The organism is Peribacillus sp. TH14 (assembly GCF_016651145.1).
In the GTDB taxonomy this organism is placed as follows: domain Bacteria; phylum Bacillota; class Bacilli; order Bacillales; family DSM-1321; genus Peribacillus; species Peribacillus butanolivorans.
This window is the reverse complement of record NZ_JAEKEK010000001.1, coordinates 3,303,773-4,226,518: the sequence shown is the minus strand read 5'-3', so window position 1 is coordinate 4,226,518 and position 922,746 is coordinate 3,303,773. Positions and strand designations below refer to the sequence as shown.

Annotated in this window: 909 protein-coding genes, 2 tRNA genes, 2 other RNA genes, 17 pseudogenes, 10 riboswitches and 10 other annotated features (2 of these 950 only partly in view); of the genes and pseudogenes, 173 read left to right on the top strand and 757 right to left on the bottom strand. The window is 38.8% G+C overall.

From position 1 onward, the window contains the following. From JFU50_RS20610 to JFU50_RS20585, 6 genes are all read right to left on the bottom strand, one after another. Nucleotides 1–71: the start of a DUF192 domain-containing protein gene (locus tag JFU50_RS20610; protein ID WP_201223868.1), read on the bottom strand. 316 nt of this gene lie to the left of the window's left edge; 71 of the gene's 387 nt are visible here — the first part of the coding sequence; the start codon lies at nucleotides 69–71; its stop codon lies off the left edge, out of view. A gap of 604 nt (nucleotides 72–675) precedes the next feature. Further along, nucleotides 676–1,230 (bottom strand): hypothetical protein, encoded by a 555-nt coding sequence (locus JFU50_RS20605; protein WP_201223866.1) that lies wholly within the window; start codon nucleotides 1,228–1,230, stop codon nucleotides 676–678. A 740-nt stretch (nucleotides 1,231–1,970) separates the two neighbouring features. Then, a complete protein-coding gene (gene lepB, locus JFU50_RS20600) occupies nucleotides 1,971–2,519 on the bottom strand; it encodes a signal peptidase I (RefSeq protein ID WP_201223864.1) in 549 nt (182 codons plus the stop codon). Nucleotides 2,520–2,695: 176 nt separating this feature from the next. Next, nucleotides 2,696–2,884 (bottom strand): hypothetical protein, encoded by a 189-nt coding sequence (locus JFU50_RS20595; protein WP_201223862.1) that lies wholly within the window; start codon nucleotides 2,882–2,884, stop codon nucleotides 2,696–2,698. A 616-nt stretch (nucleotides 2,885–3,500) separates the two neighbouring features. Next, nucleotides 3,501–4,082, bottom strand: a complete 582-nt coding sequence (locus JFU50_RS20590) for a TetR/AcrR family transcriptional regulator (protein ID WP_201223861.1) — start codon at nucleotides 4,080–4,082, stop codon at nucleotides 3,501–3,503. Nucleotides 4,083–4,126: 44 nt separating this feature from the next. Next, the gene (locus JFU50_RS20585; protein ID WP_201223860.1) at nucleotides 4,127–4,669 is read right to left on the bottom strand and encodes an ester cyclase; all 543 of its coding nucleotides are present in this window, start codon (nucleotides 4,667–4,669) and stop codon (nucleotides 4,127–4,129) included. Nucleotides 4,670–4,971: 302 nt separating this feature from the next. Here JFU50_RS20585 and JFU50_RS20580 point away from each other — a divergent pair, with 302 nt between their 5' ends. Then, a complete protein-coding gene (locus tag JFU50_RS20580) occupies nucleotides 4,972–6,144 on the top strand; it encodes an MFS transporter (protein WP_242485511.1) in 1,173 nt (390 codons plus the stop codon). Between the two features lie 508 nt (nucleotides 6,145–6,652). After that, on the top strand, nucleotides 6,653–7,582 hold the full coding sequence (locus JFU50_RS20575) for a PhzF family phenazine biosynthesis protein (protein WP_201223858.1): 930 nt from the start codon (nucleotides 6,653–6,655) through the stop codon (nucleotides 7,580–7,582). A gap of 311 nt (nucleotides 7,583–7,893) precedes the next feature. Here the strand turns inward: JFU50_RS20575 and JFU50_RS20570 are convergent, their stop codons facing one another. Both JFU50_RS20570 and JFU50_RS20565 read right to left on the bottom strand, forming a co-directional pair. Continuing rightward, nucleotides 7,894–8,334 carry a hypothetical protein gene (locus tag JFU50_RS20570; RefSeq protein WP_201223857.1) on the bottom strand — a complete coding sequence of 147 codons (441 nt, stop codon included), beginning with the start codon at nucleotides 8,332–8,334 and terminating at the stop codon, nucleotides 7,894–7,896. Nucleotides 8,335–8,436: 102 nt separating this feature from the next. Further along, nucleotides 8,437–8,895 (bottom strand): hypothetical protein, encoded by a 459-nt coding sequence (locus JFU50_RS20565; RefSeq protein ID WP_201223855.1) that lies wholly within the window; start codon nucleotides 8,893–8,895, stop codon nucleotides 8,437–8,439. 511 nt (nucleotides 8,896–9,406) lie between these two features. Between JFU50_RS20565 and JFU50_RS20560 the strand changes: the two genes are divergently transcribed. Beyond that, on the top strand, nucleotides 9,407–9,937 hold the full coding sequence (locus tag JFU50_RS20560) for an NAD(P)H-dependent oxidoreductase (protein WP_201185521.1): 531 nt from the start codon (nucleotides 9,407–9,409) through the stop codon (nucleotides 9,935–9,937). Between the two features lie 72 nt (nucleotides 9,938–10,009). Here the strand turns inward: JFU50_RS20560 and JFU50_RS20555 are convergent, their stop codons facing one another. Continuing rightward, the gene (locus JFU50_RS20555; RefSeq protein WP_201185523.1) at nucleotides 10,010–10,369 is read right to left on the bottom strand and encodes a winged helix-turn-helix transcriptional regulator; all 360 of its coding nucleotides are present in this window, start codon (nucleotides 10,367–10,369) and stop codon (nucleotides 10,010–10,012) included. 429 nt (nucleotides 10,370–10,798) lie between these two features. On the opposite strand from JFU50_RS20555, the gene JFU50_RS32005 reads away from it, so the two are divergent. Then, on the top strand, nucleotides 10,799–10,888 hold the full coding sequence (locus tag JFU50_RS32005) for a DUF2599 domain-containing protein (RefSeq protein ID WP_201225136.1): 90 nt from the start codon (nucleotides 10,799–10,801) through the stop codon (nucleotides 10,886–10,888). 42 nt (nucleotides 10,889–10,930) lie between these two features. On the opposite strand, the gene cdiI is transcribed toward JFU50_RS32005, so the two are convergent. Next, nucleotides 10,931–11,293, bottom strand: a complete 363-nt coding sequence (gene cdiI / locus JFU50_RS20545) for a ribonuclease toxin immunity protein CdiI (RefSeq protein WP_201223853.1) — start codon at nucleotides 11,291–11,293, stop codon at nucleotides 10,931–10,933. 22 nt (nucleotides 11,294–11,315) lie between these two features. Then, on the bottom strand, nucleotides 11,316–13,298 hold the full coding sequence (locus JFU50_RS20540; RefSeq protein ID WP_274608358.1) for a PrsW family glutamic-type intramembrane protease: 1,983 nt from the start codon (nucleotides 13,296–13,298) through the stop codon (nucleotides 11,316–11,318). Between the two features lie 1,824 nt (nucleotides 13,299–15,122). Here JFU50_RS20540 and JFU50_RS20535 point away from each other — a divergent pair. Further along, entirely contained in the window at nucleotides 15,123–16,511 is a 1,389-nt protein-coding gene (locus JFU50_RS20535) for a cytochrome P450 (RefSeq protein ID WP_201223849.1), read from the top strand. 535 nt (nucleotides 16,512–17,046) lie between these two features. Here the strand turns inward: JFU50_RS20535 and JFU50_RS20530 are convergent. The 6 genes from JFU50_RS20530 to JFU50_RS20505 form a co-directional block, all read right to left on the bottom strand. Continuing rightward, nucleotides 17,047–18,129, bottom strand: coding sequence for a hypothetical protein (locus JFU50_RS20530; protein WP_201223847.1), 1,083 nt, complete (start codon nucleotides 18,127–18,129; stop codon nucleotides 17,047–17,049). Nucleotides 18,130–18,334: 205 nt separating this feature from the next. Further along, nucleotides 18,335–18,559, bottom strand: a complete 225-nt coding sequence (locus tag JFU50_RS20525) for a hypothetical protein (protein WP_201185531.1) — start codon at nucleotides 18,557–18,559, stop codon at nucleotides 18,335–18,337. 199 nt (nucleotides 18,560–18,758) lie between these two features. Next, nucleotides 18,759–19,457 (bottom strand): ankyrin repeat domain-containing protein, encoded by a 699-nt coding sequence (locus JFU50_RS20520; protein WP_201223845.1) that lies wholly within the window; start codon nucleotides 19,455–19,457, stop codon nucleotides 18,759–18,761. Nucleotides 19,458–19,544: 87 nt separating this feature from the next. Further along, nucleotides 19,545–19,787 carry a deaminase gene (locus JFU50_RS30850; RefSeq protein ID WP_309559287.1) on the bottom strand — a complete coding sequence of 81 codons (243 nt, stop codon included), beginning with the start codon at nucleotides 19,785–19,787 and terminating at the stop codon, nucleotides 19,545–19,547. A 209-nt stretch (nucleotides 19,788–19,996) separates the two neighbouring features. Further along, complete coding sequence (locus JFU50_RS20510; RefSeq protein ID WP_201223843.1) at nucleotides 19,997–20,683, bottom strand: response regulator transcription factor; 687 nt, start codon at nucleotides 20,681–20,683, stop codon at nucleotides 19,997–19,999. Further along, nucleotides 20,680–22,128, bottom strand: a complete 1,449-nt coding sequence (locus tag JFU50_RS20505) for a sensor histidine kinase (RefSeq protein WP_201223842.1) — start codon at nucleotides 22,126–22,128, stop codon at nucleotides 20,680–20,682. Before JFU50_RS20505 ends, JFU50_RS20510 begins: the two co-directional genes overlap by 4 nt. A 367-nt stretch (nucleotides 22,129–22,495) precedes the next feature. On the opposite strand from JFU50_RS20505, the gene JFU50_RS20500 reads away from it, so the two are divergent. Next, the gene (locus JFU50_RS20500; RefSeq protein WP_242489065.1) at nucleotides 22,496–22,735 is read left to right on the top strand and encodes a hypothetical protein; all 240 of its coding nucleotides are present in this window, start codon (nucleotides 22,496–22,498) and stop codon (nucleotides 22,733–22,735) included. Between the two features lie 744 nt (nucleotides 22,736–23,479). Here the strand turns inward: JFU50_RS20500 and JFU50_RS20495 are convergent. From JFU50_RS20495 to murQ, 10 genes are all read right to left on the bottom strand, one after another. Continuing rightward, a complete protein-coding gene (locus JFU50_RS20495; RefSeq protein ID WP_201223841.1) occupies nucleotides 23,480–24,208 on the bottom strand; it encodes a GntR family transcriptional regulator in 729 nt (242 codons plus the stop codon). A 152-nt stretch (nucleotides 24,209–24,360) separates the two neighbouring features. Further along, nucleotides 24,361–25,236, bottom strand: a complete 876-nt coding sequence (locus JFU50_RS20490) for a MurR/RpiR family transcriptional regulator (RefSeq protein ID WP_201223840.1) — start codon at nucleotides 25,234–25,236, stop codon at nucleotides 24,361–24,363. Nucleotides 25,237–25,260: 24 nt separating this feature from the next. Then, the gene (locus JFU50_RS20485) at nucleotides 25,261–26,157 is read right to left on the bottom strand and encodes an N-acetylglucosamine kinase (RefSeq protein ID WP_201223839.1); all 897 of its coding nucleotides are present in this window, start codon (nucleotides 26,155–26,157) and stop codon (nucleotides 25,261–25,263) included. 68 nt (nucleotides 26,158–26,225) lie between these two features. After that, nucleotides 26,226–27,311, bottom strand: coding sequence for a DUF871 domain-containing protein (locus JFU50_RS20480; RefSeq protein ID WP_201223838.1), 1,086 nt, complete (start codon nucleotides 27,309–27,311; stop codon nucleotides 26,226–26,228). 21 nt (nucleotides 27,312–27,332) lie between these two features. Then, a complete protein-coding gene (locus JFU50_RS20475) occupies nucleotides 27,333–27,662 on the bottom strand; it encodes a PTS lactose/cellobiose transporter subunit IIA (protein WP_056524848.1) in 330 nt (109 codons plus the stop codon). A gap of 96 nt (nucleotides 27,663–27,758) precedes the next feature. After that, a complete protein-coding gene (locus JFU50_RS20470; RefSeq protein WP_274608357.1) occupies nucleotides 27,759–29,102 on the bottom strand; it encodes a 6-phospho-beta-glucosidase in 1,344 nt (447 codons plus the stop codon). Between the two features lie 57 nt (nucleotides 29,103–29,159). After that, nucleotides 29,160–29,444 (bottom strand): hypothetical protein, encoded by a 285-nt coding sequence (locus JFU50_RS20465; protein ID WP_056524851.1) that lies wholly within the window; start codon nucleotides 29,442–29,444, stop codon nucleotides 29,160–29,162. Between the two features lie 74 nt (nucleotides 29,445–29,518). After that, nucleotides 29,519–30,808 carry a PTS sugar transporter subunit IIC gene (locus JFU50_RS20460; RefSeq protein WP_201185545.1) on the bottom strand — a complete coding sequence of 430 codons (1,290 nt, stop codon included), beginning with the start codon at nucleotides 30,806–30,808 and terminating at the stop codon, nucleotides 29,519–29,521. Nucleotides 30,809–30,856: 48 nt separating this feature from the next. After that, complete coding sequence (locus JFU50_RS20455; RefSeq protein ID WP_056524858.1) at nucleotides 30,857–31,165, bottom strand: PTS sugar transporter subunit IIB; 309 nt, start codon at nucleotides 31,163–31,165, stop codon at nucleotides 30,857–30,859. Nucleotides 31,166–31,201: 36 nt separating this feature from the next. Then, complete coding sequence (murQ, locus tag JFU50_RS20450; RefSeq protein WP_201185547.1) at nucleotides 31,202–32,086, bottom strand: N-acetylmuramic acid 6-phosphate etherase; 885 nt, start codon at nucleotides 32,084–32,086, stop codon at nucleotides 31,202–31,204. 348 nt (nucleotides 32,087–32,434) lie between these two features. Between murQ and JFU50_RS20445 the strand changes: the two genes are divergently transcribed. Both JFU50_RS20445 and anmK read left to right on the top strand, forming a co-directional pair. Further along, nucleotides 32,435–34,045, top strand: a complete 1,611-nt coding sequence (locus tag JFU50_RS20445) for a glycoside hydrolase family 10 protein (protein WP_201185549.1) — start codon at nucleotides 32,435–32,437, stop codon at nucleotides 34,043–34,045. 209 nt (nucleotides 34,046–34,254) lie between these two features. After that, nucleotides 34,255–35,412 carry an anhydro-N-acetylmuramic acid kinase AnmK gene (gene anmK, locus JFU50_RS20440; protein WP_201185551.1) on the top strand — a complete coding sequence of 386 codons (1,158 nt, stop codon included), beginning with the start codon at nucleotides 34,255–34,257 and terminating at the stop codon, nucleotides 35,410–35,412. A 412-nt stretch (nucleotides 35,413–35,824) separates the two neighbouring features. Here the strand turns inward: anmK and JFU50_RS20435 are convergent, their stop codons facing one another. Next, nucleotides 35,825–36,289: a hypothetical protein gene (locus JFU50_RS20435; RefSeq protein ID WP_201185553.1), complete on the bottom strand. Its 465-nt coding sequence runs from the start codon at nucleotides 36,287–36,289 to the stop codon at nucleotides 35,825–35,827. A 690-nt stretch (nucleotides 36,290–36,979) separates the two neighbouring features. Between JFU50_RS20435 and JFU50_RS20430 the strand changes: the two genes are divergently transcribed. After that, nucleotides 36,980–37,183, top strand: a complete 204-nt coding sequence (locus JFU50_RS20430) for a hypothetical protein (RefSeq protein WP_201223837.1) — start codon at nucleotides 36,980–36,982, stop codon at nucleotides 37,181–37,183. A 200-nt stretch (nucleotides 37,184–37,383) separates the two neighbouring features. Here the strand turns inward: JFU50_RS20430 and JFU50_RS20425 are convergent, their stop codons facing one another. After that, nucleotides 37,384–37,767, bottom strand: a complete 384-nt coding sequence (locus JFU50_RS20425) for a DinB family protein (RefSeq protein ID WP_242486914.1) — start codon at nucleotides 37,765–37,767, stop codon at nucleotides 37,384–37,386. 609 nt (nucleotides 37,768–38,376) lie between these two features. Here JFU50_RS20425 and JFU50_RS20420 point away from each other — a divergent pair. Further along, complete coding sequence (locus JFU50_RS20420) at nucleotides 38,377–39,735, top strand: IS1182 family transposase (protein WP_201223835.1); 1,359 nt, start codon at nucleotides 38,377–38,379, stop codon at nucleotides 39,733–39,735. Nucleotides 39,736–39,902: 167 nt separating this feature from the next. Here JFU50_RS20420 and JFU50_RS20415 read toward each other — a convergent pair whose 3' ends face one another. The 4 genes from JFU50_RS20415 to JFU50_RS20400 all read right to left on the bottom strand — a co-directional run bounded on the left by JFU50_RS20415 (nucleotide 39,903) and on the right by JFU50_RS20400 (nucleotide 44,409). Next, on the bottom strand, nucleotides 39,903–40,361 hold the full coding sequence (locus JFU50_RS20415; RefSeq protein ID WP_056524882.1) for a hypothetical protein: 459 nt from the start codon (nucleotides 40,359–40,361) through the stop codon (nucleotides 39,903–39,905). Next, nucleotides 40,351–40,731 carry a hypothetical protein gene (locus tag JFU50_RS20410; protein WP_242485398.1) on the bottom strand — a complete coding sequence of 127 codons (381 nt, stop codon included), beginning with the start codon at nucleotides 40,729–40,731 and terminating at the stop codon, nucleotides 40,351–40,353. The genes JFU50_RS20415 and JFU50_RS20410 overlap by 11 nt, the downstream gene beginning before the upstream one ends. Nucleotides 40,732–41,555: 824 nt before the next feature. Beyond that, nucleotides 41,556–43,763, bottom strand: coding sequence for a YhgE/Pip domain-containing protein (locus tag JFU50_RS20405; RefSeq protein WP_201223832.1), 2,208 nt, complete (start codon nucleotides 43,761–43,763; stop codon nucleotides 41,556–41,558). A gap of 34 nt (nucleotides 43,764–43,797) precedes the next feature. Continuing rightward, on the bottom strand, nucleotides 43,798–44,409 hold the full coding sequence (locus JFU50_RS20400) for a TetR/AcrR family transcriptional regulator (protein ID WP_201223830.1): 612 nt from the start codon (nucleotides 44,407–44,409) through the stop codon (nucleotides 43,798–43,800). Nucleotides 44,410–44,733: 324 nt separating this feature from the next. On the opposite strand from JFU50_RS20400, the gene JFU50_RS20395 reads away from it, so the two are divergent. Further along, nucleotides 44,734–45,180 carry a DUF5392 family protein gene (locus JFU50_RS20395; RefSeq protein ID WP_201185561.1) on the top strand — a complete coding sequence of 149 codons (447 nt, stop codon included), beginning with the start codon at nucleotides 44,734–44,736 and terminating at the stop codon, nucleotides 45,178–45,180. Nucleotides 45,181–45,478: 298 nt separating this feature from the next. Here the strand turns inward: JFU50_RS20395 and JFU50_RS20390 are convergent, their stop codons facing one another. The 14 genes from JFU50_RS20390 to hmpA all read right to left on the bottom strand — a co-directional run bounded on the left by JFU50_RS20390 (nucleotide 45,479) and on the right by hmpA (nucleotide 62,878). Beyond that, nucleotides 45,479–46,510: an aromatic ring-hydroxylating oxygenase subunit alpha gene (locus JFU50_RS20390; protein WP_201185562.1), complete on the bottom strand. Its 1,032-nt coding sequence runs from the start codon at nucleotides 46,508–46,510 to the stop codon at nucleotides 45,479–45,481. A gap of 73 nt (nucleotides 46,511–46,583) precedes the next feature. Then, the gene (locus JFU50_RS20385) at nucleotides 46,584–48,026 is read right to left on the bottom strand and encodes an aldehyde dehydrogenase family protein (RefSeq protein WP_201223828.1); all 1,443 of its coding nucleotides are present in this window, start codon (nucleotides 48,024–48,026) and stop codon (nucleotides 46,584–46,586) included. 143 nt (nucleotides 48,027–48,169) lie between these two features. Beyond that, on the bottom strand, nucleotides 48,170–49,597 hold the full coding sequence (locus tag JFU50_RS20380) for an amino acid permease (protein WP_201185564.1): 1,428 nt from the start codon (nucleotides 49,595–49,597) through the stop codon (nucleotides 48,170–48,172). A 96-nt stretch (nucleotides 49,598–49,693) separates the two neighbouring features. Further along, nucleotides 49,694–50,869, bottom strand: a complete 1,176-nt coding sequence (locus tag JFU50_RS20375; RefSeq protein WP_201223826.1) for a Glu/Leu/Phe/Val family dehydrogenase — start codon at nucleotides 50,867–50,869, stop codon at nucleotides 49,694–49,696. A gap of 81 nt (nucleotides 50,870–50,950) precedes the next feature. Next, nucleotides 50,951–52,615: a thiamine pyrophosphate-dependent enzyme gene (locus JFU50_RS20370; RefSeq protein WP_201223825.1), complete on the bottom strand. Its 1,665-nt coding sequence runs from the start codon at nucleotides 52,613–52,615 to the stop codon at nucleotides 50,951–50,953. Between the two features lie 79 nt (nucleotides 52,616–52,694). Then, nucleotides 52,695–54,191 carry a sodium:solute symporter family protein gene (locus JFU50_RS20365; RefSeq protein WP_201223824.1) on the bottom strand — a complete coding sequence of 499 codons (1,497 nt, stop codon included), beginning with the start codon at nucleotides 54,189–54,191 and terminating at the stop codon, nucleotides 52,695–52,697. Continuing rightward, nucleotides 54,191–54,385 carry a DUF3311 domain-containing protein gene (locus JFU50_RS20360; protein WP_201185568.1) on the bottom strand — a complete coding sequence of 65 codons (195 nt, stop codon included), beginning with the start codon at nucleotides 54,383–54,385 and terminating at the stop codon, nucleotides 54,191–54,193. Before JFU50_RS20360 ends, JFU50_RS20365 begins: the two co-directional genes overlap by 1 nt. Nucleotides 54,386–54,472: 87 nt before the next feature. After that, nucleotides 54,473–55,447, bottom strand: coding sequence for a hydroxyacid dehydrogenase (locus tag JFU50_RS20355; RefSeq protein WP_201223823.1), 975 nt, complete (start codon nucleotides 55,445–55,447; stop codon nucleotides 54,473–54,475). A gap of 185 nt (nucleotides 55,448–55,632) precedes the next feature. Then, the gene (locus JFU50_RS20350; protein ID WP_201185572.1) at nucleotides 55,633–56,673 is read right to left on the bottom strand and encodes a sigma-54 interaction domain-containing protein; all 1,041 of its coding nucleotides are present in this window, start codon (nucleotides 56,671–56,673) and stop codon (nucleotides 55,633–55,635) included. Nucleotides 56,674–56,693: 20 nt separating this feature from the next. After that, complete coding sequence (locus JFU50_RS20345; protein WP_201185574.1) at nucleotides 56,694–57,563, bottom strand: PrpR N-terminal domain-containing protein; 870 nt, start codon at nucleotides 57,561–57,563, stop codon at nucleotides 56,694–56,696. A gap of 867 nt (nucleotides 57,564–58,430) precedes the next feature. Continuing rightward, entirely contained in the window at nucleotides 58,431–58,877 is a 447-nt protein-coding gene (locus JFU50_RS20340) for a general stress protein (protein WP_201223822.1), read from the bottom strand. 78 nt (nucleotides 58,878–58,955) lie between these two features. After that, nucleotides 58,956–60,203 (bottom strand): glutamate-5-semialdehyde dehydrogenase, encoded by a 1,248-nt coding sequence (locus JFU50_RS20335; RefSeq protein ID WP_201185578.1) that lies wholly within the window; start codon nucleotides 60,201–60,203, stop codon nucleotides 58,956–58,958. A 40-nt stretch (nucleotides 60,204–60,243) separates the two neighbouring features. Beyond that, nucleotides 60,244–61,332: a glutamate 5-kinase gene (gene proB / locus JFU50_RS20330; RefSeq protein ID WP_201185579.1), complete on the bottom strand. Its 1,089-nt coding sequence runs from the start codon at nucleotides 61,330–61,332 to the stop codon at nucleotides 60,244–60,246. Between the two features lie 57 nt (nucleotides 61,333–61,389). Further along, nucleotides 61,390–61,605: a binding site (T-box leader), on the bottom strand. Nucleotides 61,606–61,669: 64 nt separating this feature from the next. Continuing rightward, nucleotides 61,670–62,878 carry an NO-inducible flavohemoprotein gene (hmpA, locus tag JFU50_RS20325; protein WP_201223821.1) on the bottom strand — a complete coding sequence of 403 codons (1,209 nt, stop codon included), beginning with the start codon at nucleotides 62,876–62,878 and terminating at the stop codon, nucleotides 61,670–61,672. Between the two features lie 170 nt (nucleotides 62,879–63,048). On the opposite strand from hmpA, the gene JFU50_RS20320 reads away from it, so the two are divergent. Beyond that, complete coding sequence (locus JFU50_RS20320; RefSeq protein WP_053346712.1) at nucleotides 63,049–63,510, top strand: RrF2 family transcriptional regulator; 462 nt, start codon at nucleotides 63,049–63,051, stop codon at nucleotides 63,508–63,510. Between the two features lie 16 nt (nucleotides 63,511–63,526). Here JFU50_RS20320 and JFU50_RS20315 read toward each other — a convergent pair whose 3' ends face one another. The 3 genes from JFU50_RS20315 to JFU50_RS20305 form a co-directional block, all read right to left on the bottom strand. Beyond that, nucleotides 63,527–64,507: an HD-GYP domain-containing protein gene (locus JFU50_RS20315; protein WP_201223820.1), complete on the bottom strand. Its 981-nt coding sequence runs from the start codon at nucleotides 64,505–64,507 to the stop codon at nucleotides 63,527–63,529. Nucleotides 64,508–64,591: 84 nt separating this feature from the next. Beyond that, nucleotides 64,592–64,777 (bottom strand): zinc-finger domain-containing protein, encoded by a 186-nt coding sequence (locus tag JFU50_RS20310; protein ID WP_201185582.1) that lies wholly within the window; start codon nucleotides 64,775–64,777, stop codon nucleotides 64,592–64,594. Between the two features lie 5 nt (nucleotides 64,778–64,782). After that, nucleotides 64,783–65,454, bottom strand: coding sequence for a reverse transcriptase-like protein (locus JFU50_RS20305; protein ID WP_309446286.1), 672 nt, complete (start codon nucleotides 65,452–65,454; stop codon nucleotides 64,783–64,785). A gap of 261 nt (nucleotides 65,455–65,715) precedes the next feature. Between JFU50_RS20305 and JFU50_RS20300 the strand changes: the two genes are divergently transcribed. Continuing rightward, complete coding sequence (locus JFU50_RS20300) at nucleotides 65,716–66,129, top strand: reverse transcriptase-like protein (RefSeq protein WP_053346715.1); 414 nt, start codon at nucleotides 65,716–65,718, stop codon at nucleotides 66,127–66,129. Next, on the top strand, nucleotides 66,113–67,024 hold the full coding sequence (locus JFU50_RS20295; protein WP_201223819.1) for a DMT family transporter: 912 nt from the start codon (nucleotides 66,113–66,115) through the stop codon (nucleotides 67,022–67,024). The genes JFU50_RS20300 and JFU50_RS20295 overlap by 17 nt, the downstream gene beginning before the upstream one ends. A gap of 46 nt (nucleotides 67,025–67,070) precedes the next feature. Here the strand turns inward: JFU50_RS20295 and JFU50_RS20290 are convergent, their stop codons facing one another. The 10 genes from JFU50_RS20290 to JFU50_RS20245 form a co-directional block, all read right to left on the bottom strand. Next, nucleotides 67,071–67,352 carry a DUF6123 family protein gene (locus JFU50_RS20290; RefSeq protein WP_201223817.1) on the bottom strand — a complete coding sequence of 94 codons (282 nt, stop codon included), beginning with the start codon at nucleotides 67,350–67,352 and terminating at the stop codon, nucleotides 67,071–67,073. Between the two features lie 121 nt (nucleotides 67,353–67,473). Continuing rightward, complete coding sequence (locus tag JFU50_RS20285) at nucleotides 67,474–68,349, bottom strand: 5'-3' exonuclease (protein WP_053346718.1); 876 nt, start codon at nucleotides 68,347–68,349, stop codon at nucleotides 67,474–67,476. Between the two features lie 86 nt (nucleotides 68,350–68,435). Beyond that, entirely contained in the window at nucleotides 68,436–69,263 is an 828-nt protein-coding gene (locus JFU50_RS20280; RefSeq protein ID WP_201223815.1) for a sulfurtransferase, read from the bottom strand. 12 nt (nucleotides 69,264–69,275) lie between these two features. Further along, the gene (locus JFU50_RS20275; RefSeq protein WP_201223814.1) at nucleotides 69,276–70,034 is read right to left on the bottom strand and encodes a DNA polymerase beta superfamily protein; all 759 of its coding nucleotides are present in this window, start codon (nucleotides 70,032–70,034) and stop codon (nucleotides 69,276–69,278) included. Nucleotides 70,035–70,052: 18 nt separating this feature from the next. Then, entirely contained in the window at nucleotides 70,053–73,763 is a 3,711-nt protein-coding gene (locus JFU50_RS20270) for a dynamin family protein (RefSeq protein WP_201223813.1), read from the bottom strand. Between the two features lie 207 nt (nucleotides 73,764–73,970). Further along, a complete protein-coding gene (locus JFU50_RS20265) occupies nucleotides 73,971–74,129 on the bottom strand; it encodes a hypothetical protein (RefSeq protein WP_157443918.1) in 159 nt (52 codons plus the stop codon). Nucleotides 74,130–74,271: 142 nt separating this feature from the next. Next, nucleotides 74,272–74,805 carry an isoprenylcysteine carboxyl methyltransferase family protein gene (locus JFU50_RS20260; RefSeq protein ID WP_342366357.1) on the bottom strand — a complete coding sequence of 178 codons (534 nt, stop codon included), beginning with the start codon at nucleotides 74,803–74,805 and terminating at the stop codon, nucleotides 74,272–74,274. Then, entirely contained in the window at nucleotides 74,802–75,890 is a 1,089-nt protein-coding gene (locus JFU50_RS20255) for a type III polyketide synthase (RefSeq protein WP_201223812.1), read from the bottom strand. The genes JFU50_RS20260 and JFU50_RS20255 overlap by 4 nt, the downstream gene beginning before the upstream one ends. A 944-nt stretch (nucleotides 75,891–76,834) precedes the next feature. Then, entirely contained in the window at nucleotides 76,835–78,148 is a 1,314-nt protein-coding gene (locus JFU50_RS20250) for a nucleobase:cation symporter-2 family protein (RefSeq protein WP_201185598.1), read from the bottom strand. Continuing rightward, nucleotides 78,141–78,740: a xanthine phosphoribosyltransferase gene (locus JFU50_RS20245; RefSeq protein ID WP_201185600.1), complete on the bottom strand. Its 600-nt coding sequence runs from the start codon at nucleotides 78,738–78,740 to the stop codon at nucleotides 78,141–78,143. The genes JFU50_RS20250 and JFU50_RS20245 overlap by 8 nt, the downstream gene beginning before the upstream one ends. Before the next feature lie 162 nt (nucleotides 78,741–78,902). Next, nucleotides 78,903–79,004: riboswitch (purine riboswitch) on the bottom strand. A 372-nt stretch (nucleotides 79,005–79,376) separates the two neighbouring features. Between JFU50_RS20245 and JFU50_RS20240 the strand changes: the two genes are divergently transcribed. The 3 genes and pseudogenes from JFU50_RS20240 to JFU50_RS20230 all read left to right on the top strand — a co-directional run bounded on the left by JFU50_RS20240 (nucleotide 79,377) and on the right by JFU50_RS20230 (nucleotide 81,672). Next, entirely contained in the window at nucleotides 79,377–79,523 is a 147-nt protein-coding gene (locus tag JFU50_RS20240) for a hypothetical protein (RefSeq protein WP_056524949.1), read from the top strand. A gap of 16 nt (nucleotides 79,524–79,539) precedes the next feature. Beyond that, on the top strand, nucleotides 79,540–80,019 hold the full coding sequence (locus JFU50_RS20235) for a cytochrome c oxidase subunit II (protein ID WP_056524952.1): 480 nt from the start codon (nucleotides 79,540–79,542) through the stop codon (nucleotides 80,017–80,019). Beyond that, nucleotides 80,016–81,672: pseudogene (locus JFU50_RS20230) on the top strand (b(o/a)3-type cytochrome-c oxidase subunit 1). The gene JFU50_RS20235 and the pseudogene JFU50_RS20230 overlap by 4 nt, the downstream one beginning before the upstream one ends. 56 nt (nucleotides 81,673–81,728) lie before the next feature. Here the strand turns inward: JFU50_RS20230 and JFU50_RS20225 are convergent. The 12 genes from JFU50_RS20225 to JFU50_RS20170 all read right to left on the bottom strand — a co-directional run bounded on the left by JFU50_RS20225 (nucleotide 81,729) and on the right by JFU50_RS20170 (nucleotide 95,325). Continuing rightward, nucleotides 81,729–83,243 (bottom strand): carboxypeptidase M32, encoded by a 1,515-nt coding sequence (locus tag JFU50_RS20225; protein WP_201223811.1) that lies wholly within the window; start codon nucleotides 83,241–83,243, stop codon nucleotides 81,729–81,731. 129 nt (nucleotides 83,244–83,372) lie between these two features. After that, nucleotides 83,373–85,289 (bottom strand): ATP-dependent DNA helicase, encoded by a 1,917-nt coding sequence (locus tag JFU50_RS20220; RefSeq protein ID WP_446728146.1) that lies wholly within the window; start codon nucleotides 85,287–85,289, stop codon nucleotides 83,373–83,375. Nucleotides 85,290–85,522: 233 nt separating this feature from the next. Beyond that, nucleotides 85,523–85,723, bottom strand: a complete 201-nt coding sequence (locus tag JFU50_RS20215; RefSeq protein ID WP_034307871.1) for a cold-shock protein — start codon at nucleotides 85,721–85,723, stop codon at nucleotides 85,523–85,525. Between the two features lie 193 nt (nucleotides 85,724–85,916). Then, complete coding sequence (locus JFU50_RS20210) at nucleotides 85,917–87,065, bottom strand: THUMP domain-containing class I SAM-dependent RNA methyltransferase (RefSeq protein WP_056524964.1); 1,149 nt, start codon at nucleotides 87,063–87,065, stop codon at nucleotides 85,917–85,919. Nucleotides 87,066–87,077: 12 nt separating this feature from the next. Next, nucleotides 87,078–87,437, bottom strand: a complete 360-nt coding sequence (locus JFU50_RS20205) for an EAL domain-containing protein (RefSeq protein WP_274608356.1) — start codon at nucleotides 87,435–87,437, stop codon at nucleotides 87,078–87,080. An 875-nt stretch (nucleotides 87,438–88,312) separates the two neighbouring features. Beyond that, nucleotides 88,313–88,703: RNase P RNA component class B (gene rnpB / locus JFU50_RS20200), an RNA gene on the bottom strand. A 72-nt stretch (nucleotides 88,704–88,775) separates the two neighbouring features. After that, nucleotides 88,776–89,087 (bottom strand): cell division regulator GpsB, encoded by a 312-nt coding sequence (gene gpsB / locus JFU50_RS20195; protein ID WP_053346734.1) that lies wholly within the window; start codon nucleotides 89,085–89,087, stop codon nucleotides 88,776–88,778. Between the two features lie 205 nt (nucleotides 89,088–89,292). After that, on the bottom strand, nucleotides 89,293–89,844 hold the full coding sequence (locus tag JFU50_RS20190; protein ID WP_201185606.1) for a DUF1273 domain-containing protein: 552 nt from the start codon (nucleotides 89,842–89,844) through the stop codon (nucleotides 89,293–89,295). Nucleotides 89,845–89,912: 68 nt separating this feature from the next. Continuing rightward, the gene (locus JFU50_RS30845; protein ID WP_242485397.1) at nucleotides 89,913–90,386 is read right to left on the bottom strand and encodes a CotD family spore coat protein; all 474 of its coding nucleotides are present in this window, start codon (nucleotides 90,384–90,386) and stop codon (nucleotides 89,913–89,915) included. Nucleotides 90,387–90,855: 469 nt separating this feature from the next. Beyond that, on the bottom strand, nucleotides 90,856–92,085 hold the full coding sequence (locus tag JFU50_RS20180; RefSeq protein WP_242489064.1) for a ribonuclease H-like domain-containing protein: 1,230 nt from the start codon (nucleotides 92,083–92,085) through the stop codon (nucleotides 90,856–90,858). A 51-nt stretch (nucleotides 92,086–92,136) separates the two neighbouring features. Beyond that, nucleotides 92,137–94,437, bottom strand: coding sequence for a DEAD/DEAH box helicase (locus tag JFU50_RS20175; protein WP_201223804.1), 2,301 nt, complete (start codon nucleotides 94,435–94,437; stop codon nucleotides 92,137–92,139). A gap of 123 nt (nucleotides 94,438–94,560) precedes the next feature. Next, nucleotides 94,561–95,325, bottom strand: a complete 765-nt coding sequence (locus JFU50_RS20170; protein ID WP_201223802.1) for an alpha/beta fold hydrolase — start codon at nucleotides 95,323–95,325, stop codon at nucleotides 94,561–94,563. Between the two features lie 138 nt (nucleotides 95,326–95,463). On the opposite strand from JFU50_RS20170, the gene JFU50_RS20165 reads away from it, so the two are divergent. Then, nucleotides 95,464–95,928, top strand: a complete 465-nt coding sequence (locus tag JFU50_RS20165) for an Hsp20/alpha crystallin family protein (protein WP_098176855.1) — start codon at nucleotides 95,464–95,466, stop codon at nucleotides 95,926–95,928. Nucleotides 95,929–96,005: 77 nt separating this feature from the next. On the opposite strand, the gene JFU50_RS30840 is transcribed toward JFU50_RS20165, so the two are convergent. Beyond that, on the bottom strand, nucleotides 96,006–96,338 hold the full coding sequence (locus JFU50_RS30840) for a YppG family protein (RefSeq protein WP_242489063.1): 333 nt from the start codon (nucleotides 96,336–96,338) through the stop codon (nucleotides 96,006–96,008). On the opposite strand from JFU50_RS30840, the gene JFU50_RS30835 reads away from it, so the two are divergent. Beyond that, entirely contained in the window at nucleotides 96,329–96,679 is a 351-nt protein-coding gene (locus tag JFU50_RS30835; RefSeq protein WP_242489062.1) for a hypothetical protein, read from the top strand. The two genes, JFU50_RS30840 and JFU50_RS30835, sit on opposite strands and share 10 nt — an antisense overlap. Before the next feature lie 109 nt (nucleotides 96,680–96,788). Here the strand turns inward: JFU50_RS30835 and JFU50_RS20155 are convergent, their stop codons facing one another. From JFU50_RS20155 to JFU50_RS20145, 3 genes are all read right to left on the bottom strand, one after another. Further along, nucleotides 96,789–97,157 (bottom strand): YppE family protein, encoded by a 369-nt coding sequence (locus JFU50_RS20155; protein WP_162878644.1) that lies wholly within the window; start codon nucleotides 97,155–97,157, stop codon nucleotides 96,789–96,791. Nucleotides 97,158–97,226: 69 nt separating this feature from the next. Then, the gene (locus tag JFU50_RS20150) at nucleotides 97,227–97,502 is read right to left on the bottom strand and encodes a hypothetical protein (protein WP_053346742.1); all 276 of its coding nucleotides are present in this window, start codon (nucleotides 97,500–97,502) and stop codon (nucleotides 97,227–97,229) included. 334 nt (nucleotides 97,503–97,836) lie between these two features. Next, nucleotides 97,837–98,814: a DUF2515 family protein gene (locus JFU50_RS20145; protein ID WP_201223798.1), complete on the bottom strand. Its 978-nt coding sequence runs from the start codon at nucleotides 98,812–98,814 to the stop codon at nucleotides 97,837–97,839. Nucleotides 98,815–98,959: 145 nt separating this feature from the next. Here JFU50_RS20145 and recU point away from each other — a divergent pair, with 145 nt between their 5' ends. Both recU and JFU50_RS20135 read left to right on the top strand, forming a co-directional pair. Further along, nucleotides 98,960–99,571, top strand: coding sequence for a Holliday junction resolvase RecU (recU, locus tag JFU50_RS20140; RefSeq protein WP_082527551.1), 612 nt, complete (start codon nucleotides 98,960–98,962; stop codon nucleotides 99,569–99,571). A gap of 28 nt (nucleotides 99,572–99,599) precedes the next feature. After that, nucleotides 99,600–102,317 carry a PBP1A family penicillin-binding protein gene (locus tag JFU50_RS20135; protein WP_201223796.1) on the top strand — a complete coding sequence of 906 codons (2,718 nt, stop codon included), beginning with the start codon at nucleotides 99,600–99,602 and terminating at the stop codon, nucleotides 102,315–102,317. 50 nt (nucleotides 102,318–102,367) lie between these two features. On the opposite strand, the gene JFU50_RS20130 is transcribed toward JFU50_RS20135, so the two are convergent. From JFU50_RS20130 to JFU50_RS20045, 18 genes and pseudogenes are all read right to left on the bottom strand, one after another. Beyond that, a complete protein-coding gene (locus JFU50_RS20130) occupies nucleotides 102,368–102,886 on the bottom strand; it encodes a YpoC family protein (protein ID WP_201223794.1) in 519 nt (172 codons plus the stop codon). Continuing rightward, a complete protein-coding gene (nth, locus tag JFU50_RS20125) occupies nucleotides 102,883–103,539 on the bottom strand; it encodes an endonuclease III (RefSeq protein WP_053346745.1) in 657 nt (218 codons plus the stop codon). The genes JFU50_RS20130 and nth overlap by 4 nt, the downstream gene beginning before the upstream one ends. A 22-nt stretch (nucleotides 103,540–103,561) precedes the next feature. Continuing rightward, nucleotides 103,562–104,257: a DnaD domain-containing protein gene (locus tag JFU50_RS20120; protein WP_056525004.1), complete on the bottom strand. Its 696-nt coding sequence runs from the start codon at nucleotides 104,255–104,257 to the stop codon at nucleotides 103,562–103,564. Nucleotides 104,258–104,372: 115 nt separating this feature from the next. After that, on the bottom strand, nucleotides 104,373–105,665 hold the full coding sequence (asnS, locus tag JFU50_RS20115; protein ID WP_053346747.1) for an asparagine--tRNA ligase: 1,293 nt from the start codon (nucleotides 105,663–105,665) through the stop codon (nucleotides 104,373–104,375). A gap of 708 nt (nucleotides 105,666–106,373) precedes the next feature. Beyond that, nucleotides 106,374–107,559 (bottom strand): annotated as a pseudogene (locus JFU50_RS20110) (pyridoxal phosphate-dependent aminotransferase). A gap of 19 nt (nucleotides 107,560–107,578) precedes the next feature. Next, nucleotides 107,579–108,055 (bottom strand): cell wall elongation regulator TseB-like domain-containing protein, encoded by a 477-nt coding sequence (locus JFU50_RS20105; RefSeq protein ID WP_056525010.1) that lies wholly within the window; start codon nucleotides 108,053–108,055, stop codon nucleotides 107,579–107,581. 18 nt (nucleotides 108,056–108,073) lie between these two features. Further along, nucleotides 108,074–108,244, bottom strand: coding sequence for a YpmA family protein (locus JFU50_RS20100; RefSeq protein WP_082527552.1), 171 nt, complete (start codon nucleotides 108,242–108,244; stop codon nucleotides 108,074–108,076). Between the two features lie 158 nt (nucleotides 108,245–108,402). Beyond that, a complete protein-coding gene (gene dinG, locus JFU50_RS20095; RefSeq protein ID WP_201223792.1) occupies nucleotides 108,403–111,183 on the bottom strand; it encodes an ATP-dependent DNA helicase DinG in 2,781 nt (926 codons plus the stop codon). A gap of 229 nt (nucleotides 111,184–111,412) precedes the next feature. After that, nucleotides 111,413–111,796, bottom strand: coding sequence for an aspartate 1-decarboxylase (panD, locus tag JFU50_RS20090; protein WP_201223790.1), 384 nt, complete (start codon nucleotides 111,794–111,796; stop codon nucleotides 111,413–111,415). 24 nt (nucleotides 111,797–111,820) lie between these two features. Next, nucleotides 111,821–112,669, bottom strand: coding sequence for a pantoate--beta-alanine ligase (gene panC / locus JFU50_RS20085; protein WP_201185622.1), 849 nt, complete (start codon nucleotides 112,667–112,669; stop codon nucleotides 111,821–111,823). Beyond that, nucleotides 112,666–113,502, bottom strand: a complete 837-nt coding sequence (panB, locus tag JFU50_RS20080) for a 3-methyl-2-oxobutanoate hydroxymethyltransferase (protein ID WP_201223788.1) — start codon at nucleotides 113,500–113,502, stop codon at nucleotides 112,666–112,668. Before panB ends, panC begins: the two co-directional genes overlap by 4 nt. Before the next feature lie 351 nt (nucleotides 113,503–113,853). Continuing rightward, nucleotides 113,854–114,834, bottom strand: a complete 981-nt coding sequence (locus tag JFU50_RS20075; RefSeq protein WP_053346754.1) for a biotin--[acetyl-CoA-carboxylase] ligase — start codon at nucleotides 114,832–114,834, stop codon at nucleotides 113,854–113,856. After that, complete coding sequence (locus tag JFU50_RS20070) at nucleotides 114,819–116,012, bottom strand: CCA tRNA nucleotidyltransferase (protein ID WP_201223786.1); 1,194 nt, start codon at nucleotides 116,010–116,012, stop codon at nucleotides 114,819–114,821. The genes JFU50_RS20075 and JFU50_RS20070 overlap by 16 nt, the downstream gene beginning before the upstream one ends. Nucleotides 116,013–116,025: 13 nt before the next feature. Next, nucleotides 116,026–117,165: an N-acetyl-alpha-D-glucosaminyl L-malate synthase BshA gene (gene bshA, locus JFU50_RS20065; RefSeq protein ID WP_201185626.1), complete on the bottom strand. Its 1,140-nt coding sequence runs from the start codon at nucleotides 117,163–117,165 to the stop codon at nucleotides 116,026–116,028. A gap of 4 nt (nucleotides 117,166–117,169) precedes the next feature. After that, on the bottom strand, nucleotides 117,170–117,883 hold the full coding sequence (bshB1, locus tag JFU50_RS20060) for a bacillithiol biosynthesis deacetylase BshB1 (protein WP_201185628.1): 714 nt from the start codon (nucleotides 117,881–117,883) through the stop codon (nucleotides 117,170–117,172). Beyond that, nucleotides 117,867–118,292 (bottom strand): methylglyoxal synthase, encoded by a 426-nt coding sequence (locus JFU50_RS20055; RefSeq protein WP_053346758.1) that lies wholly within the window; start codon nucleotides 118,290–118,292, stop codon nucleotides 117,867–117,869. Before JFU50_RS20055 ends, bshB1 begins: the two co-directional genes overlap by 17 nt. Before the next feature lie 17 nt (nucleotides 118,293–118,309). Then, a complete protein-coding gene (dapB, locus tag JFU50_RS20050) occupies nucleotides 118,310–119,110 on the bottom strand; it encodes a 4-hydroxy-tetrahydrodipicolinate reductase (RefSeq protein WP_057217451.1) in 801 nt (266 codons plus the stop codon). Continuing rightward, nucleotides 119,103–119,462 (bottom strand): nucleotide pyrophosphohydrolase, encoded by a 360-nt coding sequence (locus tag JFU50_RS20045; RefSeq protein ID WP_053346760.1) that lies wholly within the window; start codon nucleotides 119,460–119,462, stop codon nucleotides 119,103–119,105. The genes dapB and JFU50_RS20045 overlap by 8 nt, the downstream gene beginning before the upstream one ends. A 168-nt stretch (nucleotides 119,463–119,630) precedes the next feature. Here JFU50_RS20045 and JFU50_RS20040 point away from each other — a divergent pair, with 168 nt between their 5' ends. After that, complete coding sequence (locus tag JFU50_RS20040) at nucleotides 119,631–120,503, top strand: YitT family protein (protein ID WP_201223785.1); 873 nt, start codon at nucleotides 119,631–119,633, stop codon at nucleotides 120,501–120,503. Nucleotides 120,504–120,643: 140 nt separating this feature from the next. Here the strand turns inward: JFU50_RS20040 and JFU50_RS20035 are convergent, their stop codons facing one another. The 33 genes from JFU50_RS20035 to JFU50_RS19875 all read right to left on the bottom strand — a co-directional run bounded on the left by JFU50_RS20035 (nucleotide 120,644) and on the right by JFU50_RS19875 (nucleotide 153,453). Next, nucleotides 120,644–121,318, bottom strand: a complete 675-nt coding sequence (locus JFU50_RS20035) for a zinc metallopeptidase (RefSeq protein WP_201223784.1) — start codon at nucleotides 121,316–121,318, stop codon at nucleotides 120,644–120,646. 83 nt (nucleotides 121,319–121,401) lie between these two features. Beyond that, the gene (ypjB, locus tag JFU50_RS20030; protein ID WP_053346763.1) at nucleotides 121,402–122,187 is read right to left on the bottom strand and encodes a sporulation protein YpjB; all 786 of its coding nucleotides are present in this window, start codon (nucleotides 122,185–122,187) and stop codon (nucleotides 121,402–121,404) included. Nucleotides 122,188–122,303: 116 nt separating this feature from the next. Continuing rightward, nucleotides 122,304–122,900 carry a DUF1405 domain-containing protein gene (locus JFU50_RS20025; protein WP_201223783.1) on the bottom strand — a complete coding sequence of 199 codons (597 nt, stop codon included), beginning with the start codon at nucleotides 122,898–122,900 and terminating at the stop codon, nucleotides 122,304–122,306. 181 nt (nucleotides 122,901–123,081) lie between these two features. Next, a complete protein-coding gene (locus JFU50_RS20020; RefSeq protein WP_053346765.1) occupies nucleotides 123,082–123,849 on the bottom strand; it encodes a menaquinol-cytochrome c reductase cytochrome b/c subunit in 768 nt (255 codons plus the stop codon). A gap of 55 nt (nucleotides 123,850–123,904) precedes the next feature. Continuing rightward, nucleotides 123,905–124,579: a menaquinol-cytochrome c reductase cytochrome b subunit gene (qcrB, locus tag JFU50_RS20015; protein ID WP_053346766.1), complete on the bottom strand. Its 675-nt coding sequence runs from the start codon at nucleotides 124,577–124,579 to the stop codon at nucleotides 123,905–123,907. A gap of 3 nt (nucleotides 124,580–124,582) precedes the next feature. Continuing rightward, nucleotides 124,583–125,089, bottom strand: a complete 507-nt coding sequence (locus tag JFU50_RS20010; RefSeq protein WP_053346767.1) for a QcrA and Rieske domain-containing protein — start codon at nucleotides 125,087–125,089, stop codon at nucleotides 124,583–124,585. A 160-nt stretch (nucleotides 125,090–125,249) separates the two neighbouring features. Further along, nucleotides 125,250–125,711 carry a YpiF family protein gene (locus tag JFU50_RS20005; RefSeq protein WP_056525040.1) on the bottom strand — a complete coding sequence of 154 codons (462 nt, stop codon included), beginning with the start codon at nucleotides 125,709–125,711 and terminating at the stop codon, nucleotides 125,250–125,252. A 161-nt stretch (nucleotides 125,712–125,872) separates the two neighbouring features. Beyond that, entirely contained in the window at nucleotides 125,873–126,424 is a 552-nt protein-coding gene (locus JFU50_RS20000; RefSeq protein WP_053346769.1) for a ReoY family proteolytic degradation factor, read from the bottom strand. A gap of 42 nt (nucleotides 126,425–126,466) precedes the next feature. Continuing rightward, complete coding sequence (locus JFU50_RS19995) at nucleotides 126,467–127,738, bottom strand: tetratricopeptide repeat protein (RefSeq protein WP_201185632.1); 1,272 nt, start codon at nucleotides 127,736–127,738, stop codon at nucleotides 126,467–126,469. A gap of 396 nt (nucleotides 127,739–128,134) precedes the next feature. After that, a complete protein-coding gene (gene aroA, locus JFU50_RS19990) occupies nucleotides 128,135–129,421 on the bottom strand; it encodes a 3-phosphoshikimate 1-carboxyvinyltransferase (RefSeq protein WP_201185633.1) in 1,287 nt (428 codons plus the stop codon). 26 nt (nucleotides 129,422–129,447) lie between these two features. Next, nucleotides 129,448–130,551: a prephenate dehydrogenase gene (locus JFU50_RS19985; protein WP_201223782.1), complete on the bottom strand. Its 1,104-nt coding sequence runs from the start codon at nucleotides 130,549–130,551 to the stop codon at nucleotides 129,448–129,450. Nucleotides 130,552–130,598: 47 nt separating this feature from the next. Next, on the bottom strand, nucleotides 130,599–131,711 hold the full coding sequence (gene hisC / locus JFU50_RS19980) for a histidinol-phosphate transaminase (RefSeq protein WP_201185635.1): 1,113 nt from the start codon (nucleotides 131,709–131,711) through the stop codon (nucleotides 130,599–130,601). 83 nt (nucleotides 131,712–131,794) lie between these two features. Next, nucleotides 131,795–132,163: a chorismate mutase gene (gene aroH, locus JFU50_RS19975; protein ID WP_309557864.1), complete on the bottom strand. Its 369-nt coding sequence runs from the start codon at nucleotides 132,161–132,163 to the stop codon at nucleotides 131,795–131,797. Between the two features lie 25 nt (nucleotides 132,164–132,188). Further along, nucleotides 132,189–133,268, bottom strand: coding sequence for a 3-dehydroquinate synthase (gene aroB / locus JFU50_RS19970; protein ID WP_053346776.1), 1,080 nt, complete (start codon nucleotides 133,266–133,268; stop codon nucleotides 132,189–132,191). Between the two features lie 3 nt (nucleotides 133,269–133,271). Next, a complete protein-coding gene (gene aroC, locus JFU50_RS19965) occupies nucleotides 133,272–134,444 on the bottom strand; it encodes a chorismate synthase (protein ID WP_053346777.1) in 1,173 nt (390 codons plus the stop codon). A gap of 247 nt (nucleotides 134,445–134,691) precedes the next feature. Then, on the bottom strand, nucleotides 134,692–135,465 hold the full coding sequence (locus JFU50_RS19960) for a CheR family methyltransferase (protein ID WP_201223781.1): 774 nt from the start codon (nucleotides 135,463–135,465) through the stop codon (nucleotides 134,692–134,694). A 183-nt stretch (nucleotides 135,466–135,648) separates the two neighbouring features. After that, complete coding sequence (ndk, locus tag JFU50_RS19955; RefSeq protein WP_034308008.1) at nucleotides 135,649–136,095, bottom strand: nucleoside-diphosphate kinase; 447 nt, start codon at nucleotides 136,093–136,095, stop codon at nucleotides 135,649–135,651. 96 nt (nucleotides 136,096–136,191) lie between these two features. Then, a complete protein-coding gene (gene hepT, locus JFU50_RS19950; RefSeq protein ID WP_201185639.1) occupies nucleotides 136,192–137,154 on the bottom strand; it encodes a heptaprenyl diphosphate synthase component II in 963 nt (320 codons plus the stop codon). Nucleotides 137,155–137,182: 28 nt separating this feature from the next. Continuing rightward, nucleotides 137,183–137,899 (bottom strand): demethylmenaquinone methyltransferase, encoded by a 717-nt coding sequence (locus JFU50_RS19945; RefSeq protein ID WP_201223780.1) that lies wholly within the window; start codon nucleotides 137,897–137,899, stop codon nucleotides 137,183–137,185. A 3-nt stretch (nucleotides 137,900–137,902) separates the two neighbouring features. Then, complete coding sequence (locus JFU50_RS19940) at nucleotides 137,903–138,733, bottom strand: heptaprenyl diphosphate synthase component 1 (RefSeq protein WP_201185642.1); 831 nt, start codon at nucleotides 138,731–138,733, stop codon at nucleotides 137,903–137,905. A gap of 250 nt (nucleotides 138,734–138,983) precedes the next feature. Beyond that, on the bottom strand, nucleotides 138,984–139,232 hold the full coding sequence (mtrB, locus tag JFU50_RS19935; protein WP_053346782.1) for a trp RNA-binding attenuation protein MtrB: 249 nt from the start codon (nucleotides 139,230–139,232) through the stop codon (nucleotides 138,984–138,986). A gap of 19 nt (nucleotides 139,233–139,251) precedes the next feature. Further along, nucleotides 139,252–139,818 (bottom strand): GTP cyclohydrolase I FolE, encoded by a 567-nt coding sequence (gene folE / locus JFU50_RS19930; protein WP_053346783.1) that lies wholly within the window; start codon nucleotides 139,816–139,818, stop codon nucleotides 139,252–139,254. 322 nt (nucleotides 139,819–140,140) lie between these two features. Continuing rightward, nucleotides 140,141–140,413, bottom strand: a complete 273-nt coding sequence (locus tag JFU50_RS19925; protein ID WP_034308023.1) for an HU family DNA-binding protein — start codon at nucleotides 140,411–140,413, stop codon at nucleotides 140,141–140,143. A gap of 592 nt (nucleotides 140,414–141,005) precedes the next feature. Beyond that, entirely contained in the window at nucleotides 141,006–142,484 is a 1,479-nt protein-coding gene (gene spoIVA, locus JFU50_RS19920) for a stage IV sporulation protein A (protein ID WP_053346784.1), read from the bottom strand. Between the two features lie 230 nt (nucleotides 142,485–142,714). Beyond that, on the bottom strand, nucleotides 142,715–143,437 hold the full coding sequence (locus JFU50_RS19915; RefSeq protein ID WP_201223777.1) for a hypothetical protein: 723 nt from the start codon (nucleotides 143,435–143,437) through the stop codon (nucleotides 142,715–142,717). Between the two features lie 16 nt (nucleotides 143,438–143,453). Beyond that, entirely contained in the window at nucleotides 143,454–143,651 is a 198-nt protein-coding gene (locus JFU50_RS19910) for a DUF2768 domain-containing protein (protein ID WP_201223775.1), read from the bottom strand. A 275-nt stretch (nucleotides 143,652–143,926) separates the two neighbouring features. Further along, nucleotides 143,927–145,300 (bottom strand): putrescine aminotransferase, encoded by a 1,374-nt coding sequence (locus tag JFU50_RS19905; RefSeq protein ID WP_201223773.1) that lies wholly within the window; start codon nucleotides 145,298–145,300, stop codon nucleotides 143,927–143,929. Nucleotides 145,301–145,593: 293 nt separating this feature from the next. After that, on the bottom strand, nucleotides 145,594–147,702 hold the full coding sequence (locus tag JFU50_RS19900) for a sigma 54-interacting transcriptional regulator (RefSeq protein ID WP_053346787.1): 2,109 nt from the start codon (nucleotides 147,700–147,702) through the stop codon (nucleotides 145,594–145,596). 127 nt (nucleotides 147,703–147,829) lie between these two features. Then, complete coding sequence (locus JFU50_RS19895) at nucleotides 147,830–147,991, bottom strand: hypothetical protein (RefSeq protein ID WP_201223771.1); 162 nt, start codon at nucleotides 147,989–147,991, stop codon at nucleotides 147,830–147,832. A gap of 109 nt (nucleotides 147,992–148,100) precedes the next feature. After that, the gene (locus JFU50_RS19890) at nucleotides 148,101–149,444 is read right to left on the bottom strand and encodes an APC family permease (RefSeq protein WP_201223769.1); all 1,344 of its coding nucleotides are present in this window, start codon (nucleotides 149,442–149,444) and stop codon (nucleotides 148,101–148,103) included. 469 nt (nucleotides 149,445–149,913) lie between these two features. After that, nucleotides 149,914–150,966: an NAD(P)H-dependent glycerol-3-phosphate dehydrogenase gene (locus JFU50_RS19885; protein WP_201185647.1), complete on the bottom strand. Its 1,053-nt coding sequence runs from the start codon at nucleotides 150,964–150,966 to the stop codon at nucleotides 149,914–149,916. 17 nt (nucleotides 150,967–150,983) lie between these two features. Further along, nucleotides 150,984–152,294: a ribosome biogenesis GTPase Der gene (gene der, locus JFU50_RS19880; RefSeq protein ID WP_056525083.1), complete on the bottom strand. Its 1,311-nt coding sequence runs from the start codon at nucleotides 152,292–152,294 to the stop codon at nucleotides 150,984–150,986. A gap of 538 nt (nucleotides 152,295–152,832) precedes the next feature. Continuing rightward, nucleotides 152,833–153,453, bottom strand: a complete 621-nt coding sequence (locus JFU50_RS19875; RefSeq protein ID WP_201223768.1) for a YphA family membrane protein — start codon at nucleotides 153,451–153,453, stop codon at nucleotides 152,833–152,835. A gap of 135 nt (nucleotides 153,454–153,588) precedes the next feature. On the opposite strand from JFU50_RS19875, the gene JFU50_RS19870 reads away from it, so the two are divergent. Further along, a complete protein-coding gene (locus JFU50_RS19870; protein ID WP_069981702.1) occupies nucleotides 153,589–153,720 on the top strand; it encodes a YpzI family protein in 132 nt (43 codons plus the stop codon). Nucleotides 153,721–153,775: 55 nt separating this feature from the next. Here JFU50_RS19870 and fni read toward each other — a convergent pair whose 3' ends face one another. The 20 genes and pseudogenes from fni to JFU50_RS19770 form a co-directional block, all read right to left on the bottom strand. Next, nucleotides 153,776–154,822: a type 2 isopentenyl-diphosphate Delta-isomerase gene (gene fni / locus JFU50_RS19865; protein WP_201225132.1), complete on the bottom strand. Its 1,047-nt coding sequence runs from the start codon at nucleotides 154,820–154,822 to the stop codon at nucleotides 153,776–153,778. A gap of 19 nt (nucleotides 154,823–154,841) precedes the next feature. Then, nucleotides 154,842–155,978 (bottom strand): 30S ribosomal protein S1, encoded by a 1,137-nt coding sequence (gene rpsA / locus JFU50_RS19860; protein ID WP_053346792.1) that lies wholly within the window; start codon nucleotides 155,976–155,978, stop codon nucleotides 154,842–154,844. Nucleotides 155,979–156,193: 215 nt separating this feature from the next. Next, nucleotides 156,194–156,775: a lysophospholipid acyltransferase family protein gene (locus JFU50_RS19855; protein WP_053348125.1), complete on the bottom strand. Its 582-nt coding sequence runs from the start codon at nucleotides 156,773–156,775 to the stop codon at nucleotides 156,194–156,196. Nucleotides 156,776–156,777: 2 nt separating this feature from the next. Beyond that, nucleotides 156,778–157,452: a (d)CMP kinase gene (gene cmk, locus JFU50_RS19850; RefSeq protein WP_201185651.1), complete on the bottom strand. Its 675-nt coding sequence runs from the start codon at nucleotides 157,450–157,452 to the stop codon at nucleotides 156,778–156,780. A gap of 191 nt (nucleotides 157,453–157,643) precedes the next feature. Then, nucleotides 157,644–157,829 (bottom strand): YpfB family protein, encoded by a 186-nt coding sequence (locus JFU50_RS19845; RefSeq protein ID WP_053346794.1) that lies wholly within the window; start codon nucleotides 157,827–157,829, stop codon nucleotides 157,644–157,646. A 59-nt stretch (nucleotides 157,830–157,888) separates the two neighbouring features. Beyond that, nucleotides 157,889–158,560, bottom strand: coding sequence for a flagellar brake protein (locus JFU50_RS19840; protein WP_342366287.1), 672 nt, complete (start codon nucleotides 158,558–158,560; stop codon nucleotides 157,889–157,891). 173 nt (nucleotides 158,561–158,733) lie between these two features. Continuing rightward, entirely contained in the window at nucleotides 158,734–160,089 is a 1,356-nt protein-coding gene (gene ypeB / locus JFU50_RS19835; RefSeq protein WP_201223767.1) for a germination protein YpeB, read from the bottom strand. 14 nt (nucleotides 160,090–160,103) lie between these two features. Next, a complete protein-coding gene (gene sleB, locus JFU50_RS19830; protein ID WP_201185657.1) occupies nucleotides 160,104–160,955 on the bottom strand; it encodes a spore cortex-lytic enzyme in 852 nt (283 codons plus the stop codon). A gap of 125 nt (nucleotides 160,956–161,080) precedes the next feature. Next, entirely contained in the window at nucleotides 161,081–161,767 is a 687-nt protein-coding gene (gene prsW, locus JFU50_RS19825) for a glutamic-type intramembrane protease PrsW (protein WP_201185658.1), read from the bottom strand. A gap of 97 nt (nucleotides 161,768–161,864) precedes the next feature. Further along, nucleotides 161,865–162,830 carry an asparaginase gene (locus JFU50_RS19820; protein ID WP_201223766.1) on the bottom strand — a complete coding sequence of 322 codons (966 nt, stop codon included), beginning with the start codon at nucleotides 162,828–162,830 and terminating at the stop codon, nucleotides 161,865–161,867. A gap of 23 nt (nucleotides 162,831–162,853) precedes the next feature. Next, on the bottom strand, nucleotides 162,854–163,825 hold the full coding sequence (locus JFU50_RS19815) for a YpdA family putative bacillithiol disulfide reductase (RefSeq protein ID WP_201223765.1): 972 nt from the start codon (nucleotides 163,823–163,825) through the stop codon (nucleotides 162,854–162,856). A gap of 150 nt (nucleotides 163,826–163,975) precedes the next feature. Next, a complete protein-coding gene (locus JFU50_RS19810; RefSeq protein WP_053346801.1) occupies nucleotides 163,976–165,253 on the bottom strand; it encodes a Glu/Leu/Phe/Val family dehydrogenase in 1,278 nt (425 codons plus the stop codon). Nucleotides 165,254–165,526: 273 nt separating this feature from the next. After that, complete coding sequence (locus JFU50_RS19805; protein WP_201185662.1) at nucleotides 165,527–166,102, bottom strand: genetic competence negative regulator; 576 nt, start codon at nucleotides 166,100–166,102, stop codon at nucleotides 165,527–165,529. Nucleotides 166,103–166,190: 88 nt separating this feature from the next. Further along, nucleotides 166,191–167,081: a MerR family transcriptional regulator gene (locus JFU50_RS19800; protein ID WP_242486051.1), complete on the bottom strand. Its 891-nt coding sequence runs from the start codon at nucleotides 167,079–167,081 to the stop codon at nucleotides 166,191–166,193. A gap of 100 nt (nucleotides 167,082–167,181) precedes the next feature. Further along, entirely contained in the window at nucleotides 167,182–167,997 is an 816-nt protein-coding gene (locus JFU50_RS19795; protein ID WP_201223763.1) for a metallophosphoesterase, read from the bottom strand. 97 nt (nucleotides 167,998–168,094) lie between these two features. Continuing rightward, a pseudogene (locus JFU50_RS19790) lies at nucleotides 168,095–168,420 on the bottom strand (DUF2663 family protein). A 296-nt stretch (nucleotides 168,421–168,716) separates the two neighbouring features. Next, the gene (locus JFU50_RS19785) at nucleotides 168,717–169,553 is read right to left on the bottom strand and encodes a LysM peptidoglycan-binding domain-containing protein (RefSeq protein WP_201223761.1); all 837 of its coding nucleotides are present in this window, start codon (nucleotides 169,551–169,553) and stop codon (nucleotides 168,717–168,719) included. Nucleotides 169,554–169,558: 5 nt separating this feature from the next. Beyond that, the gene (locus JFU50_RS19780; RefSeq protein WP_201223759.1) at nucleotides 169,559–170,158 is read right to left on the bottom strand and encodes a CPBP family intramembrane glutamic endopeptidase; all 600 of its coding nucleotides are present in this window, start codon (nucleotides 170,156–170,158) and stop codon (nucleotides 169,559–169,561) included. Beyond that, nucleotides 170,148–171,659, bottom strand: coding sequence for a RecQ family ATP-dependent DNA helicase (locus JFU50_RS19775; protein WP_201185666.1), 1,512 nt, complete (start codon nucleotides 171,657–171,659; stop codon nucleotides 170,148–170,150). Before JFU50_RS19775 ends, JFU50_RS19780 begins: the two co-directional genes overlap by 11 nt. Further along, the gene (locus JFU50_RS19770; protein ID WP_201223757.1) at nucleotides 171,659–172,723 is read right to left on the bottom strand and encodes a helix-turn-helix domain-containing protein; all 1,065 of its coding nucleotides are present in this window, start codon (nucleotides 172,721–172,723) and stop codon (nucleotides 171,659–171,661) included. Before JFU50_RS19770 ends, JFU50_RS19775 begins: the two co-directional genes overlap by 1 nt. A gap of 290 nt (nucleotides 172,724–173,013) precedes the next feature. On the opposite strand from JFU50_RS19770, the gene JFU50_RS19765 reads away from it, so the two are divergent. After that, entirely contained in the window at nucleotides 173,014–173,262 is a 249-nt protein-coding gene (locus tag JFU50_RS19765) for a ferredoxin (RefSeq protein ID WP_034308087.1), read from the top strand. A 130-nt stretch (nucleotides 173,263–173,392) separates the two neighbouring features. Here the strand turns inward: JFU50_RS19765 and JFU50_RS19760 are convergent, their stop codons facing one another. Then, nucleotides 173,393–173,974 carry an ECF transporter S component gene (locus JFU50_RS19760; RefSeq protein ID WP_053348127.1) on the bottom strand — a complete coding sequence of 194 codons (582 nt, stop codon included), beginning with the start codon at nucleotides 173,972–173,974 and terminating at the stop codon, nucleotides 173,393–173,395. A gap of 167 nt (nucleotides 173,975–174,141) precedes the next feature. Then, nucleotides 174,142–174,277, bottom strand: a riboswitch (FMN riboswitch). A gap of 366 nt (nucleotides 174,278–174,643) precedes the next feature. Between JFU50_RS19760 and serA the strand changes: the two genes are divergently transcribed. Next, nucleotides 174,644–176,218 (top strand): phosphoglycerate dehydrogenase, encoded by a 1,575-nt coding sequence (serA, locus tag JFU50_RS19755; RefSeq protein WP_201223755.1) that lies wholly within the window; start codon nucleotides 174,644–174,646, stop codon nucleotides 176,216–176,218. Between the two features lie 124 nt (nucleotides 176,219–176,342). Here the strand turns inward: serA and JFU50_RS19750 are convergent, their stop codons facing one another. The 18 genes from JFU50_RS19750 to JFU50_RS19665 all read right to left on the bottom strand — a co-directional run bounded on the left by JFU50_RS19750 (nucleotide 176,343) and on the right by JFU50_RS19665 (nucleotide 194,549). Beyond that, complete coding sequence (locus JFU50_RS19750; RefSeq protein ID WP_201223752.1) at nucleotides 176,343–177,566, bottom strand: hypothetical protein; 1,224 nt, start codon at nucleotides 177,564–177,566, stop codon at nucleotides 176,343–176,345. After that, on the bottom strand, nucleotides 177,532–178,092 hold the full coding sequence (gene sigX, locus JFU50_RS19745; protein WP_201187932.1) for an RNA polymerase sigma factor SigX: 561 nt from the start codon (nucleotides 178,090–178,092) through the stop codon (nucleotides 177,532–177,534). Before sigX ends, JFU50_RS19750 begins: the two co-directional genes overlap by 35 nt. Before the next feature lie 236 nt (nucleotides 178,093–178,328). Beyond that, complete coding sequence (locus tag JFU50_RS19740; protein ID WP_201187934.1) at nucleotides 178,329–180,119, bottom strand: ATP-binding protein; 1,791 nt, start codon at nucleotides 180,117–180,119, stop codon at nucleotides 178,329–178,331. Continuing rightward, complete coding sequence (locus JFU50_RS19735) at nucleotides 180,116–180,832, bottom strand: response regulator (protein WP_053346821.1); 717 nt, start codon at nucleotides 180,830–180,832, stop codon at nucleotides 180,116–180,118. Before JFU50_RS19735 ends, JFU50_RS19740 begins: the two co-directional genes overlap by 4 nt. Before the next feature lie 295 nt (nucleotides 180,833–181,127). After that, nucleotides 181,128–182,306: a c-type cytochrome biogenesis protein CcsB gene (gene ccsB, locus JFU50_RS19730; protein ID WP_056525138.1), complete on the bottom strand. Its 1,179-nt coding sequence runs from the start codon at nucleotides 182,304–182,306 to the stop codon at nucleotides 181,128–181,130. Next, complete coding sequence (resB, locus tag JFU50_RS19725; protein WP_201185671.1) at nucleotides 182,299–183,948, bottom strand: cytochrome c biogenesis protein ResB; 1,650 nt, start codon at nucleotides 183,946–183,948, stop codon at nucleotides 182,299–182,301. Before resB ends, ccsB begins: the two co-directional genes overlap by 8 nt. Before the next feature lie 18 nt (nucleotides 183,949–183,966). Continuing rightward, the gene (gene resA / locus JFU50_RS19720; RefSeq protein ID WP_056525144.1) at nucleotides 183,967–184,497 is read right to left on the bottom strand and encodes a thiol-disulfide oxidoreductase ResA; all 531 of its coding nucleotides are present in this window, start codon (nucleotides 184,495–184,497) and stop codon (nucleotides 183,967–183,969) included. Nucleotides 184,498–184,707: 210 nt separating this feature from the next. Beyond that, complete coding sequence (gene rluB, locus JFU50_RS19715) at nucleotides 184,708–185,448, bottom strand: 23S rRNA pseudouridine(2605) synthase RluB (protein WP_053346825.1); 741 nt, start codon at nucleotides 185,446–185,448, stop codon at nucleotides 184,708–184,710. 317 nt (nucleotides 185,449–185,765) lie between these two features. Continuing rightward, complete coding sequence (locus JFU50_RS19710; RefSeq protein WP_446728186.1) at nucleotides 185,766–186,293, bottom strand: spore maturation protein; 528 nt, start codon at nucleotides 186,291–186,293, stop codon at nucleotides 185,766–185,768. Between the two features lie 13 nt (nucleotides 186,294–186,306). Next, nucleotides 186,307–186,900, bottom strand: coding sequence for a nucleoside recognition domain-containing protein (locus JFU50_RS19705; protein WP_201185673.1), 594 nt, complete (start codon nucleotides 186,898–186,900; stop codon nucleotides 186,307–186,309). Beyond that, on the bottom strand, nucleotides 186,893–188,053 hold the full coding sequence (locus JFU50_RS19700; protein WP_057217421.1) for a D-alanyl-D-alanine carboxypeptidase family protein: 1,161 nt from the start codon (nucleotides 188,051–188,053) through the stop codon (nucleotides 186,893–186,895). The genes JFU50_RS19705 and JFU50_RS19700 overlap by 8 nt, the downstream gene beginning before the upstream one ends. A gap of 320 nt (nucleotides 188,054–188,373) precedes the next feature. Beyond that, nucleotides 188,374–190,020: an FAD-dependent oxidoreductase gene (locus JFU50_RS19695; RefSeq protein ID WP_201223750.1), complete on the bottom strand. Its 1,647-nt coding sequence runs from the start codon at nucleotides 190,018–190,020 to the stop codon at nucleotides 188,374–188,376. A 174-nt stretch (nucleotides 190,021–190,194) separates the two neighbouring features. Then, complete coding sequence (ahpC, locus tag JFU50_RS19690; protein ID WP_053346830.1) at nucleotides 190,195–190,758, bottom strand: alkyl hydroperoxide reductase subunit C; 564 nt, start codon at nucleotides 190,756–190,758, stop codon at nucleotides 190,195–190,197. Nucleotides 190,759–191,221: 463 nt separating this feature from the next. Then, complete coding sequence (locus JFU50_RS19685; protein WP_201185678.1) at nucleotides 191,222–192,109, bottom strand: superoxide dismutase; 888 nt, start codon at nucleotides 192,107–192,109, stop codon at nucleotides 191,222–191,224. 121 nt (nucleotides 192,110–192,230) lie between these two features. Then, nucleotides 192,231–192,719, bottom strand: a complete 489-nt coding sequence (locus JFU50_RS19680; protein WP_053346832.1) for a YpuI family protein — start codon at nucleotides 192,717–192,719, stop codon at nucleotides 192,231–192,233. A gap of 22 nt (nucleotides 192,720–192,741) precedes the next feature. Then, a complete protein-coding gene (locus JFU50_RS19675) occupies nucleotides 192,742–193,158 on the bottom strand; it encodes a hypothetical protein (RefSeq protein ID WP_201223749.1) in 417 nt (138 codons plus the stop codon). Nucleotides 193,159–193,213: 55 nt separating this feature from the next. Beyond that, on the bottom strand, nucleotides 193,214–193,795 hold the full coding sequence (gene scpB / locus JFU50_RS19670) for an SMC-Scp complex subunit ScpB (protein ID WP_053346834.1): 582 nt from the start codon (nucleotides 193,793–193,795) through the stop codon (nucleotides 193,214–193,216). Then, nucleotides 193,782–194,549 carry a segregation/condensation protein A gene (locus JFU50_RS19665; protein ID WP_056525164.1) on the bottom strand — a complete coding sequence of 256 codons (768 nt, stop codon included), beginning with the start codon at nucleotides 194,547–194,549 and terminating at the stop codon, nucleotides 193,782–193,784. Before JFU50_RS19665 ends, scpB begins: the two co-directional genes overlap by 14 nt. Before the next feature lie 216 nt (nucleotides 194,550–194,765). Here JFU50_RS19665 and JFU50_RS19660 point away from each other — a divergent pair, with 216 nt between their 5' ends. Then, complete coding sequence (locus JFU50_RS19660; protein WP_083450810.1) at nucleotides 194,766–194,849, top strand: YjcZ family sporulation protein; 84 nt, start codon at nucleotides 194,766–194,768, stop codon at nucleotides 194,847–194,849. 153 nt (nucleotides 194,850–195,002) lie between these two features. After that, nucleotides 195,003–195,548 carry a DUF309 domain-containing protein gene (locus JFU50_RS19655; RefSeq protein ID WP_309557873.1) on the top strand — a complete coding sequence of 182 codons (546 nt, stop codon included), beginning with the start codon at nucleotides 195,003–195,005 and terminating at the stop codon, nucleotides 195,546–195,548. Nucleotides 195,549–195,577: 29 nt separating this feature from the next. Here JFU50_RS19655 and JFU50_RS19650 read toward each other — a convergent pair whose 3' ends face one another. Then, nucleotides 195,578–195,922, bottom strand: coding sequence for a GNAT family N-acetyltransferase (locus JFU50_RS19650; RefSeq protein ID WP_201185680.1), 345 nt, complete (start codon nucleotides 195,920–195,922; stop codon nucleotides 195,578–195,580). A gap of 586 nt (nucleotides 195,923–196,508) precedes the next feature. Between JFU50_RS19650 and JFU50_RS19645 the strand changes: the two genes are divergently transcribed. After that, nucleotides 196,509–197,378 carry a DUF1002 domain-containing protein gene (locus tag JFU50_RS19645; protein ID WP_446728145.1) on the top strand — a complete coding sequence of 290 codons (870 nt, stop codon included), beginning with the start codon at nucleotides 196,509–196,511 and terminating at the stop codon, nucleotides 197,376–197,378. Nucleotides 197,379–197,418: 40 nt separating this feature from the next. Here JFU50_RS19645 and lysA read toward each other — a convergent pair whose 3' ends face one another. The 17 genes from lysA to spoIIM form a co-directional block, all read right to left on the bottom strand. Next, nucleotides 197,419–198,747, bottom strand: a complete 1,329-nt coding sequence (gene lysA / locus JFU50_RS19640) for a diaminopimelate decarboxylase (RefSeq protein ID WP_201223748.1) — start codon at nucleotides 198,745–198,747, stop codon at nucleotides 197,419–197,421. Between the two features lie 302 nt (nucleotides 198,748–199,049). After that, a complete protein-coding gene (locus JFU50_RS19635) occupies nucleotides 199,050–200,540 on the bottom strand; it encodes a spore germination protein (RefSeq protein ID WP_397443368.1) in 1,491 nt (496 codons plus the stop codon). Continuing rightward, nucleotides 200,497–201,102, bottom strand: a complete 606-nt coding sequence (locus JFU50_RS19630; RefSeq protein WP_201185683.1) for a stage V sporulation protein AE — start codon at nucleotides 201,100–201,102, stop codon at nucleotides 200,497–200,499. The genes JFU50_RS19635 and JFU50_RS19630 overlap by 44 nt, the downstream gene beginning before the upstream one ends. A gap of 40 nt (nucleotides 201,103–201,142) precedes the next feature. After that, a complete protein-coding gene (locus JFU50_RS19625) occupies nucleotides 201,143–201,565 on the bottom strand; it encodes a stage V sporulation protein AB (RefSeq protein WP_201223747.1) in 423 nt (140 codons plus the stop codon). Then, entirely contained in the window at nucleotides 201,555–202,175 is a 621-nt protein-coding gene (locus tag JFU50_RS19620) for a stage V sporulation protein AA (RefSeq protein WP_201187942.1), read from the bottom strand. Before JFU50_RS19620 ends, JFU50_RS19625 begins: the two co-directional genes overlap by 11 nt. 166 nt (nucleotides 202,176–202,341) lie before the next feature. After that, nucleotides 202,342–203,637, bottom strand: a complete 1,296-nt coding sequence (locus JFU50_RS19615; protein WP_446728144.1) for an NCS2 family permease — start codon at nucleotides 203,635–203,637, stop codon at nucleotides 202,342–202,344. A 318-nt stretch (nucleotides 203,638–203,955) separates the two neighbouring features. After that, nucleotides 203,956–204,723, bottom strand: a complete 768-nt coding sequence (gene sigF, locus JFU50_RS19610; protein WP_053346843.1) for an RNA polymerase sporulation sigma factor SigF — start codon at nucleotides 204,721–204,723, stop codon at nucleotides 203,956–203,958. 13 nt (nucleotides 204,724–204,736) lie between these two features. Further along, nucleotides 204,737–205,177 carry an anti-sigma F factor gene (spoIIAB, locus tag JFU50_RS19605; protein WP_053346844.1) on the bottom strand — a complete coding sequence of 147 codons (441 nt, stop codon included), beginning with the start codon at nucleotides 205,175–205,177 and terminating at the stop codon, nucleotides 204,737–204,739. A 1-nt stretch (nucleotide 205,178) separates the two neighbouring features. Beyond that, nucleotides 205,179–205,529: an anti-sigma F factor antagonist gene (gene spoIIAA / locus JFU50_RS19600; RefSeq protein WP_201223744.1), complete on the bottom strand. Its 351-nt coding sequence runs from the start codon at nucleotides 205,527–205,529 to the stop codon at nucleotides 205,179–205,181. 131 nt (nucleotides 205,530–205,660) lie between these two features. Continuing rightward, the gene (locus JFU50_RS19595) at nucleotides 205,661–206,827 is read right to left on the bottom strand and encodes a D-alanyl-D-alanine carboxypeptidase family protein (protein WP_201223742.1); all 1,167 of its coding nucleotides are present in this window, start codon (nucleotides 206,825–206,827) and stop codon (nucleotides 205,661–205,663) included. Nucleotides 206,828–207,069: 242 nt separating this feature from the next. Next, nucleotides 207,070–208,374 carry a pyrimidine-nucleoside phosphorylase gene (locus JFU50_RS19590; RefSeq protein ID WP_056525190.1) on the bottom strand — a complete coding sequence of 435 codons (1,305 nt, stop codon included), beginning with the start codon at nucleotides 208,372–208,374 and terminating at the stop codon, nucleotides 207,070–207,072. Nucleotides 208,375–208,446: 72 nt separating this feature from the next. Next, entirely contained in the window at nucleotides 208,447–209,259 is an 813-nt protein-coding gene (locus JFU50_RS19585; protein ID WP_201223740.1) for a purine-nucleoside phosphorylase, read from the bottom strand. Nucleotides 209,260–209,276: 17 nt separating this feature from the next. Next, nucleotides 209,277–210,464: a phosphopentomutase gene (deoB, locus tag JFU50_RS19580; RefSeq protein ID WP_201223739.1), complete on the bottom strand. Its 1,188-nt coding sequence runs from the start codon at nucleotides 210,462–210,464 to the stop codon at nucleotides 209,277–209,279. Between the two features lie 309 nt (nucleotides 210,465–210,773). After that, on the bottom strand, nucleotides 210,774–211,667 hold the full coding sequence (gene xerD, locus JFU50_RS19575; protein ID WP_201185693.1) for a site-specific tyrosine recombinase XerD: 894 nt from the start codon (nucleotides 211,665–211,667) through the stop codon (nucleotides 210,774–210,776). Between the two features lie 5 nt (nucleotides 211,668–211,672). Continuing rightward, nucleotides 211,673–211,900, bottom strand: a complete 228-nt coding sequence (locus JFU50_RS19570) for a YqzK family protein (RefSeq protein ID WP_053346851.1) — start codon at nucleotides 211,898–211,900, stop codon at nucleotides 211,673–211,675. A 222-nt stretch (nucleotides 211,901–212,122) separates the two neighbouring features. Next, nucleotides 212,123–212,581 (bottom strand): ferric iron uptake transcriptional regulator, encoded by a 459-nt coding sequence (gene fur / locus JFU50_RS19565; protein ID WP_053348129.1) that lies wholly within the window; start codon nucleotides 212,579–212,581, stop codon nucleotides 212,123–212,125. Nucleotides 212,582–212,699: 118 nt separating this feature from the next. Continuing rightward, on the bottom strand, nucleotides 212,700–213,347 hold the full coding sequence (gene spoIIM / locus JFU50_RS19560; protein ID WP_201223738.1) for a stage II sporulation protein M: 648 nt from the start codon (nucleotides 213,345–213,347) through the stop codon (nucleotides 212,700–212,702). Nucleotides 213,348–213,497: 150 nt separating this feature from the next. On the opposite strand from spoIIM, the gene JFU50_RS19555 reads away from it, so the two are divergent. After that, on the top strand, nucleotides 213,498–214,061 hold the full coding sequence (locus tag JFU50_RS19555) for a GNAT family N-acetyltransferase (RefSeq protein ID WP_201223737.1): 564 nt from the start codon (nucleotides 213,498–213,500) through the stop codon (nucleotides 214,059–214,061). A 67-nt stretch (nucleotides 214,062–214,128) separates the two neighbouring features. Here JFU50_RS19555 and JFU50_RS19550 read toward each other — a convergent pair whose 3' ends face one another. Continuing rightward, nucleotides 214,129–215,307: an endonuclease Q family protein gene (locus tag JFU50_RS19550; RefSeq protein WP_201223736.1), complete on the bottom strand. Its 1,179-nt coding sequence runs from the start codon at nucleotides 215,305–215,307 to the stop codon at nucleotides 214,129–214,131. Then, nucleotides 215,308–215,859 (bottom strand): NUDIX hydrolase, encoded by a 552-nt coding sequence (locus tag JFU50_RS19545; protein ID WP_053346855.1) that lies wholly within the window; start codon nucleotides 215,857–215,859, stop codon nucleotides 215,308–215,310. It abuts the gene before it with no gap. 75 nt (nucleotides 215,860–215,934) lie between these two features. Between JFU50_RS19545 and mciZ the strand changes: the two genes are divergently transcribed. From mciZ to JFU50_RS19530, 3 genes are all read left to right on the top strand, one after another. Then, nucleotides 215,935–216,096 carry a Z-ring formation inhibitor MciZ gene (gene mciZ / locus JFU50_RS19540; RefSeq protein ID WP_082527557.1) on the top strand — a complete coding sequence of 54 codons (162 nt, stop codon included), beginning with the start codon at nucleotides 215,935–215,937 and terminating at the stop codon, nucleotides 216,094–216,096. A gap of 57 nt (nucleotides 216,097–216,153) precedes the next feature. After that, nucleotides 216,154–217,062 carry an aldo/keto reductase gene (locus JFU50_RS19535; RefSeq protein ID WP_201223735.1) on the top strand — a complete coding sequence of 303 codons (909 nt, stop codon included), beginning with the start codon at nucleotides 216,154–216,156 and terminating at the stop codon, nucleotides 217,060–217,062. A gap of 605 nt (nucleotides 217,063–217,667) precedes the next feature. After that, complete coding sequence (locus JFU50_RS19530; RefSeq protein ID WP_056525211.1) at nucleotides 217,668–218,093, top strand: organic hydroperoxide resistance protein; 426 nt, start codon at nucleotides 217,668–217,670, stop codon at nucleotides 218,091–218,093. A gap of 48 nt (nucleotides 218,094–218,141) precedes the next feature. Here the strand turns inward: JFU50_RS19530 and JFU50_RS19525 are convergent, their stop codons facing one another. Further along, nucleotides 218,142–218,579: a MarR family winged helix-turn-helix transcriptional regulator gene (locus JFU50_RS19525; protein ID WP_201223734.1), complete on the bottom strand. Its 438-nt coding sequence runs from the start codon at nucleotides 218,577–218,579 to the stop codon at nucleotides 218,142–218,144. Between the two features lie 182 nt (nucleotides 218,580–218,761). Further along, nucleotides 218,762–219,022 (bottom strand): YqkE family protein, encoded by a 261-nt coding sequence (locus JFU50_RS19520; protein ID WP_201185705.1) that lies wholly within the window; start codon nucleotides 219,020–219,022, stop codon nucleotides 218,762–218,764. Nucleotides 219,023–219,150: 128 nt separating this feature from the next. Between JFU50_RS19520 and JFU50_RS19515 the strand changes: the two genes are divergently transcribed. Further along, a complete protein-coding gene (locus tag JFU50_RS19515) occupies nucleotides 219,151–220,062 on the top strand; it encodes an alpha/beta hydrolase (protein WP_201223732.1) in 912 nt (303 codons plus the stop codon). 51 nt (nucleotides 220,063–220,113) lie between these two features. Here the strand turns inward: JFU50_RS19515 and JFU50_RS19510 are convergent, their stop codons facing one another. From JFU50_RS19510 to JFU50_RS19500, 3 genes are all read right to left on the bottom strand, one after another. Further along, nucleotides 220,114–220,437, bottom strand: a complete 324-nt coding sequence (locus JFU50_RS19510; protein ID WP_053346861.1) for an iron-sulfur cluster biosynthesis family protein — start codon at nucleotides 220,435–220,437, stop codon at nucleotides 220,114–220,116. A 398-nt stretch (nucleotides 220,438–220,835) separates the two neighbouring features. Then, entirely contained in the window at nucleotides 220,836–221,849 is a 1,014-nt protein-coding gene (locus JFU50_RS19505; protein ID WP_201185709.1) for an ABC transporter permease, read from the bottom strand. Next, on the bottom strand, nucleotides 221,849–222,577 hold the full coding sequence (locus JFU50_RS19500; RefSeq protein ID WP_376182662.1) for an ABC transporter ATP-binding protein: 729 nt from the start codon (nucleotides 222,575–222,577) through the stop codon (nucleotides 221,849–221,851). The genes JFU50_RS19505 and JFU50_RS19500 overlap by 1 nt, the downstream gene beginning before the upstream one ends. A 113-nt stretch (nucleotides 222,578–222,690) precedes the next feature. Here JFU50_RS19500 and JFU50_RS19495 point away from each other — a divergent pair, with 113 nt between their 5' ends. Next, entirely contained in the window at nucleotides 222,691–223,293 is a 603-nt protein-coding gene (locus JFU50_RS19495; RefSeq protein WP_098176785.1) for a TetR/AcrR family transcriptional regulator, read from the top strand. A gap of 161 nt (nucleotides 223,294–223,454) precedes the next feature. On the opposite strand, the gene JFU50_RS19490 is transcribed toward JFU50_RS19495, so the two are convergent. After that, the gene (locus JFU50_RS19490; protein ID WP_242485395.1) at nucleotides 223,455–223,742 is read right to left on the bottom strand and encodes a YolD-like family protein; all 288 of its coding nucleotides are present in this window, start codon (nucleotides 223,740–223,742) and stop codon (nucleotides 223,455–223,457) included. Between the two features lie 115 nt (nucleotides 223,743–223,857). Continuing rightward, nucleotides 223,858–225,120, bottom strand: a complete 1,263-nt coding sequence (locus JFU50_RS19485; protein ID WP_201223730.1) for a Y-family DNA polymerase — start codon at nucleotides 225,118–225,120, stop codon at nucleotides 223,858–223,860. Nucleotides 225,121–225,529: 409 nt separating this feature from the next. On the opposite strand from JFU50_RS19485, the gene JFU50_RS19480 reads away from it, so the two are divergent. Continuing rightward, nucleotides 225,530–226,198 (top strand): C40 family peptidase, encoded by a 669-nt coding sequence (locus JFU50_RS19480; protein WP_309557878.1) that lies wholly within the window; start codon nucleotides 225,530–225,532, stop codon nucleotides 226,196–226,198. Between the two features lie 99 nt (nucleotides 226,199–226,297). Here JFU50_RS19480 and JFU50_RS19475 read toward each other — a convergent pair whose 3' ends face one another. From JFU50_RS19475 to JFU50_RS19465, 3 genes are all read right to left on the bottom strand, one after another. Then, the gene (locus JFU50_RS19475) at nucleotides 226,298–226,828 is read right to left on the bottom strand and encodes a hypothetical protein (RefSeq protein ID WP_201223728.1); all 531 of its coding nucleotides are present in this window, start codon (nucleotides 226,826–226,828) and stop codon (nucleotides 226,298–226,300) included. A 209-nt stretch (nucleotides 226,829–227,037) separates the two neighbouring features. Continuing rightward, nucleotides 227,038–227,829 (bottom strand): SDR family NAD(P)-dependent oxidoreductase, encoded by a 792-nt coding sequence (locus JFU50_RS19470; protein WP_053346869.1) that lies wholly within the window; start codon nucleotides 227,827–227,829, stop codon nucleotides 227,038–227,040. 23 nt (nucleotides 227,830–227,852) lie between these two features. Beyond that, nucleotides 227,853–228,821 (bottom strand): MBL fold metallo-hydrolase, encoded by a 969-nt coding sequence (locus tag JFU50_RS19465; protein ID WP_201185719.1) that lies wholly within the window; start codon nucleotides 228,819–228,821, stop codon nucleotides 227,853–227,855. A gap of 525 nt (nucleotides 228,822–229,346) precedes the next feature. Here JFU50_RS19465 and proC point away from each other — a divergent pair. Next, a complete protein-coding gene (gene proC, locus JFU50_RS19460) occupies nucleotides 229,347–230,192 on the top strand; it encodes a pyrroline-5-carboxylate reductase (RefSeq protein WP_201185720.1) in 846 nt (281 codons plus the stop codon). 180 nt (nucleotides 230,193–230,372) lie between these two features. Here proC and JFU50_RS19455 read toward each other — a convergent pair whose 3' ends face one another. Further along, nucleotides 230,373–230,804, bottom strand: a complete 432-nt coding sequence (locus JFU50_RS19455) for a VOC family protein (RefSeq protein WP_056525245.1) — start codon at nucleotides 230,802–230,804, stop codon at nucleotides 230,373–230,375. A 285-nt stretch (nucleotides 230,805–231,089) separates the two neighbouring features. Between JFU50_RS19455 and JFU50_RS19450 the strand changes: the two genes are divergently transcribed. Beyond that, nucleotides 231,090–231,605 (top strand): MerR family transcriptional regulator, encoded by a 516-nt coding sequence (locus JFU50_RS19450; RefSeq protein ID WP_053346874.1) that lies wholly within the window; start codon nucleotides 231,090–231,092, stop codon nucleotides 231,603–231,605. A gap of 244 nt (nucleotides 231,606–231,849) precedes the next feature. On the opposite strand, the gene JFU50_RS19445 is transcribed toward JFU50_RS19450, so the two are convergent. The 5 genes from JFU50_RS19445 to rnz form a co-directional block, all read right to left on the bottom strand. Further along, a complete protein-coding gene (locus tag JFU50_RS19445; RefSeq protein WP_053346875.1) occupies nucleotides 231,850–232,644 on the bottom strand; it encodes an ABC transporter ATP-binding protein in 795 nt (264 codons plus the stop codon). 4 nt (nucleotides 232,645–232,648) lie between these two features. Further along, the gene (locus JFU50_RS19440) at nucleotides 232,649–233,650 is read right to left on the bottom strand and encodes an ABC transporter permease (RefSeq protein WP_201185721.1); all 1,002 of its coding nucleotides are present in this window, start codon (nucleotides 233,648–233,650) and stop codon (nucleotides 232,649–232,651) included. A gap of 32 nt (nucleotides 233,651–233,682) precedes the next feature. Then, nucleotides 233,683–234,648, bottom strand: coding sequence for an ABC transporter substrate-binding protein (locus JFU50_RS19435; protein WP_201223726.1), 966 nt, complete (start codon nucleotides 234,646–234,648; stop codon nucleotides 233,683–233,685). A gap of 240 nt (nucleotides 234,649–234,888) precedes the next feature. Beyond that, nucleotides 234,889–235,710: a squalene/phytoene synthase family protein gene (locus JFU50_RS19430; RefSeq protein ID WP_201185722.1), complete on the bottom strand. Its 822-nt coding sequence runs from the start codon at nucleotides 235,708–235,710 to the stop codon at nucleotides 234,889–234,891. Between the two features lie 73 nt (nucleotides 235,711–235,783). Then, nucleotides 235,784–236,716, bottom strand: a complete 933-nt coding sequence (gene rnz / locus JFU50_RS19425; RefSeq protein ID WP_201185723.1) for a ribonuclease Z — start codon at nucleotides 236,714–236,716, stop codon at nucleotides 235,784–235,786. 230 nt (nucleotides 236,717–236,946) lie between these two features. On the opposite strand from rnz, the gene zwf reads away from it, so the two are divergent. After that, the gene (zwf, locus tag JFU50_RS19420) at nucleotides 236,947–238,446 is read left to right on the top strand and encodes a glucose-6-phosphate dehydrogenase (RefSeq protein WP_201223725.1); all 1,500 of its coding nucleotides are present in this window, start codon (nucleotides 236,947–236,949) and stop codon (nucleotides 238,444–238,446) included. Nucleotides 238,447–238,491: 45 nt separating this feature from the next. Here the strand turns inward: zwf and JFU50_RS19415 are convergent, their stop codons facing one another. The 7 genes from JFU50_RS19415 to mce all read right to left on the bottom strand — a co-directional run bounded on the left by JFU50_RS19415 (nucleotide 238,492) and on the right by mce (nucleotide 245,582). Further along, nucleotides 238,492–238,710, bottom strand: a complete 219-nt coding sequence (locus JFU50_RS19415; protein WP_207198814.1) for a hypothetical protein — start codon at nucleotides 238,708–238,710, stop codon at nucleotides 238,492–238,494. A gap of 334 nt (nucleotides 238,711–239,044) precedes the next feature. After that, nucleotides 239,045–240,457 carry an NADP-dependent phosphogluconate dehydrogenase gene (gene gndA / locus JFU50_RS19410; protein WP_201223723.1) on the bottom strand — a complete coding sequence of 471 codons (1,413 nt, stop codon included), beginning with the start codon at nucleotides 240,455–240,457 and terminating at the stop codon, nucleotides 239,045–239,047. 41 nt (nucleotides 240,458–240,498) lie between these two features. Continuing rightward, entirely contained in the window at nucleotides 240,499–241,773 is a 1,275-nt protein-coding gene (locus JFU50_RS19405; RefSeq protein WP_053346882.1) for a DNA polymerase IV, read from the bottom strand. A gap of 330 nt (nucleotides 241,774–242,103) precedes the next feature. Beyond that, a complete protein-coding gene (locus JFU50_RS31530; protein ID WP_274607066.1) occupies nucleotides 242,104–242,226 on the bottom strand; it encodes a hypothetical protein in 123 nt (40 codons plus the stop codon). Nucleotides 242,227–242,244: 18 nt separating this feature from the next. Further along, nucleotides 242,245–243,366, bottom strand: coding sequence for a tripeptidase T (locus tag JFU50_RS19400; RefSeq protein ID WP_053346883.1), 1,122 nt, complete (start codon nucleotides 243,364–243,366; stop codon nucleotides 242,245–242,247). A gap of 246 nt (nucleotides 243,367–243,612) precedes the next feature. After that, the gene (locus tag JFU50_RS19395; RefSeq protein WP_201223722.1) at nucleotides 243,613–245,163 is read right to left on the bottom strand and encodes an acyl-CoA carboxylase subunit beta; all 1,551 of its coding nucleotides are present in this window, start codon (nucleotides 245,161–245,163) and stop codon (nucleotides 243,613–243,615) included. Then, complete coding sequence (gene mce, locus JFU50_RS19390) at nucleotides 245,160–245,582, bottom strand: methylmalonyl-CoA epimerase (protein ID WP_201185731.1); 423 nt, start codon at nucleotides 245,580–245,582, stop codon at nucleotides 245,160–245,162. The genes JFU50_RS19395 and mce overlap by 4 nt, the downstream gene beginning before the upstream one ends. A 162-nt stretch (nucleotides 245,583–245,744) precedes the next feature. Between mce and prli42 the strand changes: the two genes are divergently transcribed. Further along, nucleotides 245,745–245,840 carry a stressosome-associated protein Prli42 gene (gene prli42, locus JFU50_RS31525; protein ID WP_152952297.1) on the top strand — a complete coding sequence of 32 codons (96 nt, stop codon included), beginning with the start codon at nucleotides 245,745–245,747 and terminating at the stop codon, nucleotides 245,838–245,840. A 44-nt stretch (nucleotides 245,841–245,884) separates the two neighbouring features. On the opposite strand, the gene JFU50_RS19380 is transcribed toward prli42, so the two are convergent. The 15 genes from JFU50_RS19380 to JFU50_RS19310 form a co-directional block, all read right to left on the bottom strand. Beyond that, entirely contained in the window at nucleotides 245,885–246,394 is a 510-nt protein-coding gene (locus tag JFU50_RS19380; protein ID WP_201185733.1) for a L,D-transpeptidase, read from the bottom strand. A gap of 31 nt (nucleotides 246,395–246,425) precedes the next feature. Next, nucleotides 246,426–247,415: an aromatic acid exporter family protein gene (locus JFU50_RS19375; protein WP_201185735.1), complete on the bottom strand. Its 990-nt coding sequence runs from the start codon at nucleotides 247,413–247,415 to the stop codon at nucleotides 246,426–246,428. 189 nt (nucleotides 247,416–247,604) lie between these two features. Then, nucleotides 247,605–248,327, bottom strand: coding sequence for an amino acid ABC transporter ATP-binding protein (locus JFU50_RS19370; protein WP_201185737.1), 723 nt, complete (start codon nucleotides 248,325–248,327; stop codon nucleotides 247,605–247,607). Then, the gene (locus tag JFU50_RS19365; protein WP_053346889.1) at nucleotides 248,320–248,979 is read right to left on the bottom strand and encodes an amino acid ABC transporter permease; all 660 of its coding nucleotides are present in this window, start codon (nucleotides 248,977–248,979) and stop codon (nucleotides 248,320–248,322) included. The genes JFU50_RS19370 and JFU50_RS19365 overlap by 8 nt, the downstream gene beginning before the upstream one ends. Before the next feature lie 127 nt (nucleotides 248,980–249,106). After that, the gene (locus JFU50_RS19360) at nucleotides 249,107–249,910 is read right to left on the bottom strand and encodes a transporter substrate-binding domain-containing protein (RefSeq protein WP_180320477.1); all 804 of its coding nucleotides are present in this window, start codon (nucleotides 249,908–249,910) and stop codon (nucleotides 249,107–249,109) included. Between the two features lie 336 nt (nucleotides 249,911–250,246). Then, nucleotides 250,247–250,684: a BrxA/BrxB family bacilliredoxin gene (locus JFU50_RS19355; RefSeq protein ID WP_034308239.1), complete on the bottom strand. Its 438-nt coding sequence runs from the start codon at nucleotides 250,682–250,684 to the stop codon at nucleotides 250,247–250,249. Between the two features lie 212 nt (nucleotides 250,685–250,896). Next, on the bottom strand, nucleotides 250,897–252,024 hold the full coding sequence (gene meaB / locus JFU50_RS19350) for a methylmalonyl Co-A mutase-associated GTPase MeaB (RefSeq protein ID WP_201185739.1): 1,128 nt from the start codon (nucleotides 252,022–252,024) through the stop codon (nucleotides 250,897–250,899). Beyond that, nucleotides 252,024–254,216 (bottom strand): methylmalonyl-CoA mutase, encoded by a 2,193-nt coding sequence (gene scpA / locus JFU50_RS19345; protein WP_053346892.1) that lies wholly within the window; start codon nucleotides 254,214–254,216, stop codon nucleotides 252,024–252,026. Before scpA ends, meaB begins: the two co-directional genes overlap by 1 nt. A 1-nt stretch (nucleotide 254,217) precedes the next feature. Continuing rightward, nucleotides 254,218–256,095, bottom strand: a complete 1,878-nt coding sequence (locus JFU50_RS19340) for a methylmalonyl-CoA mutase family protein (protein WP_201223721.1) — start codon at nucleotides 256,093–256,095, stop codon at nucleotides 254,218–254,220. Nucleotides 256,096–256,466: 371 nt separating this feature from the next. Further along, entirely contained in the window at nucleotides 256,467–257,747 is a 1,281-nt protein-coding gene (locus JFU50_RS19335) for a dihydrolipoamide acetyltransferase family protein (protein WP_201223720.1), read from the bottom strand. A gap of 26 nt (nucleotides 257,748–257,773) precedes the next feature. After that, nucleotides 257,774–258,757 carry an alpha-ketoacid dehydrogenase subunit beta gene (locus JFU50_RS19330; RefSeq protein ID WP_053346895.1) on the bottom strand — a complete coding sequence of 328 codons (984 nt, stop codon included), beginning with the start codon at nucleotides 258,755–258,757 and terminating at the stop codon, nucleotides 257,774–257,776. A gap of 12 nt (nucleotides 258,758–258,769) precedes the next feature. Then, complete coding sequence (locus JFU50_RS19325; RefSeq protein ID WP_201185745.1) at nucleotides 258,770–259,765, bottom strand: thiamine pyrophosphate-dependent dehydrogenase E1 component subunit alpha; 996 nt, start codon at nucleotides 259,763–259,765, stop codon at nucleotides 258,770–258,772. Nucleotides 259,766–259,789: 24 nt separating this feature from the next. Further along, the gene (gene lpdA, locus JFU50_RS19320; protein WP_201223718.1) at nucleotides 259,790–261,211 is read right to left on the bottom strand and encodes a dihydrolipoyl dehydrogenase; all 1,422 of its coding nucleotides are present in this window, start codon (nucleotides 261,209–261,211) and stop codon (nucleotides 259,790–259,792) included. Between the two features lie 130 nt (nucleotides 261,212–261,341). Then, nucleotides 261,342–262,439: a Leu/Phe/Val dehydrogenase gene (gene bcd, locus JFU50_RS19315; protein ID WP_201185749.1), complete on the bottom strand. Its 1,098-nt coding sequence runs from the start codon at nucleotides 262,437–262,439 to the stop codon at nucleotides 261,342–261,344. Between the two features lie 358 nt (nucleotides 262,440–262,797). Continuing rightward, nucleotides 262,798–264,855 carry a sigma-54 interaction domain-containing protein gene (locus JFU50_RS19310; protein ID WP_201223716.1) on the bottom strand — a complete coding sequence of 686 codons (2,058 nt, stop codon included), beginning with the start codon at nucleotides 264,853–264,855 and terminating at the stop codon, nucleotides 262,798–262,800. A 210-nt stretch (nucleotides 264,856–265,065) separates the two neighbouring features. Between JFU50_RS19310 and JFU50_RS19305 the strand changes: the two genes are divergently transcribed. Further along, a complete protein-coding gene (locus tag JFU50_RS19305; protein ID WP_053346899.1) occupies nucleotides 265,066–265,302 on the top strand; it encodes a DUF2627 domain-containing protein in 237 nt (78 codons plus the stop codon). 51 nt (nucleotides 265,303–265,353) lie between these two features. On the opposite strand, the gene JFU50_RS19300 is transcribed toward JFU50_RS19305, so the two are convergent. The 3 genes and pseudogenes from JFU50_RS19300 to JFU50_RS19290 all read right to left on the bottom strand — a co-directional run. Continuing rightward, nucleotides 265,354–266,085: a glycerophosphodiester phosphodiesterase gene (locus tag JFU50_RS19300; protein WP_309557882.1), complete on the bottom strand. Its 732-nt coding sequence runs from the start codon at nucleotides 266,083–266,085 to the stop codon at nucleotides 265,354–265,356. A gap of 144 nt (nucleotides 266,086–266,229) precedes the next feature. Next, nucleotides 266,230–267,750 (bottom strand): DUF342 domain-containing protein, encoded by a 1,521-nt coding sequence (locus tag JFU50_RS19295; protein WP_201223714.1) that lies wholly within the window; start codon nucleotides 267,748–267,750, stop codon nucleotides 266,230–266,232. A 409-nt stretch (nucleotides 267,751–268,159) separates the two neighbouring features. Further along, a pseudogene (locus JFU50_RS19290) lies at nucleotides 268,160–268,255 on the bottom strand (hypothetical protein); the annotation flags it as partial. Between the two features lie 111 nt (nucleotides 268,256–268,366). Between JFU50_RS19290 and JFU50_RS31520 the strand changes: the two are divergent. Further along, on the top strand, nucleotides 268,367–269,410 hold the full coding sequence (locus JFU50_RS31520; RefSeq protein WP_207198813.1) for a tyrosine-type recombinase/integrase: 1,044 nt from the start codon (nucleotides 268,367–268,369) through the stop codon (nucleotides 269,408–269,410). An 81-nt stretch (nucleotides 269,411–269,491) separates the two neighbouring features. Here the strand turns inward: JFU50_RS31520 and JFU50_RS19280 are convergent, their stop codons facing one another. The 23 genes from JFU50_RS19280 to JFU50_RS19170 all read right to left on the bottom strand — a co-directional run bounded on the left by JFU50_RS19280 (nucleotide 269,492) and on the right by JFU50_RS19170 (nucleotide 282,662). Next, nucleotides 269,492–269,884 (bottom strand): hypothetical protein, encoded by a 393-nt coding sequence (locus JFU50_RS19280; protein WP_201223712.1) that lies wholly within the window; start codon nucleotides 269,882–269,884, stop codon nucleotides 269,492–269,494. A gap of 627 nt (nucleotides 269,885–270,511) precedes the next feature. Beyond that, the gene (locus JFU50_RS19275; RefSeq protein ID WP_201225221.1) at nucleotides 270,512–270,697 is read right to left on the bottom strand and encodes a hypothetical protein; all 186 of its coding nucleotides are present in this window, start codon (nucleotides 270,695–270,697) and stop codon (nucleotides 270,512–270,514) included. Nucleotides 270,698–270,699: 2 nt separating this feature from the next. Further along, the gene (locus JFU50_RS19270) at nucleotides 270,700–270,909 is read right to left on the bottom strand and encodes a hypothetical protein (protein ID WP_201223710.1); all 210 of its coding nucleotides are present in this window, start codon (nucleotides 270,907–270,909) and stop codon (nucleotides 270,700–270,702) included. A 73-nt stretch (nucleotides 270,910–270,982) separates the two neighbouring features. Continuing rightward, a complete protein-coding gene (locus tag JFU50_RS19265; RefSeq protein WP_201223708.1) occupies nucleotides 270,983–271,321 on the bottom strand; it encodes a YolD-like family protein in 339 nt (112 codons plus the stop codon). 101 nt (nucleotides 271,322–271,422) lie between these two features. Beyond that, a complete protein-coding gene (locus JFU50_RS19260; RefSeq protein ID WP_201223706.1) occupies nucleotides 271,423–272,373 on the bottom strand; it encodes a hypothetical protein in 951 nt (316 codons plus the stop codon). A 135-nt stretch (nucleotides 272,374–272,508) separates the two neighbouring features. Beyond that, a complete protein-coding gene (locus tag JFU50_RS19255; RefSeq protein WP_201223704.1) occupies nucleotides 272,509–273,900 on the bottom strand; it encodes a hypothetical protein in 1,392 nt (463 codons plus the stop codon). A 270-nt stretch (nucleotides 273,901–274,170) separates the two neighbouring features. Next, nucleotides 274,171–274,512, bottom strand: coding sequence for a hypothetical protein (locus tag JFU50_RS19250; RefSeq protein ID WP_201223702.1), 342 nt, complete (start codon nucleotides 274,510–274,512; stop codon nucleotides 274,171–274,173). 160 nt (nucleotides 274,513–274,672) lie between these two features. After that, nucleotides 274,673–274,873 (bottom strand): hypothetical protein, encoded by a 201-nt coding sequence (locus JFU50_RS19245; protein ID WP_201223700.1) that lies wholly within the window; start codon nucleotides 274,871–274,873, stop codon nucleotides 274,673–274,675. A gap of 19 nt (nucleotides 274,874–274,892) precedes the next feature. Next, nucleotides 274,893–275,735: a DUF6236 family protein gene (locus JFU50_RS19240; RefSeq protein WP_201223698.1), complete on the bottom strand. Its 843-nt coding sequence runs from the start codon at nucleotides 275,733–275,735 to the stop codon at nucleotides 274,893–274,895. Between the two features lie 77 nt (nucleotides 275,736–275,812). After that, on the bottom strand, nucleotides 275,813–275,950 hold the full coding sequence (locus JFU50_RS19235; protein ID WP_201223697.1) for a hypothetical protein: 138 nt from the start codon (nucleotides 275,948–275,950) through the stop codon (nucleotides 275,813–275,815). A gap of 28 nt (nucleotides 275,951–275,978) precedes the next feature. Further along, nucleotides 275,979–276,263 (bottom strand): hypothetical protein, encoded by a 285-nt coding sequence (locus tag JFU50_RS19230; RefSeq protein WP_201223696.1) that lies wholly within the window; start codon nucleotides 276,261–276,263, stop codon nucleotides 275,979–275,981. Nucleotides 276,264–276,281: 18 nt separating this feature from the next. Further along, a complete protein-coding gene (locus tag JFU50_RS19225; RefSeq protein ID WP_201223695.1) occupies nucleotides 276,282–276,725 on the bottom strand; it encodes a phBC6A51 family helix-turn-helix protein in 444 nt (147 codons plus the stop codon). Further along, nucleotides 276,695–277,234, bottom strand: coding sequence for a hypothetical protein (locus tag JFU50_RS19220; protein WP_201223694.1), 540 nt, complete (start codon nucleotides 277,232–277,234; stop codon nucleotides 276,695–276,697). Before JFU50_RS19220 ends, JFU50_RS19225 begins: the two co-directional genes overlap by 31 nt. Continuing rightward, the gene (locus JFU50_RS19215) at nucleotides 277,221–277,616 is read right to left on the bottom strand and encodes a hypothetical protein (protein WP_201223693.1); all 396 of its coding nucleotides are present in this window, start codon (nucleotides 277,614–277,616) and stop codon (nucleotides 277,221–277,223) included. Before JFU50_RS19215 ends, JFU50_RS19220 begins: the two co-directional genes overlap by 14 nt. 51 nt (nucleotides 277,617–277,667) lie before the next feature. Beyond that, a complete protein-coding gene (locus JFU50_RS19210) occupies nucleotides 277,668–278,441 on the bottom strand; it encodes a hypothetical protein (protein WP_201223692.1) in 774 nt (257 codons plus the stop codon). A gap of 83 nt (nucleotides 278,442–278,524) precedes the next feature. Then, complete coding sequence (locus tag JFU50_RS19205; protein WP_201223690.1) at nucleotides 278,525–279,115, bottom strand: HNH endonuclease; 591 nt, start codon at nucleotides 279,113–279,115, stop codon at nucleotides 278,525–278,527. 45 nt (nucleotides 279,116–279,160) lie between these two features. Continuing rightward, the gene (locus tag JFU50_RS19200; protein WP_201223688.1) at nucleotides 279,161–279,427 is read right to left on the bottom strand and encodes a helix-turn-helix domain-containing protein; all 267 of its coding nucleotides are present in this window, start codon (nucleotides 279,425–279,427) and stop codon (nucleotides 279,161–279,163) included. 12 nt (nucleotides 279,428–279,439) lie between these two features. Beyond that, on the bottom strand, nucleotides 279,440–280,123 hold the full coding sequence (locus JFU50_RS19195; protein ID WP_201223686.1) for a hypothetical protein: 684 nt from the start codon (nucleotides 280,121–280,123) through the stop codon (nucleotides 279,440–279,442). Between the two features lie 240 nt (nucleotides 280,124–280,363). Beyond that, on the bottom strand, nucleotides 280,364–280,807 hold the full coding sequence (locus JFU50_RS19190; RefSeq protein ID WP_201223683.1) for a helix-turn-helix domain-containing protein: 444 nt from the start codon (nucleotides 280,805–280,807) through the stop codon (nucleotides 280,364–280,366). A 576-nt stretch (nucleotides 280,808–281,383) separates the two neighbouring features. Further along, nucleotides 281,384–281,761: a hypothetical protein gene (locus tag JFU50_RS19185; RefSeq protein WP_201223681.1), complete on the bottom strand. Its 378-nt coding sequence runs from the start codon at nucleotides 281,759–281,761 to the stop codon at nucleotides 281,384–281,386. A gap of 66 nt (nucleotides 281,762–281,827) precedes the next feature. After that, complete coding sequence (locus JFU50_RS19180) at nucleotides 281,828–282,064, bottom strand: hypothetical protein (protein ID WP_201223680.1); 237 nt, start codon at nucleotides 282,062–282,064, stop codon at nucleotides 281,828–281,830. Nucleotides 282,065–282,132: 68 nt separating this feature from the next. Then, nucleotides 282,133–282,426 (bottom strand): hypothetical protein, encoded by a 294-nt coding sequence (locus JFU50_RS19175; protein ID WP_201223679.1) that lies wholly within the window; start codon nucleotides 282,424–282,426, stop codon nucleotides 282,133–282,135. Further along, a complete protein-coding gene (locus tag JFU50_RS19170) occupies nucleotides 282,423–282,662 on the bottom strand; it encodes a hypothetical protein (protein ID WP_201223678.1) in 240 nt (79 codons plus the stop codon). The genes JFU50_RS19175 and JFU50_RS19170 overlap by 4 nt, the downstream gene beginning before the upstream one ends. A 187-nt stretch (nucleotides 282,663–282,849) precedes the next feature. Between JFU50_RS19170 and JFU50_RS19165 the strand changes: the two genes are divergently transcribed. Next, nucleotides 282,850–283,101 carry an XRE family transcriptional regulator gene (locus JFU50_RS19165; RefSeq protein WP_201223677.1) on the top strand — a complete coding sequence of 84 codons (252 nt, stop codon included), beginning with the start codon at nucleotides 282,850–282,852 and terminating at the stop codon, nucleotides 283,099–283,101. Between the two features lie 325 nt (nucleotides 283,102–283,426). Here JFU50_RS19165 and JFU50_RS19160 read toward each other — a convergent pair whose 3' ends face one another. From JFU50_RS19160 to spoIIIAA, 26 genes are all read right to left on the bottom strand, one after another. Beyond that, nucleotides 283,427–284,074, bottom strand: coding sequence for a hypothetical protein (locus JFU50_RS19160; protein WP_201223676.1), 648 nt, complete (start codon nucleotides 284,072–284,074; stop codon nucleotides 283,427–283,429). After that, nucleotides 284,061–285,224 (bottom strand): FtsK/SpoIIIE domain-containing protein, encoded by a 1,164-nt coding sequence (locus tag JFU50_RS19155; RefSeq protein ID WP_201223675.1) that lies wholly within the window; start codon nucleotides 285,222–285,224, stop codon nucleotides 284,061–284,063. The genes JFU50_RS19160 and JFU50_RS19155 overlap by 14 nt, the downstream gene beginning before the upstream one ends. Nucleotides 285,225–285,236: 12 nt before the next feature. Beyond that, on the bottom strand, nucleotides 285,237–285,560 hold the full coding sequence (locus tag JFU50_RS19150; protein WP_201223673.1) for a hypothetical protein: 324 nt from the start codon (nucleotides 285,558–285,560) through the stop codon (nucleotides 285,237–285,239). 331 nt (nucleotides 285,561–285,891) lie between these two features. Continuing rightward, complete coding sequence (locus JFU50_RS19145; RefSeq protein ID WP_201223671.1) at nucleotides 285,892–286,095, bottom strand: helix-turn-helix transcriptional regulator; 204 nt, start codon at nucleotides 286,093–286,095, stop codon at nucleotides 285,892–285,894. A gap of 209 nt (nucleotides 286,096–286,304) precedes the next feature. Further along, nucleotides 286,305–287,096, bottom strand: coding sequence for a sporulation transcription factor Spo0A (gene spo0A / locus JFU50_RS19140; protein WP_056525307.1), 792 nt, complete (start codon nucleotides 287,094–287,096; stop codon nucleotides 286,305–286,307). A gap of 350 nt (nucleotides 287,097–287,446) precedes the next feature. After that, nucleotides 287,447–288,739: a SpoIVB peptidase gene (gene spoIVB / locus JFU50_RS19135; RefSeq protein ID WP_201223669.1), complete on the bottom strand. Its 1,293-nt coding sequence runs from the start codon at nucleotides 288,737–288,739 to the stop codon at nucleotides 287,447–287,449. A 162-nt stretch (nucleotides 288,740–288,901) separates the two neighbouring features. Continuing rightward, the gene (gene recN / locus JFU50_RS19130; RefSeq protein ID WP_056525314.1) at nucleotides 288,902–290,617 is read right to left on the bottom strand and encodes a DNA repair protein RecN; all 1,716 of its coding nucleotides are present in this window, start codon (nucleotides 290,615–290,617) and stop codon (nucleotides 288,902–288,904) included. A 22-nt stretch (nucleotides 290,618–290,639) separates the two neighbouring features. Next, nucleotides 290,640–291,089, bottom strand: coding sequence for a transcriptional regulator AhrC/ArgR (gene ahrC, locus JFU50_RS19125; RefSeq protein ID WP_053346905.1), 450 nt, complete (start codon nucleotides 291,087–291,089; stop codon nucleotides 290,640–290,642). Between the two features lie 360 nt (nucleotides 291,090–291,449). Continuing rightward, nucleotides 291,450–292,277 carry a TlyA family RNA methyltransferase gene (locus JFU50_RS19120; RefSeq protein ID WP_053346906.1) on the bottom strand — a complete coding sequence of 276 codons (828 nt, stop codon included), beginning with the start codon at nucleotides 292,275–292,277 and terminating at the stop codon, nucleotides 291,450–291,452. 4 nt (nucleotides 292,278–292,281) lie between these two features. Then, nucleotides 292,282–294,174, bottom strand: a complete 1,893-nt coding sequence (gene dxs / locus JFU50_RS19115; RefSeq protein WP_053346907.1) for a 1-deoxy-D-xylulose-5-phosphate synthase — start codon at nucleotides 294,172–294,174, stop codon at nucleotides 292,282–292,284. Nucleotides 294,175–294,425: 251 nt separating this feature from the next. Then, nucleotides 294,426–295,319 (bottom strand): polyprenyl synthetase family protein, encoded by an 894-nt coding sequence (locus tag JFU50_RS19110; RefSeq protein ID WP_201185758.1) that lies wholly within the window; start codon nucleotides 295,317–295,319, stop codon nucleotides 294,426–294,428. Between the two features lies 1 nt (nucleotide 295,320). Then, nucleotides 295,321–295,554, bottom strand: a complete 234-nt coding sequence (locus JFU50_RS19105; RefSeq protein WP_053346909.1) for an exodeoxyribonuclease VII small subunit — start codon at nucleotides 295,552–295,554, stop codon at nucleotides 295,321–295,323. Then, entirely contained in the window at nucleotides 295,551–296,903 is a 1,353-nt protein-coding gene (xseA, locus tag JFU50_RS19100) for an exodeoxyribonuclease VII large subunit (RefSeq protein ID WP_190271226.1), read from the bottom strand. The genes JFU50_RS19105 and xseA overlap by 4 nt, the downstream gene beginning before the upstream one ends. 150 nt (nucleotides 296,904–297,053) lie before the next feature. After that, nucleotides 297,054–297,929 (bottom strand): bifunctional methylenetetrahydrofolate dehydrogenase/methenyltetrahydrofolate cyclohydrolase FolD, encoded by an 876-nt coding sequence (folD, locus tag JFU50_RS19095; RefSeq protein ID WP_201185760.1) that lies wholly within the window; start codon nucleotides 297,927–297,929, stop codon nucleotides 297,054–297,056. A 73-nt stretch (nucleotides 297,930–298,002) separates the two neighbouring features. Then, on the bottom strand, nucleotides 298,003–298,392 hold the full coding sequence (gene nusB / locus JFU50_RS19090) for a transcription antitermination factor NusB (protein WP_053346912.1): 390 nt from the start codon (nucleotides 298,390–298,392) through the stop codon (nucleotides 298,003–298,005). A gap of 475 nt (nucleotides 298,393–298,867) precedes the next feature. Further along, the gene (locus JFU50_RS19085; RefSeq protein ID WP_376106072.1) at nucleotides 298,868–299,272 is read right to left on the bottom strand and encodes an Asp23/Gls24 family envelope stress response protein; all 405 of its coding nucleotides are present in this window, start codon (nucleotides 299,270–299,272) and stop codon (nucleotides 298,868–298,870) included. A 36-nt stretch (nucleotides 299,273–299,308) separates the two neighbouring features. Continuing rightward, on the bottom strand, nucleotides 299,309–300,661 hold the full coding sequence (gene accC / locus JFU50_RS19080; RefSeq protein ID WP_201223667.1) for an acetyl-CoA carboxylase biotin carboxylase subunit: 1,353 nt from the start codon (nucleotides 300,659–300,661) through the stop codon (nucleotides 299,309–299,311). 14 nt (nucleotides 300,662–300,675) lie between these two features. Then, nucleotides 300,676–301,173: an acetyl-CoA carboxylase biotin carboxyl carrier protein gene (accB, locus tag JFU50_RS19075; protein ID WP_201223665.1), complete on the bottom strand. Its 498-nt coding sequence runs from the start codon at nucleotides 301,171–301,173 to the stop codon at nucleotides 300,676–300,678. Between the two features lie 620 nt (nucleotides 301,174–301,793). Then, the gene (locus JFU50_RS19070; RefSeq protein WP_201185766.1) at nucleotides 301,794–302,393 is read right to left on the bottom strand and encodes a SpoIIIAH-like family protein; all 600 of its coding nucleotides are present in this window, start codon (nucleotides 302,391–302,393) and stop codon (nucleotides 301,794–301,796) included. Between the two features lie 14 nt (nucleotides 302,394–302,407). Further along, nucleotides 302,408–303,076, bottom strand: a complete 669-nt coding sequence (gene spoIIIAG / locus JFU50_RS19065) for a stage III sporulation protein AG (RefSeq protein ID WP_053346917.1) — start codon at nucleotides 303,074–303,076, stop codon at nucleotides 302,408–302,410. Between the two features lie 7 nt (nucleotides 303,077–303,083). Then, nucleotides 303,084–303,692: a stage III sporulation protein AF gene (gene spoIIIAF, locus JFU50_RS19060; protein ID WP_201185768.1), complete on the bottom strand. Its 609-nt coding sequence runs from the start codon at nucleotides 303,690–303,692 to the stop codon at nucleotides 303,084–303,086. Between the two features lie 16 nt (nucleotides 303,693–303,708). After that, nucleotides 303,709–304,917: a stage III sporulation protein AE gene (gene spoIIIAE, locus JFU50_RS19055; protein WP_201185770.1), complete on the bottom strand. Its 1,209-nt coding sequence runs from the start codon at nucleotides 304,915–304,917 to the stop codon at nucleotides 303,709–303,711. A 33-nt stretch (nucleotides 304,918–304,950) separates the two neighbouring features. Further along, nucleotides 304,951–305,340 carry a stage III sporulation protein AD gene (gene spoIIIAD, locus JFU50_RS19050; protein WP_098176754.1) on the bottom strand — a complete coding sequence of 130 codons (390 nt, stop codon included), beginning with the start codon at nucleotides 305,338–305,340 and terminating at the stop codon, nucleotides 304,951–304,953. Nucleotides 305,341–305,353: 13 nt separating this feature from the next. After that, complete coding sequence (gene spoIIIAC / locus JFU50_RS19045; protein WP_034308319.1) at nucleotides 305,354–305,557, bottom strand: stage III sporulation protein AC; 204 nt, start codon at nucleotides 305,555–305,557, stop codon at nucleotides 305,354–305,356. Between the two features lie 21 nt (nucleotides 305,558–305,578). Then, complete coding sequence (spoIIIAB, locus tag JFU50_RS19040; RefSeq protein WP_201223664.1) at nucleotides 305,579–306,094, bottom strand: stage III sporulation protein SpoIIIAB; 516 nt, start codon at nucleotides 306,092–306,094, stop codon at nucleotides 305,579–305,581. Further along, complete coding sequence (gene spoIIIAA, locus JFU50_RS19035) at nucleotides 306,087–307,019, bottom strand: stage III sporulation protein AA (protein ID WP_201185774.1); 933 nt, start codon at nucleotides 307,017–307,019, stop codon at nucleotides 306,087–306,089. Before spoIIIAA ends, spoIIIAB begins: the two co-directional genes overlap by 8 nt. Before the next feature lie 486 nt (nucleotides 307,020–307,505). Here spoIIIAA and JFU50_RS19030 point away from each other — a divergent pair. Then, nucleotides 307,506–308,865, top strand: a pseudogene (locus tag JFU50_RS19030) (IS1182 family transposase). A gap of 140 nt (nucleotides 308,866–309,005) precedes the next feature. Here JFU50_RS19030 and efp read toward each other — a convergent pair. The 4 genes from efp to JFU50_RS19010 form a co-directional block, all read right to left on the bottom strand. Continuing rightward, nucleotides 309,006–309,563: an elongation factor P gene (efp, locus tag JFU50_RS19025; protein ID WP_034308328.1), complete on the bottom strand. Its 558-nt coding sequence runs from the start codon at nucleotides 309,561–309,563 to the stop codon at nucleotides 309,006–309,008. Nucleotides 309,564–309,589: 26 nt separating this feature from the next. Further along, nucleotides 309,590–310,651 carry a M24 family metallopeptidase gene (locus JFU50_RS19020; protein ID WP_098176752.1) on the bottom strand — a complete coding sequence of 354 codons (1,062 nt, stop codon included), beginning with the start codon at nucleotides 310,649–310,651 and terminating at the stop codon, nucleotides 309,590–309,592. Nucleotide 310,652: 1 nt separating this feature from the next. Next, nucleotides 310,653–311,099 (bottom strand): type II 3-dehydroquinate dehydratase, encoded by a 447-nt coding sequence (gene aroQ, locus JFU50_RS19015; protein ID WP_056526000.1) that lies wholly within the window; start codon nucleotides 311,097–311,099, stop codon nucleotides 310,653–310,655. Nucleotides 311,100–311,192: 93 nt separating this feature from the next. Next, on the bottom strand, nucleotides 311,193–311,708 hold the full coding sequence (locus JFU50_RS19010; protein WP_201223663.1) for a YqhR family membrane protein: 516 nt from the start codon (nucleotides 311,706–311,708) through the stop codon (nucleotides 311,193–311,195). A gap of 356 nt (nucleotides 311,709–312,064) precedes the next feature. Here JFU50_RS19010 and JFU50_RS19005 point away from each other — a divergent pair, with 356 nt between their 5' ends. After that, nucleotides 312,065–313,018, top strand: a complete 954-nt coding sequence (locus JFU50_RS19005) for a DUF1385 domain-containing protein (protein WP_056526006.1) — start codon at nucleotides 312,065–312,067, stop codon at nucleotides 313,016–313,018. A gap of 136 nt (nucleotides 313,019–313,154) precedes the next feature. After that, nucleotides 313,155–313,529 (top strand): SA1362 family protein, encoded by a 375-nt coding sequence (locus JFU50_RS19000; RefSeq protein WP_053346927.1) that lies wholly within the window; start codon nucleotides 313,155–313,157, stop codon nucleotides 313,527–313,529. A gap of 18 nt (nucleotides 313,530–313,547) precedes the next feature. Here JFU50_RS19000 and JFU50_RS18995 read toward each other — a convergent pair whose 3' ends face one another. Both JFU50_RS18995 and splB read right to left on the bottom strand, forming a co-directional pair. Next, the gene (locus tag JFU50_RS18995; RefSeq protein ID WP_201223662.1) at nucleotides 313,548–314,429 is read right to left on the bottom strand and encodes a patatin-like phospholipase family protein; all 882 of its coding nucleotides are present in this window, start codon (nucleotides 314,427–314,429) and stop codon (nucleotides 313,548–313,550) included. 84 nt (nucleotides 314,430–314,513) lie between these two features. Then, nucleotides 314,514–315,539, bottom strand: a complete 1,026-nt coding sequence (gene splB, locus JFU50_RS18990; RefSeq protein WP_201187945.1) for a spore photoproduct lyase — start codon at nucleotides 315,537–315,539, stop codon at nucleotides 314,514–314,516. Nucleotides 315,540–315,676: 137 nt separating this feature from the next. Between splB and JFU50_RS18985 the strand changes: the two genes are divergently transcribed. Beyond that, on the top strand, nucleotides 315,677–315,862 hold the full coding sequence (locus JFU50_RS18985) for a hypothetical protein (protein WP_201223661.1): 186 nt from the start codon (nucleotides 315,677–315,679) through the stop codon (nucleotides 315,860–315,862). A 29-nt stretch (nucleotides 315,863–315,891) separates the two neighbouring features. Here the strand turns inward: JFU50_RS18985 and JFU50_RS18980 are convergent, their stop codons facing one another. The 3 genes from JFU50_RS18980 to JFU50_RS18970 all read right to left on the bottom strand — a co-directional run bounded on the left by JFU50_RS18980 (nucleotide 315,892) and on the right by JFU50_RS18970 (nucleotide 321,145). After that, a complete protein-coding gene (locus JFU50_RS18980) occupies nucleotides 315,892–317,142 on the bottom strand; it encodes an MFS transporter (RefSeq protein ID WP_201185785.1) in 1,251 nt (416 codons plus the stop codon). Nucleotides 317,143–317,348: 206 nt separating this feature from the next. Continuing rightward, complete coding sequence (locus JFU50_RS18975) at nucleotides 317,349–319,919, bottom strand: vitamin B12-dependent ribonucleotide reductase (protein WP_201223660.1); 2,571 nt, start codon at nucleotides 319,917–319,919, stop codon at nucleotides 317,349–317,351. Between the two features lie 389 nt (nucleotides 319,920–320,308). Next, nucleotides 320,309–321,145, bottom strand: a complete 837-nt coding sequence (locus JFU50_RS18970; protein WP_201185787.1) for a lipoate--protein ligase family protein — start codon at nucleotides 321,143–321,145, stop codon at nucleotides 320,309–320,311. Between the two features lie 216 nt (nucleotides 321,146–321,361). Between JFU50_RS18970 and JFU50_RS18965 the strand changes: the two genes are divergently transcribed. Next, nucleotides 321,362–321,745 (top strand): rhodanese-like domain-containing protein, encoded by a 384-nt coding sequence (locus JFU50_RS18965; RefSeq protein ID WP_053346934.1) that lies wholly within the window; start codon nucleotides 321,362–321,364, stop codon nucleotides 321,743–321,745. 177 nt (nucleotides 321,746–321,922) lie between these two features. On the opposite strand, the gene gcvPB is transcribed toward JFU50_RS18965, so the two are convergent. The 3 genes from gcvPB to gcvT are packed head-to-tail and all read right to left on the bottom strand — an operon-like array spanning nucleotide 321,923 to nucleotide 325,844. Continuing rightward, entirely contained in the window at nucleotides 321,923–323,380 is a 1,458-nt protein-coding gene (gene gcvPB, locus JFU50_RS18960) for an aminomethyl-transferring glycine dehydrogenase subunit GcvPB (protein ID WP_201223658.1), read from the bottom strand. Then, entirely contained in the window at nucleotides 323,373–324,719 is a 1,347-nt protein-coding gene (gene gcvPA / locus JFU50_RS18955; protein ID WP_201185789.1) for an aminomethyl-transferring glycine dehydrogenase subunit GcvPA, read from the bottom strand. The genes gcvPB and gcvPA overlap by 8 nt, the downstream gene beginning before the upstream one ends. Nucleotides 324,720–324,737: 18 nt before the next feature. Continuing rightward, on the bottom strand, nucleotides 324,738–325,844 hold the full coding sequence (gcvT, locus tag JFU50_RS18950; RefSeq protein WP_201223656.1) for a glycine cleavage system aminomethyltransferase GcvT: 1,107 nt from the start codon (nucleotides 325,842–325,844) through the stop codon (nucleotides 324,738–324,740). A 153-nt stretch (nucleotides 325,845–325,997) separates the two neighbouring features. Then, a riboswitch (glycine riboswitch) is annotated at nucleotides 325,998–326,081 on the bottom strand. A 3-nt stretch (nucleotides 326,082–326,084) separates the two neighbouring features. Further along, nucleotides 326,085–326,172, bottom strand: a riboswitch (glycine riboswitch). 370 nt (nucleotides 326,173–326,542) lie between these two features. On the opposite strand from gcvT, the gene JFU50_RS18945 reads away from it, so the two are divergent. Both JFU50_RS18945 and JFU50_RS18940 read left to right on the top strand, forming a co-directional pair. Then, complete coding sequence (locus JFU50_RS18945) at nucleotides 326,543–328,231, top strand: DEAD/DEAH box helicase (RefSeq protein WP_190271218.1); 1,689 nt, start codon at nucleotides 326,543–326,545, stop codon at nucleotides 328,229–328,231. Beyond that, a complete protein-coding gene (locus JFU50_RS18940; protein ID WP_201223654.1) occupies nucleotides 328,209–329,006 on the top strand; it encodes a YqhG family protein in 798 nt (265 codons plus the stop codon). The genes JFU50_RS18945 and JFU50_RS18940 overlap by 23 nt, the downstream gene beginning before the upstream one ends. A gap of 91 nt (nucleotides 329,007–329,097) precedes the next feature. Here JFU50_RS18940 and JFU50_RS18935 read toward each other — a convergent pair whose 3' ends face one another. The 9 genes from JFU50_RS18935 to JFU50_RS18895 form a co-directional block, all read right to left on the bottom strand. Beyond that, the gene (locus JFU50_RS18935; protein WP_053346940.1) at nucleotides 329,098–329,298 is read right to left on the bottom strand and encodes a YqzE family protein; all 201 of its coding nucleotides are present in this window, start codon (nucleotides 329,296–329,298) and stop codon (nucleotides 329,098–329,100) included. 231 nt (nucleotides 329,299–329,529) lie between these two features. Next, nucleotides 329,530–329,916, bottom strand: a complete 387-nt coding sequence (gene comGG, locus JFU50_RS18930) for a competence type IV pilus minor pilin ComGG (RefSeq protein WP_056526035.1) — start codon at nucleotides 329,914–329,916, stop codon at nucleotides 329,530–329,532. Next, nucleotides 329,909–330,388, bottom strand: coding sequence for a competence type IV pilus minor pilin ComGF (comGF, locus tag JFU50_RS18925; protein WP_116820708.1), 480 nt, complete (start codon nucleotides 330,386–330,388; stop codon nucleotides 329,909–329,911). Before comGF ends, comGG begins: the two co-directional genes overlap by 8 nt. Beyond that, a complete protein-coding gene (locus JFU50_RS18920) occupies nucleotides 330,336–330,674 on the bottom strand; it encodes a hypothetical protein (protein ID WP_056526040.1) in 339 nt (112 codons plus the stop codon). Before JFU50_RS18920 ends, comGF begins: the two co-directional genes overlap by 53 nt. After that, nucleotides 330,661–331,119, bottom strand: coding sequence for a competence type IV pilus minor pilin ComGD (gene comGD, locus JFU50_RS18915; RefSeq protein WP_201250674.1), 459 nt, complete (start codon nucleotides 331,117–331,119; stop codon nucleotides 330,661–330,663). The genes JFU50_RS18920 and comGD overlap by 14 nt, the downstream gene beginning before the upstream one ends. Beyond that, nucleotides 331,112–331,420, bottom strand: coding sequence for a competence type IV pilus major pilin ComGC (comGC, locus tag JFU50_RS18910; protein ID WP_053346945.1), 309 nt, complete (start codon nucleotides 331,418–331,420; stop codon nucleotides 331,112–331,114). Before comGC ends, comGD begins: the two co-directional genes overlap by 8 nt. 108 nt (nucleotides 331,421–331,528) lie before the next feature. Next, on the bottom strand, nucleotides 331,529–332,587 hold the full coding sequence (gene comGB / locus JFU50_RS18905) for a competence type IV pilus assembly protein ComGB (protein WP_201253722.1): 1,059 nt from the start codon (nucleotides 332,585–332,587) through the stop codon (nucleotides 331,529–331,531). Then, on the bottom strand, nucleotides 332,547–333,632 hold the full coding sequence (comGA, locus tag JFU50_RS18900) for a competence type IV pilus ATPase ComGA (protein WP_053346947.1): 1,086 nt from the start codon (nucleotides 333,630–333,632) through the stop codon (nucleotides 332,547–332,549). The genes comGB and comGA overlap by 41 nt, the downstream gene beginning before the upstream one ends. Before the next feature lie 122 nt (nucleotides 333,633–333,754). Then, complete coding sequence (locus JFU50_RS18895) at nucleotides 333,755–334,117, bottom strand: Spx/MgsR family RNA polymerase-binding regulatory protein (protein WP_201185796.1); 363 nt, start codon at nucleotides 334,115–334,117, stop codon at nucleotides 333,755–333,757. Nucleotides 334,118–334,333: 216 nt separating this feature from the next. Between JFU50_RS18895 and JFU50_RS18890 the strand changes: the two genes are divergently transcribed. Both JFU50_RS18890 and JFU50_RS18885 read left to right on the top strand, forming a co-directional pair. After that, the gene (locus tag JFU50_RS18890; protein WP_201223651.1) at nucleotides 334,334–335,035 is read left to right on the top strand and encodes a helix-turn-helix transcriptional regulator; all 702 of its coding nucleotides are present in this window, start codon (nucleotides 334,334–334,336) and stop codon (nucleotides 335,033–335,035) included. A gap of 85 nt (nucleotides 335,036–335,120) precedes the next feature. Next, nucleotides 335,121–335,363, top strand: coding sequence for a DUF2626 domain-containing protein (locus JFU50_RS18885; protein ID WP_053346950.1), 243 nt, complete (start codon nucleotides 335,121–335,123; stop codon nucleotides 335,361–335,363). 56 nt (nucleotides 335,364–335,419) lie between these two features. On the opposite strand, the gene JFU50_RS18880 is transcribed toward JFU50_RS18885, so the two are convergent. The 3 genes from JFU50_RS18880 to JFU50_RS18870 all read right to left on the bottom strand — a co-directional run bounded on the left by JFU50_RS18880 (nucleotide 335,420) and on the right by JFU50_RS18870 (nucleotide 338,611). Next, the gene (locus tag JFU50_RS18880) at nucleotides 335,420–336,517 is read right to left on the bottom strand and encodes a class I SAM-dependent methyltransferase (RefSeq protein ID WP_201185799.1); all 1,098 of its coding nucleotides are present in this window, start codon (nucleotides 336,515–336,517) and stop codon (nucleotides 335,420–335,422) included. A 118-nt stretch (nucleotides 336,518–336,635) separates the two neighbouring features. Beyond that, entirely contained in the window at nucleotides 336,636–337,829 is a 1,194-nt protein-coding gene (locus JFU50_RS18875) for a M20 metallopeptidase family protein (RefSeq protein ID WP_207198812.1), read from the bottom strand. A 155-nt stretch (nucleotides 337,830–337,984) separates the two neighbouring features. After that, a complete protein-coding gene (locus JFU50_RS18870; RefSeq protein ID WP_201185800.1) occupies nucleotides 337,985–338,611 on the bottom strand; it encodes an MBL fold metallo-hydrolase in 627 nt (208 codons plus the stop codon). 233 nt (nucleotides 338,612–338,844) lie between these two features. Between JFU50_RS18870 and JFU50_RS18865 the strand changes: the two genes are divergently transcribed. Continuing rightward, entirely contained in the window at nucleotides 338,845–339,018 is a 174-nt protein-coding gene (locus JFU50_RS18865; RefSeq protein WP_082527590.1) for a DUF2759 domain-containing protein, read from the top strand. 41 nt (nucleotides 339,019–339,059) lie between these two features. On the opposite strand, the gene JFU50_RS18860 is transcribed toward JFU50_RS18865, so the two are convergent. The 5 genes from JFU50_RS18860 to JFU50_RS18840 form a co-directional block, all read right to left on the bottom strand. Continuing rightward, nucleotides 339,060–340,232 carry a YqgU-like beta propeller domain-containing protein gene (locus JFU50_RS18860; protein ID WP_201185802.1) on the bottom strand — a complete coding sequence of 391 codons (1,173 nt, stop codon included), beginning with the start codon at nucleotides 340,230–340,232 and terminating at the stop codon, nucleotides 339,060–339,062. 170 nt (nucleotides 340,233–340,402) lie between these two features. Continuing rightward, nucleotides 340,403–341,569 (bottom strand): M14 family metallopeptidase, encoded by a 1,167-nt coding sequence (locus JFU50_RS18855; protein WP_201223650.1) that lies wholly within the window; start codon nucleotides 341,567–341,569, stop codon nucleotides 340,403–340,405. Between the two features lie 155 nt (nucleotides 341,570–341,724). Continuing rightward, on the bottom strand, nucleotides 341,725–343,575 hold the full coding sequence (locus tag JFU50_RS18850) for an LTA synthase family protein (protein ID WP_201223649.1): 1,851 nt from the start codon (nucleotides 343,573–343,575) through the stop codon (nucleotides 341,725–341,727). 225 nt (nucleotides 343,576–343,800) lie between these two features. Beyond that, nucleotides 343,801–344,772, bottom strand: coding sequence for an ROK family glucokinase (locus JFU50_RS18845; RefSeq protein WP_201185809.1), 972 nt, complete (start codon nucleotides 344,770–344,772; stop codon nucleotides 343,801–343,803). Nucleotides 344,773–344,785: 13 nt separating this feature from the next. Then, entirely contained in the window at nucleotides 344,786–344,995 is a 210-nt protein-coding gene (locus JFU50_RS18840; RefSeq protein ID WP_053346956.1) for a YqgQ family protein, read from the bottom strand. Between the two features lie 238 nt (nucleotides 344,996–345,233). Between JFU50_RS18840 and JFU50_RS18835 the strand changes: the two genes are divergently transcribed. Then, complete coding sequence (locus tag JFU50_RS18835; protein ID WP_201223647.1) at nucleotides 345,234–346,091, top strand: hypothetical protein; 858 nt, start codon at nucleotides 345,234–345,236, stop codon at nucleotides 346,089–346,091. Here JFU50_RS18835 and JFU50_RS18830 read toward each other — a convergent pair. From JFU50_RS18830 to JFU50_RS18810, 5 genes and pseudogenes are all read right to left on the bottom strand, one after another. Beyond that, nucleotides 346,086–347,621, bottom strand: a complete 1,536-nt coding sequence (locus JFU50_RS18830; protein ID WP_201250668.1) for a rhomboid family intramembrane serine protease — start codon at nucleotides 347,619–347,621, stop codon at nucleotides 346,086–346,088. The genes JFU50_RS18835 and JFU50_RS18830 overlap by 6 nt on opposite strands. A 176-nt stretch (nucleotides 347,622–347,797) precedes the next feature. After that, nucleotides 347,798–347,986, bottom strand: coding sequence for a hypothetical protein (locus JFU50_RS18825; RefSeq protein WP_053346959.1), 189 nt, complete (start codon nucleotides 347,984–347,986; stop codon nucleotides 347,798–347,800). 78 nt (nucleotides 347,987–348,064) lie between these two features. Then, complete coding sequence (locus JFU50_RS18820; protein ID WP_053346960.1) at nucleotides 348,065–348,637, bottom strand: 5-formyltetrahydrofolate cyclo-ligase; 573 nt, start codon at nucleotides 348,635–348,637, stop codon at nucleotides 348,065–348,067. Between the two features lie 202 nt (nucleotides 348,638–348,839). Next, nucleotides 348,840–348,990 (bottom strand): annotated as a pseudogene (gene rpmG / locus JFU50_RS18815) (50S ribosomal protein L33). Between the two features lie 109 nt (nucleotides 348,991–349,099). Then, complete coding sequence (locus JFU50_RS18810) at nucleotides 349,100–349,714, bottom strand: hypothetical protein (protein ID WP_201185815.1); 615 nt, start codon at nucleotides 349,712–349,714, stop codon at nucleotides 349,100–349,102. Between the two features lie 428 nt (nucleotides 349,715–350,142). On the opposite strand from JFU50_RS18810, the gene JFU50_RS18805 reads away from it, so the two are divergent. Beyond that, entirely contained in the window at nucleotides 350,143–350,535 is a 393-nt protein-coding gene (locus JFU50_RS18805; RefSeq protein WP_201223643.1) for a hypothetical protein, read from the top strand. After that, nucleotides 350,528–351,019: a hypothetical protein gene (locus JFU50_RS18800; RefSeq protein ID WP_201223642.1), complete on the top strand. Its 492-nt coding sequence runs from the start codon at nucleotides 350,528–350,530 to the stop codon at nucleotides 351,017–351,019. The genes JFU50_RS18805 and JFU50_RS18800 overlap by 8 nt, the downstream gene beginning before the upstream one ends. Nucleotides 351,020–351,089: 70 nt before the next feature. Here the strand turns inward: JFU50_RS18800 and phoU are convergent, their stop codons facing one another. The 9 genes from phoU to JFU50_RS18755 all read right to left on the bottom strand — a co-directional run bounded on the left by phoU (nucleotide 351,090) and on the right by JFU50_RS18755 (nucleotide 361,076). Then, a complete protein-coding gene (phoU, locus tag JFU50_RS18795) occupies nucleotides 351,090–351,743 on the bottom strand; it encodes a phosphate signaling complex protein PhoU (RefSeq protein WP_053346964.1) in 654 nt (217 codons plus the stop codon). Between the two features lie 19 nt (nucleotides 351,744–351,762). Continuing rightward, nucleotides 351,763–352,596: a phosphate ABC transporter ATP-binding protein PstB gene (pstB, locus tag JFU50_RS18790; protein WP_053346965.1), complete on the bottom strand. Its 834-nt coding sequence runs from the start codon at nucleotides 352,594–352,596 to the stop codon at nucleotides 351,763–351,765. Between the two features lie 16 nt (nucleotides 352,597–352,612). Then, complete coding sequence (gene pstA / locus JFU50_RS18785; protein ID WP_201223641.1) at nucleotides 352,613–353,491, bottom strand: phosphate ABC transporter permease PstA; 879 nt, start codon at nucleotides 353,489–353,491, stop codon at nucleotides 352,613–352,615. 3 nt (nucleotides 353,492–353,494) lie between these two features. Next, the gene (gene pstC / locus JFU50_RS18780; protein ID WP_376181771.1) at nucleotides 353,495–354,433 is read right to left on the bottom strand and encodes a phosphate ABC transporter permease subunit PstC; all 939 of its coding nucleotides are present in this window, start codon (nucleotides 354,431–354,433) and stop codon (nucleotides 353,495–353,497) included. A gap of 88 nt (nucleotides 354,434–354,521) precedes the next feature. Then, nucleotides 354,522–355,487 (bottom strand): PstS family phosphate ABC transporter substrate-binding protein, encoded by a 966-nt coding sequence (locus JFU50_RS18775; protein ID WP_201223640.1) that lies wholly within the window; start codon nucleotides 355,485–355,487, stop codon nucleotides 354,522–354,524. Nucleotides 355,488–355,843: 356 nt separating this feature from the next. Next, nucleotides 355,844–358,012 carry a peptidoglycan D,D-transpeptidase FtsI family protein gene (locus JFU50_RS18770; protein ID WP_201185825.1) on the bottom strand — a complete coding sequence of 723 codons (2,169 nt, stop codon included), beginning with the start codon at nucleotides 358,010–358,012 and terminating at the stop codon, nucleotides 355,844–355,846. Nucleotides 358,013–358,210: 198 nt separating this feature from the next. Further along, complete coding sequence (locus JFU50_RS18765; protein ID WP_201185826.1) at nucleotides 358,211–359,425, bottom strand: MFS transporter; 1,215 nt, start codon at nucleotides 359,423–359,425, stop codon at nucleotides 358,211–358,213. A gap of 415 nt (nucleotides 359,426–359,840) precedes the next feature. Then, nucleotides 359,841–360,449: a superoxide dismutase SodA gene (gene sodA / locus JFU50_RS18760; RefSeq protein WP_053346971.1), complete on the bottom strand. Its 609-nt coding sequence runs from the start codon at nucleotides 360,447–360,449 to the stop codon at nucleotides 359,841–359,843. Between the two features lie 141 nt (nucleotides 360,450–360,590). Then, nucleotides 360,591–361,076 (bottom strand): DUF456 domain-containing protein, encoded by a 486-nt coding sequence (locus JFU50_RS18755; protein WP_056528682.1) that lies wholly within the window; start codon nucleotides 361,074–361,076, stop codon nucleotides 360,591–360,593. Nucleotides 361,077–361,239: 163 nt separating this feature from the next. On the opposite strand from JFU50_RS18755, the gene JFU50_RS18750 reads away from it, so the two are divergent. The 3 genes from JFU50_RS18750 to ispG all read left to right on the top strand — a co-directional run bounded on the left by JFU50_RS18750 (nucleotide 361,240) and on the right by ispG (nucleotide 363,990). After that, nucleotides 361,240–362,001 carry a DUF1189 domain-containing protein gene (locus JFU50_RS18750; RefSeq protein WP_201185827.1) on the top strand — a complete coding sequence of 254 codons (762 nt, stop codon included), beginning with the start codon at nucleotides 361,240–361,242 and terminating at the stop codon, nucleotides 361,999–362,001. A 334-nt stretch (nucleotides 362,002–362,335) separates the two neighbouring features. Continuing rightward, nucleotides 362,336–362,668, top strand: coding sequence for a LysM peptidoglycan-binding domain-containing protein (locus JFU50_RS18745; RefSeq protein ID WP_201185828.1), 333 nt, complete (start codon nucleotides 362,336–362,338; stop codon nucleotides 362,666–362,668). Nucleotides 362,669–362,877: 209 nt separating this feature from the next. Further along, on the top strand, nucleotides 362,878–363,990 hold the full coding sequence (gene ispG / locus JFU50_RS18740; RefSeq protein WP_201225126.1) for a flavodoxin-dependent (E)-4-hydroxy-3-methylbut-2-enyl-diphosphate synthase: 1,113 nt from the start codon (nucleotides 362,878–362,880) through the stop codon (nucleotides 363,988–363,990). 193 nt (nucleotides 363,991–364,183) lie between these two features. Here the strand turns inward: ispG and JFU50_RS18735 are convergent, their stop codons facing one another. Continuing rightward, entirely contained in the window at nucleotides 364,184–364,639 is a 456-nt protein-coding gene (locus JFU50_RS18735) for a DUF308 domain-containing protein (RefSeq protein WP_201185829.1), read from the bottom strand. A gap of 168 nt (nucleotides 364,640–364,807) precedes the next feature. Here JFU50_RS18735 and JFU50_RS18730 point away from each other — a divergent pair, with 168 nt between their 5' ends. Next, entirely contained in the window at nucleotides 364,808–365,392 is a 585-nt protein-coding gene (locus tag JFU50_RS18730) for a 5' nucleotidase, NT5C type (RefSeq protein ID WP_056528677.1), read from the top strand. Between the two features lie 33 nt (nucleotides 365,393–365,425). On the opposite strand, the gene JFU50_RS18725 is transcribed toward JFU50_RS18730, so the two are convergent. Genes JFU50_RS18725 through JFU50_RS18715 form a run of 3 tightly spaced genes read right to left on the bottom strand, consistent with a single transcriptional unit; the run spans nucleotide 365,426 to nucleotide 367,484 of the window. Beyond that, entirely contained in the window at nucleotides 365,426–365,851 is a 426-nt protein-coding gene (locus tag JFU50_RS18725; RefSeq protein ID WP_056528676.1) for a Fur family transcriptional regulator, read from the bottom strand. A 13-nt stretch (nucleotides 365,852–365,864) separates the two neighbouring features. Beyond that, nucleotides 365,865–366,698 carry a metal ABC transporter permease gene (locus JFU50_RS18720; RefSeq protein ID WP_053346978.1) on the bottom strand — a complete coding sequence of 278 codons (834 nt, stop codon included), beginning with the start codon at nucleotides 366,696–366,698 and terminating at the stop codon, nucleotides 365,865–365,867. 21 nt (nucleotides 366,699–366,719) lie between these two features. Then, a complete protein-coding gene (locus JFU50_RS18715; protein ID WP_116820721.1) occupies nucleotides 366,720–367,484 on the bottom strand; it encodes a metal ABC transporter ATP-binding protein in 765 nt (254 codons plus the stop codon). A gap of 214 nt (nucleotides 367,485–367,698) precedes the next feature. Here JFU50_RS18715 and JFU50_RS18710 point away from each other — a divergent pair, with 214 nt between their 5' ends. After that, on the top strand, nucleotides 367,699–367,959 hold the full coding sequence (locus JFU50_RS18710; RefSeq protein WP_053346980.1) for a DUF2624 family protein: 261 nt from the start codon (nucleotides 367,699–367,701) through the stop codon (nucleotides 367,957–367,959). Nucleotides 367,960–368,064: 105 nt separating this feature from the next. Here JFU50_RS18710 and JFU50_RS18705 read toward each other — a convergent pair whose 3' ends face one another. After that, nucleotides 368,065–368,961, bottom strand: coding sequence for a deoxyribonuclease IV (locus tag JFU50_RS18705; RefSeq protein ID WP_201223639.1), 897 nt, complete (start codon nucleotides 368,959–368,961; stop codon nucleotides 368,065–368,067). A gap of 15 nt (nucleotides 368,962–368,976) precedes the next feature. Next, nucleotides 368,977–370,290 carry a DEAD/DEAH box helicase gene (locus JFU50_RS18700; RefSeq protein WP_201185830.1) on the bottom strand — a complete coding sequence of 438 codons (1,314 nt, stop codon included), beginning with the start codon at nucleotides 370,288–370,290 and terminating at the stop codon, nucleotides 368,977–368,979. 424 nt (nucleotides 370,291–370,714) lie between these two features. Here JFU50_RS18700 and vrrA point away from each other — a divergent pair, with 424 nt between their 5' ends. Both vrrA and JFU50_RS18690 read left to right on the top strand, forming a co-directional pair. After that, complete coding sequence (gene vrrA, locus JFU50_RS18695) at nucleotides 370,715–371,407, top strand: VrrA/YqfQ family protein (protein WP_201185832.1); 693 nt, start codon at nucleotides 370,715–370,717, stop codon at nucleotides 371,405–371,407. A 115-nt stretch (nucleotides 371,408–371,522) separates the two neighbouring features. Then, nucleotides 371,523–372,467 carry a 4-hydroxy-3-methylbut-2-enyl diphosphate reductase gene (locus JFU50_RS18690; RefSeq protein WP_201223637.1) on the top strand — a complete coding sequence of 315 codons (945 nt, stop codon included), beginning with the start codon at nucleotides 371,523–371,525 and terminating at the stop codon, nucleotides 372,465–372,467. A 45-nt stretch (nucleotides 372,468–372,512) separates the two neighbouring features. Here JFU50_RS18690 and JFU50_RS18685 read toward each other — a convergent pair whose 3' ends face one another. The 26 genes from JFU50_RS18685 to rpsU all read right to left on the bottom strand — a co-directional run bounded on the left by JFU50_RS18685 (nucleotide 372,513) and on the right by rpsU (nucleotide 397,011). Next, nucleotides 372,513–373,631, bottom strand: coding sequence for a Nif3-like dinuclear metal center hexameric protein (locus JFU50_RS18685; protein ID WP_201223635.1), 1,119 nt, complete (start codon nucleotides 373,629–373,631; stop codon nucleotides 372,513–372,515). Then, nucleotides 373,628–374,335: a tRNA (adenine(22)-N(1))-methyltransferase gene (locus JFU50_RS18680; RefSeq protein WP_201185846.1), complete on the bottom strand. Its 708-nt coding sequence runs from the start codon at nucleotides 374,333–374,335 to the stop codon at nucleotides 373,628–373,630. The genes JFU50_RS18685 and JFU50_RS18680 overlap by 4 nt, the downstream gene beginning before the upstream one ends. A gap of 222 nt (nucleotides 374,336–374,557) precedes the next feature. Continuing rightward, a complete protein-coding gene (gene cccA / locus JFU50_RS18675; RefSeq protein WP_098177900.1) occupies nucleotides 374,558–374,923 on the bottom strand; it encodes a cytochrome c550 in 366 nt (121 codons plus the stop codon). Nucleotides 374,924–375,157: 234 nt separating this feature from the next. Next, a complete protein-coding gene (locus tag JFU50_RS18670) occupies nucleotides 375,158–375,688 on the bottom strand; it encodes a hypothetical protein (RefSeq protein WP_201185847.1) in 531 nt (176 codons plus the stop codon). Nucleotides 375,689–375,977: 289 nt separating this feature from the next. Next, nucleotides 375,978–377,111 carry an RNA polymerase sigma factor RpoD gene (gene rpoD / locus JFU50_RS18665; protein WP_053346989.1) on the bottom strand — a complete coding sequence of 378 codons (1,134 nt, stop codon included), beginning with the start codon at nucleotides 377,109–377,111 and terminating at the stop codon, nucleotides 375,978–375,980. Nucleotides 377,112–377,150: 39 nt separating this feature from the next. Next, complete coding sequence (gene dnaG / locus JFU50_RS18660) at nucleotides 377,151–378,959, bottom strand: DNA primase (RefSeq protein WP_053346990.1); 1,809 nt, start codon at nucleotides 378,957–378,959, stop codon at nucleotides 377,151–377,153. A gap of 48 nt (nucleotides 378,960–379,007) precedes the next feature. Then, the gene (locus tag JFU50_RS18655) at nucleotides 379,008–379,463 is read right to left on the bottom strand and encodes a YaiI/YqxD family protein (protein ID WP_056528775.1); all 456 of its coding nucleotides are present in this window, start codon (nucleotides 379,461–379,463) and stop codon (nucleotides 379,008–379,010) included. A gap of 532 nt (nucleotides 379,464–379,995) precedes the next feature. Further along, nucleotides 379,996–380,805, bottom strand: coding sequence for a pyruvate, water dikinase regulatory protein (locus JFU50_RS18650; protein ID WP_056528772.1), 810 nt, complete (start codon nucleotides 380,803–380,805; stop codon nucleotides 379,996–379,998). A 28-nt stretch (nucleotides 380,806–380,833) separates the two neighbouring features. Then, nucleotides 380,834–381,472, bottom strand: a complete 639-nt coding sequence (locus tag JFU50_RS18645) for a helix-turn-helix transcriptional regulator (protein ID WP_056528664.1) — start codon at nucleotides 381,470–381,472, stop codon at nucleotides 380,834–380,836. 162 nt (nucleotides 381,473–381,634) lie between these two features. Next, nucleotides 381,635–383,704, bottom strand: coding sequence for a glycine--tRNA ligase subunit beta (gene glyS / locus JFU50_RS18640; protein ID WP_201185848.1), 2,070 nt, complete (start codon nucleotides 383,702–383,704; stop codon nucleotides 381,635–381,637). Next, a complete protein-coding gene (glyQ, locus tag JFU50_RS18635) occupies nucleotides 383,691–384,587 on the bottom strand; it encodes a glycine--tRNA ligase subunit alpha (protein ID WP_053346993.1) in 897 nt (298 codons plus the stop codon). Before glyQ ends, glyS begins: the two co-directional genes overlap by 14 nt. 188 nt (nucleotides 384,588–384,775) lie before the next feature. Then, nucleotides 384,776–384,950, bottom strand: a binding site (T-box leader). A 58-nt stretch (nucleotides 384,951–385,008) separates the two neighbouring features. Continuing rightward, the gene (gene recO, locus JFU50_RS18630; RefSeq protein WP_056528660.1) at nucleotides 385,009–385,761 is read right to left on the bottom strand and encodes a DNA repair protein RecO; all 753 of its coding nucleotides are present in this window, start codon (nucleotides 385,759–385,761) and stop codon (nucleotides 385,009–385,011) included. A gap of 33 nt (nucleotides 385,762–385,794) precedes the next feature. Then, complete coding sequence (locus JFU50_RS18625; RefSeq protein ID WP_083450815.1) at nucleotides 385,795–385,938, bottom strand: YqzL family protein; 144 nt, start codon at nucleotides 385,936–385,938, stop codon at nucleotides 385,795–385,797. A 99-nt stretch (nucleotides 385,939–386,037) separates the two neighbouring features. Then, nucleotides 386,038–386,967: a GTPase Era gene (era, locus tag JFU50_RS18620; protein WP_053346995.1), complete on the bottom strand. Its 930-nt coding sequence runs from the start codon at nucleotides 386,965–386,967 to the stop codon at nucleotides 386,038–386,040. After that, complete coding sequence (locus tag JFU50_RS18615; protein WP_376102825.1) at nucleotides 386,960–387,388, bottom strand: cytidine deaminase; 429 nt, start codon at nucleotides 387,386–387,388, stop codon at nucleotides 386,960–386,962. The genes era and JFU50_RS18615 overlap by 8 nt, the downstream gene beginning before the upstream one ends. 9 nt (nucleotides 387,389–387,397) lie before the next feature. Continuing rightward, the gene (locus tag JFU50_RS18610; RefSeq protein ID WP_098177895.1) at nucleotides 387,398–387,775 is read right to left on the bottom strand and encodes a diacylglycerol kinase family protein; all 378 of its coding nucleotides are present in this window, start codon (nucleotides 387,773–387,775) and stop codon (nucleotides 387,398–387,400) included. Continuing rightward, nucleotides 387,753–388,229, bottom strand: coding sequence for an rRNA maturation RNase YbeY (gene ybeY / locus JFU50_RS18605; protein WP_201185850.1), 477 nt, complete (start codon nucleotides 388,227–388,229; stop codon nucleotides 387,753–387,755). Before ybeY ends, JFU50_RS18610 begins: the two co-directional genes overlap by 23 nt. Continuing rightward, nucleotides 388,226–390,397, bottom strand: a complete 2,172-nt coding sequence (locus JFU50_RS18600; RefSeq protein WP_201185853.1) for an HD family phosphohydrolase — start codon at nucleotides 390,395–390,397, stop codon at nucleotides 388,226–388,228. Before JFU50_RS18600 ends, ybeY begins: the two co-directional genes overlap by 4 nt. Nucleotides 390,398–390,589: 192 nt before the next feature. Further along, nucleotides 390,590–391,552 (bottom strand): PhoH family protein, encoded by a 963-nt coding sequence (locus JFU50_RS18595; protein ID WP_057218726.1) that lies wholly within the window; start codon nucleotides 391,550–391,552, stop codon nucleotides 390,590–390,592. A 3-nt stretch (nucleotides 391,553–391,555) separates the two neighbouring features. Further along, nucleotides 391,556–392,743, bottom strand: a complete 1,188-nt coding sequence (gene yqfD / locus JFU50_RS18590; RefSeq protein ID WP_201223632.1) for a sporulation protein YqfD — start codon at nucleotides 392,741–392,743, stop codon at nucleotides 391,556–391,558. A gap of 15 nt (nucleotides 392,744–392,758) precedes the next feature. Beyond that, nucleotides 392,759–393,043 carry a sporulation protein YqfC gene (yqfC, locus tag JFU50_RS18585; RefSeq protein WP_053347001.1) on the bottom strand — a complete coding sequence of 95 codons (285 nt, stop codon included), beginning with the start codon at nucleotides 393,041–393,043 and terminating at the stop codon, nucleotides 392,759–392,761. Nucleotides 393,044–393,168: 125 nt separating this feature from the next. Next, the gene (locus JFU50_RS18580; RefSeq protein WP_201223631.1) at nucleotides 393,169–393,672 is read right to left on the bottom strand and encodes a hypothetical protein; all 504 of its coding nucleotides are present in this window, start codon (nucleotides 393,670–393,672) and stop codon (nucleotides 393,169–393,171) included. Nucleotides 393,673–393,694: 22 nt separating this feature from the next. Continuing rightward, nucleotides 393,695–394,708: a flotillin-like protein FloA gene (gene floA, locus JFU50_RS18575; protein WP_397444186.1), complete on the bottom strand. Its 1,014-nt coding sequence runs from the start codon at nucleotides 394,706–394,708 to the stop codon at nucleotides 393,695–393,697. A 43-nt stretch (nucleotides 394,709–394,751) separates the two neighbouring features. Next, on the bottom strand, nucleotides 394,752–396,071 hold the full coding sequence (locus JFU50_RS18570) for an NfeD family protein (RefSeq protein WP_397443438.1): 1,320 nt from the start codon (nucleotides 396,069–396,071) through the stop codon (nucleotides 394,752–394,754). Nucleotides 396,072–396,379: 308 nt separating this feature from the next. Beyond that, on the bottom strand, nucleotides 396,380–396,823 hold the full coding sequence (locus JFU50_RS18565) for a GatB/YqeY domain-containing protein (RefSeq protein WP_057218734.1): 444 nt from the start codon (nucleotides 396,821–396,823) through the stop codon (nucleotides 396,380–396,382). Between the two features lie 14 nt (nucleotides 396,824–396,837). Continuing rightward, on the bottom strand, nucleotides 396,838–397,011 hold the full coding sequence (gene rpsU / locus JFU50_RS18560; protein WP_028391853.1) for a 30S ribosomal protein S21: 174 nt from the start codon (nucleotides 397,009–397,011) through the stop codon (nucleotides 396,838–396,840). A 235-nt stretch (nucleotides 397,012–397,246) separates the two neighbouring features. Between rpsU and JFU50_RS18555 the strand changes: the two genes are divergently transcribed. After that, nucleotides 397,247–398,179: a Na/Pi symporter gene (locus JFU50_RS18555; protein ID WP_201223630.1), complete on the top strand. Its 933-nt coding sequence runs from the start codon at nucleotides 397,247–397,249 to the stop codon at nucleotides 398,177–398,179. Nucleotides 398,180–398,208: 29 nt separating this feature from the next. On the opposite strand, the gene deoC is transcribed toward JFU50_RS18555, so the two are convergent. The 13 genes from deoC to gpr form a co-directional block, all read right to left on the bottom strand. Continuing rightward, nucleotides 398,209–398,880 (bottom strand): deoxyribose-phosphate aldolase, encoded by a 672-nt coding sequence (deoC, locus tag JFU50_RS18550; RefSeq protein ID WP_056528625.1) that lies wholly within the window; start codon nucleotides 398,878–398,880, stop codon nucleotides 398,209–398,211. 158 nt (nucleotides 398,881–399,038) lie between these two features. Further along, the gene (mtaB, locus tag JFU50_RS18545; protein WP_053347008.1) at nucleotides 399,039–400,376 is read right to left on the bottom strand and encodes a tRNA (N(6)-L-threonylcarbamoyladenosine(37)-C(2))-methylthiotransferase MtaB; all 1,338 of its coding nucleotides are present in this window, start codon (nucleotides 400,374–400,376) and stop codon (nucleotides 399,039–399,041) included. Nucleotides 400,377–400,382: 6 nt separating this feature from the next. Beyond that, the gene (locus JFU50_RS18540) at nucleotides 400,383–401,135 is read right to left on the bottom strand and encodes a 16S rRNA (uracil(1498)-N(3))-methyltransferase (RefSeq protein ID WP_201187957.1); all 753 of its coding nucleotides are present in this window, start codon (nucleotides 401,133–401,135) and stop codon (nucleotides 400,383–400,385) included. 144 nt (nucleotides 401,136–401,279) lie between these two features. Next, nucleotides 401,280–402,221 (bottom strand): 50S ribosomal protein L11 methyltransferase, encoded by a 942-nt coding sequence (prmA, locus tag JFU50_RS18535; RefSeq protein ID WP_201223629.1) that lies wholly within the window; start codon nucleotides 402,219–402,221, stop codon nucleotides 401,280–401,282. A 32-nt stretch (nucleotides 402,222–402,253) separates the two neighbouring features. After that, complete coding sequence (gene dnaJ / locus JFU50_RS18530) at nucleotides 402,254–403,372, bottom strand: molecular chaperone DnaJ (RefSeq protein ID WP_053347011.1); 1,119 nt, start codon at nucleotides 403,370–403,372, stop codon at nucleotides 402,254–402,256. A 326-nt stretch (nucleotides 403,373–403,698) separates the two neighbouring features. Further along, complete coding sequence (gene dnaK, locus JFU50_RS18525) at nucleotides 403,699–405,534, bottom strand: molecular chaperone DnaK (RefSeq protein ID WP_053347012.1); 1,836 nt, start codon at nucleotides 405,532–405,534, stop codon at nucleotides 403,699–403,701. 38 nt (nucleotides 405,535–405,572) lie between these two features. Beyond that, entirely contained in the window at nucleotides 405,573–406,169 is a 597-nt protein-coding gene (gene grpE / locus JFU50_RS18520; RefSeq protein WP_201223628.1) for a nucleotide exchange factor GrpE, read from the bottom strand. A 99-nt stretch (nucleotides 406,170–406,268) separates the two neighbouring features. Beyond that, nucleotides 406,269–407,297, bottom strand: coding sequence for a heat-inducible transcriptional repressor HrcA (gene hrcA / locus JFU50_RS18515; RefSeq protein WP_201185863.1), 1,029 nt, complete (start codon nucleotides 407,295–407,297; stop codon nucleotides 406,269–406,271). Nucleotides 407,298–407,422: 125 nt separating this feature from the next. After that, the gene (gene hemW / locus JFU50_RS18510) at nucleotides 407,423–408,574 is read right to left on the bottom strand and encodes a radical SAM family heme chaperone HemW (RefSeq protein ID WP_057218741.1); all 1,152 of its coding nucleotides are present in this window, start codon (nucleotides 408,572–408,574) and stop codon (nucleotides 407,423–407,425) included. Nucleotides 408,575–408,653: 79 nt separating this feature from the next. Next, nucleotides 408,654–410,489: a translation elongation factor 4 gene (lepA, locus tag JFU50_RS18505; RefSeq protein ID WP_056528610.1), complete on the bottom strand. Its 1,836-nt coding sequence runs from the start codon at nucleotides 410,487–410,489 to the stop codon at nucleotides 408,654–408,656. A gap of 181 nt (nucleotides 410,490–410,670) precedes the next feature. After that, nucleotides 410,671–410,994 (bottom strand): YqxA family protein, encoded by a 324-nt coding sequence (locus tag JFU50_RS18500; RefSeq protein ID WP_056528609.1) that lies wholly within the window; start codon nucleotides 410,992–410,994, stop codon nucleotides 410,671–410,673. Nucleotides 410,995–411,014: 20 nt separating this feature from the next. Next, on the bottom strand, nucleotides 411,015–412,214 hold the full coding sequence (gene spoIIP, locus JFU50_RS18495; protein WP_201185865.1) for a stage II sporulation protein P: 1,200 nt from the start codon (nucleotides 412,212–412,214) through the stop codon (nucleotides 411,015–411,017). An 85-nt stretch (nucleotides 412,215–412,299) separates the two neighbouring features. After that, nucleotides 412,300–413,418, bottom strand: coding sequence for a GPR endopeptidase (gene gpr / locus JFU50_RS18490; protein ID WP_201185868.1), 1,119 nt, complete (start codon nucleotides 413,416–413,418; stop codon nucleotides 412,300–412,302). 276 nt (nucleotides 413,419–413,694) lie between these two features. On the opposite strand from gpr, the gene rpsT reads away from it, so the two are divergent. Beyond that, on the top strand, nucleotides 413,695–413,961 hold the full coding sequence (gene rpsT / locus JFU50_RS18485; protein ID WP_034308554.1) for a 30S ribosomal protein S20: 267 nt from the start codon (nucleotides 413,695–413,697) through the stop codon (nucleotides 413,959–413,961). An 81-nt stretch (nucleotides 413,962–414,042) separates the two neighbouring features. On the opposite strand, the gene holA is transcribed toward rpsT, so the two are convergent. Beyond that, nucleotides 414,043–415,056: a DNA polymerase III subunit delta gene (gene holA / locus JFU50_RS18480; protein WP_056528604.1), complete on the bottom strand. Its 1,014-nt coding sequence runs from the start codon at nucleotides 415,054–415,056 to the stop codon at nucleotides 414,043–414,045. Between the two features lie 343 nt (nucleotides 415,057–415,399). Here holA and JFU50_RS18475 point away from each other — a divergent pair, with 343 nt between their 5' ends. Continuing rightward, complete coding sequence (locus JFU50_RS18475) at nucleotides 415,400–415,534, top strand: YqzM family protein (protein ID WP_081108861.1); 135 nt, start codon at nucleotides 415,400–415,402, stop codon at nucleotides 415,532–415,534. A 77-nt stretch (nucleotides 415,535–415,611) separates the two neighbouring features. On the opposite strand, the gene JFU50_RS18470 is transcribed toward JFU50_RS18475, so the two are convergent. From JFU50_RS18470 to JFU50_RS18460, 3 genes are all read right to left on the bottom strand, one after another. Continuing rightward, nucleotides 415,612–417,918, bottom strand: coding sequence for a DNA internalization-related competence protein ComEC/Rec2 (locus JFU50_RS18470; RefSeq protein ID WP_201223626.1), 2,307 nt, complete (start codon nucleotides 417,916–417,918; stop codon nucleotides 415,612–415,614). A 17-nt stretch (nucleotides 417,919–417,935) separates the two neighbouring features. Continuing rightward, a complete protein-coding gene (locus JFU50_RS18465) occupies nucleotides 417,936–418,496 on the bottom strand; it encodes a ComE operon protein 2 (protein WP_053347022.1) in 561 nt (186 codons plus the stop codon). Nucleotides 418,497–418,579: 83 nt separating this feature from the next. Beyond that, nucleotides 418,580–419,221 (bottom strand): helix-hairpin-helix domain-containing protein, encoded by a 642-nt coding sequence (locus JFU50_RS18460; RefSeq protein ID WP_309557896.1) that lies wholly within the window; start codon nucleotides 419,219–419,221, stop codon nucleotides 418,580–418,582. 105 nt (nucleotides 419,222–419,326) lie between these two features. On the opposite strand from JFU50_RS18460, the gene comER reads away from it, so the two are divergent. Continuing rightward, on the top strand, nucleotides 419,327–420,157 hold the full coding sequence (gene comER, locus JFU50_RS18455) for a late competence protein ComER (RefSeq protein WP_223305467.1): 831 nt from the start codon (nucleotides 419,327–419,329) through the stop codon (nucleotides 420,155–420,157). Between the two features lie 102 nt (nucleotides 420,158–420,259). Here comER and JFU50_RS18450 read toward each other — a convergent pair whose 3' ends face one another. Genes JFU50_RS18450 through JFU50_RS18415 form a run of 8 tightly spaced genes read right to left on the bottom strand, consistent with a single transcriptional unit; the run spans nucleotide 420,260 to nucleotide 425,272 of the window. Continuing rightward, complete coding sequence (locus JFU50_RS18450; RefSeq protein WP_201223624.1) at nucleotides 420,260–421,003, bottom strand: class I SAM-dependent DNA methyltransferase; 744 nt, start codon at nucleotides 421,001–421,003, stop codon at nucleotides 420,260–420,262. After that, nucleotides 421,000–421,356 carry a ribosome silencing factor gene (gene rsfS, locus JFU50_RS18445; RefSeq protein WP_057218744.1) on the bottom strand — a complete coding sequence of 119 codons (357 nt, stop codon included), beginning with the start codon at nucleotides 421,354–421,356 and terminating at the stop codon, nucleotides 421,000–421,002. The genes JFU50_RS18450 and rsfS overlap by 4 nt, the downstream gene beginning before the upstream one ends. Further along, entirely contained in the window at nucleotides 421,356–421,928 is a 573-nt protein-coding gene (gene yqeK / locus JFU50_RS18440; protein WP_116820732.1) for a bis(5'-nucleosyl)-tetraphosphatase (symmetrical) YqeK, read from the bottom strand. The genes rsfS and yqeK overlap by 1 nt, the downstream gene beginning before the upstream one ends. Next, nucleotides 421,918–422,487 carry a nicotinate-nucleotide adenylyltransferase gene (locus tag JFU50_RS18435; RefSeq protein WP_053347026.1) on the bottom strand — a complete coding sequence of 190 codons (570 nt, stop codon included), beginning with the start codon at nucleotides 422,485–422,487 and terminating at the stop codon, nucleotides 421,918–421,920. Before JFU50_RS18435 ends, yqeK begins: the two co-directional genes overlap by 11 nt. 11 nt (nucleotides 422,488–422,498) lie before the next feature. Beyond that, nucleotides 422,499–422,789 (bottom strand): ribosome assembly RNA-binding protein YhbY, encoded by a 291-nt coding sequence (gene yhbY / locus JFU50_RS18430; protein WP_053347027.1) that lies wholly within the window; start codon nucleotides 422,787–422,789, stop codon nucleotides 422,499–422,501. Continuing rightward, a complete protein-coding gene (aroE, locus tag JFU50_RS18425; RefSeq protein WP_201185874.1) occupies nucleotides 422,783–423,625 on the bottom strand; it encodes a shikimate dehydrogenase in 843 nt (280 codons plus the stop codon). The genes yhbY and aroE overlap by 7 nt, the downstream gene beginning before the upstream one ends. A 19-nt stretch (nucleotides 423,626–423,644) precedes the next feature. Continuing rightward, on the bottom strand, nucleotides 423,645–424,754 hold the full coding sequence (yqeH, locus tag JFU50_RS18420; protein ID WP_376102761.1) for a ribosome biogenesis GTPase YqeH: 1,110 nt from the start codon (nucleotides 424,752–424,754) through the stop codon (nucleotides 423,645–423,647). Then, nucleotides 424,751–425,272: a YqeG family HAD IIIA-type phosphatase gene (locus JFU50_RS18415; RefSeq protein WP_201223622.1), complete on the bottom strand. Its 522-nt coding sequence runs from the start codon at nucleotides 425,270–425,272 to the stop codon at nucleotides 424,751–424,753. The genes yqeH and JFU50_RS18415 overlap by 4 nt, the downstream gene beginning before the upstream one ends. Before the next feature lie 464 nt (nucleotides 425,273–425,736). Between JFU50_RS18415 and JFU50_RS18410 the strand changes: the two genes are divergently transcribed. Continuing rightward, nucleotides 425,737–425,877: a sporulation histidine kinase inhibitor Sda gene (locus tag JFU50_RS18410; protein ID WP_201185876.1), complete on the top strand. Its 141-nt coding sequence runs from the start codon at nucleotides 425,737–425,739 to the stop codon at nucleotides 425,875–425,877. Nucleotides 425,878–425,934: 57 nt separating this feature from the next. Here the strand turns inward: JFU50_RS18410 and JFU50_RS18405 are convergent, their stop codons facing one another. Beyond that, a complete protein-coding gene (locus tag JFU50_RS18405) occupies nucleotides 425,935–426,720 on the bottom strand; it encodes a phosphatidylserine decarboxylase (RefSeq protein ID WP_056528573.1) in 786 nt (261 codons plus the stop codon). A gap of 135 nt (nucleotides 426,721–426,855) precedes the next feature. On the opposite strand from JFU50_RS18405, the gene pssA reads away from it, so the two are divergent. Further along, complete coding sequence (gene pssA, locus JFU50_RS18400) at nucleotides 426,856–427,395, top strand: CDP-diacylglycerol--serine O-phosphatidyltransferase (RefSeq protein ID WP_056528566.1); 540 nt, start codon at nucleotides 426,856–426,858, stop codon at nucleotides 427,393–427,395. A 64-nt stretch (nucleotides 427,396–427,459) separates the two neighbouring features. Here the strand turns inward: pssA and JFU50_RS18395 are convergent, their stop codons facing one another. Together JFU50_RS18395 and sigK are read right to left on the bottom strand one after the other, a co-directional pair. Then, complete coding sequence (locus JFU50_RS18395) at nucleotides 427,460–429,250, bottom strand: M3 family oligoendopeptidase (protein WP_201223620.1); 1,791 nt, start codon at nucleotides 429,248–429,250, stop codon at nucleotides 427,460–427,462. A 660-nt stretch (nucleotides 429,251–429,910) separates the two neighbouring features. After that, nucleotides 429,911–430,633, bottom strand: coding sequence for an RNA polymerase sporulation sigma factor SigK (gene sigK, locus JFU50_RS18390; protein WP_053347035.1), 723 nt, complete (start codon nucleotides 430,631–430,633; stop codon nucleotides 429,911–429,913). 192 nt (nucleotides 430,634–430,825) lie between these two features. Here sigK and JFU50_RS18385 point away from each other — a divergent pair, with 192 nt between their 5' ends. Continuing rightward, a complete protein-coding gene (locus JFU50_RS18385; RefSeq protein ID WP_201185880.1) occupies nucleotides 430,826–431,017 on the top strand; it encodes a hypothetical protein in 192 nt (63 codons plus the stop codon). A gap of 403 nt (nucleotides 431,018–431,420) precedes the next feature. On the opposite strand, the gene JFU50_RS18380 is transcribed toward JFU50_RS18385, so the two are convergent. From JFU50_RS18380 to JFU50_RS18355, 6 genes are all read right to left on the bottom strand, one after another. Further along, nucleotides 431,421–431,561: a YrzI family small protein gene (locus JFU50_RS18380; RefSeq protein WP_201185881.1), complete on the bottom strand. Its 141-nt coding sequence runs from the start codon at nucleotides 431,559–431,561 to the stop codon at nucleotides 431,421–431,423. A gap of 515 nt (nucleotides 431,562–432,076) precedes the next feature. Continuing rightward, nucleotides 432,077–432,343 carry a YrhC family protein gene (locus JFU50_RS18375; protein ID WP_053347037.1) on the bottom strand — a complete coding sequence of 89 codons (267 nt, stop codon included), beginning with the start codon at nucleotides 432,341–432,343 and terminating at the stop codon, nucleotides 432,077–432,079. 116 nt (nucleotides 432,344–432,459) lie between these two features. Further along, on the bottom strand, nucleotides 432,460–433,596 hold the full coding sequence (locus JFU50_RS18370; RefSeq protein WP_201223618.1) for a bifunctional cystathionine gamma-lyase/homocysteine desulfhydrase: 1,137 nt from the start codon (nucleotides 433,594–433,596) through the stop codon (nucleotides 432,460–432,462). 2 nt (nucleotides 433,597–433,598) lie between these two features. Next, nucleotides 433,599–434,522 (bottom strand): PLP-dependent cysteine synthase family protein, encoded by a 924-nt coding sequence (locus JFU50_RS18365; protein ID WP_056528561.1) that lies wholly within the window; start codon nucleotides 434,520–434,522, stop codon nucleotides 433,599–433,601. A 92-nt stretch (nucleotides 434,523–434,614) separates the two neighbouring features. Beyond that, nucleotides 434,615–435,310 (bottom strand): 5'-methylthioadenosine/S-adenosylhomocysteine nucleosidase, encoded by a 696-nt coding sequence (gene mtnN, locus JFU50_RS18360; RefSeq protein WP_053347040.1) that lies wholly within the window; start codon nucleotides 435,308–435,310, stop codon nucleotides 434,615–434,617. A gap of 16 nt (nucleotides 435,311–435,326) precedes the next feature. After that, nucleotides 435,327–435,965 carry a class I SAM-dependent methyltransferase gene (locus tag JFU50_RS18355; protein ID WP_201223616.1) on the bottom strand — a complete coding sequence of 213 codons (639 nt, stop codon included), beginning with the start codon at nucleotides 435,963–435,965 and terminating at the stop codon, nucleotides 435,327–435,329. 159 nt (nucleotides 435,966–436,124) lie between these two features. On the opposite strand from JFU50_RS18355, the gene JFU50_RS18350 reads away from it, so the two are divergent. After that, a complete protein-coding gene (locus JFU50_RS18350) occupies nucleotides 436,125–436,337 on the top strand; it encodes a DUF2536 family protein (protein ID WP_053347042.1) in 213 nt (70 codons plus the stop codon). An 88-nt stretch (nucleotides 436,338–436,425) separates the two neighbouring features. Here JFU50_RS18350 and JFU50_RS18345 read toward each other — a convergent pair whose 3' ends face one another. From JFU50_RS18345 to mltG, 8 genes are all read right to left on the bottom strand, one after another. Continuing rightward, nucleotides 436,426–437,181, bottom strand: a complete 756-nt coding sequence (locus JFU50_RS18345; RefSeq protein WP_201223614.1) for a YrrS family protein — start codon at nucleotides 437,179–437,181, stop codon at nucleotides 436,426–436,428. Nucleotides 437,182–437,280: 99 nt separating this feature from the next. After that, nucleotides 437,281–439,020 carry a peptidoglycan D,D-transpeptidase FtsI family protein gene (locus JFU50_RS18340; RefSeq protein ID WP_201223612.1) on the bottom strand — a complete coding sequence of 580 codons (1,740 nt, stop codon included), beginning with the start codon at nucleotides 439,018–439,020 and terminating at the stop codon, nucleotides 437,281–437,283. 161 nt (nucleotides 439,021–439,181) lie between these two features. Next, the gene (gene greA / locus JFU50_RS18335) at nucleotides 439,182–439,658 is read right to left on the bottom strand and encodes a transcription elongation factor GreA (protein ID WP_056528546.1); all 477 of its coding nucleotides are present in this window, start codon (nucleotides 439,656–439,658) and stop codon (nucleotides 439,182–439,184) included. A 307-nt stretch (nucleotides 439,659–439,965) separates the two neighbouring features. Continuing rightward, complete coding sequence (gene udk, locus JFU50_RS18330) at nucleotides 439,966–440,604, bottom strand: uridine kinase (RefSeq protein ID WP_201185905.1); 639 nt, start codon at nucleotides 440,602–440,604, stop codon at nucleotides 439,966–439,968. A 1-nt stretch (nucleotide 440,605) separates the two neighbouring features. Further along, the gene (locus JFU50_RS18325) at nucleotides 440,606–441,877 is read right to left on the bottom strand and encodes a peptidase U32 family protein (RefSeq protein WP_201223610.1); all 1,272 of its coding nucleotides are present in this window, start codon (nucleotides 441,875–441,877) and stop codon (nucleotides 440,606–440,608) included. Nucleotides 441,878–441,909: 32 nt separating this feature from the next. Next, nucleotides 441,910–442,839 (bottom strand): peptidase U32 family protein, encoded by a 930-nt coding sequence (locus JFU50_RS18320; RefSeq protein ID WP_201223608.1) that lies wholly within the window; start codon nucleotides 442,837–442,839, stop codon nucleotides 441,910–441,912. Beyond that, nucleotides 442,826–443,491 (bottom strand): O-methyltransferase, encoded by a 666-nt coding sequence (locus tag JFU50_RS18315; RefSeq protein ID WP_201185907.1) that lies wholly within the window; start codon nucleotides 443,489–443,491, stop codon nucleotides 442,826–442,828. The genes JFU50_RS18320 and JFU50_RS18315 overlap by 14 nt, the downstream gene beginning before the upstream one ends. A gap of 290 nt (nucleotides 443,492–443,781) precedes the next feature. After that, on the bottom strand, nucleotides 443,782–444,918 hold the full coding sequence (gene mltG / locus JFU50_RS18310) for an endolytic transglycosylase MltG (protein ID WP_446728143.1): 1,137 nt from the start codon (nucleotides 444,916–444,918) through the stop codon (nucleotides 443,782–443,784). Between the two features lie 322 nt (nucleotides 444,919–445,240). Here mltG and JFU50_RS18305 point away from each other — a divergent pair, with 322 nt between their 5' ends. Next, nucleotides 445,241–445,420, top strand: a complete 180-nt coding sequence (locus JFU50_RS18305; protein ID WP_201188180.1) for a hypothetical protein — start codon at nucleotides 445,241–445,243, stop codon at nucleotides 445,418–445,420. Between the two features lie 62 nt (nucleotides 445,421–445,482). Here the strand turns inward: JFU50_RS18305 and JFU50_RS18300 are convergent, their stop codons facing one another. From JFU50_RS18300 to cymR, 14 genes are all read right to left on the bottom strand, one after another. Further along, a complete protein-coding gene (locus tag JFU50_RS18300; RefSeq protein ID WP_201223603.1) occupies nucleotides 445,483–445,773 on the bottom strand; it encodes a DUF1292 domain-containing protein in 291 nt (96 codons plus the stop codon). Between the two features lie 11 nt (nucleotides 445,774–445,784). Continuing rightward, nucleotides 445,785–446,210 carry a Holliday junction resolvase RuvX gene (ruvX, locus tag JFU50_RS18295; RefSeq protein WP_053347052.1) on the bottom strand — a complete coding sequence of 142 codons (426 nt, stop codon included), beginning with the start codon at nucleotides 446,208–446,210 and terminating at the stop codon, nucleotides 445,785–445,787. After that, nucleotides 446,210–446,479 carry an IreB family regulatory phosphoprotein gene (locus JFU50_RS18290; protein WP_034311358.1) on the bottom strand — a complete coding sequence of 90 codons (270 nt, stop codon included), beginning with the start codon at nucleotides 446,477–446,479 and terminating at the stop codon, nucleotides 446,210–446,212. Before JFU50_RS18290 ends, ruvX begins: the two co-directional genes overlap by 1 nt. Before the next feature lie 66 nt (nucleotides 446,480–446,545). Next, complete coding sequence (gene alaS / locus JFU50_RS18285; protein WP_201223602.1) at nucleotides 446,546–449,182, bottom strand: alanine--tRNA ligase; 2,637 nt, start codon at nucleotides 449,180–449,182, stop codon at nucleotides 446,546–446,548. Between the two features lie 59 nt (nucleotides 449,183–449,241). Continuing rightward, nucleotides 449,242–449,460: a binding site (T-box leader), on the bottom strand. Nucleotides 449,461–449,489: 29 nt separating this feature from the next. Next, nucleotides 449,490–450,617, bottom strand: a complete 1,128-nt coding sequence (locus JFU50_RS18280; RefSeq protein ID WP_207198811.1) for an AI-2E family transporter — start codon at nucleotides 450,615–450,617, stop codon at nucleotides 449,490–449,492. 165 nt (nucleotides 450,618–450,782) lie between these two features. Beyond that, on the bottom strand, nucleotides 450,783–450,998 hold the full coding sequence (locus JFU50_RS18275; RefSeq protein ID WP_053348138.1) for a hypothetical protein: 216 nt from the start codon (nucleotides 450,996–450,998) through the stop codon (nucleotides 450,783–450,785). Next, on the bottom strand, nucleotides 450,988–451,530 hold the full coding sequence (locus JFU50_RS18270; protein ID WP_242489061.1) for a PRC-barrel domain-containing protein: 543 nt from the start codon (nucleotides 451,528–451,530) through the stop codon (nucleotides 450,988–450,990). Before JFU50_RS18270 ends, JFU50_RS18275 begins: the two co-directional genes overlap by 11 nt. Before the next feature lie 58 nt (nucleotides 451,531–451,588). Continuing rightward, the gene (locus tag JFU50_RS18265; RefSeq protein WP_201223600.1) at nucleotides 451,589–452,350 is read right to left on the bottom strand and encodes a TPM domain-containing protein; all 762 of its coding nucleotides are present in this window, start codon (nucleotides 452,348–452,350) and stop codon (nucleotides 451,589–451,591) included. After that, the gene (locus JFU50_RS18260; RefSeq protein ID WP_201185915.1) at nucleotides 452,350–452,916 is read right to left on the bottom strand and encodes a LemA family protein; all 567 of its coding nucleotides are present in this window, start codon (nucleotides 452,914–452,916) and stop codon (nucleotides 452,350–452,352) included. The genes JFU50_RS18265 and JFU50_RS18260 overlap by 1 nt, the downstream gene beginning before the upstream one ends. 119 nt (nucleotides 452,917–453,035) lie before the next feature. Next, nucleotides 453,036–455,444: an SF1B family DNA helicase RecD2 gene (recD2, locus tag JFU50_RS18255; RefSeq protein WP_057219079.1), complete on the bottom strand. Its 2,409-nt coding sequence runs from the start codon at nucleotides 455,442–455,444 to the stop codon at nucleotides 453,036–453,038. A 36-nt stretch (nucleotides 455,445–455,480) separates the two neighbouring features. Continuing rightward, nucleotides 455,481–456,146 carry a tetratricopeptide repeat protein gene (locus tag JFU50_RS18250; RefSeq protein WP_201223599.1) on the bottom strand — a complete coding sequence of 222 codons (666 nt, stop codon included), beginning with the start codon at nucleotides 456,144–456,146 and terminating at the stop codon, nucleotides 455,481–455,483. A gap of 123 nt (nucleotides 456,147–456,269) precedes the next feature. After that, nucleotides 456,270–457,385, bottom strand: a complete 1,116-nt coding sequence (gene mnmA / locus JFU50_RS18245) for a tRNA 2-thiouridine(34) synthase MnmA (RefSeq protein ID WP_053347059.1) — start codon at nucleotides 457,383–457,385, stop codon at nucleotides 456,270–456,272. 32 nt (nucleotides 457,386–457,417) lie between these two features. Further along, entirely contained in the window at nucleotides 457,418–458,563 is a 1,146-nt protein-coding gene (locus tag JFU50_RS18240; RefSeq protein WP_201223598.1) for a cysteine desulfurase family protein, read from the bottom strand. A gap of 60 nt (nucleotides 458,564–458,623) precedes the next feature. Next, entirely contained in the window at nucleotides 458,624–459,043 is a 420-nt protein-coding gene (gene cymR, locus JFU50_RS18235; protein ID WP_053347061.1) for a cysteine metabolism transcriptional regulator CymR, read from the bottom strand. A 411-nt stretch (nucleotides 459,044–459,454) separates the two neighbouring features. On the opposite strand from cymR, the gene JFU50_RS18230 reads away from it, so the two are divergent. From JFU50_RS18230 to JFU50_RS18220, 3 genes are all read left to right on the top strand, one after another. Continuing rightward, nucleotides 459,455–459,853, top strand: a complete 399-nt coding sequence (locus tag JFU50_RS18230) for a nuclease-related domain-containing protein (protein ID WP_201223597.1) — start codon at nucleotides 459,455–459,457, stop codon at nucleotides 459,851–459,853. Between the two features lie 15 nt (nucleotides 459,854–459,868). Next, complete coding sequence (locus JFU50_RS18225) at nucleotides 459,869–460,435, top strand: hypothetical protein (protein WP_201223595.1); 567 nt, start codon at nucleotides 459,869–459,871, stop codon at nucleotides 460,433–460,435. Between the two features lie 350 nt (nucleotides 460,436–460,785). Next, entirely contained in the window at nucleotides 460,786–462,057 is a 1,272-nt protein-coding gene (locus tag JFU50_RS18220) for a replication-associated recombination protein A (RefSeq protein ID WP_201223593.1), read from the top strand. A 29-nt stretch (nucleotides 462,058–462,086) separates the two neighbouring features. Here the strand turns inward: JFU50_RS18220 and JFU50_RS18215 are convergent, their stop codons facing one another. From JFU50_RS18215 to JFU50_RS18190, 6 genes are all read right to left on the bottom strand, one after another. Beyond that, a complete protein-coding gene (locus JFU50_RS18215; protein WP_201223591.1) occupies nucleotides 462,087–462,734 on the bottom strand; it encodes a DUF2642 domain-containing protein in 648 nt (215 codons plus the stop codon). A 449-nt stretch (nucleotides 462,735–463,183) separates the two neighbouring features. Beyond that, complete coding sequence (locus tag JFU50_RS18210) at nucleotides 463,184–465,115, bottom strand: hypothetical protein (protein WP_201223589.1); 1,932 nt, start codon at nucleotides 465,113–465,115, stop codon at nucleotides 463,184–463,186. A 512-nt stretch (nucleotides 465,116–465,627) separates the two neighbouring features. After that, complete coding sequence (locus tag JFU50_RS18205; protein WP_201223587.1) at nucleotides 465,628–465,774, bottom strand: hypothetical protein; 147 nt, start codon at nucleotides 465,772–465,774, stop codon at nucleotides 465,628–465,630. 200 nt (nucleotides 465,775–465,974) lie between these two features. Then, entirely contained in the window at nucleotides 465,975–466,664 is a 690-nt protein-coding gene (locus JFU50_RS18200; RefSeq protein ID WP_201225121.1) for an ABC transporter ATP-binding protein, read from the bottom strand. Continuing rightward, complete coding sequence (locus JFU50_RS18195; protein WP_053347067.1) at nucleotides 466,664–467,041, bottom strand: GntR family transcriptional regulator; 378 nt, start codon at nucleotides 467,039–467,041, stop codon at nucleotides 466,664–466,666. Before JFU50_RS18195 ends, JFU50_RS18200 begins: the two co-directional genes overlap by 1 nt. A 3-nt stretch (nucleotides 467,042–467,044) precedes the next feature. Further along, nucleotides 467,045–467,830 carry a hypothetical protein gene (locus JFU50_RS18190; protein WP_201223586.1) on the bottom strand — a complete coding sequence of 262 codons (786 nt, stop codon included), beginning with the start codon at nucleotides 467,828–467,830 and terminating at the stop codon, nucleotides 467,045–467,047. 154 nt (nucleotides 467,831–467,984) lie between these two features. Between JFU50_RS18190 and tagU the strand changes: the two genes are divergently transcribed. Next, complete coding sequence (gene tagU / locus JFU50_RS18185; protein ID WP_201223585.1) at nucleotides 467,985–468,914, top strand: polyisoprenyl-teichoic acid--peptidoglycan teichoic acid transferase TagU; 930 nt, start codon at nucleotides 467,985–467,987, stop codon at nucleotides 468,912–468,914. 459 nt (nucleotides 468,915–469,373) lie between these two features. On the opposite strand, the gene JFU50_RS18180 is transcribed toward tagU, so the two are convergent. From JFU50_RS18180 to JFU50_RS18030, 32 genes and pseudogenes are all read right to left on the bottom strand, one after another. After that, nucleotides 469,374–469,832 (bottom strand): hypothetical protein, encoded by a 459-nt coding sequence (locus JFU50_RS18180; RefSeq protein WP_201223584.1) that lies wholly within the window; start codon nucleotides 469,830–469,832, stop codon nucleotides 469,374–469,376. A 149-nt stretch (nucleotides 469,833–469,981) separates the two neighbouring features. Continuing rightward, the gene (locus JFU50_RS18175; protein WP_201223583.1) at nucleotides 469,982–470,473 is read right to left on the bottom strand and encodes a VanZ family protein; all 492 of its coding nucleotides are present in this window, start codon (nucleotides 470,471–470,473) and stop codon (nucleotides 469,982–469,984) included. Continuing rightward, the gene (locus JFU50_RS31515) at nucleotides 470,470–470,601 is read right to left on the bottom strand and encodes a hypothetical protein (protein WP_274608148.1); all 132 of its coding nucleotides are present in this window, start codon (nucleotides 470,599–470,601) and stop codon (nucleotides 470,470–470,472) included. Before JFU50_RS31515 ends, JFU50_RS18175 begins: the two co-directional genes overlap by 4 nt. A 240-nt stretch (nucleotides 470,602–470,841) precedes the next feature. Continuing rightward, complete coding sequence (locus tag JFU50_RS18170) at nucleotides 470,842–471,048, bottom strand: hypothetical protein (protein ID WP_201223582.1); 207 nt, start codon at nucleotides 471,046–471,048, stop codon at nucleotides 470,842–470,844. A 737-nt stretch (nucleotides 471,049–471,785) separates the two neighbouring features. Beyond that, nucleotides 471,786–471,923: an anti-repressor SinI family protein gene (locus JFU50_RS18165; protein ID WP_201223581.1), complete on the bottom strand. Its 138-nt coding sequence runs from the start codon at nucleotides 471,921–471,923 to the stop codon at nucleotides 471,786–471,788. A 20-nt stretch (nucleotides 471,924–471,943) separates the two neighbouring features. Next, nucleotides 471,944–472,025, bottom strand: a riboswitch (cyclic di-GMP riboswitch). Nucleotides 472,026–473,032: 1,007 nt separating this feature from the next. Continuing rightward, on the bottom strand, nucleotides 473,033–474,832 hold the full coding sequence (locus JFU50_RS18160) for an ABC transporter ATP-binding protein (protein WP_201223580.1): 1,800 nt from the start codon (nucleotides 474,830–474,832) through the stop codon (nucleotides 473,033–473,035). A 276-nt stretch (nucleotides 474,833–475,108) separates the two neighbouring features. Next, a complete protein-coding gene (locus tag JFU50_RS18155) occupies nucleotides 475,109–475,591 on the bottom strand; it encodes a lasso peptide biosynthesis B2 protein (protein WP_201223578.1) in 483 nt (160 codons plus the stop codon). Nucleotides 475,592–475,622: 31 nt separating this feature from the next. Further along, nucleotides 475,623–475,928, bottom strand: coding sequence for a lasso peptide biosynthesis PqqD family chaperone (locus tag JFU50_RS18150; RefSeq protein WP_201225120.1), 306 nt, complete (start codon nucleotides 475,926–475,928; stop codon nucleotides 475,623–475,625). Beyond that, nucleotides 475,922–476,859, bottom strand: a pseudogene (locus JFU50_RS18145) (aldolase). Before JFU50_RS18145 ends, JFU50_RS18150 begins: the two are co-directional and overlap by 7 nt. Nucleotides 476,860–476,958: 99 nt before the next feature. Beyond that, nucleotides 476,959–477,084, bottom strand: coding sequence for a paeninodin family lasso peptide (locus JFU50_RS18140; protein ID WP_141521422.1), 126 nt, complete (start codon nucleotides 477,082–477,084; stop codon nucleotides 476,959–476,961). Between the two features lie 78 nt (nucleotides 477,085–477,162). Further along, nucleotides 477,163–479,100 (bottom strand): asparagine synthase-related protein, encoded by a 1,938-nt coding sequence (locus JFU50_RS18135; RefSeq protein WP_201223576.1) that lies wholly within the window; start codon nucleotides 479,098–479,100, stop codon nucleotides 477,163–477,165. 2,720 nt (nucleotides 479,101–481,820) lie between these two features. Next, entirely contained in the window at nucleotides 481,821–483,719 is a 1,899-nt protein-coding gene (locus JFU50_RS18130) for a right-handed parallel beta-helix repeat-containing protein (protein WP_201223574.1), read from the bottom strand. Nucleotides 483,720–484,713: 994 nt separating this feature from the next. Further along, nucleotides 484,714–485,940, bottom strand: coding sequence for a nucleotidyltransferase domain-containing protein (locus JFU50_RS18125; RefSeq protein ID WP_201223572.1), 1,227 nt, complete (start codon nucleotides 485,938–485,940; stop codon nucleotides 484,714–484,716). 173 nt (nucleotides 485,941–486,113) lie between these two features. Then, complete coding sequence (locus JFU50_RS18120) at nucleotides 486,114–487,448, bottom strand: lipopolysaccharide biosynthesis protein (RefSeq protein ID WP_201223570.1); 1,335 nt, start codon at nucleotides 487,446–487,448, stop codon at nucleotides 486,114–486,116. Between the two features lie 44 nt (nucleotides 487,449–487,492). After that, complete coding sequence (locus JFU50_RS18115) at nucleotides 487,493–487,951, bottom strand: acyltransferase (RefSeq protein WP_201223568.1); 459 nt, start codon at nucleotides 487,949–487,951, stop codon at nucleotides 487,493–487,495. Nucleotides 487,952–488,085: 134 nt separating this feature from the next. Continuing rightward, nucleotides 488,086–489,426, bottom strand: coding sequence for an O-antigen ligase family protein (locus JFU50_RS18110; protein ID WP_201223566.1), 1,341 nt, complete (start codon nucleotides 489,424–489,426; stop codon nucleotides 488,086–488,088). Between the two features lie 4 nt (nucleotides 489,427–489,430). Further along, on the bottom strand, nucleotides 489,431–489,934 hold the full coding sequence (locus tag JFU50_RS18105) for a glycosyltransferase family 4 protein (protein ID WP_342366355.1): 504 nt from the start codon (nucleotides 489,932–489,934) through the stop codon (nucleotides 489,431–489,433). Between the two features lie 31 nt (nucleotides 489,935–489,965). Continuing rightward, nucleotides 489,966–490,556 carry a hypothetical protein gene (locus tag JFU50_RS18100; protein WP_201223564.1) on the bottom strand — a complete coding sequence of 197 codons (591 nt, stop codon included), beginning with the start codon at nucleotides 490,554–490,556 and terminating at the stop codon, nucleotides 489,966–489,968. A 12-nt stretch (nucleotides 490,557–490,568) separates the two neighbouring features. Next, nucleotides 490,569–491,252, bottom strand: a complete 684-nt coding sequence (locus JFU50_RS18095) for a glycosyltransferase (RefSeq protein WP_207198809.1) — start codon at nucleotides 491,250–491,252, stop codon at nucleotides 490,569–490,571. 53 nt (nucleotides 491,253–491,305) lie between these two features. After that, on the bottom strand, nucleotides 491,306–491,731 hold the full coding sequence (locus JFU50_RS18090; protein WP_201223559.1) for a hypothetical protein: 426 nt from the start codon (nucleotides 491,729–491,731) through the stop codon (nucleotides 491,306–491,308). Nucleotides 491,732–491,803: 72 nt separating this feature from the next. Further along, nucleotides 491,804–493,177, bottom strand: coding sequence for a nucleotide sugar dehydrogenase (locus JFU50_RS18085; protein WP_201223557.1), 1,374 nt, complete (start codon nucleotides 493,175–493,177; stop codon nucleotides 491,804–491,806). 23 nt (nucleotides 493,178–493,200) lie between these two features. Beyond that, complete coding sequence (gene wecB / locus JFU50_RS18080; RefSeq protein ID WP_201223555.1) at nucleotides 493,201–494,328, bottom strand: non-hydrolyzing UDP-N-acetylglucosamine 2-epimerase; 1,128 nt, start codon at nucleotides 494,326–494,328, stop codon at nucleotides 493,201–493,203. A gap of 5 nt (nucleotides 494,329–494,333) precedes the next feature. Further along, on the bottom strand, nucleotides 494,334–495,443 hold the full coding sequence (locus JFU50_RS18075; protein WP_201223553.1) for a polysaccharide biosynthesis C-terminal domain-containing protein: 1,110 nt from the start codon (nucleotides 495,441–495,443) through the stop codon (nucleotides 494,334–494,336). A gap of 98 nt (nucleotides 495,444–495,541) precedes the next feature. Next, nucleotides 495,542–496,573 carry a polysaccharide biosynthesis protein gene (locus tag JFU50_RS18070; protein WP_201223551.1) on the bottom strand — a complete coding sequence of 344 codons (1,032 nt, stop codon included), beginning with the start codon at nucleotides 496,571–496,573 and terminating at the stop codon, nucleotides 495,542–495,544. Beyond that, nucleotides 496,566–497,810 carry a glycosyltransferase family 4 protein gene (locus tag JFU50_RS18065; RefSeq protein ID WP_201223549.1) on the bottom strand — a complete coding sequence of 415 codons (1,245 nt, stop codon included), beginning with the start codon at nucleotides 497,808–497,810 and terminating at the stop codon, nucleotides 496,566–496,568. The genes JFU50_RS18070 and JFU50_RS18065 overlap by 8 nt, the downstream gene beginning before the upstream one ends. A 21-nt stretch (nucleotides 497,811–497,831) precedes the next feature. Further along, on the bottom strand, nucleotides 497,832–498,689 hold the full coding sequence (locus JFU50_RS18060; RefSeq protein WP_201223547.1) for an NAD-dependent epimerase/dehydratase family protein: 858 nt from the start codon (nucleotides 498,687–498,689) through the stop codon (nucleotides 497,832–497,834). After that, nucleotides 498,686–499,321, bottom strand: a complete 636-nt coding sequence (locus JFU50_RS18055) for a sugar transferase (RefSeq protein WP_201223545.1) — start codon at nucleotides 499,319–499,321, stop codon at nucleotides 498,686–498,688. The genes JFU50_RS18060 and JFU50_RS18055 overlap by 4 nt, the downstream gene beginning before the upstream one ends. Nucleotides 499,322–499,525: 204 nt before the next feature. After that, nucleotides 499,526–501,346, bottom strand: a complete 1,821-nt coding sequence (locus JFU50_RS18050) for a polysaccharide biosynthesis protein (RefSeq protein WP_201223543.1) — start codon at nucleotides 501,344–501,346, stop codon at nucleotides 499,526–499,528. 161 nt (nucleotides 501,347–501,507) lie between these two features. Then, nucleotides 501,508–501,666 (bottom strand): hypothetical protein, encoded by a 159-nt coding sequence (locus JFU50_RS18045; protein ID WP_201223542.1) that lies wholly within the window; start codon nucleotides 501,664–501,666, stop codon nucleotides 501,508–501,510. Nucleotides 501,667–501,790: 124 nt separating this feature from the next. Then, complete coding sequence (locus JFU50_RS18040) at nucleotides 501,791–502,555, bottom strand: tyrosine-protein phosphatase (RefSeq protein ID WP_201223541.1); 765 nt, start codon at nucleotides 502,553–502,555, stop codon at nucleotides 501,791–501,793. 138 nt (nucleotides 502,556–502,693) lie between these two features. After that, nucleotides 502,694–503,371, bottom strand: coding sequence for a CpsD/CapB family tyrosine-protein kinase (locus JFU50_RS18035; protein WP_207198807.1), 678 nt, complete (start codon nucleotides 503,369–503,371; stop codon nucleotides 502,694–502,696). Nucleotides 503,372–503,409: 38 nt separating this feature from the next. Then, entirely contained in the window at nucleotides 503,410–504,090 is a 681-nt protein-coding gene (locus JFU50_RS18030; protein ID WP_201223539.1) for a YveK family protein, read from the bottom strand. A gap of 368 nt (nucleotides 504,091–504,458) precedes the next feature. On the opposite strand from JFU50_RS18030, the gene JFU50_RS18025 reads away from it, so the two are divergent. Beyond that, entirely contained in the window at nucleotides 504,459–504,770 is a 312-nt protein-coding gene (locus JFU50_RS18025; protein ID WP_201223538.1) for a helix-turn-helix domain-containing protein, read from the top strand. Between the two features lie 225 nt (nucleotides 504,771–504,995). On the opposite strand, the gene JFU50_RS18020 is transcribed toward JFU50_RS18025, so the two are convergent. Beyond that, on the bottom strand, nucleotides 504,996–505,835 hold the full coding sequence (locus JFU50_RS18020; RefSeq protein WP_201223537.1) for an SGNH/GDSL hydrolase family protein: 840 nt from the start codon (nucleotides 505,833–505,835) through the stop codon (nucleotides 504,996–504,998). Nucleotides 505,836–506,118: 283 nt separating this feature from the next. Next, nucleotides 506,119–506,343: a hypothetical protein gene (locus JFU50_RS18015; protein ID WP_201223535.1), complete on the bottom strand. Its 225-nt coding sequence runs from the start codon at nucleotides 506,341–506,343 to the stop codon at nucleotides 506,119–506,121. A gap of 827 nt (nucleotides 506,344–507,170) precedes the next feature. Between JFU50_RS18015 and JFU50_RS18010 the strand changes: the two genes are divergently transcribed. After that, nucleotides 507,171–508,346: an MFS transporter gene (locus JFU50_RS18010; protein ID WP_201223533.1), complete on the top strand. Its 1,176-nt coding sequence runs from the start codon at nucleotides 507,171–507,173 to the stop codon at nucleotides 508,344–508,346. 1,142 nt (nucleotides 508,347–509,488) lie between these two features. Next, complete coding sequence (locus JFU50_RS18005; protein ID WP_201223531.1) at nucleotides 509,489–510,811, top strand: hypothetical protein; 1,323 nt, start codon at nucleotides 509,489–509,491, stop codon at nucleotides 510,809–510,811. Nucleotides 510,812–511,312: 501 nt separating this feature from the next. Here the strand turns inward: JFU50_RS18005 and JFU50_RS32000 are convergent. Both JFU50_RS32000 and JFU50_RS17995 read right to left on the bottom strand, forming a co-directional pair. After that, entirely contained in the window at nucleotides 511,313–511,549 is a 237-nt protein-coding gene (locus JFU50_RS32000) for an Ig-like domain-containing protein (protein ID WP_446728185.1), read from the bottom strand. An 83-nt stretch (nucleotides 511,550–511,632) separates the two neighbouring features. Continuing rightward, complete coding sequence (locus tag JFU50_RS17995; protein WP_201223529.1) at nucleotides 511,633–511,770, bottom strand: hypothetical protein; 138 nt, start codon at nucleotides 511,768–511,770, stop codon at nucleotides 511,633–511,635. Between the two features lie 674 nt (nucleotides 511,771–512,444). Here JFU50_RS17995 and JFU50_RS17990 point away from each other — a divergent pair. Further along, nucleotides 512,445–512,636, top strand: a complete 192-nt coding sequence (locus tag JFU50_RS17990) for a hypothetical protein (protein ID WP_201185987.1) — start codon at nucleotides 512,445–512,447, stop codon at nucleotides 512,634–512,636. A gap of 872 nt (nucleotides 512,637–513,508) precedes the next feature. Further along, nucleotides 513,509–514,219 carry a polysaccharide deacetylase family protein gene (locus JFU50_RS17985; RefSeq protein WP_201223528.1) on the top strand — a complete coding sequence of 237 codons (711 nt, stop codon included), beginning with the start codon at nucleotides 513,509–513,511 and terminating at the stop codon, nucleotides 514,217–514,219. Between the two features lie 337 nt (nucleotides 514,220–514,556). Here JFU50_RS17985 and JFU50_RS17980 read toward each other — a convergent pair whose 3' ends face one another. The 18 genes from JFU50_RS17980 to JFU50_RS17895 all read right to left on the bottom strand — a co-directional run bounded on the left by JFU50_RS17980 (nucleotide 514,557) and on the right by JFU50_RS17895 (nucleotide 534,208). Next, complete coding sequence (locus tag JFU50_RS17980) at nucleotides 514,557–516,431, bottom strand: S8 family peptidase (RefSeq protein ID WP_201223527.1); 1,875 nt, start codon at nucleotides 516,429–516,431, stop codon at nucleotides 514,557–514,559. A gap of 171 nt (nucleotides 516,432–516,602) precedes the next feature. Further along, nucleotides 516,603–517,310 (bottom strand): ABC transporter ATP-binding protein, encoded by a 708-nt coding sequence (locus tag JFU50_RS17975; protein ID WP_053347107.1) that lies wholly within the window; start codon nucleotides 517,308–517,310, stop codon nucleotides 516,603–516,605. Continuing rightward, on the bottom strand, nucleotides 517,310–518,089 hold the full coding sequence (locus JFU50_RS17970; RefSeq protein WP_201185993.1) for an ABC transporter ATP-binding protein: 780 nt from the start codon (nucleotides 518,087–518,089) through the stop codon (nucleotides 517,310–517,312). The genes JFU50_RS17975 and JFU50_RS17970 overlap by 1 nt, the downstream gene beginning before the upstream one ends. Next, on the bottom strand, nucleotides 518,064–519,026 hold the full coding sequence (locus JFU50_RS17965) for a branched-chain amino acid ABC transporter permease (RefSeq protein ID WP_053347109.1): 963 nt from the start codon (nucleotides 519,024–519,026) through the stop codon (nucleotides 518,064–518,066). Before JFU50_RS17965 ends, JFU50_RS17970 begins: the two co-directional genes overlap by 26 nt. A gap of 13 nt (nucleotides 519,027–519,039) precedes the next feature. Continuing rightward, a complete protein-coding gene (locus JFU50_RS17960) occupies nucleotides 519,040–519,918 on the bottom strand; it encodes a branched-chain amino acid ABC transporter permease (protein WP_201223526.1) in 879 nt (292 codons plus the stop codon). Between the two features lie 168 nt (nucleotides 519,919–520,086). Continuing rightward, nucleotides 520,087–521,265 (bottom strand): ABC transporter substrate-binding protein, encoded by a 1,179-nt coding sequence (locus tag JFU50_RS17955; protein WP_201223525.1) that lies wholly within the window; start codon nucleotides 521,263–521,265, stop codon nucleotides 520,087–520,089. A gap of 580 nt (nucleotides 521,266–521,845) precedes the next feature. Further along, nucleotides 521,846–522,553, bottom strand: a complete 708-nt coding sequence (locus JFU50_RS17950; RefSeq protein WP_053347112.1) for an ABC transporter ATP-binding protein — start codon at nucleotides 522,551–522,553, stop codon at nucleotides 521,846–521,848. Continuing rightward, nucleotides 522,553–523,332: an ABC transporter ATP-binding protein gene (locus JFU50_RS17945; RefSeq protein ID WP_201223524.1), complete on the bottom strand. Its 780-nt coding sequence runs from the start codon at nucleotides 523,330–523,332 to the stop codon at nucleotides 522,553–522,555. The genes JFU50_RS17950 and JFU50_RS17945 overlap by 1 nt, the downstream gene beginning before the upstream one ends. Next, a complete protein-coding gene (locus JFU50_RS17940; RefSeq protein WP_053347114.1) occupies nucleotides 523,307–524,278 on the bottom strand; it encodes a branched-chain amino acid ABC transporter permease in 972 nt (323 codons plus the stop codon). Before JFU50_RS17940 ends, JFU50_RS17945 begins: the two co-directional genes overlap by 26 nt. 13 nt (nucleotides 524,279–524,291) lie before the next feature. Further along, the gene (locus JFU50_RS17935; RefSeq protein ID WP_053347115.1) at nucleotides 524,292–525,170 is read right to left on the bottom strand and encodes a branched-chain amino acid ABC transporter permease; all 879 of its coding nucleotides are present in this window, start codon (nucleotides 525,168–525,170) and stop codon (nucleotides 524,292–524,294) included. A gap of 74 nt (nucleotides 525,171–525,244) precedes the next feature. Then, entirely contained in the window at nucleotides 525,245–526,435 is a 1,191-nt protein-coding gene (locus JFU50_RS17930; RefSeq protein ID WP_201185997.1) for an ABC transporter substrate-binding protein, read from the bottom strand. A 188-nt stretch (nucleotides 526,436–526,623) separates the two neighbouring features. After that, the gene (locus JFU50_RS17925) at nucleotides 526,624–527,385 is read right to left on the bottom strand and encodes a tRNA threonylcarbamoyladenosine dehydratase (RefSeq protein WP_053347117.1); all 762 of its coding nucleotides are present in this window, start codon (nucleotides 527,383–527,385) and stop codon (nucleotides 526,624–526,626) included. A 111-nt stretch (nucleotides 527,386–527,496) separates the two neighbouring features. Continuing rightward, nucleotides 527,497–528,603: a M20 family metallopeptidase gene (locus tag JFU50_RS17920; RefSeq protein WP_201223523.1), complete on the bottom strand. Its 1,107-nt coding sequence runs from the start codon at nucleotides 528,601–528,603 to the stop codon at nucleotides 527,497–527,499. 261 nt (nucleotides 528,604–528,864) lie between these two features. Beyond that, nucleotides 528,865–529,836 carry a nuclease-related domain-containing protein gene (locus JFU50_RS17915; protein ID WP_201223521.1) on the bottom strand — a complete coding sequence of 324 codons (972 nt, stop codon included), beginning with the start codon at nucleotides 529,834–529,836 and terminating at the stop codon, nucleotides 528,865–528,867. Between the two features lie 455 nt (nucleotides 529,837–530,291). Then, nucleotides 530,292–530,477, bottom strand: a non-coding RNA gene (gene ssrS, locus JFU50_RS17910) — 6S RNA. An 87-nt stretch (nucleotides 530,478–530,564) separates the two neighbouring features. After that, nucleotides 530,565–532,334 (bottom strand): aspartate--tRNA ligase, encoded by a 1,770-nt coding sequence (gene aspS / locus JFU50_RS17905; protein WP_056528354.1) that lies wholly within the window; start codon nucleotides 532,332–532,334, stop codon nucleotides 530,565–530,567. Nucleotides 532,335–532,346: 12 nt separating this feature from the next. Beyond that, a complete protein-coding gene (gene hisS / locus JFU50_RS17900; protein ID WP_053347120.1) occupies nucleotides 532,347–533,618 on the bottom strand; it encodes a histidine--tRNA ligase in 1,272 nt (423 codons plus the stop codon). A 98-nt stretch (nucleotides 533,619–533,716) separates the two neighbouring features. Next, nucleotides 533,717–533,955: a binding site (T-box leader), on the bottom strand. A 79-nt stretch (nucleotides 533,956–534,034) separates the two neighbouring features. Beyond that, complete coding sequence (locus tag JFU50_RS17895; protein ID WP_053347121.1) at nucleotides 534,035–534,208, bottom strand: hypothetical protein; 174 nt, start codon at nucleotides 534,206–534,208, stop codon at nucleotides 534,035–534,037. 128 nt (nucleotides 534,209–534,336) lie between these two features. Here JFU50_RS17895 and JFU50_RS17890 point away from each other — a divergent pair, with 128 nt between their 5' ends. Then, nucleotides 534,337–536,103, top strand: a complete 1,767-nt coding sequence (locus tag JFU50_RS17890; protein WP_201223519.1) for an SH3 domain-containing protein — start codon at nucleotides 534,337–534,339, stop codon at nucleotides 536,101–536,103. A gap of 82 nt (nucleotides 536,104–536,185) precedes the next feature. On the opposite strand, the gene dtd is transcribed toward JFU50_RS17890, so the two are convergent. Together dtd and JFU50_RS17880 are read right to left on the bottom strand one after the other, a co-directional pair. Beyond that, nucleotides 536,186–536,629, bottom strand: a complete 444-nt coding sequence (gene dtd, locus JFU50_RS17885; RefSeq protein ID WP_201223517.1) for a D-aminoacyl-tRNA deacylase — start codon at nucleotides 536,627–536,629, stop codon at nucleotides 536,186–536,188. Between the two features lie 14 nt (nucleotides 536,630–536,643). Next, nucleotides 536,644–538,842: a RelA/SpoT family protein gene (locus JFU50_RS17880; RefSeq protein ID WP_201186002.1), complete on the bottom strand. Its 2,199-nt coding sequence runs from the start codon at nucleotides 538,840–538,842 to the stop codon at nucleotides 536,644–536,646. A 52-nt stretch (nucleotides 538,843–538,894) separates the two neighbouring features. On the opposite strand from JFU50_RS17880, the gene JFU50_RS30450 reads away from it, so the two are divergent. Then, the gene (locus JFU50_RS30450; protein ID WP_207198806.1) at nucleotides 538,895–539,119 is read left to right on the top strand and encodes a hypothetical protein; all 225 of its coding nucleotides are present in this window, start codon (nucleotides 538,895–538,897) and stop codon (nucleotides 539,117–539,119) included. A gap of 37 nt (nucleotides 539,120–539,156) precedes the next feature. Here JFU50_RS30450 and JFU50_RS17875 read toward each other — a convergent pair whose 3' ends face one another. The 4 genes from JFU50_RS17875 to JFU50_RS17860 form a co-directional block, all read right to left on the bottom strand. Next, on the bottom strand, nucleotides 539,157–539,669 hold the full coding sequence (locus JFU50_RS17875; RefSeq protein ID WP_053347125.1) for an adenine phosphoribosyltransferase: 513 nt from the start codon (nucleotides 539,667–539,669) through the stop codon (nucleotides 539,157–539,159). Continuing rightward, nucleotides 539,660–542,035 (bottom strand): single-stranded-DNA-specific exonuclease RecJ, encoded by a 2,376-nt coding sequence (gene recJ, locus JFU50_RS17870; RefSeq protein ID WP_201186004.1) that lies wholly within the window; start codon nucleotides 542,033–542,035, stop codon nucleotides 539,660–539,662. Before recJ ends, JFU50_RS17875 begins: the two co-directional genes overlap by 10 nt. A 147-nt stretch (nucleotides 542,036–542,182) precedes the next feature. Next, entirely contained in the window at nucleotides 542,183–544,444 is a 2,262-nt protein-coding gene (gene secDF / locus JFU50_RS17865) for a protein translocase subunit SecDF (RefSeq protein WP_201223515.1), read from the bottom strand. A gap of 200 nt (nucleotides 544,445–544,644) precedes the next feature. Further along, nucleotides 544,645–544,950: a post-transcriptional regulator gene (locus JFU50_RS17860; RefSeq protein ID WP_053347128.1), complete on the bottom strand. Its 306-nt coding sequence runs from the start codon at nucleotides 544,948–544,950 to the stop codon at nucleotides 544,645–544,647. Between the two features lie 167 nt (nucleotides 544,951–545,117). On the opposite strand from JFU50_RS17860, the gene spoVB reads away from it, so the two are divergent. Continuing rightward, nucleotides 545,118–546,680: a stage V sporulation protein B gene (spoVB, locus tag JFU50_RS17855; RefSeq protein WP_201186008.1), complete on the top strand. Its 1,563-nt coding sequence runs from the start codon at nucleotides 545,118–545,120 to the stop codon at nucleotides 546,678–546,680. 27 nt (nucleotides 546,681–546,707) lie between these two features. On the opposite strand, the gene JFU50_RS17850 is transcribed toward spoVB, so the two are convergent. Further along, a complete protein-coding gene (locus JFU50_RS17850; RefSeq protein WP_201186010.1) occupies nucleotides 546,708–547,391 on the bottom strand; it encodes a DUF421 domain-containing protein in 684 nt (227 codons plus the stop codon). 168 nt (nucleotides 547,392–547,559) lie between these two features. Between JFU50_RS17850 and JFU50_RS17845 the strand changes: the two genes are divergently transcribed. Next, on the top strand, nucleotides 547,560–547,931 hold the full coding sequence (locus tag JFU50_RS17845) for a TIGR04086 family membrane protein (protein ID WP_056528324.1): 372 nt from the start codon (nucleotides 547,560–547,562) through the stop codon (nucleotides 547,929–547,931). A 45-nt stretch (nucleotides 547,932–547,976) separates the two neighbouring features. Here the strand turns inward: JFU50_RS17845 and yajC are convergent, their stop codons facing one another. The 10 genes and pseudogenes from yajC to safA all read right to left on the bottom strand — a co-directional run. After that, the gene (gene yajC / locus JFU50_RS17840; protein ID WP_053347132.1) at nucleotides 547,977–548,261 is read right to left on the bottom strand and encodes a preprotein translocase subunit YajC; all 285 of its coding nucleotides are present in this window, start codon (nucleotides 548,259–548,261) and stop codon (nucleotides 547,977–547,979) included. A 39-nt stretch (nucleotides 548,262–548,300) separates the two neighbouring features. After that, nucleotides 548,301–549,440: a tRNA guanosine(34) transglycosylase Tgt gene (tgt, locus tag JFU50_RS17835; protein WP_056528321.1), complete on the bottom strand. Its 1,140-nt coding sequence runs from the start codon at nucleotides 549,438–549,440 to the stop codon at nucleotides 548,301–548,303. A 36-nt stretch (nucleotides 549,441–549,476) separates the two neighbouring features. Beyond that, nucleotides 549,477–550,505: a tRNA preQ1(34) S-adenosylmethionine ribosyltransferase-isomerase QueA gene (queA, locus tag JFU50_RS17830; protein ID WP_201223513.1), complete on the bottom strand. Its 1,029-nt coding sequence runs from the start codon at nucleotides 550,503–550,505 to the stop codon at nucleotides 549,477–549,479. Nucleotides 550,506–550,545: 40 nt separating this feature from the next. Further along, on the bottom strand, nucleotides 550,546–550,749 hold the full coding sequence (locus JFU50_RS17825) for a DUF2905 domain-containing protein (protein ID WP_201223511.1): 204 nt from the start codon (nucleotides 550,747–550,749) through the stop codon (nucleotides 550,546–550,548). Further along, nucleotides 550,746–551,747 carry a Holliday junction branch migration DNA helicase RuvB gene (gene ruvB / locus JFU50_RS17820; RefSeq protein ID WP_201223509.1) on the bottom strand — a complete coding sequence of 334 codons (1,002 nt, stop codon included), beginning with the start codon at nucleotides 551,745–551,747 and terminating at the stop codon, nucleotides 550,746–550,748. The genes JFU50_RS17825 and ruvB overlap by 4 nt, the downstream gene beginning before the upstream one ends. Nucleotides 551,748–551,758: 11 nt before the next feature. Continuing rightward, nucleotides 551,759–552,373, bottom strand: coding sequence for a Holliday junction branch migration protein RuvA (ruvA, locus tag JFU50_RS17815; protein ID WP_056528317.1), 615 nt, complete (start codon nucleotides 552,371–552,373; stop codon nucleotides 551,759–551,761). Nucleotides 552,374–552,621: 248 nt separating this feature from the next. After that, nucleotides 552,622–553,122: an intercompartmental signaling factor BofC gene (locus JFU50_RS17810; RefSeq protein ID WP_053347138.1), complete on the bottom strand. Its 501-nt coding sequence runs from the start codon at nucleotides 553,120–553,122 to the stop codon at nucleotides 552,622–552,624. A 132-nt stretch (nucleotides 553,123–553,254) separates the two neighbouring features. Further along, nucleotides 553,255–553,860, bottom strand: coding sequence for a YhcN/YlaJ family sporulation lipoprotein (locus tag JFU50_RS17805; protein WP_201223507.1), 606 nt, complete (start codon nucleotides 553,858–553,860; stop codon nucleotides 553,255–553,257). Nucleotides 553,861–553,960: 100 nt separating this feature from the next. Continuing rightward, nucleotides 553,961–554,908 (bottom strand): phosphotransferase, encoded by a 948-nt coding sequence (locus tag JFU50_RS17800; RefSeq protein WP_201223505.1) that lies wholly within the window; start codon nucleotides 554,906–554,908, stop codon nucleotides 553,961–553,963. A 1,974-nt stretch (nucleotides 554,909–556,882) separates the two neighbouring features. Beyond that, a pseudogene (gene safA, locus JFU50_RS31765) lies at nucleotides 556,883–557,027 on the bottom strand (SafA/ExsA family spore coat assembly protein); the annotation flags it as partial. Nucleotides 557,028–557,547: 520 nt separating this feature from the next. Here safA and JFU50_RS17790 point away from each other — a divergent pair. Further along, nucleotides 557,548–557,817 (top strand): annotated as a pseudogene (locus JFU50_RS17790) (neutral zinc metallopeptidase); the annotation flags it as partial. Nucleotides 557,818–557,961: 144 nt separating this feature from the next. Here the strand turns inward: JFU50_RS17790 and nadA are convergent. From nadA to nadB, 3 genes are read right to left on the bottom strand one after another with little or no spacing between them, the layout of a single operon-like run. Continuing rightward, nucleotides 557,962–559,068 carry a quinolinate synthase NadA gene (nadA, locus tag JFU50_RS17785; RefSeq protein WP_201223501.1) on the bottom strand — a complete coding sequence of 369 codons (1,107 nt, stop codon included), beginning with the start codon at nucleotides 559,066–559,068 and terminating at the stop codon, nucleotides 557,962–557,964. Next, the gene (gene nadC, locus JFU50_RS17780) at nucleotides 559,065–559,916 is read right to left on the bottom strand and encodes a carboxylating nicotinate-nucleotide diphosphorylase (protein WP_201223499.1); all 852 of its coding nucleotides are present in this window, start codon (nucleotides 559,914–559,916) and stop codon (nucleotides 559,065–559,067) included. Before nadC ends, nadA begins: the two co-directional genes overlap by 4 nt. Continuing rightward, nucleotides 559,897–561,480: an L-aspartate oxidase gene (gene nadB / locus JFU50_RS17775; RefSeq protein ID WP_201223497.1), complete on the bottom strand. Its 1,584-nt coding sequence runs from the start codon at nucleotides 561,478–561,480 to the stop codon at nucleotides 559,897–559,899. The genes nadC and nadB overlap by 20 nt, the downstream gene beginning before the upstream one ends. A 103-nt stretch (nucleotides 561,481–561,583) precedes the next feature. Between nadB and JFU50_RS17770 the strand changes: the two genes are divergently transcribed. After that, the gene (locus tag JFU50_RS17770) at nucleotides 561,584–562,711 is read left to right on the top strand and encodes an IscS subfamily cysteine desulfurase (protein WP_201223495.1); all 1,128 of its coding nucleotides are present in this window, start codon (nucleotides 561,584–561,586) and stop codon (nucleotides 562,709–562,711) included. Between the two features lie 46 nt (nucleotides 562,712–562,757). After that, nucleotides 562,758–563,291: a transcription repressor NadR gene (locus tag JFU50_RS17765; RefSeq protein WP_201187975.1), complete on the top strand. Its 534-nt coding sequence runs from the start codon at nucleotides 562,758–562,760 to the stop codon at nucleotides 563,289–563,291. Between the two features lie 416 nt (nucleotides 563,292–563,707). Here JFU50_RS17765 and JFU50_RS17760 read toward each other — a convergent pair whose 3' ends face one another. The 11 genes from JFU50_RS17760 to JFU50_RS17710 form a co-directional block, all read right to left on the bottom strand. Next, on the bottom strand, nucleotides 563,708–563,968 hold the full coding sequence (locus tag JFU50_RS17760) for a hypothetical protein (protein WP_201223493.1): 261 nt from the start codon (nucleotides 563,966–563,968) through the stop codon (nucleotides 563,708–563,710). A gap of 326 nt (nucleotides 563,969–564,294) precedes the next feature. Then, nucleotides 564,295–565,170: a prephenate dehydratase gene (pheA, locus tag JFU50_RS17755; protein WP_201223491.1), complete on the bottom strand. Its 876-nt coding sequence runs from the start codon at nucleotides 565,168–565,170 to the stop codon at nucleotides 564,295–564,297. Nucleotides 565,171–565,300: 130 nt separating this feature from the next. After that, a complete protein-coding gene (locus tag JFU50_RS17750) occupies nucleotides 565,301–565,750 on the bottom strand; it encodes an ACT domain-containing protein (RefSeq protein ID WP_053347150.1) in 450 nt (149 codons plus the stop codon). A gap of 40 nt (nucleotides 565,751–565,790) precedes the next feature. Continuing rightward, nucleotides 565,791–567,080 carry a GTPase ObgE gene (gene obgE, locus JFU50_RS17745; RefSeq protein WP_056525531.1) on the bottom strand — a complete coding sequence of 430 codons (1,290 nt, stop codon included), beginning with the start codon at nucleotides 567,078–567,080 and terminating at the stop codon, nucleotides 565,791–565,793. Nucleotides 567,081–567,128: 48 nt separating this feature from the next. Further along, a complete protein-coding gene (locus tag JFU50_RS17740; protein ID WP_098174964.1) occupies nucleotides 567,129–567,668 on the bottom strand; it encodes a Spo0B domain-containing protein in 540 nt (179 codons plus the stop codon). Between the two features lie 543 nt (nucleotides 567,669–568,211). Beyond that, entirely contained in the window at nucleotides 568,212–568,502 is a 291-nt protein-coding gene (gene rpmA, locus JFU50_RS17735; RefSeq protein WP_034308845.1) for a 50S ribosomal protein L27, read from the bottom strand. 12 nt (nucleotides 568,503–568,514) lie between these two features. Beyond that, on the bottom strand, nucleotides 568,515–568,847 hold the full coding sequence (locus JFU50_RS17730) for a ribosomal-processing cysteine protease Prp (RefSeq protein ID WP_201186032.1): 333 nt from the start codon (nucleotides 568,845–568,847) through the stop codon (nucleotides 568,515–568,517). Nucleotides 568,848–568,860: 13 nt separating this feature from the next. Beyond that, nucleotides 568,861–569,169, bottom strand: a complete 309-nt coding sequence (gene rplU / locus JFU50_RS17725) for a 50S ribosomal protein L21 (RefSeq protein WP_034308849.1) — start codon at nucleotides 569,167–569,169, stop codon at nucleotides 568,861–568,863. A 13-nt stretch (nucleotides 569,170–569,182) separates the two neighbouring features. Continuing rightward, nucleotides 569,183–569,266: a sequence feature (ribosomal protein L21 leader region), on the bottom strand. 75 nt (nucleotides 569,267–569,341) lie between these two features. Beyond that, on the bottom strand, nucleotides 569,342–570,811 hold the full coding sequence (locus JFU50_RS17720) for an Rne/Rng family ribonuclease (RefSeq protein ID WP_201223489.1): 1,470 nt from the start codon (nucleotides 570,809–570,811) through the stop codon (nucleotides 569,342–569,344). A 41-nt stretch (nucleotides 570,812–570,852) separates the two neighbouring features. Beyond that, on the bottom strand, nucleotides 570,853–571,719 hold the full coding sequence (locus tag JFU50_RS17715) for a M50 family metallopeptidase (protein ID WP_201186036.1): 867 nt from the start codon (nucleotides 571,717–571,719) through the stop codon (nucleotides 570,853–570,855). After that, nucleotides 571,712–572,461 carry a M23 family metallopeptidase gene (locus tag JFU50_RS17710; RefSeq protein ID WP_201186038.1) on the bottom strand — a complete coding sequence of 250 codons (750 nt, stop codon included), beginning with the start codon at nucleotides 572,459–572,461 and terminating at the stop codon, nucleotides 571,712–571,714. The genes JFU50_RS17715 and JFU50_RS17710 overlap by 8 nt, the downstream gene beginning before the upstream one ends. A 280-nt stretch (nucleotides 572,462–572,741) precedes the next feature. Between JFU50_RS17710 and JFU50_RS17705 the strand changes: the two genes are divergently transcribed. Beyond that, complete coding sequence (locus JFU50_RS17705) at nucleotides 572,742–573,185, top strand: S1 domain-containing RNA-binding protein (protein ID WP_053347157.1); 444 nt, start codon at nucleotides 572,742–572,744, stop codon at nucleotides 573,183–573,185. Between the two features lie 165 nt (nucleotides 573,186–573,350). Here the strand turns inward: JFU50_RS17705 and minD are convergent, their stop codons facing one another. The 10 genes from minD to JFU50_RS31510 all read right to left on the bottom strand — a co-directional run bounded on the left by minD (nucleotide 573,351) and on the right by JFU50_RS31510 (nucleotide 581,359). After that, complete coding sequence (minD, locus tag JFU50_RS17700) at nucleotides 573,351–574,154, bottom strand: septum site-determining protein MinD (protein WP_053347158.1); 804 nt, start codon at nucleotides 574,152–574,154, stop codon at nucleotides 573,351–573,353. Between the two features lie 36 nt (nucleotides 574,155–574,190). After that, nucleotides 574,191–574,841, bottom strand: a complete 651-nt coding sequence (gene minC / locus JFU50_RS17695; RefSeq protein ID WP_342366286.1) for a septum site-determining protein MinC — start codon at nucleotides 574,839–574,841, stop codon at nucleotides 574,191–574,193. A gap of 115 nt (nucleotides 574,842–574,956) precedes the next feature. Beyond that, nucleotides 574,957–575,475, bottom strand: a complete 519-nt coding sequence (gene mreD / locus JFU50_RS17690; protein WP_057218889.1) for a rod shape-determining protein MreD — start codon at nucleotides 575,473–575,475, stop codon at nucleotides 574,957–574,959. Then, on the bottom strand, nucleotides 575,472–576,344 hold the full coding sequence (mreC, locus tag JFU50_RS17685) for a rod shape-determining protein MreC (protein ID WP_053347161.1): 873 nt from the start codon (nucleotides 576,342–576,344) through the stop codon (nucleotides 575,472–575,474). The genes mreD and mreC overlap by 4 nt, the downstream gene beginning before the upstream one ends. 161 nt (nucleotides 576,345–576,505) lie before the next feature. Next, nucleotides 576,506–577,525 (bottom strand): rod shape-determining protein, encoded by a 1,020-nt coding sequence (locus JFU50_RS17680; RefSeq protein ID WP_053347162.1) that lies wholly within the window; start codon nucleotides 577,523–577,525, stop codon nucleotides 576,506–576,508. Nucleotides 577,526–577,673: 148 nt separating this feature from the next. Next, nucleotides 577,674–578,348 carry a RadC family protein gene (radC, locus tag JFU50_RS17675; RefSeq protein ID WP_201187977.1) on the bottom strand — a complete coding sequence of 225 codons (675 nt, stop codon included), beginning with the start codon at nucleotides 578,346–578,348 and terminating at the stop codon, nucleotides 577,674–577,676. Between the two features lie 60 nt (nucleotides 578,349–578,408). Then, the gene (locus JFU50_RS17670) at nucleotides 578,409–578,978 is read right to left on the bottom strand and encodes a Maf family protein (protein WP_201186040.1); all 570 of its coding nucleotides are present in this window, start codon (nucleotides 578,976–578,978) and stop codon (nucleotides 578,409–578,411) included. A gap of 182 nt (nucleotides 578,979–579,160) precedes the next feature. Then, a complete protein-coding gene (locus JFU50_RS17665) occupies nucleotides 579,161–580,132 on the bottom strand; it encodes a hypothetical protein (RefSeq protein ID WP_201223487.1) in 972 nt (323 codons plus the stop codon). A gap of 342 nt (nucleotides 580,133–580,474) precedes the next feature. Next, nucleotides 580,475–581,227, bottom strand: a complete 753-nt coding sequence (locus tag JFU50_RS17660) for a prepilin peptidase (protein ID WP_446728142.1) — start codon at nucleotides 581,225–581,227, stop codon at nucleotides 580,475–580,477. Then, nucleotides 581,228–581,359 (bottom strand): hypothetical protein, encoded by a 132-nt coding sequence (locus JFU50_RS31510; protein WP_274608355.1) that lies wholly within the window; start codon nucleotides 581,357–581,359, stop codon nucleotides 581,228–581,230. It lies immediately after the preceding gene. A gap of 313 nt (nucleotides 581,360–581,672) precedes the next feature. Between JFU50_RS31510 and JFU50_RS17655 the strand changes: the two genes are divergently transcribed. Continuing rightward, nucleotides 581,673–583,021 (top strand): IS3 family transposase gene (locus JFU50_RS17655; protein ID WP_201182105.1). Its coding sequence is split into 2 segments (ribosomal slippage): nucleotides 581,673–582,117 and nucleotides 582,117–583,021, totalling 1,350 coding nucleotides; the frame shifts between segments, so codons are not numbered across the junction. A 199-nt stretch (nucleotides 583,022–583,220) separates the two neighbouring features. Here the strand turns inward: JFU50_RS17655 and JFU50_RS17650 are convergent. Continuing rightward, a pseudogene (locus JFU50_RS17650) lies at nucleotides 583,221–584,535 on the bottom strand (IS1182 family transposase). A 358-nt stretch (nucleotides 584,536–584,893) separates the two neighbouring features. Next, on the bottom strand, nucleotides 584,894–586,177 hold the full coding sequence (locus tag JFU50_RS17645) for a bifunctional folylpolyglutamate synthase/dihydrofolate synthase (protein WP_201223485.1): 1,284 nt from the start codon (nucleotides 586,175–586,177) through the stop codon (nucleotides 584,894–584,896). Nucleotides 586,178–586,276: 99 nt separating this feature from the next. Between JFU50_RS17645 and JFU50_RS17640 the strand changes: the two genes are divergently transcribed. Together JFU50_RS17640 and JFU50_RS17635 are read left to right on the top strand one after the other, a co-directional pair. Beyond that, nucleotides 586,277–587,218, top strand: coding sequence for an ATP-grasp domain-containing protein (locus JFU50_RS17640; protein WP_201186048.1), 942 nt, complete (start codon nucleotides 586,277–586,279; stop codon nucleotides 587,216–587,218). Then, entirely contained in the window at nucleotides 587,187–588,041 is an 855-nt protein-coding gene (locus JFU50_RS17635; protein WP_201223483.1) for an ATP-grasp domain-containing protein, read from the top strand. The genes JFU50_RS17640 and JFU50_RS17635 overlap by 32 nt, the downstream gene beginning before the upstream one ends. An 81-nt stretch (nucleotides 588,042–588,122) precedes the next feature. On the opposite strand, the gene JFU50_RS17630 is transcribed toward JFU50_RS17635, so the two are convergent. Next, the gene (locus JFU50_RS17630) at nucleotides 588,123–590,774 is read right to left on the bottom strand and encodes a valine--tRNA ligase (protein WP_201223481.1); all 2,652 of its coding nucleotides are present in this window, start codon (nucleotides 590,772–590,774) and stop codon (nucleotides 588,123–588,125) included. A gap of 45 nt (nucleotides 590,775–590,819) precedes the next feature. Then, nucleotides 590,820–591,049: a binding site (T-box leader), on the bottom strand. A gap of 235 nt (nucleotides 591,050–591,284) precedes the next feature. Here JFU50_RS17630 and JFU50_RS17625 point away from each other — a divergent pair. After that, nucleotides 591,285–591,476, top strand: coding sequence for a hypothetical protein (locus JFU50_RS17625; protein WP_056525571.1), 192 nt, complete (start codon nucleotides 591,285–591,287; stop codon nucleotides 591,474–591,476). Nucleotides 591,477–591,532: 56 nt separating this feature from the next. Here JFU50_RS17625 and ysxE read toward each other — a convergent pair whose 3' ends face one another. The 9 genes from ysxE to hemA all read right to left on the bottom strand — a co-directional run bounded on the left by ysxE (nucleotide 591,533) and on the right by hemA (nucleotide 601,348). Then, nucleotides 591,533–592,612 carry a spore coat protein YsxE gene (gene ysxE / locus JFU50_RS17620; RefSeq protein WP_342366285.1) on the bottom strand — a complete coding sequence of 360 codons (1,080 nt, stop codon included), beginning with the start codon at nucleotides 592,610–592,612 and terminating at the stop codon, nucleotides 591,533–591,535. A gap of 162 nt (nucleotides 592,613–592,774) precedes the next feature. Then, nucleotides 592,775–594,193, bottom strand: coding sequence for a stage VI sporulation protein D (gene spoVID / locus JFU50_RS17615; RefSeq protein ID WP_201223475.1), 1,419 nt, complete (start codon nucleotides 594,191–594,193; stop codon nucleotides 592,775–592,777). 623 nt (nucleotides 594,194–594,816) lie between these two features. Further along, complete coding sequence (locus JFU50_RS31505; protein ID WP_274608354.1) at nucleotides 594,817–594,945, bottom strand: hypothetical protein; 129 nt, start codon at nucleotides 594,943–594,945, stop codon at nucleotides 594,817–594,819. A gap of 155 nt (nucleotides 594,946–595,100) precedes the next feature. Continuing rightward, nucleotides 595,101–596,390, bottom strand: a complete 1,290-nt coding sequence (gene hemL / locus JFU50_RS17610; protein ID WP_056525582.1) for a glutamate-1-semialdehyde 2,1-aminomutase — start codon at nucleotides 596,388–596,390, stop codon at nucleotides 595,101–595,103. A gap of 36 nt (nucleotides 596,391–596,426) precedes the next feature. After that, nucleotides 596,427–597,422 (bottom strand): porphobilinogen synthase, encoded by a 996-nt coding sequence (gene hemB, locus JFU50_RS17605; protein ID WP_053347173.1) that lies wholly within the window; start codon nucleotides 597,420–597,422, stop codon nucleotides 596,427–596,429. Then, on the bottom strand, nucleotides 597,419–598,216 hold the full coding sequence (locus JFU50_RS17600; protein WP_201223474.1) for a uroporphyrinogen-III synthase: 798 nt from the start codon (nucleotides 598,214–598,216) through the stop codon (nucleotides 597,419–597,421). The genes hemB and JFU50_RS17600 overlap by 4 nt, the downstream gene beginning before the upstream one ends. Beyond that, a complete protein-coding gene (gene hemC / locus JFU50_RS17595) occupies nucleotides 598,216–599,148 on the bottom strand; it encodes a hydroxymethylbilane synthase (protein WP_053347175.1) in 933 nt (310 codons plus the stop codon). The genes JFU50_RS17600 and hemC overlap by 1 nt, the downstream gene beginning before the upstream one ends. A gap of 9 nt (nucleotides 599,149–599,157) precedes the next feature. Next, nucleotides 599,158–599,988: a cytochrome C assembly family protein gene (locus JFU50_RS17590; protein WP_053347176.1), complete on the bottom strand. Its 831-nt coding sequence runs from the start codon at nucleotides 599,986–599,988 to the stop codon at nucleotides 599,158–599,160. Nucleotides 599,989–599,998: 10 nt separating this feature from the next. Beyond that, a complete protein-coding gene (gene hemA, locus JFU50_RS17585) occupies nucleotides 599,999–601,348 on the bottom strand; it encodes a glutamyl-tRNA reductase (RefSeq protein WP_201186056.1) in 1,350 nt (449 codons plus the stop codon). 252 nt (nucleotides 601,349–601,600) lie between these two features. Here hemA and JFU50_RS17580 point away from each other — a divergent pair, with 252 nt between their 5' ends. Next, nucleotides 601,601–602,083, top strand: a complete 483-nt coding sequence (locus JFU50_RS17580) for a LiaF transmembrane domain-containing protein (protein ID WP_201223473.1) — start codon at nucleotides 601,601–601,603, stop codon at nucleotides 602,081–602,083. Nucleotides 602,084–602,155: 72 nt separating this feature from the next. Here JFU50_RS17580 and yihA read toward each other — a convergent pair whose 3' ends face one another. The 18 genes and pseudogenes from yihA to JFU50_RS17490 all read right to left on the bottom strand — a co-directional run bounded on the left by yihA (nucleotide 602,156) and on the right by JFU50_RS17490 (nucleotide 622,791). Further along, nucleotides 602,156–602,737 carry a ribosome biogenesis GTP-binding protein YihA/YsxC gene (gene yihA, locus JFU50_RS17575; RefSeq protein WP_053347179.1) on the bottom strand — a complete coding sequence of 194 codons (582 nt, stop codon included), beginning with the start codon at nucleotides 602,735–602,737 and terminating at the stop codon, nucleotides 602,156–602,158. Further along, nucleotides 602,734–605,055, bottom strand: a complete 2,322-nt coding sequence (gene lon, locus JFU50_RS17570) for an endopeptidase La (protein WP_053347180.1) — start codon at nucleotides 605,053–605,055, stop codon at nucleotides 602,734–602,736. The genes yihA and lon overlap by 4 nt, the downstream gene beginning before the upstream one ends. A gap of 253 nt (nucleotides 605,056–605,308) precedes the next feature. Beyond that, nucleotides 605,309–606,979: an ATP-dependent protease LonB gene (gene lonB, locus JFU50_RS17565; protein WP_053347181.1), complete on the bottom strand. Its 1,671-nt coding sequence runs from the start codon at nucleotides 606,977–606,979 to the stop codon at nucleotides 605,309–605,311. Nucleotides 606,980–607,173: 194 nt separating this feature from the next. Beyond that, the gene (gene clpX, locus JFU50_RS17560; RefSeq protein ID WP_053347182.1) at nucleotides 607,174–608,442 is read right to left on the bottom strand and encodes an ATP-dependent protease ATP-binding subunit ClpX; all 1,269 of its coding nucleotides are present in this window, start codon (nucleotides 608,440–608,442) and stop codon (nucleotides 607,174–607,176) included. A 431-nt stretch (nucleotides 608,443–608,873) separates the two neighbouring features. Then, nucleotides 608,874–610,166 (bottom strand): trigger factor, encoded by a 1,293-nt coding sequence (gene tig, locus JFU50_RS17555; protein ID WP_201186062.1) that lies wholly within the window; start codon nucleotides 610,164–610,166, stop codon nucleotides 608,874–608,876. A gap of 185 nt (nucleotides 610,167–610,351) precedes the next feature. Then, complete coding sequence (locus JFU50_RS17550; RefSeq protein WP_056525606.1) at nucleotides 610,352–611,386, bottom strand: tetratricopeptide repeat protein; 1,035 nt, start codon at nucleotides 611,384–611,386, stop codon at nucleotides 610,352–610,354. A 166-nt stretch (nucleotides 611,387–611,552) separates the two neighbouring features. Continuing rightward, entirely contained in the window at nucleotides 611,553–612,152 is a 600-nt protein-coding gene (gene leuD / locus JFU50_RS17545; protein ID WP_201186063.1) for a 3-isopropylmalate dehydratase small subunit, read from the bottom strand. A gap of 28 nt (nucleotides 612,153–612,180) precedes the next feature. Beyond that, nucleotides 612,181–613,590, bottom strand: coding sequence for a 3-isopropylmalate dehydratase large subunit (gene leuC, locus JFU50_RS17540; RefSeq protein ID WP_201186064.1), 1,410 nt, complete (start codon nucleotides 613,588–613,590; stop codon nucleotides 612,181–612,183). 69 nt (nucleotides 613,591–613,659) lie between these two features. Then, nucleotides 613,660–614,772, bottom strand: coding sequence for a 3-isopropylmalate dehydrogenase (gene leuB / locus JFU50_RS17535; protein WP_053347187.1), 1,113 nt, complete (start codon nucleotides 614,770–614,772; stop codon nucleotides 613,660–613,662). Between the two features lie 15 nt (nucleotides 614,773–614,787). Beyond that, complete coding sequence (locus tag JFU50_RS17530) at nucleotides 614,788–616,323, bottom strand: 2-isopropylmalate synthase (RefSeq protein WP_201223472.1); 1,536 nt, start codon at nucleotides 616,321–616,323, stop codon at nucleotides 614,788–614,790. Then, a complete protein-coding gene (gene ilvC, locus JFU50_RS17525; protein ID WP_053347189.1) occupies nucleotides 616,310–617,338 on the bottom strand; it encodes a ketol-acid reductoisomerase in 1,029 nt (342 codons plus the stop codon). The genes JFU50_RS17530 and ilvC overlap by 14 nt, the downstream gene beginning before the upstream one ends. 55 nt (nucleotides 617,339–617,393) lie before the next feature. After that, nucleotides 617,394–617,906, bottom strand: a complete 513-nt coding sequence (ilvN, locus tag JFU50_RS17520; RefSeq protein ID WP_053347190.1) for an acetolactate synthase small subunit — start codon at nucleotides 617,904–617,906, stop codon at nucleotides 617,394–617,396. Between the two features lie 3 nt (nucleotides 617,907–617,909). Continuing rightward, nucleotides 617,910–619,625, bottom strand: coding sequence for an acetolactate synthase large subunit (gene ilvB / locus JFU50_RS17515; RefSeq protein WP_201223471.1), 1,716 nt, complete (start codon nucleotides 619,623–619,625; stop codon nucleotides 617,910–617,912). Nucleotides 619,626–619,741: 116 nt separating this feature from the next. Further along, nucleotides 619,742–620,000 (bottom strand) — a binding site (T-box leader). Between the two features lie 543 nt (nucleotides 620,001–620,543). Then, complete coding sequence (locus JFU50_RS17510) at nucleotides 620,544–620,819, bottom strand: GNAT family N-acetyltransferase (RefSeq protein WP_053347192.1); 276 nt, start codon at nucleotides 620,817–620,819, stop codon at nucleotides 620,544–620,546. Nucleotides 620,820–620,886: 67 nt separating this feature from the next. After that, nucleotides 620,887–621,378, bottom strand: coding sequence for a PadR family transcriptional regulator (locus JFU50_RS17505; protein WP_201223469.1), 492 nt, complete (start codon nucleotides 621,376–621,378; stop codon nucleotides 620,887–620,889). After that, nucleotides 621,368–621,913: pseudogene (locus JFU50_RS17500) on the bottom strand (sigma-70 family RNA polymerase sigma factor). Before JFU50_RS17500 ends, JFU50_RS17505 begins: the two are co-directional and overlap by 11 nt. Nucleotides 621,914–622,078: 165 nt before the next feature. Further along, the gene (locus JFU50_RS17495; RefSeq protein WP_201223467.1) at nucleotides 622,079–622,438 is read right to left on the bottom strand and encodes a YidH family protein; all 360 of its coding nucleotides are present in this window, start codon (nucleotides 622,436–622,438) and stop codon (nucleotides 622,079–622,081) included. Nucleotides 622,439–622,617: 179 nt separating this feature from the next. Next, on the bottom strand, nucleotides 622,618–622,791 hold the full coding sequence (locus JFU50_RS17490) for a hypothetical protein (protein WP_162878664.1): 174 nt from the start codon (nucleotides 622,789–622,791) through the stop codon (nucleotides 622,618–622,620). A gap of 491 nt (nucleotides 622,792–623,282) precedes the next feature. On the opposite strand from JFU50_RS17490, the pseudogene JFU50_RS17485 reads away from it, so the two are divergent. Then, nucleotides 623,283–623,481, top strand: a pseudogene (locus JFU50_RS17485) (IS5/IS1182 family transposase); the annotation flags it as partial. A 111-nt stretch (nucleotides 623,482–623,592) separates the two neighbouring features. Here JFU50_RS17485 and JFU50_RS17480 read toward each other — a convergent pair. From JFU50_RS17480 to JFU50_RS17470, 3 genes are all read right to left on the bottom strand, one after another. Continuing rightward, entirely contained in the window at nucleotides 623,593–623,871 is a 279-nt protein-coding gene (locus JFU50_RS17480) for a 2TM domain-containing protein (RefSeq protein WP_056529148.1), read from the bottom strand. A gap of 184 nt (nucleotides 623,872–624,055) precedes the next feature. Next, the gene (locus tag JFU50_RS17475) at nucleotides 624,056–624,433 is read right to left on the bottom strand and encodes a GIY-YIG nuclease family protein (protein WP_201225114.1); all 378 of its coding nucleotides are present in this window, start codon (nucleotides 624,431–624,433) and stop codon (nucleotides 624,056–624,058) included. Then, entirely contained in the window at nucleotides 624,430–625,185 is a 756-nt protein-coding gene (locus JFU50_RS17470) for a DUF2087 domain-containing protein (protein ID WP_201223465.1), read from the bottom strand. The genes JFU50_RS17475 and JFU50_RS17470 overlap by 4 nt, the downstream gene beginning before the upstream one ends. 227 nt (nucleotides 625,186–625,412) lie before the next feature. On the opposite strand from JFU50_RS17470, the gene JFU50_RS17465 reads away from it, so the two are divergent. Further along, the gene (locus tag JFU50_RS17465; RefSeq protein ID WP_342366354.1) at nucleotides 625,413–625,574 is read left to right on the top strand and encodes a DUF5412 family protein; all 162 of its coding nucleotides are present in this window, start codon (nucleotides 625,413–625,415) and stop codon (nucleotides 625,572–625,574) included. Between the two features lie 170 nt (nucleotides 625,575–625,744). On the opposite strand, the gene JFU50_RS17460 is transcribed toward JFU50_RS17465, so the two are convergent. The 14 genes from JFU50_RS17460 to JFU50_RS17400 form a co-directional block, all read right to left on the bottom strand. Further along, nucleotides 625,745–625,945 carry a hypothetical protein gene (locus tag JFU50_RS17460; protein WP_201186072.1) on the bottom strand — a complete coding sequence of 67 codons (201 nt, stop codon included), beginning with the start codon at nucleotides 625,943–625,945 and terminating at the stop codon, nucleotides 625,745–625,747. 381 nt (nucleotides 625,946–626,326) lie between these two features. Then, nucleotides 626,327–626,400 (bottom strand) — tRNA-Arg (locus tag JFU50_RS17455). 419 nt (nucleotides 626,401–626,819) lie between these two features. Continuing rightward, nucleotides 626,820–627,566 carry an alpha/beta fold hydrolase gene (locus JFU50_RS17450; RefSeq protein ID WP_201186074.1) on the bottom strand — a complete coding sequence of 249 codons (747 nt, stop codon included), beginning with the start codon at nucleotides 627,564–627,566 and terminating at the stop codon, nucleotides 626,820–626,822. 329 nt (nucleotides 627,567–627,895) lie between these two features. Next, a complete protein-coding gene (locus JFU50_RS31500; protein ID WP_274608353.1) occupies nucleotides 627,896–628,021 on the bottom strand; it encodes a hypothetical protein in 126 nt (41 codons plus the stop codon). 132 nt (nucleotides 628,022–628,153) lie between these two features. Beyond that, nucleotides 628,154–628,227, bottom strand: a tRNA-Arg gene (locus JFU50_RS17445). A 177-nt stretch (nucleotides 628,228–628,404) separates the two neighbouring features. Beyond that, on the bottom strand, nucleotides 628,405–628,917 hold the full coding sequence (locus tag JFU50_RS17440; protein ID WP_201223461.1) for a metallophosphoesterase family protein: 513 nt from the start codon (nucleotides 628,915–628,917) through the stop codon (nucleotides 628,405–628,407). Between the two features lie 2 nt (nucleotides 628,918–628,919). Next, entirely contained in the window at nucleotides 628,920–629,531 is a 612-nt protein-coding gene (locus tag JFU50_RS17435; protein ID WP_056529166.1) for an XTP/dITP diphosphatase, read from the bottom strand. Continuing rightward, complete coding sequence (gene rph / locus JFU50_RS17430; protein ID WP_201223459.1) at nucleotides 629,500–630,282, bottom strand: ribonuclease PH; 783 nt, start codon at nucleotides 630,280–630,282, stop codon at nucleotides 629,500–629,502. Before rph ends, JFU50_RS17435 begins: the two co-directional genes overlap by 32 nt. A gap of 88 nt (nucleotides 630,283–630,370) precedes the next feature. Continuing rightward, nucleotides 630,371–631,444, bottom strand: coding sequence for a GerMN domain-containing protein (locus JFU50_RS17425; RefSeq protein WP_201223457.1), 1,074 nt, complete (start codon nucleotides 631,442–631,444; stop codon nucleotides 630,371–630,373). A gap of 62 nt (nucleotides 631,445–631,506) precedes the next feature. After that, nucleotides 631,507–632,031: a dihydrofolate reductase family protein gene (locus JFU50_RS17420; RefSeq protein WP_201223455.1), complete on the bottom strand. Its 525-nt coding sequence runs from the start codon at nucleotides 632,029–632,031 to the stop codon at nucleotides 631,507–631,509. A 45-nt stretch (nucleotides 632,032–632,076) separates the two neighbouring features. Next, nucleotides 632,077–632,880: a glutamate racemase gene (gene racE, locus JFU50_RS17415; protein WP_201186085.1), complete on the bottom strand. Its 804-nt coding sequence runs from the start codon at nucleotides 632,878–632,880 to the stop codon at nucleotides 632,077–632,079. Nucleotides 632,881–632,890: 10 nt separating this feature from the next. After that, on the bottom strand, nucleotides 632,891–633,334 hold the full coding sequence (locus JFU50_RS17410; protein WP_057218537.1) for a MarR family winged helix-turn-helix transcriptional regulator: 444 nt from the start codon (nucleotides 633,332–633,334) through the stop codon (nucleotides 632,891–632,893). A 226-nt stretch (nucleotides 633,335–633,560) separates the two neighbouring features. Further along, a complete protein-coding gene (locus JFU50_RS17405; RefSeq protein ID WP_028392149.1) occupies nucleotides 633,561–633,785 on the bottom strand; it encodes a helix-turn-helix domain-containing protein in 225 nt (74 codons plus the stop codon). A 122-nt stretch (nucleotides 633,786–633,907) separates the two neighbouring features. Next, nucleotides 633,908–634,372, bottom strand: a complete 465-nt coding sequence (locus JFU50_RS17400) for an acyl-CoA thioesterase (RefSeq protein WP_201223454.1) — start codon at nucleotides 634,370–634,372, stop codon at nucleotides 633,908–633,910. Nucleotides 634,373–634,965: 593 nt separating this feature from the next. Here JFU50_RS17400 and JFU50_RS17390 point away from each other — a divergent pair. Further along, on the top strand, nucleotides 634,966–635,160 hold the full coding sequence (locus tag JFU50_RS17390) for a hypothetical protein (RefSeq protein WP_201186089.1): 195 nt from the start codon (nucleotides 634,966–634,968) through the stop codon (nucleotides 635,158–635,160). A 52-nt stretch (nucleotides 635,161–635,212) separates the two neighbouring features. Here the strand turns inward: JFU50_RS17390 and JFU50_RS17385 are convergent, their stop codons facing one another. From JFU50_RS17385 to JFU50_RS17365, 5 genes are all read right to left on the bottom strand, one after another. Then, nucleotides 635,213–635,761: an SMI1/KNR4 family protein gene (locus tag JFU50_RS17385; protein WP_201186090.1), complete on the bottom strand. Its 549-nt coding sequence runs from the start codon at nucleotides 635,759–635,761 to the stop codon at nucleotides 635,213–635,215. Nucleotides 635,762–635,784: 23 nt separating this feature from the next. Continuing rightward, the gene (locus JFU50_RS17380; protein WP_201223452.1) at nucleotides 635,785–636,045 is read right to left on the bottom strand and encodes an HNH endonuclease signature motif containing protein; all 261 of its coding nucleotides are present in this window, start codon (nucleotides 636,043–636,045) and stop codon (nucleotides 635,785–635,787) included. A gap of 429 nt (nucleotides 636,046–636,474) precedes the next feature. Further along, on the bottom strand, nucleotides 636,475–637,248 hold the full coding sequence (gene sdhB, locus JFU50_RS17375) for a succinate dehydrogenase iron-sulfur subunit (RefSeq protein ID WP_053347215.1): 774 nt from the start codon (nucleotides 637,246–637,248) through the stop codon (nucleotides 636,475–636,477). A 17-nt stretch (nucleotides 637,249–637,265) separates the two neighbouring features. After that, on the bottom strand, nucleotides 637,266–639,017 hold the full coding sequence (gene sdhA, locus JFU50_RS17370) for a succinate dehydrogenase flavoprotein subunit (protein WP_201186093.1): 1,752 nt from the start codon (nucleotides 639,015–639,017) through the stop codon (nucleotides 637,266–637,268). Nucleotides 639,018–639,087: 70 nt separating this feature from the next. Continuing rightward, nucleotides 639,088–639,696, bottom strand: coding sequence for a succinate dehydrogenase cytochrome b558 subunit (locus JFU50_RS17365; RefSeq protein ID WP_201186095.1), 609 nt, complete (start codon nucleotides 639,694–639,696; stop codon nucleotides 639,088–639,090). A 381-nt stretch (nucleotides 639,697–640,077) separates the two neighbouring features. Between JFU50_RS17365 and JFU50_RS17360 the strand changes: the two genes are divergently transcribed. Further along, nucleotides 640,078–640,536 (top strand): YslB family protein, encoded by a 459-nt coding sequence (locus tag JFU50_RS17360; protein ID WP_201223451.1) that lies wholly within the window; start codon nucleotides 640,078–640,080, stop codon nucleotides 640,534–640,536. A 62-nt stretch (nucleotides 640,537–640,598) separates the two neighbouring features. On the opposite strand, the gene JFU50_RS17355 is transcribed toward JFU50_RS17360, so the two are convergent. The 25 genes from JFU50_RS17355 to zapA form a co-directional block, all read right to left on the bottom strand. Continuing rightward, nucleotides 640,599–641,831 (bottom strand): aspartate kinase, encoded by a 1,233-nt coding sequence (locus JFU50_RS17355; protein ID WP_201186098.1) that lies wholly within the window; start codon nucleotides 641,829–641,831, stop codon nucleotides 640,599–640,601. A 90-nt stretch (nucleotides 641,832–641,921) separates the two neighbouring features. Next, a riboswitch (Lysine riboswitch) is annotated at nucleotides 641,922–642,098 on the bottom strand. A 61-nt stretch (nucleotides 642,099–642,159) separates the two neighbouring features. Continuing rightward, nucleotides 642,160–643,932: an excinuclease ABC subunit UvrC gene (gene uvrC / locus JFU50_RS17350; RefSeq protein WP_201186100.1), complete on the bottom strand. Its 1,773-nt coding sequence runs from the start codon at nucleotides 643,930–643,932 to the stop codon at nucleotides 642,160–642,162. 103 nt (nucleotides 643,933–644,035) lie between these two features. Next, a complete protein-coding gene (gene trxA, locus JFU50_RS17345) occupies nucleotides 644,036–644,356 on the bottom strand; it encodes a thioredoxin (protein WP_328113193.1) in 321 nt (106 codons plus the stop codon). A 244-nt stretch (nucleotides 644,357–644,600) separates the two neighbouring features. Further along, nucleotides 644,601–645,578 (bottom strand): electron transfer flavoprotein subunit alpha/FixB family protein, encoded by a 978-nt coding sequence (locus tag JFU50_RS17340; protein ID WP_201186102.1) that lies wholly within the window; start codon nucleotides 645,576–645,578, stop codon nucleotides 644,601–644,603. Between the two features lie 71 nt (nucleotides 645,579–645,649). Then, the gene (locus JFU50_RS17335) at nucleotides 645,650–646,423 is read right to left on the bottom strand and encodes an electron transfer flavoprotein subunit beta/FixA family protein (protein WP_201186103.1); all 774 of its coding nucleotides are present in this window, start codon (nucleotides 646,421–646,423) and stop codon (nucleotides 645,650–645,652) included. 140 nt (nucleotides 646,424–646,563) lie between these two features. Beyond that, on the bottom strand, nucleotides 646,564–647,337 hold the full coding sequence (locus tag JFU50_RS17330) for an enoyl-CoA hydratase (protein ID WP_201223450.1): 774 nt from the start codon (nucleotides 647,335–647,337) through the stop codon (nucleotides 646,564–646,566). 127 nt (nucleotides 647,338–647,464) lie between these two features. Continuing rightward, nucleotides 647,465–648,052, bottom strand: a complete 588-nt coding sequence (locus JFU50_RS17325) for a TetR/AcrR family transcriptional regulator (RefSeq protein WP_201223449.1) — start codon at nucleotides 648,050–648,052, stop codon at nucleotides 647,465–647,467. 205 nt (nucleotides 648,053–648,257) lie between these two features. After that, the gene (locus JFU50_RS17320) at nucleotides 648,258–649,955 is read right to left on the bottom strand and encodes an AMP-binding protein (RefSeq protein WP_201223447.1); all 1,698 of its coding nucleotides are present in this window, start codon (nucleotides 649,953–649,955) and stop codon (nucleotides 648,258–648,260) included. Nucleotides 649,956–650,347: 392 nt separating this feature from the next. Beyond that, on the bottom strand, nucleotides 650,348–651,100 hold the full coding sequence (locus JFU50_RS17315; protein ID WP_242485498.1) for a response regulator transcription factor: 753 nt from the start codon (nucleotides 651,098–651,100) through the stop codon (nucleotides 650,348–650,350). After that, nucleotides 651,087–652,340, bottom strand: a complete 1,254-nt coding sequence (locus JFU50_RS17310; protein WP_201223445.1) for a sensor histidine kinase — start codon at nucleotides 652,338–652,340, stop codon at nucleotides 651,087–651,089. Before JFU50_RS17310 ends, JFU50_RS17315 begins: the two co-directional genes overlap by 14 nt. 192 nt (nucleotides 652,341–652,532) lie before the next feature. Then, nucleotides 652,533–653,084, bottom strand: coding sequence for a cob(I)yrinic acid a,c-diamide adenosyltransferase (locus tag JFU50_RS17305; protein WP_201186113.1), 552 nt, complete (start codon nucleotides 653,082–653,084; stop codon nucleotides 652,533–652,535). 287 nt (nucleotides 653,085–653,371) lie between these two features. Continuing rightward, nucleotides 653,372–653,788, bottom strand: a complete 417-nt coding sequence (locus JFU50_RS17295) for a GlcG/HbpS family heme-binding protein (protein WP_190271080.1) — start codon at nucleotides 653,786–653,788, stop codon at nucleotides 653,372–653,374. Between the two features lie 19 nt (nucleotides 653,789–653,807). Next, the gene (locus JFU50_RS17290; protein ID WP_201186114.1) at nucleotides 653,808–654,140 is read right to left on the bottom strand and encodes a glycerol dehydratase reactivase beta/small subunit family protein; all 333 of its coding nucleotides are present in this window, start codon (nucleotides 654,138–654,140) and stop codon (nucleotides 653,808–653,810) included. Then, a complete protein-coding gene (locus JFU50_RS17285; protein ID WP_201225113.1) occupies nucleotides 654,137–655,972 on the bottom strand; it encodes a diol dehydratase reactivase subunit alpha in 1,836 nt (611 codons plus the stop codon). Before JFU50_RS17285 ends, JFU50_RS17290 begins: the two co-directional genes overlap by 4 nt. A 6-nt stretch (nucleotides 655,973–655,978) precedes the next feature. Further along, nucleotides 655,979–656,425, bottom strand: a complete 447-nt coding sequence (locus JFU50_RS17280; RefSeq protein ID WP_201186115.1) for a diol dehydratase small subunit — start codon at nucleotides 656,423–656,425, stop codon at nucleotides 655,979–655,981. Nucleotides 656,426–656,437: 12 nt separating this feature from the next. After that, nucleotides 656,438–657,013: a propanediol/glycerol family dehydratase medium subunit gene (locus tag JFU50_RS17275; RefSeq protein ID WP_190271077.1), complete on the bottom strand. Its 576-nt coding sequence runs from the start codon at nucleotides 657,011–657,013 to the stop codon at nucleotides 656,438–656,440. Between the two features lie 13 nt (nucleotides 657,014–657,026). Continuing rightward, nucleotides 657,027–658,694 carry a propanediol/glycerol family dehydratase large subunit gene (locus JFU50_RS17270; RefSeq protein ID WP_190271076.1) on the bottom strand — a complete coding sequence of 556 codons (1,668 nt, stop codon included), beginning with the start codon at nucleotides 658,692–658,694 and terminating at the stop codon, nucleotides 657,027–657,029. Nucleotides 658,695–659,144: 450 nt separating this feature from the next. Beyond that, entirely contained in the window at nucleotides 659,145–659,393 is a 249-nt protein-coding gene (locus JFU50_RS17265; RefSeq protein ID WP_201223443.1) for a GNAT family N-acetyltransferase, read from the bottom strand. A 226-nt stretch (nucleotides 659,394–659,619) separates the two neighbouring features. Beyond that, entirely contained in the window at nucleotides 659,620–660,825 is a 1,206-nt protein-coding gene (gene tnpB / locus JFU50_RS17260; RefSeq protein ID WP_201223442.1) for an IS200/IS605 family element RNA-guided endonuclease TnpB, read from the bottom strand. 65 nt (nucleotides 660,826–660,890) lie between these two features. After that, the gene (locus JFU50_RS17255) at nucleotides 660,891–661,052 is read right to left on the bottom strand and encodes a hypothetical protein (RefSeq protein WP_201223441.1); all 162 of its coding nucleotides are present in this window, start codon (nucleotides 661,050–661,052) and stop codon (nucleotides 660,891–660,893) included. Between the two features lie 214 nt (nucleotides 661,053–661,266). After that, the gene (locus JFU50_RS17250; protein WP_053347227.1) at nucleotides 661,267–661,674 is read right to left on the bottom strand and encodes a DUF350 domain-containing protein; all 408 of its coding nucleotides are present in this window, start codon (nucleotides 661,672–661,674) and stop codon (nucleotides 661,267–661,269) included. 65 nt (nucleotides 661,675–661,739) lie between these two features. After that, on the bottom strand, nucleotides 661,740–664,094 hold the full coding sequence (locus JFU50_RS17245) for an endonuclease MutS2 (protein WP_201223439.1): 2,355 nt from the start codon (nucleotides 664,092–664,094) through the stop codon (nucleotides 661,740–661,742). A gap of 35 nt (nucleotides 664,095–664,129) precedes the next feature. After that, nucleotides 664,130–665,848 (bottom strand): DNA polymerase/3'-5' exonuclease PolX, encoded by a 1,719-nt coding sequence (gene polX, locus JFU50_RS17240; protein ID WP_201186121.1) that lies wholly within the window; start codon nucleotides 665,846–665,848, stop codon nucleotides 664,130–664,132. A gap of 216 nt (nucleotides 665,849–666,064) precedes the next feature. Then, nucleotides 666,065–666,598, bottom strand: a complete 534-nt coding sequence (locus JFU50_RS17235) for a CvpA family protein (protein ID WP_098175815.1) — start codon at nucleotides 666,596–666,598, stop codon at nucleotides 666,065–666,067. 4 nt (nucleotides 666,599–666,602) lie between these two features. Further along, nucleotides 666,603–666,863 (bottom strand): cell division protein ZapA, encoded by a 261-nt coding sequence (zapA, locus tag JFU50_RS17230; protein ID WP_053347231.1) that lies wholly within the window; start codon nucleotides 666,861–666,863, stop codon nucleotides 666,603–666,605. Nucleotides 666,864–667,035: 172 nt separating this feature from the next. Here zapA and rnhC point away from each other — a divergent pair, with 172 nt between their 5' ends. Next, complete coding sequence (gene rnhC, locus JFU50_RS17225; protein ID WP_207196164.1) at nucleotides 667,036–667,989, top strand: ribonuclease HIII; 954 nt, start codon at nucleotides 667,036–667,038, stop codon at nucleotides 667,987–667,989. Here the strand turns inward: rnhC and JFU50_RS31995 are convergent. The 4 genes from JFU50_RS31995 to JFU50_RS17210 all read right to left on the bottom strand — a co-directional run bounded on the left by JFU50_RS31995 (nucleotide 667,980) and on the right by JFU50_RS17210 (nucleotide 672,897). Further along, nucleotides 667,980–668,201: an alanine-zipper protein gene (locus JFU50_RS31995; RefSeq protein WP_446728184.1), complete on the bottom strand. Its 222-nt coding sequence runs from the start codon at nucleotides 668,199–668,201 to the stop codon at nucleotides 667,980–667,982. The genes rnhC and JFU50_RS31995 overlap by 10 nt on opposite strands. Before the next feature lie 111 nt (nucleotides 668,202–668,312). Further along, a complete protein-coding gene (gene pheT / locus JFU50_RS17220) occupies nucleotides 668,313–670,727 on the bottom strand; it encodes a phenylalanine--tRNA ligase subunit beta (protein WP_201223437.1) in 2,415 nt (804 codons plus the stop codon). A gap of 27 nt (nucleotides 670,728–670,754) precedes the next feature. Then, entirely contained in the window at nucleotides 670,755–671,795 is a 1,041-nt protein-coding gene (pheS, locus tag JFU50_RS17215) for a phenylalanine--tRNA ligase subunit alpha (RefSeq protein WP_201223435.1), read from the bottom strand. Nucleotides 671,796–671,854: 59 nt separating this feature from the next. Further along, nucleotides 671,855–672,094, bottom strand: a binding site (T-box leader). Nucleotides 672,095–672,138: 44 nt separating this feature from the next. Further along, a complete protein-coding gene (locus JFU50_RS17210; protein ID WP_242486057.1) occupies nucleotides 672,139–672,897 on the bottom strand; it encodes a TrmH family RNA methyltransferase in 759 nt (252 codons plus the stop codon). A gap of 122 nt (nucleotides 672,898–673,019) precedes the next feature. On the opposite strand from JFU50_RS17210, the gene sspI reads away from it, so the two are divergent. Beyond that, nucleotides 673,020–673,229, top strand: a complete 210-nt coding sequence (gene sspI / locus JFU50_RS17205; protein ID WP_053347237.1) for a small acid-soluble spore protein SspI — start codon at nucleotides 673,020–673,022, stop codon at nucleotides 673,227–673,229. A gap of 34 nt (nucleotides 673,230–673,263) precedes the next feature. On the opposite strand, the gene JFU50_RS17200 is transcribed toward sspI, so the two are convergent. The 7 genes from JFU50_RS17200 to JFU50_RS17170 form a co-directional block, all read right to left on the bottom strand. Continuing rightward, nucleotides 673,264–673,650, bottom strand: a complete 387-nt coding sequence (locus tag JFU50_RS17200; RefSeq protein WP_053347238.1) for a general stress protein — start codon at nucleotides 673,648–673,650, stop codon at nucleotides 673,264–673,266. A gap of 190 nt (nucleotides 673,651–673,840) precedes the next feature. After that, on the bottom strand, nucleotides 673,841–674,671 hold the full coding sequence (locus JFU50_RS17195; RefSeq protein WP_201223433.1) for a general stress protein: 831 nt from the start codon (nucleotides 674,669–674,671) through the stop codon (nucleotides 673,841–673,843). Nucleotides 674,672–674,850: 179 nt separating this feature from the next. After that, entirely contained in the window at nucleotides 674,851–675,606 is a 756-nt protein-coding gene (locus tag JFU50_RS17190) for a YsnF/AvaK domain-containing protein (RefSeq protein WP_201186129.1), read from the bottom strand. 259 nt (nucleotides 675,607–675,865) lie between these two features. Further along, the gene (locus tag JFU50_RS17185) at nucleotides 675,866–677,191 is read right to left on the bottom strand and encodes a (Fe-S)-binding protein (protein WP_201186130.1); all 1,326 of its coding nucleotides are present in this window, start codon (nucleotides 677,189–677,191) and stop codon (nucleotides 675,866–675,868) included. Continuing rightward, nucleotides 677,188–678,600, bottom strand: a complete 1,413-nt coding sequence (gene glcD / locus JFU50_RS17180) for a glycolate oxidase subunit GlcD (protein WP_201223431.1) — start codon at nucleotides 678,598–678,600, stop codon at nucleotides 677,188–677,190. Before glcD ends, JFU50_RS17185 begins: the two co-directional genes overlap by 4 nt. A gap of 114 nt (nucleotides 678,601–678,714) precedes the next feature. Beyond that, the gene (locus JFU50_RS17175; protein WP_201223429.1) at nucleotides 678,715–679,830 is read right to left on the bottom strand and encodes a CdaR family transcriptional regulator; all 1,116 of its coding nucleotides are present in this window, start codon (nucleotides 679,828–679,830) and stop codon (nucleotides 678,715–678,717) included. A gap of 75 nt (nucleotides 679,831–679,905) precedes the next feature. Beyond that, nucleotides 679,906–681,597 (bottom strand): L-lactate permease, encoded by a 1,692-nt coding sequence (locus JFU50_RS17170; RefSeq protein ID WP_201223427.1) that lies wholly within the window; start codon nucleotides 681,595–681,597, stop codon nucleotides 679,906–679,908. A 241-nt stretch (nucleotides 681,598–681,838) separates the two neighbouring features. Here JFU50_RS17170 and JFU50_RS17165 point away from each other — a divergent pair, with 241 nt between their 5' ends. The 4 genes from JFU50_RS17165 (at nucleotide 681,839) to JFU50_RS17150 (ending at nucleotide 685,617) form a co-directional block, all read left to right on the top strand. Continuing rightward, entirely contained in the window at nucleotides 681,839–682,570 is a 732-nt protein-coding gene (locus JFU50_RS17165; protein WP_201223425.1) for a FadR/GntR family transcriptional regulator, read from the top strand. Nucleotides 682,571–682,749: 179 nt separating this feature from the next. Continuing rightward, nucleotides 682,750–683,466, top strand: coding sequence for a (Fe-S)-binding protein (locus JFU50_RS17160; protein WP_201223423.1), 717 nt, complete (start codon nucleotides 682,750–682,752; stop codon nucleotides 683,464–683,466). Between the two features lie 22 nt (nucleotides 683,467–683,488). Next, the gene (locus JFU50_RS17155; protein WP_201223421.1) at nucleotides 683,489–684,919 is read left to right on the top strand and encodes a LutB/LldF family L-lactate oxidation iron-sulfur protein; all 1,431 of its coding nucleotides are present in this window, start codon (nucleotides 683,489–683,491) and stop codon (nucleotides 684,917–684,919) included. Continuing rightward, the gene (locus JFU50_RS17150; RefSeq protein ID WP_201223419.1) at nucleotides 684,916–685,617 is read left to right on the top strand and encodes a LutC/YkgG family protein; all 702 of its coding nucleotides are present in this window, start codon (nucleotides 684,916–684,918) and stop codon (nucleotides 685,615–685,617) included. Before JFU50_RS17155 ends, JFU50_RS17150 begins: the two co-directional genes overlap by 4 nt. Nucleotides 685,618–685,677: 60 nt before the next feature. On the opposite strand, the gene JFU50_RS17145 is transcribed toward JFU50_RS17150, so the two are convergent. Next, a complete protein-coding gene (locus JFU50_RS17145) occupies nucleotides 685,678–686,763 on the bottom strand; it encodes a M42 family metallopeptidase (protein WP_056529259.1) in 1,086 nt (361 codons plus the stop codon). A gap of 64 nt (nucleotides 686,764–686,827) precedes the next feature. Continuing rightward, on the bottom strand, nucleotides 686,828–687,316 hold the full coding sequence (locus JFU50_RS17140; protein WP_201186140.1) for a dUTP diphosphatase: 489 nt from the start codon (nucleotides 687,314–687,316) through the stop codon (nucleotides 686,828–686,830). A gap of 109 nt (nucleotides 687,317–687,425) precedes the next feature. On the opposite strand from JFU50_RS17140, the gene JFU50_RS17135 reads away from it, so the two are divergent. Further along, complete coding sequence (locus JFU50_RS17135) at nucleotides 687,426–687,806, top strand: sigma-w pathway protein ysdB (protein WP_201186142.1); 381 nt, start codon at nucleotides 687,426–687,428, stop codon at nucleotides 687,804–687,806. A gap of 64 nt (nucleotides 687,807–687,870) precedes the next feature. Here JFU50_RS17135 and JFU50_RS17130 read toward each other — a convergent pair whose 3' ends face one another. The 26 genes from JFU50_RS17130 to JFU50_RS17005 form a co-directional block, all read right to left on the bottom strand. After that, entirely contained in the window at nucleotides 687,871–688,443 is a 573-nt protein-coding gene (locus JFU50_RS17130) for a TVP38/TMEM64 family protein (RefSeq protein ID WP_201223417.1), read from the bottom strand. 63 nt (nucleotides 688,444–688,506) lie between these two features. Continuing rightward, nucleotides 688,507–688,779, bottom strand: a complete 273-nt coding sequence (locus JFU50_RS17125) for a DUF1294 domain-containing protein (protein ID WP_053347251.1) — start codon at nucleotides 688,777–688,779, stop codon at nucleotides 688,507–688,509. 70 nt (nucleotides 688,780–688,849) lie between these two features. Next, nucleotides 688,850–689,209 (bottom strand): 50S ribosomal protein L20, encoded by a 360-nt coding sequence (rplT, locus tag JFU50_RS17120; protein WP_034309067.1) that lies wholly within the window; start codon nucleotides 689,207–689,209, stop codon nucleotides 688,850–688,852. A 35-nt stretch (nucleotides 689,210–689,244) separates the two neighbouring features. Next, a complete protein-coding gene (rpmI, locus tag JFU50_RS17115; protein ID WP_034309070.1) occupies nucleotides 689,245–689,445 on the bottom strand; it encodes a 50S ribosomal protein L35 in 201 nt (66 codons plus the stop codon). Nucleotides 689,446–689,479: 34 nt separating this feature from the next. Further along, entirely contained in the window at nucleotides 689,480–689,980 is a 501-nt protein-coding gene (infC, locus tag JFU50_RS17110; RefSeq protein WP_053347252.1) for a translation initiation factor IF-3, read from the bottom strand. Between the two features lie 98 nt (nucleotides 689,981–690,078). After that, nucleotides 690,079–690,215 (bottom strand) — a sequence feature (ribosomal protein L20 leader region). Between the two features lie 126 nt (nucleotides 690,216–690,341). Next, on the bottom strand, nucleotides 690,342–690,836 hold the full coding sequence (locus tag JFU50_RS17105; protein WP_053347253.1) for a GNAT family N-acetyltransferase: 495 nt from the start codon (nucleotides 690,834–690,836) through the stop codon (nucleotides 690,342–690,344). 84 nt (nucleotides 690,837–690,920) lie between these two features. Continuing rightward, nucleotides 690,921–691,091, bottom strand: coding sequence for a hypothetical protein (locus JFU50_RS17100; protein ID WP_201223415.1), 171 nt, complete (start codon nucleotides 691,089–691,091; stop codon nucleotides 690,921–690,923). 104 nt (nucleotides 691,092–691,195) lie between these two features. Next, nucleotides 691,196–693,127 (bottom strand): threonine--tRNA ligase, encoded by a 1,932-nt coding sequence (gene thrS / locus JFU50_RS17095; RefSeq protein ID WP_056529270.1) that lies wholly within the window; start codon nucleotides 693,125–693,127, stop codon nucleotides 691,196–691,198. A gap of 440 nt (nucleotides 693,128–693,567) precedes the next feature. After that, a complete protein-coding gene (gene ytxC, locus JFU50_RS17090; protein WP_053347255.1) occupies nucleotides 693,568–694,404 on the bottom strand; it encodes a sporulation protein YtxC in 837 nt (278 codons plus the stop codon). Nucleotides 694,405–694,524: 120 nt separating this feature from the next. Next, entirely contained in the window at nucleotides 694,525–695,463 is a 939-nt protein-coding gene (dnaI, locus tag JFU50_RS17085) for a primosomal protein DnaI (protein WP_053347256.1), read from the bottom strand. Next, nucleotides 695,450–696,868, bottom strand: a complete 1,419-nt coding sequence (locus JFU50_RS17080) for a replication initiation and membrane attachment family protein (protein WP_201223414.1) — start codon at nucleotides 696,866–696,868, stop codon at nucleotides 695,450–695,452. Before JFU50_RS17080 ends, dnaI begins: the two co-directional genes overlap by 14 nt. 58 nt (nucleotides 696,869–696,926) lie before the next feature. Continuing rightward, the gene (nrdR, locus tag JFU50_RS17075; protein ID WP_053347258.1) at nucleotides 696,927–697,388 is read right to left on the bottom strand and encodes a transcriptional regulator NrdR; all 462 of its coding nucleotides are present in this window, start codon (nucleotides 697,386–697,388) and stop codon (nucleotides 696,927–696,929) included. A gap of 259 nt (nucleotides 697,389–697,647) precedes the next feature. Further along, complete coding sequence (speD, locus tag JFU50_RS17070) at nucleotides 697,648–698,028, bottom strand: adenosylmethionine decarboxylase (RefSeq protein WP_053348147.1); 381 nt, start codon at nucleotides 698,026–698,028, stop codon at nucleotides 697,648–697,650. A gap of 391 nt (nucleotides 698,029–698,419) precedes the next feature. Next, nucleotides 698,420–699,457 carry a glyceraldehyde-3-phosphate dehydrogenase gene (locus tag JFU50_RS17065; protein WP_201223413.1) on the bottom strand — a complete coding sequence of 346 codons (1,038 nt, stop codon included), beginning with the start codon at nucleotides 699,455–699,457 and terminating at the stop codon, nucleotides 698,420–698,422. Between the two features lie 159 nt (nucleotides 699,458–699,616). Continuing rightward, nucleotides 699,617–700,216 (bottom strand): dephospho-CoA kinase, encoded by a 600-nt coding sequence (gene coaE / locus JFU50_RS17060; RefSeq protein ID WP_201186148.1) that lies wholly within the window; start codon nucleotides 700,214–700,216, stop codon nucleotides 699,617–699,619. 24 nt (nucleotides 700,217–700,240) lie between these two features. Then, on the bottom strand, nucleotides 700,241–700,873 hold the full coding sequence (gene ytaF, locus JFU50_RS17055) for a sporulation membrane protein YtaF (protein ID WP_201186149.1): 633 nt from the start codon (nucleotides 700,871–700,873) through the stop codon (nucleotides 700,241–700,243). An 80-nt stretch (nucleotides 700,874–700,953) separates the two neighbouring features. Next, nucleotides 700,954–701,784 (bottom strand): DNA-formamidopyrimidine glycosylase, encoded by an 831-nt coding sequence (gene mutM / locus JFU50_RS17050; protein ID WP_201223412.1) that lies wholly within the window; start codon nucleotides 701,782–701,784, stop codon nucleotides 700,954–700,956. 20 nt (nucleotides 701,785–701,804) lie between these two features. Next, complete coding sequence (gene polA, locus JFU50_RS17045) at nucleotides 701,805–704,429, bottom strand: DNA polymerase I (protein ID WP_201186151.1); 2,625 nt, start codon at nucleotides 704,427–704,429, stop codon at nucleotides 701,805–701,807. Between the two features lie 126 nt (nucleotides 704,430–704,555). Further along, on the bottom strand, nucleotides 704,556–705,488 hold the full coding sequence (gene hflC, locus JFU50_RS17040; RefSeq protein ID WP_201186152.1) for a protease modulator HflC: 933 nt from the start codon (nucleotides 705,486–705,488) through the stop codon (nucleotides 704,556–704,558). After that, nucleotides 705,485–706,501: an FtsH protease activity modulator HflK gene (gene hflK, locus JFU50_RS17035; protein WP_201187983.1), complete on the bottom strand. Its 1,017-nt coding sequence runs from the start codon at nucleotides 706,499–706,501 to the stop codon at nucleotides 705,485–705,487. Before hflK ends, hflC begins: the two co-directional genes overlap by 4 nt. 254 nt (nucleotides 706,502–706,755) lie before the next feature. Then, nucleotides 706,756–708,534 (bottom strand): two-component system histidine kinase PnpS, encoded by a 1,779-nt coding sequence (pnpS, locus tag JFU50_RS17030; RefSeq protein WP_056529297.1) that lies wholly within the window; start codon nucleotides 708,532–708,534, stop codon nucleotides 706,756–706,758. Continuing rightward, nucleotides 708,518–709,249 carry a response regulator transcription factor gene (locus JFU50_RS17025; RefSeq protein WP_201186155.1) on the bottom strand — a complete coding sequence of 244 codons (732 nt, stop codon included), beginning with the start codon at nucleotides 709,247–709,249 and terminating at the stop codon, nucleotides 708,518–708,520. Before JFU50_RS17025 ends, pnpS begins: the two co-directional genes overlap by 17 nt. A gap of 292 nt (nucleotides 709,250–709,541) precedes the next feature. Beyond that, nucleotides 709,542–710,477, bottom strand: a complete 936-nt coding sequence (gene mdh / locus JFU50_RS17020; protein ID WP_201223411.1) for a malate dehydrogenase — start codon at nucleotides 710,475–710,477, stop codon at nucleotides 709,542–709,544. A 125-nt stretch (nucleotides 710,478–710,602) separates the two neighbouring features. Next, on the bottom strand, nucleotides 710,603–711,874 hold the full coding sequence (icd, locus tag JFU50_RS17015; protein WP_053347268.1) for an NADP-dependent isocitrate dehydrogenase: 1,272 nt from the start codon (nucleotides 711,872–711,874) through the stop codon (nucleotides 710,603–710,605). Between the two features lie 149 nt (nucleotides 711,875–712,023). Next, nucleotides 712,024–713,139, bottom strand: coding sequence for a citrate synthase (gene citZ / locus JFU50_RS17010; protein ID WP_201186157.1), 1,116 nt, complete (start codon nucleotides 713,137–713,139; stop codon nucleotides 712,024–712,026). 537 nt (nucleotides 713,140–713,676) lie between these two features. Beyond that, nucleotides 713,677–714,138, bottom strand: a complete 462-nt coding sequence (locus JFU50_RS17005) for a DUF441 domain-containing protein (protein ID WP_053347270.1) — start codon at nucleotides 714,136–714,138, stop codon at nucleotides 713,677–713,679. Nucleotides 714,139–714,326: 188 nt separating this feature from the next. On the opposite strand from JFU50_RS17005, the gene ytvI reads away from it, so the two are divergent. After that, nucleotides 714,327–715,454, top strand: coding sequence for a sporulation integral membrane protein YtvI (gene ytvI, locus JFU50_RS17000; protein WP_201186159.1), 1,128 nt, complete (start codon nucleotides 714,327–714,329; stop codon nucleotides 715,452–715,454). Nucleotides 715,455–715,543: 89 nt separating this feature from the next. Here ytvI and aceA read toward each other — a convergent pair whose 3' ends face one another. The 10 genes from aceA to dnaE form a co-directional block, all read right to left on the bottom strand. After that, the gene (gene aceA / locus JFU50_RS16995; RefSeq protein ID WP_053347272.1) at nucleotides 715,544–716,827 is read right to left on the bottom strand and encodes an isocitrate lyase; all 1,284 of its coding nucleotides are present in this window, start codon (nucleotides 716,825–716,827) and stop codon (nucleotides 715,544–715,546) included. Between the two features lie 45 nt (nucleotides 716,828–716,872). After that, nucleotides 716,873–718,465: a malate synthase A gene (aceB, locus tag JFU50_RS16990; RefSeq protein ID WP_201186161.1), complete on the bottom strand. Its 1,593-nt coding sequence runs from the start codon at nucleotides 718,463–718,465 to the stop codon at nucleotides 716,873–716,875. A gap of 426 nt (nucleotides 718,466–718,891) precedes the next feature. Continuing rightward, on the bottom strand, nucleotides 718,892–719,284 hold the full coding sequence (locus JFU50_RS16985) for an FxsA family protein (protein WP_201186163.1): 393 nt from the start codon (nucleotides 719,282–719,284) through the stop codon (nucleotides 718,892–718,894). A gap of 81 nt (nucleotides 719,285–719,365) precedes the next feature. Beyond that, nucleotides 719,366–721,126, bottom strand: a complete 1,761-nt coding sequence (pyk, locus tag JFU50_RS16980) for a pyruvate kinase (RefSeq protein ID WP_056529314.1) — start codon at nucleotides 721,124–721,126, stop codon at nucleotides 719,366–719,368. Nucleotides 721,127–721,259: 133 nt separating this feature from the next. Continuing rightward, nucleotides 721,260–722,219, bottom strand: coding sequence for a 6-phosphofructokinase (pfkA, locus tag JFU50_RS16975; RefSeq protein WP_057219326.1), 960 nt, complete (start codon nucleotides 722,217–722,219; stop codon nucleotides 721,260–721,262). Nucleotides 722,220–722,495: 276 nt separating this feature from the next. After that, nucleotides 722,496–723,494, bottom strand: coding sequence for an acetyl-CoA carboxylase carboxyl transferase subunit alpha (accA, locus tag JFU50_RS16970; RefSeq protein ID WP_201186164.1), 999 nt, complete (start codon nucleotides 723,492–723,494; stop codon nucleotides 722,496–722,498). After that, the gene (gene accD, locus JFU50_RS16965; protein WP_201186165.1) at nucleotides 723,491–724,354 is read right to left on the bottom strand and encodes an acetyl-CoA carboxylase, carboxyltransferase subunit beta; all 864 of its coding nucleotides are present in this window, start codon (nucleotides 724,352–724,354) and stop codon (nucleotides 723,491–723,493) included. Before accD ends, accA begins: the two co-directional genes overlap by 4 nt. Before the next feature lie 90 nt (nucleotides 724,355–724,444). Continuing rightward, nucleotides 724,445–725,074, bottom strand: a complete 630-nt coding sequence (locus JFU50_RS16960; RefSeq protein WP_201186166.1) for a FadR/GntR family transcriptional regulator — start codon at nucleotides 725,072–725,074, stop codon at nucleotides 724,445–724,447. Between the two features lie 5 nt (nucleotides 725,075–725,079). Continuing rightward, the gene (locus tag JFU50_RS16955; RefSeq protein WP_201223409.1) at nucleotides 725,080–726,321 is read right to left on the bottom strand and encodes an NAD(P)-dependent malic enzyme; all 1,242 of its coding nucleotides are present in this window, start codon (nucleotides 726,319–726,321) and stop codon (nucleotides 725,080–725,082) included. Between the two features lie 112 nt (nucleotides 726,322–726,433). Then, nucleotides 726,434–729,793, bottom strand: a complete 3,360-nt coding sequence (gene dnaE / locus JFU50_RS16950) for a DNA polymerase III subunit alpha (RefSeq protein WP_446728141.1) — start codon at nucleotides 729,791–729,793, stop codon at nucleotides 726,434–726,436. 181 nt (nucleotides 729,794–729,974) lie between these two features. Between dnaE and JFU50_RS16945 the strand changes: the two genes are divergently transcribed. Both JFU50_RS16945 and ytrI read left to right on the top strand, forming a co-directional pair. Further along, on the top strand, nucleotides 729,975–730,310 hold the full coding sequence (locus JFU50_RS16945; RefSeq protein WP_053347281.1) for a YtrH family sporulation protein: 336 nt from the start codon (nucleotides 729,975–729,977) through the stop codon (nucleotides 730,308–730,310). Next, the gene (gene ytrI, locus JFU50_RS16940; RefSeq protein WP_201186169.1) at nucleotides 730,307–730,810 is read left to right on the top strand and encodes a sporulation membrane protein YtrI; all 504 of its coding nucleotides are present in this window, start codon (nucleotides 730,307–730,309) and stop codon (nucleotides 730,808–730,810) included. Before JFU50_RS16945 ends, ytrI begins: the two co-directional genes overlap by 4 nt. A gap of 154 nt (nucleotides 730,811–730,964) precedes the next feature. On the opposite strand, the gene JFU50_RS16935 is transcribed toward ytrI, so the two are convergent. Further along, nucleotides 730,965–731,903 carry a DHH family phosphoesterase gene (locus tag JFU50_RS16935; RefSeq protein ID WP_201186170.1) on the bottom strand — a complete coding sequence of 313 codons (939 nt, stop codon included), beginning with the start codon at nucleotides 731,901–731,903 and terminating at the stop codon, nucleotides 730,965–730,967. Nucleotides 731,904–732,072: 169 nt separating this feature from the next. On the opposite strand from JFU50_RS16935, the gene JFU50_RS16930 reads away from it, so the two are divergent. After that, nucleotides 732,073–732,375 (top strand): YtpI family protein, encoded by a 303-nt coding sequence (locus JFU50_RS16930; protein ID WP_201186172.1) that lies wholly within the window; start codon nucleotides 732,073–732,075, stop codon nucleotides 732,373–732,375. Nucleotides 732,376–732,407: 32 nt separating this feature from the next. On the opposite strand, the gene JFU50_RS16925 is transcribed toward JFU50_RS16930, so the two are convergent. The 3 genes from JFU50_RS16925 to JFU50_RS16915 form a co-directional block, all read right to left on the bottom strand. Next, nucleotides 732,408–733,727 (bottom strand): DRTGG domain-containing protein, encoded by a 1,320-nt coding sequence (locus JFU50_RS16925; protein ID WP_201186175.1) that lies wholly within the window; start codon nucleotides 733,725–733,727, stop codon nucleotides 732,408–732,410. Nucleotides 733,728–733,798: 71 nt separating this feature from the next. Then, entirely contained in the window at nucleotides 733,799–734,023 is a 225-nt protein-coding gene (locus JFU50_RS16920; RefSeq protein WP_201223405.1) for a hypothetical protein, read from the bottom strand. A 289-nt stretch (nucleotides 734,024–734,312) separates the two neighbouring features. Next, nucleotides 734,313–734,993 carry a metal-dependent hydrolase gene (locus JFU50_RS16915; protein ID WP_057219329.1) on the bottom strand — a complete coding sequence of 227 codons (681 nt, stop codon included), beginning with the start codon at nucleotides 734,991–734,993 and terminating at the stop codon, nucleotides 734,313–734,315. Nucleotides 734,994–735,113: 120 nt separating this feature from the next. On the opposite strand from JFU50_RS16915, the gene JFU50_RS16910 reads away from it, so the two are divergent. Beyond that, entirely contained in the window at nucleotides 735,114–736,211 is a 1,098-nt protein-coding gene (locus JFU50_RS16910; RefSeq protein ID WP_201186179.1) for a M24 family metallopeptidase, read from the top strand. Nucleotides 736,212–736,307: 96 nt separating this feature from the next. After that, nucleotides 736,308–736,763, top strand: a complete 456-nt coding sequence (locus JFU50_RS16905) for a universal stress protein (protein ID WP_056529338.1) — start codon at nucleotides 736,308–736,310, stop codon at nucleotides 736,761–736,763. A 51-nt stretch (nucleotides 736,764–736,814) separates the two neighbouring features. Here the strand turns inward: JFU50_RS16905 and argH are convergent, their stop codons facing one another. Continuing rightward, nucleotides 736,815–738,194, bottom strand: coding sequence for an argininosuccinate lyase (gene argH, locus JFU50_RS16900; protein WP_201223404.1), 1,380 nt, complete (start codon nucleotides 738,192–738,194; stop codon nucleotides 736,815–736,817). Next, nucleotides 738,191–739,396 carry an argininosuccinate synthase gene (locus tag JFU50_RS16895; protein ID WP_201186181.1) on the bottom strand — a complete coding sequence of 402 codons (1,206 nt, stop codon included), beginning with the start codon at nucleotides 739,394–739,396 and terminating at the stop codon, nucleotides 738,191–738,193. Before JFU50_RS16895 ends, argH begins: the two co-directional genes overlap by 4 nt. A 214-nt stretch (nucleotides 739,397–739,610) precedes the next feature. Here JFU50_RS16895 and JFU50_RS16890 point away from each other — a divergent pair, with 214 nt between their 5' ends. Beyond that, nucleotides 739,611–739,925: a hypothetical protein gene (locus tag JFU50_RS16890; RefSeq protein ID WP_201223402.1), complete on the top strand. Its 315-nt coding sequence runs from the start codon at nucleotides 739,611–739,613 to the stop codon at nucleotides 739,923–739,925. Nucleotides 739,926–739,982: 57 nt separating this feature from the next. Here JFU50_RS16890 and JFU50_RS16885 read toward each other — a convergent pair whose 3' ends face one another. The 9 genes from JFU50_RS16885 to sppA form a co-directional block, all read right to left on the bottom strand. Further along, on the bottom strand, nucleotides 739,983–740,495 hold the full coding sequence (locus tag JFU50_RS16885; protein ID WP_201223401.1) for a MogA/MoaB family molybdenum cofactor biosynthesis protein: 513 nt from the start codon (nucleotides 740,493–740,495) through the stop codon (nucleotides 739,983–739,985). Beyond that, on the bottom strand, nucleotides 740,492–741,334 hold the full coding sequence (locus JFU50_RS16880; protein ID WP_201223400.1) for an EcsC family protein: 843 nt from the start codon (nucleotides 741,332–741,334) through the stop codon (nucleotides 740,492–740,494). Before JFU50_RS16880 ends, JFU50_RS16885 begins: the two co-directional genes overlap by 4 nt. Before the next feature lie 258 nt (nucleotides 741,335–741,592). Next, nucleotides 741,593–742,807 carry an acetate kinase gene (locus JFU50_RS16875; protein ID WP_201223399.1) on the bottom strand — a complete coding sequence of 405 codons (1,215 nt, stop codon included), beginning with the start codon at nucleotides 742,805–742,807 and terminating at the stop codon, nucleotides 741,593–741,595. A 180-nt stretch (nucleotides 742,808–742,987) separates the two neighbouring features. After that, nucleotides 742,988–743,974, bottom strand: coding sequence for a class I SAM-dependent methyltransferase (locus JFU50_RS16870; protein WP_053347294.1), 987 nt, complete (start codon nucleotides 743,972–743,974; stop codon nucleotides 742,988–742,990). A gap of 411 nt (nucleotides 743,975–744,385) precedes the next feature. Next, a complete protein-coding gene (tpx, locus tag JFU50_RS16865; protein ID WP_053347295.1) occupies nucleotides 744,386–744,886 on the bottom strand; it encodes a thiol peroxidase in 501 nt (166 codons plus the stop codon). A gap of 182 nt (nucleotides 744,887–745,068) precedes the next feature. After that, nucleotides 745,069–745,533: a GerW family sporulation protein gene (gene ytfJ, locus JFU50_RS16860; protein WP_201186188.1), complete on the bottom strand. Its 465-nt coding sequence runs from the start codon at nucleotides 745,531–745,533 to the stop codon at nucleotides 745,069–745,071. 15 nt (nucleotides 745,534–745,548) lie between these two features. Next, complete coding sequence (locus JFU50_RS16855) at nucleotides 745,549–746,241, bottom strand: DUF2953 domain-containing protein (RefSeq protein WP_201223398.1); 693 nt, start codon at nucleotides 746,239–746,241, stop codon at nucleotides 745,549–745,551. A gap of 100 nt (nucleotides 746,242–746,341) precedes the next feature. Continuing rightward, nucleotides 746,342–746,884: an RDD family protein gene (locus JFU50_RS16850; protein ID WP_201223397.1), complete on the bottom strand. Its 543-nt coding sequence runs from the start codon at nucleotides 746,882–746,884 to the stop codon at nucleotides 746,342–746,344. A gap of 12 nt (nucleotides 746,885–746,896) precedes the next feature. Beyond that, nucleotides 746,897–747,898: a signal peptide peptidase SppA gene (sppA, locus tag JFU50_RS16845; RefSeq protein ID WP_201186191.1), complete on the bottom strand. Its 1,002-nt coding sequence runs from the start codon at nucleotides 747,896–747,898 to the stop codon at nucleotides 746,897–746,899. Nucleotides 747,899–748,103: 205 nt separating this feature from the next. Between sppA and JFU50_RS16840 the strand changes: the two genes are divergently transcribed. Then, nucleotides 748,104–748,904, top strand: coding sequence for an NAD kinase (locus JFU50_RS16840; protein WP_201223396.1), 801 nt, complete (start codon nucleotides 748,104–748,106; stop codon nucleotides 748,902–748,904). Nucleotides 748,905–748,945: 41 nt separating this feature from the next. On the opposite strand, the gene JFU50_RS16835 is transcribed toward JFU50_RS16840, so the two are convergent. Genes JFU50_RS16835 through JFU50_RS16815 form a run of 5 tightly spaced genes read right to left on the bottom strand, consistent with a single transcriptional unit; the run spans nucleotide 748,946 to nucleotide 752,541 of the window. Beyond that, complete coding sequence (locus JFU50_RS16835) at nucleotides 748,946–749,716, bottom strand: TatD family hydrolase (RefSeq protein WP_201223395.1); 771 nt, start codon at nucleotides 749,714–749,716, stop codon at nucleotides 748,946–748,948. An 18-nt stretch (nucleotides 749,717–749,734) separates the two neighbouring features. Further along, nucleotides 749,735–750,478 (bottom strand): ABC transporter ATP-binding protein, encoded by a 744-nt coding sequence (locus JFU50_RS16830; protein WP_057219336.1) that lies wholly within the window; start codon nucleotides 750,476–750,478, stop codon nucleotides 749,735–749,737. Continuing rightward, nucleotides 750,462–751,244 (bottom strand): ABC transporter permease, encoded by a 783-nt coding sequence (locus tag JFU50_RS16825; RefSeq protein WP_201186194.1) that lies wholly within the window; start codon nucleotides 751,242–751,244, stop codon nucleotides 750,462–750,464. Before JFU50_RS16825 ends, JFU50_RS16830 begins: the two co-directional genes overlap by 17 nt. Further along, on the bottom strand, nucleotides 751,241–751,525 hold the full coding sequence (locus JFU50_RS16820) for a thiamine-binding protein (RefSeq protein ID WP_053347303.1): 285 nt from the start codon (nucleotides 751,523–751,525) through the stop codon (nucleotides 751,241–751,243). Before JFU50_RS16820 ends, JFU50_RS16825 begins: the two co-directional genes overlap by 4 nt. Nucleotides 751,526–751,536: 11 nt before the next feature. Then, complete coding sequence (locus JFU50_RS16815; RefSeq protein ID WP_309558004.1) at nucleotides 751,537–752,541, bottom strand: ABC transporter substrate-binding protein; 1,005 nt, start codon at nucleotides 752,539–752,541, stop codon at nucleotides 751,537–751,539. A 131-nt stretch (nucleotides 752,542–752,672) separates the two neighbouring features. Next, nucleotides 752,673–752,782: riboswitch (TPP riboswitch) on the bottom strand. 221 nt (nucleotides 752,783–753,003) lie between these two features. On the opposite strand from JFU50_RS16815, the gene JFU50_RS16810 reads away from it, so the two are divergent. Next, on the top strand, nucleotides 753,004–753,831 hold the full coding sequence (locus JFU50_RS16810; protein ID WP_201223393.1) for a protein-glutamine gamma-glutamyltransferase: 828 nt from the start codon (nucleotides 753,004–753,006) through the stop codon (nucleotides 753,829–753,831). Between the two features lie 162 nt (nucleotides 753,832–753,993). On the opposite strand, the gene rarD is transcribed toward JFU50_RS16810, so the two are convergent. From rarD to ezrA, 7 genes are all read right to left on the bottom strand, one after another. After that, entirely contained in the window at nucleotides 753,994–754,923 is a 930-nt protein-coding gene (gene rarD / locus JFU50_RS16805) for an EamA family transporter RarD (protein ID WP_201186197.1), read from the bottom strand. A gap of 79 nt (nucleotides 754,924–755,002) precedes the next feature. Continuing rightward, complete coding sequence (locus tag JFU50_RS16800; protein ID WP_201186198.1) at nucleotides 755,003–756,604, bottom strand: amidohydrolase; 1,602 nt, start codon at nucleotides 756,602–756,604, stop codon at nucleotides 755,003–755,005. Nucleotides 756,605–756,749: 145 nt separating this feature from the next. Continuing rightward, nucleotides 756,750–758,333: an acyl-CoA synthetase MbcS gene (gene mbcS / locus JFU50_RS16795; RefSeq protein WP_201223391.1), complete on the bottom strand. Its 1,584-nt coding sequence runs from the start codon at nucleotides 758,331–758,333 to the stop codon at nucleotides 756,750–756,752. 134 nt (nucleotides 758,334–758,467) lie between these two features. After that, a complete protein-coding gene (locus tag JFU50_RS16790; RefSeq protein WP_056529390.1) occupies nucleotides 758,468–758,674 on the bottom strand; it encodes an alpha/beta-type small acid-soluble spore protein in 207 nt (68 codons plus the stop codon). Between the two features lie 82 nt (nucleotides 758,675–758,756). Then, entirely contained in the window at nucleotides 758,757–759,968 is a 1,212-nt protein-coding gene (thiI, locus tag JFU50_RS16785) for a tRNA uracil 4-sulfurtransferase ThiI (RefSeq protein ID WP_201223389.1), read from the bottom strand. Further along, nucleotides 759,965–761,113, bottom strand: coding sequence for a cysteine desulfurase family protein (locus JFU50_RS16780; RefSeq protein ID WP_201223387.1), 1,149 nt, complete (start codon nucleotides 761,111–761,113; stop codon nucleotides 759,965–759,967). Before JFU50_RS16780 ends, thiI begins: the two co-directional genes overlap by 4 nt. Nucleotides 761,114–761,447: 334 nt before the next feature. Further along, nucleotides 761,448–763,142 carry a septation ring formation regulator EzrA gene (ezrA, locus tag JFU50_RS16775; protein WP_201186201.1) on the bottom strand — a complete coding sequence of 565 codons (1,695 nt, stop codon included), beginning with the start codon at nucleotides 763,140–763,142 and terminating at the stop codon, nucleotides 761,448–761,450. A gap of 168 nt (nucleotides 763,143–763,310) precedes the next feature. Here ezrA and hisJ point away from each other — a divergent pair, with 168 nt between their 5' ends. Continuing rightward, nucleotides 763,311–764,114 carry a histidinol-phosphatase HisJ gene (gene hisJ, locus JFU50_RS16770; RefSeq protein WP_201186202.1) on the top strand — a complete coding sequence of 268 codons (804 nt, stop codon included), beginning with the start codon at nucleotides 763,311–763,313 and terminating at the stop codon, nucleotides 764,112–764,114. 14 nt (nucleotides 764,115–764,128) lie between these two features. On the opposite strand, the gene refZ is transcribed toward hisJ, so the two are convergent. Further along, entirely contained in the window at nucleotides 764,129–764,773 is a 645-nt protein-coding gene (refZ, locus tag JFU50_RS16765; protein ID WP_056529403.1) for a forespore capture DNA-binding protein RefZ, read from the bottom strand. Between the two features lie 153 nt (nucleotides 764,774–764,926). Here refZ and JFU50_RS16760 point away from each other — a divergent pair, with 153 nt between their 5' ends. Continuing rightward, nucleotides 764,927–765,406: a GAF domain-containing protein gene (locus JFU50_RS16760; protein ID WP_201186205.1), complete on the top strand. Its 480-nt coding sequence runs from the start codon at nucleotides 764,927–764,929 to the stop codon at nucleotides 765,404–765,406. Nucleotides 765,407–765,447: 41 nt separating this feature from the next. On the opposite strand, the gene JFU50_RS16755 is transcribed toward JFU50_RS16760, so the two are convergent. Continuing rightward, nucleotides 765,448–767,322, bottom strand: a complete 1,875-nt coding sequence (locus JFU50_RS16755) for a sensor domain-containing diguanylate cyclase (RefSeq protein WP_201223385.1) — start codon at nucleotides 767,320–767,322, stop codon at nucleotides 765,448–765,450. A 483-nt stretch (nucleotides 767,323–767,805) separates the two neighbouring features. On the opposite strand from JFU50_RS16755, the gene rpsD reads away from it, so the two are divergent. Then, a complete protein-coding gene (gene rpsD, locus JFU50_RS16750) occupies nucleotides 767,806–768,408 on the top strand; it encodes a 30S ribosomal protein S4 (protein WP_053347316.1) in 603 nt (200 codons plus the stop codon). Nucleotides 768,409–768,514: 106 nt separating this feature from the next. Here rpsD and tyrS read toward each other — a convergent pair whose 3' ends face one another. Further along, complete coding sequence (gene tyrS, locus JFU50_RS16745) at nucleotides 768,515–769,771, bottom strand: tyrosine--tRNA ligase (protein ID WP_201186208.1); 1,257 nt, start codon at nucleotides 769,769–769,771, stop codon at nucleotides 768,515–768,517. Between the two features lie 70 nt (nucleotides 769,772–769,841). Further along, nucleotides 769,842–770,057: a binding site (T-box leader), on the bottom strand. Between the two features lie 146 nt (nucleotides 770,058–770,203). On the opposite strand from tyrS, the gene JFU50_RS16740 reads away from it, so the two are divergent. Beyond that, on the top strand, nucleotides 770,204–773,227 hold the full coding sequence (locus JFU50_RS16740; protein ID WP_201223383.1) for a transglycosylase domain-containing protein: 3,024 nt from the start codon (nucleotides 770,204–770,206) through the stop codon (nucleotides 773,225–773,227). Nucleotides 773,228–773,419: 192 nt separating this feature from the next. On the opposite strand, the gene acsA is transcribed toward JFU50_RS16740, so the two are convergent. Continuing rightward, nucleotides 773,420–775,138 (bottom strand): acetate--CoA ligase, encoded by a 1,719-nt coding sequence (gene acsA, locus JFU50_RS16735; RefSeq protein ID WP_201223381.1) that lies wholly within the window; start codon nucleotides 775,136–775,138, stop codon nucleotides 773,420–773,422. Nucleotides 775,139–775,488: 350 nt separating this feature from the next. Here acsA and JFU50_RS16730 point away from each other — a divergent pair, with 350 nt between their 5' ends. The 3 genes from JFU50_RS16730 to JFU50_RS16720 are packed head-to-tail and all read left to right on the top strand — an operon-like array spanning nucleotide 775,489 to nucleotide 777,973. Continuing rightward, nucleotides 775,489–776,121 carry a GNAT family N-acetyltransferase gene (locus tag JFU50_RS16730; RefSeq protein WP_201186210.1) on the top strand — a complete coding sequence of 211 codons (633 nt, stop codon included), beginning with the start codon at nucleotides 775,489–775,491 and terminating at the stop codon, nucleotides 776,119–776,121. Between the two features lie 27 nt (nucleotides 776,122–776,148). Then, nucleotides 776,149–776,799, top strand: a complete 651-nt coding sequence (locus tag JFU50_RS16725; protein ID WP_201186211.1) for an acetoin utilization AcuB family protein — start codon at nucleotides 776,149–776,151, stop codon at nucleotides 776,797–776,799. Continuing rightward, nucleotides 776,792–777,973, top strand: coding sequence for an acetoin utilization protein AcuC (locus JFU50_RS16720; RefSeq protein WP_201223379.1), 1,182 nt, complete (start codon nucleotides 776,792–776,794; stop codon nucleotides 777,971–777,973). Before JFU50_RS16725 ends, JFU50_RS16720 begins: the two co-directional genes overlap by 8 nt. A 98-nt stretch (nucleotides 777,974–778,071) precedes the next feature. Here the strand turns inward: JFU50_RS16720 and ccpA are convergent, their stop codons facing one another. Together ccpA and JFU50_RS16710 are read right to left on the bottom strand one after the other, a co-directional pair. Continuing rightward, nucleotides 778,072–779,076: a catabolite control protein A gene (ccpA, locus tag JFU50_RS16715; protein ID WP_056529426.1), complete on the bottom strand. Its 1,005-nt coding sequence runs from the start codon at nucleotides 779,074–779,076 to the stop codon at nucleotides 778,072–778,074. 380 nt (nucleotides 779,077–779,456) lie between these two features. After that, entirely contained in the window at nucleotides 779,457–780,533 is a 1,077-nt protein-coding gene (locus tag JFU50_RS16710) for a bifunctional 3-deoxy-7-phosphoheptulonate synthase/chorismate mutase (RefSeq protein WP_053347323.1), read from the bottom strand. A gap of 241 nt (nucleotides 780,534–780,774) precedes the next feature. Between JFU50_RS16710 and JFU50_RS16705 the strand changes: the two genes are divergently transcribed. Beyond that, on the top strand, nucleotides 780,775–782,916 hold the full coding sequence (locus JFU50_RS16705; RefSeq protein ID WP_201223377.1) for a cell division protein FtsA: 2,142 nt from the start codon (nucleotides 780,775–780,777) through the stop codon (nucleotides 782,914–782,916). A gap of 56 nt (nucleotides 782,917–782,972) precedes the next feature. On the opposite strand, the gene ytxJ is transcribed toward JFU50_RS16705, so the two are convergent. The 3 genes from ytxJ to JFU50_RS16690 form a co-directional block, all read right to left on the bottom strand. Then, nucleotides 782,973–783,299 carry a bacillithiol system redox-active protein YtxJ gene (gene ytxJ / locus JFU50_RS16700; protein ID WP_201223375.1) on the bottom strand — a complete coding sequence of 109 codons (327 nt, stop codon included), beginning with the start codon at nucleotides 783,297–783,299 and terminating at the stop codon, nucleotides 782,973–782,975. A gap of 134 nt (nucleotides 783,300–783,433) precedes the next feature. Continuing rightward, complete coding sequence (locus tag JFU50_RS16695; protein WP_201186215.1) at nucleotides 783,434–784,015, bottom strand: YtxH domain-containing protein; 582 nt, start codon at nucleotides 784,013–784,015, stop codon at nucleotides 783,434–783,436. Nucleotides 784,016–784,062: 47 nt separating this feature from the next. Continuing rightward, entirely contained in the window at nucleotides 784,063–784,572 is a 510-nt protein-coding gene (locus JFU50_RS16690; protein ID WP_053347327.1) for a DUF948 domain-containing protein, read from the bottom strand. Between the two features lie 226 nt (nucleotides 784,573–784,798). Here JFU50_RS16690 and JFU50_RS16685 point away from each other — a divergent pair, with 226 nt between their 5' ends. After that, nucleotides 784,799–785,911, top strand: coding sequence for an aminopeptidase (locus JFU50_RS16685; protein WP_201223373.1), 1,113 nt, complete (start codon nucleotides 784,799–784,801; stop codon nucleotides 785,909–785,911). 118 nt (nucleotides 785,912–786,029) lie between these two features. Here JFU50_RS16685 and murC read toward each other — a convergent pair whose 3' ends face one another. The 3 genes from murC to JFU50_RS16670 all read right to left on the bottom strand — a co-directional run bounded on the left by murC (nucleotide 786,030) and on the right by JFU50_RS16670 (nucleotide 792,115). Continuing rightward, nucleotides 786,030–787,334, bottom strand: coding sequence for a UDP-N-acetylmuramate--L-alanine ligase (gene murC, locus JFU50_RS16680; RefSeq protein WP_201187987.1), 1,305 nt, complete (start codon nucleotides 787,332–787,334; stop codon nucleotides 786,030–786,032). Nucleotides 787,335–787,617: 283 nt separating this feature from the next. Beyond that, nucleotides 787,618–790,518 carry a DNA translocase FtsK gene (locus JFU50_RS16675; RefSeq protein WP_342366283.1) on the bottom strand — a complete coding sequence of 967 codons (2,901 nt, stop codon included), beginning with the start codon at nucleotides 790,516–790,518 and terminating at the stop codon, nucleotides 787,618–787,620. A 409-nt stretch (nucleotides 790,519–790,927) separates the two neighbouring features. Continuing rightward, nucleotides 790,928–792,115, bottom strand: a complete 1,188-nt coding sequence (locus tag JFU50_RS16670; protein WP_201186217.1) for an amidohydrolase — start codon at nucleotides 792,113–792,115, stop codon at nucleotides 790,928–790,930. A 605-nt stretch (nucleotides 792,116–792,720) separates the two neighbouring features. Here JFU50_RS16670 and JFU50_RS16665 point away from each other — a divergent pair. Further along, nucleotides 792,721–793,396: pseudogene (locus JFU50_RS16665) on the top strand (DUF4272 domain-containing protein). Nucleotides 793,397–793,631: 235 nt separating this feature from the next. On the opposite strand, the gene JFU50_RS16660 reads toward JFU50_RS16665, so the two are convergent. The 3 genes from JFU50_RS16660 to JFU50_RS16650 all read right to left on the bottom strand — a co-directional run bounded on the left by JFU50_RS16660 (nucleotide 793,632) and on the right by JFU50_RS16650 (nucleotide 795,901). Beyond that, a complete protein-coding gene (locus JFU50_RS16660; RefSeq protein ID WP_242489058.1) occupies nucleotides 793,632–794,438 on the bottom strand; it encodes a DUF1444 domain-containing protein in 807 nt (268 codons plus the stop codon). A gap of 50 nt (nucleotides 794,439–794,488) precedes the next feature. After that, complete coding sequence (locus tag JFU50_RS16655) at nucleotides 794,489–794,800, bottom strand: thioredoxin family protein (protein ID WP_201186219.1); 312 nt, start codon at nucleotides 794,798–794,800, stop codon at nucleotides 794,489–794,491. 492 nt (nucleotides 794,801–795,292) lie between these two features. Continuing rightward, nucleotides 795,293–795,901: a hypothetical protein gene (locus JFU50_RS16650; RefSeq protein ID WP_207198804.1), complete on the bottom strand. Its 609-nt coding sequence runs from the start codon at nucleotides 795,899–795,901 to the stop codon at nucleotides 795,293–795,295. A 45-nt stretch (nucleotides 795,902–795,946) separates the two neighbouring features. Here JFU50_RS16650 and JFU50_RS16645 point away from each other — a divergent pair, with 45 nt between their 5' ends. Then, the gene (locus JFU50_RS16645) at nucleotides 795,947–796,396 is read left to right on the top strand and encodes a YtoQ family protein (RefSeq protein WP_056529456.1); all 450 of its coding nucleotides are present in this window, start codon (nucleotides 795,947–795,949) and stop codon (nucleotides 796,394–796,396) included. A 186-nt stretch (nucleotides 796,397–796,582) separates the two neighbouring features. Here the strand turns inward: JFU50_RS16645 and JFU50_RS16640 are convergent, their stop codons facing one another. The 3 genes from JFU50_RS16640 to JFU50_RS16630 all read right to left on the bottom strand — a co-directional run bounded on the left by JFU50_RS16640 (nucleotide 796,583) and on the right by JFU50_RS16630 (nucleotide 799,366). Next, a complete protein-coding gene (locus JFU50_RS16640; RefSeq protein WP_201223371.1) occupies nucleotides 796,583–797,458 on the bottom strand; it encodes an effector binding domain-containing protein in 876 nt (291 codons plus the stop codon). Nucleotides 797,459–797,698: 240 nt separating this feature from the next. Continuing rightward, the gene (locus JFU50_RS16635; RefSeq protein ID WP_053347335.1) at nucleotides 797,699–798,211 is read right to left on the bottom strand and encodes a DUF84 family protein; all 513 of its coding nucleotides are present in this window, start codon (nucleotides 798,209–798,211) and stop codon (nucleotides 797,699–797,701) included. 81 nt (nucleotides 798,212–798,292) lie between these two features. Continuing rightward, nucleotides 798,293–799,366, bottom strand: coding sequence for a M42 family metallopeptidase (locus tag JFU50_RS16630; protein WP_053347336.1), 1,074 nt, complete (start codon nucleotides 799,364–799,366; stop codon nucleotides 798,293–798,295). 176 nt (nucleotides 799,367–799,542) lie between these two features. Between JFU50_RS16630 and JFU50_RS16625 the strand changes: the two genes are divergently transcribed. After that, complete coding sequence (locus tag JFU50_RS16625) at nucleotides 799,543–799,860, top strand: PepSY domain-containing protein (RefSeq protein ID WP_053347337.1); 318 nt, start codon at nucleotides 799,543–799,545, stop codon at nucleotides 799,858–799,860. Between the two features lie 46 nt (nucleotides 799,861–799,906). Here JFU50_RS16625 and JFU50_RS16620 read toward each other — a convergent pair whose 3' ends face one another. Further along, the gene (locus JFU50_RS16620) at nucleotides 799,907–800,752 is read right to left on the bottom strand and encodes a YtnP family quorum-quenching lactonase (RefSeq protein WP_201223370.1); all 846 of its coding nucleotides are present in this window, start codon (nucleotides 800,750–800,752) and stop codon (nucleotides 799,907–799,909) included. A 220-nt stretch (nucleotides 800,753–800,972) separates the two neighbouring features. Beyond that, nucleotides 800,973–801,611 (bottom strand): tRNA (guanosine(46)-N7)-methyltransferase TrmB, encoded by a 639-nt coding sequence (trmB, locus tag JFU50_RS16615; protein WP_053348155.1) that lies wholly within the window; start codon nucleotides 801,609–801,611, stop codon nucleotides 800,973–800,975. Between the two features lie 264 nt (nucleotides 801,612–801,875). Between trmB and JFU50_RS16610 the strand changes: the two genes are divergently transcribed. Beyond that, nucleotides 801,876–802,151 carry a YtzH-like family protein gene (locus tag JFU50_RS16610; protein ID WP_201186226.1) on the top strand — a complete coding sequence of 92 codons (276 nt, stop codon included), beginning with the start codon at nucleotides 801,876–801,878 and terminating at the stop codon, nucleotides 802,149–802,151. Here the strand turns inward: JFU50_RS16610 and JFU50_RS16605 are convergent, their stop codons facing one another. The 4 genes from JFU50_RS16605 to thpR form a co-directional block, all read right to left on the bottom strand. Further along, nucleotides 802,152–802,934, bottom strand: a complete 783-nt coding sequence (locus JFU50_RS16605) for a phosphotransferase family protein (protein WP_201187993.1) — start codon at nucleotides 802,932–802,934, stop codon at nucleotides 802,152–802,154. A 306-nt stretch (nucleotides 802,935–803,240) separates the two neighbouring features. Next, nucleotides 803,241–804,185: a diacylglycerol/lipid kinase family protein gene (locus JFU50_RS16600; RefSeq protein WP_201223369.1), complete on the bottom strand. Its 945-nt coding sequence runs from the start codon at nucleotides 804,183–804,185 to the stop codon at nucleotides 803,241–803,243. Continuing rightward, entirely contained in the window at nucleotides 804,172–805,179 is a 1,008-nt protein-coding gene (locus tag JFU50_RS16595; RefSeq protein ID WP_201223368.1) for an NERD domain-containing protein, read from the bottom strand. The genes JFU50_RS16600 and JFU50_RS16595 overlap by 14 nt, the downstream gene beginning before the upstream one ends. A gap of 24 nt (nucleotides 805,180–805,203) precedes the next feature. Further along, nucleotides 805,204–805,758 (bottom strand): RNA 2',3'-cyclic phosphodiesterase, encoded by a 555-nt coding sequence (gene thpR, locus JFU50_RS16590; protein ID WP_201223366.1) that lies wholly within the window; start codon nucleotides 805,756–805,758, stop codon nucleotides 805,204–805,206. Nucleotides 805,759–806,271: 513 nt separating this feature from the next. On the opposite strand from thpR, the gene JFU50_RS16585 reads away from it, so the two are divergent. Beyond that, a complete protein-coding gene (locus JFU50_RS16585) occupies nucleotides 806,272–806,649 on the top strand; it encodes a MaoC/PaaZ C-terminal domain-containing protein (protein ID WP_152952308.1) in 378 nt (125 codons plus the stop codon). Nucleotides 806,650–807,021: 372 nt separating this feature from the next. Here JFU50_RS16585 and JFU50_RS16580 read toward each other — a convergent pair whose 3' ends face one another. The 11 genes from JFU50_RS16580 to JFU50_RS16530 all read right to left on the bottom strand — a co-directional run bounded on the left by JFU50_RS16580 (nucleotide 807,022) and on the right by JFU50_RS16530 (nucleotide 819,702). Further along, nucleotides 807,022–808,266, bottom strand: coding sequence for an Nramp family divalent metal transporter (locus JFU50_RS16580; protein ID WP_201186232.1), 1,245 nt, complete (start codon nucleotides 808,264–808,266; stop codon nucleotides 807,022–807,024). Nucleotides 808,267–808,765: 499 nt separating this feature from the next. Further along, nucleotides 808,766–809,578: an energy-coupling factor transporter transmembrane component T family protein gene (locus JFU50_RS16575; RefSeq protein WP_201223364.1), complete on the bottom strand. Its 813-nt coding sequence runs from the start codon at nucleotides 809,576–809,578 to the stop codon at nucleotides 808,766–808,768. Then, entirely contained in the window at nucleotides 809,571–810,446 is an 876-nt protein-coding gene (locus JFU50_RS16570; protein ID WP_201223362.1) for an ATP-binding cassette domain-containing protein, read from the bottom strand. The genes JFU50_RS16575 and JFU50_RS16570 overlap by 8 nt, the downstream gene beginning before the upstream one ends. After that, nucleotides 810,431–811,246, bottom strand: a complete 816-nt coding sequence (locus tag JFU50_RS16565; RefSeq protein ID WP_098175744.1) for an energy-coupling factor transporter ATPase — start codon at nucleotides 811,244–811,246, stop codon at nucleotides 810,431–810,433. The genes JFU50_RS16570 and JFU50_RS16565 overlap by 16 nt, the downstream gene beginning before the upstream one ends. 14 nt (nucleotides 811,247–811,260) lie before the next feature. Further along, on the bottom strand, nucleotides 811,261–812,112 hold the full coding sequence (locus tag JFU50_RS16560) for an SDR family NAD(P)-dependent oxidoreductase (RefSeq protein WP_201186238.1): 852 nt from the start codon (nucleotides 812,110–812,112) through the stop codon (nucleotides 811,261–811,263). 119 nt (nucleotides 812,113–812,231) lie between these two features. Beyond that, nucleotides 812,232–813,407, bottom strand: coding sequence for a thiolase family protein (locus JFU50_RS16555; RefSeq protein WP_201186239.1), 1,176 nt, complete (start codon nucleotides 813,405–813,407; stop codon nucleotides 812,232–812,234). After that, a complete protein-coding gene (locus JFU50_RS16550; RefSeq protein WP_201223360.1) occupies nucleotides 813,404–814,918 on the bottom strand; it encodes an AMP-binding protein in 1,515 nt (504 codons plus the stop codon). Before JFU50_RS16550 ends, JFU50_RS16555 begins: the two co-directional genes overlap by 4 nt. A 51-nt stretch (nucleotides 814,919–814,969) precedes the next feature. After that, complete coding sequence (locus tag JFU50_RS16545) at nucleotides 814,970–815,533, bottom strand: biotin transporter BioY (protein ID WP_201223358.1); 564 nt, start codon at nucleotides 815,531–815,533, stop codon at nucleotides 814,970–814,972. A 385-nt stretch (nucleotides 815,534–815,918) separates the two neighbouring features. Then, nucleotides 815,919–816,770 (bottom strand): D-amino-acid transaminase, encoded by an 852-nt coding sequence (gene dat, locus JFU50_RS16540; protein WP_201186241.1) that lies wholly within the window; start codon nucleotides 816,768–816,770, stop codon nucleotides 815,919–815,921. 25 nt (nucleotides 816,771–816,795) lie between these two features. Further along, nucleotides 816,796–818,208 (bottom strand): dipeptidase PepV, encoded by a 1,413-nt coding sequence (gene pepV / locus JFU50_RS16535; RefSeq protein WP_201223357.1) that lies wholly within the window; start codon nucleotides 818,206–818,208, stop codon nucleotides 816,796–816,798. 153 nt (nucleotides 818,209–818,361) lie between these two features. After that, nucleotides 818,362–819,702: an MATE family efflux transporter gene (locus tag JFU50_RS16530; protein ID WP_201186247.1), complete on the bottom strand. Its 1,341-nt coding sequence runs from the start codon at nucleotides 819,700–819,702 to the stop codon at nucleotides 818,362–818,364. A 559-nt stretch (nucleotides 819,703–820,261) separates the two neighbouring features. On the opposite strand from JFU50_RS16530, the gene JFU50_RS16525 reads away from it, so the two are divergent. Continuing rightward, nucleotides 820,262–820,996 (top strand): SDR family NAD(P)-dependent oxidoreductase, encoded by a 735-nt coding sequence (locus JFU50_RS16525; protein ID WP_053347355.1) that lies wholly within the window; start codon nucleotides 820,262–820,264, stop codon nucleotides 820,994–820,996. Between the two features lie 111 nt (nucleotides 820,997–821,107). On the opposite strand, the gene JFU50_RS16520 is transcribed toward JFU50_RS16525, so the two are convergent. Continuing rightward, the gene (locus JFU50_RS16520; protein WP_201186249.1) at nucleotides 821,108–821,593 is read right to left on the bottom strand and encodes a DedA family protein; all 486 of its coding nucleotides are present in this window, start codon (nucleotides 821,591–821,593) and stop codon (nucleotides 821,108–821,110) included. Between the two features lie 222 nt (nucleotides 821,594–821,815). Here JFU50_RS16520 and JFU50_RS16515 point away from each other — a divergent pair, with 222 nt between their 5' ends. Then, nucleotides 821,816–822,496: a VOC family protein gene (locus JFU50_RS16515; protein WP_201225108.1), complete on the top strand. Its 681-nt coding sequence runs from the start codon at nucleotides 821,816–821,818 to the stop codon at nucleotides 822,494–822,496. A gap of 46 nt (nucleotides 822,497–822,542) precedes the next feature. Here the strand turns inward: JFU50_RS16515 and lepB (JFU50_RS16510) are convergent, their stop codons facing one another. The 10 genes from lepB (JFU50_RS16510) to JFU50_RS16465 form a co-directional block, all read right to left on the bottom strand. Continuing rightward, on the bottom strand, nucleotides 822,543–823,121 hold the full coding sequence (gene lepB, locus JFU50_RS16510; RefSeq protein WP_098175739.1) for a signal peptidase I: 579 nt from the start codon (nucleotides 823,119–823,121) through the stop codon (nucleotides 822,543–822,545). Between the two features lie 64 nt (nucleotides 823,122–823,185). After that, nucleotides 823,186–823,569 (bottom strand): DnaJ family domain-containing protein, encoded by a 384-nt coding sequence (locus JFU50_RS16505; protein ID WP_201223356.1) that lies wholly within the window; start codon nucleotides 823,567–823,569, stop codon nucleotides 823,186–823,188. A 208-nt stretch (nucleotides 823,570–823,777) separates the two neighbouring features. Next, nucleotides 823,778–825,670, bottom strand: coding sequence for an immunoglobulin-like domain-containing protein (locus tag JFU50_RS16500; RefSeq protein WP_201223355.1), 1,893 nt, complete (start codon nucleotides 825,668–825,670; stop codon nucleotides 823,778–823,780). A gap of 268 nt (nucleotides 825,671–825,938) precedes the next feature. Further along, nucleotides 825,939–826,349, bottom strand: coding sequence for a DUF4064 domain-containing protein (locus JFU50_RS16495; protein ID WP_201186254.1), 411 nt, complete (start codon nucleotides 826,347–826,349; stop codon nucleotides 825,939–825,941). 389 nt (nucleotides 826,350–826,738) lie between these two features. Then, nucleotides 826,739–826,912, bottom strand: coding sequence for a hypothetical protein (locus JFU50_RS16490; protein ID WP_201186257.1), 174 nt, complete (start codon nucleotides 826,910–826,912; stop codon nucleotides 826,739–826,741). A gap of 36 nt (nucleotides 826,913–826,948) precedes the next feature. Beyond that, nucleotides 826,949–827,209: a DUF3953 domain-containing protein gene (locus JFU50_RS31990; RefSeq protein WP_397443376.1), complete on the bottom strand. Its 261-nt coding sequence runs from the start codon at nucleotides 827,207–827,209 to the stop codon at nucleotides 826,949–826,951. 44 nt (nucleotides 827,210–827,253) lie between these two features. Beyond that, a complete protein-coding gene (gene cobA, locus JFU50_RS16480) occupies nucleotides 827,254–828,717 on the bottom strand; it encodes a uroporphyrinogen-III C-methyltransferase (RefSeq protein WP_201223353.1) in 1,464 nt (487 codons plus the stop codon). Nucleotides 828,718–828,735: 18 nt separating this feature from the next. Continuing rightward, the gene (locus JFU50_RS16475) at nucleotides 828,736–829,551 is read right to left on the bottom strand and encodes a uroporphyrinogen-III synthase (protein WP_201186262.1); all 816 of its coding nucleotides are present in this window, start codon (nucleotides 829,549–829,551) and stop codon (nucleotides 828,736–828,738) included. Nucleotides 829,552–829,764: 213 nt separating this feature from the next. After that, complete coding sequence (locus JFU50_RS16470) at nucleotides 829,765–830,475, bottom strand: DsbA family oxidoreductase (RefSeq protein WP_056529537.1); 711 nt, start codon at nucleotides 830,473–830,475, stop codon at nucleotides 829,765–829,767. Nucleotides 830,476–830,548: 73 nt separating this feature from the next. Beyond that, entirely contained in the window at nucleotides 830,549–831,004 is a 456-nt protein-coding gene (locus JFU50_RS16465; protein WP_201186266.1) for an RrF2 family transcriptional regulator, read from the bottom strand. Between the two features lie 170 nt (nucleotides 831,005–831,174). Between JFU50_RS16465 and JFU50_RS16460 the strand changes: the two genes are divergently transcribed. Beyond that, entirely contained in the window at nucleotides 831,175–832,080 is a 906-nt protein-coding gene (locus tag JFU50_RS16460; protein ID WP_201223352.1) for an EamA family transporter, read from the top strand. A gap of 226 nt (nucleotides 832,081–832,306) precedes the next feature. Here JFU50_RS16460 and JFU50_RS16455 read toward each other — a convergent pair whose 3' ends face one another. The 8 genes from JFU50_RS16455 to JFU50_RS16420 all read right to left on the bottom strand — a co-directional run bounded on the left by JFU50_RS16455 (nucleotide 832,307) and on the right by JFU50_RS16420 (nucleotide 841,165). Further along, entirely contained in the window at nucleotides 832,307–832,750 is a 444-nt protein-coding gene (locus JFU50_RS16455; RefSeq protein ID WP_201223351.1) for a ferritin-like domain-containing protein, read from the bottom strand. Nucleotides 832,751–832,820: 70 nt separating this feature from the next. After that, nucleotides 832,821–834,098 (bottom strand): histidine--tRNA ligase, encoded by a 1,278-nt coding sequence (locus JFU50_RS16450; RefSeq protein WP_274608146.1) that lies wholly within the window; start codon nucleotides 834,096–834,098, stop codon nucleotides 832,821–832,823. A 1,351-nt stretch (nucleotides 834,099–835,449) separates the two neighbouring features. Beyond that, nucleotides 835,450–835,833 carry a hypothetical protein gene (locus tag JFU50_RS16445; protein WP_201186272.1) on the bottom strand — a complete coding sequence of 128 codons (384 nt, stop codon included), beginning with the start codon at nucleotides 835,831–835,833 and terminating at the stop codon, nucleotides 835,450–835,452. Nucleotides 835,834–836,110: 277 nt separating this feature from the next. Next, nucleotides 836,111–836,875: a TIGR03943 family putative permease subunit gene (locus tag JFU50_RS16440; RefSeq protein ID WP_201186273.1), complete on the bottom strand. Its 765-nt coding sequence runs from the start codon at nucleotides 836,873–836,875 to the stop codon at nucleotides 836,111–836,113. After that, nucleotides 836,875–837,888 carry a permease gene (locus JFU50_RS16435; protein WP_201223349.1) on the bottom strand — a complete coding sequence of 338 codons (1,014 nt, stop codon included), beginning with the start codon at nucleotides 837,886–837,888 and terminating at the stop codon, nucleotides 836,875–836,877. Before JFU50_RS16435 ends, JFU50_RS16440 begins: the two co-directional genes overlap by 1 nt. A 220-nt stretch (nucleotides 837,889–838,108) precedes the next feature. After that, nucleotides 838,109–838,777, bottom strand: coding sequence for a YdeI/OmpD-associated family protein (locus JFU50_RS16430; protein WP_201223348.1), 669 nt, complete (start codon nucleotides 838,775–838,777; stop codon nucleotides 838,109–838,111). A 223-nt stretch (nucleotides 838,778–839,000) separates the two neighbouring features. After that, complete coding sequence (locus JFU50_RS16425; protein WP_201186275.1) at nucleotides 839,001–840,263, bottom strand: MFS transporter; 1,263 nt, start codon at nucleotides 840,261–840,263, stop codon at nucleotides 839,001–839,003. A 146-nt stretch (nucleotides 840,264–840,409) separates the two neighbouring features. Further along, nucleotides 840,410–841,165: an SDR family NAD(P)-dependent oxidoreductase gene (locus JFU50_RS16420; RefSeq protein ID WP_053347372.1), complete on the bottom strand. Its 756-nt coding sequence runs from the start codon at nucleotides 841,163–841,165 to the stop codon at nucleotides 840,410–840,412. A 571-nt stretch (nucleotides 841,166–841,736) separates the two neighbouring features. On the opposite strand from JFU50_RS16420, the gene JFU50_RS16415 reads away from it, so the two are divergent. The 3 genes from JFU50_RS16415 (at nucleotide 841,737) to guaC (ending at nucleotide 844,664) form a co-directional block, all read left to right on the top strand. Further along, nucleotides 841,737–842,336, top strand: coding sequence for a TetR/AcrR family transcriptional regulator (locus JFU50_RS16415; RefSeq protein WP_082527717.1), 600 nt, complete (start codon nucleotides 841,737–841,739; stop codon nucleotides 842,334–842,336). Nucleotides 842,337–842,880: 544 nt separating this feature from the next. Further along, nucleotides 842,881–843,189, top strand: a complete 309-nt coding sequence (locus JFU50_RS16410; RefSeq protein WP_201223347.1) for a DinB family protein — start codon at nucleotides 842,881–842,883, stop codon at nucleotides 843,187–843,189. A 491-nt stretch (nucleotides 843,190–843,680) separates the two neighbouring features. Continuing rightward, a complete protein-coding gene (guaC, locus tag JFU50_RS16400; protein ID WP_053347375.1) occupies nucleotides 843,681–844,664 on the top strand; it encodes a GMP reductase in 984 nt (327 codons plus the stop codon). Between the two features lie 343 nt (nucleotides 844,665–845,007). Here the strand turns inward: guaC and JFU50_RS31760 are convergent, their stop codons facing one another. The 3 genes from JFU50_RS31760 to JFU50_RS16390 form a co-directional block, all read right to left on the bottom strand. Continuing rightward, nucleotides 845,008–845,091 carry a hypothetical protein gene (locus JFU50_RS31760; RefSeq protein WP_446728183.1) on the bottom strand — a complete coding sequence of 28 codons (84 nt, stop codon included), beginning with the start codon at nucleotides 845,089–845,091 and terminating at the stop codon, nucleotides 845,008–845,010. Nucleotides 845,092–845,128: 37 nt separating this feature from the next. Continuing rightward, on the bottom strand, nucleotides 845,129–845,569 hold the full coding sequence (locus tag JFU50_RS31490) for an HPP family protein (RefSeq protein WP_274608352.1): 441 nt from the start codon (nucleotides 845,567–845,569) through the stop codon (nucleotides 845,129–845,131). Nucleotides 845,570–846,010: 441 nt separating this feature from the next. Beyond that, nucleotides 846,011–846,349: a zinc ribbon domain-containing protein YjdM gene (locus JFU50_RS16390; protein WP_053347377.1), complete on the bottom strand. Its 339-nt coding sequence runs from the start codon at nucleotides 846,347–846,349 to the stop codon at nucleotides 846,011–846,013. A gap of 241 nt (nucleotides 846,350–846,590) precedes the next feature. Between JFU50_RS16390 and JFU50_RS16385 the strand changes: the two genes are divergently transcribed. The 4 genes from JFU50_RS16385 (at nucleotide 846,591) to JFU50_RS16370 (ending at nucleotide 851,079) form a co-directional block, all read left to right on the top strand. Then, on the top strand, nucleotides 846,591–847,280 hold the full coding sequence (locus tag JFU50_RS16385; RefSeq protein WP_201186278.1) for a response regulator transcription factor: 690 nt from the start codon (nucleotides 846,591–846,593) through the stop codon (nucleotides 847,278–847,280). Further along, nucleotides 847,277–848,281 carry a sensor histidine kinase gene (locus JFU50_RS16380; RefSeq protein WP_201186280.1) on the top strand — a complete coding sequence of 335 codons (1,005 nt, stop codon included), beginning with the start codon at nucleotides 847,277–847,279 and terminating at the stop codon, nucleotides 848,279–848,281. The genes JFU50_RS16385 and JFU50_RS16380 overlap by 4 nt, the downstream gene beginning before the upstream one ends. A gap of 100 nt (nucleotides 848,282–848,381) precedes the next feature. Further along, nucleotides 848,382–849,143 carry an ABC transporter ATP-binding protein gene (locus JFU50_RS16375; protein ID WP_201186282.1) on the top strand — a complete coding sequence of 254 codons (762 nt, stop codon included), beginning with the start codon at nucleotides 848,382–848,384 and terminating at the stop codon, nucleotides 849,141–849,143. Continuing rightward, complete coding sequence (locus tag JFU50_RS16370; RefSeq protein WP_201223346.1) at nucleotides 849,133–851,079, top strand: FtsX-like permease family protein; 1,947 nt, start codon at nucleotides 849,133–849,135, stop codon at nucleotides 851,077–851,079. The genes JFU50_RS16375 and JFU50_RS16370 overlap by 11 nt, the downstream gene beginning before the upstream one ends. Nucleotides 851,080–851,133: 54 nt before the next feature. On the opposite strand, the gene JFU50_RS16365 is transcribed toward JFU50_RS16370, so the two are convergent. The 3 genes from JFU50_RS16365 to JFU50_RS16355 all read right to left on the bottom strand — a co-directional run bounded on the left by JFU50_RS16365 (nucleotide 851,134) and on the right by JFU50_RS16355 (nucleotide 854,648). Next, nucleotides 851,134–852,198, bottom strand: coding sequence for an NAD(P)/FAD-dependent oxidoreductase (locus tag JFU50_RS16365; RefSeq protein WP_201186285.1), 1,065 nt, complete (start codon nucleotides 852,196–852,198; stop codon nucleotides 851,134–851,136). Nucleotides 852,199–852,662: 464 nt separating this feature from the next. Continuing rightward, nucleotides 852,663–852,815: a hypothetical protein gene (locus JFU50_RS31985; protein ID WP_201223345.1), complete on the bottom strand. Its 153-nt coding sequence runs from the start codon at nucleotides 852,813–852,815 to the stop codon at nucleotides 852,663–852,665. 192 nt (nucleotides 852,816–853,007) lie between these two features. Next, on the bottom strand, nucleotides 853,008–854,648 hold the full coding sequence (locus JFU50_RS16355) for a PucR family transcriptional regulator (RefSeq protein WP_201223344.1): 1,641 nt from the start codon (nucleotides 854,646–854,648) through the stop codon (nucleotides 853,008–853,010). A 487-nt stretch (nucleotides 854,649–855,135) separates the two neighbouring features. On the opposite strand from JFU50_RS16355, the gene JFU50_RS16350 reads away from it, so the two are divergent. From JFU50_RS16350 to JFU50_RS30445, 3 genes and pseudogenes are all read left to right on the top strand, one after another. Next, a complete protein-coding gene (locus JFU50_RS16350; RefSeq protein WP_201186287.1) occupies nucleotides 855,136–856,257 on the top strand; it encodes an alanine dehydrogenase in 1,122 nt (373 codons plus the stop codon). A 381-nt stretch (nucleotides 856,258–856,638) separates the two neighbouring features. Then, a pseudogene (locus tag JFU50_RS16345) lies at nucleotides 856,639–857,981 on the top strand (APC family permease). A 317-nt stretch (nucleotides 857,982–858,298) separates the two neighbouring features. Further along, a complete protein-coding gene (locus tag JFU50_RS30445; protein ID WP_201250539.1) occupies nucleotides 858,299–858,436 on the top strand; it encodes a hypothetical protein in 138 nt (45 codons plus the stop codon). 35 nt (nucleotides 858,437–858,471) lie between these two features. On the opposite strand, the gene phnX is transcribed toward JFU50_RS30445, so the two are convergent. Genes phnX through JFU50_RS16315 form a run of 5 tightly spaced genes read right to left on the bottom strand, consistent with a single transcriptional unit; the run spans nucleotide 858,472 to nucleotide 863,764 of the window. Beyond that, a complete protein-coding gene (gene phnX / locus JFU50_RS16335) occupies nucleotides 858,472–859,287 on the bottom strand; it encodes a phosphonoacetaldehyde hydrolase (protein WP_201223343.1) in 816 nt (271 codons plus the stop codon). Further along, the gene (gene phnW / locus JFU50_RS16330; protein ID WP_201223341.1) at nucleotides 859,284–860,378 is read right to left on the bottom strand and encodes a 2-aminoethylphosphonate--pyruvate transaminase; all 1,095 of its coding nucleotides are present in this window, start codon (nucleotides 860,376–860,378) and stop codon (nucleotides 859,284–859,286) included. The genes phnX and phnW overlap by 4 nt, the downstream gene beginning before the upstream one ends. A gap of 21 nt (nucleotides 860,379–860,399) precedes the next feature. Next, nucleotides 860,400–861,389: an extracellular solute-binding protein gene (locus tag JFU50_RS16325; RefSeq protein ID WP_201223339.1), complete on the bottom strand. Its 990-nt coding sequence runs from the start codon at nucleotides 861,387–861,389 to the stop codon at nucleotides 860,400–860,402. A gap of 13 nt (nucleotides 861,390–861,402) precedes the next feature. Next, nucleotides 861,403–863,019 (bottom strand): ABC transporter permease subunit, encoded by a 1,617-nt coding sequence (locus tag JFU50_RS16320; RefSeq protein WP_201223337.1) that lies wholly within the window; start codon nucleotides 863,017–863,019, stop codon nucleotides 861,403–861,405. Next, nucleotides 863,012–863,764 carry an ABC transporter ATP-binding protein gene (locus JFU50_RS16315; RefSeq protein WP_201223335.1) on the bottom strand — a complete coding sequence of 251 codons (753 nt, stop codon included), beginning with the start codon at nucleotides 863,762–863,764 and terminating at the stop codon, nucleotides 863,012–863,014. The genes JFU50_RS16320 and JFU50_RS16315 overlap by 8 nt, the downstream gene beginning before the upstream one ends. Before the next feature lie 237 nt (nucleotides 863,765–864,001). On the opposite strand from JFU50_RS16315, the gene JFU50_RS16310 reads away from it, so the two are divergent. Continuing rightward, nucleotides 864,002–864,760 carry a DeoR/GlpR family DNA-binding transcription regulator gene (locus JFU50_RS16310; protein ID WP_201186298.1) on the top strand — a complete coding sequence of 253 codons (759 nt, stop codon included), beginning with the start codon at nucleotides 864,002–864,004 and terminating at the stop codon, nucleotides 864,758–864,760. A gap of 254 nt (nucleotides 864,761–865,014) precedes the next feature. On the opposite strand, the gene JFU50_RS16305 is transcribed toward JFU50_RS16310, so the two are convergent. Together JFU50_RS16305 and JFU50_RS16300 are read right to left on the bottom strand one after the other, a co-directional pair. After that, nucleotides 865,015–865,404, bottom strand: coding sequence for a hypothetical protein (locus JFU50_RS16305; RefSeq protein ID WP_201186300.1), 390 nt, complete (start codon nucleotides 865,402–865,404; stop codon nucleotides 865,015–865,017). A 175-nt stretch (nucleotides 865,405–865,579) separates the two neighbouring features. Further along, nucleotides 865,580–865,930: a hypothetical protein gene (locus JFU50_RS16300; protein WP_053347388.1), complete on the bottom strand. Its 351-nt coding sequence runs from the start codon at nucleotides 865,928–865,930 to the stop codon at nucleotides 865,580–865,582. Between the two features lie 633 nt (nucleotides 865,931–866,563). Between JFU50_RS16300 and JFU50_RS16295 the strand changes: the two genes are divergently transcribed. After that, complete coding sequence (locus JFU50_RS16295) at nucleotides 866,564–866,785, top strand: DeoR family transcriptional regulator (RefSeq protein WP_034309346.1); 222 nt, start codon at nucleotides 866,564–866,566, stop codon at nucleotides 866,783–866,785. A gap of 87 nt (nucleotides 866,786–866,872) precedes the next feature. Here JFU50_RS16295 and JFU50_RS16290 read toward each other — a convergent pair whose 3' ends face one another. Then, nucleotides 866,873–867,595 carry a pseudouridine synthase gene (locus tag JFU50_RS16290; RefSeq protein ID WP_057214741.1) on the bottom strand — a complete coding sequence of 241 codons (723 nt, stop codon included), beginning with the start codon at nucleotides 867,593–867,595 and terminating at the stop codon, nucleotides 866,873–866,875. Between the two features lie 126 nt (nucleotides 867,596–867,721). Beyond that, on the bottom strand, nucleotides 867,722–869,323 hold the full coding sequence (locus tag JFU50_RS16285) for a putative polysaccharide biosynthesis protein (protein WP_201186302.1): 1,602 nt from the start codon (nucleotides 869,321–869,323) through the stop codon (nucleotides 867,722–867,724). A gap of 205 nt (nucleotides 869,324–869,528) precedes the next feature. Here JFU50_RS16285 and JFU50_RS16280 point away from each other — a divergent pair, with 205 nt between their 5' ends. Further along, complete coding sequence (locus JFU50_RS16280; RefSeq protein ID WP_057214735.1) at nucleotides 869,529–870,794, top strand: NAD(P)/FAD-dependent oxidoreductase; 1,266 nt, start codon at nucleotides 869,529–869,531, stop codon at nucleotides 870,792–870,794. Nucleotides 870,795–871,253: 459 nt separating this feature from the next. On the opposite strand, the gene JFU50_RS16275 is transcribed toward JFU50_RS16280, so the two are convergent. Both JFU50_RS16275 and JFU50_RS16270 read right to left on the bottom strand, forming a co-directional pair. Next, nucleotides 871,254–871,568, bottom strand: a complete 315-nt coding sequence (locus JFU50_RS16275; RefSeq protein WP_201186304.1) for an MGMT family protein — start codon at nucleotides 871,566–871,568, stop codon at nucleotides 871,254–871,256. Nucleotides 871,569–871,592: 24 nt separating this feature from the next. Next, a complete protein-coding gene (locus JFU50_RS16270; protein WP_098175714.1) occupies nucleotides 871,593–872,150 on the bottom strand; it encodes an MEDS domain-containing protein in 558 nt (185 codons plus the stop codon). 633 nt (nucleotides 872,151–872,783) lie between these two features. On the opposite strand from JFU50_RS16270, the gene JFU50_RS16260 reads away from it, so the two are divergent. Then, nucleotides 872,784–873,713: an SDR family oxidoreductase gene (locus JFU50_RS16260; RefSeq protein WP_201223333.1), complete on the top strand. Its 930-nt coding sequence runs from the start codon at nucleotides 872,784–872,786 to the stop codon at nucleotides 873,711–873,713. A 245-nt stretch (nucleotides 873,714–873,958) separates the two neighbouring features. Here the strand turns inward: JFU50_RS16260 and JFU50_RS16255 are convergent, their stop codons facing one another. The 5 genes from JFU50_RS16255 to JFU50_RS16235 all read right to left on the bottom strand — a co-directional run bounded on the left by JFU50_RS16255 (nucleotide 873,959) and on the right by JFU50_RS16235 (nucleotide 877,710). Continuing rightward, on the bottom strand, nucleotides 873,959–874,144 hold the full coding sequence (locus JFU50_RS16255; protein ID WP_053347393.1) for a sporulation protein Cse60: 186 nt from the start codon (nucleotides 874,142–874,144) through the stop codon (nucleotides 873,959–873,961). A 66-nt stretch (nucleotides 874,145–874,210) separates the two neighbouring features. Further along, complete coding sequence (locus JFU50_RS16250; protein WP_056521728.1) at nucleotides 874,211–875,293, bottom strand: tartrate dehydrogenase; 1,083 nt, start codon at nucleotides 875,291–875,293, stop codon at nucleotides 874,211–874,213. A 478-nt stretch (nucleotides 875,294–875,771) separates the two neighbouring features. Next, nucleotides 875,772–876,083, bottom strand: a complete 312-nt coding sequence (locus JFU50_RS16245) for a rhodanese-like domain-containing protein (RefSeq protein WP_056521725.1) — start codon at nucleotides 876,081–876,083, stop codon at nucleotides 875,772–875,774. Nucleotides 876,084–876,169: 86 nt separating this feature from the next. Further along, nucleotides 876,170–876,376 (bottom strand): hypothetical protein, encoded by a 207-nt coding sequence (locus JFU50_RS16240; protein ID WP_056521723.1) that lies wholly within the window; start codon nucleotides 876,374–876,376, stop codon nucleotides 876,170–876,172. Nucleotides 876,377–876,681: 305 nt separating this feature from the next. Beyond that, a complete protein-coding gene (locus tag JFU50_RS16235; RefSeq protein WP_201186308.1) occupies nucleotides 876,682–877,710 on the bottom strand; it encodes an NADH:flavin oxidoreductase/NADH oxidase in 1,029 nt (342 codons plus the stop codon). Between the two features lie 193 nt (nucleotides 877,711–877,903). On the opposite strand from JFU50_RS16235, the gene JFU50_RS16230 reads away from it, so the two are divergent. Then, entirely contained in the window at nucleotides 877,904–878,347 is a 444-nt protein-coding gene (locus JFU50_RS16230) for a MarR family winged helix-turn-helix transcriptional regulator (RefSeq protein WP_201186310.1), read from the top strand. 165 nt (nucleotides 878,348–878,512) lie between these two features. Here JFU50_RS16230 and JFU50_RS16225 read toward each other — a convergent pair whose 3' ends face one another. Then, a complete protein-coding gene (locus tag JFU50_RS16225; RefSeq protein ID WP_201186312.1) occupies nucleotides 878,513–879,355 on the bottom strand; it encodes an aldo/keto reductase in 843 nt (280 codons plus the stop codon). A gap of 155 nt (nucleotides 879,356–879,510) precedes the next feature. After that, nucleotides 879,511–880,713, bottom strand: coding sequence for an MFS transporter (locus JFU50_RS16220; RefSeq protein WP_201223331.1), 1,203 nt, complete (start codon nucleotides 880,711–880,713; stop codon nucleotides 879,511–879,513). 205 nt (nucleotides 880,714–880,918) lie between these two features. On the opposite strand from JFU50_RS16220, the gene JFU50_RS16215 reads away from it, so the two are divergent. The 6 genes from JFU50_RS16215 to JFU50_RS16190 all read left to right on the top strand — a co-directional run bounded on the left by JFU50_RS16215 (nucleotide 880,919) and on the right by JFU50_RS16190 (nucleotide 885,033). Then, nucleotides 880,919–881,281: a winged helix-turn-helix transcriptional regulator gene (locus JFU50_RS16215; protein WP_053347398.1), complete on the top strand. Its 363-nt coding sequence runs from the start codon at nucleotides 880,919–880,921 to the stop codon at nucleotides 881,279–881,281. A 328-nt stretch (nucleotides 881,282–881,609) separates the two neighbouring features. Then, nucleotides 881,610–881,909: a hypothetical protein gene (locus tag JFU50_RS16210; protein WP_201223329.1), complete on the top strand. Its 300-nt coding sequence runs from the start codon at nucleotides 881,610–881,612 to the stop codon at nucleotides 881,907–881,909. A gap of 56 nt (nucleotides 881,910–881,965) precedes the next feature. After that, nucleotides 881,966–883,105 (top strand): CAP domain-containing protein, encoded by a 1,140-nt coding sequence (locus tag JFU50_RS16205; RefSeq protein WP_201223327.1) that lies wholly within the window; start codon nucleotides 881,966–881,968, stop codon nucleotides 883,103–883,105. Between the two features lie 223 nt (nucleotides 883,106–883,328). Continuing rightward, nucleotides 883,329–883,925: a TetR/AcrR family transcriptional regulator gene (locus JFU50_RS16200; RefSeq protein ID WP_201223325.1), complete on the top strand. Its 597-nt coding sequence runs from the start codon at nucleotides 883,329–883,331 to the stop codon at nucleotides 883,923–883,925. Between the two features lie 57 nt (nucleotides 883,926–883,982). Continuing rightward, the gene (locus tag JFU50_RS16195; protein WP_201186317.1) at nucleotides 883,983–884,153 is read left to right on the top strand and encodes an anti-repressor SinI family protein; all 171 of its coding nucleotides are present in this window, start codon (nucleotides 883,983–883,985) and stop codon (nucleotides 884,151–884,153) included. Between the two features lie 175 nt (nucleotides 884,154–884,328). After that, complete coding sequence (locus JFU50_RS16190) at nucleotides 884,329–885,033, top strand: DUF421 domain-containing protein (protein WP_053347402.1); 705 nt, start codon at nucleotides 884,329–884,331, stop codon at nucleotides 885,031–885,033. A 178-nt stretch (nucleotides 885,034–885,211) separates the two neighbouring features. On the opposite strand, the gene JFU50_RS16185 is transcribed toward JFU50_RS16190, so the two are convergent. Continuing rightward, a complete protein-coding gene (locus tag JFU50_RS16185) occupies nucleotides 885,212–885,952 on the bottom strand; it encodes an alpha/beta hydrolase (RefSeq protein WP_053347403.1) in 741 nt (246 codons plus the stop codon). A gap of 287 nt (nucleotides 885,953–886,239) precedes the next feature. Here JFU50_RS16185 and JFU50_RS16180 point away from each other — a divergent pair, with 287 nt between their 5' ends. From JFU50_RS16180 to JFU50_RS16170, 3 genes are read left to right on the top strand one after another with little or no spacing between them, the layout of a single operon-like run. Further along, nucleotides 886,240–886,581 carry a PadR family transcriptional regulator gene (locus JFU50_RS16180; protein ID WP_242486929.1) on the top strand — a complete coding sequence of 114 codons (342 nt, stop codon included), beginning with the start codon at nucleotides 886,240–886,242 and terminating at the stop codon, nucleotides 886,579–886,581. Beyond that, nucleotides 886,581–887,444 carry a permease prefix domain 1-containing protein gene (locus JFU50_RS16175; RefSeq protein WP_201223323.1) on the top strand — a complete coding sequence of 288 codons (864 nt, stop codon included), beginning with the start codon at nucleotides 886,581–886,583 and terminating at the stop codon, nucleotides 887,442–887,444. The genes JFU50_RS16180 and JFU50_RS16175 overlap by 1 nt, the downstream gene beginning before the upstream one ends. A gap of 12 nt (nucleotides 887,445–887,456) precedes the next feature. Then, on the top strand, nucleotides 887,457–888,488 hold the full coding sequence (locus JFU50_RS16170; RefSeq protein ID WP_201223322.1) for a hypothetical protein: 1,032 nt from the start codon (nucleotides 887,457–887,459) through the stop codon (nucleotides 888,486–888,488). Nucleotides 888,489–889,038: 550 nt separating this feature from the next. On the opposite strand, the gene JFU50_RS16165 is transcribed toward JFU50_RS16170, so the two are convergent. Together JFU50_RS16165 and JFU50_RS16160 are read right to left on the bottom strand one after the other, a co-directional pair. After that, a complete protein-coding gene (locus tag JFU50_RS16165) occupies nucleotides 889,039–889,194 on the bottom strand; it encodes a hypothetical protein (RefSeq protein WP_201186322.1) in 156 nt (51 codons plus the stop codon). Nucleotides 889,195–889,216: 22 nt separating this feature from the next. Next, entirely contained in the window at nucleotides 889,217–889,759 is a 543-nt protein-coding gene (locus JFU50_RS16160) for a VUT family protein (protein ID WP_201223321.1), read from the bottom strand. A gap of 51 nt (nucleotides 889,760–889,810) precedes the next feature. Continuing rightward, a riboswitch (PreQ1 riboswitch) is annotated at nucleotides 889,811–889,853 on the bottom strand. Nucleotides 889,854–890,114: 261 nt separating this feature from the next. Between JFU50_RS16160 and JFU50_RS16155 the strand changes: the two genes are divergently transcribed. Further along, entirely contained in the window at nucleotides 890,115–890,684 is a 570-nt protein-coding gene (locus JFU50_RS16155; protein WP_201186324.1) for a TetR/AcrR family transcriptional regulator, read from the top strand. A gap of 51 nt (nucleotides 890,685–890,735) precedes the next feature. Next, nucleotides 890,736–891,083, top strand: a complete 348-nt coding sequence (locus JFU50_RS16150) for a DUF4260 domain-containing protein (RefSeq protein ID WP_201223320.1) — start codon at nucleotides 890,736–890,738, stop codon at nucleotides 891,081–891,083. 81 nt (nucleotides 891,084–891,164) lie between these two features. On the opposite strand, the gene queE is transcribed toward JFU50_RS16150, so the two are convergent. The 3 genes from queE to queC are packed head-to-tail and all read right to left on the bottom strand — an operon-like array spanning nucleotide 891,165 to nucleotide 893,018. Then, nucleotides 891,165–891,893 (bottom strand): 7-carboxy-7-deazaguanine synthase QueE, encoded by a 729-nt coding sequence (queE, locus tag JFU50_RS16145; protein WP_201188000.1) that lies wholly within the window; start codon nucleotides 891,891–891,893, stop codon nucleotides 891,165–891,167. Next, nucleotides 891,886–892,356 carry a 6-carboxytetrahydropterin synthase QueD gene (queD, locus tag JFU50_RS16140; protein ID WP_053347411.1) on the bottom strand — a complete coding sequence of 157 codons (471 nt, stop codon included), beginning with the start codon at nucleotides 892,354–892,356 and terminating at the stop codon, nucleotides 891,886–891,888. Before queD ends, queE begins: the two co-directional genes overlap by 8 nt. Further along, nucleotides 892,356–893,018: a 7-cyano-7-deazaguanine synthase QueC gene (gene queC, locus JFU50_RS16135; protein WP_056521783.1), complete on the bottom strand. Its 663-nt coding sequence runs from the start codon at nucleotides 893,016–893,018 to the stop codon at nucleotides 892,356–892,358. The genes queD and queC overlap by 1 nt, the downstream gene beginning before the upstream one ends. A gap of 58 nt (nucleotides 893,019–893,076) precedes the next feature. Continuing rightward, a riboswitch (PreQ1 riboswitch) is annotated at nucleotides 893,077–893,119 on the bottom strand. Nucleotides 893,120–893,316: 197 nt separating this feature from the next. Between queC and JFU50_RS16130 the strand changes: the two genes are divergently transcribed. From JFU50_RS16130 to JFU50_RS16095, 8 genes are all read left to right on the top strand, one after another. Beyond that, the gene (locus JFU50_RS16130) at nucleotides 893,317–894,996 is read left to right on the top strand and encodes a methyl-accepting chemotaxis protein (protein WP_201223319.1); all 1,680 of its coding nucleotides are present in this window, start codon (nucleotides 893,317–893,319) and stop codon (nucleotides 894,994–894,996) included. 515 nt (nucleotides 894,997–895,511) lie between these two features. Further along, a complete protein-coding gene (locus JFU50_RS16125; protein WP_201186330.1) occupies nucleotides 895,512–895,727 on the top strand; it encodes a hypothetical protein in 216 nt (71 codons plus the stop codon). A gap of 792 nt (nucleotides 895,728–896,519) precedes the next feature. Then, entirely contained in the window at nucleotides 896,520–897,701 is a 1,182-nt protein-coding gene (pgsB, locus tag JFU50_RS16120; RefSeq protein ID WP_201223318.1) for a poly-gamma-glutamate synthase PgsB, read from the top strand. 15 nt (nucleotides 897,702–897,716) lie between these two features. After that, nucleotides 897,717–898,166, top strand: a complete 450-nt coding sequence (gene pgsC, locus JFU50_RS16115; RefSeq protein WP_053347415.1) for a poly-gamma-glutamate biosynthesis protein PgsC — start codon at nucleotides 897,717–897,719, stop codon at nucleotides 898,164–898,166. A 10-nt stretch (nucleotides 898,167–898,176) separates the two neighbouring features. Further along, a complete protein-coding gene (locus tag JFU50_RS16110) occupies nucleotides 898,177–899,472 on the top strand; it encodes a CapA family protein (RefSeq protein ID WP_201186334.1) in 1,296 nt (431 codons plus the stop codon). An 81-nt stretch (nucleotides 899,473–899,553) separates the two neighbouring features. Continuing rightward, the gene (locus tag JFU50_RS16105) at nucleotides 899,554–901,140 is read left to right on the top strand and encodes a gamma-glutamyltransferase family protein (RefSeq protein ID WP_342214700.1); all 1,587 of its coding nucleotides are present in this window, start codon (nucleotides 899,554–899,556) and stop codon (nucleotides 901,138–901,140) included. 70 nt (nucleotides 901,141–901,210) lie between these two features. Then, nucleotides 901,211–901,360 carry a CapE family protein gene (locus JFU50_RS16100; protein WP_201225219.1) on the top strand — a complete coding sequence of 50 codons (150 nt, stop codon included), beginning with the start codon at nucleotides 901,211–901,213 and terminating at the stop codon, nucleotides 901,358–901,360. Between the two features lie 78 nt (nucleotides 901,361–901,438). Then, entirely contained in the window at nucleotides 901,439–902,074 is a 636-nt protein-coding gene (locus JFU50_RS16095) for a poly-gamma-glutamate hydrolase family protein (RefSeq protein WP_201223317.1), read from the top strand. Nucleotides 902,075–902,156: 82 nt separating this feature from the next. Here the strand turns inward: JFU50_RS16095 and JFU50_RS16090 are convergent, their stop codons facing one another. Then, nucleotides 902,157–903,359, bottom strand: coding sequence for a C40 family peptidase (locus JFU50_RS16090; protein ID WP_201223315.1), 1,203 nt, complete (start codon nucleotides 903,357–903,359; stop codon nucleotides 902,157–902,159). A 430-nt stretch (nucleotides 903,360–903,789) separates the two neighbouring features. Here JFU50_RS16090 and JFU50_RS16085 point away from each other — a divergent pair, with 430 nt between their 5' ends. Together JFU50_RS16085 and JFU50_RS16080 are read left to right on the top strand one after the other, a co-directional pair. Beyond that, complete coding sequence (locus JFU50_RS16085; protein WP_201186340.1) at nucleotides 903,790–905,181, top strand: YcdB/YcdC domain-containing protein; 1,392 nt, start codon at nucleotides 903,790–903,792, stop codon at nucleotides 905,179–905,181. A 218-nt stretch (nucleotides 905,182–905,399) separates the two neighbouring features. Then, nucleotides 905,400–905,693, top strand: a complete 294-nt coding sequence (locus tag JFU50_RS16080; RefSeq protein ID WP_201223313.1) for a HesB/IscA family protein — start codon at nucleotides 905,400–905,402, stop codon at nucleotides 905,691–905,693. A 248-nt stretch (nucleotides 905,694–905,941) separates the two neighbouring features. Here the strand turns inward: JFU50_RS16080 and JFU50_RS16075 are convergent, their stop codons facing one another. Together JFU50_RS16075 and JFU50_RS16070 are read right to left on the bottom strand one after the other, a co-directional pair. Beyond that, nucleotides 905,942–907,297 carry an arsenic transporter gene (locus JFU50_RS16075; protein WP_201225104.1) on the bottom strand — a complete coding sequence of 452 codons (1,356 nt, stop codon included), beginning with the start codon at nucleotides 907,295–907,297 and terminating at the stop codon, nucleotides 905,942–905,944. A 572-nt stretch (nucleotides 907,298–907,869) separates the two neighbouring features. Then, nucleotides 907,870–908,388, bottom strand: coding sequence for a DJ-1/PfpI family protein (locus JFU50_RS16070; protein ID WP_056521661.1), 519 nt, complete (start codon nucleotides 908,386–908,388; stop codon nucleotides 907,870–907,872). A gap of 146 nt (nucleotides 908,389–908,534) precedes the next feature. On the opposite strand from JFU50_RS16070, the gene JFU50_RS16065 reads away from it, so the two are divergent. Next, entirely contained in the window at nucleotides 908,535–908,927 is a 393-nt protein-coding gene (locus tag JFU50_RS16065) for a winged helix-turn-helix transcriptional regulator (RefSeq protein WP_057214669.1), read from the top strand. A gap of 270 nt (nucleotides 908,928–909,197) precedes the next feature. Here JFU50_RS16065 and JFU50_RS16060 read toward each other — a convergent pair. The 3 genes and pseudogenes from JFU50_RS16060 to JFU50_RS16050 form a co-directional block, all read right to left on the bottom strand. Next, nucleotides 909,198–909,548 (bottom strand): annotated as a pseudogene (locus JFU50_RS16060) (DUF6176 family protein). Nucleotides 909,549–909,619: 71 nt separating this feature from the next. After that, on the bottom strand, nucleotides 909,620–910,105 hold the full coding sequence (locus JFU50_RS16055) for an SRPBCC family protein (protein ID WP_201223311.1): 486 nt from the start codon (nucleotides 910,103–910,105) through the stop codon (nucleotides 909,620–909,622). 121 nt (nucleotides 910,106–910,226) lie between these two features. Continuing rightward, nucleotides 910,227–910,744: pseudogene (locus JFU50_RS16050) on the bottom strand (YfiT family bacillithiol transferase). 300 nt (nucleotides 910,745–911,044) lie between these two features. Here JFU50_RS16050 and JFU50_RS16045 point away from each other — a divergent pair. Then, nucleotides 911,045–912,169 (top strand): serine hydrolase, encoded by a 1,125-nt coding sequence (locus JFU50_RS16045; protein WP_201223309.1) that lies wholly within the window; start codon nucleotides 911,045–911,047, stop codon nucleotides 912,167–912,169. 99 nt (nucleotides 912,170–912,268) lie between these two features. Next, nucleotides 912,269–912,706, top strand: coding sequence for a GNAT family N-acetyltransferase (locus tag JFU50_RS16040; protein ID WP_201223308.1), 438 nt, complete (start codon nucleotides 912,269–912,271; stop codon nucleotides 912,704–912,706). A gap of 61 nt (nucleotides 912,707–912,767) precedes the next feature. Here the strand turns inward: JFU50_RS16040 and JFU50_RS16035 are convergent, their stop codons facing one another. Further along, on the bottom strand, nucleotides 912,768–913,052 hold the full coding sequence (locus JFU50_RS16035) for an AbrB/MazE/SpoVT family DNA-binding domain-containing protein (RefSeq protein ID WP_053347441.1): 285 nt from the start codon (nucleotides 913,050–913,052) through the stop codon (nucleotides 912,768–912,770). Between the two features lie 629 nt (nucleotides 913,053–913,681). Between JFU50_RS16035 and JFU50_RS16030 the strand changes: the two genes are divergently transcribed. The 4 genes from JFU50_RS16030 to JFU50_RS16015 all read left to right on the top strand — a co-directional run bounded on the left by JFU50_RS16030 (nucleotide 913,682) and on the right by JFU50_RS16015 (nucleotide 916,092). After that, on the top strand, nucleotides 913,682–914,653 hold the full coding sequence (locus JFU50_RS16030) for a DMT family transporter (protein ID WP_053347442.1): 972 nt from the start codon (nucleotides 913,682–913,684) through the stop codon (nucleotides 914,651–914,653). A gap of 300 nt (nucleotides 914,654–914,953) precedes the next feature. Next, nucleotides 914,954–915,055, top strand: a riboswitch (guanidine-I (ykkC/yxkD leader). A gap of 70 nt (nucleotides 915,056–915,125) precedes the next feature. Continuing rightward, nucleotides 915,126–915,467 carry a DMT family transporter gene (locus JFU50_RS16025; protein WP_057214620.1) on the top strand — a complete coding sequence of 114 codons (342 nt, stop codon included), beginning with the start codon at nucleotides 915,126–915,128 and terminating at the stop codon, nucleotides 915,465–915,467. Next, a complete protein-coding gene (locus tag JFU50_RS16020; protein WP_053347444.1) occupies nucleotides 915,467–915,781 on the top strand; it encodes a DMT family transporter in 315 nt (104 codons plus the stop codon). Before JFU50_RS16025 ends, JFU50_RS16020 begins: the two co-directional genes overlap by 1 nt. 140 nt (nucleotides 915,782–915,921) lie before the next feature. Then, nucleotides 915,922–916,092 carry a hypothetical protein gene (locus JFU50_RS16015; protein WP_201223307.1) on the top strand — a complete coding sequence of 57 codons (171 nt, stop codon included), beginning with the start codon at nucleotides 915,922–915,924 and terminating at the stop codon, nucleotides 916,090–916,092. A 349-nt stretch (nucleotides 916,093–916,441) separates the two neighbouring features. Here the strand turns inward: JFU50_RS16015 and JFU50_RS16010 are convergent. The 5 genes and pseudogenes from JFU50_RS16010 to JFU50_RS15990 all read right to left on the bottom strand — a co-directional run. Beyond that, nucleotides 916,442–916,738 (bottom strand): annotated as a pseudogene (locus JFU50_RS16010) (LysE/ArgO family amino acid transporter); the annotation flags it as partial. A gap of 36 nt (nucleotides 916,739–916,774) precedes the next feature. After that, entirely contained in the window at nucleotides 916,775–919,996 is a 3,222-nt protein-coding gene (locus tag JFU50_RS16005) for a DEAD/DEAH box helicase (RefSeq protein WP_201223305.1), read from the bottom strand. Between the two features lie 209 nt (nucleotides 919,997–920,205). Next, nucleotides 920,206–920,439 (bottom strand): hypothetical protein, encoded by a 234-nt coding sequence (locus JFU50_RS16000; RefSeq protein ID WP_201223304.1) that lies wholly within the window; start codon nucleotides 920,437–920,439, stop codon nucleotides 920,206–920,208. Between the two features lie 19 nt (nucleotides 920,440–920,458). Then, nucleotides 920,459–921,577, bottom strand: coding sequence for a GerAB/ArcD/ProY family transporter (locus tag JFU50_RS15995; RefSeq protein ID WP_201223302.1), 1,119 nt, complete (start codon nucleotides 921,575–921,577; stop codon nucleotides 920,459–920,461). 21 nt (nucleotides 921,578–921,598) lie between these two features. After that, nucleotides 921,599–922,746, bottom strand: partial view of a Ger(x)C family spore germination protein gene (locus JFU50_RS15990; protein ID WP_056521624.1) — the 3' portion only. The gene runs 76 nt beyond the window's last position; only the last 1,148 of its 1,224 coding nucleotides appear in the window; its start codon lies off the right edge, out of view — the gene reads right to left on this strand; it ends in the stop codon at nucleotides 921,599–921,601.

Sequence of the window (922,746 nt, the reverse complement as noted above, 5' to 3'; positions counted from 1 at the left end):
TGAACAGTTAATCTAGTTTCCCTGTTTCCACTGAGTATTTTTATCATTTTTACTTTTATTCTATTTTTCATGTTCACTCACCTTCGAGTATAATTATAAGCAGGAAAGAAATTTGATGTCTTTTTAAAAGAAGTTCATGAGATTGAAATTTCCTTTTTTCGAAAAAACGTCTTTTCCCCTAATAATAAAAAGGAAGAAAGTTGGAGATAAAACGAAAACAAGAATAAAAAAATAACTAGGCAAGCTCCTTTTCACTTCTAATACTTATTCTATGGTTTTAAATTTAATACTTTGTTTTCAATAATCACAGCAACAATATATAAAAAGATTTGTTCAACTAAACTGCCCCGTTAGTGCCATAAGAAAAAGTACGCCGCAAGACAACCCCTGTTATTGAACTAAAGCTCCCATTAGTTTAAGTGTATTTTTTCACAAACTCATAACTAAACGATAATTAAATTGATTTTATATTTTGAGGTTTATTCATATTTTTTATGATTCCTACTAATAACAAAATCCAAATTAAACTGTTTCCAATAGAATGAACTGCAAAAGAAGCCCATGTTGAGTTAGTAAATTGAGCAATCCATGGGGCAATAAGCATACTGGGAAGCATATTAATAAAATGCCACTTCAGACAAGCATGGACGACCCATGCCCAAAGAAACCCGTTTATTACCCAAGCCCAATCACCGAAAATTTCTTGCTGGATAGGAAGAAAAAACCTCTCCACATTAGTTCCTCACTAAACATAGCAAAAAGATGCAAAGGAATAAATAAAATAATCATTTTCCAATTTCCATAAAGCGAAACACCAAAAAATTCTGATGGAGGTAATTCCATTCTTTTTAACGGATTAAATGGAGCTGGAAGATAACTTGGTGGGGCTAGTATTGGAAACTTTGCAAAAAACTTACCTAAAGGTTCAAGAAATTGGTCGAAGATTATTGTAAAAAAAATTGCACCCACAACCCAATACCAATCGTTTTCTGTTAAAGGATTAAAACAAAACCTTTCCAATATATTTTTCCATGTCCAAACATTTCCCTCTAAATGATACAATATCAATGATAATGGAAATAAACTCATTACAGGAAACCATAGAAAAAACCAAAAAGCATAAATTAATGGGACTCCTTTTTTAATTAACAGAGGTGTTCCATAGTAAACACCACAGTATACTAAACAACCTGTTATTCCGAAAACGAGTAGTCGCAATAAAATTAACATTAGGAAACCCTCACTAACAAAAGGGAATATTTACTAATGTTATCTAAACATAGACAGCTATCAATTTCAATATATTTTTCATTGGCGAGTCCTCTAAATTTAAATTCATGGATATTTCTATACAATATTTTTTTATTGAACTTAACTGCCCCGTTAGTGCCATAAGACAAAGATGTGCCAAAGCAACTCCCTTATTGCACCTGTTAGGTTAAGAACTACGCTTTTTTATTTTTAATCTCTTCCAACAGAAAGATAACCCTTTCATTCTGTTTAATTATTGTTTGATTTTGATTTCTCATTTTTGTGAAGTCAAATAAAAATATTAATAAGATTGCTAATATAAGGAAAGCCATAATTCACCTCTACACTCTACTTTTCTCTAAATTATACCAGTTCTTATGCAACTAACCTGCCCCGTTAGTTGCATAAAGAAAAAGCTTCCCTAAGGCGACTCCGATTTTCAGCTAATGCACCCGTTAGTTCATTAAGAAAAGATTACCTTGGCAATCCTCCTTAATTGAAGAAAGCTGTAGCATTGGAATAAAGTTTGATCAAAAATACCTCGCAAAACCAAATTTAACGATAAATAAAAAGAATCCATTTTGAAAAAAAGATTGAACAAAATAGATTCATTACTTACAAATTGCTATAGCGATTTTTAAAAAATTTGATGATTTTGATGATGCTTTTTGTGCTAAATCACCACTTTATTGGAATTATCATTTCTTCTACTTGTACTATTATTTAGGTATGCCGATTTCTTGTAATGGATAAAATCGAAATTTCACTTCTCCAACAATCGAGTCGTAGGAAATAAATCCGAAAATCCTGCTATCCTTACTATTTAAACGATTATCCCCCATCACAAATAACATGTTTTTAGGTACTTTGGATTCTCCAGTTTTTTCTTGCAATGAAAAGTCCTCTGTCAGTTTATTAAATGGATTATCTTCTTTATTTGCAATTAAATACGGTTCTTCTACGGCTTTTCCATTAATATAGAGCACATCATCTTTCATATCAATACTATCTCCTGGAAGACCTATTACCCTCTTAATATAGTCTTTATCATCAATATCTGGTGCATCGAATACAATCACATCAGATCGTTGAATTTCAGTCGTTTTACTTACTACTACTCTATCTTGGTCTTGAAAGGTAGGTGACATTGATGCTCCCAATACAGTTGTAGGTGTAAAAAGAAATTGTCTACAAATAAAAGCGATGATGAAAGCAAAGGCAATTGATTTTACCCAAGAATAAATTTCTTTTTTTGTACTTTCTTTCATGGTTTCCCTCCTAATATTATCTTGTTTTAATATATTAATTCTATCCTACATCAAGGAATATTAACAAAATTTGGTTCACCGTTCTTATACAACTAACCTGCCCCGTTAGTCCATAGTAAAAGAGCAACCACCTGTTATTGAAGTAAAACACTGTTAGATTAATAAGGTACAATAAATTACAGTACAAATGCCATAAGAGCCACAATTAAAAATGGGGAAAAAACAAGTAAAAATACTATTACTCCTGTCTTCCAATTGTTTTTTATTTGAAGTAATTCTTTTTTAGCCTTTTCCTTATTTTTTAGTGACCAAATAATTATTCCAACCCAATAAATTGCTAAGAATATAAGACTTGAAGTACTCATGAATACACCTCTTACAACTGCTATTTAGTAGTCAAGCGTCTCTATTTAGGGGATTGTAACAAATAATCACCATCCAGTCTTTGCTGATTATTGGGGTTATCTTATTGAACTATCCTGCCCCTATAGTTGCATAAGAAAAAGCAATCCTTCTTAATGGGGTACCGCCAGCAAACCGCGGATTTATAACGTTAAAGATATTCCAGTATTAAAAAATCCCAATCTCTCAGTGATATAAATGAGAAATTGGGAATTATTCACCAATTGCGCCCTTTAATTGAAGAATACTTTACTAATATTAGTTAGTATTGCCGCTAACTAATTGCAAAAATATCAGGTGAAAACTCAATGGCATTGTTGCTTTAAATAAAGTTTGATCAAATTGATACTAATAACCTTGATAAACGAACAAAAAGAAAAAGCGTGTTTTGAAAAAAGATTGATCAAAATACGCTTTTAATATAATCAATGAATCATTCTTTTATTAAAAAAACTTGCCGTAACTTGATTAATAAAAATTAGAATTACAGTCGCAATTGATTTTATAGATTGGGCTTTATACAAACCCCCTTTATTCACGGAGACTGACATGATTGATAAAACTGGAATATTGATAAATTTATTTTAATAATGATAATATCATCGCTACAGAATTATCTACAAATGAACGCTCTGGACGAGATTTCATTAACACAGTAAGTCCGATTAATGAAACGACTAGTGTCTGTGCTAAAACTTTAGCATTAAGGCTGCTTTCGAGCTCACCTGAGCGAATACCTCGGACAATCGTTTCTTGAAATATGATCGAAAGATACATCTGATGCTCCCTTGTAAGGATTTCAAATTTTTCATCGTGAGGGGCAAGTTCCACCATTGTATTAATGCAAAAACATCCCTTGTTCGTACTTTCTTTATATTCCTCTTCCACCAAATCTTCAAAAAATGTGTGAAATGCTTCCTTTACAGATAGATTGTTTTGAAGTTTTGTTCGAACATGGGAAGCATGTAGCTTGGTATATTTGCGTAATGCAGCTTCAAACAATTCCTCTTTGTCTCCAAAAGCTGAGTATAAGCTTGGTCGTTGTATCCCCATTTTGGCAGTCAAATCGCTTAGCGAAGTAGCCTTGTACCCCTTTTCCCAAAAAAGCCACATAGCATCATCCAACGCTTTTTCCTCATCAAATTCACGTTGTCGAACCATAATAAATCCCTCATTTCAAAAAACAAAATTTCTTCACTAGATAATTAATCTTGTTCTTGATTCTTTTTTATTTGCTCAATGATTCCGAATCTGTCCACTTGAATCCAGTATTCCACTATTTTTCGATCCTCTAATCGGTATACGGCACTACCTATTTCAATAACCTCTTTATTTGTAGGCAGATAATCCTCATACTCTCCAATATGCATTCCTGTCTGCTTCCATCTGACATGAACTTTTTGATTTTGAGAAATTAATTCTTGAATTTCTATTTTAAATTTCCCCCATGAATCTATCATTTCTCTTATATGATCGGCATAATTCTCAGGTGACCTTATAATTGTCACCATGCTTTCTGAATTCACTTGATGTGCTCTTACCTCTTTAGCCATAAAAACCTTAGCTTGTTCGGGAGTGCAACCTGATCTGACAACTTCAAAGAAGCTTTTTATAATCTGTTCGTTTGTTTGTAGGAATTTTGGAGATGGTGAATCGCCCCCAGATATTTCAGTTATTCCGTTATTCCCCGGTAATTGATTCAATTCATCTAATGTCCTTTCCTTATCAAGTTGCCGAATTCGATTCATGGAAAATTAATCCTCCTTTTAATTACCAATCGGTATATTATGATTTTATTTAATTAAAGTACTATTGTCAAATTGTGATGATTCTTTCAAGAAGAGTATTCAAATAACTGCATAACTTACTTGACATCAAAACGTTTTGTTGGTTATCCTTATTAGGAATTATTTTATACCGAACGATATATTATACTGTTAAGTACAAAAAGGGGATGTAAGTAATGGTAAAGGTTAAAGAAAAAACAACAATTATAGTTGAAGATCATGATACGACAACGGATCAGTTACAAATAGTATCCGGATCAACCATGACTCGCTATACGGCACTATTGTTTGCAACAGCCTGTGGGATGGCTGTCGCCAACATATACTATGCACAACCGTTGCTAGACTCACTGGCGACCGAGTTCGGTATCGCCCATTCATCCATCGGCATTGTCATTACCATTACTCAGCTTTGTTACGCGCTAGGACTGCTACTGCTGGTACCGCTCGGTGATCTACTGAATCGACGTCGGCTAATCGTCGGTCAGATGCTTTTATCCGTGTTGTCCCTGATTGTGGTTGGCATCGCCCCCATCATCACAGTGCTGTTCACGGGGTTAGCTGCGGTCGGACTGCTTGCCGTGGTGACTCAGGTGCTCGTAGCGTTCGCATCGACTTTGGCTACCCCAGCCGATCGTGGACGTATAGTCGGCTTGGTGCAAAGCGGAGTCGTGATCGGCATTCTGCTCGCACGAACATTCGCTGGTGTACTAACCGATCTCGCCGGTTGGCGTTCGGTCTATCTAGTTTCTGCCGCGATGATGCTCATCATGACTGGCGTGTTGTTCCGAGTACTCCCGCGTGATGAAAGCGAAAGAGAGTCACTATCCTATCCGCAGCTGCTTCGTTCGGTGCTCACATTGTTCATGCAAGAACGAATCCTACGCATCCGCGGAGTACTGGCTCTGCTGATTTTTACCGCGTTTAGTACATTGTGGACTTCGCTGGTGCTACCTCTCAGTGCTCCACCATACTCTCTTTCACATACCGCTATTGGAGCGTTTGGTCTCGCTGGAGTTGCCGGAGCATTAGCTGCTGCTCGTGCTGGGGGTCTGGCTGATCGAGGTTTAGGGCAGCGAACAACCTGCATAGCCCTAGTTTTATTGCTAGCATCATGGTTCCTAATCAGCTTTACCGAACACTCACTGATCGCATTAGTTATTGGCGTTATCTTTCTTGACCTGGCTGTGCAAGCAGTACATGTCACCAATCAGAGTATGATTTTCACAGTGCGTCCTGAGGCGAGAAGCCGACTTACTGCTGCTTACATGATTTTTTATTCCATCGGCAGTGCCATGGGTTCAATTGTTTCAACCAATATATACGCAAACTATGGATGGATCGGAGTATGTCTATTTGGTGCCTCTGTCAGCGCTTTGGCCCTTTTGTATTGGGTAATAACCTACCGTCTAACGGAGCAGATTAGAGAGAAATAATACCGATTTTTATGTTGGTTTGAAGTTTTTCAAGACCTAAAATCATACAAAGTTACAAAAAAGGGTGATACATTTTAGTCATGTATAATATGTATCACCCTTTTACTTCTTGTTCAACAAATGCACGTTTATATACAGAGTTTTTTCAAAGCAGTGCAGCTTTATTTCAATATACACTTATTCATTTAAATGGCCCTTTAATGGAATAACATAACTAACGTTTTTAAACAACATTAATAAATGCGAGCAACTTTATTTACTGGTTTAAACATCTTTATTTCCATTTAACAACAGTAATATAAGGTATTTTTCATGTTGTGGCTACTGTTATAAATTCGCGAGGTTTATAAAAAATTTCGGCCGTTTTCTCGCTGTAGGTTCAATAAAATATGAGATCCGATACTAGAAATAGTGTCTTTTTTGTTATTTATGTTACAGTTAAAATAAGAATATTGAATATTTAGATATTTATTATTCGGACAGTAGTATTAGACAAGGAGAAAGGCTTATGAAAAAATACGAGTATACATTGGTCGATGTATTTACGACTGAATCATTCGGAGGCAATCAACTTGCCGTTTTTGAAGATGCAGAAGGTCTTACTACAGAAATGATGCAAGTACTTGCAAATGAATTGAATTTATCTGAGACTGCCTTTGTATTTTCAGCAAGTGAACCGCACAAGACGAAAAAGGTGCGCATTTTCACACCGAAGTTAGAACTTCCAATGGCAGGGCATCCGACAATAGGAACAGCCACCGTATTAGCAGCAAAGGGAATCGTTGCTACAGAAGAAGGTCGCAATGAATGGATTTTTGAAGAAGGAGTAGGCGATATTCCACTAACTGTACATAAAGAGAAGGATGTTATTAAAAAAATTGAAATGGAACAGCCCCTTGCGGAGTTTGGCGAAAAGTTTTTGGATGCAGAAGTGGTCGCACAGCTATTATCACTCCATACTGATGATATTGATACAACACTACCTATACAAACGGTTTCGACGGGTGTCCCATTTTTACTTATCCCAATTTGTTCTTTAGAGGCAATGGAAAAAATTCGCTTCCGCACGGATATTTGGAAAGAGCATTTTAGCGCAAATCTAGAACGCCAGCATATTTTTACTTTTACGACAGAAACAGTTGAGAAAACCTCGCATGTACATAGCCGTATGTTTGCACCTGCCATGGGAATTGCAGAAGATCCAGCAACAGGTGGAGCAAGTGGACCATTAGGTGCTTATTTAATAGAATATGGTGTTATACCTAGTACAGAAGAAGGAGTATACCATATTCGCGGTGAGCAAGGATTTGAAATGGGACGCCGAAGCTATATCGACATGACCATTCAAAAAACTCAAAATACAATTCAACAAATTAAGGTTGGCGGGCCAGCAATAATCATCGGTTCGGGTCAAATTTATTTACATGACGAAGTATAAGCAAATTTAAACATGATATAACTGGCGTAGATAAGGTATAGGTTAGATGATATCTACGCTTTTTTTATTTTCCTTTGAGGCGAAAATGGAAGATTCGTCTACCGAAATGATTAAACTTTTTTACAAACAGAAATGTTATTATCCGAAAATCATAAAAGGTTTTTCTCGAATTTTTCCAAACCGGTTCGTTTTTATTTGTTTCTAAGTAAGGCTTTTCACGATACTTTTAATCAAACTTTATTCCAAACCTACAAAAGCCACCAAATTGGTGGCTTTCTTATACTACTAACGCACCCGTTAGTTTAAGTATGTTACTTCACAATTTTACTATCTTTCCTCGCTAGCCCAATATTAAAAATGGTTGAGGAAAAGAATAGCTGGATACGCTTAAAAAATTCTAGCAGCGATAAAATGAACTCTAGTGCATTATTAAGCTGATTAATAAGATATTTTCTAATATCTATTGCAGTGATACCTTCCCACCTTGAACGTGGCATACCTACATCAATTGTAATATATCGATATTTTTTGCTAAGTCTTAATTTTTCACAGCCCTCAAACTCCCAGTACCCTAAAACTCCGTCTACTCGCAGAATTGGAGCAAATTCATCTACTTCTTTACAGTAAATTTTATTACAAAACTTATCCAGTAATCTCCTTAATTTTCTGAGATGCGGTGCAACTGCTTTATCTGTATTTACATCTCCCATTTCAGCACCAAAAGATATATAAGAGTTATCGTCCTTTTCCATTAATCGACCTACTTTTTTTAAAACTTTGTAATAATTCGACGTTATAAACTACTGTTCCTTGTTCAACTAAACTGCTCCTTTAGTGAAATAAGAAACTGGATTCTATTTAAATTCAAGTAACTCTATTAAAGTTTCTTCAATATAAGTTTCTAGGTCATCTTTTGAGATATCATATAAAGTTCCTGAAGCTTTACAACAACCGTAACTCCATAACGGAAGTGCATCCGCATAAAAATCCTCGTCATTTTTTGGACCTTCATAGTCTATTGCTATTTGAGAACGATACTCCAATTCTAGACAACTATCAGAAGTTAATTCGTTTATTTCATCTCCATCAATATCCCTACATACCCATATTTTAAGATTTGATTTTCCTTGTCTTTCAAATTCATTTGAATACTCTACTTGAAGAACCTTACTTAATTCGTTTCCTAACCTTTCTAGCTTGATTATATTTCTTTTTAACCCTTCGTTTATTTCATCTTTTGGAATGAAAAGATATTTATCATCAATTTCTTCTTTTTTATCTTTCTTATAGTACCTTTTAAATTTATCAAACATTCTTTTCCCTCCCATCCAAAAGCGTTTATATAGATTTCGACATTCTTATTGCACTAACCTGTCCCTTTAATTCATTAAGCAAAAAGACCACCAAATGGCAGCCCCGGATCTCAACTAACAGACCTGGCCTATGATCCTTTTATATCTTTTCAACAAATGTATCCTTGTCTTGGAGAAATAAAGAAGAGAGTGTCCGGTTGCTCTATGAAATCATCTATACAATTTAATTCATATACGTGACGGTCCTATTAGGATAAGGAAAATGGTGTTTTTATATTGGAACAACCCCCAGCTCAGTTGACCGATTCGGTTCTTTACACCATCATTGATGAGTGCTGGTACGTATTATATCGTGGCGTATAGTATCACGCATAATTTAATATAGACAAGATATTTTTTGCCTGATTTAACACTCTCCTTTAGGTAAGTACCTATACTAAAAGTGCATACTTACATATTTGCAGTGTGCACTTTATACTTAAGATAAATTATACTTAAGGAGGACAAATCTTTGAAAACTCTTGTTATCGTAACACACCCAAGTCTAGAAACATCCGTCTTAAATAAGCGATGGGTAGAAGAACTCAAGAAATACCCGGAAAAGTATACTGTACACGAATTGAATAAGGTTTACCCTGACGGAAACATTGATGTGGAAAAAGAACAGTTATTAATTGAATCGCATAGTAATCTTGTTTTACAGTTCCCTGTTTATTGGTTTAATTGTCCGCCTCTCCTAAAAAAATGGCTTGACGATGTTTTTGCTTATGGTTGGGCTTATGGTTCAAATGGAGGTGATAAATTAAAGAATCGCAAAGCTGCTTTAGCTGTATCTGCCGGAATTAAAAAAGAAGATTATAGTAAAGAGGGAAGATATCGCTATACACTTGAACATTTATTATCTCCCTTTGAAACTACCTTCCTATACTGCAATGCAGATTATCGTTCATTCTTTGCGTTTTATGGTACAGAAAATAAGTCGTCTGCAAGCGAATTGGAAAAAAGCGCACAAGATTATTTGAATTTTGTTGACAACCTGTAATAGATGGCTTTATTAAAGAAGTATTTCCTTGTTTAGGAGATACTTCTTTTGATTTAAACAAAATAGCTACGCCTACGGCTGTACAGCCTCCTGAGCCGGCAAACTGTTTTTCTCTCCCCAATCGCACATCATATTTAACAATGGAATGAGAGAAAGACCTCGTTCAGTTAATGAATATTCTACTTTTGGAGGTATTTGGGGAAATTCCTTGCGTATAATAAGGCCGTCTGCCTCCAGCTCTTTTAACATAATGCTTAGCGTTTTAAAGGAAATGGTACCGATACTTCGCTTCAGCTGATTATGCCGCATAACCTTATTTTCAGACAGCCAATACATAATGATCATTTTATATTTACCGCCTATTAAGGACAACGTATATCCAAAGCCAGTGTCATTTAGTTTCACGCCAGTCGGAACACAGGTTTCGCGCATAAGTTACACTCTCCTTTAGATAAGTATATGAAATAAATGTTCATACTTTACAATAGATCATTATCAATCTTATTGAAAGGATGTAAAATAAGATCTCTATAAAACTTTGCTATATGGGGTCAGTTCACGTTAGGAATTGACTTTTTTATCTTCTCTTATCGTGCTAAAGCATCTGTTGTAGCTTTGAAATAAAGAGGGATCAAAAGGTCCTCCTGTCCCCCATATTAGCGTAAATAAAAAGACTCCATTTTGAAAAAAGATTGATCTAAATGGAGTCTTTTCTTGTAAATTATTATACATTTTTTATAAAAAAGTTTGATTATTTTTAGTGATCCTTAATGAACTAACGCACCTGTTAGTTCAACAAGCGACATAATACCATTGGATTTTTTTAGTTAGAATGTACGATAAAAACTTTTACCATCAGATATAAAGAAAAACCCTTGGAATTTAGAACCTGCTAGAAATAATGTAAGTTATGCGACAACACTTGGTTGCGCATGTAATCCTCCATTTTAAATCTTGACCTAACTTTCTTTTTTAGTAGTAGGATAAAGCTAATCAAGGTTCTTGTATATTAAATCTTTCTTTAATCCTTTCTAATTGTTCTTCTACTTCTGATTTATCTTGGGGATAGTCTCCAAGATAACTAACGCAATCTTCTCTTAGATATCTATAGAATGTCAGATAATCTAAAATAATTTCTTCGTCTTCCTCTACTGCAGGACGATCAATGTAATAGGCTATTCCTTCTTTACCAAAATAATCTTCTTCCCACTCTTCATAATAGTCGGCAAACACAAACCTTGCATATTCGGTTCCATATCCTTCACCATCCGCATAACTTCTTAAGATTCTTAAAAATTTACCGTCTCCCATATGGTGATAGAAGTACCTTATCAATTTTCTCTTTTTATCTTCCACGATGCTTCCAACTCCTTAATAATTAATCTAGTGTAGGGAAGAAATTTGATATTTCTCCGGATTCATTAATAAATCCTCTAAATTGTAGTCCGTTAGGGGAAACACCTGTTACCTCTCTCCCAACGATCTTCCCATTTTTCATAGCTTCTTCTCCCCATTTTAGTATCTGTTTGTCTGATATTATGTTAGGATCGTAAACTGTTTTTGGATGGGAAACTTTCTTAAGCTCTCCAGGTATTAACTTCCCCTCCATGTCTAGTTTAGGTAAGCCATATTCTATTTCATATACTCCCTCTATAGATGGGTGCTTTCTTTTTGATATGATACATTCCTCTAAATCCCACCCCTTCTCTTTAAATGCCTTTTCGAAATTATTGAGATTATGTCCTCCAACTACACCCTTGCCTTTTTTCCTAACAATATCTACTACTTGCGCTAAATGTTTTTCATATCCTGGTTTAAACGTAATATTTTTATTCAGTTCCTTAGTTTCTTTAGAACCGTCTTTACTATTATCGTTCTTATTCTGAGGATCTTCTTCCTGGTGAGCTTTTTTCCCAGAGGAATTCTGGTCATGGTGTTGTTTGTTACTATTACTTTTCTTTCCAGTGAACGATTCCAAGATCCTTTTTAGATAGGGTTTTATTCTCGGTGAAACGGAGTCACCTAGTTTTACAAGGGCTTTCCCAAACGGAATTCGACTTACCAGTGCACTAATTCCCAGTGCAAGAGCCGTTTCTGGCGTAAGTAATTTTTTAGGATTGCGGATGATGTCTGCAGTCTGCCGACCACCTGCAGCAATTCCGATTCCAGTCGATACAGCACCTATTGCCGACCAGAATCCTAATAACGGGAACGTTAAGGCAAATGCTCCAAGTACAATCAACCCTTTTTCCCAAGCAGATAAACCATCCCACCAGTTTTGCAGATTATCAAATAAACAGGCAATACAAGCCTCGGGGCCATTGGCTGTAACTCCCCAGTTAGATAGAAACATAGATGTGAATAATGCTACAAACACAACGATTAAAGCTTTGTAGTACTTCTGAATATTGGCTTCTAAGCCTGATAAAAGTACCTTGGCTTCTGTTTTACCGTGTAACAGTGTAAATCCTAGTTCTCTCCGTTCTCGATAAAATAGTAGCAAGTATCCAAAACGCTGTCTTTCCTCAAAAACACTTCTGAATAGATTCCACAATTCAGAAACAGGATTGATAATGGTTTCCCCATCCAGCAGAAGAATCTTCTCTCTTACTCGGTTCAATTCCCAATAATCGATGATTACCGCAGCACCGAGCATCATTAAAAACACCGGTTTTGCGGCATAGCCGCTTCCTAATAAATCATGAATTCCGGTTAACCAATCCGGAGCTCGATAACTAGCATTCCATATTGAGTGATCAAAAATGGCCCAAACTAAAAGGATAACAGGAAAAATATAAGAAGATCTCTTTAATTTACTTTTAAACCTCACTGCTAACCCGATTCCTAACGTTACCATAGCGGTTAGCAACGAATGCCCAGCAGACATTTTGTCAGGTAAAAAGCCCTCCTCAAAGTAGCCAGGAAATAGTGTGAATAAATCCCAATGGAGCACTTTCCCCCCAAATAGTGTCACACCATAATCGAAAATACCTCCAGAAACCAATCGACGTGTGGTTTCCTCCAAAAATTGAAAACCAGCTCCCGTTGCCGCACCAATAAGGGCATAATCGCTTAAACTTAAACTGGATGCACGTCGTGACAAAAATAGATAAACTCCAATGGGGATCAGTTTTAAAACTTCTTCAGCAATCGGGGTTATAAATGCTTGACTCCATACATCTTGTTCCATCCCACCGAAAATAGCTGTAATGAAACTAACGATAAAAGAATTCAACGGTACGATTATCCATGCCCCCACCAAAAAGAAATAGGTGTACTTCTTCCATGTTAAAGTTTTACTACGACATAAAAACCAAAATTGCAAAATGACGTAAAATGACCACAAAAACTGGACGAACATTTTTCGGGAGTCTTCCATAAAAATTAAGCTTAATACCAAGGCACATAGCGATATCCAAGAAAAAATCGTAAAGATTCTTAAAATGTATGGATGGTTCTGAGTCCATACATTCCAAAGGTGAAAGATAGACTCGAGCTTCTCCCTTAAAGTAACTCTAAACTTTTCAACCTGACTCGTCATATTGCACCACTCCGATGCAGTTATTTTCATTCCTACATGATTTAAATAAAATTTATGATGATAACCGCTTCTTACGATTTCATACTATACTCTAATTTACTAAAAATTGGAATAGGTCGAATTTTACAAATATTTTTAATTCATTATTCCTATGTTAATATCTAGAAAAGGACATATACATAATTGGATGGTAAGAATAGGAACTCAAAAAACCTAAAGGCAACAACATCAGGGTTTTAGCGGATAAAAACCTGAGCTATGAATAAATTATTTGTTGATAGATACCTTGGTTGTGACAAGAATGGATACCATAGCCCTTTTTACAAGTACCTAGTTCGTAAACAGTATTAACCAGTTTCTTCACCCCTTATTTATACACCTAAGAATCCAACTATCATCATACATCCAATAACACCAGCCCAAATAACAGTCTTATAACTTTTGGATTTTTATAGATATTTCCACTTTGATTACTCTAAATAGAACCATTTCTCAATTGGTACATCGTTTTTAACTTATAATGAAAATTCTAAACTATGGAATATAGATGAGGTAAAAGTTTACTATGCACTGAATAAAGAATTTATAGAAGGAAATGGCGTTGTGAAAAGTGAATTTAAATAATAACTAAAAAGCCTACGATCCTTGCTGTTCAAGGATGTAGTTTTTTTTAGAAAGAGGCTTTAATGCAATTACAGGCTATAAAACATTTAGAAAGATGTAATATTTCAAAAAAGCTGATTGGTGTTAGTTGCCAATCAGCTTTTTATATATGAATAATTCTTAGTATTTCAGCTTCTTTCCCCTTGAAAAGGCGGCTATTTTATCAGCAGTTTCTTTTGTCTTGATTCTAGAAATCGCTGTTCAACTTCCACTTTCCTTGATATTTCTTTCCATCCATCTTGAAGTCAGCAAACACTTCCTAAAACAGTTCAGACTTGAGCTCAAAGCGAGGGTATGCGTCTGAATCCTGCCAGCTGTAAATACATCCGACACGCGCCTTTGTTTCTATAAAATACTATACGCTCTTGATGCATTCATACCACAACCCAGTCTGCACAAGCTCTCGCATAGAAGTAAATTCTTTAACCCATATATATTAATAGGAACTTCTGATATACCCTATTCGTCGCTTAGTTCTCGTACCGAATTACCCGAGTGATCAAGATTTACTATGATTTTCTTGAATTTATTATTATATTTTTCACCTGTATTCTTTCGTTCCATGACGATCAACTTAACTAAAATGTGCCCATGAAACTATACTAACTCCAATTATCATTCTACAAAATTGATTAACTCTCTTATCTTTTCTAAAAATTGTTATTTTCTATGTTTAACTTATCGAAAAAACTTTATTGAAGTTAGCTGAATAAGAAAGGAGATTAAGCAATTTACCCAATACCACTCGTTTATTAAAATAAATTTATCTTCCATTGTGTTTTACTTTACAATTTCTTAAACATTTTAGCCTCGGTTTTAAACTGTATTCCATTATCCACATTTGTAATTTCATTCAATTTGTTTAAACTTTTTTTAAAAAAATATTTGTTAGTCTTCTTTTTAACAACCTGTCCAAACCAATTAATACTTTCCTCATAGAATGATTAAAAGTACTTATATCGAAATGGAGGAAACAAACCATTGAGTGACACAGATTTATTACATGATTCTCCCAAGGGCCCAAAAGGAAGACTAATTACTGGCCATTCAAAGGAGTTTATTTCAGATACACTTGGCTTTCTTACCCACTTAGCAAAAGAATATGGAGATGTTGCTAAAATTCGTTTTGGACCTTTCCAAAATGTTTACTTCATTTCAAATCCAGATTTAATTAAGCAGGTACTTGTAACAAAACAAAAATCCTTCTTGAAATCTAAGGACTTCCATGCTTTAAAACCATTACTTGGAGAAGGCCTTCTTACAAGTGAAAAAGAAATTCACATGCGCCAAAGAAGGCTTATTCAACCTGCTTTCAAAAAGTCTCATATTAGCAATTATGCACAGGATATGATTGATATAACAATGAACTATATTTCCACTTGGAAAAACAGGGAAGAACGGATTATGACGGAGGATATGATGAGCCTTGCTCTCGGTATTATCAGCAAGACCATGTTCAGTATGAACCTCAAGGAAGGATATGACGAGCTCGGGGAACCTATAGAATCATCTATGAGAATTGCTGTTAAAAGGATGAGAACACTTCTTCAATTGCCACTATGGGTTCCAACTAAAAATAACCGTGAATTTAAAAATTCGATACACAGACTTGATACAGTGATTTATAACTTTATTGAAAAACGTAGGGCAGATGCAGAGAGACATGAGGATATGCTTGGGATTCTAATGGATGCTCGAGATGATGAGGATGGTTTAGCTATGACAAACCAGCAGGTACGTGATGAGCTAATGACCATTTTCCTTGCCGGTCACGAAACAACTGCAAACGTACTTTCCTGGACCTTATACTTGCTTTCACAACATCCTGATGTGGAAACTAAACTTTTCAATGAAATAGATAGCGTAATCGGTAATCGTAACCCTACACCTGGCGATTATATGAAATTAACGTACACACAAAATATTATCATGGAATCAATGCGTATATACCCGCCTGGCTATATCGTATCACGGAAAGCGGAGGAGGATGTAGTAATAGGAGGATATCATTTTAAAAAAGGCGATATGATCTTGATAAGTCAGTATGTTATGCACCACAAGCCTGAGTATTTTGATAATCCAGATTCTTTTAATCCTGAGCGATTTGAAAACAACTTTGTGAAAACTCTACCTCAGTTCGCTTACTTTCCGTTTGGCGGAGGTGCGAGAGTTTGTATCGGTAATCATTTCGCAATGATGGAAGCTGTGCTTGTCCTAGCGTGCATTGCTCAACGATATCGGATAAGGCTTGCGCCGGACCATCATGAAGTAAAACCACTTCCGTCTATTACACTTAGACCAAGGCGTGGATTGCGCATGATAGTCGAAGATAGAAAAGAGTCTTTTCGTGAACCCTTAGTTGATGAATAGTAATATAGATTTAAATGACTTGAGGCGGCCATTTGACTTTGAAGTATTTGGGTGTGTTGGCCATTTTAGAAGATCCTATTCTTTCAGTAACCATTTTTAGCAGATTTTTCGTAGGAGACATAATATCACGTTATAGATTTCTAAGAAAACACTATTTATTTTCACCTCTGAAACAAAGAAACAAAAGGCTGCAATGTTCTTCTTCAAGAAAGCATTGCGGTCTTTTCATGTTTCTAGGCATTATGCCAAAATGATAGATACATATATTTAAAGCTTCAGGATAGCTATTAAATTATTGGACACATGAATTTATATCACCGGCATGAAAGATTGTATGGCTATTTTTTACACTTGCTGGTTTTGAAACAAGGATCATTTCGAATCTAGTAAATTATGTTGTTAGCTTAATTGCATGGGGTTCCGCCAACATTTTGACATAAAACCTAGGCTACGACATTTTATGTCAATAAAAGCCAATTCCCTTACAAGAAAAAGAGAGAGAACATTAATTGTCTCTCTTCCTTTTTACTAAATTTCACTTAACTATTAAAGGTATATAATCTGCAGTTGCCCAATTGTTCATGGGTACTACTTTATATTTTACACCAGTCTTCAATGTGTTATTTGTAACATCGAAAATACCAACCGAACCTTTACGAGAAGAGAAACGATATTGTGCTTGTACCGTGCTTCCATCTTCGCCTTGCAATTGTATGCTTCTGCCTGCAAATAACTCCATGCCTGGGTCTTTATCTAATACAATTTTAATAGTCTTGTTATCAATAGCTTCTGCCGATTGAAGTTTAAGTGGAGCGATGTATTGTGCCTTAAACCTTTTATTTTCAAGATCTGCCCATTTTGATTTCACTGTATAGGTTACACCTGGTTTCAATTGTTGTCCTGCTGGTAATCGAAATTTTGGAGCTTGTCTTCCATCTGTTGCTTGTGTAAAAGGAACGTAATTCGCAACAAAACGTTCTCCGTTTCTGCCTGTAATCGTTACAACACGATCACGTAAGGACGAAATAATTTCGAAACGTTTCCCATTTTCGTCTTTGTTTCTGTTATCTAATTCAAATGCTAAATCACCTCGACCTGCCCGATACGCTTCGATAATATTTGCGTAGTCTGTTACACCATCTTCTAAAAATGATTCCAATTCAAATGTGTCATTTGTTACTTGTTGGGTGTTACGAATATTTATTTTCTCATCTGTTCCTTCAAAGGTTTTTACTCGTTGCCCTTTGTAGCTTATTGAGTATTTGGTGTCATCCTTTTGAATTTCAACTGGCACGATGTATGTGCTTTTTGCTCCTGTTTTCAAACGTGGTACATTGACTATGCTCATGCCATGATTAAATTCGAATTGTTTCTTAATATTCTCCAAATTGTTTGGATCCACATCTTCTGCAACTAACGGTTTATTAAAAGTGACCTGTAAAGTCATCGTATTCAATACGTTTATGTTCGTAATCCTTGCTTCTTGTTGTTTCTTCTCTTGTTCTACTAGGTGGTTACTTGAAGCCTCTACGTTTAATGTTTGGTTATATGTCGCTATTCCAGACGATATTACAGATACAACTAATACAGCTGGTACTATATGTTTTTTTATATTCATTTTTCTCTATCTCCTTTATTTTGTTATTTGTTATAAAATTTATAATACAAGTAACATCTAAACTGGCTATAAAAAAATTCTTAATAAAATATTAAATTTATTAATTTCTTTTACTATGAAAACTACATAAAATAGGGAACTCTGGACGAATAGGATCCCTCTTTTCAACTTGATATATAATATTGAGTTCTTATAGATTCTCTTCTTATTTTGCTGTTAAAGTGACTGTATCTGGGTTTGCCCAGTTACCCATAGTTACTACTGAGTATTTGACGCCTGATTGAAATGTATTATCGTTTAACACATCAACGATTCCATATGGTCCTTTGCAGGGGGAGAAGCGGTATTGAGCTTCTATATTTCTGCAGTCATCACCCTTTAATTCCACTTTACGACCGGAAATAGCTCCATACCCAGAGATCTTTATCAAAAGTTATCTGGAACGATTTGTTGTCGATTGCTTCTGCAGACTTGAGTGGAGGTGAGGCAATCGCTTCAGTAATAAAGCGTGGATTTTTGATTTTTGCCCAATCAAACATTACGGTATATGTCGTATAAGATGTTAAATTTTGACCTACTGGTAAACGCAACAGTTTGATTTCACCAGTAGGAAGGCTTAGAACATCTGGTTATTTTGCCCCTTCTTTTGTCAAAATCTGTTCAATCTCTTTAAAGCCTTTCTCGCGGGCATGTTGCAAAGGAGTCACATTATTATGATCAGCTATGTTCACATCTGCCCCATGATCTATCAGTAATTGTACTGTTTGCTGCTGTTTTTCATCTCCATTACTCAATATAATTGCCTCCATTAGAGCCGTCCAACCTAGGTTATTAACATGATTTATATCAATATCAGTATTGGTAAGAAGTTCTTTTATCACATTCACATAGCCATGTTCCGAAGCAGGGATCAAAGCAGTTCCTCCATAACGATTGGTAATCTTGGGATCCACACCTGCATTAATTGTAAGCTTCAGGATTTCAAGGTAACCTTCTGCACCCGCATATAGGAAGGGATTGTTTTTCATGTCATCTTGGATATTAACATCTGCACCTGCTGTAATTAGGATTTTTGCAGTCTCAACATCATTGTTATAAGTCGCAATCATAGTGGCAGTTCGCCCTTCGGAGTCCTGTGTATTAATATCTGCACCTACCTCAATCAACCTGCTTATCGTTTCTGTTTCTTTCCGTTCTGCTGCTTGAATTAGTTGTTCATTCACTCCTTCTCTCTCCTTTCCCTGTATTTCCAGGTCTTCCTTGTCATCTGAGACACACCCTTGAAGCAAGAGAATGCATCCTATGATTACTGCCAGCCACTTCCACATAAAATACACGTTCCTTTAAAATTTGTTATTATCACTGTTTTTCTTGACCCATAAATCAAAGGCCTAGATGCACTTTTCATCTCAATATTATGAAAGCGTCCTTCTTTCTAATCTCTCCAAGACACATACGGCAAGGTTCACCACTGGCTTAAATCTCTCAAACGGAGAGAAATTCGCTTCCCGAATTGCTTTCATTTCGGTGTGAATTGTCGGTTTCCTTGTTTCCAATGCATCATTAATACCAATAGCAATGATTTTCCCGTTTTGTACAATAACAGCCCCAAAGGGAAGTTCTCCTTTTTCAGGTACATTCTGATGTGCCTGAAAAATGTCTTATTCTAGTAATTATTGAGGTTCCATGAAATATTCCTCCCTTATACATTTTCAGTTAAACTTTTTTATTCCGTCTTAAATTATGTTAGTACTTAATCCTAAACTCCCTCTAAACAATTTCTTAAAAAAAGATAAACTTATTAATAAAATTTATTAATGTTTATAAAAAATACCCGCCACCTATGTGACGGGTCAAAACACATTATTTAAACATTAAAGCGATATCCGGCTCCCCAAACGGTTTCCAAGAATTTTGGATGTGCAGGATCTCTTTCGATTTTTTCACGTAATTTTCTGATATGGACAGTCACAGTTGAAACATCCGCAACTGACTCCATCCCCCAAATTCTTTCATAAAGTTGCTCTTTGCTCAACACTTGGTTCGGGTGCATCACAAGAAACAGTAACAAATCGAATTCCTTTGTAGTAAACGGAATTTCCTCTCCATTAACATGAACTTTTCGCGCCGACTTATCGATCGAAATTCCATGAACGAAAACTGTATTAGTTTTGGCTTGACTTCCTGCTAAACGTTCATAACGGGCTAAATGCGCTTTCACTCTAGCAACCAGTTCATTTGGACTAAAAGGCTTTGTAATATAATCGTCTGCCCCTAAACCAAGACCTCGAATTTTATCAATATCTTCATTTTTGGCGGACACAAGCAAAATTGGAATGTCTTTGACAGCACGTATTTGTTTGCATATCTCAAATCCATTTACTCCTGGAAGCATGATATCTAGAATAATTAAATCATTATTTTCTTGAAGTGCCTGTTGAAGTCCAGCATCACCTGTATGTTGAATATTGACACTAAAATCATTAATTTCTAAATAATCTCTCTGCAATTCTGCAATGCTAACATCGTCTTCAATAAGTAATATTTTTTTCATATTTCCTCACCTTTCTTTAGGGAAAAGAAGACACTTGTGCCTTTTCCTATTTCGCTAGTAGCCCAAATATCCCCTCCATGCTCGTGAATAATTTGTTTTGCAATCGCAAGTCCTAAGCCACTTCCGCCTGTCTGAGAATTTCTTGATTGTTCTGCACGGTAAAAGCGATCAAAAATGTAAGGTAAAGCAGATGGTTCTATTCCTTGCCCGTTATCTGCTACTTGAACGACTACATCATATGGTCCTTCATGCAGAGAAATGGCAATGTTCTTTTTTTCTTTATTCGTATACTTCACACAATTACTGATCAGGTTAGCCAATACGCGTTTTAATTTCTCTCTATCTGCTGTCACGTTTATCAGTTTATACATAATATGAAGTTCAATCTGGATCCCTTGTTGAAGTAAATCCAAATGAAGCTCGTCTACGTAGTCTCTCATATATTTATCCAGTTCGACAGTTTCAAAAGTGAATGGTTCTTTTTTTAAATCCAGCTTAGAAAATAAGAACAGTTCATCTATCAATGAATCCATATCTTTAGCTTTTAAGTATACAGTTGATAAATACTTTTCCATTTTCTGCGGGGTGTTTGCTACACCGTCTTTTATACCCTCAACATATCCAATAATCGAAGTAATTGGCGTTTTCAAATCATGTGAAATATTTGATAGAAGTTCTTTTCGATTTTCCTCATACTGAAGCTGGATAGTAACGGACTCTTTAAATTTTATTCTCATTTCATCAAACGTTCTATTTAATTGTCCGATTTCATCATTCGAAGTAGCTTTGATTTCAAAGTTTAAATCTCCTGATTTTATTCGTTTGGCACCTTCTTTAAGAACTGAGATGGGCTTGATGATGCTTCGTGAAACTAAATAGTTTAAAAGCCCAATAATCATAATAAACAAAAATAGCAATAGACCAAATAAAATTGGAAACAACTCTCGAGCCAACTCGGCATAGGAACTCGCCTTTCTCAATACAAAAATACTTCCTTTGCTTTTATCCAAAAAATAAAAATCAAACTTCACATACGTGAAAAAAAAGTCTTCGATTTTAATCGTATCTCGCGTATTGATGTTTGTTTCTTCAAATCCAGGAAGCGACTTAACCAATACCTGCTTATCCAAAGAGGGGGAAGCATACTCGATGTTCGTATCTTTTCTAACGACAATCTCGATATCCTTCTGTTCAATTTTCTTCAGCTGCTCTTCGTTTAGAAGCTGTGTAGGATTATTTTTAGCCAATAGCTTTAAATCGAGAAACGCACTTTCTTCTATTGTAGTCAATGGTTTTTGGACATAAGATTTTTTGTAAAAATACTCTATAGATTTTATATCGCCCGTTATCGCAATAATAATTAAAAACCCAGCCGCTAACAATAAAGTGATAGAAAAAAGTATCACTCCAACGTAAGACAACAGAAATCTCGTTTTAATTGACATGTTAATCACCTCAGTACTTACTTTTCACTCTGCTTCTTAAAAGTATATTTGGCACCATATAAACCATTTTCCTTAGAATTTTTGTTTTTTATTCAGTATGGTGTATTAAACACCTTATCACTAGCTTGTGCTTAACATGGAGATTTACCATTTACAAAGAAACTAAAAGAACAATAACATACAAACCTTAAAACTTTCTAAAATATGTATGAAATATCCCTAAACATCTTAAAATATTTTGTTGAAATATCACATCAGACCGAACTTGGTCGATTTCAAAATGGGATAATTCCAACCGATTGACTGAGCTAGGTCTTCTTATTTTTTCATGAAAAGGCAGAAGTATTTTTTCAGGGAATTAAAAAAGATGAATAGGATGCGTCAGGTAAATGCCACTTCTCTAAAATTTTCTAAAAAACGGGATATTATCAGTGAGCTTACCCTATCAGGATTACACTCTGCAAGAATGGGTCGATATAGAAGAAGACCTTCCAAAGACCATAAGATGGTAGAAGGTGCTTTAAAACTACATACTTCTCATCAATATAACATCAAAGAAATTACGGATATGACGGGTGTTAGTAGATCAGTATTATATCGAGATTAGGAAAAAATTTAACCTTGGGGTTGGAATAGAGGGATTATCCTGTGGACATAAGAGCAACGGAACTACTTGCAACTGATAAAAGAAAGGATCTCTTGACAATCATTTCTACTTTAAGCAATTGAGAATTAGCATACGACTATACCCTTACACAAGATGATATGGAAGAAATACGAAAACACTACGGTTTTTCTAATTTTTCTGCCCACTCAGATCGGGTTATTTAACAGTCATTACTAACATGCTGACACACGAAAAGGCGATCCTTCTTAATATAGAATCGCCCTCTTTATATTTGGTTTTCAGGAATCAAATATATCATTTACAAATTATTGTACCTATTCATTTTTCACTAACAAATTTTATTAGGCTTAAGAAAAATATTAAGCGATTATCGTCAACGAGTTTCTTCTATTAAAAACAACAACTTTTTATCACATGTTCCGTACTAAAGCTGGCACCCTTGATAATTAAGGGTATTCCCTTTATTGGTTGTTATAGGAAGTTTTATGATAGACTATCAAACTACTTAATTCGTCGTATTTTCACTCCCAAACTACTTCCCCAAAACAAATTACCACTATTTTTTGAGATGTACGTTTTAGGATAACTACTTAGAGTACATATCATCCTTTTTAATACTAAAAAGAATTAGCGTGGATTTAAATGTACCCATTTAGAGGTGAAGACAACATACCTGTTAATATCGTAGTCCTCTCACTTTTTGCTTCTATCGCCTTTTACTAATTATGATAGTCGCTCCATATTCATTGTGAATTTATATCGATCTGCACGGTAGACGGATCTTACAACCTCAAGTGGTTTTTTTGTATCAAGCGTGCTTATTCGTTCAATTAGCAATACCGGGGCCCCTTCAGCTATCTCTAGCATTTCCGCCTCTTTTTTTTGAGCAATTGATGCTTCAATCACCTGTCTGCCATGCTGAATTTTCAGGCCAAACGTTTTTTCTACATAGCTATAAATGGAGGTTACGGCTATTTCTTTCGTTAGACCCAGGGCAAGATCTTTTGAAATATATAGCATCTCATATGCCATCGGCTGCTGATCAGCAAGCCTTACACGTTTCAGCTCGAAAATAGGAGTTCCTGCTTCAACCTCAAGCTTTGCAGCGAGATCATGATCTGCGTTGACCTCTGTAAAACTGATAACACGTGTACTTGGTTCAAGTCCTCTTGAACGCATATCCTCTGAAAAGCTTGTTAATCCTTGCAGGGGTTGCTCGATTTTATTGTGGGCAACGAATGTTCCTTTTCCGCGCTGCCTGTATAAATAACCCTCATTCACAAGATTAGAAATGGCTTGTCTCACCGTCATCCTGCTTATTTCATATTTTTCAGTGTATTCTCTTTCTGAAGGTATCATCTCGCCTGGCTCTAATTCATGGTTTTGAATCGCTTCTTTAATCGCCTCTTCAAGTTGATAATAAATCGGAAGCGGAGAATTCTTTTGGATCATTTAGCGTACATCTTCCTTTCATCGTGATGTAATTTTGAAAAGGCATCCTGATCGGGATCATCTCAAGCTAAAATAGCGTAAAATCATTCCTGATCCTACCAATGCTTTTTGAAAGTAAAAAACACACGATAAAAAATTTCGGCAGATTAGATTCACTTTTCTAAAGTATCTAGATTTCTTTTTGTGAATTTTAATACAGATTCTCTTGAACGTTCAATTTCATTTTTATTCTCATTATAGAACTTTGAAACATACGCATAGAAAATAATACTAACCGTTAGAAATTGTGCAAACAGGGAACTTGTTGCTGCGCTTCGAAATTTAGCCTCTGGTGCACGTACATGGTGTAAAGACATATCGACTTTTTTAGTTAATCCATTGTTCCCCAATCGCGATAAACCAATTGTTTTAATACCATATGCTTTAGCAATATCAACAAGTTGCAGAACTTCTTCAGTTTCGCCACTATTAGATATACAGAAAAAAACGGTATTCTTTGATGATGCAGCAAGCGCTGTGGCAGTAATATGAGGGTCTTGATTTGCACTTACAATCTTTCCTAACCGTAACCATTTCTGTGTAATATCTTCAGCAATGAGCCATGAAGCTCCTATTCCATAGACGTAAATTACATCTGCACTTTTCATGGTTTCAATTATATTGTCTAGAACGGCTTCATCCAAATAATGTGCGGTTTCTTGTATAGCTTGTACAGAGTTAGAAACTATTTTATCTTTAATGGACGCTATTGTTTCATTAGGTTCAATGTCATAGAAACCTTTTTTCTCTGGTTGCGAAATAAGAGATGATAAAGATACCTTTAGTTCTGAAAAGCTGTTAACTTTTATAGAACGACAAAATCTTGTTACAGCCGAACTGCTGGCATTGGCTTGAGAAGCTAATTCATGTATAGTCATTCTTATAATATCCTTTGGATTTTCTAAGATATATTGTGCAATTTTTCTTTCTGATTTAGGCAATTGATTTAATAAACTTTCAATTCTTAATAAAACATTTTCAACGTGCATATTATTTTCTCCCTTGATCTTTAATTAACTTATATGCTTCAATGCTATGTAATAACAACCTAATGTAGAAGATACGTCTTCTAAAACTAGTTTTACTTCCGGTTTTTCAAGTTTAATATGATTAATAAAAGAGCTTTGCACCAATGGTATATTAGCCAATATACTACCTTTAATTGCAATTGTAACATTCTCACTAAAATTCAACTTCTTGCAAACATCAAGGCTATTCTTAGAAAGGTGATATCCTGCCTGTCTAAGAATATTTTGCGAGAAATCATCGCCAGTTTCTGCATGTTGGACAATTAGTGGAACAAATGCAGCAATCTCGGCTTTCGTTGCGGTATAAATAAATTTCTTCAGTTCTAATACACTGTGATAGCCAAGTTTTGTAAGTATTAACTTAGTTAAATGGCTATAATTTAATCCCTCATCTTCTTCTTTCGTCATTTTTATAAAAGTCTGCATGGCAATCCAATAGCCGCTTCCTTCATCCCCAAGAATGTGTCCCCAGCCACCAGCCAATTTCTCAATACTATTATGAATTCCAATACTTACAGAACCTGTTCCTGAAATTGTCAAAATGCCATCTTTTCCTTTTAGTAAAGCAGCATGAGCAATAATTCCATCATTTACAATTGTAAATGGGGTATTAAATGCCTTGCTTAATGCACTTTTTATCCCCTGTGGATTTTCAACTCCTCCATACCCTGCTAATCCTAAGCAAATGTAGTGACAATTTCCATTATTAATAGGAGCTACGCATTGTTCAATTGCCTGAATAATGTTAGCAATGGCTTGTTTTTCATTTATAAGCAAATTTCCATAACCCGATTTGCCTTCACTTAATTTATTACCCTCTAAATCATAAGCAACTGCTTCGGTTTTAGAGCCACCACCGTCAACACCGATAATATAACTCATATCATTCTCCTATTCAGTAAAAAAGGAAGGAGTATCACTGTTCCTTCCCTTTATCTTCTTTGAAGATTCTAATTAATATTGAATTGGAATTTCCCCCATGGTTCCAAATGATCTAGCAGAAAAATTTCATCTTCTGCTAATCGACCAACTACATTTGTTTTCCCTGAGTTCTTCATTTCTTTCAATGCAATCTGCAATTCACCTTTATATTGTCCATAGAGCTCATTTTCAATTAAAATATCACCACGTCTAATATCAGGGGTGAATGTTGGTTTAAAATCTTCATTCTTATATTTTACGCGTGATTGTGTGGAGCGAATAAGATAATCAGATACGTCTCCACGGTAAAAATGAAATTCTTCCAATACTATTTTTTTCTCTAAATCTGTTATAGTGTCGTGAAGATTAACATTAAATGTTATCAAGCCACTGTTTAACATACTAAGATGTTTTAATTCATCTTCAGATGCGTAGGCATTTGCAATAATTACATCATCAATTAATCCAGTTGCAAATAAGTGCTTCGCTTGTGTAGTAATGGGTAATTCCCGGTGCATTTCTAATGTACATAATCCTTCAGTTATAGGCCAAGGTCCATACGTCGCTGCATGTGAGCTAATGAAAGCTGCCGTGTGAATATTATGCTTTTTGAATTGTTCACAGCATTTTATAAAATGTGGATAGCTCAATCCTGCATAGCGATGAGGATAGAAGTTATGTGATCCAACTAAATTTTCTTTTTTAGGTTTGTAATCCATGATATTTTCTAAATATTTTGTTGCATTGCTCATGTTTATTTCAATTTTTAAATCATATGGATTATGTGTCATAATGGACTCTTCATTTCCTGTAAAACCCATGTCTAGCCTAATTCCATACGCACCTAACTCTGCAAAGAATGATAAATCATTATAAGATATACCTAGCGCCCCAAATACTCGAGGAGCAATATCGACCATCACTTCCATATTCAATTGATTTGCAAACAAAATCGTTTCTTTAAATTCTTTTAAAATCTTCTCTTTATCGCCTTCAACTGAAAGCAAGCAAGTAAAAATTTTTCTGAATCCATATTTGTGTGCAAGCGCAATGTATTCTATGTCTTTATCAACGGTTGAATGTTCTGGATAGATAGAAATACCAAGTTTCCCCATAGTTTAATCACCTCTATTTTTTTACTGTTGTGGGGCTAGTTTTTTTATAATACGAATCATATGTTCAATTAGTTTTTGTTCACTCATTGCCGTCATTAAGTGATCCTGAGCATGAATCATTAATAAAGTTTTTTCACTGGGAACTCCATTCAATTCAGCTTGAATTAACTTGGTTTGTGTCTTATGGGCCAAATTTAATTCTTCCTCAGCTTGTTTAATTAGGTCTACAGCTTTTTCAAAATTAAATTCTTCCGCTTCTGCCAATGCTTCAAATGCTAATCCTCTCGCATTTCCACTATGTGATATTATTTCAAAAATTTCCATTTCGTTATTGTTAATTTCAGATGACATATAATTACACTCCTATTTAAATATATTATGAAAGTAATATTCTCATTAAAAAGATTGGATTATAGTATTCCAGTTTGAATTACTGGAGAAAATTTACTAAATGTTAGGCAGACCATTTTGATTGAAGAATTGTGGTAAGTATTCTTCATGCGCTTTTAACAGTTTTTGTAAAACCAATTCAGCTAGATCATCACTTGGAATAAGGGGGTTAATAGTTAAAGCTAATAATGCTTTATCATAAGAACCTGTAACTGCTGCTTCTGCACCTATTCTTTCAAATGATTTAATTTGTTGAATTAAGCCATGTACTTGTACGGGTAATTTACCCATTGTCATAGGAATTGGTCCATTTTTGGTGACGATACAGCTTACTTCGACTGCTGAATCATAATCAATTTCAGTAAGCGATCCTTTGTTTTGTACATTTAAAACTTGAATGTCTTTTTTATCATTATAAATAGAAGAAATTACATTACACGCTGCATCGCTATAGTAAGCACCGCCGCGTTGCTCTAATTGTGGAGGCTTGATGTCAAGAGTTTCATCTTTGTATAGGTCAAACAAACCTACTTCTAATTTTTTCACAATTTCAGCTCGAGTTTCTCCTGATTTGAATGCTTCTAACTCATCATCTAAAATAGTTTGTGTTTTGTAATAATAGCGATGGTAAGGACAAGGTACAACTCCTAATGATTTCAAAAATCTTCGGTTCCAAGCCAGAGGAGCAATATTCTTCATCGTCATCTGAATTTCTGGATTACCCAGCATTTCAAGCACTTTATCTGTTACTTCTTGATCATCAACGAACACATGCATCCCGAATACCATATGATTTAACCCAGCGAAATCTATGTGTACTCTCTCCATTTCAACACCCAACATTTTAGAAATAGACATATGCATATTAAATGGGACATTGCATACCCCAATTACCTTTTTATGCTTGCTGTAACGGAGAAGAGCTTCCGTTACCATTCCAGCTGGGTTTGTGAAGTTAATTAACCATGCATTGGGGCAAAGCTCTTGCATTTCTTCTGCGATTTCTAGAAGAACAGGTATGGTTCGTAGTGCCTTAAACAAACCACCTGCACCATTGGTTTCTTGACCAATTAATCCTAATTCTAATGGGATACGCTCGTCTTTGACTCGTGCATCAAGTAAACCAACTCTCATTTGCGTTGTGACAAAATCAGCATTATGCAATGCTTGACGGCGGTCTAATGTTAGATGAATTTCCATTGGAACTCCTGCTTTTTCTACCATTCTCCTTGCTAAGGTTCCTACAATCTCAAGTTTTTCTCTTCCTGCTTCAATATCCACTAACCAAAGTTCTCTAATAGGTAACTCATCAAAACGTTTAATAAAACCTTCTATTAATTCTGGTGTATAACTAGAGCCGCCTCCAATTGTGGCAATTTTTAATCCTTTTTTCATTTCCATTTTCCTAACACCTCATAGTAAGCATTTATTTAACAAAAAAAGCCTGCAATTTTTCATTTACGCATAGATAATTGCATAACAAACCAGTGCGCTTACTGCTAATAAAGACAAGAACAAAAGTGTCGCTTGTTTCTTGTTTTTAAACTTACCTTCAACCAAAATAATAACAATCGTCAATCCTGCGCTTATGGCAAAGGTATTTCCTAAGTACAGTGATAATTGTTTATCTATCCCAAAGGCATTCATTAATGTGTTAAAGATAAAATTAAAAACAAGAATAAAACTAAAAAATAGAAAGGCACTTTTGTAACTAAAAAAGTGAATTCTGGTTGTTGAATTCATGTTTATTCTCCCTCTCTCTATTATATTAAAAGGAGTTTGGAGCTTTTAGTCCCAAACTCCCTTTCAGATATTCCTTATAAAGCGATATTTTTATTATCTGTTGTTTCTACCATGTTTTCCTGTGCCAAAAGCTTTTTATCGTACATTTTAAAGAATGGCAGATAAATAACAACTGAGATTGTTAAATTCACCAGCACGAGAATAATTGCTCTCCAATCACCGCCTGTTGAAAGATAGGCACCTATTGGCGCTGGTAATGTCCAGGGAACCATTACATATGTGGGGTTTACTAGCCCAATAGACGTTGCTATATATGCAAGTGTCGCACCAATTAGTGGTGTTATTATAAATGGAATAATCAATATTGGGTTTAATACAATTGGCATCCCAAAGATAACTGGTTCATTGATGTTAAAAATGCTTGGAACAATTGTTGCTTTCCCCATGGCTTTACTATAAGTAGATTTTGCAGTTAAGAGCATAGCAATTACTAACCCCAAGGTTGCACCAGACCCACCAATCCAAATAAACCATTGGAAGAATGTTTCAGGAGCTACGTGAGGAATTGCCGTCCCAGCTGCGACTGCTGCTGAGTTATTAGCTAAGTAAACTTCCCAAACTGGACGAGCAACGGCACCTACTACTGATACGCCATGAATACCAAATGACCAGAAGAATGTAATCAAAAACACTGGGATTAATACACCTGGCAATGTATCGCCTGCACTAATAAGTGGTGCAACCGCTTTATCAACAAGTGAATGTAAATCAACAGCAAACACGACTGTAATTAAGGTCATAACAAGCAGAACAATTGTAACCGGTATTAATGCTTCAAATGATCGGGCTACTGAAGTTGGAACAGAATCCGGCATTTTTATTGTAATATTTTTGGTCTTACATAGACGTAAAGTTTCAACAGCAAAAATGGATACAAGCATTCCTACAAAAAGGCCATGGCCTCCGAGATTTGTCATTGGCAAAACAAACCCTACACCATCCATCATTTTTACACCTATTGTGAACAAAAAGGCCGCTAATGATAGTAAACCTCCTGATAGTGGATCCAATTTATAGCTTTGAGATAAACTGTACCCTATACCAAAAGTAATATATAGCGTCATAATAAACATCGTTAATCGATATGGTATTAAAATTTCAGCTATATGTTTTGCCGCCCATTCACCTAATGCAGTGTCTGCTGCAACTGGTGGAAATGCAATGATAAGGAATAAACTCCCAAAGATGATGAATGGTAAAGCAGAAACCACACCATCACGAATTGCGCGTAAATGTTTTTGTTCAGACAATTTAGCCATGGGTGTTGAAAGATTGTTTTCTAAAAAAGCAACAAACTTGTCCATTCGTGTTATCCCCTTTTAATTTTTAATAGTTAAGACATACTTGTTAGATTATTTTTTTACTAGTTCGGTTATTAGTTTTAATAGCGTAGGGCCACCAAGTGGACTGTATGCTTGAGCTGGAATGACTTGACATGGGACTCCAGCTTCATCCGCAGAAGCCTTAAAGCCATCAAAACGATGTTTGACTTGAGGAGCTACCATTGCAACATCCCAACCGTTTCGAACCTCTGAATCAAATTCTTGAGTGCCAACTGCTAATACATCTATATTTACACCCTGTTTTTCCCCTTCTTTTTTTAAAGCGTTTACAACAATTGCACTTGACATTCCACCTGAACATACGAATAATACTCTCATTTTTTGTTCCTCCTATTATTTTTTTATAAAAAAGCTTTAAATAGCTTTTCTTATGAATCCTTGTGCCATTTTTAAACGATTTGATGCTTCTTCATATGAAACATTCGTTAAAATCATGACAATTGCAATTTTGGGCTGGGAATGTGCCTTTTCTAAAAATTTATTTGCAACTTCATAACTGCAGTCAGTAGCGTCCATAATAATACGTTTTGCACGTTCAACTAGCTTTTCATTAGTCAGTTGTAAATCTACCATTAAATTCCCATAAACTTTTCCAACTCCCACCATTGAAGCTGTAGAAAGCATGTTGCATACTAACTTTTGCGATGTTCCAGCTTTTAACCGTGTAGAACCAGTCAGTACTTCAGGCCCGTTTACAACTTCAATAGCAACATTGGCAATTTTCCCTATCTCTGAACCTTTGTTGCAGCTTATCGATACTGTTCCTGCTCCAACTTGATTGGCATATTCCAAACCGGCAATAACATATGGAGTGCGTCCACTAGCCGCAATGCCTACTACAACGTCTTTGTTTGTTAATTGAATCTTCTTTAAATCTTCAGGACCTAATTCAAAACTGTCTTCAGCACCTTCAACTGCTTTAATGAATGCGCTTTCTCCTCCAGCAATCAGACCTACTACTTCACTAGGAGCAGTATTAAATGTTGGCGGGCATTCTACGGCATCCAATAAACCAATTCGTCCACTTGTTCCAGCACCCATGTAGATTAATCTTCCGTTCTTATTCATTGCTGCAACGATCATCTCCACAGCTTTTGAAATTTGCGGAAGTTCTTTTTTTACACAATGAGCAACTTTTATGTCTTCATCGTTCATCACCTCTAAAAATTCAATCGTTTTCATTTCATCTAAGCACATAGTCTTTTCATTACGACACTCTGTCGTTAAATGCTCTAGCATACATATCATCCTTTTTTATCATTAGTGAAAGTTTCGAAATTTCTTAATCTATAGAGAATATAACACTATTAAAAATTAATTTCAATAATGTGTATACTTTTCTAAAAATTAATTTTAAAATAAACATAATATAAATTAATAATTTTTAATATTCTACTAAATATGTTGTTCTATCCTAAAAGCTACTAGCTATTTCATTAATCAAACCTTTGTATTTTTAAATGACCTTTTTATAGTTTAGAAATTATCCTCTATTCATTTAGATGACAAGTAAGTATATTCATCATTTGTTACCGCTTACAAATGATCATATATAAATAAATATTAAGAAATGAGGTTGTACTATTGATGAATGAAAGAATTTCAAAGAGAAAATTAGGTTCATTGGCAATAGCTGCTTTTGTGGGGGGATCGCTTCTCCTGCCATCTAATTTGATTGTAAGTGCAGAATCCGAGTCTATCCCTCAACAAACGGCTTATATAAAACAGGAACTGCGCGCAACTTGGATTGCAAGTGTGTTAAACATTGACTGGCCCTCAAAGCCCGGTTTATCAGTTTCAACTCAGAAAGAAGAATTTATAAAATATTTGGATGAACAAAAAGCAATGGGTATGAACGCTGTCGTTATGCAAATCAAACCCACTGCTGATGCTTTTTATCCTTCTGAATATGGTCTTTGGTCACAATATTTAACAGGAGTTCAGGGGAAAAATCCAGGATACAATCCTCTTTCATTCATGATTGAAGAAGCCCACAAACGAAATATGGAATTTCACGCCTGGTTCAACCCGTATCGTATTACTATGCCTTTAGGAAAAACGGCTGAACTCTCAGACCTTGATAAACTACCAGAATCTCATCCTGCTAGAGAGCACCCAGATTGGGTCATACCATATGGACAACAATTGTACTTTAACCCGGGTATTCCTGAGGTACAGCAATTTGTGATTGACGGTATTATGGAAGTTGTTGAGAATTATGATATAGATGCAGTTCACATGGACGATTATTTCTACCCTTATAAAATTGAGGGTGTCCCTTTCCCTGATCAAGCTTCATACAAAAAATATGGTGCAAGTAAATTTACAAATGTAGAAGATTGGCGGAGGGATAATGTAAACAATCTTGTTAAGCATATTAATGAAGAAATCAAAGCAGAAAAATCATATGTGAAGTTTGGTATTAGTCCATTTGGAGTTTGGCGTAACAAAGCAGTAGATCCCACTGGATCTGACACTGCTGCTGGACAAACAAATTACGATGATTTATATGCGGATACAAGAACATGGATTAATAATGGATACATTGATTATATTGCCCCACAATTATATTGGAATATTGGATTGCCAGTAGCTGACTATGCAAAGCTACTTAATTGGTGGACAAAAGAAGTCAAAGGTAAAAATGTTCAGCTCTATATTGGACAAGCTGATTATAAAATAAATACAGAGTCTAACGGTGTACAAAACTGGTTTAATCCAGAAGAAATGCCAAACCAGTTAAAATTAAATCGAACATATAAAGAATTTGATGGAAGCATGCATTTCAGTGCAAAAGATTTACGTAAAAATCCCCTTGGAGTAGCAGATCGTTTAAGCAACGACATTTATAAATATCCCGCATTAGTTCCACCAATGCCTTGGATAGATAATAATGCTCCAAAGGCTCCAAATGTTAGCAGGTCAAAACAAACAGGTGCTGGAATCCAATTTGAAATTCAAGATCACAAGCATTCAGATGCATCATATTATGCAATTTATCGTTTTGATGGGAAGAAAAAAGGAAACATAGAAGATTCAACGAACTTACTGGCTACAGTTCATAAAGAAAAGAAAAGTCAATTATTTATTGATCACACTGTACAAAAAGGAAAGACTTACACATATGTTGTGACTGCCTTAGACCGTACTCACAATGAAAGCAAACAAACAAAACAGATTAAAATAAGAATAAAATAATCATCAAAATATATTTTAAGTGTGAAATAAATGAAAAAAATCTTGTAAGCGTTTTAGAATAAGTATAAATCCTTGAGGACATTACAAAAGACGAAATTTATACATTTAAAACCATGCTAGAAGGGGCCTCAACTTTAGTATAATTTTATTCTTGAAAATTATTGATTAACTAGGATTTTAATAGACAATTAAAAGTAGGTGGAATGACAATGTACATAGTAGGATTAATGTCTGGAACATCATTAGATGGAATTGATGCAGCACTTGTTCGTGTGAATAATACTGGACTAAAAACTGAAATAGAAATGATTGAGTTCATAACATATCCTTTTCCAAAAGATATTGAAAAAGAAATTATGCAGTCTTTGTCTGTAGAAACATCAAATGTGCAGTTAATTTGTAGTTTGAATTTTAAGCTAGGAAAATTATTTTCAGATGCAACAAAGGAAGTTTGCGAGAAAGCTGGACTCCCTATTGAACAGTTGGATCTTATAGGATCCCACGGACAAACTATTTACCATCAGCCTTTGCAAGAACAAAACTGGGTACCTTCAACTTTACAAATTGGGGAACCTGCAGTAATTGCCCACGATACAAACACAATTGTAATATCTAATTTTCGTACGATGGACATGGCTGCAGGAGGACAAGGAGCTCCTCTCGTTCCTTTTACTGAATATATTCTTTATAGAAGTGAAACGAAGGGAAGATTGCTTCAAAATATAGGAGGCATTGGAAATGTAACTGTTTTACCCAAGCAAGCTTCTCTGAATGACATGTATGCTTTTGATACAGGACCTGGAAATATGATTATTGATGAAGTATGCCGCCAACTTTTTAATTTAAGATATGATGAAGGTGGTAAAATCGCTAAACAAGGACTAATTAATGAAGAGCTTTTATCATATTGTTTCAGCCACCCATATATTATGAGCCCTCCACCAAAATCAACAGGTAGAGAATTGTTTGGTAGGCAATATGTAGTAAAGCTATTAAAAATGTTTGAATCACTTCCCAGCCAAGATATTTTAGCAACTGTAACGATGTTTACAGCAAAATCTATTGTGGAGAACTATCGCGCTTACATCTTTCCAATAACCAAAATAGAAGAAGTAATTATTGGTGGTGGTGGCAGCTACAATAAAACGTTATTGGAAATGATCCAGTCATTACTTGGAAATTCTATTCAAGTCTTGACTCAAGAAGAATTGGGATACTCTTCTGAAGCAAAAGAAGCTGTGGCATTTGCTCTCCTTGCAAATGAGACTTTTCATGGTAACCCTAGTAACGTTCCTAAGGCTACCGGTGCTAAAAATGATGTCATTCTTGGAAACATAACCTTCCCTCCTTCTAAATCATTGAATTAAGAAGAAAGCATCCTATAAAAAATGTAAAATAGTTAGATGTGATGTTTCATATTCCCCTTCGATGATATATCTTAGGGGAATTTTCATTAAGATTTCCATAAGTAAACATCGAAAATAACCGTTTTATTATGATACTTTTTGCAAAGGTCAAAGAATGGACGGAACTATGAATACACCAGATGATGATCTGATGATTCCCGCTAAGATAATGGAGAAAAAGAAAGTAATGATTAAAATAATCCAGTCCTCACCTACAATCTTTAAAACTCATTATCCGGATACCGAACTTCTATTGAGAACAAGATCATCCTTCTTATTCATATACTACGTATATTTATTCCTTCAATAAAAAAAGGACTTACTTCCAAATAGCAAATAAATTCTCCTTTGGAAATAAGCCTGATATTAGAAATTACCTATTCACGTCTTCCATAAAGGACTGCAAATCTGCTTTTGTTGCTTTAGAGAACTGTTTGATTTTTTCTACGTTTTTAACCGGGTTTCCAGATTCACCAATTAAAGGATAAAGGTTTTTCTCAATTCTCTCATACCAATCGGGGTACTGATCTTCTACTTGCTTTTCAATCGTATCCCAGCTAGAACTAATTTCTTTGCCAATTTCCTGAATTTTAGCTGAGTCAGCCCTCGCATTTACTTCTTGATCCAAGGTACTTATCGATTTAAGTACAGTATTGACTCCATTTTTAATAGCCTTGTTTGTCCCATTATTTTCTTTCATATTAGTAACTGGATTTGCTTCCTCTAATTGTTGTTTTGGCGTACTCCCAGTTTCTTCCGGTTCGACTGTATTATTGCATCCAGCCAAAAAGAGCGTTCCGAAAATGAATCCAACTACATATAAACGAAAAATTTTCAATGTTTTTCCTCCCTTATACTGTAAAATAACAGGTACCTCCCACAACGGTATACAAAATGAACCCTTCATTCAATCCATTTTGATTTACGCGGGCCAATAGCAACCTCTCCATCAGTTGGTATTTCCATCTTCCCCATTTTATAAACACCTCTTCATTAGGGAGGTAATATCTTTATGAAAAATTCAATTCTTTAAAAAAGTTTTAACAAACGTCTTATTGAGCTTTATTGCCCGTTTGATGAATATTTGGTATGAACTTATAATCTTTCATCCTGCCGTGTATTTTTTTGTAAAAGGTCGCGGATTTCCTTTGAATATTGATCGGATGCTGGTACCTCTTCCACGTTCACTTATTTTTTTACAAAATAGAATTCGCCATCTTCATAAACAGGAAAATCACATAGAATTCCTCCTTAGTTTTGAGTTAGATTATACTCATACCTTACTAAGGAGCCCTATTTTTTTCAAAGTCGAAAAATAACGATCTATAGGAATGCTAACCTGCCAAATTAGCACAATAAGAAAAAGTCGCCACATATACAGCTCCGATTGTTAATGAATCTTTTCTCATTGATTCAGGAACTAGTTCGTGAAAGAAGATGAAATATAATCCATCTAAAAAAGTATTGGATTTTATTTTGGATCAATTGTTCATACTAATATAAAATACCTGTTAAAAAAGGAGAATATATGCCAAATCAAGAAAATAATAGCATTAATCCAGTCCCACATAAAAATCAAGTTAATCGATTAAATAAAAAGATTGATACATACGACATACTTAAACAAGCAATGGAAGTGGATACAGATGTCAATGAAGACCCAAATCGGGAAAGATTATTGGATGAATCAGTCGATTCTTTTCTAGAATCGAAAGAAGAATGGGAATATTAGAGCAGGAAATGTCGTCACACATGTCCTATTTTAAAGGAGCACCTAATGCTTTTATATTCAATTATCCTTCCATTATTTGAATAAGAAAAAACGGTACTTTAATTATCACGCCCTTTAATACAACAAATTATTGCGTAAAAAACCCTCTTGCACCTACAAAGAGGGTTAACTATATAGGTTGAATTATTAAGAATCGTTCTTTAATTGAAAACCTGATTTTTTAAATGGTGTTCCATATGTTCAAGATAGTCTTGAATAAGCCACTCGAGAGTCTTCATTTGATTATTACCAATATCACATTGATACGCTAATTTTTCATAAGGCGTCTTAGCAATAATTTTTATTATTTTTTTATTTAAGCCACACCATAGATTTATTATTTCTTCAATTGATATATCTTGATAATCCTGTATATCCACCCACTGATCTTGATTATATGGGGTAAGGGCAAATGGTTGTTCTTCATATTGAATTTTGATAAATCTTTCAAGATTATTAATAGCAGAATCACATAAATGGCCCAAAATCTCTTTTTTTGACCATTTATCTGGCATAGGTCTTTGTGACACCTCTAATTCAGACATCCCACTGAACTCATTCGGGACCTTAATTATCCAATTATTTATTTTATCAACTACGCTCTGCATATTTTTCTCCTCTCATTGTTTAAAGTATTTCTTCATTTTATCAAGCCTCTTTAATAAAAAGAATAAACATTTAAATCATTCAGAATATATGCATTACCTTCTTCAAGTATCCTGACCCATTAGATCCCCTAGATAAAGGGTGCTTGCAGACAACCTCCCTTTTCGCATTCAAGTGGAAATACCTAATATTGATTCCAATTATTTACCTGGATATTATTATAGTGGAATATAAAAAACGACTATCTTTATAAAATAGTCGTTTCAGACTGTAGACAAACTCGATGAAAATCGAGTTTGTCTACAGTTTTTTTGAGGGGTTGTAAAAATTCGACGTTGATTTCCACTCCAGGCACTCGCTTTCTGCGGGCGGTCAGGGAGCCTCCTCGGCGCCTTTGCGCCTGTGGGGTCTCCCTTGGACACGCATTTCCCGCAGGAGTCTCGCACCTTCCGTTCCAATCAACTTTGTTTTAACAATTAGATATAGCCACTTTTGCCTACAGTCCTTTTTGTTTTAATATAGAAGTATTAAAACTTGAGGTGATGACGATGCTTTCGAAACATAATTCTATTCAGCGAGATCAACTTGAAATGATTACTTTGGATCAACTGGTGCCAGCGAACCATTTGGTTCGTAAAATTGAGGGAGCCATTGACTTCACTTTCATTTATGACTTGGTGAAAGATATGTATTCAGAGATAGGGCGCCCAAGTATTGATCCAGTTATTTTAGTTAAATTGACATTCATTCAATATACCTTCGGTATTCGTTCGATGCGTAAAACGATTGAAGAAGTTGAAACGAATATGGCTTACCGTTGGTTTTTAGGTTACGGTTTCCATGATAAAGTACCTCACTTCTCAACGTTCGGGAAAAATTATGAGCGTCGCTTTAAAGATACAGACCTGTTTGAACGGATTTTTTATCGTATCTTAATGACAGCTTCAGAAAGAAAGTTAATAAGTGCAGAGCACGTATTCGTTGATTCAACACATGTGAAAGCCAGTGCGAATAAGCGAAAATTCGAAAAGAAAATCGTTCGTAAGGAAACACGAGCATATCAAGGACGCCTTCAAGAAGAAATAAATCAAGATCGTGAAAACAATGGAAAGAAGCCTTTTCCACCGGATAAATTTGATAAAGAAGAAACCAAAGAAATTAAAGAAAGTACAACTGACCCTGAGAGTGGCTACTATGTAAAAGATGAACGAACAAAACAGTTTGCCTATTCATTTCATGCGGCTGCGGACCGCAACGGTTTTGTGCTGGGGACGATTGTAACACCGGGAAATACGCATGATAGTCATATCTTAGAGCCTCTTGTTGAACAAGTGATTGAGAAAGTTGGAAAACCTGAAGCTGTTGCCGCAGATGCGACTTACAAAACACCAGCCATTACAAGCTACCTTTTTGGGAAAGAAATCACACCAGCTTTACCCTATACACGTCCACGAACAAAAGAAGGGTTCTTTCGCAAGCATGACTATGTTTACGATGAACATTTTGATTGTTATCTCTGCCCATCGGGCGAGATTTTAAAGTACTCAACAACAAATAAAGAGGGCTATCGCGAGTACAAATCACTCAAACACACTTTTGCGACATGCTCATTTTTATCACAGTGTACAGTAAGCAAAGACCATCAAAAAGTGGTGACACGCCATATCTGGCAAAATTATATGGAAGAAGCAGATCATCTGCGTCATCACAAGGATGTAAAACCTATATATGCGAAACGTAAAGAAACAATAGAGCGTGTATTCGCAGATGCAAAAGAAAAGCATGGTATGCGTTGGACTACTTTAAGGGGACTTAAAAAATTGTCGATGCAGGCGATGCTTACTTTCGCTGCCATGAATTTAAAGAAGATAGCCAATTGGACATGGCAAGGTCCAAGAATGGCTTAATAAAGTGGGCTCGTAGAGGCCCAATCTCTTAATCTTGAGCAAAATTCAAAGGGAATTTCAAAAGGGGTCCGGAATTAAAACATTCCGAACCCCTTTTGTCTACAAACTGAAACGACTATCTTTATAAAATAGTCGTTTTTTGTGAAAATATTGCATTTAAAATTTGTTCATTTAAAAATGGTAGAGATAATTTTTTCTGTCGTCATCTCACTATCTACCACATATGTTCCAGGACGTAATCCGTTGGCCTTACCTTTCTTTTCAACTTCATCAGAAAAATCCTTTGCATTCTTAATGACTTTTGCTCGTTGAAGGGTTTTACCAACGTCAATACTTGTCGAACCTTTAGACACTTTTAGAACTGTACGGTATACGACCTTTTCTGTTGTTTCTGTTTTCGCTTTATCTTTAATGGATTTCGTTTCAGCAATCTGATCTTCCCACTCTTTTTCTGAATGTATGACATATCCTTCAGAAGATAGCAAATCTTTCATATCATCTTCTGACAACTTCTCTGAAGTCTGTGTTCCGGTCGCTTCACTGGGACCAAAGAAGTATACTGCACCGCACAAACCCGCCGCAACAATAAGACCTCCTGCAAAGCTGCGCATTGATTTAGATGTCATTGGCAACATTACTCCTTTCATTATTTGTTTTTATGTAAGGAGTAAGCAAGCGTTCTATCTCATTTTCTGACTGTTGTGTTTTCAATGCGATGCTTTCAAATGAATACCCGCGCTTATGTAAGTCGAGAACCTCACGTAACAAGAGCCGCTGTTCAGAAGAACCTGCAAAAATGCCTGTCTCTTGTGCTGTAATTTCAGCATCTATCTCGATTTTTCGTATTTTTTCTTGTAGTTGATTTACTTCATCTCCAAAAGTACTAGAAAACTGTTCTAATTGTTTATCCACTTTTATTGAATCCGTTTTAATAAACGACAAAATGAACAGTAAAACTGCTACACCAAACAAAATGACTAACGCCCATTCCATCATTCTATGTCCCTCCTTAATCTTTGAATCTAATTTCTCGCTTTCTAATTATATATTGATTCGTACGAAAACTCGATTTAAATGAATAAAACACCACAATAGTCTCGTAGTTTATACAGAAAAATACATAATTAGCCTATTTCCAAGTTTATCAACAGCCAACACACTCATATCTATCATACCATATAAGGACAATGTTACCATAAAAAAAAGACTTGTTGCCTATCAGAATAATAGGATGAAGATTTTTTATCATGTTAGTTTTTAGCCCACTCTAATATGAGGTAAACTCTGACAAAAAGAACAAATTGTATTAGCTCTACTTGCAACAGCTAATCAAGATGAAAACGTATTTGAACGAGCTCATTAATTTGATATTCACCGTAATCTAAATCCTCATATTGTTTTTGGACACGGTAATCATTTCTGTATCGTTGCGCCTTTTAAGCTAACATTGCCTTAACGGAATTGGTGAAAAAGTTTACTTCACTCACGTTCCCGGAGCCATTTACTGATGCAATCGAGAAAAGTGAGGTATATGGACGAAAGAGTTTTCCTATTCAATTGGAAAAAAATGTAACGCCTTCTACTATTTTAGATTGCGTTACATTTTAGCGTATTGTCCCTGGTGGAATTGGGATGCAGAAATAAACCAGAGTAAAAGATAGGTAAAGCTTTGGAGCTATATATAAAAAGAAAATTTACTAATTAATCGAGATTAGAGGGCACGAATCTCATTTATGTACTAGATTTAAATATGGATTTTATTCTTCTACTGCAAGCAAAAAAGAACGATTCCTTTAAAAGGAATCGTTCTTTTTTTGTGTTTAATTTTCAGTAGTTTCGCTTACTCCTGAATAGCTTTTCTTATGCTTCACGACAAAGTAAAGCAGTGTCAATATCATAAAACCAATTGTAAAGCCAAGTAAAACATAGACGTTTTGCCACATTAAACCAAAGTTACCACTTGATATTACTTCTTTAAATCCTCTTACTGAGAAAGTCATCGGTAACCAATTATTGAATATTTGTAATGGTTCTGGTATCAATTCAAGTGGGAATGTTCCAGCACTTGTCGTTAACTGCAAGATCAAGATAACTATCGCGATGAAACGACCTGGATCTCCCATTGTTGTTACAAGCAACTGAATCAATGTAATGAATACCAAACTCGTTATAATCGAGAATATTACGAATAACGGTACACTTTTCACTTCCATATCAAGCAGTACTAAAGTTAATCCTGAGGCAATAATTGCTTGGATAATACCTACTGAAGCAATAATGCCAAATTTACTTAAGAACCAAGTGAACCCGTTTTTCGGAATTCCAATCGGATCTCTTAATGGAAAGACAATTGAAAGTAATAGGGCACCAACGAACAAACCTAATGATAGGAAGTAAGGGGCAAAACCAGTTCCGTAATTTGGAACTTTATTGATACTCTCTTTTTCAACCTTAACAGGTTCTGCAACCATGTTATACGTTTCTTCACCAGCATTAATATCTGCAGAATCTTTTGCAGCTTTATTAATTTTATCCTTAAACTCTGTCGACCCTTCTGCCAACTTACTTGTTCCACTTACAATTTTACTAGATCCATCAGCTAATTGACTAGATCCATCAGCTAATGCTGCCGATCCTGCTGTAAGTTGATTGACTCCATCTGCAAGTGTCGTTGAACCTGCAGCGAGGTTTTGGCTACCAGTTTTTGCTTCTGATAATTTCTCACCGAAAGTTACTAGTCCTACTCTTAATTGAGATTGACCTTCTTTTAATTGAGCTGCCCCTGTTGCTAATTGAACTGCTCCTTCATTTAATTGAGAAACACCTGTTTGAAGAGCTTTTTGCCCATTATTCAGTGTGGCAATATTTTCAGAAAGACTAGCTGAACCTGCTTCAATTTGACCTGCAGAACTTGCAAGCTCTTTATTCCCAGCTTCAAGCTTTGTTGCACCTTCTGACAGTTGTGCAAATGCTTGCTTCAAAGCTGCTTGCTGTTCTTCAGGTAATGCTCCCATATACGGTTCTAATTGCGATTGAAGGGTAGAAACTCCTTCTTTCAATCCTGATGCCCCATTAGCTGCGCTATTTGCACCTGTTTCAAGCTTTTGTAAGTAACCAGTAAGCTGCTTACTTCCATCATGGATTTTTTCAGTACCCGAAACAACCTCATTCATCTTCGCTTCAACTGTACCAATGCCAGAATGAGCTTTTTCTATACCTGCTTGAAGGCTTCCTGCCCCATCTTCTGCCTTTTTCGCTCCGTCAATCAATTGATTTTGAGCGTTAGATAACTGCCCTAAACCATCAGCAAGTGATTGTGCTCCTTTTTGTAACTCAACGGTACCGTCCTGAACTTTCTTAGTTCCACCTGTAAATTCAACTTGTTTCTCAGCTAATGATGTTAATTTTTCTTCTAAAGTTTTTACACCATTATCAACGTCCAGGATTCCATCTTTCAGTTTCCCAGCTGCTTCATCCGTTGACTGAAACCCTTCGCCCATTTCTGTTATGATGTCAAACATCGTTTCTGCATATGTCTCAGTTACTTTTTCTGCTAGAGCCATTTGGATTTTTTGAACAGCTGTTTCTCCTATTTGAGCTGATAAGAAGTTAAAGCTTTCATTTGGAACATACTTTAATTCAAGTTTTTGCGGCTTATCATCCATTAACGTCGTCGCGTTTTTCGAAAAATTCTCTGGAACTTCTACTAGTAAGTAATATTTCTGATCCTCTAAGTTTTTGTAGCCCGTTTTACGATCAACAAACTGAAAATTAAAATCCTTACTTTTCTTCAGTTTTTCTACAAATTCATCACCGAGTTTTAATTCTTCTCCCTCTAACTTAGCACCAGTGTCGTTATTTACAATGGCAACTGGTAAATCTTCTAGGCGATCATACGGATCCCAAAAAGCCCATAAAAACATACCACTATACAAGATAGGAATAAATAGAATTGCGATAATTGGGATAAGCAGTTTTTTATTTTTAAACAGGCCAAGTAACTCCTGTTTTATTAAACTAAATTTCAAAGAATTTCCCCCTAAGAATAATTGACCGATTAATTCATTTGGTCATTTTTTGTAAATAATAAGGACTATCAGGAGTGACAGCCAATCCGTTAAACAAATATAACTGAAATAGTTCTGCTATTTCTTCTTTTTCAAGTGGTTTATGATTTCTTTCCCAATCGAATATAAGTGCTAAATAAATCTTCAACATGATAAAAGCTGTTATTTCAGGATTACATGGAGAAATATCTTTCTTTTCGATAGCTATTTTAATTTTCCCCTTAATATAGGAAATGATTTCTATTTCTAATTCATTTAACATTTGTAAAACTGCTGGCGTTCCCATTTCTTTTTCTTCCTGAAATAGCTTCAGTGATAATTGATGCTCCTTTCTGAATTCTAAGATTCGATATAGTGCACTATGCAGGTTTTCATAAAAGGTTAAGTTTGGTTTAATTGACTGCTCAGCCTCATATTTCATTTCTTCAATCATTCGTAACACAATTTCTTTAAACAATTGCTCTTTATTGGCATAAAAAGTATAGATGGTCCCCTTGCCGACATTTGCTATTTTCGCTACTTGTTCCATAGTTGTAGCTTTATAACCAAAGAGTGAAAAAGACTTTGTCGCGACCTCTAATATTAACTTTTTCCTGTCAATTGACATATATCACCTCGAACTGACCGTTTGAACAAATCGGTCATTAAGTTATTTTATGATATTAACAAATTTTTTTTATAATAACAAGACTTCTTTTTTAAAGTTTAGGAACATCATATCTTTCTATCATCTCTTTTTGCTTTATTACCCATATTGATTACTTACTATTAAAGTATAATAAATGACAAATAAGGAACTAAGCGATAAGATATAGACAATTAGGTTCCTTTTCCTGATTTCTTAAATAGGTTGGTGTAAAGATAAAGACCATGAAATTAAACAAAAGGTAACCAATACAAATCGCATAGTATGCATATTAAGGAGGACACAATGATTATTAAGATAAATAATATACCGCGTTTCATGCAGGCCGAAATCGAAAAACTTCAATCAAAACTGTCTCCATTATTGAAGAAAAATATGAAATACGGTTTTTTTTCAACCGTGATGATAGGGTTTTCCATCATAAATCTATTTTTTCTTCTATTTAAAAATGACTCATATCCAATCTCTAAAATTGCCCTTGCAATATATGCATTAGTGGGTGCTATAGGATTTGCCCTTTTAAAGGAAAACAAACACAACCAAAAAGAAATAGTGAAAATGAGCCAAAAATATATGCTGGAGAGAATGAAAGAAAGCAACTATTTAACCGATGCCAGGAAAAGTAATTACTATAAAAAGGTAAATGAGCAGCCGCTATCTGCAATGAATGTCTTTTTGGAGTTTCTCGCAGAAGAGGAACAAAGGAAGAACCAACCCTTCCAAAATGAATAAATATAAAATGGAAGTTCGCAAATTTTTATAACTTTATCGGTCGTTGAAATAAGTCAACAAACGATTAGCGCTTTTAAAAAATATAAGGTTAAAAAAACAACTCAACCAGTATGCTCCGGTAGACTACCGATTCATACTGGTTGTTTGCTTAGGCTTTTAAACTGTCTACTTAACAAGGTAAGACCACTTTACGATAGATCTATTCCAAAAAAGGTTGAATAAAATTTCTTGGCATTCACAAATTCTTTGTATTCTCGTTTCTTTTTAATGCTGTGTATTTCTATTAGCAGAAAAGTAATTAGTCATGGAGGGCCTTATCAATTAGTTCATGAAAATAGACTGCTGCATGTTCTGTTGGAGAAAAGATACCATTTGTAAACGCCTGGGAATTTAATCCTTTTTGCAATTTTTCCACCAGTTCAAAATCTTCCTGCCGTACTTGATCAACAAATTTAAAATAGTCTTCTTTTTCTATTGTTGTTTTTTCATTGAGGGAGTAATCACGATAAATACCTAGCGACGTCTCTGCATCAACAGGAATTACTTGAATGGTATTCACATTCCCGTCTCCTGGATAAACGTTAATCATCATATTGGGCCAAATCCAATAAAAACGTGCTTGGTCACCTTCAGCATTCTTACTTGCTGACATATATTGATAGGTAAATTTGTCGTGTGTCGTTGTGCAAAAGTTCGATATATCAAAAGATTTTGCAAAGCCAGGATGAGCAATGGAACAATGATCACATTCAAGGTAGTTGTCAACAACAGCTTTCCAATTAGCTTTAACTACTCGACGAGTTTCCCTAACTAGTTTTAGAGAATCAAAGAAGGGATACTCTTTCATTTCCTCTAAAAATTCCTGATATGCTTCTGCCAGAGAAGGAGCATTTTTGTCTAGATTGACAAAAATCATAGCATTCTGAACTTCTAAGCGAATGGATTTCATACAGCTGTGTGCTCCCAGTTCATTCGTTTTAAAATTAGGAGCTCTATTAACATTTCCATCTAATTTAAATGTCCATCCATGGTATCCACATTGTAAAACTTTTTTATTTCCTTTATCAGATTGTTCTACTTTCATTCCGCGATGCGGACAAATATTGTAAAAAGCACGCAGTTCACCATCAGTACCGTGAGAAACGATAATAGGCTCCCCAGCGACATCTAATGTCAAGAAATCGCCTACTTTTTCGACTTGGCTGGCATGCCCCACCAATATCCAACTTTTTCTAAAAATCTTATTTCTTTCTTCATTAAATACCTCTGGATCGACATACCGTGAATAAGGTAGTGTTGGGCTAAACTGTACATTTTCTTTCGTACTCATATTGAAAATCCCTCCTGATAATCTTCTAATTTTAAAGTTCAAAAAACAGCTTAGTACAATTTTTATTTTCTAGTTATACCCGATCCATATATACTGTCTTGATTTCAGTATAAAATTCAACAGCACTCTTCCCTTGTTCACGGCTGCCTGCACTTGAATTTTTACATCCGCCAAATGGCATTTGCGGTTCGGTTCCTGCTGTTTCCGAATTGACATGGACAAGACCCACTTCGACATCTTCAATAAACCGTTGAGCCGCCGTTAAATTATTCGTGCAAATTGCTGCGCTCAATCCATAATCTGTATCATTCGCCATCTTAACTGCTTCCTCATAATTTCCGGCCTTAAAAAGGGCGATGACTGGTCCAAAGATTTCTTCACGTGCAATGCGGGCATGTTGAGGAACATTTTCAAAGATAGCCGGTTGGACATAAAAACCATTCGCCAATTCCTCTTCAGTCGGAATCTCTCCTCCACACAAAAGCGTTGCTTCTGATTTCCCTGCATCAATCATTTCAAGCACGCCATCGCGTTGTGATCTAGATACAGCGGGACCGATATATGTTTCTTCGTTAAGCGGGTCGCCCACTTTTAATTCTTTCGTACGCGCGACAAGACGTTCACGGAATGCTTCGTAAATTCCTTCTTCGACAATCACCCTGCTAGTGGCTGTGCATTTTTGCCCTGTGGATTTAAAAGCTCCGCCTACAGCGATTTCCACTGCTTTTTCAAGATCAGCATCTGCGAGAACGACGAGCGGGTTTTTCCCTCCCATTTCCACTTGCACTTTCTTCCCATGTTCAATGGCTTGTTTTTGAATTTGCTGACCTACTTGATTCGAACCTGTAAAAGATATAGCCTTCACATCCGGATGTTCCACTAATTCAGCACCAATGACAGAACCCCTTCCGAATACACAATTAATGACACCAGCCGGAAGACCCGCTTCATCTAATGCTTTTATCACATGATAGACCGACTTAGGTGTAAGATCAGCCGGTTTAATCACGACTGTATTTCCATAAATAAGGGCTGGCGCCAATTTCCACACAGGGATAGCAATTGGAAAGTTCCATGGTGTAATCAACCCCACCGGACCGAGCGGAGTACGAGTAGTGTACAAAAATGTATTTGCATTCGCTGAAGGAATTACTTCTCCAAGTGGCTGCCGAGCTTCAGCAGCATAATATTCAAGTATGCTAGCAGCACGATTGGCTTCCCCCATCCCTTCCAAGAATGTTTTCCCTTCTTCCTTTATCAAATCCTGACCTACTTCCTGCACATTCATTTTCAAAATATCAGCTGCTTTCTGCAAATATGAAGCCCGTTGCTGAAACGAAAGTTTTTTCCAAGCAGGAAATGAATTTTTTGCGGCTGCCACTGCATCATGTAAATCAGCCGCAGCACTAGATGGAAATTCCCCTAAATTTTCTCCATTATGGGGACTAAGATTTTCCCTATACTCCCCTGTAGTTGGTTCTTTCCATTTTCCATTAATATAATTTAAGTAACGCATATGATTTCCTCCCGTATTCTATTTTTCTACTTCTAGATGATAGATTTGCTTATTACTGGAAACTTCTAAAATAGATTCTTCCACCATTCGTGTATACTCGAATGGTTGCACGTTTTCATTTGTCGGCATATTAAGAATAATTTCTATTGAACGAAATCATTAGGCTGTTCATTTGTAAAGGTAGGCACATCTACCTTCCTTCTCGTATACCTAAAATAGTAAAATATATAGCAAGCAGCGACGAAACCTAATCCCCAATACAACGAAGTGCGCTGTGTCGAATCATAAGCGGTGAACACGAAAATACCTAGACACATAAGGATGCAGAGAATCGGGGCAAACGGGAAGAAAGGTACTCTATACTTCAGATCTTCAACCTTTCCTCCTTCTCTGATATACTGCTTACGGAATCTGTACTGTGCGAACGCAATCGCCATCCAAGTAAGTACACCTCCAACCCCGCTTATAGAAAGTAACACCACAAATAGCGTTTCTTCTGCTACTACACTTGTAAGTAACGACAGCAAGGCAAAGACCAAGGTGACGAGTAAGGCATTAATAGGTACACCGCGCCGATTTAGCTTTCCAAATGAAGGATGCGCCATTCCGTTTTGAGAAAGGGAGAAAAGGACCCTTGTACAAGCAAACAGACCCGTGTTCCCTACAGAGAGGACCGCCGTCAAAATTACGAAATTCATAATGTCAGCGGCATAAGGAATACCTACCATTTCAAACACGGTAACAAATGGGCTTTCCAGCACCCCAACTTCTTGCCACGGAACGATAGCCGACAAGATAAAGATTGCTAGAACATAGAAAAGCAGCACACGTATTACGATGTTTCGAATCGCTCTCGGAATACTTTGTTGGGGGTTTTCCGTCTCGCCTGCTGCAACCCCCATGATTTCTGATCCCTGAAATGCGTATACGACCGTCATCATCGATATAAACACACCCGTGAATCCTGTAGGAAATAGTCCATCACCCATAAAATTAGAAAAAAACGGAGCAGGTTGTGCATCCATACGAATCAATCCAAACATCGCTGCCGCACCGATAATTATGAACAGAATAACAGCAAGTACTTTAATCCCTGAGAACCAATACTCAGTCTCAGCAAAACTTCTCGTTGTTAAGGCATTTATAGTGAACAAAAGTACGGTAAATATCATACACCATACCCATACTGGTATATCAGGAAACCATCTAGTCATAAGCAAACCAGCTGCTACAAATTCTAAGCCTACGTAAAGAGCCCAACTCAGCCAGTAAATCCATCCAATGACAAATCCAGTAGCGGGTCCAATAAATTTCGTTGCATGGACCTGAAAGGAACCGGACACCGGCATCACTACCGATAATTCACCGAGACAAATCATCGCCAAGTACATTAATAAACCACCGAACAAATAGGCAATAATCGCTCCTGCGGGTCCGGCTTCACCGATCGCATAACCTGATCCCAGGAAAAGACCTGTTCCAATAACCCCACCTAAGGAGAGCATAAATAAATGTCTGCTCTTCATCGAACGCTGTAATTCTTTTGGCTGATTTTCATGTCCTGTTTGCATTAATTCCCCCCCGTTTCTAATCGATAAACTGCTCTATACACTTTTATGATTAACACAAGATAACGAGAGTTCCCATTATTCTGAAATTAAACCACATTATTGTGCAGGTAACGCTTCGGAGGGTTCTGCATATTCTAGCAAGTCGCTGATTGTCGGTTTAAATATTTCATAAGCTACTTCTCTTTGATATTTATTTTGGTTTTTTGCTTCTGTAAACAACTGATACGTATTTTTCCTACAAAGTTTTTCAATATCATCAACTACAGCTTGCGGATTTGGTTTAACTAGTCCGAAAATAACCACTTCATAAAATCTTATCGCCCCCAGGTTGGCAACGAAATCATTGACAACATCAATTCCTCTTTGTTTTATGATTTCGTCTCCCTCAGAAGAAAGGGGAATGTTTGCCGCTTCCACAATTAAGCTTGCTTTTACACTTTTAGCATTAGATTTGTGGATGACATCCTCTAGTGCGCACGGAATTAAAATATCGCAATCTATATCGAGCCATTCCGTGTTTGACCTTACATTATAATGCGGTTCAAAAAAGTCTTTATCCATTTCTCCGTACAAATTCTTATGATCAATAAGCTTTTGGACATCTAATCCTTCTTCACACGTTACTAAAAGGGTTGCATCAGAAATTCCAACAACTTTATAACCTAACTGGGACATTTTCAATGCGCAGCTTGCTCCTACACAGCCGAATCCCTGAATGACAACTCTCGCTCCATCTTTTCCGCTTTTAAATTTCCAGGCCTCATCTGCCGAAAATGCTACACCATAGCCTGTTACGACATCGTTTAAATACAACCCGTCAATTTTTGTTTTCAACAATTCATCAAAGTCCTTTATCCCTTGTAGAACATTCGGATTCTGCTTCATTGATTTCGTAAGAGGGATATCAATACCAAATTCATTAAATATTTTGAGCACATCTTCATATTTGGTACCTAAATCACTGCCTAAAGATACCCCGATGTCTATATAAGGCATCATCGCAATTAGAAATCTTCTTAATACTGCATACGCGTCTGGCGCTTTATAGTCATAGGCAATGCCCGCTTTACATCCGCCAGTCGTCTCAGATTCACCGGCTACATACTTATAAGCCATCGCCTCAGCTAACCTTTGAACCTCTTCTTTTGTGACCGTTGGATGCATTCTTGTACCGCCGCCTGCGTAGCCTTTGACAAAGTTATGCACGACCAGCCAACCTTTTGCATCTGTTTCCGTATCATTCCATTCCACAACTAAATATGGTTTGAACATCTGTGAAACCTCCCCAAAATCTTTTATTATTTCCACTAACTTCTAATGCAAAAACAATGCCACAGCATATATGCCCCGCAACTATTTGTTGGACAATAGCTTTGCGTGTACTTCCTTCTTGTTTTGGGCAACAGATAGAATCTTTGGATTGACTGCAACTTCAATTACAGCCGGAAGCCCTGAAGCAATCGCCCTTTGCAGTGCTGGCGCAAAATCACTATTTTTTTCAACCTTTTCACCATGCGCTCCAAATAAGCGGGCCAATTCGGCAAAATTAGGATTGGACAAGTCAGTTCCAACGACCCGATTTGGAAAATGCCTTTCTTGATGTACACGGATTGTTCCGTAAATATTGTTGTTCACCACAATTGATATAGTCGGAATTTTATATCGTACAGCCGTTTCAATCTCTTGGAGAGTCATCATAAAGCCGCCATCTCCTGAAAAAGAAACAACATGTTTGTGAGGCTGCGCCAGCTTTGCCCCAATTGCCGCAGGCAGTCCATATCCCATGGCTCCCGACGTTGGCCCCACGTATGTGTTTTCATGTTCAAAACGATAATATCTGGATAGCCATCCAAAAAAGTTGCCGGCATCATTTGTAATAATGGTATCTTTCGGAAGACAGACAGTAATGTCATGCATTAATCCGTCCATATCCACGAAATCTTCTGTGTAGTCGGCCTTTGGTTCAGAAAATTTCATATATTTATCGTGCAATTCTTTCATATTATCTTCGCTTGAAATAGAAGAATCTGATCCTGACGCTTGCAGCGCTTGTTCTAAGAAACTCTTGACATCTGCTTCTATGGCTAGAGAAGGAGCATACACTTTACCAAAAATATCGGGACAAATATCCACATGGATCAGTTTTGTATTTTCAGAAAGCAAGGTGTAATCTTGTGTTCCTACTTGAGAGAATCGCGTCCCTAACGCCAAAACTACATCTGCATCTCGAATTGCATCAAGTAAATATTGAGGTGTCCCAAACCCAAGCCATCCTGCATAGCAAGGGTGTGAGTTCGGAAACGCGTCGAATCGACGGAAAGCGGTAACAACAGGAAGTTTCATCGCCTCGACAAACTGTACAAGCAGCCTGTTAGACTTACCATGAATCACACCGCCACCGGCAATCAATACGGGGCGCTCCGCGTTTTGTATCGTCTCTATCACCTGCTTCACCACTTCCATATGTGGCTGAGGAGGAAGCGAGCGATAAGAAGGATAGATGTTCAACTCTGCCTCATCTTCTAACATGTCATGCGGCAAAGCCACTAATACAGGGCCAGGACGTCCCGATCTCGCCATATGAAACGCCCGTTGCAATAATTCTGGGATTCTTTCCACACGATCAATCTCTACCGTCCATTTACATAAATGACTGAAAAAACCCGTCAAATTTACCTCCTGAAATGCTTCCTTTTCTTTAAAAGGGCGTTCAACTTGGCCAATAAGCGCAACCATTGGGGTTGAATCTTGAGCAGCAGTATGAATACCGATAGCTAAGTTTGTAGCACCCACTCCACGCGTTGCCATACAAACTCCTACCTCACCTGATGCCTTCGCATACCCTTCCGCCATAAAAGAGGCACCTCCTTCATGCCTGGCGGAAATAAGTTCTATTTCAGGATGTTGATATAATGCATCCATTACACTAAGATAACTTTCACCTGGTACACAAAAAGCTTTTTTTACCCCTTCTTTAGCCATTACTTCTACGACTGCCCTACCTCCACTGACTTTCATAAATAAGCCTCCCGCTTTCAAGAACGTGTTTTCGTTCTAGTAATTTATGTTTAAATTAATCTTGAACTCATTTTTAATATTATTTTACAAGTTTTCCTATACCGGAAACTTGTTTATTATCTTCTTCCATCTCAATTGAAGTTTTTCTTGTAATAGCACTTACTCCTAAAGTCACTGCAATGTTGATAAATAGTACAGCTAACCCCACATCAAGATCCTGTATTGCTTGTGGTAGAGATGGAAATAATGTGGCAAGTGTCGTACCTGAAGTAGTCGAGTATATGACAATTAGAATTCCAACGATCATTCCGAAAAAAGCTCCTTGAACGGTAACAGGATTTTTTTTCCACAGACTGAAAAATAGTGCTGGGAACAACTGTGCCATAAAGCTATATGCCATAAGATACAAAGTAAAAATCGACTCCCCGCCATTGAACGTAAAGTATAGTGTCACTAAAGCAATGACAGGTACTAACATCCTACTCAATCTCCGAAGTTGGTCATCTGATGTATTCGGTTTCCACACCTTATATACATTTTTTGAAAGAATCGTGGCCGTAGCCGTCAACACGAGTGAACTAGGTATAAGGGCGGCCATCGCCCCTGATGCTCCAATAACTCCAACAAACCAGGGATCAAATGACATCTTCGCCATTTTAAATAAAGCTAAGTCTGCTTCTGCTCCTTGTAAATTCGGAACTTGAAGAATCGCAGAAAAACCAATAAAAAGCGAAAAAATGATGATTACTTGATAAATTGGCATAACTCCAGCATTCCAACGAAGTGATTTTGGACTTTTTGCAGAAAACACTCCCGCTAACATATGAGGAAACATATAGAATGCCAGTGCTGTCATAATCGTAGCTGAAATAAACCAAGAGATACTCAATCCTTGTTCAGGGAATATCAATAATCCTTGTTTTGCTGTATCGATTGCTTCAAACATCGGCTGCAAACCACCGTAAAAATGAAGTGGAAAATAAATCCCCATAAAGACGACAACTGCCAAAATCATGATATCTTTAATAACCGCCGTCCACGCTACTCCATGCATCCCTGAAGCAGTTACATAAATTGTGATCGCAATTACACTTACAACTATGGCCACATTAGGAGAGATGGACCCATAGGAGGCTTCCGATACGATAATTCCTAACCCTTTTAATTGCATGATCAGATAAGGAATAATTGAAATAACGCTAATTACCGCCACAAGCACACCTAAAGCCGGACTATTGTACTTTTTGTCATAAAAATCAGATTGAGATATGACATTGTTTTTTTTGGCATATTTCCAAATTGGCGGCAACAGCCAATAGGCGATTACGAAATAGAAGCAATTGAAAGCGTATAAGGCAGGAGGCATACCAGATCTATAAGCGCCGCCGCTTGCCCCCAAAAACGTATATGTCGTAAACATTTCACCGGCAATCAAAAAGAAGAGTAAAAAACTGCCGAAACCTCGTCCACCTATAGCCCATTGTTCCAAACTCATATTTTTACCTTTTCGTGCTTGTAGCCCTAACCAAATACACAGAACTAGAAAGAAAAGGATAACAAGAAGGGCTGCATTCATTACTCTTCTTCCTCCTTGGTTGAAGGATCAAGTTTATTAGCAATTATCAAAAACAATGATGTAAGACAAACCCATAATATGGCCCAAAAAAGAACAAATGGCATTCCTAAAACATAAGGTTCAATTCGATTGATAACAACAAGTGAACCAAGTGCTGGTACCACACTTATCACAAAGATTATTTTTTTCTTCATTTATTCACCATCCTTATCAACTAATGCCAAACTCGATCTTTTCATATATTACTATTCTATAAAAAACAAATAATTAAACTTGTATTATTACATTGACAACCCTTTAGTTAAGGGCTCATTTACAGCCCACTTAGGATTCACGCCAGTCAGAACTTGATCCACTTGCATTGCTGCATGTACAGCCATGCGTATCGAACCTTCCTTCGTCAATGCCGCATTATGAGGACTGACAATCACATTATCCAATTTAAAAAGAGGATTCCATTTATCAGGAGGCTCAACTTCAAATACGTCTATTCCAGCGCCGGCAATTTCGCCCGCTTGCAAAGCATTTACTAAATCACTTTCCTTCACTACACCTCCCCTGGAAGCGTTTACAAAATAGGATGAAGGTTTCATCCAGGAAAACTCACGGCTTCCTATTATACCTTTTGTTGTGTTCGTTAACGGCAGATGCAGACTGATAACATCAGAGTTTCTGAATACCCATTCTAAATCTGTTGCTATCTCTAACTCCAAGTTCGTGCTAGCTGTAACATATGGGTCGTAGCCAATTACTTTCATATCGAAGCCTTTAGAAGCCTTTTTTGCCAGAATTCTACCGATTCTCCCTAGTCCAATAATCCCCAAAGTCTTGCCTTCCAAGTCCATGCCAAAAAGTTGATTACGGATAGCAAAATTCCCATTGCGTAGCTCTTTATCCGCCAAGCTTAAGTTTTTGGACAAAGATAAAATTAATGCCATTACATGTTCAGCTACAGCATTCGCATTTGCCTCTGGCGTATTTGTTACATAAATGCCACGCTCAGTAGCGGCCTCGATATCAATATTGTCCAAGCCCACTCCATACTTAGCAATTACTTTGAGATTTTCAGCTGCTTGAATAACTTCTTTATTTATTACAGCCGTTGATCTCGTTAATACTGCATCACAATCCTTGATTTCTTCCATAAGAATTTCTTGCGCCAGATCAGACCCTACTTTAATCTTATAGCCTTTCTCTACTAAATAACTTTTCCCCTCTTTCTCAATATCTTGAGGAATATACACTAAATGACTCATATGCCCACACCCTTTCATGTTAACCTGGAAAGAAGTATCTTTCCTACTCCATTGTATATATACAATAATCGTGCCAACATAAAAAACATCAGTTTATCCAAGAAAGAAGCCAATTAGTTCTCTAATTAATAAATAAATAAAGTTAACAAATTGTTTCAAATTGAATTAAATAGTTTCATTTCGTTTCAATTTGTTTCAATATTCAAATTTTTCAACTTTCTCCATAAAGTCGTGCGACTCATCCCTAACTCAGAGGCAGCTTTTCCTTTATTATAGTTAACCTTTTTTAACGTTTGAACAATTCTTTCACGCTCGGATAAATGTATCCCTGGTGACATATCCCTTTCTTCCTCTTGATTCGACAGTATTTTCTTTTTACTCTTATTCGGAAAGTACATTTCGATATCGTACACATCAATTAACTTGTCTTTATAAAGAACGCTTAATCGCTCACAAAAATTTTGCAATTGACGAATGTTCCCTTCCCAATTTCCTTCACTCAGCTTTTTCTTTGCAGCATCCGTAATCTTAATTTGTTTTTGATCCGAAAGACCTTTCTGAATAAAAGCATTCACCAATAACGGAATATCTTCTCTTCGTTCCCGAAGTGGAGGCAATACAAGGTCCAGTACACTCAAGCGATAATACAGATCCTCCCGAAAGTCATTACTTTTAACCATTTGCATGAGGTCTTTGTTCGTTGCCGACAAAATTCTCACATCAACCGGAATTACTTTATCATCACCGATGCGCATGATTTCTCGCTCTTGCAGGACTCGTAGCAGCCGGCTCTGCATTTTTGGAGAGATTTCTCCTATTTCATCTAAAAAGATCGTACCTCTATGTGCCAGTTCAAAAAATCCTTGCTTTCCGCCTTTCATTGCCCCTGTGAAAGCTCCTTCTGCATACCCAAATAGCTCACTTTCCAATAAATTTTCGGGAAGCGCAGCGCAATTAATGGCTACAAACGGGTTATTTTTCCGGTTGCTATGATTATGTATACTTTGGGCGAATATTTCCTTGCCCGTTCCGGTTTCTCCAATTATAAGAATATTTGAATCTACTTCACTATAACGTTGAGCTGTTTCAATCGTCCTCTTAATTTCGGAACTCTGAAACAATATATCATCAAATGTGTACTTAGCCACATGTCCGCGTAAATGAATCTTCCTATAGAACTTCCCTTCCATCTCCTGAATGCGTGTAACATCTTGAAAGGCGACCATATCTCCTACTTTTTTACCTTTTAAAAATATCCCAACTTTTTTACCGATAATTGAATAGATTGGTAAGCAACAATATCTTTTTCGTATTCATCGTCACTTAACAGCATATTACGAAATTTTCCCTGTTTTATTATATCGTATATAGAATTTCCAATTAAGCTCCCCTTGTAAATGGATAATATCTCCTGAGCGGCAGTATTAAATACAGATATTTGTCCTTTTAAATCTACAGCAATAACTCCTTCATAGGCATAATTAAGAATCGTTTGGTAACGCTTGGTCTTCTCCTGTTCCCTTCTACTGACTAGAGCTACTCTTTTCGCCTCAATCAACGCCTGCCGAAATGATTCCTTTCCAGTGTCAACTAGAATGGCTCCCAATCCTATCTCTTCAGCATATTTACAGGTACTTAAACCACTTAGCACCACCTCACAGCCATCACTGGCAGCTAAATCTACTAAACTGGCTGAGGACTCGATATCATTTAATATATAGGACTGAATTGGCAAATCAACTATATCCGAAAGGTTTTCCACTCCATAAATCATATTTAGCGCTCCTATAACGGCCACTTTTTTACTGCCAAAACGTGCCTTGCAATCATACAGACAACGAATGAGATCAATACCTTGTACAGGTATATCAATGATAGGAATAAATTCATTGCTTTCTTTTAAAAGTTTCGTGATTAATCCCCTTGAGATGACTACATCAGCATCAAGCTTCAACTTCACAATCTGATCAGCATCCACAACTACCTCCTCTAACACAAACTTCACTGAACCATTATCTTTATTTTCCAACTCTTCCAACTGGTTGAATTCCTCAAATCTTTCAAACGCATCCGTAATATACCCTTTTCGAGGAACAACGAGTTTAATTTTTATCAACACACACACCTCCAGCGTAAAATTCATTTTGGTTTATTGAATATTATAACTCAGCAACCTCTTATTAAAGCTCTAGTCAAACCAGGACTTGATATAATCGAGATAGCTAAGAATGCCAAGCAAAAATTTTCGTTCAAAACCGCAAAAGAATTTATTTAGAAATTAGATATTTTATTTTTAAAAATCACCTTTGAAAAATAAAAAACCCTGTTATCGTGGGTTTTTTCAATACACAGCCTTTTCACTTTTAATTCTAAACCCTAGTATTAAGATTGGTTTTGATTATCATCCAATACGTTATTCACCTTCTTAAAGGGGGATGGGTATCACATTCAAAGTATCTCATAAAACTTTTTAAAGTCTCTTTACTTACATTACGCCACTAACCTTTTTCTTTTTCGAATGTTTATGTTCTCCTGCTTTTCATCACTAGAATACGCTTTTAACATTAACTTCTTATAGGCGTAAAATCATTATGAGTAAAATTTTCACCTTAATTTCTTAAAGTATTCATTATTTAGTGATTCAATGAAATCAAAAACTGAACTAAAAATGGGTGATCCCCCTGCTCTTCATATAACCAATTACTTGGTAAGGACATTTCATTTAATACCTATTTTATTTTTCGAAATTTTCATTCCTTTCACACTAATAGGACAATATCCCTTATATTCTTCATACAAATGTGGAATTCCTTTTGATTTTAAAGTTACTGATAATAAAATTGATGTACAAACACAAAAACCCCGTTCAAGAAATTCTGAACGGGGTTTTTCTATAAACACTACCTGTTTCATATTGAGCATTTGAGACCAGGGAGCTCAGTTGTCCATCATCGTAGATCTGTTCAATTCAAGGAGGTTTTACTTACGACTTACTTAAAATAGGATCTGCTATGACAAGAATTTTCCCAGCCTTGATATCCTCCACATACCGATCGATTTCTGCTTCATCTAGACCAATATCCAATAATGGCTTCTTCAATCCTCCGGCACCTGATGCTGCCCCAGCTGCCGCTCCTCCAAATGTGGTGAAAATAGGGCCTGCAGCTAATATCGGGCCGATTCCAGGTACAGCCAATGCACTCATCCCAATAACTAAACCAGTTAAACCAAGAGCGCCACCTGCTGCTGCACCGGCTACGAATCCATCAGTCTTTGTAGGACTCACTTCTTCGGCTTCATTTGGTAATTTATCAATATTTTTAGCAACTAATGATATTTGATCGGATGAATATCCTTTTTTCTTTAAATTTTCAACTGCTAAGGTTGCTTCATTTTCATTATCATAAATTGCTATAAATCTATTGTCCATGGTATCTTCTCCTTTAAAAGTAATGTACTGTACAATACCCTTAAGTGAGTTTTGATAACCATCTATTAAAAAATGGAATTACTCCCGGATTTGTCCCTCGCCATAAATAAAATATTTGCTTGAAGTTAATGCCGGCAAGCCCATTGGTCCACGCGCATGAAGCTTTTGTGTAGAAATGCCTATTTCAGCGCCATAACCGAATTCAAATCCGTCAGTAAAACGTGTGGAAGCATTATGATAAACTGCTGCTGCATCTACTTTATTCAAGAAGACAGCCGCATTTTGTTCATCTTTTGTCAGGATTGCTTCGGAATGATTTGTACCATATCGATTAATATGTTCAATAGCATCTGAAACACAACTGACGGTTTTCACGCTGATTTTCAATGCTAAATACTCTGTTGACCAATCTTCTTCCGTAGCAGTTTTGGCTTCAGGAAAAGCGTTACAAACCGCTTCATCACCGTATATTTCAATGCCCTTTTCGTTCAGGACTGCCAAAAGACTCTTCCCATTTTCTTCGAACCATTTTTCATGAATAAGCAGGCTTTCAATTGCGTTACAAACGGAAGGACGCTGTGTTTTACCGTTTAAGACAATATTCTCTACCATGGTTAAATCTGCCGTCTCATCGATGAAGATATGACAATTACCTGCCCCCGTTTCAAGGACGGGGACGGTAGACTCCCTAATTACTGTTTCAATTAAATTCTTTCCACCGCGCGGAATCAAAACATCTAAATAATCTTTAAGGTGAAAAAGTTCCTTAGCTGTCTCACGACTTGTATCTTCAATTAATTGAACAGCATCTACAGGAATTTTCGTATTCTTCAATGCTTCGTGAATAGAAGAGACTAGCGCCATATTGGAATACTTTGCTGAAGAGCTTCCCCGTAATATGACCGCATTCCCTGTTTTTAAAGATAATGTAGCTGCATCAATAGTCACATTCGGTCTTGCTTCATAGATCATTCCAATAACACCGATTGGGACACGTAATTTTTTAATTAATAAACCGTTTTCTTTTTCTATCATTTCCAATTTTTCACCTATTGGATCTTTTAATTCAATCAATAGCCGTATCGCCGCGGCAATGTCATCAATACGTTTAGGGTTTAACATAATTCGGTCTAACGTAGACTCACTAAAACCTTTTAGCCGGCCTTGTTCGAGATCCTTTTGGTTTTCTATTAACAAACTTTCTCTATCAATAACTAGTTGCATGGCGATTTTCTCAAGCGCCTCATTTTTCTGTTCGGTAGACAGTCCGATTAGCTGATAACTTGCTATTTTCGCTGCCTTTCCTTTCGCAATCACTTCACTCATTTTATAAGCCCCCTTTACCTTCGATAAAATTGATATACAACTATGCCTTCACCCATTTATCACGATGGATTACTTCAATGGAAGTTAGTACAAGCTCCGTTGTTCGTTTGCCCATCGCCTGTTTTAACTCCGCTTCGGAATATAGAACCTCTCCACGTCCTAATAATCCATTTGCCCCGAAGACCTCGACGACATCTCCCTTATTGAAAACTCCTTTAATATCATAAATCCCAGCCGGTAATAGACTGCTGCCATTTGAAACTAGTGCCTTTTCTGCACCTGCATCGACATAGATTTTCCCGGATACTTTTGAATGAAGGGAAATCCACTGTTTGTTTTTTGTAACAGTTGTTAAGACATCATTGCCAATATACGTGCCATCACCATTTCCTGAAAGTATTGTAAGAAGTTTTTCACTACCCTCTCCTGAACCGATAAATACTTTGACTCCAAGAGACAGTGCTGTTTGCGCTGCAATCAGCTTGGATTTCATTCCCCCCGTACCAACACTTGAACCCGCTCCTTCAGCCATTTGTAATAACTCTTCGGTAACTTCGGAAAGCTTATCAAATCTGTTAGCCTCTGGATTTGTTTGGGGATTGGAATCATAGAGCCCATTAATATCAGTTAAAATAATCAGGTTGTTGGCATGGACAAGCCCGCTTACAAGAGCAGATAGCATATCATTATCACCGAAAGTCAACTCTTCTACCGATACGGTGTCGTTTTCATTTATTATCGGGAGAATGCCCCGCTCAAGCAATTCCATTAATGTGGCATAGGCATTTTTATACCGATCTTTTTTTGAGAAATCTTTTCTTGTAAGTAAAATTTGTGCTGGAACAATTCCAAAGTGCCCCAATTGTTCCATATAAGACTGGATCAACAGGCTTTGCCCGACGGCTGCAGCTGCCTGTTTTCCTTTTAGAGTAACAGGTCTTGAAGGGTATCCGAGCTTGCGAAAACCGGTTGCTACAGCCCCTGATGAAACAAGAACAACTTCATGTCCAGCCTTCCTTAATGCTGCCACTGCCTGGATATGATCGGAAAATTTCTTTTGGTCGATTTCACCTTGTGTGTTGGTTAAAGAACTACTTCCTATCTTTACAACGATGCGCTTCTTTTCCATCGATTTTTTCCTCCAATTAATATCTTAGACATGAAAAAAAGCCCTTTTCGTCCTCGAAACAAGGACGAAAAGGGCTTCTCTCCGTGGTACCACCTTCATTGAATGCAAATTTATGCATCCCACTTTGCCTGATAACGCCAGGATTTGCGCCTATGTTTCGCATAGGACTCAAGAAGCAGGTTCTGCGCTTTCCTGTCGCGGGTCTTCCAGCAATTAACACCGCTCTCTGTCACAGTAAATTTTCGCATACTAATCTTCCTTCAACGTTCATGGTTTTAATATAGTATGCAAAATTATCTTCTTGATGTCAACACCATTCAAAAACCTTTATTAAATCTTAAAGCGCTATCGCTGGGCCGAAGAATTCATAGTGGATTTTTTCTGGATCTATCCCAAGCTCTTTCAGACAAGTAATAATAGCTTTCATAAACGGGACCGGACCACATACATAATAATCTGCTTCAGGTTTTACATGTCTGCTTAATAGTTCCGCATCCATATAACCTTGCTTCTCAAAACTCGGTAAGTTCTTATCTTCTTCGCTCGGATTTTTATAAACAAAGGATAATTGATAATTAGTCAATTTTCGAGAAAGTTCTGTCAACTCACTTCTAAACGGCTGCAATGCACCATTTTCAGATGCATGAATGAATTGTACATCACGTTCGGGCTTTTGATCAGCAACCGCATGTACCATGCTCATGAAAGGAGTTATTCCAACGCCGCCGCTAAGAAATACTAGAGGTGTTTGTTTTTCCATGTTGATAGTGAAATCTCCAGCAGGAGCGGTTACGTCTATCATGTCTCCCACCTGAATAACTTCATGCAGATAGTTTGAGACTCTACCATCTGGAGAGATTCCCGGCTTTTCTTTTTTGACAGAAATCCGGAAGTAATCTTTTCCAGGTGAAGCTGATAAACTATACTGACGGTTGAATAAGTAACGTTCACCCTGTATCTCCATACGTATGGTCACATATTGTCCAGGTAAAAAAGATGGAACCGCATCACCATTTGCTGGCTTTAAATAAAAGGAAGTAATTACATCGCTTTCCTGTACTTTTTCCACTACAGTGAATGGTTTGAAATCAGACCATCCTCCGTCCTGATTGGAAGCTTGATCGTACATTTCCTTTTCTATGCTAATAAATACACCGGCAATGACTCCATATGCTTCTCCCCACGCATGGATGATTTCCTCGGTAGCCGCATCTTTTAATACTTCTTTAATTGCTCCTAATAAGAATTCTCCTACAATAGGGTAATGTTCCGGTTTAACAGCCAGACTTCTATGTTTTTGTGCTATTTGTTTCACAGCTGGTAAAATCGTTTCAAGTTGATCTATATATTTAGCTGCGGCTAATACTGTGTTAGCAAGTGCATTTTGTTGGCGTCCTTTTTTCTGATTGGCGTGATTGAAAACATTCAATAGTTCAGGATGCGCTTCGAAAAGATTTTCATAAAATACAGTTGTAATAGTTGTACCATGTACTTCTAAAACAGGTACAGTGGATTTGATGATGTCGATAGTTTTTTGGGATAGCATGTGTAAACCCCTCTTCTTAAACAAGTATTTTAAATACATGTTTATCTTAGAACTTAATGACTTGAAAAGCAATATATAAAATACATCTTTTTATACTATTAGTATTAATGTTTAAAAAATGTTCACATTTATGATATAGTCAAATAGGGATAGAATGTGAGGCGATAAACATGAGGTTAACGAGTTATTCCGATTACTCACTAAGAGTGTTGATTTACCTGGCTTCCCAAGATCAAAGCAAATTGTCAAATATTAAAGAGATTTCTGAGGTTTATCAACTATCAAAAAATCATCTCATGAAGATTGTTTATAATCTCGGTAAATTAGGTTATATTGAGACAATACGCGGACGAAATGGCGGTTTCCGGCTCGCAAAACCTCCTGCTGAAATAAATGTAGGGGAATTAGTTCGGAAAACTGAAGAGGATTTTTATTTAGTGGAATGTTTTAAAGATCACGATAACTGTGTGATTTCTCCCGTTTGTTCATTAAAATTCGTACTTAATAATGCCTTAGATGCTTTTCTAAAGGTCCTTGACCAATATACTATTGCTGACTTCAGCGAAAATAAAGCAATGCTCAAAGCCTATTTCGATTCAGTAAAGCATAGTGAGAAAGAGCCCGATTTATAATAATCGGGCTCTTTCCTCATTTACCTATAATCCGTTCAATCTGCAATTCTTTTTCTAACCTTAAATCTAAGATACCTGAATTAGTTTTCATTAAAACTTTAAGAGGCTCGTAAGGATTTATCATGATAATTGTTCCGATTTGTTGATTAGTAAGCATGACTTCTTTCCCAACTAAGGTACCCATCAATTGGTTAATGAATACTAGCAACATTTTCGGATTGAATTTCCCAAAAACATCGCGGTTCATTTGCTCAATCACCTTATAAAATGGCATAGCCTGATGATAAACACGATCTGATGACTTAGCATGAAATACATCAGCTATTGCCACGATCTTCGAAAGATAGTAAATATTACTTCCTTTCAATTTATGGGGATAGCCTTGCCCATCTTCCCTTTCATGGTGCTGAAGAGCCGTTAAAGTAATCGAGGGTGGAATGCCCGGGATACTTTTAAGGAGCTCGTATCCATAAATTGTATGGCGTTTTATTTCATCATACTCTGCCGCAGTCAGTTTCCCCGGTTTTTCTAATAATCTCTCAGGAATCCTCGTTTTACCTACGTCATGCAGAATAGCTGCCAATGTCAGATCTGAAAGACTTTCCTTCGATAAACCAAGCTTTGTTCCCAAATAAGTGGCAATGATTCCTACACCAATATTATGCTTATACGTATATTCATTTTTTGCCTGCATCTCTTCGAACAGGTAATAAATATCAGGGTTCTTTGCAGCCTCCTCGATGATAGGAACAATTTCAGCTTTAATTCCTTCAACAGTTTCAAGCTGAATATTTTCTTCTTTACGGATGTCTTCAAATAAATTTTTAATTTGCTCAGAAGCGCCGTTAATTTTTTCATGAATTCTTACGTTGGGTTGTACATGTTGTTTAACTGATTCGCTTTCTTTCCCTTTATTCATTTCTTCCATTATGAAATCAATTTCAGGAATTGTAAGAGGGGAAATCTCATTATTTAGCTTCCCTTTTCTATATTTCATTTCTCTCACACTTTTCTCTATTTTTTACCTATAATACCATATTATTCATTGGTTTTGTGTGAAAATGAATGCTATTTTCTTTGCCTAAGAACGGTCGTTAAGTTCATTGCCGAGCTGTTTTAATTTCTCACCAACTGTACACTGAGAAATGCAGAATTGGTGAGCATATGAACGACCATATTCTTTTCGAAAATGTTTTTGTAAAAAACATTCATGGCAAAATGAGGAAATTACATCTTCTACTTCTTCATATATTTTTTTCCTGTTCATTTTTGTTACGACTCCTTTAACTCAGCAATTTCCGATTTGCTAAATATGACTTCTCCCTGAAGAGCAAGTGTTGCCAGACGATCGGCTTCCTGGTTCTCTTTCCGTGAAATTGGCTTATAGACCGGGATAATCTTTAATTTTTCTAACTTCGCTTCTATACGGTCCAGCCATTTATTTAAGTTTTCCTCCATACAGGGCCATTCTCCAGAAAGTTGGTTTAATACAACAAGAGAATCACCTTTAAATAAACAGCTTTGGTGGTGGACTCCAAGTTCCTCCATCTGCCTCACTGCTTCATAAAAGGCAGCATACTCTGCTTCATTATTGGATTCAAATTGCTCAAGCCTTAGGTTAGTCCGTATACGCCAGTGTTTTTTCCCTTGTCGATAATATATAGCTGCACCAATTCCGGCTACTCTTTGCTCTTTTTGAAAACCACCATCAAAAAAAACCGTCACATCCTGAGGTTCCTCCTCTACCTCTGTTAAGAGTTTCTTTAACTCTTTTTTTGTCCAAATTGTATCGAATTCATCCTTGAATTCCACTTCCTTCAAACGTCCCGCCTTTTCAAGATCTTCTGTAATGACTAAGGCAGTACCAGCATCCAACCAATCGGAAACAAAATCGGCAGTTGGTTTTTTTGAAGCATGATATGTCCATTGCATAATTACCTTCAATGATTTCCAGCTCCTTGTCATCTATTCCATGATAAAGTTTGTCAATTTTCATACCTATTTTTCGGAATACCATTTATAATAAAATTTAAACAATCAAATATTCTTTTAATTATTTCTTTATAGTTCCCATAACAGCCTGAAATTCTCTTGTTGAATTAGAATCTTTTTAATTTCATGATTCACATCTATCAGTCTTTAATTATTATATGAAACAACTACTAATCATAGCATATGAACAGTGTAAACTCGAGGAGGAACATCATGATTGAAGTGTATATTGATGGAGCCAGTGCGGGCAATCCGGGGCCGAGCGGCGCAGGAATTTTCATTAATAATAACGGTGTAGTCGAGCGTCATTCCATCCCACTTGGAAATATGGAAAATCATGAGGCGGAATACCATGCTTTAATCAAGGCATTGGAGATATGTATATCCAGTCATTATCAAGTCGTTTCTTTTCGGACCGATTCCCAGGCCATCAACCAGGCCATTGAAAAAAGGTTTGCTAAAAAAAAATACGCCACCTTGCTTGATCAAGCACTTAAGTTATCAGACCAGCTTGAGTTATTTTTTGTGAAATGGATTCCAAATCTCGAAAATAAGAGAGCTGATGAGCTAGCACGACGGGCCATTCGTTTAAACAAAGTTGAGGAAAATAATGAAAAAGACAGCTGATGTTTCATTATTGTTTGTTGTATTCATTTGGGGTGTCACATTTGTTATGGTGCAGAATGCCCTTTCTTTTCTTGAACCTTTCACATTTAATGCTATCCGGTTTTTTATGGCCTTTGTTTTCTTGTTTATACCTTACTTATTAACCTTACATAAAAGGGGAAAAACCTGGAACAAGAAATTGTTAATTGCAGGACTTCATATCGGGGTATGGCTTTTCTTGGGTTATGGCTTTCAAACAATAGGCTTGAATTATACTACCCCTGCCAAAACTGGCTTCATAACAGGCTTAAGTGTTGTCATGGTACCAGTTTTTTCTTTGTTGCTATTAAAACTGAGGCTATCACGTAATACAGTATTGGGTGTCGTTGCCGCAACGATTGGGCTTTATTTAATGACTTTCGCCGACCGCTCTAACTTGAATGTTGGTGATTTTCTAGTATTTTTATGTGCGATCAGTTTTGCCATGCAGATTATTACGACTGCCAGGTATGCTAAAACCCTTCCTGCCTTACCGTTAACTCTGATTCAAATTTTCACGGTTTCTTTTTTATCCTTAGGTTCAGCCATATTATTTAATGAAGATTATTCTGTAATCTTTAAGTCGGAAGTCATGTTACAGCCAGAGGTCTGGACCGCCTTATTGGTTACGGTCGCTCTTGCAACGGCATTTGCCTTTTTCGCACAAACCTTCTTCCAGGCTTATACGACACCTACAAGGGTCGCATTAATCTTTTCAATGGAACCGGTTTTTGCGGCGTTTTCCTCATTCATATTGATTGGGGAAAAATTGACTTCTGCTTCAATCATCGGTCGCGTATTCATTTTCCTTGGCATGATTCTCGCTGAGTTGCCATCGAAGAAAAAGAAATCGATAGCAACTCAAGATTTTTCTTAAAAGATTAAATAAAAATAAATCGGACTTCTAATTTACGAAGTCCGATTTATTTTAGCAGTCCCTGCTTTTTTGCAAATGATAACGCAGCACTGCGAGTTTCAATGCCATTTTGTTTTAAGTTTTCTAAAAAGGAAATATAAAAGCTACCATCAAAATTCTTTTGAACTTTCAATGTCAATTCGATTGCTACATTGACTAAAATATCACTTGCGTTTGTATAGCGTTTGCCAAAAAAAATAAAACCAATAGCGTCATTCCCAAAAGTGAATCCCTTTCCTTCTAAAAAACTCACATACTCTTCAGTTGATTGCCCCACTTCTGCATCCACTCCATAATACTTGCCTTAATTTCATCTTACCGTAAATATAAGATTTTGCCTATCCATTTTTCGACAAAATACTTCCTATAAAAATAAACGGAGCTCCCAAGGGAACCCCGCTTCATTTATTTTACAGCATTCGCAGTAAAGTCCTAAATTCATGGTCTCTAGCCAGATTTTTCACTTTTTCACGGTCATACTGATACACCGCTTCATCTAAGGAGCATGAAACAGGTACGTCACACTTGATTTCGGCAAGTTTTCTCGATAGGTGAAGCATATCGACAGCCGATTCAATCTTAGATCGCTGCCCCTTGGTTAATGAAGCAACATTTTCAAGAATACCCTCTATATTTTGATACTGAATCAACAATTTCAAAGCTGTCTTTTCCCCAATTCCTTTGACGCCGGGGTAGTTATCAGCTGTATCTCCCATTAAAGCTTTTAAATCAATCATTTGTCTTGGTGTAATCCCTTTCCATTCAAAAAAGCTATCGGGATTATGCACTTCATAATTACCATACCCTTTTCTCAATAAAAGTACAGAAATGTTTTCTTCAATTAACTGAAGCATATCTTGATCTCCTGTCAATATGCCTACTCGACTATGTTCAGCAGATGCTTTTGCTATTGTCCCAATACAATCATCAGCTTCGTATCCGGAAAGCCCAATGTTCGGGATATCAAAGGCTTCAACAGCTTTTTTCGCTAAATCGAATTGAGGAATCATTTCAACTGGTGCTTCTGAACGATTAGCCTTGTATCCATCAAATAGTTCATTGCGGAAAGTTTTGCTTCCCATATCCCAACATACTGCTACATGACTAGGAGAAAAATGATTCACCGCTGTCAGCATATGCTTTAAGAAACCCTGTACGGCATTTGTTGGAATACCTTTTGAGTTAATCATAAATTGACCTGTAACGGCTGTTGCATAAAAAGCTCTAAATAAAAGCGCCATCCCGTCGACAAGCATAAAGGAAGGATGCTGTTCGTTTTCTTTCATTAACACATTTATCACCTCTATCATGATGTATATCTATTTTAACATAGCTGTCCACCTTTTTGAGGATCGTTAATTGGAAAACCTAATCATTCAATAGGATTATCAGAATAGGAAATCCAGTCACTAAAACTACCGACATATACCTTCACATCTTTAAAACCAGCTTCTTTTAAGGCTATATAATTGGGAGAAGCCGTCACACCTGATCCACAGTAAACGATAATCTCCTTATCTCGGCTAATGTCTGTGAAACTTAATTGAAGTTCTTCCGATTTTTTATAAAATCCATTTTCAAGAACCTTTGTCCATACCTTGTTGACTGCCCCAGGTATATGTCCCGCTTTTTTATCAATCGGCTCTTCAATCCCTTGGTACCGTTTAGACTCCCTTGAATCAATTAAAACAACATCAGTGGGTCTTTTTACTGTATATTCCTTCACTTTTTGATAAGAAGCCAAAACAGATTCATTTAAATCTATATTATAATCGGCTGAAGCATATTTCGACTGATTCGTTTCGAGCGGATAGCCCGCATCCTTCCATGCCCTAAAGCCGCCGTTAAGTACAAACACTTTCTGATGACCAAGATAGCTCAGCAGCCAGACAAACCTAGAAGCAAAGGAACCTTCCCCTCCGTCATAAGCAATAAGTACCGTTTCATTGGTAATACCCTTTGATTCAAGCCTCTCTTTTAATGTATTAAGGTCAGGAAGCGGATGTCTCCCGCCGTGTTTTTCAACCTGGCCGGATAAATCTTTTTCAAGATCAAAATAGACAGCACCCGTAATATGTTCTTTCTCGTATTCAATATAACCCACATCAGGGGCTCCTAACTGAAAACGACAGTCACAGATTCTAATATCTCTAGAATTCAACAGCGACAACAGCTCTTCTTTTTCCATTATATAACCCATCTACACATCTCCCTATTTCAAAATGGACCAAATTAATTGATTAAGCTCCTCTTCCATGTGCTTCCCCATCGGAAGCTTAGTTATTTCATTCTTTATGGAAGGTAATTTCCCCTCCAAAAACTCAAGACTTTTTATACTTTCATGTTTTGAAAATTCTTCTTTTTGTTTTGCTGTAAATATTCGCGTCATTCTGCTTTTCATTTCCTTATCAATTAATACAGAATCGAGTAATTCCCAAACGCATAAAGGTGGAAGAGCTCTAAACAGGATTAAATATTGCAGTACTAAATAGGAACGATAAACCTGTACCCATGTTTTCAGCACTTTTTTTTCGGAACTACTTGTTTTTGTCAATTGCTGAAGATTGCCTGTCATCATCCGGTAGTAATGATGTCCTAGAGCCTTTTTGGAATAGCATTCTTCGATTAACCCCTTCATCACGCGATAATAATCCGGTTGAGCAATCAGTTGGATGGGCGACTGAAATAATTCAAATAGTGCGGGGTTGCTCTTTAACGTTAGCCGTGATGTTTTAAATAGATCCCAGCCTTCCACGTCACAAAAGCCTTCATTCAATTGAATCACTTCGTCGGGTTGACTAAGTGAGAGATAGGACCGCCTATCATTATGAACATATATAAACCGGACATCACTATCTGAATTGGCTGATGATAAACCAAAAGAATGGCTGCCAGTTACAGCAGCCATTAATATTGTGATATTCTTTTTCTTTTCTAGGTTTCTCAAAATTGAAATAAGGTTTTCTTTCATAAACGAACCTCGTTTCTATTACAAATGCATTTTTTCCAATTCAATTACAGCCTTTTCATAATACGGTAAATCAACCTTTTCTTCTAAGGCTGCACGTAAGCCTGCGAAAATATCCGATATTTCCGTTTTATATTCTTTTTGAATGGAAAGTAACTCTTGATCAAGAATTTTCGTATACATTTCGAATATTCTCCCACCTTGCTCTTTTACATATATAAGGGCAGGTTCATCCAAACGCTGCTGAAGTCCCTCGCTCATTTTCACTTTCTCATTTTTTTCAAAGAAAGCCTTTGGATTTTTAAACAACGCCAATTCTTTTTTGAATTCACTCGTGTCTAATTGGACAAAAGCACCCGAAAATTCAAGGGAATCCCTCTCATTTGGTTCATATGGCTGTAACGAAAGAGTCTTTCTTACTTTCTGTATCTGTTGAAGCAATCCGACTTGTTTCTCATTCAATAATTTATTAACGAACATTTCAGTCCTTAACGCCGTAGCACGCATTTCCTGTGCAAGGTCAAAGCCTAGTGCTTCTAATAAATTTTTTAATGCTTGTTTAAGGACCAGCTTCAAATCCTGCCCATCGTCTTTAATGACAGCCGGATTAAAAGATTCCTTGAAGAAATCATTAAACCGGAAAAATACGCGTTGTTTACTATAGAAAGTCAATTCATCAATCTCTTTTTTCAAACGTTGTTTTTCGGCGTCCCCTTTAATGACTTCCAGAAGACCAGAAATAGACTGTGCCTCAAGAGCGAGAGTCTCGAGCGCTTTTTGTTTCGCTTTTTCATCCTGCTTGGACGCTGTTATAACATCTCGAAGCAGTTCTTCTGTTCTTTTTACAGCAGCTTGCGCTGATTCAATTGCCAGTCCTGTTAAGTCGTTCTCGATGAAAGAATCAAATTGTAATTGGAATTCCGAAATTCCACTATTAGGAAGGAAAGAGTGTATAAATGAACCTGGAATTTGTTTTTCTATTAATGCTCCCTTACTTGTTAGCGGGAACAGCTTTGGAAAACGGATTCCGAATCCATTTAATTGATCTTTCACATAATCCATAACTTCGTCCAGTTCGTCAGTAGTTTGAGCAAGATCGACCGCATTGACAATAAAGAACATCTTATCCATAGCAAAGGAATCTTTCACTCGCCCAAGTTGGATTAGGAACTCCCGATCTGCCCGAGAGAATGGGTGATTATAATAGGTCACAAAAAGAATGGCATCAGAATTCTTAATATATTCGAAAGCAGCACCAGTATGCCGAGCATTTATTGAATCCGCTCCAGGAGTGTCAACAAGTACCATTCCCTGCTTTGTCATTTCACAGTCATAACGCAATTCAATCAAATCAACGAGACACGATTTGGACTCTTCAGCAGCAAAACGTTTAAACCCTTCAAGGTCCACTGTAATGACATTTCCTAAATCACTTTTGTGAGGAGGCAATCCTTGATAAAAAGCCCTTAGGAAAGATAGATGCGTTTTCCCTTTATCCACTTCCCCTGCGGTTTCAATGATCTGTCCAGCAAGATGGTGAGCCTCATCGAGTGATTTTGCTGTCTTACCAAAAGCAACTAAAGCTAAGGTTACATCTTCTAGCAGCATAGCTTCGGTTTTTAATTTAACTGTTGCCGTACCATGTGGATGCTCAGCGTCAGATGACATGATTTTGTTAATGGCAGCAGTAGTAGGATTTGGCGAAACAGGAAGAACGCTTTCTCCCATTAACGCATTTGCAAATGAAGATTTGCCTGCACTAAATGCACCGAATAGCGCAACCGTGAAAGTCTGCTTTTCTAGTCGGTTTGCCTTATCTGTTAATTCTTTATAAAGTGATTGAAAACCTTTCAAAGGTTGAATTAGTTTGGCTGCCTGCTGTAAATTTGATGCAGTCTCCATTAACTTTTCCTTCCCACGTAAATCTATCGTATTAGATAATGGAACGCCTACAGTTGATTCTGCTGCCTTAGTTTCGATTTCAAGATCCGCCACATGTAGTTCGTTAGCCTGCTTAACCCTATTGTCATCATTCGTGTTCATAATTTTGACTGTAATATTTTTTTCTTCTTCATCCCATTCAGTCAAAAGTGTCTCGACATAACGCTCATCCATTAGCGATACCGTTTGATTAGCAATACCCTCTAATTGTTCTGTTTGGGACTCGATTTCTGCATTCATCGCTGCGGTAACTTTGAGGGCTTCCGCAAATTCAGCAAAACCTTCAAGTTCATTATCGATGGATATCGTCTGTTGCTCCACTATACCCTGCATGACAGCAATCATGCTGTGCAAAAATTCTTCAGCTTCATCACGTGACTTTTTTTTGATAGCAGAGGCCAAATCATTTGTATAGTTTAAAACGTATTCACCTGTAATATTGACTTGGGGCTTTAAAGAATTTTTTATGTAAGCTTCTGTCACCTCGATGTGCAGGGCCTGAGCCTTACTTTCAAGCGTTGAGTCATGGACTTCAGCTTCAGTAAGGGTTTTAACCGCTAACTCTTTAAGATGCCATTCAAGCTGGGTTTTGACCTTCTCTTGTAAATCTGCCAAGAATACGTTTAGACGCTCCTCGCGCTCGGCCTCCGTTTTTTTCTTGGCAAATAATAGCCCCATTTTAAAATCGGGTTGTGCTGATTCCAAGAATGATTTACCTAGGTCCCGTGTAGCCGCCGGCATGATGTAAGCACTTTTCAAAATGGTTTCTAAATCTTTTGCAAATTGCACTTTCACATTCTCTAAACGTTCTGTTAATGATTTTTTTCCCTTTATAAGGCTGTCCACTTTATTCGTTAGGTCGATTCGCTCTTCATATGGAAGTTCTGATAAAACTTCAAATTCACTGGCATGATCCTCTTCATACTGTTCCTTCAGCCAAATAAGGTGTCTTTCGATTAGGGCCTTTGCCGATTGCATTATGGCATCTTTCCCATCATTTTGACCTTTCTCTGCCATTTCATATATAAATTGACGAACGGTTTCGATTTCATTCTCACTATTGTTCAAGTCTCTGACTGATGTATAAAATATTCCATCAGGGTATACATTCCAGTTTGCAAATGCTTCAGAAACAGATAATTTAAAGTCTTGGAAGCTGAGCTCATTTTCATCATGTTTATCAATCATATTGATAATTAAATATGTTGGTTTTTCCGCTTCTAACAATTCTTTAGTAAAAAGAAAGTTCACTTCTGATTGAACATGATTATAATCCATTACATAGAAGACTACATCAGCAAGATGCAAGGCCGATTCAGTAGAAACTCTATGTGCATCATCTGTCGAATCAATCCCTGGCGTATCCATGATTGCACATGACTCTGGCAGTGAAAACTGATTGGAGCTTATTGTTATTGCCGATACTGAATCACCATCTTTAGCAAATTTCTTTACCTCTTTAAAATCATAAGGGGCGGGAAATACGACCGGTGCCTGATGATGATAAAAGACTTTGGCATAGTCCTCCCCTTTTTGAACCTTAACCGTATTGGCACTCGTTGGAATCGGACTTGAAGGCAATACTTGATCATCTAGGAAGAAGTTAATCATGCTTGATTTCCCTGCTGAAAAATGCCCGCAAAAAGCAATGATAAATTCCTCATTTTTCACTTTCATGATTAGCTGTTTCAGTTTATCAGCATTGCTTGTATCTCCTGCTGATTGAAATTTCTCATACATGGCAGTCAAAATCCCCAATTTAGACTGTTGCTTTAATGTTTCTTGAATCATGAATCCATACCCCTTAATCTATCGTCATTTTAATAATCTTATTGTAAACGATTTCGATTGTTATTCATACCGAAAGCTTTTAGTTTTACTATATGAATTCTTACAAAACGTGTTCAGAAAACAAAAAAATCCACCGATTGGTGGGTTCCACTTTGTTTGTTTACATCTACGTAATTACTTTCTGAATGCATAAAAAAACCAGGTAATTTACCTGGTTGTAGGAGATGGGTTATATGTAGCTCGGTTTTCAATTGTTGACTCCGTATAAGCTTTTACTGCCTTTGCCGGTTTTTGAATATTACTTAATACATGTTTCATCACAAAACTATATGTAGCGATTGTCAATAAAATGAATAACCAGACCATTACGAACACCATCCTCTTTTATATTGGGTAGCTTTTAAGTTTCAAAAATATTTATCAGTAAGTGAATGAGAATAATTTTCATCTTCAATTAGAATTTTATCACGAACGATAATCATTTTCAATAAGAAAAATGAAACTTTTATTATTTTTGCTTAAAAACTGTAGAATATTCTGTGTGTGTTTTTAAAGCCTTCTCTTCCAAGGGGATTCTCACCGCCATCATCCAAGCGTTCAACAAACTAAAAATAATAGCTGTATAATAAGCATTGAATAATAAGGAAATGACGATAATCTCCGTTGCTACAATGAGATAGTTAGGATGTTTGAAGTATTTATAAGGGCCTTTAACTACAACTTCGGCATTTGGCACCACAATGATTTTCGTATTCCAATGTTTTCCTAGTGAACTGATTACCCAAACCCTGCCTGACTGAGCAATGAGAAAAAGAGTCAACCAGATCGGCCAAAGCGTAGCAATTTTCCTTTCATAGACCATTACCTCGATAGTGAGTACAATAAAAAAACTCAGGTGCATCAGAACCATCCACCGATAATGGGACTCACCGAACTCAATAGCCCCCTCCATTTTCAACTGCTTTTCGTTTTGTTTTGCAATAAATAATTCAACAAGACGCTGAATAGCAATCAGCACAATAAAAATGGTGAAAACCATCATTTCCACCTCATTAACACTAGTTCTGAAGAAAACCCTGGCCCCAATGCAGCTGCCAAGCCATATTCACCTATATTCCCGCCACGAATCATGAATCTTTCTAGTACATACAAAATCGTAGCCGAAGACATATTTCCAAACTCCCTCAATATACCCATTGACTCTGCTGTCATGCTTTCATTAAATCCCAGAGCTTCGTGATAGGCATCGATTACTTTTTTTCCTCCAGGATGCGCTATAAAATCTTTCACATCCCCCAGCATCAATCCATTCTCCACTAAAAAAGATTCCACGTTAGGTTTAAGCCAATCTTTGATAATGGTTGGAATATCTTTTGAAAAAACCACGTACAACCCTTGATCTTTAACTTCCCACCCCATTACATCCAACGAATTTGGCATAAGCGTTGATTGTGAATCTAAAAATTTTAAATGCTGATCTTTTTTCGAGAACTTTTCAGCTGACACTTCATCACCACAAATTAAAACGCAGCTAATTCCATCAGAAAATAAGGATGTTCCAATTAAATTGCTCTTGGAAATATCGTTTCTTTGAAAGGTTAAGCTACACAATTCCACACTTAATACTATGACCTTTGCTTTCGGATATGCTTTACAATATTCAAAAGCACGCGATAGCCCACTCGCTCCCCCCGCACATCCTAGCCCCCATATGGGAATTCTTTTTGTATGTGGGTTAAAAGGTAGTTCATTCATTATTCTTGCATCAATGGTAGGAGTAGCCATCCCTGTACTTGATATATAAAAGAAGGCATCAAGCTCACTTGGCTGCAGTTTATCTTTTAAAAATTCAGTGTTAGCTAAACATTTTTCAATTGCTTCTTTACCAAACTCGACTGCTTGTTTAATATATATATCATTCCTTTCCGCAAACGTATGTTCCTCTTTGAACCAATCAAGATCATTTGAAAAATAACGATTTTCGACTTGGCCATTTTTAAATGCCCGCAATAATCGTTCAATATTCTTAAAAGAGGAACCAAAGATTTCCCTGGAAAATTCCATGATCTTTTCCTGTGAAAGTAAATAAGGAAGTTTTATATGAGATGCGGATAATAAATATGGCATGAACCCACCCCTTAATATACATGATATGGTTAATATACCCACAATAACCCATTTAATGCTTTAACGATAAATAGTGATATATATAGGTTTTTTATAAATATTTTGTTTTTTTCATTTTATTAAGTAGGTAAAAAAACCTATATCTTTGATAAGATATTCAAAAGCCTTCTCTTTTTTCTAATCAGTCTTCGAACAGGAAACCATCAGCGTGCTAATTGGCATGACAGTTGATTTCCGAGGAAGATTTTTCATTGAGGAACTAGTGGATGCATGAGGAAAATAGTCGAGCCATGTTTGGTATCCCTCTAGAAGGAGAAATGCTTGACTCATTTGCGCAGAACTTGGCAATATGCTAGCTGTTATTATAGCAACATCCTTAACAGTGGATGAGACCATTATGGATATTACCCCTCCAACTGTTTTTGTCGGTCAAATATACGGCTTTAATCAAGTAATCATTTTCCTGATTATACTGAATGGGCCCATAAGATTCATATTATCTTGATGATTGAATTGTAGTTTTTAAATCATAAAACCCCCCTTACCTTCACAAGCGGTAAGGGGGGCCTTCATTCTTCCTTCTTTATTGAGGATTGGTTTTGTACTTGTATAATGATATTTTGAAATTCCTCTTTTCCGCACACACGGCATCTAAATTCCTGATTTAATATAGTTCGACAATGAATACAATATTTTTTTTCCATCTCTATCACTTACTTTCTTGTATAGATACTATCAATATATTCAAAAAGTGAAGAGAGTTTCCTTTTATCTGTTAAATCTTTTTTTCATTATAATTAGAATTCTCTGGAGGGCTTTCTTTCAATCCGGTAATGATTTAATAACCAATCAGAATAAAAAAATACTGCCTCAAACGCAAAAATATCTGTGCGTTTGAGGCAGTTTACTCTAAGGTATAAATCTATCAGCTTTTTCGAAACTATTTAGGCTACTTTCCGTCCTTCGATACGTGCTTCTTTCACTTTCCCGTTTGCAGGGACGATATTGAAAACAATATTCAAGAAAATAGCGGTCAAACTTCCTGCCACAATTCCGTTATCCGTTAAAATTTGGATACTTTCTGGAATTTGAGCAAATAGCTCAGGAACAACCGTTACCCCAAGTCCCATACCTACTGAACAGGCGATAATCAATAAATTTTCTTGGGAAGCAAAGTCTACTTTGCTTAACATTTTAATTCCTGCTGCAATAACCATTCCGAACATGGCTACCATCGCTCCGCCTAAAACGGATGAAGGAATAATGGTCGTGAACGCACCTATTTTAGGAACAAATCCGATCAAAATAAGCATACCTGCTGCTGTATAAATAACATTTCTTGTCTTAATACCGGACAATTGTATCAGACCGACATTCTGTGAAAATGCCGTATAAGGAAATGCATTAAACAACCCACCCAACATGATCGCAATCCCCTCAGAACGATATCCACGTGCTAGATCATCTTCTGAAATCTCTTTATCTGTAATTTCCCCTAATGCATAATAAACACCTGTTGATTCCACTAAGCTAACTATTGCCACCAATGTCATTGTAATAATAGCTGTAATGTTAAATGTCGGAGTTCCAAAGTAGAAAAAATGAGGTAAATGCAACCAAGATGCACTTGCTACTGAGCTAAAATCCACTTTCCCCAGGAAGAAAGCTACAAATGTTCCGACTAGTAAACCTAATAAAATAGAAATAGAACGTACAAATCCCGTTGAGAATTTATACATAAAAATGATAAATAGCAATGTTCCAAAACCAAGACCCACATTATTCAAGGCACCGAAATCAGCTGCACCTTGGCCGCCCCCCAGATTGTTAATCGCAACTGGAATAAGCGTGATTCCGATAATCATAACTACTGATCCTGTAACAACAGGAGGGAAAAATCTTGCCAACTTACCAAAAAACTTACTTATTATAACCACAATCAATCCTGAGACCAAAATGGCTCCATAAATGGTAGTGACTCCATATTGGGTACCAACCGCAATCATTGGGCTAACTGCTGTGAATGTGCAGCCAAGAACGACTGGCAGCCCAATTCCAAAGAATTTATTTTTCCACACTTGTAATAAGGTTGCTATACCACACATTAAAATATCAATCGATACTAAATAAGTTAACTGCGCTGCCGTTAAACCCAACGCCCCACCGACTATCAGGGGAACAACAATCGCACCTGCATACATCGCAAGTACATGTTGTAATCCTAAAGAAGCAACTTTTATTGGTGATTGGTTAGACATTTACTGTTGCCCCTTCCTGTTCCTCAGCGAATGTTATCTCGCCGAATTTCAACTTTGCGATTCGAGCTAGAGATTCCACTTGGAAGCCTTGTTCTCTGAGATCCTTTCCACCACTTTGGAAAGCTTTCTCAATTACAATCCCGATTCCGGCCACTTCTGCTCCAACTTGGTCACAAATATCCGCCAAACCTCGGGCTGCTTGACCAACTGCAAGAAAGTCATCGATGATCAATACCTTATCACCTGCTTCAATATATTTATTGGACACCGTGATTGTATTCGTTTCTTGCTTAGTAAAGGAATGAACAGATGCTGTCACTAAACCTTCAGTCAAAGTCAGTGATTTACGTTTACGTGCAAAAATTAGCGGAACTTCTAATTCTAAGGCCGCCATCAGTCCAGGTCCAATCCCTGAAGATTCAATCGTTAGTACTTTTGTTATTTCCTTATGTTCAAAACGTTTCACAAATTCCTTACCGATTTCTTTCATCAGGATAGGATCCATTTGGTGGTTTAAGAATGAATCTACTTTTAAAATATCTTCTGATAAAGCTTGACCCTCGGACAAGATTTTTTCCTTTAAAAGTTGCATGAAGGTTCCTCCCAATCTTGGATGTTTATTTAACCCATAGTCATGCAGATGTTTCCCGACAAATAAAAAGCCCAAGAAACATTGCAGCACTTTTTTTAGAGTGAGGCAATATTTCTTGGGCATAAATGAAAAAGGACTCAACAAAACCCTTTTATTGTGCGACAAGATCTATTACTCACCCATAGTCGAATTATTTACGGTAATTCGGTAGAAACTTGCAGGCCATATCCCTGCTATTATACGAGTGAAACTTTATATTTTTGTAATATATGAATTATAACAACGCTTTCTCTATTTGAAAAGGTATTTTTAACAAAAACCGAACTTTCACTTTAAATAACAAATGATCATTCGTATTTTTAGAAAATTTAGAAATTGACTGATCGTTTCATAGGATTTTTCCTACCATCTATGTGTGAAAAAATCCAGACTATATAATCTTCACAATTTTTTCACAACTTGATACACATCAAAAGCAAATTTTTATACTTACTTCAACTTTACACTATATCGAACTTATAAAAGTAACGATTGAACAATTTGTGAAAAGAGAAAAAGTGGATTCTAACTTACCACTACTTTTGTATGATGAACATGTACTCATGTATTTTTGGGAATTAGAAAGGAGTGAAAACGATGGCCGCACCTAAACTTAAGAACAAATCACAAATAAAAGAGACTTCTAATTTAAAAGGTACACTTGCTTCTGTTTTAATTCTAGGAATTATTCTAATTATTGTATGGGTCAGCATCTATTTTATTTTTGTAAATCGTTTAGGTTAATTGAGGAGGAGAAATAATGCACATGCACAAGTTTGAAAAGGTTTGGTTGATTTTCGGTACAGTAGCCCTGCTAGTTTTCTTGACAGTGCTTGGGGTTAGTGCTTTCTATCTAGGGAATCAACCTCCCAGCTGTTTAGTTACAATTGATCCTGAAAAAGTGGAGGTCACTGCTCCATTTAATGCCCCTGGCTTACATGAGGTCACAGGAAAAGATTGGGACTATGAATTAGTGTTTGTAGCTTCTGCCTTTTCGTATAGTCCTGCAAAAGTGGAGATCCCTAAAGGTTCAACTGTCAAGGTTATCGCAACATCAAAAGATGTTATCCATGGCTTTGAGATAGCTGGGACTAACGTTAATATGATGCTTGAACCTGGATTCGTCAGTGAATATACCACTAGATTTAATAATGAAGGAGAAAATTTGATTATTTGCAATGAATATTGCGGGGTTGGTCACCACATGATGAGCTCCCGTATCGAGGTGGTTTCAAAATGAAAAAAACGGCTGAAAATGAAAAAGTTCACCCACTGGATGCAAAACTATCCATGGCTCATTTCTATGTAGCCATTATTGCTTTAGCACTTGGAGGATTTGCAGGATTACTTCAAACTTTGGTTCGCTCAGGCAGAATGGAATTACCTGCCGGTATAACGTATTATCAATTACTTACGGTTCACGGAGTTTTACTTGCTCTGGTGCTAACAACTTTCTTTATCATAGGATTTCAGCTATCAGCAGTTAGTAAAACAATCGGTCCATTGTCCACCCCTTCCAGAATTGCAGGCTGGATTGGTTTTTGGACAATGACACTCGGCACTGTTATGGCCGCTGTTATGGTTTTATTAAATGAAGCATCTGTCCTTTATACTTTTTATGCACCTCTTCAAGCGCATCCTATTTTCTATGGTGGCTTAACACTTGTGATCGTTGGCAGCTGGATTAGTGGTGGAGCCCTTATAGCGGCATACCGCAAGTGGAAGAAAAACAATCGCGGCCAAGCAAGCCCCTTATTAAGTTTTATGGCTGTTGTAAATACTCTACTTTGGATTGTTGCTACTATCGGAGTGGCAGCTACCGTGTTATTTCAAATTCTCCCATGGTCATTAGGCTGGGTGGATTCTATTAACGTTTTAGCAAGCCGAACTTTATTTTGGTATTTCGGGCATCCGCTCGTATATTTTTGGTTGCTACCAGCTTATATGTGCTGGTATGTAGTGATTCCTAAAGTCATTGGCGGGAAAATTTTTTCAGATTCATTGGCTCGAATGTCTTTTATTCTTTTCCTGCTTTTCTCTATCCCTGTTGGACTTCATCACCAATTGCTAGAACCCGGTATCGATCCTGCCTGGAAGTTTTTACAAGTGATTTTAACCTTCTTGGTCGTTGTTCCATCTTTAATGACGGCCTTTTCTTTATTCGGATCTTTTGAACAATACGGACGTTCTCAGGGTGCCCAAGGGATATTCGGTTGGTTTAAGATGCTACCTTGGGGAGATGCGCGTTTTACCGTTCCTTTTATCGGAATGGCGGCTTTCATACCAGCAGGTGCCGGAGGCTTAGTCAATGCCTCAAACCAATTAAACCAGGTTGTCCATAATACTATTTGGGTTACAGGACATTTTCATTTAACGTTGGCGACTTCCGTAATCCTAACTTTCTTTGGGATTTCATATTGGCTCGTTCCCCATTTAACTGGACGCACCTTAACAAAAAAATTAAATAAATTAGCGATTATTCAAGGGGTCTTTTGGGCAATTGGGATGTCCTTTATGTCTGGGGCCATGCATATCGCTGGATTGCTGGGAGCACCTCGCCGCTCTTCGTACTCCACTTATGGAGATTCCACACAGGCACTTGATTGGATTCCTTATCAAATCGCCCAAGCTGTAGGTGGAACCATACTCTTTATCGGGATTATTTTATATATCATTATTTTTATACAGTTATCCTTCATTGCTCCAAAAGGCAACGAAGAGTTCCCTGTTGGTGAAGTTACTGATAAAGCCGAAAAAACGCCTCTCGTTTTTGAAAATTGGAAATTATGGCTTGGAATAACTGCGAGCACTCATTCTCTTTGCGTATACAATTCCGTTTATTGATATTCTCCAAAATGCACCACCGGGATCAAAAGGATTTAAATTATGGTGATCCTACACCATAAAAAAACCTTGGCAGATTTGCCAAGGTTTTTTTATTTGAAGATTTTATTTAATTTTATAAACTTCCTTATACTTACTTTCAAGATAATCTATTAAATACTGCACGTTTAAGCCTTCACCTGTTGTTTCTTTCAAAATCTCAAGCGGCTTTTTTGTTTTTCCGTATTTATGTATCTTTTCATTAAGCCATGTTCTAATTGGAGCAATATCACCGGATGCCAACAAATCATCAAAATCAGGCAAATCTTTAAACATAGCCTGCTTGATTTGGGCCGCATACATATACCCTAATGCATAGGATGGGAAGTAACCAAAGCTGCCGTCTGACCAGTGTACATCTTGTAGAACGCCCATGGCATCATCTTCAGGTACAATCCCTAAGTATTCCTTGTATTTTTTATTCCAAACCTCCGGTAAATCCTTCACTTCAAGCTCTCCATTAAAAAGTGCTTTCTCCAGTTCATAACGAATCATAATATGTAAAGGATATGTCAGTTCATCAGCTTCAATACGGATGAAGGACGGTTTTGATTCGTTAATGCCACGGTAAAAGTCATCAAGTTTCACATCAGCAAATTGTTCTGGTGCATACTCTTTTAAAAGAGGGTATTTATTTTTCCAGAAACTATAGTTTCGTCCAATAAAATTTTCAAAAAACAATGATTGTGATTCGTGGATTCCCATTGACGTCCCATCATCTAGCAGTGTCCCCGTTAACTCTTCAGCGATATTCTGCTCATAAATAGCATGTCCACATTCATGAATCGTACCAAAAATCGCCCCTCTAAAATCATATTCATCATAGCGGGTCGTCACCCTTACATCACCTCTGTTGATTCCAGTCGCAAAAGGGTGGACTGTTTCATCCAACCTTCCAGCCTTGAAATCGTATCCAAGCTGTTTTAAAACTCGAAGATTGAGTTGATGCTGTTGTTCTTTCGGGAATTCTTTATAAAGGAAAGCAGTTTCAGGTTGATGCTTACTCTCCGCTATTTGTTTTACTAGAGGAACTATACTTGCTCGCAGTTGACTAAATACCTTATCAAGAATGTCAACGGTCATACCTGGTTCATACATATCTAATAGGGTATTATATTTCTGACCCTCATAACCCCAATATTCAACGAATTTACGAGTATAGGCAACAATTTGTTCCAGATAAGGTTGAAATAACGAAAAATCCGCCTTTTCCCTTGCCTCTTCCCAAGCGCTTTCAGATCGGGATTGTAAAATAACGAATTCTTTAAATTCGTCTGCTGGGATTTTCTTATTCCTTTCAAACTCTTTTTTACATTCTTGTACCATTTTATTCGTCGTTTCACTAAGAGAAGCTTCCTCTGTTGTAAGGTCGTCGATGAAGCACTCCATCTCTTTACTTGTGATCATATTGAAAACTTCAGAGGAAAGTACCCCAATAACTTCAGAACGCTGCTCTACTCCCTTTTTGGGTGCACCTGTACGTAAATCCCAATTAATTAATGCGAGGGCTTCATTATAGGCTGAAATTTTCTTCACATATTCTTGAAATTCTTTTTCTATCACATTAGTACCCTTTTTCATATTCACTGCCCCTTCCATCTACACTTTACCATATTATACAAAAAGTTTTCATATCAGAACTACCAGCAGCTTAAAAATAAAATAAGAGCCAAGGGCTGGCTTTGCCCCTTGACTCTCAAAATAGTTTAATTAAAGCGATACAGGAAGAACAGAAATAATTTTCTCTTTCACCTGTTCCGAAAGATCCTTCTCAATCAAAATCTGTACGGTCCCCGAGTCATTGCTGGTACGGATCAAACGTCCAATTCCCTGACGCAAGCGAAGAAGCATATATGGAAGATCCACTTCTTCAAATGCATTAGTAACCGAGTTTCGTTTTGCCTCGAATACTGGATCATGTGGCGGGAATGGAAGTGAGTGAATCACTACATTTTGTAATGAAGCCCCCGGAACATCGAGCCCTTCCCATAAATGATATGAGAACAGAACAGATTGCTCTTCTTCTTGAAACCTTTTAACAAGATCGCTAATCTCCGCTTCACCTTCAAAATAAAAGGGATATGCTGTTTTCTGGCTGTTTTCCTTGAACCATTGCAATTCTTCTTTTGATTGGAATAATACTAGCGTTCTACCTTCATTTTCCTCAATCGTCTTCATTGTATAATTAAGTTTAGCCAATTTGTCTCCATTTTCAAAGACCGGCATATTCATTTTCATGACTTCATCATAATCAAAAGGCGATTCAACAGAGAAGCTATCATACTTATCTATCCCTAAGCTATCTGCAATGTATTGGAACGATTTATTATCAGATAATGTTGCCGAAGAAAAAATGTAAGGGATTTTTTTAGAAAAAACTTGTTCAGACAAAATATCTTGTACAAGCCTTGGCATAATGACCAATGTTTTTGTCATTTCATTTTCTTCAAACCATGATACCGCCTGTTCATCCTTCACAAATAGAGAAAGTGAGTATCCTAGCTGTTCTAAGTATTCTTCTGTCACTTTTAAATCATAGTCATTAATGGTGTACATTTCCGCTTCAAAAACAAGGTTTTCTTCTAACTCTTCAACCTTTTTATGAAGCTTTTGTGCAAAGTTTGTAATTTCTTTGGACATCGGAATTTCATACCGATTAGAACCACTAACATGAATGGCCTTTTCATCAAGCAAATCGAAGAACTCTTCATTAATGTCAATTAATTCTTCAATGATGTAAAGCGTTTCTTCACGCACCTGGTTGGCTGTTAGCAATTCTAAAACCGAAGCAAGAGTTTGTTCACCAACTTTATACGTTAGTGCCTTTTGAGCAGAAAACTCCAATAAATGGCCTTCATCAAAGACTACACAGCTATGTTCTGGCAATAACGGTAACTGTCCTTCACGCTTACGTTTTTCTTTTGTCCAAACATGCTCCATAAAGAAGTCATGTGAACAAATGATCAAATCACTTGATTTTCGGTAGTGGTCTCGTGAAAGGGTTTGTCCACAACGATGGCGTTTATCACACGTAAAACAGTTTTGAAGCTGATCCCAGCCTACTTTTGACCAGTCTTCATCATTCAAATATGGATATTGTTTACGGTCCCCATAAGCAGTATAAGCATTCATGGATGAGTTATCATGGACAAACTTGGGAAGTTCATCATATAGCTGATCTATTCCCTCTGAATCTTCATGATTCACTGCATACTCCAATTTCTTAAGGCATACATATTGATCATGATATTTGGCAAGACGTACATCCACTTCAATACCTAATGCGTTCTTAATTTTTTGAATGTCGCCTTCTTCTTTGACAAGCTGTTCAATCAATGTTTCGTCTGCACACGAAATAATTGCCGGTTTATTAGTATATCGGGCATAACAAATGGCATATAGTAAATAGACCAATGTCTTACCAGTCCCTACACCAGCCTCCGCAAAACTTACATTCTTTTCTTTAAAGGCTTTTTCTAATTGAAAAGCCATGAAGATTTGTTCGTCACGCAGCTCAAATCCTTTTTCGGGAAGAATATCGTAAAAAACATCACCGATCCATTCTGAAAGCTTATCGTAAAAAGAATCTTCCTTTGTAACCGAAAAAGGCAGTGTTTTAAGCATCATGGTCTCCCCTTTTATCTATCATCAGTATATAAAATTTCGTAAAATAACTTATCTAGGCAAAAGTATATTATCCTTTATTCTACATTGATAGTCAAGTTATTTACCTTTCTACAAGAAATGAATTTTCCCGTATAAACTGCATCTTCTATGTATGTAAGCAAAGCGGCTCCCTACTCGTAAAATAAAAGACAGGCTCTTCATGAGAGCCTGTCTGTAAGTACTATTTAGTTGAATTAAGCTTTGTTTACGTTTGATGCTTGTGGTCCACGTTGACCTTGTTCTACATCAAATGTAACATCTTGGCCTTCTTCAAGTGTTTTGAAACCTTCGCCTTGGATAGCTGAGAAATGTACGAATACATCGTCTCCACCTTCACGTTCGATGAATCCAAAACCTTTTTCTGCGTTAAACCATTTTACTTTACCTTGTTCCATTTTTGTTGCCTCCTAGTGTGTTCGCCACACATTATATTACTATCCTTGCTCATTGAATATTAAGGTATTCCTTAAATCTGAACAAAAATAATTCATTATTAGAATAACAGAAAAGGAAATGATAAGCAAGACTGGAACCTATTATGAATAAAATGTCCTGACTATTCTAAATTTTCCATTATATTATACCTATTTATTCATTTCTCGGTTGTTTTGGCGGCCGTTTTCCCCAATACTGATAAAGGTCCGCTCGGATGAATCCATTGAACAACTTCCTTTTTTTAGTTGCAGGCTTACCATAAAACTGTTCAAAGTCAGGGTTCGAGGTAATCATGTACACTGACCAAGTATCAAGCTTCTTGAAGGCCTGCCCCATTTCTTTATACATCTGTTCAACAGCTTTTTTCTCCCCTAGACGTTCACCATAGGGTGGGTTCCCCACAATAACACCATATTCTTTCCTGGTCGAGATATCTCTCACTTGCATTTGTTTGAATTCAACAAGATCACCAAGTCCTGCTTCAAAACTATTGGCTTTTGAAATTTCAACCATGCGATGATCAATATCACAACCTGTTATGTCTAAATACTGATCATAATTCGCTAAATCTTCAGCTTCAATTCTCGCTTCATCCCAAACCTTACTGTCCATCCAAGCCCAGCTTTCAGAAACAAATTCCCGGTTAAAACCAGGAGCGATGTTCTGCCCAATCAATGCAGCTTCAATAGGAATAGTTCCAGATCCACAAAATGGGTCAATGAAAGGTTTATCCGGTTTCCAATTAGTCAGCATGATCAATGCAGCCGCCAAAGTTTCTTTAAGGGGCGCTTCCCCTTGCCCTGTGCGATATCCGCGCTTATGAAGTCCTGCACCTGATGTGTCCATAGTAAGTGTCACTACATCTTTTAAGATAGAAACTTCAATTTTAAACAAAGGACCTGTTTCTTCAAACCAAGATACTTGTTTATATTTACTTTTCAATCTATCAACAATCGCCTTTTTAACGATAGCCTGACAATCAGGGACACTGTAAAGCTGCGATTTAACTGATTTACCACTTACAGGGAACTCAACGTCTGCAGATAAGTAATCTTCCCAGTTCAAGGCTTTTGTTTTTTCAAACAGCTCATCAAAAGAATAAGCTTTAAATTCAGCGACTTTAATTTTCACACGGTCTGCACTGCGCAGCCACAAATTAGAGCGAGCAATGGCTGATTGGTCCCCTTTGTACATAATTTTCCCGTTTTCCACTTGACAATCGTAACCAAGATCCCGAACTTCCTTGGCAACAATTGATTCCAATCCCATTGCTGATGTTGCAATAATATCGAATTGTTTCATTTCTTCATGCACCTACTTTCCATTAATCAAAATCGGTTCCCGCATTTTTCCAAATTTTTTTAATTCAGAAACAGGTAGCGGTTTTGACAAGTAAAACTCTTGAATGATATCACACTTTTGCTTTTTCAAAAAGTCTACATGCTTTTTATGTTCAACGACTTCAGCAATGATTTCCAGATTAAGTGTCTTCGACATCGTGATGGTAGCTTTTACAATGAGCAAGTCACCTTTATAATTGACCAACTTTTCATTAAAACTTTGATAAATTTTCATTGTATCAATCGGAAACCATTTAATATAACTTAAGGAAGAATAACCAGTACCAAGATCATTGATAGACAAAATGCCCCCCTGTTTTTTAAGAACAACCAATTATTCAACAGAACCCTCTGCATTTGCCATAATTCTGCTATCCAACAGTTTCATTCCTTGCGCAATAGGGGAAATGTTCTTATTTTCAATAAGGACAATACCTTTTTCTAACATTATTCCTGTTAAAATACAAACTAGAAATGTTAATGCTAACCTTGCAATTAGGATACCCAGAAATATGGAATCACTTAACATACTCACATGTTCATTTTATAACCAACTGGCTGATTTAGGTTAACAAGGTCTGTCTCTTTTGGAAAAGAAATGAACTCTCCAAGGTGATATGTATTCCAGTCCAATCACATCTCCTGTTTCCAAGTGAACTTGCGGAAGATAATGTACCTGCAACTCATTTCTTTCAATTGCAGTCAAAATCCAAGTTTAACACAGAAAGGTATTGATTATACCCTTATGAAAGTTATTATTATTATACTCATGATTTAGAGTTAACATTGCCGTACCCAACAATACGTCTTACTGACCCACTTTTGAAACTGATCTTTTTTCTCGATTGGTAATGTCCAAAAATAGAGCAACGTAATACATCCCGATTCGACTCTTCGGAAATGGGGGAATCTTAACTATAAGGTAAAGAACTCCCCCTTTATGGATAATCACTGGTGAATCACTATACATATCATATTGCTGTATAAAAGTATTAGTAAATTAAAAAAACTCTAGAATACTGACCTGTTCATTTATGTCACTCACATAATCTTCGAATACTTTTACAAAGTCATTTTCACTTCTATGATAAGGTATTTTGCACCTATAGTGTTAAGATATTGAGGGAAATTTAAAATGGATAATTTTTTCACAAACAAAAACTCTCCTTTTAAAAAGGAGAGTTGTGCTTTAAGTGTTATATGGTAACGTTCTGTAAGCCATGTTTTGTTCCTCAGTACTGCAAGCGACTCACGTCTCGTACTTCGGCGGTAATCATCTATCTACAGAAGCATAGCTTCTGTCCTTCTCCTCGTTCAATTCCAAGGAAGAAAGCGCCCCTACCATTAATTTGGGTTTCTCGCTCGTGGGGTTTACCTCGTTCCACCCTTTACATTTCTGTAAAGGCTCCGTCACTGTGGCACTTTTATAGGTATTCATGCCATATCCAAAAGGACTTAGGCATTTTCCCAGCCGTCAGCAATCCAAGACTGCTGCCCAAGCTTATTTTTTCGCCAGGCACGAACACTACGGACATCTCAGTCCGTGCGAGCATGGACTTTCCTCTACTGCAAAAAAATGCAGCAGCAATTACCCAAACGTTAACATAACATTATTGATTATAATACATTATTCAAGAAAACACAATACAAATTATTTTACCTTTTAAAAACATTAATCAAAAAGCTTGTTTCCAAATACGTGCTTTTCCAAGTTGGATAACCGTTTAAGGATATCAAAGTTAGTGGTCCCAGGAGTGGCACCAGGTGCAGGTTGGCTCGGACGTTTTGTACTCTCTTCGGCCTGTTTTTTTAATTTAAGATTTTCTTGTTTAAGATCATCAATTTCCTGATGAAACACTTCATAATCTTTAATGATTAGATCCAGAAATTGATCCACATCCTCAGGTTTATAACCCTTTATGGCTGTTTTAAAATCTTTTTCAAGAATATCTTTAGCCGTTAATTTTATCTTATCGGATAGCATAAGACTTCACCTCAATACTTTCGCCAATACAATCGACTTTTTATTATTTTTTCAAATCTACTTGGGTTTGTCAACGAAACACTTTTTTTATACGTCATACTTTTTTTAGTGCCCGATATGTACTCCCATAAATCTGTATCTAATTTTCATCATAATATGAATATGCTTTTGAAACAACTTTTAGTCCATAATTATTTTTACTGTGCTAATCTTCGGCCCAACTGTCTTCTTCTGCAGCCAGTTGCAGATCATCAAAGCTTATCTGTAAAATAGGGTATAGTTGAGTTTCCGCTTTTTTCATTGCTTCGTAATAAGGATATTGGGCGGATCCTTCTTTTTCGGGATCAAAAATGATTAGCATGGCATCACTTTTATGGACCATATAACGATTTTTAGTTTTCAGCTGTTGTGGTCCTTCATACGGTTTTTTGAAGATGGATTCTATAAAATCAGCACGTGCTAAAATGGAACGGTAATAGTCTTGATTCGTCTCGTTCCATGACTCTTCCTGTTTCAGGAAGGGAGTAAGTACCCCTAATTTAAGCTGGGTATATTCTTCCTGTATCTCGAATACTACTTCTGCACTCCATAGTTCTGTGCCTAACTGGCCTGAAATAATTACCCATTCTAACCCCTCTTCCACCAATGGTAAAAGACGTTGCTTAATTGCTTTTTTTATATATTTTACTGCTTCATGATCATTTTTAAATATTCCCATTTCAAAAGCTTTGTAGCCAGTTATGTACAAAACCTTCATTACTTGGCCAATCTCCCTTTTCACATGATTATGTAAGAAGATAAGGGCTTAAAATAAGCCCTTAAATTTTAATATCCGAAATGCCCAGGTGGGCAGCAATGATGGTGGTGATGCGGCCTTCCACAAATAAAGTTTTGAGTGTAACACTCATTCACTACAGATTGAGTATGCGGAAAGTAATGTTTATACGTGTTTACATGTTTATTAACGGTTGTAGTATGTGATGGGTGAACGACAGGTATCACTGTGTTCGAAACGTTTGTATTAACATATTGCTGCGTTGGAGATACTTGTGCTGGGGCTACTTGAGATGGAAGTGCTTGTGTTGGACCATATTGCGCTGGAGATACCGCAGTCGGATAACCGCCAGCCATCGGATAACCGCCAGCCATCGGACTAGTATAAGCTCCCATTACATGGGAAGGTTTTTTTCCAGTTGAAGCACCCATTACATTTGATGCTCCCATTACATTCGATGCACCCATTACATTGGATGTTCCCATAACATTGGATTTATGTCCTCCACAATTACGAAAATTCATTTATATTACGTCCCCTTTCGTCATAATAATTTTGGTCTTACCATTATAGACTATGAAAAAAAGGGGCTACGTGTACTGATGAAAAGACCTATTTATACGTAATAAGTATAAAACTCTATGCGACAACCTAAAAGTACACATCGTTATATGTGATAGCCCTACAAAAGTGCTTGCAGAGTGAATTTCTTATAAAAAGGAGTAGAAACTGTCTTTTAATGATGTAAATAAAACAATCGTTAAACAAAGGACAACAAAAAATAGAAATAAAGTCGTTTTATACATTTCTCCGCTCCGCTTTCACCTTGAATTTAAATGATGTAAGGCATGAAATGAATGTTTCAGAATTTCACCCTCAACCATTACCATTTTACACATAATGACTGAATGCTACAATATTTGTAACCATTTTTTTAAATTTCATAATCACGTATTTATTGACTATGTAGATTCCTATTTAAGACTATCTATATTATACAAGTCTACCCTTAGAACCTTTTTTCCTTTCGAGTCTTTGAATCCTTTTTTTCAGATCCAAGATTTTTTTTGGTAGATGGTTGCCATTCTCTGTCCTCATCATCTCTTGATGCGCATTTCTAGCACAATTTATTGCTGAAGCGATGTCCTTAAATTGATGTTCAAATAATTTTGCACATTCAATCTGAGCCTGTATCCTTAAGTGAACATCCCCTTTTAAAGCAACTTCCTTCCAAATCTCCAACGCTTCATTGAATTGCTTTTGCTTCTTTTTCAGAAAGGCTAAAGCATTACCAGCTATAATCCGATCTTCCTCACTTCCTACTTCCAATATTCTTTGATAGGTCTCAACCGATTCCTCTTTTTTTCCTAGATAATCGAGCCAGCGTGCAATTTCCATCGACTCTTCCGTATATCCATCTATTTGGAGAATTTTCCGGGACAAGTGAATATACAGAGTGATTAGTGATAAAATATCCACTTCATTATGCTTCATGATTCCAAACAAAATTTCCGGGTTCTTTCTTTCAACGAAATCAAAGTAAATCATCGGCGCCAAATATCCAGGAATATCATCCTCTCTATGTACACCTAAAATGTCTGTTTCGACAACGGATAATTTTACACGTTCTAATTTGTTTTTCCAAAGGCGTCTTGAAGCATGATACAAATCAAAATGTCCGAATTCAGGCAGTTTTGGAACATGTTCCTTTATCAAGGTATGTCTGGTTTTTAACTGCGGCCAATCAAATGACTTACCATTATATGTGACAAGGGTTTCATAATTGATGTTTTCCAGAAAGCTTTGGTAAAGCGGTATTTCACTACCAGGCTGTGGCAAGATATGCTGTTTAACGACCACTTCTTCACCTTCTAAATAGGCATAACCTAGTAAAAAAATTGTATTTCCGGCACCACCGCCAAGCCCTGTTGTTTCGGTATCGAAGAAAAAGAGTTCTTCGCTTTTTACACCTTTAGCGGAAAGGGGATGCACTAATGAAGTTTGATTCCATTCTTTCACAATCTTTTTCAACTCAGAAAATGAATACAACCCATGCTTATGATTAAGGGGATAGCGGACTTCACGGATGAAACAATAGTCATCATCGAAATGAAAGGAAACGGTATCGTTCTCCAGCCACTTATCATGAAAAGGAATATCTGTATTTACTGACGTGCTATCTTCCTCTATAGGAGAAGGATTGTTCACTGGTTCTAAGTTCATATGTGTTTTCATACGATTCAATTTATTTTTTAATGACAAAATACTGCACCTCTATTCACATACCCCTGCATTTGATGCATGGTTTCCCTTACAAAACAGATCCAATAACCGCTTTGCATCACTTTTGGCTGTCTTCGAAGCAGATTCCGTTCCGATACAGGAAGGACAGCCGTTTTCACAAGAACAATTTTCGATCATTGATTTTGTTTCCAACAAAATAACCGCAGCATTTTCAAACACTTTATCACTTAGTCCTATTCCACCTGGATAACTGTCATAAATAAAAATGGTAGGTTTTTCATTATGTGCTGCTTTAACTTGTGGATACACATGTATATCATGGGGATCACACATTACATAAAGCGGAATCATGTAATTCAGCGCGTGTGAGGCACCTATCATTCCTTGCTCGATTCGATTTTCATCCCATTCAAAAATATCAGGTTCCATGGAAAGCATGGCAGAGCTCGTATGAAGTTCCACTTCCGGGAGGCTGATTGGCCCTGATCCAATATTTTCATGAGTCTCAAATTTAATTTTTTTGAATATCGTAGGCATCGCCCGGATAGAGACATCTCCAAAAGCTGCTGTAGTTGAAGAGAATGTTTGCTGTTTATCCACTTCCAATACAGATAACTGAACAGCAAGGTTAGCATCGGTGTAATAGTCCACATTGACTTCACGTACATACGCTTTCTTTTCTTCCCAATCTAATTCTTCCACTTGGAATTGTATTCCTTGATGCAAATAAATTGCTTCATCGTGAAGAAGGGTCATCGCACTGAACGTATCCATTTCTCCGATAACCCTATTGTCTGGGGCATTCGTTTGATCGACGATGACGACATTTTCCTGTGCTGCAGAACGAAGACTGATATTGCTCGCCGGAAATGCGTCATTCATCCAATGCCATTTATCGCCATTTTGGTGTAAAACTCTTTCTTCTGTCAGAAATTCAAGAACGTCCATAATCTCCGCTTTGCCAAAGGCATCTCCTTTTTTAAAAGGAAGCTCATATGCTGCACATTTGATATGATCAACCAAGATTACGAGATTATCTGGATTAATTCTTGCGGTTTCCGGATTTCTCGTAAAGAAATAGTCAGGATGCTTCACGATATACTGATCAAGAGCACTAGAGCTGCCGACCATGATGATTAAAGCTTCTCCATGCCTTCTACCTGCACGTCCTGCCTGCTGCCAGGCGCTCGATATTGATCCAGGGTAGCCAGTCATGATGCAAACCTGAAGCTGACCGATATCAACCCCTAACTCAAGAGCATTCGTAGAGATCACACCATAAATTGAACCATCCCGCAGCCCCTTTTCAATTTCTCTACGCTGTGTTGGCAAATAACCTCCACGATAACCTCGGATCGATTTTGGACCCAACTGTTTGGACACTAGTTCCTGTAAATAGGTTAGTAAAATCTCCACACGGACCCTGCTTCGAGCGAAAACAATTGTTTGAATCTTATTTTTCAAAAACTCATTTGCGAGTTTCCTGACTTCCAACACCGCACTTCTTCGAATATTAAGCGGTTTATTAATTACTGGCGGATTATAAAACACAAAATGTTTTTTTCCGCTCGGTGCTCCATTGTTATTGACCAGAACCATCTCTTTTTCCGTAAGTTCCTCAGCCAACTCTTTTGGATTATTGATTGTCGCAGATGTACAGATGAATACAGGATCACTTCCATAAAACTGGCAGATTCGTTTTAGTCTTCTAATGACGTTTGCCGTATGACTTCCAAAAACGCCTCGGTATATATGAAGTTCATCGATGATCACATACTTTAAATTCTCAAATAAAGAAACCCATTTCGTGTGATGCGGCAGGATTCCCGAATGGAGCATATCAGGGTTGGTAATCACAATATGCCCTGCCTGACGTATTTTTTGCCTTATATTGGATGGTGTGTCTCCATCGTACGTATAACTATTTATATCAGCTTCCATCTCATTAATCATTTCGTTCAATTCACTTTTTTGATCATAACTTAATGCTTTTGTCGGAAAAATATAAAGTGCTCTTGTTTTTTCATCTTCAAGTACTTTTTGAAGAACTGGCAAATTATAGCATAACGTTTTACCAGAAGCTGTCGGTGTGACAGCCACAAGGCTTTTACCACTCACAGCAGTCTCAAAAGCAGTCGCCTGATGGGTATACAACCCATTTATCCCTCGTTTATTAAGAGCCTGCTTGATTTTATCATCTATTTGATCTGGGAAAGAGACGATTTTTGCCTCTTTCGCGTCAATAACTTGCCAGTGAACAATATTATTTTTAAATTCCTCATTTGTTTTTAAACCAGTGATAACTTCTTGTAAATTTTTTCGCAGTTTCATATAACCCACCTCATACTCCTATTCTACCGAATGAACGTTCTGTACAAAAGGGAAACTATTTCCTTTTACAAAAAAAAAGCAGGAAACGGTAAAATTCCGTGTTCCTACTTGTTATTTCTTCACTTATTTTCCTTCGACAAAACGTATAATTTCTTCGGCAAGTTTGCCTGGGGCTTCCAACATCCCCATATGCCCGCTTCCTTTGAGTATAACTTCTTTAATATGATCCCCTTTTACAGTAAAGGTTTTTTTAGCAGGAATAACCTTATCTTGTTCACCTGCAACCAAAAGGACAGGTAGCTTTGTATCTTTCAGTACATGATTTCGGTCTCTTCTTTTCCTCATAGCATGCAAAGAACCGATTGCTCCACTTTCACTTGTTTTATAACCTATTTCTTTTGCATTTTCAATGTTAGGATCATCAGATTTAGCAAAAAGCTTCGGTACAAGTCCGTCAATAAAGGCAGGGATCCCGTCAATTTCAATTTTTTCAACAGATTTTAACCGCCCTTCCTTCCCAGCCTCATCGTCAGGCAATGCGGTGGAATGAATGAGGGAGAAACCACTCAATTTTTCAGCAAACTGCTCAGCAAATGACAATGTGATATAACCTCCGAGCGAATGACCGAACATGTAAACCTGATTGATTTGCTGTTCATCTAAGAATGCAGCAATATTCACTGCCATCTCTTCAATCGTGAAAGATGTCCCTAGTGGCTCACTTGCACCATGACCTGGTAAATCAATGGCAATAACTCGATATTTATCTTTTAAACCACTAATGATGTCCTGCCAATACCCATGACTTCCGCAAAATCCATGGATAAATAGCAACGTTTTTTTACCTTCCCCGCTATCTATGTAAGAAAGCTTGTTCCTTTTATTCATCTCTATCCCTCTTTTCTAAAAATAATCATTTAGTAACGTTATTCCCTTCCTCCCTATATCTAAACCCTTCTTTGATTCACACATATTAAGTCTCTACATAGCCTATATGCAAAGGAATTTTTAGAAAGGAGCACCGTGATGACCTCCTCTGAAAAAAATAATAACCACAAGGGCAGAAATGAGCCTTTTACCCATTTTATTCACAAGATGGATCGATTGTTTTCCGAGAGACCCAAAGGCATGCTGCAATCACTTGATGATTTCTTTAGTTCAGCAAAAGAACGAAGCTTTCCGGTCGACCTTCATGAGACGAATTCCGAATATATCCTCACTGCTAGCTTGCCCGGAATTGCACGCAGCCAAATTTCCATTGATTTGTTGACCCAGGCGGTAACCATCTCGGCAAATCATGTAGATAGCCTTGCTACGCAACATAAAACTCAAGGAATGTTTCAGAAAGATCTGTCAGCAAGCCGATTATCTAGAACCATTTCCTTTCCAAAACCAATTAATGAAAGAAAAGTAACAGCAAGACATCGCGATGGCATTCTCACTCTACATTTACCCAAGGTTAAGGGAAATCGAATTGAAATCAATGATTAATCTTTTTAAGCAATTAAAAAGCAGACTTAATTAAGTGGCTGGGTCACTTGTAAGTCTGCTTTTACTTTATTCAACATCTAAACTTTGAAGAAGCCCCCTACTCCTTTGACCATTGAAGAAACTTGAGAGACTGTATTCATCATTTGTCCAGCTGTGTTCATCATTTTCGTTATATCCATGGATCCATCTTGTGTTTTGAATTGATTCATAACCGACTTGATACCCGATGGCTGCTGTTTTTGCATGAATTGCTGCTTTGGATATGGATTGTGAGCCTGCTGCTGATTATGTGGGGGACGTTTAGCCGGCTGGAGCGGGTTATCAAACGGACTAAAAGCTTGAGGCTGATGTTGCTGCTGATGTTGCTGCTGATAGGGCTGCTGATAGGGCTGCAGTTGCATTGGCTGCATTGGCTGCATCGACTGCATTGGCTGCTGCATTGGCTGCATCGACTGCTGCATTGGCTGCATCGACTGCATTGGCTGCATTGGCTGCATCGACTGCTGCATTGGCTGCATTACACTGTTGCCTGGAAACGCTCCCACAGGCATCACCTGTTGTTGCATTTGTTGAAACGGATGATAGGCCGCCTGTTGATATGGGTCATGATTTGTCGGCATATAGCCCCCTTTTTCCTGGGGAGGATAAGGATACATATATGGTTCTTGATTACTGGGCTGAGGATACGGCATTGGTCGCTGGTATCCTCCCCAGTATTCTGATATTGATTGAGGATAATGTTCTTGACTAGGGGAGACTTGGTTATAACCGGATCTCATCATTTTCAATGAGCCCTCCTCATTATTCATGGCATGGTTCCAATAATATATGAAAAAAGAGGAAATATAGTGTAGGTGTTTTTATGATAATATCCGATCGATTTCTGATTTAACATTATTAAGAATAAACACAACCGATTGGACATGACTTTTAAATCGCTTGTAACTGGTTTTTGGAAAAAATGCCTGAACGGCTACATCGGAAAGGTTATGTGCTGTTTGTTCAATTTGCTCGGGGAAAAGATGTTTAAACTCCGTTTCTTTCATCCACTCCTTCATTCCGCTTTCCCATTCCATACAAATGGTTCTGACTTGATCTGCAAACGGCTTAACCTCAGAAAAGAAATCCTTTTCTTTTCCTTCCCTACGTACATTTTCATATATATCATCTGCTTTAACCGCATAATTCAATAATTGTTCAGTTAATCTTTGAAGATTTTCTTTTTGCACAATAAATTCCTCCGCACATTTGTTTCCAATAGTATAATCTAGTTCCTTATAAAATGAAATCCTGTTGGCTTAAAACTGCACTTCAGCTAAAATCTTGTGCGTCCTTTTGGATTTATCTAGTGTAATGGAATAGGAATGGTTTTCTTTTTCAGTATTAATCCAATAATCTTCTGCTTTCTCAATGGCCTCCTGGGCTTCATTTACTAATGTATACTGCTCTGCCCATAGTTTACACCTTACTGTATTAACAGTTTCTCCATATGAATTTTCCAAACAGTCCAGACTGGTACTGATCTCAGCTATCATCCTTAGTATTTCCTCTGTTGCGACACTATTATTGACCATGCTGACCCCTCCCATTCATTACCTGTACTATTCTTTTTTTTATTAGAAAGCCCTTCAACGTTGACAAAACTAGAAGGGAATCGGCAAAGAAAGTGCTATTCACTTAATTTATTGGGACCTTCGACAACAATGGCAGAATGAAGAATGGAGTTTTAAACAAAAATACAGACAGGAGGTGAATTTTATGCAGTCGAATGAAAGCAGACAGAAAGCAAACGAAAAACGACAAAAGCCGCCCACCAACAAGGCAGGAACGGGAAATCCGAAACTTAGTGGAGAAAACCGGCCCTCTACCTAAGGCTGTAACACTTGCATCACCATTAACAGGGAAGGCTTAATCAACGCCTTCCCTGTTTGTCATTTTATTAAAAAACCAATTTTTGACCATTACGGCTGTGTGTAGCTGTTTTTGTTTATGGTCATACCAGTCGGTCAACATAGGGTCTTCCTCCCATTTAGGTTTTATAAACCACTCCTTTTTAATTTTTTTATTTGAATCCCACTGTTCAATCTTTTCTGCCTTATGATGGATGATTGGATAAACTCCCCGCAGCATCGGTGTCTCGTGGTACCTAGGCCTTTTTCGATATTGTTCATAATCGAAGCGGGCTCCGGTTGGCTCAGTGCGGCAGGAAAATTCATGAAATAGTGGAAACAACTCCTTAGAAAATAAAAGATTAGCCAATTTTTTCCCCAAATTAATTCTTTCATCGATATTTCTAAAATGCGAAACGGACGAACCATACAATTTCCCATTGCAAGTAGGAAATAATACAGTACTAAAATGCATCCAGTCCTGCAGCAAAAATAATAATGAATGAAATACGAAAGATTGCTTTTTAATAACGGGTTTTTCAATGATATTTTGTTCATTTATTATTAGAGCAGTGACTAATTTTTCGTGATTTCTATGTTTCCAAAAAGATTTCCATTGATTTGTCATAAATTTGGTAATAAAAAAATAATGACATAAGTGAAACAAAGGACGCCCATACTTCGTAGAATAATGATAGAGCAGTAATTGTGGATAAGCATCCTGGAAAATACGCCAATTCGCTTCTTCATATGTAAGGAATAATTGAAGTCTGTATTTAGAACTAAGTAAATGAGAAAACCAAATCCCTTCAAGATCACACATATTCCAGCCTGCATTTCGGGAAACCATACCTGCCAAAAAGGACCATTGGATTTCTGGATGAGCATTAAAAAATTGTTCATATGCTTTAGTTCTTGATATATTATCTCTATTCCCTTTTGCAGTTTGAACTTTTATGGAGTAGAGTAATTGCATTTCCGTCTTTGGAATTCGCATTCTAATGCTCCCAACCTTTCAAGAAGGATAAAATGTGACAATTGTGTTGTACTTAAATCCTATCGTTCTAAGAAACAATTCTTTTTATTCACATTTTAGATTCTTTTTTTGCTAATATAGATAAGTGAAAAAAGGAGGGGTAAAAGTGGCATTTCATTATCCCAACGGACGAAGATTTGTACCGCAGGCAATGGAAGAAAAGAAAAGCCCACTTAAAGAAATCAGTTATAGCAACCGGGGAAAAACATTAGAAGATGATTTGAACGAAACCAATCAGTATTATTTAGCACACGGTATTGCCGTCATTCATAAAAAACCAACACCTATTCAAATTGTCGATGTTCACTACCCGAAAAGAAGTGCCGCTGTTATTAAAGAAGCATACTTCAAACAAGCATCGACTACCGATTACAATGGTGTTTATAAAGGAAAGTACATTGATTTTGAGGCAAAGGAAACGAAAAACAGCAGTTCCTTCCCTCTTAAGAATTTTCATGACCATCAAATTGAACATATGAAACACATTGTTCAGCATGACGGAATTGCATTTGTAATCATCCGTTTTTCTGCTACGGATGATATATATTTAATGAGTTCTGAACAACTAGGTTTTTATTGGAAAAGAATGAAAGACGGCGGACGCAAATCTATTACTCTCCAAGAGGTCGAAAGTAGTTCAGAAAAGATTACTCTTGGCTTTCAACCGAGAATTGACTATATTAAAGTAGTAGATTTACTAATCGCAGAAAATTTTTAGTTTTTTTTAGAAAGGCAGGTTAGCTGTAATGGCTGAAAAATATAATACTAGAGAAGAACGCCGAAAGCAGGGGCAGACTCAGAAAAAGGCACCAAAAAATGGGCCGAAAAAGTCAGCAAGCATGCTCAAGCGCATTTTTCTTATACTCGTTACAATTGGAATTATCGGCTTAGTCACTGGAGGTGCTGCATTAGCTTACTTTATAAGTGATGCTCCCAAACTTGATGAAAAGCTTTTAAAAGATCCAGTTACTTCAAAAATCCTTGATGAAGATGGTAAATTACTGGCAGAGGTTGGCAGAGAGAACCGGGATTATGTCAATTATGAAGATATACCTGATCTTGTAGAAGAAGCCTTCCTGGCAACAGAAGATTCCCGCTTTTATAAACATCACGGGGTTGATTTTTTACGTCTGGGTAGCGCAGTCATCGCCAACGTCAAAAATGGATTTGGCTCAGAGGGTGCTAGTACTTTAACCCAACAAGTTATCAAACGTTCTTATTTAACGCCTGATAAAACTATTAAAAGGAAAGTCCAAGAAATGTGGCTATCCATACAGCTTGAAAGAAAGTATACAAAAGAAGAAATTTTTGAAATGTATGTTAATAAAATTTTCTTTGCAAACCGTGCAAATGGGATTTTGACTGCATCTCAAACATATTATGGAAAAGATTTAAGTGAATTGAAATTAAACGAAGCGGCCATGCTTGTTGGATTACCGCAAAGTCCAAGCCGTTATGATCCATATAAATATCCCGAACGTGCAAAAGAACGTCGCGATATTGTACTTCATTTAATGAATAAACATGGTTATATATCCGAGAAGGAAATGAAAGATGCTCAAAATATCGATATTGCTGAAGGACTTCAAGAAGTTGATAAGAGTCAAATAGACACGACAGCTTATGATGCGTTTATCGACTTAGTAATTGAGGAAGTCGGGGATATGGGAGACTATAACGTCTTTACAGATGGATTAGAAATACAAACGACTATTGATAAAGATGCCCAAGAATATGTTTATAAAATGCTAAATAGTGATGAAGTCATCAATTACCCAAGTAAGGACCTTCAAGCCGGCCTTACCTTGCTTGATACACAATCGGGTGAAATTAAAGCTGTAGGCGGCGGTAGGAATACAACTGTTAAGCGCGGCTGGAATTATGCAACGGATGCCAAGCGTTCACCTGGTTCGACCATTAAGCCAATTCTGGATTATGGTCCTGCAGTAGAATATTTAAATTGGTCCACCTACCATCAAATCAAGGATGAGGAATATACCTACAGTGACGGAACACCGCTTAAAAATGCTTCAGGGCGTCATTATGGTACAGTTACGACTCGTGATGCACTGGCAAGGTCATTAAATATCCCTGCCTTAAAAACGCTTCAAGCAGTCGGCTTGGACCGGGCACGTGATTTTGCTGTAGACCTGGGCATTCCTTTTGATAAGGAAATCACCGAATCCGCTGCAATTGGCGGTGGCAAAGATGTTTCCACACTAGAACTTGCCGGAGCATACAGCACATTCGGTAACAGCGGAATCTATAACAAACCGCATACAGTGAAAAAAATTGTTTTACGTGATAAAACTACGATCAAAAACAAAATGGAAACGAAACCTGTAATGAAAGATTCAACTGCTTTTATCGTGACGGACATGCTGAAAAGTGTCATGAAAGAACCTTATGGAACAGGAAGGTTAGCCAATATACCTAATCTCCCGGTAGCCGGTAAAACGGGGTCAACCAATTTCACGCCTGAACAGCGTGCAAAGAACAACATCCCATCTTCCGGTGTAAAAGATAGCTGGATGGCGGGTTATACAACCAATTATACAGTCGCAGTATGGGCTGGTTATGATAATGCTTCAGGTGGGCAAATGGAATATCTGGGTGATTCATCACAAAGAATTCCAAAAGCAATATTTAAGAATTTAATGGAATATATGGCAAATTCAAAGGAAACTAAAGACTTTGAACAACCAGACAGTGTAGTAAAAGTTGGCATCATAAAAGGCTCAAATCCAGCTATTAAAGCCAATGAATATACGCCAAGTGATAAAATCACTTATGAATATTATGTTAAAGGGCACGAGCCAACACAAGTAACGACAGAATATAAGAAAATGGACTCACCTAGTATCAACGCTTCCTATAATCAAGAAAGCAATGAAATTCAGCTATCATGGTCATATCCTCAAAGTGATGGGGATCCGCAATTCGAAGTCAACGTGTCCGTTGATGGCGGAGCTCAAAGTGTGCTGAAAAAATCTAAGGATACTAGCTTGACGATTCCAAATCCAACCCCTGGAAGTAAATATACTTTCTCTGTTGTAGCAAGAGTTGATAATCAACAAAGTGATCCTGCTAGTACCTCTGTGGAAATTCCTGCAGAAGCGGTAGAACCTGAGAAACCAGACGAGGATATTGAAAAACCAGCCGAAGATGAAAATCTGGAACAAGAAACTCCAACCGAAGGCGAGGACAATCAAGGCAAAGACAATCAAGGCGAGGACAACGGCAATGGCAACACCGAGAACAATGGCAATGGTAATGGTAACGAAAATGGAAACGGCAATAACAATGGCAATACAGATGATGGAAGTGGCAACAAAGACGACGAAAACGTTGTTGATGAAGGAGATACTGAACCTGGCACAGTAGAGGAGAATAAACCAGAAAAACCAGTCGAGACTCCTGATCCCACTCCAGACCCAGACCCAGATAAAGAAAATGCAGACTAACAAACAAAAAAAACGTCTAAGCTTTAAGCTTAGACGTTTTTTTATCGTTCTTATTTTTTAATTTTAGACTTTACATATTGTTTTTCAAATTCCCTAAACATTTCACTGAGTCGCCTATACGAATGAAAAAAAGCAGGTCTTGCAAGGATAAAAGAAAGCCTTTCAACCAAATTTACTGGAATATAAGTGAAGTCCTTTATCTGTCCCTGCCAGGCACTCATTACAACTGGCATTCCATGCATCCAATAGACTGCCGATAAAAATAAACCAATTCCCTGCTTCATAGGTTCCAAAGCCTGTCCCGCTTTTCTCTCTGAAAATAGCAGACCGCATTCAGCTTCGATTTTCTTCCACTTTTCCAGTAGTTCCGGGACATGCCCATCTCCATCTTTCCAAGGTAAATAAGACTCTACTTTATTATAAAAAAGTAACTCATATGGGAACTTCTCGAGTTGAATCAAACAATTCCACTCATTATAGTCTTCTTTTTCCAAGATGATTTCCTCATTAGAAAAAAACAAAGGATGTTTTAATTCAGCAGGCACTCTTAATGAAAGCAATTGCGTCATTTGACCTCTATCCTTTTCATTCTTTTTTTCCCTTCACGGCACAGCTCTAGAAGCGGGCAGGTTTCACATCTCGGTGACTGGGCCTTGCAATGATAGCGTCCAAAGAATATCAGCCGGTGGTGCGTAACAGACCATTCTTCCTTTGGTATCTTGACCATTAATGTTTTCTCAACTTCGAGCACACTGTCCTTCCAGCGACATAATCCCAGTCGCTTGGAAACACGCTCTACATGGGTATCAACAGCAATCGCTGGCACGTCATACGCGACCGATACGACTACATTGGCCGTCTTTCGGCCGACACCAGGTAATTTAGTAAGTTCATCACGATCTCGTGGAACTTCTCTGTCATATTCCTCAATCAGCATTCGTGACAACTTTTGGATATTCTTAGCCTTATTACGAAACAACCCGATTGAGCGAATGTCATTTTCTAACTCCTCTATCGGGACGCTTATGTAATCCTCAGGCGTTTTATATTTTTGAAATAGATCCTTAGTAACCTTATTGACTAATACATCCGTACATTGAGCTGACAGGGCAACAGCAATCACCAATTCAAATGGATTGGAATGATTCAGCTCACAATGGGCATCCGGAAACATCTCACCCATTGTATCCAAACAATAGCGAATTTGAGCTTTATTAAGCATGTTCGTTCTCCTTTAATTCACATTACTGCTCGAGCCAATTATAAAAGGGCACATCTTTCATCGGTTGTGTTGGCTCTATTTTCCGGTCCCTTTTTTGATGCACTCTAAATTTTTGTCCTTGCTCCCTTGCTTGTTCCAGGGTTTTTATTCCATTCTTTTTCCACTCAAATAAAATCCGGTCAATGTATCGGAAATTCAATTTACCAGAAATGACAGCCTCCTTAAGAGCTGATTTAATAATTTCCGGTTGATGATCATCTTCCATCCACATTGCCAATGTCTCACATTCAAATGGAGATAATGGGCGCCCGAACTCCTGTTCAAAAATCGTATAAAGACTCTCCCCGGCTTTTTGTACCTCAGCGGATTCAGCCTGTTTCAAAGACTTTAAGAAGCAGTCCATCATTTTTTCATATAGCGGAGCCAGCGAATATTTTTCCTGGCCGATTTCTTGATTACTTTCAACCAACATTTCAACAAACCCTCTTTGAACCAAACGTTGGATTAAAAATAGACATTCCGATTCTTGTAATGTCATTCGTTCAGATAGTTGGGATGGTGCAGGAAAAGGATTATCTTTATCAATAAAACTTTGCAATTGAAGTAATAGGACCATTTCTTGTTCATTTAGTCCCATTGTCTTATAGTTAGTCAACAAAAAGGATGGAATCGTTATCGTTCCTTCCTTAAACCACGCATATAAATGTTCTTTATTCATGTTATGGACACCTCTGAATAAGTATAACATGAATAAGGGTTTACGAATAAGCTTATAATTTTAACAAAAAACGGTTATCTGCCAAATATGACAAGATAACCGTTTTATCATGGAATCAAGGATATAATCGATTTAATAGGCGTGGGAATGGAATAGTTTCACGGACGTGTTCAACACCACTAATCCATGCTACTGTCCGTTCTAAGCCCAAACCGAAGCCCGAATGCGGTACCGAGCCATATTTTCTTAACTCCATATACCATTTGTAAGCATCTTCACTCAAGCCATGCTCTTTAATTCTCTGTTCAAGCAGTTCTTGATCATGAATCCGCTCTGAACCACCGATAATTTCACCATATCCTTCTGGAGCAATCAAATCGGCACAAAGAACGACTTCTTCCCTGTTAGGATCTGGCTGCATATAAAAAGGTTTAATTTTCGTTGGATAATGAGTGATAAATACTGGCTTTTCATAACTCTCTGCTATTGCTGTTTCGTGTGGCGCTCCAAAATCATCACCCCATTGGATATCTTCAAAGCCTTGTTCATGAAGGAATTTAATTGCCTCATCATATGTAATCCGTGGGAAAGGAGCCTTAATTTGTTCAAGCTTTGCTGTGTCACGGCCTAGTGTATTCAACTCAAGCTGACAGTTTTTCAATACAGACTGAATTATTGATGAGACAAATTGCTCCTGAACTTCCAGGTTTTCTTTGAATTCAATGAAAGCCATTTCCGGTTCAATCATCCAGAACTCGATTAAATGACGTCTTGTTTTGGATTTCTCTGCCCGGAACGTAGGACCAAAAGAAAATACTTTTCCTAATGCCATGGCTGCTGCTTCCATATAAAGCTGACCGCTTTGTGAAAGATATGCATCCTCTTCAAAATATTTCGTGGCGAATAATTCACTTGTTCCCTCTGGAGCACTTCCTGTTAAAATTGGAGGATCGACCTTAACAAATCCTTCTTCATTAAAGAATTCATAGGTAGCACGAATGATTTCATTCCTAATTTTCATAACAGCATGCTGACGTTTTGAACGCAGCCATAAATGACGGTTATCCATTAAGAATTCAGGACCATGTGCTTTTGGAGTAATCGGATAATCAACTGATTCATGAATGACTTCAATATCTTTTACCTGTAATTCAAATCCAAACGGCGAGCGCTCATCCTTCTGAATGACACCTGTAACGTACATAGATGTCTCTTGCGTAACCGTTTTCGCACGAGCGAAAACTTCTTCGCCCACATCTGCTTTAACGACCACACCTTGTATGAAGCCAGAGCCATCACGAATTTGAAGAAAAGCAATTTTCCCACTGGAACGTTTGCTAGCAAGCCAGCCGCCAATGGTCACTTCTTGATTGACAAATTTACTAGCTTCTTTTATTGTAATTTTCACGGAATTTCCCTCCAAAAATAGCTTATCTTACTAAGGAATTTACTCTACTTATTATACCTATAGCCCTCCATACAAGCAAATAAATCAGAGGTTCCAAAATTCTTTTATATTCTTTTTATTCATACTTTTTTTGATAACTATTGCCCTTGTACTTGTTAGGTTCCTTATTACTAACGTATTTGCTGATACAAAATGCAATAGTCATTTTTAAGCTTTTGTTTTTAAAATTTATAGACTAAACATACTATTTAAAAGGGGTGACAATTGAACTGTCCACATATATAAAATCCACCATTTAAAATTTGTTCCAGAAATAATCCTTTACCCTTTCACGCACCTTTATCTCTAGCTCTAGGTTTATAGTATTATCTTTTATAACACCTAACAGCAAAATTGGCCATTATTTTAATCACTACTTATCGTGATAAAGTCCTGGCAACTATCAACATGACTTTAAATACATATTCTTTTGTAATTCTTTAGTTAATTGAACTTCTGAAAGATAATCTTGAAGGAGCCGATTACACATAACTTTTATTATTTTTTTTATCAATATCTGAATCTACTTCACACAATTTATCTAAAACAATTGGTCACATCCTTTTATAAAGGGAACCAAAGTACATCCTGTACCACTAAAATATTTATTAAACAAAAAAACCTGCTGACACCCACTTTTACGCGGAATGACTGCAGGTTTTATAATATTTAAGCCATTTTTGACTTAACAAATGAATGGATTCTTTCAACCGCTGCTTCAAGCAGTTCCAATGAAGTCGCGTAAGATAGTCTGATGTTGTCCGGAGCACCAAAACCTGAACCTGGAATTACTGCTACCTGAGCTTCTTCTAACAATGCAGTAGTAAAATCATCCACATTGCTGTAGCCAGTTAATTCAACCGCACGTTTAACATTCGGGAACAAGTAAAATGCTCCTTGCGGTTTAATGCAGCTAACTCCTGGAATTTCCACTAATTTATCATAAATTGTATTCAATCGACCTTCAAATGCTTGGCGCATTTCTTCCACAGGATCCTGTGAACCTTCATAAGCGGCAATTGCACCGTACTGAGCTGTTGTCGTAGGATTGGATGTGCTGTGGCTAGAAAGGTTTGTCATAGCTTTGATGATGGCCTCATCACCTACTGCATAACCAATTCTCCAGCCTGTCATTGAATGTGATTTAGAAACACCATTAATGATGATTGTTTGCTTTTTCAATTCAGGAGAAATCTCCGCAATCGATGTATGTGATGCATTTCCATAAACCAATTTCTCGTAAATTTCATCGGAAACGATTAAGATGTCATGTGCTAAACATACTTCTCCGATAGCCGCTAACTCTTCCCTAGAATAAAGCATACCAGTTGGATTGCTTGGAGAGTTAATGATAACTGCTTTCGTTTTCTCAGTAATTGCTTGTTCTAACTGTTCTTTTGTAATTTTATATTGATTTTCTTCAGTGCCTACAACATATACTGGTTTTCCGTCAGCAAGTTTAATTTGTTCTGGATAACTTACCCAATATGGTATTGGAACAATAACTTCATCTTCTTCATCCAGAATTGCTTGAAACAATGTATAAAGAGCGTGCTTAGCACCTGAACCAACAATAATTTCAGAAGGCTTGTAATCTAAACCTTGATCACGCTTTAATTTGGCGACAATAGCCGCTTTTAACTTTGGAAGACCTGCTGATGGCGTATATTTAGTTTGCCCTTCATTCATCGATTGAACGGTCTGCATCAATAATATGTTTAGGAGTGTTATAGTCTGGTTCACCGGCCCCCAAACCAATTATATCAAGACCTTGAGCTTTTAGTTCTTTTGCTTTTGCTGTTATTGCCAATGTTGATGATGGCGTTAATGCTTGAACCCGGTTAGCTAATTTCATAATAAATTAATCCCCCATTCTAAATGCTTCGATAATACTTTAGCCATTCCCCTGTTTTGAAATCATAATAATCATAATTAAAGCGCTCAGATTCATCAAGATATGTTACTTCCCAAAGTGGAACGTTTTTTTCCATACCAAGCTTTACTGAAATGATTTTTTGAGGATTTAGCTTTTCATTAACAATGCTTAAAATCTCTTTTTTTGACTTACCATCTTTATAGTTTTCCACTACAATTTCTTTCTTCTCGTCCTCAGGAAGCCAGACTATTTTTTTAGTCCCATTTTCTCCCTTACCAATGATGACAGAATACGAATCCTGCCCATTATAAAGGTAGAACTCTTCCATGGTTTCAAGGCCGCCCTCTTTCTTCGCCTTTTCAAAAGCCTCATTACCAGCTTCTTTTTTAGGCTGCAACGCTTTAATATATGCCCCGCCGACAAATCCGATAAAACAAAGGACTAGGATAGAAGCAATAATCAACCATTTTTTCAAAGCCGCTTTTCCCTCTTTCTATGTACGATAAATTGTAAATATCGCTTTTTCTTGATTTTCTGAATCTAATGCAAGTCCGAACATTAAGTCGTCCTTTTTCAACGTCCGGTTCAAAGAATCTACAATCTTATACAAATCAGGAGAATTTTGCAACCTGACTGTCGAGATTACTTCAATTTTACTTTCCATGAAAACGCCCCTCCATTTTAACTAAAAATTGTCAACAATCACTGGTATGAATAGGATTAGAAGGCTTTACTACCTTTCACATTATAACAGCTCGAAGGTTATTTTTCTTTATTATTTCATAAAAATTCAATTGGATTTATGAATAATCTAAAGATTCTTTAAATCCACTCTTCTATCATATCCACCATCTCATTAATTGAGCCCTGATGCCAGTCAACGGCCGGTATGGACTTTTGAAATTCAAGACCGTATTTGGCGGTGATAATGCGGCGGTCCAGAACAACTAGGACTCCTCTGTCTTCAGGAGTACGTATCAGCCTCCCGAATCCTTGGCGGAACCTTAGCAAGGCTTCAGGTAAAGAATACGCAGAGAAGGCGTTTCTGCCTTGCTTTTCGAGAAGTTGGCATTTTGCAGCTGTGACCGGCTCATCCGGTGGTGAAAACGGCAGCCTGACAATGATTAGGCAGGATAAATCCTCTCCTGGAATATCAACACCTTCCCATAGGCTAGTTGTTCCAAATAGGACGGCTTTCTCGAAGTTTTGAAAATTTCTGAGTAACCTCATTCGGCTTCCACCAGAAATCCCCTGTGCAAACAAGGTATACTCATCTAGGACCCCTGAGTCTTTGATGGAAAAATAGGTTGCTCGCAGCATCTCATGCGATGTGAACAAAACCATCATTCTCCCTTTAGCTGCCTGTGCAGCGGCAATAATATGGTTTGCCGCTGTTTCCGAGAACTCCTCCACTGATAAGCAATTAATATCCGGAATATCGTTCGGAACTACGACCTTCACAAGTTCCTTATAACGAAAAGGCGAAGGAAATCTTGCGGTCTGTATTGGTTCAGAATCTAAACCAAGCTGCGCTTTAAAGTACTGAAATGAATCCTTCACAACGAGGGTTGCCGATGTCATGATCACACTTTTCTGGCGTCCAAAATAGGAATCCCACAACCATTTACTTCCTGCAATTGGCTGAACAGTCAATGTCACGCCATGTTGTGGTGCTGTATTTGTATAATCAAGCCAATAAATATTTTCTTCTTGTGGATTGATAAAAAATTCATGTAAGGAATCCCTTGTATCCTGCAAATGTCCAAGAAGCACTTCTATATCATTTAAATAAAATAAAGCATTTTTCCCTAACGTGGCCTCATTATTTAATAAAAGACTCAACCTTTTCTCCAGTTCCATGATGATCGATCCTAGCAAGTCTACTAACCGTTCAGCAACCAGAATCGCTTTACTCCATCGATGGTCATCTATCTTAAATGAGAGGCGTTTCGGACTCACAGAATGAGATAGTTTTTGGGCTTGGTTGGAGATGTAATAAAAAAGTTGTTCAAATTCATAGGCAAAGTCATTAAGCTTTCGATCTAGGTCATGCGTGGATTTACCTTCCGTCAAGCCGTTGTTTGAGAGCAATTTTTCAAGTTTGTATAATAATTGCTTTTGATCTGTGGTCCCTAGTCTGTTCAGCACCGTCTTCACGGAAATATAATTAAGTCTTCGTCCAAGCTGTTTAGAAGCAGCCTGTTCCAAATGGTGAGCCTCATCAAGAATTAAATACCCTTTTTTTGGAATGAGGGCATCTTCTGTAAGAAGATCAGTCATTAAAAAGGAATGATTAGTAATGATGATATCTGCTTTGCCAGCTGTTCTTTTTGCTCTTTCAAAAAAGTCCAATTCAAGCCATGGTTGTTTTAAACCGACATATGTAAGCCCGTCACTTTGAAGTCTATTCCAAAAAAGTTGTCCACCACTTGTGAGATTTAATTCATCTTTATCTCCTGTTTCCGTTTCCGTTAGCCAAACTAATATTTGCATTTTTGTTAATGCTGTTTCGTAATTATCTTCCTTTTCACGTAATGCCCGTTCAAACTTTGCCAAACTCAAATAATTACTTCTTCCCTTTAGCAATACAGCTTGAAAAGAATAAGGAAGGATTTTTTTCAGCTTAGGAACTTCGTTTTGAAGAAGTTGATCCTGTAACTGAAGCGTATACGTCGAAACGACTACGGGCTTTTGATGTTTCCTCGCAAAATAAACAGCAGGAAGCAGATAGCCTAAGGATTTCCCAATCCCAGTCCCAGCTTCAATGATTGCGTCTTGACTGGATTCGAAGGAATGATGAATCATATTCATCATTTCCAGCTGTCCGTTTCTCGCTTCAAAAGCAGGAAAAGCATTTTGTAGCATGGCCATTTTCTTCTCATCATCTTGCGGAAATTCTGCTTCTCTGTCTTTATAATCAGTTTCTTCGTCGACTTTTTTAAATGCAAGGCCTCTAAATGTAATAAGTTCAGGTGAATGAACTTCAGCTTTTGTAAGTTTGCTTGCAATACAAGCATCTATCAATTCGGAAATTTCACTTTGTAAGGAAAAAGATAAGCGGTATAACTGTTTTAGCGTCATCACTGGCAGATTCATGAGCTTTTTTTTCAATTCCAATAATAATAAAGCGGTAGCATATGCATCGCTATCCGCTTGATGAGGCCGAGAATGATCTAGATTTTCTTCTTTGGCCAGCTGATGTAGCTTATATCCATCGGATGTCGGTTTCAAAATTTTCGCTAACTCTACCGTATCAAGTGTGGAACCATAAAAAGGCTCCAATCCACAGCGTACTAATTCTTCCTGTAAAAAAGATAAGTCAAATAAAACATTATGGGCAACAAAACAAGCCCCTTCTATAAGCCTGGAAATATTTTCTGCGACATCTTCAAAGTCAGGTGCATCCTTTACCGTCTCGTTGCTTATTCCGGTCAATTCTTCAATAAACAAGGAAATTTCTTGTCCAGGGTGGATGAACGTTGAGTATTCATCTACAATTTGATCATTTTCGATGACTACGCCGGCAAATTGAATAATCCGGTCTCCCTTTTTCGGAGAATTTCCTGTTGTTTCCAAATCGACCACTACATATCGTTGTGTCATGAATTGTACACCTCAAACTTCACTTTCTCCACTTCCTGATGGAATTCTCTTATCTTTTTTATACCATAATAATCGTAATAAAGGAAACACGCAGTTTATCGAATAAAAGTTTAATTACCTTTGAATCCACTTCAATCCCTCCCCCTATCCTGGTAATACAATTCTAAGCAAATGAAAAGGGCCGGCTCAACATATGCATGATACATGTGCATAAGAGCCGGCCTTCCGCTTACATGATAGTAGCTGCAGGTTCGTTTGAAATCAGTTCAACAATTTGGTTATTTTCATTCATAATCGCAACTTTAGGCTGATGATCACTCAGCTTATCTTCAGCGACCATCACATAAGAAATAATAATCACAATATCATCAGGCTGAACTAGTCTTGCTGCTGCTCCGTTCAAACAAACAACACCGCTGCCCCGTTCACCTGCAATCACATACGTTTCAAGGCGTGCACCATTATTATTATTGACGATGGCTACTTTTTCATTCGGCAGAATGCCTACCGCGTCAATTATGTCTTCATCGATTGTAATACTGCCAACATAATTCAAATTGGCTTCAGTAACCCTTGCGCGATGGATTTTTCCATTCATCATTGTTCGTAACATGTAAACTCCCCCTAAGCTGTAGGTTTATTCTACTGTCAATGTAATATTATCAATTAGCCTTGCATGCTTAAACTTCACGGCCATTGCAATAATGATATTTCCTGATAATGTTTCAATCGGCTTGAGCTCTGGATATTGATAAACCTCAATATAATCTATTTTCCCATTTGTATGGGCTTCTACATGTTCCCTTACTAGCGCCGTAATTGTATTAGGATTTCTTTCCCCTGTATTAATCGCTTCTATCGCCTTTAATAAACTTTGGTATAATTCTTTTGCTTCTATGCGTTCATCATCTAGCAGATATACATTTCGAGAGCTCTTTGCTAATCCATCTTCTTCACGAACGGTATCGACAGCTACGAGTTTAATTGGAAAATTAAAGTCTTGAATCAAACCATCTATTACTGCGACTTGCTGTGCATCCTTCTTACCGAAGTAAGCTCTATCTGGAAGAATGATATTAAAGAATTTCGTTAGGACCGTCGCTACACCATCGAAATGGCCTGGTCTTTGTCTACCACATAAACATTCCGTCCTGCTTTGGACGACAACCTTGACTGATGGTTCTTCACCGTACATTTCATTGACAGTTGGGTAGAAAAGATAATCTACGCCTGCATTGGCTGCGACATTTTCATCACGTTCCAAATCACGAGGGTATGTTTCAAAGTCCTCATTTGGTCCGAACTGCAACGGATTGACAAAAATACTTAAAACAACGATATCATTTTCTTTACGAGCGTTTTCTAAAAGGGTGGCATGTCCCTCATGTAAGAAGCCCATTGTCGCTACATAGCCGACACTTTTTTGATTGCTTTTTTCCTTAATGATTATTTGTTGTAATTCAGCTGCAGAAGTAAAAGTTTTCATTTTTTTCCCCCATAAAGAGCTGAAAGCTGCTCTTCCTTCATCGTAAATGTATGCTCTTTCGTTGGAAAATCTTTAGTTTTCACGTCATTCACATAACTTGTAATCGAATTGCTTATTAGTTCGTTCGCATTTCCGTACACTTTAACAAATTTTGCAACACGATCAACACCATAACTGATGACATCGTGATAAACAAGGACTTGACCATCTGTTTCAGCACCTGCCCCAATTCCAATGGTTGGAATTGCTAGGTTTTGTGTGACGAGTTCTCCTACTTGATATGGTACACATTCAAATACTATCGCTATGGCTCCTGCCGCTTCACATTTTTTCGCATCTTCAACGAGCTGTGCAGCTGCTTCGGCATCTTTTCCCTGTACTTTATACCCACCAAGCACACCGACTGATTGCGGAGTCAGGCCAAGATGAGCTATTACGGGAATACCAGCCTTTGTTAATGCGGAGATTTTTTCGACAACGTCATCTGCCCCTTCAACCTTCACAGCATCCGCATGGCCTTCCTGCATGATGCGGGCCGCATTTTTAAGTGTTTCATCTAAAGAAAGGTGATAGCTCATGAAGGGCATGTCTGTCACGACAAACGTATCGGGGGCCCCACGTTTTACTGCTTTTGTATGATGAATCATGTCATTAACCGTAACAGGGATGGTAGAGTCATAACCTAATACAACCATTCCTAAAGAATCGCCAACTAAAATCATGTCGACACCTGATTGTTCGGCTAACTTTGCTGACGGATAATCATATGCCGTAAGCATGACAATTTTCTCGTGATTTTGTTTCATTTTCAAAAAATCTCCGGATAATTTCATTACGTTTCCTCCTTTTTGATGGAGGAGATGAAAACATCAGCGTTTTAAAAACTGGTGTCTATACATTCATACGCAAAAAAAAGACTGACTAAATAGAGTATCTGTTACGTTACAATAAGTGGCAAAAAACGCCTCATCTTTGTCAACAAAACAGCACTTGTCCTTTTAGTCAATCTCTTTGATAACATCAGAAGTTTCATCCCTCCGTCCTAGTCCAGTACGCTGGATCAAGGCAGATTTTCAAATAATTTGGTATTTATGGGGGTGCAGTTCACATGAGATACTGCCCACTTGCATTATATCAAGCCAAAATCAAAAATTCTATTTATTTTTCACAGATTTGACAAAAATCTACTGAATTTCAATGTCTGCTGAATAAATCGAATGTACGGTTCCCTTTTTGTCTTCAAGGAGCAGAACACCAGCATCTGTTATTCCCAATGCTTTTCCGACAATTGTATCATTAACCGTACTCGCTTTAATAACCTGTCCCAGGCTGATGGCATAACTCTCCCATAGACCCTTTATTGGCATAAAGCCTTCTTGTAAATATAGATCATACAAATTTTCTAAACGAACCAACACACGTTGTATAACCTTTGACCTTGAAACCGTTTCTCCGCTTTCTATGAAAAGAGAAGACGCTTTCTCCTGCAGATCTTCTGGGAAATCTTCAATTTGTTGATTGATATTCATACCAATTCCGATAATGACAGAATGAATTCTGTCCGATTCTGCCTGCATTTCTGTCAGAATGCCAGTTACTTTCTTTCGATTTATCAAAATATCGTTCGGCCATTTGATTTGAGGTTGTAAATCCGTTATATCCTCTATTGCCTGAACCACGGCAACCGCGGCCAGTAAAGTCAACTGAGGAGCCTCATGAAGTGGAATCTTTGGCCTTAAGATTAGACTCATCCAGATGCCACTGAATTTTGGAGAATGCCAAGATCTCATGAGTCTTCCTTTTCCAGATACTTGTTCCTCGGCAACAACAAGAGTCCCCTCCTGAACTCCTTCATTTGCAAGTTGATGGGCAATTTTTTGAGTTGATTCTACAGATTCCTGATAGTGAATCATTTTCCCGAGTTTTTTTGTTTCCAAGCCAAGCTGTATTTCACTTTCTGACACTTTTTCCGGTGTTGAAATAATCCGGTAGCCTTTTTTGCGGACAGCTTCAACATTATAACCTTCACTGCGCAGGTCTTCTATATGCTTCCAGACAGCCGTGCGCGAACAGCCTATATATTCAGCAATTTCTTGACCGGATATAAATGCACCATTCGCCTTTGAAAGGGCTTCCATCAGCTTTGTTCTTAAATCAGATTGCATTTCTCCAGCCACCTCTTAATTTCATCTTTTTCATTTCTTAATTCTGCATTCAAAACAGCTTTCAAAATCAATTCCAAGTTTTCTTTCACCCATGGACCCGGTCTTTCTTGACGCCATTTCAGTAAGTCCGTACCCGTTACCGCAAGATCAGACATTTGTTTAATTATTAATTCATTAAATCGTTGATGAATAACCTTCTCTGCATCCTTAACATTTCGTCCTGTTAAGACAGCTCGGACTTTAGCAGCTTGGACGGCTTCAATCTGACCTGCCTGAAATATTTCGAGAGCAGAATTTTCAAACGGTGGTTCTTTCTTTGCTAACTGAATAATACGTTGGACACTTCTAATTGTTTTTAGCGGCAGTTTCCACTCTCTTAACGCCACTTCAATATCCTTGGCATTCGTATAAATCATGATAACAGACCATAATTCTGCCGCTTTTAAGTGATGAAGCGGCAGATTTAATAACTGCTCCAAATTTTCTTTTTGATTAGAAAATTGGGGCAAGTATTGGTATAACCCGCTCTCTAGTAAGAGCGAAAGAGCCCTTGTCTTGTAGGCTCCAGCTAAAAGTTTTTCAAATTCAATGAGAATTCTTTCGATTGCAATTTCGCTAATGATTGGTCCATTCTCTTGAAGTGAATCAAAAGTTTGCTGATCCAGTTCGAAATCAAGCTGGCTGACAAACCTTAATGCACGCATCATTCTCAAAGCATCCTCATGAAATCTTTCATGAGGATTGCCAACCGTGATAATTCTTTTTTGTAACAAATCACGCTTTCCGTTAAATGGATCAATCATATTCCCAGACTTATCCATAGCAATCGCATTCATCGTAAAGTCTCTTCTCTGTAAGTCTTCGGTCAAAGAACGGACAAATTGCACGGAATCAGGTCTGCGAAAGTCCGTATACCCGCTTTCCGTTCTAAATGTCGTAATTTCGTACGTACCAGACTCCGCAATTACAAGCACCGTTCCATGTTCGATTCCGATATCTGCTGTTTTAGGAAAGATCCCTTTAATTTCCAGAGGTGTAGCAGAACTAGCGATATCCACATCATTGATGGGCCTGCCGAGTATATAATCTCTTACAGAACCACCCACAAAATAGGCTTCGAATCCTGCTTTTTCAATCAATTCAAGAATGGGTACTGATTTTAAGAATAACTGATCCATCAGCATCCCCTCCTTATTCAATAGAATTAGTTTCGAGCGCTTGAACATAGATTGCTTCATACTCTGACATAATGGTATCTGAGTGAAATTCAGTATTGGCCCTTTCTAGAGCAGCCTCAGAAAAACGTTTATGTAAAATAGGGTTGCTTAAAAGTCCGACAGCCTTTTCAGCTACCATTTCGACGTCGCCCAATTCACAAATATAGCCGGTCTTTCCGTCAACAATAACCTCTGGAATCCCTCCTACATTCGTTCCTATACATGGAACACCACATGCCATTGCCTCAAGAAGTACAAGTCCAAAACTTTCTTTTTCGGATAGCAGTAAAATTAAATCACTAATTGAATATAATTCGGCAAGGTTGTCCTGCTTCCCCAGGAACAAGACCTTTTCTTCGATTTCAAGATCTTTAGCCAACTTTAATACCGTTGTTACTTCCGGGCCGTCTCCTACGAGAAGAAGCTTAGCAGGTATTTTCTTTTGAGCTAAAAAGAACGCTTGGATAACATCTTTAACCCGCTTGACTGAACGAAAATTTGATACATGAATGATGACTTTTTCTTCATCTTGGATACCGTATTCGTCCCGTAAATATTCTGAATTGGTTTTATGATAATCCCTTTCATCAATAAAATTATAAACGGTTTTGATTTCCTTTTCCGGAGAGATTAACTCATGTGTTTGTTGCACGAGCGAATTAGATACACCTGTAACAACATCTGATTGTTCAATCCCAAATTTTATTAAATTGGATAGTGAAGGGTCATGGCCTAGCACAGTAATGTCTGTACCATGAAGAGTCGTGACGATTTTAACTTTATTTCCTGACATCTGCTTTGCAAGAATCGCACAAACCGCATGTGGAATGGCATAATGAACATGGAGAATATCAAGTTTTTCCCTCTTCACTACTTCCGCTATCTTACTCGCAAGCGCAAGGTCATAAGGTGGATATTGAAAAACAGAGTAAGAGTTGACTTCCACTTGGTGATAATAAATATTATGGTACATCTTATTTAGGCGGAAAGGGAGGCTTGAAGAAATGAAATGAATTTCATGTCCTTTTTCAGCAAGCATTTTGCCCAATTCAGTTGCAACGACACCCGAACCTCCTACTGTAGGGTAGCAGGTAATTCCAATTTTTAATTTCATAAGATTATTTTTCCCCTAACAAATCGGCTTCGATCAGCAACGGTTTTTTTGACATAAATCCTTCCGCATAAGCGACACCCACTTCTTTGCCGAACATCTTTTCCCTTGCTTCTACTGTCTCGATATATCCGTTCACAAGCGGTGTCTCCACCGTTGTATTACTTTTTTCGAATTGACTTCCATATGCTCTAAGACTGTCCAATTTTTCCGATATAGAAGAGGTAATGTCAACGACAAAGTCAGGTTTGTGAAAACCATTTATCATAAAATAGTACATATTTTGGACACGATGAGCTTCAAGACCATCTTCATCCAAATACTTTCTAACCCCTGCTGAAAAAACTGCTTCTTCAACTAATTTTGCACAATTCCCATGGTCAGGATGACGGTCTTCCCAAAAAGGGGCAAATACAAGTGTAGGTTTATATTTGCGAATAACCGTTATAATTTGATTTATGTATTCTTCTTTCATATATAAACCACGGTCGGGTAAATCTAGGGATATTCTCTCCACCCCTAGGATTTCCGCTGCCTTAGCTGCTTCCTTTTGCCGTAATAGAACGGTACCGTTGGACGACATTTCCGCTTTTGTCAAGTCACAAATGACGATGTCCTTACCCTGTTGCGCATATTTAGCAATCGTACCACCCATACCAATTTCAACATCATCCGCATGTGCCCCGAAAGCGAGGATATCTATATTACTTTTGTTTGTCATTTATCTCACCTTGTTTTTTTCGTAGTTTAAGCCAGTCCATATATCCATGTTTCAAACCCTGAATAAGTACTTCTGCCGTTCCCATATTTGTGGCCAATGGAATTTCATATACATCGGAGAGCCTTATTAGTGCTGATACATCCGGTTCATGTGGCTGCGATGTTAATGGATCTCGGAAAAACAGGACCATATCCATTTCACCACGGGCAATCATTGCCCCGATTTCCTGGTCTCCGCCTAGAGGTCCCGAATGGAAACGATGGACAGGCAATGATACTTCTTCCATAATTCGTTTCCCCGTTGTACCAGTAGCGAATAATTCATGTTGTTGAAATACAGCTTTATAGGCTGTTACAAATTGAATGATATCTTCTTTTTTCTTATCATGGGCAATTAAGGCAATTTTCATCGTATTCCTCCTAATACCTACTCGATAATATTTTCTAGTCCATATACAAGTACATCCAATTTCATGACTGAATCAACAGCAAGTTTAACTCCTGTCATAAAGGACGCGCGATTGAATGAATCATGGCGAACCGTCAATAGCTCTCCATCACTCCCGAAAAGTACCTGTTGATGAGCAACAAGCCCCGGTAGACGAACACTATGGATATGCATGCCATCTATATTTGCTCCTCGAGCACCTTGAATGGTTTCTTTCTCATTCGGATGACCCTGTTGTTTTGTCTCACGTACTGCAGCTATCATATCTGCCGTTTTAGCAGCTGTACCTGAAGGGGCATCCAATTTTTGATCATGATGCATTTCAATGATTTCTACATTCGGGAAGTACTTTGCAGCCATTTGTGAGAACTTCATCATCAAAATAGCCCCAATTGCAAAGTTTGGAGCGATAATACATCCAATACCTTTTTCCCTAGTTAACGAATCCAGCTTTGCTAAATCTTCTTTTGTAAATCCTGTTGTTCCTACAACAGGACGGATACCATGATTCAGTGCTGTTTCTGTATGATACATTCCTACTTCAGGTGTAGTTAAATCAATCAATACGTCTGCATTTACAGCCGAGAAGCATTCGTTAATATCGGAAAAAACAGGTGCTTCAATTCCTTGAAAACCATCAATATTTGAGAGGCTTTCCCCGTTATATTTACGGTCTATAACAGCTGCTAATTCAAACCCTTCTGTTCTATGTACTAACTTCACCGCTTCATTACCCATTCTGCCACGAGGTCCAGCTACAATCACCCTTACTTTACTCATCCTTTACTTCCCCCTCTACATTCTCTTCTTTTTTTGTCCATCTGTCTTTATCACGTGTTGCAAACTTATGCATGACCGTATCGTGCGAGCTTTGAAGGTCAATACCAAGTGAATTAGCAAAACAAATTAGCACAAATAGCATGTCACCCAATTCCTCTTCAACCGTATTCTCATTTTCAGTTGATTTCTTAGGTTTTTCACCATGGTAATGATTGACTTCTCTAGCCAGTTCACCAAGCTCCTCTGACAAGCGTGCTAGCATAGCCAAAGGGCTGAAATATCCTTCTTTGAATTGTCCTATGTATTGGTCGACTTCTGCTTGCATTTGTTGGATCGTCTTTTGCTTTTCCATTTAGTCACCCATTCTTGATTTTCGTTAATAAACATTATACCTTCTTTATGTTAGCTAAAAGTGAATCATATGACAACAGATACGTTCGGTAACAAAAATTGCCCATAGTTGGTTAATTAGTTATAATAAGTAAATTAACCGCATTCAAACGTTTTGGAGGTAAAAGACATGCTTTTCGGCTTAAAATTGAAAAACACTATATTTATCCTTTTTGGAGCTGGAATCTTCGCATTTGGCCTCGTACATTTTAACATGCAAAATAACTTGGCAGAAGGCGGTTTCACTGGTCTCACCTTGATTATATATCAACTTATTGGGATAAATCCTTCTTATTCTAATTTGGTTTTAAATATCCCATTATTCTTAATAGGGTGGAAATATTTAGGGCGGACTTCTTTTTTTTATACAATCATTGGAACCGTTGGTTTATCCGTTTGGCTATGGGTATTCGAAAGATATCAAATCGAAATAAATCTCGGGAATGATTTGATGCTGGTGGCATTGTTTGCCGGGGTCTTTGTTGGTGTTGGGCTAGGTATCATCTTCCGTTATGGCGGGACAACTGGCGGCGTTGATATTATTGCCCGATTTGCCCATCGATATTTAGGAATGGGCATGGGCCGGACCATGTTTATTTTTGATGCCATTGTTATTGGCCTATCCATTCTCACCTACTTGGATTACAGGGAAGCGATGTATACCCTAGTGGCGGTATTCATCGGTGCGCGGGTTATCGACTTTATGCAGGAAGGAGCCTATGCGGCTAGAGGAGCAATGATTATCAGCGAGAAAAATGAGGAAATTGCTGATAAAATCATGAAAGATATGGAGCGAGGAGTAACAGTCTTAAGGGGGTATGGATCATATACAAGAACTGATCGAGAAGTTCTATATTGTGTTGTCGGTAAAAATGAGCTCGTTCGCTTGAAAAATGCCATCACTTCAGTGGACCCTCATGCTTTTGTATCTGTAAGTGAAGTGCATGACGTATTAGGTGAAGGCTTTACCCTAGATGAGAATAAGAATCCAATCGAACGGTAGTATCAACTGTGAAACCATTACAAATACATCATTTTACATGATTCCCCAAATAGTGAAGTTTTATAAGTAGTATTAACTAAACCCGGAATATATCGTAAACGAATAAAAAGAACTCCATCATGTGATGGAGTTCTTTTTATTTAATCTTCTTCTCTCATACCTGTATACATAAGCAGAAGTCGAACTAGTTCAAGCACGGCTACAAGAGCGGCAGCAACATACGTCATCGCAGCTGCACTTAATACTTTTTTCGTTTCTCGTTCTTCATCATTACGGATAACTCCTACAGAAACGAGTTGATCCATTGCCCGAGAGGAAGCATTAAACTCCACCGGCAGCGTGATTACTTGAAATAATACTGCGATCGCCATAAATACGATACCCGCTATTAATAAGCCTGGGATTCTGGCTAACACCCCGATTAAAATTAAAATCCAAGATATATTGGAACCAAAGTTAGCGACCGGTACTAACGCATGGCGAAAACGTAAGAACGCATAAGCTTCTTTATCTTGAATCGCATGTCCCACTTCATGGGCTGCAACTGCTACACCGGCAACAGAATGCCCATGATAGTTATCCGTCGATAAACGGACCGTTTTATCTCTTGGGTCGTAATGATCTGAGAGCATTCCAGGTGTTTCTTCGACCCTGACATTATATAAACCATTTTGATCCAAAATGGCTCTCGCCGTTTCAGCACCATTCATACCCGAAGAAGCAGATACTTTTGAATATTTTTTATACGTACTTTTCACTTTCATTTGTGCATAAATCGGGATTAAAATGATAATCGCCAAATAAATGAAATACATGGTATCCTCCTAAAACTATTATTACTCTCAATTCTATGGAATGAATGCTACCATGTCAAATATAGAGTTCTCTTCACTTACCTTCAATCGTTATGCTCTTTTCTAGGTTTTTCTCGATCTCCATTATATTTTCTCCAGCCGACGTAAGAAAGAGTCATTATTATAATACTGCCAGTAGTTATGATAACCCACCAAAGGGAAGGATCTGCATCGTCTTCTCCCATATCATTAAAAATAGACGTTAATTCATTTTGCAATGCATCCAGCTCTTTTTGGCTATCACTATCTCTAATTACTTCAGGACGGTATTGATTAATGTATTGAATCCTAGTATCCAGTTGCTGAATCTTTTCTTTAGAAAGGTCGACTTTCAAGCTTGGATATATCATTTCGTATTGTGAAAGGAATAAGTTCAATTGATTATTAAATGTTATTGTGTCTTGATGGATCGCGGCATCCTTTGTTTGCCTGAAGGAATTCATCATTTGATCCTCCATCTCGGTCCAAAGAGGCTGATGCGTTGACTTCACAGCATCCACAACAAGCCTAAATTTTGTAACTGAATTAACCTTCTCAGAATCTCCCTTATTCAAATCCTTTATTGTCATCAATGCTTCATTATGAGCTACAGTAATAATTCGAAGTTCGTCCATGTCAAGAATTTGTTCTTTCGCTGTCTCTTTTATAAACTGGTCAGAAAAAAACGTAAGCATCTTTTCCGAATCTCCGTATCGCTTCAACTTTGTCATTTCCAACGCTCTATCGGAAATGTTATCTAATTGCTCCAAACTTGAAGAGGATTCTGCATAGACAGGGAAATGTAAGACGACAAATAAAACAGCAATGGTTAATATGAATTTTTTCAACATGCTACTCGTCCCTCCTCATATCTCTACTAAAACGATATGAAACAAAAAACATGAGTAGACCTTGTTCATCATAAAAAGTTAACCCCGCACTCAAAAAATGAATGCGGGGCTAACTATTAGTAGATCATTGAAAGAGTAAATCGCTTTTTTCTAAAACCAAAGTACCATCCAACAAAGATAGAAAGAATACTTAGCCAAAAGGTAAAATAGCCTATTGAATTCATATAGACCAATAAATCACGATAAATAGGCATCATTTCAAAAACGTAATCAATAATATCATTATGTATGGTCCAAATCCCTGCTACAATCAAATGCCAAGGTTTTATTCGATAAAATGGTGAATATAAAATCCCTTGAATCGCCATACCCAAATGAGAAGCCATTAACATATAACCTTCCCAAGGCAATGAACCTGTTGTCATTAATGTCAGTATATTCATCACAACTGCCCATAAACCATATTTGAATAGGGTTATAATCGCCAATGCCTCCATAAGGCCAAAGTTTCTTTTCAAAAGAAACCCCAGTAATACAAATACAAAAAATAGGCTAGCAGTCGGGCTGTCTGGTACAAAAGCTAAAAAAATAGTCGGTGTGTTTGCTAATTGACTACCATACCAATAATATCCAAATAAAGTTCCGAATATATTAACCATTAATAGCAAAAAGAGCATTTGCCGATTTGCAAGCCAGCTGTAGATAATATTCATTCTTTTTACCTCTCTTACTATTCTCAATACAACCATTTTACAGTTCCTGATCTTTAAATCCAAGTTTTCATTTCAATTTCTTATCAGATTCTTTTCAATTTTCCAATAAAAAAGCCGACAACCGTAGTCGTCAGCTTTTCCATTCGGCAGCATATGAAAGAAAATGCTGTCGATAGATACTTTATTTTGCTGTTAAACCCGAAACAAATTCAGCTAATGTTGCCAATTCTTCATCAGAACCTTTGAACATACCAGCTGGCATAGCACCTTGGCCTTTGCGAGCGATTTTAGAGATTTCTTCTGGCTTTAAACCAGTGTCAATCAAGCTCGGTGCACCTGCACCACCTGTTAACTCAGCTCCGTGGCAACTAATACAACCACTAGCATCCATAAGTTTATAACCTTCGCTGTCTTTATCAATGTCTGCACCTTCTACGATTGCACCTTGCTTCTTAGAAGCTTCCCAGTCGTGATGGGCTGCAGACTCCCATGTCAGATAAAATACACCAGCCATTGCTAATAACATAAAACCTACAGCAAATGGACGTTTTGCTGGACTACGCTCTGGACCACGGTCTAAAAATGGTGCCAAGAGCAATGCTCCGAATGCTAGTCCAGGTATAACGAGAGCCCCGATTGCATTATACGGACCCGATGCATAAGTATACTTAAGTAATTGGTAAAGGAATAGGAAATACCAGTCAGGTAGCGGAATATACGCTGTATCTGTCGGATCTGCTATTCTTTCTAATGGAGACGGATGTGCAATTGTTAGGCACAAATAGCCAACAAGGAATACAGCTCCGACCATCCATTCTTTTAAAAGGAAATTAGGCCAAAATGCTTCAGTTTTCCCAGGATATTCTGAATAATCTTTCGGAATATTCGGTTTACGGTTCGCGGAGATACGCGAGTCACCTACGAATTTCATACCTTTCCCACGATGCATTGAACAATCCCCTCCTTTATGAAAAGGTTTTTATGATTCTCAGTTCATAACTCTTTTATAGTGGACCTGAAATACCTTGTTTCCGGATCATCAAGAAATGAGCCGCTAGTAAAGCAAATAGTGCTGCAGGCAGGAAGAATACATGAATTGCGAAGAATCGTGTTAATGTCTGTGCTCCAACTATTGTTGGATCTCCTGCTATCAATGTCTTAAGTGCTGGTCCCATTAGCGGTACCGAATCGACAATTGTCAAAGTAACCTTTGTTGCAAATAGCGCTTTCATATCCCATGGCAGTAAATAACCTGTTAATCCTAATGCCAGCATAATAAAGAAAATTAATACGCCGACCATCCAGTTCAATTCGCGCGGTTTTTTGTAAGCTCCCTGGAAGAAGACACGAAGAGTATGTAAAAACATCATAACAATAACTAGACTTGCTCCCCAGTGATGCATACCACGGACAATTTGACCGAAGGCAACTTCATTTTGTAGATAATAAACAGATTCCCAAGCGTTTTTAATGTCCGGTACATAGTACATCGTCAAGAACATACCCGACAATATTTGGATGACCGTGATAAAGAAAGTTAACCCACCAAAACAATATACGAATGCAGAAAAATGATGCGCGGGGTTAACATGTTCAGGAACCTCATGGTCAGCAATATCCCGCCATAATGGCGTAATATCTAAACGCTCGTCCACCCAGTCATATAACTTTGTTAGCAATGTTTACGCCCCCCCATGCGGTTTTAGTTGACCCAAATAAAGAATTCCATCTTTCTCTTTCGTGTCATAGACATCCAAAGGTGAAACCGGTGGTGTCCCTTTCACGTTCACACCATCTTTCGTGTACCTGCCATAATGACAAGGACAGAAAAATTGATTCGGATTAGACTTATCCGTATTCCATGCTACCGTACAGCCTAAATGTTTACAAATTGGAGATAAAGCAACGATATTGCCGTCTTCCATTTTATAAACCCAAGCTGTATTTGTTTCTTCAGACTCATACCACCCGTCGACCTGCTTAAAACTAAAGTCAACACGGGTTGGTTCGGTAGTCAGTTCACTTACCTTTTGTTTAGTTGCAATGTAATCCCCGCCTTTATCTGCTGATAATACTGGATCAATTGCAAACCTAACCATAGGCATCAACATACCGGCCGCCATAAATCCACCAACGCCAGTAAGTGTGTAATTAAGGAATTGACGTCGTGAAACATTATGCTTGCTCATGCGTTTTCCCCCCCTCTATTACTATACTGAGAGCCCAAAGGACCAATAAATAGCAACACTATAAAACTAGGACATTTCCATGATATCTCAATAATTTACCAAGGTCAATATTTGTAAAACCCAAAAGGTGGCAACTATGTGTCAAATAATGCGAAAAATCCTACTTTTTTTCATTTTTCCAATTATAAGTGAAAATATCAAGGATCTGGAGAACTTGCTGGTTAATCATTTCCCTAGCTTGGTTATTTTCTAGGGTTTCAAGAGGGATGGCTGGAATCCATACTAAATTATGTTCTAATTCCCGCTCTTCCTTTTTCCATTCAATATCTGATGTAAGAAAAAAAATATGTTTAAAATTATTTTCTTTCACTTTGTTAGTCCAACGCTTTAATAAATCAATCTTATCCTCCTCATCACTCAAATAATGAAAAGTTGGCATTAAAAGAATTCTTCCTTTCATCTGCTTTTCAATTTCCGAGCTTAAAATGGTAAGAAATTCATTCATTGAACCAGTTTGCTTAATTTGACTTCCAAATGTTATGGGAACCAAAGGAATTAAAACCGTATCCACATACTCTTTTGACTGGATATACATATCCAGATCTTTTGCTGTCCACTTCATATTTTTTCTTCACTCCCGATTTATTAAATCAACTCCTTATCATTTTACCATTTTTTTATTACATCTTTACCATATACCTATAGTCTTTACAAAAATGTGGATTTTATCAGCGTTTTATAAAAAATAAAAACCTTTCCTGATTACGGAAAGGTCGTTTTAGTTCATCCAAGTACTTTTAATTGATTTAGTTGTTCGGTTAAGTTCTTAAATGCCTGTTCGTCATGTTTATCGAGCGCTTCATCAATTTCCTTAAGTAGACGATCCCTTTGGAAATACAGCATACTTTTTTCCAAAAACTGCTCAGCCAGCAGCTGATCTTTTTCATTTGCAGCCGTGGATTTCGGCATGAAAGGGTTATTCTCAAGCACTGCTGCGTACTGATATGAAGAATAAGCGGATTTAAAATTGAGTTGAATATAAATATCTTCATCCCGGTTTAAGCGGATATCATGAAAAGATTTCTCTGCATCGGTCGTCATAATATTGGACTTATAGAACCTAAAAGGAACCTCTTCTACACAATGTGTCGACATAATTAATCCGCGTGGACAATATTGTGCATTTTCTACAAAATGAACCTTTTTCATTAATTGATCATGACTCATTAAATAATTTAATATCCAAACACATTCTCTTCTTTTCAGTTGATAATGATTTAAAAACCACCGAATAAAATCCTTTTTCTCATTCACAGAAACAGGGGCAGCCACCATGAATTCCCTCCTCTGTCTTGATATTATTTTATTTTCTCTTATCTACAATTCCTCTGGACTTTCGCCAAGCCGTTCCAAAATCATCACATACTCATCGTTTGCTGGGTTTAGCTCAAGCAGCTTATTAAATACTTCTCTAGATGTGGTTCTGTCTCCTTCTTCAATTAAAAAGAAACCATAGTTTTCAAGAAAGTCTGGATTGTTCTTGAATGAATTATATGCTTTATGATAGCAGGTTAATGACTCTTTAAATTGTTCGGTGTGTTGATAACATACGGCAGCTATCCATTCAAACTGCGGATCATCCTCACCGTATCTTCTAACCTCGCCAATACACTCTAAGATATCTTCATATCTTTCGTGGTGCATATACAGTTTCAAAAGAGTAAGTGCAGCTTCCAAATAGCCGGGATCAATGGCAAGAGCCTCTTTGAATAAATTTTCTGCTTCACTATCGAGTCCGCTTTTTAAGGCTATTTTACCACCGAAGAAATAAAGCTCCTTATTGAATTCATCAGCCTTGATACCTTCTTTGACCGTTTTCAAAGCATTTTCCAAATCTTCAAGATGTTCATAACTCTTGGCCAAGTATAAATATAGGGAATGATATTCATGATCCAATTCCTTCAATTCGATAAACTTACGCACGGCGGTTTCATAAAGACCTGCTTGAAAAGCTGTAAATGCATACTCAAATAACGTATTTATTTCGAGCCCGTCATTTAGAGCCTTTTCAAAGTACGGAAGGGCCTCCTCAAACTTCCCAGAGCTGCTTAATGCTTCAGCTAGTCGTTGATTGACATTAACTCCAGCAATTTCTTGTTCCTGTTCCAAAACCTTTATGTAATTTGCAATGGCTTCCTGGTCTCTTCCTTGGTGATAGAACAGTTCACCTAGTGCAAAATCAATGATGATCTCATCTGGTAGTATTCCCTTTGCCTGCAACAATTTTCGTTCACTGACCTCATCCATCCCCTGTAATTGATAAAGGTCTGCTTCCAAAAGCAATGCACTTGGATATACTTCATCATCTACACTTACTTTTTCAAGCATTAACATCGCTTCATCTTCTTGATCCATATCAATCAAAATTTCAGCTAATGAAACAATCAATTCTCCTTCATCAGGATATAGTTCTAGTAGATGCTCAAAAAGATCTTTTGCCTCCTCTACAAAACCAAGCTGGAGCATTTCTTCAGCCAGAATCAAAATGTCCTCGGCTGACTCTGATGATTTAATTCGATTTATATGTTTAAGAGCCTCTGTTAATTCCCCTTTTTTTAAATGCTGAATAACTTGATCTACTGTGTTCATTGCTGCTTCCTTCCTTTTTGCATAATAAACTTAGTCTCTAGACAAACACTCTCACGTGATAGTGTTATATTCTCTTCCATAAAGTACAAAATGTTGCATCTAATCGTGAGGTGCATAGTAAAAACAGTATTCATTAGTTTACCATACTGCAGCCCTGTATTCCATTGATGAAATTCTCCCCCCATTCTTATTAAAAAAAGGTTAATAGTTAATTCTCCATACAAAGGTAAATCTCCTTTTTGGTGATAATCACCTTTTTTATAATTCTAAGGAGTTATTATTAGAAAAGAGGCTATAATGATAGCGCTTACAACAATTTCGAGAGATTAATCTAAGAAAAAAAAAATATAAAAAAGTCTGCAGACTCTAATAAGGTCTGCAAACTTCTTTAAATCTTTACTGTATTAAATGAGTCAAATGCTCAAAAAATTGTGGATATGAGACATCAATTGCATCCGGATCCTCAAGTTCCACTTTCCCATCTGTGATCAATGCCGCTACAGCCAGCATCATCCCAATACGGTGGTCTCCATGGCTTGTAACCGTGCCACCATTTAGTGCTTTTCGTCCCTTGATAATTAAACCGTCTACAGTCGGCGTTATATCCGCTCCAAGGATGGAAAGCTCGTTGGCTACCGTATCAATTCGATTGGTCTCCTTCACTTTAAGCTCTGCTGCGTCCTTGATCGTCGTTATTCCTTCCGCCTGGGTGGCCAAAAGTGCAATAACTGGTATCTCATCGATTAGGCGCGGAATTAGATCACCGCTGATCGTTGTTCCTTTTAAACGAGAGCTTCTGACAGTAATATCGCCTGCCGGTTCACCTTCACTCGATTTCTTCTCGACCGTTATATCTGCCCCCATCGCTTTCATAACTTCGATGATACCTGTTCTTGTCGAATTAAGGCCCACATTCTTCAGAACAATTTCACTATTTTCTGTAATTGCAGCAGCCACCATAAAGAACGCTGCAGAAGAAATATCTCCCGGCACATGAATATTGGTTCCTTTGAACACTTGGTTGCCTTTTACTTTTATCGTTTGACCGTCTTTTTCGATTTCCCCGCCAAACTGCTTGATCATTCGTTCCGTATGATCACGAGTCTCTTCCGGTTCGACAATGATTGTCTCCCCTTCTGCCTGCAAGCCTGCAAGGAGTATAGCTGATTTGACTTGTGCGCTTGCCACAGGCAATTTATAGCGAAACCCTTGTAATTGGCCACCCCTTATGAAAAGCGGCGTGTATTCGGCTCCTTTCCGGCCATCAATGTGTGCTCCCATCTGACTGAGAGGATTCACTACTCGCGTCATCGGGCGTTTAGCTATTGATTCGTCACCTACTAACACAGCCGAAAAATCCTGTCCAGCCAAAATACCCATCATTAATCTGATCGTAGTACCAGAATTTCCGACATCAAGTACTTCACGTGGTTCCGTCAAACCATTAAAACCTTTGCCTTCAATACGGACTTGCTGCCCATCTTGTTCAATGTTTACTCCAAGCTGTTTAAAACAGGAAATAGTACTTAAACAATCTGCTCCAGGCAGAAAATTAGTAACTGTCGTTTCACCCTCGGCAAGGGCTCCGAACATAATCGAACGATGGGAGATAGACTTATCTCCTGGTACAGCAATCGCACCACGTAATGATTGAATGTTCGTTTTTAAACTTTTTGTATTCATACAATCATCCTTCGACTATTATTTTATTATGCCAGAATTGTTTCATATTCTGTATGTCTTGAAATGCATTCCGATGCTTTAATACGGTCTACATCCGTTTGGAAGCTGATAACTAGAACACCGTATATTTCTTCCCTAGTTTCAATAATTCTTATGTTTGTTAAACTGATTCCTTCTTGAGCCAAATATCCGGTAATTTCAGAAATTACACCAGCATAATCCGGTACATCAATATATAAATCATAAAAGGCAGGGATGGCGCCTTTCGCATGCGTTGGCAAATCATCTCTAAAAGTCTTTGCATCCTTAAAGAAACGCAGAATCTCTTCACTATCTTCATTTTCTACAAGCTCTTTGACATTCTCCATTTCCTTCAGCCAATCATTCATTAATACCAGTAACACATCACGATTATGTAACAAAATGTCACGCCACATTTCCGGACTGCTTGAGGCAATTCTCGTAATGTCTCGGAATCCTCCAGCTGCAAGTCTAGAGATCAGCTCATTTTCCTTACTATATGTCTCTGCCTGTTTAACCAACCCGGAAGCAACAATATGTGGAAAATGGCTGATTACTCCTGTCAGTCTATCGTGGGTACTAGGTGTTACTACCAAAAAGTTCGCTCTTGTGCCAATTAACCATTCTTTTAACTGCTCTATTTTACCTTCTTCTACAGTTTCATCTGGAGTAAGTAAATAAAACGCATTCTCAAATAAATGCAGTTTGGCAGCCCCTGCACCGCTTTTATGAGACCCAGCCATTGGGTGACCACCGATGAAGGCCACACCTTTATCTATCAATGGTCTTGCCGCATTTACGACTTTATCCTTTGTACTTCCCGCATCAGAAATGAGGACATCCCTTTTCAAATCCAACTCAGCTAATTTCGCTAAAATCTGGACGGTTTCATTTACGGGAACTGCCAGCAGAATTAAGTCAGCGTCACACGCTCCCGCTTCAAGAGAAGATACTGAATCATCAATGATTCCCAGTAGCCTTGATAGTTGAATATTCTTTTCGCTTAGATCCATTCCAACAATCACAGCTTCAGGATGTGCATGGCGTACAGCCATGGCCAAAGATCCACCAATTAGACCTAGACCTATTACAAAAACCTTTCCCTTCACACTTCTCTCCCCCGCTTCTTTTTGCTCCTCTATGCTTGCTGAAACGATTAAAGAAGGGAATTAGAAGGCGTAGCACCTTCATTTAAGAAAGATTTGATAGCGTTAATCATTCCTTCATTTTCTTCTGTTGAACCAATCGTTACACGCAGACTGTTCGGGAAACCGAACGATTTTCCAGACCTTGCAATGTATCCACGCTCTAGCAAATATTGAAATACTACATCCGCATCCTGTTTGAAATGTATGAAAATAAAATTACCTTGTGATGGGTAATAAGCTAGATTTTCCTTACTGCAAAACTCATAATATTGTTTGAGTCCTTTTTGGTTCTCAGTATTACACTTTTCAATAAAAGCTTGATCTTCCAGAGCAACAATAGCAATCTTTTGTGCGAAAGTATTGACATTGAATGGTTCTCGGGATGGGTCGAGCTTCTGAATAATATCATCATCTGCCAATCCGTACCCGACCCTAAAGCTGGCAAGACCATAAATTTTTGAAAATGTGCGAAGTATAATCAAATTCTTAAATTTATTGATCCATTGATTTGTTTTCGGGTAATCCTCAGCCACTGCATATTCACAATAGGCTTCATCCAATACGACAAGAACATCATTCGGTACCTTTTCAATGAATGTTAATAAATCCTGTTCCGGAATGTATTTTCCTGTTGGATTATTAGGTGTACAAACCCAGACAACAGCAGTGTTCTCATCTATCGCTTTTAACATACCTTCTAAATCATGTGCTCCGTCAATATGAGGAACTTCTCTGATTTCCGCGCCTTCAAGTGTAGCATTATGGCGATACTGCGAAAAAGTGCCTGTTGCCATGACGGTGTTTTTACCAGCTCCCAATAGGCTTCTAGAAATGATTTGAATGTTCTCATCAGACCCATTTCCAAAAATAAGCTGTGTTTCTTTTACACCTGTATGCTTTGCAACAGCTTCTCTAAGCAATGTTGCATATCCATCCGGATAGATAGCAAAAGAATGGGTTGCGTTCTTAACGCTTTCTCTGACCTTTTCAGAACAACCAAAAGGATTTTCATTTGAAGCTAATTTTGTGATTTTTTCAAGACCGTACATTTTTTTTACTTCATCGGTTGATTTCCCAGGTTGATAAGACTTCAAGGAAAGGACCGCATCATTCCACTTCATGTCATTCACCTCTATATTTTTATCACTTTAAAGTAAGAAAGTGTGAGAATAGTATATCATATTCTTTTTCCTAAAATCATATCTTATATATTATTTGTCAAATCCGGCCGCAATACGACAGCTCCTGCTTGATAAACATGTTGTATCTCTTTTTGAGATTTTGTTGTATTTACATGAATCATTACCCGTATACAAGATGGAAGGGAGTTGCTTACTGGTATTTCTTGCATGCACGTTACTGGCACATATGTCCAACCCTCAAATTTACGTAGGGCTTTGGCTGGAAAGACAGAGCGTATCTCATCCGTTGCAGAAAAAAATACAGAGGCAACCATATCAGGATCAATCTCGTTGACCCGAATGATTTCTGCCATCAACTGCTCAACAGCAGCAATCACTTCCATTTCTGTGTCCTTCTCTACTGTTGTTGCGCCCCTTATTCCTCTTATCACACACAGTTCCTCCATTTCCTGTATTTTATTTCATTTCAATCATTTCCTCTATCAGCACAGAGTCGGCTATATCCATTAATAATGGAGACCCCAATTGTTTAAGCAAGACAAAGGTAGCACCTTCATTGATTGATTTTTTGTCTGTTTTCATTAAATTAAGTAAGGTTTCTTTTTCAAGTTGTAAAGGAATGGTTGTTTGATAACCTAAAGAAGATACCCAATTAATAAACTCGTCAAGTTTAAAATCAAGACCCTGTTCTCTGCTGCTTAATTTAAGAGCATATACCATCCCGATTAAAATGGATTCACCATGCGTAAAGTTTCCATATCCCATAGAGCCTTCCACAGCATGTCCAAGTGTATGACCGAAATTTAAAAAAGCACGAATCCCCATTTCTTTTTCATCTTCTTCGACAATGGACGCTTTTATGCCAATACCTTTTGTAATCATCGTTAAAAATTGCTCATCTGTTATATTATTCAAATCAACAATATTCGACTTTAACCATCGATAAAACTCTTTATCTGCTATCAAGGAATGTTTAATGACTTCAGCAAAACCCGACCGTAATTCTTGAAGTGGGAGAGTCTGCAAAAATTCAAGATCATATATGACTGCTTCTGGCTGATGAAAGGCCCCAATCATATTTTTTCCAAGAGGGTGATTGATGGCAACTTTGCCGCCCACAGCACTATCATGGGCGAGCAGAGTCGTCGGAACCTGGATAAATGGAATCCCTCTCATAAAAGTAGCCGCAACAAATCCAGCCAGATCACCGACTGCACCACCACCAAGGGCGATAATCAATGACTTGCGATTAAGTTGTTGAGATAAGCAATAGCTTTGGCATTCATAAAACACTTCAAACGTTTTAGCATGCTCTCCTTCCGGTACAACATAGTGCAGGACCGGTTTTCCCGTCTTAATCAGAGCTTTTTTCACAGTTTGTAAATGAAGTTCAGCTACTTTCTCATCGGTTATAATCAAAATCTTATTTAGTTGATTTAATTCATGGGTTATAAAATCGGGAAGCTCGTTAATCGCCTGTTTACCAATTAAAACTGGATACTGCTTGGAAGCCGTTTTTATTTGCATGGATTCCATAGTTTAAAACTCCTTTACTTCTTCCCGATAAGAGTTCATGTATTCTGCCAATTGCTCATAACGATCTGAAGGGAATTGATCAACAATCGCTGCTGCAAGTTCCCAAGCTACTACAGCCTCGGCAACAACAGCAGCAGCAGGAACTGCACAGCTATCGGAACGTTCGACACTTGCTTCAAATACTTCCTTTGTATCAATATCAACACTTTTCAACGGCTTATATAAAGTAGGAATTGGCTTCATAACGCCACGAACAATAATAGGCATTCCAGTTGTCATACCGCCTTCAAAACCGCCAAGGCGATTGGTTTTACGGTAATAACCATTTTCTTTGTCCCAAGCAATTTCATCATGAACATCACTGCCAAAACGGTGGGCCGCTTCAAACCCAAGACCTATTTCTACCCCTTTAAACGCATTAATACTCATAATCGCTGCTGCAAGCTTTGCATCTAGTTTACGGTCATAATGAACATAACTTCCTACGCCCACTGGCATTCCTTCTACAATGACTTCAACGATGCCGCCAATCGAATCCCCTTTTTGTTTCGCTTCATCAATTGCATCTTTCATCTGCTGCTCTACGTTTTTATCAAAACATCTGACTGAAGATTCTTCCGTAACTTGCTGTAATTGCTGAATTGTTTCATATTGTGGTGGTTCAGCCTTTATTCCACCAATTTCCAATACGTGTGATGCCACTTCAATCCCCAATAACGACAATAACTTTTTAGCGACAGCACCGGCAGCAACCCTTACAGTCGTTTCACGGGCTGATGAACGTTCCAATACGTTTCTTAAATCACGATGCCCATATTTAATACCGCCGTTCAAATCTGCATGACCAGGACGAGGACGAGTAATTTTACGTTTGATCTCCTCAGCTTCTTCCTCTGAAAGTCCTTCACTTCCCATAATTTTAGTCCAATGTTTCCAGTCGTCATTCTCAACAACTAAAGCAACCGGTGACCCTAGTGTGTAGCCATGTCTGATTCCCGAAGATATAAAAGCCTGATCTTTCTCAATCTGCATTCTTCGTCCACGACCATGCCCTTTTTGCCGGCGTCCTAACTCTTCATTAATATCCTCATTCGTAATCGGCATCCCTGCCGGTAATCCCTCAATAATAGTAGTCAGCTGCGGACCATGTGATTCTCCCGCTGTTAAATATCTCATCTTCCAGCCCCCTTTTAGCACTTTAAAGTGTATATGTATCAATATACCACAATTTTATGAAATGTGGGTATATGTAAAACGTAAAAACCTTTGTTGTTTGAATTTATTCACTTTTCATTTTATTTTACATGTTCTTCAACATTTTCGATATAGTTTAATCTCTCTTATCATAGACATACAGTCTCTGTTTTTTTATAGCAAGTAAAACGAAAAAGGACTGAATGCATTATCAGCCCTTGTATACTATTTACCTTTTTTTATAAAAAAATGTGTCAATCGTTTCAAACTCATATTTTCCGGGATTAAATATTTGCTCTGTACTTCCTACAAAAAACACTCCCCCACTTTTCAATGACGCACTGAATTTATCATATAAAAGACTTTTGGCATCTTCAGTGAAGTAAATTAAAACATTCCTGCATACGACTAAGTCAAATTCTTGATCAAATCGATCTGCAAGAAGATTATGTTTCTTAAATGTGACTCTTCGCTTAATTTCATCATCAACGCGATAAAAATCCTCTTCTTTTATAAAGTATTGCTTTTTTATATCAGCAGGTACTTCATTCAAGGAACGCTCAGGGTAAACTCCCAATTTCGCACGTGCTAATACATTCTCATCTAAATCCGTCGCTAGTATCTCTATCTGGCTTAAGGGAACAAGATTGGATAAAATCATTGCAATCGTGTACGGTTCTTCACCAGTTGAACAGGCTGCGCTCCATATTTTCAACCTTTTTTGGCTTTCTAATAAAGAGGGAAGAATTTTTTTCTCCAATACTTCCCATCTTTTCGCGTTTCGATAAAACTCTGAAACATTAATTGTCATTCTGTCTAAAAATTCATTTAAAACGTTGGGTCTTGTTTGAATGTCTTTATAATATTCACGAAATGAGTGATAACCTCTTTTTTCATAAAGAGAAGTGAGGCGCCGTTTCATTTGTCCTTCCTTATATAATGACAAATCAATGCCTGTCAACATTTTGATTTTTCGAATAAACTCTTCATATTCTTGAGGCATACCTACAACTCCCTTTGTTTTAAGTAGTTCTTCTCTTTATATATCGGAAAGGGCTGAAAATTCTTAAAAAAACAGTTTTTACGACCAGTGACAGTTAAAATTGTCAAGAATTTAAAAAAAAAAAGCAGGTACTATCGCATAAGGGCGACAGAACCCGCTTTTTTAAAATTTATTAACTAACTATTAATAAACCCACTCGTTAACTAGTTTAGAATATTCAACAAGTTCTTCTTCTTTGAAGAATAAACCGATTTCACGAACAGCACTTTCAGCTGAATCTGATCCGTGAATGATGTTTTTGCCTACAGTTACTGCAAAATCTCCACGAATTGTAGCTGCTGCTGCATCTTTAGGATTAGTAGCGCCCATCATTTGACGTGCAGTTGCGATTACATTTTCACCTTCCCAAACCATTGCGAAGACAGGACCTGAAGTGATGAAGTCCACTAATTCGCCAAAGAAAGGACGTTCTTTGTGCTCACCATAATGTTGCTCAGCTAGTTCTTGAGAGATAACCATTAATTTTGCTCCTGCTAGAAGGAAGCCTTTCTTTTCAAAGCGGGAAACGATTTCACCGATTAAATTACGTTGAACGCCGTCAGGCTTTACCATTAAAAATGTTCTTTCCATAATTGTCACTCCTAATATGTATCATTGTTATTTGCCTATATAAGGCAATCCTTTTAGAATATTACCATTGTTTGATGAGTTTCGCAACTCCAAGTCCTAAAACTTTCTTTTTCCGATATTTTTCGCTATATCAGATAATGTTTTCCTTGCCTTAATAGCAGGAAGACCTTTCAACTCTGAAAAAGCTTTTTCTAAATACATGTCACTGATTCTAGCAGCTTGCTCAATGGCGCCTGAAGATTTGATAGCATTGATGATATGGATCATTTCGTCTTTAGACGTATCTTCCCGAACTGTTTCGATAAGCCTTTTCAACTTTGGATCTTCCATCGCAATCAATACTGGTAAAGTAATGTTTCCTTGAATCAAATCGCTTCCAGCCGGTTTCCCAAGTTCCTCTTCCGAAGCAGTAAAATCCAAGATATCATCAGTAATTTGATATGACATCCCGACATAATAACCAAATTTAAATAGCTTTTGATGAATTTTCTCATCGACACCCGCTGAAATAGCTCCCAACTGGCAGCTAGAAGCAATGAGTAATGCTGTCTTTCGTTTGATTCTTCGGAAATAAATCCGCCAATTTTGATTAAAATTGTATTTATCTTTAATTTGCTCGATTTCTCCAAGGCATAGTTCAACCATAGTATCCGCGAGAATTTGATGCGCAAGCGGCGACTCAATTACTGCCATCATTTCTAGTGCCCGTGCAAAAATGAAGTCGCCTGTATACATGGCGACACGATTATCCCATTTTGATTTTATAGTTGCAGATCCCCTGCGTAAGTCCGCATCATCAACAACATCATCGTGTACGAGAGAAGCAGTATGGATTAGTTCCAATGTTGCTGCAACATGCTTTACGACATGAATATCATAATCGCCAAACTTCGCACCCAAAAGGACGAATACCGGACGAATTCGTTTTCCGCCGGATTGCAGTAAATGCAGTGAAGCTTCCCTTAAAACAGTGGAGTCTGCTTCAATTGCGGCTTCTAGTTCTTTTTCTATTAATTGCAAATCTGTATTCAAAAAGGAATACATCATTTTAAATTTCATACATTTCACCCAGCTTTGTCCATTGCTATTATGCTTTATTTGAAGGCTTGTACCCGAAATGTGTTGCTGCAACACCACCGAAATGGGCCTTGTAACTGACATTTTCCATTCCTGCCTGTTTGAACATACTTTCAAGCTTTTTCATGCCCGGGAAATCGCGCGCCGATTCCTGCAGCCATGAATATTCGTTATAGCTTTTAGCGAATAGTTTGCCAAACACGGGCATTATGAAACGGAAATAAAAGTAATAGCCCTGTTTAAATCCAAGCATTGTTGGCTGTGAGGTATCGAGGCAAACAACCATTCCATCCGGCTTGACAACACGGTTTAACTCTTTGAGTACTTGCATGTAATCAGGAACATTCCGCAGCCCGAAACCGATTGTGACATAATCAAAGCTATTATCCTCAAAAGGAAGTTCCATTGCATTCCCATGCATTAGAGAAACTTGATCTAACTTGAGTTCATTCACCTTTTGTTCGCCGATTTTCAGCATATTTTTACTAAAATCCAGACCAACAACCTTTCCTTCAGGTCCTACTTCATTAGCAAGGGCAATGGTCCAGTCCGCTGTTCCACAGCATACATCAAGTGCATGGGCGCCTTTTGGGACTTTCATTATAGCCATTGTAGCCTTCCGCCATTTAAGATGCTGCTTAAAGCTGATGAGGGAATTCATCTTGTCATAATTACCGTAAATCTTTTCAAAAACATGATGAACTTTTTGCTCTTTAGACTGCTCCATGACTCACCCTTCTTTCACGTAAGAAATTGCTTCACTCTCTGTTTGTTTCAAGATTACGTTTACTCTTTGAAGTAAATCGTCATTCTTAGTTACTAGCTTCTGCATCGAAAGCTTTACGGATTGCCTGGCATCCCTCAGACACTTATCAAATTGAGTCCGTACCTGTGCTTCCTTTTCTGAAGTTAGAACATCATTACTATTCGAATCATCAAAAGATATGTCTCTTAAGACATCAAAAACTACCGATTGGCCTGACTTTAGATAGTTTCTCATCTCAGCATGCAGCCGATTCAAAAGAAGCAGGTCTTCTGAAATGTCAATCCAGGCAGGTTGATTATAATAATCAGCCAATTTATAAATCAGCGAAGCCTCGATCGCTTTAATTGTCGTTATAAGCGTTGGAACATCCTTAATGGACCGTTGTTGATAAAGAATGATTTTATGATCATTTATTTTTTTTATGGCGCTTGATAGTATACGAATCATCTCAACATTACCAACACCGGCAAGCCCTTGATAGTATAAGCCACTATAATAATCACCAGCAAGTACTTGTAATTGCCGATTTTTCAATTCCTCAGGCAACTCTATTCCTTCGCCCGAATTTGACACTATTTCATGGGTATCAAGAGCTATTTGCACTAGCATAGTTGAAATAATGTATTGATTCCGTTCTTCGCTTAAAACGTCCAAATCGTTAAACAATCCCCAAAGCAATAACAGTTTATCGTCGTCTAAGCTTGGCTTTTGAATATATTTCAATAAATATGGATGTTGAGCTTTGGTTTCTATTAATTGTTTTAATTGCCTTAAGTCGTTCGTTATGTTTAACAATTGAGATCACCCTTGCATCCCCGAAAGATAATTTTTTTTCATACATATTGGTTTCTGTCTGTGAAAATACACATTATTATACCATAAAAACAATCAGATGAAATGGACAACGTTTATAAAATGAAACTTCCATAAATAAGGAAACCATCGTCTTATGTTCATTCAAAAAAATGGATGCGGGAAATTTACAGCTTGTTAAAACGCGATATCAGGTGATTGATTTAAAACATAACCAATTAGGGACAAGATTTTACTTGTCAGAAGGATTCTTTTTCGAATCACTTTCAACCTCACCGAATGGAGTATAAATCTTTGCATGTCCTCTTATTTTAATCGCAGAAGTGTGCTCTGTGAATTGTGCGATCATCACTTCCCCTGAATCGAGTTTTTCAGAGTGATGAAACTTAGTATCCGTTCCTCTAGTTAAACCGATGACATTTACACTATCCTCAATAGCTTTAATTACCACAAAATCATTCAAGATCTTTTTTTCATTCATTTTCTAACCCCCTATATCCTTAGTCTTTAATGAATGCCAGTACTTCAGCTCTTGTACGATGATCCTTAGCAAAAGTTCCTCTCACAGCTGAAGTCACTGTTTTAGACCCGGGTTTTTTGACACCTCTCATTGTCATACACATATGTTCAGCCTCTACTACCACCATTACACCATGAGGTTCAAGCTTTTCCATTATGGAGTCCGCTACTGTTGAGGTGATGCGCTCTTGAAGTTGTGGACGCTTTGAAACCGCCTCTACAGCTCGGGCTAACTTACTTAAGCCGGTAACTTTCCCGTTTTTCGGGATATATGCTACATGAGCTTTTCCGTAAAAAGGCACTAAATGATGTTCACAGACTGAGTAAAATGGGATATCTTTTACAAGGACAAGTTCCTCATGGTCTTCTCCAAAAACAGTATCAAAATATTCTTTTGGATCCTGAGTAAGTCCCGAAAAAATTTCTTCATACATTCTTGCTACACGGCCAGGGGTATCAAGCAGTCCTTCTCTAGTAGGGTCTTCCCCAACAGCCTCAAGAAGCATTTTCACCGCTTCTTCAATTTTGGCATGGTCAACATTAGCCATTTAAACTTACCTCCTAAAAATAAATAAAATAGTATGTATTCAGAAAAAAATGCATGGAGTTTCACCCTGACATTCATATTTCCTATTTTTAAAGCAACCTAAGCCTAACTGAAATGTATTAGCTTAAAGCGACCTCTAAACTTAGTTTTGTCGTGATTGATTTTTTCATAATGGTATATCCTTTTGAATAAATTTATCAAAATCAACTTTTCTAAAATATTCACTGTCTTTTATATTATCACAGATAGAAATTAAGAAGCAAAAAAGGGCCGCGTTTGCACGCGGCCCTTTTCCGGTTAAGCACCCGTATGTAATGGTAGAGTTACTTCACTGCATCTTTCAGTGCTTTACCAGGTTTGAAAGCTGGCACTTTGCTAGCTGCAATTTCGATTTCGTCACCAGTTTGTGGGTTACGACCTTTACGAGCCGCACGTTCACGAACTTCAAAGTTACCGAAACCAATTAATTGGACTTTATCACCGTTTTTTAGAGCTTCTAAGATTGTATCAAAAACAGCATCAACAGCTTTTGTAGCGTCTTTCTTAGAAATTTCAGTTGCTGTAACAACTTCATTAATCAATTCTGTTTTGTTCATGCCATTCACCTCCTCCCAAAAGGATCTTATAAAAAATCATTATTACAACACTATAATAGTGATTTGATATTAGTTTCGGTCAAAAATTTTCATTCCATGATAATCAGGGTTACCAAGCTGAAATAATTTCCCAAAAAATGCACCTAGAAATTTTAAAATAGGTTGAAATCGCTGATATAACGCGTTTTCTGTATGTAGATTATCACAAATCCTATTAGCTTAGCAAGGGAAATCAAAAAATAATGGGAATCTTTTCATAAATAATTGTATATATTATAAATTTTGTCTTTCGCTATTCATCATTTCCCTTTTTTATAGAAATTAAACTTGTTATATTACTGAAAATCGCATAACCATAGGCTTTTAGCGATTATACTGAAAAAACAACCAGATTTTCAAGAAAGAAACTCCCTTCAAGAGAAATTTTTCTTAGAATATAATTGTTTTCCCTCTTACTTTGGCAACAAAGAAGCCGGTACGCCCTAATGTAAAGCCAAAAACGTATCATCCATTTTATTATTTTTAGTAAATTCTAGACTCACATGTAAAAAGACCAATCCGATGAAGGAGTTGGTCCAGCTTTTAACCTTTTTTATAATATGATAGCAATCAATCCCCCACTGCCCTCATTAATAATCCTTTCCAGCGTCTCCTTCAATTTGTAACGTGCATTATCCGGCATCATCGCTAATTTTACCTGAATGCCTTCTCTTACGTAAGAACTTAGGCTTCGGCCAAAAATATCAGAATTCCAAATGGATAGTGGATTGTCTTCGAAATCTTGCATTAAATATCGAACCAATTCTTCACTTTGCTTTTCCGTTCCAATGATTGGTGAAAACTCCGATTCAACATCGACCTTAATCATATGGATTGAAGGAGCCACAGCTTTGAGCCTGACCCCGAACCTGGCTCCTTGACGGATAATTTCCGGCTCATCTAGACTCATATCATTAAGAGAAGGGGCTGCAACGCCATAACCCGTTTGTTTAACCATTTTTAATGCATCCGCAACCTGATCATATTCGGCCTTGGCATATGCAAAGTCCTGCATCAGGGATAAAAGATGATCCTTCCCGCGTATCTCCACACCGACAATTTCTTTTAAAATATCATCATAGAGTTCATCCGGTGCGTAAAGGTCGATTTCAGCCACGCCCTGACCCATCTCAATACCTGCAAGAGCGGCACGGTCGATAAACTCGAATTCATTGAAATGACCGACTACACGGTCTACATCTCTTAGGCGTTTAATGTCCTTCACGGTCTCTTTTACAGCTTCCTGATAGCTTTCTCTTAACCAATGATCCTCCCGCAGAACCATTACCCAGCTCGGAAGATTCACATTGACTTCAAGTACCGGAAATTCATATAGGGCCTCACGCAGGACGCTGTATACATCTGATTCCCGCATTCCTTCAACGCTCATGGCCAATACAGGTATATCATACTTTTCCTGTAAAGATTCCTTTAGTGCGACTGTATTTGGGTGATGGGGCTGAACGGAATTGACAATCATAATAAATGGCTTGCCAACCTCCTTCAATTCTTCAACAACCCTCTCCTCCGCCTCTAAATAATCACTGCGTGGAATTTCTCCGATTGATCCATCCGTAGTAACGACTACGCCTAACGTGGAATGATCCTGGATTACTTTTCGTGTGCCGATTTCAGCTGCTTCATTGAACGGAATCGGCTCCTCGTACCATGGAGTATGAATCATACGGGGACCATTTTCGTCTTCATACCCTTTAGCCCCAGGTATTGTATAACCCACACAATCAACTAAACGAATGTTCACTTCAAGCCCTTCCGCAACCTGAATCGACGCTGCCTGATTCGGTACGAATTTAGGTTCTGTCGTCATAATCGTTTTTCCAGCAGCACTTTGAGGTAATTCATCCTGTGCCCTGGCACGGTCAGCTTCTGACGGTATATTCGGAATAACAACAAGCTCCATGAATTTCTTAATAAATGTGGATTTCCCTGTTCTGACGGCACCGACTACACCTAAATAAATGTCGCCACCGGTCCGCTCAGCTATATCTTTGAAAATATCTACCTTTTCCAAGGTATCCCCTCCCGAATTAGAGTTTTGGGATTTCGTTTATCCATTTACTTTATTTAGGACACTATATATCTATGATGTTGTCCTAAAAATTTATTCCAATTATTTCCCTGGTTTAATCCCTTCCTCCACCAGAAATTTTATATAAGGGTTGTTATTTTAAAAGTAAGATGAAATAAAAATAAAGAAATAACCCTTCCCCTACAATATATTTTGTAGAAGAAGGGTTATGACTATTTTGAAAGAAATTTTGGATTATTTGTTTTTTTATCAATTGTATATGGCAGTGAATAGGCCGGAACAAACTCTGAATTTTGTACAAGTAGTTCACGAATATCATCACCAGGATTAATATCTCCGTCATGCCCCTGCAATACGTCATATAAATCAGGAGTATAGTCAACAAAAATATTGCCGCCACCGTCAACCACGAAATATAAGTCTTTTTGTGAAAATGGACTCGTGACCGTAGGGGCTTCCTTTAGACCCATCTTTTCATAATCAAGAGTAAAGACATTATCCGCTAACCTTTCCTTAAATGGGGGGTATCCTTTGCTTTGCTGATAAGCTTTCAATCTCAAGGAAATATCCTGAATTTCCTGAGCCATCCGGACATCCAACAGTTTTACAGTCGGATCATCTTCAACATTAACAAGGACATATTGAAAAACTCCACCTGATTCATAGGCATTGTCAGGCGGTTCTGCCATATACTTGGGTGAAATCTTAGAAAACTTAATCACGTATTTTTGGTAAATTGGTGTTTCAGCCTCTTTTGTAACAATTGGCAAAATGCCGCCTTCATCTTTCTGAAATTGATCAACTGCGCTTTGGACAGATTGTATTTGCTCTTTATAAGGCAGTTGATTTTGCATTTTTTGCTTCTGAGGATACAAACACCCAGTCAATAATCCCGAGATGCATAATAAACATAATATTTTGAAAAAATTTTTCATCATTTCTCCTCACCTATCAAGTGGTTGGCCCGCTAAGAACAACGATAAGGATGATCAAGCCGGCAAGAATCATAAGTATGTATGCAATAATTGCTGTTAAGCCTTTAAAAATACCTTTTAATTTATAGCGGCTTAAGTAAATAAGAAGTATTGAGATAACCATAAAGCCCATAGCTATAAAGGATATCCACATTTTTTGCAGAGCAGGTGTCATATCATTATCACTCCTTTTTCCAGAAATTATTATAACATACCAAATTACGTTAAAGGAATTAAATCATTGTCCAAACTGTGTAAAAAATTGCTTGTCACAATCATTTGATAAATAATAATTTTCAATTTCACTACCCCTAGCCTTCCATATAGTCCGATAAAAGACTTCCACTTCTTGCAAATTACCCGAATAAATAAATGTATAACACTCCCCATTCTCTTCCTTTTATTCAACCAAAAAAGCAGCCCCTCGGCTGCTTTTTTGTTGAATTATTATTAAGATTTAAGTGTTGGCAACACATCTTTAAACGCTTTGATTACTGTATCAACTTCATCCAAATGGATTGTCAATGACGGCTCAATCCGGATTGTTTTAGAGTTTATAAGCGTACCTGCTACCAAAATACCTTTATCGAAGAGAGCTTTTGAGAATTCATAACCTACTTCGTCTTTATGGAACTCAATACCAATCATTAAACCTTGTCCACGGATCTCCAAAACCTTATCCTTATGATCGTTAGCTACTTCTCTTAATCCATTTAGGAAGTATTCACCTACTTCTGCGGCACGCTCCGGTAATTTTTCTTCCAAAAGCACATCGATTGTAGCAATGGCTGCAGCACAGGCAAGTGGGTTTCCTCCAAACGTGGTTGTGTGCATGAACGGATTTTCGAACCAGCTTTTAAACACTTTCTCATTGGCTACAACTGCCCCAGCTGGCATCACTCCACCACCAAATGCTTTAGCTAAACAAATAATGTCTGGAACAACATCATAAAGCTCAGAAGCAAACATTTTGCCTGTGCGCCCCATTCCCGTTTGCACTTCATCTAAGATTAATAACGCATCATACTCATCACATAATTCTCGAACTTGCTTCAAATAACCTCGTGGAGGCAGAATGACTCCTCCCTCTCCTTGGATAGGTTCCAACAATACAGCAGCAACTTCTTCACCGACAAGGGCACTACTTTCGAACGTTTTCCTCATCATATCGATATCACCGAAAGGTACATGACGTACGCCTGGAATCAGTGGTAGGAACGGTTTACGGAACATGCCCTTTGCAGTAGCCGAAAGGGAACCAAGACTTTTTCCGTGAAATGATTTTGTCGTCGAAATAATCGTGTATCGGTCGCTGTACATTTTAGCCAACTTCAACGCAGCTTCTACACTTTCAGTACCGCTGTTCGTAAAGAAGGAGTATTTTAAATCTCCAGGTGTAATATCAGCAAGAATCTTAGCAAGCATTGCCCGTAATGGATCTAGTAAGTCCTGGCTGTGAAGTGCTTGTCTTTGCAATTGATCAGTAACGGCTTTTACAACTTTGGGGTTACGGTGGCCAACATTATAGATACCAAAGCCGCCTAAACAATCAATATATTTTTTTCCATTAACATCCGTAAAACAAGAATCCTGGTCAGACCATTCTACTGCTGCGAATTGTGTATCTTTCGTTACCGTTTTCCGATATTCTAAAAAACCTGGGTTTACATGGTTACGGAAATTTTCAACAGTTTCTTTCGTTACCCATTGGGCATCTTCTTTTGAAATTTCTTTTTGTTCGATTAATTGAAGCACTTTTTTAATATAATCCTGTGTTTCTGTTTGGCTCACTTGATTTGTTTTATTTTCTACATTAATTGACATATAAAAAACTCCTTTTTTAGTAATCTGTAGTGGTTGATTAATTATGATAGCTCTGATAAAACTTTACTGTTTACCTCCCTTTTAGCTTATACATATATACAAGCAAGAACCATGCCAACATGTTTCATTGAGGATATAGCTATTTTTCTTTTAAAAATCTATAAAAACTATGCAAATATGCATAGCTTATTTTCTGATGCATACCTCCCTTTTAGACTTCCTTAGAGACGCTTTCCAATTACTACATAAAAAAAAGCCGTTGTACAAGTTAAACACTTGTCAACAGCTTTCATTCAAAAAAATACATTTTTTTCGCTTCTCTTATTTTGCTCTGCTAAGATTTTTTGATACTTTCTGCTCACTGACGATTGGCTGATCCCAAGCGCTTTAGCTGCTTTCGTCGTAGTTTTATATTGTTTCATTGCAAGCATGATCAATTGCTCTTCCACATAATCCTGTGCCTCTTGAAGAGGAAGAATTCTCGTTATAATTGGTTTTGCCTGTTTAAAATCGCTGCCAACCGTAAGGAACTTCTGGATAAAGTCGGCATCAATCATTTCTTCATCTGCGGAGACAACCAATCTTTCAATCATATTTTGCAATTCGCGAATGTTACCTGGCCATGAATAGACCTCCAGAATATTTAGAGCATCTGGCGAAAAATGGTAATTTCGGTGATACCGCTCATTTAGCTTTTGTAGAAAATGAAAAGCTAGCGGCGGTATATCCTCCGGTCTTTCCCTTAAAGGCGGAACATGAATGGGAATGACGTTTAACCGATAGAACAAATCTTCTCTAAATGTCCCCATCTCGACCATTTTTTCCAGTCTCTTATTCGTAGCAGCAACAATTTGAACATCAATCGGTATAGGTGTAGTACTACCAATCGGAATCACTTCCTGTTCCTGTAAAACACGAAGCAATTTCACTTGCAGGTGTATAGGCATATCTCCAACTTCATCAAGGAATAAAACGCCATTATTCGCCTGTTGAAAGTATCCTACCTTTCCATTTTTATCTGCGCCGGTAAATGATCCCTTCGTATAACCAAACAATTCACTTTCGAGTAAATTTTCCGGTATCGCTCCGCAATTTATTTTCAAGAAAGGCTGTTTGGACCTTCTACCCATTTTATGGATTGACTCGGCAATCACTTCTTTACCTACACCAGACTCTCCATTGATTAACACGGTAGATGAAAAATGGGCAATTTTTTTCACTTGGCTAATAATCTGCTCCATTTTAGGACTGGCGAAAATCAACTCTTTGTAAAATTGATCTTGTTTTTTGAACGAGTCAAGTTCTTTTCTCATTTCATTTAACTCTGATTTTAACTGAGTTGTTTCTGTAATATCCCTTGATGCAATGACAATTCGCTCAATGTCTCCTTTTTCATTGAACACAGGGGTTCCTACGGAAAGGACTTTCTTATTCATTTTCGTATCTTGAACAATCGATACTTTCTTCTTTTGCTCAAGAACTAACCGGGTGACCGAAGGGTTAAAAATCCCTTCATCCTCTATTTGCAAGAGGTTCTTCCCGATATAATCCTTTAAATCCATTCCCCAGAATCCAGAAATGATGCTGTCACTGTAGCGCAACAGTTCCCCTTTTTGATTAACGACCAGAATTTCATCATAGATATTCGCTAAAATGGCATTTAAATCCTTATTCGAACTCTTTATCAACTCTATTTCCATAGCCATTTCCTCAACCATTGGTAAGTCCTGAACGATGATAATAAGACCTTCCACTTCTTTTGTATGGTTTAGAATTGGGCTATAATCGACAAGCACACTCATTATATCGGTAATTTCCAGCTGATTGAGGATACTGCCTCCACTGGTAAACACACTATGTATATGCTGCTTATTGAAGATGGTCGCAGCAGGTTGATTAAGTACTTGTTCTGATGGCTTTTTTATCATTTTCAAGCCTGATTCATTAAAGTTAACAATATTTCTTTCTTTATCAGCTACAAAGATCCCCATAGGAATGGATGTCAAAATAACTTTTAACAGATCTAAATTTTGTTTGCTGTCCTGCTTGAATAGTTCAGCTAACACATCTTCCCTTTTAACATAGCCAGTAAGCATGCCTTCATCCGTTTTTATCAATACGATAGGTTCACCGATAATTTGATAAAGAAGCGGCAGAGAGATGTTCGGAGGCAACTTACAGACATTATCAATTGAAAAGGCATACTGCACAAGCTGTTCGGCTGTTAATGTTCTATCGTTTAACGGGAGGTCCTCCATGCGTATATAGGCAAACACTTGCTGTTCCTTCATCAGAAAAAAGAAAGGTTCCTGTATCTCATAAACTTTTTGAGCTGAAAATGTAGGTTGATCAATTGTGATAGTTATGAATGGTCTAATTTTATCATCCGGTATGGATAGCACAGTTTCACTCTCCTTTTGTCACTAGCCTTTATTTTAACATAATTCTAAATTGCGAGATAAAAAATAAACATTTACTCCTGAACTAATCTTCAATATAACTGAATTTGTAAACATAAAAAAGGGCCCTCTATTGGACCCTTGTTACATGTACCGCTAATGCATCCCCAAATTGTTTTAAACTGACTTGTGCAAAAGAACATTTTTCCTTTCTAATTTTCATTCTCTTTTTACTTTTTTTATTTGTATTGTTATGATCCGTTTCACTATTGATAGGATTAATCCAGAGCATATGCGCTAACTCCTTAAACGAAAAACCAAATAGAACAACAGAAATGAGCGTTTACGACCTGTTCATCCCTCTATCAGACATATGACATCCTCCCTTGTTTCTGATTTTTTTAGATATTTTGAGCTTTTTCAAATTGGAATTGCGGAGGAGAATTAGTAAACAATTTCGTCCGATAAAGAAGATAACCAATACCGATTACCGCCCAAATAACCCCTAGAATCAGTGAACTCATTTCAAGATTAAGCCAAAGAATGAACACTGATGCTGCTCCTATTACCGGGGACAAGATATTACTTAGAAATCCTTTAACTGAACGAAAGCTTTTGTTCCTAATTGCATGGATGATTACACAAATATTTACGAAAGTGAAAGCAATTAAAGCTCCAAAATTAATGAGTGAAGCAGCTGTTACTAAATCAAGGAATAATGCCACCAGTGATATAGCCCCAACAAAGATGACATTGTAAAATGGCGTTTTATATGTAGGATGGATAAACCCAAAAAGTTTTTTCGGGATCATCTGGTCTCGACCCATTACATATAGAAGCCTTGAAACACTAGCATGTGATGCAAGACCTGAAGCAAGGGTACCAGATAATGTACCTGCAAGAAAGAACGCCTGAAAAAGTTTTCCTCCTACATATAGGGCAATTTCAGGTGATGCCGCTTCCGGGTCAGCAAAACGGGAAACATCAGGGAAAAATAGCTGTGTAAAAAAAGCAGCTGTCACAAATAAAACTCCGCCAATAAAAGCAGTTAAAAAAATGGCACGCGGAATCGTTTTGGTTGGATTTGGTGTTTCTTCTGATAACGTAGTGACCGCATCAAATCCCAAGAAAGAAAAACATAGAACCGTTGCTCCTGTTATGAGAGTGGACATTTCCATATGTGACCCAATGAATGGTTGAATCGAGAAGACCTCTCCTGTACCTTCACCACCCATAACCCCTTTAACAACCAGTGCCACAAATATGATAATGACTAGCATTTGAAAAAAAACAAGAAAGCTATTAAAATTGGCAGCAAAGTTCACATTGAATAAGTTAATGACCGTCATTAAAAGAACAAATGCAACCACCCATATCCATGGAGACACTTCAGGAAAAAGAGCAGTTAAATATATTTTTGTTAATACGGCATTCACCATTGGTAAAAATAAATAATCAAGCAACGATGACCAGCCGACAAGAAAGCCTAAATGCGGATTAATCGTTTTTTGGGTGTAAGTATAGGCCGAACCTGCCTGCGGGTAAACTTTTACCATTTTCCCGTAACTGGCTGCCGTAAACAACATCGCTATTAGAGCAATAACATAAGCGGTCGGTACATGCCCCCCTGTTTTTTCAGAAACAATCCCAAATGTATCAAAAACAACCATCGGGGTCATATATCCAACACCGAGCAATACAATATGCCATAAATTTAGAGACCTTTTCAGCTGACCTGTTTGCATGTATCATTCCCCTTCCTAATATCTGTGTTCATTGATTAAAATTTCACCAACGTTTTCTAGTGCCCCCTTATTGCGAAATTTCTGAATATATTACACTTCGCAATTTTCATACCAAAAAAGACAGTCGATTTTAAGCGAATAACAAGGAAATTAGTAGAAACTTCATGCAAACTTGAATAATCTATTCATTTATTCATAATTCGAGATGTTCAAATTTAAAAACAATAAATAAGTATTTATGCAGAAAATTAATTTTGTCATAAACGAAAATGTAAGGTGATTGGGTGATTTTTATTCATAAAAAAAAGCAGAAGATATCAAGATATCTTCTGCCCATTTGACTAAATCCCCCGTGCCGAGGTCAAATTACTAGTTTACTTTCGTTGCATTGTATGCTGATACATTGCAACGCGCATCCTCGAATGCCCATTTTAATGAAATTCTTTTTATTGAAACTACAGATTTGAGGTTAATCCTGCTGTCTGCTATCCAAAATGTTAAAGAGTTCTTCCATTTCATTCGTTTTCGAACGATTCATCAAGAGGTCAACTGCCTGTTTCACTTCTTCACCATTAAACAAGACATCGTACAAGGCTTCAGTAATCGGCATATTCACTTCGTACTTTTGAGCTAGTTGATAGGCAGCTTTAGTGGTTCTTACACCTTCAACAACCATACCCATGTTTTCTAAAACTTCCTCAAGCTTTTGTCCTTTTCCAAGCATATTTCCTGCTCTCCAGTTACGGGAGTGTACGCTTGTACAAGTTACAATTAAGTCACCAATACCAGCTAATCCTGAAAAAGTGAGTGGATTAGCGCCCATGGCTACTCCTAAACGAGAGATTTCAGCCAATCCTCGTGTAATTAAGGCAGCCTTTGCATTATCCCCATAGCCTAACCCGTCCGTAATACCGGCGGCTAAAGCAATTATATTCTTTAAAGCTCCCCCGATTTCGACACCAATCAAATCAGGGTTTGTATACACACGGAAATTATGATTGATAAAGATGTCCTGAACCTTTTCGGCCGCCTTCATATTTTTTGAAGAAACGGCAACTGTTGTTGGATGACGTAAACTGACTTCTTCAGCATGACTTGGCCCAGAAAGGACCACAATATCTTGAAGCCAATCTGTTGAAGATACTTCTTCAATCATTTCTGAAATACGTAGTAGCGAATCAGGTTCAATGCCTTTACTTACATGAACAATTGTTAATGGCTTATCATGGGCTGCTTCAATCTGACCAAGCACTTCACGATAGGCTTTCGTCGGCACAGCTAATATAATTATTTCAATCCCAACTAAAGCCTTCTCGATTGAAGAATACCCTTTAATTCCTATTGGAAGTTCAATACCCGGCAAATATTTTTTATTAGTATGAGCTTGATTTATTTCATCAATTTGTTTCGGATTATGTCCCCATAACCTCACTTCATGCTGATTATCAGCTAATACCATCGCTAAAGCAGTTCCCCAGCTCCCTGCACCAATAACTGCGATACTTTCTTTTGCGTTCACCATTGTACATACCGCCCTTTCTATTTTCTTTGGCGTCCAAAAATGCGTATCGGTGTTCCTTCAAATCCAAAGGCGTCCCGAATTCGATTTTCTAAAAATCTCTCATATGAGAAATGCATTAACTCTGGATCGTTAACAAATACAACAAAAGTTGGCGGCTTAATCGCTACCTGGGTCGTATAGTAAATTTTCAAACGGTTCCCATTATGAGTTGGTGTCGGATTCATAGCCACTGCATCCATAACCACTTCATTCAATACATTTGTCTGAACACGGATAGCATGATTCTCACTAGCTTGATCTATGACTGGTATCAACGTATGTGTACGTTTTTTAGTTAGGGCAGAAAGATAAATGATCGGCGCATAATCTAAGAATAGGAAATGAGCACGAATATTTTCTTCAAAGTCCTTCATGGTCTTTTCATCTTTCTCGATAGCATCCCATTTATTGACGACAATTATGACCGCTCTACCCGCTTCGTGGGCATATCCGGCAATTTTTTTATCCTGCTCACGGATACCTTCTTCCGCATTCAAAACGACAAGAACAACGTCTGAACGTTCAATTGCTCTCAATGCACGAAGTACACTATATTTTTCCGTACTTTCATACACTTTCCCTTTTTTTCTCATCCCTGCGGTATCAATAATGACATACTCTTTACCATTATATTTATACGGTGAGTCAATCGCGTCACGAGTCGTGCCTTCAATATCACTGACGATAACCCGATCTTCTCCAAGCAAGGCATTGACTAGTGATGATTTACCAACATTCGGTCTTCCAATTAAACTGAATTTAATAACATCATCAGCATAATCTTGACCACTGAATTTAGGGAAATGTTTTGCCGCTTCATCTAATAGGTCTCCAAGACCAAGCCCGTGAGATCCAGAGATTGGGAATGGATCCCCAAAACCTAACGCGTAGAAATCATAGATTTGATCTCTCATTTCTGGATTATCGACTTTATTGACCGCTAGAACAACAGGTTTTCTCGATTTAAAGAGAATTTTCGCTACCTCTTCATCAGCAGATGTTACTCCTTCACGACCATTCGTCATAAAGATAATTACATCGGCTTCGTCTATAGCAATTTCAGCCTGCTGGCGAATTTGTTCGAGGAACGGCTCGTCACCGATATCGATCCCGCCTGTATCAATTATGTTAAAATCATGTGTCAACCATTCACCTGAACTATAAATTCTGTCTCTTGTTACTCCTGGAACGTCTTCAACTATTGATACACGTTCTCCCACTATTCTATTAAAGATTGTCGATTTACCTACGTTCGGCCGACCGACTATCGCAATTACCGGTTTTGGCATTGCTATTCACCCTTTCTGCTACTATATCTCTGTCAAAGTCACGAAATTCATGAATGCATTTTTTTAATATTGCATCTGCATTGTTGATTTTCATTATTTCCTTTTCAAGGAAAAGGCTGCATCCACCATCATATAAAGGAAACTTCCATCAGTAAGAGAGTTCCCCACTGATAGTTAGTTAAACGTATCAAGTATTTACAGGCAGATTGTCCAATTCACTTCCCCTGTTCCTCAGGTGACATGAAGCTGAACTCTCAGCATGGTAAAACGTGATTAAAAACAGCCCAAAAAAATGAAGATAGCCGAAAAAAGCTTTCGGCATTCAGCTTCCTTTTTATTTGATTAGAGCATATTACGATTTATCTACAGACCTCTAACTATCCTATAGTAACAAATTTCTCGCCAATCAACAATGTTTGTATGCATAATAGCCTTCCGAATCCAATTAAATCCAAATGCAACCTTGCTTATTGGATAAAACAAGCATTTATCCTCATACCGTATATTCTGGCTTCATTAATAGTTAGGTCAGAAATATTCATTGATTAAAGTTCCCTTTTCTCTGCTTCGATAAAAACCTCGATTGAGATGATGAAAAAATGTATCTACTCATAAGTTCCAATAGTCTCCAGACTATGTTCGCACACAATATCAATACTGCATTATCATGCCATGCGTATGTAAGTGCCTCATAGGACAATGAATGATAGGCAAGCAATCCCGAATATACGAGGTCCCCCATAATCAGTCCAACTAAAAGGACGAATAAGCGATGTTTCCAATTTTTAAAAAGTAATAGGATAAGATAATTCAGAAAAATACACAAAAGGTAAGAAGGTTTCATAATGAGCCAAATCGGATCAAGCATAGAAAATAGCTGAAAACTTGCATAAGCAAGAGTGATTATAAGGCAACCGCTGATCAGCTCTATAATCTTGATAATCGATTGCTTCCTTATGTACACACAAAGTATAAAGATAAGATATAGACCGCTCATATGTATAGAAAGCCAGGAAACCTCCAGATTATATCCTGCTAAAACCATGACAGCTAACAGATGAAAAAGAAAATCAAAACGAAATGGAACAGTCTTTGGAATAAAATACATGACAATGACCCAAACTATCCATGACATCCAATAAAACAAAATTCCATCCATGTAGCGTCCCCCTTTTAGGAAACATTATGGCTTGTTTATTTAAAGAATAAACATTAAGCTCGATTTTTAATGAGTACTTGTAATATCTATACATAAAACTGTTCATTTAGTTATTTACAAAAAGGAGGTGTACTCATGGGTAAAGATCGTCAAGAAAAGAAATTGAAAGAAAGTAAACGGGTGGAATCTGATAGAGACCAATCACTGGATCATAAAGGGGCCACTAGAATGGAAAGCCCGGAAGAGGCAAGAAAAAGAAACAGCTAAATAAAAAAAGAAGCATCCGATTGTCTTTGAACAATTAGAGATGCTTCTTTTTGTTTCATTTAGCATATGTCGAGCAATCAATACCTCTTTGAGCTAACCAATGATAGGTATTGCCGGCAATAACTATTTTTGTTTTCCTTAATTCAGAAATATTAGCAGCTCCAAGCGCCGTCATGATGATTTTTAAATCTTCATGTATGTAGTTTATTTCTTTAATTAACTGTGCCAAGCCCAATTCTTTATGCAGTTTTAGGAAATGGCCGGCTAAACCTACACCTTTTGCCCCTAAGGCAAGGCTTTTTGTAATTTCTAAAGGACTTTGAATACCACCTGATCCTATAACTGAAAGCGTAGGTGAAACGTTTACTGCTTCTACTATTGAGGCAGCTGTTGGAATACCCCATTCATTAAAATAGCCGAGTATTTTCGCTCGTCTTTTATTTTCAATCTTCGCAAAATTCGTTCCGCCGAACCCACCCACATCAATGATTGAAACTCCAACGGAAAGTAATTGTTCAACGGTTTCCTTACTCATTCCAAACCCGACTTCTTTTACAATCATAGGAACTCCAAGGCTTCTGTTGATTTCTTCAATTCGTGATAATGTACCTGCAAAATTCCGATCTCCTTCAGGCATTGTCAGCTCTTGAATGACATTGAGATGAATCTGCAGAGCGTCAGCCTCTATCATATCGCTCGCTCGCTTTGCTTGCTCTACAGTTGCTTCACCACCCAGATTTCCAATCAGGACTCCATTAGGATTCTCCTGTCTAGCTACCTTAAAGGATGCCTGCTGACTGGAATCCTTTATGGCTGCCATTTGTGAACCAACTGCCATAGCAATCCCTGTTTCCCTCGCAGCAATCGCCAAATCCCCATTCAACTTTTCTGTTTCAAGACCACCGCCACCGGTCATTGCATTTATAAAAATTGGCGAACTTAATTTAAGTCCGCCAATTTCTACTGTGAGGTCCACATTATTCAAAGAAATTCCTGGTAAGCTCTGGTGAATAAACGAAATATCTTCTAGTCCGGATTTACGCTGCTGACCTGTTTTTAATGCAAAGTCTATATGCTCTAATTTTCGTTTTGCTCTCTCCAAGGCTATCACCATTATTTTCTTATTTTAGTTTTTTCAATTGATCACCAATCATTTCACCCAGCTGAAAGCCCTTTGTTTCTTCAGGGAGTTCATAATCTGATGTGTAATTGGACTGAGGATCTTCAAGTTCTTTGATGCTCAATGATAAACGGTGTTCTTTTTCATTGACATCAAGAACTTTCACTTCGACAGACTGACCTTCTTTTAACACTTCCTGCGGTGTTGCTATATGTTTGTGTGAAATCTGCGAAATATGGACAAGTCCTTCTACTCCCGGGAAAATCTCCACGAATGCTCCGAAAGAAACAAGGCGTTTCACGATGCCCTTTTGTGTAGATCCTTTCGCTGCTTTATCAGAAATATCTGTCCAAGGCCCCGGTAGAGTATCTTTTATGGATAGTGAAATCCTTTCATTATCGCGATCAATAGAAAGAACTTTCACCTGTACTTCATCGCCTTCGGTAACGACATCTGATGCCTTATCTACATGCTCATGAGAAAGCTGAGAAATATGGACAAGTCCGTCTACCCCTCCAATATCGACAAATGCACCAAAGTCGGTAATCCTTTGTACTGTTCCATGGAGTACTTGCCCGCTTTCAATTGTATCAAGAACATTTGCTTTTTGTTTTTCTTTTAGATCTTGTATGACTGCCCGATGGGAGAGAATTAAACGATTCTTATCCTTCTCAAGCTCAACAATCTTGAATGTTAAAGTTTTGTTTTTGTAATCAGAAAAGTCTTCAACGAAGTAGTCTTCTACTAAAGAAGCTGGAACAAAACCACGTACGCCTAGATCTACAACAAGACCGCCTTTGACAACATCTTTTACTTCTGCCTCAAATACGTCTCCGTTTTCAAATTTTTGTTCCAGGTCATCCCATGCTTTTAACGCATCAATTTTACGTTTTGATAGAATAAGAGCTTCTTCTTCTACTTTAATAACTTCAAGCTCCAATATATCCCCCTCCGAAACGGCATCTGACGCCTTTTCGACATGAAGGCTCGACAGCTCACTGATAGGAATAATTCCATCTGACTTGCTGTTTTCTACATCTACAATAACCTGTTTTTCTTCTACCTTTGAAACGGTTGCTTTTACTTGATCCCCAACTTTGTAATTGTTCACTTCTACCTGATTCATATCTTCTGTCATTACTAACTCCTCCTTAACCCATGACTGATCAGCAAATTTCCTCTTCATCGGCCACATATTTTATTTAAAGTGGTTCAATAAAAACACTTTCCTAATAAAGATAAAAACAGCTTTTTTTAGAGTAACAAGGTTTTTTTCCTTTTCATCCCTAAAACGGAACTATACCCCTATTTTATAAATTCTAACAAAATCATAAAATTGTCAAGTATGAAGGATTATTTATGCTCAGAAATCAATTTTCCGATTTGGTCCATAATAATCTTGGTTGCTTCATCGGCTGAAATCTTCTTTTCCCTATATTCAGTGAAATTTATTGGTGGACCATAAACCACTTTTAATGGTCGCAAAAACTTATAGGGCCCAATAATTGCACAAGGTATAATTACCGCATCAGAACGCAATGCGAAAAACCCAGCTCCAGCCATACCTTCTCCCAATTCACCTGTCTTACTTCTAGTCCCTTCCGGAAACAGTCCAAGCACCTTACCTTCTTTTAAAAGCTTTAAACCTTTTCTAAGAGATTCCCGATCGCTATTTCCCCGCTTTACGGGAAAGGCATTTACTCTTGGTAAAATACCCTTTAAAACCGGTGCTTGAAACAACTCTTCCTTCGCCATGAAGTGAATATCCCTTGGAGACGTTATGCCAACTATAGGCGGATCCAAATTATCAATGTGATTGGCACAAATCAATACCCCTCCATCTTTAGGGAAATGTTCCTTCCCAAGCGTTTTAACCCTATACGAAGGCATTAAGACGCTTTTAACGACGTTTTTGGCAAATGTGTAAAAATCCAATTTCATCTTTTCCTCTCTTCTATCAAAGACATGATACTTTCTGCCACTTCTTGAATTGATAATGAAGTCGTATCAATTTCTATAGCATCTGTTGCCTTTTTCAGGGGAGCTACTTCACGTTCCGAGTCCAGCTTGTCCCTTGTTGCAATTTCTTCTCTTAACTTTTCAATATCGGATGGGAAACCTTTTAAAATATTTTCTTGATGTCTCCGCTGAGCTCGTTCATCTACAGAGGCAATTAGAAATACTTTTACTTCGGCATTAGGTAACACATGTGTCCCGATATCTCTTCCATCCATGACAACTCCACCATTTTCACCAAAATTCTGCTGCCTACGCACCATTTCTTCTCGGATACTCCGATGCTTCGCCACTTCTGATACAGACCCAGTCACTTCATTGTTTCTGATTTGGGCTGAAACGTTTTCATTATCCAAGAAAACCAACTGCCCATTTTCACTCGGTCTTAATTCAATTTCTGTATTAATAAGAATCTCAAATAAAGCTTGTTCATCATTCAGAGGAATCTGATGATTCAGAGCTTTATAGGTTAAGGCCCTGTACATTGCACCTGTATCCACATATATGTAATTGAACTTTTCTGCAACAATTTTAGCAACCGTACTTTTTCCAGCAGCAGCTGGTCCATCGATTGCAACTGATATTTTTTTTTCCATAAATCCTCCCAAGAATCCTACAATCATGCTGATTATTTAATACCCTTTCATTTTATCACAATTAGCGGGAAAATCATTAATAAAAGGGCGTGTACATCCAAATTCGCTTTTGTATACTTTCGATTTAAAAGGCCATTAATAGTTTTCCTTCCAGAAAAAAACTTCATACAAAAAAAGCGGATTGGCCGCTTTTATTTTGATATTCCATTGAAGGTTTCAATGATTTTCGTATAATTATTGCTATTGACACCTTCATACCTTGAGAGCTTAGTTAATTCGAAGATATGATCTTCCCTGCTCAAAAGGAACTGAAAAAAGAACAAACAGACCAGTTGGATAATAATCACTTTAATTAACAGCCTTTCAAATGTTTTCATAAGCTGCTCCTTCCACACTTGATTATCTTATCAGTATGGAAAGAATCGCTGTTTTTCATTCAAACATACAACCCTTTTTTCTTTAAATCCACCTGCTTTTCAAAAATAAATCTCATTAATGTTTGTACATCATTTTTGGTTGGTTCAATGAATTGTATGTGCAGTAGCATATTACCCTGGTCTTTCTCAGTTACTCGAATGACTCGACTTTTTAACCGCAAGTAGTAGATTTGCCCTGATTTTAGAGTAAGAGCCATCCACAGATATAATTGTGAATCCGATTTTATATTTGCACCTTTTAAAAGCCTGATAGAAGCTCCGCCGGCACTGATGTCCTCAGTAAGTGCACGAAATGGAGTAAACTCAGAATGTTCGGGATGGATGGCTATATCAAGCGTTACATCAAGACGAACGTAATCCCTTCTTTGAATCTTCACAAATGTTTCTACATCCGGCAATAGTAGTTGAATCATCGGTATCTGGCCTTTCACTTTTCCTAAAACCTCAGACTCAAAAACATATACAGCCTGTTCCTTATTAGAAAATGTAACGTTCACTTGAGTTCCGTCCACAAGAAATGCATTTTTTCCAGTCGCTAAATTGATGGGAAAGTCTATATAAACAAACCCTGCTTCCATTTCTACAACCATACATTTGAACTTTTCATTTTGAGAAGAATATATCTGTTCCAGCATTAATATATCGCCAATATTAATCATTGTGATTTCCACGTCCTCGCATTCTATGATAGCCACTAAAGAAGGAGATTGCATAAGAATTTCCCAATAAATTTTCCCACATAATCCATAAAATAGTTTATATTATTATGTCATGAAATAAGAAAAAGGGAAAGTGACTAGGCACATTTCCCTATGATAGTAAGTAAAGTTAAATTATTAGAGAATTACATTAAATTTTCGTATATTGGCTCGGAATTTTTTAGTTTTTCCACTTTTTCTTCTTGGCCGTTATCAGCATTAATGAAAATACGGTATGTATCTTCGTTTATCGTACCAAGAAATTCATAACAGAGTACTTCTTCGCCAATATCATTAATGATTAACGCTTTCCCTTGATCCATTATTTTAACATTTAAGTTAATTTTTTTCTTTGCTTCTTCCTCAGAAATTTTGGGGTTTCCAATTTCCCTAACCTTATGTGATTTTAAAAACTCGTCCGCTGAAAATCCTATAACAGATCCATCATCCAATGCTATTTTAACCTTGACTGAATCCGGATAAATCTTGACTCCATCTATTGATGTCACGAAATTTAACAGAGCGATATTATCGTATTGTGCACTTTCAAACAATTCAAGTGAACTGAAATCATGTTCTTTTAAAAAATCTGCGGCTTTAGTATATGCCTGATTCAAATCAATATTTGTTTTGTTAATGTCCCTATTATTGATATACCAAATTGGATAACCGCCTTTTTTGGTCAAATCCATATTCACTTCGTTATTGGTATCCTTATCAAGAATGCTTACACTGTAAAATCCGTAATCGGAACCTTTGCCGTTTTCTTCGACATTCACCTTCAAATTTCCGTTTTTTATATGGGCATAGCCTTTTGCAACAGCAACAGCTTCTTCTTTTGTATAGACTTTACCTTCTAAATTTTTGTAATTTTCCTCCTTCTGTTGTACAGAAGTAAAAGTCGGATTCATCTCATTTGTTTCCCCATACCCTGATACTTTTTTCTCTACCGTTTTTAATCCGTCGATGATTGTGTTATCCGAATTTTCTTTTCCTGATGCAAGAGCCATTTCGACATCCATCCAGCGTAAATTGTTTTTAAGGACTAGATATTGCACTTTTCTTAACTCGTCCTGGATGTCACCTGCCTGTGTGTACAAGGATTGTAAAGTCGAATATTCCTTATCATTCAATGGTTCTTTTTCAAGGTCACGTACAGCTGTTTTATAACTGAAGTCCGCAATTTTTGATAAAAATTCTTCTGTTTTATTGAATGGGAGCAGGGTCAACGGCAGCTGTCCAACATCACTTTGGGCTTCGGAAGTGATACGCCATACATCGGTTAAGGCCGGACTTAATGAATATCGAGAATTCATAGCCAATGTGCTGCCGACTTTATCATGCAATAAGTCTACTTGATAGCTTAAATCATGAAAGGCTCGCTGATACGTGTTTTCCGCATTGATTAATACAGCATTTTTTTCCTTATGTTCTTGATAGCCCCAGAATGCGGTTCCTGCAACGACTACAACAAGCAGGACAATCACTATATTCCTTATCATTTTCCTTCACCTCTTTACTTACAAAAGATATGTTTTCCGATTCTTTTAATTTGTTCTCTTGACCAGATCCACTTACTTGTTGCCGTATCGGGATTAAAGTAATATTCTGCATTTCCGCTTGGATCCCAACCATTGATAGCATCCACAACGGCTTCTTTTGCCCTTTCGTTTGGTGTCAGCCAAATCTGTCCATCCGCAACAGCCGTAAAGGCCCCAGGTTCAAAAATCACTCCCGAAATGGTATTCGGGAAAGATACACTCTCTACCCTATTTAAAATTACTGCTGCAACAGCAACTTGACCGGTATATGGCTCCCCCCGCGCCTCGCCATAAACGGCATTGGCCATCAGTTGTATATCATTCTGAGAGTATCCGCCCGGAAGATTTGCTGCTGTAGCAGTTTTGGAGGGTGTTTTTCCGGATGGAGCTTTGCCTCCACTTGGCTTAGATCCTGATACATTCCCCTTCACTTTTACCTGCTTTTCAATATCGACTCCTCCATAATACGTAAACTCATTACCTTTATTAATCTGTTCGTGAACAAATTTCCTATTAAAATTAGAGGCATTTGCCAACTTCTGTTTTGTAGAGGTCCCGGCAAAGCCATCGATTGGTAGTCCGAAATCTTGTTGAAAGTTTCGAAGTGCCCAATAAGTACCCCAGCCATAGACTCCATCAATCTTTCCATGATAGTATCCAATGTTTTGTAACCGTGCCTGAAGTTCAATTACATCATCACCAACCGCGCCTTTTTGAATAACTTGGCTCGAAAAGGCATTTGTTCTTGTTTCCGGGAAAATTCCGAAACAAATCGTTATACACGAAAACAGCAAAAGCCATTTCCATTTTGACGAAATTCCTTTCATCAAAAACACTCCTCTTTTTCTTGAATTAATGTAATTCTATTTTCTTCTTAACTGGCTTTTTTATTCCAAACCAATAAAAAACGGAGCGGGCAAAATATGCCAGCACTCCGTCATAGAAATATAAATTACTTACTAAGAAAATGATTTTGAGAAAGTTTTTCTGCATGAAACTCAGACAATAAACGAGCTTTTTTTACTTTTTTCATACCTAACCACCATAAGTAAATCATAAATGGCAAGATAAAATACACCCAAAATTTTTGTGATATTAAAATATAGTCATAAACCCCATGTAGCAAGATTGGTATGACAAGTGCCAAGAATAAATAGAACCTATTATTCGAAGTAGAAAATTTCGCCTTGCCCAAATAGTACCCCATGATTACACCGAATAAAGCGTGACTTGATACAGGGAGAATAGCTCTGATAAAAGCATGTTCTACTCCATTGGCCAGCAAATACAATATATTTTCCATTGTGGCAAATCCAAGGGAGACTGCTGCACCATAGACGATTCCATCATATGGCTCATCAAAGGCTATATGTTGATATATTACATATATGAGTATGAACCACTTGAAAAATTCTTCAAGCAATGCAGCCCATAAAAAAGCATTAGCAAAATCGGTATTTAAAATATGTTCCGTTTCCAGCACATATTGGATAAACATAATCGGCAGAACAAGGAATACACCGAAGAGAAAAGTTTTGATGACAACCGAAATGGGTTCGGTTTCATATTGATCTTTCAAATAGAAATAGCTGAGCAGCGCCAACCCTGGCGCAATAGCTGCTGACAACATGACCAGCATAAGCTGACCCTCTTTTCTTTTTCTTTTTATTAATCGTACCACGGAATGCAGAAAAACTAAATCTAAGAATCAAAGTCTTTCTACATTTTTTAATTCCTCAGTACTTAAAGAATTTTTCATCTACGGTGTGTTCACTGGCTAGAACGACCGCTAACTTAATTCTTGCTTTCTTGCTGTCATAATCAGCACCTAATATTACTCCACGTTGTTTTAGATCAAATGCGCTACCTTCATAATCATAAGCTGGATATACTTTCCCTTCTTCCGCACTTGTTGTCATGACGATAGTAACACCATTATCGATTGCCTCTTGGATGGCAGGAATCATTTCCGGTGTAACCTGTCCCCTGCCAACACCTTCGAGCACGATACCCTTAGCGCCTTTTTTGACCGAAGCTTCTATAAAAAGGCCATCAGCGCCAGTATGGCACTTGATGATATCCACCCTAGGGATACGATGATGGATATCAAAGCACTCCCGGTGTAGTGGTTTTTGATATATGCTAACGATATCGTTATCAATAATACCTAAATACCCATAGCCAAAAGATTCAAATCCTTGCAAATTGGAAGCATGTACTTTTTTTACATATTTTGCTGAATAGATTCTTTCATTAAAAACAACAACCACACCAATGTCATAAAGCAACTCACTCGCCGCGCATAATATTGAATTTCTTAAATTCGAATACACATCAGTTCCAACATCTTTAGGAGATCGCTGAGAACCCGTTAAAACAATCGGGCGTTGATCCTTAATCGTAACATCCAAGAAATAAGCCGTTTCTTCTAATGTATCCGTACCGTGTGTTACGACAATTCCAGTAACATCTGGATCCTCCAATTCTTTTTGAATTGCACGTTTAAGTTTTTCCATTTTCCCAAAACCCATGGACATACTAGAAATCCGGAAAAGGTCTACAACTTTCATTTCAATATGGTTTGGTAGTTTGCAAAGTGATGCTAATTCTATCCCGCTTAACGCACCAGAAGCCAACATACCATTCGTGGTTTCTTTACTGGCGATTGTTCCTCCTGTTGTTATTAATGATATTTTCTCCATACTTTCAGCTCCTGTAATAAAAATTACTTTTCCTTAACAGCCAAATGGTATGCAATCAAGCCTCCATGAAACCGACCATTTTCAATGAAGATTTCATTCGCATTATTTCCGGCTGCTAGAACTCCAGCAATATAGATACCTTCAATGTTCGTCTCCATCGTTTCCTCATTATAAGTAGGCCTTCCTGTATCCTCGTCAATTTTGATGCCCATTGATGCTACAAATGAATGATCTGGATGATATCCAGTCATTGCAAACACAAAATCATTTTTAATAACCTTTTCCTCGTTACCTACGTGATAAATGACACTCTCCTCTGTGATCTCGTCAATAAACGCATTAAATTCCATCATAATTGTCCCATTACGGACTAATGATTCAAATTCAGGGAGAATCCATGGTTTAATTTTTGAAGAGAATTCTGAGCCTCTATACAGAACTGTAACTCTTGCCCCTGACTTGACCAACTCCAGCGCTGCATCTACACTTGAGTTTTTACCACCGATGACTGTAACATCACAGTTAAAGTACGGATGACCCTCCTTGAAATAATGAAACACTTTAGGAAGCTGCTCACCGGGAATACACATATAATTAGGATGATCATAATAACCGGTCGATACGATGACTCGCAAAGCTGTATAGTCGCCTTTTGATGTCCGGACTAAAAATTTACCATTATCCTGTTTTTCCACTTTTTCCACTTTTTCGAACTTATTCACACGCAGTTCTTTCCTTCTAGCTACCTCCCTATAATAGGCAAGTGCCTGATTACGGACAGGCTTACGGTTTTCCGTAATAAAAGCCGTGTCACCAATCTCCAATTTTTCACTTGAACTAAAAAAGGTTTGATGTGTTGGATACCGGTATATGGAATCCACCACATTGCCTTTTTCAATGATTAGAGACTGTATCCCCACTTCCTTCAGGGCAATTGCAGCAGCCAATCCACATGGACCTCCACCTATGATAATTACTTCTTCTTCATAATTCATTTCTATTCCACTGCCTTCCTACACACTATGTAATTCGTTCTCTAAAAAAAATAAAAACTCCTATCAATACATGATAGGAGTTTTTACAAATCTTTTCAATGATAATGCAATGAACGCATTTATTCGTTTACAATCCAAGCTTTGAACCTATTAGATCCAGCCACGGAAGCGTGAAGCTTCAGCCATTTTTCTTACACCAATCATATAAGCGGCAAGACGCATATCAACTCGTCTGGACTGTGCAAGCTCGTAAATATTATTAAAAGATTTCACAAGGATTTTTTCAAGCTTTTCGTCCACTTCTTCTTCAGACCAGTAATATCCTTGATTATTTTGCACCCATTCGAAGTAAGAAACGGTAACTCCGCCAGCAGAAGCCAGGACATCAGGTACAAGTAATATGCCACGATCCGTTAAGATTTGTGTCGCTTCAATTGTTGTTGGACCATTTGCTGCCTCGACAACGATAGAAGCTTTAATATCTGCAGCATTTTCTTCCGTAATTTGATTTTCAATAGCAGCCGGAACTAAAATATCGCAATCCAATTCAAGCAGCTCTTTATTTGAGATTGTGCTTTTAAACAATTTAGTCACGGTTCCGAAACTGTCTCTACGATCTAGAAGATAGTCGATATCCAAGCCTTCAGGATCATGCAGAGCACCATAGGCGTCTGAAATTCCAATCACCTTAGCACCTGCATCGTGCATGAATTTAGCTAAGAAACTACCAGCGTTACCAAATCCTTGAATAACAACTCGTGCCCCTTTAATATCAATTCCGCGCTTTTTCGCAGCTTCATTTATACAGATAGTTACACCTTTTGCAGTTGCTGACTCACGGCCATGAGAACCACCAAGTACAAGCGGTTTACCCGTAATGAATCCTGGTGAGTTGAATTCATCCATACGGCTATATTCATCCATCATCCACGCCATGATCTGGGAATTAGTAAATACATCAGGTGCCGGGATATCTTTTGTCGGCCCTACGATTTGACTGATAGCACGGACATAGCCCCGGCTTAGTCTTTCCAGCTCACGGAAGGACATATTACGAGGATCACAAACGATTCCGCCTTTACCTCCGCCATAAGGCAAATCAACGATACCACATTTCAAACTCATCCAAATGGACAATGCCTTTACTTCTCGTTCCGTCACATTAGGGTGAAAACGGATGCCACCTTTTGTTGGTCCAACAGCATCATTATGCTGTGCCCTGTAACCCGTGAAAATTTTAACTGAACCATCATCCATACGTATTGGCATCTTCACGGTTAATAAACGTAATGGTTCCTTCAAGAGCTCGTATACCTCTTCAGGATAACCCAGCTTGTCTAACGCTTTATGTATAACAGTCTGGGTAGACCTCAATACGTCGTGTTTTTCTTCCTCATTTACAGGGCCATTACCTTTTGCCGATTCCATCAATAGTACCTCCTAGAAAATCTCATCCATATATTTAGATTATAATTTACAAATAGTCCTCTTCAAGTGCTAGTATACACCTTCGTTATATTTATGCAAGAGTAAAAATGGGAATTTAAAAGTTGGAAATATTCAAAAAATGAAAACGTTATCATACCATGGGTTTTCTTGCTTCTTTTCCTATACTTTATCTTAAACAGGGAATTTGAGACTAATAAGGCAAACCACATTGGAATGTTCAATATGTGTCTGCCCTGTCTCCCTCTTTTTCAACTAATTAAAATGTGAGATTAATACATGTATGGCTTCTTTCTCAATGATGCATGTTCCATATTCGTTGATGCGGTATAGCGTAAGTGTTGAAGCATGGCCATACTCAGCCGCTAAGGAGATGACCGTGTCATAAGTCGTATCTTTGACATTCTCAATCAGTAAATAGTATCTTCCCTCATAATGATAAAGAGTGCTATTAAGCAAGCCATGATATGACAATCTATGAGATAATTGAACGATATCTTCAAACTCATTGAAAACATACAAAATATGGGGGAAGTCATCAATTTTCACTTGCAAATCCAGGAACTCTTCTTCTTCTGTTAATAACTCTTCTTCTTCCTTCGTTACAATGATAATCAACCCCTGAGCAGGCAGGGAAAAAATCTCGATTGCAATGGAACCACTCATTTTAAAGCTGAGTTCTTCACACGCTTCCTCCACCATATCCTGAAATAACTTGTGGACTTTTAAAGAATTCCCTAAAATATCTTCTTTTGTTATTCCTCTATCAATTAAATCATCAAGGGTCAAAAATATCTTGATTTTATTATTAGTTAATCGCTCCAGCTTCATAAAAAAATGCCCCCTGGTTACCATCTTCATACATCATATGAAGCCTTGGTCTCAGGGTGCATATCCATTATTTATCAAACACTAACCTCTAAATTTTCAACCATTCCTCCCAATCCGATTGAGATCCACCGATTAAAACTCTGCTGAAGGAGGTTCGGATTTCATCCGATACATGGTTCAGTGCCTCTCCTCCAAGACCAACCTTCAAATCAGGAAAATCCCGGCTTAATTCTTCGACAAGTCTTAAGGTTCCTACGAGGTTTTCATTAAGTGAACAAGACATAAATAAGTAGGATGGTCTTATGATTTTTAAAACGGTAAAAAGATCCCTGTCGGCGATGGATTCTCCCAAATAGACCGTTTCATATCCTTTTCGCTTTAAAAAGATTGTAAAAATCAACAGGCCGAATTCATGTTTTTCACCGGGGGCACAAACAGTAAGAGCTTTAGGAAGAAATTCACTGGTTGGAATCATATGCATTACGGAACTAATTCTGGACTTTAGAATGTTAGATGCAAAATGTTCATGAGCAGAAGTAATTTCTCCTCTTTCCCACTTATCGCCAATCTGAACAAGTATGGCACCAATCACATCAACAACAGTATGTTCAATCGTATACATACTAAAAGCTTGGCTGATCAGCATTTGAGCCTTATTTTCATTGAAGCTTATGAGAGCTTCAAGTAGCTCGTCCGCTAACTTTATAGATTGCTCATTATATCGTTTTGTTTCAGGAATATCAGTCGCTACAGTGCTAGTTTCGAGAAGTGAAACGGCCTGACTGATTGTGAAGCCCTGATTTGTTTTATTGATTAGCCATTTGAGGGTTTGAAGATGTTTCTCTGTATACAGCCGGTGACCTGAATCATTTCTGACAGGTTCAATAAATTGATAGCGCCTTTCCCATGCCCTCAACGTACCCGACTGAATACCTAGCAGTTTTGAAACTGCCTTAATATTATATTTACCTTCTTGCATGGTTTTACAAAGCCTCCAATAACAGAACATTCATTTGTTGAAATTATAGTGGATTCTTTCAACTCTGTAAAATTTCGATATGCTTGTTTAAGAAGGCAGCTTAATAGGTCTTTTCCACGGCTTCGCCAATTTGCGTATGTTTTCCTCTTTTTAGCGTAAAAAGGTGAGTTTCTGGCTTCGCTTCAAGTCTTAATGGCACTGCGCTTGTCCCATAACCATTGCTTGTCATGTACAAGCAGTCACCCTCTTTTTTTATACTACCGATCTGATATGGCCCATGCCCGAATATCCGAATCTGTCCTCCATGGGTGTGACCTGATAGGACAAGTCTTATATGATGTTCTGGTGTTAATTGTTTTTTAACTAGCGGGTTATGACTGACCAAAATCCGGAATGGCTCATTCCCGCAATCTGATAGAGCAAGGTCAAGCCTATCTCTTTCTTCTGATATATCATCAATACCTAAGAGAGCAAACTTCTCCCCTTTTTGGGACTCAAAAGAAACGGCTGTATTATCCAGAATTTTCACACCATGCTTCAGAAGTGATGCATCTAGCTCATGAAAGTCTCCTTCGTAATCATTATTTCCCCAAACAAAATAAAGGGGACCAAGTACTTTTAATTTCAAAATATTTTGTTCAACTCTCTCCAGAGGAACCCCACTTTCTCTGATGTCACCACCGATAATTACCATATCTGATTTACCGCGGGCTTCCTCAATCAATTTATCCGACACGATCCGTCGATGAAGATCAGATATAAAAAAAATCCGAACATCGCCAAATCCTTCAGGAAAGTCGTTGAAATATAAATCTTGAAAAATTATCCTATCCTGATTTGCCGTACGCCACATATGTATAACAGTAGCTAATAACAGCAGAATTAAGCCTAAAAATAATCCATATACCAATAACATCTTCCGTTAAACCTTCTTTCTCTACAAATGGCAAGAGTTACCTTCATATAACCATAAAACCATATTACCCGCAATTAAATATTCTTAAAGCGAATAATCATTTATTTTCATGATATAAGTTAATATCATAGTTCTTCTTCATCATTTCAAAAACCTTATGGCGACTTTTCCATTCATCCTCTTTTTCCCACAGTCGCTTACTTTTATTAATGATTTCGCAACGAAGCAACTGAAACTCCTTCTCAGCTTTATCAAGCTTCTTTTTAATTAATATCATATATCCATATAACCCAAATGTCTCTGCTAAAAAAGAAAATGGCTGAAATGGTCAACAAAAACACTAAACATCTTAAAAAAAGAATAGGAATAAGGAACTACAATATAAAAATAAAGATAAACCAAAAAAAGAGCAGCAATAATCATTGTTGCCCATAAACTATGAAGATGTTTCTTTTTTAGAGCCTCGAACTTTTTTTTCGATCTACAACGTTCTGCGACATTTGCTTTGTTGCTTGATCCGTTTTTTCATCCAATAAAATAATTGTAGATTCCATTTTCCTTCCCCCTCATAACTACCCTTTAAGTCATAATATGAGATTGTCCAGAAAAAAATGATAAATAACTAGGCATGATTAGCCTCTTTGCGGAACAAACAAAAACTGTATGAAAGTAAAAACACCCTGCCTCAAAAGACAGAGTGTTCATTATTATTTCTATTTCTATTTCTTTATTGGAATTTTTAAAACCTGACCCTTGGAAATTTCATTGCCATTCAGTCCGTTCCAATCCTTAATTAGAGCAATTCCTTCCTGTGATTTGTAGTAATTCATGGAAATTCGGAATAATGTTTCTTCCGCTTTAACAGTATGTAAGACAACCTTATATTCATCCTTATTTGGCTTGACTGGTGCTCTTTCCGTTGTTTTTTTGTCTTCTGCTGCTTCTTTCTTGGCTTTTTCTTCAGCTATTTGCTTTGCCTTGGCTTTTTCCTCAGCTATTTGCTTTGCCTTAGCCTTTTCTTCAGCTATTTGCTTTGCTTTAGCTTTTTCTTCAGCGATTTGCTTTGCCTTAGCCTTTTCTTCAGCTTCTTGCTGCGCTTTTTCTTTTTCTTCAGCCTTTTTCTTTGCTTGTTCCTTTTCTTCAGCCTTCTGCTTTTCTTTTTCTTTCTTCTTCTCTGCTTCAGACTTGGCTGAATTTTTTTCTTCTTTCTCCAAATCATTATCTTTTAAATCATCTGCAGTTGCTGTAGTTGGTATCGTTTCTTTATCAGCGTCTTCATTTTCATTATAGTTCACTACTTGATCACTTCTTGTATCACGTTCAGGTCTTTCTTGAAGATATGTATTAAGACTGTAAAATCCAATCGGAAGCAAGATAAAAAACAACGATAATAACTTAATCATCGGAAACTTAATCTTCACTTTACTTTTTTTCTTTTTATTCTGATGGACTTGGCTACGCTTTGGCAGAGATGACTTCGCCTTCTGACGTTCGACTCGCGTCCCAAGTTCACCAGCCTGATCTTTGTCTTTCCCATTCTTTTTTACATCATTCATATAGGTCACCCCCTTTCTTGCTCAACCCGCTTTGCTTGTTTCCTCCTGATTAATACTCCAAGGATAAAATCAATCAAAAAATGGGCCGTGATCGTCACCAGTAAATTATTTGTCCATTCAAACAGAAACCCGATAAAGAAGCTCAAAACCAAAACATTTAAAAATAAAAACCAATTAAATAAATAGCGATAATGAACCGCCGCAAAAATAATACTCGTCCAAAGTAAACCAAGATGAGTTTGTAACACTCCACGGAATAATAATTCCTCACTTATTGCTACCACTAAAGCAACAACAAAAATCATCGGGTAAGACAGACTACTGAAAATGCGTTCGTTAATCCCACCATCATCTTGATAGGATGATGGCGTCACTCTCATCATAAATAGATCAAATAGAACGACTATAATTCCTGCCGGGATACCAAATAACAAAATATTAAGGTCATTGAAGATAAATAAGTCGAAAAAAGTAGAACGATCATTAAATAAGATAATACCTAAAAAAAAGGCTAACGTTAAGAGAATAATTTGTGTAAGAAACAAATTATATAGCAACTGCTTATCTGTTAGCTGTTTTATTAATTCAGCTTGCTTATTTTTCATCCCAATTTTCCTTCTTTAATAAGATAAAAGCCAATTCCTGTTTCCAAGTGGTATAAGAATTAACTTGTTCTACCTTCACTGCGGGCAATAAATCGATCATCTTATTCGCATCCATTCCACAGAAGTCGCAGCAGAAAGGATTCAACTTTTGCTGCTTTTCATCAAAGTAATTCAGAATTCCCAAACGTCGACATTCCTGAGCATATATCCAATTGAGAAATCTATGCAATTTTTCCTGATTCCGGGACTTTCTCTTTTGACAATACTCTTTCATCTCTGCCATATGCTGTAAAGGATCTTGATTTCCTGTAAGAAACTGTGTAAAAAAACGAAGCTGAATATCATTTAAGGAAAAAGATTGAGACAGCTGTTCTTTTTCAGAAAGAGTCAAATTTGCTCCTATCTTTTTTGCTTCACTCAGGAAGGAACAAACACCCTCTATTTGCAAATCGGTCGGCAATTGTTGTTCCATCAAATGAAGGGGAAGCCCTTCATCTCCTTCACTATATAATAAGACTGCTACACTTTGTTTCCGATCACGACCCGCCCTACCTATTTCCTGCAAATAAGATTCCATTGTAGAGGGCATATGAAAATGGATAACATATCTGACATCCGATTTATTTACACCCATACCAAAAGCACTCGTTGCGCATATTATTTTTAATTGGCCAGAAATGAATTGCTGCTGAATAAGCATTCTTTGTTCCTGATCCATGCCGCCATGATAAAAATTGACGCTATCTACCCCGTTTTCCTGTAAAAATCCAGTGACGGCTTCTGCCACCTTTTTAGATGAAAAATAAATAATGCCACTCCCCGTGAATTTTCTGACAAGCTCCAGAACACGGAATAGCTTTTCTTCGTAGCTGAATAGTCTCTCAGCAAGTATGGCGATATTATCCCTATCTACAGATGATACAGTTTCTTTAGCTTGATTGATATTGAGTTTTCCAATGATATCTTTCCGCACTTCTTTTGTTGCAGTTGCCGTTAAGGCGAGCGTTAGTGGATTGTTCAACTCACGTCTAACTTCTCCTAAATTCAAATAATCAGGTCGAAAATCATACCCCCATTGTGAGATACAGTGTGCTTCATCAATGACAAACAAACCTATGTCTAAGGTCTTTAAAGACTTTATCACACCCTCAAGGCTGAGCATTTCAGGAGATAAAAAAATAAACCGATACATATGTAAGCGATCGAAAGCCTCCCTTTTTTGATTTAACGTCAAAAAAGAATTAAGGGTTAATACACTTTTTTCACCTCTCATTTTGAGCTGATCTGCCTGATCCTGCATTAAAGATAATAACGGGGAAACTATTAAGGTCGTCTTATTCAAAAGGTAAGCAGGCAACTGATAACACAATGACTTACCTGACCCCGTTGGCAACATCGCTAAAGTATGACAGCCAGACATCAATGATTCAATCACTTCTTTTTGTCCTGGACGGAATTTATCAAATCCAAATTTTTCTTTTAAAACATGCTCTAAATTCATCATCCATCACCCAATTTCGCAAGTACAAGCCTTATTTGGAAAAAACTAATCTGTTTATTATCAACTTCCTGTTTGATTGCCTTTAGCTGCTTGGTATTGAGTTCCTTAATTGCAGCGATGATTTTCCTTTCATCCTCATGGGATACATATTCAGCAATTGGAAAGCTTTTATCCGATAAGACAATTTCAACAAGATGATCTTCAATGGTGTTGACTTTTAAACGGCGGATTTCTGCTATTTCAAACAAAGTTTTACCTGCTTGAATATATCGCAATGTCGTTTGTGTAGAATGAGTCAAATGAGGATTGCCACTCCTTTGCCAATCACTGAATAAGGATGCCAAAATAGGGTAATCTGTTACCTGTTCTATTTCCGCAAGCATTTGATGTAACGAGTCAAGAAATGTAAAGCGCACATACTCTTCTTCTACATCTTTCCTTTTCGCAATCTGTTCAAACGTAAGTCCAATCCTGTTTACCCCTGTTAATTTCAAAATAAAAATATCTCGTTTTAAATTACTTTGCAGCTCTAATAACGATATCAGTTCTTCATAAAGATGCTGCGCAATCAACCCTCGGTCCTGGCGATTGTTTTGTAAGAATTCCTTTACAAAACATTGGATTTTGGGGTTTCGTTGTATAGGATAAAAACGTCTTTCATTGTGGACAATATGGGATATAGTTTGTATGAGTAAGTTTAATCTCCCCCAGAATATCGGGGTGATATTTTGATATTTCCAGCCATTTAAGGATGTTGGAAAAGGATTCTTCTTCAAATAATCGGTTAACTTTCTCCCGCCTTGCCCACTAATTATATAAGCATCGGTTTTATCGGTTATCTCAATGAAATTATGCTCATGAAATAGTTGAATGTTTTGATTTAATTGTTGTCGGGTAAAACGAGGTATTGTCCCAAATATATTCGTTAACCCGAATAAGTGGGCATCCTGGATTGTCTGTGACGACTTTTTGCCCTGTAGCATATGATAAATAGCATAAATAGAACGTTCGCCTTGAAATTTTTTTATTGCATATAGAATGATTACCTGTAGATAATTATTCATGGGACTCACATCCTTGTTTCAATTAACCAATTACACCTATTGTATCAAAAAACTGCAAAAATCGCCGTTTTTAATGATAAATACCATAAGAAATTGTGGCTAAATGACGAAGGAAAGCAAAGATCAAAATAATATTTTCTATATTTATCATTGACATTCCACATCATAATAGTTAGTATCAATACAATTTCTATTGAAAAGTTTGGCATTCGGTCTTACAATAGGAAAGAGATAATAATCTGAAATAAAAAGATTATCAGTTGTTAATCAACTTAGGAGGGGTTATATTCATGGCTAAATTTACAATTGTTGATAAAGAAACATGTATCGCTTGTGGAGCTTGCGGAGCAGCAGCACCGGATATATATGATTATGATGACGAAGGGATTGCATTTGTTACCCTTGACGATAACGAAGGTATCGTTGAAATTCCAGATGTACTTATAGATGACATGATGGACGCATTTGAAGGATGTCCAACAGATTCTATTAAAGTTGCTGACGAGGCATTTGACGGGGATGCACTAAAATTCGAATAAAGGTACAAGCCATTTTCAATCGAAAATGGCTTTTTTTTGCTACTTATGTCCCTTCCCCTACTAACCAAATTAAACAGACAAAAAACCGGACATAAATATCCGGTTTTTTGTGTTTCTATAGTTAATGCCATTAAGCATTTTTATATAATACTTGCTTATTGATCCATGTCTGTAATTTAATAAACAACAACATGAATACAGAAGTGATAAGCACGCCTTTAATCACATTGAAAGGTAAGATTGCCGTCGTTACGAACTTCCTTGACTCGGGTGCCGACATTGCATCCCATCCCATAAAGAAGGTATATGCCGGTAAAAAGACATAATAGTTTAAAACACTCATAACTACCGCCATGGTAACTGTACCAGCAAGTAAAGCGAAAGTCATCCCTTTTTTTGAATTGATTTTTTTAAATACATAGTAAGTTGGCAAGACGAACAGTATTCCTGCTATAAAGTTAGCGATATGCCCCACAGGTACAGCAGTCATTGTCCCTGTCATGACTAAATCCAATAGGTTTTTAAGAAATTCAACTAGAATTCCAGCCATCGGACCGAAAATCAATGCTGCCATCAGTGCTGGAATGTCACTAAAATCAACATTCAGAAAAGGTGGAAATCCTGGAAACGGAAAATTCAAAAGCATCAATAGATATGAAATGCTTCCCAACATTGCCAGTGTGACCATTTTATTCACTTTGTTCTTTTTCATAGTTCTCTCTCCTTCTTTTTCTGATCTACCCGAAAAAGAGGTTAGTGCTCCTTCATCATGTTGATGTTCAATAAAAAACCCTTTAATTCCGACCGAATTAAAGGGATAAATTAAAGGTTTCATCAAACAAACGTTCAGTAAATGACTGTTTGAACGCAATCAGGAACCTCCATCTTCTCCCATCCAGACTATACTGTCGGCTTTGGAATCACACCAAATCCTGCCCCGTAAGGCTCGCGGGCTTAGAAGAATTATTTCTTCATCACCGCCGGTGGGGAATTACACCCCGCCCCGAAGATAGACCTATAAAATTTTATTTTACAAATTCCATTATATATGACTTTCCTTTTTTTGAATAGTTTTTTTTAATTTGAAAGTTTATATGAAGATATTCATTTTTCATGGCCACCATAATTTCTTACATATCAATGTATTAAAACAAAAATTATATTGACGATTATATCAATTTTAAGATTATTTAAAATAATTGTTCTTTTTCAAACAATAGATGATAAATCCATTATTATTGCGGACTTATACAATTATTTCACTTAATAATAATTATTTTAAGCGCTTACATTAATAAATGCCAAATTGACATATTCGGCATTTCAATTGTAAAATTAACTGAAATTTAAGATAATTTTTCCCTTAGGAAGGTGTTTACACGTGTATCGGATTTTAGTAGCAGATGCCATCAAACCCGAAGGACTCGGACCGCTATCAGAGGCATCCAATATCCTTCTTATTCAAAAGACAGTAGAAGAAGCAGCAAACGAACTTGCTGAGATTGATGCAATACTTGTTAGAAGCGCAACAAAAGTTACGGAAGATTTAATGAACCGTATGCCACAGTTGAAAATTATTGCACGAGCTGGTGTCGGCGTTGATAATATTGACATCCCTGCTGCGACTAAACGTGGGATTGTCGTCGTTAATGCACCTGATGGCAATACCATTTCAACAGCTGAACATACATTTGCAATGATGGCTTCACTAATGCGCCACATTCCGCAAGCATATGCATCTCTGAAGAATGGGGAGTGGAAACGTTCTTCTTATACTGGAACAGAACTACGCGGTAAAACATTAGGTATAGTGGGTTTTGGACGTATCGGAGGAGAAATCGCCAAACGCGCAAAAGTTTTTGGTATGGAAGTCATTGTATTTGACCCATTCTTAACTGCTGATCGTGCAAAAAAAATGTCTGTCATTTCCCTGCCGTTAGATGAGTTACTTCCTAAAGCAGACATTATTACTGTTCATACACCTCTGACGAATGAAACTAGAGGATTAATAAATAAAGAAAAACTACTTACCTGTAAAAAGGGTGTTTATGTATTAAATTGTGCCCGTGGCGGAATTCTTGACGAAGATGATTTATATGAAATGATTGTTAAAGGGCATGTAGCAGGCGCAGCGTTGGACGTTTTCGTTGAAGAACCTCCGCTTGGCCATAAGCTACTTGAACTTGATAATGTCATTGCTACACCTCATTTAGGTGCTTCTACAAAAGAAGCTCAATTAAATGTTGCAGTACAGGTTGCACAAGAAGTGCTGACTTATTTTGAGGGAAATCCAGTTTCAAGTTCTATCAACCTTCCAGCCATTTCTAAAGAAGTGTTTGAAAAGGTTCAGCCATTTTATCAACTCGTACAGCAAATGGGATCAATTGCATCTCAATGTATGAAAGAAGGCATCCAAGAGATTTCCGTTACATATGCGGGAGAATCATTGGACTTTGATACAGCGATTTTGACAAAAAGTTTAATATCAGGCTTCTTTAAATCAAGAGTTGACGCTTCGGTCAATGAAGTGAATGCCTTGCTGATTGCAAAAGAGCGCGGTATTACCGTTGGCGAAAAAATCTCTGCAGACTCTTTAGGATATTCTAACCTGATCAGCCTTAAAGTAAAAGGTGATAACCGTGAACTAACAATCAGTGGCACTTACATTGAAAATTATGGTTCTCGTATTGTAAATTTGAATGGCTTCAAAATCGACTTCCATCCGGAAGAAAATTTACTATATATCCAACACACCGATAAACCTGGTGTAATTGGTAATGTAGGTAAGATACTTGGTGATCATGAAGTGAATATTGCAACCATGCAGGTAGGTCGAAAAGAAGCTGGCGGAGAAGCTATCATGGTTTTAAGTTTTGATAAACCATTAAGTGATAACATGAAGCAATTTTTAAAGGAAACAGAAGAAATTACATTCATGGCTCTCATTTCATTATAAGAAAAAAAGAATGTGCCCTTAATGCGGGCACATTCTTTTTTCTACGAGATTTTAGATACTCAGCAACCATTATCAAGATGTTTTATATAGCCCAGCTCCCGCTTCTTTTGACAACTTCCTCCCTTCAATTCACTTGGTTAGGGGCTTTGGGTACTACTATGTCTTCTGTTAGATTTAGATTGCCAACTTTTTCAATTGGAGCATTTTCAAACTTTACTCTGTTAAAGCCAAATTCCTTTGCAATAAAGAGAATAGCTTCTAAAGCTTGAAGAGAATCCTCACTATTTTCAATTGCCGCTTGTTCTGCTAATTGAATAGTCACAAGATCTCCATCTGAACTTATTTTTTCCCAAATTAAATCATCGGGGATAGCAGAAGATATCCCCTCTATGTCTGGCACCTCTTTTCCTGCCTGAAGTGCCTCCTCAAAGTCTTGATAATCCATATTACTTGGTACAAGAAACTTTGGTGAGGATTCATCACTTTGATAAAGTAGAAATGTGCGATTTTTTTGTTGAGGTATATCTGCTTCCTTTAAAAATCCTGCATGGGCAAACCTTGCACCTTGCTTTCCATCTGTAGCAAAGGTCATCTTCTCTATATTAAGATAGGACAGCGTCTCTTCCATCGTATGAAGAAAGAGGATATCCTCATCCAATAACTGGCTGTCTTCATGTAGCTCAATATGAGCAGTATTCATTTCGGTTCCTTGGGTAATCTCAATATCAAGCGGGAAATAGTCAGAGAGACCATATTGTTCCTCATTGATATCCGACATTTGATTAACTAACTGATTTAGAGTATCCGATTCATCATAACGATTGACAACAATTGAAATCGGGATGACAAAATTCTGTTGATTATCTGGCACACCCATGGTAATTGTCGATTTATTTTTCAGATCGCCTGGGTAAATTGCAGGAGCAAGGGCTACTGCCTTGTCCTTTTTTACCGGTTCACTATCGAAAACTTCTTCTTTAGTTTCTATATCTTCTTCACGCATACTCTGAAGCTTACTATTTTCCTCTTTGTCTTCGGCAGACTTATCTTTTACCTTTGCATCCTGTTGTTCATGATCTGGCAGGCTTTTAAGTTCAGAGACAGCTAATTTCTTATCGCTGCTCTCCTCTTTGCTTGTAGTCCCTTCTTTCCCAATAATCAGTGAAGAGGCCAAAACAACCATTAAGAATAAGGAGGCAACACCCACAATAAGAGGAAACCATTGTTTTTTCCGCTTTTTATTATGAATCCTTGCATACACCTCATCCTTTGTTCGTTTGTCTTTTACTTTCGGAAGCTGGTGAAGCATGTCTTCAATTTCGTTTTCTTTCCAACGGGGTTTTCTCAATGGGGTCATCCTCCTTTCCAGACAAATCTTCCATCATCTTTTTAATTGCTTTTAACGCACGATGCTGGGTTGTTTTAACCTTACTTTCACTCCAATTTAATACCTCCGCGGTTTCTGATATGGACAATGCTTGAATATATCGTAATATGATGACGGACCTTTGATCGACCGTGCATCGGTTCAAACATTGATATATATCATGGATATCATCATTCATAATAGCCACTTCATCCGGAATAGGCTGAGTATCTTTAATCATTTGCCTCTCCCAGTCGAAGTTAGAAAAGATTTTGTCTCTCCACCGTTTTTGTTTCCGAAAATAATCAATCGTCACATTTCTCGCAATAGAATATATCCACGTTTTTTCACTACTTTTTCCCTCGAATCGGTCATAGGCCTTCATAACCCTGATATAAACCTCTTGAACAAGGTCCTCTGCCGATTCCCGATTTTTAGTCATATAATAAATGAATTGATAAATTTCGTGATGATACTTTTCATAAAGATCGTGGAAAACGGAATCCATCATTTCCCCACATCCGTTCATAAATATAGTCGTCATTCATATATAAAAGTTACACTTTACATATGATCTTATTACAAAATTCAGTGAATTTCTATATAGAAGAGTCCTATTCACTAGAATATTACTAACCTGTTCTCTTTCTATGAAAAAAGACAAAGACAAGTTGGAAATAAATCCAATTGCCTTTGTCTCCACTGTTTCTATGAAACAAGATTTTCTGGCAAACAACCAGTTATTCATTCAGTATTTTCCATTATTCGAGGTAGAATAATGCTGAATGTCGTCCCTTTTTTAGGTAAACTGTTTACCGAAATGTAGCCATCATGGGCATTAATGATATTTTTAACAATAGCCAATCCCAAGCCAGTACCCGAACGACCGCGTGTACGTGCTTTATCCGCTTTATAGAATCTCTCGAATACAAAGGGTAAATCCTCTTCAGGGATACCCGAACCAGAGTCCTTCACATCAATAATCAGCCCTCTTCGATCACTTGTCCTTTGAATGACATCAATGTTCCCGCCTGGAGGGGTATGTCGAATCGCATTATCAATTAAATTCGTCAATACCTGTTCAATTCTGTCGGGATCGAAACACCACTCGATTCCATTGTCTTGAAGATTAGTGGATATCGTTATCCCTTTTTCTTTAGCTAACCCGGAAAATTTGCTTGTAATCCTCTTTAAATAAGATGAAATAGGTATGCATTCATAGTTGAGACTCATTTTTCCTGATTCCAATTTAGCTAGATCGAGTAAATCATTGACTAAACGGCCCATTCTTAGAGATTCATCATAAATAATCCTGGCCATTTCCATTTTTTCCTCTTCACTTCCAGCTATGTCATCAACAATCGCTTCACTATATCCTTGCAGCATTGAAATCGGCGTTCTTAACTCATGAGAGACGTTTGCTATGAAATCAGTCCTAAGTTTGTCCATACGTCTTTCATCACTCATATCACGAATGATAGCTACTGCTCCGCGAATATTGTCGGCATTTGTATATAAAGGACTGACAATCAATCCCCAGTCCCTACCCTGCAATGTAATTTCCCCGACTTGCTCCTTATCGAAAGACTCTGATTCATCAAATAGATTCATCAGTACCAAAGGGACATTTACATTATCTTCCCGATTGTAGCCTTTTTCAAAGTACCAAGATTGCAGAAATCTTTCCGCTGGCGGATTTGTTTCCAGGATAGTTCCATCTTTATTGAAGGTAATGACCCCATCCGCCATACTACTAAGGATGCTCGAAAGATGTTCTTTTTCCTGGCTAAGAGCATTCATATTGAATTTCAATTGCTTTCTCATCTGATTAAATGCTATTGCCAACTCACCAATTTCATCCTGCGTCAAGATAGGCACCTTTGTATCAAATTTCCCCCTAGCAATGGCTAGGGCGGCTTCCCTCATCTTCACCAGCGGAGCATTGATCCTTGTAGATAAAAAGAAAGCAAAAATCGTTGTTAAAATAATTGCAATCCCTGCTGCCAACAGAATGAATTGCGTTGTGGACTTAGTGGTTTCTTCCATGGATTCCAAGGATTGAAATAAGAAGACCTCGTCCTGCTCCCCATTTAGTTCAAGTGGCACTCCGACAACGATTGCAGATAATTCCTTATTTCCATTGTCATCAGATAGCGCCATTTCTTTTTTTACAGTCTTTCTTTCCGTAAAAACTTTCTGCAAATCGGGATCATTTTTAATTGACTCTGGCGTAATTTTAATCTCCTTATCACCGATTGATGAGAATATCATTTTGTCATCATTAAGGATAATCATTTTCGTTTCGTCGCCTATCAATTCCGAAGCTATTTGTAAAACATAATTGCTAGAGCCCTGATGATCATTTGTAACCTCTATGATCTGCTCTGCCGTTTTGGTTAAATCATTTTCAATATTTTCAATTTGAAAATTCTGAAAGAATTCTACTAATAGAACAGTTAAAACGATTAATACAAATGACACGAGCAATAGAATGGTTGCCCAAAGCTTCCCTACAACACTGCCCCATAACATCAGTCATTAATAACTTCGAACTTGTAACCGACACCCCAAACAGTGACAATCATCTTGGCAGCATTTTCGGATATACGGTTTAATTTTTCACGTAGGCGTTTAACATGCGTGTCAACAGTTCGAAGGTCTCCAAAGAATTCATAATGCCACACTTCTTTTAACAATTGCTCGCGATCAAATACTTTATCAGGTGATTTCGCTAAGAAATACAATAATTCATATTCTTTTGGTGTCAAAGATACCTCTTTATCATCAGCAAGTACACGATGTGCATCATTATCAATTGTTAAATGGGAAAAGACAATCACATCTTTTGTCGTCGTTTCGGTCTGAACGTAACTCGTGCTTGAAGAACGGCGTAATAACGCTTTCACCCTTAACACAACTTCACGAGGACTGAATGGTTTGACAATATAATCATCAGTTCCTACTTCAAATCCTTGGACCCGATTGACTTCTTCTCCTTTTGCAGTAAGCATGATTATAGGTGTTGTTTTTTTCTCTCTTAACTCACGGCAAACTTCGATTCCATCTTTACCTGGCATCATAATATCCAATAAAATTAAATCATAATCATTTTCAAGAGCTTTTGATAAAGCAACATCTCCATTTTCAGCTTCATCAATTATGTATTCTTCTCTTTCCAAATACATTTTTAACAAACGGCGGATTCTTTCCTCATCATCCACCACGAGAACTTTAATAGCATTATACATTATGTAATCAGCCTCCCTACATATATTTTACAAAATGAAAACTTCTATGACTAATATTTTTTCCTTCCAAAGTACGATAAATAGCCAATTCTGTTTAGCTTCTATGAACTATTCACCATTTTGTCACAATAAACACACTCCTTCTGTTCCCTCACTAATGCCTGCTGTTATTTCCCCCGGAATAACATGGAAATAAAAGTATAGAAAAAGGGATCATTCTTAGAAACATCGATAAGTATTCTCCTCGATGTTTCTACCAAAAGACCCCCTTAATCTAATTTATTAAATTACCGAATCAAGCATACGAATGCAAACCAGCAATAACAAGATTAACAAATATTAAGTTAAATATCATAATAGCAAAACCGATAACGGCTAGCCATGCTGATTTTTCTCCCTGCCAACCCTTTGACATACGCAAATGTAAGAAAGCTGCATAAAACAACCAGGTAACCAGTGCCCAAACTTCTTTCGGATCCCAGCCCCAGAATCGTGTCCAGGCAACTTGAGCCCAGATCATGGCAAAAATGAGGGCTCCAAGTGTAAAGATTGGAAAACCGATAAGAACCGAACGATAACTGATTTCATCCAATAAATTCAAATTTACATTTTTGACAATCGGTTTGATCAATGCGGCAACTCTTTTTCGAGAAATCAGTCTAATCAGACCATAAAGAACGAGTCCGATTCCCATCGACCAAATGACTGTATTCAGTTTCTTAGCATTAATTATCGCAGGCATGTTCACCAGTGGTTCAAATCGTTCTGTATCAGTTAGTTCCCCTTCATGGGGACCTACAAGTGCAGGAAGGTTAAATTCCTGTTTAGCCAGCTCATCATGTTTATCGACCCAATCAAAATTCGCTTTATAGTCCATGGCTGCGAAAGTTGAAGTGATAATGACAAAACCTATGGTACTTACTAACGTGTACATGATGATTTCGAGCCAGAACGTTCGTTTGCTCGATTGAGATTGATCTACGAATTTGACTAAATAAATTATAGCAGCAATAAAACTAATCGCAAGGATAGACTGTCCTGCTGCTGCAGTTGTTACATGAATATGAAGCCAATCACTCTGCAGTGCAGGAATGAGCGGTGAAATTTCTGTTGGGAACATACTTGCATATGCGATAATTAATAAGGCAATAGGTAAGGCAAATAGCCCAAGAGCAGGCAATTTATAAAGGAAATAAATTAATATGAAAGCACCAACCAGCATCATTCCGAAAAAGGTTGTAAATTCAAATAGATTACTTACCGGCGCATGCCCGGCAGCAATCCACCTAGTGATAAAATATCCAATTTGTGAAGCAAAACCGAGAATGGTAATCATAATCCCCAATTTAGCCCATTTGTTTTGTTTCTTTTCCTCTGCTCCTCGTTTATCCTTAATCGATCCTCCGAATAGAAAGGTAGCAATCAGATATAAAATAAAAGCTGCATATAAAAAGTTACTGCTTAATTCAGCCATTTAAAACTTCCCCCTTAGTAGAAGATTTCTCCTCCTCAAGTTGATCCGATGGTTCGCAAAGAGAAGTGGATTCTATCGCATGTTTTATATCTCTTTTAATACCGTGCCAGTTTTTGTTTGTATGGCCGGAAATTAATATCTCCTCATTTTTCCTTTTAATCCAAATACGTCGGTGATTCCAATATGAACCTTGGACGACACCTACCATAAAAATGATTCCACCTGTGAACAGAATCCACAGTGTAAGATCTTTTCTAACCGTCAAGGCAGTGACATCTTTAGTTTCTACACCATTAAAAGCCATTTTATATGTATTTTCACCTAATGGTTCCACAGTCTCTTTTATCGCAACAAAACTAACTTCACCATCTGGTTTATCCGGTGTGTACATTTTAAAGATAAATGCCGGATTATTCGGAATCTTCGATATCGTTCTTGGGTGGCCTTTTTCATCGAACTCGAAATCTGGGAAGTAACTGATTAAATCTACTGAATATCCCTTATTTAATTCGTATTTCTTTTGAGGGTTATTCAAATCAACCTTCAAGCTTCCATAATTCTCTTCGGTTTTTTTATTAATTAAATTAAAAGCCATCGTACTAAGTTCATCTAATTTATAGTCCACTTGGTAGAGAGCATAATGATCATGTTTCAAAGGTTCATTGACTTTAATTTTAAAATCTTTGAGCTTATCAAGGTCCACTTTTTCCCCAGGTATCGTTTCTCTCTGAGCCTCGTATAGTGTGACATCGGATTGATAGGTTTTAGCTATTGTACCGGTTTTGTCTATTGCAGCACTGTATTGCTCATCCTCTTTATTTTCCTTGTCATACACCTCTAAGGTAAACCCATTATTCTGGAGATAATATTCCCCATTTGTACCCGGAATTTCTTTCGTCTCGCCTTCTCGGAGCCAGAGAACTTTGTCAATATACATCCCGGGGACAGAGCGCAATAACGCCCCAATTAAAAAAATGATAAGTCCGATATGGTTTACGTAGGGTCCCCAACGTGAAAAACGGCCTTTTTCAGCAAGAATATTACCGCTTTCCTCTCGTATATGATAACGCTGCTTTTTCAATCTTTTTTTCACATCTTCAAGGTCGATATCTTGTTCATCCAGCTTTGTCACTCCATAAATTCTCTGACGTTTCATAAAACCGTCATGACGTGTGACTCCTTGTTTCTTCAATGAACGATATAAAGGAAAAAAGCGATCAATGCTGGCAATCAAAAGTGATATGCCTAACATGCCAATAATAATCAAATACCACCATGAACTATACAAATTATGAAATCCAAGTTCATAATACACCTTTCCGAACCAGCCGTATTCTAATTCATAATGCTCTGCTGGCGTCGCAGTCGAAGGGATGTACATTTCCTGTGGCAATATTGTACCAATCGCTGAAGCAACTAAGGCAATGACAATGAGCGTCACTCCTACCTTAACGGAAGAAAAAAAGTTCCATATCTTATCAATGATTGTTTTTTTATAAGTTTGTGAGCGTCTGGCACTACCTTCATATCGCATATCAATAAGCTTGTTTTCTTTTTCGTTTCCAAGTACCATCCCGCATTTACCACAAATTTTTGTACCAAACGGATTTACATGACCACAATCGCATTTTACTTCATTCATGTCAAAAACTCCCCAATATTATGGTTTAATTCTCTCCATATGCTTTTGGATGCTCTCTTCTGTCAAAGCTCCGGTAATGATATCTACCACTTCTCCCTCTTTATCAATCAAAAAGGTGACCGGCAAAATATCCACGCGATATGCATTCTCTACTTTACTACCATTATCGATCATGACAGGAAAGGTAAGATTATGTTTTGCAATAAAATTGTTGACAGCATAGTCAGATTCCCCAACATTCACGGCTAATATCTCAACGCCCTGGTCTTTGTAGTTTTTATATTGACTTTCCATATAAGGCATTTCATATTCACATGGCTTACAATATGTACCCCAAAAGTTCAAAAAGACACCTTTTCCTTTATAGTCGGACAACTTATGCTCTTTGCCTTCCATATCCGTCAAAACGAAATTAGGTGCATCTGATCCTTTTCGAAGACTTTCATTCTTTTCTTTAGTGAAGTTTGTATAAAGGGCAAACACTAAAGCTGCACCTAACAGCAGAAGAATGATGGTTCTGCTAACTAGGCGTCGCTTTTTTTTATCCATAGAAATCCTCCTAAGGCAACACTAAAATTTAACCATACCATCATACCATTTAACACTATGTCCATATTTTTTACATTTCCGAAGGTTTTGTGACACTCTTTTCCGATTTAGGAAAGAAAGGGTATTTACAGGTTGTTTTCCACCACCTATCCCTCTAGTTAGAAGAATGGGGTAGTGGTTTCAACCTATTAATACGGGATAACTTCTTTCTTACATTCTCCGTTGTTTAGGCTCGGTTGTTGCTAAAGTTCGCATTAATTTGACTTCATGTGGAGTCAATTCACGGGAGTCACCAGCAGTTAAACCTGCTAAAGTTAAAAAGCCATATTGTTCCCGCTTCAATTTAATTACAGGATGACCAATTGCTTCAAACATCCGGCGGACTTGTCGATTTCTTCCTTCGTGTATAGTGATTTCCACAATAGCCGTTTGCTTTTTTTTGTCGGTTGACAGAACCCTAGTCTTAGCTGGAGCTGTCTTACCGTCCTCCAATTTGATTCCCTTTTCTAACTTTTTCAAGCTTTCACGTAATGGCATTCCTTTCACTTTTGCCACATACACTTTATCTACTTCATGTTTCGGATGCATTAACGTGTTTGCAAACTCACCATCATTCGTTAAAAGCAATAAACCAGAAGTATCATAATCCAGGCGGCCAACTGGGTAAATCCGTTCACTAATGTAAGGGAAATAGTCCGTTACAACTTTTCTATTCTTGTCATCCGAAACTGCAGATATAACACCACGCGGTTTATAAAATAAGAAATAAACCGGAGCTTCTTTTTCAAGTGGGACTTCATTAACCTGAACCTTGTCATTAGGACCGACCTTCACACCCAATTCCTTCACTACTTTGCCGTTCACTTTTACCTTACCTTCTAAAATCAACTCTTCTGCCTTACGACGGGAAGCCAGTCCAGCATGAGCTATCACCTTTTGTAATCGTTCCATCTATCTTCACCCCATAGTATAATCATTCGTTTGTTATTGTCTATACATACACAATCATACAATTATTACATATAGAGAGGCAAAAACAAAAGGTTTTTCGTGATTAAGAGCTTATCTTTTATTATTACACCAATTATACAGACGGTTAAATGGGTTGGTTTCCATAATGAGTGTAACATAGCTTATTTTTCCATACAAAAAAATGTATCTTTTGATGAAGGTTTGATTTTAATAAAAAATACTTGTTGGCCTTTTGAAAAAAAACAGTTTACGTATAAGGACAAAAAAAGAAATGGAATGATCCATTTCCGTGACTTTTATTTCATTCCGAATACGAGAGTTACAACGACAACAGCGACTACAATTCCGATTAGATCCGCTAATAGACCAACCTTGAGCGCATCACCCATTTTCTTGATTCCCACAGCTCCAAAATAAACGGTCAAAACATAGAATGTGGTATCTGTGCTACCCTGAATGGTGGCAGCTAAGCGCCCAACGAAGGAATCCGGCCCATAAACTGAAATTAAGTCACTGGTCATTCCTAAAGCTGCCGTACCTGATATCGGGCGGATTATCGCAAGTGGTAAAACCTCTGCTGGAAAATGAAGCAGGGCAAGCAATGGATTTAATAAATGTACAATAAAATCCAGTGCCCCCGATGCCCTAAATACGGAAATGGCCACAAGCATTCCTACTAAGAAAGGTATAAGGGAAAAGGACATGCTAATTCCTTCCTTCCCCCCCTCGACGAAGGTCTCATAGGTAGGAACTTTTTTCAATGTCCCGTAAAGTAATATTGTTAGAATCAAAAGCGGTATCATCCAAATTGAAATGGTGGTCATCCAGTGCAACATCCTATTCCCTCCCGTTCCTTTTTCTCCTGTAATAAAAATATCGATCAATCGCAATCCCTCCAACCGCTGAAATGGCCGTGGCGATAATAGTAGGAAATACGATATCTGTCGGGGAGTGAGCATCATAATTCATTCGAATCGCAATGACAGTCGTTGGAATAAGTGTAACGCTTGATGTGTTTATCGCTAAAAAGGTGACCATCGAGCGGCTGACCGTTGCTTTTCCTCCATTAAGTTTCTTTAACTGCTCCATGGCTTTAATACCAAGAGGCGTGGCTGCATTCCCCAGTCCAAATGTGTTTGCCATCATATTCGATAATATATATCCCATTGCTGGATGATTGGGTGGGACCTCTGGGAATAGCCACCTCATAAATGGTCTGAACAAGTTGGAAAACTTATCGAGCAGTCCGGATTCTTCCGCTATTTTCATTAACCCCAGCCAAAAAACCAAAATACTCATCAACCCTAGACAAAGGGTGACTGCTTCCTTAGCACTGACAAAAAGAGCTTCATTCACTTGATCCATCGTTCCATTTATCATCCCAAATACGATGCCGATCACGGTCATTCCAACCCAAATATAATTAACCATTGCTTTTGATTCCTAATACTGCTTCAAATAGCTCAGCCCAGGTAGATTGAAAGGATTGATGCTTGAAGCTTTCTTTTGTTTCACCATAAAAAATTGAACGTGAACCGATTTTTTTTCCATCGAGATAGATAGAAGCTTTGCCAATTACTTCAGGAATTTTTCGTTTATCTTTCCAAGCCTTCTGTGGTTTCAACAATTTCATTTTCACATTGACCAGTTTTCTTTCTTCTTTCGTGAGTGGATACGAAAAATCGTTTTTAATATATACATGGCCTCTATACGTTTTATTTTTCATATCTTTTACCAAGCCCTCAGGTAAAATTTCAGTTGGCTTATATTCTTTAAAAGCGGATTCATACATTTGAATATGATCATTCCAATCGTCGGGACCATTCAATGTTACAGCTATTAGATCATGTTGGTTTTTTGTAGCCGTCGTGACCAGGGTACGCTTTGCCAGTTTGGTAAACCCTGTTTTCCCCCCTGTACAATACTCATATAATTGTGTCAAAAGTCGATTTTTGTTCTTCCAGACATAATCCCATTGTTCTGTTGAATTAGGTGCTCGGTGCACCTTAGTACCGGCAATCTTTGCATACGTTTTATTTTGCATAGCATAACGAGTCAGTAAAGCCATATCATATGCTGTTGAATAATGGTTATTCGTATTATCCAAACCATGCGGATTTGAGAAATTAGTATTCTTCATACCGATTTCCTCTGCCTTTTGATTCATCATCCAGACGAAGCCATCAAGGCTCCCGCCCACCTTTTCGCTGATTGCGACTGCCGCATCATTCCCCGAACGTAACATCAATCCATAAACCAAATCTTCAAGCTTAATCTTTTCTCCTTCTTTCAAATAAAGGGAAGAACCCTCAGTCCCGAAGGCATTACTACTAATCTTTACTGTTTCCCCCATTTTTCCCGATTCAATAGCCAGTATAGCCGTCATGATTTTCGTGATGCTGGCAATACGGTTTTTTTCATGAGCATTCACCTCATAAATGACCCTTCCGCTTTCCTCATCCATTAATATCGCGCTGTGGGCACTAACGGCTACGTTAGCATTAGCGCTTTGTACCGGTGCTAGAAAAGACAAAAGGAGAATGATAATAAACAAACCTGATAACCCTTTATATAGAAAACGCATGAGTGCCCCCTCGTCTCTTAACTTGTTTTTGTACAAGTTTATGCAAAGGGACAAGGGTTATGAATAAAAAGAATGTGAATATCTATAAGATCCTAGGATTTAAAAGGGCTTTTTCATATAAAACTTTAAATGACATTATACAAATTTACCCATGTACTAGAACATATCAAGATAAATCCAAATGCTCCTCCCACTATTGAGGAGTATGAAAGGAGAATCATTTTAAATTTTAGGTAGAGTGAATTTCGGATCCATGTTTGAACCCAAAAAAAAAATCGATAAGGGGACATGAGATGTCCCCCTATCGATTTAGCGTTCTATCATACTAACAATGCAGCGATTTCATCAATTTTCTTTGCACCGAATACTACTTCTTCATCATTGATGATCATAGCCGGCACGCTCATTACTTTATATTTTTTCTTGATTTCCTGGAAATTACTTATATCGACCATTTCAGCTTCAACGTTAGGGTTTTCAATAGCAATACGCTGTGCACCCACTACAACGTCTGGGCAGTAGTGACATGCCAATGATACCATAACTTTAATGTTCGCTTTTTTACTGATTGATTTAATCGAATTTAAAACAACTGAATCCAACGCTTGACCAGGTCCAGCTAGGTTATAAATAGCTAAAATGAAGGAATTCAACTCATGACCGCCTGGTACACCATGGTATTTGACACCACTGTATTCACCTCTCGAATTTATTAGAGAGACAACTGGGAACTTATCAGCATTGATTTTTTCTTCGATTTCCTTATTTTCACCTTTGTTATATAACTCAAGATGAAGTTTGTCACCTAATTCAGCAACATCCAACAAGAAATCACGCAATTCGACTGATTTTGGCAAACTTTCGTCTACAATAGATACCAACGTTACATCGCTTTCCATCTTGCCGAAGATTCCCTTTAATTGACCGCGTAGTGCGTCACTTAATAGAGGGCTCTTCCCTGCTGGAACAGCAGCCTGTTCTTTTTTCTCAGGTTTTTCAACAGCAGGCTCATCTTTAATACCTAAGCGATCTTTTTCTTCAGCAATGTATTTACCTGCATCCGTTGCTGCAATCGCTCCGTCAGAAACAGCGGTAATAATCTGACGCAAGGATTTTGGTCTTAAGTCGCCAGCTGCATATACACCTTTCACATTCGTTTTCATATCATCATCTGTGAGAATGTAACCAGCACTGTCCATTTCGATATGGCCGTTGAAAATCTCTGTTTTCGGTTCGTAACCAATGAATACGAATACTCCAAACGTACTGTCTTCTTTCTTCGCTTCATACTCAAACTCTTCCTTGGTAACGTTATTGATGAAGCGGGCACTTTGAATCATTCCATCCCCATATACCCCAAGGATTTCTGTATTGAATTTCACTTCAATCTTATCATTTGCCATTACTTTATCAACAATAGAAGGAGCACATGAGAAGCTTGATTCCCTGGCAATGATTGTGACTTTTGTAGCAAAACGAGTCAGGAAGATAGCTTCTTCAGCTGCTGCATATCCTGCCCCAATTACGAAAACTTCCAACCCTTCAAAAAATTCGCCATCACAGGTTGAACAATAAGCTACTCCACGACCAGTAAATTCTTCTTCCCCTGGGAATCCAAGTGTTCTTGGAGAGGCGCCAGTTGCAATTATTACAGCGCGCGCATGGTAATCCCCACTAAGCGTTTTAACGACCTTTACCTCACCAGAGAAATCCACTCCTGTTACATCAGCTTTGGCAAACTCCACTCCAAAATCTTCATTTTGAAGTTTCATTTCTTCAACTAACCTTGGGCCTGAAATATGACGAATACCAGGATAGTTTGCAATTTCTGATGTTGTTGCAGCTTGTCCGCCACCTGTACCCTTTTCAAGAATTATTGTTTTAATTTTAGCTCTACCTGCATATACACCCGCAGAAAGACCTGCAGGACCACCACCAATAATTATTAAATCATGTATTTTTTCCATAGTTGTTCTCCTTGCTGAATAATAATACTTACTAAAAAACAGTTTATTTTGAATAACAAAAGGCACTTATTTTAGGTAAGTGCCTTTTGTCATTAGAATCTTGTCAAACGAATTGTCTTCGTAATCAATGTGTAGATAGTGTCCAGTAACGAATTGGATTATATCCTCAAAAGATTAAAGTTTACCTACTAGATCTAAGCTTGGTTCAAGAGTAGCTTCACCTGGAGTCCATTTAGCAGGGCAAACTTTATCACCATGTTCTGCTACAAATTGTGCAGCTTGAACTTTTCTCACAAGTTCTTCAGCATTACGACCGATTCCTAAATCATTCACTTCGTATGCTTTAATTTGTCCTTCTGGGTTTACGATGAAAGTTCCACGTAGAGCTAAACCATCTTCTTCGATTAATACACCGAATTGACGAGATAAAACATTTGCTGGGTCAGCTAACATTGGATATTGAATTTTACCGATTGTATCAGTAGCATCAGCCCATCCTTTGTGGCTGAAATGAGTATCTGTTGAAACTGAGTAAACTTCACAACCAATTTCTTTGAATGTTTCATAGTTGTCTTGAAGATCAGCTAATTCTGTTGGACATACAAATGAAAAGTCAGCTGGGTAGAAGAAGAATACTGCCCATTTTCCTTTAACATCATCTAATGTTACTTCCTTGAATTCTCCTGCATGGTAAGCTTGTACTTTAAAATCTTCAACTTGTTTATTAATCAATGACATAATAAATTCCTCCAATAGATATATTTTTTAATCTGCTCCTATTTATAATAATTATTAAATAGAAACTAGTCAATAAATATACCTTAATAATTTTTAAGTTCACAAATTAGTCACAGTTTTTATATTGATATACATTAAACAATTTATAAACCGCATTGTACTTTAAAATAGCGTATTTAACACATCTTCAATGTTATATCAAGGTTAAAAATAACAACTATCCTAATTATTTCGAAAGATGATATTGTCTCCTTTTCAATAAAATAATAAATTCCAAATGAGAATCAATTGTCGATTTCATCCATACAATTTACTTCATCCTTCATATACTTCCCACATTATTCCTAATTAACCCCAAAAAACTAATCTGTACTGTCCTTTTAAACGAAAAAATGCCGAACCATAATGGCTCGGCCCTTCAACTCAAAACAATTCGTTTTTGGTAGAACATATATTTTATCCCTTATTGTTGTTTCCAAGTAAGCTTTTTCGCTTCGGTAAACCGTAATGCTGTTTGGGGCCAGTTTACAACGTCCCACCATTTATCCACATAAGAAGCTCTATTATTTTTATATTGTAAGTAATATGCATGTTCCCACACATCTAATACAAGTACTGGAATCGTATCCCATTGTGTTAAAATCATATGCAACTCTGATTGAAGAATTTCTAGTTTACGCGCACGTGGCACCCAGACTAAAATCGCCCAGCCAACACCTTCAACCTGTTTAGCTGCTTCACTAAAGTGATTTTTAAATGCTGCGAAACTTCCAAAATCCTTCTCAATCTGTTTAAGTAAGTCTCCCTTTGGCTGGCCGCCGCCTCTTGGAATCATCCCTTCCCAAAATATTGTATGCAAATAATGCCCGGATCCATGAAAGGCTGCTTCCTTTTCCCAATGTTTCAACAATGAATAATCCTTCGTCTCCCTGGCATTTTTCATCATTAATTCTGCTTTATTCAGACCATCTACATAAGTTTGGTGATGCTTATCATGGTGAAGGTACATGATTTCCTCTGAAATCGTCGGTTCCAACGCATTATAGGCATAAGGTAGCGGCGGAAGCGTATGTTTTCCAATTGGTACAGATTGAGATTGAGTTTGTCTTTGCTGAGTACCGAGATCTCTAGCTATCTCTTCAATTTCTTCGTAGACCCGAGCCATCTCTTCTTCAATCAAGACCATATTCTCATAATCTATTTCCTCTGCAACGAGATCATTAGTCCATTGGGAAAGCCTTTCAATGTTTGCCAACACTGTCGAATCGGTGATATCTATTCTCTCAAGGTATGCCATTATTTCATCAATCCAATCACTTACCTCTTTTGCATACTGTCTTACATCAGACATCTTTCAACCCCCCTGTAACCTACTTACACATAAATCATCAGAGTATTTTATGTTACGAATAAGCGAAGATTCCATTTATAAACAAAAAAAACAACAAGGCCTATTAAGCCTCGCTGTTTCTTTATCTTGACTGTAACATTTTCGTCCGGTAATCCGTTTCATAATACTCTAATTCTTCTCGCATGGTCTGAAATCCACTTTCTACAGATTTCAAAATAGATATAATGCTATCCGGTACACCTTGATGAAATTTAATCGAGTTTTTTCCCGTATAGGCAGATCGGCTGTCTTCAAACCAACGGTCCGATTTTGGGGAAAAATATTCTTCTATACATTGATGATACACTCTATATAGCGTCTTTTCAGCTGCAGCTTTATTAAAAACTTCATTTTTAAGGACGATTTGGCAAGCTTCTAAACCCTCTTCACAACTTACAAGCATTCTTCTTAAACTAGAGAGGATTCCTTTATAATAACTTTCTTCCCCGCTTTTTTCCTGTTGAAGCTTAGAATAGGTCGTCTCATTTATAAACTCTTCTAACTGAGCTACTGTCGTTTCTAAAAAGCTTTTTACATCCTCAAGCTGAGATTTTACCAATGTATTCCCCAACCGTGAACCCTCCTCAAAATGATTATGAAAGAATATTAAAATCTACATTTGATTTAATATCATATGGTTTAGCTTGGTCAATAGATATAAACACTTTCTCCAATTTTCCAAAATTTATATTTTCGAAATAACCAGCTAACTCTTTTTCTGAATTAATATATAAACGTTTTCGGCTAGCCAAATTCGGGTCTTTGAAAAGGCAAACCATTGCAATGATATCAGCCATATAAATATCTCGGTCGAAACTTTTGAATAAAGGATTGGTGGAATATGGAGTCCACCGAGCGACCATCTCATCAAAATAACGAAGATACAGCACATTCAGTGTCTTTTCTTCTCCATCCTTTATGTATTCTATAACGGATCGGTTAAAAAATTCCTCCGGAGAATTGGACTTTTCTTTTTCAAGTCCAAATCCATTGCATGCTACAATTCGCACCCGAAATCCCCCCGTATTCAGTTTTTTCTATATTATCACAATTTAAAGAAAAATGTTATTCGATTGTTTGTTGAAATTTCTCAAAAAACAAATCTGCTTCACCATTTTCGAAGCTTTCTTCTGAATTATCGGAGAGTGGCGGTAATTCTTTAATTGAGTTTAGACCGAAATAATCCAAAAACTCTTTCGTTGTCCCATATAAATAAGCCCGACCAGACCCCTCAGCACGTCCGACCTCTTTTATTAACACTTTAGTGACAAGTGTATGAATCGGCCGTTCCGTTTTGACACCGCGAATTTCATCAATCTCAGCTCTCGTAATTGGCTGCTTATACGCGATGATTGCGAGTGTTTCCAAAGCAGCCTGTGATAAACCTTGAGTACTTGAAGTTTCTACAAGTTTTTTTAAATAATCCGAGTGTTCTTTTTTTGTAGTCATTTGAAACACACCTGCTATTTCAATCACTTGAACCCCTCGTACATCCGATATATATTCTTCCTTTAAGCTTTCAATGATGTCTGTTGCTTGATATTCTGTAATTTCTAGGACAGAGGCAATTTGTTTGACTGAGAGGCCTTCATCTCCAGCAGCAAACAATAATGCCTCAAGAATCCCCTTCCAATTAATAACTTCCAACTGGTTCTACACCTTCCTTAGCTGCAATCATAATTTCCGAAAAATTATCTTCTTGTTCAACGATTATTTCATTTTGTTTCATTAGTTCCAATACCGCCATAAAAGTAATGACGATATGCTCCTTAACCGGTTGTGAAAAGAGCTCAAAAAAGCTTTTTTTCCCTTTAAATGATTGTAACTCAATCATGATTTCATCCATGCGTTTTTCAATTGATATCTCTTGTTTCGTCACTTTTGTATATAGGGGCTTTTGAATTTTTTGCCTTCGCAGTAGTTTTTGTAGAGCGCCCAACATATCGTATAGACTGATATTCAACTCTTGTTTTTCATTTTCCGTTTCTTTTACATAAACAGATAAATCACTCGGCGGTTTTGTAAACATCAAGCTTCGTTCTTCTTCCAACCCCTTAAATTCTTCTGCAGCATTTTTATACTTTTTATATTCTAATAGTTTTTCCACAAGCTCGTCCCGTGGATCTTCTTCAAATAGTTCTCCATCTTCATCAATCAATTGTTCATCTTCATGCTTGGGTAGCAACATTTTACTTTTGATAGCAAGTAGTGTCGCAGCCATTACTAAATATTCACTGGCCACATCTAATTCAAGATGCTGCATCGTATGAATATAGCCTAAATATTGCTCTGTGATATCAGCCATTGGAATATCATAGATGTCTATTTCAAGACGGTTTATCAAATGAAGGAGTAAATCCATCGGACCTTCAAAAGCATCAATTTTAATATTATAACCCATAAAAATACCCCATTTAAATCTAATTGGCCAATGTTTGGCCTATTTCTTTTACTAATCAAGTATAGTGGATTACCGGCCTTTATCCAATAATAATAATTTGGCACTTAGAAAAGTTCTTAAGAGGGATTTGTGTTTATTGGGTCAGTGCCCAATCACATTTGTAAAATTAACATAACCTAGGAATGTAAGAATACCAGAACAAAGGAGGAACTTATTATGGGTTTTGGGCATGGCGGCGGATTTGCGTTTATTGTAGTATTGTTCATTTTGTTAATTATTGTCGGTGCTTCTTGGTGTTAATTGAAGACTGATGAATCAAGCTGATTGCATAGCAATCAGCTTTCCTTATTTTCCAGGGTGTTTTTTGTGATAAACTAAAGAGAGTAAACACGCCCGGTGTAAAGCTGTTTAAAATGGCTTTTCTACCTTAAATGAACCTACCAAACAAAAGGGGTGCTCATATTGAATTACCCGGAAGACTACCTGTCTTTCCTTGTCCATTTTCATGGCACTAGGGATTACTTTGAATGTCACGAAATTCTTGAAGAATACTGGAAGGATACTGCACCAAAAGAGCGTGACTCGCACTGGGTCGGGCTGATTCAAATTGCAGTTGCCCTATATCACGACCGTAGAGGCAACAAACAAGGTGCTACAAGGACCCTTGCTAAAGCCATTGACAATCTCCGTTCGAAAAAAGTAGAGCTGCAACTGTTTGGCCTCGATCACGAAGAACTGCTTAATTTGCTTCAGAACACCCATGCACGTATGTTGTCTAAAAAACCATATGAAAGCATCAACCTTCCTATAACGGATCAAGAGTTGATTGTACAATGCCAAGCCATATGCAGTCAGGAAGGATACGTATGGTGCACAGATAGCGACATGGCTAATTTATCATTAATAGACAAGCATCTAAAGCGTGACCGTTCAGATGTTATTTCAGAAAGAGCTCGACAACTATCCCTCCGAAGAGCAAGAATAGAGGACCACTCTTAAGAGTGGTCCTCTATTCTTGCTCTCATGATCTAAGCTTCTTCACATTTGTCTAGGAAGCTTTCCGTATATTCATTTGCTTTTATTTCTTTGTCAGGATATTGCTCCTTTAGAGCCCTGACCATTGCTTTACCGATACCTTGCTTTCGAAAAGATGGATTTACAGATATATGTAGAATCTCAATGTGATTTGGAGAGACTTCTATTCCGATCAAGCCTATAATCTCTTCATCTTTCCATAAGAACAACTGTAGATTTTCATCTGTTTCGTAATTCTTCATCGTATTCCGAAGCACTTTTATCTCTTTTTCATTTGGCATGAAAGATAATAATCCCATGGCAAACTTCTCATAACTTTTCTTATACTTAATCAACATAATATCCCTCGTTACTAAATAACGTTTTTATTATCTACCTGTTTCTAATTAATTCGCTTTGAATAATAATCCCCACTTATAACATTTCCATCATACATAAAATTTTCTTTTGTTTCAACATCACTTTCAGCACTTGATTTATAGATCTCCTATGTGCTACGCGATGAACAGCCAATATACGATTCCCCACATCAAAGCGATAACAAGCATCATAAGTAAAAGAGTTTTATTACTTTTCCTCATCCCATACTCCCTTTATTCAATGGTCTAAATATTTAAATAACGAATTCATTTTACTATAACTTAGCACAATCTGACAAATACCCCTTGCAATCTTGCATTCATTTTACTACATTGATAAAGTAAACTTAGGATTCATAGCATATCTCACAGGTATATTAGACAAGGATACAATCACTTTTCGTCCTTAGTAAGAACATTAGCTATTTTGGACGAAATAAATATTTTTTATTAATCTGTATCTTTTTTACCTTTTGGTTCGTCCAATACTATGAAACTTTTATTTAAAGCGGTGCTCTTTAAATAAAAGAATCCAATTCAGCAGGAAATGTTAAGGAGGATAACAATGAAAAAAATGAAAAAATGGGTCATTGTGACCATTTTATTATGCCTATTATTGCCATATAAAGCCTTTGCGGACGCGGCTGTTGGTGAAATGATCGTCACACTAGGGGAAAATTTGACAAAAGAACAAAAAAGTATGCTATTGTCAGAAATGAAAGCTCCTGATGACGTTGAGGTTTTAACGGTTACCAATGCAGAGGAACATGAATATTTAGGGGATTATATTGCTAGCCGGCTAATTGGCACAAAAGCGATTTCATCCTCTGCTATTACATTAGAAGAAAAAGGTACTGGCATTAAATTGGAGTCGAAAAATATTAACTGGGTTACTGATGAAATGTATATCAATGCTCTGGCGACTGCTGGAGTAAAAGATGCCACCGTCTATGTCACTGCACCGATACCAGTTTCAGGTACAGCTGCTTTAACAGGAGTAATAAAAGCGTATGAGATTTCTTCCGATAAAACAATTCCGGAGGATGTGAAGCAAGCAGCTAATGAAGAAATGGTGAAGACAGCTAAATTGGGCGATGAAATCGGTACAGAGGAAGCCTCTGCACTCGTAACAAAAATCAAAGAAGGAATGGCTGAAAATCCACCGACTACGACTGAAGAAGTCCGTAAGGTTGTCGAATCGTCTGCAAATGAACTGGGAATTGACTTAAATGAAGATCAAAAGCAAAGTTTGATTGATTTATTTAATAAGCTAAAAGAATTGAATATTGATTGGAACGCTGTTGGTGATCAGCTGACAGCGACAAAAGATAAGCTGTCCAATTTCCTTGGATCCGAAGAAGGACAATCATTTTTAGATAAATTGAAAGAGGTTTTCAATAGTTTAATAGACGCAATCAAATCATTTTTTAACTGATTTAGATAAGAAAAGAGGATGGCATAGCCATCCTCTTTTCTTAATCCTTATTCGTAACGGCTGCTTCCTGAAGTGCCAAATCCAAATGGATAAGATCTTCGAAGGTTTCGCGTTTAATGACTAAACGAGCTTCTCTATCTTCGACGAAGACGACAGCAGGCCTCGGAATCCGGTTGTAATTATTGGACATGGAATATCCATATGCCCCTGTACAAAAGACAGCTAATACATCACCTCGTCCTGCTTTTGGCAAAGGTAAATCCCAAATCAACATATCTCCGCTTTCACAGCATTTCCCAGCAATGGACACTGTTTCTTCTACTGGATCAAGCGGCCGATTGGCAAGAATTGCATCATACTTTGCCTCATATAGAGCTGGGCGAATATTATCACTCATACCACCATCAACTGCTATATATTTACGAACATTAGGTACTTCCTTTTCAGAACCGACTTTATATAAAGTCACACCAGCGTCGCCGACTAATGAACGGCCAGGTTCAATCCAAATTTCCGGCATCTCCAAATCAGAATTAGCAACCAGGTTCTGCACTTCCCTAACGATTTCTTCTACATATTGAGAAGCTGGAAGCGGGTCGTCCTCTTCGGTATATCTGATTCCAAATCCGCCTCCAAGATTCAATACCTTTGGCTGGAAATCTAATGATTTATGCCAATTTTTAAGCTTGCTTATAATTTTTTGTGCGGCAAGCAGGAATCCAGTCGTTTGAAAGATCTGTGAGCCAATATGGCAGTGCAGTCCTAGTACTTCAATCCACTTGCTTTGTAGCGCTTGTCTAAGGGCCTCTTCAGCCTGACCGTTAATAAGATCAAAGCCAAATTTCGAATCTTCCTGCCCTGTTAAGATATAATCATGCGTATGGGCTTCAATACCTGGAGTCACACGAAGAAGAATTTTCACTTTTTGTTCTCGCTGTGTACAAATCTCTTCTAATAATGTTAGCTCTGAAAAATTATCGACTACAATACAGCCGATTTTATAATCCAAGGCCATATGTAGCTCTTCTTCACTTTTGTTGTTCCCATGAAAATGAATACGTTCAGTTGGAAAATTTGCTTTAATTGCTGTATACAATTCTCCCGCTGAGACGACATCGAGTGATAGGCCCTCTTGATCAGCCAACTGGATCATTGCAATCGAAGAAAAAGCTTTACTCGCATAGGCGACTTGAGCAGAAATACCCAATTCCTCAAATGTTCGCTTGAATCCTCTAGCACGCTCGCGAATTAACTCTACATCATAAACATATAATGGCGTTCCAAATTGTTCAATCAATTCGATTGTGTCCACTCCGCCAATCTCAAGATGTCCACGATCATTGACACGACCGGTTCCGTACAAATGCATGATAGCTCACCTTCCTGACTTAAAACTAACGATTAATAAGAAATGAGGCAGCGTCAAAGAGAGTTCCCACTTATGCAAGCGAAAAAGGTTCTCCCTCTTTGAAAAAGCCTCATTCAAATTAATCGATTATCCCGAATAAAAATGTTTTCCATCCTCTTTAATCAAACAAACTGCTTAGTAGTTCGAAGGGAAAGCCAGATTGGTTTAACTTCAAAGAGACAAAAGAGCTCTTTCTCTTTGTGAAGCCTTAACTTTACTGCTTTTTCCGAATAAAATTAAATTACCACAACTTTTCGACAACATCAACCTTTAGATTTTCTTGGCTGCCTATATATATCCTGGGGATGTACAATACTCGGACGTTCTATAGAACCTGGATAAGGTCTTCTAAATATTATATGAGACAAAGCTTTCGGCTGAAACGGGAGAAGCGGCCATAAATACGGTGTATTTAACGTTTTTATACTGGTAAGCAAAATAATATGAATTGTGATACCTATAATTAAGCCCGGCACTTTAAATAAAGCAACCAACACAAGCAGCGCTAAACGGGAAATTTTATTCGCAACCCCTAGTTCTAAACTTGGAGTGACAAATGTACCGATTGTCGCTACGGAAGCGTAGAGAACCACTTCAGGGACAAATAGGCCAACATCTATTGCTATCTGTCCTATCAAAACTGCCGCAACCAAACCCATTGCAGTAGAAAGCGGGGTCGGGGTATGAACGGCTGCCATCCTTAAAAATTCTATCCCAATATCGGAAATGAAGATTTGGACAATAATCGGTATATGCGTTTTTTTATTCGGCCCGATAAATTCAAGATTATCGGGGAGAAGGGACGGTTCTAACGAAAACAATAACCAAATCGGCAGCAAATAAAGCGAAACGAAAATCCCTAAAAAACGGACCCATCGCACCAAGGTTCCAACAGCAGGTGCCTGCCGATACTCCTCAGCGTGTTGCATGTGATGAAAAAGAGTGGACGGGGTAATGATGACACTCGGTGAAGTATCCACATAAATAAGGACATGCCCCTCAAGTAAATGCGTTGCCGCTACATCAGCCCTCTCCGTATATCTTACAAGCGGATACGGGTTATATCCTTGCTTGACGATAAACTCTTCAATCGTCTTATCCGCCATCGTTATGCCATCAACTTCTATATTTTTCAATTCCTTGCGTACGACTGCTATTAAATCCGGATCGGCAATATCTTTAATGTATCCGATTGCTATATCCGTTTTCGAACGTTCCCCCACCTTCAAAATTTCAAAACGTAATCTTTCATCCCGAATTCTCCGTCTGGTTATCGCTGTATTAATGATGATATTTTCGACAAAACCATCCCTGGATCCACGGACGACCTTTTCCGTATCAGGCTCTACTGGTTGCCTTCCAGGATAACTCCTGACATCTACAACCAATCCCGTTGCTCTACCATCGACGACGATGACTATTAAGCCGGACAGCACTTGATCAACAAGCTCATCCATTGTACTTATTTCTTCAACAGATTGGTGGACAAGCAAGTTTTTGACTGTTTCAAACACTTTTGTCGTCATAATTTCAGCATTTTTGTTATGGATTAGCGAGTCAAGAATTCCAATGATGAACTCTGTATCCGTCAGCCCGTTCACATAGTATAAATGTACATCTTTTTTTAAGACCTTTATTCTTCTTACCCCTAAGTCAAAGCTGACGCCAAGACCTACTTTTTCTTCCATGAACGAGTCTACTTCCGCTACTTTATTCGGAATCGGTTTCATGTTTTGAGGATTTTCTGAAGCCATTATGACCGCTCCTTTCCAAAATAATTTCCACCGCAAGCTTCGTGATCGGTGCACCTTTTTTAATATCATCTTGATGGGACATTTTCCCGATATCCCCTATCCCCACCACTATTGGAACATTTAATTCATCGATGCAATACACTGTATCTCCTGTAATCTTTCCTAGTTCAAATTCCTCAGCCCCGTATTTATCAACTCCGTTTGGTGTTAAATTCCCATCCCGGTCAATACATACATCCACCTTTGTCCATTCTTCCCTCCTAGTCTTTGAAGCAACTGCAATAACCCCAAGGACATCTATATCAGGATGGCCGGCAACCACCTTCATCGCCTGTTCACCGAATCCTTCACCGATAAAACCACTATCATCAAACATAACCAGTACAGGATCATACTTTGCCTTTTTTATTAATTCAACTAGCTCATTGCCCGAATAACGGGATGGATTACCTTGGGACATAGAGATGCACCGTCCACCTATTTCCTTAGCTACAAGCTGGACAGCCCGTTTTGCATACTCATCTCCATCCGTTATTAATATCACTTTTCGTTTGGTCACCATCTTGGCCCTTCTTTCATCATCAGGAATAATACTTAAGAACTTACAAATCGACAAAATAAATCCATTGGAATAAAGAACCGGCTATCTTCCCTAATACAAGTGCCATTAACAGATAAATAATCTTCTCTTGAATTCCGATTCGTTTAGAAAGAATCGGAAAAACATTCAAAACTTCAGTCAAAGCAGCAGCCAGCATCCCATTAAAAATCCCATCTGCCAAGCCAATCGGAATTAATAAAAAATGATGCAGGAAAAATTTCGTTTCCTGTAAGCCTAACCATGTTCCAGCGACAACACCTGCAATAATTGCTGCTTCATAGTAATGAATCATTTTCATCGTTTTCGTCAACTGAGTCAGTCTCGGTATCACTCCAAGTACAGTCAAAAACGCTACAAAACCGGCACCTGTTGCAAAACCTCCAGCTAGACCGACAAAGATTCCGAAGATAATTTTACCTGTCATCAAGATGGCGCACGTTTTCCTTATTTTCATTCATGGTGACATAACGGTCTAAATCCTGCTGGTAATTGAACATTTCAACTTCGAGCGGACTAGGTTCCTCATTAAAGCGTTTTTTAAAAAAGTGATTAAAAAATAAAATCATTCCTATGCCAAGTCCGAAGCTATAAGGTATCTGTATTAATAGTGGCTTTTCATCTAGCTTCCCCGTTATTAACGTAAAGACTTTTTGATGGACTTCCCCCATACTGACATCAACATGGAAATTCATAATTGTCATCCCAGCTCCAATAAATAATAAGAACCAGACTAGAGCAAAAGTTAGGTAAGACATTTTCTTTTTTGAATATATGACTTCGATGATGGTCTGAGATGGCCCAAATGTCTGCACTTCAATTTGCGGATCCACTTTACGAATGGCCATGATAAGTTGAGCCAAATCAATGACAATAATATTCTTATCTTCCTTCTTGACCGTTAATAAAAAGGTCTCTTCAATTATTTGAATCACTTCTTCAGGTCCGATTATCCTTGCAATATCTTTAATCCTCACCGTTTGATTTCCCTTTACTTGTACACGGTTCCTCATCCTGATATATACAACTGCCATTATCATCACATCCCGACCTTTTATTTCCTTATGATAGTAGTATGGATTGGAAACACAGTGAAAATGCAGGAAGTAACGGATGTCCAAATATTACTAATTACGAGGGTGAAAGATAAAACAAAAAAGACATGCTGAATGACAGCATGTCTTTTTTGTTTACATTATTAACTTAATGAGTTGGGAAAAAAATCAGTTGAACTAAAAATATCAATCCAAAAATATAAATAAGTGGATGAACTGATTTTCCTTTTCCACTAAATAACTTCATAAGGGGATATGTTATGAATCCAATTGCAATCCCCGTTGATATGCTTGAAGTAAGAGGCATCGTTAAAATAATCGCAAATGCCGGAAATGCATCATCAAACATTTTCCAATTGACTTTAGCTAAACCTTCCATCATAAAACAACCTACGATAATCAAAACAGGTGCAGTGATTGCTGAAACTGAAGAAATGGCCGAGATCAATGGAGAAAAGAAAATAGATGCTGCAAACAAGATAGCTACCACCGTGGCTGTTAAACCAGTACGGCCTCCTGCTGCCACACCTGTGCTAGATTCAACATATGCTGTGGAAGGACTTGTTCCAAACAAAGAGCCAATTGTCGTCGCAATTGCATCTCCTAAAAATGCTTTTTTCGCACGAGGTATTTTCCCGTCCTTCGTTAAACCTGCCTGCTCCGTTACTCCAATCAATGTACCTGTCGTATCAAAGATTGTCACAAGTAAAAAGGCAAAAACAACTGAATATAGAGAGTTCGTAAAGACCCCAGAGATATCGATATCGAAAAATACCGGTGTAGGCGGCACAGATAGCACTCCATTAAAGTTGAGAAGACCGATAAAGTAGCCAATGACTGCCGTAATGATCATCCCAATAAAAATTGCTCCTTTAACATTGCGTGCCATTAAAATTAACGTTATAAATAAACCTGCAAGTGCTAAAACTGTTCCAGATTGATGCAAGTCGCCAAGCGTAACCATAGTTGAATCATTCGGTACGACGATTCCCGCATTTTTCAATCCGATAAACGCGATGAATAAACCAATTCCAGAGGTGATTCCATATTTTAATGAATTCGGAATGGCATCAATTATCATTTTGCGCAAGCTCGTTACACTTATCAATAAAAATAGCAAGCCTGCGATGAAAACTGTTCCAAATACGGTTTGATATGAAAGACCTTGTGCACCAACTACACTAGCAAAATAAGCATTCAAGCCCATCCCCGGTGCAATCGCAATTGGATATTTTGCGACCAACCCCATAATAAGGGTACCTATAACAGCAGAAATGACTGTTGCCATAAAGACTTGTTCAAATGGAATTCCGATTGAGGATAATAAAGCCGGATTCACAATAAGGATATAAACCATAGTTAAAAATGTCGTAACACCCGCCATAACTTCAGTACGGACATCCGTCCCATTTTCTTTTAGGGAGAAAAAATTTTCTAAAAACATCATTTAGACCTCCAGATCTAAAGGAAACACCGATACAATCGTTTGCATGCGAAGACAAAGGTGTCCTAAAATTGTACTGCATCTACACTTTTTTCAGATTAATCATATTCGTTGAATGAAAGATAAAAAACGAATGAAAAGCGCGACCTTTACTATAATATTCGTTTTTAATTCTAAATTCAACTAAAAAATTTCATCCCCTCTCTTATTTCCGTAAATTCCCATCACCTCAAACTACTATGGGCTCCTTTTTAATATGATTAGAGTCTTTTTACCTTTTCCTAAAACCCAAATTTTTCTCAAAAAAAACCACATGAATCACTGATTCATGTGGTTTTTCATCTGCTGGAGAATTTTCTTTTCCAGCCGTGACACCTGTACTTGGGATATGCCAAGTCTTGCCGCTACTTCCGATTGCGTCTGGTCTTTATAGTACCTCAGGAAAACAATTAGTCTTTCACGTTCATTCAATTCATGGATGGCTTCTTTTAAAGCGATTTGGTCAAACCATGATGTTTCATTATTGTCGGCAATCTGGTCAAGAAGAGTAATCGGGTCGCCATCATTTTCATAAACCGTTTCATGGATGGAAGAAGGACTTCGACTAGCCTCTTGGGCCATGATAATTTCCTCTGGTGACAGCTCAAGATGTTCCGCCAATTCATTGACCGTTGGAACACGGCCGTACGTTTTTGAAAGTTCCTCTTTGGCTCTACGAATTTTATTTGCCATTTCCTTTAAAGAACGGCTTACTTTTACAGTTCCATCATCACGGATAAAACGTTGAATCTCTCCAATGATCATTGGTACAGCATACGTAGAGAATTTCACTTCAAACGATAAGTCAAATTTATCTACGGACTTCAAAAGCCCAATGCAGCCAATCTGGTATAAATCATCCGGTTCATAACCTCGATTGAGGAATCTCTGTACTACGGACCAGACAAGTCTTAGATTGCTATTGACAATCAAGTTTCTTGCGTCCTGGTCACCACTCTGGCTGCGTTGGATTAAATTCCGTAATTCCTCATCTTTTAAATGGGGCTGGCCTTTTTTGCTCTTCTCTTTTTTAACCTCCACATCCATATGCAAGTCTCCCTTAATTGCACAAAGCTCTGCTTGTAGTTAAGTGCTTTTTTAATCGAATGATCGTACCTTCACCCTTATGGGAAATAATATTGATTTCATCCATGAAGTTTTCCATAATGGTGAATCCCATACCGGAACGTTCAAGTTCAGGTTTTGTCGTAAATAGTGGCTGTTTAGCTTCCTCGACGTCTTCAATGCCCAGTCCTTCATCACGGATGGTCAATTCTACAGTATCACCTTCAATAATCACAGAAATGTAGACCCATCCTTCCGGGTCACTCTCGTACCCATGAATAATCGAATTCGTAACTGCTTCTGACACGACAGTCTTGATCTCTGTCAATTCATCCATTGTTGGATCTAACTGGGCAATAAAAGCCGCAACTGTAACCCTGGCAAAAGATTCATTTTGGCTTAGTGCAGAAAATTTCGTTTCCATTTTATTTTTCATCTTAGGCAACCCCCAGTCTTTGCAAAGCGTTTTTTTCGGATAGTTCCATTTTAACAATTTTAAACAACCCTGACATCTCAAATAACCGCTTTACTGCTGGAGAAATTGCGCAGACGACCATTTCACCTTGTTTATTGTTTACCTGCTTATAACGCCCTAAAATAACACCGAGTCCTGAACTGTCCATAAAATGTAATTCTTCTAAGTTGAGAATTATGTGCTTGATGTTATGCTTTTGAATTGCTGACTCTGCCTGTTTTTTCAATTTTTCTGCTGTATGATGATCTAAATCACCTTTGAGACGAATGCATAATACACGATCTTTCGCCTCCATATTAATCGTAAGACTCATTATATACAGCCTCCTTCACTGTCTTATAAAGAGTCAAATTCTCTTTTTCACCTGCAGATTCCTTCTTCATAGCAAAACTAGTGGGCTTTCGCCTAAATTAGTACATTTATCAGGTAATGCGACAAATTATTCTATTTGACTTGAGTAAACATGCCGAAAGCCCGTTTATACAATTGCCACCAACTGGCTTTTTCAACAGTTTCCTTCGCAACAATTGGCGATTCGACATACACCTTACCGTTTTTCTTCAATTCAAGCGTACCAATTTGATCGCCTTTTTTGATTGGTGCATTCAAATCTTTATTAAGAGTAATTTTTTTTGTAAAATCCTTCGCTGTTCCGTTCTTGGTTGTCAAAACTGAAATAGGTTCACTTGTTACTCCTATAACCATTTTCTTGTGACCTTTACTTACCTTTGATTCTCCTAACATCTCGCCTCGTTTATATATAGGATATGTGATGTATTGTGAAAAAGCATAATCAAGCATTTTGGTAACCTGCGCATTTCGCTCCTTCGGAGATGCTGCTCCGAAAACGACGGCAATGACCCGCATATTCCCTTTTTTCGCTGTAGCCGTCAGGCAATACTTCGCTTCATTTGTAAATCCTGTTTTTAGCCCATCTACCCCCGGATAAAATTTCACTAATCGGTTCGTGTTAACCAGCCAGAATTTCTTTTCGGTATTTTCACGGAGATAGTCTTCATATGTACCCGTGAACCTTGTAATTGTATCGTATTTCAATAACTCCTTCGCCATGATGGACATATCATAAGCCGAGCTGTAATGATCTTTAACAGGAAGGCCTGTCACATTTTGAAACTTCGTGTTTTTTAGCCCGAGATCTTTCGCTTTTTTGTTCATTTTCTTAACAAACTCTTCTTCAGATCCCGCAATTCGTTCCGCCATCGCCACCGATGCATCATTCGCCGAACCAATCGAGATGCCTTTAAGCATTTGCTCCGTGGTCATTTCTTCACCTGGCTCGAGGAAGATTTGAGAACCACCCATCGACGCTGCATACTCACTTGTCCTGATTTTTTCCTTCATGGTAAGATCGCCTTTATCGATTGCTTCCATGATTAGCAGCATCGTCATGATCTTGGTCATACTTGCCGGTGAAAGACGATCATCTGCGTTTTTATCATACAATACGGTACCTGTATCCCGTTCAATTAAAATAGCAGATTTAGCATTAGCCGCTAAGTCGACTCCTTTATCTTCCGCTGCTTTTGTATGTGGGATGCTAAAACCAGCGACTATTAATACGGTTAAAAATAGAGAAAGAATCCGCTTCATCTCCATACCCTCCAATCTTTATATGATTTATTTTTTCCATTACACCCATTTTTATACAATAAGTTCATTTAAAGATAAATTTTGTAAATATAAGAATTATTAGGAAAATTAACACAAAAATAAAAAGAGGATGCGCATAGGCATCCTCTTTTTAAAATCATAGGATTATTTTAGCTACATAAGCTAGCTAAGGTTACAAAAAGGTCACTCTCTAAAAAAAGAGCAACATTTTTGAAGGTACATTATTCCATAATCTCTTTATAGATAAGCGTAGGTTTTTCAACTTTTTCTTTCGAGATAGATATGTTTTCATACAATTTTTCTTTTACTTCTGAAACATCTTCAAAATTACTGTAAATCGTCACTAGAGATTCACCTTTTGCCACGACTTCTCCGATTTTTTTACGGAGTACTAACCCAACAGCTAGGTCAATTTCTGATTCCTTGGTCGCTCTTCCGGCTCCTAAAAGCATAGCCGCTGTTCCAACTTCATCGGCAACGATTTTTGATACATATCCGTCTTCTTTTGCTTCAAGCTCAAAAGTATAGGCAGCCTGCGGAAGTTTTTCTGGCTGATCTACAACCGAACCATCGCCTCCCTGCGCTTCTAAGAAAACCTTAAATGAGTTAAGAGCAGAACCATCTTTAATTGCGTTTTCAAGCAGGGTTCTAGCTTCTTCAAGCGAGCTTGCCTTTTTAGCAAGGAACACCATATGACTGCCTAGTGTTAAGGAAAGTTCCGTTAAATCTTCCGGACCTTCACCTTTAAGCGTATCGATTGCTTCTTTCACTTCTAAAGCATTTCCGATTGCGTAACCTAGCGGCTGGCTCATATCTGAAATTACAGCCATCGTGTTTCGCCCAACATTATTCCCGATGCTCACCATTGCATGAGCTAATTCTTCTGAGTCTTCGAGAGTTTTCATGAATGCTCCTGCACCCGTTTTCACATCAAGGACAATTGCATCGGCACCAGCAGCTATTTTTTTACTCATAATTGAACCAGCAATCAAGCCGATGCTGTTAACAGTAGCCGTTACATCGCGCAATGCATATAACTTTTTATCCGCAGGTGTTAAGTTACCACTTTGACCAATGACAGCTATTTTATTTTTATTCACAAGTCGTATAAACTCATCATTTTCTATTTCCACATGAAAACCTGTAACAGATTCCAATTTATCAATTGTTCCGCCAGTATGGCCAAGACCGCGTCCTGACATCTTCGCTACCGGAACTCCAACTGCAGCCACTAAAGGTCCAAGAACAAGTGTTGTCGTATCACCTACACCTCCAGTGGAATGTTTATCAACCTTAACTCCTTCAATCATAGTTAAATCAATTTGATCGCCCGATTCAACCATAGCCATGGTTAAATCAGCACGTTCTTGCTCATTCATACCTTTGAAATAAACGGCCATTGACCAAGCACTCATTTGGTAATCAGGAATCGTTCCATCAGTAAACCCTTGGATAATGAACTGAATTTCTTCCGTAGAAAGAGCCTTACCATCACGTTTTTTCTCGATTAGATCTACCATTCTCATATTAGATTCCCCGCTTTTTTAAAGGCACTGCTACATTTAGCTGTGCTTATTTTATTTTAAATTTAAACTGTTTTAAATGTCTTTAACGATTTGTTTAACAAATTCCAGAAAACTACTCTTTACTTTTTCCGTCGTTTCAATTACTTCTACATGTGACAACGGCTGATCCAAAATGCCTGCAGCCATGTTGGTAAGACATGAAATACCGAGTACTTTCATACCGCTATGTCTTGCCACAATAACCTCCGGAACAGTGGACATGCCGACTGCATCCCCGCCAAGAATCCTTGCCATTTTCACTTCTGCGGGTGTTTCATAGGTCGGGCCTGAATTCCCAATATAGACACCTTCTTTAATATCCATACCAAGCGATGAAGCAATTTTTTTAGCTTGAGCTCGCAGCTCTTTGTTATACGCTTCTGACATATCAGGGAACCTAGGACCAAACCGCTCTTCGTTTGAACCAATTAATGGATTTGCCCCCATTAAATTGATATGATCCGTAATTAGCATCAAGTCTCCCGGTGCATAGCTTTCATTAACACTTCCCGCAGCATTAGTTACAATTAACTGCTCAACTCCAAGAAGCTTCATTACACGCACAGGGAATGTGACTTTCTCCATAGAGTATCCCTCATAAAAATGAAAACGACCTTGCATAGCTACAACTTTTTTGCCGCTTAAAATACCGATGACAAGCTGACCTGCATGTCCCTCAACAGTTGATACTGGAAATTCCGGTATATCGTGATATGGGATCGTAATAGGATTCTCAATTTCATCTGCTAATACCCCAAGTCCCGAACCAAGAATCAATCCTATTTCTGGACAACCATCAATCTTACTTTTTATAAATGAGGCAATTGCTTCTATTTTATTAAACATATATATTTTCTCTCCCCTTAATTCATATCGCCCAAAATATTTTTTCCGAAGGCAGGCATTTTCACATCAAAGTTAGCTGCGACTGTTGCCCCTATATCAGCAAATGTATCTCTTATTGGAAGCTCGCCAGCTTCTGTAAATCGTTTAGAATAAACTAATAATGGCACATATTCACGTGTATGGTCGGTCCCTTCATGTACCGGGTCATTCCCGTGATCAGCAGTGATGATTAATAAATCGTCCTCTTTTAGCTTATCGAGTACTTCTGGCATTCTAGCATCGAATTCTTCTAATGCCTTTCCGTAACCCTCTGGATCACGTCTGTGACCGTATAAAGCATCGAAGTCGACCAGGTTAAGGAAACTTAAACCTTTGAAATCCTGTTCGATGGTTTGGATTAATTTATCCATTCCATCCATATTAGATACGGTCCTTAAGGATTCAGTGACCCCTTCACCATCAAAAATATCAGAAATTTTCCCGATTGCCAGAACATCATATCCGGAATCTTTCAATTCATCCATAACCGTCCTGTTAAATGGTTTTAAAGCATAATCATGACGATTAGGCGTTCTTTTGAAGCTGCCTGGTTGGCCTGTGAAAGGTCTTGCGATTACGCGTCCAACCTTAAATTCATCAGCCATTGTTACTTCACGTGCAATCTCACAAATTCGGTATAATTCTTCTACCGGAACTATATCTTCATGGGCAGCGATTTGTAAAACTGAATCCGCAGATGTATAAACAATTAACGCACCCGTTTTCATATGTTCTTCGCCAAGTCTTTCTATGATTTCCGTCCCGCTAGCCGGAATATTCCCAATAATCCCACGACCCAATTTCGCTTCGAGGTCATTGACTAATAATTCTGGGAAACCATTTGGGAACACACGAAATGGAGTCGATATATTCAACCCCATAATTTCCCAGTGTCCAGTCATCGTATCTTTTCCAGTAGACGCTTCTTTCATTTTCGTATAGTATGCGAGCGGTTGCTTCGCTTTATCAATCCCTTTGATTTCACGGATATTACCTAAACCCAATTTTGCGAGATTTGGCATGTTTAATCCATTCATTTTTTCTGCGATATGACCAAGTGTATCTGACCCTTTATCACCGAATAAATCTGCATCAGGTGCTTCACCAATCCCTACTGAGTCCATAACCACTACAAAAATACGTTTAAACGCTGAATTCCCTTTCATGCTCATTCCTCCTAAAATAGTAAATCAGTTTTTATACTCTCTATATTACCCGTATACTGTTTAGTTACTCTTCAATAAAATGAAAATTACGAGAACGTCAGAAGTCTGACCTCTCTACATTGTAAACGATTACCATGATGGAGACAAATAATATATTTCTGAAAGAAAAACGTATCACTAGATCTTCACAATGTCCACTATAGCGATTTAGTATCGACCGTTTGTATCCCCTTTCAATTTCGAAAAAGGCTGCTTTCTTCATCTGTTTTGCAGTGAAGTTCACAACCTCTCTATCATTCTACTAAACTTCTAAGCTCGCGGATGAAATTTTGAATATACATCCTTAATCCGAACGTTTGTAATATGCGTATAAATTTGCGTCGTCGATATATCCGCATGACCTAGCATCTCTTGGACTGCCCTTAAATCTGCCCCATTCATTAATAGATGTGTCGCGAAGGAATGACGCAAAGTATGTGGGGTGATTTCTTTTTCTATTTGCGCCGTTTTCACAAGTTTCTTTAAAATCTTCCAAAATCCCTGTCTTGTCAGCCTGTTTCCATGATGATTCAAAAAAAGTGACTCTGTTCGGTGCTTTGGACTAGCAAATTTTCCTCGGGCCCTATCCAAATAATTTTCAATAGCACCAAGTGCCGTTTGGCCAATTGGAATGATTCTTTCTTTATTTCCTTTTCCAATACAGCGGACAAAGCCCATCGATGCATGGACATCACTCACATCCATTGATATTAACTCACTTACGCGCATCCCTGTCGCATACATCAATTCAAGCATCGCCTTATCACGCAAACCATATTCATCCATTACCTTTGGGGCCTCTAATAACGCTTCCACCTCTTCCATGCTTAGCACTTTTGGGAGGCTTCGCTCTGGTTTTGGTGTTTCTATATGTAAAGATGGATCCTGGTCGGTCACCCTTTCTCGGAGAAGAAATTGATGAAAAGACCTAATGGAGGCGATATGACGCGCTACCGTTTTCGATGATTTGCCCTGATCCTTCAAATGAACCAGAAAATGCAAGATGTTCACCCTCCGCGAATCATTCCAGTTGGTAATGGTTTCTACATTTTTCAAGTAGCTCCAATATGAATTTAAGTCGCGTTCATAAGAAACGAGCGTATTCTTGGCAAGTCCTTTTTCAATGGTTAAAAAATGAATAAAATCCCTAATTTGATTCTCCATATTCATTACTCCCCGTTTAAATAAAACAACATTAAGCGTTCAAGCCATGCATCATCACCTGTATCAACAGCCTTTGATACTTTTACAGCCATACCTTTGGGTTCGTCATAACGATGATAACTTTGATATTCCTGATTTAACCATACCATTCCTATATAAAAAAGAATAGTGAAGCTAACAAAGAGAATCATCACTTTAGCTGTATGTAGAACAAGCGACAATGAAGTTTTCATCACCTTTCCCCTCCCATTCGATCCTTTGTATCAATCTATGCCCAACAGGACAAGTTTTATACATGTTTCGGTAAGGAGAAAGTAAAAACAGCTATAAAAGAGAAAAGTGACGTTATCCTAATTTCCTGAATTCAGCTACATGTCGAATGGACCTTGCTCTGCAGATATTTACCCTTTTAAAAATGCAGAAAACCTTCTCCATTTAATGGAAAAGGTCCGACTTTATTCACCTTTATTCTCGTCTTTCTCATGGCATCGATGACAAATACCATGAAAGGTTAATCTATGATCTTTAATCTTGAAGTTCCAGTCGCGTTCTACAATGGATTCTACGTCTTCAAGTAAGTCTTCTTGAATCTCATCTACCGCTCCACATTCCACACAAACAAGATGATGATGGAAATGGGCAGCCCCTTCTTGTCTTAAATCATAACGGGAAACCCCGTCTCCAAAGTTAATTTTATCTACTATCTTCAATTCAGTCAGCAACTCTAGCGTACGGTATACTGTTGCCAATCCAATTTCCGGCGACTTTTCTTTGACAAGGAGGTAAACGTCTTCTGCGCTTAAATGATCCTCTTCGTGCTCAAGTAAAACGCGGACGGTCGCTTCTCGCTGAGGCGTTAGTTTGTAGCTGGACGAGTGCAACTGCTTTTTTATTCTATCAATTCTATTTTCTATTTCCATACCTATATTCCCTCCCGCGCCGCTATCTTATCCATTATAACAAATGAGGGAAAACTGTCAAAATAGATTTCTTGTTAATGATAAAAAAATTGTTGTGATTAGCAAATTCCCTTCAATGACCCAGGAAACTGACGACATTTTTCATTAAAGAGGGTGATAAGTATGCTTCAAATACAGCGACTGTAATTAAAAATAATCCTGACAAAATTAATGAAAAAATATAGCGTGATATAATTGGCTTCAGCGGCTCTCGAATTTGCTTGAGGAAAATCCGGCTGATCATTTTCATTGATAGCGAGACAGCAAGGACCGTTATTACGATGAAAATCGGTACAATGAATATATTTTGTGGTAGAATTGCGACAAATGATAATAAGAACCCGCTCCACCCCATTTGATTAACTAAAAAGCCGACTGTAAACCCTACAACCATTCCTTTAATAAATAACAATATCAAGATAACCGGCAACCCAATAACCGAAATCCCAAGAATCCAGATGAGGCCTATATATTTTATGTTATGCATAATACTTTGGCTAAACATATCATGCGAAGATGCAAATTCTCCTTTGGTAACTTGTCCAAAAAATTGTGATAAATAATAGAACAAGTCCTCTTTTTGGGTAAAACTCAAACTATTTACGAGTACAGCGCCAAAAATGACACCCATTAAAAAAAGCACAGTGATAAAGACATATAATGAGGAATGTTCGTTAATGTGTTTCATTACGGCATTTTGTACGACAGATTTTTTTTTCATCTTTCATCCTCCCAACTCCGCTTACTAGAATCTATGTTTTCACTCTTTCATTTATGCTAAAGAAAACAAGTATGAATTCCCTAATCAGGAAGAACACCTCAAAGCAATATCATGTTATAATTTTCCATAACCATTACTTGGAGGTGTGATATGAAAGCTATATTAATGGATTTCCCAGAAAAAATTGAAACTCCACGGCTATATCTAAGACCTTGTCAACCTGGAGATGGCAAAGATGTGTATGAAGCCATTGTCCGTTCCCAGAATGAATTAAAACAATGGCTTCCATTTGCCCATCAGGAACCGTCCTTGGAAACCTCAGAACAGAACGTCCTAAAAGCCTTTGCGGACTTTATTTTAAAAGAGGATATTAGACTTCATATTTATAGGAAAGAAAACGACCAATTCATCGGTTCCACTGGTCTGCACCGAATTAACTGGGATATCCCCAAATTTGAGATTGGCTATTGGATTGATACGATGCACAGTAAAAAAGGGTACATAACCGAAGCGATTGAAAAGTTAACCCAATTTGCTTTTCATCATTATGGGGCAAAGCGGGTTGAAATCCGCTGTGACCCTAATAACCTTGCTAGTAAACGAATTCCCGAAAAACTAAAGTATACTCTTGAAGGAACTTTACATAATGACTGTATAAGTGCTGACGGCAAGGAATTGCGAGACACCTATATATATGCAAAAACAACAAACTAAAAAAAGTCCTGACAGTATAAACCTCCTCTGTCAGGACTCTTTTTTGTTCCCTTACATAAACAAATAATTAGCTGTTCTTTTTTACTTTCCCATACTTACCTCCGCCCCCAACTTCAAAAGTAAGCTCCCCTTTTCTGGCAGAATCGATATAGTGGGCCAATTTTTCAGGAACGATTTCTTTGAGTTGTTCAAGGGTTACCTCATGAAGGATATTCATCTCGGTTCCAAATGCCTTTAGCAGTTTTTCCATTGATTTAGGACCAAGTCCCGGGATGAAATCGAGGGGTACTTGATGGATATATGGCGGTCTTTCCCTTCGTTTCTCTCCATTCATTTTAGGAATAGATAGTTCCTCTATTCGAGTCGACACCCCTTTAATGATAGTCTTGTTTCCACATTCAGGACATTGTTCATTATCCCTTAACAATTGATGTAAACATCCTGAACAAACGGTTTGATGATATTTTCCCAATAAGGGATTCAACCCATAATTGGCTGATACCTTTCGTCCTTCTGTATCTTGAAGGGCTTTTGCCAACTCGTTAAAACTTGGTTCTTTAAGTCGAATTTTTTGATATTCACGAGCTATTTTCCCAAGCGAATGTGCGTCAGAATTCGTCACGAAGACAAAGGATTCCAACTCTTTTATATCCTTGACCATATCTGTATCAGAACTTAACCCAAGCTCGATGGCGTCGATTAACTCTGGATCGAATACTTCAGCCAGACTCGACTTTACCCCTTTACCATATAAACTTTTAAAGGGGGTAAAAACATGTGCTGGGATAAACAAGCCGCCAAGTGATTTTACTATTTTTTGCAGTGTTCTTCCGTCACAATAAATTCTTTGAGAGCTTAAGGTGATATTTTTAACATAACCGCTCATCCACACCGAAAAATTCTTCATCGCTTCCAATGTTGGAAAATAGGCAAGAACATGGATTGGGCCATTACAATGCTGATCATAAATTTCAATTTCAGAGCCTGGAATGATTGTTGTGTTCCGGTAAAGAAGACCGCCTTCATCCTTCTCTGTAATTTCCCCGTCCAGAATTCCTGCTTCAATCTCTTCGATAACTTCAGGAGAATGGCAGTCAATTATCCCGATTAAATCGAGACCTTTTCTCTCACTTGCCACTTGTATCACCTTGCTGAAGGTCAACGTTTTAGCACCGGTTATTTTTACGGCCTTTCCACTTCTTGTTCTGCCTATGTGGATATGCAGGTCAGCGTAATACTCTTTCATTTATGAAGTCATCACCTTTTTCAACTGCAGGTACTGAACTGCATATGCCGTTTTGGCATCCTGGATTTTCCCTTCATCTATATAGGTTTGAGCTTCCTCTACCGTCAGCTCAATCACCTCGACAAATTCATCCTCATCCAAGGGGGCCGCATTTTCTTTCTTTTTCAAATTGTGGGCTACATAAATGTGAACCAATTCATCGGCAAAGCCTGGGGACGTATAAAAGGATATGATGTGTTCCATTTTTTCGCATACATACCCTGTCTCTTCCTCAAGTTCCCGTTCTGCCGACAGAATCGGTTGTTCGCCTTTTTCGAGCTTTCCTGCAGGAATTTCAACCAGACTTCTCTCCAGCGCTTTACGGTACTGTTCGACCATGATGATTTTATTGTCTGCTGTAACAGCTATGATTGCAACCGCTCCCGGATGCTTGATGATTTCACGTTTACTTGTTTTTCCATCTGGAAGCTCTACATCATCCACCTGTAGGCTGATTACTTTACCGGTGAATACTTTTTCCGAAGATATCGTTTTTTCTTCAAATTTTTTCATCCTGACCACTCCTCTGTTCTAATTGCAGTATTATTCTTCATACATTTTACCATAATAGAGATGGAGGGCGATTCGATGAAAGTTTATGTATTGGACAAAGGCGTCATTTTATCTGGAAAGAGTTGGGAGATCGTTCAAAAACTAAAACAATTGCAAAATAAATATGTCTATATCAATGATTGGATTGCCGACATACACGATCAACAGGCAACCTCTCCTTTAAAACGAATCAAGTGAATTCTTTGAGCGAAATGGATTTGTCCTTTACAATGTAGGTAAAGGGAGTGGATAAAATTGAAAAATCGTAGACTAGGAAATTCAGAGTTATTCGTATCTGAAATCGGGCTCGGCTGCATGTCATTGGGTACTGTCGAAAGTCAGGCATCTGAGATCATACAGGCTGCTTTGGATGAAGGAATCAATTATTTTGATACTGCTGACTTATATAATTTCGGTGTGAATGAAGAAATCGTCGGAAAAAACTTAAAATCGGTCCGCGACCAAGTATACATAGCTACGAAGGTCGGAAACCGCTGGAATGAAAATAAGGATAGTTGGAGCTGGGATCCATCTGGCACCCATATCAAAACGGCAGTAAAGAACAGCTTAAAACGGCTAGGAACCGATTATATTGATCTTTATCAGCTGCACGGGGGCACGATTTCAGACAATATCGAAGAAACTGTTGAAGCATTTGAGGAGTTGAAAAAGGAAGGCTATATCCGGTACTATGGAATTTCCTCAATTCGCCCCAACGTAATTAAGAAATTTACCGAAAAATCTGATCTTGACTCCGTGATGATGCAATACAGCCTACTCGACCGCCGCCCAGAAGAGTGGATGCCTCTTTTGGAAAACAAACAGATCAGCATCATTGCCCGTGGCCCCCTTGCTAAAGGACTGCTTAGTGAGAAAATGCTTGAAAAGGCAAATGAAGATGATTATCTTGACTATAGTTATCAAGAACTTAAAGATCTGCTTCCACAATTAAAGGACAAGCTTTCCAGCAGAAAGTTGAATGATACGGCCCTGCAATTTGTATTGTCACACCAAAGCGTTGCTGCTGTCGTACCTGGAGCAAGCTCAGTGCAGCAGCTCCGTGAAAACTGCCGTGCCGTTAACAGCTCTTCGCTTACTGAAGCTGAACTTGATGTGTTGAAGCAGTTGACCAAAGCAAACAAATATGAAAGTCATCGGAAATAAAAGGGAGACCTTAAACTAACCTAGTGTTTCCAAGAAAAATAAAAACCAGCAATAGGCTACCTTATCTCCGTAAAACAAGCGGGCTGAGGTAGTCTAATTTCGTTTAAACGCTATATTCATTATCTGATTTATCGCAAGCTTAACCCCATCTAATTGCCTTCTTCCAACATTTTCCCCTCCTGGATATACTCCTTTTGATTGCATTGTATTGACTCTGTTTTTTAGGGTATCACAACAATATGTGTTATCACTTTTTTCTTAATTAAGAATAGTGTTTATTTCCTTTATTAGATTATCTCGGCTAACGTCACTTTTTTTCAGCACACTGTCATTATACTTATTAAACACCCAATTGAAAAAGATTCGATCACTCCCATTAAACAAGATATTTAGTAAACAATGCGACAGAGAACCTGAAGGATTGGTGTTTTTATGGGGAGATGTATTGCCATTTAATGTAACAAGAGTTACTGAACATACTATTAATTAATTGAGAGATTTAACGATACTAATGATTTTCACAAATTCTTTTCTGTTGCTTTTCTTAAATATATGCTATACAATTCAATTGTGCACAATCTAAATAGGAAGCAAAGGAGAAAATGATGACAAAAACATTATTTACTACGTCTGTAACGGTTGATGGGGGCAGAGAAGGAACGGCCATTTCTGCCGATGGAAACTTCACAGTTGATATTGCGATGCCTGGAACGCCGAGGGCTAATAAGATGCCTGAAGCATCTAATCCTGAACAGCTCTTTGCAGCTGGGTATGCTGCTTGTTTTGATAGTGCTTTGCAATCCGTTGGTAAAATTGAACGCATTAAATTTGATTCTAAAGTCACTGCTAGTGTCAGTTTATTGATGGGTGAGATGCATCAGTACAGCTTGGCTGTCACTTTAGCTGTGAAAGGATCTGGGATCGATAAAGAGACATTTGAAACCCTTGTTCATAAAGCGCACCAAATGTGTCCTTATTCAAAAGCAATCAACGGCAATGTGGACGTCACTATTGAAATCGATGTAGATTAATATATCCGACAAAAAAACGCTTGGGCTCCCAAGCGTTTTTTCTTTTCGCTACAATTTCTGTAATGTTGTCAACAGTTGGAGCAGCGAAGCTTTCAAATCCTCAACCACCCTCTTATCCTCACCCGACATAGCTGAAATGCGATCGGGAATGAAACAGGCCTCTTCCTGTAAACCCTTTCCCTTTTCGGTCAGCTGAATCATGACAGACCGTTCATCTTGAGTGGAACGTTCACGGACAATTAAGCCATTCTGTTCCATTCGTTTTAACATGGGGGTAAGCGTTCCTGAGTCGAGGGCAAGTAAATCCCCTAATTTTTTAACTGTAAGTGTATCCTGCTCCCATAGTAGAAGGAGAACGAGGTACTGTGGATATGTCACTTCGAGTTTATCAAGCAGCGGTTTATATTTTTTCGTCATTTCCCTTGAACTTGCATAAAGCAGGAAACATAATTGGTTTTCCAGTACATTTTCTAATCTTTTTTCCATCATATCACCAGCTAGTAGTAGTCCGTTTGATATTGTGAATACATATCAAACTTATCTTTAATATAATCGTTATACTTTATAAAATAAAGCAATATTCGTTATTGAACAAATGTCGGCGTACTCTTTCAGAAAGAGTGGTTTATCAAAAAGGGAGACAGTACCAAGTCTGCTCCCTTTTTACATTATTTATAGTTCTTCCAGTTAAGATTGCTTTCTCCCAGCAGCTCTTCGAATGATTTATTTTTCTCACGCCGTTTTCTTTCTTCGCGTTTTTTTTCTTCTTCCGCTGCTTTTTTCTCTTGTTCAGCATCATTCAGTTCTTTTTGCTTTTGACGAAGCTGGGACATGATATCTTGATTAAGCATATCACCAAGTTTCAATGATGATGACTCTTTATCTTGTATTTTGCTTTGATTTTGATTCCGCGACTGTTTCTTTTTCATCCCTAAAACCTCCTAGCCATTATGAAATTATTATATCACGACTGCGGTTTCTCTCGTTATGATTTTCAAACAGTGTTTTCTCCATTTCCCTCATGGTAAAATAAAGAAAATAACTGAGGAGGATTTTCATGAAAAAATGGTGGCTTGCATTGGCTGGAATTCTGACCTATATCATCGGCGTCGGCATTTATTTTTCTAATCGGATCATGTACATGAAAAAGAAGGAAGATGATTTTATCCAGAATCGTGAAATTATGGCTAAACGTCTAATTAAAGAGGATTTTGATATCCTACCTAAAACTGAAATCTGGGTACCTTCACCATCCGGATATTCCTTGAAATGTTTGTTTATCGAACCGTTTGAGACGAATAAGTGGATTATTATTTCACATGGTGTGACGGAGAACAAAATTAATTCGATTAAGTACATGAACATTTTTCTTAAGCGCGGCTTCAATGCTATCATTTATGATCATCGCCGTCATGGAGATTCTGGTGGTAAGACTAGCAGTTATGGCCATTATGAAAAATTCGATTTGAAGGCCGTGATCGACGAATTGAAAAGACGTAAAGGCTCCGACGACCTTCACATTGGCATTCATGGGGAATCCATGGGAGCCGCAACTCTGCTTCTGTATGCCGGGATGCTTGAAGATGGCGCTGATTTTTACATTGCCGATTGCCCATTTTCAAACTTTGAGGAGCAGATCAAACACCAAATCAGCGCGGAAATCCCTTTACCATCTTGGACCGTGTTTCCGCTTGGTCGTACGTTCATCAAACTTCGTGACGGATATTGGACTAAAGAAGTGTCACCGATTAATTATATAAAAAATATTAAAAAACCAGTACTGTTCATTCATAGTGAACATGATACCTTTATCCCCGTTTCCATGACAACGGAATTATATGCAGCAAAAGACGGGCCAAAGCAGCTGTACATTGCTAAAAAGGGCGCCCACGCTCAATCTTATAATGAAAATCCAAAAGAATATGAAGAACAAATTGATCAGTTTCTTAAACAGCTTGTATTGAGATAGAAAAAGAGAGGATACCTATCATGAAAGCTTGATATCCTCTCTTTTCTTCTTTTAGATTTTATTAAAGTAGCTCATTCTCGGATTTAAGATTTGATTCGGACTTTTTAACTGAAAGCTGTTCGCTTCCGGTACAAAGTCTATTTTCATAACTTCATCGAGAAAAATCATTTTTGACTTTTCTACGTATAGAGAGATTCCGTTTGTTTCCACTCTCTCGTTACCTTCATCAAGTTCGTTGACTAACCATAGGGCTGTCACACCACTCACAACGCAGCCACAGCCATCTGTGTCATATTTTAACTGTAAAAATCCTTCTTGCCCCTGTATCTTATCGGCTATTTTATCTGCCGCTCTTTCCGTCCATTCAATATACATGATTTTACATACCTCCTCATGTGTTTTCGTTCCCTCATTATAAACGATAAAAACGTTTCTGTTAATGAAACTGCTTTATGCCATTTTCAAGGATACTCAAATGAAGGTCCTTTCCACCAATGTTGCTTCCATTAAGAAAATCACAGCCCAATGTTCCTCGTATTTCCTCTTATTTTCGATAAAAAAAAAGGCCTATCTCTAGGAAACAGCCCTTCCACTATTATTCTATTAACCTTACGCCCGCTATATCGGCGAGACGGATATAGTGAACCTGTTAAAAACAAGCGACGATATGGATCTTTGGATAAGCTCATTATCATTATGAATCCCGCCAAACGGGTTCCTTCAAATTCCTGATTCTACTCCATAAAGAAATAGTAGCATACAACTCCTCTCATTTATAAGGCACGATATTTTTTCAAACTCAAAATATTGAAAGTGATAAAAACAACAGCAAATGCAAGGAGAATGAGTAAATCCATCACTACCTCAGCGAAGGTTAAGCCTTTGTACATAATACCGTTCAATGCATCCGACGCGTAGTAAAGCGGCATGATTTTGCCAATTTGCTGCAGCCAGTCTGCCATACCATCTAATGGAAAAATACCCGTAAAGAAGATTTGTGGCACGATGACGAGTGGAATAAATTGTACCATTTGAAATTCAGATGTTGCGAAACTTGATAATAATGTACCGAGGGATAATGCCACAAGCGCGACGAGAATATTCGTCAATAAAACGAGCCAAATGGAGCCGACGAGCACAATATCCAGTACATTTACCGCGTATAGTACAACAATTATAGTTTGAATGAGTGCAAACAAACCATATCCAATTACATAGCCTGCAACAATTTCATATCGTTTAATCGGTGTCACAAGTAACCGTTCTAATGTACCACTTGTACGTTCCTTTAGCAGCGCAATCCCCGCTATTAAAAAAACAAAGAAGAAAACGAAAAAGCCCACGAGCATAGGACTAAAAATATCAAAAATCTTCGAATCGGCATCACCATACACATAATGCGAATCAATCGAAGGATTGTTTGCATCTCCTTGCAAGCCTTGCGCTAATTGCATTTGAACGGCCTTTGCACGAGACGGTTCATCGTTTAAAAGGGTCAGCTTCATGTTGCCATTTTCAAATTGCAGCCAGCCGTCGATGTTATTTTTGGCCATGCTCTCTTTTGAAAAATGCTTGGCAACCGTTACTTGAAAATCTGCTTGTTTCAATGCTTCAGCGATGTTTTCATTACTACCTGTAACAACGATTTTTAAATCACTCGCTTCTGAATGAAAAATAAAATACATGAGCGTTAAGATGAGCAATGGTGCAAAGAAGAGCAATGCGAGTGTTCTTCGATCTCGGAGCATTTGTCGTGTAATTCGTGTAACAAGAGCTGTAATTCGCATTACAGCTCACCTACTATCTTTAAAAACACTTCATCAAACGTTTGTACCCCGTATTGTGTCTTTAATGCGGCAGGTGTGCCGGATGCGATGATTTTCCCTTCACGCAGCATCGCTAGATTATCGCAACGTTCTGCTTCATCCATTACATGCGTTGTAATGAGGATTGTTTTATGCTCATCATTTTTTAAACGTTCTAATTCCTTCCAGATGGATTGTTTCAACACAGGGTCCATACCGACAGTTGGTTCATCCAAAATTAGAATTTTCGGATTTTGGATAAGGGCAATAGCAAGTGACAGGCGACGCTTCATGCCCCCAGAATAATATGCAACCCGAATAGACAAATCATTCGTTAACTGTACAATTTCGGCTGCATACTGAATGCGTTCTCTTTGTTCCTTTTTCGATAAACGGTAAAGCTTTGCAAAAAATTCAAGATTTTCAGCACCCGTCAGCTCTGTATATAAGGCATCGGACTGCGCCATATAGCCGATTTCTGATAGCAATGCTTCATTTGGCACTTCACAATCAAGCACTGTGATTTTTCCAGTGTCCGGCTTCATCATACCGACAATCATTTTAATTAAGGTCGTTTTCCCGCAACCAGATGGTCCTAATAAGCCGAAAATTTTTCTTTCTGCAATATTTAGGTTTAATGGCTGAATGACTTTTTTGTGTTTAAAGCCTTTAGCAATTTCCTCAATGGTAATCGCATTCACTGCACGCACACCCTTCCTCTTTTATAATTAACACGGTGTTGAATGTATCAACATTCTAAGGTAGTATTTGGTCAAATACAATCAACACATTTTTGAAGACTGTTTAGTGAAGGAGAAATTCGATGGCGACGATTCATGAGCAAAAGGCTCAAAAAACGAAACTGCAGATTCAACAGCATTTTATTGCACTTGTTGAAAAAGAAGGATTTCAGCATGTATCGGTGAAAAAAATTGCAGATCGCGCGAGCATTAATCGAGGTACATTCTATTTGCATTATGCAGATAAATATGAGTTGATGGATCACTTACAACAGGAATTATTAGCAGAACTTCAATTACGCATTACTTCTATTCTACCAAAAGAGGCTTTTTTAGCCCTTCATCAGCAACAACTATATCCACCCTTTATAGCGATTTTTCAATTCATTAGTGAGCATGCCAGTGCATTGCGTGCCATTCTTGGCGATCACGGAGACCCCTCTTTTGCCAAAAAATTGAAGCATGTATTTGGTGAAATACTATTAGAACGTTTAATTCGTCAACATCCAGCAGCACAAAATGATGCTTTTCGTAATTATATGCACGCCTTTATGACATCAGCCATTTTAGGTGTAATCCAGGAGTGGCTGGATAATTGCGAAGAGCAAACGGTAGAAGAAATGGCGAAAATCCATTTTCAAATTTTAAACTTTATCAGTCATTTGCGTGCATTCATTGAGAAATAACCTGAATGCTATTCGAATTTTCGTTCGGGGAGCTATGAAATTTTGACTTGCCTTACTATCTAGTTGGTTAAATCGTAGAAATAGCCTGTTTTAATCAATCCTTTTGTTTTAAAAAACAGGCTATCCCTATTTTTCAATGGCAATTAAACCAAAAATCATACTTAATATTCAATTTCAATAATGTTTACTAACTTTAAGATACACTTCTCGGATGCATGACTAATAATTCGTAAATCTCCTTTTAGTCCATCAATATAATGAATATTACCAAGAAATTTTTTAATTTCACCATTTTGATAATAAGTAAATTGTAGGGTAATGTTCTCTTCCATGGCCCTACAGATAATTTCATTGAATTCTTCATATTTTTGTTCATCTAAAACCGGCTTTTCGACTTTATCCAGACCTTCATTATATTCTCTTAGTAATTTTACATGTTCTGGTAACATCATTGAAACCCATTTGATACGGCCCCTGTCGCGAATCACCTCGAAACACCCACTTTTCCATTGCATTTTGTGTGACATTATTATATAAAATCATTTGTCACTACTGAGCTTTCTATCACGCCTTATGCCCACCAAGCAGCCTACTTCGGTAAACAGCTGTACCTGCTTCTGTATACGAAACCGCACGCAACAGTGATTTTGATCCATATTTATGGCGAATCCGGTCAACCGTATAACCCAACTCCCGTTTTTTCCAGCGCGAAGCGTCAAATAAAGTCAGCTGCATCTCGTTATCATCCACAATATTTGAGAGCGTGACTGCTATGCTTCGAACTGTTTTTTGCTTATTATAGTTCTCATGAAAAAGCTCCAGACAGACTTTATATAACTCCATCGTAATGTTGGTCGGTTCGTTAATCGAACGAGAACGGTGAAAACCTCCGCCAAACTCATTCTTGCTGTAGCCAATGCTTAGACTGACCGTCCTTCCTGCCTTTCGATGGGTACGTGCTCTTCTTCCAACTTCTTCGCAAATTTCCACTATGACCTGCTTGACCTCATGCTCCTCCTTATAATCTCGCAGTAGAATTTGACTTTTGCCAAAGCTGACCTGTCCTTCAATAATCGCTGCTCCCATATCCGATAAATCTATTCCCCAAGCGTGGTGGTAGAGCTGATTGCCCATAATTCCAAACTTCGCTTCAAGTAATTCAAGATCATAATTGGCAAGCTGGCCAACCGAAAATATCCCCATTCCATGAAGAGTTTTTTCTACGCGTCTTCCGATCCCCCACATTTCACGAAGCGGAGAAATCGGCCAAAGTTTGTTTGGAACATCTTCATACTTCCATTCGACAATCCCTTTATGTTTGGCCTCCAAATCAAGGCAAAGCTTCGCCATCAGCATGTTTGGCCCAATTCCAATGGCACATGGGAGTTGCAATTCCCGTTCGATTTCATCTTTTATTTTTTCAGCTATCACCCGGGTATCTCCCCATAAAGAAGCGGCTCCATCGACTTTCACAAAACTTTCGTCCACACTATATACATGAATCGCTTCTTTCGGGACATAGCGGTTGAACAAGCGGGTAATTTCCGTCGAAATCCTTAAATAGGTTGCCATTTTAGGTTCAACGAGGACAATTCTTGGATCATTCGGGATCTCAAACATCCGCGAACCTGTCTTAATACCAAATTCCCTCTTCATTTTTGGAGAAGCCGCAAGCACAATGCTACCCGTCCTATTCAAATCACCAACCACCGCTAGATAACATTCGAGTGGATTCAAACCAAGCATGACCGCTGAACAGCTTGCATAAAAACTTTTCATATCGATACACATAATTGATTGTTTCGGCATCGTCCTATAATCCATCATTTCTTCACCCTAATAAGAATATACGTTCGCTTTTTATTATATTCATAACTTTAACCGAATATACGTTCTCTTTCAATGGAAGTTTTATTACAAATTTCTACTTTTTAAGGTAATCGCCTTCAAAAAACAAAATAACCCTAATAAATACTCAATTACCATAAAAATACATTATAACCAAATAGTTTTTTTAAAATAGATTAATTAGTATCTTGAATAATTCAAAATACAACTAAATTCCCATTATTCATTTAAAACAACATCCCTTTTCAATAGCCTTTAGTCTAATCTTATTTTAGTCTTACTGCCCATCTTTTGTAATGAAACTGTAATCAAAAATATGTCATATTGTCACAATGGTATTGTAGGATAATATTGTTAAGAACAATAGAAAGATAGAGAGAGAGAGGAAATGAGAATTATGAAGAAATGGATTGCTTCAGCTGCCGTTGCTTCTGCAATGATGCTAACCCCACTACAAGCCTTTGCAAATATTGGAGATCAAACCCTCAGACCCGGAATGACTCATAGCGATGTCAAACAACTACAACAACTTTTAAAAACTAAAGGTTATTTCACATATTCAGGTTCACTGACTACATATTACGGCACCTATTCTACATCTTCAGTAAAAAAATTCCAAAAATCTAAAGGGTTAACTGCCGACGGAATTGCCGGCCGAGGCACATTTAATGCGCTTGGTGTTTATAAGGTCAATAATACAAGCATGATAAACTATGCGAAAACCTTGATAGGCAAACCCTACAAATGGGGCGGGACAACACCAGCTGGATTCGACTGTTCAGGATTCATCTATTATGTATTTCAGAAATCACAAGGAATTACCTTACCGCGTACAACATCATTGCTCTATTCCAATACTGGTTTAAAAGTATCTTCACCATCTAAAGGTGATCTTGTATTCTTTGATACTTCTTCTGGAAGAACAGGAGTATCACATGTTGGGATCTATATCGGAAATGGTCAATTCATTAGTGCTACGTCTTCAAAAGGAATAACCATCACTGATATGGATAATTCTTATTGGAAACCAAAATACCTAGGTGCGAAAACTTTATAAAATCCGATAATAAGAACATAGGCTAAGTTCTAATCAGCCGATTCATAGAGAAATTCCTAAAAATAAACCGGACAGAATTTATATATAATTCTGTCCGGTTTATTTTATATATAAAATTTCATCCGTGAAATCTTCTACAGTCACTATAAATGATGAATCTAAGTTAGAACGATTCATCATTTCGATATTATACACATGCTCTGAAGGTAAATGCATGACTTCAAGTACCATGAATCGCTGACTTTCCGCTTTGCTCATGTGCTCAATTGCAGCAGTTACCGTCTTTTGTTCCTCCAAGCTCTTTTCGTCCGTTAGCACGCGAATCAATTCTGCTTCCGCTATCGCAGGATATGTTTTCTTAATACCACCCCGATGCCATGGTTTTACTTTCATCCCGATAACCAAGTCCGAGTAGCTGAGGTCCTTCCCATGTTGATCTTGTATATATGTACGATTGGTTACCTTGTAGTACGTCTCTTTAATCAAAATCCGATTATCGTCTAGATCCGTAATAAAGCCTTCTTCCCCCTTATCAATGGCCTCCTGCGTGTTTTTTTCCGAAGAGGATTGACAGCTTCCCAGAATAAAAGCCACTAGTGTATATACAAAAAGGTTTAACATCATCTTCATGAAAATCCCTCCTATAAAATAGACGAATTTTCCAGTAAAAGAGTTACTAATTTATCTGAAAATAAACTGAACCTCTTGTAAAAGGGACTTATGTCCCAGCTCCTCCATTTTTCTAGCTTTCCTTCATACAAAAAAGAGGAATGTCATTTGACAGTCCCCCTTTTAATTATAAGCCACCGTTCGTTTTGTCCCGATATCAAAAGTTTAGCCTATTTTTTAAAAAATGCTTTTTTCCCAAAAGTCTCGGTGATTCTTGGAAACATGTTATACCATTTCCCAGCTAAATCCATCCAGCCAGGGAGGTTGATTTCCCTCTTATTAGTCAGCATAGCCGCCACGATTTTGGCTGCGACATCCCCCGGCTTAAGCATAAATTTTTCGATATTTTTCACATATGTCCCAGATTCATCCGCAATGCTAAAGAAATTCGTTTCTATTGGCCCAGGATTGACGGTGGTCACAAAAACATGATCTTCCATTAGTTCAAGTCGAAGCGCGTTTGAATAGCCAAGCACCGCAAACTTGGTCGAAGAATACAATGTAGATTTGGGAGTGGCAATTTTACCGGCCTGTGAGGCAATATTAATGATATGCCCCGATTTTCGCTGCTTCATATAAGGGAGAACTAGCTTTGTACAGGCCATCAATCCAATCACATTGACAGCAAACATCGCTTTTGTCTCATCTAATTCTGTATCCAGGGCTTCTTTAAACGTGCCGAAACCAGCATTGTTAACCAATACATCCACCTCACCGATTTGAGCATGGATATCGCCAAATACCATTTCCACCTGGTCGGTGTCTGCCACATCAAGTTTATATGCATATGCATCAACACCATATTGATTAGTTAGTTCATCCCTTAGCTGATGTAATTTATCCAGGCTTCTAGCCAAGAGAACAAGGCGCCCTCCCTGCTTTGCTGCTTGAATCGCCACTTCCTTGCCAATCCCTCCGGAAGCCCCGGTAATTACAATAACTTTCCCTTGCAACTTATTCAAAAAATTATCCTCCTCGAGAACGTTTAAGCGATTGAATACAGAATTACCCCTGATTGAGTTTCTGTTTCGATTTCACCTAAATCTTCTAAATAGTCTAGCTGACCGATCGTTTCCGATAGTGTTAGGCCGACTTCCTGAAGATATACTTTCGGGAAAAGCTGCTGACACACTTCAAATGCTGATAAAGGTTTATCTTGAAGCATACTTTTCACCTGCATGGCCCGATTATGCTGCCGCTCAAATCTATATTGAATCAAATCAGCAACCGCGTCTCCATCCACTTCAGATCCATGCCCAGAGTATACAGTGGATATAGATATTCCTAAGAATTTCTGAAGCGAAGCGTTGTATTGCAGTAACGGACGTGGACGGTCAGCGCCCGGAAGTAAAGGCGGTTCCATTAACGGATTAGGTGAAATTTTCGCAAGTAAATGGTCACCCGCAATCATCAAACCATCACTTTCACGGTAAAAGGATAAATGACTTTGTGCATGTCCAAGAGTCTCGATTGCTCGCCATCCTGGAAGTCCAGGAAGTTCATCTCCCTCAGCTAAAAACCCCTGTAACTTTCTTTCACTAAGGAATTTGATTTCGTCGCGGTAATGAATCAAATTATTTTTCAACTCTTCAGCTACTCCAAACTTCGTAGCATAGTCCAGAAAAAAACGATTATGGGTTTCAAGGAACTCATCACTGATAGTCAGCCACCGCTGATTATTTTTATGTCCGTAAACAGGAACTTCCTTATCAAAGAAATCGAGTGCACCGGCATGGTCCGGATGATGATGGGTCAAGATGATTTGTTCAATATCAGACAGTTTTAGCCCCAATTCTCCAAGCCCGTAAGTCAAAACTTCTTTTGATTGTTTTGTTTTAACGCCAGTATCAATTAAAGTTAAAGCATCCCCTTTAACTACATAAACATTTACATCGCCAACTGCAAACGGCGTTGGCAAAGCAAGTTTAGCAATATCTCCATTCCAATTCACCATAATCATTTCCACCTTAAATATTATATTTATATAAATCTTTTTATACACAATACCGATAAACCTGTCCATTTATCAAGAAAATGAATGTTTAATTACCATTTTACATGTATTCTTAAATATTGTCATTATTTTCACATAATTCACGTATTATTTTTGAAGCTAAAACATATATTATCATTGACAGAGTACTGATGCATCCTTCATAATCACAAGTAATTAAAGACGGAATGGCTGAGATTAAGGCCAAGTAAATTTATTGATGGCGTAAAGAGAGTGAAGCTCGGAAAGTGCTGAAAGGCTTCATCGCCCTCTCATTATTGAACCTACCTTATGAGCCTTCAGGAAAACCTGACGTAAATCCCGCGTTAGAGGATTCAAGTGCAGCTTTTCTATTTATTTTTTATGGAAAGTTGAACAAAGGTGGTACCACGGAAGCTAGACCTTTCGTCCTTTATCGGATGAGGGGTCTTTTTATTTTTCAAAAAAAGCGGACCATAAATAGTATGTACAGAAGGAGCGAGAAATATGAAAAAAATCGCATTTATCGGAGCTGGATCGATGGCGGAAGCAATCATTTCGGGATTGGTCACTCAACAGGTAATTGACTCAGAAAATATTTTTGTTACAAATAAATCAAATGATGAACGATTTGATTATTTAAAGAAGCAATACGGTGTGACTGCAACAAGGTCACTGCAGCAATTACTACAAGATGCAAATCTAGTCGTACTAGCAGTGAAGCCGAAAGATATTTTAGAAACGATGCAATCAATAAAAGAATACATTCACGAAGAAATGCTGTTCATTTCCGTTGTGGCAGGGGTTCATACAACTAGTTTAGAAGGAATTGCCGATAAGCAGGTCTCCATCGTCCGCGCTATGCCTAATACATCGGCAGCTGTCGGAAGATCAGCAACGGCTCTTGCAGCGAATAGTCATACAGACGAAGTACAATTACAAACAGCGATTACCCTTTTTGAAACGGTAGGATCGGTTTCCATTGTTGAAGAAACGCAGCTCGATGCCGTAACAGGCTTATCTGGGAGCGGCCCCGCTTATATTTATTACTTGGTCGAGGCATTAGAAAAGTCAGCAGAATCAATAGGGCTCGATTCTGAAACTGCGAAGCAATTAATCCTTCAGACACTGATAGGTGCGGCTGAGATGTTGCAGAAATCACCGAAAACTCCTGCCGTGCTTCGAAAGGAAGTAACATCACCGGGCGGAACCACAGAAGCCGGTTTGAAAGCACTTCAAGCGCATCAAGTTCAGGAAGCGTTCATTGCCTGTGTTGAAGAAGCGACCGAGCAATCTAAGCGGATGGGTAATCAAATTAGCAAAGAGCTCGCCAAGTATGTAGTACCGCAGTAAAAAGCACATCATAATAGGCTGTTGACTTACACCCCCTAATCGGAAGTGTTAAGCCAACAGCCTATTTATGTAGGGAGCTAGTACCTATTAAGGAATTTACCAGAACAAGAGAAACACTAAAACGTTGTTTTTTATTATCTCAGCAAAAAGGGACCAATTCCCCTCAATTGTTGATAACTATTACTTAATAATCAGCATATCTGCTTCATCAAAACTCCAATCCTCCGAATACGCAACTTCCCAATAGTAACCATCGAGGTCTGAAAAATAGCCGCTATATCCTCCCCAAAAAACACGTTGTGGTAATTTCTCGATTATTCCTCCAGCCTTTTCAGCCTTTTTAATAATGTCATCAACTTCTTCAATTGATTTAGCGTTATAAGCAAAAGTAACACCTGAAAATCCATTCCGTTTAGGCTGTTCTTTCTCATTAATGTCTTTTGCTAACTCTTCTATAGGATATAAAGCAAGTTTTGTTCCTGCATTATTAAAAAAAACAACAGCAGGATTGTCCTCTTTACATGGTGTATGGAATCCTAATCCATCCCTATAAAATCTTAGAGATTTATTAATATCTCTAACCCCTAAAGTAATAAGGTTTATTCTGTTCATACTTGTCCCCCCCATTTTCTTTCTTCATATGATAGTTCGACACTTAGGATTTTTTTCCTTTTTTATCACTTCATCACTGTTACTAAAATAGCTCTATAACAAAATCCATTCTTTATCAGCCTTTAAAAAAGGAGCATAAAATGCCGAAGTGATTCCTTTAATAATCCATATGGATGCAAATTACGTAGGAAATTCACTTTCTTTGCCGAATGATTACTTGTTTTGTCACCTGTAAAGGAATTGCCTCTTCCATCTAGAATTCTACACACAAAAGGGGGAATTTCGATGAATACAAGTGCAGTTGCCCGGTTACTGAACGTTTCCCATAGTACGATTCAACGCTGGGTTACCCAATTGAATATGGAGGTAGAACGAAATCAGCTCGGACACTATCAGTTTTCAGACGATGACATTGCATTATTGAGAAAAGTCCAAGATCAGCTGAACGAAGGAATCATTCTCCAAAAGGTCAGCATATCAGAGAAAAAGATTAGAAAGGCAACAGTACAGAAACAACATTCCGAAACGAATAAAGAACATGATCGAATGATAGAAAGGATTGTTAGGCTTGAAAATGGACTAAAGACAAAAGCTGATGACGTTGTCTCCTATCAAATTTTACAGCACAGAAGCGATATGGAAGACCTACAAAAACTCGTTAAGAAGCTTGAAGCACGTATTGAAGAGTTAGAAACAAAAAAAGTTCCGCCAATCGATTATTTTCTGGCTGCTGAAGAAACGGCTGCCACTAAAAAAACGAAGAAATGGCCATTCATGAAAACGATTTTTGGAAATAACTGAACGTGATGCTACTTCGAAGAGCACAGCCGTCAACGATTAATACCAAAGAATATGATAGCCTTCCTTCTTCTACCTGCAAATTTAAGATCATACAAATACCATTAGACCTCGATGTACATCCTTTAGCCCATGACTCTTCGAATGCAGAAATAGTTCAAGAACCCGAGCTAGTAATTACCTCAAATATAAAAAGGCCACGGCCCCAAGGTTAAACTTTCACCTAAGGGCCGGGCCTTTTCATCATTTAAATAAGCACAGCACGGTCGTTGAGCATTTTTTCACCTTTAATACGCTGGAATTCGTTCAGCAGTTTTTCAACGGTAAGCTCCTGCTTTTCGACGCCCCTTGCTTCAAAAATGATTTGACCTTTATCCATCATGATTAATGAATTTCCAAGATCTATTGCCTGCTGCATATTATGAGTCACCATAAGTGTCGTTAACTGGTTTTTTTCAACGATTTCCTTCGTCAGATTTGTAACGAGCTCTGCTCTAGAGGGATCGAGAGCAGCTGTATGTTCATCTAGAAGCAGGATTTTAGGATCGGTAAAGGTGGCCATCAGCAATGATAATGCCTGGCGCTCCCCTCCCGATAATAAACCGACTTTTGCACTCATTCGATTTTCTAAGCCTAAATGAAGCGTACTCAAACTTTCTTTAAAAAGTGCTTTCCTTTTTTTTGTCACCCCAAAGCCAAAGCCTCTTCTATTAGTTCTGCCATAGGCAATGGCCATATTTTCCTCAATGGTCATATGCGGGGCTGTACCAAGCATCGGATCTTGAAAAACACGGCCAATCATTTTTGCACGAGCATGCTCCTCAATTGTCGACACATTTTCGCCATCAATGATGACTTCACCGGCATCAGGGAGAATCTTACCGGATATCATATTCATCAACGTCGATTTGCCTGCGCCGTTACTGCCAATGACCGTTACAAATTCCCCCTTTGTCATTTGCAATTCAAGATTTCCAAGGGCCAGCTTCTCATCCGGTGTGCCTTCATTGAAGACCTTATAAATCTGATTTAGTTGCAGCAAATTCTTATCCCCCCTTCGATAAAGTCTCGATATGACGCATCTGTAATTCTTTGAGACGCTTTTTCTTACGGCTTTTTTCTTTTTGTTTATCAGAAATTTTTGGAATAACAAGGGCTCCAACCACGATAAGCGCGGTAATTAATTTAACATCACCCGTATCAAGGAACTCTACACGAAGTGCCAAAGTAACGACGATTCGGTATATAATCGCTCCACCAATAACTGCAAGCGTCGCCCGCGCAATCGTTTTTGCACCGAATAACGCTTCCCCAATAATGACGGATGCCAATCCAATGACAATGATTCCAATCCCCATCCCAATATCACTAAAACCGTTATATTGAGCAACTAAAGATCCAGAGAAAGCAACAAGTGCATTTCCAATTGCGAGTCCTAAAATCTTCATATTACCCGTATGGGCGGAAAAACTCTTAACCATGGCTTCATTGTCACCTGTCGCACGTAGTGCAAGACCAATTTCCGTTTTTAAAAATGCAGACATTCCAGCCTGAATAATTACAGCTACAATAAGCATCACAATTAAAATAGCCCATGTTTTTGGCAAACTATCACCAGCGCCCATGATTGATAATAGACCATTCAACATATTGTCCAACCCAGTGCCAGCCCAAGCATCCTGAATATTCGTGATAATTGTTGTTTGAGAAAGCAACGGAATGTTCGATGCACCCATAATTCTTAAATTGATAGAATATAAGGCAATCATCATTAAAATTCCTGCAAGAAGTGGATTAATTTTCCCTTTCGTATGCAGCAGTCCCGTCATCGTCCCTGCGATAAACCCGGCAACCATGGCACAAAACGTGGCTACAATCGGCGAGAAACCGTTAACAATCATAATAGCGGCAACAGAGGCCCCTGTCACAAAACTACCTTCCACTGTCATATCCGGGAAGTCGAGAATCCTAAATGTTAAATAGACACCAAGTGCCATAATCGCATAAATCATTCCCGACTCAAAAGAGTTGAATAAGGCTGAGAACATTTTTTTCTTCCTTCCCTGAACTAAAGCAGAGTTTATTTTACAAACTCAGCATCTGCTTTCCATTCTTCTTTTATTTCAACACCCATACCTTTTGCTGCTGTTTCATTAATAACCAATTTCAACTTTTGTGGATATTGAACGGCGATGTCTCCCGGTTTCTTACCATCCTTTAAGATTTCAACCGCTTTTTGCCCTGCCTCATAGCCAATATCATAGTAACTGAAGCCATAGGCTGCAAAACCACCAGCTTTCACAGAATCAAGTTCACCAACAAATAATGGAATATCTTGATCATTCGCCACCGAAATGACTGATTCCAATGCCGAGACTACTGTATTATCAGTAATGATATAGAAAGCATCTGCTTTCCCGATTAATGATTCTGCTGCCTGTTTGACCTCAGCAGAAGTCGAGACAGATGCTTCCACGACTTTTAATCCGGCTTTTTTTGCTTCCGCTTTTACGTTTTTTATTTGGACGACCGAATTTTGTTCCCCTGTATTATAAACGGTCCCAATTGTTTTGGCGCCAAGTTCTTCTGCTAGAAATTTCATAGACTTTGCAATCGCTTCCGGATGAGAATCCGTCGTACCCGTCACATTTCCACCTGGTTTCTCCATGGATGTAACAAGTTCCGCTGCGACTGGATCCGTTACAGATGTAAATACAATAGGAATATCCTTTGTTGCATTTAAAGCACTTAATGCACTTGGAGTCGAATTAGCAAAAATCAAATCCACTTTATCCCCAACGAAGTTATTGGCAATCGTCTGACTGTTGTTTTGATCCCCTTGTGCGACCTGAAGATTATACTTGGCATTGATGTCACTATCCTTCAATGCAGCCTGAAACCCTTCATATGCTTGATCAAGTGAATCATGCTGAACGATTTGTGTTACCCCAATATTGAAGGTATCCTTACCGCTTTCATTTTTCGCAGTATCATTCGCTTTGTCATTTCCACAGCCTGCCAGTAATAATCCCGCTACTAAGGTCATTGTCTGCAGTCGAATATAATTTCTTCTTCATATTTTCCCCCCGCTTTTTTCTTATTTTAAGATTCTGCCTTTCTACGATGGCGACTCTTACGCTTTTATTTACTAAATTATAATCGTTTATTCTCAATTATATCAATATATTTTTTAACTTTTTAGAATTTTACAAGTTTTTATGTTTAAAACAATAAAAAAGTCTGCTGTGAAAGTTATTATTACTTTCACAGCGAGCATACTAAAATGTCAGTGTTCGACGACTTGGTTAACAATTTTGGTAACAGTCGCCCGGTCGATTTTTTCTTTTCCTTCTTTCAAGGCTTTTAAAGTAGCTTTTGCCAATTCTAATGGTATTTTACAGAATTGGATAATTTCCTTTGTTTCAATCTCTGCTATATACGTATCAGCTAATGCAAGATTATGTTCCGTATAGGCAAGCATCTCGTCGAAACCCCAACCATCTGGATAAAAGTTAACACCGCGCTCTGCATCTTCCTCACGGTTTCGAAGAATATTAACAGTTTGAAGTCCACGGCCAAATGCAATAGCAAGATCACGATCTGTTTCAGTTCCATCATACCAGTTCCAAATATCAGATAGCATGACTCCAACTAAACCAGCAACATAATATGTGTAATCATCAAGTTCTTCCTTATTGTGTATCTGCCAGTCCTTCGCAACCCACTTTGCCATGCCTTCGGCCATTTCCTGTGTCGAGCCCAAGACTTTTGCGGTCGCACTAGGCGGACAATATTGAATCCAATCCGAAAGAAGCAAGGTCACTTCAGGTAAATCGTCCTTATACGGTTCAAACAAGGTCTGAAGTCCCTTTTCACTATAATCATCAGTCTTAAGCAGCTCACTGATAGTCTGTAATAGGGAAATCTTACTATCGGCAGGTAATTCGGGATGGTCTTCAATTTCATCGATAGCCCGCATGCAAAGGTAAGCAGCTCCAATGGCTTCCTGTAATCCCTTTGGAAGGTAGCTGATTGGAATGAAAAAAGTCCGGCTTGTTTTTAAAAGAAAATCCATTGCCTTAGTATGTAGATTGCTTTGGTCAGTCATTTTTTACACTCCTTTGTATATCCAATAAACAATTGAATTATTATATCAAACAATCGCTTTGATTTCAGCTTCTCTATTCCTCTACATATAAGGGAATTTTAATCGCCATTAAATCTTCTGCCATTATCGTGTTTGCGAAAATTGCCTTACTTTCCTCTTTTAGCCGTTCCGAATCCTCGAGAGTATAGCGAGAACTAATATGAGTAAGAATTAGCTGCTTAGCTCCTGCTTTCATCGCCGTTTCTGCAGCCTGCACGGTGGTCGAATGAAAATAGGCCGATGCCATTTCAGTTTCTTCTGCCGAAAAGGTAGCTTCATGAACAAGAAAATCCGCAGATTCAGCAAGAATAAGGGCATTACTGCATACTCTTGTATCACCAAGAACTGTGATTATCCGACCTTTTTGAGGATCACCAAGATAATCTTTTCCATTCAAGACGCGACCATCATCGAGTCGGACCATTTCACCGTTTTTCAACGCTTTAAAAAGAGGTCCCGGCTTCACACCTTCCTGAAGCAACTGATCTACAAGTAAGCTTCCTGGACGGTCTTTCTCTACAATTCGGTAACCGACACTATAAATACCGTGATCAAGAGACAAAGCAGTCACTGTAAACTGCTCGTCCTCAAACACTATGCCTTCCTCTATTTCAATAATTTCTAATGGATATTTTAAATGAGTGCCACTGACTTGTAAGCTTGTCGTAATATAGGCATCAATACCCTTTGGGCCATACACAGTCAATTTTTCTACCCCGCCCTGAAAAGACCTGCTACTTAACAAACCAGGAAGCCCAAAGATATGGTCACCATGTAAATGGGTAATAAAAATTTTTTCTATTTTACGCGGTTTAACTGCCGTTTTTAAAATTTGATGCTGTGTTGCTTCCCCACAATCGAATAACCAAACCGTTCCTCGTTCTTCCAATAATTGAAGAGCGATTGCCGTCACATTACGCGCTTTTGCCGGAACACCAGCGCCTGTACCTAATAAAACAAAATCCACATTCCTACCTCCGTTGCAAAAACTTTATAATTTAACTATAGCATAACAAAGGTGCTCTTTCATTTATGACTCTTTTAAAACTAGAGCCATTTTAATCTTTTCATGAAATATGAGAAAAAATGCGCAAATTGATTGCTTTGAGGGTAAGCTAACCGTAAAATTAGAAATTGGTACATATACAGAAATTCCAACTTCATACGACGGAATTAACGGAAAGTTGAGGTTTTAACATGACAGAAAACAATAAACCCACAGCATTAATCATGATTTTTGGTGCTACCGGAGATTTAGCGAAACGGAAACTGTTTCCTTCCATATATCGACTATTTCAAAAACAGAAAATCAACAAATTTGCGGTCGTTGGTGTAGCAAGAAGACCATTGTCCACCGAGGAGTTTCAATCAAGTGTTAAAGAATCCATCCTTACGTTCGGACATGCGGAAGAAAGAGTCGATGAATTCATTTCCCATTTCCATTATCATTCTCATGATGTAACGAGCTCTGAATCGTATTTGCAGTTAAAAGGTTTTGCTGAAAATTTAGACGGACAGTATCAATTAGAAGGTAATAGAATCTTTTATTTAGCGATGGCACCGGAGTTTTTCGGGACAATTGCCGAGCAGATTAAAGCACAAGGCTTAACTGATACGACTGGCTATAAGCGTCTTGTCATAGAAAAGCCGTTTGGACACAGTTTCGAAACAGCACAAATATTGAATGAGCAAATTCGTACCGCTTTCGCGGAAGATGAAATCTATCGAATCGATCATTACCTAGGAAAAGAAATGGTTCAGAATATTGAAGTCATTCGTTTTTCCAATGCTCTCTTTGAACCGCTTTGGAATAACCGCTATATTTCTAACATTCAAGTTACATCAAGCGAAACGCTAGGGGTTGAAGAACGGGGTCGTTACTATGAAACCAGCGGTGCCCTTAGAGATATGGTCCAAAACCATCTGCTGCAGATGGTTGCCCTACTTGCTATGGAACCTCCGATTGCTTTGACAACAGAAGAGGTGCGTAGCGAAAAGGTACGAGCACTGCGTTCGCTACGGCCAATGAAAGTGGAAGAAGTCAATCAATACTTTGTCCGTGGTCAATATGGCAGCGGTAAAGTAGGCGCACAAACACTTTCGGCTTATCGCGATGAATTGAACGTAAATCCAGATTCCAACACAGAAACCTATGTTGCAGGTAAATTGATGATTGATAACTTCCGTTGGGCCGGTGTTCCCTTTTATATCCGAACAGGTAAGAGAATGGATGTAAAATCAACAAAAATTGTCGTCCAATTTAAAGATATTCCAATGAATCTGTATTATAAAACGGAAGAAACCTTGAACCCGAATCTTCTGGTTATTCATATCCAGCCTGATGAAGGAATCACTCTATACTTAAATGTTAAAAAATCTGGGACAACGTCGAATACGAAGCCTGTGAAGCTTACCGTCTCCAACAAAGGAATTGAACATATTAACTCTCCTGAAGCCTATGAGAAGCTATTGTTTGACAGCATGCGTGGAGATGCTACAAACTTCACACACTGGGACGAAGTGGCCCTTTCATGGAAGTTTGTCGACACCATTTCTAATGCATGGGAAAATACTAAAGAAGAATCGTTCCCTAATTATGAAGCAGGATCGACAGGCCCCCTTGCATCCGATGAGCTTCTAGCCGAAGATGGACATATTTGGTGGAAAATCGAGAAATCAGAAAAGAAAAATGATTAATTAAATAATAAAGAGGATGCAGTGAACCTGCATCCTCTTCTCTATTCATGAGGCACTCTTCCTGACTAATTTCGCTCGGATAGTATGAATCATTTCCTTGGATTTCGACATTTCTTTATCTGTTTCTGAATTAAGCCAAAATGATACACCAAATTCAAAGGCAATAAAAAATAACATTATAGCTAAAGCCACCCAAATGATATACACAGTTACCCGCTCCTTCTCTCTCTCTCTTAACGTCATACTGTATCCTTCGATCTTCATTAGACTTTACTAACCATTCCTTATATTGCAGGTGTTTAAACCTAAAGAACAAGATTGAATGACATATATAATACTATGTTTTTTATCAAAAAAGAAAATACAAAGGCCCTATTTATTACCAGTATAACATTACCATTTTATCCTTCTCCAGCCAATATATAAAAATTTTATTCACCATATTTCCTCCACATGCTTTAATTCGTACACCCCTTTTCATGTTCTATGTGAGGAGGAAGTGGCTTAAATGGCAAAGTGACCAAACTGCATTGGCGTTAAAAGGCCAAAAAAACCGACTTAAAAAGGAAATCTCCCTTTTTAAGCCGGCTACTTTCATTTATTTTTCCATCCATTCTGTATGGAAAGTTCCTTCTTTATCGATACGTTGATACGTATGTGCACCAAAATAGTCGCGTTGAGCTTGAATCAGGTTTGCTGGTAGCGTTTCTGTACGATAACTGTCAAAATAAGCAAGTGCAGATGACAAGCATGGAACAGGAATTCCATTCATAACTGCTGTAGATACTACCTCACGTAAAGCACCTTGATAGCTTTCGACAATACCTTGGAAATAAGGATCAAGAAGCAGATTGTTCAAGTTCGCTTTACGATCGTACGCTTCTTTGATTTTTTGTAGGAATTGTGCACGAATGATACAGCCCCCACGGAAGATCATTGCGATTTCTCCATATTGGAGATCCCAGTTATTTTCTTCGGATGCTGCCTTCATTTGGGCAAAGCCTTGTGCATATGAACAAATTTTACTCATATAAAGAGCTTTCCGAATACTTTCAATCAATGCCTTTTTATCACCAGTAAATGACTCAGCTTTTGGTCCACGAAGGATTTTGCTCGCTTCTACACGCTCTTCCTTGATTGCTGAGATAAACCGCGCAAATACAGATTCCGTGATGATTGGAAGCGGAACCCCAAGGTCAAGGGCACTTTGGCTTGTCCATTTCCCTGTTCCTTTTTGGCCTGCTTTATCTAAAATGATATCGACCATTGGCTTGCCGGTTTCATCATCATATTTTTTGAAAATATCAGCAGTAATTTCGATTAAATAGCTATCAAGCTCTCCTTTATTCCATTCTGTAAACACTTCATGGAATTCTTCAGCAGTCAGACCAAGAAGGTTTTTCAAAAGGAAATAAGATTCGGAAATCAACTGCATGTCTCCATATTCAATTCCATTATGCACCATCTTAACATAATGTCCGGCTCCATCTGGTCCGATATATGTACAGCAAGCATCGCCATCTACTTTAGCCGAAATATCCTTCAAAATTGGTGCAACAAGTTCATATGCTTCTTTTTGACCGCCAGGCATGATTGAAGGACCTGTTAAAGCTCCTTCTTCCCCTCCTGAGACACCCGTACCGATGAAATGAATACCTAGCTGGCTTAATTCCTCGTTACGGCGCTGAGTGTCCTTAAAGAACGTATTTCCACCATCAATGACGATATCGCCTTTTTCAAGCAGTGGTTTTAATTGTTCGATTGTAGCATCAGTTGCAGCACCAGCTTTAACCATCAATAAAATTTTGCGAGGTGTTTCCAGAGAATTCACGAATTCTTCTAGGGTATACGCTGCAAATACATTTTTACCTTCTGCTTCATTCATCATTTCGTCTGTTTTTGATCCTGAGCGATTATAGACGGAAATTGAATATCCTCTGCTTTCAATATTAAATGCAAGATTCTTACCCATTACGGCTAGTCCGATAACGCCAATCTGTTGTTTTTTCATGGTTATCTTTCCCTTCTCTATATCTTTACACAACTTATAAGCTAATCTTTGTCATCAGAAGGATTCTTCCTCCTTGATTGTTCAAAGAAATCTTTGCTGAAGCTTGTGTCTGTTCCGATCGAACGGTTTTTCAAGGATAATCCCTTTTTAATAATATTTTCTCCGTACTTATTTTGCAAGTGTTCCATCGCTTCGTACAAAGGTTCTTTTTCGGCGTCTTCTTGAAAGGAAAATATATCAAGCTGTTTGAAGGCCGATTCTTTTTCAATAACATCATACGCAGTAACACCAAGAAGCCTAATTCCTTCCCCATTCCAATTTTTCAAAAACAGGTCAACAGCTCTATTCAAAATATCCGCTTTTTCAAAAACTGGATTAGGAACTGTTCTACTTCTGGTAATGGTGCGACGGTCTTTATAGCGGATCGTCACACCAATTTTCTGACCAAGCAGACGTTTATTTTTTAATCGGACAGCAACCTTTTCTGAAAGCTTTTCCAATATCCCAATCAGTTCCTTTTGATTAGTAGAATCATGTGGGAGAGTTGTCGAATTTCCAATGCTTTTATGATCAAAAATGGCTTCCGGATCAACAACCCGAGGATCGATACCATTTGCTCTATCCTTTAAACGGGCGCCATTGATTCCAAGCAGTTGCTTCAGTTGCCTATCGTGAGCATGAGCAAGGTCCCCTATTGTCATAATACCGATGGAGTGAAGTTTTTCCGATGTCTTACTGCCGATGCCATGCATTTCGCCCACTTGTAAAGGCCAAAGCTTCTTAGAAATATCTCTTTTCCTTAACACGGTGATGCCCATTGGCTTTTTCATATCAGAGGCAGTTTTGGCCAAAAATTTATTAGGGGCAATGCCGATGCTACAAGGAAGGTCCATCGTTTTATAAATTCTTTCCTGAATGCTTTTGGCAATTTCTAGAGGCGAACCTAATTCGACGCATTCGCTAATATCCAGATACCCTTCATCGATGGAAACCGGTTCAACCATCTCTGTATATTGTCGCAATACCTCAAAAATAGCCAGTGATGCTTTTCGATAACGTTCAAAATTCGGTTTCCGAATAATTAATTGAGGGCAAAGTTTTTTCGCCTGCCAAATAGGCATAGTCGTTTTAACGCCGAATTTTCTTGCTTCATAGCTGCACGTGACGATGATGCCTCTTCTTTCCTCTACATTACCGGCTATGGCAAGCGGCTTACCTTTCAATGAAACATCATAGGACATTTCCACTGAAGCATAGAAACTATTCATGTCTACATGGAGAATGACCCTGCCATTTTTGGGATACATGTCCTTCATGTGACCGTCACATCCTTGTACAAGAAAAAATACCGTATAATAGGGTCAATTAAAAATAACTATTTCTATTTCTTTTAAGGTACCCATATTTATCCTTGGTAACCAAAGTGAAATGATACTTCTACTCCAAGAAAAACAGCCATCATATTATTGATGACTGTAGATATATTCCTGCAATACTTGAACGCCTTCTAGAGATGATACGAATATTTGCGAATCAATGATTGTAATCAAAAGGTTACCTATTCTGGCAACCCCCTGCATATATCCAGTTTTTTGATTGCCTAATAAACCGATTTGTTCATTAGGTAAGTCTGTAAAACAAGTATTTCATCGAGCTGCTTGCACAACAAGTCCTATGGACAGGCCATCTGTCCTTATCGCAATCCATCTCTGTTCATGCATGTCCGACTCAGGTTTACCTGGAAATAGCACCTGATTTATTTCAATCAATGGTTTTAAGCGTGATTACTATTCCCCAGCAACTTCCTTAATGATACTGACTACCATTTCAGCAAGCTTCGTTAATTCTTCAACAGGAATTCTCTCATTCGTAGTATGAATATCTTCATAGCCTACAGCTAGATTGACAGTAGGAATTCCAAACCCTGCAATCACATTCGCATCACTTCCACCGCCACTTTTAACTAACTCGCATGGACGTCCGATATTCTCTGCTGCTTTTCTCGCGATTTCGACTACATGATCACCAGCTCCATATTTAAAGCCAGGATACATGACGTTGACCTCTACTTCGGCCCGTCCACCCATTTCGATGGCTGCGGTCTCGAATGCCTCTTTCATTCTTGCTACCTGTTTTTCCATTTTTTCAGGAATTAAGGACCTTGCTTCTGCTAAGATTTCAACATGGTCGCAAACAATATTGGTTTGCTGTCCGCCTTGGAAACGTCCGATGTTGGCTGTTGTTTCATCATCGATACGGCCTAGGGGCATTCTTGAAATTGCCTTGGCAGCAATCGTAATCGCTGAAACGCCTTTTTCAGGAGCAACACCAGCATGAGCTGTCTTACCTAAAATTACAGCTGAAACTTTAGCCTGAGTAGGTGCGGCAACCACAACATTTCCTACTTTTCCATCACTATCGAGTGCAAAACCAAATTTGGCCGTCACAAGGGAGCGATCTAGTGCTTTTGCCCCAACTAACCCTGATTCTTCACCAACAGTAATAATGAATTCAATCGTTCCATGTTCGATATTCTGTTCTTTAATCACTTTAAGCGTTTCTAACATAACCGCTAATCCAGCTTTGTCATCCGCTCCTAAAATAGTCGTTCCGTCTGACACTATGTATCCATCTTTAATGGAAGGCTTGATTCCGTTCCCAGGCACAACCGTATCCATATGAGACGTGAAATAAATGGTATCTACGCCCTCTTTGGTACCTTTTAGAGTACAAACTAAATTACCTGCCCCATGGCCAGTAACTGCCGTTGTATCATCTTCAAAAACATTTACACCAAGTGCCGTGAATTTTTCTTTCAACACTTTGGCAATTGCGGCTTCATTTTTTGTTTCAGAATCAATTTGTACTAATTCCATAAATTCGCTAACCAAACGTTCTTCATTAATCATAAAATAAAACCTCCAAAAAAAGTTTTCCTCTTTAAGTATACTTCTAAAAGTGGTAACCCGGCAAATAATCCGAAAAAAGAGCCTTCATTAAAATTGTTTGTGTCTTCTTACATGTCGATAGATCAAATTGAACTATCGAATGCAGAGGAGGACACGGATCTATGGTAAGTTATTTACTACTTCATACTTAACTTCGCCAAAAAGAAGCCCAAAACAGATTTGTTTTGGGCTCCTTACAAGTTAGAATCACAACGGAATATTTCCGTGTTTTTTCCATGGTCGAGTTTCTTTTTTGTTGCGTAGCATTTCAAGAGATTGAATAATCTTGATCCTGGTTTCTCGAGGATCAATAACGTCATCTACCATCCCAAGACTTGCAGCTACATATGGATTGGCAAATTTCTCACGGTATTCTTCAATTTTATCTGCACGAGTTGCTTCCGGGTCTTCACTATTTTGAATTTCACGGGCAAAAATGATATTCGCTGCTCCAGCAGATCCCATAACCGCAATTTCAGCATTAGGCCATGCAAACGTAAGGTCCGCACCGATTGATTTACTATTAAGAGCCACGTAGGCGCCGCCGTATGCTTTACGGAGAATGATTGTCAATTTTGGCACTGTTGCTTCAGAATACGCATATAGCAGCTTTGCTCCGTGACGAATTATGCCACCGTGTTCTTGTTTAACACCAGGAAAGAAGCCAGAAACGTCTTCAAACGTAATTAATGGAATGTTAAACGAATCACAGAAACGAATAAAACGGGCAGCTTTATCAGATGAATCAATATCCAGCCCTCCTGCTAATACTTTTGGCTGGTTACAGACAAGTCCCACCACTTTTCCTTTAATACGTGCCAGACCGACCACAATGTTTTTCGCAAATCCAGCTTGTACTTCCATGAACGAACCATCATCGACAACTTGCTCCAATACTTTACGAACATCATATGGACGAATCCCTTCATATGGAACAACATCCGTTAAGTCTGGACGGTAGTCATCTTCATCGTCTGCCTCCAAAACTGGTGGCTTTTCTTCATTGTTTTGTGGCAGATAACTTAGAAGACGTCTAACATCCTCTAAAACTTGTTCCTCTGAAGCTCCCTTGAAATGAGCATTGCCACTTATTGTGTTATGTACTGTTGCCCCACCTAATCCTTCAGATGAAATCTTTTCGCCTGTAACCGTTTCAATAACTTTTGGTCCTGTAATGAACATCTGACTCGTTTTTTCAACCATGAAGACGAAGTCCGTTATCGCTGGAGAATATACTGCTCCACCAGCACAAGGTCCCATAATAACAGAAATTTGTGGAATAACCCCTGAATATATAGAGTTACGATAGAAAATCTGACCATATCCGTCCAGAGAAACTACTCCTTCTTGAATACGTGCTCCACCAGAATCGTTTAAACCAATGAACGGGGCTCCATTTTCTGCTGCCAAATCCATAACATTGGCAATTTTCAGAGCATGCATTTCCCCTAGTGCTCCACCAAATACGGTAAAGTCTTGTGAGAACAAATAAATATCGCGCCCATTGACTTTTCCGTAACCAGTGACAACCCCTTCTCCTGGCCCTTCTGCCTTTTCCATACCAAAATTAGTATTACGGTGTTTGATAAAAGGATTTAGTTCAATGAACGTGCCTGGGTCCACTAAAAGTTCAATTCTTTCCCTTGCTGTAAGTTTACCCTTCTCATGCTGCTTATCGATTCTTTCTTCACCGCCACCTAGTTCTACTTTCCGGCGTCTGTCGTACAAGTCATTAATTGTTTCATATATATCTGTCATTTCTGCTCCTCCTTTGATTCAGCTCTTTCACAAAGCTCATATAATACACCCGCTGTTGATTTAGGGTGAACGAAAGCAACATCAGCATGGTGCGCTCCTTTTCTTGAGGTATCATCAATCATCCGAATGCCTGATTCTTTAATTTCTTTAATCCGATCTTCGATATGTTCTACACCTAGGGCAACGTGATGAATACCTTCACCGCGTTTTTCGATAAATTTGGCAATTGGGCTTTCTGGTGACAACGCTTCCAACAACTCTAAACGAGTATTTCCTGCTAAGATAAAGGCCACTTTAACGCCTTGGCTTTCTACTGTCTCAATTCCTTCGAGCTCCAACTTTAGCGTATCAGTGTAAAGCGGCAAAGCTTCATCAAGTGACTTAACAGCTATGCCGATATGATCGATATTTTTAATCATTCAAATAAACCCCTTTTGCTATGTACTATTAGACACAATTCTACTAATCTGTTGAAAAAGCCTTTAACTTTCGGAATAATGAGAACATTATACTTTTGCTTGTTTCTACTAAATGTTCAAGTTAAAATAATATTAATCAAACTGTTTTGAGGAGAGAGCATAATGAGAAATAAAAAAATAAGAAAGATCGTTGTGTATTTAATGCTTATCTCGATGATATTAACGACCTTATTATCAGGTATCGCATTTCTTTTGTAATAGATATCCGGAAGGGAGAGGGGAGCCAAAAGCTTCCCTCTTCTTTATTTAATGGCTCCATATTTTTTTGCCAATGTTTTAAAATCCTCGTTTGATATAGTAATTAACACCTTTGATCCAATCGGGACTTTTTCATACAAACGCTCTACATCGGATTTATGCATTCGTACGCAGCCATTTGAAATATATTTTCCAACTGATGCAGGTTGATTTGTACCATGTATCCCATAAATTCTGCCATCGGTATTTCGTGCGTCAAATCCAATCCACCTTGATCCAAGTGGATTCCTAGGGTCGCCACCCGGAATATTCTTTTTTCGATAATAGGGATTAACCGCTTTGACCTTAACCGTAAATAATCCTTCAGGTGTCAATTCTTGACTCTTTCCTGTGCCGACCGGTAGTATCTCCTGAACCGCGTTATCATCGATAAAGGCCAATTTGTTGTTAGCTTTATTGATGATTATAAACGGGTCACCGGTCTTAACAGGTTGAGCCTGTACCTGAAGTGGCAACATAGACAGGATAAGCAATAAAGAAAGGATGCATTTCATTTCTATCAATTCCTTTACTTTTTTGCTTAGTTTAAGCCAAGTGCCTCTTTTTCATTCGATTATTGGTCGGCTTAGGTAATCCCTTGAAGGAATGCTTAAGCAATAAGTAGCGCTCCATTTCCTTCATGAGCTGCAGTAACGCGGCCCTTGATTCAAACTCTTCTCGGGTTAGCGGAAGTTCCATTCCCCTAAAAAATATCTCCATTTCTTCAAGCTTCTTCAGATAAAGTATGGCTGTATTTTGCGGGTGAACATTTTCTGCAAGATCTTCTATAAAATCAGCCACTATCCCGCTTTGCTTAACTATCAGAGGAATATTTGTAACTAAAGGAAGAATCCGCTCAATTATTTCAAATTGCTTTTCACGCATCTTGAAATAATGGTAATAAAGGTCTTCTTCCCTTAAAAAATGATTTTCAACGTCTCGGAAAGCAAGGCTTTTTGCTTGATTAAGAAGATTAGCTGTTTCTGTAATTTCCTTTCCATCCCAGGTGTGATCATTATCCCGTAAATAGCGAACAATCCCCATCAAAATCGCACTAAAATTAGTTTCAATTTTTTCCTGATAGGCAAGCAGTTTCTCATCAAGACTAGGCATGTACAGATTCATGACAAGCGCTACCCCTACTCCTACGGCGATTAATATCGTTTCATTAATCAGAAGAGCAAAAGAAATGTCACCCGACCCATATAGATGCATGATAATGACGCTGCTCGTTACAATCCCTTCATTAATCTTCAAAGCAACTGTAGTTGGAATGAAAATCAAAAGAATCAATCCTATTATCAATGGATGGAAGGCAATAAACTGAAACAATAGGGTGGAATAAACCATTGCGATTATACAAGCCAAAAATCGATGCCAGGAGGCATACACCGATTTCTTTTTTGTAACTTGTATGCATAAAATCGTAATGATTCCCGCTGCCGAAAAATGATCCAGGTTAAGCATTTGTGCAATAATAATTGCCAAGGTTGCCCCCAAAGCAGTTTTAATCGTTCTGTATCCGATTTTAAACATTGTTATGTATCACCTGGCTCTTTCACTATCTATTATAATACTATCAGCAATTCAGATAATTTTACAGTCCTTAGAACGAAAATTTTCAATTTTTAAAAATACATTTTCTCGAAAATACATTATATGGATAAAATAAAAAAAGGTAACCAAAAGTTACCTTTTTTTATAATTATATACGAATACTTTGGCTTATAAAACTTTTTCTAAAAAGTCTTTTGCACGCTGACTTTTCGGATTGGAAAAGAACTCTTCAGGAGCACTTTCTTCAACAAGCAGGCCTTCGTCTAAGAAAAGTACACGATCGGCCACTTCTTTAGCAAACCCCATTTCATGCGTTACAATCAGCATAGTCATCCCTGTATGAGCAAGCGACTTCATAACGTCGAGTACTTCTTTTACCATCTCAGGATCAAGTGCTGAAGTAGGCTCATCAAAAAGCATTACTTCCGGGTTCATCGCCAATGCGCGAGCAATAGCGACCCTTTGTTTTTGTCCACCGGATAGACGGTTAGGATAAGACGATTCTTTATCAGCCAACCCGACTTTTTTCAAAAGCTCACGAGCTTGATTTACCGCTTCTGCCTTCGATAATTTTTTCACCTTCATAGGCGCGTATGTCAAATTCTCTAGCACGGTTTTATGAGGGAATAAATGAAAATGCTGAAATACCATCCCTACATTTTCACGGACTTTCATTATGTTGGTCTTTTTTTCAGTAATACTTTGATCCTTAAACCAAATTTGGCCATCAGTTGGTGTCTCAAGCATATTGATACATCGTAAGAAAGTTGATTTTCCTGAACCAGAAGGACCGATAATCGCTAACACTTCACCCTGTCCTATCTCGGTGCTAATCCCCTTTAATACTTCGAGCTTACCATAATTTTTTTTTAGTTTATCAATTTTAATCACTGCGTCTCATTCTCCTTTCAATTACTTTGCCTAAGATGGTAAGAACCATTACCATCACATAATAAATGAGACCGGCAAATAAAATCGGCTCGAAGAATTTATATGTCTCACCGCCGACAATATAAGAACGGCGCATAATATCTCCTAATCCAATAATTGTAACAACTGCAGATTCCTTTGTTAAAGAAATCAATTCGTTCACAAGAGATGGCAAGATATTCTTGATCGCCTGCGGCAGAATAATGTTAAGCATCATGCTAGAATAGGGCACCCCAAGTGCAAGCGCAGCCTCACGCTGACCTTTATCAACCGCTAATATACCTCCCCTGATTATCTCTGAGATATATGCGGCAGAGTTTAAGCCGAAAGCTAAGAATGCTGCTTGAAATGCTTCGATTTGAATTCCTAATATTTGTGGTGAACCAAAATAAATAAGCATCAATTGCAGGACTAATGGTGTACCGCGGAAAATCGATGTATAAAAGTCAGCAATCCAATTTAATGGCTTAATTCTACTGATTTTCAGTATTGATAATAATATCCCCAATATAAAACCGATGACAGCCGCAACCGCTACAACCTTTAAAGTAGTCGGTATTCCCTCCATAATATATGGAAGGGACGGCCTAATCGTCTCAAAATCCAGATTCACTCCATTCATCCTCTCTTATGAAGGCCAGTACCTAGGCCCTTCTTGCTTCATTTTCAAAAACAATAAAGCGCGGAAAAACGTTCAGAAGGCATACTAAATGCTTCTGAACGCTTTTCATCTCTCTGTATTATTCAGTTTCGCTGCCGCCAAACCATTTTAGTATTAATTTTTCCATTTCACCATTTTCTAGCATTTTTTTCAATTCAGTATTAAATTCTTCTGTTAACTTGCTCCCTTTTTGGAAAGCAATTGCTGAACCAGCATCCTCTTCACCAGACTCGATCACATAGCCTACTAAATCTTTATTGTCCTTTAAATAGCCCTTAGCCACAGTATCTTCCATTATTACTGCATCAAAACGTCCTGAAGACATTTCTTGAACAACTTCTGGAATCCTATTTCGTTTTTCAACTTTCATCCCGATATCTTTATTTTTATTCAAGTCAGTTGCCAATGTCTCTTGGATGGACGCAAGCTGTACGCCTACCGTTTTCCCTTTTAAATCTTCAACGGTTTTAATCTTACTGTCTTTTGTCGTAACAATCATGTTTTTAGCTGTATAGTAAATGTCACTAAAATCGACTGATTGCTCACGTTTAGCTGTCGGAGTCATTCCAGAGATAACAAAATCGATTGATTTATTTTCAAGTGCCGGTACAAGGCTATTAAAGTCAATATCCTTCACTTCAACCTCATAACCTAATTTTTTACCGATGGCCTTAGCGATATCAATGTCAAATCCTTTTATTTCATCGCTTTTCGAAGTTTCAACATATTCAAAAGGCGGATAATCCGCAGAGGTTCCCATTACTAGAACTTTTTTGTCTTTATTATCAGCTGTGTTAGTATCTTTTTTCTCTGATGTTCCGCATGCTGCTAAAATACCTACTAATAAAACAGAAGTAAGCAACAATGCTAACTGCTTTTTCAACTTCATTATTATTCCTCCAAAATGATATTTTCAATTCTCTTGGTATTAAATTTAGTTTTTGTTAAATTATTAATTAATTTGATTAACTAATATTCATACACTAATATGTATTTTAACACACTCTAGTAATTATTCAATAACGTTAAAAATAGATTTATTTTTTAGAATATTCTCATAACTAATTTTATTTTTCATACATTTACTTCATTTAAAGCATATCTGTTTGCCTTATCTATCTTTTATCCTAAAAGTTCCTTAATTATGCAGAATAATGAATAAAAAAACCCGCCAAATTGGCGGATTTCATCCTTGTAAGTTAGCTTACAAAAAAGTAACTTACACTTCTTCGCAATATTGATCGAAGTAATCTTGCAATTTTTCGACAACAGACATTGGATGATGCCCTTCGATTTCATGACGTTCTATCATCGTAATGATTTTTCCATCCTTCAGTAGAGCAAATGATGGTGAAGACGGTGGATAACCTTCGAAATAATCACGGGCCTTCTCCGTTGCTTCTTTATCTTGACCAGCAAAAACAGTTACAAGCTGATCAGGGCGCTTATCATTATGAATGGCATGAGCTGCAGCCGGTCTAGCAATCCCTCCTGCACATCCACAAACAGAGTTGACCATAACAAGAGTCGTTCCTTTTTGTGCAAAAACCTCTTCTACTTCCTCAGGGGTAGTCAGTTCTGTATATCCAGCAGTCTTAATCTCATCGCGAGCTTGTTTGACCACGTCGTTCATTAAAAAATTGAAATCCATATTCATAGTATGTGCTCCTTCCAAGTTTTCTCTTCAATCCTATCATAACAATTGCCTCATCTTGATTCAATATATTTACCTTGTAAAACAACAGAAAGCACAGAACTAACATGTTTAAACGAAAAAGAAGCGGGAATCATATAGTTTACAACAAGATAATTTCATCTACAAAAGGATGGGGCATTATGCGTAGCATTTATGCCCCATCCTTTTCTTTTTTAATTTGACTTAAAAGTATCCGTGAAAGATTGAAATGCTTGCTGAACAGCAGTAGTAACGGTTTTATTCCCGGACATTACCTGGTTTTCGAGCACAGGAAGCAGACCTTTAACGGTTTCATTTTTATAGAACATCGTTTTGAGTTGGTGATCAATTAATGAATATAACCATTCTTTAGATTGCATCCTTCTCCGCTCTTGAAAAACACCTGACTCATTCGTTGTATCAGAGAACTCCTGTAGCACATCCCAAAGCTCGGGAATCCCTTTACCAGTTACTGAAGAACAAGTGTATGCTTTTCCTGCCCATCCTTTGGTTGCAGGCTGAAGGAAATGCAAAATTCTACTGTATTCTGACTTTGTTCTAATCGCAAGCGGAATGTTCTCACCATCTGCTTTATTGACCACAATTCCATCTACAAGTTCCATAATCCCTTTTTTCATGCCCTGTAATTCATCCCCTGCACCTGTAAGGACAAGCAACATGAAAAAGTCGACCATGCTCCGGACAATTGCTTCACTCTGACCAACACCTACTGTTTCTATCAATATGACATCAAATCCTGCCGCCTCACAGAGCAACATCGTTTCCCTCGTTTTACGGTGAACCCCGCCCAAGGTTCCTTCCGATGGGGATGGCCTGATGAAGGCACGAGGATTTCGTGCAAGCTCCTCCATCCTCGTCTTGTCCCCAAGTATACTTCCTCCATTGATTGAGGAACTCGGATCGACAGCCAGGACTGCCACCATATAACCCCTATCACATAAATAGTTACCAAACGTCTCGATAAATGTACTCTTTCCGGCACCCGGTACGCCAGATATCCCGATGCGAAGCGAGTTCCCTGTATGAGGCAAAATAGAATGCAATAATTCTTGTGCCAAATCAAAGTGGTGGGGAGCATTACTTTCTACCAGTGTAATCCCTTTAGCAAGCTTTGCTCTTTCGCCTTTTATGATACCTTCTTTAAGTTCAGGGATAGAAATCTTTACATTGTGCTTTTTGACGAATTTGTTTTTCGAAGCTTTATTATGGCTGGCTGCTAATTCCACACCTGGCTTTAATGAAGAAGCAAAACCTTCCTGATTGTTGAGATCGACCCATTCCGGCTTCTTGTCTTCACTCATTACTGCGCCACTTCCTCATATCCGAGGCGATTGTATATTTCCTGAAGCACTTTTTTCGCTGCCTGAGGAATGACTGTACCAGGACCAAAAATGGCAGAAGCACCATTTTGCATTAAATAATCATAATCCTGCGCAGGAATAACACCGCCGACGATGACAATAATATCTTCACGACCTAATTTTTTTAATTCTGACATCAGCTGTGGCAACAATGTTTTATGGCCGGCAGCAAGCGAACTCATACCGACAACATGAACATCATTTTCAACGGCTTGAAGCGCAGTTTCTTCTGGCGTTTGAAATAGCGGTCCTATATCAACATCATAGCCTAAATCAGCAAAACCTGTTCCGACTACTTTCGCTCCACGGTCATGTCCGTCCTGACCCATTTTAGCCATCAGTAACCGTGGTCTTCTTCCTTCATTTTCAAGGAATTCTTCTGTCATTTGGACGACTTCCTCAATCTCTGCTTCTTTTGAATAAGCAGAGCTATATACACCACTGATAGAACGGATTGTTGCTTTGTGACGTCCAGCCACGTCTTCGATAGCATCAGAAATTTCACCAAGCGAAGCCCGTACGCGGGTAGCCTGCACAGCTAATTCAAGCATGTTGCCTTCACCTGTTCTAGCAGCCAGAGTTAGCGCTTGAAGAGCTTCATCGACCATAGCCTGATCACGGTTCGCTTTTAATTCGCTCAAACGCTTTAGCTGACTTTCGCGAACTGCCGTATTATCAATTTCCAGTATTTCAATTGGATCTTCTTTTTTCAGACGATATTTATTGACGCCAACGATTGTTTCATCTTGAGAGTCAATTTTAGCCTGACGTTTCGCTGCCGCTTCTTCGATTCTCATTTTTGGAAGACCAGTTTCAATTGCCTTAGCCATCCCGCCAAGCCCTTCGATTTCTTCGATATGAGCCCAAGCCCGTTCAATTAATTCATTAGTGAGCGACTCAACGTAATATGAACCCGCCCATGGATCAATAACCTTTGTAATTCCTGTTTCCTCCTGCAGATAAAGCTGTGTATTACGAGCAATACGAGCCGAGAAATCAGTTGGCAAGGCAATCGCCTCATCTAATGCGTTCGTATGCAGGGATTGTGTATGACCAAGTGCAGCCGCATGTGCTTCAATCAAAGTCCGTGCGACATTGTTAAACGGATCCTGCTCAGAAAGGCTCCATCCTGAGGTTTGAGAATGGGTTCTCAATGCCATTGCTTTTTTATTTTTCGGTTCAAATTGTTTCATTAGTTTTGACCAAATAAAACGGCCCGCCCTCATTTTCGCTACTTCCATGAAGTAGTTCATTCCTACAGCCCAGAAGAATGAAAGACGTGGTGCAAATTTATCGATATCGATTCCGGCTTTCATTCCTGTACGTGCATACTCAAGTCCATCAGCCAACGTATAGGCGAGCTCGATGTCCGCCGGAGCACCTGCTTCTTGCAAATGATAACCGGAAATGGAGATCGAATTAAATTTAGGCATATATTTGGATGTATACTCAAAAATATCAGCTATAATTTTCATCGACATCTCAGGTGGATAGATATACGTATTCCGAACCATATATTCCTTTAAAATGTCATTTTGAATCGTACCTGAAAGTTTATCCTGTGTAACCCCTTGCTCTTCAGCTGTCACAATATAAAAAGCCAGAATAGGTAATACCGCACCATTCATCGTCATCGATACTGACATTTGATCAAGCGGAATTCCGTCGAACAAGATTTTCATATCAAGAATGGAGTCAATTGCAACTCCCGCTTTTCCAACATCACCGACAACACGCGGATGGTCTGAGTCATAGCCACGGTGAGTAGCTAAATCGAAGGCAACTGAGAGACCCTTTTGCCCCATCGCTAGATTACGTCGGTAAAACGCATTGGATTCCTCAGCTGTCGAAAAGCCTGCATACTGCCGGACGGTCCAAGGGCGATTAACGTACATGGAAGGATATGGCCCTCTTGTAAACGGAGCAATACCTGGCACACTTTCCATATGCTCCAACTTGTGATTATCTTCTTTGACATAAAGCGGTTTAACCCTTATTTGTTCATTCGTTTCAAACAAAAGGTCGTCAATATTTTGTTCAACTGCTATCTCGGCTTCTTTTCTCCATGCTTCAACCGTTCCTTTTATCTCAGCCTTAGCAGGATTTATGGTAGAAAAATTCGGTTTTTTCATCTTAGTTCACCCCTAGCGCTTGTAGTAATTCTATCAAAATTGCTACAGCATTCGTTTTAACATGGATAAATTCTTTAACTCCGGCTTCACTTAGTGAGATTTCCAATTCTTCTGTCTGCTTACCGGCTATATAAAGATTAATTTCAGGGAACTGCTTTTTAATTTCTTTGATTGTCGTTTTTGCTAATTCCGAGTAGTCATTATCACTGCCACAAACACAATAGATGGGAAGATTTGTTGATGCTACGTAATCGACTGCATCCTGGATTGATTGACAGCCTGCACTTTCTACTGTTTCAATGCCCCCTGCTGCAACTAGCCCCTTAACAAAATCAGCACGAGGTTTGTAGGATTTAAGTTCTTTTAAATTAATTAATCCGATTTTCGGGGCTTCTCCACTACGTTGTTTAAAAGTTTCACTCCGTAATCTTAACTGTTCGAATTGGACTGAAATGCGCTCCAACGTAATTGGTGTAATCTCCACTGGCTTCTCTACAACCATATATGACACCTGTTTTTCTTGTGTTGGAGTTTTGATCTTATCTGCGGGATTCGGATATACATTCGTTCCGATAATACTTTCTTTTCTTAACGCAGCATTTTGAATTCTTCCTTGGTAAACTTCAACTAAATCTGCCTGTAAGGAGCCGTGCTTAATTGCTTCAAAAATTCCACCAGCTGTATCGATTTCAAGGAACTTCATCCACGCTTTTTCAGCCAGTTCATCCGTCAATTGCTCTACATACCAAGAACCGCCTGCAGGATCGACCACTGTCGTAATATTCGTTTCTTCTTTTAATATCAAGTGTGTATTTCGTGCGATTCTTTCTGAAAAATCATCAGATTCCCCGAATGCATGATTAAATGGATGAATTTGCAAATATTGAATTCCTCCAATCGCAGCAGCAAAAGCTTGATTGGTGGTACGAAGAATGTTGACGTGCTGATCATATAGGGTTTCTGTCAATTCGGACGTTACAGCGTGTATTGCCATTTTAAAATGATGTGGAGCTGTATCAAAGGCTTTAGCAAGACCAGCCCAAAGTCGCCTAGCCGCTCTCAGCTTCGCAATTGACATAAAGTAATTGGAGTCAACTGCAAAAGAAAATACGATTTTTTCTGTAATCTCAGATATAGAAAGCCCTTGTTTTTGACCTTCCAATACATATTGGACAGCTACAGCCAATCCGTAAGCAATCTCTTGAACAGCATTGGCCCCGCCATTATGGAATACAGCAGTATTAACCAGAACTGTCTTTAAATTTGGTCCAACTTTTTGATAATCTTGAACTGTTTTTATCCATTCAGCAAAATATTGGTCTGTATCTTCTGGGAGCTGACCACCAATAAGCCATTCTGCAATTGGATCCTCTGCCAGCACACCTTTCAACTGGGCTTTTTGCAGATCCGCAACAGCTTTGATTTGTGGGAAAAATTCTTTTTGTTTCCCCTTAAGGTCAATGAACACTGGGAGTTCCTTTAACGGGATATTATTAAACAATTTTTCAATTCTTGCCCCCTCAGCAAGTAAACGAGCCGGGTATGCAACGACATTTTGACCGCGCTTAAATGCCGCTTGCATCTTTTCATTTGCCTCATCTGCTGTGATACCGCTTACAGGCTGAACGACAAGCCAAGGTTGTTCATAATAACCTGTCGGAGTAATTCCGCGAGTAAATGGAAAAAATCCCGGTAATTCTGCTGTTTTTGCTGCTGAATCCTCCTTTTCTGTATAGAGTGGATTTAAAGTAATACCCTCATATGTATATGTTTTTAATTTTTCAACACTTTTACCTTTTAAACTGACTTCTGTAGCTTCTTTCCACTCTTCTAACGAAGGTTTAGGAAAGGTTATGTTTTTTACATCTTTCAGTTCCATCTGTAATCGCTTTCTTATCGTTTACTACCCGAATCGCTCTATCCCTTAATAACGGAGACCGAACGCTCAGTCAGTTAATAAGAAAACCGCCCTCCCATCTAATAATCTGAATTATAATAACATTCTACCATATTTTTCTTGAAATTTAAGCTAATAGAAATTAGTACAGTCTGTTGTATAGAAAGTCTATACCATTTCTATTGAAGTACAGTTAGCTGTGTATTAGAACAGCTCTCTATAAAATAATAAGCAAAAATAAAAATTTTGTCGATGTTTTTCTATTTTCCAATAAAAATTTATTAATAAACAAGTAATGAAGCACAGAAAAAAAGGAAGAAACCTTCTAGGCTCTTCCTCCTTCTTCCCTTATTCTAGTAAATAGATGTATTGTCTTCGGTAATCTTTTCGATGATTTCTTTAACTCTTGCAAGGAATCGGCCGCATACCAGTCCGTCCAATACACGATGGTCTAGTGACAAACAAAGGTTTACCATGTCACGGACCGCAATCATGTCGTTAATAATCACCGGCCGTTTTACTATTGTTTCGACTTGTAGAATAGCTGCCTGTGGATAATTAATAATTCCCATGGATTGGACGGAACCGAATGAACCAGTGTTATTTACAGTGAACGTACCTCCTTGCATGTCCTCCGATTTTAATTTACCTGCCTTCACTTTAGATGCAAGTTCTTTTATCTCCCTAGCAATACCTTTAATTGATTTTTCATCTGCATTTTTTATGACAGGTACAAATAAGGCATCTTCTGTGGCAACGGCTATTGAAATATTGATTTCTTTCTTTTGAATGATTTTATCTCCTGCCCACATCGAGTTGATTTCCGGAAATTCCGTAAGAGCTTGAGCAACTGCTTTTACAAAGAATGCAAAGTAAGTTAAGTTGTAGCCTTCTTTTTGTTTAAAATCGGTTTTTAGTGAATCACGTAACTTTACCATGTTGCTTGCGTCAACTTCTACCATCGTCCAAGCATGAGGAATTTCATGCTTACTTTTTAACATATTGGAAGCAATCGCTTTCCTCACCCCGGTAACGGGTATTTCCCTGTCCCCAGTCGCAGTCGGAATTATGATTTCTGTACTAGCTCGCTGAGTGACTGGTGAGATAGTCTCTTCGCGAACGGATTCGGGAATAGCGGAAGGAGCATCAGCTTTAGGAAGAGTACCGGATTCAAGAAGTTTCAGTAAATCTTTACGGGTAATCCGTCCCTCACTTCCTGTACCTTTTACTTTGGAAAGGTCAATTCCATGTTCCTGAGAGAGTTTTAATACAGCTGGTGAAAAGCGGGTTTTCCCTGGTGCTTCACTAGATGTGTGAACATCCCTTGTTTCATTTGAATCATTTTTCTCACTATATGACTCTGCTTGACCTTCCGTTTTTTCTGCTTTTACCGTTTCAACTTCAATCGAGCAAATAACTTCTCCTACTGCCAACGTTTGATTTTCGTCTGCTTTCAATTCCTTAATGATACCGGTAAAGGAAGAAGGAACCTCAGCATTTACTTTATCTGTCATCACTTCAGCAAGCGGGTCATATTTAGTGACACGATCCCCTGGCTTAACAAGCCATTTACTGATAGTTCCCTCTGTGACACTTTCACCTAGTTGAGGCATTTTCATTAGTTCCGTAGCCATGATTTGTTCCTCCTACTTATCAGTCATTAAAACTCAGCCAGTTCTCTCATCGCTTTTTCCACTTTATCTGGATTCACCATAAAATGTTTTTCCATCGTAGGAGCATATGGCATGGCAGGAATATCAGGACCGGCTAACCGTTTAATCGGAGCATCCAAATCAAATAGGCAATGTTCGGCAATGATGGCTGCGACCTCACTCATAATGCTTCCTTCTTTATTATCCTCTGTAACCAGTAAGACTTTCCCCGTTCTAGAAGCCGCTTCAATGATAGCTTCCTTATCTAATGGGTACACGGTTCGCAAGTCCAGAATATGAGCAGATATACCATCTGCAGCTAATTTTTCTGCTGCCTGGAGTGCAAAATGCACACAAAGACCATAGGATATGACCGTGATGTCTTCCCCTTCTCTTTTCACATCGGCTTTGCCAATGGGAAGTACATAATCTTCAGTTGGTACCTCACCTTTAATCAAGCGGTAAGCGCGTTTATGTTCAAAGAAAAGCACTGGATCTTCATCTCGAATGGCTGCTTTAAGCAACCCTTTTACATCATAGGGAGTGGAGGGCATGACAATTTTCAAGCCCGGTTGATTTGCAAAGAGAGCTTCAACAGATTGCGAATGATATAGGGCTCCATGAATCCCTCCCCCATAAGGTGCACGTATGACGATAGGACAGCTCCAATCATTATTAGAACGGTATCTAATTTTGGCCGCTTCTGAGACAATTTGGTTTACAGCCGGCATGATAAAATCAGCAAATTGCATTTCAGCTATCGGCCGAAGACCATACATAGCGGCTCCAATTCCAACTCCTGCAATTGCTGATTCAGCTAGGGGAGTATCAATAACTCTGGCTTCACCAAATTGGTCGTATAATCCATTAGTAGCTTTGAAGACCCCACCTTTTTTCCCTACATCTTCTCCCAGTACAAACACACGAGAATCTCTTTCCATCTCTTCCCTCATTGCCATTGTAACGGCATCTATATAAGAAATCACTGGCATTCTATTACCCCCTTACTTTTGTGCATACACATGATTCATAGCACTTTCAGCCTTCGGATATGGAGCATTTTCGGCATAGTCAGTTGCTTCGTTGACTATTACCATCACTTCATCATTCATTTGTTTTTCAAGCGCATCATCCATAATTCCTGTTTCCTTTAAATACGCTCCAAAGGTCTTGATGGAATCCTTTGTCTTCGCTTCTGCCACTTCGTCCGCAGTTCGGTAGCTTCTGTCATCATCATCACTTGAATGAGGGGTGAGCCTATACGAAACCGTTTCAATCAAAGTGGGTCCCTCGCCCCTGCGAGCACGGTCTGCCGCTTCTTTAACCGCTTCGTATACTTCTAATGGGTCATTGCCATCCACAGTTATTCCAGGCATACCATAGCCAATCGCCCGATCCGAAACATTTTCACAGGAAAGTTGTTTCGAAATAGGAACAGAAATCGCATATTTATTATTTTCACACATAAAGATGACCGGAAGCTTATGCACACCTGCAAAATTTGCTCCTTCATGAAAATCTCCCTGGTTGGATGAACCCTCTCCAAATGTGACGAATGTAACTAGATCCTTCCCTTCCATCTTCCCGGCAAGGGCAATTCCCACTGCATGGGGAACCTGAGTCGTTACAGGGGAAGACCCAGTGACAATTCGGTTTTTCTTCTGGCCAAAATGACCTGGCATTTGCCGTCCACCAGAATTGGGATCTTCCTCTTTTGCAAATCCTGAAAGCATCAAGTCCTTTGCGGTCATTCCAAATGTCAGAACCACTCCAACATCTCGGTAATAGGGTAATACATAGTCCTTTTGACGATCCAATGCAAACGCAGCCCCAACCTGAGCTGCCTCCTGTCCCTGACAAGAAATTACAAAGGGGATTTTCCCGGAACGGTTCAACAGCCACATCCGCTCATCAATCCTACGGGACAAAAGCATTGTCCGGTACATATCTAAAACTGTTTCCTCATTTAAGCCTAATTGTTCATGACGTTTTTCTACCATCATAAAACCTCCTGACCTTATTCTTTATGAATGAATGGCAAGTCCATCGACTGCTAACGCTGCCTCGCCGATTGCTTCAGAAAGACTTGGATGTGGATGAATCGTTTTTGCTACTTCCCAAGGTGTCGCATCTAGTACTTTTGCAAGACCTGCTTCAGAAATCATATCGGTTACATGTGGTCCAATCATGTGAACGCCTAAGATATCATTCGTTTTTTTGTCTGCAATGATTTTGACAAAACCATCTGCTTCCCCGAAAACGAGGGCCTTACCTACTGCCCTGAACGGAAACTTTCCTGTTTTAAGGTCATAGCCTTCCTTTTTTGCCTGTTCTTCTGTCAAACCAACACTTGCAGCTTCGGGACTTGAATATACACATTTTGAAATAAGCGAATAATCTATACTCTCAGGTTTATTGCCTGTCATATGTTCAACAGCTGTAATACCTTCATGGGAGGCAACGTGTGCCAACTGCAAACCACCGATACAATCACCGATTGCATAGATATGTGTTTCTTTAGTTTGGAAGAACTCATTGGTTTCGATAAAACCTTTTTCTTTCACTATTTCTGTATTTTCAAGGCCGATTCCTTCAACATTTGCCGATCTGCCTACGGAAACCAGCATTTTTTCAGCTGTGAATTCCTCGGTGGTTCCTTTTATTTCAGCAGAAATAGATACCGAATCTTCTATTTTCAGCGTTTCCGATAATACCTTAGCCCCTGTAACAAACTTGACGCCTTTTTTCGTTAGAAGACGAAGCATTTCATTTGAAATCTCATGGTCCTCAGTCGGGATGATTCTATCTGCATATTCCAGAACCGTTACTTCCACACCAAAATCATTCAGCATCGAGGCCCATTCAATACCAATCACACCCCCGCCTACAATAATAATTGATTTTGGCAAGCTCTCTAGCTTTAGTGCTTCATCAGACGTAAGTACATATTCTCCATCAATAGGTAAACCGGGTAATGTCTTCGGGCGTGAACCGGTAGCAATAATGATATTCTGAGGGATAAGCATTTCATTTTCACTGCCATTATTCATTTCTACGGAAATCGTTCCGGGCATCGGTGAAAATATAGATGGACCAAGTATACGCCCTAAGCCTTCATAAACCGTTATCTTCCCTTGTTTCATTAAGTGTTGAACCCCTCTATAAAGTTGATCAACAATTTTATTTTTTCTGTCCTGCACCTTAAGGAAATCTACATTAACATCCCCGGTGACAATACCGAATTCCTCACTTTTCACTGCAGTCTGATACACTTCTGCACTTCTTAAAAGCGCTTTTGAAGGGATACAGCCTTTATGTAGACACGTCCCGCCGAGTTTGCCTTTCTCCACGACAGCCGTTTTCAAACCTAATTGAGCAGCCCTAATTGCTGCCACATACCCGCCTGTTCCTCCGCCTAGGATAACAAGGTCAAATTCTTCAGCCAAAACCACTCCTCCTCACTATTAAACAGTTGTTACCGTTTTTACTTGCCCTATGTTTATTACGTTATCAATGTTGAAAATTCCTGTGTTTATCAAAAAAAAACACAGGAATCTATATCTTTTACAACTTAAATCATCTTCGTCCATTTAAGATATGCTTTTCATTTTGTAGAAATTGACTCCGTGAATTCCGCATACGTTCAATGCGCTCCTCTGCCATCCTATCAGCTGCTTTATAGGTTGGGATATTATCACGTTTTGCAATCTCAATGACTCGTTCAATGGTATCATAAACCGTTTCCACTTTCTTAAGAGCTCTTTCCCGGTTATAACCTAAAAGCTCATCAGCCACATTTATGACTCCACCTGCATTAATTACATAATCAGGAGCATACACAATTCCTTTTTCATGTATTTGGTCACCATGAACAGGTTCTTTTAACTGATTATTAGCTGCACCTGCAATGACCTTAGCTTTGATTTGATTAATCGTTTGATCGTTTATTACAGCACCTAATGCACAAGGTGCATAAATATCACATTGAACACCATAAATTTCATCAGGATTTACGGCAGTTGCACCAAAGGATTCGACTGCTCTGGCTACACTCTCTTTATTAATATCCGTAACAATCAGCTTAGCGCCCTCCTCATGAAGGTGACGGCATAAGTTATAAGCTACATTCCCGACACCTTGGACTGCAATCACCTTGCCTTCTAGAGAATCAGTGCCGAATGCTTCTTTTGCTGCAGCTTTCATACCCCGATATACCCCGTAAGCAGTAACAGGTGAAGGGTTACCTGAAGAACCGAATGCAGGGGAGATACCTGTCACGAAGTCTGTTTCTTCGTGAATGAGATCCATATCTTCAACCGTTGTTCCAACATCTTCAGCTGTTATATAACGACCATTCAATCCTTGGATATATCTGCCGAATGCACGGAACATTTCTTCATTTTTATCCTTGCGTGGATCGCCGATGATGACCGTTTTTCCTCCGCCTAAATTTAAGCCAGCGGCTGCGTTCTTATAAGTCATTCCTTTTGAAAGCCTTAAAGCATCTTCTATGGCTTCTTCTTCTGTAGCATACGTCCACATCCGCGTGCCTCCAAGAGCAGGCCCTAAAGTCGTATCATGAATAGCAATAATCGCTTTTAATCCAGATTGTTTATCCTGACAGAAAAGAAGTTGTTCGTAATCATATTTTTCAAGATATTTAAAAATTTCCATAAAAGAATCCTCCCTAGATGTTTTTATTAAGTGACAGATAAGAGAGGCTGACAATTACTCCTCATTCTTACTGGGTTACTTCGTTCATGCAAATAATATCCGCTAATTTCATGATATTTTTCCCTTTGGAGAATGGTTCCCGGAAGAAACCCATGTACTATTCAATATGCAAATTACATGCCAATAAAAGGTATCTTTTTACTAAAAACGAATATTCCGGTTAATAAGCGGCCAATAATAACCTTTACATATTTTTTAAATATTTCATGTTAGAAGTTGAACCAATTTACATTAGAATATTTTCTAAAATCATACGCAAATTATTTCACATAATGCAATATTTTGCACGCAAATAACTTCACAGTTCTAACTTTTCCATCTTGTAATATAAATTTCTTACTGAAATTCCAAGGGCCCTAGCTGTAAGTGTTTTATTTCCCTTGTGAGTATATATCGCTTGCTGAATAATTTCGGCTTCATACTGATCTATTATTTCCGAGAGCGGTTTCCCCAATACGTAGATAGAAGGTTTTGTCACGACTTTATCCTGTTTTAATGGAATCGCCTCGATAAAATCCGGAATATGCTGTATATCTATAATTGTCTCATTTAATTTCATGAAGATAATCGCTCGCCCTAAAATATTTTCCAGCTCTCTTACGTTTCCTGGCCAATTATAGATTTGCATTTTATGGATGGCTGCTTCGGTAATCCCTTCAATACTCCGTCCGTATTCTTGATTGATTTTATTAATTAAATGCTCCGCTAATTCTCGCATATCTTCTTTTCGTTTTCGTAACGGGGTAATGAGAATGGGCATGCGATTTAACCGGAAATATAGGTCTTCCCGGAATAATCCATTACCAATGGCTTGTTCAAGATTAATATTGGTAGCAGCTATTACCCGGACATTGATTGGAATAGGCTTTGTTCCACCAACTCTGATGATTTCTTGTTCCTGCAATACTCGAAGTAATTTTGCCTGAATGTTAGCTGGTAATTCACCAATTTCATCCAAAAATATACTTCCTTGATTTGCCTCTTCAAAATAACCGATTTTCCCGCCTCTTATCGCACCGGTAAAGGCCCCTTCCTCATAACCAAACAGTTCACTTTCAAGTAATGATTCAGAAATTGCCGCACAGTTTACACGTACAAACTTATTAAATTTCCTATCGCTCGCATTATGGATAGCATGGGCAAACAACTCCTTGCCTGTCCCTGATTCCCCTCTCAACAAAACAGTGGCCGGGGTTCTTGCAGATAATTTCGCCTGTTCAACCGGAAGCTTCATTTCTTCAGAAGCTCCAATTATATCATCAAAGGAGTATTTGGCCTGCAAAGTCCTAATAATTTGACGTGCTCGATTCAATTCGTGAGTTAAAGCTTGAATTTCTGAAACATCATGTATGACCCCAACACTTCCTTTTAGACGTCCGTCTACAATAATCGGAGCAACATTAACAATTACTTCCTTATGCTTTGGACCGACACGCATATTGACACCACGAACCGGCTTTTTTGTTTGAAGCACCTTCATATGCATACTTTCACCTTCATAAATATCTATAGAAGCCGGCTTTCCAATCACCTGATTCTTTGTTAAACCAGTAAGTCTTGTATATGCTGGATTGATCAAAAGCCCCCTTCCTTGATCATCAACGACAGATATAGCTTCGTCACTTGAGTGAATAATCGCTTCAAGCATCGTCTGAATCTCTTTTAAATCAGTAATCTGTTCAGCTAATTGTACCGCTTCCGTTTTATCCTTAAACATAGAAAATGCCCCTATAATTTCTTCCTCTGCATTCATTAAAGGGATTCTTGTCGTGATGAAATCCATCCCATTCTCGAGGGTGATCCGTCGATTTTCTTCCCTCTGTTTAGTTTCCATTACTCTCAGTAATCCACTTGAAGGGATGATATCTTTAATATGCTTACCAATCACTGATTCACGCTTTGTATTCGATACTCGTTCCGCACTATCGTTAAACATTATGACATATCCATTGTGATCGATGACTATCATTCCGTCACTGGTTGTATTAAGTATTAAGTCCATTTTTGCTGAAGCATTCTCCAATTTATTTATAAGACGATTTTTCTCTTCAAATAGGTTGGTAAGAATATGAGCGACGATTCCTGGAATGAGTATTGTTTGATCATCCATATCTTTTTTTATCTTATTAAAGACAGACGGATTTCCTGTTGTATCAATAATAATGTCTAAGCCTTTATCTAGCGCACTGCTCCAATTTGATACAGTAGAAATCCCTCGTTCTTTTGCAGCAAGTATACCTTCAGCAGCTTCGTTCGTATCTGCCATACAAACAATTGAGAATTCTTCGATTTCCGAAAGGAGCTTCAACACCGTTGTCCCCCCTACTCCTCCTCCTACTATCATGACTTTTTGCATTTTCATTCCCCCTTTTATTTTGCTATTTTTTTCTCAATTTTTATTATCTCTGCAATTTTTTTCATACTATATACCCTCATTTTACCATATTAGTATCGACTATAAATAGTCACCATCTTCCAGGCTTTTTCTAAGTTCCCGAAACTTGACAAATTTCCTATATCCTTTATCATTTTTTAAAGACGGAATTTTTGGAAGGGATTTGACTGCATGAAACGTTTAATCGCTTTTTTAGTTCTTTTTATTCCTGGTGCCTTCGCTGCCTATGGTATAAAAATAATGCGGGACATGGTCTTTGGTATTTTACAGCCCCCCTACCCAGTCCTTTGGCTACAATTTTTAATTGGGCTGCTTATCACAATTGGCGGGATAGCCTTTATAGCAGGATTCGTTCTTCATCGGGATCGGAAACAAAATAAGGTACAAAGCAGGTTTAATAAATTTTAAAACGCAAAAGAAGGTGCCATGAATGAATCATGGACACCTTCTTTCTTACCTCTATTCAAATTCTTCTCTGACTCGCTTCGCTATCTCTGGAAAATCGGTGATGATGGCGCTGCATCTCAAGCTGTATAATCGTTTCATATCTGATTCTTTATTAATGGTATATGGTCGTACAGGAACACCCGCACACATCGACGATTGAATGATGATATCAGGGGCAGCTCTGATATTTGGATGAATAGCGCTTCCTCCTATTGCCTTGGCATAAATCCACGGCATAAACAGACCATCTCGGTAAAGTGGTGCCGTTTCTATTTCAGGTGCCAGTTGATGACAATTAACTAAACTATAATGATTAAAAGAAGAAATGATTATCCTCTCTTCCATTTCGTAGCTACGAATGAGCCTAATGACTTTCTCTTCTAAACCTGGATATAGAAAGAGGGTATTTTTCAATTCAATAATGCATAAAAGCTGATTATTCTTTAGCCATATCAATAATTCTTCAAGCGTAGGAATTCTCTCATTACCCAATTTCCCTTTATAACTATTGGACGCATTAAAAGTTTTTAACTCCATTAAAGTCCGGTCCTTCACAAACCCAGAGGCATTCGTTGTTCGATTAAGCTTTTCATCGTGAATAATGACTACTTCACCATCTTTCGAGAGCTGAACATCCGTTTCAATACCGTCCGCCCCAACTCGGGCAGCTTCTTTGAAAGCCGACATCGTATTTTCCGGATGGGTTCCTGCTGATCCTCGATGAGCAAAGATTAAGGTCATCATGAAATCTGCCCCTCTCCCTAAAATCGCTATTTCCCCAATTTTATGAAAAGAAACAGAAAATTATTTCACTACGGTTATTTAATAGAAACTAATCGAAATGCAGGTAATTATTTTCTGCATAAAAAGTTCCTTTTGTAAGTTCATTTAATTTTTTTCCAAACTTTTAATTTGTAATCGGGTATCAGGAAAGGCCATTTGACCAATGGTAATTTCCCCGTCTCCTTTTGAATCGAGTGTATCCATTAATGACTTTCGTTTTTCATCTAATTGAAAAATTTCAGCCGTCAAGCTTTCAACTTGGCTCCTTGTTTGTTCATATTGATAATTTTGTGCTAAATTCAATTGACCTACAAACATATCATATACTTCCAGCTTTTCCTTTACTAATTCGAGGTTTTGAATTTTGGATTTGTATAGAAGTAATGTTTTATTCAATTCCTCTTTTAAGATTTCGCGGTTAAATCCTTGTACATTAATTATCGTTTTACGTTCCATTCGATTACCAATGACCGCCGCTCTCACTTTTCCATGTGCTTCAATTACCCCGCCGATTAACTTTCCTTTTTTTTCATCTGTGAAGATATTTTTTGCTTTCAGAAAACTTCCCAATGAATAAGAACCAATATGTATATTTTCACCCGCGATTATATGACATTCATTGGCATGCTTTACAAAGATGTTTCTTCCAGCAGAAATTTTCGACACACCCTTACCAAAAATGCCTCCTTTAATGAATACATCACCCACTTTTGACTTGATTTCTTTAACATTACTTACCCCAAGCTCACTTAAAATAGAAATATCCTTGGTTGCTGTTACTGAAAAATTATCAATAATCGCTCCTTTTACGGTCACACTTCCATCAAATTCGATATTCCCTGTTTCAATACCTACATCTCCCTCAATGACTAGGTGATCACCAACAGCAATCTTTCCCCCTCTAAATTCCACAACTCCATTAATTAATGCTCTCAGAATAATCTTTCCATTTTCTTCAATAGCAGCAACTGTTGTTCGATCATAAAGTAGTTTCTTATTCTTCCCTTTATTAGCCAATGCAAATTCTCCTGTTATGCTCCTTCCCATCTTTCCAGTTGTTGGCGGGACTTTTTCTCCTAACCAATCACCGCTTTTTACTTCATCGAGAAAACTCATGTCATAATAATCGGCTTTTCCATCTTCTCGAACCGCTGGTTTTCTTTCCGATTGTTTGAAATAGGTAACCACCGCATCCTTTCCGTGGACCGGTTCTATTCCCTTAGCGATAACTATTGAATCTTTGATTCTAAGTCCATTTTGTAATATATGCATTAAAATCCCTTCTGAAATATTCTCCCTTTGAAGCTCCTTTAAAATATTGTTCATAATTACTGAATAATTCTCTTTCAGATACTCTTTTGAACAATTAAGTTTGACACTAGTTGACATTTTATCTTCAGCTATATCCAACTCTATGGTCGGTTTTTGTTTTCCAATTTGAATTTTCGCTCCACTTGCTTGTGCAAGGGCATCCTTTAAGTCATTAAAATTCTCCAGTAGGATTTGTGGAAATTTTATTAAAATAGGATTTAAATGCAGAATGGAAAAACCCTTTTGAAAAACAGTAATATAAATTATTTCATTTTCCAATTCTAATACAAAATACTCATTTTTCTCATATATCATATATTTCCCCTTTGTGAATATAATTATATATACCTAATTATAATCTAAAAATTGAGAGAAAAAATAAAAACATACATATTTGACTAACTAATAATTCAGATAGTAAATGAAGTAGCAAGATGTTACTGTCTCTGATTACTTCCTAAGAGACTATAACGAACCCCAAACAAAAACGCCTTTTATTTATTGGATTCTTCCTGTAAAATCCAATAAATAAAAGGCGCTTAATTTTTGTAATCGGCAGCGTTAAAAATAATGAAGTTGCTGATTAGAAAAAATCACAAAGCAACTTCTTCATGTCTGCTTATCATCTAGACGGAGAATTACTATATATATTTAGCGGCTCTAGCCTTTATATGGTCAATTGTTAAATATTAAATCTCAACAATCGGTTCTCCCCCTACCCCTGTCAAGAAGCTTTATGCTCAAGACGAAGCTTATCAGCAACCATTGCAATGAACTCGGAATTCGTAGGTTTTGCCTTAGTCATGCTAACGGTATAACCGCGCGGTTTTAGGGCGCTTTAGTCCGATAAATTCCGATAAATTCACGGCAAAATTGGACGGCTTTACCGACACCTCTACGAAAAGTTTATAGGACTAGGAGGTTCGCTAAATTGGCGGCAAATCAGACGTACAATTCACGTAAATTCGCGTTCAAACAGCGAGTAAAAATTAATAAGGGTTTCAACGTAAGGGAAGCGTTCGACTTGTTTATTGAAGGGAAGAAGCTCGAAAAACGGTCGGATAAAACCATCAAGGCGTATTCTCAAATAATCGGAAAGTTTTGCCAGTGGTACGCCGATAATAATTACGAGGAGCTAAACGAGGCCACAATTAGTGAGTATATTCGGTATATGTCTTTCGATAAGGTTAAGTGGGACGACCACCCGACGAATCACTCGGCGCAAAGGGGCGTGTCGGCACGGTCGGTAAATAATATTATTCGCGTGCTGCGCGTGTTCTTTAACTACTTAGTCGAACACCGTTATGTATCGCACAACCCTGCGGAGCGCATCAAATATCAAACGGAAACTGACGATACTTTCGAGATATTCACTGACGACGATGTAATGCGACTACTATCTACTCCGAATATAAAAACGTTTACCGGCTTTCGGGATCGCGTAATGATGCTTATTTTAATTGATACGGGCTTGCGTATTGGAGAGCTCACTAGCCTTCGAATAAACGATGTAGACTTTACGTTAAGACAAATAACGGTGCGGGGCGAAATTGCTAAATCCAACCGTACGCGTATCTTGCCAATAACGAAGAAGACCGTCGGAGAAATACAAACCTTGGTCGATTATATAAACGTTGAGCCGGAGGATTACCTTTTCCTTACATCGTTTGGTGAGCGCTACAATGCGGATACCTTTTCGAAGATGCTTAAGAAGTACGCTGTTAAGGCAGACGTTTCTGGCGTTCGTGTATCGCCTCATACCTTCCGGCATTACTTTGCGATTAAGTATCTACGGTCGGGCGGTAATTCCTTTTCGTTAATGAAGATACTCGGACATACCGACATTAGCATGACTCAGCGTTACGTCAAATATGCCGAAGCAGACTTAAAGGAGAATCACGACTTAGCATCACCTGTCGCAAACCTTTTTGAAAAGGGCAACGCTAAGAAGCGACGTGGACGAGTATATAAATAAGAAGAAAGGCGACCAAATGCGGTCGCTTTTTCTACTTTCACATACAAAAAAAGCCCCAACCGCGAAGGCCGGGGGGTTGTCTTACTCCGGTTTATCTCGTGAAATCACTTCGGAAGGTACCCAGCCAACTTCACCAGTTTCCGTTAATTTAACCTTCGCGATCAGCACCCCTCGCTCGATAAGTGTGATCGGCGTACCTTCATCTACAAGAACAGCTTTACCTTCGGCTAGCATCGCCTGTAGCTCCGTTTGATTGTTGGCTGCTGCGTATTTAGTAATTTCTTTAAGATTGCTATCGTCTTTTCCAACTCCAAGGATACTATTGGTCCACGCATATCCATTTTCGCCTTCTTTAAGCGTATCGACCGTAGTTTCCGTTGTTGTAACCGGCTCAGCTGCGTTATCTTCATCGCCACAAGCCGCCAGACTTAAAACGACAGCAATTCCGCCAAGTACCTTTAATATATACTTCAATTACCCGCCCCCTTTTCTTTAAGTATAAACGAAACCTTCCGGAATATGATACTATCATTACCAGAATAAACCAGATTGTAAGTTTCGTATAGTTGCCTCAGAATTGCGTGCACCAACCCCTGGAAATAAAAAATGTTGCGCGCGAGTTCATTACAGCAGCTGCAAGGATTTCGCCGTATGGGCTTGGGTGTCGTACGCCCGGCGTCCCCCCTGCGTGTATATCCATTCGCCAATACGTATAATATTAGTTCAACGTTATTCAATTAAATGAATGAACAACGCAATTCTAGTTTACATAATAGACATTTGCGGAAGGTGATACGAAACACAACCCCCGCCACGACTACGTTTGTGCAAACGGAATTATTATCGAATATACATTATTTAAACATCGTTAATTTAATGCGGTTTATATAGCGTTGGTATGTAGTAGGCAAGGCGTGATCCTGCATAATGCTCCGGGCCATTCCGTGCATAGGATACTGCATAAACGGTATACTGAGCCCCGGAGTTTCAGACGCCCGTACCCACGAGGAGCACCGTGCAGGTGAAACGGACGCTCAGCCCCGGTACACGCCCTATTTTCGGAATACTTCGGAATGATTCATGTCACGTATTCAACGTTAATTACTTTCGATAACAATTATTGACCGCCTTTGCTATGTCTAATAAAACTGAGTTACCCTTCGCCATTTCATCTTTGTACCATTGCGCCCGTTCTTCTTTAGTTAGTTTCATTAAATCGGAATGAATGATTATTGTCGCGTTACCACTCTTTATCTTAAATTCAAAGGGCTTCTTCTTTTCTTCCACGTTTAATACGTCTCCTCGCCCTTATAAAATTTTCGATATGCCTCATTGACTGTTCTTTCGAGCGCCAGGAGGTCGGGATTGCCAGCAGCACGCTGTTCCCGGAACCACTTATCTCGCTCTTCTTCCGTCATTTTCAATAAATCGGAATGGACCACCACCGTAGTATTTCCAAATTGATAAGTCTTCGCAAAGGTCTCCTTCTTTTCTTCCACACTAATTCCTCCTAAACACCGTTTCTTACAGCGTTTCTCAATGAGGAAAGATTTAAACAAATCCAGCGTTTTTCTATTCGATAACCTCCACGGCAATTACTTCCGCCATCTTTACACGTTCCACATCGCAATCTTCCGTTTTCAGTCGCACTTCCTTATGTATCGGATCGACGAAATGTACACTTCCAACTATTTCGTAATTAAAGCCGTCCACCCACTTCGTAAGCTTTACCGCAAAGTTATATTCCATTGCGTAGCATATCCGCTGATCAAACTCTTCGAATTGAAACTCGTCAATAATCGGCTTTTGTTTTCGGTGATAATCCGTGTCCAAATCACGTAGCATTTTCGTATATTCCGGTAGAAAGGCGGCCGGTGCCCACTTTAGTTTTCCGCGGTCACGTATTGTCATTTCCGTCAGTCCCTTCGTTATGGATAACGATATTATAACACGAACATACGTTCTTTATAATACATAATTAAACCCCAACTATAAGTTGAGGTGAAAACTAATTAGAGACTGTTAATTGCAATTATAAACTGTTCATCGGACAATCTATTAGTTGTTGCAGGATTTCTTAATCGCCCCTCAATAGATGCTCTAAAATCCTCTATCAATTCCGGATGCCTTAAAGTTTCTTGTAACACATACTGCTTCTCATTTAAACCTGAATTCTTTATTTCCTCTTCTCTTATCTCCTTTTTAAATACTTTACTAACGACCGTTCCATCTCTCTTTGTTTCTTGATGAACCAAGTGAGTCCCATTAAGCTGATGTTGTTCTGCCCTTCGCACTAATACGTGGTGGGTACAATACTGACTAGCCGTATAGCGATAGTTTTTTACGACAACTTTTTTAGGTACCAACAAAATATCCTTTCCATCAACAACCAAAGGTCTTTCATTACATTCAACCCAATTTTTAATATTGTTATCCCAAAAATGACCTAGCATCTTTCTTTCGTTTCCAAGTTCAATATTATTAGCAAGGCATTGCTCTCTTGTAAAATCCACCAAATGCTTTCTGATAATATTCGCAACTAAGTCTGACAATCTATCTTGTCCAAAGTCTTCAATAAAAACATTAACATCCTCTAATCTTCTAATAAATCCATGCTCTATCATCTCATTCGAAACGATTCGATCGAAAACCCTACTTAACATTGCCGCAGAGGCTCCAGTTCCTTCCGGGTTATTTGCTGACATTCCAAAACATATCTCATTAGGCTCATGTGCATAATCAAATAGTTCTCTAGCTCTTTCGATTTGCCCATTTTCATATAATTCAAGAATATGCTCGAAAAAACCAGTAATTGTATTAGATGCAGCTCTACACCATTCGTCTTCCTCGATATGTATCCAAGAGGGATCGATGAATAATTCAACATCCTTTGTAGTATTAACATCTACAAATTCTAATGACCTTTGATCTACATCTAAATTAAAATATTCACTTATCCGCATTTAAAATCCCCCTAATAATATAATAATACATTCCTATCTTACCATATACTGTATATATTTGGGGATTAAATGGTTATTTTTTCATATTATTTAATGTCATAAAAAAAAAGAGCCCACGAAGGAGCCCCGCATTAATTAAGCACCTTCTGCAGCTACAAGTTTTTTCACTATGATGCCCATTAGTTCATCGGCTGCCTTTTTCATATCTCCGCCAACTCCGTGTATATGGATGTCGCCAAATTGAACCGTAGACCCGCCTATTCCCGCTGAATAAGCTTTATTTTCTGCCTTCGTTAATACGCGTTCTCCTTTGTGCAAGCTCGCGCCGTAACCGTCGTAAGGCACGCGAGACAATCCTCCTGCGTGTGACGTTTGTCGTCCTTGTCCTACTGATGCGCTATATTGAGGAGCACTTGTAACATTTCCCCAACTTACTTTGGGCACAATCGGAATATTTACGCCTGGTATCTTGTTAAGGACGCCAATCATCTTATTGACTCCGGAAATAACCGAGTTGACCATCTCAGAAGCCTTGGATTTAATGAGGTCAAAGTTTTTATATATAGCCACGCCTGCCACAACGATTTGTCCGAAAGGTCCTAACATGGCGATAACTGCGCCCTTAAGGAATCCGAGCTTATTCCATAACTCGACTGCTTTCGATTTCACCGTATCGAAATTACGGTACACGTAGATAATTCCTGCGGTAAGGGCCGCGAGAGCTAATACCACCAGTCCGATAGGATTCGCGAAAAGCACACCATTAAAAAGAGCCGCCGCAGTCGTTGCGCCGACGTTTGCTAACTTATAAGCGTTCATCATCGTTGTTACGGTACTAATAACAGACATCGCGACGAAACCGGCTTTCAGTACGACAAGGGCTCCACTTAACGCGATTATCGTTTCCTTAATCGGCGTCCAGTTTTCCGCAATTGCAGTTGCGAGGTCTATTGCGCCCTTGACTGCTGCGCCGAATGATTCCGCGGCACTCGTTTTAAAGTTGGCCCACTTGTCAGTACCTAAAAAATTCGTCATTTTTTCGATGAAAGGAACGACCGAAGCTAGGGCTTCATTTCCGAAGGCGACGAAAGTCTGCTTGCCCGTTTCGACTAGCTTCAGCCACTTGGCCCACGGTGTCTCGTTAACCTCTTCAAGATATTTCTTGTCTATGCCGATTTTATTTAGGATCGCGTCCAAAGCTTGAAGTTTTCCCGTCATCGACACGGCATCTTTTATCGGCTGTACTTGGTCTTTCGTCAGATTAAATCGGTCTTTAAGCGAAACCATATCCCCGCCAAGCGCTTCCTTAATCGCGAAACCCGCTCCTTCAAAACCTTGTAACGGATTAAGGTAGCTTAGACGTTCCGATAAGTTAACCATTTCCTTAATCTCGCCGGTATTCTTCGTTAGCGTCGAAAAGGATTGCGTAGAGCTGAGCGCGTCTTGATAAGACATAACCGAATCTAGCGCCTTAGTCTGAATAAAGTCGGATAGCTCTTTCGCTGCCTTTTGGTCTCCGCGGAACATTGCTTGCAAGCTGACTTTGTTATAGTCGAGCCTCATCGCTTCGCCTATCGTGCTATTAAGAAGCTTCTGAGCGCCGACTAAACCTATGACGCCGGCTGTAGCCCCGACTAGTCCCGACGTCCAGCCGCCCATAGTCGACTTCATTTTACTAATACTACCGCTTGTTGCTTCGGTCTGCTTCTGAAACCTTTGCAGTTGGCTTTTCATTTGTTTCATTGGTGCAGTCATTTTGTCCACTAAGGATATACTTGCTGAAAGCGAGATTGCCATTTACTCTTTCTCCTCTTCTTTCGGTAGACGTTCATACGCCCTAACCGATTTATCAACTGCGCTCTTAAATTTCATATAGTCTCTTTGGCGAATGCCTTCCTCGTTATATTTTTTAATTAATTTTACAACGTCCAGCATCTTAACTCCGAACTGTCCTACGTTTCGATATCCGGAATTCTTTAACTCTATAGCAAGACGTTGCATTTCGTTTAGTTCCGCCATGTATTCGTCAGCTTGAAAGCCATTTTCGCAAACACGCTCAACTACCGGAGTCAGATCGCCAATACGGTTAATCTTTTTTTCGATTTCGTTGATTTCCATCATCATAATTTTCACCGCCATTCGTTAATATAAAAAGAACGCCCGCAGGGGAACGGACGTCGAACTCATAAGGCCACTCGGCCCTCTTCGCTAGTCATGGCTAAAACCGGCGTTCATCGGGCATAAAAAAAAGACGCTCCCTTATTCGGAAAACGACTTGGGTTTTGTGCTTATTTAGTTTTTAGTTATCGCTCAGTTTCTTCCAACTGTGAACTTCATTCCATATCATCAATAAAACACAAAATATGGCATATTTAATGTCATTAATAATTAGATATTTAACTGTAGAAATAAATAATATCAATAAGAAGAAGTCACCAGTTTTATATTTAGTAACTATGCCCCAATTAAATTCTTTAACCGAGGCATAAACCTTTTTCATTTAAATCCCTCCCTAAGAACTAAATAAGTTCCTTTTTAGAATAGTAAAGATATGCATAGTCTTTCAGACCCTCTGGAATGTTTTTTGGTTTCAATGAAAATTCTGAGCTCACCTTAATAAATGAAGATGCAAATCCTAACGCGCCACTTAATCCAACTGGAAAGCCAAATGCATTTCCGGCAACCGCGGCTCCTACTGTATTTATAAACACCTGCGTATAATCTAATTCAATTTTTACATTTTGCAACAATCTAGTTATTCTTGATTCACTCATTACCCTATCGAGTTCAATAATTTTAAGTTGTAATTGATCAATATTTTTTAATCTTGCTCGCTCAAAGTCACCGGAATCTAATATTTCTAAGTATAAATTGTCCATTAAATGCCTAAACTCTAACAATTCATCTTTTCTACGTTCTTTAAAAATTAATACATCATCCAACGATACATCTGAAGTTGGAACGGGTAGGCTTTCATATAATTCAACTTCTAAATTTCTAGTTAAAACACTAGATTCTTCATTTAATACTAACTTACTATTTGGTTGAGCTAATGACCATTTTCCTTTTTCTTTTTCATTATTATTTTTCAACGTTTCTAATTGAATTTTAGAGTAAAAATCACCTACGTCGCCACTAATCGATTTTAAAATATGCCTTGAACGCTGTAATACGCCAACATCTTTTAAATAATCAATTTCTGGAGAGCCACCAATACCAATAAGATTATTGTCAGGAAAATCGAGTTTATCCCAATAGAGCAGATATTGTCTTAATTTCGTTGCATCAATATCTGAGTTTTTTATGTGTATGCCTCCATCATTTGTGATCTCGTATTCTGGTGAAATAACTAATCCTCTCATAAATCATTACCCCCTATTTTTCGAATAATATAATTCGACAATAAGGGAGTATTTTCCTACTATCATTTTATAATTTCTTATGTTACAGTTTCCGCCAACTGCCCAGTAACCTCCGTCATTTTCTCGTCAATTTTCCTGAAGTTATCGTTAAACTCAAGACGCCATCTGTCGAAGCGCATATGCAGGTTTAAATTCGCATGTTTTTCGCTACTCATTCGTCAGCCACCATTCACTCTATTTTAATCATACTCTTGCGTCTAGATTTTCCTTGCTCACGAAATACCACCCAACGGTAGCGCCCGCAATGATTTCGAGTTTCTTGAATCGCATTGTAAGTTCGTCGAATTTCTCTTGGTTTTTTAAGGTAAATGTCTCAACGATATTATCTTCCGTATACAGTTTGAAACTAAGCGTTCCACCCGTACACCCTACAACCAATCCGACTTGAAACGTCGGGAAGTTGAAAGTAGCGTTGCCTTTTCCGGCACCTTGGCGTTGTGGTTCGATACGATTACCGCGATATCTCATAAACTCACCCCTTCGTTTTTAATTCAACATGTCGTTAAGTTCGTCTAAACCACGTTGTAACTCGTCGTCAGACATACGCTTGGCTCCGCTACCCTCTTCCGCTTGCACCACTTCACGTCTTTCAATTAGACGTCCATTCAATTTGTAAAACAGTTCTAGCGCTTTAATTGAAGCTTGGCCGTTATTACTCGTCCCTTCGATCAGCTTAAGTAGCTGAGAATCGGCTGTAGCTCGGAAGGCATCAAGTTTTGTCTCAGATAACCAAGCGCAGTACTTAATAAAATTAGGCTCCTGTCGATAGTTGTAGAGCGTGCGCGCGTTTATTCCTATCTCCGCTGCAAGGTCCTCGTACGATTTTTTCTGCTTGCCGGCGTAATCATTTGCCACCGTTAATTCAGCAGCCTTTAGTTGATCCGCGGATAATCGTGCCTTTAGTTCGCTAAGTGTGACTTCGTTTGCCATTCGTCAATCTCCCCTTTGTAATATCGTAGTTTTTCTTCTGTAAGTTCTGCGTCATTTTTAAACTTCTCGTAAAGCTCATCAAATTCCGCAGCCTCTTCCGGCGTACGCTCGTATAAAATATCCGAATTTCTGACCTTGTAGTCCGCCATCGCAAGCCATTCATAAAGTCTTCTTGCTAAGAAAGGAGCTTCATATTTATGCCGGTCCCTCACATCTTGTATAGCCGTTTTTAAAGCGACCGCCGATAGTGTGAGCATGAGCGCATTTTCCGCATGGCAGGCCACTTCGAGCATCGTTTCATATTCGTCTAACTTGCTGTGGTCGATTTCCAACACTTTACCCGCTCCGAAAATCAAGCGAGTGTAATGCGCAAGAAATGACCGGACAGGATCGGACTTCTCATACAGAACCGCGGCCAGAGCGTCCGGGACCTGCGGCTGGCCTGGCGGAATTTCAAAGTCGAGCGCATACTCCGCCTCGATTTTTGCCCAGTCTTTAGTTGTAAGCATGTGGTACGCCACCTTTCGTATGATTTAGTGCCATGAATAGCTGCCGACTCAACTGCGGAGCTTCGTATTTATACCGGTGGATGATTATTGCCATCGTCCAGGATAATACCGTAGCGTGTGCGCTCAATCGCCAATCATCACACAATCGAACCAGCTCGAGTTCTTCTAGGAAAACCTTTAGCTTCGACGTATCAATGTCGGGGACTTGCTGGCTTTCGTGGACTAGTTGAGCGTATCGAATAAGCACTGGCCGTACAGCTTCATCAATACGTGTAACTGTCGCATGGTCCTCTTCCGTCGTTTGCTTACGTGATAGTTCCGTTCCTCCACGTTCCGCCTTGCACATCTCAATAAATTCGCGCATTTCTTCGATTGTTTTCATCAGTACCTCCTTTATAAAAAATAAGCCGCCCGTGAAGGGCAGCCGCTTAGTTTATTCAATTTCGCTTGCAGATTCCAACATTACTTCTTCCTCAGTACGCATCGTGGTATTTATTCGCTCGGTGCCAGGGTATTCCTCGAAGAAAGCGTCCGGGTCGTTCAAATACTTCTTAGCTTCTGCGTGAACTTCAATTACTCTTTCCATTACAGCTAGGCCGAAAAACTTCTGACCACTCATTCCCTCCGCTTGCTCCATAAGTTGCTCGGCTTCCATTACTTCTGCACCTTTAGCCTTGCGTTGAGTATGTTCGAATAAATCTATAAGTTTATTTTTGTCCTCTTGCTTGGCCTGCCCGACAACTGGCGCAATGATCGAAGAAAACTCGGCGCGTATCTTATCGACTAAAGCTGGCTCTTCTGTTCCCTCTACGAAATCATTTAGGATTTTGACCGCCTTTTCGGGAGTTGCGAGCATAACTGCCGTTTTAAGCTCACCGAATGACTTATCGAATCTTTCAGCAACCGCCTTATCCGCCGCGGCTGGTTTTGAGTCGGCAACCTTTCGGGCTTCCTTTTGCGCTTCGATTAGGAGACTGCGATATTCGTCCTGTTGGCTCTTCGATAACTTCATAAGCTCAACGGTCTTCCTCTCGGCCAACAACTCTTTAAGCTTGAATTTCCCACTGTCCGTTAAATTGCGATTTCTGCTAATTTTACTAACCTCCGCGCGGTATTCATCCTGCCATCTGCGATATACTCCTGTTGATGCTTGTTTCAAGTCGTACGCTTGCTCGATTTTATCCTTAATGGCTTGTAAGTTTGTCATATTATTAATCCCCTTTTTAGTTTTTTACATAATGTATTTACTGTTTTTACAATGTTCCAAGAAGAAAGTCACATGGTCTCACCTCACTCATTGGTTGCCACGTCTTTTCTTTTCGAGTTGCGTCGCAGCTCGTCGGCTTCATCTAGTAAGTTGCGTTTCATATACTCTACTTCAATGTCGGTAATTGCACGCCCGATTAATCGCTCTGTGTAGCTACGTACAAAATCCGTCCAAAGTGTCAGGGTAAACTTGTCTGAGCGACGGTAGAAGTCAGCCACATGATCTGTTCCCTTTGCACTATTACAACTCCGACAGGCTTGCGTTAAATTCCCAGCGATGTTTGCTCCGCCATAAGATTGCGAAAGTGAAAATACATGGTCCAAAGTTGAATTCTTATCGGTCAAAGGATCTCCGCAATATGAGCAAGAGTGATTTGTTAGTAAACTCTCAAGTTGATTAACGGTTATGTGCATAACTGCATCACCTTTCCGCTTTTGATATTTACGAGCTCTTTCGAGTAGATATTCACCATTTGTTCGGCGTCGGCACTTCCGGCAATCCACACATTCATAGTCGACTCCGTAAGGCATCCGACTATCCTTTCTAAACTCAGCGGACGACTTTTCCACCTTGCAACTTCGGCAGGTAAATAATTTCGGTTGGTTTTCATTCATTCGGTTGACACCTCACTCATTTTTCAGTAGAATTATTATGGATTACTATGCGTTTATTCTGAAATGTTCATAAAAAACAAAGAATTCTTCTGTTAAACCGGCCTCAATTCGAACAAGCTTGGCTCGAATATAATCGGTAATATCTCGCTGTCCCTTTTCTATTGCGCAGATAGTTGAAGCTGAAACGCCAATTCGGTTTGAGAATTCCACCTGCGACTCGCTCAAAAAGTAACGAATAGCCTTCGCTTTGATTGCATCCAATAGTAACCCCTCCTCTTTATCCTGTTTTACGTCTAAAAAATACCGGGCCATGCGCCCTTCCCCTTATACTTTTCTACTGCACCTAAACTCAATTGCCCGTCTACGCTCTAATTGAAGATGTCTTTCCGTATATTTACGAGAATAATATTCCGATTGCTCGTTTGGTTCCATGTGCGAAATGGTAACCTCCCCTGGCTTTCTATCGCTTATTTTCGCATACTTCACAAAAACTTTTGGCTGCTCAGCTTCCTCACCGTTATAGGGCACCACTCGTTTAGGCTTCCGTTTGCCTCCAATTAATTCGCCACGTTGTTTGGCTGCGTCGATTTGTATGATTTTACTCGGCGAATAAGGTGCTTCATACTTCCATGCCTGTTTTAACATTTCGTACTCGTTCAGCCAGAACGGATATTCTAACCAGTAAAGGTAATACGTTTCTCGCTTTGATTTTTTCTTTGGCTTCAACAAGGCCGCATCGGCTCGTTTTTTGGCTCGGTTTAACGTATCACGGTTAATTTTGCATTCTCTTGAACATGTTCGACTATTATTTGGCCTTGTCTGGTCACGGTAAAAATAACTGCAATAATCACAACGTTTGATTCGCTTGTCTTTTGCATCGTGAAGTTCACCATCCATAATCTTCTTTATTACTGGCATTGCATCATTAAGATTTAATCCACACGTAAATGATTGCGCAAATTCTATGGCTCCCTCGCCCGGTTGTTTGTAGTCGATTTTATTCTCCATTTCAGTTCCACTCCCTCCTTTTTGTGTTACGCGGTTAATTAGGTGTACGCATTATCTCTTCTGTTCTTCTTTGAAGAAAAGACCTACGAAAAGTTATACAATACCTGGCGTTTATTTTTGCTTTAGCGAAAATGAGCGCAATCTTTTTAAATCTCGTTCTTTAAATCTCGTTAAGATAAATCTAGTTAACACCTAAGTAACACCGTTAGTACCCTTGCTAATTAGGTGTACCTTAATCTATTATTCCGTGTACCCTTTCGCCAACCTCCATTGCTGCATACGATCCCGGCCAGCCTGCTTTCTTTTTTCACATCGCTGATAGTTTTTCTGGTACAGTTCCCAAGCGGCAGGAAATTCGCGATAGAAAGCCTCCTCATCTAGCGGAACCAGCGGCACGTAATAACCCTTTTCCGGAAAGTCAATCAACTCCACAGCCTTCAAATCATCCAAATGTCGGCTCGTTGTGTCCGGAGCCTTGCCGTATTTGAGGGCCAACGTCTCGATGCTAGGAAATGCGTGCCCTTCAATCGGATTGTAGTAGTCGATTATCAATGCATACAAAAACAGCTTTTCTGCGCTCATACGCTCATGGTGAACATAGTGGCGGGCATCACTGGGTAACGGGATAAAATTGCGCTCTCCTTTTGTTGGGTTGCGCTTGTCAAAAACCTTTCTTTCTACCATTCTTATTCCTCCTTTAATTTTGCGAAATTTTTCAACCTACACTGTTTGACGCTCGAGCTTACCTTTTTCCGCACTTTTTTCGAAAGTTTTATACCTTATATAAATAATGTCGCGCGAGCAGCCTGTTTAGGGCGCTTTTTTCGAAAGTTTTTTAACCTTTCAATACGTATGTCACGCGAATAGTCCGTTTCGGCGCTTTTTTTCGAAAGTTTTTTAACCCCTACGTAATATATGACGTCATAGGTCCGGAAACGGGACAGTAACATATAAAATATAATAGGCGGCAGGAAGGGAAACCGCGCACACTTATTAATCCTTACAATATGATAGGCGCGCACTTTCTTCTTCGGACAATTCCCCCCCGAATTTTTATTTCCTACTTTATGATAAGAACGAGAATCCAAAGTCGCGCACTCCGTTGCCTCAAATTACGATACAGCTGCCGTTCCAATTCCGCGCACTTTATCAAAAGATAACCATTGCGAACATTTGTTCCGTGTGATAGTATAAGAAGAGAAGACCGACCGCGTTGCCGCACGATCAGCCTTTACTTAGATAACCGGTGCCAGCCGATTATTATACTTCTAACGCATTAAACACGTCTGAGATATTCATCGTCACATTAAGCGACTGAGTGATTTCGCTGCTCTTACGTACTACCCGGTCATATTGATCGTCCATTTTCCCGATTTCGGACCGTAACATTTGATAAACCGGCTGTAACCGTATGAGTTCATCCTTTACTACACGTCGTTGCTGCAACGTTACTTTTAAATTTTTTGCGAAGTCGTTGCCTTCCGATTCCGAGAACTCGCCACTTTTCTCGATGTCATGGTAAATCGCCGATACCTTGCGGTCTAACGAAGATTGTAGCCCGTTTAACTTTTCGTACGCCGCCCTTACTTCACCATATAATCCGTGTATTTCACCGTAGAATTTTTCCGATAAACTCATTCCGATTTCCCCCTTCGATAATGGCGACTATTGCCGTAGCCGCGCCGTTTATCTATATTTTCGCTTTCAAGCGCCTATAACGTTCATTACTGGGCCCGTATTCTTTAAATAATCCTTGCTATTTTCGTCCAAATTAACGAGATAAACGTTCGGGTCACTTGTTGGAATTGCTTTATATACACTTAAGCCTTCCTGAGTAACGAATACTTTATTTCCGGATAGTAGAAGACCCGATGTATTTTCTCGTGGATAGATTTTTCCCTCGAATAAGTAAGTTACCGTGATTTTCTTAGCCTTTTTCATGTATAATTACCTCCAGAATAGTTTTTTGTTCTTGGCTCGCTTTGTGTTCTCAGCACAGGGCGGGCCTTTTACTTTAAAAATATTTGTACAACCTCTAATACACTTGCGCCAATAAACCATTCAACATCGATTTTCTTCGGACCATCCTGCATACTCAACTCAAATCGCTTAGCTGTTGCCAAATCTACAACCGGATTGCCTTCCGGAGTCCATTCCGTAATTTCCCTGAATACATAATCACGATCCTCGTAGATGGAAAGTGTCAATTTCGAATTAATCACATGTACGGGCTCCATCATCGGATCGCCGAAGCTAGGGTCATCGGAGCAGATAAAGTATGCGTTACCTTTTTCGATAGTCATGCAATTTCCTCCTTACTCATTCCGCCATACAAGTGCTCAATCTCCACGTCCAGCAGTTCTCCATAGCAGTAACGCTGCCTATTTCCAAGGTACGGTATATATTGCTTTATTTGTTCCGGCGATAGTGTGACAAAGTGCGTCGTACCTTCTAAGTAGAGATTCCAGTAACCAATTGCCGTTTTCTTACCGTTCACGCTAAACGTTTTAGGCTCTGATCCGTTAATCCATTTAATCATTTTGGCGTTTCCTCCTTGTTTTCGTTTTGGAGTTTAACTCTTGTAGTTTATCTACTGGCTTAATAATAATACTCCTGTAGTTAAACGTCAATAGTTATTTTATTTTTCAAAATTAAAAGTGTAACTTTTGGAGTTTAACGTTTATACTACTATTAAGAATTAAATATAGATGAGAGAGGGTACTGTTATGGCAATTCAATTTGGTTTGAATGAAATATTAGGAGAAATTAAAGAAACAAGAAATAAGATTGCAGTAGAAGCGAAGGTTAGACCAGCTACGATTTACGATATGGCTGAGGGAAAAACAAAGCGTATAGAATTATCTACAATAGAAAGTATTTTAGACGTAATCAACGAGCTCGCCAGAAATGTAGAAGGATTAAATAAGACATATACAATAGATGATCTCTTTAAATACAGCAAAAAGGATGCGGAATAAACCCCGACATCCTCTTTTTTATTTGTTTTTACTTTTAGATGCAAAATAAATTAAGATAACTGTAATAATTATCATTATAACAACTACTAAAACAGGGAAGAACGTTGTATTGATGAAATGACTATAAATCCATGTATCATGCATTAAAGCAACCTCAATTTTTGTTTTTACTTAGTATGAACGATAAGGATCAACACTATCCCAATAACGACAAAATATTACTGATTCGAAAGATAATGTCACAGCGCGAATACACTACACTTATGGAACTATCCTGCCCCATTAGTTCATCAAGAAAATCAACAACATCCTTTTACAAAGCCTTTTATTTAACAACGATTCGTACTCCGCCTTCACTCGGCCTATTTACCGGCGCTGGCTCGCTCCTCAACGAACTCATGAACTCCGTAAATGATTCGCTTTGAAAGACCTTGAAGGGATAATTTTCGTCTATTGCGTACCGCTGATCAGATAATATAAGGACGTGCGGAAAGGGCTTCGCTATGATTCCACTATCGTATAACTGGACATAACGCTCGAGCTTTTCATCCATTTGATTGGCGCTGTAAACGGTCTTCTGTACTTCGATAAAAAACGGAGTGCGCCGAAAGTGTGCGTATATGTCCGGCTCGCAGCATCCATCCTTCTTCCTTCCGTACTTCGGCTCAACTAAAAACGATTCAAGGTCGCCAAGCTTCAGCATCTCTTTATAAACGTTTAATATCGCTAAAAAGTGACCTATTTTATGGCTCTGCGCTTTCATTTGAATACTAGGACCGAAGTAACAATACGGGATAAAGGCGGTCGATCGTTGTATTTCTCCGTCCCTAAGTAGCCTGAGCAGGACGTTATTCGCCGCATACTTCGGATTTTTTAATCCTGCGAAGAAAAGCTCTGCAATACTATCGCGGTCCATAACGCGGAACTTATCAAGCGTTTTAATTATCGCCTTATCTCGGCTAGTTAGAGACATCGTTAAACACATCCTTTTCGGATAATCCTTTTAATACTGGCTCTTCTGGCGTTACTTCCTTTACGGGACCTTTCGATACGATAAACGGATTAAGCAAGTCCTTCGCCTTATCTAGCGTTAAATAGGGCGCTTGCAGCTCGTAAAGTTTATCGGCGTTCATTATAAATCGACCGCTCGTTTCGATTGTCTCCGCCCCTGGCGTATTTACGATACGTGATTCGATAATATCGCGAAGCTGAAAGCCCATACTGACGGTTAAATTCGCACGAATAGTCGTATCTAGAATTTTCGCGTTAGGGCGTTGCATGGAAAGGATAGCGAAGACACCTAACGTTCTACCTATCGCAGATATTTCCGTAAGGATATCCATTATCGCCTCATCCTTCCGAAGCATGACAAATTCGTCAATACATACGACTAGATAGGCCCTGCGATGCTCCGCCGGAAGGTCGTCGACGTGACTGACTTCGAATAGCTCCGTTAAATCGCTCCTTTCGTCAAGCTCCTTTTTAATACCGCGTAACATTTTTCCGATATCCTTCGCGCTACTTAATACACATTGAACGTGCTCAACTTTGCGGAATATATGGAACTCCGACTTTTTACAATCGCCGAGAAATAACTGCAGTTCCGAGGGTTTTTTATTGAGGATAAGCGTCGTTAGTATCTGACGAAGTTGAGTAGATTTTCCACTTCCCGTTTGTCCAGCGATTAAAATATGCGGTTGTTTAAGCATATCGAAAGCCACATAACGCCCGTTCCGGTCCATTCCGGCGATAATTCCGAGGGCATAAGGCGAAACAACTTCGAGTACATTTTCGGCTTTATACGTTAGCTCATCCGGCATAGAAGTCGCGTAAACGGTCAAAACGTATTTCTTTAAATCGCCGTCAAGCGCGATGCTCCTTCCGAAGTGTTGCCTAAATACAAACTCCTTCTTTCTTACTTCCTTTGGATCCATTCCGTTAAGTAAAGTAAACGTATATCGAAGCGACTTATTTTCTTTGTCGAGGTGTATGTCGTGTACCTGCGGAAATATAGTGCGCTCCGTTCCGCCCTTACTTTTATACTGCTTGAATAGTCCGGCACTCCGAAACGCCTTAATTAATTCGCCTTTAGCCTTCGATTTATAAAGAAATTCCCGTATCATAACTCCGCCCCCTTATAGAGATACTAAAAACCATCCGATAAAGCTGAACCCGCCAATCGAAAACGCTAACCGTGTAATTGTTTCTATCGCTTCGGCAAGGGCTTCGCGCCCCGTACTGGCTGCGTAAGACTCTAGGAAATGCGATAACATGCCGAAAGCAAAGACGCCTAGCAAGACCGCATATACTCCGGCTATGTCCGGTGAGAAGAAGCTACTAACCGATACCGAAGGCAAGAAACTATATAAGCTCGTATTTATGAGGCTCTTCGACGGCTTCCGGTGATTACACGCCATAAACGTTTTAAAGTCGATTGTTTCTATTCTCTGTTGGAACATTTCGCTCATCTCCGTTAATTAGAATTGTCTGAATATTACCTTTCCCCCTCGCGCTCCCCCTCACTCTCTCCCCTCCGGTCCTTTCCTAACAGGTTGCCGAAAGCTTATTAAACCACCTTTATAACTCGTATAAGTGTACTTAACTAAATAAGTTGAATCTGTTACGAAATCGAAAATTAAAATATCCGATATTATGACGCTACCGTTTTACAACTGTTTTGCAATGGATATTAGAGTGTATGGAAGTGCGCCTATAAAATTGCCTGTCCTAATAAAAATTTAAACGAAGTCGACAAGTCGAAGGCATAAAAAAAACGCCCAGCATAGGACGTTATTGAATTTCTCTATAAAATATTTCGTTAACAGTCATTCCGAGCCTTTCGCTAATTTGCATCGCATTATCTAGCGTAGGTTCCCGGGCCTCCCTTTCGTAACGGTTATATTGATAAACGCTAAGTCCTAAAAATGCGGCAAACTCCGTCTGATTCATCCGATGATCGTGGCGTAATTCTTTCAGTCGATTTCGGATGGACATAATTACCAAGCCCCCTAAGCAAAAATAATAGCCGCCTTGTTTGGACGACTACGGAAGTTTACTATATACTGACTCGTAGAGGTGCCGAGTTTATTTGTTATTACGGTCAGTCTTTATCGGTATCACACCGCAAAGTTTATCGTAATTGGCGATAAATTCACGAGTAAATTCCCGTCCAAATTGCCGTCAAATCAACGACCCTACCCCTGTCAAGAAGCTTTATGCTCAAGACGAAGCTTATCAGCAACCATTGCAATGAACTCGGAATTCGTAGGTTTTGCCTTAGTCATGCTAACGGTATAACCAAATAAAGATGAAATTGATTCAATATTCCCCCGGCTCCAAGCCACTTCAATCGCATGTCGGATGGCACGTTCAACACGGCTGGCGGTTGTATTGTATTTTTTTGCAATGTCCGGATATAGAACCTTTGTAATCGATCCTAATAGTTCAATATCGTTATACACCATTGAAATGGCTTCCCTTAAATATAAATAGCCTTTAATATGCGCAGGCACTCCAATTTCGTGAATTATGCTTGTGATGCTGGCATCCAGGTTTTTCGGCTTTGATTCATTTTGAGGACGATAACTAAACTGACTATGATTTTTCAATACAGCCTGTCCTTTGCCGCTCACCTGACGAATATGATTGGCCAGATTCTCCATATCAAATGGCTTTAGAATAAAGTAAGACGCACCCAAATCAACAGCTTTTTTCGTAACATCTTCTTGACCAAATGCAGTAAGCATAATTACATTAGGCATTGCACCCCGTTTTACTTCACGAAGTTTTTCAAGGACACCTAACCCATCTAAATGAGGCATGATAATATCGAGAATCAAAATATCCGGGTCTACGTTTTCTAACATACCCAGGCAATCTTGACCGTTATGTGCAACCCCAATTACTTCCATGTCTTCCTGTGCTGAAATGTATTCTTCCAGAAGGCCAACAAGTTCTCTATTATCGTCTACAACGCACACCTTAATTTTTTTCACGCTTGATTTCCTCCTCAACTACAATTGGTCTTTTTTTCTATATGACTAAATTCTATTGTAATTGAACTTTTCGACAATGGAAACTAAATTCCTTTTATTTTTGAAAAAATATAAGGAATTCAATATTATTCTCCGGATATCTCTTGTTTTCGACTTCGTTTGCTATTCGAATAAACAGATTGTCGAAAAATCTTCATTTTGTTATCATTTTATCACATCAATTCAAAAAAACCTCAATTTTTGAAGAAATCATTTTTAAACCTGATTATTTTCCTTATAAAATGAAGATAGAATGGTCCGACATTGCCCATTAAATTAAAAAGGGGCATCCAAATGGATACCCTGACTCTTTAGCTTGCCTTTTCATAATTATCTTTGTCGTATATATTGATACCGGCTTCGTTTAACATCCATTCGATATGGACACCATACCCACTTGTAGGATCATTAACAAATACATGGGTAACTGCACCGATTAATTTCCCATTTTGTATGATAGGACTACCGCTCATACCCTGAACGATCCCACCCGTTTTTTGAAGCAATTCTTTATCTGTCACTTTTAAAACCATTCCTTTAATTGCAGGGAACTTTTGTGGAATGGAACTGACTATTTCCACATCAAATTCCTCTACTTTAGAACCATCCACTACAGTAAGGATTTTTGCTGGTCCTTCCTTTACTTCGTGAGAAAGAGTTATTGGAAGGGCATTGTCCCTAATTCCATTTTTGAAATCTTGATTTAACTTCCCGAAAATCCCAAAGGGACTATTACGATTAATATTTCCTATTTTTTCTTTGTTAGAAGAAAAACGTGCTAATTTTTCTCCTGGGTCACCATTGCTTCCCTTTTCGATGGACGTAACAGTCGATTGAACAATCTGCCCATCCTTTACAACAATTGGCTTTTTTGTATCCATATCCGAGATGACATGCCCCAGTGCTCCATATTTTTTCGAATCGGGGTGATAAAACGTCATCGTCCCAATTCCAGCCGCTGAATCGCGGATATACAAGCCCAATTTGTAAGTTCCTTCATTCTTATCCTTTAGAGGCAAGAGTATACTGTGAAGCACTTTATTATCACGGTTGATAACAATATTTAACGCTTCTCCCTTTTCACCTGCCTGCTGAACAAAAGGGGTTACATCCCCCATCTTCTTTATCGTCTGACCATTGATTTCTGTTATAATATCACCGATTTCAATTTTCGCTTTTTCTCCTGGTGATTTTTTTCCCTTATCAGTATCAATTAGATGATGACCTACAACGAGAACCCCGAGAGTATTAAGCTTTACTCCAATAGATTGGCCTCCAGGCATAACTTTAAAGTCTTTTAACACCCTAATATCGACCTTTTTAGCAGGCAAGCCTGCTACATCAAGTAATACCTCATTTGTACCTGGTTTCTCAGCACCAAGCGTGATTGAAGCTTGCTCATCATGAAGCGAAATCCCATCACTGGATTCCGAAACTTTTGCAGAAACGGGTAATGATTTGGAAATACTATATTGACTTCCTTCAAATAGTACAAGATGATTTGGAATTAAAAAATATTCACGAGATGGCTGGTATAACCCTAATGTTAATAGCGAAACAAGGAGAATTCCACCGATGATTCTGTTAATCCATACAAATTTCAATCCATTCACTCTCCTCGCTCTCTGACACTTTATGGCTACACCTTTAATTTAGCCTTCATGACAGTCATTTATAACAGAAGCACAAAATAAAAGCTATCCGTTTTTGGATAGCTTTACAATGAATGCTTATGATTAGTTGTAAGTACTCTTATAAAGACCGTATCAAGACGTAATTTTCAACCTTTTGGCTAGCTGAATTAATTCATTGGCATGTTGCTTCGTTAAATCCGTAATCTCGACACCGGAGATCATCCTGCCAATTTCTTTTATTTTTTCACTTTCTATAAGAGGCTTCACCGAAGTATTGGTTCGTCCTGCTCTAACATTTTTTGCAATAAATAAATGGGTATCTGCCATTGCCGCAACCTGTGGTAAATGTGAAATACAAAGTACCTGGGAACCCGTTGCCACTTTATAGATTTTTTCGGCAATAGATTGTGCAACCCTGCCGCTTACACCTGTGTCCACCTCATCGAATATAATGGAAGTAATGCCTTGATGTTTGGAGAAAATACTTTTCAAAGCCAACATAATCCTAGATAACTCTCCGCCAGAAGCAATTTTCGAAAGAGGTTTTAACGGCTCTCCTGGATTGGTGGATATATAAAACTCCATGGAATCCAGACCCGACTGATTAATTCCCCTGTCTGATAACTCATCGAAAGTATAAGCTGTTTGAAGAAAATGCGGTTCGAAAATTGTTTTTTCCATATATAAATCTTTTAATTCCTGATGTATTTTCTTTGTTAACTGCTGTGCGAATGTTTGCCGAAGTTCAGACAGGTTTTTTGCTTCAACAATTAAATCAGCTTTAATAGATTTTATTTCTTTTTCAAGCTTCGCTATATGGGTTTCCCGATTTTGAAGCTTTTCGACTTCTTCTTCAATCCCAGCACCATACTCCAATATTTCCTCGATGGTCCGTCCGTATTTACGTTTTAATTGATTTATTTCATTAAGGCGACTTTCAATAAATTCGACTCGTTCTGTATCATAATCCAAAGAATCTAACTGATCTCGGATGGTCGAGACCGCTTCTTCGAGAAGGAAGTAGCTATTTGAAACAGTTTCCGAGCTATTTTTTAAACCCTCATCGAGACCCGCTGCTTCTTCTAGGTTATTCATGGCCACGGATAGCCAATCAATTGCATGTTGCTCTCCATTTAAAGCATTATAGCTGGTTTGCAACGCTTCATGAATTTTTTCGAAATTATTAATTTTTTTCCGTTCTTCCATCAATTCTTCATCTTCGCGTAGTTTCAAATCCGCTTTCTGAATTTCATCGAATTGAAACTGGATTAAATCGAGACGATGAACCATTTGCTGTTCATTTTGACTTAAACTATTCAGTTGTTTAGAAGCTGTCTCATACCGTTTAAATAACTTTTGATATTCGGCAAGAGCTGAAGCAACTTTTTCGCCGCCGAACTGGTCAAGCAAAGGAAGGTGGAGTCGTTCATCCATTAATTCCTGATGTTCATGCTGACCATGTATATCTATCAAAGTCCGTCCTATCTCACGTAAAATTGCAATCGTTACGAGCTTTCCATTTACCCGGCAGACGCTCTTGCCGCTGAGTGAGATATCTCTTCGGAGGATAGCCATCCCATCATTCATATCCAAGCCAAATTCTTCAGCCTTGGCAAAGACCGGATGTTTGTCATCATCAATTTGAAAGAGCCCTTCTATTTCGGCCTTCGACTCACCATGACGAATGAACTCTGCCGAACCACGGCCACCAACCAATAAATGAACGGCATCTATGATAATGGATTTCCCTGCCCCTGTTTCGCCGGTCAATACAGTCAGGCCTTTTTCAAATGAAACAGACAAGCTGTCAATGATCGCAAAATTCCTAATCGAAAGTTCTGTTAACAAACTAGGTCACCTCACAAAATTATTAGAGCATGTCCAAGAATTTGCCGGAAATGATCTTCGCATCTTCCTCAGAACGGCAGATAATTAAACATGTGTCATCGCCGCCGATTGTTCCGAGTATTTCTTGCCAATTTAAATTATCAATTAATGCACAGATTGCCTGGGCATTTCCCGGGAGCATTTTCATAACAAGCAAATTATTTGCCGCATCAATGCGAACAAAAGCATCAATCAGCATTCTCTTTAATTTTTGAAGTGGATTGAAGCGTTGGTCGGCTGGTAAGCTGTATTTATACCTTCCGTCTGTTAACGGGACCTTAACAAGGTGGAGCTCTTTAATATCCCTTGATACAGTAGCCTGAGTAACATTGTATCCAGCAATTTTCAGTTCTTCAACTAGCTCATCTTGAGTTTCAATATCGTTATTCGTAATAATTTCCCTGATTTTTATATGTCGTTGTCCCTTATTCATAAGTAGAAGCACCTCTTCTCGACTGTAGCTAATTTAATTTAGTAAATAACCGTTATATAAGCGTTTAAGCAAGCTGCCAAGCAGGCGTTGCTTCCGCATTATAAACACATCTATCTTGCCTTTAACAACGTCCCTTGCGTACAGATTTGACGCTATAGGATCTCGCTAATATTAATGTTATCGGATTTTTATGCAATTGTACAACTTTTTCTCAAAAATACATAACATGTCTATATTTTGTTCTTAAATTTCTTAATGTAAACTCCCCCTATAATTCGAGGGCCTTTTGCCTTTCACTTCCTAAAGTGAAAAAGCTCCTTCAGCCAACCATTCAGCTAAAGGAGCCATACATAGTTCTATTTATTCTTTTTTAAACTGGGCATGTGCTTCTCCAACTATGTCATCAACCGTTTTTGAGAGCATTAGGTCTCCATCTACTTTCGACCCTTCCCAATATAAATGAAGCAAAAATTCAATATTTCCATCGCCACCTGTAATCGGAGAAAAGGAGGCATCCTTAATATCGTAGCCTTCTTTTTTTGCAAAAGAAATTATTTTATTTAACACTTCTTTATGGATCTTGGGTTCACGAACAATACCCTTTTTGCCGACTTGATCCTTCCCAGCTTCAAATTGCGGTTTAACTAGGGCTACAACGTCGCTTTTGGGTACAAGCAAGGTCTTTAGAACCGGTAAAATTAACGTGAGCGAGATAAAAGAAACATCAATGCTTGCAAAGTCTGGCATCTTCCCATCGAGATCGGCTGGAGTGACGTACCGGAAATTGGTCCGTTCCATTACTTTAACCCTTTCATCCTGTCTAAGCTTCCAAGCTAGTTGATTATACCCTACATCAAGCGCATAAGACATGACGGCACCATTTTGTAAAGCACAATCAGTAAAGCCTCCAGTAGATGAACCGATATCAAGGAGAACTTTTCCATTCACATGTAAATCGAATTCTTTTAATGCCTTCTCTAGTTTGAGGCCACCTCTTGAAACGTAAGGCATTACTTTCCCTTTAATCGTTAATTCAAGATCAACCGGTACTTTTTCTCCCGGCTTTTCGTATCTCTCTTCATTTGCATAGACAAGACCTGCCATAACCATACGCTTAGCTTTTTCACGCGTTTCAGCTAAGCCTTGTTCTACTAGTAATACATCTAATCTTTCTTTCATTACTTTCATATTGTCAGGCCCTTTTTTCTTTTTTGGGTGTAATCATTTTAATCTTTTTCATAGCTGTCTTAGTCGTTAAACCTATTTCTTCAAGTAGCTCGTCAACACTTCCATGTTCAATGAAATAGTCAGGGATTCCCATTCGGTCAATAATCGCACCATAAAATCCTTGATCATGAGCATATTCAAGAACAGAACTACCAAAGCCACCTTGAAGGACAGCTTCTTCTATTGTTAAGATAGGCATTTTCTCACCCAGAAGGCGACTTAGCATTTTTACATCCAGTGGCTTTATGAACCGAGCATTAATCACTTTTACAGAATAATCCTCTTTCTCCAGAAGTGCTGCAGCTTCAAGTGCCATAGGAATCGTTGTCCCGAACGTTAAAATGGCGGCATCTGTTCCTTCTTTCAGGACTTCCCATGAACCGATAGGAATCTGCTGTAATTCTGTATCCATTACAACTCCCCAACCATTTCCACGCGGGAAGCGCATCGCAATCGGACCATCATTATAGTTTAAAGCTGTATTTACCATATGCTGACCTTCATTTTCGTCTTTTGGCATCATCAAAACCATATTCGGAATATGGCGTAAGAACGCAATATCGAAAACGCCTTGATGTGTTTCACCATCAGAACCGACAAGGCCGGCCCTATCAATTCCAATAAAGACATTCAAATTCTGGCGGCAGATATCATGTACTACCTGGTCATATGCTCTTTGTAAGAAGGTTGAGTAAATCGCCAAAAATGGTTTCATTTTCTGCGTTGCCAATCCAGCAGCAAAAGTTGCTGCATGCTGCTCGGCAATCCCCACATCATAAAAACGTTCCGGAAATTCCTCAGAAAACCCTACCAATTTCGAACCTACAGGCATCGCAGGTGTAATCGCGACAATTCGTTCATCTTCGCGTGCAAGTCTGCTTACAGTATCACTTACAAGTGCACTCCAAGCAGGACCTTTACTAGGGGATTTAACGAAATCACCCGTTTCAATCTTGTATGGACCTGTCCCATGCCAATTCCCTGTTGTATCCAACTCAGCGGGAGAATACCCCTTACCTTTTTTCGTAATGACATGTAACAGGACTGGTCCTTTTGTTTTCTTGGCATACCTTAAATTCTCTAACAGTTCTTCATAATTATGACCATCCACTGGTCCAAGATATGTGAAACCTAGTTCTTCAAAAAAGATCCCTGAGACCAATAAATACTTCATACTGTCCTTCAAGCGTTCAGCAGTAGCTGCAAGTTTCCCGCCAACTGCAGGGATTTTTTTCAAAAGCAGTTCCAACTCGTCTTTTGCCCAATTATATTTACCTGCTGTCCGTAATCTTCCCAATATCGTGTGTAAAGCACCGACATTAGGTGCAATTGACATTTCGTTATCATTTAAGATTACAATCATGTCCTTTTTTTCATCACCGATGTGATTCAAGGCTTCAAGTGCCATTCCCCCTGTAAGCGCTCCATCACCAATTACAGGTAAAATAAAACTTTTCTCTCCCTTAATATCACGAGCAGCTGCCATTCCCATAGCAGCTGAAAGGGAAGTAGAACTGTGTCCGGTTTCCCATACATCATGAGGGCTTTCAATCATTTTAGGAAACCCGCAAAGACCTTTATACTTCTTTAAAGTATCAAACTCTCCAGCTCTTCCAGTCAGGATTTTATGAACATATGATTGATGTCCTACATCCCATAATATTTTATCCTTCGGGCTATCGAATTCTTTATGCAACGCTATTGTCAATTCGACTACGCCTAAATTGGGCCCAATATGCCCACCGGTTACCGATAATTTTTCTACAAGAAACTTACGAATTTCTACACTTAATTCGACAAGCTCTTCATTATTCATATTCTTCAAAAAAGAAGGGTCTTTTATAGATAGAAGATCCAAACTGGACCACTCACTTTCTGTCATTTTCGGTTGTAAGCATAAACAAAGCCTCAAAAAAGAGTGCTATTTAGAAGACTTGACCGAAAAATTCGTTATAAGGTAAAAATGGCCGCCAACACCCAGGTGATTTCGGCGGCTTATTTTTACCTATTTTATCACGTATCTTATCTAAAAAATTCATCTTTATCTTTACATATTTTTGCACAATGAGTATACCATAAAACCTCATTTGATAACAAATTTAGCCACACTCAATGGTCACGGGTCGCAATTAAATTGGTTAGTTCGTTTAATAAACTTGTTTGTAAATTTGTTTTTCCTAAAGCGTTATGGGCAAGTTTAATATGATAATCCAACTTCTCCTTTGCCCCATCAAGCGTAAGTAAAGAAGGATATGTGCTTTTATGATTGCCTTCATCACTGCCAACTGGCTTGCCAATTAACTCTACTGATCCTTCAATATCCAGAATATCATCCCGAATTTGAAAAGCAAGTCCCAGATGGTATGCAAAATCACGTAAATGCTGGTGCTGTTCGTTATTTGCTCCAGCTAATATGGCACCTGAAATGATACTTGCAGTCAATAGCTTCCCCGTTTTATGTTCATGAATATATTCCAATTCTTTAAGGGTCAACTGTTTACTTTCACCTTCCATATCGGCGACTTGACCTCCAACCATCCCTTCAGCGCCAGCAGATTTAGCAATTTCACTTACTAAGTTCAACTTCATTTCCGCAGTCACCTCAGGATCAATCATATCCGTCACCAATTGAAAACTGTATGTTAGCAAGGCATCCCCTGCCAGGACAGCTACCGCTTCACCAAAGACTTTATGATTCGTAGGTTTTCCACGTCGTAGATCATCGTCATCCATCGCTGGAAGGTCATCATGAATCAAGGAATATGTATGAATCATTTCAATGGCCGCCGCTGCTGGGATTCCTGTCTTTAAATTTTTTCCGAAGGCCTCTAAAACCGCAAAAACCAATAAAGGACGAATCCGTTTACCTCCTGCTTCCAATGAATAAGTCATCGCTTCCTTGACAACAGCTGGAGCTTCAAGCTTATTTACATATTCAACGATTTCTCTCTCTATTACAGCTTTATATTCTTTTGAAAACGTTTCAAAGGACGCCGTACTCATATTATTCTTCCTCCTGTACAGCGAAGGTTTCAAGTTCCCCATCTTCGCGTAAAATTTGAGTCAATTGTTCTTCAACAGTCTTCAACTTCGAATGACAAAGTCGGGATAAATCCATCCCTTGTTTATATATGGAAATCGCTTTTTCGAGAGGCACGTCCCCTTCTTCCAACTGCTCTACAATTTTTTCGAGATTCTCCATTGCTTCTTCAAATGTAACTTCTTGTTTCTTTGTCATGGTTCAATTCGCTCCTTTATTTCTTTAATTTCACATTCTAGGGTTCCATCTTTTATTGAAACAGCTATCTTATCCCCTTTGGATACTTGCTGTGTACTTTTTATTAATGTTTCATCCTCAGCAAAAACCAGCCCATAGCCCCGTTCCATAATCTTTAATGGACTGAGGGCAGACAAAGTTGCAGTGATATGAACAAACTGCTGTGACTTTTGACGATAAATGGCTTCCATGGCCCGACGTAATGCTTTTTCTTGCTGATGCAAATCATCTTTTGAATTTTTCACAGCTTGTTCAGGATGTTGCTTTTTCAGAATATCGGTCACCTGATTTAGCTCATCCCTTTTTTTCATGAAATACCGGGTACTTGTCTTCCCTAACCTGTCCAAAGTCTTGTCAAGCTGTTCGAGTTTCTGCTCATACATTTTGTGTGGATAGCGAAAGGCATAAGATCTTTCCATCCTAGTCAAGCGGGTACGTTCGAAATTCACCGTTTCCTGGATGGAACGCGTCAAACGATTCTTACGGTTCATCAGCCGTTCAAGTATTTCATTCAGATGAGGAACCGCAAGCTCCGCTGCCCCTGTAGGAGTCGGTGCCCGCATATCTGCTACAAAATCCGCAATTGTAAAATCTGTTTCGTGTCCAACAGCTGAAATAATTGGAATATCCGAATCATAAATGGATTCAGCTACTATCTCCTCATTAAAGGCCCAGAGCTCCTCAATGGAACCGCCGCCCCTTCCGACAATCAATACATCGCTTTCAGCCCTCGAGTTAGCCATCGTGATCGCCTGGGCAATCGATTTAGCGGCATTATTCCCTTGAACAAGAGCTGGATAAACGATAATTTTAGCAATTGGATAACGGCGCTTAATGGTTGTTAAAATATCCCTCAGTGCAGCACCTGTTGGAGATGTTATGACCCCTACAGATTTAGGGTATAGTGGAATCGTCTTCTTATGTTCTGCTAAAAACAAGCCTGCTGCTTCTAGCTTTTTCTTTAACTGTTCATATGCAAGATACAGGTCTCCAACACCATCAGGAGCCATGCTTTTCACATATAGCTGATACTGTCCACTCGCTTCATATAATGAAATATCGCCCTTCACAAGTACCTTCATCCCATTTTCGGGAAGGAATTTCATCCCTTTGTTATTTGCAGCAAACATAACGGAAAGCAAGCGAGCCTTCTCGTCTTTCAAAGTAAAGTACATATGGCCACTTGTATGTTGTTTGAAATTGGAAATTTCACCTTTTATGTATACATTTTGCAAATGAGGATCGGCATCAAACTTCCTTTTAATGTACTTCGTTAAAGCCGATACACTCAAATATTGTTGGTTGCTCATATAATGTCTCCTTCCGACAAGAATCGGATATAAGAAAGCTCACCTATAGGTTACACTTAAAACTTTCGTAAATCTATAAATAGAAAAAAAGCGGTCTCTCGTTATTATAAAACAAGAGGTCCGCTTCTTTAAAATAATTTAGCGATTTTTTTAACTTTTTAGTGCTTGTTTGTTCAAGTTAAGTGTTTTTTGAGCAGATTTGACTGTATTCTTCATTAGCATTGTGATCGTCATGGGACCAACCCCTTTAGGAACAGGAGTAATGTATGAAGCTTTATTTTTCACTTCTTCAAACGCCACATCGCCGCAAAGCTTCCCTTCATCATTCCTGTTCATTCCGACATCAATGACGACTGCACCTTCTTTAATATGGTCACTAGTAATTGTGTCTCTTTTTCCGACAGCTGCAACAACCACATCAGCCTGCTTCGTATAATAAGCAAGATCCTTTGTTTTTGAATGACAGTAGGTAACTGTTGCATCCGCATTTAAAAACAGTTGTCCGGCCGGTTTGCCAACGATATTACTTCTCCCTACTATGACCACATGCTTACCTTCAAGTTCATAGCCAATATGCTCAAGCATTACCATTACCCCGTAAGGCGTACATGGTAAAAATGCATCCTGCCCTGTCATCATTCGCCCAATATTAATCGGGTGGAATCCATCAACATCCTTTTCAGGGGAAATCGCTTCAATGATCGCTTTTTCCTGAATATGTCCAGGCAATGGTAGCTGCACCAAAATACCATGAATGCTATCATCCTGGTTTAATTCATCAATGTTCTGAATTAATTCCTCCTGAGTTAAATCTGCAGGCTTTTTAATCAATACAGAATGCATTCCTAAGTCCTCACAGGCTTTTTGCTTATTGCGCACATAGGTTTGTGAAGCTTGATTGTCACCGACTAAAATAACTGCCAAACCTGGTACGATATTTTTTTCACTTAATTGTTGAACTTCCTTACTGATTTCCTGTCTAACTGCCTCTGCAATTTCTTTACCATTAATGATTTGAGCTGACATGTGTAATATTTCCTCCCAAGTTAATTTTGCTAAAGAAATTGCTGAGATTACCCTTTTTTAAAGGGCAGCTGCTTTAACCGATTTTCACCTTAACCTTGGATAAAACAGCATTCACAAAGCTGCTCGATTGATCATCACCGAATTTCTTAGCAATTTCAATAGCTTCATTCATAGCAACACTTACAGGAACATCTTCACTGTGAACCATTTCATAAACCGCGATACGCAGTAAATTCCGATCAATGTTCGCTAATCTTTCCAACGTCCAGTTCTCTAAATTGTCCCTGATCATTCCATCAAGTTGTTCACGATTTTCCGTAATCCCAGTAACTAATTTTTTGAAATATTCATCAGTAGGAGCGCCATTCAGAACGCTTTCCATTGCTTCTTCTGCATCTGACTTGGCGATATCTATCTGATATAGTGCTTGAAGGGATTTTTCACGGGCTACTCTTCTTTTCATAATCTTACTCCTTTAACATCTACTATTATATATGAAAATGCTAGAACAAACGAACATTAAATAACTTTTTTCGAAAATATTAAGATTTTTGCTGTATTTTTTCAAGGTTTAGCTAAATTTCACTAATATTAAGGTCGAAATACCCTCACTCACCTATTATTCATAACATTTTTTCCAAGGTGCTTTTAAGTTAAATTGAAAACCTTATATATGTTTAATTCACAACAGAGATGTATACATTTCGAAAGTGTCAAAAAGCTCTTGCCTAGCTTTCATGCTCATATTTCATCTTTTACACTCTAACAGAAATCACCCTTGAATTAAAGGGAAACTTCCAGACACCGCCTTATTATGTTCATTTAACGTAATATTATAAGCAGGCTTTTTATACGAAAGTAATCGATGGGGTAAAAATAAAAAAACAAAAACCCGGCCTATTGCCGGGTTTTTGCAGGTGTAAGTTGAATGATGCTAATTACACTTCTTGTTCGTAATCCGCTTCCTGTTTTGCGTTTTCAAATGCTATACCGACAACATGAATGTTCACTTCGCCCGCGTCGATAGCGGTCATATTTAATAAAGCTTCACGAATGTTGTCTTGTACTTCCTGCGCAACTTTCGGAATAGAAACACCAAATTTCATGACACAATAAAGCTCGACTTTAATTGTTTCTCCAGTTAAGTCTACTTTAACACCTTTACCGTGGTTCTTTTTGCCAAGCTTTTCAACTACGCCAGTAGCAAAATTCCCGCGCATATGTGCGACACCTTCAACTTCCGATGCAGCTATGCCCGCGATTACCTCTATCACCTCAGGCGCAATCTCCACTCTGCCTAGTCCACTATTGTAATCATTCATTTCGAGTAATTGGCCTTCCATTTCACTCATTCAAAGCACCTCCTGTCTTCCTTTACATTATGAGTTCATTACGTCATATATTTCAAGGAATTTGGTATTAAATTCTCCAGAAACAAATTGGTCATGCTGAAGTAACTTAATATGGAAAGGAATTGTAGTATTGATTCCCTCAATGACAAACTCACCTAGAGCACGTTTCATTTTCTCAATTGCCTCTTCCCTTGTCGGTGCATGGACAATTAATTTAGCAATCATAGAATCGTAATATGGCGGTATCGTATACCCAGGATATGCTGCAGAATCAACACGTACTCCGTAGCCACCTGGCGGTAAATACATTTGAATTTTACCGGCAGAAGGCATAAAGTTTTTCTCTGGATTTTCGGCATTGATCCGGCATTCGATTGACCAACCGTTAAATGTAACATCTTCTTGCGAAAGAGAAAGTTTGTCACCTGAAGCAACTTTGATTTGTTCTTTAATCAAATCTACACCTGTGACCATTTCTGTAACTGGATGCTCAACCTGGATACGTGTATTCATTTCCATAAAATAGTATCTTCTATTCACATAGTCATAAATAAATTCAACTGTACCAGCACCAGAGTAGTTAACAGCAAGGGCAGCCGTTACTGCAGCCTGCCCCATTTCCGCACGCATTTCACCGTCAAGTGCAGGAGAAGGAGTTTCTTCAACCAGTTTTTGCAAACGTCGTTGTACCGAACAATCACGCTCTCCTAAATGGATTGCATTCCCATGATTATCAGCCATGACTTGGATTTCAACGTGACGGAAGTCTTCGATGAATTTTTCAATATACACGCCTGGATTTCCAAAAGCTGTAGCAGCTTCTTGTTGCGTAATGCTAATGCCTTTAATAAGATCTTCTTCCGTTCTAGCGACCCGGATACCTTTACCTCCGCCACCGGCTGTAGCTTTAATGATGACAGGGTAGCCCATTTCATTAGCAAGGACTACACCCTCATCTGTATCTTTAATAATTCCTTTAGAACCAGGAACAATCGGTACACCAGCTTTGCGCATGGTTTCCCTTGCTACGTCCTTTGTCCCCATTTTATTTATTGCTTCGGGACTAGGACCGATGAATATGATATTACATTCACGGCAAAGCTCTGCAAAGTCAGCATTTTCGGCAAGGAATCCATAACCAGGGTGAATAGCATCCGATCCTGTTTTCTTGGCTGTACTGATAATGTTCGTTGTATTTAAATAACTGTCTTTTGATAATTTAGGACCGATGCAATAAGCTTCGTCGGCAATTTGAACATGTAATGCTTCTTTGTCGGCTTCTGAATAGACCGCTACAGTTTCAATACCTAATTCCTTGCATGCCCGGATAATTCGGACTGCAATTTCCCCACGATTGGCAATTAATACCTTTTTGATCATTTAGAAACAGCTCCTCATTCCGGCTTTACTAAAAATAATGGTTGACCATATTCTACAAGTTGGCCTTCTTTTACAAGAACCTCTACAATTTCACCGTTTACTTCGGCCTCAATTTCATTGAAAAGTTTCATAGCTTCTACGATACAAACAATAGAATCTGCTGTAACTTTATCCCCTGCTTTCACGTATGCAGCAGCATCCGGAGATGGAGATTGGTAGAAAGTTCCAACCATTGGAGAAGTGATTTTATGTAAATTTTCTTGCTCAGTGACAGCAACAGTTGGCTTAGCTGGTTCAACAGCTTTTGGCGCTGCAGGGGCAGGCGCTGCTACAGGCTTAACTTCAACAGCTGCATTAGCTTGAACAACTTCTGGAGCAGCCGCTGGGTGTCCTACTAATTCTGTTTCAGGTTTCTTTAGTTTAATTTTTGTTCCTTCATTTTCATAAACGAATTCACTGATGTTAGATTGATCGACTAGCTTAATAATTTCACGAATTTCTTGCACTTTCATTTGTGGCACCCCTTGTCTAATTTGATATTAATTTTTTGAGGCAATATTTTATGTACCTTTTAACTTAGCTTGTCCATACCTTGTCCAATTCTTCACAATGAAGTCGCTTTCTAAACCAGAAAGCGATTGACTGAATAAATACCTCGTCTGTATTATAACAGAAATTTCACTTTCTTAAAATATTGTTATCTTTAGAGGACTGAAAAGTTTATGACCAGCTTCTAACATCATACAATATTAGCTTATAAAAATTCAATGATAGATTAGTTGCAACTCGATATCTATACTCCTATATTACACCTTTATTATAAGATTGTGAATATTTTTCGATTTAAAAATTGTAAGCGTTTTCTAGCTTGTTTTACCAAATTACCTAGGAAAATCAGCTAAAAATTTACATTAATTACTTTTCTAGAATATTACGAAAGGTTCAATATCACTATTTCTATTCGAATTACTGGAATCAATTTACACCAAAAAACCTTTTCCCCCAAAGTTTCCCAGATGTTTTATACTGATAAAAAACCAAAAAAAAAGTCCTTTTTTTCTAAAAAAGAGGACCCTTCTAATTTTTTTATTTATAAACTGTTGTGTATCAGCTCTTTTTATAGAATATATGATTACTTTTCTGGTTGGAAATCCACAACTACATTTTGAGCATCATCCACTTCTTTACGTACGAGGCGAATAATGTTATTAGCCTCTGTTTTTGTTTGTTTATCAGCTTTGACACTCACTTTTACATCCGTTCCATCGACTCGTACGAGTGCGGCATTATAATCCATGGCCACAATTAGGTTTTCGATGATATTTTCCTTTACTTTTGTCTCGCTTAATTGTTCGATTTTCGCATATGCATCTTCTCTTTCCTCAGCTGATAGTTCTGTATTGCCCATCTTCACAGTCAATTCTTCATTCAACTTTGCCCGTTCATCTTCAATCTGCATCCTTAATGATTCGAACTCGTCGCCTGATGCTATGGTTACAGAAGAACCAGCAGCATTCTTAGAAGAGGTCTCTTTACCACTCTTAGTTTCTCCCTTACTTTCTGTTTTACTTTCTGTTTTGCTTTCCGTTTTACTCTCTGTTTTACTTTCTGTCTGTTCAGTGGCTGTCATATCAGCAGCATTTTCTTCAGGAGCGGTTAAATAATAGACAGACAGTACCACTACCAGACTTAGCATAGTCAATAACCAAACGGTTTGTTTTTTTAATAACATGTAGATTTTCCCCCTTATTTTTTAGGCATAACAGATACCCGGTGACTTGGTACATCAAGTGAGCGAGTGACAGCTTCGATAATCCACTTCTTTATTTGAATATTTTCGGCCCCTTTAGCGACCACTAGGACCCCTCGTACACTAGGTTTTTTTGTTTCTGAAATGATTGGTCCTTCTTTTTCACCGCTTTTGATCAAGACTAGCTGCTCATCAACAGATGTGTCTTCAACCGTTCTTTTACCGCCTTCCTGGTCAGTTTCTTCAGTTACTTGTTTTTGAGTGACTTTATTTCTTTCATAAACTTTTTTCTCGGATGCATCCACGTAGATTACGACTTTTACATCATCGACACCCGCGATGGATTCAAGCGCTTCCTTCATTTCATTCTGAAGATATATTTCATAATCTTTTGTCGTCTTGAATTCGGATTTATTCTTCTGGCCGAATGTTTCTACATCTCCATCATCATCCTGTTTATTATTGAATACCGTCTTTACTTCGGATGTTTGTCCAGTCTGGTTGGTGGTTAACAAATTCCCGGCCATCATAATTCCTGCTCCCAAAAGGACAACTATTAGAGCATAGACATACAGGGAAGGTTTTTTTTCTTTAGGCTCTTTTTGGTCAGGGTCTTTATTTACAAGTTTTTGCAGCCAGGATAATGGACCTTTGTCTTTATTCAATACTCAGTCACTTCCTTTCCCCGGCGATTTCAATGATCTCTTTATCGACAGACCAACTTGTTGCCAGAAACCTTTTGACAGCATCCAGATTGGCATCATTGGATGAAGACGGTCTCTCTGCATTAATATCAACCTTCGCTACTGCCTCTATCTCCGAGTCTTCTTTCCCTTCTGCCTTTTCCAATGATATGGTTATGTTTTGCAAGTCATTAATGCTTGGTTCTTCCTCATTCTTGACTCCTACATCAATTGAACTAATCTTCATGTTATAATCCACCATCAGCTCCTCTTCTACTTCTGCCTGTAACTCAACAGCCATTTGTTTTAAAATATATGCACCCTGGGTAGCTTGTATTTCTTTTTTCTTCATTTCTGTCAAATTTCCTAAATCTTTTTTTTTCTGATCTTCAAATTCACTTGTAGCCGCTGACAGAATTTCGTCGAAATCCTTATTGAATAATCCCAATATAGGAGTGATGATAATCGCAATCAGTAAAAGTCCGATTACCATTTTGGCATATTTCTGTAAAGCTGAATTGGGAAGGAGCATATCGATTACAGTAGCCAGCAATACAAATACGATAATATTGGATACCCAGCCAGCTAAAAAACTCACCAAGCCCTCCTCCTTTCTAACGAACCATCAGTGTAATGTTTCCAGAGGCTATAATTACTGTGATACTTAAAAAGAACATGAGTGAGACAATGGCCAATGCTGCAAAAATATAAATCATGCTTTTACTTATAATGTCGAGACATTTTATTACAGGCCCTCCACCAAGCGGCTGCAAAAGACTCGCCGCTAGTTTATAGACAAAGGAGATCATTAAGATTTTTATAGCTGGGAATGTAGTTATAAGCAGGAGGATAATGACACCTGACAAACCCACTGTATTTTTCAGAAGAACGGAGGCACTAATGACCGTATCGGTTGCATCAGTAAACATGCGCCCTATTACCGGTATAAAGTTGCCTGTCACAAATTTCGCCGTCCTGATTGTCACTCCATCTGCAACAGCAGAGGATGCTCCTTGAACGGATATAACACCAAGAAAAATGGTCATAAAAGCACCCAGAATCCCGATAGCAAAGTTGCGGAGCAATTGGGCCAGCTGAGTCACTTTATAATGTTCGGTCAGCGTGCTGACTATGCTTAAAATCGCTGCGAAGAATAATAATGGTAGGACGATATATTGTATCAAGATGCCACTGGTATTCATTAAAAACATTAAGACAGGATGAAAGAACGCTGCAGATACAAGTCCTCCAGAAGCTGCTATTAAAGCTAATAGCAAAGGGATGAGCGCCATTAAAAAAGAAATCATCAAATCTATCGTATCTTTTGTATATTCAATCGCCACATGAAAGCTGTTCAAGGCTAAAATGATTAATACCATATAAACGATTGCATAAGCGACCTTACTCACCGAGCTTTGCTCGAACGCATTCTGCAGAGTTTGCAGGAACATGCTGAACACGGTCAATAAAATGAGTGATCCTAGGAGCTTCCCGTTCACGAGCAGTTCATGAAAAACGAACTTTATAATCCCTTTTATCCATTGATCAAATGAAAATTTCTTATCTCCGCTTACAAAATCCATGAAACTTCCTTTCTGACTTTCAGGTAAAAACCCTCCATACTCCGTGACAATGTCATCCCAATATTTCTTGAGCTCATCAACACCGAGTCTCTCTATTTGAGCTTGTACCAATTCAGACTGCATAATTGGCTCTTGATCAACTTCTCCACTTTCACCATTTTCGGCAGCTTGTCCAACAGATGTATGCAAAAAAAAGAGTAAAACGAATAGAATGGATAAGTAAGGCATCCGCTGCTTCATACTTTCACCTCATTGACTAGTAGGAATAGCCCATTAACTTGGAAGCATCTGTATAATCGTTTCAATAATGACGGTTAAAATCGGAATTGCCATCGCCAGAATCAAGATTTTCCCGCTCAATTCTATTTTGGAAGCCAGTGATCCCTGCCCTGCATCTTTTGTAATTTGGGAGGCAAATTCAGCGATATAGGCGATTCCGATTATTTTCAAGATAGTCTCCAAATAAACGGTATTTACATTTGCATTTACCGCAATTTTTTCTAACATTAAAATGATTTCGTATATTTTATCTGCTAAAAAAAGAAAAATGGAGCAACCTACAAAAACGACAAGCAGGAAAGCGAAATTAGGTTTTTGCTCCTTGACGATTAGGGCCAAAAAAGTGGCAACTAGGGCAATGCCCACGATTTTTATGATTTCAATCGCGAATCCCCCCTTACTGAAATAGGAATACTGATTTAATTTTTTGGAATAAATCCTCTACAACAGAAGCTACCATGAATAAAATATAAATAAATCCAAAAAGCGTTACCCACTGGGCATATTCTTTCTTTCCAACCTGATCGAGTATCGTGTGAAGAAATGCCACTACCAGCCCAACACCAGCTATTTTAAATATGATGTCCACATCAATGCCCATTTTCATTCCCCCCACTTATTCCTACATCAGCAAAATGATTAGTAATAATCCCGATAAAAAACCAAGGCTTTTCATCATCTTTTCATATTTCCCCTGCCGGTCTAGTGCATCGCTCTCTTCCCGTTCCAAGTGTGCCATCGTTAGCATAATTTGTTTTTGCTGATGATATTTATCACTTTTTCCTAGGGTCTCACCAAACTGTGAAAGAATTTCGAACTCTCCCTGCTTTAAGGCAAGGGACTGCCATATTTTCTTCAAACTTTCATCCCATGCATCTTTTACAGTGGTTTCACCTGATTCAAGTCGATTCGCAAATGTATCAAAAAATAAGGATAAAGGTTTGGGCATCTGCTTGGAAAGTTTCTGGGCCGCTTCTTTCAACGGTGTATGACCATACATTATTTCAGCCTCCAGAGATTGCATGGCGACTTTTAGCTGCCTCAGTTGGCGAGGACGCATACTTAATTTTTTTGCAGCTTCAAAGCCTGCCCATGTTGTGGCTAAGATTATAATTGCCGCTCCTATTAACTTAAACATGTGGATTCACACTTTCACCCAAATATAAAGGGAGGCCCGCTGAGTCGAGAACATTGTAGCTCCGCTTACCAGATTTACTTCTTTGCAATTCTATAAACCGTTCAAAAATGTTTTGCCTTAAGATTTCGGCGAAAAAGGGTCGTTTTTTAATTTCATCCAAAGTATGACCATGTGTAGTTATCACGAGTTTAATACCGGCGTTTACGGCCTCTAGTACTGCTTGTGTATCCTCTGCGCGACCAATTTCATCTACGACTAACACATCCGGAGACATAGAACGGATCATCATCATCATTCCTTCCGCTTTAGGACATCCATCGAGCACATCCACCCTTGTTCCAAATTCGAGCTGTGGTACTCCATGAACACTTCCCGCAATTTCTGATCGCTCGTCCACAATTCCCACCTTTTGAGGGGCAATACCTCTTTTTTCATTTCCACTAGATATCATCCTTGCAATATCACGTAATATCGTCGTTTTTCCTGTTTGTGGAGCACCGATTAACAAAGTATGCTGCCATTCGCCATTATATAAATAAGAAGTGAGCGGTTCCGCTGCACCTATTTTTTCGCGTGCTATCCGAATATTGAAGGAAGAAATATCCCTTATCGCTTTGACCGCCCCATTTTCAAGAATTACCTTTCCTGCAAGACCAACCCGATGTCCACCTGCTATAGTTATATATCCTCGCTTTAATTCTTCCTCAAGCGTATATAACGAAAATTGACCTATTTGATTCAGTAATTGTTCGGCATCCGAATGGGTCACTTTATATGAAAAGAAGAAAGGGTCCCCCCCTACAATGACCTCTAGAGGCCTTCCAATCCGAATTCTCAACTCTTCCATTTTTTCAATCATCATCGGTGTCATACCCCGGAGCTGCTCGTATAATTTTTTCGGTAAAAAAGAAAGAATCGTTTCCATTTTGACAATCCTCCTGTATACACCACTTTCAATAAAATATATGCCGATCATCCTGTAATAATGACAAGCTAATAAAGAAACTGACCTTTTAGTAATCCTTTTGAGAACTTCTTAGCTACTTCAATCCCTAGCTATAGAAAAAGTCATACATAAAAAGGAATGAAAAAAGACAAAAAAAAAGCCCGAGATATAATCTCGGACTCAGACTGTAGACAAACTCGATGAAAATCGAGTTTGTCTACAGTTTTTTTGAGGGGTTGTAAAAATTCGACGTTGATTTCCACTCCAGGCACTCGCTTTCCGCGGGCGGTCAGGGAGCCTCCTCGGCGCCTTTGCGCCTGTGGGGTCTCCCTTGGACACGCATTTCCCGCAGGAGTCTCGCACCTTCCGTTCCAATCAACTTTGTTTTAACAATTAGATATAACCACTTTTGCCTACAGTCCTTTTTGTTTTAATATAGAAGTATTAAAACTTGAGGTGATGACGATGCTTTCGAAACATAATTCTATTCAGCGAGATCAACTTGAAATGATTACTTTGGATCAACTGGTGCCAGCGAACCATTTGGTTCGTAAAATTGAGGGAGCCATTGACTTCACTTTCATTTATGACTTGGTGAAAGATATTTATTCAGAGATAGGGCGCCCAAGTATTGATCCAGTTATTTTAGTTAAATTGACATTCATTCAATATACCTTCGGTATTCGTTCGATGCGTAAAACGATTGAAGAAGTTGAAACGAATATGGCTTACCGTTGGTTTTTAGGTTACGGTTTCCAAGATAAAGTACCTCACTTCTCAACGTTCGGGAAAAATTATGAGCGTCGCTTTAAAGATACAGACCTGTTTGAACGGATTTTTTATCGTATCTTAATGACAGCTTCAGAAAGAAAGTTAATAAGTGCAGAGCACGTATTCGTTGATTCAACACATGTGAAAGCCAGTGCGAATAAGCGAAAATTCGAAAAGAAAATCGTTCGTAAGGAAACACGAGCATATCAAGGACGCCTTCAAGAAGAAATAAATCAAGATCGTGAAAACAATGGAAAGAAGCCTTTTCCACCGGATAAATTTGATAAAGAAGAAACCAAAGAAATTAAAGAAAGTACAACTGACCCTGAGAGTGGCTACTATGTAAAAGATGAACGAACAAAACAGTTTGCCTATTCATTTCATGCGGCTGCGGACCGCAACGGTTTTGTGCTGGGGACGATTGTAACACCGGGAAATACGCATGATAGTCATATCTTAGAGCCTCTTGTTGAACAAGTGATTGAGAAAGTTGGAAAACCTGAAGCTGTTGCCGCAGATGCAGCCTTACAAAACACCAGCCATTACAAGCTACCTTTTTGGGAAAGAAATCACACCAGCTTTACCCTATACACGTCCACGAACAAAAGAAGGGTTCTTTCGCAAGCATGACTATGTTTACGATGAACATTTTGATTGTTATCTCTGCCCATCGGGCGAGATTTTAAAGTACTCAACAACAAATAAAGAGGGCTATCGCGAGTACAAATCACCCAAACACACTTGTGCGACATGCTCATTTTTATCAAAGTGTACAGTAAGCAAAGACCATCAAAAAGTGGTGACACGCCATATCTGGCAAAATTATATGGAAGAAGCAGATCATCTGCGTCATCACAAGGATGTAAAACCTATATATGCGAAACGTAAAGAAACAATAGAGCGTGTATTCGCAGATGCAAAAGAAAAGCATGGTATGCGTTGGACTACTTTAAGGGGACTTAAAAAATTGTCGATGCAGGCGATGCTTACTTTCGCTGCCATGAATTTAAAGAAGATAGCCAATTGGACATGGCAAGGTCCAAGAATGGCTTAATAAAGTGGGCTCGTAGAGGCCCAATCTCTTAATCTTGAGCAAAATTCAAAGGGAATTTCAAAAGGGGTCCGGAATTAAAACATTCCGAACCCCTTTTGTCTACAAACTGAGCCCGAGATATAATCTCGGACTTCTTCTAATTATGCGCGTGATACGTATGAACCTTCGTTTGTATTGATCAATAATTTGTCACCTTGATTGATGAAGAATGGCACTTGAACTGAAAGGCCTGTTTCAAGTACAGCTGATTTTGTTCCACCTGAAGATGTATCGCCTTTAATACCAGGCTCTGTTTCTGCAACTTCAAGTTCAACTGTGTTAGGAAGCTCGACACCAAGTGTTTCGGCTTGGAAAGTCATAATATGCACTTCCATATTTTCTTTTAGGAATTTTAATTCGCGTTCAATACTTGAAGCTGGTAGCTCGATTTGGTCGTAAGTTTCGTTATCCATAAAGACATGGCTGTCTCCACTTGCATAAAGGTACTGCATTTTGCGGTTTTCAATATGTGCTTTCGCCACTTTTTCACCCGCACGGAATGTTTTCTCTTGGATGGATCCTGTACGAAGATTACGAAGCTTAGAACGTACAAAGGCAGCGCCTTTACCTGGTTTAACATGTTGGAACTCGATAACCTGCCAAATTCCATTATCTACTTCAATTGTAACACCTGTGCGAAAATCGTTTACAGAAATCATAAAATTGTCCTCCTACATGTACATGTTTACAGAATGATTAACTCTTTTGATGAATGTGTAAGTGCTTCGTTACCTTCTATTGTAACGATTGTATCATCTTCAATCCGTACTCCGCCAACTCCCGGTAAATAAATACCCGGCTCAACGGTAACAGCCATACCTGGTTCTAGAATGATATCAGACCTCAAGGATAATGCTGGACCTTCATGAACTTCAAGACCAATTCCATGTCCTGTTGAATGTCCAAAATACTGTCCAAATCCTTTTTCTTCAATTAAATTACGAGTTAGTGCATCCGCTTCCCTGCCTGTCATCCCAGGTTTTATCCCGGCCATGCCACGCAGTTGCGCTTCTAAAACAATGTCATAAATATTAATAAGTTCTTCACTTGGCTGGCCAACTGCTAATGTCCGAGTTATATCAGACACATACCCGTTATAGTACGCCCCATAATCTAATGTGACAAAATCGCCTTTTTCAATGATTTTATTCGTAGCCACTCCGTGCGGAAGAGCAGATCTTTTCCCAGAAGCAACAATAATATCAAAGGAAGAAGAGGTGGCCCCTTGTTTCCTCATAAAGAATTCAAGCTCATTGGACACATCCAGCTCTGAAATTCCTGGGCGCATAAAATCCAGAATATGTGTAAAGGCAGCATCAGCAATAGCAGCCGCTTCCTTTAATATCTTAATCTCTGATGAGGTCTTTATCAAGCGTAAATTCTCAATTACTCCCGACACCGGCAAAAGTTGTCCTTCAATGACCTTTTCGTATGCTTTATATGTCGCAAAAGTCAGATGATCTTGCTCAAAGCCGAGTATGCTTATATTCATCTCTTTAGCCTGTTTACCGACTTCTTCAATAATTGTCCCCTTGTGTTGAACAATTTCAAAGTCTGCTGCCTGCTTGCCCGCTTGTTCTACGTATCTGAAATCAGTAATGAATTTAGCTTCTTTTTGGGAAATTAAAACAACACCGGCACTTCCAGTAAAATTGGTCATGAATCGGCGGTTATATGTACTGGTAATCAAAAAACCATCAATGCCCACCTTTTCCATTGAGGCTCTTAAACGTTTCAGATTATTCATTTTATTTCTCCCCCTTTGCAATCTTTGTAATCGCCTGCAAAGCCAATTCATATCCGTGTATCCCCAAGCCGACAATCTGTCCCGCCGACACCGGTGCGGTAACTGATTCATGCCGAAAGCTTTCACGGGCATGGATGTTCGAAATATGTACTTCCACAACTGGAACATCAATTCCGGCAATTGCATCGCGAATCGCATAGCTATAATGAGTAAATGCTCCTGGATTAATAATAATCCCGTCTATCCCATGATCTTCTGACCAATGGAGCTTATCGATAATCGCTCCTTCATGGTTAGATTGAAAACAAGTGATTTCCACATTTAACCCTTGAGCCTGCTGTTGTAATAGAGTTTCCACATCCAAAAGCGTCGAAGACCCATAATGCGCAGGCTCACGTTTCCCTAAGCGATTTAAATTCGGACCGTTAATTAATAAGATTTTTGTCATTATCAAACACCTGCTCATAATTAAAAGAATGCTTTCCATGAACATTCTATCATAATTACAAATTGTCTTACTACTTTTTTACAACCCAGGCGTTCAGCTTCTCGACTGATTTTCAGCACCTTTATTATTATGACGAATATATTCCTGATGGTCGTAAGAAATAGAATATCCGACAAAAAGACCGTATAAAATAAAAATACAGATACTGGTTATAATGGACTTTGACGACATTTCCGAAAAGGATGGCAAATCAGAGAACATCGGTTTTAAGACAAATATCAGCAAAGCCCAGCAAACCGCACCAAAAAAAACACCTGAAAGAATACTTTTCATTTTTCTAAAAAGTCCATAGTATATTAAAGCAATCCCCACGGACAGAATTCCGAAGACGAGCATGGTCATCACCGTACCAAGCCAGCGATCGATCCATGTCATATTCGACCAAGAAGTAAGTATAAATTTGGGGCTAAACTCCATAAAATTAAAATAATGTGCTATTATTCCGGCAAAACTGGCAAGGAGCCCTCCAACAAAACCGATAGCTAATACATTGTTGATTAACATGATTCTATTTTCCTGTTGATTTTGTCCTTTTTCATTAGAAGACATATCAAACACCTCCGCTACGTAGTATGCCCTTTGTTAAATAGAACTATTTTATTTTATCCGTAGTGAGGAGATTTACTAGAGGTTTTTGGATTTATTCTGTATGATAAAAACATAAATAATGTGCTTTTTTCAGAGGATTATGTCCATCCTCTGTTGAATTTTATATGTACACAGGATACTTCTTTCCTGCGATTCATCATTCATAAAGTATTTGCAAGGATTAGTCCTCCATTTATTCGTCCCTTGATCTTTGAGAGGGGCGGTTCTATAGGGCCTTATACCTTGTGAATACTTGATAATAAACATGATAGCACCCATGAGAGAGCTACGTGAATAACTATTAGGTTGGTGTAGAAATGTCTGAGGTTCAAAAACCTGTTTATGGAGGGCAGGCTGTAGTGGAAGGCGTCATGTTTGGCGGCAAACACCATACAGTCACTGCTGTCCGCCGCAAAGATTCAACGATTGTGTATTACCATATACCGCGTGAATCCAAGCCTGCTGTCAATCGCTTAAAAAAAATACCGTTTTTACGGGGAATTGTCTCACTGATTCAGTCGAGCGCTACCGGCTCAAAACATCTAAACTTTTCCACAGAGCAGTATGAAGAAGAAGGCGGGGAAAAGATAGAAGAAAAGAAAACAGAAACAAAGGAATCTTCAAAACTAAGTGTATGGCTTGGAGTTGCCGTAATCGGGGTACTTTCCTTCTTATTTGGTAAATTGCTGTTTACACTGATTCCAGTCTTTCTTGCAGCATTAACAAGACCTATTTTTCCTGGTCATATGGCTCAGGTTTTAATGGAAAGCTTGTTTAAGTTGATATTACTGCTCATTTACATTTACCTAGTATCCATGACACCATTAATCAAGCGAGTCTTTCAATATCACGGTGCAGAGCATAAAGTGATTAATTGTTTTGAAAGCGGGAAAGAATTGACTGTCGCCAATGTGCAGGCAAGTTCACGGCTTCATTATCGTTGCGGTAGCAGCTTTATTTTATTTACTGTCATTGTTGGTATGTTTGTCTATATGCTCGTCCCAATCGACCCTTTATGGCTACGTGTCGTGGATCGAGTGTTACTTATTCCCGTCGTGCTTGGCATTTCCTTCGAGGTATTGCAGTTGACAAACAAAGTGAGAGATATTCCAGTTCTGCGTTACCTTGGTTATCCTGGACTTTGGCTTCAATTATTGACTACAAAAGCTCCTTCCGACGATCAGGTCGAAGTCGCATTGGCTTCCTTTCATGAACTGTTAAGGTTGGAAAAAAGGACGGAAAAAGGTTTAGAAACGGATGTTATTGTGTAAAACATCTATCACAATATGATTATGAAAAATCATATACTAAACAAAGAGAATAATCTTCATTTTTTCAAATATTTTACATGAATAATGTTTAAAATAAGCTAAAAATGCTTATGATGCTCTTAAGGAGGTGTCTTTGTTGAAACGTTTCATATCATTCATGATATACGGAATCATCGCCCTCGGAGTCCTCGGACTAATGAGCCGACTGTTTAATGACCCGATTGGCTTTTTTAGAAACATTCTTATAATTGCCATTGTCGCAGGGATTATTTATATGATTTATACCGGATTAACAAAGGGAAAACCAGTAAAAAAAGAGCAACAGGCATTTCGAAAGGCTGCACGCCAATCGAAAAAAAGGCTAAAGAACCGAACTTCGAAAAAGGATAATGTGGCTAGCTTCTCTGCAGCAAAATCGTCTAAAAAAATAAAAGTGCGAAAGAAATCAGATAGTCACTTAACCGTCATCGAAGGGAAAAAGAATAAAAAGAAAAATCGGGCTTCTTTTTAAGAGCCCGATTTTTCTTTTTTAATATGTCCAATGCTTTAAGAATTCTTTAGTAAACTGACGACCACGATTCATTAACTCTCCTTTTTTTTCATCATTCAAGTTGAAATCCATAGCGGAGATCCCCTTCATCGGGATAAATACAATATTCTGAACATGTTTCTTGGAAATATAACGTGCATCATGGGCATCTTTCATCGTCTTGAATAGTGCTGAGAACAATTCAACCGCATTATCCACTTCATGCGGCTTCCATATCTCATCTGCACTAAGACGTAAGCCTATGACTGGTCGTTCCTTTCTTACATGGTCTGAATTAAATAACCACATTGGAAAATTGCTTAACACGCCTCCATCAACAAATAGAAACGTACTTTTCCCAACATTCAGCTTTACTGGTTCAAAGAAATATGGAATGCTACAACTCATTCTTACCGCCTTGGCCACTGGAAAAGTGCTTGGATCGATTCCATAGTTCGGTAACTCATCAGGAAGCACTACCAATTTCCCATGTGTAATATCAGAGGTAATAATACGGAGAGAATTTGGTGGAACATCATTAAAGGTGACTACATTCCTTTCTGCTAGTTTACCCGCAACCCAATTTTCCAAGGCCTCCCCTTTATATAAACCTAATTTCCAATAAACAAGTAGCCACTTGGCAAGTGGGATAGGCAAAAGGCCCCGCCTCTTATCCAACAGGCTACTTAATTCTATATCAAGAAAAACCTCTTCCATTTCTTTTCCTGTATAACCTGCAGCTAAAAAAGCTGCTATAATTGAGCCTGCACTCGTTCCAGCTGTCCTTTTAAATACAAATCCACGTTCCTCCAATTCCTGCAGGGCTCCTACTAAACCATATGCCTTAATCCCGCCTCCGGAAAAAACGCCGTCAATAATCATTGCTGCCCTCCTCTATTCCGGTCTTTACATTTTTAAGCAGGATTAGAGCGATTTATGACTGATTTATATAGAAACAACCTTTCATCAGGTAAAATACTGAATTTCCGATTTTGGGAAAAACTTCGCTATATACCCTCGGATAGTTGATTCAAGTTCTGCTGCTTCTTCAGTTTGATACACATATTTCCCAATGCCATAGCGACCCCATTTATATTTCCGTTTCGTTTCATCAAGTTCCAATTTTGTTTTAGGGTAATTTTTTTGAATCACTTTTTTTGCAGGACCAGTAAACCTATGCTGGATTAACTCAAAAGTTAAATCAGGAATATCCACCCCTTCTAATGCCTCACTTAACCGCTCGAATAGTTCAAAGTAGCCTTCCTTCCATGCTTCATGACGATATATTGGTGCAACGATAAAACCTAATGGGTATCCTGCACCTGCTACCTTGCGTGCCGCTTCCATTCTTTCCTCAAAGCTCGAAGTTCCAGGCTCAAAATTCTTGATCACGTAACGTGAATTAATACTAAACCGAAATCTTGTTTTCCCATTATGTTCGGCATCCAATAGATGATCGACATGATGAAATTTAGTTACAAATCGGAGAACACCGTTTTCACTTTTACCAAAATATTCAATGGCCCTTTTTAATGAATGTGTCAAATGGTCAATGCCGACAATATCAGAAGTACATGCCGCCTCGAAGCGGGTAATTTCAGGTTTTCTTTCGTTTATATATTTTTCAGCTGCTTCGAAAATCTCATCAAGATTCACGTATGTCCTAATGTATGGTTTTGTACCTAGCGTCGTCTGTAAATAACAATAGTGACAGTGACCCATACACCCAGTAGCAAGCGGGATAGCATATTCTGCAGATGGCTTAGACGAGTCGAACTTCAACGTTTTCCTGATTCCCACAACCAGCGTCGACTTGGCGACACGATATTTTTGCAAATCATTATCCCCAGGTAAATCTCTAATTTGATTATGTGAAGTGGTTTCACGGATCTCAATATTCATATCCTCAAATTTCTTTTTTAATTCTCGGCCAAGCGGGTATTCCAGTGCTCTTGGCTCAATATATACTAGCTGTGGGATAAATGGTTTCATATACTTCTCCATTCTTTTTCGGATTTGTTCATACTTTTATTCAAACTAGACAATCTAACTTATAAGGATAGTTTTTCTTAATTTAATTATCCTCATGATTGATTCTAATTGGTAAATTCAAGTATGGGAGATGTGATATGACTAAAAAGCAAGACTTCTTGGCAAATGGAATGGGTAAACAAGTAATTACCGTACAAACAGATAATAAATTTCCCAATCCCCGGAATGTCCCTGGAGACTCTGTCGATGAATACTCGGTGTTAAAGGATGGAAACCAATACTTGGCCGAAAAGGAAATTGCCCAACAAAATGAAAATGGCTGACAAATGAATGCAGAAGAGAAGACCGAATCCTAAGACTCGGTCTTCTCTTCTGCATTCATTTTCATTGTATTTTCTTTAAGGAGTTTAAACGCAAGGAAAAGCAAGATTATACCAAATACTCCGGCAATAATATAACTTATATTTAAATAGTTTTTCATTAACACTGACATGAGTGGTGGTCCTGCTGCAACACCAATAAATCGTGCAGAACTATAGAAAGAGGAAATTGTTCCCCGCTGTGTCTTTTCAATATTTTCAGTAATGAGCGCATCCAAAGTTGGAAGCATGGCACCAATCGCGATTCCTAATACACTTGTTATTATAAGCAGCAACACAATTTTTTCCTTCGTATAGCCAACAAAAACTATACTTCCTGACATTAATATTAAGCTAATCAATATAATCCTTCTCATCAACGGTATGCTTCCTTTTATCTTCCTTCCCGCCACATAAGAGGAGATACATAAGAAGAACAAAGGGATCGCCAAGACAAAGCCTTTTTTAATGCCTTTTAAATCATGTAATTTTTCTAGACTTTCCGATAAAAAAAATAGCACTGCAAAAAGAACAAGCATGACAAAAACGCCCAATAGGAATACAACGGAAAGCCACTTTCCTCCCTCCTCAAAGGTTACTTTCGTTTTATTTAAAAATTCTTTGAACTTTATTGGTGCATGATTATTCTTCGGTACTTTTATAAAGAAAAAAACGAGAACAATCGAAATTAAACTAAAAAAGGAAATAGAAAAGAACGGTAAAAACCAAATAAGTGAAGCGAATAAGGATCCTAAAATCGGACTTAACACTTTCCCGAAGGTATTCGATGTTTCAATTATGCCTAAACAGGAACTTGTTTTCTCATCATCAGCTTTATAAAGGTCGCCTACTAACGGCAAGACGATTGGAGTTGCCCCAGCCGCACCAATCCCTTGTAGAACGCGGCCCAAGATAATCCAGGTATACGGATTGTCCATCTTCCAGGAAACAAAACCAGCAATCAAACCACCTATCAAAGCTAAAATCAGGCTGGGTAGGATAACTTTTTTCCTTCCAATGCGATCAGACAAGTAACCTGCTACTGGAATTAGAAAAATGGAAGCGATTGAATAACTGGTGATTATCATACTCGACTGAAAGGATGTTATGTTCACTTTTTCTTCAAAAACCGGCAACACCGGAATAAGCATAGAATTTCCTAGTGTCATGACGAGCGGAATCGAAGCCATGCTTACAATACACCAAGCACTTACCTTCGTATTATCGCATTTCTGATTTTCCATTCATACACCCCATCATAGTTAATACATTGTAGTTTAACCATATATAAAGAAAAGCTTTCACGAAAATGAATAACAATTAATAGTTTACAGACCAATAAAAGGTAACATTTAAAATTTCAAAATATTGAATACACTCTTAGATTTGCAAAAAAAAGCCGTTAAGATCAGCTTTTCAGCTATACCTTAACGACTTTCTTAAATCAAGCTTATAGGCCGCATTTTAATTGTGCGCCACAATTCGTGCATGTATTACATCCGCCCATTTCCTGAACTTCACCTTTACGGCAAACAGGACAGGTGTTACCTACTTCCGACCCAATCGTAACATTCGTCGAACGCAGTTCATTTATCGTATCAACCAATACGACTTTTTTCTTTTCTTCCACATCTGTTAATTCATCCATTTCAAGTTGCTCATCCATTTGATTTTCTTCCGCTTTAAGCGTAAGAACCTGACTGTCACGGCTTCCATCTACATATACCGTACCGCCTTTTGCTCCGCCTTTGTATAGACGTTCATATACTTTTTCTACTTGTTCAACGGTATATCCTTTAGGAGCGTTAACCGTTTTACTAATCGAACTGTCAATCCAGCGTTGAATAATGCATTGAACGTCAGCATGTGCTTCAGGAGCCAATTCCATTGCAGAAATGAACCATTTCGGAAGCTTTTCTGGATCCGCTTTTGGATGACGATCCAAGTATTCCTGTACGATGTCAGCCTTAACCTCAATGAATTTACCAAGACGACCGCTACGGAAATAGGTGAAAGAGAAATATGGTTCAAGACCAGTTGATACCCCAACCATCGTACCTGTACTGCCTGTAGGAGCAACTGTCAATAAATGAGAATTACGGATGCCATGTGCAGCAACACTTTCTCTGATATCTTCTGGCATTTTTTCCATAAACCCGGTTTGAGTGAAACGCGTTCTAAGCTCATTCGTTTCTTCATCAGTTGACCCGATTAGGAACGGGAAACTGCCCTTTTCTTTAGCAAGGTCTACTGAAGTCCTGTAAGCTGTAGTTGCAATCGTTTCAAACACCTTGTCTACCAGGATATTCCCTTCTTCAGATCCGTACTCCGTTTCACAATAGATTAACAAATCATGCAGACCCATAACACCAAGACCAACCCGTCTCTCGCCGAGTGCTTGTTTCTTGTTTTCATCTAAGAAGTAAGGGGTCGCGTCAATGACGTTATCCTGCATACGCACACCCACTTCTACGGTCTGCTTAAGTTTCTCAAAGTTAACTGTTTTGTTATCTTTATCAGCCATTTCTGCTAAATTTACAGCTGCTAGGTTACACACAGAGTATGGAGCCAGTGGCTGTTCACCACATGGGTTCGTTGCTACAACTTGTTGTCCGTATGCTTTTGCATTTGTCATCTCGTTAGCATTATCAATAAAGAAAATACCCGGCTCTGCAGAATAAGTAGCACAAATATTAATTAAGTTCCAAAGCTCTTTAGCTCGGATTTTACGGTAAACACGGACTTTGCGGCCCATTTTTTCCCACTCACGTACATCACCGACATTGTGCCATTCTTCATTATAAATCGCCATTTCTTCAGCATTATAGCTTTCAACATCCGGGAAACGCAATTCATATTCGCCATCTTGTTCGGCAGCTTCCATAAATTCCTTAGTCAAGCAAATCGAGATATTGGCGCCTGTTAGAAAATCGGCATTATGGACACTGTACGTTCCGCCTGTACGAACCTTTTCCTCGGCCTCTCTAATGATTTTCTCGTTAAATCCGCCTAAACCCGGAATCTCTTTATAGTTGATGATACCTTGGTACATAGCCGTTTCCTGTTCGGTATGCGGAGTGAATTTTAATTTATCTGTAGCGTACTTTTTGATGGTTTCATCTTTTGTGTTTTCCACTAAGTAGCGAAGAATCCGTGGATTTTGCATTTTCGAAATAATGAACTCAGCAATATCTGGATGCCAATCCGCAAGCATAATCATTTGTGCACCGCGTCTGCTTCCGCCCTGTTCAACAAGATGGGTCAATTTCGCAATATCATCAAGCCATGAAACTGAACCGGAGGATTTTCCATTTACCCCTTTTGCCAATGTATTTCTTGGACGAAGTGTCGATCCGTTCGTACCTACACCGCCTCCGCGGCTCATGATTTCCATGACTTGCTTTCTATGTTCGGAAATTCCTTCGCGTGAATCCGGAACAAATGGCATTACATAGCAATTAAAATAAGTAACATCCGTGTTAGAACCGGCTCCATATAATACACGTCCTGCTGGGACAAAATTAAGGTTCTTTAATTCTTCATAGAACTTATTGAACCATTCCGTTCTTTTTTCCTCAGTCTTTTCCACTGAAGCCAATCCCGTTGCATTACGTTTTGCAATTTGTTCATAGTATATTTCAAGCGGCTTTTCAATGATATCAAGCGGTCGATTTACAATCCCCGTTGCCACTTCTTCCGGGTTATCTAATGCTCCGCGAAATTCATCATCCACTAATACCTTAGCTTTTTTCGTTTCCCAATCTATTTCAACGATGTAACCAAGACCCCGTGCAGGGAATTTCGGATCTTCCTTAATCGTCAATACTACAAAATCGCCAGTCGAGAGCGTAATTTTTTCAGTATCCTTAAAAGAATAGCGGTCAAGCATAACTAGACGGGACACGCCTTTATGCGTCATTTTCATATCAGCTGTTACAGGATGGACCTGGGGAAATAAAGAAATATCCTTATTCAACCTTTCTAGATCAACCTTTAAAGCTTCTTTTATTACAACCGACATAATTCCCTCTCCTTTATATGTTTCAAGATCCGTTCTTGCTGCAAAAATTTATATGTAGTCTTACATGTCCGTTTCGCTTAACAAGTTACCCTAAATTTATCATAGCGAAACTCAAAAATCAATATATAGTGTCGTAATAAATATTTCGACTACTATATATTGTGTTTGTGTTGATTAACTTTTAATTTTGTCAAACGATAAATCAATTAATATAGTTAGTAAAAGGGAGGAAAATGTCGATTTATAATAATTTTTCATCAGATTTCAATTAATTTGAACCTTGCTTTTTCCCTGTCCTTGTTAGTGCTTATCGTTGCAAGGAAAAGCTTATTTGTTTGCAAAAATCTGAAAAAACATTTTTATTATCTGTTCTAATTATCCTGCTTCTTCTATCTCAAAAAATTCCATTCATCGCTTTCATATTTGCTTTCTGCAATGGCTTTCACTTCCAGCAATTGCTGTTCAGTGAGGACGTATGGCTCTAATTCGATCGAAAGTCCATCGGCAAAACCTTTTTCAAAAGCATCTTTTGCTTCTGGGATGGTAATCTTTCTTCCGGCAATGTCATTTATGGCCACGGCTTTGTTTTTTAAGTTTTTTTGCATTCTCTCTTTAACCCTGTCATTTGAGAATTTAAACACGCTAAAGAGCTTTTCATCATCAAGTTCAAGTAAAATGGCCCCGTGTTGAAGGATGACGCCCTTTTGCCTTGTTTGTGCACTGCCAGCTACCTTACGGCCCTCAACGACCAATTCATACCAGCTTGGCGCATCAAAACAGACGGAAGACTTGGGTGCTTTTAAAGCCGCTTTCTCCTGATCGGTTCGAGGTACAGCAAAATAAGCATCCAATCCAAGATTCCTGAACCCCATTAATATTCCTTCAGAAATAACTCGATATGCCTCAGTAACAGTAGTAGGCATTCCCGGATAGGATTCTGGGACAATTACGCTATAAGTCAATTCATGTTCGTGCAGTACAGCACGTCCTCCTGTTGGTCTGCGAACAAAACCGAGGCCCTGCCTTTTAACTTCTTCTATATCAATTTCAGATTCTGCCTTTTGAAAATAACCAATCGACAATGTAGCTGGGTCCCAACCGTAAAAGCGGATAATCGGTGGTATTTCCCCTTTACTCTGCCAGTTTAAAAGAGCTTCGTCCATCGCCATATTAAAAGCCGGTGAACAATATCCAGAATCTATAAATCCCCATTTTTCTTTTGTCATCCTTACCCCTCATTTCATGTAGACTGTTTAAAAGTAAGTCAGTAATTCCGTCATAAAAAAACTCACATTTAGTAGTTTAACAGACTTTAACACTCTAAAAAAGAAAGTACCATTAAGTCGATAAAGAATTTTACGAAAATATTTTTTGATTATTAGTTAAAGCAATTATATAATAAAGATTGTCTGTATTCGTTAGGTAGAAGGGAGTTTTTATGTTTGGAATTATTATATACACTGCTCATCATCATAGGAGTGGTTATTGCGTATTCACTTTTTAATTGGTACCGCCAGCGTAAAATCGTTAAAACGTTAACACAGGATGAATTTATTGCTAACTACAGAAAAGTACAACTAATCGATGTGCGGGAACCAAATGAATTTGATAATGGTCATATCTTAGGCGCAAGAAACATCCCTATGACTCAAATGAAAACACGCCTGGTCGAAATTAGGCCGGACAAGCCTGTATACTTGTACGCTCAAAGCGAAATCATCAGCGGAAGAGCTGCAGCCATGCTATACAAAAAAGGCTACAAAGAACTGTTTCACCTAAAAGGCGGTTTCAAAATGTGGACCGGTAAAATTAAAGCAAAGAAATAAGAACCCATCTCCGCATGGGCTCTTTTTAATTAAAAAGCTATCATACTAAAAATTGAAATGAAATGCCGTCTTAAAGCTTATTATGTCTTATTGTATATTCATTTCCAGCTGGTCATTCTCTATACATATAATGAATAAAAATCCCCGCTCAGATGGCGGGGATTTTTATTTAGGCTATTAAGCTTGATAACGGAGGACTGGTTTTCTTGCAGCAAGCGTTTCATCCAGCCTTTTAATAACTGTTGTATGTGGCGCTTCCTGTACGATCTCCGGAGTTTCTTCCGCTTCCTTAGCTATCTGAATCATCGCATCAATGAACGCGTCGAGAGTTTCCTTTGACTCCGTTTCAGTCGGTTCTATCATCATTCCTTCTTCCACGTTCAACGGGAAGTAAATAGTAGGTGGATGATAGCCGAAGTCTAGTAATCTTTTGGCAATATCGAGTGTTCGGACGCCCAACTTCTTTTGCCGGCGGCCACTAAGCACAAACTCATGCTTACAATGGCGATTATATGGTAAATCAAAATATGGTTCCAACCTACGCATCATATAATTCGCATTGATGACCGCATTCTCCGTGACAGCCCTAAGACCATCAGGACCCATAGAACGAATGTACGTATAAGCCCTCACATTTATTCCGAAGTTTCCGTAATAAGGTTTAACTCTTCCGATGGATTGCGGGCGATCATAATCCAGCATAAATTGCTCATCTCGTTTGACCACGAGTGGTTTAGGCAAGTAGGGAATCAAATCCGATTTTACTCCGACAGGACCAGATCCCGGGCCACCGCCACCATGTGGACCTGTAAATGTTTTATGGAGATTTAAATGGACCACATCAAAGCCCATATCACCTGGACGGGCTTTAGATAGGACTGCATTAAGATTGGCTCCGTCATAATAAAGCTTCCCACCAGCATCGTGGACAAGTTTTGCCATTTCCAAAATATTCTCTTCAAACAATCCTAATGTATTGGGATTCGTCAGCATTAAAGCCGCTGTATCCGAACCTACCACGCGCTTTAAATCTTCAAGGTCAACTAAGCCATTTTCATCTGATTTTACCGTAATCGTTTCGAGCCCCGCAACAGTGGCGGAAGCTGGATTCGTACCGTGTGCCGAATCAGGAACTATCACTTTCGTCCGTGCTGTATCGCCGTTCGCTTCATGGAAGGCACGAATCATCATTAATCCTGTCCATTCACCATGTGCACCTGCTGCTGGCTGTAAGGTCACTTGATCCATCCCTGTGATTTCTGTTAAATGTTCTTGCAAGTCAAATAATAGTTCCAAGGCTCCCTGTACAGTCGCCGGATCTTGATATGGATGGATATGGGCGAAACCGTTAAAACGCGCCACATTTTCATTTATCTTCGGGTTATACTTCATCGTACAAGAACCGAGTGGATAAAAGCCCGAATCCACCCCGTGATTCCGTTTGGAAAGAGCTGTATAATGACGCATGATATCTAATTCCGATACTTCTGGAAGCTCAGCCTCTTCTTGACGGATGTATTCGGCAGGAAAAATCTCTTCAAGTGAAATTTCTTCAACATCCATTTCCGGTAGACTGTACCCGATTCGACCAGACGTACTGATTTCAAAAATGAGTGATTGATCTTGATTATTCATGTTGATCCCCCAATTCCTGCGCAAGTGCATCAATTTCTTCTTTTGTTCTAAGTTCTGTTACAGCCACAAGCATATGGTCTTTCAGCTGTGGATAAACAGTCCCTAAGTCGAAGCCGCCGATAATTTCTTTTTCAAAAAGACTTTGATTAATTTCTTGGTAAGATGCCGGCAGTTTAATGACAAATTCATTAAACGATGGTCCCTCAAACACCACTTCTATTCCTTTTTCCTTTATAGCTTTTTTCGCATAATAGGCTTTTTGAATATTATTCACTGCCATTTCTTTGACACCCTTTTTCCCAAGTGCGGTCATCGCAACAGAAGCTGCCAAAGCATTTAACGCCTGATTGGAACAAATATTGGATGTGGCCTTGTCACGACGAATGTGTTGCTCACGAGCTTGAAGCGTCAGCACAAATCCCCGTTTACCATCTTCATCCACTGTTTGCCCGACGAGACGGCCTGGCACTTTACGAACAAGTTTGTTCGTGACAGCAAAGTATCCGCAATGCGGTCCGCCAAAAGCTGCTGGAATACCGAATGGCTGAGCATCGCCTGTTACGATATCAGCACCAAGGGCACCTGGAGGGGTCAATGCACCTAGTGCAAGCGGGTTACTCGAAACGATAAACATGGATTTCACATCATGAATGATTTCTTCCATTTCTTTCAACGGTTCAATACGTCCAAAGAAGTTTGGATATTGCACAATGACTCCCGCAATATCGTCTTTCGCCAATTCCTTTAAGGCAGCTAGATCTGTCACACCATCTTTAAATGGAATTTCAATGACTTCCACTCGCTGACCTTTCGCATACGTCTTAACGACTTCTCTTGATTCAGGATGTACTGCCGCTGAAATTAGAATTTTCTTACGTCGTGTATGACCGGATGCAAGCATCGCTGCTTCCGCTAATGCCGTCCCTCCGTCATACATGGAGGAGTTGGCTACATCCATGCCTGTCATTTCACAAATCATCGTTTGATATTCAAAAATGGCCTGAAGCTCCCCCTGTGAAATTTCTGGCTGATAAGGGGTGTAGGCTGTATAAAACTCCGAGCGGGAAAGAACATGATCAACGATGACCGGTGAATAATGGTCATACACGCCCGCACCAAGAAAGGAAGCATAGTTTTTAAGATCAGCATTCTTAGAAGCAAGTTTTGATAATTCTTTCATTAAGGCTGGCTCTGATTTAGCTGGTTTAATGTCATATTCGCCTTGAAAGCGGACACTTTCAGGAATATCGTTGAAAAGGTTCTCAACAGAAGGGACCCCTATTACCTCCAGCATTTGTTGTTTATCCTGCTCTGTCATGGGTAAGTAACGATGTTTCATCTTAATGACCATTCCTCTCTATTTACGTGGTTTTTTATAAAAAGGTGTTTGTATAATAACAGCTTTCAATCGTTTTGAACGAATTTCCACTTCGACTTCAGAATCCATCACCGAAAAGTCTTTATCGATAATTACCAATCCTACATTTTTCTTCAATGTTGGTGATTGAGTGCCAGTCGTAACTTCACCAATGACTTTATCCCCACTGTATACCTTATAGCCATGACGAGGAATGCCGCGGTCAATCATTTCAATTCCGACAAGCTTACGTTGTGCCCCTTTTTCCTTTTGTTCAGTAAGAACGGCTTTCCCGAAAAAGTCGGCTTCCTTATCCACTTTAACCGCAAAACCAATCCCGGCTTCAATTGGGGTAATATCCGGTGAAAGCTCCTGTCCATAAAGCGGAAGTTTAGCTTCAAAGCGGAGTGTGTCACGTGCCCCTAAACCTATCGGCTGTATCCCTTCTTCTTTTCCTGCATCTAGAATAGCTCTCCAAAGGGCCGGGCCATTTTCACTGTTGCTATATATTTCAAAACCATCTTCACCCGTATATCCTGTACGTGAAACCATCGTGGAAAGCCCATTTATCAGGACATTTTCCTTGAATTTAAAAAAGCCAATTTCACTCAAAAGTGTATCATTAGATAGTTTTTGTAATATTTTCTCTGCCAAAGGTCCCTGCAGTGCCAACTGTGTATAATCGCTTGATACATCCGAAAGTTGGACATCCTCTGAACAATTAGCTTGTAGCCAGTTAAAATCTTTTTCTGTATTGGCGGCATTGACCACGAGCAGATAGTCGTCTTCTGCCTTTTTATAAATGATAAGATCGTCAACAGTACCGCCGTTTTCATAACACATAGCCGTATAAATTGCTCCGCCCTGTTTTAGCTTTGATACATCATTGGTCATCATTTTTTGTAAAAAGGCAAGACTCCCTGGGCCCTTCACATCAACCTCACCCATATGGGAAACATCAAATAAGCCAGCTTTTGTACGAACTGCTTCATGTTCGTCCTTGATACCCGAAAATTGGACAGGAAGTTCCCAGCCGCCAAAATCGATCGTTTTTCCTCCGTATTCACGATAAACCTCAAATAGTGGCGTTCTTTTTAAATTGGTCAAAAAATGACCCCCCTTAGATTTTTTAGATTTACTTTGCTCACTTTTCTAAAAGCTTCTTTCCATTTTGTCAGATCTTCTTATACTTCTCAGCCTGATTCATAATGTGGAAAAAAGGGCACAAAAAAGGACAGAGAAAGCCCTAAAGAGCTTTTTCTCTGTCCTGAAACCTGAAAGTTTACCTATATAATAGGTTTTCCCCTTTGGTGGCCGTCCTGCAACGAGCGGCGCTCTCCAGAGTTGCGTCCAATAAGAGTTCTTTTGCCTGAGAGATTCACTGCTAAGTTTGCTCCTTCGGCGCTACATTCGTAGTCTCTCCCCTTATCTTCACCCGCATATAAATGTGTCTCCACCAATTAGGAAAGTAATTAATCCTACTGATAGTTAGTAAAACCTCTGTGCATTTACAAAATGCTTTCTCTACCAACTCTCCTTAAAACTTCAGAACTTAATGAATGATCTCTAGTCTGTTAATCTGGGATAAAGTAAGAGGCGGTTGCCCATACTATGAAAAACATGAACTACATTCATCTTTTAAGCGTTTTGGGAAATTGGAATTTTCTAAATATACTTACATCCTACCTTAAGAAACTTTTCTCTGCAATATCTTTTACAGAGAAATATTTTTCTTACTTCACATATAAAATGTTCGGGTTTCAACCTTAAATAAGAAAATTATGATTTTAGAAGGAGTAGTTTCAATGAAAATTAATATATCCTTCAGTTCTGATTGGAATGACGAGTTTCTACAAAAGATGGAAAATGACGGTCCATGGGGTAATTGGGAGCTTTATAAATTGGCTGTTCAAATGGAAGAAAACCTCATTATTCCTGATTTTGAAGGTTTACAGGCACCCAAGCATCTTCCACAGCTCACCCCGCTTCCCCACCAATTGGAAGCGGCAAAGCAGGTAGTTGAAAAGATGAATGGAAAAGCCATTTTAGCTGATGAAGTAGGTCTCGGAAAAACAATCGAAGCTGGCTTGATTCTAAAAGAATATATGATCCGTGGTCTTGTTAAAAAAGTATTAATTCTTGTCCCCGCTTCACTTGTAAGTCAATGGGCTTTTGAATTGAATACCAAGTTTCATATTCCGGCTGTTGTTCAAAGAAAAAGCTATGTGTGGGAATCATGCGATGTTGTTATATCATCCATTGATACAGCGAAACGAGCTCCCCATCGAGATATCATTTTTAATCAGCAATATGACTTTATCATTATTGATGAGGCTCATAAACTTAAAAATAATAAAACGAAGAACTATGAATTTGTCCAAAATCTGAAAAAGAAATTTTGTTTATTGCTGACAGCTACGCCAATTCAAAATAAAGTCGAAGAAATTTTCCATCTTGTTTCGTTATTGAAACCGGGACACTTGGGAAATGCAACACTCTTTTCTGAGAAATATAAAGGCAAAGGCCGAAATGTTATTGAGGATGAGCACCTAAAGGAACTCGTCAACACTGTTATGATTCGGAACCGACGGGCTGATACTGGAATTGAATGGACAAAAAGGCAGGTGGAAACAATCATCATTGAATTTTCTCCAACTGAACAAGCCTTGTACGACGCTGTTTCCAAATTTAAGCCTATTTCAGATGGATCGAAGGGAAGTTCTTTTTCAGCACTCACCCTCCAAAGAGAAGCATGCAGCAGCAGAGAAGCCGTTTTTTATACATTGAAAAACATGAAAGCCAAATATGAACAGCCTTCCCCTGACTTTTTAGCAAAGCTAGATGAGCTGTTTGAGAAGGTAAATGAAACAGAACAAAACTCCAAGGCTGAAAAAGCTTTAGAACTCATCAAGAAAATTGATGACAAAGTGATTATCTTTACCGAATACAGAGCCACTCAGCTATATTTACAATGGTATTTACAACAGAATGGAATTTCCTCAGTTCCCTTCCGCGGCGGCTTTAAGCGTGGAAAAAAAGACTGGATGAGAGAATTATTCCAAAAGCAGATTCAAGTTTTAATTGCTACCGAAGCCGGTGGGGAAGGAATAAACCTTCAATTTTGCCACCACTTGATTAATTTTGACCTGCCATGGAATCCAATGAGACTTGAACAAAGAATTGGACGGATTCACCGACTTGGCCAGGAAGAAGATGTCATGATATATAACTTTGCAACGAAAAATACAGTTGAAGAACATATTTTGAAATTATTATATGAAAAAATCCATTTGTTTGAAAAAGTAATTGGTGAATTGGATGATATTTTAACGAAGCTGGATATTACCAACATCGAAGAATATTTAATTGACGTGGTCGGCGAGTCCCGAACTGAGGGTGAAATGAAAATCAAGATGGATAATTTTTCATCGATGATTCAATTCGCTCAAACTATGAAGGAAGGTGAGATTCATGCAGCAACAGGAAATTCATGATTTTTTAATAACTTTCTTTGAAGCTAATGATTGTGAAGTACTAGAGAATGCCCCATCCCATATCACTGTTCAACTGACGATTGAAATGGATAAAGAGTTAATGAACCGTCCCTTTTATTGGCATTATCTTGAAAAAACGGGCGGGATTCCAAACCCAGCCCAGATTACTTTCATTACTAATCCTGATCAGGCTCCACCCAATATGAAAGGAGAACGAATTCACTTTGGTTCGCCCCGTCTCCATCAAATTATCGAATCAACAAAAAGGCTGGCTGGATATACTAGACTTTTCGAGGATACACTCCCCTCAAATGGTCGCCATAATCCATTGTTCCCCTGGCTTACACTAAATGTTAAAATATCTTATCAATGTGATCGAAAAAAAGATACCTTTATGTCTGTTGGATTGAATTTAATCTCCGGGGAGATCATGGAAGGATTTCACAATCGTGTTTTACCGGTTAAAGTCACCCCAAAGATACCGGATTACTCCTTCACCCTCTCACCATTAATCATGCCAAAGAGTGGGTTAGCAAGACTTGATACATATATCCGAACCAGCTTCGAGAACGATGACCATTCTTGGGCGGAAGAAGCCATGGAGCGCTGGCAGAATGACTTAAATTTATTGGAGCATTTTTATAAGGATATGGATGAAAAAAGCGAAAGTTATTTCACTGAAAAACAGGCATTACAGGCCCAATATGAGCCAAATATCCTAATATCAATCATCAATGGCGGTTTATTTTACTTATCAGATAGAGCGTTAGGATAAATGGATCTATTTTTCCAGAAATGATTTCTCTACTACAACCGCCTAGCTAGGTTTGCCTGACTAAACAAAAAAAAAACAGATGTCCAAAAGCTTAGGACATCTGTTTTCTTTTTTTGATTTTTTTTCTTACAAACATCGACAAAGCGAAAGGAACAATACCAAACCAGTGGGACACACCAGTATTTTTATCCTCTTTCCGATGACGACGTTTTTCTTTCCGTTCTTTCTTGGTCAAATTAAAATATTCGACAAGCTGCTGTGTAAGATATTTGATATAAGCGTTAGTAGACATACAATATCACCCTAAATAAAGTATGCCCCGCTTATGCTTCTTTTATTCTTTCTAGTTTACCCGAGATGGTTACTATTTGGGCCTGCTTGTTGTATCGATGGTAAGTTCTCCACTTCCATTTAGGGGAAGCCTGACATTAGTCTAATCATTCCGTTCGATACCCCATTCACAGTCAGCCAAAAACGTTTTCATCCTTCCTGAATCCGCACCATCAGGTTGCCTTCATACGTGTTATACGGACTGTTTTTCTATCCATTCTACAACTCTACCTAACTCTTTGTCATATTGAATAATGATTCTACCAACTCGGTTATCTTTAGTCGAGGAAGCAAATTCAATAAAGGCATAACGGGCATCTTGTTTCGTTAATATATAATGGACATCACCATTGGGATATGAGATATCCCCCTGAAGGTTCTTCGGTATATCTTCACCCCATCCAGCTGTTACCTCATTAACGGCTAGATGCACTAAATGATCGGCCACAAGCGTTTCTTCCACTTCTTTATAAAATTTTTTATCGATGACAAATTGATCGATCATTAATATCGTGAACATGATAAAAACACTCGCTACAATCATGACCATCGGGAAAACGACCCCTTTTTGATTATTCATCAACTTTCGTCTCACTTTTAAAGAAAGGATGAAACCTGCGAATAACAGTATTCCCTGCTTTATCCGTTATATTTAACACAATGACGTTACCATCCTTCTCAACCTTAAATTTTGAAATGTTCTGCAGGATGACCTCATGACCTTTTCCATTCACTCGCCTGCGGAGCTTATCTTCATATTGTTCAATAAAAGATAACTGGTCACCTGAAAGTAAATATAATTTATTTTCTATTACATCCTGACTTTTAGCACCCCTGACCTCCTGTTGCATTTGCATCGTAAAGATCTCCCACTCTTTAGGATGCAATTTGTCTTTTGATTCCAACTGTGTGTGAATAATTGAAAAAAGTTGTAAGATGAAAATAGAGGTGGTCATTAATATCATTAAAGAAAAAAGCATTTCAATTATTGTAAAGCCATCATTTTTTCGCAGCATCACAAATGGATTCTGATTTACCCACTTCATTTTCATATCGTACACATCCTTCAATCATACCTGGGAAATCCTTCTGTTCCTTCCATGTTAGTTCATACAATCTTTTCTGATAATGGATTTCCTGGTCGACAGCATTTACCTCCCCATCCATGAAGGCAGTCAATCTTTCATATAACAAATAGTGGGCTTCTGTCCTTAAGACAACATTTTTCCGATTGGTCATTATCTCCTCAAGTATCGGCAGAATCGAAATGACCAAGACTATACAAATCGAAAAAGCGGCTATCATTTCTAAGTAGACGTAACCTCTACTGTTTCTCAATCCTAAACCTCCCTTTACCGATATTAAGGATTAACTTGTACTTCCCTTTTGTCGTATCAATCATCATCGTCCCTGCTTTTGAAGCATTTCCATACTGATTAAAATGAAACGTAAGTCCTAATGTTCCACTTAAGAACTGTATATCCTTTGGTATGCTTCTCTCAAGCACAACCCCCTCCTTATAGGATGTTACCGTGTAAATCCTATTCGTATTATCCATATGAAGGTAAATCAGACTTTCATGGCTGATGGCATACTGCTGCGCATAGAAAATGTCCTCTTTCAATTGAGAAATGAAAATCTTATTTTCCATTCCTTTAATAAAGCTTGGATATAAATTTAGACCGATGCCACTTAGCAGTACAAAAATAACGAGGACGATGAGGGTTTCTGACAGGGTATAACCTCCACAGGAAGGCCGCACAATCAATTTGCTGCTATTCAATTACCGTAACCTTTCCCTTGTTATCCAGACTAATACCATCCCCATTCGGACATGATTTTTGTTTAAGATACCCTTGACTTTCCATTTCATCAATACTAGCAGGAAGTTTGCCATTATCTATTTCATAGGCTTGCACCTGTGCTTGAGCCATCTTAACAAACGCTTCACAACCTTTAGAGTGAATCGTCGATTGATGCTTTGTTATATTTGGGATTGTAATAATCAATAGAATGGAAATTACGAGTAAAACAATAAGCATTTCAATTAATGTAAAACCTCTTTCATTCAACACTTTCTTCATATCATTCTGCTTCTAAATAAATGAAAATAGATTAGAAATTTCACACACCTATCCTATTCCCAAAATTATTTCAGCGCAGATTCACCTCCAGAATTTATTAAGAATATTCTATATCCCCTCGAGCAGAGAAAACATTGGCAGTAAGACCGCTAAATAAATGGAAACAATCAGCAGACCAATCAATGAAAACATAAGAGGCTGAATGATTTTCAAAATTGAATTCATTCTTTCTTCAATTTTCTCTAGCAAAAAACGACTGTAATGAAGTAACTCTGAATCAAGCCTGCCGTACTTTTGACCATTTGCGGCTATTAATGGTAAATTTCTATCAAAGTAAGGCAGCTCCTGAAAAATCATTTCTAGCGATCTGCCTTCAATTAAATCATCTTTAATAATTGAGCAAAGTTTCTGGTAAAAAGGCTGCTGCTGATTTATGGAGAATAATTTGATGCTTTCGTTAATGGAAAGCCCTCCAAAGAGTAAGCCACTGAATTGGCTTGCAAAAAAATACGTTTCATATAACTTAATGAATGTGCCTGCGAGAGGAATGTTTAATAATATTCTTCGCTGCCTTAAGGGGCATAACTTGTTAAACCAAAATTGTTTGAGTAAAAAAAAGAAAAGGAGCAATGCGAGCAAGATGAAGGGGATGACAGGGAGGATAACTGAAGAGGCTACCAGTAATTTCAGGATGATATTCTGTTCAACATCCATCGTAATAAAGATTGTCTGGAATTTTGGAAGGAGGACACTCTGCAGGATATAAAACACGATGTTCACAAAAAAGAATAAGAAAATTGGATACACCATCAACTTTTTCACTTTATCCAAATCTTCCGTCCTCTTCTTCCAGTATCTACCTCCTTCTATCAACGCCCTATTGAGGTCGCCGCATTGTTCTCCATAAAATATATAACTTACAAGTTGTGGATGAAAATTAAGATGGGTTAACACTTGATGCAGCGGATGCCCGTTCCTTAAATCCTGAATAGCCTGAGTAAAATCCTCAGCTTTCTTCTTTGATTCCTGAAACTCCAGAAAATGTATCGCCTCGGCTAAGGGATAGCCATGACTTAATAATTCCCCCAGCTTCGAGATAAAGACCGCTTGTTCTTTTATCCTCCATTTACTTTTTGCCTTCATCGTATACCAGCCGTTCAAATTCATGTGAATCCACATAGCCCATTGCCACCGCTTTTCCTATCTCATCCTTTAATTGGCGGTAGGAGACCGTCCCCTTCCCTTTTTCCTCTTTCGTCATCTTCAATACTTCTGCCAAGCTTTTTCCATATAGCAGTTCATACACACTTGCCCTTTTATTACGAGCAATCATTTGGCAAGCAGATGTACAAACCTCTTTACATTGCAGACATGTTAGTTCAACTAGCCGCTGAGCGGTCACACCAATCAAGCTCTGTTCTATCTCAAGCAAGCTGATTCCAAATTCGAGCAACCTAGAGATAGCTCCTTGTGCATCCCTTGTATGCATGGTCGTGAGGATTAAATGACCCGTTAATGCAGCACGAACTGCAATTTTTGCTGTTTCAGAATCCCTGATTTCCCCGACCATAATCACGTCAGGATCATGCCTAAGCACAGCTTTTAGACCAACAGAGTACGTAATACCTGCCTTTTCATTAATTTGAACTTGTAGGACCTTTTCTGACACATTTTCAATGGGATCTTCAAGGGTAATGATGTTCCGGTTGATCATCTCTTTTGAATGATGAAGCAAGGAGTATAATGTCGTGGTTTTCCCACTACCAGTCGGACCGGTAAATATGAGCATGCCATGGGAATGTTTCAGAAGGGCAACCAGTTTTTGAACGGTGTTTGGAAATAGGGATAATTGTTCTAAAGGAAGGATATTCTGCTGGGGAATCAAGCGGATGACCAAACTTTCGAGATGTGCAGTTGGTAATGTGGAAAGGCGAAGTCCAACCACTTTTTTTGATAAATTGACGGTAATTGAACCACTCTGAGGTCTTCTTTTCTCACCTATATCCATAGCGGCAAGGAACTTTAAATGGGAGATCAGTCGTTCCGTTTCAAAGAATGACAATGTTTCCTGAGGAACGAGTTTGTTGTCAATCCTGAATTGAATTAGAGGGCCCTCTCTGCGTGGTAAAACGTGAATATCCGATGCCGATAATTGAATGGCACGGGAAAGGATTTTTTCTGCTTTCTTTTCAATCGATATCAAATCTTTCATCACCTCCTAAGTATCTTGTAGTAGTGTTTCGACATTGCACGACAAATTCCTCCTTATAAAATAAAAAAATCCCCGAAAAAAGATTCGAGAATAAACCATATGCTCATTTTCAAATTTTGCTTTTATGAAACCAAATTTCTTAACGCATCTTCATTATGTCCAACCACAAGCTTTTCTCCATAAATGAGGATGGGTCTTCTTAATAATTTAGGTTCTTTTGTTAATAATTGGATGACATCAGAAAGTAGCATTTCGTCAATATTAACGTGTAAGCATTTATAGGCTTCACTCCTTGTTGCTAAAACCTCATCAAGTCCTTCCGTTGTCAATTCAAGGATTCTTTTTAACTCTCCTTCTGTTGGAGTTTCTTTGAATAAATGACGTTCATCAAAGGATACTTGATTGGTTTTTAACCATTTTTTTGTTTTTCGGCAAGATGTACAGCTTGGGTATGAAAAGAAAGTTAACCGTTTTAACCGTCCCATTCTTAACACTCTCCGTTCACATTTTGTTTTTTAAAGATTCTATAAAACAATTGTATAACATTTGTTTAAGTTTTGTATATTAATTTGTACTATATCTCTGTTTGAAATGTGAACTTTTTCTTAACTTAAGGGAGATTGCTGTTTCTGTTATTCCATTTTTTTCTGCCTGTATTATAATGGAATATAGTTAAACTATTGGAACAGCAGGAGGGTATAATGGAACAAACGTTAAGAATTACAAACGTGTTAGCAGATCCCACCCGATATTATATATATCAATATATCGTTAACAACCATCAAGATGTATCTGTACAGCAAATTGCCGATTCTTTTAAAATTCATCCAAATGTAGCACGACTACATTTATCTAAACTTGAAGATGTGGACATGCTTACCTCGGATGCACGTAAGACAGGGAAAGGGGGACGCCCTAGCAGGCTTTATCGATTATCCGATAAAGTCATTCAACTTCATTTTCCATACAGGGACTATCAGCTTCTTTCAAGAATTGCCATTAAGACGATGATGTCATTAGGAGAACAAGGAAAAAAGGCTCTTTATGAAACAGGGAAGGTATTTGGCGAGGAATTAATGAATCAGCAGCTAACCCTAAGCTCAACGTCGATTGACGATCTGACTTTTGATGAAAAAGTCAGCATGCTTAAAAATGCAGCTACCATTGCTGGGTTCTCGCCTGAAATACAGGCAAGCGAAGAAGAAAACAGCATTCTCTTTCGAATCTTCAATTGTCCTTTTAAAGAAGTTACCAATGTCGAGCCTAGTACGATCTGTGCAATGCACAACTCATTCTTAAAAGGTATGTTTGAAGCATTGTTTGACAATGTCAAGATTGTGGAATTAGGAAATATGCTGGGAAATTGTGTAGCATGTTCTTATCAGGCTTCGGTTCTCGCATAGAAACAAAAGGCATCCTTTACATTACCTTACAATTTCATTTATAATTATTTTGAATGCACACGACTAGACAAAAGGAGGGATTCGGATGGAACGCATGTTCAGAGTATGTGGTTTTTGGACAGGAATTATGGCAATATTCTTTTATCTTGGCCATATGCATCAAACTTCTTTACTTTTCTTCGCACAAACCGGCTTTTTTGTACTCTTAAGTTATTTAAAATTATCTGAGCGCATGTATATTTATGTTTTTGGCGCCTATCTTACCGTTTTCTTTGCAGGATTTTCCTACTGGAGCGTATTTATGATGACGCCAGGTACTGCACATTAAGGAACAGAGCAATTTACATAACCCATGAATCTTGATTCATGGGTTTCTACATGTCCTTATTCAGGAAATAGTCTCACTTTCTCGGCTAAATTCTTCGATTGCAGCAACACCCTAAAATACTCACTATGGCCACCAGGAACAATTAACCCCCGTATTGCTCGGTTCCGCTTTGCTGTTATTGAGAAAGGATCCGTCTCTTGGTGGTCTTTCAGTTCTTCAAGAATCCCTGTTTTGAGTAAAAATTCATTTTGCTGAAATAGTCCTTCCATAGAAAAATTCACATTTTTTCCGCTTTCGATTAATGTGTCAAAATGAATATGTGATGTCAGATCCATCTCACCCGGATACTCAAGTACTTTTTTCATCATTTTATGCTGATAATACCCTCTTAAGCTTCCCTGAAGATGGGCTGGTTCCTTCCACTCCTGTTCCGTATAGCCATAATCGATTGTAAGAAGAACACCTGATTGAATATGCGAAACGATTTTCTCATATTCTTGTATCATTTTAAGTGGTACTTCATAGCGCTGTTTTTCATTTAACATGATATTCTTTTTTGATAGGTAGTTAAGAATATCTTGATTTTTCAAAGGTTCCTTTATTTCTACTAATTGTCCTTCCTCTACAGTGATAAATACCTCTACTAGCGCTCCCTTATACATTTCAATGACATGTACAGGCAACGCATCAAAAAGTTCATTAGAGAAGACAATTCCATTTACATTCGGCAAATTTTCTAAACTATCCATAAAAGCAACCTGGTTAAACACCCCTACACGCTCTTGCTGAACCTTTCTGTGGTAAGGGCTACTGTCTACTAGGATATAGGTGAGTGAGCTCCACAGCACCGGCTCTGTTTCTTTTATAAAGGCCAGGATATCATAGGCAAGCTTCCCATCCCCTGCACCGATTTCGATTATTCTCGGAGGCAATCCGCATTCTTTTATCAAATAGATAAACCACCTGGCTAGTGCCCTCCCAAATGCATCCCCAACATTACCAGAAGTATAAAAATCCCCAGTTGTACCGATTTTCTTCTTTTCACGCATATAATAACCTATATTTGGTGTATATAAGACGGCTTCCATATAATCATGATAGGAAATTCTATCTTGGGGACTGTTTACAATCATTTCTTTCAGGAGATTTTTCATTTTAACACCTCTTCTTTGATCCCCTTCCACAATAAGCTCATGCACAAAATAGTTTTTGATTATATTACTTCTTTGTTCAATAAACGTGTAATTTGATCTGCTCAAAAAAAAAGCAAACTCAGAACATATCTTTTGATACTATAGCTATAAAAGCCTTCCCCGTATCTATTAGTGCGATTTCGTCAAAATCAAATCGAGGATGGTGATGAGGAAAATGGGTGTTGTCATCCTCATTTCTTGCACCGATTTTAAAATATGTACCTGGTTTCTCTAGTAAGAAATAAGAAAAGTCCTCTGCTCCCATGGAAGGGGAAAATTCAACTACAGCTTCTTCAGAAAAAGTATTCACAAAAATGTTTCGAACCATCTTTGTTTCCTTCCTATGGTTGTATAAAGCAGGATAACCATTCAGATAGTCAATTTTATAGGCTGCATGATTTGCCTCGGTAATCCCTTTCACTATCGAGCGAATTTCTTCTTCGATTTGGAATCTTACTTCTTGATTAAATGTACGTACAGTCCCTTCGAGTTTGGCCGTATTCGCGATGATATTAAAGGCCGAGCCAGCATGAAAAACTCCTATAGTTACAACCGCAGATTGTAGAGGGCTTATTCTTCTGCTCACGATTTTTTGCAATGCTTGGACAATATCACTTCCAATCACAATCGAATCAATGGCTTCCTGAGGTCTAGCCCCGTGACCGCCCTTTCCTTCAATGGTGATTTCAAATGCGTCCACTGCAGCCATTTTGTACCCGCTACCCACCGCTATTTTCCCTACAGGTATATCTGTGGCTAAATGCGCCCCATAAACGGCATCCACGCCCTCTAAGGCCCCATCTCCCAGCATATCCTTCGCACCGCCTGGTGGCTTTTCTTCTGCATGCTGGAAAACAAAAATAATACGCCCCTTTAATTTTTCACGGAACTTGCTTAATGTTCGGGCTGTTCCTAATAGAGCCGCAGTATGACCATCATGACCGCACGCATGCATAACTCCTGATTTTAAAGACTTATAGGGTGTCTCTTTTTCATCCTGAATGGGCAATGCGTCAAAATCCGCTCGCAATGCAATGGTTTTACCAGGATTCTCCCCGGATAATATGCCTATCACACCATTACCACCAACATTTTTCCTAACTTCTAATCCAAAACTAATTAGTTTCTCTGCAATAAAATGCGAGGTTTCCGTTTCTTGAAAAGATAATTCAGGATACTGATGCAAATGCCTTCGCCAATTTACAATGTCAGTAAAACCACTTTCTAAATCTAACAAGGCCTTCTCCAATATACCTTTGTTCTCACTCTCCATAATCCCAACCTCCTTTCATGTTTTTAAAACCTAGAAAAGCAAGCACGATTTATTTTAATATTCAGTATAATTGCGAAAGTAATATTTTTCAATAAATTTACATTTTTAAATTCAACAATAAAAAAAGGTGCCAAACCTGGCACCTGCAAAAGTTTTTATCTCAAAAAGGGGTTTGTATTCTTTTCATCTAAGATCGTCGTAACTGGCCCATGACCAGGAAAAACAATAGTATCATCAGAAAGCGTTAGCAGTTTTGTATCAATGCTTTTTAAAAGCACTGCTTCGCTTCCGCCAATTAAATCGGTTCTGCCAACACTTCCCTGGAACAAAACATCCCCGGAAAAGAGCAACCGCTCTTCCTTCGCATAATAAGACACGCTGCCCGGTGAGTGCCCAGGGGTTTCGAATACTTCAAAAGTGAACCCACCAATAGTAAGTTCCTGCTCATTTACGAGAATATGGTCGGCCGGCTTCATCCGCATTGGGTTTTCCGGGAACCACTTCTGTGAACCATTTAATGCAGGATCAAGCAGCCACTTTGCTTCCTTTTCATGAATATACGCAGGTATCTCATAATAGTCGCGGATTGCATCAAGTGCTCCGATATGGTCAAAATGAGCATGTGTTAATAAAATCGCTAGCGGCTTTAACTTTTTAGTTTGTATGTACTGAATAATTTTCTGCGGCTCCTCACCCGGATCGAAAATAATGCAGTTCTGTCCATCGGAAACTACATAGCAATTCGTTTGCAGCGGGCCTAAAGGAATTTGAGTCCATTTCATTTTCATCAACTCCATTATGATTTTCTCCCCTTATCTTACACCAATTTAAGTCGCTATTGTTAATCCAGTTTACTCAAGCCATAGAAGTGTCACCTTTTAAACCTCGACAAACAATTGAAAAAATATTAAAATATTAACAAATGCAATCTTTTCTACATATTTTTGGTAGTTACTTTATTCTCTGGGTATATTATTAGAGATTAGGTTTTCATTACTTAAAAGGGGGTTTTGATATGATATTAATGGTTGTTTTCGGACTTGTGGCTATCCTAGGTGCAGCAGCTGTGGTTACCTCATTAAAACACAGAAACTTCTTAGGATTCATTTTTGCAGCAGGTAGTGCAGTCGTGTTTGGTTGGTTTACTGTTATGACTGTCATCAACAGCGGTTTTCCTGTTGCACATTAAAGAAAAAAGCTCGCCATGCGGCGGGCTTTTGTTTTAGGTCATTAACTTTCTTTAAATAATCTCTGTATTTGATGGGTTTTCATATCAATGATTTTCTCAAATTGATATCCATATAAGCATAGGCTGCCATCAAGCGAACAGCTTAATGGTTCATTTTCCATGTCCTTCATCAATTCTTCTTGTGTGCCTTTTTCCCAATTTAATTTAGTTAAGGTAAACCTGCCATCATATTGGTCAACATCTTTTGATTCATTAGGAATAAAGGTTATAAATTCCTTATTTTTTTCAATGAAATCATAGGATGGAATCACCCAATCTGAAAAGCTTTTCAATAGCGGTACGGAAAAAGAGTGGATCGGTTTGTTTGTCTCATCATAAAAAGCATATGTACCCCGATCTTGTTTTTCTGTCTCCACTTGAATCGTCATTAGCGCCTGTTTCATTTTTTTAAAGTGAATAACATCGAGCATTAGGCTTTCTACTCCATCATCATTCAGCGCTTTTCTTTCTAAAGGAGCCGTCAAAGCGGGTTCTTCCCTATTCCAATCAAGAAACATCAGTTCTTTTTCACTTGACCACTGAGCAAATGGCTGCGGAAAGTCGAGCGTTTCCATTGTTTGCTTTTCTGGATTTAACACATAACTGCTGTATGTCCAGTCTTCATTAAAACTAGATAAAAACAACATGCCATCTTGATATGAATTCCACTCATAAGTTAATTCATAGGCTGGTATTGCCACAGAATACAGCGGATTTCCTGTTTGATCAAGGATCGCTATTGATGCTTTACCTGAAGACGTGAAGGACGATACCAAAATATGCGTACCAGCTGGACTGATTGATACTTCAGAAAGCGCAAAAGACGGCTGATAAAAAATGGAAGTATCATTCGTTTCCAAATTCCATACCATCAACTGTGATAAATCATTACCATCCTGCTTCACAGAATATAAAATGGTTTTAGAATCAAGCCATCCATAAATAGCTTCGATCTTTTCTGTTTTTGAAGCTGGGATCTTTAATGTGCTTAATGAAGTTTCTTGGTTAGATTGGGAGTGTTCTTTTTCCGTATCATTTACGGGTTTACTAAGGTCCTTGGAAGGCTCACAAGCCGAGATAAGTAGGATAGTGGAGATAAATAATGCGACGAAACACAACATCTTACAGATAGACAGCTGCTTACAAAGAGCTGCTTTGGATACTTTAATCTCCACACACCTCCCACTTCAAAACTAAAACGCCTGGCATATGTGAGCGAGACATTAGAAAGAGTAAAGATTTCCAATCGAAACCCTTACGACTTTCATTATAAAGTAAAAAAGAGAAAATGTGGCGAATAATTATCTTATATTTTCGTGGAAGTATATTCCTTCGAAAATCGTCATCACATATACAGCCCTGCCATTAAAATCTTCACTGAATCTTCATATATGGTAGGCATATGCGATAGTGGAAGTGGATTAATTCCCTTACCCAATTCAATTGTGAATCCTACCCGCTTGAACTCCTGAATAAACCAATCCTTATACCCTGCATGGCTGTCAACATATTGGACAGCACGGTATCCGCTCCTCTCCTCAAACTCTTTTGCTATATTTGCTGCCTGCTCTGGTTCATGTCCTTCATATCCCCAATAAAACTCTTTTCCCTGTGTATGAAGCGCTATCACTCTTTCAAAATTTCGTCTTTCAGCCAACTCCTTCATGGCCACTGCTTCTGGCTCTGATAAACAGGTCTCTCCTGGAAAATCCCTCGGTGCAGGCGCCTTTGGAACCTTCCTCTTCTTTTCAATCTCCCAATTAGCTGGATATTGATTATTCAGATCTACTCCACGGATATTGGCTTTCCAGGCATAAAATGCAGGGTTATCATTATTTATTTTCAGCACATCAACCTTTTCCTCTGCAGCCACTGCCCCCTTAAGAACAAGATCAACCCCATCCGGGTTTACCATTGGAACCATCGAAATAGTCACATCTCTATAGAAGGGCAGGCAATCCATTCCGCAAAGAGAACTACCATTCGTAACTGAAAGTAGCAAATCATTCAACCATTTCATCAAGACCGCCGATGTAATCCATTCATTTGCATGAAAAGAACCGTTGTAATGAATAACCTTATTACCTTTACCTATTCTTACTTCAAGGAGCTCTTTCCCTAACACACTCACACCAATCGATTCAACTTTTATAAAAGGGTAATGAAAAGATAAAATTTCTAGGTCATCAAGAAGCGACTGATAATCATAGAGCTTTTCGGTGACAAGGAGAGGTTCCATGATTCGAACGGGTACAGAAAATGGTCTTTGTTCAACATGATTTACCATTAATAACGCATCAATAGGCAGTTGATATTGTAAAGCAATAGCTGCTAAATCGATATCTAGCCGGGTTTCCTTCTGAAGAATGAAACCGGGAATTTCCACATCCAGGCCTTCTGGCAAAATTCCTTCATGAATATCGGGATTGGCATCCTCAATTAATTCTTTTGGAATTTGAAACAAAACACTGTAATACGCCAACCTATCACCGCTTCTGCTCACAACTCTCATAGCCTTCGCCCCTTTCATTGTTTAATCTTTATGAAACGAAAAGCCGAAAGATGTTCACCAAGCTCCAGCGTTTTATAAAAGGATACGGTTATCCTGAATTCCAGTTGAATTATCTTTAAAAAACAAAAAACCTGGTTTTCACCAGGTTCCTTACATCAATGCTCATAAAATCGAAGCAAATCTCCGTATATGATTTTGTCTGAGTATTCAAGCTCTTGCTTTGCCTTTTCCAAATACCTTTCACATGATTCCTTTTCCGTAGGCTCTCCGGTTTTTTTATCATAGCAGGTATCCATAGTATAGAGATAATTCTTCATGATGAAGCTGCTATCGCGAAGAACGGTAAAATCAATTTTCTCCTTAGAAAATAAGTCTTTTCCGAATTCGATATAATCATCATTTTCAATACCCAGTAAATGAAGGAGAGTAGGCCTTACATCAATCTGACCAGAAACGGTGGAAATGGTTTGTCCCTTCTCCCCAGGAATATGAACGATCAATGGGACACGCTGAAGTTGAATCGATTCGAACGGCGTGATCTCTTTCCCAAGGAACTGGCTCATCGCTGAGTTGTGATTTTCCGAAATTCCATAATGGTCGCCATATAATACAATAATAGAATCTTCATATAAACCGTCACGTTTCAAATCCGTGATAAATTGTTCTAGCGCTTCGTCAGTATAGCGGACAGTCGGAAAATATTGATTCAATGTTTTGGAATTAGAATTGTATTCTTCCAGTGTCCTGTCTTCTTCATTCAATGTAAATGGGAAATGATTGGTTAAAGTTATGAACTTTGCATAAAAAGGCTCCGGCATTCCCTTTAAGTGAGCAATTGATTGCTGGAAAAATGACTTATCATTCAAACCCCAATTGACCGAATTTTTTTCTGAAACCTCATAATCATCACTATTATAAAAACGCTGGTACCCAAGAGATTCATACATCAAATCACGATTCCAAAAACTTTTGTTATTGGCATGCAAGGAAGCTGTATAGTAGCCATTTTCCTTTAATATTTCAGGAGTAGCTTTGTATTCATTCTGGGCATGTGTAAAAAATACCGCGCCTCGTCCTAATGGATAGAGAGAATTTTCAATAATGAACTCGGAATCGGACGTTTTTCCTTGACCAGTTTGGTGATAAAAGTTATCAAAGTAATAGCTCTCTTTAATAAATTTATTCAAAAACGGGGTGATTTCTTCACCATTCACGGTTTTATTGATGACAAAGCTCTGGGTGGATTCCAATGATACAAGAATCACATTTTTTCCTTTGGCAAGCCCATAGAAGTCATCATTCTCTGCTTTATGATTGGCGCGAACATAATTTTCAATCTCAGTCAATTCACTGCCATCTGCTAAAGCACGCTGAGCCGATGATTTTGTCTGTAATATTGCATCATACAGGTGGTAATGGTACGTACCGATGTTTTTAACGAGGATTTCACGGTCAAAAGTACGAGTAAGGAGTTCAGGACGCTCCGCTTCTGCTAACGCTAGGTTAAAAAACGTAATTCCTATCGTCATTAGTAAATAGAATTTCCGATCCTGCAGATTGTTCGCTCGATTATAGAATAATTTCGGTTTGGATTTTAAAAGTATTATCAAGAAAAGAAGATCAACAAAATACAAAAGGTCACTCGCATTAATCAGTTCATGAACACTGCTTCCAAGGTCGCTCATATTGCTCGTCTGAAAAAGCACTGGAATGGTTAAAAAATCATTAAAAAAGCGAAAAAAAACAAGGTTGGCAAACAGTACTAAGGTAATTAAGAAACTCATGGTTAACAAATAGGCTGTTCGTCTGGTTTCTTTCAAAAAAATATTTACGCCAAGAGCAAGCAAAAGGAAGCTGACCGGATTAATGAATAATATGATTTCCTGAATCCAATTTTCAATATCTATCTCAAAACTTGTTTTATAAGCGATGTATGTTTTAAGCCAAAGTGATAAAAACACAACCCAAAATAACGAATATTTCTGTTTCTTGAAGTCCCTTTTCAATCTGGTCCCTCCTAATAAAAAAAGCGTTGGAGCTATAATCTTTTACTTCCAAACAACAAAACACTTTCCATCACGATTCATTGTTCACTTACAACTGATAGTTAGTAGAAAAATTGAACTTCATAACTGAGATGAAGCCTTACAATTTGTTAGATGCACAAACTTATTTGAAAATTTCATTAATTAACCTTATAACCCTGTTTGTACAGGGTTATAAGGAAAGAATCATGGATTTAATTGATTTTTAATAAGCCAAGCTGCTCCAATTACCCCTGCATCATTGCCTAGTGTTGCAAGGCTAATTTCCGTTGATTTACAAACCCGCTTAAATGAATATTTTTCAAATGCCGAACGGACATTGGCGAGCAGAATGTCTCCGGCTTGTGAAACGCCTCCACCAATAACGATTTTATCTGGATTCATGACATTCCCAACATGTGATAAGGCTAACCCTAAGTAATTGCATACCTTATCTACCACAGCTTTAGATAGAGGATCACCTGCATTTGCACATTGGAATAACAATTTAGAAGAGAGCATAATTCCCTCGTTGATTTTCTGCTGAAGAAGGGACATTTGCTCGGAATTGTGCAAAGCCTCTAAAGCCAGTCGGACGATTCCTGTTGCTGAAGCAACCGTTTCCAAACAACCCGTTTTCCCGCAATTGCATGGAGCTCCACCATCTGTTACAACGGTTATATGTCCAATTTCACCCGCCGCCCCACTTGTACCATGGACGATTTGCCCATTATGGATGATTCCGCCACCTACACCTGTTCCAAGAGTAACACATACAAGGTCCTTGGCTCCATTACCCGCGCCTTTCCACATTTCCCCCAATGCTGCCATATTGGCATCATTATCGATTACAGCTGGAAGAGATGTCTCCACTTCCAATAGATCTTTTAAAGGATAGTCTTTCCATCCTATATTGATGGCTTCATAAATGGAACCGTTAACAAATTTCACAGGACCAGGGGCGCCCATTCCTATACCTAACACCTTACTCTTCGGTTCATTGAGTTCTTCAAGCTTCGCATCAATCGCTTTGGCTATGTTCATCGTAATGAATTTGCCATTTTCGGAGATGTCAGTGCTGATTTCCCATTTATGAATAATCTCTCCGTATAGATTAATTAGAGCAAGCTTGGTAGTTGTACCGCCTAAATCGACACCCATCAGCCACTTTTCCATCATTCTCACCTTTTTATCAATTTTTTTTCTGCTTTTCCCTTTCAAGAGACAATTGCTGCCTAATTAAAAGTATCGCCATTTGATAATCTTTTGTGTCCATCATCTGCATTCGATGAATTTCTCTGATTTCTGCTTCCATCAGTTCAAGCTCGGCTAAACGATCACCAATATAAATAAATGTCCCGAATCTTTTCAAATATTGTTGAAGATCATAAAATGTTTTCATAATAAACCTCTTTACTCTATTCTATAGGAAAGTATAACGAATCCGCCGCTATGTAACAAGCGCAGATTTCCCCTTATGATAATTTTTCCCATCCCCTCATAGATGTCCAACTCTATTCATATGATGAAACATTAGGAAAGTGAACGTTCATTGAAGGTCTTTTGAAATTTCCATATTTCATTATTCGAACCAACCTAGTATTTTGAACAGACATCATACGTTAAAACGGAGGGGAAAAATGAAACTACAATTGAAGTATACTGCTTTATTAGTATTAACTACCATTTTTGTCATCCTTTATTTTTCAAATAAAAATCAGGTAGAGGAAACCATTATTTATTTTCCTATCGATACCTCTCTCCATTTTGAACAAGCTGCCACTCATTTGACGCCGAAAAAAACAGGAGATTCAACATACTCTATAACTTGGAAGGTCAATTCTTCGTTGGACCGGTCTGCCTACCTACGCCAAGATGTCTCCCTGCTATACAAAAATGGGAAATTGACTGGATCTTTAAAAAATTGGAGACAAAATAAACAAGGACTCTCCCAAAAAGCTAAATCCAAAGAAAGCGAAAGCGGGCGTTATGAAGCCGTAACTTTTCACTATGCCGAGGTACACCCAACTGAAACCATTTTTACCAGTGCTCAACAACTAAGTAAAGATAAACTTTATACCGTAACTACACCAACTTTTCAATATTTCCATAGACCTCTTTCCGAAGTACAGAACGAATGGAAAAAAACGCTGGACAACTTGACCGATGAAATTACTCAAAACAGTTTGGAGGAAGCTAGTAATACATTTCAAATTAATCAAGATCAGTACAAAATTATCTCATTAACCGAGTTACCCTCAAAAAAAAACCAATGGCTTTCTGCCTTTCCCCAATTCCAACGTGAAGAAATTGTAGGAAAGCTTTGGGAAGGACTTTATAAAAATTATGTGTTAGGCGTAAAAAAGGAGGACGGCTCTACTGTGAGTTCACAAGGTAGCACCATCCCCCAATTGCTTGTAGCAAAGAATCAAAGTGAAATACTTGTCTTGTTTACACTGGAAGACGGTACCCCTATTATGCTACGTCAGAAGCTATAGTTGATTTTCAATTTCTGTTAACAATTTAGTATATGATTTTTTCTCTGGAGCAAGCTCAATTGCCTTTTGAGCTTGTTCTTTAGCTTGATCATACAACCCTAGATTCACATAAACTAAGGCCAGATTGTAATGGGCTTCATGTAATTCAGGGTTTTGTTCAATCGCTTTTTCATAATAATCACGAGCCTGATTTATATCCTCTGCACCAAAAGATAAATTTCCTAGTATAAAAAGTGAAAGCGGTGCGTCAGAATTTTCATTCACATATTTGACCAATAAATCCTCCGCTTTATCTTCTTCTTCATTGTCAATGTATTCCAGGGCCAACCTAGCCATGGTTTTATCATCTATAGCTGCACTATTCTGATGGTTAAAACCGAATTGCAGCAAGATATATGTCAGTATTGCCGTTCCTATTAAAAAGGCCAGCTGACGCAAGAGATTTTTAGCTTTTGGAAGGTGGACCACTCCAGCAGCCAAGAAGCCGCCAATCAATCCGCCAATATGCCCTGCATTGTCAATGCCTGAAACAGTGAAACCATAAACCAGATTAATAATAATTAAAACGATGACCGAAGAGCCCATAGATCGCATAAATAATTTCGGATATACAATTCCAAAATACAGAAGTGCCCCAAAGCAGCCGAAAATAGCACCGCTCGCTCCTGCTGAAAGATTTGGTGTCATAATAAAGCTGCCCAAAGTCCCGGCAAACCCAGCAAAAATATAAATGAATAAGAACCTGGCGTTTCCATAAATCCTTTCTACTTCAGCACCGATTAAATACAACGAAAATGTATTCATAAGTAAATGGATAAAGCCAATATGAACGATCATCGGGCTAAAGAATCTCCACCATTCCCCTTGCATGATGTAGGGAGAATATTTAGCTCCAAACTCAATCAGCGTCTTCGAATTGGTGCTTCCACCATTGAACTCCATCAAGATAAAAACAGCTATTTGTATCGCAATGAATATATATGTAAAGAATGGTTTAGAATTTTGAAACACTTTTTGCTCAGCCTTAGTCTTTTTAACGGATTCTGTGATGGCGGCCTGCTTTAACGTGAGAACTTTTTCTTCATCTAAATCTTCAGCTTTCAGATCGTGAATGATTAGCGGTTTTTTTAGGACATGCTCAAGATTTTGTAACGAAGCGGGAAACGTTTCACAAGCTAAAATAAACGTGTTAACCTTCGTTTTTTGAAATGATGCAGGCTGCAAACTAAATTCATAATCATCTACTGGAGCAAATTTACTCACGTAGATACTTAATATCGAAATGGGTTTTTTGTATAATTTCCTTCGGATTTTTTCCCCATTCTGCAAGGTTCGGTCAATATCGCGTTTCAGCCAGTTTGCCCAATCCAAATCATGACGAATAAGTCTGATGACCGGGAACTCCTTATTTTTATCGCTTTCGAGCCAAATCTCCTGATGGTTTTCCGTGACAGTGATCATTCGATAATCATATTGGGTTGACAACTGCCTTACAGTCTCCCAAAACAAATAATCCTCTTTAAATCCCAATACCTTCCCCACTTTCCAATGAATCTTTTCCTTCTAAAATTCCTGTTTCATTTAATTAAAACTATAGACGAAATTAAGAAAAAAGTAAAAAAAGAGACTGTTTAATTCCAATCTTTATCTCCTTTTAAATAAAAAAGGAACCCTTATTCAGGTTCCTTTTTAAAAGGCTGACATCATCATTTGGTCTGACTGAACATGCTTTGCATCATTTTATCCCTGACAATTGGCATATCCAAGGATTTGGTCACTAGAAACCTTCTTACTAAGCCGTTAGATAGCGCAACATTTATCAAGCGATACCTGTTTTGATAGCCTGCATAAACCACTAATCCAACCAAGAAAATCTGAACAATTAATCGAAGCATAACAATCCCTCCTACCGTTAGTGTGATACAGGATAGGATTTTTATGAGCTAAAAATGATAATTAATGAACTTCATCTTCTAATGGGCATATGTCCGTAAAACCTTTGTTGGGGTAATAAGTTTACCCACCGCGATATCATGCACCTCAATAGGCAGATCATCTATTATTTGAACTTCGTATGTAAGAGCTAATGTAGCTCCTCGGTAATAAGAGAGAAAACGGTCATAATAGCCGCCCCCAAACCCCAGTCGATATCCTTCTTTTGTAAAAGCAAGACCTGGTACAACTAATACATCTAATTCCTCAATAGTAGCTTTATTTGTTTCAGCTACAGGTTCAAGTAGTCCATAATAAACAGATTCCAGCTGATTAAAGGACATAATCTTTTTGAACTCCATCGTCTTCTTTTCAGGGTCACATTTTGGAACGGCTACTTCTTTTCCCTCACTCCATGCTTGCTCGATAATACGGACAGTTGGAACTTCCGGAGGAATTGAAATAGTAATCCCAATGGTTTTAGCTTTTTTCCATTCATCAAGGGAAAATAGGTTTTCAGCAATTTTATTCGATAATTCTTCGTGCTCCTCTTTGGTTAGCTCCATTAAACGAGATCTAACTTCCTGCCGGAGCTTTTTCTTATGTTCTCTCATCTTTTCCGACTCCTTTAGTCTACTTCTATTATTATCTCATAATATTTATTCATTTACTAAATACGAAGTAGAAAATTGTCGAATTATTCCGTGCATATTAGAAAAAGGTTTAATAAAAGGGGCTAGATTCTTTCAAAAATCGAATATTAAAGCGGAGACAATCAAAAAAGCATAAAAAAAACAACAGGAAAAATCCTGTTGCTTACTTTGTTTCACGGTGAGTGGTGTTTGCGTTTTTCTCTTGAGCAGTATTTTTTAAGCTCAAGACGGTCTGGATTGTTACGTTTATTTTTTTTAGAAATATAGTTACGGTCTCCACATTCAGTGCAAGCTAACGTAATATTCACGCGCATGTGTATTTCCCTCCAAACATATTGACTTTTTCACATAGGACTTTTCTATAATAGCATTATTTGTTGTGAATTGCTAGTATGTTTTCGGGAAATACAACATAAACTTTTTTTATAGTTTATTACCCATGTTTTGCATCGCCAGGAGAAGCTGATTATTTATGATTTTCGCTTCTTCTCTAGTTTCAGCATGAATGGCCCAAGCGACTGCCTCTACACATTCCTTCGGCAAGATCTCCGTCTCTAAGGTAAACATACTCGTGACCTCTCCCTTGGCAAGCGGTGAATAGGCAAGTAGTCCTTCTTTCAGTGATTTAAAACACCCCTCTTGATAAAGGCTTCCTTTACCTTGAATGCAATATTGCGAGATACTTTTACCCTTTACCAATCCCCCTAATAAAGCAATCGATTGAGGAGCAACATGTAAAATTGCCCTTTCATTTGGACTGTAAAAAGCCACTGCCTGCCTTTCGAAAGCGTTTTCATAGTGAAAAAACACCTTCGGATGTTTAGGCTCAAATGAGGTATTCCTTATCGTAAACTTTGAAAAGGTTACCTGTCCCTGAGTATAAGTTTGTACAAGCGTCCGTATCTCCCCATTAGGATGACTCATTATATCCTCTTCAGGATACCAATCAAAACTCTCGTCCATCCATAGCCCAGCCTTTAACCCCTTTCGATATAATTCCTGGTTATCCTGCGGCATATACGCGGATAGTGAACTCATACAATCATCCCTTTCTCTAATTAATTTATATATAACTTATCGTTAGGCGCTGACAGCGAAACTATCCTTTTTAGATTCTGCACACCATATTCTTCTTTGGTTTTCACTTATAATTAACTATTCAAAATATTTCGTCTTTTCTTTTTATTCTATCTTCATGTTAGCATTGAATTGGCTTATGGACAATAAACACATTTTGTCGAATTTTATTTAAGTTGGCTAGCAAAGGGTTTTTCCATGTTTTAAAATCAAAAATTTTCCACCTCAGTAAAAGGCATCATGCTTTTCGACAAAAATTCGATACAAAAAAACTTAATATGAAGTTACATGTTATTTTAGTTGATATAAAAATATGAAAATCACCAATTTTTTAAAAAATATGTGTAAAATATAAGTAAATGTCGAAAATTCTCCTCTGAGGTGAAAGCATGGAAGCCCTTATTATTCTATTATTCTCATTAGCCATCGTTATACTTATGATATCTTTTTTCAAACAAGATAAGATTGCCAAGTTAGAAGAAGATCTAGAGCAAATGACCTTAACCTATATGCAGGATATCTACCAATTAAAGAAGAAAGTGAAGATTCTTGAGGAGGAATTTGTTATTCAGGATGAGCTGATTAATCCTGAATCCAAATTCCAACAAGCTGTTTCTACCAATGAATTGGAGCCTATTCATAAAATTTTAAAAAGCCAGGTTCTTTCTTTATACAGCCAAGGCCTTTCTTTGAATCAAATCGCTAAGCAATCCTCTTTAACAAAAGAACAAACCATCTCTGTCATCGAACAACATAGATTGCGGGGAAACGAAGATGAATAAAGCAATTCTGCAGGGTCTTTCCGCCGGTATCATTTTTTCCACCGCAATCTTTGCTGGCTTTTATTATGGCACAGGGGCGAATGCAGGCCACGCTCCGACTACGGAGGAAGCTAAGGAATTGCTCGTAAAAAAAGGATTTATCGTGTCATCTCCGACGGATGAAGGCGAAATAGCGGGCAAGCCGTCGAAGAGTGAGGACAAAGAAAAACAGAAAAAACAAGATGTAAGTCCGATTCAGGAAACGAAAGAGAAAGAGGTTTCCAAAAAGGAAGACACAATCGTCCCCTATACTTTAAAAGTGAAATCGAATATGACCACTACAGAAATTACCCAGATTCTAGCTAAAGAGAAAATCATCGATGATGCTGCTGGCTTTGAAGCTTATATGAATGAACATGATTTCTCTAAAAATGTTCAAATCGGCGTCTTTGTCGTTACAAATAATATGACATACAGACAGTTGGCCCATACTTTAACTCATTAAAAAAAAGAGAGACTTTTTAATTGGACTTTGTCCGAAAAAAAAGTCTCTCTTTTTCCATTTAGGAATGTATTCATTCATTCCTGCCAATATATCTCCCTCTTACCAGAAAGTAGATATTTTCAGCTATATTCGTTGTATGGTCAGCCGTTCTTTCTAAATAACGGGCAATTAAAGAAAGCTGTGTGATCTGCTGAAGGTTTTTTTCATCTGAAAGTCGAAGGAGACTTCGAATCATCTCTCCATAAAAGCGATCGACCTCATCATCCATTTCAATGATTTCTCTTGAAAGAACAACATCTTCCTTCTCAAATGCATCTATCGAAAGTTCAATCATCTTTAATGTAATATCATGCATCTGCTTTAATGGTGTTAAAGGCAGAATAAATGGCTGGTCACCGATTCGGATGGCTGATTTAGCGATATTGACGCCAAAGTCCGCCATCCTCTCAATATCTGAAGCTATTTTTATAGCAGCAATTATTCTCCGCAAATCAATCGCAACCGGCTGTTGCTTAGCAATCAGTAAAATCGCAAAGTCATTAATTTCCTCTTCTAATAAATCAGCTATTGTATCATTATCAATAACTTCAAGAGCCTCTTCAAGATTCTTGTTTTCCAAAGCGGTGAATGATTTTGATATCGCACCTGAAGCTAAATTAGCCAACCTCACTATTTTCTCTTGCAATTCTTTTAATTGAAGCTCAAAATTTTCACGAACAACCATTGTCGCATCTCCCTTTCATTCAGCCAAAACGTCCGGTAATATAATCTTCTGTTCTCTTATCATTCGGGTTCGAAAAGATAGTGTTAGTGTCTGAATACTCGATGACTTCCCCATTTAAGAAGAAGGCCGTTTTATCAGAGATACGAGCTGCCTGCTGCATATTATGAGTAACGATGATTATACTGAAATCTTTTTTTAGCTCTTGGACTAATTCTTCTATTTTCAAAGTGGAAATAGGATCAAGGGCAGAGGTCGGTTCATCCATTAAAATGACATCAGGTTCAATCGCCAGACAACGAGCGATACAAAGGCGCTGTTGCTGTCCACCAGAAAGTCCATACGCATTTTCATGCAGACGGTCTTTCACTTCATCCCAAATGGCTGCCCCTTTTAAACTCTTTTCTACGATTTGGTCTAGAATCTTTTTATTTTTGATACCGTGGATTTTTGGTCCGTATATAACATTTTCATAAATTGATTTAGGGAAGGGATTAGGTTTTTGGAAAACCATACCAACCTGTGTCCTTAAATCTTCTACCTTGTAAGACTGATCTAGAATATTGCGGTTCCTATATTTAATCTGCCCAGTCGTTTTAACATCTGGAACAAGTTCAATCATCCGATTTAACGTTTTGATGTAGGTAGATTTTCCACATCCTGAAGGCCCGATAATGGCGGTCACTTCATTTTGATACATATCTAGGTTAATATTTTTTAAAGCATGGTTTTCACCGTACCATAAATTGAGATCTGACGTTTCATACACCGTTTCCTTTAAGAAAACAGAATCTGCATTTTCATTTTCTATTCCAACTGTTGGAGCCTTTTTGGGTCCCGTTAATGTCATATTCATTCTTTCCTTCCTCCAATCAGTATCTTTTCTGGAACTTGTTACGGATTATGACAGCTATCGAATTCATTAAAATTAACAGGGCAAGTAAAACGATGATACCTGCAGCCGCAACCTGCTGAAATTCTTCCTGTGGTCGGGATGTCCAGTTATAGATTTGCATCGGTAGCACCGTAAAAGTATCCATGACCGATTGCGGTAAAAAGGCGATGAACAACGGGATACCAACCACAACTAATGGAGCCGTTTCCCCAATCGCCCGGGATAAAGCTAGTATTCCACCTGTCAAAATACCAGGTATCGCAGCTGGAAGAACCACTTTTAAAATTGTCTGCCACTTTGTTGCACCCATTCCATAAGAAGCTTCCCTTAAGTCACGCGGTACAGAACGTATGGCTTCCTGAGCTGCAACAATGATGACTGGCAAGACGAGTAGGCTCATCGTCAAACCTGCTGCCAACACGGAGCGATCCAAGGCTAGAGCCCTAACGAAAACCGTTAAACCGAGCAATCCAAATACAATTGACGGAACACCTGCCAGGTTGGATATATTCAGCTTTATAAAAGATGTGATCCAATTCTTTCGTGCATATTCCTCTAAATAAATCGCCGTTCCCACACCGAGAAGAAGGGAAACTGGGGTAACGACGGCCATTAACCATATCGAACCGATAAGAGCTGCCTTTACACCAGCCTCTTCCGGTCTCCTTGAAGCGAAATTCTGGAAGAAATCTAAATTTAAATGACCAATTCCTTGAGTCAATATCCGATAAAATAAGATGGCCAATACCAGAAGGCCAAATAAGGTTGCTAAGAAGAATAATCCTTTACATATCGAGTTAACCGCCAGCCGAGTGGGCATTTTTTTTACAACATGATTTTTGTTTATCAGTTTCATGTTTTAATATTCCTCCCTGAACTTGCGGGAGATGAACTGCGCCAATAAATTCATAATAAGCGTAAAGACGAACAGTGTCATTCCAACCGCATATATGCTGTAGTAAATCGTTGTCCCGTACCCTGCGTCTCCAGTACTCACCTGTACGATATAGGCAGTCATCGTTTGAATAGAATTTGTGACGTCCATACTCATACTTGGAGTCGATCCACCTGCGACACTTACGATCATGGTCTCTCCAATTGCTCTGGATAAAGCCAGGACAATTGAAGCAACGATACCGGACATGGCTGCTGGCAATACCACTTTAATCGTCGTTTCCAGCTTTGTAGCTCCTAGAGCATACGCACCTTCACGAATCGATTTCGGTACTGAGACAAGTGCATCTTCCGATAAAGAGGCAATCATCGGCATGATCATGATTCCTACCACAATCCCAGGACTTATAGCATTGAACATGTCAAGGGAAGGGAATATATCCCGCAATACTGGCGTTACAAAGGTTAAGGCAAAGAAGCCGTAAACGATAGTAGGGATTCCAGCTAAAACTTCTAAAATCGGCTTAATGATTCTCCGTGTTTTCTCTGATGCATATTCACTCAAGAAAATGGCGGTTGCAAGACCTATCGGAACTGCAACTATCGCCGCTATTACCGTTACCTTTAATGTTCCAACAACAAGTGGCATAACCCCAAATGAAGGCGTGGATGCAAAGGGTAACCATTTATGTCCTGTTAAAAACTCCACGATGGACACTTTCTCAAAAAATATAAAAGTTTCGAAAATCAACGTAAGGACTATCCCAATGGTAATTAATACAGAAATTACCGCTGTAAGGAACAACAGCTTAGGAATGAGTTTTTCTATATTCCATCTTTTTTTGCTTTTCTTTTCTAGAATTAATTGCTGTACAGAATAGGTATCTGTTTGTTTCGGTTCCAACATGTATCCTCCATTTCAGACACGCAATATTAAGGGGCTACCCAATCCCTCTATTTATACTAAGAGATTGGGCAGCCTGTTAAACTGATTATTTTTTTAGTTCGTTCAATTTTTCAAGATCCTTCTTGTACTCTTCTTCCGGTAAGCTGACGTAGCCTACTTCTTCAGAAAGCTCTCCAGCATTTTCAATGACGAATTGAGTATAATCAGCCACTTGTTCTTTTTCAGCTACACTTTTATTGGATACATATGTGTACAAAGGACGAGACAGTGGTGCATACTCTCCGCTTTTAATCGTTTCATGTGTAGGCTCAACAGCACCCTTACCATTATCGATGGATACAACTTTTAATTTATCCTTATTTTCTGCATAGTAAGCAAATCCGAAGAAACCAATCGCATTTTTGTCACCTTCTACCCCTTGTACAAGAACGTTATCATCTTCAGAAAGAGTCGCATTTTCGACCATTGGTTTTTCCTCTAAAATAACTTCGTTGAAATAATCATATGTGCCAGAATCAGTTCCCGGAGAGTAAAATTTAATTTCTTCCTTCGGCCATTCCGGACGTATATCAGACCATTTCTTCACTGATCCATTGTCAACCCAAAGCTTTCTTAGTTCGTCAACTGTCATTTTATCGATGAACTCATTATCTTTATTGACAACGATAGAAATACCATCAAACGCAAGCTTCATTTCTGTATACTTAACTCCCTTTTCATCAAGTAACGCACTTTCTTCGTCTTTGACTGGTCGGGACGCATTAGTTAGATCCGTTTCTCCAGCGATGAATTTTTTAAATCCTCCACCTGTTCCCGATGATCCTACAGATACTTTAACATCAGGTTGTGCCGCCATATATTCTTCAGCAACTGCTTCCATGATTGGAAATACAGTCGATGAACCATCCATAATCACTTCGCCCTTGAGTTTATCTGAAGCCGTTTCATTTCCTTTACCGCTGTTTGAAGTATCATTTGATCCACATCCAGTCGCCACTGCTATTACTCCACCCATTACTGCAGTCATTGCCATAAATTTGAAACGTCTCATTTGTAAATCCCCCTAAGAATTTTATATGAATATTTTGTCCTACAAACACATCATACGTTTTGACTGTAAATTCCGTTTAAAGCAATTGTAAACATTAAGTAAATAATTGTTTATATATTGTAAAGGTAGTCAGAAAGTAATATGGTACTAATTAACAACAGTATCTTTTCCATTAATCACTCTCTTATTTTGTGCCCAGTGCCTGTTTACATGAGAGGGAAATTACTCCAACTCCAACTGAAGTGATTATAAGTCTTTTTCATATGTGGAAAGTGCAAAGGTCGAGGCAGAGCAATTTTACTTTATGACAAAAAAACACGCTTTCGGTTTTACCCAAAAACGTGTTTTATGACTTTTTATTCATTTTCCTGACTATTTCTTATTTCAGCCTGCTCTTTTTGAACGTCTTTACCATTCTCTACCTTCAACTCAGTCGTTTCTTCAGTCTTCCCTTTCTTAGCACGCTCTTTTTTCAGTTTGAAATAAGTATCCATAATCTCTTCGCCAATTTCTTTACTCATATTATGTCCCGAATGGCCCTGGTACGCCCACGGGACAACAACAGCAAAAGCAACTTCAGGGTTTTCAGCAGGTGCATAGCCGACCAACGTGATATTCATCGTATCTTGAGGTTCGCTATAATCCGCTCGGTTCGGACCATCATAGAACGCTTGCGCCGTCCCAGTTTTAGCCGCTACCGTATATGATTTATTCCCAAAGTAAGTATATGCTGTTCCGCCTTGTTCCATCGAAACTTTCTCGAAACCGCTCTGCACACGTTCTATCCATTCTTCCTTCATTTCAAGACGATTAAGGACAGTTGGTGAAACGTCTTCCGCAACAGGACCCAATTCTTCATTATTATCAACAGGATCACGGATTTCCTTAACCATATGCGGCTTCATACGATTTCCACCATTCGCAATGGCTGAAACATACTGCACAAGCTGCATCGGTGTGTACGTATCATACTGTCCGATTGCGAGGTCAAGCAGCTTACCTGGTGACGTTTCCGAACCTTTGAATCCACTCATTTCATTCGGTAGGTCAATCCCCGTACGGACACCCAAGCCAAACTGGGCAAATGAATTACGCATGGTTGAAAATGCGCTTGAACTTATATTTAATGGTTCGTTCGGAACATAATTTGCACCTGCAATATTAATCGCTGTCCTAAACATATAAACGTTCGAGGATACTTTTAAGGCGGTTAAATCATTAATATTCCCGAAGTTACTGTAAGAACCTTTAGGCTTGGTACCTTTGATTTTCAACTTCGTATCATAAAAGTATGTACCCGGTTGGATAGCTCCTTGCTGATAACCTGTTAAAACGGTAGCACCTTTTACTGAGGAGCCCATCGTATAGGAAGTCGTAATATTCCCTAATGCAAAGTCCTCTATGGAAGATTTCCCTGTTTTTGAATCCTTCTCATATTTCTTACCAGCCATCGTTAAAATTTCCCCTGTATTAGGATCCATCATAACGACAAAAGCTCTATCCAAGAACTTAGTGTTGCCCATTCTTTTCTTGGCAATCAATTGCTTTTCAATGATTTCCTCTGTTGCAAGTTGTAAATCCATATCAACTGTCAATATAAGATCTTTTCCTCGCGAACCTTCTGTAATCACTTCGGAATCCACAATGTTCCCTGATTTATCGGTCACATTCCTTACCTTAGCTTTCTGTCCTTGAAGAATATCCTCATATTGCGCCTCAATATAACTCTTACCAACTCGGTCATTCCGACTATAATCACGTGCTAGATAATAGTTCAAACTCTCACTAGGCAATCCTTCTTCAGAGGAAGAGACCTTCCCTAACACAGACTTGAGTGTTTTATTATACGTATAGAAACGATCCCAATCCGTTGATACATCAACCCCAGGAAGCGAATCAAGGTGTTCACTCACCTTTGCAAATTCTTCCTTCGTTACTTTCTTGTTTTTCACAATTTGCGGAGTCAGAGCATATCCGCTTGCGAATTCTCTATAGATAGCAAGGACTTCCATTTCTTCTTTAGGAATCTCCATTTCTTTCTCAGTAATTCGATCAAGCTGAAGCTTATACAAATCACCTTCTTCAAGCTCGCCCTCTTCTACTTGTTTTCTCTCTTTATCCGTAATCTTTTTCTCGGCAAGCTCTGGATTATTTAAAATCCAAAAATCCTTTTTATCACGATCCGTCACTTTATCCGTTTCTTTATCAATCAACTTCGCAAGTTTCTCAGCCGTTTCGACCATTTCTTTTTGTTTCGTACCTTGCTTTCTTGTATATGTAATTGCATCCAGTGGTTGGTTGTCGACCATCAGTTTTAAATTACGGTCATACATTTTCCCACGGGGCACCGAATTATTCACGGTCACTTCCTCTGTTCTTTCAATCTCGCGCCGGTAATCATCACCATACACAATCTGTACAACACCCAAACGCAAAATTAAAGCAGAAAACAAAACAAATACTAAAAAGAAAAGAATATTCAATCTGAAAGGCACATGCGTCTTTTTCTTTTTCTTTTTATTCACACTAAGCCACACATCCTTTTTACATAGTCATAATAGTCCTATACCATTCTATAGAACATTTATATTTTTTTCTACCTTAGTGTTCTAGAAATATTAAACATCTAACGAACTTTACATAAAAAGTGACTTACGGCTCATAATTTCAAAAATCGTAAGTCTTAGATATTGAAAAGAGGCCTCAAAGGGCTCTTTTCAATTTTAGTCATTGATGTCGATTTTCCGCACAAACCAATAAATCATAGTATGCCCCGCCCCGACGATTAGCAGATATATTGGCAGGATCTGTTTTAAATCGAAAAACTTGACTGACAAAATAAATCCTAATATAGAAACGATTCTTCCAAAATGAACGAACAGCTCACGAACTACGATATATTCAATTCTCATTTCTGCGGCATTCCAAGCCCGGCCTATAATATCATAAGTCAATGATATATACGGTACGAGTAGAATTGGGTAGGCGATTGCAACGATTGCCCCATAAATGAGAATCTTTCCAAATGTGATATCAAAAGCAATTAGCAAGATTCCTGCATACAACAGGATTCCCCCAACAAGAATTGCTTTTTTTCGCATCGGCTGTTTTATATATCGAGAAGCAACAAAATAAGCAATAAAAGATATAGCTGAATTTAAGAGCCCATAACTGCCCAAAGCAAGTTCACTATCCGTCTGAATAAAAACAATAATCGAAATGATAAACATGAATGTTCCTTCTCGTATCCCCTGAAAAAAGTGAGCACGAGTTATTAAAAGCCAATTGCGATTATTTTTTCGTTCCTTCATTATCCGTATGAAAAAGTATTTCCCATGAGCCGGACGCCTTTTTAATGAAAAGCTGAGAAACACTGCTATGGAAAACAAAAGTAACGATAATCCGAAAACAATAGAATAACCTGTGAATTTCTCGAGCCTCGAAATAATAAACCCTGAAAGAATGGGACCAATCATCCCTCCAAATGAAGATAAAATCCCTAAAAATCCATTGAAGAAGTCTCTTGTTTCTGGTTCCGTAATCTCAAAAGTCAACACATTATAAGCAAGCCAATAGAACCCATACCCAATCCCTAACAGTGCACCAAGTAGCCAAATGAAATCCGTGGCCCGTGTGCCGACCAAAAGAACTGATAAATAAAATAGGGCCAAAAAGATAACACCCAAACGCAGGACAATGATCCGGTCTACTTTTTTCGCTAATCTGCCAGCGAATACAAAGGTTAGCGGTTGAAAAAGCACCACGGTTAGATTATATACGGCAATATCAACAATTTGACCGGATTGTTTCCACAGATACACATTAACAAATGTATTGGATAAAGCGATACTGAGGCTGTACAGGCCGCCAATCAGCAAGAGGAGATGCAAATCCTTCTTCGCTCCCGCTTCACCCATCCATCTCTCTAAAATACCCATTGTTTTAACTCTCCTTTAAATTCCACTCTAGTGTTTGAAAAAACAAGGGTATTTATGTGGAAAAAAGTAAAGAAAACTCATCGATTGGCTAGCCTGTAAGGCGTAGACAGAGATGTAGTTGCCCTTACACTTGTTACCTTAACCCGTTACTTCCTCGAATTCCCTTCCCCACAACGGGTTATAAGAAGTGTAAAGAAAACTCATCGATTGGCTAGCCTGTAAGGCGTAGACAGAGATGTAGTTGCCCTTACACTTGTTACCTTAACCCGTTACTTCCTCGAATTCCCTTCCCCACAACGGGTTAGAGCAGTGTAAAGAAAACTCATCGATTGGCTAGCCTGTAAGGCGTAGACAGAGATAAACAAAAAACGGGAATCCCCGTAAAAGGGATTCCCGTCTTTTTAATTCCTACTAATTATTTAGCTGCGCTGTAACGTTTTGCAACTTCATCCCAGTTAACAACATTCCAGAAAGAATTGATGTATTCAGGACGACGGTTTTGGTAGTTTAGGTAGTAAGCATGCTCCCAAACATCCAATCCAAGAAGTGGAGTTTTACCTTCTGATAATGGGTTGTCTTGGTTCGGTGTGCTTGTTACTTCTAACTCACCGTTGTTTACAGCAAGCCATGCCCAGCCAGATCCAAAACGAGTAGTAGCCGCTTTAGCGAACTCTTCTTTAAAGCTGTCAAAGCTGCCAAATTTAGAAGTGATAGCATCAGCTAATTCACCAGTTGGTTGTCCGCCACCGTTTGGTGAAAGGATTTCCCAGAATAATGAGTGGTTAGCATGTCCACCACCATTGTTACGTACAGCTGTACGAACAGCTTCAGGTACTGCATCAAGATTAGCAACAATTTCTTCAACGCTTTTGCTTAGAAGTTCTTGGTTGCCTTCTAGAGCATTGTTCAAGTTAGTCACATACGTGTTGTGATGTTTAGTGTGGTGAATGTTCATTGTTTCTTTGTCGATGTGTGGTTCTAATGCGTCATATGCATACGGTAATTGTGGAAGTTCGAAAGCCATAATAAAATTCCTCCCTATGTAAGCTGTTTTTTTGAGGGCTCTAGTTCTCTTAAGATACCTAAAGCTCGCTAGCAATAGAGTATCAAATTTTTGAAACGGTTTCAAACCTTATGCCTCATTTTTTCAATTCATTTCTATTTCCTATGAGAATACCACGAATAAAAAATACGCAATCATCAAAAGTTGGATGATACCTTTTGTAATCACACTGCTTATAAATCCGATAACGGAACCAAGGCCGATTTTAGATGCAGTAATAGGGTCTTTTTTATGGACTATGATTTCTGCCAGGAATGCGCCTATAAAAGGCCCGATTAATATCCCGACAAATGGTATCACAAATGGTCCGACAAGAAGCCCGATTGTACTGCCCCAAACCCCCGCTTTGGTCCCTCCATATTTTTTGACCCCGACCATGTTTGCGATATAATCTGCTGCGAATAAGAGAATGACAAATAAAATTTGGACTGTCCAAAAGAACCATCCAAAAGGTTCAAAGGAATAAAATAGCCCATATAACAAAATCCCCCCAAATATAAATAAAACGCTTGGAATAACTGGAAAAATCAATCCGACAAAGCCCACTATGAACATCAGGACTATAATTATCCAAAATATTGTATCCACAATTAAAACGCCCTTTCACATTTCATTTATAATTTGCCTCTATCTCTTCATAATTACCTGTTTACAGATATGTGAAACCATTGAAGTAGAATACAGGTTGTTTTATTTTTACCATGTAGTTAAAATTGGATAGGTATATTACAATAGATAGGTGCTGAAAACATTGAACATATTCAAACAACTATGGGTAAGCTTGTATTCACCTAAAGATATCGCTTCCTTTCAAAACCAAGGAATTGGAAAAACGATTCTATTTGTATTTTTATTAAGCCTTGTTGCCTTTCTCCCTTCAGCTTTTTACTTCGGTACAATGGTTGCGGATGGGATTGATGCGATGCACGAAACAGTATCTGAAGATTTGCCGGAATTTGAAATTAAAAATGGCACATTAACGTCTGAAAGTAGCGAGCCATTTATCTTGAATAAAAACGGATACCAAATTTTTGTAGACGGTTCAGGGACCTTGACCCCAGAAGATGTGGGCTCTAAAGCCGATGAGGCAATCGCCCTTTTAAAATCTGAGCTGGTTTTCGTTTCTGGTGGTAACGTTCAAACTTCTCCTTATTCCCTTTTAGAAGGAAATAATCAGGACATATCCATTTGGCTTGATTCAGTCGATTCTGTGCTGCCGATTATCCTTTCGCTACTGCTTCTCATATTATACCTGTTTACTGCTTGTGGAACATTCATTAAAGTGACAATTCTAGCCGCTTTTGGTCTTCTTTTCAAAAGCACTCTTGGTCGTTCGCTTGCTTATAGGCATCTATGGAGAATTGGTGCATACAGTATTACACTTTCCACTATTTTCTTTACCATCATGGACATCTTTAAGGCAAATGTTCCATTTGCTTCACTCCTTAGCTGGTTTGTGACATTAATTATGATGTACTTATCGATTAAAGAAACATCAGCTGTTAAGGAATAATGAATTATATGCTAATGAATTGCAAAAAATCCGCGCCGATAAGGCCCGGGTTTTTACTTTGGAAATATCACTGTTAAACAATCACTCAGTTGTTATTTATTAGGTTCATTAACCTTTAATCTTAATAATAGAGGCAAAAAAAGATTGATCTGACGCCAAAGGAAATCCGCTACTTTCTTAACACCAATTCATATAAAAGGGCTTTTACACTACAAAATAAAAAGTCGTACAAGCAAGTACTAATTTTCATTTGAAAAATCTGCCCAATTTTAGGCATAATCTTTAAACCTTCCAAGTATATATGTATTAAAGACAAGCTTGGGAGGATGGAAAAATGAAACGGCTACTGCTTTTTATCTCATTCTGTTTCATTATATTTATTATTTATTTTGATTTAACAACAGGTACACTGCCGGATTCCCATCCATCAACCACTTCAGTCGAGCCATCTGTTCCGGCAAGTAAGCCTGTATCTGTCCCTTCAGTGGCTTACAATGAAATCACCATCAAACCTGGTGATACATTACTCTCCATCGTTGAAAAGGAAATCGGCGCATCAAACCAGCCGATTGAGACAATTATATCTGACTTTCAAGGACTGAACGAAGGGTTGAAGCCCGAACAAATGCAAATTGGCAAAACATATAAAATTCCTGTTTATAAATAACTATCAAAGGGTCCACGGTTTCAAAAAGCGCCTTAGACTTGTCGTAAAGCATCCAAATACACCAAAAACGGAATACTTTCTTGATACAAAAAAAGATAATACATCCTATTCCTTGTAAAGCGGTATGTACATTGATACAATATTTTAGAGAAATAAATTAAAAATCAAAACTGATTTTTTCCTAAAGGAGAGAATTCCACTTGAGTGAAATCATACATCGCACTAAGACGCGGCCAATTAAAGTCGGAAACTTAACAATTGGCGGCAATAATGAAGTTATTGTACAAAGCATGACTACAACAAAAACACATGATGTTGAAGCAACAGTTGCAGAAATTCTTCGTCTTGAAGAAGCTGGTTGCCAAATCGTACGTGTGGCCTGCCCAGATGAAAGAGCAGCTGATGCCATTCCTGAAATAAAAAAACGGATAAACATCCCACTTGTAGTTGATATTCATTTTGATTATAAGCTGGCTCTTAAAGCAATAGAAGGCGGAGCAGATAAAATCAGGATTAATCCTGGTAACATCGGACGACGTGAAAAAGTTGAAGCAGTTGTTAAAGCGGCGAAAGCAAAAGGAATTCCGATTCGTATTGGAGTCAATGCTGGTTCTCTCGAGAAGAAGATCCTCGATAAATATGGATACCCAACTGCCGATGGCATGGTTGAAAGTGCCTTACACCATATCAAGATCCTGGAAGATCACGATTTCCATGACATTATCGTTTCCATGAAGGCTTCTGATGTAAATTTAGCCATAGAAGCATATGAAAAAGCTTCAAAAGCATTCGATTATCCTCTACACCTGGGGATTACGGAATCAGGTACATTGTTCTCCGGAACTGTAAAAAGTGCTGCCGGACTAGGTGCCATCCTAAGCCAAGGTATCGGAAGCACGATGCGTGTTTCCTTAAGTGCTGATCCTGTCGAAGAGGTAAAAGTGGCAAGGGAGCTTCTAAAAGTATTTGGACTTGCTTCTAACATGGCTACTTTAATTTCTTGTCCTACATGTGGACGTATCGAAATTGATTTAATCTCAATCGCTAATGAGGTTGAAGAGTACATCCAGACGATTAAAGCACCAATTAAGGTATCTGTTCTAGGTTGTGCGGTAAACGGCCCTGGTGAAGCTCGTGAGGCGGATATCGGCATTGCTGGAGCACGTGGTGAAGGTTTACTGTTTAGAAAAGGACAAATCGTACGTAAAGTGCCTGAAGAAACGATGGTCGAGGAACTGAAAAAGGAAATTGACAAAATCGCTGAAGAGTACTATGAAAAACAAAGAGCAGAAGCTGCTGCTGCTGCAGCCTTAACTAAATAAAAAAAGTCCCGAATTTTATTTTCGGGACTTTTTTCTTTTTAATTCACTAATTGCACTAAATTCAAATAAATATAACTCACCATTAGTCGATAAGCCATTAGAAAAGTGTTAAGCATAAAATTTGTACTGATTACAAACAAAAAAAGCGCCTTCAATGTCATGAAAACGACATCGAAGGCAAGCATATGCTCCTTTAAAAGAACGGCAGAATAAATATGCCGACAATGATGGAGACTGCACCAATAACTATGGCCCATGTACCCATTTTTGATCCTCGAACGCGAGCAAAAATACCGACAATTATCCCTAAAGCCCCTAAGATGAAGGGCATCATAAATAACGATATTATGGAGATGATTAAGGATATAACTCCAACAACGTTTCCTCTTGAAGTTATACCTTCAGAATCAACCGACTCGTCATTATATCCTCTGCTTCGCTGAGGTGGTGTTGATATTTCGGCAGAAGTTTCTTCACGATAGCGGTTATCCGTCTTTACATTAGACTCCCGATTTTCATATCGCCTGTCATCTGCAGCTGTATCTTCATTATAATAACGCTCATGATGCTGATCATCTACAACTGCTGGTACACTTTCCTCTTTAGATCGCATCTCATCGTCAATACTGGAGTATTCATCTTTTTCCATTCGTGCATCCCTCACTTTCATTTGTAGGAGCATTTATAGTGTATGTACAATCTAAAGAAACTACCGTGAAAAAGGTTTCATGTCTTGGAAATAAATATGGTTTTTTTCCATTGCTAAGTTGGTATATGGTACACTATTACAAGTATTGAAAATGAGGAGAGATTCATCATGAAAAAACGTTTTGGCATTGATATAGATGGGACTGTTACAAGACCTGATACCATGGTCCCCTATTTAAATAAAGCTTTTCAACTGAATTTAGCTTATGAAGATATTACTGAGTATGACTTATTCCCTTTTGTAAATGTACCAAAAGAAGACTTCACCAAATGGTTCATAGAAACCGAGCCACTCATTTATTCCGAGTCTATATTGGCTGAGGGAGCAAAAGATATATTGGAAAAGTGGACAGACCAAGCTGACTTATATTTTATCAGTGCCAGAAGCAACCGCCTGCTAGATGTAACAAAGAATTGGTTTTCAACGAATAAGGTCATTTATAACCACCTAGAGTTGGTTGGTTCACACGATAAAGTTGCTACAGCCAAAAAATTTGCCGTCGATCTCTTTTTGGAAGACAAGCATGATAATGCGGTGGCCATTTCTGAAGAGTGCAAAATACCCGTAATTTTATTTAATACCCCTTATAACCAAGATCCTGTGCCCGATAGAGTGATACGAGTCAACAATTGGCAAGAAGCCTCTCACTGGGTGAATAATTGGATGGCAGAAAAGCCCCTTACTATAAAATAAAAAGAAAAACCATTGACTGAAGTCAATGGTTTTTTACGCTTCTACAGAAACACTACATGCAGGACAGCGTCCGTAAATTTCAAATTTATGTCCCGAAACATCATAGTCCTTCAAACTTTCCTGAAGTTCCTGCATCGGGCATAATTCGATTTCCTTCGTTTTACCGCAATTCAAACAGATGAAGTGGTGATGGTGTGAAGAATGTCCGCATGTAAAGCGAAAATGCTTTTCTCCTTCCAACTCGGTTGTCTCAAAGATTCCGAGTTCGACAAACAAGGAAAGATTACGGTAAATCGTATCGAAGCTTAAGCCTGGATATTCCTGTTTCATATTCTCCAACACATCTTTAGCGGTTAAATATTTATCACTGGAAGAAAAAAGCTGAAGCATTTCTTCTCTCTTTCCTGTATGTTTAAAGCCTTTATCTTTTAGTAATTGCATGGCAGTTGTTACGTTCAAAACATCACCCCATCTATCGATTTTTCCACTTATCAAACAAAATTGACAAGATGAGAATTAGCACTGCGATAATAACAATTGTCCCACCTGGAGCGAGATTAAGGTTGTATGATAAAAATAATCCGCCGACAACGGAAATTTCACCGAATAATACGGAATAAACAATCATCTGCTTAAAACCCTTCGCAAAGCGGAGGCTAGCTGCAACTGGTAGCGTCATGAGCGATGAGACTAGCAATATTCCAATAATTTTCATCGAAGCAGCAATGACCAATGCTACCATGACAATAAATATAAAGTGAATCGCTTTATAAGGTATTCCAGAAGCTTTAGCATGCTCTTCATCAAATGATAACAGAAATAGTTCTTTATACAATAGGGTAAGCATCAAGGAAACTACTATTCCCACTGCCAAAATGACATACAAATCTGAACGGCTGACTGCACTGACACTTCCGAATAAATAACCATATAAATCCGTATTGAAACCATCCGCAATTGAAATAAAAATTACACTCAGACCCATGCCACCGGACATAATGATTGGGATTGCAAGTTCTTGGTAATGCTTGTACACCCCTCTTAATTTTTCAATAAATAAAGAACCCCCTACCGAAAAAGCCATCCCTATATATAGCGGATTCAATCCAGCAAGTGATAGAAAGCTCTTTTGAAGCAATAAACTAAATGCTATTCCAGCAAGCGCTACATGACTAAGTGCATCGGAAATCATCGACATCCTTCTTACCACGACAAAAACGCCTACTAATGGCGCAAGCGCTCCGATGATGATTCCAGTCAAAAAAGCGTTCTGCAAAAATTCAAATTGCAATATCCCCGATATCATTGGGCTATCCTCCAAAACATTTTAATGATTATGATTTAACAGTTGGACGCCGTGCCCATAAATTGATGACAGTTCTCCCTCATCCAAATCATTATATTCACAGGCATCCCCATGAAAATGAAGCTTTTTATTCAAGCAGGCGACATGTGTGACTTTATCGGTCACCGTACCAACATCATGAGTGACTAAAATTAGGGTAATTCCTAATTTTTCATTTAACATTTCCAGCATTTCATAAAATTGGTGGACGTTCTTTGAATCCACTCCGACCGTAGGTTCATCCAGGATCATCAATTCCGGCTCACTGACAAGTGATCGGGCAATGAATACCCTCTGCTGCTGGCCCCCGGATAATTCACCGATATTGCGGCTCTGATAATCGAGCATGTCCACAGATTCCAAAGCTTTCTTTACCTTTTGCTTATCCTCTTTACTTGCAAATTTAAATAAACCGATTTTTTTGGTCAAACCGCTTTGAACCACTTCAAATACAGTTGCAGGGAATCCTGAGTTAAAGGAGTTCGCCTTTTGTGACACAAACCCGACCTTTTGCCAATCTTTAAAGCGTCGTATATCTTCCCCAAATATTTCAATTTTTCCTTTTTGGAGCTTAAATAAACCAAGTAGCAACTTCAAAAGCGTGGACTTACCGGATCCATTTGGTCCGACAATTGCTAAAAAAGCCCCTTTAGGGATTTCAAGCGAAACATGTTCCAACACTAGATCTTTTGTATATTTGTAAGATATATCTTCTAATTTAACAATGGGGTTTACTACATTATCCAAAGAGATCACCTTTTTTTTAAGAATCATTACGATTAACAATGGTTAGTATAAATCAAAGAAGTTCAGATGTAAAGAATCCGGCTCTCTAATCAAGAGCTTTTTCGCCCTGATATACTAAAATTCATTATTTAAATCAATTTCTCGGGAATCAAACAAAGTTTCATGTTCACATACGTCTACCTTCTTCATATGTTTTAAAAAAGGAGGAGATCGTATGAAATTATTTGAAATGATGGTTAATCATAAAATTAACAATATACGACCCGATGAACTACTTTCCCTTGCGAGGCAGCACCAGGTTTCACTAACTCAAAAACAAGCACAAGATATCAGCGCACTTCTAAAAGGTAAAAACATTAACATTTTTGATATACGTCAAAGACAGAACGTTCTTGGTCAAATTACTAATGTTGCCGGAGCCAGCACAGCTAGGGAAATTGAAACCCTCTTCAACAATCTTACTTCCAATTTTTAAATAACTGCTGGCTGTCTGACTTAGTTACCTAGGCATTCGTCCACATTGTAAGTAAAATGAAAGGACGATTCATCGTTATTTCGATGAATCGCCCTTTCAACATTATTATTTTTGTAACATGATCTTTTCCAATAAATCTTCTTCGAATTGATTGTTCTTAAACATATCAATTTCAAATTTATAAGGTGCCTTTTTGTCTTTCTTGTCTTCTCCTACATAAGGTGTTTCCAGTATTTTCGGAACATCGCTTAATTGCGGATGATGGACAATATAATTCAACGCATTAAAACCAATATGGCCAAAACCAATATTTTCATGGCGGTCTTTACGCATACCGCGTTCGTTTTTGCTGTCGTTGATATGAAGGACCTTGATGCGGTCAATACCGACTAGTTTATCAAATTCATTTAGAACACCATCGAAATCCTCGATGATATTATATCCAGCATCATGAGTATGGCATGTATCGAAGCATACCGATAACTTATCATTATGGGTTACACCGTCGATGATCATCGCTAACTCCTCGAAAGAACGGCCACATTCAGTTCCTTTACCAGCCATCGTTTCAAGGGCAATTTGAACTTTATCATCGGCAGTGAGCACTTCGTTTAAGCCTTCGATGATTCTCTTGATTCCGAGTTCACTGCCTGCACCAACATGTGCACCTGGATGAAGAACAATCTGTCTTGCACCTAACGCTTCTGTCCGGTCGATTTCACTACGTAAAAAGTTGACTCCCAGCTCATATGTGGCTGGATTCGTCGTATTTCCGATGTTGATGATATAGGGGGCATGGACCACAATATCACTAATTCCATTTTCTTCCATATCCAATCTACCGGCTTCGATATTTAAATCCTCGATTTTTTTACGTCTTGTATTTTGAGGGGCTCCCGTATAGATCATGAATGTGTTGGAGCCATATAAAACCGCTTCTTGACTCGCAGCAAGAAGCATATTTTTCCCGCTCATTGAAACATGCGATCCAATCTTCAGCATCTAATTACTCCCTTATTATTTCTTTCTCTGTATACGACGTTCACGTTTTTTAAAGTTTTCCACATCACGTTGAATTTTCTTCTTGTAACCAGGCTTAACTTTAGTTGGCTTCTTAACATGCCTACTTGCTTTGACATCAATATCAGATTTTTGTTTCTTACGGTTTTTCCGTTTATTACGCTCGTCTATATTAATCCAATCGCCGTTTTGGATATCGGCATCATGAAATTCGATTCCCATTTTTTCAAGACGGTTCAATGAATCTTCATCAGATGTATCATAGATCGTTGCGGCGATACCTGAATATCCTGCACGAGCTGTTCTTCCTGTTCTATGGATATAAAAGTCCAAATCTGATGGCAATTCATAGTTAATGATATGGCTGACACCTTCAATATCGATTCCACGCGAAGCCAAATCTGTCGCAACAATAAATTGATATTCCAAATCTTTAATTTGCTTCATCATTTTTTTACGCTCACGCGGTGTTAAATCTCCGTGAATACGACCGACATTCAACCCTTTTTCAATCAAAGAATTAGCCACATGATCTGCCATTTTTTTGGTGTTTGTGAAAACAATCGCCAAATACGGATTATAACGAACAATGATATCATGCAGTAACTGCTCTCTGTTACGATGGCGGAGCGGAATTAAGACATGTTCAATTTTTGCAGCAGTCGCCTGTTTAGGGTTCACTTGAACATATTTCGGATTCTCCATATATTTATTCAAAAATGGCTTTAATTTTTCTGGTATAGTTGCCGAGAAAACAAGCATTTGAATTTTTTCAGCCATACGTGAAGCAAATAAATCGACATCTTCAAGGAATCCCATGTCAAGCATTAGGTCCGCTTCATCGACTACAAGCATTTTTGCTGTATACACTTGTAAGGCCTGAGCTTCAACCAAATCCTTAATCCTACCAGGAGTCCCAATAACCAGTTGTGGCTGTATCTTTAATTTATCAATCATTCGCTGTTTATCAGTACCACCGATAAAGCAACGGACTTGAATCTGCTCATCCTCTGGGAAATGGTCTGCAATTTTCAAAGCTTCTTTGTAGATTTGGTTCGCTAACTCACGGGTTGGTGCGGAAATAATCGCTTGAACTTCATTTTTACCAGCATCAAGCTTGTTCATAATTGGCAGCAAATAGGAATGTGTCTTACCCGTACCTGTCTGCGACTGTCCTATTAAGCTACTTCCCTTTAAAAGCGACGGAAGCACACGTTCTTGAATTTCCGTCGGCTTATCGAACCCTAAAGTACGAACCGCATCTAGAATGTAGCTTTTCAAATTAAATCGTTCAAATTGGTTTTGTTTCATCAAAAAACTCCTTTATCCTTGTCAGTCAATAGACATGTCCTATTATTATAATAAATTTTATACAAAAAGCGCAAGCGCCTTGGGTAGCTCGTGAAGAAAATAGGGATTGACCCATAAGGCGATTTTTGCCTTTTGAGGTCCATCATCTTTTTCACAACGAGCTAGGCGCTGAAGCTAAAAAAATATAAAAAGCGCAAGCGCTTTGGTTAGTTCTCTTAAATGGACTCTTGCAAACGAAAAGCCCCTGTCCTGGCCATAGCGTATCCCCCGCAGACATGGAGCTAAAAGACTACCGTTACCATCTTACCTTCTTTCCGGTTACTTCACAACAGCCCAGTCATTCTTTCCTCAAACCTTTTTTGTTGAACTGCATAATTTATATAGAAGAAAACACCAGCATATAAACTTAGAGGAGGTGAAACCTATGTTCCCAGGTAGAAATCGGCCACCCGGACCCGGTTTTCAACCACCTAATGGAAGGCGAATGCCGCAGCCACCAGGCCCATTTAGAGGACCCCAGCAGCAAAATCCAAACGCTTTTCAACAGATGCGTCGACCTGTTGCACCAAATAGACCTCAACAAATACCTCAAGGTTTCCGTGGCCCATTCAATCAGCCACAGAGGCCGGAACAGCCACCTGCGAAGAAAGAAGGATTGTTATCAAGAATTCTGGGTAAGTCCAAACAGAATGCAGCTTCCCCAAACTTATTTGCGCCAGCTGCTTCTTCTACCAACCAAAATTCTTCAAGAAGTAGTGGAGGTGGGATTTTAGAGACATTAAAAAACCCTGATTCCCTGAACAATATGCTCAACAACACGCAAAAAGTGCTGCAGGCAGCCGAACAATTCACTCCAATGGTAGAGCAATATGGCCCAGTTATTAAAAACTTGCCGTCCATGTGGAAGGTTTTCCGAAGCATATCATCCAGTGATGATACAGTGAAATCAGAAGGTGAAAGTGAAGTTGAAACAAAAGCAAAAGATGTGTCACCAAATACCAATGAGATAAAGGAGGATACAACTAAACAAGAAACCGTTACCCCTGAAAAACCAATCTCTAAAGTTCGTCCTGAAACCACAAGGGTAAGGTCTTCTGGCCCTAAGCTTTATATTTAAAATTCGAAAAAGCTAATTTTAGGCAAATAGGATGTTTTGTAATATCATCTATGGTCTTATATAATAGAAAGGTATAAATAGTGAGAGTTTCTTGCCTTTGAAGGAGGACACATAGATGAAAGTGATTAAAATTTCCCCGCGCGGCTATTGTTATGGCGTTGTCGATGCCATGGTCATCGCCCGAAATGCGGCTTTAGATAAAACCTTGCCACGTCCTATATACATTTTAGGTATGATTGTTCATAACAAACATGTAACTGATGCTTTTGAAGAAGAAGGAATCATCACGTTAGATGGCAGTAACCGTAACGAGATCATCGAACAAGTGGACAGCGGAACCGTTATCTTTACTGCTCACGGTGTTTCCCCTGAAATTCGGAAGATTGCTGAGAAAAAAGGGCTTGTTACACTCGATGCTACTTGCCCTGATGTTACCGCAACACATGACTTAATACGGGAAAAAGAAGCTGAAGGGTATCAAATTATCTATATCGGCAAAAAAGGCCACCCTGAACCAGAGGGCGCAGTTGGAGTTGCCCCCGATGTCGTTCACCTGGTTCAAAAGGATGAAGATGTTGAAGCCTTAACTTTGAACAGTGAAAAGATTATTGTGACCAATCAAACCACCATGAGCCAATGGGACGTATTGGATATCATGGATAAGGTTAAAGAAAAGTTTCCACACGCTGAAGTCCATAAGGAAATCTGTTTAGCCACACAGGTACGTCAAGAAGCAGTTGCCCAGCAAGCTGGAGAAGCCGATGTTTTAATCGTTGTTGGTGATCCGAAAAGTAACAATTCTAATCGTCTTGCACAAGTATCCCAAGAAATTGCCAGCACAACCGCTTATCGCATTGCTGACATTTCCGAGCTGAACCTCGAGTGGCTAAAAGGTGCAGAAACCGTTGCTGTTACTTCTGGTGCTTCTACACCAACACCGATTACAAAAGAAGTTATTGCATTCATAGAGCAATATGACCCAAATAATGAAGAGACCTGGAATACGGAAAAGAAAACACCATTGCATAAAATTTTACCTAAAATTAAAGTAAAGAAATAAATTCTCAAAAAAAGGCAGCCATAGTGGTTGCCTTTTTTTGTATGTTTAAATAAATCGAAAAGGGTCGGTATTTATCTCAGATGGAATGAACTCTACATCGAAGTTTCTTTCGTGACACATTTCTTTTAGGATTCGCGCAACGCCTTTTTTCATCACTTTTTCAACATTGTGGCCAGGGTCCACAATATTCAAACCAATCATCATCGCGTCATGGGCCGTATGATAATACATATCACCTGTAACATACACATCAGCACCCTTAAATTTCGCAGTCGTAAAGTATTTATTACCGTCTCCTCCAAGAACTGCTACTTTTTTTATCGGACTATGCAAATCTCCGACGACACGTACCTTATCAACATCTAGTGTTTGTTTCACATGTTGTGAAAATTGCTCAAGTGACATTTCTTCTGCAAGCACACCAATTTTACCTAATCCAAGTGATTCTCCTTTGTTCTCCAGCTTATAAATATCGTAAGCGACTTCTTCATACGGATGGGCTTTAATCATCGCAGAAAGCACTTTCTTCTCGATATTTTCCGGGAATATCGTTTCAACCCGAACTTCAGCAACCGCTTCAAGCTTCCCTAGTGAGCCAATTGCCGGTTCACTGCCTTCACCTGGTAAAAATCGTCCAGTACCTTCACCTGAAAACGAACAATAGCTGTAATTTCCGACTGCTCCTGCTCCAGCCTTACCTAAGGCTTCTCTTATCTTTTGTTCATCAACCTTAGGCACATACACGACCAATTTCTTTAGAGCTGTTTCATGAGTAGGAATAAGTACCTCTGTATCCTGTAATTGAAGAGCATCTGCAAGTAAATCATTTACCCCGCCCTTAGCAACATCCAAATTAGTATGTGCAGCATAAACAGCAATATCATGCTTGATCAGCTTTTCTATGATACGTCCGCCAGCAACGGTTGTATCTATTTTCTTTAATGGACGGTAAATAAGGGGATGATGGGCAATGATTAGTTCCACACCACATTCAATTGCTTCGTCCACAACCTCTTCTAGCACATCAAGGGCAATCATCACTTTTGTAACCGGCTTATTCAATTGTCCGACATGTAATCCGATTGGATCTCCCTCCATCGCATATTGCTTTGGAGAGAACTGTTCAAACATCTCAATGATTTGAAAACCATTTGCTGTCTTCACCCTTTAAGCACCTCCTCAATTACAGAAATTTGAGCTTCTAATTCATTACGCTTCGATTCTAAGCCGCTTCGGCCGCTTTCATCCAATTGTTCGATGATTCTTTCCAAATGTCTTTTCTCAAGCTGCCATTTTTTTATGAAAGTGTCACTGAATTGCTTTGTCAAGAACGGCCCAAACATGAGGCCAATTTGCTTATTTACACGATAAGGTTGAAGCGGGTCCCCCTTTTCAGCAATTAAGATTTCGTAGATTTTTCCATCTTCCTCGAGGATTTCTTCTCCAGTTAATTCCCAGCCGTTATCGATTAGCCAGCTACGAACATTTGCTGCACCAACATTCGGCTGAAGGATAAGCCTCTCTGCCTTGCCCAGTTTTTCTTTTCCACTTTCCAATATACTTGAGATTAATGTCCCGCCCATGCCTGCAATCGTAATGCATGTAGCTTCATCAGGATTCAACACCTCAAGTCCATTTCCTTTACGGACCTCAATCTTGTCCTGAAGCCCTGTTATAGCCACTTGCTTGCGAGCTGACTGATATGGTCCTTCTACAACCTCCCCGGCTATAGCCTGGTCACACAGTCCATTACTCACTGCATAGCAAGGCAAGTACGCATGGTCTGAACCAATATCTGCAAGGATGCTTCCTTTTGGTATATGTATAGCAACACGTTCTAATCTCATCGATAGTTTTTCATGATTCATATTATCAACTCTCTTAACTCAAATAATGTCTTACATAGTTTAGTTTCCCATTCGATTATAACAAGTTCTATGGAAAAATTACAGAACGAGAGAAATATGGCTCTCTCTCAATCACTAGACAAAGGACAACTTCCATCATTGGAATCTTTGTTTTGCGGAAGAAAAGAAAAACTGACTCAAAAAGCTCGCCTTCCAACGATTTTTTGAGTCAGTTTTCATAAATTATTTCAGTCCGTGAATATACTCGGCCATGGCATCAATGTTTTGCTCTTCGACTAAACCTGGTGGCATGGCACCTCGTCCATTAGTAATTACATTTTTAACTTCGTCTACTGATAGACGATCGCCAACTCCTTTTAGAGCTGGACCGACACCACCCTGATAGGCATCACCATGACAAGAGATACAGGTCTGCTTATAGATGTCTTCAGGTGATGCTGAGGCACTTTCTGTTTCTTCTGTCTTTGCGCCGCCTTCTTTTTCCTTAGCAAGATCTTTGGCATCACCCAAACCTTTAAACGAAAGTAAAAACATAAGTCCAATACCAAAAACCATGATAATAATAAAAGGCATTACTGGATTTTTCATAGTATTTCCTCCCCTATGTAGAACCTAAACCTACCATATTTAATATTATATACAAACAGCTATATATTATTTTACTTGAAAAGAGTTTCAAGTAAAAGCCCAAAAATAGAAGATATTATATAATTTCTTAAAATTGTCAAAAACTTATGTATATTTCCAAACAGTTTTTTCTTTTATATATATATTCCATAATACCCTAAAATTTCTATTAAAACACTTTATTGTCCATTTTAATTATATTAATAAAAAGTAAATAGTGATAATAACCCCTAGACACCCCGATATGGAGAAATAGATCAGCTTTAGCTTTTTCCCTATTAAAATCCAGAGCCCGCAATGGATAAACAAACAAGTATTAAGAATACTTTCCTTGCCAGGGGCAATTAATTCAGTCAATTTAACTGTAAATAAAAGCATTAATAATGCCATTCCTATTAACGTCAATTGAAAAACAATCTTTTTGTTAATAAAGCGGCGAACTAAAAACCCAAAGATGATGATAGAAATTGTTGTCACAACAATTTGCATTCTTATGGGTATTTCAGTAAAATAATTCAAAAATACAATAAATACAAAAAAGGCTCCTATTATCAGCCCTGAAAGAATGTCTTTTTTATCGCTTCCGGTTTTATTCGAATAAGCAGGTGGTAATTCTCCTTGACAGTATAATGCAAGTAAGTAATTACAATATTGCTCCGGAATCATATGACTTTCCTTCCAGGAGTTAATTTCTTGAATGATAATTTTCTTTCTCGTCTCATCCATGAATACACATCCTCATGCCCGTTTGTTCTTTATATCGGCTAATAAAGCGATTCATTTAAGATTGATTTTAACATTTTGCTCGGCACTAAGGGGAACGTTCGTACGATACCAGTGGATACCTATGTTCCGATTATTAGATATTTAATGTACTGAATCTCGTCTCCATTATATAGATAAGTACATAAATATTGTCCTTATATGTATATTTTTACATTTAATCACGTGAAAAAAAGCCACTCCCGAACGCTTGGCATTCAAAGAGTGGCTCTTGTGAAAGGCATATTTATTTCTATTCTAAGAAGTCTTTCAAGCGTTTGCTGCGACTTGGGTGTCTCAGCTTACGTAATGCTTTCGCTTCAATTTGACGGATACGCTCGCGGGTAACTCCAAACACTTTACCTACCTCTTCAAGCGTCCGTGTACGGCCGTCATCAAGTCCAAAGCGAAGTCTCAAGACATTTTCTTCACGATCTGTCAGTGTGTCTAATACGTCTTCAAGCTGTTCTTTCAATAGTTCATATGCTGCATGTTCAGATGGAGAAGTCGCGTCCTGATCTTCAATGAAGTCACCTAAGTGGGAATCATCTTCTTCACCGATTGGCGTTTCCAAGGAAACAGGCTCCTGAGCTATTTTCAAGATTTCACGAACTTTTTCCGGAGTTAAATCCATATCCTCTGCAATTTCTTCTGGAGATGGTTCACGTCCAAGATCCTGAAGAAGCTGCCTTTGAACACGAATTAATTTATTGATGGTTTCAACCATATGCACCGGGATTCGAATCGTTCTTGCTTGGTCAGCAATGGCACGAGTAATGGCCTGGCGAATCCACCATGTTGCATACGTACTAAATTTGTATCCCTTGCGATAATCAAATTTTTCTACCGCTTTGATAAGTCCCATATTACCTTCTTGAATAAGGTCAAGGAAGAGCATACCGCGTCCAACATAACGCTTAGCAATACTGACAACTAGACGCAGGTTGGCTTCAGCTAAACGGCGTTTTGCTTCTTCATCTCCTTCTTCAATTCGCATCGCTAAAGAGATTTCCTCTTCGGCTGATAAAAGGTCAACGCGACCAATTTCCTTTAAATACATACGGACAGGGTCGTTAATCTTTACGCCAGGAGGAACACTTAAATCATTTAAGTCAAACTCTTCTTCTTTTGCAAGTTTCTTCTCATCGGGATCATCTTCATCTTCGTCTTCCTCACCATCAGTGAGTATTTCGACTCCGTTTTCAGTTAACACCTCATAGAACTCATCCATTTGATCGGAATCTAACTCAAAACCGCCAATTTTTTCTGCGATTTTTTCTAAAGTTAAAGAGCCCCGTTTTTTACCTAGCTCTATTAATTTTTCTTTCACCTGCTCAAGGCTAAATTCATTATCAACTTGTTTGGAACGTGCTGGTTTTTCAGCCATTAGTTCCCCTCCTTCCAGGACTTACACCTAAACAACTTACTACAACAATTTACGCAATTTGATGATTTCCATGGCAATTTGTGCAGCAGTTACATAATCACTACGTCTGACTGCATCTTTTTCTTCAACTTGTTTTTCTTTTATCTTTAACAACTTTTCATATTTCAACACTTGATTTATACAATCGGTCAGTTCTTTTTCGGTAACTTCCTCATTCACTGACATCATTTCTATTTCCGAAACGATCCTTCTCAAGTTCGGATCCGGTAAATAAGTAAGGAAAAAGCTTGTATCCGGCTCGTGTCCATCTTCATAGAACGCATATAAATAGGTGATGATTGCCTGATGTTCATCTACATGAAAGACTGTTTGCCCAAGCAACTGCTGAATTTTGAAAGTCATATCCCTGCTTTTCAGCATATGGGCAATTAACTTAGTTTCAGCATTATGGTGAGCTGGCTTTAACTTATGCTCATATTGCAGGGTCATTTTCTTTTGTATTGCAGGCTGCGGCAGTGTCCCCTTCTTGCGTTCCGCAAAAAATACCTGTCGCTGCTGCTGTTCCAACGCATCCAATGATAGAGAAAATTCAGAGGATAACTGCCGGAGATAATGATCCCTCTCCACAGCATTGGGCAATCGCGAAATTTCTCTAAGAACTTCTTCGATATATTGAATTCGATCTCCTTCATTATTTACGTTTTTTCCTCGTCGTAAATAATGCATTTTGAATGCCATGTAGGTTAAACTGGCCCCTATTACTTCAGAAACAAAGCTTTTTTCACCGAATTCCTTTATGTAGTCATCGGGGTCCAAGTTATCAGGCATCAGCGCGACCTTAACTGTAAAATCGTTGTCCTGTAACATATTAACTGCACGGTTTGCCGCATTCAATCCCGCAGAGTCCGAATCGTAGCAGATTAGTATCTGATCAGTATTTCTTTTTAATAGCTGGATATGCTGATCGGTTAGGGCGGTCCCCATCGTAGCGACCGAATTCTCTACACCCGCACGAACAGCTGAAATACAATCGGCAAAGCCTTCAAAAATAACTACTTGTTCTTTCTTTCGTATGTGAGGTCTTGCATGATGAAAATTATATAAAGTTTTACTTTTATTGAAGATTGGCGTTTCGGGACTATTCAAATATTTGGGCTCATCGTCCCCCATTGCTCTTCCCGAAAACGCAATCGTATTCCCTTGGTGATCCATAATTGGAAACATGACTCTATTTCTGAAACGGTCAAAATATGACTCGTCTTTTTCCCTAAAAATAATTAGCCCTGCTTGCTCCATAAATTCCGCTGGAAACCCACGTTTTAAAAGAAACTTGGAGACAAAGTCCCATGAATCCAATGAGTAACCAATTTGGAACTTTTCTATCGTCTCTTCTGTAAATCCGCGTTTAAGAAGATATTCAAGAGCTTCTTGACCCTCCTTCGTATTTACGAGGAGATGGTGGTAAAACTTTCGCAACAAGTCATGTGCTTCAAACATTTGCTGCGAGCCAGCAGGCATATTAGAACGCTGGGAGTCCTTATTTATTTCAACATCTAAAGGAACATTTCCTTTTTCAGCTAAAACTTTCGCAGATTCCACAAAATTGTAGCCTTCTATATCCATTAAGAAAGTGAAAATATTCCCGCCTGCCCCACAACCGAAACAGTGAAAGATTTGCTTTTCAGCTGAAACGGAAAACGACGGCGAGTTTTCACCATGAAAAGGACAAAGGCCAAAGTAATTTCGCCCTTGCTTCTTCAGCTGGACATATTCTCCAATTAAATCAACAATGTCAACAGCTTCACGAATTTGGTTTATTTTCTCATCTTCTATACGGCCATTTGTCATTTTTCCACCTTGCAATTTTGGTGATAGTTTCTAATTCGATACCGACTTCTAATTCCCTGCAAAATTCGACAAAGTTTTCAAAAGTTTATTTGTAAAACATGTTCGATCTTCCTTTGTGAATGCTTTCGGCCCTTTCGTATGTTTACCCTGCCTGCGAAGTTTCGCTGACTGATAACGCATATCTAGGAGCATAAAAATATTCTCGTCTGTGTATTCTTTTCCCCTCGGTGAAAGAACATAAACGCTTTTTGGAAGCAGGGTTCCAGCCAATCCAATATCTGCAGTTACAACGATATCACCCTTTTTTACTGAATTTACTATATAAAGATCGGCCGCTTCTTTGTCCGCATCGACATATACCCATTTACCTTCAGGGTTGTTCATCATATTTTTATATGACGCAACAAAACAGACTTCGACATCGTGCAATCGTGCACAATGAAGGATCTCGTCTTTCACCGGACATGCATCGGCATCGACGTGTATGGTTGGTTTATTATTCATACCTTTTAATTCTACATCTTTCTGCATAATCCTTTTTCTCCCCTAAACTTTATCGAGATATAATGTAACTTTCAGCCATGGGTCAGAGAATATTCTCTAAAAGAGCCAACCTTTTTAATTCAAGGAATCTCTTCTTAGTAAAGTTACAATGTCGCTTTTACCTTGATTCAGAGTCAGCCAATTTAAAATTATACGGAACATGTCGAATTATTTTTATGATAAAAACCTTGACTTCTCATTAACCTTTAGTTTATTCCTTATTAATTAAGTCTAAACCTTAAGATTACTTTTTTCTCACAATTTTTTATTATAGTCTATTTGATTAGAAGATGCCAACATTTAAATTCCGATTCTTATTTTATACAAATCGATGGAATTTCAAATGTAAAAAGAGAAGAAATTTATGTAATTATTTCCTATTTCTGTGCGAAATTCCCTTAAATCCCCTTAGCATTAAAATGTGAGCTGACACTTAAAGTGCCTAGCTCACATTTTGGTTTACCTTAATTTAAGAATTAAATAAATCCACCTATCAACGATCTTTTTTTTGAAGGATATTGATAATCAAATTGGCTGTTTCTTCAACAGCTTTATTCGTAACATCAATGATTGGACAATTCAACCTCGAAATGATTGTATCAAAGTACGTCAGCTCTTCTTTTATCCGTTCCACATTTGCGTAAATAGCATGATCATTAAGCCCCAGGGACTTTAATCGCTCTTTACGAATATGGTTCAGCTTTTCCGGACTAATCTTTAAACCAATACATTTTTCAGGTGGGACCAGGAATAATTCTTCTGGTGGTTCCACTTCAGGCACTAAAGGTACATTAGCCACTTTATAACGTTTATGGGCCAAATATTGAGATAGAGGTGTTTTGGAAGTGCGTGATACACCTACAAGGACGATATCTGCTCGTAAAATACCACGGGGATCCCGCCCATCATCATATTTTACCGCAAATTCAATGGCTTCGACTCGCTTGAAATAATCATCATCAAGCTTTCTAACGAGACCAGGTTCATTAAGCGGCCCTTTTGGCGCTCTTTTCTGAAGGATGTCCATGAGCGGCCCTAAAATGTCATAAGCAGACAGATTTTCTTTTTCGACCTGTGCTTTCATGTAAGCTCTAATAGTTGGCTTAACAAGGGTATAGGCAATGATTGCTCCATCTAATTTTGCCAGTGAAATTACTTCATCCACGTTTTGTTCATCTTCAATATACGGAATCCGTTTTATGGAAAAAGCAGATCCCGAGAACTGGCTTGCAGCTGCTTTAGTAACCAATTCCGCTGTTTCCCCCACTGAATCCGATACAACATATATAATAGAACCGTTCATATTCTCCGTCATTCCTTTTGCAAGCCCCCTAATAGCCTTCATCAGCTAAAGCTACGAATGCTTTTGTTATATTGGTTTTTGTAATTCTTCCGATTACTTCATAGCCTTTTTCTGTTTCTTTGACGACCGGTAATGAGTCGATTTGTTTATCAATCAATTTTTTGGCAACATCAATCAATAAGTCTTCTTTTGAACACATTGTAATATTGGGCATCCTAGTCATAATAATATTGACTGGAATGGAGTTAAGTTCTTGCTTACCTATACTTGCACGCAACAAGTCTTTCCTTGATAAGACACCAACTAGCAGAGCATGCTTATCGACAACAAACATGGTACCGACATCTTCTAAAAACATCATGACGATTGCATCATATACGGAAATGCCTTCATCAACAACCACAGGGATCGATTGATAGTCTCGTACATAAAGATGGTTCAAACTATCTGTCAAAAGCTGTGTTCCTGACCTGCCTGTATAAAAATACCCGACACGCGGCCTCGCATCAAGAAAGCCTGCCATCGTTAAGATAGCAAGATCCGGACGAAGTGTCGCTCTTGTAAGGCTCAGTCTATCGGCAATATGTTCACCTGTAATCGGTCCATTCTCTTTAACAATTTGTAAAATATGCTCCTGACGCTTATTCAATTGGATTATAATCACCACCCCACTGCTTTCGCAGAGAAAAGTAACAAAAGTTATTCATCTAACAATTATATACTATATTATTTAATAAAAGCAGGTTTGTCCTATTTATTGACCATTTAATATTTTAAGAAATCGGAAACCTTTATATAAAGTGTCTCCGATTTCGATGAATCCTTTCAATTATGAAAGGATAATTTTATTCATAGCCGCAAAGCCTGAAACTAAATCGCTAATTTCTTTCATTAGGGATAAGCGGTTATTACGGATTGCTTCATCATCTGCCATGACCATTGTATTCTCGAAATATGATTCTATTTCTGATTGAAGCGAGATAAGATGTTCAAAACGCTCTTTCTCTTTTTTAGTTTCAGCATATCGCAATGCTACTGTTTGATATTTTTCATAAAGCGCTTTTTCCTGCTCATTTTCAAAAGCATTCGGGTCAACTGTCACTTTATGGTCACACTTTACAGCAATATTCATAACACGACTTAATGCTTCGAGGCTTTCTTTAAAGCCTGCTTCATCTTTTTTCGCGTCCAATACATGAGCACGTTCTACTAAAGAGTGTATAAACCCAATCTCGTCGATCAGAACGGCATCAATTAAATCATAACGAATCTGCTGTTCTTGAAGTAAATGTTTTACCCGCGCTTTAAAGAAGGTAAACATGTCTGCTTTTACTTCCTCTAAATCGCGTTTTAGAAGACCTTTTGATTCAAGTCCTTTAAGTCCTAGAGTAATAAGCTCTTCTAAAGAGATATTCCATTTTTTCTCCGCTAAAATTTGAACAACACCGCTTGCCTGTCTTCTCAATGCGTATGGATCCTGGGAGCCGGTTGGAATGACGCCAATAGCAAAGAATGATGCGAGAGTATCAATTTTTTCGGCTATACTTACAACTGCTCCAATAACAGAAGGCGGCACATTGTCATCCGCATGTCTTGGCATGTAGTGTTCATTGATTGCAGCCGCTACTTCTTTTGCTTCTCCTTTTAGGAGCGCATACTTCTCACCCATATACCCTTGCAATTCGGGGAATTCATAAACCATATGACTTACTAAATCAAATTTAGCAATTTCAGCAGCACGAAGCGCCAGATCCTTTTCTGCCTTTAAATTCAAAGCATCTGCCAGAACGCCTGTCACCGCTGTTACACGGGCTGTTTTCTCAGCTAAGGTACCTATTTCTTCATGATAAACGATGCTGTCGAGTTTTTTCAAAGCATCTGCTATCTCTTTTTTCTGATCTTCTTTAAAGAAGAATGCCGCATCCGATAAACGCGCACGCAACACTTTTTCATTTCCTTTAGATACCTTTTCTAGATGACGGTCATCTCCATTACGAACGGTTACAAAGAATGCAAGTAACTTGCCGCCTTGATCTTTAACTGGGAAATAACGTTGGTGCTCCTTCATTGAAGTGATCAAAACTTCAGCTGGAAGTTCAAGGAATTCTTCTTCAAAATGGCCAAATAACACCGTTGGGTACTCTACCAAATTATTGACTTCTTCAAGCAGATCTTCATCAACTGGGATGATCCAGCCTTTTTCCTGCTCAAGACTTTTAATCTGTTCTAAAATAACACTACGACGTTTTTCTGGATTAGCCATGACAAACTGGTCTCTTAACGTTGCTTCGTACTGTTCAGGATCCTCTATCCTTGCAGCTTCTCCTAAGAAGCGATGTCCCTTTGTTTCACGGCCAGTTTCAACATCAGCTATGGAAAATGGCACTACTTCGTTGCCGAATAATGCAATCAGCCATTTAATCGGACGGACAAAACGAAGGTCTTGGTTGGCCCAACGCATATTTTTCGGGAACGTCATCCCGCTGATAATTTCCTGCAACTCAGATAAAAGCTGGGAAGTCGGTTGTCCTTTAATGAATTTATTTACATGGGCATATTCAATACCCTTAAGTTCTTTAAAATAAATATCCTCAGCGGTCATCCCTTGGCCTCTAACAAACCCTAATGCTGCTTTAGACCAGTTTCCTTCACTGTCCAAAGCAATTTTTTTAGCTGGTCCTTTTGCTTCTTCTTCGATATCTTTTTGTGATTCTGAAACGTCTTTTACCAATATGGCCAAACGTCTTGGTGTGGAAAAAGCTTCAACCGCTCCGAATTCAATTGCTTTTTCCTTAAGCCATTTCTGTACTTTATCTGACAACTGTTTCATAGACGCTGTCACAAAACGAGCCGGCATCTCTTCCAATCCAATTTCCAATAACAAATCACGCTTGCTCATTTGTATTCTCTCCTTTCACTTTTAGAATCGGGAAGCCTAATTTTTCCCGCTCTTCATAGAAGGTTTTGGCAACCTTACGTGCTAAGTTACGGCAGCGGGCTATATATCCCGTTCTTTCCGTTACTGAAATCGCACCTTTTGCATCCAAAAGATTAAATGTATGTGAACATTTTAAAACATAATCATAGGCAGGATGTACAAGCCCTTCTTCCATTTGGCGATGTGCTTCCTTTTCATACATTGTGAAAAGTTGAAATAACATATCAAGGTCGGATGTTTCAAACGTATATTTTGAATGCTCGTATTCCGGCTGTCCAAAAATATCTCGTACTGTAAATCCTTCTGTCCATTCTAGATCAAACACATTTTCTTTTTCCTGAATGTAGGAAGCAAGACGCTCGATTCCATATGTAATTTCCACGGATACCGGCTTACACTCAAGACCGCCTACCTGTTGGAAATACGTAAATTGTGTAATTTCCATTCCATCAAGCCAAACTTCCCAGCCAAGACCAGCACAACCTAATGATGGGTTTTCCCAGTTATCTTCTACAAAGCGAATATCATGCTCAAGCGGGTTAATACCTAATGCGCGCAATGAATCCAAATACAGCTCTTGGATATTGTCTGGTGATGGCTTCATGATTACTTGGAATTGATGATGTTGATAGAGACGGTTAGGATTCTCTCCATAACGACCGTCTGCTGGACGGCGGGATGGCTCCACATAAGCAACACTCCACGGTTCAGGTCCAATTGCTCTAAGGAAAGTATAAGGGCTCATCGTTCCTGCCCCCTTCTCGACATCATAAGCATTCATTAATATGCAGCCTTGTTCAGACCAATGCTTTTGTAAAGTTAAAATCATATTTTGAATATTCATCGTACACCTCCAGATTATTTAAAACGCCTCTTTATGAAATTAGGGACGGGAACTCCTATACCAGTAATTTTGAATCGTTTATCGGCCACGCATGCATTTCACCAATTAATTCAAGTGTTTTACCGGTCCATTCATTGTTATTCTTTCGCATTTTTGCAAACAAAAAACTCCCGTCTCTATGCGAAATGCATAGGGACGAGAGTTTACCCGCGGTTCCACCCTAATTGCCGTTAATAAACCGGCCTCTTTTCAAAGCTACATGCTCCGGAACGCCTTCCCTGTAAATCCATACCCCGGCTTTCACCATCCCGGGTTCGCTTTTTATGGAGAATGACAGATACTCTTTTCCATCAACGCAATCTTCTTATTTTAATGATTAGAATTTTATACAATCAAGCCTGGAATGTCAATAGGTCAAATCTTAAAACATATCTTTCATCGTATCAATCTGTTTTAAGAACTTTTTTGATTTTAAATGGAGGCCTGAATACTCTTCATAATAAGCATCAATGATTTTCTGCAGTTCTTTTTTCGTTTCAGGCTTAACCGAAATGTTTCCGAGCCTTGATAAATCCAAATAATAAAATATTCGCAGCAATTTAACGGCTGCGGGTGAAATTTTATAGTGATATGGGTCTTTTCCCAGACAGCGGTGACAAATAAAACCACCTTCCCGTAGCGAGAAGGAGAATTCTCCTTCTGTTTCACCACAAACAGCACATTGATTTAGTACTGGGTTAATCCCGTTGACGGGCAGCATCTTCATTTCGAAAATAAATTTCAAAACCTCCGCGTCATATTCTTCGTTTATGTAATGCAAGGTTTGCGAGAGTAATTCAAACAGATATGGATTTGGTTTCTTATCATCTACGCTTTTATCAACCAATTCAACAATGTATGAAGCATATGCAGTGGCAAAAAGGTCCTCCCTTATAAAACGAAGGGAGTCGACCATTTCTCCTTGTTGAAGACTTCCGAGTCCGCTTGATGTAGAAACAAGGAAATACCCGGAGCAAAAAAGTTGGGTGACGGCAGCAAGCCTGCTATTAGGTTTACTGGCTCCTCTAGCCATAACTCCAATTTTCCCTAGCTCACGGGTATAAATAGTAATAATTTTGTTGTTTTCTCCATATGCAGTCCGTCTTATGACAATGCCTTCACATTTTTGGAGCATACCAAGACACCACCCATGCTTGCCAAGACTATCTTATGAAACAGGAAAATCAATATCTGCTAGCTCATCACTCAATACTAAGGGTCTTTCCTGTCTTTCGACTTCTATCTCCTTAAACAGCAAATAGGTGTCCACATTACCTGTTTCACTAAATAACTCCCAGGTAAAATCCAACATATAAAGCCCACCTTTCATTTTTAACTAGCAATATAAATATCCGACCATATGATTAGCTTGACCTTTTTCCACACTTTCATGAAGCGTAAATTTTGCTAATTAATACTCACTTTCATTGAAACCATAATCGCGAAGTTGGCTCGCTTTGTTACGCCAATCCTTCTGTACCTTCACCCATAGTTCCAGGAATACTTTCGAGCCTAATAAATTCTCGATATCAACCCTCGCACGGCTACCGACTTCTTTCAACATTTTCCCTTGCTTACCAATAACAATACCTTTTTGTGAATCACGTTCTACCACAATCGTAGCCATAACATTAATTGTATCACTGTTATCCATTTTTTTTATTGAATCGATAACAACAGCCACTGAATGGGGAATCTCCTCCCTAGTCAGGTGCAGAACTTTTTCGCGGACCAATTCAGAAATAATAAAACGCTCCGGATGATCAGTTACTTGGTCAGCTGGATAAAACTGTGGACCTTCAGGAAGATGCTCCTTGATTTGCTCAAGCAGTGTATCGACATTATTGCCTTCAAGCGCTGAGATTGGAACCACGGCCGCGAACGGATAAAGCTTTTGATATTTCTCAATAATTGGGAGTAAATCATCAGGGTGCATAGCATCAATTTTGTTGACTACAAGGAAAACAGGTGTTTTTACGGTTTGTAGTTTTTCAATGATAAACTCATCACCACGTCCGTATCCTTCTGTCGCATTAATCATGAAGAGAATCAAATCGACCTCTTTCAATGTATTTGTTGCTACCTTCATCATAAAGTCCCCAAGCTTATGCTTCGGTTTATGAATACCCGGTGTATCAATGAATATCATTTGTGAATCGTTTTGTGTAAGTACACCTTGAACCTTGTTTCTCGTTGTTTGCGGTTTATCACTCATAATGGCAATTTTTTGACCAATAACCCGGTTCAAAAATGTACTCTTGCCAACATTAGGTCGTCCTATAATCGAAATAAAACCTGATTTGTAACCTTTTACTTGTGTTTCGTCAAATAGTTTATTCATTTAAATCCTCCGGTGAAAAAGCTCCTGGAAGCAATTCCTGTACTGTTAGTTCTTTAATATCCCCGTTTAAGTTGGTTAAAACAACCATCATATCTTGTTCACATAGTTCTGAAATAACCTGCCTGCACGCTCCGCATGGGGAAACAGGACGATCAGTATCTGCCACGACTGCTAGTTTTGTGAACTTCTTATCATTATGGGCATAGGCACTAAATAAAGCGGTTCTTTCTGCGCAATTGCACATACTATATGCAGCATTTTCTATATTGCACCCATGATAAACCTTACCATCGGCAGTTAATAAAGCAGCCCCTACTTTGAATTTTGAATAAGGTACATAAGCCTTTTCCCTTGCTTTTTTAGCTTCCTCAATCAATTCATTCGTATTCAATTCACATCTTCCTTTCAAATTGGATACCATTTCAACCACCTATAGACCAAACTTCGGCAAAAAGATAATCAATCCAACTATTATAGAAAATATAGCATATATGAATACAGCTCCGGCTGCAATATCTTTTGCCTGCTTAGCAAGGGGATGGATTTGGTCTGTTACCAGGTCTACAACTCTTTCAATCGCTGAATTAACGAGCTCTAATGTAATCGTACCAGCAATGGCAGCCAAAATGAACAGCCATTCCATCCCATTCAATGAGAAATACCAACCAAAGAATACGACGATTACTGTTAATACGAAATGAATCTTTATATTACGTTCTGTTCGAACTGCTTCCAAAATCCCCTGACAGGCAAAAGAGAAGCTTTTTATTAAAGGATACTTTTTTTTACCCTTCTCTTGAAAGTCCATATTCTTCCAAGATCTCCTTTTGTTTAGTAAACATCACTTTTTCATCTTCTTCAGTCATGTGATCAAAGCCTAGTAAATGAAGAAAACCATGAAGAGCTAAAAACCCAAGTTCACGGTCAAAAGAATGTCCGTATTCTTCTGCCTGCTCCTTAGTACGCTCAATGGAAATAATAATATCACCCAGCATACGAGGCATTTCGGCCCCGATAATTTCTACTTCATCTTCACCCATCTCTTCCAGTGCAAAAGAAATGACATCGGTAGCTGCATCTTTATGGCGATATTCTTTATTGATTTCCTGAATTCTTCTATTATCTACAAAAGTGACAGACAGTTCCGTATCTTCTTCAATATTTTCTTTTTTAGCCGCAAATTGCAGAATACTTTCAACAAGGTTCTGAGCTTTTTCCGTAACTTCGTTCGTTTCATCCATTAAATCGATTGCTAAAATCATTCTTTCACCTTCTGTCCTAATTTTTCCGGCTCCGGATATTCAATCCTGGAGTGGAAGATACCATTAAGCGATTCACATAAGGAATGCTTCACGATACTTAATTCTCTCATAGTAATGTCACATTCATCAAATTGACCGTCTTGAATTCTGTCCTGAATAATAAAACTTACCAGCTCTTCAATCTTCTCAGGTGTAGGGTGCTGCATCGATCTCACCGCGGCCTCTACACTATCAGCAATCCCTATGACAGCGACTTCCTTCATTTTCGCTCTCGGGCCTGGGTAACGGTAACAGGCTTCAACTGTCGTATCATCCTGCTTCTTCGCCTTATGATAGAAAAATTTCAATAAAGTAGTCCCGTGATGCTGCTCCGCAATATCAACAATCTCTTTCGGGAATTTATGACTGCGCAACATCTCACCACCATCAACAGCATGGGCAATGATGATATCCCTACTCGTTTCCGGCTGCAGTCGATCATGCGGGTTTTCCTCATTCATCTGATTCTCGATGAAAAAATGCGGACGTTTCGTCTTGCCTATATCATGATAATAACTGCCGACCCTTGCAAGCAATCCATTTGATCCAATAGCTTCACAAGCTGATTCCGCTAAATTGGCCACCATTACACTGTGATGGTAGGTTCCTGGTGCTTCAATTAAAATTTTTCGTAGTAAAGGGTGGTTTGGATTTGAAAGTTCGATTAGCTTCATCGATGATAAGATCCCGAAACCTGCCTCAAAAAACGGTAACAGGCCCATTGTCAAAACAGCTGAACCCACTCCCGATCCTATTGCTGCAGCAGCATAGTACAAATACTCCATTTTAGTATAATGCCCGTCCATTATAAAGATAAGCGAAAATACAAATGCCATATTGATTAAAGACATCAGAAGTCCTGCAATCAGAACTTTTGATTTGAAATTGGGGCGCGATAATATAATGATTGCCGCCAAACCCCCGAAAATAATATAAAGTCCCATAGAGAAATCTAGATTTCCAGGTGTATCACCATTAAATATAATCGTACCATACGAACCTAATAAAATAATCATTGCTACAGCTAGCTTATCATTCAATAAAATCTTAATAAGCATAGCCGCCATGGCACCTGGGAAAATGTATTCTAAATTCGAATTTTTAAGATCTGCGAAAACACTGACAGTTTTCATAGTTGCCATCGAAAGGATAAAGACAAGACTGAAGATCAATAACTGATTGTATTTGTTATCCCTTTTGGAAATTGAAATGTAAAAAAAGTAATAAAAAGCTCCAAAAGTTAAAAGGATAAATAGCAGTAGCCCAATATAAGGATAAATGGTAGACTCTGTACTTAAAAAACCTGCCAGTTCAAGTTGCCTGTACACATCCCGGTCTACTAACTGATTTTCTTCAACAATAATCTGCCCCTGAAGAATTCTAATAGGCTCTACGCTTTCGACTGCTTTCCTACGTTGCTCCTCGGTTTTATCCTTATCGAAAAACACATTTTGGATGATTGCCGTGCGTGCAAGGGAATTAGAGGCTTTTTTCATATCGCTATTAATGCTCATATACCCTAATTCTTCTACAACCTTTTTCTTGGCATTTTCGACATCACTGGCCGCAATTCGTGAGCTCATCACATTATTAACAGCCGTGATTGTTGAGTCTTTTGCAATTTCCAGCTCATCTTCATTCGCCTGCACTAAAGCAAGGAAAACAGAATCCTCAATATTTCTATTGACTTCATCTGTCAATTTTTCTTTTAAAATGGAAACCTTCTGAGCATCAGTTTTTATTGGTTCCTTTTTATCTTCCTTTCCTTCCTCTTTTTTATCTCTTTCAGGATCTGTTTCTTTATTCACCTCAATCGCCGAATCAAAAATGGATGAAATCAGATCGACTTTATTTTTGGCGTATTCTTTTTTTAATGTATAGACATCCGCCACTTGTTTTGAAATCTCTTCTTTTTCTTGTTCGGTCTTATATGTATCTTCTACAGTCTTTGTTGAACGAATAGTTTGTTCTGCCGGCTTAAAAAGCTCTACCTGGACTTTTTCCGGTTTGACATTGGAAAACATTAATCCATACGTAAACAAACCAAGTATCAGAAACAACAGTACTTGAAAAAAACGATGGACCAATAGCCCCTTTATTTTAGTAAAAAATTTCTGGATACGATTCAAGGAAGGTCCTCCTATAAAAAAGTGATGTAATATTCTAGATATGTAAAATCATAACAGTTTTCTTGTTAATTTTCACCCTGGTTATGATAAATGTAAAGCTTCTTCCGTTCTATTTCTACTTTTTGCTAATAAAGACACACAATCTACACACAGCACGAAAAATCCGCCGAGTGGAATTGGCGGATTTTTTTCTTATTCCTTTGCCTGCTCGTAAGCAGTAATGATTTTGGCTACAAGTGGATGTCTTACAACATCACTTTGTTCAAAATAAACAAATGAAAGACCTTTAACATTTTTCAAGATTTCTTCAACCCGAACCAAACCAGACTTCATTCCTTTGGGAAGGTCAATCTGTGTACGGTCTCCCGTAATGACCATCTTTGAACCGAATCCAAGCCGAGTTAAGAACATCTTCATTTGGGCTTCAGTCGTATTTTGTGCCTCATCCAAGATGACAAATGCATCTTCAAGCGTACGTCCCCTCATGTAGGCAAGAGGAGCAATTTCAATCGTTCCACGTTCTATCATCCTTTGGGTCTGTTCCATCCCCAGAAGGTCATGTAGGGCGTCATATAACGGCCGTAGGTACGGATCTACTTTTTCCTTCAGATCTCCTGGCAGGAAACCTAGGCTTTCACCCGCTTCAACAGCCGGTCGAGTCAGGATAATTCTTTTAACATGGCCATTTTTTAATGCATTAATCGCCATCACTACAGCAAGGTAGGTCTTCCCGGTTCCAGCAGGCCCAATTCCAAATACTAAGTCTTGCTTCTTTATAGCTTGAATATAGTATCTCTGACCGATTGTTTTGACTTTAATGGATTTCCCTTTAGCTGTTTTAGCGATTTCCTCTTCATATAATTCACCGAAATATTCCAAGGTCCCTTTTCTAGCCAATTCAATTGCATATAGAACATCCCTGGAACTGATTGTAATTCCTTTTCTAATTACTGTTAATAGTGCTTTCAATATTTCCTGACCCATTGTTACCCGCTCGATTTCTCCAGCAACACTGATTGCTTCACCTCGGGTAATAACTGAAATTCCAAGCTCTTCTTCAAGCACTTTTACATTTGAATCCCCATTGCCCAATAAAGCAATTGCTTCATTAGGTGATTCTATTTCTAACTTAATTACTTTCACATCATCTGCCATTCGTTAGTCTCCTTGAATGATTGGCTGTCCAATCGCTATATCTTCAATAACTTGGTAATGTATAGATAATTTAACTTTACCATTCTCTATGCTTTCGTGCAAAATTTTTTCTCCCACGATTTCATCTTCCTCATCGAGCAGCTTTTGCAAATCGGCTCGGGCCATTTTTTTACCTTCCTTTATCGCTTCTTCCTTCGTATAACTTCGGACAATATCATCCTTGCTCCTTAAGGTCACAACTTTATAGGAAATAGGCAGTTCCCATTGAAGAAAGTGAAACGGCCTCACAGTCGTTTCTTTTTCCTGTTTTTCATATCCCTGATCTTTGAAACCCCAGATTGGCAAAGAAAAGCCACTCATTTTTATATAGTGCTTACTCGTTTCATTTCCGTTTAAAACAGAAAATTTAGTTTTCAATGGAACCTTCACTTCCGCTTTATACCATGTTTTCCCTTTTATTACTCCCTGAGCTGATACAATTTCCGGCTTGTCTTCTTTCCCAATCACACCTGAAACAAGAAGCTGCCCTTTGCCGACATAATCATTTACGTTTACTATAGATTGTCCTTTTTTTACGAACAAATCAGTGATTATTGCTTTTTTCGAAGCTACCAAATTCTGTGGAGACGTTTTCTCGATTTCTTTCGGTTGCCGTTTTTCAACAACTCTAAAATGGTAAGTTGTTCCCTTCAGCTCAACTCCCACCCACGTTAATGCACCAATCCGATCAGATAATTTACGCTGGATTGTATCCACATCATCAACAAAAAATTGCACCTTACCAATTTTCAAGCCCATCTTGTCCAACTCTTTTCGGATGGCATGCTCGGTTGCCGGCTTTGCACCTTGCACATCAATGCCCCAAACCATATTGGAAAGTACAAAAATACAAAGCAGGAAGGCAATTAGACCAGCCAAAAACCCGCTATTTTTCATAACTCTCTTCAATAGGAACGGAACGCCTTTTCCCTGCATGAACTTTACTTTGCAGTCACTTTTACGCATAACCTGACGGAGCTTTGGAATATCTCTAAAATCCATATGAAAAATTAGAGATTCACTTCCAACACGCTTCACATCCCAGATATGAAGCCCTCTCCTTGTCAGCATGTTAATCAACCGTTCCGCACCTCTGCCATAAGCCTTCACTTTAACATAGCCTGTATAGTAGTTTGTCCATTGGTTTTTCATGGAGACCTCCCGGGATCATTCATTGATAAAATATACCTTGTCAATCTTGCCTTCGAGCATGATTTCTTCCGGCAAAATCGTCTTAATGACAAAGGCTGTTCCCTTTATTAGCAGCTGACCATTTTTCAGCATCAATCGTACTTCACTGTCAGTAAAAGCTAATAAGCCACGATGATTTTCAATATAAATATGTAATTGTCCGATCATAGTAATTCGCGGCAGGTCCATCATGACATCTTGCGGAAGGTCCATTGTTTTGGTCATAAGCTGTTTCATTTTTTTTCCCCAATTACGAGCCATAAAAAAGAACCCCCTTTCATCTCAATGTATGAAATGAAAGAGAGTTCTAGCACAAAATTATAAAGGAACAAAAGTCTATTTTTTTATTGCATCAAATACATAATGCACACAGGTCCCCTATCGAGTTATCTCCTTGACCTCTGAAGACTTCGCTTCGCCCTTGGCGGTCCCAGCACTTCTGACATGATGATGCCATCAATCAGCTGTTTTTTGCCAAAAGACGGTCCTTTGCGATAGACCGGACTGTTATTATCAGATATCGCTGATGTAATTTGATCCGCCTTCGCTTTTTGATATAAACGCTCTTGATCGTACTTCTGCTGCAGACGCCTAAGCTCCGCAATCCTTTTGTTAGCTTCAGTTTTCGTCTCATCGATTACTTCAGCAGCCTGTGCTGCCTGCTGTTCGACTTTCCTTACGGGAGCAGGTGCAGGCCTTTGCTGTTGATTACCTTGTGCCATTTCACCTTGAAGCTCCCGGATGACCTCCTGCCATTTCTTTTTCGGAGGCGTGTTTGGATCACCACTTTGCTGAGGCTGCTTTTTCTTTCCTAACATGGACGTTAAAATACCGATCAAGACAATGATAAGGAATGGGTTCTTGAGAAAGAAATCAATAAAATCTCCCATTTAAAGACCTCCCTTTCCTGATCTAATTATTATTATTGTTATTGTTATTATTACTATTATTGTTAATGTTGTTATCTTTTGGATTGTCGGATATTTTACTGATGGAATCACGCATATCCGTATCAGCCGTGATATTTTGGATATTCATATAATCCATCACTCCAAGGTTTCCACTTTTTAGTGCATCTGCCATAGCCAACGGAACTTCTGCTTCGGATTGGACAACCTTCGCTCGCATTTCCTGAACGCGGGCAACCATTTCCTGTTCAAGCGCAACAGCCATGGCACGTCGTTCTTCTGCTTTTGCCTGGGCAATTTTCTTATCCGCTTCGGCTTGGTCTGTTTGCAAGATCGCCCCGATGTTTTTCCCGATATCCACTTCAGCGATATCAATGGAGAGAATTTCAAATGCTGTTCCTGAATCCAACCCTTTTGATAAAACTGTTCTTGAAATCAAATCTGGATGTTCCAGTACATCCGTGTGCATTTTCGAAGCACCAATTGTCGATACGATCCCTTCCCCTACACGGGCAATGATCGTCTCTTCACCGGCACCACCGACTAGACGTTCAATATTGGCACGAACCGTGATCCTTGCCTTCGCTTTTACTTCAATCCCATTCATTGCTACACCAGAGATGAACGGAGTTTCGATCACTTTCGGGTTAACGCTCATTTGAACAGCTTGCAGTACATCACGACCAGCAAGATCAATAGCCGCACCTCTTTCGAAAGGTAACACGATATTCGCACGTTCCGCAGCAATTAATGCATTCACGACGCGATCGACATTACCGCCTGCAAGGTAATGGCTCTCCAATTGATTCGTTGAAACATTGATTCCAGCCTTATGGGCCTTAATAAGTGGATTGACAACTCTGCTTGGTATAACGCGGCGAAGCCTCATCCCAACTAATGTAAAAATACTGATTTTGACTCCTGCCGCTAAGGCGGAAATCCATAACATTACTGGTACGAATGTGAAAAATACTGCCAATACGATGATAGCAGCAATCACTGCCAGTACAATAAAAATCGTTCCTGAACTTATCACTTAATGATTCATCCTTCCTGTATCTTTAATTTGATTCCGGAATTTCCCGGACGACAACCCTAGATCCTTCAACTTTAACAATTATGATTGCCGAACCTTTGGAAACAAAACTTCCTTCAGTCACGACATCAACTCTTTCATCATTAATCAAAGCTGTTCCTGAAGGCCTTAAATCTGTAAGAGCCTTCCCTTCAACACCTAATAAATCCACTCGATTCGGATTGCTCACATACCCTTGTTCCGTTTTTGTTGCATCGGTTAATATCATTTTCCTGAAAAATTTCATCTGTTTTCCAAACACCTTTACAAGTAGGATGAATACCAAAATGGATACGGTAATCGCAATTAGCAAGGAAATCGTCATATGAACAGGATCACCTGAAGCGAGGAATAAACTTCCCACAATCGAGGTAAACCCAAGCAGCCCGATAATCCCCCCTGGGACAAAAAATTCTACTAGTACAAGAATGATTCCAATAATGAACAATGCTAACGATTCGTACCCGGTGATACCTGCGACAAGATGGCCATAAAAGAACAACACAAGACTGGAAATCCCTATAACACCCGGAATTCCAAAACCAGGTGAAAACAATTCAATCACAATCCCGATTCCTGCTATTGTTAATAAAATAGGAATGACAATTGGATTGGTCAAAAAGCGGGCAAGTTTCTCAGGAAAGCTTTCTTCGATAGATCGAATATCGGCATCCTCAACCCCAAGTATACTATACAGCTCTTCTATCCCAGAAACGGTACCTTCACTATAGCCAGACTTTTTAGCCTGTTCCGCTGTAAATGTCAGCAGCTTTCCGGTTTCTGCACCATATTCAGGAAGGTTGATGTCTTCATCCGCCATCGCCTGGGCAAAAATCGGGTCGCGTCCATTTTGTTCAGCAGCAGTCGTCATGGCAGCAAGCCAATAAGATTGCGCTTTCTTTCCTGCAGCGTTTCCTGATGAATCAATAACGGCTGCTGATCCCATTGTCGCACTCGGAACCATATAGATTTCATCGGCACTCAGAGAAATATAAGCGCCTGCAGAAAGAGCTCTGTTATTGACGTAGGCAACTGTCTTTATTGGTGAATCGGACACTAACTTAGCAATTTTCCCTGCCGCATCAACAGCACCACCAGGGGTATTCACCTCGAAAACGACAAGATCTGCATTAGCGGCTTCTGCAGTGGTCAACGCACGTTCTAAAAAAGCAGAGAGTCCCTTTTCCACCGTTTCTTCAATTGGAACATGGTAAACGATCTTCTCCTTTGCAGAAACAGCCGGCACCATCAGTGAAGACATGGTAAACAGCAATCCAAATAAGAGCAAAGAAATATAACGCCAAATTTTCAACGGAACGCCTCCTTTCCCGTACTTAACGCTGTAAGCGGCCTCCGATTTCCGAAGAATACTTACCAGATAAATTCAGCCCGTAACTAAAAATTGAATAAGAGGCCCCTGCAAATGAAGCTACCCTTTACTCTGTTCCTTAGTTATTACGTATGTATATGAAAAAGGTTTCAAAAAAAGCAAATAAATTTAAAAGTATCCATAATATCTCGCCATTTGTCCCAATAATATACGCATAAATATTGTAATCTAATCCTTTAATACACAAAAACCACAGGCAATTTGCCTGCGGTTAGGTTTCGAGTTTAAGATAGATGTTGTTGTACTAAGTTGTTTACTAGAGAACCATCTGCTTTACCTTTAACTTTAGGCATTAAAGCTCCCATAACTCTCCCCATATCTGCTTTGGACGTTGCATTGACTTCTTCAATTGTTTGTTTAACAATTTTAGAAATCTCTTCTTCTGAAAGTTGCTCAGGCATATATGCCTCTACGTATACTAGTTCGGTGCGGACTTTATCCACGAGATCGGAACGACCTGCGTTTTCAAACTCCTGGAGGGAGTCTTTGCGTTGTTTTAATTCGCGAGAGAGCACTGTCAATTCTTCATCATCTGTTAAATCTTGTCTCAGCTTTAGAGCTTCGTTTTGAATAGAAGCTTTCAGCATCCGAATAACAGATAGTTTGTCCTTTTCCTTGTTCTTCATCGCTTGTTTCATATCATTATTTAAACGCTCGAGAAGACTCATCTTTCCACCCTCTCTTAGAATTTACGTTTTCTTGCAGCTTCAGACTTTTTCTTACGTTTTACGCTTGGTTTTTCATAAAATTCACGCTTCCTAGCTTCCTGAAGCGATCCTGCTTTAGATACAGTACGTTTGAAACGACGAAGAGCATCTTCAAGCGATTCGTTTTTACGAACGACGGTTTTAGACATCTCTTTCCCTCCCTCCGAAAACAACACACTAACTCAAGTTGTCAACATGTTATACATGTACTAAACAATTATAATATATCATCTTTAACAGGTCAACCAATAAAATCAAACTTATTTCGAATATTATCATGTTTATGTCATAATTTTTCACTAAACAATCATTCTAGAGCAAAGAAATCCTTTTTATAGCATGTCTACCCCCTTTTGACCATAAGCTGATTAAGGGGTGAGAGTCATGTATGAGCTAATTTTATTTCTATTATTCATTGCGATATTTTTAGCCGGTATGGCTGTTTTACGTATCGGATTGTTCAATATGTCCGGTGCTGCATTAAAAACTTTCCTCTCAAAGGTAACAGATAGACCCTGGAAAGGTTTTTTTGCCGGTACCATTTTTACAGGAATTCTCCAGAGCAGCTCAGCGGTCATGGTTATGACGGTCGGCCTCGTTTCTGCTGGAAGTTTAACTTTCCCACAAACAATCGGTATTATTCTAGGAACAAATATCGGTTCTACCTTCACAGCAGAATTTATGACCATTTCCTTGGATCGTTGGATAATTCCTGGTGTCATCAGTGGTGCTATTCTTTGTTTAATGCCAAAAGTATTTTCGAAAAGCGCTGGGATGTCCCTGATCGGTATCTCAGCTATCTTCGCAGCGATGAGTGGCTTTAAAATGCTTTCGAAACCTATTGCAGTCTATCCATCAGTTCAGACTCTAATCAGCAACATAGAGGATCATATGAGTATTGCTCTATTGGCTGGTATCTTGTTAACGGCAATGATTCACTCTAGCTCCGCGACTATAGGAATAGCAATGAGCTTTTTAATGAGCGGGGAGTTATCCGTCGCTTCCGCCATTATCATGATGCTCGGCTCTAATATAGGCACTTGTATCACTGGCTACTTGGCCAGCATCGGTTCTGGTAGACAAGCTGCTTTTACAGCTTATGCACATATTTGGTTAAATGTAATCGGAGTTGCAGCTTTTCTCCCTCTTGTGGACGTCCTAGAACGAACAGCTGCTTTTTTCACCGATGATAAGGGTACACAACTCGCGCATGCTAGTGTTATTTTCAATATCGTGACTTCCTTGATCGTTTTACCATTTGCACGTCAATTTTCCAACTTTATTTTATTGATCCATCGTCCGCATATAAAAAAATAAGCCGCACTCTTAAGAATGCGGCTTGTAAATTAATAATCAGAGTCAGCTGTTAAGCCCTTTAAGATGGAGACACCTGCACTCGCTCCAATTCTTGTTGCACCCGCTTCAATCACTTTCTGAGCATCACTCGTGTTACGAACTCCGCCTGAAGCTTTAACGCCGATATCTGGTCCTACTGTTTTTCTCATAAGCGCAACATCTTCAACTGTTGCACCGCCAGTTGAAAAACCAGTTGAGGTTTTAACAAAATCCGTTCCCGCTTTTACGGCAAGTTCGCAAGCACGGACTTTTTCTTCCTCAGTAAGTAAAGAGGTTTCAATAATTACTTTTGAAAGAGCTTTACCTGTCGATGCCGCTACCACAGCTCGAATATCCCGCTCTACCAATTCATTATCCTTGTCCTTTAATGCGCCGATATTGATCACCATATCAACTTCGTGTGCGCCATTGCTGATGGCGTCTTTTGTTTCAAAAGCTTTAGTTTCTGGTGTAGTGGCACCTAAAGGGAAACCAATTACCGTACAAACTTTTACTTCTGAGCCTTCTAAAAGCTCACTTGCATACTTCACCCAAGTCGGGTTTACGCATACTGAAGCAAAATTATACTCTCTCGCTTCTTCACATAATACCTTTATTTGCTCTTTCGTTGCATCTGCTTTTAATAAAGTGTGGTCAATTAAACCTGCTACATTTTGTGACATTTATATTCCTCCTTAAAAACATTTTAAAACTAGTTGTACGTACCTCTCATCATACCATAGTTCTTCCATTTTGACGATATATATAGTCTTTACCCTAATGTACTAAGAAAACACGTTAAACAAAGGATAAAAAAAAAGACAGCGAAAAAATCGCTGTCTTATATATTAGCTACTTGCTGCAACGGAATATCTTTCACAACCGTCACGAACTGTCCTTCGCTATGTGGATAGCCAGACTTTGTAATTTTCACTTTTACAATGTCACCAACCATTTCCTCTGTAGCCGGGAAGACTATTTTCATGTAATTATCCGAGTAGCCTTCATAAAGACCATTTTCCAACTTAGTCTCAGGAATGACTTCAAGCACTTCTCCCTCAAATCGAGAAGCGTACTCTTTTGCCAACTGATCCGATAATGAAATCAGACGGTGAACGCGTTCGTTTTTCACATCTTCATCCACTTGGTCTTCCATACGTGCGGCAGGAGTCCCTGTCCGTTTTGAATACGGGAAGACATGAAGTTCGGAGAATTTATATTTTTCTATAAAATTATACGTCTCCAAAAATTCTTCTTCGGTTTCACCCGGGAAGCCTACGATTACATCAGATGTAACAGCAAGGCCTGGCAGTGCAACTTTTAATTTTTCAATTCGATCACCGAAGAAAGCCATTGTATATTTACGTCTCATCCGTTTTAAAACCGTATCAGAACCCGATTGGATAGGGATATGCAAATGACGAACTACCTTTTTCGAATTCGTCAGTACTTCAATGATTTCATCTGTAATTTGACTGGCTTCAATGGAAGAAATACGGATCCTCTTTAGCCCATCAATTTTTTCCAAGTCACGTAGTAGCATCGCCAAATTATAATCCTTCAAGTCATCTCCGTAACCACCGGTATGAATGCCCGTCAAGACGAGCTCTTTATATCCTGCCTCGACAAGCTGCTCAGCTTGATGAATGACTTCCTTTGGATCACGGGAACGCATTAAACCACGAGCCCATGGGATGATACAGAAAGTACAGAAATTATTGCAACCTTCCTGAATCTTTAGTGAGGCACGAGTACGATCAGTAAATGCCGGTACATCCAATTCTTCGTAGACACGATTTTTCATAATATTCCCAACCGCATTGATTGGTTCACGTTCTACCTTGAACTGCTCGATGTATTCAAGCAATTTAACCCTGTCCTGTGTTCCAACAACAATATCTACACCTGGAATTGCCATGATCTCTGCAGGAGATGTCTGTGCGTAACAACCCGTTACTGCTATAACAGCATTCGGATTTTTACGGATTGCACGACGGATGACCTGACGGCTCTTCTTATCGCCAGTATTCGTTACCGTGCAAGTGTTGATGACGTATACATCTGATGTATTTTCAAATTCAACACGATCATATCCCTCTGTCTTAAATAATTGCCAAATAGCTTCTGTTTCATAATGATTTACTTTACAACCTAATGTATGGAAAGCGACCGTTGCCATTTTTCATCACCTCAAAAGTTCTACATGATAAGAAACAGCGGAAAGTGCATATAAAGGTGCTGTTTCAGTTCTTAATATTCTAGGTCCAAGACCACAAGCTACAAATCCGGCAGCCGACAATTTTTCGATTTCCTTCTCTGCCATGCCCCCTTCAGGACCAAACACGAATAAAATCGATTGTCCGGCAGTGATATCTTTCAAAACAGAAGCAAGTACAGACGTTTCTCCACGCTTTGCTTCTTCTTCAAAAGCAATTAATCTATGATCGAAACCAGAAGCATATCCAGCTAGCTGATCTGCCGTCATCGGTTCCTTGATGGCAGGGATAACTGTGCGGTGGGACTGTTCGGCCGCTTCCTTTGAAATCTTCTGGAGTCGTTCCAATTTCTTACCAACCTTTTTGTGGTCCCATTTTACCACCGAACGAGCAGCAATAAAAGGGATAAATTCAACAGCACCTAATTCCGTCCCCTTTTGAACGATATATTCTAACTTATCCCCTTTAGGCAGACCGCTCGCTATCGTAACTCTTACCGGAAGTTCCTTTTCTTCATTCTTCCATTCAATAATGGTTCCTATAACAGCGTCATTTGTTATTTCAGAAATTTCCGTGACCGCAGTCATTCCGTTGCCCTTTACGGTGATGATTTGCTCCCCAGGTTCCATTCTCATTACCCTGGAAATATGGTGAAAATCATCGCCTGATATCGTCACTGTTTTACCATTAAAGTCTTCCTCGTTAAGAAAATACCGTTGCACACTGCCACCTACTTCGTCTAGTCTAAAAAAACTCACAGGCTAGCAGTCAGAGGCTTATTTTCCGATTGCGCGCCATGCAAAAACTCAAGCTAAAAAAAGGTACTCTGACTATCCAAATATACGATAATCAGAGTAACTTTTCATTTAATCATTTCTTTTCGCGATGATTGCTACCCAATCTTCCATCAAAATGGTTTCCTCAACTGTGAATCCGGAAGCTATAATTGCATCCTTCACATCCTGTTTCTTTGGCTGGATAATCCCAGAAGCTATAAAATACCCACCAGGTTTAACTACTTTTGCTACATCATCTGTAAAGAGCATAATGACTTCAGCTAATATATTAGCTACAACGACATCTGCTTGTTCGTTTACGCCGTCCAACAAGTTACCTTGAGAAACAGAAACTCTGTCTTGAACGTTGTTAAGTTCTACATTTTGCTTAGCAGACTGTACAGCTACGTCATCCAAATCAAGCGACTGAACTTGTTTCGCCTCTAATAATGCCGCTGCAATACTTAAAACACCGGAACCCGTTCCTACATCAACAACTAAGTCACCCGGCTGAACTGTACGTTCAAGTGCTTGGATACACATAACCGTTGTCGGGTGGGTACCTGTTCCAAAAGCCATACCAGGATCAAGTTCAATGATTAATTCATCACTGCTTACAGGAGTGTAATCTTCCCATGTAGGAACAATAGTAAAACGTTCAGAAATCTTGACCGGATTATAATATTTTTTCCAAGCCGTTGCCCATTCTTCTTCATTCACTTCACTAATTGAAACAACATTCTTCCCAAGATCGATATCAAAAAGAAGGAGATTATTAATTGATTCCTTAATAGCATCAACAGTTTCGCCAAGGAAGCTGTTAACCGGCAAATATGCCTTAATCAACACACCTTCATCCGGATAATCAGCTGGGTTTAGGTGGTAGATTTCGCCAAAAACATTTTCACGTTCTTTGACTAATTCAAGGGGATCCTCAATGACAACACCGCTTGCACCTGCCTCATGAAGAATATTTGAAACAGGTTCAACCGCTTCATTTGTTGTATGGATTGCAAATTCAGACCACTTCATAATCTACCAGCTCCCAATTTCTTTACTTGTCTTCACCTATCTTTAAAAGCACGCTTTACCTTTGAGAAAAAGCCATCTTCTTGTTCATCTATACCTGATTGTCCGCTGATATCGTTGAACTCACGAAGAAGGTCCTTTTGTTTTTCACTTAATTTTTTAGGTGTAACCACTAATACGACCACATGCTGATCTCCTTGGCCATATCCTCTTACATTCGGAACCCCTTTTCCTTTTAAACGGAAACGCGTGCTTGTTTGTGTTCCTGCAGGTATCTTCAACTTAACTTTACCATGCAAGGTCGGAACTTCAATTTCATCTCCTAATGCTGCCTGAGCAAAAGTAACCGGCATTTCACAATAAATATCATCGCCATCTCTTTCAAAGAATTCGTGGCTACGAACATGGAAGACTACATAAAGGTCTCCAGCTGGACCACCATTGATTCCAGGCTCGCCTTGACCGGATACACGCAGTTGCTGGCCATCATCGATTCCGGCTGGCACCTTGACTTGGATTTTTTTGCGTTTTTGAACTTTACCGTCTCCGCCGCAAGTTGAACATTTATTAGGAATGATTTTTCCTGTTCCTTGACAATGGTGACATGCTCTCCGGTTCACAATACGTCCGAATGCCGTGTTTTGTTCAACATTTAATTGACCTGTTCCATGACAGTGTGAACAGTTCTCCACTTTTGTGCCAGGCTTAGCACCCGATCCTTTACAAGTATCACAATTCTCTTCACGCGGAATTTCAATTTCAGTATCTTTTCCGAATGCAGCCTCTTCGAAAGAAAGCGTCATCGTATACTGTAAATCAGCCCCTTGGCGCGGTGCATTAGGATCTCTTCTACGTCCGCCTCCACCAAAGAAACTACTGAAAATATCTTCAAAACCACCGAAACCGCCAAAGTCCTGGCCACCGAAGCCCTGATTTGGATCTGTATGTCCAAATTGGTCATAATGAGCCTTTTTCTGCTCGTCGCTTAATACCTCGTAAGCTTCCTTAATTTCCTTGAATTTATCCGCAGCATCTTCCGCTTTATTAATATCAGGATGATATTGTTTGGAGAGCTTTCGATACGCTTTTTTGATTTCATCCTTCGAAGCACTCTTCGAAAGGCCTAACACCTCATAATAATCACGTTTACTCATATCTAAAATCCACTCCCGATTCGATTCACATAAAGGTAATATTATCACTGAACGAAGATAATAATCAACTAGAAAAGTACAAACGGCTTGAACACTTTTTCGTAAAAGAAGACATCTGCCTCAAATTTGCACCTATTTTTCTCCATAGTCTTATGATTCCCCACTAGCGATTGTAAGAATAAAAGAATACCAGCTGCCATTACTTCCGGACTTTGATTTCACCCATTGTAAAAAAGCCAAAGCCAAGATAACCTGACTTTGACTTTTCTACAATTACAGGCAGAAATCCCTGCCCAATATATCAGCGTCCCAACAGGGTCACTTTTTTATTTTTTCTCTTCTTCGTTTACTTCTGTATATTCTGCATCAACTACATTATCGTCTTTTGCACCAGCTTCGCCAGCACCCTCTTGGCCTGCTTGCTGAGCTTTTGCAGCTTCTTCATAAAGCTTCATTGTCAAAGCTTGAACGATTTCGTTAAGTGCATCTTTTTTCACACGGATTTCTTCAAGCTCATTTTTCTCGATTGCTGCTTTCAGTTCATCCTTCGCTTCGTTTGCTTTTGTTACTTCCGCTTCGTCTACTTTACCTTCTAGATCTTTAAGCGTTTTTTCCGTTTGGAAGACTAGTTGATCTGCTTCGTTACGAAGTTCAACTTCTTCTTTACGTTGTTTATCACTATCAGCATTTTCTTCTGCTTCACGTACCATGCGGTCGATTTCTTCATCAGAAAGTCCTGAAGATGATTTGATTGTGATTGCTTGTTCTTTGTTTGTGCCAAGATCTTTTGCACGAACGTTTACAATACCATTTTTATCAATGTCGAAAGTTACTTCGACTTGTGGAATTCCGCGCGGTGCCGGTGGAATGTCACTCAATTGGAAACGACCAAGCGTTTTGTTGTCTGCTGACATCGGACGTTCACCTTGAAGAACATGGATATCTACAGCTGTTTGATTATCAGCCGCTGTTGAGAATACTTGTGATTTACTTGTTGGAATTGTTGTATTACGGTCGATTAATTTCGTGAACACGCCGCCCATTGTTTCAATTCCAAGTGAAAGTGGAGTTACGTCTAAAAGAACAACGTCTTTAACATCCCCTGTTAATACGCCACCTTGAATCGCAGCACCCATAGCTACTACTTCATCAGGGTTAACACCTTTGCTTGGTTCTTGACCGATTTCCTTTTTGATTGCTTCAACAACCGCAGGAATACGCGTAGATCCACCAACAAGGATGACTTTATCGATTTCAGATGCTGAAAGACCTGCATCTTTCATCGCTTGACGAGTAGGTCCCATTGTACGTTCCACAAGACTTGAAGAAAGTTCATCGAATTTAGCTCTAGTCATTGTTACGTCTAAGTGAAGCGGGCCAGCATCTCCAGCTGTGATGAATGGCAATGAAATTTGTGTAGAAGTTACACCTGAAAGATCTTTTTTCGCTTTTTCAGCTGCATCTTTCAAACGTTGAACTGCCATTTTGTCTTTAGAAAGATCGATTCCATTTTCTTTCTTGAATGCTTCTACTAGGTAATCAATGATGACTTGGTCGAAATCATCTCCACCTAGACGGTTGTCACCAGCAGTGGATTTAACTTCGAATACGCCATCGCCAAGTTCCATGACTGATACGTCAAATGTACCGCCACCAAGGTCGAATACAAGAATTGTTTGGTCTTCATCTGTTTTATCTAAACCGTATGCAAGTGCTGCAGCTGTCGGTTCGTTAATAATACGTTCTACTTCAAGTCCAGCAATTTGACCAGCATCTTTCGTTGCTTGACGTTCTGCATCATTGAAGTAAGCAGGTACAGTGATAACCGCTTTTGTAACTTTTTCACCAAGATACTCTTCAGCATATGATTTTAAGTATTGAAGGATGATTGCAGAAACTTCCTGCGGTGAGTATTCTTTTCCTTCAATTACTTCTTTATGATTAGTACCCATATGACGTTTAATAGAAATGATCGTGTTTGGGTTTGTAATTGCTTGGCGTTTTGCCACTTCCCCTACTTGTCTTTCACCATTTTTGAATGCCACTACGGATGGAGTTGTACGGTTTCCTTCTGGATTCGGGATAACTTTTGGTTCCCCGCCTTCAAGTACAGATACACAAGAGTTTGTTGTACCTAAGTCAATACCAATAATCTTGCTCATAGTTTCACTACCTCCCAATTATTTGTATGTAATTTCTATTATTCGTTTACTTTTACCATTGCAGGACGAAGCACTCTGTCTTTAAGAACATATCCTTTTTGGAACTCCTCGACAACGATGTTAGAACCAAAGTTATCATCTTGAACTTGCATGACCGCTTGATGTAAACGCGGATCAAATTCTTCACCAACCGAACTAATTGGTTCGATGCCTTCTTTAGTCAATGCATCAATAATCGCTTTGTAGACCATTTCCATCCCTTGAAGCAGGGATTTTGTCTGTTCATTATCAGCTTCGATTTTTGTCGCTCTTTCAAAATTATCAAGAGCCTCGACTAAATCACCAGCAATACTTTGAACTCTATATTTTTGAGCCGCTTCCATATCAAGCTTGGCACGGCGTCTTGAATTATCAAAATCGGCCTGCAGACGAAGATAACGGTTATCCATTTCTTCGATTTTAGCCTGTAGCTCAGCAATCTTTTCATGAGCCAATTGAAGTTCATCTTTCTCAACCGGAGTTTCCTCCTGATTTTGTTCCGCTGGATTTTCCTCTTCAGCAAATACAGCTTCTGCAGCGCTTTCCTCGATTGTTTCATTTTCTAATGTTTGTTCTTCGTTTTTATTTTCTGTCACAATCTCACCTCCCTAAAAGGGTTATACAATTTATGCTTAAGTAATAAGTCAGGCTGGGGAATTTACATCCCCGCCACCTTAACAATATTACCTTTGCTCCTATTTTTGATACAGTTTAGTCATCAGAGTCGTTAAATCTTTCGAGAAAAACGAAAGCAGACTGATTACTCTCGAATATTCCATTCTCGTTGGACCTAGTATCGCTAATGTGCCCACTTGTTCATGTCCGATTGAGTAGGTTGCGGTAATTAAGCTGCAGTCATCAAGTACCGTATTTTGATTTTCACGGCCAATCTTGACGTGAATGCCCGCTGGATTTTGAGTAATAAGATCATAAAACCCTTGTTCCTGCTCAATCATCGATAAAAGTGTACTTACCTTTGCAATGTCATGGAACTCCGGCTGCCTTAGCATATTCGTTTTCCCGCCGAAAAATATTTTTTCAGGCTTTGTATCCGTCAAGGTATCCGCTAGAACAGAAACAATCGATCCATAATTATGAATGTGGTGGCTTAATAGAGCAGCCACCTCCTTATAGATCTTATCTTTTAAATCAACAAGCGGAACATCGACTAAACGGGCATTTAAAATGTTCACCATCTTTTCAATTTCATTTATATCAAAAGAAGGGGGCAAGGAAATCATTCGATTTTCCACATGACCTGTATCAGTAATAATGATTGCAATTGCAGCATCCGGACTCAATGGAACGATCTGAATTTTTTTCAACTTATGTTCATTGACTTTTGGACCTAGTACAATTGCCGTATAATTCGTCAGTTCAGAAAGAATTTTTGCTGACTTTTGAACAATCTTTTCTAGCTCATAGATTCGCTCAACAAAAACAGATTTTAACAATTTCATTTCATTCTTTTTCGGAGCTTGAGGAGAAAGCAAATGATCCACATAATATCTATACCCTTTTTCAGAAGGTATTCTACCAGAAGATGTATGAGTTTTTTCTAAAAAACCCAATTCTTCAAGATCAGACATTTCGTTACGGATTGTGGCAGAGCTGAACGTAATTTCATCTTTCTTCGACAAGCTTCGCGACCCGACTGGCTGGGCAGAATGGATAAAATCCTCGATTATCACTTGCAGAATCAATAATTGACGATCAGTTAGCATGTATGATCACCTCTGTTAGCACTCTGTCTCTTTGAGTGCTAATATACTAATAAATTATCAAATGAAGCTTATGATGTCAACAATGAAAACCGCTAATTCATTGATAAAATAACAAGAGATTTCCATCACTCGGAATCAGCAACGCCTAAAAACGATTGGAACACTTCATTACCAAGCAATTTCCCCTGCTCAGTCAATCGGACAAACCCACCTTCAATCGTAAGCAGACCCTTTGCCGATTCTTCTTCGAGCGATTTCCCGAAAATTTCCGTCATTTCAACAGAAAATTTATTCTTGAAGTTTTCCAATGAAACTCCTTCTGTTTTTCTAAGTCCTAAAAACATCTCCTCTTCCATCTTTTCATGGAGTGGTACAGGATGTTCTTCCAAAACAGGTAACTCGTTCACCGTCAATGGCGTAATGTATTTTTTCACTGGCCCATGATTGGCCACTCTTTTTCCCCCAGTATAGCCATGTGCTCCCGCACCAATCCCATAATATTCCACATTATCCCAATATGTTAAATTGTGTCGGCTTTCAAATCCAGGACGAGCAAAATTACTGATTTCATATTGATGCAGACCATGTTTCTCCATCTCTTCCATCAGCCGTTCATACATGGAAGCCTCAAGCTCCTGAGGCGGAAGATTTAATTTCCCTCTTCTCATTTGATTATAGAAAACCGTCTTAGGCTCAACAATTAATGAGTAACTGGAATAATGAGGAAGCTGTAGTGCAAGGGCCTTATCTAGCGTATCCTTGAAGTCTTCCATCGTTTGACCTGGCAATCCATAAATCAAGTCGATACTTATATTTGTAAAGCCAACCTCTTGAGCCAAATGAATCGTTTCATATACTTCAGATGCCCGATGTGTCCGACCAATTCGCTTTAATAATTCATCATTGAAGCTTTGCACCCCAAAGCTAAGCCTATTCACACCGGAATGAAATAGTATTTCAAGCTTTTCCTTTGAAAGATCCCCAGGATTAGCCTCGAATGTATATTCAGCCTTCTTTGAATCAAAAGGAAGGGTTTCATTGATTGCTTCACATAAGAATGCAAGTTGTTTTTCATCAAGAGAGGTTGGTGTCCCTCCGCCGACGAAAACCGTGTCCAATCCTGTTGTTGGATACTTTGCAAGTTGCATTTCCATTTCTCTTTTCATCATCCGTAAATATTCGTCGACTGGCTGCCCCTGCAAAAACACTTTATTAAAATCACAATAGTGACAAATATGTTCACAAAACGGTATGTGGAGGTAGGCACTTTTAATCATTGTGTTCACAACCTTTAATCGATTGAGTCGATAGAAAAAGAGGCTAGATCTTCTCTACCCTCTTTTTTCTATCTATCATTTATTTTTTTGGAGTCGTATCATCCATTTTCAAAACAGCCATGAAAGCTTCCTGCGGTACTTCAACAGAACCTACCTGTTTCATCCGCTTTTTACCTTCTTTTTGTTTTTCAAGCAATTTACGTTTACGGGAAATATCGCCACCGTAACATTTAGCGAGTACGTTTTTACGCATTGCACTAATAGAAGAACGGGCCACGATTTTTTGTCCAATAGCTGCTTGAATTGGAACTTCAAACTGTTGTCTTGGAATCAATTTCTTCAATTTCTCAACAATAACTTTACCACGCTCATAAGCGAAGTCCTTATGAACGATGAAACTTAAAGCATCGACCGTCTCAGCATTCAGTAAAATATCCATCTTCACAAGCTTGGACGGTTTGTAGCCGATTAATTCATAATCAAATGAAGCATAGCCCCTTGTATTTGATTTCAATTGATCAAAGAAATCATATACGATTTCCGACAATGGTATTTCATAGTGAATACTTACACGTGTCTCATCGATATATTCCATATCAATGAAGTTCCCGCGTTTATTCTGACAGATTTCCATGATTGTGCCTACAAATTCTGTTGGTGCCATCATTGTTGCTTTTACATATGGCTCCTCAACACGTTCAATCTTTTGGGCATCCGGCATGTTAGATGGGTTATCAACCTTCAAAACCGTTCCATCAGTTTGAACGACATCGTAAATAACACTTGGCGCAGTAGTAATTAGATCAATTTTGAATTCACGTTCAATACGCTCTTGGATGATTTCCATATGAAGAAGTCCTAGGAAACCGCAACGGAAACCAAAGCCTAATGCTTGAGATGATTCCGCCTCAAACTGCAGCGCTGAATCATTCAATTCCAATTTCTCTAATGCATCCCGTAGATCATTGAATTTCGATGCGTCAATCGGATACAAACCGCAATATACCATCGGATTCATTTTCCGATAACCTGGCAGCGGCTCTGTCGCACTATTCACAGCACTAGTAATCGTATCACCAACTGTCGTATCACCAACGTTTTTAATAGCTGCTGTAAGGAAACCAACATCACCTACGTTTAGTTCATCAAGCAGTTGTGTTTTTGGATTAAAGACACCCAATTCCGTGACATCAAATTCTTTGCCTGTGGACATCATTTTAATTTTGTCGCCCACTTTAATAGACCCTTCAACAACCCGGATATAGGCAACTACACCCCGATATGCATCAAATAGCGAGTCGAAAATAAGCGCCTTAAACGGTGCTTCAGGATCTCCTTGTGGTGCCGGTACTAATTCAACGACCTGCTCCAAAATCTCCTCGATTCCGATACCGGCTTTAGCTGAAGCCAAAACTGCATCAGAAGCATCCAACCCGATTACTTCCTCAATTTCATTACGAACACGTTCTGGATCAGCACTCGGCAAGTCAATTTTATTGATGACCGGGATGATTTCCAAATTGTTATCCAATGCTAAATATACGTTTGCAAGCGTCTGGGCCTCAATACCCTGCGCCGCATCGACAACAAGGACTGCACCTTCACACGCAGCAAGGCTTCGCGAAACCTCATAGGTAAAATCGACGTGCCCTGGTGTATCAATAAGATGGAAAATGTATTCTTCGCCATCTTTCGCATTATATTTTAATTGAATTGCATTCAATTTAATCGTAATTCCACGCTCACGCTCTAAATCCATGGAATCTAACAGCTGACTCTTCATTTCACGTTGAGTCATAGCGTTCGTTTTTTCTATGATACGATCCGCCAATGTAGATTTACCATGATCAATATGAGCGATGATGGAAAAGTTACGAATCTTGGATTGTCTTTTTAATTTTTCTTCTCTATTCATAACGTTCACTCCCACTAGTCGACACAATACACTATTTTTTATTATATCAATAGAAAATGCAAGATTCAACAGAATAGTTACAAAAGAAGCATCATTGTAGTGCCAGGGATAAAAAAAGGCTGCATTCCGAATTCTCGGATGCAGCCTTTCGACAGAGTTATTCGACTTTTCTTGCGCAAGCTTAAATCATATTTATAAGCGCTTGAAAGGCCGCTGATATCGTTTCGCCGAGAGTCTTGCCAAGAGATGAGAAAAAGTTGAAAGCCTTCATTTCTTCAAGCTTTTCTTTTTTCGTCTCTAAATCATGACTTGTTACTTTTTCACCAAGGATATCCGCCTCCATCTCCCCTTGGTCCGATTGGTTGATAATAAATGCACTATTCAAAGAGGGGTCTTCATATCCCTTCATTTTTTTCATGCCGTCATTCGCCTGCTGCATTCCAATAAGGACGCCTAAAAATAATACGAGTATAATCCCCGTGCATTTTAACCAAAATCGAACCATGTTAGAGAACTCCTCTCAAATTACTTCGCTTCTGATTCTCCAGTTGTTTTATCCACCGCTTTAGCATCCCAATAAAATTCACTGAATACATCGGTAAATGCATCAACGGTTAAATACATTTCTTCAAACGTATTATCAACACCGCCAACTTCAATGAGCATGGCATTGCCTGACAAATCCTGATTGTATACTCCATTATGACCCGCTCCGCCTTGTTTCATAACCCCTCGTGAAATGCCAGGGTATTTTTTTTCCAGAGCTTTATGAAGTTTATTGGCAAGCGCTGCATTTTTCTCAAAGTTCGGGTTATTTCCCCCAATGACGAAGGCAATCTTGGCATAATCTTTACCGTTAATGTTAATGGTCGTATGTTTTTTTCGTTTTGAATCACGATGGATATCAATCATATATTCTAGATCTTTGTTGGTAGCCAATGCCGTTTGAACGGATTTACGAGACTCTTGATAGGATTTGTTGTAATTCAATCCCTTATTATTCAAATTGCCCATAATATCCGTATTATCAAGCGATGAGCCTATCCCGTTATCAGCCAAGTCCTCCACCATTCGTGCCCCGAGTTTTGTAATATTGATTTTAGAGTGATAGGCGAGATTAGGATTTGTAACCCCTTTTAAATAAGGGAGATATGACTCCCGATTATGGCTATGATAAATTTCAACAACTTTTCGCCCATTGGTTGTCTGATTTGGCTGATTAGCCACTCCTTTTTCAGGTTCTTCGATCTCATCCAGATTTTGCAGGGACGCATCCCTTTCTTCGTTCAGGACATCTACCGGCGGCGAAGATTCATACGGCATATTCGTATAATTGGTTCCTTCACCAGCAACAAGGATTTCATTATCAAAAATCGAGAAGCCTGGAAGTTCCCGACCAAGCAAGCTTCGCGGATCCTCCATAGAAATATTAGTCGAGATTTTTATCAATTGATTTGTGATCACCGATTCTTGTTTACCTTCAGGCAGGGCATTAAAAAAGTAATGATTTTCATTAGCCAGCATCGAGAACAGCATTTTCCCTGAAAATTGGTTCGCTACGGTATGTACGGAATCCGAAGATATCCGATACTCCGGTCGTAGAGACGTCATGACCCCGCTGACGGAAAAAACAAAAAGAAGCAAGGCGAGAATACCTAGAAAAGTTTTTACTATAGTTGAACCGTGAATAGCTGTTATGATCCCTGGGGAATTTCTTCTTTTCATCCTTCCACCCTCTCTATAGCTTGTCTATTAATACCTATGACTTTGCTAGAAAGGGTAGAACACCATTTTTGGGCACTAAAATGAACTAGCGGGTATAGTAGCCAGTATTTTCTTGATTAATTGACCCATGCAACGCTGCATTCAATCCATTGGCTATCAAATTGGCCATGTCCTCAATGAAAACATCGACTTCTTTTGGTGTAACCATTAAATTTTGACCGAGCGGTGAAAGCACTTCATAAATCAGTTTCCGCTTTTCTTCGTCCGGAAGGACACCAATCATGCCCAAGAAGGTTTTCCGTTCCTTTTCACCTGGCATATCCTCATCAGTCAACTTTTTACGTTTCCCAAAACTAAATCCTGCGGGGGCTAATGAACGTGATGGGCGGTCACCCTCATTCAGTTCCTTGCCAAAGTGCTTCAAAATATAATCAATCGAGTCGCTAGTAATTGATACAGCATCAACGACGGTAGGTATTCCAATTGCTATAACAGGAACCCCCAGTGTCTCCTGACTCAATTCCTTTCGTTTATTTCCAACACCTGACCCTGGATGAATGCCTGTATCAGTTATTTGAATCGTTGAATTTACCCGATCAATCGAACGGGCTGCCAAGGCATCAATGACGATGAGAAAATCAGGATTGCTTTTTTCAATGACTCCTTTGATAATGTCGCTCGTCTCGATTCCTGTAATCCCCATAACACCTGGAGAGATCGCACTTACCGGCCGATAACCTTCTTTAACAGACTCTGGTTGCAACTCGAACAAATGCCTTGTGACTACCAGGTTCTCGACCACGGCTGGCCCCAAAGCGTCCGGGGTCACATTCCAATTACCGAGGCCGACGACTAAACAACTGCTTTCTTTCGTGATATTATTTCTTTTTAAGAAGTAGGCTAGCTCTTCAGCAAACACCTTCTCCACTCGTTGCTGTGTGTCCGTATCCTGTTGGCGGATACCCTGAACTTCAATGGTTAAATAGCTCCCCTGTTTTTTACCAATCTCTTTTTCTCCCTCAGCCGTGACCTCGACTAAGGAAATTTTCAGATCATCCACTTCTTTTTCCTTTATTATGACCCCTTCGATATGGGAAACATCAACTTCTTCAACAACACCCTTATTTTCAAGAGCAATATCTTTTGCTTCAATCGCCAAATCTGTCCGAATTCCGAACTTACTAAGGTCCAAATGATTTTCCATAGCGGCCTCCTGATGTTTGATTTGTATCTAACTCTAGTAATTTCCATAGTCTCTCTTAAACATTCTGTCGTTTTAGCTTTTTTATTATTCATTTTTTTGGTACAATGAAATATGACGAGATGAATTTATTTACTGAAATTATAATTCCTTTTCGATTCTCAATCTGAAGTATTGCATATTCATGAGCAGTCTGATAGAATATCACTTGTGCTATTTGATATGGATTTGAAAAGTCGAGTTCATATAATCTCGATTTCTTTGTAGGAGGTGAACGGAATGCCAAACATTAAATCTGCTATTAAACGTGTGAAAATCAACGACAAAAAACGCGTTCATAACATTACTGTTAGATCAACTATGCGTACTACAGTGAAAAACGCTGAAGTTGCATTAGCTGGTGAAAACGTTGAAGCTGCTAAAGAAGCTCTTTTAACAGCTGCTGTAAAATTAGACAAAGCTGCATCTAAAGGATTAATCCATAAAAATGCGGCAGCCCGTAAAAAATCTCGTTTAGCGAAAAGACTTAACGCTCTTAACGCATAATGACAAAAATTAAACGATCCTTATGGATCGTTTTTTTTTACGCACCAAAAAGGTGACAGGAATTTCTGTCACCTTTTATTGTTATCTAATTTTCAAAAGCAGCAACTCAAGTGTGATCGCCTTATCGGCTTGACCCGATTTCATCTTATAATCCGCTTCAGCTAAATCGTTCATTATACTCAACAACTCGCGTTCCTGGAATTTCCCCGTTTTTTCTAGGGCTAGCTTTACTCGGTATGGATGCACCTTCAATTGCCCTGCAATTTTTTGCTGACTATACCCTTGACGCGAAAGCTCCTTCACTTGATACATAAGTCGGATCTGTCCGGCCATTACACTCAAGATTTTAATCGGCTCTTCATTCTGCCGAAGAAGATCGTGAAAAATCGTCATAGCACTTTCCATTTTTCGCTGCAAAACATGATCAACAAGTGTGAAGATATTCTGTTCTAGAGATTTAGCGACTAACTTTTCAACAACCTCAATGGTAATTCGTTTGTCAGCTTCTACATAAAGTGCCATTTTATCAAGTTCATTTGTCAACATCATCAGATTCGTTCCTGCAAGTTCGAGCAAAAGTTCTGTGGCTTGTTCATCTATTTGGACAGAATAAGCTGCAACGCGCTCCTTAACCCATGCCTTTAATTCATGATCGCCAAGCTTTTTCGCTTCAACGAGAACCGCATTACGCTTCAGTTCTTTGGTAATCTTTTTCCGTTCGTCCAGTTTTTCATAAGGAGCTGTCAGAACAACAATAGAATAAGGAACTGGGTCAGCCAAATACGCTTCCAGTCTTTTTACATTATGTTCAACTTTCGATTTCGTTTTTTCAGCTGTCAAAAAAAATGGATTTTGCATGAAGACAAGGCGTTTTTCCCCGATAAAAGGAAGAGTTTCAACGTCCTCAAGCGCTGTTTCAATCGGCGTCTCTTCTAAATCAAATTGAGAAAAGTTAAAATCCATTTCATCTTCGTGAAGGACATGCTCAATCAAAAGCTGCTTTGTTTCATTAATTAAATAAGCTTCTGTTCCATATAACAAATATACAGGCGCGAATTGCCCTTTTTTAATACTTTTCCATACGTCTAATACCAATAGAATCCGCCTCTTTTTTATGTATTCTTCTCTAATGGTATAGGTGGATGAACCATTTGACAAGCTATAAAGGGAACTAGCCCTCTAAAGGACTAATTCCGGATCTATATGAACACTTTCAAGAAAGGCCCGGGTAAACTCCCTTGAAAGCGGGTAAAGTATTCATGTAGAACAAAAAAGTGAACTTTTCTTTTTCGCTTGCTTTGTTTGTACCTTTATTTTGACCTCAAAATTTCAAACTATTTGTGACAACTCTTGTCAGTAAAGGAAATGAAGAAATGTGGCCTGTAGATTTTTTTTTGGTAATGTTTTATACTATTAGCAGAAATAGGAGGGGTAAACAATGAACGAATTCGAAAAGAATGTTCAATCAAAGACTGATGACGTCGCTGATTCCGCTATGGGATTCATCGGTTCTTTTGTATTTTTCGCTGCCATGTTCACCATTGCTGTCGTCATTAAAGCAGTCGGATCCTGATTTCATTTTTCAAAATGCACTTATTTTTCCCTGAAGGAGGCTGCTGATGCAGTCTCTTTCTTTTTGATTTCTACATACTATGGAATAGTCTTCCGAAAGGTTCCTTCACTTTTGTAATACTTGTAAATAATAGAACCATCTTCATCCGTCCTAAACAAATAAATATTATATTCTTTCAAGGCCTCAATAACTTGTTCATGTGGGTGACCGTACCTATTCTCTTTTCCAACTGAAATAAGCGCTGCTTTTGGCTGCAATTGTTCGAGAAAAGGCTTCGAGGAAGAAGTCTTACTGCCGTGATGACCGACCTTCAAAATATGAGCCCGCAACTGAGGGTAAGTATCCATCAATTCTTTTTCCCCCTCTTCCCCCATATCTCCGGTAAATACCCAGGACAATCCCCCTAACTCTGTATATAAAACAATGGATGAATCATTCTTATTTTCTTCTTTTTTATGTGGATCTAGAACGAAAAACTCAGCTTCCCCAACTTTCCAATGTTCGCCCCTTTGTACGACTGTCACTTTTACCCTCTTATCTCTTGCAATGGAAACAAAGTCTTTATCTCGATAATCGTCCTCACTCCAACCTCCAATAACTATCTCCTTAACTTTGAAATTTTCAATGAGGTCTTTTGCACTTCCTATATGATCAGCATCGGCATGCGTTAAAATCAGCTTGTCCAAATGGTGAATACCCTTACTTTTCAGCAGCGGGATAATGATATCATCAGCCGTATTATAAGTCTTTCGCTTTTTTTTCCACATTTCCATAGGAAACGTAATTTGTCCCCCCGTATCAATCAAGTAATTTCCCCGGTTAAACGGAAGAGTAATTAAAATTGAATCACCCTGTCCAACATCAATTACCTGTACTTCACCAAATGGAGATAGCTTTTGTAGATTGTATTGAAAAAGTAATAGTAAAATCATTATTCCACACCAGATTTTACATTTACTAAAAGATTTCTCCCAAGTCAGGAACAGTCCTAAAACTGCAACAACAAGCAACAACATCATAATGAAAAGTGGTTTTCCAAACGGAATGGAGGCAAGAGGAAGATTCGATGCAGCATCGGCGACCCTATTACTGAGCAGGAAGGTGAAGTTTAATAACGAAATAAGGGGTTGACCTAAAACAGGAAGTAACAGATGGATAAAGAGGGTGATTAGTGAAAAAGGCAGCAAAATGATGGAATAAAGAGGCACATACAGTACATTTAGAAACACACCAAGGAAAGATACTTCATAAAAGTGAAAAAGTAAAATCGGAAGGGCTGCCAATTGGCTGATTGAGCTGACAATGAAAAGTTGTAGTGTCTTTTGTGGGTACTGCAAAAAGATTTTCGAAGACATAATGATTGAAAAGGTGACAGCGAAAGAAAGCTGAAACCCAATATTATAGAGCATAAGTGGCTGAAAAAATAGCAGGGTCATATAGACCGCACCGATTGTGGCACCTGCTGAAATTCGTTTCTTGAAAAGCATGAGCAAAAAGAATACCATAGCCATCAAACATGATCTCATCACTGACGGGCTTGCTCCTGAAAGTATCATGTAAATCGGAAGAAAGATAAGGATGGCAATCATCATTCTCTCGCGAGTAACTCCGAAGCGGATACCAAGATAAAACAACATCCCCGTTAAAAAACTGACATGAAGTCCCGAAATCGCCAGTAAATGTACAAGACCTAGACGCTGATAGTTAGTAAGATCCCCTTCATCGATATCCGTCTGATCACCGAAAATAAGGGCTGTGACAAATCCACTCGATTCTTCTGGGAAGTGTTTTTTTATATACGAAATTCCTTTCATCCGCAAATTTCGAATTGAAACGACAATCGAGTTTCCAACCTTTTTGCATTTCGAAAAAGAAATAGAACTCGCTTTAAATATCCAATGAGTGTTTTGCTGGAGGAGATAACGTTGATAATCGAAGCTATTTTCATTACGGTGTTTGTCAGGAACCTGCAGATTTCCCTCGGCCGGACAAGATAAACCGATGCGAAGATACTGATCAAGCTTTTCCTTTTCTTGTTCGGAGGCTATTTTATATCGAAGCATCAGCCGTTCTCCTTGTTCACTGATGATGAAACCTTTTAATAGATTTCCATCTATTTTCGGTTGGTCTGTAAATGTAATAACAAAATGACTTTCCGTTCCCTGATAAGAAGAGATGTTTCGATGTTCGGAGGCAGTAGCGGACCCTAAAAAAATCCCCATAATCACCACATGAAGTATAAGGGTCTTCCCTTCACCCGCACTCGAATAATAAATAAAACAGAGGAAAATAAGGAAAACGATTAAAAGTCTTACACTAAAAAATGAATGGGCCGAAACGCCAAACGTGGCCGAAACGGCTAAAAAGAGAAGTTGTCTTGCCATGCCAACCCCCTGTCTAATTATTTGTTAAATAACAGTTTTGCCTCCTTTTCTAGCTCCAGCACAGCTTCTTTCTCTAAACCGGATTGTTCTAGTTGACCTAGCAACGAACGTACAAAGTCCTGTTTTTCTTTTCCGTATACATCGATGGCTCCTCTTGCTTCAACCTTTTCCGTTTTGACCCCAGCCTGCTCAAACAATTCAATTGCATATGGATGGTTTTTATAATCCTCTGCATAATAAACAGCTTTGATTCCAGCTTGAATGAGTGATTTACAGCATTGCAGGCATGGAAAATGCGTAACATATATTTCCGCCTCTGCCGTCGGCACACCGAATTTGGCACACTGTAAAAGTGCATTCATTTCAGCATGTATCGTTCTAATACAATGATTATCTATTACATAACAACCATCATCAATACAGTGCGTTCCCCCGGCAATCGAACCATTGTAGCCTCCCGCAATAATCCGGTTATCCCTAACGATTGTTGCGCCTACAGTTAGTCGTGTACATGTGCTTCTTAAAGCTAATAAATGGCTTTGAGCCATGAAATATTGATCCCAGCTAATCCTGTTCATGTTGTGGTCCCCTTTTACTTAATAAAATTGATTTTCTTCAATTTTACCTTCTTCCTGTCCATTTGTGTAGAGAATTCAATCAATCATTTTACGGAAATAGAATCCTTTAATTTTTCAAATGTTTTATCACCGATCCCTGATACATTCTTCAATTCATCTATCTGCTTGAATTTCCCTATCGTATCTCTGTATTCAAGGATGGCCGTTGCTTTTGATGCGCCAATCCCAGACAGGGTTTCTAAATCCTCCTTTGTGGCTGTGTTCAAGTTAACCTGGCCCCTTGAACTCTCAGATGCCCCTCCAGTAGCCGCAGTTCCGCTCGAGGCGGCTGATGCATTCCCGGGAAGTTCTATGCCTTCTTCACCTATTTTGGGTACGTAAATGACCATTTGGTCCTCAACAAGTTGGGCAAAATTCACTTTATCCTTATCGGCCTTGTCTGTGAAACTTCCCGCTTTCGAAATCAAATCAATCACCCTGTCACCTGCCTCCGCAGTAAATATACCAGGTGCCTGTACCGCTCCCTTAACATCGACTTTAATGATAAGAGGTTCTGCCTTCGTTTCAGTTGTCATTTCATCAATGCCATCGTTTGCTGATACTGCAAAGATATCTTCTGATTCAACCAGTTCCTTCCCAGGTTGAAAGAAAAAGTAAACTCCTATCGCCCCAGTAGCTACTGCAGCGGCAATCATCGCCATTTTCTTTTTTAATATTTTATCCACTTCTTAGCCTCCTTCTTTGAATTCGAACATTACATTGTCATAGGACAGATTAAAAATACATAGTGTTTTTAGGAGATTCGCTTTTAGTGAGAGGAGTTGAAAGTATTGAAGAAAATCGGTGTAATTGGAACAGGCAATATGGGAACGATTTTAATCGAAGCGTGGCTGGAGGCTAAAATACTAAATCCGGCTGATCTACTCATTACAAATAGAACGCTCTCCAAAGCATTGGTGCTGAAAGAAAAGCATCCCGGTATCGAGGTAGCGAAAAGCGCCGCCGAGATCGTCCAACAGGCAGACTTTATTTTTCTCTGCGTAAAACCATTACAAATTCACAGCCTTTTACAGGGCATCAAACACCATATAAAAAGAGAACAACTACTTATCTCCATTACAAGCCCGCTTTCAGTGGCACAGCTTGAATCAGAAGTGAATGCTCCATGCGCCCGTTTTATCCCAAGCATAACGAACCGTGTGGGATCAGGGGTATCGTTACTGAGCTTCAGCAAAGGGTGCAGCAAAGAGACACAGCAATCCTTATTTAATCTGGCATCTGCCATATCGGCACCGGTCATCATTGAAAATGATATCACCCGGGTAGCTTCCGACATTGTAAGCTGCGGACCTGCCTTCTTTAGCTTTTTAGCACAAGCTTTTATTGAAGCCGCCTGTCAAACAACGAAGATAGATAAAGAAACCGCAACGACTTTGACCGAGAACATGCTGATTGGGTTAGGTGAATTGCTTGGTAAGGGAGTTTACACATTACCGACCTTACAGGAAAAGGTTTGCGTAAAAGGTGGGATCACAGGGGAAGGAATTAAGGTTTTAGAAGCTGAAACCGGAGAAATGTTTCATCATCTGTTTCAAGCGACACACGAAAAATTCGCAGAAGATCTTCACGAGGTTGAAAAACAATTTGGCCATCCTTATTAATATTCGCATCCGAAATCTATTCTCCTTCTAAAAATATAAAAAAATAAAGGGTCAGGCATCCTTTCGCACAGTGATGTACGATAGGAGGCCTGACCCCTTGATTTATTTTCTGGCTACAAATAAGATTCTTTCGGTTTCTTTACCGACCGGTGCTTCTTCAAGGTCCGCCAGAAGTTCAGAAACTTCAAAACCTGCTTGTTGCAACCATTTTTTATATTGCTCAACCGGATAGGTACGCTGATAATGCAACTCATCAAAACGGTCGTACAAGCCACTATCATTGTCCCTCACGAAAAAACTTAAATCATGTTCAACACTGTATTCTTCTTCACCCGGGAAGCAATCCCAAATATAGGAGACCTCTTCATCATTGACGGCAAACGTATTATTGTGAAAGATTTCTTCCATCTTATAAATAGTATGAACATCAAACAAAAATAATCCGCCATCCTTCAGATGTTCATGCACCCTGGAGAACGTTTTTACAATATCCGCTTCCTCACGAAGATAGTTCAACGAATCACAAAAAATCGTGACACAGTCATATAGACCAAGCCCTTCGAGTTCTGCCATATTCTGCTGAAAAAAGGGAATCGATAACCCTAGCTTCGCCGCTTTTTCATTGGCAACCATCAACATTTCATCAGACAAATCTACACCAGAGACATCAAATCCATGCTGCGCCAGTTCTACTGTTATTTCCCCAGTGCCGCATGCTAAGTCCAGGACTTTCCTTCCACCAATTCCGTACTGTTCCAGCTTCGCCGTCAGGATCATCAGCCATTTTTCATATGGAGCGTCCTTCATCAATTCATCGTATACATAGGCAAAGCGTTCGTAAGTCATGGAGTCAATTCACTCTCTAGATCTTCAAAAGGTGCATCTCCCCATAAACGTTCAAGGTTATAATAGTTTCTTTCATCCTTATGGAAAATGTGGGCTACAACATCTCCAAGATCTACAAGTACCCATTTCGCTTCGTCAAAACCTTCAAGGCGTTTTACATTGATCCCTGATTCGTCTGCTTTGCTTTTCATTTCTCGAGCAATAGCTTGTACTTGTTTTTCAGAATTACCATGACAGATTAAAAAGTAATCCGCCACCAAAGAAATACCTTGCATATTTAGAGCAACGATATCCTCCGCTCTTTTATCGTCCGCCGCTTTTGCTGCAATTACAAGAAGTTCACGTTCAGTCATTACATCTTCTCCTTCAAATTCATGATTAAATCATTATATGTCTTAAATGTATCAGGGTAAATTGCCTGATTTCTTTTCATTAAAAATACAACTGTATTCCTTAAAGCTTGAATGACAGCACGATCCAAGCTTTCCTTTGCTGTCTGCCTTACTTCGTCGACTCCAGGAAAAGAACGCCCAGGCTCAATATAGTCAGCAAGATATACGACCTTATCCAAAAGGCTCATACCGACCCTGCCTGATGTGTGATAGGCAATCGCATCCAATATTTCACGGTCAGTGATCCCGGCTTCTTTTTCTACCAGATAAGCCCCTACAGGAGCATGCCACAGTTCCATATTGAATTCAAGTAAATCCGGCGCCATTTTTTCAGAGATTATTATTTGTTCCATTTCCTCTTTTGGACGAAATTTTGCATAATCGTGGAAAATAGCTGCCAGTTCCGCTTTTTTGACATCTGCACCATACAATTCGGCAAGTTCTATTGCTGACTCGACCACGCCCAACGTATGAATATACCTGCGCTCGGTTATTTGTTCTTTGACGAGCGCTAATGCTTTCTCACGATTCATATAAACCATTCCCTTTAATATACTTCACCACTGGATCTGCTATTAAATATTTCACGGTTTTTCCTGTTCGCAATTTCCTTCGTATCATAGAGGAAGAAATGAACATTTGTGGAACCTTCACCATCGTGATTGGATATTCTGTCTTTTCATTATAGCCGGGACGTTTCACTCCGACAAAATTGACTAGGTGCATAAGCTCGTCGATCCGGTGCCAATTAGGTAAATACTCAATCATATCTGCACCTATTATAAAATAAAATTCATTGCTTGGTTCGCGTTCTTTCAGCAATTTAATCGTATCATACGTATAGGATGTGCCTTTTCTTTCTATTTCAATATCCTCAATATAAAAAGATGGGTGTCCAGCTATGGCATTTTCCAACATAGCCAACCTGTCCATATCGGTTACTTCCTCCGTTTTTTCCTTGTGAGGAGGAACATGATTTGGCATGAATCTAATTTCATCTAACTCTAGAGCATCCAGCACTTCATTAGCTATAATTAAATGACCGATATGAGGAGGATTAAATGTACCGCCAAGAATTCCAATTTTTTTCATAGATAGGTTCCTTAAGGTAGTTTAAGTTGTTTGTTTTCTTTTGATTCTTTATATAACACAATTGTGTTACCGATAATTTGAACCAATTCTGCTCTTGCCCCTTTTGATAATGCAAGACCCACATCATTACGGTCTTCTTCACAGTTTTGCAATATGCTAACCTTGATTAGTTCGCGTACTTCTAGCGCCTCACCAATTTGTTTAATGAGATTATCATTAACACCGCCTTTTCCAACTTGAAAAATTGGATTTAGGTGATGGGCCTTTGATCGTAAAAATCTTTTCTGTTTACCTGTTAACATGTGTTACCTCCTAGTTTGTTCGAGACAATATCTGTCATTCTTGCTGTATTAGGCATGATGCCCGTCCATATCTCAAAAGCGAGCGCACCCTGGTAGACAAACATACCAACACCATTTTGCGTTTCCGCCCCTTTTTCCCTCGCTTCACGAAGCAATTTCGTTTGCAAAGGGTTATAGATGATGTCACTGACAAATGCACCAGCCTTCAACTGGTCCAACTTCAACGGAGAATGTTCAATGTGCGGACTCATTCCAGAAGAAGTTGTTTGGATGATTAAATCATATTGTGATAAGCCTTCTTCCGCTTCGGCAATCGTGAGCGCCTTTGATTCTTTATCATATGGGCAATCAGAAACAAGGTGGGCTGCTGTTTCCTTTGTCCGGTTTGCAATATCAACGTGCTTTACACCTTCTTTTACAAGAGTAAAATAAATCGCACGTGCAGCACCGCCCGCTCCGATCACTAACGTTTTTTTAGCCTTAATGTCACCTGATATTTCATCGCATAAAGATTTATAAAATCCTATTCCGTCTGTATTATACCCTATAAATCGTCCATTTTCGTTAATAACTGTATTAACCGCCCCAATTGCAAGGGCCAGTTCATCTACTTCATCAAGAAGTGGGATGACCGTAGTTTTATGAGGAATCGTGATGTTAAACCCTGCTACACCAAGGGCTTTCATACCCTGTACCGCTTCAATCAAGCTCTCTGGTTTTACATGAAAATGGTGATAAACCGCTTCTATATTTTCTTTTTCAAATGCATCATTATGAATGTCCGGAGACATCGAATGCGCAATTGGATCTCCTATTACCCCATATATCTTATTCATAGACAGACGACCCCTATATTTAGATTAAAGATTTTCGAACTATGACGTTCACACCTTTTGGAACGTGCGCAACGATCTTCGCACCTGGTTCATTGACAGTTACCCAGCCAAGGCCTGAAAACACAATATCCATTTTACCATCTTTTAAGGAGAATTCATGAGGAACAAGCTTCGGAAATTCTTCCATCTGTTCAGGACGCGGAGGCGTCAGCAATTCTCCTGCATGATTTTTATATAATTCATCCGCTTTTTCCAGTTTTGTCCGGTGGATATTTAATTCATTCGAAAGATAGCAAGTCAGCGAGCGTCTGCCACCCGAAACATAGTCCAACCGAGCCAAACCGCCGAAAAATAGCGTTTGCTCTTCATTCAGCTGATACACTCTCGGCTTGATTTCCTTCTTCGGCATAATCACCTTGAAATCACGTTTATCTACATAATGAGCCATTTGATGATGATTAATGATTCCTGGTGTATCGATCAAGGCCTGTCCATCATCTAGAGGAATTTCAATCATATCCAAAGTTGTGCCTGGAAAATGAGAAGTCGTGATGATATCCCCTTCACCACTCACCTCTTTAATAAGACGGTTGATGAAAGTCGATTTACCAACATTCGTACAGCCAACAACATAGACATCTTTATCCTGACGATACCGTTCAATCGCATCAGCAGCTTCAAGAATGTGCTTTCCTTTTTCGGCACTGACAAGGAGAACATCAACCGGATTCAATCCCAGTTCCTTCGAAGATTGTTTCATCCAATTAATCAATTTGTTCGGCTTTACTGATTTGGGCAGTAAGTCCACCTTATTACCAATTAAAAGAACATCATTTCTGCCTACAAAGCGATGAAGGCCTGGCAGCCAGCTTCCATTGAAATCAAAAATATCGACGATTTTGACGATTAATGAATCAGTTTCGCCTACTTTATTCAAGATTTTCAAGAAGTCATCGTCTGTTAAGGAAACATCCTGAACTTCGTTATAATGTTTCAGTTTAAAGCAGCGCTGACAAACAATGCTCTCTTTTTCAAGTGCTGATTTAGGCGCAAAGCCTAATTCCTTCGGATCTTCCGTCTGGACCTTAACGCCGCAGCCGATGCACACTAATTCTTGATGATTGTTCAATTGTGATCCTCCCATTCTATCATTCCTTTTCGTTTAAAAAACGCCATAATCTTTCTTTCAAAATAACGATTGATTTTCGTTCTGAATTCGTCAGTCTGTGCGACAGGGACCACTAGGATGGTATGAAACCCACCTCTATTTCCGCCCAATACATCCGTCAATAACTGATCGCCGATTACCACTGTTTCCTCTACCTTCAATCCCATCGCCTTACGGGCTTTATGGAAAGCTTTCGCCATCGGCTTTCTAGCCTGAAAAATAAATGGAATATGAAGCGGATCGGAAAAAGCACGTACCCGTTTTTCATTATTATTGGACACAATCGTCACTAAAATCCCATGGTCCCGCATATTGTCAAACCATTTGATTAAATCAGGGGTAGCGGTTGGCCTGTCCCATTCAACGAGTGTATTGTCTAAATCAGTAATAACTCCCTTAATCCCTCTTTTTTTCAAATCTTGAGGATCTATATTAAAAATGCTTTTAACATGTTCACTCGGCAAAAATAATTTAAGCATATTGACACCTCTATAGTTTTCATAAAATTTACCGTCTCCATCATATCGAATTTTTGGCTTACTTTCAAAAAAAATTAGGAACGAAGGGCTATCGGTAAAAAATCATCATAATGTAAGTTTTCTAATATGGAAAGGCATTTTTCGAAAAGACTAGAAAATCCAACTGTCTGAACAGACGAAAGAACTAATTATTACTAAAAGAATTCGACAAAAATTTCATTAACCTGACCTGTGGATAACTTTACTAACATTTTCCATACTGTTGTGTATCTATTCGTTCACCTTGTAAACAACTTAACCACAGGTTATCCACTTTCAACTGTGGATAACAGAACGATTGTTCTCTACGTTTATTTCTGATACAGTAGGGGTACATCATGGATGACCTACTAATATATGCAAGTAATTACAAAAATATTCCTCGCAATCCCTACTGGAGGTGAGCAGCCGTAAATGGCGTTCTGATGCAAAAACTATCTGATGATCTGTTGCTGGAATCCTATTTTAAAGCGCAATATTTAAAGTTAAGTACCGATTTCATCCGCCTCATAGAAACGGAAATTCATCGAAGATCTTTGACACATAAAATCCGATCAATATTTTAAAATGAAATACATAGGCTGACAAAACATGTCAGCCTTCTTATTTTTATTTGATGATTATTAAACGACTCTCATGTACCCAATCTTTTCACCGACACGGACATCAGCGGGAATAGATAAGTTTTCATCGAGTTGATAACTGTTTTTCTCAAAAAGCATCACGACTGTTGAACCAAAACTGAAATAAGAAAATTCCTGTCCTTTTTCTAAGTGATTCGATTCATCAGTAATAACGATGGAATTAATATACATGGCACCGACTTTCACCATTGCTAAACATCCCGCCTCATTTTGAAGCTCTGTTATTGTACGATAATTTTTCGATAATGGCTCTTTTCCATATTTCATTCCCCATTTATTAACAGGGTAAGATTTCTTTCCAAGCGTCCAACGTTTTACCACAGAACCCGAAATAGGCGCATGAATCCTATGATAATGACTCGGGCTTAAGTATAACACGAGATATTTACCACCTAGGTACTTTTCTAAAAAAAGCGCGTCCCCTAGCATTTCCTCTATCGAATATACTTTTCCCTTTACTACAATTTTTTTATCAGCTCGAATTTCCCCTGCATCCTCGAGCACACCATCTACAGGACATGCTACTGCAGAAGATTCCACCGTAATTGGCCTTGCCTCCCGCTTTAAGTGTCTTGTAAATAACTCATGCAGATTGTTGTACGTTTTTAGGTCCTTACCAAATTCTTGTTGATTAAGGTTAAAAGTTTTTACATAAAATAAAATCAACGGCTTACTCCAACGAGATTGGCTAAAATGCTTTAATATACCTGACGAATACCTTCCATTCGTCAGTTCAATAAGAATACGATAAAAAGATTGATACAAACAAAACCACTCCAAATTGTAAAATAATTCTAAAACCCCTTGCATAAATTGTGTTAAATAAAATATTATTATATAATAAATACTTATGTTTACTATATTTTGTTTTTATTTGTTTTATTTGAAAGGAGTGAAAAGATGTTTTTATTACACGCCCTAGATCAAACCATTAAAAAAGTGAAAGCCCAAACAGCAAATATACTTACTTTAATGAATTTATCCCTTGGTGGATTTGCAATAATTGCCGTGATGCACGGCCAATTGAATTTAAGCTTGCTTTTAATTTTCCTAGCTGCCCTTGCAGATCGCTTTGACGGTATGGTTGCCAGGAAGTTTAACATTGAATCGGAATTAGGTAAGCAACTTGATTCCATGTGCGATATTATTTCTTTCGGCGTTGCACCAGCTCTATTATTATACCAAGGAATTTTAATAGAATTCGGAGCTCCAGGCACACTATTTACGGTTTTTTACATCGGCTGTGGCGCATTTCGTCTAGCCCGTTTTAACATCAGTGAAAGCAATGGATATTTTACCGGCGTTCCGATTACCGTTGCAGGCTGTTTAGCCACCGTTAGTTATTTAGCCATTCCTTATCTCCACCCTGTCTTTTTCTTATCCCTCATGATTATATTATCATTACTTATGGTCAGTCCATTTAAACTGAAAAAAGTTTAAATGGGAAAGCGGATGTCCTAAACCGGACATCCGCTTTTTTGTTCTTATTTTAACTAGACCAAGTTTATGCTTTTTGAACTAGAGGATCGGTCAAACGGATGAACTCTTCGACATCCTCCATACAGGCAGTAACCGCTTCTTCCCAAAAATCACGGGTAGTTAAATCCACGCCTAAATGTTTCTCTGCCAAGTCCTCGACCTTCATGGAACCGGTGTCCTTTAGTAAAGCAATATATTTTTCTTCAAACCCAGAAGGTTCTTTAAGCGCATTCGCGTAAATGCCTAATGAGAACAAGAATCCGAATGTGTATGGGAAATTATAAAACGGTACACCTGTTATATAGAAATGAAGCTTTGAAGCCCAAAACGTTGGATTATACTCACTTAGCGCATCACCATAGGCTTCTTTTTGCGCTTCAACCATTAGTTCATTTAAGCGTTCGGCACTGACATATCCCTGTTTTCTCTCATCGTAAAATCTTGTCTCAAATAAGAAACGAGCATGGATATTCATCAACAATGACACAGAACGTTGAATTTTATCTTCTAAAAGAATCAGTTTTTCTTCCTCATTTGTCGCTTCTTTCACTGCTGCATCCGAAACGACCATCTCTGCAAACGTAGAGGCTGTTTCTGCCACGTTCATTGCATATGATCGATTCAATGGATGGATATCCCTCATCGCATATGAATGGAAAGCATGCCCCAATTCATGAGCCAATGTCGACACATTCGAAGGGGTGCCCGAATACGTCATAAAAATCCGGGATTGCTTATCCAAAGGGAAACTTGTGCAAAAACCGCCTGGCTTCTTTCCTGGTCTGTCTTCTGCTTCAATCCAGCTGTCTTCAAATGCTTTTTGAGTGAAGTTCGCTAACTGAGTTCCAAATTTAGAAAATTGCTGCACGATAAAATCTGCACCTTCTTGATAATTCATTACCTTTGACTCTGCTGTAACAGCGAGAGGAGCATCCAAATCAGCCCAACTTAATTTCTCCAAATCAAGTAATTCCGCCTTCCTATGTAAAAACTTCACTAGCGGCTCCTTATTTTCAGCAATTACGGTCCACATGCTCTCGAGGGTTTCTTTCTTCATCCTGCCGATTTCTAGCGGCTCCTTCAAAATATCATCCCAGCCTCTTTTTTCATTCACACTGAGACGAAAGCCTGCTAAATGATTCAAAGTCCGGGCAAAAAGATCACTTTTTTCATCCCAAGCCTGTTCCCAAGCAGTAAACAATTCATTCCGGACGTTTTTATCCGGATCAGAAAATTTATTAGCCGCCTGACCAACAGAAAGTGCTTCACCCTTAAAAGGGATGGTCATCGAGCCCACAATTGTATCATACATTTGGCTCCAGCCTTCAAACCCGTCCATGGATAGCTGGGTGATTAGTGACTCTTCCTTAACAGACAGCCTTTCCTTCGCTCTTTCTCTACGTTCATTCAATACATATTTCAGTTCATTCAACGGTTCTTTATTGAGGATACTCTGAAAAAACACCTCATCAAGCTCCACTAGCTTTTCATCCAGTTTACTTACCACCATTTTTAGTGACGCCACACTCTTCAATTGTTTTATTCGCAGTTGACCTGCCTTTTTATCCTGTGCATTTTGAGCTTCCAGGCATCCTATAAAGGCGCTAGCCTGTCTCGATTTCATATTTAAATTTTTAAAAAGATCAAATGCCTGGATCAAACTGATTTCATCATTTTCTTCTGAATTTATCTTACTTACAAGACGATCAAATTCTTGAACCTCTTGATTGATTTCATCTAAAAAAAGCAGGAATTCCTTAGAAGAGCTTCCTCCTTTAAAAAAGATATCCAAATCCCATGTTAAAGAATATTCCATTTTCTGTTTGCCCCCTTTTATCAATAAACCTATTATAGAGGTTTTACCTATATTTTTCTAACTAAAAAGAATTTTCAGTAATTTTTCGAAACATTTTTCTATATCCATAATTAAAAGCATGTTATGATGGTTACATCCTTAGGAAAGGGGAAGGTTTACATGAAACTATTTATCCAGCTGTCAGCCATTACCCTGCTTCTTTGGACACTGCATATACCTCTTCAACATCACGCACAGCCATTAAACCTTGAAGAACACACTGATGTTCATCACTGGGATAAGGCCGAGAAAAAGCTCCCGTTCATACCTTTCTTAGGTTCCTGGCAGGACGTTATCCTTTTTCTTACTTTCGAATTTTGTATTTTTAATTTTCTTTATTTTCATTCAAATATTCGACGGAGATTTCTCAGCCCAGTCTTTTTCCAGGCGAATTACGTATCCACAAACTCTAAGATTTTATAAAAAAATAAAATCGAGGAGTGATGAACATGTGGTTCCGCCTAATAATGATTGGTGTCTTTTCTTTAACTGCTTCACGTCTGTTCCTTTCCCAAGGTATTGAGATTTATCATGCCTTTGCAGAACTATTCAGAAATAAATATTAAAACAAAAAGAGTGCGGGAAGTTTGACCGTACTCTTTTTGCTTTAAAAAATGATTTTTATCCTTTTGCTTTCTTTTCTTTCTCTTTTTCCGCTCGATAAAACTCATGGAACATCTTCATCAAGGCACGTTTTTCAATACGCGATACATAGCTACGGGAAATCCCAAGTTCTTTAGCAATTTCCCGCTGGGTTTTTTCCTTTTTTAAATCTAATCCGAACCTGCCAACAATGACTTCCTTTTCCCGTTCATCCAAAATATCAATATACTTTTTCACCTTTTCAATTTCCATATTGAGCTGAATCGTATCAATGACATCTTCTGATTCTGATTTCAACACATCAATTAAACTGATTTCGTTTCCTTCTTTATCCTGACCAATCGGGTCATGTAATGAAATATCCTTTTTCGTTTTTTTTGTTGCTCGTAAATGCATCAGGATCTCGTTCTCGATACAACGTGCTGCATATGTGGCCAGCTTCGTACCCTTTCCATCGGAATAACTTTCAATGGCCTTTATCAAGCCTATTGTCCCAATCGAAATCAGATCCTCTGTATCTTCGCCTGTATTCTCGAATTTCTTGACGATATGGGCAACAAGTCTGAGGTTATGCTCGATAAGAATGTTACGGGCATCACCATCACCCTCACCCATGAGCTTCAGGTATTTCTTTTCGTCCTGGGATGACAAGGGCTGGGGAAAAGCGTTGTTTTTTACATAGGAAACTAATAAGTAAAATTCTTTGATAATATAGCCTACAGCTGTAAGTATTCCGGGCATTGGTCTCATCCTCCCGTTTCTTTGGTTTCCCTATTCATAACTATGCAACAGTGGGCTTGTTCGTGTCTGTACCACTAAAAGAAATCATGAAAGTAAAAAAATGTCTAAAACAAGAATGGTTGAAATCCCAATCGGACAAATACAAAAATTCATATAATGATAGTGAATTTTTAGGGAGAGGGGGTTTTTACTATGGGATATAACTATGGACCATACGGGTACAACTATGGTTATCCGGGTCCAGCACCTTATTATGGAGGAGGATGTTACGGGTTTGGGTATGGCCTATTTATTGTCCTCTTGATTTTATTGCTCATATTCGGCTTTTGGTGGCTGCCGGGATGTGGGTTTGGAGACGGTGGACTCGGTCCCTGCTGCTGTTAAAAGCATATAAAAAACTCGGCTGAAATGCCGAGTTTTCTACTTTACATTATTACTTCAAACTGTGAAGCGGCTGATCGGCATCGACGGAAACATTTACAGCGATTACAGTTCCGATGACAGTAGTAAAAATAAGGATCATTACCATTGAGAACATCAAGAATCACTCCCCATATCTAACTTATCTTCAATTTATCATGTTTCCGCTGCTCTTAACCGTTGCTTATTTGAACAATTTACATACAAACAATGGCAATACTGTGAAAGGTAAACAAATCCATTAGCCGGTATCCTTCTCATTCCAATAACAATACTTATCTCCTTTTATATAAACCAATTTAATCATATTTACCTCCACCTTTCCTAAAATTTATAAATCCTAACGGATAACCGTACATATCAAGTCTTAGAAAAAAGGACGATGCTTCATTGCATTGTTTAAGTGCTCTTCACGAAGCTTGTTAATTCTCTCCTGTTGCAAACATTCTTCAGCAGTCATTTTTTTCATTTTTATTGTGATTGTAAAAAATAGCATATTCAGTGTCATAATATCACCTCCTTTAAGGGAGCGGCTTACCAAAAAAGGCATAAAAAGGCCGCAGAAAGTTACTTCCTCCTGCGGGATTTTTAAGAGAATATAAAAAGACCGCAGGATAAAAGACTTCTCCCTGCGGCCGCTATGTCTGAATGATTAATAAAGCCAAAATTGCTTTAGAAATATTCCGCTTGGCACAGGTCGAATAGTATGTGATTGTTATTTGAAACAGTCCAGCCAATCTGATTAGTGATAGATCCTTGTAGATACAATTTCATTTTCATCGACCTCCTTTGGAATATTTTTTATTACCTGGTAAGTATATCCACAAATGGCATTTTTGTAAACGGCTTTTGCCTATTTTTTTGAAAGTTCTTTCTTTTTTCCTATTTTTATTAGAAATTCACAGCTAAGGGAGGAAATTAGTATGAAAAAGCAGCCCTATCCTGTTATTGATTTTCTCTAGATGTTTGAAAAACAAAAAAGCCTGATTCTCCGTCAACATCTACGAAGAATCAGGCTTGCTTTTATTGTTTTAAAGAGTCATGGTCATCCATTTCTGCCAAGATCTTTTTATATTTATTAGATAATCTGAAAAATAGAATAGACATACCGAGGAACAAAATTGTGGCTCCCATATAGACATTCGTGGAAACCATCGTTTTTTCAACAGAAGGGAGTATGGTTCCTAAATAGAAGAACGATCCCACACATAGCAAGGTAATCGCAAATTGTTTAAAATCCGTCTTTTTTGAGCGTAGGACTGCAGCCGTTTGTTTTTTACGATTTTTCATGCCATTTCCACCTTCTTTCAAGCTAGTAAGTAATCGATATCTCATTCTACCATATTTATTCCAAATGCTACGGTGTAAATAATGGCAGTTAGCTTTAAAGCGGTCCCTCTTCCGATTTACCCTTTTAGCGCTTGTTCCAAGTCTTCCAATAAGTCTTCAACGTCTTCCAGACCAACGGATATTCGAATCAACCCATCTGTTATCCCAAGCTCTGCACGGCGCTCGGCTGGAATCGAGGCATGTGTCATCCTGGCTGGAACCGAAATTAAGCTCTCCACTGCCCCTAGACTTTCAGCCAGCGTGAAGTATTTCACTTTATTCAAAACGGATTCGGCTTTTTCGGCACTGCCGACATCGAATGAAACCATGCCGCCGAAGCCACGCGATTGTTCTTTAGCAATATCATGGTTAGGATGGTCTTCAAGTCCTGGGTAATAAATTTTCGAAACGGCTTTATGCCCGGATAAGAAACGAACGATTTGGGAGGTGTTTTTTTCATGTTCTTCCATCCTGATTCCAAGCGTTTTAATGCCGCGCATCAGCAGCCATGAATCTTGAGGCCCTAGCACGCCTCCTGTGGAGTTTTGGATGAAATGAAGGTCCTCGCCAAGTTTTTCATCATTCACCACGACAAGACCCGCTACAACATCGCTGTGCCCCCCTAAGTACTTCGTAGCGCTATGAAGCACGATATCAGCACCAAGTGTAAGTGGATTTTGCCAATATGGCGTACTGAAGGTATTATCCACAACAGTGAGGATACCGTTTTCTTTAGCGATTTTTGAAACCGCCTCTAGATCAGTGATCTTCAATAATGGATTCGTCGGGGTTTCAATGAACAGTGCCTTTGTATTGTCTTTGATCTCGTTTTGGATCGAATGTATGTCACTCGTATCGATGAACGTAGCTTCCACCCCGAAGCGGTTCAGCACTTTTGTCATCACTCGGAAAGAGCCTCCATAAACGTCATCCGTCAATAAAACGTGATCACCTTGACTCAGCAGCATCATAACCGCCGTTATCGCTGCCATTCCTGAACCGAAGGCGAATCCTCTTTTTCCTTCTTCAAGATCCTTGATCAATTCCTCAAGGGCATGGCGGGTTGGGTTGCCTGTACGTGAATATTCATATCCTCGATCTTTCCCCAGACCATCCTGTTTATAAGTGCTCACTTGATAAATCGGCACCGACACCGCTCCCGTTTTTTCATCACCAAAAATACCGCCATGGATCATTTGTGTTTTTTTCCTCATTTTCAAAGACCTCCCTGATAAATGTTTTTGCTTAAGTACCGTTCACTGGAATCCGGAAATATCACAACGATATTCGAACCCGGGGTAGCTTTAGCTGCTTCTTTCAATGCCGCTGCAAATGCCGAGCCAGAAGAACTTCCAACAAGAAGTCCTTCTTTAAGCGCCAATTCCTTCACCATATGGAACGCCTCATCGTCGCTTATCGTATGAATCTGATCAAAGTACGTTTCATCCATATAGCTTGGTAAAAATTCCATCCCGATCCCCTCTGTTTTATGGGGACCAGCTTTGCCTCCGTTTATAATAGATCCTTCCGGTTCGACAATGACCGTTTTGACCGCAGGATTTTTTTCTTTTAAATAACGCGATGTACCCATGAAAGTGCCCCCTGTTCCCGCACCGGCAACAAACACATCCACATTGCCAGCCAGCTGCTCCCAAATTTCAGGTCCCAATGTTTTATAATAGGCATCCGGATTGGATGGGTTGGAAAACTGCTCTGGACAATAGGATCCTGGAATTTCATCCAGCAGCGCCTTCGCTTTGCGGATTGCACCTAGCATTCCTTCCTCTGTCGGGGTCTGGACCACTTTTGCTCCAAGGGCACGCATCAGTTCCTGTTTCTCGGCGCTGAATTTCTCGGGTACACAAAATATTACATCAACACCACTGTTTATCGCAGCAAGGGCTAGGCCAATCCCCGTATTCCCTGCAGTCGGTTCAATGATGGTTCCGCCCTTTTTCACATTCCCTGACTGTAATGCTTGCGCCAAAAGTTCCTGGCCAAGCCGATCTTTCACGCTGCCGCCAGGGTTAAAGTATTCCAGCTTGGCAAAGATCCGGACTTGATCCGGAAGAGGGAAGTGGGTGATTTCCATTATCGGGGTCTCCCCAATCAATTCATGAATATTTTGATAGAACTTCATAATCGGACATCCTTTCATAGTTATCCTACCAATTTAGTGTGTTATATGCAAGAAATAATCAGCGGAAAAGATTCCCGCTGATCACTGGGCATTTATTTCATTTTTTCAACCATTTTTAAAATCAAAGCGGATGAATGAAGCGCCGCCGTTTCTAAGAACTTATCAAAGGATATATTCGACTCCTTGCCAGCGATATCTGAAAGGGAACGAATGATAACAAACGGTGTTTGGAATTGGTGTGCTACCTGAGCAATAGCTGCCGCTTCCATTTCCACCGCGTATAAATCTGTAAATTTCCCTCTGACGAATTCAACCCGAACAGGATCATTCATGAAAGAATCTCCCGTCACGATCAAACCTTTCGCCACTTGAATATCTTCAATTTCTTTCGCCGCTTCTTCTGCGATAGCAAAAAGCTTCTCGTCCGGGATAAATGCTGCTGGCAATTGCGGTACTTGACCGTATTCATAGCCAAAGATTGTCACGTCAACATCATGGTGGCGCACTTCTGTTGAAATGACCACATCCCCGACATTAAGCGCTGGATGATAACCTCCTGCAGATCCTGTATTAATGACCGCATCCGGTTTGAATTTTTCTAAAAGAATGGTTGTGGACATCGCAGCATTCACTTTACCGATTCCCGATTTAAGTAAAATGACCTCAATTCCGTTCAGTGTCCCTGTGTTGAATTCGGATCCGGCAATCGTAACCTGCTCCAAACCTTCCAATTTATCACGTAAAATCGTAACTTCTTCTTCCATTGCTCCGATTATGGCTACCTTCATTAGTAAAAACCTCTTCCTATAATTTTTCAGCCTCCATAATCCAGACAAATTGATTGCAGCGCTCAAAGTTCACTTTAAATCCATGTGTTTCAAGTGCTTTTTCTAAAAAAGGAATGGTCGTATAATATTCCGTTTGCAAATCGTTTGCCAAATTATGAAAGCCTGCATGCTTTGCATCTTGAATCGCTTGTTCATGCGCGTCTCTCGATTGATACATTGTATCCGCAAACACTATTTTACCACCTGTATTCAGTAACTTTCCATAGTTCGCTATAGCTTTTTCTTTTTCTTCATCGGTTAAATGGTGAAAAGCGTACGTACTCACAATCGAATCTACTTGTTTAGGCTCCGGAAAATCCATAAAATCACCATCGATAATTTCTGTTTTTCCCCTTAACTTGCTAACCGCTACTTCCCTCATTGCTGGTGACGGCTCAATTCCAGACACCATAAGACCTTTCTTCAGCAGCCTTGCCGTTAAATTCCCGGTCCCTACCCCAAACTCCAGCACATGACCGTGAGCCCGACTCGTGACGCTGTCTAATATGTTGTCATAATGTTTAAAAACCTCTTGATATTCAATATCGTGTCCACCGACGGTATCATCATACGATTTCGACCATTCCTCAAATAACTCTACAAATTCTCTGCCCATTTTAATCACCTTTTTATGATAAGATAATAAAACCTATAAGCATAATATGAAATGAATCTAAGAACAGTTCTTATTTTTTAGGCAAATCTATCATTCAAGTTCAGATTCAATTCATTTGGTGTTAAACTAACACTATTAAAACGTTGGAGGAATACAGAAATGAATTTTCAACTTGACTTAAACTTATTCGAAGATAAAATTGAATTTTTTGAAGCAGAAAGCATCAAGAACCTAGAAGAAAAAATCCAATCACAAATCGAAATCAATAAAGCGATCATGCTTCAAGTCCACTCCGTATCGCACCAAATGTATGTCAGTGAAGAGGGCAGAAGATTTTACAGTGCAGTCGTTCACTTTAAAGCCAAAAAGTAATCTTTATTATCAATGAAAAACCCCCGAAAAGAGGCATTCTTTTCGGGGGTTTTTCATTTTGAAGATATATTCATATAAACTCTGACTTTTATTTCTTATCGTTCGTCTTCAATTCTTCAACCTTTACGGGCTTCCAACCTGATCCGTCTACCCATTCAATATAAACGCGGAAGGTTTTAGGGTTGTCCCCTTCTGATACGGTACCGATTGCAGTGTTAGATGATCCGCCGTTTTGAAGCCACCACAGTCTCATGTTACCTTGGTCAATACCTGCTCCATGAGCAATAGCTTTACTCATTTCATTCCAATCAACAGAGTTCTTTTGAAAGCTTGTTGTGTGTTCACCGGATTGCTCTGTGCCAACTGGTTTCCAGCTCTCGCTCTTGTATGTTGTCGCGACATTGCCATCTCCGCTTCCTTCCACTTCGACAAGCTTAGCGTCCTCTGCTTTATCTGTGTCTGTATCTGGATTTGTGTCTGTTTCTGTATCTGGATTTGTGTTTGTGTCTGTGTCTGTGTTTGTGTCTTTATTTGCGTCTGTATCTGTGCCATCTTCAGTATTTTCTTCTGTACCTTCTTCAGTTGCTTTGCTATCTTCGTCTTCATCTTCCTTAGTCAAATCAGTATCTTCTTCTTTGCCAGCAGGTTTATCCACTTTCTTTTTCGCATCTTTTTCAACGGTCTGCTTTGGTTCAGTTGTAGCTTTTTCTGTATCAGTGCCATCATCACTTAAGAAAATAGAGACGGCGACAATGACAATAAGAATCGAGACAACGGTGATTGCGATATTATATATTTTATTTACTTTTCTTTTTTGATCTCTCTGATTGTATCTTGAGCCCAAGGTCCATTCCTCCCTTACCATTTCGTCCTGCCTCATTTTAACATGATTTGGCTAGAGATAGAAGGGAAGGCTTTCCTAGACTTTTCGTCAATTCTTGCACTAGTCCTGGTTCTTGGAGTACATAACTTTTACAATATCTGAAAAAAGAGGCGTCATGCTGGCACTATCTTCTTTCGTTTCAAAACTGACTGTAACCAATGCATATTTAGGATTTTTATAAGGGAAATAGCCTGCAAACCATTTATTGAGCTCCCCTTTTTCAGTTTTCGTCTGCGCTGTTCCAGACTTGCCTGCGACCTCTACAGGCAAATCCTTCAAGGAAGCGCCAGTCCCTTTCTCTTCGGTTACGACTTTCCGTAAAAGATGCTGCAGCTTCATTGTTGTATAGGGAGAAAGGGAATTTCCATCCATACTTTTATTTGGAAAGCTTACAACGGTCGTACTGTTGTTAAATTCAACCTTTGACACGGCTTTAACCTGTTCTTTCTTACCGCCGCGGGCAATCGTCGCCATCATGTTGGCTATTGCAAGCGGTGTCGTTTGGACATCCTTCTGACCAATTGCTGTTTGGGCAATCATTTTAGGGTCCTTTTTTAAATCGTCATCATGCCAGACCTTCCCTTGTTGTTCATGATACAGTTGAGTAACTGCTGTATGATACACATCTCCCTGCCATCCTGATTCGCCGGTTAAGCCTAACATTTTCGCATATTTATCCAGATAGTCAGGATCTTTCACAGCGATTTCCTGTGACAACTCAGCAAATGTCCTGTTACAGCTTTGAGCAAAGCTGTTTTCAAAATTAAGCATGCCCAGATCCCTCTGTTTATCTGTTTTTCCGTCAATCGTCAAATTACAATTGAATGTTCTTGTAGGACTAGCTGCTTCATAATCAATTGCAGCTGCAGCTGTGACCGTTTTGAAAACGGAACCTGGCGTTTTTTGAGTTAGCATCATATTGATGGCTCCTTCGCCATTCGGATCCTTTATATCAAGTGCTGGACGTGATACCATGGCTACGATCTCACTTTTTTCTATATCAATCAGTACGAGACCCCCTTTTTTTATTCCGCGTTCGTCAACAAGCTTCTCCGCTTTTTCCTGGATTTCTTTATCAATCGTTGTTACAACCTTCACTGGGTAGAGCGGGTTTGCAGGTTCTACGTATTTTACATCCACACCGAACATTGGACCGCCAGTGGCATCTACATGAAAAACGAGTTTTGATTCTCCTGCTGAAAGCAAGAATTCGTCAAAGGTTCTTTGCAGTCCAGTATTGCCGATCTTCGTTTCGGCAGCTAGTTCCACATCCGGGTAACGCTTTTTCTTTTCGGCATCTGATATATTCGTCGTGCCAATCAATTGCGCTGCCGGAGTTTGATCGTGATATAGCTTTTCTTTCACAGCAAAAACCCCAGGGATCTTCATTTCATTGATAGCCTTCGATTGGCTGGCCGTTAACTCAATCGGTTTATCTCCGCCAAAAACAAATGGTTCATCCGATTCCGCAATTGCCCTTTTCAACTCCGATTCCGGTCTGCCGATAATCGAGGCAATTTCTTCTATAGGCCATGTCATTTTGTTCAAAAACGGAAACAGCACAAGGGTTGGAATCTCTTCATGGGCAAGCGGCTCTCCATTTCTATCATAAAACTTCCCCCGTCCATCATCAATCTTTAAAATCTGCGACCGCTGGTTTACACTTGCTTCTATTAAATTCACATCATGTTTAGAGAAAGATTCTGTCGATACAAGTTGGATGTAGGCAAGCCTGCCTATAAGCATTAGCATCAAAGTAGCCAATACAATAGCCAGCATCCTCATTCGTTTCTTTTTCATAAAAATACACCTCGTAACCATTGTTGACGAGGTGTGAATTTTTAAACAATTATGAACAAATTTAAAGTAGCTTGAATTTCTACTTTCATTCAACTTATAGAGAGACTAACATGAAACCGACAAAAAGAGGATGCCCTAAGGGGCATCCTCTTTAAATGTCATTAGCTAATAGAAACGATTTTGACGCTCATTTCGCCGCCAGGTGTCATAATCGAAACCTTGTCGCCGACTCTTTTTCCAATTAAGCTTTTGGCAATTGGTGAATCATTTGAAATTTTCCCTTCGAATGGGTCCGCTTCAACGCTACCCACGATAGAATAGGTTTCTTCGTCACCGTTTGGAAGTTCTACAAACGTTACAGACTTTCCAAGTGAAACTGTATCTGTATTCGAATCATTGCCTTCAATGATTTTTGCATTACGAATCATGTTTTCGATTGTAGTAATACGCCCTTCAACAAATGCCTGCTCTTCTTTTGCGGAATCGTACTCTGAGTTCTCAGAAAGATCTCCAAAACTGCGGGCGATTTTAATTCTCTCTACAACTTCTTTTCGTTTAACTGTTTTTAATTGTTCCAGTTCCTGTTCAAGCTTTAACTTACCTTCTTTAGTCATTGGATATTCTTTTTCAATTGCCAAAACCCTTCACTCCTTCTAATTCTTTACAGCAAGCATTCGCTGTGACAAGTTTATGTACTATATAGTTCTTAACCCTAAAACTTGAATCAGATTTATAAGTGCACGCCTTTAATAAAGCACACGCTTTGATACTAAGAAACAAACTGTTCCTTAGTATATAAACCGACTGCATTGAGCAGCCGGTTCGTTCTGTATCAAGAATAGAGTATTGCGTTTTCCAACATTTGTCCAGTCTTTCCCAATAAATAAATGGGATTTTTATAAAAAACGAAGGAAAATGGCACCTATCATTATTTATGCTATGTTATTACAAAAAAGACTTTTGTTCAAGGATTGTTTGAATTTTTGTCACCATAAGGTCAATCGCCACATGGTTTTGACCACCTTCAGGAATAATAATGTCCGCGTAACGTTTTGTCGGTTCGATGAACTGATTGTGCATCGGGCGAACGACACTGATGTATTGATCGATGACAGAATCTATGGAACGGCCGCGTTCTTTAATATCTCGCGTCATTCGGCGAAGTATCCGCAAGTCTGCATCAGTATCTACATAGAGCTTCATATCCATCAAATTTCGAAGGCGCTCATCTTCCAGCACCAGAATCCCCTCAAGAATGATAACATCCTGTGGTTCAACGGTGATGACTTCATCTGAACGTGTATGAATCGAATAATCATAAACAGGCTTTTCTATCGTTTCATAGCTTAGCAACGCATTAAGATGCTCGATTAACAAATCATTGTCAAATGCGAGCGGATGATCATAATTTGTTTTCAATCGTTCTTCAAACGGCAGATGGCTCTGATCTTTATAATAATAATCTTGTTCGATCATCAAGATTGAATGCCCTTGAAAGAATTCAAAAATTGAACGGGTAACACTTGTTTTACCTGACCCTGATCCGCCGGTAACTCCGATTACTACTGGTTTTTTCCCTGTCATGTTAATTCTCCTTCCGCATCATATTGTTCACATATACTTGCTTATCTACTTGAATGCGGACAATTTGAAGCGGATGGCGTGCTGCGTCCAACTCATTACCTGACTCATCCCAGATCGTGCCAATTTTTTGAGTGAAGTTTTCGATTTCCGGTCCGAAAAATTCCACTTCATCGCCAGGCTTGAAGAAGTTACGCTGCTGCAGGGTGACGATTTGAGATTCTTCATTGTAATCAAGTACCAGTCCAGCGAAGTCGAAGCGAGTCTTTACGGTATGATTCCCGAACATTTGCTGTTTATACCCAGGAATTTCTCCCTCCATGAACGCTGATGCTGTCTCGCGGTTCGCACATTTGTCCAACTCTTCCAACCATTCTTGCTTAATCTTGAAATTATCCGGATCGGCACAATACGCATCAATCACCTTACGATAGACACTGACTACTGTAGCGATATAATGAATGGACTTCATCCGGCCTTCGACTTTTAAGCTATCAATGCCAATTTCAATCATGCCAGGCAAAGATTCAATCAATTTCAAGTCTTTCGGACTCATTGCGAATGGAGCATCTTCTTTATCAAATAAAGCTTTTTCCCCGTCTTGATTTAATTCATATAAATCATAATCCCAACGGCAAGACTGACAACAGCCGCCTCGGTTCGAATCACGTGCAGTCATATGGTTTGAAAGGGTACAGCGACCAGAATAGGCAATACACATTGCACCGTGAACGAACGCTTCGATCTCAATATCGACTTTCTCCTTCATTTCACGGATTTCCTCAGCACTTGTCTCACGTGCTAAAACAACACGCTCCAGACCTTCCTCTTTCCAGTACTGAACAGCCTTCCAATTCGACAACGACTGCTGTGTGCTTAAATGGATTTCAACGTTAGGAGCAACCCGCTTACAAGTTTCAATGATTAATGGATCAGCAACGATAATTCCATGAACTCCGGCATCCTGAAGGCCTTCCAGATATTCTTCAAGTCCATCGATATTTTCATTATGAGCGAAGATATTCGTAGTCACATATACTTTAGCACCATATTTTTTAGCGAATTCGACGCCTTCCTTAATTTCCTCAAAAGTGAAGTTACCGGCATTTGAACGAAGTCCGTATTCCTGTCCGCCAATAAACACAGCATCTGCGCCATAATGGACAGCTATTTTTAATTTTTCCAGGTTGCCAGCGGGAGCCAGCAATTCTGGTTTTTTAACAATGACTCTCTTTCCATCAACTATTTTGGAAATTTTATTAGCAATAGCATTCAAGGCTATTCCTCCTCTTTCTCTTACCCTTTTCTTTAATAAACCGATTCTTTAAAGAAGAATCCTGTATCCAACTCACGGTTTTCCGGCTGAATCGCTTTAACTTTTTCATATAGTTCTGTTTTCATATCATCATAACGGTCCGTATCTTCTACACATACATCAATCGCTTCACGATATAATTTTGTTATTTCTACGATATACTCAGGAGTTTGTAACACCCCTTCAATTTTCAAAGAATCAATATCCGCTTCAATTAATTCCTGAAGTTCATCAATCATGCACATATCGTTCGGACTCATGATATGCGTTCCATTTTCGTCTTCATAAATCGGATATTTATTTTCACGTTCCTTGTCATGCAGGAACATACTTTTTTGTTCCTTCCGATTTTCCACTTCTAACGCTTTGCCTTGGTATTCGAAATAGTTACCTAGCAGTGTGCGCTTCGATTGGAACATGCACGTCATGCCATGGACCTGCACTTCAATCTCGACTTCGGCATTTTCCTTCATTTCAACAATTTCGTCCAAACTTATTTCACGAGCAGCCAAGGCACGGACAGCACCGCGTTTCCCCCAATAATTACACGTGTACCAGTTCGTTACAGTCATCTCTGTATTCCAGTGCAACGGCATATCCGGCGCTACAGCTCGAACGGCCATTAGGACAGCTGGATCTCCGAAGATAATCCGGTCGGCCCCTGCTTCCTTAAGGAAAACGACATATTCTTCAAGCTCGTCCACTTTTTCATTATGAAAAATAGCATTCATAGACACGTATACTTTTTTACCTGCTGCATGTGCAAGTTCAATTGCTTTCTTGACGTCATCACGTTTGAACTCCCCTGCTAGACGAAGCGCATAACGTTGTTCCCCGATAACGAATGCATCAGCACCCGCATCGATAAGCGCTGTAATATGAGTGACACTTGTCGGAGTCACGAGTAATTCAGGCTTTTTCATTTTTGTCACCTCTATGTTTACTTATGGCCACACCATCACCAATCGGCAGAATTACTGTATCGTAATGTGGATGGTTGTGTAACCAATTGTTAAAGTCTCTAATTTTTTTTATAAGAGCACGTTTTCGTCTCGTCATTTCCATTTCTTCTATGTTTTCAGCAACCAAGCCTTTAAATAATACATTATCAGTAATAATAATGCCAGCATCCTTCAGGAATGGCTCAAACAGCTCAAAGAAGCGCTTGTACTGCCCTTTAGCTGCATCAACAAAGATGATATCAAACGGACCATGTTCTTTTACTAGCGGCCCTGCTTCAAGGGCATCCCCTTCAATAAGGGTAATCCGTTCCAAAAGGTCAGCCTTAGCAAAATTAGCTCTCGCTTGTTGAATTCTAGCTTCATTCCGTTCAAGTGTGACGATACGTGCTTCTGGCAAGGTTTCAGCCATTCTTATAGCCGAATAGCCAATCGCTGAACCAACTTCCAATATCGCCTGCGGTTGATGAAGCCTCAAAATCTGGAGTAGCACCTCTATACCTTCCGGCTCCATGATCGGCACATTATTTTCCAGTGCAAAATCCTCTAACTCCTTAATTAAACCCGTACGTTCCGGGATTAAGGAATGAAGATATTGTTCTATTTTTCCGTTCAAGACATTTCCTCCAATAATAAGAAAAACGAAAGCGCTTTGGTTGGTTCAAGCAGAAGATGGGCTGGACCGAAAGATAATCAGTACCTTTCAAGTGCCATCATCTTTACACAACATGCTGAAACCAGTATGCTTGACGATCTATATTTCCTTATCTTTCAAAATAAAACCCGGCAATCGCCGAGTTACAGTCATCGATAAAAATCGGATCTGAAATTTCACTTTTACTATTCTATCATAAAAACAAGGGGAAAGTAATATCCCTCCCCCCTAGTCGCTTTAGCTATCAGCTATTATTTATTGGTAATATGTTCTGCCTTTTTATTATTGTGATCTTCCAACGTTTTCGAATAAAGAACTTCTCCTTCAGGTGTTGCCAAGAAGTATAAGAAATCTGTCTTCTCAGGCTTTAACACCGCATCAATCGATGTCGTTCCGGCATTGGCAATCGGACCCGGCGGCAACCCTTTGTTCTTATACGTATTATACGGAGACTTCACCTCAAGGTCTTTGTATAGCACCTTACTTTTATGTGAACCTTTTGCATACAAAACGGTCGGATCCGTTTGTAGCGGCATATCTTTCTTGATACGATTATAGAAGACGGAAGCAATTTTCCCACGGTCTACCTGGGCAGTTGCCTCTTCTTCAACAAGCGAAGCAAATGTCAACATCTGGTGAACAGAATAATCTTTTTTGTTCATCTGAGTTTCATATGCCTGCAAGGTCTCTTCCGTTTTCTTCAGCATCTCAATTACTACTGCTTCTAAAGACGGTTTTTCCTCATAAAAGTCATAGGTCGCTGGGAATAGATACCCTTCAAGCGGATACAAAACATTTTTATTCTCAATCTCCGACGTTAACAGCTCCGGAAATCTCTCTTGCATGGAATTAACGAACTTCTCACTATTCAATTTCTTAAAAATTTCTTTTGGATCTTGATCCGTCTTCACGGCAATGATATCAGCAATCTGAATTAGCTGCTTTCCTTCTGGAATCGTTATTTTCATGGTCGCTTCTTTCATAAGTTTCCCGGTTTTGATGCTAGTCACAATATCTTGAATTGGCATGGATGGTGATAATTTATACTCCCCTGCCTGAAAACCGGATTCATTACGGAATTTAATATAATATTTGAATACACGGGCGTCCTTGATTATCCCCTGCTCTTCAAGCAATGTTGAAATTCCATTCACGGAAGAACCGATTGGAATCTTCACTTTCTTAATCGTGTCATCGTCAGGATCAACTGGCTTCATGGCTGAGTTGATATATAAAAAGCCAACAAGACCAACTATCCCGATTAATAAAATTAGCGAAGCTATCGTAATCATGATAATTTTACGAATAAGCCTTGCTTCTCCTTGCTGTTCTAACAATTTCATTCGAATATGTTCCTTTTTTGATAACTTATGATCTTTTTCATCCATTTTCATTCCCCCTGCAAACTCACACCAACTACATAATAGTTCCTAGAAGATGCTTTCTCTAATTAGACTTTGCTTCGAATATTATACTAAAACCAACAAATAAATACATGTTTTTTGCAAAACTACATTCGTTATTACTCTATTTATGGCAAAATCGCACTAGTTTTGTCAATATACAGGTGTTATTTAATAGGGAATTAGTGATATTTTTTAGTAATTAGCTGTAATAGACTTTCATGAGATTTTCTTCGAATACGATTGGTGTTTCAGACATTTGATAAAATAAAAAGAATATTTATGTGGTTATGCTACTATTAATTTTATGATAAAGAAAGGTGTGAAGGAGTTGGATAATTCTTATTTTGTTGGTTGGGGGACACTAGCACTCATTAATGCCGGGCTTGCTCAAGGTAAAAATAGAACGGCTTTGAATTGGTTCATATTATCATTATTTTTAGGTCCACTCGCCACTTTTATTCTTTTGTTTGTGGAGAAAAGATAAGGATTTTTTGGTACATAATGAAAAAAACTGACCTTGGTTTAAGGTCAGTTTTTATATATATATTATTCTTCTTCAGCTTCTTCTTGGTCAAGGAATGTGTTTAACATTTCTTCGACTAGATCCCATTCTTCTTCTGTTTCGATTGGTGCAAGTTCACCATCTTTATTATCTTCGCTTGGTGTGAATGATGAAGCGTGGATTTCAATTTCTTCCTCTTCATCTTCAGCAGACATCGGATAGTAAAGTACATAAGATTTGTTAAATTTATCAGAATCGAATGTGAACAGGATTTCGCAAAGCTGCTCGTTTCCGTTTTCATCTACTACTGTAATGTTGTTTTCGCCGTGTTCCATTTGTATTCACCTCATATTGAATTTGTTTGTCTGTCCAAGAAACCTTGTAGAATCATGACAGCTGCCATTTTATCAATGACTTTCTTACGTTTGCTTCGGCTCACGTCCGCCTCAAGAAGAACACGTTCAGCCGCCATCGTTGTCAACCGTTCATCCCAGAGAAACACCGGCAGCTTGAATTTGTTTTCTAATCGCTTGGCGAAATCTTGGCTGATCTCACCGCGCGGTCCTACGGTTCCGTTCATATTTTTGGGTAAACCGAGGACAATTTTAGAAACTTCATGTTCTTTTATTATTTCATTAAGACGTTTAAAGCCGAAGTCATTTCCAGCTTCGTTAATTTTGATTGTTTCCAATCCTTGTGCAGTCCAACCCATCGCGTCACTCACAGCAACACCGATAGTTTTTGAACCTAAATCAAGTCCCATTGTGCGCATTAGTATTCCTCTCGATGGTTCTTAAGATACGATTTAACCAATTCTTCGATGATCTCATCGCGTTCAAGCTTACGAATAATGTTTCGAGCATCCATATGGCGCGGGATGTAGGCCGGGTCACCAGATAATAAATAACCGACAATCTGGTTAATCGGGTTATAACCTTTTTCCTGAAGTGCAACATAAACTTGAGACAATACTTCCTGTACATCTCTTTCGAATGGTTCTTCGGGAAAATTAAATTTCATCGTTTTATCAAAGGAACTCATTATCATGCACCTCTCCTCAGCGTCCAGAATCCATTATTATCTTCATTGTACAACACTTTTCATTGATTATGAAATCGTTAAGACCCATTCTTCAACAAAATTAAGTGCTGCATCCAATTTTTCTGGGTCTTTTCCACCGGCTTGTGCCATATCTGGTCGGCCGCCGCCGCCTCCACCGCAACGAGATGCGACTTCTTTAATTAATTTACCGGCATGGAAACCGCGTTCGATATAATCCTTCGTAACTCCGGCAATCAAATTGACTTTATCGCCTTGAGCCGATCCTAATACGATAATGACAGAATCAAGCTTTTGTTTCAAATCATCTGCCATAGCACGCAGATTATTCATGTCAGTAGCTTGAACTTTTGCCACTAATACTTGTACACCATTAATTTCTTTTACTTTAGAAACAAGGCTTCCTGCTTCAATATTACTTAATTTTGCAGTCAAGCTTTCATTTTCACGATGAAGATCTTTCACTTCCGCTAAAACTGTTTCAATTCTTGAAGGTACATCTTTCAAGTTTGTTTTCAATTTAGCAGCTGCGTCTTTTAATACACCGATTTGGTCCGTCATCAATTTGTATGCTCCTGCTCCTGTTACTGCTTCGATCCTGCGTGTACCCGCACCGATGCCGCTTTCAGAAACAATTTTGAACAAGCCGATTACCGCTGTATTCGGGACGTGAACACCGCCGCAAAGCTCAAGACTATAATCGCCAATTTGAACGACACGGACTATCTTGCCGTATTTTTCGCCGAACAAGGCCATCGCGCCCATTGCTTTTGCTTCTTCAATGTTTTTATAATCCGTATTCACTTGTAAGCTTTGCCAAATTTTTTCATTTACAATCGTTTCAATCTGTTCAATCTCTTCTGCTGTAATCTGACCGAAGTGAGAGAAGTCAAAACGAAGACGCTCAGCTTGTACCAGTGAACCAGCTTGGTTAACATGTGTTCCTAGTACATCTTTCAAGGCTTGATGTAAAAGATGTGTCGCCGTATGATTTTTCGTAATATGGATGCGGTTTTCTTGATCTACCGCAGCAACAATTTCAGTGTCTGTAGTCAAAGTGCCGGCTACAACAGTTACACGGTGCAGGTTTTGGCCATTTGGTGCTTTTTGAACATCATGTACATTCACTTTAACGGATTCACTAGCCATCGTTCCTTTATCAGCTATTTGTCCGCCGCTTTCTGCATAGAAAGGTGTTTGGTTCAGAATCACCTGAACTTCTTCGCCTTCTTGCGCTTCTGTTACAAGCTCGCCATTTTTCACGATTGCCGCAACTTTTGCATCAACTGCCACCTGATCATATCCGACAAATTCACTTTCAACTTTAATGTCGCCTAATACTCCACCTTGAATCTGCATGGAATCCACATCTTGACGAGCAGAGCGAGCACGTTCACGCTGTGCTTCCATTTCTTTTTCGAAGCCAGATTGATCAATCGTCATGCCTTCTTCTTCCGCATATTCTTCCGTTAATTCGATTGGGAAGCCGTATGTGTCATACAAACGGAATGCATCGCTACCTGGAATGACTGTGCCGCCTTTTTCTTTTTCTTTTTTGATGACTTCAGAAAGAATAGCTAGTCCATCATGAAGCGTTTCATGGAACCGTTCCTCTTCATTCTTGATTACTTTCGCAATGAATTCTTTATTAACGAGAACTTCTGGGTAGAAATCTTTCATGATTTCACCAACCACTGTCACAAGCTCGAACATGAATGGACGGTTAATGTTGATTTGCTTCGCATAACGAACCGCTCTACGAAGTAAGCGACGTAGCACATAGCCGCGACCTTCATTGGATGGAAGTGCTCCGTCTCCAACAGCAAATGCTACTGTACGTATATGGTCGGCAATGACTTTAAATGCCACATCATTTTCTACATCGACACCATATTTCACATCAGAAATTTCTTCAACAGCTCTAATAATTGGGATGAACAGGTCTGTATCATAGTTTGTCGCCACATTTTGCACGACTGAAGCCATACGTTCTAGACCCATGCCTGTATCAATATTTTTCTTCGGAAGCGGTGTATAAGAACCGTCAGGATTATGGTTAAATTGAGAGAACACAAGGTTCCAAACCTCTAAATGCCGTTCATTTTCGCCACCTGGATATAGTTCTGGATCATTCGGGTCATCACCATATTCTGGGCCACGGTCATAGAAAATCTCCGTATTCGGGCCACTTGGACCTTCACCGATGTCCCAGAAATTCTCTTCCAAACGAATGATTCTTTCAGCAGGAACACCGATTTTTTTATTCCAAAGCTCAAATGCTTCGTCATCTTCCGGGTGGATTGTCACCGCTAATTTCTCTTTGTCAAAGCCAATCCATTTTTCGTCGGTCAAAAATTCCCATGCCCATGTGATTGCTTCTTCTTTGAAGTATTCACCAATTGAGAAGTTACCAAGCATTTCGAAAAACGTATGATGACGCGCAGTTTTCCCCACGTTTTCAATATCGTTTGTACGAATTGCTTTTTGTGCATTTGTAATTCTTGGATTTTCAGGGATCACCCGTCCATCAAAATATTTCTTTAACGTTGCTACCCCAGAGTTAATCCATAGCAATGATGGATCTTCATGAGGAACCAATGACGCACTTGGTTCAATGTTATGGCCTTTTTCACTAAAAAAATCTAAATACATTTGGCGGATTTGAGCACCAGTTAAATACTTCATCTATATATCCTCCTTTAAAATTATGTAATTTTGAGCACACAAAAAACTCCCATCCCAAAAACAGGGACGAGAGTTAACTCGCGGTACCACCCTGATTATGGACGTAGAAAAAGCCTTCGTCCATCACCTTCATAAAAGCCTTAACGCGGCATGACGGCAGGTATTAGCTGCTCTCCGGACTAGCTTTCTGCTGCTCTTCACCTTGAAGTCCCTTTCAGCCAGGGGGACCCCTCTCTTTTAGATGGACTTCAGCATACTTCATCCTTCAACGAATTATCTTATGTAATGGATTATATTCACAAGACTTTTATTTGTCAATAAGGGGCGGCCTCTTTCTGAAGTGAACACGGGCATGAAGCACAAAAACTTTCAGTACAGCCAAGATAGGGATTGAAAGTACCATTCCCGTAATCCCGCCTATTTCACCTCCAGCTACCAATGCAAGCATGATGAAAAGTGGGTGCATATGGAGGCTTTTCCCGACAATAAGAGGTGACAGAATATTCCCCTCAAGAAATTGAAGCACAAGCACGATAACTATTATAATCATCACCATTTTCACAGATATTGTGGCGGCAATTATAACCGCAGGAATGGCCCCGATAATCGGTCCAAAATACGGTATGACATTGGTTATTCCGATAATCGCTCCTAATAACAACGGATATTGCATTCCGACTATCCAAAAAAGAATGGATGAGATCACTCCAATTGCAACACAGACGATAATTTGCCCGCGGATATACCCACCTAGGGAAGCGTCAACATCCCGTACGAATGCACGTCCCTGCTTGCGCCATTTTTTCGGGGTCATATACCAGGCCATTTTTTTTAACGCAGCAAAGTCTTTCAGGATATAAAAAGCAATGAAGGGAATAAGCGCAATCAGAACAACAAAATCAAACAGCTTCATCGCATACTCCATTGCTTTTTCCGGCATACCTTTTAGCCAGCCTTCGAAAAGAACGACCCCTTCTTCAAACCTTTCATGTATCCCGAAAGGCCAGGCCGCCGTTTGATGATTGAGCCTGTCTACCCTGCCTTGATACTGCTCGACCAGCTCAGGAACACTTTCTGACAGCTCACGCACCTGACTAACCATCACCGGAATGCCTTTATAAACCGCAAATCCAATGCCTCCAAAAAACAGCAAGTAAATGATTGTAATCGAAAGCCAGCGATGCATACCTTTCTTATTTAAAAATTCCACAACAGGGTGCAATAAATAACTGATGAATGCACCAATGAGAAAAGGCAGCAGTACTGTTACACTTATAGTTACAGCCGGTCCCCACATAGGCTTCAGTTTCATAAAAATATATATAACAAAAAATAAGAGCAATAAAAAACCAAGCCTATAAAACCACTTGAGACGAATACTCACAAAATCTACACCTCCCGCTCGTTTATTCTTCGAAAGGTGAGAGGTTTTCATACATAAAAAAGAGTGCCCTTAGCATCAGGACACCCATTCCCTTTAAAGTAATGATTTTATTCTTTTGCGTATTTTTTTGATACTTCGGTTAATCATTTTTGTGTTCATCATGTTCATAAGACCATTACGTGAACGTCTAGCCATTGCAAGCACCTCTTCCGTTAATTACATGCTGAAGCGGCGGTCATTTTCCTCAAACAAGTCGTCTAATGAGCTTAAACTTCCATCTTCTTCGACCTGGTGCGTATTAATGATTCCCTCAGAAATGGTCATTTCAATAAAACAATTCCAACAATAATATTGATTTACACCAATCTTCCCAACATCTTTACTGCGGCAATTCGGACAATTTATTTCCAAAATGGACACCTCACTGTTCATAAACTGAAACAATGATGGTATCCTTCCCTAATGTAGGCGGCTGTTTAGATTCAATCACTGTCGTCTCTGAGAAAAAACCATCTGTTGTTTCATACGCTATAATCGTGCCCATTTTTTCCCTAAAATATACATCCTGCAGTAAACCGAGCTCCTCGCCCATTTCTGAAAGAAGCATTCGTCCCAATACTTCATCCTTTGTTAGCCAGATGGAATTATCAGGCACCTTCTTTGGGGTTGACTCCTGTTGTATGATGACAATCCCATCCGGACCATATGAAGAAATATCGTCCAGAGTCAAATGAAAAGATCTCTTAAACAATGCTTGTTGATGAATGACCAAACCTGTTACCTGACCCGCTTCAGAAATAGATAAATCATGGACCGTGCCGATTCTTTCTCCTTTGATAGTAAAAACCGGCATTCCTTTCAATACAGAAAACGTCCGCAAGGTCATCCCGCCTTTCCGAACATTTTTATTATTTCTTTCATCTCGTAAATAGATGTGCTGAAAGGTTTTCCATTGTTGAATCATCTTAGAAAACTAAAGTTTCAGGCATAAAAAAAAGACCGGTTTCCCGGTCAAATCTACCTTACCATCCACGGCTAGAACCTCCGCCACCGGAGCTTCCTCCGCCACCGCCTCGTGAGCCTCCGCCTCCACCTCCGCCTCCGCGACTAATGAACATCAATAGGATATTGATGATAATTTGAAGGAAAAATCCTTTAAACAATTTGGCATCGAGGATGAACAAAATGATGACCACAACGATGATGAGAAAAATCTGTAAACCTGATGGCTTAAAAGTTCCTGTATCTGTCTGAACGGAAAGATCTTGATAAAACTCGTCACCTAAATTATATTCCTCGGTGACCTCGTTATAAACAGCCTTATAGGTTTCAGTCAGAGCAAGATTGTAATTACCTTCTTTCAGCTGAGGGATTGCCACATTGTCCAAAATCTGTCCTGATTTTATATCAGTAATGGCACCTTCTAACCCGTACCCCACTTCAATCCGGATTTTCTGCTCCTCTTCGGCCAGAACAATGAGGACTCCGTTATTTAGCTCTGCATCCCCGAGCTTGAATTTCCTAAATGCTTCGACCGAGTATTCCTCTATTTCAGAGCCTTCCATTGAGTCAACGGTCAAAACAGAGATTTGTGCTTTTGTAGCATTATCTAATCGTTTTCCCAATTCTATAAGCTCTGATTTTTCCTGATCATCGAGGACTCCAGCAAAATCCTGGACATAAATATCTCCAACAGGTTTCGGAATGTTAGGTTCTGCTGCGACTACGTTTGCTAAATTGAAAGTGAAAATAAAAAATAGCGCAAACACAGCGAGTTTTTTCATTATTTATCGCTCCCGAAATCAACTTTCGGCGTTTCTTTTTCTTGATCAGTCACTTCAAAATATGGTTTTACATCGAACCCAAATGCGCTAGCCATCATATTCTTTGGAAAGCGTTTAATGGTCTTGTTATACGTGGTTACTTCGTCATTATAGTCTTTTCTTGCGACGGTCAATCTATTTTCTGTTCCTTCTAAACTATCCATAAGGCCCTTAAAGTTCTCATTGGCTTTCAAATCCGGATAGTTCTCGACGACCACCAAAAGGCGGCTTAACGCCCCACTCAGTTCTTGATCTGCATTAATGGCATCTTCCGTTGAATTAGCACCTGCCAACTTTGAACGTGCATCACTGACCGCTTTAATGGCTTCAGTTTCGTGCGATGCATAACCTTTTACCGTTTCCACAAGATTCGGAATCAAATCTGCTCTTCGTTTTAATTGGTTATCTACCTGTGACCACTTATTGTCGACGTCTTCATTGGCACTTACAAGACCATTGTAAGAAGAAACCCCATATATGACAATTAAAACGACAACAACTAATCCTATAATCCATCCCTTTTTCATCCAAATCCTCCTTACTCTTTCTGCACATATAAACTATATTTTATATTAGTTCCACTAAAACTATGAATTTTAAACAAAATTTATCCAAACCAGGTAAAGAACCAGACATTAATCTCCACCTACATAAAATCATAAGGTGTGACATTACCCATCCCAATCATCGGATCTTCATGCATCAGTATGTCAAAATAACTTTCCTCTTGCATTGGCAACTCTGCAGATTCAGCTGGCATTTCTTCATCATTCAAAGTTTCACGAAGTTTTTCAAGTAATGTAGTTTTCCGGCGCATTTCATCATTGCGCTCGATACCTAAACGGAAAGCATCTTCTTCACCACAAAGTATCAAGAAATTCTTGCTTCGGGTAATCGCTGTATACAATAGATTACGTCGGAGCATCCGATAATAACTTTTTACAACAGGCAAAATCACAATGGGAAACTCGCTTCCCTGCGATTTATGGATTGAACAGCAATACGCGTGGGTAATCTGGTTCAAATCCTGCTTCGTGTAAGTTACTTCAATGCCTTCAAACGATATAATGATCTTATCGACATGATCAGTATTTTCCTTCGCAAACAAAATTGACACGATTTCACCCATATCACCGTTAAAGACGCCTTCTTCCGGCTGGTTCACCAGTTGAAGCACTTTGTCTCCCGTTCGGTAGATCACGTCTCCAAACTTGATTTCCCGCCGCTTTTCATTCACATTGCTATTAAACACTTCTTGCAGCATTTTATTCAACGCATCAATCCCGGCAGGTCCTCTATACATCGGGGCCAGCACTTGAATATCTTTGGCAGTGAAACCCTTCGTCCTGGCATTCGCAACAACTTTCTCAATAACCTGAGCGATTTGGTCAGTCTTACAGCGAATGAACGATCGATCTTCCTGCTGCTTCGTAACATCATTTGGAAGCCGGCCTTTTTTTATATCATGGGCCAATTCAATGATTGATGAACCATCCGCTTGACGATAAATATGCTCAAGACTGACAGTCGGCACACAATTCGAAGCAAGCAAATCCTTTAGCACCTGTCCCGGTCCGACTGAAGGCAGCTGATCTTCATCACCAACTAAAATCACTTGGCAATTTTCCGGCAAGGCTTTAAACAATTGATGAGCTAACCACGTATCCACCATAGAAACCTCATCAATAATGACAATGCGGCCTTCTAACTGATTATCTTCATCATGGGAAAAGCCTTCACTTCCGTTCCATCCGAGCAAGCGGTGAATCGTAACAGCGGGAAGACCCGTCGATTCAGCCATGCGTTTCGCTGCACGTCCAGTAGGTGCCGCAAGCACAAACGGGAACGGATCGCTGCCCTCTTTTTTATAATCGTTAATGTCCATAGATACACCATGAAGTTCGGCATATAACTCGACAATCCCTTTGATAACCGTTGTCTTCCCCGTACCAGGTCCACCCGTCAAAATCAACATAGGCGACTGCAGGGCTGTTTGTATCGCCTCTTTTTGAGCTGAGGCATAGGAAACATTTAGACGCTCTTCCAGCTTACCAAGTGCCAGTAAAAATTCCGATTCTGGGAACTGGTCTTCATACTCAGTTTGTGCTAGCATCCGCTTGATGTTCATAACAATTCCCTTTTCAGAATAGTAAAGGGATGGCAGGTAAATTCGTTGATCTTCGACAACGATTTTCCCCGCCTCCGTTAATTCGATTATTTCCGAGGAAATGTTTGTGAACTCAATTCGATCGCGCTTATTCTCCTCAAGCAGCCGCTTGACAGCTTCCAACAGCTGCTCAGCTTCTATGTAGATATTTCCATCCTGCAGACATTGTGATTCTAGTGTATATAAGCACGCAGCCTTGATACGATCAGGATGGTTACCGGAAATGCCGAGCTGATGCCCAAGCTCATCCGCTCGCCCAAAACCAATTCCTTCGATATCCTCCACAAGCTTATATGGATTTCCCTGAACCATGGTGATTGTATCATGCTTATACATTTGATAAATCTTCATAGACAGCTGTGGACCAAAGCCATATTGATTAAGAGCAATCATTACCTGTTCCAGACCTTGGTGTTCGACTAAAGTATCATAGAGACTCTTCGCCTTTTCCCCGGATAGCTTCGGAATATCATCAAGTATGGAAGGCTGAGCCAGAATTTTAGAAATTGCCTTCTCCCCGAGTGTTTCGACAATGCTTTCGGCTGTTTTTTTCCCAATACCTTTGAACAGTTCACCAGATAAATAACTGACGATTCCTTCCTTGGATTGGGGCAAATCCTTTCGAAAATGCTCGACATGAAATTGAAGACCAAAACGTTGGTGCTCTTTCATTGCTCCATAAAAAATATACGTCTCATCCTCATGCATCCTCGGAAAATAACCCGTGACGACCGCTTCCTTCTCGTCATAGTTCAAATTCGTTTCATTCACACGGATTCTTACAACCGAGTACATATTTTCTTCATTATGAAAGATCGTCACTAAATGACTTCCTTTCATAAACATTTTCTCTTCTGCAAACAAATCCATCGAATCTTGCTGGCTCAACGCTTCTCCCCACCCTTCCATACATATGTCGTCTATTTATTCAGCATTCATTTCTTCCATCAATTTCTTACCGTGTGCCGCCAACATATGGTCTGGCTGTGCTTCCAATGCTTTTTCAAAATATGTTATCGCAGCTTGCGGATCTTCACGGTACCCTGCAAACGCAACCCCTAAATTATAATAAGCATCCGCATGGTCTGGATCCTGTTCAACCACTAAATTCAATTGATTGATCAATTCATCATACAGTTCCGCATTTGCTAGGCAAAGCGCATACTGGAACCTTGCATCCACATCCTCAGGACTCAATTCCACCGTTCTCTGTAAATAAGGCATAGCCAATTTCGGTTGATCTAACGCCATCAACGTCAATCCAAGCATAAAGTAAGCATCGCTGTTCTCAAGACCCAAACGGATTGCTTTTTCAAACATATCTTTCGCTTCGACTAATTTAGAATCTAATTCGTAGTATAAGTTCCCTAGCGAATAATAAGCTGCCGCTGCATTTTCATCAAGCTCAATCGCCTTTTTATAAAACTTGATGGCTTTTTCCGTTTCACCGACAGCTGTAAGTACATTTCCAAAGTTTATGTATGCAACCGGCTCCTTCGGGTTTTCTTCTATAGCCTCATTAAAAACTTTAGCCGCTTCTTCGTATTTTCCTTGTTGCATAAACTCAATACCTTGTTGATTTTTATCCATGATCATTCACGCTCCATTTTTATATTAAAAAGTATAGCATAAGCTAGCAGTGTAATTCAGACGATGCTGTTCACAATCCAAAAGAAGTCCCCAACCGCAAACACAGCTGGGGACATGATTATTTTACCCTACGTAAGTCAGTTTTTCACCTTTTTTAAATACTTCATCAATCGTACCGCCACCTAGGCATACGTCACCATCATAGAAAACGACTGCTTGTCCAGGTGTAATCGCGCGGATTGGCTCGTCAAATATGACTTCGACATCGCCACTTTCCAATACTTTCACCGTAACGCCGCTGTCCTCTTGACGGTACCGGAATTTTGCCGTACACGTAAATTCCGCTGCAGGTTTATGTTCCGCTACCCAACTGACATTCACAGCATTCAGGGAATTGGAATAAAGCACATCGTTATCAAAGCCTTGACACACATATAAAACATTGCGCTTCAAGTCTTTTCCCGCAACGAACCAAGGCTCGCCGCTGCCGCCAATACCTAGACCGTGACGTTGCCCGATTGTGTAATACATCAAACCGTCATGCTTACCCATTACCTTGCCTTCCATCGTAACCATATCACCCGGTTGTGCTGGAAGATAATTGCTTAAAAATTCTTTGAAATTGCGTTCCCCGATAAAACAAATACCGGTTGAATCTTTTTTCGTTGCCGTTGCAAGACCCGCTTCTTTCGCAATTTCACGAACTTCCTTCTTATCAATGTGACCAAGTGGGAACATGACTTTTTCCAATTGTTCTTGAGTAAGCTGGTTCAAGAAGTACGTTTGATCTTTATTATTATCGACACCGCGGAGCATTTTATATTCGCCATCTCTGTATTCAACCTGTGCGTAATGACCTGTCGCTACATAGTCAGCACCAAGGCTTACCGCATGCTCAAGGAATGCCTTGAACTTAATTTCCTTGTTACACATTACGTCCGGATTCGGCGTACGGCCTGCTTTGTACTCATCCAAGAAATACGTAAAAACTTTATCCCAATATTGCTTTTCAAAGTTGACTGCATAATAAGGGATACCGATTTGATTACAAACGGCAATCACATCATTGTAATCTTCCGTTGCTGTACAGACTCCGTTTTCATCTGTATCGTCCCAGTTTTTCATGAAAATCCCAACTACGTCGTAGCCTTGATTTTTCAATAGCAGGGCTGACACAGAAGAATCGACGCCTCCTGACATCCCAACGACGACGCGGGTGTCTTGTGGTGCTTTATTCATTCTGTCACCTCATTTATTTAAAGAAAAAATTATTATTGTTGTACCAATCTTTTAACGATCTTCACGGTTGTTTCAGCAGCCTGCCTAACTTCCTGTTCGGTGTTGTTTAGACCGAAGCTGAAACGAATCGAATTCTTCGTCCGCTCCGAACCTTTTCCAAACATCGCTACGAGCACATGCGACGGTTCAATTGACCCAGCTGTACAAGCAGATCCACTTGATACCGCAACACCGGCCAAGTCCAGATTAACGAGCATCGATTCAACATTCGTACCCGGAAAACTAACATTCAGCACATGTGGCAGCGACTGCTCCATAGATCCGTTAATTTCATATTGTACATCCGCCTCGTCAAAGACGGCAAGCAATACGTCTTTAAATTGCAAGTATTGCTCCGTTTTCTTATCCATCATGCTTTGAGCAATCAAAACCGCTTCGGCAAAACCAGCAATTGCTGGCACACTTTCCGTACCAGCCCGACGTTTACGCTCCTGTTCTCCGCCATATAAATGGGGATTCAGCTTTAACCCTTCTCGCATATATAAAAAGCCGATTCCTTTTGGTCCGTTGATTTTATGCGCTGATACACTCAGCAAATCCACGCCCAACTCGCGGACATCAATATGAATCAGTCCATATGCCTGTACCGCATCAGTATGGAAAAAGGCTTGATGATCCTTAAGCAGTTGTCCGATTTCAGCAATCGGCTGGATAGTCCCAACTTCGTTATTACCAAACATAACCGAAACCAAAATTGTATCGTCCCGCAATGCTGCTTTTAAATCAGCAAGCGAAATAAGCCCCGCTTCATTCACAGGTAAATATGTGACCTCAAAGCCAGACTTCTCAAGGAATTGGCATGTATGCAATACTGCATGGTGCTCAATCTCTGTCGTAATGATATGCTTTCCCTTTTCTTTATACGCATTCGCAACCCCAATGATCGCCGTATTATCTGCTTCTGTTCCACCGCTCGTAAAAATAATTTCATTCCGCCCGGCCCCGATACTTGTGGCAATACTTAAACGCGCTTCATCTAAAACATGGCGCGCTTCCCGCCCGAACGCATGAATACTCGACGGATTACCAAAGTCATGACTCATGACTGTCATCATCTTATCAATCACATTCGGATGCATCGGTGAAGTCGCAGCATGATCTAAATATATTCTGTTCACTTTTTTGTCGCCTCCATTAAAAAACGCAAGCGCCTATATAATAGGCGCGTTGCTAATCACTTAAATATAATACATATAAGAATTGATTTCACCAGTATCCTTGTAGTTCGCCAAATCCATCAACGTAGTATTATCCAATACATCCTTCACAGCATCACGAATCCGAATCCAAAGCTGACGTTTTACCGGCTCTTCATCCTCAATTCCCTCAACAGGAGTAATCGGTCCTTCCAATACGCGAATGACATCACCAGAAGTAATCTCCTGAGGATCTTTTGATAGGACATACCCACCATATGCACCACGAACACTCTTCACCAATCCTGCATTACGAAGTGGCGCAATCAGCTGCTCCAAGTAATGCTCTGACAAACTATGCGTCTGAGCAATCGATTTCAAACTTTTCGGACCTTCTCCATAATGTTTAGCAAGCTCAATCATGATCGTTAAACCATAGCGGCCTTTAGTAGATATCTTCATTAATATACACCTCATATTATTTATCCGTTTATAAATTCTGTTGAAATTATAGCATATTCCCACTAGAAATGCATTCACCCGCCCTTCATTTGTCAAATTATCCTAATTGGAGAGGTAGGAAAAGAGTTAAATATATTGCTCAAGGACGAATTATCTTCTCTCAAGGACGATTGTTCCGCTGACGGACGAATTATCTTCTCTCAAGGACGAATTGTTCCGCTGACGGACGAATTATCTTCTCTCAAGGACGAATTATCCCACATGTAGGACGAATTATCTTCTTTGTAAAACCAACGTTCATTTTTTAAAATGAAAGTTCTGTTCTTTGACACATTTATTTTCACTAAAAATACAGGAAACCTATCATTAATAGAGAATATTTCTATTAAAATATCGATAAGGAGTGGTTAAATGATTATTAAAGAATGCGAGATACCTTTAAAAGTACATATGATAGAAGCTCTAATGAGGCGCTTACCACCTGATCATGCTAGGCAACCGATATTAAACTTAGATATCAAAAAAATCAAAGCTGGATATAGCGGAGAATATAGAGTCTTATCAACTCTAAATGCCCTTCCTGAAAAAGAGTATCTACTCTTTCATGACCTCCGTCTAATCGGATTACCCTTCCCCTTCCAAATGGACATCCTTATTCTAACTTCTTATTTTCTATTAATTATTGAAGTGAAAAACATGGCTGGTGAAATCTATTTCGACAACACATTCAATCAACTTATCCGCACAAATACAGATGGAAAAACGGAAGCTTTTGATGATCCAATTCTGCAAGTGAATCGGCGACGCTAACAGCTGTTAGAATGGTTGAAATCAAAAAAAATCATCAACATTCCAGTAGAAACATTAGTCGTCAGTGCCAATTCGTCAACTATAATACGAGCTGAGAATAGAAATATTAATAGAAAAGTGATACGTAAAGATAGTATTCTTATAAAAATTGGAGAATTAAAAGAAAAATATAAAAAGAAAATCCTTTCAACTAGAGATATGAAGAGAATATCTACTTTATTGCTCGACGAACATACACCTTATATTCCAAAGCTTTTAGAAAGTTATGGAATTCCTATTAACGCCCTTCAAAAAGGAGTGTACTGCCATAAATGCTATGCATTTTCTATGGAGAGGCGATTAAGAAAGTGGATTTGCCGCATATGTTTGCATTCTTCCCATGATGCCCACATCTCCGCACTTCAGGATTATGTATGCCTCGTTAAACCTACCATTACCAACAGCGAATTCCGGCAATTCCTCCAACTCAAATCCCCATCCAGCGCAAAAAAGTTATTAACTTCATTAAAGTTAAATCATTCTGGCCACACCAAAGGAAGAGTTTACTCTTTACGTTCGATTATTGAGGATAGGACGAAATAATTGGTGTGAAGGACGGATTATTTTCCTGAAGGTCGAAATAACTTCCTGAAGGTCGAATTAATTTGAACCACGGACGAATTAACTTCCTGAAGGTCGAATTAGTTTGCTCAACGGACGAATTAACTTCCAGAAGGTCGAATTAATTTGAACCACGGACGAATTAACTTCCAGAAGGTCGAATTAGTTTGCTCAACGGACGAATTTTCTCACTGAAGGTCGATTTATTCCGACCCACGGACGAATTAACTTCCAGAAGGTCGATTTAAATACTAATTCAACTGGATTCACAGCATAATCAGAGCATTTTACCCTTTATTTGTGATACCTTATATAAAAAGGAGAGGTGCGCAATGAATATTAAACCGCTTGCTTTCCGGATGCGGCCTCGGTCGATTGATGAAATCATTGGACAGGAGCATCTGGTCGGTGAAGGAAAGATTATCGCAAGGATGGTCAAAGCCAAGCAGTTATCTTCAATGATTCTGTATGGTCCGCCTGGAATTGGTAAGACATCGATTGCTAGTGCGATTGCCGGAAGCACGAAGTTTGCGTTCCGGACGCTGAACGCGGTAACCAATAACAAGAAAGATATGGAGATCGTCGCTGCAGAAGCGAAGATGTCTGGTAAAGTGATTTTACTGCTTGACGAGGTCCATCGCCTTGATAAAGCGAAACAGGATTTCCTATTGCCTTATCTCGAAAACGGGATGATTACCTTAATTGGCGCGACGACTAGTAATCCTTATCATGCAATCAATCCGGCAATCCGTAGCCGGTGCCAGATTTTCGAGCTCAAATCATTGGAAATCAGCGATATCACAAAAGCCCTGGAACGTGCACTTCATGATGAAGAGCGCGGACTTGGTCAATATAAAACAGAGGTCAGCATTGATGCCCTTACGCATTTTGCGACCGCTTCGAACGGAGATGTCCGCAGCGCTCTGAACGCCCTAGAGCTTGCTGTTATTTCCACCGAACCTGACGAGTCTGAAACGATTATTATAGATTTACAAATTGCCGAGGAATGCATGCAGAAAAAAAGCTTTTCACATGACAAGGATGGAGATGCTCACTATGACGTCCTGTCCGCTTTCCAAAAATCAATCCGTGGCAGCGATGTGAATGCTGCCCTTCATTATTTAGGGCGCTTGGTGGAAGCCGGCGACCTTGTCAGCATTGCCCGCCGTTTGGTCGTCATTGCTTACGAGGACATTGGTCTTGCTAATCCGCAGGCTGGCCCGCGAGCCCTCGCTGCAGTTGAAGCCGCTGAACGGCTCGGTTTTCCAGAAGCCCGGATTCCACTGGCCAACTCAGTTGTCGAGCTGTGCTTATCACCGAAATCAAACACAGCCTATATCGCGATTGACGCAGCCTTATCTGATATTCGCAGCGGCCATAGCGGTGACGTTCCTGACCATCTTAAGGATGCCCATTACAAAGGGGCAAAAGATCTCGGCCGAGGCATCGACTATCTATATCCGCATGACTACGAAAACGGCTGGGTGAAGCAGCAATACTTACCTAACAAACTCCGCAACAAAAAATATTATAAACCGAAAAAGAGCGGGAAATTTGAACAAGCCCTTGCCTCGGTCTATGAAAATATTGAGAAAAAGAAATAACTCCGGATCACACCAGACCCGGAGTTTTTTCATTGAGGAAAATGAAAGCTTTTCACATGTCTCATATTGACAAAAACCGTATCACCTTGAGCATTCACCATCTCAATGATGCTGTCTTGCAGATGATTGATTTTCCCAATATCCATCGGATGCCTACCTAAATTGAGCACGACCAGTTTATTAGTTAACTTTTTTAACTGTTCCTCTAATGTCCGTGCCCAGCTTAAAGTAGAGACCTGAAGTAGTTGTTCACTTTTGTTCAAGCCGTACGGCCCTTTTTCTTCATCACAAACTGTAAGCCACTTCAAATGATCCATCGAGATGAACATCGTTTTAAAAACAGGTGAATAAAAGACGAAGTAGTTATTCATAATGCCAACGATATAGCCATAGACCGGATTTGTTTTAGCGAGTAAAATTTCAACAAACATGCCCTTCGCGTTCATCAACAATTTGCGGAACGACGTCTCACTGATTTCTGGATCTACCCCCATCTCAATCTCCTCATCCGTTATTGGAAAGGAAAAATTTTTAATGTGCCTTAATGGAATGTAGCGGTACACTTGTCCCGTATACAGGACAATAATGTCCGAACTTGCTTCTATTAAAATCCCAACTACTTGAATATTTCCAGAGAGTTCTAGTTCAATATACTGACCAATATTTTTAGATAACAAGTTGTGACCACCTTTCTATTTTATTGTTTAAAAAACTCAAATCCCACCAATAAGCCATTTTGTCCAAATCATCCACAGGCAGATGTAAAACTGTCAGTTAAATGCTAAGACTAAGCCTTTCTTATTTTGAGCTTAGGCTAAATTACATTTGAATTGCCTTGCTTGGCCAATTTTTTCCGGAAATTAGTCATAACTGTGTTAGGGTTTCATCAGTGAGAAACAACATTTCAATCTCTCAATTCTATCCCGATGATCTTTACAGCATTTAATTTAGACCAATTTGGACTGCTATCGACGCGCTTGTAGCCGCAGTAAAATCGCTCCTCGTAACCAGTAAAAGGATTACACTTTTAAGAGTAATAGAATACATTTTCCATTACGAGCACTAGCGGCATGTCCACTTTTCATAAGAAGGCACAACAACTTTGTTGGTTGCTGTACCTGTATGGTCAATCTTCTTCTTTTTTATATTTATAGGTACCATTCGCTGCTTTAATCATATTTTCAAGCCACATTTGCTTAAATATATTTACACGACGACGACGACCCTCAGGTCTGACATTCTCTTCACCCTCAAGACCGACATTCTCTTCACCCTCAAGACCGACATTCTCTTCACCCTCAGGATCGACACTCTCTTCACCCTCAGCTGGACTTTCATTTAAATTATTTTCTTCTGTTGAGAATTCAATTGTACCAAATCCCTCGATAAGGCATTCATTTGAATTGAATTCTTCTGATGAGCTTTCAGTTGAACTACTTTCATCTGATGAGCTTTCAGTTGGATTGCCTTCTTCCGATGAGCTTTCAGTTGAACTACTTTCATCTGATGAGCTTTCAGTTGGATTGCCTTCTTCCGATGAGCTTTCAGTTGAACTACTTTCATCTGATGAGCTTTCTGGTGTATTCCCTTCTTCTGATGAGCTTTCTGTTGGATTACCTTCTTCTGATGAGCTTTCTGTTGGATTGCCTTCTTCTGATGAGCTTTCTGGTGGATTGCCTTCTTCTGATGGGCTTTCTGTTGGATTGCCTTCTTCTGATGAGCTTTCATTTGAACTACTTTCATCCGATGAACTTTCTGTTGGATTGCCTTCTTCTGATGAGCTTTCTGTTGGATTGCCTTCTTCTGATGAGCTTTCATTTGAACTACTTTCATCCGATGAACTTTCTGTTGGATTGCCTTCTTCTGTTGAGCCTTCTGTTGTACTGGCTTCTTCTGTTGAGCCTTCTGTTGTACCTTCTTCTTCTGAGCTTTCAGTTGTTCCACTTTCGTATGGTGAGCTTTCTTCTGTACCACTTTCGTATGATGAACTCTCAGTTGTGTCACTTTCGTATGGTGAGCTTTCTTCTGTACCACTTTCGTATGATGAGCTTTCTGTTGTACCACTTTCGTATGGTGAGCTTTCTTCTGTATCACATTCGTATGATGAGCTTTCTGTTGTATCACTTTCATATGATGAGCTTTCTGTTGTATCACATTCGTATGATGAGCTTTCTGTTGTATCACTTTCATATGATGAGCTTTCTGTTGTATCACTTTCGTATGATGAGCTTTCTGTTGTATCACTTTCGTATGATGAGCTCTCTGTTGAATTACTGTTTTCTGATGAGTTCTGATTTGAATCACTGTTTTCTGTTGATCCTTCATTTGAATTACTGTTTTCTGTTGAGCCTTCATTTGAATTACTGTTTTCTGTTGAGCCTTCATTTGAACTATTTTCATCCTCATCCTTTGCTAAGGACAAAACTTTGATTTGTTCGGTGGTAACATAAAATATTTCTTCATTTTTGACAACAATGACGTGCTCGTCTGCCACTTCAACCAGTACTCCGCCTACCTTTTCAGGTCCGCCGGTATTAATCGAAACCCAGTTGTGGATAAGCAAGGATAGGACGTCATTAAGTGTAATTGCACCCGAAAAGGTAACCTCAGATGAATCATCATTAGATTGGCTTTCCAAGATGGTTACATTTTTAACGTTTGATAACGGGAATACGACAAGCCCGTCCTTCTCGGTGGATAACACTAAAAACTCCTCTTTTGCATCTAAAACCCGGCCAATCTTTGATTCTGGCCCTCCTCCATTCACTTTAATGGAGCTAGCGACAAGTGTTTCCAATAATCCCAAATAAGTATTTGGAAAAACACGCGCTTCATCTACCGTTAAAACATCAACACCTGCTTTTTTCGCTTGCCCGATTACCATTTTCAAATACTGACTGGCATAATAAACTAATTGATTATCTTCTGTTTGAAGAATAATATAATCGTCCTTCACTTCTAATAGCTTGCCTTCTCTAGAATCCGGCCCGCCTTTAAACACTTTCACAAATTTACCTTTCAAAGCTTCAAGGTACGGTAAACTAACAGTCTCTGCCATTTTTCCTTTAGCCTCCAATAGTTATTTATACTTTAATGATATCCGTACTGCATATATATGCGCCTCCTTTCTAATACGGACTCTGCTAATCACCCATTTTAAAGTAAATCCTCGTTCCCCTAGAAAAGATTCAAGCGCTTTTCTCCTTGCAAACAAAAAAATAACCTCGGAAACTTTTCCGAAGCTACATTATTATTTTTCCTTCATATATGAGCACACGGGCACTTTCCTTTTGCCCAGATTTTGTAACTGTCACATAGACCTTTCCTGATTTTTTACCGAGTTGCTTAATGGAAGATGTCACTCCTTTCCCCTTTATAGTAACCAATACGTTTTTTCACAATAAAAAAAACTCCAAATACTAATTTGGAGTCATACAATTTACCTATGATATCCCTTCAGCCACCCGACCACCGATTTTCCACTACTTTCGCGGAGGTCCTCGACATTTTCCTTGGCGATGATCTGGCCATCCTTAATCAGAATGACTTCATCAAGAATTTTCTCGAGAATCACTCACCTTCATCGGATGAGCTTTCAGCCGAACTACTCTCGTTTGATGAGCTTTCAGTCGAACTACTCTCGTTTGATGAGCTTTCAGTCGAACTACTCTCGTTTAATGTGTTTTCAGTTGAATTACTTTCATTTGAAATTGTCATTTTTCCTTTAGCCTCCAATATTTATTTATACTTTAATGCTATCCGTACTGCATATATATGCGCCTTCTTTCTAATAGTGACTTTGCTAATCGCCCATTTTAAAGTAATCTATTTTAATTAGATTCAAAGGCCTTCTCTTTTTCAAACAAAAAAACCTCGGAAAACTTTTCCGAAGCTACTTGATTATTTTCCCTTCATAATTACCTATGATGTCCCTTCAACCACCCGACCACCGATTTCCCACTACTTTCGCGAAGGTCCTCGACATTTTCCTTGGCCATGATCTTCCCATCCTTAATCAGAATGACTTCATCTAGAATATTCTCGATTTCCTCGATTTCATGAGTCGTGATGATAACCGTTCGCTTTTCAAAATCGATATAAGACAGCAAACTACGTACAATCGACTCGCGGACCATAACATCCAACCCTGAAAATGGTTCATCTAATAGCACGACCGGAGCATCCCGTGACAGAGCGAGCACTAATTTAAGCCGACCCCGATTACCTTTCGACAGCGAGCGTACCTTCTTCCGGACATCCAACTTCATGAATGCCAGCATTTCGATTGCCTTATCCCGATTAAAATCAGCAAACTGCGATGCATGAAAATCAATATACTGACCCACCGTAAAATTAGGATAGAAAAAATCAATCTCAGTTAGATAAGAGACTGCCGAGGCAATCCTCCTGCTCACCGCCACTCCTTCGACCGTCACAACACCATGATCCGGTTTCGCCAGACCAGCAATCAGCTTGAGCAAGGTCGACTTACCGCTTCCATTCGCTCCTAACACCCCGTATATCTTCCCCACTTCAAACGTGAGCGAAACATTATCCAGGGCAACGACGCTTCCATATTTTTTCGTTATTTCACGCAGTTCAATCATCATTCTGCTTCCCCCTGCTTCATCAAAAATTGCTGTACTGCTGCCAACATTTCTGTTCTGGACAAGCCGATTTCTTTCATGTTTTCAACGAACGTTTCAATAACTTCTGTTTGAATCCGGGTACGCAGTGAAGCAATCAACGCCGGATCATTTTTAACGAATGTACCTTGCCCCCTTCTCGTCTCCACAATTCCATCCCTCTCAATCTCTGCGTAGGTTCGCTGAATCGTATTCGGATTGACCCCCATCTCAACAGCCATTTCGCGAACTGATGGCAGTTTTTCGCCGCTTTTTATCTCGCCACGCACAATCGAATAACAAATTCGATCGGCTACTTGTAAATAGATTGGTTTTGATGCATGAAAATCCTCTGACATCACTTACACCTCAATCTTTCGGTCTAGCAGCCAACATGAAGCGAGAAACAATAACACTACTCCAATAACATCCAACCCGCTTGCCAAAAGTGAAGTATCCCCTGCTTTAAAATAAAACCCCAACTTGAAATCAGTCATGGTCATCGAAGTTTCGCTTATCGTCTGGATAACCCACATGTCATCAAGCTTCTGATAAAAGGCCGTATTCACAATACTATCCCGAAGCATAATTATCCCTATACAAAGAGCAGAAACAAACAGCCAACGAAGATGTTTAATAGAATGAAACCGGGCGAGCGCATGATATACCACCCATAAAAACAGTAAAAATACGGCAATTACGATACTAACCGTTAACATAAACGCGTCTATCTTAAGTAAGCCCATTATTCCCAACTTATTTTCCACCTGAAAGTCTGCCTGAAAATAACTCACCGGTATCGTCGATGCCACAAAAATAAGACAGGAGGAAAAAATAATCGAAACCATTTGAAATACCATACTAATTAATAACTTACAGCCTAGCAGCATTCCCGCAGACTGGGGATTATAAATCCACAACTGCGTCTTCCCGTCAGAACTCAAACAGCCTAAAATGAGCAGAATCATGATAAGCGGATGCATCATAATGATCAACCATGTGCACATATAAAAAAGACCTGCAACTTCCCAATACCTGGATACTAAAAAAGAAATAAACACTAAACCCACTTGTACAACCAACAGCCAGAGCAGAGCATTTTTCCCAATCAGCCACTCCTTTTTCATTAAACCTTTAAATGAATTCAACTTCTCAACCCCTTTACCACTGTGTTAGTTACATAGTACACAATAACACCAAAAATTGTCAAAGGTATTATAAAATAACAAAATAAACTATTCTTTTAAACTGAAATTAAATATAATAGACTAAGTGATTACAAAACGAGGAAGGAAGTAAGATATGAGAAACGAAAAAAAGAAGAAAAAGAAACGGACATGGCTGAAAGTAGTCGGAATTGTCGTCCTTCTTATTATATTAGGCGGTGGGGCCTTTGCCTTCTCCGTATGGAATGCCCTAACAAAAACTGTAGAAACGATGCATACGCCCATAGACCGTAACACGGATAAACGAACTAAGGACCTTACCCTATCAGATCAGGAGCCCTTTTCTATACTCATGCTCGGTGTCGATGAACGAGATGGCGACAAAGGCCGTTCTGATACAATGATCGTCTTAACCGTTAATCCACAAAAGAAATCGGTTAAAATGCTGAGCATCCCGCGTGATACACGCACCGAGATTGTCGGACACGGTACACAGGATAAAATCAACCACGCGTTTGCATTTGGCGGCGCGGAAATGTCAATGGATACTGTCGAGAACTTCCTCGATATTCCGATTGACTACTATATGAAGATCAATATGGAAGGCTTTAAGGATATCGTTGACGCAGTCGGCGGTGTGACTGTGCAAAATAATTTGGACTTCAGCTCTGATGGTGTTCATTTCGCAAAAGGTACGCTTACCCTTAATGGGAAAGATGCGCTAAGTTATGCACGAATGAGACATGATGATCCGAATGGTGATTTTGGCCGTCAATCCAGACAACGCTCCATTATCGAGGCTGTTATCAAGGAAGGCGCAAGCATTTCATCCTTGACGAAATACGATGAAGTTTTCGGTGCACTAAGTAAAAATATTCAGACAAATTTGACGTTTGATGACATGATGGACATCCAAAAGAACTACCGGGCCGCAAGCAAAGACATTTCCGAATCATCCATTAATGGCACTGGAACGAAAATCGACGGAATCTACTATTATATTGTGTCGGAAGAAGAACAAGAAAAAGTTCAAACCGAATTAAAAGAACATTTAGCCATAAAATAATAAATAATAAAAAAGCTGTCTGGACCCGCATCCAGACAGCTTTTTCATTTTCTTCGTCCAATATTCTGACAAAAAACGGACATCAATTGTAGAGATTTGTTGGAATCTTTGTTGTTTATTAGGCGCAAAAAGACGGTATAATCTAGTATGAGTTGAATATTCCTTTCTTCCACTTGAACCTTTTTTATCACTAGACACTATTATTCTTTGGACACGAAATTATGTTAAATATCCTTCATATTCTATAACAATCATAAAAGGAGTGAATTGTATGAAAATCAAGGCAGGTAGTTGGACAATGCTAAGCAAGCAGGACAAAATGTTTATTCTGAAAGCCATCAGTGATCGCTCTAAAATGAAATATGTTTCATGAGAAGGAAAACTGTTGATTTCCTAGGTATATACCCTCTCCATTTTCAATAATTAAAGGAATCTTAAACCTCGAAAAAGGAGAGGAATCTATTCAAAACGATAATCCCATAACAAACGCCATTCGCCTTTTTCCTTTACCACATAGCAATCTTGTTCTATTGTAAACACGCCAAAGCGAGAATCGAAGACCTGTGTTACAGGAATCATATAGGCAGTTTTATGCACTTTTCCATCCTTAGCCAGGCTCCAGTTCTTCACTTTCTTAGATCGACCTACATCATACTGAAAGGTTTCCACTTCCATATGCTGCATAAATACGTGGGCCCGATTTTGCACATAATCGCCTCGATTTGGGAACCGCAGCTTCATTTCAGAACTTAATAAATCCCATGACTTCCCGAACTCCGCCCCACTCTCATACTCATAAAAATCCTCCACCAAGCGTACAGAGCCACTCGGCCAAAGAAAAATGATACAACCTCCTACAGCTAAAACTAGGAGCATACTTGCCAATATTCCTTTTGGACTCTTATTTTGTCTTTTCATCTTTCATCACCTTCACAAAGGTCATTGCTATAATATATATGAGATAAACGATAAAAAAGAAGCATGTTGTTAGACATACTTCTTAAGTATTGTATGGGTACGATTTCATGGGAGATTTCTTATTTATAAGGAGTTGAAGTATAAATCATTCAATGACGCTTTCGCCGTCGATTTATTATAAGAAAGCATAAAATACCTAGTAATCCACCAAACGTATCAAGCATAACATCCTGCCACAAGGGGGTACGTCCACCTGTGAATTTTTGATGCAGTTCGTCCGCACTAGCATAAAAAAGGACGCACAAAAGAGAACCTGAAAACGTAATTATGCTGTTCTTTATAAAAGTGCGCCAAACACTAATCGTCAAAAAACCGAACACAAAAAAGATAATAAGATGGGCACCCTTTCGAATAAAAAACTCCAAAAATCCAGCCACTCCAGCTGTATGAACACTCACCTCAAGACCACCATACATAAATGAAATACCACCGAGTTTTTCATACAAAAACGGGGTATTTAACTGGCCTAAAAAGGGAGAAATCCTTTGCTCCTCATACGTCTGTGAGGAAAAAAAGAAGATTAACATGGCCCATAAAACGAACAAAGCTGGGATTAACCACTTACGGAACTTACGGATCATATTCTATCATGTTCCTCAATGATACCGCTTAGTTTTTCCTTAAGATCTTCCACAAGATCATTTACTGTAACATCCTGCTGAAACTCGCCTTTTGTATACGTATCTATTAATATATCAATAAAATCCATTAGAATATCCACTCCAATTTGAATAGAGCCACTATGTAAAACAGTTGTACTAAACCTATTTTTCTAAAATAAGGAATATAGCTCTTTTAATTGATAATCACATATAAAAAGTGTATTGGCAAGCGGAAATAAATTCAAAAAGGGTAAAATCAGAATTTTTAAAGAAATATTAATAGAATAATCACAAAAAGTTCATAACTGACGGATTATTAATATCATCAGCTGAAAATATGTAGTTCATTAGGTGTAAAAAACAAAAGAAAAAGAAATCAAAAAGGACTGATCTCTCAGCCCTATTTGATAAACACCCTTATGATCGACCAAGAAAAAAGTCAATAAAGAAATCAAGATTAAAGTAATAGTAATATAAGACCCAATAAAAATTTTCTTGCTTCTTTCTTTCTTTTCATAAACTTCCTCGAACGTAATATATTTATTTTTTGTCATCAAATTCTCCTTGTATTTTGATGGCGACTTGACATCGCCTTCGCGAAGCCCTTTTAGCTTTTTCTTTATATTGTAGTATCGTCAAATATACAAAAATATTAACTGTTTTATTCACTGTTTCTTTGTTGGGCATTTATATCTATTCGTCACTTTCTAGTCTACTATAAATCATACAAAATACATTAATTCAAAATATTCCAATATACCAATTACCCTATTAAACTGTCCAAGGTTTCATCCACCACTAAAAAGTTTTCTATCTCTATCTGTTGCTAAAGAACTGTTTTTAAGGCTGCAATTTGTTTAAACCATTTACTGTTCTTAAATAATAACACTTCTTTGTACTCACTACCTTCTTCATATTAATTCAATAAGAAAACGCTTACAATAGTACTATATACTTATTATCCTAATTTTTCATTAAATATTTTACTACTTGTTGAAAAGTCTTAGAGCCGGAACATTTTTGTCAGGAATAATATCTAATTATATCCGAATATTCTATAGAAATATTGGTACTTACAATTTCCGAACAATACTATAGGGAACTAACAATATATTGTGCTAATCTATTAGAAACTCTTAGGTATCAGCTCGCGCGAAAGACTAATTTTGTTGATAGCAGATTGCTTCATCCGCAAGATTTTAAGTTATAAGAAAGAAAACAGTAGAATCCAGTTCATAAAAAAAAGGCTGAATAACAGCCCTTCATAGTATCTAAATATCTTTTTGTTTTCCTACTTCCAATTCTTATGGGGTTGATTATTCAAGTTCTGTTCATTCTGAATAAACTCTCGCACTTCTTGAATGGAAACCCCTACACTTTTTGCTTCCAAAATTAAATTAATCCATTCTGCATCAATTTTTTTCTGCATATCTTCTTTTTCACCCTATTTGTGGTAACACAGCCGTCTTAGCATAGCCTTAGACCTGTAATTTTGCGTCCCTACTTTTCAATAGGTTTGCCCTTCTCAAGAGTATTGAATATTTAATAAGATCTTACGATGGTGGTTAAAACTTTGATGAAGACACTTCCATTATCTGATTTAAAAAGCTTAGCCCGAATTAATTTGAATGGTGTCTAAATTTCTTTCATTTGAACTAAAGGTATAATTTCCCTTCATTCTTTTTACAGTAACCCAGCCATCCTAGCAAATACCTTAGACCTCAGGTTTTGCGCCCTTACTTCAATTACTATATTGAGATTAATTATACTTAATAAGCTAATAATTGTTAATAGATAACTATTAATTACTTTATAACATTATTCGATAAAGTTTTAATTAGTAAGTAATCTTAATGTCTCTTCTTATAAATCTTAAATTCTATTTTCATTAATCTAATGACCGACAATAACTAATTACTAAAAAAACTTTAAACATACCTAAGTACCCATTCACCCATGCAAAGTCTCCTGCCCATACCATATGCCAAAGAACTGTTTTTAGATGCCCGAAACAATTTACTGATTGGTTACCTAGGGCATTGCAGGTCTTTAATTCTAAAGAACAGAATATGTATTTAATCCTCTATCATTGTCTATGTCCCAAACTCTTATTTATTTTATAATACTCATTATAATTTTAATCCAACCAAAAAATGACAACCACAATGGAAGGCTGAATAACGTTCCCCACAATAATCCCCTCACAAAATTGCTAGGTTCATTCATAATAAAATATCCCTCTTATTTATTTGATTTTTTATTATTATGACCTTGTCCTCACTCTAAGATACCCATTCACCCCATTCTAACCAAAGGGGTAGAAACAGTTTGTGGTTGATTAGAAAACAGTTCATAAAAAAAGAAGGCTGAATAACAGCCTTCCCCAAGTAAACATATTCTTATATTTTTCACATTTTTGTTTTAAACCTCATTAAAAGAAGAGCAGTCCGCAATACAAACCATTATTAATGGGCTGTATTGCGGACTGCTCTTCAACTATTAACCGAATGGGTTATTCTTTAAATGAACATTTTAAGGTTACACACTTGATTCTATTTGAATACCTAGTAAATTGCTAAACATTCCTCTTTTTTCACTCGCTAGTTGGTTATATTCACCGACTTGAATAATTTCTCCCTGATCCATTACCAATACTTGATCCGCATTACGAATAGTCGATAGCCGATGAGCAATTACAATAATGGTCATGGTTCCTTTTAATCTTTCGATAGCTGCTTGGATCTTCGCTTCATTTTCCGTATCTAATGCACTTGTTGCCTCATCTAAGACAAGGATAGATGGTTTACGTAAAATGGCTCGGGCTAATACAAGCCGTTGTCTTTCTCCTCCTGACAGTCGAACTCCTCGGTCACCAATGAGCGTATCTAGACCTTGTGGAAGCTTACTGACAAAATCATCAGCAGCAGCGAACTCTAAAGACTCCCAAATGGATTCATCGCTTGCATTAGGGTCAATAATCATCAAATTTTCCCGTATAGTTGCATTAAATAGAAACGGATCCTGAGGTATATAACTAATCGATTTCCTTAGTGATAATAAGTGATCACTAGTAAGTGGGATATCATCAATACTGACCTCGCCCCGATCAGGTTGATTTAATCCCATTAATAGATCAATTAAAGTACTTTTTCCGGCTCCTGATCGGCCTACTATAGCCGTCATACGGTTAGAAGGTATGTGTACATTTATATTTTTAAGAGCATACGTACTTTCATTTTGATTATACCTAAAGTAGACATTACGACAATCTAGTCCATTTTTTATTTCAATAGATTTAATATTTTTATAATCTGAATCATATAACTCTCTTGCTTCCCTACATTCATTTTGTAAATCTAACAATGCTTTAAAAGATGGAAGAGTAGATCCTATTTGCTCTAAATTAGATTGGATACTAGTAAACCTTGGCCATAACCTTGAAAAAATAACCATTATCAACATTAATTGAGCTGGCTGGGCCATGAACATCTTTATCGAAAAAAAGACAAAAATCGCAATTAAAAGTGAAGAAACAACCTTGAAGATCATTTGAGAAGTTGTATTTAATGTAGTTAACTTAATTCTGTTTTTTTCCATTTTTTCAGTTAAGGAAAGAAACCAACTCAAATGAGAATCTTCTAATGAATTACTTTTAATATCCTTCATTCCATTAAGGTGATCAGTAATACCCGCTAAATATGTTTGTGTTAGTTGAAAAGTTTCTTTTCCTAAAGACTGAGACTTTTTGATAAATTTTCTGGAGAAGAAGATTAGGATCAATCCAAAAACTATGATAAAACTAGTCATTGTAACAGATAAATAAAGAGCTATACAGATTTGAATGAAAGTAAAAATAAGAGAAGATAAAAACTGTAAGAATAAATTAATACCCGCACTTACATTGAAGGTTTCATTTGTCATGATGTTGATGATATCAGATTTCCTCTTTTTCAGGTAAAATCCCCAATTTACTTGCAATAAACTTCCATAGGTCTCATCTCTTAAATGTCTAATAAAACCTTGCTGGATTTTCACACCTAGGATTGTTTGATTCCGCTTAAAAATACTTTGTCCCACCATTAAAATCACGTAAACTCCCAGTATCAATACAAGACTGATAGTTTCAGGAATTCCTACGAATAATTCATTAACCCAACTTAAAAAAGGAACTTCCTTTGTACTAATATCTAAAATACCGGTCAATCCAATCAACGGGATTAATAAGAAAATTCCTACGCCCTCTAAGAATCCTACTAAAATCATGCAAATAAGATTGATATAAAGAATTTTCCCCGAATAATCATGTATACGCTTGGTAAAATGCAAGAGATGCTTCATAACCATATCCTCCTATCACAGAGCTTGTTTCTTCGTTATCCAGAATGTCTACATAGCATTTTGCAATATTGCTGAGTTACGACATTTGAAGGAAAGGTATTGGGGCACATTGTAGCTTTATAAGAACTTCTACCTAATGGATATAATAGAATAAGAATGGGGTTGGTGATTCGAAGAAATAGGGATTTGTTTCTTTATATACTCTCTATTATAAACAACCGTCTTCGGAGGAAATCGTGCTATACGTTCCCCCGTTTATTAGAGGTATAGAGATCACTAACTAGATTCTTGTTCTTCCAGCTTTTCAATGCTGTTCTCTTTAGCGAACTTAGAAACAACCGTGAACCTATCCATCACTTCAGCACCTGTTATATAAAAAGGACCGCTACGTAGCCAAGCATGTGCAATGAGTTCTCCATTCTCATCCTTAGCTGTTCCTAAATAAAGAGTACTCTCAATATTTCTTTTCTCCAGCATTTTCATGCCAGCCATTGCCTTTACTAGGCATTGGCTTTCCCAAAAAGTATAGCGACTCATAATTCGAATTGCTCGCGATATACTAGCTAATACCTCTTTATTCGATGAACTGGAGATATATGATGTTTCTTTCATTTGTTCACCTAGTAAAGGAGCAACTTTTGAAAATGAGATACTCTTAAGATAACGAGCTCTACCTAAATGTAAAAAGGCCTCAATAAACAGTAACTTTGTTTTATTATTCAATCGAAGAAAAGTATGAGCTTTCTTTGTGATATTCATTGTTTCCTCCTAGAGCTAGACATTCATGATACTAGGAATTGATGCTTTCTTTTATATTAACTAAGTCTTGCTCTAACAATTGACTTAAAAAAGCAGTGACTTGTTCCTCACACTCGGTTTGAGTTACATCATATTGAGACTGTAATGTTGTAACTAAATCATGAATCGTAATGGGCTCCTTCATTAGCTCCCATATCTCTCCACCCAATTCCCCTAAATTATAATACTTACCTTTGTGAACGCTTAACATCACTTTTTCTCCATCCATATCACTTACGATGTTACCCTCCCTTTGTACAATTGCTTTTTCTAACGTAATTTGTTGTGTTTTCAAAATAAAGAATCCTCCTCGTTTATATTTTCTAATATTTGAGATACAAGATGATTTACTGTAAAACCTGTGTTAGGTCGTTGTAATTGATACATTTGAATTTTTTTATAATATTGACTGATTCAGTAAAATGCCACTCCATCAAGCCTAACCGGGGAACCAGAAAATTTCGATAAGTATGATAATACAAAGTTCGGAATCGTTCTAATTGATTTAGTTTTTGAATGGTAACTTCTCCATGTTCTGTTTTTACTAATTCAAACACACCTACTAGAGGTAAGGGTTCATTTGAAAAGCTAGAGGTAATTGGAATAGCGTATTTTGTTTCCCTTTCAAACAAAGGCTGGTAATCTAGATTATCCATTCCAAATGCATTCAAACTTTCTTGCCAAAGTTTTTGTTGAGGGTATGTGGGTGTTATAAAGGGTATATTTTCTTTTGAAAGAGAAATTGGCAGAATATCATCACTTAAAAGCTGAAATCCTTCTTTTAAAAAAGCGGCAGCAAGTGTTGATTTTCCAGCTCCTGAATCACCAACGAACGCATATGCCTTCCCATTGATATTTACTGCACTTCCATGTAAAGGTATCACTTTTTTCTGAAGTAAGATAATCCCCATACATGTTCCAAGAATATATAGTCGAATATGATCCTCATCAGAATTTGATATAGGTGAAACGGTAATTTTCTTTCCTTCTTGAATCTTAAATATGGCAATGCCGGGAACTTGAAACATAACCATATGATCCTCAACAACATATTTTTGTTTTGGCAAAAGAACTTGCTTCTCCCAAAGCTCTGATAAATCCCCGTATTCAATTTCCACATCGGTCAAGTCCTTGGAAATTCCGAATCTGGGTACTTCAGGAAGGGGTATTTCACTAAAAAGGTTCAATCCGAAAGCTCTATAACCTAAATTTTGTACAATCTCTACCATCTCTTTCACTCCAAATACTAGAAAAATTAATCAAAGCCCTTATACCTTAAAAATTGTATAAGAGCAGTTATTACTAGGGGAAAACAATCAAATCTTTAATTAACTATGGTGAACCATTTCATCTGGATCATTCTGCACACCATCAGGGATGGTTATACCAGGACCTCCCATAGTCATGTTAATGTTAAGTACTTCTAATTTTGGAGTTTGCCATTCTTTTTTCATTTTTGTCACCTCCCTTCAATGAGGTTATTTAATAGGCTCTGTTAAACTATATGGTTGATTCTCTTATTTCAACCATCATCATAAACATTGCCTTTTAAGAAAACGATAAACAATTAAACCTCTCATTAAAATTCTAAATTCAGAATCAAATGCAACATTAGGCTGGGGTTCTGTGCGAAACTTGTTAAGCGCCTTCTTAATTGCTCCCATATTCAAAAAATTAGCTATAAACGGATCCTGACTAAGCTGTTCCACTTCACCAATAAATGCATTCCAGTTTGGGAGCATTCTAGCAATGGTATCTGCACCCTGAACTCCCCGAGTTTTCTGGTTTAATCTAATGTCATCAGGCAAATACCCTTTTGTGGATCGTCTAATGAGTGATCGATCTAAACCATTCTGCACAAATTGTTCCAAAGGAAGGGATAAACAAAATTGAATAACTCGTAAATCATTCGTAGGGTCATGTCCCTGTAATGAATACAGCAAGGATAATTTAGTTCCACTTGTTCCCGTTGTATTCCACATATTCAGATAACCAAAGTGATTTTTCCTAATCTCATTAATATTTGTAGGATTAACGCCCATTATATTGATTCCTTGTTCCTCTAGTTTAGAAAAAACTTTAGTTCTCCGAGCAAAATCATCATTAATTAATAATGGCGAATCATCTTGATTATTTGCTTTGATATTAGGATGAAAAGGATAAGCCTTTTTTCCAATCACTTTCATTACTCTCGATCTTTTTACTCCCATATTTTCGCTATAAGACTTTACTTCATGATAAAGGCGGATCCATCTCATTTTTCTTAATAATAAGGCATAGTAATCAAAAGTCGGTCCCCAAGAAATTGTAAAATTTCCCCTTGCACCGTTTAACAATACTCCTATTCCAAGCTTGTTAGCCTCTTCATATATCCCCTTCACCCAGACAGAATTTTCAAAAAACTTATAGGGCATTTCCATTATTTCTAGCCAATCATCTAGTACTGATAATGAGCTTTGGCCTTCAAACTTTAAATACTTAGCATTGATATTTCCAACATGATTAACTGTAGATTTAATAAGTGGACTCTCATCTGCTAATCGTTGTTTTGGGGTCCAATCATCAAATTCATCAATAGGGATAGAGCTAAAGGTATATAATTTTTTGTTTTGGTTTCGGAGGGTATTTGCAGCAAAGCTGACAACCGATCCTGAATCCAATCCACCGCTTAAATTGGCTCCCACTTTACGGTGTGTCCGTAATCTCGAAGTAGCTGCTCTTTGAAAAACATCTCTAAAAGCCTCTTCATATTCGTTATTTGATTTCAAGTGCAATTTCTCACTATCTACTACGGAACAATATCTCGAAAGCATTACTTTATTTTCTACTATTGATATTGTATGGGAGGGAGGTATTTGATCTATATTTTTATAGACTGTTGAAAAAGCATCTACAGTATCATTCATCCCTGGTATTGCTAAAAACTCCGCTAACCACTGCTCATTCAGTTTTTTTTCGATATATGGTAATTTAAGAAGAGGTTCAATAGTTGTACAAAAAGTAAACTTCTCATGATTTTTGTGATAATAAAGCGTTCTACTCCCTGCGAAATCTCTTGCCCCAAATAACTTTCTTTTTTTCTGATCCCAAATCATAAATGCAAAGTCACCGATTAAATGCTTAGGAGTTTCTTCACCCCATTTTTGATAACTTAATAGAATAAGTTGACTATCAGTTAAAATACTTCTATCTATTTTACTAATATGTAGTTTGTCGAATAATTCTTCACGATTATCAATAATAGCGTCAGCGGTAATTGTACATTGCCTTTCAGAATCGTGGAACGGAAGCTGTTCACCTACAGATTCAGGAGTAATCCATTGAGCGTGGCAACCTAGAAAAACCTTTTCTGAATGCCATATTTGGATAGAATCAGCAGGGTATTTCTGTAAAGCCGTCATTAGATTACGACCATACTGGAGATTTACAGGCTCTTCATTCATATGATAAATACCGGTTATAGCACTCATGTTTTCCCCCTGCTTACTTTGTTATGTATATAAATTTCATAGCGTACTAATATATTCTACTCGTTCTAGATTTCTATTATTTTAAAGTAGTAGTAGCACAAGTTAGATGTACCCAATGTTTTTATTGATACCCACCACAACCTACTAGTTACATATCCTATAGTATTTGAAACATATTACTTTATCTTCCTTCGATGTTTGTTAAAAACCTTGATGAAAATACTTTTATCATCTGACCTAAAAAACTTAACCCCAACTAATTTTAAGGGTGTCCATATTTCTCTCATTTGAAATAGAGGCATTAAAAACATCCCTTTCTTCATCAACTAAGTAACTGCTGCTTTGTACTTGTGTCTTTACTTCAGTGATTTATTTCGCTCTCTTTATTATTTATTAGTAATCTCATTTTAGTTTAAAATACCTAAATGTTCGATTGGCTATACTCTAAAATTTAGACATCCACTGGCTTATTTTCTTTTGCACTATTAGCTAAGCGGCATATATTTATGAACTGATCTTGTAGCTTTGTACTTTTTTACGAACTTTCCGTTCTTTATAACGAATTATATATGCTAAATTTACCATCCATTTATTCCTATGTCAATTATTTTTCGAATATTAAATGTTTATATACAAATGAATTTTGAGTATTTCTGAGCCCTCATAATCTATGTTCTCCACCATTATTCCTTTTCCCTCCAAAAAAGTTCAATACTATTTACTTTATTTATTAATAATTCTGACATCATAAATCTTAACAGGAGACTCATTAGAGCTAAAACAACAATCAATATCATTAAACCATAAGCATATTCATCATAGACTTAGCTATTAATGCAGTTTGTATATTAATATTAACACTTTAATATATAGTTTGATGTCGTAATATAGGGACTCCCCTATTCTATAAAGTAAATTATCCTGTACCGTAGTTTCTTACTATAAGCCGAGAATTATTTATCAAAAAGTTAATGCTTTATTCAGTCTTGTTTTGGGAAAGAGTTTCAACCAAAACTTTCACTTAGAAAAGATGTTGTTAGTTCATCTATGTTAACCTTGACATTTTGTTTATCAATTTCTTAAACTGCCCTTACAGCTTTACACCAAATAGTTAACCTTCTCGCATGTGGCAGTAGAAAATACTTCAGCAGAAGTTGTTGAATAAACAATTTACATTTCGACTTATAAAGTCGCAAACATTCGCCCTTTTAACTACATCTTGTAGGAATTAAAGCATTAGATCATATGTATAAATTGGATGATAATCCATAAACTACCACTCTAGAATTCAAATAGATGGACAAAGTGTCCTATATACCTATTTTTAAGAAGATATACTTTCGCATATATGGTAATCCTCTTGCCATTGATACATAATCTGAATAACCCATTTTGTCTTTGAAGAATACTCTTTCGCCCCATATAATATTTTGCATAGGGTTGTTTAAGCTGTTTTTTCCTAAAGAAAAATTCACCTTGCAGTGGGAAAACCAAATTTCGGGGTAATTTACTTTTAAGAAAATCCTTCTCCCTATCTATCATAAGAGCGGATTTTAGAACAAGATATCATGTGGCTCATTTTTTGTGCGATCTTTTCGTATTTTAGTAACTAAATTCTTTTCTCAATTTTGAGTTATTCCAGAATGAAATAGGTGACGTTTACAACGGATATGAAATTAGAAACACTGATGAAATGTCATATGAATGCCATTACATGGACTGCTTGAATAGATACTCTATGACAATATGAAAAAAGTCCAGTTGAGATTTCTTACAACTGAACTTTTGTGTAAACCTCATCGACCTCAAAACAATATAAATGGAAAGAAAAGTTATTTTTGTAAAATAATTTCTCCCAAAGAAAAACTACATTAAACCCGCTTTAAACTAATTATTTCCGTAGTATATGGCTAGTTCATAAATCAAACGATTAAAGAACAATCAGTTCAACGGCTACAACACGAAAAAAATCACTTTAGACTTTGGGAACTAAGTCACTCTTCCCAACTATTCATTGTGAAATTCGAAAAAAAGGCTGGATTATTTCATCTCATACTTAGGGAAAAAAATATTTCGTCCCTGACAGTGACATTACATAATCAAAATAAAATCTATAATGAGCAAGCAAGAATCCTAGCGCAACAACCTATTTAACTGGAAAATCAAATGTTCATGTAAAGCTAGAACCTTATTTAGGATTGCATCAAACAGAAAAAGAGCGGGTACACAAAAATCCTACTGGCTTGGCGTCCACAGATTGTAGTTCCTTTCTCCTTTGGAATTCTTAAAAGAAGTTGGGAATATATATTTTCCCCTGATATTAAGTGTAATTTCTAATTAAAACCAAAAAAATATTCCTGATGGAATTGTACTTTTGAACTTGCCCTAGATTTAATGGAAATCTCGTCCATGACTTCAGAGGTTAATCCACTTCTCTTAGAGTTCATATTTGAACACATATTACACATAATCTATCATCTCAGTACATTTATAATCACAGATAAAACTTTTTGCTTTCTTCCTTTTAGAAAATATTTTTGATCTATTCAAAAATTTGTATGAGATTAAAAAAATTCTCTGGCATAATGAACAAAATATTAATCACTTTTTTGGTAAATTTTAGTTATCGAAAAGACTATGATAAATGTGCGGGTTAAGTGGGTAGAAAGTGGATGTTTAAAGTCCCCTCATTTTAATGTTCCTATTAATTCATGTAGACATTACATCGATATAACCACATTATTTATACTTTGCGTAACGTTAACTTGACCCGACACTATCGTTGATTGATTAGTTATATTTCCAATAGCATTTTTTATAGAAGTTTTAGCTGATGCTAATAATAACTGTCCATTAATAACTTTGTTACCTTGAATTAAATTAATTGTTGAGGATCCCCCCAACACATGTATGGCAAATGCGATATTGGAAAAATTATTATCAGTAATAACAATATCGGGATTTATTCCATCTAAAGCAATAACTGCAGATTTATATACTAGACCAATAGGACCTTCCCTGTGATTATGTGAAACAGTAATCTTATCAAAATTTGAAAGCTGTAAGTTATGCTGCATTCCTGTACCGATAAATCTATTATTGTTAATAATTGCAACCTTATCACTACTTACTATCGATTTAATAATTATAGAGCCATCATTTATTGGTAAAGAGGTTATTGTGTTATCTGCAAATATTATCAATCCTCTTACAAATAATCTAGATGTGTTACAAAGTCCTATAATTGTATTTTGTGATACATCTGAAACTGACATATCTTGGCTGTAACAATATTCAGGGAAAGGTTCATTCAGATAGAAAACGTTTGCTCTATTATCGGGTGTACTAACATCAAACACATTATGTTTAATCAATAATGTGTGGTGTGATCCGTTTCCGGTAATTGCAGGTCCTATACTTGTTTTAAAATGACATCCTGAAACAGTTAATTCAGCAGCACGTGATGTTACTCCTAATCCCCCCAAAACTTGGCAGTCTATAACTCTCATATCCCATGCACCCTCGTGTGCAGAGAAACCAAAAGCATCTTTATGAATTACACAATCCTGATAAATAACAACAGTTTGACCTCTGGCAACATCAAACCCATGCCAGCCCGAAAAAGAATGACAATTAATAATATGGGTTAAATAGTTATGTGCTACTATAATTCCATATCCAAAGCTTAGACTATTTGGTGAAAAAAGGGTATTAACATATCCTTGGTCTTTCGTAACATATCCATGATCTTTCAATCTACAATCTTTAACAAGACCGCTTCCTGAGTATTGTATGTATATTCCGTTACGTTTTGAATGTTGGACTTCTATATCTTCTATAAGATACCCATCTTGACCTCTTATAGATAGTAACGTTCCTTCATCATCCCGATTAGAAGATTTTAATGTACCGTTTTTAACAGTTAATCGTTTTGCTAATTTAAAGAAAGAAACAATAATGTCCCCTTTAACAGACGCAGATACTTTCTGTTCTTCTGAAATGTCTCCAACTATTAAACCATTTACGTATATAGTATTTCCATCAATATCTCCGATTGTATAATATTGAATTAAAGGTATCCCTTTAACCCAATTTACAGGCGACTGAATGGAAACCAAATCACCCTTCTCTACCCCTGTTACATCTCTTACTGTGAAGTTAGTTTTCTTTCTTTTTAAATCGCTAACCAGTGTAGTTGTTTTAAAAGGTGTACTGCTTTTTGATCCAAGAATAATACTCCCACCACTACCAAAGTCTATAGTCGAACCCATCATATTCCAATGTAGGTGCTTTACACCTGTCGTATCAATATTAATTAATCTTTTTACAAGATATGTTTTTTGGGGATCACTAACCAATTTTCCGTTAATATTTTTCACATAATTTAATGCGACTTCAATAGCATCGCTATCATCAGCTTTACCATCACCTACTGCTCCAAATCTACTTAATGAAATGCCTCTATCGGAAACTTCGTTCAGCATTTTCTTTCTATTATTACCAGTATTCGATTCAACCTTTTGTAATACCATATTTTCATCATCTTTTTTTACTGTATACCCAAAAATGAAAGCAAAAATAAAAATTAAAAAATTCTGTAAGAACATTCTTCGTTTCACTGTATGACACCCCTAGTAATAATTAACGTTACACATTTGTTCATTAAATAAATGGTACGTTAATCCTGAAATTTTCCAGTGCTAATTTTGCACCTAGCATCCTACTCACTCAATCCGAATATATAATAATAAGTGCATCACGACCACTACGTAAATATATTGCAATGAAGGTATTCTAAATTGTGTTCTTAACCAAGTATATTCGGAAGAAGGAAAATCAAATCCAACCCTAAAAACATAGTGGTAATAAGGAATTCGGGAAAAATGGATTCAAAATAAGTAGAAAGAAGTAATAAACCTTTGATTCCTCGAGAAAATTGAAGGTATTAAACTATCATCCAAGAATTACACCTTATTAAAAAATGAGGGATAAAGAAACTGTTATTAGAAAATAGCCTTTTTTCTTTCTACTATAAAGCCCATCAAGCTTTCGGTACTAAAAGAATATAAATTTTCTATCATTTTCTTGTTGAAATTCAAACAATTGAAAGGATATTAAAAGAAAGAGAATCAAGGTATCCTCTTTAATTTAACACTTTATGAAGACATACAATATTTTGAACCATGAATAAACTCCACTGAAGTTACTCATGCTCTTATTTCATTAGAATTGCTTACAGCTTTTCCTAAATTGATTGGTTAATGTACTAGGTCTATAAAATACTCTTGATTTATTTAACTTCTAACAAATATAAGTTTATTGAAAAATATCCTTCGAGAATTAGGAAAGCCAATCGCAGACTAGTAACTAAACAAGTTGGAATACAACCAGGATAGCCAGCTATAAAGGATTGGCAAATTGTGAGTATGGGCTTCAAATCAGTCATCTAAAAAAATACTTATGAAAATATGAAAAGTCATAGTCATGCAAACAGAAAAATCTGATAATTACAACATTTATTTCACCAAATATTTTTTCACATTTCAATCTTAAAGGATTCTCTCCTATGATTAGAACCATGAAAACTTTCTATATGCCCTAAGGAGAAAAATTCTAAGATTTCTTTATCTTTCTCCAACCAAATAAAAATGGACGTAACGGAAAATATAAAAAATGAAGTGGTTTAGGCAACCTCAATGTATGTGCATCTGCAGAACTAGGATAAAATACTTTAACGATATAGAAAAGTATTTCTGAATTAGTCTGTGATGATAAAAGATATCTATTAACAAATAGAGACTTCTGAATATTAGAGTTCACATGGAGAAAACGGTTATAGCACTTATGTCCGAAAAAATCTTTAGGAACTGTTTTATGTAAATGCTCCGAATCATTTATATAAAATATTGCCATTTGTGCTAATCTTTTCGCGCGGTTAGTTTCCATTAATTTTTTCATATCTTCATTGATGGGTGTATTTAAAAGTTGAGATGCCAAAATAAGTACTTGTCCAGTAATATATTGTTTTTGGTATTCTGACGTTAATAAGTTATTGATTCTAATTGTTTTACATTTTCTTAACATTTTATCAATATCAACCAACCATCTGAGACGAAACCAAAGATGACGTGAACCATGTGAAACAAGATACAAAAATAAATCCTCTTCTCCCAAGAAATAAATTGGATAGTTCGTAAGTTCACTAATCCTATTCCTATCCCATAAATCGTCAAAGGACGGTTCCTTAGATGGATATGGTTGTAGCCTCCAATGAATCTCAAGTTGGATTTTTCTTTCAGGATGGAAATAAGATACGTGATGTTCCCTCCATTTCCGCTCGTTTAATATTGTTGTACCCTCTTCTCTTTCGTAACCATCATTCAAAAGAAGTTCTTCTGCTCTTTCTAGATTATATTTAGGAATGAGAATATCTAAGTCTTTGGAGGTGCGTAGGGATATTGCTCCATAAAGGTCCGCGACAATTACTGGGCCTTTCAAAAAAAGTAGACGAATCTGATTTTCAGTAAATAATCTACTTATTTTTTCCATTTCTCCACTTAAAAGAAGCATTTGAAGGGTATTCTTTTTATATTCTTGATACAATGTTTGTATAACTTGTGAAGGAATCAAGTTTCCATCAATCATTTTTAATTTAGTATAAATTAACGGATAAACACGATGATGTCTCGCTAAATGAAGAAATCGTCCCCAATTAATATCTATAAATAATTCCTTCTTATTTAGAAGGAAAATTTCATTACTTTCTGTCTTTAGAATTTCAAGTAATACCCTTAATTCCTTAGGAAATAAATTCAAATTGAGTTTAAAATTATCATTCATGTCTTATTCCTTTCATTTTATGATTTCAAAAGAAGAATTTATCGTATCATTTCAAAAAATAACAACACCCTTTCAATTAGAAATTATTTTATTTTAGAATGAACCACAAAATCTGCATTAACATATATATTTATATTTTAATGCAGATTTTGAACTATCCATTCTAAAAACAACTAAATTTTAGTAAAGTACCTAATCGTATAAATAGGTAATATAATACCAGGAACCACTAACGAAAAAATAGTTCCAAGAATAATAGCAACTACGCCCAAATCCGTGTGTTGAACAAGATAAACAGATATTGGAATATTAATAACTGCGACTATCCCATAACAAATCATTTGAATATTTAACTTACTTAGTCCATTTAAAATCACCTGGAATATATTGCACCACATATGAATAATTGTAAAAATCACCATGAAAATTGTTAATTTATTTGAAACTAAAATATTAGACCCTGTCCAAACTTTTAATATTAATGGTGATAAAAAGCCTATAATTAGGACTCCTATTACAAGTAAAAAGAAAACTATTAATAGCTTAAAAAGTGTTTTTCTATTTTCATTAATATTATTTTCAGCTGTATCTCTTATAACTTTAGTCCATATAGGAGTAAGGACAATACCTAGTATTATCGTGTTTACACTTAGTAATTTATTTACCAATTGATAAGATGTCACCTTATCAACTCCTATATATCTACTTATTAGAAAATTATCAGTATTAAATAGGACGATAATAGCTAATTGTAATATTAAAAACTTAAGTCCTACATTGGCTATATCTTTAATTAAGGATTTATTAAAATACTTAAAACTTAAAGTTAAGTTTTGCTTGTTCAATTTAAATATCCATATTGTGGTAATTACTAATACAATAACAGACGTTCCAATATAAATTCCACCTAATAGTATTAAATCATTAACCTTCATTAAATATAGAACTGAAATAAAAATAATATTTATAACGTTAACTAATGCTTGAATGCCAGATATTAAATATGATTTAAAAATGGCATGTAAAATCGCAAATATTATTGAAAAATAAAAATTTAAAGCATATAAAATAAATACAACACAAATAAATAGAGTCAAGTATTCATTAGAAACCAAATCACCATTAACGCTAAATATTTTATTCCAATCAATAAAATCAGCAGATATTGTAGCTCCAACAATAATTATTATAGTTGGTACTATCATTAAAATATAAGTAGTACTTATATACATGTTTGATAATGTAATATCATTTTTTGATATAGATTCAGTAAGTTTATTCCTTAAACTGTTCCCCATTCCAAAATCAAAAAAGGTTATCCATGTTAGTATTGAAAAAATAGTTAACCATATTCCATTTAGAACTTCATTTGAGAAATACCTATAGATTAGTCCCATCAAAAGAAAATTTGTTAGTACTCCAAGAGCTCGAAAAAAACCCATTCCAAAAATATTTTTTATGACAGGACTATTTATTAAGTGATGTCTTAACTTATGCTTTAATTTCATAAAAATCTAACTCAATACTTTCTTTATTTTTGCTGGTACCCCAGCTACCAAAGAGTTTTTTTAATATCGTTTATAACTACAGATCCAGCGACAACAACTACCGACTCTCCTATATCAGCTCCATTAACAATTGTTACTCTAGTCCCTATCCAGGTGCCACTTTCTATTTTTGTATTACACCTTAATCCTAAACCAGCTCTTCTATTGCTATCACCTATATGATGACCTCCAGTATTTATTGTAATATGCGGAGCTAAATCGCATCTGTCTCCAATAGTAACACTTCCATTACCATCAATAGTAAAGTTTTTTCCTATCCAACATTCATTTCCTATCTTTATATTACTAACATAATTAATATAAAGTGGCCCAACTATTTTAGTTCCTTTTCCAACCTCTATTCCTATTATTCTAAGAATAAAATTTTTTAAACTAAAAAATCTACTACCTTTAAGAAAATTATTAAGGATAGCTAGAAAAGCATAAAATACTAACTTTTTCATGGTTTACTTCCTCACCTTTTTATATGTAATTATTCTTAACTACTATTTTATTCATACTCTTCACTACAAGGAGCTATTTCATAAAATTAAAAATAACCAAATTTTAATTGGTTATTTTAATAAAATGACTTTATTCAACGTTCATTAACCTCAGGTTTTCTAGTGTCTATTAATACATATAGCGCAATAAACATATAACACCATATTCCTATATTATTACTGCTAAAAAATACCATTTCACCCATACTAATAAGAATAGTTGCAAGTGGCAAAAAACAACTGTATTTGAAGTTGCTCTTATTTACCCAAAAGACTCTAGTCATATATGAAAAAAATAACAAAAATCCGAAAATTCCACTATATGAAAGTACTGATAATACTAAATTTCCTGGTTCAACTATAAATTCAGCACTAAATATATATGATTTATAAGGTAACACTGGAACTGCAAACCCATTACCAAACCAAGGATTATCTATAAAGTTCGAAAGAGTGTTTTCTATTTGATTAGTTCGAGAATATAGAATATTTCCTTTTTCTTGTCCTTTATACAAAAATTCAGTTAGAAAATTAATTACATTAGTACCTAAGATTATTAAAATTACTGCTATTCCTGAAAAATTGACAATAATTATTTTCAATAATTTATTACAATTAACAAAAATTAGGTAGATGAATAATAATACTAAACATGATATCAATGCCGTCCTCGATTTACTTAGAAATATCATTAGCAAAGTAATTAAAGATAGGAATAGAGATATTAATAAGTATAATTTTTGTTTGTTTTTATTAATTTGCAAATACGAAAGAAATATAGCAATAAATAAAACAGCTAAGACTCCAAACATATTTGGATTATTAGTAATTCCTTGAAAAGAAGAACCATTCCTCAAGTAGCTAACTGGAAAAGGGATGATAAGGAAAGAAAAAATAATTATTAGTTTAAACATTGTTAACATCCATTTTAACCAATCATAACTTTTAATTGTATATCCCACTCCAATTAAAATGCCTGAAAAAATCACTGCATAGCTAAGGAGTTTAAAAATGGAAACAATTGGTAACGAACTGAAAACTAACGCAACAAAAATATTATATAAGACAAACAAAAATAAAGGAGATAAAATCCATTTTATCTTGTTAATTTCATTTTTTTCTAATTTATTAAAAGAAAGCAATAAATAAAGGGAACAACCAAATAAAATAATCCATTTAAGATATTGTAAATTTCCAATATCGACTGCAATTCCTGGATTAATTATGGTTCGCAAAGTTATAATGTTAACTATCTTTATTGCTCCTATTTCTCTTTGTCTTAAGAATATTAATAAAATAAATAATGATACTAATAGAGTGCTAGTGCTAAGAAAACTAAATAAAGTTAAAAATACAATGAATACCCACTCAAGTGTATTTTTTTTAATTCTAAAATTACCATGATCTATTTTAGAGGTAGGTTTCTTAATTTTCATATTTTTATCCTTTATTTACTATAGATTTAAAAATATTAATATGTTTAACTGCCATTTTTTCAATTGTGTATCCTTTTATTTTCTTCAAATTTTCTCTTGACATTTTTTCTGCATTTTGTTCATTTTCTAGAATTTCAACTATCCGCCTTTTAAGCATACCACTATCATTGACTGGTATTATAAACCCATTTTCATCATTCTTTATTAGTTCAATCCCAGCAACACATTGATCAGTAGTAATGACTGGTAACCCGTGAGCCATAGCTTCATTTATAACTAATCCCCAAACGTCCCCTCGAGTTGGCAATACAAAAAGGTCACTTGCCTTATAATATTTTATTAATTCATCTTTAGATTTAAAATTAATAAAATGCACATTTGTAAGGTCCATTTCTTTTTTTAATCTAATATATTCTTCAGTAGGTTCTCCACCAATAATATAAACTCCAATGTTCTTAGGAAATGCCCTACATGATTCTAAAAGGACATCGAATCCCTTTTGGTGAATAAACCGCCCAACAGAAAGAATACACTTATCTTCAGAAATATTTAGTTGCTCGCTTTAATTCATTCTTCATATTTTTTTTTGTTATATTTTTCAGAACATCTTTCTCTAGAATAGATGTGAACGGGTAAGTGAAGATATTTTTTTCATGAGCTCCATAGTATAACAAATACTTCTTAGTTTCCTCCCCTGTACATAACCAGTACGTTGCACTGCTAATAAAGTATTTTTTTATGGCATATTTTATTTTAGTATCATCTTTTATAAGCCCACCATCAGTATTTAAAATAAAGGGTATTTTTCTTTGTTTTAAAATTTTTATGGCAAGCATACCTGTAGGTGTACTATAACCACCTACAATTATTATATCAAATAGGTCTTTTTTAAGATAACTAGCAACATTAAAACAAATAGCCATATTCTTTTTAAATTTAACACCATTTAAAAATATTGCCTTAAAATTATTAAAATCATTATCATACCAAGACATATCTCTTTCTTGAGAAGTTTCTCTTTCAAATAAAACTGTTAATTCACAAGATTTCCCTAATTCTTTAAAAAAATTCACTCTATAAGGTGAGGGGATGTTTACTAAAAATAGTACTCTAGGTTTTTTTTTGTCCACATTAATGTACTCCTATTTATTCATTTCATTATCGAACATTTCTATATGTTCCATGATAGACCCTTGATTTCTAACCTTTTCCATCCCATATTCTATAGCTTTAAGAGATGCGTTTTTATAATCATTACTATCCATTAATAAGTAATGTTTGATTGCACTAAAATAATCATCTTGTTGTTCTAATGGAATATCAAAACCCACTTGAAGATCCTTTAACCCTACCCACGGAGTCTTATTACTTATAATGACAGGACAGCCAGCTAAAAAAGCTTCTTGTATAACATGGCCAAAATTCTCACCTTGTGTTGGTAATAGAAATATATGATATTTGGAAAGTACATTGATTACATCATTATAATCAATTGGTCCTTTATAATTAATTGATATTGTGTTTCCTATTTTGTTAATTAGTGATGAGCACTCTTCCCAGTATTCTCCATCTTCTATAGGACCATATATATCAAAAGAAATTTCATTAGGAAGCTCATACGATTCAGCTATTTTTTTAAGAATGTTTAGTGAATAATCTAAGTTTTTTATTTTAGAAATACGAGACAAAGTAACTATCTTTAACTCTCCTATTTTTTTTTCTCTTGAAATGCCCTTTAATTCGACTTCATTATTAACAATATTTCCTGCTGTCCATACTTTTATATTTCCGCCAAAGACATTGTTTATATCTTTTTTATCTAACAAAGAGGTACTTGTATAAGTTACCTTCTTATGAATACCTAGTATTTTATATATCATTAAAAATATTTTCTTTTTTTATCTTTAATCGATAAAGCTCCAGGTGAAAATTCTCCCCTTGGGGCTATTATTAGTGGCTTTTTAATGACATTAAAAAATTTCAGAAATTGAATTATTACAGAATGTTTTGAGAAGAAGCTACAGGTATACACTAAATCATAATCTAAATTTTTAATTATATTTCTTATATAATTAAAATCTTTTCCTTTTGGAATATAAAATACATTTGCTTTTCCAACTGTATTCCATGACCCGATTCCAACAGTTTTATAAGTCTCTGTAGCGTTCAAATCCCTATCTCCTGTAATTATATAAAAATTATAATAGGTGCTCAATGCTTCTACTATATTAAGAATTGATTTTACAGGTCCTCCATATAATTTACCTGGTAAATACGGACCTATTATTATAATGTTTTTTTTCACTTATGCATCATCCTTCAATAAAAAACATATGAACTTTATAAAGAGAAATATATAAACATTAAAAGATTATTTTTACAATCGCCAATAAGAAAAATTTGAATTCTCTGCAGTCTTCCGATTAAATATCCCTTTTATATCTATCAATACTAAGTTATTATTTTCATAACTATCTGTTATAGCATTCAACTCTATTCCGGATGTTCCAACCGGGGTTTTGTCTTTCCTATACATTTCTTTTAAATTTTCTAAAGAAATATCTAAAAACTCTTCATGAGGTACAGCAAATATAATTGCATCTGCATTATTAATCTCATTTTTTCGATGTAATTCAATATTGTACTCTTTAAAAACCTCATCCTTATCTGCTACAGGATCAACCACTATAATATTAACTCCATAATCTTCTAACTCGTTAATAATATCTATCACTTTAGTATTTCTACTATCCGGACAATTTTCTTTAAATGTAATTCCAAAAATAGCAACGTTGGCCCCTTTAACTTGTTTTCCATTTTTAATAAGCTTTTTAATAGTATTTTCAGCGACGTATTTCCCCATTTCGTCATTTATTCTTCTTCCTGAAAGAATAATTTGAGAATGGTATCCTAAATCCTCTGCTCTATATACGAAATAATATGGATCAATTCCAATACAGTGACCACCTACAAGACCTGGAGTGAAATTTAAGAAATTCCATTTAGTACCTGCAGCTTCTAAAACAGATTTAGTATCGATGCCCATTTTATTAAAAACGATAGAAAGCTCATTCATAAATGCAATATTTATATCTCTTTGAGAGTTTTCTATTACTTTTGATGCTTCTGCTACTTTTATACTCTCGGCGCGATGAACGCCTGCTTCAATAATCATTTCGTATACTCTAGCAATTAAATCTAATGTTTCTTCATCCATACCAGATACTACTTTTACTATAGTCTCTAGTCTATGAATTTTATCTCCTGGATTAATCCTTTCAGGTGAATACCCTACCTTAAAATCCACTCCACAAATTAAACCTGATTCCTTTTCTAGAATAGGAACACATATATCTTCTGTAACTCCTGGATATACTGTAGATTCAAAAACCACCACAGATCCTTTAGTAAGATTTCTCCCAACTGTTTTACTAGCTTCTGTAACGGGTTTTAAATCAGGAGTTTTATCGCTATTTATAGGAGTAGGCACAGCAACAATATGAAACTTAGCATCTCTTAAAAACTCTTCATCCCACGTAAAAAGAGCCGTTGTTTCTTTTATCGCGTTGTCCCCGACTTCTTTAGTAACATCTACTCCGTTAATATACTGCTGCACTTTTTCTTTAGATATATCAAAACCTATTACATCTGCAACTCTAGAAAATGCCACAGCTATCGGCATACCGACATAACCTAGTCCTATTACAGAGATTTTTTCTTTTCTATAAGCAATGTCTTCATAATATACCATCTTAATTTCCCCTTACTTGAAATCTATTTTTTTCTCCAAACTGCTTCATTAATTATTTTCACATAGCTCTGAATAATCTTTATTACTTTAATTGAAACGTTCTTATCTTTATAATCATTAGCAAGAAGTGTTTCTTCTTCATTTCTCCACATAGCTCTACTTAATTCGACTGCTTGGACAATATCCTCCTCAGTAATCCCCCCGACAATAACTGTTCCTTTATCTAACACTTCTGGTCGTTCCGTAGAAGTTCTAATTAAAACACCAGGAAAGTTAAGCATAGCTGACTCTTCAGAAAGCGTACCGCTATCAGATAAAACACAAAATGAATTTAATTGTAAGTGGTTAAAATCGAAAAATCCAAATGGCTTTAGTTGTCTTACTAGTGGATGAAATTTAACCCCTCTCTCTTCTATCTTCTTCCAACTTCTAGGATGGGTAGAGTAAATAATGGGTAATTGATAGATTTCAGCAATATTATTAAGTGCATTCATTAATGAGAAAAAGTTCTTCTCATCATCAATATTTTCTTCTCTATGGGCAGAAACTAAAATATATTTACCTGACTCTAGTTCTAGATCTTTTAAAACCCTACTATTCTCTATCTTATTCATATTCTTATGCAACACTTCTGCCATTGGAGAACCTGTAACAAATATATGTTCTTTCCTTATTCCCTCAGATAATAGATACCTTCTGCTGTGCTCTGTGTAGGCCATATTAATATCAGACACATGGTCCACGATTTTTCTATTTATTTCTTCAGGCACATTCTGGTCAAAGCAACGATTCCCAGCTTCCATATGGAAAATCGGTATTTTTAAGCGTTTTGCCGCAACTGCACTTAAACAGCTATTTGTATCTCCTAAAATCAACAGAGCATCTGGTTGTTCTTGTTTTAGAATTTTGTAGGAAGCAGCGATGATATTCCCCATCGTTTCACCAAGATCTTCACCAACCACTCCTAAAAAATGATTAGGCTGTCTTATGCCAAGTTCTTCAAAAAAGATATCATTAAGACTATAATCCCAATTTTGTCCCGTGTGGACTAAAATATGGTTAAAGTATCTATCACAAGCTTTAATAACTTCTGATAATCTAATAATCTCTGGTCTTGTCCCTACTATTGTCATTACTTTCAACTTTTCCATTAAATTTATACCTCCAAATATATTGTATCTGGTTTTTCTGGATCAAAACATTCATTAACCCACATTACTGTTACAAGATCGCTTTCTCCTACATTTACAATGGAATGTGTATATCCAGTAGGTATATCTACAACTTGTAACTTTTCGCCGCTTACTCTATATTCAATAATTTCATCTGAATCTATCTTTCTAAATCTAATAAGTCCTTCTCCACTTACTACTAAAAATTTTTCATTTTTAGTATGATGCCAGTGGTTTCCTTTGGTAATGCCAGGTTTTGATACATTTACTGACACTTGTCCTCTTTCAGGAGTTCTAATAAACTCTGTAAAAGAACCTCTGTGATCACAATTCATTTTTAAATCATAGGAAAAGTTGTCTTCTGGTAAAAAGCTTAAATATGTACTGTAAAGCTTCTTCGTTAAGGCGTCTTCCATATTAGGAATGCTTAACTCTACTCTACTTTCTTTAAAGCTTCTTATACGTTCAGCTAAATCCCCTAATTTAATAGTATGTGTTGTTTTCACAAAGCAATATTGATTCTTTTTAGTCGGATTTCCTTCTAAAGCGTTTAAAAACTCTTCTAGAATATCATCAATATAACAGAGCGTTAATTGGGCATCTCGATTGTTAATTTGAATATCTATATTTCTAGCGATATTATAACAATACGTTGCTACAACCGTGTTGTAGTAAGGTTTACTCCACTTTCCAAATAAATTAGGAAGTCTGTATACCATTGCTTCAGCTCCTGTTTGATAACTATATTCAAACAAGACATCCTCTCCAGCTTTTTTGCTTCTGCCATATGGATTATCTTTTTCAGCCTGTATAGACGAAGTAATAAGCACAGGTGATTTATTATTATGTTTTTTTAATAGCTCTAGTAATTCCAGCGTAAAATGGAAGTTGCCTAGCATAAATTCTTTTTCATTGTCAGGACGGTTTACTCCCGCCAAATGAAAAACAAAATCGCATTCTTTTGTATAAGTATCCAATAAAGACGGTTCAGTTTCTCTCGTAACCTTAAGAATATCTACATAGCCTTTATTTTTTAATTCTGCAATTAAATTTTTCCCTAGAAATCCATTTGCTCCTGTAACGAGTATTTTCACTATATAAACCAACCTTTCTAAGCACCTAAAAGAAAATATATAGATGAAGCTAATGCCTGAACACGGATAAGGCGAAATAATTGCTTCATGAATTATTATTATTTTGAAGAAAGTACCTTCATATCCTTGAGTTCATTTTGAACATACTCTAATTCAAGTAGTTTTTCTTTTATCTGTTCAATATTTAAGATTTGCGTATTATGAGAGTTATATTCTTCTTCAGTAGATAGTTTTTTATCTCCTTCAGCAAAATATTTATCATAATTTAAATCTCTTTTATCTGCTGGGACCCGGAAGAAACCACCTAAATCCTCTGCAACTACATATTCTTCTCTGGTAAGCAGGGTTTCATATAATTTTTCTCCATGTCTTGTACCAATAACCTTAATCTCATTATCTGCCTTAAATAATTCTTTAATAGCTTTAGCTAAATCTCCAATGTAACTTGCAGGTGATTTTTGTACCATGATGTCTCCAGCTACTGCATTTTGGAAAGCAAATATCACTAGCTCTACTGCCTCTTCCAGACTCATTAGATACCTTGTCATATTGGGATCTGTAATTGTTAATGGTTGACCACTTTTTATCTGTTCAATAAATAACGGTATGACAGAACCACGTGAGGCCATTACATTACCATACCTTGTTCCACAAATAAGCGTTCTTTCTGGATCAACAGTTTTTGCTTTAGCAACAAAAACCTTTTCCATCATTGCTTTTGAAATCCCCATTGCATTAATTGGATAGGCTGCTTTGTCAGTCGAAAGGCAAATTACCTTCTTAACTCCATAATCTATGGCAGCAGTAAGAACGTTGTCTGTACCTAAAACATTAGTCTTCACTGCTTCTAGAGGGAAAAATTCACATGAAGGTACTTGTTTTAAGGCAGCAGCATGGAATACAAAATCCACATTATGCATAGCATTCTTCACACTGGCAAGATCTCTAACGTCACCAATATAAAACTTTAATTTTTCATTTTTATATAACTTTCGCATATCATCTTGCTTTTTTTCATCTCGTGAGAAAATACGAATTTCTTTAATATCACTATCCAAAAATCTTTCCATAACCGCATTTCCAAACGATCCTGTACCACCTGTAATTAGTAGCGTCTTATTCTTAAACAATTTGTTTTCCCTCCAATTTTAAGTTATCTCTAAAGTGTTCATCCATTCTGTTCAATAGTTCTTCTTTATTAAAGTTTTTATCATAGTAGTTTTTAGCATTAAAACCTATTTGCTCTAATTCTTTGCTAGATTTAGAAGATAATTCAATAATAATCTCAGTGAGTTTTTGTACATCACCAGCAGGACTAGATAACCCAGCATTTGACTCTTTAATTATTTGACTTGTTTCACCATCAGCAGATGCAATAATTGGAATTCCACATGCCATATAGGATTGGAGCTTTGCTGGAATTGTCATTGCAAATAATGGACTATTTGTCAAACACAAAAAAGCCGAATTGCAAGCTGCCATAAACTCTGGAATCCTATTTGCCGGTTGTTTGGGAATAAAATTAAACATATCATCGACATTATTAGATTTAACCATTTCAACTAAGGTTTCCTTATACCTGCCATCTCCGACAATGTTAAAACGAATATTTCTATTTAGTTGTTTCCCTTTTATCAAAACAGCTACTTTTGGTAAAATATCTAAACCTTGTGCGTTACCAATATTACCAGCAAATATTAAATTAAAAGCATCATCATTTGGAATTTCAGCGATACTCTCTTTCTCTAATGGCCTATAGAAGTCTTCAGCATATTGCGGCCAATATTCTATTAGTTCTCTCGGAACATTACGTTTTTCTATTGATTCTACAAAACTATTTGAAGTTGTAAAAATTTTAGTACACCGTGCATAGATATAATCAACCATTTTTCCAATAGCACCAATAATATGCTTATTAGTGATTCCGGTTATTATTTCAACATTTTCAGGCCAGAGATCCTGCACGTATAAGTAACATGGTATTTTTTCTTTTTTCGCATACCATACACCAGGCAAGGCTTGTGTCATCGGTGATACTTCAAAAATAAAGACATAATCAGCTTTTATTTTAGTGAATAACTTCCAAAAGAAACCTGATATTACAAAAGATAGATAATTCAAAGCGAGCATTATCGAAGTATTTCCCCTAGGTATAAGGGGAATTCTAATAATCTCAATTCCGTTATACATTTCTTTTCTTTTCTTAAACATCCCATATCCATCATAATATTTACCCTGTGGGTAGTTTGGAATTCCTGTTACAACTGTTACTTTGTATCCCCTATTAACCCATTCAGTACAAATATCATTAATACGAAATTGCTCAGGATAGAAGTATTGCGCAATAACTAAAATATGTTTTTTCAATTCCTTCTGTCCCTTCAACTTTTATTTTTCTGTCAACTCAATGGTTTTCCGTAAATCCCCTATTTGGTAATTCTCTTTATAGAGACTCATACTTTGATCATAACTGAAGTTACCAAATACTTTATTAATAAGTTCAGACTTAAAACCTATAACCTTCAGTATTGGATTGAACAACTTTGTGAGTATGATTTTCTTACCGTGCACATCTGCAATCAATTTGACCATCTCACTTGTCTTAACATATTCTCTATTTTGCGGAAAGAACAGTCCACTTTCTTTATTATCTATCATGAATCTAATAAATTCACAAAGATTATCAATATGGAGCATACTTCTCTGATTATCGATGTCAGGAAATACAGGTAGTTTTTGAGCTGCTTTTGCAAGCTTGGGAAAATTACCTTTAGAACCTTTTCCATAAATCATTGGCGGTCTAAGAATAGCAACTTTAAAATTATCACTTTCTAAAGGTTTTATACCTTTTTCTGCCTGCAGTTTACTATTACCATAAAAGTTACTCGGCGTAGGTACTGTATTTTTATCAATAACTCTTTTTTCACTGGTACTATCACCATACACAATCATACTGCTCATAAAAATGAACTGCTTTACTCCTTCTACTTTAGACTTTTCAGCAGTTTCAATTGTGAGATCACAGTTCACTTTATAATACATCTCTTCCATCTTTGGATCAGACGAAACATGCGCTATTCCAGCCATATGCAATACAACATCATACTCCGAAAAGTCTTGTTTCTTCCATAAATCGTTTCTTAAACTTATGGAATCTATTGAATATTTACCAGGATAGTTTCTAAGCCATTTCTTAAGACTTATTCCTACATAGCTTCTTGATCCTGTTATCAATATTTTTTTCATTTTGTTGTAGTCTCCTTAGTACTCGCTACTTCCTTTTTTCCCATTCTTCCTGTTCCACCTTCGATAACACCATCACTCTTAACAACACTTAATATGGTTCCAAAGAAACACTTAACATCCATCCAAAAACTTAACTTTTCAACGTATGCCCCATCCAGCTTCGCCTTTATATCAATAGGTAGTTCATCCCTACCATTAATCTGCGCCCAGCCCGTCAACCCAGGTGGTACATCATTAGCACCGTATTTATCTCTTTCTTCTATAAGACTATACTGATTCCAAAGCGCAGGTCTTGGTCCTATAATACTCATCTGTCCAACAAATATATTCCAAATCTGCGGGAGTTCATCAAGTGAAGTTTTTCTCAGGAATTTCCCCATCTTAGTAATGTATTGCTCAGGATTTTGTAATAAATGAGTTGGAGTGTCTTTAGGTGTATCAATTCTCATAGTACGGAATTTCAAAATATTAAAATGAGTCTTATAAATACCGACACGCTTTTGTTTAAATAACACCGGTCCCTTGGAGTCCAATTTAATAGCTAAAATAAGAAACAAAAAAATTGGCGATAAAATAATAAGTCCCAATATTGAAAGAATGATGTCTATCAATCTTTTTATCTTCAAATACATGACCGTTACACTCCTTGATTGTTATATAGTAAATTAGCACTTAAATGTCCCACTATGGTTTATCCAATTAATTACTAATCAACTAAATATAAATTCCATATAATTCTCATACCAACGTCAAATCATACAAAGGAAGGTCGTAGTTAAAACAGTGACGTGCCTCTAACGGCCCTTTTCTTTGTTAAAATCTATGATCAGTTAATCCTATTTTACTTCTGAGAAAGTTTTGTTCCTTCTTCGATTAGCTAAATTTATAACGAATTCTTTAAGTTCTATTGAAGATAGAGTATCGTGTGCGCTTAGAAGGTACTGTATTTCCTCTTCCTGTTCCAAAACTGCTTTCCCAATAAAGATCTTAGGGAACACAGCTTCACTATGAACCTCTTTCTCCCCTAATAGTTCTTCATACATCTTCTCACCAGGTCTGATTCCGGAAAATTCAATTCCAATTTCCTCAACTGTATAACCCGAAAGTTGTATAAGATTTGTCGCTAAATCTACGATCTTAACTGGTTCACCCATATCAAGTACGAAGATCTCTCCACCACGCGCTAAAGAACTAGCTTGAACAACCAACCTAGATGCTTCCGGTATAGTCATAAAGTATCTCGTCATATCTGGATGGGTGACTGTTACTGGTCCACCTGTTTGAATTTGTCTCTTAAATAACGGGATAACACTCCCTCTGCTACCTAAGACATTTCCGAAACGAACGGCAACAAATTTCGTTGTGCTATATTTTGCTAACTGCTGTATGATCATTTCTGCAATTCGTTTTGTCGACCCCATTACATTTGTTGGATTAACCGCCTTATCAGATGAAATCATCACAAACGCCCCTACACCAAACGTTTCTGCCGCTTCTGCAACATTCTTTGTACCAAAAATATTATTCTTCACAGCTTCTCGTGGATTATATTCCATAAGTGGAACATGTTTGTGTGCAGCCGCATGATATACTACATTTGGTCTGTGATTGTCCATCACTTCAAAGATTCTTTCTCGATCCTGAATATCTGCAATAACAGGTATTATTTCAATATGATCAGCATGTAATTTTTTAAGTTCCATATCAATTTGATAGATACTATTTTCTCCATGTCCTAGTAGAATAAGTTTTCCAGGAGAGAATCTGCATATTTGACGACAAATCTCGGAGCCAATAGACCCACCAGCCCCAGTTACTAGAATGGTCTTACCGGTTACATATTTCGAAATACTATTAATATCTAACTCAATGGGTTCTCTTCCTAATAAATCTTCTACTTCCACTTCTTTAAATTGATTAACAGCTACTTTTCCTAACATAATATCTTCAATCATCGGCATGATCTGTGTTTTGGCATTTGTTTTCACACATTCATCAAAGATGACCTTTAATTCTTTTTTACTTAATGAAGGAATCGCAATGACAATATTATCAATATGATATTTTTCAACCATTTCAGGAATATGTTTAGAGTTGCCAACAACGGGTATTCCTAAGATGTCTAATTTATCTTTTTTCGGATCATCATCAATGAAAGCTACCGGCTTAAGTGCAATATCATGATTATTAAGAAGTTGACGAACAACCATGGTTCCTGCCGATCCCGCCCCAATAACCAATGTATTTTTGATTTCCATTTGATTATTTACTAAGCGGTCACGCAGCATTCTCCACGAAAAACGGGAACCACCAATAAGAATGACGTGCATCATCCAAGTTAATGCCATTGCTCTTACATACACATCTTGAAAAACCAATATCTGAATAACTATAACTGTGATAACAGATAAGGTTACAGCTTTAACAATGGATATTAACTCTCCAATACTTGCATACTCCCAGGCTTTTTTATACAACTTATAAATAGAAGCAAAAATATGATGGCTAATTAATAGAGAGACTGAGCTGACTAAGAGTGCTGTTAACTTAAATATTTCTAAATATGGATGTAGTACTAAATAACTTACATAAATGGCCGATAATACAATTAAGGAATCTAATAGCGCCAGAAGTGTTAGTCGATTTCGGTAGGCCAACCAAATTTCCCCCTTTAATAAATTATTATGGATACTCACTTTTAAATTCAGGAAAAAGCAGTATCCTCTTACTGTTCTAGGCCTTTACTTTTCAATGAATACAGGTATTAATTTCATTCCAAAACATAACCTTGTATTGCCATTAATATTTTAAATGACTCTCATAGTTCCTTTTCCTTCTTCTGTAGGGCTTCTTTCCTCTTCTTGATAGACTTTGTGAGGCTCGTCTCTAATTGATTTAATAAGACTAAGGAAGCGTCTTGTTGTATGTAACGCAGTGCTTTCTTTATAGATTTCGGATAATCATCAAACCTTTTCAAACGAATCTATCTCCTTATTAATTCTTTTACACTGAATCCAATATTTCAAATGACCCCCAAAAAACTTTACACATTAACGAATATTATTTATAATAATGAAAGCGTTTCCTGATTAACTATTATTCTAAAATATTCCTAAGATTTTCTTTTTAAACGGTACTGGTTTTTTAATAGAAGGACCTTGCCCCTGAATAAGCTGTTCGGCATTTTCTTTGAAATAAAATGTACGTTCGATTCCATATGTTTTTGTGATGGTTTCATAAGCCTCTTGTAAAGTAAATCCCCTAGAGCCTATGTTATGGGCATCTGTTGCAATAAAATGAGCCAAATTATGTTCCATAATTTTTTTTGAAAATGACTTAACATTTTTACCAAAGAGACCGATAATACTACCAGAGGTAAGTTGAGTTAAGGCACCTTCTTGAACCAATTTAAATAATAGATTATGATTCTCTATCAATTCCTTATTTCTCTCCGGATGTACAATAATGGGTGTTATCCCTTTTAATAACAGCTCATAGATCAGTTCTTGTGTGTATGTAGGCACATGTCCTGACGGGAGTTCTAGCAATAAATACTTGTCGGTATTATCAAGCGTTAGTACTTCTCCCTTTTCAAGTGAAACAAATAATTCTCTATGTATTCTCAATTCTTGTCCAGGATGAACAGAAAGAGGAATATTCTTTTGTTGTAAGCACTCATTTAACTCAAATACACGATCAATAATGTTATCCTTAACATTTACATATCTCTCATTTAAGTGATGTGGTGTGGCAAATAAATGGGTTATCCCTGCTTCTGCAGCTCTCTTTGCCATGGCCATGCTTTCCTGCATATCCGGTGAACCATCATCAACTCCAGGGAGAATGTGGCAATGCAAGTCAATCAAATTTCACACACTTCCTTTATAAATAATAGGATAATGGGCTTAATCACATAGAAATCAGATAGGAATTAATACCCCGTTTAATGGTAGCATAAAGAACTGTTATTAAATAGGGTATTAATTTGTCGAAAAATATTTTATTTAGGATTGATAGTAATAATAATTGCTGGTATCTGATTCAATTCCATTCAAAACTACTCCAAGTAATGCCGTATTGGTTTTTTCTAAAAGTTCCTTTGCTTTTACTGCACTTTGTTTGTTTGTCTTGCCGCTAGCCACTACCATAATCACGCCATCACATTTATTGGCTACTATTTGAGAGTCAGTGACTACAAGAACTGGCGGTGTATCAAAAATGATATAATCATAGATCCCTTTTAGTTCATTAATAGCTATTTCTATGGCTTTTGAATTTAATAACTCTGATGGATTAGGTGGTACCGGTCCACTTGTTAAAATGTCTAAATTCGAAACATTTGAATTCGAGATAGTTTTTCTTAAGTCTATTTTCTTTGTCAATACGCTAGTAAGTCCATGTATATTACTAATGTTAAAAGCATAATGAATGGATGGTTTCCTTAAGTCCGCATCCACAAGTAACACTTTTTTCTCTTCTTGAGCTAGCACAATCGCTAGGTTGGCAGCTGTAGTTGATTTCCCATCATTAGGCTCCGCGGAAGTAACCACAATGGTTTTAATTTCTTTATCCACTGAAGAGAACTGGATGTTTGTCCTAATTAATCGATATTGTTCAGTAATAGGCGATTTAGGATTAGTCTGCGCAATTAAGTCCACTTGTTTTTCATCTTTACTTCTCAAAAATCCCACTTCCTTTCTTCATGTCACTGGATGGTTCTTTATTTATGTTGCGATATTTTTTGGATGGATCCAAGTAATGGCAAGTCAAGGACTGTCTCAATATCCTTCTCGTCTCTAATCGTATTATCCATGTACTCTAGTAGGAATGCCAAGCCTATTCCAGCCATCAACCCAATTACCACCGCAATAACAATATTTAATAATGGATTAGGTTTTACAGGAGCAGGATTTTCCTTTATTTCTGCCTTCGCAAGTATGCTAACATTGTCGACATTCATTATTTCTTTAATTTCCTTTTGGAAAGTTCCAGACACTGCGTTAGCAATTTCGACTGCCTTCGATGGATTACTATCTTGAACCGTTAAAGAGAAGACTTGAGAATTTTCTTGGCTGTTAATCGTAATTTTTTGGCTAAGTTGATCCACACTTTGTGGAAGTTCAAGATCATCAATAACCTTCTCTAATATAGCAGGGCTTTTTATGATCACACTGTATGTATTGATCATGTCAATATTAGATTGAATTTGATTTGAATCAAGTTGGTTCTTCGATTGTTTCTGATTAACTAAAATTTGTGTGGATGATTGGTAAATAGGTGTTAATAAAAAATAAGATATTGAACCACTAATCAACGCGGCGATTAATGTCAGTAGCGTTATTAACTTCCAACGTTTCTTTAATGTTTGAAAAATATCTTTAATACTAATAGTTTCTTCCATCTTATCCTCCCAAAATATTAAAAATGACCTATTGCATTATACCATAATATTACCTATATTTATGTTTTTTCTAGGAAATTTACATGAAATTTACATTGATCGATACTTTTCAAATGGCAAGAAGATTCCAGTAGGTTAATTTTTACAAATATCTGCATCAACCTAACTAAATGCCTATAGAAACAAGAAATTCTGTTTATACATATTATCGAGTCAAGTATTTTAGTGCCTATTTATCATTAAAAATGGAGAAAAACTGTGTAAACTTAAAGTAATAGTTTAACAATAAAGTGTTAGTAACTATTAAAGTGTTTTTTTGAAAATATTAAATAATTAATAATACATATCAATGGTTAGGTGTGGTAGATATGATAGGTTACCGTGTTAAATCGTTTAGAGAAGAAAAGAAAATGTCAATTAGTGAACTCTCTACAAAATCCGGTGTGGCAAAATCCTATATAAGCTCACTAGAAAGAAACCTTCAAACAAACCCCACTATTTTAGTTTTGGAAAAAATCGCAAGTATCCTTTGTATAACTGTTGATGCACTGTTACATGACCAAATAGACCACAGCATAGATGATGAGTGGATGGAAATCTTACATGATGTTATGGGTTCAGGAATATCGAAAGAGGAAATGCGCGAATTTATCGAGGTTAGGAAATGTACAGTTCGTTAAACATGGAGAAATTATGATAAGGTTTCTCTTTTTTGCTCATTAACATCGAAAAACCCCACTTAGTATTCATGTTTCAAACTATTTCCAGAGAGGGAAAAGTGGTTATAACCACTTTTCCCCTCATTATACCCTATTAGACTACTAATGGAAGCATTTAACACAGAAGCAAAAACCGTATAATCTGTATTTCTTATTTCTATTATTTAGATTCAAATATTTGTGACATTACTTCAGCTTAAAATATTCACCCAACACCTCGTACCATATGTTATGCCCTTGATCATTGGGATGGACATTATCATTTGTTAATATATCAGCCAATCTCATATTCTCTTCTTTAAGTTTTTTTTCAATCCCTTCCATGCTATTCATATAAGTCCATTTATTTTTTTTAATAATCCTTTCAGAAACTTTAATATAATCCACATAATTCAACTCTAAGCTATTCTCTGTTTTACTATTGGCCACTGGATTCGGTGAAATGATTAGAATTTTTGCATTCGGTAGCTCTTTTTGTAACTTTGACATAATGTTTTTTAAATCCTTTTCCGTCTGTTCCAAACTAATCGATTGATATTGATTGTTAATCAGGGGGTTTTCAAAAATAACTAGATCAGGATTATCATGAATGACCGCATCAATTTCTTTACCTTCTAACAAATCCTTTGTTGAATACCCCTCTTGGCCATGATTGATAAAACCTAATGTTTCCAATTCATCCCTTTCAGTACGTAGACTCTTCTCTAAGCGTCCTGCCCAACTATTAGAAGAATTACTTGCACCGGTTCCTGAAGTACCATTACTGCCCATAAGGGATACAATAACCTTATCTTGTGTAAGCGACTTGTAATGCAGGTAATCTATTAGTGACTGCTGTTTATTATTTTCTGGTTTTAAACTTTGTATCAAAGCTTCCCTATCTTCTTTTTCCTTTTCTTTTATTCTTTCTTCAGCTTTTTTACCCTCTATCCCCGCTGCCTGACTCATGTTTTTCCAATGAAGATGACCAAAAACCAATACTACTAAACAAATTCCAGCCATAAATAATAAACCATATTTCTTCATCTTTACCTCCAAATTTTGAACGCTCTGGCCTGACGTGGAAGTCTTAAAATTAGAATGCTCTCTATGTATATTTTAACAAGCACAATTATTCTTTGCCCAGCGGCTTGTGATTTTCTATTTTTTTGTTTTCTCTTATTTTAATTATACCTATCATAATAACAGCAATAAAGAATGATTTTCCAAATAATTCCGACATAACTCGACTTTGATAATCACCAAATTCATTAATATATAATTAGGATCAAAAAAATCCAGCATTTCTGCTGGATACTCTAAAGTACAATCACTTAACCAAATTCAATACTTCTAGAACTCTACCATCTGAATTAAAGTTAAAAGTGACCGTCTTATCATCATGAATGTGATAGCTTAAACCAAAAAACTCTCCGGCATCTGGGAATCTTTGTATAAAATCATCAAGTTGTTCAGAATTTAGTTTAACAACCATAGGTTTCTTTCTACTATTAAGAGTATCTTCTTCCTTCTCCATTAATATCTCTGTACCCATAATTAACTCCTTTAATCTCTCTCATTTCCCCATCATAATATACCTTATTAATTGGTAAATAAAAGGTCCTTAATTAAAATTTCACATTAATGATACGAACTCTTAACAACACTACCTAATTTCTTACAAAGTTACCCTACTTTCCAAGGAGAAATTATTGGTTTCCATTAGAACTGCACGATAAAGATAACACTTACAACTAAGTTTGTTCCCTTGGTATGCAAAGGAAACTCCACTCTACATAAGGATTCTGTATAGGCAGGAACATGATCTTATGGCAATCCAATAATAATCCGCTAAAAAACCCCTGTGAATTCTTGTTTCCTGATCCACTAAAACGTTCAAGTCAATAGATTCTACTTTCAACACTTCATTTCTTATTTTCAAAGAGAAGATTTCTATAATGATGCGTGGCAATAATGGTCTAAATTCCTTCTGAAACAGCGAGCTTCGCCATGGCTATGCTCTCGATTCCGTGATTTGCGCCATCATCTAAATCACAGAAAAGGTAAAATACGGTAGTCAATATCAATTATCGATTAAACCTCTTCTCCTCTTCTCCTCTTCGTAAGTCTATTCTCTTATTTATTTACATAAATATACCATTTTAATTAATCTTTACAAACTTTATTTTGTATTTTCTGAATATAAAGTGACCTCCATCCTAGTTTTTTGTTTCTATAATAATTTTACGGACTAACTATTAGTCAATATTACTTAGATTCATAGTGATCACTTATTTTGTATTTCTAATTTTTATAGATTGTTCTCTATAACTTTAGTAAAATGAGAATGATAATTACTATCAATTAAGGAGAATAACTATTATGGGTGTACCTTTGTTAAAAGAAGAACTTCCGGTTTCTACTAAAATCTGGACGCGTGATTTTATTATGATTTTCTTAGCTAACTTCTTTGTTTTTTTATCCTTTCAAATGACTTCCCCGACCCTCCCGCTTTTTGTAAAAGAGCTTGGTGGAAATGAACGGTATATTGGGTTGGTTGCTGGCATGTTTCTATTTTCTGCTCTGGTTGTCCGCCCCTTTGCTGGACAGGCCTTGGAAACTAAAGGAAGACGTTTTGTTTTCCTTTTCGGTTTAGCCTTTTTGGCTGTAGCGATTGGCTCGTTTGGGTTTATGATGAGTATTTTCCTGCTTTGTGCAATGAGGGTTGTCCAAGGGATTGGCTGGGGATATACGACCACCGCATCAGGTACGATTGCTTCCGATCTTATCCCAGCAAAGCGCCGTGGTGAGGGAATGGGATACTTCACTTTATCGGGAAATTTGGCGATGGCTTTTGGACCTTCATTTGGACTTTTCTTAGCGGATGTGTTAACGTTTCAACAGTTGTTTCTGTTTTGCGGTGCATTAAGTCTAGCCGCTTGGATCATGGCTTCGACTATTTCCTATAAGAAAGTAGAACAACCTTCTGCTCCCGCTAAAACTAATAGATTTGACATTTATGAAAAAAGCGCTGTTGCGCCGTCCGTTCTTGTTTTTTTCATTACGGTATCTTTTGGTGGGATTGCCACCTTCTTACCGCTTTATACAATGGAAAAAGGCCTGACAGGTATTCAAGTTTACTTTTTTCTATACGCACTAGCTCTTATTTTCACACGAATGTTCGCTGGTAAAATCTATGATCGAAAAGGGCATCAAGCCGTCTTCATTCCTTCTACCCTTTTCATTGTATCGGCAATGCTACTACTTGCCTGGATGCCAAGTAACACGATTCTGTATATTGCAGCTATTTTTTACGGCATTGGATTTGGTGCTGTCCAACCAGCTCTTCAAGCTTGGTCTCTTGAACAAGCAGCTCGCAATCGAAAAGGCATGGCCAATGCCACTTTCTATTCTTTCTTTGATCTTGGAATTGGTTTCGGTGCCATCCTCTTTGGACAAATCGGCTATCTTTTTGGTTATAAGAGTATTTACATAATAGCAGCAGTCTCAGTTCTAATCTCCATTTTGGCTTACTTATGGATTTCGAGAAAAAAATGAAGTAATTATATAAAAATGGGACATCTTTGTGGATGTTCTTTTTTTATGTAAAAAAAGAAATTCACTTGTTGCACAGTTCGCAGATACAAAAAAAAGATTTATAAAACCATATTTTATCTTTGCTTCCTCCAGTAATCGGTTTGTGAACACATACTAGAATCGATAATTAAACTGTCGGAAACTATGTTCTAATTGTCAAGGGGTACCGTTTGTTTGTTACTGTTATTAGTTGAAGTGTAGACAATCGCAAATTGTTAAAATCTATAAAGTGACTTTATTACGACTGAGTTATGAGGTAACTTACACAAGGAGGACTTAGGACACCATTATATTTGTTATGGAGACTCCCCCCTTAATAATGAATTTCCAAAGACTATATTGATGTGAAAATGGAATCATCAGTATAAAAAACTCTAGATTAGCTATCCCAATGTTAGCTGAGGAGGCTTTAGGAGTGTATTCCAATAAAGTTTTTCCTTGCCGTACTATTGAACACTAAAACTGTTAATCGATAAGTGATACGAATTATCTTCCTTTATAAAAAAGCAAACTAGGAAAAGTTAATTAGCGTATTAAGTAATTCGTTAATATCTACAATGGCAAAGTGACTTGATTCTTAACTCAAAGACTCCCAAGAAAAAATAATTGAACCAACCAAAAAATTTAATTATATCAGGGGTAGCTGAGTAACATTTCACAATAAGGCAATTACTAGAGTGGAAGAGAATTACTTCTTCTTACGCAAACAGATTCCCGTACGCCTTTATTTTTTTAAACTTTTTAAAAAGAGGTCACACATCTACCTATGCAAAAACTTGGTTTGATGAATATATTATGTTAAACAGACAGATATCGTTATCATTGAGTATTTTACTAATACTCTAATAAGCCTTATTCAGTACGGAGATTGACAACGTGATTAAGCAGAGAAAGCAACCTGTGTCCACCATGCCTGCATCTACAAACTAGGTGTCACAAGTAAAAAACAATGAAGGACAATCCCTTATTCCTCAACTGCAACAGTCGGAAAGCCGTTACAAATTTGATTGAAGCAACGAAATGACAGAAGTTGTCCCTAAAACAAAAGCTATAAACTCATTAGCAAAAAAACACAATTTGTATGGAAATGATGGTGATAGTTAATGAATAAAGTAAATATAAATTCTTACATTCACCTTGTCAGAAATTATATGGGAATACAAGATTGGACAATAGCGATAAAGCAAGCTATTTTAGAAGCAGATCCAGGGGATATATTATTTCTACCAAATAATATATCCTATAATACTTTTAGCACAATTAATGTAGATAAGGCTATTTCAATAAAGGGAGGAGCGAAAATTGTTTCACATCATAACGGAGTTGCCTTACTGTTTAAGCCTACACTTTCTAGCTTCGGTAACGGTTTAGGAATTTGGGGAGCGGATTCCAATAGATTAGATGTTGATATTTCTGTAGAAAAAAAGGTAAAAGACTGGAGTGATGATAGTGTAGGTATACAGATTTTCAATAGTTACTTTGGGATTTTCAGATTTCCTAGAATCACAGGTTTTACTACGGGACTGATTGTAACAGCTGAAAAAATATTAACAAATGCAGAAGGTTCGTCCTACAATACCTTTTATATCGGAAGAATGGAGAATCACCGATATGGAATAGTTATGAAATCTCGTAAAAATTCAGGTTGGTGTACTGAAAATACATTTTATGGAGGTTCTCTTGGAAATGGCTTTGGCGTTCCTGAAGACAATTTCCAAGTATCTTTTGATAGTGATGAATCGGGTTGGAACAACAGTAACAAGTTCTATAATGTAAGTTTTGAAGGGTTCTATACCAAGTGTATAATCGGCAATTTCACACTTAATAATGATTTTTATTCTTGTAGATACGAAATGCCTCATTTGACTGAATTAGTAAACTGGGGAGCAATCACACAAAATAATGGTCTGTACAACGGAACTGGTTTGGGTAGTAATTTAGAAAAAATCATCGACAAAGGTAGATATAATCGAATCAGTTCAACCTCTGGATATTATACAGGTTATGTTGAGTATTTTGATAATGAGTTCTTTAGTTTTATAAAAAGCGGCACACCAATGAAACCAATAGCTGGGAAGAAAGTTGCTCCAATCGGAAATTTACCTCAAAAAACAATTTATGTAATCGATGGCATTGTTAATTTAGATTTAGCAATCGCAAGGGATTTTTATGTGCTCGCTCAATCAGACATAATGTCTATAAATTTTATTAATGTACCTCTGAATTCAAAAGGATTGGAGTTTCAAGTTAGCTTTTCTCAAGATAGTTCTAATGGATATAGTATATCAGGATTTCCGAATGCATTTAAATTTGGGCAAAGATCTGAAAAACCAATGAAACGAGCATGGGGGATGGATGGATATTCATTAAAAAACATATCTAATACGGACCCTAGTTTTATAGTTTTAAGTCAGTATACATCCTGAGAGATGTATCAAAGTAAGAATAAATTGTGTTCCCCAACAGCAGTAACTTCAGTCGGTATTTATTTAAGGTTGTGGTAAAAGAATAAATATGAAACTCCTGAACTGAATGAACTATGCCCTATAAAATGAATTCTAAAAAAAAGACCTATAGTTTAGCTAATACTCCGACACAATGATATTTTCCCCCTATCGTATCGTAGACAGTTGAAGGATATGTACTGTACTGATTATTATGGAGGGGATTTTTCATGGGAAAAACAGAAGAACTTTTAATTGATTTTAAATGAATTTTATGTACTTACGGTACATCAACATTTCAGGCCCGGCTCCTAATTCTATTTGCACAACTAAATGGTTTCAAATAATAAGGAAACAATTTTCTTCTCCTTTTCCACTTCACTACCACTCTCAAGTTTAATTCACCAGAACACTACCAGCTATACATAAAAAAGCCTCCGATATTCAAACAGAGGCTTCACATATTCAATAGTCGTGTTCTAGTCACTTTTTAACAGTAACTCTCCTTGATTCACTTACATTTTTCGCTTTATCTTTGGCATAGATATATAGGTTTTTTCCGGCTTTTTGCTTAGGAATTTTGACCGAGAATGTGCCTTTACTTGTTGCTTTGGCAGAGCCGATGACTTTTTTAGATGCTTTTACGTTTACAGTGGAGTTGGCTTCTGCTTTACCGGTTACTTTTGTCGTTTTTGTTGTTACTGTATTGACTGACGGTATACTTGGTGCTGTTTTGTCTGCGACGGTGACTTTTGACCGAGCTCTTATTTCCTGCCTTGTCGGTTGCTGTTACGGATAGAACTTTACCGGCCTTTTGTTTTTATCGTCATCGCAACAGTGAACTTCCCTGAGCTATTGGACTTTGCTTTTCCAAGCGCAGTGCGGCCCATTTTGACATTAACAGTAGAGTCTGCACCCTGCTGAACGGCATAATGAATCATCTAAATGATAACAGCAGTATCGGCATAATTTTAATTTTAATATTTGGAGACTTTCATTTGTCGCACGGTTGTCGTATTAAACACAAAGTTAATAATCTTACTGGTGAGAAAATCAGTAATATAACTGGATTAGAATATCTATCGAATAGCAAAGGAATCTCATGCATGTTATAAAACAAGCTTAATACCTACGAAATACTGATGAATCATTTCTAAAATCTAAAAATCTTTCCACATTAACCGATAATATTTGTAGGGAACATTTTTGGGGGAATTCGCATGAAAAAGTTATGGCATAAATTTAATATACGCTATTATGAAATCCTTTTTAAGGATTGTTTAAATGATAAAATGAAATGTGAATTTCAAAGAAAAATATCTTACCATAAACTTAAACTGGGTGAATTAAATTATGCATGCAGACAAACTTCCAGAAAGTTTAAAAAGGAAGTTTAGGCCGTTCCATTTGGGCGGCTTTTTTCATGCAATGAAGAGAGAGTGCCTCTCCCCCTACTTACATCCTAATAAACTAGGCCATGAATCGTCTCAGGTAAAGATTTTTTTGATTCTATGTAAAGTTTGTAATGAATCTATGTGTATTTCGTAATTTTATTGGAATCCTTGTTTGTCTCCTAACTTTTAGTAGTATGATAGAAAAAAAGGGGGTTCTTGGGATGAAATTTTCGAAGTATATTGTCAAATTATTTTCAATTATACAAAAGGAAATACCAGTAACTCATAATAAATGTCACGTCTGTGACGGAACAGGTGCCTATGATATATATACGGACTGTCTTACTTGTAATGGAAAAGGGCTAATAAGTAAAATGGAGTATAATAGGATGATTGAAGAAGGTGAAATTTAATGGTTTCGTATAGAAAGAAACTTGGCGACAACTCTAATTCACCGACAGCTATCAATCTCAGTTATACTAGCGAAATATGTGATATATGGAAGAGCAATCCTTATTACTTAATTTATTGGAAGATCCAATCGGTAATATTATTGAACTTTACAGTTGAAGTACTGAAATGATGTATGAAAATAAAGAGTAATGGTATATAAAAGTATAGGCTTTTTTTAAGCAACCGAATGATTCTCGGAGGCTTTTTATTCATGTTTAGACTTGGCTTAACACCATCACAACTAATATGGTTGCACATAATAAAGAAATAACTTCATCATACTTCCCCCCACTTCCACCCTACTCTCAAAGTTTACTTCACTAAACAACTATCAGCTATAAATAAAAACAAGCCTCCGAGATTTGCTCAGAGGCTTTTAATATTTTAAAAAATCGACATAGATATACAAGTTTTTTCCGGCTTTTTGCTTAGCAATTTTGACCAAGAATGTGCCTTTACTCGTTGCTTTGGCAGAGCCGATGACATCGACTATTGGATCACGGATTTCAAATTCTGATATGCAGTACAGTCATTATTAACCTTCTTATAGAATGTAGAGTTCCCTTCCTTATCATCAACCATAATTATGACAACAAGACTATACATCCTTTTGGTTAGAATTAATTTTTAATAAAGTGTAACTTATTTACAATTGAAATAGAGAATTTATCTTTATTTATTTGACTTTATTCCTGTAGACATATTGAATTTCATTTGTATGTAACAGGGTGAGAAGGATCAATAAATTTTATATTTTTTAAGACGCACATTTACAACCTTGAGTAATATTATGGGCTAATATACTAGGAGTTTTTTAGGGGGAATGATGTGAGTGTTAAAAAAAGTTAGCCTATTATTTCTTTTACTCGTACTTGTATGTAGTATTTGGGGTTTTTCTTCTGCATCTGCAGCAGAAGATAAAACAAGTAAGGTTGTCTATTTAACGTTTGACGATGGTCCGAATCAGTACACGCCAACAATTTTAGATATCTTAAAACAGAAAAAAGCAAAAGCGACCTTTTTTATGATTGAAGGAAATATTAAACGTAATCCAAAAACCGTAAATCGAATGATTAAAGAGGGAAATTATCCTGGGTTACATAGTGTTTCCCATGATGCAAAAAAATTATATAGAGGGAGTTCAAGTAATGTCGCAATCGAAATGGAGAAGACAAGACAAACGTTGTTAAAGGTTTCAAAGTTTGACAGTAAGCTGACTAGAGTTCCATACGGTAGTAAACCCTATATGACAAAACCGTTTCGAGATACCTTAGCCAAAAAGGGGTTCAAAATGTGGGATTGGAATATTGATACACTAGATTGGAAGTATAATAAAACAAACCCTAGCAAGATAACGTCTAACGTTAAAGCAGGTTTGAAAGGAAAAAAAGGTCCAATCGTCATTCTTTTCCACGATTCAAAAGGAACCGCACAACAGCTTCCGGAGATTATTGACTATCTAAGAGCACAAGGGTATAAGGTAGAGGTTTACAATCCAAAAAACCATATTGTCATGAATTTTTGGGAAGATAAAAGATTCTAGGATACCTAAAGAATCGAACCCAAATATCCATTGATGTTATATGAGAGTGCTAACCAAAGGTATTTAGCGACCTATGGTAGCATACTTCTGAATTTCAAAGAAAAATAGCTTACCATACATTTAAACTGGTTGATTTAAATAATTCACAAACTTCCTGATAGATTAAGGAAGTTAGGCCGTTCCATTTGGGCGGCTTTTTTCATGCAATGAAGAGATAGTTCCTCTACCCCTACTTCCACACCCCTCTCAAAGTAAAATTCACTAGAAAACTACCAGCTACATAAAAAAAACCTCCGAGATTCACTCAGAGGCTTCACATGTTCAAAAAATATTCTCGTCACTTTTTAACAGTAACTTTCTTTGATGCACTTACGTTTTTCGCTTTATCTTTGGCATAGATATAAAGGTTTTTTCCGGCTTTTTGCTTAGGGATATTGATTGAGTATGTGCCTTTACTCGTTGCTTTGGCAGAGCCGATGACTTTTTTAGATGCTTTTACGTATACAGTGGAGTTGGCTTCTGCTTTACCGGTTACTTTTGTCGTTTTTGTTGTTACTGTATTGACTGAAGGTATACTTGGTGCTGTTTTGTCTGCGACGGTGACTGTTTTGACCGAGCTCGTATTTCCTGCCTTGTCGGTTGCTGTTACGGATAGGACTTTACCGGCCTTTTGTTTTTTCGTCATCGTAACAGTGAAATTCCCTGAGCTATTGGACTTTGCTTTGCCAAGCGCAGTGCTGCCCATTTTGACAGTAACAGTAGAGCCTGCTTCTGCTTTGCCAGTTACTTTTGTCGTATTGTCACCGACACTATTTACTGTCGGTTTCATAGGTGCTGTTTTATCTTCTACCTTAACTAAAACAGGAACACTTTTATTTCCCGCATTATCGACAACTCTCGTATAGATTAACGTGCCAGCTGTCTGTTTAGCGATTGTCGCTGAAAACGTCTTTTCCCCGTTAATCTTCACTGTGGCGAGTGTTTTTTCATTGGTATAAATGGAAAGGGTGCCTGTTTTGAAATCACTTGGAATTTTCCCTTTGATCAACGTATCCTTATCAGAAATCGCCGTCACAGTTGGCCTGGTCAGCGTCTTCATTTCAAGCGCTTTTTTGGCATTCACCCGGCCATTTCCATAGTATATATCTTTCCCTTTTGTACCTAGGTCAATAGCTGAATCATAGAGACGGTATTCCACCTCATATTTAGTGAGTTTTGGCTCATTGGACCAAATCAGTGCTGCTACACCGGCCACCATAGGCGTAGCCATTGATGTTCCACTCATCCAACCATATCTATTATTTGGTAATGTTGAAAGAATATAGTCGCCAGGGGCGGCAATATCGACTGTTGAATGATAGTTGGAATAATTAGTTCGCTTATCTTTTGAATCGGTAGCGGCCACAGAAATGACATGACTGAATGCAGCTGGATACACGCGCTGTACACTTTTCCCCATATCTCCTTCATTTCCGGCAGCTGCGACAATCAATAAGCCTTTATTATAAGCCTCTTGGACAGCCTTGTTTAACGCTTCCGAATAACTGGTCTCGCCTAGACTCATATTAATAATGTCTGCCCCCTGCTGTACGGCATAATGAATGGCCTCAATGATATCAGCAGTATCGGCATATTTTCCATTAAAAACGTTAATCGGCATAATTTTAATGTTCGGCGCAACACCTGTTCCACCTAAGTCATTGTTGGCCGAACCTGCGATGATTCCTGCAATATGTGTTCCATGTTCCCCTACTGGTACAATATTCTTCCGATTGCGTACCGCATCATAGGGATGGTCGATTTTCCCTTTTAAATCTTCGTGATTACGATCAATTCCATCATCAATGATGGCCACGACCATTTCCTTTGAACCCATGGTTTTTGTCCATGCAGCTTGTGTACCAAGTTTTTTGTGATGCCACTGGTCTATGTAGGCTGGATCGTTCGGGCTTTCCATCTTCTTAAAAAGATAGTTAGGCTCTGCATATTCTACATTCTTCTGCTCTTCAAGTTCCTCGATAAGATTGTCGGTTGTTTCCCCTTTGGGAACGTCGACCGTCTCTATTAAATCTCTGATTGGCTCATTGTTCGTCTCTTTATATTTGACAAGAACACCGTCAGTTTGTGGACTCTCTGCAGCTTCTGGCTGATAGCTTGGTAGAATCATAAGTATTAATATAACTGAAAGGCTCAACTGAATGAATTTGTGCATAAAATCACTCCAAAAGTATGATTAAGAATAGATATGGATGAGGTTTGATACTTGAACCAACTCTACTATTATTCCTAATTAGATTGTATACCTAGTGATTTAGATTTACTAACCTTTTCATCTAGTTAAATTAGCTCATTTCTGGCAAAACAAAAAACCGCTATATGCGGTTTAATGTCCACCTAAATATGCATTCTTGATTTCTTCGCTTGCGGTTAGTTCCTCGGATTTACCGGATAGAACGATACGGCCTGTTTCGACGACATAGGCTCTGTCCGCGATAGATAGGGCCAAGTTAGCATTTTGTTCGACAAGCAAGATGGTTGTACCGGTTTTATTGATTTCTTCTATAATATTAAAGATTTGTTTCACTAGTAATGGTGCAAGTCCCATAGACGGCTCGTCCAATAACAGGAGGCGCGGCTTTGCCATAAGGGCTCGGCCCATTGCAAGCATTTGTTGTTCCCCTCCGGAAAGAGTTCCAGATTGCTGCTTCAGTCGTTCAAGCAAACGCGGGAATAATTCATAGACTTTCTCCATATCTTGCTTGATGCCTGCTTTATCTTTTCGTAAATAGGCACCGAGCTGAAGGTTTTCTTCCACCGTCATATTCGCGAAGACGCGGCGGCCTTCTGGAACATGAGAGATTCCCATTTTCACAATAGACTGTGCGGCTTTTCCGCCGATAGATTGCCCTTCGTACATTATTTTTCCTTGTTTCGGTTTTAATAGGCCGGAAATTGTTTTCAGCATCGTACTTTTCCCTGCACCGTTAGCCCCGATTAAGGTTACGATTTCACCTTCGTTAATAGAAAGTGAGATACCTTTCAGCGCTTGAATGTTTCCGTAATATACGTTAATGTCCTCGATTTTTAACATTATGAAACCTCCTCGCCAAGATAGGCCTCGATGACTTTTGGATTGTTACGAATTTCTTCTGGCTTTCCTTGAGCGATTAGCTGTCCGTGATCGAGTACGTATATGCGTTCGCAAACACCCATGACAAGCGGCATATCATGTTCAATCAATAAAACGGTCAGATCAAATTTTTCACGGATGAGGGCTATCAAGTTCATTAGTTCATGCGTTTCCTGCGGGTTCATCCCGGCTGCCGGTTCATCTAGTAAAAGCAGTTTCGGATTTGCGGCAAGCGCACGGGCTATTTCCAAGCGTCGCTGTTTACCATATGGCAGGTTTTTTGCCTTTTCATCCTTGTATTGATCCAGGTTAAAAATTTTCAAGAACTCAATGGCCTTATCATCCATCTCCTTTTCCCCTTTAAAATGGATAGGCAAACGGAAGATCGAACTCAAAATACTATGTTTCGAAAGAGAGTGATAGGCAACTTTTACATTATCAATCACTGAAAGTTCACTGAACAAGCGAATGTTTTGGAATGTCCGACTGATCCCTTTTTGTGTGATTTTATATGGGGGCAGTTTTCTTAAGTTCTCACCTTCTAAAGAAATCGTGCCCTCTGTAGGGACGTAAACTCCTGTCAGCAAGTTAAAGAAAGTTGTTTTTCCAGCGCCGTTCGGCCCAATCAAGCCAATTAGTTCTCCTGGATATAACTCGACGTTAACATCAGAAACGGCCTTAAGCCCTCCGAACTGGATGCCGACTGAATCGACTTTAAGCAGCGGTGTTTTTATTTTCATGGCTGCTGCCTCCTTTACGTTTGAACATGGATGTTATTTCTTTTGTACCCATTAAACCTTGTGGACGATAGATCATCATCACGATAAGCACAAGGCTGTAGATGATCATTCGTGTTTCCGGGTAATCTTGAAGGAAAGTCGTAACAACCGTTAGTAATATTGCGGCCAATACGGCACCGGAAAGACTTCCAAGACCACCAAGTACTACTAAAATCAAAATATCAAATGATTTCAAGAATCCGAAGTTCGATGGCTGGATAATATAGAAGTTATGCGCGTATAACCCTCCAGCAATCCCTGCAAAAAAAGCACCAATCGCAAACGCGACAACTTTGTAATACGTCGTATTTATTCCCATCGAATCTGCAGCCGTTTCGTCCTCGCGGATCGAAATGCAGGCTCTTCCGTGGGTCGAGCTTGTAAAGTTTCGGATAACAATGATCGTAACGAGAACCGCAGCGAACACCCATGGCCAAGTAGTTAAATGGGAAACCTGCATTCCGCTCGCCCCTCCAACATAATCAATATTCAAAAGAATAATCCGGACGATTTCCCCAAAACCGAGGGTCGCAATCGCCAAGTAGTCTCCTTTAAGACGTAAACTTGGGATTCCGATGATCAAACCGGCCAACGCTGCCACCAAACCGCCAACTATCAATGCCACAACAAACGGCATTTCTAACTTCATGGTCATTATTGCTGAAGCATAGGCACCAACTGCCAGGAATCCAGCATGTCCGATGGAAAACTGTCCGGTCACCCCGATGATTAAGTGTAAGCTTGCTGCTAGGATAATATTAATCCCGATGAACATGAGCGTATTTTGATAAAAAGGATTTAGCGATCCGCCGCCGATTAAAACTTGAATCACGGCGAAAAAGATCAGTGATAGCGAAATCGAGAGCCAAAAACCTTTTGCTCGCTTAAATGTAGTCATTGCTTTGTCTCCCCTATACTTTTTCTTTTTTGTTTTTACCGAATAAGCCTTGTGGCATGAAAATCAAGATAAGAATCAGTACGATGAAGGCTACAGCATCACGCCATAATGAGTAACCGGCGGCACTGACCAATGCCTCGATGACACCAAGCAGTAAGCCTCCAACCATCGCGCCCGGTATAATCCCGATTCCTCCAAGTACGGCAGCAACAAATGCCTTCAAACCTGGCAGCACACCCATGAGCGGCTCAATTTTAATATAATAAATACCGAAAATGACACCTGCTGCTCCAGCTAAAGCGGAACCGATTGCAAATGTAGCCGAAATTGTGTTATTAACATTTATCCCCATCAACTTAGCCGCATCCGCGTCAAAAGAAACGGCACGCATGGCTTTTCCTATTTTTGTTTTATGAACGATGATTTGTAAAATGATCATTAAAACGACAGCTACACCGAAAATTAAAACCGATTGACTGTTGATAGAAACTCCAAAAATATTAAATTTGTCTGTTGGCAATACATCACTTGGATAAGCCTCTGGCTGTGCACCACGAACGTAGATGAATCCATATTCGATTAAAAGCGAAACCCCTATAGCTGTGATAAGTGCGGCAATACGCGTTGCGTTCCTCAACGGCTTGTACGCAATCCGCTCGATTAATACCCCAAAGATTGCACAGACTGTCATCGAGATTAATAGAGCAGGTACGAATGATAGATCCAGAACCGTTATTGAGTAAAAACCAACGAATGACCCAACCATGAAAACATCACCATGAGCAAAGTTAATTAATTTAACAATCCCGTAAACCATCGTATAACCGAGAGCGATAAGGGCATAAATACTTCCTAGTGAAACCCCGTTAATTAGCTGTTGTATCAATTCCATGTTCGACTCTCCTTGAAAAATCTAATTTTATAATATGGCAAGTTCAGACTCTCGTTTCCACTCAAAATGGAAGTTCCATAAGCCTTTATATACTAGAAAAATGAGAATTCGCCAGCACCTTCTATTGTAAGAAAGGCCGGCGAAAGGATTAAAACTTTTACTCTATCATTAAGGATTGATTTTTGTGTTAAATACTTGTTTCCCATCTTTAAACTCAAGAATGGTAGCAGATTTGATTGGATTGTGTTTTTCATCCAAAGTAAATGTCCCAGTTACAAGTTCAAGGTCTTTTGTTTTCTCAAGGGCATCCTTAATTTTTTCTGAATCTGTCGAGCCTGCCCGTTTAATTGCATCTGCAAGGTAGTATCCTGTGTCATATCCTAAAGCATTAAAAGCATCAGGAGATTTATCTTTGTATTTCGCTTTAAATGCAGACACAAAATTCTGAATTTTCTCATCAGGATCACCTGAAGAATAATGGTTCGTGATGAATGTGTTATTTAGCGCTTTAGCACCGGCAATTTCTACTAGTTTAGGAGAGTCCCAACCGTCGCCGCCCATAAATGGTACGTCAAGTCCTGTTTCACGTGCCTGTTTCACAATCAGACCAGCTTCTTCATAATAACCAGGTAGGAAAATAAAATCCGGTTTTGCTGATTTCAAACGAGTCAATGTAGAACGGAAATCAGTATCCTTCGCAATGTAAGCTTCTTCCGCAACGATTTTCCCGCCATTTGCAATGAATTGTTCTTTAAAGGCTGCCGCTAATCCTTTTGAATAATCACTTGCGCTATCAATATAGATGGCAGCACTTTTTGCTTTGACTTCACTAGTTGCAAAATTCGCAGCAACTGTACCTTGGAAAGGATCGATGAAGCTTGTTCTGAAAATAAAATCGTTCAATTTATTATCTTTATATGTGATTTCTGGGCTTGTCCCAGAAGGGCTGATAACTGGAACTTTATTATCTTGTGCGATCTGTACTTGTGCAATCGTGTTCGTACTTGTAGCTGCACCAACAATTGCTGTAACCTTATCTTGTGAAGTCAGCTTGATAGCACCGCTTGTTGCTTCAGACGCTTCAGATTTATTATCAACTTTTATAAGTTTGATTTTTTTACCGTCAATTCCTTCTTTGTTAATCTCTGCAGTCGCAAGCTCTAGACCTTCCGCAATCGATTGACCATATGAGGCTACACCACCTGATAATTCAAGGTTGACCCCGATCTTAATTGTTTCTCCCTCTCCACTTGATTTCTCTGATGAACCAGAGCCGGAACAACCCGCTAAAACGCCTGCTGCAAGTGTTAAAGAAAGGAATGCACCTGCTAGTTTTTTCTTTTTCATAATTAACCCCTCCATTTTGTAATCATAGCTCTGATGCATGAATATTTATTCAAAACGCCCCAGAAAAAATTGATTAGATTAAATGTTTATAATTAAATAAATATTTCGAAAATTAGTTTACCGCATAAATTTCATTCCGTCTATACAATAATTGAATGAATATTTTGCTAAATGGTATATTTTTCACAGAGGCTACTCGCTGTTTCTATTTTTATATATTTTAATTATTGTGAAAATAGCCTGTATTATCAGAATATACAGATTAATTTTATTATATTGATATTATAAAGTTCTAAATTAATACTAAAAAAATTTTATTCCACTTTCCATTATTTTCATCCTATTTAATACATTTTTTCCAAAAAACAAGTATAACGGTAGGGAATTAAACCCATTTTTTTACTATGTTTTAGTCTTTGTTCCTAGTTTATAATTGAACTAGATTCTCTTAAATGTATAAAATGCTGTATATAATTCTATTCTATTTCATATCTGGAATGGGTGCTTTCTTGCTAGCATTATGATCATAATCAGAAATACTGTTCTTTCTCTACACAACAAAAAACCGCCAAACGGCGGTTTAGTGGCCTCCTAAGTAGGCCATTTTTATTTCTTCACTAGAAGTGAGTTCATCGGCGTTGCCAGAAAGGACAATCCGTCCTGTTTCAACGACGTAGGCCCGATCTGCAATGGATAGAGCAAGGTTGGCGTTTTGCTCAACTAAAAGAATCGTTGTGCCAGCCTCGCTGATCTCTTGGATGATGTTGAAGATTTGTTTCACCAGCAACGGAGCAAGTCCCATGGAAGGTTCATCGAGCAGTAATAAACGTGGTTTCGCCATTAAAGCTCGCCCCATTGCAAGCATCTGCTGTTCACCACCTGATAGGGTGCCAGCCTGTTGTTTGATCCTTTCTAGTAACCTCGGAAATAGTTCATAGACTTTCTCCATATCTTTTTTGATGCCTTCTTTGTCTTTTCGTAAATAGGCTCCAAGCTCCAAGTTTTCGGCAACCGTCATGTTAGCAAAGACACGACGGCCTTCGGGGACATGGGAGATGCCCATTTTCACGATTGATTGGGCAGCTTTTCCTCCAATCGAACCCTCTTCGAAAAGAACCTTTCCTTGTTTCGGTTTTAACAACCCCGAAATCGTTTTGAGCAATGTGCTTTTCCCGGCTCCATTTGCTCCGATTAAGGTGACTATTTCCCCTTCGTTAATTTCCATCGTAACTCCCTTTAACGCTTGGATGTTCCCATAATAGACATTGATGTCCTCGATTTTCAGCATTATGAAACCTCCTCGCCAAGATACGCTTCGATAACCTTTGGATCGTTGCGGATTTCTTCAGGCTTTCCGTGGGCGATAAGCTGACCATGATCGAGTACGTAAATACGTTCGCATACACCCATGACAAGTGACATATCATGTTCGATGAGCAATACCGTAAGATTGAATTCCTTTCGGATAAACGCAATTAGGTTCATCAATTCTTTCGTTTCATGCGGGTTCATCCCAGCTGCTGGTTCGTCAAGTAAAAGAAGTTTCGGATTTGCTGCAAGAGCCCGAGCAATTTCCAGTCGTCTCTGCTTCCCATATGGCAGATTCTTCGCTTTTTCATCCTTATATTGGTCCAGGTTGAAAATCTTCAAGAACTCAATCGCCTTATCATCCATTTCCTTTTCACCGGAAAAGTGTCCCGGCAATCTGAATACAGAGCTTGCAATCATATGCTTGGCGAGTGAGTGGTAAGCAACCTTGACGTTATCGATCACGGATAACTCACTAAAGAGGCGGATATTTTGAAAGGTCCTGGAAATTCCTTTTCTCGTAATTTTATAAGGCGGTTGTTTTTTTAAGTTTTCCCCATTTAAAGCAATCGTTCCTTCTGTAGGAACATACACACCCGTCAACAAATTAAAGAAGGTCGTTTTCCCGGCACCATTCGGACCAATCAGGCCAACAAGTTCCCCCGGAAATAATTCCACGTTAACATCTGAAACAGCTTTCAGTCCACCGAAGCGGATTCCCACTGAATCTACTTTAAGCAACGGTATTGTGGCTTCCATCCTTAGGTCCCCCTTTAGTTTTTTTACCAGTGAACAATGTCGTAATTTCTCTTGTCCCCATTAAACCTTGCGGGCGGAATATCATCATCAAAATCAGTACAAGGCTGTAAATAATCATCCTTGTTTCCGGGTAATCCTGAAGGAATGTGGTCACGATTGTTAATAAAATCGCGGCCAAAACAGAACCTGATAGACTTCCAAGACCACCGAGAACCACGAAGATCAGAATATCGAATGATTTTAGGAAACCGAAATTCGACGGCTGGATAATATAGAAGTTATGAGCGTAAAGCGAGCCAGCAACTCCGGCAAAAAAGGCTCCAATGACGAAAGCTGCCACTTTATAATAAGTCGTATTGATTCCCATCGCGTCAGCGGCCGTTTCATCTTCTCTTACGGAAATACATGCACGCCCATGGGTTGAATTCGTGAAATTCCGAATCACAATAATAGTAATCATTACACAGGCAAATACCCATGGCCACGTTGTCAAATGGGATACCTGCATCCCGCTTGCTCCGCCTACATAATCAATATTCAAGAGGACTATCCGGACAATTTCCCCAAATCCAAGTGTGGCAATCGCCAAGTAATCCCCCTTCAGACGTAAGCTCGGAATTCCAATTACCATACCTGCTACAGCGGCTAAAATCCCCCCTGCCAATAAGGCAATAATGAATGGTAATTCAAGCTTCATTGTCATCACAGCGGAAGCATAGGCCCCTACTGCTAAAAAACCGGCATGTCCGATAGAGAACTGTCCGGTGATTCCGATGATTAAATGAAGACTCGTCGCCAGCATAATATTGATACCGATAAACATGAGCGTATTGATATAAAATGGATTGAGCATGCCGTTTGAAATGGTAAACTGCATGACCGAGAAAAAAATAAGTGCCAACACAATCGAGAGCCAAAAACCCTTTGAATTCTTTAAAGTAGTCATCGCTATGTCTCCCCTATACTTTTTCTCTTTTATTTTTACCGAATAAGCCCTGTGGCAAGAAAATTAATATCAAGATGAGTACGATAAAAGCCACACCGTCACGCCATAAAGAGTAACCGGCGGCACTGACCAACGCCTCAATAACTCCAAGCAGTAGACCGCCGACCATTGCTCCAGGAATAATGCCAATGCCGCCTAAAACTGCTGCAACAAAGGCTTTAAGGCCAGGAAGGACACCCATTAACGGCTCAATCTTAATATAGTAGATTCCAAAAATAACACCTGCCGCCCCTGCAAGAGCCGAACCTATTGCGAAGGTAGCGGAAATCGTATTATTGACATTGATGCCCATAAGCGTAGCCGCTTCGGAATCAAATGAAACGGCACGCATGGCTTTGCCGATTTTTGTTTTATGTACAACAAATTGTAGGATAATCATTAAAATAATCGATACGGATAAAATTAATATAGATTGGCTGCTGATGGAAACTCCTAATATATCGAGTTTATCCATCGGAAGGACATCGTTTGGATAGGCTTCTGGCTGAGCGCCACGGATGTAGATTAGACCATTTTCTATTAGAAGGGAAACACCGATGGCCGTAATTAAGGCCGCAATCCGTGTTGCATTTCGAAGGGGTTTATAAGCAATACGTTCAATTAAGACACCAAATATGGCGCATACAATCATTGAAATCAATAAAGCAGGGATGAACGATAAGTCCAATACCGTAATTGAGTAAAAACCAACAAATGAACCAACCATAAATACGTCACCATGAGCAAAGTTTATCAGCTTGACGATCCCGTATACCATCGTATAGCCAAGAGCAATCAATGCATAAATGCTGCCGAGTGAAATGCCATTTACCAATTGCTGAATCAGTTCCATATTGCACTCTCCCCGAAAAGGTGTTTTTTTAGTGAAGATAGAATAGGGGGACTTGCCCCCTATCCGCTTAACTATTATGGATTGATTTTTGTTTTAAATGTTTGTTTACCATCTACATATTCTAAAATAGTAGCCGATTTGATTGGATCATGATTTTTATCGAGGTTAAGAGTCCCTGATACTAATTGAAGATCTTTGACATCTTCCAAGGCTTGTCTGATTTTTTCGGGAGAAGCATCTCCTGATCTTTTGATAGCGTCAGCCAGGTAGTACCCAGTGTCATAGCCAAGGGCAGCAAAAGCATCTGGTGTTTTATTGTATTTCTTTTTGTAAGCTGCAACGAAATCTTGGATTTTTGCATCTTCATCTTCTGGAGAATAGTGATTAGTGATAAAGGTATTTTTCAATGCCTCTGCCCCAGCAATTTCAACGACTTTCGGAGAATCCCAGCCATCTCCACCCATGAATGGAAGGTCGATGCCGTCTTCACGAGCTTGCTTTAAGATAAGTCCAACTTCTTCATAATAACCAGGAAGGAAAACGAATTCCGGTTTTGCAGATTTGATACGTGTTAATGTTGCGCGGAAATCAGTATCTTTCGTTACATAGGCTTCTTCCGCTACAATTTTACCGCCGTTTGCAGTAAATGCTTCTTTAAATGCTGCGGCTAATCCTTTTGAATAATCACTTGCGCTATCTACATAGATTGCTGCAGTCTTCGCCCCAATATCATCAGATGCGAAATTAGCTGCAACCGTCCCTTGGAAAGGATCGATAAAGCAAGTTCTGAACACATAATCGTTTAATTTTCCAGCTTTATTTGTTATGTCGGGATTTGTTGCAGTTGGTGTGAGAAGAGGAACTTTATTATCTTGTGCGACTTGAACCTGTGCCAAAGTGTTCGTGCTTGTAGCTGATCCAACTACAGCGACAACTTTGTCCTGACTGACTAATTTAATTGAACCGCTTGTAGCTTCTGCTGCATCAGATTTATTATCAACTTTAATGATTTCTAGCTTTTTTCCGTCAATGCCTTCTTTATTAATTTCTTCGATGGCCAGTTTCAAACCATCCGCAGCCGACTGACCGAATGATGCAGTACCACCTGACAATTCAAGGTTGGCACCAATTTTAATGGTGTCACCCGAGGTGGATGAGCCCCCACTTGAACTGCTAGTTTTCGAGTCGCTATTACAACCTGCCAGCGCCCCAGCTACTAGTGAAAGTGATAGAAACACTCCTGCTAGCTTTTTCTTCTTCTTCATTTGAAACCCCCTAATTTAGTATATTATTCTCATTGACAGAATATTTAAATAAAAATAATATTCTGAAAACAGTGTATCTCATTCTATCGACTCCGTCTATATGTCATAGAAAAAAATGTTAATAAAAAATATTTTCGTGATAATATGAACAAAAAAACTGACTCCGTTTAGAGTCAGTTAAATGTCTATCAGTCATTAACACGGCGAACTTCAATGTCTTTTACAATATCATTGATTACCCAACTGGCCGCAATTAAGCCAGCTACAGATGGTACGAAAGCATTGGAAGATGGCGGCATTTGAGCTTTACGGATTTTAGCATTGTCATTGCCGACTTCTTTTCGAACATCCTCACGAATGACAATCGGGCTTTCATCGGAAAAGACGACAGGAATTCCCTTTGTGATGCCCTCTTTTCGTAATCTTGTACGAATGACCTTGGCAAGCGGATCTGTATGCGTTTTAGAAATATCAGCAATTTGGAAACGGGTTGGGTCCATTTTATTGGCAGCTCCCATGCTTGAAATCACCTTAATATTTCGTTTCAGGCATTCCTTCATCACATGCATCTTATAAATGACCGTATCTGATGCATCAATGACATAGTCAAGATTATAACTGAAGAACTCTTCAAACGTTTCTTCTGTATAGAACATTTTTAGCGCGATTACTTCGCAGTCCGGATTAATATCTTGAATGCGGGTCTTCATCAATTCCGCTTTCGGCTGACCTACAGTTGAGAGAAGAGCATGAATCTGTCTGTTCACATTAGTAATGTCGACATCATCTTTATCAACAAGGATAATTCGACCTACTCCTGTACGTGCCAACGCCTCAGCTGAAAAAGAACCGACGCCACCTACACCTAGAACAGCAACGGTCGTGTTCTTCAGTATATCTATGCCTTCCTTACCAATCGCTAATTCATTTCGAGAAAACTGATGCAACATATATATTCAACTCCAATAAATTCTGTTCTTATTTAGATTCCCAATTAACAATATATCATAAACATCATTTATGACAAGTGAAATATGAGCAGAGTTATCGGAATTAGTATACTAGTTCATTGTAGACAATTTTTGAAGAACTGTTGCTAGAAGAAGCGTTCGTTCTGTCAGGCTAGGAACTTCTAAATACTCATCTTCACTATGTGCATTTCCGCCAATTGGACCTAGTCCGTCTACGGTTGCAATTCCTAATTCAGATGTAAAAGAAGCATCTGAACCTCCACCCGTAGCCGTATCGGTGATATTGATGCCGATTTCCTGCCCCGCCTGATTGATAGCCTCTAATAGAATGGTCGTTTGTTCGTTCTTTTCCATAGGTGGCCGGTCCATTTTGCCGCTAAGCGTCGTTTTCGTTCCCGCAATATAATTGTGAGCACAGATTTTTTTCATTTGTTTTAGGATCATAACTTCCTGTTTTTTTTCTGAGATACGTACATCCACAAAGGCAGCGGCGTGGGAGGCAATGGTATTGACAGCTGAACCGCCTTCAATTATCCCGACATTTACACTAATCCCCTGCTTAAGATCATTTAACCTATGCAGTGCGATAATCTTATGAGCCAATTCTTCAATTGCACTTCGTCCTTTTTCCGGTTCAATCCCCGAGTGAGCAGACACTCCTACTATGTCCACTTTAAATTGCCCGCAGCCTCTTCTCGCCGTAACAAGTGAACCATCCGACCTCGCCGGCTCTAGAATTAACGCAAATTTCTTATTTGCCGCATTCTCAGAAATGAGTGAAGCAGAAGAAGGAGACCCTATCTCTTCATCACTATTGAGAATGATTTGAATATGTTTATACCCGGTCTTCCCTGCCTGTTTCATACAAAGAATCGCATAAAAAAGTTCGACTAAGCTTGCCTTCATATCAGCAACACCAGGTCCGTATGCGCGATCTCCTATCACTTTAAAAGGACGTTTTTGTACCGTCCCTTCTGGAAAAACTGTATCCATATGTGCGACAACAAGAATATGTGGTTGAAGCGCATCACGATGCTGAATAACTAATTGATTGCCATAATTCTTTTGTTCCACAATATTCACAATAAAATCAAGACTCTCAAATTTCGTTTTTAAAATCGTACCAATTTTATCAATTCCCTGTTTTGTATAAGAACCACTATCAATATTCACAAGCTGCTCCACTAATTGAAGCATTTCTCTCCTCTTAGCATCCAATAAGTCTTTCAAAGCCCTCACTACTTTCTTTTTCCTTGCTCTAATTATTTCAACCTTACTACATACTTTACGAATGTATATTGTGGAGTGTTCCTTAAATGGGGGTTTTTGATGCTAACTCGTGAGTTTCAGCCATTTACTCGTGAGTTTCAGCTTTTACTCGTGAGTTTCAGCTTTTTACTCGTGAGTTTAAGACGGTTACTCGTGAGTTTCAGCCATTTACTCGTGAGTTTCAACCATTTACTCGTGAAATAAGCAATCAAGGTTATATTCTCGATTTTTATATTGCCCTGTATAAGGCAATTCCATAGTAGAGAGTATTCTCTGCATGATATCTATTGATTCAATCTGTAAAAATAACCGCGCTTGTTTATTTGTAATCTTGGGCCTTATGAGGAGGGCATAATCACGAAGAGTTTGAATGTGGGCATCTTTAGAAGAGTAAGAACAATGCGCGCAGATCCATTTTCCCCAGTGACGTTGCATTTGGAGAATTGAACATTCTGGGCAGTGAACACTTTTGAGCAGATCCGTTTCAGAGATTTGATACCACTTGAGTATATCTGGATTATGTGGAGTATTTTTTTGAAGGAATGTGTTTGATAGTTTATTGCGTTGCCTTTGGGTTAATTGCGCAGATGGATACTTTTTTTCAAGAGTTTGAATTTTTGAGATGAGTGTTTCTTTTCCGGTGATTTGCTTGAAGATGGAGGCATGACCAGGAGTAGTCTTAATGATGGTGTTCGAGTTTGCATTTGCAATGAGCGTTTCAATCGGAAGCAGCGGGAATTTATGAAGGTTAAGCCAATTGATTAAGCGTGATTTTTGCACATCAACCTGGATAATCGGATCAAGATAGGCTTGTTCCTGTCCATCTTTTGTCCGAATCAATTGAGGATAGGTGCGGTCAAAATAGAGCAAACCGGCAAAGTTTTTCACCTCGATGATAATGCAGCAATTTGTAGATACGATAAGAAAGTCCATTTGGAAAAAGCTGCTCTCATCGCGGCTCAGTCTGAGGTCATGAAATACTTGATATTTTTTTGAAAGATCCTTTAACTCTTTTCCAATACTTGATTCTCCATAAAAACCAGTACGGATTTTCCGGTAATCATTCGTTATTTTTTTCTGTTTAGGATGGTTTGGTGAGAGCCTTCTGCTTAATGCCTCCAGTTTAAGCATTTTCATTGGCTTTTCACATGGTTTTTTCATTAATTCATCACTCCTTCTTCTATATTTTCTGTGATCATGCTTTTGATTCCTGCCTGGGTATCTGAAAAATAGTGGTTACTCGTGAGTTCGGGCATTTTACTCGTGAGTTTCAGCTTTTACTCGTGAGTTTGGGCTTTTTACTCGTGAGTTTCACCGCTTTACTCGTGAGTTTCAGCTTTTACTCGTGAGTTTCACCGCTTTACTCGTGAGTTTCAGCTTTTACTCGTGACTTTCAGCTTTTACTCGTGAGTTTCAGCCTTTTACTTGTGAGTTTGGGCATTTTACTCGTGAGTTTAACCCTTTTACTCGTGAGTTTCAGCTTTTACTCGTGACTTTCAGCCCTTTACTCGTGAGTTTCAGCTTTTACTCTGAGTTTCAGCCTTTTACTCGTGAATACAGATTTTTCAGCACAAAAAAACCCATGTTTACTCAACATGAGTTGCTTTGTAAGTTATAAGAGTCCCAATTGTGCCGTTTACGCCTTTGTTTTGAACCCGCTCTCCGCAGGTGGGTGCTCGGTTCCTCGCGTTTGTAAGTCCTCTACGAGGGAGGCATGTACGCGGCCAGGAAACTAGTGCTCCCGGTAACTATAAGTGTTCGGTCAAAACTTATAGGTTAAAGAACGAACACATCAGGACTCTTACTTGTTGAAAATATCATATCATAATGCTTTACTCCGTTTCAAGAGAAAGCATCTAGGTAAATTTTCATATTTTTTCCCAATAAAATTATTTCTTTAATGCAGCAAGTCTTAAGCTAAGTTCTGCTAATTGCTTATCACTTACAGTACTTGGAGCGTCAACTAACAAGTCGCTTGCGCTTGCTGTTTTCGGGAACGCGATGGTGTCGCGAAGGTTTGTGCGACCCGCAAGCAACATTACCATACGGTCCAATCCAAGTGCGATACCGCCGTGTGGAGGTGTTCCATATTCGAAAGCATCCATTAAGAAGCCGAATTGTGCGTTTGCTTCTTCTTCTGTGAATCCAAGCACTTTGAACATTTTTTCTTGAACATCGCGTTCGAAAATACGCAGTGATCCACCGCCAAGTTCGTAGCCGTTCAAGACAAGGTCATACGCTTGTGCACGGACACTGGCTGGGTCTGATTCCAGTTTTTCCAGGTCTTCACGGAATGGCATTGTGAATGGATGGTGAGCTGCATAATAGCGTCCTTCTTCTTCATCGTATTCAAGTAATGGCCAGTCCGTTACCCATAGGAAGTTGAATTTGCTTTGGTCGATCAAGCCTCTTTCTTTACCTAGCTTAATACGAAGCGCGCCAAGTGCATCCGCAACAATGCTTTTCTTATCTGCAACGAATAAGATCAGGTCGCCTACTTCTGCTTCCAATACTGCAACTAATTGCTGTTGGTCTTCAGCGAAGAATTTTGCAATTGGTCCTTTTACGCCATCTTCTTCTACTTTTAACCAAGCAAGGCCTTTTGCACCGTAAATAGCTGCAAATTCAGCCAATGCATCAATGTCTTTACGGGAATAATCTGCATTTCCGCCTTTAACTACGATCGCTTTAACTTGTCCACCATTTGCAACAGCACCTGTGAACACTTTAAAATCACTGTCTTTCACGATTTCTGAAACATCTTTAAGTTCCATTTCGAAACGTGTATCAGGTTTGTCGGAACCATAACGGCTCATCGCTTCGTTATATGTCATTCTTGGGAATGGCAGTGTTACGTCCAGCCCTTTTACATCTTTCATAACTTTAGCCATCATGTTTTCAGCCGTTTTAATGATATCTTCCTGGCTCATGAAGCTAGTTTCAATATCGATTTGTGTGAATTCAGGCTGTCTGTCAGCACGTAAATCTTCATCACGGAAACAGCGGGCAATTTGATAATAACGTTCGAAACCGGATACCATCAATAGTTGCTTAAAGATTTGCGGTGACTGTGGCAGTGCATAAAACTCACCTTCGTGTACACGGCTAGGCACTAAATAATCACGTGCGCCTTCTGGTGTACTTTTCGTTAAAATAGGTGTTTCGATATCAAGGAAGCCTTCGCCGTCCAAGTAATCACGAATCGCCTTAGTTGTTTGGTTACGCATTTTCAACGTTTCAAACATTGCCGGACGACGTAAGTCCAAATAGCGGTATTTTAAGCGAATATCTTCAGAAACATCTGTTCTTTCATCAATGATGAAAGGAGGTGTTTTTGCTTCATTTAAAATTGTTACGCTTTCTGCTTGAACTTCAATTGTGCCTGTTGATACATTCGGGTTGAAGTTGGCTTCATCACGTTTGATGACTGTACCTTGGATATCAAGAACGTATTCATTACGAATTTTTTCAGCTGTCGCCAATGCTTCAGCCGAGATGTCCGGATTGAAAACAACTTGTACAACTCCGCTTCTGTCACGAAGGTCGATAAAGATTACTCCGCCCAAATCACGACGTTTTTGTACCCATCCTTTTAATGTAACTTTTTCACCAATAGCTGCTTCTGTAACTTCTCCATTGAAGTATGTTCTGCCAAACATGGTATTTCCCCCTTAAGCCTGTAGCTTTTTAAATTGTTCAACGAATGTAGCAAGATCCATATGGACTTGTTCACCGGTTGCCATGAACTTTAGATTAATTGTATTATTTTTCAATTCATCATCTCCAAGTGTCGCCACGTATCTTGCTTCAAGGCGATCGGCTGATTTAAATTGAGCTTTTACTTTACGGTCTTGGTAGTCTTTTTCGACTGTGAAACCGGCATTACGCAATTGGTAGGCAAGTTTGACATTATAATCCTTAGCGGACTCACCTAGTGAAACAAGGTAGCAGTCAATGCCCTTTTTGATCGGAAGTTCGATGTTTTCTGCTTGAAGTGCTGCAATCAGACGTTCAATGCTGAGCGCAAAGCCAATCCCGGGTGTTTCCGGTCCACCAAGCTCTTCAGCAAGCCCGTTATAACGGCCGCCTCCACAAAGTGTCGTAATCGCACCAAAACCTTCCGCATCACTCATGATTTCAAAGGCCGTATGATTATAGTAATCCAGGCCGCGCACAAGCGTCGGATCTTCAACAAATTCAATTTCCAAATCCGTTAAGTGTTGTTTCACTTTTTCGAAATAGGTACGCGATTCATCATTTAAATATTCAATGATGGAAGGTGCCGTTTTCATCAATTCGTGATCGTGATCTTTTTTACAATCCAGAATACGCAATGGATTTTTTTCAAGACGGTTTTGACAATCGCTACAAAACTCGCCGATACGGGGTTCGAAATGCTTGATTAACGCATTGCGATGCGCTGTCCGGCTTTCATTATCACCAAGGCTATTTATCACGAGCTTCAGTTTTGTCAACCCAAGCTCTTTATAAAGATTCATTGCCAGCGATAGAACCTCTGCATCAATTCCTGGATCTTTACTTCCTAATGCCTCGATGCCAAATTGAACGAACTGACGGAAGCGACCTGCTTGCGGACGTTCGTAACGGAACATTGGCCCGATATAATAAAGTTTGACCGGTTGATTTGCCCAACCAAACATTTTGTTCTCAATGTATGATCTAACAACAGATGCAGTGCCTTCAGGACGAAGGGTCAAATTCCGTTCACCGCGGTCCTGAAATGAGTACATCTCTTTTTGCACGATATCGGTTGTGTCTCCCACACCACGTAAGAACAGCTCTGTGTGCTCAAAAATCGGTGTACGGATTTCTTTATATTGATAACGGTGACAAATCTCACGCGCTGTCTTTTCGATATACTGCCAAATTTCCGTTTGACCAGGCAATAAATCCTGCGTACCTCTAGGAATCTGAATAGACATATTTGTTTCCTCCTTTAAAGCAATGCGTCATTTCTTATACGACGCTGCACTGAATTTTTTCCAAACAAAAAACTCCCGCCCCTTGTAACATAGTCGTTACAAGGGACGAGAGTTGGATATCCCGTGGTGCCACCCTAGTTGAAACACAATTAAATAAGTGCCTCCGCTCAAAAACAGTTAACGCCTGCTTTACGTCCATCTCCTACTAAAAAAATTCGTTCAGAGTGAAGCCTACGGAGGGTTCTTTCATTAAGTCATCATGTGGAATGCTTTCAGCCTCGGCATTTCCTCTCTTTTCATGTGTTTCTTAATTACTCTTCTCCATCATTGGTTATTGCAGTAATAGGTCTGATACTTTATAATCATACGGACGTTAACATCAAATGTCAAGATAGGCTAAGGAATTTTGTCGTATTTTATTGGTTCAAATGTTTTTTCATATTCTTGATTGTTCGGACATTGACTCCGAATTCGGATGCTAATTCAATTAGATTTGCGCTTTGTTCCTTTTGAATAAAATCGTGAAAATCGACTCCTAGTACTTGATTGCCCCCACTTAAACTCGTTTGGTCTTTTTCGCTGAATTTCATATGGCTTCCCTCCATTAGTTAATAAGACTTATTCTTTCCTAAAAAAAATGTTTTTTGCACAATTAAGGAGGGAAATTTTTTATTGAACGAGAATACATACAAATAGAGATAAAAGGGAGAGACAACTTATGAAGAAGAAATCAGGATTATTTGGCCTGATCCTATTGCTGATAATAGCAGCGATTTTCCCCGTCAATCAAGCATTTGGAGAAAACGAAGGGGAAATTGTCGTGACGACCAAGGTGGTCAATGTCCGTGATGGCGCAGGCCTCAGTTTTCCTATTGTGAAAAAACTTACAAAAGGGGAAACGTATCCGATTGTGAATGAAGATGGCGATTGGATTGAAATTCGGATTGGCGCCGGTAAAACGGGTTGGGTTGCCAATTGGCTTGTGGGAAAAAAATCAGATTCAAATCAGGTTAAGCAGGAATCAGGTCAGGGAATAATAACCGGTAGCTCTGTCCGCGTCCGTACAGGCCCCGGTACTACATTTCAAACAGTTGGTTCGATAACGAAAGGAACGGCTGTTGACATTATTGAAAAAAATGAAAATTGGATTCAAATCAAACATGCAGAAATCGAGGGTTGGGTCTCTTCTGACTATCTCGAGCTCACTAAGGCTTCCGAGAACGCAGTAGAGAAAGATACGAAGCAGAAGAAAGAAGAATCGGAACAATCCGTGCAAACGGGAGTCACTTTGGTCGACCGTCTCAATGTTCGTTCTGAACCTTCAAAAAGCAGTGCCTCGCTCGGTAAGCTGAATAAAAATACGATGGTTACTGTTTATCGAATTGAAAACGAATGGGTTGAAATTGATTTTCAAGGAAGCCATGGCTGGGTCGCCGAATCTTACATAGAATTGGGCAAGAATAAGAGTGAGACGAAAATCAATAAGGCAGGTACCACTGCAAGAGTAACCGTTTCTGGTTTAAATGTGCGGAAAAAGGCCTCTCCTAACAGTAAAATCATTGGTTCGGTAAACAAGGATGAAACCTACCAAGTTTTGCAAACAACAGGCCAAATGACACAGCTTCAGCTTTCTGATTCAAAAAAAGGCTGGGTGGTGAGCTGGTATTTAGAAATAGAGAATGCCGAACAAACAACAAAGAAAAAGAAGATTGACGTAAAAGGCAGTAAGATTACCACCATTCATGATGGGACAATCCTTAGAAGTAAGCCAGATGGCAACTCGCAGATTGTAGCGCAGGTGAAAGAAGGAGAAACATTCTCCGTTCTCGGTATGGAGGGCGATTGGTACTCCATTAAACTCAAGAATGGCCAAACCGCTTATGTTGCTGGTTGGATTGTGACGATTGAAGGTAATGCTGAGCAGATCCAGCGTCCAGGCGTTGAAAAATATTTAGCGGATAAAGTCATCGTAATCGATCCCGGCCATGGCGGCAGGGACAGCGGTACAGTTGGAGTCGGTGGTACTCTTGAGAAAAACTTAACAATCCGTACCGCTGAGTTGCTGCGGGACAAGCTTCATGCGGCAGGTGCAAAAGTGATTCTGACAAGAAGCAGTAATACATATGTTCCACTGCCTTCAAGGGTTAGCACTTCACATATCAATAACGCGGATGCATTCATCAGCCTCCATTATGATAGCACCAAAGATCAGATTGCGAGTGGAATAACTACATTCTACTATCATGACTATCAACAGAATTTTGCCTCAACACTTGCCAATTCACTAGGATCCACGATGCAGGTGCCTAACCGAGGTTCCCGATACGGAGATTACCATGTTATCCGTGAAAACAATCGTGTAGCTACACTTATTGAACTAGGCTATTTAAGTAATCCTGTTGAAGAGTTGAGGATTACAACGAATGAATATCAAGAAACCATTACAACCGCTATCTATAATGGATTGGCGCGGTATTTCAAATAATGACAAGCCAGCTTCCCATGGAAGCTGGCTTTCAATTTGTTTACAATCACTTTTTCTCAACAAAAAAACCTGCCGCAGCAGGTTACTTTTTACTTTCCATTATTAATGTTACAGGTCCGTCATTAGTAAGCTGAACGTCCATCATTGCGCCAAATTGACCGGTTTCAGTATGGACGCCTTTTTTGCGTAGTTCTTCATTGAATGATTCATAAATTTTGTTCGCCTCTTCAGGACGGGCGGCGTCCATGAAGTTCGGACGACGGCCTTTACGGCAGTCGCCATATAGCGTAAATTGTGAAACTGATAGAATCGAACCACCAACGTCTAGTAGTGAGTGGTTCATCTTTTCATTTTCATCTTCAAAAATTCTAAGATTAACAATCTTATCGGCCAAATAGATGGCGTCATCTATTGTATCGCCATGGGTGACACCAACTAGCAGGACTAGTCCGCTGTCAATTTGCCCGATTGTTTGGCCTGCCACAACAACTTTGGCAGCTTTGGAACGTTGTAAAACAACACGCATAGTAATAAAACTCCTTAGTTCATAATCCTTCTAACGGAATAGACATCTGAAATTTGTTTTATACGGTCGACGACCTTTTGTAGATGTGCAATGTTATGGATATAAATCGACATGTGAATGGTCGCCACTTTATTCCGGTCCGATTTACCTGATACTGCTGAAATATTTGTCTTTGTTTCGTTGACAGCTTGCAACACTTCGTTTAATAAGCCGCGGCGATCATATCCGCTGATCTCAATTTCAACGATATATTCCTTACGTTCGTTAATCTTGCTTTCCCATTCAACAGGCACAAGACGATGATCGGAATCACCGCTTTCTAGGTTCGGACAGTCTTGTCTATGGACAGATACTCCACGGCCTTTTGTAATATAACCAACGATTTCATCCCCAGGAACCGGATTACAACAGCGTGATAAACGGATAAGGAGGTTCTCAATTCCCGGTACACGTACACCTGAGTCACGTTTTTTGGAGGAATTAGGGAAAGTTTTCAGATCAGCAACAGCTTCCGAAATATCTGCTTCTTGCTCGACCATCTTCTGCTTACGCCATTTTTCAGTAAGGCGGTTCGCTACCTGAAGGGCTGTAATTCCGTTATAACCAACCGCTGCATACATATCTTCTTCATTCAGGAAATTGAATTTATCCGAAACGCGCTTAATATTCTCAGATGTCAGGATTTCCTTCAGATCAAACTCCATGATCCTGATTTCTTTTTCAACAAGTTCTTTGCCTTTTTCGATATTTTCTTCTCGGCGCTGCTTTTTGAAAAATTGACGGATTTTATTTTTCGCCTGAGATGTTTGCGTGAGTTTAAGCCAATCTTGACTTGGACCATATGAATGCTTGGATGTTAAAATTTCAATAATATCGCCTGTTTTTAGTTTATAATCCAGCGGTACCATTTTCCCGTTCACTTTGGCCCCTATCGTTTTGTTACCGATTTCCGAGTGAATCCGGTAAGCAAAGTCAATCGGATTGGATCCTGACGGAAGTTCAATAACATCGCCTTTTGGCGTAAAAATGAACACCATATCAGAAAAAAGATCGATTTTAAGGGATTCCATGAATTCCTCGGCGTTTGTTGCGTCATCCTGGAATTCAAGAATTTCCCTGAACCAAGTCAATTTTTCCTCTAATGAAGGCTGTTCACCAACATCTTTTCCTTCTTTATAAGCCCAGTGTGCGGCAACCCCGAACTCGGCAATGCGATGCATATCGGAGGTACGGATTTGCACTTCAAGCGGATCGCCTTTTGGCCCGATTACCGTCGTATGTAAGGATTGATACATATTCGGCTTCGGCATCGCGATATAGTCTTTAAATCGGCCAGGCATCGGCTTCCAGCATGTATGAATGATCCCTAAAACGGCATAACAGTCTTTTATGCTATTGACGACAATCCGAACCGCAAGCAGGTCATAAATTTCACTGAACTGCTTATTCTGCAACGCCATTTTGCGATAAATACTGTATATATGTTTCGGTCTACCAGAGAGGTCTGCTTTAATATTGACTTCTTCCACGTTTTTACGCACTTCATCAATGACTTCTTCTAAATACTGTTCACGTTCTGCACGCTTTTTCTTCATAAGGTTGACGATTCGGTAATACTGCTGCGGGTTCAAATACCTTAGTGCCGTATCTTCAAGTTCCCATTTAATCGTACTGATCCCAAGACGATGAGCAAGCGGCGCAAAGATTTCTAATGTTTCGTTCGAAATTCTTCTCTGCTTTTCCTGCGGCAGATGCTTCAATGTCCGCATATTGTGCAGTCTGTCAGCAAGCTTAATCAATATGACCCGGATATCCTGGGCCATCGCAACGAACATTTTCCTATGGTTTTCCGCCTGTTGTTCTTGCTGTGATTTATACTTAATTTTCCCTAATTTGGTCACACCATCAACGAGCATGGCGACTTCAGGACTGAAATTCTCTTCAATATCCTTCAGAGTGACCTCCGTGTCTTCAACAACATCATGTAAAAAGCCTGCCGCAATAGTTGCAGGATCCATTTCAAGATCAGCCAGAATACCCGCTACTTGAATCGGATGAATAATATACGGTTCTCCCGATTTACGAAATTGTTCTCGGTGAGCATACTCTGCATACTTAAACGCTCTATGAATAAATTCAGCTTCTTCCGGCTGAAGATATAAGCTGGCCATTTCTACAACTTGCTCGGCAGTCAATATTTGATCGTTAGCCATTTAATCACCTTAACCCCACTTTAACTGCCACCGGATATTAACCGGATTGAGTATGATTGGTAGCACTTCTCTTTGTTCAGCAAAACGTGACAATTTTTGCGAAAAAAATAAATCCGCCGAAACGGATACAAGTGCAAATAAACTTAATAGCAGAAAACTCTTTATTATTACTATTATCGAAAAAAATGGCATGGATGTAAAGGGTAAAACATGTATTTTATTAAGAATAGTTCTTTTTTTCACTGGAAATTCGACAAAATCTATGAAAAACGGGTAAAACAGAAAGAGCACCCTGGTCAGAGTGCTCTTCTTTATTAAAAGTTCATTAGTGTTAAAACATCATAGCCTTCTAATTTATCTTTACCGTCTAGGTCTGTTAATTCAATAAGGAATGCAATCCCGGCTACAATTCCGCCAAGCTCTTCCACTAATTTGATCGTTGCTTCGATTGTACCGCCAGTAGCAAGTAAATCGTCCGTAATCAGGATACGTTGTCCTGGTTTAATGGCATCTTTATGGATAGTCAATACATCCTTACCATATTCTAAGCCATATTCGACTTTTATCGTTTCACGTGGAAGCTTTCCTTCTTTTCTCACTGGCGCAAAGCCCACTTCCAATGAGTATGCGACTGGACATCCGATAATGAATCCGCGTGCTTCCGGTCCGACCACTAAATCGATATTTTTATCGCGAGCGTACTCGACGATTTGGTCTGTTGCGTATTTATAAGCTGCGCCGTTATCCATTAATGTTGTAATATCTTTGAAGACAATACCCGGTTTTGGCCAGTCTTGCACAATTGTTACATATTGCTTTAAATCCATTGCTTTGTTTCCTCCTCAAGGTCTGTTGCCTCATGAACTAAAAAATGATTGAACCAATCGAATAATTGCTGATAGGAAGAATAGACAAGCTCTTGTTCAAGCTCAAATTGCTCTTTCTTTCTTATAAACGATTCAGACTCACTGAGATCGCGTTTTTTCGCATTGGCTGTGAGCATAATTAACCCATTCTCTATTGTAACAAAATCAAGCTCAAAAAACACCTTTGAAATAAAATCCACTGTATCTCTTGACCAGCCTCGGTATTTGGCAAGATCATCACCATACCTTTTCACATCAAGCGGACCCTTTTTAGCAAGAAAGGCATAGAACCATTTAAAGTCGTCCCGTGTTGGCACCGTACTTAAGAAATGATCCTGTTCATGAGAAAAATGTGCGTATATCCGCGACGGCTTCTTATTTTCAATCACCCGTTTTAACAACTCTCTTAACGGGGGCATGTCCATAAGAACCACATGTCCTTGCATGCAGTCGAGCTGATCTGCTTCCTGTTCATTCTTGATTAAAACAAGATCGGGATGGTTTTGTAAAAAAGGATATCTTCTATAAATATCTTCCGAGAAAATAACAATTTTCCGATTATGAACCGGTATCTCAGCTAGCCACTTCTCTGCCTGTCCCTTGCCGCGATAATCAAAGAGCTGCCAATGATTGACCGATACATCCTGAACAAAGATTTGCGGCTTTTTGATATTATTCCACTCATTAATGGAAAGCTCGCCGATCACGGAGACTTCTGCATGCGGAGCTATTTCATCCACATAATGACCTAGACCAAACCCAACGCCGTCGAGTTTATGATTCTCACTATCTTCAAGCTGCACCTTCAAGTGATTCTGATTGGCGCCAATTTTACGGACACTTGAAAGCTGGACGGAATCTATCAAGATTTTAGGCTTTGGATTGGTAACTCCAAATGGCGCTAGCAGGCTCATTTCCTGAATCGTTTGAATGGAAACTTCCGCTAATGTTGTGGCTCCATCCAAGTTGGTAATAGGTGTGAAATCTTCTTCGCTGAGCTGTTCTTTCGCAATCATGTTCATGCGATCTCTAAGCTCCTGTACGTCTTCTATTTTCAAGGTCATTCCCGCAGCCATCGGATGTCCACCAAAATGAGGCAGCAATTCGCGACAAGTAGAGAGACTCTCAAAAAGGTCGAATCCAGCAATACTCCGGGCTGAACCTTTCGCGTGCCCCTTTTCTCGGTCATAGCTCAACACAATGGTCGGACGGTAAAAGCGTTCAACCAGTTTGGAGGCTACAATACCCACTACCCCTGCGTTCCAGCCTTCTCTCCCGATAATAAGCACACCATTTGACTCCGGTGGGAAGTTTTCCTCAACCTCTTGAATCGCTTCTTCCGCCATTGCAGCAACCATCGCCTGACGCTCTTTATTAATATCATCGATTTCATTAGCCAGTTCCGTCGCTTCAGCCAAGTTTTCAGACATCAATAAATCAACAGCCGGGTCAGCATCACCAAGGCGGCCAACTGCATTGATTCGTGGTGCCATTGCAAAGCCGATTGATTCCTCATTCAATGCTTCCTGCTGAATATTCGCCACTTTCATTAGGGCAACAAGCCCCGGACGTCTAGTTAAGCGTAACTGCTCAATCCCTTTCGCTGCAATGAGGCGGTTTTCTCCTTTTAAAGGTACCAAATCCGCAATGGTACCGATTGCCGCAATCTCCAGCAAATCCTCTGGCAGTTCACCTAGCAAGGCATGTGCCAGTTTAAAAGCAACCCCTACGCCAGCAAGATCTTCAAATGGATAGGAACTGTCCTCAAGTTTTGGATGAATAATCGCTAGTGCTTCGGGAAGTTCCGGCCCCGGTTCATGGTGATCCGTCAAAATATAATCCATGCCAAGCTCGCTAGCAAGTTTCGCTTCATCAACTGCGGAAATTCCCGTGTCCACGGTTATTAATACCTTTACACCTTGCTCAGCAGCCAAGCGGAATGCCATTGGATTCGGCCCGTAGCCCTCTGTAAACCGATTAGGAATATAAAAGTCCACATCGGCTCCTAGTCTAGTAAGCGTCGTCATCATCACCGTAGTCGATGTCACGCCGTCCGCATCATAATCACCAAAAACCCTGATTTTCTCTCCGTTTTGAATGGCTTCTTTTATTCTATATACTGCTTTATCCATATCTTTCAGTAAAAATGGATCATGAAAAGTTTGATTTTTTACAAATAAAAATGATCGGGCACTTTCAATTGTATCCAGGCCACGATTCACAAGTAAGGCCGCAACTAAGGGTGTGATATGAAGCTCTTCCGCTAGTTCAGCAACTTTGTTTTCATCGGCAGTTCGTAAGTTCCACCGTGTTTTTGGCTTTAACATAAATTCACCCCTCAACTTACTTATTATACAAAACGACAATAACGGTTTCAATTTTATTTTAAACTCAAAAATGGCTGTATTTCCCAATTCAAAAAGCTAGTCTCACAAAAAGAAGGCTGGCATCATGCCAGCCCCCCCTCTCACATATTAAACTTGTCCTTCAAGACTTTGTTTCTTTTCTTTTGCTGTATTCAGTGGTCCTTTTTTCTTCAATTCTTTGATTTTCAAATCAAGCCAGAATTGAGATGCGATTAATAAAGACGAATACACGCCACATATTAAACCGATAAACAGGGCAATTGAGAAGTTTCGGATAGCTTCACTACCGAAGATCGCCAACGCGATAACCGTAATGAGAACGGTTAGTACGGTGTTAATGGATCTCGTCAATGTTTGCCTGATACTGATATTTACAATATTCTCAAGCTCTTCAACGGTTTTGATTTTACGACTGAAGCGTAGGTTTTCACGAATACGGTCAAAGGTTACGATCGTATCATTGATGGAATAACCGACAATCGTCAGAACCGCAGCAATGAAGGTGATATCTACTTCAAGTCGAAGTAGGCTAAATATCGTAATAATAAAGAACGCGTCATGTATAAGCGCTACGACGGCAGGAACAGCCATCCGCCATTCAAATCGTATGGATACATACAAGATAATGCCGAGTGATGCAATCGCTAACGCAAACATAGCATTTTTCGCGAGTTCTTTTCCGACTGTCGGGGATACGGTGCTGACATTCGGTTCTGTTCCATAATCCTTCTTGAAGTAGTCCTTCAACTCAGCGATTTCCTGTTTATTAAGCACACCGACTGTACGAACGACAGCATTTTTATTTTCTTGTCCAGCGAGCCTAACATCCTTGATATCATCCGCAGCAATACCGACCTTTTTCATTTCGGTTTTGACTTGCTGAGTCGTTAAAACATCTTTGGACGCAATCTCAATGCGGGTACCACTAGTAAAATCAATACCAAGATTTAATCTAAAGACGAACAAGAAAATAATCCCGATAAGGGTAACACCGATTGAAATACTATAAAAGACTTTCCTATGTTTGACGAAATCGATTTTATCAAAGCGAGTTGGCAATGACATTAAATTAATTTTCTCAGATAAATTGTGAATGTATTTCTTCTTCACGCCAAACCATGTTGTACGTTTGTCCAAGAACCCACTATTTACCCACAGGCTCATGAAAAGACGTGTACCATAGACGGCTGTAATGAAACTCATTAAAATCGAAATGATCAAAGTAGTCGCAAACCCTTTAACTGAGCTTGTTCCATAATAAAACAGAACGGCCGCAGCCAGCAAGGTTGTTAAGTTGGCATCCATGATCGTACTAAGTGAATTTTTCGTACCTTCTTTATAGGCTGCTTTAACAGATCTACCAAGTTTCAATTCATCCCTAATTCTCTCGTAGGTTATGATATTGGCGTCGACAGCCATACCAACTCCGAGTACTAATGCCGCAATACCAGGAAGCGTAAGGACTGCATTCATCCAATCAAACACTAATAGCGTCAAGAAAATGTAGATGCTTAAAGTGACGACTGCAATGAATCCTGGGAAGCGGTAATACACAAGCATAAAGATAAAAACAAGTGCAATTCCGATGATTCCGGCAAAAATAGTATCATTTAGTGCACCTGCACCAAATTGGGCACCTACAGAAGTAGAGTACTTTTCTTTTAAATCTACAGGCAGCGCACCTGCATTCAGAAGGGCTGCAAGCTCTTTCGCTTCTTCCACCGTAAATTGACCGGTAATATACACCTTCTTCGTATTAAAAACTTCACTGACAGCTGGAGCTGAAATCATATTGTCTTGTGAAGCTGTATCTTTAATGGAATCTTTTCCTTCCTCGAAATCCAACCAGATTGCAAGTACATTTGTCGGGCTTTCCATTGAGGAAATTTTTTGAGTGATTTCTTTAAACTTATTCACGTCTTTCAGCGTGACTTCAACAACCGGTTTATTATCTTGGAACGTTTGTTTCGCGCCGCCTTCTTTCAGGTCAGCACCGGTCATCATTTCCTTATCGTTGTAATCACGGAACGATAATTTTGCTTGAGTCGAAAGGATTTCCCGAGCGTTGTTTTGGTCTTTAACACCGGCTAATTGAACACGGATCCGGTCTTTCCCTTCGATTTGAATATTAGGTTCACTTACACCTAATACATTGACACGCCGCTCCAGTGAGCTTACTGTAGCCCTCAAAACATCCGGAGTGATCTTTTCCCCAGAAAGCGGTTTTACTTCATATAACACTTCAAAACCGCCTTGAAGATCAAGACCCAGCTTGATATCCTTTAGGATTCCTTTTGAAGTCGTTCCCATCGCTGCGAAAATCAAAAGTACGATTAGAAAAAACGCAACGATTCTGCTTCTTTTTACCATTATGTAGTAGGCCCCTTTCTATAATACGCCTGTTCATGGAGTTTCAAAAACTGTCATTTTTTTTCGTTTTATAAGGTTGCATTCTCTTCAAATCGTTAGAAAAAAGACACCGCTCTCCATACTCTTTTTCCAAAAAAAAGCATAACCATATCTATTATGATTCATTTACAAACTGCTGTCAATTTAAGTATTTCGCAGTTTTATTCTTTCAAAAGTTCTTTAAGCTCTTCTTCAGAAAGCGGTTCAAAAAGATTTGGTGATTTATAAGCTTCGACCATTTGAAAGGTCATGAACTGGTTGCTCGAAAATGTCACAATGTCGGCTACGAGTTCGTGAAGGTGAATGTTTTCCTGAGGCCGCTTCCATTTGTTCTTGGTTAAGGTTGCCCATATATCTTCCTCTGTAACAGCATTCAATCCAACCATTTGGAATTCCTCACGTTTGCTCTTCAAGAATGGACGTACCTTTACATAATAACGTTGATATGGGTGATTCTTTTTCGTCATCACTTTGCCTCCAGTAAAAATGATTCTCAATTGAATGCGCATTTTCTAAGAAGGAAATTCGATCATTTGTAAGAACGCAAACACTTTTGTCATGCTTTGTCCAAGTACAAGCATATAGATAATTGTATAGCATAACCGCTTTTTTGAGAAGGCAGGGAGGGAGTTCAATGTCTAAGTTTTTAAAAGGGACGCTGATTTTATTAATCGCAAGCCTGATAACAAGGGTTCTTGGGTTCATTAACCGCATCGTCATCGCCCGTTTTATCGGCGAAGAAGGCGTTGGTTTATATATGATGGCTTTACCGACCCTATTTCTTGTCGTCAACATTACCCAGTTAGGCCTGCCAATCGCCATATCCAAATATGTGGCCGAAGCCAATGCCCGAGGTGATGAAAGGAAAATCAAGAAAATCCTTGTCGTCTCTTTGGCCTGTACATTTACTTTATCAATGATCTTTACTCCTGCGATGCTATTTTTTGCACCGGTTCTATCCGAATATTTATTCACAGATGAAAGAACGGTATGGCCGCTTATGGCGATTGCCCCTATTGTTCCAATTATCGCTATTTCATCTGTCTTGCGCGGTTATTTCCAAGGCAAGCAAAATATGAAGCCCTTCGCTTTCTCACAAGTTATAGAACAGGTAGCCCGTATCACTTTCATTGCCGTCCTGACAAAGGCCTTTTTGCCATACGGAATCGAATATGCCGCAGCTGGCGCAATGTTTGCCTCAATAATTGGTGAGCTTGTATCACTTGTCTACCTATTGACAAGCTTTAAATTAAAGAAACATTTTAAATTCCGGAAAGGCTTCTTCAAAAATGTCAAATCCGGGAAAGGAACATTTACTGAATTGATGGGGATTGCCCTGCCTTCAACTGGAAGCAGGATGATTGGGTCAATTTCTTGGTTTTTTGAACCAATTGTGGTCGCTCAGAGTTTGGCACTTGCCGGTGTGACCGCGGCCGCCGCTACCAGTCAATACGGAGAGTTAACAGGTTACGCACTGCCTTTGCTCATGCTTCCTTCTTTTGTTACGGCTTCATTAGCTACAGCACTTGTTCCTGCTGTTAGTGAAGCAAGGACAACAGGAAACTTTTCACTCGTTGAACACAGGCTTCAGCAAGCCCTGAAAATCACCTTTATTACAGGTTGTTTAGCTGTCGTCACTCTGTTCATCTTTGCTGAACCGATTTTACAAGTAATGTATGGCTCTTCCCACGCTGCTGTTTTCATTAAATTTCTTTCACCTTTTTTCATACTCTATTATTTTCAATATCCGTTGCAGTCGATGCTTCAGGCACTGGACCTTGCAAAAGCCGCAATGTTTAACAGCCTTGCAGGAAACATTCTTAAAATTGGTGTAATCTGGCTGCTGGCATCCAAGGAAAGTTTCGGTATTATGGGGGCCGCAATCGGAATAGCAGTCGGTTCGATGCTCGTTACCTTTCTGCATTTTTCAACTGTGTTAAAAGTTGTTCCTTTTACACTTCATTTTCGGAGTTATATGTTGGCTTTAGTTATTGCATTAATTTCCGGTTGGGGTGGTTATTATATTTATCAAGATCCACTCTCCTCTCAGCCTCTAGGAACCCGACTGTTGCTTTCCGTTACCGTTGTGTTCCTGCTGTTCACATTTTTCATGCTCTTGACTGGCTTCATAAAAAAAGCAGACTTAATTCGAATCCCTGTAATCGGCGTGTTTTTATCAAGGTTTGCATGGAAATAGAAATAACCGAAGTAACAGCAGCTTCGGTTATTTCTTCGTTTCATTTGTATCAATGTAAAATTGGCCATCTATGTATCCGCAAATCGATATCTCTTTAACCTTTGTATCCCCATGTTCTTTTAACTGATGCAGAAGCCAAAAATGATTTTTTCCAATTTTATTAAGATTTTCTTCCTGTATCACTCCGTCGACTATTAGCGGATAGGGTATTGATTCACTTTCCGACCTTTCTTCTTCGCTATTTTTAATCACCGAGAGCTTTCCTGAAGTTTCAAGGATCGCAAATCGAACTTCGTTTAAATCAATAATTCCTTGTTCACGAAGCTGGGTCAATAAGTCATCAAAATTATATCGTTGTCTGCGCATCGCTTTTTCATCTATTTTCCCCTGATTGATGATGATCTGTGGCTTACCATCCATGAAATAGCGAAACTTGACACTTTTCAATGAGATGAATGCTAATGTAATTTGGAGGGTCGCGAGGACAAACATTGGGATAGTCTGTCGGATAAACGGTTTTTCCAAATCTTCAAAGGATAGCACAGCAATGTCCCCTATCATGATAGATACCACTAAATCAAGAACGCTCAGTTCTCCTACTTCCCGCTTACCCATCAATCGAAAAAGGAACCAGATGACTAAATAGATTACCGTCGTTCGAAAAATAATACCTAGATAGATATCCAATTCAATAACACTTCCTTCATCCATAGCATGGCTTTGGAAATGAAAAATTACTCTATATTCTTTTTCAAATTTCATAGAACTTCTTAAACCAGGTCTAAAGGTTCCAATAGAAGAATATGCTTGTACAAACACATCAACAGGCTAAATGTATCAGCCTTTTAAAAAGGGGGAATAACCATCGAAACTAAAAAAATGAGTGTCGCCGTAATCTATGGCGTCGGCTCCATCTTTGCCATAGCGATGATTGCAAGCTTACTCTTTTCTATCCTTCTTCGTTTTACTTCATTGACGGAATCATCCCTGACCTACGTGATCATGATTGTGTCCTTTTTATCGCTGTTCATTGGTGGATTTATTTCAGGAGGTAAAGGGAAAAAGCAAGGACTTTTCTTAGGTGGAAGTACTGGTTTGCTTTACCTTTTAGTTGTGTTTCTTTTTCAATATTTAGGTAATGATGCACTTTTCACCATCAAGCAATGGATTTATTACGGCTGTTTTGTGATCACAGCCATGATGGGTGGCGTGCTTGGAGTAAATATGAGTTCAGAATCGCGAACCAATTAAAACCACAGCAAAAAACCGGGCACAATAGCCCGGTTTTAGTTTGTCTTATACAGTTACTTCTTTATTTGGTGCGCTTTCCGTAATTTCACGGATGGCAGCACGGTCAAATGTAAGCTTTGAACCGTCTGGTGATTTAATGACAATTTGCAATTCATCGATTGCATCGATTGTTCCGTGCATGCCGCCGATAGTTGCAACTTTATCACCTTTTTTCAAACTGCTTTGCATGTTTCGCGTAGCCTTCTGGCGTTTTTGTTGCGGACGGATTAATAAGAAATAGAACAATACGAACATTAAAATTAACGGAAGTATTTGTGTTAAACTACCCATTTTTCTTCACTCCTTTCATTCTTTAAAATATTTATGGAATTAGAAGTTTTTTGCATTTGGCTTATTGAAACCATATTGTTCAAAAAACTCTTCCCTAAAGTCTCCAAGGCGATCTTCTCGAATAGCTTGTCTGACCTGTTCCATCAAGTTTAACAGAAAATGAAGATTATGATAAGTCGTAAGACGAATACCAAAGGTTTCTTCACATTTAATCAAATGGCGGATATAAGCCCGGCTATAATTTTTACAAACATGACAATCGCAATTTTCATCTATTGGACCAAAATCACGAGCATACTTCGCATTTTTCACAACCAGTCGGCCATTGCTTGTCATCAACGTACCATTACGTGCAATACGTGTAGGGAGTACGCAATCAAACATATCTACGCCGCGGAGCGCACCATCAATCAATGAGTCCGGTGAACCGACCCCCATTAGGTAACGCGGTTTGTTAGTTGGCAGTAATGGACTTGTAAATTCAAGGACGCGGTTCATGATATCCTTAGGTTCCCCAACAGATAATCCTCCAATAGCATAACCCGGGAAATCAAGGGAGACAAGGTCTTTCGCACTTTGTTTACGAAGATTTTCAAACTCTCCACCCTGAACGATACCGAACAACCCTTGATCTTTTGGACGCTCATGCGCATTCAAGCAGCGTTCTGCCCAGCGTGATGTCCGTTCAACTGATTTCTTCATATACTCTTCGGTTGCCGGGAATGGCGGACATTCATCGAATGCCATCATAATATCAGAGCCAAGTGCATTTTGTATTTCCATCGCTTTTTCCGGAGATAAGAATAATTTATCACCATTGATATGGTTTCTGAAATGTACGCCCTCTTCTTCAATTTTACGGAATTCACTCAAACTGAACACTTGAAAACCGCCAGAGTCGGTTAATATCGCCCTGTCCCAGTTCATGAATTTGTGCAATCCGCCAGCTTCCTTGATAATTTCATGTCCAGGACGCAGCCATAAGTGATACGTATTGCTTAGGATGATGCCTGCCCCCATTTGTTTCAAATCTTCTGGTGACATCGTTTTGACAGTAGCCATTGTTCCAACCGGCATAAATGCTGGTGTTTCAAATGAACCATGCGGCGTATGAACACGACCTAGCCGTGCCCCTGTCTGTTTACATGTTTTGATTAACTCATATCGTATTGCAGTCAACGCAATAACTCCCTTCAAGAGCATAACACTCTTATATTACTTAATTAACATTGCATCTCCAAAACTAAAGAACCTGTATTTTTCTTCCACAGCCGTTTCATAGGCATGAAGAACATGCTCCCTGCCTGCGAGGGCGGAGATAAGCATGATTAAAGTTGATTTTGGTAAATGGAAATTCGTAATCATCGCATTAATCCCTTTGAATTCATAACCAGGATAAATAAAAATGCTCGTCCAGCCACTCTCTTCCTTAAAAACTCCATCATTACGAGACGCAATCGTTTCCAGCGTTCTCGTCGACGTAGTACCGACCGTGATGATTTTCCCACCGTCTTCTTTAACTTTATTCAGTAATCGGGCTGTTCCTTCGGTCATTTGGTAGAACTCAGAATGCATTTCGTGACTATCAATATCGTCCACGCTGACTGGGCGGAACGTACCTAGTCCAACATGAAGCGTGATAAAAGCGATATGAACGCCCATGCCTTTAAGTTTCTCAAGCAAATGCTCCGTAAAGTGCAGCCCTGCCGTTGGGGCTGCAGCCGACCCGCGTTCACGCGCATATACCGTTTGATAACGGTCTTGGTCGTCGAGCTGTTCCTTGATATATGGAGGTAGCGGCATTTCGCCAAGTTCCTCTAATATCTCATAAAAGATACCTTCATATTGAAACTTTAGGATTCGACCGCCATGTTCAAGTACACCTGTGCAGACGGCACTCAGCTTACCATCGCCAAAGATGATTGTCGTGCCTTCTTTAATTCGTTTCGCTGGTTTTACAAGTGTCTCCCATACATCATCATGTTCTTGTTTCAACAGCAAGACTTCTACTTTTCCACCTGTTTCCTCTTTACTGCCGTATAACCGTGCCGGCAGTACTTTCGTATCGTTTAACACAAGACAGTCACCAGGTTTAATATACTCCGTGATATGACTGAACACATCATGCTGAAGCTCACCAGTTACTTTGTCTAGCACCATCAATCTACTTGCTTCCCTATCTTCCAAAGGAACTTGGGCAATTAGTTCCTCTGGTAAATGAAAATCAAACATATCCAATTTCATCTGTTCCACTTCCTAACCTGTCTATCAAAGCAGTAATTTGTTATTTAAAACGGCTGATTAGATAAAAAATAGCTGACAACACAACACTGACAATGATTGATGTTACGATTGGAAAGTAAAAAGTTGTGTTCCCCTTTTTGAACAAAATATCTCCCGGCAGCCTACCAAGATGTATATATTTCATCGCAAAACCAATCACAAATATAATCACGCCAAGTATCATAACCATTTTTGGTACATTCATCCTTCAGGCATCTCCATTTCGAAATGCTCATAAACAAGCGGCGTTGCCATTCGTCCTCTTGGGGTCCGTTGTAGAAAACCGACCTGTAACAGATATGGCTCATACACATCTTCAATCGTATGTGCTTCCTCACCAATTGTTGCTGCAATCGTCTCCAACCCAACGGGACCACCACGAAATTTCTCAATAATCCCTTTAAGTAATTTATGGTCAATATGATCGAGTCCTAAACGGTCGACCTGCATTAATTCAAGTGCATAATCGGCGAGTTCTGCCGTTATCGTCCCATCTCCACGGACCTGGGCGAAATCCCTGACCCGACGCAAAAGACGGTTTGCAATTCTTGGGGTTCCCCGTGATCTTCTAGCAAGCTCGCCTGCGGCCTGATCATCCATTTCCGTGTCCATGATTCTTGCCGTACGGATGATGATATCAGTCAAGTGATTTTCCGTGTAATATTCAAGACGGCTCAAAACGCCAAAACGGTCCCTGAGCGGTGCCGACAGCGAACCTGCCCTTGTCGTGGCCCCAACGAGGGTAAACGGAGGCAGGTCGATCCTGATCGAACGTGCCTCTGGTCCCTTGCCGACTACGATATCAAGACAGAAATCCTCCATAGCGGGATATAGAACTTCTTCGACAACACGAGGCAAACGGTGAATTTCATCAATGAATAACACATCACCGGGTTCGAGCGCACTCAAAATTGCCGCCAGATCTCCCGGCCGCTCAATGGCTGGCCCGGAAGTCGTGCGGATATTGACACCCATTTCGTTGGCGATGATGACAGCTAGTGTCGTCTTCCCAAGTCCTGGGGGTCCATATAAAAGAACATGATCTAGCGTTTCTTCACGCATCCTTGCCGCTTCGATATACACGCTCAAATTCGCCTTCACTTTATCCTGTCCAATATATTGCTTTAAGTTTTGCGGTCGCAGGCTTTGTTCAAAGGATAGTTCGTTCAAATCGGCTTCCTGATTGAATACTCTCTCCTCCATTGCGCCACTCCTTATCTTAACATCATTTGCAATGCTTTCTTAATATATTGCTCGGTCGTCATTTCTTCCGTTTGTAATTTCTTTGCGACCTTTTGAATTTCTTTCTCAGAATAACCAAGAGCCTTTAAGGCGAGAATGGCTTCATCCAGCTCCTCGGTATAACCGTTTTGGCTGATTGCCGCTGTAATACCTTCGTTAAACAAGTTTGGAAACGCATCCGGAATTATGTTCTCGAGTTTTCCTTTTAAATCAAGAATCATTTGGCGTGCCGTCTTCTTTCCGACTCCTGGGAATTTAACAAGAAACGTTTCATCCTCATTTTCAATCGCTTGCACCACTTGATCGACCTGGCCTGACGCTAATATGGCAAGCGCCCCCTTCGGCCCAATTCCAGTAACATTCAACAACTTGGTGAACAATGCCTTTTCTTGACGAGTCTGAAATCCGTAAAATGCGGCCATATCCTCTCGCACATAATGATACAGAAAAACTTGAATCTCTTTTTGATATTGAGCGGAAAAAATAAAAGGATTCGGCGTCATCACTTGATATCCGATCCCCCCATTTTCCACAACTATGTATTCAGGTCCGATATAATCGACCTTGCCTTTTATATAATCATACAAATTATTTCTCTCCCTGATTTTGCTGTACCTCTCATTTTATCATAAAAAAGGGTGGAAGTTTATTAAAAGTTATTTAGCAATTGATCAGGGCTATTTCCCTAGATCTTGCTACCTTTTAACACCTTGTTTATTTTATTGGAGTTTTATGCTTCTGCTGAAAAACGGTGATATAATTTTTCCACTTGAATGAAATTCACTTTTTTAAAAAAACCTGTTCCCATACAAAAAGGACGGGTGTTATTCCCATCCTAATTTACCGAATATGGCTCATATTCTTTAATGAGCTGTTTATATTGGTCTTTATTCACGATTGGTATGCCTTTTTGCAATTCTTCTTGCTTGTATACTTCGAGTTTACCAACGTCTATTTGGTAGAAAGTATGAATGATCTTAGCGTGCTCCGGTCGACCAATAAAAATGGATAACGTACCATCTTTTTTCATGCCTAGATATCCATTTGCCTTTAAAAGCGGAGATATATCATTTTCTATTTTCTTAAGTACAATCTGGTCTTCATTCTGATCGACTACTTTCCAGCCTTGATATTTTAACCAAAAGTCTTCCATCGTCCAAATTGTTTCTGTCAATTTTTCCTCACTTAACTCACCATCAAGATACATACGCTGAAGAATTACCTTTCTTTCAATTGGATTATTTTCCTGTTGCACCAACTCTTCTGCAAAAACGGTATAGCAAAATGGCAGTATAAAAAGTGTCAAGAAAAACTGAATTCTAAGTTGATTAGTCAATATTCTCACCTCTTAAGGGAGTTTACTTTTTAAGTAGTTTGACCCGAAATTAGGATTATTAACCAGAAAAAATCCGGCCGGGTTGATAAAACAAAAAAAGCTGACTCCAAAAATTAAGTCAGCTTCACATAATCATTGTAAATGATTTTCATGAATGTTTAGGTTATCGAACATGTCATTGGCATCCAGAATGATTGAGTCTCTCGTATCGCCATCACGAAGGTTGTTATCGAGTGTCATTGTCCGGAAATACACGCCTTTATCAGTCGTTACGTTAAGGGTCCGGCCTTCAGTGAGTGGTTCGACTTTTTTCATTACTGATTCTTTAACAGCTTTTGCCTGGTTGTAGTCATCGAGCAACAAGGCTACAAGCATTTCATCTTCCATAATAATGGCCCGGGAGTCAATAACTGAATCCTCTGAATTGGCCACCCCATTAACTTGGTCGGCTAATTCACCTTCATACGCATTATAATATGATGATCGAGCCCGAAGTGGTTTACTTTCATGACCATGGTAATTACGATCCCGCTTACTATACTCATCATCCTTGTTGTAAAGGCCTTGAACCACATTCTGATAATTAATGTTGCGAACTAACGCATCTTTTTCAGTGGAATGATATCCTGTCTCATTCGTAATATTCTCGTTTTCCGCTGCATTATTATTAGCGCACCCAACCAAGCCTGTGGCAGCTAATACCGTGCAAAGCGGTAATATCCATTTTATTTTCCGCACCAACAACCCTCCCCATTACAATAGAGCCTATATTTCGCTCATAATTATCATGGTTGTCTAAAGGGGATTTTACTCTGTTAGTTACGGCCAAAAGCACGTTTTATTTCCTATTTAGGGAGGAAATCTTTTCTTTCAGTTTTTCATTCATCTCCATCCGCTCTGAAAAATCTTCCACCGTCATTTTCCAAACAGAATGAAGCTGAGAAGAACTTTTATTTTGGCGGTTCCATTCACGGAAAATATCCGTTGGATAAGTTAAAGCATATAAAAAGGCTGGGTCTGATTGATATTTTTTCAGTTGAGGTATTTGCCATAACATCGTAGCAGCGTCTTCTAAATGATTGGATATTCGATTTGCATACTGTAAATAATCAATGCACCTTGGAGCGCTGGCCATTAAGTCAAAATCGATTAAGGTTAAGGTGCCATCTGCTTTCCGCAAAAAATTATGATGAGCACAATCACCGTGAATGATTACTTTTTTTTCCTTATTCCACAAAGACTGATTTTTTTCAAAACCATCAAGGGCCCACTCACCCCAGCCAATCCATTCCTTAATAATCTCTTCGGAAACATATTGGCGAATATAAGAAAAGTTCTTTTTGAATAGCGATAACCGTTCTTTCCATTTTTTTAATTGATCAAAAACTGGCGCTTTAATATACAGATGTTCCGAAACATCATGGAAGCTTTCAAGTAACTGAATTCCTTCAAGGCGATCCTTTTGATTGGAATATCGGAATTTTTTCTTACTAGGTGGCAAATAGTCTATACTGCCATACCATTTCCCTTCAAATTGGAAAGGCATTAAATTCTGATGAATATAATACGTTTGAGTGAATCCCTTTTGTTTTAACAAAGAAGTCAATTCTCTTTGTCGATCCCACTTTTCAAAACTGTCAAATCCTTTAAGAATCAGCGGAGGATCCTTTTCAAAGGTAATTAAATAGACACTACTTTGAAGATGGTGGATATTCTTTGGCCTACGATTTAAATAAGAGAGGAGACGAGTGTAAAATACACTGTCTTGCTGATAATTAGTAGTCATCGCTTTCATCTACATAAGTTGGCATTCCAAACGTTTCAGGTGCACGAACGCCCCCGAATTGACCTGGTTGGCCTCCCATTTGTCCAGGTAACATTGCTTCCGGCTGACCACCAAATTGACCTGGCATCATTCCTGGTTGACCTCCAAATTGACCTGGCATCATTCCTGGTTGACCTCTATACTGGCCTCCCATCATCCCCGGCTGTCCTCCTTGCTGGCCTCCCATCATTCCCGGTTGACCTCCTTGTTGGCCTCCCATCATCCATGGTTGACCTCCTTGTTGGCCTCCCATCATCCCCGGTTGACCTCCTTGTTGGCCTCCCATCATTCCCGGTTGGCCTCCTTGCTGGCCACCCATCATCCATGGTTGACCTCCTTGTTGGCCTCCCATCATTCCCGGTTGACCTCCTTGCCGGCCTCCCATCATTCCCGGTTGACCTCCTTGCTGGCCTCCCATCATTCCCGGTTGACCTCCTTGTTGGCCTCCCATCATCCATGGTTGACCTCCTTGCTGGCCACCCATCATTCCCGGTTGACCTCCTTGCTGGCCTCCCATCATTCCCGGTTGACCCCCTTGCTGGCCTCCCATCATTCCCGGTTGACCCCCTTGCTGGCCTCCCATCATTCCCGGTTGACCCCCTTGCTGGCCACCCATCATCCATGGTTGACCTCCTTGTTGGCCTCCCATCATTCCCGGTTGACCTCCTTGCTGGCCTCCCATCATTCCCGGTTGACCTCCTTGCTGGCCACCCATCATCCATGGTTGACCTCCTTGCTGGCCTCCCATCATTCCCGGTTGACCTCCTTGCTGGCCACCCATCATTCCCGGTTGACCTCCTTGCTGGCCTCCCATCATTCCCGGTTGACCTCCTTGCTGGCCTCCCATCATTCCCGGTTGACCTCCTTGCTGGCCTCCCATCATTCCCGGTTGACCTCCTTGCTGACCTCCCATTCCCATAAAACCGGATTCTGAAGACTCTTCTTCATATTGATGTTGCATCTGTTGTGGTTGAGCTGCTTGATATTGATGATAATCAGGATGGTGATGTGCATAAGGATTTCCCGCCTGATTGGCATGGTACTGACCCTTCACTTCCGGTCCGTATGATCCAATTATTCCTTTATTACAGCCGCAATCTTCCTCTTTTTTACCCGCATGCTGTGTAAAATGTTGCTGAGGGAAATTTTGATAATCGTGGAAAGATGGCGATTCAGCAGATGACTCATAAGCTTCTTGCATATGAGAACCTGCTACTTGATACTGTTGCGCCATTCCTCCATAAAAATGGTGTGGAACCGGTGCTGATGCTTGATATGGATAATTTTGCTGGGCTCCTTGGACATATCCTTGACCCATTGTATGCATGTCAGGCGATTCTCCCCATACGTCTGAACTTTCTTCCATCATTTGATAGCCTTGCATAGCTGGAGCAGGCTGAAACCCAGGAACACCTTGATAAGGGACTCCTTGCATAGGCATACACGCCCAAGGGGGCGGCTGAATACAAAAACCACTTCCAGGCATGATTGGTGTTACGGGAATGCAATCATCGACAGGCTCACAAATTTCCTGAACAACTGGCTGCTCTTCGTAAACCTCCTGAACTGCTGGCTTTTTCTTTTTTTGTGCCACTGCCTTTTCTTTTTTCTTTGGTAAAGGAGGTGGCGCTGGGGGCTTTTGCACACTCATATTAGTCATATTGACCATATAATAATTATTAATATCGATTTCCGGGACTACCGGAATGGGTACCGGTACTTCTTTCGGAACAACTATTTGTTTTTCTTTAATAATAGGCTTTGGCTGAACAATTTGCTGTTCTTTTTTAGGAATGATCTGCTGTTCTTTCATAGGCGGTTTCGGCATAATTTGCTGTTCTTTCTTATGTGCAGGGTGAATTTGAGTTTCTTTCATTCCTGATGGAATGTTTGTGCTGGGTATAATGGTTTCTTTTTTTACAGCTCCAGATGTTCCAGGTATTTTAATTTTCATTCCCGGCATCATCATATCCGGGTTGCTTAATTGAGCGTTTACTTTTTTCAGTTCTTCAAAACTGACGCCGTATTTTTTGGCGAGCTTCCAAAGCGTATCGCCTTTTTGGACTATATGAATTTTCACGCTGTTAACCCCTCCTGTGCATATGTCCATATATACTATGATGTAGTGGGTAAATTGCTATTATTTTTATCATGAAAACTTATGCATGAAAATTGACTTTTATGATTGGATCACTGAATAAGGAACAAGAATGGAACTTTTAAGAGAAGATAAAGTTACGGTTCACATACTGAAAAAAGAAATATCATTCACTTTGGAGTCATCCTTTTTTCAGGAAACATTATCTTTGATTGATGTAGAAAAAATATAACTAGAAGTGAAACCACTGCTTGAATTCCTAGAAAAGGGATCGCAGTGGTTTTTTATCATTGGATCCTTCATGCAAAGGCTTCCCTCTATCTAAACTGAAGGAAATTCGGGTATAAGAAAGTAAATAACCTAAGGCTGTATTTCAGGTACATAAATTGCATTCTAGGGGGAAAAAAATAATGAAATGGAAGGGAAGATAGGGGAGCTCAAACGTTGAGGACAAAAGAGGAATTAGCGGCAAAGGTGTAGCTGGAATTGGAGGCGGAGTTAGATTAGTCTTGAATTACAGGCCGACTATTTGGCCGGAGTTTGGGCCCATCATGTCCAAGGAGAGAATTTACTTGAGGAAGGTGATCTCGAGGAAGCATTGAATGCAGCCAGCGGAGTTGGTGATGACCGTATTCAAAAAAAAGCACAAGGCTATGTTGTTCCGGATAGCTTCACGCACGGTACCTTCGAACAGAGAAAGCGGTGGTTTAATAAAGGATTTAAATCCGGAAACATGAATGAAGGCGATACCTTTAAAGCAAGTAATCTCTAGGTTTTTTTAAAAGATTCTCATTTTTTCTATCGATACTAATAAATAGAGGGTCTTTTATGAACCCCCTATTTATTATTTAAACAAGATGCTAATCATAATCATCAGTAGATGTTTTTAAGACTCCGAAAAAAACAAATAATCTATTCAAACACGTTCAAGCATTCGGTTCAAAGCTAGAATGGCGTTATCCGCAATCTTCTTTTCTACTTTTATCGGATTAATTACTGTACCTTCTGCAATTGATTCGAGAGCCCAAAGCAGATGCGGCAGATCAATTCGGTTCATCGTGAGACATGGACACATATTCGGGTTCAAAGAGATGATATTTTTGTCAGGATTATTTGCGATAAGCCGCTTGACAAGGTTCATTTCCGTGCCAATTGCCCAGGAACTTCCTGATTTTGCTTTTTCAATCATGTTAATGATATAGGATGTCGAGCCATTATAGTCTGATAAGGCGACTACTTCACGGCGGCATTCTGGATGAACAATTATATTCATTTCCGGTTGCTCAGCCCTAAGCGTTTCAATATTCGCTGTTGTAAAGTTTTCATGAACAGAGCAATGCCCTTTCCAAAGAAGCACCTTCAAGTCTTCTAGCTCCCCTTCATAGATTAATTCATCATTATGAGGGTCCCAAACAGCCATCTGCTTCAACGGGATTCCAAGGTCATAGGCTGTATTCCTCCCAAGATGCTGATCCGGAAGGAAGAGAATTCGTTCTTTTTGCGAGAGGGCCCAAGAGACCATTCCCTGTGCATTTGAAGAAGTTACAGTCGCTCCGCCGTTTTTTCCGACAAAAGCCTTGATTGCCGCTGTTGAATTGACATATGTTAGCGGAAGAATCGTATCACCAAACATGGACTGCAGCTTTGTCCAAGCACGTTCTGTTTGGTCAATATCCGCCATATCTGCCATCGAACAGCCCGCACGCATGTCCGGCAGGATAACTGTCTGTCCTTCTGTTGTCAAAATATCGGCTGTTTCAGCCATAAAATGCACGCCACAAAACACGATAAACTCCGCTTCACGATTTTGCGCAGAAAGTTGAGCTAGCTGAAGTGAATCACCAGTTACATCCGAAAATTGAATGACTTCCTCACGTTGATAATGGTGACCTGGAATATACAATCGGCTCCCAAGTTGCTGTTTAATCTTACGGACCCGCCTCTCCATTTCCTCCTTTGTCATCGCTTTATATGTTTCAGGTAATACATTCCCTGCTGTTTTGGCCATCTCCAGTATGTTCATTTAATTACCCCCTCACGTTCTGCAACCTTTGCACTAATATCAAGTGCCCTAACACTGTGCGTTAAACTGCCCAATGATATATAATCAACCCCTGTTTCCCGATATAAAGCTAAATTACTCAAGTTAATCCCGCCTGAAGCTTCAGTGATAATATGTTCAGGCACCAATTTGATCAGTTGTTTAATTTCTTCAGGACTCCGGTTATCGAACATGATAATATCGGCACCTGCTTCAACTGCTTCTTGCACTTGATCTGCTGATTCCGTTTCCACTTCGACTTTCGTGGTATGTCCCAGCTTAGCTTTGACTGTTTGTACTGCCTTCGTGATAGAACCGGCAAAAGAAATATGGTTGTCCTTAATCATGACGGCATCATACAATCCATATCGGTGATTGAAGGCCCCACCAGATCGGACCGCATATTTTTCAAGCATCCTCAGACCTGGTGTAGTTTTCCTAGTATCACAAGCCCTTGTTTTTGTACCAGCTAAAATCATGGTTGCTTTATGCGCCTGTGTTGCAATAGCGGACATGCGTTGCACTAAATTCAAAACTACTCTTTCCCCTTTTAGAAGCGCAGCCATATTGCCGGTTATTCTTGCAAGCTGTTGGCCTGTTTCAAACACTTCTCCATCTTGGACAAACAGTTCAATCAGTATTTGGTGATCCAGTAGCGCAAATCCCGTGTTGATGACAGCACTCCCACTAAAGACGCCATCTTCTTTTGCGATGAACGTCAAAGTACCCTGTTCATCTTGATTAAAAATCGTATCACTCGTTACATCGCATTCACCTATATCTTCTATCAAAAATTGTTGCAGCATCTGCTTAAGCTTCAATGTGTTCATATAGTCTTCTCCCTTTCACTCGGTTTTTCACATCCGTGCAAGCAAGGATAACAGAGTTTTTCAGCCACAAGGAGTCATCTTCCCTTGGATAGTCACTGCGAAAATGACCGCCCCTGCTTTCCGTTCTAGTCAAAGCGGATTCAGCAATCAGCCACGCTACGAGTATGGCATTGATTTTTGTTATTTCGTTTATTGATAATGCAGTAACTTCCATATGCAGCAATTTTTCTATATCAAAAGATTCAAGATAGTCCTTTAAACGAGTTAAACCCGCTTCATCTCGAACAATTCCTGCTTCGCTCATTAACATTTCCTGCAATGTAGCCAAATCAGGTATTGCGGATAAAAGGGTGTAACATTTTGAATGCTCTTTTTCTAACGGTATGGTTCTAGAGGGCATATGAGCAAGGAAATGACCAAGCGTATTTCCAAAAACAAGCCCTTCTAGAAGTGAATTGCTTGCCAAACGGTTTGCTCCATGAACGCCAGTACAAGCTACTTCACCAACTGCATATAAGGAGGCGACAGAAGTTTGTCCCCATTGATCCACTTCAACTCCACCCATCAAAAAATGGTTTCCAGGTGCAACCGGGATTTTTCCGAATTTAAGGTCGATATCGCTTTTTTCACATAATGAAGTCACAGTTGGAAAACGTTTTTTAAAATCCTTAATCATCGAAATATCCAAAAATACCTTTTCACCGCGCTGCAAATAAGAAAAAATCGTCTGTGCCACAATATGTCTTGGTGCAAGGTCTTTCATTCTGTGGACATCTTCCATGATGGGCTTGCCCATTTCATTCACTAATTGTGCACCATCACCGCGGACCGCCTCTGAAACGAGCCCCTCTGCTTTACCATTAATAAAAAGAAGAGTCGGATGAAACTGGATAAATTCCATATCACGCACTCGTGCCCCAGCTTTGAAAGCAAGTGCGATTCCATCTCCTGAAACAGTCTGTGAATTAGAAGTAATTCTGTATAGAGAACCGCAGCCACCTGTTGCCAATACAGTTTGTTCTGCATAGTAAGATACAAATCCGCCTTCCTTTTGCAGCGTTTTGACCCCAATACAAGAACCATCTTTTCCTATAATCAATTCCACCGCTGCAGTATCCTCGAGCACCTGTATCGTTGATTTTTTCAAGCCATCTATTAGATGCTCCATGATGTACTTACCTGTAGCATCTCCATGACTATGAAGGATTCTTCTTTGGCTGTGCGCACCCTCCATGCCAAGCATAAGTCCGCCATCTTGATCGCGGTCGAATTGCATACCGGATTGGATGAGTTCAGATATCACCAAGGGAGCCTCTTCTACTAATTTTACGACAGCATGTACATCGTTATATTTCTGACCGGCTGCCAACGTATCTTTTTTATGATAAGATACTTCGTCCTGATCAGATATTGCTGCAGCAATTCCGCCTTGCGCTAAATAGGAATTACTGTGACGAATCTTTGATTTTGTGATGAGTATCACATGCTTATGCTGGCTTACTTCTAATGCAGTTTTCAAGGCAGCAATGCCGCTTCCTATCACTACGACTTCCGTTCTTTCCATTATTTCATTCCTCCTGTTTACGACAGGTGTCTTGACAACTATATTTACATATTATTAAACTATTATCAAGAGTTTTTTAAGTTTAGAGGATGGAAGTGATTTCTTGATTTATTTAGATTATGCGGCCTCAACACCGATGGATAATGAAGCACTAGATGTCTTTGTTGAAGCATCTCGGAAGTTTTTTGGCAATGCGAGCAGTTTGCATGATATCGGATCAGATGCAGCACGTTTATTAGATATGTCACGGCAGCAAATAGCGGAAATGCTAGACATAAAAAAGGAAGGGATCGTCTTTACGAGCGGCGGTTCAGAAAGCAACATGATCGCAATAGATACATTCATCGCCTCAAAGCCTGCCTGGCAGAATCACTTAATTGTAAGCCAAACTGAACATGCATCCATAGCCAATTATGTCAGCAAACTTGCAAACAACGGCTTCGATGTTACGTATTTACGTCATTTGAAAGACGGACGTGTTGACATCGAACATCTACAAGATTGTATTTCGGGGCGGACTTGCTTAGTCATTGTTCAACATGTAAATTCAGAAATCGGAGTCATTCAACCTATCGAACAATTAAGCAAAATCGTTCGCGACCATGATGCCTTTTTGCATGTAGATTGTGTTCAATCATTTGCTAAATTACCGCTTGATGAGATATCTGCCGTATGTGATAGTCTTGCTATTTCGAGCCATAAAGTATATGGCCCAAAAGGCATTGGGGCCGTCATTTTCCCGGGCATCCATCATCTAAAGTCCTCAATACCCAATATCACTCATGAACATGGTTTTCGTGCAGGGACTGTCAATGTTCCTGGTATAGCTTCCTTCGTTACGGCTGCAAAAAAATTAGCGAAAACCATGGAAGATGAACGAAACCGGATTTTTCAGATTCGGCAGCAATTGATTCGGCTACTCGAGGAAAAAAAGATTGATTTTCAAGTTATCGAAGCGTCAAACCAGCAATTGCCTCACATTCTGGCGTTGACATTTTCCGGATTACAAGGACAATACATCATGCTAGAATTAAATCAGCAGGGCTTTGCGGTATCCACGGGTAGCGCTTGCCAAATCGGCAAACAAAATCCGTCAAAAACAATGATAGCTATTGGAAAAAGCGAAGAAGAAGCCCATCAATTTGTCCGGCTTTCTTTTGGAAAAAACACGACAGTGGACGATATTCGTATCTTAGCAGACTGTCTTGCAGGAATAGCTGTGATTCGATAAGATTCTCTATTCTGTGGTAAACTGTTTGTAAATAACGAGGTGAATTATTATGGAAAAAAAGAAATTACTTGGTGAAGAAAGACGGACGAAACTCTTACATATATTACAAACAAGCGAGCAACCAGTAACCGGTAGCGAGCTTTCACAAATAACGAATGTAAGCCGGCAGGTTATCGTCGGTGACATCACACTCTTGAAAGCACGAAATGAACCTATCATCGCTACTAGCCAAGGCTATATGTATTTACAAACAGGGAACACTCAAAAGCCGGAGCGGACCATTGCCTGCCAGCACGATCCATCTCGTGCCCAAGAAGAGTTATTTTTACTCGTCGATATCGGCATTACGGTGAAAGATGTCAAAATCGAGCACCCCGTTTACGGTGATCTAACTGCTTCCATTATGGTCAGCAATCGTAAAGAAGTTCAGCAATTCCTCACCAAAGTAACTGCAACAAATGCTTCTTTTTTATCAGAACTAACAAGCGGCATTCATCTCCATACACTTAGCGCGTCTTCTGAAGAACTACTTGACGAAGCCGAGAACGCCTTGAAAAATGCCGGCATTTTAGTTGATTGAATAAACGAAAACATCCTCAAAAGTTATACCTTTTGAGGATGTTTTTTTTAGATAAGAAATGGTCTTATTGATATCCACAACGGACCAATTTCCTTCACATATAAATACGTTTTTCACATGCAAAACACCTCCGATTATTCGTCCGTGACCAGGAATAATTCGACCTTCAGAGAGATTATTCGTCCGTCGCCAGGAATAATTCGACCTTCTAAGAGATTATTCGTCCGTCGCCAGGAATAATTCGACCTTCAGAGAGATTATTCGTCCGTGACCAGGAATAATTCGACCTTCAAAGAGATTATTCGTCCGTCGTTACAAATAAATCGACCTTCCATCATTTCACAAATTAGAAAAAACAGTTTGCGTTCCATAACATGAGTTTCTATCGCTTTTCGGAACGGCCATTTGACGATTTACTAAGGAAAAAATAATCCTATTCTATCATCATTGGTTCTGCTTACACTAGAGATATCTCCATCGCCGTTATCTTCATTATTACTTCTCAATTGCCCTATAAGACTAATAATAGAACTCACCGCTTGTATCCAGCCTCCCATTACCTGTATTAATTCCCCTTCTGACTGTTCCTCCTCTATATTCCGATATTGATATTTTTGTTTTTCCTGTTCTTTATCTTGATCCTTATCCTTATCTCTTTCCGCAATAAAAATAGCCATTTCAGTTACCTTCAAAATCCTTCAATGGACATTCATTTCTTTTTGCCTATTTTCTTTATATTTTTACAAAATGTAAGGCAATCGTTTTAGGAACTCGTACACGAGAGAAATACAATTTCTATTGAACACTTGCACAAAAAAATGCCCCGGAATAGACTTCTGGGGCACTTTTCTTATTAAGTATTTTCCCTCATCAATGCACTAAGAGGGTTGTACCATTTACCTCTCTGTGAAAACAATTTGCAACCTTGTAAGCTTAAACGGTTTAATTCCGCATCTGGGTCAAACTTTGAGGAAAGGAACCTTTACTCTCAACTTTAAAGAAATCAACTTTGCGGTACACCATTTTGGACTTTAAAGCATGGATAGCTGCCCATGATTGAAACGGTACATCCAAGAGCCTCAAGCTCAGAAATCGCACCTGGGATGAGAACATCGTCAAGAGCCATTCCGACGTCGATAATGAAAAAGTAATTGCCTAATCCTGTTTTCATTGGTCGTGATTCAATCTTAGAAAGGTTAAGTTTCCTCCAAGAGAAAGCGGAAAGGACTTGGTGCAGCTGCCCTGAATGATCGGCAGGAAGCTGAACCATAAGCGTCGTTTTCCTGTCGCCCTCAGTAGTCAAATGCCCTTCAAAATCTACATCGCTATTAGATACGACGATAAATTTTGTATGATTATGTTCATAATCATGAATATTTTGTTTTACAATCGTCAAACCATACTCCGCAGCAGCCATGTCATTTGCAATCGCAGCAATATTGATATCGGAATTCTCCATCACCATTTTCGCAGCTGCCGCAGTGGACGTGACATATTCATAAGGTATGCCCCTTAGTTCTTTATGTAGAAATTTCCGGCATTGTGCGATAGCATGTGAGTGCGAATAAACCATATCCGGTTTAAAACCAGGATATGCATGATCCGGATGCACCATATAATGTTGTTGGATTGGAATCGTTACTTCCCCTTTAATCGGTAATGTCACATCATGGACTAAGTAATCCATTGTAATATTTACCGAACCCTCCAAAGCATTCTCGATTGGGACAAGTGCGTGATTCACTTCCCCGTCACGAACAGCATCAAGGCAGTCTGGAATCGTGTTCATTGGTATTTTTATATCATTAGGAAATAGTCGCGATACAGCTAAATCCGTGAACGTTGCTTTCGGTCCAAGAAATGCTATTTTTGATGTCATATTATAATCCCCTTTTCACGGAAAATCTACTATTTATGTTATGTCATTTTCTGATTTTTTACAATAGTTAATCGATAAATCGTCCCCTGATAAAAAAACAGCCTGCACATGTGAAATGTACAGGCTGTTTTTATGCGCCGTTCCCAATAATTTCGACTTTTTCGACGAACTCCATTTTACGCAGTTTAGTAAGCAGATCATTAATATCCATCGTCATCCCACCCGTGTTTAGAGATAGGGTAACATTGGCTCGTCCCTGCAAGGGAATCGTTTGGTGAATGGTCATGATGTTGCAACCTGATGAGGCGACGAGCCGTAAGAGCTCCGATAGAGTACCAGAACGATCTTCGAGATAGAAGAACAGGGTAATCAGCTTTTCTTTAACAACTGTATGAAATGGAAAAACCGTGTCACGGTATTTGTAAAAGGCACTTCTACTTAAGTCCACTCGCTGTACTGCTTCCCAAACTGATTCTGCTTTTCCCCGTTCAATCATTTCTTTTGCATCCAGCGTTTTTTTCATCGCTTCGGGAAGGACATCCTCTCGAACGAGGAAAAATTTCTGATCGGCCTTATTCAAACTCAGCACGCCTCCTTTTGCCTGCCATCATGGTATCTAATCAATCAACGAATTCAAATTCATATTCAAGGATACGGACGATATCACCATTTGTCGCACCTTTTTGGCGAAGGCCTTCGTCGACTCCGAATGAACGAAGTTGTCTAGCGAAACGACGGATGGACTCTTCACGAGTGAAGTCAGTCATTTTGAATAGACGCTCGATCTTGAATCCAGAGACGGCAAAACTTCCATCCGATTCGCGTTCAATGTCAAATTCATCTGACTGTGATGTATGTTTATAAAGAACACGGTGGATTCCAGTATTCTCTTCTTCATGATCAAGAGGGAACTCAGGTGTTTCTTCGATTTTATCAGCAATCGCATAAAGTAGCTCTCGGATTCCTACACGTGTTACGGCAGAAATCGGGAAGACCGGGAAGTCTTCTTCAAGCTTTTCTTTGAATGCGGCTAAATTCTCTGCTGAATCCGGCATATCCATTTTACTTGCTACAATGATTTGCGGACGTTCAGTCAAGCGCAGGTTATACTCTTCAAGCTCTTTGTTGATTGTCAGGTAGTCTTCATAAGGATCTCTACCTTCAAGGCCTGACATATCAATTACATGAACAATTACCCTTGTTCTTTCAATATGGCGTAAGAATTGATGTCCAAGACCTACTCCTTCAGAAGCACCTTCAATCAGGCCAGGCAAATCGGCCATTACAAAGCTACGGTGATCTTCCGTTTCTACCATTCCAAGGTTTGGTACAATCGTTGTAAAATGGTATTCGGCAATTTTAGGTCTTGCTGCAGATACGACAGAAAGTAAAGTGGATTTTCCGACACTAGGAAAACCAACCAAACCTACATCAGCCAATAATTTCAATTCCATAATTATATCGCGCTCTTGGCCAGGTTCACCGTTTTCCGCGATTTCTGGAGCAGGATTAGCTGGAGTCGCAAAACGAGAGTTTCCACGACCTCCGCGTCCACCCTTAGCGATAACGGCGCGTTGTCCGTGTTCTACTAAATCAGCAATAACTTCCTTGGTTTTTTCATCAATTACAACTGTACCTGGTGGAACTTTAATAATCATATCTTTAGCAGCAGCACCATGCATGTTTTTGGACATGCCATGTTCTCCGCGCGGTGCCTTAAAGTGGCGCTGATAACGGAAATCCATTAACGTACGCAGGCCTTCTTCTACTTCAAAAACGACGTTCGCTCCATTACCACCGTCTCCGCCGGCAGGTCCGCCTTTTGGTATGAATTTTTCACGACGATAAGCAACTATCCCGTTACCACCGTCTCCGCCTTTTATATAGACTTTCGTTTGATCGACAAACATGCTATCACTTCCTTGTTTTCTGCAAGTCATTTCTTGCTGTATACTTCTCTAAAACTTAATATCCATCTTAAAAAATAATTCATCTTCATTACATTCGAGAATATCAATTGATTGCTCCGCAGTTAACGACTTTTCTAAAAATCCCATCACAGCGGCTTGGTCGATAAATCTGCCTTGCATATGAAATGAACAACGCATATCGCTTATCTCTTTCTTACACATAGAAACAGCTAGAATATTTTCAAAAAATGGGTCTAGATTCTTTTCCAAAACTTTAAAGTAATCATTCGTCCAACGATACATCAGCTCGTCCAGCTCAGTAGAGCCTTCAAAAACATCAATAATTTCATATTCGCAATAAAATGATCCGTTATTCCAATTCGACGTCAACAACATCTCGCTGAACTTTGGCAAATTCAAATTGGTAAGGCGTGCTTCATTCTGGGTTTCAATAATGATTTCATCAATAATGCCTTTGACACGATCAATTTTGTTTAACTCCAGATTCCCTTTTATTATTTGAATTCTATTCAGCCAATCATGCCTGGTTTGACGAAGAGTTTCAATAGTCGTCCAATTTTTATCCATTATTAACACCTTCAATTATGATAAAGAAACTTTTTTCAGCTCTATCATGTTGAATACTTCCATTTGTACAGTATATCAAAAAAACAACAAACAGGAAATGAAGCTCGATTCACATGCCTTCACATGAAAGCCCCCGTCCAAAAAATACAGCCACACACCCTGAGTTCTTTGGACGATGGTAGAGCCATTTGAACTTATAAAGAGAATGGGCCTTATTTATGCACCAATTGGAGATATTATAGTTGAATTGGACTGTCTATTTGGCCTAACCAAATGTGATGGATAAAGTAATCTTAGATTTTCCCCTAAAAGGTAAGAAAGCCCGCCTATTGGCGAGCCTTTTGTAAGTCAGAGGTTGTTTTTCTTATACTAATGACTAAAGTCTCCTGCAAAAAGCTGGTTATTTATCGTTCCTATAGTATAAATAAAGGGCCGGACCCCTTCTTCACTATATACCATACCATTATTAAAAATGACGCGATATATAGTGTCTTGTAGAAGGAATCAGACCCTTTTGAGTCAGCCTCTGTTCAAAGATGCCAATTATGCTTCTTGTGCAACTGGATATACGCTTACTTTTTTACGGTCACGTCCGAAACGTTCGAATTTAACAACACCGTCTACTTTAGCGTATAGAGTATCGTCTCCACCACGGCCTACGTTCTCACCTGGATAGATTTTTGTTCCGCGTTGACGGTAAAGGATAGAACCACCAGAAACGAATTGACCATCTGCACGTTTAGCGCCAAGACGCTTAGATTGAGAGTCACGTCCGTTCTTTGTAGAACCTACTCCTTTTTTCGAAGCGAAGAACTGAAGATTTAATCTTAACATTTGTTCCACCTCCTATTGGTTGAGGATAATTTTCATGTATTTACCATAATCACGTTCGATAGTTTGCAGCGATATGAGCATACTGTTCAAGAGCAGCTGCACCTTTTCTTCGGATTCCGGTGAAAGATTCTCCGGAATGACGCAGCGAAGATAGCCGCCCTCTCTCCCTTGCTCAATCTCAGGCTCTACATCCGTTAAGGACATAATCGCATTGACTGACCCGAAGGAAACAGCCGATACACCTGCACAAACGATATCTGAACCTTTTTTAGCAAAATTAGCATGTCCGCTTAAGGTGAACGAAGTAATCCGTTCCTGCGGAGCATCAAAGACAACTTTAATCATCTAGAATCAGCCCTTACGCGTTGATTGCTTCGATAACAACTTTTGTGTATGGTTGACGATGACCTTGTTTTTTACGATTGTTTTTCTTCGCTTTGTATTTGAAAACAGTGATTTTCTTTTGCTTACCTTGTTTCTCGACAGTACCTGTTACAGTAGCGCCTTCCACTAGTGGAGCACCGACTTTCACGTCTTCGCCACCTACGAATAAAACTTTGTCAAATGTAACAGTTTCGCCTGCTTCTGCGTTTAATTTTTCAATGTAAACCGCTTCGCCAGCTGCTACTTTAATTTGTTTACCGCCAGTTTCGATAATTGCGTACATACTTGCACCTCCTTAAATGTCTCAGACTCGCCAATCACAGGCGTCTTGTCAAAAAGACAAAAGCTTAAGACCTGTTGTTGAGCGGTTGTAGCACGGGTGCTACAAACATAACATTAAAATCCTATCATGAAACCGGAAGAGCTGTCAATATATTTGTAAGAATTCTCGTCCATCACTTGAAAGCTCGCTCGATTTCCTGAATGCTCCCAAAGCGCTTAATAGAATACGTATTTATAGAACCGGAGACAAATGAAAGAAATAACTTTTTAGAAATCAATTCTTCCAATGTCGGCCTATATGATTCATTTTCACCTAGTAACACGTCTGCCACCGCTTTGTTTACTTCCACCCAGACCGCTTCATCATCCTCTTTGCGATGTTCCAGCAATTCTCGCTCCAACCGGAAGGCCACTGTTTCAGCACTCTCAACTTTCCCGCTTCCGCTGCATACAGGACAGGGTATCGTCAATATTTCGCTAAGTGACGGTGAGGTTCTCTTTCTCGTAACCTGTAAGATGCCTAGTTCTGTAAAGCCAATAACCTGGACGCGCTTCTCATCCCTCGCTACTTCCTTTTTGACAATGTCGATAATTTCAAGCTTATGCTGTGACTTCTCCATATTGATGAAATCTATTAGGATAATCCCGCTAATATTTCTCAATCTCAGTTGACGGGCAACCTCTTTCGCTGCCGCCTGATTCACTGCAAACAGCGTTGCTTCCTTTTCCACTTTACCAGTGAACTTACCCGAATTGACGTCGATTACAGTGAACGCTTCCGTTTCTTCAAAAATTAAATAGCCTCCGTTATCGAGCCAGACTATTTTCTTCATCACTTTCTCAACTTGCCCATCCACATTCCGTTCAGAAAAAATGTTTTTTGGTCCCGTTTCATAGGATAATATCCATTCCTTACCGTTTTCCTGTATCCATTTTTTTAACTCTTGATATGCCTCGAAATCATCGGTAGCAAGTTCCCCTGAACCCGTTCTCGACATTTCAGAGATAATCATCTCTAAGAAATTATCTCTCTCATAGAGGAGAGCTGGAGCCTTTAGAGAGGCTGCTTTCAGTTCAAGATTTTTATAGAGCTGACGCAATGAAGATAATCTGTTCAAAAAAACAGTTTCGCTTTCATTCTCCATCGATGTGCGGACAATCAACCCCTCATTAGGCTGTTTAAACTGTACAGCCGTTTCCCGCCACTGTTTTTGCAAGTGCTCGTTTTTGAATTTCTTAGAAACGCCAACATAATCTATTCCATGTATGTAAACGAGGGAATCTGTTGAAAACTCGATCAACCCTGTCAATTTTGCTCCTTTTGTACCGGTTGCATCCCTAGTCACCTGAACTAGCAGCTTTTCTCCTTGGCGGACGTATTGACCAATTGCCGCTTTTCCGTCTCGTTTTGTCAGTTGGAATGACGGAATTTCGTCACGATGCAAAAAGCCATTCTTGTCTACTCCATAATCAATAAAGACTGCATCCATACCCGGTAATACCTTTGTTACTTTCCCAAGATAAATATTACCGACCGTACTGCATTGGTGAGGCGGCATGATTTCAATTTTACGTAGCACATCATTCTCCAGCACAGCCACTCTTTTTTCGCGCGAAGATAGGTTAGCGATCATCTTTTTCATTAAAAAAATCCTCTCCTCAATTTGAAGAAAGGATATCATATTTAATAAGAATATAATAGGTCACCTATTTTCCCATTTGTCATTTTCTCTGAAAAATAGGCATGGAGGATTTCCGTTTCATCCAACGAACCACTCTCTTTGCCGTTTTTCATAATGATAACGGGGTGCTTACAGCCGCGTTGAAACATTTCCAGCACCTTATAAATCGGTTCTTGGGAATCCACCATAATCGGCTTTAGTTTCGCCAAATCGTTTGTATGACCATAATGACGCTGTAAAAGAAAGCGGATAAAAGCGTAATACCGCTGCCGCCATTCCATGACAAGTGACAGACTAATAAACAAGATGATCAGCCAGATATTCAAGTTAAGTGGTTCGAGAATGAGCCAAGTTAAAAAAGCCAGGAGTGCGAATGCGGCAGAAAAATAGAGCGTATATTTCTGTGCTTCAAGAAAGGTGCAGTAAAGAGATACACCAATGAATAAAAGCCTCCCTCCGTCCAATGGCCAAATTGGCAGCAAATTAAAAACCAACAACATAAGATTCATATATAAGAAAGGCTGATAAAGCTCATAGGAAATAAAGGAAAGGGAATAGAGCAAAAAAGCCGCTCCGATGAGCCAAACATGTTGAAGCGGACCGGCAAGCACGACGGCCAAATCCTCCTTCAAACTTTTATTTCCATACTCCTCAGTCTCGACCGCCCCTCCAAAAGGAAGCAGATGGATTGACTTAATTCGCCATTTAAAGTGCTGAGCACAGGTTGCATGCCCCATCTCATGAATAAAAACGATGAGTAACAACATCATCACTTCAACGAAATGGGCCGTAAGGATGGCGATTCCAATGACGAACCACAGTGTCGGATGTACTCTGATTTTAAATAGCAATTTTCCATACTCACTCAAAGGTTATCACCTTTTTAGGATCGATGAAGGCGTCATTTTCTTTTATTGCTAAATAAAACCTGCCCTTGGAACCGTCTTCACTTACTGTAACCTGTCCGACTTCGTTCCCTTTATTAACAAACTCATAAAGTTTCACATCAATCTTTTCTAGTTGCCCATACCAGGATTCACTCTTGTTAGCATGCTGAATAACAACCGTCTTTCCAATCCCCTCCTTTTCACCGGCAAAAATGACCACCCCTTCATTGATCGATTCAACCTTAGACCCTTTGCTTGTTTCCAATATGATTCCCTCGCCGTTTGTCTCAAAGGTTTGGGTAATCTTCCCAGAAGCAGGCATCGCATAGCCTTCACCTGAATCGACTGTTTCTTTCCCAGATTTAGTCGGTAAAAAAGCGATAGGCTTACCAAACGCACTTTCATACCAATTGGAAATCGAAGCAAACTGAAATTCCTGCTTCATGTTTTCCGTGACAAAACTCCTTGCAGAATCCAGCCGCGTTGAAGGATGCTTAAACATCACCGCAATAATAAGAAATAGACATACACTGGCCAAGATTTTAAAAAAGAAATATTCTTTCTTAAAGAGCGGATGATCTTTCTCGGAATACCCGTTAAATGAATCAAAACCATACGGTTCCTCATTATTGATCTCCGTCCAACTACCATTTCCTGCTGGTTTATCATTAAACTTCCGTCTCTTGGCAATACGATTGCGGATATCTTTCCTGCGATCATCCATTCCAAATCCACCCCCTGCTCATGTCAAAGCGCTATATTACAACGTATGAGCAACTTGTCCAGACTATGACGGAGAAAAGATTTTCTTTCTAAACACCTCTGAATTTTTCTTTCTAAAATAAATTTCGGAACAACAATTTAATTGAAAACTATGAGTTTTGATGTATTTTATGCTTTGATTTAGAAAATGAAATCATGGAGAAAAAAATCCAATTGATATTGTTCTTCTTAATTTGTTATAATGAAGTTGTTTTAACATTATTGAGGGGGAACATTTTTTTATGTCAATCGAAATAGGCAGCAAAGTACAAGGTAAAGTAACAGGTATCACTAATTTTGGAGCATTCGTAGAATTACCAGGAGGCTCAACAGGTCTTGTGCATATCAGTGAGGTAGCGGATAGCTATGTAAAAGACGTTAATGACCATCTTAAAGTAGGCGACCAAATTGAAGTAAAAGTGATTAGTGAGAAAGACGGAAAAACTGCCTTGTCCATCAAAAAGGCTATAGATAAACCCGAAGGGCAAACCTCTTCTTATACCAAACGCCCACCACGCCAAGGGGATAGCCGTTCTAAAGACTTTCGTTCAAAAGGTAATTTCCAACCAAAGGAAAATTTCGAAGATAAAATGGTTCGCTTTTTAAAGACTAGTGAAGAAAATTTATCTACTCTTAAACGTAGCACCGAATCAAAACGTGGCGGTAGAGGCGGAAGACGCGGATAACCTGTCGCATTTATTAATACTTAATCAACACATAAAAAAGGCAAGCCAAGATAGATGGCTTGCCTTTTTTATATAATCTAACTCTCCATCCTTAAGCTTGCGATAGGATAAAAGAAAAAAAGCGAGGGCATTGAATGCACTCACTTCATAATTTTTGATTCAAATTTACCGCACGCTAAAGAATTTTTTCAATTTTGACATAAAACCTTTTGGTTCGACGCCAATCGGAGTCAAGGGCACAGATTCACCAAGAATCCTTCGGGCAATGTTCCTATAGGCAAGCGAGACTCTATTGTCCGGATTATAGGCAATGGGTTCCTTTTTATTAGCTGCTACAATGACCTGATCATCATCCGGAATGACGCCGATCAAATCAATTTTAAGAAAATCGGTTACTCCATCGATATCCATTTCCTCATCTTCATGAAGTAAATGGCCGCGTATCCGGTTGATAATCAATTGAGGCGGTTCAATCTGCTCTTCTTTTTCGAGCAGACCAATAATACGGTCCGCATCCCTGACAGCCGGTCTTTCGGCAGTCGTCACGATAATTGCTTTGTCAGCACCAGCTATGGCATTCCTAAAGCCCTGCTCAATACCTGCAGGACAGTCAATGAGGATATAATCATAGTCCGGTTTCATATCACTAATGAGTTTCCTCATCTGCTCTTCGTTTACCGCTGATTTATCACTATTTTGTGGAGCCGGAAGCAAATAAAGCAGATCCTCGAAATGCTTATCTTTAATAAGCGCTTGATGTATTTTGCAGCGCCCTTCGACCACATCGACCAAATCGTAGATGATTCGATTTTCCAATCCCATAATCACATCTAAGTTCCGAAGACCAATATCCGTATCAATCAAACAAACCTTTTTACCTAGAAGAGCTAACGATGTTCCTAAGTTGGCGGAGGTGGTTGTTTTTCCGACACCACCTTTACCAGATGTAATAACTATTGCCTCTCCCACGATTAGAGACCCCCTTCTAATCTATTTAAATTAGGTCTATATTTCTTTAAAACTTGCAGACTTTTCTATTATTATATTTTCTTCTTCGTCCATGAAGGCACATTCCAAGTCATGCCCCCATTTCGTATATTGGTCAGGAGATAAATTCACTTGTCCAGCAATACGCAACTGAGCGGGTTTCATAACAGAGGCTGCAATAATAGCCTCATTATTCCCCTTATATCCGGCATGGGCTATCCCTTTTAACTGTCCCATAATATATATGTTACCACCCGCACGAACCGTTCCGTCCGGATTAACATCTCCAATTAGCAGTAGATCGCCGGGAACTTCAAACACCTGTCCCGATCTTATCACCTTGGTCACAGTTGTCACTTGGTTTTCATCTTTCCAGCGTTTCGCTTCATCCTTTGTCAGGACATTCGAAAGCATCTCGTCAACGAAAAGTTTCTTCTTTTTATGGATAACCTCTTTAATCTTTTCCACTTGTTCATCATTTAGATAGCGGTTCCCTGTATGTACTTTTACGGAAATAGACGGGTCATTTTCTTGAAACTGATAGTTTGCAGAAAGCTTCGCTTCTAACTCTTTCAATAATTCGGAAAATGAGCAAGAATCATCGAGATGAAGCATAAACCCGTCTTTTGTTCCCTTAATCATAACATTTTGCTGAATTCTTTTATTCATGACGTTTGTTTCACCTCAATGAAATATAATTCGACATAGGAAAACAAATTTCCTTTTTCTACTTACATGGAAAAGTGAAAATACATTTTTAACCTACTATTAGAACACAGAAACGTTATTCTAATTCTCCTTGCAAATCAAGCTTTTCGATAATTCTCTTTAATGGATAGCAACTAATAATAATAAATACGAGGTTCAATAATAATGTCGGGACGAATCTCCGGTCCATATATTCCGCAAATCCCATATCTGCAAAAGATAGGATGATATTCATTTGAAAAATAACGACCTCTAAAACTGCCGTAAACAAGAGAGCTACAAGGCAGGAAATAAGTATATTATTTTGCAAGATTTTCATGCATTTTGAAATCAAATACGCAAGAAAAGGGATAAGGAACATGTAAACCCCTAAAATTTCTGTATATACGGCATCATATGTTAACCCAAGAATTGCTCCATAAAGCATCCCTATTTTTCTAGATCCGAACATAGTCAGGAAAAAAACAAAAATCATAATAAACCGAGGAACTAGGATTTTATCAGCGCCAAATACATCACTTGCAAATAACTGGGCAAAGATGCTTTCAAAAACAAAAAAAAGCAAGGCTATAAAAGAAAGGATGAAATGTTTCACTTAACTTCATCCTCCCCATCCATCTCATCTTCTACGCCGCCAACTTCACGTTTGACGACCATTACATTATTAATATCATAAAAATCCGTCGATGGTTCAATATACGCGGTTTGGTTCAATCCATATTGATCCACTTTAACATCGACCACTTTTCCGATTGGCAGACCTTTCGGGAAGATCCCTCCATAACCAGAAGTAATGACCAATGAATTTTTCTTGATTTTTTTATCATAAGGAATCCGTTTCATTAATAAAAGATTCTTTTCATCATCGAACCCTTCAATCAAACCAAATGCTTTATCTTTGCCTTGAATGATTGCAGAGACGCGGTTAGCTTTGTCGATTGAGCTTAAAAGTTGAACAGAAGCAGTGAAATCAGTGGCTACTTTTACCTTACCAACTAAACCAGTGGATGTAATGACAGCCATATTTTTTTCTACTCCATTACGCTTTCCTTTATTAATCGTAAGCATTTCATGCCAGCGTTCAGGATTACGCCCTATAACCGTCGCCTGAATTGGCGAATACTTCCGCAGATCGTCTTCCTTACCGAGGTTATCACGAAGTTCTTCATTTTCCTCTTTTAAATCTTGAACCTGGGTTTTCAATAAAACATATTCATCCAAACGGGCTTTCAACTTTTTGTTTTCATCGTATGTATGTTGAAGTTCTTTTAAGTCCCCTACAAACCCCGTTATACCCGATACAGGTTTATTAAACACATTTCCGACCCAGCCTGTTGTATCCTTTAAGAATTTCTCGGGCCAAGTTAACTCTTCTCTCTCTCTTAATGAAAAACCGATCAATGCCACGAGAACGATAATGCTAACGAGCAAGAGAAGGAGTTTTTTATTAAAAAACTGTGGCATGATGATTGCACCTCTATTTTTAATTTACTCAATTGTAATGATTAAACACATTAATAACAGCTAGCCATCAAATGTTTTTAGACGGCTTAAAGAAAAAGCAAAGCCGGCCCAAGCAACCTTTTGTTGAGCCGGCCCTATTTGAGAAGTAATGCTTGTAATGCTTATCTTGAATCTCTTGATTTAGTCTTGAACAAATGAATGTGGTCCAATGCTTTACCCGTTCCGATTGCAACACAATCAAGCGGATTTTCAGCAATGATTACTGGCATTTGCGTTTCTTCACTGATGACTTTATCCAAATTGCGCAGCAAAGCACCTCCGCCTGTTAGTACAATACCTCTGTCCATAATGTCAGCTGCAAGTTCAGGTGGTGTTTTTTCTAAAGTGTTTTTCACTGAATCTACAATCGCAGAAACTGTATCACTTAATGCTTTAGAGATTTCCTCAGCTGTAATTTCGATCGTTTTTGGTAATCCAGTCAAAAGGTCACGGCCGCGAATTTCCATATTTTCAATACCTTCCGTGTCACCTGCAGAACCAATTTCCATCTTAATCGCTTCAGAAGTACGTTCACCGATCATTAGATTGTAGTTCTTACGAATGTAAACGATAATGGCATCATCCATCTCGTCACCAGCAATGCGAATTGATTGGCTTGTTACAATTCCACCAAGGGAAATAATCGCTACTTCCGTTGTTCCCCCGCCAATATCAACGACCATGCTGCCTGTAGGTTCCCAAACAGGAAGATCAGCTCCGATAGCTGCTGCAAACGGTTCTTCAATTGGATAGGCATCACGAGCTCCAGCTTGTCTAGCTGCATCGATAACTGCACGCTGTTCAACTGCTGTAATTCCAGAAGGCACACAAATCATGACATACGGTTTGTTACCGAATACGCCCTTTTTTTGAGCTTCTTTCATATAATACTTCATCATTGTAGCCGTTGTTTCATAATCGGCAATAACTCCGTCCTTCATCGGGCGAAGGGCAACCACGTTTCCAGGTGTACGACCGATCATGTTTTTCGCATCATTTCCGACTGCGACAATCTGTTTTGTATCTGTTTGCACAGCAACAACAGATGGTTCACGTACGGCAATTCCTTTTCCTTTTACATAAACAAGCGTATTAGCTGTTCCTAAATCAATTCCTATATCTCTAGCGCCAATTCCAAACATTATGGTATCTCCCTTTCGTAAACAAAAATGCCTTTTTATAAGTTCAAATAATAATTTGTCGTTTTTTGACAATAAGAGTTTTGAAAAAGTTTCCTCTTTTAAAAATCATAAACAATATTATATCGTATCATCAAAAATTTTGATAGTGTCATAAATAACCTTTTTCCTTCAAACTAACATATTTGTGCTCCCCAATAATGATATGATCCAATACTTCAATCCCAATTATTTTACCACATTCGACTAATCTTTTCGTTACTTCAATATCTTCTCTGCTGGGAGACGGGTCTCCGGAGGGGTGGTTATGAAGACAGATGATAGAGGCAGCAGACCTTCTGAAAGCTTCTTTGAAGACCTCACGCGGATGCACAATCGAAGCATTGAGACTGCCGATGAAGACTGTCGTTTTATGAAGAACTTGATTTTTCGTATTTAAATAGAGACAGACGAAATGTTCTTGTGTCAAAAAACGCATTTCTTCCATGCAATAATTGGCACCATCTTCAGGAGAGCGGATCACATAGCGGTCTGGATCATTTAATTTTTGAATTCTCCTGCCAAGTTCGACCGAGGCTAAAATTTGAATCGCTTTCGCTTCACCAATCCCTTTAATCCCGGTCATTTCTTCGACAGAGGCTTCTTTTAACAGACGCAGACCCTCGAAAGATTTGATGAGACGACTAGAAAGCTGAAGAACAGATTCTTCCTTTGTTCCAGTCCTCAACAGCAGAGCAAGCAATTCTTGATTGGAGAGGCTTTGCGGCCCGTCTTGCAGGAATCTTTCGCGAGGCATCTCTTCTTTCGGGTAACCCCGCATTTGCATTTTTTCACTCAAAGCATCCACCCTTCCTTATAAAAGGGAGAGTGCCAGAGGAGAAATCTATTACGTCATGTCTGATTGCATCACCTTAAGTTCGCGAGCTAGTCTTGAAACCGGAAGTCCGACAACAGTGAAATAGTCCCCATTAATTTGTTTGACAAGAAGTGAACCGTATCCTTGAATACCATAGCCGCCTGCCTTGTCAAAAGGTTCGCCGCTGTCCAGATAACGTTCGATTTCAGCTTCTGACAGCTCCCAAAAAGTCACTTCCGTTTTTTCTGCAAATACTTTGCTGTGCTTACCGAATATAATAGCGACACCTGTGTACACTTCATGTGTTCTTCCTGATAACATCTCGAGCATTCTTTTTCCATCGGCACGGTTGATTGGCTTGCCCAATATCTCACCATCAAGGACAACAACTGTATCTGAGCCGATTACCCAGCTTTCCTGATGATCAGCCGCAATGGCTGCCGCTTTCCTAGAAGCTAATTCTTGTACCGCCTCTTCCGCACGCATGTTTTCATCAATACTTTCATCGACATTGGAATTCATACTTTCGAAGGGTATTTGAAGGAATTGTAGAAGTTCTTTACGACGCGGTGATGATGAAGCTAAAATCAATGGTTGCATAATAAAAAGTCACCTTTCTTTACATAGGGAGATACATTTCTATCCTATCAAATTATGGAGAAATCCACAATTATTGTTTACTAGGAATCGACAATGGCCGTATCTTATTTCCCGGAAAATAAAAAAAAGTTGTCATAAAGGGGAGCTTGTCCTGTTAAATAACTCCCCTAGATCATCAACTTTCACCCTGTTATTTTTTGGTAATTCAATAAAAAGTCAAGCAGACTTCCTTGAGCCTGTAAAAGATATTCTTCCTTTTTTGATGTTTCATATTCGGTTATCAACTTTGCCGCAGCTGATAGATTATTATTCATTTGGGAAAGTTCTGATGATAAGTTCTCCCCCTTTAGCTTTTCCATATTTTTTTTCAGAGTTTCCTCGTTTACTGTTGTTTCCTTACCCCGAAGCTTGGTTGCGGATGTTTCTGCTAATGAAGAATATACAGCCTTCATAGTGTCGAGTGTTTCCTCATCTTTTTGGCTTTTACTCGCCGCTTCAAAATTGATTTCCTTCCAATAAACGTCTACATCATATGACTTTAAAAACAATGCCAGCTCCTTACTTGCAGTTAGGCTCTCCGCTGATCCTAAAAATAAATAATAGCTGTCTTCTAATTTGAAAATTTCAGCAGGAACCTGCTTTTCAATGATTTTTTTTTGAATTTGTTTCGCCGCATCCTCGCTGCTGAATACACCGCCTTGTACAAGGAATGTTTTCAGCTGAGCTCCTTGTTCCATAGTTTCTGGTTTTGTATCCTCAGCAGGAGATGCCGTTTTGATAGAGGTCTCAACTGAAGTATCAGCTGCCTTTTCCTTAGTAATGGTTTTAACGGCAATTAAGCCAAGTATCGACCCGAAAAACACCGCGCAAATGACTGCAATCAAGAATGGTTTTATTGGTCTTTTGTCCGGACTATTTAACGTGCCAGTACCAAAACCGATAAGCTTTGGCATTTTCTTCTTTTTCGGGGCAGGGACCAATACAACCTTGTTCTCGATTGAATCATCCGGTAGAATCCATTCAAAACTATCATCAGTTTGTTCCTGCTCCTCACCCGCTGCCTCTTGATCGACATTCTTATTTTTATCGGCAAATACTTTTTCTTCCCCATTTATTTTTATCTTAATACCTTTGCTTTTTTCGGACTTGTCCACTTTTTTTCCTCCTCTCCTGATCATTTTTTCCATCCTATCATAGAGGCAAAAAAAAATAACAAGACTTTTGTCGTCTTGTCATTAATAGGTTTCGTCAAATTTCTCTATTCATATTTCCCTAAACTAAGGACATTCTTCAAAATGCATAGGTTCCGTTATTTCTGATCCTTTGCCGTCGCATAATTTGCATTTCTCACCTTAAATAAATTCCTAGTAAACTATGTCAGTTAAAATAGTAACCATGTCCTTTAAAATCAAAAACGCAAGATGTCCAGAAAGTTTTTGACAAATTTCATCAAAACAAGGATCGTCCCTTTATGAAATAGATTCCCCTAATTATTATCATCTTAAAAAGTGCACATACCACTGTAGAATGGACTCGCCCCAAAAATAAGCAGTCAATGTCCCAAAAACGATATACGGTCCAAAAGGAATCAGTGTTTTCTTTTTAATCACGCCTGTTAGCATACCGATGATGCCAAAAAATGCCCCATAAAAGCTCGCAAACAGAAACGATAACAGCACCAACTTCAATCCGAGTGCAAAACCAATCACTGCAAACAGCTTGATATCACCGCCACCCATACCTCCCTTGCTCACCACAGCGATTAATAGAAGCAAACTAAAGCCAACCGTGGCCCCTACAATTGAATCCCACCAAGGAGATAGTGGAAAGAGAACGCGTAGAAATAAAAAAATCACTGCAAAGAAAAGTAGTACCTTATCAGGAATGAGCATATAGGCCACGTCAGAAACAAAGATGATCATAAACAAAGAAATCAATGTCCAGGCAATCCATAGTTCGTCCACCCTACCAAGGAATAAAGGAGCTGAAACAAACAAAACACCTGTTAGCATTTCTACAACCGGATAAAGGGGGGAAATCCTGGCCTCACAGCCACGGCATTTACCGCCTTGTATCACATAAGAAACAACTGGTAGTAACTCGAACGACGTCAAGGTTCGTCCACAAGATTGACAAGCAGAGCGCCGATTGGTAAATGAATTTCCTATAGGAACACTTAAGCCGACAACGTTATAGAATGAGCCTAAAATTAGACCTAGGGCGAAGAGAAAGAGATAGAAAGGCATCATTTATTTTACTTGCACTCGGAATCTATTTACTTCGATTGAATCCTTAGCATCAATTGTAAAAGTGCCTATATCAGAAATTCTAATTCCTTTTACAGAACATTCTACTTTGTCATAATCACCGGGGTTCTTCATAATTATTCATTCCTCTCGTTCTTTAATTTGCCATCTCTACTTCTGCCTTCAGTAGATCTCCCTCCTAGTAACTAGTGTATTTCTCTTTAGATTGCCGAATTATTCTTTAGTCCTATAGAATCAATACTTAAACATATTTTAACAAAAATACAGGATAATAGGGAATTGATATATAGGTTTTTATTAAAAGTAGTTTTCTTCTTTTAAGGCTCTGTTAAACGATTATGCTGATAGTTACCAAAAATAAAAAGGACCTTGAATGAACTGCACCCCAATTGTTAGACAACATCTAACAATTGGAGGTGCAGTTTTTTTGACTAAATATACGATAGACGAAAAATTACATGCAGTTTTAGAGTACTTGGAAGGGAAAAAATCCTATAAATCCATCGCACAAGAAAGAAATGTAGGTTTATCCCCTCTGAAGAGATGGGTCGCTCGCTATCTAGAACATGGGATGGAAGGAATTGCTTCATCCTATACAAATTACACTCTGCCCTTTAAACTAGAGGTACTTAATTATATGAACGAATATGGGGCATCGATCAGCGAGACCGCTGTACACTATAATCTTCCTTCCGATTCTACACTTTTGAAATGGTCAAATCAGTTGAAGGAAGGAGGTATAGACGCCCTTAAACCAAAGAAAAAGGGGCGTCTATCCATGAAAAAAGAAACCAAAAAAACATCACCAGCTAAAGGCTCTCAAGAAGCACTTCTTGCCGAATTAGAATACTTACGTGCAGAGAATGCCTATCTAAAAAAGTTGAATGCCTTAGTTCAAGAAAAGGAAGCCCTACAAAGAAAGACAAAGCGAAAGTAGTCCATGAACTAAGGAAACAATTTGATTTAAATCTGCTTCTATCCATTTCTAACATGGCACGGAGTACATACTATTATTGGGTAAACGCCTTCGGGCGTGAGGATAAATACACAGAAATGAAATCCCTTATCGAAGAGATTTTCCATACGCATAAAGGGCGCTATGGGTATCGGCGTATCACCCTAGAATTACGTAACAGAGGTGCTCGCATCAATCATAAAACAGTTCTCCGATTGATGAATGAACTAGGATTGAAGTCTTTAGTTCGCATGAAGAAATACCGTTCGTACAAAGGGAAAATCGGCAAGATTGCACCCAACATTCTAGCACGTGATTTCAAGGCAACAAACTCAAATGAAAAATGGGTGACAGACGTCACAGAATTCCATCTAGCTGGGGAGAAACTATACTTATCGGCCATTCTTGATCTGTTTAATGGAGAAATCATCGCCTATAATGTCGAATCTCGGCCTGTTTATCCCCTCGTTTCCAAAATGCTGGAGAAAGCCTTTGACCGCTTGGAATCGAAAGATTCACCCATTCTTCATTCAGATCAGGGCTGGCATTACCAGATGAAACAATATTCGCATGATTTGAAAAGACATAACATTACACAAAGCATGTCCCGTAAAGGAAATTGTCTCGATAATGCGGTCATAGAAAACTTCTTTGGCCTATTAAAATCAGAGTTACTTTATCTTCAAGAATTTGAAAGCATGGAGCATTTCAAACAAGAATTAGAAGAATATATCCATTACTACAATCATCAACGAATCAAGGTAAAATTAAAAGGCATGAGCCCGGTAGAATTCCGGGTTCATGCCCTCAAGGCTGCCTAATTAAATAAAGTGTCTAACTTTTTGGGTTCACTTCAGAACAGGTCCTTTCAGTTTGTAGACAAAAGGGGTTCGGAATGTTTTAATTCCGGACCCCTTTTGAAATTCCCTTTGAATTTTGCTCAAGATTAAGAGATTGGGCCTCTACGAGCCCACTTTATTAAGCCATTCTTGGACCTTGCCATGTCCAATTGGCTATCTTCTATAAATTCATGGCAGCGAAAGTAAGCATCGCCTGCATCGACAATTTTTTAAGTCCCCTTAAAGTAGTCCAACGCATACCATGCTTTTCTTTTGCATCTGCGAATACACGCTCTATTGTTTCTTTACGTTTCGCATATATAGGTTTTACATCCTTGTGATGACGCAGATGATCTGCTTCTTCCATATAATTTTGCCAGATATGGCGTGTCACCACTTTTTGATGGTCTTTGCTTACTGTACACTGTGATAAAAATGAGCATGTCGCACAAGTGTGTTTGGGTGATTTGTACTCGCGATAGCCCTCTTTATTTGTTGTTGAGTACTTTAAAATCTCGCCCGATGGGCAGAGATAACAATCAAAATGTTCATCGTAAACATAGTCATGCTTGCGAAAGAACCCTTCTTTTGTTCGTGGACGTGTATAGGGTAAAGCTGGTGTGATTTCTTTCCCAAAAAGGTCTTGTAATGGCTGGTGTTTTGTAAGCTGCATCTGCGGCAACAGCTTCAGGTTTTCCAACTTTCTCAATCACTTGTTCAACAAGAGGCTCTAAGATATGACTATCATGCGTATTTCCCGGTGTTACAATCGTCCCCAGCACAAAACCGTTGCGGTCCGCAGCCGCATGAAATGAATAGGCAAACTGTTTTGTTCGTTCATCTTTTACATAGTAGCCACTCTCAGGGTCAGTTGTACTTTCTTTAATTTCTTTGGTTTCTTCTTTATCAAATTTATCCGGTGGAAAAGGCTTCTTTCCATTGTTTTCACGATCTTGATTTATTTCTTCTTGAAGGCGTTCTTGATATGCTCGTGTTTCCTTACGAACGATTTTCTTTTCGAATTTTCGCTTATTCGCACTGGCTTTCACATGTGTTGAATCAACGAATACGTGCTCTGCACTTATTAACTTTCTTTCTGAAGCTGTCATTAAGATACGATAAAAAATCCGTTCAAACAGGTCTGTATCTTTAAAGCGACGCTCATAATTTTTCCCGAACGTTGAGAAGTGAGGTACTTTATCATGGAAACCGTAACCTAAAAACCAACGGTAAGCCATATTCGTTTCAACTTCTTCAATCGTTTTACGCATCGAACGAATACCGAAGGTATATTGAATGAATGTCAATTTAACTAAAATAACTGGATCAATACTTGGGCGCCCTATCTCTGAATACATATCTTTCACCAAGTCATAAATGAAAGTGAAGTCAATGGCCCCCTCAATTTTACGAACCAAATGGTTCGCTGGCACCAGTTGATCCAAAGTAATCATTTCAAGTTGATCTCGCTGAATAGAATTATGTTTCGAAAGCATCGTCATCACCTCAAGTTTTAATACTTCTATATTAAAACAAAAAGGACTGTAGGCAAAAGTGGTTATATCTAATTGTTAAAACAAAGTTGATTGGAACGGAAGGTGCGAGACTCCTGCGGGAAATGCGTGTCCAAGGGAGACCCCACAGGCGCAAAGGCGCCGAGGAGGCTCCCTGACCGCCCGCGGAAAGCGAGTGCCTGGAGTGGAAATCAACGTCGAATTTTTACAACCCCTCAAAAAAACTGTAGACAAACTTGATTTTCATCGAGTTTGTCTACAGTCTGAAAGGACCCTGAACTGGTCCTTTTTGTGAAAATAACTCATTTTGTCATGAAACCTGATATTGATTATAGATCTATCAAAATTCAGATATAAATTCCCTAACAAGTGAAAGGAAATAAAGGGAACCTGTAATGACAAGAATCTCTTTTTCCCCTGCTTTCTGTCTCCCTTTCCTTATCGCCGACTGCCAATCCTTATCTATGCTTTTATTTTCATGACTGCATTGTTTATAAAGTTTTTCCGCATTAGCCGCTCGTTCATGGTTGAATTCGGTAATGATGATTTCAATCGCTTCCTTTTCCAGCATATGCAGCATCTGTGAATAATCTTTATCCCGAAATGAACTGAAGATAAATCGGTAAGTGTACTCTGGATAATGTGTCTTAAGTGTTTCTATCAGTACTTCGATGCCAGCAGGGTTATGCGCCCCATCAATGATTACCAACGGCTCGTCAAATATTTTTTCAAAACGGCCATTCCATTTCGCCTCCCCTATTCCCTTTCGAATGCTTTTTTCATCTATGCCTTCTATAACTAACATGACAGCAGCGACGGCCAGTGCTGCATTATCTATTTGGTGACGACCTAACATCTGAAGGTCAATATTCCGGATAGACCTATTATCAAGTGAGATTGAGAAGCTTTGCCCATGTTTACTTTGCTTCACATCATTCACATAAATGTCCCTTCCTAATTGATAATAGGGTACGTTTGCTGAAGCTGCTTTTTCTTCGATTACTTTTGCTGGCTCCTCGGCCGTGACTCCACTGATAATCGGTGCACCACTTTTAATGATGCCAGCTTTCTCTGATGCAATTTCCGCAAGGGTGTTTCCTAGAATATTCGTATGTTCCAAAGAAATTGAGGTAATGATCGAAAGAAGTGGCTGGATGACATTCGTTGTATCGAGCCTGCCTCCTAGTCCCGTTTCCATTAGAACTAGATCAACTTCTTTTTTGCTAAAATAAGAGAATGCCATCGCTGTTAGGATTTCAAATTGAGTCGGTCCGTTCCCCGCACTATCCATCTCTTGTACAATTGGCCAGAGTTCCTGGAAAGCAGCGACAAAGTCATTGTCACTGATTTCATCTGTATTTATCTTCAGTTGTTCATTCATGCGTATTAAATACGGCGATGTGAAGGAAGCGACCCGAATTCCTTCTGCTAGCAGGATTTCTTTTATATAATGCAAGGTAGATCCTTTCCCGTTTGAACCTGCAATATGAATATACTTTAGACCTTCTTGGGGATTACCTAATTTAGTTAATAATGTTTCCATTCGTGATAGGCCAAAATTCATACCTAATTGAACCTGTCGTTGTTCGAAAAAATGATTGATTTCTTTCATGGTCTTTCCCATTTATCAATAAGCCTCCTCTTTCTTTACACCGCTCTTATGCGTTAAAATTATTTTATCAATATATTAACGATTTACCTAGATGAAAGGTAGTGATTTACCGTGAAACCTTCTGCACTCCACTGTTGGATTGTCGTCAACGGCTATTTACAACATGATAAGTTTTCTAGTTTAGCTTTATTTATTAAAGAAGCAGCTGAAAGAAAAGAGATTTCGGCAACCCTTGTCCGTAATTCCGAACTTATTCCTGTAATTGAAAAAGGATTGCCTATGCTAAAAGGAAATTTTGAAAAGTTGCCTGATTTTGTCCTGTTCATGGATAAAGACATTCATTTGGCTCGCCATTTGGAATTGCTCGACATTCCCGTATATAACAGCAGCACAGCGATTGATATTTGCGATAGCAAAGCAAAAACGCATCAAGCGTTAGCAGGGCATGGCATTCCAATGCCGAAAACCTTATTTCCTCCGTTTACGTATGAAGGAATTGAAAGAATAAATGTGGATGCTTTTAAAGATATCGGCCTTGAACTTGGATACCCGCTTATCGTAAAGGAAGCATACGGCTCATTTGGTGAACAAGTGTATTTAATTCAATCAGAGGCTGAATTTTTGAAGACAGTCCATAAGCTTGGACACAAACCATTTATTATTCAAGAATTCATCGAGCACAGTAAGGGCCGTGATATTCGCGTGAATGTCGTCGGAGATCAAGTCATAGCTGCAATGCACCGCAAATCCGAGCATGACTTCCGAGCTAACATGACAGTTGGAGGCCATGCATTACCATACAGCCCCACCAAGAAAGAAGCGGATCTGGCCATCCGATGTGCTTCGATTCTCGGTGCAGACTTTGCTGGCGTCGATTTATTGTTCGGTGAAGATGGCCCGCTTCTATGCGAAGTGAATTCGAACTCGCATTTACTAAATATTTACGACTGTACTGGCATCAACATCGCTGATAGCATGTTTGATTATGTGTTAGACAAATTAGAAAAAGGAAGTATTTCAGATGAACAAACAAACAGGTTGGTTGATCTATAACCGTGATGATGCCGAAAAAAACAGAGGATACATAGACTGGATGCTCGACGAAGCTAAAAGGCTAGATCTTGATTTACATTTTCACTTCCGAGAAGACATCAAAATTGGTCATCGTTTCAATGAGTTGTTCGTGGAACATAAGCAACATCCTATTGAATTGCCAGACTTTGCGATTGTTCGGACCATCGATCCTTTTCTCACAAAACAGTTGGAGCAAGTGGGTATTGCCTGCTTTAACTCCTCTTTCGTATCCGAAATGGCGAATGACAAAGCAAAAACGCATCAATATTTGACCTCAATCGGAATTCCGATGGCCGATACCGTGTATTGCCAAGGAATGCCGAGTGCTGATGATATGGATTTCCCGTTCATCGCTAAAGAAGCCCATGGGCGCGGCGGGAAACAAGTATATTTGATTGAACACGCACATGATTTAGCCGAATTGTCGGAAGGAAATTGGATTGTCCAAAAGCCCTGCGTATTCGGCAAGGATATCCGCGTTTTTGTGATTGGTAAAAAAGTGGTGGCCGCTGTACTTCGAGAGTCCTCCTCCAGCTTCAAGGCAAATTATACGTTAGGTGGATCAGCTTCATTATATGAGCTGTCTGTACCTGAAAAAGCGCTTGTTGAAAGAGTAATCGCAGCTTTTGAGTTTGGCATGGTCGGAATCGATTTTATTTTTGCCGAAGATGACAGCCTAATGCTCAATGAAATCGAGGATGTAGTGGGTAGCAGGACACTTAGTGCACTAAGTGACATTAATATTGTAAGAGAGTATCTTATTTTTATTAAAGATAGAATTTCCTCTCAACCGGACATTTAATCACGACTGATTGAAGATTAATATTTATTAAACACAAAAAAGGATGAACCAGCATAATAGGCCGGTTCTTCCTTTTGCATTTTACAGCTGTTTCAATTCGTTGATTCTGTGGATCACAGAGTCACGTTTTTCGCTGTAGTCTTTTTCTTTGGCACGTTCTTCATCAATAACGCTTGCTGGCGCCTTTTTAACAAAGCCTTCGTTCCCTAATTTTTTCTGTACGCGTTCGACTTCTTTATTAAGTTTGTCGAGTTCTTTTTCAAGACGTTTCACTTCTTCGTCGATATTGATCAGTCCTGTAAGCGGAAGGATTAGTTCAACACCAGTTACAACTGCCGTCATTGCTTGAGCTGGTTCTTCGACTTCGATGCCGATCGTCAAGTGTTCAGGATTACAGAAACGCTCGATATAGCTGCTGTTTTTCTGTAATGTTGCTAAGATGGACTCGTCTTTCGCTTTTAAAATCAAATTGATTTTTTTGCTTAACGGTGTGTTCACCTCAGCACGAATGTTACGAACGGAGCGGATGATTTCAACAAGCAGCTTCATTTCCTCGGCTGCAGCTGAATCTGTCAATTCTTCGTTCACTTCCGGCCAAGCAGCAACAGTGATCGACTCACCTTCATGAGGAAGGTTTTGCCAGATTTCTTCGGTAATGAATGGCATGAAGGGATGCAACAATCTCATCGTGTTATCTAGCACGTAAGCTAAGATTGAACGAGTCGTTTTCTTCGCTGCTTCGTCTTCGCCATATAACGGAAGTTTCGCCATTTCAATATACCAGTCACAGAAATCATCCCAAATGAAGTTGTAAAGCACACGGCCGACTTCACCGAACTCATAACGGTCAGCGAGTCTTGTTACGTTTGAAATCGTTTCGTTCAAACGCGTTAAAATCCATTTATCGGCTACAGATTTTTCACCGCTTAAATCGATTTCGTCATACGTCATGCCATTCATATTCATTAAAGCAAAACGGGATGCGTTCCAGATTTTGTTGGAGAAGTTCCAAACCGCTTCCACTTTTTCGGTGCTGTAACGAAGGTCCTGACCTGGTGAGCTGCCCGTTGATAAGAAGTAACGCAGGGAATCAGCACCGTATTGATCGATAACATCCATCGGATCGACTCCATTACCAAGCGATTTGCTCATCTTGCGTCCCTGTTCGTCACGAACAAGACCGTGAATCAGTACATCTTCAAAAGGACGTTCGCCCGTGAACTCAAGTGCTTGGAAAATCATCCGTGAAACCCAGAAGAAAATGATATCATAGCCTGTCACAAGTGCTCCGGTTGGATAGTATCGTTTAAAATCAACGCTATCTTTGTCTGGCCAGCCCATAGTTGAGAACGGCCATAAAGCAGAGCTGAACCACGTGTCCAAAACATCTGTATCTTGTTCCCAGTTCTCAGCATCCGCAGGCTCTTCATGTCCTACATACACTTCGCCTGTTTCCTTATGATACCAAGCCGGAATGCGGTGGCCCCACCAAAGCTGACGGGAAATACACCAGTCGCGAATATTTTCCATCCAGTGCAGATACGTTTTTTCGAATCGATCTGGAACGAAATGAACTTTTTCATCATCAGACCCTTTTTGAAGCTCAACTGATGTATCCGCAAGAGGTTGCATTTTGACGAACCATTGAGTCGAAAGATATGGTTCAACAACAGCACCGCTTCGCTCTGAGTGACCAACTGAGTGAAGGTGATCTTCTATTTTAAAGAGTACTCCTTCATCCTGAAGGTCTTTGACGATTTGCTTACGGCACTCGAAGCGGTCCATACCTTCGTATTTACCGGCCTTTTCATTCATCGAACCGTCTTCATGCATGACAAGGATGCGCTCCAAATTGTGACGGTTCCCAATTTCAAAGTCATTCGGATCATGGGCAGGTGTAATTTTAACCGCACCAGAACCGAATTCCATATCCACATAATCATCACCGACAATCGGAATTTCTCGACCTGTAATTGGCAAGCAAACCATTTTACCGATTAAATGCTTATAACGGTCATCTTCAGGGTGTACGGCAACAGCAGAATCGCCAAGCATGGTTTCTGGGCGAGTTGTAGCTATTTCAATTTCACCTGATCCGTCAACTAATGGATATTTCATATGGTAAAATGCGCCCTGAACATCTTTGTAAATAACCTCGATATCAGATAACGCTGTTTTCGTTGATGGATCCCAGTTGATAATGTATTCCCCGCGATAAATCAAGCCTTTGTTATAAAGGGACACGAATACTTCACGTACCGCTTTAGAAAGCCCATCATCAAGCGTGAAGCGCTCACGTGTATAATCAAGACCAAGACCAAGCTTTGACCATTGTTCACGGATATGACTCGCATACTCCTCTTTCCATTTCCATGTTTCTTCTACAAACTTCTCACGGCCTAAGTCGTAACGGCTTACGCCTTCTGCACGAAGCTTTTGTTCAACTTTTGCTTGCGTAGCGATACCAGCATGGTCCATACCTGGCAACCATAAAACGTCATAGCCTTGCATCCGTTTCATGCGAGTTAATATATCTTGAAGTGTTGTATCCCAAGCATGGCCTAGGTGCAGCTTACCTGTTACGTTCGGCGGTGGAATGACAATCGTATATGGCTCTTTTTTGTCATCACCTTTTGTTTCAAAAAACTTTCCATCAAGCCACCACTTATAGCGGCCTTTCTCTATCGTCTGCGGATCATATTTAGTCGGCATCGAAATTTGGTTCTCTTCCATAATCATTTCCTCCTTTTAAGGGCATAAAAAAAACTTCCATCATCACAAAAGGACGAAGGAAGTTGTTCGCGGTGCCACCTTTTTTCCGAAAAAGAAAAGAATCTTCTTCGGCTCTCAAATGGGATAACGGCTCTTCACCGGCCATCGCTACTAAATAACTTTCACGAAAACTGCTCGCGGACGACTTCTGATGCTGCCAACTTAGAAACCTCTCACCAACGGTTCCCTCTCTGAAAAGCGCATTTCATCTTACTATTTCCGGTCTTTGCATTCATTTATATTCATATGTAAAATCACTAAACGCATATAGTATATAGTACAAAAAAAATAGGGCTCCAGTCAATCATCTTTCGAATACTTTCTTAAAGTATTCTCACTTTAGGCTATTAAATCTTGCCATTCAGTCTTTTCTTTATTCTATCCTCTAAGATAAGTTCCTGTGACGGCTTTCTCACCTTTTCCACCTCATACCCATAGAATATAAGAAGTCCTACAAAGGAAGGTAATAATATGAAACGAAAATATTCCCCTTATACTTTACCGCCTTGGATGAAAAAATTCCGCGGTGTTTGCCAGCAGTTCATTATCCCTTTTATAGTATTCCAAGGGTTGCGGACGCTGATTTTCCCTACTTTCTTCGATATGCTTCTGCTAATCGCATTTATTTTCTTAGCTATGTCTTTATATTTCGAATGGATTTAATTATTCCCCTACAGAAAAAAAATATACATGACTGGAGGTAATCCAATCATGTATATTTAGCTTGGGGGTGATTGCTCTTCTTTAACAGCTTCAGTAGCCGCCTTTTTCTTCTGTTCAATATCTTCGATTTTCATCACCATATATTCAATATTCTTCAGGAGCCAAAATTGCCGCTGCAGTTGGGTTACATTATCTAGTTCTGTTCTATGGCCTCTGCCGTCCGAATAATTCTTCACTATATCTAGAGCCGATCCCGGAAAAGCAAGATAGCTTTGCATCAGCAGCAATTCTTCTTCTTTTAACGGGAAATAACGGAGATAGTTATATAGCCAATCGACACAGTCATCACATTGGACAGGATAGGTCCTCGCCGATTTGACTAGGAATGGGAGTAAATCGAAATGAGGCGGTGCCGTATTCGAATTCTCGAAATTAATAAAGTAACCATATCCACGTTCATCATAAACAAAATGCTTTAATGAGACCTTTCCATGCGTGACAACAGTCCGGATTTTTTCACTTTCCTTAGTTTTTTCATACCACGTTTCAAACTTCTTAATCGAGTACCTCAGTGCCTGTGATATATCTGTGAAAAAGGAACAAACCGTCATTTCAAATGGAGACATATACCATTTCTTTTCACAGCTATCAATATACTCATCCATAAAATCCTTCTCGTTATTCCAGGAATCCAATGTTCGCTCATAATGAGATTCTCGTTCCTCAATATCCACTACTATTTCTTTTACAGACAACGTATGCATCCGGGCAAGCTCCCTGAACATTTGCTTATGGCTTTCATCACGCTCTCCGTTTCTCTCGTTATTCAACCAGGGCATCAGGTAATACAAACGACCATTATGAAGAACCGCATAACGTTGATCCATCGTTTGATAAATGGGAACAATTCGGTTATACCCGCGATGATACAGTTTTTGAACATTTTTGATAAAATCAATGCCGTTGTGCGGTAAAATGGACTTCAAGGCAAATGTACCGCGATCACTATAGACTTTTTTCACTCGTCCGAAATCCTCTATATATTGTACATATAGGGCATATTCTTTCAAAACTTCTCCTGTGTCCCTATCCCAATTATTAGTCTGCTGATTCTCGTTTTCCCTCACGAGACTCACTCACTTTCTCTAAAAAAACTCGCCAATTGGATTCCTATAGCCACCAAAGGCGTAGTCACATTCAATCTTACTTTCTTAGATTGTCTTTCGTTTATTAAATTACAACTCAATTACTATAGTAAAAAACAGGAGCAGTGCCATCTGCTCTGCTCTCTGCCGTACTTAATTTTTATAAGCAATCGCCTTCGGTATATAAATGACTTGCCCTTCATGAACGTTCTGATTCGACTCCAATTCATTGCTGAAGAGTATAGATTGAACAGTAACATCATAGCGCTGTGCCAAATCATCCAACGTTTCCCCTTGCTGAACAATGCAAACCTTCATCCTGACCAGTTCTTCCTCTTGTTTTCGTCCGAATAAATCCATAATGGATAAATGCTTATCCGCGTGCTCTGTCGTCTCTTTATCATCACGTTCCGAGGCTTGTTTTCTGCCTTTATAATTTTTAACTTCTTTGGCTGGTGGCTCTGGATTTTCTTTTCTTTTAAACAAATCCCTTATAGATGAATGGTGTTCCTCTTCGTTTGCTACTTTCACATGCTCATTGAGGATAGGGCCTGCTTTATCAACAGCTTTTTCCTGCCGGTCGACTTCCTCGGATCCAAATGGCGATACAGGATTCTTACTAACTGGGACATTTTGTTGATTACTTACATAAACCGATTCTTCTTCTTTCTTAATCTCCGGGTTCTCTACGGCTTTTACCAGTCTGCTAACTTCTGCCTCTAGATGCTCATCTTGAATGGATGACTCCGGAATCTTATCAATTGGATGACTATGGCGATCAATTAGGTAAATCACTTCTTCTTCCTCTTCGGCTTCTTCCCTGTTTACTTCTTCCCACTGCTCCTCTTCTGGATACGGTGAAACAGGAATTTCAAAAACTGGAGCATTATGCTGTTCACTTAAATAGATAGGCTCCTCATCATCTTCTTCCTCGGTTTCAGACACTCGTTTTGCCTCGGCAGAAAATGGCGTGTATAACTCTTCTTCCTGCTCATCACGAAACACCGGTTGAAAATCTGGGATTGGCGGGACCCCAGCCGCATATGGAATGTATGACTCATTTTCTTCGTCTGTTTCTTCTTGTTCCTCGGTTTCTGTTTCCACGACCTCCAGTTCCGTATCGGTACGTTCTTCCACATATGAATCATTATAAATTCCGGTTATCAACAAATCCGCCTGCAATTTTAAACAGTTATGCTCAGGTAGAGCATAATCAAAACTTTGAATCGAGACATCAATTTCATCTAATGAGGCAATCCGATTATTCGGAATCGTTATATCAACCGGAAAACGGTGTGTGAACTCATTGAGTCCATCGAGATTCCTCTCAACCTTTTGAACGGCTTTTGGCATAAAGGTCTGTGAAAATTCCTCTTGTTCACCATTTTCCGAGTCCTTGTATTCACCGCATAAATCTAACGAGCCTCGTATAAAAACATATTGATCACTTTCTTGAATCGTCACATTTGGATCGAGGGAAATGGAATATAGCTCAGCCACTTCCTGTCCCTTCTGGAACCAAACGGATTCCTCTAAAGAAAATCGTAAATACGATTCATTTTCTTGCGACAAGACAACTCCTCCTTTCAGCTTCAGGAAACGGTACCTATACCAATAACAATCTATGAAGAAAGGCTATTGATTATTCCTTAATTTCATTGGAAACCATCTTGCCCTTAAGCCCTTCATCTACTTTTATTCGGCCTTTCCGCCATTTAATTCGGCCTTCATCCACTTTAATTCGGCCTTCAACCATTTATTTCGGCCTTCTACCATTTATTTCGGCCTTCCTCCACTTTTATTCGGACTTCAACCATTTAATTCGGACTTCCTCCACTTTAATTCGGACTTCAACCATTTATTTCAGCCTTCCTCCACTTTAATTCGGCCTTCAACCATTTATTTCGGCCTTCAACCACTTTAATTCGGCCTTCAACCATTTATTTCGGACTTCAACCACTTTAATTCGGCCTTCACCATTTAATTCGGCCTTCCTCCACTTTAATTCGGCCTTCTACCATTTATTCGGCCTTCCTCCACTTTAATTCGGCCTTAATCCACTTTAATTCGGCCTTCACCATTTAATTCGGCCTTCCTCCACTTTAATTCGGCCTTCTACCATTTATTCGGCCTTCCTCCACTTTAATTCGGCCTTAATCCACTTTAATTCGGCCTTCAACCATTTATTTCGACCTTCAACCATTTATTTCGGCCTTCCTCCACTTTAATTCGGCCTTCAACCATTTATTTCGGCCTTCAACCACTTTAATTCGGCCTTCACCATTTATTTCGGCCTTCAACCATTTATTTCGGCCTTCAGCCATTTAATTCGTCCTTCATCCACTTTCGGCCTACAAACTTTTTTTTGGCCTACTTATTGATTAAAATTCAATAAAAAAACAGGCTACCTTTCTCCAAAAGTTTTTGGATAATGGTAGCCTGTTTTAAGAGTTTTATTAGTGTTTCAATTAGCTTTAGATTATTTTTTTAATTTCGCAAAAGCCTGTTCAGTTGCTGCAATGGTCTTTTCGATATCTTCATCACTATGTGCAGTAGATAGGAATAAACCTTCGAACTGGGACGGCGGCAAGTAGATACCTTGGTTTGCCATTTCCCTATAATAGGAAGCAAAGAACTCTAAATCAGAAGTTTTTGCTGTATCATAATTAACTACATCTTCATTCGTAAAGAAAAGTCCGATCATTGAACCAGCACGGTTAAATGTATGCGGAACACCATATTTTTTAGCAGCTTCTCCAATGCCTTTTTCGAGCATGTCACCTTTACGGGTAAACTCTTCATAAGATTCTGGAGTCAATTGGCTCAGCGTTTCAAGTCCGGCAGTCATGGCAAGCGGGTTTCCGGATAATGTTCCTGCTTGATAGATTGTTCCACTCGGTGCAATTTGTTCCATGATTTTACGTTTACCTCCGAAAGCTCCGACCGGTAAACCTCCGCCAATAACTTTACCAAGACAAGTCAGGTCCGGCTCAATGCCAAAATAGCCTTGTGCACAATTATAACCGACTCGGAAACCTGTCATAACTTCATCAAAAATCAATAGAGCCCCGTATTGGGTCGTCAAGTCGCGCAGGCCTTCCAAGAAACCAGGTTGTGGTGGCACGACACCCATATTCCCCGCAACAGGCTCCACGATGATACAGGCGATGTCTTCGCCAAATTGCTCAAACGCATATTTTGTTGCTGCAAGATCATTATATGGCACTGTAATTGTATTTTTTGCAATGCCTTCTGGTACACCCGGGCTATCTGGTAGACCTAACGTTGCAACGCCAGATCCGGCCTTAATTAACAAGGAATCACCATGTCCATGATAAGAACCTTCAAACTTCAGGATTTTATCACGGCCAGTATATCCTCGTGCTAATCTTAAAGCACTCATAGTCGCTTCTGTTCCTGAAGAGACCATACGAATCATCTCAATCGAAGGAACCCGTTCAATGACGAGCTTAGCCAATTCATTTTCAACCACGGTAGAGGTTCCGAAGCTTGTACCTGATTCCGCTACCTTTTTCAGTGATTCAACGACACGATCATTCGTGTGACCCAGGATAAGCGGTCCCCAGGAAAGAACGTAGTCTATATATTCATTGCCATCGATATCATACATTTTCGAGCCTTTGCCACGCTCCATGAAAATGGGGTCCATGTCCACAGATTTAAAGGCACGGACCGGGCTGTTCACGCCGCCCGGCATCAAATTTTTTGCTTCAGCAAACGCTTTTTTCGATTTTTCATATGACCGCATGATTCAGTCCCCTTTTCTCTAACAGGTTATATTTTTTTATCTTTTATTATCTTCATCAATCCAGCGTGCTACCTCTTTTGAAAAATACGTAATGATTAGGTCCGATCCTGCACGTTTTAAGCCTGTCAGCATTTCCATTACAATTGCTTTTTCATCAATCCAGCCATTATTGGCCGCAGCTTTTACCATGGAATATTCTCCGCTCACATTGTATGAAACAACAGGAAGATTAAAGTTATTTTTTACATCTCTGATGATGTCCATATAAGAAAGGGCTGGTTTCACGATTAAGAAATCCGCACCTTCAGCAACATCTGATTCCGCTTCACGGAACGCTTCAAGACGATTCGCAGGATCCATTTGGTACGTCTTCCTGTCACCAAATTGTGGCGCGCCATTCGCAGCTTCACGGAATGGGCCGTAAAAGGCTGAAGCGTATTTTACAGCATAGGACATGATTGGGATATCTTCATAACCCGCTTCATCCAAACCTGCACGAATGGCCGCAACAAAACCGTCCATCATGTTAGAAGGTGCAATGATATCAGCGCCCGCTTCGGCCTGGCTAATAGCTGTTTTTGCAAGAAGGTTAAGAGAAGCATCGTTTAAAATCTTGTCTCCCTCAACGACTCCACAATGGCCATGGCTTGTATACTCACAAAGACATGTATCAGCAATGACAATGATTTCCGGGTATTGTTTTTTGATAAGACGGGTCGCCTCTTGTACAAGACCGTTATGATGAAAAGCACCTGTGCCATGTTCGTCTTTATCATGATCAAAAGGGACACCAAATAAAATGACTGATTTAATGCCTAGACTCACGACTTCATCCATTTCTGCTCCCAGATTATCCATAGAAAGCTGATAAATACCGGGCATCGAGCTAATTTCATTTTTTACGTTTTCTCCGTCAATGACGAAAATCGGATAGATTAAATCCTCTTTATGCAATTGTGTTTCACGGACTAGAGCTCGCATGCCAGCACTTGCACGCAGGCGACGGTGGCGATTGAATGGAATGTCTTTCATTTTAAAGTTCCTCCCTTATTATTCTTTTTTACAATGAATCGTATTAATTCCTCAACCATTGCTTCTGTTGTATAAACATCTGGACACACATCGACAGTTAAACCATGTTTAGAAGCCGTTTTAGCAGCAATTGGTCCGATGCAAGCAATGATAATGCTTTCTATGTATGTACCCAATTTATTGCGGTCTATAATCTGTAAGAAGTGCTCTACCGTTGAAGAGCTTGTAAAGGTTATGATATCAATTTTTCGACTCACTATCAGTTGAACAAGTTTTCTTTCACTCTCATCAGGAAGTACGGTATGATAAACAATCACTTCATCACAGGAGGCACCAGTTTTATTAATCTCATCCGCAATGACCGTGCGCGCGAGATTTCCTTTTGCCAGCAAAACGCGGGATCCAGGTTGAAGTAGTGAAATGAACTCCGAAACAAAACCTTCAGCAACAAACTGAGATGGAATAAAATCCGCCACATATCCATGGCGCTTCAGTGCTTCTTCTGTTTTTGAACCGATAACAGCTATTTTTGGAAGCCTAACAGGCTTTTTTCCGAGAAGTGTAAAGAGGAATTCAACCCCATTTTGACTAGTTAAAATAATCCAGTCGTAGCTATCTAATTCTTCTAACCGCAGCTGCACTTCTTCCCGATGATCAGGAAGAGTGAACTCAAGCAAAGGAACGAGAAGCGGAGTTCCACCATTTTTTTCAATCGAAGCTTTTAATCCATCAGCCTGTCTTTTCCCTCTGGTGATTAACACCTGATAATCTTTGAGAGGTTGAAAGGGCTTCATTACTGATCAAGCTCCTCTTTTACACGATCGATTAACTCTTTACCGCCAAATTCACTAATAAGTTTAGCAGCATTATGTCCAACTGCTTCTGGGTCAGACCCTTCAACCATTTCTTTATAAATCAATTTACCATCCGGAGAAGCGACCAATGCAGTTAATGAAATATCTCCATTGTCTTTTGCTACCGCGAAGCCGGCAATCGGCACCTGACAGCCGCCTTCCATTTTATCTAAAAATGCACGTTCTGCTTCAACTGTTCTTTTCGTTTTTTCACAGGTGAATTTCGCAAGCTCAGCCAGTAAATCTTGATCGTCAGCACGGCATTCAATAGAAAGTGCTCCTTGGCCAACTGCTGGTATACAAATATCTTCATCTAAAAATTCTGTTACGACGTCCTGCTTCCATCCCATTCTTGAAAGTCCGGCTGCAGCTAAAATAATAGCATCGTAATCTTCAGTTTTCAGCTTATTCAGGCGGGTATCGATATTACCGCGAATCCACTTAATTTCAAGGTCTGGTCTTCTTGCTAGGATTTGAGCACCACGGCGTAAACTGCTTGTCCCAATGATAGAACCTGGCTTCAGTTCAGATAGAGTTTCATGGTTTTTTGAAATCAAGGCATCTCGGTGGTCTTCTCTCGGTGGAATGCAGCCAATCGTCAAGCCTTCTGGAAGTACCGCCGGCATATCTTTCATACTATGTACAGCCATATCGATTTCTTTATCAAGCATAGCTTGTTCGATTTCTTTTACAAATAAGCCTTTGCCTCCTACTTTAGAAAGCGTTACATCGAGGATTTGATCCCCTTTTGTGACAATTTCCTTCACCTCGAACTCGTATGGAACACCAAGCTCTTTAAGTTGATTAATAACCCAGTTCGTTTGGGTAATCGCTAATTTACTACGTCTAGAACCGACAATAATTTTTCTCATAATTTCCTCCTATGTATTCCAAAAGTGGAATGTTGAAAGGCTTCCAAAAAGGAAAAAGTTAATTAACACAATCATGAAAGATCCAATATTCAGAAAGGCTAGTGTCCTTCCATACATTTGTTTCCGAATTTTCAAGTATAAAAACACGCTGTAACCGATGAGCAAAATAAATGAGCCGATAATTTTCATATCCAGCCAGGATACTCCAGGTACTTTTATATAGGCCCATTGAATTCCTAAGATAAGGGAGACCACTAATAATGGGACTCCGATTACTGCAAGGACATATGACATATGCTCAAGTTTTGTTAAATCTCCGAGACGAAGCAGTCGTTTCCCCCATTTTTTTCGTTTCAATAAATCATATTGAATTAAGTAGAGTAGGGAAAATACGAAAGAAAGTGTAAAAGCCCCATAAGATAGAATGGCAAACGTAATATGTATGAGCAAAAGCTCTGAAACGAGCTGCTGTGCGAGCACTTCTGATTCTATCTGAACTGGTGCAAAGGTATGAATAGCCATAACCATAAAGCCTAATACATTGGTAAAGAAGACCGTAAAATCGACTCTAAGCAATCGATTAATAATTAATGATAACGAAATGAGGACCCATGCATAAAAATATAAGCCTTCAAAAATCGTCAATACCGGAAACCTTCCCGTTTTCATTACATATAGAAACAAAAAAATTGTTTGCAGCACCCAAACAATAGAAAGCAACCAGAAGGCAACTTTATTCGCCTTCTGGTTATTATTAAGGAAGTCAATAAAATATAAAAGCATACTGATGGCATACAACAATACAGTGGCTTCATGTAATCTTGTCATTAGTAATTCCATATCTACCTCATTACTGGACAGGAACTGGATTTAATAGGGATGTCTTGGCGCTGTTCCGTTCATTTTCGTCATCCACTACCAACTGTTCTTCAATCAATTCCTCTAAATGAAAGATCTTCACGAAATTATTTAATTGCTCTTTTGCATTCGGCTCATCTGCAAGTTCTTTGGCATATAAAATCGGATCTTTCAGCATTTGGTTGATAATGCTCTTCGTATGCTTGTTCAGAACTTTTTTGTCGCGTTCGCTTAAGTGTGGAAGCTTTCTCTCAATGCTTTCCATCGTTTCCTTTTGAATCGACAGTGATTTTTCACGTAAAGAGGAAATAACAGGAACTACGCCAAGCAAATTAATCCACTGATTAAAATCAACAATTTCTGATTCAATCATTAATTCGATTTTCTCAGCTGCTTTTTTACGCTCCTCAATATTCGCTTGCACTATTCCCTCAAGATCATCAATGTCATACAAGAAGACATTCTCCAGCTCAGCTAATTTTGGATCAAGGTCACGCGGTACTGCGATGTCGACCATGAAAATAGGACGACCTTTGCGAAGCTTGTTCACGAACGTCATCATTTCTTTTGTTACGAGAAGATTTTTTGAACCAGTGGAAGTAATTAAAATATCCGCTTCCACTAAGGCACATTGCAACTCTTGAAGCTGTTTTGCTTTACCATTAAATCTTTCAGCCAAGTCGACTGCTTTCTGATACGTACGGTTGATAACCGTAATACTATCTGCACCGTTACTGTGCAGATTTTGAATAGCCAGTTCTCCCATTTTTCCTGCACCAAGAATCAAGACATTCTTGCCGTTTAGTCCTCCGAAGATTTTTTTTGCAAGCTCGACTGCCGCATAGCTAACAGAAACTGCATTCGTATTAATTTCCGTTTCTGAATGAGCCTTTTTTGCTAATGTAAGGGATTGCTTGAAGAGATGGTTAAAAACCGTACCAAGCGTATCTTCTTTCTGACCTAACATATAGCTTGAGCGAACTTGTCCCAAAATCTGTGTTTCTCCAAGAATCATGGAATTCAAGCCGCAAGTAACTGAAAATAAATGCTCGACTGCTCCATCGCCTTCATAGATAAACAGATATTTAGAGAATTCTTCCTTATCGATGTTAAACCATTCTGAAAGAAATTCCTTGATATAATATCGGGTTGTATGAAGTTGGTCACCGACCGCAAATATTTCCGTTCTATTACATGTTGAAATAATAACATTTTCCAAGATGCTTTTTTTATTTTTAAGAGCTTTCATTGCCTCGGCAAGTTCGGCTTCGTTAAACGACAGTTTTTCCCGAATTTCTACAGGGGCAGTTTTGTAATTAATACCAACCGCTAGAATATGCATCCTTTTTTTTTGCACCCCCAAAATTTTTCATGTAAATTTATTATACCATGTACTAAAATTGATTCACGCAAATAATATGAACAGTTTATGAAAACGTATGCTACCATTAAGACTGCCAAAACACCTGAATAGTTACAAAAGGTATTAGAGCGGTGATTTGTAATTTATATACATACTTCGACATTGTGTACAAAAGTACCATATCAAAAATGCCCAAAAACTTCAAGTAATCGAATTGGATAGGAGGATAAAATGAAAACGCAACGTATTTTCCCTGGAATCGTTTTAATCGGTTTCGGACTCTATTTTTTTCTTGAACATTCACAAATAGAAATCTTTCCAGGCTTTTTTAGCTGGCCCACCTTATTATGTATCGTTGGTATCGCCTTCTTAATACAGGCTTATAGCGGTAATGAATTTGATTCAATCCTTCCCGGCGTCATTTTGCTCGGGTTCGGCGCTCATTTCCATATCGTTGAGAACCTAGATATTTGGCCGGATAATATAGGTATCTTTATTTTAATCATATCTCTAGGATTTATTCTCCGTGCCCGCAAAACAAATTCTGGAATGTTACATGGGATGATATTATTTATCATCTCAATCCTTATTTTATTTTATGATAAAATCTCTACTTCTTTCGGCATCCTCGAAACAAGTACGGCAAATATTGAAAAGTTTTGGCCGTTTGTGTTGATGGGAATTGGGGTTTACATATTAATCCGAAAAAAATAAAGCTTTAAAAAACTAAGGCGAATTTCATGCAGAAAAGGGTATTTCCATATACGGAATACCCTTTTCTTTTTGTTACATATATTTCTTAAGAACGCCCCAGGCCTGTTCTTTTCCTTCGCCTGTTTCTCCTGAGAAAAGAAGCAATTCATCTTCCCTTTCCATATTAAGCGTTTGGCGTGTCACTTTTAAGTGCTTCTGCCATTTGCCTTTTGGAATTTTATCCGCTTTTGTGGCGATAACAATCCGTGGCAGGTCATAATGCTTTAGGAATTCATACATTGCGATATCATCCTTAGTCGGTGGATGACGCAAATCGACGATTAAGAGCGCAGCACGAAGCTGGTCACGGGAGGTGAAATACGTTTCGATCATTCTCCCCCATGCATCACGCTCAGTTTTAGAAACCTTTGCATAGCCATAACCCGGTACATCCACAAAATGAAGTGCTTCATTTATGATGTAAAAATTCAACGTCTGCGTCTTACCTGGTTTAGAGGAAGTACGCGCCAAATTTTTTCGATTAATCATTTTGTTAATAAAACTCGATTTCCCTACATTGGAACGGCCCGCTAAGGCAAACTCCGGGATTGGAGTGTTTGGATATTGTTCAGGCTTTACAGCACTTATGACAATATCTGAACTTGTTACTTTCATTCGTTCACACCTACCAATGCATGCTCAAGGACTTCATCAACGTGTGAAACTGGAACAAATGTTAATTCTTTACGGACACTTTCCGGGATATCATCAATATCCTTTTCGTTATTTTGCGGGATGATGATTTTCGTAAGTCCTGCCCGGTGAGCCGCTAAAGATTTTTCTTTAAGGCCGCCGATTGGAAGAACTCGTCCGCGTAATGTAATTTCGCCTGTCATGCCTACCTCTTTTCTGATCGGCCTATTAGTAAGGGCCGATATTAACGCTGTTGCAATCGTGATGCCTGCGGAAGGGCCATCCTTAGGGACAGCACCTTCAGGAACATGAATATGAATATCATATTTTTCATGGAAGTTCGTATCAATATGAAGTTTCTCGGTTTTCGAACGGACGTAACTAAAAGCAGCCTGAGCCGATTCTTTCATTACATCGCCAAGTTTTCCTGTCAAAATAAGCTTGCCTTTACCTGGTGATAAAGAAACCTCGATTTGTAGCGTATCGCCACCTACCGACGTGTAAGCTAATCCATTAGCGACACCGACTTGGTTCTCGACTTCCGCTTGTCCATAATGGAACATCGTTTTCCCTAAAAACTCCTCGACATTCTTTTCAGAAATGACAACCCGTTTTTTATCTCCGGATACGATGATTTTCGCAGTCTTTCGACAGATGCTTGCAAGCTGTCGTTCCAGACTCCGGACACCAGCCTCCCGGGTATAATAACGGATGATTTTAGTAAGGGCTTCCTCACGAATTTGCAGTTGGGTCTTCAATAAACCATGGTTTTCTAACTGTCTAGGCAGTAAATGATCCTTGGCAATATGAAGTTTCTCTATTTCAGTATAACCCGCAATCGAAATGATTTCCATACGATCACGAAGCGGCCCCGGAATTGTGCCCAAATTATTCGCAGTTGCAATGAACATAACTTTGGAAAGGTCATAGGTTTCCTCTATATAATGGTCACTGAAATTATGATTTTGCTCCGGATCGAGCACTTCAAGCATCGCTGCAGATGGATCTCCCCTAAAGTCATTTGACATCTTATCCACTTCATCCAGTAAAAAGACAGGATTAATCGTTCCAGCTTTTTTCATACCCTGGATGATCCGGCCTGGCATTGCCCCTACATAGGTACGGCGGTGCCCACGGATTTCTGATTCATCACGCACTCCACCTAAGGAAACCCGAACGAAATTCCGGTTCAGGGATGCAGCGATTGATTTAGCCAAGCTTGTTTTCCCAACCCCAGGAGGGCCCACTAAGCAAAGGATTGGTCCCTTCAATGAATTGGTCAATTGCTGAACAGCTAAATACTCAAGTACCCGCTCTTTTACCTTTTCCAACCCATAATGGTCACGGTTTAGAATTTTTTCAGCTTTATGAATATTCAAGTCGTCTTTCGAAGCTTTAGACCAAGGAAGCGAGATTAACCAATCAATATAGTTGCGGATGACGGAACTTTCAGCTGAGCTTGACGGAACCTTTTCATAACGGTCCAATTCCTTTAATGCTGTTTCTTTAATATGCTCCGGCATATCCGCTTCTTCTATCTTTTCAGTAAGAACGGTAATTTCACCTGTTTTGCCTTCTTTATCTCCCAATTCCTTTTGAATCGCTTTCATCTGTTCACGCAAATAATATTCTTTTTGCGTCCGCTCCATGGAACGTTTAACACGCTGACCGATCTTTTTCTCAAGAAAAAGAACTTCTTTCTCGTTATTAATGATCTCAATAACACGGCTTAAACGTTTTTTCATATCAATAGTCTCAAGTACTTCTTGCTTTTCCTTCAATTTCAAAGGCAAATGCGAAGCAATTATATCAGCTAGTCTTCCCGGCTCTTCAATATCGGAAGTAGCTGAAAAGGTTTCACCGGTTATTTTCTTGGACATCTTTATGTATTGTTCAAAATAATCCAGCAAAGTACGCATTAATGCTTGATGTTCCGCATCTTTTTCATCGCTGTCTTCATATATTTTAATCTTGGCACCATAATGTGTCTCATAATCGTAAAATTCGATGACCTCTGCTCGGTTTAATCCTTCCACCAACACTCGGATTGTACCGTTTGGAAGCTTCAACATCTGTTTTACCTTTGTTAAAGTCCCCATTGTAAATAAATCTTCTTCACCTGGTTCGTCCAACGAAACATCTTGCTGTGTCGTCAAAAATATAAGATGGTCTTCCACCATTGCTTTCTCAAGGGCTTGTACCGATTTATCTCGGCCTACATCTAAATGAAGTACCATCGTTGGATATACAAGCAGTCCTCTAAGCGGCAGGAGGGGGACGATGATTTCTTTATCAGTCATTTCCTGACACCTCCATCTAATTAGTATCGTCGTTGTAAACTATTTACCCATGTTCTCAACCTTTTAACAATTCTATCCTATTTATATAGAAGTGTCTATTTGTTTACCTTAACACGTTTCTACTGCTTTTATTATCTCCAATATTAGATAAAAAAGCACGTATGAATAAGCTATTATTTTTCTGTTAGGTTTATTTCGTGAAATTGTTATGGTCCTTAAAATGCCCCGGTCTGATCAAACCGGGGCATTTCTTTTATACACTTTCTTTTTTCGATAGGTCCAAGGATGTGAGAATTTGTTCCGACATCAACTCTTTTTTCAGTGCCCGGTCAAATACTTCTTTCACATTCGAAACGGGAATGATCTCAATATCCTTGATTTCTTGGAGCAATGGCTGCATGTTTTCTGCTGGAATGATTACTGTCTTTGCTCCAGCCAGTTTTGCAGCCTTGATTTTCGGAATAACTCCGCCAATCGGTTTAACGCCGCCATGAATGCTGATTTCTCCAGTCATCGCTAGTGTGTGATCAACAGGGATTTTATAGATTGCCGAGTATATACCTGTAGCCATTGCAATTCCCGCTGAAGGGCCATCTACAGGACTTCCACCAGGAAAGTTTACATGGATATCAAATTGGTCGGCCGGCACTCCCATCGAACGTAAAACCGTGATTACATTTTCAATTGAACCTTTTGCCATGCTCTTGCGGCGGATTGATTTCCCATTCCCCCCGCCGATGCTTTCTTCTTCAACAATACCGGTTATATTTATCGAACCGGTTTCATTAGAGGCCGCCATAACCGTTACCTCAATTTCTAGCAATGCCCCGCTGTTGGGCCCATAGACGGCAAGACCGTTAACGAGGCCTATTTTTGAATTAGATTCAATTTTCCGATCCATTCGCGGTGTCAGTTGGCTGCTATGAGCCATCCAATCAATATCTTCTTCCCTTATAAATGATCGGTTTTCATTAATCGAAATACCCGCGAGAGTCTGAATCATATTAACAGCTTCTCTACCATTTCGGGCATAATCCGAAATCGATTGTAATCCTTTTTCACTAATCGTGATTCCTACTTTATCGGAGGCATTTTTAGCAACTGTAATGATTTCTTCCCGGTCAAGTTCACGGAAAAACACTTCAATACATCTCGAGCGAATCGCAGGTGCAATTTCATTTGGCGTCCTGGTTGTGGCTCCAATCAAGCGAAAGTCAGCCGGGAGTCCATTTTTAAAAATATCATGAATGTGAGTAGGAATATTTTGATTTTCTTCTTGATAATAGGCACTTTCGAGAAACACCTTACGATCTTCCAACACTTTTAACAGCTTATTCATCTGTATTGGATGAAGCTCTCCTATTTCATCTATAAACAATACGCCTCCATGAGCATTGCTAACAGCACCCTGCTTTGGCTGTGGAATACCAGCCTGGCCCATTGCTCCAGCTCCCTGATAAATTGGATCATGCACAGACCCAATTAATGGGTCGGCAATACCCCGCTCATCGAATCTAGCTGTAGTCGCATCCAATTCAACAAACACAGCCGAATTTTTAAAAGGAGATTTCCCATTTTTTTTCGCCTCTTCTAATACAAGCCTAGCAGCTGCTGTTTTCCCTACTCCTGGGGGACCGTAAATAATCACATGCTGAGGATTCGGCCCACATAAGGCCGCCTTTAAGGATTTAATGCCATCTTCCTGACCGACAATTTCGTTAAACGTACATGGCCTAACCTTTTCGGCCAATGGCTCTGTTAACGAAATCGACCTCATCTTTCGTAATTGATCCATTTCTTTTCGTGAATCACGGTCAATAGAAACTTTTTGCGTCCGCTGACCTTTCAATAAATTCAAAAAATACAATCCAATTACAATCCCAAAAAACAGCTGGATAAACAACGCTATTCCTGTCCAATTCATCGTATTCCCTCCTGCACTCGCCTAGTTTGTCATTTCTGTTAGTATCTCCTAGGGCAGGTCGAAATTATCCAAGAAATTCAGGTTGTAAATTTTGGAGTTTTAATCGTAAACATCAGCAAATTTCCATCATGACATCCTAAAAAGCAAAAAAAAGACTGCCAGCATGAACTGACAGTCTTTACGTTTTTATTAAGTTAAGCAGATGTTTTCTTTTCTTGTCCTTTGATGGTTGTACCGTCTTTAAGGACTAGCTTTGGAGATTCATTTTTCGAAATCGTACTACCTGTGATTACGCATTTTGCAACATCGTCACGGGAAGGAAGATCAAACATCACTTCAAGAATGATGCCTTCAATAATAGAACGCAGACCACGTGCACCTGTTTTACGTTCTATTGCCTTTTTAGCAATTTCACTTAGCGCTTCCGGTTCGAATTCCAATTCAACATCGTCCAGCTCAAGTAATTTTTGGTATTGTTTCACAAGAGCATTTTTCGGTTTTGTCAGGATTTCAATCAATGCAGCTTCGTCTAATTGCTCAAGAGTAGCAATTACTGGAAGACGGCCGATGAATTCCGGAATCAATCCGAAACGAAGTAAGTCTTCAGGAAGAACTTTAGAAAGCAATTCTTTTTCTGCAACATCATCCTTTTTCACATCAGAGCCAAAACCGATAACTTTTTGACCAAGACGGCGTTTGATGATTGGTTCGATGCCATCAAAGGCACCGCCGCAGATGAATAAAATATTGGTAGTGTCGATTTGGATGAACTCTTGATGAGGATGTTTACGTCCCCCTTGTGGCGGTACGCTAGCAACCGTTCCTTCAAGAATTTTTAGCAACGCTTGTTGCACACCTTCACCAGACACATCTCGTGTAATAGAAGGGTTTTCAGATTTACGGGCAACTTTATCAATTTCATCGATATAAATGATGCCTTTTTCCGCTTTTTCCACATCATAATCAGCAGCTTGGATCAATTTAAGAAGGATGTTTTCCACATCTTCCCCTACATATCCAGCTTCCGTTAATGAAGTTGCATCAGCAATAGCAAAAGGAACATTCAGAAGACGTGCTAATGTTTGCGCAAGAAGAGTTTTCCCGCTTCCCGTCGGTCCGATTAAAGCGATGTTACTTTTAGAAAGCTCTACATCGTCGACTTTGCTATTGGAATTGATACGTTTGTAATGATTGTAAACAGCAACAGCTAAAGATTTCTTCGCCTGTTCTTGTCCAATCACATATTCGTCAAGAATTTCACGAATTTCCATTGGCTTAGGTACATCCCTGAATTCAACTTCTTCATCAGTACCCAGCTCTTCTTCAACGATTTCCGTACAAAGCTCGATACACTCGTCACAAATATATACACCTGGACCAGCAACCAGTTTACGGACTTGTTCTTGTGTTTTACCGCAAAAAGAACATTTTAACTGTCCTTTTTCATCATTAAATTTAAACATGAACATTCACCCCTTTAAATACTCTTCCAACTCTATTACAGTAGTGGTATCTAATTCCTAATAAAAAAAGACACACATCTACTAAAGCATTCCAAAACTCCTAGTATGTTTTGCATTTTATCATGTTTCTTGGAAGTTTAGTAACAATAATGCTCACGCTTGCGAGTTGTTCAATAAGTACAATAATTCAATCAATATGTATTTGCCCTTTACCAGTATGCCCAAAACTTTTGATTTTTAAAATAAGGATTTGTTGTATAAATATGTATATGCGGTATTAGAACTAATCTACACTGAAATCCAAAAAAATCAATCAGGAAATAACTGATAATTTTAAATTTCCACAAATTCTCAATATGTATAAAACAAGGCACGATTACTCGCGCCTTGTTTTTTTGAAGAAAATATTAAAATCTACTTACTTATTAAAATTATTTTGCTTCAACTGTTTTGCTGTTTTCAACCAAGAAGTCAATTGCTTTCTTAATTTTAAGATCGCCTTTAATTCCATCTAAGTTTCCAAGAGCTTGTTTGATTGCTTCTACTTCCATTTTGTACATTTCAGCCATTTGACCAAGTTCAGCTTCTACATCTTCGTCAGTTGCTTCAAGTTTTTCAGCTTCAGCAATTGCTTCAAGAGTTAGGCTTGTACGAACTTGTCCTTCAGCTTCTTCTTTCATTTGTGCTTTTAAAGCTTCTTCGTCTTGACCTGAGAATTGGTAGTAAAGATCCAAGTTTAGTCCTTGTGATTGAATGCGTTGAGAAAACTCATTCATCATGCGGTCTACTTCGTTTGAAATCATTGCTTCAGGAACGTCCATTTCTGCACCTTCAACAGCTTTACCAATTACAGTGTTTTGTACGAAGTTTTCTTCTTCGTGTTTTTTGTCATGCTCTAATTTATGTTTTGTTTTCTCTTTAAGTTCAGCTAATGTTTCAACTTCGTCGTCAACATCTTTCGCGAACTCATCATCCAACTCAGGAAGTTGCTTTGTTTTGATTTCGTGAATTTTCACTTTGAATACAGCTGGTTTACCTGCAAGTTCAGCAGCATGGTATTCTTCTGGGAATGTTACTTCGATATCTTTTTCAGCGCCAGTTTCAAGACCAACTAGTTGTTCTTCAAAACCAGGAATGAAAGAGTTAGAACCGATTTCTAATGAATGGTTTTCAGAAGCTCCACCTTCAAATGCTTCACCATCAACGAATCCTTCGAAGTCAAGAACAACTGTATCGCCTTCAGCAGCTTGTCCTTCTTCTTTAACAACAAGCTCAGCTTGACGCTCTTGCAAAGTTTTTAATTCATTTTCAACATCTTCGTCAGTTACTTCAGTATTGAATTTTTCAACTTCAACACCTTTGTAATCTCCTAATTTAACTTCAGGCTTAACTGTTACAGTTGCAGTGAAAATTAAGTTTTCGCCTTTTTCCATTTTCTCGATGTCGATTTCTGGACGATCTACAGGCTGAATTCCAGCTTCTTCGACAGCATTTGCATAAGCATCTGGAAGAATAATATCAAGAGCATCTTGATAAAGAGATTCTACGCCGAATTTTTTTTCGAACATTTGACGTGGCATTTTACCTTTACGGAAGCCAGGTACGTTTACTTGTTTTACTACTTTTTTGAAAGCTGCGTCTAAACCTTCGTTTACTTTTGCAGCGTCAACTTCAATTGTTAATACGCCTTGATTACCTTCTTGTTTTTCCCATTTTACAGACATGTGTTTCCCTCCAAAAAATCTATATACTTCAATAATAAGCATTGGATGAATATGCTTTGCAAGTGTTAACAAGTCATCCTTCAAAAATACCCAAAAAAATTATTGGGAAATCGTCAAAATTAGACGATTATACATTACAACCACTACATTATACCACAGGATTAATCTGTTACAACAGCTATAGGTTAAATAATGGGATAAGAAATTTCCTCGATTTCTTTAATATAGGATAGAATATCCTCAACTGCTTCCTCATCAGCCAAGTATATGTCCGCTATCTTCCCGCTGATATTTTCTCCTGCCATGTATTCTTCTGCTAATGCATGATAGGCAGCCGCCCATACTGGCAGGCTTTCTGGTTCCGGTTCAAACGGATATAATAGAAAGGAATGCCGCTCGATTAAACTATGCACCATTTCAAATAAGCTTGGGTTTTTCTGACTGATTTCCGCTTCTGTAAGACTGGTAACCTTCTTATAAAATTCCGTCTCCTTCAAGCCTGCTAATTCTTTTGGAATTACGGACTTTGCTTTAGAGAATTTCTTAAGTGTCACTTCTTCGTTATATTCCTGGTCGGTAAGGATGTTAAGGAGCATCGTTTTAAAAAACGGATGGCCTTGTTCTTGTTGTAGAAATTGTTCGATTTGAGGGATAAATGGTCGAATATTTATATTCGTCAGTTTTGAAATAACTAAGAACATTTCATTATCCGTTTTCCCTTCAAACAGCTCATCCTCTTTTAATTCCTCTGCAAGCTGTTGTTTTTGCCTGTCCGCTTCCTCTTTTTTATCTTCAAGAGCCCTTTTACTGAACTGAAGCATCTTTTCAAAATGTTCCTCTTTATCAAATGGTATTTGATTTTCTTCAAATAGCATTTCAATAGTCGTAACCATTTCCTGATGCTCACTTAATTGTAAAAGCACCATTAAATAGATATTGATGAGTTGAAAATAATCACCGATGCCTTTGTTCAACATCTCTTGGCACAACTCTTTTGACTCCTCATAATACTCAAGTTCGACCAGGGAGACCACTAGTCCCATACAGACTTCATCATTTTCGGGCTCAAACTCCCGAGCTTGGCTAAAGAGCAGTGCAGCATCTCTAAAGTTTCTGTTCCCGAGCTCATCTAACCCTTTTACTATCAACCTTTCACCGAGATTTGGAAAGGAGATAATCTTGGTCTCTTCAGCTTTCTTTTGGTTGTTCTTATTATCCATCCTGTTTTCCGCCTCACCGTCGCTTTTTGAAAAACAGTTTAGCATGTAATAGTATGAAATACAAAAATTATAAGGGTGAATGAACACTTTCCACCTTTTTTTCTTCACAAAAAAAATCCCGGCCCCTTTCAAATAAGAAAGAAAGAACGGGAGATTTGTTCTTCAATTAAATACTAGAAACAACCTTTTTTTGTTGTTCATAAGCAGAAATCTCTTCATCATATTGAAGTGTAATAGAAATTTCATCCCAGCCTTTGACTAGCATTTCCTTCCAATATGGATGAATCTCAAAGCTTGCTTCAAACCCTTGACCATCTATCAATGTTTGATTAGGCAGATCAATCGTCAACTCATAGTCAGGCGCTGACACTCTCTCCATTAAATACTTAACTTCATCCTGCGTTAAAGCAATAGGAACCATCCCATTTTTCATGCAGTTACTTTTAAAAATATCAGCAAAAGACGGTGCGATGACAATATCAAATCCGTAATCTTTCAACGACCATGGAGCATGCTCACGTGAAGAACCACAACCGAAATTTTCACCTGCAATTAAAATGGACGTGTTTTGATTATGAGGCTGATTTAATTCAAAATCGGGCCGTTCCTTTCCATCCTCATCAAAACGCCAGTTATAGAATAAAAATTCACCAAATCCACTTCGCTCGATTCGTTTTAAAAATTGCTTTGGAATGATTTGATCTGTATCCACATTTTTACGGTCAAGTGCCGCGGCTCTTCCTTTATATATAGTAATGGGTTCCATTCTCTGCACCTCCAGCTAATTCGTATTCTTAATGAACTTGTTCAGCTTTTTTCAAGTTTCTAATATCGACAAATTTCCCATAAATGGCCGCTGCTGCAGCCATTGCCGGGCTAACTAAGTGAGTCCTTGCTCCAGCACCTTGACGTCCTTCAAAGTTCCGATTACTAGTGGATGCACAGTGCTCACCAGATGGAACGGCATCCGGATTCATACTTAAGCACATGCTGCATCCTGATTCACGCCACTCAAAGCCTGCGGATTTGAAAATTTCATCCAAACCTTCATCTTCCGCTTGTCTTTTAACACTTTGTGAACCTGGTACGACCATCGCTCGAACACCTTTTTGAACAGTCTGACCATCTATCATTTCTGCTGCTTGTCGCAAGTCCTCAATGCGGGAATTTGTACAAGATCCAATGAATACATGCTGAACAGGAATATTCGTTATTGGCATACCTTCTTCAAGACCCATATACTCCAGAGCACGATTCAGTTCTTTTGAATCGATGATATCTTCAGCAAAGGTCGGCACATTACCGTCAACTCCACTCGCCATTCCTGGGTTTGTTCCCCAGCTGACCATCGGCGAAATTAGGCTGCCATCAAGAGTTATTTCCTGGTCATAGACCGCATCTTCATCACTGGCAAGCGACTTCCAATCCTGAACATATTGTTCGAATTCCACTCCTTTTGGCACATATTTACGACCTTTTAAATAAGAGAATGTTGTTTCATCAGGAGCCACAAGCCCCGCTCTTGCTCCGCCTTCAATCGACATATTGCATACCGTCATTCTTTCTTCCATTGACATATCTCTGAATACTTCGCCACAGTATTCAATGATATGTCCAGTACCAAAATCGACACCGAATTTAGAAATCACATATAAAATGACATCTTTCGCCATCACACCTTGACCAAGCTTTCCATTAACCTCAAGCTTTAATGTTTTTGGTTTTGTTTGCCATAGAGTTTGTGTAGCCAAAACGTGTTCGACCTCACTTGTTCCTATGCCAAACGCAATCGATCCGAATGCGCCATGTGTAGAGGTATGACTGTCACCACAAACAATCGTCATCCCCGGCTGTGTAAGACCTAATTCAGGACCAATAACGTGAACGATTCCTTGTTCCGGACTGTCTAAATCAGCAAGGCGGATGCCAAACTCCTTACAGTTTTGGTCAAGTGCTTCTAACTGTTTTCTTGCAATATCATCCTCGATGAAATAGCGATTAACAGTTGGCACATTATGATCCATTGTCGCGAATGTACGATCCGGTCTTCTAACTTTACGCCCTTTTAATCTCAATCCTTCAAATGCTTGAGGAGAGGTTACTTCATGAATATATTGAAGGTCTATATACAATAAATCCGGTTTATTTTCCTCATCATTTACAATATGCCGATCCCATATTTTTTCTATTATCGACTTGCCCATCTGTATCCACCTCGATTAATTTTATATTTTTTTAAAAAACACGGCCTAATGTTAGGCCGTGAAAGAAGTTTATGCATAAGCTCCCATGATGTTGGAAATAGCTTCCTGGTCTAAAAGATTCGCTTTTATTTCGGCAATCATTTCTGAAGTAGAAGTAATGTTTGATTGCCCATTTGCAATATCACCTGTTCTTAACCCATAATCGAGTACCGTTTCCACAGCTTGCTCAACAGCATTTGCCTCATTTTCCAAGCCAAAGGATAAGCGCAGCATCGATGCCGCCGATAAAATAGTTCCGATAGGATTAGCTAAATTTTTGCCTGCAATATCAGGTGCAGAGCCATGAATTGGTTCATATAAATTCGGCCCTTGAGTAGATATTGAGGCGGAAGGAAGCATTCCAAGCGAACCAGTTAATACAGACGCTTCATCGCTTAAAATATCGCCAAACATATTCTCTGTTACGACAATATCAAATTGTTTTGGATTTTTAATAAGTTGCATGGCTGCATTATCCACAAGCATATGTTCAAGCTCTACATCCGGATAATCCTTTGCAATTTCTTCAGCCGTTTCACGCCACATCCGGCTGGATTCAAGCACATTGGCTTTATCAACAGATGTTACTTTTTTCTTTCGATCAGATGCTAATTTAAACGCAAGTTCAATGATGCGCTGCATTTCGATTTTTTGATAGAAAAGAGTATCGACAACCGCTTCTTTTCCTTCTCTTTCTACCCGTTCACTCGGCTTTCCGAAATAAAGGCCGCCCGTTAGTTCTCGGACAATAACAAAATCTACATCTTCAATGAATTCCTTTTTAAGAGGTGAAGATTCCGATAAGCTGGAATAATAGCTGATTGGTCGAATGTTAGCATAGAGATTCAAATCTTTTCGGATTTTTAATAATCCTCGTTCCGGTCTTAGGTGTGCAGGTTGATTATCCCACTTCGGTCCCCCAACGGCACCTAATAATACCGCATCGCTGTTTTTACAAATCTCTACTGTTTCATCCGGCAGGGGCGATCCTGTGTTATCGATTGCCCCGCCACCAATTTCACCATATTGAAATTCAAAATCGTGACCATATCTTTGGGCAACGGCTTCGAGAATTTCTACAGCGCCTCTTGTTACTTCTTTCCCGATGCCATCTCCTTGAAGCACCGCAATATTCCTTTTCATCGAAATCTCCCCTTTCTATTGTAATACTGCTTTTTCTTCTAATTCCTTCATGATGATCACACGGTTCACCGCGTTCAAATACGCTTTAGCAGATGCTTCCAAAACGTCTTGATCGAGACCGCGTCCGCTCGTTTCCACACCGTTAAAATCGATTTTCACAAAAACCTGTGCAAGGGCATCCATTCCGCCACCTACAGATTGAATCCGATAGTCTTTCAAGTTAATCTCGCTACCCAAACATCTTTCAAGCGTATTATAAAGCGCTTCAACACTTCCTGCACCAGTTGCCGCTTCCTGAATTTCTTCGTTATCGCCTTTTTTCAGCGTAACAGTCGCTGTCGCAACCTGATGTGTACCGTGAGAAATCTGGAAAGAAACCAGGTCGTAAAAACTGATATCTGTCGCTTTTTCTTCAAGCACTAGTGCCACGATATCTTCATCCGTCATTGTCTTTTTGTTATCAGCCAATTCCTTGAACTGAACGAATAAAGAGTTCATTTCTTCATTAGTTACCGAAAAATTCAACTCTTGCAATCTTTCTTTGAAAGCATGTCGTCCGGAATGTTTACCTAAAACGAGTGAATTAGATGCAACGCCGACAAGTTCCGGTGAAATGATTTCATACGTTGTTTTTTCTTTTAACATACCATCTTGGTGAATACCCGATTCATGCGCGTAAGCATTGGCACCAATTATGGCTTTATTAGCTGGAACCTGCATCCCCGTTAGACGGCTGACCAAATCACTGGATCTTTTAATTTCATTTAAGACAAGGCCCGTTTCTGCTTGATAGAAATCTTTACGAATGTAGAGAGCCATTGCTACTTCTTCGAGTGCCACGTTACCAGCACGCTCTCCAATGCCGTTGATTGTACCTTCAACTTGTGTTGCTCCGCCTTCGATGGCAGCCAAGGAGTTAGCTGTTGCCATTCCAAGGTCGTCATGGCAGTGTGCAGATAAACTCACCTTATCAATAGAAGGAACGTTTTCACGCAGGTAACGGAAAATGTTGCCGTATTCGATTGGAGCAGCGTAGCCTACTGTATCCGGAATATTAATAACCTTTGCACCCGCTTGAATGACCGCTTCGACGATTTCAGCCAAATAGTCAAGTTCTGTACGGCTCGCATCTTCTGCAGACCATTGTACGATAGGAAAACGTTCTGCCCCGTACTTAACCATCGCAATCGATTGTTCAATCACTTGTTCTTTTGACATTTTCAGCTTATATTCACGGTGAATGGGAGAAGTTGCGATGAACGTATGCAATCTTGGTTCTGCCCCGACTCTTAATGATTCCCAAGCTGCATCAATATCTCCTTTTACAGCGCGCGCCAGCCCTGTAACAGAGCTGTTTCTGATTTTGCGCGCGATTTCCTGAACCGAGTTGAAATCTCCTTTGGATGCTGCCGGAAAACCGGCTTCGATAATATCTACACCCAATCTTTCTAACTGATAAGCAATTTCAAGCTTTTCTGTAAAGTTTAAATTTACACCAGCGGATTGCTCCCCATCTCGAAGTGTAGTTTCAAATATATTAATTTTTCGCAACGGCTACCACTTCTTTCTCTTTTTGTTGAGGTTTTACAAATGGCATCATTTTTCTTAACTCACGACCAACTACTTCGATTTGATGTTGGTTTTCACGATTATTGATAGCATTGAAGACTGGACGATTTGCTTGGTTTTCCAAAATCCATCCTTTAGCGAACTCACCGTCTTGGATATCTTTCAAAATAGCTTTCATTGCTTCTTTAGTAGTTTCTGTTACAACGCGTGGTCCAGAAACGAAATCTCCCCATTGTGCTGTATCAGAAATGGAATAGCGCATGTTTTCCATTCCGCCTTCATACATAAGGTCGATGATTAATTTAAGTTCATGTAAACACTCAAAGTATGCAACTTCCGGTTGGTATCCAGCTTCTGTCAAGGTTTCGAAACCGGCTTTTACAAGGGCAGTTAAGCCGCCGCAAAGTACTGCTTGCTCTCCGAATAGATCTGTTTCTGTTTCTTCTTGGAATGTTGTTTCCAAGCCACCAGCTCTTAATGAACCGATTCCTCTAGCGTAAGCAAGTGCTAATTCTCTTGCTTCCCCTGTAACGTCTTGATAGATGGCAAACAATGCTGGTACACCTGCTCCTTGTTCATATGTGCGGCGAACAAGATGTCCAGGACCTTTTGGAGCTACCAATAACACATCTACGTCTGCTGGCGGAACGATTTGATTGAAATGAACGTTGAATCCGTGTGCGAACATTAACGCTTGGCCTGCACGCAATACTGGTTTAATTTCTTCTTGGTATACTTTTGGTTGAGTTTCATCCGGTAATAGATTCATGATAACATCCGCTTGTTCAGCTGCTTCTTTAACTGTGTATACATTGAATCCGTCTTCTACAGCTTTATCGAAGGATTTACCTTTTCTGATTCCGATGATTACTTCAACGCCGCTGTCACGTAGGTTTTGTGCGTGTGCGTGTCCTTGTGAACCGTATCCGATAACTGCTACCTTTTTATTGTTGAAGAAATTCTCGTTTGCCTCTGCGTTATAATATACTTTTGCCATAATAATTACATCTCCCTTTTCTTATCCATTAGTTTTTTGTTTTTGTTTTTAGTCTTTAAACGATTGTTGCACTTTTTGCATGTGCTAATTGCATTCCACGTGGGAATGCAGCTGTCCCTGTCCTTGCCAATTCCTTGATGCCATAAGGTTTGATTAGTTCAATAAAAGCTTCAATTTTGTCTGACTCCCCAGTGATTTGAACCGTCAGACTATCTTTACTCACATCTATTACAGATGCTCGGAAAGGTTCAATGACTGAATAAATTTCAGCACGGGTCTGGGTACTCACTAATATTTTAATGAGTGCCAGCTCCCTGGCCACAATCGATTGATTCGTAATATCATATACTTTTAAAACATCAATCTGCTTGTTTAATTGCTTTGTGATTTGTTCAATGACGTTTTCGTCATCAACATCGACCACGAAGGTCATCCTTGATATACCTTCCTGTTCGGATGGTCCGACAGTCATGCTTTCAATGTTATAGTTTCTTTTTGTGAACAGGTTCGTAATCCTATTAAGGACGCCTGGCCTGTTGTTCACGGTGAGGCTAAGAATTCCCTTCATTGATTAAACTCCTTCCATTTCATCAAGCCCTTTTCCTTGCGCTACCATCGGAAAGACATTTTCTTTTTGTTTAACACGGAAATCAATTAATACCGGCCCATCAATTGCTAGCGCTTCATCGAGGCAGTTGCTTGCTTCTTCTTCCGTAGTTACTTTGAATCCCGGAATTCCATAAGCATCAGCCAATTTCACGAAATCAGGGTGCGATTGGAAAATGCTGTGTGAAAAACGGTTATCATGAAAGAGTTCCTGCCATTGTCTTACCATTCCAAGTGCTCCATTATTGACGATGATAATTTTGATTGGTAGATTCATTTCAGCAATAACCGAAAGTTCCTGAAGGCACATCTGGAAGCCACCATCTCCGGATATTGAAAGTACTGTCGCTTTCGGATCTGCTAGTTGCGCCCCGAGTGCGGAAGGTAATCCAAAGCCCATCGTGCCAAGTCCCCCGGAAGTGACCCAAGAATTTGGTTTGTTAAACGGATAGTATTGTGCTGCCCACATTTGATGCTGTCCAACATCCGTCGTAACAATGGCTTCTCCATTCGTTTTTTCATGAAGCATTTGGATGACTCGCTGAGGTTTCAGCACGCCTTCTTCCTGTGTATAACGCAATGGGAATTCTTCATTCCATTTAGTCAGCTGTGTGGTCCATTCTTTAATATCCGGCATTTTACCACTTTGCCCAATCAACTCAGTTAGGGCTTCTTTCGCACTGCCGACTACCGGAATCTTTGTTGGTACATTTTTACCGATTTCTGCTGGATCAATATCGATATGGGCAACCGTTGCATGCTGTGCGAATTTTGCTAAATTCCCAGTCAATCGGTCATCGAATCTGGCACCGATATTTATTAATAGATCACATTTTGATAACGCCATATTTGCTGCAAAACAGCCATGCATACCGCCCATTCCGATAAAAAGCGGATGGTCAGCCGGAAAGCCGCCAAGACCAAGTAGCGTGTGAACAACTGGAATCCCTTGCTGCTCGACGTATTCCTTTAATAGATGGGATGCCTTTGCATGCAGGACACCTGCCCCAGCAAGAATGACCGGTCTTTTCGCTCCACTTACCGCTTCAACGAGCTTCCTAATTTGCAAATAATTTGGCTTCGTCGTCGGCTGATAACCAGGGAGATCCATTACAGGCTCATCATCCGTTGATACTCCTTCTAAAATGGCCATATCTTTCGGAATATCGATCAAAACCGGACCCGGTCGGCCGCTTGAAGCGATATAAAAAGCTTCTTTTATAATACGTGGGAGGTCTTCCGGCTTTCTTACTTGATAGTTGTGTTTTGTAATTGGGGTTGTAATCCCTAGTACATCAGCTTCTTGGAAAGCATCTGTACCAATTACACTAGTAGCAACCTGACCTGAAATAACAACAAGTGGTAAAGAGTCAATCATTGCATCCGCTAAACCGGTAACAATGTTTGTTGCTCCTGGACCAGATGTGACTATGACCACCCCCGGCTTGCCGGTAATCCTGGCGTATCCTTCTGCTGCATGGATTGCGCCTTGCTCATGTCTTGTCAAAATATGAAAAAGCTCTGAACTGTATAGCTTGTCATAAATCGGCAATACAGAACCACCCGGATAACCAAAAATGACTTCAACATCTTCCTTTTTCAATGCATCCATCAGGAATTCGGCACCACTAAATTGTGTCTTTCCACCTTTCCGATCAGCCACTACTGCTTTTTGTGTCATACGTAAAGACCTCCTCCACTTTCTCACTTGATATTTTTTCTTAAAATTCGGAATTTTCTGCTTTTTTAGCATACAAAAAAGCCTTCCCACCCCAAATGTACTTGCACTCTGCAAGTTAAAGGGGTGAAAAGGCTTGATAAGCCACTCCACGGTACCACCCTTTTTCGCACGAACTTCCATGCGCACTTTGAATAGTCTACACTATTCTCTGTTTTGGTAACGGGTACTGGTACGCACCCGTTCAGCTCTACTAGTCTGACGTTCAAGCCGAAACTCCAAGGTGAGTTCATCTTTCGGGACAATACCGGTTCTCAGCAACCCGGCTCTCTGTGAATGCCTTGTAAAAAGACTACTTATCCTCTTCAATGCTTTTCGCATAATTCATATTTTTAGAAACGCTTATGTTTGATGTCTTGTATTTGTGATTATCTTACTTGTATTTCGGGTACTAGTCAACAGGTTTTTAAAGAATTTTTTGATAATTCTAAATTGCGAGTTTTGTTGTATACGCTTACATACCTACTATTATCCCATTCTCTAAATAAATAAATTGTATTTATTTATTTTAAAAAATATTAAATATTCTATATTTTCAAATTACAAATCAATTTAAAGATTTTTCTCAAGGACCTTCATAAAAGCAAATAACTTATTCCGCGAATTTTACCCAATATCCCTTCTTCCTGTAAATTATGTTTTTTCTGAAAGGCGATTACTGCTTTTTTGTTTTACCCAAAATGACCGAACTAAAAAACCTGATATATAAATACTTACATCTCGTACGCAAGACAGCATAAAATCCAATTTCACATCATAACATCTGTTTTTAGTTTATTAGTATAAATACATAGAAAAAGGCTGAATACATAGGATAATGGATGAATAATCATGTTCATCCTCCTCGTATCAGCCCTTTAATTATTTGGCTAAAACATCCTCGTAATCGGCATTTTTTTCAAATTGTTTTTGAACGAATGTACATACCGGAACGACTTTTAGTTTTTCTTCACGTGCAAACTCAATCACCTTTTCAACAAGAGAATTACCTACCTTCTGCCCGCGAAGTTTGTCAGACACAACAGTATGGTCCACCGTGATTTCATTATCACCTGATTTATAGAACGTAATTTCCGCCAATTTCTCGCCAGATTCCGCGACAAAAAAAGAACCTTCACCTTTTTGGATATCCACCATTTTGATGACCTCCTTTTATATCCCTTTATCATATCTCACAAAATGAAAATTAAACAAATATTTAAAACTAAATTAAGATTGAACCGTCCAAATTACATCTTTTTTTCGATAAACACTTAACACAATGCCAAAATTGAACTACCCACCATTTTCCCCCCTCTAAAACCGTTTGTAAGATGTATGAGCCTGCATTTTGTTTAGATTCTGACTTTGCGAGCATTCGGCGCCCTTTATTACTAAGGCGGTATGATTTCTTCTCCGTCTGTTCCCATTTGGCCTCAATGAAACCCCTCCGTTCCAAGTCATGCAGCATCGTATACAAAATTCCCTCCTGCTCGGTGAATTTTTCAATGCCCCGCCTTATTAAGGATGACATAATCTGATAACCGCTTTGTTCCTCCTGAAGAATTCGAAAAATGGCGATCATTACTTCCTCATCACTTTCCTTTGCCTGAACAAGTCGCTGTTTAATAGCCGTCTTTTGTTTGTCAGTAAACTTTACATCAGAAAAAACAGTTCTTTTCATTGCACGGTTGAGCTTATTCAATTTATCTTCCATCGTTATACCCCTCCAGCTTCTCTTTTAGCATCGCTTTCGCCCTCCGCATCCGGGTTTTTATTGTACCTTGGCTGATTCCCGTCATTTCGGAAATTTCTTTTATCGATAACTCTTGAAAATAAAATAAATAAATCACTTCCCTGTATTTTATCGGCAGATTCATCACGGTATGAGAAAGCATTTGATCCTCATCAAGCTTAAGAATAGTTTCTTCCACACTCACCGTTGCCTGTGGCTCCACCCGCTCATCCACGGTATATTCGATGTTCCGATGGTACCAGCTTTTCAAATAATCCTTACAGTGATTTATGGCAATCTTCCATAGCCATGTTCACAACTTTGATTGCTTCTTATATGTAGGCAATGCTTTATAACACTTCACAAAAATCTCCTGCGTTAAGTCTTCGGCAATAGTGAGATTTTTCACATATGAGTACACAAGCTGAAGAATATCCTGACCGTATACAGTCATAATCTCATCCAACCATATATCTTCTTCACCAGCCTCCATATATTCTGTAAATAACTCCTCCATAACCCTCATCCTTTCTTTCTAATTTATAGACGATTGTCAACAGGTTAAAGTTTTCTTAATTTACCCTTTATAATCAATGGAAGGATTCTTTCCATATACATGTAAGGATATGTATATAATAGGAAGAAACTAAAAAAACTGCCCTATACTGGATAGGACAGAATGTTAAAATTTTATAAAAAGAAAATATAAAATAATCATCAATAACATAATCACCATAAAGACCGCAATGAGAATTACCTGCGCACTAGAGGGTTTGAACGTCTCCTCGTTAATTTGTCGCTTCTTCTGCAAATAACCGAAAGTCGCCAATACAGTAATTACTAAACCCAAAGTACAAGTAAACATCCCCAACACAATACTAATCAAATCAATCCGGTCGTCCCGATACTTGCCGATCGTAAAATGCAAACTCGTAGTTAAAAAACCAACCCCTACAATCGCAATCACCGTTCTGATCCATGCCAAAAAGGTGCGTTCATTGGCCAAATGCTGCTGTGCATACTTTAATTGATTTTTTTCCATATCATCACCTTAGCTTGAATGTTTTATGAATAAATCATATCACAGTGATTGCTTTTTCACATTGACACTGGAGCCAATAAAGAAAATCATATACCCTTTTACTATAAACAGACTGATACACCAGAGACCTCGATTATTCCTAAATCCCCCTTGGTATACCAACCTTTTTATTTATTGTTTTATCTCTTAAGGAGCGAAAAGGCTCTAAACATAGACCCGACAAACATAAGCCCCGCACCACCAAGTAATAAATAAATACATAGTGTTTTATCAATAACATTCAAAGGATAAAGCAAGGCACCCAGTGCGAAAAAAGCCCCTATTCCTGTTATAATCCATCCTAATTTTTTCATGCGCAACTCCTAAAAATTAATTATTTAGTGAAGCTCCTCTAAGGGTTTCACCATCTATTGCAAAAACTACTCTGTCTTATTCCCATAATAATAGCTTAAACCATTTAAAAACTTACAACAAGTACGATTATCTTTCTAAAGGGTTTATTTAAAATTAACTAGAACTAAGAATCTCTCTATACGAAAAAAGGAACCATAACTGGTTCCTTCAGACTGTAGACTAACTCGATGAAAATCGAGTTAGTCTACAGTTTTTTTGAGGGGTTGTAAAAATTCGAACGTTGATTTCCACTCCAGGCACTCGCTTTCCGCGGGCGGTCAGGGAGCCTCCTCGGCGCCTTTGCGCCTGTGGGGTCTCCCTTGGACACGCTTTTCCCGAAGAAGTCTCGCACCTTCCGTTCCAATCAACTTTGTTTTAACAATTAGAATAAACACTTTTGCCTAGTCTTTTTTGTTTTAATATAGGAGTATTAAAACTTGAGGTGATGACAATGCTTTTGAAACATAATTCTATTCAGCGAGATCAACTTGAAATGATTACTTTGGATCAACTGGTGCCAGCGAACCATTTGGTTCGTAAAATTGAGGGTCCATTGACTTCCTTTCATTTATGACTTGGTGAAAGAGATGTATTCAGAGATAGGCAGCCCAAGTATTGATCCAGTTATTTTAGCTAAATTGACATTCATATTCAAAGGGAATTTCAAAAGGGGTCCGGAATTAAAACATTCTGGACCCCTTTTGTCTACAAACTGAAAGGAACCATAGCTGGTTCCTTAAATTGAACGTATTCATATTTTGTCAGACATCCTTTTTATCCTTTTCCATGAATTCCTTTATCTTTCTTTCTTCCCATTCTGATCCGAAGTTACCATCTGCAAAAGTTGTTATACCGTGTACCAGAACTCCAATTCCCCATCCTCCAAGTGGATAGAGGAACCACCAATAACTAGTATCCGTAATTAGGTTCATAACAAAAAGCATAGCATTAACCAAGAAATACACCGTTAGATGAATGTAGAATGCCTTAAGGTTTTCCACCCGCTTTTTCGCTCTTAAATATTTATCTTCATTTTCCATTCCCTCGCCCCCTTATCGTAAACACTTAAATATATTATTCTCCACATCAATAATACCTTATTTACCCAATTTTTATTACAAAAAGGAGACGATGTACATCCTATGATGGAATGCCGGGAATTCGGTTAATAATCGAAGATTGTTTAACTGCTATCTTTGTAAACTTAGATACACTTCTAAAAAGTCAGCTGGATTTTACCCTATTGTATCCTCTTTCTTCATATGGCTGTATTTTTTCCAACCATGCTTCCTCAAGTTTTTTCAGTTCGCGCTTGGCATCAAAATATCCTGTTTCTTTCGGTTTTAGAACCTCTAGCACATCAAAAGAAAAGACTTCTTTCCCATATTGATTCCACTCATCTTGCAGCATTTTATTAGTACTTGTTCCCATTTCTAATTCAAATTGTTTACCCTTTAATGTCTTTAGATTCCTGGTGCTTCCTATAAATACTTTATTATTTATCGAGTTTTTTATTTGGTAAACTCCCGCTTCAACTTTTGTTTCCTTATATAATTGCTTCAATTCTTTTTTCGATCCATCTTCATTGCCTCCATTCGTCATTTCTTCAGCCAATATTGGCTTCCATCAGGCTTTCTATCCAAGAATCCATATTCTATTAAATACCTTCTCAAAAGAACATAGTCATGATAGGCCGCTTCCAATATTTGATTGATTTCTTTTTCACTATATTTCTGGTCATTTTTAAAACGTTTCGAAATTTCTTGAAGAACAATAAACCTTTGTTTTTCCTTTGGTGGAAAAGTACTCAAAGCTGCCTGACTACCTTGTGGAAAGAATTTTTTCAATATGACCTCTTTTTCATCCCGCGTAACATTATAACGATCATCCACCATCCTTGCTTTTTGATGAAGAGGAACAAATGCAGGCGCATGTTTATCTTTATCTTTTAAAAGTTCCATCATGGCCAAAAATAACTTAGCTTGACGCTCTTTCTCTTTTAATACAAAGCGATGGTTCCGAATAGTAGAAGAACTCCCAATTCCCATTTCCTCTTGCACCTCAGCATCGTTTTTCCCTTGATAAAAAAGACGAAGAAGGCGATTCTGATGATCTGTGAGACCTGTTAGTTTCTTATCGAGATCAATCAAGTATTCGAACACCGATCGATGCGCATTTTCGATATGAATACGCATATACCTTTCTGCTTCATAAAGAGTCCCATCTATTGGATACACTATCCCTTTTTGAACTGTATTTCCGCACAGCAAACAAATAAACTGATTCTCTTCTTCGATATACCCCTGTTTTAGCTCATCATGCGATGCACTCCAAAACATTTCTGCATCCTGCATAAAACAAACACTTCCTTATAAAGTTTATAATATAATAAACATAATATTAATTTGTTTATATAATGTCAACATTTTTTGTGAATTAGACATTTTTATATCGTATTTATTCATTTTCCACATTAGTTTCGTTGCATTTTCACAAAAGGGGGTAGACTTTGGGAACATATAGTTTTGGGTAAAGAGAGAGCTTTTAAGAAGTTTTTGAGTAGATGGGTTAATGGGAGTTTATTACTGATTGTCTGATTATTTACGGAGTGTATTGGACGTTCTTTGAAAAGCGGATTCTACCAACAGCGGATTTTCTTACAAAAGAATCATCTCTTGTCGACGAATATACGTTGAATGTTGACTTTACGAATGGCATTGCGGCGAAAGACGGTAATTATTAAGAATTATTAAGAATTATTAAAAATTATTAAATTATTACCCTTAAACATTAAATAGGAATTGATGTACCAAGTCAAAAAGCATCCAACTAGTTGGATGCTTTTTTCAAATAATAATATGAAATTGGTTGAATTTAGTATAAATCCTTTGATTCGATAAAGAAGAATAAGTATTAGTTAGGCACAAACTTAAGTATTCCTTCCAGATAAACACCTTGTTCTTTTTTCGTGCACGCTCTTAACTTAATTCTTCCCTCCTCTTCTAATTCCTTGGCTAATTGGACTACCTTAGTTCCATCTTCGGCTATCTCTACTGAAAAGAAATTCCCCCGAGTGGAAGTTTGAATGAACTTAAATAATTTATCTTTATTCATCTAAACAACTCCTTATTTATTACAAATTCGACACAAAAGATAATCTACCTGCGATAAATAGAAATAAAAAACTTCCTTGAAGGAATACGAACATGAATAGTCCTAGAATCACAAGTCAATAGACATTCATTCTTGTAATTAGAAACCTAATTATTCTCCCTCTGATTTTTCCCAAGGTAAAAATGGAGTTCATACAATCACTAGATATTAACCCTTGCTCACTTGCCCTAAAACGAAAAAAACCTACGACAATGTAAAGGTCTATGAACATAATAATATTAATACCGAAAATAAGGAATCCCCCTAATCAATCATTTTAACTTTATCCCGATAAAAGAAAAACAGCCAAAACCTTAAAAAGGTTTTGGCTGTTTTTGTTAGTGTCCCAGGAGAGATTCGAACTCCCGACCGACGCCTTAGAAGGGCGTTGCTCTATCCAGCTGAGCTACTGAGACATTTCGCTGATTTTCTTCAGTTCAGTATAACGGTCACTTTTCGAACTTAGTCCGTAATCGTGATTTTTATTATAACCTAGTATAATACTCATTGCAATACTAGTAATAATAAATTTTGAAGAGTTATAGAATACCCCTACATTAATTCAAAATTTATCATGGTATTTGAATAAAGCTTGCAGTAAAAAAATGCAGAATACACTCTATCGAACAATTCGAAGTGATCATAATAATCAACAAAAGGAGAACACTTTGTTATAAGCGTTCTCTTCTTTTATCATATATAACTTATTAATTCATGATGACCAACCAATGTTATAAAAGGCAGTTAGAGAAAGCAGTGTCATCCTGTTTATTTTAGTTAGATAAGTTACAAAACTGACGAATGATTTTCCGGATTCTTTAGCATAGTAAACTTTTCATTCCTTCATAAAACCAGTAATTTGACGATACAGCTTCTCGGGATGGGTGAAATTGACCATATGGTCAGCACCTGGAATTTCTATGATTCGAGCGTCTGAGTGCTTTCGAAAGTAATTGGCAACACGAAGGTTATCGGGTGAATCCTCCTTACCGATTATCAATAATGTTTGGGCCGTCAATTCTCCTAATCTTTCGATGGCCGGTGGTTGCGGCCAAATCAATTTAACAGCCGGCCATTCAAACATTCGGTTCATATGGTGCCGGAGCATTTGAACCATCAAATTCCGGTGAGGACTCATTGTTACAACACGATAGGATGGATCACTGAGCAAAAGCTCAATCATCTTATCGATATCGGGGGCAGCTTCATGAATCGTCTTCATTCTCTCTTCAAATTCCTTTGAATAGCTAAACCCAGATAATCCAGGCGCAAGCAAAACAAGTTTTGAAACCCTTTCAGGATAATTCAGAGCGAATTCAGTGGCAATTTGGCCACCCATTGAGTGACCGATGAGTGTCGCCTGATTGATTTCTAGATGATTAAGCAGCGACAGCAAATCTTCAACCTGGTTGACATCTTCTAAAGGGGTCGGTGATTTCCCGGTCCCACGTCCGTCAAAAGCAACGACCTTGTAGTGTTTCGCTAAAAGAGATGCGACAAATGTCCAGTTTCGTACATCAGCACCACCAGTGAGGAGAACCACAGGATGACCATTTCCATTAACTTCGTAATACAAATCCATTGAAATCCCTCCACCCATTACGATTTAATAATTAAAAATATGTTATCTTTCTTAATAATCCTGCCTTTTTCTGACTTAACTTACAATTCAAGAAGCACCCTTTAATTTCCTTCCTTATTCTAGAATATCGCCCGATTGCGGAACAAAAATAAAGAAAATATCTTCATCTGTACTACACCTTACTTCAAAAAAACCAGCCCCATAAACGGGCGTTTATGGGGCTATTAATCCCTTTAATAAAAAAACAACTTATTTATGTTTATTCATAGAATCAAAACTCATTCCCAAAAACAAAGTAACATTTTCGATGATTTATACCTTTTTTGGTGCTAATATATGAAAAAAATATATTGGAACGCCCTTGGTTTAGAAGCGATAGAACTAGAAACAGGTATTTCCTCTAATAGTCCCCTTGCGTCTACTTCAACATCTAATAATCCTTTTCTTTTGGTCATACGAAAAAACCTCCTATATCGTTAGTAGGATAAGTCGATATACGGTGTAATTTCTTACATGACCGTTATACTGACCGTTTCACTAAACGATATAGAAGGTTTTCGTATCGGGCTTTAAAGCCACTTTGTTAGTGTCCCAGGAGAGATTCGAACTCCCGACCGACGCCTTAGAAGGGCGTTGCTCTATCCAGCTGAGCTACTGAGACATTTATGATATAAGTTGCGGTAAAACTTATGTATGTATTACCTTAACTGTTCCCTTAGGACACTTCTTATTATAGTAGGATACCAAAAGAAAGTCAACGGTTTTTCATAAAAAAGTTTTTTTCTTTTTTATAAGCCAGGAAGCGGGGAAAAACGCTTCCTGTTCATTATACATTAAGTTAGTCGATTCGATAAACCCTACTTAGCTCCTCAACGATTTTTCCTTCAAGATCATAATAGATGATTTCAAGTTGGTCACTTCCAATATCCAAAATGGCATATGTTTTCTCTTTTCGTCCGCGTGGCTGGCGTATGCTTCCTGGATTGATGAAGAGCTTGCCGTCAATCAACTCGGAACCAGCGGCGTGGGAGTGACCGAAGCAAATAATATCGGCACCGATTTCTTCACTTTTATAAGACAAATTCATTAAAGTCATCTTAATGTTATACAGATGTCCGTGGGTTAAGAAAAAGCGCTTGCCGCCAATGTCTTCAACAGAGTCATCTGGATAGGTGGCATCATAATCACAGTTCCCCCGTACCGCTAAAAAGCTCTTCATGAGAGGGTCTTTGCTTTCTAGCTCTGAATCACCGCAATGAATCATAGTAGCAACTTCTTCTTTATGACGGTCGGTTATCATGCTGATTTCATGAGTTAAGCCATGGCTGTCACTCATTATTAGCACTTTCATCGTCACATTCCTTCTTCCCTTTTTAGAAATTGACCTAGTTTTTCATCCAAAGCCTTCAATGCATTGGCACGGTGGCTGATTTGGTTTTTTTCCTCTTTTGTCAGCTCAGCATTTGTTTTCCCCTGCTCTTTAACAAAAAAGACTGGGTCATATCCAAATCCATTCGTTCCTGAAGGCTGTTCGGTAATCAAGCCTTCCATCGTCCCAGAAACGGTGATTGTTTCCTGATTTGGTGACGCTAACGCTAAGGCGCAATAAAACCTTGCTGTTCTTTCCGCTTCTGGTACACCCTCTAGTTCCTGCAGAACTTTTTTCGTGTTCGCTTCATCACTCTTTGACTCGCCAGCATAGCGCGCAGAGTATACACCAGGACGCCCATCTAATGCATCGACAATCAAACCGGAGTCATCAGCTATCACGAAGTGACCTAGTTGATGGGCAATGGCTTCTGCTTTAAGAATTGCATTTTCTTCAAAAGTCGTTCCTGTTTCCTCCACATCCGGTGCGTCCGGTACGTCAAGAAGTGTTTTGACTTCATATCCTTTTGCTGAGAATAGACTTTCGAATTCCTTGGCTTTTCCTTTATTTTTTGTTGCAATAATTACTGTCTTCATACTTTGTCTCACCCTTTTGTATTTTATCGGCAATAACTCCAAGTGCTTCTTTTTGCACCTCGAATAAGGTTTGAAGTCCTTCTTGAGCTATTGAAAGTAATTGCTGTAACTCGTTATATGTAAAAGTTTCCTCTTCCCCTGTGCCCTGCAATTCGACAAATTCACCACTGCCTGTCATGATGATATTCATATCCACAAGGGCTGCTGAATCTTCCTGATAATTTAAGTCTAACACAACTCCTGCTTCTTCAATAATCCCGACACTTGTTGCTGCTAGATAATTTTTCAACGGAAATACCGCCAGTTTCCCCTCTTCATCCAGCCTATTTAAAGCAAGAGCCAACGCTACGAATGCGCCCGTAATTGAAGCTGTCCGAGTGCCGCCATCTGCCTGAATAACATCGCAATCAATCCAGATCGTTTTCTCACCTAGCGCCTCTAAATCGACCACTGCCCGCAGTGACCGTCCAATTAGCCTCTGAATTTCCATCGTGCGCCCTGTTATTTTCCCTTTTGCCGATTCCCTGATTGTCCGTTGATTGGTTGCTCGCGGAAGCATCGAATACTCAGCATTAATCCAGCCTTTCTTTTTACCGCGCATAAACGGCGGAACCCGCTCATCAACGCTTGCGGCACAGATGACCTTTGTGTCACCGACGGTAATTAATACCGAACCTTCAGGATGCTTCAAATAATCTTTTTGGATCTGTATCGTCCTTAATTCAGTATTCAGCCTGCCGTCAACGCGCATTTTGTATCCCCCTAATTTCAAAAAAAGAATAAGAGGCAGCGAAAGGCTGCCTCATTGTGTTATATCTATAGTATACAAAATCGTTTCTTTAAAAACTACCTGTGTTCACTTTTTCTGGACGGACCACAGGTTCTGATAATTTCTTTCCTTCTTCGTTAAGAATATCTACACTGCCTTGCACCTGTACTTCAACACTTTCAATTCCCTTTTGCTCCGTCAAAGATAAAACTAAGGCATCAAGAACATCTTGAGAAACCTTTTTCTCTTTAAAACTACCAAGAATGTTTTCGTTAAAATTGAGGGTAACCTTTCCTTCTGCCATTTTCGGCTGATCAAGTAAGGCCACATCACTCATGAAGCCCGTTTGCAGGTTTGTTCCAGAAGGACTCTTCGTTAATTCCTCAATAACTGCTGTTACATTATCGGACACCGTCTCGCTAATACGGCGTGTTACCGGTACATAATAGGTGTACTCCTCGTCCCCGCCAATGTAATAGACAGTCAACGCTTTCGTATTCGAAATATCTACCACGTCACTGGTATCAATATTGATTCCGGAAGACCGTGAGATATTTTCATCTATCGGCGTGCCATTGACTGGCATTTCCGTAATATCTTCCCCATTGATCCTCATTTGGATTTTATCAACCGAGTCGAATTGAGTTAGTGTCCATGTAATAGCTTGAAGAATTTTGAGTTCATCTTCTTTTTGATAATTTTTGAACTCCGGTGAAAAGTCAGCCACAGCCACTCCTTCTTTTATGTTTACACTTATTTGAGTATCGGCAGGAATAACCGCTCTAAACCCATTGGGAAGCTTATCTGTAACTGGTCCATTATCCACGAGGTAGTCAAGGGCCTGTTTTGCGACGGCTTCCGATTTAGGAAGTTCCATTGTCTGTGGAACCACATATCCACTTTTATCAATTAAATACAACTCGGTCTTCACTGTTGCTGCTTCACCAGCAGTCTCTTCCCCATCTGTTGCCGGCTGTTGCTCCCCGTTGGACTCTTTTAATGAAGATTCATCCTCGACTAATGAAACATCCTTAGGCGGGTCAATCTCCTTTTTCTCTTCACCCCCAAATAATCCACATCCGGAAAGAAAAAAAGAAGATGCCAGAATGGTCACAGCCATTGTTACTTTTGATTTATTGGACATAAAATCACTCCTAGGACAGTTTGTACTCCTATTTATACGAGCCCTAAGGGAAAATAGACCAATTATTTTTCTCTCTGATCATGCAGCTGAGCAATCTGGCCGTACTGTTGTATGTTAGTCAGCTTTAATTTGACTTCAGGATTTCCTGCTTGAAACAAAGAAATCCCTTTACCTAATACTGTAGGAATAATAGAAAGAATCATTTCATCCACCAGCTGTTTTCTCATGAACTTACTAACTAACTCCGCACCACCGACTAGCCAAATCCTTGAGTCACCCTTTAGATTTCCGATGAAATCTCCCACATCTTCATTTACAAATTCCACATGCTCGTCTTTACCTTTCGCACTTCTAGAAAAGACGTAGCAGGTCTTATCTTGATAAGGAAATTCTTCTGCTAGTGTATGAATCTGTTGATACGTTTTGTTTCCCATGATCACCGTATCAATATTTTTAAAGAAATCGCCGTATCCATTATCCCCTGCACCTTCTGTCTCTTCAAGCCAATCTATGCTTCCATTCTCTCTTGCTATATGTCTATCCATGCTTGTAGCTATATACATAACGATATGCTTTTGTGATACCATTTTTTTTGCTCCTTTCTACAAAAAAAAGACCTCCAAATGGAAGTCTTATAGGTGGTCAATTTTAATTGTTTCTATTGCATTGATATGAATACCGAGCCAACTCGATGCGATTGACCCAAACATATCTCTTGAACCAGTTGTGTAAAAACGATGAACCGGACGCTGCTTGCTTTTATTGATTAATCGATAGTAATCCAAAATAACGCTTGCCTCACGGGCTGTCTCTTCCCCAGAGGAAATGACTTGTACTTTATCTCCCATATACTCTGAGATTACAGGCCCTAACAGCGGATAATGGGTACAGCCAAGGATTAATGTATCGATTTTCGTTTTCTTTAACGGGTTTAAAGTTTGAGCCACAACCCTATTCACGATTTTCCCTTGAAACTCTCCGCTTTCTACGATGGGGACAAATTTTGGACAAGCTAAACTATCCACTTTCACATCCGAATTGATGGAGGCCAGAGCGTCGTCATAGGCCTTGCTTTTCACTGTACCTTCTGTGCCAATTACTCCAATATGTAGAGAATTAGAAACCTTTAATGCCGCCCTTGCCCCTGGATGAATAACACCCAATACAGGAATCGGAAGTATCGCTCTAATTTCATCGAGCACCGCTGCAGTCGCAGTATTGCAGGCAATGATTAACATTTTAATATCCTTCTTCAATAAGAACCTTGTCATTTGCCAAGTGAAGGTTTGGACATCTTTTTTCGACCTTGGTCCATAAGGGCATCTTGCGGTATCGCCCAAGTAAATTATATTTTCATTTGGTAGCTGGCGCATGACTTCTTTAGCCACTGTCAAACCACCTACCCCCGAATCAATGATTCCTATTGGTTGTTTCAAAAATCTCGCCTCATTTTTCTTTCATTTCTTGATGTAGTTTTGCTAAAGTCCCACTTAGGGAAACGATATCGGATTCGCTGAAATTGACTAAAACGCCACTCAAGTACTGCTGCCGTTTGTTGATCACTTCTTCGATAATCCGTTCGCCTTCTTCAAGAAGGTGAATGCGAACCACACGCCGGTCTTTCTCATCCTTGACGCGCTGAACAAGCTGATGTTTCTCCATGCGGTCAATCAGTTCCGTCGTTGTGCTAAAGGCAAGAAACATCTTCGTTGACAATTCGCCAATCGTCATGTCGCCCGCTTCAAAAAGCCATTGCAAAGCCAGAAACTGAGGAATAGTAATTTTATAATCACTAAGAATTTCCCGTCCCCTTTGCTTAAGCCATGACGAAACATAGCGCAATTCCCTTTCAATCTCGACCACATGTGCAGCCTGATTCTCTTCACCCATACATCCAGCTCCCCACTTCATGAAACTTATCATACTACCATTTTGGGGGAAAGTGAAATAAATTTCAAGATAGATTATCTAAAGGATATAATGAAACCCCCTCCATTAAAATAAGCAGCATCTAAAGAAGTCAACACAATGAGAAATTATCTCAGACTTCCTTAAATGCTGCCAATGAATGGGAGAGAAAAAATATATAAGGCTTACGTATTAATGAGTCAACACATTAAAGCTTAAGTTCTCCCATACGAAGGAGTTCTATAACTGCCTGCGAACGTCCTTTGACTCCAAGCTTCTGCATCGCATTTGAAATATGGTTTCGAACTGTTTTTTCGCTAATAAACAATTCACCTGCGATTTCTTTTGTTGTTTTATCTTGTACTAGTAACTCAAATACTTCTTTTTCTCTTTTGGTGAGTAGTGGCTTATGAGTGAATTCGTTCTCCTTCAAGTAATGTTACCCTCCTTGCCTTCACCAGCATAAAACCCGGAGTGGGTGTCTATTTAGTCAAGATATAGTATGTCGGCTGGGGCAAGGGAGTGACTCTTTTACTTGTCTAATTGAAATTTTATTTAAGAATGTTTGACTTTTGTTCGCGCCATACGTTCCTTCATCTCTTCCGGCCAAGGAATCGGATTCCCAGTGGTTTTAGAGACTTGGACAATAGTTCCTCTACCCGTCAAGCAAACCGAACCATCTTGCTTGGTTCCCATGTAATGAATGTCCACAGAAGAATTCCCGACACGGGCCGCTTTTACATAGATCATCAATTGATCGTTAAAAAAAACCTGCTGGATATAATCACACTGTAAATCGGCAACAACCGGTATCTCATTGCTTCCATCCGAAGTCCAATCCTTCATAAAACCCATGCTATTAAAATACTCAATTCGTGCTTCCTCAAAATAGGTAAATGGAACCGTATTATTCAAATGACCGAACATATCCGTTTCCGAAAAACGGACCTTAATTTCATGTTTAAAAGAAAAGTCGTCGCCCCATTCTTTTATATTATCGATATATGATATTCTGTTCAATCTGTGCACCCCCTTATAAAATGAATGACTATTCACTCATTTTATAAGAAAAAATAGATAATGGAAAGGATTTTATATTCTCATCCTGTAAATATGATGGATTCGACCACTTAATTGTTGAAGCATACATACACCCAAATAATAGCTTTATTGTATTAGATCCCGGATTGACCGATCACGATATCGTAGAAGAATGCACAGCTGATTTTGCTAATAAGACTATCGTTAACATCTATTACAACCACGATGAACATCTATATCAGATAGAACCTAGATCTGCAAATGAGATAGTTTGGTATCACAGTCGTCCAGATGAATCCAATCAATTCAGCGTACTGAGTGAAATTTGGGATATCGATGATATGATTCCATTTACAAAATTTCAATTAGAAAAATAATACGTATCCGGTTCATAGACAACACATTTGTGTCATTTTTATGGGCCGTTTATTTCTTTACCTCACTCTTTCAACAAAATTGATATTATGTTGAAAGAGTGGATTTCAATATTTATCCCCTCTTTTTCAAAATGTGACACAAAAGTGATGTCTTTCCATGTTATGCTTTTAACAAACAAATAAGGAGCTGTAAACATGATTAGAATATTTGTTGTCATTTTACTTGCTAGCTTAATGCTAATTGGTTGTTCTTCTCAATCGAATGTAAAAACTTCGAATGTAAAGGCATCTAAAGAAGGGTCTGAATATAACGATATCGCAGAGGATATTTATCAAACAAACAAAAACGACAATAAACAAACAGTGATACTTGAAATCGATTCGAAATAATATTCGAAAAAAGAGCGACTGCATTCAATTAGCAATCGCTCTTTTATTTATTTTATCTAGTTCTATAGTAGTTTTCAGCTGTGTATATAGGCCAGCTCCAAAACGGTACACCTTGTGAAATAATGTAGCGGTCTAAGAAGATTTCAAAGTTAAGGTTTAGAGTTTTTATATCTGTAAATTCCAAAATGTTAAGGTAATTTGGATCCCCACCCTTTAGTTTTTCTATATCTAATATTAGATAACAGTCTTCCAATAGGTGTGCGATAGGAATCCCATGTTCACTTATATATTCAACTTCTTGAGTTTCTTTTATTTCATCTAAGTTAAAAAAATGAAGACCGCCCCCTATGTTAACACCGTCGTCATTGACTGATTCATATATTCTTGCCCCATTATGGAGTGTCAAGAACGCCTTGTAGTCTTCAGGAAGCTTGATACCTTGTTCACTTTCAAACTTTTCAACTTCAGTTGTCTTTATTGGAGCGTTAAAAGAACACGAAACGCTATAGACTTCCCCTTCCTCTGCTACTGACTTCATTTGGTCTTTGTTATCCAACAATTTCTTTAATCCGGACAATGTACTTTGTACAAAATGACTCACTTCACTAATCCCTCCAATATCAATTAATAGGAAGCCCACCAAGGATTAACTGTTTTTTGATGGAGATCTCTTGGCAACGGAAATAAATTAGACATCGCATTCGTTCCGCCATATTTTAATGGTAATTCATGATGTATATCAGCATTAGGCCATTTTGGTCCCCAATTTGGATCTCCATATGTTTTAATATACCATGGCATGAATTTATCCTTAAGTTTAGTATCTCTCTTAGTTCGTTTTTCTTCTGGTACTACCGCTATATTAGCTTTTGTCGGAGTCCACATAGTCGTTCTATTGTGTGAATTGTATATTTCAGGATAAGTAACTGTCTTTTTATTAACTAATACCTCTTCTGTTGCTCCATCACTAGTTTTTGTGCCACTACCTGTCCATCCCGCCGTAGTTCTTGAATAGGTTTGGTAAAAATGCGTAGTTTAATTATTGTAAGTCTTAGATGTTTTTTTACCTATTTTTATATCTGCACCTTGCCACTTCGTATCATATTTGGTTTGTTTTTCCGTATTTTTATAAACGAATAAATGACACAATTAATAAGTCTTTAATAAAAAGAACCCCAGATAAAACAATATAAAGATAATATCCCCACCATTAAAATCCGTTATTTCTCACCTTAATTTTAGATGTGAATCTGTTCACACTTTTTTAGACAAAAAAAGAACCTATATCCTAAGATACAGGTTCTTTTCTCATTATTAAACTTCGTCGCTTCCGAAGAAGTTACGGAATTGTTGAATAGTAGTATCACGGTTTAATGCTGCAATCGATGTAGTCAAAGGAATTCCTTTAGGGCAAGACTGCACACAGTTTTGTGAGTTACCGCAGTTTGCAAGGCCCCCATCAGACATAATTGTATTTAAACGTTCAGCTTTGTTCATTGCACCAGTTGGATGTGCATTGAATAAACGAACTTGTGATAATGGTTGTGGTCCCATGAAGTCTGAATTGCTGTTTACGTTCGGACAAGCTTCTAAACATACACCACAAGTCATACATTTAGATAATTCGTAAGCCCATTGACGTTTCTTTTCTGGCATACGTGGTCCTGGTCCAAGATTGTACGTACCATCGATTGGAATCCAAGCTTTTACCTTTTTCAATGAGTCGAACATACGGCTACGGTCGACTTGAAGGTCACGAACAACAGGGAAAGTACGCATTGGAGCAAGACGAACCGGCTGTTCTAATTGGTCAATAAGAGCTGTACAAGATTGTCTAGGTTTACCATTGATAACCATTGAACAAGCACCACATACTTCTTCAAGACAGTTCATGTCCCAAGCGATTGCTGTAGTGTGTTTGCCTTGTACTGTTACTGGATTACGACGAATTTCCATTAGAGCGGAAATTACATTCATATTCGGACGGTACGCTAATTCAAATTCCTCATCATAAGGAGCTGAATCCGGTGTATCTTGACGAGTGATTATAAAACGGACTGTTTTAGTCTCAGATTTAGTTTCAACCATTTTTTTGCTCCCCCTCTTTAATGTTTCGTAGTGTAATCACGTTTACGTGGTGCGATAAGTGATACATCAATATCTTCATAATGGAATTCAGGCGCTTGATCCAAGCCTTTGAATGTCGCCATTGTTGTTTTCATGAATTCCTCATCATTACGTTGTGGGAAATCAGGTTTGTAATGAGCTCCGCGGCTTTCGTCACGGTTTAAAGCACCAATTGTGATTACACGTGCTAATTGCATCATGTTTTGAAGCTGTCTAGTGAAGGCAGCTCCTTGGTTGCTCCATTTAGCAGTGTCATTGATGTTAATTTTCTTGTAACGTTCCATCAACTCAAGAATCTTGTTATCAGTTTCTTTCAACTTGTCATTGTAACGAACTACAGTAACATGCTGTGTCATCCACTCACCAAGTTCTTTGTGTAGAACATACGCGTTTTCATTACCATCAAGAGACATGACATCATTCCATTTTTCTTGTTGTTGTTTTTCGTAACCATCAAACAATGAAGAAGGAATAGACTCTGAAGTTTTATCAAGGCCTTCAATATATTTAACTGCATTCGGTCCAGCAACTGAACCACCATAGATTGCAGAAAGAAGTGAATTCGCACCTAAACGGTTACCGCCATGTTGAGAGTAATCACACTCACCTGCAGCAAATAAACCTTTAATGTTTGTCATTTGGTCATAATCTACCCAAAGTCCGCCCATAGAATAGTGAACTGCAGGGAAGATTTTCATTGGAACTTTACGAGGATCTTCACCCATGAATTTCTCGTAGATTTCAATGATTCCGCCAAGTTTGATATCAAGTTCTTTAGGGTCTTTATGAGAAAGATCCAGGTAAACCATGTTTTCTCCATTAATACCAAGCTTCATGTTCATACATACGTCGAAGATTTCACGAGTCGCGATATCACGAGGTACAAGGTTACCATAAGCAGGGTATTTTTCTTCTAGGAAATACCAAGGTTTTCCGTCTTTATATGTCCAGATACGTCCACCTTCACCACGAGCAGATTCACTCATTAGACGAAGCTTATCATCTCCAGGGATTGCAGTTGGATGAATTTGAATGAATTCACCATTTGCATAATTTACACCTTGTTGATAAACAATGGATGCTGCTGAACCTGTATTAATCATTGAGTTAGTTGATTTACCGAAAATGATTCCAGGACCACCGCTCGCCATGATGACAGCGTCGCCAGGGAATGATTTGATTTCCATTGAAGTCAAGTTCTGTGCTACGATACCGCGTGCTGTTTGGTCGTCATCGATAACAGCTCCAAGGAATTCCCAGCCTTCATATTTCGTTACAAGGCCTTCTACTTCATAACGACGAACCTGCTCGTCCAATGCGTAAAGTAATTGCTGACCAGTTGTTGCACCAGCAAATGCTGTACGGCTATGTTGAGTTCCACCGAAACGACGGAAATCAAGAAGACCTTCCGGAGTACGGTTAAACATTACGCCCATACGGTCAAACATATGGATAATCGATGGTGCTGCTTCGCACATCGCTTTAACCGGTGGTTGGTTAGCTAAGAAATCTCCGCCATAAACTGTATCATCAAAGTGGATATATGGAGAATCCCCTTCACCTTTTGTATTTACTGCCCCATTGATTCCGCCTTGGGCACAAACTGAGTGAGAGCGTTTAACAGGTACTAAAGAAAATAAATCTACCTGTTGTCCCAGCTCTGCTGCTTTGATCGTAGCCATTAAACCAGCTAGACCTCCACCAACGATAATAATTTTACCTTTACCCAATTCTGTCACTCCCTTATTTCCATTAGCAAAGCTATGTTTTTCCTAATACTTATAAATAAACTCTATCTTCTTATACGAAAGCGAAAATTGCGCTAACCCCTACATAAGAAAGAAGAACGAAAACGATCAAAGTAACGTAAGTCATGATTTTTTGCGATTTAGGTGAAACTGTTAGACCCCAGCTCACTGCAAATGACCATAATCCATTAGAGAAGTGGAAAATTGTCGAAATGACCCCAACTAAATAAAATGCAATCATAAATGGATTAGAGAAAATCTCTGCCATCATGTCAAAGTCAACCTCTGCACCTAATGCTGCTTGAATTCTAGTTGACCAAACATGCCAAACTAGGAAAATCAACGTAATGATTCCGCTTAGACGTTGTAAAAAGAACATCCAATTCCGGAAAAATCCAAATCTACCCAAATTATTTTTAGCAGTAAACGCGATATAAATCCCGTAAACTGCATGATAAATCAAAGGTAAGAAAATGATGAAGATTTCCAAGAAATAACGAAACGGTATGCTTTCTAAGAAATGTGCTGCTGAATTAAATGATTCCGGTCCCTTTGTTGCCATATAGTTGGTAACTAAATGCTCCAACAAAAACAGCCCGATCGGAATAACTCCAAGTAGTGAATGAAGTTTACGATTCCCAAACTCACGATTTTTTGCCACTAAGTGCCCCCCCTTAATTTGTGAAAAATCATGCAAAGATAAACTGGTGGCTACCTTTTATCTCCGCGTGAAAATAAAGTATAGAGTTTGAAACATCCCTATACTTTCTTACAATTATGTGACATGTCCATTTTACTCCTGACTTCTATGTGCGTCAAGAAAACGGATACAAGAATTCTCTTTTTCAGAATAGATTTTATTGGTTAAAATTGTATAATTTTTAATTGTCAAGATTATAACTTGGAGAAATTAGTAATTAATCTATTAATATCCCGGAATAATTTCTCATTTTTTCCCAATTACGATTGAAATAATAAAAAAACAGTATAATTTGCAAAAGAAAAACGTTTATAATAGATTTACAGAAAGAGGCGATAAACTATGAAAAAAAATATTGCTGCAGCGATAGAAGAAGAAGAACTTCAAACAGAAGAATCTCATGTTCCAGCTTTCGGCTACGAATTAATCCGAGAAGTTTTATTGAACGATATTCTCGGAAAAGATTCTAATCAAATTCTCTATTGGGCAGGTAAACAATTAGCGAGAAAATTCCCACTGAATGGCGAACAGGAAGTTGTTGCATTTTTCCAAAATGCAGGCTGGGGCCATCTTGAAATCATAAAGTTTTCGAAAACCGAGATGGAATTATCCTTAACAGGTGAAATAATCAGCCGTCGCTTAGATCTTCATCCTGACTGTCACTTCCAACTTGAAGCCGGTTTCCTTGCCGAGCAGTTTACACTGCAGAAAAAATTCTTAAGTGAATCGACAGAAGAAATCAAACGCCGTGCAAAAAAAGTGACATTTACCATTCAATGGGATCCTAGAGACCCAATCTAATGAGCCTAAAAACAGACTTACCCTTTTTATCGGAAGTCTGTTTTTCATTAGACTCCAAGCAATCAAACAAGCACTTTTGCATGCTGTCCTAATTTAAACGCTTCATGAAGTGCTTCGACTGCCTTCACCATTTCCTTTTCATTGACGACAGTTGAGACTTTAATTTCAGATGTGCTGACCATTTTCACTTGAATACCTGTGTTAGCCATCACTTCAAACATTTCGGCAGCCACTCCCGGATTAGATACCATTCCTGAACCGACGATAGACACTTTGGCCAATCCGCCCTCCGTTTCTATTCTATCGAATGCCAATTGGTCTTTATTTTTTTCTAGCACGTTTAAAACAGCTTCCGTATCTTCACTTTTTATGGAGAAAGAAAGGTTTGTTGTATCCTCTGCTGTCATGCTTTGGATAATAATGTCAACGTTTATTCGGTTTTTTGCAAGTGTCATGAAAATTGTGGATAATGATCCTAGTGATCGGGGCAAACCATTCACTGTGACCCTTGTAATACTGTCTTCAAAAGCAATACCGCGTACAATTAAATTTTCTTCCATAGTTGCTTCCTCCTCAATGGTAGTTCCTGCTTCTTTCTCCATACTCGAACGGACTTCAAGCGGAATCTGGTGGTTTTTCGCATACTCAACAGCTCTTGGATGAAGGACACCCGCCCCTAGATTGGCAAGTTCTAGCATTTCATCGTAAGAAATAGATTGCAGTTTTCGAGCATCTTTTATGTAACGTGGGTCTGTTGTAAATACACCCGTTACATCGGTATAAATATCACATCGGTCCGCATTTAATGCTGCAGCAATAGCCACTGCAGTCGTATCAGACCCGCCCCGCCCTAGTGTCGTGATTTCTCCATTTGCATCATTCCCTTGGAAACCTGCAACGACCACAATTTTCTTTGCCTGAAGCTGAGCTTGAATTCTCGAAGCATCAATGTTTAAAATCCGGGCATTCCCATGAACGGATTCTGTTTGCATGCCAGCCTGCCAGCCGGTGAAAGAAATAGCTTCACGCCCCGCTTCAATTAAAGCCATCGTTAACAGGGAAATCGTGACCTGCTCTCCAGTCGTCAATAACATATCCATTTCCCTCTTGCTTGGATTTTTGGAAATATCTTGAGCCATGTAAACTAATTCATCTGTTGTTTTCCCCATAGCTGAAACAACGACAACTACCTCATTCCCATTCTCTGCTTCCTCGATTACTCGATTGGCAACATTTTTGATTTTCTCGACACTACCGACGGATGTCCCGCCAAATTTTTGAACGATTAATGCCATCCTAATGCACCCTCTTTATCTTTTTTAGGCAATAAAAAAAGCAATGAGAAATATCTCATTGCTGTGATCACGTATTTAATACAGTAAACACAGTGAGATAGCTCTCCAGGGTATACCCCCTGACAATCCGCCATTTATTAAATGTCAGACCAGAAAAACAAGGCATGAGTCTTGTCCTCCTTCGGCGTTATCCCCTTTCAAAACCTTTCATCGAAGCTCATACTTCTCCAGGTTTTTACTCTTGAATTCCGCACCTCTATCAGCACTTTTAAGTTGTCTAGTTGAAAATTCCTTCTTATCATAGCATAGAGAAATGTAGGTAGCAAGATTATTCTTGCAATTTTCTAACGATTCCTTCAGCTACTCCTTTTGGCATGCCTGCCTCTATAATTTGTTCTACCGATGCCTCTTTAATTTTTTTCAATGAACCAAAATGCCTTAACAATTGCTTTCTTCGTTTTTCTCCGACTCCAGGTATATCATCAAGCTGCGAGTGAACCGCATTTTTCCCGCGTAGCTGGCGATGAAACGTAATCGCAAACCGATGCACTTCGTCCTGAATTCTTTGCAACAGATAAAATTCCTGGCTACGCGAATCAAGCGGTACCAGTTCCAGCGGATTGCCAATCATCAATTGCGATGTTCTGTGCTTTTCATCCTTAATGAGACCAGAAAGCGGAATATCAAGACCCAGTTCATTTTCTAAAATATCTCGAACAGCCTCCACATGACCCTTTCCACCATCAATAATGATTAAATCCGGAAGTGGCAGCCCTTCTTTTAAAACTCGTGAATATCTTCTGCGTACAACTTCACGCATCGATTCATAGTCATCGGGTCCCTGGACAGTTTTGATTTTATATTTGCGATACTCTCTTTTTTCCGGCTTACCGTCAATAAACACAACTAAAGCGGAAACCGGATCACTGCCCTGAATGTTCGAGTTATCAAAAGCCTCGATCCGATGCGGGGTATAGATGCCTAATTGCACCCCAAGATTTTCCACCGCATTGATCGTTCTTGCTTCATCCCGTTCAATCAAAGAAAACTTTTCCTGAAGGGCTATGGCAGCATTTTTATTCGCCAATTTAAGCATATCCTTTTTCGATCCCCGTTTTGGATGAATCGTCTTCACGCCAAGCAGCCCTTCAGCCATTTCCGCATCTACTGACTCTGGCAGCAAAATTTCCTTTGGTTTAAAGTGATTGGTAATCTCGTAAAACTGACCTAGGAATGTAAGAAGTTCCTGATCCGGTTCATCATACACTGGAAACAGGGAAACATCCCTTTCTATCAATTTCCCTTGTCGCACAAAAAATACCTGAACACACATCCAGCCTTTATCATAGGCATAGCCAAATACATCACGGTCGATAAAATCAGTCGTCATCATTTTTTGCTTCTCCATCGTGATATCGATGTGGGCAATTTTGTCACGGAACTCCTTTGCCCTTTCGAAATCAAGCTCTTCTGATGCCTCTAACATTTTTTCTGTCAGTTCTTTTTTTATCTCAGTATGGCCGCCGTTTAAAAATCGGTTGATATCATCCACCATTTTTTTATATTCCTGTTCCTCTACATCATACACACATGGAGCCAGGCACTGCCCGAGGTGGTAATAGAGACAAACGCGATCCGGTAGGGTATTGCATTTTCTAAGAGGATAGATGCGGTCGAGTAATTTTTTCGTTTCATTGGCCGCAAAGGCATTCGGATACGGACCGAAATATTTACCTTTATCTTTTTTGACTTTTCTCGTAATGATTAGACGCGGATGCCGTTCAGCAGTCAACTTGATGAATGGATACGTCTTGTCATCCTTCAGCATGATATTATATTTTGGATCATGTTTTTTGATTAAGTTTAACTCTAAAATGAGAGCCTCAATATTTGACGAGGTAACGATGTATTCAAAATCGTCTATCTCATTAACGAGTCGTAACGTTTTCCCATCATGGGAACCGGTGAAATAAGAGCGCACACGGTTTTTTAATACTTTCGCTTTTCCTACATAAATGATCGTTCCCTGACGATCCTTCATTAAATAACAACCTGGTTGATCGGGAAGAAGGGCAAGTTTATTCTTTATTTGTTGGTTCATACATTCAGCCTCCTGTTCTCCCTTTTTACAATTAATTATATATCAAGATAGCGAAAAAAGCTTCAAGTCCGCAGACTTGAAGCTTTTTTTAGCTAACTTAATATTAAGCGTGTTTTGCAATAAGTTCAGCAAGAGCTTCTTTAGGTTGGAAACCAACAACTTTATCTACTACTTCACCGTCTTTTAGGACGATTAATGTCGGAATGCTCATTACGCCGAATTTTCCAGCTGTTTCTTGGTTTTCGTCTACATCCACTTTTACGATTTTAGCTGTGTCGCCAATTTCAGTATCAAGCTCTTGAAGAACAGGAGCAATCATTTTACAAGGTCCACACCATGGAGCCCAGAAGTCTACAAGAACGACACCTTCGCTAGTATCAGTTGTGAAAGTTTGGTCAGTTGCATTTACAATAGCCATATATATATCCTCCTCAAATTTACTCAAATAACTAAAGACAGTATACCATTGTTACTAGAATCGATGCTAATATTTTGCTTCAGTGGTAGGATGTCCAAAAACAGAGTAAATATACAGGTTTCTTACCTCTTCCTGATAGCTTAATTATTAATTAAAAATACAACACACAAAAAAAAAAAAAGGCATTTATCAGTTAACTGTCAAATGCCTTGTTCCTTACCTATATTGTTTATACTTTAAATGCTTTCTATTACGCGTTCACTTTTAACTTTTTGAATTCTTCTGTTAGTAATGGAATGACTTCAAAAAGATCACCGACAATTCCATAATCAGCTACGTTAAAAATGTTAGCTTCTGGATCTTTATTGATGGCAACGATAACTTTAGAGTTGGACATACCAGCTAAATGCTGAATAGCTCCAGAAATTCCGCAGGCAATATATAGGTCTGGAGTAACAACTTTACCCGTTTGGCCGATTTGCAAAGAGTAATCGCAATAGTCTGCATCACATGCACCACGAGAAGCACCGACTGCACCGCCAAGAACTTGAGCAAGTTCCTTTAATGGTTCAAAACCGTCTTCACTTTTTACGCCACGTCCGCCGGCAATGACTACTTTTGCTTCTGAAAGGTCGACCCCTTCACTTGCTTTTCTCACAACATCTTTAATAATCGTACGCAAGTCTTTAATATCTACACTTAACGTAGAAACATCACCAGAACGGGACTCATCTTTCGGCAATGGTTCAATATTGTTTGGACGAACAGTTGCAAACACAATTCCAGCTGTGACAATTTTCTTTTCAAATGCTTTACCAGAATAAATCGGGCGAGTGAAAACGATGTTTCCGCCTTCTTCTTCAATAGAAGTAACATCGGAGATTAAACCTGATTCAAGCTTGCCAGCTAGTTTTGGCGCTAGATCTTTTCCTAGTGCAGTATGACCGAAGAAAATGCCTTCTGGTTTTTCCTGCTCTATGACAGCAAGCAAGCTTTGCGCATAACCATCTGATGTATATTGTTTTAATTGATCATTTTCAACTGCTACAACTCGGTCTGCACCATACTGGATCAATTCATTCCCAAAATTTTGAACACTGTCACCAACTAAAACACCTACGATTTCTCCGCCATCTGCTGCAAGTTTAGCCGCACCGATTGCTTCAAATGATACATTTCTTAGTGAACCGTCGCGAACTTCGCCCAATACAAGAAACTTTCTAGCCATTTATAAAAACCTCCTGTGCTCTATTTTATCTTTTTGTTGTGTGTAGTATATTTTGAAAAGAACCGCTTCTATTAAATTACTTTTGCTTCACTGCGTAATAATTGAACAAGTTCGCTAACTTGATCGCTAATCTCGCCGTTCAGCACTTTTCCAGCCTCTTTTTTAGCAGGAAGGTAGATTTCAATTGTTTTTGTTTTTGCTTCAACATCTTCTTCTTCCAAATCCAAGTCGTCCAATTCTAATTCTTCAAGTGGTTTTTTCTTCGCTTTCATGATTCCTGGCAAAGAAGGATAACGTGGTTCGTTTAATCCTTGTTGAGCTGTTACTAGCAATGGAAGAGAGGCTTCGATTGTTTCAGAATCTCCTTCAACGTCACGGATAACGCTTACATTTCCAGCAGCGATGTCCAATTTAGTGATTGTTGTAATATATGGAATTCCCAAAATCTCAGCAACGCGCGGACCTACTTGGCCGGAGCCTCCGTCGATTGCTACGTTTCCAGCAATGATTAAATCAGCATTTTTACCTTTTAAGTATTCACCAATAATTTTGGCAGTCGTGAATTGATCGCCATTTTCTATGTCGTCTTCAATATTTATTAATACGGCTTTGTCAGCACCCATAGCAAGCGCAGTGCGCAATTGCTTTTCAGCTTCTTCAGTTCCAACGGAAATAACCGTTACTTCTCCACCTTGTGCATCACGAACTTGGATTGCTTCTTCTACAGCATACTCATCGTATGGGTTAATGATGAATTCTGCTCCATCCTCATTAATTTTCCCGTTAGAAAGTGTAATTTTTTCTTCTGTATCAAATGTTCTTTTCAGCAGCACATAAATGTTCACGATAATACCTCCCGAATAATTTGAGTTTTGAAGATTATGAATTTTTTAAACATACTACTTGTATTCTTCAGATTTCATCAAAATCCTGCATAATGTATAAAAATAAGTTATTAATTCACTAGTTTTGACATGAAACACTACTATTTCCCTTTAAATATTGCTTCTCTTTTTTCGATAAAAGCACCAATTCCTTCTTTTGCATCAGCAGTATCGAAGGCTTGGCAGAATAGGACAGCTTCTCTTTCTACACCTTTATAGTAGGAATCATGCTTAGTATAATTTAATAGTTCAATAGTCGACTTTAATGCAAGAGGGCTTTTCTTTGCGATTTTAAAGGCTAATTCCTTCGCTTTCGGAATAAGTTCTTCATCTGTGAAGGCATGATTAGCTAATCCACATTGCACAGCTTGTAATCCTGTAATTGGCTCACTTGTAAATAGCATTTCAGCGGCCATTGCCGTACCGACATAACGAGGTAACCGTTGTGTGCCTGCAAATCCAGGAATTAATCCAAGCTGTAGCTCAGGCAAACCTAGTTTTGCTCTTTCTGTTACTAAACGGATGTGACAGGCCATAGCCAGTTCCAATCCCCCGCCAAGCGCTGCTCCATGAATAGCTGCAATAACCGGTTTTGGAAAAGATTCAATTTTTTCAAATACAGATTGACCATTTTTGGTCAGTTTCTCGAAAGCTTTACCGTTTTCTACTTCTGTAAACTCTTTAATGTCTGCTCCAGCAGAGAAAAACCTACCTTCTCCATGAAGAAGGACAACCCGTACGTTCTCGTTCTCCGCAATTTGATCGAAGGCTTGTGACAGCTCTCTAATGATTACCGAAGACAACGCGTTTGCAGGTGCATGATTAATCGTTATAAAAGCAACATGATTCTCGATTGAAAGCTTAAGGTATTCCATATCTATCCCTCCCGGCATGCTAGTCAAACTTTTTTTGAAAATTCAATATGTATCACTTCCCCATAAAACTGGAAAGCTGATTAATCGATTTTTTTGAGGATGACTAAGCCACCCTCTATTAAAATCGTTAACTTTTCAAGCTGCATCCACCCAGTAGAAGGCGGTGAACATCTTTTGCAAGGTCTGAGAGTGAATACTTTTGCTCATTCATCACCCAAGTTGTCACTGTTTCGTCAATCGTTCCAAAAATCATCTGCCTAGCAAGTAAATGATTTAAATCCGGCGAAAATTCGCCGTTCTCTTTTCCTTCTATAATGATCTGATCAATTAAATTTAAATATCCTCTTAACACATCATTAATTCTTAGGCGTAATTCTTTATTCGACTGTCTTAATTCCAACTGAGTGACGATTGCTAAATTCACGTCTTCTGAAAGGATTTGAAAATGTTTTTGAATGAGCACATACAGCTTTTCTGAAGCTGAGCTCTTTCCCTTAAGTTCTTCTTCAATCTGTTCTACAAAATAGCCCATCTTTTCATGAAATAATGATATTAAAATATCTTCTTTATTTTTAAAATAAAGATAAATGGTGCCATCCGCTACGCCTGCTTGCTTGGCGATTTTGGATACTTGTGCTTGATAATAGCCGTTTTGGGCGATGATGATAACAGCTGCATCAATAATTTGATTATACTTCGGTCTGTTGCTTTTCACTGGATGTCCCCTTTCAGAAAATGAATGAATCATCATTCATATTTCTATCATAAAATGGCGACCCTTTACTGTCAAGCAAAAACTTCTTAAGAGTCCTACACATTCCAATATGTTTATTGTACAGCTCAGATCTTTAGGTTGTCCAGTTGTTCTGTAAAAACACGGAGCTAAATTAACAACTGCTCCGTAAGAAGGTTAAGCTTCTTTAGGCTTCTTTTCTTTCCTCTGATATTTTTTTCTTTTCTTCATCAATAAGAACTCTGCGTAATATCTTTCCAATCGTCGTTTTAGGAAGTTCCTCTCTAAATTCATAGCTGCGCGGTACTTTATAGGAAGCTAGACTCTTTCTCGCAAACTTGTTCAATTCTTCTTCTGTCACACTTGCATCTTTTTTCAGAACGACATAGGCTTTGACCGTCTCACCACGATATGGATCTGGGATTCCTGCCACGACTACCTCCTGAATGGCCTCATGCTCATATAGTACTTCTTCGACCTCACGAGGGTAAATATTGAAGCCGCCTGCAATGATTGTATCTTTTTTCCTTTCGACTACATAAAAGAAACCTTGCTCATCCATGTAACCTAAATCGCCTGTAAGCAGCCAGCCGTTTTTAAATGTGTTTTCCGTTTCTTCCGGACGATTCCAGTATCCCTGCATTACCTGCGGCCCTTTTATTGCAATCTCACCAATTTCATTCGGCGGAAGCTCTTCGCCACTTTCTAGTGACAGAATTACTGAGTCCGTATCCGGCCAAGGCAATCCAATGCTTCCTTTAACCCGAGGCTGATCCCAAATAAAGTTGGCATGGGTAACCGGAGATGTTTCCGTAAGACCAAAGCCTTCAACCAGCTTCCCGCCCGTAATTTTCTCAAACTGCTCTTGAATCTCTAATGGAAGTGGTGCTGAACCGCTTATACAAGCATTGATAGAAGAAAGATCATATTTTGCGAGATCCGGATGGTTCAAGAGACCGATATACATCGTTGGTGCGCCTGGAAACATTGTTGGTTTCTGCTTTTGAATTGTTTTCAGCGTTGCTTTAACATCGAACCTTGGCATAATGATCATCGTGTTCCCTTCCATAACGGAAAGAACCAATACAGTCGTCATACCGTACACATGGAAAAATGGAAGAATCGCTAGAATCCGTTCTTCACCACGTTTATTTTTATAAAGCCAAGCATTACACATTTTCGTATTTGCAAGCAAGTTCTTATGGGTGAGCATAACCCCTTTAGGAAAACCGGTTGTTCCTCCTGTATATTGTAAAAGGGCCAGGTCATTCTGCACATCAATCGGCTCAGCGACTTCTTCTGGTATTTTTCGTTTCATGATTTCAGTAAATAGATGGTGATTACCCGCATGCTCCACATTGATGACAATACCGTATTCCTTTTTTTGAATAAAGGGATAGATAAGATTTTTCGGGAAAGGCAAGTATTCTTTGATGGCGGTTATAATGATGTGTTCTATTTCTGTTCTTGGGGCAACCGCAGTGACACGGGGAAATAAAATATCCATCGCTACGATTATTTTCGCTCCGGAGTCTTTCATTTGATACTCGAGTTCGCGTTCCGTATAGGTTGGATTAGTTTGAACTATGACTCCCCCAGCCATTAGTATCCCAAAAAAGCTAATGACACCTTGCGGACAGTTAGGAAGCATGACGGCAACTCGTTCTCCCTTTTGAAGACCGATACCTTTTAAATAGGCTGCGAACTTTAAAGCTGATACGTACACTTCTTTGAAGGTTAATTCCTTTCCCTGGAAATGAATCGACACCTTATCAGGAAATTCATCAGCGGACTCTTTCAAAAATGAATAAAGAGGTTTATCTTCATACGACAAAACAGCTGGTATTTGTTCCGGATAAATAGCTTGCCACGGCTTATTGCTCATTTGCCCCCTCCTTCTGAATATTCTCAATACTCTTTTCCATTATAATACAACCGGGATTTTCTTACAATTGCTGAAATTTAGAAAAAGTAAGCATAAAGGCTGATAATCAGTAGTAGAGCAGTGAAACCTCGAATCTTTAAGATTTATAGGTAGGGGTTCTAAAATAGAGTAAAGGGGCAGGTAGATTGATACTTTCCTTACTTCTCGCATAATTTTTTCTTAATTTGTTCACTTAATTTTCAAGTTCAGTCGTAAAAAGTTAAATGATATGAAATGAGTTTATCGCAATATGCCGGGGTTTATTAAAATATTTAATAAGAGAAGGCTGCTTTTCATAAATAACTTTGTATGGCTCCTAAGAGATTTAATCTAACGGATTAATTCATTCTACATTACAAAATTATTGAATGAGTTGATTCTTTTTTTCTTCCTATAAGAGATTGCTGCTGATATTGTGTTGGTGTAACACCTTCATGTTTTTTGAACACCCTTGCAAAATAATTTGGATCGGAGAATCCACATTTCTCGCTTACTTCCATTACGTTTTCCCTGCTGTAGGTCAAACATTTTTTCGCTTCTTCAAGTCGACGGACCGTAACATATTGAGTAATCGTATAACCAGTCTCTTGTTTAAAAAGTCTGCTAAGATATTGGCCACTAAGAAAGACCAACCTGGATAAAGTATCTAAATTTATATCTAAGTGATAGTTATTTTCTATATATTCCATGACTGTTAAAATATCGTCATGTTCACAGGGTGCTTTTAAAGAAGCTGAAACCGAGCGCTTTACTAAAGGTATATATTTGTTTAAGGCTTGCTCGATTTCTTTCGGGTGAGCAGGTTTTAATAAATAGTCACCTGTTCCTGACTTAGACGTTTTAAATGCTATGTAACTTTCATCGTACCCCGTTAGGAAAATAATTTGGCATTCCGGAACATCTCTTTTGATCATTTCCGCTGCCACCAAGCCATCCATGATAGGCATTTTAATATCCATAAGGATAACATCCATTCGATTTTGTTTAGCTATGTTCATGGCCTCCACCCCGTTTGTAGCTTCGAATAATTGGCTTATTCCTAGATTTGCTCTTTTAATTATCATTGTTAGCACTTCTCGTTCTAATGGTTCATCATCCACAATCATTACCTTCAAGACAAACACCTCCTGGATTAGGGATGACTATCCGTACCTTTGTGCCATTTCCAGGTTGGCTTTCTAACGCTGTAATACCGTACTCTTCCCCAAAATAAAATTGAATTCGCTTATGGACATTATTCATCCCAATTCCTGTAGTATGACTATTTTTTCTCACACTTGGTTGTAAAAAAATAGAGGATAACGTTTCCTTTGTCATCCCCACTCCGGTATCAGAGATTTCTATTACGACATTGTCATTTTTTATAAAAACATGAATTTTTATATCAACTGTACTATTATTTGGTTCAAACCCGTGAATGATAGCGTTTTCAATTATAGGTTGAATAGAAAGAATAGGCATTTTCAATGCTTCGGCATCAACTTCTACTATTTCTTCGTATTGAATTCTGTTACGAAAACGAGACTGTTGAATACTTATGTAATTTTTAACATAATCCAATTCTTCTTTTAACGAAACATGCTGATCTATATTACGCAGACTGTACCTCATGATTTTAGCCAATGAATACGTCACTTTTTGTGTTTGTTCCGCGTTCTCTAAATAAGCTAATCGGGAAATAGTGTTTAATGTGTTAAATAAAAAATGAGGATTAATCTGGGATTGCAATACCTTAAACTGTGCTTCCTCAAGAAATTTCTCCAGTGTGGCACGAACCTCCATCTCCTCCATCAACTTTTGATTCTTCTCATTTAACTCATCCTGCGCAAGATTATTAGCACCAGTTTTGATAATATAATTAGCTACTAGCTGAAGCATTTCTATTACTGCTTCAATTCGCTTGCGACCTGTAAATTCAATCTTCTCTACATAAAGCTGTATGAGCTCTTGATCCATTGGTATATGTTTTATTTTCTCCCTAATCTGGTTCACATGCTTTTCATCACGATTTTCTAACAGCACCTGGCCACATAAAACAGATCCAAGGTACTCCCCATTAAGAATAATAGGAGCAGCTATATCAACTAGACCAGAATGGCAATAATGCAAGATGGGCTTTGCCTGTTTTGCTGCAATGAGCCCCACCTTTTGATCCGACAATACACAGCATTGCAAACCTTCTTGGGAGGAGCGCATATGGTTACAAAAACTTGTGAAATTAGTTGGCATGGTTACAGGTATCCCCTGCTGATCCGCAATTATTACTCCAAAACCGGTAGCATCTGAAAAGCGTTTCTGGATATCCTGAAGAATATCCACATTCACAACATTACGTAATGTCAACATAGTTAACCTATACCTCCACGTTAATTATCTTTTTATTTTGAAAATTAAAAATCATATGTCTTTTTACATTATAACTAATTAATTTTCAATAAAAAGTATAAAGTTCCGGAGTCAACCAAATAAATTTTTTTGTGAAATAAAAAGACTTGAAGACATGTCTGCCTTAGAACTAAGAAAGCCTTCTTTCTGATGTTAGACTTGGTGCAAATTCGGTTCAATTGTCCCTGTCTGATGATTTACATAACGAGCTAGTACAAATAAGTAGTCAGACAATCGATTTAAATATTTTATTACAATTGGATTTACCGGTTGTTCTTTGTTAATTGCGATTGCATTACGTTCCGCTCTTCGGACAATGGTTCTTGCACTATGAAGTGATGCACCGATTGGACTTCCACCAGGCAAAATAAAATTAGTAAGAGCTTTAAGGTGTTCTTCCATTTTATCTATTTCTTTTTCCAAGAAGTGAACATCTTCTTCTTCTATCGGCCACCCCACTTGTTTCCCTATAGGAGTAGCTAATTCTGCTCCAATGTGAAACAATTTCGTTTGAATAATATGTATTGTTTCCTGTAATGACTTCCATTTCTCTTCGGCAGGAGCAAAAGAAAAAGCTAACCCAATCATGGAATTGGCCTCATCACATGTTCCGTAAGCTTCAACATACACAGATGCCTTTGACACTCTCTTTCCATATACGAGACTTGTTTCACCTTTATCACCAGATTTAGTATAAACCTTCATTACTTACACCCTCTCTATTTTTTTTGATAATTATATACCGCTCTCATCATGAAGATTTTCATAAAAAATGATAATCGCTAAACCAGAAATCGGTGGAATTCTGATTGTTAAGAGGCTTAAAAAATCTCTGCATTATGGGAAATCACTCTGGTATCAATGCCCTCATTTCAGTTCACGTTATTTAAGGCGAATGTCCATAAAAGCCCAGTTGATTCATGTAACAATCAGTGAAGAAGATAAGGAACCTCCACTGATTGTAATTTTGCTTTATTCATGGAGAATCCCAATTAATTTTTAAATTCATACAGTGCATCAACTGCACTCTGAGCTACGCGTATATCTTCATCAACGGAGCCACCACTTACACCTACTGCTCCGATAATTTGCCCGTTATTATACAATGGAATGCCTCCGCCAAATACAACAACCCGTCCGTTATTTGTAGTATTAATACCATAAAGTTCTTTTCCATTTGCAGCTACTAGAGCCAAATTCTCTGTCGTCATTTTCATGGCTATTGAAGTCCACGCTTTGTTTTGCGCAAGTTCAACGCTTACCAATAAAGCATCATCCATTCGGTGACAGGCGACAAAATTCCCTCCTTCATCCACAATGCTTATAACCATAGGTACTTTAATTTCGTTCGCCTTCTTTTCAGCACTCTCAATCAGATTTTTTGCTAATGTTAAATTGATATGACTCATTTTCCGCCACCCTTTCCTCTTAAAAAGCTAATGGCAATCCTTTAACTAAACGAGCTGCGTTCTTCCCTAATTTGCGACCGTTTTGAATGATGTCTTGTAAATAAGGTTCTTCCTGCTTCAAATTCTCGTGATGTACACATATATTCCCAACGCGATCGATGCCAATCCCCACTTTCAATGGAGACATACATGCTGCTTTACTCCCTAGTTCAATATAGTTGCTCGCTTTATCACATTTTTGCACTAAAAACGAAACCCCTTCTTCTTCTAGTCCTGCACATATTTCTTGAATTTGATTAACATTAAGAGCGCTGTCGTACAAAATTGCAATGTTTACTTCACGTTTATTCATTTAAATACCTCGTGCCTGACAGTGGCTAATATCAATCCAGTAGCCACTGCATTTCTCGGACCTTCTGTGCCGCGTATATTGGCAAAACCTGCTACAATCCCGTACTTACCCAATTCCTCTGTTAACATTTGTGGAATTTCAAAGTCTAGTGCAGATCCCCCCACCATAACGACAAAAGAAAGGTGCTTTAAATTACCTGTGGGGATTACCCGCTTAAGGGCGCGCAGCGCATTCGTCACAAACACCCTCCGTTTTGCACTTCTTCGGGTATCTCTAATTTTCTCCATAGATGCTTTGGTTGCTAAAGGGATAAGATCATCTTCTTCCCGGATTACAACTTTCCCAAATGTATATGGAGGAAAAGGGGTTTCAGAAAATAGCATCGTTCCGTCTTCTAGCTGCATATGGAATAAACTTAATACTTTTCCTAAAGGATGCTTTTTTATTTTTTCAGCGAGTTCCTTGTTGCCTAAAGCGAGTTCAGAATTTATGAGCATCGTGACCATGTCCCCTGCCCCAGCCAAGTGACTCGATTTAATTTTGCCCGATTCATTCATCATTGCAGCATCAGTAGACCCTCCACCCATATCGAGAATTACGATTGGCTTTCTCGTACCAGGGGTCGTTAGGGCTCCTCGAATGGCCATTTCCGCTTCAATACCGCCAATTTCTACGGCGACGCCAATTTCCTTTTCCAATAAAGAAGCCACTCTTTGGACAGGAACTTTGTCTGTTTTAACCATTGAGGCTAAAGCGACTCCGCTTTCCATGGATAGCTCACCCGCCATAGCCCCGTTAATTGAAGTCGGCATTACTGCATCAACGGCGAGAAAGTCAGAGATTGTAATATCATTTGGTAATTGTCCAGTGAGTTGGGCTAAATCATGCCGGAGACCATTAAACATCCCTCCAACATTGGTGCCTGTTTCTCCATAGACGTCTACCAATACTTCTAGCTTTTCATAAGTATTCATTATCGCTGCAGCTCCATCATTAATGGACACTTCTAGCTTTTGGTTATTCGCTCCTTTTAGAAGGACCCTTCCCGCTTCTATTTTTCGTTCGACAACTTCCCCTTTTGGTGTTCGAATTACCACCGCTGATCGATTGCCAACTAATGCTTTGGCAACTAACGCAATTTGTATCGTTTGGTCAGGATCCAATTGAAAAACAGTAGAAAGACCGTATGGATTGCTTAACGTCCGAATCACATGGCCCGGTAAAGCCACTTCTACTGCTGCTAATTTCAACAGAGGAACTTTTTCAATCATAGCTACCTCGTCCACGATGGGAATCTTTTTGTTCAGACGATTGTGTATTAATACTCCATCATCTTTTTGTACAACGGCACCGGTGATAGAAATCCCTTGACTTACTACCCGATTCAATCGGTGAGCAGCCCACTCATAATCAAAGTTTCTAGGGATAACAGCAATATAGTCTTGCCCCTTTTTTTCTACGTCCAATAATTGATCAATCAACACCGTTATTCCCACTCCTAACCCTGCTCCACCCGGAGTATCAGGGTTATGACCTATCATAGAAGATTCCGTGATAATGGTTTCGCTAATGAGATCCATGGCCAAATCACCTATAACCGGCACAGCATCATTCAAGCGAATAAGATCAATGTCTTTTAACTCGATGCCTGCTTTTTTAGCTGCTTCCTGCAAAGCTAGGCGAATGCCTTTCACGTTATCAGTCGTTCCTTTTATACCCGTTGTTTTCACTAAATACTGTGAAAAAAACTCTGTATGGTTTCCTTCCACACTTGCAATCGCCACTTCCGTTGATGAATTTCCGATATCTACACCAGCTAGAATCTTTTTCATCACTCTTTAATCCTCATTCCTCTTTAGCCTTCCTCGTCTTTCATACACATCTGCAGCTTCGCGAATTAATTTTGCATTCTCTAATGCCCCATACTCTTCTTCTAATTCATTAGCTATCGCTAAAAGCTGTTCTTTAGTCGAACGATTAGGGCGCATTGCATTATAAATTTGTAAGATACGGGCATCGGAAATATTAATCATTTCCGATGCTCTACGGAAGTTTTTTGCCAGCTGTGTTCTTCCTAAACTTTCACTAATATCTGCGTGCATTTCAAGCGTTTTTGGACTGATACGCAAGTCTGTTTCAGTTACGTCTCCTTTTAAAGCAGCATCCAATGTTAAATCATTGTAGGGTTTTTCTGTACGTGAAAATAATAAATCAGGCCTTTTTATCCCGAGTGGATAGTCATTTTTTGTTAAATTTACCTTTTTTTTCGTTGTTAGATTTTCCATCTGAATTCCCTCCTAGTCTTTAATTAAAAATTCTACTTTTAATTCAACTGGCTTTTGATCTGGAATAATAGATTGGCACTCTTTTAAATAGAGCAAGGCCGCTGCTGCTTGGTATTTAGGCCGTGTCATTTCGTCATTTAACACCGGTACAGGGCTAGGGCTTTCCCCTAGCGCGTACATGGCCGCGTTTCGTCCAATCGCCCTATACATGTCTAACGTAATTAAAGGTGATTGAGGAAATAATTCAAGATTGGTGAGCGGGTCTAAATCTCGTTGATGGATTACTGCTGTTCCCCTAGATTGCAGGCCTATACTGATTCCTGAACCACTCATTTGGGCTCCTCCATGTGCCATAAAAGCCAAATCAGCAGTGCGCAAGCTGCGAATGACCCGTGGTACGGCACCTTGCTCTTCAATCCCGGAAAGGATTTCACGTAGGACAGAAGCGTGATCGACTTTCACAATTGTTTTATTCATTTCTTTTCCAAAAGCAGGAGCGATCGCTACGATCACTTCTCTCGGATTTGTTCCTTTCGTGGCCGTTCCGATATCTGTTAATTTCATCTCTATTAAAAATGTTGTCGTCATATTCAATTCCCCCTTAATCAAAATCTTGCGGACTAATGGCTTGACGAATGTTTTTAATTTCTTCCCATCTTTCCGGACTGAGTCGATAGCCCGTCCCAGGTCCCTTGTAATCGTTTTCATCATTTACCGCACTTATAACCACATTATCTTTATTAATAATGGCTGATGTATGTAAATAGTCACCAGCTACCCTATGTTTCAACATATTGAAAATTCGTTCTGCAGTTTGTCGATAGCCACGCTTAGCTAAGATAAGAGCTACATCAAAACCTGAAATCCCATCTCGTAGTATTCGCTCTGCTGCCTTTAAATCTTCAACAACATTACGCTGCGGCATATCTACACTGCTGTTAGCATAAGTAGCCGCTTCGATTTCCTCATCTGTAATCACAGGGAATCCTAGCTCTTCGAAAATAACTTGTAAAGCTTTTGCTGCTTGATAACGGGTTTTGATAAGGCTTTCTTCATCCACCGGTTTTAATCCGCCGTCCACCATCATATCTCTTTGAATAATTAAGTAATCGTCCAAATCACTAGAATCCATATTAGAGCCTGCAAACATATCCTCATTGTTTGGTACAGCAGCAAATCCGGCAAAGATAAAATCTGTACCAGGAAGCATTTGACATAGCATTTTAGCGCTGCGTCGGATTTCCGAATGAGAAAAGGTTTGGTCATTTCCCGAAGCTACCTCCATATCAAACAATGTAGTAGCTAGGTTTTCTGCTAAGACAGCGCGGATTCCACTCGGTACCGAGGCTGGTATGCCAATACAACTGATGGAACCGTTTTGCAGCCCTTGAACGCCCGCTCCTTTCGCCATCATGACACAGCGAATCTCTAAATAAAGCATTGATTTTCCTTCTGCTCCGGCCATTTGCACCTCGGAACCAGTACCTGATGTAAAGCGCATTTTAGCACCTCTTGAAGCATAGGCAGAGGCTAAAAATGATTTCGACCAAGGCGTGTCATCCCCATCCATGAAGACTGATTCCGTACCATAGATAGAGACAGTTTCCGCATAAGAAGTCATTCCAAGCATTGCTAAGCGAAGTTCCGTCGCTTCTTCTAAAGAATCTTGAGTCAAGATTCCATTCCTTGCAGTTTGGGAACCTACAAGTAATGCCAATGCGTTAAAGGGGGCATAACGGGCAACTCCGACAGTTGTTTCTTGTTCATCAAATCCATAGAGTCCGGCTTCGGCAGCGTCTGCTGCCATTAATACAGGATTATCTCGTACATTCGTCACATGACATTGGTTAGACGGTGTTTTCCTTGCCCTCATTTTTTGTAAAGCCATCATCATTTCAACAACATTCATATGATTTAGGACTTCTAGAACTTTTGCGGGTGTGAGCCCTTTTGACAATCTAACAATTTCTGAACGAGACACATTAATATCCACGAGTTTCTTAGCAATCTCCAAGCTGTCAAGAGCCATGACTTGTTCGGTTAAGCTTCTATCTATTGTGTAATCTGCAATAAATTGATCTAACATATCAAAGTCTTCTCGTCTTTTCCCATCCAACTCTACTATCTGACCATTTTCTATTGTAATAGAAGGCTTGGGATCATTAGGGCTCGACATAGCAACAAATCCCATTTCAGGCCATTCTTTAACAAATCCATCTTTATTGACCGGTCTTTCTTCTAAGATCTCAAATCGTTTTGAGCGTAGCATAAGCGAATCCCTCTTTCTATGATTAGTTAGTTATTGAATAGCCTACATTAATGAGTTAATAAAAGAAGTAGAGACTTCTTCTTGGGTACAATAGCCACCATCAAAAGGCAATATTAAGGGCTTAATGATAATGATCTCCACCCTTTTTTAGCTTGGATATCATATTCTACTTTGTTAACTGTTTGATGGAGTTTTTATGACAATGTCCCTCCTTAAATTTGTTTCGTTTGTTTTATTATAATTTTCAGAATTATATATGTACCTAGACACAATTTGCATTCACTAGCATTTTTTTTACTTTTTAGCTATTAAATTTATTGACGAGTGACTAAACTCCGATTTTGAATTAGCCTTTGGTGTTTGAACACAGTATCTTAAGAAAACTCCTAACCTTGCAGACCTTAAAAAATGGAACAAAAAAAAGGAGTAATCTTTACTCCTTTTTGAACTTTAGTTTTTAATTCTATACCAATATTTATATTTTTCTTCAAACCCTAATTTAGCGTACAGGTTTAATGCAGGGGCATTCGATAATATAACCTGTAGGTAAGCATATTTCGCCCCATTTTCTTTTCCCCAATGCAAGAGATTTTTAATGAGTTTTGCTCCATACCCTTGGTTTCGAAATTTTTCTTGCGTAACAATATTGAACAACCCTAAGTATTCGCCTTCTAAAACGCCCAGTCCACACGCTAACACTGTTCAGCTTTTATCAGTCAGCAACATAAAGCATCTATCTGGAATAATATTCTCTAATTTTTTTAAAATTGTTTGATCATGATCACTTATATGGTTTAACAGACAGAAATTACGAAACCAGTTTTCATTTAATTGATTATAATTGAACTACCCACCACTTATCGACCTTACGGTCTGATTGAAGTGGGGGATTCCTAAGAACATTAGCCTATCGGCCAATTTTTAATTAGGCTACTCCCGTAATTCCTACGGTTAGAAGCCTTATGGCTTCATTCATTAGATTGAGTCCTGCGTTAATATCTCGATCGTGGTAAGTAGAACAAAAAGGACAATCCCATTCACGAAGATTCAGATGTTTAACGTCTTTATTTTGGTAACCGCAGCTAGAACACAATTGGCTAGAAGCAAACGTTTTAGATACGGTCACGATTTGTTTACCATACCAGTTTGCTTTGTATTCCAACATTTTTTTGAATTGGTACCAAGATACTTCACTAATAGCCTTAGCTAGTTTGTGATTTTTCATCATATTCGACACTTGCAAGTCTTCCATTCCAATCACATCGTGGTTTTTGATGATTTCGGTAGAAACTTTATGTAAGTAATCCATTCGGGCATTTGACATTTTTTCGTGTAGGATAGCCACTTTTCGTTTTTGTTTTTGATAGTTTTTGGCTTCAGCCAATGGCTTATTTTGATTCAAGGCTATTTCTTGTCGCCTTGAAAGAATCCGTTGTGCTTTGGCCAATTTCTTTTCGACCGTCCGGAAGAATTTTGGGTTTTGATAGACCGTACCATCTGAAAGAATAGCAAAGTTCTTCAAACCAACATCTACACCGCACGAACGATTCGTTTTAAGAAGTACTTGTACATTGGTTTCGGCTAAAACGGAAATGAAATATTTACCCGAAGAGTTCCGCCTGATTGTGGCATTGATGATTCGCCCTTCGACTTCGCGGCTTTTAGCAAAACGAACTAGACCGAGTTTTGGCAATTTGATTTTGTTTCCAACAATTCCAATATTCCCATTCGTATGTTTAGTTGTATAGGACTGGATAGGATTCTTTTTCGATTTGAAGCGTGGTGACTTGTTTTGCTTTTTATAATATCGACTATAGGAATCTGCTAAATTTTCCACCGATTTCTGTAAGGCAATACTGTCTACTTCTTTCAGGAAAGAATACTCTTTCTTTAAAGCTGGAAGTTCTTTGATTGTTGCGTATTTATTCAGAAAAGAACCTTTCCATTCATTAGAGGGTAATTGGCCGTTCTGCTTCATTTCTTCACAGATATACCAGTAGGCATCTTTCTCCTTTTGTTTGCCTAAAAAGAAGTTATAGACAAAACGGGAGCAGCCGATCGTTTTATTGATTAGAACTAGTTGTTCTTTAGTTGGATAGATTCGAAATTTATAAGCTTTGTTTACGACCATTGGTTTCACCCCCTTATAGTTATTATTAAACACCGAACGTATGTTTGTCAAAAGATTACTTTGGCTTATGCCAACCGCCATTCATCTCCCCTTACCGTTGGGCTCTCGCCCTTCACACGTTTGAAGAGGGAATATTCTGGCGGGAAATGATAAATTTGCGTTTGCAGTGCCGGTAAAGCGTTCATTGATAGTTCTTCAATCTTTTGTATCAGTTTAGACTGATACACTTTTCGTCCTCCTCTTCCAAACTGTCAATATAACCATTTATACACTCAAAACATCATTTTTTAATAGGAGCTCAAATAAAAGAAGCGACACAAAGGCCGCTTCTATCAGGTGAAGAATATCATATAAATGATTCCAAGCAGAAAAAAAATTCCGCAACAAACGATTAGGATTTTTGCAAGTTTCTCCACAGTTTTCTCCCTCTCATGCAGAGCATTAAGAAATTCCAGCGCCGATGACAAAAGATAAAGCGATTGAAATGATCATCGATAGGAATCCAACTGCCCGATTATCTTTTTGTATCTCTTCATCTATTTTAAATCCAGGCGTCATAAATTCAAAAATAAAATAACCGATCAGCAGCAGGACAAATCCGTATACGCCCCAGCCAATCATTGTAATTATCGAGTTCTGAAGGAGAATAGATTGTTGAAATACATAGGCAATCCCAAAAATCTTGCCGCCTGTGGCCATCGCGACAGAAAGATTTCCCTGTTTGATTTCCTCCCAATTTTTGTACTTTGTGACAAGTTCAAAAATGGCTAAAAAAACAATAATGCACAAAATAACAACACTGTAACGAGCAGCTATATATACATATTCATTTTCCCACATGTTCTCCATGGTACAACTCCCGAATGGTAACTGACCATCCGGCTTGGCAGAATAGCCGGAATGACCACTTTCCTTTATTTAAATTCTACCACCGTCACACCTGTTCCACCTTCTGCAGCCTCGCCGAACCGAATTCGTTTGACAGAGCGGTGATGTTTCAAGTATTCCTGAACACCTGACCGGAGAGCTCCCGTTCCTTTACCGTGAATGATAGAGACACTCGAATATCCGGCCAGCAGAGCATCATCAACATATTTCTCCACTCTGGACAGTGCATTTTCGAAACGTTCCCCACGAAGGTCAAGCTCAAGGCTAACGTGATAATCTCTTCCTTTTATCGTGGTAAGAGGTTTCGTTTCTTTTACTTTTGTAGTCTTAATGAATTCTAAGTCAGATTCCTTTACCTTCATTTTCATGATTCCGATTTGAACCTGCCATTCATTACTTGAAGCTTTCTCAATTAGATGACCTTTTTGTCCAAAGCTAACAACCTTAACTTCATCTCCAGGTTTTAAGCTTTTATCCAACGGTTTAGCCACTTTATTTGCTGATTTTTTTATTTTAGGCGCTGCATCTTCAAGTCGCTTTTTCGCGTCGATTAATTCATGCTCTTTGACATCAGCATGCTTTTCAAGACGCAGTTTACGTAAATCAGCAATAATTGCTTCCGCTTCTTTTTTTGCATTTTCCACAATGGCAGCTGCTTCTTTTGCTGCCTTTTCGACCATCGCATCCCGTTCTTCATGGTATTCACCAATTTGCTTTTGAAGGTCTTTATGAAGAATTTCAGCCTGTTTCAGGTGATCTGCGGCTTCTAGTTCCTCTTCTTCGGCCTTCTTACGGCTATCTTCAAGGGACGCTATCATATTCTCAACTTTATTCGTATCTTCACCGATATGGCTGCGGGCGTGGCTAATAACGCTCTCTTCCAAGCCAAGACGCTTGGAAATTTCAAACGCATTACTCCGCCCCGGTACACCAATCAACAGTTTATATGTTGGACTCAAGGTTTCTACATTAAATTCAACACTTGCATTTATGACGCCTTCCCTGTCATATCCATACGCTTTCAATTCTGGATAATGGGTCGTTGCAATCACACGTGCACCGCGCTTATAAACTTCATCCAAAATCGAAATGGCTAATGCGGCACCTTCCTGAGGGTCAGTTCCCGCTCCAAGCTCATCGAATAAAACAAGGCTATCATAATCGACATTCTTTAGGATATCGACAATATTGACCATATGGGAAGAGAATGTACTTAAGCTTTGTTCAATCGACTGTTCATCGCCAATATCGGCATAAACAGAGGAAAACACAGCCGTTTCAGACCCATCCAGCGCAGGGATTTGCAGACCGGACTGGGCCATTAACGTACAAAGGCCAATCGTTTTAAGGGTAACGGTTTTACCCCCTGTATTGGGACCAGTGATGACGATTGTCGTAAATTCATCACCTAGGAAAATGTCATTAGCCACGACAACATCACTCGGAATGAGCGGATGCTTCGCTTTGAATAATTTCACGCGTCCTTCATTATTTAGAATCGGTTTAGACCCTTTTATCGCTTTTGCGTACTTTGCCTTGGCGACAAGGAAATCGACTTGTGCGAGCACCTTAACATTGTGAAGCAATTCCGGGGTGAACTCACCGACTTTTTCCGATAACTCGACTAAAATCCGTTCTATTTCCTGTGTTTCCTTCACTCGTGTTTCCTGAAGTACATTATTCAATTGAACGATTGCCTGTGGTTCAATAAACAACGTTTGTCCGGATGAAGATTGATCATGAATGATCCCGCCATACACACTTCGATATTCCTGTTTTACTGGGATAACAAAACGGTCATTGCGGATTGTGATAATGGCGTCTGACAACATTTTCGACGCATTGGAGGAACGAATCATACTTTCGAGTTTTTCCCTGACACGGCTTTCGTTCGTACGAATCTGGTTTCGAAGGGTACGCAACTTATCACTCGCAGAATCCATCACTTCGCCGTGCTCACTAATAGCATAAGTAATTTCCTGCTGCAATTCAATCAACGGATGAAGTGAATCAATATATTCTGCTAAAAGTGGAACTTCGATTTCCTGCTCCGCGATTTCATCAAAGAAACGACTCAGAATTCTGCCGGCACGAAGCGTACTCGCAAGCTCCATCAATTCCATCGGTGAAAGCATACCGCCAATCTGAGCCCGTTTTGCATGTGGACGGATATCAAAAATTCCGCCCAATGGCAAATTTCCTTTTAAACGGACAATTTTGGCTGACTCATCTGTTTCTTCCTGCCACCTCGATACTTCCTCAAAGTCAGTAGAAGGCATCAATTGCTGTGCCTTCTCCTTTCCTATGGAAGAGGATGCATGTGAGACTAATTGTTCTTTAATTTTATGAAATTCCAATGTCTTTAAAGCTTTATTATGCATGGAGTTAAAGCTCCTCCTCTTTTGTGGGCAAATAGTTAGTCATTTCTCTTTAAAAACGTTAATAATCCATCAGTATTCTTAGCATTAAGGACAGTGGATTTTTTAATCCAGCCTTTTTTAGCCGAAGAAACCCCGACCGGCATATGTTCAAGCATGTCAATGCTATGAGCATCGGTATTGATCACAATCGGAACGCCTGCTTCCTGTGCCTTCCGTAAATGAGGCGGAGCCAAATCTAATCGATTCGGGTTAGCATTCAATTCCAGTGCTGTATTCGTTTCGAGCGCTAGTTCAATCAGCATATCAATATCAACATCATAACCAGTTCGTTTGCCGATAATTCTTCCAGTTGGATGGGCGATGATATCAACATGCGGGTTATTTAACGCAGTTTTTAAGCGATCCATAATCGTATCACGAGGCTGGGAAAAACTTGAGTGGATTGAGGCGATAACCAAATCCATCTCTGCCAACAACTCATCGTCATAATCAAGTGTTCCATCAGGAAGTATATCCATTTCAATCCCTGAAAGCACGGTAAAATCATCATATTTTTCATTCAGGTCATGAATGATTTGTTTTTGCTCACGTAAGCGTTCCACGGTCAGACCGTTAGCCACTTTCAAATATTGTGAATGGTCAGTGATGGCCATGTATTTATAACCTTTGGCCCGGCACGCTTCAATCATTTCTTCAATCGAATAAGCCCCATCACTCCACGTGGTATGCATATGCAGATCACCTTGAATATCTTCTACCGAAATAAGTGGTTCATCTGCATCATATTGCTCCACTTCCGTTCCATCTTCACGTAATTCTGGAGGAATAAACGGCAGTCCAAAATGATTATAAAAGAGTTCTTCTGTTTCAAAAGTCAATACTTCACCCGTCTCAGCCACTTCTACTCCATACTCACTGATTTTCTCACCGCGATCTTTAGCCAGTTGGCGCATCCGGACATTGTGATCTTTTGAACCGGTAAAATGATGGAGGGTCGTGATAAATTCCTTATCCTTCACGATTCGGAAATCAACAGATATATCATATTCATAATCAAGTACAACTGACACCTTTGTATCGCCGGCTGCAATCACCTGTTTTATGCCCGATAATGAAAGAAGCTGATCCTTCACCGCTTCGGGATGATCAGTCGAAATAATAAAATCGAGATCTTTAATCGTTTCCCTCATACGACGAATACTGCCGGCTCTTGATGAACGGATGATATATTCCATGTTGGTAATAGCCAATTCAATATCATCCGCAATCGGTCTCATGAAGGCAAGCGGAAGCCGATCAGGCCTTGAACCAGCCTCAGCAATCGCAGACAAAATCTTCTCTTCCGTTTTTTTACCGAAACCGGAAAGTGCCGCGACCTTGCCTTCTTCACAAGCGAGTTTCAGGTCATTCACATCATTGATATGAAGCTCTTTATGCAGCTTGGCAATTTTCTTCCCTCCCAACCCTTGAAGTTGTAAGAGCGGAATCAAACCTTTTGGCACCTGCTCCTGAAGCTCTTCAAGAACAGTCGACTTTCCTTCATTGATATACTCTTCAATGACGGCTGCTGTTCCTTTCCCGATTCCACTTAAAGTGGTAAAATCTTCGATTGCCGTCAAACTCCGATCATCCGTTTCTAAGGCACCTGCCGCCTTGCGGAAAGCTGAAACCTTAAACGGATTCTCTCCTTTTAACTCCATATATATTGCAATTTTTTCTAATAATTTAATGATATCTTTTTTATTTACTGTCATTTTTTTCACCGCCGAAAAAATTAGTAGGGTGTCCCTTATTTTCTTTCTTAAAGATACCTTTCTTGGAGGTAAAGTACAAGCAGTCCGATTCTTACTATACGAATCAACTAGAAAGAAGTTTCATCGTTCTCCATACAAAGGGGCCTCACCCTTTCAAAGTATAGGAATCTAGGACTTTGAGAAAGGTAGATAGGCCCTCGTTTACTGTCATTAAGATTATTTCACAAACCAAAGATCTTTAACTTGTTCGGAAAGGAACGGCGTATGTTTCACTATAGATTCTGCCAGAAAAGAGCCGGTTAATGGTTCCTGAATGGAATCCATTGGCAGCAAGGCAGCTATGTATAATATAATAAACATGATAAGATAGACTTCGACAAATCCTAATATCCCGCCACCCCAGCGATTTAGCTGTTTTAAAATCGGCAGATAGGTAATGAAATTGAGCATCGATCCAAGCATTTGCCAAAGAATTTTGGTAGCGAAGAAAATGATTGCAAAGGCAATAGCGTTGTAATACGCCGTTTCAAGCCCTACTGTCTCGAAAAACATATTAATGGTCGAAGAATCACCTATCGTCGGGAATGGGATCCACAATTTCAAATTGGGAGCAAGATCGCCGTAGAACACATAGGCGACAATGAAAGCTACTATAAATCCAGTCATATGAACAGTTTGTAAAATAAAGCCACGCTTTAAACCGATTAATAAACCGATTAAAAGAATGGCCAAAATTGCTAAATCAAGCATGTACTCAGTCCTTCTCTCTCTTTAATTCCAGTTGAAGCTGGTCTAGTTCATCTTTTAATTTAATATATTCGTGGACGGTATTCACGGCCGTTAATACCGCAAGCTTACTCGTATCCAAATATGGATTTTTCATACTGATTTCTCTCATTTTCTCGTCAACCAGCGAAGCAACCTGGCGCATATGACTCGCGCTTTCTGTACCGACGATTGTATATGGTTGTCCGTATATATCAACTGTTGTTTTATTTCGTTTATCGTCTGACAAAATGATGCCCCCAATCTAAACAATCCTAATTCTATCATATCATGAAGTTTTTCGTCATGAAAGAGAGTACAACGTCATTTCTTGCATAAAATTGCAATAATTTGTCAAACGAAATCGACCTTAGGTTGAGGACTCCCTAAAAAAATAAAATTGAGTTAGGAGTTTACTAATTATGTCTCATGTTGTTTTACTTATCAGTCCTTCACAAATAACGGAAATGAAATCTCATTATTCCTCTTCCTTAGCCGCAAAACTGCCACCAGGAAGTATCTTTTCAGCTAAGCCACCCCTATGTACGGTGACCGCCTATAAATCCGGAAAAGTCCTTTTTCAAGGAAAGAATGCTGAAACAGAAGCGGAAAAGTGGCAGAAAGGTGCCGCTGCTCCAAAGAAAAAAGCAGCCTCTACCGCATCAGTTAATGTCCATCGTTATTCACCGCCTGCCCAGATTGGCACCATGTCTGTTATTGGTTCGGATGAAGTCGGGACAGGAGACTATTTCGGACCCATGACCGTCGTTGCTGTCTATGCAAAAAAAGAGCAGCTGCCTCTATTGAAAGAACTGGGTGTCCAGGATTCTAAAAATCTAAAAGACCCACAGATTATCGAAATTGCCAAACAGATTAAAGATGTAGTGCCATTCAGTCTGCTTACTTGTGATAATCCGAAATATAATACACTTCAGGCAAAGGGGATGTCACAAGGGAAAATGAAGGCCCTCCTTCATAACCAGGCAATAAAGAATCTTATGCAAAAAATCCAGCCAGAACAAGCAGAAGCCGTCCTAATCGACCAATTCGCTCAACCTGATGTATTTTTCAACTACTTGAAAGGCCAAGAACTATTTCAGGCAAACGCCACCTATTTGTGCACCAAAGCGGAAGGTATTCACCTTGGGGTAGCTGCCGCTTCCATCCTGGCACGCTATGCATTCGTAAAACGCTTTGATTTGCTGAGTGAAAAAGCCGGTTTCAAAATCCCTAAAGGTGCCGGCTTTGCTGTCGATGAAGCGGCAGCACGATTGATTCACGAAAAAGGAATCGACTCTTTAAATGAATTTACGAAAACCCACTTTGCCAATACGGAAAAAGCGAAGCGACTATATCAACAGAAATATCATAAATAAGGTAATGGTCTGAGTATTTTTATTTGCTTTACACGTGAATTCGCTCTGTTTACTCGTGAGTTCGCCCTGTTTACTCGTGAATTCATCCCGTTTACTCGTGAGTTCGCTCTGTTTACTCGTGAATTCATCCCGTTTACTCGTGAGTTCGCTCTGTTTACTCGTGAATTCATCCCGTTTACTCGTGAGTTCGCTCTGTTTACTCGTGAATTCATCCCGTTTACTCGTGAATTCATCCTGTTTACTCGTGAGTTCGCTCTGTTTACTCGTGAGTTCTGATTATAAAAAGACAGCTTCCCAAAATTCAGGAGGCTGTCTTTTTGAAATTATCCTCGTAGTTCTGCGCCAGCTTTTTCTTTAACAGCCGCAAGTACATTATCATGTGCTTTTGTTATATCCTCGTCCGTTAGTGTGCGTTCCGGATCGAAGTATTTCAGTGAGTAAGCGATGGATTTCTTACCTTGCTCCATTCTTTCACCTTCGTATAAATCGAAGATGCCCACTTCTTTCAGCAGCTTTCCACCGGCTTCTATAATAATGCTTTGAATGTCCCCAGCTTTTGTTGCTTTATCAACAACAAGCGCGATATCGCGTGTGGTCGATGGGTAGCGCGGAATGGTTTCATAGGCAATTGGCGCCACTTCCGCTTCAGCTAATGCTTTTAAGGAAAGTTCAAAAATGTATGTTTCTTTAATATCCAAGTCTTTTTGAACCGTTGGGTGCACCTGTCCGATGAAGCCAATCACTTCACTATTCAACAGTACCTCAGCTGTCCGTCCTGGATGCATATCATTGATTTCCGCTTGGCGATAACTGATTTGATCAGCTAAACCTAGTGTATCGAATAACGCTTCAATCACGCCTTTAGCTACATAGAAATCCACGGGTTTCTTTTCGCCTTGCCATAGGTGGGATTCCCATAGGCCTGTGATAGCCCCAGCAATATGTTCTTTCTCTTCAGGAAGCTCTTGTCCATCCTGCTTAAAGAATACTGAACCGATTTCATATAAGGCAAGTGAATCCAGTTGGCGAGCATTATTGTATTTCACGACTTCTAATAATTGTGGCACGATGCTCAAGCGCAATTGGCTTCGTTCTTCACTCATTGGCATTGCCAAACGAATGGATTCGCGAGTCTCTAATGCGAATTGGGCCGCTTTTTCCTGGCTCGTTAGTGAATAGGTTACTGCTTGGTAAAGGCCTGCTCCTTCAAGGGTACGGCGAGCTTTCCGACGTTTGATTTGATAGTCCGTCAATTGACCTGGAGTTGCTGAACCGATTGGCAACGTTGCGGGAATGTTGTCATACCCATATAAACGTGCCGCTTCTTCAACTAAATCCGCTTCAATCGTAATGTCACCGCGGCGGGTCGGGACTGTGATTGTGAACGTTTCATTGTCAAGCTCTACTCCAAATTGCAGGCGTTTGAAGATCGACTCTACTTCAGATACCGTCATGCTAGTACCAAGAAGTGTGTTGATTTTTTCAAGTGTGATGCTTATTACAGCAGGTTCCATTGTTAATTCGTCAACTTCTGCTGTTCCTTGCAGAATTGTACCGCCTGCATACTGTGCAATTAATTGAGCCGCACGCTCTCCAGCTTCACGTACCCGGGCTGGATCGACTCCTTTTTCAAAACGAGCACTGGCTTCACTGCGTAAACCGTGGTCTTTTGAAGCTTTACGAACAACGGTACCGGCAAAATAAGCACTTTCAATAATTATATTCGTTGTATCATTTTTCACTTCGGAATTAGCTCCGCCCATCACTCCAGCAATCGCAACCGGCTCGTTTCCATTGGTGATTACTAAATGTTCAGGTGTCAAAGTACGTTCCGTCTCATCCAATGTGACCACTTTTTCTGCATCTTTCGCTCTGCGAATGACAATTTCTTTTGAACCAAAACGATCATAATCAAATGCATGTAGCGGTTGACCATATTCAAGCAAAATGTAGTTCGTAATATCGACTACGTTATTATGCGGACGAATACCTGCAGACATAAGGCGAGTCTGCATCCAAAGCGGTGACGGACCGACTTTTACATCTTTGATGATTTTAGCGATGTATAATGGATTATCTGCTTTCGCTTCCACTTTGACACTAATATAATCTGATGCTTTTTCAGCTGCTTCTTCATTCTCGATAACCGGCCATTTTACTTCCCGACCAAGAATAGCCCCTACTTCGTAGGCAACACCAAGCATGCTCAAAGCGTCAGAGCGGTTTGGGGTTAAGCCAAGTTCCAGCACTTCATCGCTTAAGCCAAGCTCTTCTAATGCATCTTTACCTACTTCCGCATCATTTGGAAACACGAAGATGCCTGTTGCATAGTCTTTAGACACAAGCTTGGATTCAAAACCCAATTCTTGAAGCGAACAAATCATACCCTGTGATTCTTCTCCGCGAAGTTTTGCTTTCTTAATTTTGAAGTTGCCCGGAAGCACAGCGCCGACAGTAGCCACCGCGACTTTTTGACCTTTATCGACATTCGGTGCACCACAGACGATTTGAACGGGATTTTCTGACCCGATATCGACTAGACATTTATTCAATTTATCGGCATTTGGATGCTGTTCACGTTCAAGTACATGTCCGATGACAACTCCTTTAAGCCCTTCACTTTTCTTTTCTACCCCTTCAACCTCAATACCGCTTTTTGTGATTTTGTCAGCAAGCTCTGTTGCATTGATGCCGGAAAGGTCTACATAATCTTGCAACCATTTATATGATACAAACATGGTAGGTCCTCCTTTTTAAAATAAAATTTATGCTTCGTGATGATGGAATTGTTTTAAGAAACGAACATCATTTGTATAGAAGTGACGGATATCATCCACACCGTATTTCAACATTGCGATTCGTTCCACACCGATTCCAAAAGCGAATCCTGAGTATTTTTTCGAATCGAATCCAGCCATTTCAAGTACGTTCGGGTGAACAATCCCGCCGCCCAGCACTTCAATCCAGCCTGTTTGTTTACAGACGCTGCAGCCTTTTCCACCGCAGATTTTACAAGAAATATCAACTTCAACAGATGGTTCTGTAAATGGGAAGAAACTTGGACGAAGACGGATTTCACGGTCTTGACCAAATACTTTTTTCGCAAACACGTCAAGCGTACCTTTCAGGTCGCTCATGCTGATGTTTTCATCGATGACCAGGCCTTCAATTTGTTGGAATTGATGGGAGTGTGTCGCGTCATCGTTATCACGGCGATATACTTTACCAGGACAAATAATTTTAACAGGGCCTTGGCCTTTATGTTTTTCCATCGTTCTAGCTTGTACCGGTGAAGTGTGTGTACGCATTAGGATTTCATCTGTGATGTAGAAAGAGTCCTGCATATCACGTGCCGGATGGCTTTTCGGCAGGTTTAATGCCTCAAAATTGTAGTAGTCGCTTTCGACTTCTGGACCTTCTGCAACTGTGTAACCCATACCGATGAATAAATCTTCAATTTCTTCTACAACACGTGTTAATGGGTGAAGATTCCCCTTGTTAACAGGTCGTCCTGGAAGTGTAACATCAATGGTTTCTGTTGCTAGCTTTGCATTGACAGCAGCTGTTTCAAGAGCTTTTTGTTTCTCCTCAATTTTTGAAGCGATTGCTTCACGAACATCATTAGCAAGAGCACCGATTTTCGGCCGTTCCTCCGCTGACAATTTACCCATGCCACGCAATACCTCAGTGATAGGCCCTTTTTTCCCTAAATAAGAAACACGGACTTCATTCAGTTCCTTTAGTTCGGAAGCTGCGGCAACTTTTTGCAACGCTTCTTCCTGCAGTTCTATTAAACGTTCCTGCATCATGTCTTCCTCCTTTATTTTCCTTTTGTAAAAATAAACACAAAAAAACCCCAATCCCAGAAAGGGACGAGGTTTATGTATCGCGGTACCACCCTTATTAGTGCACAAGCAAAAAAACTTCGCACTCACTTCATAAAAATAACGGCTCTTCACCGGAACATTTTTCGGACCCTATGTCTTCCCAATGCCAACTCGAAAGGTGAATTCCCTTAAGCAGCGCCATAAAAATGCTTTCAGTCACGGCATTTTTTCCCTGGTTATGGATATCTTAAGTTACTACTCTTTGTCATCGTTGTTTTCATTATAAAATTCTGTTTTATTATATTATAATTCGTCAGCCGTTTCAAATTGATTTTCGTAAATGGTACATTAAAATCCCAGCCGCAATCCCTACATTAAGAGATTCGCTTTTCCCGTAGATAGGAATATAGAGGTTTTTCGTAGTTTTCTCTAGCAATCCCTTTGCTACTCCCTGTCCTTCATTACCGACAAGCAAAGCAAATCGAGAGGACTTTTCCACTTCTTCAAATGGCGAAGCTCCTTCAAGGGCTGTGCCGTAAACCGGTGTGTCTTTTTGCTTCAATTCATCGATGATTTCAGAAAGGTTTCCTTTGATGACAGGCATATGAAACAGGCTTCCTTGCGTCGAACGGACCACTTTCGGATTATACAGATCTGCACAACCTTCGCCGAGAATGACAGCATCAATTCCAGCCGCATCTGCCGTCCGAATCATCGTTCCGAGATTCCCTGGATCCTGTACCGCATCTATCAACAATAGTTTATCCGGATTAATGGACGCCATACTAATTGATTTCTGCTCACATACAGCTGCAATTCCCTGAGGGGTCTCTGTATCACAAATCGCTTTCATAATATCATTTTTAACATAAATGACTTCTGTGCCTTCTAGTGTAAAATGGGCAGGCATTTCTGTTTCTTCATTAACAATCACTTCAATGACGATTTCTTCTTTTAACGCTTCTTCAACGAGGTGAAAGCCTTCGACTAAATATTTCCCTGTTTTGTCGCGCTCTTTCTTCGTCAATAGCTTTTTCCATTGCTTCACTTGCGGGTTTTTTACGGATTCAATATATTTCAAGGGTAAACGCTCCTTTAACTTTACACTGATTGTCCTATTATAACGCAATTTACATACATATTGCATGCCAGTTTGTGAAATGCTATTAATGTGAGTCATTATGTGTAAGAGGAGGAATAAATGTGAATTTAAACCTAAGGAATGCGATCATTCAAAACGTAACCGGGAATACTCAAGAGCAGCTAGAAGACACGATTGTCGATGCAATTCAGAATGGCGAGGAAAAAATGCTTCCTGGATTGGGCGTATTATTCGAGGTCATTTGGCAAAATTCATCTGAGCAGGAAAAACATGAAATGATTACTGTTCTCGAATCAGGATTAAAAAAATAACAGCCCTCGCAGGCTGTTATTTTTTTGTATTCGCTTACTTCGGCACTACTTTATCAAAGCCTGACTTTAGTTCATCGATAGATACTTCTTCATCGAGCAGCAAGATGAATTTTTTTGCGCTCACTTCTTCAAGCATCGCTTTTGTCTCATCATAAGAGTAGCCGTATTTCGTGAAAAAGCTGCGTAAATCTCCAGATCCTTCATCTGTGAAGTAGTGGAAGATTCTTAAAAAAAGAGTGTCCTCCTTATCCTGATTGGCGATGATCAGGATATCCGTATGTTCATTTCCAAGCTGCACATCATTTTTTATATTAGCTGCTACTGTCATTTGGGGGCCAGTAACGCCTTTAGCTTGTAATTCTTGAATTGCAGCAAGTAGTTCCGGATTAGAGTCAAAAACACCATATACGTTTTTTTCCATGTTTCTCCCCCTCCTTGTTACTCTACTTAGAATAAATTCCTTTGTAATTATACCTTGCGGCTTGATCAATAAACAAGCAAATTGTCTAATGAGAAATCCTAACCAATCATTAAAGGAATCCTTTGCATAAAAGGATTTCCACCCATTCCTTAAAAAAATAACAGCCTTGCGCAGGCTGTTATTTTGCGTCTTACAGATTATCGGTGTTAACTCGATTTTTGATGTATTCATCTCTCATGATATCCTTTTCCTTTTCTTCTTGCTGCACACTTTCAACATTCGGGTTCATAGTCCGATCCAGTGCCCCTGCTGTATCCAGTGCTTTTTTAGTATCAACAGAAAATGGGTCTACATTGGGGTCGCTCGCTAGTGTTCCATCATAATCCCCAGGCTTTTCCACCTTATATTTTTCGGTGGAGTTCGCCTTTATTTCTCGTTCTTCAGCTCGATTCGTGTTCAGGTATTGATTTTCAAATAAGTTGGCAGAATTCCCATGAAGCTCTTCGCTTTTTCCAGGCTGGGCTTCTACTTCCCTTGTTTGATAAGCATTAGCTGTTGTTTCCGGGAAAAGGTTAGGGTCCGGATTATTCATCATGCCTGTTTTAAGTGGGTTCTCTGCGGTAAGCCTGTCCGCTTTTTGCATGGTGTCGGTAGTTACTACTTCCTCCGGTGATATGGTTTCTGATTCATTCAGGAGAATCAGGAATTTCCCAGCTTGAATTTCGTTTATATAAGCAGTGGCTTCACTATCGGCAAGTCCCATATCTCCTAGCCGGCTCCTCATGTCTCCAGATCCTTCGTTTAAGAAAAAGTGTTTGACCTTTTCAATAAAAGAATCCTTATATGAATTCGTAATGACGTCTACATCCGATTCCTGCTTTTCATTCCCAAAATTCAAATCTTCTTTTTTATCTGCTATTACGGTTATTTCTTCATCACGAACTCCCTTTACTTTGAGAGTTTGTATTTCCTTAATAACTTCCGGATTAGAATCAAAAACACCATATAATGTTATTCCCATGCTTCTTCCTCCTTTGATAATTCCGATTTGAATCTTATGTGTATTTATACCCGGATGGCCCCAAATTAAACAAATGATGACTTACTCCAAAAGCGGTTTTCTAAAATTCCCTCTTGTAAAAAGAATTAGGATAAAAAGAGCCTGCAGTTTAAAAACTGCAGGCTCTTTTTATTACTCTTTTAGAAGCGCTCTTTTCTTCGGTCAGTTGCCTTTTTTTCATGTACGATTGTATCTTCAGTACTATCAAGCTGGATATCTTCTTTTTTGAAGGTATCCTGGACTTGTTCAGTTTCTTGTACAGCATGCTTCTTGATAACAATTTCATCTGTGACAACTGGTATTTTCGATCCTTCCAACTTTTCATCTACAACTGGGATACGCAATGTTTCCCCTTCATTAATACTGCTTGTTTCCAAACTATCCTCACGGCCTCGTCCATTTACTCCATAAACGTCGTCTTTATTTAATGCATCCGTTTTTTCGGTACCGTTATAAAGGGGGTTAGCTGAGTTCGTATCCAGCGTTGTTCCTGACGTTCCAACACCTCTTGCTCCGGTAGTGAATTTGTTTCGTGACGTTCCCAGATGTCCTTCTCCCTCTTCTACAAGAACTAGAACTTTCCCTTGTTCTACATCATAGACATGCTCTGCCGCTTCACTGTTAGAAAGCCCTGCATCCGCTAACCTGGTTGAAAGATCAGCCGTATTATCTGGCATGAAGAAACGTGCTACCTTGTCCATAAAGGATTCGTCGTTTGGAACATTTGTCATCGTATGCACATCAGTTTCTCGTTGATGATTCGTAAAATCTAATGTCTCTTCCTTGTCTGCAACAACCAAAATATCGTCTCCCTCAAAGCCCTTAGCCTTAAGTGCATTAATTGCTTGGATTACTTCTGCATTCGATTCATATACACCATATACTGTTTTATTCATGTTTCATTCCTCCTTAGGTTTTGTTGAGTGGATGTTATATATAAACTCTACCCTCTAGGTCCCTAAGTAAACGAGGATGTAATATTTCATTTTTGATTATATCATTACAATTTTTTCTCAAAACAGAACGGCATTTTACTTGAAACCAAGCCACAGCAAGGGTTTACTCATTTATTGAATTTTAACATTTACCCAAATAATACCATTTATATACTTTCATTAACTACTTGAAGTCAATCAATACATCCGCTTTCTTCTACTATAAAACAACAGCCTCTAAAAGCAGATCCACAATATGAACCGCTTTCGTACACTCGCTCAAGTTTTCTCTTTCGATTCCCAATTGCATTTGTAGCAAACAACCAGGATTTGCTGTAACAACAATATCTGCCTGTGTCGATTTAGTGTGTTCCATTTTCGAATCGAGAATTTTCATAGACATCTCTGATTCTACAATATTATAAATCCCAGCTGAGCCGCAGCAACGATCGGCATCTTTCATTTCCCTAAAATCAATTCCTTCTATCGATTGAAGGAGAATTCTCGGCGCCTTTGAAGTTTTCATCACATTCCGTAAGTGACAGGAATCTTGATATGTCACTGACTGTGAGGGCAGTTTCAAGCGAACTTTTTCCTGAAAACGTAAATCCACAAGAATTTCGCTGATATCTTTCATTTTGTTTTTAAAAGTAATGGCCCGTTCGTACCACTCCGGCTCATCTTGAAGCAAATGATCATAATCAATAAGGAATGCTCCACAACCGCCGGCATTTGTAATAATATAATCGACTTCGTCCGCTTCAAACGCTTCAATATTACGCTTGGCTAGTTGTTTTGCGCCTTCTTTTTCACCACTATGACCATGCAGGGCTCCGCAACAAGCCTGGGCTTTCGGGATTACGATTTCACATCCAGCCAGCTGCAGAAGTTTTAGTGTAGCCTTGTTTGTATCCAAAAACATTGTATCCATTAAACAGCCGGAAAAGAAGGCTACCTTTTTGACCGGATTTCCTATCGCAGGCAGCTCTGTTGGCCGATTTTTCATTTCGGATTTTTTGGGAACTTTCGGCAGCACTTTTTCCATGTTCGCAAGATTATCCGGAAGGATGCTTAGGACACCAGTTTTACGAGCAATGTACTGAAGACCAGAACGCTGGTAAAAGCCCAGTAAACTTGTCATGTTCTGCATCCGCTCTTGATGAGGAAATAATCCGTTAAAAGCCGCCTTACGCATCGCTTTTACTGGAAGACTGTGTTTTTTATTCTGATGGATGATATCCCTCGCTTCTTCTAGTAGATGTCCATATTTAACACCGGAAGGACAGACTGGCTCACATGCCCTACAGCCGAGGCAAAGGCTTAAAGAACGCTCTACATCTTCATCCGGTTCAATCAAGCCATCCGTCACCGCTTTCATAAGTGCAATACGGCCCCTTGGTGAATGGGATTCCTTTAATCCTGATTCAATATATGTCGGGCAATGGGGTAAGCAAAAGCCGCAACGCATACAATTAAGCAATTCATCCTCATTCATTTTCTCCGCAAATTGGTCGGCAATGATTTCCCTCTCTTGGACTGTCGTCACGATGACACCACCACCCTTTTCCTACTTTCTTTGGCGAATACCTTGCCTGGATTCATGATGTTATTCGGATCGAATGCCTGTTTAATTCCCTTCATCGCGGCAATGCCCTCTTTTTTCAGCTTCCATTCAAGGTAAGGGGCCTTCATGGCTCCAACTCCATGTTCACCGGTAACCGTGCCTCCAAGGTCAATAGCCACAGCAAAAATGTCGGCAAAGGCAAGCTCTACTCTCTCCATTTCGTCATGATCACGGGCATCAGTAATACACGTTGGGTGAAGATTTCCATCCCCAGCATGACCAAATGTACAAATGTTCACATTATGTTTAGTAGCGATTTCATTAATGGCTCTAACCATTTTGGCAATTTCCGAACGTGGTACTGTAGCGTCCTCTAAAATTGTCGTAGGTTTCAAACGTGCGAGTGCAGAAAGAGCTGTCCGTCTCGCCGTTTTCAAGGCCACTGCATCGAGTTCCGTTTCAGCAATTTCAACAGAGACAGCTTTTTCCTCTAGACAGATATCCGCCATTCTTTTCATATCACGTTCTACAACTTCTGGCGGTCCATCCTGTTCGATTAGGAGAACTGCTTCCACATTGGTAGGCAAACCGATTTTCGCGAAATCCTCAACCACTATCAAGGTTGGCCGATCAAGAAATTCAAGGGTGACTGGAATGATTTTATTTGAAATGATTTTAGCCACAGATTGGGCCGCAGCATCCAGGTCTTGATATAAAGCAAGCATGGTCTTTGTCGTTTCCGGAATGGGAATCAGTTTTAAGATCGCTTCCGTTACGATACCAAGTGTGCCTTCTGAGCCAACAAACAGCTTTGTTAAATCATAACCGGCTACATCCTTGGCAAGCTTTCCTCCTGTTCGAATGATGTCCCCATTCGGAAGAACTACTTCAAGCCCGATAACATAATCACGAGTGACCCCGTATTTTAAACCTCGTAATCCACCAGAGTTCTCATTTATATTGCCGCCAATTGTGGAAATCTTCATCGAACTTGGATCGGGCGGATAAAATAAGCCCTTCTTTTCAACCGCAGAAATCAAATCCAATGTGATAAGCCCAGGCTGGACCGTAGCCGTTAAGTTTTCCTCGTCTATTTCAAGCAATGAATTCATCCGATTAAATAAAAGGACAAGGCCCCCTTCAGTCGGGCATGTGCCTCCGCTCAAATTCGTTCCCGAGCCGCGTGGAATGATAGGAACTTTGTGTTCATTACAAACTTTGACGATTGCGGCCACTTCATTCGTGCACCCTGGTTTAATAACGGCATCCGGCATCGATTGATATCCCGGCGTTGCATCGTATGAATAAACAAGGCATTCCACTTTAGAATCATCGTAATTTTCCGGACCAACAATGCTCAGTAGTTGTTGCTTAACCTGTTTTGCTAACATATACATCCCCCTTATGTAATAAAAATAGTTCACGAATTTTTTATGTAGTTTAAGTATAGAAAAAAGCCAGTCCATCTTCTATGTATGAACATATAGACTTTCTGGCATTTAATATTATTTATTTGTATGTTTATCTAAAATTTGTACAGCTAGATACATAGTGACTAAATCTGACAGCTTCCTAGGATTTAATTGGGTCAACTCTTCTATACGTTTGAGCCTGTAATGGAGAGTATTAATGTGTATATGCAGGGCTGCAGCGGTTTCTTTCAAAGAAAGATCACAGGAAAAATACATGGACAGCGTTTTAAGTAACTCCTCGTTAAGAAGTAGGTTCTCAATTGTCCGGGTTAAATATTCCTTTCTTGTTTCAGGGGTAACTTCATCGAGCAGGACTTCGAGCTTCAAGTCCTCATCAAATACAATATTCGATGAAGAAAGCGCAATTTTCAAGGACCGTTCTGCTTTAAAAAAGGCTTGTCTAAATGCGGAACCTGGTGAACGTGAACTAACCCCCACGCTCACTTTATATCCGGAACTTTCCTCAAGTTTTTTTTGCAATTGGCTTAATTTCGTTAATTGGTGGGTTTTTGAACCGATAAAATCAGCTAATGAAAGAATGACGAACTGGTTCCTTCCCCAACGAACTACGATGTCCTTTGGGTGCTGCTGCCTTATGTAAATCTGCAGCGTCCTCCACACATGCTGTTCAATGATTTTTTCTGTCTGAAATTCACCAAGAATGATAATTCGGTCAACCATAACATCAATTCCCAGCAGCTTTGCCTTCTGAAGGAAAGACTCATTGAACCTTTGAAGCTGATGCCATTCAAACACAAAGAATTCCATCAGGCGGGACTGCGATTCTTCTTGTTCGATATGGTAGCTTTCCTGAATAAACATCTCCGTCATCTTTTTTAAAAGTTCTGCATATGGAGAAACCTGTTTGGGATCACCGGTAATACCAATTACACAAACGGCTTCCTGATTAAAAAAAATGGGCAGGTTGATTCCCGCCTTTACCCCTTTCCAATGTTGTTCATCTTGTTTATTGATAATCAGTTTCTCACGGTTTTTAAAAGCATGGATGGCTCCTTCATGGTAGGAACCAATACGACTTTTATCCGTGCTGGCGATAATCGTTCCAGCATGATTAATAATGATGATTTCCTCATCAATCAACTTTCGAACCTCATGAACTAATTTTTCTGCCACAGCTGCTAAATGCATAAGTTGCCTCCCTTCGTATAAGATTATAAAAGCATAGAGGACTCTCCCTTTTCAAAAGGGAGAGCCTCATTCAAATTATGGAATCATCCAGGATAGGACGCCATTTTGCAAGAAAGTAATTATACAAACAAGCAGCAATAAGAACAAGCTATGTTTAATCGTGAATCTCAATAATTCTGATTCCCTGCCTGCCAATCCTACAGCAGCACAAGCAATGGCAATCGATTGAGGCGAGATCATTTTACCGGTAACCCCTCCGGATGAGTTCGCCGCAAGTGCCAGAACCGGTTCCATCCCTACCTTAAGTGCTGTAACTTTCTGAAGACTGCCAAATAAGAGATTAGCAGATGTATCGGATCCAGTAATAAACACCCCTAGCCAACCGAGAACCGGTGCAAAGAACGGAAACAAATCCCCTGATTTTGCAAGTGTCATTCCTAATGTTGTCGACATGCCAGAAGCATTCGTTACGTACGCAAAAGCCACAACAGAAGAAATCATCAAGATTGGTTTTGCCAACTCTTTCATTGCTTCAGCAAAAGTGTTAAAGAAAACTTTTGTAGAGATGTGTGCAATAAACTTCGTAACGATTGCAGCCAGTAATATAGCTGTACCCGCTGCCCCGAGCAATTCTATTTTGAAGAAAGCGGCAATCGGTAATCCATTGCTCCCGATAATCTCGTTATGCAGACTTGGTACTTCAATTTGGAAGGTTAATAGTTTTCCAATTTCATTGATGCCGCTCAGTAACATATTGTCACCTTCATAATGTCCAGAGAGCGCAGGTTTTATTGGATTCATCCCCCATATCGTTATGAAAAGCGTTAACAAAAGGAATGGTGACCATGCATGGAATATTTGCCATTTCGTATACCTTTTTTCCACTTCCACTGAATCATCCAATGGTTCAACAGCTGCTGCAGTTTCTTCAGACGCAAACCGGAAGATTGTTTTAGGCTTCCAAAATTTCAGGAAGATTGCTAAAGCAAAAAGTGACACTAGAGCAGAAAGGATATCCGGTAACTCAGGTCCAAGAAAATTCGAGCTAAAGTATTGGGTAATTGCAAAGGATAGACCAGAAACCAAGATAGCTGGCATAACCTCAAGCGATCGTTTCCACCCAGTCATAATCAAAATGAGGTACAGAGGAATGAACGCTGAAAGGAATGGCAGTTGGCGACCGACCATTTTTGAAATCTCCATGGCAGCAATCCCCGTAGGCCCTTCCATAGCAATAATCGGTATTCCAACGGCCCCAAATGCGACCGGAGCTGTGTTGGCAATTAAACAAATGCCAGCTGCATATAGCGGGTTAAACCCAAGACCTACTAAAAGTGCTGCGGAAATCGCAACCGGTGCTCCAAATCCAGCAGCCCCTTCTAAAAAGGCCCCGAAAGAAAACGCAACCAATAGAGCCTGAAGGCGGCGGTCTTCGGTAAGCGAAAGAACCGAAGATCGAATAATATTGAATTGTCCGCTTTTAATTGTCATTTTGTACAAAAATACTGAAGTGATAATAATCCATCCAATTGGCAGTAGCCCGTACACCGCCCCTTGCGAAGCAGACATTACGGCCTTTCCTGCTGGCATTCCATACACAAAAACGGCAACTGCAAGGGCCACTAGCAACGTCGTAAGACCAGCAATATACCCTTTCATTCGCTTGATCGTAAGAGCCCAGAAAAAGTAAATAATTGGGATAAGTGCTGCAATGGAAGATACGACTAAATTATCGATAATCGGCGTAAAGTTTTGTGTCCATGTCATTCATTTCGACTCCTTTTGCTTAATTTTTAAAAATTTCAGAAATTATGTATCAGGTGAAAACCCTTACATGTCTAAATATTCAAAGTCATCTGATGACTTGATGAGTATTTATTTAAATTAAATGATAAAAAATATAAAATCAAGATTTTTTTAGATTTTTAATCTTACACAAGTGAGAAAGATCGTTTGTGTTATATAATATTAACCAGAGAAACTCATAGAAAATAGAGGTGTTAACTACTTGGTATATAAAAAAATTAAACCGAAAAAAATTTATGAAGAAGTCAGCGAAGAACTTTATGAAATGATTCGGTCAGGCACCCTGAAACCAGGTGAACAATTAGACTCCATTCAACAGCTTGCGGAAAATTTCCAAGTCGGACGACCGGCAATCCGTGAAGCATTAAGTGCATTAAGTTCAATGGGACTCATTGAAATCAAACAAGGAGAAGGAACATTTGTTAAAACATTTGACCCTAGCATCATGAACCTCCCATTAACTGCTGCTCTTTTGATGGATAAGGACAATATCAAGCATTTGCTAGAGGTTCGGAAAATCCTTGAGTCAGGAGCGGCTGAAGTGGCTGCGAAGAAACGAACAAATGAACATCTTGCTGAGCTTGAGTTCAGGCTTTCTGAAATGGAAAAGGTGACTGAAGATGAAGAACTGAGTGATAAAGCTGATATAGCCTTTCATGTCGCAGTCGCAAACGCTTCCCAAAATGAATTGCTCATTACGCTGATGCATCACGTTTCAGAGTTAATGACGGAAAAGATGCGTGATATTCGGCGAATTGCTCTATATTCCGAAGAAATGACACTTAAACGACTTTACCAACAGCATGCGAAGATTTATGACGCGATTGTGGCGCAAGACGAAGCAAGAGCCCGCAACGCTATGCTTTTTCACCTTCAAAACGTTGAGGAATCATTAGATAAAGTCATCCTCACTAATCAGCAAACAAATATTTGATTATTCATTAAATTTCAAAAATACTCTATACAACCAAGGAGAAAATTGGTATATTATTTTGAAAACGATTTCTTCATTTATAATCCTGGAAATTGGTATTTTCTTTAAACCATTTCCTTTTTCTATTATCTAGTCATCGGATGACCTGTTAACCTATTTTAAAAAAGGAGGAGACCAAATTGAAAGTAACTCTCTTTGCAACTTGTTTAGTTGATTTGTTTCAATCCAATGTCGGAAAAGCAACAGTAGAACTACTCGAGAGATTAGGCTGTGAGATTGATTTTCCAGAATCGCAGATTTGCTGTGGACAGCCGGCATACAATAGCGGGTATACAAAGGAATCAAAGGAAGCTATGAAAAAGATGATCCAAACGTTCGAGGATGCTGAATATATAGTAACCCCCTCAGGTTCCTGTGCGGCTATGTTCAAAGAATATCCAGTCCTTTTTAAAGGCGATGCTGAATGGGAAACGAAGGCTGCTGCATTGGCGGCAAAAACATATGAATTGACCCAATTCATCGTGAACGTTCTAAAGGTAACTGATGTTGGCGCAACATTTGAAGGAAAAGCGACTTATCATGCTTCCTGTCATATGACTCGGCTTCTTAAAGTGAAAGAAGCCCCAGCCATTTTGTTAAGCCATGTTAAAGGACTGGAAATGACACCTCTTCCGGACGCTCAAAATTGCTGCGGATTCGGGGGAACCTTTTCAGTTAAGATGGGGGATATATCCGAACAAATGGTCGAGGAAAAAGTCTGCAATATTGAAGATACCGGAGCCGACTTTTTAATTGGCGGCGATGCAGGATGTTTAATGAATATCGGCGGACGTATCCAACGTAAGGGTCAACCTATTAAAGTTCTACATATTGCCGAAGTATTGAATAGTATTTAAGGAAAGCGAGGAGGGATAAACCATGGCTATGAAAACCAGCTCTGCCAAGTTTAAAGACCGAGTGGATGAAGGAATACATAATGATTTTATGCGACTGGCGGTATCGAGTGCCCAAGAACGATTACACGGACGGCGGCTGACTGCCGTTGATGAGTTGGGAAGCTGGGAGGATTGGCGGTCCCTTGGGGAAGAAATCCGACAGCATGTGCTTAGCAACCTTGATTTCTATTTGCATCAGCTTGCAGAAAATGTTTCGAAACGAGGAGGTCATGTCTTTTTTGCTGAAACAGCTGAAGAAGCAAGCGGATACATTAAGGACGTTATCGTAAAAAAGAATGCCAAAAAAGTCGTGAAATCCAAATCGATGGTCACGGAAGAAATTAATTTAAATGCCACTCTTGAAGCTGTTGGACTTGATGTCGTTGAAACAGACCTCGGTGAGTACATTTTACAAGTTGATGATCATGATCCGCCTTCCCATATCGTCGCGCCTGCTCTCCATAAAAACAAAGAACAAATAAGGGATGTTTTTAAAGAGAAGCTTGCCTATACGAAAACCGAAAATCCGGAGGAGCTTACCGCTCATGTCCGGGGTATTCTTCGGAAAGATTTCTTAAGTGCGGATGTTGGCATTACCGGCTGTAATTTTGCGATTGCAGAAACTGGCTCGATTGGTTTGGTAACGAATGAGGGAAACGCTGATTTAGTCACGGCCCTGCCAAAAACGCAAATTACCGTGATGGGGATGGAACGGCTTGTACCTACATTCGATGAATTTGAAGTTCTTGTCAGTTTATTGACAAGAAGCGCGGTCGGTCAAAGATTGACCAGCTACATTACCGCACTTACCGGTCCACGTGATGAAGGGGATGTCGACGGACCTGAGGAATTCCACCTTGTCATCGTCGATAATGGCCGCTCTTCTATTTTAGGAACTGAGTTTCAATCTGTTCTCCAATGCATTCGCTGTGCAGCCTGTATCAATGTCTGCCCGGTCTATCGCCAGGTTGGCGGCCATTCCTATGGTTCCATTTATCCGGGTCCAATTGGTGCTGTGCTTTCACCATTACTTGGTGGCTATGATGATTTTAAAGAACTACCTTATGCATCAACTCTTTGTGCAGCTTGTACCGATGCCTGTCCGGTAAAAATCCCTCTGCATGATCTGCTAAGAAAGCATCGTGAAGTCATCGTAGAAAAGGAAAAAATGGCTCCCTTCTCTGAAAAGATGGCAATGAAGGCATTCGGAATCGGCGCCGCTTCTCCAATGCTTTATAAGTTTGGTTCAAAAATGGCCCCTTCAGCTATGTCCCCTTTTAAAACGGGAGATATCATCTCAAAAGGTCCCGGACCACTTAAAACTTGGACCGAAAGCCGTGAATTCCCAGCTCCTAGTAAAGAAAGCTTTCGGGACTGGTTTAAAAATCGCGAGACAGGAGGGAAACCATCATGACTGGAACTATCCAAAATGAAGGCACGTTTTTAAATAAAATTGCCAAAAACCTAGGAAGAGCTCCTATAACCGAAGGCATAACCCGTCCTGTTTGGAAGCACGCTCCCCAATTCGAGGTTTTGAAACATGCGACACCAGATGATCTTGTCAACGAATTACAGGAGCAGTGCAAACGGGTCCATACGCAGTTTCACCTTACCGACTCAAAGCAAGTTGCACACCTTTTAAAACAGGTGATTGAGGAACTTGGAAATGGACAATTAATCATTCCAAAAGATAATCGATTCTCTGACTATCAGTTAGTTGATGTGCTGAATGAAAAAGGTGTCCACGTTTGGGACCATCAAGCAGGGAAAAAAAATATCGAACTGGCAGAAAGTGCTAATATCGGAATTACATTCAGTGAAATAACACTTGCGGAATCAGCGACCGTCGTCTTATTTAGCGGTAAGAACCATGGCCGTTCCATCAGCTTCCTGCCCGCTTGTCATGTTTCCATTATCCCAAAGAGCACCATCGTTCCGCGAATGACACAAGCTGCAGCTGCCATTCGTTCTAAAGTTAATCGCGGTGAAGTCGTTCCTTCCTGCATTAATTTCATAACCGGACCGAGCAATTCCGCTGATATCGAAATGGACCTTGTCGTTGGTGTTCATGGTCCAATTAAAGCCGTCTATATAATTGTCGAGGATAAGTAACTATCAATGAAAAAGGAGAGGCCCTTTAAAGGAGCCTCTCCTTTTCTAAATTTCTCTATGTTATTCGTAAATAATACGGTCCACTGCTTCACGGTCGAGGCGTTTGATCACTTCGACAATTAGTTTAACTGCATTTTCATAATCATCACGATGAAGCATTGCCGCATGTGAATGAATGTAGCGTGTTGCAATCGTAATTGCCAGTGCAGGAACTCCATTTGCTGTTAAGTGAATGGAACCTGCATCCGTTCCACCGCCTGGAATCGATTCATATTGATAAGGAATGTTCATTTCGTCAGCCGTGTTGGTAACGAAATCCCGCAGTCCTTTATGAGCTACCATCGATGCATCATATATAACGATTTGCGGACCTTCACCCATTTTACTCATCGCTTCTTTATCGGTTACACCTGGTGTATCACCAGCTATACCGACATCAACGGCAAAACCAATATCCGGCTGAATTTTGAACGTTGACGTTTTAGAGCCACGTAGACCAACCTCTTCTTGTACTGCACCAATCCCGTATACAACATTCGGATGGTCACTATCTTTCAACTGTTTAAGGACGTCAATAGCGATTGCACAGCCAATTCGGTTGTCCCAAGCTTTAGCAAGCAACATTTTTTCATTATTCATGACTGTGAATTCAAAATACGGTACAACCATATCGCCCGGCTTAACGCCCCATTCCTTTACTTCTTCCTTGCTAGTTGCACCAATGTCAATAAACATATCTTTAATCTCTACCGGCTTTTTCCTCGCTTCTGCTGACAAAATATGTGGCGGCTTTGAACCGATAACCCCAGTTACATCGCCTTTATTTGTGACGATCGTCACGCGTTGAGCGAGCATCACCTGTGACCACCAGCCTCCTACCGGCTGAAAACGCAAAAATCCTTTATCATCAATTTGAGTTATCATGAAACCAACTTCATCCAAATGTCCAGTAACGACGATTTTCGGACCGTTTTCATCACCTGTTTTCATAGCGATCAAACTTCCCAAACCATCAGTCGATATTTCATCCGCGAAAGGGGTTATGTATTCAGCCATTACTTTCCTTACTTCACTTTCATTTCCAGCAATGCCTTTAGCATCCGTTAAATCTTTCAGCATCCTTAAAGTTTCATCCAATTGAGCCATGCATTTACCTCCCTCTTTTTTACACTACAAGAATAATTATACAAAATATCGGTTGCACAAACAATTAATAGCCTTGTTTTTGTCTTTCGTAATTCACTTCATTTTTGGTGACGTATGCATTTTCCACATCCTCTGCGGAAAATCCTAGCAACTTCCCTAAATGTAGATATTCAGCAAAAACCTTTTGAAACGCGGACTCTGTTAATTGCACACGAAACTCGTTGATGTACCCGTATATCAAAGTGAATTGAGCCGTTAAATCAACATGACCCATTTTGAAAGCCGATGGAACTTTTGGTACAAAACTCTTTTCAATCCCAAGTGACAAAATAAAGTGAATGCCATCCACGTATTCAGCCAAAATCGTTTCTTTATCCGAAGGACCTTTAAGACTCCAGAATTTAAAACATCTCGTTTCGTTAGCCAGCTCCCCAAGCTCCACTAAAAGAGCAAGAGTCTTCCGCTCGACCAAGTTTTCTGCACCCAGATCGTGCTTTGTCTCTATATGCTTATCTAAGGCCGCCTGCATGTCCATCAATTTTGCTATGTTCACTTTTATCACTACTTTCTATCTTAATCCCTTAAATTATAACAAATAAATGAAACTTATTAAAAACCCATACGTAAATGAAAGGAATCACTCTGTTTAGGGAGGTAGCTACATGGTGTTAATATTGCGGTTCTTAATTTTGGCTCTCATCATCTTCTTAATATATACGGCTATCAAATACCTATTTAATCCAAAACGAAAATTAGAGCTGGCACATGAACAGAAAAATTTCTTTCTGCTCGATGATACAAAGAATATACACAAGAATTTTTTATTGACGTACAATGGGGTTATGTTTGAAGGGGAAAAGTATTTAGGAACGACGGAACGCTCCTTCGAGGTTATCTCCATCTTCATTTGGCCTAAGAAAATAGCCGATTTGAAAGGTTTGAAGCGCAATGACTTTTTAAAAATCGAAGCATCCATAAAAAAACAATATCCGGATGCCTTGATTGATTGGAAAAGCCCTGTAAAGGAATTTTTGGATAACTAAAACATATCGAGTGGTGTTACAACTACGTACTTAAGAGCCTTGAGGAAATTACACTCAAGGCCCTTTATTTATCATGTGAGCGGAAAAATTCTTTCCAGGGAACGACCGTCTGCTTTTCTCTTAATAAATAAAGCAATAAGGTTAATGATAATAAAATAATGACGATTAATGTCGGGCTGAAATCTGCAATATAATGGCCAAACACTGTATATACGAAGGCTACAGGGATATTCGTCATGAAGGATAAATAAAAATAGTTTTTCAACCCTTTATTGGATTCCAACAAGCAAAGCGACAATAAATAAAAGTGTATAAACGGAATAAGCCTCAGCACCGCAATTTGTCGGCTGTTAAGCTTTCGGTTTCCAAACAGCTTATTTTTAAGTCGTAGAAGCTTATCCTTCGTTTTCGGAAATTTACCTATTACAATATAAAAGGCCATACTGGACAACGTCAAACCGATTATGGAATAGATAGTTCCAAATGCTGCACCGAATAAAACACCGCCAGCCATGCAAACCACGATAACAGGAATGAATAAAAATTGCCGTAATAAATGAAAGGTAATAAAGATTAATGGCGCAAACACGCTGCCGGATTGAACGTAGCTCATCACAAGTGTCAGTTTATCATTCATGTTTTCCCCCCAGCTACTCTTTGTTGCTTCTACAAGCATATACACTAAACGAGCTACATATGACTATCGAATTAAGATCTTGATAAGTAACCCTATTTGGATGACCATCAAAACCGGCAGTCCCCACTTAAAGGAGGTATGCTTCGTTTTATGATGGAAATGTTTCATTCCAAGAAAGGTCCCAGTTCCCCCACCTATGACTGCCCAAAACCAGAGTGTCTTTTCGCTGATACGATACTTCCCATTGCGTGCTCTCTTTTTGTCGACTCCCATTATGACAAAGCCTACGATGTTAATGATAAACATAAAGGCAAGTATGATCCAAACTCCTTGCATTCCTCTCTCCCCCTTTAAATATGTAAAAAGCCACCCTCTTGAAAAAGAGAGTGGCTGATATCAGTCAGACTTATTTGTCTAATTGTTGTTTAGCAGCAGTTGCTAATTGAGCAAAAGCTTGTTCGTCAGCAACAGCAAGATCAGCAAGCATTTTGCGGTTTACTTCGATACCAGCAAGCTTTAAGCCATGCATTAAACGGCTATAAGAAAGACCGTTGATGCGAGCTGCAGCGTTGATACGAGTAATCCAAAGTTTGCGGAAATCACGTTTTTTCTGACGACGGTCACGGAAAGCATAGTTTCCTGACTTCATTACTTGTTGGTTAGCTACTTTGAAAAGAATATGTTTCGCGCCATAGTAACCTTTAGCTAATTTTATTACCTTTTTACGACGTTTGCGAGTAACAGTACCGCCTTTTACACGTGGCATGTTATTTCCCTCCTATTTAACTCGATAAATCGAACTTATTTAATATTGTCTAGCATATGACGAATACGTTTGAAGTCACCTTTGCTTACAAGGCTAGCTTTGCGAAGCTTACGCTTTTGCTTAGTAGATTTGTTAGCAAATAAATGGCTTGTGTAAGCGTTAGAACGCTTAAGTTTGCCGGATCCAGTCTTTTTGAAACGTTTAGCAGATCCGCGGTGAGTTTTCATTTTAGGCATAAGGTATTCCTCCTCATTACAAATTACTTTACAATTACTTTTCGGCTTTTGGTGCTAAGATAATGAACATGCTGCGTCCGTCCATTTTTGGATGTTGCTCGATTGTAGCCACTTCTTTACATGCTTCAGAAAAACGAACGAGTACACGTTGACCAATTTCCTTATGTGTAATAGCACGTCCTTTGAAACGGATAGAAGCTTTTACTTTATCGCCTTTTTCAAGGAATTTAATACCGTTGCGAAGCTTAGTATTGAAATCATGTTCTTCAATCGTCGGGCTCAAACGAACCTCTTTAAGACTGATAACTTTTTGATTTTTACGTGCTTCCTTGTCTTTCTTTTGCTGCTCGAAGCGGTGTTTTCCGTAGTCCATAATCCGGGCTACCGGAGGCTTTGCATTTGCAGCAACTAAAACTAGATCAAGATTTACACGAGCGGCAATTTCCAATGCTTCGAGTTTCGTTTTAATTCCAAGTTGTTCTCCGTTTTGGTCAATAAGACGAACTTCACGGGCTCGGATGCCCTCGTTTACCATCGCGTCTTTACTAATAGTTAGCCACCTCCAAAGATATTGGCGAATACGAATATTTGAATCAATTCGGTCACGCTCACAACTCGCTTACAGGATATAATCATAATAAAAAAGTGTGGATGCATGCTGCACCCACACTGATAGACTAATTCAGAAAGATCCAAATAATCAAATCATGACCTGTTAACTGCATCGTTTGCGTCAACCAGGTGAGAAGCGGGTGCTTCTTCTTTTCCTCAAACACGTATTCAATTCACTTTAGAAATATATCATAAACACTGATGACTTGTCAAATGCTAATTTATTCGTTTTTCACAACAGAATTAATCTTATCAGACATTTTGTTATTTGACAATACGTTTTTTTAAAGAAATTTAGACAAATAGTATTCGTCATGATACATTTCATCGAAAAATAATGAGTCCCGCTTCGTACCTTCTAGTACAAAACCCATCTTTTTATAAAGGGAAAGTGCTGGTTCGTTGTTAGCAATAACTGTCAATTCAAGGCGCCGGATTTCATATGCCAGTGCCTGCTCCTCCATTTTTTGAAACAGCTTCGTTCCGACTCCTTTTCCTCTCTCTTGTTCGGATATGCCGATGACAATTTTGGCAGAATGCTTTGTTCTGCTAAGTTCATTGCCCAATAATATGAGATATCCTATCAAGTCGTGGCCGCTTGCTGCAACGAGGAAAATGGAGCGGGGGTTATTTTCAATTTGCTCGATTTGCCTCTCCAATTTGTTCTCCGTTGCTTTTCTTTCACCCGGATTGTACAACATGAACCCGGAATCTTCAACATGATTGAACAGAGCCGCCAATTTTCCCGCATCTTGCCTTGTAGCCTTCCGTATCTCCATTTCTCCCCACTCCCTCATATAAATATTTTATTGGGTAATTAGCTGAATTTACATCTTGGATCTATTAACTAGAGTCTTCAAATGTTACGGGTTTTCTTTTGCCCTTTTCTTTTTCTCAATAGCATCCCACGCAAATAGAACTATCCAAAACAGCAGGACCGGGACAATAGCATATTGTCGATAACCATCCAGTAACAATAAGATGATGACGACAAGAAATGTTGGCCCGAATAGATAGGAAAATTTCTTATTCATGCTGACCACTCCTTTTCATTGTTGACTATACTTTCACATGCTGTTGTTATTAATCATGCATTATGCAAAAGAGAGACACAACAATATGTGTCTCTCTTTTGATGTTAACGGCTTACTTCTGCTTTAATCGCTGAAACAAAGTCTTCAAACGCGACTGTTTCTGATTTTTGTTCACCGTATTTACGTACGTTTACACTGCCTTCTTGGGCTTCATTGTCACCAACAACCAGCATGTACGGGATTTTCTGCATTTGTGCTTCACGGATTTTATAACCAATTTTCTCGTCACGTGTATCCAAATCAACACGGATGCCTTCTGCTTTAAGTTTTTCTTGCACTTCTTTGGCATAATCCAAATGAACTTCTGGTGAGACCGGAATCACTTGTGCTTGGATAGGTGCCAGCCAAGTTGGGAATGCCCCCTTGTATTCTTCGATTAAGTAAGCAACGAAACGTTCCATTGTGGAAACAACTCCGCGATGGATAACGACCGGACGGTGCTGCTTGCCGTCTTCACCGACATAGTTAAGATCAAAACGTTCAGGAAGCAAGAAATCAAGTTGAACAGTTGAAAGAGTTTCATCTTTTCCTAAAGCTGTACGTACTTGAACGTCAAGCTTCGGACCGTAGAATGCTGCTTCACCTTCTGCTTCAAAATAATCTAGTCCAAGTTCGTCCATCGCGCTTTTCAGCATGCTTTGTGCTTTTTCCCACATGGCGTCATCATCAAAATACTTCTCTTTATCCTGCGGATCACGGTAAGACAGACGGAATGAATAATCCTTAATATCGAAATCTTTATATACTTCCAGAACCAAGTTCACAACACGTTTGAACTCTTCTTTAATTTGATCTGGACGGACGAAAATGTGAGCATCATTCAATGTCATCCCACGTACACGCTGTAGACCAGAAAGAGCGCCTGACATTTCATAGCGGTGCATCAAGCCAAGCTCAGCAATCCGGATTGGTAGCTCGCGATAGCTGTGGATGCCGTTTTTATATACCATCATGTGATGCGGACAGTTCATCGGACGCAGGACCATCTGTTCGTTTTCCATCTCCATGACTGGGAACATATCATCCTGGTAATGATCCCAGTGTCCAGATGTTTTATAAAGGTCAACACTTCCCATTACAGGTGTGTACACGTGGTCGTAACCCAGGCGTTCTTCCTTATCTACAATATATCGCTCAATTGTGCGGCGAATTGTCGCACCCTTTGGTAACCACATTGGCAGACCTTGTCCAACTTTCTGTGAGCTCATGAACAGGTTCAATTCTTTTCCGATTTTACGATGGTCACGTTCTTTAGCTTCTTCTAGGAAACGTAGGTGTTCGGATAGTTCTTCTTTCTTAAAGAAAGCAGTTCCGTATATACGTTGAAGCATTTTGTTTTTGCTATCGCCTCTCCAGTATGCACCGGCGACGCTTAATAGCTTGAATTCTTTAATTTTCCCAGTAGATGGAACGTGGATTCCGCGACAAAGGTCAAAGAATTCACCTTGCTCATAGATCGTTACTTGCTGATCAGCAGGAATAGCATCGATCAATTCCAATTTATACTCGTCACCAATTTCTTTGAAACGAGATATGGCTTCGTCACGACTTACTTCGATGCGAGCAATTTCCAAGTTTTCATTAACGATTTTCTTCATTTCTTTTTCAATCAAAGGAAGATCTTCAGGTGTTAATGATTCCTCTAGATCCATATCGTAGTAAAAACCACCTTCGATGACAGGGCCGACACCGAATTTAGCATTTTTGTAAAGACGTTTGATCGCTTGTGCCATCAAATGAGCTGTACTGTGGCGAAGCACTTCAAGCGCATCTGCTGCATCTTGTGTGACGATTTCAATTGTACCGTCTTCTTCAATTGGACGTTTCAAATCATATAATTCACCATTGAACTTTCCAGCAATGGATTTTTTTCTTAAACCAGGGCTGATGGATGCAGCAATGTCTTCAGTAGTTGTACCTTTAGCAAACTCCTTCACCGCTCCGTCAGGAAATGATATTTTCAGTAATTCAGACATTCAGTTTCACTCCTTCTTATTTTTAGAACAATCTGTTTTCAGTTATAGGTATCCGAGCGAGAAATCTAATTACAACACAAAAAGCCCGCCCCTGTATAAAACAGGGACGAGCTTAATAATCATAATCATTAACCCGCGGTTCCACCCTCGTTTCACCTTGCTTTTCACGGCAAAATGACACTTGTAACTTGGTAACGGCAGCTTCCCGTCAACTCATAGTCGCAATCTAATTGCTTTCCGAGCCGAAGTTTAAAGGTGGTAAGTGATCTATGCGAATAGGAAGCTTACAGCCTTTTGGCTCCCCTCTCTGAAAATCGGCGACTAGAATACCCGTGTCCTCATCATAACTTTTGTTTTTAATAGTATGTAGGAAATTATAATTTGTTATACGGTGAAAATCAAGGTTAATTTTCTGTTTTGTTCATTATCCCCAAAAAAGATTATTCAAACGCCTTCGAAAATGCTGAGAGCGGCAGGACAGTCGCCCGCTCCTCGAAAATCCGCGCCATTGTTTGAATTAGGCCTTCTTCCTTGTCATCGGTATAGATGTACAAGTTTTCCGGAGCAATCGATAACAGCGGGGCAAGTATCACCGTATCGAGAAAAAGTGAACTTTTGGCAAGGAGCCGCCTGTCAATCATACTATTGATTTTTGGACGGTCAAGCTTGCTGAATTCCTGATCATAGAATTGAAAACCGTCTCGATTGACAAGATGAAGCTTTGGTAATTTCGACTCCTGCCCATGCAGGCAATCACGGAGCGTAGCAATAAAATTTTGATAGTCCTGTTCCAACTTATATTCATCAATCGCCTTGACCACATACTTTTCCAACGTATGCTGAAATGATTTTAAACGGAAAGTCGTAAAGGAATCGAATGAAAAAGACACCTTCCCCGCCAAAATGCTTTGAAGCCCTTCCTCAATCAATTTTTTTTCCGTACTGAATAACATCCCTTGACACCTAGCTCTTTCTCCTTCAATAATCGATGATGCAATTTCGGTAATCGCTTCAATTTCTTCTCGTTCTCTATAGAAAAATTTACTAATTATGATTTGTTCAATCACAGGAAGCATCTTTTCTTCCAACAAAAAAGAATGAAATACTTCACTGAGCAGGATTAGCCATTTATCACCTACTGACTCTGTCATATCCACATACATACCTTGTTGTGGAAGAAATCGAATGTATGGTTGAAATTCTGCCCCTAACGGATGGACAGAAACTAAATTCAGTAATTTTAATGCCTCTGAATCATTTTGAAACGAAATTTGCACTACGACATCCCCCCTTCCCCCTTGCTTCTTTTTTCATGTATATGGGGATAGGGACTTGTTTAGAAGTAGGATAAGGCTTGTAATAGAAAAAAGTGACCTCTAATAAGAGACCACTTTCCACTATCTTCTCCGGTTTATTCCATCAAGCTTGACCGGTTCTGCTAAATATTGAATTCTTTCCAATACTCTGGCCGCTTTCACTTCTTCCTTCTCACCGCGCTGTGAAAAGGTTAAGTGATTTTCAAGGCCATTCATGTCAAAATTCGAAGTGAAAAACGTAGGCAGGTTTTCCAGCATCCTAAATTGCAAAATTGGCCCAAAGACTTCATCGCGGCCCCAGCTTGTCATAGACTCGGCTCCGATATCATCCAGCATAAGAACAGGTGCCGTTTTGACCATTTCAATTTTCTCATTGACGGTATTATCGCCAATCGAGCCCTTTAGTTCTCTTAAGTAGTCCGGTACATAGACGATTAGTGAGGATATTTGCCTTTCAGCGAGTTCATTGGCAATTGCCCCCAATAAATAAGTCTTGCCAACGCCGAACTTCCCATAAATATATAATCCTTTTTGTCTTTTACCCGGCTCATACTCCATAATGAATGACATCGCTTTACCTAAAACGCCTAAACGTTTGTTTTCATCATCCGTTTGTGAAAAGTCTTCAATGGTAGCCTTTAAAATATCCTTTGGCACATAAAGACTGCGAATCAATTTTTCGCGTTTTCGCTTTTCATCCTCTGCCAATTTCCGCGGACAGATTTCATAATTCAAATTAAGTGCCTTCCCTTGAACAACCAGTTTGGGATAATAGCCATGCATCATATTGATACAGCCATCCAAACTTGGACATTTATCACACTTATTACTTTGCGAAGTAAATTCATAAAGCTTCCCTAAGTTTTTATCAATCATTTCCTTCGTAACAGTCGAACTATTGGCATTCAAAAATAGCCGCACCTGTTCGTCTTCAAAAATTTCCTGTTTTAACTTTTCATAACGCTCCTGAAATTGGTTTGTATTAGCCAATTTATTAAGGGAACTATTAATCTTTTCCATCGTTCATTTCACCTCCAGCTTTCCACTGCTTCCATTTCTCCTGAAGCTCGCGTTTCTGTTCATTCAATTCAGGCTGATCCACTTTCTGCTCCTGCTGTGTTTCTTCTTTTTTCTCAAGCCATTCGGGAACCACTTCTTCCCGAATCGTCTTTTTCCGGCCGCCTTTTGCAACGTTTCTGCTTCCCTGAGCCCAATCCTGATATTTCCGGTGCTCTTTTTTAGCTAGTTCCATCGCTTCGATGACAGTAGACACCTTCAGACGTGCCCAATGGCCCGCCAGTTTTTCCACATAGCCCTTTGTGAATTTCATATCTGTTTTGAGCATAACATATTCAATTAAGACATTGACGACCCCCGGATTTAGCTTTTGGTTGATCATCACACCTTCTACCACTTTCAAATCACCGCTGGATGGCTCTGCACCGCCTGACAACTGCATCAGACGGTCGCGCGGGGAAATCGTCTCCAAATGACGGATTAGCTCTTGTTCCTGCGTTTTCGGTTCTTCTTTTTGTGTTCGTTCACGTATCGGCTGCACGCGATTGACAAGGGAAGGCATATCGGCCTGTCGCTCGATTTGGTACCAGTCCCTTGCCGCCTTTCTTAATATTTCCTCGTCGATCTCATCATCCAATGAAACGGCATCCATAACTAGTTTTTGCATTTCAAGCGGATCAATGCCATATAAAAAGGCAAGTTTGGCAATCGTACTTTTTATTTTCGGAGTAAAGGCCTTTTTCGGCACGATTGATGATTTTATTCCGGCTAACAAAAGGTCAAAATCAAATAAGCCGTCAAATCCCGATGGCTCGACTCCATCCGCTCGATTGATATATTGCTGTTCGGGCAAAGGTTTCCATTCGTTTTTCGCTTCATCTGTTACATATAAGGAGTCCAAATGATCTGATGAAAACACATCTGCAAAAGATTTTGTCACACTTTCATACTGATCCGTTAAAATGTGATCATCGCAAAAGAATCTCTTTAACCGGTTAAATTGTACTTTGCCAATTTTTTTGTATAAGTATATATTCAGCATACCATCAGTGAAAAACTGTTGAGGTGACAGCGGCGAATTCAATTCGTAAATAAATTCCTTCGTATCTTCTTTCGATTTCTTATACACATTCAGCAGTCCGATTCCCTCAAGCAAAAGGCGTGCTTCGTAAATATCGCCTAATTTAAGGCCAATTGTATTCATTAATTGATAATGTGAGGAAGCTTCCGACCAGAGCCGATTTTCCTCTAACTCACTCCATAACGTCATGTATAGGCTAATACAGATCGGTCCAATAAGAGGTTGATATAGTCGGGTTAGTATTTTCCGATCATAATCATGAAGCAGCCCCGCAGATGAAACCAAGTATGAATCCGCTGGGAGCAATTCTTGCCAATGCATTGACATCTCCATTCAAACCTTTCAAAAGATGTAGTGAAAAAAGAGCCAAAGTAAATCTTCAGCTCTACTTTCTTTCTTTATTTATTAAATCTTTCAATTCATCAATAAAGACATTAATATCTTTAAATTGTCGATATACGGAAGCGAATCTAACATAGGCAACCTCATCGACTTCTGCCAGTTTGTCCATCACCATTTCGCCGACATTGTCACTTTTCACTTCTGCGATGCCCTGGTTGCGCAATTCCTTTTCTACATAACTGGTAATTTGCTCCAATTCCTTTAGTGGAACTGGACGTTTTTCGCAGGCCCTGATTAAGCCACGTAGGATTTTATCACGACTGAACTCTTCCCGTGTCCCGCCTTTTTTCACTACAATCAGCGGCGTTTCCTCTACCTTTTCAAATGTCGTGAATCGAAAACCACATGCCTCACATTCACGGCGTCGTCGAATCGATTTACTTTCATCGACTGGCCTGGAATCGAGCACTCTTGTTCCATTATATTGACATGATGGGCATTTCATCATTATCAGCTCCGTATTTTATGTAGGACTCCCCTATCTAAATGTTCCCCAAGGATTTACTCTTCTATCTCAATCTTATATTAAAAGGAACAACCAGTACAAGTAAAAAGTGTAACTTCCAACAGTAGGCACTTTTTTGAAGGAGCGTTATCAGAGTCTTTATGCTTTTTACTAGTCACAATCTTTAGTTTAAAGCGGGCTTGCTAATTTATTGCATTAAAAAAGAGATGCACCCATGGCATCTCTGTGTATACGTTTTTTATAGGGCACTTATATTGGCTTTTTTCATTTGTACCGGACCTAATCCACGTGGAAGTTCAATGTTTTCACGTGTTTGCGCATTCAAAGCTTCAGCAATATAGTTTGCCGCAATATTCGGATCCAAATTACCACATGTATAGACATCAATGCTTGCATAGCCGTGTTCTGGAAAACTGTGAATCGTTAAATGTGATTCAGAAATGATGACAACCCCACTTACTCCTTGTGGAGCAAACTTGTGGAATGCTACTTCGCGAACCTCTGCACCTGACTTCAATGCAGCATCAACAAAAATCTTTTCAATCAAATCAATATTGTTCAGTTTTTCAAAGTCACAACCCCAAAGTTCAGAAATGACATGTCTACCCATTGTTTCCATAGTGTAAGCTGTTTCCATTTTAAGCTTCCCCCTTACCATGATTAAAAATTACATAACTTCTAACAACTACCACGGGGGAAAGTTAGTCCAAAGAGGTCCTAACCCTTTAAGTAGCCATCGTGCAAACTCTCTTTTGAAGAAGTTCACGATTCATAGTATATATTGTTTGAATTTTTTTTGCAACTGCCATTTTGAATTTTCGGCAAGATAATGTTTATACAAAAAAAATGTAAGGGCTTTCTTAATGAAGTCCTTGCCCTTTGAATCATTTCATAGCAGTTTATCACTTCGCAAAAAAAATTTCACATTAAACCGCTAAAAATAGAATTAAAAATTCGCTAAAAATAAACCCGAGCCCGCTAAAAGACTCAGCAGACTCGGGTTTATTCAACTAATTAGCAGATAATTGAACTTCTGAAGTTTTTTTCAACTCGGAAGCTACTAAATTTACAAGATCCACTACACGGTTTGAGTAACCCCACTCGTTATCATACCAAGCAAGGACTTTCACTTTTCTATTCCCAATCATCATCGTTGATAGACCATCGATGATTGCAGAGTGCGGATTAGTTTTGAAGTCACTCGAAACAAGAGGTTCTGTCGTGAATTCCATAATCCCTTTAAGTTCATTTTCTGATGCGTCAATGAATGCTTGGTTCACTTCATCAATCGTTACATCATGATTTAAGTCCACAACAAGATCGACTAAAGAAACGTTAGGTGTTGGTACACGTATCGCCATACCGTGAAGCTTGCCTTTTAATTGAGGCAAAACTAGAGAGATGGCTTTAGCCGCTCCTGTTGTCGTAGGAATGATACTTTCTGCAGCTGCACGAGCACGTCTTAAGTCTTTGTGCGGGTTATCGATATTATTTTGGTCATTTGTATAAGAATGAATCGTTGTCATTAAACCGTTGTCAATGCCGAATTTTTCATCGAGCACTTTCGCAACTGGTCCAAGGCAGTTAGTTGTACAAGATGCATTGGATATAACAAAATGCTTGTCAATTTCTAGCGCTTCCTGATTGACGCCCATTACAATGGTAACGTCTTCATTTTTACCCGGAGCGGATAAAATAACTCTTTTTGCCCCTGCATCTAAATGAAGAGCCGCTTTAGAACGATCATTGAATTTGCCCGTAGCTTCGATTACAATATCTATGTTCATCTCTTTCCAAGGCAATTGCTTTGGATCGCGGTTATTTATTAGTTGTACACGGCGGCCATTCACTACAAGTGAATCATCTTCCGCTACAATTATACCGTCGAATTTACCATGGATCGTATCATATTTTAGTAAGTGGGCTAAAGTTTCAGCAGGATAGCTTGCATTAATGGCAACAATGTCCAAACTCTCATCTAATATGGCCTTTCGGAAAACCATTCTTCCAATTCTCCCAAATCCGTTAATCGCTATTCTTGAATTCATTGTTCGGACCCTCCTGAAAATATTAATGTTATACTTATTACCTCTCATATGTAATTAGTATAACATAATTGAGTGCAATTGTGCTAATAAAAATGCGGATTGTTGTTATTTTTTCAAAATAAAAGGAAGAAACCATAAGGCTTCTCCCTTTTTTCTCATTTATAAGACATTCCAATTGCAAAGTACGGTTTTAACCTGCTTCTTTGTTTCCTCAAGATTCCCATTATTATCAATGACCGCATCCGCTAAAACTTTTTTATCAGCTAACGGCATCTGTGATTGAATTCTTGCAAGTGCATCTGTCTCTGATAATCCATTCCGGTTCATTAAGCGTTCCAATTGAACGCGCTCATCTACATATACCAATAGAGTCTTTTCAACCATGAATGTTAACTTACTTTCGAATAGGAGCGGAATATCCATAAATACCGTTTCTTCTCCTGCAGCGAGTGCCTTTTCCGTTTTTAGACGCATCCAATTCCTAACAGCAGGGTGCACGATACTATTTAAAAGCAATCTCTTTTCTTGATCATGAAATATAATAGACCCTAATTTCACCCGATCAATATTGCCATCCACCAATAAAATATCTTCACCAAAAGCTTTTACTACTTGATGGTAGGCTTCTTCACCCGGCTCTACGACTGCGCGGGAGGCCACATCTGCATCTACAATCGTGAAACCGAGTTCCTGTATATAAAGGCTGACGCTGCTTTTCCCGCTTGCAATCCCCCCGGTGATTCCAATGATTTGTCCCATAAGCTCCCCCTTTTAAATCAATTATTATAACTTGAATACACCAATTAAAATCAATAGCACGCCCGGAAGAAAGGTTAACTGCTGCACAATTTTATTATTTGAAAGCAATTTCCCGCTTTGAAGTCCGCTCCAAATGAAGATTGAACTCATTACAGCGATACATATTGCGAGAATAATCGGAGAAATCCCGATCATAGCTGCTCCAACTCCAGCTCCGAACGCATCAAGCGAAAGTGCAAACCCGAGAACAAGTGCTTCAACACCAGTAATTGTTCCTGATTTGTCAAAATCGGCATTCAATGGTTTTTGTAAAATATTTATGACTACTCCAAGTGATTTAATTTCAAAGTTAAAGATGATTTTTTCATGATATCTCTCGTCGTTCAATTCCTTATCAGGCTTAAAATACTGGTATACCATCCAGGCACCAAGAAAAATGAGAATGATGCCCCCAGTTTTTTCAGCCGCTCCGACAGAAATAAGCTGACTGATGAACTGCCCGATGACCATCGCAATGCCTAAACTCAGTGCCGAACAAAATGAAATGACCGCTATTGACTTTAAGGGGATTTTCATCTTTCGCATACCAAATGTCAAACCTACGCCAAAACCGTCAATACTTACTGCAAAAGCAAGAAAAATAATTTGTAGCCACATCGGAATTATTACTCCTTCCCTTCTCGTTGCTACCCTAGTATATGGAAGGAGCCCATCCGATGTGTTTGAAAAGACATTGACTACTTAAGTCGCTGACACAACGGGCATATATGTGTGCCGCGTCCGGCTACAACTAGCTTTTCAAGTGGTGTACCGCACGTTTTGCAGTTCTCTCCTTTACGTCCGTAAACATTAAGTTCTAACTGAAACATGCCGATTTGCCCTTGAGAGTTAATGTACGAACGAATCGTACTTCCCCCTTTTTCCACCGCTTCACCTAATGTTGCTATGATTTCGGAATGCAGCTTTTTAATTTCCTCTAACGTAAGTGAAGAAGCTATTCTCTCTGGATGAATCCCGGAACGGAATAAAGACTCGTCCACATATATATTTCCAATTCCAACGACAACAGTTTGATCTAGAAGAACTGGCTTAATCTTCCTACTAGTTCTTGCCAGCTTCGCACTAAGCCCCTCGACTGTAAACTCTTCTGATAGCGGTTCAGGACCTAAATGCGATAATGGCAACTGCTCAAGTTCTTCCCCTTTTGTAAATAAATGCATCGTCCCGAACTTCCGGACATCCCGGTACCTAAGTTCACTGTCATCCGTAAAAGTAAAAATAACATGAGTGTGCTTATCATACGGCTCTTCTTTTGGATGCACTCCGTATTTCCCTTCCATCCTTAAATGCGAAACCAATGCATAATCATCCAGTGTGAAAATGAGGAACTTGCCTCGACGGCCTATTCGCTGAATTGTCTGCCCTCTTAAAGCATCCTGAAACTGTTCGACAGGTTCAGGTGCTTTAATAATCTTAGGCCAGAAGACGGACACTTCCTTGATTTCTTTTCCAAGTACGAGCTGCTCTAACGTTCTTCTGACTGTTTCTACTTCAGGAAGTTCTGGCATTACTAATCACCTATCTTTTATTATTTGGCATCAAACCATGTTGGCCCGTAAGCATAATCCACTTTGAGAGGCACATTTAATTCAATAGCATTCTCCATTTCCTCTGGTACGATTTTCTTAAGGATTTCGAGTTCTTCCGGAGGTGTCTCAAAAATTAATTCATCATGCACCTGCAGAAGCATTCTCGTTTTTAGCCCCTCTTTTTTCAGACGCTTATTCATATTAATCATGGCAAGCTTGATGATATCTGCTGCACTGCCTTGAATTGGCGTGTTCATGGCTGTCCGTTCGGCAAAACTTCTAATGTTGAAATTACGGCTTGTAATCTCAGGAATATAACGCCTTCTTTGCAGCAAAGTCGTACTATATCCTTTTTGACGAGCTTCATGTATGCTTTCTTCCATATATTCCTGTACACCAGGAAAGCTTCTTAAATACTTCTCAATGAACTCTCCCGCTTCTTTTCTAGTAATGCCAAGGCTTTGTGAAAGTCCGTAGTCACTTATACCATAGACAATCCCAAAGTTAACCGCTTTTGCTTGGCGTCTCATGTTCGAAGTGACTTCCTCTGCTGATACATGGAAAACATCCATCGCTGTTTTTGTATGGATATCCATCCCTGCCTGAAACGCTTCAACTAGGCCGCTATCATTGGCGATATGTGCAAGCACTCGTAACTCGATCTGAGAATAGTCAGCAGCAAAAACAATCCAATCCTTTTCAGAAGGGATAAACGCCTGCCTGATTTTCCGGCCTTCCTCTAGCCTGATTGGGATGTTTTGAAGGTTAGGGTCTGTCGAGCTTAATCGGCCGGTCTGGGTTAATGCTTGGTTGAAACGAGTGTGTACCTTATCTGTTTTCCGATTGACTACTTTGAGCAAGCCTTCAATATAGGTGGATTGCAACTTACCAAGCTGACGGTAAAGTAAAATTTCTTTCACAATATTATGCTGGCTCTCCAATTTTTCCAGCACATCAGCTGACGTAGAATAGCCTGTTTTAGTTTTCTTCAATACTGGAAGCTCCAACTTTTCAAAAAGAATTACCCCAAGTTGTTTCGGTGAATTGATATTGAAAGCCTCTCCAGCCAGATCAAAAACTCGCCCTTCGATGGTTTTTAATCGAATAGCTAATTCCTGCCCCATGTTTTTCAGTCGTCCAATATCTACCTTAACACCCTGCCACTCCATATTAGCCAAGATAATGGACAAAGGCAGCTCAAGTTCCGTTAACAAATGGTATTGCTCAAACTCCTGCAGCTTTTCAACCATAGGTTCTTTTAAAGAAAAGATAGCCTTCGCTTTTCTGGCGATATGATCTCTCAATTCAGATTCTTCGGGTACCTTGCGTTTTGCACCTTTTCCATAAAAAACATCATCGGTTTCAAGACGTATGGTTCCTTGAGTTTTCGTGATTTCGGCCACTTCATCCACTGACTCTGCAGGATCTAAGATATATGATGCTAGAAACACATCAAAATCAATGCCTTTTATTTCAACTCCTCGATGGCGCAGTGCTACAACCGTGCGCTTTGCGTCAAAAACCGTTTTCTTTTTTGTTTCATCTTCTGCCCAAGATTTAAATATATCTGAAGTCAGTGCCGTCTCACCATGGAAGTAAAAATGGCCATTTTCATTGCTGACGGCTATTCCAAGAATGTCTGCATGATGATAATTATCTTCTAAGATTTCAACATATAAAGCACTTCCATCAGCAAACAACTCTGCAGTCATTTCCGAAGTGTGAACCTCAATTTTTTCTTGTTCAATCGGTACACTTTCTGAAACATCCAATTTATCGAGCAGCGTGGAAAAACCAAGCTCTTTATAAAATGAAATAACCCTTTCCTGGTCCATTCCGTTGTACTCGGTCTCATTGACCATAACTTGAATTGGCGCTTCCCTTGTAATCGTCGCAAGCTCTTTGCTTAACAAAGCAAGGTCTTTATGTTCTTCAATTTTTTCCTTCAATTTTTGACCGCTTACCTCATCAATCGAACTTAGCAGGTTCTCAACCGTTTCAAATTGGTGTAATAATTTAAGTGCCGTTTTTTCACCAACTCCCGGTATGCCAGGAATATTATCGGAAGCATCACCCATCAACCCTTTTAAATCAATGATTTGCAGGGGTGAAAGGCCGTATTTTTCATGTATATGCTTTGGTGTATATTCCTCAATTTCAGTGATTCCCTTTTTCGTGATTGAAACCGTCGTACTCGGGGAAGATAATTGGGTTAAATCTTTATCACCGGAAATGACTTTTACCTCAAAACCATCTCTTTCCGCCTGTAGAGACAGCGTACCGATAATATCATCGGCTTCGTAATTTTCCAATTCATACCTTTTTATTTGGAAACAGTCGAGCAACTCGCGGATAAAGGGGAATTGCTCGGATAATTCAGGCGGCGTTTTCTGGCGTCCACCCTTGTATTCTTTAAATGTCTCATGTCTGAATGTCGTTTTACCGGCATCAAAGGCCACAAGAATATGCGTTGGCTTTTCTTCTTCAAGAATGCGGTTAAGCATCATGGTAAATCCGTACACCGAATTCGTATGTACACCCTTATCATTATTCAAGAGCGGAAGCGCAAAAAATGCGCGGTAAGCAATACTATTTCCATCTATGAGTACTAACTTTTTATCCAAATTCGTCTTCCTCCAGTCACACAGGGTTATGTAGTTCAGCTTCTATTTATAAACGCAAAAAGCCGTGCATTTTCTTTCTCTATTCTACCATGAGTAGAAGTGGAAAGAAAAATGACGGCGACTATGCTATTTTGTATTTCCCATTAACAAGCTAGCGTACGGTGAATCTGATGGCAGAACGATGACCGTTTGATCACCAATCGTTTTTTTATAAGATTCAAGCGTACGGTATAGTTTATAGAAATCAGGATCTTTGGAAAACGACTTATTATAAATTTTCGCTGCTTCCCCTTCTCCCTCAGCCCGAATCACTTCTGCATCTGCCTCTGCAGTCGAAAGCAATTCTTTTACCTTTCGATCAGTATCCGCAATAATTCGGTTTTTCTTCGCATCTCCTTTGGATAGGTACTCTTGCGCTTTCGATTCGCGCTCGGAAATCATCCTTTTAAAGACGGATTCTTCATTTTCCGCAGGCAGATCCGTCCGTTTTATCCGGACATCAGTTAGGCTGATCCCGTAACTGTCTTTTTGTAGCAGTTCGTTAACTTTCTCCGTAATACGGTCGTTCAAGCTTCCCCTCGATGACTTCTCATCATTAATAATTTCATCATAATTCAACTGACCCAACTCTGAACGTACTGCCGAATAGATGAACTCTTCCATTCTCGTTTCCGCATTCTCGAGTGTCCTTGCATTGGTGATCAATTTTTTTGGGTCCTCTATCCTCCAGACCGCATAGTTATCGATGAGCATCCGCTTTTTATCTTTTGTATTGATTTCCGCCTCTGACACATCAGAACTCATTTGATATTTTGGCAGGGTAACCACACTTTGAATGAATGGTACCTTCGCCTTTAATCCTGGGGTTTTATCGATTCTAACCACCTCACCGAATTGGCGGACGACTTTATATTCACCCTCCTTGACGATATACACATTGGTGAAGATAATCAGCAGCAACACGATAAATATAATGAGGAAAATCCCTATTTTAACATAGCCTCCCCAGTGAAAATTACCTTTCCTCATCTCATTAAAATCAATTACTTTTCCGCTCATTGTTTGGTGCCTCCTTCCCCTGTCGCTTTTTCTTCAGGTACAGACTCCTTCTTCGTTTCTTCTTCAGGAATAGGCGTTTTTTTCGTTTCCTCTTTTTCTAGTGAGCGAAGTGGTAAGTACTTCATTGTATTTCCATCATCATTCATGATATAAATCTCTGCATTTGGCAATACTTCTTCAAGCGTTTCAATAATAAGACGGTCTTTTGTTATACCCTTATTGCCTTTATATTCACTATATAATTTTTCAAAGACCGCTACATCCCCACGAGCAGCCTCCGTACGAGCGGCTTTATCACCATTTGCTTGTGAGATAATGGCGTCTTTTTCCCCTTCAGCTTCATTAATACGTTTGTTTTCATATTTATCCGCTTCATTGCTTTTCGTATTCGCCGTTTCTCTAGCATCTGTGACATTCGTAAAGGCTTTCCGCACTTCTTCATTCGGTAACTCCACATCCTGGAGCTTAACCGCAGATATTGATATGCCTACATCATATTTCTCCATTAACTGTGATAGCAGTTCCCGGACATCTGCTTCAATTTGTGCTTTACCGGAAGTAAGTGCATCATCAATTTTCGTGCTTCCGATAATACTTCTTAAAGCAGCGGAAGTCGTGTCATATAAAATTTTCTCTGGATCATCTGCATTGTACAGGTATTTTGGAGGGTCTGTGATTTTCCATTGAACCACTAGGTCAGCAAGAACAATATTTTCATCCCCCGTAATCATCTTGGTCTCCCTCGGATAATCTGTTACCTCTCCATTCTCCTCCTTGTATCCAAATTTAAGACTGAATGTTTCTTTCGATAGTTTTTCAACCGACTGAATCGGCCAAGGCAGCTTAAAGTGAAGGCCTGGTTCTGTAATCGTCTGCTCTACCTTACCAAACGTCATAATGACAGCCTGATCGGATTCATCTACCGTGTACCAGGTCGATATCGCAACAACACCAAAAATTAAAATAAGAAATACTAGTCCTGTGATTGTATATATCCTTTTTAAACTGACGATATGTATCACCCCTTATTTGCCGTTATATCTTATTTACGCAAGGAAGGGTCTAAAGTTTCATAAAAATCAAATATTTTCCTAATGAAAATAGTATAGAAGGTAGGTAAAGAGGAATATAGTCAAAAGAAAAGACAGAGACTTAGTGTCTCTGTCTTCGCCTAACTCCTTGGATGAGGGGTTGTACAACCATTTTAACCCTCCATTATGAAGTCAGTTTAAATAAATTGTAAAGGACATGTAAATTCACACAATTCCTACACTTTTCCTTTTAAGCTTTTATTTAACGTTACCGTAAAAGTCGTACCCGATCCCGGCGTACTTTCTACTTTGATTTTACCTTTATGGACTTCTATAATATGCTTGACGATAGCGAGTCCGATGCCTGTTCCTCCTGAATCACGACTCCTTGCCTTATCAATGCGATAAAACCGTTCAAATATTCTTGGAAGTTCTTTTTCTTCAATACCGATACCGCTATCTTGGACTATAATATCCACCGTTTGTTCATTTTCAGTGACGTTCACGGTGACCCACCCTCCATTTGGTGTATATGTCAACGCGTTAGTAATCAAATTAATGAAAACCTGTTTGATCCTGTCTGATTCCCCTTCAATAAAAACAGGTTCCGAAGAAGCTTTTATCTCAAGAGAAACTTCTTTTTCCTTCAATTTACCAATAAGCATCTCTTGTATATCACCAAGAACATTTGTAATATCCACGACGCCTGTTTTTAAAACAAATTCCTGTTGCTCCATTTTTGATAAATTAAGAAGTTCCTGAATGAGTTCTTGCAGCCGATCACTTTCTTTCAAGATAATGGATAAAAAGTGCTTCAATGTTTTTTCGTCTTTTAAAGCCCCATCGAGCAACGTTTCTGAAAAGCCCTTGATAGAAGTAATCGGTGTTCTCAGTTCATGGGATACATTGGCCACAAAATCCTTCCGCATTTGCTCGAGCCTTTTCAATTCGGTAATATCATGGAAAATGAGGAGAATCCCCTTCCATTCGTCATGAGTACCGATAATCGGAGCCCCGTATATCTCAAAATGCTTACGTTCAATAGCAAGTGGTATTTTCACTTGGCGTTTTATTGTCTTTTCCGTCCGGAAAATTTCTTCTATTATAGAAATGACTTCTTGATCTTTAATGACCGAGTAAAATACTTGAAACAAAAACGTAGCCGAGTTTACACCGAAGCTTTTTTTGAATTCCCGGTTAATTAAGGTCGTATAGCCTTTACTGTCGATTAATAGGACACCACTACCGATATTTTCAACCAGTGTTTCCAAACGATCCTGATTCATTTCCCTCGCCGTTTCTGTTTCCTGTAAATTCCTCGCTAATATGTTTAGCGAAGTCGTGAGCATCCCTGTTTCATCAGAATGCTGCTCGAATGTCCGAGTTCTATAATTCCCCTTTGCCAATTCAATGGCTGCCATCGTTGCTTCCTCAATCGGCCGGGTATAATAAGAAGTGATTTTACTCGCAAGCATGAGGATAATGATCAAGGCTACCCCTAAACAAATGATCAATATTTGCCACATTTGCTTATTAACTTGGTGGATGGCCTCTATTTCGTTGCTATGAACGACAAAGCCTTCAATTTCTCCATCCTTTTCAACCGTTTTCCAATAATAATGGAGATCCGATTCTCCCTCGATAACTTCATATCCTTCTTCTTGCTTAAGACCTTTTTCCAAGATGATCTTTCGAAGGATATTGGCATGGTTTTTATGTAGCTCATTTGACGATGTTGAATCGTATAAAATCTCTCCACTCGCTGAGAGGATGGTTAAGTTGGAATCTAACAGGGGTGTTAATTTTGCCGTTTTCCCTTCTTCCAAAAAGGATGTGATCCCCCCATGCTCCTGAATATATGTAGAAATGAAAAATGTTTCGTTCTGTATACGCTCATTAAATGTTTTAATATAATAGCTTTTGAACAAATGTCCCAATAAAAAGCCCACGGCCATCATGACGACCATCACCAACATGATGAGAGTATAAAGAAGCTTTTTACGATAGGTGGTCATTCTTTTTTGGCTCCTCAAGCTTATAACCCAAGCCCCTGATCGTTTTGATATAAAGAGGTTTTCTTGTATCTTGCTCTATTTTTTCACGAAGGTGGCTAATATGGACATCAACGATTCGCGAATCTCCTGCAAAATCGTAATTCCAAACCGCACTTAAGAGCTGATCTCTCGTTAAAACTCTTCCTTTATTCTTTGCAAGGTATAAAAGTAATTCAAATTCCTTTGGAGTTAATTCTAATTGTTGTTCATCAAAGAATGCTTCGTAACGTTCAGGATAGACTTTCAAGCCGCCTAATTTTAGGAACCCATCTTCCTGATCAAGATTTGTTTCACTGCCATTCGATTGAAGCTGGGATCTTCTTAGTATTGCCTTAATTCGGGCAACCACCTCACGTGGACTAAAAGGTTTGGTTAAGTAATCATCCGCCCCTAGTTCAAGACCAAGCACTTTGTCAAATTCATCGTCCTTAGCTGTCAGCATCAAAATTGGTATATTGATTTTTTGCTGACGAAGCTGTTTACACACTTCAAGCCCATCCATTTTAGGCAACATCAGATCCAATACGACTAAATCCGGTCGTATATCCACAGCAGCCTGCAGACCTTCTTCCCCATCTAAAGCTGTAACTACTGAATAGCCTGCCTGTTCTAAATTATACTGAAGTAAGGTAACTATTGATTGTTCATCATCCACTACGAGAATTTTCTTTGACATTAGATCCTCCTGAATTATGTATTACCCCTGAGACTTTTTTCAGTCTACTCATCCAACTCTATTATAAAGAATATTATATGAAATTTACACATAAAAAAAACATCATTGAAAAGTAATCCTACCATTAGCAGGGATCATCGTCTCCTTTATGGTTATTAAACATGGATTAATTAAGTCCCGGTTAAGAAACGGCCAGAAAAAAAACTACCCGGTTGGATGTGAGGATATGGCCTTAGCTTAGCCTTCCCTTTCATTCTTCCGGGCAGTCTTATTAAGATGCTTTCAATGTCTCTTATTGTAAAACTTTCATTACTGCTTTAACTGATTCAACTGATTTAGAAAGTGATGCTTTTTCGTCTTCAGTTAATTCAAGTTCGATAATTTGTTCGATACCATTTGCGCCTAGTACAGTTGGCACGCCAAGGTAGATTCCTTCGAATCCGTATTCGCCTTCAAGGTAAGCGATAGAAGGTAGAACGCGACGTTGGTCTTTAAGGATAGCTTCAGCCATTTCTACTAGAGCTGCAGCCGGTGCATAATATGCACTTCCGTTTCCAAGAAGGTTAACGATTTCTCCGCCACCAGTACGTGTACGAGCAACGATTGCTTCTAAACGATCTTGAGGAATCAATGTTTCCAAAGGAATTCCTCCAGCGTATGAGTAACGTACTAGAGGAACCATATCGTCACCGTGTCCACCAAGAACGAAACCAGTTACATCTTTAACAGATAGGTTTAATTCTTGAGCCACGAAAGTACGGAAACGAGCTGTATCAAGTACACCAGATTGTCCAATTACGCGTTCTTTAGGGAAACCTGATTCTTTATAAACAGTGTATGTCATTGCGTCTACTGGGTTTGTTAAAACGATGATGGTTGTATTTGGAGAATATTTAACCACTTCTTTAGTTACAGATTTCATAACTTTTTGGTTAGTTTGAACTAAGTCGTCACGGCTCATACCAGGTTTACGAGCGATACCAGCAGTGATGATAACTACGTCAGAATCAGCTGTATCTGCATAGTTTGAAGTACCGATGATGTTAGCGTCAAAACCTTGAACTGGAGCTGCTTCCGCCATATCAAGTGCTTTACCTTTTGTTGGGTTTTCTGCTTGTGGAATATCAACTAAAACGATATCACCAAGTTCTTTTTGAGCTGCTAGGAATGCTGCTGTTGCTCCAGTGAAACCAGCACCAACTACTGTAATTTTTTTGCGTTTAGACATGTTATTTCCTCCTTAAAATATGTAAATATTTTTGGAAACTTTTAACGTCTTTATCCACACATATATATAAAGCTCCCTGAAAAAGAAGACCGTATCGGCTCTTTTCCAGAAAGCATCATAAGTAATTATTTAAGGTTTTTGATAAGTTCGTCAGCGAACTCAGAGCATTTAACTTCTGTTGCACCTTCCATTAGGCGGGCAAAGTCATATGTTACAACTTTAGAAGCAATTGTTTGTTCTACTGATTTTGTGATGCTGTCTGCAGCTTCGTTCCAACCAAGGTGTTCAAGTAAAAGAACGCCTGAAAGAAGAACTGAAGATGGGTTAACTTTATCAAGACCAGCGTATTTAGGAGCTGTTCCATGAGTTGCTTCGAAGATAGCATGTCCAGTTTCGTAGTTGATGTTTGCTCCTGGAGCAATACCAATTCCGCCAACTTGTGCAGCAAGTGCATCAGAAATGTAATCTCCGTTTAAGTTCATTGTTGCAACAACATCAAACTCTTTAGGACGAGTTAGGATTTGTTGTAAGAAGATATCAGCAATAGAATCTTTAACGATGATTTTGCCTTCAGCTTCAGCAGCAGATTGTGCTTTGTTAGCAGCTTCAGTGCCTTCAGCTTCTTTAATTTGATCATATTGGTTCCAAGTGAATACTTTCTCAGCGAATTCTTGTTCTGCAACTTCATAACCCCAAGTTTTGAATGCGCCTTCTGTAAATTTCATGATGTTACCTTTATGAACAAGAGTTAATGATTTACGGCCTTCTTTGATCGCATAGTTAAGGGCAGAGCGAACAAGACGTTTTGTTCCTTCTTCAGAAATTGGTTTAATACCAATACCAGAAGTTTCAGGGAAACGAATATTTTTAACACCGAATTCATTTTGTAGGAAATCGATTAATTTTTTCGCTTCGTCAGAACCTTTTGCATATTCGATACCAGCATAGATGTCTTCAGTGTTTTCACGGAAGATAACCATGTCAGTGTCTTCAGGACGTTTAACTGGTGAAGGTACACCATCAAAGTAACGTACTGGACGTAGACATACGAATAAGTCTAATACTTGACGTAATGCAACGTTCAATGAGCGGATTCCGCCACCGATTGGTGTTGTAAGAGGTCCTTTAATAGCGATTAGATATTCATTAATGACATCAAGAGTTTCTTGTGGAAGCCATTCGCCTGTTTGGTCAAATGCTTTTTGTCCAGCTAAAACTTCTTTCCATTCGATTTTCTTTTCGCCATTGTATGCTTTTTCAACAGCTGCGTCTAAAACGCGTGAAGCTGCTGCCCAGATATCAGGACCGATTCCGTCTCCCTCAATATAAGGAACGATTGGGTTGTTTGGTACGTTAAGAGCACCGTTAGTAACTGTGATTTTTTGGCTTTGTGTCATGTCTCTTTACCTCCGATTCAAATTCAAAGGTTAGCTGGCCGCTTAATTTAAGCTGAACCACTAACCTTTTTTACTCACATCTATTAATTTACTACAAAATCGATGAAATAAAAAATAAAATTTCGAAAAAACTTTTAACTATTCAAAAATTATCGGTTTTCAATCGGTACGTATTTTTGCATACCTGGTCCAACATACTCTGCACGTGGACGGATCAGACGGTTGTTTGAATATTGCTCTAGGATATGAGCAATCCAGCCTGAAGCACGGCTTACAGCAAAGATTGGTGTAAATAGGTCATGCTCGATACCTAAACTGTGGTATACAGAAGCAGAGTAGAAATCAACGTTTGGTGGAAGATTTTTTTGACCAGTTACAATTTCATGAATTTTGATAGACATATCGTAGTATTGTGGTTGACCAGTAAGTTCAGTCAATTTTTGAGACATTTCTTTAAGGTGTTTAGCACGTGGATCACCTTTACGGTATACACGGTGGCCAAAGCCCATGATTTTTTCTTTATTAGCTAATTTTTCGTTGATATAAGGCTCAACGTTTTCTACAGAACCAATTTCTGTAAGCATTTTCATAACTTGTTCGTTAGCTCCGCCGTGAAGAGGGCCTTTTAATGCGCCGATAGCAGAAGTCACGCCAGAATAGATATCAGATAATGTAGCCACACAAACACGTGCAGTGAATGTAGAAGCGTTTAATTCATGGTCAGCATGTAGAACTAATGCTTTGTTGAATGCTTCTTCTTCGATTGCTGTTGGTTCATTACCGCTTAACATATATAAGAAGTTAGCAGCAAAGCTTAGATCAGTACGTGGTGCAACCGCTTCTTTTCCTTGACGGATACGAGCGAAAGTTGTTACCAGTGTAGGGATTTTTGCTTGGATGCGGATTGCTTTACGATAGTTAGCGTCTTCACTCATTACATCTGCTTCTTCATCATAAAGACCAAGAAGAGATACTGCTGTACGAAGAGCTCCCATTGGATGTACTTTATCAATTGGGTATGTTTTGAAATGATTAACCACTTCAGCTGGAATTGCAGCATTTTCAGCAAGTAGTTTAGTTAATTCTTCTAATTGGCTTTTGTTTGGAAGAGCTCCATGCCATAAAAGATAGATTACTTCCTCGAATGTTGCGTTTACAGCTAAATCATCGATATCATAACCTACATACGTTAACGTATCATCGATAATAGAGCTTACTGATGAAGTTGTTGCTACCACACCTTCAAGACCTTTTGTTGCTGTCATACTAAATCTCTCCTTTTCCTAAGTATTCCCCTATGCCCTTGCTTATTGCGTATAAATATAGCGCTTCCATGAAATTAGCTATTGAATACAACCATCTATTTTTTAGCAGAAGACATACATCTTGTATTGGAAGCGTTCACAGAATATGACCCCAACAATAGTAAAATGTACGATAATCCTTTATACGAAATTCTAAAAATAATGCTTGTAGCTATTCCTAGTGAGCGCTTGCTCAATAACTACATCTCTTTTTAAGATTCCTCAAAAATATCAATGATATTCTGAATCCCATTTTTAATAAACCAGAGCAGTTACATGATTATTATAAACAATAAACACTTTTTTGGGAATCAAAAGCACCTAAAATGTGAAAAAATTATTATTTTATTAGAAAAATTAGCTACATATTCTCTTGCTTTTTTTAATGGGATTCCAAACGTTTTTTTGAAAATTTGTTACAAAGCAGAATAATCGAAACATTAAATAGAATTTTTTCATTTCCGCTCTTACAATCCATTCTATCACTTACCATTTTGCTCATTTGAAAAAATCAAAGATTTGCATGCATAGATAAGCAATTCCTGCCCCAATTAACGGTCCAACAGCGACACCTTTGAATAATGCGACCGCAAGAATCGTCCCAAAAACAAGAGCCGTTGTAATATGAGGATCATGTGAAAGGAGGGTAATTCCATTTTTCGCTATAAGTGCAACAGCTATTCCAGATGCGAGCGCAATCCAGGCATAAGGTGACTTTATGGCGTCACCCAGTTCCTTGAAACCAATCGCTCCATTTGCAATGGGGATTAGCACTGAAATCGTAATGATGGTGACGCCTAAGTTGATCCCTTTCGCTTCTAAATATGGAAACACTTTTGTATCAAGGCCGATGAGTTTCATGAGTAAAAGAAAACCCGCAGCCGCAATCAGTGATGTGTTTTTTCCAACCCAACCGATAACTGCAAGTAAAATTAAAAATACGACAGGACCGTTTATCATTCTCCCTTCACCTTCTTTCTTTTTGTTATTTTAACATAACAACCTCCACTCTTTCTCAATAGGAGATTGATTTATAAAACGATACTAAAACGGAAAAAAATTAAGCAGAAAGACGAAAGAATCTTTCCTTTCTTTTCCAACGTCGTTACAATTATAATACAAAGTTTATGTTAGAAGGAGGGGATGTCTTGAATCCTGTTTATATTTATCGTTTCATTCGTTCTTTACTGGTCATCGGAGGCATAATTTTAGGTGGAATTGCCTTGTTCTATTTATCTAAATATACATATCCATTCATTATTGCCATGATTATTGCTTTCTTGATGAACCCTCTGGTTACTTTTTTTGAAAAGAAAGGCCGGTTACCAAGAGGATTGGCTGTGTTCGTTTCCCTTTTACTCATTTTTCTTTTATTTGCAGGACTCATTACCCTGCTGGTTACTGAAATTATTTCAGGTACCAATTACCTTGCTGGTGTCATACCTCAACATATTGAAACTATAGTAGATTATATCGAAACATACATCGCGACCACTATCATCCCTTTATATAATCAAACAACCGCTATGTTCAATAATTTAGATATCGAGCAGCAAGACACCGTCCTCAAGAATATCCAGAATATTGGCGAATCCATCACTACCGGTGTCAGTAGTTTTATTCAAGCGTTCTTAAAAAATATTCCCGCAATCATCGGCTGGTTTCCAACTACAGCAACAGCACTCCTCTTTACCCTACTGGGCACTTTCTTCATTAGTAAAGATTGGGATCACTTCGGCCGCATAACGGGAAAGTTTTTACCTGATAAGATTTTTGCAGGTGCCAAGCGTTTATTCCGGGATTTAAAACGAGCTTTATTCGGGTTTATCCGGGCACAATTCACACTTGTTTCATTGACAACGGTTACGATCTTGATTGGTTTACTCATTTTAGGAGTGAACTATTCAATTACCATTGCATTAATTTGCGGATTGGTTGATATCATTCCCTATTTGGGTACCGGGACCATATTTATTCCATGGATTATTTTTGAATTCATTACAGGGAATACTAGCCTTGCAATTGGTTTGTCTGTGCTTTACATTATCGTAGTTGTCCAGCGTCAATTAATTGAGCCCAAAGTTCTTTCTTCTAGTATCGGATTGGATCCACTTGCTACTCTCGTTGCTTTATTCATCGGTTTCAAATTAATCGGTTTTCTGGGACTGATTGCAGGGCCAGTGGTCCTTGTCATATTTAATACACTTCAGCGCGCCCATGTCTTTAAGGCCATATGGGCATTTATTATCGGAGCGGATACAAATAAGACCACCTAAAGCTTTAGAGTTAACTTTTAATCAGAAATCTCTCGTTCCTATAAAAAGTCCGCCTCGAGTTTGAGGCGGATTTTTTTATAGTCTATCTATTATTTTGAAGTCTCAAATTGTTCTGCTTCAGTAGAGCCAGCAAGTGCTGTTGTAGATGATGTTCCACCAGAAACTACTTGTGCTACTTCATCAAAGTAACCAGTTCCAACTTCACGTTGGTGACGAGTTGCAGTATAGCCGTCAATTTCACTAGCGAATTCTGCTTGTTGAAGTTCTGAGTATGCAGCCATTCCACGGTCTTTATAACCAAGAGCAAGGTTGAACATGCTGTGATTCAATGAGTGGAAACCTGCAAGCGTTACGAACTGGAATTTATAACCCAATTTACCCAATTCAACCTGGTAGCTAGCAATTTCTTCATCACTTAATTTTGCTTTCCAGTTAAATGATGGTGAACAGTTGTAAGCAAGTAGTTTACCAGGGAACTCTGCATGAATCGCTTCAGCAAATCGGCGAGCATCTGCTAGGTTTGGTTCAGAAGTCTCGCACCAGATAAGATCAGCATATGGTGCATATGCTAGACCACGTGCAATCGCTTGGTCAAGACCTGCGTTTGTACGGTAGAATCCTTCTGGAGTCCGTTCACCTGTGATGAAAGGTGCATCAACCGGATCGATATCATCCGTGATCAAGTCTGCAGCATCTGCATCAGTACGAGCAATTAAGATAGTTGGTGTTCCCATTACGTCTGCTGCTAAACGGGCTGATACTAAGTTACGTACTGCCGTTTGCGTTGGAAGAAGAACTTTACCGCCTAAATGACCACATTTTTTCTCGGAAGATAGTTGGTCTTCAAAGTGAACGCCAGCAGCTCCAGCTTCAATCATACCTTTCATTAGTTCGAATACGTTAAGAGCACCCCCGAAGCCTGCTTCAGCATCTGCTACGATTGGAGCAAACCAATCAATATCATCTTTTCCTTCAGCAAAGCTAATTTGGTCAGCACGTTGCAGTGTTTGATTAATGCGTTTAACAACCTGTGGTACAGAGTTAGCTGGGTATAAGCTTTGGTCAGGGTACATTTGTCCAGCGATATTAGCATCAGCAGCTACCTGCCAGCCACTTAAGTAGATTGCTTTTAAACCAGCTTTTACTTGTTGCATTGCTTGGTTACCAGTTAATGCTCCTAGTGCGTTAATGAAATCCTCTGTATTTAAAAGGTTCCATAGTTTTTCAGAACCTCGGCGAGCTAATGTTTGCTCGATATCGATAGAACCTCTTAATTTGATAACTTCTTCAGCAGAATAAGGCCGTTTAATTCCAGTCCAGCGTGCGTCATTTTCCCAGCTTTGTTGTAGTTGTTGCGCTCTTTCATTAGTCATTATAATTTCCTCCTAATTTATATTAAAATATTAATTAACTAAATATTAAGATAATTGTTCATATGCCGGATTTGTTAAGAAATCCGCAAAGTCATCTGCTGCAATCAGTTCTTCAAATAGTTTAGTAGACTCTTCAAATTTCCCTGATTTGAAAGCTTCTTCTCCTACCTCTGATTTAATGACTGCTAATTCTTCTTCTTTAATCTGATGGAATAATTCTTCGGTGATTTTTCTACCATCTTCTAAAATACCTTTTGGATGACGGATCCACTGCCAAACTTGAGCACGTGAGATTTCAGCTGTTGCTGCATCTTCCATTAGGTTATGAATAGGAGCAGCGCCTCTTCCACTTAGCCAAGATGCAATATACTGGATGCCTACGTTAATGTTCGTCCGTAATCCAGCTTCCGTTATCGTTCCTTCTGGTACTTCTAGCAATTCTTCTGCTGATACTTGAACATCTTCACGTTTCCGATAGATTTGATTCGGTTTTGGAACAAGGAGGTCAAACACCTCTTTTGCTGTACTTACCATGCCTGGGTGGGCTACCCATGTCCCATCATGACCGTCTCTCGCTTCGCGCTCTTTATCAGCGCGTACCTTAGCAAACGCCTCGTCATTTTTGACCGGGTCATTTTTGACTGGAATTTGTGCTGCCATCCCGCCTATTGCCGGAGCATTACGAGTGTGGCATGTTTTGATTGCTAATAAGGAATACGCTCTCATGTTCGGGACAGTCATCGTAACCTGTAACCTATCAGGGAAGATAACATCATCCGAGTGACGGAATTTTTTCAGGAAGCTGAAGATATAATCCCAGCGGCCACAGTTCAGGCCTGCGGAATGATCTTTCAACTCGTACAGAATTTCGTCCATTTCGAATGCTGCAAGAATCGTTTCAATCAAGACAGTTGCTTTTATAGTTCCTTGCGGGACTCTTAAATCGTTTTGTGCATAAACAAAGACATCATTCCATAATCTTGCTTCGATATGGCTTTCCATCTTCGGTAAGTAGAAGTATGGACCGCTTTCTTTTTCGATTAATGCTTTTGCGTTGTGATAAAAGTATAGTCCAAAGTCGAAAAAGCTAGCTGATATTGGCTGTCCATTTAAAAGAACATGCTTTTCTTCTAAGTGCCAGCCGCGAGGCCTTACTTTTAAAACAGCTGTTTTTTCATTTAATGCGTATACTTTTCCATTTGGATTTTCAAATGAAATGGTACCGCGAATTGCATCGCGTAGATTCAGTTGACCATCTATACAATTTTCCCAAGTGGGTGAATTGGCATCTTCAAAGTCAGCCATAAAAACATTGGCACCTGAGTTCATAGCATTAATGATCATCTTACGGTCAACCGGTCCAGTGATTTCAACCCTGCGGTCTTGCAAGTCATTCGGGAGGGGCGCAATTGTCCAATCACTTTCACGAATATGCTTCGTTTCTTCAAGAAAATTAGGTAGCTTGCCTTGATTTAGGTCCTCTTGAACGATTTTACGTTGTTCTAAAAGTTCTTTTCTTCTTTCACCGAAATGCCGTTCAATTCTTTCGATAAATTGAAGAGCTTCCGTTGTAAGTATTTGTTCATATCCAGGCTTAATAGTACCTGTAATTTGTAAGCCTTTTGCTTCAGTAATCATGTTGCTTCTCCACATCCTTTCAAGCTCTTTTATGTTATAATACAGTTGTTTCTTTTCTTGATTGTATTATATAACACACTGTGTAAATTTGTCACCAGTTTTTTCTAAAAAAAATTAAAAAAGAGAATATTTAACTTGGAAAAGCCTGGTATAACAACATTTCTCTTAAAAAATAATTAAAATATTCTGATATTTTGTACTAGTTTTACTTCCAAAAATCAATTCTTGATCAGTGAAACAGGCAAAATCTCACCCCAAAAATTTCTCTCATGTTTGGCCTCAATAATTTAAAACTTAAACAATGCAAGAGCCTTTTCAGTAAAAACGCAAAAAAGCATCCTTAGAAATACCGGGGATGCTAATGTTAATTCATTTCTCTAACCAAAAGAGGCTGTCTAAAAAGTTTAGCTTTTAGACAGCCTCTTACTATTTATGGCGAATAATCGTTACTTTTCCTTTATTCATCCTGTTCATAATAAACCGGATAACGATCGGTTTGAGGAGATTCCTGGTTGGCGGAAATACTAGGATTAATCCTATGATATCCGAGATAAGTCCCGGTGACAGCAACAATGCAGCTCCAAGAAAGATACAGATTCCATCAATGATTTCATTTCCTGGCATCATTCCGTATCGAATCTGTTCCTGCGCCTTTTTCCATGTTTCCATTCCTTGCCGCTTGGCCAAATAGGCACCGATTAAACCGGTAGATACAATCAGGAACAGTGTTGGCCAAAAACCAATCACATTGCCTGACAACAATAAGACAATAATCTCAATGACCGGCATCGCAATGATAAACAATAAAAAATATTTCATCTACATTCCTCCTGCACAGCCCACGTATGGTGCGGTACACTCATCTTACCTCATTGGACCGAAATCATCCAAAATTTCGTTCTATAAAACGTTAGCATGTCCATCATAAATGATTCCGCGACTAGCATCGACCGTAATTCTTTGTTTATCCTTAAAGATTTTGGTCGCATCTTCTGCTCCAACGATAACCGGAATGCCCAAAGTGACTCCCACAACAGCTGCGTGACTTGTCAAACCGCCTTCTTCAGTAATCAATGCAGCACACTTTTGAATTGCCGGCATCATATCCCGATCAGAACCAATTGTAACTAATACAGATCCTTCAGTTACTTTTTCCAAAGCTTCCTTGGAATTCCTAGCTATAACCACTTCACCTTTCGCAGATTTCCTGCCGATTCCTTGAGCCTTCAAAAGAACCTCTCCTAATACATGAATTTTCATCAAGTTAGTCGTTCCTGTTTCACCTACGGGCACACCAGCTGTAATGACAACTAAGTCTCCATGGGATACTAATCCGGAATGCAGGCTTTCATCGATTGCCGTTTGGAGCATTTCATCCGTGGTCGTCGCTTTTGGTCCAATCTGCGGGTAAACTCCCCAGGCCAATGCAAGTCTTCTTGAAACATGATCATTAGATGTAACAGCGATAATCGGTGCCTTAGGACGATATTTAGAAATCATCCGTGCCGTATGACCGCTCTCGGTAGGCGTAATGATTGCGCCGACATTTAGATTAAGCGCCGTATGGGCAACAGACTGGCCAATAGCATCAGTGACATTATGACGATTCACTTTGCTTCTTACTGATAATATTTCCCGATAATCAAGGGCTGTTTCTGCACGAGAAGCAATGTTATGCATCGTTTGAACGGCCTCAACAGGGTACGTCCCAGCTGCTGTTTCACCGGAAAGCATGATGGCATCCGTTCCATCAAAAATGGCATTGGCCACGTCACTTGCTTCTGCACGGGTTGGCCGTGGGTTACGCTGCATCGAATCGAGCATTTGCGTAGCTGTAATAACTGGTTTCCCGGCATTGTTACATTTTTTGATCATTTGTTTTTGGACTAGTGGCACTTCTTCTGCAGGAATTTCCACTCCTAGGTCTCCACGAGCTACCATCAAACCATCTGACACTTCCAGGATTTCATCAAGACGGTCGACGCCTTCTTGATTTTCAATTTTAGGGATGATTTGAATATGTTCCGCTCCATTCTGTTGCAGAAGTTCACGCACTTCTAGGACGTCAGATGCCCTACGAACAAAAGAGGCAGCAACAAAGTCAATTCCCTGTTCAATTCCAAATAGGATGTCCTGTTCGTCTTTTTCCGTGATGCCTGGTAGGTTAACTGAAACACCTGGCACATTTACACCTTTTTTATTTTTAAGTGTTCCACTGTTTAAAATTTTCGTATGGATTTCTTTTTTGACTTCATCCACCTTTAACACTTCAAGACCAATTAAACCATCATCTAACAAAATTCTGGATCCCGGATGGACATCATAGAGAAGTCCCTCATACGTAATAGAAAATTTTTCAGGCGTTCCAAGGACTTCATTCATAGAAATACTGACTTCATCACCAGCAGTCAACTCTATAGCATCGTTCTCCATATTATTCGTCCTTATTTCCGGACCTTTTGTATCTAAAAGGATAGCAACCTGTTTCCCTGCTTTCTCTCCCGCTTCCCTAATATTGCGGATTCTAGCGGCATGCTCCTCATGATTGCCATGAGAAAAATTCAGCCGAGCTACATTCATTCCTGCTTCTATTAATTGAACCAGCTTTTCTATACTTTCACTTGCGGGACCAATTGTACAAACAATCTTGGTTTTTCGCATGGTGTCAACCTCCTCTAAGAAAAACTCGCCGACTGTCCACCTTTTGGCAGACAGGGCGTAGTAGTTATAAGCTTATTTTTTCTAATATTTGAATACTATCTCAGCACTGATTTTTTTCATTAACCAGTACCAATTAAATTGATAACTCTGCGGATAGATCGTACATTTTCTTGTCAATTGTATGCTGTTTCGCAAGTGCTTCGATGATATCATAATCAACTAGTATATTTTGTTCTATCCCGACAGCCTTGCCGCCTTTGCCTTCAAGAAGCAATTCTACAGCACGTGCTCCGAGTCGGCTTGCCAACACTCGATCAATTGCTGAGGGAGATCCGCCGCGCTGAACATGGCCAAGCACTGTAACACGCGTTTCAAAACCTGCTTTTGCTTCAATTTGTCTGGAAATATCAACGGCGCTTCCAACACCTTCAGCGACAATAATGATACTATGCTTTTTCCCCCGGTCATGTCCGCGGTTCAACTTACCAATCAACTCTTCCATATCGTATTTATATTCAGGACATAGAATCGTTTCTGCTCCGCCAGCAAGACCTGCCCAAAGAGCAATATCGCCCGCATTTCTTCCCATTACTTCAACCACATAAGTTCTTTCATGAGAAGTTGCTGTATCCCGAATTTTATCGATAGCATCGATTACCGTGTTTAGAGCCGTATCAAAACCAATTGTAAAATCTGTACCTGGAATATCATTATCAATCGTTCCAGGAACCCCGATACATGGAAAGCCTCTTTCAGTTAATGCCTTAGCTCCCCGGTAGGAACCATCTCCACCTATAATAACAATGCCCTCAATACCAAACTTATTCAATTGTTCAATAGCTTTTAGCTGACCTTCCTCAGTCTTAAATTCCGGACAGCGAGCCGTATGTAGCATTGTACCGCCGCGATGAATGATATCACCGACTGATCCAAGTTCAAGTTGCCTTATATCTCCATTTATCAGACCTTGATAGCCATGATAAATTCCGAAGACCTCCATCTCATGAAAAATCGCTTTCCGGACAACAGCTCGGACTGCCGGGTTCATACCTGGAGAATCTCCTCCACTGGTTAATACACCTATTCTTTTCATTATTGTCACCTCTCTACAGCACTAATCAAAATTAAGCTCACATTAACTTTCGTTATTACATTGTACCCTTTTTCTACCTTCAATAAGCAATCACTTTTTCACTTTTGCTTACTTGATGTTCTAAGCCTAACCGATTCTCTTCAGAAATTGAAGTAAAATGGCGTAAAAGTTTGGATTCTTCACTCAAACAGATATATATATGTATGTATGCTTCCCTAGTAAGGCTGAAAAAAACGTGTTGCCCTTGGCAGCACGTTTTTTCCAGTTGCTAAATGCTTATGAATGCTGTTCAACTTCCTTAGGTTTCCCCTCTGGTTGTTTTTCAAATTCATATTCACCAATTTTCTTAAATTTCATATAACGTTGATTGATCAGTTCATCGCTATCCAAAGGAAGCAACTCATTAAATGAACGTTTCAGAATATCCTTAATGGCTTCAGCCTGTACATTAGCATCTCGATGGGCGCCGCCTTTCACTTCAGGAATAATCTCATCAATAACCCCTAAGCGATTTAAGTCAGGAGCCGTGATTTGCATTGATTCCGCGGCCCGTTTAGCCTGGGAAGCATCCTTCCAAAGCAAAGCAGCAGCCCCTTCAGGAGAGATTACTGAGTACGTTGAATTCTCTAACATGAAAATTCGATCTCCAACTCCTAGAGCCAAAGCACCACCACTGCCCCCTTCACCGATGACAATACTGATAACTGGCACCTTCAGTCCTGCCATTTCAAAAAGGTTTTTCGCGATGGCTTCACTTTGTCCGCGCTCTTCTGCCGCTTTACCAGGGAAAGCCCCCTTCGTATCTATGAAACAAATAATCGGACGATTAAATTTTTCAGCCTGTTTCATTAGACGCAAAGCTTTTCGATAGCCTTCTGGATGGGGCATACCAAAGTTACGACGGATATTTTCCTTCGTATCCTTCCCACGCTGATGACCGATGACGGTCACAGCTCGTCCTTCAAATTCGGCGATACCAGCTACAATTGCCTCATCATCTCCATAATAACGATCACCATGAAACTCGATGAAGTCATTAAATAAAAGCGGAATGTAATCAAGAGTTGTTGGACGAGCCGGATGTCGAGCAATCTGTACACGATCCCATGGTTTTAAATGATTATAAATATCGACTTCTAACTTCTCGAGACGTTTTTCCAAAGTTTCGATTTCAACCGTCAGGTCTACATCCGCATCCTTCGTTATTTCCTTCAGCTCTTTAATCTTACTTCGAAGCTCTGTAACAGGACGTTCAAATTCTAATTCGTAAATCATAACCATTCACCACCCGGGGCATGGATTTTAAGGATTGTTGTCAAGGTTTCTTTTAATTCCGTACGTTTAACTACCGCATCTAATTGCCCGTGCTTCATCAAAAATTCAGACGTTTGGAAATCTTCTGGAAGATCTTCGTGTATCGTCTGTTCAATGATTCGACGTCCCGCAAAGCCAATTAGGGCTCCAGGTTCAGCAAGGTTAATATCCCCAAGGGACGCAAAACTTGCTGAAACTCCGCCTGTAGTAGGATGTGTCATCATCGAAATAATCAGACCGCCTTCATTACTGAACATCTTTAGAGCAGCACTGGTCTTAGCCATCTGCATCAAGCTAAGAACACCTTCCTGCATCCGCGCGCCGCCTGATGCTGTAAATATGATAAACGGAATCTTCAATTCTCCAGCCCGTTCAATCGCCCGGGTGATTTTTTCCCCAACGACTGAGCCCATGCTTCCCATCCTAAAATTGGAATCCATGATAGCCGTGGAAACTTGGTAGCCATTAATGTTTCCTACCCCTGTGACCACTGCCTCATTAATCTTGGCTTTCTTTTTATCCTTTTCCAGCTTCTCCAGATAATCCGGGAACTGAAGTGGGTTAACTGAAATCATTTCTTTATCAAATTCATTAAAACTACCGGCATCAAATAAATATTCAATCCGCTCATGAGAGGACATTGAATGATGGAATCCGCAATGCAGACAGACTTTCTGGTTTTTCACTAATTCTTTTGTATACATGATTTTTTTACAGCCGGGGCATTTAGTCATAATTCCTTCTGGTACATCTTGTTTCTCACGATCTAAAGGAACCGTTGCATATTTCTTCTTAGACTTCGCAAATAGCTCTTTAAGCAAGCTTAATCCTCCCTTTACCACCAATTATCTATATTATGATACTTGGCCCAAACTATATCAAAAATAAAATTAGTATCGTGTAAAAAGGTGTCACTCGTCCTTCGACATATTTCTAATTCTAATTAGATACGTTTCAATGGCTTTTTCTTCATCTCGTTCGAGCAAATATGTAAGTAATGCAAGATAATCTTCCTTTTTTGTATTACCCAGTACCAACTCTGATGTTCTAGCATAACTGTTGACAATGCGCCAAATTCTTTCAAGCAATCGATTGCGATTTAATATGGCAATCCTTAAGAAGAAATCATCATCAAGAAACTCGTCAGCTTTGACCCAGAGGATTAATTGTTTGATGTCTTCAGCTGTAGCGAAAAAGGCTACAATCCGTAAACAGTCAATTTCAATCAATCTTTTCGTCTCAGCTAAATCTTCTTGTACCTTTTTGTCTTGCAAAAAAAAGGTTCCCAGAAGCTCTACTAACTTATGCTCCTGGAAATCCCTGATAAACGTCCCTTCACCACGTCTTGTTTCTATCAATCCTAATAGCTCTAAGGCACGCAATGCTTCACGGACAGAGGAACGTCCCACATTCAGTCGATCCGATAACTCCCGTTCAGAAGGAATTTTATCTCCTGGTAAAAGGCTGTCCACTTCAATCATGCTACGTAGGCTCTCAACAACATCGAGATAAATTTTGGATGAAGAAGTACGATCCGCCAAAATAATTATTCCTCACTTTTTCCAATGATCGCTAATTTTCTTGTTTTTTCTTTAATTTCTTCTGGATCCACTTTAATTCTCGCCACTCCTGTTTCCATCGCTGCCTTGGCCACAGCCGCCGCAACGGCAGGTGCTACTCTTTCATCAAAAGGAGCAGGAATAACGTAGTCTTCGTGAATCTCATGTTCTTGTATTAAACCGGCAATTGCCTGAACAGCAGCTACCTTCATTTTTTCATTGATATGGGTCGCACGTACATCTAAAGCCCCACGGAAGATTCCAGGGAAGGCAAGAACGTTATTGACCTGGTTTGGAAAATCGGAGCGTCCTGTCCCAACTACCTTCGCACCAGCTGCTTTCGCTTCCTCCGGCATGATTTCCGGATCAGGATTAGCCATAGCGAAAATGATTGCATCCCGGTTCATGGTGGAAACCATTTCTTTAGTTAACGCTCCAGCTGCAGAAACACCGATAAAGACATCCGCATCTTTAATAACTACTTCTAGAGGTCCTTCAACCCTATTTCTATTGGTTACTTTGGCCACTTGTGCTTTTATCTCATTCATGCCTGTCGGACGGCCCTCAAAAATGGCACCTTTCGTGTCACACATAATAATGTCACGTACTCCATAGCTATAAAGCAATTTAATGATTGCAATGCCAGCAGCACCGGCTCCATTTGCTACCACTTTAATTTCTGATATTGATTTATTTACAAGGCGTAAAGCATTTACAAGACCGGCAACAGTTACAATTGCTGTCCCGTGCTGATCATCATGAAAAACAGGGATATTCATTTCTTTCTTAAGCCGTTCTTCAATTTCAAAACAATTCGGTGCAGCAATGTCCTCTAAGTTCACTCCGCCGAATGTAGGCTCAAGTAATTTAACAGTCTCTACAATTTTATCCACTTCTGTCGTTTTTAAACAAACTGGAAAAGCGTCGACTCCTGCAAAACTCTTAAATAAAACGGCTTTACCTTCCATAACTGGCAAAGCAGCTTCTGGTCCAATGTTTCCTAGTCCCAACACAGCTGTTCCATCAGAAATGACAGCCACAGTATTCCCTTTCATCGTATAGTCATAAACAGTCTCAGGCTTCTCGTAAATTTCTTTACACGGTTCCGCGACACCAGGAGAATAAGCCAAGCTTAAATCTTCGGCATTCCTAACAGGTACCTTTGAAACTGTTTCTAACTTTCCTTGATTCAAGCGATGCATATGTAATGCTTCTTCTCTTAACGTCATAATTTCACTCCTTGAACGAATTGGTCAAACCGAAATATATATGCTGAAATCTAGTGGTCAGACCACAGCGGCCTATTTTCAATATAACATAACTATTAAAGTTGTAAAACAGTTATTCTCTCTTAAAGACTACATTCCCTTTTCCGACCATGTCAATTAATGCCTGAATTAGACTGTCTGTAGGATTGACCCAATCCCAATAAGATAGCTGTACATAGCGATTTTCCCGCTGATAAAAAAGCATGACCTTCGTTTCACCACTATGTTGCATTAAAATTTTTTTTATTTTTTGAAGAGTATCCTTTGTTTGCTTTTCAGCTTCAATTTTCAAGAATAGTGTTCCATTTATCCCCTGTTTCATCTTTTTCACTTGTTCAAGCGGGTATACATGCTGGATAATGAGTTGGGTTTTCCCATCCCGCTCTTCCAATGTCCCTTTAAGCATAACAAGCTGCCCGTGATTCAAGACCGCAGAATGATTTTTATACACATTTGGGAATACGACTGCTTCAATGTCCCCTTCTTCATCACTAACGGTTAAAAAGGCCATAACATCGCCTTTTTTTGTTCTAATGGTTTTAACCGCCGTTATATATACTCCGAGTAGGACTTTTGACTCTTTTTTATTAATTGCTTCGTCAATGGTTAAGCAACCGAAATACTGAAAAAGATCTCTGTAGCTTGTCACTGGATGATTTGAAAGATAAAGTCCCAGGACACTTTTTTCCAAGGAAAGTTTGTCTTCAACGGGAATAGGATCGACATGGTTATATTTGGGTTTGAGTGAAAACTCTCCATCCGAAAACATATCAAATAAATCATCATCTGGATTAACCAATTCGGTATGGCTGATTGCTACGTCCAAACTCGCTAATAATGTAGCACGGTCTTCACCAAATTCATCAAATGAACCTGAATGGACAAGCGCCTCCAACACTTTTCGATTGACAATTTTCCCGGAAACTCGCAAACAGAAATCGAATAAATCAGCGAATTTCTTTTGGCGCCTGGCCGCAAATATTTCTTTTAAAATTGTACCGCCTATTCCTTTGATGGCCCCAAGGCTAAAACGGATTCCTTCCTTTTCTGGTAAAAACGGGAATCCGCTTTGATTAATAGAAGGAGGCAGAACCTTAATCCCTTTCTTTTTGGCCTCACGTGCATATTGTGAAATCTTTTCATCATTCCCGACGACCGATGTCATAAGGGCTGCCATAAAATATTCTGGATAATAGGTTTTTAAGTAACCTAGTTGATAGGCTATGACACTATAAGCCACTGCATGACTCCGGTTGAATCCATAGTTAGCAAAGCGAACAATTAACGTATAAATTTCTTCAGCCGTTTTCTCAGAATATCCTTGGTTCAAAGCGCCACTTACAAAATGCTGCCGCTCCTGGTCTAGAACTTCCTTCTTCTTCTTCGAGACAGCCCGGCGTAATAGGTCAGCTTCCCCAAGTGAGAATCCGGCAAGGCGAGATGCAATTTGCATAATTTGTTCTTGATAAACGATGACTCCGTATGTAGGTTCAAGGATATCCTGTAAATCTGGGTGCAGGTAGTCAATTGGCGTTAATCCATGTTTCCGCTCGATAAACAGCGGAATGTTTTCCATTGGACCTGGACGGTACAAAGCATTGACCGCGACAATATCCTCAAAACGGTTCGGTTTCAGCTTGATTAAAACCTTCCGGATTCCATCAGATTCAAATTGAAATACACCCGTTGTTTCGCCTCGGCCTAACAGAGATAACGTCTCAGAATCATCCATCGGTATGTTGGCCAAATCCAGCTTTTTCCCAGTTCCTTTTTTGATGTTTTTTAAAATATTATCAATGAGCGTTAAATTGCGAAGTCCTAGAAAATCCATTTTAAGAAGACCTAGTTCCTCGAGGATGTCCATCGGATATTGAGTCAGATGGATGCCCTCATGCCCTCCTTGAATCGGGATATGCTCGGTCAAAGCCTGGTCACTGATGACAACGCCGGCAGCATGGGTCGAAGTATGACGTGGCAGCCCTTCAAGCAGTAATGCTGTTTGAAATAGCTTCTGATTTAGGTCACTTTCATTAACGAATTCCTGAAGACGCTTGGATTCTTTGAAAGCTTCAGGAAGCGTGATGCCAAGCCGACTCGGAATCATTTTCGATACAGCTTCCTGTTCCTTCGGATTCAAGCCGAACACACGTCCAGTGTCACGCAGCGCAGCTTTGGCAGCTAATGTTCCGAATGTAATGATTTGTGCTACATGAAATTCCCCATATTTTTTCGCGACATAGGCAATCACTTCTTCACGGCGGTTATCAGGAAAATCAATATCGATATCCGGCATCGACACTCGCTCCGGATTCAGAAAACGCTCGAACAGCAGGGAATGTTCAATCGGATCGACATCCGTTATTGATAATACGTAAGCAACCATCGAACCTGCGGCAGATCCCCTTCCAGGGCCGGTCAAAATCTGATTGTCCTTGGCGAATTTCATGAAGTCCCATACGATTAAAAAGTAATCGCTGAATTTCATCCTATTAATAATATCCAGTTCATACCGAAGGCGCTCTTCGTAATCGGCGGATGGCTCAGACAGTCTTTTCTTTAATCCTTGGAAACAGACAGCTTCAAGCATTTCTTCAGCCGTAACTCCAGCTTCAGTAGGGTACTTAGGCAGCAGGGAACGATGAAACGGAATATCGAGATTGCATTGCGTGGCAATATGGAGCGTATTTTCGAGTGCATCCGGCCTGTCATGGAATAATTCTGCCATCTCAGCTCGACTTTTTAAATAATACTGATTGGATGCAAGCACCGTCCGTGTCTCATCTGTCAGCTTGTCACCATTTCCGATGGCCAGCAGCACTTCTTGAGCGAGGGCATCACTTTCATTCAAATAATAGACTGGATTCGTCGCTACAATCTTTATCTCTAATTCTTTCGCCAACAGACTGATGGCTTCGTTTTGTTTCTCTTCTTCTGCAATTGAAAGTCTTTGAAGGGAAAAATAAAAGTTATCATGTCCAAAAATCTGCAGATATTGTTCAGCTGCCTTTTGAGCCTCTTCCGGCTTTTCTTCCCTCAGAAGCGCTTCTACTTGCCCCTCCGCTCCTGGAGAGATGGCTATCAATCCCCGTGAATAGGCTTTAAGCCAGTTCATTGGAAGTCCTGACGGAGATTTTGTTTTTATGGCACTGCTTATTTTAAGCAGATTTTGATATCCTTGAAGATTTTTTGCTAATAAAAGAAGGCGATGTGCTGCTTCCTGTTCATCAAGAACATCTGCAAGAATACCGATAATCGGCTTTATCCCCTGTCTCTTACATTCTTTATAAAAATAGACTGAACCGTACATAACATTTCGATCGGTTAAAGCAAGACTTGTACAGCTATCCGCTTTCGCTTTGGCCACTAGTTCACTGATTTTCACCGTACTTGTCAGCAGGCTGTATCCGCTCTGAATATGGAGATGAGTATACACGTTTTTTCTCCCACCTTTGTAAGGCATGTTTCTTTTCATTATAGTGTTTATTTCAAAAAAAGAAAATATGTTCTCATTGCCAGTATCTTTTTATCCCATGATTTTGCCCCACTATCATATTACCTCTGTACTTCCCATATAAATAGAGTAGAAGAATATAAAGCCAAAAGGATGATGATACATGAATGAAGCCTTTGTTCCGGCATTTATCAACAGTTTTTTCATATCGCTTGGAGTTTTGCTTGGCGGGTCGATTATCGGAGGGCTAGCTGCTTTTTTCACGGGACAAGCCCCGATGACGACTGTGTTTCGATTATCAGACAGCCTGCGTATTTGGGCGATTGTTGCTGCCATCGGAGGTACTTTTGATATGGTCTATAATTTCGAACGCGGTATTTTCCACGGGGAAACGAAAGATATTGTCAAACAGGTTCTACTAATTATTTCTGCTCTTGGCGGAGCACAGACAGGAGCGCTGATCATCAACTGGTTCACTCAGGAGCATATATCCTCATGAGGATTCCTCCATTTCACCGGTCCCCCACCTGGCAGCGTTTTTTTGCCGGGGCTGCACTTGGCGGATTGATCAGCTGGGTGATTTTCTTTTATATGTATGGGGTCCAGCAAGAAACACAGATTAGAATCATTCACGACCAAAGAGAAGAGATCAAGGATCTGAACGAAGAAATTGCGATTTGGGAGCAGGAATATAAAAAATTAAACCAGCAAAACGAAGAGATTTTAACGATTCAAGAAGTGGAAGTAACGATTACGAATGGAAAATACAGTCTCGATCGGCTGAGTATCGCTGAAGCAGAGGATGTGATAGAGGACGACCTTTCCTCCCTTCTCGCCAAGGATATCGTAAGCGTATATAACGGAAAAATGCTACTAAAAAAATCAATTGAAAATAAAATCGTGGACATCAATAAAAAGCGTTATAAGCTTGAAGTCGTGGAAATCATGTTTTATACGAAAATGAATATTGAAATCAAACTAAAGAGGACTACTTCTTAATAGGAAGACGAAATAATTCTGTACGTCTGTTTGGTAGGTGAATGATGAATCCAATATTAAATATCCACCAAAATAAAAGACCAAATCCATATGTGATTTGGTCTTAAAATATTATTCAATTATTGCTTTGCACTACAAAACTATTTACTGTTTTTTATTCTGCTTTATTCAACTCTTCTAAATCAGCAAGGATATTGTCCACTTCATCCCAAGAATAGATGGAAGCCCCTGCTGCAAGCGGATGGCCTCCGCCGTTATATTTCCGGGCAATCGTATTGATGATTGGCCCTTTAGAGCGGAAACGAACCCGAATTTCATTTTCCTCCTCAATGAAAAAGACCCATGATTTCACGTTTTTAATTGAACCAAGTGAGGAGACAAGCTGAGATGCTTCAGAAGTCGACGCATGAAATTTTTCAAGGATATCTTTCGTGATGATCATTTTCCCTGTGCCATATGGCAGGATTTCGAAATGCTGCAGCACGTAGCCATTTAACCGGACGATACTTTCATTAACGTCATACATCTCCTGATATAACTGCGGACGGGAAAATGAATAGTGAATAAGCTCACTAGCAAAAGCAAATGTTTTTTCAGTCGTGCTTTGGAATAGGAAACGCCCTGTATCGCCAACGATACCTGCATACAAAAGACGGGCTGCTTCATCACTCATCTTCAAGCCTTGGTCTTTGCCGAACAGATAAAATTCATAAATCATTTCACTCGTAGAACTTGAAGATGTATCGACCCAACGCATATCGCCATATGGATCTTCGTTAGGATGATGATCAATCTTAATTAATTTATCTCCCGTCGTGTAACGTCTATCACAAATCCGGTCTGTATTTGCGGTATCACACACGATGACCAAAGCACCTTGATACGTTTCATCTGAAATCACATCGAGCCTTCTTAAATAATTCAATGATGGTTCTTCTTTCCCAACCGTGAAAATTTGTTTTTCAGGGAAAGATGCTTTCAGAATTTCCGCCAGTCCCCCTTGGGAACCATAAGCATCCGGATCCGGACGGACATGACGATGGATAATAATAGTATCGTAACGCTTAATATCTGCTAAAATCTCAGCTTTCATATAATTCTCCTTCTATATATGTATTATCGTGCTTAATATAAAGATGATATATTTTATTTAATCAAAAAATTGGAGAAATAGGAAGAGTCATCTTGTTTACGGTGGCATTCTTCTAAGTTTCCCGCTACAATAATAAGGTACATATGTTAAATTGGGGGAATTATTAACAATGCCTATTCTTGTCACCTTGATTGTTCTTTCACTAGGAGTCTATTTCTTTTATAAAATTAAATCGGTGCGTACAAAAATGCCGATGGAGAAAAAGTGGATTTCTGGAAAGTCTTCCATTGCCCTCGGTGCTTTTGTCTCTCTATTCGGAGTCAATCAGCTTTTTCTATTCCACACGACAACAACTTATATCATTTCTGCCGTTTTCATCTTCGTTGGAGTATTCAGCATCTGGGGAGGCTATAAAATGTATAAATTTTACCTTCCACATGCGATTGAAGAAGCTGCAAATCAAAAAGGATAATCGAATTCGATTATCCTTTTTGATTTATTTTTTTACGAACGATCGAGCAATTGGCAAGTAAGCATCGCCTTACCGACAAGTTTGCCTTGGTTAAACACCTCGACATCTACTTTTCCGAATTTACGTCCCACATCAAGCACTCGCGGATGGATTTCAAGCGTACTGTCGATCTGGACTGGCTTGATGAAGTAAATTGTCATATTTTCAACGACTAAGTCACCACGCTTATAGCTTCTAAGTGCCCGGTTTGCTGAATCGGTAACCAAAGTCGTGAAAACCCCGCTTGAAATGGTACCAAGATAATTGGTCATTTGAGGAGTGACGCCATAGTTATACACTTCCTCGCCCTTCCCGCGATTCGAAGTCATAACAAGCTGACTCGTAATTGTATCGTCAATCGTTTCGCCCACCTGCGGCTGCCTTTGACTCATTTGCAGTGCCTTCAGTACATCCTGCCTGCTCACTATTCCCTTTAGAATATGACTGTCGTTTACGACTGGAATCAACTCGATGCCTTCCCACACCATCATATGGGCAGAAGACGCGACACTCATCTTATCGCCTACGGTCATCGGATTTTTCGTCATCACCTTTTCAATGAGCGTTAACTCTTCCTGACCCATAATATCTTTTGATGTGACCATACCTTGAACCTTCATATTCTCATCCACAACAGGGAAACGGCTGTGCCCTGATTCCTGATTAAGTTCATGCCAAGTCTGAACCCGGTCACCTACTGTTAAAAAGGTCGTTTCTTGAACAGGAGTCAAAATATCCTCTACCAACAAAATTTCCTTTTTAATCAATTGGTCATATATCGCCCTGTTGATCATGGTTGCTACGGTAAATGTATCGTAACTCGTAGAAATGACTGGCATTTCCAATTCATCGGCTAATTTTTTAACAGGATCTTCAGTATCGAAACCACCGGTAATCAGCACCGCGGCACCCGCTTTTAACGCGTGCTCATGGGCCTGGGTACGGTTCCCTACAATCAGTAGATTTCCTGCACCTGTATATCTCATCATGGCATCTAGCTTCATAGCCCCAATAACAAATTTATTTAATGTCTTATGAAGACCCGTTTTCCCACCTAGAACTTGTCCGTCTACAATATTAACTACCTCAGCGAACGTGAGCTTTTCAATATTCTCTTTTTTCTTTTTCTCAATACGAATCGTACCAACCCGCTCAATGGAACTTACATAGCCTTGATTCTCTGCCTCTTTAATTGCTCGATACGCCGTACCTTCACTTACATTCAATGCTTTAGCAATTTGGCGGACGGAAATCTTCTCCCCAACAGGCAGTCCATCGATATGTTTTAATATTTGTTCATGCTTTGTAGCCAAGCGCTTCACCCTTTTCACGGTATTCCTATTCTCCATTATAAGGTCAAAGAGCCCAGTTTATCAAACAACTACTAATATTGACGCAACCTTTTGTATTCCACCTTCCGTTTGACTTTGTGTTTCTTAGGAGAATATAGAATCCCCGTCAAGTTTCCGGCTACCGCCAATAACGCAAACAACAACCAAGATCCAGCAAACAAGCTCTCCAATCCGCCGCTTTCCAGCGACAGACGCGGCACTGCATAATACAGCATCACCCCGCACAAAAGCAAGCACAAAAATAACCTCTGTTTCATCCAATCCCTCCTTTTTTCCATCTATTCATTTTATGCCTACAAAAGAAAAAAAGAATCTTGACTCATATATGAATGAACTAGATTTATTTTCTCCTTATGTTCATGACTTCTGCTCAAAATATAAAATTATTATTATGAAAAAACATCCTGACCACTTCCAGTTAATTTCAGATAATTCTCTCTAGCTCCTTTTTTGTTACCGATATTATCTAAACCTAATTCCTCCACCATCCATTCGGCTAATTTTCACACATATAAAAACGGGAGCCCCTTCGGGCTCCCGTTCCTCTTATAATTCGATTTCATCTCCGACTTTCATGACTAGTCCATTTTCCTCTTCAAGCAAGTCAATGAATTTGTTCGGATCCTGTTTAATGACAGGGAACGTATTGTAATGAATCGGCACTACTTGCTTGGCCTTAAGGAATTCCGCTGCAAGTGCTGCATCCTCCGGTCCCATGGTATAATTGTCGCCGATTGGCAGAAATGCCAAGTCAATTGGATGTCGTTTGCCTATCAGTTTCATGTCAGAATACACTGCTGTATCACCTGCATGATAGATTGTTTTTCCTTCTGCAGTAAGTAACACGCCGGCTGGCATCCCTAAATAGATAATTTGGCCGTCTTCTGTAGTGAAACCTGTTCCATGAAACGCTGGTGTCAGCTTCACTTTTCCAAATTCAAACTCGAATGCACCACCGATGCTCATTCCGTGGGTCCGAACGCCTTGAGCTCCTAAATAGTCGGCAATTTCGGCAATGCCGATGACAAGTGCATCATGCTTCTTCGCCAATTCAACCGTGTCACCAACGTGGTCATTATGACCATGTGTTAAGATAATCACATCCGGTTTCACATCTTCTACCTTCAAATCAGTTAATTCATTTCCTGTAATAAACGGATCAAATAAAATTGTTTTTCCTTTCGTTTCAACTTTTACAATTGCATGTCCATGAAAAGATACTTTCATTTCTGATGCTCCCTTCTGATACCCATTATTTTATTAATCAATAAGTTCTTAAGGCTTTGCCATTTACTATTTTTTCATATATTGCTAAGGTAATTATATCTTATTAATGGAGGTATAGTCATGAATGAACGTTTGAATGAATTACAAAATTGGCTGCAAACCAATGAAATTGAAGCAGCCTTGCTTACATCTCCAGATAGCATCTTCTATTGCAGCGGTTTTTTAAGCGATCCGCATGAAAGACTTCTTGCACTTGCCATTTTTGGCAACGCCGAACCATTCCTGGTCTGTCCGCAAATGGAAGTTCCGGATGCTAAACAAGCTGGATGGAATGGAGACATCATTGGATACACCGATATTGAAAATCCATGGGAAAAAGTTCAGCAAGCAGTTAGCAAACGTGGACTAACCATGAAAAAAATGGCCATTGAAAAAGAACATATGAATGTAGAACGCTATGAAAAAGTTCAGCACTACTTTGCTGCACCAAAACTCGTTTCAGCTGAAGAAAAACTTCAAAGGATGAGGATGATCAAGTCAGAAGGGGAAATGGTCAAAATCCGTGAAGCATGTCGTCTCGCTGACGTTGCAATTGAAGTGGGTGTCAATGAAATCCATGAGGGTAAAACGGAAATGGAGATTCTCGCAGCTATTGAATTCGAAATGAAAAAGGCTGGAGTGAGCCAAATGTCATTCTCTACCATGGTCCTGACAGGTAAAAATGGCGCTTCTCCTCATGGCACACCAGGTATTACGAAAGTTCAGCGTGGCGACCTTGTCCTCTTTGACTTAGGCGTCGTCTTTGAAGGATACTGCTCTGACATCACTAGAACTGTTGCTTACGGTGACATCAATGATAAACAAGCAGATATCTATGAAACGGTAAGAAAAGCTCAAGAGGCTGCGGTTACAGCCAGTAAACCTGGTGTTTCCTGTTCGGAGATTGACTTGACAGCCAGAAATATTATCAGAAATCAAGGATACGGTGAATACTTCCCGCACCGCCTTGGTCACGGACTCGGCATCAGTATCCATGAATACCCGTCCTTAACGGAAACAAATTCACTCGAACTGCAAGCAGGAATGGTTTATACGATTGAACCAGGTATATATGTACCAAATGTTGCAGGGGTCAGGATTGAAGATGATCTGTATATCACCGATACAGGCTGTGAAGTTTTGACGAAATATCCAAAGAGTCTGCAAATCTTAAGATAGTACGATTGAAACATTCGCTAATTTGTTACAATTGAGACAGGATGCACCTGGTAAATCATTATATAATAGGAATGAAATAGAAGGAGGAGATTCACTATGAATAGTATAGATTATAAAAATATTCTAGTAGCAGTGGACGGTTCGGAAGAAGCAGAGTGGGCCTTAAAAAAGGCAATCTATTTAGCAAAACTCAGTGACGCGACCCTTGTGCTTGCACATATCGTGGACACAAGGAATTTCCCTACTATTGAAGCTTATGATATGACTATCCGTGATCACTCTGAAACCTTTGCCAATGAATTATTGGAAAAGTATAAAACGGAAGCCATTGCATCCGGGATTGCCAACGTAAAAACTGAAGTGGCATATGGTTCTCCTAAAGTTCAAATTCCAAGAGATTTAGCGAAAAAACATACAATCGATTTGATTGTATGCGGTGCAACAGGTCTTAATGCTGTCGAACGTTTCTTGATCGGCAGTGTGTCTGAAGGCATCGTTCGCCATTCAAACTGCGATGTAATCGTCGTGCGTACGAATATTGATAAAAAATAATAGTCAAAAAAAGCTCGTTCACCGAAATTGGTGAACGAGCTTTTTTTGATGTTATTTACTAACCAGTTTTTCCGCTTTTTCAATCGCCAGCTGTACTTGCGCAAAGCCTGTACCACCAGCGCTATTACGACGTTTAACTGCTTCGTAAGGATTTAATGCATCGTAAATATCATTTTCAAACAACTCTGAAGCTTCCTTAAATTGTTCTATGCTAAGGTCTACCAAATAGCAGCCATTTTGGACACAGAATAATACAAGTTTGCCGACAACTTCATGCGCTTTACGGAAAGGCATACCCTTTGAAGCAAGGTAATCGGCCAATTCCGTTGCATTAGAGAAGTCATTTTTTGTTGCTTTTTCCATGACATCTGTTTTCACTTTCATTGTCGAAATCATACCTGCAAAAATTTTCAGTGAGCCAACAGTAGTTTTAACCGTATCAAAAACGCCTTCTTTATCTTCTTGCATATCTTTGTTATAAGCAAGCGGCAGTCCTTTTAATACTGTCAATAATCCTGTTAAATTCCCATAAACCCGTCCTGTTTTACCACGAATCAATTCCGCCATATCAGGGTTTTTCTTTTGTGGCATGATACTGCTTCCCGTCGAGAACGCATCGTCTAATTCAACAAATTGGAATTCCTGGCTTGACCAAAGAATGATTTCTTCGCTGAAACGAGATAAATGCATCATCATAGTCGCACTGTTACTCATGAATTCGATGGCAAAGTCACGGTCACTCACAGCATCCAGACTGTTTTCATAGATACCATCAAAGCCCAGTAGCTCGGCACTTAGAGCGCGGTCAATAGGGAAAGTTGTCCCAGCAAGCGCCCCTGCACCTAATGGTGAAATATTTATTCTTTTGTAGCTTTCTGTAAAGCGCTGCTTATCCCGCTCAAGCATCCAAAAATAGGCCATTAAATGATGTGCAAATGAAATCGGCTGTGCCCGTTGTAGATGTGTATAACCTGGAATAAGTGTTTCCACATTTTTCTTAGCTTGTTCCAAAATCGCTTCTTGCAAGTCATTAATGAGTTCCACAATGACTTTCGTTTGGTTACGCATGTATAAATGAAGATCTGTTGCAACTTGGTCATTACGGCTTCTGCCTGTATGCAGCTTTCCGCCAACTGGTCCAATTTCGTTAATAAGCATACTTTCTAGGTTAAGATGGATATCCTCCATCTCAACCTTAAAAGTTAATTTGCCCTTTTCTGCTTTTTCCTGTAAACTTTTCAGACCTGAAATAATCTGATCTGCATCTTCTTCGGGTAAAATGCTGCACTGCTTTAACATGGTTACATGAGCCAGACTGCCTTGAAGATCTTCAAGGACAAGTTCCTGGTCAAAGGAAATAGAAGCTCCAAACTCGTCTACCCATTCTTCTGCAGACTTTGTGAATCTTCCTCCCCAAAGCTTGCTGCTCACACTGTCACCTTCTTGTTATTGACCATGCTGTTCACTTTCGTTGGAAGTCCCCATAATTTAATGAATCCAACTGCTGCATCATGATCGAATTCGTCTGCTTTTGTATAGGTCGCTAATTTTTCGTCATATAGAGAGTACTCAGATTTTCTTCCTTCAACAATCGCATGGCCTTTAAAAAGTTTCACACGAACTGTACCTGTTACATTCACTTGCGTTTCTTTCAAGAATGCAGCCAATGCTTTTTGAAGTGGAGAGAACCAAAGACCTTCATAAATCAATTCAGTCATTTTCTTCTCGATTACTGGTTTGAAGTGAGCCAATTCTTTTACAAGTGTGATATCTTCAAGCTCTTTATGTGCAGCGATTAATGTCATAGCACCTGGAGCTTCGTATACTTCACGAGATTTGATTCCTACTAATCTATTTTCTACGTGATCGATACGTCCGACCCCGTGTTTACCAGCGATTTGATTCAATTCAACAATCAAGTCAGCCAATTTATAATTTTTGTCATTCAATGTAACCGGTACACCTTGCTCAAAACCAATTTCAATGATGTCAGCAGTATCTGGCGTATTTTCAAGGCTAGTTGTCAGATCATAAGCCTCTTCTGGCGGAGCTGCCCATGGGTCTTCTAGGATTCCGCATTCGTTACTTCTTCCCCAAAGGTTTTGGTCAATCGAGAATGGACTTGCTAAGCCGATTGGAACCGGAATGCCATTTTTCGCTGCATATTCAATTTCCTCTTCACGAGACCATTTCCAGTCACGAACAGGTGCAAGAACTTTTAAATTAGGGTTTAAAGCTGAGATGGATACTTCGAAACGCACTTGGTCATTTCCTTTTCCCGTACAACCGTGCGCAACTGCTACCGCATTTTCTGCTTCAGCCACTTCTACTAGTTTCTTAGCGATTAGTGGACGTGATAGAGCTGATACTAATGGATATTTTCCTTCATATAAAGTATGGGCTTGAAGAGCCGTTAATGCGAATTCATCAGCGAATTCATCTTTCGCATCAATCACATATGAACTTACCGCACCAACAGTGATTGCTTTTTCTTTAATGAAATCTAAATCTTTTCCTTCACCGACATCCAAGCAACATGCCACAACTTCGTATCCTTGATCTTGTAACCATTTAATTGCAACGGAAGTATCTAGTCCTCCGGAATATGCTAATACAACTTTTTGATTTCCCATATTTTATCGTCCCTTTCGTATGAATAAAAATTCATTCGTTGTTATTTTTATTCAATCTATGATTAGTACTTTATCATTTTTACAAACGGAATACAAGGGGTATTTTAAAGATTCTGCTAAATAATTTGTTAATATTTTAAGGCCCACACATAATGGATGCATCCGCTAAAATATAGTAAACTAGAAGTATGAAAATTCGAAAAGGGGGGGAAATATGAAAGAGCTATTTACGTATGATGAACGGCTTGGCATCTCCATTCCTGACCTGTCCCGGGAGTGGGATGAATATACGAAAAGCGAGCAACAGCAAATACTCGTGCAATGGGAAAATATCCGGGGCAACATCCCAGATCGCATTAAGGAACTAGAATCCTTCATTAACCGGAAACAGCTACAGCTCTCTGACGAAAGTAATTTCGTATTATCCTGCCATCTCAATTCTGAAATTGCCGAACTTGCTTCTATCATCAATGACTTATGGCTTTGGTATCGAGCTAATCAAGGCGTGAGTGAAAAGATGCATAATTAAGGCCGATTCCATGCAAAAAGCCACAGCTTTGAAAGCTGAGGCTTTTTTACATTTTTCTTATATATCCTTCCGAAGTTCACCAACGACATGTCCCAATTCCGGTAGAATCAATTTATTCATCGCCAGCCGAACCGCACCCGAAGATCCGGGTGTGGAAAAAACTGCCTTGTTGTTCACTACTCCGGCAATGGCCCTCGATAAAATGGCCGCCGAACCAATGTCCTCTTGATAACTAAGCATCCGGAACAATTCACCAAAACCAGGGATTTCTTTTGTCATCAATTCTTTAACTGCCTCGATTGTTACATCTCTTTTGGCAATGCCAGTGCCTCCGTTAGTTAGGATGACATCTACCTGGCTGTTTTCACAGCCAGCAGTAATCGCCCCTTGAATCGCACCACGTTCATCTTTGACAATTTCATATTCCGTCACTTCATGCCCTTTTAATTTCAATAATTCAATCATTAGAGCGCCGCTTTTATCAGTCTCTTTATTACGTGTATCACTAACGGTTATCACCTTACAGCGAATCGCCTCCGTGATGGCTTTTTTGTGTTCCTTGACACTCATTCTTCATCAGCCTTCTTTTTCTGTAAATACCGATACTGATAGAACTTTTGGGCAAATTCACTTACATTGCGGGTCATTTGATAATTGGACCCAGCCCCGATGGCCATGCTGATAAATGGGATGCCCCGAACTAGTTTTTTTCGAAAAATAGTAATAGATACGGCCTTCAGCAGCTGCTTAAGTGGCTGTTCCATCCAGGTCGGATTTGTAAGTTCTTCAATTCCCAAATAAAAATAGTCATCTTCTGCAGTCTGAACTTCCCGAATCAATTCTTCCCAAGCTGTTCCTCGAAGCCTCTTCGGCATTGCTCCTGCATTAAATACCTTTAAAGCCAGCATCATTTCAAAGGGCGTATTCACTTCAAAACCATAGGACATCGCAATCAACTGTACAGTCCTGACATTGATGACTGTCATGGCCGGGATATCACTTCCAAGTAAAAGTAGCCCGCCGGACCCGCTTATTCCGCCTTGTGCAAAAGAATATAAGCGGTGCTTAGCAATATGCTGATTCGCTATGTAATTCAACTGATCGATCGTCAAGAGATTTAGGTCATTAAGTGTCTCGATATCTTCATTAAACATCCGTGCTGATGCTAAAATCTGCTCTCTTGCATCTATTTGAACTTGTGAGCTCTGAACCATGGCATGCAGATGAAAAAGCCAGGTATCAAGCTTTTCAAAAAACTGCTGTTGGACGTTTTTTGGGAGCAGTGAAAAACCCTGCTCTAGCCATTTATCATACAATGCTGCCAGGTCTGTTGGCTCATATTGATAAAGGTTTTCCTGCCATTCACTAATTTCATTCCAAATTGTTATTTCCCGATTCGTGAATTCCATGCATCAAGCCTCCTATGTACAGAATTGGTGGATTCTCCCTTAATTATACCATAGGTAGACTTTTCAAGAACCTTTAGATGATTGGTATGAGGATTCAGTACTCGCGGATATGTTAACTGATAAGATATCAAAAAGTTATTACGAAGGTCCATGTGAGGATTCAAATCTATTGAATCACCTTTTAACAAATAGGTTGATTGCAATCATAGAAAAATCTCCTTACCCGAAAAATTAATAGGTAAGGAGATTTTCTATGATTCAAGAAGTCACGTTTTCAATGCTTTCACTCAAAGCTATTTTTACAGTATCTCTAACAATCATGATTTCTTCATTGGTTGGAATGACCATCACTTTCACCGGGGAATACGGTGCGTTAATAAACGCTTCCTCACCCAAGGTACGATTGAGATCCTCATCCCAGTATACGCCCATAAATTCGAGGCCATCCAAGATTCTTCCCCGAATGGTTTGACTGTTTTCACCGATACCCGCTGTAAAAATGATGCCGTCCACACCTCCCATTTTCGCTGTATAGGAACCTATGTACTTGTGGATCCGATCAGCAAACACTTCAAGTGCGAGTTCCGCACGCTCATTGCCTTTATCTGCTTCCACTTGGATGTCGCGCAAATCGCTGGAAAAGCCAGAAAGAGCTAGAATGCCGCTTTTCTTATTCAAGACATCCAGCACTTCATCAGCTGTTTTCCCTGTTTTTTCCATGATATAAGGAATCAATGCAGGGTCAATGTTGCCTGAACGCGTGCCCATTGTAACTCCGGCCAATGGAGTAAACCCCATCGATGTATCAATCGACTTTCCGCCCTTAATCGCCGTAATGCTTGCACCATTTCCTAAATGGCAGGATATTAATCGGAGCTGTTCAATCGGCCGACCAATCATTTCTGCGGCACGCTGGGACACATATTTATGTGAAGTACCATGAAACCCATACTTCCTGATTCCATATTTTTCATAATATTCAAATGGTAAGCTATACATATATGAACCTGCTGACATGGTTTGATGAAAAGCAGTGTCGAATACAGCTACTGCTGGAACTTCGCTTAGTATTTGCCGGAATGCCTTAATTCCAGTGCTATTAGCAGGATTATGAAGGGGAGCTAAATCTGAAAGCTTCTCAATCTCCTCTATTACATCCTCTGTAATCAAGACTGAGTCACTAAACACCTCACCACCATGCACAACACGATGCCCTACACCATCTATCTCTTCAAATGAGCCTATGATGCGATGGTGAATCAGTTTTTCTAATAAAAGCCCGACAGCTACTTCATGATTGGGTATGTGCAGCGTTTCAGAAACCTTTTTGCCTTCAACGCTTAAAGTAAACGTGGAATTTTTCAAGCCGATCCTTTCTACAAGACCTTTTGTAATTACTTGTTCACTCGGCATCTCAAAAAGCTGAAACTTCAAAGAAGAGCTGCCTGCATTAATAGCCATAATTTTAGACATCCATCCTGCTCCTTTACTCTAAGCTAGTCTACAATTCCTATGATCATCACTACGAAACGTGCAGTATATTGTATAATCTTATCATGGTAAGCGGATACAACCAATAAAAATTTAAAAATTTAAAATAATCACTTTTCCCTAAAAATAAAAGCCAATGCCTGTGGCACCAGCTTTTATTATCTATTTTTCCTCTTTAAACCAATCATCCATCTGTTGCATAACAGACCTTGTCGCTTCGAAATCCGATAACTTCGGAAGTTGTACGAGAAGGGCCTTCTTCGGTGCTTCGATATCCTCTTTTTTCTTTTGAAGAATAAGAATGCTTTTCGCAGCCTCTTCATTTTTAAACATGGAAAGCGGTAGCTGAACCATCCCTTGGATATGTGTATGTTTTTTCAAGAAATCATTGAGCTTAGGGGCTTCTTCCGAGACAAATAAGTTATTCGGAACAATGAAGAATAAATATCCGCCATCCTTCACATGCTTAACACTTTGCTCGATAAATAAATGATGCGCATAAGAATGTCCGTTTTCAGCCTTCAACTCATATTCAGTTGCACGAACATCATTCGGATAATAACCAATCGGCAAGTCACTGACCACAACATCTGAAGGATCAATGAAGAGCGGCTCTAAGCTGTCCTGATTGAAAAATTGCAGCGGGTGTTCTTGTAGATTGGCACCTGCATAAGCAAGCCTAATCAAGGTTTCATCAATCTCAACACCATATGACGCGATGGCTTTGTCCGTTAGTTGGTTCAAAATCGCAAATAGTAAGTTACCCGTTCCGACGGCAGGATCAAGCATGACTAACTCTTTTTGATTCTTCGTAAATTTACCAACTAAATAGCTGACAAACATACCTACTGCATCCGGCGTCATATGGTGATTCGGCTGTACGCTCTGCTGCATACCTTTTAATATTGCTAGCTGGTACGCTTTACGAATGGCTTCCTTTTCATATTTCTCCGGTGAAAAATCCGCATATTGCTTTGCTAACCTTTTCTTCGATACTTCACTAATTTCCTCTTGTAGTACTTTCCCTTGGAAGAAATTCTCTCCGGTTTCTCCTAAGGCATCCAGATATGTACATGATAGTTCACTTTGCAATATTTGGGCTGTTTCATCAAATTCATAAAATAATTGTTCAACTGGGGTAGACTTCACTTATTTATTCCTCCTGTTTGCTTCTGTCCCTATTTTATAGGTAAGAAGAAAGAGATACAAGTCGTACGTCCTGCTTATCATTCTTCGCTTGTTTAACGTACTGTTTTCCTATTTGAAAGTCCGCATATAAGGAATCTCGCGCGAGCCATCCTTTTTTTCACCCTTAGTAAATATAAGGTAAATATGTTAATTTAATAGTGTTGATGACTGGAGGGGTTGTATTTTTTTGATGATTCTAAAGTGGGGATTTTATGTTTTTATTTGTCTATACGGAATACTTACTGTTCTATGGATTATCTTTGTGATTTCACTTGGATGGTTAGAATTTAAAAACCTATGAACAATTTCCTCCTTTTAAACTTTAAAACAAAAAACCGGGCACAATGAGCCCGGTTTCTATGAATTCGTATCTTATTTTGCTGCTTTAGCTGCTTCGATTGCACCTTCGTAATTTGGATGAGTTGTACCCTCACTAACATATTCAACGAATGTGATTTCATCGTTGCTGTTCACAACGAATACAGAGCGCGCCAATAGACGAAGTTCTTGCATAACGACACCGTAAGCTTCACCGAATGAAAGGTCGCGGTGATCGGAAAGTACTTGAACATTGTCCAATCCACTTGCAGCACACCAGCGCTTTTGTGCGAAAGGAAGATCATTACTGATCGTCAGTACTTTCACATTATCCAATTTTGCAGCTTCTTCATTGAATTTACGTGTTTGTGCATCACATACACCTGTATCGACAGATGGAACTACACTGATAATGCGGACAGACCCTTTAGAGTCGCTTAATGTAACGGGTGATAAATCATTAGCCAATACGGTAAAATCAGGAGCTTTGTCCCCCACTTTTAGTTCTGGTCCTACTAAAGTGACCGGGTTGTTTTTAAATGTAACTGAAGCCATTAAAAATTCCTCCTTTTTCTGCTTTATGTACAAGCCTAATAATATTTGTTTTACCGGAATTTTGCAATTAATTGAATTGAGAAAAGTGAAAATCCCTATGCGTTAAACTTAAACGTTCCAAGCCTTTCAATAATTTTGTAAAATATACGCAAAAAGAAAACTCGGCGGATGCCGAGTCGCAGTTAGAAATCTAAATTCTGTTTAGGCTCTTGATATTTCGTTGTAGATTGTTGACTGCTGCCTTGCTTTTGATTACTGTCTTTTTTAGAAAGCATGGACTGAATCTTATCGACTACCTGTGGCGCTAAATCCATCATTTTTTCAAGAAGATGCGTCCCTTCATCCAGATGAATCATTTTCACGCCATGTGAACCGACAATCAGAAAGGCAATTGGTGTAATGGATACTCCACCACCGCTACCTCCCCCAAAAGGCTGCTTGGAAGCGCCCTGCTGGCCTTGATGGTTTTCGTCAATCACAAATTCGCTGCCACCAGCTGCAAACCCAAAACCAACTTTGGATACGGTTAATATGACACTACCATCTGGAGTTTCCACCGGATCTCCGATAATCGTATTCACATCAACCATTTCTTTCAGATTTTCCATTGCCTCTTTCATCAACCCTTGGATCGGATGATCTGACATCTAAATTCCTCCACTCTAAAACGATTGTTTGTTGGAATCACCTGACAGCTTCGCTAATTTCTTAGACTTAAACTTCACTCTTCCGCCTTTCCAGTATCGAAGCAGTTTTATTCCAGTCACCATAGCTTGCCCGATTCTAAATTGTAATATGCAGGAAATCGACGTATTAGCCTGCTTCCTCTGAAAGTCAGGTGTAATTGAATAAGAGGGCATGATTTTAAAATTTAAATAGGTTGTTAATATGCCAATGATGGAACCTTTAAGCACCCAGCAGCCACCTGTTAAGACCCCGGTGTGTGCGGCATTTTTAGTACCGACCATACTATGCCAGGCAAATTCTATAACTTGAACTTTGCCTAAGAAATGACGAATGACCCGATGAAAATTGACTATATGTTGAAGCAGTGTCTTCATGTCAGCCATTCCATCCCGTAAATCTTCCGGTGTAATTTTATCTAATCCTTCTTTTTTAGTTTCTTCCTTCATTCCTTTTTCTTTCTTTACTACTATCGATGCCGAGTCATCGTCCTTCTTGATGACAGGTACCTTGAAGGTATAATGAAAAAGTCCATACCATGCTGATGCTTTTATATGAATAATGTCATTTTTATGAACACGTTTGTAGTCAAAGTGCACTCTTATTTTCGTAAAAACAAGAAGAAGCAGCACCACAATGAGAATAGTCAAAATTAGCAAAAGCCACTTCATACATCCACGCCCTTTCAGCCTATCATTATCGGCTTGGGCAAAAAAAAATAAACCTGCAAAAGCGAAAATTACGCTCTTACAGGTTCATAATTAAAACAAATTATCTTCTAACTAAAACAACACTTGTGTCTGCAAAGACATCATGCAAAGCCTGTTTCTTTGGTAAAAGGCCCGCCAACACATAGCCAACCCACGTGACTTTTGAAATATAGCGGCCAATCAGCTCCCTGAACAATACTGTACCCCAAGAAATAGCCTCTTTCTCTTCTTTCAATGCCACAACTTTCAGTCCAAAAATCATCTTACCCAACGTCTGGTTTAAGTATTTGGTCATCAATACGAAGTAAATAAAGAATACAAGTCCCGTTAAGAAAGCCTCTGCCGAAAACCAAAGATCGTCTGCACCATTATAAAACTTAAAAATGGGATGAATCAAAATCCGGTTTAAGCTCCCGATAATCAACAAATCCGCTAAATATGCCCAAAATCTCAACCAAAAACCAGCAAAGTAAACTACCTTCACTTCGCCATCATCCACGATTGCCTGTGCTGGTAAAAGCTCTTGCTGAACGATTTCTTCTTCTTGCTTTGTATTTAGATTGGATGAATCGATTTGTTCATTGTTTTCATTTCGTTCCGTCATCCTTCAGCCCCCCTATTCCGCATACAAATACATTAAGCGTGGAGAATTTGAAGAGGAAAGGATTTTTGTCAAAACAGCCGTTTCCACATCATTGCCCAACATTTTTTGCGCTCCCATACTGAATAATGAACCGAAACCTGCCTCATCTGTATAACGGATTACTTGCGCGTCTTTTTTACCGATATCCGTTTTCATCGCGGCAATTACATCATCCAAATGGCCGAAATCATCAATTAAATGGTTTTCTTTCGCCTGACGTCCATCATAAATCCGGCCATCAGCTATTTTACGTACTTCCTTCTCTGTCATACCGCGCCCGTCGGCAATGATTTTAACAAATTGATCATAAGAATTATCAATCATATTTTGGAGGATTTCGCGTTCTTCATCAGTCATTTCCCGAGACGGACTCATAATATCTTTGTGTGGACCGCTTTTGATTGTTTCAAACTCAACTCCATACTTTTTAGCTAGTTTCTCGTAATTATACCCATGCATAATGACCCCAAGTGAACCCGTCATTGTTTCTGGACTAGCATAAATCTTATCAGCTGGAGCAGAAATATAATATCCGCCAGAAGCTGCCATTGAACCCATAGAAACATAAACTGGTTTTTTCACCTTTTTAATATCAAGGATCTTATCATAAATCTCAGCACTTTCCACAACACCGCCGCCAGGAGAATTTACACGCAAGATAATTCCTTTAATATCGTCATTTTCTTCAGCCATTTTCAACTTATCCATGAAGGCTCTGTGATTATATGTTGCTGAACTAAGTAATGAAGCTTCTCCAGTATCTTGGATTGTACCTTCTACATCAAATACCGCAATAACATTTGAGAAATCTTCGCCTTCTATAACTTCTTCGTAAAACTCGCTGTCGGAAGCAAATAATTCATCAATAATATTTTCCGTATCAGCTGTAAATACAGTCGTAGCCGTCCCTACAATAATAGAGACAAAAAATAAAACGGCTGCGATTCCAAGTGCTGCCCAACGCTTTCCATTCATCTGTGTTCCCCCTTAAATATATATATCCTTCTTACCATACGAACTGCATACAAAAATGTTTCAATCCATGATAAACTAAGACATATAAAATTGTAGCAAATAATCCTCTAATTGGAAATGAGAAGGTACACTTTGTAATATCGCCTTTCCCTTATACAGGAAAAAAGAAAGCCCTTTCATTACTATACATACTAGGGGGATCATGATGAACACTCGAAAGAATATTTATTTTTTCCATGCTTCAAATGCAGAGATACTGAACAAGGTCGAACGTCTAGCCGAGTTAGCAAAGCAATATTCGTATGAAATCGTCCAAGACTTCACAAAAGCCAACATTATCGTAAGTATTGGTGATGACGGCACCTTTTTGCAGGCAGTCCGTAAAACCGGATTCAGAGAAGATTGTTTATATGCTGGCGTTTCCACCACAGGAAATTTGAATATGTATTGTGATTTCCACCTAGAAGATACAAACAAAATGATTGATGCCATGACTAGAGAGCAAATCGAGGTGCGCAAATACCCAACTATTGCTATTCAACTAGATGACCAACCTTCCTTTTATGCCCTCAACGAACTCAGTATCCGCACTTCTATCATCAAAACGTTCATCATGGATATTTTCATTGATCAAATCCATTTTGAAACCTTCCGTGGGGACGGAATCATTATAGCGACACCGACCGGAAGCACAGCCTATAATAAATCGGTCAATGGGGCCGTTGTGGACCCGCTTCTCCCATGCTTTCAGGTAAGCGAGCTCGCTTCAATCAATAACAATACCTATCGGACCTTGGGTTCTTCATTCATCCTAAGCGGCGATAAAACATTGACTGTTCACCTTGAACAAAACGGGCCAAGCTATCCAATCATTGGCTTGGACAATGAAGCCTTGAGCATTAGTTATGTCGAAAAGGTCAAGATCCGATTAAGCGGTAAAGTCATCAAAACCGTTAAGCTGAAAGACAACTCCTTTTGGGAAAAAGTAAAACGGACTTTTTTATAAAACTCCCTAAAAAGGGACCAGATATAATATCTGGTCCCTTTTTATATATGATAAAAATCTTTGGTATTTTGATAAAGGGTTTCATATACAATCTCAATTGGTAAGTTTTTAATTGACGCAATTTGACGTGCACTGTCATGCATCATGCCCGGATGGGTCCATTCCCTTTTGAAAACCCCTTCAAACGGCCATGGGCCATCCGTTTCAAGCATCATCAGCTTAAGCGGATAAACCGAAACTAACTCCTGTATTTCTTCTTCGTAACAAACATCAGGTGTGATGGAAATGTGGTACCCGTTTTTGACCATTCTTTCTACTGTTTGGATATCCCCTTTAAACCAATGAAAATGGGCCTTTGTAATTTGATTTTTCTCTAATAGGTCGCAAACAACAGGCGCATCATCATAGACCGCATGAAGAATAACTGGTTTTTCAAACTCTTTCGCAAAAGCAAGGAACCTATCAAGTATCTCTATGTACTCTGATGTATCTATACTGGGATTTTCTTGCCTTAAGTAATATGGCAGCCCTACCTCACCTACAGCAAACATATTGTGCCTATGTCCCCGCATCCAACTCAATAAATCATTCACTTCTTCTTCACTTGGGAGGGACTGCTCAGGATGAAAACCAAAGGCAGGCTTAATACGTGAATCTTTGATGGAAAGCTGATAATTTTTTATGGACGAGGCCAAATTCATGGAAACAGTTAGCAAGGATTCCACTTGTGCCTTTTCCATATCAGTGAGAATCTGCTTCTGCTTACTTTCATCATACCTATCCAAATGGATATGGCTGTCGATGATTTTCATTTTATATTCCCTCCTAACTTAAGTAGTAAAAGTTGGCTTTAGTGCGGCATATAATTCTCTCTTCAAATTGAAAAATTCATCACTAAGAAGCTGTTCCTCACTTCTTGGCCTTGGAAATGGAACTACAACTTCTTTGATGACAGTTGCTGGTTTTGCTGATAACACGTATATTCTATCGGAAAGGAAAACCGCTTCATCAATGCTATGCGTAACAAAAAGCACCGACCTCCGATTTTCTTCCCAAACAGACATCAGCCATTTTTGCATTTGCAATCTTGTCAGTTCATCCAAGGCAGAAAAGGGTTCGTCCAAGCACATCAATTCCTGTGGACTTAAAATACTTCGAATAAACGCAGCTCTTTGCTTCATGCCGCCAGATAATTCGTGCGGATATGCTTTCTCGTACTCTTCTAATCCGGCTTTCATCAATAGAGCTTTTGCCATTTCTTTATCTTTAACCCCCGAAAGCTCGCTTCCTAGCAAAACATTTTCTAATACCGTTCTCCAAGGTAAAAGGGATGGCTGCTGAGGCATATAGCTTATATGACCCTTTAAGCCATTTATTTTTTTACTGTCCAGTGAAATGATGCCATGATGCGGCTTCAAAATGCCCCCGATTAGGTGAAACAATGTACTTTTCCCACTGCCAGATGGCCCAAGGATGGTTACAAACTCTCCATCATCCACATAGAAATTTATATTCTCTAAAATATTCTGTTTACCATCGAAAGAATAGGAGACATCTTTAATTTGCAGCTTCATCCTTTTCACCCTCCTTTCTCTTCCATGAAACAAAGTATCTTTCAAGTATGGTAATGATTCCAAAAAAGAGAAGACTCAGTCCCATAATGATAAAAATGGAAACAAACACCCGATCTGTCCTAAATGAAGAGGATGCGAGCGTCATATAAACACCTATCCCCGATTTAGCCCCAAGCCACTCCGAAATAACCGCCCCCATTACACTGTAAGTGGCCGAAATTTTCAGTCCAGAGAAAATGAACGGAATCGAGTGAGGAAGTTCTAGCTTCCAAAATAGTTGCATTTTCCCTGCTCCCATCATCTTGAAATAATGCTTAAGTTCATAAGGAGTCTGGCGAAAACCGTCCAATGAAGCAACAGCGAGAGGGAAAAAACATACGAGAGAAATCACAATCAGCTTCGGCAGCATACCAAAGCCAAACCAGATGACTAGAAGCGGCGCCAAAACGATGATAGGAATATTTTGTGATAGAATGAGAAGCGGATAAACCGCATCTTTTACACCAGGAAAAAGGTGTAAGAGAGCAGCAATTACTAAGCCAATACAGCTTCCAATAAAAAAACCAGATAATGCAAGGTTAGTAGTTGATATAAGGTGTCCAAAAAGGCTATGAAACGACTCTATTCCCTCGATAAAAATGGCTGATGGAGCAGGAAGTAGCCATTTTTCAACCTTTAATAAGCCTGTTGCTAACTCCCACACTATTAGCAACAATAATAAAAGAAAGAAGGGAGCCCCCTTCTTCCAAATCTTTCTTCCGCTCATGGCCGATATTTCTCCGTTAACGTATCCATCGTGATTCCGCTAGGCTGGTACAATATTTTCACTTGGGAAATGACATTCGGCGAACCTATTTCAATCATTCTCACATTCATTTTTTCTATAACGGCCAGAAGCTCAGAAAGCTCACCTTCCATTGTTGTTTCAAGCGGGTGCACCTCGTACTTGACACCTGATTCATCGATGATTTTGATCGCTTCATCGACTAAGGGGATGACATTTTCCCCTTTAGGAATAATTTGTATACTAATTAATGAGTTTGCCATTGTAGTTCCTCCTATTGTGGTAAAAATTCATTGGTAAATGCTTTCTCAGGATCGAAATCACCTTCAAGAAGATTATTTTCAGTCATCCACTCACTATAATTCTTCCAAATTTCAAGCTTTTGTTCACCCCATCTAGGAGCATCATCCTGATACTTAGATGCAAGCCACTTCTGGCTTTTCTTCACTAGCTTTTTATCTAGATCTGGTGCAGCCTTGATTAAAATGTCTGCCGCATCATCAGGATTCTTAATCGCAAACTGGTACCCTTTCGAAGTTGCCTCTACGAACGCTTTAACAGTATCTGGATCCTCTTTAATCATCTTTTCATTTGTGGTCAAAACAGGCGTATAGTAATCGAGCTTATCTGAGTAATCAGTTAAGTAAACCATATTCAGCTTTTCATTTCGCAATTCAGCCTCAATACCTGTCCATCCATAATAAATCCAAGCGAAATCAATATCTCTTTTCACTGAAGTGAAAAAATCCGAGTCGCCTGTATTTACTATTTCCACTTTATTTACATCCGCATTATCTTTTGTCATGAGAGATTCGATGATAGCCTTTTCAACTGGAGACCCCCAGCCACCATACGTTTTCCCTTCAAAATCCTTAGGTGTTTTAATATTTTTAGCCACAGGAGAAGCGAATCCTGAGGTATTATGCTGGATGACAGCCGCTAACGAAACAATCGGCACGCCTTGCACACGAGCCTGTGTAATGCCCTCCTGGTAGCTCACGCCAAATTCTGATTTCCCTGAAGCCACAAGCTTATCAGCTCCTGCCTCACCTGGCATGATAATTTCTACATCCAGGCCTTGTTCTTTAAAATACCCTTTTTCCTTCGCTACATACAATCCTGTATGGTTTGTATTCGGTGTCCAATCGAGAACAACCGAAACCTTTTTTAATTCTTTATTGTCTTCATTTTTACCTGCTTCTTCCTTTTCAGTAGTGCCGCCAGCACCACATCCAGCTAAAAGGAATAACAAAGTTATCAGTGGCAATAATTTATTCACTATTTTTCCTCCTACACATTATATAAGGTCCATATGCCGAAACTTTATTGGGTGCCAGTCCCCATCCAAATAATAGATTAAAAAACAAAAACGCCCGAGGATGAATTCGGACGTTAACATACAAAACAGAAAGTCAGTCATAATATGTTCCCTCCGCTGGCATCATCCAGATCAGGTTCAAAGAGTCAGCATCTTAAGGACGCAATCTCAGCCAGCAATACCGGCTCCCCTACATTTCTTGCACATATGAACTTTTCTCTCTCATTATATCAATTCATACAGAAAAGGGAATACTAATTTGCTTCTTCTAACGATGGGCCATTCTGATCATCCTCAGTAATAGGAATAAAATTTGATCAGTATTGTTCAGCAACTCATATAATAATTATTATTACACTGTAGATAGTTCTTGAACTACTTGAATTAATCATTTAATTTTGTGACCAAGAGGTGGATATGATTATGATAAAAATTAATCAAAAATGGTTAGATGTCAGTCAAATCCAACCAGGTATAATATCTGAAAAAGCATTAGAAATTCTCCAATTAATGTGGAAATATCCGAATATTTTTGTATATAAGACAATGGAAGATCTTAAATTCGATATAGAGATGAGGCTGCAAGTCAATAAAGCTGCCGTTTCGTTAGATAAGAGTAATCCTGAATTTACAATACTCGAGGATTCTGTATGCAATGAACAATATTGGCGACTTACAAAAGATGGAGCATTTGAGCTTAAACCAAGCGTACCCCCTCATCTGGCACTTGAGGATATTTTCATTAACGGAAGTCTTTACGCTTTCGAATGCGGGACAGCGATAGTCATTGTTTTTTTAAAAGCTGTTTTAGATACGGTTGGTCCTAAGAATTTTGACCGTCTTTTTTCAGGCCTTACTCTTTATGACTGGCACTATCCGCAGAATTTGATTCTTCGAGTTCATGAAGGGACGGGTTATGTACCAGGCGACTGTGTTTACTTCAAAAACCCAGATTACGACCCGAGCACTCCAGAATGGCAAGGGGAAAATGCGATATTCCTTGGAGAAAACCTCTTTTATGGCCATGGGATTGGGATTACCAATCAACAAGGAATCATCGATGAATTAAATAGCAATAGAAAGTGGAATGCCATCATATCAGCGTTCCTAACAAAGCATATTGTAAGTATAAATAGTTCCCACTATAGTCAATTCAAGCCAAATATCCCCCGTAATAACTCCGTGTCGCTTCATGACTGCCTATCCAATATAATTGTTTCTGAAATAGGCTCGAGAACTTTTCTAGCGTAGGATTAACCGTTTCTCTTATTAAAGATATAGATTTTGAATCACTTTTCGTTTATTTTAATAGCTTGTGAAACTCGACACTGACTAACAATTTTTTTCAGAGTGACGTGTATCACTATAAAAAAAACGCTTGGGAAATGGATTTCCTCAAGCGTTTTTTTCTTTTTATGCACCAAAGTTTCTTTTTTCTTTAAACCTACGTGTCCCTGCCTTCCCCCATTTTGTAATGGAAAGCGTATAAACCACCAAGGCAGACCAAATGAATAAAAAGGCTAAAAGATGTGCTTTTGTAAAACTTTCATGATAGACAAATACCCCGATTAACAAGGTTAAGGTTGGAGCAATATACTGAAAAATGCCAAGCATCGATAACGGTATCTTTTCTGCCCCTTTTGCAAAATATAATAGCGGTAGAGCCGTGGCAATCCCACCGCCAACTAACAGCAAGCTTGTGCTCCCTGAGGTTAAAAATTGTGATTCGGATTGGAACATCAAATATATCAAGTAACCTAGAGCAAGAGGGGTTACCATCATCGTTTCGAGTGTCAGTCCGATTGCTGATTCTGCCTTTATCATTTTTTTTGCCAGACCGTATAACCCAAATGTCATGGCTAAGACTAGAGAGACCCAGGGGATCGTACCGAAATGAATACCAAGTATCAATACACCGATTCCTGCGAGCAGGAACGACACAATCTGTACCCCGCTCAATTTTTCCTTTAAGACTATTACTCCCAACAAAACACTGACTAGCGGATTGATATAATAGCCGAGGCTCGTGTCGAGAATCCGGCCCGAATTAACAGCCCATATGAACACTCCCCAATTAGCTGTAACAAGCAGTGATGCCGTAAGCAATGCCGCGAATAATTTGGGATTTCCCATTATGTTTTTGACATAATCAAGAAATGCTCCCCATTTTTTCATAAACATCAATAAAACAAGCATGAAGACGAAAGACCATAACACCCGCTGAGCTAAAATCTCTATTGCACCGACTCCCTGAAGGAACTTCCAGTAAATTGGTACGACTCCCCACATTAAATAAGAAAGGGCGGCATATATCGCCCCTTCTTTTTGTTCATTTATTTTCATAACCTGCCTTCTTTCTAATTACATTCCTTTATCGAAATCCTATTAATATTTTGCTTACCTATTTCATGTTTTGCAACTGTTATTTTTTATCATACATTATTCGGTCATCAATGACCGTCATGACCGCTTCAACTTTCAGAAGATCATCTGGCTCTATAGCTAAGACATCCCGGTTAAATACGGTAAAATCGGCGTCGTATCCCTTTATGATCTGACCACGCCGGTTTTCAAGACCAATCGCAGCCGCACTGCCTTTTGTATAAAGCGCGAAAGCGTCATAAACAGACAGCCTTTCATCCATGCCGTACACTGTTTCATCATCACTGTTAATCTTTTTCCTTGTAACAGCTGCATGAATCCCCAAAATTGGATTTAATGGTTCAATCGGTGCATCTGACCCTCCCGCACAAATGATCCCCAGCTTCAAATACGTTTTCCAGGCATAAGAGGATTCCAATAATTTTGCTGAAACCTTTTCTTCGACCCATGGAAAATCGGACGGTACGAAACCTGGTTGAATATCAAAGATGACCGGTAGTTTTGCGGCACGCTCCAAGAGTTCTGGGCGAACAATCTGTGCATGTATAAGCCGGTCCCGAAGACCCTTTTTAGGTGGAAAAGCTTCAATCACATTCAGGACATAATCAAATGCGAGATCACCAATGGCATGAACAGCAATCGGCATATCAGCCTGCCTTGCTTTTTGCACCAATTCCTGCAGTTCCTTTTCAGTGAAAATAGCCACACCATTCGTATCCTGTTGATCTTCATAAGGCTCACTCAACAGGGCCGTATGTCCTCCTAATGAGCCATCGGTAAATATCTTCATACTATCGAATTTAATATATCGGGTGCCTTCTTGATACCGCCCACCGGATGCCAGCATCTCTTCAAATGCTTGGTGATGAACGAGCAAATTGGCACGAAAGGTCATGTTTCGGCCCTCAATGACCGATTTAAACGCCTGATAAGTCGGCATGAAGCCATTGTAGTAAAAAAGATCCTCTGTATGCCCACCAGTCAAACCAAGCTTATATGCGTCTTGTATGGCCTCTGTAAGCGCGTTTTCGATATAGCTCTGGTCAATGCCGGGAAGACGGTCTAACACAAGGTTCTGGGCCTGATTTTCTTTAAACAAACCATTTAGACGCCCATCGGGATAACGGCAGATTACTCCGCCTGACGGTTCTTCTATTTCTTCTGTAATCCCTGCTTCTAAAAGGGCACGAGAATTAACGACCAGGGCATGACGACATACTCGTTTTAATACGATTGGATGCTCTGTAGATATGGCATCTAGTTCATCTCGTAGAATCAATTCAGAACTAGGCCATTCATTTTCATTCCAGCCCTCAGCAACAATCCACTTTCCAGACGGTGTTATTTCGCACTTTTTCTTTACGGAACTCATGATGGACTCCCGGCTATTCATCAAAGAAAGGTCTAAACGGAGCAGTCGTTCACCATGCCCGACCAAATGAAGATGACTATCCACTAATCCCGGCAGCATAGTTTGTCCTTTTAAGTCGATTTCCCTGGAAATATTGTCAGCATATTTTTCTTTTATATAGGCAAGCCTGCCGGTATCAACGATCACACCATTGTCAGTGAAGACTGCCTCCACTTGATCTTCTTCTTTTATCATCGTATAAATCGACCCATTGAACCATAACGTTCCCATCCCCGTTTTACACTCCTTATTAAATGTTTCGTAATATGCAGTAAGTGTAACATCTCATTTCATGAATTCCCATATTTTTGATTTTGAAAAATCCTCTGTTATTTAAAAAAACGCCAGCCGGAGGGCTGACGGTAATGATTTTGATTTATTTATTAAGAAGTGTCTCTTCTCTTTTCCTTAAATCTACTCGTTTGATTTTGCCGGAGGTCGTTTTAGGAAGTTCTTCTAAAAATTCAATCTTCCTTGGGTATTTATACGGCGCTGTCAATTCTTTTACATGCTTTTGCAGTGTCTTAATTAAGTCTGGGCTGTTCGGATCTATTTCGTCTATTAACACGATGTACGCTTTAACCACATTTCCGCGTATTTCATCAGGACTGGCTATAACAGCACATTCTTTCACATATGGATGTTTAACGAGTGCATCTTCTACTTCAAATGGTCCAATCGTATATCCAGAGCTGATGATGATATCGTCAGAACGACCTTCAAACCAGAAATAGCCTTCTTCATCCATTTTCGCTTGATCGCCAGTTATATAGTAGTCACCACGGAATTGCTTTGCTGTTCGCTCTGGATCTTTAAAATATTCTTTAAAGAGAGCAGGTGTATTTACATGCACAGCAATATCCCCTACCACACCAGGAGGACAAGGCTTACCGGTATCATCAATGATTTCTACATGATTGCCCGGAGTTGGTTTACCCATTGAGCCCAGTTTAATTTCCATGCCTTTTGTTACACCTACCAACAGTGTGTTTTCAGTTTGTCCATATCCATCGCGGACTTCGATATGAAAATGGTTTTTAAAAACCTCAAACACTTTTTGGTTTAAAGGTTCCCCCGCTGATACAGCACTATGAAGATCGGATAGATTATAGTCGTCAAGGTTATCCACCTTGGCCATCAGACGGTATTCTGTTGGTGTACAGCATAGCGCATTCACTTTATAGTCCTGCAGCAACTGTAGATATTTTTTCGCTTCAAACTTTCCGTGATAAGCAAGGCCAGTTGCTCCTGTGCCAAGAACCGCCAAAAACGGACTCCAAATCCATTTTTGCCACCCAGGTCCAGCCGTTGCCCAAACCACATCTCCTTCACTAATGCCCAGCCAGTTTGCTGCAGACGTTTTCAGATGGGCATACGCCCATCCATGTGTGTGGACGACTCCTTTGGGATTTCCTGTTGTTCCGGAAGTATACGATAAGAAGGCCATATCCCCACTCTTTGTAGCTGCCATAGGCAGCTGATCAGATTCCGCGTCAGCAAGCTCATTCAAATCAAGCCAATTCTCCATTTGTTTTCCGATTGAGAATTTAAGAAGGTTTTCCGCTCCCTTTACTTCATCAAATTCATGAGTGTATTCATGATAACTAACAATTCCTTTTACATCACCGTGATTGATTCGAAACTCCAAATCCTTCGCGCGGAGCATTTCAGAACACGGAATGACAATCATGCCGATTTTCAAAGCGGCTAAATACACTTGATAAGCTTCTACTAAACGTGGGATGATGATAAGGACCGTATCACCTTTCCCAAGCCCCTTTTTCTGGAAGGCATTCCCGATTTTATTTGCACTTTTTATTAAGTTCTCATATGTAAGTTGTTTTTTGTCTCCGGATTCGTTTTCCCAAAGTACAGCAACTTTTTCTGGATTTTTTGCAAAATGTTCCATTTCACTCACTAAGTTGTAATGTTCCGGAGCTAATAAATCTTCACGTTTCATTTGCTTCCCCTCCAATAATGAACTCTTAGTACCTACTCATTATACAAGATACTTCTCTAATATATCTATGTATTTTTACAAATAAATAAAGAGAGCGGGTTAAGAACCCGCTCTCTGTAGCCATATTTATTAAATTATCGTTTGTATCCTCCGCCTAATTGTTGTTCAGCCATTTGAACAAGGCGTTTTGTGATTTCTCCACCAACTGAACCGTTAGCGCGAGATGTTGTATCGGCACCAAGTTGTACGCCGAATTCTGAAGCGATTTCGTATTTCATTTGTTCTAGAGCTTGTTCTACTCCAGGTACCAATAATTCGTTTGAGCTGTTGTTGTTTGCCATGTGTTTTTCACCTCCTTGTGATTATAGAGTGTGTTAAAACACATGGCTTCATTCGTACTTATTTATTGGTAATTCTAGGATATTAAAATAAATCTTCCATTGCTTCTTCATTATCGAATGTCTGCCCTGGTGTAACCGTCAATACTTCTGTGTCCGACACCGCTTTTGCTATTAACGATTCGAAGTCAACGAAGCTTTCATAGTAATTGACTTTTTCACGTTTCGGTTTTGTTTTAGGACTTGCTGGCGTAAAGACCGTGCAACAATCTTCGTATGGAAGATTGGAAATTTCAAAGGTATCGAGCTCTCTGGCAATTTTGATGATTTCCGTTTTATCCATAGTAATCAACGGACGTAGAATTGGTGTATTCGTCACCTCATTGATGGCATACATACTGCTCATCGTCTGACTCGCTACCTGTCCAAGGCTTTCACCAGTGATCAGTGCCATTGCTTCTTCTTTTTCACGGATTTGATCGGCTACTCGCATCATTAAACGACGAGTTGTCGTCATAGAATAGTTCTCTGGAATCTGTTTTTGAATTAACAGCTGAATTTCCGTAAACGGAACGATATGCACTTTCATGCTGCCATTTATCTCAGCAAGCTTGCCGGCCAAGTCAATTACCTTTTGACGTGAACGCTCACTTGTGAAAGGAGGGCTGTAAAAATGGATGGCTTCTACATCCAATCCACGTTTCATGGATAGGAATCCAGCAACAGGGCTATCAATCCCTCCTGAAAGCATCAGCATTGCCTTTCCGCTTGAACCAAATGGAAGACCACCAGCTCCCTGAATGATCTCACCCGTTAAATACACTGCTTCACGTCTTACTTCAACAAGAAGATTCAAATCCGGATTTTTTACATCCACCTTTAAATCTTCTGTGTTGCGAAGCAAATGGCCGCCAAGTGCCCGGTTAATTTCATCGGTATTGTATGGAAAGTCTTTATCTGCTCGTTTTGTCGTGATTTTAAAGGTGCCCACTTCTTCAAGAGTATGATTAAGATAATATAACGCAGCCGTTTTCATCACTTCTAAATCACGTTCAATTTTAATCGCAGGACTTAAAGACTGGATGCCAAAAATTCCTTTTAATCGTTCAATAACGGGCTTATGGTCGACCCCGTTTAAGAGAACATACATCCGTTCCCGATTGGCTGTAAGCACAACGCCCTCGATATCCTTTAAACTCCAGCGGATATGCGCCTTCATCTTGTCCACAAAGCCTTTACGGTTTCTTTTTTTCGTAGAGATTTCGCCATAGCGAATAATTATATGATCAAATTTCATTTTGCAACCCTCATTATTTTTTCTAAATTAACGACTATTTTCTGTATCGCCGCCAGAACTTTTTCTGCTTCTTCCATTTCATTGCTATAGGTAGTACTGATTCGGATAACACTTTCGGAACGAGCTTGATTATGGAACATTGCATCTACCGTTTTGCTTACCGTTCTCTTTTTCGAAGAGCAGGCACTAGTTGTCGAAACATATATCCCATCCGCTTCAAGAGCATGAAGCAATACTTCTGATTTGAGTCCCGGAACGGAAAAATTCAAAATATGATGTGCTCCCTCTTCAGGACTGTTAACTAGTACTCCATCCATCTCTTGCAAACCTTTATATAAATATTTATTGATTTGCTGTAGCTTATCATGATACAGCAACTGGTTGTTCATACTAATACGGAAGGCTTTTGAAAGAGCGACGATTCCCGCCACATTTTCGGTACCGCTCCTGATTTTCGTCTCTTGATTGCCACCGTGAAAAAGCGGATCGATCCGGACGCCATCACGTATATAAAGGATGCCTGTTCCCTTTAGACCGTGAACTTTGTGACCTGAAATGGTACATAAATCCACATTAGCATCACGCAGTGAAAGAGAAATCTTTCCAGCACCCTGAACGTTATCAACATGGAAGAGTACCTGTGGGTATTCCCTCAACAATTTTCCAATTTCAACAATTGGTTGTATCGAGCCCACTTCATTATTAACATGCATAACGGATACTAAAATGGTATCTTCTCTTAAAGCATGTTTGAGATCTGCTAATGCTATCTGACCATATTCATTTACAGGAAGATAAGTAATTTCATATCCCTGTTTCGTTAATGAATGGCATGCATCTTCTACAGAAGGATGTTCAATTGCTGTCGTGATAATATGTTTCCCTCGGTTAGCATGTGAAAAAGCGGCTCCTTTAATCGCCAGGTTGTTTCCTTCTGTACCCCCGGAAGTAAAATAAATTTCCGAGCTTTTCACCTTTAATAATTCAGCAATCTGTTTTCTTGCAGCAGAAAGCAATTTTTCTGACTGAACCCCAAGCCCATGAAGCGAAGAGGGGTTGCCAAAATAGTCAGTTGAAACCTTTATGAAAGATTCAATCACTTCTGAATATGGTTTTGTTGTTGCACTATTATCAAAATAAATCATGGGTTCACCTTCCATGTTTTTGTATCTATGATGGTCACACTTCTATATGTCGTTTCAAATGTTGTTGTTGCGACTTCTAATATTACCATAATTGAAATTGAAAGAGAATGTAAAACGCTGGTCAAACACCTGTGAAAACACGAAAGGAGAGTTGTATGGATATTGTTTTAATAGACATTAATTATATTTTATTCTCAAAACTCGTTCTGCAAGAAATCTATCACGTTTTATACTTTTTTTAGTCAATATTTTGAATAACGAATATGAAGTTATCTTAACTTTATGTTGTTCTACCATTAATAAAACACACGAAAAAACCCGCCATAGCGGGTTTTTAGGAAAGAACTTCTTCTATATTCTCTCCAATTTTTCGTAAGCTGCCTGGATCGACCTTTTCAATAGCCGCGGCTGCTGTTTCCAATGCAGCTTGATATTCATAGCTTCGGAATTTCGCTTCTGCTTCTCTTAAGCTATCAGCAACGGTATCGTGGCTGCTGCGGTAGCGATTTCCGAATTGAATCACTTTTTCCGCTAAATACATATGCTCAATCAGCTCTTGCGCCTTTTCGTAGACCTTATTGACCTGTTCGACTGCTTTTTCTAAAAAGATATAAACAGCTGCCATGTCAAGCGGCTTTTCTTCAAGTTTGTTTTGAACGTCATCTATGCTTTCTTTTGCATCATGAAGCACCACTTTATACTCTTCAGGCAGACCAGGGATATTGCTTTTTGCAATTAAACGGCTTGTATCAAGCATTTTCCGTTTCAACTCCGCCAGTGATTCACGTGCATCCATTTCATCTTTTCTTAAAGCTTGTAATTTAACAGTAAATTCTTTCTGGTATTCCTGCAATTCGTTCAACTGTGCAGCAAGCCCTCGCATCTCTTCGCTAATAAGCGAGCTTGCCATCACATTATCCTCCATTTTCAAGACAAGCAATTGATGGCGTTTCGAAATCTGCACTATTTGCTTTTCCATTTTCCGTTGTGCATCCAACTCATTTTCAGTTAGATGATAGGTGTGTTGAACATGTATAGTCTCAACTTTGAGTTTATCGTTTTCATATTCAAGGTCACTTATCGTTTTCCTGAGGACTTCATCATTTTTCAAGACATACTGTTTGGAAAGCACTTCTTTCTCCAGAAGGTCATAAAGCACCTCAATGCTTTCGCGCATCTCTTTAATCCCTTTATCAACAGCTTCAGTTTCAGCATTTTCCAATTGTGTTTTATATAGATCCAGTTCTTCCTCAAGCCGTGAAATCTCCTGCTCGAATTGGATATGACTTAACTGATACCCCTGTCCGGACATTTCCTCATATCCATCCTTTAATTCATGAAGTTGTGAGTGCAGTTCGGATTGACTATCAACCAATAATTTTGGAAGCATCTCCATTTTAGCAGATAAGACTGCAAGCTTTTCCTTTATGGAAAGTACAAGCTCCCTTGCATTCAAATAATTCCCATTTTCAGTTTCTTCTTCATACTTTTGAAGGATCTGCAATACTTCATCCAAAGAGGCCTCTAGCTTTTCAGCAGCTTTCCCATAATTATGGCGGTGTGCAAGCAATGATTTCTTCAATTGACGGTAAGTTTCCTTAATATCCTCAATTTCTAATCTATTCTTTTCCTCACTTCCTACAAGTTCATTTAATTCGTACAGAATCTTTTTAATCATTTCTTCAATTTCATTCAGCTTGACTGTAATTTGCCGCTGTACCTCTTTTGAACGGCTGAAACGGTATTTATCGACAAACTCCTCGGCATCGAATAAAAGCTCCTCGACTTCCGGCATATGATCCGTGATGATAGCGTCCCATTCAATACGCCAGTTTTCAAACATTTCCTCTGTTTCACCAGTCATGTTCAATTGTTTGACTTTAGAAAGCTCTTCTAGCACGGGGCGGTGCATGATGCTTATTTTCCAGGATTCCAGACGATCAATCTCTTTAAAAAATCTCTTTTTGAAAAAATAACCCCAAATAATAAAAATTAAAATTAATACAATTATCCCAAGTATGTAATCCATGGTAAGCCCCCTGTTCTAGTCCTTACAGCCTCGCTCTTTTATATATCAATTTTAAAAATGTTAAATTTAATGCTTTTATGATACCATGTTAGCAATAATTTTTGATGAGAAAAAGATTTTTTTGTGGAAAATTGCTACAAAATACCGGGTTTTTGGGAGGGAATGGCCATGAAAGCTGACAGACATGTACATACTCCGTTTTGCCCACACGGCTCTACGGACAAATTCGATGAATATATTACGCGGGGAATTGAGCTAGGATTAAAGGAAATCACATTTACAGAACATGCTCCTTTGCCACGAAATTTTCAAGATCCAACACCTGAAAAAGACAGCGGTATGGAAGCTTCCATGCTCCTAGATTACTTTCAAGAGCTCCGCGTCCTGAAAGAACACTATAAAGACAAAATCCTGATCAAAAGTGGTCTAGAGGTTGACTTTATAGAAGGTTATGAAACTGAAACAAAAGATTTTCTCAATGAATTCGGCGAATTCATTGATGACAGCATTCTTTCCGTCCATTTCATAAAGCAGGAAAGCAACTGGCATTGCATCGATTTCAGTGATGATGCGTTTGGTGAGATTGCCAATAAACTAGGTTCCATCGAAGCGGTTTATGCCAAATATTACGATACCTTAGAGAAATCAATCACAGCTGACCTAGGCATCTATAAGCCAAAAAGGATAGGACATATTACACTTGTTCATAAATTCCAGCACCGATACCCACCTGCAAAAAGCTTTGACGACCGTGTTTACAGGGTATTGGATATGATCAATGAACAACAATATGCACTTGATTATAATGGAGCAGGGTTCGTAAAGCCGCTATGCCGTGAGCCCTATCCTCCTGAACGGTTTGCAAAGCGTGCCATAGACCTTGGCATCCCGCTTATTTATGGTTCCGATGCACACCAGGCTAAAGATTTAGGCCAGGGATTTGAATCGTTGATTCCAGAATTCAACGGGTAAATCACGTAAACACTTCAGGCCCGTCCCGCAAGCAGGGGCTGGAGGTCTTCGGCAATAAATAATGTATCTTGCAGAAAACGAGCGACTTCCTCAGCATATAAATTTGTGTAATAGGCTTCCTGTGGGAACACATGAAGGACCTCCATCGCATAATGGGTATGCAGGACCGGAGCCGAGAGCAGGCCCTTTAGTTGCAGCATATACAAGGGGATAGAGACCGACTGAAAACTTCTGCTTTTAATGCCTTGTTCCAAAACATATTGAAAATAAGACTTTTCCTTTGTAAAATAAGTAGAATGAATTTCCCGGTTTAAATTTGAATCGAGTGAAGATTCTCCATATATAAATCGAGCTGCCAGGAAGTTTTCTCTTTGGAATGTAAGAATATCCTTTACCAAATTCATCAAGCATTGCTTTGGACCTTTATGATCCAGCAGCGTCATGTTCGTCTCAAGGACGAGAATATACTCTTCTAAATAGGAAGTGAAGCAGAATTCTAGCAACCCCTGCTTATTTTTAAAATAGTAAGCAATATTAGCAGCATTCACTTTCGCTTTATTCGCAATATCCCGTATGGATGTCGCATGATAGCCTTTTAAATGAAATAAATGTAAAGCAGCTTCCACAATAGCTTGTTTCGTTGGCGTCTGGCGATTCATTAGGCAATCCCTCGCTTTCTTTGAGACAAGTCTTGTGGACTATTTCTGCATTGAAGAGCTTGAATCCTTTAGTAAGTTCTCGACAATTTCTCTCCAATCAATAGGCTTGACTAGAAAGTACTGTAAAAATATGAGGAAGACAGGTGAACCCTTTTGTTTAATGTCGAAATGTATCAAGGAAAAAAAGAAAAAAACTATGAACTTGTCCAAAAACAGCTCTTTGCCTTAATAGAAGATGAACCAAATCAGATAGCCAATTTCAGTAATGCCGCTGCTTTACTGAATCAATTTCTCGTTGAGATTAACTGGGTCGGCTTCTATTTACTTGAAGAAGACCAATTGGTGCTAGGACCTTTCCAAGGCCTTCCAGCCTGTGTCCGCATTCCAATGGGCAAAGGCGTATGCGGGACCTCAGCGGCCACAAAAAAAACCTTGCGCGTCGATGATGTCCATCAGTTCCCAGGACATATTGCCTGCGATGCTGCATCACGTTCTGAAATTGTCATACCCCTTATGAAGGAGGGCAAACTAATTGCCGTTCTTGATATCGACAGCCCAATTACGAACCGATTTGACGAAGTGGATCAGCAAGGACTCGAGAAATTCGCGGACATCCTAACCAAGCGTTTATAGAGTAAAAAGGGAGCGGCAATCCATGCCGCTCCCTTTTATTGTTACAGAAATCCATGTACATGAACTTTGTTTTTCCCTGAATTCTTCGCAATATATAACGCCTCATCTGCCCTTTTAACTACCTCTTTCATGTTATCTAAATGTTCTTTTGACCAACAGGACACGCCGCAGGAAATCGTCACTCTAGGATTGGATTTCTCCCAGACCTTATCCTTTACTCGTTCGGCAATGCGAACACCTGACTCTAAAGGAACACGTGGAAGGTAAATAGCTAGCTCTTCTCCGCCCCACCTGGCCCCGATATCCGTATCACGAATATTATGTTGAATGAGATCAGCGACCTGGATCAGAATATCATCTCCAACCTGATGACCATATGTATCATTAACCCTCTTGAAGTTGTCAAGATCAATCATAATGAAAGTGCCCTCTTCATCCTCTTCCATGGATTCGGACATTTTATCATCGAGATAACTCCTTGAATACAGTCGGGTTAAATGATCGGTAATGACCAGTTTTTCAAGTTCTTCACGAAGCATGGAATTGGCCATCGCCAAACTTGAGTGGTGGATAAGTGACTGTAACAACTTAAACATTTCAAATGAGAAGAAATAGGCTTCCTTATGCAAAATAACAGCGAATCCCTTAACATCATTACTTTCCATCATAGGAACTGCCATTAGGGAATGATATTTCACATTTTCATTGGGACAATGAACACTTAAATCCCCGATAAACAGTGATTCCTTATCAACATCAATCTTACCTTTCAGGAAAGATATATACATACTCGCCTCCTCTGAATCAAAAAACTCAGAGCTTCCTGTCAATAAACTCACTTTGTCACCAGGATGGAGCAGAATAAATCCTGTCTGATCAGCATGAAAGGACTTTATAATTTGCTGCTTCATATATTCCATGGTTTCACTCAAGCGCAGATTGGAATTTAAATGCTGTGATGTCTCATTTATAAGCTGTAAATCTGAAACAAGTCGTTTTGATTGTTGATACAGTCGAGCATTCTCCAAGGCACTTCCAGCAGTATTAGCCAACAATGAAATAAACTCAATTTCATTTTCAGGGAACACGAGTGTATTAGGCGCAATAACCTGAAGAACGCCATAGACCCCTTGTTTACCTTTTAAAGGAGCATATAAAATAGAGTGATTTTCAGATGAGTGATCCTCAAATTGTATGCTACCGTTTACATAAGCCTTTAGTGCAGCCACATTCTCACTATCATATTCGAGGTCCTTGATTGGCAGGTTTTCATGGCTGTCATTATCATGGGAGAGCAGCAGGTAATAATCAAAGGTTGGGTAAACAGTGTGCAACGTCGAGATAATTTCCCCTAAGACCGCGTCCATGTTCATTGAAGAATGAAATTTTTCTGTGACCTTGAAGAGTTGTTTATATCGTCTTTCCTCATCTGATATCTTAGAAATTGATAACGCAGCTTTCAAGATTGTGGTGAATTCTTTAGAAAAAGCAGCCCCTTCTTCCGGAGTAAGGCTTGTAAGAGAGCCATTTTTCCGTTCTTTGAAGGCCGTTAATCCAATGATCTTACCATTATCCCAAAGTGGTATAACAGTCTGGAAATCCTTTACTTCCTGCTGCATACTTACTGTTACATCTCTATCATCTTTCCGTTCTTTCAAGATCATTTCTATATACTCTTGTACAGGAACCTGCATGTTATAATCGTGAAAACATCCGGTAGAGGTTTCTTTATAAAATTGCTGTTTCCACTCATCAAATTTAAAGAACATTACCTCTTCCATACCTAGCAGGTCTTTCGTCTCAAATAAAAAAGTCTCCAAGAATGTTTCGTAATGGAGTTCACCTTGCATATTCTGTATGTGTTTAAAGAAAAGTACTCTTAATTCATTAATCAACCGAGCTGTTTTAATCTTCATCTCTATCATCCCTATATTACAGCCTATTTTTTAAAGAACCTTTTAAGGTTTCATAATACTTCCACTTTAAAACGAAGCAAAAAACTAGATTTATCGAAACTTATGGTAATAGTTCCCAGGAAACTATTTATTGAAATTCATACTTTTTACTTATTATAACGCTTTCATCGGAAAAACTCTCCCAAAAATAGTACTTTTTTATGTAATTGTAATTTTATCCCTTGAATTATCTTTAAACTCCCTTTTAATGAAAAGCTAACTGTCCTTGACTCATTGAGCAGAATATTATACAATACTCCTTGTGTAAAATATTGCAGCCTATGTGACAGCTTTTATGTTCTCATTTTGTTCCTCCATACAGAGGTGTATCTCGTAACTCTCTGCTGCTAGGGCGAAGGTACATGAAAACAAAATGGTCATAACCGTTTATTCACACGGTTTTTATTTTACCAAAATAAAAACATTTAAAGGAGGAGTCATCCTATGGCTCGTTATACTGGCCCAAGCTGGAAACTATCCCGTCGTTTAGGAATTTCCCTAACAGGTACTGGTAAAGAATTAGAAAAACGCCCTTATGCTCCAGGACAACATGGTCCTAACCAACGTAGAAAAATTTCTGAATATGGAATTCAACTACAAGAGAAACAAAAACTTCGTCACATGTACGGAATCACTGAACGTCAATTCCGCACAATGTTCGACCGCGCTGGCAAACTTAAAGGTGTTCATGGTGAAAACTTCATGGTTCTTCTTGAATCACGTCTTGACAACCTAGTTTACCGTCTTGGTTTAGCTCGTACACGTCGTCAAGCACGTCAACTTGTTAACCACGGTCACATCACTGTAGACGGAAGTCGCGTAGACATCCCTTCTTACAAAGTGTCTCTTGGACAAACAATCTCAGTTCGTGAAAAATCACGTAACTTCTCAATCATTAAAGAATCAGTTGAAGCAACTAACTTCGTACCTGACTTCCTTACTTTTGATGCTGAGAAATTAGAAGGTACTTTCACTCGTTTACCAGAACGTTCTGAATTGCCTGCTGAAATTAACGAAGCTCTTATCGTTGAGTTCTACTCTCGTTAATAACTTCAAAAAAAACCTCATCCTTGGATGGGGTTTTTTTTTGTGCACAGAACTCAACTTCCAGACAAAACAAGGCCCGGCTGAGATTCAGCCGGGCCTTGTTTTCTCATTTCACTAATGTATATTTCTTCTTACCGCGACGAACAAGGATGAACTCTCCTTCAATCTTAACCTCTTCAGCCACGACATATTGCAGATCAGTCACTTTCTCGCCATTGATGGAGATTGCACCATTCTGAATATCTTCACGAGCTTGTCGCTTCGATGGAGAAATCTTCGCTTCAACAATTAAATCAACTAAGCTGATATCTTCCTTACTTTCACGTTCAAAGGTAGGAACATCTTTAAAGCCCAATTTAATTTCGGCCGCACTTAAATTTTTCACCTCACCGCTGAATAGAGCTGCAGAGATTTTGATTGCTTGGTCAAGAGCTTCCTGCCCGTGAATCAAACGTGTCATTTCTTCCCCTAAAGCTTTTTGAGCTTTACGTAAATGCGGTTCAGTCTGCACGGATTGCTCTAACTCTTCAATTACTTCACGTGATAGGAATGTGAAGAATTTCAAGTATTTCACGACATCAGCATCCGCTGTATTAATCCAGAATTGGTAAAATTCATAAGGAGTCGTTTTTTCCGGATCAAGCCAGATTGCTCCGCCTTCCGTTTTACCGAATTTCGTTCCGTCCGCTTTCGTCACGAGCGGAATCGTCATGCCGAACGCTTTTGCTTCCTCGTCATGCGATTTACGAATCATTTCAAGACCAGTCGTAATATTGCCCCACTGATCACTCCCGCCAATTTGCAACTTACAGTCATGATTATCGTATAAATGACCAAAGTCGATCCCTTGTAAAATTGTATACGCGAATTCCGTAAAAGAAATCCCTGTTTCCAAACGGGAAGCAACCGTGTCTTTTGCCAACATGTAGTTAATGCCGATGTATTTCCCGTAATCACGCAAGAACGTAACCATGTCGATTTTACCTATCCAGTCATAGTTATTGACCATAACTGCGCCATTTTCACCTTCGAAGTCAAAGATATGGGATAGCTGCCCTTTAATACAGTCGGCATTATAAAGCACTTTTTCCAACGTTTGCAGCTGGCGTTCTTCTTTTTTACCGCTTGGATCACCGATAAGTCCAGTAGCCCCTCCTACAAGTACAAGGGGACGATGACCGTGCTGTTGGAAACGGCGCATTGTTAAGAATGGCAATAGATGTCCGATGTGCATACTATCCGCGGTTGGATCTACCCCACAGTATAAAGAAATTTTTTCTTTTTCTAAAAGGTCCTTAAAACCCTCTTCATCCGTTTGTTGATAAATAATCCCTCTCCACTCGAGTTCCTTTAGCAATTCCATTTTATAATTCCTCCTTCAAATCCGAAAATATCCCGCAAAAAGCATACAAAAACGCCCCTTCATATAAATATGAAGGGACGAATAAATTCGCGGTACCACCCAACTTGAGGACATAAAGCGTCCTCCGCTCGAGACGAATAACGGTCGTCAACCGTTTCCTGCTACTAATCATTCACAGCAAATGCTCAAGGAAGTAATTCATCTCACTATATGTACCGATTTCCACTGACCACCGGCTCTCTAAAACAGGGATAGTTTGACTACTGGGTCCTATCATCGCGCTTTTTTAATAAATTTTATTGTTAATAAGTTTTTATCATACATAACATTCATTGTCAACATCACCCTTACAGATTCTAGAAAAATATGAAAGTTCGCCTTTCCCTTCCGTGTTATATGCTATAATATATGTGATTTCAGGGGGTATGATACATGAATAATAATCAAAAAGATAGATTTCAAACAGCATGGAAACAGCTAACCCGTTTTTTTCAAAATGAAAAAACACAAAAAAATGCAAGGGTTACATACCAAGTCATTTGGAACCTAACGTTGATCCTCATTATTGTTGGGGTTCTAGGATTCTCATTCGCCGGCGGCGTTGGAGCCGGCTATTTCGCTGCCCTCGTCAATAATGAGCCGGTACGCTCAAAGGATGATTTAAAAAAGGACATTTACAATTATGAAGAGACCTCTGAGGTATACTTTGCGGATAAAGTATACTTGGGCAAGCTCAAGAGTGACCTTGATCGTGAAGAAGTGTCCATCGATAAAGTTTCCGACCATCTTAAAAATGCAGTCATCGCTACAGAAGATGAGTATTTTTATGAACATAACGGAGTTGTTCCGAAGGCTATCCTGCGTGCAGTTTATCAGGAATTTACGAATGCATCCGTTCAATCAGGTGGAAGTACTTTAACACAACAGCTCATAAAAAACCAAGTCTTAACGAACGAAGTATCATTTGAACGGAAAGCAAAAGAAATTTTACTTGCGCTCCGGGTCGAGAAGTTCTTTGAAAAAGAAGAGATTTTAGAAACCTACCTAAACGTCTCCACTTTGGGACGAAACTCTTCCGGACAGAATATTGCTGGTGTCCAGTCGGCTGCCGAAGGTATTTTCGGAGTGGAAGCTAAAGATCTATCTTTACCCCAATCTGCCTTTATTGCAGGATTACCGCAAAGTCCTTTTGGGTATACTCCATATACCCAGCAAGGGAAGCTTAAAGATAATCTAGAGCCCGGAATTAACCGGATGAAAACCGTATTAAAACGAATGTATAGCAATGAATACATAACAAAAGAACAATATGATAAAGCAATCGCATACGACATAACAAAAGACTTTATCGGTAAAAAGGCGTTGCCCTCTGAGAAATATCCATGGCTCACCTATGAAATAGAAAAACGTTCCATTGAAATTTTGTCACTTAGCTTAGCAAAAGAAGATGGATATGAAGAAAAAGATTTAGAGAACGATGATTTAAAAAAGCAATATTTAGCACTAGCTGATCGTAAACTGCGTCAAAACGGCTATAAAATTTATACGACAATCAATAAAAAGATCTATGACCGAATGCAAGAAGTAACTAAAAACTATCCAAATTTCGGATATGATAAAACCGAACAGGTCATCGATCCGGATACGAAAGAAATGAAAACTGTAAAAGAGCCCGTTGAGGCGGGAGCTATCCTTATTGAAAATAAAACAGGGAAAATCATCAGTTTTGTCGGTGGACGTGACTTTAAACGGGAACAAACAAACCATGCAACATCATCACTACGGTCAAATGGTTCAACGATGAAACCGCTATTGGTATACGGTCCAGGCATTGAGCTAGGAAAGATTTCACCTGGGAGTGTAACAGCCAACGTACCAATTACCATTCCAGGCAATACGCCGTGGCGGCCGGGAAACTATGGCGGCGGAAGCCTCACCGGCTTAACGACAGCTCGGGAAGCGTTAAAGAATTCGTATAATATTCCAGCTGCCCTATTTTACATGAAAATCATCAACCAAAATCCGGTTTCCTATTTGGAAAAAATGGGCTTTACATCTTTAACAAAAGGGGATTACTCAAATCGTGCCATGTCATTAGGTGCCTTGGACAAAGGTGTAACCGTTGAAGAAAATGTCAATGCGTTTGGCACATTTGCCAATTCAGGGGAATTCGTTGATGCTTATATGATTGACAAAATCGTATCAAAAGATGATGAGGTCATCTATGAACACAAAGCAAAACCAGTAAAAGTATTTTCACCGCAAACTGCTTATTTAACGCTTGATATGATGCGGGATGTCGTAAACAGCGGTACTGCAGCTTCGGTCAGGAACCGACTTGCTTTCTCCAGTGACTGGGCAGGTAAAACCGGGACTGGACAAAACTATTGGGATGCTTGGTTTGTCGCCACTAATCCAAATGTAACGTTCGGTACATGGATGGGTTATGACACACCGAAGTCTTTAAAAGGGACCTATAATGGTCTTGAATATAATAAACGTAATATCTATTATTGGGCAGATTTGATAAATGCCGCATACAAAGTCGATTCAAAACTCGTCGACCCTGATAAGCGGTTTGAGATGCCCGGCGGAATTGTCAGTCGTTCCTTCTGTGGCGTTTCAGGCCTTCTGCCTTCAAGTTCATGTCAAAAGGCTGGACTTGTCAAGTCTGATTTATTCATCGCCAAATATGCCCCATCTAGAGCAGATAATAGTTTCATAGATGGACAATATGTATCAGTCGGCAGCAAACGATACGCGGCTCTTCCACAAACACCGAGCGAATTCACAAGCGGTGGGTTCATGCTGAATCCTGCGTCCTTTGAAGATATCGGATTGAAATATGTGGATGATCCCGGATCCTTAATTCCCGGAGGAGAAAAATGGGGCAATGTCGTCGGGACGAAAGCGACACTTAATGATAATGGAAAAGCGCCTAATGCCCTTTCTATCACTGTAAGTAACAATAAGATTTCATGGGGGCTTCACCCTGAAGGAGATGTCGTCGGCTATCGCGTCTACAAAAATGGTAGAAAAGTGGCGAGCATTAATTCTGGGGGTAATCTTGTTTACACTGCCGGATCAGGTGGATCTTATTACGTAACAGCTGTAGACATAGTCGGCAAAGAATCAGCACCTTCGCAACACGTTGAAATTGGCGCTAAAAAGACAAGTGCAAAAGCGGAAGATAAAGATAAAGATAAAGACAACAAATCAAAGGATTCCACTAAGAATAAAGATAATATCGCAAATGAAAAAACAGATACCGAAGAGAAAAAACCAGACTCAAAAGAAGAGAACGTTACTGCAGAAAAAGACAAAGATACAAACAACACAGATAAAGAAGATACAGGAAAAGATACAAATATAGACAAAGAAACAGACCAAAATAAAGACCAAAATACAGACCAAAACAAAGACACAGATAAAGCTGAAGAAGAGGAAGAAGAATAACACGCTTCTTGAAGTAACTTAGCAGGCTGCGGGGAAACGACCCGACAGCCTGTTTTTTTATAGATTTATTATTTCCTATGCTATTTAACTTGATTAGCATAGGACCCTTAAACTTTAAACACAAAAGGCATCCATGCCAATGAACATGGATGCCTTTTTTCTACTATTCTTGATTCCAGATAACTCGGCTTTTTAATCTTCCATTGATGATAAATCACCAGTTGGAAGATCAAGTTCCCAAGCTTTCAAGACCCGGCGCATGATTTTACCGCTTCGTGTTTTCGGAAGTTTATCTCGGAATTCAATTTCACGTGGTGCGGCATGTGCTGCGAGACCTAGCTTAACAAATTGACGAATTTCTTCAATTAATTCATCGTTGGCTTCGTATCCGTCACGAAGGGCAATAAACGCTTTAATAATTTCGCCCCGGACTGGATCTGGCTTCCCGATAACCCCTGCTTCAGCAACGGCTGGATGCTCAACCAACTTGCTTTCCACTTCGAAAGGACCTACTCTTTCCCCGGCTGTCATGATGACATCATCTACGCGGCCTTGGAACCAGAAATATCCTTCTTCATCCATATAAGCGGAATCCCCAGAAACATACCAATCGCCTGGCATAAAGTAAGATTCATATTTTGACTCATTATTCCAGACAGTCTTCATCATTGAAGGCCAGCCTTTTTTAATAGCAAGGTTCCCCATTCTGTGCGGAGGAAGCTCTTTACCTTGATTATCCACTATTGCCGCTTCCACACCCGGGATCGGTTTCCCCATCGAACCCGGTTTGATTTCCAGGCAAGGATAATTACAGATGAGTTGAGCACCTGTTTCCGTCATCCACCATGTGTCATGGATGCGGTGATTGAATACTTTCATCCCCCAGCGGACCACTTCCGGATTCAACGGTTCACCGACACTTAAGACATGGCGGAGAGAACTTAAATCGAATTGTTTAACGATTTCGTCTCCTGCACCCATCAGCATCCTGAACGCAGTCGGTGCACTATACCAGACCGTAACACCAAAGTCTTGCAGAGTTTTGTACCAAGATTCAGGCTTAAATCGACCACCTACGATGACATTCGATGTACCTGTCAGCCATGGACCAAAGATACCGTAAGACGTCCCTGTCACCCATCCAGGATCCGCTGTGCACCAATACACATCTTCTTCCTGTAAATCAAGGACCCATTTTGCCGTTTGATAATGCTGAACCATCGCATTATGTACGTGGAGCACACCTTTGGGCTTCCCTGTCGAACCGGATGTATAGTGAAGAATCAGTCCATCAGCGCGGTCCACCCATTCAATCTCAAATTTTTTGTCCGCTTCTTTTAGTTTTTTATTAAAGTGATAATATTTTCCTTCTTCTTTGATATTTTCCCCCACTAAAAAAATATGCTTCAAATGGGGCAATTCATCCACCGGGACACGAGGCAAAAGCTCAGGAGTCGTTACTATCACACTTGCCTCGCTATCTTCCAGACGATCTCTTACGGCGCCCTCCATGAAAGCTTCGAACAACGGACCGACTACTGCTCCAGTTTTAATGGCACCTAGTAATGCAAAATAAAGTTCCGGGGAGCGAGGCATGAAAATGAAAACACGATCACCCTTTTCCACCTTGGCAATGTTCTTGAACACATTGGCCGCTTGGTTTGAATAATCTTTCATTTCCTTAAATGTGTACTTTTCATTTCTTTTTTCATCTTTGTAATAAAGGGCGACCTTGTTTTTTCTGTATGTTTCAACATGGCGGTCAATGGCTTCATATGCGAGATTCACTTTACCTGTTTCAGACCAGGAGAATTCCTTTTCCGCTTCAGACCAGTCAAACGTCTTGTATTTTTCATCGTAATTCTTTAAATTAAAATTACCCTCAACTACTGGCGGCGCTTTCACATTCATACGACATACTCCCCCTTTTTTCAGCTTTATATTTTGTATTATAGTATAAAAATCTAATTTTCTCAATTTTTAAAATACTTATTTTTTCCATATTAGGGTAAATTCATTCGCTATAAATTTTGAAAACTTAAGGCGAATATTGCTAAAGGGTGATTACGAATTGATATCCGGAACATAAAGCCATGTTGTAACAAAAGATTCAAATATGTCTCGAACTTTCAGAATTATCTCACTTGTTTTTTATGTATAATTTATGTAAACTTTCCATTTGGTTAGTTTTCAAGCATAATGAATCTTATACTTTGGGATATAAGTATAAAAGATAACTATTTTACAAGGTTGGTGAAAGAATGGAATATAGTAAGACCTATTACGCTAAGGAATTGCAGACATTAAGCGGCACACTTATCATTGAAGGCCCGCTTAATGGACAAAAAATGGCATCCTATGAGTTTCACGAAGACTTAGTCGCCTTTCGCCCACCTGCTCTGCAGCATAAAGCGTTAATCGAGATCGCAGACTTGCCTGAGGGCAGAATCTTTATAGCGCGTGAAAATCAGACCATCGTTGGTTATGTAACTTATTTATATCCCGACCCCTTGGAACGCTGGTCAGAAATCAAGATGGATGACCTGATTGAGCTTGGTGCAATCGAGGTCATCCCTAAATATCGGGGTGCCTCCGTCGGGAAGAACTTAATCCGTCTCTCCATGGAAGACGATTCGGTAGAAGACTTTATCATCATCACAACTGAATACTATTGGCATTGGGATTTGAAAGGGACAGGATTGAATATTTGGGACTATCGCAAAATCATGGAAAAAATGATGAGTGCCGGCGACTTGGTCTACTTTGCAACAGATGACCCGGAAATCAGTTCCCATCCAGCCAACTGCCTGATGGCGCGTATTGGAAAAAGAGTGCCGCCTGAATCTATCCAGAAGTTTGACCAACTACGTTTTATGAATCGATTTATGTATTAAAAAGGTGAGTAAAGAGGAGGAACAAATATGATTGTTGAAAAAATAATGAATGAAGATATTATTTCTCTCACTCCAACAGATACAATCCATAACGCTGTCTTAATCATTAAGGAAAAACGAATTCGCCATATTCCCATTGTCGATGACAACTTTCAACTTGTGGGATTAGTCAGTGACCGTGATATACGGGATGCTGCTCCTTCGATTTTCCGCACCTCAGAATACAAAAATGATTTACAAAAACCACTAGCCAGCATCATGAAAACAGATATAATCACAGGGCATCCGCTAGATTTTGTTGAAGAAATCGGGGCTGTATTTTGTGAAAACAATATCAGCTGCTTGCCAATCGTGAAAGAAAAAAAGTTAGTAGGCATTATAACCGGTTCTGATTTGCTTCATTCTTACGTTGAATTAACAGGGGTTAATCAGCCCGGTTCCCAAATTGAAATTAAAATTCCGAATAAAGCAGGGGCGCTTTACGATATTGCCCTCATTTTCAAAAAGCGCAATTTGAATATCCTGAGTACTCTTGTTTATCCGGAAAAAACTGAAATTGATTATAAGATTCTTGTAATCCGTGTACAGACAATGAATCCATTTATGGTGGTGGAGGATTTAAAGAAAGAAGGCTATACCGTTTTATGGCCTAGTCTACCGGGGATTTCTCATGACTGATAAATCACTGTTTGTCTATTCCGATGAACTCCTTACCTATAAATTCAGCGACGAGCATCCTTTTAATCAAAAGCGGCTTAAGCTCACGCTAGATTTGTTAAAAAAACACCATGCCATTAGTGATGATCAAATTATAAAACCTAGACTTGCTACCGATGAAGAATTAGAACTGATTCACGACCACCATTATGTAAACGCTGTCAGATTGGCGGGCGAGGGAAAACTTCCTCTTGAAAAAGCCGTAAATTATGGATTAGGAACAGAAGATACTCCAATTTTTCCTAATATGCATGAAGCAAGTGCCTTACTAGTAGGTGGAACCTTAACGGCCGTGGATGCGGTTATGACCGGTCAGTCTCTGCATGCCCTGAATCTTGGTGGGGGGCTGCATCATGGTTTTCGCGGCAAAGCTTCGGGCTTTTGTATTTATAATGATAGTTCGGTCGCGATTAAATACTTACAAAAAAAATATGGCGCACGTGTCTTATATGTCGATACGGATGCCCATCATGGTGACGGCGTACAATGGTCGTTTTATGATGACCCAGAAGTCTGCACCCTATCCATTCATGAAACAGGACGTTATTTGTTTCCCGGCACTGGCAATATTAACGAACGAGGGCAAGGAAAGGGCTACGGCTATTCATTCAATATTCCCGTCGATGCGTTCACGGAAGATGACTCCTGGCTCGAATGCTACACAGCTTCCTTTAAAGAAGTGGTTGAATTCTTCAAACCGGATGTCATCTTAACACAAAATGGTGCCGATTCTCATTATTATGATCCACTCACCCACCTATCTGCCACAATGAAGATTTACAGGGAAATACCAAAATTGGCTCACGAATTGGCCCATCAGTATTGTGAAGGCCGCTGGATTGCAGTTGGCGGCGGAGGGTATGATATCTGGCGTGTCGTTCCGCGTGCCTGGTCGAGGGTCTGGCTTGAGATGACGAATAATGATATATCTGGCCCCCTATCGAAAGAATGGCTTAATACATGGCAGCCTGAGTCCCCTGTGACGCTCCCAAATGAGTGGGATGATATGGAGGACATATACGAACCGATTCCAAGGAAACCAGAAATTACCGAGAAGAATGCCCAAACGCTCGAAAAGGCTCTTTATCCCATCCGAACTTCCAAACAAACATCAACAAGTAATGATAAAAGCTGACTAAAAAGGTCGTTGAAAAACGATCTTTTTTTCGTCAAGACCCTTCATATAGTTTTCAAAACTAAAAGAGAGTGCCCTAAGGACACTCTCTAACCAGCTTATTTCGTTGATTGCCGCTCTTCAATTCGATGTGGTAAGATCACTTTTTCATGACCCTCCTCCACTTGTTCTTTATTCATCAATTTTGTCAGAAGCCTCATTGCAACCGCTCCGATATCGTATAAAGGCTGAACAATCGTCGTAATTTGCGGGCGAACCATTAAGGTCAATCGGGTGTTATCAAAACTGATCACTTCAAAGTCTTCCGGTACATTATAGCCTTTGTCCTGAGCAGCATGGACAATTCCTAGAGCCATTTCATCAGCGCCGACAATGAACGCCGTCGGTTTCTTTTCAGCTTCCAGAAACTTATCAAAAGACTCAATCCCTGAATCATATGTATAATCGCCATCAACAATATAACTCTCATCGAATGAAAGCCCCGCTTCTTTCAACCCTCGTTTATAACCAGCTAATTTCTTTTCATTAATTAGCGCGGACAAGTTTCCAGTTACAAAAGCAATATGCTCGTGACCCTTTTGGGCGAAGAAGGTAACTGCGTCAAATGCAGCTGCTTCATAGTCAATATTAACGGATGGGACTTGTCCGCTTTCTTCTACCGAACCAGCCAATACGATTGGAACAGGTGAATTTTTAAACTCTCTCACATGTTCATCCGAAATATTTCCACCCATGAATACGATACCATCTACTTGTTTTCCAAGCATCGTATTCAACAAATGAAATTCCTTATCTATATTCTCATCAGAACTGCTTAGAATGATATTGTATTTATACATAGTCGCAATATCTTCTATGCCTCGTGCTAACTCGGCAAAAAAGATACTAGAGATATCTGGGATAATAACCCCTACTGTTGTTGTTTTCTTGCTGGCAAGACCCCTCGCCACTGCATTAGGACGGTATCCTAACCTATCAATCACGTCTGAAACTTTCTTTCTTGTTGCAGGCTTTACATTTGGATTCCCGTTTACTACGCGGGACACAGTGGCCATAGAAACATTCGCTTCGCGTGCCACATCATAAATGGTTATATTATTCATTCATCCATTCCTCCATTTCTTTCATTTTTCCCATAAAAGACTCGAAATATTTGAGAAAAATTCTTTTATACGTTTTTCTTCTATAAGGAAGATTATTTTAGGAACAATCTGACTAACAAAAATGCAGTCCTACTCTTTCTTCTCAGCCATGATTCATAATCTCTACAAGTATAAAATTCACATAGATATCACTTTATGTATGACCCAACCTTCCGAACAGTTCTCATTCTTGTTATTTATCATACGATAGTAGAATCTTTCCTGCAATCCAATAGTGCCTTTTTATAGACTTTTTCTGCAAAAACAAGTATTTTACCATTAAAAATAGCCCTTGCCAAGATGGTAAGGGCCGTAAGTGCATATTTTAAAAACCTTCTAGCTTATACTGTTACCCAGTTCAAACGTTTAATTTCTTCGTAGAATTCATCAAATTGTTTGAAGTCCATTTGCTGTGCAGAGTCTGATAAAGCAACAGACGGATCAGGATGAACTTCTGCCATGACACCATCCGCACCGATAGCAAGAGCTGCTTTAGCTGTTGGAAGCAATAGGTCGCGTCGTCCAGTAGAATGCGTTACGTCAACCATAACCGGTAAGTGAGTTTCTTGTTTTAAAATCGGAACAGCAGAGATATCAAGTGTATTTCTTGTTGCTTTTTCGTAAGTACGGATACCGCGCTCACAAAGGATGATGTTACCATTACCTTGTGACATGATGTATTCCGCTGCATGAATGAACTCCTCTATTGTTGCAGCAAGTCCACGTTTTAAGAGAACAGGTTTATTTACGGCACCTGCAGCTTTTAACAAGTCAAAGTTTTGCATGTTACGTGCTCCGATTTGGATGACATCAATATGTTCAACCGCAGCTTCGATGTCGTTTGCACTTACGATTTCACTGATTACAGCTAAGCCGTATTCATCAGCTACACGCTTAAGAATTTGTAAGCCTTCCAAACCAAGTCCTTGGAAATCGTATGGAGAGGTACGTGGTTTATATGCACCACCGCGCATTAATTTCAAGCCTTTTGCTTTGATGACTTCAGCTACTGCAGCTGTTTGTTCATAAGATTCAACGGCACATGGTCCGAAAACAAAGCTTGGAATTCCGTTCCCAATCAATTCGCCTTTAATGTCGATGATTGTATCTTCCGATTTTTGTTTTCTAGAAACAAGAAGCGTTTTCTTCTGGTCATCTTTTTGAAGTTCCAAGCCTAATTTGAAGATTTCTTTGAAAATATGTTTAATCGATCCAAGATCAAGAGGTCCTTGATGATTAGCTTCGATAAGGTCCAACATTGTTCTTTCACGGACCGGATCGTAACGGTTTACACCTTGTTTTTCTTTTACGCGGCCAATTTCCTGTACAAGTTCAGCACGTTGATTAATAAGATGTAATAACTGAAGGTTCACATCATCCAGTTGATTACGAAGTCCATCAAGCTCTTTGTTGCTCATTACAAATCCATCCCTTCGTTTTTTAAAATTAAAACCGGTTCAGCGATTAAAAGCCCAAATTATCTATTTGAATTTTCACTCATTTGCCCCGATTATTTTATCCAATGAAAAATTTTATAATATTTCATGTATAATTAAATCAATTATAAATGAAGTATCTTTAAATGTCACTACATTTTTCTTTAATAATTAAACGCTTTTAAGCATTAAAGTCATAATTACATAAAAGTAGGTGTTTACCATGTACGAAAAACTGTTTGCTTTAGATATTGGAACACGATCCGTTGTAGGAATTATATTGGAAAAAAAGCAGGAAAGCTATAATATAATAGATATTTTATCTGAAGATCATTCTGAGAGAGCCATGCTCGATGGACAAATTCATGATGTCCTTGCCGTATCCAAAGTCATTACTCATATCAAAAGTCAACTTGAAGAAAAACACGGTTCCTTAAAGAAGGTTTCCGTGGCTGCTGCCGGAAGGGCCTTAAAAACGGAACGGGCGGAAATGGCGATCAATATTGGAGGCAAGCCGATGCTGACACGTGAAGATATCCTTCACCTTGAATTCAGTGCCGTCCAGGAAGCACAGGCTGTTGTTGCCAAACAAACCACTTCCCATTCCATGTATTATTGCGTTGGTTATTCTGTTTTATACTACCGGCTTGATGGACAGGAAATAGGTAGTCTAATTGACCAGAGCGGTGATGAAGCATCTGTTGAGATCATTGCTACCTTTCTTCCGAAGGTTGTCGTAGAATCACTGCTGTCAGCCTTAAAGAGAGCGGATTTGGAAATGCAGGCTCTCACCCTTGAGCCTATAGCAGCTATCAATGTACTCATTCCGTCATCCATGCGGCGCTTAAACGTCGCTTTAGTAGATATTGGAGCCGGGACATCAGATATTGCCCTGACAGATTCAGGGACCGTCATTGCCTATGGGATGGTGCCAATTGCCGGTGATGAAATAACCGAGGCAATCAGTGACTACCTGCTTCTTGATTTCCCATTAGCCGAAAATGCAAAAAGAGAGTTAATCAATCATGATCATATAACAGTTACAGATATCCTCGGTTTTGCCAACGATGTTTCCAGGGAAGATATCATCCATAATATTCATCCCTCACTCGATCGTTTGGCCGAGTCAATCAGTACGGAAATTCTATCTCTGAATAACGCAAAACCGCCAAAAGCAGTTATGCTTGTTGGTGGCGGAAGTCAGACACCAGAGCTTCCCCGCCTTTTGGCTGAAAAATTAGATTTGCCTGAGAACCGAGTTGCTATTCGTGGTATAGAAGCCATCCAAAACCTCGGGATTTCAGATACGATTCAAAAAGGTCCCGAATTGGTTACCCCAATTGGCATAGCCATTGCAGCCGATAAAAACCCGATACAGTATATGAGCGTAACCGTTGACGACCGTCCCATCCGTCTATTCGATATGAAACGGACAAGCCTGGGGGATTGCCTGCTCACGGCCGGTATCCGGATGAGTAAACTGTACGGAAAGCCTGGGATTGCTAAAATTGTACATATCAATGGGCAGCAGATTACGCTTCCAGGAGGACACGGGAAGAAATCTCTTATTACTTTAAATGGGAAAGAAGCCTCCTTAGATGATGAAGTTAAAAATGAAGATGTCATTATAACCAAAAAAGGTGAAGACGGTGAGCCCGCTATTTTACGGATAAGCGATGTGCTTGATGACCACTCCAGTAAAAAAGTTACCCTTAATGGAACAGAACATAGGATTTGGGCCTCTATCACCAGAAATGGAAAAGCGGCGTCTGGCAATGAACTTGTTGAGGACCATGATCAAATAACCTGCGAAATGCCTGGAACAATCCAGGAATTAATTAAGGCGGTTCAACAGCCTGAGCTCCTTACTCGTCTTGAACCTTTTTCCTTTCAGTTAAATGGTAGAGCCATTCGGCTCCCGGCCTTAACAGGAAGAATCACTAAAAATGGTTTAGAATCGAAACTTGCCTACTCTTTTGATGATGGAGATGAAATAGAAATCACAAGACGGACCCAGCCAACATTACTGGATGTTGCTGACGCCCTTAATATTCAGCACACCTTCTCCATCCCTGTTTTTTATGAGGGTAATCAAGTTATCCTCTCTAAGAAACTAGCTGAGTTTCGGCGGAACAACGAACTTCTTGAAGAGAATGATTTCATTCATACAGGAGATTCAATCAGCTTAGTCCGACAAAAACTAGAACCATTTATTTTTCAGGATGTATTCCGCCATGTCGAAATTGACTTGCCCGCTCAAGGAGATAAACGCTTTACCCTTATCAAAAACGATCAAGAAACGACCTTTCATGAAGTAATTTCTCCCGGGGATCATTTAAAAATCCTTTGGCCAACTACTGTATGAATGAAGGCGGAATAAAAAAGCCGGATCCCTCAAGCAAAGGGATCCGGCTTTTCAACTTATTCAGAGATAGCTTTAGTTAGTGAATCGTATGTAATTCTCCAATGAGATTCATTCCAGGCTGGTTTTCCATTTTTAAAAAGAATAACCTGTGGCGATTGATGTTTAATATCAAATGTATCTGCCACATAATTGGATAGAGGACGCGCTTCTTGAACGGCTAAATAGGCCGTTTTTAGTTCCTCGTTCGCTGCCATATACTTTTCATATTGTTCATATGCTTCAGCGCTGACTGGGCATGTTAAACTATGCTTGAAAAGAAGGAACGTCTCCTTATTTAAAAGCTCATTGAATTGTTCTTCTGAATCAATTTTATTTATTGTCATTTTTTGAAGTCTCCTTTCATTATTAGCATAGTTTATCATCAAAAAGACGATGAAGCTATCGTACCGCTTCATCGCCTGATTCTTGACAAACTTCTATGCGCCTTCACCAGTAATATATGAATGAAGATTTGAGTTTAATTTTTTAATTTATTTTCTGTTTCATCAAATGCTTTTTTCGCTTCATCAAGCTTTAATTTTGCCGTATTCTTGTTTCCGCTTGTAGGATCGGCTGGAGCATTTTCTGAATCCGTGTTGTTATCGTTCGTATAATTGGTTTCGACCGATACGATTGGAGCATCTGAAGTTCCAGTTACATCAATATCCTTATTGCTCGAATTTGTAGTATCATCGGCAGCATCACCGTTTTCTTCTTTACCCACTTTTAAACTTTTCACTTTATTAACAATACCAGATGATTTATTAGAAACAATTTCAGTGACAGAGCTTGTTTTTTCTTTGGCAGTATCGGCCAGAGCTGTACCTTTTTCCATTGCCGTTTGTCTTAGTTTTTCTGTTTTCTCTGAAAGATTTCTAGCTTGTTCATTTAAATCACTTCTTAATTCCTTACCTGTTTTCGGAGCCATAAACAGCGCTGTTGCTGCTCCAATCATGCCACCGATTAAGGCGCCAATCATAAAGTCCTTTGAATTGATAGAGTCGCATTCGTCCTCATATGATTTCTGATAGTCCTTTGTCGGAAATTCTTTTTGAGTCATAGTACATTCCCCTCTCAATTTTCAGTTTATTTTTATTTAACTAGATTTTAAGATCTAGAGCGTAAAAACCTTTTTTTAGGTAAGTTATCTGTTTCTAGTGCTTCCCGTTCTAACTCCGCTCTTTCATTTGGAGTCGGGGCAGCCTGCTTATTTCTGGATTTCCATTTGTCCCGAATTTCCAAGGCTACATTACTCCATTGTACAATTTGGGAGATTCGCTCTTGATTATTATCAATCTCCGTCTGCACCTTATGGGAAACCTTTTGGACGGAAGTGTTAAAGCTTGAGATGGATGTGCCGACATCCTTCACAGCATCTACTACTGTGTTCAGATTTTCTGATTTTTGTTGCAAGTCTTCAGCCAACGTATTTGTTTTATGTAATAGCTGGGTAGTTTCGAGCGTTATGCCCTGCATTTGGCTTTCAAGTCCTGTCAGCGTCCGGGCCACGCTGTCCAAGGTAGCTTGAAGTGATGTGAGTACCTTGGTTAAAAAAATAACAAGGACTAAGAAAGCAATCGCTGCAATTGCAGCACTTACGTATAAAATAATCTCCATTGGAACACCTCCGAAAAAAATCGACTATTAAGTAACTGTTAGTTATTAGTTACCCCTTCCCTGTTATTATAAACGTTTTTATTTTTTCAATATACCCTACCAAACCCTAATCTGGAAATATTATTGTCTAAAACCATTTCCTCCATAGGAGTCTATAGATGAACTTATGGCAATAAATCGGGTATGATAGAAAGATAAGTCGAATTTAAACATTGGAGGTATTTTTATGAAAGATCCTAGAATTGAAACATTAGCAAATAACTTAATCAATTATTCCGTGAAGCTTCAAAAAGGTGAAAAAGTCTTAATAGAAAACTTTGGATTGCAGCGTGAACTTGTTAACGCCCTTGTGAATGAAGCCTATGCAGCAGGTGGTTACCCGTTCGTCCTTTTAAAAGACCACAAGGTGGATCGTGCCTTGTTAATGGGTGCTCAAGAAGAACAATACAAGATGATGGGTGAGTTTGAAGCAAACGTAATGAGCCAGATGGATGCTTATATCGGGCTTCGTGCCGGGGATAATATCAATGAGCAGTCCGATGTCCCTGCAGAGAAAATGGCAATTCAGGGACAAACAGTCGGGAAAGTACATAGAAATATCCGCGTACCAAAAACAAAATGGGTCGTACTTCGCTACCCGACAAATTCCATGGCTCAATTAGCCAAAATGAGTACAGAAGCATTCGAAGATTTCTATTTCGAAGTCTGCAACCTCGACTACGGCAAAATGAGCGAAGAAATGGACAACCTTGTTGAATTGATGGATAAAACAGATAAAGTCCGCTTAACAGGTCCCGGAACGGACTTATCCTTCTCCATCAAAGACATTAAAGCCATCAAATGTGCAGGTGAGCTAAACATTCCTGACGGTGAAGTATATACGGCTCCTGTGAAGGATTCAATCAATGGTGTGATTTCATATAATACTCCGTCCCCTTATCAGGGTTTTACTTTTGAAAACGTGAAGTTAACATTCAAGGATGGGAAAATTGTTGAAGCAATTGCGAATGATACTGAACGCATCAACAAAATTTTTGATACAGATGAAGGCGCACGATATGTCGGTGAATTTGCGATTGGTGTAAATCCTTATATTCTACACCCGATGCAAGATATCCTCTTTGATGAAAAAATTGATGGAAGTTTTCATTTTACCCCTGGACAATGCTATGATGATGCCTTTAACGGAAACCATTCAAACATTCACTGGGACCTAGTCAATATCCAGCGCCCTGAGTATGGCGGAGGAGAAATTTATTTTGATGATGTCTTGATTCGTAAGGACGGACGCTTTGTCTTACCTGAACTGGAAAAATTAAATCCAGAAAATTTAAAATAACATTTATAAGTTGTACCGGATTTTAAAAAACCAGCCGCAGTCTATTTTGCGGCTGGTTTTTTTCTATGGATCTAAACTAAAAAAAATGGCCGACCCGCTAACGGATTGGCCATTTTTTTTATTTAACCTGTAGTAACTGCTCATAGGCCGCCTGGAACTTTTGAATGTCCCCTGCACCCATAAATAGTACGACACTGTTTTCATGATTTTGCAATATAGATGTTGTGTTCTCCGTTATCAGCTCGGCACCCGGTATTTTCTCTTGAAGATCTTCAATCGACAACTTTCCTTGGTGTTCACGAGCAGATCCAAAAATTTCGCATAAGTATACTTTGTCGGCTAAATTCAAGCTGTCGGCAAACTCATCCAGGAATGCTTGCGTTCTTGAGAAAGTATGTGGCTGGAATACCGCAACAACTTCACGCTCTGGATATTTTTGACGCGCTGAGTCAACAGTTGCTGAGATTTCAGTCGGATGATGCGCATAATCATCAATGATGATCTGACTTCCGATTTCCTTCTCAGAGAACCGGCGTTTGACTCCGCCAAAAGTCCGCAATTGGGCTTTCACAGCTTCCGTATCCAAGTTTTCATATTTACAAAGAGCAATGACACCTAGTGCATTCAACACATTATGCTTTCCGTAAGTCGGAATAGTAAAAGTATCATAATAATTGTTTCTTACATGCACATCGAATGTAGTGCCTTCTGAAGTGACGAAAACATTTTTCGCTTGAAAATCATTTCCTTCCGCGAATCCGTAAAAAATAACTGGTACTTTCGCCTGAATATGTGGTAAATGCTCATCATCTCCGCACGCAATAATGCCTTTGTTGACTTGAAGAGCCATCGTTTGGAATGCCTCAAACACGTCTTCAACATTGGCATAATAATCAGGATGATCGAAATCAATATTTGTCATGATTGCATAATCCGGATAATAAGAAAGGAAATGTCGGCGATATTCACATGCTTCAAATACGAAGTAATTAGAATCCACAATCCCTTTACCCGTTCCATCCCCAATCAAAAAGGATGTTGGTTTTACGCCACCCATAACATGGGCCAGTAAGCCGGTTGTCGATGTTTTACCATGCGCTCCCGTAACTGCCACACTAATATAGTTTTTCATGAAATCACCAAGGAAACGGTGATAACGGATGATTGGCAAACCCAGTTCCATTGCCTTTACGATTTCCGGATGGGTGTCCGGGAACGCATTCCCTGCAATAATGGTCATTCCTGGTTGTATATTTTCCTCATTGAAAGGAAGGATTTTTATCCCGGCTTTTTCTAACGCTAATTGTGTAAAAAATTCTTTTTCATAGTCGGAACCCTGCACTTCAATATTCATATCATGCAGTATTTGAGCAAGAGCGCTCATACCCGATCCTTTAATTCCCACAAAATGGTAAGCAGTCATAAAGCGAACCTCCACCAATCGTCTACCTGTATGACAGTATATGACGTCATCTTTTATTTGTTTTTTCATTACGAGACTTGAAGAAATGCAATTTCTTCATAGGTTTTTTATACTTATATTTTCAATCACTCATCAACAAAAAACTATTATATCACTTTTTTATTCATTCATCCATGTCAAGCAGATACCAAATTATCAAATCATTGGCTATTCCGTCATGAAAGGTGATAACACCGCGTTTTCACCTTTAACATTATATACAATTTCCTTTTAATAGGTTCTCTTAATTCACATGCAAAAATTCAAGTTCTTCCTCTGTGATTAAAACATCACGGGGTCTGCTGCCTCTTGATTCCGAAACAACCCCCTGCTGCTCCATCATTTCTATTAGACGCGCTGCCCGGTTGTAACCCACACGGAAGCGTCTTTGGACACTTGATGCTGATGCAGCCTGCTGACTCACAACAAATTCACATGCCTCAAAGAAAAGCTCATCTGCATCTTCAGTAACCTGTGCCCGATTTAACAAATCTTCTTGCTCAAATAAATACTTCGGCTGCTGCTCTAGTTTCACGTGGTTGACGACTTGATCAATTTCTTCGTCACTTACAAAAGTTCCTTGCAAACGCACCGTTTTTGATGAGCCGTTTTCAGCAAATAACATATCCCCTTTTCCTAACAGCTTTTCTGCCCCTCCGCTATCGATAATCGTGCGTGAGTCGACTTGGGAAGAAACAGAGAACGCGATTCTTGTCGGAATATTTGCCTTGATTAATCCTGTTATGACATCGACTGATGGTCGCTGTGTGGCCACAATTAAATGAATACCACAGGCACGGGCCTTTTGAGCAATGCGACAGATCGCTTCCTCGACATCAGCTGGGGACATCATCATTAAATCCGCCAGCTCATCAATAATCACCAAAATATAAGGAAGCTTGCTTGAATATTGTCCGGCTTTTTCTGCTTGGTCATTAAAGCGGCTAATATCACGGACGCCGGCATGAACAAACAATTCATAACGCCGTTCCATTTCCTCTACCGCCCATTTCAGGGCAGCTGTAGCGGCCTTCACATCAGTAATGACTGGACTGACCAAATGCGGAATCCGGTTATATGGAGCAAGCTCGACCATTTTCGGATCGATTAATAGTAATTTCAACTCCTGAGGCGTCGCTTTATACAGCAAGCTAACCAGCATCGTGTTGATACAGACACTTTTCCCTGATCCGGTTTGTCCGGCAATCAGGCCATGTGGCATTTTTCTTAAATCAGTGATAATCGGCTGACCTGATATATCGAGTCCAAGTGCCACAGCAAGCGGTGATTCATGCTCTTGAAATTCAGTACTTTCCAAAACCTCTCGCAAAAATACCGGCTTACTTTTCCTGTTTGGAATCTCGATACCAATTGTATGCTTACCCGGAATCGGCGCTTCCATCCGCATATCCTGAGCAGCTAGACTTAATTTGATATCATCCATCAGGTTTGTTACTTTATTCACCTTCACACCCGGTTCCGGATGCACCTCGAAACGAGTCACTGCTGGCCCTTGAGTGACATTGACAACTTTTGCCCGGACATTAAAGTTCTTCAGTGTCTCATCTAGTAAAAATGTCTGCTCCTCAAGCCACTCATCATCATGCTCAGCGTAAGTAGGAGGTGTCAGCAAATCAATCTTCGGAAACACATAATAAGGATTGTCGTCCACTTCTATAGACACCAGAGCTTCTGAGATATCCTTCATGCTTCTTCCTTCTACTTCTGTTGCAGCCTCTGTATTCGGTTCTTTTTGCTCAACATTTTCAGTGGTTTTCACTTCCGGCATGAAAGGCGATTCATAGACCCCACTTGATTCCATATTGGATTCACCGGCATTCTCAGGTTCGGCTACCGCTACGGATTCATACTGCGTTTCCCGGAAGCTTATAGGTTCTGGCATAACCGGCTTCTCTTCCAACACGACTCGGTCTGCCTCTGTTTTCAATTCATGAATGGATCCGGATTGTACTGCTTGTCCAGACCCTGCTTCATCAGGATTTATTGTAGGTTTCTTTTCAAAAGAAACTACTCCCCTCTCTGAATCAGGGCTTTTTTTTTCCGCTATAATCTTATTTAGGTATTGAGTTTTTTCCCGATCCTGCTTAAGCATCATCACATTAAAAGGAATATGTTTTTTTGGGCGTTTAGGCTGTTCTTCCGTAATAGTCGCCGCTGGTTCGCTTTCTAAATCAATCACTTGACTTTCGACAGGTTTCTCGACATATTCCGGTGTTGGTTGTATAACTTCTTCCTTTGGAGCTACATAAGCTTTGGTCGGTGTCGCTTCCACCTGTTCCATAATCGAAACAGCCACTTCCCGCCCAAAATCACCCTGATCCTGCTCTAAGGCTTTTATTTCTTCCACCTGTTCAGAAATAGGTTCAGAAGGCTCGTTTGCTACTTCCTCAAGGGGTGTTGCAGGTGCGTTTTTACGGAAATAAGCGGGAATCTCCATCTCTTCTTCCCTTTTTTCTTCCACTTGTTCTGGTACAAGAACAGAAGGTTCAATTGTTAATTCCTCATAGGCCACTTCTTTTGTGGTGTTAGAGCTATACGCTGGAACTTCTGGCTCTTCTTTTTTGAGAACAGGTAGCTTGCTTTCTAATTCATACTCGACAATTCGCTCATTAGTGACCATCTTTTTTTCTGGACGACGAAACCCATATATAGGTGAGGGGATTTCCGTCGGACGGAATGGAGTTTTCGATGGAACTATTTTGTTTGTTGATTCACGATCGACGTTTCTATGCTTTGGTTCAGGTCCCCTCACAGGGCTTCTAGTTTTGGTCACTTTTTCCTGTTTAGACTTAGGCTCACGTTCACGCTTAGGCTCACGTTCACGCTCTTCCCTCTTTCTTTCCCTAGGCTTTCTTCTATGCTGCTCTTGGTCAGGAATGAGAGGAAACTTAAATTGCCCTTTCGGATATTGAAACAGGATTTTTGTATCCGGATCATTCACCTGGGACATCTTCTCCACTGTTTGATTGTATTCTTTTATATCTTCTTTCCTTGTGTTTGTATGCTTGGAAAAATCCATATTTTTTAATGTTTCTTCATCTAGTGGTTCATCTATAATAATTTCTTCAATCTCAATAATTTCCTCTGCTTGGAACCATTTCTTCATCTTATTTAGCCATTTCAAACCTATCACTCTTTCTACTATCTGTAGTTATGTAACTTATTCTACCAGTTATTTATAAAATATCGAGAGAATTTAAGCTGAATAGGAATTTGTATGTGCTTTTTTTATTTATTTGTACTTACCCTTCGATTTTCGCATAACTCTTATCCTATTAAACCCCTTCTGAAAAGAGTATAAACCTATTCTATATAAAAAAATAACGTTAGCCCTTAGTCTACTATTTAAATAAAACACCGCTGTTAAATGATGTTTACAAAGAGATTAAGTTTTAATACAAACCATATCATTCTTGGTGAATTCTTCTAGTTTTATTAATGTAGCGGCAAGATTCTACAAAACACCGTTCGATTAAACCGAACGGTGTTTTGGGGGTTATATAACTATTTTAGAAAAGTAGGGCTACAGTTGACTAATCTAATTCATAAAAACTACATACAACTTGCGCCACTGATTTGGCCGCAATCAGAAGCGCATCTTCATCGATATCGAATTTAGGATGGTGATTGAAATACACCTTCTCTACCCCTTTTGGTTTACAGCCTATGTAAAAGAAACAACCAGGCGTTTTTTCCGCATAATATGAAAAATCTTCTGATCCTGAGAACATTGGGAATTCTAAGACGTGCTTAATATCTGGGTCATTCATGTTTTGAAGGCTATTTTTCACAAATTCAGTCATTTTAGGATCATTATATAAAGGTGGATAATCCGGCATATATAAAAGCTCACACTGAACATCAAATTCTGTTTCTATCCCTTTAACAATCCGGTGTATTTCATTGTTTATCAGCTGTTCGGTCTCCTCTGTCATATAGCGTACATCCCCTTCAATCTCTATCCGATCTTTTATGACATTAAAGCTTCCTTTTCCATCGAAAGAACCGATAGTGACAACGCCCATATCAAAGGGGTTCAAGCGCCGGCTGATTACGGTTTGAACAGCTGTTACAAAATGGGAACCTGCAACAATAGCATCATTAGCCAAATGTGGGGAAGAACCATGGCCGCCTACACCTTTTATCCCTAACTTGAAATATGTCCTGCCAGCCATCGAATAGCCGCTGCGATACCCCACCTCTCCAGCTGGATGTGATGGGAACAAATGCGTTCCAAAAACAGCGTCTAGATCATCTAGCACCCCTGATTCCACGATGCTTTTCGCACCTCCTGGCGGTACTTCTTCAGCATGTTGATGGATGATTTTAATGGTACCAGAAAGGGAAGACTTAAGCTGAATGAGGCAATCTGCCAAGACTAATAGATAAGCTGTATGTCCATCATGTCCACAAGCATGCATCACACCTTCATTTTTAGACCTAAATGGAACCTCGGTTTCTTCTAAAATAGGCAGCGCATCAAAGTCTGCACGAAGACCTATCGTTTTTCCTGGTTTCCCACCTTCGATTGTTACGATGATTCCCAATCCATTCCCAACATTCGTTTGAATGTCCACATCTTTTCCCTTATAAAAATCAATGATATATTGTGCTGTTTTTTCTTCCTTAAAGGAAAGCTCCGGGTTTTCGTGTAAATAACGACGAATTTGAATCATTTCATTTTTACGCATTTCTAACATGTTCATTAATTGATTTTTCATAGTTATTGTCCCCCTTTAAATATCGGCTTGATAATTATGTGAAAAGAATATTAATTAAGGAATGTTCCTTTCGTTCATACATCGGAATGTTAACGAATTTTCTTAAAGAAGACTTATAATAGTTTAAGAACTCTGTGTATAAAACCATAAGAGCAATGATTTTTAATTTTTGGGTTAAGCAATTTGTTTTATTCGGTTCATCTTAAATCCGAATAAGTACATCCTGACAGCATAAAAACAAACTACCTTACAGTTTCGCTTTAACTGTTCACACTTCCTTCTTTTGTAATAGAATGATTAAAGTCCCTTTTCATCTTTTATCTATTATTACTCTAAACTGATGCTCCCTCTGTTCCTAGCTTGCTTGAAGATTGTCTGGGAAATAATACTGCGAATCTCTGATATGTTGATAGACAGATATACCAAGTAAAGATAAAAAAGAAAGAAAACTTTCGATATGATATAGTCCCTTATAATGATTGGTCGCTATAGTTCAAGAAGAATCAAATAACTTTATTTGCTTTGGGAATTGAGCGGGATTATGTATATAGGTAGAAGACAAGCAAGAACCTGTTTTATAAAACTAACGCAGCAACATTCCTGTAATGAACGAGTATGAGATTACTCTAGTGAGGTGTACAATGAAAAGTTCAACAATTAGAAAAGAACACTCTGAAAATATACTAAGAACATTAAATGTACCCATTAATGTGCATTTACCCTTAGCAGAAAATGAAGATGAGGTTTCTCTTAGAACAAAAGAAGAAATTATAAACAGAATAATACCATTATCTATTGTTTCAGCGAAAGCACTGAAGGCTCCAAAGGCAGAAATCAAAAAATTCATCAATAAATATAATGCTAATGAATTATTTACAGAAGAAGAACAAAAATTTATCTCAACATGGCGACCTAAACAGAATGATTTAATCGCTTATTCCTGGAAATTAGAATGTATATGGGTTCTACTTTGGTCTGTAAATTTAATATCTGAGATAAATACTCCTGCTGATATGTGTGATGTAGATTTGGTGTTTGAAACGGTTTTAAATCATTCGAGACAAGAATTGCTAAATATGGCCACTTTAAAACCAATTAACGTTGTCTTGGATAATCTAGATTTTATTTATCGCGCACATTGGGCTGTAAGAGAAGCCCAACTAAATCTTGGAAATTCCCCCTGCTCTAAACGAAGGTGTAGTTTACGAAAGACATTATGCTCTTAATTGGTTGGTTAATTACATGAATCAAGAATGGGAAGAGATTAGTACAGATACATAAGACTAATTTTTATTCCACCCATCAAAAGAATCTTGGGAAACAGTTGCTGTTTATGTAACTCATGCATCTCTTTCTTTGATGTTTGGGCTGGAAAATTTGGAGAAAATGAAATATAGCGGTAAAAAAATAGCCATAAAACATTATTTCATAAAGCACATAAAAAAATAGGACCCCTGACGAGCTGGAATTTTTCCAAACTTGCAAGGGTCCTTGTATTTTGTGCATTCTGCTTTACTTATTGTTCACGCTTTTTGTTTTTACCCAAAATAAAGATAGGCTCCAGCTCGTCTTCTTCGTACAGGAAGGATAAAGCAGTAATCGGTACGTGGCCACTTGCAAAAAAGCTCATCGCCATTTGTGCGAGCACATCATACCCAGTATTATTCTTCACATCTGCAATGATAATGACATCCTGATGAGGAATCGCCACTGCCATTGTTCCCTGAATTTTGTCCTTCATTTCTCGAAGCCATGATTCATTAAGGATTCTGCTTGCGTCGTAGCCATCATTTGTGTTCAAAAAGTAAAATGTATTATCCGCGACGATATCCGACTTCATTTCTGTTGAGAGGGAACGGACATTGAAACGGGCAATCTCCCGGATTCGGTCCCCCTGCCAATTTTCCCGCTGAATCATTTTTTCATCAATCAAACGGTAGGTTTTGCCTAAGTCCAGTGCATAAAAGACACGTGTTTCGGCCGTATGCTCATCGAATAAAAAAGGGTTTCCTTCTTCCGATTCCATTGGAAAGGACGTCGAACGAATGACTAGGAAAATGAATTTCTCCTTGCCTTCCATGCTGTGTTCTTCCCCCATTACATTCAGACCCTCTTCCACATAATAGGCAACTTCATCGATGGCTTTTTCCTGAACGTTTTCATAATTAGCTAGCACCGGCGGCAATTCGACGGTGATACCTTTACCCGTTTTCACATTCTCCACCCGTAACGTATCTTTCTTGCTATCGAATTTAAACGTGCGATTATCGTCTTTTAAACGTTCTTTTAAGATGTTTTTCAGCTTCGTGCTATCCATTTTCAAGGTTGACCCTCCTCTTCATTGAAAAATCCCCAGCGAGAAGGGGATTTTGATTATAATGCTTGAATGAATTCTTCAATTTGTTCTTGTGTTTTACGATCTTTACTCACGAATCGGCCAAGCTCTTTGCCATTATCATAAGCGATAAAACTTGGTATTCCGAATACATCATTGGCTACACAAACATCGATGTATTTATCACGATCTACATAAATGAACGTAAATTCAGGAAATTCCGCTTCAATCTCCGGCATTATTGGTTCAATCACACGGCAATCTCCACACCATGTCGCTGAAAAAAGAAAAATATGTTTGCCTTCATTTTTTAATACATCATATTGTTCTAAAGTCTGTAAATTTTCCATTTTTATATTCCTCCAGCTCTAAATTATTATCTTAATTTTTTATATTTCCATCATACCAGACTCTGCATAAATCAACCATTAATACGGATTAGGGTTGATTTACTTATTAAAAATATTACTAACTCTTAATAATTCTCCAGCAAATAAAAAAACTGATTGCTGAATCACAGAAATTCGAAGAATGTAAATCGATACAAAACCAATCTATCTCCTTTACTAAAACAGCCTCTTAAGACCTTGTCGTATTACCGCAAACATCTCAAAGGTTAAGAAGCTGCGAAACGCATCTAATATCTGAACAATCATCAGAAGCTTCCGAAGAGGTTAGTTCTTCGAGCAAAAATCATATACTAGCCATTACCTAAGTCAACGAAGCTCCTTCCGAACTATGTTTCTTTGCCAATGTTATACAATCGGTCACTAGCCAGTTTCATCTTTATTATAACGAAGCCTAATAAGGGAAAGCCCGGAATGATACTTCCGAGCTGTTCCTTATTTCTGAGGCACTGATGAAACGATTTCCATCATTTGTTTTGCATCGTGTTTTATTTGATCTTTATCGGTTTCAGTTGTCAGCTTGACTCCACCAATCCCTAGCGCAAGCTCATACTTATCTTCCGCTAACTCTTTTATTGTGATAAACCCAAATTTATCATCATTTTGAAAGGAATGCAGCACCAAATATTTATCCCCCTGTTCTTTAATCGCCAGAAATAATACGGAGCTGTCTTCATTTTCATTTGGATTCACAAATAATATATAAGCCTGATTATCACTTTTTAAGATCAAATTATTATCATGTTCTTCTTCTACCTTAAAATCCCCTGGCAGATACACCTGAATGAGACCCGCCTCTATATTTGGCTGTTTCTTATCGTCACGAAATGCCAATTCTGCGACCTTAACTGCTTTATCAGTTTTCCTTTCAATGCCCGAGCAACCAACAACAATTAGACTGCTCAGTAACAGGAAAATAAGAATTTTATTAATCGATAGAGCCATCGTCATTCCTCCAGCCTTCTCTTTTCCTAAAGATTGATTACAGAATACACTCTTATGCATACTATTATCCTTATTTATGAAATTCATCCATTTTCTCAAAACATGATACAATGAAAGCAATTTATATACCAAGGGGGAACAATTATGAAATTAACTGTTTATCTTGCTGGGGAAATCCATTCAAATTGGAGAAGTGAATTAAGAGATAAGGCAATCGCCTTGAAACTTCCGTTAGAATTTGTCGGACCGATGGAAAACCATGAACGTTCCGACAATATTGGAGAAGAAATTTTAGGAGTACAGCCCACCCCGATTTTGAAGGATGCGGCCGCTTCCCAAATTAACAATTTACGGACAGGTCTCTTAATGAAACAAGCCGACCTTGTCGTCGCACTTTTTGGTGAAAAATATAAACAATGGAATACTGCCATGGATGCAAGCACTGCCATCTCTCTAGGCAAACCGCTTATTTTGATTCGTTCGGAATCCCATCACCATGCTTTAAAAGAAATATCGGAAAAGGCGAGTGTCACAGTCGAAACCGTGAACCAAGCTCTGAAGGTGCTTTCTTATATATTTGAAGATGGTTTGTGAAATCTTCCATTTGCCTGAGACTATAGTTTTCCGACAATATACACCAAATTATGTAATAGGTACATTAATGAATTTTAAAGTATTAATAAGACGTGGATAATCTAGCCCCAAAGTTCATTCAAAATAAAAAGCTTGTAGGGAAATTAAATAAACTTTCTCTACAAGCGAAAACAAATATATTAGACCTTACTCTTCTATATATTTAACAGGAATCCAAATCTCGGAGTAGTAATCAGGGTTTGAAGCATCATCGTCTGTGTAAACTTCCATTTCAAAAGTTCCAGCATGTTCATAACCGCTTGTAGGAAACCATTCCGAAAAAATTCGTTTCCAAACTTCTTGAATAGCATCTGGCATTGGTCCGTGAACTTCAAATATAACCCATTTGGAGGCCGGAATAGTTAGGCTTGAATACCCTTCTGGCACTTGACCGTCATACTCTGTCGCTATCCAATAATCCATAGTCTCATTTTGTTCCAATATTCGTTTGTCAACACATACTCCCAGTAGCCCTTTTATTTGGCCATTGTTCAACTTTCCTAACTGATCGTCGGTTCCATCCGAATTCACTTTGTCCCAAAGCTTTGGAATTCCAATTAAATTTTCTCCATTAACTAATGAAAACTCTCGCTTGATTCCAATTACTTGAAAGGAATCTCTTTCAATAATATTGTATTTCATCGGTATTTCCCCTTTCAGAATTACCTGTATTACCAGGCGTTCATAGAATGTCAGCTTCCCAATATACTTTCGTGCTTCACTTGGAGAAACTCCATGCTGCCTTCGAAAAGCCTTTGAAAAAGCCTCGGGAGTGTCATAGCCATACTTGTATGCTAAATCAATGATCTTGCAATTTGTGCGTGATATCTCCTGAGCAGCTAAAGTCAGCCTTCGACGCCGGACATATTCACCAACGGATATGTCCGTTAATATGGTGAACGTCCGTTGAAAATGAAAGGCTGAGGCATTCGCTTGTCTGGAAATACTTTCAATGGTTAGGTCATCTAGTAAATGCTCCTCCATATAGTTGATTGCCTTTTGGATTGATTCAACCCATCCCACACCACTCACTCCTTGTAATCTATTCTAGCAACCCTGTTAACTTAAATCCTGTCAATTTCTGCTTTGTTGTGACTGTCTTCTTTCTTCACCTATCTTTTCAGTCAATCCCTTCAAAGCAATCCTTTGCATTTGGCACATCGATGGTAGTATGGTTAAACCCTATAAAACCAGTGTCTCACTAACTTTTAGATGGCTTTCAAAAGGTCAAAATAGTTAAATCAAAAGCCATTGGACAAAATCTCACTTTTGCATTTTTTTCTTATACTCGTGCTGACCTGCTAGCATTCTCATAATATGAAGGAACATTTCAGCTCGGGTGATTTGCTCATTTGTAAACACTCCGATTGCTCCTTCTTTTTTGCTAATATTCGCTTTCTTAGTGAAGTCGTCCATGACCGGACCCAACTCTTCACCATTTAGTAACCGTTCAGCGACAATTTCCGGGAGTGGAATTCTAGCTCCACCGGCGATGTAGATCTCTCCATCCTTCGTAGCCATCGCCCCCCAGTTGCATACGAATAGGCCGTGATTCATTTTTACGACACCGCCTTCAAGACCGATTCCGATTTCGGCATCGCTTTGGCTCAAGCAATTTTGGGCGCGCGTTATCGCTCCATTCATTGTTTCCTCATCAGAAAATGGCTGTTCCGAGACCCCGCTTTCTACTTGAAGTGAAATGATTTCAGCTTCTTCGTAAACGTCGAACACTGCCTTTACTTTCGCCGGATTTTTACTGCCTACTGCTATTTTCAAAATAGTTACCTTCTTTCTATGTAAAAAAAGCTGCTGGAAAAGGATACATGACTGCACCCCTTTCCATTTCAGCTTCCTCTATTAGCCGTTATTTTTTAATGTCTCAAATGTCGTTTTATCACATGCACGAACTAATTTCCCAATCAGTTCACGAGCTGCCGCATAATCATCAATATGAATCATGGACGCATGTGTATGAATATAGCGCGAACAAATGCCAATCACGCCACTTGGAATACCTTCATTTGCAATATGGACTTGTCCAGCATCCGTGCCGCCTTGGGAAACAAAATATTGATATGGGATATCATTAGATTCAGCAGTATCAAGGATAAATTCCCTCATGCCGCGATGTGTGACCATCGACCGGTCAAAAATACGGAGTAGGGCTCCTTTTCCAAGCTGGCCGAATTCACTTTTACTGCCTGACATATCGTTTGCTGGACTTGCATCTAGGGCGAAGAAAAGATCCGGTTTGATCATATACGCTGCTGTTTTTGCACCACGCAATCCTACCTCCTCCTGTACCGTTGCTCCGGAGTATAAGATATTTGGTAAAGTTTCATCTTTTAAATCTTTTAACAACTCAATCGCCAGTCCACATCCATAACGATTATCCCATGCTTTGGCAAGAATTTTTTTCTCGTTAGCCATCGGTGTGAAAGGACATATCGGTACAATCTGCTGACCTGGTTTGACACCAATTCTCTTCACATCTTCCTTATCATCTGCTCCGATATCAATCAGCATATTTTTAATGTCCATTGGTTTTGAGCGTTGCGATTCATCTAACAAATGAGGCGGGATCGAACCAATGACGCCAATAACCGGTCCGTTATCAGTGATGATTTCAACCCTTTGCGCCAAAAGTACCTGACTCCACCAGCCACCTAGAGTCTGAAAGCGGAGCATTCCGTTTTCTGTTACCGAAGTGACCATAAAGCCCACTTCATCCATATGTCCAGCAACAAGTACAGTTGGTCCTTCTTCATTCCCTCTTTTTACACCAAAGATTCCACCAAGGCGGTCTTGAATTATTTCATCTGAATATTTTTCAAGCTCACTCTTCATGAAACTCCGAACAGCATGTTCATTTCCTGAGGCACCTGGTAATTCTGTCAATGTTTTAAAAAGCGCTAAAGTCTCATGATTCATCTTTCTACTCCTTAACTATGTGTTATTTATTACTATTTTACATAACTTAGAATAATGTTACACTTGAAAGTTCTAATTTATCAGTTAATGGTTAAAATTTCAAATTATTAGTCAAATAAAGAGTTCTTCTGTATACTAGAAAGCGTGATGGAAAAAAAGCAATGGAGGAGAAATTCATGAATTGGAAAACGTTTTTACTAGGCACTGTAGCTGGGTTCGCTGCCGGCTATGCGACAAAACAAATTTTGGATCAATCAAGTAATCCTTCTCCGGATAAAGTGTTAGCCCAAGTGAAGGAAACAGTCAAAAAGGACGGAAACATATATGGCTCATGGATTTTGATGAAGCCGGAAAACTACAAAAAAAATAATTTAGACTATGAAGTGTATAAAGGCGGCATTACTAGAAACACAGAGGGAAAACGCGAGCAATTCGAATTTGTAGCGGATGCCTCTACAGGAACAATTTTGGAGCTTAATGCGCAAAACGATTGAAACAAAAAGGAGGTCGTCAAAATGACGTCCTCCTTTTTTGTTATCCTTATCGCTTTCGTTTCAGTTCAGCCGTTATTTCTTTACCCGTTTCATTCCATTTTATGGCACAATAGTGAGCATCATGGTAAAAGCTGTACCACGACCCGTTTTCCAGTCCGGATTTCATCCACTTTACCTTCGCCTGGATGGAAGTCATTGGGTAATCATCGTAAGCGAGTACCCAAAGTACATTCGCATGGGCATGTGTCGGCATAATATCAGCCATATGAATCAGCCTGTCCAAACCATCTTCAATGATGATAATCGCATGTCCATCACTATGTCCGCCGGTATGAATCATTTTTATGCCTTCAGTGATTTCTTTCTCTCCATTAAACGGGCGAACAAGTGAAGCAACAGCTTCCCAATTTTCTGACCAATATGTACTTTTTGAACGAATATTCGGGTTTTGCATTTCATTCCATTCAATTTGAGTCGTAATAATTTCTGCGCGTTCGAAAACAGGAACCCAAGCTTCACCTTCACGTTTCGTCAATCCGCAGGCATGGTCGAAATGCAGATGAGTCATTAAAATGTAATCGATATCATTTGGTTGAATCCCAAGCTTGCCTAAATCCTCAATGAGTTGGGATTCTTCCGTTACCCCAAAATTTCGTTTTTGCTTGTCATTCATCTTCCCATTACCAATTCCGGAATCTATAAGCATATTTAATCCATTTGCCTGAACTAAAATCGGATCCGTCCTCAACTCAATCTGGTTATTTTCGTTAACCGGATACTTCTTAGACCAAAGCGGTTTCGGTACAACACCAAACATCGCACCGCCATCCAAGTGGGTTACACCACCATTCAGCCATGTTAATTTAATTTCCCCTATTTGCAAAGTTTCCATTTTTACCCCTCCTCTCTCTTTAGTTTAACATCCGCTTCCATTTATTGAAATTGATAACATCCAGCTCTTTGTTTCCCATGAAAGGCATTGAAAGAGATTGCGAAAATATGGCCTAACCTTATTCAAAATGGAAGCGTCATAATCACTGACATCACTAATTTATCTAAATCTGCCCAAAAACAAAAAACCAGATGCTGTGCACCTGGTTTTTCATCAATTATTATTGAAACTTTGCTTCCAACCGGTAAATCCGATTGCCTTTACTCGAGAACTTCTCTTCATATTCAGTCATGATATTTCCTTCAAAGCTGCTGTTATGCAAATCAAGACTTACATATTTTAAAAGCATGCCGTACTCGGAAATACTCATCAAGGAAGACTCAAATAGTCCTTGGTTATCCGTTTTAAAGTGGATTTCCCCTTGATCTGGAAGAATGCCTTCATAGACCTCAAGGAAAGTTTTATACGTTAACCGGCGTTTGGCATGACGTGATTTCGGCCATGGATCAGAGAAATTCAAGTAGACGCGATCTACGTCACCTTTAGCAAAATATTCTCCTAAGTTCGCTGCATCAACATTTAACAACTTTAAATTTGGCACTTCTGCTTCAATTAACAAGTCGAGTGCCGCTACAATGACGCTTCTATATACTTCAATTCCAATGAAATTCACATCAGGATGGGCTTTCGCCATTTCTGTTATAAATCGGCCTTTTCCCGTACCCACTTCAATATATAACGGATTATCGTTACCGAATACTTCATGCCATTTACCTTTATGGCTCACTGGCTGCTGAATCACATATTGCGGAAAATCATTCAAACGGTCTTCAGCCCAAGGTTTATTTCTTAAACGCATGATGACACCCCTATTTATAATATAATCGTTCAAACCATAACACGAGTAGATGGATTCCTGCAAGCTGATTTTTTCAGGAACCGCCGGCGAGGGCCCATTCATTAAATAAAAAAACTGCCGGCCATCATGGCGACAGTCTCTGTAGTTTTCATGTATAAAACTTTCCGCAACACACACCATAAATAAGTGAAGGGCAGGGAAAATCACCTGAGAATCCCTTTTATCCAGGCTCACTTTTACTATTTAAGAAAGGAGTGGAATTATATGCCGCTATCCCACGAACATCAAATGGCACTATTAAAAGATATATTAACCAACCATCAAACAGACTGCTGCGGTTCCGTTTCTGAATGCGAACAGGTTGAGAGGCTCGTCAAATCCTTGATGATCAATATGGATATTGATAGTAACGTGAAAACAGTACTGACGGAGATTTACGAATACAGTCAGACAGGAATCGGTGCCGCCGATTTAGAAGCACATATAACAACCCACCAGAACGACTTGTCCCAATGGGTGGATGACATTGATCAATACTAATCAGCCAGCCATTAATAGCGTTTCAAGTTTATGAAGTAAATCGTTTCTTTCCTCGTACCGTTTTCTACGATGATGCCATTGGATGGAAAGCACAAGTTGTGAAACCGTGTGCCATTTCATCCTCATCTCCAGGCCTGCGTCAAGCTTCTTGCCATAACGGGCAAGCCACTGATTCCATTCTTCCCTTGGGACGTAGGAATACAAGAGTATGCCCAGGTCAATGGCTGGATCGCCAATGACTGCTCCGTCCCAATCAATTAGAAACAATCCGTCAGTTTCGGTCATGAGCCAATTATTGTGGTTCACATCACAATGACAGACGACTTTTTCGTCGCATTCAATCAACAGAAGATTGTTCTGTAAAAAATGAATGGCTTGCTTGATAATCGGAATATCCGTAACATCCGAAGATAACCCGGTTTCTATTTCTGTAAGTATACTTTCAGGTCGTAAAGGGGATTTCCCAAGCCTTTTGAGCATGCTTAACAAAGGATCGGATTGATGAATTTTTTGAAGCAGCTTTGCGACTCTTATATTGTTCATTTCCTGCTGAGATAGCTCCCTGCCTTCCATCCAATGCTGGGCCGTAATTACATCCCCATTTTCCAGGCGTTTTGTCCACATTAACTTTGGAACAATGCCCTCAGCTGAAAGAACAGCTAAAAATGGCGATGAATTTCGTTTTAGGAAGAGCTTCTGTCCATCTTTCTCGGCAATAAAGGCTTCTCCTGTAGCTCCTCCAGCAGGGGATATATCCCACTCCTGACCTAATAAATGTTCCAACTGGTTCACCTTCGATTTCCTCGCTTAATTATACAAATGTGGGTACGTTTCACCTAGTGTATGTATTACCACTACTTTGAGTCCATGTTTAATAAAAAACCCGCCTGTTGGCGAAGCTGCGTGTATACGTGCATCGGGATGATACCCCGCAATTAAAAACATCCTCATATTAGAGAAATAAAAAAATAGCTATTGAGCAATTAAACAATAGCCATAAATTAAATTTTAGTTGAAATACCGTTTCTTCGTCAAGTACTATAAAACGATTATACGCATAAAACAACAACAAATAAATCATTTCAAAACTTATAATGAAATACGGCCATTAAACATGACACAGATTTTCTCTTTCAGAACCTCTACTGCTACTTCATCCATCCCAACAATTTCTCCATCTGACTGAATTTTTACTGACCCAAAATTCTTAATTTGAATCATTTTACCTGAAAAGAAATCAACGTTATTAATGTTTAGATGACCGCCCCATAAAACGGTGATAAATACGGTCAATAATTTCATAATCGAAATGTCATGGACTGCAATCACATCCAACATGCCATCGTCTGGCTTTGACTTCGGTGAAATTTTCATCCCGCCACCAAAGTAGGGCTGGTTTGCGATAACAATGAACCATACCTTTTTTAACTGATGTATGTTGCCATCAACAGTCAAATTCATATAACTAGGCTGATAAGTGAATAGCTTTTTTATAAAAATAAACAGATAAATTAATTTACCCGTTTTCACAAGATTAAACCATTTTTTTAGAGGAGAACGGTCCGCTTCATAAGATATTTCAGCATCAATACCCATTCCAAGGCTGTTCATAAAATAACCGGTCTGACCATTCGTCTCAAACTGCCCCATGTCAATAACCCTGACGACATTATCCTGAAATAAAGAAAGGGCTTCCTCTGCACTCTTGGTTTTCTGAACTCCCCTTACATAATCATTGCCAGACCCAGCTGCAAGGGAGCCAATGATTGCATGAGGAAACTCAGCAGCACCATTTACCAATTCATGTAAGGTACCATCTCCCCCAACTGCAATCATTCGGGTTTTCTGATTAGTCTGGGAAAGAATTTCCTTCGTCAACCTTAACGCATGCCCTTTTTCTTTCGTAAAAAAGACCTCATAGGGAACATCTTCTGATTTCAGTATTTCCTCGACCTTTTTCCAGGTTTTAATACTTCCTTTATTTCCGGCCATTGGATTGACAATGAAATACATCGTTTCATTAAGGCGCTGCATGCCCTTTTCCCTCTGCTTGATTATTATCGGTATCCCATTCTGGTCGTATGCTTGAAGTAGTTTGGCAATATTCCAGCAAAGCCTGCGCACCTTTTAACTGCTGAGCCTTAAGGGGAGAAGAAATTGTCCGCATCCTTTCAAACCATTCCGGGAATGTCCGTTTATCCAATATATCGATATCATACGGCGTTTCCGGGTAATCCACATATCCATTTCGGGAGAGAACCACTTTTTTTATCGGCAAGTTCACTTCATATAGTTCAAATAACTGGGAGACGATGTTTCCCATCCGATTGACAGCCAATAATGGATTGAGCACTTTTTTGTCAGGATACTTATGATGCCGGCGGACCCAGAATCGATCGCTCGATCCAATAAAAGCCGAATCTTCCTCCGCTTCCAAAAATGTGATGCACCAGGCATCCACAGGCGTTAATAAAATGACATCGACTTCGACAGGCGCATTTTTCAATAGAAAGATAGGTTTGTATAAAACGAGAAACGTATCCGGAAACCGCTGCAGAAAAAAGCGGAGCCTTTCATCCAAAAAGAATGATTGGTCCACAAATGACTTTTCACGAAGCGTCGAGCTGCCCCATTTCATTTGAAATCGGAGCAGCTGATTTAAAAAATTCTGTTTTAATTCATCCAGATTAGCTGGATTAGTGGGAAATCTTAATGAAAAGACATTTTCATTTCTAGCCAGGTTCGGTATTTGTTGCTCCTCGACCTCTAGCGCTTGTTTATCTGAACGGTGGAATAGGCCTTTCACCTTGTTGAACAGGCCCCGTGGCTCCTCATGAGGTGTATCGTCCTGTACAAGGGTTTCCATTACATCAGGTTGGCTATACAGCTGATTTAGCTCGCCCGCGTGATAAGCAGCCTTCAATTTATCCCATTGCTGTTTTTTTAATTTTGCAAATTGTGTTGGATATCGATAAATATCCTGCTCATACCGAGAAATATAATCCTGCATTTTTATGAGCTGTGCCATTCGAACACCACCCATCTTCCTCTATTATTGAAGGTTTATTGTAAAAATCTGTTCGTATGAAGGGGAAGCTCCAAGATGTGTTTGATAAAGCGCAATCTGAGCTGCTTCAAAATGCTTAGTCTCCAAATTTGCTATCTGCCGGACCCTTTCTATCGAAAAGAGACTCTCACCCTCGAATTTTCTTGCCAGCGTTATATGTGGCTTAAACTGTTTTTTATCCAGTTCAAAGCCGGCCTGCACACACGATTCATAGATTTTTCTTTGAATGGTAAAAAGTCTGTCTTGCTGTTTGACACCTGCCCAAAGAATTCTTGGGCTCTCATTTTTTCCAAAAACCCCAATATCCCCGAGTTCAAGGTCAAACATGGTCTCATTGGCAAGCTCACTTTCCATTCGCCCTAGGGCATCCTTTTTCATAGAATCAGGAGCATTCCCTAAAAACGCCATCGTAATATGATAATCGGCTTGATGCAGCCATTTCTTAAATGGAAACTCCGATTTAATTTGTTCTGTTGCATCATTTAAATAAGTCTTTATATCATCAGGTAATACCAAAGCAAAGAAAAAATGAGTATTCATTCGTCACTATCATTCCTTCCTATTCTCCATATAATTTTACCATAATCCCAATTGGGAATACCTGCCTTTAACTTACATTCAGGGAATTCCTTTAAGCAAAAAAAAGACTGAAAGTTCTCAGTTTTTCCTTTACAGCAATTCTTTATGCCATCTCGTTATCGCAGGATCAGTGTCTCAACCAACTTGCCTTTTTTACATACATACCTGCAGTCTGGTTGCCGTCGACAGTATTCTTCACCTGGCAGAATTATAAAATTCGCTGACTTGCCGATATCCACCCAATAATCATGGGTAATCCCAAATGCCATTAACATAATAGGTAAATTTACGAAGGAATTTTGTAAACCTTAACTAAAATTCCTGACTATCACCGAATTTTACGTAAAGTTTAATCACATAACGTTCGAATAACCACATGTATTTTATTATGAATGGTTATTCATTTATTGTTTAAACGTGTTATATTTTATATGTTAGACATTGGAAATCTAGATATTTTAGGGAGGAAGAAACATTATGCTGAAACCTGGGGATGTATATACGTGGGAACGGACCTTTACTGAAGAAGAAACGTTACAATTCGCTGAACTTTCAGGAGACCAAGGCAGACATCATATGGAACGCGATGAAAAAGGGCGATTAATGGTACATGGATTATTAACAGCAAGTATAGGGACTAAAATCGGAGGCGATTTGAATTACATCGCCCGTGAAATGGTCAATGAATTCATTCGTCCTGTATTTACAGGCGACACCATTACATGTGAGTTAATTTTGACAGAAGTAGAACAGATGGAAGGTTTCAAAAAAATTGCCCTTAAATTCGTTTACCGCAATCAAAAGGAAAAGGAAGTTTTGATTGGGACAAGTCACGGTATTATTAGGGATTAATCGGAGCCAAGGACGGATTATCCTATGTGAAGGTCGAATTAATTAATCGCACGGTCGAATTAATCTAGTGAAGGTCGAATTAATAATCGCACGGTCGAATTAATCTGGTGAAGGTCGAATTAATCTATGTGAAGGCCGAATTAATTAATCGCACGGTCGAATTAATCTGGTGAAGGTCGATTTAATCAATTAAAGGTTCACATTCAGCATGTCAGCCTCCATCTGACTGTTAAAAGCAACGGAAAAAGGACCAGTACCTGGTCCTTCAACTTTTCTTTCATTCTAATTAATGCTATGGGAATAAGACTGTACCGAATCATGCTGCTCCATAAAATCCACGTTCCATTCTCCAGACATAATCTTTCCTTCTCTTTAGCTGAAAATTGTTTCATAAAGCAGAAACAAATTCAGCCCGATAATAAGTACAGCGATAAGCCCGGCTATGCTGGAGGTGACTTTATGATTGACTAGATTGCCCATAACTTTTTTATTGCTCGTAAACATGATTAACGGAATTAGAGCAAACGCAATTCCAAACGAGAGAACCACTTGACTCATCACAAGTGCTTTAGATGGGTTTACTCCCCACAATATAATGGCTAAAGGAGGAACTGTCGTAATGACTCTTCTCAAATAAATCGGTATATGCCTTTTAATAAAACCCTGCATGACTACATCACCTGTCATCACACCAACGGAAGAGCTTGATAATCCTGCAAACAATAGTCCTATCCCAAAAAACATCGCCACAGAAGGTCCAAGCAGGGCACCAAATTGTTGATACGCAACATCTAAATCCTCAACAAGTATTCCACTTTTATGAAACAAAGCTGCTGAAACAATTACCATGGCGGCATTGATTGCACCTGCAATAAGCATAGCTATAATAATATCGATTAGCTCAAAACGAAAAATCTTTTTTCGTTCTAAATCGTTTTTACCGACAATTCTTTTCTGCGTTAAAGAAGAATGAAGGTAAATCGCATGTGGCATGACGGTCGCTCCAAGCATGCCCGCAGATAGTAAAATACTATCTACCCCCTCGAATTTTGGAGTGAAGAGTCCCAGAACAACTGCAGAAGTATCAGGTTTTGCATAAAAAACTTGAGCCCCAAATGCAATAACTACTACAAAAATCATGACCGTGATCAAGGCTTCGAATGTCCGATATCCTCTACGCTGGATTTCCAATATGGCAAAAGAGCCTATCGCCGCAATAATGGCAGATGTGATAAGCGGCAGATCAAAAAGCAAATAGATTCCGAGTGCCGCACCTATAAATTCAGCCAAATCGGTTGCCATGATAACCGCTTCAGCCTGCAGCCATAATAAGAAAGATGTCTTTTTTGAAAATCTCTCCCTGCATAGCTCAGGAAGATTTTTCCCTGTGGCAATTCCTAATTTAGCAGACAATGATTGGATTAGAACAGCCATTAAATTAGAGGCAAAGATAACCCATAATAATGTATAACCATATTTAGAACCTGCTGTAATATTTGTAGCATAATTCCCTGGATCAATATAGGCTACAGCGGCTATAAATGCTGGACCTAGATAAGGAAGCAGTTTTTTAATTCCCCTAGAAGAGGATTGATGTAATTCACCATAATCAGACATAACTATTTCAACTCCTTTTTACACGCAACTCAAAATGTTGCGATAGGTAAACTTTTTAAGTTATAAGCAAGTATATTCCTGAATCTTGAAAATGTCAAAAGGAACAAACTGATAATATTGGAAGCAGTTTTGCGGTAAAAGTTGAAGAACAAGCCTGATCGAGGGCGAATAATAAAATTAAAACCGGCTTAGTGAACATTGTCATTTCTCGATAGCATGTAATCTTTTTTTGGTAGCTAAAACAAAAAAACTGAAAACCTATTGGTGTTTCCAGTCGCAAAGGGGGATAGTTTAGACTCAGTTCCTCAAGCCCAAATAAAAATGTCTTTCAAGAGCTAAGCAAGTGTCTTAAGCAATGTAAAAACGGGGAAATCGTCGGAGAGCCAAGCCTTTTGTTATAAAGCTGCATTTTAATTACATTTAATTCGACCTTATTGAATACGACGCTGAGTAAAGGCTAAGGAAGTCAATAATGAATTAACTCTAATAGCACAAGGTTTTATAACACTTCTCCTCCAACCTTCAGAAATAAAAGGCCCAATAAAACTAGCAATAAAATACTTAGTGTCCAATAATCTAAACTCTTAAATTTTAATAGTTTAAAACGAGTTCTATTACGTCCATCACGATAGGCACGAGCATCAATCGCAAGCGATAAGTTTTCGGCCCTTTGAATGGAAGTTAATAACAATGGAATAATGACCGGAATATAATTCGTAATTCTTTTAACTTTGCTTTGATGATCAAACTGCACACCTCTTGAGCGCTGTGCATCAATGATGCGGTCTAGCTCCTGAATAATAGTTGGGATAAATCGTAATGCAATCGACAGCATTAAGGCAAATTGTTCTACTGGTACATGCAGTTTTTTTAGAGGTCTCATGATTGTTTCTAGACCGTACGCTATATCTAATGGCTTTGTCGTTAAAGTTAATAATGAAGTCATCAAAACAAGGAGGACAATTTTCAATAGGACGCGGCAACCTTCGACAATTCCTTCCATATAAATATGCAAGTAGCCAAATTGAAATATTAGATTCTCCCCATTTGTTAAAAATAAATGATACACAAAAGTGAAGCTCAAAATAAATAGAATTGGCAATAATCCTTTTATAAAAAAGGATGGTGGAATTTTTGAACATGCTAGACAACCTAAAACAAGACAAGTTACTAGCACATAACTTATATAACTATGTAAGAAAAAAACCAATAACATAAAAATAGCTATGGCCATTAGTTTTGTTCGCGGGTCTAAACGATGTAAGATGGAATCTCTAGCGACATACTGACCAATAATGACATTTTCAATCATATTGGTATCTCCTTCCCTTTAGAAGTGTAAGTACTTGAGGCATCACATCTAATTCTTTCAAAGATGCTACCTGGATCCTTTGCCCTGTCACCTTCTCTATTGCTAGTAACAATTTCGCTGTATCGGGTATATCTAATCCCATGGATTGTAGTTCTTCCCTTTTATCCAAAAACAATGACATAGGGTTCATTTGAAATTGCAGCTTCCCTTTGTGTAACACAATGACTTCATCAGCATATTCCACTACGTCATTCATTTGATGTGTAATCAATATAACCGTATGATTGCCTTGTCGTCGCCACTCCTCTATGTTTTGTAAGATGCTCTGCCTACCGAGTGGATCTAATCCGGCAGTCGGTTCATCTAAAATAAGAATCTTGGGCTCTAACATAAGGACAGACGCAATCGCAACACGTCTTTTTTCTCCACCACTTAAATGAAGCGGAGATTTTTCTAGGTAACTTGCATCCAAGCCTACTAAATCAATTACTTGCTGTGCCTTATTTACGATAGCGTCTTTATGCCATCCTCTATTTCTAGGGCCAAAAGCTAGTTCTTTTAAAACAGTCGTTTCAAATAATTGGTGTTCAGGATATTGAAAAACAAGACCCACATCTGGAGAAATTGTCGGTTTTCCTTTTTTATTAGGTTTTATTAGCTTCCCATCCATCGTATTCTGGCCTACTGTCGGCCATAATAATCCTTGCATCACTTTGGCTAAAGTGGACTTTCCTGATCCCGTTTGCCCGATGATAGATACCCATGCTCCAGATGGAATGGTACACGAGATATCTGTTAATACTTGTTTTACTTCGCGAGTTGCAGGGCTGTAATAATCATATTGAATATGCTCTAGCGCGAGTTCCATAAGTATTCTACCATCCCTTCTATATCCGTTATATGCATTGGCACTTCTACTTCCTCCTGCTGCATCTGCATTTTCAATTTTAATGCAAAGGGTAATTCCAAACGACAGTCTATTAGCATCTGTGGCTTATGGAAGATTTCAAGCGGGGTTCCGGTAGACACAATCTGTCCTTGATTAATTACTATCACTTTTGTTGCTGATAACACTTCGTCCATATGGTGCGTAATATGCAAAATGGTAATACCTTCATTATGCAATTGACGCATGATGGATATAATTTGATGTCTCCCATCAGGGTCAAGCATGGACGTAGATTCATCAAAAATAATGAGTTTTGGTTCCATTGCTAATATCGCAGCAATGGCCACACGCTGCTTTTGACCACCAGAGAGTTTATGTGGCTCAGTCTCTCGAAAAGGAAGCATCCCTACTTTTTCAAGTGCAGCCTCTGCTCTTTCTACCATCTCACTGGGAGGACAGGCGATATTTTCAAGACCGAAGATTACTTCATCGAATACATTGGTCGTAATGAGCTGTTCTTCTGGGTTTTGAAAAATAATGCCTATTGATTTGCGAATTATTGCTAGATTTTCCTTTTGTTTTGTATCTAGGCCTTGAAACAAAACTCTGCCTTTTTTCGGTAATATCAGTCCATCTGCCAATTTGGAGATGGTCGATTTACCAGAACCGTTTGGGCCGACAATTGCCACAAACTCTCCCTTTTCTATTTGAAAAGAAAGTTTTTGAATAACATGCTTCTTATTAGGATAAGAAAATGATACATCTTCAAAACATAGCATAATGGAAACCTTCTTTAATCAGTAGTTGTGTCACGATGTGCATGCCATTTTGCTAGGAGCATATCTGCAGTTAGCCCCTGATCATTTGAGAGCATTCTTTGTTTAGGCTTCTCCCAAACACTGATTTTCGAGCCGTTCACACCAAATACTTCACCTGTTAATTCCGAATCGTCGATAGTCGTTAATAAATATATAAGATGTGCCACTTCATCTGCTGTGCCTACTTGCCAAAAGGGTGGAAACACTTCGTCATTCGCAGTACATTTAGCTTGAATATACTCAATAACAGACTTTGTCATATCAGTGAGCGCTGCAGGAGAAATCGCATTGACCCGAATATGGTCTTTTTTCAGCTCTTCTGCCAAAGTCCACGTCATACCGAGGATTCCCGCTTTTGCTGCACTATAATTCACTTGACCAACTGAGCCTAATAAACCAGCAGTTGACGTCATATTGATGATACATCCGCCTTGACCGCGTTCCTTCATAACATTTATCGCTGCCTTTGTACAAGCGAAAGTACCCGTTAAATGAACGTCTATCACATCCTGCCATTGAGCTGCCGACATATTGATGCATTTTTTATCGCGCACGATGCCAGCATTGTTCACCAATATATCCAACTGACCAAATGCGTCCATTAGCTGAGGGACGATTATTTCACCGCTAGACACCGTTGCTATAGACTCACAGATCCCAATAGCCTGCCCACCCAATGTATGAATTTCTGATACGACTTGTGCTACTTTTTCAGGATTTGTTCCATTGACACCTACAGCTGCTCCTTCTCTTGCTAAACGTAATGCAACGCTTCGTCCAATTCCCCGGCTAGCTCCTGTCACTAATGCCACTTTCCCTGTTAACATCCTGGATCCTCCTCTAAAAACCATCAGTATCCCATTTACTAGCGTTGAGCTCTTGGCACACAAATCACAGTGAATAGCTTATTCACTATATACGAAACTGTTAATGAAAATGGAAGGCTTCACTCCTTCGAAAATCGTTCAACTAATGTGGCTAGCCCAAGTCCGCCACCAATGCCAAGGGTTGCAAGTCCTCTCATAAATGGCTGCCGTTTCATCTCTGCGCAGAGTCTGGTCATTAAAATAGCTCCTGATGCTCCATATGGATGGCCAATGGCAATGGCACCACCACCACGATTGACCTTTAATTGCGGAATGCCTAGACTTTGAATGGATGCTAATACTTGAGAGGCGAATGCTTCATTAAACTCAACTATATCGATATCATCGGCTGTTAGGTCATTCCTAGCAAGGAGTTGATTGACGGCAGATACTGGACCTATGCCCAAATAATTTGGGTCTACACCAACTGCTTGCGCATCAATAAATTTCATTAGTGGCTGCAGTCCTAGTTCCTCGCATTTTTCTAAAGACATTATTAAAACAAGCGCTGCACCATCGTTGATAGGACATGCATTTCCTGCTGTTACAACACCATCATTTTTAAATACAGGCAATAACTGCTGTAACTTTTCAAAGCTCGTATTGGCTCGTGGACATTCATCTTCACTAATAATGATTGAATCTTTACCATACTGAACCGTGATCGGTACTATTTCATCGGTGAATCGTCCTTCACGTTGAGATTTTACAGCCTTTTCATGGCTGCCTAGCGCAAATAAATCTTGTGCTTTGCGGGAAATCCCATATTTCTCTGCAACATTTTCAGCCGCAATACCCATATCTGGATCGCCTATACTGTCTGGTGAAAAACGAGCACGCATATAAATTTCCGGCGGTTGATAGGTATAAAGCGAGGTTGGCTTTTTCATTCGCCAAGGTGCTCGACTAGTGCTTTCAACTCCACCTGCTAAATAAATGTGACCTGCTCCGCTTTGAATCATACGGGCAGCCTGGTTCACTGCTTCTAACCCAGATCCACATTGACGGTCGACAGTCACACCAGGTACCGTGTAGGGTAAACCTGCTGTTAATAAAGCATTACGAGCAATATTTCCACCAGGTCCCACTGTATTACCAATGATCACATCATCAATCTCTGAAGCCGGAATATTATTTTCATGGATAAGGTGTTTTATGAGTGGTGCTAGTAAATCCTCTGGTTCTAGATTTTTGAATACACCACCTAATTTTCCTATAGGTGTCCTTTTCGCTTCTACAATAACAACTTCTCTCATCGGCACACCTCTATCATTTGTTGTTTTACAAGGTTACGCGCAATTTTCCCGCTACTAGTATAAGGAAATGCTGTGACTTCGATTAGTTCTTGCGGGGTTTTGTAGGATGCCAGATACTTCCGGCAATGGCTTTTTACTTCTTGTAAGTTGAGTGTGTATCCCTGTTTCCACTGTACAAGTACGATGACCTTTTCACCCCAGTAAGCATCAGGTAAACTTGTCACCATTACTGCTTCAATTTCCGGTAATTGCATCAATACCCGTTCAATTTCTTCCGGAAATATGTTCAGACCCCCACTTACAATCATGTTTTTTGCCCGACCTTCTATGTAAAGATAACCCTCTTCATCCCGCCTTGCGTAATCACCTAACTTTAACCAATTGTCTTTCAAAACATTATTTGTTTCATCCTCTTGCTGAAAATAACCCGAAAATATCATCTCACTTGAAACAAATAACTGACCCACTTCCCCTGTCTTCACTTCCTTGCCACCCATATCTCTAATTGAAATTTTCACTTGCGGAAATGGCTTACCGACTGTATCTGGCTTTAATCTATTATTTTGAGGCGTTAAATAGGAAATATAACTGGCCTCTGAAGAACCATAAAATTCATAAATATTCAGATTCGGAAATACTTCCATTACCCCTTCTTTAGAGGCTGCTGACCATTTTGCTCCTGAAGAAATAACCGCTTTTGGCACATAAAAAGGATGCGGAGCCCTCACTGCGTAATCCATTATTGCTGAAATCATAGTCGGAACAAGGAAAATAGTTGTCTCTTCTACGTGCTGACAAACTTTCAGTACATCAGCTGGTGTAAATTTACGTATAATATGAAAAGTCGCACCTATAAACAATGTTTGGATTGCTGCAAATAATGACAATGAATGGACAAGAGGTCCCGGTGCTAATATATGGTCACAGAACTTGAGATTAAATACCTTATTCGTTGAATAAAAGCTTTCTAGCCAAGATAAATGTGTACGAATATACCCTTTTGGTGTACCTGTTGTTCCTGATGTAAAACCTAAAAATAAAACTTCATTTATCAAAGGGGTTATAGGTTCTTCCGCTGCATTAGAAGCAAGCCAGTTTGAAAAATCGTCCTCCGTGCCATCTGGCTCAACTATTATAGTTGGAATACCTTCCTCTTCCACTTTATCCGCTAAACTTCCTTCGACAAACAACAAAGCAGGCTCACATTTTGTCAATACGTATCGAATTTCAGATGCACTCCATTTCGGATCAAGTGGCACAGGTATCAAACCAGCTTTGACTACTCCAACGAAGATTTGAATGAATTCAACACAATTAGACATTAATATGGCTATATTCGATTTTGATGAATGTTCCACATTCGACAAGCCATTTGCAATTTGATTCATCGAGTCAACTAAAGCACTGTATGTTAGTTGTCGAGTTCCAAGCTGCACTGCCACTTTTTCAGGACAGATGTCTTTGTACATCGTTATTTGGTCAGTTATATTCATGTTATTATTACCTTTCATTCACTTTATGCAATCAAATAAAGAAGAAAACCGTCCCACCATTTGTAGTCATTATTCCTCTTCTGCTGCTGCCAGTCGTTCTTGAATTGGACTCACTGATTTTAATTGCACAGCAATTATCGCTGCAATGAATGCTTTAATTAAATCCCCTGGTAAAAACGCAATACTCGCCATTAAACCTACCCATACCGATGTATTTGTAATAAGAGCCATAATAGGTGCACCAATTAAGTTAATCAAAAGCACCCCGCCAAATATGTTAACGATAACGACTTTCCATGTTTTGACGTTGGACCAGACTTTTTCAGTGAAGTAACCGATGATAAAAGCAGCTAGCGGCCAACTCCAAATATACCCTGCTGAAGGCCCCACCAATACAGCAAGTCCACCACGGCCACCTGTTAATAACGGCGCACCAATTGCAACCAATACTATAAAAACTATTAAACTCAATCCGCCCATTTTTCTACCTAAAAAGCATCCCGCAAGCATAACGCCTAATGTTTGTGCAGTAATTGGTACCGGTATGAATCCTAAAGGAATTGGAGGGATTAACCCTAAAACTCCGATTAATGCTGCAAACAATGCTGAATAAACCATTTCTTTGGTTGTCATATAATTTCCCTCTCCATTTGCACTATACAAATTAATCAATTTTGCATAGTAACCATTTTAAAAATATTAAATTCCTAAACATTCGAAATAGATTGAATTCTTTTATACATACATTTGATTAAGGTTTAGACCGGTCGACCTCCATGCCTTATTTAAATAATAATAGTAGAAAAGATTTTTGTAAACCACATTTTTTTTTAGTTAACACATATTATATATATCAGCTTTTTAACTATTAGATTGGAATACAAAAAAATCACAAAAGGTTTTAATTGTTAAAATGCTTGAATTCCGATAACGAATAAGAGGAAAACGAATGGGGATATAAAAACGTGAAATGTAAAACCCCCTTGCCGCGTGGCAGGGGGGCACTTATTAATTCTCTTTAAACGGCACCGCATTGTCTCTCAATTTCTTCAGAAAACAGTTTTTGCAGACTTTTGGTAATCGGTCCTGGTTCTCCATTAGCAATCGATTGTCCATCGATGTTAATAATCGGTGTCACTTCTACACTTGTACTCGTGTAGAGGACCTCATCAGCTGCCATCATTTCCTCGACTGTGAAGGCTTCTTCGACATAGGGAATATCATTATCGGCGCATAGTTTTAGCATCACCTGACGAGTAATCCCATTCAGAATCAAGTTGGTGGCCGGATGCGTTTTCAATGTCCCATTCACCATGATAGCGACGTTAGATGAACTTCCTTCCGTTACCGTCCCATCACGATGCTGAATTGCTTCGTCACAGCTAGCTTCCACTGCTTGTTGCTTAGCCAATATGTTACCTAGTAGATTCAAGCTTTTAATATTACAGCGCAACCAGCGGATGTCGTCGGTCGTCACGGCCTTGACCCCAGGCTTCACTTTTCCTGTATAGGGCATTTCTTTCGTATAGGCGACAAAGACCGGCTCCACCTCATTAATTGGAAAAGCGTGAGTGCGCGAGCACACTCCCCTCGTCAATTGCATGTAGACAATCCCGTTCCGTAGTTTATCTTCAGCGATTAGTTCTTTAACTCGAGCTTCGATTTCCGCTACAGTAAAAGGGACCTTCAGCTGAATCATTTTTGCACTGTCCATTAGACGGTTTACATGCATATTACTCGCAAATACTTCGCCGTTATAAACTCGAATGACTTCATATATCCCGTCACCAAATTGATAACCTCGGTCCTCAATATCAACCTTTACGTCCGACCTTGTTTTAAGTTCGCCGTTATAAATGATTTTTCCCATGTCTTTCTTTCTCCCTCTCAGCCTCTTATTTAGCTAATTCATGAATGGCACGTGCATAAATCGCTGTTGCCTTAAGCATATCTTCAATAACAATATATTCATCCTTTTGATGCGCAATATCTTCACTGCCTGGGAATAGAGGCCCGAATGCGACGCCTTCCTTCAATGAACGGGCATAAGTGCCACCGCCAATTGAAAGGAGTTCTGCTTTATCACCGGTCTCTGCTTCATACACTTGCTGCAGCGTCTTAATCAGGAAACTTTCGCTGTTCACATAGTGAGGCGTTGAATGCGAATTAGACTCCACACGCAAATTATATGCTGCAAGTCTTTCTTCTAATGCCGCTTTTTGCTGTTCCCATTCAAATGTTACCGGGTAGCGCATACTGAAGCCAATGGAACTGTCACCCTGTTTGGAATAGTTGAATACTCCGGCATTAACCGTCAATTCACCTGTTTGCTCATCTGTGTAAGCCACACCTAAATTATTTCCACGGGAATCTTCAAACAAATAATTCTTAATGAAAGTAAAGTAGGATTTCGCATGCGGATCAAGTGTTAGGTCTGCTAAAAATACAGCTAGATACATACCTGCATTGACTCCATTTTTCGGCTCCATTGCATGAGCTGAAACGCCGTTCAGTTCTAGAAGCACTTGATTTTTTTGTGGTACGGCTTGCCCCTTCAACGAATATTTTTGAAGATAATTTTGATAGTTTGTCACAACTTCAGCGGGATTTACAGCTTCCACTGTAGCCGTTGCGAAATCTGGTACCATATTCGTTCTTCGGCCTGATGAAAATTCAATAACATTCACTTCGGAGTTCGTTCCATTGCCTGTATCGGCTGGATGTATAACTGAGAAATCCCAGATTCCCTTTTCCGCACTGATGATTGGGAAGTCAGCATCTGGCGCAAAGCCCATCGAAGGCATTTCTTCCACTTCAAAATAACGGCCAACACAGCGCCAGTTTGATTCCTCATCCGTTCCGATAATCATCCGCACACGTTTGTTCAAAGGCTTACCAATCTCCCTGACAAGCTTCATTGCATGATAGGCAGCCATCGTCGGCCCTTTATCATCAATTGCCCCACGAGCATAAATACGACCATTACGGATCTCAGCGCCAAACGGATCCGAACTCCAGCCATCTCCTTCAGGAACAACATCGACATGACATAAAATACCGATCAACTCCTCGCCTTCACCCATTTCAATATGGCCGGCGACATTATCGACATTCTTCACAGTAAAACCGTCTTTTTCGGCTAACTGAAGCATGTAATCAAGCGCTTCCTTTACCCCTTTACCAAATGGAGCCTCTTCTGTCGGATGTTCTTCATCCAGTACGCTTTTTATTTTTAATAAATTTTGCGTATCCAGTAGTATGTCCATTTTCCGTTTCTCAACTTCTTCACGCCAATTCATTTCACTCAAAATACGACAACTCCTCTTTTATATATATTTTTTTATTTTATCACTTTTATTATCTGATTCGCCAAGCGTTGATACCTTTTTTAAGTATTCCCGTTTTATCACCAACGTCAAACTACTGTCAAAATGACCGTTGCAACTAAAAAACACCCTCTCTCAATTATAAGAGGGTGTCTTCACTAAACTCTCTTCGTCCATTAGAATCATTATTTTTCTGTTTAACCTCGGGATGTATAACGCTAAAAATAAGGAACGACCTAAACTGAATATAAGAAAGGCAAGCCATAATCCATGATTGCCATGTTGCGGGACGGCCAAAAACTGGACAAACAGAAAGGCCAGCAGCGCAAGAAGCATGGAGTTCCGTACAGGAACAGCTTCAGTAGCACCCGTAAACACTCCATAGAAAATGAGTCCGATAAAGGCTGTGAATGGGAATATGACTATCCAAAGTCCGTAAACATGGGTCAGTTCAATGACTCCTGGGATATTCGTGAAGAGCAGAATAATTTTATCGCTAAATAACCAGTATAAAACAGCAAGTATGAGAGAGGAATACAGGCCCCATTGCGCTGAAAGAGCTAGCGTTTTTTTATAAAGGTGTACATCTCTCGAACCAATGGCTTTCCCAATCAGAAGACTCGATGCATTTGCAAAACCATCAAAGCAATATGCCATCAGATAGTGAATTTGAATGAGTACAGCATTGGCTGCCAAAGTCTCTGTCCCAAAAGTGGCTCCTTTGGCCGTGAAAAGATTAAAAACCGTAATCAAACAAATTGTCCTGATAAATAAATCCCTGTTCACCACCATCATTTTTTTCAAGGAAGTATAATCGAATCCCGCTCGTAAAGAAAAGGTTTCAGGTATGGAAACTACCTTCCTAATCACCAACAAACCAACGAAGAAAGCTGCAATCTCTGAAATCAATGAAGCCGTAGCGACTCCTGATACAGACCAGGAAAACCTATTTACAAAAAGCAAGCACAGGACAATATTGATCAGGTTCATGAAAACTTGAATGAACAGAGATGTTTTTATGCGGGATTTTCCAATTAACCAGCCTAGAATGACATAGTTCATTAACGCAAAAGGCGCACCCCAGATCCGAATACTGAAATAGTCAGATGCAAAGGCGGCAACATCCGATTCCGGCGTGATTGCAGCTAAGGAAACATTTAAAATGGGCTTCTGAATTACGATAAAAAGAAGACCGATAATTGCCGCTATCATAAAAGGACGAATCAAGGCCATCAGGCTTTGTGTCTCATCCCTAGCCCCCTCTGCTTGTGCAGCGAAGGCAGATGTACTAACTCGCAGAAAACCAAAAAGCCAATACATCGTATTAAAAATAATGGTTCCAACAGCTACCCCGCCGATATAAGCAGGATCACTCAACTTTCCAACCACAGCCGTATCAACCGCCCCAAGCAAAGGCGTACTCATTGTCGAAATCGTAAGAGGAATGGCCAAGGATAGATACATTCTGTGATTCATCAATAAATTACCTCCTTTTTACATAAAAGACTTCTCAAACGCCTGAAAAACAAGAAATGGAATGATGTTATAAAATTTTGTATTGAAAGTACAAAAAGTTTGCAGTATTCGATTTTAATCACTAGAATTGAACATATGGTACTCATCAACAAAAGTTGCTAGGAAATATATAGTGCTTTTCTCAAACGAAGACCATGATAACGTGCGAAAGGATCTACAAGGTTGCTGGTGAGTATTATCAAATAGAACGGTTAAGCTATTTTTGTATATTGACAATTTACGGAATCAAAATTTGAATATTAAAAGATTGACAACGCTTTCAACTATACCTGTATGTTTTGTTTTTGAACCAGGGAGTGGGAAGTCTATTTAAATATATCAACTTTCCCAGATTTACAACATCTTTTTTCCCAGCAAGAAAAAGGCAATGTGTAAACGGAAAAATAAAATGCTTGACGGATTCATAAAGGAGTTATAGTATTGCTCGTTGATCATACAACTTTTGCACTATGCGTGGTCATATTGTCCAGCTTTTAAAAATCTATTAGGAGTGATTATGATGGGAAGATTAACTAATAAAGTGGCACTTATTACTGGAGGAGCATCCGGTATGGGTAGAGAAATGGTAGACCTATTCACAAAAGAAGGAGCTCAAGTTATTGCTGCTGACATCAATGAAAAAGCTGTTGCAAAAGTGAACGAGCTAGATAATGTCTATGGTACACTTCTTGATGTATCTTCTGACGAAAGCTGGAAAAAAATGATGGATACTGTTATTGAGAAATTTGGTAGAGTTGACATCCTAGTCAACAATGCTGGAATCTCAACAGAAAAACAAATTAATGATACAACATTGGCTGATTGGCAACTAATGTTAAGTGTTAACGGATTTGGACCTTTCCTTGGTATGAAACATGTTGTTCCTTACATGGTTGAAGAAGGAAAAGGCGCTGTTGTAAATATTTCTTCCTTTACAGCTCAAATCGGTATGGGTTTAAACGCTTATTCAGCTTCTAAAGGTGCTGTTCGTGCTATTTCTAAGGCTGCTGCAACACAATATGGCCGCATGGGCGTCCGTGTTAATGCCATATTCCCTGGTATTATCGAAACACCAATGACACAAAAATTAGAAGAGTCAAAAGAACTTGTAAACCAAATGGTTAAAGCGACTCCATTACAACGTTTAGGTCAACCAGCTGATATTGCAAATGCAGTGCTTTACCTAGCATCTGATGAAGCTTCATACGTTACTGGTGCTGAGCTAGTTATCGACGGTGGATATTCTGCTCAATAATAAAAGTTAACAATAAACAACCCCGTTTCTGAAATTCAAAAACGGGGTTGTTTTGTTTCATTATTTTAAAACTCGGGCCCACTTAAGGAAGTCAGTTCTCCCCCAAATAATTTAAGTTAAGACACCAATAAAATAGCCAAAAGCTGTAAATACAAAACACCAGCTGAAAGCTCCTGCACCTGCGAAAATAATATATTTTCGTTTCCCCATCCCGTTCATCCCAGAAAAATAACTGGCGAAGTGGCGAACACCTGGGATGAAATATGCAATAATAATGGTCCACGGACCGTATTTATTGAACCATTTCTCCAGCCTTTCCAGCCTTGCCGGAGTCATCTTAATCCACTTGCCGTGCTTTCTCAAAAAAGGCTTGCCTACCTTTTTACCAATAAAGTAACTGACCAGCATTCCAGAAATCGACCCAAGAAAACTGACGAGGAATGCCCCTTGGACATTTAAAACAGCAATGGACGACAAATAGCCGACAAAAGTCATCATAAACTCATCAGGTACCGGCAAACCAATAATTCCGAGGGCCAGCAGTCCATATATCGCAAAATAACCATAGTTTGATATTAAATCTTTTACCATGTCCATCTCTAGTACTCCATCTCAGACACCCTTTTAATAAAGTAATCCAATTTCTGATACGGGCCTGGTTAACGTGATTACTTCTTTATAATAGGATAACCTAATTTAACCCATATAAGTTGGTTTTAATGAAAAAAGAAAAAAAAGAGAATACACAAACTCCAAATTGGTTTATTAAGGAAGATTTAAATTACAATGATAGAAACTGAATGAAGAAAGGTGATAAATATGCTGATTAAAAAAGTGAGTCTTATTGCGAGTGACATTGCTGAAATGAAGAAATTTTATGTCGAATTGCTAAATGCCAAATTGCTAGACGAGAGTCATCATGGCTTTACTATAAAAGCAGGGGCAAGCGAATTGGCTTTTACAGAAACAAAAAACGGAAGTAAACCCTTTTATCATTTTGCCTTCAATATCCCGTCCAATCAATTTCAAGAAGCGAAGCAATGGATCAAAGCACGGACTTCTTTAAATACGGAAGATGGCGATGATGAAGTTTACTTCAGCCACCTCAATGCACACTCGCTATATTTCACCGATCCGACCGGCAATATTGTAGAGTTTATTGCCAGGCATTCAATTGCACCAGAAAGTGAAGTGCCTTTCTCAATGGATTCTTTATTAAGCATTGGTGAGATTAATTTAACAACTGCCAAAATCGATGCGATCGGCCAGCAACTAATCGACTTTGGTATTCCCCCCCGGGATAACGGCACTTTGAATCCTAATGGCATTTCTTTCATGGGCAGCAATGGTGTGTTCATTTTATTAAGCAAACCGGGACGGCGCTGGTTCTTTTCAGACCGGGCTGCAGAGATTCACCCATTAACAATCGAAGTAGATCCTGGGAAAACGATTCATCAAGATGAAAATGGGAACATTCGGTTCATCTCTTCACCGATATAAGTTTTTCCAACAATAAAGCGGACTCGACAATCGAGTCCGCTTCCTTTTATTTTACAATTTTTATTTCCTTGATCGGCCAATACACTAGATTCGCTTTGCCGACAATTTCGTCGACGGAAATCGTGCCGATTTCACGGCTATCCAAACTATTTTGGCGATTGTCCCCCATAAGGAACAGCTGATCATCTGGCACTGTCATGCTGCCGGTTATATCCTCGAGCTTGAAAGAATCGGTTAGCGGCACGCCTGCCATCTGATTCTTATATTTGTCTAGGTAGGGTTCTTCATATGCTTTTCCATTAATATAAAGCGTATCATCTTTATATTCTATATGGTCACCTGGAAGACCGATAACCCGTTTTATATAATCTTTATCTACCGTTGCATGAAAAACAACAATATCAAACCTGTCAATACTATCGATGTTTGTTCCAAACTTATTAAGTACAATTCGTTCGTGGTCTTGTAGAGTTGGCATCATTGACTCACCATCTACGACAATAGGTGCAAAAATATATGTTCGAATTAGAAAGGCCAGAATGACTGCAATCCCGATCGCTTTTATCCATGAAAAAACTTCTTTTCTTTTTTCCAAACGAAGTCCCTCTCTCTGTTTTTTATTCATGTCATTATATCATAATCCATTCATAATCACGTCATACAAATACCCACATTTTGCACTTTATCTATCACTTCCATTTTTCATACTGAACTTCGATGCTTCCCCACTCGATTTCCCGACGTTGCATTTGTGTCGGACAAATACCATTATATGTACGTACTTTCTCATTAATTTCTTCAATTCGTTTGGTTAATTCTGATTCAGACGAATTCATTTTTTTTAATCGAACCACGTCAGATAGCTCTCCCCGGATTTCTTTTTGCCATTTAATCCAAAGCGGAAGGAAACCGGCGTCTTTGGCCTTCGTTAAGAAATTATCATACATATTTCCCAATAATGCCGACTTCGGAAGCGGTTTTCCAAAGCCAGGATTATTCTTCAGACCGCCGTCCTTTTCATAGTCCCGAAATATCTGATCCATCCAATTAACATGACCCTCTTCTTTGCCCATTACACTATCTCCCCCCAGACAACTTCGATATTACATCTATTTACAATTATAACATTAAAATCAATATTTACTCATATACACCAACCAAGAACTTCATTTATTAAGCTCTTTCTACTATTATAATTTCATTGTTCAGCCGAAAACATTCCAGCATGCATCCGCATTCAAGCAAAAAGGAATTCCAATTCCGGAATCCCTTTTTTTCTATCTATTTAACTGTGATTTTCCTTTTTACTAATGCCTTGTTTTTGGACTTATCAGTAACCGTATAAGTCAATGTAGAGGTACCCTTTTTCTTGGTATTTACGGTCCCTGTGATTTTGATCTTACTTGTTAAACTGCCATCCAAATTATCTTTCGCCGTTACCCCTGACCTAGGGTTAAATTCCGAGTTATAGTTAATGGTTTTATCTTTGGCTCCGGAAATGACTGGCTTGGTGCTATCTATGGTGATCTTTCTCGTAACTGTCGCAACATTCTTCGATTGATCAGTGACTGTATACTTTAATGTATACGTTCCTTTTTTCTTTGTATTTACCGTACCCGTTACCTTGATTTTACTAGTCAAACTGCCATCCAAATTATCTTTCGCAGTTACTCCTGATTTAGAATTAAAAGCTGAGTTATAGACAATGGTTTTACTTTTGGCGCCGGAAATGACTGGCTTGGTGCTATCTATGGTGATCTTTCTTGTAACTGTCGTAACATTTTTTGATTGATCAGTGACTGTATACTTTAATGTATACGTTCCTTTTTTCTTTGTATTTACCGTACCCGTTACCTTGATTTTACTAGTCAAACTGCCGTCTGCATTATCATTAGCACTCACGTTTGTTTTTGGATTAAATGAAGAATTAAGTCTGATTGTTTTATTTGCGGCACCTGAAATTACTGGCTTAACATGATCATATACTGTTATTTTCCTAGTAACTTTTGCGACATTTCCCGCTTTGTCAGCTACAGTATATGTTAAATTGTAAGTTCCAATTTTCTTAGTATTTACAGTACCTTCAACACGTATGGCGCTTGTTAAATCACCATCAGATTCATCCTTAGCTTTTACGCTCGATTTAGCGTTAAAAGTTGAGTTGAACGGAATGGATTTACTGGCTGCACCTGAAATGACAGGTTTAACCGTATCCTTAATTGGCATACCAGGACTTGATTGTTTCTTCGCAATGTAAGCTGATGAAACATAGCCCTTCACCTTTTGATCTTCAGTTTGTACGGGGTACCAGACAAATTTATTAATCTTAGAACTGTCATAGACAAAATCCCCGCTGATGACCAAGTTTGTACCGTTTGGCACGGTATTGGAACCTGACGAAGTATTTGCTTCTTTCCGTATTCTCACATCTAGTGTCGTCACCACTTTGTCTCCTGCCTTGAACCAATAAGCAGAGTCATGCGTTTGATCGGCCAGTGTGTATTCCAGCATTTTAAAGGTGATATTTTCAGTGCTTTCACGATCATATTGAAAGTCGGATGTTCTGAATGGATATTTTGCTAGTTTTGTATCATTCAAATAACTTTGTTTTTCTATCTCAGCAAAAACCTCTTCTTGATATGCATTCGTATTTATTTTCCCAGTTTCCTGGTAAAGAGGACTGTTCACAGGTTTTGTCCCATTGTATGCCATGACAGGGAAATACCAATTTTCAATAACTTTACGTCCTGCACCTTTGATTTTCGGCAAATCTTTTCTTGAATACATACTGCTCAGGACCTCGACGCCAGCTTCAATATTATAAACTATATCATTTTCCAACTTTTTCTGGTCATACCCACGTTTATCGGTAAGCTGCATAAGACCGATACCGCCATCGTCGGATTTAATAGGCTTGCCAGCATCATTAAATTGCCTCCAATCCCCGTTTTCCTGCGTAGCCACGGCCTTTACCACTTCAGGAGGGATTTCAGCTTTTAATGCTGCATTAGTGAGTAAGCAGTTAATCTGTGGATAGGAAGGATTTACATTCGGTTGAATCTCACCAAATGATGAGCAGGCATTGGTTAATTCAGACGTCGCAAAAGCCTGTCCATTGAACAAACTGAATGTTAAACAGGTTACTATTCCAGCCTTTACTAAAGGTAACTTCATGAATCAAACTCCAGTCTATTTATATTTAAATTTATAATAATTCTAACATGATAATCTAGTAATTGTAACGATTACTGGAATAAAATTGGTTTTTTGAAATCAAATTCCTAAAAAGGATAAACAATTTGTTTATTACCTAGAACAAAAGAAGCTGACTCACATTATCGAGTCAGCTTCTTTCTTTTCCAATCACAAGAATATGTATTTATTATGGTTAAAATTTTTCCTATCTTATGGTTAGACTTTTCGGCGCTATGTGGCTATTCTATTATACAATCACATCTACCGGTTCACTCGGTTTCCGCACCAGACACATGATACCCGGCACGATGAAGAAGATAAGGGGCCATACATGAAAGATGGTCAGAATGCCTGTAATGATGAATAAGATTCCGGCTGCCTTCACTTTGCCGCTTTTTACTAGAAAGATAGCAATCAGGCCGCCAGCCAATGCAATAAACAAGGATATAATCCCAGCCCATAATAAGCCAATAAAAAACTTGATTGACATATCCATATCAGACGTTGAAAACTCTGACTCTGTCATTAATGAGTAGTCTACTATTTCTGTTACATCGATACTGTTGATATAAACCGCTGCTATAATCGTCACGATTAATGAAATCGCAGCGATACTCACGCCAATAATACTTAATACAAATTCCCATGTCCGTTTCAATTCATTCGCCTCCCTAGAAAAGTTACTTATATATAATACCCAATCTGGGAAGGAATAAAAGACTTTTCTTAAACATCCTCAGGCTTTTTTTGAGAGCATAAACACGGCTCTGCTATTCTATTATTATTTTTTCTTCACTTCATCAATAAGGCTAATAAGACAGATGCATAATAAAATTAATCCGATAAACGTACCATTGGAACTTGGTTCTTCACCAAAAAATACAGGTGATATGAAAAAATTTAATATAAATATGATTATTGCGAGACTAACTAATACTCTATTAATGAAAAACACCCACCCTTCCATAAGACTAGTTCCGAAGCTACAGGATTGAATTGAAGAAGACTCATAAAGGCATATAAAAAAACGACTCAGATATAGAGCCGTTAATCATCCTTCTTTTTTAACTGTTCGTTTAATTTATCTACTTTATTTTCTAAATGATGCATTTTTGTCATGTGTTTTATAAAGAAACGGAAAACCTTCACAACCATTACGACTAAAAGTACAAGAAGAGCGAGGTAAAATAATTGCCATAATATATCACCAATATAATTCATAATATCACCACCTGAAATTAAATGATTAACCATCGCTTAGTTACTAAAACCTTGTAAAGAAACTAAAAGGACAAATAAAGCTACTAAGATACAAACATACCCTCGAACTTTTCGGTCATTCCGAAGTTTTTCTATTCCCACAAACAACACAAAAGCTCCTAATAAAAATAAGGTGTATGAAGAGTAGTCTACATTCCTAGTGATCAAACTATAAGATGATAGGGCTATTATACTAAACACCAACGAAATTTGAATCTTTATCAGCAACAAATCCCCTCCAAAGAAAAAGCATACCATTTATCACCATTATTTTGGCTGGAAAATGGAAAAAAGGCTCTGTATCAGAGCCTAAAAACATTCCTATTCACAATCAAAGCCACCAATTGCTCGACAGACGGTTCATGCGGCATTATATCCGGCGTAAACCCAAAGTCTTTAAGTTTCCTGCCGGTACTTTTCCCGATTACCCCGATGGTAGCTTGAGTTAACATCCCGCTAACATCAACGCCTGCCTTGTCCCCATAATCCATCAGCATATCCACTGAATGCTGATTAGAAAAAAGAACCGTATCAACAGCATTTTCTTCTAGCATTCTCGGAAGAATTTCAAGAAATCTTTCATCCACATATTTTTCGATAGATTGAAAATAGTCCTCGTCCCCATAATTTGGATCCAAGTGTTCCTTTTTCCGATCTCCTATAATCAGCAGAGTTCCGTCTTCCGTCATCTCTGATTTGAGAGCTGCAATTAACCCGCGTTGCTGTAAGACTTTCTTCGATTTCCTCGATACCACATAAAGCTTGGCCGAAATTTGGCGGAAGTCTATAGCATACTCTGTGAGTAAATCTAAAAACCCATGAACACTCTCTGGTGAGGTAAAGAGCATCCGATCATACAAAAGGAAAGATAGCAGCTGACTTTTTTTAGCTTTTACTTTTGTCGTAATCCATTTAGGAAACTCGATGACATCGCCCCCAAGTTCATAAAGGTTCTCCGCCAAGGAACTTTTTGTCGTTCCCGTTCTAGCTACTAAAAACTGCTGCCCATATAGTGGTTTCTTTTCAAACCATTGCAGCCTTTTTCTTAGTAAAATGATATCCCCGACCAAGGTGATAGCCGGGTTCTGAAGCGACTTTTCACTTACCATTTCCACTATATTGGCCAGGGTCCCCTCCACCGTTTCTTGTCTTCCATAGGTGCCCCATTGAATGACGAGTACCGGCGTGTTCTTTGATTTTCCATGACTGATCAAGTTTTCACAGATATTCGGAAGATTGGCTACTCCCATATAAAATGCAACGGTATCTACACTATGTACAAGCCCAGTCCAATCTATTTCCTGTTTGGTACGTTCATGGCCTGTCACCATCGCAAAGGAACGTCCATAATCATCCCGATGGGTCACGGGGACTCCTGCATACATGGAAGCGGCAATGCTCGACGTAACTCCTGGAATGATTTCAAATGGAATGTCTTTTTCTTTCAACGATTCCGCTTCCTCCCCAACTCTTCCAAAAACGGCAGGATCGCCGCCTTTCAAACGGACGACATTGTGTCCTGCCAGCGCTTTGGAAACGAGCAGCTCATTGATTATCTCTTGCCTAATGCCCTTTGTATAAGGCGTCTTTCCACAATACATCAATTCACAATGAGGAGGAGCAGCTTCCAAAAGCTTCGGATTGAGCAACCGGTCATATAAAATCACATCCGCTTTTTCAATCGCTCTTTGCCCTTTGACGGTAATCAGACCTTCATCGCCTGGACCTGCCCCCACAAAATAGACTTTCCCCTTGGCCTTGGTCATCACTTCACCTCTATCTTCTTACTTACTTGAAATGGCATGATAATATTTCACCAGTTCGATTAATGCACTACCCATTCTTTGATCTTCTGGATAAATGACCCGCTTGATTCCTTCATCGATTACGACCTGCGCCGTTACTTTTCCAACTGCAAGAGCAATCACATCGGATTTAAACCAGTCGATTATTTTATCTTCCACACCTTGTTCACGGGCAAATTTCATCAAATTACGAGGCTGCGGTGCGCTCGTGAACACGACAGAATCTATTTTCCCTCCAAGAATTTCTTCGATCAGCTGCTGCATCGTTTCTGTTTCCGGCGGAATATGTTCGTATGGAAGAATTTCTTTATGCTCTACCTTTTGTTCATCCAACCAATTCATTAAAAGAGGTGCCGGGTCCCCGTGCAGTTGCAATGCGACCTTTACATCTCCAAACAAATGGCCCTCTAGATTGCGAACGAGCCCTGCCGTACTGCCATCATCGTCACGGATTAATGGCTGCAGGCCTAGTTTTTTCAGCATATTCGCCGTTTTATAACCACGAGCTGCAATTTTCATAGACTGCAAAGCTTCTATAAAACGAGCCTCTGCTTCCATCTTCACAGCGGTTTTATATAGAAGTTCCGTTCCCACTCCAGTCGTGAGAATGATCCAATCATACTCTCCTGCAATTAAACGGGTGACATCCTCCTCTAGATGAGAATCATCAAGGAAGACCGTCCCCTGTGCTGGACGAACTAGCGGTACACCCCCAAGATTATGAACAATTTTACTTATTTCTTCTGTTTTCCTCGCTCCCAATAGAGCAATGGTTCTGCCGTTAAGCTTACTCATTCATAACCCTCCATATGTATATTCAATTTTGAAACCTCTTAGCTATCTCACCTATTATACAAATTTTCAGTCTATGAAACTATAGAAAACAAAAGACTCTTCATTATCTTTCCATAATTAGATACACAATCCTATCAGTCCAAGGTCTTAACATTCATTTTGAAAGAAGTAAAAAAGAGACCCTGATTTCGGGTCTCCGTTTTCATATCTGCTTTATTTTTCCGGTACGTTACAAGAACCGTCCGTACAAGCTTCACCTGTTGCTGGATCATTCACCATTTGAAGCGGATTTTCCTCAGCCCATACCTTTTTCAGCGTATCCAGGAACGCCTCTGTTGGCTGAGCTCCTGAGATGCCATACTTGCGATTAATGACGAAGAATGGGACACCTGTAATTCCAAGCAGGCTTCCTTCTTGCTCGTTCCCTCTAACCTCCGCCGTGAATGCAGTGCCTGCTAGCATGGTTTCTGCCTCAGACTTTTCAAGGCCGGCCTCTTCAGCCAAACTAGCCAATGTAGCATGATCACCAATATGTTTGCCTTCCGTAAAGTATGCTTTAAAAAGGCGTTCATTCATTTCATTATCTTTACCTTTTGATTCAGCAAAATGCATCAAGCGGTGAGCATCAAACGAATTCGTTAAGACCACCTTGTCAAAATGATAATCGAGTCCCAATTCTTTAGCCTGTTGGGTCAGATTTTGGCTGCTCGCTTCTACTTCCGCTTGCGACATGCCATATTTCTTCGCAAGCATTTCATTCGAGGTCATCTTAATATCACGTTCAGCCTCCGGGTTCAACTCAAAACTGCGAAACGAAACCTCTACCTGATCTTTATTTTCAAATTGGCTCAAGGCCTCCTCGAACCGACGCTTTCCTATATAACAAAACGGACATTGATAATCCGACCAAATTTCTACCTTCATGTAAAAACCCCCTTCATTTAATGCAATCACATTAAGCACATTATATAATCTTGGGTATCCTCTTGCAAGGATATTACCCTAGACACTCTTTTTCAAAATTGGCAAAGTCGACTTTTTTCATAAACTCTTCTAACGTATACCCCTTTAATAGGCGCAATGTTTCCTGTTCTGCTTCATTCATGATTTCTTCCAAAGCCGTATCCAACTGCTTCCCAACTTCGCCGCATTCACTCGTTTCCATACAAACAAGACATTCTGGGCGTACGGCTTGATACACATCCGCTAAAGTCAGCTGAGAGGCAGGCACTTTCAAACTATATCCACCATCGCGCCCTTCCTTTGTTTCGACAATCCCTGCAACAGCAAGCTGAGCCATCACTCGGCGTAAAAACGTCGCATGTGAATTCACCTTCGAAGCTATCGCTGAACTCGTCAAAAGCTTCCCGCTTTGAGCAAGCCAAACCAGTGAGTGAATGGCAATAGCAAATCGCGGCGGCCCAATTTGATTATTTCGATTACCTGAAGACATGCTTATCCCCCCTTACAAATCCTATCTCCACTTTTCACATGATATATGTAAGGCCATTATACTATGTTCCGTTCTTCCGAACAAATGACCCCAGCCTATTTGATAAAGAGAGCATTATTGATATACTTTTATAGTCTGAATTTTAAATCTTTAATGACAGGAGAACGTTCATGAATGGTAAATACCCATATTTACTCGTCATACTTGGCGCTATGCTTTGGGGAACAACCGGAACAGCTCAATCTTTCGCCCCTGATGGCGCCCACCCAATTGCGATTGGTTCCGTCCGCCTGGCTGTTGGTGGTACTGCCTTATTGGTCATTGCAATCTGGCAAAAAAAAATAACTCTACACAATTGGCCAATAAAAGAAACCATTTTGGCGACGCTAGGTATGGCCTGTTATCAACCACTATTTTTCACAGCTGTCAGCATGACCGGAATCGCCATCGGAACCATTATTACACTTAGCAGCGCCCCTATTATCGCCGGCTTCCTTGAATGGCTATTTGGTAAAAAACGTCCATCCCCGAGATGGTGGATGGCAACAGGTTTATCAATTGCCGGATGTTTGCTTCTTTTTTCCAATCAAGGTTCTGTTACCATTGATCCAGTAGGTGCCTTGCTTGCGCTTGGTGCTGGGGCTTCCTTTACAGTATACACACTGGTAAGTAAAAAGATTTTGGATAAACAGCCTCCAGAAGCAACCGCTGCGGTCATCTTTTGTTTCAGCGCCCTGCTTTTAGCACCTATGTTATTTATATTTGATATCAGCTGGATAGGAACCACAAACGGGTTGGCCGTCAGCCTCCATCTTGGTCTTCTCGCTACCGCAGTTGCCTACTTACTTTTTAATAAAGGGCTTTTATCTGTTCCATCATCAACAGCCGTTTCCCTGTCACTCGCTGAGCCTCTGACAGCCGCGCTTCTAGGCGTATTCCTCATCGGAGAGAGCTTGACTCTAATGTCTTGGTTTGGTGTTGGACTACTCTTATGCGGGATAATTTCACTGACGATTTCGCCAAAAGCGTCAAAGAGTCCTGCTATTATGAACCAGAAGTTGTCTGCGAAAAAGTGACGCTTTTACAGAGTTGGATTTTGCAGCATAATTAATAAATAAGCTAGGATTTTTCCTAGCTTATTTTTTTTGTATGATTGCAGCATAAGCTGTAAATGGATTAATTCGACCGTTGGGAAGGATAATTCGTCCTTCACGCAATTAATTCGACCTTCAAAAGGATAATTCGACCTTCAAAGGGATAATTCGTCCCTCACGCAATTAATTCGACCCTCATAAGAATTAATCATCCTTTTAAGCCGACTAAGTAATATAAAAACCACACGGCATGATTTTGCTCATCGGCGGCAGCACGATTGAATGCCTTGATTACGGATCGATCAGCCGCACCATCTGCCACTTCTCTATAAAAATCTACGGTTTCCTGCTCATCCTGGAACGCAAATTCCACCCCGTCTCTATAGGACTCAGGGCACGATTCCGTCACTTTAGGCTGTGGCTGCACCCCCGTCAAACTGGTATAAATCTGAGCAAATCTCTGAAAATGCTTGACCTCATCTTCCCTAATTTCCATAATCCGCTTCCGCTGCTTCTCATCCGGTGCTAATTCAGCTAATTTCTCGTAACACTGGATGGCGCTGTACTCGCCATTTATCGCCTTTTCAAGCTGACGGACTAATTTATTCTGCTGTCTACTCCAATCATCTTCATACGTTTCGTACCCATACATGTATAAAAACCTCCCTGTTCCTTTTCCCATTATGCTATGAAAAAACTGAGAAACATGTCATTGTAAGTTGTCAAAACATAAACGGAAGTGATGCCTCTTCCCCGGTTTTCAAATCCTTTAATTTAATGATATTCTCGTTCACCTCATTTTCCCCAATTATCATGACAGCCTGAATCCCTTCTTTGTTCGCCCTATCCAATGCCTTACTTATCTTTTTGCCAGTTAATTCGACTTCCACTTTGTATCCCTTTTGGCGGTATTCTTTGGCCACACCTAATGCTTCTTTCTCCATACCAATTGGAATAATATAGTAGTCAAGATTAGAAACATTTTTTGTTTGATTTGTACTTTTCAAAGCAGTTAAAATCACATCCAGACCAAAAGAAATACCTACAGTTGAGACTTTATCATTTGTACCTGCAAGCCCGCCGATTGCATTGTCATATCTTCCTCCACTTCCAATACTCGACTTTAATTCGCCGTCAGCAAGAAAAATTTCATATACCGTTCCAGTGTATATCTCAAGTCCTCTAGCTAAAAATGGATTAAAGATGCAGATATCCTCAAGTTGTAAGTATTTCAATAATCCTTTTAACTCCGATAATTCCTTTACTCCTTCTTGGAGTAGAATATTATCTGTCGCCAAGCCTTTGAAGAAATTCAAATCGATTGTTTTCCCTATTTTTAGCCAACTTCTAATTGCATTTATCGTTTCAACTGCCACTTGTTTTCTCTCTAACTCTTGTGAAACACCCTCTATCGATATTTTTTCAAGTTTATCCAAAGTTAGTGTCACATCAGCTATTTCAGACTTAGGGACACCCAGCACTTCAAGCATGCCCGCTAATAGCTTCCGGTTGTTATATTGAATACGCACATCTAAACCCAACTTCTGAAAGGCCTCAATCGCCATCATCATTAGCTCTGCCTCCGCCGCCTGTGATTCCACGCCAACTATATCAACATCGCATTGGGTGAACTCACGAAACCTCCCTGCCTTAATTGGTCCATCACGAAACACTTTTCCGATTTCATACCGCTTAAACGGCTTCCTTATTCCTGGGTTCATTGCGACGACCTTTGCAAAAGGAATGGTTAAGTCATAACGAAGGGCTAATTCCCGTTTGCCCTGATCAGTCAGTGTGTACATTTCTTTTAATATTTCCGCTCCTCCTCCATATTTCGAAGCAAGTAATTCTGTATAATTCAAAATTGGTGTTTCAATTGACTGACAGCCATAAAGAAGGAAAACATCCTCTAAAGTCCTTTTAACCTGATTACGAATTGCTTCATCTTGTGGTAAATAATCCTGTGTACCTTTTACATTTTGATAAGCCATCTTCTTCATTAAAACTCCTCCTTTTGTTAGAAAAAATAAAAAAACCGCATCTGATTAACTTACTAATCAAATACGGTTCATGATAAATAGCTTTCCTATTCACGATTTTTCAGCAATCGGATAGCAAAGCTACTGTGTATGATGATGAAGTTGTGAATTCATAAAGGTTTTTCCTTCTTCCATTTTCATCCACCCCTAATTACAAAGTATTTTAACACACTCCATAAAAAGGAACAATATCCCAAGTCTGCCCACTTGGTTAAAAGTTGAGTCCCATGTAAACCCAGTTGAATAAATAGTTTGTACCCATAAAATTACTAGGCTTTGCCTAGTACCACAACTATGTTGGGTCAGTTTTTCTTACTACAGCTCTTAGTTTTCGTTGATTCAGCTGATGACGAAAAGTGTAAATTACCGAGGGATTGGTCCGTTTTATTCCAACTTTGCTTTAGCAATCAACCAACTTTATTTGGTTCGAAAAACATAGATTTTAATCTATGTATAATTGCACCCTGTTTATTATCAGGGATGAGCTGTCGCTGTAAAAAAATTTATTGAATTGTGTTTTTCTTTAATTCAAATTCAGCGAAGATATACCGAAAGAAAAAATTGATTTTCTTGAAGTTAATAAACTATTAAATCGTGTTGAAAAACAGCATGAAGAGCTTCGTAAAGGAAGAAGGAGAATCTTATAAACACTTAGCAATACTAAAACATGTGACCATCTATACCTCTAATAAAAAAGCGATGAAGTTCTGGAAAGAATGAAAAAATAATGAAAAGAGCATTAGGGAAAACTGATATTACCTTTGATAATATACTAGGCAAACACTAGCATATTCACGATATCTTAAATTCTTAACAGATGGGCTGACAGGGGTCTTAATTTTGGAATATTATTGATCGGAATTTAATTCTAATACGCTGATAAATAAACAAAAAGAATGCTTTAGTAAAAAAGATTGATCATTTTGTAATGGGAACACCAAGATTTTTGATATCAAACTTACTTATTTTATCCTTTCAGTGATTTTTATTGTGAGTGCGTAATTAGTGTTTTTTGGACTGTTGATTTTCAACAGTCCAAAAATTGAGGATCCTATCTATGATCTTTTCAAGGGAATTTCACAAGCATGAATTGCGTTATCCTTCAACAGTCGGAATGGAGGATGTAGATCTGGGGTCAGTGAATGATCCAGATATTGTGTATCTAGGAAGATAACAACTTGAGATTGCATGTTCAATGCCGATAAAGAGGTTTATGTAAACAATAATGCTAGTTTCTACTAAGGTAAACAGCTTGATAATAGAAATTAAAAACACTGCCAACACTTCAATTTGAGTGTTGGCAGTGTTACGTTTAGTCTTCCTGATTCGGCCAAATTTGATATGAATCAGATTTATCTTGACCTTGTAAATAAACTTTCTCTACATTTTGTAAATTCTCATCTCTAATTTTGATTAAAAAATCACCGGATTCACCAATCAATAGACGGTTATTTATATATAAATACATGTTTTCACCATCTATTTTATACTTATAGCCACTATATTTCATGGCTCCTCCAGTGAAATTTCCATTAGTAGTGAAAGTGTTACCCTCTAATTTTGCAATGTCTAGATAGATCGCATCTGTTTCAGTAGTATTTTTTCTAAACAAGCTCCATGCTCCTATACAAATAATTATTAATACTATTATTCCTATAATAAGTGAATTTCGTTTCAATATTGTACCTTCTTTCAATAATTTTCATCACTAATTAATAACTACTTCTAGAACCTTTTAAAGAAGTAGAGTTAGGTTCAACAAACTGAATGTCAGCCGATTTATTCTAATCAAATACGGTTCATGATAAATAGCTTTCCTATTCACGATTTTTCAGCAATCGGATAGCAAAGCTACTATGTATGATGATGAAGTTGTGAATTCATAAAGGGTTTTCCTTTTTCTATTTTTATCCACCCCTAATTACAAAGCATTTTAACACACTCCATAAAAAGGAACAATATCCCATAGCAATCTATTGAATAATCTCCACATTTTCATACAAATAAGCTTCTTCCGGTGCCTTTATTTTCTTCGACTCTTTTAAATCAATAACCGGTACCGCTTCACCTTTATAACTCCCTTTTTTTAATGTACCTGTAATGGTGTACCAATCATTCGTCTTCATATTTTTCACATTTCCATTGACCATATAGCCGTATAACGTCGCGTCGACCACACAGCAGGACATGGAGAGACGGGCGATTGCCATTTGTTTTTCTTTAAATGAATCTTCACGATAAATAAACCCGGAAAGCTCTATTTCCTTCCCCTCGATTGTATCGAGGTTGTTCAGCAAATCATCCAAAACTTCAAAGTAATTGTCATCTGTGACAGAAATCTTTTCACTGTTCACGTGTTTCCCTGCATCGTATGAACTTACTAAGGGAGTCTGTTGCTGAACCATCCCTCTTTTTGCCAGCACTTCTCCGCTCAATGTAAAGTCCGTCAAAATGAAGCCAAGTATAATCGGAATGAAGAACAAACTATATTTCAGGACTTTCATGGCCGGTGAAGACTCGCTATGGGATTCACACTCACAATTATGCAGGCTCTGTTTTTGTTTTTTCATACGCAGAAGACTGATTCCTAAAAAAGCAAAAAGCGCAGCCAACGCATATGGAACCATTTTGGGTGCAATTAATTTCGTTAAATGACCAGAAACGTACAATTTAAAAATCATAAGACCCAATCCAAGTAGCAGCAGTCCCTCAAGTCTTTGGATAAAAAAACTTTTCATTAGAAGCCCCCCTTACTTATCATTATACCTGCGAGCAGACACAGACTGAAGACGACTGCGAAAACAAGCAGTACATATGTGACGACAAAGCTCCGTTTAAAACAGGACAGCATAATCAGAACATTTTTCAAATCCAGCATTGGACCAAATACAAGGAAACCAAGGATAGATCCCGGTAGAAAACTATGAGAAAAGGAAGCGGCAACGAATGCATCTGCTGATGAACAGAGCGAAAGTACAAACGCGATTCCCATCATCAGTGCTGTTCCTTGAATCGGTGTCTGACCGATATCGGCCAGAATAGTCCGATCCATTAAAACTTGAAATACACTGGCAAACAAGGCGCCTATGATAAAGTATCTGCCGACCATAAAAAATTCCTGTGAAGTGTGATCGATGAAGCTTGTCCATTTACTAGGCCCAGGAGTAACGTGATCATGCTTATGAACAAGTTCTATCCTATCTTCTTTTACCACGTCTTTACTGCAGAAGATATAAATAAATAAACCTACAATAACGGCCGTAATAACACAGAGAATGATTCTTCCGTATAGAATGGACGGGTTATTCTGAAAGGCATAATAAGTTGAGCCGAACACGATGACATTTAAGATTGGGGCGGTAACGAGTAAAACAACACCTGCATGAACCGGGACACCCTTCACAATTAACCTTCGCACGACCGGTATGATTGCACACTCGCAAACCGGGATAATCAGTGCCGCCGCAATCGCAGCAAAAATAGCCGTAAGAGGTCTTTTTGGAATCATCCGCTGAATGATTTCTTCACTAACAAACAACTGGATAAACGAAGATGCAATTGCACCCAAGAACAGAAAAGGAATCGATTCTAAAAACAACCCCAAAAAGATAACCAACACCGAATGAAGCATCGGGTAGGCTGAGAAATCAAGTGCTTTTGGAATAAACACATCGCCTAGAAAAAAGAATGCAAGTAGCAAAAACAGCAGAATCAATAACAGCAGATTGCCCGTGTATCGTTTCAAAAGCATTTTTCAACCACCTTTACAAATCATAATTATTACGATTTGAAATTTTAATTTGGTCTAGTATATGCCTTTGATAGAGTGAACATGACAAAAAACAGAGAGTGAACTAGTCTCTCTGTTTCAGGTTGGAGCTTTCTTTATTTATGGTAAGGTTTACAGATTCTAGCTAAGTTCATGCATGATGAACTACAGAAGAAGAAAAGTAGAAGGCATCGTAATACACTTATTTATCTCTTCTATATAAATCCCGACTCTTATAACCCTCTCCAAGAATCATTTTCATTTCTTCACGTCGTTTTACTTTTGTCGCCTCTTGTTTAGCACTATACACATAACGTGCCCAATCTTTACGGTACCCTGGAGTGAGTGATTGATAGAACGCAAGTAAATCCGGAGAATCCTGCAAATCTTTCTCTATATCCTGAATCATCGCGATATAATCATCTACACATTGACTTGCTTTGGAAGATGGTTGATTCTTGTTTCGGGAATCTTCTTTTAGACCGACAACCGTAAAGACATCATCTAATCCAACCATACGTGCAAACTTAATGTTACTCGAACCAATATAACCATTACCATCTGCACCTAGCCCAGCTAATAAATCATCACGATGAATAAACGTTGGATACACTTTATTCCCCTTCTTGGGATAAGCCAAAAAGATATAGCCGCTTTTATTCAGATAATTTTTTTCAATTACCTTGTTTACGATTCCTTTTAAAGACTCCATATCTAATACAAAAGCAAATATAAGATCATACGTACTTTTAGAAAGCTCTGTATCATATTCCGCTAACTCCGCTAAATAATCTGCACCATCTGGTAAATGCAAGACTGCCACCTTTTTATATTTTTGTAAATTCAATTTTTCAACTATTGTTTTAGCCATCAAGATCCACCCGTCAAATTTAATATTGTATATCTTTAGTGTAAAAGTTCCCCATTTCATTCACAACTTTTCCTGTTCAAATTATGAAAGTATACTTTTATTTTCAAATCTATCTAGTGAAAATATTTATTTAAGAGTCAAAAAAAGACGAGAGAATTAATCTCCCGCCTTTTCTATTATCATTGCTTTAAGGAATATTAACGGTGTTATAGTTTAGAGGTAATTAGTTCCAAAGCCCAGCTTCTTCGAGTTTCTTTTTACCTTTGAATGCTAGGATAATCAATACTAAATTGATAGTCAACATAAAAGCAATTGCAACCAGTACTGATGTATAGCTACCTGTAAATTCAAAGATATATCCGTATCCTGGTAAAGCGACAATCCCCGCTACTGCTAATCCAATCACAGCAGAAGCATAGATTTCACTGTATTCTTTATTACCAAACAAAGCTGTTGTTAGTAGCGGTCCTAATGTACCGATAGATGCAACTACAAACCCATAGATAGCAATTGCCAACGTAAACATCGCAGAGTTTTCTGGAATTGCTAAAAGTATTCCAATTGGAACTAAACCTAAAATCATCGCAAAGAGTGCTGTATTTTTCGCACCAATTTTATCAGATAATATTCCAAAGGATAAAGCTCCTAATAACACACCAATCGACCAGCCCCCCATTGCATTACCTGCGAATGTAACATCATAGCCCAATCCCATTGCGAATGGTGCAACATGTTGACCAAAGCTTCCTATAGCCGTGATAAAGAAGAAAAATAGAAGTAATGCATAAAATGCAGAGGATTTTCTTGCTACAACTGCAGTAACTCCTTTACTTGTTACTGCTTTAGGAATTGTTTTTTCATCACTTTTTACTTCGTCCACTCCAAGTGGTTGTAAGCCTTTTTGTTGTGGGGCCATTCTGATCGTTAAGAGTACGATTGGTATAACGATCGCCATTACTAATACTCCTAAAATAATATAAGTATTTCTCCAGCCTTGGCTATCAATTAAGTTACCTGCCATAGGTTGAAGAATTGCTCCGAATAAGCCACCTGAGGCTACCATAATTCCCATTGCCAAGCCATTATGCTTTTTAAACCAGTTATTAATTAATACTGGACCAGCCATTTGGCAAACAAAAATGGAACCAATTGACATAGGGATACAGAACAAGTACCAACCCCACACAGAATTCATTAATCCAAACATCGCAAATGATCCTGCTTGTAAAATAACTCCTATTACTAATATCATTCTAATATCATATTTCGCCATCATTTTACCTGCAATTGGAAGGAAAATCATGGTGACAATTGATGAAATACTAAAGTACAAGGATAAGCTTCCCATTCCAATGCTTAAATCCTCTGTAACAGGTGTTAAAAACAATCCACCTGCAGTCATAATACCGCCTTTTGCAATACCGACCATAATAGCTAAGCCTGCTAAAATCCACCAAGCATAGTGAATTTTTTTCTTCTGACTCATTGATGTGTGTCCCCCTACTTCTCGTTTTATGCCAAAATTTCCGCAATAAAAGCCAGTAGCGTTATCGATTATAAATAACACTACTGGTTATTAACTAGTCATTATCTTTATTGTGTAATATATTCACTTACCAAATCAACAATCCATTAACGTAATTTGATAGATCCACCATCAACCATGATTGTTTGACCAGTAATATAATCAGAATCATCGCTTGCTAAGAAAACAGCTGTACGTCCGATATCACTTTCAAGTTCGCCAAGTCTTCTTAAAGGAATTTTAGCAAGCATGTTTTGATAATATTCAGGTTGGTCTTCTGCCCATTGAAGCATTCCAGGTGATTTAGCAATTGGAGCAATGATGTTTACATTGATGCCAAATGGACCAAATTCATTAGCCGCTACACGGGTAATTCCACGAATTGCTTCTTTTGCAGCCGCATATGAACCTTGATTAGCATCTCCATTAATCCCAGCTCCAGATGCAAAGTTAATGATTTTCCCTTGTGTTTCTTTTAAGTAAGGCAATGCTGCTTGCATGAAGTAGAATGTTGGATAGAATCCTGTATTAAAAGATAAATCCAATTCTTTTTGTGTTGTATCAGCAATAGAAGCCATTCTTGATGCATGTGCATTATTCACCAAGATATCTATTTTCCCGAATTTATCAGCCACTTCTTTTACGATAGCACCCAATTTGTCATGCTCTGCAAGATTAGCTTGAATGAAAATGGATTCTGGTTGATATTCTTGTAATTCTTTTATAGTTTGGTTACCAAGCTCTTCGTTTAAATCAATGATTGCAACTTTTGCTCCTTCTTTAACAAAAGCCATCGCCATACCTTTACCAATGCCGCCAGCTGCCCCTGTAATGATAGCGGTTTTCCCTTGTAGTCTACCCATTTTTCTAACCCCTTTTTTTACATGTATTTTCTAACGAACTGATCTGCTTCTTTATGCATATATCTTTTATTCATACTTTTTTCATACGAATCGTGAATACGCACATTAGCATGAACCAATAATATATAACGTTGACTATCAAGTCAATCAAAAAGTTGACTTGATAGTCAACCAAAAAATGCAATCATGAGAATGCATGAATGACTATTCTTTTACTAGGGATGAAAGAATGAGAATAAAAAAAGACTCCTAATTAATTCTTCCAATTATGCCTAAATAACAAATGATAAGGCTTTCGAAAATACTATAAATAAGTAAAAAAAATATATATTCACTGAACTTATTACAATTTTCTACACCAATCATCATCATTGCATTTACGAATGAATTGACAGCAAAAAAAACTTCGATTTTTTTGTTATAAAAGCTAAACTTATATGATACGGTATTCATTAAGAAAAGAAAGTGAATCACGAGAAGTTATATTCATTTACCAATCTGCAGATTTTTCTTATAAACACATCTAAATATGCAACATTAATGAAATAATATACAGCAAGCGAGGAATGAAATGATGGCACCTAAGAGTGATGAACAATTTAAAATAATACGGGATCAACGCTATGAAGAAATCAGTAAAGCTGCCTTGAAGGTTTTCGCACGCAAGGGTTTTGCAGCAACTAAAATTAGTGATATTACTTCATCTGTAAAATTAAGTCATGGACTTTTCTACCATTACTTCCAGTCAAAAGAAAATATTTATTTGTCTCTTATTATGAACATACTAGACCAGTTTATTGAAACAGTGAAGGAAGCCGAAAATAGAAAGGGCACACCCTGGGATCAACTTGCATGGTTCACTGAGCTTACATTTTCCGGATCACCAGAACAAGCACAAGATCGTCGTATTCTTGTTATTGAGGCCCAACAATCTGATTCGCTCTCTGATGAAGTTAAACAAGAATTAAACCAAAAATATACCATAGCTATGAATGGGATAGCCCGTATTATCAGTAACGGGCAGCGTGATGGAATCTTTATAGATGGTGACCCGATGGAACTGGCCATTTACTATATATCCCTCAACCAAGGTCTATTATTATGGAATGCCAAAGGTTTCAATCCAGTTAAGATTTCAGTTGAAAAAGTAATGCGCCATTTGCAGGTATAACCCTAGCTTCCCCTTGTTATAAACTTATGGATAGTATATTTAAAGTAAAGTAAAAAGTCTGGAGGAACAGATCTAATACAGTTCTGATTTCCTCCCTCAAACCATAATTATAGAGACGATGCGCCACAAAAACATGGCCTATTCTAAAATCGCCCCCTTTCTTCGTCTCACCTCTAGAATCTTTCACACGCTCTTTCTCAGATCATCCTATCAAAACAATCGTTTTATGAATTTTTATACACCCATTATACATTAGATGTCCGTTTTCTCTATGTTCATTTTACGTTGGTTTATGTTTAATCACTCTTCTGTCCATCTATCCATTTTTTTCTAAAAATGCTTCAAATCTGTTAAGATTATTAATAGATAAAAAACACTTTTTTGAAATTTTGACTCCCTTAGAATAAATCAGGGAAACCACCTAATAGACGAACGATTTTTAATATAAAATGAGTATACCTTTCGGATTCAGTCGTACGTATCATGAAAAACGTGTTCGAGTGATACATTCAAAAACGAGGTGTCATATAAGGGGGAGGTTCGTATGAATTTTATAGAGTATGATTTATTATTCGAATCGAGAAACCAGCTAATAGAGGAAATTACAGAATTGGAGGACAAGACACTAAATCACAAACCTGTTCCTGATATATGGAGCATCGCCCAAATTTGCCATCACTTATATCTTTCTGAACAGGCAATTACTGAAGCTATAGCCAGAGGTATTCGGGATAAGGATTACAAAAATATCATTCAAAAAAATATTTACTTAATTTCTGATATGAAAAAAAATTCAAATCTCCTGACATCGTTTTACCATCACAAAAACCTTTTCAATTATCAAAAATTATAGATTTACTGGCTGAATCAAGGGATCAACTATTGCAGGTTCTTTATGAAATGGATAAAGATATTGTTTTAACTAAAAAGAAAGCCAAACATCCCATGTTCGGGGACCTATCATTGGATCAATGGATTGAATTATTATCCTTACATGAGCAAAGGCATACCAAACAGATACAAGATTTTAAATTCAATATTATGTAATCCCTTCAATCGCAATGTCACCTTAGACTCTTCATCAGCTGTATTAACATTCTAATTTTTTTTGGATTCTTTGTCTATTCAATATACGACCAAATACCAGTTTCCTCTATGTCAATAATACGATGATATACGTTTAAGTTACCCCTCTGTCTATCAATTTGTCATAACTTTTTTGAAGTGGCACACAATATAACTATTAAAAATTTTGACTTACTGAGAAAAATGATGTACATTACCTAGTGGGCGAACAATTTTAATATAAAAATATAAAAACATTCGTATATAGAGGTGCATATCATGGAAAACGTGTTTGATTATGAAGATATTCAATTAATTCCTGCAAAATGTATAGTAAATAGCCGTTCTGAGTGTGATACAACTGTAACCTTAGGTAGACATACATTTAGGTTACCTGTGGTCCCTGCAAATATGCAAACAATTATAGACGAAAAGGTTGCCATTTACTTAGCGGAGAATGGTTACTTCTATGTGATGCATCGTTTCGAACCAGAAAAGAGACACTCATTTATTAAAGATATGCACTCACGTGAATTAATCGCATCTATTAGTGTGGGCGTCAAAGAAGAAGAGTATGGTTTCATACAACAATTATCAAATGAACATGTTATACCAGAATTCATTACGATAGATATCGCACATGGTCATTCCACTGCTGTTATAAATATGATTCAGCATATTAAAAAACACTTACCTGATACTTTTGTTATTGCAGGAAATGTGGGAACTCCAGAAGCAGTAAGAGAATTAGAGCATGCTGGTGCTGATGCTACAAAAGTAGGCATTGGACCAGGGAAAGTATGTATCACTAAAATTAAAACTGGATTTGGAACTGGTGGCTGGCAATTAGCTGCACTTCGTTGGTGTGCAAAAGCAGCAAGTAAACCTATTATTGCTGACGGAGGCATTCGCACACATGGTGATATAGCTAAATCAATTAGATTCGGTGCCTCTATGGTTATGATTGGTTCATTATTTGCTGGACATGAAGAATCTCCAGGAGAAACAATTGAGAAAGATGGAAAGGCCTTTAAAGAATACTTTGGTTCAGCTTCGGAATTCCAAAAAGGTGAAAAGAAGAATGTTGAAGGCAAAAAAATGTTTGTCGAGCACAAAGGATCTTTAGAAGATACATTGAAAGAAATGGAGCAAGATCTTCAGTCCTCTATTTCTTATGCTGGAGGAAACAAGTTAGAAGCAATCCGTAATGTAGATTATGTTGTAGTTAAAAATTCAATCTTTAACGGTGACAAAGTATATTAAGATTATTTTCACAACCTGGTGAGCAAGATACTTTATTAAGTACTTGCTCATCTTTATATTGTTAATTAATTCCTTTTTTAAATTAGTACCCTCTTTAATCCTATTGTATATCTCAAACGTGATTTATGAATGATTTATCAGACAAACAGGGTTAAGCCATTTCCATATGCTAAAGGTCCCAACCTTTAGCATATGGAAATGGCTTTTTATTTTTATCCGTATCATTTTTTTAAACTTGCGAGACTAGTAAAATCCAGATAATTAAGCTAAAAGAGCAATTTTTAATAAACATCATCTGATAACTAATCATATTAGTTATCTCAGTTTATATACATTATTAGTCTCATAACCAGTGTTTTGGATACTGTCTTGCTTGAAATAAGTTATTATAGATCATTGATATAAAAACTAATAATATAGTTCCTATTGCAATCGAAATAAGGAATCCCCATCCAGCTTGAGAATTAACAGCAACAAGGGCACTTGCTCGTTGCGGGAGGATGAACAGTTTTTGTAAGAGTCATTATTAATAATACAATAGCTAATACTAGACCAATAATGAATAGACTCTTACCAAATATGCTCCAAATAATAAGTGCTGAAGTGGTAGAAATTAAATGTCCTCCAATAACGTTACGAGGTTGAGACAAGATACCTTTATGGGCACCAAATACAATTACACAGCTTGCACCTAGAGGAGCTAATGCCATAGGATATCCTAAATAAACAGCTACAAAACTAATGATAATAATAGCAATGAGTCCACCTATAGCTGAAACAAAGGAATCAATATAATCAATTCTGTCTTTATCTCTAGTTTCGCCCTTCATTTTCTTTAAATAAGCTTTTAATCCTATGTTTGGTTGATTATTCCAACTTTTCTCAAGATTTTTTTCAAAATCCATAATTTACGTTTCCCTCAAGCTTCCTAAATAATTTGACAAGAAATTTGACAGAGTTTCTGCCATATAAAATTATTTTACAGGAAAACAATGAATGTTTAAATATATATCTGGATTTTGTTTATTTTGGAAATTACGAACTTTTCGACCCTCTTTTCATCCTGCATTTTCAATACAAAAAGTTAAGATAAAGCCCCTGTAAAATGCCGAGTACAAGATTGCCCGCTAGACCTTATAACTGAGAAGAATGATAGAATCTTCCGTAAATAATCACGCCTCGTTTGCCGTATAGACTGCCATGAAAACTCTCCATCTATTTTTTTACAACTATTCCTCCAATAGTGAAACTTTTCAGAAACTAAAAAAATCCTGGTAGAATTTGAATATCTACCAGAATTGATAATAGAAAACATTTTCGGTTCAGTTGCATAAAAAAAACTGCTTTTATACCTTTTTAACAAATTCAGATTTTAATTTCATAGCTCCAAATCCGTCAATTTTGCAATCTATATCATGATCTCCATCAACCAAACGTATACTTTTTACTTTTGTACCTATTTTCAGGACTGATGAACTCCCTTTTACTTTAAGGTCTTTAATTACTGTTACAGAATCACCATCGTTTAAGACATTTCCATTTGCATCTTTGATAATTTTTTTATCACTATTTTCAGTTTCTAATTCTAAAGTCCACTCATGAGCACATTCTGGACAAACAAAAAGACTTCCATCTTCGTACGTGTATTCTGAATTACATTTTGGGCAATTTGGAAAATCAGACATAATTTCATTTCCTCCATTCGTTATGGTCCATTCTAATATAATAGTGTTATCCATACAACCGTTAATAGTCGCCCATGTCACGGTATTTCTCAATCCGTTTGATTCGTTCCACAGACCCTTATCGGCAATACATTCATTGTTTTTTCCCAAGTGCTGGTACTAAAATGTACCCACTCTATAGAACCCAAAAAGGTTTTACTATATAATTTTAAGGAAAAGCTGAAAAAGTGTGGTGAATCATTTGTTTAAACTCTTATTAATAGAAGATGATACGACGTTATTCAACGAGATTAAAGATAGATTAGCGCAATGGTCTTATGATATTTATGGGATTAGTGATTTTAGTAAAGTGATTCAGGAATTCACAGACATAAAACCTGATTTGGTCATCATTGATATACAGTTACCGAAGTTTGATGGGTTTCATTGGTGCAGAATGATCCGGACCCATTCCAATGTTCCCATCATCTTTTTATCTTCACGTGATCATCCTACCGACATGGTGATGTCCATGCAGCTTGGAGCTGATGACTTTATTCAAAAGCCCTTTCATTTCGATGTACTCATCGCAAAGATACAGGCCACCCTTCGCCGTGTCTATAATTACAATACCGAAAAGATCGAATTGAAAACCTGGTGCGGCGCAACTGTGGATTACGAGAAGAACACGGTATCGGCCGAGACTGGCACAATCGAATTGACGAAAAATGAAATTTTCATCTTGAAAAAGCTCATTGAACAGAAAAATAAGATCGTAAGCCGGGAAGAATTAATCAACAGCTTATGGGATGACAAACGTTTCATAAGCGATAACACCCTTACAGTCAATGTGAACCGTTTACGGAAAAGACTTGATGAACTTGGCTTAGGGCGCTTTATCGAAACGAAGGTTGGACAGGGCTACATCGCTGTTGAAGAGGCAATTATATGATTAAAAAATATATAGTGGAAAGATTCAGTTGGATTATTTTCTATATACTCCTTCATCTTTTTATCATCTTTGTCGCTTTTATTGATACGGCAATTCCACTAAAGCCCATCCTCTATATTGTCTTTTTATCGATGATTATGTTCAGTATCTTTTTAATTGTCCGTTACAAAATAGAAACGAAATTCTATAAAAGTTTAGAAGACCGGGAAGACAATCTTGATTTAACAAATATAGCCGATCCAGACAGCCCTTTTGAAAGAATCATTGAAAACAGCATCATGAATCAAACCGAATTTTTGAAACAGTCTGCTTCACAAGGTCAAATGACTTTAGAACAGGAGAAGGATGAATTATTATCTTGGATTCATGAAGTGAAAACACCCTTGACGGCCATGCACTTAATGATTGACCGCTTGGATGATGAAATGCTGAAATCCCATTTGACTTATGAGTGGCTGCGCATTCACCTTCTTCTTGACCAGCAGCTCCATCAAAGGCGCATTCCTTTCATCGAAAATGATTTGTATATTGAGAATACCGATTTGGAAACAATAATCTTTGATGAGATTAAAACGCTGCAATCATGGTGCATTCAAAAAGGGATTGGCTTTGACATTCATTTAGAAGTAACCGAAGTGCTTAGTGATGCCAAATGGCTGGCCTTCATCATGAGGCAGCTCTTGACCAACTCCATCAAATACAGTGAAAACTCAGATATCACGATATATAGCCATGAACAAGCTGAACAAACGATTCTTGAAGTGAAGGATTCTGGACGGGGCATCGACCCAAAGGATTTATCCCGCATATTTGATAAAGGATTTACATCCACGACAAATCACCGTGACAATGCGGCAACAGGCATGGGGTTATATTTAACCAAGAATGCTGCTGAGTCCCTATTCATCTCCATTGATGTAAAATCAGAGCTTGGGACCGGAACGACCGTTACCTTGAGCTTCCCAAAAAGAAATGATTTCGTGAATATCACAAGCATGTGACAAAAGTGTCACATGCTTTTATTCTTTGTTCGTCCAAACGAAGGAAAAGAAATACATTGCCTTTTATAATGAGGATATAGAAAAAAAGGAGTGTATCCAAATGAATATATTAGAAGCGAAAAAAATCCATAAAAGCTATGGTAATAAATTTAATAAACAAGAAGTATTAAAAGGACTGGATATTAACATCCAAGAAGGCGAATTCGTGAGTATCATGGGAGCATCAGGTTCAGGGAAAACGACATTGCTCAATGTTCTCTCCTCGATTGATAAGATTAGCAACGGGAGCATTATAATCGATGGAAAAGAAATTTCCGGTATGAAAGAAAAGAAACTGGCCGAATTTCGAAAGAACCATTTAGGCTTCATCTTCCAGGAATATAACTTATTGGACACACTGACTGTCAAAGAAAATATCCTTTTGCCCTTATCCATTACAAAAACACCCAATAATGAAGCCGCACAAAAGTTTGATACCGTGGCGAAGGAACTGGGCATATATGAAGTGAAGGATAAATACCCAAATGAAATTTCCGGTGGTCAAAAACAGCGTACGTCTGCAGCACGGGCTTTCATCCATGATCCAAGCATCATTTTTGCGGATGAACCGACTGGGGCGCTAGACTCCAAATCAGCTTCCGATTTACTGAACAAACTGAGCGAAATGAATAAAAAGCGCAAAGCGACGATCATCATGGTAACCCATGATCCAGTGGCGGCCAGTTATTGCAGCCGAGTCATTTTCATTAAAGATGGACAAATCTATACGCAATTGAATAAAGGTGAAGAATCCAGACAAACCTTCTTCAAGGACATCATGAAAACACAAGGTGTTTTGGGAGGGGTTCAAAATGAGCATTAATCAACTCATCTTTCGAAATCTGAAAAAGAATCTGAAGAACTATTACCTGTATGTGTTTGCCCTAGTCTTCAGCGCTTCCCTTTATTTTGCCTTTGTCACCTTGCAATATGACCCATCAATGGATAAAACGGAGGGTACAGTGAAAGGGGCCGCCTCCATCAAGGCTGCATCGATCCTGCTTGTTGCGATTGTTTCCATATTCCTTTTATATGCCAATAGCATTTTCATAAAAAGACGCAGTAAAGAAATTGGCTTATTCCAATTGATAGGCATGACCAAGAACAGGATATTCCGTATCCTGAGTGTGGAAAACCTGATTTTGTATTTCTGTTCCGTATTCCTGGGAATCTTTGTAGGGTTTGCGGCTTCAAAATTAATCATCATGATTTTATTTAAAATTACTGGTGTCCAGGCGATCGCGACCCTTCAATTTTCTTTTCAGCCGCTTGTTCAAACCGTGCTCGTTTTTAGCGCCATCTATCTTTTCATCATGTTAATGAATTATGCCTTCATTAAAAGGCAGACCATTTTATCATTATTTAGAGTGACTTCAATGACGGAAGGAAAAGTGAAAAAGGTTTCGATTTTCGAAATGATCATCGGGATATTCGGGATCATCCTGATCATTGCTGGCTATGTCGTTTCATCCAAATTATTCGATGGAGCTTTTTCAGAGATGACCGAGCTTTTTATGGCCATGGTCTTCATTCTGGCATCCGTCATCATCGGGACCTACCTATTTTATAAAGGTTCCGTAAGCTTTATTTTTAATATCGTCCGTAAAAAGAAAAATGGATATTTGAACATCAATGAAGTATTGTCCCTTTCATCCATCATGTTCCGGATGAAATCGAATGCGGTATTATTGACGATCATCACGACCGTTTCCGCTTTGGCGATTGGATTATTATCATTAAGCTATATCTCCTACTACTCAGCAGAGAAGAGTGCACAAAGCAGTATCCCTACCGATTTTTCCATGACGAATATGAAAGATGCGGATGCATTCAAAGAAGCTTTATCAGACAGTAAAATCGATTATAACGAAAAGGTGATTGATGTCATTCAAGTGGATGTCAATGTAAAGGAAATAATGGAGACCAGCCTGGAAGCTGTGAACTTTGATCCAGACATCATGACTGTCCCCGTCATCAGTGATGAATCCGTTAAAGGAATCAACCTTGCTGAAGATGAGACCCTTTTCAGCGGATACAGTAATATGATGGAGAAGGTCATGTCCTTGAAGGATTCCGGAAAGATTGAACTGAAAGGAAAACACGAAGTCATTCCGCAAACATATATGGGATTGAATGATGATACCTTCTTGTCCTACTATTTTACGAGTGGCGGTTTGCCCGTTGCCATTGTAGACCAAACGATATTCGACCGTTTGAAAAAGGATATCGACCCGAAAATCCAAAAAGTATCATCGGTGAATATCGGGATTGATGTGAAGGATGAAGCTGAACTTGAAAAGGCGAATGATATTTTCAATAAAATGAGTTTCAGAGAAGAATATGGAAATGGTTCCCAATTAGAAATGTTCAACACCCAGAAGAAGAATATGGGCCTTATCATGTTCATAGTCGGCTTCTTGGGATTAACCTTCCTCGTCACATCCGGTTGTATCCTATATTTCAAACAAATGGATGAAAGTGAAGGCGAAAAATCCAATTATACAATCTTAAGAAAACTGGGATTCACTCGAGGTGACTTACTAAGAGGAATCCAAGCAAAACAAGTTTTCAATTTCGGTATTCCTTTAGTCGTCGGGTTGCTTCACAGTTATTTCGCAGTCCAATCAGGATGGTTCTTATTCGGGACCGAAGTTTGGACACCGATGATCATCGTCATGGCATTATACACGGCATTGTATTCGATTTTCGGAATCCTATCCGTTTTTCATTACAAAAAGGTTATTAAAGAATCACTATAAAAAGAAGTTAATAAAGCTCCATGCCAAAAAGGGCACTGGAGCTTTTATTAACAGTTAAAGAATTTTAGATGGTTTCATCATTTGTTTAACTAATTCTCTATTGCGCTTTTTAAAGATTTCATTATGTGACGAGACCATTCCAATTTCATTAGCGTCAGGCTGGATAAATTGTTTTGCCTTGTTTACAGCATTTGCTGCATCTTGGAAGGTACCTGCTATTAAATTTAACTTCCCATCGTGCTTTAGAATATCCCCAGCGGCGTAAATTCCATCTATCGAAGATTCACTAGTAGCATTACCTGCAATAAAGTAATTATCTGCTTTAGCAATACTCACTTTACTATTTTCAAGTAGAGAAGTATCACGCTCATATCCATGATTTATAATCACTTCATCAATGGGCAAGTACGAAACCTCTCCAGTTTCATGATTTGTCAATTCAACATGTTCAATTAATTCATGATTAGCACAGGCTACTAGTTTTGTAATCGAAGTATTTAAAATACAAACTGCGGAACTGTTCATTAATTGTGTTGCTTGTGATTCATGACCTGCTAAACTATCTTTTCTGTATGTTAAATAAACTTTTTTGGCGATAGGCTCTAATTCATTTGCCCAATCTATTGCAGAATTTCCACCACCGGAAATGATCACTGTTTTATCTTTAAATCGTTTAAATGACTTCACTGTGTAGTTCAAATTAGAGACTTCAAACCTTTCGGCCCCATCTATCTCTAGCTTTTGAGGATTCAATATTCCACCGCCTACAGCCACAATTATTGTTTTTGAAAAGTGCTTTTGGCCTGAAGCAGTAAGTAATACAAAAATACCTTCTTCATTACGCGTGATTGACTCCACTTTTTCATTCAACACTACTTCTGGGTTAAATGTTAAGCCTTGCTCTACTAGCTGTTCAATTAATTTTGCTCCCGTAATTGGTGTCAGCCCTCCCACGTCCCAAATCATTTTCTCTGGATATACATGAATTTTCCCGCCTAATTGTGGTTGATATTCAATAAGCTTTGTCTTCATTTCTCTTAATCCACTATAGAAAGTGGAGTAAAGGCCTGCTGGCCCTCCTCCAATAACAGTTACATCGAATAAATCTTGCTGTTCCATTTACACTCACTCCTCGGTAACCAATTGTAATTGATTATCATTCTCATTTAATGGTACACTCTTTTCTTACTTTTTACAATAAGGCTTTGTTAAATAACTCTGTTCATTTTAAAAATCAACAGAGTTGTTTATTTCCAATTACTGAAACTTATCATTCATTAAGAGTGTATGAATGATAAATGGCGTATTACCATTAGAATGAAAAATTAGGTTAAATGGAGTAGGTGGTATGGGACGTCAATGAATATTATTGCTAAATTGTTTTTAATCCTCGGAGTCTTAATATTATTATAGAAATTATTCCCAATAGGTTCGAAATCTTATTTTTTATAATATGGAAATAAAACTTGAAAATGATGGGTGCTACGACATACTCCTACATGTAAATATCATTATGCTTTTATCTCAAAATAACGTATTAGATTTACTTCTGTAGGTGTAATGTTAAAGTTAACCTGCCATATTCATAGATACAGCAGTTTAACAGGATAGCTCTCTCTATTCGTATCATTACTCTTAGAAAGTAGATAAGAGATATTGCGGAACACAATGTTGCCTATGCGCCCTTTGGTTGGACAATGACAATCATATACTCCCCCCTCAACTTCTACTTCCATAATAAATCGTTTTAGAATTCCCCCTCTATGAGACATAAAAATCATATTATTAGCTTGGTGAATATGTAGCGTTACCTCTTTAATATTTTTCCTGTAACAGTAAGTTGATGTCAAGCCATTTCAAGATGGTCACTTTGTTAGCATTCTTAGAGCCATCTTTACATTTAATAACATTTACTTTGCGGTTAATAACTACTTCGTAGGTACTCCCCCTTGTTGTATAAGTTGATATGCTTTCAAAGCCATTTCAACGTTTAATCTGTTCTCCGGCATATCAAAATCAAAATCAAGAATCTTTTTTATTTTTTCCATCCGATGATAGAGTGTTTGTCTTACAATATGCAATTTTTGAGCCGTAAGCTTCTTTGAGCGATCAAACTCAAAGTATTTCGTTAAAGTCAGAAGCAATTCCGTTCCATATTCCTTATCATAGTTTATTAAAGGAGAGAGATAGTCCTCAATAAAATGTGCTGTATCTTGATCATGCTGAATTAATTGAATTAGCCGAAATATGCCAAGGTCTTCGTAAAAGGCACTTGTTGAAAATGAACGATAATTTAAAGCTAACTGCGCTTCTCGATAACCAGTATGAGCATCCAAAAGTAACTGGTATTGTCGCCCAACGCCTATACGGATTTGGCTAGATTCACCTTCTCTAACATATAGCAAGGTATCGATCACTTTCAAGAAGCGTTCCTTAGAGGAATCGGCAGTTCCCAGATCAATAGCTAATACAATAATTTGATTTCTTATTGAAGTGATATAGGGTGTAAAAGAATATTTTCCGAACCCAGATCGAATTTTTAAAGAATAATGATAAATAGCAGATTCATTTTCTTCATCCGATAAACTTAATGAAGACGGATGAAAAACATCTTCGATATCAATGATTGCAATTCGATAACGTATACAAGAGTGTTTAGATTTTAACGAAATAAATCCCCTTGCTTGTTCCTCATTATTGATGCGTCTATAAAGTAAATCATTTAACCATGTGGATTCTAGACGCAATCGTTTTTCATCCAAATAATGTTTGCGCAATAAGTCTTGTGAGATTGCAAGGGAAGCGCGATCAAGGATTAGGAAATCAAATTCATCCGATTCACGATCTAAAGCCATAACAAGGTACGCCCAGATTTGATCCATTGCCCCGATCGGTTGGAGAAGAATAGTATGGTTTAATGCCTTCCATTCAACGGGCGAATCATTTGTAATTCGGTCGTGCCAGTGTTCTTTATCTTCGTAAATGGTTTGGAGTAGCTGTTCCATAAAGTCATTTTTCAATCCTGGAATCGAAAAAGGTGTTCCATCTATAGGAAGATAGATAATTGGTGCTTCTGTCTTCTGTTGCAACAACTTTAGAATATTTGATAACCCATGAGTAGTGAGTGACAATGAATGGAACTCTCTTGAAATCGAATCTAATGTAACCAACTTCTCATGATGAGCATTAATGAAAAACGAATGTAGGTCCTGTGCTATTTCGACGAAGTTTATGAATTCTTTGAAAATAATAATCGGAAAGTCATACTCATTTGCCATTTCGATCATTTCTTTAGGAATATTTTCGAAGTAATGTCCAAGTTCTATACATAAACATGAGGCGTTGCGTTCGATAAGATTTAACAAAAATGAAGTATTAGAGGAGTCTTTCCATTCAAACCCAAACCCGGTAGAGAGTATCAGTTCCCCTCCCTGAAAGATGGTATCATCAAAAAACGGAATTTCAAGGACATGTGTCCATTTGACTTGACGGTGCAGCCCGTTTTCCCCTGCAACTACCTCCGTCTTTGAAAAGAGTGAGCGCTTAAGAACATCTTGTACTGTAAGCATATGTACCTCCTCATTTTATAATTGTTAGCTGTATCATATTATAACTATACTAGAAAGTCTAAGCCCATAAAATATGGATCCCTTTCTCTGTTTACCCCCAAGTAATACGATCAGTGTCTATAAGTACGTTCTTTTACGTGCTTTGATGAAATAACTTAATCAACCTGAGAATCTTTCATAATAGTATCCATTTATACCTTTTTTCATCTATTATAGGTGCGCATGAATCTATTCTATAGAATAACAGTGGAGTACTGAAACTGAAAACAACCAAAACACTAGATGAAAAATGTAAAAATTATCATTTTTTACCAATTTTGCATTCTTGAAAGTCCAGATGATCTGTCCTAAGGGATATAAATAAACGTGCTTGGTTAAAAAAAAACTAATATAAATTTAACCTCGTGTCTAATGTAAGGGTTATCATTTTCCTGTAAGATTTTAGAATGTTCTATTAATTAAATGCAAATAAAAAGGAGAATGAACAATGATAGTAGGAGTTCCTAAAGAATTAAAAACTGCAGAGACTAGAGTGGGATTAAATCCAACATGGGTAAAAAAATTAACAGCTTCCGGTCATGAAGTACTAATACAAAGCATGGCAGGGGAAGCTAGTGGTTTTTGTGACGAGGAATATGTTTTGGCTGGAGCAAAAATAGTAAACACGATTGACGACATTTATGAGAAGGCAGAATTTGTTGTTAAAGTGAAAGAACTTCAACCCTATGAATACGGTCTTCTTAGAGAAAATCAAATGATAATGGCATGGTTTCATTTGGCGGAAGATGTTAATCATGAAATGACACAGGCATTACTAGATACAAAAGCAATTTCATTATCAATGGAATTAATCGTTTTACCTGATGGGACAAGACCTACTATTAAACCAATGAGTGAAATTGCAGGAACATTAGCAATGCTTGAAGCAGTCAAATATGCACAATATGGTTATGGTGGAAAGGGAATACTTCTCCGGAAACTGGCCGGTTTGCCGTCGAGCAAAGTATTCATACTTGGTGGTGGCAATGCTGGACTCAATACTGCGCAAGTTGCTGTGGGTCTCGGATTGAATGTAACAATCATGGAAGCATCAATGAAACGCATTGATTATTTGAACAATCAGTTGCCACAGGTGGACATTTTGTGTTGGGATAAAGATACGATGTTCGAAGAACTTATTCAAAGTGATGTTTTAATTAATACAATTTATCCGATGCCAGGGGTAACCGAACCTCTCATAACACGAGAGATGGTCAGTAAGATGAAACCTAATTCTATTATTATTGATATTGCAGGAACGGGTATAATTGAAACCTCACGTTATACGACTTTAGAGGAACCAGTATATTATGAACAAGAAGTCCTACATTACTGTGTCCCGAATATGCCGGCTCTATGTCCACAAACCTCGACAAACATGATGTTGATGACAACCGGCCCATATATTATGGACATTGCAAATAATGGATTGAAGGACGTTATAGTAAATGATGTAATCGTAAGAAATTGTATCAGCACTTTGAACGGTGAAATTGTTCATCACGAAGTTGGGATCAATCATAACATGCCTTATACAGATATAAATACAGAGTTACTATTGTCCAAATAATAAAACGTCCTTAGAGTCATCTCATATTTCTACGTTTCATTTCTATGAATAGAAATCAGTATACAAGTTATTGAACGAGTCGCTACTAAAGAAATTCCAGGAGTCAGTAAAGATGCCAGCGAGAAGATTTTTCCAGGAATTATATAAAATATAATATACATTCCAATGAATTATCCATTCTGCAGCCGGAATTCTTTACGAGGAATGGGGAGATAAGTTCTACACAACAAATTCATGGATAATTCAAATTAGGCTCCCTAGCATCTTACTGACTTTTTTATGATTTCTAGAAAACCACGTATTAAAAAAGCTACGGAAGTAACAATATAGATCCCATTTCTTGTAAAAGGTTAAATCAGGTAAAGGAGGAGAGTATTTTACATGTCAAATTTAAGGAAAACAGATAGAACACTTACACTCATTCCAGTTGTGTTGTTTGGTTTTTCATTTATGGGGTTAACCACAGCTTTTACTACGTATGGTATTGCGGCTAATATTTCCCACGGTATGGTTCCGGGGGCAATGATAGTTGCTCTAGTGGTAATGATGTTTACTGCTTACAGTTATGGGAAAATGGCAATTGCGTTTCCATCTTCCGGTTCTGCTTATGTTTATACGCAAAAATCGATCAATCCCTCTGTTGGATTTCTTGTCGGATGGGTGATCTTAATGGATTATTTATTTATGCCAATGGTAAATTATTTAGTATTTGGTATTTTTTCTCAGCGACCTTTCCTACAATTCCAAGTTACATCTGGATTGCAGGTATGTTGATGCTCGTCACTTATATTAATATTAAAGGATTGAAGTTTGCTACAAATGTAAACGCATTCATAACGATTTTTGCTTTTCTTTTTATCCTTATCTTTATAGGTTTTTCTATTAAGGAAATTTTTATGGGAGAAAGCACGGCCACTCTTTTATCTCTTGAGCCATTCTATAATTCGAAAGAACCCTTTTCTTATACAATAGCTGGAGCAGCATTATTATGCTTTTGTTTCCTTGGGTTTGAATCAGTTACAGCGTTTGCGGAAGAGACAGTGAACCCTAAGAAAACAATTCCCCGAGCTGTTATTTTAATTACTCTTGGTGGTGGTTTAATCTTTACAAGTGTTTCATATTTCTCGTTTCTTGTATGGCCAGAGTATAACACATTTAATAATCCTGATTCGGCTGCCTACGAAATTATTAAACTTGTTGGTGGAAAGGCGATGTACTCAGTATATCTTGCGCTTTACGCATTAGCTGTATTAGGTAGTGCCATGTCGTCCCAGGCAAGTGCATCACGAGTCCTCTATACGATGGGGCGAGATGGACAGTTCCCTGAAAGGTTCTTTGGCACCCTGCATCCGAGATATAGAACACCCGTAAATAATATACTGATCATTAGTTCTGTCTCTTTGCTTGCTTTATTTTTAAGTTTAGATCTTGTAGCATCATTTATTAATTTCGGGGCGTTTCTTGCGTATACTTGTGTTAATATTGCCGTAATTGCTCATTATTATATTAGAAATAGAGAACGTTCGGTAAAAGGAACTGTCTTATATTTAATTATTCCTATTATTGGAGCTGCTCTTGATATTTTACTACTTGTGAATCTTGATGTGCACTCAAAAGTTCTTGGAGTAAGTTGGTTAATAATAGGCTTCATTTATTTACTTGTATTGACAAAAGGACTTAAAAAACAGCCACCAGTATTGAAAATTGAAGAAAATATAGTGTAGATTTAAAATAAAGTCACGATGTTTATAAGAAAGATGAAAAACGGCTTAGACACAACTATTATCGGTATGAGACCTACAGGTCGTCATAGATTAATCTAACGAAAAGATTGATGTCGTAGGTCAATCCTCACCTTGTAAAAAGAAATAAAGAGAATCGAGATAACACTCAGTCCAAAAGTGATAAAAAAGACGCTCTCGTGATTGCGGGTATGAAACAATCAATGGGATTGTTGTTACACTCTCGATTCTTCCCAATCAATCCGTTTTTGACGTTGGTGAGCACTACGGTTCTCTACAACTTCTCTGGAGGAAATCCAGTGGTAGAAAAGGATTTCTTGGCGCTTAATTACTCTTTCTCTTATTATGATAAAATTAAGAGAAAGGAACCTTTTGTTATCACCAGAGGAAGAGAAATCAAAAAAAGTGCAGTCATATCTCATTTCCATCAAGAATAGAGTATATGCTACACTTTTTTTACTGTCATTAATGTTTAATTTGTATGAGGTCTCTTACCATCTGAAATAAGACTATTAATTCTTTCGATAATATCGGGAAGTTCACTCATCGTTTTAATTGTAAAATCAGCCCCATTTTGCATAAAGGAGTTTGCAGTTTTAGAGATTACATTTTCTTTATCAAATTCTGATAGATTAGTAAACTCATCTAAACTTAATCCCATCTCAGAGCTTCCAATAATGACTCCAACTGACCAAACTCCTGCATTTACTCCCTCTTTAATATCTGAAATGGTATCGCCTACTTTTACTACTTTCCATGATGCCGATAGCTTTAATTCTTCCATATTTCGATAGATCATATAAGGATATGGTCTTCCAATAGAATTTGTTTCATCAGGGGTAATATAAAAATCTGGCTTATACCCTTTTTTCAACGCATTAGGTACGACGACGTCCATCATCATATTTGTATACCCTGTTGTCGACCCTATCCTCAACCCTTGATTTCTTAATACTTCCAGTGTCTCGATAACTCCTGGAATTGGATCTGTATAATCCGACAATGATGCCATAAGTGCTGGCTCGAATTCAGCATACAAATTTTCAACATCTTGTTCATTAAATGATTTTCCGTATTTTTCTTCCCATAAGGCAGATACTCTAGGCATGGTCAGCATAGCACGGATATGGTCAATTTTCAGCATACCCATTGGAGCCCTTGCTTCTTCCATCGTAACTTCAATACCAGCATTTTTAAATATATCAACAAATACATTTACTGGCGCAAAACATCCAAAATCCACTGCTGTCCCAGCCCAATCCAAAATTACTCCTTCTACTTTGTTCATATTGTCACCACTTTCATATATTTTTCTACAATATTACATAATTTTTGGATATCTTCTTCATAGATTTCACCGATGTTGCCGATCCGGAATGTATCTATGTCAGTCAGCTTTCCCGGATAGATTACATAGCCTTCCTCTTTAATAAATGAATAGAAATCTTCAAAGTTAAACTGTTCATCTGGAAAAAGGAATGTTGTAATAATAGGAGATTGTTTTTCAGGTGTGATATATGGATGAATGCCCAATTTACCCATCAACTCTCTTAACCTATCATTATTATTTTTATATCGTGCAAATCTAGCTGAAATGCCGCCTTCTTCATTTAGCTCCTCTAACGCTTTAGCAAATGCAGCCACTACATGTGTTGGAGATGTGAATCGCCATTTCCCATCCTTATCCATCTCTTTCCACTGATCATATAGGTCCAGTGACAAACTGCGTGCTTTTCCTTCACACTCTAAAAGTTTATCAAGCTTCGCAATGGCAAATCCAAATCCCGGGATTCCTTGAATACATTTATTTGCACTACTAATTAAATAGTCAATTCCCAGTTCAGGTACATTGATGTCTATTCCGCCAAAGCTACTCATGGCATCTATAATTAATGTTTTTCCTTGTTCCTTCGATAGATTTGAAACCATTTCAATCGGATTTAAAATACCTGTTGTTGTTTCACAATGAACCATTGCAATGTGTGTAATTGCCTGATCTTCTTCTAAGATACTCCTGATCTCAGCTTCTTTTGGATATTCATTGTATTCCACGCTATATTCCGTATAATTCAGTCCAATACACTGTGCCATTTTCACAATACGTTTACCATACGCTCCATTCGTTACAATCAGCACTTTATCGCTTTTAGATATAGCAGTCGTCAACACCGATTCAACAACAAACGAACCACTTCCTTGCATAAGTACAACGGTATACTCCTCTTTTACAGCACATGCTAATTCGAGTAGCTGGGATCTGATTTTTTGTGTAATTTCTTTATAATCCTTCTCCCATGTGCAACGGTCAACAAGCATTTCTTGTTTCACCGTACTTGTAGTAGTCAATGGACCAGGTGTTAAAAGTTTATAGTTATTCATATTCCTTCACTCCTTACATAATTATTTAGCTGATTTAAAGTAATCTTGATGCTGCTGTAATAGTTCAACTGTTAATGGTTGTTTATATTTCATTGGGTGGGCCGGTTTGTTCATATCTTTCACCGTTTCTCCTTCATAAAGAGCGACCGGATAATGTGTCAATAAATCTTGTCGTGCATCTTTAGTGATTGTTTCTGCCATTTTCATTGCTAAGCTCGACGTTGCATTGTCTTTATTCACGACAGCCACTGATTCTGTATAGGAAAAGTTCCCCTCAACCGGATCGACATACTTTATCGGTAAGCCTGACTCTTTTGCCATCACAGCTTGGTAGCGCAAACCAAAACCTGCAGCCACTTCCCCAGATTGCACTTTATTAATTGGACCCGAGCCTGAGCTTTCAAGATGCGGACCGCAATTTGCAATTAAATCATGGAGAACCTTTTTCCCCTCTTCCTCCCCGTATTGGCTAATAATTGCTTGAACTAACAGCCACCCTGTCGAAGAGTCCAATATGTTTGGAATCGAGACGGACCCTTTAAACTCTGGTTTTGTTAAATCTTTCACTGTGGCTGGCATAGGTAATCCCTTTTGTTTGAGTACTTCGGTATTTACGAAAATTGAACCTGTATTGGCTAAAATCGGCGTATAATAGGCTGGATTTTGCTCCAGTGGTTTTGTACTAAATGTTAGGTCTTCAAACATGGAGTGTTGCTGCTGAGCACTTTCGATGAAATAAGAGCTCATCGTCACTATATCAGCCTCAATTTTATCTCCCTCTGCCAACAGTTTCCCGCCTAATTCAGACGTACCAAACGATTGAAGAACATATTTCCCCTTGTATCCAGCTTCTTTCAATGATGTTTCTATAGCTTCAGTAGCTTCTTCATCACCATTTGTGTAGATGACCACTTTTCCTTCATCTGCTTTGCTACTGGTACGACCTACCAGTAAAAAAATTAATCCTATAGCAACTAGAGATAATAATGCTACTTTCATCGTTTTAAACATAATATCCTCCTCATTAATGTTTGAATTGTCTTTTTTGATAATGATCACAAAGCAACTTTACGATTAAATTTGTAAAAAAGATGAGTAAAGATAAAATGAATATTTCATTGAATTTGGAGAAATGCTGCAGCTCTTTAATCTTGCTCGCTACTAATGTGGTTTGAGCTGTGACTAAAAAGATAATCCCGCTAATGGTGACCATGCTATTGATAAAATAGTAGCTAAACATCTCAATCACCGTCGATGCTGAGTTTGGAAGAATGACCCGATAGACTGTCTTAATCCAGCTATCTCCTAACAACTCTCCAGTTGTTTCCCAACCAGGATTCATTTTAGATAAAGAGTTTTTCGCCATTAAATAGGGTGTCGTAAAGAAGTGGACAATGTTACAAAGAACAATGATTGTAAAGGTTCCCTTCCAACTGCTTCCGTTAAAAAGCAGTAAATACGATAAACCTAAGACCATGCCTGGAACCGTATTCGTCAACATTGAAATAACATCAATAGACGATTTCCACTTTAGAGGTGTACGGACATTTAATACGGCTGAGCAAAATGCGATTAACGTGCCAAATACTGCCGTCAAAATGGCAACAAATAAGGAGTTTTTGTAAACCGCTGTTAAATCGCTCGATTGGAATGTGTCAATAAAGTGCTTAAGTGTGAACGAAAGATCGTATGGAAAACTGTTTAAAAATGGTGCAATGAACATGACAGCAAAAACGGAAAGCATCCCTATTAAAACCAGTAATGAAACCATCCCAAAACATAAATCTCTACCTTTATGTTGAGACAATTCTATATCGCTAAACTTGTCATAATGAAAATTAAATTTTCCAAGATAGTTTAATAGTAAAACGCCAAATACTACTGGAATTAGCATCAGAACGGCAATGGCCGCACCATTATTAAAATCTGGGATGGAACCAAGCATCACTTGATACAGTTGAGTCGCAACTACGGTATACGTCCCGCCGACTGAAGCCGGTATTCCAAAATCCGTAAAGCTCAAAATAAAGGAAAGTACAAATGCTCCACCCAAGGTTCCCAATAACGGACGAACGATGGTATTCATGAAACTTCTTATTGTTCCGTCACCCATTAGCTTTGAAACGACCATAAACTTTTTATCAATATACTTGAAAGAATTATTAATAAGCAGAAAGGCTGATGGTAATGTATAAATCACATAGCCAATCAATAATCCGTTAAACCCATATATATCAAAGAGATTTCTACCGAAAATCTTTGTTATGATTCCTTGATTACCAAAGGAATAGATAATCGCAAACCCAAATGTGATTGTTGGAAGTAGCATTGGAACAAGGATCCCCGTTTTAATCGCACTTTTTATTGGCCTATATATTCTTGTACAATGGATGGAATAGGCAAGAGAAAATGCTAAAACAGTCGTAATAACAGCAGTAAGACTGGATATTTTAATGCTGTTCCCAATTGACTCCAACAGTTCTTTATTTGAAAGAATTGAAAGATAATTTGATAGATTGAATCCTTCGCTAGTTTCAAATGAACGAACAAACAAAATGCCAAGCGGAAGTAATAGAAAGGCGGTAAATAACAATAAGATAGGTATATAAATTACTCGCATTGCCGGTTTTACATCAGGCATACTTTTCACCAAATAAGTTAAGTATATTTTCTCTCTTGATCTGTAATTGCTTGAGTATAAATTCCTTTACAAAATCATTGGTGGGCTGATTTATAATTTCTTGAGGTGTTCCAAATTGAGAAATATTTCCCTTATTTATAATTAAAATTTTATCGGACATCGTTAAGGCCTCTTCTGGGTCATGTGTCACAATAATCGTCGTTAACTTAAATTCTCTCGCAATAGATTTAATACGTTGCTTTATGGATTCCTTAATAACACCGTCCAATGCACTCAATGGTTCATCTAGTAATAAAACTTTCGGTTTCATTACGAGTGTTCTTGCAAGCGCTACCCGCTGTTTTTGACCACCCGATAATTCACCCATTTTCTTTGTTAAATGAGGTTTTAGCTCTAAGAAATCAATATATTCCTGCAATTCTTTCTCAGACACTAACCCCTTCTTATTTCTTAAACCATATACAATATTTTCGTATGCATTTAAATGAGGGAAAAGTGCATAATCTTGGAAGACTATATTAAATCCCCGATCCTTCATCGGCACGTTACTCAAATCGGTATCATTAAAATTGATTTTTCCATGATTCATACTCGTTAATCCTAAGATAATATTCAATAAAGTAGTTTTACCGCTCCCACTTGGCCCTAGCAGTGAAACGATCTCTCCTGTTTTAATTTCAAGATTTATATTATCTAAAACTAATTTATCATCGAATTGCTTGCTAATATTTTGTAATTTTAGCAAACTGTTCACCTCCTTTAATACACCCTCAGTATAAAATCTATATGTAAATCGAATTTGAGATTCATGTAAATGCTTTGTAAATATTGAACACTTTATTACCAATTTGGTACTATATTTTGACCAACTAGTGATATAGTTATCATTAAGTCCCCTAGCGCATGTTGAATATGTTATGGGCAAACAGTAAACTAAAATCAATAGAGGGAAAAAGATTACGTTGAATAGGCGGGTGAATCCATGCTTCCACTTGAAAGGCAAAAGAAAATCATTGAATTATTAACGATAAAAAAAGTTATGAAGATAGCTGAGCTTACAGAAGAACTAAAAGTTTCTATTGAAACCCTTAGAAGAGATTTAAACTTTCTTACAAAACAAGGAAAAATCGAAAAAATTTATGGTGGAGTTAAGCTAGTTAAATCACAGTTTGGTGAATCGACAATAGATGAACGTATGTTTAGTCAATTAAAAGAAAAAGAAATGATCGCACAAAAATGCAGTGAGTATATCAACGATGGTGATTGTATTTATATCGATAGCGGTTCGACAACCTATCAAATAGCTAATTATATAAAACAGAAAAAGAAACTAACCGTGATAACCAGTTCGATCCCTGTTGTAAATGAGCTAATCAATAGTGATATCGAGTTATTGATTATCGGGGGAAAGGTAAGGCAGAATGAACAGTCTATTGTAGCTTTTGATTACTTATTTAATTTTAGCGAATTGAATATATCGAAAGCCTTTATATGTGCAAGTGGTATTACAATTGAAAAAGGTATTTCCGACTATAATTTAGATGAAGCAAACACTCGGAAAAAAATCATTGAATTATCTAAAGAAGTCTATGTTGCCGCTGACAGCACTAAATTTGGGAAAGACGTAACCATTGGGATTGCATCGCTGGATAAAATCGATTACATTATTACAGACCATCATTTACACAAAGATTTCATCAATACGTATAAAGAAACGAACACAAATTTAATTATTTCTTAAATGCATAAAAAAAAACGGAAATTATACTTTGTTGTATAATTTCCGTTTTTTATTTCCTTGTTTATTCCCCCTCATAGAAGCTGTAGCTTTCGGTGTGTATAAGGGAGATGTGGTGAAGTACTTATATCAGAATTTTCTGTTTTATTAACATCTGTTTGTTCTGATATTGCTTTTTCTTGATCCGCATTGGACTTATCATCTGTGTTTGCACATCCACTAAAGAATTCGGCTAAGGGGATCCCTAAATCGGTGTGCTAGCCTTCGGTAAGAGCTAAGTAATACTTTACTTTCCCGTTATATTCAACGATTAGCACGTCATCACGCTCTTTTGTTGAGTATATTTTTGCTCCTATGGGTAATTGATTGGCCATACCATCTTTTAACGATTTACTGAAACCATTTGAGAATACCTCTGTAATTTCTCCAACAGATTCGTTCTTAGTCAGTTTAAGCTCATTCACCCATTCAATATCCGTTTTATAAATTATTTTTTCCCATTGGAGAATGTCTGCATTTTTATCGAGTTTTAAAACTTCTTCTGCATCTGGATTTTTAGATGTCACGGTTTTGATTTCTGTATTAAAACAACCAGACAAATAAAAAATGCATACCATAAACATGAAAACCACTATGTTTTTCTTCATCAAACACCTCCATTCAATTAGACGTATGGATTTAACTTTCGTTACTGAATATAGAGCAATATATTGCGTTTGAAAGTTCCGGCTTATGGCAGCCATCTATTTTTTAGGTTATTCATTCATTTTTATCCGAAAAATGCAAATGCCCTTGTTACCAAGGGCATTCGCTCAATCAGATTTAATTAACAAATAGAAATAACTTCCTATGATATTCCTCAAACGTTTGTTGACTCTTTTCCGTATAGTCCATCCACTTCACCTTTTTACATCTTTCCTCTAATCTTTCATTCAGTTCTTCTTCAATTTCATGCATGAAACGAATGATTTCACCATACGGCATATTAAAATGACGAGCAGCGAGCCGGGGTGGGGAATGCTTTACCAGTAATCTCATAAAGTGATCGACCGTGTCCGCTTTTGAAGCGAGATAATCTTCTTCATTCACGATGAATTCATACACTTGTTTTTTCACGCCAGAAAGTTTGGTCACCTCGTCACGCAATAAAAACTCCATTAATCTTTCGTTCATATGACTCTACCTCGAATTTGATTATATTTAAACTCCTTGAGATTATGTATGAAAAAGCTATACTGCTCAACACCTCATTATGACATCGTAAACGTTACCCATCAAGTAAATCCTATCCTTAAACACAAAGCGTAATAATTACGATTTAAATTCTATATGTAAAGTAACATGTATACTCCCCTTAGTCAAGGTTACTCAATGGTTTAAGCTGAACAAGGTTCTAAGATTGATTAAATGATTGGCTTTTTCATGTAAAAAATAGCCCATACCATGTTTTATGTTCATTTAATTATGTAAAAATCTACTGAATGCATATTTTGCATTGTTTAATGTCAAAATATGAGTATGCAAAAGGTGATATGAAATAAAAAATTACCTCTATTATCATTTACTGTAATATTTTTGTTAAAATTTGATATAATAAATGTAATATTTAGTCAATTGTCATTTTTTTATAGAATTTAGTTTTGTAAAGGGGTAAAATATAGCTAATGACATCTTGTTTTTTCTAAATGTTTCCGAGGAGTTATAGGGTGGGTATAGCAAGTACATAGTGACAGCTGAAATGCTGTCCGACATATCGGTTGTTTTCATTTGTTCAGAATAACAATGAAAAGAATAAGGAGTGATTTTTTGAAACCTTCAACAAATCGCATGTTAACCCGTATTAAATCCGTTTATATGTTCATTAGTAATAACGGTACGGTTTCTACTCAAGAGCTTGTAGAAGAATTTGGCATCACTCCTCGAACTGTGCAGCGCGATTTAAATGTCTTAGCTTACAATGACCTTGTTCAAAGCCCAAGCCGCGGCCTTTGGACGACAACAAGTAAAAAGGTAAAGATGTCATCTTAAAAAGAACGACCACCCGAACGAAAATCGATATGTAAAATAAGTTTGAGGCGGACATAATTGTTCGCCTCATTTTTTCTTGCTTATTTATTATTCAGTCGGCTGGCCAGCTTTCAGTTGTTCGAGCTCTTCTGCTGTTAACTCCCTGTATTCGCCAAGTTCAAGTTCTTCATCAAGCTGCAGGCTTCCCATCGAGAGACGCTTTAGATACACGACCCGTTTCCCTACGGACTCAAACATCCGTTTCACTTGATGAAACTTCCCTTCCATAATCGTTAGCTCAATATCCGATGTAAGCCCTGATTTTAAAATATTTAATTCACCTGGTTTTGTTTCGTACCCATCATCTAGGGTAACGCCGTTGCGGAATGCAGCAATGTCTCGCTCCGTTACTTCGCCGTCAATGACCGCAAAATACGTTTTAGGGACGTGTTTTTTCGGGGAAAGTAGTTGGTGGGCAAGCTTTCCGTCATTCGTGATCAGCAATAGGCCTTCTGTGTCTTTATCCAAACGCCCGACTGGGAATGGTTCGAAAACCGAATCCTCTGGCTCTAAGATGTCAATGACCGTCTCCTGGTGTTTATCTTCAGTAGCCGACAACACACCTGGCGGCTTATTCATCATTAAATATATAAATTCTCTATATTCAACCCGTTCACCATGAACCGTTACGATTTCTGTATCAGGATCCACTTGTTCCTTCGGGTCCTTCAGTAGCCGTTCATTGACCTTCACGGCTCCAGATTTCAAGAGTTTTTTTACTTCTTTTCTGCTTCCGTAACCAATATTGGATAATATCTTATCAATTCTCATTATTTCCTCCTAAAGCCTATTCAGTAAAAAGCCTTGCCCACTTTTATGACAGGCAAGGCCAGTATATTTTAATCAGGGGATTACTCCATTCATAATACCCTTTTTTTTACATCGTAAACTTCTATCTTATAATCCCAATTTCTGCTTTAACCTGTCGATCCGGCTACCGAATAAACGATGTGCAAGCTTGCTTTTCAAGGAAAGCGCCGCATAAATGAGGGCTCCAAAAATCGCACTAACCGCACAAATCAAAATCGCCTGGAATCGCCCTTCCGTTGTAAGCCACAGTGATAATAAACTGAACATGCCCCATGCAGCCAGTCCCATTATAATTGAAAAAACAGTTATCAAAACAGATCTTCTGATGGTAAGGCTGTAACGATATCCAGTAAAGTAGGTAATGACATACAAATTCAGCAGCACAGCAGCCAAGTAGCCGAATGCCGTGGCATAAACGGATCCTTCCGTTTCAAACAACTTGATCATCGGGATATTCAAGCTCAATTTGATTAAAAAGCCAACAAGCAGGCTGAGCACCGTATATTTTTGCTGATTGATGCCTTGTAAAATGGCCGCCGAAACGGAAAAAAGCGCAAATAAGATGGAAACGGGCGCATATGCCTTCAGGACACTGATTCCAAGTGGATCATGGCTGTAAAAGGCGCTATAGATTGGATCCGCTAGCACCGACATACCAACAACCGCTGGAATCGTAATGAACAACAAAATTTGGAAGGCTTGGTTCAGCTGGCGGTTTAACTCTTCCGAATCCTCGCTTACATATGCCTTCGTCACCGAGGGAAGAAGCGCCATTGAAAACCCGGTTGCAAGCGTCATCGGAATCAAGACAAGCTTTTGGGCATATACATTCAAAACTCCAAGAGCATCTTCTGCGACATGCTGTAATCCGATGGATGCCATCGCTTTATTAAAAGACAACAAGTCTGCAAACTGAAACAATGGCATCGCGATTCCGACAAATATGAAAGGAATCGACGAAAGAAATATTTCTTTATAGATCTCCTTCAGGGAAATTTCCATCGTCCCCCGGTCTTTCTTCATCAAGCTGTCCAAATGGGGTTTTTGTTTTTTCCAATACCAAAATAACACCACTAAACCGCCGACAGCCCCTACCGTCGCCGCGAACGTAGCTACTTGGATGGCTCTCACTAACTCTCCATCTAGGACATTCAAAACAACATACACACCAGCCAAAAGGAACACGATGCGGACAATTTGTTCGATAACCTGAGATATGGCCGTTGGTTCCATCGCTTCATGACCTTGAAAAAAGCCGCGGATGATGCTCATGAACGGTACAAAAATCAAGGCGAAGCTGACTGCCCGTATGATCTCCGTGACATCCCTGACATCTTCCTGCCTGACCCCAAAGACTCCAGTAAACAGCGGGGCCATCGTATAGAGAATCAAAAAAGCGAGAAAACCGGTGACAACCATTAATTTCAGGCTCGATTTAAATAACTTCTCACCGACGGCGTACTCCTCGAGCGCATTATACTTCGAAATGAATTTAGAAACAGCAAGCGGCATGCCTGCCGTTGCAAAGCTAATGAAAATGGTATATGGAACGTACCCATATTGATAGAGGGTAGCCCCTTTATTCCCAACCATATGTTCAAATGGGATGACGTAAAATAAACCAAGTATCTTGGAAATGATCGCTCCCAGCGTTAATATAAAAGCCCCTTTTAAAAACTTAGATGACATCTAATCCCTTCCTGCCTCTGTCAGTTACGTTTCACACGCTCTTTATCTTATCATATTAAAGTATTTTTTCTATAGAAAACTACACTCAAGTTTATCGTTTTCGAAGATAATACACAAACAAATAATTCCTTTTTTTCTACATTCGCAATCTGACGGGCTCTTGCTATATAATGAAGGGACTGAAAATGATAAAGTGGTGATCAATTTGAAATATGATGTAGTGGTAATTGGCGGCGGTCCTTCCGGATTGATGGCAGCAATTGCAGCCGGAGAAAAAGGGTCACATGTATTGTTAGTGGATAAAGGCGAGAAGCTTGGAAGGAAACTTGCGATCTCTGGCGGCGGACGCTGCAACGTGACGAACAGGCTCTCGATCGATGAAATCATTCAGCATATCCCTGGAAACGGGCGATTTTTATACAGTGCTTTCTCAGAATTTAATAACGAAGACATTATTCAGTTCTTTGAAAAATTAGGTGTGGCTCTAAAAGAAGAGGATCATGGCCGGATGTTCCCGGTCAACGATAAGGCGCAAAGTGTCGTAGATGCACTTTTGACACGCCTTTCGAATTTGAAGGTGACCATTTACAAGAACTCTCCAGTTGCTGAGGTTCTCTATGAAAATGGAAAAACAAGCGGAGTTCGGTTAAAAGATGGACAGACATTTGACACAAATGCGGTCGTGATTGCAGTCGGTGGAAAATCAGTCCCTCACACCGGCTCAACTGGCGACGGCTACGCTTGGGCAAAAAAGGCGGGCCATACGATAACCGACCTCTTCCCGACTGAGGTACCTGTACTTAGCCATGAAACATTCATAAAAGATCGAACGCTTCAAGGGCTCGCACTTCGGGATGTTTCATTGAGTGTGCTGAACCCAAAAGGCAAGGCTCTGATTACACACAAGATGGATATGCTATTCACCCATTTTGGTGTCTCTGGTCCAGCGGTTCTAAGGTGCAGTCAATTTGTCGTGAAAGCGATGAAAAAATGGAACCTATCCGAAGTTACAATGAAACTCGATGCCCTTCCGGATCGAAACAAGGAAGAAGTCTTCCAGGACATCATGAAAGAAATCAAAGCTGAGCCGAAAAAAGCCATAAAGAATACATTAAAAGGCCTGGTTCCGGAACGCTATCTACACTTCTTACTTGAGCGGAGCGGCATCGACCTTCAGGAACAGGGAGCGACGATATCCAATGAAAAAATTCGCCGCTTTGCCGAACTATGTAAGGACTTCCAATTTGGAGTACATGGCACCCAGCCGCTTGAAAAAGCCTTCGTCACAGGCGGCGGCGTATCCGTGAAAGAAATCCATCCAAAGGAAATGGCCTCCAAACTAATGGACGGACTATATTTCTGCGGTGAAATTTTGGATATACACGGATACACAGGCGGCTATAACATCACATCAGCATTAGTAACCGGAAGACTAGCCGGCATGAATGCTGCCGTATATGCTCGTTCATAATTTAAGAAGAGGCCGATCCGTTGGGATCAGCCTCTTCTTTTTTGAGGAAATTCGGCCTTCACGTCGAGTAATTCGACCTTCGCGGATTTATTCCGGCCTTCACGTCGAGTAATTCGACCTTCGCGGATTTATTTCGTCCTTCACGTCGAATAATTCGACCTTCGCGGATTTATTTCGTCCTTCACTTCGAGTAATTCGTCCTTCGCGGATTTATTTCGTCCTTCACGTCGAATAATTCGACCTTCGCGGATTTATTCCGGCCTTCACGTCGACTAATTCGACCTTCGCGGATTTATTTCGTCCTTCACGTCGACTAATTCGACCTTCGCGGATTTATTCCGGCCTTCACGTCGAGTAATTCGACCTTCGCGGATTTATTTCGTCCTTCACTTCGAGTAATTCGTCCTTCGCGGAATTTTCCCGACCACAAACCCGATTATGAGAGCATTCAATCCACCATTAAAAACTCTCAGGATGATAGCGATATACTTCTAAATCAATTGTGTCCCGCTCTGTGAATGTGACTCCTTCACTTTCTAGCATCCATTTCTGGTGAGACGCGGCGCCTTCTGCTTTTATACCAATCTCACCTTTGGCATTGATCACCCTATGCCAAGGAAGGTTATATTTTTCGCTGCTAGAATGAAGAATCCTAACAACCTGTCTTGCACCGCGCGGACTTCCAGCCAGCTGTCCAATCTGCCCATATGTCATCACTTTTCCGGCGGGAATATGTTGAATAATCGTAATCACTCGTTCAGTAAAACTCTCCAAATCCCTCTCCCCTTATTAGTAATTTCAGTTAGCCAAAATCGTAATTTTTTCATCGGTTATGAGAACTCTATGATATTTAATCAAGATTGATTTAAGCGCGGCAGGTACTCTGTAATCATCATAAGCACATACAGAAATCAAACCTCGTTCAGTAATCAATTTATCAATACCTTTTTCATATTCACCTATTGCATCCATAGCTTGGTCGTCATTTCCCCATTCAACATGGCCCCAGGTTCTGACGAAAATATTCCTTTCAGAATATGTATCGATATTTTCCAAGAAATAATTAACCATCGTTGAAGGATGGAAATCGCCATGAAAACAGTAAAAATCAAAATTATTAATATGATGCACTTTCGCCAATTGCTCCTCATTTAAATGAAGTTGCAATTTCTTATATACGAAAGGAAAGATTCGATCATTTTCGACGACCAAGATATGATCCCCCTGCTCAACACCGGAAATAATGAACATAGCCTCTTTCTCCATGTAGGTTTCCAGTTCATTAAAACAGTATAATATATGGGCCCCGTTCGATTGCTGTATATCTTTAATCAGTTGTTTCATATTGTTATCCAAAATGGATCTCCCCTTTTAATACATCAGTCACCACAGTGTATTATGTTTAACTTTACCTATTATTCGCGTGTTTGTAAAATTCATTGTATACTATAATCTGTTTTCACTAAATAATATACAAAATCTATGTAGAAGCTAGTGTGAATATTTGCAATATAATAGTATAGCGAACTACCTCTGTCCGCTTGTTTACGAAGCAAAGGTAGCCTAATCCAGTATGATATATTGCTTAATGTACAAATTCCGATGTTAAGCGTCTCTCTTTAAACTACTAATTTATTTAGGCTGTGCACTATAATCACAATTTAAATCACAGGATAATAGGGTACATAACGTGGATTACAATAATAAGGCTGTCTAGGTCCTATGAGGGGCATTTCAAAAGTGTAGGAATCAGAATCGTATAACAACTCTACTTTTTCATCCGACTGTCCGACCAAGAGCAACTTCACTTCTTCACTAAAATAATATTGCATAATGATGCCTCCAAATCTTTTTTTTCTACCCTTCAGCATATTCAAATTGCACAGCAATGAGCCGGTACTTAAGCTGGTTTATTCGATTTTATCATGCACGGCAATAGCCTATTTGACATAAGGTAAACCGACTATATTCTTTTTAGGAGGATTCCTCATGTCACAAGACAATCAAAAGAAGTCATCCGATCAAGACTATCCCATGTATCCCAACTATGGAAAGATCACACGTTACCAAGACCTTCCTATCACGGTTCCGGAACAGCGCCAATATCGCCAACCCGGTGTAGAAAAACTAATGGTGCCCCAACCAATCATTGAAAACCTTAATTACTGCGGCAGCGGGAAATTAACAGGAAAGGTCGCACTTATAACAGGAGGTGACAGCGGAATTGGTGCAGCAGTAGCGATTGCTTTTGCAAAAGAAGGCGCAGATGTTTCTATTGCTTATTTGGATGAACATGAGGATGCCAATCGAACAAAATCGAGAATTGAAGAGCTTGGACAACATTGCTTATTATTGCCTGGTGACTTAAGAGAAAAACAGCAATGTATCCATATCGTGGAAGAAACCATCGAAACATTTGGAAAGCTAGATATTCTTTGTAACCACGTCGGTATTCAATTTCAGCAATTAAGCTTGCTAGAGATCACGGATGAGCAGTTCGATAATACCTTTAAAGTAAACATCTATTCACACTTTTACACAACTCGAGCAGCCCTTCCGTACTTAAAAGCAGGAAGTTCTATCATTAATACATCTTCCGTTGTGGCCTTTAAAGGTCATAAACAATTGATTGATTACACAGCAACTAAAGGGGCTAACATTGGTTTTACTCGTGCACTGGCAAACAGTCTAGTAGATAAAGGCATCCGGGTGAACGCTGTTGCTCCTGGACGGGTATGGACGCCCCTCATCCCCTCTAGTTTCTCCGCAGACGAAGTTACCCAAGTTGACAATCCAATGGAACGCCAAGGCCAGCCCTTTGAACTAGCCCCTACCTTTGTCTATCTCGCTTCCGATGATTCACGTTTTGTTACCGGACAAACACTTCATGTCAATGGCGGGGAAGTGACATCATCCTAACGGCTCTCTATAAATCTAGGATTTACGCAACTTAGACGACATGCCCCCCTTTTTCATTTGACTACTCCAATGATTATGTTAGTACCTTAGGAGTATATCTTTTGCGATTCCTTACAAGATCGCTTTCGGTTTTGAAGGTTGTAGAGCTACAAAATTAGACTACCTCAGTCCGCTCGGTTAAAAGCAAAGGGTAGTCTAATAATGGTTTTATTTATATGACTTAAAATGATAGGGCAGTTCAGCCTTTATCTTTTCTTATAAATAATCATCGCGCTAAAGCAGTAAATCTGTTTCTCTTCCTCTTCACCTGTAGTGGCGACATTGTATTTGATATCGACAATTTGATTATCACGGATGTCTTCAAGGAAGACATTCATTTCATCTTCTAAGTCCTGTTCATGCTCATAATCAAATAATTTCACTTGAATCATCGGCTCTCCCCTGCCCTTTTTACTATAATGATAGTTATTGAGCAGGATTCCCATTTTTCCTTAAAATTATACCTGACTGGTTTTCAAAGCGGATAATAAAGCCACTACTTCATTGCCGACTTCTTCTGTAGAAGACACCCCGCCCATATCAGGAGTCAGGGTCTTTTTATCAACCATTACCTGTTCGATCACATCTAATACTTTTGCGCCCCAATTTTCATGCCCAAAGAAATCAAGAATCTGACTCGCTGACCAAAGAGCAGCAAGTGGATTGGCAATGCCTTGATGAGCAATATCCGGCGCTGAACCATGAATCGGCTCAAACATCGAAGGATAGACTCGTTCCGGATTTAAATTGGCACCGGCCGCCAGACCCATCCCACCTGCAATGGCTGCACCTAAATCGGTGATGATATCACCAAACAAATTGGATGTGACAACGATTTGAAACCGTTCCGGCTGTTTAACAAAAAACATGCTTGCCGCATCAACCAAATAGGAGTGTGTTTCTACATCAGGATATTCCTGTCCGACTTCTTCAAAAACCTGATCCCAAAAAACCATCGAATAATTCAATGCGTTCGCCTTACTTATACTAGTTAGTGTTCTTCCTGTTTTGCGCGCCAGTTCATACGCATAGCGGATGATCCTCTCCGTTCCTTTTCGCGAAAAAACCCCCGTCTGCAGCACGACTTCTTCTGGCTTCCCTTTGAATAACCAATCACCAGCACCTGCATATTCGCCTTCGCTGTTCTCACGGATGACTACCATATCGATTTGATCACGCGTCACGTCTTTTAACGGACAAGGTGCTCCCTGAAGCAATTTAACAGGACGAACATTCACATATTGATCGAATTGCTTTCTGATTTTCAGCAGAAGTTCCCTTAGTGAGATATGGTCCGGAACTCCAGGATAACCGACAGCCCCAAGATACACGGCTTCATACTTCTTCAACTGCTCCATACCATCGTCGGGCAGCATCTTCCCATGCTCGAGATAATATTCGCAGCCCCAAGGAAAATATGTAAACTCGAACGAAAAATCCCCAGCTAATTCAGCCACCTTGTTTAGTACTTTCACGCCTTCATTGATCACTTCGGGACCAATTCCATCTCCCGCAATGACCGCTATTTTATAAACATTCATTCAGCGGACGCTCCTTTATCTATATTTTCAGATTTCAGCACCCTAATTTTAACATATATCACCATTTCCCTCTTTCAAACTCAGCCAAATATCCGTTTTCCGCTGCTTCACCTATAAAGCCGCAAATCTTCTATTTGAAACAGCCATGAGTTGGGTGAGAGAAAAAAATCTATCTCGGAACCACTACGCTATTTTTATGAAAAAGCATGGGTTTAAGAGTATCTGCGTTAAGGATTTTCCGGAGAATTCCCTAGTTATAACCTTGATAAAAGGTTATATAGATATAGGATTGACTAAAGACAAAAGAGCCCTTTCATGGTGAAAGGGCTCCTGCGTCATGCTTTTAAATATGCACGTCTTTCCGCATATTCCCGGCATTGTGAACAAACAGTAATCTTTTTTCTTTCTTTATCGTAATAAAACGTTACGTTCTTAGATTTCCGCTTACAAAAGTAACAAGTTTTTTTGAAAAAACCCATTACTTAACGATAACTTCGCCGTCCCATTCAAGCATTCCGCCAACCATGTTTGCCACTTTATAGCCTTGTTCCTGAAGATAATGGCACACATTTTCACTGCGGCGTCCTGAACGGCAGATAAAAATATATTCTTTTTCTTTATCAAAATAGTCAAGGTTGGCTGGGATATCATTCATACGAATATGTTTAGCGCCCTCAATCATGCCTTCTTGCACTTCTTCGTCTTCACGTACATCAACAAGCTCCATAGCTTCGCCTGCCTCAAGCTTAGCTTCCACTTCTTCTGTTGTAACGATTTTGATTTCTTCCATACTTAGCACCTCAAATTATTGTTTAATTTTTCTTATTTATTATAACAAATATTCCAGCCAAACATTACTTTATGGATTATGGATATTTAAGGTTCACATACAACCGACCAGCTAATTGAAAATGCATTTTCACTTTTTTCTACCATAGGCATTCCATTATGATCAAAACATTTATTACTGGCATCCATTATACCCCGATGACTATAATAAGAATTAATAAAAAGCATGCACATTATCATTAGAAATGTTAAAAAACATGCTAATCCTAGAAATTGTTTTTTATTTTCCCCCATGTTACTCCTCCTTCCATTAACTAAAGTTCTTTCACGAAGTACATGTCTAATAGTATGGTATATACCCTCGGAAGTTCAGCCTTATTTGTAATATGTTCCCATATTTATACTACATGAAAAAAGTCCAGTCCTCCATCCATTTAGATGGTGAGGAACTGAACCCCTATTTTTAAAAACACTCATCTTTTTATTATGTCTATAACCATTCTGATAAAAGCGCACCTAACAAGGCAGCTAATTTAAAAAATAAAACGCCAGCGAATATCATTTTCGCTAGCGTTTTATTTTGAACTAATAAATCATTCTTAATGTCTGAAACCTCGCTCATATTGTTTAGGAATCTCAACTTGTTTATTCAAAGTTTTAGATGCTTCTAGAGACCAGTAAGGGTTGCGCAACATCCCTCTTCCTACGGCCACCAAATCTGCTTCTTCATTTCCAATAATTGAGTTTGCAAGAATTGGATCATCTAATCTACCTACAGCAATCACTGGAATATCCAAAGCTTTTTTAATTTCCCTAGCCAATGGCGTTTGATAGCTAGCATGCGTGCCCGGTCTTCCGTCTGCTCCAATCGGGCCTTCTCCGCCAGAGCTGACATGGAACATATCCACACCGGCTTCTTTAAAGACTTTGGAAAACTCAATACTTTCTTCCAGACCGTATCCGCCTTCCACGTATTCTTTTGCAGAAATACGCATAATTAAAGGCATATCAGCTGGCATTTCGCTTTTCACTGCTTTAATTACTTCTACTCCAAATTTAGTTAAGTCTTTTCCGTATTCATCTTCACGTTTATTCGTAAGTGGCGAGGTGAATTGGTGAATTAAATATCCGTGTGCCCCATGCAATTCAATAACGTCAAAGCCTGCTTGAACGGCTCTTCTAACTGAGTTACGGAATTTATCGACCATTTCCCTAACTTCTTCTGTCTCCAAAGCTCTTGGTGTCTTAAACGTTTCGTCAAACGCGATGGCTGATGGCGCTACCGGCGTTTCTGCATCCTGCGCTTTACGCCCTGCATGAGCAATTTGGATACCGATTTTTGCACCGTATTGATGAACTTCTTTAACAATTTTGGCGAAAGCTTCAACTTGATCGTCAGACCACAATCCAAGATCACCATTCGAAATACGTCCGTCTGGCTCTACATCGGTCATTTCCACTATAATTAATCCAGCTCCGCCAACTGCTCTGCTTACATAATGATGAAGATGCCAATTTGTAGGTATACCATCCTCAGCTTCGACAGAGTATTGGCACATTGGTGGCATAACAACCCTATTTTTAAGTTCAAGCTCTTTTATACGATAAGGTGAAAATAAATGAGTCATATTTTTTATATCTCCCTTACAGATTATTTTTTAATGCATGCACATGCATTTATATCATCTTGATAACTTTGTGTCAATTAATCAGATTCTCTTGAACACCTAATTCTGATGTTGTAAACGTTATCCTCTGTTGGTACATTTATTTTTATTTATGTTATATTTAAGATAAGTAAGCAGAGGTAGGCGAAAATAATTGTCCAGTGAACAAAACCTTATAAATACATGGCTATCCTTTACACGTATTCATGCCGAGCTCTCAAATGAGCTAGATCGGATATTGCAAGCAAGACACCAAACGACTTTAAATGAGTTTTATGTTCTATTATTTTTATCGAAAACTCCGGAAAAAAAACTGAGGCTATTAGAATTGCAGCAGTTAGTAGGCTTAAGCCAAAGTGCGATGTCCAGACTTTCTGTAAGAATGGAAAATAAAAGTTGTGGTGTCATTCAAAGGCTTGGATATGAAGATGATCGCCGTGGTGTATGTGCAACCATAACAGACCGGGGAGAGCTACGACTTCAAGAAATACTAACAACGGTTAATGAAACACTTGAAAAATCATTAAAGACCAGTGATATCGACACTGCACTGAAATTCTTTATTAATGTAAAGAGCAGTCTTCAGGAGAATGAATGACTCATCTGGATAACGCTGTATAGGTTACATGAAATTTTGCGCCCCATTCATCAGAATGCGGGCTTATTTCCTATGTCCGACTTCCTAAATAAGGTTATGGGAAGAAGTAATAACAGATATTGAAAAGGAGATAGACGCACACTCTCGTCTATCTCCCTACATTAATTAAAAGTCGAAATTGTCAGGATCTGGACCAACCCGATGATTCTGATTCAAGTCGCTGATTCGGTTCATATCTTCTTCAGTCAATTCGAAATCAAATACTGATGAGTTTTCTACTATACGGTGTTCTTTTGTTGATTTTGGAATCGTTACAATCCCATTTTGTAAATCCCAACGTAAAATGACTTGTGCTACAGATTTGCCATACTTAGTCGCAATTTCTTGTAATACCTCATTATCCAGTAATTCACCTTGCATTAATGGAGACCAAGCTTCTAGTTGAATGCCTTGTTCCTTACAAAATGCTTGTACTTCTTTTTGAGTCAAGCGTGGATGACATTCGACTTGATTGACCATAGGCTTCACTTCTGCGTCCTTTATTACGTCTTTAAGATGATGAATCTGGAAATTACTTACTCCGATTGCTTTAACTTTTCCTTCTTTATAAAGAGTCTCTAATGCTTTCCAAGCTTCTTTATATTTTCCTTCGACAGGCCAATGTATAAGATATAAATCTAAATACTCTAAGCCAAGTTTCTTTAAGCTTGTTTCGTATGCTGCGATTGTGGATTCGTATCCTAAATCAGCATTCCAAACTTTTGAAGTTACAAATAAATCCTCTCTTGAGATTCCAGCTTCTTTTAGCCCCTCACGGATTCCTTGCCCAACTCCTTCTTCATTTTCGTAAATTGCTGCCGTATCAATGCTGCGATAGCCATGTTTAATCGCCACTTTGACCGCATTTACTAATTCAGGACCTTCTTCTACCTTAAATACGCCCAAGCCGAACCAAGGCATTTTAACACCGTTGTGCAACGTTGTTGTATCTTGTAAATTTTTCACCATAATCAATCTACCTCCAAAATTTCTATTAATTGAAATCATATAATGCCCTAAAGGATCATTACATCCCTTCAAGGAATCTTCCGCATTCACTGAAGGGATGCAATGATCCCTTGACATATTATTTGACCGTGGAAATTATTAATAAGTTTCTTACCCTAACACGCTTCACCTTTCTTACTATTCCCTTCTTTCATTCCTTCCCGCTTTCTATCTTTACTTTCGAGAGCTCGACTCCAACCTGTTAATATTACGGCTACAAACACCATCACTCCACCTATCCAAGCTGTATGGATGAGCCCGATAGAATCCGTAATGATTCCACCTAAGTAGGCACCAATAGCAATTCCTGCATTAAATGCAGCAATATTGATAGCAGACGCCACGTCAACTGCACTCGGGACAAAACGCTCAGCTAACGTCACAACATAGACTTGAAGTCCTGGCACATTCATGAAGGCAAATAACCCCATTAAAATAATAGTAATTAATCCAGCTACCTTAAACGGAGCCGTGAAAGATAAAATCACAAGTACAATAGCCTGTATAAGAAACATATAGAATAGGGCATTAATAGGATTGCGATTAGCTAGCTTTCCGCCAATTGTGTTCCCTATAGCAATGGCCACTCCATATACTAGCAAAATTACGGCAACTGTTCCTTCTTTAAATCCTGTCACCTGCTGTAGCAAGGGAGATAAATAAGTAAAGACAACGAATGTACCTCCATATCCTAATGCTGTAATAATGAATACAAGCAATAAGCGGCCATTTGTTACTAATTTGATTTGATCACGGAACGTGGTGCGAGTAGCTTTTTGTAAATCAGACGGAACAAGGATGCTGTTCCCAAGGAAAGCAATTATGCCGATTGCCACAATAATAATAAAAGCAAATCTCCAACCAAAATGTTGCCCTATAAAAGTTCCAAAAGGAACACCTGTCACAGTCGCTACCGTTAGCCCTGTAAACATAATGGCAATCGCACTCGCTCTGCGATTTTCAGGTACTAAATCTGCTGCAATCGTAGCACCTATTGACATGAAAACACCATGAGCTAAGGCAGAGATGACACGGGCTGTCAGTAATACCCCGATGCCAGTAGCACTAGCCGCAAGTGTATTTCCAGCAATAAACACTATCATAATCCAGAGTAATAAAGATTTGCGAGACATATTAGATGTTAGAGATGTCAGAATAGGTGCTCCGAACATTACACCTAAAGCATATAAGGAAACTGTTAATCCGGCAGTTGTCACTGTAATGTGTAGATCTTTTGAAATTAGTGGTAACAGTCCCACACTAATAAACTCTGTTGTTCCAATTGCAAAGGCACTGATTGCTAAAGCCAGTAATGCCAACGTACTTCTTTTTTATCTATAATCATATTATCTTCTCCTTCTAATTGATTTGTTCTATCATGAAATTGCTTATAGCAATAAAATGTACAGTGATAATCTGTCGACAAATGTTATTATGATTTATAATAGAAATAAAAAACAGTACGTACTTTAAAGTGTTATAGGCACCTTTAAGTGCCTATAAAGTAAGGAGAGTTAAAAAATTATGCAGAAAAAGAAGTACAATATTTCAGTCGAAGCTACACTGGAGGTACTAGGTGGAAAATGGAAATGTGTGATTCTTTGCCATCTAACACATGGTAAAAAACGTACAAGCGAATTAAAACGTCTTATGCCAAACATTACGCAAAAAATGTTGACCCAACAATTACGTGAGTTAGAAAAAGACGGAGTGATCAATCGGATCGTTTACAACCAAGTTCCGCCCAAAGTTGAATATGAACTTAGTGAATATGGACAGAGTTTAGAAAGTATTTTAACCGCGCTATGTACGTGGGGAGAAAATCATATAACCAAAGTATATGGGGATAAGTTTGCCGTTCTTGAGGAAAGTATATTAAATGATTAAAGTAATTCACTTAAATTAAAATTAAGAATCTAAAAACACCAAAAACGAAATCCACTATAGAGGGATTTCGTTTTTGGTTAGGGAAAAATGAGTGCCAAGTAAATGAGTCACCTCTTGATCAAATAAATAAAGCCACCCTAGATTGAATCAGCATATTCCATATTCCCATATCGAATCAATCAAACTTTGCAACACACTGGATTGCCATTTTTCCATGGTCATGAGATTGCATAACATGCTTTTATTAGTTCTTTTTCTTTTGGTATAATAGCATGATCGTATTAAAACCAAATCAATTAAAAGTCATAAATAAACTTATGGAGGAAATATGAGGGTCATTTTAGAGTTGATACGTATTTTATTAATATTAGGATTAGGCGGAGCGATTATTTCCACCGTACTAATCGCCATATATACAAGCATAGGCGTTAACATGGATCAGTATGGCTGGCTAGGTTCTATTGCGATACTTTTTTTATTATTTGTTTGGTATAGAAACAAGTTGCAGTTCAGTGGATGGTACACTGGAAATGGGAGAGAAAAGCTGCCCAAAAAGGTCTCACTGTCACTGATCCTGTGTTCACTCTTATTGTTAGTTTCACCACCCCTTTTAAGCTTATCTATTTAACCAACAATAAACAGGAGAATAGTTCCTGAATTTCAAATAGAGCAGGAGTGAACGATTTGCGGAAACTGTTTAATATTGTTGTTCTCTTACTCCTACTCGGTGGATTTTGGTACGGTTATGGTAATGACATTCAGGAGTCTGGGTTTAAGGCCGGGGTTAGATCCTTTGCATCCGATGTTCGCTCCCTTATAAACGGACCAGAGGTTTCGACTGCCCTGGACAAGCTGAATACCGGAGTCAACTACCTGATAGGCGAGCTAACAGAAACGTTGGATAACGCTTCTAAAGAAGAACAACCTGAAACGGAACAAGTGAAAAAACCAACATTGGAAGCTCCCGCTGAGGCCTCCTTTTCAGTCCGTAATATCGAAATTGGCGACACTAAGGCTGCTGTTGAAAAACTGGCTGGTGTAGCAAAGCGGCAAACCCGGAATGAATATGGCGTAGACTGGTTCGCTTATCACGAAAATTATCAAAATTTCTTCATGGTTGCCTACGATACTGACGATAAAGTTGTTGGATTATATACGAACCAAGATTTAATCTCCTCAAAACAAGGAATTAAACGCGGCACGCCTAAAGAAGCAGTGACTGAAAAATTAGGAGATCCTGTAACAAAACTCCTTAAAGGAAACGTCTATTACCAGATTCGAAGCGATGGCGAATACGATATGTTTGAAATGGATAAGAGCTATGTGACTATCTTCTATGACAAACATGAGAAAAATACAGTTACATCAATCCAAATTATCGACGCAAAATTGGAAAAACAAAAGAGTGCCTATTTTGCAGAAGCCAGTCCGGAGTTAAAGAACGGCTTTGAATATCAACTATTTGACCTGACTAATGCATCAAGGGTTAACCATGATCTCTCGGTCCTTTCTTGGGATAAACAAGTGAAAGTGACCGCTCAGGATCACAGTGCCGATATGGCAGTGAATCATTACTTCAACCATAATAACCTTGAAGGAGAATCCCCCTTTGACCGAATGGAAGATGACAAAATCACTTTTCGAATGGCTGGGGAAAACCTCGCAGCCGGTCAGAACAGCAGTATCTTTGCTCATGAAGGGTTAATGAACTCCATCGGACACAGGGAAAATAAATTACAAAAAGATTTTGAATCTCTCGGAGTCGGCGTCGCCTTTGAAGATAATGCAAAACCGTATTATACAGAAAATTATTTAACAAAGTAATATCAAAAAGCCGTTTCTGGAGAAATCCCGCACGGCTTTTTTTGATTCTATCCTCCTGATTTTAAAAGAATCTCAACACCGTCCTAGAGTTATCTTCTTTACTTTATAGTTGTTTTTTTATTTTTATAATATTCAGTTTATTTTTCTTGACTGGAACTTTAACACTATAAGATAATACTTAAGAGTAATATAATGACAAATTAAACTTTGGGGTAACGGATTTATGATGAAAAGAGGTAGAAAAAAGGGTGCCAACGGTGAACAGAGTCGAGCTTTACTACTCTTCATCGCGGCAGATGAGTTTGCTCGGAAGGGTTATTTTGAAACAAAAGTTAGTACAATCGTTCATAGAGCAAATTTAAGTCAGCCTACTTTTTATCTGTATTTTGAAAGTAAAGAGGCCATTTTTAAGGAGTTAGTTAAGAAATTCCGATATGAATTATTTAATCTTACTATACAGAGCCGGCTTGAAACTGGGCTTGATTTAAACGCTATTCCCCTCAAAATCACCCAAGGATTAGCCGCGATATTTCGTTTCTTTGCTGAAAATCAAAGTTTAACTCGAATTGGTTTTTTTCTCTCTCAAGAGGCTGAAGAAATAAAGAAGCAGTTAGCTGCACAAATAAAAGAAAACCTGATTTATGAACAACAAAATGGCTATTTCCATCCAGATGCTAACATGTTGATTATAGCTGAAAGCTTGGTCGGAATTATTGAACGTTTAACCATAACTCAAATTTTTGAAGAAAACATTCAGCCTGAAATATTAGCGAATGAAATTGTACACCTTTTGTTGGACGGATTGTTAGTTAAGACCTAATAATTCATTTTACTTTTCTAACTATTATTTAAAATATAGTTGATAGGGAGTATTATTATGAATTCTATAAAGCAATCGCAGCAGGAACCGCTCGAAAGAATGTGGATTGCACTTATCATTGAAGCGAAACAAAGCGGAATAACAAAAGAACAGGTCAGAAAATTTATTAGACAGCATCAAATGAATAATGCTTTCGAAACAGATTTACAGCCGCAAATGGAAGATTAGTTTGTAGGAATAATAATTTCAAAGCGAATAAAAGATGGACTCCATATGGAAGTCCATCTTTTATCTGAAAATCTAATTAATTTGTACTTCATCTATATTATTTTCTTGTGATAATCATTGGTCAAAAGCTCCATACTAAACCTTAAACCCCATTAAAAAAAGGATGTGAGTTTAGATGGACTTTTTTCACGGCCAAGAAGCACTTACTATAATTCAGTGGATCTTAAGGGCCATTGTGTCTTACTTCTTTTTACTATTTGCAGCTAAAATAATGGGGCAACGAGCTATTTCTCAGTTAAGATTACTTGATTTTTTAATAGCATTAATTATTGGAAACATCCTTGCCCATCCTTTATCTGATGAACAGTTAGGTTTAAAGGGACCATTGATAACGACAGCCGTATTAGTACTTTTATATATTTTTTGCGTTTTTTTGAGCCTAAAGTGGGGAAAACTTCGAAGTTTTTTTGAAAACTCTCCTTTTCCCCTTATAGAAAATGGGCAAATTGTTTATAAAAGCTTAGCCAAAGCAAGAATCTCTATCGATTTTTTATTATCTGAATTAAGAAAAGAAAAAATTGAAGATATTCAAAAAGTTGCGCTTGCATTATGGGAACCAGATGGTACAATTTCATTTTTTTTAAACCCTCAATATGAAGCCGTAACCCCTGCCGATTTAGAACTAGTAACAAAAACCTTTTCTTTTCCTAGAACGATTATTAAAGAGGGAAAAATTGATTTTAGTGAATTAACCCGCATTGGTAAAGACGAAGAATGGCTTAAAAACCGAATAAAAACTGCATACAGTGAGGACGTATATGATATTTTATTAGCAACCATTGATAATAACGATACAGTGAAAATCTTTTTATACAAATAGATTTTGAAGCTAAACCATATAAAGTAAGTCCTCTTAGCTATGCCTCTATTTAATACGATTTACTTTTACTTAAGGAAGAGAGTAGTTTTATACCCTGAATGTTAAAGGCCATCAAATTGGTGGCCTTCTTAGGACAAGATTACCCCTGTTTATACATAGAGAAAACTTCCCTCTGCTTCTACCAAAGTAGTGTATTTAAGAACTTATACACATCCTCATAAACCTGCTCACGTTCTTTGCCTAATGTGATTATATGGCCAGAGTTTTCGTACCATATCAAGTGTTTATGCTGCGTATCGACTTCACTGAAAATCGCTGTAGCACTGTTCGTATAGTCGGGATCATCCAAGCGCCCTTGTAGAACAAGAGTTGGTGATGTGATTAAATCTAAATTTTCACCAGTCTCATTTATTATATTCACCACATCTTTCAGTTGAGTCATAGGCTCTTCTTCCAACAGCTTCACTTCGGCAGCAATTTGGTCTGCATCTTTGCCTTCAAACTTCTTATAAGCCTGTGCATAATTGAGCAAGCGGTTTTTTTGTCGATCGATACTTTTTCCTTGCGTCGGAGCACACATTGAAACCACCCCTATCACAGGAAGTTCAATTCCTACTTTTAATGAGAACACTCCTCCTAAAGAAATTCCTACAACAGCAATTTCCTCGTAGCCTTCATCTTTAAGGAATTGATAACCATCCACTACGTCTTTCCACCATTCCTTTGGACCTGTTTTAGCAAGTTCCTCGGCTGATACTCCGTGCCCTCTATAAAGAGGCCCGTGACAGGTATAGTCGCGATCATTCAGGTATTTCCCTAATTTTTTCATATCTCCTGTACTTCCGGTAAACCCGTGAAGTAAAAGAACAGCTCTATTTCCACCTCTGTATGTGAATGACTCAGGTGCTTTCACTTTCATCTATCTAGGACCTTCTTTCTGCTCTTGTTGATAAATAGAATCTAAATGATTTTCAAAAAAAAATCAATTAATACCCCTTGAGTGGGATTTCTTCTATCCTATTCCGTATTTTCATTAAAACAGTTAAATCAAGTATATAGTATCCTTACCACACTCTTTACAACTCATCCGTTCAGAAGCACATTTTACTATGATTGATTTTATTTAGCAATCGTCATTTAACCATTTTTTTTAAAAAAGTAAAATATACCTTGTAATACGATGTGCATCGTATTACACTAAAGCAAATGAAAAAAGAAGGTGATTTTTTGGATAAAGAATTGATGAAGGGAAGTATTGACCTCCTCCTGCTTTCACTTCTTTCACAAAAAGAGCTGTATGGCTATGAAATGACGAAGATTCTAAGGCAAATGAGCGAGGGGCAATACGAAATCAGTGAAGGCACCCTATATCCGGCTCTTAAGCGTTTAGAAAGAAAGGAATTTATAGAAGGGTATTGGAAAGAGTCCGAGTCCGGACGCAGGAAATATTATCGTATCACAGACAGCGGCCAAACCGAGCTTGAACGTAAACGCAGCAGCTTTACCTTCCTTGAAAATTTAGTTCGGAAAAGCGCAGAGGATTTCTGATGAAAACAACATTTGAAAGGTATGTAAAAAAAATAGTCAACCAAACCGATTGTACCAAGGAAGAAAAAGAAGATATGTTTGAAGAACTGCTTCTCCATCTGGAGTTGAGCCGGGATGATTTAATAAAGCAGGGGAAGACCCCAAAAGAAGCCGAGAAAATGGCATTAATCCTTTTTGGCGACGAATGGGAAATCGGCAGTCAAATTCAGCAGGCCATTTTTCCATACCGAAAAGAGCTTATGCTGACTTTATCCATCGTTTCAATTCTTTTTACGTTTTCGGTGTATGCGCTGCAACTATTCCAAGAAGGAGATGCTTACATCGGCTGGCTTCTTTTTTCGATACTGACTAGTGCAACTTTACTCTCACTTACACTTAACCTCCTAGTCTCTATCAACCGGAAAATCATGGTCAACACCGTGTTAGTGACCCATGCCCTTGTCTATATATATGGATGGGGAATTGCGTCCGCCCTTGACTTTACATTATTTCCTTTATTCAGCCTGATTATGGCAGCGATTCTCCTACTATCCCTTTACCTCATTTACAAAACAGCCTTGGTTCTTCCAGGATATAGTGGAAAGAATTTAAAAAAAGTAAAACTTCTGCACATTTCCAATATTACACTCGGCATCTTGATTTTGTCAGTTACCTTATTTTTCTTATATGCTTTTTTAATCTTCTCAAGTGACGTCCAGCCGTTTATGCTATTATTTTTCATCCCGACTGTCTTATGGATTTCGTTATATATCCTACAGATTAAACTGTTAAAAAAGCATCCTACGGCATCAAATATATGTGCTGTTCTACAGGTATTACTTGTTCTAGCAATTATTTTTACGATGATGATACTCTACCGTTAAGGAGTCCTTCAAATGAAAAAGAAGCACATCTATCTCATTCTGATCACGCTTGCGATTGTGACTGTCTTGTTTGTCATCGCCGGCTTGATCTTTAAAAAAGAAGAAAATGAAAAGCAGCAGGGCTTAACCAATCAATACGACGTATCCACTCAGGGTACAATTGCATACGTCACACACTTTAAGGGAAAACCACAATTAAAACTCTATAATCCAACATTATCCGTTGAAGAAAAAGTCCTTGAATTGAGCAACGATGAACAAATCCTCGACCCGACTTATTCCTACGATGGAAATATGCTTGCCTTTATTGTAGCTAAAAAAAACCAAGAAGAAGATTCAACTAGTTCCATTCAGCTTCTTGATATGAAATCACAGAAAATCAGTGAATTATTCAAAGCAGACTTCCTGATCACAGAACTCGATTTCACAAAAAGCGGCCGCTCTCTCTTTTATATTGGAGCCGGTTCGTTTAAAAACTATTCGCCGATCACGGGTCCCCGCCCTCACGATCTCGATATTTATGAATTTGATATAGAAAAAAAGGAGTCCACCCAGCTGACCTCTTTTAAGAAATATGGTCTTAGTTCCCTAAATGTCACCACAGATGGAAAAGCCGCTTATTATCAAACCGATGATGATGCGGATGCTAAAACGGCTGATGAGATTTTCGAAACGCATCAACGGATTTTCAAAGTGAAATTTGACCAAACAGGTATCGAAACCGTCACAGACTCTAAACGTGATGTCGATATTTTTGATTTCACAATTGCCCCGGATGAAAAAACGATGATTTTCCAGTCCATCTCCAACGAGCAATCAGGTAGTACCTATATTTATGAGCTTTATAGCTATGACCTCAAAACCAAGACCGAAAAGCAGCTGACCCATCTTCAAGAATACACAGATCGCCCAGTCATCAGCAGCGATTCAAAAACGGTCTATTTTATGGTAGATAAGAAATTCGGCAAAAGCGACCCACAGTATCACCTATATAAAGTGGGGATTGATGGAGACAACCCGGAAGAAATTTTGTTACCTAATTAATAAAAAGGCTTCCGACACCAATTATTGACGGTGCCGGAAGCTTTTTTTATGGGGTTACTCGTGAATTTGGCTGATTTACTCGTGAATTTTCACGATTTACTTGTAAGTTTGGCTAATTTACTCGTGAGTTTCTGTTTTTCTCGTGAATTTTCACGATTTACTCGTGAATTTCTGATTTACTCGTGAATTTTCACGATTTACTCGTGAATTTCTGATTTACTCGTGAATTTTCACGATTTACTCGTGAATTTGGCTGATTTACTCGTAAGTTTTCACGATTTACTTGTAAGTTTGGCTAATTTACTCGTGAGTTTCTGATTTACTCGTGAGTTTTCACGACTTACTCGTAAGTTTCTGGTTTACTCGTGAATTATCACGATTTACTCGTGAGTTTGGCTGATTTACTCGTGAATTATCACGATTTACTCGTAAGTTTTCACGATTTACTCGTGAATTATCACGATTTACTCGCGAACCTATAATTCACACAAAAAAAAGAACCAAATTTGGTCCTTCCTTCTCTACTTATACAGATCGTTTCCTATTTATATTAATGTTTACGTTTATCTTGATTGTCTATTCCCTTATGCTTCCGATAATTGGCGCAGGAGAGCTTCATACAGTCTCCTTGGACATCCGGACCATATTTTTCACGAAAAGCTTCCAGGCAATAGCATCTATCTTCTTCCTTTTTGGGTCCATCCATTGAGTGCTTCCCTCCTACTATTTTAACCGGAGATAACGCGCTTCTCCAGTCTTACATTGATTCGGCCCAACAGCGCGGCACCGATTGACTGAATGACTGTTTTAACAATGATTTGGCCAAAAATCGCAGCGGGTACGGCTTCCCATGGCAGAACGTTGGCACCAAGTGGGCTAAGTCCAATCACAACAAATATCACCGAATCGAAAAATCCTCCGACAATCCCGCTGTAAAATACTCTCCAACTCATCGGAAGTTTTAACCGGGTATAAATTTCAGTATCAGCTGTTTCTGCCACCACGAACGATAGTGCGGAAGCAAACACAATTAAAAGGGTATCTCCTAATAAAAATGATACGCACGCTGATAATATTAGTGCCGTGACAATGCACACATACGTCTTCACTCTGCCAAATTTATTCTGAACTAGATCCCGAAAGATGAAGGTTCCCCCGATTAGTAATGTCCCCATCGGAATAATACACACACCAAGCTGTAATGGTGCAAAAGCTGCTGTAACCACATTCGCGGTGACAATGGACACTAAATACAATATAATTCTTAACATTTCTTACATTCTCCTTATACAAAAAAAACAGCACCCTAAGAAAGAGTACTGTTCTTCTTAGTTTTTTTGAGAGGGTAGCTAGAACCTCTTCCGCATGAGCGGATTATCTTTTTCCTAATTTATCGTAGCTTGAAAACGAATGGAAATCAAGAAGTTTCCACATTACCTATTTCTAAAACGAATTCAGTAAATACTTTATTAATAATTAGACTTATGGCTGATGTTTCGAATTTTGTTACTACATATGTGGATTGGAGTAGCTCCTGTCAAATCATTTTATTCTAATATTTGACAATTGAAAAACACTGCTATATGATGTTATTAACCACTGGTCAATAAATATGGAGGTGATACTATGTCGCCAAGGAAATCAGAAGGAATAGAATTATCTAAGGAAATGGTATTGAATGAAGCCCGGAAACTTTTTGCATCCGTTGGGTATTCAAAAGTTTCAATGCGGCAATTAGCTAAAACATTAGATTGTAGTCATGGCGCCATTTATTATCATTTTAAAAATAAGGCCGAAATATTTTATAGTTTGGTAAAAACGGATTTTTCTCTATTGAATAATAAAATAGATGATATCATCCTAACTGAAAATAATGCTTCTCAAAAAATAGAGAAGATATTACTATGCTTTATAGAGTTTGGGTTAACCCAGCAAAATCATTATGCAATCATGTTTTTATCTAAAGAAAAAGAAATTCAACATTTACTTCAACTTGATTCTAATAAAACATATGAAAAACTAATCAGTTCTCTGACTGACCTTACAGAAAATAAACTAAACCCTGCATCAATATGGTCTATTTTCCTTTCGCTCCACGGCTTTATAACATTTTATATTAATACACAACTTTCATATCAAGATGTAAAAAGCTTAGCTAATTTTCACGTTAAAAATATTATGAAGAGTATTGTATAATTTTTTGCACATACATTGACCAATGGTTAATAAAGATTAGGAGGCTTAAATATGGTGAAAAAATTAATACATTCTGAAGGGCTTATGGTTCTTATAGCGATAATTTATATCTATTCAATAAATGAATTTAGCTGGTCGATTTTCCTTTTATTACTATTAACACCTGACATTTCTATGTTAGCCTATCTAATCAATAATCAAATTGGTGCCAAGGTTTATAACTTGTTTCATACTTATACAATATCAATACTCATCATTTTACTAGCTGTTTCTCTAAACCAGGATACAATTTTAATGGTAGGTTTAATTTGGACGGCTCATATTGGAATGGATCGTTTTTTAGGATATGGCCTTAAATACACAACGGCTTTCAAGGCTACACACATTCAGGAGGTATAATAGTGGTATTTAGTTTATTGTCCGCATAAAAAAAGCAGTGTGATTGATCTTGCGCATCACACTGCTTCTTACTCTCTTCCTTTACACTCCCCGCTTATTTCCCCATATATACGTATGCAGCTGCGGCAGCACTTTCACATTTCTAAGTTCATCATCAGCTATTACTTTATCAATTAGCTCTTCATATTTTTTCAAAAGTCCGCTAATCAGCTGCTGATCATTAGCCGTCCTGCTGTCATCATTGCCAACCTGCAAATAAAAAGGAATATCCGGGTACCGGAAATGTACGTTTTTCGCATACTGATAATCTTCATCATCAAAGATTACAACCTTCAACGAGACATGATTATCGGGATGTCGATTGGCAAGATTAGATATTATTCGATCAAGCACCTCAAAGTCCGTGTTCATCCTAGAACTCGGTGGCTTAGGTGAAATAGTCAGTTCATCAATATCGAGAAACCAATCCTGCCAACGGCTTCCCTGTGTTTCCACGCCGGTTTTCATTCCATTATCTTTTAAAATTGCTATCAAGCCATCTAGATTTTTCAGCAGTGCTGGATTTCCACCTGATATTGTAACGAAGGAAAAGCCCTCACCGCCAATTCGCTTCAGCTCATCCCATATATCTTCGGCAGTCATTTGAACTGTATCTTCCTTACCAGTCCCGTCCCAAGTAAACGCGGAATCACACCAGGCACAAGAATAATCGCATCCTGCCGTCCGAACAAACATGGTCTTTTGTCCGATGACCATGCCCTCCCCTTGTATTGTCGGGCCGAAGATTTCCATAACAGGCAGCTTACTCACTTTCCATCCACTCCCGTCTAGCTTCAGCATAACTCGTCGGCGTTTCATATAGACGAACAAATTCGACTCTAGCACCCTCATAATTCTTGGTTAAAAGGGCTTCGGCCATTTTTTCATAAATCCAGACAACCATATTTTCAGCTGTTGTATTCATGAGCGGCAATGTTTCATTCAAATAACGATGATCAAGGTGTATTTCAATCTCATTTTTCCAAATTTCTTTGATGTCACCAAAATCTATCATCAAACCGCGTGAATCCGTATATCCGCTCAATCCGAAAATGACCCTATACGTGTGGCCATGCAAGTTCTTGCATTTGCCTTCATAGTCATGAAGATGGTGCGCGGCATCAAAGGTGAATTCCTTGCTGACCATGACCCGCTTACTTGAGTAGTTTAATTGATTCCGCTGAATATCTTTATCTATTTTTTGAAGCTTATCCACGATAGTAAAACCGTACATTATTTAAGCACCTGCCGTCTGCTTACATAGTCATCCAACCCTTTTTTCCGAAGCTTACATGCCGGACACTCACCACAGCCGTCGGATATAATCCCGTTATAACAAGTCAGAGTCTTCTCACGGACGAAATCAAATGCGCCAAGCTGATCCGCAAGCTCCCATGTTTCCTCTTTATTCAGCCACATAAGCGGCGTATCAATCACAAATGACTGGTCCATCGACAAATTCAAGGTCACGTTCAACGATTTAATGAATACATCGCGACAGTCTGGATATCCGCTGAAATCCGTCTCGCAGACACCAGTGACAATATGCTTAGCCCCAATTTGGCTTGCCAATACACCGGCAAACGAAAGGAACAGCAAATTCCGCCCTGGTACAAACGTTGACGGTAGTTCCCCGTCTTCTCCGTCCTCTACTGCGATATCACTTCGCGTTAACGCATTCGGCGCTAGTTGGTTCAACAGCGACATATCCAGAATATGATGGGTAATGCCCAGTTCCTTAGCAATCTTTTGCGCGCATTCGATTTCCAAGCTGTGCCGCTGATTATAATCAAACGTAACCGCTTCTACTTTCTCAAATCGCTCCATTGCCCAGAACAAACACGTCGTACTATCCTGTCCCCCGCTAAACACAACCACTGCCTTTTCCTTCTTCATCATTTCTATAAAACTCCTTTTTACGGAAAAAAACAGCACCCTAAGAATAGAGTACTGTTTCTCCTTAGTTTTTTTGAGAGGGTAGCTAGAACCTCTTCCGCCTAGCGGAATATTATAATTTTCCAAATTAATAGTAACTTGAATATGAAAAGAAATCAAGAAGTTTATATCAAACTGATTATAAGACCGAATGGTAAAGTTTGTTATACAACATATCTTCCCTTACCTCCTTAAATATCCTATTATTTTTCCGATAAAAAAGGGTAAACAAAAAATATAGCAAAAGGGGTCCATTAACGTGAGAAGTATTAAAGGAAAGATATTGGTGGCATTTTCACTTATTATATCTTTGTGTATCATCTTAGGAGCATTTAATATCTATAGTAGCAATAAGTCACTTGTGCATTCCAAAGATATTATTGAACATGAATTACCGGTTCTTATTGATGAAGAACAACTACTCAATAATCTTGCACAAAGAAGCGCACTCGCGAGAGGCTATATTCTATTTGGCGACGAAAGTAATAAAGAGAGGTTCTTAAAATATACCGAAGAAAGCAAAGTCATTCAGGAGGATCTTTTATCCCTAAGTGATTCTGACAAAATGAAGGAATTGATTCAGAAAAGCGTGGATTGGAGAACGATTATTATTGACCGCGTATTTACACAATATGATCAAGGAAATGAAGAACGCGCTAAAGAAATACTAAAGGATGAAGTTGCACCAATAAGCAATGAATTGATGGATGGGTTTAGGGAGCTAGCTTCCGAACGCGAGAAATCAATTGTCGCTTCCGGAGAAATCGTCATCGCAAGTGGAGAATCAGTTAAAACGACTAGTATCATTATATCCATTGCCGCTGTCATCATAGGCCTTCTGCTTGCGCTTGTAACAGCCAATATTATTACAAAACCTCTCCTTAAAATAAGGGACAGAATGAAAGTAGTGGCGAAAGGTGAGCTGAACCATGAACCTTTAGAGCAAAAGTCAAATGATGAAATTGGAGAATTAACTCTGTCCTCCAACCAGATGCAGAAAAACCTTAGTGATACTATCGAAAAAATGCTAGTTGTATCTGAATCCGTTTCGAACCAAAGCGAAGACTTAACTCAATCAGCAAATGAGGTCCAACAAGGCAGCAGACAGATTGCGACTACCATGTTCGAGCTATCGGAAGGTTCAGAGTCTCAAGCCCACCGAGCAGCTGATATGGTCCATATGATGGAAGAGTTCACCAGAAAGATCCAGCAGGCCTATTCTTGCGGGGAAGAAGTTTCCCAAAGCTCCACCGAGATTCTATCCTTGACCAAGGAAGGAATCATATTAATGCGTAACTCGGTCCAACAAATGAAAATGATTGATGAGATTGTCAAAAATGCTGTCGAACAAGTGAAAGGACTTGACTCACAATCAAAGGAAATCTCACAGCTTGTACAGGTCATCAAGGATATTTCCAATCAAACCAATTTATTGGCCTTAAATGCGGCTATAGAAGCTGCACGAGCCGGCGAACATGGAAAGGGCTTCGCCGTCGTTGCAGAAGAAGTACGAAAACTCGCAGAAGAGGTCACACATTCAGTTGGGGATATCACAAATATTGTCACAGCTATCCAAACTGGTTCAAAAACCGTCGTCCACTCTTTAGAAGATGGATACACACAGGTAGATGCAGGTACGAGACAGATTACCCTCACCGGCCAAACATTTGAAACAATTAATAATTCAGTCGGGAACATGGGTACAAAAGTACAGCATATTACAAATGACTTAAACTATATCACTACCAATAGTATAAAAATCAATCAAGCTATCGAAGACATCGCAGCCGTGTCTGAAGAGTCTGCGGCAGGTATTGAACAAGTCTCCGCCTCCGCCCAGCAATCCAGCTCTTCGATGGATGAAATCACTAATCATGCCCGTGAGCTCGCCTCTGCTGCTGAGCAACTAACTGACCAGGTTAAAAAGTTCCAATTATGATACTAGCAATTTCCTGCGTGTTGCACGCGGGAAATTGCTTTTTTTCTTTTCTTTTCCCACCTTCTATTTCCCTAATGTCTCTTTTATAGATTGTGTTTCGTTTTCGTTAATTTGGGGAATATATTACTAGACACATTAATAAAAAACAAATGGATTCAGGCACGTATCAAAAAACATTTTGATTTATTTTCAGAATATTTAGTGTATAATATATATAACTACAGGAATATTTTTTTACCACTAAAATTAATAGTATCATCTACTTCCACTTCACCTACTTACTGGCAAGTTCCAGTATCAAACGCTCATGATCCAAGCATCCATTTCAACCAATTGCATAGGAACTTCTTCTCAAGAAGGTTCTTTAGTATTATTCTTTCAAGAGTGAATAAAACACAACCAAATAACTAATAAAACGTACTTTTCTCTCCATTATTGTAAAAAAGGGCTAAGTTTCACCAAACCTATGTTACTATTAAACTAAGACTTTTTTAACCCAAAAAGGAGGAATTCATATGAAACGTTTTTTCAAATTCATAGCAGAGTTTAACGAACGGAAAGCCCTAGAACGAGAAACGGACGAGTTCTTTCGCAAAGAATACGAAAATTATATGAAGATGAATTCTGAAAAACAAGGAAAAAAAGCGAGATTAGCTCCTAAGCTTTATGTTATTGATGGTGGTAAAAAGGACTCCAATCCTGAGATTTCTGACAGAAAGAAATCCAGTTAACCTTAATTAATCCAGAATCAGCTACTTTCGTCGTGGCTCCTTTCCCACAAATTACGAATACTCCATAACTAGCGGAGATTTCTTACCCATTCTATTATTCTAAAAAATACAAACGGAAAGCTCAGATATCCTTCTGAGCTTTTTTTCTTTTCATTCTTCTATTTACACTATATTAATAGAAGAAACTAGGCATTTTTCCAAAAAAATTTGCTTGAATTTAGTTTATTTCATTTCAAAGAAAGAAGTCACGCTATAGCCCCATGGGTATTTCTCATCTAAAAAACCGAAAATCATAAAAAAAAGAGGGGTGTTCTTTTACTCATCTTTGTTCATATTCAAAAGAGTACAACTATTTGAGTCGATAGATGCAATCTCTTACATAGAATGACAAATGCATGATTATTGTTACGTAGAAGTCAAATAAATGGGTATAAACAATTATTAAACTGTAATAAACCTCACTTTCAGAAACAATTAATTATACAAATATAGCCATTAAGAATTGGGTTCAAATACTCACGAAACTATTTTTATGCTATTCAAAATGAGTATTTATTTACACTTTCCATATTTTAGTGTAAATAAACCAAGGTTTTACTGGATTTTCACCCATATCTTTGGTCTCATAAAACATTTAATCATTTAGATACTATTACACTTATATATACATTTATTTGTAAAATACAATAATAACTATATTGCGATAGAATTTTTGACCCTTGCTTCTTAAGTTTAAAATCATGTAGTGTGTATTCAGTAATTCAAATATTTGAAAAAAAGAGAGGTTAAAAAATGGCACCAATATTTATTTGTGCGATCTTTTTGCTTGGCTATGGCATTTTCGAACAAAAACGCCATCAGAAGCGTCTCGACTCCATCCCGGTCCGTGTGAATGTGAATGGGATTCGAGGGAAATCGACTGTAACGCGTCTAATTACAGGTGTGATTCAGGAAGCTAAGTACAAAACAGTAGGTAAAACAACCGGAACATCAGCAAGAATGATCTATTGGTTTACGGACAAAGAAAAACCGATTAAACGCCGTCCAGAGGGACCGAATATTGGAGAGCAACGCCGTGTAGTTAAAGAAGTTGCCGATTTAGGAACAGAAGCACTAGTTTGTGAATGTATGGCTGTACAGCCTGACTATCAACTAATCTTCCAAAATAAAATGATTCAAGCCAACATCGGAGTTATCGTAAATGTACTAGAGGATCATATGGATGTCATGGGACCAACATTGGATGAGGTTGCACAAGCCTTTACAGCAACTATTCCCTATAATGGGCATTTAATAACCATCGAAAGTGAATATTTGGAATTTTTCAAACAAATTGCAAAGAAACGTAATTCGAAAGTAATTGTTGCTGATAATTCAAAAATTTCGGAAGACTTTTTACGCGAATTCGACTATATGGTATTCCCGGATAACGCATCCCTTGCTTTGGCCGTTGCAGAAGCATTGGGCATTGATGAAAAAACGGCTTTCCGTGGCATGTTAAATGCACATCCGGATCCAGGTGCCATGCGTATCACTAAATTCGGAGACCCAATTCAGCCAACGTTCTTTGTAAATGGCTTTGCCGCAAATGACGCTTCGTCGACGTTAAACATCTGGGAACGTGTAAGTACCTTTGGATACAGCACAGAAGCTCCTATCGTCATAATGAACTGCCGTGCTGACCGTGTGGACCGTACAGAGCAGTTTGCAAGAGATGTATTGCCTTACATTAAATCTGAAATCGTCATTGCCATTGGTGAAACTACATCACCGATAACCCGGGTATTTGAGCAAGGTAAATTAGATACAAAAGAGTATTGGGATTTAGAAAACTGGTCAACTGAAGAAATCGTAGCCCGTCTCCGCCCATTAATGAAAAACCGAATCGTATACGGTGTCGGTAACATTCATGGTGCAGCAGAACCATTAATTGAAGCATTTATGAAATCTAAAACGAAGCAAAAAGCGAGTTAAGTAGGAGGAACCTTAATGTTTGGATCGGATTTATATGTAGCCCTAGTACTAGGGGTAACGCTTAGCCTTATTTTTTCAGAAAAAACGGGTGTCGTACCCGCAGGACTTATTGTGCCAGGTTATTTGGCATTAGTATTTGATCAATGGGAAATCATGCTGGTCATCTTGATCATTAGTGTAGTAACTTATTTAATCGTCACTCACGGCCTTTCAAGATGGGTGATTTTATATGGAAGAAGAAAATTTGCAGCTATGATGGTAACCGGAATTTGTTTAAAGCTCCTATTAGATTTCGTCTACCCTGTCATGCCATTTGAAATTTTCGAGTTTCGAGGAATCGGTATAATCGTACCAGGTTTAATAGCGAATACCATTCAAAGACAAGGAATGCCATTAACACTTGGCAGCACACTTCTATTATCCGGTTTAACTTTCGGCTTAATGAACGTGTACTACCTATTCTGAGGTGCATAAAATGAAACGAACTTTAAATGCAAAAGAAAAAACACTTATCTTTATTAAACATACGAAGACAAAGAATCTTAAGTATGCTGGAATCATTCTCCCTATTTTACTAATAGCATTAGTCATTACCACTTGGATGGGACGGGCTGAAGAAGTGAACACAGTCGCTTCAAAATCGGATCAAACATTAACGATGACAATGGTCGGTGATGTGATGATGGGACGATATGTTGAAAAAGTGACAGATAAACACGGGTATGATTACCTCTTCCGTTACATGAAGCCCTATTTTACTGCTTCAGATTATGTTAGCGGAAACTATGAACACCCTGCTTTAAAAGAAGATGTATCTAAATACAAAGAAGCAGACACAGCGATTCGATTAAACTCATATCAAAGTGGTGTAGAAGCTGTAAAAAATGCTGGCTTCTCTGTAATGACCTTAGCCAACAACCATATGATGGACTTTGAAGAACAAGGCCTGCTTGATACAATTGATGAATTCAAAAGTGTGGATATGGATTACGTCGGTGTTGGATCAAATACTACAGATGCTAAAGCAAGTATCAATTATTCAGATGTTAATGGCGTACGTGTGGCCACTCTTGGCTTCACCGATGTCTATGGCAAGGATGCAGTATCCAAAAATAATCAAGCTGGTTTATTAAACTCTAATCCGGATTTATTATTTGAAATGATTGGTAAAGCTAGAGATGCTAAGCAAGGAAACGCAGACTTAGTTGTGGTAAATATGCACTGGGGACAAGAATACTCTACATCTGCTACATCACGTCAAACAGAATTGGCTAAAGCAGTCATTGATGCTGGTGCGGACGTTATCATCGGTCATCACCCCCATGTCCTTCAATCGTTTGATGTATATAATGACGGAATAATCTTTTATAGTTTAGGAAACTTTGTATTTGACCAAGGTTGGACACGCACAAAAGATTCAGCCATGGTTCAATACCATTTAGCAGAAGACGGACAAGCTACCATTGATGTCGTTCCCCTCCAAATTGAGGAAGCAACACCAAGACCAGCTACCTCTTCGATTGACCAATCACGAGTTTACCGTCAGTTGACGAAGGAAACTAGTGAAAAAGTTCAATGGTCTAAAAAAGAGAATCATATTGAGATTACCATGAATCATAAGAAGGTAATCGACCATAAGACACAACGTGAACAAGAAGAAAAAGCAGCGCAAGAAAAGAAAGCTGCACAACAAAAAAAAGCTGAACAAGAAAAGAAAGCAGCGCAAGCAGAGAAAACTGCTGTACAACAAGATATCCAACCAATACAGTAAATAACTATAAACAAACACGTGAATAAGAATCTTATTAGAGACGCACAACTTAGATGCTCACCGAAAAGAGGGGATCAATTAGTGATTAATCGTATGACGAGGAAAGTACTTCTTTCCCTATGTTTGCTTATATATTTAGCAGGATGTTCGGAGCCATCCCCTCTTTCTGACACGAATAAACCGATAGACAGTAAGTCAGCCAATCAATCGTATGGAGTTAGTTCTTCCAGCCCTATCGCAATAGATGTTGGAATGGAGATTTTGGATAACGGCGGAACAGCTGCAGATGCCGCGATTGCCGTATCTTATGTATTAGGTGTAACTGAACCTTATGGATCAGGAATTGGTGGCGGCGGTGGTATGCTGATTGTACCCGAATCCCAAGATCCCAATTTTATCGATTATCGTGAAACGTCACCTGAAGACCCAAGTTCAAAACACAATACGGGTATTCCTGGCTTAGTAGCCGGCATGCAGGTTGTTCACGATAAGTATGGAAGCGTACCGATGGAAGATCTTCTTCAGCCGGCGATTGACCTGGCTGAAGAAGGATTTACAGTCAATGAAATGTTAACATCACGCTTAATCGCATCACAATCAAGGGTTTCTTCTGAAGAGACCCAAATATTTTATCCTGATGGTGATGCCATTAAACCAGGCAAAACTCTTACTCAAGAAAAGCTTGCTGAAACATTGAAACTGATACAGCAGAAAGGCCCTGACGGTTTTTATAAACAGGACATCGCACGCGATATAAAAAGAAAAACAGACATCGACTTGATGGATTTAAAGCACTATGAGGTGAAAGAACGGGAGCCGGTTCAAGGAACATTTGCTGGGTATGACATTTTGTCAGCCCCTCCTCCCTTTTCTGGAATTACAGTTCTTGAAATGTTAATGCTTGCTGAGAAAACAAACCTTGGTGATTCTTCCGGCAAATCAGATTACATGAAGGAGCTAGGGGCCATCACAAACACTGCCTATCAAGACCGAGTTACTCATACTGGGGATGGAATCAGTGCCTCTAAGGCTGAACAACTACTATCCCCCATTCACCTAAGCAACCTGAAAAATAAGATCCAAGAGGGAGAATGGAAAAATATAGAGTCTGGAGATTCCGAAGAACATGAAAGTACGACTCACTTTGTGATTATGGACAAATATGGTACTGTCGTTTCTGCAACAAATACGCTCAGTAACTTCTTCGGTTCAGGTGATTATACGAATGGTTTCTTCCTTAACGATCAATTGAAAAATTTCCGATCCGGTTTGAATTCTCAAGATGCGTATAAACGGTCAAGAACCTTTACAGCACCGACGGTTCTCAAAAAACAAGGGGAAGAAACGATTGGAATCGGTTCACCCGGTGGTGACAGAATACCTCAAGTACTGATGCAAGTCCTTTATTCATATACACAGAATGAAGGCTCATTTCAGGATATTATTGACCGCTATCGGTTTGTCTTTGATGGAAAGACCATCTATACGGAATCTCGGCTTTCAAATGAAATAATCTCATCATTAGAAGATTCAGGGTATAACGTCGTTCAAAAGGTTTCCCCCATGTATTATGGCGGAGTTCAAGTTCTAGTTAAAAACGAGAAGAACGGCCGGTTATCCGGAGCTGGAGATCAAAGAAGAAATGGTAGCTGGAAAGCACAGCAATAAAAAGAGCATCCGGCGTACCAGTTCATCTTTAAACATATAAATTTTTAAAGATCTATAAGGGGACGAGAATATGAATATTGTAAAAAAAGTAGCAGGCTGGGTTATCCCTGTTATTCTTATAGCAGGCCTGCTTGTAACCATGAATACGTTTAAACGGTCGGAAACATTAACACCGGGTGAGCAAAAGAAAATAGAACAATATACTAATATCCAAGAATAAAAAAAGCCGGGATTTCTCCCCTGCTTTTTTTATTTTTGATTTCAAGGGGTAATAATCTACAAATTGGGAGTGGAAATCATGCTGAAAAATAGCTATACAAATTTTGCTGAACTACAACAGAAAGAACAAGAAAAAATTGATTACAGCATCACCGCTTATTACAGAAATCCTGATATAGCAGTCCTAGCCATACATGGAGGAAATATCGAACCAGGCACAAGCGAAATTGCTGTAGCTCTTGGAGAAAAACTGAATGCTAGCACCTATCTATTTGAAGGTCTGAAACAAAGAAATAACCAAATCCTCCATATAACATCCAACTTATTCGATGAACCAATCGGTGTTAGAATAGCATCTAACGCAATGACCAATCTCTCCATCCATGGTCATTATGACATTCATAATGCGCTAATCTATATTGGCGGGAGAGATGAAGCCTACAAGAGCTTGATTGAACATTCCCTAAAACAAGCCGGATTTCAAACGGATGACGCACCTAGGCACCTTTCAGGCATGGGTGAAAGGAACCTCACAAATTTAAGTAAAACTGGGGAAGGCGTTCAATTAGAGCTCTCGACTAAACTACGAAAAAAATTTTTCAAAGAAGATAACTTCACCAGAAAAAACAGGAAAAACCAATCGGAACTTTTCGACCGATTTGTCAACGCATTAGAAAAGGCGACTATAAGTTATAAACAAAACTTTTATTCATAACATTTTTTATAATGTAAAATTAATTCAAAAAAAGACTACCCAGAAACATCTAAGTTAGTCTTGTGATCACTCGTATATATCATTAGTTCATAAGGTTGTCGACTTGACCAAAGCTTTCGAACTTCTCGGCAAAATAAACTGACTCAAGATTGGATATATGAACGCCAGCGTTTTCTGTTGTATTGATAAAACGGCCATCCCCTAGATATATACCTACGTGGGTCACGCCTAGTCTTGTGCCCGTATCCCTAAAAAACACTAAATCCCCTGCCTTTGGATTTTCGATTTTCGGCAACAAGGAAAAGTAGTCCTCTGCTGAACCGCGTTTTACTGAAAGGCCCTGCTCCTTCATGACCCAATAGATGAAACCGCTGCAATCCATTCCAATCATCGGATCATCTTCTCCGAAAACATAGTTAAATCCACGTAGAGTGTAGGCATACTTAATGACATCATAAGCTTTATCATAGGAAGCCTCTTGATTTTCATAAAACGGATACAAAGTATTGCTGTATACTTGAAGATACTGCCCCTGCATCAAGCTATCAGTTGGTAAAGCGTTACGCTTTTTGATTGTCTTAATCGAAATACCGTAATTAACCGATATGCTATTAAGTGTTTCCCCATTTTGGACGATATGCTCTCCCTTAGGTGTATACGTTTTATACACGGCTTGGTATTTTGCAAAATATTCTTCTGTGGTCGATCTCACCTGAACTGTTTCTGCTCCATATCCAGAATTGACAAATTGATCTTTCCCTAAATAGATACCAGCGGTCACGACTTTTGAACTGCCTCTTTCTAGAAAAAATATAATATCTCCAACCTTAGGTGTATCTGTATCCATTCCTTGCTTATAATAACCTTCTACTGTCAAACGGTCGATGGGCACATTTTGTTGGGAGAGTACCCAATGAATCAATCCGCTAGAGTCAAACCCTTTTTTAGGCGTCTCTTCTCCAGCTGTTTTTTTAAATCCTGTAAAAGTTCTCGCATAGTTTGCAATTTGCTTTCCTCTCTCCGCCCATTGATAGTTTGTAGGAGTATAAACCGTTTTAATGATTCGTAAATTCTGCCCCTCATATAACTTAGTATCCGGTAAACCATTCGTCTTCATTAATTGTTCCGTCGATATATCATAAGTCAATGCAATCGATTCTACCGTGTCTTGAGAGGATACAGAATGAACTCGATCAGCCGCTTCAACTTTTACACCAGGGGAAAAAGTAAAACTAAACATGGCTAGTGCTAAAAGCAAAATACTTCCTAATGTTCTTTTACCCATTTTAACCCTTCCTTTATAACCAGAAATATTTATTAAAACATGCAGTCATCTAGTCAAAACACTTGATTATAAAGATGTTTTTTTAAAATAAATCAGGTATATATATAACTTTTATCTCAATACCTTATTCAACATTACACTTTATACTCATCCTCTTTTATAATATCGGTAATTAGCCTATGCCTTTTATCCTGTTATCAACAAATATATATTTGTTTAGTTTTTTAACAAATTCCCACACCATTAATAGTTTTTTATACTCATATCACATGATAATAAATCAACATCTAGTCGATAAAATTCCCATTCTAAGATTTCAATTAAACATAAAAAAGGAGCCTCTTCTTCTGAAATTCAAGAGACCCCTTCTCTTACCTTATCAGAACACTTCTTATGGAAAACGGATATAATTTAATGGGGAGGGATTTAGTTGAACAAAAATTCATTAAAACAAAAGGCTATCGAAATAGGGAAGGTACATAGTGGATATACATTAGAAATTGAAGATTTTCATAAAAAAAGTGGGACATTGATGTTCGCCTGGAAATCAGCTTGCGGATCTAAGGAGATAATCGTAGAGCTGGATGTATTCGGCAATCTGCTAGATTTTCATCTTGATAAGGAGTCTGTATCTAAAGTGGTATTAGCGGAAAAATCACTTCATGAAAGAGCCTTACAATATGTCATGGTCTACTATCCCGAAGCACTGGATAATTTTATCCTGGAAAAAATAAGCGTGAACAATGATAAGAAATCTATGCAATTTACATATGTTCAGCAGCAATTAAATTTACCGCTTCCTCGCACTGGATTTTTCGTGGAAACTGCTCTAGACGGCGAGGTTATCCACTTCCATTATTATGGAGCTGCAAAAGAAATCACCGTGCCAGAAAACCTTCTTGCTAAAGAACTAGTGATGGAAAAATGCCTGAAAGATCTCGATATGAAGCTTTCTATTGCTATGATTAACTCGGAAGTCCATGAAAACGGCAAAGACTTGCCTCGTCTAGTATATGAACCGGTTCTCCCCTTTTATAGCCACCCTGCCGACCCTTCATCTGTAATGAAAAGGGATGAACAAGAGGATGAAAATGAAGAGGACTCATTATTATTGCCGCTTCCTCAACAGGAAATGCCATTACCGGATATTAATAAAGCTATCGGTTTTGACCTCGATGCCTATACGAAAGTACGGGAAGTCGATTTAGGTGATGAACTTGTTACGGTTTGGAGACAGGGAGAACCGCCAAAAGTTCAAGATTTAAGTGTAGACAGCTATTTCATTACTCAGAATGACCAGGCCTTCAAAATCAAGACAAACAAAGAAACTGGCATGGTATCATCGTTTGCCAATTTTGAAGACACGAGAGGCCCCCTGTCCTTATCCATCACAGAATGTAAAAAAATCGCCAGTCAATTTCTTTACAAGCTATATCCTTATGCTAACCGTTACTTTTATATTAATGAGGTTATATCGGATACAGAGAATCATAAGGTCGCTTTTCACTTTACGCTGATATATGAAGGAATACCTTTTGGGCTCGCTTATCTATCAGTTAATGAAACAACCGGTAACATTGGTTCCTTCTTCGGACCTGATCTTGATCCAGTTACCCTGTCGCAAATCCAAACGCTGCCTGCAATTTCCCCTGAACAGGCCAGGAAACGATTCATTTCGGCTTTCGAGCTAGAACTACTCTGGGATAATAACTACAAAGAGAAAAGCGATGAATATTATGAACTTGTCTATAAACAATCCTCTAGGAGAATATCATACATTGATGCACAGACTGGTGAAATCATATGGTCGAAGTTACATTAGAGTCATTCCTTATCTAAAGAAATCACTACTATCGCATTTATTTAAAGATTTCAAAGGAGTAAAAAATGCATACCACTTATTGAACTATTGTCATGGATTATATCCTCAAAAATTCAAATTTTTTAAGAGGTTCTAAAAATCGGTTGAGTAAAGAGTAAATGGTATCGATTGTAATGTTTATCATGATAAAGTGAGCCTAATGTATTGGAGTGAACATCTTGATAACAATAACAGTTAAAGCCCAGGAAATAATTAAAGGCATGCAGCAAAGTATGGAAGAGGAAACATTTTTGAGATTTGGTGTAAGTAGAGCATGTTGTAACCAGATGAACTATTCATTAAGTTTGACAAGATTTAAAACAGAACAAGAAGAAGAACTAGTTTTACATGGTATTAAAATTTTAATCGATCCATCAGATGCCCGATTTACGGATCAAACAGAAATTGATTATGAAGGCGATGGTTTTTTGATAAATAACCCTAATCCGTTAGTTTCACCATTAATCTATTAGAAGAAAAAAGGGGAACCACATTTGCAGCTTCCCCCTTTTCTCAATATCTATGTCAGTACCCTGCTTAAATCTAAACACATGTAACATCGGAAAATATAGAAACTGTTGTCCATTAAATAACACAAGAATATCTGAACTCAGATCAGTAAGAATTCCTCTATAAGATTTACTTCCTGAGAGTTGAGCATCAATCTGTTCACCTAGTAATGCGCCCTCCACACTAATTACTAATTCCTCCTAGGGTATTATTAGCTAAATACCATTTGCACCCAATAGTATAATAAAAGCAGCGTCACCAAGGTAGCTAAGGGTATGACTATTAGGGATACGTTTAAATAATCTTTCCAACTTATTTTCATTTTATTTTGTTTCAAGATATGCATCCAGATAAGGGAGGCAAGCGTACCAATAGGTAATAACAATGAGCCCATGTCACTCCCAATTATATTCGCGAGATAGATCGTTTTTAACGTGATTGGATCAAGTCCCATTTCTGTTAAGGTAATGGTACCAATCATTAAGGCTGGATGATTATTAAAAATGTTTGATAGAATCGAAACTAATCCTCCCATGACAAAACTCGCACTTAATAACCCCTGGTTTACAATTGGTTCACATATTTGCACGAGTATTGCTGTAAGTCCTACATTATGGAGGCCATAAATAATGACATACATAGAGAATGCAAATATCAGAATATGCCATGGTGTCTTTTTTAAGATATCAACAGGATTGGTTCGCAAATGATACCATCTCCACACCAGTAAAGATAAAGACCCAAGTACAGCAACAAATTCAATTGGTATGGAAAGATACGAAGCAACAAAGAGTAAACAGCGCACCACAAAGACATAGAGCAATACCTTTAACATAAATTTAGTACGTTGACGTTTTGTTTTAACCGACATTTTTCCCTTTAAAGGATGGAAATTCTTAGTGAAAAAACTATCCTCAATGTCATATGAAAGATCGGGCAACTTTTTGGGCAATTTTTTCTTTACCACTACGAACATCAACCATGACATAAAGATTAAACCCAATGTTGCAGGTACAAACATCATGGCTGTATGCATATAAAGTGTCATATGCACAATTTGCAATGCGATTAAATTGACAATGTTACTAACCCCAATAGGAGCGCTAGAAGCAGTCGCAATCAGTGCTCCGCTCAAAAGATATGGAACGGCTTCATGCGGTTTCAGTCTAAGATTTTTCAGAAGCAATATCAATATGGGTGTCGTAATCATGATGCTACCATCGTTATTAAATAACAGGGTCATTAAAAAACATAATAATTGAATGTACCAATATAGGCGATATCCTGAACCTCTAGCAAGGGTAGAAAGTTTTGCTGCCGCCCAATGAAAAAAACCAAAACTTTCTAGTATGACAGCCATGACAATCGTTGCCATGATGGTGATCGATGCGCCCCCGATTTTATTGATAATATCCAAAATATCTCCACGTGATACTATGCCAGTTAGTAAAATAATACCCGCACCGATTGAAGCTGGCCACGCTTCATTTATACCTCCTGGCCTCCATAATATGACTATCATTGTCATGACGAACACAAAGATAGTCATTCCAATTTCGATATGCATGTTATTCTCCCCTTTTCGGGCCTTGAGCCATTGGACCCTACTTGTCCGATCCATATATATATATTCCTCCTTATTAAAAAAGCACAAGATAGTAAACCACTTCTTCTAAATTGTACCTTTGTCCTTCTAGTAAAAATGTCCACTAAAGAGAGAAGTCTAGACCTTTGAATCATGGTTAGGTACCTACTACATTTCACATATCTTCTAATAAGATTTATAGATTCCACTATTCCGGTTTGAAAAAGGAGAAACCACTATAGTGCTTTCCCCCCTTTTCAAACCCTATATGGCCATCTGCTTAACCTATTTCTTCATCTAAAATTCTCCCAACATATGCTCTAAGTCATTTATTAATTGTGTAAGCTAATTCGTATATTGAGCAAATTCAATGACTGATGCCGCTTGTTCCTCAATCGACGATGCAATCTCTTTTGATGAAGTAGTTGTTTGCCGAAATACAGCTGTTATTTCTTCTATCATTCTTACCCCTAATGGAAAAACCCTTGAATTCTATAGAATCCAAGGGTTTCACATGGGGAATAATATGATTTATGTTGCTGTAAGCAAAAGATTTAGCGTAATGCTGCAGCTAAGCTTTCACCAAATTCTTTAGCTCCATCTGGGCCGTCACCTGTGATAATATCATCATGTGCAACAACATGTTGTTCTACATATTCAACATGATTAGCTTTCAATTCGTCAATTTGGACATCAACTGGGTAACATGCTGCTTTTCGTCCAGAAAGTAAACCCGTTTTAGCCACAGTTACAGATCCTGCACAAATTCCTGTGACAAGAACCTTTTGCTCATGAGCTTGTTTCAAGTAGCTTTGTAATTCTTGATTGCCCCATAGATGATCGTTCGTACCAGATCCTCCAATTACAGCTATAGCATCAAAATCACTAGCTGAAACGTCAGAAAAGATCACTTCAGCATTTGCCTTACCTTGATAGTCACCAGTAATCTCACCTGTCTTTGTACTTGCAATCGTTACTGTAACGCCTGCATTTTCTAATACTTCTTTTGGTTGAAATAATTCATCTTCATTAAAACGTTCTGGTGGTATAATAAGTAATGCTTTTTTACTCATATATGTCTTCCTCCTAATAATTGAAATAGATTGTCTGTCTGACTACTCATATTGTAGCGCTGGTTATATCCCCTGTGAAGAACGCACTTTTATGTGCGGAGGTTACCTAAAAGTTACTGGTAAAATAAAAAAGGAGCTAAATATCCATGTCAGAAACATTAAGAGATGAAATCAAAGAAAAAATCTTAAATGGCTATTATAATTGCGAAAAAGAACTTACTTTATCAATATTCAGCGGCAAATGGAAAATCGTTATTTTATGGCATTTAGGTGTAGAAGGCACACACCGATTCAGTGACTTACAAAGACTTTTCCCAAAAATATCTCATAAAATCTTAACGAATCAATTGCGTGAACTTATAGAAGATGGTGTTGTTCACCGAGAAGTTTATCCTGAAGTTCCTCCAAAAGTTGAATATTCCATGACTGAACTTGGAATGACTTTACTACCAATTGTTGAAATGATGTATGAGTGGGGAAAAAACAGAATGAATGAAATCAAACAAGAAATGCATTCTGAAAATGATAAGAACAATTAATGCGTACGTTTAATCACATAAATTAGACCGACAATGAGATATGTGTCGGTCTTTTTTTAACACTATGAAATTGGATATTTCCGAAAGTTGTTAAAAAAATTAATAATATGTAGAGTTAGAAGACTTTAAAATGGAGAAAATCTCTTTCAATTTGGTATTTAGAGGACTGAGTGGACTGCACATACTGTTTCTCCCACATAGTATCCTCCCTGGAAATATTTCTTTTCTGAACTACGACTTCTAAAAAGCCGCTTCTAACAAAAGCTCTGTCTACTTCATCGTAGAAAGAACACTATCCTGTATCATTATCACTTCGGTTTTTAAATCAACAGGTCGAAATTCATTATCTATACATTCTTCCCAGTATTCTAAGTGCTTCTTATCAATTTCGTGATTCGAATCTTGAACCTCGATTCCACCATCACCTTGGACAGAGTACCATTAAAGATATTCAATCCCTTCAATCTCTTCTCGAAAAATGGTCTCTACATACATTTTTTCATCATTAAGTGTTAATAAAACACTACTCATATTATCATTTAATAGCTTCATCCATTGGTCAACAACCACCTTTTCCCCAGGTTTAACCTTAAATCTCGTAAGTTCCACTTTAAGTGACATACATAAACCCTCTCCCTTTACATATATTTTTCAACTGTAGGAATGACTTCAAATTCGATATCACATTCTTTCTATCCTTCAATCTGATTGACTACGATAATATACTTCTCATGCCATTTTTCCCATTCATCCTTAGGAAAGTCCATATAATGACCATTCAATAATGTACTCAGCATATCGAGGCATACATGCCATCCTGCCAAATCTTTTGATGTATGGTCACTTATTGTGTGGATAGATTCTTTTAATACTAATAAACAACCCTCAGTTTTAGGGGATAACTCGAAACGAACCCAACCGTCACCCCATTCGAATTCTAGGACGGAATGTTCTTGGAAGTCTCTTATCTTCATATCAATAGATGAGCCCGTCCCATCATTCATATTAAATTTTATGGTCCCTTCTTTACGAAGTTCCACAATTTCAAGATTCGACATCCATTTTTCCAACTTATCATTTTCTGTTAAAACAGCCCAGACCTGTTCTACTGAATGCTTTAGTAGACATTCAAAGCGAGCGATATTTCCACCTTCAACTTTTTCTATTACTGCTAGCATATATAATTCCTCCTCATTCAAATTGTTTAAGCATGCAGATCAATATTTGCGGTTGGATTCTACCCAATGTGTTTTTATCACAGAAAACAGTTGATGACTCTTTACTTTCCAACAGATCCATTTACCATCCCTGACGCTTTGATAACGAAGTAATATGAGCAAGGTGATGTCGACCATGCCACGAGTAAATGCCTATATTTTCACCTAATGAAACTTCTCCTGAATCCGGATGGATAAATGTTTTTTTAGATCAGCTGAATTAATACTATATAAAAGGTTAGCCCAGCGTATATGTAACGCTTCAAGTAGGGATAGCGAAATATCAACCGGCAATTTATTTTCAGGTAGCTCTGCCCACTTCCCTTCATCATAAGGCTTAATGACAGGATTATTTTCCGTAAGAGCCCATTTAAAGCGAATATAAGCATTCATATGGCTATCCGCAAGATGATGCACGACTTGGCGAACAGTCCATCCGTCCGTACGATAAGCCGTATCAAGCTGTTCTTCATCCATGTTTCGTACTGCCTCTCGCAGCAATCCAGGCTAAGCTTCAATTTCCTTAATCCAGCCCTCAGCCACACTTTTCGTTATCTCCCCTTCAAACTGAAACTTCCCTATTGGGCATCTTGCTTCCATCTTTATTTCCTCCTGGTGTTTTTATAGTACCTTTATTTATTACATTCTTTATCCTTACCATTAAATCCTTTATGCCTACATATCTTCTCTGACTACCTTTTCTTTTCGAATCCAAACCAAAAAGGATGGCGCAGCAGCCTTGATATTGCAGGTATACTATTTAGAACTACTTCATAGACCCGGCAATTTTATTTATGCTATCTCACTGCTTACATGCTTAAAAAGTTCTTCATAAGTAAAATGAAACCTAATCATTAAGCAGTCGTATATGTATTTATATGTAAAAAGGCAGGTGTTATTTTGAAAATATTACTCTTTTTAATCGGAGGTATTGGACTATCTCTATGTTTGATTCTAGGAATTGGGATGTGGATGTTTAAGAAGGATATCAACAAAGAGGATCCAGAATATATAGTTCAGTTTATCAAGGAGAATGCAGAGAATAAGAACGTTTCTTTATCCATCCATCTTAATGATGAGAAATGGGTAAATGTTAATGCCAACACGTTGCTTCCTTTAGCAAGCACCGTCAAAATCATCGTAGCCATTGAATATGCACAACAGGCGGCAGTGGGGCAAATCAATCCAGAGCAAGAAGTGAAATTAGCCGACCTAGACAGATTTTATGTTCCTAAAACAGACGGGGGAGCACATGAGGCATGGATTACTCAGGTCAAAAAGGATAAAGAGATAGATAGAGTTCCTTTAAGTGAAGTAGTAGATGGAATGATTGCTTACAGTTCTAATGCGAATACAGATTACTTAATAACTATGCTTGGCCTTCAAAACATCAATCATGTTCCAGAGAGCTTAGGCATTACCAGTCATGAGCCAATGTATCCCATTGTAAGTTCGCTGTTCATACCTGACCAATTAATGAAAGAAAAAAAATTAACTAAACAAGATACCCTAAAGGCCTTGAAAAATATGGACAAAGGTGAATACCGTGATCGGGCGATTGCTATTCACAATAAGTGGCAGACTCACCCCCCAACAGATCAGGAAAAGAAACAAGCAATGAAAATGATGGGTAGTGATTTTCAAAAAAATTGGTCTGATCGTTTGCCCCGAGCAACTACAGAAGACTATGTTTCCATAATGAAAAAACTAAATAGCAAGACGCACTTTGATAAAAACGTTTATCTGTATCTCGATCCGGTATTAGAACAGTTAATGAAAAGTCCAAGCAATCGTGAATGGCTTGTTCATGCAGGTCAAAAGGGAGGCTCTACTGCCTTTGTTCTTACGATTTCGATGTATGCGAAGGATAAAGATAATAACCAAACAGAGCTTGCATTTTTTGCAAACGATTTAACCTCTATTGAACAAGCAAAGCTATCCAAAAATATGAATGCGTTTCAGCTTAAATTTCTAACAGATACGAAATTTCGAACATACGTCAAAAAAGAAGTATCCAATCTATGAAGCATTAGGCAATGAATCGAACAGTTTATTCACAGTCACTTATCAATAAATGGTAAATTAAGAGTATTCTATAAAATAAACACTGGAGGTTCGTTACATATGGGTATTCAAAAAGCTACTTTAAATGAGCTTGATTCCTTAACAGAACTTTTTGATTTATACAGAGTGTTCTATGAGCAAACGTCAAATCTTGAGGGTGCAAGGGAGTTTTTAAAGGAAAGGTTAACGAACGAAGAGTCGGTCATTTTTATGGCCTTTGATGGGGATAACCCTATTGGTTTTGTTCAATTATATCCTTCATTTTCATCAGTGAGCATGATGCGCTCATGGGTGTTAAACGATTTATTTGTGAAGGGAAATGCTCGCAAAAAGGGATTTGGTGAGAAGTTATTAAAAGCCGCTATTGCTTTTGCAAAAGAAACTGGTGCAAAAGGAGTGTCGCTTGAGACAGATAAGGATAATAGCAATGCACAAAAACTTTACGAAAAAATTGGTTTTATTCGAGAATCTAATTATTTTTATTACTTCTCCATTTAAAATGAAAAAAGTGTAGAGAAAATTCCTTCCTCTACACTTTTTTCATTTTATTTTCAATTAATTATTTAGCAGTTTCATAGCTTGCTTGAATTTCTTTAATTAGAAGTTCAGCACCTTCACGGCTAAGTATTAATTTACCGTTTGCAAGTTTCATATTGTCATCAGATATATCGCCCGTTACCTGACAAGTCATGTTTGCTTTGTATTTTTGAAGGATTATACGCTCTTGTTCTACGTAGATTTCCAAAGCATCTTTCTCTTTAATTCCTAGAGTACGGCGTAATTCGATAGGAATTACTACCCGTCCTAATTCGTCAACTTTACGTACAATACCTGTAGATTTCATTTTTATTTACCTCACTAATTTTCTTTCAAATTTTACATCTATACTTTTCGTCAACATTCGACATAATTTGCACTCTATAAATATACCACTCCCTCCCAAATTCGTCAATTCTCGTATCTTCGTATATTATCTACCTCTATATGATTATTATCTTATATCTCAATAAATCCTCTATAAATAGCGCTATTATGCTATTTTAAAAGTTTTAATAAGGTATTTTTTGTACACTAAACATAAAATTGGTATATTAATTTTTTCCATATCCAAACGTCAATACTCTTATTTAAAGATATAATTTATGTCGAATGTTGTAGAAGACATATTCACAGTCTTAAAGAATGCAGTTGATTTTTTTGTATAACTGAAGGACAATTTAGTATGATTGTTAGATTTAATATTTAGAATATTCACCTTATCTTTCCGTAACAAAGCTCCTCATTAGCTCTTGAAGGGAAAGTACGTTAAAACATGACAACCTGGTTCGTTACTCCAACCCTAAACTTTTATGGTTTGAATCTCGTAAAAGGTATGTTCTAAATTCTTTTCTAATCATAAGAAAGCCGAAACGATTGCCATACTTCAGAGGCTTGGCTAATTATTGGCTCATAAAACAGATTGAGGTGAGTCGATTGCGACCAATTATATTAGGTATTTGCTCTGCTTTCTTTTTTGCATTTACGTTTGTGTTAAATCAGTCAATGGAATTATCTGGTGGAAGTTGGATATGGAGTGCTTCGCTTCGATATATCTTTATGGTTCCTTTTCTAGTATGTATCGTCCTAAGTAGAAAAAACCTCCGACCACTCTTACAGGTGATGAGAGAACGACCAGGGCCTTGGTTGCTTTGGAGTTTTGTAGGCTTTGGATTGTTCTATGCTCCCTTATGCTTTGCATCTGCCTACTCACCCGGTTGGCTAATCGCCGGTACTTGGCAAATCACGATTATCTCAGGTGCTTTACTTGCTCCGTTATTTTTTGAAAATGTTCAAACACAAGATGGACTCGTAAGGAAAAGAGGAGAGATTTCTTTGAAAGGTCTTCTCATGTCCCTTATCATTCTCTTGGGGATCATACTTATGCAACTAGAACACACTAAGCATATTTCTATGGCAAATCTCTGGTTGGGCGTAATCCCAATCGTCATCGCCTCATTTGCATACCCTTTAGGGAACCGTAAAATGATGGAAGTGTCCCAAGGACGTTTAGATGCATATCAGCGTGTGTTAGGGATGACTTTAGCGAGTCTGCCATTCTGGTTCTTACTTTCGTTGTATGGTTTTTTTACGGTAGGAGCACCAACGAAAATGCAGAGTTTTCAATCCCTTTTGGTAGCACTATTTTCTGGAGTTATTGCAACGGTCCTTTTTTTCAAAGCGACCGATTTGGTAAGGGGAAATATGCAGAAGTTAGCTTCCGTTGAAGCCACACAATCAATGGAAGTCCTTTTTGCTCTTGCCGGGGAATTACTATTTTTATCTTTACAATCCCCTTCTCCTTTATCGTGGTTCGGCATCTTTATCGTTATTATTGGGATGATTTTGCATAGTTATGTTTCTCATATAAAAGAAGTCAATCCTCGAAATCAGTCAGTGAGTGACTAATATAAGAGTAAAGCAGGACTATAAATGCATCTGATAAGACCAATGTGTTGGTACTTATCAGATGCATTTTTATTGGAACACTTGAGAAAGTATGTAATTTTCAATCTTAATTAGCGGTAATTTATTGAGGTTTCATTCGAGCATTTTTATTTGTCCTCATCCTGCTATCGTAATTATAGAAGGCTGGAAAGGATTTGGATGCCTTTTCGAATAGATTCATACATTCATTGGAAAAAGTAAATAGCCCATTAACCTTGAGTAAATTTAAAATGTATGTATAATATAATTTAATTGTATATGTTAAATGTTTTCTAGGGTTCCGTAGCAAGTGTCTGTGCTAGTCTGGTCCGAGAGAAAACTCACAGCTTTGCTGTGTCACGGAAGGATAAAAGCCTGGGAGAAACTGTTTTACAGTTATCTCTTAGGCTTTTTTTGTTTTTTGGTAAGAATAAAGTTGGAGGTGTTATTTTTAATGAGTACAAACTGGATTAAAGTATTTATTGCTGCTTTTTTTGAAGTATTTTGGGTTATTGGTTTAAAACACTCAAATGACTTTTGGACTTGGACTGGAACTGTTATTTCTATCATCATCAGCTTCTATTTAATGATAATGGCTGGACGAAAACTTCCCGTTGGAACCGTATATGCAGTATTTGTAGGAATGGGGACAGCAGGAACCGTTTTTTCCGAAATCATATTCTTTGGAGAATCATTTAAATTGAGTAAAACACTTTTGATTTTACTGTTATTAGCAGGGGTAATCGGCTTGAAACTAGTGACTAAGGATAATGTTGAAAAAGGAGATGAATCCTAATGGCTTGGGTCTCTTTAATCTTAGCTGGGCTATTTGAAATGTTTGGTGTTGCGATGATAAATAAATTGCACAAAGACCGTAATTGGCAATCCTTGGCGCTGTTGTTTTTCGGATTTGGGGCAAGTTTTCTATTTCTTGCTTATGCCATGAAAACACTACCTATGGGGACGGCTTATGCAATCTGGACAGGAATTGGTGCGTCTGGTGGAGCAATAATCGGCATGCTTTTATATGGTGAATCAAAAGACTGGAGAAGAGTCGTTTTTATTGCAATGGTGTTAGGTGCAGCAATAGGATTAAAACTTGTTTCATAAGAGGTTCTCACTCCTTCTTTGTATAAAAAGTTCTATATCAATTTAGAACAAATCGATTTGGGTTTTATCACTACCTACCTACTGCTATAAAAATTTGGTATGATAAATTAGTTAAATAAAATAGTGAAGGTGATTTTACTTTGTCTGAAGAAATTCCAGAAGAAAAAAGGAATATGACACCACAATTATTTATGACTACGAAGATTACCCTGACATCGTTAGTGGTCGCTGTGACAATTGCGGTAAAGCTCAATTTGAAAGTTCGGTTAAGAACTATGTATATATTCGTAAATGCAGAGAGTGCGGCATGAAGAAATCGATTTGACCCTATATAGTTATAGGGTTTTTATTATTTTTTACTTTTTGTTCGTTTGGATTTATCACATATACTCTTTCCTTTCTTCGGAGATCAAAATCAGAAAAGGTTATAGCAATAAGTGAATTCCTTCAGCGAATCATGGTATATGACAGATTTCCCTCGCAGTATGACCTGATCTGATTGTTTTCTTCTTAATCGGCTTTCTTCTTTCATAGTGGCGCCCGGAGCCCTCTCTAATTTCATGTTACCCTTCAATAGGTAAAACATAAAAGGCCGCCAATTGGAGGGCGGCCTTCTTGGGCTAACACTATAATTGACTAGGAACGCCGTTAAAAACCCTACTACATTTTGTATAGTTGGAATGCTATATATAGAGCGACAATCCATATCATAATTGCAGATACTTTGTTGATTACGTTTATAAATCTCCCATCGGTATCGATATCTGCTACCTTTTTTCCCACGATAGCCAGACTGAAAAACCAAATCCAAGAAATTAATATAGTTGCAGCGGTAAACGTCATTTTCTCTATCCCGGTATAGCTAAGAGAACTGATTCCAATAACCCCAACGGTAGCAAGTATCGCGTGGGGGTTTAGTAATGAAACGGACATAGCAAACATAATCTGTTTTTTAGAACTTTGCTGCTAACATTCTGTAATTGCCCTCGCTTTCTATATCATCAATATTTCCCGAATGTCCTCTTCAGTAAGAGCAGATGACGATTTCTCCTCAGGGTCGATGATTTCTTCAATCAGATGCCTCTTTTTCTCTTGCAGTTCATTCATTTTTTCTTCGATTGTGCCACGGGCAACAAGTTTGATGACCTGAACAACATTTTTCTGTCCCATACGATGAGCACGGTCTGTTGCTTGTTCCTCGACTGCTGGATTCCACCAAAGATCATATAAAATGACAGTATCGGCACCCGTCAGGTTAAGACCTGTACCGCCTGCTTTCAATGAAATGAGGAATATATCACGTTCGCCTGCATTAAATCGATTACAGATTTCAACGCGTTCTTTTGATGGTGTTTGTCCATCCAAGTAGAAAAAGGGCTGCCCTTGATTCGCTAAATCTCTACCAATGATCTGAAGCATTTTCGTAAACTGTGAGAAAATCAGTACCCTTCTTCCAGAAAGCTTTGATTCCTCAACAATCTGCATTAGTTGCTCATATTTAGCTGAGCTTCCTTTATAACCGTCCACAAACAAGGCGGGGTGACAACAAATCTGTCGTAACCGAGTCAAGCCAGCGAGGATTCGAATACGATTTTTCCGAAGTGTATTTTTATCCAGATGTTTCAATGTGTCTTGTCGCAGCTTTGCTAAATAAGCAGCATACAGTTTCTTCTGATCAGGTAGCAGTTCCATCGATTCCATCGACTCGATTTTTTCTGGAAGCTCCGATAATACATCTTCTTTCAACCTCCGAAGTAAAAATGGCCGGATCCTACGAGCAATTTTTTCCCTTGAGAGGTTACTGTATTCCTTTAACCCCATGAATAGTTCAGGAAAGACAACGTGAAAAAGGGACCACAGCTCTTCTAGTGAATTCTCAACCGGGGTACCAGTGAGGGCGAAGCGATGATCCGCTTGTATCTTCTTCACCGCTCGTGCCGTTTGTGTCCCTGGATTCTTAAATGCCTGTGCCTCATCAAAAAATACCGTGTGAAAATCTTGTTTCTCAAACCACATAATGTCCTTACGTAATAACGGATATGAGGTAATGACAACATCTATGCCCGTTATTTCCTTCTGTATCTTTGACCTTTCTGTTTTATTGCCATCCACGACGATGGCTTGTATATCAGGGGAAAATTTCATGAATTCACTCAGCCAGTTATATGTCAAAGATGATGGACAAACAATAAGAGCGGGGAGCTTCTTCTTACGGATGTCTGGAAGCTCGGATAAAATGAATGCGATGCTTTGCAGTGTTTTACCCAGTCCCATATCATCTGCGAGAATTCCTCCAAAGCCATAGCCAGCAAGTATTTTCATCCATTTGTAGCCGCTTTTTTGATAGTCCCGTAATATTGGCTCTAAACTCTTTGGCACCGCGAACTCCAGGTTACTTGGATTGCGGATGTTTTCCAAGAACTTCCGGAATGACTCCTCTATTGTAAATGTATTGCTGTCATTTACAGAATCAAGAAGCTGAAGCCCTCTTACGATTGGTACATTTAAGCGACTTTCCAAATCTTCATTCTGGACCGGAAGTGTATTCAGAAAACGATTGATTTCTTCAAACTCCCTTGTCTCAAGGGAAAGCAACGATCCATTCCTCAAACGATAATACTTCCTTTTTTCCTCTAGAGCTTCTAGAACTTCTCGTATTTGTTTTTCAGGAATGCCATCCATTTCAAATTTGAATTCCAGCCAATTAGTCCGTTCTTTTTTGATTTTCACCCTAATTTGCGGAGCAGCATTCCCTCGGGAAATCCGATTTCTTACAGCAGTCGTGGCATATATTTGAACAAGCTTTTGAAGTTTCGGAACGACATGGTACAAAAATTCATACTCCAACTCTTCATTATGTAAAAAATATCCACCGTCTGTCTTGGCAAACATGCTATCATCCATCAGTTGCAGGATCTCTTCCTCTTTATCCACATCTCTTATAAGCTTGGAAACTGACTTGAGTTCCTGATTTTCCAAAGGATTAATCACAATATTTTCATAGTGAAACTCCAAACCTGCAAGCAGCCTATTTTTCACGCGATCTAAGTATAGCTTAGCAATCAATGGTGTCTTCTCGAACTGCTCAGAAATGGCCCCTGAGAAATGAACCTCACCTAGTTTTTTCAAACCTGGTACCACTTTTTCCAGGAATAACTCTAATTGCTCCTGATGAATTGGAATTTTATTCATTCCTGAATCTTCCAACATCTGTTTTAAATCTGAGAGACGTTGGCAGTCTTCACTTTCGAGGGGAACCAATTTCCCTTCAGATAAAACAGAGCTGTATGCATTCATCACAATTATTTCATTCAACCCTTTAATATTCAGTTTATATCCTTTGCCCTCACTTTCGGCAAATTCAAACTGTAAAGGAAGCGGTTCGCCGGATATCTGAAAACTATTAAACGTATTCCCGTCATACGCAAGCTTCACCAATGGTGCGATTGTAAGGATAGGGACAAGCCTTTCAAAAGAAGTTGGCGGAATGAGTAACAGGTGATTGCTCATTGTATAGTCAGATTTGTACGGAAGCGCGTCAAGATAGACCTGTTCATCATAAGTCACTTGGATAAGCTGCTGAATCACTGCATCTGTTTCACGCTGAAAACAATGGAGATCAGGATCATACAGAAATGAAAGGGACACTTGGGCAGATTTTCCTTCTTTTACCTGCTTCAGAAAATCCCTGAGATTTGGTACATTTGCCGAACCAATCTTCACTTCAATTCCGAACATGTATCTGCCCTGGCCTATCGTGATGGGCTTACATGTAAACTCCGCATCAAGCACCTGCCTGTTTTCAAAGTGGAGCTGATGGCCACTTGAGCGTACAGGCTGATTATTGAAAAGCGTAAGCAAACCATCTGTCAGCTTCATATTTGCTGAAGCGTCAGACTGAGGTTCGTTTAGACCTTTAGGAATAGTTCCTTGACGCTGGTGTTCGTATACCGACAGTAATACGGCCGCAATATGCTGACAATCCCGTTGAAAAGAAGCAAGCGTTGGGCAGCTGCATTTCGTGCGAAAGCCTCCGGCAGCATCCACTTCAATAGAGACATGGAAATCTTCTATTCCTTTAACAGTTGCTTCACAACCATCAGGACGGTAACTTTCAAATGTCACTTTATTAGCACGATAAAAAGCATCTCCCCTTTTGAAGGAGACTGTCCCGCACATATCTTTAATGATTTTTTGATTTAATTTGATATTCAAAATGCCGTTCTCCCTCCTAAGGACCTCTGTGCTATTGTTATTTATGTAAAGGTGGTTTTCCATTCTATTTGAAAAATAAGCTCATTTTATCATCATACTATGAAATGGGAATCCGAGGTGGTAAAAAAGCAAAAAGACAAACACCCTTATTCAAATCAAGATTTGAAATGGAGTTCATCTATAGTTCAGCAACGGGAATATGTAAATCTTTATTGTTGTCCTTTGGCTTTGTTGCCTTTCTTTTTTCTTCGATAAAAGAAACTAAACAAAAGGAGGAAAAGAAGAACGAGAAAAAGGATAAGTTCAGCGGGGTCCTTCACCAGAAAAGGGTTAAAGGCATGTTTAATGGAATTATCCAAATCAAACCCTAAAAGAATATCCATGCCTAAAGAAAAGGCCACTAAAGGAATCAGCATCAAAACCGTAATACCGAAGATTTTCATTTTTCATCAACTCCACCTTTTAGGAACTTATTTTGGTGTTAGCCTTGCTTTTTTTTCGATTCTTAAAAAAAGCAAGGATCAAGAGAAGCAATGGGATGATCACTTGAAATGGAAGGTGGATATAAATCGGCACGGCGCCTAGCCCTTCATGGATATGTTCCGAATAGCTACTTGCAATCACAATGGATATTAGTAAAATGACAAAACCAACTGGATAGGCCAGCCGAGAAGGTTCTTTAAAGTTGAAAACATTTGCCGTACCCGTTACAGCTACATAGGTAAACACACTTATTTTGATGAACCCTCCAATCATGAGTTTAACCAAAAAATAAACATCGAGTCGTTCCAAAAAGCCAGCGATCTCAATTGACTGAATGAGGGAAAGAAAAGGATATTGCGAACGTGTTGTAAGATCCACTCCAAGCACAGCTACATTCAAAGCCATTATAAACGCAAGAAAAATACCGCTTGCAGCCAAACTCCCTATACCAATTTTTTTTAGCCTCTGAGGTTCGTTCAAATAAGGAAAAATCATTAAAAAGACAATGATTTCGCCAAATGGAAAAAATAAGGTTTCAGTAAAGGACATTTTCATCATCTCTACCCCACTGATTTCAAAAACAGGTTTTAAGTTGTTTATATGGATCATTCCTGAAACAACAATCAGAAGAATGAACGTCATGAAAAGTAAATTCTCTAACACAAAGAAAAGTTCTCCCGTCCTTGCCAGTACCTCTATCCCTTTACGAACCGTATACACCACCACCAAAATAAATACTGCGTTCGCAAAAAATAACGGAACATGAGGATAGGCAAAGGTAAGTAGCGTCTCTCCGAAATCCCTCAGCACTCTTGCTGCAAGATACATGAAATATAGGATGTATAGAAAAGCTACTATCCTTCCTAAAAAATTCCCCATTATATGTCTTACATATTCAGTTAGCAGCTGATCAGGATAGTATTGAAAAAGGCCATAATAAACGAAAAATAACAAAAATCCGCCTATCATCGCAATGAGAATGACTAGCCATGCGCCCTGTTTGGCTTCACCTGCAAGCGGAACCAAAAGTGCACTGCCTATTTCAAACAGGAAAATAAGGACGAATAGCTGGTAACCGCTGATTTTTGCCTTTTCCACGAGGATGCCACTTCCTTTCCATTATTGATCGCTCTTTTTTAAATTTGAAAGATACGGCTTATTACGTAATCCTGTACGGCGAATGAAAGTCTCTACCTGCACATCTACTTCCAGCTTAGCAAAAGAAACATCGTCCCAGTCCTTTTCGATTTTTTTCCATTCTTTCGGATGGGATTCGTGCATGATTTCACCAAAGCCAAAAATATCGGATTTATTTTTTTGGGCACGAACGATCGCATCTTCCATCTCCTTCTTTAAGTCTTTTGCTAACTTCTTTTCAATGTCTATCAGAACGTGCGGACTGTTTAGATTCACAGGCACATTTGCCTCGCGGATATCTCCTTCAACAAGGACCTTTATCAACATTTTAGGTTTGCCATTTTTCATTTTTGCCGCGACGTTGGTTTTTTGGCGTTTCACTTGATAGGTGATTGCGTCTTTTTTATCATTCCAATCAATGTTTAAATTGGTATGTGCAATCCTATCTAACACCCACATCGAGCCTATTGCCTTATTACCATCCAGCCAGTCAATCAATTTACCATCTTTAAAAACACCTATTCCAGCGGTAGTTGGGTTAGCCTCAATATCAGAGGTCTGAGTATTCTCCATTTTATCCTCTTTATCTGTGTTACCCTTCACGGTAAAACCACTAATTATCGGTTCTTTTCCGGTACTCACAAGGTTTTTAATCACTTCTTGAAGATTGACACTGATACTTCTCCCCTGCTGTTTTTCCGAAGATTCAATCGTCCTAATGACTTTTTCAGCTGATACTTTATCGATTGCCGTTAATGTTTCGACTATATCCCTGGCTTTTACACCTCGGGCTATCACGATCCTCGAAGTTGCCCTAAATTCAGGGGAGCGCTCAAAGGCATCGAAAATAGCGTAAATGCCCTCTTCTTTTGCTATTTCCTCACCTATGACGATCAGGTTTGCATGAGCGAAATACATATCTCTTGAAATTTTAGTTGAAGCAATACTATCTAGTCCAAGCACATTATTTCCAGTGGCCCTATAAACGGATATAGCGGGATTTGTCCCGCCGCCGCCCTGAAGAGCCCCCGCAACATTGCCTGGGTTAATGATTTGAAACGTTCCCACTAACTTTCCTTCTTTATCTTTATCGATTCCCATTGCCGAGACGATGGCTATCTCGTTTAACT

Excerpts from the sequence above, each read along its gene's own strand:
- JFU50_RS16945 (WP_053347281.1), top strand. The coding sequence starts at position 729,975 with ATGAATGAAGCCTTTGTTCCGGCATTTATCAACAGTTTTTTCATATCG.
- JFU50_RS30845 (WP_242485397.1), bottom strand. The coding sequence starts at position 90,386 with ATGAATTTTCGTAATTGTGGAGGACATAAATCCAATGTTATGGGAACA.
- mtnN (WP_053347040.1), bottom strand. The coding sequence starts at position 435,310 with ATGAAGGTAGCCATAATCGGAGCAATGGAAGAAGAAGTTACGATTTTA.
- JFU50_RS19770 (WP_201223757.1), bottom strand. The coding sequence starts at position 172,723 with ATGAATAATTATCTACAGGTAATCATTCTATATGCAATAAAAAAATTT.
- JFU50_RS31985 (WP_201223345.1), bottom strand. The coding sequence starts at position 852,815 with ATGGAAGTAGAAGTTGAGGGGGGAGTATATGATTGTCATTGTCCAACC.
- JFU50_RS16190 (WP_053347402.1), top strand. The coding sequence starts at position 884,329 with ATGGACTTTTTTCACGGCCAAGAAGCACTTACTATAATTCAGTGGATC.
- dapB (WP_057217451.1), bottom strand. The coding sequence starts at position 119,110 with ATGAGTAAAGTAAGGGTGATTGTAGCTGGACCTCGTGGCAGAATGGGT.
- panD (WP_201223790.1), bottom strand. The coding sequence starts at position 111,796 with ATGTTACGAACAATGATGAATGGAAAAATCCATCGCGCAAGGGTTACT.
- JFU50_RS19335 (WP_201223720.1), bottom strand. The coding sequence starts at position 257,747 with ATGGCTACGGAACTAATGAAAATGCCTCAACTAGGTGAAAGTGTCACA.
- JFU50_RS20300 (WP_053346715.1), top strand. The coding sequence starts at position 65,716 with ATGATTGAAGTGTATATTGATGGAGCCAGTGCGGGCAATCCGGGGCCG.
- JFU50_RS19705 (WP_201185673.1), bottom strand. The coding sequence starts at position 186,900 with ATGGTTAATTATATTTGGGTTGGAATGACCGTGATCGGCATCGTATTT.
- queA (WP_201223513.1), bottom strand. The coding sequence starts at position 550,505 with ATGAAATTGGATATGTTTGATTTTCATTTACCAGAGGAACTAATTGCC.
- JFU50_RS20165 (WP_098176855.1), top strand. The coding sequence starts at position 95,464 with ATGACCTCCTCTGAAAAAAATAATAACCACAAGGGCAGAAATGAGCCT.
- JFU50_RS18855 (WP_201223650.1), bottom strand. The coding sequence starts at position 341,569 with ATGAGAGTTGTGAGCAGAAGCGGTGATAGGTTGGCGTATTACAGTGTT.
- JFU50_RS18205 (WP_201223587.1), bottom strand. The coding sequence starts at position 465,774 with ATGACAATTTCAAATGAAAGTAATTCAACTGAAAACACATTAAACGAG.
- JFU50_RS16520 (WP_201186249.1), bottom strand. The coding sequence starts at position 821,593 with ATGGACATGGTAAAAGATTTAATATCAAACTATGGTTATTTTGCGATA.
- JFU50_RS19585 (WP_201223740.1), bottom strand. The coding sequence starts at position 209,259 with ATGTTTAATAAAATAGAAGCAATTGCCTCATTTATAAAAAGTAAGATT.
- resA (WP_056525144.1), bottom strand. The coding sequence starts at position 184,497 with ATGGATAAAAAAAAGCGACGCCTAGTTAGCAGAACCATCATTCTTCTG.
- JFU50_RS17955 (WP_201223525.1), bottom strand. The coding sequence starts at position 521,265 with ATGAAAAAGAAAAAACTAGCAGGTGCATTCCTTTCTTTAACACTTGCA.
- JFU50_RS17410 (WP_057218537.1), bottom strand. The coding sequence starts at position 633,334 with ATGGGTGAAGAGAATCAGGCTGCACATGTGGTCGAGATTGAAAGGGAA.
- JFU50_RS18210 (WP_201223589.1), bottom strand. The coding sequence starts at position 465,115 with ATGGCAGAGACTGTTAGTTTACCGTACCTTGAAGCTTTGAAAGGTAAA.
- rarD (WP_201186197.1), bottom strand. The coding sequence starts at position 754,923 with ATGAAAATAAATGAACAAAAAGAAGGGGCGATATATGCCGCCCTTTCT.
- JFU50_RS18125 (WP_201223572.1), bottom strand. The coding sequence starts at position 485,940 with ATGAATGATAATTTTAAACTCAATTTGAATTTATTTCCTAAGGAATTA.
- JFU50_RS18435 (WP_053347026.1), bottom strand. The coding sequence starts at position 422,487 with ATGAAAAAAATTGGAATTCTTGGCGGTACATTTAATCCTCCTCATATC.
- JFU50_RS17670 (WP_201186040.1), bottom strand. The coding sequence starts at position 578,978 with ATGCAACCATTGATTTTAGCTTCATCATCACCGCGTCGTAAAGAACTT.
- JFU50_RS17285 (WP_201225113.1), bottom strand. The coding sequence starts at position 655,972 with ATGAAAAAGATTCTAGCTGGTGTAGATATCGGAAATTCATCAACGGAA.
- wecB (WP_201223555.1), bottom strand. The coding sequence starts at position 494,328 with ATGGAAAAGTTGAAAGTAATGACAATAGTAGGGACAAGACCAGAGATT.
- JFU50_RS19440 (WP_201185721.1), bottom strand. The coding sequence starts at position 233,650 with ATGTTCTCAGCCTTATTCAACTCTTTTGAGTCGGGAATGATTTATGCG.
- JFU50_RS18385 (WP_201185880.1), top strand. The coding sequence starts at position 430,826 with ATGGGATATAACTATGGACCATACGGGTACAACTATGGTTATCCGGGT.
- JFU50_RS17590 (WP_053347176.1), bottom strand. The coding sequence starts at position 599,988 with ATGGAATTACTAATGACAAGATTACATGAAGCCACTGTATTGTTGTAT.
- JFU50_RS30450 (WP_207198806.1), top strand. The coding sequence starts at position 538,895 with ATGATTGGTAGCACTTCTCTTTGTTCAGCAAAACGTGACAATTTTTGC.
- ytrI (WP_201186169.1), top strand. The coding sequence starts at position 730,307 with ATGAGGATTCCTCCATTTCACCGGTCCCCCACCTGGCAGCGTTTTTTT.
- spoIIAB (WP_053346844.1), bottom strand. The coding sequence starts at position 205,177 with ATGAAAAATAAAATGGAAACGAAATTTTCTGCACTAAGCCAAAATGAA.
- aroQ (WP_056526000.1), bottom strand. The coding sequence starts at position 311,099 with ATGACAAAAATCTTATTAATTAACGGTCCGAATTTAAATCGCTTAGGG.
- JFU50_RS17175 (WP_201223429.1), bottom strand. The coding sequence starts at position 679,830 with ATGCATTTAGCAGCTGTGGCAGAAAAATTAGTTCATGAGGTTCGAAAG.
- acsA (WP_201223381.1), bottom strand. The coding sequence starts at position 775,138 with ATGAATGTGAAAGCGCCGCCAGTAGTTGAGGGTAATTTTAATTTAAAG.
- mreC (WP_053347161.1), bottom strand. The coding sequence starts at position 576,344 with ATGCCACAGTTTTTTAATAAAAAACTCCTTCTCTTGCTCGTTAGCATT.
- JFU50_RS19630 (WP_201185683.1), bottom strand. The coding sequence starts at position 201,102 with ATGGTGACCAAACGAAAAGTGATATTAATAACGGATGGAGATGAGTAT.
- JFU50_RS17470 (WP_201223465.1), bottom strand. The coding sequence starts at position 625,185 with ATGCAGGATGCAGAAATGTTTTGGAGTGCATCGCATGATGAGCTAAAA.
- JFU50_RS20485 (WP_201223839.1), bottom strand. The coding sequence starts at position 26,157 with ATGAGTTATATTATCGGTGTTGACGGTGGTGGCTCTAAAACCGAAGCA.
- JFU50_RS18825 (WP_053346959.1), bottom strand. The coding sequence starts at position 347,986 with ATGCTTCGATTAATTGTTCAGATTTTCTTGGTTGGATTAGTGGTTTAT.
- JFU50_RS17490 (WP_162878664.1), bottom strand. The coding sequence starts at position 622,791 with ATGAAAAAATTAGGATGGATTATAACAGGAATAGGGGCTTTTTTCGCA.
- JFU50_RS16305 (WP_201186300.1), bottom strand. The coding sequence starts at position 865,404 with ATGAAGAAAAACATAGTGGTTTTCATGTTTATGGTATGCATTTTTTAT.
- JFU50_RS18615 (WP_376102825.1), bottom strand. The coding sequence starts at position 387,388 with ATGGTATCCAATTTGAAAGGAAGATGTGAATTGAATACGAATGAATTG.
- JFU50_RS17475 (WP_201225114.1), bottom strand. The coding sequence starts at position 624,433 with ATGACGAATGGAGGCAATGAAGATGGATCGAAAAAAGAATTGAAGCAA.
- murC (WP_201187987.1), bottom strand. The coding sequence starts at position 787,334 with ATGACTGCTTACCATTTTGTGGGAATTAAAGGATCGGGTATGAGCGCT.
- JFU50_RS16820 (WP_053347303.1), bottom strand. The coding sequence starts at position 751,525 with ATGGCAAACTCATTAATTAGTATACAAATTATTCCTAAAGGGGAAAAT.
- JFU50_RS16460 (WP_201223352.1), top strand. The coding sequence starts at position 831,175 with ATGAATGGTAAATACCCATATTTACTCGTCATACTTGGCGCTATGCTT.
- gcvPB (WP_201223658.1), bottom strand. The coding sequence starts at position 323,380 with ATGAATAATCAAGATCAATCACTCATTTTTGAAATCAGTACGTCTGGT.
- ybeY (WP_201185850.1), bottom strand. The coding sequence starts at position 388,229 with ATGATTTTAGCAATCGATTTAATGGATGAAACGAACGAAGTTACGGAA.
- comGA (WP_053346947.1), bottom strand. The coding sequence starts at position 333,632 with ATGAAAGATTTGATATCGATTGAAAAGAAAGCAGAAAAAATCCTTTCC.
- yihA (WP_053347179.1), bottom strand. The coding sequence starts at position 602,737 with ATGAAAGTAACAAGTTCAGATATTGTCATAAGTGCTGTAAAGCCTGAA.
- JFU50_RS18875 (WP_207198812.1), bottom strand. The coding sequence starts at position 337,829 with ATGGAGAGTGAGAACAAAGGTATATTGGAGAAGGCCTTGTTAGATTTA.
- JFU50_RS19395 (WP_201223722.1), bottom strand. The coding sequence starts at position 245,163 with ATGACAGATATATATGAAACAATTAATGACTTGTACGACAGACGCCGG.
- JFU50_RS20135 (WP_201223796.1), top strand. The coding sequence starts at position 99,600 with ATGGCTGAAAAATATAATACTAGAGAAGAACGCCGAAAGCAGGGGCAG.
- JFU50_RS19250 (WP_201223702.1), bottom strand. The coding sequence starts at position 274,512 with ATGGCGGTGAAAATTATGATGATGGAAATCAACGAAATCGAAAAAAAG.
- JFU50_RS31490 (WP_274608352.1), bottom strand. The coding sequence starts at position 845,569 with ATGGATTTTGAAAAAAATCTTGAGAAAAGTTGGAATAATCAACCAAAC.
- JFU50_RS20035 (WP_201223784.1), bottom strand. The coding sequence starts at position 121,318 with ATGTATTTCATTTATTTGGCGATTATCATTTTAATCCCGATTTATGCA.
- JFU50_RS18015 (WP_201223535.1), bottom strand. The coding sequence starts at position 506,343 with ATGGGTACAGAGATATTAATGGAGAAGGAAGAAGATACTCTTAATAGT.
- JFU50_RS16875 (WP_201223399.1), bottom strand. The coding sequence starts at position 742,807 with ATGTCTAAAATTATGGCTATTAATGCAGGCAGCTCTTCTTTGAAGTTT.
- mltG (WP_446728143.1), bottom strand. The coding sequence starts at position 444,918 with ATGGATGAAAAAGATCATAAGTTATCAAAAAAGGAACATATTCGAATG.
- polX (WP_201186121.1), bottom strand. The coding sequence starts at position 665,848 with ATGACAGTAAATAAAAAAGATATCATTAAATTATTAGAAAAAATTGCA.
- JFU50_RS16565 (WP_098175744.1), bottom strand. The coding sequence starts at position 811,246 with ATGCTATGTTTTGAAGATGTATCATTTTCTTATCCTAATAAGAAGCAT.
- JFU50_RS17295 (WP_190271080.1), bottom strand. The coding sequence starts at position 653,788 with ATGAGTCATATCAATTTAACATTAGCAAAAAATCTGATTGAGAGTGCT.
- spoIIP (WP_201185865.1), bottom strand. The coding sequence starts at position 412,214 with ATGAAAAGAAGAAATTCCCCAGGGATCATAACAGCTATTCACGGTTCA.
- rplT (WP_034309067.1), bottom strand. The coding sequence starts at position 689,209 with ATGCCACGTGTAAAAGGCGGTACTGTTACTCGCAAACGTCGTAAAAAG.
- JFU50_RS17510 (WP_053347192.1), bottom strand. The coding sequence starts at position 620,819 with ATGGTGGATATCCAAAAAGGTGAAGGTTCTTTTTTTGTCGCGGAATCT.
- JFU50_RS18120 (WP_201223570.1), bottom strand. The coding sequence starts at position 487,448 with ATGAAATTAAAGCATAAGTTAAGACATCACTTAATAAATAGTCCTGTC.
- JFU50_RS18305 (WP_201188180.1), top strand. The coding sequence starts at position 445,241 with ATGATAAAGAAAGGTGTGAAGGAGTTGGATAATTCTTATTTTGTTGGT.
- JFU50_RS16070 (WP_056521661.1), bottom strand. The coding sequence starts at position 908,388 with ATGAGTAAAAAAGCATTACTTATTATACCACCAGAACGTTTTAATGAA.
- JFU50_RS16415 (WP_082527717.1), top strand. The coding sequence starts at position 841,737 with ATGATGGCACCTAAGAGTGATGAACAATTTAAAATAATACGGGATCAA.
- clpX (WP_053347182.1), bottom strand. The coding sequence starts at position 608,442 with ATGTTTAAATTTAATGATGAAAAAGGACAGTTAAAATGTTCTTTTTGC.
- JFU50_RS19845 (WP_053346794.1), bottom strand. The coding sequence starts at position 157,829 with ATGAAAACATTTGAAAGGCTGTTAATTAAAGTGATTATTATCCAACTG.
- JFU50_RS18670 (WP_201185847.1), bottom strand. The coding sequence starts at position 375,688 with ATGGATGAGACGAGAAAGAAAATTATCATTCAAGAAATTAACTCCTGG.
- JFU50_RS17945 (WP_201223524.1), bottom strand. The coding sequence starts at position 523,332 with ATGGAAGCCACAATACCGTTGCTTAAAGTAGATTCAGTGGGAATCCGC.
- pfkA (WP_057219326.1), bottom strand. The coding sequence starts at position 722,219 with ATGAAAAGAATAGGTGTATTAACCAGTGGAGGAGATTCTCCAGGTATG.
- JFU50_RS18160 (WP_201223580.1), bottom strand. The coding sequence starts at position 474,832 with ATGAAGCATCTCTTGCATTTTACCAAGCGTATACATGATTATTCGGGG.
- nusB (WP_053346912.1), bottom strand. The coding sequence starts at position 298,392 with ATGAAAAGAAGAGTAGCCCGTGAAAAATCCCTTCAAGCACTATATCAG.
- JFU50_RS20040 (WP_201223785.1), top strand. The coding sequence starts at position 119,631 with ATGCTTTTCGGCTTAAAATTGAAAAACACTATATTTATCCTTTTTGGA.
- leuD (WP_201186063.1), bottom strand. The coding sequence starts at position 612,152 with ATGGAACCCATTACTATATATAAAGGAAGAGCCGCGGCACTTGACCGT.
- JFU50_RS16240 (WP_056521723.1), bottom strand. The coding sequence starts at position 876,376 with ATGGGGGAAAATAAAAAACAATTTCTAGGATTAGCATGTTTTTTAACA.
- JFU50_RS20210 (WP_056524964.1), bottom strand. The coding sequence starts at position 87,065 with ATGAAACAATTCGATATTATTGCAACATCAGCAATGGGATTGGAATCA.
- JFU50_RS19665 (WP_056525164.1), bottom strand. The coding sequence starts at position 194,549 with ATGGGTTATAATATTAAAATTGATGCTTTTGAAGGTCCGATGGATTTA.
- JFU50_RS20265 (WP_157443918.1), bottom strand. The coding sequence starts at position 74,129 with ATGGTCTGGTTATTCATTTTATTGACAATCGCTACATATAGTTTTGTG.
- coaE (WP_201186148.1), bottom strand. The coding sequence starts at position 700,216 with ATGGGACAAATCATTGGAATCACCGGGGGGATTGCAAGCGGGAAAAGC.
- JFU50_RS20400 (WP_201223830.1), bottom strand. The coding sequence starts at position 44,409 with ATGTCAATTGACAGGAAAAAGTTAATATTAGAGGTCGCGACAAAGTCT.
- JFU50_RS20070 (WP_201223786.1), bottom strand. The coding sequence starts at position 116,012 with ATGGATCAGTTATTCTTAAAATCAGTACCCATTCTTGAATTGATTGAA.
- JFU50_RS19650 (WP_201185680.1), bottom strand. The coding sequence starts at position 195,922 with ATGTTGATTAAGTATAAGAAAAGTTATGAGAAGTTTGCCATGGGATTA.
- JFU50_RS16855 (WP_201223398.1), bottom strand. The coding sequence starts at position 746,241 with ATGAAGTGGCTTTTGCTAATTTTGACTATTCTCATTGTGGTGCTGCTT.
- JFU50_RS19625 (WP_201223747.1), bottom strand. The coding sequence starts at position 201,565 with ATGACAGGTAAAATTATCTTCGGAATCTTTGTCGGTCTAGCTGGAGGT.
- ytxJ (WP_201223375.1), bottom strand. The coding sequence starts at position 783,299 with ATGACAATAAATAAAATTGATTCAGAAGAACAATTCAATGAGCTTTTA.
- JFU50_RS16175 (WP_201223323.1), top strand. The coding sequence starts at position 886,581 with ATGAAAACAACATTTGAAAGGTATGTAAAAAAAATAGTCAACCAAACC.
- JFU50_RS16025 (WP_057214620.1), top strand. The coding sequence starts at position 915,126 with ATGAGTACAAACTGGATTAAAGTATTTATTGCTGCTTTTTTTGAAGTA.
- JFU50_RS17550 (WP_056525606.1), bottom strand. The coding sequence starts at position 611,386 with ATGGATAATAAGAACAACCAAAAGAAAGCTGAAGAGACCAAGATTATC.
- resB (WP_201185671.1), bottom strand. The coding sequence starts at position 183,948 with ATGAATGAAGTAAAATGCGATTGTGGTCATGTAAATCCGTTTGGTACA.
- era (WP_053346995.1), bottom strand. The coding sequence starts at position 386,967 with ATGAATAAACTATTTGACGAAACACAAGTAAAAGGTTACAAATCAGGT.
- JFU50_RS18195 (WP_053347067.1), bottom strand. The coding sequence starts at position 467,041 with ATGTCAGAGGATTTTCATGCATCAAAACCAATCTATTTACAAGTAGCC.
- JFU50_RS20385 (WP_201223828.1), bottom strand. The coding sequence starts at position 48,026 with ATGCGTTACTTAAATTATATTAATGGAAAATGGAAAGAACCAACTACA.
- JFU50_RS20425 (WP_242486914.1), bottom strand. The coding sequence starts at position 37,767 with ATGTCTGAATTAGAGGTGTCACAAAGACCTATGCCAGATAAATGGTCA.
- JFU50_RS16610 (WP_201186226.1), top strand. The coding sequence starts at position 801,876 with ATGCCGCTATCCCACGAACATCAAATGGCACTATTAAAAGATATATTA.
- JFU50_RS20390 (WP_201185562.1), bottom strand. The coding sequence starts at position 46,510 with ATGAGTACGAAAGAAAATGTACAGTTTAGCCCAACACTACCTTATTCA.
- JFU50_RS18250 (WP_201223599.1), bottom strand. The coding sequence starts at position 456,146 with ATGGATAAAAATCAACAAGGTATTGAGTTTATGCAACAAGGAAAATAC.
- JFU50_RS31990 (WP_397443376.1), bottom strand. The coding sequence starts at position 827,209 with ATGGTATGCTTTTTCTTTGGAGGGGATTTGTTGCTGATAAAGATTCAA.
- JFU50_RS19240 (WP_201223698.1), bottom strand. The coding sequence starts at position 275,735 with ATGAGAGGATTAGTTATTTCACCAGAATACGAGATCACAAATGATGGA.
- JFU50_RS19875 (WP_201223768.1), bottom strand. The coding sequence starts at position 153,453 with ATGGATGGAATTTTGTTTTATTGGATGTCATGGATAGTTTGGGTCATT.
- JFU50_RS16670 (WP_201186217.1), bottom strand. The coding sequence starts at position 792,115 with ATGAAAAATCAATTAATGAACATGTTAGAAATGCGTAAAAATGAAATG.
- JFU50_RS16810 (WP_201223393.1), top strand. The coding sequence starts at position 753,004 with ATGATAAAAATTAATCAAAAATGGTTAGATGTCAGTCAAATCCAACCA.
- hemL (WP_056525582.1), bottom strand. The coding sequence starts at position 596,390 with ATGCGGTCATATGAAAAATCGAAAAAAGCGTTTGCTGAAGCAAAAAAT.
- JFU50_RS20010 (WP_053346767.1), bottom strand. The coding sequence starts at position 125,089 with ATGAGCAAGCATAATGTTTCACGACGTCAATTCCTTAATTACACACTT.
- JFU50_RS19595 (WP_201223742.1), bottom strand. The coding sequence starts at position 206,827 with ATGAAGCGGATTCTTTCTCTATTTTTAACCGTATTAATAGTCGCTGGT.
- JFU50_RS17330 (WP_201223450.1), bottom strand. The coding sequence starts at position 647,337 with ATGGAATACCTTAAGCTTTCAATCGAGAATCATGTTGCTTTTATAACG.
- phnW (WP_201223341.1), bottom strand. The coding sequence starts at position 860,378 with ATGAATAACTATAAACTTTTAACACCTGGTCCATTGACTACTACAAGT.
- JFU50_RS16090 (WP_201223315.1), bottom strand. The coding sequence starts at position 903,359 with ATGGGTAAAAGAACATTAGGAAGTATTTTGCTTTTAGCACTAGCCATG.
- JFU50_RS19070 (WP_201185766.1), bottom strand. The coding sequence starts at position 302,393 with ATGTTATTAAAAAAACAAACCGTTTGGTTATTGACTATGCTAAGTCTG.
- JFU50_RS16355 (WP_201223344.1), bottom strand. The coding sequence starts at position 854,648 with ATGCTTACAGTACAAGATGTTCTTAAGCGCTCACTCTTTTCAAAGACG.
- JFU50_RS17005 (WP_053347270.1), bottom strand. The coding sequence starts at position 714,138 with ATGATAAACGGTCCTGTCGTATTTTTAATTTTACTTGCAGTTATCGGT.
- recO (WP_056528660.1), bottom strand. The coding sequence starts at position 385,761 with ATGCTCCAAAAATGTGAAGGCATTGTCATAAGACGGACTGCATATGGA.
- JFU50_RS16380 (WP_201186280.1), top strand. The coding sequence starts at position 847,277 with ATGATTAAAAAATATATAGTGGAAAGATTCAGTTGGATTATTTTCTAT.
- gndA (WP_201223723.1), bottom strand. The coding sequence starts at position 240,457 with ATGAAAAAACAACAGATTGGCGTTATCGGACTAGCCGTAATGGGTAAG.
- JFU50_RS17965 (WP_053347109.1), bottom strand. The coding sequence starts at position 519,026 with ATGACTACATTTAAGCGAGCAAAAGGTTTTTGGCTCTCGATTTCGCTA.
- JFU50_RS19795 (WP_201223763.1), bottom strand. The coding sequence starts at position 167,997 with ATGTTATTGGTATATGGATTATTTTTAGGCTTAATTCTGCTGTTATTA.
- JFU50_RS19645 (WP_446728145.1), top strand. The coding sequence starts at position 196,509 with ATGAAAAAAATGAAAAAATGGGTCATTGTGACCATTTTATTATGCCTA.
- JFU50_RS19235 (WP_201223697.1), bottom strand. The coding sequence starts at position 275,950 with ATGAGTAGCGAAAAACATGCGAATTTAAACCTGCATATGCGCTTCGAC.
- JFU50_RS19340 (WP_201223721.1), bottom strand. The coding sequence starts at position 256,095 with ATGGAACTGAAAGATGTAAAAAACATAACCTTTCCTAAACCTTCGTTA.
- JFU50_RS19780 (WP_201223759.1), bottom strand. The coding sequence starts at position 170,158 with ATGAAAAATAAGCAAGCTGAATTAATAAAACAGCTAACAGATAAGCAG.
- mutM (WP_201223412.1), bottom strand. The coding sequence starts at position 701,784 with ATGCCAGAACTTCCTGAAGTAGAAACAGTCAGAAGAACGTTAGAGCAG.
- JFU50_RS16095 (WP_201223317.1), top strand. The coding sequence starts at position 901,439 with ATGCTGAAAAATAGCTATACAAATTTTGCTGAACTACAACAGAAAGAA.
- JFU50_RS19245 (WP_201223700.1), bottom strand. The coding sequence starts at position 274,873 with ATGAAAAAGGTTTATGCCTCGGTTAAAGAATTTAATTGGGGCATAGTT.
- JFU50_RS16935 (WP_201186170.1), bottom strand. The coding sequence starts at position 731,903 with ATGAAAGCTGAGATTTTAGCAGATATTAAGCGTTACGATACTATTATT.
- JFU50_RS17480 (WP_056529148.1), bottom strand. The coding sequence starts at position 623,871 with ATGGAAAATGAAGATAAATATTTAAGAGCGAAAAAGCGGGTGGAAAAC.
- mdh (WP_201223411.1), bottom strand. The coding sequence starts at position 710,477 with ATGTCTAAACGCAAAAAAATTACAGTAGTTGGTGCTGGTTTCACTGGA.
- JFU50_RS17270 (WP_190271076.1), bottom strand. The coding sequence starts at position 658,694 with ATGCTACGCTCAAAACGATTTGAGATCTTAGAAGAAAGACCGGTCAAT.
- JFU50_RS16180 (WP_242486929.1), top strand. The coding sequence starts at position 886,240 with ATGAAAAAAGAAGGTGATTTTTTGGATAAAGAATTGATGAAGGGAAGT.
- JFU50_RS20590 (WP_201223861.1), bottom strand. The coding sequence starts at position 4,082 with ATGGTTCGACAACGTGAATTTGATGAGGAAAAAGCGTTGGATGATGCT.
- prli42 (WP_152952297.1), top strand. The coding sequence starts at position 245,745 with ATGAGAAATAAAAAAATAAGAAAGATCGTTGTGTATTTAATGCTTATC.
- JFU50_RS16440 (WP_201186273.1), bottom strand. The coding sequence starts at position 836,875 with ATGAAAAGTTTTTTTATCCAAAGACTTGAGGGACTGCTGCTACTTGGA.
- JFU50_RS17170 (WP_201223427.1), bottom strand. The coding sequence starts at position 681,597 with ATGACATGGACACAAAACTTTACGCCGATTATCGATAATTTAGTCGTA.
- JFU50_RS17340 (WP_201186102.1), bottom strand. The coding sequence starts at position 645,578 with ATGGCTAGAAAGTTTCTTGTATTGGGCGAAGTTCGCGACGGTTCACTA.
- JFU50_RS16985 (WP_201186163.1), bottom strand. The coding sequence starts at position 719,284 with ATGAAATATTTTTTATTGTTTATCATTGCGATGCCGGTCATTGAGATT.
- JFU50_RS17275 (WP_190271077.1), bottom strand. The coding sequence starts at position 657,013 with ATGACGACAACATTTTTAATAGAGATGAAATTAACAGATATCGGAACG.
- JFU50_RS16830 (WP_057219336.1), bottom strand. The coding sequence starts at position 750,478 with ATGAAGCTGCAAATTAAAGATGTCTCCTATTCTTTCGATGGTAAACAG.
- JFU50_RS16185 (WP_053347403.1), bottom strand. The coding sequence starts at position 885,952 with ATGAAAGTGAAAGCACCTGAGTCATTCACATACAGAGGTGGAAATAGA.
- JFU50_RS17760 (WP_201223493.1), bottom strand. The coding sequence starts at position 563,968 with ATGGCTATTTTTATTGCGGAAAGAGATAAGGATAAGGATCAAGATAAA.
- JFU50_RS18355 (WP_201223616.1), bottom strand. The coding sequence starts at position 435,965 with ATGGGCAGAGAATTTGTAGAGTTATTTGAGGAATGGTCGAAATCGTAT.
- JFU50_RS16580 (WP_201186232.1), bottom strand. The coding sequence starts at position 808,266 with ATGTCTGATTATGGTGAATTACATCAATCCTCTTCTAGGGGAATTAAA.
- JFU50_RS16215 (WP_053347398.1), top strand. The coding sequence starts at position 880,919 with ATGCAGAAAAAGAAGTACAATATTTCAGTCGAAGCTACACTGGAGGTA.
- JFU50_RS16375 (WP_201186282.1), top strand. The coding sequence starts at position 848,382 with ATGAATATATTAGAAGCGAAAAAAATCCATAAAAGCTATGGTAATAAA.
- murQ (WP_201185547.1), bottom strand. The coding sequence starts at position 32,086 with ATGCTAGAGCATTTAACGACAGAGTGTCGTAATGAAAAGACTATGTGC.
- dinG (WP_201223792.1), bottom strand. The coding sequence starts at position 111,183 with ATGACACAACGATATGTAGTGGTCGATTTGGAAACAACAGGAAATTCT.
- splB (WP_201187945.1), bottom strand. The coding sequence starts at position 315,539 with ATGAAACCATTTATCCCACAGCTAGTATATATTGAGCCAAGAGCACTG.
- cccA (WP_098177900.1), bottom strand. The coding sequence starts at position 374,923 with ATGAAAAATCCAGTAATGCCTTTTATTATTATCATGGTTTTTGGTATT.
- JFU50_RS19800 (WP_242486051.1), bottom strand. The coding sequence starts at position 167,081 with ATGCAAGAAGGTAAATATAATATTAAGGCAGTTTCAAAACTGCTAGGT.
- JFU50_RS16560 (WP_201186238.1), bottom strand. The coding sequence starts at position 812,112 with ATGTTAACAGGGAAAGTGGCATTAGTGACAGGAGCTAGCCGGGGAATT.
- JFU50_RS16465 (WP_201186266.1), bottom strand. The coding sequence starts at position 831,004 with ATGTCTTCAGGTAATCGAAATAATCAAATTGGGCCGCCGCGATTTGCT.
- JFU50_RS18060 (WP_201223547.1), bottom strand. The coding sequence starts at position 498,689 with ATGAAAAAAATATTGATAACAGGATCAAGAAGCTATGTAGGAATAAGT.
- JFU50_RS16170 (WP_201223322.1), top strand. The coding sequence starts at position 887,457 with ATGAAAAAGAAGCACATCTATCTCATTCTGATCACGCTTGCGATTGTG.
- JFU50_RS18810 (WP_201185815.1), bottom strand. The coding sequence starts at position 349,714 with ATGAGTTCACTATCCGCGTATATGCCGCAGGATAACCAGGAATTATAT.
- lepA (WP_056528610.1), bottom strand. The coding sequence starts at position 410,489 with ATGAATAGAGAAGAAAAATTAAAAAGACAATCCAAGATTCGTAACTTT.
- JFU50_RS19255 (WP_201223704.1), bottom strand. The coding sequence starts at position 273,900 with ATGTTCCGCGGAGACCAAAAGGCAGCGAAAGAGCTATCCGACTTTATT.
- comGB (WP_201253722.1), bottom strand. The coding sequence starts at position 332,587 with ATGAATTTGAACGGCTGGTATACGATGAAGGCAAAAAGTAAATGGAGG.
- JFU50_RS18370 (WP_201223618.1), bottom strand. The coding sequence starts at position 433,596 with ATGAGGAAAAAAACACAAATGATCCATGGCGGTATTTTTGGTGATGAA.
- comGG (WP_056526035.1), bottom strand. The coding sequence starts at position 329,916 with ATGAATAATCAAAAAGGGGTCGTTTTCCCGATGGTCATGATTGTAGCG.
- JFU50_RS18280 (WP_207198811.1), bottom strand. The coding sequence starts at position 450,617 with ATGAAAACCTCTCACCTTTCGAAGAATAAACGAGCGGGAGGTGTAGAT.
- secDF (WP_201223515.1), bottom strand. The coding sequence starts at position 544,444 with ATGGTAAAAAGAAGCAGAATCGTTGCGTTTTTTCTAATCGTACTTTTG.
- JFU50_RS18055 (WP_201223545.1), bottom strand. The coding sequence starts at position 499,321 with ATGTATTTGAAGATAAAAAGATTGATAGACATCATTCTTTCAATATTG.
- JFU50_RS16490 (WP_201186257.1), bottom strand. The coding sequence starts at position 826,912 with ATGAATTATATTGGTGATATATTATGGCAATTATTTTACCTCGCTCTT.
- JFU50_RS20020 (WP_053346765.1), bottom strand. The coding sequence starts at position 123,849 with ATGCATCGTGGGAAAGGTATGAAATTCGTAGGTGACTCGCGTATCTCC.
- dat (WP_201186241.1), bottom strand. The coding sequence starts at position 816,770 with ATGGGAAAAATCATTTATAACGGCGAACTTAAAACAAGGTCGGACGTA.
- ezrA (WP_201186201.1), bottom strand. The coding sequence starts at position 763,142 with ATGGATTACATACTTGGGATAATTGTATTAATTTTAATTTTTATTATT.
- JFU50_RS18775 (WP_201223640.1), bottom strand. The coding sequence starts at position 355,487 with ATGAGACGTTTCAAATTTATGGCAATGACTGCAGTAATGGGTGGAGTA.
- JFU50_RS16290 (WP_057214741.1), bottom strand. The coding sequence starts at position 867,595 with ATGAGAATTGATAAGATATTATCCAATATTGGTTACGGAAGCAGAAAA.
- JFU50_RS17990 (WP_201185987.1), top strand. The coding sequence starts at position 512,445 with ATGAAATTTTCGAAGTATATTGTCAAATTATTTTCAATTATACAAAAG.
- JFU50_RS19695 (WP_201223750.1), bottom strand. The coding sequence starts at position 190,020 with ATGGAAAAAATACATGATTTAATAATTATTGGTGGTGGTCCTGCAGGT.
- JFU50_RS16730 (WP_201186210.1), top strand. The coding sequence starts at position 775,489 with ATGGAATATAGTAAGACCTATTACGCTAAGGAATTGCAGACATTAAGC.
- JFU50_RS16435 (WP_201223349.1), bottom strand. The coding sequence starts at position 837,888 with ATGCTTTTGAAACGATACACGGGCAATCTGCTGTTATTGATTCTGCTG.
- recJ (WP_201186004.1), bottom strand. The coding sequence starts at position 542,035 with ATGTTAAAGCCAAAAACACGGTGGAACTTACGAACTGCCGATGAAAAC.
- JFU50_RS20340 (WP_201223822.1), bottom strand. The coding sequence starts at position 58,877 with ATGGACAATAGATTTATAGCAATTTATGATAATGAAAATGAAGCAACC.
- JFU50_RS16790 (WP_056529390.1), bottom strand. The coding sequence starts at position 758,674 with ATGGCAAACAACAACAGCTCAAACGAATTATTGGTACCTGGAGTAGAA.
- JFU50_RS20285 (WP_053346718.1), bottom strand. The coding sequence starts at position 68,349 with ATGAAAGAAAACGAACAGCATCCTTCCTTTATGCTTGTCGACGGGATG.
- JFU50_RS16910 (WP_201186179.1), top strand. The coding sequence starts at position 735,114 with ATGAATGAACGTTTGAATGAATTACAAAATTGGCTGCAAACCAATGAA.
- JFU50_RS16165 (WP_201186322.1), bottom strand. The coding sequence starts at position 889,194 with ATGGATGGACCCAAAAAGGAAGAAGATAGATGCTATTGCCTGGAAGCT.
- JFU50_RS17105 (WP_053347253.1), bottom strand. The coding sequence starts at position 690,836 with ATGGAGATACGGAAGGCTACAAGGCAAGATGCGGGAAAATTGGCGGCT.
- JFU50_RS18380 (WP_201185881.1), bottom strand. The coding sequence starts at position 431,561 with ATGACACTGAATATGCTATTTTTTACAATCACAATAAAAATGAAAAAA.
- JFU50_RS19375 (WP_201185735.1), bottom strand. The coding sequence starts at position 247,415 with ATGTTTAAAATCGGATACAGAACGATTAAAACTGCTTTGGGGGCAACC.
- JFU50_RS20365 (WP_201223824.1), bottom strand. The coding sequence starts at position 54,191 with ATGAATGCAGCCCTTCTTGTTATCCTTTTCTTTCTAGTTCTGTGTATT.
- JFU50_RS20295 (WP_201223819.1), top strand. The coding sequence starts at position 66,113 with ATGAAAAAGACAGCTGATGTTTCATTATTGTTTGTTGTATTCATTTGG.
- JFU50_RS19785 (WP_201223761.1), bottom strand. The coding sequence starts at position 169,553 with ATGAATGATGTAAAAAAGAATGGGAAAGACAAAGATCAGGCTGGTGAA.
- JFU50_RS18020 (WP_201223537.1), bottom strand. The coding sequence starts at position 505,835 with ATGAAGAAATATGGTTTATTATTTATGGCTGGAATTTGTTTAGTAGTA.
- JFU50_RS31995 (WP_446728184.1), bottom strand. The coding sequence starts at position 668,201 with ATGAATTCACGAGTAAACAGAGCGAACTCACGAGTAAACGGGATGAAT.
- JFU50_RS19550 (WP_201223736.1), bottom strand. The coding sequence starts at position 215,307 with ATGAAAGAGTATTACGCTGACCTGCATATCCACATAGGCAGAACAAGA.
- JFU50_RS19820 (WP_201223766.1), bottom strand. The coding sequence starts at position 162,830 with ATGGAGAAAATATCATTAATAACAACAGGAGGAACAATCGCCAGTAAA.
- JFU50_RS16695 (WP_201186215.1), bottom strand. The coding sequence starts at position 784,015 with ATGACTCAAAAAGAATTTCCGACAAAGGACTATCAGAAATCATATGAG.
- JFU50_RS18735 (WP_201185829.1), bottom strand. The coding sequence starts at position 364,639 with ATGGAAAAAGATGAATACTCCAGTATTGACGATGAGATGCGATCTAAA.
- JFU50_RS17100 (WP_201223415.1), bottom strand. The coding sequence starts at position 691,091 with ATGAATAAGAAATTTTCCTATCTATTCGGGCCAACATTTCTTGTCGTC.
- JFU50_RS18030 (WP_201223539.1), bottom strand. The coding sequence starts at position 504,090 with ATGGAAGAAACTATTAGTATTAAAGATATTTTTCAAACATTAAAGAAA.
- JFU50_RS19295 (WP_201223714.1), bottom strand. The coding sequence starts at position 267,750 with ATGATATATGAGAAAAATGAGTATTTTGTATTAGAATTGGAAAATGAA.
- JFU50_RS17730 (WP_201186032.1), bottom strand. The coding sequence starts at position 568,847 with ATGATTAAAGTTGTCTTTGATGCTCCGCAGGAACGGATTACTTCGTTC.
- prsW (WP_201185658.1), bottom strand. The coding sequence starts at position 161,767 with ATGCTGGTCATGTTGTCAGCAGCTATTGCGCCAGGGTTGGCGCTGCTC.
- JFU50_RS17135 (WP_201186142.1), top strand. The coding sequence starts at position 687,426 with ATGGTGTTAATATTGCGGTTCTTAATTTTGGCTCTCATCATCTTCTTA.
- JFU50_RS19905 (WP_201223773.1), bottom strand. The coding sequence starts at position 145,300 with ATGTCAATTAATGTAGAAAATAAAACAAATCAAGTGAGCCAAACAGAA.
- JFU50_RS17825 (WP_201223511.1), bottom strand. The coding sequence starts at position 550,749 with ATGAATGTACCAAAAATGGTTATGATACTTGGCGTGATTATATTTGTG.
- sigF (WP_053346843.1), bottom strand. The coding sequence starts at position 204,723 with ATGGATGTGGAGGTTAAAAAAGAGAAGAGCAAAAAAGGCCAGCCCCAT.
- JFU50_RS18175 (WP_201223583.1), bottom strand. The coding sequence starts at position 470,473 with ATGATCCGTAAGTTCCGTAAGTGGTTAATCCCAGCTTTGTTCGTTTTA.
- JFU50_RS19450 (WP_053346874.1), top strand. The coding sequence starts at position 231,090 with ATGAATACAAGTGCAGTTGCCCGGTTACTGAACGTTTCCCATAGTACG.
- aceB (WP_201186161.1), bottom strand. The coding sequence starts at position 718,465 with ATGATTACTGAAGCAAAAGGCTTACAAATTACAGGTACTATTAAGCCT.
- JFU50_RS20005 (WP_056525040.1), bottom strand. The coding sequence starts at position 125,711 with ATGAAGTGGACAGCAAAAGATCTGGATATGTATATCCAGTCAAAAGAG.
- JFU50_RS20260 (WP_342366357.1), bottom strand. The coding sequence starts at position 74,805 with ATGATGGTTTTCACCATTTTTATTGTGCTGATTGCTATTCAGCGTCTT.
- anmK (WP_201185551.1), top strand. The coding sequence starts at position 34,255 with ATGTACATAGTAGGATTAATGTCTGGAACATCATTAGATGGAATTGAT.
- JFU50_RS19380 (WP_201185733.1), bottom strand. The coding sequence starts at position 246,394 with ATGAAATGCATCCTTTCTTTATTGCTTATCCTGTCTATGTTGCCACTT.
- JFU50_RS16370 (WP_201223346.1), top strand. The coding sequence starts at position 849,133 with ATGAGCATTAATCAACTCATCTTTCGAAATCTGAAAAAGAATCTGAAG.
- JFU50_RS18375 (WP_053347037.1), bottom strand. The coding sequence starts at position 432,343 with ATGAAAAATCGTAAAAAACAAACGGCTGCAGTCCTACGCTCAAAAAAG.
- JFU50_RS20145 (WP_201223798.1), bottom strand. The coding sequence starts at position 98,814 with ATGCGAATTCCAAAGACGGAAATGCAATTACTCTACTCCATAAAAGTT.
- queC (WP_056521783.1), bottom strand. The coding sequence starts at position 893,018 with ATGAAGAAGGAAAAGGCAGTGGTTGTGTTTAGCGGGGGACAGGATAGT.
- ilvN (WP_053347190.1), bottom strand. The coding sequence starts at position 617,906 with ATGAAGGGAATTCTTAGCCTCACCGTGAACAACAGGCCAGGCGTCCTT.
- JFU50_RS16475 (WP_201186262.1), bottom strand. The coding sequence starts at position 829,551 with ATGAGTAAGCTTAACGGCAGAACCATTGCTCTATTGGGAGCGAGGAAA.
- JFU50_RS18800 (WP_201223642.1), top strand. The coding sequence starts at position 350,528 with ATGAATAAAGCAATTCTGCAGGGTCTTTCCGCCGGTATCATTTTTTCC.
- panC (WP_201185622.1), bottom strand. The coding sequence starts at position 112,669 with ATGAAAACTTTTACTTCTGCAGCTGAATTACAACAAATAATCATTAAG.
- JFU50_RS16705 (WP_201223377.1), top strand. The coding sequence starts at position 780,775 with ATGTACGAAAAACTGTTTGCTTTAGATATTGGAACACGATCCGTTGTA.
- JFU50_RS17890 (WP_201223519.1), top strand. The coding sequence starts at position 534,337 with ATGAAGAAGAAATCAGGATTATTTGGCCTGATCCTATTGCTGATAATA.
- JFU50_RS19995 (WP_201185632.1), bottom strand. The coding sequence starts at position 127,738 with ATGAACACAGTAGATCAAGTTATTCAGCATTTAAAAAAAGGGGAATTA.
- JFU50_RS19775 (WP_201185666.1), bottom strand. The coding sequence starts at position 171,659 with ATGAATTTAGAGCATGTTTTAAAAGAAAAATTTGGATTTGATAAATTC.
- JFU50_RS19455 (WP_056525245.1), bottom strand. The coding sequence starts at position 230,804 with ATGAACAGAATAAACCTTATTACTTTAGGGGTTAGAGATATTAATAAA.
- JFU50_RS20540 (WP_274608358.1), bottom strand. The coding sequence starts at position 13,298 with ATGTTCGTCCAGTTTTTGTGGTCATTTTACGTCATTTTGCAATTTTGG.
- JFU50_RS18625 (WP_083450815.1), bottom strand. The coding sequence starts at position 385,938 with ATGTTGGATTTTACCTGGGAGTTATTTAGTGAAACAGGTAATGTGGAC.
- JFU50_RS16410 (WP_201223347.1), top strand. The coding sequence starts at position 842,881 with ATGAATTTTATAGAGTATGATTTATTATTCGAATCGAGAAACCAGCTA.
- ruvX (WP_053347052.1), bottom strand. The coding sequence starts at position 446,210 with ATGCGCACAATGGGACTTGATTTAGGTTCAAAAACTATCGGTGTTGCT.
- JFU50_RS17710 (WP_201186038.1), bottom strand. The coding sequence starts at position 572,461 with ATGGATGATCGCAGGAAAGATATCCGCAATCGTATTGCCAAGAGACGG.
- JFU50_RS17975 (WP_053347107.1), bottom strand. The coding sequence starts at position 517,310 with ATGTTAAAAATCGAGGACATTAACGTATATTACGGAAACATTCAAGCG.
- JFU50_RS17925 (WP_053347117.1), bottom strand. The coding sequence starts at position 527,385 with ATGTTGCATCAGTTTTCTCGAAATGAATTAGCGATTGGTAAGGAAGGC.
- JFU50_RS19765 (WP_034308087.1), top strand. The coding sequence starts at position 173,014 with ATGGCTAAATTTACAATTGTTGATAAAGAAACATGTATCGCTTGTGGA.
- JFU50_RS19185 (WP_201223681.1), bottom strand. The coding sequence starts at position 281,761 with ATGAGTTTATCGGAAAAATTCTACGGTGAAATACACGGATTATATGGT.
- JFU50_RS19145 (WP_201223671.1), bottom strand. The coding sequence starts at position 286,095 with ATGTCCATCCGAAATCGACTGAAAGAATTACGCCACGATCATCGGATG.
- JFU50_RS16525 (WP_053347355.1), top strand. The coding sequence starts at position 820,262 with ATGGGAAGATTAACTAATAAAGTGGCACTTATTACTGGAGGAGCATCC.
- JFU50_RS17420 (WP_201223455.1), bottom strand. The coding sequence starts at position 632,031 with ATGGTATCACAAAAGCATATCGTTATGTATATAGCTACAAGCATGGAT.
- rpmI (WP_034309070.1), bottom strand. The coding sequence starts at position 689,445 with ATGCCTAAAATGAAAACTCACCGCGGATCTGCTAAACGTTTCAAAAAG.
- JFU50_RS19085 (WP_376106072.1), bottom strand. The coding sequence starts at position 299,272 with ATGGAAGGCCAATTACTCGAAATGAATGATTACAATAGTGGACTAGGC.
- JFU50_RS20120 (WP_056525004.1), bottom strand. The coding sequence starts at position 104,257 with ATGAATAAAGAACATTTATATGCGTGGTTTAAGGAAGGAACGATAACG.
- JFU50_RS16420 (WP_053347372.1), bottom strand. The coding sequence starts at position 841,165 with ATGGGTAGACTACAAGGGAAAACCGCTATCATTACAGGGGCAGCTGGC.
- folD (WP_201185760.1), bottom strand. The coding sequence starts at position 297,929 with ATGTCAGCTCAAATCATTAATGGTAAAGAAATTGCAGAGGCAGTTAGA.
- JFU50_RS16690 (WP_053347327.1), bottom strand. The coding sequence starts at position 784,572 with ATGGAGATTATTTTATACGTAAGTGCTGCAATTGCAGCGATTGCTTTC.
- JFU50_RS17125 (WP_053347251.1), bottom strand. The coding sequence starts at position 688,779 with ATGCAAGGAGTTTGGATCATACTTGCCTTTATGTTTATCATTAACATC.
- ndk (WP_034308008.1), bottom strand. The coding sequence starts at position 136,095 with ATGGAAAGAACATTTTTAATGGTAAAGCCTGACGGCGTTCAACGTAAT.
- JFU50_RS17940 (WP_053347114.1), bottom strand. The coding sequence starts at position 524,278 with ATGACTACTTTAAAGAATTCAAAGGGTTTTTGGCTCTCGATTGTGTTG.
- yajC (WP_053347132.1), bottom strand. The coding sequence starts at position 548,261 with ATGGGTAGTTTAACACAAATACTTCCGTTAATTTTAATGTTCGTATTG.
- JFU50_RS18565 (WP_057218734.1), bottom strand. The coding sequence starts at position 396,823 with ATGAGTCTTCTCGAGCGTTTAAATAATGATATGAAACAAGCGATGAAG.
- JFU50_RS19660 (WP_083450810.1), top strand. The coding sequence starts at position 194,766 with ATGGGTTTTGGGCATGGCGGCGGATTTGCGTTTATTGTAGTATTGTTC.
- dnaK (WP_053347012.1), bottom strand. The coding sequence starts at position 405,534 with ATGAGCAAGATTATTGGTATTGACTTAGGTACAACAAACTCTTGTGTA.
- udk (WP_201185905.1), bottom strand. The coding sequence starts at position 440,604 with ATGACAGGGAAAAAACCAGTAGTAATCGGAGTTACCGGCGGATCAGGG.
- JFU50_RS19180 (WP_201223680.1), bottom strand. The coding sequence starts at position 282,064 with ATGAAAAAGGCTAAGAAAATCACGGTAACTTACTTATTCGAGGGAAAA.
- JFU50_RS20335 (WP_201185578.1), bottom strand. The coding sequence starts at position 60,203 with ATGAGTGAAGTGATTGCGAAAGGAAAGGCAGCGAAAATAGCAAGTTAT.
- JFU50_RS17145 (WP_056529259.1), bottom strand. The coding sequence starts at position 686,763 with ATGGCTCAATTGGATGAAACTTTAAGGATGCTGAAAGATTTAACGGAT.
- alaS (WP_201223602.1), bottom strand. The coding sequence starts at position 449,182 with ATGAAGTATTTAACTGGTGCTCAAATCCGCCAAATGTATTTAGATTTT.
- JFU50_RS16600 (WP_201223369.1), bottom strand. The coding sequence starts at position 804,185 with ATGCAGCGCCTTAATGAAACGATGTATTTCATTGTCAATCCAATGGCC.
- JFU50_RS17355 (WP_201186098.1), bottom strand. The coding sequence starts at position 641,831 with ATGGCATTAATCGTTCAAAAATTTGGCGGGACATCCGTCGGTAGTGTC.
- JFU50_RS16620 (WP_201223370.1), bottom strand. The coding sequence starts at position 800,752 with ATGGAAACTTTGCAAATAGGGGAAATTAAATTAACATGGCTGAATGGT.
- JFU50_RS18595 (WP_057218726.1), bottom strand. The coding sequence starts at position 391,552 with ATGGCAGATGATGTGAAAGTAATTAAGTTAGAAATAGAATCACCTAAT.
- JFU50_RS18340 (WP_201223612.1), bottom strand. The coding sequence starts at position 439,020 with ATGAAAAAGAAACGAATGAGGATGCTGGCTATTGTATTGGCTACTTTG.
- ypjB (WP_053346763.1), bottom strand. The coding sequence starts at position 122,187 with ATGTTGAAAAAATTCATATTAACCATTGCTGTTTTATTTGTCGTCTTA.
- cmk (WP_201185651.1), bottom strand. The coding sequence starts at position 157,452 with ATGGAAAAAAAAATATCAGTTGCAATCGATGGACCAGCTGCTGCTGGA.
- JFU50_RS19105 (WP_053346909.1), bottom strand. The coding sequence starts at position 295,554 with ATGACAAAGAAACAAGAAGTTACATTTGAAGAAGCAATGGAGAATCTC.
- JFU50_RS18415 (WP_201223622.1), bottom strand. The coding sequence starts at position 425,272 with ATGCTTAAATTATTTTTGCCGAGTGAACATGTTAAAAGCATTTTTAAT.
- JFU50_RS20175 (WP_201223804.1), bottom strand. The coding sequence starts at position 94,437 with ATGAAACTGCGAAAAAATTTACAAGAAGTTATCACTGGTTTAAAAACA.
- ilvC (WP_053347189.1), bottom strand. The coding sequence starts at position 617,338 with ATGGCAAAAGTATATTATAACGCAGAGGCAAACGAGAATTTCTTCAAC.
- folE (WP_053346783.1), bottom strand. The coding sequence starts at position 139,818 with ATGGCTAATGTTGACCATGCCAAAATTGAAGAAGCGGTGAAAATGCTT.
- JFU50_RS19805 (WP_201185662.1), bottom strand. The coding sequence starts at position 166,102 with ATGAAGCTGGAGCGATTAACTAATAATAAAATCAAGATATTTTTGACC.
- JFU50_RS18010 (WP_201223533.1), top strand. The coding sequence starts at position 507,171 with ATGGGTGTACCTTTGTTAAAAGAAGAACTTCCGGTTTCTACTAAAATC.
- JFU50_RS19885 (WP_201185647.1), bottom strand. The coding sequence starts at position 150,966 with ATGGTGAACGCAAAAGAAAGTATCGCAGTTATTGGTGCAGGGAGCTGG.
- JFU50_RS20455 (WP_056524858.1), bottom strand. The coding sequence starts at position 31,165 with ATGAGAGTATTATTCGTATGTTCAGGTGGAATGTCAAGTGCAATTGTT.
- hemC (WP_053347175.1), bottom strand. The coding sequence starts at position 599,148 with ATGAGAAAAATTATTGTCGGTTCTAGACGTAGTAAATTAGCGATTACC.
- JFU50_RS19415 (WP_207198814.1), bottom strand. The coding sequence starts at position 238,710 with ATGAAGATCGAAGGATACAGTATGACGTTAAGAGAGAGAGAGAAGGAG.
- JFU50_RS18085 (WP_201223557.1), bottom strand. The coding sequence starts at position 493,177 with ATGGTATATTATGAAGACATTGCTTATAGAAAAGAAAAAATCTCTGTA.
- JFU50_RS17250 (WP_053347227.1), bottom strand. The coding sequence starts at position 661,674 with ATGGAGAACATGTGGGAAAATGAATATGTATATATAGCTGCTCGTTAC.
- JFU50_RS16915 (WP_057219329.1), bottom strand. The coding sequence starts at position 734,993 with ATGAAAGTATCTTTTCATGGACATGCAATTGTAAAAGTTGAAACGAAA.
- JFU50_RS20555 (WP_201185523.1), bottom strand. The coding sequence starts at position 10,369 with ATGCGCGAAACCTGTGTTCCGACTGGCGTGAAACTAAATGACACTGGC.
- JFU50_RS16835 (WP_201223395.1), bottom strand. The coding sequence starts at position 749,716 with ATGAAAATCATCGACAGCCATATCCATTTGGATAGGTATGATGAAAGT.
- rpsA (WP_053346792.1), bottom strand. The coding sequence starts at position 155,978 with ATGACAGAAGATATGAATCAGGTAGAAGTGAACAATTACAAAGTTGGG.
- JFU50_RS20505 (WP_201223842.1), bottom strand. The coding sequence starts at position 22,128 with ATGTCAATTAAAACGAGATTTCTGTTGTCTTACGTTGGAGTGATACTT.
- JFU50_RS19530 (WP_056525211.1), top strand. The coding sequence starts at position 217,668 with ATGACAAAAACATTATTTACTACGTCTGTAACGGTTGATGGGGGCAGA.
- JFU50_RS17360 (WP_201223451.1), top strand. The coding sequence starts at position 640,078 with ATGAAAAAAAATATTGCTGCAGCGATAGAAGAAGAAGAACTTCAAACA.
- yhbY (WP_053347027.1), bottom strand. The coding sequence starts at position 422,789 with ATGTTAACAGGTAAACAGAAAAGATTTTTACGATCAAAGGCCCATCAC.
- aroB (WP_053346776.1), bottom strand. The coding sequence starts at position 133,268 with ATGGAATCCATGCAAATAAAAACGGCTTCCAAGCAGTATCCAGTTTTA.
- JFU50_RS18465 (WP_053347022.1), bottom strand. The coding sequence starts at position 418,496 with ATGAACAGGATTAGCTGGGATCAATATTTCATGGCTCAAAGCCATTTA.
- lepB (WP_201223864.1), bottom strand. The coding sequence starts at position 2,519 with ATGAAAGAAAGTACAAAAAAAGAAATTTATTCTTGGGTAAAATCAATT.
- yqeK (WP_116820732.1), bottom strand. The coding sequence starts at position 421,928 with ATGAATCGTGAGAAAGCATTAGCGCTCGTCAAAGAACAAATAACCGAG.
- mtaB (WP_053347008.1), bottom strand. The coding sequence starts at position 400,376 with ATGGCAACGGTCGCTTTCCATACATTAGGTTGTAAAGTAAATCATTAT.
- JFU50_RS18975 (WP_201223660.1), bottom strand. The coding sequence starts at position 319,919 with ATGTCGGTTGTAATAAAAGAAGCTTTAAAGGTTGATCTAGAAAGGTTG.
- aroC (WP_053346777.1), bottom strand. The coding sequence starts at position 134,444 with ATGAGATATTTAACAGCGGGAGAATCACATGGTCCGCAGCTGACTACT.
- JFU50_RS19170 (WP_201223678.1), bottom strand. The coding sequence starts at position 282,662 with ATGATTAAATGGATTAACGGATCAGAGCCTAAAACGTTTAGCGTGAAC.
- xerD (WP_201185693.1), bottom strand. The coding sequence starts at position 211,667 with ATGGAGAATCAAATTAGGGATTTTATTCATTTTTTAACCATTGAAAAA.
- JFU50_RS19570 (WP_053346851.1), bottom strand. The coding sequence starts at position 211,900 with ATGAAAACTTCATTGTCGCTTGTTCTACATACAGCTAAAGTGATGATT.
- JFU50_RS16905 (WP_056529338.1), top strand. The coding sequence starts at position 736,308 with ATGAATAGTATAGATTATAAAAATATTCTAGTAGCAGTGGACGGTTCG.
- JFU50_RS19160 (WP_201223676.1), bottom strand. The coding sequence starts at position 284,074 with ATGTCTCTAACTAGCCGAGATAAGGCGATAATTAAAACGCTTGATAAG.
- JFU50_RS20170 (WP_201223802.1), bottom strand. The coding sequence starts at position 95,325 with ATGAATAAAAGGAACAAGCTTTCTTACATAGATAGCGGGGAAGGTAAA.
- JFU50_RS20375 (WP_201223826.1), bottom strand. The coding sequence starts at position 50,869 with ATGTTCAAACCATATTTAGTTGTGGAATGGAATGATACGGAAACAGAT.
- JFU50_RS19505 (WP_201185709.1), bottom strand. The coding sequence starts at position 221,849 with ATGCGAATTACAGCTCTTGTTACACGAATTACACGACAAATGCTCCGA.
- JFU50_RS17915 (WP_201223521.1), bottom strand. The coding sequence starts at position 529,836 with ATGAAAAAACCATGTGAAAAGCCAATGAAAATGCTTAAACTGGAGGCA.
- JFU50_RS17860 (WP_053347128.1), bottom strand. The coding sequence starts at position 544,950 with ATGACGAAAAAGAATCACCCATATCAACGTTATTATGTAAAGGTACGT.
- JFU50_RS19945 (WP_201223780.1), bottom strand. The coding sequence starts at position 137,899 with ATGGAGCAGTCTAAAGAGCAAAAAGTTCATCATGTTTTTGAAAAGATT.
- JFU50_RS18705 (WP_201223639.1), bottom strand. The coding sequence starts at position 368,961 with ATGCTGAAGATTGGATCGCATGTTTCAATGAGCGGGAAAAATATGCTT.
- JFU50_RS17190 (WP_201186129.1), bottom strand. The coding sequence starts at position 675,606 with ATGAATAAAACAGTATATGGTGTATATGAATCGAATGCAGAAGTAATC.
- JFU50_RS18865 (WP_082527590.1), top strand. The coding sequence starts at position 338,845 with ATGATATTAATGGTTGTTTTCGGACTTGTGGCTATCCTAGGTGCAGCA.
- sppA (WP_201186191.1), bottom strand. The coding sequence starts at position 747,898 with ATGAATGGAAAGCGTTGGGCAGCACTTGGAATCGCAGCCGTTTTATTT.
- JFU50_RS20605 (WP_201223866.1), bottom strand. The coding sequence starts at position 1,230 with ATGTTAATTTTATTGCGACTACTCGTTTTCGGAATAACAGGTTGTTTA.
- JFU50_RS17845 (WP_056528324.1), top strand. The coding sequence starts at position 547,560 with ATGAGTGTCGCCGTAATCTATGGCGTCGGCTCCATCTTTGCCATAGCG.
- JFU50_RS16550 (WP_201223360.1), bottom strand. The coding sequence starts at position 814,918 with ATGAAAGGTAATAATAACATGAATATAACTGACCAAATAACGATGTAC.
- JFU50_RS19400 (WP_053346883.1), bottom strand. The coding sequence starts at position 243,366 with ATGATTAATGAAGAACGTTTGGTTAGCGAATTTATGGAATTAGTACAA.
- JFU50_RS19205 (WP_201223690.1), bottom strand. The coding sequence starts at position 279,115 with ATGAATGAAAACCAACCGAAATTATTTACCTGCCGAAGTTGCAAGGTG.
- JFU50_RS17875 (WP_053347125.1), bottom strand. The coding sequence starts at position 539,669 with ATGGATTTAAAGCAATATGTAACAATTGTGCAAGACTGGCCAAAACCG.
- JFU50_RS19020 (WP_098176752.1), bottom strand. The coding sequence starts at position 310,651 with ATGAATAATCTGAAACGTTTAAGAGCCTCAATGGAAAAGGTGGGCATT.
- JFU50_RS20570 (WP_201223857.1), bottom strand. The coding sequence starts at position 8,334 with ATGGAAAAGGACGATAACTCTTATATATCTTTTGGTGCTGAAATGGGA.
- JFU50_RS31505 (WP_274608354.1), bottom strand. The coding sequence starts at position 594,945 with ATGGCTGAAGGCCGAAATAAATGGTTGAAGGCCGAAATAAATGGTGAA.
- comGC (WP_053346945.1), bottom strand. The coding sequence starts at position 331,420 with ATGAAGAAAGTGTTGAATGAAAGAGGTTTTACATTAATTGAAATGCTT.
- cobA (WP_201223353.1), bottom strand. The coding sequence starts at position 828,717 with ATGACCAAGGCCAAGGGGAAAGTCTATTTTGTGGGGGCAGGTCCAGGC.
- JFU50_RS20380 (WP_201185564.1), bottom strand. The coding sequence starts at position 49,597 with ATGCAAACAGGACATGAAAATCAGCCAAAAGAATTACAGCGTTCGATG.
- JFU50_RS18475 (WP_081108861.1), top strand. The coding sequence starts at position 415,400 with ATGAACGAATTCGAAAAGAATGTTCAATCAAAGACTGATGACGTCGCT.
- ypeB (WP_201223767.1), bottom strand. The coding sequence starts at position 160,089 with ATGATAAGGAATATAGTGATTGTCCTGCTTGTTGTAGTCGTTGCAGGA.
- JFU50_RS20585 (WP_201223860.1), bottom strand. The coding sequence starts at position 4,669 with ATGAATCGAATTCGGCAACTTGATAAGGAAAGGACATTAGATGAATTG.
- JFU50_RS17065 (WP_201223413.1), bottom strand. The coding sequence starts at position 699,457 with ATGAATTCAAGAATAGCGATTAACGGATTTGGGAGAATTGGAAGAATG.
- JFU50_RS17435 (WP_056529166.1), bottom strand. The coding sequence starts at position 629,531 with ATGAAGACAGTAATTATTGCAACAAAAAATAAAGGAAAAGCCAAGGAA.
- JFU50_RS18730 (WP_056528677.1), top strand. The coding sequence starts at position 364,808 with ATGAAAAAACGTTTTGGCATTGATATAGATGGGACTGTTACAAGACCT.
- JFU50_RS19615 (WP_446728144.1), bottom strand. The coding sequence starts at position 203,637 with ATGTTTTTAGAAAATTTTTTCTCCCTAAAAGAAAATGGGACGGATGTC.
- JFU50_RS20395 (WP_201185561.1), top strand. The coding sequence starts at position 44,734 with ATGATTATTAAGATAAATAATATACCGCGTTTCATGCAGGCCGAAATC.
- rph (WP_201223459.1), bottom strand. The coding sequence starts at position 630,282 with ATGCGCGTTGACGGCAGGCTGAATACTGAATTAAGGACGATACAGATC.
- JFU50_RS19220 (WP_201223694.1), bottom strand. The coding sequence starts at position 277,234 with ATGCTTACAACTAAAGACTGGGCAAAAATCGAGGCGGAGTATGCGCTC.
- thiI (WP_201223389.1), bottom strand. The coding sequence starts at position 759,968 with ATGAAATTTGATCATATAATTATTCGCTATGGCGAAATCTCTACGAAA.
- JFU50_RS20495 (WP_201223841.1), bottom strand. The coding sequence starts at position 24,208 with ATGATCCAAAAGAATTCTCCGCTTCCGATTTATTATCAACTTGAAGAG.
- leuC (WP_201186064.1), bottom strand. The coding sequence starts at position 613,590 with ATGGGCAAGTCGATAATAGAAAAAATATGGGATCGGCATATTGTAAAT.
- JFU50_RS20445 (WP_201185549.1), top strand. The coding sequence starts at position 32,435 with ATGAATGAAAGAATTTCAAAGAGAAAATTAGGTTCATTGGCAATAGCT.
- JFU50_RS16150 (WP_201223320.1), top strand. The coding sequence starts at position 890,736 with ATGGTGAAAAAATTAATACATTCTGAAGGGCTTATGGTTCTTATAGCG.
- JFU50_RS19925 (WP_034308023.1), bottom strand. The coding sequence starts at position 140,413 with ATGAACAAAACAGAATTGATTAATGAAGTTGTTACAGCAACTGAAATT.
- glcD (WP_201223431.1), bottom strand. The coding sequence starts at position 678,600 with ATGTTAGCAAAACAGGTTAAGCAACAACTACTGAGCATTGTTGGTCCG.
- JFU50_RS17495 (WP_201223467.1), bottom strand. The coding sequence starts at position 622,438 with ATGGAAAAAAATCAATTAAAGTATGCACAGCAGCATTTGGCCAATGAA.
- JFU50_RS20250 (WP_201185598.1), bottom strand. The coding sequence starts at position 78,148 with ATGTCTAACCAATCACCAATAAAAGTTGCTTCTTTAGGATTACAACAT.
- JFU50_RS19310 (WP_201223716.1), bottom strand. The coding sequence starts at position 264,855 with ATGCAAAAAGTCATGATAGTAGGAGGAGGAGTAGGGGGGACAACGGTG.
- mtrB (WP_053346782.1), bottom strand. The coding sequence starts at position 139,232 with ATGAATGAAAAAAAGATCTTGAATGATTTTGTGGTAATTAAAGCTATT.
- JFU50_RS16555 (WP_201186239.1), bottom strand. The coding sequence starts at position 813,407 with ATGAGAGAAGTTGTTATTGTAGAAGCGAAAAGGACACCTATAGGAAAA.
- JFU50_RS16500 (WP_201223355.1), bottom strand. The coding sequence starts at position 825,670 with ATGAAGTTACCTTTAGTAAAGGCTGGAATAGTAACCTGTTTAACATTC.
- hisJ (WP_201186202.1), top strand. The coding sequence starts at position 763,311 with ATGAAAGCTGACAGACATGTACATACTCCGTTTTGCCCACACGGCTCT.
- ccsB (WP_056525138.1), bottom strand. The coding sequence starts at position 182,306 with ATGGCTGAATTAAGCAGTAACTTTTTATATGCAGCTTTTATTTTATAT.
- JFU50_RS18835 (WP_201223647.1), top strand. The coding sequence starts at position 345,234 with ATGAAACTACAATTGAAGTATACTGCTTTATTAGTATTAACTACCATT.
- JFU50_RS17320 (WP_201223447.1), bottom strand. The coding sequence starts at position 649,955 with ATGAGCAATAAGCCGTGGCAAGCTATTTATCCGGAACAAATACCAGCT.
- JFU50_RS20240 (WP_056524949.1), top strand. The coding sequence starts at position 79,377 with ATGGCCGCACCTAAACTTAAGAACAAATCACAAATAAAAGAGACTTCT.
- JFU50_RS19465 (WP_201185719.1), bottom strand. The coding sequence starts at position 228,821 with ATGGTGAATTGGAATGGAGATATTGCTAAACTTGCTTTGCCAACGCCG.
- bshA (WP_201185626.1), bottom strand. The coding sequence starts at position 117,165 with ATGAAATTAAAAATTGGAATTACCTGCTACCCTACAGTAGGAGGTTCG.
- cymR (WP_053347061.1), bottom strand. The coding sequence starts at position 459,043 with ATGAAGATATCTACTAAAGGCCGCTATGGTTTAACGATCATGATTGAG.
- JFU50_RS17895 (WP_053347121.1), bottom strand. The coding sequence starts at position 534,208 with ATGAAATTCAGCGAAAAAGACCAAACGAGTTTAAGTGGGGGCAATCAA.
- JFU50_RS16225 (WP_201186312.1), bottom strand. The coding sequence starts at position 879,355 with ATGGTGAAAAATTTACAAGATACAACAACGTTGCACAACGGTGTTAAA.
- JFU50_RS17245 (WP_201223439.1), bottom strand. The coding sequence starts at position 664,094 with ATGCATAATAAAGCTTTAAAGACATTGGAATTTCATAAAATTAAAGAA.
- JFU50_RS20000 (WP_053346769.1), bottom strand. The coding sequence starts at position 126,424 with ATGGTGGCTGCCCCTGTTTCTGTGAATGAGAAAAAGGATTTTATTCGG.
- JFU50_RS16455 (WP_201223351.1), bottom strand. The coding sequence starts at position 832,750 with ATGTATGGGTACGAAACGTATGAAGATGATTGGAGTAGACAGCAGAAT.
- JFU50_RS17425 (WP_201223457.1), bottom strand. The coding sequence starts at position 631,444 with ATGTCCAATAAATCAAAAGTAACAATGGCTGTGACCATTCTGGCATCT.
- nrdR (WP_053347258.1), bottom strand. The coding sequence starts at position 697,388 with ATGAAATGCCCATCATGTCAATATAATGGAACAAGAGTGCTCGATTCC.
- JFU50_RS17705 (WP_053347157.1), top strand. The coding sequence starts at position 572,742 with ATGTCAATCGAAATAGGCAGCAAAGTACAAGGTAAAGTAACAGGTATC.
- JFU50_RS20310 (WP_201185582.1), bottom strand. The coding sequence starts at position 64,777 with ATGAACAGGAAAAAAATATATGAAGAAGTAGAAGATGTAATTTCCTCA.
- JFU50_RS19005 (WP_056526006.1), top strand. The coding sequence starts at position 312,065 with ATGTCTGAGGTTCAAAAACCTGTTTATGGAGGGCAGGCTGTAGTGGAA.
- pstB (WP_053346965.1), bottom strand. The coding sequence starts at position 352,596 with ATGAATATGACATTAACGGGACCCAAAAAGGCTCCAACAGTTGGAATA.
- JFU50_RS17280 (WP_201186115.1), bottom strand. The coding sequence starts at position 656,425 with ATGGAAAATCTAACAACGAAAAAAAAGGTAAATTTAACAAAAAATGAC.
- JFU50_RS17970 (WP_201185993.1), bottom strand. The coding sequence starts at position 518,089 with ATGAAAATAAAAACACCGCTGCTTAAAGTCGATTCAGTCGGCATCCAG.
- JFU50_RS16235 (WP_201186308.1), bottom strand. The coding sequence starts at position 877,710 with ATGACTCATTTATTTTCACCTTATCGTATAAAAGAGCTTGAACTTAAA.
- ytaF (WP_201186149.1), bottom strand. The coding sequence starts at position 700,873 with ATGTGGCTACAAATTATTTTTCTTGCTTTTGCAGTAAGTATTGACGGT.
- JFU50_RS16850 (WP_201223397.1), bottom strand. The coding sequence starts at position 746,884 with ATGACGGAACGAAATGAAAACAATGAACAAATCGATTCATCCAATCTA.
- JFU50_RS18890 (WP_201223651.1), top strand. The coding sequence starts at position 334,334 with ATGGAACAAACGTTAAGAATTACAAACGTGTTAGCAGATCCCACCCGA.
- JFU50_RS19490 (WP_242485395.1), bottom strand. The coding sequence starts at position 223,742 with ATGTTACCAGAACATGTAAAATTACTAAGAGAATATAATGAAGGTCTG.
- JFU50_RS30840 (WP_242489063.1), bottom strand. The coding sequence starts at position 96,338 with ATGCAGCCAATGCAACTGCAGCCCTATCAGCAGCCCTATCAGCAGCAA.
- hrcA (WP_201185863.1), bottom strand. The coding sequence starts at position 407,297 with ATGCTAACTGATCGTCAATTATTGATTCTGCAAGTGATAATCGAGGAT.
- JFU50_RS16780 (WP_201223387.1), bottom strand. The coding sequence starts at position 761,113 with ATGATTTATTTTGATAATAGTGCAACAACAAAACCATATTCAGAAGTG.
- pssA (WP_056528566.1), top strand. The coding sequence starts at position 426,856 with ATGTTTTTATTACACGCCCTAGATCAAACCATTAAAAAAGTGAAAGCC.
- JFU50_RS19870 (WP_069981702.1), top strand. The coding sequence starts at position 153,589 with ATGGGTAAAGATCGTCAAGAAAAGAAATTGAAAGAAAGTAAACGGGTG.
- pnpS (WP_056529297.1), bottom strand. The coding sequence starts at position 708,534 with ATGACCACCTATCGTAAAAAGCTTCTTTATACTCTCATCATGTTGGTG.
- rluB (WP_053346825.1), bottom strand. The coding sequence starts at position 185,448 with ATGGAACGATTACAAAAGGTGATAGCTCATGCTGGACTGGCTTCCCGT.
- JFU50_RS17305 (WP_201186113.1), bottom strand. The coding sequence starts at position 653,084 with ATGAAGGTTTATACTAAATCTGGTGATAAAGGTGAAACAAGTCTCGTA.
- sodA (WP_053346971.1), bottom strand. The coding sequence starts at position 360,449 with ATGGCTTTCGAACTTCCACAATTACCGTATGCATATGACGCATTAGAA.
- JFU50_RS19405 (WP_053346882.1), bottom strand. The coding sequence starts at position 241,773 with ATGAAGGACATGTATCCCAAAAATGGCAGGGTCATTCTCCATGTAGAC.
- JFU50_RS18260 (WP_201185915.1), bottom strand. The coding sequence starts at position 452,916 with ATGAAAAAGGGATGGATTATAGGATTAGTTGTTGTCGTTTTAATTGTC.
- JFU50_RS19305 (WP_053346899.1), top strand. The coding sequence starts at position 265,066 with ATGAAACGTTTAATCGCTTTTTTAGTTCTTTTTATTCCTGGTGCCTTC.
- JFU50_RS18895 (WP_201185796.1), bottom strand. The coding sequence starts at position 334,117 with ATGGGACGGTTAAAACGGTTAACTTTCTTTTCATACCCAAGCTGTACA.
- scpA (WP_053346892.1), bottom strand. The coding sequence starts at position 254,216 with ATGAAAAAACCGAATTTTTCTACCATAAATCCTGCTAAGGCTGAGATA.
- JFU50_RS20500 (WP_242489065.1), top strand. The coding sequence starts at position 22,496 with ATGAATAGGATGCGTCAGGTAAATGCCACTTCTCTAAAATTTTCTAAA.
- mnmA (WP_053347059.1), bottom strand. The coding sequence starts at position 457,385 with ATGAATAAAGCACCACAAGACACCCGCGTCGTCGTTGGGATGTCAGGA.
- JFU50_RS18970 (WP_201185787.1), bottom strand. The coding sequence starts at position 321,145 with ATGACAAAAGAAAAATGGGGATTTATAGATTCTGGATATTGTTCACCG.
- JFU50_RS20100 (WP_082527552.1), bottom strand. The coding sequence starts at position 108,244 with ATGGAAAGTAAAATTGAAGTAATCTCGACAGTCAGGTTGCAAAATTCT.
- xseA (WP_190271226.1), bottom strand. The coding sequence starts at position 296,903 with ATGAGCAACCAACAATATTTGAGTGTATCGGCTTTAACGAAGTACATT.
- JFU50_RS18820 (WP_053346960.1), bottom strand. The coding sequence starts at position 348,637 with ATGAGAGAACATAAGAAAAAGCTCCGGCAGGAAGTTAGATCTCGTTTA.
- JFU50_RS17920 (WP_201223523.1), bottom strand. The coding sequence starts at position 528,603 with ATGCTTCAATTAGTGGAGCAGCTTGTGAATATTGATAGTGGTTCTTAT.
- JFU50_RS16840 (WP_201223396.1), top strand. The coding sequence starts at position 748,104 with ATGAACACTCGAAAGAATATTTATTTTTTCCATGCTTCAAATGCAGAG.
- JFU50_RS17680 (WP_053347162.1), bottom strand. The coding sequence starts at position 577,525 with ATGTTTGGAATTGGCGCTAGAGATATAGGAATTGATTTAGGAACAGCT.
- JFU50_RS17850 (WP_201186010.1), bottom strand. The coding sequence starts at position 547,391 with ATGGATGAAGGAAGTGTTATTGAATTGGATATCTATCTAGGTATTATT.
- JFU50_RS16545 (WP_201223358.1), bottom strand. The coding sequence starts at position 815,533 with ATGACAACCAAAGAAATGGTTTATTCAGCATTGTTTGCAGCATTAATC.
- JFU50_RS17155 (WP_201223421.1), top strand. The coding sequence starts at position 683,489 with ATGGCTATGAAAACCAGCTCTGCCAAGTTTAAAGACCGAGTGGATGAA.
- JFU50_RS19225 (WP_201223695.1), bottom strand. The coding sequence starts at position 276,725 with ATGGCAAACGAAGTCACACTTAGCGAACTAAAGGCACGATTATCCGCG.
- JFU50_RS18110 (WP_201223566.1), bottom strand. The coding sequence starts at position 489,426 with ATGAAAATTAAGAAACCTACCTCTAAAATAGATCATGGTAATTTTAGA.
- phnX (WP_201223343.1), bottom strand. The coding sequence starts at position 859,287 with ATGAACAAAGTAGAAGGAGTAATTTTGGATTGGGCTGGGACAGCAGTG.
- JFU50_RS18140 (WP_141521422.1), bottom strand. The coding sequence starts at position 477,084 with ATGAAAAAAGAATGGCAAACTCCAAAATTAGAAGTACTTAACATTAAC.
- JFU50_RS20415 (WP_056524882.1), bottom strand. The coding sequence starts at position 40,361 with ATGACATCTAAATCAATGCGCAGCTTTGCAGGAGGTCTTATTGTTGCG.
- JFU50_RS16595 (WP_201223368.1), bottom strand. The coding sequence starts at position 805,179 with ATGGCACAGCTCATAAAAATGCAGGATTATATTTCTCGGTATGAGCAG.
- nadB (WP_201223497.1), bottom strand. The coding sequence starts at position 561,480 with ATGGAAAGAACGGAAGTCGTAGTGATAGGAAGCGGCATTGCTGCCTTG.
- JFU50_RS19430 (WP_201185722.1), bottom strand. The coding sequence starts at position 235,710 with ATGACTGACCAAAGCAATCTACATACTAAGGCAATGGATTTTCTTTTA.
- JFU50_RS19190 (WP_201223683.1), bottom strand. The coding sequence starts at position 280,807 with ATGGTAGAAAGAAAGGTTTTTGACAAGCGCAACCCAACAAAAGGAGAG.
- JFU50_RS20565 (WP_201223855.1), bottom strand. The coding sequence starts at position 8,895 with ATGTTTGATAAATTTAAAAGGTACTATAAGAAAGATAAAAAAGAAGAA.
- JFU50_RS17660 (WP_446728142.1), bottom strand. The coding sequence starts at position 581,227 with ATGATGCCTTTCTATCTCTTTCTCTTCGCCCTAGGTCTAATTTTAGGC.
- JFU50_RS20150 (WP_053346742.1), bottom strand. The coding sequence starts at position 97,502 with ATGGTCAATAATAGTGTCGCAACAGAGGAAATACTAAGGATGATAGCT.
- JFU50_RS16285 (WP_201186302.1), bottom strand. The coding sequence starts at position 869,323 with ATGTCATCTAAGTTTTTAAAAGGGGCTTTTATATTAACGCTGGGAGCG.
- pgsC (WP_053347415.1), top strand. The coding sequence starts at position 897,717 with ATGTTTGGATCGGATTTATATGTAGCCCTAGTACTAGGGGTAACGCTT.
- JFU50_RS20220 (WP_446728146.1), bottom strand. The coding sequence starts at position 85,289 with ATGATGCTTAAAACACTGCCTTTTTCGGTTACAAAGGAAGATTCTTTT.
- JFU50_RS19815 (WP_201223765.1), bottom strand. The coding sequence starts at position 163,825 with ATGAATTATGAAGAAGAAGTAATTATCATAGGTGGAGGTCCATGTGGA.
- JFU50_RS17980 (WP_201223527.1), bottom strand. The coding sequence starts at position 516,431 with ATGCACAAATTCATTCAGTTGAGCCTTTCAGTTATATTAATACTTATG.
- JFU50_RS18650 (WP_056528772.1), bottom strand. The coding sequence starts at position 380,805 with ATGAACGGTTCTATTATATATGTTGTATCGGATTCAGTGGGGGAAACA.
- JFU50_RS20370 (WP_201223825.1), bottom strand. The coding sequence starts at position 52,615 with ATGAAAGTCAGTGGAGGTAGGGCAGTCGTAGAAGTAATGGCTAAAGAA.
- aspS (WP_056528354.1), bottom strand. The coding sequence starts at position 532,334 with ATGTTTGGCAGAACATACTTCAATGGAGAAGTTACAGAAGCAGCTATT.
- JFU50_RS20430 (WP_201223837.1), top strand. The coding sequence starts at position 36,980 with ATGCCAAATCAAGAAAATAATAGCATTAATCCAGTCCCACATAAAAAT.
- JFU50_RS20225 (WP_201223811.1), bottom strand. The coding sequence starts at position 83,243 with ATGAAAAAGGGTACTAATGTGATAGAAAAAGAATTTCAAGAATATGTG.
- yqfD (WP_201223632.1), bottom strand. The coding sequence starts at position 392,743 with ATGAAAAACCAATGGACAAACTACTATACAGGCTATGTTAAAGTGAAG.
- JFU50_RS18655 (WP_056528775.1), bottom strand. The coding sequence starts at position 379,463 with ATGAATAATAAACCAACCATACACGTCGATGCCGATGCATGTCCGGTG.
- JFU50_RS18610 (WP_098177895.1), bottom strand. The coding sequence starts at position 387,775 with ATGGACTTTCAAGAGAAGGGTAAAAAAAAGTATCCTTTAATAAAAAGC.
- JFU50_RS20510 (WP_201223843.1), bottom strand. The coding sequence starts at position 20,683 with ATGAAAAAAATATTACTTATTGAAGACGATGTTAGCATTGCAGAATTG.
- JFU50_RS17950 (WP_053347112.1), bottom strand. The coding sequence starts at position 522,553 with ATGCTGAAAATCGAGGACATCAATGTCTATTATGGGAACATCCAAGCG.
- aroE (WP_201185874.1), bottom strand. The coding sequence starts at position 423,625 with ATGAATAAGATATATGGGGTAATAGGAGATCCAATTGCGCATTCGATG.
- JFU50_RS19480 (WP_309557878.1), top strand. The coding sequence starts at position 225,530 with ATGAGAATTATGAAGAAATGGATTGCTTCAGCTGCCGTTGCTTCTGCA.
- ytfJ (WP_201186188.1), bottom strand. The coding sequence starts at position 745,533 with ATGTCAGATCATCCGATCCAAGGGTTGATGAAAGAGGCAATGGAAAAT.
- JFU50_RS16725 (WP_201186211.1), top strand. The coding sequence starts at position 776,149 with ATGATTGTTGAAAAAATAATGAATGAAGATATTATTTCTCTCACTCCA.
- JFU50_RS17580 (WP_201223473.1), top strand. The coding sequence starts at position 601,601 with ATGAAAACGCAACGTATTTTCCCTGGAATCGTTTTAATCGGTTTCGGA.
- JFU50_RS16425 (WP_201186275.1), bottom strand. The coding sequence starts at position 840,263 with ATGAGTCAGAAGAAAAAAATTCACTATGCTTGGTGGATTTTAGCAGGC.
- JFU50_RS19195 (WP_201223686.1), bottom strand. The coding sequence starts at position 280,123 with ATGGAGAATAAAATCGACTACAAACAACCGGGCGAGGGAGCCATAGAA.
- hemB (WP_053347173.1), bottom strand. The coding sequence starts at position 597,422 with ATGAAAGACATTCCATTCAATCGCCACCGTCGCCTGCGTGCAAGTGCT.
- JFU50_RS20045 (WP_053346760.1), bottom strand. The coding sequence starts at position 119,462 with ATGGAAAAGCAAAAGACGATCCAACAAATGCAAGCAGAAGTCGACCAA.
- JFU50_RS19010 (WP_201223663.1), bottom strand. The coding sequence starts at position 311,708 with ATGTCTTCTAATGAAAAAGGACAAAATCAACAGGAAAATAGAATCATG.
- lon (WP_053347180.1), bottom strand. The coding sequence starts at position 605,055 with ATGACTGATAAAGAAATCATCGTCCCCCTCCTGCCGCTTAGAGGACTG.
- JFU50_RS18845 (WP_201185809.1), bottom strand. The coding sequence starts at position 344,772 with ATGATGGAAAAGTGGCTGATGGGTGTCGATTTAGGCGGTACAACTACC.
- JFU50_RS17630 (WP_201223481.1), bottom strand. The coding sequence starts at position 590,774 with ATGGAAGAGAACCAAATTTCGATGCCGACTAAATATGATCCGCAGACG.
- JFU50_RS17740 (WP_098174964.1), bottom strand. The coding sequence starts at position 567,668 with ATGGATAAAAATTGGACGACTATTGAAACTCTTCGTCAAACCAGGCAT.
- JFU50_RS20320 (WP_053346712.1), top strand. The coding sequence starts at position 63,049 with ATGAGGTTAACGAGTTATTCCGATTACTCACTAAGAGTGTTGATTTAC.
- JFU50_RS20355 (WP_201223823.1), bottom strand. The coding sequence starts at position 55,447 with ATGAGTCATTTAGTGTATATTCCTCAAGATATTGAGAAAGAGGGGAAA.
- aceA (WP_053347272.1), bottom strand. The coding sequence starts at position 716,827 with ATGACTAATGAAAGAGCGCAACAACTACAACAAAGCTGGGAAAATGAC.
- icd (WP_053347268.1), bottom strand. The coding sequence starts at position 711,874 with ATGACACAAAGCCAAAAAATCACAGTTACTAACGGTGCTCTTAACGTA.
- JFU50_RS19325 (WP_201185745.1), bottom strand. The coding sequence starts at position 259,765 with ATGGTAGAAAAACGTCATGAACAATTAGGCTTAAATGAGGAAACAGTT.
- JFU50_RS18395 (WP_201223620.1), bottom strand. The coding sequence starts at position 429,250 with ATGGAATATTCTTTAACATGGGATTTGGATATCTTTTTTAAAGGAGGA.
- thpR (WP_201223366.1), bottom strand. The coding sequence starts at position 805,758 with ATGAATACTCATTTTTTCTTTGCTTTGGTATTACCTGATGATATAAAG.
- JFU50_RS18470 (WP_201223626.1), bottom strand. The coding sequence starts at position 417,918 with ATGGCAAGACAACTTCTCTTTTTAGCCGTTTCGGCCACGTTTGGCGTT.
- JFU50_RS19110 (WP_201185758.1), bottom strand. The coding sequence starts at position 295,319 with ATGAGTACGGCGTCCTTTGAAACGTTTTCAAAAGAATATAAAGCTGTA.
- JFU50_RS16300 (WP_053347388.1), bottom strand. The coding sequence starts at position 865,930 with ATGAACGAAAGATTAATGGAGTTTTTATTGCGTGACGAGGTGACCAAA.
- JFU50_RS16685 (WP_201223373.1), top strand. The coding sequence starts at position 784,799 with ATGAAAGATCCTAGAATTGAAACATTAGCAAATAACTTAATCAATTAT.
- yqfC (WP_053347001.1), bottom strand. The coding sequence starts at position 393,043 with ATGGCTCGTAATTGGGGAAAAAAAATGAAACAGCTTATGACCAAAACA.
- dnaI (WP_053347256.1), bottom strand. The coding sequence starts at position 695,463 with ATGGAAAAGATTAATAGTTCCCTTAATAAATTGGCTAATACAAACCAA.
- JFU50_RS17315 (WP_242485498.1), bottom strand. The coding sequence starts at position 651,100 with ATGATTGTGGATGATGAACCATTAGAACGAGAAGTGCTAACAATGATA.
- JFU50_RS17450 (WP_201186074.1), bottom strand. The coding sequence starts at position 627,566 with ATGGATTTGTATTACGAAGTTAATGGAAATGGTCATCCTGTGGTTCTC.
- JFU50_RS16260 (WP_201223333.1), top strand. The coding sequence starts at position 872,784 with ATGTCACAAGACAATCAAAAGAAGTCATCCGATCAAGACTATCCCATG.
- JFU50_RS19355 (WP_034308239.1), bottom strand. The coding sequence starts at position 250,684 with ATGAATATGGATTTCAATTTTTTAATGAACGACGTGGTCAAACAAGCT.
- JFU50_RS17625 (WP_056525571.1), top strand. The coding sequence starts at position 591,285 with ATGAAACGAAAATATTCCCCTTATACTTTACCGCCTTGGATGAAAAAA.
- gpr (WP_201185868.1), bottom strand. The coding sequence starts at position 413,418 with ATGGAAAATCATTTGGACCTTAGTAAGTTCGGAATTCGGACAGATTTG.
- JFU50_RS20575 (WP_201223858.1), top strand. The coding sequence starts at position 6,653 with ATGAAAAAATACGAGTATACATTGGTCGATGTATTTACGACTGAATCA.
- JFU50_RS17635 (WP_201223483.1), top strand. The coding sequence starts at position 587,187 with ATGAACAAACAAACAGGTTGGTTGATCTATAACCGTGATGATGCCGAA.
- JFU50_RS18580 (WP_201223631.1), bottom strand. The coding sequence starts at position 393,672 with ATGGGAGATTTTATTGATTTCTTTCTCAAGAACCCATTCCTTATCATT.
- lysA (WP_201223748.1), bottom strand. The coding sequence starts at position 198,747 with ATGCATTTGTACGGAACCGGTCGTGTCAATGATCGTGGACATCTTGAG.
- JFU50_RS18220 (WP_201223593.1), top strand. The coding sequence starts at position 460,786 with ATGAATATTAAACCGCTTGCTTTCCGGATGCGGCCTCGGTCGATTGAT.
- pyk (WP_056529314.1), bottom strand. The coding sequence starts at position 721,126 with ATGCGAAAAACCAAGATTGTTTGTACAATTGGTCCCGCAAGTGAAAGT.
- tyrS (WP_201186208.1), bottom strand. The coding sequence starts at position 769,771 with ATGGAATTGCTAAAGGAACTCGAGTGGAGAGGGATTATTTATCAACAA.
- JFU50_RS20215 (WP_034307871.1), bottom strand. The coding sequence starts at position 85,723 with ATGGAACAAGGTAAAGTAAAATGGTTTAACGCAGAAAAAGGTTTTGGA.
- JFU50_RS16530 (WP_201186247.1), bottom strand. The coding sequence starts at position 819,702 with ATGAATCACAGAATGTATCTATCCTTGGCCATTCCTCTTACGATTTCG.
- JFU50_RS20190 (WP_201185606.1), bottom strand. The coding sequence starts at position 89,844 with ATGAAGGTTTTGTACATAACTGGCTACAAAGCTTTTGAAATGGGAATA.
- pgsB (WP_201223318.1), top strand. The coding sequence starts at position 896,520 with ATGGCACCAATATTTATTTGTGCGATCTTTTTGCTTGGCTATGGCATT.
- JFU50_RS18025 (WP_201223538.1), top strand. The coding sequence starts at position 504,459 with ATGATAGGTTACCGTGTTAAATCGTTTAGAGAAGAAAAGAAAATGTCA.
- JFU50_RS17505 (WP_201223469.1), bottom strand. The coding sequence starts at position 621,378 with ATGGAAGATAAATTGAATAAGCTCAACCGTGCAATGAAAAGAACTGTT.
- JFU50_RS18765 (WP_201185826.1), bottom strand. The coding sequence starts at position 359,425 with ATGGGTATTTTAGAGAGATGGATGGGTGAAGCGGGAGCGAAGAAGGAT.
- JFU50_RS18500 (WP_056528609.1), bottom strand. The coding sequence starts at position 410,994 with ATGGTTCGATTTTGGTTAAAATGCACGGGGATTATACTCGTATTATTT.
- JFU50_RS18410 (WP_201185876.1), top strand. The coding sequence starts at position 425,737 with ATGCAAAAACTATCTGATGATCTGTTGCTGGAATCCTATTTTAAAGCG.
- JFU50_RS20460 (WP_201185545.1), bottom strand. The coding sequence starts at position 30,808 with ATGGACAAGTTTGTTGCTTTTTTAGAAAACAATCTTTCAACACCCATG.
- JFU50_RS18880 (WP_201185799.1), bottom strand. The coding sequence starts at position 336,517 with ATGAAAAATCTCCTGAAAGAAATGATTGTAAACAGTCCCCAAGATAGA.
- JFU50_RS17960 (WP_201223526.1), bottom strand. The coding sequence starts at position 519,918 with ATGGAATTGATACAACAGCTAATTAACGGGGTTTCACTAGGAAGTATT.
- JFU50_RS20595 (WP_201223862.1), bottom strand. The coding sequence starts at position 2,884 with ATGAGTACTTCAAGTCTTATATTCTTAGCAATTTATTGGGTTGGAATA.
- minC (WP_342366286.1), bottom strand. The coding sequence starts at position 574,841 with ATGAATAAAAGAATTCAGCAAAATGTTATGATTAAGGGAACAAAAGAC.
- spoIIIAE (WP_201185770.1), bottom strand. The coding sequence starts at position 304,917 with ATGAAGCAGCGGATGCCTTACTTATCCATTCTATTCGTTTTACTCTTT.
- JFU50_RS16100 (WP_201225219.1), top strand. The coding sequence starts at position 901,211 with ATGAATATTGTAAAAAAAGTAGCAGGCTGGGTTATCCCTGTTATTCTT.
- radC (WP_201187977.1), bottom strand. The coding sequence starts at position 578,348 with ATGCAAATGCGGGGTTACCCGAAAGAAGAGATGCCTCGCGAAAGATTC.
- JFU50_RS20055 (WP_053346758.1), bottom strand. The coding sequence starts at position 118,292 with ATGAAAATTGCCTTAATTGCCCATGATAAGAAAAAAGAAGATATCATT.
- tnpB (WP_201223442.1), bottom strand. The coding sequence starts at position 660,825 with ATGGTCGTAAACAAAGCTTATAAATTTCGAATCTATCCAACTAAAGAA.
- JFU50_RS18985 (WP_201223661.1), top strand. The coding sequence starts at position 315,677 with ATGACTAAAAAGCAAGACTTCTTGGCAAATGGAATGGGTAAACAAGTA.
- accB (WP_201223665.1), bottom strand. The coding sequence starts at position 301,173 with ATGAAAGTGCAAGAAATTCGTGAAATTATTAAGCTAGTCGATCAATCT.
- JFU50_RS20245 (WP_201185600.1), bottom strand. The coding sequence starts at position 78,740 with ATGCAACTTTTAAAGGAAAAAATCTTGTCCGAGGGTCAAGCTTTATCA.
- dtd (WP_201223517.1), bottom strand. The coding sequence starts at position 536,629 with ATGCGTGTTGTTTTACAACGTTCCAAAGCTGCCAAAGTTGTTGTGGCA.
- JFU50_RS20530 (WP_201223847.1), bottom strand. The coding sequence starts at position 18,129 with ATGAATATAAAAAAACATATAGTACCAGCTGTATTAGTTGTATCTGTA.
- JFU50_RS16645 (WP_056529456.1), top strand. The coding sequence starts at position 795,947 with ATGAAATTAACTGTTTATCTTGCTGGGGAAATCCATTCAAATTGGAGA.
- pheT (WP_201223437.1), bottom strand. The coding sequence starts at position 670,727 with ATGTTTGTATCATATAAATGGTTGCAAGATTATGTAGACCTTTCCGGC.
- hemA (WP_201186056.1), bottom strand. The coding sequence starts at position 601,348 with ATGCATATTCTAGCGGTTGGTATTAATTACAAAACTGCCCCTGTAGAA.
- JFU50_RS19895 (WP_201223771.1), bottom strand. The coding sequence starts at position 147,991 with ATGCTCTGGATTAATCCTATCAATAGTGAAACGGATCATAACAATACA.
- JFU50_RS16800 (WP_201186198.1), bottom strand. The coding sequence starts at position 756,604 with ATGGGAACGTTATGGTTCAATGGGTCGATTTATACGATGATAAAAGAA.
- JFU50_RS17235 (WP_098175815.1), bottom strand. The coding sequence starts at position 666,598 with ATGCTTGATTTAGCAATTTTGGCCATTCTTTTAATCGGTTTATTAATC.
- JFU50_RS19485 (WP_201223730.1), bottom strand. The coding sequence starts at position 225,120 with ATGATGGATTATAGGACGATGCCGAAACAATCAATTATGTGTATCGAT.
- JFU50_RS18870 (WP_201185800.1), bottom strand. The coding sequence starts at position 338,611 with ATGAAATGGACTCAAATTCCTTTAGGCCCGCTGCAAACGAATTGCTAT.
- JFU50_RS18200 (WP_201225121.1), bottom strand. The coding sequence starts at position 466,664 with ATGATTGAACTGCGTGAAATAACGAAAAAATATGGAAGCGTCGTTGCC.
- JFU50_RS20360 (WP_201185568.1), bottom strand. The coding sequence starts at position 54,385 with ATGAAGAAAAAAATAATCTTTGTGATAAGTGTGGTACCAGCACTTGGT.
- JFU50_RS16655 (WP_201186219.1), bottom strand. The coding sequence starts at position 794,800 with ATGGAAAATTTACAGACTTTAGAACAATATGATGTATTAAAAAATGAA.
- nadA (WP_201223501.1), bottom strand. The coding sequence starts at position 559,068 with ATGAACATACTGGAGATGGCCAAAACAGCAGGGAATGTATTACCTGAA.
- JFU50_RS16505 (WP_201223356.1), bottom strand. The coding sequence starts at position 823,569 with ATGGGCAAAGAAGAGGGTCATGTTAATTGGATGGATCAGATATTTCGG.
- JFU50_RS16885 (WP_201223401.1), bottom strand. The coding sequence starts at position 740,495 with ATGAGTGTCAAGGAACACAAAAAAGCCATCACGGAGGCGATTCGCTGT.
- JFU50_RS16710 (WP_053347323.1), bottom strand. The coding sequence starts at position 780,533 with ATGAGCAACAAAGAGCTTGATGGACTTCGTAATCAACTGGATGATGTG.
- nadC (WP_201223499.1), bottom strand. The coding sequence starts at position 559,916 with ATGAACACATTGAAGCTTAAGCAGATGCTGCAACAATTTTTGATAGAA.
- JFU50_RS18155 (WP_201223578.1), bottom strand. The coding sequence starts at position 475,591 with ATGAATATCACAAAGAAAGCTCATACTTTTCTTCGATTGAATAATAAA.
- JFU50_RS18165 (WP_201223581.1), bottom strand. The coding sequence starts at position 471,923 with ATGCAGAAAAAAATTGATGCAGAATGGATTAATTTAATTTTGGAAGCA.
- JFU50_RS16325 (WP_201223339.1), bottom strand. The coding sequence starts at position 861,389 with ATGTTTAAAACGATGAAAGTAGCATTATTATCTCTAGTTGCTATAGGA.
- JFU50_RS18995 (WP_201223662.1), bottom strand. The coding sequence starts at position 314,429 with ATGATTATTGACGGCGTTTTTTCCGGAGGCGGGATTAAGGCATATGGT.
- JFU50_RS19555 (WP_201223737.1), top strand. The coding sequence starts at position 213,498 with ATGAAAGCTATATTAATGGATTTCCCAGAAAAAATTGAAACTCCACGG.
- JFU50_RS16350 (WP_201186287.1), top strand. The coding sequence starts at position 855,136 with ATGATAGTAGGAGTTCCTAAAGAATTAAAAACTGCAGAGACTAGAGTG.
- accA (WP_201186164.1), bottom strand. The coding sequence starts at position 723,494 with ATGATTTACGAATTAGAATTTGAACGTCCTGTTACAGAGCTTCGAAGT.
- JFU50_RS19175 (WP_201223679.1), bottom strand. The coding sequence starts at position 282,426 with ATGACTATCGAAAAAGGTAACGCATACTTTATCTGCTCCGATGACCCT.
- JFU50_RS19215 (WP_201223693.1), bottom strand. The coding sequence starts at position 277,616 with ATGAAAACAATCGAAGAAATGCGCGAATTTATTGAGATGTGCAAGGCG.
- spoIIIAA (WP_201185774.1), bottom strand. The coding sequence starts at position 307,019 with ATGGAAACGATTCTTTCTTTTTTACCGAAAAAATTATACGAGCAGCTC.
- ahpC (WP_053346830.1), bottom strand. The coding sequence starts at position 190,758 with ATGTCATTGATTAATAAACAAGTTGAAGATTTTAAAGTACAAGCTTAC.
- JFU50_RS16250 (WP_056521728.1), bottom strand. The coding sequence starts at position 875,293 with ATGAATGTTTATAAAATAGCGGTCATTGCGGGAGATGGAATTGGTCCC.
- thrS (WP_056529270.1), bottom strand. The coding sequence starts at position 693,127 with ATGTCTGAATTACTGAAAATATCATTTCCTGACGGAGCGGTGAAGGAG.
- zwf (WP_201223725.1), top strand. The coding sequence starts at position 236,947 with ATGACAGAAAACAATAAACCCACAGCATTAATCATGATTTTTGGTGCT.
- JFU50_RS16020 (WP_053347444.1), top strand. The coding sequence starts at position 915,467 with ATGGCTTGGGTCTCTTTAATCTTAGCTGGGCTATTTGAAATGTTTGGT.
- guaC (WP_053347375.1), top strand. The coding sequence starts at position 843,681 with ATGGAAAACGTGTTTGATTATGAAGATATTCAATTAATTCCTGCAAAA.
- JFU50_RS18555 (WP_201223630.1), top strand. The coding sequence starts at position 397,247 with ATGTATGAGCTAATTTTATTTCTATTATTCATTGCGATATTTTTAGCC.
- hmpA (WP_201223821.1), bottom strand. The coding sequence starts at position 62,878 with ATGCTATCCCAAAAAACTATCGACATCATCAAATCCACTGTACCTGTT.
- JFU50_RS18935 (WP_053346940.1), bottom strand. The coding sequence starts at position 329,298 with ATGTCTACTAACGCTTATATCAAATATCTTACACAGCAGCTTGTCGAA.
- JFU50_RS17935 (WP_053347115.1), bottom strand. The coding sequence starts at position 525,170 with ATGGAACTGATTCAGCAATTGGTAAATGGCATTTCACTCGGCAGCATT.
- JFU50_RS16630 (WP_053347336.1), bottom strand. The coding sequence starts at position 799,366 with ATGAATCATGAGACTTTAGCGCTTTTTAAAACATTGACAGAATTACCA.
- JFU50_RS16895 (WP_201186181.1), bottom strand. The coding sequence starts at position 739,396 with ATGGGAAATCAAAAAGTTGTATTAGCATATTCCGGAGGACTAGATACT.
- JFU50_RS20315 (WP_201223820.1), bottom strand. The coding sequence starts at position 64,507 with ATGAAATATAGAAAAGGGAAGCTAAATAATGAGATTTCCCCTCTTACA.
- JFU50_RS16040 (WP_201223308.1), top strand. The coding sequence starts at position 912,269 with ATGGGTATTCAAAAAGCTACTTTAAATGAGCTTGATTCCTTAACAGAA.
- JFU50_RS16740 (WP_201223383.1), top strand. The coding sequence starts at position 770,204 with ATGAATAATAATCAAAAAGATAGATTTCAAACAGCATGGAAACAGCTA.
- citZ (WP_201186157.1), bottom strand. The coding sequence starts at position 713,139 with ATGACAGCAACAAAAGGTCTTGAAGGTGTGGTAGCAACAACTTCATCA.
- sigK (WP_053347035.1), bottom strand. The coding sequence starts at position 430,633 with ATGCCCGGAATACTTACAGCTGTAGGCTATATTATCAAAGAATTTTAC.
- bcd (WP_201185749.1), bottom strand. The coding sequence starts at position 262,439 with ATGGAAATTTTTAAATATCTTGAAAAATATGATTACGAACAACTTCTT.
- JFU50_RS19265 (WP_201223708.1), bottom strand. The coding sequence starts at position 271,321 with ATGACAATACGTGACCGCGGAAAACTAAAGTGGGCACCGGCCGCCTTT.
- JFU50_RS31510 (WP_274608355.1), bottom strand. The coding sequence starts at position 581,359 with ATGAAGAACCCCGGTGATTATGACAAAGTAGAATGTTCTGTAAAAGGA.
- JFU50_RS16450 (WP_274608146.1), bottom strand. The coding sequence starts at position 834,098 with ATGAAGAAGATGGCTTATCAAAATGTAAAAGGTACACAGGATTATTTA.
- JFU50_RS19910 (WP_201223775.1), bottom strand. The coding sequence starts at position 143,651 with ATGACACCTGCTCTGCAAAAAATGTGGATATCCTTTATAGCTATGGGC.
- JFU50_RS19200 (WP_201223688.1), bottom strand. The coding sequence starts at position 279,427 with ATGGCCCGGTATTTTTTAGACGTAAAACAGGATAAAGAGGAGGGGTTA.
- rnhC (WP_207196164.1), top strand. The coding sequence starts at position 667,036 with ATGTCTCATGTTGTTTTACTTATCAGTCCTTCACAAATAACGGAAATG.
- JFU50_RS16000 (WP_201223304.1), bottom strand. The coding sequence starts at position 920,439 with ATGAAAATCTTCGGTATTACGGTTTTGATGCTGATTCCTTTAGTGGCC.
- pheS (WP_201223435.1), bottom strand. The coding sequence starts at position 671,795 with ATGCAGGAACGTTTAATAGAACTGCAGGAAGAAGCGTTGCAAAAAGTT.
- spoIIM (WP_201223738.1), bottom strand. The coding sequence starts at position 213,347 with ATGAAAAAAAAATCTGTCGTACAAAATGCCGTAATGAAACACATTAAC.
- JFU50_RS19495 (WP_098176785.1), top strand. The coding sequence starts at position 222,691 with ATGGCGACGATTCATGAGCAAAAGGCTCAAAAAACGAAACTGCAGATT.
- JFU50_RS18945 (WP_190271218.1), top strand. The coding sequence starts at position 326,543 with ATGAAAATTAATATATCCTTCAGTTCTGATTGGAATGACGAGTTTCTA.
- ruvB (WP_201223509.1), bottom strand. The coding sequence starts at position 551,747 with ATGGAGGAGAGAGTATTCAATCAGGAAGCCGATTTGAACGAACTATCC.
- JFU50_RS19510 (WP_053346861.1), bottom strand. The coding sequence starts at position 220,437 with ATGTATATTGAATGGACGGAAAGAGCGGCAGATAAAATAGCCGATAAG.
- queD (WP_053347411.1), bottom strand. The coding sequence starts at position 892,356 with ATGTACGGTTTTACTATCGTGGATAAGCTTCAAAAAATAGATAAAGAT.
- JFU50_RS18720 (WP_053346978.1), bottom strand. The coding sequence starts at position 366,698 with ATGATATCGGGGATATTGCAATTTGAATTTTTGCAGAACGCTTTTTTG.
- JFU50_RS18700 (WP_201185830.1), bottom strand. The coding sequence starts at position 370,290 with ATGAAACAAAACCAATTTGAACGATTTAATTTGAAAAGCTACATTCTA.
- rplU (WP_034308849.1), bottom strand. The coding sequence starts at position 569,169 with ATGTACGCAATTATCGAAACTGGCGGTAAACAAATTAAAGTAGCAGCT.
- JFU50_RS16390 (WP_053347377.1), bottom strand. The coding sequence starts at position 846,349 with ATGTCTGATTTTCCAAATTGCCCAAAATGTAATTCAGAATACACGTAC.
- JFU50_RS18275 (WP_053348138.1), bottom strand. The coding sequence starts at position 450,998 with ATGAACAGTGAGGTGTCCATTTTGGAAATAAATTGTCCGAATTGCCGC.
- JFU50_RS19330 (WP_053346895.1), bottom strand. The coding sequence starts at position 258,757 with ATGCCAGTGATTTCTTATATAGATGCCGTTACAATGGCAATGAGGGAA.
- JFU50_RS17150 (WP_201223419.1), top strand. The coding sequence starts at position 684,916 with ATGACTGGAACTATCCAAAATGAAGGCACGTTTTTAAATAAAATTGCC.
- proC (WP_201185720.1), top strand. The coding sequence starts at position 229,347 with ATGAAAAAAATCGCATTTATCGGAGCTGGATCGATGGCGGAAGCAATC.
- JFU50_RS19545 (WP_053346855.1), bottom strand. The coding sequence starts at position 215,859 with ATGAAAAAATTTGAAGAAAAAACGATATCTTCGGAAAAAGTATTCACC.
- JFU50_RS16755 (WP_201223385.1), bottom strand. The coding sequence starts at position 767,322 with ATGAAGATTAAAACAGCTCGGTTGATTAATGAATTAAGAGTACTTTTC.
- JFU50_RS19735 (WP_053346821.1), bottom strand. The coding sequence starts at position 180,832 with ATGTATAATGCTATTAAAGTTCTCGTGGTGGATGATGAGGAAAGAATC.
- pstA (WP_201223641.1), bottom strand. The coding sequence starts at position 353,491 with ATGAAACTGATAAACAAAAATCATGTTGTAAAAAAAATGCCCACTCGG.
- JFU50_RS16110 (WP_201186334.1), top strand. The coding sequence starts at position 898,177 with ATGAAACGAACTTTAAATGCAAAAGAAAAAACACTTATCTTTATTAAA.
- JFU50_RS19590 (WP_056525190.1), bottom strand. The coding sequence starts at position 208,374 with ATGAGAATGGTAGATCTAATCGAGAAAAAACGTGATGGTAAGGCTCTT.
- JFU50_RS18170 (WP_201223582.1), bottom strand. The coding sequence starts at position 471,048 with ATGACAAAAAATAAATATATTACGTTCGAGGAAGTTTATGAAAAGAAA.
- JFU50_RS20420 (WP_201223835.1), top strand. The coding sequence starts at position 38,377 with ATGCTTTCGAAACATAATTCTATTCAGCGAGATCAACTTGAAATGATT.
- JFU50_RS18135 (WP_201223576.1), bottom strand. The coding sequence starts at position 479,100 with ATGAGTGCTATAACCGGTATTTATCATATGAATGAAGAGCCTGTAAAT.
- JFU50_RS19710 (WP_446728186.1), bottom strand. The coding sequence starts at position 186,293 with ATGACCACCATTTCAATTTGGATGATACCGCTTTTGATTCTAACAATA.
- JFU50_RS20280 (WP_201223815.1), bottom strand. The coding sequence starts at position 69,263 with ATGGGTTATATAATGGAAAAAGAAGAGCTGTTGTCGCTGTTGAATTCT.
- JFU50_RS17080 (WP_201223414.1), bottom strand. The coding sequence starts at position 696,868 with ATGTCAATGCATTGGCAAGAATTGCTCCCAGCGGATTCATACTTGGTT.
- JFU50_RS16075 (WP_201225104.1), bottom strand. The coding sequence starts at position 907,297 with ATGCATATCGAAATTGGAATGACTATCTTTGTGTTCGTCATGACAATG.
- lonB (WP_053347181.1), bottom strand. The coding sequence starts at position 606,979 with ATGAATTGGACAGGAATAGCGTTGTTTATCCAGCTGTTTTTTGGGATT.
- JFU50_RS20275 (WP_201223814.1), bottom strand. The coding sequence starts at position 70,034 with ATGAAAGAAAACCTTATTTCAATTTTGAGAAACCTAGAAAAGAAAAAG.
- tig (WP_201186062.1), bottom strand. The coding sequence starts at position 610,166 with ATGTCTGTAAAATGGGAAAAACAAGAAGGTAATCAAGGCGTATTAACA.
- trmB (WP_053348155.1), bottom strand. The coding sequence starts at position 801,611 with ATGCGTTTAAGAAATAAACCTTGGGCTGAAGACCGTTTGAATGATTTT.
- sdhB (WP_053347215.1), bottom strand. The coding sequence starts at position 637,248 with ATGGTTGAAACTAAATCTGAGACTAAAACAGTCCGTTTTATAATCACT.
- JFU50_RS17645 (WP_201223485.1), bottom strand. The coding sequence starts at position 586,177 with ATGGGAAAGACCATGAAAGAAATCAATCATTTTTTCGAACAACGACAG.
- obgE (WP_056525531.1), bottom strand. The coding sequence starts at position 567,080 with ATGTTTGTCGATCAAACGAAAGTCTATATAAAAGGCGGAGACGGTGGT.
- hisC (WP_201185635.1), bottom strand. The coding sequence starts at position 131,711 with ATGAAGTGGAATGATGCGGTCCTTTCCTTGAAGTCTTATCAACCTGGG.
- JFU50_RS18365 (WP_056528561.1), bottom strand. The coding sequence starts at position 434,522 with ATGAAGTTCTATCAAAATATTCATGAATTGATTGGGGAGACCCCGATA.
- panB (WP_201223788.1), bottom strand. The coding sequence starts at position 113,502 with ATGAAATTATCCGGAGATTTTTTGAAAATGAAACAAAATCACGAGAAA.
- JFU50_RS19700 (WP_057217421.1), bottom strand. The coding sequence starts at position 188,053 with ATGCGTTTTCTATATAAAGGGTTATCAGGTTTGTTTATTATCATTCTC.
- JFU50_RS20270 (WP_201223813.1), bottom strand. The coding sequence starts at position 73,763 with ATGATTCAAGAAACATTAAAGCAACAGTCTAAATTGGGGATTTTGACT.
- vrrA (WP_201185832.1), top strand. The coding sequence starts at position 370,715 with ATGTTCCCAGGTAGAAATCGGCCACCCGGACCCGGTTTTCAACCACCT.
- dnaG (WP_053346990.1), bottom strand. The coding sequence starts at position 378,959 with ATGACAAATGGCCGTATAGAAGATGAGAAAATAAACCAAATTCGTGAA.
- deoB (WP_201223739.1), bottom strand. The coding sequence starts at position 210,464 with ATGAAAGGGAATTCAGCGTTTAAACGTATTTTTGTAGTGGTTATGGAC.
- JFU50_RS16245 (WP_056521725.1), bottom strand. The coding sequence starts at position 876,083 with ATGGAAGAAATCAAAATCGTTACAACAGAAGAAGTGGAAGCTAAGCTT.
- glyQ (WP_053346993.1), bottom strand. The coding sequence starts at position 384,587 with ATGAATATTCAAAATATGATTTTAACTTTACAAAAGCATTGGTCTGAA.
- JFU50_RS20255 (WP_201223812.1), bottom strand. The coding sequence starts at position 75,890 with ATGCCATATTTATTATCCGCATCTCATATAAAACTTCCTTATTTACTT.
- JFU50_RS16320 (WP_201223337.1), bottom strand. The coding sequence starts at position 863,019 with ATGCCTGATGTAAAACCGGCAATGCGAGTAATTTATATACCTATCTTA.
- JFU50_RS18290 (WP_034311358.1), bottom strand. The coding sequence starts at position 446,479 with ATGAGTTCCTTTGATAAAACGATGAAATTTAATTTTCCCGAAGAACCA.
- JFU50_RS16470 (WP_056529537.1), bottom strand. The coding sequence starts at position 830,475 with ATGAAGGTAGAAATTTGGTCGGATTATCAATGTCCGTTTTGTTATATA.
- spoVB (WP_201186008.1), top strand. The coding sequence starts at position 545,118 with ATGTCTAAGTTTTTAAAAGGGACGCTGATTTTATTAATCGCAAGCCTG.
- JFU50_RS17380 (WP_201223452.1), bottom strand. The coding sequence starts at position 636,045 with ATGTGGACTCCGACAAAAGCTAATATAGCGGTAGTACCAGAAGAAAAA.
- JFU50_RS20475 (WP_056524848.1), bottom strand. The coding sequence starts at position 27,662 with ATGTCATCTGAAATTAACAATAACGAAATGGAAATTTTTGAAATAATA.
- JFU50_RS20520 (WP_201223845.1), bottom strand. The coding sequence starts at position 19,457 with ATGTGGAAGTGGCTGGCAGTAATCATAGGATGCATTCTCTTGCTTCAA.
- efp (WP_034308328.1), bottom strand. The coding sequence starts at position 309,563 with ATGATTTCTGTAAACGATTTTCGCACAGGTGTTACAATTGAAGTAGAT.
- lepB (WP_098175739.1), bottom strand. The coding sequence starts at position 823,121 with ATGAATAAAAAACAGAGAGAGGGACTTCGTTTGGAAAAAAGAAAAGAA.
- JFU50_RS17800 (WP_201223505.1), bottom strand. The coding sequence starts at position 554,908 with ATGACTACTAATTATCAGCAAGACAGTGTATTTTACACTCGTCTCCTC.
- JFU50_RS18005 (WP_201223531.1), top strand. The coding sequence starts at position 509,489 with ATGAATAAAGTAAATATAAATTCTTACATTCACCTTGTCAGAAATTAT.
- JFU50_RS19150 (WP_201223673.1), bottom strand. The coding sequence starts at position 285,560 with ATGTTCCAACAGAGAATAGAAACAATCGACTTTAAAACGTTTATGGCG.
- JFU50_RS18300 (WP_201223603.1), bottom strand. The coding sequence starts at position 445,773 with ATGGAACACGGCGAAAACAACATTACAGTAGTAGATGAAAACGGAAAC.
- JFU50_RS18450 (WP_201223624.1), bottom strand. The coding sequence starts at position 421,003 with ATGACTTACGAACGCTTTGCCTATGTATACGATGAATTGATGAAGGAC.
- JFU50_RS19515 (WP_201223732.1), top strand. The coding sequence starts at position 219,151 with ATGAAAAAATGGTGGCTTGCATTGGCTGGAATTCTGACCTATATCATC.
- tagU (WP_201223585.1), top strand. The coding sequence starts at position 467,985 with ATGAGAAACGAAAAAAAGAAGAAAAAGAAACGGACATGGCTGAAAGTA.
- JFU50_RS20410 (WP_242485398.1), bottom strand. The coding sequence starts at position 40,731 with ATGATGGAATGGGCGTTAGTCATTTTGTTTGGTGTAGCAGTTTTACTG.
- JFU50_RS18840 (WP_053346956.1), bottom strand. The coding sequence starts at position 344,995 with ATGAAAACATTTTATGATCTTCAACAATATTTGAAAAGATTCGGGACA.
- JFU50_RS17290 (WP_201186114.1), bottom strand. The coding sequence starts at position 654,140 with ATGAATAAACGTGAAGTAAACATTGCAATTTTGTACGACAGCGCTCTT.
- JFU50_RS18265 (WP_201223600.1), bottom strand. The coding sequence starts at position 452,350 with ATGAAAAAACTCGCTGTGTTTGCGCTATTTTTTATTTTCACTTTCAAT.
- JFU50_RS16930 (WP_201186172.1), top strand. The coding sequence starts at position 732,073 with ATGCCTATTCTTGTCACCTTGATTGTTCTTTCACTAGGAGTCTATTTC.
- ilvB (WP_201223471.1), bottom strand. The coding sequence starts at position 619,625 with ATGACACAAAAAGCAGTAGTGGCTGATCGGAAAGGTGGAAAGACACAA.
- JFU50_RS18320 (WP_201223608.1), bottom strand. The coding sequence starts at position 442,839 with ATGAAAAAGCCTGAATTACTCGTGACTCCGACAAGTGTCACTCATATT.
- JFU50_RS16625 (WP_053347337.1), top strand. The coding sequence starts at position 799,543 with ATGAATTGGAAAACGTTTTTACTAGGCACTGTAGCTGGGTTCGCTGCC.
- hemW (WP_057218741.1), bottom strand. The coding sequence starts at position 408,574 with ATGATTAAAAGTGCCTACCTCCACATACCGTTTTGTGAACATATTTGT.
- JFU50_RS17440 (WP_201223461.1), bottom strand. The coding sequence starts at position 628,917 with ATGAAAGTGCTAATAATGAGTGACAGCCATGGCTTAACTCATGAAATC.
- JFU50_RS19120 (WP_053346906.1), bottom strand. The coding sequence starts at position 292,277 with ATGAAAGTAATGAAAGAAAGATTAGATGTATTACTAGTAGAACAAGGC.
- ahrC (WP_053346905.1), bottom strand. The coding sequence starts at position 291,089 with ATGAATAAGGGACAACGACATATAAAAATCAGGGAAATTATTACGAAT.
- JFU50_RS18980 (WP_201185785.1), bottom strand. The coding sequence starts at position 317,142 with ATGGAAAATCAGAAATGCGATAATACGAAGGTAAGTGCTTGGTGTATT.
- nth (WP_053346745.1), bottom strand. The coding sequence starts at position 103,539 with ATGCTTAATAAAGCTCAAATTCGCTATTGTTTGGATACAATGGGTGAG.
- JFU50_RS20235 (WP_056524952.1), top strand. The coding sequence starts at position 79,540 with ATGCACATGCACAAGTTTGAAAAGGTTTGGTTGATTTTCGGTACAGTA.
- JFU50_RS16055 (WP_201223311.1), bottom strand. The coding sequence starts at position 910,105 with ATGCTAGCAGTAATAGAAAAAGTTGAAGGTGGAAATATCGCTCGCTTT.
- spoIIIAC (WP_034308319.1), bottom strand. The coding sequence starts at position 305,557 with ATGGGCATTGATGTGGACATCATATTTAAAATAGCTGGTGTTGGGCTG.
- JFU50_RS16155 (WP_201186324.1), top strand. The coding sequence starts at position 890,115 with ATGTCGCCAAGGAAATCAGAAGGAATAGAATTATCTAAGGAAATGGTA.
- JFU50_RS20580 (WP_242485511.1), top strand. The coding sequence starts at position 4,972 with ATGACTCGCTATACGGCACTATTGTTTGCAACAGCCTGTGGGATGGCT.
- JFU50_RS17390 (WP_201186089.1), top strand. The coding sequence starts at position 634,966 with ATGATTAGAATATTTGTTGTCATTTTACTTGCTAGCTTAATGCTAATT.
- JFU50_RS31500 (WP_274608353.1), bottom strand. The coding sequence starts at position 628,021 with ATGACCAAAAGAAAAGGATTATTAGATGTTGAAGTAGACGCAAGGGGA.
- JFU50_RS16125 (WP_201186330.1), top strand. The coding sequence starts at position 895,512 with ATGAAACGTTTTTTCAAATTCATAGCAGAGTTTAACGAACGGAAAGCC.
- hisS (WP_053347120.1), bottom strand. The coding sequence starts at position 533,618 with ATGTCTATTCAGATTCCTAGAGGTACGCAGGATTTATTGCCTGGTCAA.
- JFU50_RS16955 (WP_201223409.1), bottom strand. The coding sequence starts at position 726,321 with ATGACGTTAAGAGAAGAAGCATTACATATGCATCGCTTGAATCAAGGA.
- JFU50_RS17460 (WP_201186072.1), bottom strand. The coding sequence starts at position 625,945 with ATGAATAAAGATAAATTATTTAAGTTCATTCAAACTTCCACTCGGGGG.
- JFU50_RS20075 (WP_053346754.1), bottom strand. The coding sequence starts at position 114,834 with ATGCAATCTGATTTAAGAACAAAGCTGATGGAAGCCCTTTCAAAGGCG.
- JFU50_RS19475 (WP_201223728.1), bottom strand. The coding sequence starts at position 226,828 with ATGAAGATGATGTTAAACCTTTTTGTATATACACTAGTGGCTTTTATT.
- rpsD (WP_053347316.1), top strand. The coding sequence starts at position 767,806 with ATGGCTCGTTATACTGGCCCAAGCTGGAAACTATCCCGTCGTTTAGGA.
- JFU50_RS16825 (WP_201186194.1), bottom strand. The coding sequence starts at position 751,244 with ATGAGCGGAAGAAAGATTTGGAAGAAGGGGGCTCCCTTCTTTCTTTTA.
- pheA (WP_201223491.1), bottom strand. The coding sequence starts at position 565,170 with ATGACATCAAAAATAGCATTTCTTGGACCGAAAGCAACGTTCACGGAT.
- JFU50_RS20490 (WP_201223840.1), bottom strand. The coding sequence starts at position 25,236 with ATGCACGTTGAAAATGTTTTATTAAGAATTGAAAGTTTATTAAATCAA.
- JFU50_RS16515 (WP_201225108.1), top strand. The coding sequence starts at position 821,816 with ATGCTGATTAAAAAAGTGAGTCTTATTGCGAGTGACATTGCTGAAATG.
- JFU50_RS19435 (WP_201223726.1), bottom strand. The coding sequence starts at position 234,648 with ATGACCTTAGTAGCGGGATTATTACTGGCAGGCTGTGGAAATGACAAA.
- JFU50_RS19155 (WP_201223675.1), bottom strand. The coding sequence starts at position 285,224 with ATGATACGGGAATTTCTTTATAAATCGAAGGCTAAAGGCGAATTAATT.
- JFU50_RS19165 (WP_201223677.1), top strand. The coding sequence starts at position 282,850 with ATGGCAATTCAATTTGGTTTGAATGAAATATTAGGAGAAATTAAAGAA.
- JFU50_RS16200 (WP_201223325.1), top strand. The coding sequence starts at position 883,329 with ATGATGAAAAGAGGTAGAAAAAAGGGTGCCAACGGTGAACAGAGTCGA.
- JFU50_RS19915 (WP_201223777.1), bottom strand. The coding sequence starts at position 143,437 with ATGAAAAATTTTTTCAAAATATTATGTTTATTATGCATCTCGGGATTA.
- JFU50_RS18885 (WP_053346950.1), top strand. The coding sequence starts at position 335,121 with ATGGAACGCATGTTCAGAGTATGTGGTTTTTGGACAGGAATTATGGCA.
- JFU50_RS17930 (WP_201185997.1), bottom strand. The coding sequence starts at position 526,435 with ATGAAGAAGAAGAAAAAGCTAGCAGGAGTGTTTCTATCACTTTCACTA.
- speD (WP_053348147.1), bottom strand. The coding sequence starts at position 698,028 with ATGGAAACAATGGGTAGACATGTCATTTCTGAACTTTGGGGTTGTGAC.
- gpsB (WP_053346734.1), bottom strand. The coding sequence starts at position 89,087 with ATGCTATCCGATAAGATAAAATTAACGGCTAAAGATATTCTTGAAAAA.
- JFU50_RS18745 (WP_201185828.1), top strand. The coding sequence starts at position 362,336 with ATGAAACGGCTACTGCTTTTTATCTCATTCTGTTTCATTATATTTATT.
- der (WP_056525083.1), bottom strand. The coding sequence starts at position 152,294 with ATGCCAAAACCGGTAATTGCGATAGTCGGTCGGCCGAACGTAGGTAAA.
- mbcS (WP_201223391.1), bottom strand. The coding sequence starts at position 758,333 with ATGAAACGTGAAGATTTATTAGCTCCGGAACATTACAACTTAGTGAGT.
- JFU50_RS17195 (WP_201223433.1), bottom strand. The coding sequence starts at position 674,671 with ATGGGAATAACATTATATGGTGTTTTTGATTCTAATCCGGAAGTTATT.
- JFU50_RS19230 (WP_201223696.1), bottom strand. The coding sequence starts at position 276,263 with ATGAGATATCGCGGTAATCGTATCGAACCACAACGCCAAGGTGCCGGA.
- JFU50_RS17995 (WP_201223529.1), bottom strand. The coding sequence starts at position 511,770 with ATGATTCATTATGCCGTTCAGCAGGGTGCAGACTCTACTGTTAATGTC.
- mciZ (WP_082527557.1), top strand. The coding sequence starts at position 215,935 with ATGAAAGTTTATGTATTGGACAAAGGCGTCATTTTATCTGGAAAGAGT.
- phoU (WP_053346964.1), bottom strand. The coding sequence starts at position 351,743 with ATGGTTGTTCGTGAAAATTTTGAGCTTCAATTAAAAGAATTGCAAGAG.
- spoIIAA (WP_201223744.1), bottom strand. The coding sequence starts at position 205,529 with ATGAGTCTTACGATTAATATGGAGGCGAAAGATCGTGTATTATGCATT.
- sigX (WP_201187932.1), bottom strand. The coding sequence starts at position 178,092 with ATGGATTCCGTTTTCCACGATCTTTATGAAAAGTATCATCACGAAATT.
- JFU50_RS19525 (WP_201223734.1), bottom strand. The coding sequence starts at position 218,579 with ATGGAAAAAAGATTAGAAAATGTACTGGAAAACCAATTATGTTTCCTG.
- refZ (WP_056529403.1), bottom strand. The coding sequence starts at position 764,773 with ATGAATCGCCAGACGCCAACGAAACAAGCTATTGTGGAAGCTGCTTTA.
- JFU50_RS16160 (WP_201223321.1), bottom strand. The coding sequence starts at position 889,759 with ATGTTAAGAATTATATTGTATTTAGTGTCCATTGTCACCGCGAATGTG.
- JFU50_RS16365 (WP_201186285.1), bottom strand. The coding sequence starts at position 852,198 with ATGGAACAGCAAGATTTATTCGATGTAACTGTTATTGGAGGAGGGCCA.
- meaB (WP_201185739.1), bottom strand. The coding sequence starts at position 252,024 with ATGAGTGAAGACAAGAAGCCGGAATGGGTCGATCTCAACAATCAGGAA.
- proB (WP_201185579.1), bottom strand. The coding sequence starts at position 61,332 with ATGGAAAAGAAGCGCATCGTTGTAAAGATAGGAAGTAGTTCTTTAACC.
- JFU50_RS16430 (WP_201223348.1), bottom strand. The coding sequence starts at position 838,777 with ATGGCTAAAACAATAGTTGAAAAATTGAATTTACAAAAATATAAAAAG.
- glyS (WP_201185848.1), bottom strand. The coding sequence starts at position 383,704 with ATGAGCAAGCGTGATTTGTTATTGGAAATTGGATTGGAAGAGATGCCG.
- JFU50_RS20025 (WP_201223783.1), bottom strand. The coding sequence starts at position 122,900 with ATGAATATTATCTACAGCTGGCTTGCAAATCGGCAAATGCTCTTTTTG.
- sleB (WP_201185657.1), bottom strand. The coding sequence starts at position 160,955 with ATGAAAGGAATTTCGTCAAAATGGAAATGGCTTTTGCTGTTTTCGTGT.
- JFU50_RS20465 (WP_056524851.1), bottom strand. The coding sequence starts at position 29,444 with ATGAATTCAACAACCAGAATTCACTTTTTTAGTTACAAAAGTGCCTTT.
- JFU50_RS17025 (WP_201186155.1), bottom strand. The coding sequence starts at position 709,249 with ATGTCAAAGAAAATTCTCGTAGTGGATGATGAACAATCAATAGTTACC.
- JFU50_RS16035 (WP_053347441.1), bottom strand. The coding sequence starts at position 913,052 with ATGAAATCTACAGGTATTGTACGTAAAGTTGACGAATTAGGACGGGTA.
- rpsT (WP_034308554.1), top strand. The coding sequence starts at position 413,695 with ATGCCAAACATTAAATCTGCTATTAAACGTGTGAAAATCAACGACAAA.
- JFU50_RS19520 (WP_201185705.1), bottom strand. The coding sequence starts at position 219,022 with ATGAAAAAGAAACAGTCGCGGAATCAAAATCAAAGCAAAATACAAGAT.
- comGF (WP_116820708.1), bottom strand. The coding sequence starts at position 330,388 with ATGAAAATGAAGTGGGTAAATCAGAATCCATTTGTGATGCTGCGAAAA.
- JFU50_RS18180 (WP_201223584.1), bottom strand. The coding sequence starts at position 469,832 with ATGAAAAGACAAAATAAGAGTCCAAAAGGAATATTGGCAAGTATGCTC.
- deoC (WP_056528625.1), bottom strand. The coding sequence starts at position 398,880 with ATGTCACAAAATGTAGCAGGTTTAATTGACCACACTTTATTAAAAGCA.
- JFU50_RS19760 (WP_053348127.1), bottom strand. The coding sequence starts at position 173,974 with ATGAAAAAGAACAAAGTGAATAAAATGGTCACACTGGCAATGTTGGGA.
- JFU50_RS20350 (WP_201185572.1), bottom strand. The coding sequence starts at position 56,673 with ATGGTCGCCTTTCAAGATGTTACACGCATTCAGGAGATGGAAGGGAAG.
- hflC (WP_201186152.1), bottom strand. The coding sequence starts at position 705,488 with ATGAGCGGAAAAGTAATTGATTTTAATGAGATGAGGAAAGGTAATTTT.
- JFU50_RS19300 (WP_309557882.1), bottom strand. The coding sequence starts at position 266,085 with ATGATGACCTTAATCTTTGCTCATCGAGGATCAGCAGGAACCCATCCG.
- JFU50_RS16195 (WP_201186317.1), top strand. The coding sequence starts at position 883,983 with ATGAATTCTATAAAGCAATCGCAGCAGGAACCGCTCGAAAGAATGTGG.
- JFU50_RS18710 (WP_053346980.1), top strand. The coding sequence starts at position 367,699 with ATGAAATTATTTGAAATGATGGTTAATCATAAAATTAACAATATACGA.
- JFU50_RS31515 (WP_274608148.1), bottom strand. The coding sequence starts at position 470,601 with ATGGATTTTATTGATATATTAATAGATACGTATACAAAAGGCGAGTTT.
- JFU50_RS17880 (WP_201186002.1), bottom strand. The coding sequence starts at position 538,842 with ATGGCTAACGATCAAATATTGACTGCCGAGCAAGTTGTAGAAATGGCC.
- JFU50_RS19210 (WP_201223692.1), bottom strand. The coding sequence starts at position 278,441 with ATGACAAACTTACAAGCCATTAAGGATAAAATCGAGCAAGCGTACGAC.
- JFU50_RS16065 (WP_057214669.1), top strand. The coding sequence starts at position 908,535 with ATGTCAGAAACATTAAGAGATGAAATCAAAGAAAAAATCTTAAATGGC.
- JFU50_RS16920 (WP_201223405.1), bottom strand. The coding sequence starts at position 734,023 with ATGAAACAGAGGTTATTTTTGTGCTTGCTTTTGTGCGGGGTGATGCTG.
- ccpA (WP_056529426.1), bottom strand. The coding sequence starts at position 779,076 with ATGAATAATATAACCATTTATGATGTGGCACGCGAAGCGAATGTTTCT.
- JFU50_RS18940 (WP_201223654.1), top strand. The coding sequence starts at position 328,209 with ATGCAGCAACAGGAAATTCATGATTTTTTAATAACTTTCTTTGAAGCT.
- JFU50_RS16720 (WP_201223379.1), top strand. The coding sequence starts at position 776,792 with ATGACTGATAAATCACTGTTTGTCTATTCCGATGAACTCCTTACCTAT.
- JFU50_RS17130 (WP_201223417.1), bottom strand. The coding sequence starts at position 688,443 with ATGAATGATAAACTGACACTTGTGATGAGCTACGTTCAATCCGGCAGC.
- JFU50_RS19635 (WP_397443368.1), bottom strand. The coding sequence starts at position 200,540 with ATGGCTTCAGAAAATCCTCAAAACATGAAACCGATTCCGAATAAAGTA.
- JFU50_RS16575 (WP_201223364.1), bottom strand. The coding sequence starts at position 809,578 with ATGATTGAAAATGTCATTATTGGTCAGTATGTCGCTAGAGATTCCATC.
- rpoD (WP_053346989.1), bottom strand. The coding sequence starts at position 377,111 with ATGGCTGAAAAACCAGCACGTTCCAAACAAGTTGATAATGAATTTAGC.
- prmA (WP_201223629.1), bottom strand. The coding sequence starts at position 402,221 with ATGAAGTGGTCTGAATTTGCAATCCATACAACAAATGAAGCGGTTGAA.
- JFU50_RS19890 (WP_201223769.1), bottom strand. The coding sequence starts at position 149,444 with ATGCAAACAGGTCAGCTGAAAAGGTCTCTAAATTTATGGCATATTGTA.
- JFU50_RS20180 (WP_242489064.1), bottom strand. The coding sequence starts at position 92,085 with ATGAACTTAGAACCAGTGAACAATCCTTCTCCTATAGAGGAAGATAGC.
- JFU50_RS19810 (WP_053346801.1), bottom strand. The coding sequence starts at position 165,253 with ATGGAATCGGCAAAAGGTAATGGCCCTGTAAATGAGGAAGAAAAACAC.
- JFU50_RS18690 (WP_201223637.1), top strand. The coding sequence starts at position 371,523 with ATGAAAGTGATTAAAATTTCCCCGCGCGGCTATTGTTATGGCGTTGTC.
- leuB (WP_053347187.1), bottom strand. The coding sequence starts at position 614,772 with ATGAAAAGGAATATTGCGGTGCTTCAAGGAGATGGCATCGGGAAAGAA.
- gcvPA (WP_201185789.1), bottom strand. The coding sequence starts at position 324,719 with ATGAAACATCGTTACTTACCCATGACAGAGCAGGATAAACAACAAATG.
- JFU50_RS19685 (WP_201185678.1), bottom strand. The coding sequence starts at position 192,109 with ATGTCTGATGTAAGACAGTATGCAAAAGAGGTAAGTGATTGGATTGAT.
- JFU50_RS20470 (WP_274608357.1), bottom strand. The coding sequence starts at position 29,102 with ATGGAAATGAAAAAAGGATTAAAAATTGCCACAATTGGAGGCGGCTCT.
- JFU50_RS18805 (WP_201223643.1), top strand. The coding sequence starts at position 350,143 with ATGGAAGCCCTTATTATTCTATTATTCTCATTAGCCATCGTTATACTT.
- JFU50_RS17600 (WP_201223474.1), bottom strand. The coding sequence starts at position 598,216 with ATGAAGCCCTTTCAACCTCTCAAAGATTATCAGGTGTTAATCACCAGA.
- bshB1 (WP_201185628.1), bottom strand. The coding sequence starts at position 117,883 with ATGACAAACAAAAGTAATATAGATATCCTCGCTTTCGGGGCACATGCG.
- mce (WP_201185731.1), bottom strand. The coding sequence starts at position 245,582 with ATGATTAAAAATATCGATCATATCGGCATAGCTGTTAAGTCACTTGAT.
- infC (WP_053347252.1), bottom strand. The coding sequence starts at position 689,980 with ATGGTAAACGAGGGCATCCGAGCCCGTGAAGTTCGTCTTATTGACCAA.
- JFU50_RS16255 (WP_053347393.1), bottom strand. The coding sequence starts at position 874,144 with ATGATTCAAGTGAAATTATTTGATTATGAGCATGAACAGGACTTAGAA.
- JFU50_RS16310 (WP_201186298.1), top strand. The coding sequence starts at position 864,002 with ATGCTTCCACTTGAAAGGCAAAAGAAAATCATTGAATTATTAACGATA.
- JFU50_RS19960 (WP_201223781.1), bottom strand. The coding sequence starts at position 135,465 with ATGCCTCAAGAATATGAAGAGTTTATTCGAAAAATCAAAATGTTGACA.
- JFU50_RS20130 (WP_201223794.1), bottom strand. The coding sequence starts at position 102,886 with ATGACGCAATTGCTTTCATTAAGAGTGCCTGCTGAATTAAAACATCCT.
- JFU50_RS17720 (WP_201223489.1), bottom strand. The coding sequence starts at position 570,811 with ATGAAAAAGATGATCGCTAACCTATCTTCGCGCGAAAAAAGAGTGGCT.
- JFU50_RS16880 (WP_201223400.1), bottom strand. The coding sequence starts at position 741,334 with ATGGAATTCACGAATCGGGAAATAACAATTTGGAATGAAATTAGTGAA.
- JFU50_RS16210 (WP_201223329.1), top strand. The coding sequence starts at position 881,610 with ATGAGGGTCATTTTAGAGTTGATACGTATTTTATTAATATTAGGATTA.
- tpx (WP_053347295.1), bottom strand. The coding sequence starts at position 744,886 with ATGGCTTCAGTTACATTTAAAAACAACCCGGTCACTTTAGTAGGACCA.
- JFU50_RS18230 (WP_201223597.1), top strand. The coding sequence starts at position 459,455 with ATGATTATTAAAGAATGCGAGATACCTTTAAAAGTACATATGATAGAA.
- JFU50_RS18115 (WP_201223568.1), bottom strand. The coding sequence starts at position 487,951 with ATGAAAAAGTTAGTATTTTATGCTTTTCTAGCTATCCTTAATAATTTT.
- JFU50_RS18680 (WP_201185846.1), bottom strand. The coding sequence starts at position 374,335 with ATGAATCATGAAAAACTATCGATGAGATTAGAACGTGTTGCTATACAT.
- rpsU (WP_028391853.1), bottom strand. The coding sequence starts at position 397,011 with ATGTCTAAAACCGTCGTTCGTAAAAACGAATCGCTTGAAGATGCTCTT.
- dnaJ (WP_053347011.1), bottom strand. The coding sequence starts at position 403,372 with ATGAGTAAACGTGATTATTATGAGGTGTTAGGCCTTTCGAAGAGTGCT.
- spoIIIAB (WP_201223664.1), bottom strand. The coding sequence starts at position 306,094 with ATGTTTAAGTTAATAGGAGCGGCAATTATAATCTTAGCCACAACATGG.
- JFU50_RS18350 (WP_053347042.1), top strand. The coding sequence starts at position 436,125 with ATGAATTTTCAACTTGACTTAAACTTATTCGAAGATAAAATTGAATTT.
- JFU50_RS17200 (WP_053347238.1), bottom strand. The coding sequence starts at position 673,650 with ATGGAAAAAAACGTATATGGTGTTTTTGACTCTAATCCGGAACTACTT.
- JFU50_RS18270 (WP_242489061.1), bottom strand. The coding sequence starts at position 451,530 with ATGATTCAACAATGGAAAACCTTTCAGCACATCTATTTACGAGATGAA.
- aroA (WP_201185633.1), bottom strand. The coding sequence starts at position 129,421 with ATGAATACAAAAAGTTTAAAAACGAACATTCAATCATTACGTGGTGCG.
- uvrC (WP_201186100.1), bottom strand. The coding sequence starts at position 643,932 with ATGAACCAACAAATAAAGAATAAACTTGCCCTTCTTCCCGATCAACCA.
- hepT (WP_201185639.1), bottom strand. The coding sequence starts at position 137,154 with ATGAAATTTAAAATGATGTATTCCTTTTTGAATACAGATTTGCAATTA.
- accC (WP_201223667.1), bottom strand. The coding sequence starts at position 300,661 with ATGATCAAAAAGGTATTAATTGCCAATCGTGGGGAAATTGCAGTCCGA.
- JFU50_RS16570 (WP_201223362.1), bottom strand. The coding sequence starts at position 810,446 with ATGGAACTCGCGCTAGAGCATATTCAATATGATTATTACAGCCCTGCA.
- JFU50_RS20480 (WP_201223838.1), bottom strand. The coding sequence starts at position 27,311 with ATGGGGAAACTTGGTATTTCTATCTATCCAGAACATTCAACCGTTGAT.
- rpmA (WP_034308845.1), bottom strand. The coding sequence starts at position 568,502 with ATGTTAAGATTAAATCTTCAGTTCTTCGCTTCGAAAAAAGGAGTAGGT.
- JFU50_RS19260 (WP_201223706.1), bottom strand. The coding sequence starts at position 272,373 with ATGCGGATAAGTGAATATTTTAATTTAGATGTAGATCAAAGGTCATTA.
- JFU50_RS16890 (WP_201223402.1), top strand. The coding sequence starts at position 739,611 with ATGAAAGAGCTATTTACGTATGATGAACGGCTTGGCATCTCCATTCCT.
- JFU50_RS17310 (WP_201223445.1), bottom strand. The coding sequence starts at position 652,340 with ATGTTGACATTACGTAATGTTGTGAATGTGGATATTCTTCAGGATATC.
- rsfS (WP_057218744.1), bottom strand. The coding sequence starts at position 421,356 with ATGACTGAACGTGAACTTCTTGTAATTGCAGCAAAAGCGGCGGACGAT.